At 64.4% G+C, this 905,980-nt stretch carries 811 protein-coding genes, 7 tRNA genes, 4 rRNA genes, 8 pseudogenes and 1 riboswitch (2 of these 831 running past the window's edge); of the genes and pseudogenes, 354 read left to right on the forward strand and 476 right to left on the reverse strand.

The window, feature by feature from the left end; genetic code table 11:
* The 6 genes from AC2T4A_RS22100 to AC2T4A_RS22125 form a co-directional block, all read right to left on the reverse strand.
* Positions 1–916, reverse strand: the start of a protein-coding gene (locus AC2T4A_RS22100) for an MdtB/MuxB family multidrug efflux RND transporter permease subunit (protein WP_486741796.1). It extends 2,207 nt beyond the left edge of the window; 916 of the gene's 3,123 nt are visible here — the first part of the coding sequence; the start codon lies at positions 914–916; its stop codon lies off the left edge, out of view.
* Positions 913–2,211, reverse strand: a complete 1,299-nt coding sequence (locus AC2T4A_RS22105) for an MdtA/MuxA family multidrug efflux RND transporter periplasmic adaptor subunit (protein WP_486741797.1) — start codon at positions 2,209–2,211, stop codon at positions 913–915. Before AC2T4A_RS22105 ends, AC2T4A_RS22100 begins: the two co-directional genes overlap by 4 nt.
* A 232-nt stretch (positions 2,212–2,443) precedes the next feature.
* Positions 2,444–2,944 (reverse strand): thiol peroxidase, encoded by a 501-nt coding sequence (tpx, locus tag AC2T4A_RS22110; RefSeq protein ID WP_024762304.1) that lies wholly within the window; start codon positions 2,942–2,944, stop codon positions 2,444–2,446.
* A gap of 330 nt (positions 2,945–3,274) precedes the next feature.
* Entirely contained in the window at positions 3,275–3,559 is a 285-nt protein-coding gene (locus tag AC2T4A_RS22115) for a hypothetical protein (RefSeq protein ID WP_416747144.1), read from the reverse strand.
* Positions 3,560–3,706: 147 nt separating this feature from the next.
* Positions 3,707–4,339 (reverse strand): LysE family translocator, encoded by a 633-nt coding sequence (locus AC2T4A_RS22120; RefSeq protein ID WP_416747142.1) that lies wholly within the window; start codon positions 4,337–4,339, stop codon positions 3,707–3,709.
* 56 nt (positions 4,340–4,395) lie between these two features.
* Positions 4,396–4,641, reverse strand: coding sequence for a VOC family protein (locus AC2T4A_RS22125; RefSeq protein ID WP_478379073.1), 246 nt, complete (start codon positions 4,639–4,641; stop codon positions 4,396–4,398).
* A gap of 679 nt (positions 4,642–5,320) precedes the next feature.
* Here AC2T4A_RS22125 and AC2T4A_RS22130 point away from each other — a divergent pair.
* Positions 5,321–6,595 (forward strand): O-antigen ligase family protein, encoded by a 1,275-nt coding sequence (locus tag AC2T4A_RS22130; protein WP_486741798.1) that lies wholly within the window; start codon positions 5,321–5,323, stop codon positions 6,593–6,595.
* Between the two features lie 1,019 nt (positions 6,596–7,614).
* On the opposite strand, the gene AC2T4A_RS22135 is transcribed toward AC2T4A_RS22130, so the two are convergent.
* Both AC2T4A_RS22135 and AC2T4A_RS22140 read right to left on the reverse strand, forming a co-directional pair.
* Entirely contained in the window at positions 7,615–8,115 is a 501-nt protein-coding gene (locus tag AC2T4A_RS22135; RefSeq protein WP_478379075.1) for a VOC family protein, read from the reverse strand.
* Positions 8,116–8,903: 788 nt separating this feature from the next.
* Positions 8,904–11,105, reverse strand: a complete 2,202-nt coding sequence (locus AC2T4A_RS22140) for an OsmC domain/YcaO domain-containing protein (protein WP_486741799.1) — start codon at positions 11,103–11,105, stop codon at positions 8,904–8,906.
* Positions 11,106–11,362: 257 nt separating this feature from the next.
* On the opposite strand from AC2T4A_RS22140, the gene AC2T4A_RS22145 reads away from it, so the two are divergent.
* Positions 11,363–12,502, forward strand: coding sequence for a BaiN/RdsA family NAD(P)/FAD-dependent oxidoreductase (locus AC2T4A_RS22145; protein WP_486743713.1), 1,140 nt, complete (start codon positions 11,363–11,365; stop codon positions 12,500–12,502).
* Positions 12,503–12,634: 132 nt separating this feature from the next.
* The gene (locus AC2T4A_RS22150) at positions 12,635–13,390 is read left to right on the forward strand and encodes a class II aldolase and adducin N-terminal domain-containing protein (RefSeq protein WP_486741800.1); all 756 of its coding nucleotides are present in this window, start codon (positions 12,635–12,637) and stop codon (positions 13,388–13,390) included.
* A 701-nt stretch (positions 13,391–14,091) separates the two neighbouring features.
* Here the strand turns inward: AC2T4A_RS22150 and AC2T4A_RS22155 are convergent.
* The 3 genes from AC2T4A_RS22155 to AC2T4A_RS22165 are packed head-to-tail and all read right to left on the reverse strand — an operon-like array spanning position 14,092 to position 17,952.
* The gene (locus AC2T4A_RS22155; RefSeq protein ID WP_486741801.1) at positions 14,092–15,114 is read right to left on the reverse strand and encodes a GlxA family transcriptional regulator; all 1,023 of its coding nucleotides are present in this window, start codon (positions 15,112–15,114) and stop codon (positions 14,092–14,094) included.
* Between the two features lie 9 nt (positions 15,115–15,123).
* A complete protein-coding gene (locus AC2T4A_RS22160; RefSeq protein ID WP_486741802.1) occupies positions 15,124–16,782 on the reverse strand; it encodes a choline dehydrogenase in 1,659 nt (552 codons plus the stop codon).
* A 3-nt stretch (positions 16,783–16,785) separates the two neighbouring features.
* Entirely contained in the window at positions 16,786–17,952 is a 1,167-nt protein-coding gene (locus tag AC2T4A_RS22165) for an aromatic ring-hydroxylating oxygenase subunit alpha (RefSeq protein ID WP_416747125.1), read from the reverse strand.
* 476 nt (positions 17,953–18,428) lie between these two features.
* On the opposite strand from AC2T4A_RS22165, the gene AC2T4A_RS22170 reads away from it, so the two are divergent.
* Positions 18,429–19,070, forward strand: coding sequence for an HD domain-containing protein (locus tag AC2T4A_RS22170; RefSeq protein ID WP_416747123.1), 642 nt, complete (start codon positions 18,429–18,431; stop codon positions 19,068–19,070).
* On the opposite strand, the gene AC2T4A_RS22175 is transcribed toward AC2T4A_RS22170, so the two are convergent.
* A complete protein-coding gene (locus AC2T4A_RS22175) occupies positions 19,067–19,990 on the reverse strand; it encodes a LysR family transcriptional regulator (RefSeq protein WP_486741803.1) in 924 nt (307 codons plus the stop codon). The genes AC2T4A_RS22170 and AC2T4A_RS22175 overlap by 4 nt on opposite strands.
* Positions 19,991–20,129: 139 nt before the next feature.
* On the opposite strand from AC2T4A_RS22175, the gene AC2T4A_RS22180 reads away from it, so the two are divergent.
* The 4 genes from AC2T4A_RS22180 to AC2T4A_RS22195 all read left to right on the forward strand — a co-directional run bounded on the left by AC2T4A_RS22180 (position 20,130) and on the right by AC2T4A_RS22195 (position 25,038).
* Positions 20,130–20,888 (forward strand): SDR family NAD(P)-dependent oxidoreductase, encoded by a 759-nt coding sequence (locus AC2T4A_RS22180; RefSeq protein ID WP_416747119.1) that lies wholly within the window; start codon positions 20,130–20,132, stop codon positions 20,886–20,888.
* Between the two features lie 409 nt (positions 20,889–21,297).
* Entirely contained in the window at positions 21,298–22,044 is a 747-nt protein-coding gene (locus tag AC2T4A_RS22185; protein WP_416747117.1) for a gluconate 2-dehydrogenase subunit 3 family protein, read from the forward strand.
* Between the two features lie 7 nt (positions 22,045–22,051).
* Positions 22,052–23,815 carry a GMC family oxidoreductase gene (locus tag AC2T4A_RS22190; protein WP_486741804.1) on the forward strand — a complete coding sequence of 588 codons (1,764 nt, stop codon included), beginning with the start codon at positions 22,052–22,054 and terminating at the stop codon, positions 23,813–23,815.
* Positions 23,812–25,038 (forward strand): c-type cytochrome, encoded by a 1,227-nt coding sequence (locus AC2T4A_RS22195; RefSeq protein WP_486741805.1) that lies wholly within the window; start codon positions 23,812–23,814, stop codon positions 25,036–25,038. The genes AC2T4A_RS22190 and AC2T4A_RS22195 overlap by 4 nt, the downstream gene beginning before the upstream one ends.
* 150 nt (positions 25,039–25,188) lie before the next feature.
* On the opposite strand, the gene AC2T4A_RS22200 is transcribed toward AC2T4A_RS22195, so the two are convergent.
* The gene (locus AC2T4A_RS22200; RefSeq protein WP_416747111.1) at positions 25,189–25,509 is read right to left on the reverse strand and encodes a DUF2025 family protein; all 321 of its coding nucleotides are present in this window, start codon (positions 25,507–25,509) and stop codon (positions 25,189–25,191) included.
* Between the two features lie 300 nt (positions 25,510–25,809).
* Here AC2T4A_RS22200 and sfnG point away from each other — a divergent pair, with 300 nt between their 5' ends.
* Complete coding sequence (gene sfnG / locus AC2T4A_RS22205) at positions 25,810–26,904, forward strand: dimethylsulfone monooxygenase SfnG (RefSeq protein WP_486741806.1); 1,095 nt, start codon at positions 25,810–25,812, stop codon at positions 26,902–26,904.
* A 205-nt stretch (positions 26,905–27,109) separates the two neighbouring features.
* Here the strand turns inward: sfnG and ubiM are convergent, their stop codons facing one another.
* From ubiM to AC2T4A_RS22245, 8 genes are all read right to left on the reverse strand, one after another.
* Entirely contained in the window at positions 27,110–28,282 is a 1,173-nt protein-coding gene (gene ubiM / locus AC2T4A_RS22210) for a 5-demethoxyubiquinol-8 5-hydroxylase UbiM (RefSeq protein ID WP_486741807.1), read from the reverse strand.
* A gap of 120 nt (positions 28,283–28,402) precedes the next feature.
* Positions 28,403–29,521: a sigma-54 interaction domain-containing protein gene (locus AC2T4A_RS22215; RefSeq protein ID WP_416747106.1), complete on the reverse strand. Its 1,119-nt coding sequence runs from the start codon at positions 29,519–29,521 to the stop codon at positions 28,403–28,405.
* Positions 29,518–30,702: an acyl-CoA dehydrogenase family protein gene (locus tag AC2T4A_RS22220; RefSeq protein ID WP_416747104.1), complete on the reverse strand. Its 1,185-nt coding sequence runs from the start codon at positions 30,700–30,702 to the stop codon at positions 29,518–29,520. The genes AC2T4A_RS22215 and AC2T4A_RS22220 overlap by 4 nt, the downstream gene beginning before the upstream one ends.
* An 83-nt stretch (positions 30,703–30,785) precedes the next feature.
* Complete coding sequence (gene ssuD / locus AC2T4A_RS22225) at positions 30,786–31,931, reverse strand: FMNH2-dependent alkanesulfonate monooxygenase (protein WP_416747102.1); 1,146 nt, start codon at positions 31,929–31,931, stop codon at positions 30,786–30,788.
* Between the two features lie 10 nt (positions 31,932–31,941).
* Positions 31,942–32,499 carry an FMN reductase gene (gene msuE / locus AC2T4A_RS22230; protein ID WP_138216567.1) on the reverse strand — a complete coding sequence of 186 codons (558 nt, stop codon included), beginning with the start codon at positions 32,497–32,499 and terminating at the stop codon, positions 31,942–31,944.
* 186 nt (positions 32,500–32,685) lie between these two features.
* Complete coding sequence (locus tag AC2T4A_RS22235) at positions 32,686–33,801, reverse strand: saccharopine dehydrogenase family protein (protein WP_416747099.1); 1,116 nt, start codon at positions 33,799–33,801, stop codon at positions 32,686–32,688.
* Positions 33,802–33,850: 49 nt separating this feature from the next.
* Positions 33,851–34,252 carry a GFA family protein gene (locus tag AC2T4A_RS22240; RefSeq protein WP_486741808.1) on the reverse strand — a complete coding sequence of 134 codons (402 nt, stop codon included), beginning with the start codon at positions 34,250–34,252 and terminating at the stop codon, positions 33,851–33,853.
* Positions 34,253–34,336: 84 nt separating this feature from the next.
* Complete coding sequence (locus AC2T4A_RS22245; protein WP_486741809.1) at positions 34,337–35,464, reverse strand: ATP-NAD kinase family protein; 1,128 nt, start codon at positions 35,462–35,464, stop codon at positions 34,337–34,339.
* 249 nt (positions 35,465–35,713) lie between these two features.
* Between AC2T4A_RS22245 and AC2T4A_RS22250 the strand changes: the two genes are divergently transcribed.
* Positions 35,714–35,887: a PA1571 family protein gene (locus AC2T4A_RS22250; RefSeq protein ID WP_416747094.1), complete on the forward strand. Its 174-nt coding sequence runs from the start codon at positions 35,714–35,716 to the stop codon at positions 35,885–35,887.
* Positions 35,888–35,921: 34 nt separating this feature from the next.
* Here AC2T4A_RS22250 and pdxB read toward each other — a convergent pair whose 3' ends face one another.
* Entirely contained in the window at positions 35,922–37,070 is a 1,149-nt protein-coding gene (pdxB, locus tag AC2T4A_RS22255) for a 4-phosphoerythronate dehydrogenase PdxB (RefSeq protein ID WP_478379088.1), read from the reverse strand.
* Between the two features lie 411 nt (positions 37,071–37,481).
* Between pdxB and AC2T4A_RS22260 the strand changes: the two genes are divergently transcribed.
* Positions 37,482–38,885 carry an MATE family efflux transporter gene (locus AC2T4A_RS22260; RefSeq protein WP_416747090.1) on the forward strand — a complete coding sequence of 468 codons (1,404 nt, stop codon included), beginning with the start codon at positions 37,482–37,484 and terminating at the stop codon, positions 38,883–38,885.
* 150 nt (positions 38,886–39,035) lie between these two features.
* Here the strand turns inward: AC2T4A_RS22260 and rhtA are convergent, their stop codons facing one another.
* Positions 39,036–39,911: a threonine/homoserine exporter RhtA gene (gene rhtA, locus AC2T4A_RS22265; RefSeq protein WP_416747088.1), complete on the reverse strand. Its 876-nt coding sequence runs from the start codon at positions 39,909–39,911 to the stop codon at positions 39,036–39,038.
* 52 nt (positions 39,912–39,963) lie between these two features.
* Between rhtA and AC2T4A_RS22270 the strand changes: the two genes are divergently transcribed.
* On the forward strand, positions 39,964–40,566 hold the full coding sequence (locus AC2T4A_RS22270) for a helix-turn-helix domain-containing protein (RefSeq protein WP_416747086.1): 603 nt from the start codon (positions 39,964–39,966) through the stop codon (positions 40,564–40,566).
* Between the two features lie 489 nt (positions 40,567–41,055).
* Here AC2T4A_RS22270 and phnX read toward each other — a convergent pair whose 3' ends face one another.
* Positions 41,056–41,883 carry a phosphonoacetaldehyde hydrolase gene (gene phnX, locus AC2T4A_RS22275; RefSeq protein WP_416747084.1) on the reverse strand — a complete coding sequence of 276 codons (828 nt, stop codon included), beginning with the start codon at positions 41,881–41,883 and terminating at the stop codon, positions 41,056–41,058.
* Positions 41,884–41,915: 32 nt separating this feature from the next.
* Positions 41,916–43,031 (reverse strand): 2-aminoethylphosphonate--pyruvate transaminase, encoded by a 1,116-nt coding sequence (locus AC2T4A_RS22280; RefSeq protein WP_486741810.1) that lies wholly within the window; start codon positions 43,029–43,031, stop codon positions 41,916–41,918.
* 148 nt (positions 43,032–43,179) lie between these two features.
* Between AC2T4A_RS22280 and AC2T4A_RS22285 the strand changes: the two genes are divergently transcribed.
* Positions 43,180–44,040, forward strand: a complete 861-nt coding sequence (locus tag AC2T4A_RS22285) for a LysR substrate-binding domain-containing protein (RefSeq protein ID WP_416747080.1) — start codon at positions 43,180–43,182, stop codon at positions 44,038–44,040.
* Between the two features lie 116 nt (positions 44,041–44,156).
* Here the strand turns inward: AC2T4A_RS22285 and AC2T4A_RS22290 are convergent, their stop codons facing one another.
* Complete coding sequence (locus AC2T4A_RS22290) at positions 44,157–45,032, reverse strand: LysR substrate-binding domain-containing protein (protein WP_416747078.1); 876 nt, start codon at positions 45,030–45,032, stop codon at positions 44,157–44,159.
* Positions 45,033–45,379: 347 nt separating this feature from the next.
* Here AC2T4A_RS22290 and AC2T4A_RS22295 point away from each other — a divergent pair, with 347 nt between their 5' ends.
* The 9 genes from AC2T4A_RS22295 (at position 45,380) to AC2T4A_RS22335 (ending at position 54,658) form a co-directional block, all read left to right on the forward strand.
* A complete protein-coding gene (locus AC2T4A_RS22295) occupies positions 45,380–46,738 on the forward strand; it encodes an MFS transporter (protein ID WP_486741811.1) in 1,359 nt (452 codons plus the stop codon).
* Between the two features lie 47 nt (positions 46,739–46,785).
* Positions 46,786–47,142: a RidA family protein gene (locus tag AC2T4A_RS22300; protein WP_486741812.1), complete on the forward strand. Its 357-nt coding sequence runs from the start codon at positions 46,786–46,788 to the stop codon at positions 47,140–47,142.
* A 14-nt stretch (positions 47,143–47,156) separates the two neighbouring features.
* On the forward strand, positions 47,157–48,545 hold the full coding sequence (locus AC2T4A_RS22305; protein ID WP_486741814.1) for an FAD-dependent oxidoreductase: 1,389 nt from the start codon (positions 47,157–47,159) through the stop codon (positions 48,543–48,545).
* Positions 48,546–48,710: 165 nt separating this feature from the next.
* Complete coding sequence (locus tag AC2T4A_RS22310) at positions 48,711–49,232, forward strand: RNA polymerase sigma factor (protein WP_486741815.1); 522 nt, start codon at positions 48,711–48,713, stop codon at positions 49,230–49,232.
* A gap of 32 nt (positions 49,233–49,264) precedes the next feature.
* Positions 49,265–50,263 (forward strand): FecR family protein, encoded by a 999-nt coding sequence (locus AC2T4A_RS22315; RefSeq protein WP_486743714.1) that lies wholly within the window; start codon positions 49,265–49,267, stop codon positions 50,261–50,263.
* Positions 50,264–50,384: 121 nt separating this feature from the next.
* A complete protein-coding gene (locus tag AC2T4A_RS22320; RefSeq protein WP_486741816.1) occupies positions 50,385–52,988 on the forward strand; it encodes a TonB-dependent receptor in 2,604 nt (867 codons plus the stop codon).
* 213 nt (positions 52,989–53,201) lie between these two features.
* Complete coding sequence (locus AC2T4A_RS22325; protein ID WP_486741817.1) at positions 53,202–53,801, forward strand: biliverdin-producing heme oxygenase; 600 nt, start codon at positions 53,202–53,204, stop codon at positions 53,799–53,801.
* Between the two features lie 4 nt (positions 53,802–53,805).
* Positions 53,806–54,231, forward strand: a complete 426-nt coding sequence (locus tag AC2T4A_RS22330; protein ID WP_486743715.1) for a YbaN family protein — start codon at positions 53,806–53,808, stop codon at positions 54,229–54,231.
* Positions 54,232–54,289: 58 nt separating this feature from the next.
* A complete protein-coding gene (locus AC2T4A_RS22335) occupies positions 54,290–54,658 on the forward strand; it encodes a YajD family HNH nuclease (RefSeq protein WP_416747065.1) in 369 nt (122 codons plus the stop codon).
* A 113-nt stretch (positions 54,659–54,771) separates the two neighbouring features.
* Here the strand turns inward: AC2T4A_RS22335 and AC2T4A_RS22340 are convergent, their stop codons facing one another.
* The gene (locus AC2T4A_RS22340; protein ID WP_486741818.1) at positions 54,772–55,767 is read right to left on the reverse strand and encodes an LLM class flavin-dependent oxidoreductase; all 996 of its coding nucleotides are present in this window, start codon (positions 55,765–55,767) and stop codon (positions 54,772–54,774) included.
* 157 nt (positions 55,768–55,924) lie between these two features.
* On the opposite strand from AC2T4A_RS22340, the gene AC2T4A_RS22345 reads away from it, so the two are divergent.
* Positions 55,925–56,284 (forward strand): hypothetical protein, encoded by a 360-nt coding sequence (locus tag AC2T4A_RS22345; protein WP_486741819.1) that lies wholly within the window; start codon positions 55,925–55,927, stop codon positions 56,282–56,284.
* A gap of 170 nt (positions 56,285–56,454) precedes the next feature.
* On the opposite strand, the gene AC2T4A_RS22350 is transcribed toward AC2T4A_RS22345, so the two are convergent.
* A complete protein-coding gene (locus tag AC2T4A_RS22350) occupies positions 56,455–56,868 on the reverse strand; it encodes an arsenate reductase ArsC (protein WP_416747059.1) in 414 nt (137 codons plus the stop codon).
* Positions 56,869–56,949: 81 nt separating this feature from the next.
* A complete protein-coding gene (locus tag AC2T4A_RS22355; protein WP_416747057.1) occupies positions 56,950–57,441 on the reverse strand; it encodes a DUF1543 domain-containing protein in 492 nt (163 codons plus the stop codon).
* 164 nt (positions 57,442–57,605) lie between these two features.
* Between AC2T4A_RS22355 and AC2T4A_RS22360 the strand changes: the two genes are divergently transcribed.
* The gene (locus AC2T4A_RS22360; RefSeq protein ID WP_416747055.1) at positions 57,606–58,286 is read left to right on the forward strand and encodes a TetR/AcrR family transcriptional regulator; all 681 of its coding nucleotides are present in this window, start codon (positions 57,606–57,608) and stop codon (positions 58,284–58,286) included.
* 76 nt (positions 58,287–58,362) lie between these two features.
* Positions 58,363–58,656 (forward strand): hypothetical protein, encoded by a 294-nt coding sequence (locus tag AC2T4A_RS22365; RefSeq protein WP_416747053.1) that lies wholly within the window; start codon positions 58,363–58,365, stop codon positions 58,654–58,656.
* Position 58,657: 1 nt separating this feature from the next.
* On the opposite strand, the gene AC2T4A_RS22370 is transcribed toward AC2T4A_RS22365, so the two are convergent.
* Together AC2T4A_RS22370 and AC2T4A_RS22375 are read right to left on the reverse strand one after the other, a co-directional pair.
* The gene (locus tag AC2T4A_RS22370) at positions 58,658–59,731 is read right to left on the reverse strand and encodes a DUF1615 domain-containing protein (protein ID WP_416747330.1); all 1,074 of its coding nucleotides are present in this window, start codon (positions 59,729–59,731) and stop codon (positions 58,658–58,660) included.
* Positions 59,732–59,884: 153 nt separating this feature from the next.
* The gene (locus AC2T4A_RS22375) at positions 59,885–60,778 is read right to left on the reverse strand and encodes a DMT family transporter (protein WP_486741820.1); all 894 of its coding nucleotides are present in this window, start codon (positions 60,776–60,778) and stop codon (positions 59,885–59,887) included.
* Positions 60,779–60,908: 130 nt separating this feature from the next.
* Here AC2T4A_RS22375 and AC2T4A_RS22380 point away from each other — a divergent pair, with 130 nt between their 5' ends.
* Entirely contained in the window at positions 60,909–61,346 is a 438-nt protein-coding gene (locus AC2T4A_RS22380; protein ID WP_486741821.1) for an Lrp/AsnC family transcriptional regulator, read from the forward strand.
* A gap of 156 nt (positions 61,347–61,502) precedes the next feature.
* Here AC2T4A_RS22380 and AC2T4A_RS22385 read toward each other — a convergent pair whose 3' ends face one another.
* The 3 genes from AC2T4A_RS22385 to AC2T4A_RS22395 all read right to left on the reverse strand — a co-directional run bounded on the left by AC2T4A_RS22385 (position 61,503) and on the right by AC2T4A_RS22395 (position 65,627).
* A complete protein-coding gene (locus AC2T4A_RS22385) occupies positions 61,503–62,873 on the reverse strand; it encodes a DUF1329 domain-containing protein (protein WP_416747047.1) in 1,371 nt (456 codons plus the stop codon).
* Positions 62,874–62,886: 13 nt separating this feature from the next.
* Positions 62,887–64,848, reverse strand: coding sequence for a DUF1302 domain-containing protein (locus AC2T4A_RS22390; RefSeq protein ID WP_416747046.1), 1,962 nt, complete (start codon positions 64,846–64,848; stop codon positions 62,887–62,889).
* 305 nt (positions 64,849–65,153) lie between these two features.
* On the reverse strand, positions 65,154–65,627 hold the full coding sequence (locus AC2T4A_RS22395; protein ID WP_486741822.1) for a DUF3859 domain-containing protein: 474 nt from the start codon (positions 65,625–65,627) through the stop codon (positions 65,154–65,156).
* Positions 65,628–65,757: 130 nt separating this feature from the next.
* Between AC2T4A_RS22395 and AC2T4A_RS22400 the strand changes: the two genes are divergently transcribed.
* Both AC2T4A_RS22400 and AC2T4A_RS22405 read left to right on the forward strand, forming a co-directional pair.
* On the forward strand, positions 65,758–66,624 hold the full coding sequence (locus AC2T4A_RS22400) for a pirin family protein (RefSeq protein ID WP_486741823.1): 867 nt from the start codon (positions 65,758–65,760) through the stop codon (positions 66,622–66,624).
* A gap of 151 nt (positions 66,625–66,775) precedes the next feature.
* On the forward strand, positions 66,776–68,032 hold the full coding sequence (locus AC2T4A_RS22405; RefSeq protein ID WP_478379452.1) for a sugar MFS transporter: 1,257 nt from the start codon (positions 66,776–66,778) through the stop codon (positions 68,030–68,032).
* A gap of 162 nt (positions 68,033–68,194) precedes the next feature.
* Here the strand turns inward: AC2T4A_RS22405 and AC2T4A_RS22410 are convergent, their stop codons facing one another.
* The 5 genes from AC2T4A_RS22410 to AC2T4A_RS22430 all read right to left on the reverse strand — a co-directional run bounded on the left by AC2T4A_RS22410 (position 68,195) and on the right by AC2T4A_RS22430 (position 73,209).
* Positions 68,195–68,926 (reverse strand): dienelactone hydrolase family protein, encoded by a 732-nt coding sequence (locus tag AC2T4A_RS22410; protein WP_478379451.1) that lies wholly within the window; start codon positions 68,924–68,926, stop codon positions 68,195–68,197.
* Between the two features lie 91 nt (positions 68,927–69,017).
* On the reverse strand, positions 69,018–70,916 hold the full coding sequence (htpG, locus tag AC2T4A_RS22415) for a molecular chaperone HtpG (protein ID WP_416747036.1): 1,899 nt from the start codon (positions 70,914–70,916) through the stop codon (positions 69,018–69,020).
* 131 nt (positions 70,917–71,047) lie between these two features.
* Positions 71,048–72,292 carry an MFS transporter gene (locus AC2T4A_RS22420; protein WP_486741824.1) on the reverse strand — a complete coding sequence of 415 codons (1,245 nt, stop codon included), beginning with the start codon at positions 72,290–72,292 and terminating at the stop codon, positions 71,048–71,050.
* Positions 72,293–72,739: a PaaI family thioesterase gene (locus AC2T4A_RS22425; RefSeq protein WP_138216605.1), complete on the reverse strand. Its 447-nt coding sequence runs from the start codon at positions 72,737–72,739 to the stop codon at positions 72,293–72,295.
* Complete coding sequence (locus AC2T4A_RS22430; protein WP_236174652.1) at positions 72,736–73,209, reverse strand: PaaI family thioesterase; 474 nt, start codon at positions 73,207–73,209, stop codon at positions 72,736–72,738. The genes AC2T4A_RS22425 and AC2T4A_RS22430 overlap by 4 nt, the downstream gene beginning before the upstream one ends.
* Positions 73,210–73,369: 160 nt before the next feature.
* Here AC2T4A_RS22430 and AC2T4A_RS22435 point away from each other — a divergent pair, with 160 nt between their 5' ends.
* Positions 73,370–73,591, forward strand: coding sequence for a hypothetical protein (locus AC2T4A_RS22435; RefSeq protein ID WP_259754410.1), 222 nt, complete (start codon positions 73,370–73,372; stop codon positions 73,589–73,591).
* Positions 73,592–73,653: 62 nt separating this feature from the next.
* Here the strand turns inward: AC2T4A_RS22435 and AC2T4A_RS22440 are convergent, their stop codons facing one another.
* Positions 73,654–74,415 (reverse strand): DUF599 domain-containing protein, encoded by a 762-nt coding sequence (locus AC2T4A_RS22440; RefSeq protein ID WP_416747031.1) that lies wholly within the window; start codon positions 74,413–74,415, stop codon positions 73,654–73,656.
* Between the two features lie 434 nt (positions 74,416–74,849).
* Here AC2T4A_RS22440 and AC2T4A_RS22445 point away from each other — a divergent pair, with 434 nt between their 5' ends.
* Positions 74,850–75,173, forward strand: coding sequence for a hypothetical protein (locus AC2T4A_RS22445; protein WP_486743716.1), 324 nt, complete (start codon positions 74,850–74,852; stop codon positions 75,171–75,173).
* 84 nt (positions 75,174–75,257) lie between these two features.
* Positions 75,258–76,226: a DUF932 domain-containing protein gene (locus AC2T4A_RS22450; RefSeq protein ID WP_486741825.1), complete on the forward strand. Its 969-nt coding sequence runs from the start codon at positions 75,258–75,260 to the stop codon at positions 76,224–76,226.
* Positions 76,227–76,279: 53 nt separating this feature from the next.
* On the opposite strand, the gene AC2T4A_RS22455 is transcribed toward AC2T4A_RS22450, so the two are convergent.
* A complete protein-coding gene (locus tag AC2T4A_RS22455) occupies positions 76,280–76,525 on the reverse strand; it encodes a helix-turn-helix domain-containing protein (RefSeq protein WP_119561246.1) in 246 nt (81 codons plus the stop codon).
* A 153-nt stretch (positions 76,526–76,678) separates the two neighbouring features.
* On the opposite strand from AC2T4A_RS22455, the gene AC2T4A_RS22460 reads away from it, so the two are divergent.
* The 6 genes from AC2T4A_RS22460 (at position 76,679) to csrA (ending at position 80,412) form a co-directional block, all read left to right on the forward strand.
* Positions 76,679–77,248, forward strand: coding sequence for a GYF domain-containing protein (locus tag AC2T4A_RS22460; protein ID WP_138526762.1), 570 nt, complete (start codon positions 76,679–76,681; stop codon positions 77,246–77,248).
* A gap of 34 nt (positions 77,249–77,282) precedes the next feature.
* Positions 77,283–77,735 carry a hypothetical protein gene (locus AC2T4A_RS22465; protein WP_486743717.1) on the forward strand — a complete coding sequence of 151 codons (453 nt, stop codon included), beginning with the start codon at positions 77,283–77,285 and terminating at the stop codon, positions 77,733–77,735.
* A 44-nt stretch (positions 77,736–77,779) separates the two neighbouring features.
* On the forward strand, positions 77,780–78,097 hold the full coding sequence (locus AC2T4A_RS22470; RefSeq protein ID WP_486741826.1) for a hypothetical protein: 318 nt from the start codon (positions 77,780–77,782) through the stop codon (positions 78,095–78,097).
* A 72-nt stretch (positions 78,098–78,169) separates the two neighbouring features.
* Positions 78,170–79,180, forward strand: a complete 1,011-nt coding sequence (locus AC2T4A_RS22475; RefSeq protein ID WP_486741827.1) for a YqaJ viral recombinase family nuclease — start codon at positions 78,170–78,172, stop codon at positions 79,178–79,180.
* Between the two features lie 71 nt (positions 79,181–79,251).
* The gene (locus tag AC2T4A_RS22480) at positions 79,252–80,175 is read left to right on the forward strand and encodes a recombination directionality factor (protein ID WP_486741828.1); all 924 of its coding nucleotides are present in this window, start codon (positions 79,252–79,254) and stop codon (positions 80,173–80,175) included.
* Positions 80,176–80,232: 57 nt separating this feature from the next.
* Complete coding sequence (gene csrA / locus AC2T4A_RS22485) at positions 80,233–80,412, forward strand: carbon storage regulator CsrA (RefSeq protein ID WP_486741829.1); 180 nt, start codon at positions 80,233–80,235, stop codon at positions 80,410–80,412.
* A gap of 829 nt (positions 80,413–81,241) precedes the next feature.
* Here the strand turns inward: csrA and AC2T4A_RS22490 are convergent.
* From AC2T4A_RS22490 to AC2T4A_RS22510, 5 genes are read right to left on the reverse strand one after another with little or no spacing between them, the layout of a single operon-like run.
* Entirely contained in the window at positions 81,242–83,356 is a 2,115-nt protein-coding gene (locus AC2T4A_RS22490) for a TonB-dependent receptor family protein (protein WP_486741830.1), read from the reverse strand.
* A gap of 28 nt (positions 83,357–83,384) precedes the next feature.
* Positions 83,385–83,828, reverse strand: a complete 444-nt coding sequence (locus tag AC2T4A_RS22495) for a CopD family copper resistance protein (protein WP_138526753.1) — start codon at positions 83,826–83,828, stop codon at positions 83,385–83,387.
* Positions 83,825–84,514 carry an ATP-binding cassette domain-containing protein gene (locus AC2T4A_RS22500; protein ID WP_486741831.1) on the reverse strand — a complete coding sequence of 230 codons (690 nt, stop codon included), beginning with the start codon at positions 84,512–84,514 and terminating at the stop codon, positions 83,825–83,827. The genes AC2T4A_RS22495 and AC2T4A_RS22500 overlap by 4 nt, the downstream gene beginning before the upstream one ends.
* Positions 84,507–85,259: an ABC transporter permease gene (locus tag AC2T4A_RS22505; protein ID WP_138526751.1), complete on the reverse strand. Its 753-nt coding sequence runs from the start codon at positions 85,257–85,259 to the stop codon at positions 84,507–84,509. The genes AC2T4A_RS22500 and AC2T4A_RS22505 overlap by 8 nt, the downstream gene beginning before the upstream one ends.
* A gap of 10 nt (positions 85,260–85,269) precedes the next feature.
* Positions 85,270–86,163 (reverse strand): ABC transporter substrate-binding protein, encoded by an 894-nt coding sequence (locus AC2T4A_RS22510; protein WP_246084959.1) that lies wholly within the window; start codon positions 86,161–86,163, stop codon positions 85,270–85,272.
* Between the two features lie 244 nt (positions 86,164–86,407).
* Here AC2T4A_RS22510 and AC2T4A_RS22515 point away from each other — a divergent pair, with 244 nt between their 5' ends.
* Positions 86,408–87,031 carry a Crp/Fnr family transcriptional regulator gene (locus AC2T4A_RS22515; RefSeq protein ID WP_240964912.1) on the forward strand — a complete coding sequence of 208 codons (624 nt, stop codon included), beginning with the start codon at positions 86,408–86,410 and terminating at the stop codon, positions 87,029–87,031.
* Between the two features lie 147 nt (positions 87,032–87,178).
* Here the strand turns inward: AC2T4A_RS22515 and AC2T4A_RS22520 are convergent, their stop codons facing one another.
* Complete coding sequence (locus AC2T4A_RS22520) at positions 87,179–87,550, reverse strand: DUF6306 domain-containing protein (protein WP_239745995.1); 372 nt, start codon at positions 87,548–87,550, stop codon at positions 87,179–87,181.
* A 369-nt stretch (positions 87,551–87,919) separates the two neighbouring features.
* On the opposite strand from AC2T4A_RS22520, the gene ccoN reads away from it, so the two are divergent.
* The 5 genes from ccoN (at position 87,920) to AC2T4A_RS22545 (ending at position 93,084) form a co-directional block, all read left to right on the forward strand.
* Positions 87,920–89,365 (forward strand): cytochrome-c oxidase, cbb3-type subunit I, encoded by a 1,446-nt coding sequence (ccoN, locus tag AC2T4A_RS22525; protein ID WP_239745994.1) that lies wholly within the window; start codon positions 87,920–87,922, stop codon positions 89,363–89,365.
* Positions 89,366–89,375: 10 nt separating this feature from the next.
* On the forward strand, positions 89,376–89,573 hold the full coding sequence (locus tag AC2T4A_RS22530; RefSeq protein WP_017516351.1) for a hypothetical protein: 198 nt from the start codon (positions 89,376–89,378) through the stop codon (positions 89,571–89,573).
* Positions 89,574–89,712: 139 nt separating this feature from the next.
* Positions 89,713–90,846 (forward strand): HPP family protein, encoded by a 1,134-nt coding sequence (locus tag AC2T4A_RS22535; protein WP_486741832.1) that lies wholly within the window; start codon positions 89,713–89,715, stop codon positions 90,844–90,846.
* A gap of 48 nt (positions 90,847–90,894) precedes the next feature.
* Positions 90,895–91,755: a LysR family transcriptional regulator gene (locus tag AC2T4A_RS22540; RefSeq protein WP_017516353.1), complete on the forward strand. Its 861-nt coding sequence runs from the start codon at positions 90,895–90,897 to the stop codon at positions 91,753–91,755.
* Positions 91,756–92,085: 330 nt separating this feature from the next.
* Positions 92,086–93,084, forward strand: coding sequence for an NAD(P)H-dependent flavin oxidoreductase (locus AC2T4A_RS22545; protein ID WP_486741833.1), 999 nt, complete (start codon positions 92,086–92,088; stop codon positions 93,082–93,084).
* A gap of 1,838 nt (positions 93,085–94,922) precedes the next feature.
* Here AC2T4A_RS22545 and AC2T4A_RS22550 read toward each other — a convergent pair.
* From AC2T4A_RS22550 to AC2T4A_RS22595, 10 genes and pseudogenes are all read right to left on the reverse strand, one after another.
* Entirely contained in the window at positions 94,923–95,453 is a 531-nt protein-coding gene (locus AC2T4A_RS22550) for a hypothetical protein (protein WP_472967345.1), read from the reverse strand.
* A 111-nt stretch (positions 95,454–95,564) separates the two neighbouring features.
* Positions 95,565–96,620 carry a c-type cytochrome gene (locus tag AC2T4A_RS22555; protein WP_486741834.1) on the reverse strand — a complete coding sequence of 352 codons (1,056 nt, stop codon included), beginning with the start codon at positions 96,618–96,620 and terminating at the stop codon, positions 95,565–95,567.
* A gap of 9 nt (positions 96,621–96,629) precedes the next feature.
* Positions 96,630–97,010 (reverse strand): c-type cytochrome, encoded by a 381-nt coding sequence (locus tag AC2T4A_RS22560; protein WP_486743718.1) that lies wholly within the window; start codon positions 97,008–97,010, stop codon positions 96,630–96,632.
* 51 nt (positions 97,011–97,061) lie between these two features.
* Positions 97,062–97,220 (reverse strand): annotated as a pseudogene (locus AC2T4A_RS22565) (c-type cytochrome); the annotation flags it as partial.
* Between the two features lie 192 nt (positions 97,221–97,412).
* Complete coding sequence (locus tag AC2T4A_RS22570; RefSeq protein ID WP_440465680.1) at positions 97,413–98,426, reverse strand: AraC family transcriptional regulator; 1,014 nt, start codon at positions 98,424–98,426, stop codon at positions 97,413–97,415.
* Between the two features lie 87 nt (positions 98,427–98,513).
* On the reverse strand, positions 98,514–100,529 hold the full coding sequence (locus AC2T4A_RS22575) for an alkyl/aryl-sulfatase (protein WP_486741835.1): 2,016 nt from the start codon (positions 100,527–100,529) through the stop codon (positions 98,514–98,516).
* 143 nt (positions 100,530–100,672) lie between these two features.
* Positions 100,673–101,344, reverse strand: a complete 672-nt coding sequence (locus AC2T4A_RS22580) for a DUF3313 domain-containing protein (RefSeq protein ID WP_440465678.1) — start codon at positions 101,342–101,344, stop codon at positions 100,673–100,675.
* Between the two features lie 65 nt (positions 101,345–101,409).
* Entirely contained in the window at positions 101,410–102,711 is a 1,302-nt protein-coding gene (locus AC2T4A_RS22585) for an OmpP1/FadL family transporter (protein ID WP_416751646.1), read from the reverse strand.
* 616 nt (positions 102,712–103,327) lie between these two features.
* The gene (locus tag AC2T4A_RS22590; protein WP_416751711.1) at positions 103,328–103,729 is read right to left on the reverse strand and encodes a glycine zipper domain-containing protein; all 402 of its coding nucleotides are present in this window, start codon (positions 103,727–103,729) and stop codon (positions 103,328–103,330) included.
* A gap of 564 nt (positions 103,730–104,293) precedes the next feature.
* Positions 104,294–104,506 (reverse strand): hypothetical protein, encoded by a 213-nt coding sequence (locus tag AC2T4A_RS22595; protein WP_486741836.1) that lies wholly within the window; start codon positions 104,504–104,506, stop codon positions 104,294–104,296.
* A 106-nt stretch (positions 104,507–104,612) separates the two neighbouring features.
* On the opposite strand from AC2T4A_RS22595, the gene AC2T4A_RS22600 reads away from it, so the two are divergent.
* The gene (locus AC2T4A_RS22600; RefSeq protein WP_486741837.1) at positions 104,613–104,894 is read left to right on the forward strand and encodes a hypothetical protein; all 282 of its coding nucleotides are present in this window, start codon (positions 104,613–104,615) and stop codon (positions 104,892–104,894) included.
* Positions 104,895–105,076: 182 nt separating this feature from the next.
* A complete protein-coding gene (locus tag AC2T4A_RS22605; protein WP_416751640.1) occupies positions 105,077–105,286 on the forward strand; it encodes a carbon storage regulator in 210 nt (69 codons plus the stop codon).
* A 350-nt stretch (positions 105,287–105,636) separates the two neighbouring features.
* On the opposite strand, the gene AC2T4A_RS22610 is transcribed toward AC2T4A_RS22605, so the two are convergent.
* The 4 genes from AC2T4A_RS22610 to AC2T4A_RS22625 all read right to left on the reverse strand — a co-directional run bounded on the left by AC2T4A_RS22610 (position 105,637) and on the right by AC2T4A_RS22625 (position 108,999).
* Positions 105,637–106,074: an acyl-CoA thioesterase gene (locus tag AC2T4A_RS22610; RefSeq protein ID WP_486741838.1), complete on the reverse strand. Its 438-nt coding sequence runs from the start codon at positions 106,072–106,074 to the stop codon at positions 105,637–105,639.
* Positions 106,071–107,222: an iron-containing alcohol dehydrogenase gene (locus AC2T4A_RS22615; RefSeq protein ID WP_486741839.1), complete on the reverse strand. Its 1,152-nt coding sequence runs from the start codon at positions 107,220–107,222 to the stop codon at positions 106,071–106,073. The genes AC2T4A_RS22610 and AC2T4A_RS22615 overlap by 4 nt, the downstream gene beginning before the upstream one ends.
* A 101-nt stretch (positions 107,223–107,323) precedes the next feature.
* Positions 107,324–108,250 carry an electron transfer flavoprotein subunit alpha/FixB family protein gene (locus AC2T4A_RS22620; RefSeq protein WP_486741840.1) on the reverse strand — a complete coding sequence of 309 codons (927 nt, stop codon included), beginning with the start codon at positions 108,248–108,250 and terminating at the stop codon, positions 107,324–107,326.
* Positions 108,250–108,999, reverse strand: a complete 750-nt coding sequence (locus AC2T4A_RS22625; RefSeq protein ID WP_486741841.1) for an electron transfer flavoprotein subunit beta/FixA family protein — start codon at positions 108,997–108,999, stop codon at positions 108,250–108,252. The genes AC2T4A_RS22620 and AC2T4A_RS22625 overlap by 1 nt, the downstream gene beginning before the upstream one ends.
* Positions 109,000–109,364: 365 nt before the next feature.
* Here AC2T4A_RS22625 and AC2T4A_RS22630 point away from each other — a divergent pair, with 365 nt between their 5' ends.
* Genes AC2T4A_RS22630 through AC2T4A_RS22645 form a run of 4 tightly spaced genes read left to right on the forward strand, consistent with a single transcriptional unit; the run spans position 109,365 to position 115,298 of the window.
* The gene (locus tag AC2T4A_RS22630; protein ID WP_486741842.1) at positions 109,365–111,152 is read left to right on the forward strand and encodes an acyl-CoA dehydrogenase; all 1,788 of its coding nucleotides are present in this window, start codon (positions 109,365–109,367) and stop codon (positions 111,150–111,152) included.
* Between the two features lie 29 nt (positions 111,153–111,181).
* The gene (locus AC2T4A_RS22635) at positions 111,182–113,293 is read left to right on the forward strand and encodes a 3-hydroxyacyl-CoA dehydrogenase NAD-binding domain-containing protein (RefSeq protein ID WP_486741843.1); all 2,112 of its coding nucleotides are present in this window, start codon (positions 111,182–111,184) and stop codon (positions 113,291–113,293) included.
* A 50-nt stretch (positions 113,294–113,343) separates the two neighbouring features.
* Positions 113,344–114,531 (forward strand): acetyl-CoA C-acyltransferase, encoded by a 1,188-nt coding sequence (locus AC2T4A_RS22640; RefSeq protein ID WP_486741844.1) that lies wholly within the window; start codon positions 113,344–113,346, stop codon positions 114,529–114,531.
* Positions 114,528–115,298 carry an SDR family NAD(P)-dependent oxidoreductase gene (locus AC2T4A_RS22645; protein WP_486741845.1) on the forward strand — a complete coding sequence of 257 codons (771 nt, stop codon included), beginning with the start codon at positions 114,528–114,530 and terminating at the stop codon, positions 115,296–115,298. The genes AC2T4A_RS22640 and AC2T4A_RS22645 overlap by 4 nt, the downstream gene beginning before the upstream one ends.
* Positions 115,299–115,403: 105 nt before the next feature.
* Here the strand turns inward: AC2T4A_RS22645 and AC2T4A_RS22650 are convergent, their stop codons facing one another.
* The 13 genes from AC2T4A_RS22650 to AC2T4A_RS22710 form a co-directional block, all read right to left on the reverse strand.
* Positions 115,404–116,759, reverse strand: coding sequence for a DUF1329 domain-containing protein (locus AC2T4A_RS22650; protein ID WP_371227868.1), 1,356 nt, complete (start codon positions 116,757–116,759; stop codon positions 115,404–115,406).
* Positions 116,760–117,059: 300 nt separating this feature from the next.
* On the reverse strand, positions 117,060–117,227 hold the full coding sequence (locus AC2T4A_RS22655) for a hypothetical protein (protein WP_486741846.1): 168 nt from the start codon (positions 117,225–117,227) through the stop codon (positions 117,060–117,062).
* Positions 117,228–117,237: 10 nt separating this feature from the next.
* Entirely contained in the window at positions 117,238–118,419 is a 1,182-nt protein-coding gene (locus tag AC2T4A_RS22660; protein ID WP_486741847.1) for a lipid-transfer protein, read from the reverse strand.
* Positions 118,420–118,557: 138 nt separating this feature from the next.
* Positions 118,558–119,712 carry an acyl-CoA dehydrogenase family protein gene (locus AC2T4A_RS22665; protein WP_275611741.1) on the reverse strand — a complete coding sequence of 385 codons (1,155 nt, stop codon included), beginning with the start codon at positions 119,710–119,712 and terminating at the stop codon, positions 118,558–118,560.
* 161 nt (positions 119,713–119,873) lie between these two features.
* On the reverse strand, positions 119,874–121,541 hold the full coding sequence (locus AC2T4A_RS22670) for an AMP-binding protein (RefSeq protein WP_486741848.1): 1,668 nt from the start codon (positions 121,539–121,541) through the stop codon (positions 119,874–119,876).
* An 88-nt stretch (positions 121,542–121,629) separates the two neighbouring features.
* Complete coding sequence (locus tag AC2T4A_RS22675) at positions 121,630–122,748, reverse strand: CaiB/BaiF CoA transferase family protein (RefSeq protein WP_486741849.1); 1,119 nt, start codon at positions 122,746–122,748, stop codon at positions 121,630–121,632.
* Between the two features lie 37 nt (positions 122,749–122,785).
* Complete coding sequence (locus AC2T4A_RS22680; protein ID WP_275611738.1) at positions 122,786–123,244, reverse strand: MaoC family dehydratase; 459 nt, start codon at positions 123,242–123,244, stop codon at positions 122,786–122,788.
* A 26-nt stretch (positions 123,245–123,270) separates the two neighbouring features.
* The gene (locus AC2T4A_RS22685; protein ID WP_486741850.1) at positions 123,271–124,410 is read right to left on the reverse strand and encodes an acyl-CoA dehydrogenase family protein; all 1,140 of its coding nucleotides are present in this window, start codon (positions 124,408–124,410) and stop codon (positions 123,271–123,273) included.
* A gap of 13 nt (positions 124,411–124,423) precedes the next feature.
* Positions 124,424–125,620 (reverse strand): acyl-CoA dehydrogenase family protein, encoded by a 1,197-nt coding sequence (locus AC2T4A_RS22690; protein ID WP_486741851.1) that lies wholly within the window; start codon positions 125,618–125,620, stop codon positions 124,424–124,426.
* Positions 125,621–125,632: 12 nt separating this feature from the next.
* Positions 125,633–126,820: a lipid-transfer protein gene (locus AC2T4A_RS22695; RefSeq protein ID WP_486743719.1), complete on the reverse strand. Its 1,188-nt coding sequence runs from the start codon at positions 126,818–126,820 to the stop codon at positions 125,633–125,635.
* A gap of 254 nt (positions 126,821–127,074) precedes the next feature.
* Complete coding sequence (locus AC2T4A_RS22700; protein ID WP_486741852.1) at positions 127,075–127,872, reverse strand: enoyl-CoA hydratase/isomerase family protein; 798 nt, start codon at positions 127,870–127,872, stop codon at positions 127,075–127,077.
* 29 nt (positions 127,873–127,901) lie between these two features.
* On the reverse strand, positions 127,902–129,047 hold the full coding sequence (locus AC2T4A_RS22705) for an acyl-CoA dehydrogenase family protein (protein WP_486741853.1): 1,146 nt from the start codon (positions 129,045–129,047) through the stop codon (positions 127,902–127,904).
* Between the two features lie 139 nt (positions 129,048–129,186).
* Positions 129,187–131,892 carry a winged helix-turn-helix domain-containing protein gene (locus AC2T4A_RS22710; RefSeq protein WP_486741854.1) on the reverse strand — a complete coding sequence of 902 codons (2,706 nt, stop codon included), beginning with the start codon at positions 131,890–131,892 and terminating at the stop codon, positions 129,187–129,189.
* Positions 131,893–132,155: 263 nt separating this feature from the next.
* Between AC2T4A_RS22710 and AC2T4A_RS22715 the strand changes: the two genes are divergently transcribed.
* The 4 genes from AC2T4A_RS22715 to AC2T4A_RS22730 all read left to right on the forward strand — a co-directional run bounded on the left by AC2T4A_RS22715 (position 132,156) and on the right by AC2T4A_RS22730 (position 136,924).
* Positions 132,156–132,929, forward strand: coding sequence for an enoyl-CoA hydratase/isomerase family protein (locus AC2T4A_RS22715; protein ID WP_486741855.1), 774 nt, complete (start codon positions 132,156–132,158; stop codon positions 132,927–132,929).
* Positions 132,930–132,962: 33 nt separating this feature from the next.
* Complete coding sequence (locus AC2T4A_RS22720; RefSeq protein ID WP_486741856.1) at positions 132,963–134,207, forward strand: thiolase family protein; 1,245 nt, start codon at positions 132,963–132,965, stop codon at positions 134,205–134,207.
* Between the two features lie 70 nt (positions 134,208–134,277).
* A complete protein-coding gene (locus AC2T4A_RS22725) occupies positions 134,278–135,189 on the forward strand; it encodes an SDR family oxidoreductase (RefSeq protein WP_486741857.1) in 912 nt (303 codons plus the stop codon).
* A 163-nt stretch (positions 135,190–135,352) separates the two neighbouring features.
* Entirely contained in the window at positions 135,353–136,924 is a 1,572-nt protein-coding gene (locus AC2T4A_RS22730) for an AMP-binding protein (RefSeq protein ID WP_486741858.1), read from the forward strand.
* A 319-nt stretch (positions 136,925–137,243) separates the two neighbouring features.
* Here AC2T4A_RS22730 and AC2T4A_RS22735 read toward each other — a convergent pair whose 3' ends face one another.
* The 12 genes from AC2T4A_RS22735 to AC2T4A_RS22790 all read right to left on the reverse strand — a co-directional run bounded on the left by AC2T4A_RS22735 (position 137,244) and on the right by AC2T4A_RS22790 (position 154,467).
* Entirely contained in the window at positions 137,244–138,266 is a 1,023-nt protein-coding gene (locus AC2T4A_RS22735) for a DUF1254 domain-containing protein (protein WP_486741859.1), read from the reverse strand.
* 26 nt (positions 138,267–138,292) lie between these two features.
* On the reverse strand, positions 138,293–139,618 hold the full coding sequence (locus AC2T4A_RS22740; protein ID WP_486741860.1) for a DUF1214 domain-containing protein: 1,326 nt from the start codon (positions 139,616–139,618) through the stop codon (positions 138,293–138,295).
* A gap of 91 nt (positions 139,619–139,709) precedes the next feature.
* Complete coding sequence (locus AC2T4A_RS22745) at positions 139,710–140,759, reverse strand: NAD(P)-dependent alcohol dehydrogenase (RefSeq protein ID WP_486741862.1); 1,050 nt, start codon at positions 140,757–140,759, stop codon at positions 139,710–139,712.
* 89 nt (positions 140,760–140,848) lie between these two features.
* Positions 140,849–142,306 (reverse strand): acyl-CoA reductase, encoded by a 1,458-nt coding sequence (locus AC2T4A_RS22750; protein WP_331319402.1) that lies wholly within the window; start codon positions 142,304–142,306, stop codon positions 140,849–140,851.
* Between the two features lie 3 nt (positions 142,307–142,309).
* Positions 142,310–143,740, reverse strand: coding sequence for a hypothetical protein (locus AC2T4A_RS22755; protein WP_486741863.1), 1,431 nt, complete (start codon positions 143,738–143,740; stop codon positions 142,310–142,312).
* Positions 143,741–143,907: 167 nt separating this feature from the next.
* Positions 143,908–144,615, reverse strand: a complete 708-nt coding sequence (locus tag AC2T4A_RS22760) for a TetR family transcriptional regulator (protein ID WP_486741864.1) — start codon at positions 144,613–144,615, stop codon at positions 143,908–143,910.
* Between the two features lie 7 nt (positions 144,616–144,622).
* Positions 144,623–146,593: an alkyl/aryl-sulfatase gene (locus AC2T4A_RS22765; RefSeq protein ID WP_486741865.1), complete on the reverse strand. Its 1,971-nt coding sequence runs from the start codon at positions 146,591–146,593 to the stop codon at positions 144,623–144,625.
* A 60-nt stretch (positions 146,594–146,653) separates the two neighbouring features.
* Positions 146,654–147,784 carry an acyl-CoA dehydrogenase family protein gene (locus AC2T4A_RS22770; protein WP_486741866.1) on the reverse strand — a complete coding sequence of 377 codons (1,131 nt, stop codon included), beginning with the start codon at positions 147,782–147,784 and terminating at the stop codon, positions 146,654–146,656.
* 101 nt (positions 147,785–147,885) lie between these two features.
* Positions 147,886–149,034 (reverse strand): acyl-CoA dehydrogenase family protein, encoded by a 1,149-nt coding sequence (locus AC2T4A_RS22775; protein WP_486741867.1) that lies wholly within the window; start codon positions 149,032–149,034, stop codon positions 147,886–147,888.
* A gap of 49 nt (positions 149,035–149,083) precedes the next feature.
* On the reverse strand, positions 149,084–151,561 hold the full coding sequence (locus AC2T4A_RS22780; RefSeq protein ID WP_486741868.1) for an efflux RND transporter permease subunit: 2,478 nt from the start codon (positions 151,559–151,561) through the stop codon (positions 149,084–149,086).
* A gap of 25 nt (positions 151,562–151,586) precedes the next feature.
* Positions 151,587–152,648: a WD40/YVTN/BNR-like repeat-containing protein gene (locus AC2T4A_RS22785; protein ID WP_486741869.1), complete on the reverse strand. Its 1,062-nt coding sequence runs from the start codon at positions 152,646–152,648 to the stop codon at positions 151,587–151,589.
* Between the two features lie 124 nt (positions 152,649–152,772).
* Positions 152,773–154,467, reverse strand: coding sequence for a DUF1302 domain-containing protein (locus AC2T4A_RS22790; RefSeq protein WP_052177989.1), 1,695 nt, complete (start codon positions 154,465–154,467; stop codon positions 152,773–152,775).
* 218 nt (positions 154,468–154,685) lie between these two features.
* On the opposite strand from AC2T4A_RS22790, the gene AC2T4A_RS22795 reads away from it, so the two are divergent.
* Together AC2T4A_RS22795 and AC2T4A_RS22800 are read left to right on the forward strand one after the other, a co-directional pair.
* Positions 154,686–155,777: an MBL fold metallo-hydrolase gene (locus AC2T4A_RS22795; protein WP_486741870.1), complete on the forward strand. Its 1,092-nt coding sequence runs from the start codon at positions 154,686–154,688 to the stop codon at positions 155,775–155,777.
* Positions 155,774–156,223: an acyl-CoA thioesterase gene (locus AC2T4A_RS22800; RefSeq protein ID WP_275611716.1), complete on the forward strand. Its 450-nt coding sequence runs from the start codon at positions 155,774–155,776 to the stop codon at positions 156,221–156,223. Before AC2T4A_RS22795 ends, AC2T4A_RS22800 begins: the two co-directional genes overlap by 4 nt.
* 27 nt (positions 156,224–156,250) lie before the next feature.
* On the opposite strand, the gene AC2T4A_RS22805 is transcribed toward AC2T4A_RS22800, so the two are convergent.
* Positions 156,251–156,997 (reverse strand): SDR family NAD(P)-dependent oxidoreductase, encoded by a 747-nt coding sequence (locus AC2T4A_RS22805; protein ID WP_331319411.1) that lies wholly within the window; start codon positions 156,995–156,997, stop codon positions 156,251–156,253.
* A gap of 288 nt (positions 156,998–157,285) precedes the next feature.
* Between AC2T4A_RS22805 and AC2T4A_RS22810 the strand changes: the two genes are divergently transcribed.
* From AC2T4A_RS22810 to AC2T4A_RS22820, 3 genes are all read left to right on the forward strand, one after another.
* Positions 157,286–159,961, forward strand: coding sequence for a helix-turn-helix transcriptional regulator (locus AC2T4A_RS22810; RefSeq protein ID WP_486741872.1), 2,676 nt, complete (start codon positions 157,286–157,288; stop codon positions 159,959–159,961).
* A gap of 197 nt (positions 159,962–160,158) precedes the next feature.
* Entirely contained in the window at positions 160,159–160,302 is a 144-nt protein-coding gene (locus AC2T4A_RS22815) for a hypothetical protein (protein ID WP_486741873.1), read from the forward strand.
* A gap of 36 nt (positions 160,303–160,338) precedes the next feature.
* Positions 160,339–160,530, forward strand: a complete 192-nt coding sequence (locus AC2T4A_RS22820) for a c-type cytochrome (RefSeq protein ID WP_486741874.1) — start codon at positions 160,339–160,341, stop codon at positions 160,528–160,530.
* 297 nt (positions 160,531–160,827) lie between these two features.
* On the opposite strand, the gene AC2T4A_RS22825 is transcribed toward AC2T4A_RS22820, so the two are convergent.
* Both AC2T4A_RS22825 and AC2T4A_RS22830 read right to left on the reverse strand, forming a co-directional pair.
* Positions 160,828–161,226, reverse strand: coding sequence for a hypothetical protein (locus AC2T4A_RS22825; RefSeq protein ID WP_486741875.1), 399 nt, complete (start codon positions 161,224–161,226; stop codon positions 160,828–160,830).
* 262 nt (positions 161,227–161,488) lie between these two features.
* Positions 161,489–162,151, reverse strand: coding sequence for an inovirus Gp2 family protein (locus tag AC2T4A_RS22830; protein ID WP_486741876.1), 663 nt, complete (start codon positions 162,149–162,151; stop codon positions 161,489–161,491).
* A 1,563-nt stretch (positions 162,152–163,714) separates the two neighbouring features.
* Here AC2T4A_RS22830 and AC2T4A_RS22835 point away from each other — a divergent pair.
* A complete protein-coding gene (locus tag AC2T4A_RS22835) occupies positions 163,715–165,262 on the forward strand; it encodes a sensor domain-containing diguanylate cyclase (protein WP_138526823.1) in 1,548 nt (515 codons plus the stop codon).
* A gap of 56 nt (positions 165,263–165,318) precedes the next feature.
* Here AC2T4A_RS22835 and AC2T4A_RS22840 read toward each other — a convergent pair whose 3' ends face one another.
* Together AC2T4A_RS22840 and AC2T4A_RS22845 are read right to left on the reverse strand one after the other, a co-directional pair.
* Positions 165,319–165,501, reverse strand: coding sequence for an EAL domain-containing protein (locus AC2T4A_RS22840; protein ID WP_486741877.1), 183 nt, complete (start codon positions 165,499–165,501; stop codon positions 165,319–165,321).
* A complete protein-coding gene (locus AC2T4A_RS22845; RefSeq protein ID WP_486741878.1) occupies positions 165,498–166,556 on the reverse strand; it encodes a putative bifunctional diguanylate cyclase/phosphodiesterase in 1,059 nt (352 codons plus the stop codon). Before AC2T4A_RS22845 ends, AC2T4A_RS22840 begins: the two co-directional genes overlap by 4 nt.
* A gap of 182 nt (positions 166,557–166,738) precedes the next feature.
* Between AC2T4A_RS22845 and AC2T4A_RS22850 the strand changes: the two genes are divergently transcribed.
* Positions 166,739–168,352, forward strand: a complete 1,614-nt coding sequence (locus AC2T4A_RS22850; RefSeq protein ID WP_171049580.1) for a methyl-accepting chemotaxis protein — start codon at positions 166,739–166,741, stop codon at positions 168,350–168,352.
* 198 nt (positions 168,353–168,550) lie between these two features.
* Positions 168,551–169,825, forward strand: coding sequence for a cyclic di-GMP phosphodiesterase (locus AC2T4A_RS22855; protein ID WP_138526825.1), 1,275 nt, complete (start codon positions 168,551–168,553; stop codon positions 169,823–169,825).
* A 77-nt stretch (positions 169,826–169,902) separates the two neighbouring features.
* Here the strand turns inward: AC2T4A_RS22855 and AC2T4A_RS22860 are convergent, their stop codons facing one another.
* The 7 genes from AC2T4A_RS22860 to AC2T4A_RS22890 are packed head-to-tail and all read right to left on the reverse strand — an operon-like array spanning position 169,903 to position 176,185.
* On the reverse strand, positions 169,903–171,270 hold the full coding sequence (locus AC2T4A_RS22860) for a sensor histidine kinase (RefSeq protein WP_486741879.1): 1,368 nt from the start codon (positions 171,268–171,270) through the stop codon (positions 169,903–169,905).
* Positions 171,267–171,929, reverse strand: a complete 663-nt coding sequence (locus tag AC2T4A_RS22865; RefSeq protein ID WP_024767066.1) for a response regulator — start codon at positions 171,927–171,929, stop codon at positions 171,267–171,269. The genes AC2T4A_RS22860 and AC2T4A_RS22865 overlap by 4 nt, the downstream gene beginning before the upstream one ends.
* A 2-nt stretch (positions 171,930–171,931) precedes the next feature.
* Complete coding sequence (locus tag AC2T4A_RS22870) at positions 171,932–172,573, reverse strand: tetratricopeptide repeat protein (protein WP_138526827.1); 642 nt, start codon at positions 172,571–172,573, stop codon at positions 171,932–171,934.
* Positions 172,570–173,376 carry an SDR family oxidoreductase gene (locus AC2T4A_RS22875; RefSeq protein ID WP_138526828.1) on the reverse strand — a complete coding sequence of 269 codons (807 nt, stop codon included), beginning with the start codon at positions 173,374–173,376 and terminating at the stop codon, positions 172,570–172,572. Before AC2T4A_RS22875 ends, AC2T4A_RS22870 begins: the two co-directional genes overlap by 4 nt.
* Positions 173,363–174,043, reverse strand: coding sequence for an iron-containing redox enzyme family protein (locus AC2T4A_RS22880; RefSeq protein WP_138526829.1), 681 nt, complete (start codon positions 174,041–174,043; stop codon positions 173,363–173,365). Before AC2T4A_RS22880 ends, AC2T4A_RS22875 begins: the two co-directional genes overlap by 14 nt.
* 8 nt (positions 174,044–174,051) lie before the next feature.
* A complete protein-coding gene (locus AC2T4A_RS22885; protein WP_486741880.1) occupies positions 174,052–175,518 on the reverse strand; it encodes an AMP-binding protein in 1,467 nt (488 codons plus the stop codon).
* Positions 175,508–176,185, reverse strand: coding sequence for a thermostable hemolysin (locus tag AC2T4A_RS22890; RefSeq protein WP_138526831.1), 678 nt, complete (start codon positions 176,183–176,185; stop codon positions 175,508–175,510). The genes AC2T4A_RS22885 and AC2T4A_RS22890 overlap by 11 nt, the downstream gene beginning before the upstream one ends.
* Positions 176,186–176,389: 204 nt before the next feature.
* Between AC2T4A_RS22890 and AC2T4A_RS22895 the strand changes: the two genes are divergently transcribed.
* On the forward strand, positions 176,390–177,010 hold the full coding sequence (locus tag AC2T4A_RS22895; protein WP_480448522.1) for a tyrosine-type recombinase/integrase: 621 nt from the start codon (positions 176,390–176,392) through the stop codon (positions 177,008–177,010).
* A 1,207-nt stretch (positions 177,011–178,217) separates the two neighbouring features.
* Here the strand turns inward: AC2T4A_RS22895 and AC2T4A_RS22900 are convergent.
* Both AC2T4A_RS22900 and AC2T4A_RS22905 read right to left on the reverse strand, forming a co-directional pair.
* Positions 178,218–179,300 (reverse strand): RES family NAD+ phosphorylase, encoded by a 1,083-nt coding sequence (locus AC2T4A_RS22900; protein ID WP_486741881.1) that lies wholly within the window; start codon positions 179,298–179,300, stop codon positions 178,218–178,220.
* 180 nt (positions 179,301–179,480) lie between these two features.
* A complete protein-coding gene (locus tag AC2T4A_RS22905) occupies positions 179,481–179,678 on the reverse strand; it encodes a helix-turn-helix transcriptional regulator (protein WP_486741882.1) in 198 nt (65 codons plus the stop codon).
* A gap of 284 nt (positions 179,679–179,962) precedes the next feature.
* On the opposite strand from AC2T4A_RS22905, the gene AC2T4A_RS22910 reads away from it, so the two are divergent.
* A complete protein-coding gene (locus AC2T4A_RS22910) occupies positions 179,963–180,844 on the forward strand; it encodes a hypothetical protein (RefSeq protein ID WP_486741883.1) in 882 nt (293 codons plus the stop codon).
* A 29-nt stretch (positions 180,845–180,873) separates the two neighbouring features.
* On the opposite strand, the gene AC2T4A_RS22915 is transcribed toward AC2T4A_RS22910, so the two are convergent.
* From AC2T4A_RS22915 to sdhC, 11 genes are all read right to left on the reverse strand, one after another.
* Positions 180,874–182,088, reverse strand: a complete 1,215-nt coding sequence (locus AC2T4A_RS22915; RefSeq protein ID WP_486741884.1) for a tyrosine-type recombinase/integrase — start codon at positions 182,086–182,088, stop codon at positions 180,874–180,876.
* Positions 182,089–182,311: 223 nt separating this feature from the next.
* Complete coding sequence (brnQ, locus tag AC2T4A_RS22920; RefSeq protein WP_486741885.1) at positions 182,312–183,625, reverse strand: branched-chain amino acid transport system II carrier protein; 1,314 nt, start codon at positions 183,623–183,625, stop codon at positions 182,312–182,314.
* A gap of 473 nt (positions 183,626–184,098) precedes the next feature.
* Positions 184,099–184,980, reverse strand: coding sequence for a succinate--CoA ligase subunit alpha (gene sucD / locus AC2T4A_RS22925; RefSeq protein WP_207883052.1), 882 nt, complete (start codon positions 184,978–184,980; stop codon positions 184,099–184,101).
* Positions 184,980–186,146 (reverse strand): ADP-forming succinate--CoA ligase subunit beta, encoded by a 1,167-nt coding sequence (gene sucC, locus AC2T4A_RS22930; protein ID WP_015477516.1) that lies wholly within the window; start codon positions 186,144–186,146, stop codon positions 184,980–184,982. Before sucC ends, sucD begins: the two co-directional genes overlap by 1 nt.
* 160 nt (positions 186,147–186,306) lie before the next feature.
* Positions 186,307–187,743 (reverse strand): dihydrolipoyl dehydrogenase, encoded by a 1,437-nt coding sequence (gene lpdA, locus AC2T4A_RS22935; protein ID WP_486741886.1) that lies wholly within the window; start codon positions 187,741–187,743, stop codon positions 186,307–186,309.
* Positions 187,744–187,824: 81 nt separating this feature from the next.
* A complete protein-coding gene (gene odhB / locus AC2T4A_RS22940) occupies positions 187,825–189,054 on the reverse strand; it encodes a 2-oxoglutarate dehydrogenase complex dihydrolipoyllysine-residue succinyltransferase (RefSeq protein WP_045208023.1) in 1,230 nt (409 codons plus the stop codon).
* A 42-nt stretch (positions 189,055–189,096) separates the two neighbouring features.
* Positions 189,097–191,928 (reverse strand): 2-oxoglutarate dehydrogenase E1 component, encoded by a 2,832-nt coding sequence (locus tag AC2T4A_RS22945; RefSeq protein WP_416747024.1) that lies wholly within the window; start codon positions 191,926–191,928, stop codon positions 189,097–189,099.
* Between the two features lie 249 nt (positions 191,929–192,177).
* Positions 192,178–192,885: a succinate dehydrogenase iron-sulfur subunit gene (locus tag AC2T4A_RS22950; protein WP_024765470.1), complete on the reverse strand. Its 708-nt coding sequence runs from the start codon at positions 192,883–192,885 to the stop codon at positions 192,178–192,180.
* 11 nt (positions 192,886–192,896) lie between these two features.
* A complete protein-coding gene (gene sdhA / locus AC2T4A_RS22955; protein WP_054907941.1) occupies positions 192,897–194,669 on the reverse strand; it encodes a succinate dehydrogenase flavoprotein subunit in 1,773 nt (590 codons plus the stop codon).
* Between the two features lie 3 nt (positions 194,670–194,672).
* Positions 194,673–195,041 (reverse strand): succinate dehydrogenase, hydrophobic membrane anchor protein, encoded by a 369-nt coding sequence (gene sdhD, locus AC2T4A_RS22960; protein ID WP_024765472.1) that lies wholly within the window; start codon positions 195,039–195,041, stop codon positions 194,673–194,675.
* A complete protein-coding gene (gene sdhC / locus AC2T4A_RS22965) occupies positions 195,035–195,421 on the reverse strand; it encodes a succinate dehydrogenase, cytochrome b556 subunit (RefSeq protein ID WP_162483999.1) in 387 nt (128 codons plus the stop codon). Before sdhC ends, sdhD begins: the two co-directional genes overlap by 7 nt.
* A gap of 354 nt (positions 195,422–195,775) precedes the next feature.
* On the opposite strand from sdhC, the gene gltA reads away from it, so the two are divergent.
* Entirely contained in the window at positions 195,776–197,059 is a 1,284-nt protein-coding gene (gene gltA, locus AC2T4A_RS22970; protein WP_045208034.1) for a citrate synthase, read from the forward strand.
* A gap of 229 nt (positions 197,060–197,288) precedes the next feature.
* Here gltA and AC2T4A_RS22975 read toward each other — a convergent pair whose 3' ends face one another.
* From AC2T4A_RS22975 to AC2T4A_RS22985, 3 genes are all read right to left on the reverse strand, one after another.
* Positions 197,289–197,894 (reverse strand): START domain-containing protein, encoded by a 606-nt coding sequence (locus AC2T4A_RS22975; protein WP_045208037.1) that lies wholly within the window; start codon positions 197,892–197,894, stop codon positions 197,289–197,291.
* A gap of 124 nt (positions 197,895–198,018) precedes the next feature.
* Positions 198,019–198,273: a YkgJ family cysteine cluster protein gene (locus AC2T4A_RS22980; RefSeq protein ID WP_054907940.1), complete on the reverse strand. Its 255-nt coding sequence runs from the start codon at positions 198,271–198,273 to the stop codon at positions 198,019–198,021.
* A 21-nt stretch (positions 198,274–198,294) separates the two neighbouring features.
* A complete protein-coding gene (locus AC2T4A_RS22985) occupies positions 198,295–200,544 on the reverse strand; it encodes an alpha-glucosidase (protein WP_486741887.1) in 2,250 nt (749 codons plus the stop codon).
* Positions 200,545–200,615: 71 nt separating this feature from the next.
* Between AC2T4A_RS22985 and AC2T4A_RS22990 the strand changes: the two genes are divergently transcribed.
* Positions 200,616–200,957 carry a DMT family protein gene (locus AC2T4A_RS22990; protein WP_045208042.1) on the forward strand — a complete coding sequence of 114 codons (342 nt, stop codon included), beginning with the start codon at positions 200,616–200,618 and terminating at the stop codon, positions 200,955–200,957.
* A 66-nt stretch (positions 200,958–201,023) separates the two neighbouring features.
* Here the strand turns inward: AC2T4A_RS22990 and AC2T4A_RS22995 are convergent, their stop codons facing one another.
* Positions 201,024–201,902 (reverse strand): NAD(P)-dependent oxidoreductase, encoded by an 879-nt coding sequence (locus tag AC2T4A_RS22995; RefSeq protein ID WP_486741888.1) that lies wholly within the window; start codon positions 201,900–201,902, stop codon positions 201,024–201,026.
* A 116-nt stretch (positions 201,903–202,018) separates the two neighbouring features.
* Here AC2T4A_RS22995 and AC2T4A_RS23000 point away from each other — a divergent pair, with 116 nt between their 5' ends.
* Both AC2T4A_RS23000 and ppnP read left to right on the forward strand, forming a co-directional pair.
* A complete protein-coding gene (locus AC2T4A_RS23000; RefSeq protein ID WP_478379446.1) occupies positions 202,019–202,570 on the forward strand; it encodes a 3'-5' exonuclease in 552 nt (183 codons plus the stop codon).
* A 111-nt stretch (positions 202,571–202,681) separates the two neighbouring features.
* Positions 202,682–202,963, forward strand: coding sequence for a pyrimidine/purine nucleoside phosphorylase (ppnP, locus tag AC2T4A_RS23005; RefSeq protein ID WP_088417293.1), 282 nt, complete (start codon positions 202,682–202,684; stop codon positions 202,961–202,963).
* Positions 202,964–203,109: 146 nt separating this feature from the next.
* Here ppnP and AC2T4A_RS23010 read toward each other — a convergent pair whose 3' ends face one another.
* Positions 203,110–204,027 (reverse strand): CobW family GTP-binding protein, encoded by a 918-nt coding sequence (locus tag AC2T4A_RS23010; protein ID WP_478379445.1) that lies wholly within the window; start codon positions 204,025–204,027, stop codon positions 203,110–203,112.
* Positions 204,024–205,772: an amidohydrolase gene (locus AC2T4A_RS23015; RefSeq protein WP_486741889.1), complete on the reverse strand. Its 1,749-nt coding sequence runs from the start codon at positions 205,770–205,772 to the stop codon at positions 204,024–204,026. Before AC2T4A_RS23015 ends, AC2T4A_RS23010 begins: the two co-directional genes overlap by 4 nt.
* A 111-nt stretch (positions 205,773–205,883) precedes the next feature.
* Between AC2T4A_RS23015 and AC2T4A_RS23020 the strand changes: the two genes are divergently transcribed.
* Complete coding sequence (locus AC2T4A_RS23020; RefSeq protein ID WP_486741890.1) at positions 205,884–206,930, forward strand: helix-turn-helix transcriptional regulator; 1,047 nt, start codon at positions 205,884–205,886, stop codon at positions 206,928–206,930.
* A gap of 87 nt (positions 206,931–207,017) precedes the next feature.
* Here AC2T4A_RS23020 and AC2T4A_RS23025 read toward each other — a convergent pair whose 3' ends face one another.
* Entirely contained in the window at positions 207,018–207,434 is a 417-nt protein-coding gene (locus AC2T4A_RS23025; protein WP_478379442.1) for a VOC family protein, read from the reverse strand.
* A 17-nt stretch (positions 207,435–207,451) separates the two neighbouring features.
* Positions 207,452–207,877 (reverse strand): YciI family protein, encoded by a 426-nt coding sequence (locus tag AC2T4A_RS23030; protein ID WP_416747003.1) that lies wholly within the window; start codon positions 207,875–207,877, stop codon positions 207,452–207,454.
* A gap of 248 nt (positions 207,878–208,125) precedes the next feature.
* On the opposite strand from AC2T4A_RS23030, the gene AC2T4A_RS23035 reads away from it, so the two are divergent.
* The 14 genes from AC2T4A_RS23035 (at position 208,126) to AC2T4A_RS23100 (ending at position 222,402) form a co-directional block, all read left to right on the forward strand.
* Positions 208,126–208,776, forward strand: coding sequence for a hypothetical protein (locus AC2T4A_RS23035; RefSeq protein ID WP_486741891.1), 651 nt, complete (start codon positions 208,126–208,128; stop codon positions 208,774–208,776).
* Between the two features lie 73 nt (positions 208,777–208,849).
* Entirely contained in the window at positions 208,850–209,317 is a 468-nt protein-coding gene (locus AC2T4A_RS23040; RefSeq protein ID WP_416746999.1) for a YbaK/EbsC family protein, read from the forward strand.
* A gap of 354 nt (positions 209,318–209,671) precedes the next feature.
* Positions 209,672–210,895, forward strand: coding sequence for an SfnB family sulfur acquisition oxidoreductase (locus AC2T4A_RS23045; RefSeq protein ID WP_478379439.1), 1,224 nt, complete (start codon positions 209,672–209,674; stop codon positions 210,893–210,895).
* Between the two features lie 9 nt (positions 210,896–210,904).
* The gene (locus AC2T4A_RS23050) at positions 210,905–212,278 is read left to right on the forward strand and encodes an LLM class flavin-dependent oxidoreductase (RefSeq protein ID WP_486741892.1); all 1,374 of its coding nucleotides are present in this window, start codon (positions 210,905–210,907) and stop codon (positions 212,276–212,278) included.
* A complete protein-coding gene (locus AC2T4A_RS23055; RefSeq protein ID WP_081516688.1) occupies positions 212,278–212,943 on the forward strand; it encodes a methionine ABC transporter permease in 666 nt (221 codons plus the stop codon). Before AC2T4A_RS23050 ends, AC2T4A_RS23055 begins: the two co-directional genes overlap by 1 nt.
* 126 nt (positions 212,944–213,069) lie before the next feature.
* A complete protein-coding gene (locus AC2T4A_RS23060; protein ID WP_486741893.1) occupies positions 213,070–213,840 on the forward strand; it encodes a MetQ/NlpA family ABC transporter substrate-binding protein in 771 nt (256 codons plus the stop codon).
* A 142-nt stretch (positions 213,841–213,982) separates the two neighbouring features.
* Entirely contained in the window at positions 213,983–215,218 is a 1,236-nt protein-coding gene (locus tag AC2T4A_RS23065; protein ID WP_486741894.1) for an SfnB family sulfur acquisition oxidoreductase, read from the forward strand.
* A gap of 9 nt (positions 215,219–215,227) precedes the next feature.
* Positions 215,228–216,445 carry an SfnB family sulfur acquisition oxidoreductase gene (locus AC2T4A_RS23070; RefSeq protein ID WP_486741895.1) on the forward strand — a complete coding sequence of 406 codons (1,218 nt, stop codon included), beginning with the start codon at positions 215,228–215,230 and terminating at the stop codon, positions 216,443–216,445.
* 745 nt (positions 216,446–217,190) lie between these two features.
* Entirely contained in the window at positions 217,191–218,588 is a 1,398-nt protein-coding gene (locus AC2T4A_RS23075) for an LLM class flavin-dependent oxidoreductase (RefSeq protein WP_486741896.1), read from the forward strand.
* A 24-nt stretch (positions 218,589–218,612) separates the two neighbouring features.
* Entirely contained in the window at positions 218,613–219,410 is a 798-nt protein-coding gene (locus AC2T4A_RS23080) for a MetQ/NlpA family ABC transporter substrate-binding protein (RefSeq protein ID WP_486741897.1), read from the forward strand.
* A 256-nt stretch (positions 219,411–219,666) separates the two neighbouring features.
* Positions 219,667–220,728 carry a methionine ABC transporter ATP-binding protein gene (locus tag AC2T4A_RS23085; protein ID WP_486741898.1) on the forward strand — a complete coding sequence of 354 codons (1,062 nt, stop codon included), beginning with the start codon at positions 219,667–219,669 and terminating at the stop codon, positions 220,726–220,728.
* Positions 220,721–221,365 (forward strand): methionine ABC transporter permease, encoded by a 645-nt coding sequence (locus AC2T4A_RS23090; RefSeq protein WP_486741899.1) that lies wholly within the window; start codon positions 220,721–220,723, stop codon positions 221,363–221,365. Before AC2T4A_RS23085 ends, AC2T4A_RS23090 begins: the two co-directional genes overlap by 8 nt.
* 135 nt (positions 221,366–221,500) lie before the next feature.
* Positions 221,501–222,010 carry a hypothetical protein gene (locus AC2T4A_RS23095; protein ID WP_416746979.1) on the forward strand — a complete coding sequence of 170 codons (510 nt, stop codon included), beginning with the start codon at positions 221,501–221,503 and terminating at the stop codon, positions 222,008–222,010.
* A 38-nt stretch (positions 222,011–222,048) separates the two neighbouring features.
* Positions 222,049–222,402: a VOC family protein gene (locus AC2T4A_RS23100; RefSeq protein WP_478379433.1), complete on the forward strand. Its 354-nt coding sequence runs from the start codon at positions 222,049–222,051 to the stop codon at positions 222,400–222,402.
* A gap of 80 nt (positions 222,403–222,482) precedes the next feature.
* On the opposite strand, the gene AC2T4A_RS23105 is transcribed toward AC2T4A_RS23100, so the two are convergent.
* The gene (locus AC2T4A_RS23105) at positions 222,483–223,304 is read right to left on the reverse strand and encodes an alpha/beta fold hydrolase (protein ID WP_486741900.1); all 822 of its coding nucleotides are present in this window, start codon (positions 223,302–223,304) and stop codon (positions 222,483–222,485) included.
* Between the two features lie 139 nt (positions 223,305–223,443).
* Entirely contained in the window at positions 223,444–224,343 is a 900-nt protein-coding gene (locus AC2T4A_RS23110; RefSeq protein ID WP_486741901.1) for a LysR family transcriptional regulator, read from the reverse strand.
* Between the two features lie 116 nt (positions 224,344–224,459).
* On the opposite strand from AC2T4A_RS23110, the gene AC2T4A_RS23115 reads away from it, so the two are divergent.
* Together AC2T4A_RS23115 and AC2T4A_RS23120 are read left to right on the forward strand one after the other, a co-directional pair.
* A complete protein-coding gene (locus AC2T4A_RS23115; RefSeq protein WP_486741902.1) occupies positions 224,460–225,452 on the forward strand; it encodes an aldo/keto reductase in 993 nt (330 codons plus the stop codon).
* A gap of 67 nt (positions 225,453–225,519) precedes the next feature.
* Positions 225,520–225,987, forward strand: a complete 468-nt coding sequence (locus AC2T4A_RS23120; protein ID WP_416746969.1) for a thermonuclease family protein — start codon at positions 225,520–225,522, stop codon at positions 225,985–225,987.
* Between the two features lie 12 nt (positions 225,988–225,999).
* Here AC2T4A_RS23120 and AC2T4A_RS23125 read toward each other — a convergent pair whose 3' ends face one another.
* The 5 genes from AC2T4A_RS23125 to AC2T4A_RS23145 all read right to left on the reverse strand — a co-directional run bounded on the left by AC2T4A_RS23125 (position 226,000) and on the right by AC2T4A_RS23145 (position 236,046).
* Complete coding sequence (locus tag AC2T4A_RS23125; RefSeq protein WP_486741903.1) at positions 226,000–226,800, reverse strand: substrate-binding periplasmic protein; 801 nt, start codon at positions 226,798–226,800, stop codon at positions 226,000–226,002.
* A gap of 100 nt (positions 226,801–226,900) precedes the next feature.
* A complete protein-coding gene (gene mgtA / locus AC2T4A_RS23130; RefSeq protein WP_486741904.1) occupies positions 226,901–229,618 on the reverse strand; it encodes a magnesium-translocating P-type ATPase in 2,718 nt (905 codons plus the stop codon).
* 292 nt (positions 229,619–229,910) lie between these two features.
* Entirely contained in the window at positions 229,911–233,576 is a 3,666-nt protein-coding gene (locus AC2T4A_RS23135; protein ID WP_486743720.1) for a translocation/assembly module TamB domain-containing protein, read from the reverse strand.
* 14 nt (positions 233,577–233,590) lie between these two features.
* Entirely contained in the window at positions 233,591–235,318 is a 1,728-nt protein-coding gene (locus AC2T4A_RS23140) for an autotransporter assembly complex protein TamA (RefSeq protein ID WP_416746963.1), read from the reverse strand.
* Between the two features lie 80 nt (positions 235,319–235,398).
* Positions 235,399–236,046, reverse strand: a complete 648-nt coding sequence (locus AC2T4A_RS23145) for a GNAT family N-acetyltransferase (protein WP_486741905.1) — start codon at positions 236,044–236,046, stop codon at positions 235,399–235,401.
* 129 nt (positions 236,047–236,175) lie between these two features.
* On the opposite strand from AC2T4A_RS23145, the gene xthA reads away from it, so the two are divergent.
* A complete protein-coding gene (xthA, locus tag AC2T4A_RS23150; protein ID WP_416746959.1) occupies positions 236,176–236,988 on the forward strand; it encodes an exodeoxyribonuclease III in 813 nt (270 codons plus the stop codon).
* 84 nt (positions 236,989–237,072) lie between these two features.
* Here the strand turns inward: xthA and AC2T4A_RS23155 are convergent, their stop codons facing one another.
* The 4 genes from AC2T4A_RS23155 to AC2T4A_RS23170 form a co-directional block, all read right to left on the reverse strand.
* Positions 237,073–238,365: a hypothetical protein gene (locus AC2T4A_RS23155; RefSeq protein WP_486741906.1), complete on the reverse strand. Its 1,293-nt coding sequence runs from the start codon at positions 238,363–238,365 to the stop codon at positions 237,073–237,075.
* Between the two features lie 255 nt (positions 238,366–238,620).
* Positions 238,621–239,397: a response regulator gene (locus tag AC2T4A_RS23160; protein WP_486741907.1), complete on the reverse strand. Its 777-nt coding sequence runs from the start codon at positions 239,395–239,397 to the stop codon at positions 238,621–238,623.
* A gap of 71 nt (positions 239,398–239,468) precedes the next feature.
* Positions 239,469–241,700, reverse strand: a complete 2,232-nt coding sequence (locus AC2T4A_RS23165; RefSeq protein WP_486741908.1) for a hypothetical protein — start codon at positions 241,698–241,700, stop codon at positions 239,469–239,471.
* 153 nt (positions 241,701–241,853) lie between these two features.
* On the reverse strand, positions 241,854–242,096 hold the full coding sequence (locus tag AC2T4A_RS23170; protein ID WP_486741909.1) for a hypothetical protein: 243 nt from the start codon (positions 242,094–242,096) through the stop codon (positions 241,854–241,856).
* A gap of 198 nt (positions 242,097–242,294) precedes the next feature.
* Here AC2T4A_RS23170 and AC2T4A_RS23175 point away from each other — a divergent pair, with 198 nt between their 5' ends.
* Both AC2T4A_RS23175 and AC2T4A_RS23180 read left to right on the forward strand, forming a co-directional pair.
* Complete coding sequence (locus AC2T4A_RS23175; RefSeq protein ID WP_486741910.1) at positions 242,295–243,677, forward strand: substrate-binding domain-containing protein; 1,383 nt, start codon at positions 242,295–242,297, stop codon at positions 243,675–243,677.
* A 220-nt stretch (positions 243,678–243,897) separates the two neighbouring features.
* Positions 243,898–244,941, forward strand: a complete 1,044-nt coding sequence (locus AC2T4A_RS23180) for a TerC family protein (RefSeq protein ID WP_416746947.1) — start codon at positions 243,898–243,900, stop codon at positions 244,939–244,941.
* A 359-nt stretch (positions 244,942–245,300) separates the two neighbouring features.
* Here AC2T4A_RS23180 and AC2T4A_RS23185 read toward each other — a convergent pair whose 3' ends face one another.
* The gene (locus AC2T4A_RS23185) at positions 245,301–246,530 is read right to left on the reverse strand and encodes an acyl-CoA dehydrogenase (RefSeq protein WP_416746945.1); all 1,230 of its coding nucleotides are present in this window, start codon (positions 246,528–246,530) and stop codon (positions 245,301–245,303) included.
* 167 nt (positions 246,531–246,697) lie between these two features.
* On the opposite strand from AC2T4A_RS23185, the gene AC2T4A_RS23190 reads away from it, so the two are divergent.
* Positions 246,698–247,630, forward strand: a complete 933-nt coding sequence (locus AC2T4A_RS23190) for a LysR family transcriptional regulator (RefSeq protein ID WP_017518016.1) — start codon at positions 246,698–246,700, stop codon at positions 247,628–247,630.
* 247 nt (positions 247,631–247,877) lie between these two features.
* On the opposite strand, the gene AC2T4A_RS23195 is transcribed toward AC2T4A_RS23190, so the two are convergent.
* From AC2T4A_RS23195 to AC2T4A_RS23225, 7 genes are all read right to left on the reverse strand, one after another.
* Complete coding sequence (locus AC2T4A_RS23195) at positions 247,878–249,005, reverse strand: acyl-CoA dehydrogenase family protein (RefSeq protein WP_486741911.1); 1,128 nt, start codon at positions 249,003–249,005, stop codon at positions 247,878–247,880.
* Between the two features lie 10 nt (positions 249,006–249,015).
* Positions 249,016–250,200: an acetyl-CoA C-acyltransferase gene (locus AC2T4A_RS23200; RefSeq protein ID WP_486741912.1), complete on the reverse strand. Its 1,185-nt coding sequence runs from the start codon at positions 250,198–250,200 to the stop codon at positions 249,016–249,018.
* 16 nt (positions 250,201–250,216) lie between these two features.
* Positions 250,217–250,987: a 3-hydroxyacyl-CoA dehydrogenase gene (locus tag AC2T4A_RS23205; RefSeq protein WP_478379423.1), complete on the reverse strand. Its 771-nt coding sequence runs from the start codon at positions 250,985–250,987 to the stop codon at positions 250,217–250,219.
* An 18-nt stretch (positions 250,988–251,005) separates the two neighbouring features.
* Positions 251,006–252,670: an acyl-CoA synthetase gene (locus tag AC2T4A_RS23210; RefSeq protein WP_486741913.1), complete on the reverse strand. Its 1,665-nt coding sequence runs from the start codon at positions 252,668–252,670 to the stop codon at positions 251,006–251,008.
* A gap of 314 nt (positions 252,671–252,984) precedes the next feature.
* Positions 252,985–255,132 carry a methyl-accepting chemotaxis protein gene (locus AC2T4A_RS23215; protein WP_486741914.1) on the reverse strand — a complete coding sequence of 716 codons (2,148 nt, stop codon included), beginning with the start codon at positions 255,130–255,132 and terminating at the stop codon, positions 252,985–252,987.
* Between the two features lie 81 nt (positions 255,133–255,213).
* Complete coding sequence (locus AC2T4A_RS23220; protein WP_486741915.1) at positions 255,214–256,230, reverse strand: AraC family transcriptional regulator; 1,017 nt, start codon at positions 256,228–256,230, stop codon at positions 255,214–255,216.
* Between the two features lie 51 nt (positions 256,231–256,281).
* Positions 256,282–257,961 (reverse strand): AMP-binding protein, encoded by a 1,680-nt coding sequence (locus tag AC2T4A_RS23225; protein WP_486741916.1) that lies wholly within the window; start codon positions 257,959–257,961, stop codon positions 256,282–256,284.
* Between the two features lie 502 nt (positions 257,962–258,463).
* Between AC2T4A_RS23225 and pbpG the strand changes: the two genes are divergently transcribed.
* The 4 genes from pbpG (at position 258,464) to AC2T4A_RS23245 (ending at position 262,044) form a co-directional block, all read left to right on the forward strand.
* On the forward strand, positions 258,464–259,396 hold the full coding sequence (pbpG, locus tag AC2T4A_RS23230) for a D-alanyl-D-alanine endopeptidase (protein WP_478378439.1): 933 nt from the start codon (positions 258,464–258,466) through the stop codon (positions 259,394–259,396).
* A 240-nt stretch (positions 259,397–259,636) separates the two neighbouring features.
* Positions 259,637–260,113, forward strand: a complete 477-nt coding sequence (locus AC2T4A_RS23235) for a PaaI family thioesterase (RefSeq protein WP_478378451.1) — start codon at positions 259,637–259,639, stop codon at positions 260,111–260,113.
* A gap of 15 nt (positions 260,114–260,128) precedes the next feature.
* Positions 260,129–261,268: a thiolase family protein gene (locus AC2T4A_RS23240; protein WP_486743721.1), complete on the forward strand. Its 1,140-nt coding sequence runs from the start codon at positions 260,129–260,131 to the stop codon at positions 261,266–261,268.
* Between the two features lie 209 nt (positions 261,269–261,477).
* Positions 261,478–262,044, forward strand: a complete 567-nt coding sequence (locus AC2T4A_RS23245; protein ID WP_478378438.1) for a TetR/AcrR family transcriptional regulator — start codon at positions 261,478–261,480, stop codon at positions 262,042–262,044.
* Positions 262,045–262,324: 280 nt separating this feature from the next.
* Here AC2T4A_RS23245 and AC2T4A_RS23250 read toward each other — a convergent pair whose 3' ends face one another.
* Positions 262,325–263,131, reverse strand: a complete 807-nt coding sequence (locus AC2T4A_RS23250; protein ID WP_478378437.1) for an SDR family NAD(P)-dependent oxidoreductase — start codon at positions 263,129–263,131, stop codon at positions 262,325–262,327.
* A gap of 339 nt (positions 263,132–263,470) precedes the next feature.
* Between AC2T4A_RS23250 and AC2T4A_RS23255 the strand changes: the two genes are divergently transcribed.
* On the forward strand, positions 263,471–263,608 hold the full coding sequence (locus tag AC2T4A_RS23255; RefSeq protein WP_416746924.1) for a PSPA7_2676 family Cys-rich small protein: 138 nt from the start codon (positions 263,471–263,473) through the stop codon (positions 263,606–263,608).
* A 67-nt stretch (positions 263,609–263,675) separates the two neighbouring features.
* Here the strand turns inward: AC2T4A_RS23255 and peaD are convergent, their stop codons facing one another.
* The 5 genes from peaD to ccsA form a co-directional block, all read right to left on the reverse strand.
* A complete protein-coding gene (gene peaD / locus AC2T4A_RS23260) occupies positions 263,676–264,809 on the reverse strand; it encodes a quinohemoprotein amine dehydrogenase subunit beta (RefSeq protein ID WP_416746922.1) in 1,134 nt (377 codons plus the stop codon).
* Between the two features lie 29 nt (positions 264,810–264,838).
* Positions 264,839–265,162: a quinohemoprotein amine dehydrogenase subunit gamma gene (gene qhpC, locus AC2T4A_RS23265; RefSeq protein ID WP_015477047.1), complete on the reverse strand. Its 324-nt coding sequence runs from the start codon at positions 265,160–265,162 to the stop codon at positions 264,839–264,841.
* 1 nt (position 265,163) lies between these two features.
* Complete coding sequence (peaB, locus tag AC2T4A_RS23270; protein WP_486741917.1) at positions 265,164–266,594, reverse strand: quinohemoprotein amine dehydrogenase maturation protein; 1,431 nt, start codon at positions 266,592–266,594, stop codon at positions 265,164–265,166.
* Between the two features lie 211 nt (positions 266,595–266,805).
* A complete protein-coding gene (gene peaA / locus AC2T4A_RS23275) occupies positions 266,806–268,377 on the reverse strand; it encodes a quinohemoprotein amine dehydrogenase subunit alpha (RefSeq protein WP_486743722.1) in 1,572 nt (523 codons plus the stop codon).
* A 340-nt stretch (positions 268,378–268,717) separates the two neighbouring features.
* Positions 268,718–270,901 carry a cytochrome c biogenesis protein CcsA gene (ccsA, locus tag AC2T4A_RS23280; protein WP_486743723.1) on the reverse strand — a complete coding sequence of 728 codons (2,184 nt, stop codon included), beginning with the start codon at positions 270,899–270,901 and terminating at the stop codon, positions 268,718–268,720.
* A 490-nt stretch (positions 270,902–271,391) separates the two neighbouring features.
* On the opposite strand from ccsA, the gene AC2T4A_RS23285 reads away from it, so the two are divergent.
* Entirely contained in the window at positions 271,392–273,065 is a 1,674-nt protein-coding gene (locus tag AC2T4A_RS23285) for an MFS transporter (RefSeq protein WP_416746917.1), read from the forward strand.
* A 411-nt stretch (positions 273,066–273,476) separates the two neighbouring features.
* Entirely contained in the window at positions 273,477–274,970 is a 1,494-nt protein-coding gene (locus tag AC2T4A_RS23290) for an aldehyde dehydrogenase family protein (protein WP_486741918.1), read from the forward strand.
* Between the two features lie 237 nt (positions 274,971–275,207).
* Here AC2T4A_RS23290 and AC2T4A_RS23295 read toward each other — a convergent pair whose 3' ends face one another.
* Entirely contained in the window at positions 275,208–275,867 is a 660-nt protein-coding gene (locus AC2T4A_RS23295) for a glutathione S-transferase family protein (protein WP_478378435.1), read from the reverse strand.
* Positions 275,868–275,930: 63 nt separating this feature from the next.
* A complete protein-coding gene (locus AC2T4A_RS23300; protein WP_486741919.1) occupies positions 275,931–277,100 on the reverse strand; it encodes an MFS transporter in 1,170 nt (389 codons plus the stop codon).
* Positions 277,101–277,218: 118 nt separating this feature from the next.
* Between AC2T4A_RS23300 and AC2T4A_RS23305 the strand changes: the two genes are divergently transcribed.
* The 4 genes and pseudogenes from AC2T4A_RS23305 to AC2T4A_RS23320 all read left to right on the forward strand — a co-directional run.
* Entirely contained in the window at positions 277,219–277,716 is a 498-nt protein-coding gene (locus AC2T4A_RS23305) for a MarR family winged helix-turn-helix transcriptional regulator (protein ID WP_478378433.1), read from the forward strand.
* Positions 277,717–277,999: 283 nt separating this feature from the next.
* The gene (gene gabP / locus AC2T4A_RS23310) at positions 278,000–279,412 is read left to right on the forward strand and encodes a GABA permease (RefSeq protein WP_486741920.1); all 1,413 of its coding nucleotides are present in this window, start codon (positions 278,000–278,002) and stop codon (positions 279,410–279,412) included.
* Positions 279,413–279,475: 63 nt separating this feature from the next.
* Complete coding sequence (locus AC2T4A_RS23315) at positions 279,476–280,474, forward strand: GlxA family transcriptional regulator (RefSeq protein WP_486743724.1); 999 nt, start codon at positions 279,476–279,478, stop codon at positions 280,472–280,474.
* A gap of 296 nt (positions 280,475–280,770) precedes the next feature.
* Positions 280,771–280,914, forward strand: a pseudogene (locus AC2T4A_RS23320) (hypothetical protein); the annotation flags it as partial.
* A gap of 310 nt (positions 280,915–281,224) precedes the next feature.
* Here AC2T4A_RS23320 and AC2T4A_RS23325 read toward each other — a convergent pair.
* Both AC2T4A_RS23325 and AC2T4A_RS23330 read right to left on the reverse strand, forming a co-directional pair.
* On the reverse strand, positions 281,225–282,919 hold the full coding sequence (locus tag AC2T4A_RS23325) for an amidase (protein ID WP_416746907.1): 1,695 nt from the start codon (positions 282,917–282,919) through the stop codon (positions 281,225–281,227).
* A gap of 441 nt (positions 282,920–283,360) precedes the next feature.
* On the reverse strand, positions 283,361–283,750 hold the full coding sequence (locus AC2T4A_RS23330) for a hypothetical protein (RefSeq protein ID WP_486741921.1): 390 nt from the start codon (positions 283,748–283,750) through the stop codon (positions 283,361–283,363).
* Positions 283,751–283,968: 218 nt separating this feature from the next.
* Between AC2T4A_RS23330 and AC2T4A_RS23335 the strand changes: the two genes are divergently transcribed.
* Entirely contained in the window at positions 283,969–284,388 is a 420-nt protein-coding gene (locus AC2T4A_RS23335; protein WP_478378429.1) for a transcriptional regulator, read from the forward strand.
* Positions 284,389–284,392: 4 nt separating this feature from the next.
* On the opposite strand, the gene AC2T4A_RS23340 is transcribed toward AC2T4A_RS23335, so the two are convergent.
* A complete protein-coding gene (locus tag AC2T4A_RS23340) occupies positions 284,393–284,893 on the reverse strand; it encodes a GNAT family N-acetyltransferase (protein WP_486741922.1) in 501 nt (166 codons plus the stop codon).
* Positions 284,894–284,976: 83 nt separating this feature from the next.
* The gene (locus AC2T4A_RS23345) at positions 284,977–285,372 is read right to left on the reverse strand and encodes a RidA family protein (protein WP_478378428.1); all 396 of its coding nucleotides are present in this window, start codon (positions 285,370–285,372) and stop codon (positions 284,977–284,979) included.
* Positions 285,373–285,536: 164 nt separating this feature from the next.
* Here AC2T4A_RS23345 and AC2T4A_RS23350 point away from each other — a divergent pair, with 164 nt between their 5' ends.
* Positions 285,537–286,460 (forward strand): LysR family transcriptional regulator, encoded by a 924-nt coding sequence (locus AC2T4A_RS23350; RefSeq protein ID WP_486741923.1) that lies wholly within the window; start codon positions 285,537–285,539, stop codon positions 286,458–286,460.
* 20 nt (positions 286,461–286,480) lie between these two features.
* On the opposite strand, the pseudogene AC2T4A_RS23355 reads toward AC2T4A_RS23350, so the two are convergent.
* A pseudogene (locus AC2T4A_RS23355) lies at positions 286,481–286,692 on the reverse strand (O-methyltransferase); the annotation flags it as partial.
* A 57-nt stretch (positions 286,693–286,749) separates the two neighbouring features.
* A complete protein-coding gene (locus tag AC2T4A_RS23360; RefSeq protein ID WP_486741924.1) occupies positions 286,750–287,442 on the reverse strand; it encodes a B3/B4 domain-containing protein in 693 nt (230 codons plus the stop codon).
* 439 nt (positions 287,443–287,881) lie between these two features.
* Here AC2T4A_RS23360 and AC2T4A_RS23365 point away from each other — a divergent pair, with 439 nt between their 5' ends.
* On the forward strand, positions 287,882–288,790 hold the full coding sequence (locus tag AC2T4A_RS23365; RefSeq protein ID WP_486741925.1) for an MBL fold metallo-hydrolase: 909 nt from the start codon (positions 287,882–287,884) through the stop codon (positions 288,788–288,790).
* Between the two features lie 160 nt (positions 288,791–288,950).
* Here AC2T4A_RS23365 and AC2T4A_RS23370 read toward each other — a convergent pair whose 3' ends face one another.
* Positions 288,951–289,835, reverse strand: coding sequence for a LysR substrate-binding domain-containing protein (locus AC2T4A_RS23370; protein ID WP_486741926.1), 885 nt, complete (start codon positions 289,833–289,835; stop codon positions 288,951–288,953).
* A gap of 378 nt (positions 289,836–290,213) precedes the next feature.
* Here AC2T4A_RS23370 and AC2T4A_RS23375 point away from each other — a divergent pair, with 378 nt between their 5' ends.
* Positions 290,214–291,761, forward strand: a complete 1,548-nt coding sequence (locus tag AC2T4A_RS23375; protein ID WP_416746889.1) for a nucleobase:cation symporter-2 family protein — start codon at positions 290,214–290,216, stop codon at positions 291,759–291,761.
* 168 nt (positions 291,762–291,929) lie between these two features.
* Here AC2T4A_RS23375 and AC2T4A_RS23380 read toward each other — a convergent pair whose 3' ends face one another.
* Both AC2T4A_RS23380 and ptrR read right to left on the reverse strand, forming a co-directional pair.
* Positions 291,930–292,856, reverse strand: a complete 927-nt coding sequence (locus tag AC2T4A_RS23380) for a hypothetical protein (RefSeq protein ID WP_486741928.1) — start codon at positions 292,854–292,856, stop codon at positions 291,930–291,932.
* Between the two features lie 190 nt (positions 292,857–293,046).
* A complete protein-coding gene (ptrR, locus tag AC2T4A_RS23385; protein WP_416746885.1) occupies positions 293,047–293,925 on the reverse strand; it encodes a putrescine utilization regulator PtrR in 879 nt (292 codons plus the stop codon).
* A 144-nt stretch (positions 293,926–294,069) separates the two neighbouring features.
* On the opposite strand from ptrR, the gene AC2T4A_RS23390 reads away from it, so the two are divergent.
* A complete protein-coding gene (locus AC2T4A_RS23390; protein ID WP_285887990.1) occupies positions 294,070–295,455 on the forward strand; it encodes an NAD-dependent succinate-semialdehyde dehydrogenase in 1,386 nt (461 codons plus the stop codon).
* 233 nt (positions 295,456–295,688) lie between these two features.
* Here the strand turns inward: AC2T4A_RS23390 and AC2T4A_RS23395 are convergent, their stop codons facing one another.
* The 5 genes from AC2T4A_RS23395 to AC2T4A_RS23415 form a co-directional block, all read right to left on the reverse strand.
* On the reverse strand, positions 295,689–296,216 hold the full coding sequence (locus AC2T4A_RS23395; protein WP_486741929.1) for a DUF3828 domain-containing protein: 528 nt from the start codon (positions 296,214–296,216) through the stop codon (positions 295,689–295,691).
* 63 nt (positions 296,217–296,279) lie between these two features.
* Positions 296,280–297,596 (reverse strand): flavin-dependent monooxygenase QhpG, encoded by a 1,317-nt coding sequence (gene qhpG, locus AC2T4A_RS23400; RefSeq protein WP_486741930.1) that lies wholly within the window; start codon positions 297,594–297,596, stop codon positions 296,280–296,282.
* Between the two features lie 178 nt (positions 297,597–297,774).
* The gene (gene qhpE, locus AC2T4A_RS23405; protein WP_486741931.1) at positions 297,775–298,446 is read right to left on the reverse strand and encodes a subtilisin-like serine protease QhpE; all 672 of its coding nucleotides are present in this window, start codon (positions 298,444–298,446) and stop codon (positions 297,775–297,777) included.
* On the reverse strand, positions 298,436–300,163 hold the full coding sequence (locus AC2T4A_RS23410; RefSeq protein WP_486741932.1) for an ABC transporter ATP-binding protein: 1,728 nt from the start codon (positions 300,161–300,163) through the stop codon (positions 298,436–298,438). The genes qhpE and AC2T4A_RS23410 overlap by 11 nt, the downstream gene beginning before the upstream one ends.
* The gene (locus AC2T4A_RS23415) at positions 300,163–302,061 is read right to left on the reverse strand and encodes a sigma-54-dependent Fis family transcriptional regulator (protein WP_416746875.1); all 1,899 of its coding nucleotides are present in this window, start codon (positions 302,059–302,061) and stop codon (positions 300,163–300,165) included. The genes AC2T4A_RS23410 and AC2T4A_RS23415 overlap by 1 nt, the downstream gene beginning before the upstream one ends.
* A 250-nt stretch (positions 302,062–302,311) precedes the next feature.
* Here AC2T4A_RS23415 and AC2T4A_RS23420 point away from each other — a divergent pair, with 250 nt between their 5' ends.
* The 11 genes from AC2T4A_RS23420 (at position 302,312) to AC2T4A_RS23470 (ending at position 317,163) form a co-directional block, all read left to right on the forward strand.
* A complete protein-coding gene (locus tag AC2T4A_RS23420) occupies positions 302,312–302,716 on the forward strand; it encodes a MerR family transcriptional regulator (RefSeq protein WP_236199817.1) in 405 nt (134 codons plus the stop codon).
* A 57-nt stretch (positions 302,717–302,773) separates the two neighbouring features.
* Positions 302,774–303,937 (forward strand): isovaleryl-CoA dehydrogenase, encoded by a 1,164-nt coding sequence (locus AC2T4A_RS23425; RefSeq protein ID WP_024765596.1) that lies wholly within the window; start codon positions 302,774–302,776, stop codon positions 303,935–303,937.
* A gap of 112 nt (positions 303,938–304,049) precedes the next feature.
* Positions 304,050–305,657 (forward strand): carboxyl transferase domain-containing protein, encoded by a 1,608-nt coding sequence (locus tag AC2T4A_RS23430; RefSeq protein ID WP_478378417.1) that lies wholly within the window; start codon positions 304,050–304,052, stop codon positions 305,655–305,657.
* Positions 305,658–305,667: 10 nt separating this feature from the next.
* Positions 305,668–306,465 (forward strand): gamma-carboxygeranoyl-CoA hydratase, encoded by a 798-nt coding sequence (locus AC2T4A_RS23435; RefSeq protein WP_416746868.1) that lies wholly within the window; start codon positions 305,668–305,670, stop codon positions 306,463–306,465.
* On the forward strand, positions 306,465–308,426 hold the full coding sequence (locus AC2T4A_RS23440; protein ID WP_486741933.1) for an acetyl/propionyl/methylcrotonyl-CoA carboxylase subunit alpha: 1,962 nt from the start codon (positions 306,465–306,467) through the stop codon (positions 308,424–308,426). The genes AC2T4A_RS23435 and AC2T4A_RS23440 overlap by 1 nt, the downstream gene beginning before the upstream one ends.
* 140 nt (positions 308,427–308,566) lie before the next feature.
* Positions 308,567–309,469 (forward strand): hydroxymethylglutaryl-CoA lyase, encoded by a 903-nt coding sequence (locus tag AC2T4A_RS23445; protein ID WP_416746864.1) that lies wholly within the window; start codon positions 308,567–308,569, stop codon positions 309,467–309,469.
* 200 nt (positions 309,470–309,669) lie between these two features.
* Positions 309,670–311,094 (forward strand): sigma-54 interaction domain-containing protein, encoded by a 1,425-nt coding sequence (locus tag AC2T4A_RS23450; RefSeq protein ID WP_486741934.1) that lies wholly within the window; start codon positions 309,670–309,672, stop codon positions 311,092–311,094.
* A 309-nt stretch (positions 311,095–311,403) separates the two neighbouring features.
* Positions 311,404–312,669 carry an OprD family porin gene (locus tag AC2T4A_RS23455; protein ID WP_486741935.1) on the forward strand — a complete coding sequence of 422 codons (1,266 nt, stop codon included), beginning with the start codon at positions 311,404–311,406 and terminating at the stop codon, positions 312,667–312,669.
* 78 nt (positions 312,670–312,747) lie between these two features.
* Positions 312,748–314,139, forward strand: coding sequence for a GntP family permease (locus tag AC2T4A_RS23460; protein ID WP_478378413.1), 1,392 nt, complete (start codon positions 312,748–312,750; stop codon positions 314,137–314,139).
* 202 nt (positions 314,140–314,341) lie between these two features.
* On the forward strand, positions 314,342–315,112 hold the full coding sequence (locus tag AC2T4A_RS23465; protein ID WP_478378412.1) for a 3-hydroxybutyrate dehydrogenase: 771 nt from the start codon (positions 314,342–314,344) through the stop codon (positions 315,110–315,112).
* A 95-nt stretch (positions 315,113–315,207) separates the two neighbouring features.
* A complete protein-coding gene (locus AC2T4A_RS23470; RefSeq protein ID WP_486741936.1) occupies positions 315,208–317,163 on the forward strand; it encodes an acetoacetate--CoA ligase in 1,956 nt (651 codons plus the stop codon).
* Between the two features lie 405 nt (positions 317,164–317,568).
* Here the strand turns inward: AC2T4A_RS23470 and pcaC are convergent, their stop codons facing one another.
* The 9 genes from pcaC to AC2T4A_RS23515 all read right to left on the reverse strand — a co-directional run bounded on the left by pcaC (position 317,569) and on the right by AC2T4A_RS23515 (position 325,983).
* On the reverse strand, positions 317,569–317,967 hold the full coding sequence (gene pcaC, locus AC2T4A_RS23475) for a 4-carboxymuconolactone decarboxylase (protein WP_024765605.1): 399 nt from the start codon (positions 317,965–317,967) through the stop codon (positions 317,569–317,571).
* Between the two features lie 115 nt (positions 317,968–318,082).
* The gene (gene pcaD, locus AC2T4A_RS23480) at positions 318,083–318,871 is read right to left on the reverse strand and encodes a 3-oxoadipate enol-lactonase (protein ID WP_478378410.1); all 789 of its coding nucleotides are present in this window, start codon (positions 318,869–318,871) and stop codon (positions 318,083–318,085) included.
* A 36-nt stretch (positions 318,872–318,907) separates the two neighbouring features.
* Entirely contained in the window at positions 318,908–320,221 is a 1,314-nt protein-coding gene (locus tag AC2T4A_RS23485) for a 3-carboxy-cis,cis-muconate cycloisomerase (protein ID WP_486743725.1), read from the reverse strand.
* Positions 320,222–320,414: 193 nt separating this feature from the next.
* Complete coding sequence (pcaF, locus tag AC2T4A_RS23490) at positions 320,415–321,620, reverse strand: 3-oxoadipyl-CoA thiolase (RefSeq protein ID WP_486741937.1); 1,206 nt, start codon at positions 321,618–321,620, stop codon at positions 320,415–320,417.
* The gene (locus AC2T4A_RS23495; protein WP_478378407.1) at positions 321,617–322,399 is read right to left on the reverse strand and encodes a CoA-transferase subunit beta; all 783 of its coding nucleotides are present in this window, start codon (positions 322,397–322,399) and stop codon (positions 321,617–321,619) included. Before AC2T4A_RS23495 ends, pcaF begins: the two co-directional genes overlap by 4 nt.
* Positions 322,399–323,247, reverse strand: coding sequence for a CoA transferase subunit A (locus AC2T4A_RS23500; RefSeq protein WP_205336281.1), 849 nt, complete (start codon positions 323,245–323,247; stop codon positions 322,399–322,401). The genes AC2T4A_RS23495 and AC2T4A_RS23500 overlap by 1 nt, the downstream gene beginning before the upstream one ends.
* A 301-nt stretch (positions 323,248–323,548) precedes the next feature.
* A complete protein-coding gene (gene catA, locus AC2T4A_RS23505) occupies positions 323,549–324,481 on the reverse strand; it encodes a catechol 1,2-dioxygenase (protein WP_486741938.1) in 933 nt (310 codons plus the stop codon).
* A 47-nt stretch (positions 324,482–324,528) separates the two neighbouring features.
* Positions 324,529–324,819: a muconolactone Delta-isomerase gene (gene catC, locus AC2T4A_RS23510; protein WP_017519458.1), complete on the reverse strand. Its 291-nt coding sequence runs from the start codon at positions 324,817–324,819 to the stop codon at positions 324,529–324,531.
* A 42-nt stretch (positions 324,820–324,861) separates the two neighbouring features.
* The gene (locus AC2T4A_RS23515; protein ID WP_486741939.1) at positions 324,862–325,983 is read right to left on the reverse strand and encodes a muconate cycloisomerase family protein; all 1,122 of its coding nucleotides are present in this window, start codon (positions 325,981–325,983) and stop codon (positions 324,862–324,864) included.
* Between the two features lie 148 nt (positions 325,984–326,131).
* Between AC2T4A_RS23515 and AC2T4A_RS23520 the strand changes: the two genes are divergently transcribed.
* Positions 326,132–327,004, forward strand: coding sequence for a LysR family transcriptional regulator (locus AC2T4A_RS23520; RefSeq protein ID WP_486741940.1), 873 nt, complete (start codon positions 326,132–326,134; stop codon positions 327,002–327,004).
* Positions 327,005–327,022: 18 nt separating this feature from the next.
* Here the strand turns inward: AC2T4A_RS23520 and AC2T4A_RS23525 are convergent, their stop codons facing one another.
* From AC2T4A_RS23525 to AC2T4A_RS23610, 18 genes are all read right to left on the reverse strand, one after another.
* Positions 327,023–327,796: a 1,6-dihydroxycyclohexa-2,4-diene-1-carboxylate dehydrogenase gene (locus AC2T4A_RS23525; RefSeq protein WP_486741941.1), complete on the reverse strand. Its 774-nt coding sequence runs from the start codon at positions 327,794–327,796 to the stop codon at positions 327,023–327,025.
* Between the two features lie 153 nt (positions 327,797–327,949).
* On the reverse strand, positions 327,950–328,963 hold the full coding sequence (gene benC, locus AC2T4A_RS23530; protein WP_478378446.1) for a benzoate 1,2-dioxygenase electron transfer component BenC: 1,014 nt from the start codon (positions 328,961–328,963) through the stop codon (positions 327,950–327,952).
* A gap of 77 nt (positions 328,964–329,040) precedes the next feature.
* Positions 329,041–329,526: a benzoate 1,2-dioxygenase small subunit gene (benB, locus tag AC2T4A_RS23535; RefSeq protein WP_037016985.1), complete on the reverse strand. Its 486-nt coding sequence runs from the start codon at positions 329,524–329,526 to the stop codon at positions 329,041–329,043.
* Positions 329,526–330,893: a benzoate 1,2-dioxygenase large subunit gene (gene benA / locus AC2T4A_RS23540; RefSeq protein WP_486741942.1), complete on the reverse strand. Its 1,368-nt coding sequence runs from the start codon at positions 330,891–330,893 to the stop codon at positions 329,526–329,528. The genes benB and benA overlap by 1 nt, the downstream gene beginning before the upstream one ends.
* A 535-nt stretch (positions 330,894–331,428) precedes the next feature.
* Positions 331,429–332,382, reverse strand: coding sequence for an AraC family transcriptional regulator (locus tag AC2T4A_RS23545; RefSeq protein WP_486741943.1), 954 nt, complete (start codon positions 332,380–332,382; stop codon positions 331,429–331,431).
* Positions 332,383–332,603: 221 nt separating this feature from the next.
* Positions 332,604–333,017, reverse strand: a complete 414-nt coding sequence (locus AC2T4A_RS23550; RefSeq protein ID WP_416746830.1) for a type IV pilin protein — start codon at positions 333,015–333,017, stop codon at positions 332,604–332,606.
* A gap of 12 nt (positions 333,018–333,029) precedes the next feature.
* Positions 333,030–337,370: a pilus assembly protein gene (locus AC2T4A_RS23555; RefSeq protein WP_486741944.1), complete on the reverse strand. Its 4,341-nt coding sequence runs from the start codon at positions 337,368–337,370 to the stop codon at positions 333,030–333,032.
* Between the two features lie 31 nt (positions 337,371–337,401).
* Positions 337,402–337,944, reverse strand: a complete 543-nt coding sequence (locus AC2T4A_RS23560; RefSeq protein ID WP_478378401.1) for a pilus assembly PilX family protein — start codon at positions 337,942–337,944, stop codon at positions 337,402–337,404.
* Positions 337,941–338,717, reverse strand: coding sequence for a PilW family protein (locus AC2T4A_RS23565; RefSeq protein WP_478378400.1), 777 nt, complete (start codon positions 338,715–338,717; stop codon positions 337,941–337,943). The genes AC2T4A_RS23560 and AC2T4A_RS23565 overlap by 4 nt, the downstream gene beginning before the upstream one ends.
* Before the next feature lies 1 nt (position 338,718).
* The gene (gene pilV / locus AC2T4A_RS23570) at positions 338,719–339,249 is read right to left on the reverse strand and encodes a type IV pilus modification protein PilV (RefSeq protein ID WP_486741945.1); all 531 of its coding nucleotides are present in this window, start codon (positions 339,247–339,249) and stop codon (positions 338,719–338,721) included.
* 8 nt (positions 339,250–339,257) lie between these two features.
* Positions 339,258–339,770 carry a GspH/FimT family pseudopilin gene (locus tag AC2T4A_RS23575; RefSeq protein ID WP_416746820.1) on the reverse strand — a complete coding sequence of 171 codons (513 nt, stop codon included), beginning with the start codon at positions 339,768–339,770 and terminating at the stop codon, positions 339,258–339,260.
* Positions 339,771–340,048: 278 nt separating this feature from the next.
* Positions 340,049–341,398 (reverse strand): 4-hydroxybenzoate transporter PcaK, encoded by a 1,350-nt coding sequence (gene pcaK, locus AC2T4A_RS23580; protein ID WP_486741946.1) that lies wholly within the window; start codon positions 341,396–341,398, stop codon positions 340,049–340,051.
* A 277-nt stretch (positions 341,399–341,675) separates the two neighbouring features.
* Positions 341,676–342,518 (reverse strand): IclR family transcriptional regulator, encoded by an 843-nt coding sequence (locus AC2T4A_RS23585; protein ID WP_017519476.1) that lies wholly within the window; start codon positions 342,516–342,518, stop codon positions 341,676–341,678.
* A gap of 294 nt (positions 342,519–342,812) precedes the next feature.
* The gene (zapE, locus tag AC2T4A_RS23590; protein WP_478378397.1) at positions 342,813–343,892 is read right to left on the reverse strand and encodes a cell division protein ZapE; all 1,080 of its coding nucleotides are present in this window, start codon (positions 343,890–343,892) and stop codon (positions 342,813–342,815) included.
* A complete protein-coding gene (pcaG, locus tag AC2T4A_RS23595) occupies positions 343,882–344,487 on the reverse strand; it encodes a protocatechuate 3,4-dioxygenase subunit alpha (protein ID WP_138526627.1) in 606 nt (201 codons plus the stop codon). Before pcaG ends, zapE begins: the two co-directional genes overlap by 11 nt.
* A gap of 12 nt (positions 344,488–344,499) precedes the next feature.
* Positions 344,500–345,219, reverse strand: a complete 720-nt coding sequence (gene pcaH, locus AC2T4A_RS23600; protein ID WP_416746813.1) for a protocatechuate 3,4-dioxygenase subunit beta — start codon at positions 345,217–345,219, stop codon at positions 344,500–344,502.
* Between the two features lie 117 nt (positions 345,220–345,336).
* The gene (gene pcaQ, locus AC2T4A_RS23605) at positions 345,337–346,266 is read right to left on the reverse strand and encodes a pca operon transcription factor PcaQ (protein ID WP_486741947.1); all 930 of its coding nucleotides are present in this window, start codon (positions 346,264–346,266) and stop codon (positions 345,337–345,339) included.
* 6 nt (positions 346,267–346,272) lie between these two features.
* Positions 346,273–347,142, reverse strand: a complete 870-nt coding sequence (locus AC2T4A_RS23610) for a helix-turn-helix domain-containing protein (RefSeq protein WP_478378445.1) — start codon at positions 347,140–347,142, stop codon at positions 346,273–346,275.
* Between the two features lie 117 nt (positions 347,143–347,259).
* Here AC2T4A_RS23610 and pobA point away from each other — a divergent pair, with 117 nt between their 5' ends.
* The 4 genes from pobA to AC2T4A_RS23630 all read left to right on the forward strand — a co-directional run bounded on the left by pobA (position 347,260) and on the right by AC2T4A_RS23630 (position 352,522).
* Positions 347,260–348,444, forward strand: coding sequence for a 4-hydroxybenzoate 3-monooxygenase (gene pobA / locus AC2T4A_RS23615; RefSeq protein WP_478378395.1), 1,185 nt, complete (start codon positions 347,260–347,262; stop codon positions 348,442–348,444).
* Positions 348,445–348,755: 311 nt separating this feature from the next.
* Positions 348,756–349,070, forward strand: coding sequence for a hypothetical protein (locus AC2T4A_RS23620; RefSeq protein WP_478378394.1), 315 nt, complete (start codon positions 348,756–348,758; stop codon positions 349,068–349,070).
* Between the two features lie 124 nt (positions 349,071–349,194).
* Positions 349,195–351,105 (forward strand): di-heme-cytochrome C peroxidase, encoded by a 1,911-nt coding sequence (locus AC2T4A_RS23625; RefSeq protein ID WP_478378393.1) that lies wholly within the window; start codon positions 349,195–349,197, stop codon positions 351,103–351,105.
* Positions 351,106–351,367: 262 nt separating this feature from the next.
* Complete coding sequence (locus AC2T4A_RS23630) at positions 351,368–352,522, forward strand: catalase family protein (protein ID WP_478378392.1); 1,155 nt, start codon at positions 351,368–351,370, stop codon at positions 352,520–352,522.
* A gap of 89 nt (positions 352,523–352,611) precedes the next feature.
* Here the strand turns inward: AC2T4A_RS23630 and AC2T4A_RS23635 are convergent, their stop codons facing one another.
* The 6 genes from AC2T4A_RS23635 to AC2T4A_RS23660 form a co-directional block, all read right to left on the reverse strand.
* Positions 352,612–352,797 carry a hypothetical protein gene (locus AC2T4A_RS23635; RefSeq protein WP_478378391.1) on the reverse strand — a complete coding sequence of 62 codons (186 nt, stop codon included), beginning with the start codon at positions 352,795–352,797 and terminating at the stop codon, positions 352,612–352,614.
* Between the two features lie 93 nt (positions 352,798–352,890).
* A complete protein-coding gene (ppk2, locus tag AC2T4A_RS23640; protein ID WP_416746802.1) occupies positions 352,891–353,808 on the reverse strand; it encodes a polyphosphate kinase 2 in 918 nt (305 codons plus the stop codon).
* Positions 353,809–354,088: 280 nt separating this feature from the next.
* Positions 354,089–354,541: a PaaI family thioesterase gene (locus tag AC2T4A_RS23645; protein WP_416746800.1), complete on the reverse strand. Its 453-nt coding sequence runs from the start codon at positions 354,539–354,541 to the stop codon at positions 354,089–354,091.
* 146 nt (positions 354,542–354,687) lie between these two features.
* Positions 354,688–355,080: a hypothetical protein gene (locus tag AC2T4A_RS23650; protein WP_416746798.1), complete on the reverse strand. Its 393-nt coding sequence runs from the start codon at positions 355,078–355,080 to the stop codon at positions 354,688–354,690.
* A gap of 337 nt (positions 355,081–355,417) precedes the next feature.
* Complete coding sequence (locus tag AC2T4A_RS23655) at positions 355,418–355,573, reverse strand: hypothetical protein (protein WP_416746796.1); 156 nt, start codon at positions 355,571–355,573, stop codon at positions 355,418–355,420.
* A 267-nt stretch (positions 355,574–355,840) separates the two neighbouring features.
* Positions 355,841–356,962, reverse strand: coding sequence for a M14 family metallopeptidase (locus tag AC2T4A_RS23660; RefSeq protein WP_416746794.1), 1,122 nt, complete (start codon positions 356,960–356,962; stop codon positions 355,841–355,843).
* 210 nt (positions 356,963–357,172) lie between these two features.
* Between AC2T4A_RS23660 and lpdA (AC2T4A_RS23665) the strand changes: the two genes are divergently transcribed.
* The 9 genes from lpdA (AC2T4A_RS23665) (at position 357,173) to AC2T4A_RS23705 (ending at position 370,328) form a co-directional block, all read left to right on the forward strand.
* A complete protein-coding gene (gene lpdA, locus AC2T4A_RS23665; RefSeq protein ID WP_416746792.1) occupies positions 357,173–358,573 on the forward strand; it encodes a dihydrolipoyl dehydrogenase in 1,401 nt (466 codons plus the stop codon).
* A gap of 246 nt (positions 358,574–358,819) precedes the next feature.
* Complete coding sequence (locus AC2T4A_RS23670; RefSeq protein ID WP_024763325.1) at positions 358,820–359,089, forward strand: hypothetical protein; 270 nt, start codon at positions 358,820–358,822, stop codon at positions 359,087–359,089.
* Between the two features lie 315 nt (positions 359,090–359,404).
* Positions 359,405–363,076, forward strand: coding sequence for a PAS domain S-box protein (locus AC2T4A_RS23675; protein ID WP_416746790.1), 3,672 nt, complete (start codon positions 359,405–359,407; stop codon positions 363,074–363,076).
* The gene (locus tag AC2T4A_RS23680; RefSeq protein WP_486741948.1) at positions 363,073–364,074 is read left to right on the forward strand and encodes an HD domain-containing phosphohydrolase; all 1,002 of its coding nucleotides are present in this window, start codon (positions 363,073–363,075) and stop codon (positions 364,072–364,074) included. Before AC2T4A_RS23675 ends, AC2T4A_RS23680 begins: the two co-directional genes overlap by 4 nt.
* A 63-nt stretch (positions 364,075–364,137) precedes the next feature.
* Positions 364,138–364,683, forward strand: a complete 546-nt coding sequence (locus AC2T4A_RS23685) for a DUF4256 domain-containing protein (RefSeq protein ID WP_486741949.1) — start codon at positions 364,138–364,140, stop codon at positions 364,681–364,683.
* A 150-nt stretch (positions 364,684–364,833) separates the two neighbouring features.
* Complete coding sequence (locus tag AC2T4A_RS23690) at positions 364,834–365,916, forward strand: efflux RND transporter periplasmic adaptor subunit (protein WP_486741950.1); 1,083 nt, start codon at positions 364,834–364,836, stop codon at positions 365,914–365,916.
* Entirely contained in the window at positions 365,916–368,969 is a 3,054-nt protein-coding gene (locus AC2T4A_RS23695) for an efflux RND transporter permease subunit (protein ID WP_486741951.1), read from the forward strand. Before AC2T4A_RS23690 ends, AC2T4A_RS23695 begins: the two co-directional genes overlap by 1 nt.
* 84 nt (positions 368,970–369,053) lie before the next feature.
* Complete coding sequence (locus tag AC2T4A_RS23700) at positions 369,054–370,058, forward strand: GlxA family transcriptional regulator (RefSeq protein ID WP_486741952.1); 1,005 nt, start codon at positions 369,054–369,056, stop codon at positions 370,056–370,058.
* Positions 370,059–370,085: 27 nt separating this feature from the next.
* Entirely contained in the window at positions 370,086–370,328 is a 243-nt protein-coding gene (locus tag AC2T4A_RS23705) for a DUF1272 domain-containing protein (RefSeq protein WP_416746779.1), read from the forward strand.
* 229 nt (positions 370,329–370,557) lie between these two features.
* Here the strand turns inward: AC2T4A_RS23705 and nfuA are convergent, their stop codons facing one another.
* A complete protein-coding gene (gene nfuA / locus AC2T4A_RS23710) occupies positions 370,558–371,142 on the reverse strand; it encodes a Fe-S biogenesis protein NfuA (protein ID WP_416746777.1) in 585 nt (194 codons plus the stop codon).
* 182 nt (positions 371,143–371,324) lie between these two features.
* Complete coding sequence (locus AC2T4A_RS23715; RefSeq protein ID WP_486741953.1) at positions 371,325–373,613, reverse strand: fatty acid cis/trans isomerase; 2,289 nt, start codon at positions 373,611–373,613, stop codon at positions 371,325–371,327.
* 171 nt (positions 373,614–373,784) lie between these two features.
* Between AC2T4A_RS23715 and metH the strand changes: the two genes are divergently transcribed.
* The 8 genes from metH to AC2T4A_RS23755 all read left to right on the forward strand — a co-directional run bounded on the left by metH (position 373,785) and on the right by AC2T4A_RS23755 (position 385,845).
* Positions 373,785–377,477: a methionine synthase gene (gene metH / locus AC2T4A_RS23720; protein WP_486741954.1), complete on the forward strand. Its 3,693-nt coding sequence runs from the start codon at positions 373,785–373,787 to the stop codon at positions 377,475–377,477.
* Positions 377,478–378,041: 564 nt separating this feature from the next.
* A complete protein-coding gene (locus tag AC2T4A_RS23725; protein WP_416746770.1) occupies positions 378,042–378,191 on the forward strand; it encodes a hypothetical protein in 150 nt (49 codons plus the stop codon).
* A 209-nt stretch (positions 378,192–378,400) separates the two neighbouring features.
* Positions 378,401–379,603, forward strand: a complete 1,203-nt coding sequence (locus AC2T4A_RS23730; RefSeq protein WP_416746768.1) for an HlyD family secretion protein — start codon at positions 378,401–378,403, stop codon at positions 379,601–379,603.
* A 2-nt stretch (positions 379,604–379,605) separates the two neighbouring features.
* Positions 379,606–381,705 (forward strand): peptidase domain-containing ABC transporter, encoded by a 2,100-nt coding sequence (locus tag AC2T4A_RS23735; RefSeq protein ID WP_486741955.1) that lies wholly within the window; start codon positions 379,606–379,608, stop codon positions 381,703–381,705.
* The gene (locus tag AC2T4A_RS23740; protein WP_486741956.1) at positions 381,702–383,015 is read left to right on the forward strand and encodes a TolC family outer membrane protein; all 1,314 of its coding nucleotides are present in this window, start codon (positions 381,702–381,704) and stop codon (positions 383,013–383,015) included. The genes AC2T4A_RS23735 and AC2T4A_RS23740 overlap by 4 nt, the downstream gene beginning before the upstream one ends.
* 133 nt (positions 383,016–383,148) lie before the next feature.
* On the forward strand, positions 383,149–383,922 hold the full coding sequence (locus AC2T4A_RS23745) for a hypothetical protein (RefSeq protein ID WP_486741957.1): 774 nt from the start codon (positions 383,149–383,151) through the stop codon (positions 383,920–383,922).
* Between the two features lie 266 nt (positions 383,923–384,188).
* Positions 384,189–385,298, forward strand: coding sequence for a fimbrial protein (locus AC2T4A_RS23750; protein ID WP_486741958.1), 1,110 nt, complete (start codon positions 384,189–384,191; stop codon positions 385,296–385,298).
* A 196-nt stretch (positions 385,299–385,494) separates the two neighbouring features.
* A complete protein-coding gene (locus AC2T4A_RS23755; protein ID WP_486741959.1) occupies positions 385,495–385,845 on the forward strand; it encodes a 50S ribosome-binding protein YggL in 351 nt (116 codons plus the stop codon).
* A 67-nt stretch (positions 385,846–385,912) separates the two neighbouring features.
* Here the strand turns inward: AC2T4A_RS23755 and AC2T4A_RS23760 are convergent, their stop codons facing one another.
* The 4 genes from AC2T4A_RS23760 to AC2T4A_RS23775 all read right to left on the reverse strand — a co-directional run bounded on the left by AC2T4A_RS23760 (position 385,913) and on the right by AC2T4A_RS23775 (position 387,903).
* Positions 385,913–386,272 (reverse strand): hypothetical protein, encoded by a 360-nt coding sequence (locus AC2T4A_RS23760; RefSeq protein WP_024763315.1) that lies wholly within the window; start codon positions 386,270–386,272, stop codon positions 385,913–385,915.
* Between the two features lie 70 nt (positions 386,273–386,342).
* Complete coding sequence (locus AC2T4A_RS23765) at positions 386,343–386,753, reverse strand: roadblock/LC7 domain-containing protein (RefSeq protein ID WP_416746756.1); 411 nt, start codon at positions 386,751–386,753, stop codon at positions 386,343–386,345.
* Between the two features lie 32 nt (positions 386,754–386,785).
* A complete protein-coding gene (locus tag AC2T4A_RS23770; protein ID WP_416746755.1) occupies positions 386,786–387,316 on the reverse strand; it encodes a GTP-binding protein in 531 nt (176 codons plus the stop codon).
* Complete coding sequence (locus tag AC2T4A_RS23775) at positions 387,313–387,903, reverse strand: hypothetical protein (RefSeq protein WP_486741961.1); 591 nt, start codon at positions 387,901–387,903, stop codon at positions 387,313–387,315. The genes AC2T4A_RS23770 and AC2T4A_RS23775 overlap by 4 nt, the downstream gene beginning before the upstream one ends.
* Positions 387,904–388,024: 121 nt before the next feature.
* A riboswitch (cyclic di-GMP riboswitch) is annotated at positions 388,025–388,112 on the reverse strand.
* Between the two features lie 230 nt (positions 388,113–388,342).
* On the opposite strand from AC2T4A_RS23775, the gene AC2T4A_RS23780 reads away from it, so the two are divergent.
* The 5 genes from AC2T4A_RS23780 (at position 388,343) to AC2T4A_RS23800 (ending at position 393,175) form a co-directional block, all read left to right on the forward strand.
* A complete protein-coding gene (locus AC2T4A_RS23780; RefSeq protein ID WP_486741962.1) occupies positions 388,343–389,668 on the forward strand; it encodes an MATE family efflux transporter in 1,326 nt (441 codons plus the stop codon).
* 45 nt (positions 389,669–389,713) lie between these two features.
* The gene (locus AC2T4A_RS23785) at positions 389,714–389,932 is read left to right on the forward strand and encodes a DUF2970 domain-containing protein (RefSeq protein WP_486741963.1); all 219 of its coding nucleotides are present in this window, start codon (positions 389,714–389,716) and stop codon (positions 389,930–389,932) included.
* Positions 389,933–390,273: 341 nt separating this feature from the next.
* A complete protein-coding gene (locus tag AC2T4A_RS23790; protein WP_416746749.1) occupies positions 390,274–390,768 on the forward strand; it encodes a PaaI family thioesterase in 495 nt (164 codons plus the stop codon).
* Between the two features lie 261 nt (positions 390,769–391,029).
* On the forward strand, positions 391,030–392,688 hold the full coding sequence (locus AC2T4A_RS23795; RefSeq protein WP_416746747.1) for a nitrite/sulfite reductase: 1,659 nt from the start codon (positions 391,030–391,032) through the stop codon (positions 392,686–392,688).
* A complete protein-coding gene (locus AC2T4A_RS23800; protein WP_416746745.1) occupies positions 392,672–393,175 on the forward strand; it encodes a DUF934 domain-containing protein in 504 nt (167 codons plus the stop codon). The genes AC2T4A_RS23795 and AC2T4A_RS23800 overlap by 17 nt, the downstream gene beginning before the upstream one ends.
* A gap of 153 nt (positions 393,176–393,328) precedes the next feature.
* On the opposite strand, the gene AC2T4A_RS23805 is transcribed toward AC2T4A_RS23800, so the two are convergent.
* The gene (locus AC2T4A_RS23805; RefSeq protein ID WP_416746743.1) at positions 393,329–393,907 is read right to left on the reverse strand and encodes a TetR/AcrR family transcriptional regulator; all 579 of its coding nucleotides are present in this window, start codon (positions 393,905–393,907) and stop codon (positions 393,329–393,331) included.
* A gap of 123 nt (positions 393,908–394,030) precedes the next feature.
* Between AC2T4A_RS23805 and AC2T4A_RS23810 the strand changes: the two genes are divergently transcribed.
* Complete coding sequence (locus AC2T4A_RS23810; RefSeq protein WP_486741964.1) at positions 394,031–394,468, forward strand: hotdog fold domain-containing protein; 438 nt, start codon at positions 394,031–394,033, stop codon at positions 394,466–394,468.
* Between the two features lie 11 nt (positions 394,469–394,479).
* A complete protein-coding gene (locus AC2T4A_RS23815) occupies positions 394,480–395,334 on the forward strand; it encodes an alpha/beta hydrolase family protein (RefSeq protein ID WP_486741965.1) in 855 nt (284 codons plus the stop codon).
* A 21-nt stretch (positions 395,335–395,355) separates the two neighbouring features.
* Here AC2T4A_RS23815 and AC2T4A_RS23820 read toward each other — a convergent pair whose 3' ends face one another.
* Together AC2T4A_RS23820 and sohB are read right to left on the reverse strand one after the other, a co-directional pair.
* Positions 395,356–396,348, reverse strand: coding sequence for a YhdH/YhfP family quinone oxidoreductase (locus AC2T4A_RS23820; RefSeq protein ID WP_486741966.1), 993 nt, complete (start codon positions 396,346–396,348; stop codon positions 395,356–395,358).
* Positions 396,349–396,421: 73 nt separating this feature from the next.
* Positions 396,422–397,450, reverse strand: a complete 1,029-nt coding sequence (gene sohB, locus AC2T4A_RS23825; protein ID WP_416746737.1) for a protease SohB — start codon at positions 397,448–397,450, stop codon at positions 396,422–396,424.
* Between the two features lie 211 nt (positions 397,451–397,661).
* Here sohB and AC2T4A_RS23830 point away from each other — a divergent pair, with 211 nt between their 5' ends.
* The 4 genes from AC2T4A_RS23830 (at position 397,662) to AC2T4A_RS23845 (ending at position 401,062) form a co-directional block, all read left to right on the forward strand.
* A complete protein-coding gene (locus AC2T4A_RS23830; RefSeq protein WP_478378369.1) occupies positions 397,662–398,372 on the forward strand; it encodes a histidine phosphatase family protein in 711 nt (236 codons plus the stop codon).
* 58 nt (positions 398,373–398,430) lie between these two features.
* Complete coding sequence (locus AC2T4A_RS23835) at positions 398,431–398,742, forward strand: SCP2 sterol-binding domain-containing protein (protein ID WP_017519529.1); 312 nt, start codon at positions 398,431–398,433, stop codon at positions 398,740–398,742.
* 317 nt (positions 398,743–399,059) lie between these two features.
* Complete coding sequence (locus AC2T4A_RS23840; RefSeq protein ID WP_416746733.1) at positions 399,060–400,127, forward strand: phosphotransferase family protein; 1,068 nt, start codon at positions 399,060–399,062, stop codon at positions 400,125–400,127.
* Positions 400,128–400,294: 167 nt separating this feature from the next.
* Complete coding sequence (locus AC2T4A_RS23845; RefSeq protein ID WP_024763300.1) at positions 400,295–401,062, forward strand: SDR family oxidoreductase; 768 nt, start codon at positions 400,295–400,297, stop codon at positions 401,060–401,062.
* Between the two features lie 153 nt (positions 401,063–401,215).
* Here the strand turns inward: AC2T4A_RS23845 and AC2T4A_RS23850 are convergent, their stop codons facing one another.
* A complete protein-coding gene (locus tag AC2T4A_RS23850) occupies positions 401,216–401,860 on the reverse strand; it encodes a hypothetical protein (RefSeq protein WP_486741967.1) in 645 nt (214 codons plus the stop codon).
* Positions 401,861–402,018: 158 nt separating this feature from the next.
* Here AC2T4A_RS23850 and AC2T4A_RS23855 point away from each other — a divergent pair, with 158 nt between their 5' ends.
* Positions 402,019–402,801 (forward strand): TSUP family transporter, encoded by a 783-nt coding sequence (locus tag AC2T4A_RS23855; protein WP_192295440.1) that lies wholly within the window; start codon positions 402,019–402,021, stop codon positions 402,799–402,801.
* A gap of 167 nt (positions 402,802–402,968) precedes the next feature.
* Here AC2T4A_RS23855 and nudC read toward each other — a convergent pair whose 3' ends face one another.
* From nudC to AC2T4A_RS23900, 9 genes are all read right to left on the reverse strand, one after another.
* On the reverse strand, positions 402,969–403,808 hold the full coding sequence (gene nudC / locus AC2T4A_RS23860) for an NAD(+) diphosphatase (RefSeq protein ID WP_486741968.1): 840 nt from the start codon (positions 403,806–403,808) through the stop codon (positions 402,969–402,971).
* Positions 403,808–405,481 (reverse strand): FimL-related protein, encoded by a 1,674-nt coding sequence (locus tag AC2T4A_RS23865; protein WP_478378365.1) that lies wholly within the window; start codon positions 405,479–405,481, stop codon positions 403,808–403,810. The genes nudC and AC2T4A_RS23865 overlap by 1 nt, the downstream gene beginning before the upstream one ends.
* A 42-nt stretch (positions 405,482–405,523) precedes the next feature.
* Entirely contained in the window at positions 405,524–406,336 is an 813-nt protein-coding gene (locus tag AC2T4A_RS23870; protein WP_138216321.1) for a crotonase/enoyl-CoA hydratase family protein, read from the reverse strand.
* Between the two features lie 238 nt (positions 406,337–406,574).
* On the reverse strand, positions 406,575–407,918 hold the full coding sequence (locus AC2T4A_RS23875; protein ID WP_478378364.1) for an amino acid permease: 1,344 nt from the start codon (positions 407,916–407,918) through the stop codon (positions 406,575–406,577).
* Positions 407,919–408,125: 207 nt separating this feature from the next.
* Complete coding sequence (locus AC2T4A_RS23880) at positions 408,126–410,300, reverse strand: putative bifunctional diguanylate cyclase/phosphodiesterase (protein WP_416746723.1); 2,175 nt, start codon at positions 410,298–410,300, stop codon at positions 408,126–408,128.
* A gap of 118 nt (positions 410,301–410,418) precedes the next feature.
* Entirely contained in the window at positions 410,419–412,671 is a 2,253-nt protein-coding gene (locus tag AC2T4A_RS23885) for an Orn/Lys/Arg family decarboxylase (protein ID WP_486741969.1), read from the reverse strand.
* Between the two features lie 287 nt (positions 412,672–412,958).
* Positions 412,959–413,696 carry a DNA polymerase III subunit epsilon gene (gene dnaQ, locus AC2T4A_RS23890; protein ID WP_486741970.1) on the reverse strand — a complete coding sequence of 246 codons (738 nt, stop codon included), beginning with the start codon at positions 413,694–413,696 and terminating at the stop codon, positions 412,959–412,961.
* 72 nt (positions 413,697–413,768) lie between these two features.
* Positions 413,769–414,212 carry a ribonuclease HI gene (gene rnhA / locus AC2T4A_RS23895; protein WP_024763291.1) on the reverse strand — a complete coding sequence of 148 codons (444 nt, stop codon included), beginning with the start codon at positions 414,210–414,212 and terminating at the stop codon, positions 413,769–413,771.
* An 11-nt stretch (positions 414,213–414,223) separates the two neighbouring features.
* Positions 414,224–414,979: a class I SAM-dependent methyltransferase gene (locus AC2T4A_RS23900; RefSeq protein ID WP_416747310.1), complete on the reverse strand. Its 756-nt coding sequence runs from the start codon at positions 414,977–414,979 to the stop codon at positions 414,224–414,226.
* 89 nt (positions 414,980–415,068) lie between these two features.
* On the opposite strand from AC2T4A_RS23900, the gene gloB reads away from it, so the two are divergent.
* From gloB to fabI, 8 genes are all read left to right on the forward strand, one after another.
* The gene (gene gloB / locus AC2T4A_RS23905; protein WP_486741971.1) at positions 415,069–415,848 is read left to right on the forward strand and encodes a hydroxyacylglutathione hydrolase; all 780 of its coding nucleotides are present in this window, start codon (positions 415,069–415,071) and stop codon (positions 415,846–415,848) included.
* 79 nt (positions 415,849–415,927) lie between these two features.
* Complete coding sequence (locus AC2T4A_RS23910; protein WP_486741972.1) at positions 415,928–417,538, forward strand: LysM peptidoglycan-binding domain-containing protein; 1,611 nt, start codon at positions 415,928–415,930, stop codon at positions 417,536–417,538.
* 116 nt (positions 417,539–417,654) lie between these two features.
* Entirely contained in the window at positions 417,655–419,484 is a 1,830-nt protein-coding gene (locus AC2T4A_RS23915) for an extracellular solute-binding protein (protein WP_486741973.1), read from the forward strand.
* Positions 419,481–421,346, forward strand: a complete 1,866-nt coding sequence (locus AC2T4A_RS23920) for an extracellular solute-binding protein (protein WP_486741974.1) — start codon at positions 419,481–419,483, stop codon at positions 421,344–421,346. Before AC2T4A_RS23915 ends, AC2T4A_RS23920 begins: the two co-directional genes overlap by 4 nt.
* Positions 421,346–422,428 (forward strand): microcin C ABC transporter permease YejB, encoded by a 1,083-nt coding sequence (locus AC2T4A_RS23925; protein ID WP_478378358.1) that lies wholly within the window; start codon positions 421,346–421,348, stop codon positions 422,426–422,428. The genes AC2T4A_RS23920 and AC2T4A_RS23925 overlap by 1 nt, the downstream gene beginning before the upstream one ends.
* 4 nt (positions 422,429–422,432) lie before the next feature.
* Entirely contained in the window at positions 422,433–423,452 is a 1,020-nt protein-coding gene (locus AC2T4A_RS23930) for an ABC transporter permease (RefSeq protein ID WP_416746706.1), read from the forward strand.
* Position 423,453: 1 nt separating this feature from the next.
* On the forward strand, positions 423,454–425,064 hold the full coding sequence (locus AC2T4A_RS23935; RefSeq protein ID WP_486741975.1) for an ABC transporter ATP-binding protein: 1,611 nt from the start codon (positions 423,454–423,456) through the stop codon (positions 425,062–425,064).
* Between the two features lie 28 nt (positions 425,065–425,092).
* On the forward strand, positions 425,093–425,890 hold the full coding sequence (fabI, locus tag AC2T4A_RS23940; protein WP_486741976.1) for an enoyl-ACP reductase FabI: 798 nt from the start codon (positions 425,093–425,095) through the stop codon (positions 425,888–425,890).
* Positions 425,891–425,977: 87 nt separating this feature from the next.
* Here the strand turns inward: fabI and AC2T4A_RS23945 are convergent, their stop codons facing one another.
* The 9 genes from AC2T4A_RS23945 to AC2T4A_RS23985 form a co-directional block, all read right to left on the reverse strand.
* Positions 425,978–427,867, reverse strand: a complete 1,890-nt coding sequence (locus AC2T4A_RS23945) for a SurA N-terminal domain-containing protein (protein WP_486741977.1) — start codon at positions 427,865–427,867, stop codon at positions 425,978–425,980.
* Positions 427,868–428,094: 227 nt separating this feature from the next.
* Positions 428,095–428,367, reverse strand: coding sequence for a nucleoid-associated protein HU-beta (gene hupB / locus AC2T4A_RS23950; RefSeq protein ID WP_003087931.1), 273 nt, complete (start codon positions 428,365–428,367; stop codon positions 428,095–428,097).
* A 136-nt stretch (positions 428,368–428,503) separates the two neighbouring features.
* A complete protein-coding gene (gene lon, locus AC2T4A_RS23955; protein WP_486741978.1) occupies positions 428,504–430,900 on the reverse strand; it encodes an endopeptidase La in 2,397 nt (798 codons plus the stop codon).
* A 133-nt stretch (positions 430,901–431,033) separates the two neighbouring features.
* Positions 431,034–432,314 carry an ATP-dependent Clp protease ATP-binding subunit ClpX gene (clpX, locus tag AC2T4A_RS23960; protein ID WP_017519553.1) on the reverse strand — a complete coding sequence of 427 codons (1,281 nt, stop codon included), beginning with the start codon at positions 432,312–432,314 and terminating at the stop codon, positions 431,034–431,036.
* Between the two features lie 107 nt (positions 432,315–432,421).
* Positions 432,422–433,060: an ATP-dependent Clp endopeptidase proteolytic subunit ClpP gene (clpP, locus tag AC2T4A_RS23965; protein WP_081516473.1), complete on the reverse strand. Its 639-nt coding sequence runs from the start codon at positions 433,058–433,060 to the stop codon at positions 432,422–432,424.
* A 93-nt stretch (positions 433,061–433,153) separates the two neighbouring features.
* Positions 433,154–434,464 carry a trigger factor gene (tig, locus tag AC2T4A_RS23970; RefSeq protein ID WP_416746692.1) on the reverse strand — a complete coding sequence of 437 codons (1,311 nt, stop codon included), beginning with the start codon at positions 434,462–434,464 and terminating at the stop codon, positions 433,154–433,156.
* A 142-nt stretch (positions 434,465–434,606) separates the two neighbouring features.
* Positions 434,607–434,691: transfer RNA gene (locus AC2T4A_RS23975), tRNA-Leu, on the reverse strand.
* A 52-nt stretch (positions 434,692–434,743) separates the two neighbouring features.
* A tRNA-His gene (locus AC2T4A_RS23980) sits at positions 434,744–434,819 on the reverse strand.
* Between the two features lie 31 nt (positions 434,820–434,850).
* Positions 434,851–434,927 (reverse strand) — tRNA-Arg (locus tag AC2T4A_RS23985).
* A gap of 262 nt (positions 434,928–435,189) precedes the next feature.
* Between AC2T4A_RS23985 and folD the strand changes: the two genes are divergently transcribed.
* Entirely contained in the window at positions 435,190–436,044 is an 855-nt protein-coding gene (folD, locus tag AC2T4A_RS23990) for a bifunctional methylenetetrahydrofolate dehydrogenase/methenyltetrahydrofolate cyclohydrolase FolD (protein ID WP_486741979.1), read from the forward strand.
* Between the two features lie 63 nt (positions 436,045–436,107).
* Here folD and cysS read toward each other — a convergent pair whose 3' ends face one another.
* Together cysS and AC2T4A_RS24000 are read right to left on the reverse strand one after the other, a co-directional pair.
* Positions 436,108–437,496, reverse strand: coding sequence for a cysteine--tRNA ligase (cysS, locus tag AC2T4A_RS23995; protein ID WP_486741980.1), 1,389 nt, complete (start codon positions 437,494–437,496; stop codon positions 436,108–436,110).
* A 3-nt stretch (positions 437,497–437,499) separates the two neighbouring features.
* A complete protein-coding gene (locus AC2T4A_RS24000) occupies positions 437,500–439,182 on the reverse strand; it encodes a glutamine--tRNA ligase/YqeY domain fusion protein (protein ID WP_486743726.1) in 1,683 nt (560 codons plus the stop codon).
* Between the two features lie 121 nt (positions 439,183–439,303).
* Here AC2T4A_RS24000 and AC2T4A_RS24005 point away from each other — a divergent pair, with 121 nt between their 5' ends.
* From AC2T4A_RS24005 to AC2T4A_RS24015, 3 genes are all read left to right on the forward strand, one after another.
* Positions 439,304–439,810: a peptidylprolyl isomerase gene (locus AC2T4A_RS24005; RefSeq protein ID WP_081516469.1), complete on the forward strand. Its 507-nt coding sequence runs from the start codon at positions 439,304–439,306 to the stop codon at positions 439,808–439,810.
* Between the two features lie 4 nt (positions 439,811–439,814).
* A complete protein-coding gene (gene lpxH, locus AC2T4A_RS24010) occupies positions 439,815–440,537 on the forward strand; it encodes a UDP-2,3-diacylglucosamine diphosphatase (protein ID WP_486741981.1) in 723 nt (240 codons plus the stop codon).
* A 123-nt stretch (positions 440,538–440,660) separates the two neighbouring features.
* The gene (locus tag AC2T4A_RS24015) at positions 440,661–441,989 is read left to right on the forward strand and encodes an SPFH domain-containing protein (RefSeq protein ID WP_478378352.1); all 1,329 of its coding nucleotides are present in this window, start codon (positions 440,661–440,663) and stop codon (positions 441,987–441,989) included.
* Positions 441,990–442,133: 144 nt separating this feature from the next.
* Here the strand turns inward: AC2T4A_RS24015 and AC2T4A_RS24020 are convergent, their stop codons facing one another.
* Positions 442,134–442,745, reverse strand: coding sequence for a MiaE family protein (locus AC2T4A_RS24020; protein WP_478378351.1), 612 nt, complete (start codon positions 442,743–442,745; stop codon positions 442,134–442,136).
* 187 nt (positions 442,746–442,932) lie between these two features.
* On the opposite strand from AC2T4A_RS24020, the gene AC2T4A_RS24025 reads away from it, so the two are divergent.
* A complete protein-coding gene (locus AC2T4A_RS24025; RefSeq protein WP_416746681.1) occupies positions 442,933–443,796 on the forward strand; it encodes a universal stress protein in 864 nt (287 codons plus the stop codon).
* A gap of 148 nt (positions 443,797–443,944) precedes the next feature.
* Here the strand turns inward: AC2T4A_RS24025 and AC2T4A_RS24030 are convergent, their stop codons facing one another.
* On the reverse strand, positions 443,945–444,421 hold the full coding sequence (locus tag AC2T4A_RS24030; protein ID WP_478378350.1) for a DUF1289 domain-containing protein: 477 nt from the start codon (positions 444,419–444,421) through the stop codon (positions 443,945–443,947).
* A gap of 382 nt (positions 444,422–444,803) precedes the next feature.
* Here AC2T4A_RS24030 and acnB point away from each other — a divergent pair, with 382 nt between their 5' ends.
* The 12 genes from acnB (at position 444,804) to cobA (ending at position 461,742) form a co-directional block, all read left to right on the forward strand.
* Entirely contained in the window at positions 444,804–447,413 is a 2,610-nt protein-coding gene (acnB, locus tag AC2T4A_RS24035) for a bifunctional aconitate hydratase 2/2-methylisocitrate dehydratase (RefSeq protein ID WP_478378349.1), read from the forward strand.
* Positions 447,414–447,808: 395 nt separating this feature from the next.
* Positions 447,809–449,014 carry a CmpA/NrtA family ABC transporter substrate-binding protein gene (locus tag AC2T4A_RS24040; RefSeq protein WP_478378348.1) on the forward strand — a complete coding sequence of 402 codons (1,206 nt, stop codon included), beginning with the start codon at positions 447,809–447,811 and terminating at the stop codon, positions 449,012–449,014.
* A gap of 2 nt (positions 449,015–449,016) precedes the next feature.
* Positions 449,017–449,595: an ANTAR domain-containing response regulator gene (locus AC2T4A_RS24045; RefSeq protein ID WP_478378347.1), complete on the forward strand. Its 579-nt coding sequence runs from the start codon at positions 449,017–449,019 to the stop codon at positions 449,593–449,595.
* Positions 449,596–449,831: 236 nt separating this feature from the next.
* Entirely contained in the window at positions 449,832–450,524 is a 693-nt protein-coding gene (locus AC2T4A_RS24050) for a polysaccharide lyase family 7 protein (RefSeq protein ID WP_416746671.1), read from the forward strand.
* Positions 450,525–450,634: 110 nt separating this feature from the next.
* Positions 450,635–451,063 (forward strand): thioesterase family protein, encoded by a 429-nt coding sequence (locus AC2T4A_RS24055; RefSeq protein ID WP_416746669.1) that lies wholly within the window; start codon positions 450,635–450,637, stop codon positions 451,061–451,063.
* Between the two features lie 70 nt (positions 451,064–451,133).
* Positions 451,134–451,625, forward strand: a complete 492-nt coding sequence (locus tag AC2T4A_RS24060; RefSeq protein ID WP_486741982.1) for a cytochrome C — start codon at positions 451,134–451,136, stop codon at positions 451,623–451,625.
* Between the two features lie 475 nt (positions 451,626–452,100).
* Positions 452,101–453,312 carry a nitrate/nitrite transporter gene (locus AC2T4A_RS24065; RefSeq protein ID WP_416746665.1) on the forward strand — a complete coding sequence of 404 codons (1,212 nt, stop codon included), beginning with the start codon at positions 452,101–452,103 and terminating at the stop codon, positions 453,310–453,312.
* 143 nt (positions 453,313–453,455) lie between these two features.
* Entirely contained in the window at positions 453,456–455,120 is a 1,665-nt protein-coding gene (locus tag AC2T4A_RS24070; RefSeq protein ID WP_486743727.1) for a bifunctional protein-serine/threonine kinase/phosphatase, read from the forward strand.
* Positions 455,121–455,394: 274 nt separating this feature from the next.
* Positions 455,395–457,845, forward strand: coding sequence for a nitrite reductase large subunit NirB (nirB, locus tag AC2T4A_RS24075; protein ID WP_486741983.1), 2,451 nt, complete (start codon positions 455,395–455,397; stop codon positions 457,843–457,845).
* Positions 457,846–457,901: 56 nt separating this feature from the next.
* On the forward strand, positions 457,902–458,231 hold the full coding sequence (nirD, locus tag AC2T4A_RS24080; RefSeq protein ID WP_478378344.1) for a nitrite reductase small subunit NirD: 330 nt from the start codon (positions 457,902–457,904) through the stop codon (positions 458,229–458,231).
* Positions 458,232–458,253: 22 nt separating this feature from the next.
* Positions 458,254–460,968: a nitrate reductase gene (locus AC2T4A_RS24085; RefSeq protein ID WP_486741984.1), complete on the forward strand. Its 2,715-nt coding sequence runs from the start codon at positions 458,254–458,256 to the stop codon at positions 460,966–460,968.
* 36 nt (positions 460,969–461,004) lie between these two features.
* On the forward strand, positions 461,005–461,742 hold the full coding sequence (gene cobA / locus AC2T4A_RS24090; protein ID WP_416746657.1) for a uroporphyrinogen-III C-methyltransferase: 738 nt from the start codon (positions 461,005–461,007) through the stop codon (positions 461,740–461,742).
* 66 nt (positions 461,743–461,808) lie between these two features.
* Here the strand turns inward: cobA and AC2T4A_RS24095 are convergent, their stop codons facing one another.
* The 8 genes from AC2T4A_RS24095 to ppsA all read right to left on the reverse strand — a co-directional run bounded on the left by AC2T4A_RS24095 (position 461,809) and on the right by ppsA (position 469,863).
* On the reverse strand, positions 461,809–462,867 hold the full coding sequence (locus AC2T4A_RS24095; RefSeq protein ID WP_416746655.1) for an OmpA family protein: 1,059 nt from the start codon (positions 462,865–462,867) through the stop codon (positions 461,809–461,811).
* 109 nt (positions 462,868–462,976) lie between these two features.
* Complete coding sequence (sigX, locus tag AC2T4A_RS24100; RefSeq protein WP_416746653.1) at positions 462,977–463,567, reverse strand: RNA polymerase sigma factor SigX; 591 nt, start codon at positions 463,565–463,567, stop codon at positions 462,977–462,979.
* Positions 463,568–463,640: 73 nt separating this feature from the next.
* The gene (locus AC2T4A_RS24105; RefSeq protein ID WP_017516811.1) at positions 463,641–464,465 is read right to left on the reverse strand and encodes a mechanosensitive ion channel family protein; all 825 of its coding nucleotides are present in this window, start codon (positions 464,463–464,465) and stop codon (positions 463,641–463,643) included.
* A gap of 2 nt (positions 464,466–464,467) precedes the next feature.
* Positions 464,468–464,716, reverse strand: coding sequence for a CrfX protein (locus AC2T4A_RS24110; protein WP_478378342.1), 249 nt, complete (start codon positions 464,714–464,716; stop codon positions 464,468–464,470).
* A 54-nt stretch (positions 464,717–464,770) separates the two neighbouring features.
* Positions 464,771–465,769: a zinc transporter ZntB gene (locus AC2T4A_RS24115; protein ID WP_416746649.1), complete on the reverse strand. Its 999-nt coding sequence runs from the start codon at positions 465,767–465,769 to the stop codon at positions 464,771–464,773.
* A gap of 99 nt (positions 465,770–465,868) precedes the next feature.
* Positions 465,869–466,357: a ribonuclease E activity regulator RraA gene (gene rraA, locus AC2T4A_RS24120; protein ID WP_416746647.1), complete on the reverse strand. Its 489-nt coding sequence runs from the start codon at positions 466,355–466,357 to the stop codon at positions 465,869–465,871.
* A 96-nt stretch (positions 466,358–466,453) separates the two neighbouring features.
* Positions 466,454–467,428: an alpha/beta fold hydrolase gene (locus tag AC2T4A_RS24125; RefSeq protein ID WP_486741985.1), complete on the reverse strand. Its 975-nt coding sequence runs from the start codon at positions 467,426–467,428 to the stop codon at positions 466,454–466,456.
* A 65-nt stretch (positions 467,429–467,493) separates the two neighbouring features.
* Complete coding sequence (gene ppsA, locus AC2T4A_RS24130; RefSeq protein WP_416746643.1) at positions 467,494–469,863, reverse strand: phosphoenolpyruvate synthase; 2,370 nt, start codon at positions 469,861–469,863, stop codon at positions 467,494–467,496.
* Positions 469,864–470,028: 165 nt separating this feature from the next.
* Here ppsA and ppsR point away from each other — a divergent pair, with 165 nt between their 5' ends.
* The 6 genes from ppsR (at position 470,029) to AC2T4A_RS24160 (ending at position 476,898) form a co-directional block, all read left to right on the forward strand.
* On the forward strand, positions 470,029–470,847 hold the full coding sequence (ppsR, locus tag AC2T4A_RS24135) for a posphoenolpyruvate synthetase regulatory kinase/phosphorylase PpsR (RefSeq protein WP_017516884.1): 819 nt from the start codon (positions 470,029–470,031) through the stop codon (positions 470,845–470,847).
* 160 nt (positions 470,848–471,007) lie between these two features.
* On the forward strand, positions 471,008–472,651 hold the full coding sequence (locus tag AC2T4A_RS24140) for a DUF3300 domain-containing protein (RefSeq protein WP_486741986.1): 1,644 nt from the start codon (positions 471,008–471,010) through the stop codon (positions 472,649–472,651).
* Between the two features lie 10 nt (positions 472,652–472,661).
* On the forward strand, positions 472,662–473,555 hold the full coding sequence (locus AC2T4A_RS24145) for a DUF2950 domain-containing protein (RefSeq protein ID WP_486741987.1): 894 nt from the start codon (positions 472,662–472,664) through the stop codon (positions 473,553–473,555).
* A 273-nt stretch (positions 473,556–473,828) separates the two neighbouring features.
* Positions 473,829–474,371 carry a retropepsin-like aspartic peptidase RloA gene (gene rloA, locus AC2T4A_RS24150; RefSeq protein ID WP_486741988.1) on the forward strand — a complete coding sequence of 181 codons (543 nt, stop codon included), beginning with the start codon at positions 473,829–473,831 and terminating at the stop codon, positions 474,369–474,371.
* A gap of 4 nt (positions 474,372–474,375) precedes the next feature.
* Complete coding sequence (gene rloB, locus AC2T4A_RS24155; protein ID WP_416746635.1) at positions 474,376–475,908, forward strand: osmotic stress tolerance membrane protein RloB; 1,533 nt, start codon at positions 474,376–474,378, stop codon at positions 475,906–475,908.
* A gap of 3 nt (positions 475,909–475,911) precedes the next feature.
* Entirely contained in the window at positions 475,912–476,898 is a 987-nt protein-coding gene (locus AC2T4A_RS24160) for an alpha-L-glutamate ligase-like protein (RefSeq protein WP_416746633.1), read from the forward strand.
* Between the two features lie 214 nt (positions 476,899–477,112).
* On the opposite strand, the gene AC2T4A_RS24165 is transcribed toward AC2T4A_RS24160, so the two are convergent.
* From AC2T4A_RS24165 to AC2T4A_RS24195, 7 genes are all read right to left on the reverse strand, one after another.
* A complete protein-coding gene (locus AC2T4A_RS24165) occupies positions 477,113–478,249 on the reverse strand; it encodes a MalM family protein (protein WP_486743728.1) in 1,137 nt (378 codons plus the stop codon).
* Positions 478,250–478,304: 55 nt separating this feature from the next.
* Positions 478,305–479,903 carry an outer membrane protein transport protein gene (locus AC2T4A_RS24170; RefSeq protein ID WP_416746631.1) on the reverse strand — a complete coding sequence of 533 codons (1,599 nt, stop codon included), beginning with the start codon at positions 479,901–479,903 and terminating at the stop codon, positions 478,305–478,307.
* 18 nt (positions 479,904–479,921) lie between these two features.
* Positions 479,922–480,926, reverse strand: coding sequence for a transporter (locus AC2T4A_RS24175; protein WP_416746629.1), 1,005 nt, complete (start codon positions 480,924–480,926; stop codon positions 479,922–479,924).
* 48 nt (positions 480,927–480,974) lie between these two features.
* Positions 480,975–481,736, reverse strand: a complete 762-nt coding sequence (locus AC2T4A_RS24180; protein WP_416746627.1) for a C39 family peptidase — start codon at positions 481,734–481,736, stop codon at positions 480,975–480,977.
* An 89-nt stretch (positions 481,737–481,825) separates the two neighbouring features.
* Positions 481,826–482,281: a DUF6160 family protein gene (locus tag AC2T4A_RS24185; protein ID WP_017516894.1), complete on the reverse strand. Its 456-nt coding sequence runs from the start codon at positions 482,279–482,281 to the stop codon at positions 481,826–481,828.
* 230 nt (positions 482,282–482,511) lie between these two features.
* On the reverse strand, positions 482,512–485,235 hold the full coding sequence (locus tag AC2T4A_RS24190) for a winged helix-turn-helix domain-containing protein (protein WP_486741989.1): 2,724 nt from the start codon (positions 485,233–485,235) through the stop codon (positions 482,512–482,514).
* Between the two features lies 1 nt (position 485,236).
* Positions 485,237–487,945, reverse strand: a complete 2,709-nt coding sequence (locus AC2T4A_RS24195) for a winged helix-turn-helix domain-containing protein (protein WP_478378974.1) — start codon at positions 487,943–487,945, stop codon at positions 485,237–485,239.
* Between the two features lie 162 nt (positions 487,946–488,107).
* Between AC2T4A_RS24195 and pabB the strand changes: the two genes are divergently transcribed.
* The gene (gene pabB, locus AC2T4A_RS24200; protein ID WP_486741990.1) at positions 488,108–489,451 is read left to right on the forward strand and encodes an aminodeoxychorismate synthase component I; all 1,344 of its coding nucleotides are present in this window, start codon (positions 488,108–488,110) and stop codon (positions 489,449–489,451) included.
* Positions 489,452–489,611: 160 nt separating this feature from the next.
* Here the strand turns inward: pabB and thrH are convergent, their stop codons facing one another.
* Positions 489,612–490,229, reverse strand: a complete 618-nt coding sequence (thrH, locus tag AC2T4A_RS24205) for a bifunctional phosphoserine phosphatase/homoserine phosphotransferase ThrH (protein ID WP_416746619.1) — start codon at positions 490,227–490,229, stop codon at positions 489,612–489,614.
* Between the two features lie 190 nt (positions 490,230–490,419).
* On the opposite strand from thrH, the gene AC2T4A_RS24210 reads away from it, so the two are divergent.
* The 3 genes from AC2T4A_RS24210 to AC2T4A_RS24220 all read left to right on the forward strand — a co-directional run bounded on the left by AC2T4A_RS24210 (position 490,420) and on the right by AC2T4A_RS24220 (position 492,851).
* On the forward strand, positions 490,420–491,154 hold the full coding sequence (locus AC2T4A_RS24210) for a phosphoadenylyl-sulfate reductase (protein WP_478378976.1): 735 nt from the start codon (positions 490,420–490,422) through the stop codon (positions 491,152–491,154).
* An 85-nt stretch (positions 491,155–491,239) separates the two neighbouring features.
* The gene (locus AC2T4A_RS24215; protein WP_416746615.1) at positions 491,240–491,584 is read left to right on the forward strand and encodes a hypothetical protein; all 345 of its coding nucleotides are present in this window, start codon (positions 491,240–491,242) and stop codon (positions 491,582–491,584) included.
* Between the two features lie 82 nt (positions 491,585–491,666).
* On the forward strand, positions 491,667–492,851 hold the full coding sequence (locus AC2T4A_RS24220; protein ID WP_486741991.1) for an MFS transporter: 1,185 nt from the start codon (positions 491,667–491,669) through the stop codon (positions 492,849–492,851).
* Positions 492,852–493,141: 290 nt separating this feature from the next.
* Here AC2T4A_RS24220 and cysB read toward each other — a convergent pair whose 3' ends face one another.
* From cysB to AC2T4A_RS24245, 5 genes are all read right to left on the reverse strand, one after another.
* The gene (gene cysB / locus AC2T4A_RS24225) at positions 493,142–494,116 is read right to left on the reverse strand and encodes an HTH-type transcriptional regulator CysB (RefSeq protein WP_088417489.1); all 975 of its coding nucleotides are present in this window, start codon (positions 494,114–494,116) and stop codon (positions 493,142–493,144) included.
* Between the two features lie 167 nt (positions 494,117–494,283).
* Positions 494,284–494,769 (reverse strand): universal stress protein, encoded by a 486-nt coding sequence (locus AC2T4A_RS24230; protein WP_416746611.1) that lies wholly within the window; start codon positions 494,767–494,769, stop codon positions 494,284–494,286.
* Between the two features lie 96 nt (positions 494,770–494,865).
* Positions 494,866–495,777, reverse strand: coding sequence for a 5'-nucleotidase (locus tag AC2T4A_RS24235; protein WP_486741992.1), 912 nt, complete (start codon positions 495,775–495,777; stop codon positions 494,866–494,868).
* A gap of 17 nt (positions 495,778–495,794) precedes the next feature.
* Positions 495,795–496,742 carry a putative 2-dehydropantoate 2-reductase gene (locus AC2T4A_RS24240; RefSeq protein WP_486741993.1) on the reverse strand — a complete coding sequence of 316 codons (948 nt, stop codon included), beginning with the start codon at positions 496,740–496,742 and terminating at the stop codon, positions 495,795–495,797.
* Positions 496,742–497,128 carry a YbbN family protein gene (locus AC2T4A_RS24245; protein ID WP_486741994.1) on the reverse strand — a complete coding sequence of 129 codons (387 nt, stop codon included), beginning with the start codon at positions 497,126–497,128 and terminating at the stop codon, positions 496,742–496,744. Before AC2T4A_RS24245 ends, AC2T4A_RS24240 begins: the two co-directional genes overlap by 1 nt.
* On the opposite strand from AC2T4A_RS24245, the gene AC2T4A_RS24250 reads away from it, so the two are divergent.
* Together AC2T4A_RS24250 and AC2T4A_RS24255 are read left to right on the forward strand one after the other, a co-directional pair.
* A complete protein-coding gene (locus tag AC2T4A_RS24250) occupies positions 497,127–497,546 on the forward strand; it encodes a PilZ domain-containing protein (protein WP_416746603.1) in 420 nt (139 codons plus the stop codon). The genes AC2T4A_RS24245 and AC2T4A_RS24250 overlap by 2 nt on opposite strands.
* 179 nt (positions 497,547–497,725) lie before the next feature.
* Entirely contained in the window at positions 497,726–498,802 is a 1,077-nt protein-coding gene (locus AC2T4A_RS24255) for a 3-deoxy-7-phosphoheptulonate synthase (RefSeq protein ID WP_138525137.1), read from the forward strand.
* 208 nt (positions 498,803–499,010) lie between these two features.
* On the opposite strand, the gene AC2T4A_RS24260 is transcribed toward AC2T4A_RS24255, so the two are convergent.
* Together AC2T4A_RS24260 and AC2T4A_RS24265 are read right to left on the reverse strand one after the other, a co-directional pair.
* Positions 499,011–499,295, reverse strand: coding sequence for a GNAT family N-acetyltransferase (locus AC2T4A_RS24260; RefSeq protein ID WP_024765462.1), 285 nt, complete (start codon positions 499,293–499,295; stop codon positions 499,011–499,013).
* Positions 499,296–499,317: 22 nt separating this feature from the next.
* Entirely contained in the window at positions 499,318–500,592 is a 1,275-nt protein-coding gene (locus AC2T4A_RS24265) for a hypothetical protein (protein WP_478378981.1), read from the reverse strand.
* A gap of 237 nt (positions 500,593–500,829) precedes the next feature.
* Between AC2T4A_RS24265 and AC2T4A_RS24270 the strand changes: the two genes are divergently transcribed.
* The gene (locus tag AC2T4A_RS24270) at positions 500,830–501,519 is read left to right on the forward strand and encodes a crotonase/enoyl-CoA hydratase family protein (protein WP_045208591.1); all 690 of its coding nucleotides are present in this window, start codon (positions 500,830–500,832) and stop codon (positions 501,517–501,519) included.
* 158 nt (positions 501,520–501,677) lie between these two features.
* Complete coding sequence (locus AC2T4A_RS24275) at positions 501,678–501,869, forward strand: hypothetical protein (protein WP_081520664.1); 192 nt, start codon at positions 501,678–501,680, stop codon at positions 501,867–501,869.
* 106 nt (positions 501,870–501,975) lie between these two features.
* Here the strand turns inward: AC2T4A_RS24275 and AC2T4A_RS24280 are convergent, their stop codons facing one another.
* Positions 501,976–502,479, reverse strand: coding sequence for a macro domain-containing protein (locus AC2T4A_RS24280; protein WP_416746595.1), 504 nt, complete (start codon positions 502,477–502,479; stop codon positions 501,976–501,978).
* A gap of 284 nt (positions 502,480–502,763) precedes the next feature.
* Between AC2T4A_RS24280 and AC2T4A_RS24285 the strand changes: the two genes are divergently transcribed.
* A complete protein-coding gene (locus AC2T4A_RS24285; protein WP_478378983.1) occupies positions 502,764–502,985 on the forward strand; it encodes a hypothetical protein in 222 nt (73 codons plus the stop codon).
* A 99-nt stretch (positions 502,986–503,084) separates the two neighbouring features.
* The gene (locus tag AC2T4A_RS24290; RefSeq protein WP_416746591.1) at positions 503,085–504,056 is read left to right on the forward strand and encodes a magnesium and cobalt transport protein CorA; all 972 of its coding nucleotides are present in this window, start codon (positions 503,085–503,087) and stop codon (positions 504,054–504,056) included.
* A gap of 180 nt (positions 504,057–504,236) precedes the next feature.
* Here the strand turns inward: AC2T4A_RS24290 and AC2T4A_RS24295 are convergent, their stop codons facing one another.
* The 4 genes from AC2T4A_RS24295 to AC2T4A_RS24310 all read right to left on the reverse strand — a co-directional run bounded on the left by AC2T4A_RS24295 (position 504,237) and on the right by AC2T4A_RS24310 (position 509,373).
* Entirely contained in the window at positions 504,237–504,989 is a 753-nt protein-coding gene (locus AC2T4A_RS24295) for an amidotransferase (RefSeq protein ID WP_478378984.1), read from the reverse strand.
* 204 nt (positions 504,990–505,193) lie between these two features.
* Positions 505,194–505,748 carry a cysteine hydrolase family protein gene (locus AC2T4A_RS24300; RefSeq protein ID WP_486741995.1) on the reverse strand — a complete coding sequence of 185 codons (555 nt, stop codon included), beginning with the start codon at positions 505,746–505,748 and terminating at the stop codon, positions 505,194–505,196.
* Positions 505,749–505,917: 169 nt separating this feature from the next.
* Entirely contained in the window at positions 505,918–508,062 is a 2,145-nt protein-coding gene (locus AC2T4A_RS24305) for a 3-hydroxyacyl-CoA dehydrogenase NAD-binding domain-containing protein (RefSeq protein WP_486741996.1), read from the reverse strand.
* Between the two features lie 105 nt (positions 508,063–508,167).
* Complete coding sequence (locus AC2T4A_RS24310; RefSeq protein WP_416746583.1) at positions 508,168–509,373, reverse strand: acetyl-CoA C-acetyltransferase; 1,206 nt, start codon at positions 509,371–509,373, stop codon at positions 508,168–508,170.
* A 690-nt stretch (positions 509,374–510,063) separates the two neighbouring features.
* Between AC2T4A_RS24310 and AC2T4A_RS24315 the strand changes: the two genes are divergently transcribed.
* The gene (locus AC2T4A_RS24315; protein ID WP_478378987.1) at positions 510,064–510,867 is read left to right on the forward strand and encodes a cytochrome c; all 804 of its coding nucleotides are present in this window, start codon (positions 510,064–510,066) and stop codon (positions 510,865–510,867) included.
* 116 nt (positions 510,868–510,983) lie between these two features.
* Here the strand turns inward: AC2T4A_RS24315 and AC2T4A_RS24320 are convergent, their stop codons facing one another.
* The 4 genes from AC2T4A_RS24320 to AC2T4A_RS24335 form a co-directional block, all read right to left on the reverse strand.
* The gene (locus tag AC2T4A_RS24320; protein WP_486741997.1) at positions 510,984–511,718 is read right to left on the reverse strand and encodes a proteasome-type protease; all 735 of its coding nucleotides are present in this window, start codon (positions 511,716–511,718) and stop codon (positions 510,984–510,986) included.
* Positions 511,719–511,785: 67 nt separating this feature from the next.
* Positions 511,786–512,595 (reverse strand): transglutaminase family protein, encoded by an 810-nt coding sequence (locus AC2T4A_RS24325; protein ID WP_416746577.1) that lies wholly within the window; start codon positions 512,593–512,595, stop codon positions 511,786–511,788.
* The gene (locus AC2T4A_RS24330; RefSeq protein ID WP_416746575.1) at positions 512,592–513,542 is read right to left on the reverse strand and encodes an alpha-E domain-containing protein; all 951 of its coding nucleotides are present in this window, start codon (positions 513,540–513,542) and stop codon (positions 512,592–512,594) included. Before AC2T4A_RS24330 ends, AC2T4A_RS24325 begins: the two co-directional genes overlap by 4 nt.
* Before the next feature lie 4 nt (positions 513,543–513,546).
* Complete coding sequence (locus AC2T4A_RS24335; RefSeq protein ID WP_486741998.1) at positions 513,547–514,959, reverse strand: circularly permuted type 2 ATP-grasp protein; 1,413 nt, start codon at positions 514,957–514,959, stop codon at positions 513,547–513,549.
* Positions 514,960–515,325: 366 nt separating this feature from the next.
* Here AC2T4A_RS24335 and ydcS (AC2T4A_RS24340) point away from each other — a divergent pair, with 366 nt between their 5' ends.
* The 5 genes from ydcS (AC2T4A_RS24340) (at position 515,326) to AC2T4A_RS24360 (ending at position 520,981) form a co-directional block, all read left to right on the forward strand.
* Positions 515,326–516,483: a putative ABC transporter substrate-binding protein YdcS gene (gene ydcS, locus AC2T4A_RS24340; RefSeq protein ID WP_486743729.1), complete on the forward strand. Its 1,158-nt coding sequence runs from the start codon at positions 515,326–515,328 to the stop codon at positions 516,481–516,483.
* A 185-nt stretch (positions 516,484–516,668) separates the two neighbouring features.
* Positions 516,669–517,688, forward strand: a complete 1,020-nt coding sequence (locus AC2T4A_RS24345; RefSeq protein ID WP_486741999.1) for an ABC transporter ATP-binding protein — start codon at positions 516,669–516,671, stop codon at positions 517,686–517,688.
* Between the two features lie 47 nt (positions 517,689–517,735).
* Complete coding sequence (locus AC2T4A_RS24350) at positions 517,736–518,587, forward strand: ABC transporter permease (protein WP_478379038.1); 852 nt, start codon at positions 517,736–517,738, stop codon at positions 518,585–518,587.
* On the forward strand, positions 518,577–519,398 hold the full coding sequence (locus AC2T4A_RS24355) for an ABC transporter permease (protein WP_416746567.1): 822 nt from the start codon (positions 518,577–518,579) through the stop codon (positions 519,396–519,398). Before AC2T4A_RS24350 ends, AC2T4A_RS24355 begins: the two co-directional genes overlap by 11 nt.
* A gap of 158 nt (positions 519,399–519,556) precedes the next feature.
* Positions 519,557–520,981, forward strand: coding sequence for a gamma-aminobutyraldehyde dehydrogenase (locus AC2T4A_RS24360; protein WP_486742001.1), 1,425 nt, complete (start codon positions 519,557–519,559; stop codon positions 520,979–520,981).
* A gap of 109 nt (positions 520,982–521,090) precedes the next feature.
* Here the strand turns inward: AC2T4A_RS24360 and AC2T4A_RS24365 are convergent, their stop codons facing one another.
* The 6 genes from AC2T4A_RS24365 to AC2T4A_RS24390 form a co-directional block, all read right to left on the reverse strand.
* Entirely contained in the window at positions 521,091–521,795 is a 705-nt protein-coding gene (locus tag AC2T4A_RS24365) for a type 1 glutamine amidotransferase (protein WP_486742002.1), read from the reverse strand.
* 215 nt (positions 521,796–522,010) lie between these two features.
* Positions 522,011–522,349 carry a ribonuclease E inhibitor RraB gene (locus AC2T4A_RS24370; protein ID WP_024765445.1) on the reverse strand — a complete coding sequence of 113 codons (339 nt, stop codon included), beginning with the start codon at positions 522,347–522,349 and terminating at the stop codon, positions 522,011–522,013.
* A 278-nt stretch (positions 522,350–522,627) separates the two neighbouring features.
* Complete coding sequence (locus AC2T4A_RS24375) at positions 522,628–523,311, reverse strand: hypothetical protein (RefSeq protein WP_486742003.1); 684 nt, start codon at positions 523,309–523,311, stop codon at positions 522,628–522,630.
* 33 nt (positions 523,312–523,344) lie between these two features.
* Positions 523,345–524,106 (reverse strand): SDR family oxidoreductase, encoded by a 762-nt coding sequence (locus tag AC2T4A_RS24380; protein ID WP_416746559.1) that lies wholly within the window; start codon positions 524,104–524,106, stop codon positions 523,345–523,347.
* The gene (locus tag AC2T4A_RS24385) at positions 524,103–525,065 is read right to left on the reverse strand and encodes an alpha/beta hydrolase (protein ID WP_486742004.1); all 963 of its coding nucleotides are present in this window, start codon (positions 525,063–525,065) and stop codon (positions 524,103–524,105) included. Before AC2T4A_RS24385 ends, AC2T4A_RS24380 begins: the two co-directional genes overlap by 4 nt.
* Positions 525,049–526,524 (reverse strand): flavin-containing monooxygenase, encoded by a 1,476-nt coding sequence (locus tag AC2T4A_RS24390; protein WP_486742005.1) that lies wholly within the window; start codon positions 526,522–526,524, stop codon positions 525,049–525,051. The genes AC2T4A_RS24385 and AC2T4A_RS24390 overlap by 17 nt, the downstream gene beginning before the upstream one ends.
* 147 nt (positions 526,525–526,671) lie before the next feature.
* Between AC2T4A_RS24390 and AC2T4A_RS24395 the strand changes: the two genes are divergently transcribed.
* On the forward strand, positions 526,672–527,688 hold the full coding sequence (locus AC2T4A_RS24395; RefSeq protein WP_486742006.1) for an AraC family transcriptional regulator: 1,017 nt from the start codon (positions 526,672–526,674) through the stop codon (positions 527,686–527,688).
* Between the two features lie 19 nt (positions 527,689–527,707).
* Here the strand turns inward: AC2T4A_RS24395 and AC2T4A_RS24400 are convergent, their stop codons facing one another.
* The 3 genes from AC2T4A_RS24400 to speE all read right to left on the reverse strand — a co-directional run bounded on the left by AC2T4A_RS24400 (position 527,708) and on the right by speE (position 532,053).
* On the reverse strand, positions 527,708–528,493 hold the full coding sequence (locus tag AC2T4A_RS24400; protein ID WP_169887878.1) for a sulfite exporter TauE/SafE family protein: 786 nt from the start codon (positions 528,491–528,493) through the stop codon (positions 527,708–527,710).
* Between the two features lie 298 nt (positions 528,494–528,791).
* Positions 528,792–530,870: an LTA synthase family protein gene (locus AC2T4A_RS24405; protein ID WP_416746551.1), complete on the reverse strand. Its 2,079-nt coding sequence runs from the start codon at positions 530,868–530,870 to the stop codon at positions 528,792–528,794.
* A gap of 322 nt (positions 530,871–531,192) precedes the next feature.
* Positions 531,193–532,053 carry a polyamine aminopropyltransferase gene (speE, locus tag AC2T4A_RS24410; RefSeq protein WP_486742007.1) on the reverse strand — a complete coding sequence of 287 codons (861 nt, stop codon included), beginning with the start codon at positions 532,051–532,053 and terminating at the stop codon, positions 531,193–531,195.
* A gap of 194 nt (positions 532,054–532,247) precedes the next feature.
* Here speE and AC2T4A_RS24415 point away from each other — a divergent pair, with 194 nt between their 5' ends.
* Together AC2T4A_RS24415 and AC2T4A_RS24420 are read left to right on the forward strand one after the other, a co-directional pair.
* Complete coding sequence (locus AC2T4A_RS24415; protein WP_486742008.1) at positions 532,248–533,153, forward strand: DNA-3-methyladenine glycosylase family protein; 906 nt, start codon at positions 532,248–532,250, stop codon at positions 533,151–533,153.
* Between the two features lie 2 nt (positions 533,154–533,155).
* Positions 533,156–533,659, forward strand: a complete 504-nt coding sequence (locus AC2T4A_RS24420; RefSeq protein WP_486742009.1) for a methylated-DNA--[protein]-cysteine S-methyltransferase — start codon at positions 533,156–533,158, stop codon at positions 533,657–533,659.
* Here the strand turns inward: AC2T4A_RS24420 and AC2T4A_RS24425 are convergent.
* Together AC2T4A_RS24425 and AC2T4A_RS24430 are read right to left on the reverse strand one after the other, a co-directional pair.
* Entirely contained in the window at positions 533,656–534,189 is a 534-nt protein-coding gene (locus tag AC2T4A_RS24425; protein WP_416746543.1) for a methylated-DNA--[protein]-cysteine S-methyltransferase, read from the reverse strand. The genes AC2T4A_RS24420 and AC2T4A_RS24425 overlap by 4 nt on opposite strands.
* A gap of 24 nt (positions 534,190–534,213) precedes the next feature.
* Entirely contained in the window at positions 534,214–534,792 is a 579-nt protein-coding gene (locus tag AC2T4A_RS24430; protein WP_486742010.1) for a TetR family transcriptional regulator, read from the reverse strand.
* A 67-nt stretch (positions 534,793–534,859) separates the two neighbouring features.
* On the opposite strand from AC2T4A_RS24430, the gene AC2T4A_RS24435 reads away from it, so the two are divergent.
* Complete coding sequence (locus tag AC2T4A_RS24435; protein WP_486742011.1) at positions 534,860–535,387, forward strand: dihydrofolate reductase family protein; 528 nt, start codon at positions 534,860–534,862, stop codon at positions 535,385–535,387.
* A 227-nt stretch (positions 535,388–535,614) separates the two neighbouring features.
* On the opposite strand, the gene AC2T4A_RS24440 is transcribed toward AC2T4A_RS24435, so the two are convergent.
* The 6 genes from AC2T4A_RS24440 to aroC form a co-directional block, all read right to left on the reverse strand.
* Positions 535,615–535,806, reverse strand: coding sequence for a PLDc N-terminal domain-containing protein (locus AC2T4A_RS24440; RefSeq protein ID WP_416746537.1), 192 nt, complete (start codon positions 535,804–535,806; stop codon positions 535,615–535,617).
* 85 nt (positions 535,807–535,891) lie between these two features.
* Positions 535,892–536,575 carry an acireductone synthase gene (gene mtnC / locus AC2T4A_RS24445; protein WP_478379002.1) on the reverse strand — a complete coding sequence of 228 codons (684 nt, stop codon included), beginning with the start codon at positions 536,573–536,575 and terminating at the stop codon, positions 535,892–535,894.
* A 174-nt stretch (positions 536,576–536,749) separates the two neighbouring features.
* On the reverse strand, positions 536,750–537,295 hold the full coding sequence (locus tag AC2T4A_RS24450; protein WP_024765430.1) for a 1,2-dihydroxy-3-keto-5-methylthiopentene dioxygenase: 546 nt from the start codon (positions 537,293–537,295) through the stop codon (positions 536,750–536,752).
* Positions 537,296–537,342: 47 nt separating this feature from the next.
* Positions 537,343–537,969 (reverse strand): methylthioribulose 1-phosphate dehydratase, encoded by a 627-nt coding sequence (locus AC2T4A_RS24455; protein WP_486742012.1) that lies wholly within the window; start codon positions 537,967–537,969, stop codon positions 537,343–537,345.
* Positions 537,953–539,113: an MFS transporter gene (locus AC2T4A_RS24460; protein ID WP_486742013.1), complete on the reverse strand. Its 1,161-nt coding sequence runs from the start codon at positions 539,111–539,113 to the stop codon at positions 537,953–537,955. The genes AC2T4A_RS24455 and AC2T4A_RS24460 overlap by 17 nt, the downstream gene beginning before the upstream one ends.
* Before the next feature lie 55 nt (positions 539,114–539,168).
* Entirely contained in the window at positions 539,169–540,260 is a 1,092-nt protein-coding gene (gene aroC, locus AC2T4A_RS24465; RefSeq protein WP_416746529.1) for a chorismate synthase, read from the reverse strand.
* A gap of 123 nt (positions 540,261–540,383) precedes the next feature.
* Between aroC and AC2T4A_RS24470 the strand changes: the two genes are divergently transcribed.
* Together AC2T4A_RS24470 and AC2T4A_RS24475 are read left to right on the forward strand one after the other, a co-directional pair.
* Complete coding sequence (locus AC2T4A_RS24470) at positions 540,384–541,418, forward strand: alpha/beta hydrolase (protein ID WP_486742014.1); 1,035 nt, start codon at positions 540,384–540,386, stop codon at positions 541,416–541,418.
* Between the two features lie 49 nt (positions 541,419–541,467).
* On the forward strand, positions 541,468–542,250 hold the full coding sequence (locus AC2T4A_RS24475; protein WP_478379006.1) for a hypothetical protein: 783 nt from the start codon (positions 541,468–541,470) through the stop codon (positions 542,248–542,250).
* A gap of 199 nt (positions 542,251–542,449) precedes the next feature.
* On the opposite strand, the gene prmB is transcribed toward AC2T4A_RS24475, so the two are convergent.
* Positions 542,450–543,364, reverse strand: coding sequence for a 50S ribosomal protein L3 N(5)-glutamine methyltransferase (gene prmB, locus AC2T4A_RS24480; protein WP_486742015.1), 915 nt, complete (start codon positions 543,362–543,364; stop codon positions 542,450–542,452).
* A gap of 180 nt (positions 543,365–543,544) precedes the next feature.
* On the opposite strand from prmB, the gene AC2T4A_RS24485 reads away from it, so the two are divergent.
* From AC2T4A_RS24485 to AC2T4A_RS24495, 3 genes are all read left to right on the forward strand, one after another.
* Complete coding sequence (locus AC2T4A_RS24485) at positions 543,545–544,141, forward strand: cysteine hydrolase family protein (RefSeq protein WP_138525178.1); 597 nt, start codon at positions 543,545–543,547, stop codon at positions 544,139–544,141.
* A gap of 173 nt (positions 544,142–544,314) precedes the next feature.
* Entirely contained in the window at positions 544,315–544,635 is a 321-nt protein-coding gene (locus tag AC2T4A_RS24490; protein ID WP_416746521.1) for a hypothetical protein, read from the forward strand.
* A 78-nt stretch (positions 544,636–544,713) separates the two neighbouring features.
* Positions 544,714–545,271: a Smr/MutS family protein gene (locus AC2T4A_RS24495; RefSeq protein WP_478379008.1), complete on the forward strand. Its 558-nt coding sequence runs from the start codon at positions 544,714–544,716 to the stop codon at positions 545,269–545,271.
* Here the strand turns inward: AC2T4A_RS24495 and AC2T4A_RS24500 are convergent, their stop codons facing one another.
* Positions 545,272–545,820, reverse strand: a complete 549-nt coding sequence (locus AC2T4A_RS24500; RefSeq protein ID WP_486742016.1) for a carboxymuconolactone decarboxylase family protein — start codon at positions 545,818–545,820, stop codon at positions 545,272–545,274. It abuts the gene before it with no gap.
* 74 nt (positions 545,821–545,894) lie between these two features.
* Between AC2T4A_RS24500 and AC2T4A_RS24505 the strand changes: the two genes are divergently transcribed.
* A complete protein-coding gene (locus tag AC2T4A_RS24505; RefSeq protein ID WP_486742017.1) occupies positions 545,895–546,236 on the forward strand; it encodes a winged helix-turn-helix transcriptional regulator in 342 nt (113 codons plus the stop codon).
* A gap of 91 nt (positions 546,237–546,327) precedes the next feature.
* Positions 546,328–546,873 carry a GTP cyclohydrolase I FolE gene (gene folE, locus AC2T4A_RS24510; protein ID WP_024765420.1) on the forward strand — a complete coding sequence of 182 codons (546 nt, stop codon included), beginning with the start codon at positions 546,328–546,330 and terminating at the stop codon, positions 546,871–546,873.
* 65 nt (positions 546,874–546,938) lie between these two features.
* Here folE and AC2T4A_RS24515 read toward each other — a convergent pair whose 3' ends face one another.
* The 4 genes from AC2T4A_RS24515 to AC2T4A_RS24530 all read right to left on the reverse strand — a co-directional run bounded on the left by AC2T4A_RS24515 (position 546,939) and on the right by AC2T4A_RS24530 (position 550,477).
* A complete protein-coding gene (locus AC2T4A_RS24515; RefSeq protein ID WP_486742018.1) occupies positions 546,939–547,790 on the reverse strand; it encodes a cache domain-containing protein in 852 nt (283 codons plus the stop codon).
* 97 nt (positions 547,791–547,887) lie between these two features.
* Complete coding sequence (locus AC2T4A_RS24520) at positions 547,888–548,349, reverse strand: bacteriohemerythrin (RefSeq protein ID WP_045208678.1); 462 nt, start codon at positions 548,347–548,349, stop codon at positions 547,888–547,890.
* A 357-nt stretch (positions 548,350–548,706) separates the two neighbouring features.
* Positions 548,707–549,309: a glutathione S-transferase family protein gene (locus AC2T4A_RS24525; protein ID WP_416746513.1), complete on the reverse strand. Its 603-nt coding sequence runs from the start codon at positions 549,307–549,309 to the stop codon at positions 548,707–548,709.
* 10 nt (positions 549,310–549,319) lie between these two features.
* Complete coding sequence (locus AC2T4A_RS24530) at positions 549,320–550,477, reverse strand: aminotransferase-like domain-containing protein (protein ID WP_486742019.1); 1,158 nt, start codon at positions 550,475–550,477, stop codon at positions 549,320–549,322.
* Between the two features lie 82 nt (positions 550,478–550,559).
* Between AC2T4A_RS24530 and AC2T4A_RS24535 the strand changes: the two genes are divergently transcribed.
* On the forward strand, positions 550,560–551,000 hold the full coding sequence (locus AC2T4A_RS24535; RefSeq protein ID WP_416746509.1) for a MarR family winged helix-turn-helix transcriptional regulator: 441 nt from the start codon (positions 550,560–550,562) through the stop codon (positions 550,998–551,000).
* Here the strand turns inward: AC2T4A_RS24535 and AC2T4A_RS24540 are convergent.
* Positions 550,997–551,638, reverse strand: a complete 642-nt coding sequence (locus AC2T4A_RS24540) for a hypothetical protein (RefSeq protein WP_486742020.1) — start codon at positions 551,636–551,638, stop codon at positions 550,997–550,999. The two genes, AC2T4A_RS24535 and AC2T4A_RS24540, sit on opposite strands and share 4 nt — an antisense overlap.
* 332 nt (positions 551,639–551,970) lie before the next feature.
* Between AC2T4A_RS24540 and AC2T4A_RS24545 the strand changes: the two genes are divergently transcribed.
* From AC2T4A_RS24545 to AC2T4A_RS24555, 3 genes are all read left to right on the forward strand, one after another.
* Positions 551,971–552,573: a LysE family translocator gene (locus tag AC2T4A_RS24545; protein WP_486742021.1), complete on the forward strand. Its 603-nt coding sequence runs from the start codon at positions 551,971–551,973 to the stop codon at positions 552,571–552,573.
* Between the two features lie 13 nt (positions 552,574–552,586).
* The gene (locus AC2T4A_RS24550; protein ID WP_416746503.1) at positions 552,587–553,786 is read left to right on the forward strand and encodes a benzoate/H(+) symporter BenE family transporter; all 1,200 of its coding nucleotides are present in this window, start codon (positions 552,587–552,589) and stop codon (positions 553,784–553,786) included.
* A 62-nt stretch (positions 553,787–553,848) separates the two neighbouring features.
* The gene (locus AC2T4A_RS24555; RefSeq protein ID WP_486742022.1) at positions 553,849–555,012 is read left to right on the forward strand and encodes an AAA family ATPase; all 1,164 of its coding nucleotides are present in this window, start codon (positions 553,849–553,851) and stop codon (positions 555,010–555,012) included.
* A gap of 102 nt (positions 555,013–555,114) precedes the next feature.
* Here the strand turns inward: AC2T4A_RS24555 and AC2T4A_RS24560 are convergent, their stop codons facing one another.
* From AC2T4A_RS24560 to AC2T4A_RS24585, 6 genes are all read right to left on the reverse strand, one after another.
* Positions 555,115–556,140, reverse strand: coding sequence for a fimbrial protein (locus tag AC2T4A_RS24560; protein ID WP_416746499.1), 1,026 nt, complete (start codon positions 556,138–556,140; stop codon positions 555,115–555,117).
* Positions 556,137–558,701, reverse strand: a complete 2,565-nt coding sequence (locus AC2T4A_RS24565) for a fimbria/pilus outer membrane usher protein (protein WP_486742023.1) — start codon at positions 558,699–558,701, stop codon at positions 556,137–556,139. Before AC2T4A_RS24565 ends, AC2T4A_RS24560 begins: the two co-directional genes overlap by 4 nt.
* Positions 558,702–559,152: 451 nt before the next feature.
* Positions 559,153–559,875, reverse strand: a complete 723-nt coding sequence (locus AC2T4A_RS24570; RefSeq protein WP_416746494.1) for a fimbrial biogenesis chaperone — start codon at positions 559,873–559,875, stop codon at positions 559,153–559,155.
* Positions 559,876–559,962: 87 nt separating this feature from the next.
* Entirely contained in the window at positions 559,963–560,502 is a 540-nt protein-coding gene (locus tag AC2T4A_RS24575) for a fimbrial protein (protein WP_416746493.1), read from the reverse strand.
* Positions 560,503–560,681: 179 nt separating this feature from the next.
* Positions 560,682–561,572: a bile acid:sodium symporter family protein gene (locus tag AC2T4A_RS24580; protein ID WP_486742024.1), complete on the reverse strand. Its 891-nt coding sequence runs from the start codon at positions 561,570–561,572 to the stop codon at positions 560,682–560,684.
* 335 nt (positions 561,573–561,907) lie between these two features.
* A complete protein-coding gene (locus AC2T4A_RS24585; RefSeq protein WP_486742025.1) occupies positions 561,908–562,669 on the reverse strand; it encodes an SDR family oxidoreductase in 762 nt (253 codons plus the stop codon).
* Between the two features lie 228 nt (positions 562,670–562,897).
* On the opposite strand from AC2T4A_RS24585, the gene AC2T4A_RS24590 reads away from it, so the two are divergent.
* From AC2T4A_RS24590 to AC2T4A_RS24605, 4 genes are all read left to right on the forward strand, one after another.
* Entirely contained in the window at positions 562,898–563,902 is a 1,005-nt protein-coding gene (locus AC2T4A_RS24590; RefSeq protein ID WP_486742026.1) for an NADP-dependent oxidoreductase, read from the forward strand.
* A 539-nt stretch (positions 563,903–564,441) separates the two neighbouring features.
* Entirely contained in the window at positions 564,442–564,684 is a 243-nt protein-coding gene (locus AC2T4A_RS24595) for a hypothetical protein (protein WP_486742027.1), read from the forward strand.
* Positions 564,685–564,706: 22 nt separating this feature from the next.
* Complete coding sequence (locus AC2T4A_RS24600) at positions 564,707–564,949, forward strand: hypothetical protein (protein WP_486742027.1); 243 nt, start codon at positions 564,707–564,709, stop codon at positions 564,947–564,949.
* Positions 564,950–564,998: 49 nt separating this feature from the next.
* Positions 564,999–566,738 (forward strand): SulP family inorganic anion transporter, encoded by a 1,740-nt coding sequence (locus tag AC2T4A_RS24605; RefSeq protein ID WP_416746485.1) that lies wholly within the window; start codon positions 564,999–565,001, stop codon positions 566,736–566,738.
* Here the strand turns inward: AC2T4A_RS24605 and AC2T4A_RS24610 are convergent.
* Positions 566,706–567,587, reverse strand: a complete 882-nt coding sequence (locus AC2T4A_RS24610; protein WP_478379039.1) for a methyl-accepting chemotaxis protein — start codon at positions 567,585–567,587, stop codon at positions 566,706–566,708. The two genes, AC2T4A_RS24605 and AC2T4A_RS24610, sit on opposite strands and share 33 nt — an antisense overlap.
* A 24-nt stretch (positions 567,588–567,611) precedes the next feature.
* Positions 567,612–568,691 (reverse strand): annotated as a pseudogene (locus AC2T4A_RS24615) (HAMP domain-containing protein); the annotation flags it as partial.
* A 259-nt stretch (positions 568,692–568,950) separates the two neighbouring features.
* On the opposite strand from AC2T4A_RS24615, the gene AC2T4A_RS24620 reads away from it, so the two are divergent.
* The gene (locus AC2T4A_RS24620) at positions 568,951–569,325 is read left to right on the forward strand and encodes a hypothetical protein (RefSeq protein ID WP_416746483.1); all 375 of its coding nucleotides are present in this window, start codon (positions 568,951–568,953) and stop codon (positions 569,323–569,325) included.
* 24 nt (positions 569,326–569,349) lie between these two features.
* Here AC2T4A_RS24620 and AC2T4A_RS24625 read toward each other — a convergent pair whose 3' ends face one another.
* Positions 569,350–569,958 carry a flavin reductase family protein gene (locus AC2T4A_RS24625; RefSeq protein ID WP_478379018.1) on the reverse strand — a complete coding sequence of 203 codons (609 nt, stop codon included), beginning with the start codon at positions 569,956–569,958 and terminating at the stop codon, positions 569,350–569,352.
* A 77-nt stretch (positions 569,959–570,035) separates the two neighbouring features.
* Entirely contained in the window at positions 570,036–570,314 is a 279-nt protein-coding gene (locus AC2T4A_RS24630; RefSeq protein WP_416746479.1) for a hypothetical protein, read from the reverse strand.
* A gap of 151 nt (positions 570,315–570,465) precedes the next feature.
* Between AC2T4A_RS24630 and AC2T4A_RS24635 the strand changes: the two genes are divergently transcribed.
* A complete protein-coding gene (locus tag AC2T4A_RS24635) occupies positions 570,466–570,813 on the forward strand; it encodes a GFA family protein (protein ID WP_416747296.1) in 348 nt (115 codons plus the stop codon).
* A gap of 176 nt (positions 570,814–570,989) precedes the next feature.
* Here the strand turns inward: AC2T4A_RS24635 and mnmH are convergent, their stop codons facing one another.
* On the reverse strand, positions 570,990–572,090 hold the full coding sequence (mnmH, locus tag AC2T4A_RS24640) for a tRNA 2-selenouridine(34) synthase MnmH (protein ID WP_486742028.1): 1,101 nt from the start codon (positions 572,088–572,090) through the stop codon (positions 570,990–570,992).
* Entirely contained in the window at positions 572,090–573,124 is a 1,035-nt protein-coding gene (gene selD / locus AC2T4A_RS24645; protein ID WP_045208728.1) for a selenide, water dikinase SelD, read from the reverse strand. The genes mnmH and selD overlap by 1 nt, the downstream gene beginning before the upstream one ends.
* 107 nt (positions 573,125–573,231) lie before the next feature.
* Here selD and AC2T4A_RS24650 point away from each other — a divergent pair, with 107 nt between their 5' ends.
* Entirely contained in the window at positions 573,232–574,269 is a 1,038-nt protein-coding gene (locus AC2T4A_RS24650; RefSeq protein ID WP_416746475.1) for a patatin-like phospholipase family protein, read from the forward strand.
* A 451-nt stretch (positions 574,270–574,720) separates the two neighbouring features.
* Here AC2T4A_RS24650 and AC2T4A_RS24655 read toward each other — a convergent pair whose 3' ends face one another.
* From AC2T4A_RS24655 to kdpF, 6 genes are all read right to left on the reverse strand, one after another.
* Positions 574,721–575,413: a response regulator gene (locus tag AC2T4A_RS24655; RefSeq protein ID WP_192223781.1), complete on the reverse strand. Its 693-nt coding sequence runs from the start codon at positions 575,411–575,413 to the stop codon at positions 574,721–574,723.
* A gap of 40 nt (positions 575,414–575,453) precedes the next feature.
* Positions 575,454–578,111, reverse strand: coding sequence for a DUF4118 domain-containing protein (locus tag AC2T4A_RS24660; protein WP_486742029.1), 2,658 nt, complete (start codon positions 578,109–578,111; stop codon positions 575,454–575,456).
* A 151-nt stretch (positions 578,112–578,262) separates the two neighbouring features.
* On the reverse strand, positions 578,263–578,811 hold the full coding sequence (gene kdpC / locus AC2T4A_RS24665) for a potassium-transporting ATPase subunit KdpC (protein ID WP_138525202.1): 549 nt from the start codon (positions 578,809–578,811) through the stop codon (positions 578,263–578,265).
* A 205-nt stretch (positions 578,812–579,016) separates the two neighbouring features.
* Positions 579,017–581,077, reverse strand: a complete 2,061-nt coding sequence (gene kdpB / locus AC2T4A_RS24670; RefSeq protein ID WP_416752620.1) for a potassium-transporting ATPase subunit KdpB — start codon at positions 581,075–581,077, stop codon at positions 579,017–579,019.
* A gap of 10 nt (positions 581,078–581,087) precedes the next feature.
* Positions 581,088–582,782, reverse strand: a complete 1,695-nt coding sequence (gene kdpA, locus AC2T4A_RS24675; RefSeq protein WP_486742030.1) for a potassium-transporting ATPase subunit KdpA — start codon at positions 582,780–582,782, stop codon at positions 581,088–581,090.
* A gap of 8 nt (positions 582,783–582,790) precedes the next feature.
* Positions 582,791–582,880 (reverse strand): K(+)-transporting ATPase subunit F, encoded by a 90-nt coding sequence (gene kdpF, locus AC2T4A_RS24680; RefSeq protein WP_009618573.1) that lies wholly within the window; start codon positions 582,878–582,880, stop codon positions 582,791–582,793.
* A 321-nt stretch (positions 582,881–583,201) separates the two neighbouring features.
* Between kdpF and AC2T4A_RS24685 the strand changes: the two genes are divergently transcribed.
* The 5 genes from AC2T4A_RS24685 to AC2T4A_RS24705 all read left to right on the forward strand — a co-directional run bounded on the left by AC2T4A_RS24685 (position 583,202) and on the right by AC2T4A_RS24705 (position 588,066).
* Positions 583,202–583,957: a response regulator gene (locus AC2T4A_RS24685; protein ID WP_416752625.1), complete on the forward strand. Its 756-nt coding sequence runs from the start codon at positions 583,202–583,204 to the stop codon at positions 583,955–583,957.
* Positions 583,938–585,071, forward strand: coding sequence for a sensor histidine kinase (locus tag AC2T4A_RS24690; RefSeq protein WP_478379024.1), 1,134 nt, complete (start codon positions 583,938–583,940; stop codon positions 585,069–585,071). The genes AC2T4A_RS24685 and AC2T4A_RS24690 overlap by 20 nt, the downstream gene beginning before the upstream one ends.
* A gap of 108 nt (positions 585,072–585,179) precedes the next feature.
* Positions 585,180–585,956 carry a XopAW family type III secretion system calcium-binding effector gene (gene xopAW, locus AC2T4A_RS24695; protein ID WP_416752629.1) on the forward strand — a complete coding sequence of 259 codons (777 nt, stop codon included), beginning with the start codon at positions 585,180–585,182 and terminating at the stop codon, positions 585,954–585,956.
* Between the two features lie 128 nt (positions 585,957–586,084).
* Positions 586,085–586,732, forward strand: coding sequence for a FadR/GntR family transcriptional regulator (locus tag AC2T4A_RS24700; RefSeq protein WP_416752631.1), 648 nt, complete (start codon positions 586,085–586,087; stop codon positions 586,730–586,732).
* A gap of 53 nt (positions 586,733–586,785) precedes the next feature.
* A complete protein-coding gene (locus AC2T4A_RS24705; protein ID WP_486742031.1) occupies positions 586,786–588,066 on the forward strand; it encodes a CynX/NimT family MFS transporter in 1,281 nt (426 codons plus the stop codon).
* Between the two features lie 192 nt (positions 588,067–588,258).
* Here the strand turns inward: AC2T4A_RS24705 and AC2T4A_RS24710 are convergent, their stop codons facing one another.
* The 11 genes from AC2T4A_RS24710 to AC2T4A_RS24760 all read right to left on the reverse strand — a co-directional run bounded on the left by AC2T4A_RS24710 (position 588,259) and on the right by AC2T4A_RS24760 (position 598,238).
* Entirely contained in the window at positions 588,259–589,314 is a 1,056-nt protein-coding gene (locus tag AC2T4A_RS24710) for an AI-2E family transporter (protein WP_416752635.1), read from the reverse strand.
* A gap of 62 nt (positions 589,315–589,376) precedes the next feature.
* On the reverse strand, positions 589,377–590,267 hold the full coding sequence (locus AC2T4A_RS24715; RefSeq protein ID WP_416752637.1) for a DUF4892 domain-containing protein: 891 nt from the start codon (positions 590,265–590,267) through the stop codon (positions 589,377–589,379).
* An 83-nt stretch (positions 590,268–590,350) separates the two neighbouring features.
* Positions 590,351–591,211: an alpha/beta hydrolase gene (locus tag AC2T4A_RS24720; protein WP_416752639.1), complete on the reverse strand. Its 861-nt coding sequence runs from the start codon at positions 591,209–591,211 to the stop codon at positions 590,351–590,353.
* A 9-nt stretch (positions 591,212–591,220) separates the two neighbouring features.
* Positions 591,221–592,021 carry an alpha/beta fold hydrolase gene (locus AC2T4A_RS24725; protein WP_416752641.1) on the reverse strand — a complete coding sequence of 267 codons (801 nt, stop codon included), beginning with the start codon at positions 592,019–592,021 and terminating at the stop codon, positions 591,221–591,223.
* Between the two features lie 244 nt (positions 592,022–592,265).
* Complete coding sequence (locus tag AC2T4A_RS24730) at positions 592,266–592,913, reverse strand: LysE family translocator (RefSeq protein WP_416752642.1); 648 nt, start codon at positions 592,911–592,913, stop codon at positions 592,266–592,268.
* Positions 592,914–592,958: 45 nt separating this feature from the next.
* Positions 592,959–593,762, reverse strand: a complete 804-nt coding sequence (locus AC2T4A_RS24735; RefSeq protein WP_478379029.1) for a helix-turn-helix domain-containing protein — start codon at positions 593,760–593,762, stop codon at positions 592,959–592,961.
* A 136-nt stretch (positions 593,763–593,898) separates the two neighbouring features.
* On the reverse strand, positions 593,899–594,324 hold the full coding sequence (locus tag AC2T4A_RS24740) for a hotdog fold thioesterase (protein ID WP_017517381.1): 426 nt from the start codon (positions 594,322–594,324) through the stop codon (positions 593,899–593,901).
* Between the two features lie 15 nt (positions 594,325–594,339).
* The gene (locus tag AC2T4A_RS24745; protein ID WP_478379030.1) at positions 594,340–596,007 is read right to left on the reverse strand and encodes an AMP-binding protein; all 1,668 of its coding nucleotides are present in this window, start codon (positions 596,005–596,007) and stop codon (positions 594,340–594,342) included.
* Positions 596,008–596,384: 377 nt separating this feature from the next.
* Entirely contained in the window at positions 596,385–596,849 is a 465-nt protein-coding gene (gene sixA, locus AC2T4A_RS24750) for a phosphohistidine phosphatase SixA (RefSeq protein WP_486742032.1), read from the reverse strand.
* Positions 596,846–597,202 carry a DUF4389 domain-containing protein gene (locus AC2T4A_RS24755; protein WP_486742033.1) on the reverse strand — a complete coding sequence of 119 codons (357 nt, stop codon included), beginning with the start codon at positions 597,200–597,202 and terminating at the stop codon, positions 596,846–596,848. The genes sixA and AC2T4A_RS24755 overlap by 4 nt, the downstream gene beginning before the upstream one ends.
* Before the next feature lie 13 nt (positions 597,203–597,215).
* Positions 597,216–598,238: an NAD(P)H-dependent glycerol-3-phosphate dehydrogenase gene (locus tag AC2T4A_RS24760; RefSeq protein WP_486742034.1), complete on the reverse strand. Its 1,023-nt coding sequence runs from the start codon at positions 598,236–598,238 to the stop codon at positions 597,216–597,218.
* A 182-nt stretch (positions 598,239–598,420) separates the two neighbouring features.
* On the opposite strand from AC2T4A_RS24760, the gene AC2T4A_RS24765 reads away from it, so the two are divergent.
* From AC2T4A_RS24765 to AC2T4A_RS24790, 6 genes are all read left to right on the forward strand, one after another.
* A complete protein-coding gene (locus AC2T4A_RS24765) occupies positions 598,421–600,529 on the forward strand; it encodes a TonB-dependent receptor plug domain-containing protein (RefSeq protein ID WP_486742035.1) in 2,109 nt (702 codons plus the stop codon).
* Position 600,530: 1 nt separating this feature from the next.
* Positions 600,531–601,451 (forward strand): ABC transporter substrate-binding protein, encoded by a 921-nt coding sequence (locus tag AC2T4A_RS24770; protein ID WP_486742036.1) that lies wholly within the window; start codon positions 600,531–600,533, stop codon positions 601,449–601,451.
* Positions 601,448–603,364, forward strand: coding sequence for an ATP-binding protein (locus AC2T4A_RS24775; protein WP_416752659.1), 1,917 nt, complete (start codon positions 601,448–601,450; stop codon positions 603,362–603,364). Before AC2T4A_RS24770 ends, AC2T4A_RS24775 begins: the two co-directional genes overlap by 4 nt.
* Before the next feature lie 231 nt (positions 603,365–603,595).
* Positions 603,596–604,111: a 3-hydroxyacyl-[acyl-carrier-protein] dehydratase FabA gene (fabA, locus tag AC2T4A_RS24780; protein WP_017517389.1), complete on the forward strand. Its 516-nt coding sequence runs from the start codon at positions 603,596–603,598 to the stop codon at positions 604,109–604,111.
* A gap of 10 nt (positions 604,112–604,121) precedes the next feature.
* A complete protein-coding gene (gene fabB / locus AC2T4A_RS24785; protein WP_138525223.1) occupies positions 604,122–605,339 on the forward strand; it encodes a beta-ketoacyl-ACP synthase I in 1,218 nt (405 codons plus the stop codon).
* A gap of 119 nt (positions 605,340–605,458) precedes the next feature.
* Entirely contained in the window at positions 605,459–605,917 is a 459-nt protein-coding gene (locus AC2T4A_RS24790; RefSeq protein ID WP_478379036.1) for a GNAT family N-acetyltransferase, read from the forward strand.
* A 183-nt stretch (positions 605,918–606,100) separates the two neighbouring features.
* Here the strand turns inward: AC2T4A_RS24790 and rrf (AC2T4A_RS24795) are convergent.
* The 26 genes from rrf (AC2T4A_RS24795) to AC2T4A_RS24920 all read right to left on the reverse strand — a co-directional run bounded on the left by rrf (AC2T4A_RS24795) (position 606,101) and on the right by AC2T4A_RS24920 (position 636,040).
* Positions 606,101–606,216: ribosomal RNA gene (gene rrf / locus AC2T4A_RS24795) — 5S ribosomal RNA — on the reverse strand.
* 105 nt (positions 606,217–606,321) lie between these two features.
* A 5S ribosomal RNA gene (rrf, locus tag AC2T4A_RS24800) occupies positions 606,322–606,437 on the reverse strand.
* A gap of 135 nt (positions 606,438–606,572) precedes the next feature.
* Positions 606,573–609,463 (reverse strand): 23S ribosomal RNA (locus tag AC2T4A_RS24805).
* Between the two features lie 229 nt (positions 609,464–609,692).
* Positions 609,693–609,768, reverse strand: a tRNA-Ala gene (locus AC2T4A_RS24810).
* 27 nt (positions 609,769–609,795) lie between these two features.
* A tRNA-Ile gene (locus AC2T4A_RS24815) sits at positions 609,796–609,872 on the reverse strand.
* Positions 609,873–609,936: 64 nt separating this feature from the next.
* Positions 609,937–611,473, reverse strand: a 16S ribosomal RNA gene (locus AC2T4A_RS24820).
* Together the 16S, 23S and 5S rRNA genes with 2 tRNA genes alongside form the textbook arrangement of a ribosomal RNA operon.
* A gap of 1,298 nt (positions 611,474–612,771) precedes the next feature.
* The gene (locus AC2T4A_RS24825) at positions 612,772–614,691 is read right to left on the reverse strand and encodes a hypothetical protein (RefSeq protein WP_462194368.1); all 1,920 of its coding nucleotides are present in this window, start codon (positions 614,689–614,691) and stop codon (positions 612,772–612,774) included.
* Between the two features lies 1 nt (position 614,692).
* On the reverse strand, positions 614,693–617,047 hold the full coding sequence (locus AC2T4A_RS24830; protein WP_462194369.1) for a sensor histidine kinase: 2,355 nt from the start codon (positions 617,045–617,047) through the stop codon (positions 614,693–614,695).
* Positions 617,048–617,074: 27 nt separating this feature from the next.
* Positions 617,075–617,902: a phosphoadenosine phosphosulfate reductase family protein gene (locus tag AC2T4A_RS24835; RefSeq protein ID WP_462194370.1), complete on the reverse strand. Its 828-nt coding sequence runs from the start codon at positions 617,900–617,902 to the stop codon at positions 617,075–617,077.
* Complete coding sequence (locus tag AC2T4A_RS24840) at positions 617,880–621,341, reverse strand: hypothetical protein (protein WP_486742037.1); 3,462 nt, start codon at positions 621,339–621,341, stop codon at positions 617,880–617,882. Before AC2T4A_RS24840 ends, AC2T4A_RS24835 begins: the two co-directional genes overlap by 23 nt.
* Positions 621,334–622,245, reverse strand: a complete 912-nt coding sequence (locus AC2T4A_RS24845; protein ID WP_023086095.1) for a DUF4007 family protein — start codon at positions 622,243–622,245, stop codon at positions 621,334–621,336. Before AC2T4A_RS24845 ends, AC2T4A_RS24840 begins: the two co-directional genes overlap by 8 nt.
* Complete coding sequence (locus AC2T4A_RS24850; RefSeq protein ID WP_023086094.1) at positions 622,242–622,448, reverse strand: hypothetical protein; 207 nt, start codon at positions 622,446–622,448, stop codon at positions 622,242–622,244. Before AC2T4A_RS24850 ends, AC2T4A_RS24845 begins: the two co-directional genes overlap by 4 nt.
* Positions 622,449–622,616: 168 nt before the next feature.
* A complete protein-coding gene (locus AC2T4A_RS24855) occupies positions 622,617–623,894 on the reverse strand; it encodes a TraB/TrbI/VirB10 family type IV secretion system protein (protein ID WP_486742038.1) in 1,278 nt (425 codons plus the stop codon).
* 2 nt (positions 623,895–623,896) lie between these two features.
* Entirely contained in the window at positions 623,897–624,883 is a 987-nt protein-coding gene (trbG, locus tag AC2T4A_RS24860; RefSeq protein ID WP_132625062.1) for a P-type conjugative transfer protein TrbG, read from the reverse strand.
* Complete coding sequence (gene trbF, locus AC2T4A_RS24865; protein WP_132625064.1) at positions 624,880–625,584, reverse strand: conjugal transfer protein TrbF; 705 nt, start codon at positions 625,582–625,584, stop codon at positions 624,880–624,882. The genes trbG and trbF overlap by 4 nt, the downstream gene beginning before the upstream one ends.
* A 12-nt stretch (positions 625,585–625,596) precedes the next feature.
* Positions 625,597–626,970, reverse strand: coding sequence for a P-type conjugative transfer protein TrbL (trbL, locus tag AC2T4A_RS24870; protein ID WP_486742039.1), 1,374 nt, complete (start codon positions 626,968–626,970; stop codon positions 625,597–625,599).
* Positions 626,967–627,296, reverse strand: a complete 330-nt coding sequence (locus tag AC2T4A_RS24875) for a hypothetical protein (RefSeq protein WP_426733866.1) — start codon at positions 627,294–627,296, stop codon at positions 626,967–626,969. The genes trbL and AC2T4A_RS24875 overlap by 4 nt, the downstream gene beginning before the upstream one ends.
* A gap of 11 nt (positions 627,297–627,307) precedes the next feature.
* The gene (gene trbJ / locus AC2T4A_RS24880; RefSeq protein WP_426733868.1) at positions 627,308–628,045 is read right to left on the reverse strand and encodes a P-type conjugative transfer protein TrbJ; all 738 of its coding nucleotides are present in this window, start codon (positions 628,043–628,045) and stop codon (positions 627,308–627,310) included.
* On the reverse strand, positions 628,042–630,477 hold the full coding sequence (gene trbE / locus AC2T4A_RS24885) for a conjugal transfer protein TrbE (protein ID WP_486742040.1): 2,436 nt from the start codon (positions 630,475–630,477) through the stop codon (positions 628,042–628,044). Before trbE ends, trbJ begins: the two co-directional genes overlap by 4 nt.
* 13 nt (positions 630,478–630,490) lie before the next feature.
* Positions 630,491–630,760, reverse strand: a complete 270-nt coding sequence (locus AC2T4A_RS24890; protein WP_426733872.1) for a VirB3 family type IV secretion system protein — start codon at positions 630,758–630,760, stop codon at positions 630,491–630,493.
* Complete coding sequence (locus tag AC2T4A_RS24895) at positions 630,757–631,140, reverse strand: TrbC/VirB2 family type IV secretion system protein (protein ID WP_426733874.1); 384 nt, start codon at positions 631,138–631,140, stop codon at positions 630,757–630,759. Before AC2T4A_RS24895 ends, AC2T4A_RS24890 begins: the two co-directional genes overlap by 4 nt.
* Positions 631,137–632,162 (reverse strand): P-type conjugative transfer ATPase TrbB, encoded by a 1,026-nt coding sequence (gene trbB / locus AC2T4A_RS24900; RefSeq protein WP_486742041.1) that lies wholly within the window; start codon positions 632,160–632,162, stop codon positions 631,137–631,139. Before trbB ends, AC2T4A_RS24895 begins: the two co-directional genes overlap by 4 nt.
* The gene (locus AC2T4A_RS24905) at positions 632,159–632,620 is read right to left on the reverse strand and encodes a CopG family transcriptional regulator (RefSeq protein ID WP_486742042.1); all 462 of its coding nucleotides are present in this window, start codon (positions 632,618–632,620) and stop codon (positions 632,159–632,161) included. The genes trbB and AC2T4A_RS24905 overlap by 4 nt, the downstream gene beginning before the upstream one ends.
* The gene (locus tag AC2T4A_RS24910) at positions 632,617–634,614 is read right to left on the reverse strand and encodes a conjugal transfer protein TraG (RefSeq protein ID WP_486742043.1); all 1,998 of its coding nucleotides are present in this window, start codon (positions 634,612–634,614) and stop codon (positions 632,617–632,619) included. Before AC2T4A_RS24910 ends, AC2T4A_RS24905 begins: the two co-directional genes overlap by 4 nt.
* Positions 634,615–634,835: 221 nt before the next feature.
* Entirely contained in the window at positions 634,836–635,099 is a 264-nt protein-coding gene (locus AC2T4A_RS24915) for an EexN family lipoprotein (protein WP_196187743.1), read from the reverse strand.
* A 44-nt stretch (positions 635,100–635,143) separates the two neighbouring features.
* Positions 635,144–636,040 (reverse strand): LysR family transcriptional regulator, encoded by an 897-nt coding sequence (locus AC2T4A_RS24920; protein WP_486742044.1) that lies wholly within the window; start codon positions 636,038–636,040, stop codon positions 635,144–635,146.
* Positions 636,041–636,141: 101 nt separating this feature from the next.
* On the opposite strand from AC2T4A_RS24920, the gene AC2T4A_RS24925 reads away from it, so the two are divergent.
* Positions 636,142–637,292, forward strand: a protein-coding gene (locus tag AC2T4A_RS24925; RefSeq protein ID WP_156160533.1) for an IS3 family transposase whose coding sequence is annotated in 2 segments (ribosomal slippage) — positions 636,142–636,385 and positions 636,385–637,292 — 1,152 coding nt in all. Because the reading frame shifts where the segments join, the coding sequence is not laid out codon by codon here.
* A gap of 18 nt (positions 637,293–637,310) precedes the next feature.
* Here AC2T4A_RS24925 and AC2T4A_RS24930 read toward each other — a convergent pair.
* The 7 genes and pseudogenes from AC2T4A_RS24930 to AC2T4A_RS24960 form a co-directional block, all read right to left on the reverse strand.
* Positions 637,311–637,751 (reverse strand): annotated as a pseudogene (locus AC2T4A_RS24930) (JAB domain-containing protein); the annotation flags it as partial.
* 509 nt (positions 637,752–638,260) lie between these two features.
* Positions 638,261–639,868 (reverse strand): hypothetical protein, encoded by a 1,608-nt coding sequence (locus AC2T4A_RS24935; protein WP_486742045.1) that lies wholly within the window; start codon positions 639,866–639,868, stop codon positions 638,261–638,263.
* 398 nt (positions 639,869–640,266) lie between these two features.
* Positions 640,267–640,860, reverse strand: a complete 594-nt coding sequence (locus AC2T4A_RS24940) for a hypothetical protein (RefSeq protein ID WP_023104520.1) — start codon at positions 640,858–640,860, stop codon at positions 640,267–640,269.
* Between the two features lie 607 nt (positions 640,861–641,467).
* Positions 641,468–642,664 (reverse strand): type II toxin-antitoxin system HipA family toxin, encoded by a 1,197-nt coding sequence (locus AC2T4A_RS24945; protein ID WP_088376752.1) that lies wholly within the window; start codon positions 642,662–642,664, stop codon positions 641,468–641,470.
* Entirely contained in the window at positions 642,664–642,915 is a 252-nt protein-coding gene (locus AC2T4A_RS24950; protein WP_462194383.1) for a helix-turn-helix transcriptional regulator, read from the reverse strand. The genes AC2T4A_RS24945 and AC2T4A_RS24950 overlap by 1 nt, the downstream gene beginning before the upstream one ends.
* Before the next feature lie 113 nt (positions 642,916–643,028).
* Positions 643,029–644,324 carry a hypothetical protein gene (locus AC2T4A_RS24955; protein ID WP_486742046.1) on the reverse strand — a complete coding sequence of 432 codons (1,296 nt, stop codon included), beginning with the start codon at positions 644,322–644,324 and terminating at the stop codon, positions 643,029–643,031.
* A gap of 168 nt (positions 644,325–644,492) precedes the next feature.
* Entirely contained in the window at positions 644,493–644,735 is a 243-nt protein-coding gene (locus AC2T4A_RS24960) for a hypothetical protein (RefSeq protein ID WP_153549455.1), read from the reverse strand.
* A gap of 35 nt (positions 644,736–644,770) precedes the next feature.
* Between AC2T4A_RS24960 and AC2T4A_RS24965 the strand changes: the two genes are divergently transcribed.
* On the forward strand, positions 644,771–645,970 hold the full coding sequence (locus AC2T4A_RS24965) for a tyrosine-type recombinase/integrase (RefSeq protein WP_462194384.1): 1,200 nt from the start codon (positions 644,771–644,773) through the stop codon (positions 645,968–645,970).
* Between the two features lie 72 nt (positions 645,971–646,042).
* Here AC2T4A_RS24965 and AC2T4A_RS24970 read toward each other — a convergent pair.
* From AC2T4A_RS24970 to AC2T4A_RS25015, 10 genes are all read right to left on the reverse strand, one after another.
* A tRNA-Pro gene (locus tag AC2T4A_RS24970) sits at positions 646,043–646,119 on the reverse strand.
* Positions 646,120–646,204: 85 nt separating this feature from the next.
* Positions 646,205–646,561, reverse strand: a complete 357-nt coding sequence (locus tag AC2T4A_RS24975; RefSeq protein WP_015476661.1) for a MerR family transcriptional regulator — start codon at positions 646,559–646,561, stop codon at positions 646,205–646,207.
* A complete protein-coding gene (gene ihfA / locus AC2T4A_RS24980; RefSeq protein WP_003090661.1) occupies positions 646,542–646,844 on the reverse strand; it encodes an integration host factor subunit alpha in 303 nt (100 codons plus the stop codon). The genes AC2T4A_RS24975 and ihfA overlap by 20 nt, the downstream gene beginning before the upstream one ends.
* Positions 646,845–646,847: 3 nt before the next feature.
* Positions 646,848–649,226 carry a phenylalanine--tRNA ligase subunit beta gene (gene pheT, locus AC2T4A_RS24985; protein ID WP_486742047.1) on the reverse strand — a complete coding sequence of 793 codons (2,379 nt, stop codon included), beginning with the start codon at positions 649,224–649,226 and terminating at the stop codon, positions 646,848–646,850.
* A 34-nt stretch (positions 649,227–649,260) separates the two neighbouring features.
* Positions 649,261–650,277: a phenylalanine--tRNA ligase subunit alpha gene (pheS, locus tag AC2T4A_RS24990; RefSeq protein ID WP_024763164.1), complete on the reverse strand. Its 1,017-nt coding sequence runs from the start codon at positions 650,275–650,277 to the stop codon at positions 649,261–649,263.
* Positions 650,278–650,374: 97 nt separating this feature from the next.
* Positions 650,375–650,731 carry a 50S ribosomal protein L20 gene (gene rplT, locus AC2T4A_RS24995; RefSeq protein ID WP_003099086.1) on the reverse strand — a complete coding sequence of 119 codons (357 nt, stop codon included), beginning with the start codon at positions 650,729–650,731 and terminating at the stop codon, positions 650,375–650,377.
* A 21-nt stretch (positions 650,732–650,752) separates the two neighbouring features.
* Positions 650,753–650,947, reverse strand: a complete 195-nt coding sequence (gene rpmI / locus AC2T4A_RS25000) for a 50S ribosomal protein L35 (RefSeq protein ID WP_017516491.1) — start codon at positions 650,945–650,947, stop codon at positions 650,753–650,755.
* A 60-nt stretch (positions 650,948–651,007) separates the two neighbouring features.
* Positions 651,008–651,559: a translation initiation factor IF-3 gene (gene infC / locus AC2T4A_RS25005; RefSeq protein WP_169887484.1), complete on the reverse strand. Its 552-nt coding sequence runs from the start codon at positions 651,557–651,559 to the stop codon at positions 651,008–651,010.
* A complete protein-coding gene (gene thrS / locus AC2T4A_RS25010; RefSeq protein ID WP_037015433.1) occupies positions 651,559–653,481 on the reverse strand; it encodes a threonine--tRNA ligase in 1,923 nt (640 codons plus the stop codon). Before thrS ends, infC begins: the two co-directional genes overlap by 1 nt.
* A gap of 241 nt (positions 653,482–653,722) precedes the next feature.
* Positions 653,723–654,556: an alpha/beta fold hydrolase gene (locus tag AC2T4A_RS25015; RefSeq protein WP_486742048.1), complete on the reverse strand. Its 834-nt coding sequence runs from the start codon at positions 654,554–654,556 to the stop codon at positions 653,723–653,725.
* A 255-nt stretch (positions 654,557–654,811) separates the two neighbouring features.
* On the opposite strand from AC2T4A_RS25015, the gene AC2T4A_RS25020 reads away from it, so the two are divergent.
* Together AC2T4A_RS25020 and AC2T4A_RS25025 are read left to right on the forward strand one after the other, a co-directional pair.
* A complete protein-coding gene (locus AC2T4A_RS25020) occupies positions 654,812–655,165 on the forward strand; it encodes a histone-like nucleoid-structuring protein, MvaT/MvaU family (RefSeq protein ID WP_416749919.1) in 354 nt (117 codons plus the stop codon).
* 444 nt (positions 655,166–655,609) lie between these two features.
* Positions 655,610–655,834: a hypothetical protein gene (locus AC2T4A_RS25025; protein ID WP_045217792.1), complete on the forward strand. Its 225-nt coding sequence runs from the start codon at positions 655,610–655,612 to the stop codon at positions 655,832–655,834.
* A 71-nt stretch (positions 655,835–655,905) separates the two neighbouring features.
* On the opposite strand, the gene AC2T4A_RS25030 is transcribed toward AC2T4A_RS25025, so the two are convergent.
* Positions 655,906–656,481, reverse strand: a complete 576-nt coding sequence (locus tag AC2T4A_RS25030; RefSeq protein ID WP_486742049.1) for a DUF4946 domain-containing protein — start codon at positions 656,479–656,481, stop codon at positions 655,906–655,908.
* Positions 656,482–656,683: 202 nt separating this feature from the next.
* Between AC2T4A_RS25030 and AC2T4A_RS25035 the strand changes: the two genes are divergently transcribed.
* On the forward strand, positions 656,684–656,998 hold the full coding sequence (locus AC2T4A_RS25035) for a hypothetical protein (protein WP_478379484.1): 315 nt from the start codon (positions 656,684–656,686) through the stop codon (positions 656,996–656,998).
* A 142-nt stretch (positions 656,999–657,140) separates the two neighbouring features.
* Here the strand turns inward: AC2T4A_RS25035 and AC2T4A_RS25040 are convergent.
* A tRNA-Val gene (locus AC2T4A_RS25040) sits at positions 657,141–657,217 on the reverse strand.
* 186 nt (positions 657,218–657,403) lie between these two features.
* Between AC2T4A_RS25040 and AC2T4A_RS25045 the strand changes: the two genes are divergently transcribed.
* Positions 657,404–658,687 carry an NAD(P)/FAD-dependent oxidoreductase gene (locus tag AC2T4A_RS25045; protein ID WP_054911130.1) on the forward strand — a complete coding sequence of 428 codons (1,284 nt, stop codon included), beginning with the start codon at positions 657,404–657,406 and terminating at the stop codon, positions 658,685–658,687.
* Positions 658,688–658,721: 34 nt separating this feature from the next.
* On the opposite strand, the gene AC2T4A_RS25050 is transcribed toward AC2T4A_RS25045, so the two are convergent.
* The 6 genes from AC2T4A_RS25050 to moaA all read right to left on the reverse strand — a co-directional run bounded on the left by AC2T4A_RS25050 (position 658,722) and on the right by moaA (position 663,716).
* Positions 658,722–659,684 (reverse strand): formate/nitrite transporter family protein, encoded by a 963-nt coding sequence (locus AC2T4A_RS25050; RefSeq protein WP_416749925.1) that lies wholly within the window; start codon positions 659,682–659,684, stop codon positions 658,722–658,724.
* Positions 659,685–659,758: 74 nt separating this feature from the next.
* Positions 659,759–660,703 carry a PA2778 family cysteine peptidase gene (locus AC2T4A_RS25055; protein ID WP_486742050.1) on the reverse strand — a complete coding sequence of 315 codons (945 nt, stop codon included), beginning with the start codon at positions 660,701–660,703 and terminating at the stop codon, positions 659,759–659,761.
* A gap of 11 nt (positions 660,704–660,714) precedes the next feature.
* Positions 660,715–661,110, reverse strand: coding sequence for a PA2779 family protein (locus AC2T4A_RS25060; protein WP_478379482.1), 396 nt, complete (start codon positions 661,108–661,110; stop codon positions 660,715–660,717).
* Between the two features lie 131 nt (positions 661,111–661,241).
* On the reverse strand, positions 661,242–661,727 hold the full coding sequence (locus AC2T4A_RS25065) for a hypothetical protein (RefSeq protein ID WP_486742051.1): 486 nt from the start codon (positions 661,725–661,727) through the stop codon (positions 661,242–661,244).
* A 109-nt stretch (positions 661,728–661,836) separates the two neighbouring features.
* On the reverse strand, positions 661,837–662,655 hold the full coding sequence (locus AC2T4A_RS25070; protein WP_416749933.1) for a substrate-binding periplasmic protein: 819 nt from the start codon (positions 662,653–662,655) through the stop codon (positions 661,837–661,839).
* Positions 662,656–662,720: 65 nt separating this feature from the next.
* Positions 662,721–663,716 carry a GTP 3',8-cyclase MoaA gene (gene moaA / locus AC2T4A_RS25075; protein ID WP_486742052.1) on the reverse strand — a complete coding sequence of 332 codons (996 nt, stop codon included), beginning with the start codon at positions 663,714–663,716 and terminating at the stop codon, positions 662,721–662,723.
* A 212-nt stretch (positions 663,717–663,928) separates the two neighbouring features.
* Here moaA and AC2T4A_RS25080 point away from each other — a divergent pair, with 212 nt between their 5' ends.
* The gene (locus tag AC2T4A_RS25080; protein WP_486742053.1) at positions 663,929–664,582 is read left to right on the forward strand and encodes a TetR/AcrR family transcriptional regulator; all 654 of its coding nucleotides are present in this window, start codon (positions 663,929–663,931) and stop codon (positions 664,580–664,582) included.
* Between the two features lie 259 nt (positions 664,583–664,841).
* Here AC2T4A_RS25080 and AC2T4A_RS25085 read toward each other — a convergent pair whose 3' ends face one another.
* Positions 664,842–665,273 (reverse strand): GlcG/HbpS family heme-binding protein, encoded by a 432-nt coding sequence (locus AC2T4A_RS25085; protein ID WP_478379478.1) that lies wholly within the window; start codon positions 665,271–665,273, stop codon positions 664,842–664,844.
* A 357-nt stretch (positions 665,274–665,630) separates the two neighbouring features.
* Here AC2T4A_RS25085 and gcl point away from each other — a divergent pair, with 357 nt between their 5' ends.
* The 11 genes from gcl (at position 665,631) to AC2T4A_RS25140 (ending at position 680,059) form a co-directional block, all read left to right on the forward strand.
* The gene (gene gcl / locus AC2T4A_RS25090; protein WP_486742054.1) at positions 665,631–667,406 is read left to right on the forward strand and encodes a glyoxylate carboligase; all 1,776 of its coding nucleotides are present in this window, start codon (positions 665,631–665,633) and stop codon (positions 667,404–667,406) included.
* A gap of 104 nt (positions 667,407–667,510) precedes the next feature.
* Positions 667,511–668,293 carry a hydroxypyruvate isomerase gene (hyi, locus tag AC2T4A_RS25095; RefSeq protein ID WP_486742055.1) on the forward strand — a complete coding sequence of 261 codons (783 nt, stop codon included), beginning with the start codon at positions 667,511–667,513 and terminating at the stop codon, positions 668,291–668,293.
* Positions 668,294–668,469: 176 nt separating this feature from the next.
* Positions 668,470–669,360: a 2-hydroxy-3-oxopropionate reductase gene (locus tag AC2T4A_RS25100; protein ID WP_045217803.1), complete on the forward strand. Its 891-nt coding sequence runs from the start codon at positions 668,470–668,472 to the stop codon at positions 669,358–669,360.
* A gap of 324 nt (positions 669,361–669,684) precedes the next feature.
* A complete protein-coding gene (locus AC2T4A_RS25105; RefSeq protein ID WP_486742056.1) occupies positions 669,685–670,956 on the forward strand; it encodes a glycerate kinase type-2 family protein in 1,272 nt (423 codons plus the stop codon).
* Positions 670,953–672,383 carry a pyruvate kinase gene (pyk, locus tag AC2T4A_RS25110; RefSeq protein ID WP_486742057.1) on the forward strand — a complete coding sequence of 477 codons (1,431 nt, stop codon included), beginning with the start codon at positions 670,953–670,955 and terminating at the stop codon, positions 672,381–672,383. The genes AC2T4A_RS25105 and pyk overlap by 4 nt, the downstream gene beginning before the upstream one ends.
* Before the next feature lie 488 nt (positions 672,384–672,871).
* Positions 672,872–673,789: an urea transporter gene (locus tag AC2T4A_RS25115; protein WP_486742058.1), complete on the forward strand. Its 918-nt coding sequence runs from the start codon at positions 672,872–672,874 to the stop codon at positions 673,787–673,789.
* A gap of 33 nt (positions 673,790–673,822) precedes the next feature.
* Positions 673,823–674,659, forward strand: coding sequence for a diaminopimelate epimerase (dapF, locus tag AC2T4A_RS25120; RefSeq protein ID WP_486742059.1), 837 nt, complete (start codon positions 673,823–673,825; stop codon positions 674,657–674,659).
* Between the two features lie 203 nt (positions 674,660–674,862).
* The gene (sstT, locus tag AC2T4A_RS25125) at positions 674,863–676,107 is read left to right on the forward strand and encodes a serine/threonine transporter SstT (RefSeq protein WP_416749952.1); all 1,245 of its coding nucleotides are present in this window, start codon (positions 674,863–674,865) and stop codon (positions 676,105–676,107) included.
* A gap of 76 nt (positions 676,108–676,183) precedes the next feature.
* Positions 676,184–677,029 carry an ion transporter gene (locus AC2T4A_RS25130; protein ID WP_416749954.1) on the forward strand — a complete coding sequence of 282 codons (846 nt, stop codon included), beginning with the start codon at positions 676,184–676,186 and terminating at the stop codon, positions 677,027–677,029.
* Between the two features lie 148 nt (positions 677,030–677,177).
* Positions 677,178–678,833 (forward strand): mucoidy inhibitor MuiA family protein, encoded by a 1,656-nt coding sequence (locus tag AC2T4A_RS25135; protein ID WP_478379474.1) that lies wholly within the window; start codon positions 677,178–677,180, stop codon positions 678,831–678,833.
* A 227-nt stretch (positions 678,834–679,060) separates the two neighbouring features.
* Positions 679,061–680,059: a sulfate ABC transporter substrate-binding protein gene (locus tag AC2T4A_RS25140; protein ID WP_401086974.1), complete on the forward strand. Its 999-nt coding sequence runs from the start codon at positions 679,061–679,063 to the stop codon at positions 680,057–680,059.
* Between the two features lie 271 nt (positions 680,060–680,330).
* On the opposite strand, the gene AC2T4A_RS25145 is transcribed toward AC2T4A_RS25140, so the two are convergent.
* Together AC2T4A_RS25145 and AC2T4A_RS25150 are read right to left on the reverse strand one after the other, a co-directional pair.
* Positions 680,331–681,434, reverse strand: coding sequence for a DmpA family aminopeptidase (locus AC2T4A_RS25145; protein WP_486742060.1), 1,104 nt, complete (start codon positions 681,432–681,434; stop codon positions 680,331–680,333).
* A 158-nt stretch (positions 681,435–681,592) separates the two neighbouring features.
* On the reverse strand, positions 681,593–682,957 hold the full coding sequence (locus AC2T4A_RS25150) for an APC family permease (protein ID WP_416749958.1): 1,365 nt from the start codon (positions 682,955–682,957) through the stop codon (positions 681,593–681,595).
* Positions 682,958–683,169: 212 nt separating this feature from the next.
* Here AC2T4A_RS25150 and AC2T4A_RS25155 point away from each other — a divergent pair, with 212 nt between their 5' ends.
* The 3 genes from AC2T4A_RS25155 to AC2T4A_RS25165 all read left to right on the forward strand — a co-directional run bounded on the left by AC2T4A_RS25155 (position 683,170) and on the right by AC2T4A_RS25165 (position 686,246).
* On the forward strand, positions 683,170–683,973 hold the full coding sequence (locus tag AC2T4A_RS25155; protein ID WP_478379472.1) for a helix-turn-helix transcriptional regulator: 804 nt from the start codon (positions 683,170–683,172) through the stop codon (positions 683,971–683,973).
* Between the two features lie 155 nt (positions 683,974–684,128).
* Positions 684,129–684,713 (forward strand): HD domain-containing protein, encoded by a 585-nt coding sequence (locus tag AC2T4A_RS25160; RefSeq protein WP_236201195.1) that lies wholly within the window; start codon positions 684,129–684,131, stop codon positions 684,711–684,713.
* Positions 684,714–684,854: 141 nt separating this feature from the next.
* Positions 684,855–686,246, forward strand: a complete 1,392-nt coding sequence (locus AC2T4A_RS25165; protein ID WP_478379470.1) for an adenylate/guanylate cyclase domain-containing protein — start codon at positions 684,855–684,857, stop codon at positions 686,244–686,246.
* A 354-nt stretch (positions 686,247–686,600) separates the two neighbouring features.
* Here AC2T4A_RS25165 and AC2T4A_RS25170 read toward each other — a convergent pair whose 3' ends face one another.
* The gene (locus AC2T4A_RS25170; protein WP_138526068.1) at positions 686,601–687,902 is read right to left on the reverse strand and encodes a dicarboxylate/amino acid:cation symporter; all 1,302 of its coding nucleotides are present in this window, start codon (positions 687,900–687,902) and stop codon (positions 686,601–686,603) included.
* A 364-nt stretch (positions 687,903–688,266) separates the two neighbouring features.
* Here AC2T4A_RS25170 and AC2T4A_RS25175 point away from each other — a divergent pair, with 364 nt between their 5' ends.
* Positions 688,267–689,268 carry an AraC family transcriptional regulator gene (locus AC2T4A_RS25175; protein WP_478379469.1) on the forward strand — a complete coding sequence of 334 codons (1,002 nt, stop codon included), beginning with the start codon at positions 688,267–688,269 and terminating at the stop codon, positions 689,266–689,268.
* A gap of 191 nt (positions 689,269–689,459) precedes the next feature.
* Here the strand turns inward: AC2T4A_RS25175 and AC2T4A_RS25180 are convergent, their stop codons facing one another.
* The 3 genes from AC2T4A_RS25180 to AC2T4A_RS25190 are packed head-to-tail and all read right to left on the reverse strand — an operon-like array spanning position 689,460 to position 692,145.
* Positions 689,460–690,803, reverse strand: coding sequence for an ATP-binding protein (locus AC2T4A_RS25180; protein ID WP_416749966.1), 1,344 nt, complete (start codon positions 690,801–690,803; stop codon positions 689,460–689,462).
* Positions 690,800–691,477, reverse strand: coding sequence for a response regulator (locus AC2T4A_RS25185; RefSeq protein ID WP_416749968.1), 678 nt, complete (start codon positions 691,475–691,477; stop codon positions 690,800–690,802). Before AC2T4A_RS25185 ends, AC2T4A_RS25180 begins: the two co-directional genes overlap by 4 nt.
* A gap of 56 nt (positions 691,478–691,533) precedes the next feature.
* Entirely contained in the window at positions 691,534–692,145 is a 612-nt protein-coding gene (locus AC2T4A_RS25190; RefSeq protein ID WP_486742061.1) for a hypothetical protein, read from the reverse strand.
* A gap of 197 nt (positions 692,146–692,342) precedes the next feature.
* Between AC2T4A_RS25190 and napE the strand changes: the two genes are divergently transcribed.
* From napE to AC2T4A_RS25220, 6 genes are read left to right on the forward strand one after another with little or no spacing between them, the layout of a single operon-like run.
* Entirely contained in the window at positions 692,343–692,510 is a 168-nt protein-coding gene (napE, locus tag AC2T4A_RS25195; protein WP_169940580.1) for a periplasmic nitrate reductase, NapE protein, read from the forward strand.
* A gap of 9 nt (positions 692,511–692,519) precedes the next feature.
* The gene (napF, locus tag AC2T4A_RS25200) at positions 692,520–693,002 is read left to right on the forward strand and encodes a ferredoxin-type protein NapF (protein ID WP_486742062.1); all 483 of its coding nucleotides are present in this window, start codon (positions 692,520–692,522) and stop codon (positions 693,000–693,002) included.
* 7 nt (positions 693,003–693,009) lie between these two features.
* Positions 693,010–693,312, forward strand: a complete 303-nt coding sequence (locus tag AC2T4A_RS25205) for a chaperone NapD (RefSeq protein WP_478379493.1) — start codon at positions 693,010–693,012, stop codon at positions 693,310–693,312.
* Positions 693,309–695,813, forward strand: a complete 2,505-nt coding sequence (gene napA / locus AC2T4A_RS25210) for a nitrate reductase catalytic subunit NapA (protein ID WP_478379466.1) — start codon at positions 693,309–693,311, stop codon at positions 695,811–695,813. Before AC2T4A_RS25205 ends, napA begins: the two co-directional genes overlap by 4 nt.
* A 10-nt stretch (positions 695,814–695,823) precedes the next feature.
* Positions 695,824–696,342, forward strand: coding sequence for a nitrate reductase cytochrome c-type subunit (locus AC2T4A_RS25215; protein ID WP_478379465.1), 519 nt, complete (start codon positions 695,824–695,826; stop codon positions 696,340–696,342).
* A 9-nt stretch (positions 696,343–696,351) separates the two neighbouring features.
* Complete coding sequence (locus tag AC2T4A_RS25220) at positions 696,352–696,951, forward strand: cytochrome c3 family protein (protein ID WP_416749978.1); 600 nt, start codon at positions 696,352–696,354, stop codon at positions 696,949–696,951.
* A gap of 345 nt (positions 696,952–697,296) precedes the next feature.
* On the opposite strand, the gene AC2T4A_RS25225 is transcribed toward AC2T4A_RS25220, so the two are convergent.
* Together AC2T4A_RS25225 and AC2T4A_RS25230 are read right to left on the reverse strand one after the other, a co-directional pair.
* The gene (locus AC2T4A_RS25225) at positions 697,297–698,505 is read right to left on the reverse strand and encodes a lytic murein transglycosylase (RefSeq protein WP_486742063.1); all 1,209 of its coding nucleotides are present in this window, start codon (positions 698,503–698,505) and stop codon (positions 697,297–697,299) included.
* Positions 698,502–699,173, reverse strand: a complete 672-nt coding sequence (locus tag AC2T4A_RS25230) for a polysaccharide lyase family 7 protein (RefSeq protein WP_478379463.1) — start codon at positions 699,171–699,173, stop codon at positions 698,502–698,504. The genes AC2T4A_RS25225 and AC2T4A_RS25230 overlap by 4 nt, the downstream gene beginning before the upstream one ends.
* A 210-nt stretch (positions 699,174–699,383) precedes the next feature.
* Between AC2T4A_RS25230 and AC2T4A_RS25235 the strand changes: the two genes are divergently transcribed.
* The 3 genes from AC2T4A_RS25235 (at position 699,384) to AC2T4A_RS25245 (ending at position 702,740) form a co-directional block, all read left to right on the forward strand.
* Positions 699,384–700,184 (forward strand): dienelactone hydrolase family protein, encoded by an 801-nt coding sequence (locus tag AC2T4A_RS25235; protein WP_486742064.1) that lies wholly within the window; start codon positions 699,384–699,386, stop codon positions 700,182–700,184.
* A 238-nt stretch (positions 700,185–700,422) separates the two neighbouring features.
* Complete coding sequence (locus tag AC2T4A_RS25240) at positions 700,423–701,133, forward strand: 4'-phosphopantetheinyl transferase family protein (RefSeq protein WP_486742065.1); 711 nt, start codon at positions 700,423–700,425, stop codon at positions 701,131–701,133.
* A gap of 233 nt (positions 701,134–701,366) precedes the next feature.
* A complete protein-coding gene (locus tag AC2T4A_RS25245; RefSeq protein WP_486742067.1) occupies positions 701,367–702,740 on the forward strand; it encodes an OprD family porin in 1,374 nt (457 codons plus the stop codon).
* A 143-nt stretch (positions 702,741–702,883) separates the two neighbouring features.
* Here the strand turns inward: AC2T4A_RS25245 and modC are convergent, their stop codons facing one another.
* From modC to modA, 3 genes are read right to left on the reverse strand one after another with little or no spacing between them, the layout of a single operon-like run.
* Positions 702,884–703,987 carry a molybdenum ABC transporter ATP-binding protein gene (gene modC / locus AC2T4A_RS25250; RefSeq protein ID WP_486742068.1) on the reverse strand — a complete coding sequence of 368 codons (1,104 nt, stop codon included), beginning with the start codon at positions 703,985–703,987 and terminating at the stop codon, positions 702,884–702,886.
* Positions 703,988–703,994: 7 nt separating this feature from the next.
* On the reverse strand, positions 703,995–704,681 hold the full coding sequence (modB, locus tag AC2T4A_RS25255) for a molybdate ABC transporter permease subunit (protein ID WP_416750011.1): 687 nt from the start codon (positions 704,679–704,681) through the stop codon (positions 703,995–703,997).
* Positions 704,682–704,692: 11 nt separating this feature from the next.
* The gene (modA, locus tag AC2T4A_RS25260) at positions 704,693–705,448 is read right to left on the reverse strand and encodes a molybdate ABC transporter substrate-binding protein (protein WP_064979703.1); all 756 of its coding nucleotides are present in this window, start codon (positions 705,446–705,448) and stop codon (positions 704,693–704,695) included.
* A gap of 126 nt (positions 705,449–705,574) precedes the next feature.
* On the opposite strand from modA, the gene AC2T4A_RS25265 reads away from it, so the two are divergent.
* A complete protein-coding gene (locus AC2T4A_RS25265; RefSeq protein ID WP_478379461.1) occupies positions 705,575–706,003 on the forward strand; it encodes a TOBE domain-containing protein in 429 nt (142 codons plus the stop codon).
* 217 nt (positions 706,004–706,220) lie between these two features.
* Here the strand turns inward: AC2T4A_RS25265 and AC2T4A_RS25270 are convergent, their stop codons facing one another.
* The 3 genes from AC2T4A_RS25270 to AC2T4A_RS25280 form a co-directional block, all read right to left on the reverse strand.
* Positions 706,221–707,846, reverse strand: coding sequence for an ATP-binding protein (locus AC2T4A_RS25270; RefSeq protein ID WP_478379460.1), 1,626 nt, complete (start codon positions 707,844–707,846; stop codon positions 706,221–706,223).
* 226 nt (positions 707,847–708,072) lie between these two features.
* The gene (locus AC2T4A_RS25275) at positions 708,073–708,627 is read right to left on the reverse strand and encodes a GNAT family N-acetyltransferase (protein WP_486742069.1); all 555 of its coding nucleotides are present in this window, start codon (positions 708,625–708,627) and stop codon (positions 708,073–708,075) included.
* A gap of 3 nt (positions 708,628–708,630) precedes the next feature.
* On the reverse strand, positions 708,631–709,335 hold the full coding sequence (locus tag AC2T4A_RS25280; RefSeq protein ID WP_416749998.1) for a response regulator: 705 nt from the start codon (positions 709,333–709,335) through the stop codon (positions 708,631–708,633).
* Between the two features lie 796 nt (positions 709,336–710,131).
* Here AC2T4A_RS25280 and AC2T4A_RS25285 point away from each other — a divergent pair.
* Together AC2T4A_RS25285 and AC2T4A_RS25290 are read left to right on the forward strand one after the other, a co-directional pair.
* A complete protein-coding gene (locus tag AC2T4A_RS25285; RefSeq protein ID WP_416750000.1) occupies positions 710,132–713,020 on the forward strand; it encodes a ribonucleoside-diphosphate reductase subunit alpha in 2,889 nt (962 codons plus the stop codon).
* A gap of 196 nt (positions 713,021–713,216) precedes the next feature.
* Positions 713,217–714,464, forward strand: a complete 1,248-nt coding sequence (locus AC2T4A_RS25290) for a ribonucleotide-diphosphate reductase subunit beta (RefSeq protein ID WP_045217833.1) — start codon at positions 713,217–713,219, stop codon at positions 714,462–714,464.
* Positions 714,465–714,584: 120 nt separating this feature from the next.
* On the opposite strand, the gene AC2T4A_RS25295 is transcribed toward AC2T4A_RS25290, so the two are convergent.
* Together AC2T4A_RS25295 and AC2T4A_RS25300 are read right to left on the reverse strand one after the other, a co-directional pair.
* On the reverse strand, positions 714,585–715,160 hold the full coding sequence (locus tag AC2T4A_RS25295) for a hypothetical protein (protein ID WP_486742070.1): 576 nt from the start codon (positions 715,158–715,160) through the stop codon (positions 714,585–714,587).
* Between the two features lie 38 nt (positions 715,161–715,198).
* Positions 715,199–716,338, reverse strand: a complete 1,140-nt coding sequence (locus tag AC2T4A_RS25300; RefSeq protein ID WP_486742072.1) for an AAA family ATPase — start codon at positions 716,336–716,338, stop codon at positions 715,199–715,201.
* Between the two features lie 296 nt (positions 716,339–716,634).
* On the opposite strand from AC2T4A_RS25300, the gene AC2T4A_RS25305 reads away from it, so the two are divergent.
* Positions 716,635–717,033: a BRO-N domain-containing protein gene (locus AC2T4A_RS25305; RefSeq protein WP_486742073.1), complete on the forward strand. Its 399-nt coding sequence runs from the start codon at positions 716,635–716,637 to the stop codon at positions 717,031–717,033.
* 2,049 nt (positions 717,034–719,082) lie between these two features.
* Here AC2T4A_RS25305 and ycaC read toward each other — a convergent pair.
* Positions 719,083–719,712: an isochorismate family cysteine hydrolase YcaC gene (ycaC, locus tag AC2T4A_RS25310; protein ID WP_478379835.1), complete on the reverse strand. Its 630-nt coding sequence runs from the start codon at positions 719,710–719,712 to the stop codon at positions 719,083–719,085.
* Between the two features lie 368 nt (positions 719,713–720,080).
* On the opposite strand from ycaC, the gene AC2T4A_RS25315 reads away from it, so the two are divergent.
* Together AC2T4A_RS25315 and AC2T4A_RS25320 are read left to right on the forward strand one after the other, a co-directional pair.
* Positions 720,081–720,302, forward strand: a complete 222-nt coding sequence (locus AC2T4A_RS25315) for a DUF1654 domain-containing protein (RefSeq protein ID WP_024763117.1) — start codon at positions 720,081–720,083, stop codon at positions 720,300–720,302.
* Positions 720,303–720,671: 369 nt separating this feature from the next.
* Complete coding sequence (locus tag AC2T4A_RS25320; RefSeq protein WP_478379836.1) at positions 720,672–721,022, forward strand: hypothetical protein; 351 nt, start codon at positions 720,672–720,674, stop codon at positions 721,020–721,022.
* A gap of 131 nt (positions 721,023–721,153) precedes the next feature.
* On the opposite strand, the gene AC2T4A_RS25325 is transcribed toward AC2T4A_RS25320, so the two are convergent.
* Positions 721,154–721,477: a hypothetical protein gene (locus tag AC2T4A_RS25325; RefSeq protein WP_486742074.1), complete on the reverse strand. Its 324-nt coding sequence runs from the start codon at positions 721,475–721,477 to the stop codon at positions 721,154–721,156.
* A gap of 158 nt (positions 721,478–721,635) precedes the next feature.
* On the opposite strand from AC2T4A_RS25325, the gene AC2T4A_RS25330 reads away from it, so the two are divergent.
* From AC2T4A_RS25330 to AC2T4A_RS25345, 4 genes are all read left to right on the forward strand, one after another.
* Complete coding sequence (locus AC2T4A_RS25330; RefSeq protein ID WP_416752068.1) at positions 721,636–721,902, forward strand: hypothetical protein; 267 nt, start codon at positions 721,636–721,638, stop codon at positions 721,900–721,902.
* An 82-nt stretch (positions 721,903–721,984) separates the two neighbouring features.
* Positions 721,985–722,869: a LysR family transcriptional regulator gene (locus AC2T4A_RS25335; RefSeq protein ID WP_486742075.1), complete on the forward strand. Its 885-nt coding sequence runs from the start codon at positions 721,985–721,987 to the stop codon at positions 722,867–722,869.
* Between the two features lie 186 nt (positions 722,870–723,055).
* On the forward strand, positions 723,056–723,892 hold the full coding sequence (locus AC2T4A_RS25340; RefSeq protein WP_416752062.1) for a bifunctional allantoicase/(S)-ureidoglycine aminohydrolase: 837 nt from the start codon (positions 723,056–723,058) through the stop codon (positions 723,890–723,892).
* A 182-nt stretch (positions 723,893–724,074) separates the two neighbouring features.
* The gene (locus AC2T4A_RS25345) at positions 724,075–724,596 is read left to right on the forward strand and encodes a hypothetical protein (protein ID WP_486742076.1); all 522 of its coding nucleotides are present in this window, start codon (positions 724,075–724,077) and stop codon (positions 724,594–724,596) included.
* Between the two features lie 4 nt (positions 724,597–724,600).
* Here AC2T4A_RS25345 and AC2T4A_RS25350 read toward each other — a convergent pair whose 3' ends face one another.
* Entirely contained in the window at positions 724,601–725,449 is an 849-nt protein-coding gene (locus AC2T4A_RS25350; RefSeq protein ID WP_486742077.1) for a CAP domain-containing protein, read from the reverse strand.
* Between the two features lie 242 nt (positions 725,450–725,691).
* Between AC2T4A_RS25350 and AC2T4A_RS25355 the strand changes: the two genes are divergently transcribed.
* Positions 725,692–727,134, forward strand: a complete 1,443-nt coding sequence (locus AC2T4A_RS25355; protein WP_486742078.1) for a sensor domain-containing diguanylate cyclase — start codon at positions 725,692–725,694, stop codon at positions 727,132–727,134.
* Positions 727,135–727,141: 7 nt separating this feature from the next.
* Here AC2T4A_RS25355 and AC2T4A_RS25360 read toward each other — a convergent pair whose 3' ends face one another.
* Positions 727,142–727,435 (reverse strand): putative quinol monooxygenase, encoded by a 294-nt coding sequence (locus AC2T4A_RS25360; RefSeq protein ID WP_486742079.1) that lies wholly within the window; start codon positions 727,433–727,435, stop codon positions 727,142–727,144.
* A gap of 166 nt (positions 727,436–727,601) precedes the next feature.
* Here AC2T4A_RS25360 and mdaB point away from each other — a divergent pair, with 166 nt between their 5' ends.
* Complete coding sequence (mdaB, locus tag AC2T4A_RS25365) at positions 727,602–728,186, forward strand: NADPH:quinone oxidoreductase MdaB (protein WP_416752051.1); 585 nt, start codon at positions 727,602–727,604, stop codon at positions 728,184–728,186.
* A gap of 624 nt (positions 728,187–728,810) precedes the next feature.
* Complete coding sequence (locus AC2T4A_RS25370) at positions 728,811–729,092, forward strand: peptidylprolyl isomerase (protein ID WP_184594568.1); 282 nt, start codon at positions 728,811–728,813, stop codon at positions 729,090–729,092.
* An 82-nt stretch (positions 729,093–729,174) separates the two neighbouring features.
* Here the strand turns inward: AC2T4A_RS25370 and AC2T4A_RS25375 are convergent, their stop codons facing one another.
* The gene (locus AC2T4A_RS25375) at positions 729,175–729,801 is read right to left on the reverse strand and encodes a LysE family translocator (RefSeq protein WP_416752048.1); all 627 of its coding nucleotides are present in this window, start codon (positions 729,799–729,801) and stop codon (positions 729,175–729,177) included.
* 203 nt (positions 729,802–730,004) lie between these two features.
* Positions 730,005–730,664, reverse strand: a complete 660-nt coding sequence (locus AC2T4A_RS25380) for a response regulator (protein ID WP_486742080.1) — start codon at positions 730,662–730,664, stop codon at positions 730,005–730,007.
* Between the two features lie 27 nt (positions 730,665–730,691).
* On the opposite strand from AC2T4A_RS25380, the gene AC2T4A_RS25385 reads away from it, so the two are divergent.
* From AC2T4A_RS25385 to AC2T4A_RS25400, 4 genes and pseudogenes are all read left to right on the forward strand, one after another.
* Positions 730,692–732,446, forward strand: a complete 1,755-nt coding sequence (locus tag AC2T4A_RS25385) for a hybrid sensor histidine kinase/response regulator (protein WP_486742081.1) — start codon at positions 730,692–730,694, stop codon at positions 732,444–732,446.
* A 225-nt stretch (positions 732,447–732,671) separates the two neighbouring features.
* Positions 732,672–733,310 (forward strand): annotated as a pseudogene (locus AC2T4A_RS25390) (PAS domain-containing protein); the annotation flags it as partial.
* Between the two features lie 147 nt (positions 733,311–733,457).
* Positions 733,458–733,898: pseudogene (locus AC2T4A_RS25395) on the forward strand (methyl-accepting chemotaxis protein); the annotation flags it as partial.
* A gap of 114 nt (positions 733,899–734,012) precedes the next feature.
* Entirely contained in the window at positions 734,013–735,128 is a 1,116-nt protein-coding gene (locus AC2T4A_RS25400) for a PilT/PilU family type 4a pilus ATPase (protein ID WP_486742082.1), read from the forward strand.
* 160 nt (positions 735,129–735,288) lie between these two features.
* On the opposite strand, the gene AC2T4A_RS25405 is transcribed toward AC2T4A_RS25400, so the two are convergent.
* Positions 735,289–736,566 carry an SGNH/GDSL hydrolase family protein gene (locus AC2T4A_RS25405; protein WP_416752040.1) on the reverse strand — a complete coding sequence of 426 codons (1,278 nt, stop codon included), beginning with the start codon at positions 736,564–736,566 and terminating at the stop codon, positions 735,289–735,291.
* 60 nt (positions 736,567–736,626) lie between these two features.
* Here AC2T4A_RS25405 and AC2T4A_RS25410 point away from each other — a divergent pair, with 60 nt between their 5' ends.
* A complete protein-coding gene (locus AC2T4A_RS25410; protein ID WP_486742083.1) occupies positions 736,627–737,535 on the forward strand; it encodes a LysR family transcriptional regulator in 909 nt (302 codons plus the stop codon).
* A 101-nt stretch (positions 737,536–737,636) separates the two neighbouring features.
* Complete coding sequence (locus AC2T4A_RS25415; RefSeq protein WP_486742084.1) at positions 737,637–738,188, forward strand: hypothetical protein; 552 nt, start codon at positions 737,637–737,639, stop codon at positions 738,186–738,188.
* On the opposite strand, the gene AC2T4A_RS25420 is transcribed toward AC2T4A_RS25415, so the two are convergent.
* The gene (locus AC2T4A_RS25420) at positions 738,185–739,090 is read right to left on the reverse strand and encodes a YihY/virulence factor BrkB family protein (RefSeq protein ID WP_416752034.1); all 906 of its coding nucleotides are present in this window, start codon (positions 739,088–739,090) and stop codon (positions 738,185–738,187) included. The two genes, AC2T4A_RS25415 and AC2T4A_RS25420, sit on opposite strands and share 4 nt — an antisense overlap.
* A gap of 155 nt (positions 739,091–739,245) precedes the next feature.
* Positions 739,246–739,680 (reverse strand): PGDYG domain-containing protein, encoded by a 435-nt coding sequence (locus AC2T4A_RS25425; RefSeq protein ID WP_416752032.1) that lies wholly within the window; start codon positions 739,678–739,680, stop codon positions 739,246–739,248.
* Positions 739,681–739,898: 218 nt separating this feature from the next.
* On the opposite strand from AC2T4A_RS25425, the gene AC2T4A_RS25430 reads away from it, so the two are divergent.
* The 3 genes from AC2T4A_RS25430 (at position 739,899) to AC2T4A_RS25440 (ending at position 740,749) form a co-directional block, all read left to right on the forward strand.
* Positions 739,899–740,336 (forward strand): hypothetical protein, encoded by a 438-nt coding sequence (locus AC2T4A_RS25430; protein WP_486742085.1) that lies wholly within the window; start codon positions 739,899–739,901, stop codon positions 740,334–740,336.
* Between the two features lie 21 nt (positions 740,337–740,357).
* Positions 740,358–740,546, forward strand: a complete 189-nt coding sequence (locus AC2T4A_RS25435; RefSeq protein WP_416752028.1) for a hypothetical protein — start codon at positions 740,358–740,360, stop codon at positions 740,544–740,546.
* 74 nt (positions 740,547–740,620) lie between these two features.
* Positions 740,621–740,749 carry a hypothetical protein gene (locus AC2T4A_RS25440; RefSeq protein WP_017516671.1) on the forward strand — a complete coding sequence of 43 codons (129 nt, stop codon included), beginning with the start codon at positions 740,621–740,623 and terminating at the stop codon, positions 740,747–740,749.
* Positions 740,750–741,016: 267 nt separating this feature from the next.
* Here the strand turns inward: AC2T4A_RS25440 and AC2T4A_RS25445 are convergent, their stop codons facing one another.
* The 11 genes from AC2T4A_RS25445 to edd all read right to left on the reverse strand — a co-directional run bounded on the left by AC2T4A_RS25445 (position 741,017) and on the right by edd (position 754,073).
* Positions 741,017–741,853 (reverse strand): D-hexose-6-phosphate mutarotase, encoded by an 837-nt coding sequence (locus AC2T4A_RS25445; protein WP_017516670.1) that lies wholly within the window; start codon positions 741,851–741,853, stop codon positions 741,017–741,019.
* A gap of 342 nt (positions 741,854–742,195) precedes the next feature.
* The gene (locus AC2T4A_RS25450; protein WP_486742086.1) at positions 742,196–743,554 is read right to left on the reverse strand and encodes a carbohydrate porin; all 1,359 of its coding nucleotides are present in this window, start codon (positions 743,552–743,554) and stop codon (positions 742,196–742,198) included.
* A 71-nt stretch (positions 743,555–743,625) separates the two neighbouring features.
* Complete coding sequence (locus AC2T4A_RS25455) at positions 743,626–744,786, reverse strand: ABC transporter ATP-binding protein (protein ID WP_486742087.1); 1,161 nt, start codon at positions 744,784–744,786, stop codon at positions 743,626–743,628.
* A gap of 11 nt (positions 744,787–744,797) precedes the next feature.
* Positions 744,798–745,643: a carbohydrate ABC transporter permease gene (locus AC2T4A_RS25460; protein ID WP_416752020.1), complete on the reverse strand. Its 846-nt coding sequence runs from the start codon at positions 745,641–745,643 to the stop codon at positions 744,798–744,800.
* On the reverse strand, positions 745,636–746,562 hold the full coding sequence (locus AC2T4A_RS25465; RefSeq protein WP_486742088.1) for a carbohydrate ABC transporter permease: 927 nt from the start codon (positions 746,560–746,562) through the stop codon (positions 745,636–745,638). Before AC2T4A_RS25465 ends, AC2T4A_RS25460 begins: the two co-directional genes overlap by 8 nt.
* 101 nt (positions 746,563–746,663) lie before the next feature.
* Positions 746,664–747,926 carry an ABC transporter substrate-binding protein gene (locus tag AC2T4A_RS25470; RefSeq protein WP_486742089.1) on the reverse strand — a complete coding sequence of 421 codons (1,263 nt, stop codon included), beginning with the start codon at positions 747,924–747,926 and terminating at the stop codon, positions 746,664–746,666.
* Positions 747,927–748,289: 363 nt separating this feature from the next.
* Complete coding sequence (locus AC2T4A_RS25475; RefSeq protein ID WP_486742090.1) at positions 748,290–748,655, reverse strand: endonuclease domain-containing protein; 366 nt, start codon at positions 748,653–748,655, stop codon at positions 748,290–748,292.
* Between the two features lie 253 nt (positions 748,656–748,908).
* Entirely contained in the window at positions 748,909–750,330 is a 1,422-nt protein-coding gene (locus AC2T4A_RS25480) for an ATP-binding protein (RefSeq protein WP_416752080.1), read from the reverse strand.
* A 19-nt stretch (positions 750,331–750,349) separates the two neighbouring features.
* Positions 750,350–751,084: a response regulator gene (locus AC2T4A_RS25485; RefSeq protein ID WP_301534648.1), complete on the reverse strand. Its 735-nt coding sequence runs from the start codon at positions 751,082–751,084 to the stop codon at positions 750,350–750,352.
* A 43-nt stretch (positions 751,085–751,127) separates the two neighbouring features.
* Complete coding sequence (locus AC2T4A_RS25490; RefSeq protein ID WP_478379529.1) at positions 751,128–752,126, reverse strand: glucokinase; 999 nt, start codon at positions 752,124–752,126, stop codon at positions 751,128–751,130.
* Between the two features lie 120 nt (positions 752,127–752,246).
* Positions 752,247–754,073 (reverse strand): phosphogluconate dehydratase, encoded by a 1,827-nt coding sequence (gene edd, locus AC2T4A_RS25495; protein ID WP_486742091.1) that lies wholly within the window; start codon positions 754,071–754,073, stop codon positions 752,247–752,249.
* Positions 754,074–754,201: 128 nt separating this feature from the next.
* On the opposite strand from edd, the gene gap reads away from it, so the two are divergent.
* On the forward strand, positions 754,202–755,206 hold the full coding sequence (gap, locus tag AC2T4A_RS25500; RefSeq protein WP_478379527.1) for a type I glyceraldehyde-3-phosphate dehydrogenase: 1,005 nt from the start codon (positions 754,202–754,204) through the stop codon (positions 755,204–755,206).
* Between the two features lie 86 nt (positions 755,207–755,292).
* Here gap and AC2T4A_RS25505 read toward each other — a convergent pair whose 3' ends face one another.
* The gene (locus AC2T4A_RS25505; protein ID WP_416752007.1) at positions 755,293–755,475 is read right to left on the reverse strand and encodes a DUF1289 domain-containing protein; all 183 of its coding nucleotides are present in this window, start codon (positions 755,473–755,475) and stop codon (positions 755,293–755,295) included.
* A gap of 166 nt (positions 755,476–755,641) precedes the next feature.
* On the opposite strand from AC2T4A_RS25505, the gene AC2T4A_RS25510 reads away from it, so the two are divergent.
* The gene (locus AC2T4A_RS25510) at positions 755,642–756,421 is read left to right on the forward strand and encodes a hypothetical protein (protein WP_486742093.1); all 780 of its coding nucleotides are present in this window, start codon (positions 755,642–755,644) and stop codon (positions 756,419–756,421) included.
* Between the two features lie 58 nt (positions 756,422–756,479).
* Here AC2T4A_RS25510 and bglX read toward each other — a convergent pair whose 3' ends face one another.
* The 6 genes from bglX to AC2T4A_RS25540 all read right to left on the reverse strand — a co-directional run bounded on the left by bglX (position 756,480) and on the right by AC2T4A_RS25540 (position 764,078).
* Positions 756,480–758,777, reverse strand: coding sequence for a beta-glucosidase BglX (bglX, locus tag AC2T4A_RS25515; RefSeq protein ID WP_486743730.1), 2,298 nt, complete (start codon positions 758,775–758,777; stop codon positions 756,480–756,482).
* 205 nt (positions 758,778–758,982) lie between these two features.
* The gene (gene scpB / locus AC2T4A_RS25520; protein WP_486742094.1) at positions 758,983–760,023 is read right to left on the reverse strand and encodes an SMC-Scp complex subunit ScpB; all 1,041 of its coding nucleotides are present in this window, start codon (positions 760,021–760,023) and stop codon (positions 758,983–758,985) included.
* 84 nt (positions 760,024–760,107) lie between these two features.
* Positions 760,108–761,091, reverse strand: a complete 984-nt coding sequence (locus AC2T4A_RS25525) for a segregation and condensation protein A (RefSeq protein ID WP_486742095.1) — start codon at positions 761,089–761,091, stop codon at positions 760,108–760,110.
* 209 nt (positions 761,092–761,300) lie between these two features.
* Complete coding sequence (locus AC2T4A_RS25530; RefSeq protein WP_486743731.1) at positions 761,301–762,476, reverse strand: tryptophan--tRNA ligase; 1,176 nt, start codon at positions 762,474–762,476, stop codon at positions 761,301–761,303.
* 100 nt (positions 762,477–762,576) lie between these two features.
* The gene (locus tag AC2T4A_RS25535) at positions 762,577–763,206 is read right to left on the reverse strand and encodes an L-threonylcarbamoyladenylate synthase (RefSeq protein ID WP_259753891.1); all 630 of its coding nucleotides are present in this window, start codon (positions 763,204–763,206) and stop codon (positions 762,577–762,579) included.
* Complete coding sequence (locus tag AC2T4A_RS25540) at positions 763,203–764,078, reverse strand: PHP domain-containing protein (RefSeq protein WP_486742096.1); 876 nt, start codon at positions 764,076–764,078, stop codon at positions 763,203–763,205. The genes AC2T4A_RS25535 and AC2T4A_RS25540 overlap by 4 nt, the downstream gene beginning before the upstream one ends.
* Before the next feature lie 167 nt (positions 764,079–764,245).
* On the opposite strand from AC2T4A_RS25540, the gene AC2T4A_RS25545 reads away from it, so the two are divergent.
* From AC2T4A_RS25545 to AC2T4A_RS25575, 7 genes are all read left to right on the forward strand, one after another.
* On the forward strand, positions 764,246–764,839 hold the full coding sequence (locus tag AC2T4A_RS25545; protein WP_416751996.1) for a septation protein A: 594 nt from the start codon (positions 764,246–764,248) through the stop codon (positions 764,837–764,839).
* Position 764,840: 1 nt separating this feature from the next.
* Positions 764,841–765,140, forward strand: coding sequence for a YciI family protein (locus AC2T4A_RS25550; protein WP_416751994.1), 300 nt, complete (start codon positions 764,841–764,843; stop codon positions 765,138–765,140).
* Positions 765,141–765,255: 115 nt separating this feature from the next.
* Positions 765,256–765,726, forward strand: a complete 471-nt coding sequence (locus AC2T4A_RS25555) for an SH3 domain-containing protein (protein ID WP_486742097.1) — start codon at positions 765,256–765,258, stop codon at positions 765,724–765,726.
* A gap of 13 nt (positions 765,727–765,739) precedes the next feature.
* On the forward strand, positions 765,740–766,417 hold the full coding sequence (locus AC2T4A_RS25560) for a response regulator transcription factor (protein ID WP_416751990.1): 678 nt from the start codon (positions 765,740–765,742) through the stop codon (positions 766,415–766,417).
* Between the two features lie 156 nt (positions 766,418–766,573).
* Positions 766,574–767,029, forward strand: a complete 456-nt coding sequence (locus AC2T4A_RS25565) for a Spy/CpxP family protein refolding chaperone (protein WP_486742098.1) — start codon at positions 766,574–766,576, stop codon at positions 767,027–767,029.
* Between the two features lie 90 nt (positions 767,030–767,119).
* A complete protein-coding gene (locus AC2T4A_RS25570) occupies positions 767,120–768,457 on the forward strand; it encodes a sensor histidine kinase (protein WP_478379521.1) in 1,338 nt (445 codons plus the stop codon).
* 26 nt (positions 768,458–768,483) lie between these two features.
* Positions 768,484–768,963: a hypothetical protein gene (locus AC2T4A_RS25575; RefSeq protein ID WP_416751984.1), complete on the forward strand. Its 480-nt coding sequence runs from the start codon at positions 768,484–768,486 to the stop codon at positions 768,961–768,963.
* On the opposite strand, the gene AC2T4A_RS25580 is transcribed toward AC2T4A_RS25575, so the two are convergent.
* Entirely contained in the window at positions 768,944–769,504 is a 561-nt protein-coding gene (locus AC2T4A_RS25580; RefSeq protein ID WP_416751982.1) for a nitroreductase family protein, read from the reverse strand. The two genes, AC2T4A_RS25575 and AC2T4A_RS25580, sit on opposite strands and share 20 nt — an antisense overlap.
* A gap of 178 nt (positions 769,505–769,682) precedes the next feature.
* Between AC2T4A_RS25580 and AC2T4A_RS25585 the strand changes: the two genes are divergently transcribed.
* On the forward strand, positions 769,683–771,137 hold the full coding sequence (locus tag AC2T4A_RS25585; protein ID WP_416751981.1) for a TrkH family potassium uptake protein: 1,455 nt from the start codon (positions 769,683–769,685) through the stop codon (positions 771,135–771,137).
* Positions 771,138–771,311: 174 nt separating this feature from the next.
* Here AC2T4A_RS25585 and AC2T4A_RS25590 read toward each other — a convergent pair whose 3' ends face one another.
* Positions 771,312–772,313: an AraC family transcriptional regulator gene (locus AC2T4A_RS25590; RefSeq protein WP_486742099.1), complete on the reverse strand. Its 1,002-nt coding sequence runs from the start codon at positions 772,311–772,313 to the stop codon at positions 771,312–771,314.
* Between the two features lie 147 nt (positions 772,314–772,460).
* On the opposite strand from AC2T4A_RS25590, the gene AC2T4A_RS25595 reads away from it, so the two are divergent.
* The gene (locus AC2T4A_RS25595; RefSeq protein ID WP_416751977.1) at positions 772,461–772,778 is read left to right on the forward strand and encodes an Mpo1-like protein; all 318 of its coding nucleotides are present in this window, start codon (positions 772,461–772,463) and stop codon (positions 772,776–772,778) included.
* 12 nt (positions 772,779–772,790) lie between these two features.
* Here the strand turns inward: AC2T4A_RS25595 and AC2T4A_RS25600 are convergent, their stop codons facing one another.
* Both AC2T4A_RS25600 and AC2T4A_RS25605 read right to left on the reverse strand, forming a co-directional pair.
* Positions 772,791–774,311: a glycosyltransferase family 39 protein gene (locus AC2T4A_RS25600; protein ID WP_486742100.1), complete on the reverse strand. Its 1,521-nt coding sequence runs from the start codon at positions 774,309–774,311 to the stop codon at positions 772,791–772,793.
* A gap of 57 nt (positions 774,312–774,368) precedes the next feature.
* The gene (locus AC2T4A_RS25605) at positions 774,369–778,685 is read right to left on the reverse strand and encodes an Lhr family helicase (RefSeq protein ID WP_486742101.1); all 4,317 of its coding nucleotides are present in this window, start codon (positions 778,683–778,685) and stop codon (positions 774,369–774,371) included.
* Between the two features lie 112 nt (positions 778,686–778,797).
* On the opposite strand from AC2T4A_RS25605, the gene AC2T4A_RS25610 reads away from it, so the two are divergent.
* Entirely contained in the window at positions 778,798–779,166 is a 369-nt protein-coding gene (locus AC2T4A_RS25610; RefSeq protein ID WP_416751971.1) for a hypothetical protein, read from the forward strand.
* A 312-nt stretch (positions 779,167–779,478) separates the two neighbouring features.
* On the opposite strand, the gene AC2T4A_RS25615 is transcribed toward AC2T4A_RS25610, so the two are convergent.
* Entirely contained in the window at positions 779,479–781,041 is a 1,563-nt protein-coding gene (locus AC2T4A_RS25615) for a sigma-54-dependent transcriptional regulator (RefSeq protein ID WP_478379517.1), read from the reverse strand.
* A gap of 260 nt (positions 781,042–781,301) precedes the next feature.
* On the opposite strand from AC2T4A_RS25615, the gene phhA reads away from it, so the two are divergent.
* From phhA to AC2T4A_RS25630, 3 genes are all read left to right on the forward strand, one after another.
* Positions 781,302–782,090 carry a phenylalanine 4-monooxygenase gene (gene phhA / locus AC2T4A_RS25620; protein ID WP_416751967.1) on the forward strand — a complete coding sequence of 263 codons (789 nt, stop codon included), beginning with the start codon at positions 781,302–781,304 and terminating at the stop codon, positions 782,088–782,090.
* A 105-nt stretch (positions 782,091–782,195) separates the two neighbouring features.
* The gene (locus tag AC2T4A_RS25625; protein ID WP_017517211.1) at positions 782,196–782,552 is read left to right on the forward strand and encodes a 4a-hydroxytetrahydrobiopterin dehydratase; all 357 of its coding nucleotides are present in this window, start codon (positions 782,196–782,198) and stop codon (positions 782,550–782,552) included.
* Positions 782,549–783,745: an amino acid aminotransferase gene (locus AC2T4A_RS25630; RefSeq protein WP_486742102.1), complete on the forward strand. Its 1,197-nt coding sequence runs from the start codon at positions 782,549–782,551 to the stop codon at positions 783,743–783,745. Before AC2T4A_RS25625 ends, AC2T4A_RS25630 begins: the two co-directional genes overlap by 4 nt.
* A 176-nt stretch (positions 783,746–783,921) precedes the next feature.
* Here AC2T4A_RS25630 and AC2T4A_RS25635 read toward each other — a convergent pair whose 3' ends face one another.
* From AC2T4A_RS25635 to AC2T4A_RS25670, 8 genes are all read right to left on the reverse strand, one after another.
* Positions 783,922–784,944 (reverse strand): transporter, encoded by a 1,023-nt coding sequence (locus AC2T4A_RS25635; RefSeq protein WP_486742103.1) that lies wholly within the window; start codon positions 784,942–784,944, stop codon positions 783,922–783,924.
* A 184-nt stretch (positions 784,945–785,128) separates the two neighbouring features.
* Positions 785,129–786,259: a TIGR03364 family FAD-dependent oxidoreductase gene (locus AC2T4A_RS25640; protein WP_486742104.1), complete on the reverse strand. Its 1,131-nt coding sequence runs from the start codon at positions 786,257–786,259 to the stop codon at positions 785,129–785,131.
* A gap of 205 nt (positions 786,260–786,464) precedes the next feature.
* Entirely contained in the window at positions 786,465–787,490 is a 1,026-nt protein-coding gene (locus AC2T4A_RS25645) for a putative 2-aminoethylphosphonate ABC transporter substrate-binding protein (RefSeq protein ID WP_486742105.1), read from the reverse strand.
* Between the two features lie 95 nt (positions 787,491–787,585).
* On the reverse strand, positions 787,586–789,301 hold the full coding sequence (locus tag AC2T4A_RS25650) for a putative 2-aminoethylphosphonate ABC transporter permease subunit (RefSeq protein WP_486742106.1): 1,716 nt from the start codon (positions 789,299–789,301) through the stop codon (positions 787,586–787,588).
* Position 789,302: 1 nt separating this feature from the next.
* Complete coding sequence (locus tag AC2T4A_RS25655) at positions 789,303–790,358, reverse strand: putative 2-aminoethylphosphonate ABC transporter ATP-binding protein (RefSeq protein ID WP_486742107.1); 1,056 nt, start codon at positions 790,356–790,358, stop codon at positions 789,303–789,305.
* A 459-nt stretch (positions 790,359–790,817) separates the two neighbouring features.
* A complete protein-coding gene (locus AC2T4A_RS25660) occupies positions 790,818–791,102 on the reverse strand; it encodes a hypothetical protein (protein ID WP_416751955.1) in 285 nt (94 codons plus the stop codon).
* Between the two features lie 132 nt (positions 791,103–791,234).
* Positions 791,235–792,857 carry an MFS transporter gene (locus tag AC2T4A_RS25665; RefSeq protein WP_478379510.1) on the reverse strand — a complete coding sequence of 541 codons (1,623 nt, stop codon included), beginning with the start codon at positions 792,855–792,857 and terminating at the stop codon, positions 791,235–791,237.
* A gap of 186 nt (positions 792,858–793,043) precedes the next feature.
* Positions 793,044–794,708, reverse strand: a complete 1,665-nt coding sequence (locus tag AC2T4A_RS25670) for a GMC family oxidoreductase (RefSeq protein ID WP_486742108.1) — start codon at positions 794,706–794,708, stop codon at positions 793,044–793,046.
* A gap of 124 nt (positions 794,709–794,832) precedes the next feature.
* On the opposite strand from AC2T4A_RS25670, the gene AC2T4A_RS25675 reads away from it, so the two are divergent.
* On the forward strand, positions 794,833–795,741 hold the full coding sequence (locus tag AC2T4A_RS25675) for a LysR family transcriptional regulator (protein ID WP_486742109.1): 909 nt from the start codon (positions 794,833–794,835) through the stop codon (positions 795,739–795,741).
* A 147-nt stretch (positions 795,742–795,888) separates the two neighbouring features.
* Here AC2T4A_RS25675 and AC2T4A_RS25680 read toward each other — a convergent pair whose 3' ends face one another.
* The 4 genes from AC2T4A_RS25680 to AC2T4A_RS25695 all read right to left on the reverse strand — a co-directional run bounded on the left by AC2T4A_RS25680 (position 795,889) and on the right by AC2T4A_RS25695 (position 799,202).
* Entirely contained in the window at positions 795,889–796,554 is a 666-nt protein-coding gene (locus tag AC2T4A_RS25680) for a hypothetical protein (RefSeq protein WP_486742110.1), read from the reverse strand.
* A 371-nt stretch (positions 796,555–796,925) separates the two neighbouring features.
* Positions 796,926–797,408, reverse strand: a complete 483-nt coding sequence (gene eco / locus AC2T4A_RS25685) for a serine protease inhibitor ecotin (RefSeq protein WP_486742111.1) — start codon at positions 797,406–797,408, stop codon at positions 796,926–796,928.
* 110 nt (positions 797,409–797,518) lie between these two features.
* A complete protein-coding gene (locus tag AC2T4A_RS25690) occupies positions 797,519–798,304 on the reverse strand; it encodes a tellurite resistance TerB family protein (RefSeq protein ID WP_486742112.1) in 786 nt (261 codons plus the stop codon).
* Positions 798,305–798,488: 184 nt separating this feature from the next.
* Positions 798,489–799,202 carry a tellurite resistance TerB family protein gene (locus AC2T4A_RS25695; protein ID WP_486742113.1) on the reverse strand — a complete coding sequence of 238 codons (714 nt, stop codon included), beginning with the start codon at positions 799,200–799,202 and terminating at the stop codon, positions 798,489–798,491.
* A gap of 246 nt (positions 799,203–799,448) precedes the next feature.
* On the opposite strand from AC2T4A_RS25695, the gene AC2T4A_RS25700 reads away from it, so the two are divergent.
* The 11 genes and pseudogenes from AC2T4A_RS25700 (at position 799,449) to AC2T4A_RS25750 (ending at position 812,101) form a co-directional block, all read left to right on the forward strand.
* The gene (locus AC2T4A_RS25700; protein ID WP_024765694.1) at positions 799,449–800,360 is read left to right on the forward strand and encodes a LysR family transcriptional regulator; all 912 of its coding nucleotides are present in this window, start codon (positions 799,449–799,451) and stop codon (positions 800,358–800,360) included.
* Positions 800,361–800,537: 177 nt separating this feature from the next.
* Positions 800,538–801,992 (forward strand): gamma-aminobutyraldehyde dehydrogenase, encoded by a 1,455-nt coding sequence (locus tag AC2T4A_RS25705; protein ID WP_486742114.1) that lies wholly within the window; start codon positions 800,538–800,540, stop codon positions 801,990–801,992.
* A gap of 250 nt (positions 801,993–802,242) precedes the next feature.
* Complete coding sequence (gene ydcS, locus AC2T4A_RS25710; RefSeq protein ID WP_478379503.1) at positions 802,243–803,388, forward strand: putative ABC transporter substrate-binding protein YdcS; 1,146 nt, start codon at positions 802,243–802,245, stop codon at positions 803,386–803,388.
* Positions 803,389–803,574: 186 nt separating this feature from the next.
* Positions 803,575–804,603, forward strand: a complete 1,029-nt coding sequence (locus AC2T4A_RS25715) for an ABC transporter ATP-binding protein (protein ID WP_486742115.1) — start codon at positions 803,575–803,577, stop codon at positions 804,601–804,603.
* Position 804,604: 1 nt separating this feature from the next.
* Positions 804,605–805,555 (forward strand): ABC transporter permease, encoded by a 951-nt coding sequence (locus tag AC2T4A_RS25720; protein ID WP_486742116.1) that lies wholly within the window; start codon positions 804,605–804,607, stop codon positions 805,553–805,555.
* Entirely contained in the window at positions 805,545–806,351 is an 807-nt protein-coding gene (locus AC2T4A_RS25725; RefSeq protein ID WP_138212584.1) for an ABC transporter permease, read from the forward strand. The genes AC2T4A_RS25720 and AC2T4A_RS25725 overlap by 11 nt, the downstream gene beginning before the upstream one ends.
* A gap of 249 nt (positions 806,352–806,600) precedes the next feature.
* Positions 806,601–808,025, forward strand: coding sequence for a gamma-aminobutyraldehyde dehydrogenase (locus AC2T4A_RS25730; RefSeq protein WP_478379502.1), 1,425 nt, complete (start codon positions 806,601–806,603; stop codon positions 808,023–808,025).
* Positions 808,026–808,303: 278 nt separating this feature from the next.
* Positions 808,304–810,166, forward strand: coding sequence for an FAD-dependent oxidoreductase (locus AC2T4A_RS25735; RefSeq protein WP_486742117.1), 1,863 nt, complete (start codon positions 808,304–808,306; stop codon positions 810,164–810,166).
* 86 nt (positions 810,167–810,252) lie between these two features.
* On the forward strand, positions 810,253–810,729 hold the full coding sequence (locus AC2T4A_RS25740) for an ester cyclase (protein WP_486742118.1): 477 nt from the start codon (positions 810,253–810,255) through the stop codon (positions 810,727–810,729).
* 214 nt (positions 810,730–810,943) lie between these two features.
* Positions 810,944–811,237 (forward strand): annotated as a pseudogene (locus AC2T4A_RS25745) (methyl-accepting chemotaxis protein); the annotation flags it as partial.
* A 33-nt stretch (positions 811,238–811,270) separates the two neighbouring features.
* Positions 811,271–812,101 (forward strand): cache domain-containing protein, encoded by an 831-nt coding sequence (locus tag AC2T4A_RS25750; protein ID WP_486743732.1) that lies wholly within the window; start codon positions 811,271–811,273, stop codon positions 812,099–812,101.
* A 257-nt stretch (positions 812,102–812,358) separates the two neighbouring features.
* On the opposite strand, the gene AC2T4A_RS25755 is transcribed toward AC2T4A_RS25750, so the two are convergent.
* Positions 812,359–812,688 carry a hypothetical protein gene (locus AC2T4A_RS25755; RefSeq protein ID WP_478379500.1) on the reverse strand — a complete coding sequence of 110 codons (330 nt, stop codon included), beginning with the start codon at positions 812,686–812,688 and terminating at the stop codon, positions 812,359–812,361.
* 350 nt (positions 812,689–813,038) lie between these two features.
* Here AC2T4A_RS25755 and AC2T4A_RS25760 point away from each other — a divergent pair, with 350 nt between their 5' ends.
* The 3 genes from AC2T4A_RS25760 to AC2T4A_RS25770 are packed head-to-tail and all read left to right on the forward strand — an operon-like array spanning position 813,039 to position 815,459.
* Positions 813,039–814,190, forward strand: a complete 1,152-nt coding sequence (locus tag AC2T4A_RS25760; protein WP_486742119.1) for a PEGA domain-containing protein — start codon at positions 813,039–813,041, stop codon at positions 814,188–814,190.
* A gap of 37 nt (positions 814,191–814,227) precedes the next feature.
* Complete coding sequence (locus AC2T4A_RS25765) at positions 814,228–814,629, forward strand: TssQ family T6SS-associated lipoprotein (RefSeq protein ID WP_486742120.1); 402 nt, start codon at positions 814,228–814,230, stop codon at positions 814,627–814,629.
* A gap of 26 nt (positions 814,630–814,655) precedes the next feature.
* Entirely contained in the window at positions 814,656–815,459 is an 804-nt protein-coding gene (locus AC2T4A_RS25770) for a hypothetical protein (RefSeq protein ID WP_486742121.1), read from the forward strand.
* An 85-nt stretch (positions 815,460–815,544) separates the two neighbouring features.
* Here AC2T4A_RS25770 and AC2T4A_RS25775 read toward each other — a convergent pair whose 3' ends face one another.
* From AC2T4A_RS25775 to AC2T4A_RS25785, 3 genes are all read right to left on the reverse strand, one after another.
* The gene (locus tag AC2T4A_RS25775; protein WP_486742122.1) at positions 815,545–816,651 is read right to left on the reverse strand and encodes an NADH:flavin oxidoreductase/NADH oxidase; all 1,107 of its coding nucleotides are present in this window, start codon (positions 816,649–816,651) and stop codon (positions 815,545–815,547) included.
* A gap of 533 nt (positions 816,652–817,184) precedes the next feature.
* Positions 817,185–817,493: a ferric uptake regulator family protein gene (locus AC2T4A_RS25780; protein WP_416751916.1), complete on the reverse strand. Its 309-nt coding sequence runs from the start codon at positions 817,491–817,493 to the stop codon at positions 817,185–817,187.
* A 20-nt stretch (positions 817,494–817,513) separates the two neighbouring features.
* Complete coding sequence (locus AC2T4A_RS25785) at positions 817,514–818,134, reverse strand: hypothetical protein (RefSeq protein WP_416751914.1); 621 nt, start codon at positions 818,132–818,134, stop codon at positions 817,514–817,516.
* A gap of 296 nt (positions 818,135–818,430) precedes the next feature.
* On the opposite strand from AC2T4A_RS25785, the gene AC2T4A_RS25790 reads away from it, so the two are divergent.
* From AC2T4A_RS25790 to AC2T4A_RS25800, 3 genes are read left to right on the forward strand one after another with little or no spacing between them, the layout of a single operon-like run.
* Positions 818,431–819,615, forward strand: coding sequence for a PepSY-associated TM helix domain-containing protein (locus AC2T4A_RS25790; protein ID WP_486742123.1), 1,185 nt, complete (start codon positions 818,431–818,433; stop codon positions 819,613–819,615).
* Positions 819,612–820,136: a thiamine pyrophosphate-binding protein gene (locus AC2T4A_RS25795; RefSeq protein WP_416751910.1), complete on the forward strand. Its 525-nt coding sequence runs from the start codon at positions 819,612–819,614 to the stop codon at positions 820,134–820,136. Before AC2T4A_RS25790 ends, AC2T4A_RS25795 begins: the two co-directional genes overlap by 4 nt.
* On the forward strand, positions 820,133–820,456 hold the full coding sequence (locus AC2T4A_RS25800) for a hypothetical protein (protein WP_486742124.1): 324 nt from the start codon (positions 820,133–820,135) through the stop codon (positions 820,454–820,456). The genes AC2T4A_RS25795 and AC2T4A_RS25800 overlap by 4 nt, the downstream gene beginning before the upstream one ends.
* A gap of 60 nt (positions 820,457–820,516) precedes the next feature.
* On the opposite strand, the gene AC2T4A_RS25805 is transcribed toward AC2T4A_RS25800, so the two are convergent.
* The 8 genes from AC2T4A_RS25805 to AC2T4A_RS25840 form a co-directional block, all read right to left on the reverse strand.
* A complete protein-coding gene (locus AC2T4A_RS25805; RefSeq protein ID WP_416751906.1) occupies positions 820,517–821,929 on the reverse strand; it encodes a purine-cytosine permease family protein in 1,413 nt (470 codons plus the stop codon).
* A gap of 106 nt (positions 821,930–822,035) precedes the next feature.
* Positions 822,036–823,181 carry an acyl-CoA dehydrogenase family protein gene (locus AC2T4A_RS25810; RefSeq protein WP_416751904.1) on the reverse strand — a complete coding sequence of 382 codons (1,146 nt, stop codon included), beginning with the start codon at positions 823,179–823,181 and terminating at the stop codon, positions 822,036–822,038.
* Positions 823,178–824,350, reverse strand: a complete 1,173-nt coding sequence (locus AC2T4A_RS25815) for a CaiB/BaiF CoA transferase family protein (RefSeq protein ID WP_486742125.1) — start codon at positions 824,348–824,350, stop codon at positions 823,178–823,180. The genes AC2T4A_RS25810 and AC2T4A_RS25815 overlap by 4 nt, the downstream gene beginning before the upstream one ends.
* A 10-nt stretch (positions 824,351–824,360) precedes the next feature.
* Entirely contained in the window at positions 824,361–826,034 is a 1,674-nt protein-coding gene (gene hutU, locus AC2T4A_RS25820; RefSeq protein WP_486742126.1) for a urocanate hydratase, read from the reverse strand.
* Between the two features lie 398 nt (positions 826,035–826,432).
* Positions 826,433–827,176: a histidine utilization transcriptional repressor HutC gene (gene hutC / locus AC2T4A_RS25825; RefSeq protein ID WP_478377029.1), complete on the reverse strand. Its 744-nt coding sequence runs from the start codon at positions 827,174–827,176 to the stop codon at positions 826,433–826,435.
* A 236-nt stretch (positions 827,177–827,412) separates the two neighbouring features.
* Positions 827,413–829,128: a single-stranded-DNA-specific exonuclease RecJ gene (gene recJ, locus AC2T4A_RS25830; RefSeq protein WP_416748067.1), complete on the reverse strand. Its 1,716-nt coding sequence runs from the start codon at positions 829,126–829,128 to the stop codon at positions 827,413–827,415.
* Positions 829,129–829,281: 153 nt separating this feature from the next.
* Complete coding sequence (locus AC2T4A_RS25835) at positions 829,282–829,821, reverse strand: YaeQ family protein (RefSeq protein WP_045209899.1); 540 nt, start codon at positions 829,819–829,821, stop codon at positions 829,282–829,284.
* Between the two features lie 61 nt (positions 829,822–829,882).
* Positions 829,883–831,061: a GGDEF domain-containing protein gene (locus AC2T4A_RS25840; protein ID WP_478377031.1), complete on the reverse strand. Its 1,179-nt coding sequence runs from the start codon at positions 831,059–831,061 to the stop codon at positions 829,883–829,885.
* A gap of 260 nt (positions 831,062–831,321) precedes the next feature.
* Here AC2T4A_RS25840 and AC2T4A_RS25845 point away from each other — a divergent pair, with 260 nt between their 5' ends.
* Together AC2T4A_RS25845 and AC2T4A_RS25850 are read left to right on the forward strand one after the other, a co-directional pair.
* The gene (locus AC2T4A_RS25845) at positions 831,322–832,521 is read left to right on the forward strand and encodes a CaiB/BaiF CoA transferase family protein (RefSeq protein ID WP_416748063.1); all 1,200 of its coding nucleotides are present in this window, start codon (positions 831,322–831,324) and stop codon (positions 832,519–832,521) included.
* 119 nt (positions 832,522–832,640) lie between these two features.
* Positions 832,641–832,835: an AbrB/MazE/SpoVT family DNA-binding domain-containing protein gene (locus AC2T4A_RS25850; RefSeq protein WP_486742127.1), complete on the forward strand. Its 195-nt coding sequence runs from the start codon at positions 832,641–832,643 to the stop codon at positions 832,833–832,835.
* 20 nt (positions 832,836–832,855) lie between these two features.
* Here the strand turns inward: AC2T4A_RS25850 and AC2T4A_RS25855 are convergent, their stop codons facing one another.
* Both AC2T4A_RS25855 and AC2T4A_RS25860 read right to left on the reverse strand, forming a co-directional pair.
* Positions 832,856–833,542, reverse strand: a complete 687-nt coding sequence (locus AC2T4A_RS25855) for a GntR family transcriptional regulator (RefSeq protein WP_416748059.1) — start codon at positions 833,540–833,542, stop codon at positions 832,856–832,858.
* 72 nt (positions 833,543–833,614) lie between these two features.
* Entirely contained in the window at positions 833,615–834,349 is a 735-nt protein-coding gene (locus AC2T4A_RS25860; RefSeq protein WP_024765199.1) for an SDR family NAD(P)-dependent oxidoreductase, read from the reverse strand.
* Positions 834,350–834,351: 2 nt separating this feature from the next.
* Here AC2T4A_RS25860 and AC2T4A_RS25865 point away from each other — a divergent pair, with 2 nt between their 5' ends.
* The 4 genes from AC2T4A_RS25865 (at position 834,352) to AC2T4A_RS25880 (ending at position 838,193) form a co-directional block, all read left to right on the forward strand.
* Entirely contained in the window at positions 834,352–834,549 is a 198-nt protein-coding gene (locus tag AC2T4A_RS25865) for a hypothetical protein (protein ID WP_416748057.1), read from the forward strand.
* A gap of 109 nt (positions 834,550–834,658) precedes the next feature.
* Complete coding sequence (locus AC2T4A_RS25870; protein WP_416748055.1) at positions 834,659–835,687, forward strand: ABC transporter substrate-binding protein; 1,029 nt, start codon at positions 834,659–834,661, stop codon at positions 835,685–835,687.
* A gap of 101 nt (positions 835,688–835,788) precedes the next feature.
* A complete protein-coding gene (locus AC2T4A_RS25875; RefSeq protein WP_416748053.1) occupies positions 835,789–836,874 on the forward strand; it encodes a phosphotransferase in 1,086 nt (361 codons plus the stop codon).
* Positions 836,871–838,193 carry an aspartate aminotransferase family protein gene (locus AC2T4A_RS25880; protein WP_486742128.1) on the forward strand — a complete coding sequence of 441 codons (1,323 nt, stop codon included), beginning with the start codon at positions 836,871–836,873 and terminating at the stop codon, positions 838,191–838,193. The genes AC2T4A_RS25875 and AC2T4A_RS25880 overlap by 4 nt, the downstream gene beginning before the upstream one ends.
* Positions 838,194–838,270: 77 nt before the next feature.
* Here the strand turns inward: AC2T4A_RS25880 and AC2T4A_RS25885 are convergent, their stop codons facing one another.
* The 3 genes from AC2T4A_RS25885 to AC2T4A_RS25895 form a co-directional block, all read right to left on the reverse strand.
* Positions 838,271–838,732: a sn-glycerol-3-phosphate transporter gene (locus AC2T4A_RS25885; RefSeq protein ID WP_416748051.1), complete on the reverse strand. Its 462-nt coding sequence runs from the start codon at positions 838,730–838,732 to the stop codon at positions 838,271–838,273.
* Between the two features lie 20 nt (positions 838,733–838,752).
* Positions 838,753–839,214: an outer membrane lipoprotein gene (locus tag AC2T4A_RS25890; RefSeq protein WP_416748050.1), complete on the reverse strand. Its 462-nt coding sequence runs from the start codon at positions 839,212–839,214 to the stop codon at positions 838,753–838,755.
* A gap of 123 nt (positions 839,215–839,337) precedes the next feature.
* The gene (locus tag AC2T4A_RS25895) at positions 839,338–840,267 is read right to left on the reverse strand and encodes a LysR family transcriptional regulator (RefSeq protein WP_486742129.1); all 930 of its coding nucleotides are present in this window, start codon (positions 840,265–840,267) and stop codon (positions 839,338–839,340) included.
* Between the two features lie 96 nt (positions 840,268–840,363).
* On the opposite strand from AC2T4A_RS25895, the gene AC2T4A_RS25900 reads away from it, so the two are divergent.
* Positions 840,364–840,963 carry a short chain dehydrogenase gene (locus AC2T4A_RS25900; protein ID WP_416748046.1) on the forward strand — a complete coding sequence of 200 codons (600 nt, stop codon included), beginning with the start codon at positions 840,364–840,366 and terminating at the stop codon, positions 840,961–840,963.
* A 243-nt stretch (positions 840,964–841,206) separates the two neighbouring features.
* Here the strand turns inward: AC2T4A_RS25900 and AC2T4A_RS25905 are convergent, their stop codons facing one another.
* On the reverse strand, positions 841,207–841,605 hold the full coding sequence (locus AC2T4A_RS25905) for a DUF488 domain-containing protein (RefSeq protein WP_416748045.1): 399 nt from the start codon (positions 841,603–841,605) through the stop codon (positions 841,207–841,209).
* A gap of 86 nt (positions 841,606–841,691) precedes the next feature.
* On the opposite strand from AC2T4A_RS25905, the gene AC2T4A_RS25910 reads away from it, so the two are divergent.
* Positions 841,692–842,360, forward strand: a complete 669-nt coding sequence (locus tag AC2T4A_RS25910) for a COG3650 family protein (RefSeq protein WP_416748043.1) — start codon at positions 841,692–841,694, stop codon at positions 842,358–842,360.
* Positions 842,361–842,471: 111 nt separating this feature from the next.
* On the opposite strand, the gene AC2T4A_RS25915 is transcribed toward AC2T4A_RS25910, so the two are convergent.
* The 11 genes from AC2T4A_RS25915 to AC2T4A_RS25965 form a co-directional block, all read right to left on the reverse strand.
* Positions 842,472–842,723 (reverse strand): hypothetical protein, encoded by a 252-nt coding sequence (locus AC2T4A_RS25915; RefSeq protein WP_478377035.1) that lies wholly within the window; start codon positions 842,721–842,723, stop codon positions 842,472–842,474.
* A gap of 14 nt (positions 842,724–842,737) precedes the next feature.
* Positions 842,738–843,427, reverse strand: coding sequence for an aspartate/glutamate racemase family protein (locus tag AC2T4A_RS25920; protein ID WP_416748039.1), 690 nt, complete (start codon positions 843,425–843,427; stop codon positions 842,738–842,740).
* A gap of 17 nt (positions 843,428–843,444) precedes the next feature.
* Positions 843,445–844,545 (reverse strand): PLP-dependent cysteine synthase family protein, encoded by a 1,101-nt coding sequence (locus AC2T4A_RS25925; protein WP_416748037.1) that lies wholly within the window; start codon positions 844,543–844,545, stop codon positions 843,445–843,447.
* 38 nt (positions 844,546–844,583) lie between these two features.
* The gene (locus AC2T4A_RS25930; protein ID WP_486743733.1) at positions 844,584–845,444 is read right to left on the reverse strand and encodes a DMT family transporter; all 861 of its coding nucleotides are present in this window, start codon (positions 845,442–845,444) and stop codon (positions 844,584–844,586) included.
* Positions 845,445–846,001: 557 nt separating this feature from the next.
* Entirely contained in the window at positions 846,002–846,325 is a 324-nt protein-coding gene (locus AC2T4A_RS25935; protein WP_416748033.1) for a Na+/H+ antiporter subunit G, read from the reverse strand.
* The gene (locus tag AC2T4A_RS25940) at positions 846,322–846,591 is read right to left on the reverse strand and encodes a K+/H+ antiporter subunit F (protein ID WP_416748031.1); all 270 of its coding nucleotides are present in this window, start codon (positions 846,589–846,591) and stop codon (positions 846,322–846,324) included. The genes AC2T4A_RS25935 and AC2T4A_RS25940 overlap by 4 nt, the downstream gene beginning before the upstream one ends.
* Positions 846,576–847,076 carry a Na+/H+ antiporter subunit E gene (locus AC2T4A_RS25945; protein ID WP_478377038.1) on the reverse strand — a complete coding sequence of 167 codons (501 nt, stop codon included), beginning with the start codon at positions 847,074–847,076 and terminating at the stop codon, positions 846,576–846,578. The genes AC2T4A_RS25940 and AC2T4A_RS25945 overlap by 16 nt, the downstream gene beginning before the upstream one ends.
* The gene (locus AC2T4A_RS25950) at positions 847,073–848,569 is read right to left on the reverse strand and encodes a monovalent cation/H+ antiporter subunit D (RefSeq protein WP_478377039.1); all 1,497 of its coding nucleotides are present in this window, start codon (positions 848,567–848,569) and stop codon (positions 847,073–847,075) included. The genes AC2T4A_RS25945 and AC2T4A_RS25950 overlap by 4 nt, the downstream gene beginning before the upstream one ends.
* Positions 848,566–848,907, reverse strand: a complete 342-nt coding sequence (locus AC2T4A_RS25955) for a Na+/H+ antiporter subunit C (protein WP_205339531.1) — start codon at positions 848,905–848,907, stop codon at positions 848,566–848,568. Before AC2T4A_RS25955 ends, AC2T4A_RS25950 begins: the two co-directional genes overlap by 4 nt.
* On the reverse strand, positions 848,907–851,705 hold the full coding sequence (locus tag AC2T4A_RS25960) for a monovalent cation/H+ antiporter subunit A (protein ID WP_486742130.1): 2,799 nt from the start codon (positions 851,703–851,705) through the stop codon (positions 848,907–848,909). The genes AC2T4A_RS25955 and AC2T4A_RS25960 overlap by 1 nt, the downstream gene beginning before the upstream one ends.
* A gap of 254 nt (positions 851,706–851,959) precedes the next feature.
* Positions 851,960–852,424 carry an outer membrane lipoprotein gene (locus tag AC2T4A_RS25965; protein WP_045209875.1) on the reverse strand — a complete coding sequence of 155 codons (465 nt, stop codon included), beginning with the start codon at positions 852,422–852,424 and terminating at the stop codon, positions 851,960–851,962.
* A gap of 193 nt (positions 852,425–852,617) precedes the next feature.
* On the opposite strand from AC2T4A_RS25965, the gene AC2T4A_RS25970 reads away from it, so the two are divergent.
* Positions 852,618–852,854, forward strand: a complete 237-nt coding sequence (locus AC2T4A_RS25970) for a hypothetical protein (RefSeq protein WP_486742131.1) — start codon at positions 852,618–852,620, stop codon at positions 852,852–852,854.
* Here the strand turns inward: AC2T4A_RS25970 and AC2T4A_RS25975 are convergent.
* From AC2T4A_RS25975 to dinG, 6 genes are all read right to left on the reverse strand, one after another.
* Positions 852,839–853,978, reverse strand: a complete 1,140-nt coding sequence (locus tag AC2T4A_RS25975) for a glycerate kinase (protein ID WP_486742132.1) — start codon at positions 853,976–853,978, stop codon at positions 852,839–852,841. The two genes, AC2T4A_RS25970 and AC2T4A_RS25975, sit on opposite strands and share 16 nt — an antisense overlap.
* Positions 853,979–854,139: 161 nt before the next feature.
* Positions 854,140–854,787, reverse strand: a complete 648-nt coding sequence (gene pdxH, locus AC2T4A_RS25980) for a pyridoxamine 5'-phosphate oxidase (RefSeq protein WP_486742133.1) — start codon at positions 854,785–854,787, stop codon at positions 854,140–854,142.
* A 108-nt stretch (positions 854,788–854,895) separates the two neighbouring features.
* Complete coding sequence (locus AC2T4A_RS25985) at positions 854,896–855,702, reverse strand: OmpA family protein (RefSeq protein WP_486742134.1); 807 nt, start codon at positions 855,700–855,702, stop codon at positions 854,896–854,898.
* Between the two features lie 246 nt (positions 855,703–855,948).
* Positions 855,949–857,094, reverse strand: coding sequence for a serine hydrolase domain-containing protein (locus AC2T4A_RS25990; RefSeq protein ID WP_486742135.1), 1,146 nt, complete (start codon positions 857,092–857,094; stop codon positions 855,949–855,951).
* Between the two features lie 116 nt (positions 857,095–857,210).
* Positions 857,211–859,490, reverse strand: a complete 2,280-nt coding sequence (locus tag AC2T4A_RS25995; protein WP_486742137.1) for a beta-galactosidase — start codon at positions 859,488–859,490, stop codon at positions 857,211–857,213.
* A gap of 79 nt (positions 859,491–859,569) precedes the next feature.
* Positions 859,570–861,714 carry an ATP-dependent DNA helicase DinG gene (dinG, locus tag AC2T4A_RS26000; protein ID WP_024765223.1) on the reverse strand — a complete coding sequence of 715 codons (2,145 nt, stop codon included), beginning with the start codon at positions 861,712–861,714 and terminating at the stop codon, positions 859,570–859,572.
* 122 nt (positions 861,715–861,836) lie between these two features.
* Between dinG and AC2T4A_RS26005 the strand changes: the two genes are divergently transcribed.
* Positions 861,837–862,301, forward strand: coding sequence for a CopD family protein (locus tag AC2T4A_RS26005; RefSeq protein ID WP_486742138.1), 465 nt, complete (start codon positions 861,837–861,839; stop codon positions 862,299–862,301).
* A 66-nt stretch (positions 862,302–862,367) separates the two neighbouring features.
* Here AC2T4A_RS26005 and AC2T4A_RS26010 read toward each other — a convergent pair whose 3' ends face one another.
* The 3 genes from AC2T4A_RS26010 to AC2T4A_RS26020 form a co-directional block, all read right to left on the reverse strand.
* On the reverse strand, positions 862,368–863,132 hold the full coding sequence (locus tag AC2T4A_RS26010) for a collagen-like protein (protein ID WP_486742139.1): 765 nt from the start codon (positions 863,130–863,132) through the stop codon (positions 862,368–862,370).
* Positions 863,125–863,427, reverse strand: coding sequence for a DUF1145 domain-containing protein (locus tag AC2T4A_RS26015; protein ID WP_416748006.1), 303 nt, complete (start codon positions 863,425–863,427; stop codon positions 863,125–863,127). The genes AC2T4A_RS26010 and AC2T4A_RS26015 overlap by 8 nt, the downstream gene beginning before the upstream one ends.
* 120 nt (positions 863,428–863,547) lie before the next feature.
* Positions 863,548–864,180, reverse strand: coding sequence for an OmpA family protein (locus AC2T4A_RS26020; protein WP_081517735.1), 633 nt, complete (start codon positions 864,178–864,180; stop codon positions 863,548–863,550).
* Positions 864,181–864,320: 140 nt separating this feature from the next.
* On the opposite strand from AC2T4A_RS26020, the gene AC2T4A_RS26025 reads away from it, so the two are divergent.
* From AC2T4A_RS26025 to AC2T4A_RS26035, 3 genes are all read left to right on the forward strand, one after another.
* A complete protein-coding gene (locus AC2T4A_RS26025; RefSeq protein ID WP_416748004.1) occupies positions 864,321–864,809 on the forward strand; it encodes a DUF6231 family protein in 489 nt (162 codons plus the stop codon).
* 2 nt (positions 864,810–864,811) lie between these two features.
* Complete coding sequence (locus tag AC2T4A_RS26030; protein ID WP_486742140.1) at positions 864,812–865,285, forward strand: YchJ family protein; 474 nt, start codon at positions 864,812–864,814, stop codon at positions 865,283–865,285.
* Positions 865,286–865,393: 108 nt separating this feature from the next.
* Positions 865,394–866,020, forward strand: coding sequence for a trimeric intracellular cation channel family protein (locus tag AC2T4A_RS26035; protein WP_138212538.1), 627 nt, complete (start codon positions 865,394–865,396; stop codon positions 866,018–866,020).
* On the opposite strand, the gene AC2T4A_RS26040 is transcribed toward AC2T4A_RS26035, so the two are convergent.
* Positions 866,021–866,581: a hypothetical protein gene (locus tag AC2T4A_RS26040; RefSeq protein WP_486742141.1), complete on the reverse strand. Its 561-nt coding sequence runs from the start codon at positions 866,579–866,581 to the stop codon at positions 866,021–866,023.
* Between the two features lie 122 nt (positions 866,582–866,703).
* Here AC2T4A_RS26040 and AC2T4A_RS26045 point away from each other — a divergent pair, with 122 nt between their 5' ends.
* The 4 genes from AC2T4A_RS26045 to AC2T4A_RS26060 all read left to right on the forward strand — a co-directional run bounded on the left by AC2T4A_RS26045 (position 866,704) and on the right by AC2T4A_RS26060 (position 870,863).
* On the forward strand, positions 866,704–867,189 hold the full coding sequence (locus AC2T4A_RS26045; RefSeq protein ID WP_416747998.1) for an LEA/WHy family protein: 486 nt from the start codon (positions 866,704–866,706) through the stop codon (positions 867,187–867,189).
* 8 nt (positions 867,190–867,197) lie between these two features.
* Positions 867,198–867,398 carry an SEC-C metal-binding domain-containing protein gene (locus AC2T4A_RS26050; protein WP_017521040.1) on the forward strand — a complete coding sequence of 67 codons (201 nt, stop codon included), beginning with the start codon at positions 867,198–867,200 and terminating at the stop codon, positions 867,396–867,398.
* A gap of 184 nt (positions 867,399–867,582) precedes the next feature.
* Positions 867,583–870,123, forward strand: a complete 2,541-nt coding sequence (locus AC2T4A_RS26055; protein WP_486742142.1) for a penicillin acylase family protein — start codon at positions 867,583–867,585, stop codon at positions 870,121–870,123.
* A 197-nt stretch (positions 870,124–870,320) separates the two neighbouring features.
* Positions 870,321–870,863 (forward strand): AAA family ATPase, encoded by a 543-nt coding sequence (locus AC2T4A_RS26060; RefSeq protein WP_486742143.1) that lies wholly within the window; start codon positions 870,321–870,323, stop codon positions 870,861–870,863.
* Between the two features lie 132 nt (positions 870,864–870,995).
* Here AC2T4A_RS26060 and dcd read toward each other — a convergent pair whose 3' ends face one another.
* A complete protein-coding gene (dcd, locus tag AC2T4A_RS26065; protein ID WP_017521037.1) occupies positions 870,996–871,562 on the reverse strand; it encodes a dCTP deaminase in 567 nt (188 codons plus the stop codon).
* 144 nt (positions 871,563–871,706) lie between these two features.
* Between dcd and AC2T4A_RS26070 the strand changes: the two genes are divergently transcribed.
* Positions 871,707–872,201 (forward strand): hypothetical protein, encoded by a 495-nt coding sequence (locus tag AC2T4A_RS26070; RefSeq protein ID WP_486742144.1) that lies wholly within the window; start codon positions 871,707–871,709, stop codon positions 872,199–872,201.
* 4 nt (positions 872,202–872,205) lie between these two features.
* Here AC2T4A_RS26070 and AC2T4A_RS26075 read toward each other — a convergent pair whose 3' ends face one another.
* Positions 872,206–872,820, reverse strand: coding sequence for a hypothetical protein (locus AC2T4A_RS26075; RefSeq protein WP_486742145.1), 615 nt, complete (start codon positions 872,818–872,820; stop codon positions 872,206–872,208).
* Between the two features lie 15 nt (positions 872,821–872,835).
* On the reverse strand, positions 872,836–873,930 hold the full coding sequence (gene apbC / locus AC2T4A_RS26080) for an iron-sulfur cluster carrier protein ApbC (protein ID WP_486742146.1): 1,095 nt from the start codon (positions 873,928–873,930) through the stop codon (positions 872,836–872,838).
* A gap of 286 nt (positions 873,931–874,216) precedes the next feature.
* Between apbC and metG the strand changes: the two genes are divergently transcribed.
* The 5 genes from metG to AC2T4A_RS26105 are packed head-to-tail and all read left to right on the forward strand — an operon-like array spanning position 874,217 to position 878,925.
* Positions 874,217–876,253, forward strand: a complete 2,037-nt coding sequence (gene metG, locus AC2T4A_RS26085) for a methionine--tRNA ligase (protein WP_486742147.1) — start codon at positions 874,217–874,219, stop codon at positions 876,251–876,253.
* Between the two features lie 25 nt (positions 876,254–876,278).
* A complete protein-coding gene (locus AC2T4A_RS26090; RefSeq protein ID WP_486742148.1) occupies positions 876,279–877,082 on the forward strand; it encodes a DUF4349 domain-containing protein in 804 nt (267 codons plus the stop codon).
* Positions 877,079–877,402 (forward strand): hypothetical protein, encoded by a 324-nt coding sequence (locus tag AC2T4A_RS26095; protein WP_478377050.1) that lies wholly within the window; start codon positions 877,079–877,081, stop codon positions 877,400–877,402. Before AC2T4A_RS26090 ends, AC2T4A_RS26095 begins: the two co-directional genes overlap by 4 nt.
* Positions 877,402–878,517: a glutathionylspermidine synthase family protein gene (locus tag AC2T4A_RS26100; RefSeq protein ID WP_478377051.1), complete on the forward strand. Its 1,116-nt coding sequence runs from the start codon at positions 877,402–877,404 to the stop codon at positions 878,515–878,517. The genes AC2T4A_RS26095 and AC2T4A_RS26100 overlap by 1 nt, the downstream gene beginning before the upstream one ends.
* Before the next feature lie 9 nt (positions 878,518–878,526).
* Positions 878,527–878,925, forward strand: a complete 399-nt coding sequence (locus AC2T4A_RS26105; protein ID WP_416747977.1) for a DUF350 domain-containing protein — start codon at positions 878,527–878,529, stop codon at positions 878,923–878,925.
* Here the strand turns inward: AC2T4A_RS26105 and AC2T4A_RS26110 are convergent.
* Positions 878,919–879,449 (reverse strand): hypothetical protein, encoded by a 531-nt coding sequence (locus AC2T4A_RS26110; protein ID WP_486742149.1) that lies wholly within the window; start codon positions 879,447–879,449, stop codon positions 878,919–878,921. The genes AC2T4A_RS26105 and AC2T4A_RS26110 overlap by 7 nt on opposite strands.
* Before the next feature lie 208 nt (positions 879,450–879,657).
* Between AC2T4A_RS26110 and rsxA the strand changes: the two genes are divergently transcribed.
* From rsxA to AC2T4A_RS26150, 8 genes are all read left to right on the forward strand, one after another.
* Positions 879,658–880,242, forward strand: a complete 585-nt coding sequence (gene rsxA, locus AC2T4A_RS26115; protein WP_486742150.1) for an electron transport complex subunit RsxA — start codon at positions 879,658–879,660, stop codon at positions 880,240–880,242.
* Positions 880,239–880,793: an electron transport complex subunit RsxB gene (gene rsxB, locus AC2T4A_RS26120; RefSeq protein WP_486742151.1), complete on the forward strand. Its 555-nt coding sequence runs from the start codon at positions 880,239–880,241 to the stop codon at positions 880,791–880,793. Before rsxA ends, rsxB begins: the two co-directional genes overlap by 4 nt.
* Positions 880,790–883,123, forward strand: coding sequence for an electron transport complex subunit RsxC (gene rsxC / locus AC2T4A_RS26125; protein WP_486742152.1), 2,334 nt, complete (start codon positions 880,790–880,792; stop codon positions 883,121–883,123). Before rsxB ends, rsxC begins: the two co-directional genes overlap by 4 nt.
* The gene (locus AC2T4A_RS26130; protein ID WP_486742153.1) at positions 883,123–884,163 is read left to right on the forward strand and encodes an RnfABCDGE type electron transport complex subunit D; all 1,041 of its coding nucleotides are present in this window, start codon (positions 883,123–883,125) and stop codon (positions 884,161–884,163) included. Before rsxC ends, AC2T4A_RS26130 begins: the two co-directional genes overlap by 1 nt.
* Entirely contained in the window at positions 884,160–884,795 is a 636-nt protein-coding gene (gene rsxG, locus AC2T4A_RS26135) for an electron transport complex subunit RsxG (protein WP_416747965.1), read from the forward strand. The genes AC2T4A_RS26130 and rsxG overlap by 4 nt, the downstream gene beginning before the upstream one ends.
* The gene (locus tag AC2T4A_RS26140; RefSeq protein WP_416747963.1) at positions 884,788–885,501 is read left to right on the forward strand and encodes an electron transport complex subunit E; all 714 of its coding nucleotides are present in this window, start codon (positions 884,788–884,790) and stop codon (positions 885,499–885,501) included. The genes rsxG and AC2T4A_RS26140 overlap by 8 nt, the downstream gene beginning before the upstream one ends.
* A complete protein-coding gene (gene nth / locus AC2T4A_RS26145) occupies positions 885,498–886,136 on the forward strand; it encodes an endonuclease III (protein ID WP_416747961.1) in 639 nt (212 codons plus the stop codon). The genes AC2T4A_RS26140 and nth overlap by 4 nt, the downstream gene beginning before the upstream one ends.
* Positions 886,137–886,243: 107 nt before the next feature.
* Entirely contained in the window at positions 886,244–886,426 is a 183-nt protein-coding gene (locus AC2T4A_RS26150; protein WP_017521020.1) for a PA3496 family putative envelope integrity protein, read from the forward strand.
* A gap of 168 nt (positions 886,427–886,594) precedes the next feature.
* On the opposite strand, the gene ppnN is transcribed toward AC2T4A_RS26150, so the two are convergent.
* The 4 genes from ppnN to AC2T4A_RS26170 form a co-directional block, all read right to left on the reverse strand.
* The gene (gene ppnN, locus AC2T4A_RS26155; RefSeq protein WP_416747958.1) at positions 886,595–887,986 is read right to left on the reverse strand and encodes a nucleotide 5'-monophosphate nucleosidase PpnN; all 1,392 of its coding nucleotides are present in this window, start codon (positions 887,984–887,986) and stop codon (positions 886,595–886,597) included.
* 297 nt (positions 887,987–888,283) lie between these two features.
* Positions 888,284–888,676 (reverse strand): lactoylglutathione lyase, encoded by a 393-nt coding sequence (gloA, locus tag AC2T4A_RS26160; protein ID WP_017521018.1) that lies wholly within the window; start codon positions 888,674–888,676, stop codon positions 888,284–888,286.
* 156 nt (positions 888,677–888,832) lie between these two features.
* Positions 888,833–890,050, reverse strand: a complete 1,218-nt coding sequence (locus AC2T4A_RS26165) for an argininosuccinate synthase (RefSeq protein ID WP_045209837.1) — start codon at positions 890,048–890,050, stop codon at positions 888,833–888,835.
* Between the two features lie 132 nt (positions 890,051–890,182).
* Positions 890,183–891,193: a flagellar protein MotY gene (locus AC2T4A_RS26170; protein ID WP_416747955.1), complete on the reverse strand. Its 1,011-nt coding sequence runs from the start codon at positions 891,191–891,193 to the stop codon at positions 890,183–890,185.
* A 138-nt stretch (positions 891,194–891,331) separates the two neighbouring features.
* On the opposite strand from AC2T4A_RS26170, the gene pyrC reads away from it, so the two are divergent.
* Together pyrC and rnt are read left to right on the forward strand one after the other, a co-directional pair.
* Positions 891,332–892,378 carry a dihydroorotase gene (pyrC, locus tag AC2T4A_RS26175; RefSeq protein ID WP_416747953.1) on the forward strand — a complete coding sequence of 349 codons (1,047 nt, stop codon included), beginning with the start codon at positions 891,332–891,334 and terminating at the stop codon, positions 892,376–892,378.
* On the forward strand, positions 892,375–893,055 hold the full coding sequence (rnt, locus tag AC2T4A_RS26180) for a ribonuclease T (protein ID WP_478377060.1): 681 nt from the start codon (positions 892,375–892,377) through the stop codon (positions 893,053–893,055). Before pyrC ends, rnt begins: the two co-directional genes overlap by 4 nt.
* Before the next feature lie 244 nt (positions 893,056–893,299).
* On the opposite strand, the gene AC2T4A_RS26185 is transcribed toward rnt, so the two are convergent.
* A complete protein-coding gene (locus AC2T4A_RS26185) occupies positions 893,300–893,902 on the reverse strand; it encodes a peroxiredoxin (RefSeq protein ID WP_416747949.1) in 603 nt (200 codons plus the stop codon).
* 261 nt (positions 893,903–894,163) lie between these two features.
* Between AC2T4A_RS26185 and AC2T4A_RS26190 the strand changes: the two genes are divergently transcribed.
* Together AC2T4A_RS26190 and bfrB are read left to right on the forward strand one after the other, a co-directional pair.
* On the forward strand, positions 894,164–894,379 hold the full coding sequence (locus AC2T4A_RS26190) for a bacterioferritin-associated ferredoxin (protein WP_081517708.1): 216 nt from the start codon (positions 894,164–894,166) through the stop codon (positions 894,377–894,379).
* A 219-nt stretch (positions 894,380–894,598) separates the two neighbouring features.
* Positions 894,599–895,075 (forward strand): bacterioferritin BfrB, encoded by a 477-nt coding sequence (gene bfrB / locus AC2T4A_RS26195; RefSeq protein ID WP_017521012.1) that lies wholly within the window; start codon positions 894,599–894,601, stop codon positions 895,073–895,075.
* A 48-nt stretch (positions 895,076–895,123) separates the two neighbouring features.
* Here bfrB and AC2T4A_RS26200 read toward each other — a convergent pair whose 3' ends face one another.
* From AC2T4A_RS26200 to AC2T4A_RS26210, 3 genes are all read right to left on the reverse strand, one after another.
* Positions 895,124–896,287 carry an MFS transporter gene (locus tag AC2T4A_RS26200; protein WP_416747947.1) on the reverse strand — a complete coding sequence of 388 codons (1,164 nt, stop codon included), beginning with the start codon at positions 896,285–896,287 and terminating at the stop codon, positions 895,124–895,126.
* A 64-nt stretch (positions 896,288–896,351) separates the two neighbouring features.
* Positions 896,352–896,678: a Grx4 family monothiol glutaredoxin gene (gene grxD, locus AC2T4A_RS26205; RefSeq protein WP_017521010.1), complete on the reverse strand. Its 327-nt coding sequence runs from the start codon at positions 896,676–896,678 to the stop codon at positions 896,352–896,354.
* 132 nt (positions 896,679–896,810) lie between these two features.
* Positions 896,811–898,904, reverse strand: coding sequence for a molybdopterin oxidoreductase family protein (locus AC2T4A_RS26210; protein ID WP_416747944.1), 2,094 nt, complete (start codon positions 898,902–898,904; stop codon positions 896,811–896,813).
* Positions 898,905–899,218: 314 nt separating this feature from the next.
* Here AC2T4A_RS26210 and argF point away from each other — a divergent pair, with 314 nt between their 5' ends.
* The gene (gene argF / locus AC2T4A_RS26215; RefSeq protein WP_416747939.1) at positions 899,219–900,136 is read left to right on the forward strand and encodes an ornithine carbamoyltransferase; all 918 of its coding nucleotides are present in this window, start codon (positions 899,219–899,221) and stop codon (positions 900,134–900,136) included.
* Positions 900,137–900,153: 17 nt separating this feature from the next.
* Entirely contained in the window at positions 900,154–901,215 is a 1,062-nt protein-coding gene (locus AC2T4A_RS26220) for an ABC transporter ATP-binding protein (RefSeq protein WP_416747937.1), read from the forward strand.
* Here AC2T4A_RS26220 and AC2T4A_RS26225 read toward each other — a convergent pair.
* From AC2T4A_RS26225 to ybaK, 3 genes are all read right to left on the reverse strand, one after another.
* A complete protein-coding gene (locus AC2T4A_RS26225; RefSeq protein ID WP_416747935.1) occupies positions 901,212–902,156 on the reverse strand; it encodes an electron transfer flavoprotein subunit alpha/FixB family protein in 945 nt (314 codons plus the stop codon). The two genes, AC2T4A_RS26220 and AC2T4A_RS26225, sit on opposite strands and share 4 nt — an antisense overlap.
* Before the next feature lie 96 nt (positions 902,157–902,252).
* A complete protein-coding gene (locus tag AC2T4A_RS26230; RefSeq protein WP_416747933.1) occupies positions 902,253–903,038 on the reverse strand; it encodes a PhzF family phenazine biosynthesis protein in 786 nt (261 codons plus the stop codon).
* Between the two features lie 93 nt (positions 903,039–903,131).
* Positions 903,132–903,602 carry a Cys-tRNA(Pro) deacylase gene (ybaK, locus tag AC2T4A_RS26235; RefSeq protein ID WP_416747931.1) on the reverse strand — a complete coding sequence of 157 codons (471 nt, stop codon included), beginning with the start codon at positions 903,600–903,602 and terminating at the stop codon, positions 903,132–903,134.
* 172 nt (positions 903,603–903,774) lie between these two features.
* Between ybaK and glpK the strand changes: the two genes are divergently transcribed.
* Together glpK and AC2T4A_RS26245 are read left to right on the forward strand one after the other, a co-directional pair.
* A complete protein-coding gene (gene glpK, locus AC2T4A_RS26240) occupies positions 903,775–905,289 on the forward strand; it encodes a glycerol kinase GlpK (protein WP_416748092.1) in 1,515 nt (504 codons plus the stop codon).
* A 157-nt stretch (positions 905,290–905,446) separates the two neighbouring features.
* Positions 905,447–905,980: the 5' portion of a DeoR/GlpR family transcriptional regulator gene (locus AC2T4A_RS26245; RefSeq protein ID WP_416747929.1), read on the forward strand. The gene runs 222 nt beyond the window's last position; only the first 534 of its 756 coding nucleotides appear in the window; the start codon lies at positions 905,447–905,449; its stop codon lies off the right edge, out of view.

Genomic DNA, 905,980 nt, shown 5'->3' on the forward strand with positions numbered 1-905,980 from the left:
GCGGGAGCATCTTCTTGATGCTGTCCACCACCTCGATGACGTTGGCGCCCGGTTGTCGCTGGATGTTCAGCACCACGGCCGGCGAGGTGTTGGCCCAGGCGGCCAGCCGCACGTTCTCGGCGTCGTCCTCCACGCTCGCCACGTCCCGTACGCGCAGGGGCGAGCCGTTCTTGTAGGCGATGATCAGGTCGCGGTAGGCGTCGGCGGACTTCAGCTGGTCATTGGCGTCCAGGGTCGAGGAGCGGGTCGGGCCGTCGAAGCTGCCCTTGGGGCCATTGAGGTTGTTGTTGGTGACGGTGGTCTGCAGGTCCTGCAGGCTCAACCCGGCTGCGGCCAGGGCGCCGGGGTTGGCGCGGATACGCACGGCAGGGCGCTGGCCGCCGCTGATGCTGACCAGGCCGACGCCGGAAATCTGCGAAATCTTCTGTGCGAGGCGCGTGTCCACCAGATCCTGGATCTGCGGCAGCGGCATGTCCGGGGACATTACCGCCAACGTCAGGATCGGTGCGTCCGCCGGGTTCACCTTGCTGTATACCGGCTGGTTCGGCAGGTCCTTGGGCAGCAGGCTCTGCGCGGTGTTGATCGCCGCCTGGACTTCCTGTTCGGCCACGTCGAGGTTGATCTGCAGACTGAACTGCAGGGTGATCACCGAGGCGCCGCCGGAGCTGGTGGAGGACATCTCGTTCAGGCCGGGAATCTGCCCCAGCTGGTTCTCCAGCGGCGCGGTCACCGAGGAGGTCATGATGTCCGGGCTCGCACCGGGGTACAGGGTCACCACCTGGATGGTCGGGTAGTCCACTTCCGGCAGCGCCGAGATCGGCAGGAAGCGGTAGGCGATGATCCCCGACAGCAGGATCGCCACCATCAGGAGCGTGGTGGCGACCGGCCGCAGGATGAACAGGCGGGACGGGTTCATTCGCTCTTACCGCTGTCCTGGACCGGAGTGTCCGAACCGAACGGCTTGGCGGTGGACTTGTCGCCCTCTTCCGTCGCGGCCGCGCGGGCTTTCTCATCGGAGCTGGCGATGTTCATGCGGGTGCCGTCGCGCAGGCGATCGGTGCCTTCGACGACGACGCGGTCGCCCTCCTTCAGCCCATCGGTGACCACTACGCGTTCGCTCTCGCTGGTGCCCAGGGTGACCAGTTGGCGCTTGGCCTTGCTCTCCTCGCCGACCAGGTAGACGTAGGTGCCGTCGTTGCCGCGCTGCACGGCGTTGGCCGGGATGGTCAGCACGCCCGGCAGGGTCTCGGCGAGCAGGCGCACGTTGACGAACTGGTTGGGGAACAGCTTGTGGTCGTCGTTCTCGAAACCGGCCTTGAGCTTGACGGTGCCGGTGGTGGTGTCGATCTGGTTGTCCAGGGTCTTCAGCACGCCGTTGGCCAGGGTCTGGTTCTGGTTGCGGTCCAGCGCCTCGACCGGCACCGGCTTGTTGCTGTACAGCTCGCGGGCGATGGTGCCCAGTTGCTGCTGCGGCAGACTGAACACCACGGAGATCGGCTTGACCTGGGTGATCACCACCAGCGGCGTGGTGTCGCCAGAGGTGACCAGGTTCCCCACGTCCACCTGGCGCAGGCCGACACGGCCGGAGATGGGTGCGCGCACCTGGGTGAATTCGAGGTTGAGCTTGGCGTCGGCGACCTGGCCCTGGTTGGTCTTCAGGGTGCCTTCGTACTGGCGAACCTGAGCTTCCTGGGTATCCAGCGTCTGCTTGGCGATGGAGTCTTCGGCATACAGGCCCTTGTAGCGGGCGAGGTCGATCTGCGCGTTCTTCAGTTGCGCCTGGTTCTGCAGCAAGGTGCCCTGGGCCTGGTCCAGCGCAGCCTGGAACGGACGCGGATCGATCACCGCAAGGACATCGCCGGCCTTCACTTCCTGGCCTTCCTGGAACGGCACCTTGATCAGTTGGCCGCTGACTCGCGCGCGGACGTTGACGGTGTTGTAGGCCGTCACTGTGCCGAGAGCGTGGTAATGCACCGGCAGGTCACCCTTGGTCACCGGCGCGACGCTGACAGTCACCGCCGTGCCGCCCTGTCCCGCGGCCATCTGCCCCGGCCCCGGACGCCCGCCACGCCCACCCTGGGCTGCCGGCGCTCCCGAAGACGTCGAGTGCAGCCACATGATCAGCCCCACCACGGCGGCGAACAGCAGCGCGGTGATGAGCCAGGGGCGCAGGGTGCGAAGTTTCGAGGGCGATCCGTTGCTTGCTGTCATGAGGCTCTGTCTTTTGAAAAGGGGGCTTGGCGCAAAGAAGTGAGAATACCGAGGCTGAACGATAAGCACAGCCAGGCCGCAGGCAAAGTCTCTTTACCCGCTATTTACCTTTGATTTACCGGGAGTTACGAATTGCCGGGGCATTGCGACCCGGAATGGCCGGAAGGGTTCCCGACCTGGCGGACCGACCCTGGCGGGTCGGCCCGGCTTTCTCACGAAAGCAGCAGCGTCATCAGGCCAGGGCGGCGATGGCGGCAGCGTAGTTCGGCTCGTCGGCGATTTCACCGACCAGCTCGCTGTGCAGCACCTTGTTCTGCTCGTCCAGCACCACGACAGCGCGGGCGGCCAGACCGGCCAGCGGGCCGTCGGCAATGGCTACGCCGTAGTTGGCGAGGAACTCGCGGCCACGCAGGGTGGACAGGTTCACCACGTTCTCCAGGCCTTCGGCGCCGCAGAAGCGCGCCTGGGCGAACGGCAGGTCAGCGGAGATGCACAGCACCACGGTGTTGGCCAGCTTGCTCGCCTCGGCGTTGAACTTGCGCACGGAGGTGGCGCAGGTCGGGGTGTCGACGCTGGGGAAGATGTTCAGCACCTTGCGCTTGCCAGCGTAGGTTTCCAGGGTGACGTCGGACAGGTTGCCGGCGACCAGCGACAGGGCCGGAGCCTGCTCGCCTTTCTGCGGCAGCTTGCCGTCGACGGAAACCGGGTTGCCCTTGAGGGTGACTTGAGCCATTGCTTGGGTCCTTCTGTGAGGGATGGCGGCGCTGGCGGGTTGCCAGCGCCGCAGGAGGATTCGGGGCCGGAGCAGATGCTAGCACGACTTTCCCGAGTGGTTTACTCGGGCATGCATCCGTTCCGCCCAGATCAAGTGCCCCTCACCCCAGCCCTCTCCCGCAAGCGGGAGAGGGGGCCGTGCGATGCAGGCAGACATCCAAGCATCAGCCGGCACGATCTGCCCCTATCCGCAGGGAAAGGGCTGGGATGAGGGAAGGCACTGGCACCGACATCCCAGGGGATGATAGTTGCCCCGACCGCCCTACCCTCTGCCTCCCTCACGCCCGGCTCAGACAAACGGCTGGTCGTGGAACCCACGCGGCAGGCGCTGGCTGCCCGGCATGGCAACCAGGCGCTTTTCCCAGAAGCTGCGCCAATCATTGTGTACCGCCTCGGCGCGGGCCTTGCGTTGAGCTCGGCGCGCAGCGTTACGCGCGTCGCGGCGCGCCTCCTTGTAGACCTCGGTGTTGCGGCAGCTCCGGCATTTCACCCGGTTCAGTTCGCTGGTGGACTCCAGGTGCTTGCCCGCGTGCCCGCAGGCCAGATGACCTTTGACCTTGTAGTGAGTGACCATCGCAGATTCTCCCTGTCCGGCGAGCGCACCCTCGCCGCTTGGCGGTGCCGCAGACGGGCAATCGGTGCGTGCCGGTTGACTGCGACGCTCAGGGACTTGGACGAGCCGCTGCGCTGGCAGGTTCGAATTTTCTGACGTGGACGAGCGTCAGTGTGTCGCCACCATCCGCGCGCCGAATAGCAGGTAGCAGCAGCCGGCGAAGCGATCCAGCGCCTGGCGGAACCGCCGGTAGACCCCGGCCATGCGCTCGCTGGCGAACACCAGCACCACACAGCAGTACCAGCTGAACGAGAGCGTCACCATCAGCGCGATAGCCATGGCCAGCAGGGGTGCCGAGGGCGAGGCGGGCATGGCGGTGGCGAACAGGGTGGCAACGAAGAGTGCCGTCTTGGGGTTGGTGAGATTGCCCAGCAGGCCGAGACGGAAGGCGGAAAAGGCACTGCGCTGTCGCGCCACCTCGGCAAGGCTTTCGCCACCGTCCGCTGGCGCCTTGCGCTTGATCAGTTTGATGCCGAGGTAGATCAGGTAGGCGCCACCGGCCAGCTTCAACAGCAGGTACAGCGAGGGCGCGGCATTGAACAACGACTTGATGCCGAGACCGCCAGCCAGGCCCCAGATGACCGTGCCACTGGCCACACCCAGCGCGGCGATCAAGCCATGGCGGCGCGAATGCACGGCGGCGATGCGCGCGGTGGTGAAGAAGTTCGGGCCGGGCGTAATCACCGCCACAGTCCACAGCAGGGCCACGGATAGCAGCGGTGCGAAGGTGCTGGCAGTCATGGGGCGTTCTCGTTGAAACAAGGGCGAAGGCGCAGTGTAGCGCCCTAGCGCGCGTCTCACTCTTCCAGATGACAGACGCAGCACAGCTTGTTGCCATCCAGGTCGCGCACATAGGCGCCGTAGTAGCTGGGCGAGTAGTTCAGGCGCAGGCCCGGCGCGCCCTCTTCGACGCCACCCAGTTGCAGGGCGCGGGCATGGAAGCTGTCCACCTGATGCCGCGTACGCGCCTCGAAGGCAACCAGGCTGCCGTTGCCGACGCTGGCCGGTTCACCGTCGATGGGCTCGTAGACGCAGAACACCACGTCGCTATCCGGATGGGCAAAGATCGCCCGCTCCGGCGCATGGCGATGCGCCTGGAAAACATGAGCTACGGCGCACAGCTGCCAGCCGCAGTCTGGCCTCGATGCTTCCGTGCTGGGGATGTTTTTTGCCGGACGCTTTGGCGCGGGATATCGCCTACCAGTCGGAGCGAATCGCAAACCTGGCTTATGCAGATGGCAATAGTCACGGTTCAGTATTGTCTGGGGACGGCTGGCGCTCCATGGGCGGGAACTCCTGCGGATCAACAGGCGAGCAAACTACGCCGCTGTTGCGATGATCCTGACCGCGTCGCCGCTCAAGCAGCCGCAATTGTTGACCGAACCGAAGTGGGCGCGCCGCTCAGTTGCCTGTTGGTGGTGGCTCATGGCTTCAACGAACTCGCCGATTGTTATCGGTTTGTGCAGATTACTCGTGTGATCAACGGCGGTGTGAACGAGCGCAGGCGCATTTAGAACCGCGTGCAGGGGCTATCGGGTTCAATACGGGGTTCGGACCAACTTGCGTTCGCATACTTAGGATTTTTCCTGCTGATTTCTCAGGCTTGACCGGTGTGCCTGCAGAGCTCCGGGTCTCAAAATTCACAGTTTCTTAGAGCACGAAGTATGGTGCCGTTATGCTTGTCGCGCTTTTCTGGGATTTACTCATCAACTGGGTACCATTGTGAAATTGAGAGCCTCGTCGATCAAGGAGTCACTGCTACGCACCACCTTTTTCCTGGGGCCGACTGGCATATTCTTCACCCCCATCTCTGGCATTGGCTCGTTGCGAACCTTTTATTTCACGACAGCAGCTATCAACTTGATGTGTCTGCATCGAATGGCGAAGCGCGATATTTCTCAGCATGCAATTCTAGCAATTATCGCCACGATGCTTTTTCTTAGCTCTTCGCTGTCAATGCTAGCAATTTCAAGTGAAATTCCATTATATTTAAATCCAGTTGTAAGAACCCTGGTTATCTGCAACTTGATGCTAGGCTTCTATAATATCTCCAGACTCGTCATCCCCAGCCGAAGGCCTGATATTCTAAACACTCTAATCTCAGACTCATTTAAAGGGTTTTGTTGTGTTTTCTTCCTTGGACTGGCTCTTTATCTTGGCTATGTATCAGGACGGGTACCAACTGACATCTATAATCGATTTACGACTCTTGAACAGACTGCCTACGGATACTCTCGGTTCAGCCCGGGAACTTACCCAAATGAGTTCGGAATAATTTGTTCATTTTATGCCATTTATGCGCTCCTTAGGTCTCAGCAAAAAGATGGCAGCTTCTTCTATTTAATATTATCAACCATCTTCATGACGGGGATTTTCCTTACATCAACGCGCGCAGCATATATAACGTTACTGTTAAGTTACGCGTATTCCGCGCTTTTTGCTCCCAGTGTTGGCAGGCGCTTGATATTGAGTGTCTTGCCGATTGCGCTGGCTCCTCTTGTTGTAATGACGCTCAATGTGTTTTCGTTTGATGTTTTGGATGTAATAAATAGAGGCTATGAATCAGCAGCGAATCAGACCGGCAGCTCCAACGTTCGGCTTGAGGATTGGAATGCGGCGATTGATGATTTGCTGGATCATTTATTCTTCGGAGTAGGCTTCGAGTCGCCCAAGGCATACTCTCTGCATAACCTTCCGCTTCAGATTATTTACGGACTAGGCCTCATTGGCACTTCACTGTTGCTAGTCATTTTCGTTGCCTTTACATATCTCAGCAAAAATTCCCCTAGGAATACTTTGCACTTCCAGCCAGAGGATTTCTGCTTCCTTAAAATGATAAGATTTGTTTTACTGATTCACGTTCTTATATTTGGATTAACCAATCACAACCAGGCACACTTCTTTACCTGGATGCTATTTTCACTGTATTGCCTAAAACTCAAGAAGTCGCGCCCTGCCGAAAAAAACAGTCTAGCAAATTCGTATCTTACGGGATGAGGATATAGAATTACGCCTAGCAGCAATTTCAATGCAGTCAACGTTCGTGATACTCGACCAGATAAAGCCAAGGGCGCCCTAATAATACTGGCGAGTCTAGAGTATCTACTGGAGTCAGCCCAAGACTGGGAGATGAGACGCTTCGTGCGCTCTTGATCCTTATTCACGTGTTCACTATGCCGGCGTTCATTCTTCTCGCTGGAGTGACCGCAAAGCAAGATCGCCTCGGCACTCGCCTTGGCAACTTGTTCATCCTACTGTTGATATTCCAGACGTTCTACGTTGTGCCTGTCGTGAAGGGGCAGTACCCGGTGGGGATGCGCAGCCCTGTTGGATGATGTAGTGGCCGGCAGCTTTGCCTGTGCTTTGCAGACTGAAGGGGGCGTTCCCCGTTTCAATCGCGATAGCCGCAGTGGTAGGCCTTATGCCTTGGGACGGGTACATCCTTAATTCTAGCCGTACGCTCGTTTTTCTCCCTTTCTTCATTGCAGAGAATCTGTATGGGTGGCAGTTGCTGGCAAGGCTGCCAATCAAGCTATCGCCGAAGCTGGTGCTTTCTGTAATTGCAATCGGCGTCACTGCCACCCTTTACTTGATTGACATTGATGTCGAGTGGCTCAAAGGCGGCTCGAGCTTTTGAGCTTGGGGATCGGCCCACTGCCCGGTACAGCTATCCGCATACTGTTGCTGAGCGCAGCGGCCTTGGTTTAATGGGTGTTCATGGCACGGTTTCCTAGATCTGCTGATCTGCTGATCTGCTGAATGTCATGGGGGCGAATAGCCTCACCGTGTTCCTCTACACGGTGTGTTCGTGAAGCTGTGTCGACCGCTGATGTCTATGTCCCTGCAACTTGATCCATTGTTGACGCTGGCAGTCGGCAGCGGACTCGCAGTGGGCATCGCCTGGTTGCTCGGTCGAGAAAGAGGTGCTTTGACTTCGCAATGAAGCTGCAAAGCGCTCTAACGCCTGGCCGCACCTCGCGAACAGCTTCGTACACTGCCGGTCTCGGCTTCCGACCTCAGTTGCCGGCGTGGGCGCGCTCGATGGCGGCCATGTCCAGCTTCTTCATACCCATTACCGCCTGCAGCGTGCGGCTGGCCTTGGCCTTGTCCGGGTCGGCGACCATGTCGCCGACATGCCGCGGGCAGATCTGCCAGGACACCCCGTAGCGATCCTTCAGCCAGCCGCAGATCTGTGCCTCCACCGGCCCGCCAGCGCCCAGCTTGTCCCAGAAGTGGTCGATCTCCTTCTGGCTGTCGCACATCACTTGCAGCGACAGCGCCTCGGTGAAGTTGAACGCCGGGCCGCCGTTGAGGGCAATGAAGGTCTGGCCGTCCAGCACGAACTCCACCGTCAGCACCGAGCCGGGCACGCCGCCATGGCGATCCTTCTCGGCCTCGGGGTAATAGGCGGTCTGCACGATCCGTGAGTTGGGGAATATCCCGGTGTAGAACTCGGCCGCTTCCTCGGCCTTGCCGTCGAACCACAGGCAGGGAGTGACGCGTTGCAGGCTGGACATGGTGAATCTCCTGATTCTCGCGCGGTCGGCTTGACCGGCATGCAGCTTGGTCGCCTGGGCGACGACGGAATCGACAAGTCTAGGCGGACTTTCGCGCCTCACCGGACGACCGGTCGAGCGGCATGCGGAGCGCGGAATCAGATTAGTCGCCGCCAGCAATTCGACGTTTTGCCTCCTGTGAAGTCCTGCGCTGTGCTCGCGCCCCTCTCCCCCGCCCTCTCCCTGAAGGGAGAGGGAGTGCTCTGCGCATAGAGGTGGACTCAACAGTCAGCCGGCGAGTGCGGTGCTGCCAGAGCGCGCCAGACGGTCCCCTCTCCCTTCAGGGAGAGGGTTGGGGAGCTGATCGGCGCAAGAGGTGGACTCACAGTCAGCCGGCGAGCAGCGGTACTGCCAAAGCGCGCCAGACAGTCTCCTCTTCCTTCAGGGAGAAGGTTAGGGAACTGATCGGCGCAAGAGGTGGACTCACAGTCAGCCGGCGAGCAGCGGTACTGCCAAAGCGCGCCAGACGGTCCCCTCTCCCTTCAGGGAGAGGGTTAGGGAGCTGATCGGCGCAAGAGGTGGACTCACAGTCAGCCGGCGAGCAGCGGTACTGCCAAACCGCGCCAGACGGTCCCCTCTCCCTTCAGGGAGAGGGTTAGGGAGAGGGGAATCCCGTGCACGACATTCAGAAGAGAACGTCGTGCGTTGTACGTGCTCCGGAGTCGATAGCTATCGCTGCGCTCCACGCCATCCTGCAGGTACCGCTCGATCTTCCCTCCGGCAGCGAGCCAGCTGAATACCCCGCCGGATCAGCGGCCCGCCGCTGCCCTGGCCCGTGCCTGGTGCAGCTTCTTGTAGCTCTCGATCAGGCGCAGGTGCTTGTCGAGGCCTTCCAGCTTCAGGCTGGTGGGCGTCAGGCCGTAGAAGCGCACGCTGCCGTCCAGCGAGCCGAGCACCGCGTCCATGCGCTCGTTGCCGAACATGCGACGGAAATTGGCCTCGAAGTCGGCCATCTCCAGCTCTTCGTCCAGGTGCACTTCCAGCGCCGCGTTGAGCGCCTGGTAAAACAGCCCGCGTTCGACGGTGTTGTCGTTGTACTGGAGGAACATCTCCACCAGTTCCTTGGCATTCTCGAAACGCTTCACAGCCAGGTTGATCAGCAGCTTGAGCTCGAGAATGGTCAACTGGCCCCAGACCGTGTTGTCGTCGAACTCGATGCCGATCAGCGTGGTGATGTCGGTGTAGTCGTCCACCTCGCAGCTCTCCAGGCGCTTGAGCAGCGACTTGAGGCGAACGATGTTGAGGCTGTGCAGGTTGAGGATGTCCGCGCGGAACGCCAGCGCCTTGTTGGTGTTGTCCCAGATGAGGTCTTCCACCGGGTAGATTTCCGAGTAACCCGGCACCAGGATGCGGCACGCCGTGGCGCCCAGGTGCTCGTACACGGCCATGTAGACTTCCTTGCCCTGCTCTTCGAGGATGCCGAACAGGGTCTGCGCTTCCTGCACGTTGGAGTCGTCGCCATGGCCGGAGAAGTCCCACTCGACGAACTCGAAATCGGCCTTGGCGCTGAAGAAGCGCCACGACACCACGCCGCTGGAGTCGATGAAGTGCTCGACGAAGTTGTTCGGCTCGGTCACCGCCTGGCTTTCGAAGGTCGGCCGCGGCAGGTCGTTCAAGCCCTCGAAGCTGCGGCCCTGGAGCAGTTCGGTGAGGCTGCGCTCCAGCGCCACTTCCAGGCTGGGGTGGGCGCCGAAGGAAGCGAACACGCCGCCGGTGCGCGGGTTCATCAGGGTCACGCACATCACCGGGAATTCACCGCCCAGGGATGCATCCTTGACCAGCACCGGGAAGCCCTGTTCTTCCAGGCCCTTGATGCCGGCGAGGATGCCTGGGTACTTCGCCAGCACCTCCTGCGGCACATCCGGCAGCGCCAGTTCGCCTTCGAGGATTTCGCGCTTCACCGCGCGCTCGAAGATTTCCGACAGGCACTGCACCTGCGCCTCGGCCAGGGTATTGCCGGCGCTCATGCCGTTGGAGAGGTAGAGGTTCTCGATCAGGTTGGACGGGAAGTAAACCGTCTCGCCGTCGGACTGGCGCACGAACGGCAGCGAGCAGATGCCGCGCTCGGTGTTGCCCGAGTTGGTGTCGTAGAGGTGCGAGCCGCGCAGCTCACCGTCCGGGTTGTAGACCTCAAGGCAGTACTCGTCGAGGATTTCCTCCGGCAGTGCATCCTTGGCACCGGGCTTGAACCAGCGCTCGTCGGGGTAATGCACGAACGGCGCGTTGGCGATCTCCTCGCCCCAGTACTGGTCGTTGTAGAAGAAGTTGCAGTTCAGCCGCTCGATGAACTCGCCCAGCGCCGAGGCCAGCGCGCTTTCCTTGGTGGCGCCCTTGCCGTTGGTGAAGCACATCGGCGACTGCGCGTCGCGGATGTGCAGCGACCAGACGTTGGGCACGATGTTGCGCCAGGAGGCGATCTCGATCTTCATCCCCAGGCCGGCGAGGATTTCCGACATGTTGGCGATGGTCTGCTCCAGCGGCAGGTCCTTGCCCTGGATATAGGTGCTGGCGCCGGCGTCGGTGCTCGGCATCAACAGCGCCTGGGCGTCGGCGTCGAGGTTCTCCACTTCCTCGATGACGAAGTCCGGGCCGGTCTGCACCACCTTTTTCACCGTGCAGCGGTCGATGGAACGCAGGATGCCCTGGCGGTCCTTCTCGGAGATGTCCGCCGGCAGCTCCACCTGGATCTTGAAGATCTGCTTGTAGCGGTTTTCCGGGTCGACGATGTTGTTCTGCGACAGGCGGATATTGTCGGTGGGGATGTCGCGGGTCTGGCAGTAAAGCTTGACGAAGTAAGCCGCGCACAGCGCCGAGGAAGCCAGGAAGTAGTCGAACGGACCAGGAGCCGAGCCATCACCCTTGTAGCGAATGGGCTGGTCGGCAATCACCGTGAAGTCGTCAAACTTGGCTTCGAGTCGGAGGTTGTCGAGAAAATTGACCTTGATTTCCATGCGGGCGTTACCACGAAAAAGTAGAAAGCGAACTGGCCGGCATTATCCGGACAAAAGCGCCGCGGGGATATCCCGATGTACCCGGCGCCGGTCGGGAAGCCTGCTCTCACGGCAGATGTGCAATCGACGCATGGTCGAGCGCAGGCCCGAGCTTCGGGTAAGATGCGCCGCCTCCAGCGTCAGCCAACCCGTACTACAAGGAAACCACCGTGCTCACCTCCCAGGTCATCATCATCGGCGCCGGCGCCGCGGGACTGATGTGCGCCATGAGCGCCGCCGCGCGCGGTCGCCAGGTCCTCTTGATCGACCACGCCAACAAGGCCGGCAAGAAGATCCTCATGTCCGGTGGCGGGCGCTGCAACTTCACCAACATGTACTGCGAGCCGGTCAACTTCCTCTCGCAGAACCCGCATTTCTGCAAGTCGGCGTTGGCGCGTTTCACCCAGTGGGACTTCATCGCCCTGGTGGCCAAGCACGGCGTGCCCTACCACGAGAAGAAGCTCGGCCAGCTGTTCTGCGATAACAAATCCAGCGACATCCTCGGGCTGCTGCTGGACGAGTGCGAGCAGGCTGGCGTCGACCTGCGCCTGGATACCTCGGTGAGCGAGATCGCCCGTCTCGACGAAGGCGGCTACCAGCTGCAGACCAGCCTCGGGCTTGTCCGTTGCGAATCCCTGGTGATCGCCACCGGCGGCCTGTCCATCCCGACCCTGGGCGCCACCGGCTTCGGCTACCAGGTCGCCCGCCAGTTCGGCCACAGCGTGCTGCCGACCCGCGCCGGCCTGGTGCCCTTCACCATCACTGATCCGCAGCTCAAGGCGCTGTGCACCGAGCTGTCCGGCACCTCGGTAGAAGACTGCCGGGTCAGCTGCAACGGCCAGAGCTTCGTCGAGAACATCCTGTTCACCCACCGCGGCCTTAGCGGCCCGGCGATCCTGCAGATCTCCTCGTACTGGCAGCCTGGCGACACCATCAGCATCGACCTGCTGCCGCGCGTGGACCTGCCCGTCTGGCTCGTCGAACAGCAGCGCGAGCGCCCCAACAGTGAGCTGAAGACGCTGCTGGGCGAGCTGTTCACCAAGAAGATGGCCGGTCTGCTGGCCGAGCAGTGGTTCGTCTCCAAGCCCATGAAGCAGTACACGCCCGGCGAGCTGAAGGCGATCGCCGAGCGCCTGGGCGACTGGCAGCTGGTACCGGCCGGCACCGAAGGCTATCGTACGGCGGAAGTCACCCTGGGCGGCGTGGATACCCGCGAGGTGTCGTCCAAGACCCTGGAGTCGCTGAAATCCCCCGGCCTGTACTTCGTCGGCGAAGTGCTGGACGTCACCGGCCACCTGGGCGGCTTCAACTTCCAGTGGGCCTGGGCCTCGGGCTACGCGGCGGCGCAGTTCGTCTAGGGCTGGCGACGCATTCGACGACCGGCCGAGCGGCACGCCCGGTCGTTCTGCATCAAGTGTGACGGCGGCGCGGCCCTAGACTGGGACACCAGACCCGGCCAGCCCGGCACGGGTATCGAACCCGGAGCCGCCATGCCAACGCTTGCCAGCCGCACCCTCGACACCGGCCTGGAACGCCAGGGCCGCATCGACCTCGCCTGCGCCTTCCGCTGGACCGCGCGCCTGAACCTGCACGAGGCCATCGCCAACCACTTCAGCCTGGCGTTGTCCGCCGATGGCCGCGACTTCCTCATCAACCCCTACGGCCGACACTTCTCGCAGATGCGCGCCAGCGACCTGCTGCGCCTGCACGCGGACGACCCCGAGGCACTCAATCGCCCGGATGCGCCGGACATCACCGCCTGGGCGCTGCACGGCGCACTGCACCGCAACAACCCGCAGGCGCGTTGCATCCTGCATGTGCACTCGAAGTACGCCACCGCCCTCGCCTGCCTGGCTGACTCACGCCTGCCACCCATCGAGCAGAACAGCATGCGCTTCTTCGAGCGCGTGGCCATCGACGAAGACTTCGACGGCATGGGCCTGGGCGACGAGGCCGAGCGCGTCAGCCACCTGCTGGGCGACAAGCCGATCCTGCTGATGGGCAACCACGGTGTGCTGGTCGCGGCGCCCAGCGTGGCCCAGGCCTTCGATGACCTGTACTACTTCGAGCGTGCCTGCGAGGTCTACCTTACCGCCCTGGCCAGCGGCCGCCCGCTGCGCATCGCCAGCGACGAGGTGGCGCGCAAGACCATGCGGCAGTGGCTGGAGTATCCGGGGTTTGCCGAGCGGCATTTCTCCGCGCTGCGGGAGATGCTGATGGAGAGCGAACCCGGCTTCGCGCAATGACGAATACCTGTAGGAGCGAGCTTGCTCGCGAACCGCCGGAGGCACCGAGCTGCCGAGGAGTTGTTCGCGAGCAAGCTCGCTCCTACGAAAGGCTTTATGCCGTCAGCTATCGCGCCCCAACGGCCGGCGCATCACCGGCGCAGGAACGTAGGGCGGATAACCCGTTCCGGATTACGCCCCCTACGAGAAGCTGACGCTCCTGATTGCAGACCTGCGTAGGAGCGGACTCCGTCCGCGATTGGCCCCACTTCGCGCCGGATAGCATCGCGGACGAAGTCCGCTCCTACGAAAGCCTTTACGCCGTCAGCTATCGCGCCCCAACGGCTGACGCATCACCGGCGCAGGCACGTAGGGCGGATAACCCGTTCCGGGTTACGCGCCCTACGAAGCTGACGCCCCTGATTGCAGACCTGCGTAGGAGCGGACTCCGTCCGCGATTGGCCCCGCTTCGTGCCGGATAGAATCGCGGACGAAGTCCGCTCCTACGAAAGCCTCTACGCCGTCAGCTATCACGCCCCAGTGACTGGCGCATCACCGGCGCAGGAACGTAGGGCCGATAACCCGTTCCGGGTTACTCGCTCTACGAAGCTGACGCCCCTGATTGCAGACCTGCGTAGGAGCGGACTCCGTCCGCGATTGGCCCCGCTTCGCGCCGGAGAGCATCGCGGACGAAGTCCGCTCCTACGAAAGCCTTTACGCCGTCAGCTATCACGCCCCAGTGGCTGGCGCATCACCGGTGCGGTGTAGGTCTGGGTGCGATCCGCGCTGGGTGGGCAGCCGAAATGCGCGCGGTAGGCGCGGGAGAAATGCTCCAGCGAACCGAAGCCGGAGCTGGCCGCCACCTGCGCCACGCTCAGGCGCGTCTGCTGCAGCAGGCTGTGCGCACGCCCCAGGCGCAGGACGATGTAGTACTTGAGCGGCGACAACCCCGTGTGCTGCTTGAACTGCCGCTCCAGCTGGCGACGCGAGAGGCCGACACGCTCGGCGATGGCATCGCACTCCAGCGGTTCCTCCAGCGCCTGCTCCATCAGCGCGATGGCGCGTCGCACCTTGCCGCCGTGGGCGTGGGCGTCGCTCTGCCGGCCCTGCAACTGGTGCGCGCCAGGCTCGCGGGTTTCCCCCAGCAAGAGATGCATGGCGATCTCCCGCGACAGGTCAGCGTCCACCCGCTGGGCGATCCAGCCCAGCATCAGGTCGAGGATGGCGCTGGCTCCTGCGCAGGTCAGGCGCTGGCGGTCGAGGGTATAGAGCTGCGCGCGGGCCTGGACCTTCGGGTAACTCTCCTGGAAGCCTTGCAGGTTGTCCCAGTGCACCGCCGCTGGAAAGCCATCGAGCACCCCGGCGGCGGCCAGCAGTTCGGTGCCGGTCTCGATGCCCGCCAGCGTGGTGCCAAACGCCGCCTGCCGGCGCAGCCAGCTTTTCAGTGGGCGATTGCGCGCATGCTTGTGCACGTCGAAGCTGGCGATGACGAAACAGGCATCCCAGCCGCGCTCCGGGTCGATGGCCTCGTGCACCTCGCTGGTCAGGCCGTTGCTGGCCGTGACCGGCTCGCCGTCCAGCGACAGCAGCTGCCACTCGAACAGCGCCTCGCCACCCAGCCAGTTGGCGATGGCCAGCGGCTCCACCACCGCCGCCAGCCCCAGGCCGGGAAACGACGGCAACAGCAACAGCCCCACCCGCAAGGGCTCGCGGCGAAACCGGGAAGGTGGTGCAACACTGGCCATCGACTCTCCTCAGCGTTGTTGGGACTGCCATTGCGGGTGCAGCCACACTGGCACATTGGCCGCGGGAAGCGGCGGCACTCCCCGGATCATATCGCTGGCCTTCTCGGCGATCATCACTGTCGGCGCATTGGTGTTACCGCTGACGATACTCGGCATGATCGACGCATCCACCACCCGCAGCCCCTGCAGCCCATGCACTCGCAGCTGCGGATCGACCACCGCCTCAGGGTCATGCGCCGGCCCCATCTTGCAGGTGCCACTGGCGTGGTAGCCGGTCTCGGTCACCCGCCGCGCCCAGGCGTCCAGCTCGGCATCGCTGTGGGCTTGCGGGCCGGGGGTCAGTTCTTCTCCCGCCAGACCGCGCATGGACGGTTGGCGCATCAGCTCGCGCACCAGCCTCGCGCCGGCGCGCATGTCGGCGCGGTCCTGCTCAGTCTGCAGGTAATTGAAGAGAATGCGCGGCGCCTGCCGTGCCTCGGCGCTGCGCAGAGTGACGCTGCCCAGGCTGGTGGGCCGCATCAGGTCGATGTGTACCTGGAAGGCGTGGTCCGGCACTGGCGCCACGCTGCCCGGCTGCACCGCCAGCGGCATGAAGGTCAGTTGCAGATCAGGATGTTCGACGCCGGCGCGCGAACGGATGAAAGCACCCGCCTCGAAATGGTTGCTCGCCGCCAGCCCATCGTGGTTGACGAACCAGCGTGCACCGATCCACCACTTGCCCGGCGCGCGGGTCCAGGGATAGATCGACACCGGTGCCTTGCACATGAATTGCACAACGCTATCCGGATGATCGTTCAACCGCCGGCCCACACCGGGCAGGTCGTGCTTGACCGCGATGCCCAGCTGGCGCAGCTCATCCGCCGGGCCGATACCGGACAGTAACAGCAGGTGCGGCGAATTGATCGCCCCGGCGGTCAGCAGCACTTCGCGGTTCGCGCGGGCGGTCAGTGCCTGGCCATTCTGTTCGTACTCCACCCCCACCGCACGATCACCCTCGAAGACCACACGCAGCGCCAGCGCCCCCGTGGCGACGGTGACATTGCCGCGCCCCAGCGCCTCGCTCAGGTACCCGCGTGACGTGCTCCAGCGCCGCCCCTGGCGCGTGGTGCGGTCCACCGGGCCGAATCCTTCCTGGCGGTGGCCGTTGAGATCGCTGCTACGCCCGTAGCCGGCCTCTTCGCCGGCCGCGACGAAAGCCGCGCACAGCGGCGTGTCGATATCCCCCGGCGTGACATGCAGATGCCCCGCCGCGCCGTGGTAATCATCGGCGCCATTGGCGTGGTTTTCCGAGCGAATGAAATACGGCAGCACGCGCTGGTAGTCCCAGCCTTCGCAACCCTGCGCGGCCCAGCCGTCGTAATCGCGGGCGTGGCCACGGATGTATACCATGCCGTTGATCGACGACGACCCGCCCAGCGTACGCCCGCGCGGCGTGGCGATACGGCGGCCATCCAGGTACGGCTCCGGCTCGCTGCTGTAGCTCCAGTTGTAGCGCGTGCCGCCGACGACGATACCCACCGCCGAGGGCATGTCGATGGTCCAGCTTTCATCCGCTGGGCCCGCTTCCAGCAGCAGGATGCGCACGGCCGGATCGGCGCCCAGGCGGTTCGCCAGCACGCAGCCGGCCGACCCCGCGCCGACGATGACGTAGTCGTAGTCCATGGCCATTCCTCAGAGCTGCGCGCCGTGAATGCCCTGGAACACCAGGCGATGGAAGTGATGCACCAGGTGCTCGCTCTCGTTGCTGCGCTCGGCGTCGATCATGTAGCGGCCCTGGTCGTAGCCCATGGAGTGCAGGCCCTTCTGCACGCTGATGTTCAGGGCGATGTCTTCGGGCCCCAACTCCTCGTTCATCCAGCGCATGCAGGCCTTGCTCACCTCGGCGGTCTGCTCGTTCGCCGAGTAGTAGCCGAAGCGCAGCAGCGAACGTTCGGCGTCCAGCGGAATCATGATGAAGGTGCCGAGGAACTCGGAGAACGGGAAGGTGTAGAAGGTGTTGTTCGGCCACATGCCGATGTTGAAGAAGCACTCGTCGGGGTTGAGGTCGCTGCGCAGTTTCACGCCGTAAGCTTCGCCGGCCTCAAGATTCGCCGGGGCGATGTAGGTCCACCAGTTGTCGCGCTTGGTCAGGCGGTAGCCCTTGAAGTCGATCAGCTTGGCCAGGTCGATGTGGCATGGCCCGGAGAGCTTGAAGTGATAGCCCTCGATGGAGTTGTCCATGATCACCTTCCAGTTTGCCGGGACGATGACGTCGGCCTCTTCGATCAGGCGCATGTCGGCCAGGTTCGGGAATACCCGGTGCATCTCCTCGTCCGCGCCGGGGAACAGCTCGGCCAGCGACGGCGCGTTGGGGTCGAGGTTGAAGTAGAGGAAGCCGCCCAGTTCCTCCAGGCGTACCTGCGGGATGGCGAATTCTTCCTTGTCGAAGTTCTTGATCCGCTCGCAGCGCGGCGCACTGCGCAGCGCGCCGTCCATCTCGTAGCACCAGGAGTGGTAGGCGCAGCGCACGATGCCCCCGGTGTTGCCGCGGCGTTCCTCCAGCAGGCGGTTGCCGCGATGCTGGCAGACGTTGTGGAAGGCGCGGATGTCCCCACTGCGGCTGCGGGCGATAACGATGCTCTGGTCGAACAGGTCGCAGACCACGTACTGGCCGATGTCGGCGAACTCGCTCAGGTGCCCGGCGACGTGCCAGGAGCGCAGGAAGATGTTGTCGCGTTCGGCCTTGAACAGCGCCTCGTCGAAGAAATAGCGCGACGGCAGGGTGAAGGCCTGCTCCGGGTCCTGGCGGTCCCAGCCGTCGATGGAAGTACGCAGTTTCAGGCTCTCGATGGACGACATGTTCGACTCTCCTCGGCTTCTTCTGGCGCGGCCGGCGGATGGTCCGGCGGCTCGGTTCGAGGACAAATCTAGGGGCGCGCCGGGGGTGGCTCTTGATGAAAAACGACAAGTTTTCTGGAGGATTGATCAAGCTGCCTTGGCCTTCGAAGTCAAGCCTGGGGAAGCCCCTCTCCCTAACCCTGGCTACGCGCCCCGCTCCGAAGGGAGAGGGGACTGGATCGCTGCGAGCTGAAACCGATGCGTCAGCCGGCACAGACGGCTCCCTCTCCCTTCAGAGCGGGGCGCGTAGCCAGGGCTGGGGGAGGGTCGCCTATATCCATAGCGGCAGGCCATGACACCCCTTGGCAGCAAACGAACGACGGCTGTCCGGATTCGCTCCCTTGCCCTCGTTGTCGCCGACCGCCTGCGGATTTCCAATGGATGCAACCGCGATGCAGCCTGCGCCGCGCCTTGCCAATCCAGCCCTGGAGCCCGCCATGAGCCTCGATCTGAACGGTGTCAAAGTTCCCGACAGCAGCCTCGCCAAGGCCATCACCGAGATGGTCCGTGACAACGCCACCCCGCTGCTCTTCCACCACTCTTCCCGCGTCTATTACTGGGGCGCGCTGACCGGCGCGCGCAAGGGACTGAAGTTCGATGCCGAGCTGCTCTACGCCGGTGCGATGTTCCATGACATGGGCCTGATGCCTCGCTATTGCAGCCAGTGCGAACGTTTCGAAGTGGACGGCGCCGATTGCGCGGCACAGTTCCTGCGCAGCCATGGCATCGCCGAAAGCGATATCGACACGGTGTGGACCGCCATCGCCCTGCACACCACGCCCGGCATCCCGCAGCACATGAAGCCGGAGATCGCCCTGGTCACCGCCGGAGTGGAAATGGACGTGCTGGGCATCGCCTACCAGCAGTTCCCCGACGCCCAGCGCGACGCCGTGGTCGCCGCCCACCCGCGCGGCGGGCAGTTCAAGCAGGACATCCTGCAGGCCTTCTACGACGGTATCAAAACCAAGCCGCAAACCACCTTCGGCAACGTCAAGGCCGACGTGCTGGAAATGAAGGACCCAAGCTTCGCGCGCGGCAACTTCTGCGAGGTGATCCTGAATTCCGACTGGGCCAGCTAAGCCTTCGCGGCCAGGGGCGTGCCCAGCACACCGGGCTCGCCAAGCAGTTGCGTCAGCCACTGCATGAAGGCGCGTACCCGCTGCGGCAGGCGGCGATGGGCGTAGAGCAGGGAGATTTCCATGGGCGGCAGCGGGATGTGCTCCAGCACCGGCACCAGCCGCCCCGCTTCCAGGTCATCGAGCACGCCATGGATAGGCACCTGGATGATGCCCAGCCCGCCCATCGCTGCGCTTTCGTAGGCCTCGGCATTGTTCACCGACAACGCCCCGCCCATCGACACATGGCGCACTTCGCCGTTGTGCAGGTACTCGAACCCCGGCGGCCGCGCGCCCAGCACCGTCACGTAGTGGATCAGGTGGTGCCCGGTGAGGTCGTCGAGGGTCTGCGGCGTACCGTGTTCGGCGAGATAGGCCGGGCTGGCGCAAGTCACCTGCGGGAACTGCCCGAGCGTACGCGCCACCACCGACGGGTCGTTCACCGCGCCGACCCGCACCACACAATCGAAACCCTCGCGCACCAGGTCCACACGACGGTCGGTGCAGCTCACCTCCAGCTCCAGCGCCGGGTGCCGGGCGAGGAATTCGCCCAGCCGCGGCATCACCAGCTTGCGCGCCATCACCGTCGGCATGTCCACCCGCAGGCGGCCGCCCAGGGCTGCGTCGTCCTGGCGGAACAGACCCTGGAGTTCGTCGAGCTGAGCGAGCATGTCCTTGCTGCGCTCGTACAGCACCAGGCCGTCCTGGGTCGCGGTGACGCGGCGCGTGGTGCGTTGCAGCAGGCGCGTGCCGAGCAGTTCCTCCAGTGCCTGGATGTGTTCCGAAACCGTGGAGCGCGGCAGGCCGAGCTGCTCGCCGGCCTGGGTGAAGCTGGCCAGCTCGGTGACGCGAACGAAGGTGCGCAGAAGGTCGGGACGGATCATGGGGCTCGCCTGTTACTCGCCGGGAACTGTTCGGCTACACCGACCAGTATTTCCGAATTTAGCCGGTTTATCGCAAATCAATCGAACAATAAGCTTTTCCTCAATCCCCCGCTCTCCCATCAGGAACAGGAGCTTCGCCATGACCCGCAAGATCGCTCTCATCACCGGCGCCAGCCGTGGCCTTGGCCGCAACGCCGCCCTGCACCTCGCGGCTGCCGGCGTCGACATCATCGGCACCTATCGCAGCCAGGCCGACGAGGCCCGCAGCGTCGCCGCCGAGATCGAGCAGCACGGAGGCCGCGCCATCATGCTGCGGCTAGACGTGGCCGACAGCGCCAGCTTCGGTGCCTTCGCCGATCAGGTCCGCGCCACCCTGAGCGAAACGTTTGGCCGCCAGCACTTCGACTTCCTGGTGAATAACGCCGGCATCGGCCTCCACGCCAGCTTCGCCGAGACCACCGAGGAGCAATTCGACCAGTTGATGAACATCCAGCTCAAAGGCCCGTTCTTCCTCACTCAGAAGCTGTTGCCGTTGATTGCCGATGGCGGCCGCATCCTCAATGTCTCCAGCGGCCTGACGCGTTTCTCGCTGCCTGGCTACGCCGCCTACGCAGCGATGAAGGGCGCAATGGAAGTGCTGACCCGGTACCAGGCGAAGGAGCTGGGCGCGCGAGGCATCGCCGTGAACATCCTCGCCCCTGGCGCCATCGAGACCGATTTCGGCGGTGGTGTAGTGCGCGACAACGCGCAGCTCAACCAGCAGATCGCCAGCAACACCGCCCTGGGCCGCGTCGGCCTGCCGGACGACATCGGCGCGGTGATCGCCACCCTGCTCTCCGACGGCGGCCGCTGGATCAACGGCCAACGCGTGGAGGCGTCGGGCGGGATGTTCCTCTAACCGACCTGGCGGCTCCCTGCTTTTCGTAGGAGCGAGCTTGCTCGCGAACAATCCCCGCAGTGAGCGGTTCGCGAGCAAGCTCGCTCCTACAAGCCCCTCGCCTCTGGAAAACCGCTCTAGCTCAAGGATTCTCTCAAATTTCACAATAAACATTTACCGCGAAAATTCCTGCAACATTCTGTTACGGCCTCTAGTCTAAAAACGCGCGTGGAAAAGACGAACCGCAGATTCCGCCTGGGCGAAGGAAAGCGTCCGGCGGATTCGCCCAGCGCCCGACGTGGGCAAGTTCGCACCCTCGCTCCGCTCATCCGGCACGCGCCGGGAGTGCAGACCACCGTGAACTGACCTGGCAACACACGTCCCCTGCCCCCTCGACAACGAGCGGACGAGTATTGCCGCAGGAGCCGAAATGACCGAACACCCCAAGGGCTTCACCCGGCGCCAGCTGTTGAAGTCGTCCGCCGCCTCCCTCGCCGTCGGCGCCGCCGCCAGCAGCCAGGCCGCCACCGTGATCGGCACGCCGAAATGGCTGCCCTTCGACCACAACGGCCCGCTGCATTACGACAGCCCCGGCTGGCAGTTCTTCACCGCCGAAGAGGTCGTGGAACTGGAAGCCATCGTCGAACAGCTGATTCCCGCCGATGACCTCAGCGTCAGCGGCAAGGACGCCGGTTGCGTGGTGTTTATCGACCGTCAGCTGATGAGCGACTACGGCGACTTTGGCCGCCTGTACATGACCGGCCCCTTCACACCGGGCACGCCGGCGCAGGCCGACCAGTCGCCGCTGGTGCCGCGCGAGCGCTACCGCATCGGCCTGGCCGCGCTAGGAAAATATTGCCAGGCCACCTTCCAGAAGCCTTTCAGCGCCCTGCCCCCCGAGCAGCGCGACCAGGTGCTCACCGACCTGGAAAAAGGCGCCATCACCCTTGAGGGCATCGACGCCAAGGCGTTCTTCCAGCAGGTGCTGGACAACACCATGGAGGGCTTCTTCGCCGACCCGATCTATGGCGGCAACCGCGACATGGTGTCGTGGAAGATGCTCGGCTTCCCCGGTGCGCGCTACGACTACCGCGACTACATCGGGCTGCACAACCAGAAGCTGAATCTCACCCCGCTCTCCATCATCGGCAGCTCCGCCTGGACCAAGAAGGGTTAAGCGCACCATGGCCAAGAAACTACCTTCCACCGACGTCGTGGTTGTCGGGCTCGGCTGGGCGGGCTCGATCATCGCCCACGAACTGGCCGACGCCGGCCTCGATGTGATCGGTTTCGAACGCGGCCCCTGGCGCGACACCGCCAGCGACTTCAACCTCGCCTCCGCCGCCGACGAACTGCGCTACAACCGCCGCCAGGAACTGATGCTGCGCACCCGGCAGAACACCTGCACCATGCGCAACAAGGAGTCGGAAACCGCACTGCCGATGCGTGTGTGGGGTTCCTTCCACCCCGGCAACGGCACCGGCGGCGCGGGTAACCACTGGGCCGGCATCACCTTCCGCTTCCAACCCGAGGAGTTCCGCCTGGCCAGTCACCTGAAGGAGCGCTACGGCAAGGAAGTGCCTGCCGAGTTGACCCTGCAGGACTGGGGCACCACCTGGGAAGAAATGGAACCGCACTACGATGCGTTCGAGCGGCTGGCCGGCGTTTCCGGCAAGGCCGGCAATCTCAACGGCAGCATTGTCGAGGGTGGTAATCCCTTTGAAGGCGCACGCTCGCGCGAATACCCCAACCCGCCCACCGCGCAGACCTATGCGCCGACGCTGTTCGCCGAAGCTGCGCGCAACCTGGGCTACAAGCCCTTCCCGGTACCCTCGGCACTCGCCTCCCAGGGCTACACCAACCAGCTCGGCGTAACCATGGGGCCCTGCACCTTCTGCGGTTTCTGCACCAACTACGGCTGCGCCAACTATTCCAAGGCGAGCGCCATCGTCAACGTCCTGCCCGCGCTGATCCGCAAGCCCAACTTCAGCGCCCGCACCAACTCCGAAGTGCTCAAGGTGACGATGGACAGCACCGGCAGCCGCGCCACCGGCATCGTCTACGTCGATTCCAGCGGGGAAGAATGGGAGCAGCCGGCAGACATCGTGGTGGTCGCCGCCTTCATCTTCGAGAACGTGCGGCTGATGCTGCTTTCCGGCGTCGGCGAACCCTACAACCCGATCGCCAACACCGGCACCACCGGGCGCAACTTCGCCTACCAGACGGCCAACAGCGTCAAGCTGTTCTTCAAGGACAAGAACTTCAATCCCTTTATCGGTGGCGGCGCCATCGGCATGGGTATCGACGAGTTCAACAACGACAACTTCGACCACTCCGGGCTCGGCTTCGTCGGCGGCGGCAGCACGCGGGTGACCCCCATCGGCGCCGCGCCCATCGACTCGCGCCCGGTTCCGCCCGGTACGCCAGCCTGGGGCGCGAAGTGGAAGAAGGCCACGGTAGAAAGCTACCTGAGCAACATGTCCATCGGTTGCGAAGCCAGCAGCTACACCTCCCGCGGCAATTACCTGTCGCTGGACCCGAACTACAACGACCCTCACGGCCGACCGTTGCTGCGCATCACCTTCGACTTCCCGGAAAACGACCTGCGGATGGCGCAGTACTGCACCGACAAGGTGGCCGAGATCGCTCGCAGCATGAACCCCCAGCAGATTGTCCCCGCACCGCGCAAAGGCCCCTGGTCCAATACCTCCTACCAGTCCTCGCACATCGTCGGCGGCTTCATCATGGGCGCCGACCCGAAGAACAGTTCGGTGAACAAGCACCTGCAGGTCTGGGGCGTGCCCAACCTGTTCGTCGTCGGCTCATCGGCCTTCCCGCAGAACCCCGGCTACAACCCCACCGGTACCGTCGGCGCACTGGCCTTCAAGGCAGCCGATGCGATCCGCCGGCTTTACCTCAAGCGCCCCGGGGAGATGATCAGCGTATGAAGACTCTCCTTCGCATCAGCGCCCTCGCCCTGCTGGGCCTGAACCTGCAGCAAGCCAGTGCGGGAACGGGCGCGGACTCCTACAACCTGGTGGAGAAAGGCCGCTATCTGGCCGTACTGGGCGATTGCACCGCGTGCCACACCGTGCCCGGCCAGGCGCCCTTCTCAGGTGGCGTGGCCATCGATACACCGTTCGGCAAGCTGGTGGGCGCCAACATCACCCCTGATCCCGAGACCGGCCTGGGCCGCTGGACCTTCGACGACTTCCAGGCCGTGATGTCCACCGGGCATAGCCGTGGCGGCAAGCGCCTCTACGGCGCCATGCCGTTCACCGCCTATACCAAGGTGCGCCGCGAGGACAACCTCGCGCTCTGGGCCTACCTGCAGACCCTGCAGCCGGTGCGCAACCCGGTGGAAACCAACCAGTTGCCCTTCCCCTTCAGCGTGCGCACCAGCCTGATCGGCTGGAACTGGCTGAACTTCACCCAGGGCGAATTCGTGCCCTCGGCGGACAAGTCGCCACAATGGAACCGGGGCGCCTACCTGGTGGAAGGCCTTGGCCATTGCGGCACCTGCCACACGCCGAAGAACCTGATTGGCGGTGACGACAACGACCGCTTCCTCGCCGGCGCCAACCTGCAGGGCTGGGTCGCCCCGGACATCACCGCCAACCCGCACAGCGGCATCGGCCAGTGGAGCACGCAGGACCTCGTGCAGTACCTGAAAACCGGCGCCAACCGTTTCGACATCGCCTCCGGCCCCATGGCCGAAGCGGTGGAGAACTCTACCCAGCACTGGAGCGAGGAAGACCTGCTGGCCGTGGCGGTGTACCTCAAGGATGGCGCCGCAGGCAAAGCATCACCGGCGCCAGTGGCAGCGACCGACGCAGCGATGGTGGCGGGCAAGGCGATCTACGCCGACCGCTGCTCCGCCTGCCATGTCAGCAATGGTACCGGTGTGAAGCACCTGTTCCCGGCGCTGGCGGCCGCGCCGCTGGTCAACAACAACGACCCGACCTCGCTGATCCGCGTGGTGTTGGCCGGCAGCCGCGCCGGGAGCACCGACGCCGCACCAACGGCCCCGGCCATGCCGTCGTTCGCCTGGAACCTCAGCGACGACAACATTGCCGATGTACTGACCTACGTGCGCAATACCTGGGGGAATGCGGCGGCGCCAGTCACCGCCAGCGACGTCGCTCAGATGCGCAAGGATCTGGCCAACTAGCGGGTGTATCCCCGCGCGTAGGAACGGACTTTGTCCGCGATGTGGAACTGGTCGGCTCGGAGTTGTCGGCCATCGATCGCGGACGGAGTCCGCTCCTGCGCAACCTGTTGACCTGTGCCACCTCTCAATGCCCGGCGCCGGACGTGGTGATCACTTCAGCCGGCGCTCGGCGGCGATCTCCGGCAGATCGGTACGACGCAGGTACGTGAGCAGCGATTCGTTGAGGTTCAGGCGGTCGTGGATATTCTGCTCGGCGAGTATCTGCAGGCACTCGCGGCTCAGGGTCATCACCACGCCGTTCTTCGGCGCCCAGACGAACTCGCTGGCCGGGCGGATGCTGTCCTCGGCCACGTCCATGCCGAAGGAGTCCTCGCTGAAGCGCACGATGTACTTGCCAGTCTTGAGGTTGAAGCCGACGAACCCGGACAGCCCGTCGGCGGCATTGCAGATATCGCTGGAAGTGATGGCCATGGTAGTGCCCCCTGGATTTTTCCTGTTATGGATTCGCACGCAGGAGGTTCCCGCTTCTGTGAGCGGGTGAACCTCGGATTTTGACAGTCTTGCCGGCGCCTGCTCAGGGGCGGGTTGTCGCACCCGGCACTGTTGCCTGGGCAACAGATGGCCAGCAACGTTGCGCCAGACGGAACAGCGGCCGTTGTCCCGACTATTGACCAAGTGTCTGATGCGCCGGGAAATTCCTCCCGTGGCACGGCTTTCGCTCTGTACACCCTGCGGCACCTTCGCCGCAGTGCAGCATCGAGGAGCCGAGCCGTGAGCCAACAACCGATCCGTTTTGCCTACTGGGTTCCCAATGTCAGTGGCGGCCTGGTGGTCAGCAAGATCGAACAGCGCACCCATTGGGACATCGACTACAACCGCGAGCTCGCGCGCATCGCCGAGAACGCCGGATTCGACTACGCGCTGACGCAGATCCGCTTCACCGCCGGCTACGGCGCCGAGAACCAGCACGAGTCGGTGGCCTTCAGCCACGCACTGCTGGGCGCCACCGAAAAACTCAAGGTGATCGCCGCCATCCTCCCCGGCCCCTGGACGCCCGCGCTGGCCGCCAAGCAACTGGCCACCATCGACCAGCTCACCGCCGGGCGTATCGCGGTAAACATCGTCAGCGGCTGGTTCAAGGGCGAGTTCCAGGCCATCGGCGAACCCTGGCTGGAGCACGACGAGCGCTATCGTCGCTCGGAGGAATTCATCCGCGCCCTGAAGGGCATCTGGACCCAGGACGACTTCACCTTCAAGGGCGATTTCTACCGCTTCCACGATTACAACCTCAAGCCCAAACCCATCCAGCGCCCACACCCGGAGATATTCCAGGGCGGCAGCTCGCGGGCAGCGCGGGACATGGCTTCGCGCGTTTCCGACTGGTACTTCACCAACGGCAACAGCGTGGAAGGCATCAAGGCCCAGGTGGAAGACATCCGCGAAAAAGCCGCAGCCAACGGACATTCGGTGAAGATCGGCGTGAACGCCTTCGTCATCGCCCGCGATACCGAGCAAGAGGCCCGCGCGGTGCTCGCCGAGATCATCGACAAGGCCGACCCGGAAGCGGTGAATGCCTTCGGCCACGCCGCAAAACAGGCCGGTGCGGCGTCACCGGAGGGCGAAGGCAACTGGGCCAAATCCACCTTCGAGGACCTGGTGCAGTACAACGACGGCTTCAAGACCAACCTGATCGGCACGCCCCAGCAGATCGCCGAGCGCATCGTCGCGCTCAAGGCGGTGGGCGTGGACCTGGTGCTGGCGGGCTTCCTGCACTTCCAGGAAGAGGTGCGCTACTTCGGCGAGAAGGTGCTGCCGCTGGTTCGCGAGCTGGAGCAGAAGAAGGCGCGGCAGACCGAAGCGGCTTGATGATCGACCGTCCGCGTGCGCGGATAGCCATCGCGGACACAGTCCGCTCCTACGCCGGGCTCACCGGTGACGTAGGAGCGGACTCCGTCCGCGATAGTTTCCAGACAGCATCACGAGCAGGCATGGGTTCGCGAGCAAGCTCGCTCCTACAGTCACCGGAAGCACCGGCGTGCTGTTGTAGGAGCGAGCTTGCTCGCGAACGCCCTTACGCGCCCTGAGTCAGGTGTTTGGCAATCGCCGTGCGCAGCGGTGGCAGGTTCTGCGCCAGGCGCAGGCCGGCGTTGCGCAACAGGCGCACCGGCGGACGCGGATCGGTGTACATGCCGACGATCAACCGGGTGGCCTGGTACAACGGCCAGGTCGCCAGGCGATGGGCCATGGCATAGCGACGCAGAGGCCAGGTACCACCGATATCGCCACCCCGGCGATGGGTCGCGAGGATTTCGTTGGCCAGCCGACGCTGGCTCTGCAAACCGAAGTTGAAGCCGTGCGCGGTGACCGGGTGCATGCCAACAGCGGCATCGCCGATCAGCGCGCTGCGCGGGCCGATGAAACGCTCCGAATACACGCCAACCAGCGGGTAGCTGTGACGCGGGCCGAGCAGCTCCATGCCGCCCAGCCGGCGATCGAAACGGCGCTCCATCTCGCGGGCGAAGGTCTGCTCATCCAACTCCAACAGCGGCGCCATCTCACGCTGCGGCAGAGTCAGCACCACCGAGGAGCGGTCGCCATTGATCGGTAGCAACGCCAGCGTCTGGCCGTAGCCGAACCACTCCCAGGCGACGTTGTGGTGCGGTTTCTCGTGGGCCATGCGGCAGACCATCATGGTCTTGCCGAAGTCCTCCATGCTGGCACCGATACCCAGCATGCGGCGGGTCTCGGAAAAGCGGCTGTCGGCAGCGACCAGCAGGCGCGCATGGACGCGGCTGTCATCGTCCAGGGTCAGCGCCACGCCATCCTGCCGGACCTGCAGCGAACGCAAGGCGCGTCCGCACACCAGCGAGACATCCGCGCATTCGTGCACCGCATCGAAGGCGACGCGACGGATCATCTGGTTGGAGACGAAATACCCCAGCTGTTCGGCGCCAGCGTGCTCGGCTTCGATGCGCAGGGTGAACAGCGACGGGCCATTGAGCACCTGGGCATCGCGCAGCGGCGAGATTTCCTGCGGGTCGATCCGCGACCACATCCCCAGGCGCTGCAGCTCGGCGCGGGAGGCGTGGGTCAGCGCGATCTCCCGGCCGTCCTCGGCGGGCTCGGCCACGGCGGCCAGCGGCTGGCGGTCGATCAGCAGGATCGACAGGCCGTTGCCCGACAGCGATCGGGCCAGGCAAAGCCCGGCGGGGCCGGCGCCGACGATGGCGATGTCCACGTGCATGGGTGACTCCTTTCGCTTGGGATGGGCGGTCCCGGAGTCTAGGCTGGCCACTGGCCGGTTTCGTTGCCGTGGATCAGTGGGCCGCGGCGAATACCTCCAAATGGACAGGCCTCAGCTGACCTAGATGGATAGCCGCACACCCCGCTCCGGGTCGATCACCGATGCACCCCGGCGCTTGTTCACCACCAGCTCGCCAATCTCGATCAACCGCGTGCGGGTGACGTTGCGGCTCAGGCCCAGCAGGTTGGCGGTGTGCACCTGGTTGCAGTGGCAGAAGCGATAGGCCGCGCGCAGCAGCGCATCTTCCACTCGCGCATGCAGGTTGCCGCCCTGCTCTTCGAACAGGCGCTGGAAGGCCTGCTGGAGAATCTGCTCGGCGCCCAGGGCTTCCAGCCGCGGCTCTTCACTGCGCTCGATGCGCAGGTTGGACAGGTGCAGGTCCTCCGCGCGCACCACGCCGTCGCGGCAGATCAGCAGCGTATGGTGGATGACGTTCTCCAGCTCGCGAATGTTCCCCGGCCAGGAATAGCTGCGCAGTTTCTGCGCGGCTTCCGCACTCAGCTGGCTCTGGCCGTAGCCCAGGCGCCGGCTGTACTCGGCAATGAAATGGCGGGTCAGCGGCAGGATGTCACCGGGCCGCTCGCGCAATGGCGACAACTCCAGGCTGACGACGTTGAGGCGGTAGTAGAGGTCCTCGCGGAAGTGCCCGGCATTGATCGCCTTCTCCAACTGCACGTTGGTCGCTGCCAGCACCCGCACGTTGATCGGGATGCTCTTGCGTGAGCCCAGGCGCACCACCTCACGCTCCTGTAATACGCGCAGCAGTTTCACCTGGATCGGCATCGGCAAGTCGCCGATCTCGTCGAGGAACAGGGTGCCGCCATCGGCCTCCTCGAACCAGCCGGCCTTGGCCGCCAGCGCGCCGGTGAAGGCGCCCTTCTCGTGGCCAAACAGCTCGGCCTCCACCAGAGATTCGGAGAAGGCCCCGCAGTTCACCGCCACGAACGGCCCGCTGCGACGAACACTGAGGTTGTGGATGTGGCGCGCCACCAGTTCCTTGCCGGTACCGGTCTCGCCGATGATCAGCACACTGGCCTCGCTGGGCGCGACCTGCTGCAGGTGGTCGAGCAGCGCCTGGGATTTGGGGTCCTCGAAGACCTGGGCGGTGGCGCGGATGGAGGTGGCCAGCGCGGGGGACTTGGGCAGCGTCAGCAGCCCTTCGGGTGTGGTCGCGTTCATGAGTAGAAAGTCGGTTGCGGCAGTTGCTGGTTCAGCGCCCAGTCGCCCAGCTCGCGGACCTTGTAGTCCACCGGGTCGTGCAGGGTCTGGGTGCGCAGGTTGCGCCAGTAGCGGTCGATGCGCAGCGCGGCATGGGTGGAGCGCGCACCGGTGACTTCGAACAGGCGATTGCAGATTTCCAGGCCGTTGCGGGTGGCCGCGACCTTCGCGGTGGCGATGGCCACGGCCAGCCGGCCGCGCTCCTCGGCATCCAGCGCCGCCCCCTTGCTCCAGGCTTCATCGAGCAGTTGAGCTGCGCGACGGACCAGCAGGCGCGTGCTTTCCAGGCCGACCCAGAACTCGCCGTAATGCGCGAGCACATAGGGGTCTTCACCTACCGTTGCGGCGTTGGAGCGGAACCACGGACGGGCTTCCTTGAGGGTGTACTGGCGGGCTTCCTCGAACGCGCCTTCGGCGATGCCAAGAAACACATGGGTGAAGATCAGCTGGGCGATCAGCGGGCGGAGGCAGGCGAACGGCGTGCTCAGCGGGCCTGGGTCGAGCAGCAGCTCGCTCTCCTCCACGCGCACGCGCTCAAAGGTAGCGCTGCCGCTGTCGGTCTGGCGCTGGCCCATGTTGTCCCAGTCGTGCGCGAGACTGATGCCGCTGCGCGCGGTGGGAATGGCGGCGATCAGCAGCTTGCCGCCCTCGCCGTCCAGCGCCGAGGCAATCAGCATTTGCGAATCCAGCGCGCCGGAGCAGAAGCTCTTGCGCCCGGAAAACTCGCGCCAGCCGGAGAAGGTACGCGACACGGTGCGGGTATCCAGCGGGTTCAGCGCATTGCCCCAGAACCATTGGTTGCGCGCGGTCAGCTCGAACCACGGCTGCCATTGCTCGGGCCGCGAGAACAGCCGCACGGTGGCCAGCATCAGGTGCTGGAAGCCGAACACGTGGGCGATGGAGCTGTCGACCACGGCGAACTGACGGACGATGTCCAGCGTGGTGCTCCAGTCGGCGCCCAGGCCGCCGTACTCGCTGGGGATGATCAGCGACAGCAGGCCGCTCTGGCGCAGCGCGTCGCGCTCGGCCTTCGGCGTGCCGCCACGGATGTCGCGCTCGGCGGCGGTTTCGGCGAAACCGGCGGCCAGGCGTTGGGCTATTTGCCCGGGTGTCTGTGCGTCGAGCCGCGTATTGGCGTTCACGCTCGCTTCCTCTTCAGTTCGATTCGGGTCAATTCGATTCGGGATCTGCCGGGCAAGCTGCCCGGCAGATCAGGGATGGCGGTTCAGCTCGCCTTGCGTCCGGGCAGCACGTCGTTGGCGATCATTTCGCCGAACGGCCCGGTGAGATTGGTTACCCCGCGACCCGCCAGGCTCGCGTAGGGTTCGGGCAGCAAGGGGAAGACCAGTTCGGCGAAGCGGTACGCCTCTTCCAGGTGCGGGTAGCCGGAGAAGATGAAGCTGTCGATCCCCAGGTCCGCGTATTCCTTGATGCGCTCGGCGACCTGCTGCGGGTCGCCCACCAGCGCGGTACCGGCGCCGCCGCGCACCAGGCCGACACCGGCCCAGAGATTGGGGTAGATCTCCAACTGGTCACGCCGCCCGCCGTGCAGCGCAGCCATGCGCCGCTGGCCTTCGGAGTCGAAGCGGGCGAAGGATTTCTGCGCGTTGGCGATGGTCTCGTCGGAGATATTGGCGATCAGCTTGTCGGCGGCCTGCCAGGCTTCCTCGGCGGTCTCGCGGACGATCACGTGCAGGCGGATGCCAAACTTGACGGTGCGGCCCTGCTTCGCGGCTTTCTCGCGCACATCGGCAATCTTCTGCGCAACCGCTTGCGGCGGCTCGCCCCAGGTCAGGTAGACGTCCACCTGCTCGGCGGCGAGGTCGTGCGCTTCGGCGGAGGAGCCGCCGAAATACAGCGGCGGATACGGCTTCTGGATCGGCGGATAGAGCGCCTTGGCGTTCTCCACCTGCAGGTGCTTGCCGTTGAAATCCACGGACTCGCCCTGCAGCACGCGACGCCAGATGCGCAGGAATTCGTCGGTGACTTCGTAGCGCTCGGCGTGGCTCAGGTGGATGCCGTCGCCGCGGTTTTCATCCGGGTCGCCACCGGTGACCACGTTGATCAGCAGGCGCCCGCCGGACAGGCGATCCAGGGTCGCCGCCATGCGCGCGGACACCGTCGGTGAGACGATGCCGGGACGGATCGCCACCAGGTAACGCAGGCGCTCGGTGAGCGGTGCCAGGGCCGAGGCGACCACCCACGAATCCTCGCAGGAGCGGCCGGTGGGAATCAGCACGCCGTAATAGCCGAGGGAGTCGGCAGCCTGGGCGATCTGCTTGAGATACGGCAGCGATACCGGGCGCGCACCCTCGCTGGTACCAAGGAAGTGGCCGTCGCCATGAGTGGGCAGGAACCAGAACACGTTCATCGCGGGCTCCTCAGGCAGTCTTGCGCAGTTGCGGGCGGGCGAACAGCGGCGCTGCGCGTTCGGCGGCCAGCTGGATGCGGGCGCGCAGGGTGTCGCTGGTGATCTGGTAGTTGGCGAAGTCCGCTTCGCTGGCATACACGCCGATGGGCAGCGTGATCGACTGGAAGAAGCTGAACAGTGGGCGCAACTGGTGGTCGAGGACCAGCGCGTGGCGCTCGCTGCCGCCGGTGGCGGCGAGCAGCACCGGGGTGTCGATCAAGGCGTTCATGTCCACCAGGTCGAACAGGTGCTTGAGCAGGCCCGGATAGGAGCCACGGTAGACCGGTGAGGCAACCACCAGCAGGTCGGCGGTCTCGATCTCGCGCAGGGTGGCTTCCAGCTCGGCGGAGAGTTCCTGGCGGGACAATGCGGCACCCAGCGGGCGGGCGATGTCGGCCAGTTCGATGATTCGGGCTTCTACCGGAAGCTGCTCGCCGAGTGCATCGAGCACGGCCTGGGTGAGCACCAGGGTGCGCGAGGGGCGATAGGTGCCGCCGGAGACGGCGACCACTTTGATGGGGCTGGTCATGGGTTTTCCCTGTTGACTGTTGCGCTAGGTACAGAGGCCTTGAGCAAGGGCCGTACCAACCCCAGAAAGGGCCGAAACAACAAGGAAATGTACGATTTCAGGGCACTTCCGCCGGTTTTACCGGCGCCTCGTGTCACTCAGGCAACAGCACTGCTGATCGACTGTTTCCCAGGCAACACCCCGAACTCAGTGCACGGCCAGCTCGCGCAGGCCATGGGAGATATCCAGGCCGTCCAGTTCGGCCACGTATTCGCCGCTGGTCAGCAGGCCGATGCACGGCGTGGCACCGCGCTGGCGAAGCTCTCCGGCGGCCAGCTTGCGTGCCAGTGCCACCGCCGCCATGCAGGGGATGTTCGGGCCATGGTCCTGCTGTGCGAGCATTTCCCAGCACAGCGCCAGGGGCTTGCCGTCTCCGTCGACGCCCTGCAACTGCACGAACATGCCGCTGCGTCCATCACCCAGCGGCTCCATGGCGACCGCCAGGCGGTGCAGGCCGGCGCCGAGCCGCGCGGCATCCTTCACCAGTCCCGCACGCACCAGCCAGGACAAGCCCCAGGTGCCGAACTGGGTGAGGCGCAGGCCCAAACCGGCGGAGAAGCGCACGTCCTGCACGCCGGGATAGCGTTGCGGGAACAGGTCCAGGTCCGGCACATCACAATGGGCCAGCCAGCGCGACCCGAGAGGCGCGGCAAAGCGGTGGCGATTCAGCCCCTGCCAGCCGTGCACGTCCTGCCAGCGACCTTGCCGCCATTGGCGAACGGGTTTGCCGCAATAACCCAGCACCGCCGAGACGGTCGCCTGGCCGGGAATCTTCGCCGAAGAACTGATGCCGTGGTGAATGCTGTCCAGGCGCTGGAAGCGCGGCAGCAATTCGTCGATGACCGCCGCCGCCAGCGCCGGCACGGAGCTGGCGCCAGTGCACACCAGCACGCCGGCGCTGCGGGCGGCACGGTCGAGTTCGTGGATGCCGCAGACGAACTGGCGCGCATCGGCCAGATCGATGTAGTGCGCGCGGGCACCGATGGCGGCGCGGGCCACACGATAATCCTGCCCCTGGAAGGGCCCGGCAGTGGAAATCACCAGGTCGACCTTCAGTTCATTGAGACGCCCGGCCAGCGTCGGCTGGTTCATGTCCAGGCACACCGCCTCGCCCCCCACCTGGGAAGCCAGCTCGTTGGCGCGACGCTGATCACGTCCGCCCACCAGCACGCGGATGCCGTCGATAGCGCTCAGGCGACGGACGATGATGCTGCCGAAGTTGCCGTAACCGCCCAGCACCAGCACGCGAAATTTCCGTTCCATTCCCACTGACCCTGTTGCTCCCTGACTGCTGCTGGTCACGCCAGCTCCCTCATCCCGGCTTGCTGCCCTGGTACTGGGGCAGATTGTCTGCCAGTGGCCACCAGGAGGCCCTGGACCCGACGTAGTAATGTGCTTCGAGGTTTGTCCGCAAGGGTTCGTCCAGGGTTCCCGCACGCACCCGCAATATTTCCGGCAGCGCGTCACGGGCACTGTAGATGGGCGACCCGCAGGTGCGACAGAACACTCGTTTCTTCTGCGGCGAAGCGCGGAATTCGGCCAGTTGCGCCGCCCCACTGAGCAGCCTGAACCGGGCGACCTCCACCGGAATGTTGGTGGCGAACGGGCCGCCCTGCGCCTTGCGGCACTGGCTGCAATGACAGACCTGGATCGGCGCCAGCTCACCACTGATCTCGTAGCGCACCGCGCCGCACAGACAACCGCCCGAATGCATGCCCTGCCCCTCTTACGGTTTCACGGAGCGCAGGAGTCTAGATCAGGCTCGGTTACCTGCACCACCGTACTGAGGAGTGGATCTTCAGACTTCGCTACCCCAACCCAGCGGATAGAGCAGTTCTTCCTTGTAACCGGCCCACACCCGCACGGCCGCCGGGAAGCTCGCGTCCAGCCCGACGTCGCCGCTGTCCACCAGCAGCGGCCGGCCTTCGAGGGTGCCCAGCTTGCGCTTGGTGGCGATCACCCGAAGGCGCTCGATTCCGATAGCGCGCAGCACGCGCGGACTGATCTGCTGGTTGCCGCGCCCAAGGATATGCCCCTGCCCACCGATGGCGGTCACCAGCAGGAAGGCCGGATGCCCGTCCACCAACTCGAACAGCTGCGCCTCGGTAACGTCGCGGGCGATCACTGCGCCGTTCTCGATCACGTCGACGCCCAGCAGCGTGGTGTCCAGGTGCAGGTCGGCGGCCAGCCCGTGCAACGTCGAACCGGGGCCGAAAACATAGCGCACATCATCTTCCCAGCTGTCTTCCAGCCAGGCGGCGAGATCGGCCAGCACCAGTTCCTCGGTCTCCATACCCGCCTGCTTCACGTGCTGCATGAAGTGGCCTTCCTCGGGCACGGTCAGTTCGGCGTACCTGCGCGCGGCGACACGGCCTTCACGCAGGGCGGCTTCATCCAGGTCGCGCACCTCTCCCTGGGTGAGGCGCACCAGGCCGCCATCCACCAGCCGTCGCGCCAGCTCGCCGGCGGCGCGCGGGCTGATGGCATAGACCCCGGAATGGATTTTCACCCCAGCCGGAATGCCCAGCACCGGCTGACCTTCGCGGGCTACCTCGGCGACATCCCGCGCGGTGCCGTCGCCACCGGCGAAGAGGATCAGCGCCACGCCGGCCTGCTGCAGCGCCTGCACGGCGTGACGGGTATCCGCCGCGCTGCTCTGCTGCTGCTCCAGTTCGCCCACCTGGCGATGGGCGAAGCCCATGTCGGCCAGCAGGTCGGCGCCCATCGGGCCAGGAAAGGTGAGGAATTCCAGGCGCTCACGCACCGACAGCAGATGCTCCAGGGCGACCCGCGTGCGCTCCGCCGCCCGTGGCTCAGCGCCGCGCGCCAGGGCCAGTTCGGCAACGCCGTCGCTGCCCTTGAGCGCCGTCGGGCCCCCGATACCGGCCAGCGGATTGATGATCAGCCCTATGCGAATCCTGTCCATACTCATCCTCGAGGGAAACTTCTTCGAACCACCGGTGCAAGGCCGGGTCGGACCAGGGAAGTGGTCATTCCACTCACTATAACGACAAGCAAACGACCGGGGACTTCGCGATTGGCACGCAATCTGCGAGGGCATTACGGTCGTCTGTCTTCGGTGACGGTTCTTCGGCGCTGCCCTGCGCAGCCTCTGTCACCGGGGTTTCATCTGATCTGCCTAGACTGCAATGCACTGATGTAGAGGAGATTGGCCATGAGCCTGCAAACCCACCGTGATTCCACTCCCCGCCCCACCCCGCGCCAACCGCAGCAGCCGGTCGGCGGATCGATCATCGATGCCCAGGGCCGTGAAGTCCCGATCACCGAAGACATGATCCAGCGCGCCTGCCAGGAACTGGACAAGACCTGCGAGCCACCGCGCCGCTGACGTCCAGTACAGACGACACGGCGGCGCGTCCGCCCTACTCCCCGACCCGGTTGGCGCCCAGCGCGGTCAGCAGGCTTTCCAGGCGCGGCGATTCGCCCTGGATGTCCACCCACAGCCCGGTGATCTCGCGGCGCGGTGGGTAGTGCTTGCGCAACGCGTCGAAGGCCGCCCGCCGGGTCTGGGTATCGCCTACCAGGCTACGGCGGAAATTGGCGTCATCACTGCGCGGGTCGTATACCGCGCGGCAGAGCATCGCCAACGCCCAGTCCGGGTCGCACTCTTCCTTAAGGCTCAGCTCGGCCAGCCATTGCGCGGGCAACAGGTCGTCGAGATCGACTTCCGGCGCGCGCTGCTGCCAGGCGCAGAACGCCTCATAGATCTGCGCCGTACCGCGCAGCTTGCCGTCGAGGCTGTAGCCGGCGATGTGCGGAGTGGCAATGCGGCAGAGTTCGGCCAGGCGTACGTTCACTTCCGGCTCGCCCTCCCAGACATCCAGCGCCACGTCGATATCCGCGCCGGATTCCAGGTGAATGCGCAGCGCTGTGTTATCGACTACGCCGCCACGGCTGGCGTTGATCAGCCAGGTGCCGGGGCGCAGCGCCTTCAGGCGCGCGGCGTCGATCAGGTGGCGCGTCGGGTTTTCGCCGTCACGGGTCAGCGGCGTGTGCAGGCTGATCACGTCGCACTCGCGCAGCACTTCTTCCAGGCTGCGGAAGTCACCGCCCTCGGCGGCAGCGCGCGGTGGGTCGCAAACGCGGACATCCCAACCCAGCCCACGCAGCACATCCACCAGGCGTCCGCCCACCTGCCCCGCGCCGATCACCCCATAACGACGCTCAGAGAGCTTGGCGCCATGTACTTCGGCCAGCGCCAACAGGCTGCCCAGCACCCAATCCACCACGCCGCGGGCGTTGCAGCCTGGCGCGCTGGACCAGGCGATACCGGCCTCGGCGAAGTAGTCGAGGTCCAGGTGATCGGTGCCGATGGTGCAGGTGCCGACGAACTTCACCTGGCTGCCCGCGAGCAACTCGCGGCTGACGTCGGTCACCGAGCGCACCAGCAGGACTTCGGCATCGCCCAGGGCGGCACGGTCGATCCCGCGCCCCGGCAGACGGCGGATATCACCATGGGCGCCGAAGAAGGCTTCGACCAGGGGAATGTTTTCATCGGCAAGGATACGCATGGGCTGACTCCAGAAATCGGCTGCGGCTACTTTACCAGCGTGGCGGGCGGTATAGGCGCACTGATCGGTTGTGCAGCAACGGACACAAACGCCGCGTGGTCAGCTTCCAGCCCGAAACTCTGTGCTCGAATCAGCCCTCACCCTAACCCTCTCCCAAAGGGAGAGGGGATCGTTCAGTGCAGGATGAAATCTTGGCATCAGCCGGTACTTCCAGCTCCCTCTCCCTCCGGGAGAGGGTTGGGGTGAGGGGCAAGCCCAGGTACAAACTTACCGAAAACACCTCAGCCGTCGCTGCAGGTAAGGCTTCTCGCGACGTCCAGAGGGACTCGCGGCAAACACCTGCTTTCCTGTCCGCACCGACACCCCTTAAACTGGCCGGCTTCCCGCCAATTCTTCTTGCCAAGGAAAGCCGTGACCAGCCTCGCCCAGCCCGTCTCCCGCGGACGGCGCACCGCCACCGAACTCAAGGAACTGCTGACCCTCGCAGCACCGATCATGATCGCCCAGCTGGCCACTACCGCCATGGGCTTCGTCGATGCGGTGATGGCTGGCAGCGTGGGGCCGCGCGACCTGGCTGCCGTGGCGCTGGGCAACTCGATCTGGATTCCGATCTTCCTGCTGATGACCGGCACACTGCTCGCCACTACTGCCAAGGTGGCCCAGCGCTACGGCGCGGGCGACCAGGCCGGCACCGGCCCGCTGGTGCGTCAGGCATTGTGGCTGGCGCTGCTGGTCGGCCCGCTGGCGGGAGCGACGCTGTGGCTGCTCTCCGAGCCGGTGTTGCGGGCGATGAAGGTCGAGCAAGCGCTGATCGAGCCCAGTTGCTTCTACCTGCGCGGCATCGCCTGCGGCCTGCCGGCGGTTGCGCTGTACCACGTTCTGCGCTGCTACAGCGACGGCCTGGGCCGGACCCGCCCGAGCATGGTGCTGGGCATCTGCGGGCTGATGCTGAACATCCCGATCAACTACGTGCTGATATACGGCCACCTCGGCTTCCCGGCCCTGGGCGGCCCCGGCTGCGGCTGGGCCACCGGCTCGGTGATGTGGTTCATGCTGCTGGGCATGCTGGTGTGGGTGAACTGGGCCAAGGTCTACAAGCCCAGCGAACTGTTCCGCCACTGGGAACTGCCGCAACCGAAGGTGATCGGCAGCCTGGTGGCGGTGGGCTTGCCCATCGGCATCGCGGTGTTCGCCGAGTCCAGCATCTTCTCGGTGATCGCCCTGCTGATCGGCGAGCTTGGCGAGAAGGTCGTCGCCGGGCACCAGGTGGCGCTGAACTTCAGTGCGCTGGTGTTCATGATTCCCTATTCGCTGGCGATGGCCGTGACGGTGCGCGTCGGCCAGTCGCTGGGCGCCGGGGCCCCGCGCGATGCGCGCTTCGCTGCCGGCGTGGGCATGGGCGCGGCATTGGCGTACGCCTGCATTTCCGCCAGCGGCATGCTGCTGATGCGTGAACACATCGCCGGGCTCTACACCCAGGACCCGGACGTACTGGCGCTGGCGGCCACGCTGCTGGTGTTCTCCGCGCTGTTCCAGTTCTCCGACGCCGTACAGGTCACCGCCGCCGGTGCCCTGCGCGGCTACCAGGACACCCGCGCGACCATGATCATGACCCTGTTCGCCTACTGGGGCATCGGCCTGCCGGTGGGCTACAGCCTCGGCCTCGCCCACTGGCTGCAGGAACCCACCGGCCCGCGCGGCCTGTGGGAAGGTCTGATCGTCGGCCTGACCTGCGCGGCGATAATGCTGTGCATCCGCCTGTCGCGCAGCGCCAAGCGGCAGATCGTGCTGAACGAGAGGCGCGTGGCTGGCTGATAGCGCAATACGTCAAGGAATCTGTAGGAGCGAGCTTGCTCGCGAACCGCTTGACGCCCATGCCCTCGGGAAATCCGTTCGCGAGCAAGCTCGCTCCTACATCAACAAAAAAGCCGCCCGAGGGCGGCTTTTTCGTTTCGTATCCCCGGATCAGTCAGTGACCAGTGCCGGCTTCGGTCGACTGCTCAATGTCGTCCCAACAGAGGCCACGATGATGGCGCCGATGGCGATCCACTGGTGCGACGTCAGCTGCTCGCCGAGGAACACCAGGCCGGACAACGCCCCGAACGCCGGCTCGATGCTCATCAGGGTGCCGAAGGTGCGCGCCGGCAGACGGGTCAGGGCGACCATCTCGAGGGTATAGGGCAAGGCACTGGAGAGGATCGCCACGCCCAGCAACGCCGGGAACAGGCTGACATCCAACAGCGCCATGCCACTGTGGGCAATGCCGATCGGCGCCACGCAGATCGCCGCGATGCTGATGCCCAGTGCGGCACCCTGCGCGCCCAGGTCATTGCCTGCACGCTGGCCGAAGATGATGTAGAGCCCCCAGCAGACACCCGCCCCCAGCGCCAGCGCGGCGCCCTTGGGGTCGATGCCATTGCCGAAGTCCGCAATGGGCAGCAGCAGGCCGAGGCCGACCACCGCGATGGCGATCCACAGGAAGTCGATGGGTTTGCGCGAATAGAACAGCGCCACCGCCAGCGGCCCAGTGAACTCCAGAGCAACGGCCACACCCAGCGGAATGGTCTGCAGCGCCATGTAGAAAGTCAGGTTCATCAGGCCCAGGGTCACGCCGTAGATGAACAACGGCTTGAGCGGCTTGCCACGCAGCGAGGTGCGCCACGGGCGGAGGATCGCCAGCAGGAGGATGGCGGCGAAGACCAGGCGCATGGAGGTCACGCCTTCGGCGCCGAGCACCGGGAACAGGCTCTTGGCGACCGATGCGCCGGTCTGGATCGAGGCCATCGACACGATCAGGATGAGAATGGGGAAGGCAGTGGACAGAAAGCGAGAGCGAGGCATGATGCGGACCTGAACAGGCGTTGCAACGGTTGGGATTTCTTGGTTGACTGTTATGCGCAACATAATGCGCAAAAAGGCCAGAATGAGCAATATACTGCCCACTCCTTCCGAACGTCCCAGTGTGCTGGTGCACGTCGCCGATAACGTGAAGACCCACCGCCGCAGCGCCGGCTTCAGCCAGGACGCACTGGCCAAGGCCTCGGGCGTCAGCCGGCGGATGCTGGTCGGCATCGAGAGCGGCGACACCAACGTCAGCCTCGCCACCCTTGACCGCATCGCCGCCGCCCTGAAAGTCACCTTTGCCGATCTGGTTCGCCCGCCCTCCACCGGTGGCCTGTCCCGTGTCGACGCCGTCGCCTGGGGCGGCCAGCAGGCCGACAGCCGCGGCACCCTCCTCGCCAGCACCCCCGCCACCCGCCAGGCCGAACTCTGGCACTGGGCGCTCGCCCCCGGCGACCGCTACAACGCCGAGCCCGACGCCGAAGGCTGGTACGACATGGCCTATGTCATCGAAGGCCGGCTGACCATTGTCCTCGCCGAGGAGACGGTGGACGTCGAGGCCGGTGGGTTCCATGTGTTCAAGAGCAACCAGCCGTTTTCCTACCAGAACCATGGGGATGTACTGGTGCGGTTTGTGCGCAACGTCGTGAACTGAATCCACTACAGCCACGCTTATCGGCGCTCATCGCGGGCATGCCCGCTCCTACAGATCGACTCCGGCGTTTGCGCGGCGTAGGAGCGGACTCTGTCCGCGAGAGACTTACCGCCGCACCCGTCCGAACAGGGAGCTGGGCGGAATCATCGCGGACAGAGTCCGCTCCTACGACAGCAAGCACCCGCCGCTTTGGCTTCGAGGACTTCCAGAGAAATGTCCGCGCACCCCGAATGCCCCGTTCAACGAGGGAATTTTTCGCCTAAGCGAAAAACCGGATGTCCGGAGCAAGCCTTCTTGGTTACTTCTTCGGCGTTTGGAAGAAGTGACTCGCCCGAGGGAGTCCGCGCACACGCCGAAGCAGCGCAGACACACCTAACCGTAAGCAAGAGCATCGCGGAGAAGCTCCGCTCCCACAGAGAGCCCCATCGGTCCGACCAACATAGACAAAAAGGCCCGCAACATGCGGGCCTTCCTCGTTTACACCAAGCGTCAGCTGCTTTGCGGCATCTCGCCCCGCGCCAGGCGCGCATTGATATCGGCGATCACCGCCGGCAGTTCGACGATGGTGTCGATCAGGTAATGCGGACGCGAGCCCTCGAACATCTGGCCGATGCGACGGCGCTCCTGCTCCAGCTTCTCCGCCGGCAGTGCCTTGTACTGCTCATAGGTCAGGCCCAGGGCGTTGCCCGAGCAGGTCAGCGCCACAGTCCACATGCCGGCGCTGCGGCCTTCGAGGATGCCCGGCCAGGTGTCGTCGACCTTCACGCAGGCTGCCACGTCATTGATGCCCAGGGCGATCACATTGGCCAGCGCCTGTGCCGGGTGCGGCCGACCATTGGGCACTTCATCGGTGGCGACCACGTGGTCGGCGACGTAGCCGTTGGTCTTCGCCAGGGCGACGACCTTTTCCATCACCACCGCCGGATAACCGGAGCAGGAACCGACCTTCAGCCCACCTTTGCGCACGGCGGCGATGGCGTCCAGCGCGCCGGGAATCAGCGCCGAATGCTCGGCGATCTTTTCGATCTGCAGCGGCATGAAACGCTCGTAGATGGCAGTGACGTCATCGTCGCTCGGCACACGGCCGAACTTGGCCTTGTAGCGCTCGGCGATGGCCGGGATGTCGCACAGCGTGCGGATATGGTCCCACTTGCCCATGCCCATCGGGCCGCGGGCTTCTTCCAGGCTGACCTGCACGCCGAACTCGGCGAAGGCTTCGACGAAGATCTGCGTCGGCGCGAAGGAGCCGAAGTCGACCACGGTGCCGGCCCAGTCGAGGATGACAGCTTGCAGTTGCTTGGGTTGTTCGTAATTCATGGCGTTCAATCCTGTGAGAATTCGGGCGGGCGTCAGATTTCGAAAACTTCCATTTCCTTCAGCGTCTCGGCGATGGCCGCGACGGCGGCGCGCATGCCGCTGGCATCGACCTGGCCGATGCAACCGACGCGGAAGGTTTCCACCTGGGTCAGCTTGCCCGGGTAGAGGATGAAACCCTTCGCGCGCACCCGGTTGTAGAACTCGGTGAAGCTGTAGCGGGCGTCACTGGGGGCATGGAAGGTGACGATGATCGGCGCCTGGATCTCGGCCGGCAGGAAGCTGCGGAACCCCAGCCCGGCCATCTCGGCCAGCAGAGTCTGGCAATTGTTTGCGTAACGCTGATGACGGGCCGCGAGGCCGCCCTCTTCCTCGTACTGGCTCAACGCTTCATGCAGCGCGGCGACCACGTGGGTCGGCGGCGTGAAGCGCCACTGGCCGGTCTTGGCCATGTAGGCGTGCTGGTCCTGGAGGTCCATGGACAACGAGTGGCAGTTGCCGGCACTGGCGTTCAGGGCGGTGCTGCGGGCGAAGACGAAGCCCATGCCCGGTACGCCTTCCAGGCATTTGCCGGAAGCGGCGATCAGCGCATCGAACTGAATGCGGCGGGCGTCGATATCCAGCGCGCCGAAGGAGCTCATGGCATCGATGATCAGACGCTTGCCGTGGGACTCGATGACCTTGGCGATGTCCTCCAGCGGGTTGAGGATGCCGGTACTGGTTTCGCAGTGGATCAGCGCAACGTGGGTGACGCTCGGGTCCGCGCTGAGCAGGCGGTCGACGTCGGCGGCGGTGGTCGGCACGTCCTCTTCGGTTTCGAAGGTGCTGAACTCGCGGCCGATCACCTGGCAGATCTTCGCCAGGCGCTTGCCATAGGCGCCATTGATCAGCACCAGCACCTTGCCATCACGCGGCACCAGGGTGCCGATGGCAGCTTCGACGGAGAAGGTGCCGCTACCCTGCAGGGGTACGCAGGTGTGGGTCGCCTCGCCGTGAATGATCGCCAGCAGGCGCTTGCAGACGTCGGCAGTCAGGTCGTTGAAGTCGCGGTCCCAGGACCCCCAGTCGACCATCATGGCGCGACGGGTGCGGGGGGACGTGGTCAGCGGACCGGGAGTCAGCAGGATGGGGGCTCGCTCGGCAGTGCTCATGCTCGATTCCTCTTTCTTGGGAACGTCGTCAGGGCTGAATTCGGTTGGGCCGGGCGGGTTCGCCGTGGCCTGGGCATAACTTGCCGGCCGGGCAGATATCGTTCAAATTGTTTATCACGATGCACTGCATAAGCCGGACATATACCTTATGAACCTCTTCCAGCTCCGCGCCTTCGACGCCGTCGCCCGCGAACGCAGCTTCACCCGCGCCGCCGAGCGCCTGTTCATCAGCCAGCCAGCGGTGACCGGACATGTGAAGGCGCTGGAGGAGCACTACCAGGTCAACCTGTTCCGCCGCACTGCGCGTGGCGTGGAACTGACAGAAGATGGCGTACGCCTGTCAGCTATCAGTCGCACACTATTCGCCCTGGAGGAGGAAGCCGAGGCCATGCTCGACGCCAGCCGCGAGCTGGTGACTGGGCGCATCGAAGTGGCCGCCGACGGCCCGCACCTGGTGATGCCAATGCTCGCCCGGCTGCGTGCAAGCTACCCCGGCATCACCGTCAACCTGCGTCTGGGCAACGCCCAGGAAACCCTCGCCGCGCTGCTGGACGAACACGTCGATATCGCTGTGCTGACCGAAGTGGAGCCGCGCGCCGGGCTGTTCCTGCGCGAGCTGGTGGAATCGCGCATCTGCGCGCTGGTGCCGGCCAGCCATGCGTGGGCCGGGTATGTCGGCGAACTGCCGCTGGCTGAACTGGATCAGCAGATCATGGTGCTGCGCGAGCCCGATTCCATCACCCGGCGTACCTTTGACGCAGCCTGCTCGGCCCAGTCGGTGGAGCCGCGGGTGCTGCTGGAGCTGGACAGCCGTGAGGCGGTGACCGAGGCGGTCGCGGCGGAACTGGGGGTGGGCATCGTGTCGTCGATGGAGGTGAGTCCCGACCCACGCGTGAAGGCCATTCCCCTGAGCGGCGAGGGCCTGATGAATCGACACGCCATCGGTTGCCTGGAGCGCCGCCGGGGATTGCGGGTGGTGAGTGCGTTTCTGGAGTTGGCGGAGGGCTGAATCCGCCGTAGGGCGTATAACACTCCGCGCTATCCGCCGTTCAACCGCTGCCCGGTGAGCCTCGGGGCCACGATGAGCCAAGGGTATCGGCGTACAACCGCGAACGGTTGTACGCCCTACGCCGGCAAATCTTCCTTCACCAGGTCGAGAAAAGTCGCCACGATTCGCCGCGTGCTCTGCTCACGCAGGCACACCAGCGTCTCGCTCATGTGTCGTTCGCAATCGACGATCGGCAATGCCTGGACACGGTTGTCCGAACCGAATTCCGCCGCCGACACCACGCCCACGCCAATGCCCGCCACGACCGCCTCACGGGCGGCCTCGCGGCCCTCGACTTCGATCGCCGCGCGCATGCGCAAGCCGGCGCGGCGCATTTCCTCCTCCAGCGTCTGGCGGGTGACCGAGCCGTGCTCACGCAGCACTAACGGCGCGTCGTCGAGGTCAGCCAGATGGATCGACTCGCGGCCCGCCCAGGGATGGCCGCTGGCGACGAAGGCGACGATGGGGTCACGGCGCAGGGTAAAGGACACCAGGCGCTCGTCCTCCACCGCACGCCCGAGCAGCGCCAGGTCGGCGCGATAGCCGAACAAAGCCTGCAGCGACTCGTCGGTATTGCCCGTCTCGATGCGTACACGAATGCCGGGGTGGCGCTGGCAGAACAGCGCCACCTGCGGCAGCAGGTGAACTGCCGCATCCACCGCCAGCACCAGGCTGCCGGTCTGCAGCGCGCTGGACTCCTGCAACAGCTCCTGGGCCTCGGCCTCGATCACGAACAATCTCTGGGTCACCGCCAGCAGGCGCTCGCCCAATTCCGTCAGCCGTACCGAGCGCTTGTTGCGATGGAACAGCAGCACGCCGTACCGCTCCTCCAGCTTGCGAACCTGGTCGGATACGGCCGGCTGGGTGAGGAACAGGCGCTCCGCGGCACGAGTGAAGCTGCCGTGCACGGCGACGGCATGGAAGGCTTTGAGCTGAGCGTGTGAAACGGACATGCAGGCATTCCTCGCAAGCGGCGATCTGACCGCTTTCCAGCCAATCGACGGAAAGCGACTACAGGGTCATACGACCTGGACGCGAAGGTCGCACAGCAACGAACTTAAAAGGAAAACTTATTTTTAAAATTTGATAAATCGATTTCAGTTATTTATTCGGAATTGTTTCTATCGCTTCACCGCCGCTTCCCACGTGTTTTTCGGCGGTACGCAGAACAGCCTCCGTGCTTCTGACCCGCGCCGCCTCGGCGACGCGCAGTGCTCATGCTCCTAGAACAACAAGAACAAGAAAGGCGTTACCTCAACGACTGCCGGCACAGCACACACAACAAGAACGAGGTCAGATCATGCTCAACCCTCACGGCAACGCAGCATCGCGCTCGCCCTTCGCATCGATCCAACGCTGGCGCTGGCAGATCTTCGCCATCACCTGGCTGGCCTACGCGGCCTTCTACTTCACTCGCAAGGCTTTCTCGGTGGCCAAGCTGGGCATCGGCGAGGACCCTAGCTTCCACCTCGACAAGGCCATGATGGCCAATCTCGACGCCACCTATCTCGCGGCCTACGCCGTAGGCCAGTTCACCTGGGGTGTGCTCGCCGACCGCTTCGGCCCACGGGTGGTGGTGCTCGGCGGCCTGGTGATTTCCGCCGCTGCGGCCATCGTCATGGGCACCTGGGCGACCCTGCCGGTGTTCGCCACCTGCATGGTCATCCAGGGCCTGGCGCAGTCCACCGGCTGGTCGGGGCTGTGCAAGAACATCGGCAGCTTCTTCGCCACCCACGAACGCGGTCGCATCCTCGGCCTGTGGAGCACCTGCTACGCCTTCGGTGGGCTGGTCGCCTCGCCCTTCGCCGGCTGGTGGGCGTATTCGGTGTTCGGTACCTGGCATGCGGCCTTCTACTCCAGCGCCGCGGTGGTGGGCGGCGTGGCCGTGCTGTTCCTGCTGCTGCAGCGCAATCGCCCGCAGGACGTCGGCCTGCCACCGCTGGAAGACGAACCCGAGGCCGTGCGCTACGCCGGCTTCAAGCCCGAGGGGCAGAACCCCGGCATCAGCGAAACCCTGCGCCTGGTGCTGCGCAATCGCACCGTACTGACCCTGGGCCTGGCCTACTTTCTGCTCAAGCCGGCGCGCTACGCGATACTGCTGTGGGGCCCGGTGATCGTCTATGAACGAATGCCCGGACTGGGCAAGGTGGGTGCAGCGATCCTGCCGACTTCCTTCGAGATCGCCGGCCTGCTCGGGCCGATCCTGATCGGCCTGGCCTCGGACAAGATCTTCGGCGCACGGCGCATGCCGGCCTGCGTGATCAGCCTGATCGCCCTCACCGCCTGCCTGGCGCTGTTCGTCCCGGCCATGCAGACCGGCAGCAGCCTGCTGGTATTCGCCCTGCTGTTCATGATGGGCCTGACCCTCTACGGACCGGACTCGATGATCAGCGGTTCAGCCGCCATCGACTTCGGCACCGGCAAGGCCGCCGCCACCGCCGCCGGCTTCGTCAATGGTTGCGGCTCGGTCGGCGCGATCCTCGGCGGCCTGTTGCCCGGCTACTTCGATACCTACAGCGTGTTCATCGGCTTCACCATCGCCGCGCTGGTCTCCGCCGCGATTCTGCTGCCGCACTGGAACAGCCTGCCGGAGGGCTCCGCGTCCTCGGCCGCACGCGTTCCGAACCGCTCCGTGAAGGTGCGCATGGCGCGCTCCTGAAGTCCCTGCACAAGGATGTGCCTCCACCTCCGCTACAGGTAATCCCCATGAACATCGAACGCTTCGGCGTGGTGAAACGCCGCGCCGAAATGGTCCTGCACGACCACACGCTCTACATCGGCGGCCAGGTCGCCAGCGATACCGCCGCCGGCATCGAGGGCCAGACGCGGGAAATTCTCCACGGCATCGAGCAACTGCTGCACAGCCTCGGCGCCGATCGCACCCACCTGTTGTCGGTGCGCATCCTGCTGGCCGATCACGCGGACTACGCCGGGCTGAACGCCGTGTGGGACGACTTCTTCCCGCTCGGCCATGCCCCGACCCGCGCCTGCACCCTGGCGCAGTTGATCGACCCCGCCTGGCGCGTGGAGATGATCGCCACCGCCGCCCTGCCCGACCAATGACCACGGAGAACGCCATGCGCCCCTTCTGGCTCGAACAGGCCCTGCTAAGTGATAACGAGCGCGCGGCCGCGCTCGAAGGCGAGACCCGCGCCGACGTCTGCATCGTCGGTGGCGGCTACACCGGTCTGTGGACCGCCATTCTGCTCAAGGAGCAGAACCCGGAACTCGACATCGTCATCGTCGAGGCCGACCTCTGCGGTGCCGGTGCCAGTGGGCGCAACGGCGGCTGCGCGCTGTCCTGGTCGGCGAAGTTCTTCACCCTGGAGCGCCTGTTCGGCCTGGCCGAGGCGATCCGCCTGGTGCGCGAGTCGGAGCGGAGCATCCACGCCATCGGGGAATTCTGCGAGCGCTATGGCGTGGATGCCGACTACCGCCCGGACGGCACCCTCTACACCGCCACCAACGTCGCGCAGGTGGGCTCCACCGACAGTGTCATCGCCGCGCTGGAGAAGCACGGCATCAACTCCTTCAGCAAGCGCCCGCTGGAAGACGTGCAGCGCATGGCCGGTTCGAGCAAGCACCTGGAAGGCTGGTTCTCCCCGGCTGCAGCCAGCGTGCAGCCGGGCAAACTGGTGCGCGGTCTGCGCCGGGTGGCGCTGCAATTGGGCGTGCGGCTCTACGAAGGGACGCCAATGACCGGCCTGGACCACGGCCAACCCGCCACCGTCCACACCGATCGCGGTTCGGTCAGCGCCGACCGCGTGGTGCTGGCGATGAACGCCTGGATGGCCCGCGCCTTCCCGCAGTTCGAGCGCAGCGTGGCGATCGTTTCCAGCGACATGATCATCACCGAACCCCGCCCGGACCTGCTGCGGGAAATCGGCCTGACCTCCGGCGTCACCGTGCTGGATTCGCGCATCTTCGTGCACTACTACCACAACACCCCGGACGGCCGAATCATGCTCGGCAAGGGCGGCAACACCTTCGCCTACGGCGGCCGCATGCTGCCGGTGTTCGATCGCCCCTCGCCGTACCTGGGGCTGCTGCGCGAGAGCCTGACGGACTTCTTCCCCGCCTTCGCCGAAGTCCCCATCGCGGCGAGCTGGAACGGTCCCTCGGACCGCTCGGTGACCGGGCTGCCGTTCTTCGGCCAGTTGGGCGACGCGGGCAACGTGTTCTACGGCTTCGGCTACTCCGGTAGCGGCGTCGGGCCGTGCCACATGGGCGGGCAGATTCTCAGTTCACTGGTCCTGGGGCTGGACAACGAATGGACCCGTTCGCCGCTCACGCAAGGTCCACTGGGCTTCTTCCCGCCCGAGCCGATCCGCTACGTCGGCTCGTTGATGGTGCGCAATGCCATTCGCCGCAAGGAGCGCGCCGAGGACTGCAACCAGCGTCCGCGCCGCCTGGATGTGCGCCTGGCGCGCTTCGCTGCCGCCGCAGGCAAGGCCGACAAGGCCTGACGATTTCCCCCTCATCTGCCGGCTGAGGGAATGGGCGAGGCGCCCCGCGCGCCTCGCCCTTTTTTCGTTGCCCCTAAACATCCGGAACCACGGATGGGCTTGTGCCATGAGTCACGGCTGAATAATATTGATTATCATTTGAAATAAATCCTGCTGGACACCCTTGTGAGCACTTCCAACCTCGACGCGGTCTTCCTGGCCCAGCGCCTGCCTTTGCTGCGCACGCTCGTACGGATGGTGAAGAACCCGAGCATCGCCGAAGACCTGGTGCAGGAAACCTACCTGCGCGTCGCCCGCACCCTGCTCGAACGCCGCATCGATCACCTGGAACCCTTTCTCTTCCAGACTGGCCGCAACCTCGCCCTGGACCATCTGCGCCATCTGCGCATGCAGTCGCGGACCATGCTCGAGGATGTGCCCTTCGACGTGGTGCAGTCCGTGCCCGCGCCCGGTTCCAGCGCCGAGGACCAGTTGCACGCGCAGAAGCTGCTCGAACGCCTGGGTGCCACCCTCGAAGAGCTCAGCGAACGTCAGCAGCGCATCTTCATCCTCAGCCGCCTGCACGGCTGCGGCTATGCGGAGATCGCCGAGCAGCTCGATATTTCGCCCAGCACGGTGCAGAAGGAACTGAAACTGATCATGGCGATCTGTGTCGGACTGGTCAGCCGCCTCGAGGAATCGGTATGACGGACTACCGTTCGCCGGTCGATTCGACAACAATGCGCGGCTCACCACCCCAGCACCGCCCCGAGGATCACCCCTTGCCCCACGCCGCGCCGCCCGACGACCAGCAGATGGCCGAAGCCCTCGACTGGCTGATCCTCGAGGACGACATGGACGCCACCACCCGTGCGCGCTTCGACGCCTGGCTCGCCGCCAGCGAAGGCAACGCGCGTGCTTACCAGCGCGTGCGCGACGCGTGGCAGTCGCCGCTGCTGCCCGTCGCCGCTGCGCGCCTGGAACGCAAACTGGCGCAGGAAAAGGCCCGACCGCCGACTCGCCCACGCCGCTTCTGGAAACCCGTCGCCACGGCTGCGGCGCTGGTGCTCGCCATCGGTGTCGTGGTGCAGGGCGACCTGCTGACGCGCCTGCGCGCGGACCATCTCACCGCGGTCGGCGAACGCCAGAAGGTCCAGCTGGCCGACGGCTCCAACGTGCTGCTCAACACCGACACCGCGTTCTCCAGCAAGGTCGATGACCAGCAGCGCGTCGCCCGCCTCTACCGCGGCGAAGTCTTCTTCGACGTCGCCCATGACCGCAGCCGCCCCTTCGAGGTGGAGGCCGGGCCGGTGCAGGTCACCGTACGCGGCACCGCGTTTGCCGTGCGCTACCTGGGCAACGAGGCGGAAGTCAGCGTGCAGCGCGGCGAAGTGGACCTGCGCACGCGTCTGGATGACGCCCGCGTAAGCCTCGGTGCCGGCGACAGCATCCGCGTCGGCCCGCAGGGCTTTGGCGAGCGCCAGCACGGCGCGGAAGCCGAGTCCCAGCTGGCCTGGGTGAAGGGCCGCATGGTGTTCGAAAACTGCCCGATGAGCCAGGTGCTGGCCGAGCTGCGCCGCTACTATCCGGGCTGGATCGTGAACACCAACGAGCGCCTGGACAACGTCAGCGTCACCGGCAACTGGCGCCTGGACGATCCACTGGGCGTGGCGCGCTCGCTGGCCCAGATCACCTCCGCCGAGCTGCACGAATACCCGAAACTGCTGATTCTCAACTGATAGCCCGCACCCGATAAAAGTATTTTTACGCGATCCGAAAGGCTCGTTCGTTTAGTCAGAAGACAATGCAATAGATTCGCATTTACGAATGCGAACAAAGACTGACTAAGAGAGCCCTTCGATGACCATTGCTTCTTCGCGTGCCCCTCTGCGCCGGCTGTCCGCGCCGGCCAGCATCTCGCTGCTCGCCCTGTCCATCGGCCTCGCCAGCCTGCCGGCCACCTCCGCCCTGGCTGCCGAAGCCAGCCAGACCCAGGCCGGCTACAGCTTCGACATCGCCCGCCAGCCGCTGCCCCAGGCACTGAACGCGTTCAGCACGGTGACCGGCTGGCAGGTGGGCGTGGCCGGTGACCTGGCTGACGGCGTGGAATCCCCGGGCGTCAGCGGCCGCCTGCCGGCGGAACGCGCATTGAAGACGCTGCTCGGCGGCACCGGCCTGACCGTGCGCCAGCTCGGCCCGCGCAACGTGGTGCTGGAGCGCAACCTCTCCTCCGTCGCCGAGATGCAGCCGCTCACCGTCACCGCCACCCGCCAGGCGCAAAGCGTCACCTCGGTACCGTCCACGGTGAACGTCGTCGGCCGCGAAGAGCTGGACCGCAAGAACGTCAACACCATCAAGGAACTGGTGCGCGACATGCCCGGCGTCTCCGTCGGCGGCACCGGCAACCGTGCCGGCATCACCGGCTACAACATCCGTGGTATCGACGGCGACCGCGTGCTGACGCAGGTCGATGGCGTCGAGATTCCCAACAGTTTCTTCAATGGCCCGTACGCGCAGACCGAGCGCAACTACGTTGACCCGGAAATCGTCAAGCGCGTGGAAATCCTCCGCGGGCCAGCTTCGGCCCTGTACGGCAGCAACGCCATCGGTGGCGCGGTGAGCTACTTCACCCTCGACCCGGACGACATCATCAAGGACGGCCAGGATGTCGGCGCGCGCCTGAAGACCGGCTACAGCTCCGCCGATGACAGCTGGCTGACCTCCGCCACCGTTGCCGGCCGCCACGACGACTTCGACGGCCTGCTGCACCTGAGCCAGCGCAACGGCCACGAGACCGAGTCCTACGGCAGCCACGGCGGCACCGGCCTGTCGCGCACCGAAGCCAACCCGGAAGACGTGCGCACCACCAACGTGCTGGCCAAGCTGGGCTGGAACTACGCCGAAGGCAGCCGCTTCGGCCTGGTCTACGAGAAGTACAAGGACGACGTCGATACCGACCAGAAGAGCGCCTACGGCGGCCCGTACTTCAATGGCGCACCGACCATCCCCGACTCCGTACTGCCCGGCGGCATGTACCAATGGCGCACCGGCAACGACACCATCACTCGCGAGCGCTACGGCCTGGAACACCAGATGCTGCTGGACAGCGCGGTGGCCGATCACCTGAAGTGGACCTTCAACTACCAGATCGCCAAGACCGACCAGAGCACCGACGAGTTCTACTACCCGATCACCCGCCAGGTCCTGCGTACCCGCGAGACCCAGTACAAGGAGCGCCAGTGGGTGCTCGACCTGCAGATGGACAAGGCCTTCGCCCTGGGCGATACCGACCACCTGCTGACCTACGGCACCACCCTCAAGCGGCAGAAAGTCACCGGCTACCGCGAAGGCGGTGCCAGCTGCCTGGCCGTCAGCCGTACCTGCCCCACCATCGGCGGCCCGAGCACCGTGGCCAGCGACCAACTGGCACGCAGCAGCGACTTTCCCGATCCGACCATCGACACCTACGCCCTCTTCGCCCAGGACGAGATCCGCTGGAACGACTGGACCTTCCTGCCCGGCCTGCGCTACGACCATACCCGCCTGAAGCCGCACCTGACCGACGAGTTCCTCAACACCGTCGACCAGAGCGGCGATGGCGAAGTGAGCAGCGAAAGCAAGACCTGGCACCAGCTCTCGCCCAAGCTCGGCGTGACCTACGCGTTCAACGACAACTACCTGTGGTACGGCCAGTACGCCCAGGGCTTCCGCACCCCGACCGCCAAGGCGCTCTACGGCCGCTTCGACAACCCCACCAGCGGCTACCGCGTGGAGCCCAACCCGGACCTGGACCCGGAACGCAGCCAGAGCTACGAAACCGGCCTGCGCGGCAACTTCGAGGAAGGCTCGTTCGACGTGGCGGTCTTCTATAACAAGTACCGCGACTTCATCAACGAAGACGCCATTACCCCCGGCTACGACGAACCGACCTTCACCAGCAACAACATCAAGCACGCCATCATCAAGGGCGTGGAACTGAAGGGTCGCCTGGAGCTGGGCGCCTTCGGCGCGCCGCAGGGTCTCTACACCAAGGGCTCGGTGGCCTACGCCTACGGCCGCAACAAGGACACCGGCGAGCCGATCAACAGCGTCAACCCGCTCACCGGCGTATTCGGCCTGGGCTACGACGAACAGGCTGGCCGCTACGGCGCGCTGCTCGACTGGACCCTGGTCAAGCGCAAGAACCGCGTGGACGACAGCCAGTTCAACGCTCCGGACGGCACCAGCAGCCAGTTCAAGACCCCGGGCTTCGGCATCCTCGACCTGACCGGCTACTACAAGCTGACCGACGACCTGACCCTCAACGCCGGCCTGTACAACCTCACCGACAAGAAGTACTGGCTGTGGGATGACGTGCGCGGCTACGACGGCGTCGGCGAAGCGGCGGTACTGGCCCCGGCCAACCTCGACCGCCTGACCCAGCCGGGCCGCAACTTCGCGATCAACCTGGTGTGGGATATCTGATGCACTGGTTGGCACGGGATTGCTGATGAACCCCGTGCCAGCTCTGTTCGCGAGCAAGCTCGCTCCTACGAAGAGCGTCAAACCCTGTAGGAGCGAGCTTGCTCGCGAACCCGCTTCGCTCCGTCATCACCCATTGAACATCCGACAATCTTTACGCTTTCCCAACGCTGATTCGTCTCGTCTACAAAGCCGTGTAATTTCAAGGAATTGGACATGACCACCCTGGAACTCCCCGCCCTGCGCTCGCAGCGCCTGAACGCGCTGACCCACGCCCCCCACGAGCGTCTCGACCACGCCGTAAAGGCTCGCGAGCCCTTCTCCAGCCGCGAGCGCTTCGCCCGCTTCGTGGTCGCCCAGTACCTGTTCCAGTCCGAGCTGCAGGCCCTGTACCAGGACGCCGAGCTGGGCAAGATCTTCCCTGACCTGCCGCAGCGCTGTCGCGCCGAACAGGCCCGACTGGACCTGGCCGACCTCGATACCGAAGTACCCGCCCCGGTTGCCGGCGCCATCGCCAACCCGAGCCAGGCCCATGCCCTGGGCTGGCTGTTCGTCTCCGAAGGCTCCAAGCTCGGTGCTGCCTTCCTGATCAAGCGCGTCGCCGCGCTGGGCCTGGACGAGAACACCGGCGCGCGCCACCTGGGCGAGCCCGAAGGCGGCCGCGCCGAAGGCTGGAAGCGCTTCACCCGCACCCTCGATGGCCTGGAGCTGAGCGAGGCCGAAGAGCGCGAAGCCGAAGCCGGCGCCGTGGCCGCCTTCGAGCGCTTCTCCCAACTGCTGCAACACAGCTACGACAGTGCTCCCGCCACCGTCTGACGCCCTGGAGCGCGCGCCGGCTGATGCGGCGCGCGCCAATCCCTTCGGTCCGGCCCGCTCACGGCTGGCTCGACTGGCATTTGCGTTGCTGGCGTACACCAGCCTGGGTGTAGGCATGGTGGGATTGGTGGTGCCGGGGTTGCCGACAACCGAGTTCGTTCTGCTCGCCGCCTGGGCCGCATCGAAGAGTTCGCCGCGGCTGTCCGCCTGGCTGGAGAACCACCGGTTGTTCGGCCCCATCCTGCACAACTGGCGCAACGGCCGCGCCGTTGCCCGTCGCGCCAAGATCAGCGCCAGCCTGGCGATGCTCGCGGCCCTGGCGATCATGCTGATCACCCTGCCCCACGGCCTCTGGCTGTACGCGGTGATCCTCGGCATGGCGGTTGGCAATCTGTGGATCTGGTCGCGACCGGATACGCCCAGGCCGTAGTCAGCGAACGGAACCGGACTTATGCTGGAGGTCCGATCCCGCACCCTGTCCATAAGCCATGAACCAGCCCACCAGCAAAGTCGACGCCGTCCTCGCCGAAGCCCAGCGCCGCCGCGAAACCAGCTACCGCGAAAAAGCCCTGAAGATGTACCCCTGGATCTGCGGTCGCTGCGCCCGCGAGTTCAGTGGCGTGCGCCTGCGCGAACTGACCGTCCACCACCGCGACCACAACCACGACAACAATCCCGAGGACGGTTCCAACTGGGAGCTGTTGTGCCTGTTCTGTCACGATAACGAGCATCAGCGGCAGGTCGATCTGCACTACCAGAACAGCAACGATGCGGGCGCCAAAGGCCCGAAGGTCACCCACAAGGGGCTGGCCGGGCTGGCTGATCTCCTGAAGAAGCAGGACGACGGACAGGCGTGAATCCGACGCCCCGTGCTCCGTTCTGCCACACCCCTGTAGGAGCGAGCTTGCTCGCGAACAAGCCCCGCTGCGAAGCCGGTTCGCGAGCAAGCTCGCTCCTACAAAATCGGCCTTCAGCGGAGGCCGGCGACGATCTCCAGTGAGCGCAGGCGCAGCTCGTGATCGTAGATATCGCTGGTGAAGATGATCTCGTCCACGCCGGTCTGCTCCAGCAGGATCTCCAGGCGGCTGCGCACCTTTTCCGGACCACCGATGACCGCCAGGCCGAAGAAATTACCCACGGCATCCTGCTCGTGGGGCAGCCACAGGCCAGCCATGCTCTTCACCGGCGACTTCTGCTTCAGGCTGTCGCCACGGATCAGCGCCAGAACACGCTGGAACGCCGTGGTTGCGAGGTATTCGGCTTCCTCGTCGGTGGGCGCGGCCACCAGCGGCACCCCAATCATGGCGTAGGGCTTGTCGAGCACCGCCGAAGGCTGGAAGTTCTCGCGATAGATGCGCAGCGCATCGTGCAGGTAGCGCGGTGCGAAGTGCGAGGCGAAGGCATACGGCAGGCCCTTCTGCGCCGCCAGGTGCGCGCTGAACAGACTTGAACCCAACAGCCAGATCGGCACGTTGGTGCCCTCCCCCGGAATCGCCAGCAGCGACTGCTGGGAGCGGCGCGGGCCGAGGAGCATTTCCAGCTCGGCAACCTGCTCGGGGAAGTCGGCGCCGTCGCCCAGGCGATCGCGACGCAGCGCGCGCATGGTCGCCTGGTCGGCGCCCGGTGCACGGCCCAGGCCGAGGTCGATGCGGCCCGGATACAGCGTTTCCAGGGTGCCGAAGTTTTCCGCCACCACCAGCGGCGGATGGTTGGGCAGCATCACGCCGCCGGAGCCGACGCGGATGCGCTCGGTCTTGCCGGCGATGTGGCCGATCAGCACGGCAGTGGCCGAGCTGGCGATGCCATCCATGTTGTGGTGTTCCGCCAGCCAGTAGCGGGTAAAGCCCAGCCGCTCGACATGCCGGGCAACCGCGACAGCGTTGTTCAGCGCCTCGGCAGCAGTGCCCTGGTCGCGCACGGGCACCAGGTCGAGCATGGAGAAGGCAGTTTCAGACAGGGACTTCATAGGCACTCCAATTCGGGTCACACTGGCGCCGCCTGACGCGGCGTAGCGGACATGACTTTGAGCGTGACTCTATCCATGCGCGCCAGGCCTGGCCACTCGTCGGGATCGATAGTATTCATGAGCGCCAGTAATACAGCCCATGCCACAAGGAAGTCCCATGGTTCGCAAGGCTCTGCTCGGAACGCTCGCCTTCCTGCTCATTGCCGCCATCGTGGTGCAGGCAATCTATATCGACTATCTGAAGCGCCAGTACCGGGTCAACGTAAGGGGATTCGCCCATGTGCACGCCATCGAGGTACTGCAAAAGGCTCGCGAATTTGCCGACCTGCGCCCGGTCAACCGCGACGGCTATCGATCCCTGATCATTTCTCTGGCAATGGAACAGGGCCAGTTGGAGCAGTGGCAGGCGAAGAGCGGATACGAACTGACCGCTGCCCAGCGAGCGTTTCTGTCACGCGTCGCCGCATACCAAAGCCCGAAAGCACCGCCACAGGGAGCCGAACTGCTGGCGAAGTGACACGTCCCTGTCACATCCCCCGCGCATAATCGCCCTCGTGCTGAAGGACCAGCGCCCCATCTACGCAGGCATCCGCCGCCAATCCTCCCCAGGTAACGGCGAATCCTGTGGCCTACGAAGCAAAAAGCCCGCATCCGTGCGGGCTTTTTGCTTTGTCATCGCCGGAAGCTTCAGTCGCGGTTCTTCACCATTTCGAAGAGTTTCAGGCGATCGCTGATTTCCTGCAGGGTATGGCGGAACGGGTCGTGCTGTTCGCTGTTGGCTGGATCGACGAAGTTCCACACGATCACTTCGCTGGAGGTCGGCAACTCGTCGCCCTCGTCGGTGGACTTGTCGCACAGGTCGATCAGGTAATCGAAATGCTGGCCGCGGAATTCATCGATGGATTTACTGCGCAGGCCTTCGGCGGAAATCCCGGCGTGCTCCAGCACGCTGCGCGCACGCGGGTCGATGGCAGTCGGGTGGATACCCGCGCTGAAGGCTTCGAAGTGCTCGCCATCGGTGTGCCGCAGCAAGGCTTCGGCCATCGGCGAGCGGGCGTCATTGGCGACGCAGACGAACAGGACTCGGCGTTTCTCGGTCATCTTTACCTCGGCGCGGGGGATCGGCTTTGCGCCCCTTATACGTCAGGTTTTATGACAGAGCCGTGTCAGCACCATGAAGGCTCACAGCACGATGTAGTCGCTGCGCTGCACGATGCCGCGGCTCTCGCCTTCTACAAGATGCACGTAGCGCCCGCCGATCTGGTCGATGGCGATGCAATCGTCGACATCGATCACTGCATCGGTGTGCGCCTTGTCCCAACTGCGCGGCATGCGGCGCTTGGCGCGAACCTTGGCATCGGCGGCATCGCGCGCAGCCACCAGCACGTACTGGTGCGCTTCGCCGAAACTGCCCAGCTCGTAGCCGCCCAGGTTGACGAAGAACAGCCGCTGTTCGCCCGGCGCCGGCATCGCCTCAGTGAATTCGACGCGGTAGGCCTCGACCCCGTCCACTTCCAGCCAGGAGTCGATATGCAGGCCTTCCGGGCTGCCGAACCAGGCATCGCGCAATTGCGGATAGGTGGATTTCAGGTTTTCGCCAATGACAAAAGCGACGTCATGGACCTCGATCCGCGCGCGCGGATGGCGCCCGCCCAACATGACTACGAACAGCATTTCAGCCCCTTCCCAGGTTTCTGAATGGGTCTGACAGATCCGTCATACAGCAGGTTCAATCTACTGGCGGATAAATGGCCATCCGCCAGTCAACCCAGTGGATGGCAAGCGCTATATAGAAAGTTATATTCTGAATCTTCGTTTCACTGCCCCGATGTTTTCCCATGCCCCAGACCGCCCCTACCCCGACGCGCCGCCGCCAGCGCCCCGCCCTCAGCATTCGTGACCGTAACCGCCAGCGCATTCTGCTGGCAGCCGGCGAAGAGTTCGCCGAGAAGGGCTTCACCGCCGCGAAGACCCAGGACATCGCCAGCCGCGCCGAGCTGCCCAAGTCCAACGTCTACTACTACTTCCAGAGCAAGGAGAACCTCTACCTGCGTCTGCTGGAGAACGTGGTGGATGCCGTGCTGGAGGCCTCCGCCCTGCTGCGCGAGTGCGACGACCCGACCTGGGCGCTGCCGGCGCACATCCGCGCGCGCCTTCACATCGCCCGCCAGTGGCCACACGCTTACAAGGTGCTCGCCAGCGAGATGCTGCATGGCGCGCCACACCTGCCGCCGGAATGGCTGCAGCGCCTGCGCGCGGAATCGCGCCGCGGCGTCGAGTGCATCGCCGCCTGGATCGACCGCGGCCTGCTCGCTGCAGTGGACCCGCAGCATCTGCTGCTGAGCATTTCCGCCGCCACCCGTACCTACGTCGATTTCGACTGGCAGATCGCGATGATCACCGGCAAGGCGCAACCCGCCGCAGATGATTTCGAAGCGGCAGCGGCAACCATCACCCGCCTCGTCCTGCGCGGCACCGAGCCTGAGCCGGCCGCACGTCTGCGCCCCCTGCCGCTGTAGCGTCCGGCGGCGTCTGCACTAAGCTGAGGATGTCCGCACGGCCAGGCGCCGTGCCTGCATTCGTCTGGGAGACGCCATGAAATCGCTACTGATCGCCGTATCGCTGATCGCCGTGCAGCCCGCCTTTGCCGCCATCCCCATGCTCAACTACGACTGCCCCGATGACATCCAGGTCCACACCGACGAGGGCGGACCGGTGTACATCAACGGCAAGGAAGCCAAGGTCAAGCAGAAGAACGACAAGTACATCGAGGCCAAGGGAGAAGGCGTGACCATCTCCATCAGCCTCAATGACGACGGCAGCGCCACCGTTTCCTACACCGGGCCCAAGGGCGCCAACGGCATCTGCCAACCAGCCGAGGGCGACTGATTCAGTTCTTTGGCGCGCGCGTGAGGCAACGCTGATAGCGCTCGTCCACGCGCTGGGCGAACCAGGCGGTGGTGAGCTGGCGGGTGATCTTCGGGCTGTGCAGCGTGATGCCCGGCAGCATCGCTCGCGGCAGTGACTTACCGGCGGAGCGCTCGGCCAGGGCGAAGACCTTGGTATAGAGCTCCGACCGGGTGAAGTCCGGCTTGTCACCCAGTTCCAGATCACGGCGGATTTCCCGCTCGCTCATGCCCAGTTTCGGCGCCAGGGTGCGCACCGCCTTTTCGGTACTGCCGGCGTCGTAACTGCCGTAGAGGATCAGGTCGCCATCCAGCGCCAGGGTGATGCCGGTGAGCTCGGCCACTGCGCGCTGGAACGCGGCATTGCGGCTGGCGTACCAGCCGGCGTTGAAGTCGGCGAAGCGATACAACTGCCGCGGGTAGTTCACCGGGTAGCCGAGCAGATGGGCGATGCCGAAGTACATGCCGCCACGACGGCTGAACACCTCGCGGCGGATGCTGCCGTCAACCGGGTACGGATAGCCTTCGGCATGGGCCTGGGCGAATTCGATGCTGACCTGCATCGGCCCGCCGGTGTGAACCGGGTTGAAACGGCCGAACAGCTGCTGGCCGAGCGGCACGCCACCGATGAAGTCATCGAAGATCGCGCTCAGTTCCCTTTCGGTCTTTGCGCTCGCCAGGCGTTGGCTGTAGGTGCGGCCGGTCGGCGATTTCAGCGCCAGCGCGGTATCGATGAGAAAGCCCGGCACATGCACCTTGCTCGCACGCCGATCGATCTCGGCGCGAGCGATCTTGCCCAGCCCCGGCACGGGCGGATCAGCCTTGAAGTTGGACTCCTGCTCGGTGATCGCCACCACCGAGCAGAGGTTTTCGGTAGTGGCCGGAATACGCTGGGTGGTGAAAGCGACCTGGATATCCGCCGCCCAGCCCTGGCGGTCGGACGCACCGGCGGGTATCAGCGTGACCAGCTTGCCGCGTACCTCGGCTGGTGTCGGCTCTGGCACGCTCGGCGCGCGCGTGCCGCAGCCGGCCAGCGCCAGCAGCGCAACCGCGCCCAGTAGATGAATGAGTCGTGGTGAAAGCCTTTTCAGGCTGAAGGAACCTGCCGTCAGGGCAGCCGCAGTCATAGTTCTATCCTTGCTTGAAGTCCGCCTACAGGATCTTCGCTGAGCTGCGCAGGTTCCCTGCGCATTCTCAGACAAGCACGGATATCAGCGCCATGCCAGGCGCCGCAGGTTCAGGCTCCAGCCGCGCTGCATGCCGGCGGCGGCCAGCAGGATGGCGACCACGCCCAGCCATTGCAGCGGAGTCAGGCGATGGCCGAAGGCGAACCAGTCGACGAAGATCGCCGCAATCGGATAGATGAATGACAGCGCACCGGTCAGGGCCGTCGGCAGTTTCTGGATCGCGCCATAGAGCAGTACGTACATGATGCCGGTGTGCACGATGCCCAGAGTCGCCAGGCTGGCCCAGGCCGTACTGGCCTGCGGCAGCGGCGACAGGTTGGCCCAGGGTGCCAACAGCAGTACGCCGGTCACCGCCTGGATCAGCGCTATCAGGTGCGGCGGCACGCCGGTCAGGCGCTTGATGATCAGCGCCGCCACCGCATACAGGGCCGCCGCGCCGAGGGCCAGGGCAATGCCGCCCAGATAGTCGCTACCCACCTGCCCCGCCTCGCCGTGCGCGCTGACGATCGCCAGCATGCCGACGAAGGAAACACCGAGCCAGGCGAGTTTTTGCGCGGTCACCTTTTCGCCGAGGAACAGCGCGCCCAGCAACACCAGCAGGAACGGCTGGACGTTGTAGACCGCTGTGCCGATGGCGATGGACGCCCGCGAATAGGAGCCGAACAGCAGCACCCAGTTACCGACGATGGCCGCGCCGCTGAGCAGCGCCAGACCGAAGGTGGCGCGGGTGAGGATGCCAGGGCGCAGGAAGCCCATGGCCGCGCAGATCACCAGGAGCGTCGCGGCGCCGAACATGCAGCGCCAGAACACCACATCCAGCACCGGCTGGCCGGAGACCACCACCAGCCAACCGATGGTGCCGCAGATCAGCATGGCGCTGATCATTTCCAGGGTGCCGCGTTTGATCTGCTCGTTCATGGCTCACCTCCACTCGTTGGCGACCAGTATGAACAGGCGGATTCGTGCACTCCATCGCCTGGCGCAGGCAAATCTCGGCCATCACCTTTACTATCAAGGCAATTACCCGACTTTACCTTTCGAGGCCAAGATGACCGATGAAATCGACCAGTTGCTGATCGCGGCACTGATGGAAGACTCCCGCCTTTCCCTCAAGGCCCTGGCCCAGGTCAGCGGCCTGAGCTCGCCCAGCGTTGCCGAGCGGCTGCGCAAGCTGGAAGAGCGTCAGGTGATTACCAGCTACACGGTAAATGTCGATCCACGCGCCTTTGGCTACCAGTTGCAGGCCATCGTCCGGGTTCGCCCGCTGCCGGGAAAACTGCAGGAAGTAGAGAAACAGATCCTGGCGATCCCCGAGTTCACCGAGTGCGACAAGGTCACCGGCGAGGACTGCTTCTACGCGCGAATGTGCGTGCGCTCGATGGAGCAGCTGGATGAAATTCTCGACCACCTCAATGGCTTCGCCGAGACCAACACCGCCATCGTCAAGAAGAGCCCGGTGAAGCGGCGCTTGCCGCCGATGGCTTGAAACGGCTTTTTGCGGGCAGGCGGCGGTTCGCGAGCAAGGACTAGGCGCCCCCTCGGTCCTAGGGAAAGCGCAGTGGCATACCTGCAGGAGCGAGCTTGCTCGCGAACCCAGGACATAAAAAAAAGGCCCCTTGCGGGGCCTTTGTCGTTCAGATGCTTAGCGCGAGGCCTTGCGGCGCAGCGCCGAGGGGCTGAAGTTGGAGTCGTCCGGTGCTGGCTGGCTGAAGTCGGCAGTGCCGGGTTCTTCGTTGTCCAGCCACTGGATGCTGTAGCGGTGCGCCTGGAGGTCGTGGAAGGTATCCAGCGCGGTCCATACCATCGGTTGCTCGTAGAAGCTCTTCAGGTAGGCCTGCGACACGCGCCACAACTCGCCGCGGCCATCGTACTGGTCCACCACGGCAGCGCCCCAGCTGTCCTCGTCGAGATACAGGGTGCGACGGGAGTAGATGTGCCGCGAGCCCGGTTTCAGCTTGCCGTCCACCACCCAGACGCGATGCAGTTCGTAGCGGGTGTACTTGGGATTGACGTGGCCGGGGGTGAGCAGGTCCTTGTACTTAACTTCCGGGCTGGTGATCTGGTAGTTGTTGTACGGAATGTAGATTTCCTTCTTGCCCACCAGGGTCCAGTCGTAGCGGTCCGGCGCGCCGTTGTACATGTCGGTGTCGTCGGCGGTGCGCAGGCCATCGGAGTCTTCGATGGGGGTGTCGTAGGCCAGGGTCGGGGCGCGGCGCACGCGGCGCTGCCCGGGGTTGTAGCCCCAGGCCTGACGCGGTTCCTTGACCTGGTCGAGGGTCTCCTGCACGAGCGCGCCGTTACCGGCCAGGCGGGCCGGGGCGGTGGTGAAGGTCATGTAGTAGAACAGCGTGTTGCCCAGCTTGTCGTAGCTGCCTTTGGGGTCGTAGAAGCGGAACAGCGCCTCGTCCTGGGAGGTAACCAGCGAGTACGCGCCATTGCGCTGCACGCCAGCCTGCGACGAGCGCCGCACGATGTAGGTGCCACGGTAGCGGGCAATGTGGTTCCACACTGCCTCAACGCCGCTCTGCGGGATCGGGAACGGCACACCACCGTAGGCATCGGAGAAGCCGTTACCGCCTTCGACGAGCTTGGCGCTGGTGGCGTTCTTGAAGATGTTGTCGTAGATCCACTGCGGCGCGGAGCCAGTGCGGTGGGTCTCGTAGACCGGCATCTGGTAGCTGTCCGGGTAGGCGTTGAACAGGGCAATCTGCCCCGCCGTCAGGTTGGCCTTGTATTGGTCGAGGTTGGCCTTGGTGATGACGAACTTGGGCTTCTCGCCGGCGAACGGGTCGACGTGGTGCGCACCTGGCCCCTTGTACCCGGCAGGCGCCGAGGTCAGGCCACCGGTCCAGGCCGGGATGCTGCCGGCGGCGTTGCCGGCCTTCTCCGCACCCATGGGCGTCAGAGTGCTTTTCAGTTGGGCAGCCTGGTCGGCCGAGACGGCCGCACGCGCATCGGTGACGGCCAGAGCCGTCAGCGTGGCAAGGACGATCAGGGAACTCTTCTTGTACATGGTCCTCTCCGGATCAGAACGAGTATTTCGCGGTGATCGAGACGTTGTCGCGGTCGCGCATGGAGTTGCTTGAGCCGGCGCCGTAGTAGTTGGTGTACTGGGTGCCGACCTCGAAGGTGTTCAGGTAGCTGGCGTCGATACCGAGGGTGTAGGCCTTGCGGCCTTCGATGAAGTTGCCGGTGCGGTCGGAGTTGCCGCTGAAGTCCTCCTGGTAGACGGCATAGGGTGAAAGCTTCACCCCAGCGTAGACGTCGTTCCAGCTGCCGGTGAGCAACAGCGTGTAGCCGTAGCTGTCGCGGCTGATCTGCACATCGTCGTCGTTCCCACCGACGTAGGCCTTGTCCTGGGCGCCAACGAATTTGCGCTCGCTGCCATCCCAGGCGGTGTACTTCAGGCTGCTGCCACGGATGTGCTCGGAGGCCAGTTCTGCCACGCCGGTCATGGAGTCGAAGCTCAGGTGCGGGCCGAAGTTGTAGATGGTCGACAGCGAGATGTTGTAGGTCTCGGCGCGTTCATAGTTCTCGAACAGGCTGCCACGGCACAACTGCTTGCCGGCCACTTCGGCGCAGGCCTGGCCGGCGGCCACGCTGCCGTCGTAGAGATTGGTCTGGCCCAGCACGCCCTGGGTGAGCAGGTCACCGAGCAGGTCGTCGGTGGCGGAGATGCTGATCGGCATGTTCGGCCGGTAGGCGATCTCGCCGGACACCGAAGCATCGCCCAGTGTGGTGTTGAAGCTGAAGCCGTACATGCGGATGTCTTCGACGTAGTCACGGCGGGCTTCGGCATTGCTCGCCATGTCCAGCGTGGCCAGTCCCGGCACCGCTTCGCCCAGGCCCAGTGGGCCGAGCAGGTTGTTCAACGCATCGACATCCACGCCCTGATAGTTGCGCAGATCGACGGCGACCTGCGGCTCCTTGGCGTGGTAGTTGACGAAGTAGAAGCCGAACTCGGTGGAGTTGAGCTCCTCGGCAATGTAGCGGAAGGCCACGCCGAACTGGCCGTCGTCGCGAGCCTCGATGTCCTTGCCGATGTTGGCCACCTTGAAGGTGCCGGTGTTCGGATCAAGGAAGGCGTTCGGGCCATGCGGCCCGTTGCCGAGCAGCCCCAGGGAAGCGACCGTCGGGTAGCCGGCCAGCAGTTCCTTGATCAGCGGGTCGGTCTCGGTGGTGTACGCCGTCTCGCCGCCATCGCTGAACAGGTCGGTATCGGAGAAGTAGGTGCCCACCGAGTCCAGGCGGGTCTCCTTCCACTTCCACTGGTAGAAGGCTTCCATGGACAGGTCATCGGTCAGGCCGAGGTTGAAGCTCAGCGCCTCCACCGGCACCAGCACTTCCTTGAGTTCCGAGCCCGGCAGGTGGAAGCGCGCGGCGTCGACCGGGTTGATGGTGTTGACGCCACCGCGGTAGAACACACCCTCGCCCCAGTTCAGCACCTGGCGGCCGACACGGCCGGTCAGCGGATGCTCATCGACGTCCCAGCTACCGGACAGGTAGGCATCCAGCAACTCGGCCTTGCGACCCGCGATGTGGCGGGTGTCGTCGGTGAAGTGGTCGTCCTGCGGGTACGACTGGCTGGGGCGCACCACGCCGTCGGTGGTGCTGTAGTAGTCGTTGCGCTTGTCCATGATCTGCGTGTCGTAATAGGCGGTGCCACGCATGAACAGGCCGTAGTTCTGGTACTTGGCCGAAAGATCGGAAGTGAGCTTGAAGACCTGGGAAACCAGGCCGGTATCAAAGTTGCGGTTGCCGTCGTCGGCGTTGATGTCACTGATATTGCTCTTCTCGCGGCCCTGCACGCGCCACATGGCGCCATAGGACAGCGTGCTGTCCAGCGAGCCGGTGATCTCGTTCTCGGCCAGCTTGAACTCCAGGGCCTGGGCTGACCCCGCTATCAGCAGCGGCAAGAGTCCCATCACCGCCCCCGCCCGCCGCGGCGCCCAGAAAATGGACGAGCGCGCACCCAATCGACTGTTCATAGACAGCATTACCTCCATGGCCAAGATTTATCGCCCCGGTCATTGCGGCCGGCGCTGTTCTTATTCGTCTCTCGGCTGCCGGCCGCCTCGGACAAGCCGGGCCACCGTGCAGTAACACTCCTGCCAGAGCGCTTGCGGGCGCTTTGGCCCCCTCTCCTCTTTTGCTTGCACGCCGGGAGTTGGGACTATCGTGCAGGCAAAGTAACAAACTGTTTCCCGCCTGCCAATGGAAAGGATGTAATCCGTGTCTTTCTTCCTGAAATGAAAAGCCCGACACAAGGCCGGGCTTTTTCATACTGCGTGACTTACTCGACAGTGAAGGTCTTTTCCGCCAGCAGGCGATCACCCTGGAACACCATGAAGCGCCACTGGCCCTGCACCACTTCGTGGTTTTCGGTGAACTGGTAAGCCATCACGTCGGTGGGGGCACCCATCACCAGCTTCTGTACCACCTCGAACTTGTCATGGCGCTGACCATCCGGGGTCACGACACCGGGAGTGAAATACAGCAGGGTCAAGGGCGTGTCGCCCTCCTGCTTGCCACTGAGCTGGTAGCGCATGCCGAACTTGGTACCCAGCTTGGCCGGCACGCGGGTGGTGGATTCGATCTCTTGCTCGCTACGGGTGAGCACGCGCTCGCCCGCCTGATAATCCTTGTAGTTGCTGACGAAAACGCCGTACTCGACCGGGCCGTTGACGCGCACCTCGGCAAAAGCCGAAGAAGCGAAAGCGGAAGCCAGGGAGAGAGCCAGGACTGCTGGCAGGCGGGAAATGGACATGTCGCGCTCCTTGTTGGGGTCCGCGCGAGGCTATGACATCGCCGTGACAGCCTGATGACAGCTTGACGCCGTGCGGGTCGGCGCCGTGCCAAGCGTCTATCATGCGTGGATCGGATCACTGGACACCATCATGAGCGACAGCCTGCTGACCATCCGCCCCCGCGCCGAAGATGTCGAGGGCGTGCCCATTCTCCGCCCCCTGCCTTCGGCCCAGCGCCGCAGCATCGGCCCCTTCGTGTTCTTCGACCACATGCTCGAAAGCAGCTTTGCCCCGGAACACGGAATGGACATCCGCCAGCACCCGCACATCGGCCTGTCCACCCTCACCTACCTGTTCGAGGGCCAGGTGCAGCACAAGGACAGCCTCGGCTCGGACCAGCGAGTGCTACCCGGCGATGTCAGCTGGATGACCGCTGGGCGCGGCGTCGCCCACGTCGAGCGCACCCCGGCCGACCTGCTGCACAGCGGCTCGCGCCTGCATGGCCTGCAGGTCTGGCTGGCCCTGCCGCGCGAGCTGGAAGGCTGCGACCCCAGCTACAGCCACCACGCCAGCGCCAGCCTGCCGGAAAGCGACAGTCTGGGCGTGCGCATCCGCATGATCGCCGGTACCGGCTTCTGCCTGGAGTCGCCGGTACCGGTGCAATCGAAGACACTCTATGCGCACCTGCAACTGGCCGCCGGCGCGACCCTGGCGATCCCCGACGAACATCCCGAGCGCGCGCTATACCTGATCGAAGGCGAAGCGCTGCTGGACGATGAACCGCTGCCGCTGCACGCACTGGTGGTACTGCCCGAAGGCGAGACGTTCACCCTCTCCGCCTGCGGCGACTGCCTCGCGGTGATCATCGGTGGAGACCCGCTGGACGGGCCGCGGCGGATGAACTGGAACTTCGTCGCCAGCGACCCCGCCCTGATCGACAGCGCCCGCGCCCGCTGGGCCGCGCGCGACTGGCCGACAGTACCGGGTGAGCAGGAACGCATCGAACTGCCGCGCTAGCCGTCGAATTGAATAATCAATCAAGTACTGCCCGTGCAAGGAAGGAAATGACGCGTCGAATAAAGAATCCGACGCCGTTTTACGGCAGCATCGCCGCCCTCTAACGCCTGCCGCCGGCAGGGCTCCCCGTTCCTGGCCCAAGGAGTCCGTGATGGACCAGTCCAACGCCAACCGTCACACCAGCGCCCTGACCGTGCTGACCCTGCTGTTCTTCATGTGGGGCCTGATCACCTCGCTGAACGACATCCTCGTGCCGCACCTCAAGGCGGTCTTCACCCTGTCCTACGTGCAGGCTTCGCTGGTCCAGTTCTGCTTCTTCGGCGCCTACTTCATCATGTCCTTCCCCTCCGGGCGGCTGGTAGAGAAGCTCGGCTACAAGAGCGGCATCATCGTCGGCCTGGCCACCGCAGGGATCGGCTGCCTGCTGTTCTACCCGGCGGCCGGCGCGCAGTCCTACCCGTTCTTCCTCGCCGCGCTGTTCATCCTCGCCTCGGGCATCACCCTGCTGCAGGTCGCGGCCAACCCCTATGTGAACATCCTCGGCCCAGCCAGCACCGCTGCCAGCCGGCTGAACCTCACCCAGGCCTTCAACGCCCTGGGCACCACCGTCGGGCCGCTGGTGGGCTCGGTGACCATCCTCGCCATTGGCGCCGGCGCCGCCTCGCAAATCGGCAGCTCCGCCGCCAGCGAAGCGGATTCGGTGAAGACGCCGTACCTGGTGCTGGCCGGGCTGCTGTTCGCCATCGCCGTGCTGATCGCCCTGTTCCGCCTGCCGAAGATCCACCACGGCGAGCCCACAGACGGCGCTGCCGGGCAGAAGTCGATCTTCGCCCATCGCCACCTGGTGTTCGGGGTCATCGCGATCTTCTGCTATGTCGGCGCCGAGGTCTCCATCGGCAGCTACCTGGTGAGCCTGATGGGCCAGCCGGACATCGCCGGGCTACCGGCGGACCAGGCCGGCAAGTACCTGTCGTTCTACTGGGGCGGGGCGATGGTTGGGCGCTTCATCGGCAGCGCACTGATGCGCGCCATCGCACCGAATCGCCTGTTGGCCTTCAATGCGGTTGCCATCGCGGTGCTGATCGGCATCGCACTGGCCGCGGGCGGACACGTGGCGATGTGGGCGCTGATCCTGATCGGCCTGTTCAACTCGATCATGTTCCCAACCATCTTCTCCCTCGCGCTGGAAGGCCTGGGCAACCTCACCAGCAAGGGCTCGGGCCTGCTCTGCATGGCCATCGTCGGCGGTGCCGTGATGCCGCTGGTGCAGGCCTTCTTCGCCGACCGCATCGGCCTGCTGCCGTCCTTCGCCATCCCGCTGGTGTGCTACCTGTACATCGTCTGGTTCGGCGCCAAGGGTTACCGCGCCGACGAGCGCGCCACGCAGCGACCAGCCAACGCTCCCTGATCAGGGACCGCTGCGGAACAACAGGATTGTTGTAGGAGCGAGCTTGCTCGCGAACAATCTCCGCTGCGAGGCAAGGTTCGCGAGCAAGCTCGCTCCTACAAAGAGCCAATAAAAACGCCGCGCCTCCAATGGAGGCGCGGCGTTTTCGTTCACCGGGGGATTTCAGGCGCCGAAGCGCTCGTCCAGCAAGTCGAACATCGCCGCGAAGGCGCGACGCGCCACCTTGGCGTCGTACTGCATCTTGCCGGGGATCTGCGCGTGCGGATCGGTAAAGGAATGCGCGGCGCCGCCGTAGCTGGTGAGCGCCCAATCCACCTTGGCGTCGATCATTTCCTTGGCGAACTCCGTCAGTTGCTCGCGCGGCACGAAGGGGTCGATGGCGCCGTCGAGGACCAGTACCGATCCCTTGATATTCTTTGCATCTGCCGGGTTCGGTGTATCCAGGGTGCCGTGGAACGACACGGCGGCCGCCAGCGGAGCGCCGTCACGGGCCAGCTCCAGGGAACAGCAACCACCAAAACAGAAGCCGAAGGTGGCCAGTTTCGTCGTATCCAGGGGCGCTTTGTCGGCCTGCTCCAGCAGGGTCTTGAGCGAGAGCTGCATGCGCTTGCGCAGCAGCGCGCGGTCGTTCTTCAGCGGCATCATGGCGGCGCCGGCCTGTTCCGGGCCATTGGGCCGCACGTCTCTGCCATAGAGATCGGCCACCAGTACCACATAGCCGCGCTCGGCGACCTTGCGGGCAATGTCCACGGCGCCCGGGCTTACACCCATCCAGTTCGGCGCCATCAGCAGGCCCGGACGGGGCGCATTGCTGGCGGCATCGAATACCAGTTGCCCTTCGAAGGACACGCCATCGAGGCTGTAGGCGACAGGTTGCACGCTGATCTGGCTCATTCGGGTATTCCCCTTTCGCTTGTCGGTTTACTGCATCGGGTAGTGGAAAAACACAAAGCCCGCCGAGGCGGGCTTTGCTTCTGCTTCGAGCTTAGGCGGAAAGTTCCACCAGCAGCTTGTTCAGGCGGCGCACATAGGCAGCCGGGTCCTTCAGGCTGTCCCCCGCAGCCAGGGCGGCCTGGTCGAAGAGGATATGGGTCAGCTCACCGAAGCGGTCTTCGTCGGCTTCCGCATCGAGCTTCTCAATCAGCGGGTGGGCCGGGTTAAACTCGAAGATCGGCTTGGCTTCCGGCACCTTCTGCCCGCTGGCCTCGAGGATCTGGCGCATCTGCAGGCCCAGGTCCTGCTCGCCGATGGCGAGGATCGCCGGCGAGTCGGTCAGGCGGTGGGACACGCGCACCTCGGCGACTTCATCGCCCAGCGCGGCCTTCAGGCGCTCGGCCAGGCCTTCCTTCGCCTTGGCGATCTCTTCCTGGGCCTTCTTGTCCTCTTCGGAATCCAGGCTGCCCAGGTCCAGGTCACCACGGGCGACGTCGACCAGCTGCTTGCCGTCGAACTCCGGCAGGTAGCTCATCAGCCACTCGTCGATACGGTCGGTGAGCAGCAGCACTTCGATGCCTTTCTTGCGGAAGACTTCCAGGTGCGGGCTGTTCTTCACCTGGGCGAAGCTTTCGCCGGTGAGGTAGTAGATCTTGTCCTGGCCTTCCTTCAGGCGACCGATGTAGTCCGCCAGGGAAACGCTCTGCTCGCCGCTTTCGTCGCTGGTGGACGAGAAACGCAGCAGGCCGGCGATCTTGTCCTTGTTGGCGAAGTCTTCGGCCGGGCCTTCCTTCAGCACCTGGCCGAAATTCTTCCAGAAGCCCTTGTAGGCCTCGGCGTCGTTGCTCGCCAGCTTCTCCAGCATGTCCAGGGAGCGCTTGGTCAGCGCGGACTTCATCGAGTCGACGATGGGGCCGGACTGCAGGATCTCGCGGGAGACGTTCAGCGACAGGTCGTTGGAGTCCACCACGCCCTTGATGAAGCGCAGGTACAGCGGCAGGAACTGGTCGGCCTGGTCCATGATGAACACGCGCTGCACGTAGAGCTTCAGGCCGCGCGGGGCCTCGCGGTGGTACAGGTCGAACGGCGCGCGGGCCGGCACGTAGAGCAGCGAGGTGTACTCGAGCTTGCCCTCGACCTTGTTGTGGCTCCAGGTCAGCGGGTTCTCGAAGTCATGGGCGATGTGCTTGTAGAACTCCTGGTATTCCTCGTCCTTCACCTCGGTGCGCGGACGGGTCCACAGGGCGCTGGCACGGTTGACCACTTCCCATTCGGTTTCGGCCGGAGCTTCTTCGCCTGCCGACTCCTTCGGCAGCTCGATGGGCAGCGCGATGTGGTCGGAGTACTTCTTGACGATGTTGCGCAGGCGCCAGCCGTCGGCGAACTCGTCCTCGCCGTCCTTCAGGTGCAGGACGATGCGGGTACCGCGTTCAGCCTTGTCGATGCTCGACACATCGAACTCGCCCTCGCCTTTCGACGACCAATGCACGCCCTCGCTGGCCGGAGCACCGGCGCGGCGGGTGAACACGTCCACCTTGTCGGCGACGATGAAGGCGCTGTAGAAGCCCACGCCGAACTGGCCGATCAGGTGGGAATCCTTCTTCTGGTCACCCGAGAGGTTCTTCAGGAAGTCGGCGGTGCCGGACTTGGCGATGGTGCCCAGGTGCGCGATGACCTCTTCGCGGCTCATGCCGATGCCGTTGTCTTCGAGGGTGACGGTCTTGGCGTCCTTGTCGAAGCTCACACGGATTTTCAGCTCGGCACCGCCTTCGAGCAGCTCCGGCTTGGCCAGGGCCTCGAAACGCAGCTTATCGGCGGCGTCGGAGGCGTTGGAAATCAGTTCGCGAAGGAAGATTTCCTTGTTCGAATACAGGGAATGAATCATCAGGTGAAGCAGCTGCTTCACTTCGGTCTGGAAGCCCAGTGTTTCTTTTTGAGTCTCCGCGCTCATTGTTTCTCGCTCCGAGGATGACAAATGCCGCGTTGTGCGGCCGATGTCAGCGAGATGGGGGCTTCCCGAGCCAATTCAAGGGGTTGGGGAAAATTTGCCGGCGCGCTGAGCGGACGTACGCAGGCTGTGGGCTAGAGCGCGGGCAGCTCGATGTCGGTGATTTCACTGGGGCGCAGGGTGTAGCTGGCCTCCCCCGGCCCCTCGATGACCTGTCGAATCACGATGCGACCATCGGGGTTCAGCCCGACGAAGACACCTTCGGCGATGCGTCCGCGCTCAGTGGTAACGCGCATGCTGCGGTTGACGTAACGGTGGGGAGCGGCCAGCAGGCGCTCCAGAGAGAGTCTGCCGCTTTCCGGCACCTGCTGTAGCGGAGCGCTCGCTTTCGCGACAACGGGTGCCGTGACCGGTGCCGGTGCGGCGCTGACTGCCTTCAGCCTCGGGTAGCGGTCGTCGCGCACGCCCCAGCCGCGGGTCTGGCTCTTCTCCAGGGTCACCTGAAGATCCTGCCTCTCGCCGCCAGTCTCGATGGTCAACGGCACTTCCTGGGAAGCACGCTGGGTATCCAGGACCGGCATGCTGGCGATGGCGACATCACGACGGGCGAAGCGGCGCTGCAGGTAATCCTGCAACACGTAGCGCAGAGTATCGCGCGAGTCGAAACGGGTATCGACCTCCCCGTCGCGATAGCGCAAACGATCGGTGAAAACCTCAATGGTGCCCGACAGCGTGGTCTGCATCTCTGCCGGCAGCACCAGGTGGAAAGCGCCCTCCATGCGGTTGGGCGCCTTGGGCGTCAAGTCCAGGTGCAGGCTGTAGCCGCGCTGCAGCCGCACGGCTTCGGGCAGTTCCTGCCCCGGCGCGAGCCAACTGACTTCGATTTCCGGCAGGCGCCCCTTGTCGTCAGGCAGCACGTCGAGCCTGATCGGGCCGCTGACAGGCGTCGCCAGGCGTACCTGAACTTCACGGTGAGCGTAGAAATCCTGGCCTTCACGCAGGCTGAGCACGCCGTCGATGAATTCAGCCTGCTCCGGGACGAACGGCTTGCCGTTCAGTTCACCGCGCAGGGCAATGGCCAGTTCGGGCTTGGCAACCGGCTCGGGTGTGAGCCATTCCAGGCGCAGTATGGCCTCCAGACGCGCGCTGTCCTGGCTGGCCAGCATCGTCAGGCCCACCACCAGCGGAATGCATCCCAGGCCACCGAGCGCGACCGCGCTGCGGGCGGGACGCCAGTGGACCAGCACGAACAGCAGCGCAAGTGGCGGCAACAGGCTGGCGAGCCCCCAGAACAGGCTGCGCTCGAAGGCGCGGGCGACCAGCCAGACGTACCCGGCGAGGATCAGCAGCAGGCCGAGCAGGATCAGCAGCGTATCCATTCAGGCGCCGTCGACCTTGAAGTGCGCACGGGCAGTGGCGATGGGTTCGGTGCGGGTAGTCTGCCAGGCGGTGATGGCGACGTTGGCCACGCGCCGGCCCTGGCGCCAGACCTGGCACTGCGCGTAGGTATCGCGGAAGTGTCCGGCACGCAGGTAGTCGATGGAGAAGTCGATGATCTTGGGCATGTGCGGTATGCCCATGAACATCAGCAGGTGCAGCAGCGCCGATTGCTCCATGAAGCCGGCGATCACACCGCCATGCAGCGCCGGCAGCGTGGGGTTGCCGATGTTGTCGGGGTTTGCCGGCAAGTGGAAGATCGCGTCGTCGCCCAGGCGCAGGCAGCGGATGCCGAGCAGGCGGGCGTAGGGGATCATGTCCAGCAGCGGATCGTAGTTCTTGCTCTCGTGCGCGGCGCGCACCATGGCCTCGATATTCACCGTGCTCATCCCTGGCCTCCATCAACATCACGCTTAACAGTGCCGGCGGAAACCGCCTTGCCCATGCGCATGAAGGTGCCGACCACGTGGGCGATGGGCTCCGAAGGGTCGTCCTGATAGGCGTAGCCACGAGTGAAAATGATGTTCGGGGTGACCCGGTAGCACTCGGCGAACCCGTAGACGTCCTTGTGCGGCTGCGCCGGGTGCATGTAGTCGATGCGCAGGTCCAGGGTCGGGCATATCTCGAATTGCGGCAAAACGCAGACGGTAGAGATGCCGCAGGTGGTGTCCATCAGGGTGGTGATGGCACCGCCATGGATCACGCCGGTTTCCGGGTTGCCGACAATGGCTTCGCTGTAGGGAAGCCGCAGGGTCAGGCCGGAAGCGTCGGCCGCGTGCGCGCTGATGCCCAGCAACTGGCAGTGGCGCAGCGCTGAAAGGAAGCGTTGGGCGCGCTCCAGGAGTGGGTTTTCGGACATGGAAGGGGTCGACCGATTGACTGCACGGGACCGCATCATACCCGGCCGTTGCCAGCGCTGCAGTGATGGAATACGGGGGCGCAGGAATATTCATTGAACTAATTCACACAACCTCTGCTCAAAGGGCTAACACCAGGAAAGCCGCACATGGAGGCTCCGCATGAAAAAAACCCTTCCCTTCGCTCTGCTGATCGTTGCCGGTCTCGGCCTTGCCGCCTGCGACAAGAAAGAAGAGCCGAAAGCACCGGCTGCGCCCGCTGCGACAGAGCAGCCGGCTACTCCGGCGCCGACCACCCCGCCGGCACCTGAAGCCTCCCCGGCTACTCCGGCTGCTCCGGCCACCGCGCCCCAGGAGCCCGCCGGCGGCGAGCAGAAGCAGTAACGCGCTTCCGCCGCACAGTACAAGGCCCGCATTCGCGGGCCTTGTCGTTTCTGCCGTTCATATCAGCCGCTGGGGGGAATATCGTTGTCCCGCGGCGCGTCGCCCTGGGGCGTCGGCGTGTAGACCATCACGTGGAGCACGCTGGAATGGAATTCGCGCTGGTACAGCACGCCCACGACTCCCGCCGTCACCAGCATGAATATCCACGGGTTGATGAACCAGGCCAGCATGGCCAGGCCGAAATAGTAGGTGCGCAGGCCCTGGTTGAACTGGTGGGCCGCCAACGACACCACCCGCGCCGCACGTTCGGCGAAGGACTTGCGCTCCAGCTCGCCGACATTGCGCTCCCCCACCATGGGCGCCGAGCCGATCAGCACCGCCGCAAAGTTGTACTGGCGCATGCACCAGCTGAAGGTGAAGAAGGCATAGACGAATACTACCGCCAGGCACAGCAGCTTGAGCTCTGACAGTCCACGGGTGGGTGGCGTAACGAAAGGCAGGTCCGCGAGAACCGAAATCGTGCGCTCCGCCGAGCCCAAGAGGGTCAGGATACCGGCGAGGATGATCAGGGTGCTGGAGGCGAAGAACGACGCGTTGCGCTCCAGGTTGCCGATCACACTGGCGTCCGCCACGCGGTTGTCACGCAGCAGCACGCGGCGCATCCAGTCCTGGCGATAGAGGTGCAGCACGCTGGCCAGGCACGCGGTGTCACGGGCTTTGGTCTTGGCGTAGCGGGTGTAGCCGATCCAGCAGAAGAGGAACCAGAGCATGGCGAGCAGGTTCCAGAAGTACTGGATGTCGAACAGATCGACGACGTCGGTCATGTTTGTCCTTGCGCGAAATTTTGAAGGAATACGCGGCAGATAGACGCCAGATATGCGGAGAAAGACACGGCGCCCCCTGCAGGAGCGAGCTTGATCGCGAACCGCGCCCACGCCGGTGTCTCCGGGGACTCCCTTCGCGAGCAAGCTCGCTGCTACCAGGTGCAGGCATGAAAAAGGCCGCCTTGTGGGCGGCCATTTTTATGCATAACATATTTATTATTAACCATATTTAAAAAAGAAAAACAGTTTATCCCCCACAAAATCCCCCACTTCATTTTCCCCAAGAACGGATCGCTCAGAACACAACTGGCGTACCTTCAGCTCGCACAGATCGGCTCTGCTTCGAAAAAATTTCAGTCCTACATCACCGAAGTGAAGATCCCAGTGGACCTTCGTCGAACCGCACTTACGGTGATACAGGGAGCAACACCTTGATGATCTGTCCCGCCTGTCGATCTGCAAAGGTCGTGACACGTGATTTTGGCAAGAGAATAGGCAGCGTTGTCGGTGCCATTGGCGGCGCCAGCAGCGGCTTTTCCGGAGCATTGGCCGGAGGCGAAGCTGGCGCCAGCTTTGGATCCCTTGGCGGACCACCCGGCATGGCGCTGAGTTGCATTGCCGGTGCTGTCCTTGGCGCACTAGCCGGAAGCGTCGCAGGCTGCGTGGCCGGGGCCACCCTCGGCAAGCAGCTCGATGAACACGTGCTGCACAACCATCGATGTCTGAGCTGCAAGCACAGCTTCAGCCTCTCCTACTAAGCCCCCTCCCACGATCTCATTCATTTCGCCGGCCCTGCGTCTCGCGCAGCGCTTTGGCCGGCTATTGCTCACAGGAAACTCACCATGGCTCATCTCGTCGAACAAATGGCTTATGTGGGAGAAACGCCCTGGCACGGCCTGGGCAACCAGCTCCCTCAAAAGCAACCTATTGAAATCTGGCAACGCGAAGCCGGCATGGACTGGCAAATCCAGGAAAGCCCAGTGCACTTCAAAGCCGATGCCGTCGGCCATCTGGGCAGCGTCCACTCTTTCCCCGAACAGAAGGTGCTCTACCGCTCCGACACCAAGGCTCCCCTCTCCGTCGTCTCGCAGCGCTACCAGGTCGTTCAGCCCAAAGAGGTGCTGGAGTTCTATCGCGACCTGACTGAGGTATCGGGCTATGAACTGGAAACGGCGGGTGTGCTCAAAGGTGGCCGCAAATTCTGGGCACTGGCGCACACTGGTCAGCACACAGCCCTCAAAGGCAATGACCAGGTGAATGGTTACTTGCTACTCGCCACCTCGTGCGACGGGACACTTGCTACCACTGCCACGCCGACGACCATCCGCGTTGTCTGCAACAACACCCTCACCATTGCCTTGGATGGCACCTCACGGGCCATCAAGGTTCCGCACAACACTCGCTTTGACTCTCAGGCGGTGAAGAAGCAACTTGGCATCTCTGTCTCGCAGTGGGATGAGTTCATGTACCGGATGCGTCACCTGGCGGAACGCAAGGTGCGTCCGAGAGAGGCCACGAGCTTCTTCCTGGACGTGTTGTGCGATGTTGCGCCTACGACGGACATCCCCGAAAAGCTCGCCAACGAGCGGGCACTTCGCAGGGTGCATGAGCTGTATGACGGGGCAGGCCGCGGTGCCAAGCTACCCGCGGCGGAGGGAACAGCGTGGGGACTGCTCTGCTCCGTCACTGAGTATGTGGACCACGAAAGGCGGGCGCGCAGCAATGAATATCGCCTGGACTCGGCGTGGTTCGGACAAGGAGCGGTGCTGAAGCAGAAGGCGTTGGATGCTGCCTTGGAGCTTGCAGCTTAGCTACAGGCAATTGACCTTAGCGCACTCGAAACAGCGGGGTCATCCAGGGCTATCTACAACCCCGCCTCGCGAAGCAAATCTGAAGGTTTGCACTGAATAGCGACAGCTATTCGGCAGATGTTCAGGAACGTAACGTTTCGCTCGCCACGCTCGATTTTCCCCATATGCGAGCGATCAATCGAAGCAGCATCGGCCAGAGCCTCTTGCGACAACTCAAGGGCAAGGCGACGCGCTCGGACAGCTGCGCCGAGCTTCACGAGGTCCCCGTCTTTGTCTTGGATCGCAGAGATTCTTGCCATGGCAAAAATCGTCAAGCTATGATGACAATAAGACCACGGTATTTACGACCCATTTCAAGAGATTGCCGCTACCGAAGCGCAGTGCATCTGCGCCGAGTTAGCTCTCGCAGTTATTACTTTCCCCTTCTAACTCCTACCCAAAAGGAGCCTGTCATGCAGGACGCAAGCTCTACCCTCGACACCTCTTGGCACTATGAACAAAACGGCGAGCGTAAAGGCGCCGTCTCCCAGCAACAGCTCATCGGCCTAATCCAACAAGGCGAACTCACATACGGTTCTCGCGTCTGGAAAAAAGGTATGGCTGATTGGATGCAGATCGAGCAAACCGAACTGCGCGAGCATCTGGAGGATGTAGCCCCGCCGCCGCTGACCGGCAGCAGCGTGAATAACAAGATCGTCTGGCTGCTGGCCTTCGCTCCGTTGATTGGCTACCTGCTGGAATCGTTTGTGGCTGGCCTGTTCACCGGCAGTGAAGCGCAGTGGGAACGCGCCATGGCTGCGAACCGCTACTGGTACGTCACCCTGGCTCTGAACATCGCCTTGTCGGTGCTCGACTCCCAGCGCCTTAAGCAGGCCGGTCACGACGTCAGTCGCTTCAAAGGCTGGGTGTTCGTCGTGCCGGTTTACCTCTATCAGCGCGCCAAGCTGCTGAACCAGAACCTCGCCTACTTCATCACCTGGATCGTCTGCTTCTTCATCAGCATCGGCGCACACCAGGGCTAGCCTCACCCTCACTTACGAGAGTTACTCCATGAAAATGATCAGAGCGATAGCGCTGCTGTCCGGCCTTGCCGTGTGCGTGATCGAAACCAGCGCCGTAGCAGGCACCTACGAATGGACCACCGGTTATGCCCAGGGTGTGCAGGAACACCTGGTCGACGATGGCAATGGGAACGAGCTGAACATCTCCTGCCCAGACGATGATGAAAGTGCCGTCAGCGCCTACGCCACCATTGGTGGCAAGCAGTATTCGTCCAACGACAACGGTGGATTCGATGTCATTGTCGACGGTACGGCCTACAGCAATCCCTTCTTTACCGACTGCCACGTGTGCGGCAGCAACTTCCCTAGCTTTTGGACCGCACTGCGCAAGGCGAACAATCTTCAGCTCCGCGCGGAGGGCAGGACTGTGAAGCTGCCCACCAAGAATCTTTCTAAGGTTCTGCAACCGCTGAACAGCAAGAAAAACCTTTGCCGCTCCGCCTGGTAACCCAGAGTGGATTGCTGGAAAACATCTTTCACAGGATGAAGACGATGAAGAAGTACCTGACTGTCGCGCTCCTAGTCGCGGTCATTGCGGGATGCGGCTCTGAGCCGCCCGTTACCGTTGAGCTTGGCAGAAACTCCGTCTGGGGCGGACCGCAGATTCGCATCACCGCCCGCGAGGACAGCGTCACGATCAACAAGGTGCAGATCAATCGAGGTAACTGCACCGTCAATGTCCAAGAGCGCCTGCCGTACAAGCTCGCCTTTGGTGAGCTGTTGAAGGCAGACGCACCGTCTTGTCAAAAGGTAGTTGAGGTCTCTCTCTCCACCAGCGAAGGGGACTACAACTTCAGTTTTGACAGATAGTCCGCGCCTTATCACTGAATGGCCCGAGCGGTTTTCCCGCTCGGGCTTTTTTTATGCCCGCAGGAAAGCCATATGCCTCGATCCCATGTCTCTGCTGTCAGTAAGCACGCACAACAGCGCCCTGCGCTGCGTTTGGTGGACACCAAGAAACTCTCCCGTGAAGCCTGGCTGGCCGTTCGCAAAGACGGTATCGGTAGCTCCGATGCTGCCGCGGCAGTCGGCCTCAATCCGTACAAATCCCAATTGGAGTTATGGCTGGAAAAGACCGGCCGTGATGCTGGCCTACCGAAGTCAGATCCTCATGATGAAGAAAGCCCTACCTACTGGGGCAACATCCTCGAACCGATCGTCGCAACACACTACACCCGCCGCAGCGGACACCGAGTGCGGCGCATCAACGCCGTGCTGCAGCACCCTGATCCGAAAATGAACTGGATGCTGGCCAACATCGACCGCGAGGTTATCGGCGCCAGCGATGTGCAGATCCTCGAATGCAAGACCGCAGGCATCAACGGAGCGCGCCTCTGGAAAGAAGGCGTGCCGGTGTATGTGCAGCTGCAGGTGATGCATCAGTTGGCGGTGACCGGTAAGCAAGCGGCAGACGTGGCCGTGCTGCTCGGCGGCCAGCAGTTGGAGATCCACCGCATCGAGCGTGACGACGAGTTGATCGCTCGGCTGATCGAACTGGAGCAGGACTTCTGGAACCACGTGCAGCGCGACACTCCGCCGCCGGCCGATGGCTCTGAGTCAGCAGAGCAGGCGCTGCGCTGTCTCTACCCAGAAGACAACGGCAACACGCAGGACTTTTCACAGGATCCGATTCTCTGCGCCGCCTTCGATGAGCTGAAGGAAGCGCGAGCCACTCTCGAGGCCCACAGCCAGCGCGAGGCTGAGCTCAAACAGTTTCTGCAGCAGGCCATGGGTGAAGCCAGTCGAGCGGTGTTTGCCAACGGTTCGGTGACCTGGCGCAAGGCTAAGGACAGCCAGGCCCTGGATGTCCCGAAGCTGCTGAAGGAAAAGCCGTATCTCCTCACACGCTTCTCCACCACCAAACCGGGAAGCCGTCGCTTCCTGGTTAGCTGAAATCGTTCCCCCTTGACCGCCCCGATGCTCACGGCTCGGGGCGGTCTTTTTTATTCACTTGGAGAACCACCATGCTCAAAGGCCTGGCTATCACGCCGCCCGTACTCGGGCGGATTTCCATCGGCAAGGTTGTCGAGAAGAACGGCAAGCGTCTACCGGAGAAGGACGATCAATTCACCATCACCTCGCAGGTGCTACTACGTGATGGCTGGATCCACCACCCGATTGACGAAGAGCTGCGCAAGGCTCAGGGCGGCAAGATCCGCAGCATCCCAATCCGCCTGCTGTTCAACTCGCCCGAACTTAATTTCCGTGCCGAGTACTGTCTGTTCGATCGGCAATCCGGTCGGCCGATCTGCGTCGGCAATGGCGACACCTGCAAGCGGCGCGGCAAAGACAGCATCGACTCACTGCCCTGCCCTTCGCCCGATGGCTGCTCACTCGCGAAAGGCGGCGCCTGCAAACCATACGGCCGACTCAACGTCGTCATCGGCGATGAAGATGCCCTCGGCACCTTTGTATTCCGGACCACCGGATTTAACAGTATTCGCACCTTGGCCGCTCGCCTGCAGTACCTGCAAGCGATTTCGGGAGACCGCCTGGCGTGCTTGCCGTTGGAACTGCGCCTGCGCGGAAAGTCCACTCGCCAGAGCCACGGCTCGCCAATCTTCTATGTCGATATCACCGCACGCAGCGGGCTATCGATCGAAGCGGCGCTGCAGCAAGGCCGGGAGACCGATGACGCACGACAAGCATCAGGCTTCGACCAGCATGCCCTCGATACTGCAGCACAGCAAGGATTCGCCAATGGGGCCTTTGAGGAAAGCGAAGAAGAAGGCGGCGCAATCGTTGAGGAGTACTTTCCCGCCCCTGCGACCACCACAGAGACTCCTCCCGCTCCAGCAAACGAACACATCACCGCCAGCACTCGCCCGACTCTATCGACGCTGCTGCGCGAGCGCGCCGAAGCTCGTAATCAACAGCCCACCAATTAACAAAAACAGGTGCCGGGCGGCAGCTCGGTGCCAACTAAACATGCAGGAGTAAAAAACATGCTCATCCTCACCCGCAGCGTCGGCAAAACCATCCGCATTGGCGACGAAATCGAGATCGTCATTCTCCGCATCAACGGCAACCAGGTGCGCGTTGGGGTCTCTGCACCGCCCAACATTACGGTGCATCGCGATGAGGTCTATCAGCGCATCCAAGCAAACCAACATTGCCCCTCCTGATCACTCACCTCACAGGAAAATCGGCATGACGCTACTACGCTTTCTGGGCCTGCTGTTCTTGCTGGTCAGCATCTTCGCCGGTACTGCAGCTGTTGTTGCTCTAACAGTTATAGCTATGCGGTTTTGGCCGTTGTCACTGACACTTATCCTGGCGCTCGCAATATTCCACTTCGCAATCCAGCAATCCCCACGCCGCCGGGACTAGCCCGGCATAAACAGGAGCCCTCCGGGCTCCTGTTGCGGTTTCTTTTTTGCTCGTAAACAGTCAGCAATCGGCCAGGAGCGGACATCCACAAAGACAAGTTGAGCAGCAGGAGAATGTCGATTCAGGCTCGTCTCGCTGCCATGGCGTAGCGGTTTCATCCAAGCTCTCGGAGCGTTCCGACCTTACAAGAAACCGGTGCGCCAGCCACAAGGACATCATGACTTGGCTGATGCCCGGTTGCACATCGCGTAGCCGGGCATCTTTGACCTAGGTTTTGCCCTCGATTCGACTGAGACAATCCTGCCCGCTACGGAGATTGCGTTTCAGATCACCCATGTATCGAACCCATGGACCACCGCAGTGCCTTACCATCAGGATCCCAATGAGTCGCAGCACGTTGGTCAGCGCAATCGGATGCGCCGAACAGACGTTCGCCTCCTCCTCCGGAATAGCCCACACCGAAGATAGAGAACCAATCCAGCATCGCCGTCGGGTTGGCACGGGTGCAGCCCGGCTGGTGTATGACCAGGAGCCACACAATTCCGCCCAACCTGTTCGGTATCTTCTGATAACGGCGAAAGCCCACCACCCTCACCGCGGTTCATTGCACCGCAGACAGCCATCCTAGAAGGCGTACTCCGCCCCCACACTCAGGCTGCGCCCGTTGCCACTGAGGAAGGTAGGCTGGCTGGCATCGGCACGGTTGCGGATCACGTAGCTGCTGGCGTAGGTCTTGTCCGCCAGGTTGTCGCCCTGCACGTAGACGCTCAGTCCTTCGCGGGCCTTATAGCTGGCCTTGAGCCCCCAGAGCGCGTAAGAATCCTGATAGTTGTTGCGGGTGTTGGCGTGGTCGGTCGGAGTGTCCTGCGGCAGCCAGCGCAGGTTCGGTCCGACGCTCCAAGGCCCGCGCCGGTAGAGCAGTTCCGCCGCCCAGAGCTGACGCGGCACGCCGGCGATCTGGTTGCCCTGGAACTCGCCGCCACGGAAACGGAAGTCGCTGAAGGTCCAGGCCACTCGGTAGGCCAGGTCGCCGCCGATGCTGGCCGAGGTCGGCAGCAGGCCGTTCAGCCCCGCCTCGACACCGCGGTGGCGGGTACGTGATCCGTAGTTGTAGGTTCCCACCTTCACTCCGTAGGCATCGCTGGTGGAGATCAGCTCGTCTTCCACGTCGCTCTGGTACAGCGTCAGGCTCCAGTCGGTCTGGGCGATTCGACCGGTGCCACCGATCTCGTACGTGGTCGCGCGCTGCACGTCGAGGTCGACCAACTGCGCTTGTGCCGCCGCGGGGGCCGCGGGTGAGACTTCGGCGGAAACGATTTCCCAGAATGTCGGCGCTTCGTGGCTGCGGCTGATGTTGGCGTACCAGCGCAAGTCGAGGCTGGGCGTCCAGTTCAGGCCGATCTTCGGCGTGGCGAAGTCCCAGCCCTGGTCGAGATGACCAGCGCCGTCACGCGAGTCCGCATCACGGCGGACATCGCTCCACTTCACCTCGGTGACCAAGGTCCAGTCCGGCGCCAGGTGCCAGTCCAGGCCGAGCAGCAGATCGAGGTTGGACGCCTCCAGGTCGAAGTTGCCGAAGCGCTGCATGCGGCTGCCGTTCTGCGGATTGTTGGCATACAGCTCGCGCGTCATGTCGCTGTAGGACCAACTGGCGCCCAGGCGATAGCCGAACAGGCGTTGCTCGCCTTCGATAAGCCATTGTGCGCCGAGGGTATCGCTGTCGGTCAGGGTGTGGCTGAGCGGGTCGGTGAAGTCGTCCTGGGTGTTCTGCCCGTAGACACCGAAGCTCTGCTGCCAGCCCGCCCCGCTCCACTGCGTACGGTTGGCCAGGCGCAGTTGCTGGGTGTCGCGGTGCGGATCGCGCTTGTAGACGTTGAGCAGGCGGTCCTGCGCAGTGTTGCTGTCGCCCAGCACGCTGCGTGGGTCGTCCTTCAGACGCGCCTTGGTGATGACGTTGGGGATCTCGAAGGTCAGGTCGCTATAGGACAGGTAACTGCGGTTCTGAACGCCGTTGCCCAGGTCCAGGCCGAAGTTGCTCTGCACCACGGTGCGGTGGGAAGCGGAGTGATGACGATAGCCATCGTACTCGTCATGGCTGACGCTCACCCGCGCATCGTGCCCGCCTCCATCCAGCCCGGCGGCGGCCTGCAGGCCCTGGCGGCCGAAGCTGCCCGCCTCCAGTCGGACGCGTCCGGCTTCGTCGGCGCCAGTCAGCGAGTTGAACTCCAGTTCGCCACCCAGGGCAGTCGCACCGGGGCTGCCGGCGTTTGCACCGCGTCGGGCGCTGATCCACGAGGCGTTGCGCGGCTCCAGCAGACCGATGATGAAGGAGCCATCCGCCTCGTTGAGCGGCAGGCCGTCCTGCAACAACAGCACGCCGCGGTTGACCGGGTTGCTCTGGATACCCGAGCCGCGAATATTCAGGCGCGGCTGATCGGTGCCGCCGAAGAAGTCCTGGATCACCAGGCCGGGCTGGTAGTCCAGCGCGTCGCGCAGGGTCGCCAGGCGCGTCTCCTGCTGCGGCTCGGCGAGATTGGTTCCGCCGGGCACGCGGGCCAGGCGCTCGCTTTCGGTCTGCGCCGAAACGCTGACCGGCGCGGGGCTTTTCCCGCTGACCTGCATCGGCTCCAGTTCGATGCGATCTTCCGCCAACGCCGCCAGCGGCAGCAGGCCGAGGGCCAGCAGGGGAAATGAGATTTTCGAAGGGAAGTGGCGTTTGGGGGACAAGCAACGACTCATGACAAGCTCCGTCTGCACGAAATCTGGCTTACCAGCTCAGGTAGAACATGCCCTTGGCCAGCAGCACGATGCCGACCATGTGGCTGAAGACACTCAGGTGAATCCGGCGGAAATACGTCGAGTTCATGCGCCCGCTGTAGAGCAGGAACATGGCGGTGAAGAAGTGCCCGAGTACGCTCAGGGCGAGGACGATCTTCAGGCTCAGCAAGGTGCCGAAGGAGGACGCCAGCGGGTCTGCCAGCAGCGGCAGGTAGCGCGTCCAGACCATGCCCAGGCCGGCACTGAACAGCACCAGCAACACCCAGGGCATCAGCCGCCGCGCACGCTTGCCGATGCCCTGCTCCACCTGGCGCATTACCGCAGCCGGCACGTACTTGCGCACGCTCTCGAAGATCAGCACCTCGAAGAACACCGTGCCGATGAACATCAGCGCGGCGAACAGGTGCAAGGTCAGCAGGATCGGATAAATCATGGCGCGGGTATCTCCAGGGCCAGCAGGGTCTGATGAAGGAGCGCCGCCGCTTGATCGGCGGTGTGTCCACTGAGGTCGAAGGGGCGAAGCGAGCCGTCGTTGACCAGCACGAAGCGCTCGACGAGGCCGACCAGCTCTCCGGGGTGGTGGCTGACGCACAGCAGCGCCGCACCCGAACTGGCCAACCAGTCGCGGCAGAGATCGAGCAGCGATTCGCGCAGCGCCGGGTCCAGTGCGCTGAATGGCTCGTCGAGCAGCAGCAGGTCCGGTTCGACCGAGAAGGCGCGTGCCAGGGCAACACGCTGGGCCATGCCACCGGACAGCTGATTCGGCCAGGCACCCTCATGCCCGGCGAGGCCGACGCGCTCCAACCAATGGCTGGCCAGCCGACGCGCCGTTGCACGGTCGTGGCCGATGGCGCGCAGAGGAATTTCCAGGTTCTCCGCAACCCGGCACCAGGGCAGCAGGCGCGGCTCCTGGAATGCCAGTACGGGATGACGGAATCCGTTGTCCGCTCGCCCCCGATGGGGCCTCAGGAGGCCGGCCGCCAGACGCAACAGGCTGCTCTTGCCGGCGCCGCTGGGCCCGAGAATGCCAACCCGCTCACCGGGTAGCAGGCGCAGGGAAGCGTCGGCGAGTACACGCCGTTGGCCCAGCCGCAGATCGACTCCGTACCACTCAAGCATGGGCGGCCTCCTGCCAACGGCCCATGCGCCGCTGCAGCGGCTGCAGCAGGAGGAACTCCAGTGCGGCGACCAACAGCAGGATAAGCAGAGTCCAGGCATACAACCCGGCGCTGTCGAACGTACTGCGCGCGTTAGCCAGCGCGAAACCGGCTCCACTTTCCGCGCCAAGCACTTCAGCCATCACCACCAGGCGCACGCCGCCGCAGGTGGCGATCAACAGTGCCGCTCCAAGCGGCGCGGTCAATGAAGGGATATAGAGCCGCCGCAACTTCTGCCAGGGACTGAAGCGGTAGACCCGCGCCATCTCCAGCAGGCCGCGGTCAACCATCTGCATGCCCTTGACGGTGTTCACGTACATGCCCGGCGCCAGCATCAACACGCTGATCAGCACCACCATGGCCGAGCCCAGGCCGACCCACAGCATCGCCAGCACCACGACCACCACTGGCGGCACCGACATCAACAGCCAGCGCAGGGGTTCCAGCAGACCGCGTACACGAGCGTCCAGCCCGGCCAGCAGGCCCAGACAGAAGCCCAGCAGGCAACCCAGTCCAACACCCAGGACGATGCGCAGCAGACTGGCGCCGGCATGAAGACGGAAGTCGGCCTCGAAAGGCAGGCGAGCCATGGCTTGCAGCGTCTGCCCGGGAGTTGCCATGAGCAGCGAGCCCAGGCGCATCGCCAGCAGTTGCCAGCCCACCAGCAACAAGGCGCCACCCAGCACGGCCCAGCGTCGGGAAGTCATTCGACTCATCTCACGGCCCATAGAAGCTCGCAGATGGCATGGAGCCACCGATGGCCTGTGGATGGCGTTCGGCGATCAGGCCGAACAGCGCCTCCAGAGGCCCGCGTGCGACGCTGGCGGCAACACTGTCCAGGCGCGTGACGCGGATGGACTCCTCGACCGCCTCCACCGGCAAGTGCGGCAGGTGCCGATGCACCAGCTCCGCGCAGTCCCGCGGCTGCGTACTGCACCAGCGGGCGGACTCGGCATAGGCGGCCTCCACTGCGCGCGCCAACTCGCCGTCCTCGGCGCGCTGCGGGCTGCTCATCAGTCCTGCCTGAGGCAGTTCAGGCTGTTGAGCGAAGGCCTGCTTCCAGGCGCTCTCCAGACTTTGCACACGGTAGAGCGGCGCCCCACCCTTGCTGCGGTTGCGCCAAAGCAGCAGGGACACCGCCGGCTCCACCAGCAGGGCGTGATCGGCGCGACCGGCCAGCAGCAGCGCCTGGGCGTCCTGGCCGTCGCGGACCGGGCGCAGCGTCAGGTCCTTGCCCGGCTTCAGGCCATGGCTGAGCAACAGCTCATCGATCAGGATCGCCGGCAGATCGCGCTGGAAAGGCAGCACCACGTCCTTGCCGGCCAGGTCGGCGAAGCCTTTCACCTGAGGGTCGCGGCTCACCAGCCAGATGATTCCCCACACAGAGACGTTGAGCAGCCGCACGTGCTGCCCGCGCCCAGCCATCAGCGCCGGCAGGTTCACCGGGACAGCGCTGTAGTCGAGTTCGTTCTTTGCCAGCAGCACGCGCAGCTGGTCGGGGTTCTGCCAGAGGTGGAATTCGACGCGCTCGGCGTACTCCGCCAGGGCATTGGTTTCCACCATGTGCAGCAGCGGAAAGCTGACCACCGCGCCGGGGCCACCCAACCGCAAAACCTTTTCCCGGGCCATGCCGGCCGGGGACGCCAGGCAGGTGCCGGCGACCAGTGCAAGTGAAAGGAAGAGGCGCGGTAGCCTCCGATTGATTGATATGCGAATAAGTCTTATCTTCATTCACAAATCATTGCAGCCCGCACGCTCATCACGAATGACAAATGTTAAGTTCGCGCCAGATCGTGGTGAATGCCTGCGATTGTTGGGCGCCCTCCCCCAGTTCTCCGACCTGCCGGACGCCCTCATGGCCGGATTGTGTGAGTCGGCAACCTTGCTCCGCGCTGAAGCCGGCAGGCTGTTGTTCCGCGAAGGCGACCCTGCCGAGCATTTCCTGCTGGTACGGCGTGGCTGTGTGGAAATGCTGCGCTTCACCTGCGATGGCGAGGAGCGCGTCTTCCACCTGTTCCGCGAAGGTCAGTTGATCGCTGAAGCGGCCATGTTCATGCCTCACGGCCGCTACCCGATGAACGCCCGCAGCCAGGGCAGCGGCGAGTTCTTCCGACTGAGCCGCAATGCGCTGCGCAAGGCCTGCGAGGATCATCCGCCGCTGGCCATGCGCATGCTGGAAAACCTCAGCCTGCGCCTCTACCGCCAGGTGAACGAGGTCGACTGGCTGACGGCGAGTTCCGCCTCCCAGCGTCTGGCCGCCTATCTGCTCGGCCTGCACCGTCGCCAAGGCGAGCGTCTCAACCTGCCGATCAGTCAGCGCCAGCTCGCCACACACCTGGGTATTCGCCCGGAATCACTCAGCCGGTTGCTGTCCGATTGGCAGCAGGCCGGACGCATCCAAGGGCGACTCCGGCAATGGCTGCTGTGCGACCTCACCTACCTGCAGGACCTGGCCAGCCCGGCAGTACGTTCTTTCTGAGCGGGTCGGATTTCGGCTATCGCTTCAACTGGTCGGGGCAGCAGCCTGGAAAGGCACGCAGCGATGTAACGCGCACCATGTTCAGCATTGTTGGTTTTCGCCGCGAGACGATCCCGAAAGGCATCGCGGATAACCTCAGCGCTCAATTCACCGATGCAACCGCAACACCGCCTCCAACTCCTCGCGCAGCCAGGGCTCGTCGATCTCCGGCAGGCGCTGGGTTATCTGCCGGGCGACCCAGCGCTGGCCGCGGCCAATGAAGTCGAAGCGCAGTTCCAGGTCATCAATGGCCATGGCGCTGGCGTGGAAGTCACCGACGCCGGTATCGGGCGTGACAGCCAGGCGTTCCAGGCATCGGCGCAGGCGCCGGCAGCTTTCCGCCTCGCCCTGATGCAGATGCTCCAGGCGATTACGTGCCACCAACTCCTCGGCCTGCCGCAGGCTGTCGAGCATCACCCGCGCACCGGCACGCTCGGCGCGCATCAGCGTCTGCAACCAGTCAATCAGTTCGTCGGACATGAAGCCCTCCAGGTCTTGGCGAGAGCCCATCCTAGACTGCCTCATGAAGCGGTTTTAAATGAATTGAATTGCACTGACGCTGCAATTTCTCGAATGCATCCAGCTTGCGCTGTACCTCTTCATTTCCGCTGCGTCGCTCGTCGGCGTTGATCCCGGACAAGGCATTGCAGAGCCGCCGCATGCCAACACCCCACCTTAAGATCAAAATTATTGCACTTATGCAGCATTATTATTCGTTTGTTGCATCCATCGCGTCTGTTCAGACTGATCGGGCTCCCTGCGGCGAATTGCCTCCTAACTGCCTAGTTCGCCTTGCCGCATTCGTGCGGGCAGGGAGCCGTCAGTCAACCGGAGTACGACGGAATCAAGATGGACAGCGCGATACCCCTCGATCAGCACACATCCCGCGACGCCGAATACAACTACGACATCGTTCGCCGCTTCACCCTCACCACCCTGGGCTGGGGCATCATCGGGATGCTCATGGGCGTGTTCATCGCCGCCCAACTGGTGTGGCCGCAACTGAGCCTGGAGATGCCCTGGACCAGCTTCGGGCGCATCCGGCCGATCCACACCAACCTGGTGATCTTCGCCTTCGGCGGCAGCGCGCTGTTCGCCACCTCCTTCTACGTGGTGCAACGCACCTGCCGCGTGCGGATCATCTCCGACAGCCTGGCCAACTTGCTGTTCTGGGGCTGGCAGGCGAGCCTGGTGTCGATGCTGGTGAGCTACCCGCTGGGCATCACCACGTCCAAGGAATACGCCGAGATGGAGTGGCCCATCGCCGTCTGGGTGACCTTCCTCTGGCTGGTGTACGCCTACCTGTTCTTCGGCACTATCGCCCGCCGCAAGGTGCGCCACATCTACGTCGGCAACTGGTTCTACGGTGCCTTCATCGTGGTCACCGGGATGGTCCACGTGGTCAATCACCTGGCGATTCCGGTGACGCTGCTCAAGTCCTACCCGATCTACTCGGGCGCCACCGACGCGATGATCCAGTGGTGGTACGGCCACAGCGTGGTGGGCTTCATCCTCTCGGTGGGATTCCTCGGGATGATGTACTACTACGTGCCCAAGCAGGCCGAGCGGCCGATCTACTCCTATCGCCTGTCCATCGTGCACTTCTGGGCGATCATCACCCTGTATATCTGGGCCGGCCCGCACCACCTGCACTACACCGCCTTGCCCGACTGGGCGCAGAGCCTGGGCATGGTGATGTCGCTGATCCTCCTGGCGCCCAGTTGGGGCGGCATGATCAACGGCATGATGACCCTCTCGGGTGCCTGGCATAAGTTGCGCACCGACCCGATCCTGCGTTTCCTTGTGGTGTCGCTGGCCTTCTACGGCATGTCGACCTTTGAAGGACCGATGATGGCGATCAAGACGGTGAACTCGCTGTCGCACTACACCGACTGGACCATCGGCCACGTGCATGCCGGTGCCCTGGGCTGGGTGGCGATGATCTCCATCGGCGCGCTCTACCACATGATTCCCAAGCTCTACGGCCGCGAGCAGATGCACAGCGTCGGGCTGATCAACGCGCACTTCTGGCTCGCTACCATCGGCACCGTGCTGTACATCGCCTCGATGTGGGTCAACGGCATTACCCAGGGCCTGATGTGGCGCGCGGTGAACGAGGACGGTACGCTGACCTACTCCTTTGTCGAAGCGCTGGCTGCCAGCCATCCGGGCTACATCGTGCGGCTGATCGGCGGTTCCACCTTCGCCAGCGGCATGCTGCTGATGGCGTGGAACACTTGGGCCACAGTGCGCTCCGGCAAGCCGGTGTCGAACCTCGCAGCGGCTGCGGCCTGAGGACTCGACGATGCTGCTGCTGAGCCTGATCGCCTGTATTGCCGCCTGCTGGCGGACCTGCCGCAGCGCCGGCGAACAAGCGGCGCTGCTGCCCTTCGCCGACGACCCGGATGCCGCGCGGCGCATGAGCGCGGCCACCGGCCGGCACTGCGAGCGGATCGTCCAGCCCCTGCCGGAACCACCACCACCGTACCGAATGCGCGCCTGATCTCCAGCGCTCCTGTTTTCCAGCCTTCTGGTTTCCCAGCCCCATGGACGGGGCCTCCCCGAGTGCCGATGTTGGCACCTTGCAGGGCTCTTCCCCGCGAGAGCCCGTTTTTTTCAAACTTCGCTCCACGGACCTACCGATGCCCGCCCTCACCGGCTGGCGGCACCGCGCCGCCGCGTACCTGCCAGACATTCCCCACACCCGCCCGCGCGAATGGCTGCGCGCCTCGCTAGGCGCCAGCCTGGGCTTCCTGCTCAGTGCCGCCACCTGCGGCCTGCTGTTCGGCTCCGCGGTGGCCCTGCACTTCGCCGGAACCTGGGCTGCTTCGGCAGTGCTGCTGTTCGCCGTTTCCTCCGGCGCCCTGGCCCAGCCCTGGTCGGTGATCGGCAGCTACCTGTGCGCATCACTGGTGGCGCTGCTGATCGGTTTCTGGCTGCCCGCCGGCATCGCCAGCGCGGCCCTCGCCCTTGGGCTTAGCCTGCTGCTGATGTACCCACTGCGCTGCCTGCATCCGCCGGGCGGCGCGCTGGCCTTCTGCATGGTGTTCGCCTCGCCGCTGCCCGGCGAGCCCAGCTGGATGGCGCCGCTGCCGGCCATCAGCGGCGGCCTCTGCCTGGTGCTCCTGGCCCTGCTGTTCAACAACCTCACGCGCATGCCCTACCCGCGCCGCCGAAGCTTTGCGCCGGACAACCACCAGACCCAGGACCCGGCGCCCGGCGCGCGAGTCGGCATCCAGGCCGCCGACCTCGACCAGGCGCTGGACGAACTGGGCTCCTTCGTCGACATCACCCGCGACGACCTGGAACGCCTGGTGCGCAGTACCGAGCGACATGCCCTGCGCCGCAGCATGGGCGAGACCCGCGCGCGGGAGGTGATGTCCCGCGACCTGATCTGCGCTTCGCCGGAAACCCCGCTCAGTCACGCCCTGCGCCTGCTGGTGAAGCACCACCTGAAGGCCTTGCCGATCCTTGACGAGGAGCGCCGGCTGGTGGGCATCGTCAGCCTGATCGACCTCCTGGTGCCCAGGGGCGTCTGGTGGAAGCGACTGCTCGGCGGCATCGGCCTGCGCCGCGACCGTCTGCTGGGCGAAGTGATGACCAGTCCGGTGCTGCACGTGGATGCCGACACCCATGCGGTGGAGTTGATCCCGCTGCTCTCCGACCAGGGTCTGCACTGTTTGCCGGTACTGGAGCGCGGCGAACTGGTGGGCGTGATCACCCAGACCGACCTGATCGCCGCCCTGGAACGCGACCTGCTCAGTCATCTGGGCTGACCGACCTTTCCGTTACACTGGCCGACTAAATCGCGCAGAAGCCTCCGCATGGACATCGACCTCACCCGTACCTTCCTGGAAATCGTCCGCCACGGTAGCTTCGTGGCCGCCGCCGAACGCATGCACGTCACCCAGACCGCGATCACCGCACGAGTGCAGAAGCTGGAGGCGCATCTCAACTGCACGCTGTTCGTGCGTAACCGCGCCGGTGCACGCCTGACGCCGGACGGCGAGGCCTTCGTTACCTACGCCAACCAGATCCTGCAGACCTGGGAGGCGGCCCAGCGCGACCTGCCGTTGCCCGAAGGCATCCACAACGTGCTGCACATCGGTGGCGAAGTGAGCCTTTGCAACCCGTTGATGCTGCGCTGGGTCAGCCGTATCCGCCAGGCGATCGGCGACCACGCGGTACGCGCCGAGATCGGCGACGGCCACAGCCTGCTGCGCCAGCTCGAGCTGGGGGTGCTCGACGCAGCCCTGGTCTACCAGCCAACCTACTGGCCGGGGATGCAGGTGGAGCAGTTGCTGGAGGAGAAACTGATCCTGGTGCGTGCGCAGAACCCCGAGCCCTACGTCTACATCGACTGGGGCGAAGGCTTCCGCCAGCAACACGACAGTGCCCTGCCGGAACTGTCCAAGGCGCCGGTGTCGTTCAACCTCGGCCCGCTGGCGTTGCAGTACATCCTGGAGAACGGTGGCTCGGGCTATTTCCGCACGCGGGTGGTGCAAAGTTACCTGGACCGCAAGGTGCTGCGCCGGGTGCCCAAGGCGCCGGAGTTCAGCTACCCGACCTATCTGGTGTATTCGCGGGACCGCGATTCGCAGGCGCTGCAGCAGGCGTTCGAGCTGCTGCGCGAGGTGGTGTCGCAGGACCCGGACTGGTCACAGCGTTGGGATCCGATGATTTGACGTACCGGCCGCCACAGGAGCGGGGCCCATCAAAAATCCTCCCGAAAAGCCACGACAGGCAGGCTCGCCTCTGCAGGAACTCCTACTCACCTATTTCAGATATCCGGCGCTCTGCACATGCGCGAAGCCATTGGGCTTCCCCAGCGAGCTTAAGCAAGGACTTACGAGCGCCCTTGGCGGACGGCCATCGCGGCCTTTACTGCTGAACATCTGTTCAGCTATAAGAATGACCCCGACCTTAGATCAAGTCGAGCGTTTCCGGAACACCATTCACCCCTCCCAGGGCGGCTCACGTCGCCTGTCCATGCTCTTCGCCGAACCGGAGTGCCAATGCGTAATCAGCTGTTCAGAACTCGCATTACCGAGATGCTTGGTATCCGTCATCCCATTCTTTGCGGCGGTATGGGCCCCAGCGTCTCAGACGCGAGCTACGTCGCGGCTGTGGTCAACGCAGGCGGGATGGGATTTGTGGTTGCTGCCGGATTTTCCGATCTAGACGAATTCCGGGAGCAACTTCGTCGGTGTCGTAGCCTCACCTCGGGAAAAGGATTCGGGGTGAACCTCTACCTTTCTGGCCAGGCCAACGCAGCTGAGCGCTTGCGGCAGCAGATGAGGATTCTTGCCGAGGAAGAAGTGCTCTGTGTCGAGACTTCAGGTGGAAGCCCCGAGGAAGTCCTGCCAGCGCTGCGAGAAGCGGGTATCAAGGTTCTGCACAAGGTTCCGGCGGTTCGCTACGCGCGATCAGCCGCGCGTCTTGGCGTGGACGCGGTAATCGTAGTTGGCAATGATTGCGGCGGCCATCCCGGAACCTACGGCATCAGCAGCATGGTTCAAGCCGCCCACGCACCGAAAGAGGTTTCCATCCCTGTGGTTATCGGTGGTGGGATCGGTGCAGGAAGACAACTGGCGGCGACCCTGATGATGGGAGCCGATGCAATCCTGATGGGGTCGCGAATGCTGGTAGCCGAGGAGCTGTGGATTCACCGCCAGTACAAGGAACGACTGGTTCAGAGCGACGGCACAGAAAGCATCATCGTGAAGACCGGCTTGCGGCAACATCACCGAGTCCTGAACAACGACAGCGCCAAGGCTGTTGCAGCATTGGACGCGGCGGGAGCGAGCGATTTCGAAAGCTATCGCCCTCACGTCATGGGCACGCTAACCACTCACGCCTACAAGACAGGGGATAGCCACCAAGGCATGCTCGATTGCGGCCCATCGATCGTATTTGCTAACGCTGTGCAAAGCGTGGAAGCCATTTTTGATTCAGTGCTTGATGATGCGCGTCATGCGATGCGGCGCCTTGAAGATCTGAGGTGCAACGGGTGATCGAAAGCATGGAGTTCAAGCTCAGCTTCGATTGCTGCCTCTAGTCAGGGGCGGCAATCGGCCATTAGCAGACCTCCGCTTGAGCGCCCCGATTCTGATCGCGGGAATGAAAAAGCCGCCCATTGGGCGGCTCTGTCGTGTCGAAACCTCCGCGGGGATTCGCAACGACCGGCCAACTTAGCTCATCCTACGTGTGGTCGTGGGCTCCACCTTCAAGGCATTAGAGCTGGATCTCCGAAAGCCAAAAGCGTTGTCCCTGAGCATCTGTAAATATGTTCGCCTCCAGCTCTCCGATCTGCTCTAGTTCCAACATCACTCGTAGGCGACGGCAGCACGAGATTTCGATGCGTCCCACAGGACTTCCTTCGAAGCGCACTGCAGGATCATGCAAGCGTAACTGCTCAGAGAGGTAGAGCGCGGTGCCGTGCAGATAGTAGGTCGCCGCTGATGCGAGCAAACCATCGTGGCCTATGCATCGCAGCACATAGTTACCAGTTGGTTGGTACAGGGCTCGGCGTTCTATGGCCGCTTCTCCAGATTTGCGCCGGATCCAAATTCGCAGGCAGTAGGTATCCGCAAGTCAGCGGAAAGATTCAGCCCAAATACAAAAATCTTAAATGGCTTTTAGGAGAGCCCCGCCAAATGACGGGGCTTGATGCTGAGGACTAAATAAGCACGAGCCAATCCGTTGACTCCAGTTCAACTCTAGCTCCTCCCTCCGGGAGTTCCAGCGGCACGGTGGTCGCAGCCTTGGCGGGCTGCATGGGGTTGGGGAGATGGTACTCGGGACGACACTGGTCGGCCTCATGAGTCTGCGCTCGCGCTGCCCATTCCCTTGCTTCTACCTCCGAGAAGCAAAGCTGGAAAAACGTCCCCAGGAATACCTTCCATGTGGGCGGATTCCCAGCCATGTATTCAATTCGAATGTCCATGGCTACTCATTTCCTTGGGCAAAAAAAATGCCGCACAGGATGGGGGCTCCCTAACGGCACAGTCAATAGAAAGTCAGCAGTGCTGAGAGTAGTGGGACCTCATCAGAAGGCGAGAGGTCTCTCTGATATCTCGGATGGACGGCAAGGCCTGCACAACGGTAGCAACGCATCGTCCTCTGAATCTTAGCTTTCGGGCTTCGGCGGTGTTAACGCAGTGGCGAGCTACTCAGCAGCCCGCTCTGCAATCATGATGGTTATACCTCTAGAGTCGCTGTCCGCTCAGAGCGGGGAGTCAGACAAAAGTCCTCTTGGGCTTTGAATCAATTCCGGCGCTCACACCAGGCAGTCGCCATTTCAATCCCCTGCCTTCTTGCGTCGGCAAAGCACTTCCATGGCCCGTTGGCAGAGCAGACGATTTGATTAGCAGCTCTCACCAACACTTCGCGTGGCACCAGGTCACCTGGAGCGCCCCACTCGAACTCTATGAGCGCTGTCGCCCCGTTCGGATGGATATAGCTGATCGGGCCGGGCCTATCCGTAATCAGGTGCATTGCAACCCCCTTCGCTGACGATCGATACCAGCATTAGCCCAGGCAGATGCAGCTTTCCGTGGAGTTTCATTTAGTTAATCGCTTAGAAGGCATGCTCTCTTGGTATCAGGCTTTACGAAGGGGCTCCCCCGCCATCAGGTGGATGCCACTCTTATTGGCTGGCTATGCAAGCGATGGAGGTAGTTTCCGGTTTCGTTCCTTGCCTGCACCCATGACGGTCTATCTCGCCCACTTAGATACTCGCCAACGCAGGTACGCACCAATTGGCGCATATGGGACGCCTCCCGCCTCCACTCACCAGGTGCTTCCGAGTGACCAGCACAGCGCTTGTATTTGTTGCTTCCGAAGCAACAGGTCATTTAGTCGTGCCATCCCTTCCCAGGTCCTCGGGCAGTGGGCCAAGGAACATTTTCTTCAGGCGCTCACGGCCGATGACTCGCGCCAGTTCCGCGATAACGCAATACATGAAAATCAAAGTGACGAGGAGAATCTGTACCGCCCAAAAACGGGGCCAGTTCATGGACGTCCACAGCATGGAATTTGCGTCCATCAGGCTGGGAGCCTCTTTCCAGTACTCGTAGAGTCGCTCCAGGTAGTGCACGCACAGTGCGACCAAGGCATACATCAAGGTCTTCCAGGAAACGTTCCAGATCAGCGGCTTTTCCGGGAAGCGATTGATGAAGGGCAGCATGTCGGCCACCAGTACTGACTTGCCGAGCACCAGCGAAGCGATCAGTACTGAAGCCGTCACAGGAAGCGGCACGCCAGTGCCCTTAATCATGAGCGCGCGAATGGCGGCAACGATGTGCAGGATGACGAAGAAGAAGATGGTCGGCGGAAGTGCCTTCATGAACTCATGTTTAATCTTGAGCAAGACCGTTTTCATGTGCTTTCCCTTTACTGGTAATGCGCTGAGATGGGGTTCGTTCGTTGAGTCCGTCAGGACAAGCATCCGAGGTAGCCGGGACATGTCGTCGACATCATTGGCAGCAGCGATTCAGGGCCTCACACCGGACGGATAGGACTTACTGCCGAGCACCGTGCCGTCCAGCGATTGGCCGTAATAGCCCTGGTCGGAGGCGTGGAAGTCTTTCGCCGTTCTGGCGACATCCCCCTTGAAGCGCGGGTCCTGCGGCCGTTCCCGGCTGTTCATGTAGGCCGCTACGTCCCAGGCCTGCTGGACGTTGAGTTGCACGCTCTTGCCCAGCGGCATGTTCTCGTAGATGAAGGTGGCGGCGGTGTTGACCCGGTGCATGCCGGCGCCCCAGTTATAGGAATCGCTACCCCACAGCGCGGGAATCACCGGCACGTCGGCCATCCTGCGGCCTTCACCCTGCGGGCCATGGCAGATCGCGCAGTGTTCGGCATAGACCTGCTGGCCTCGTTGTGGCGAGTAGGCCTGCGGCGGTGCCGGCAGCGCGGCAAAGGCACGTCCGGGCATGCGTTCGCGCCCTTCCATCTTCACTCTGTCCGCCAGTGGGCCCGGCAGGACGAAGGATTCGTCTCGACCGCCACGCTGCAGTTCAGCGTCGCTGAGCTCCGGCACGGGCTTGTCCTGCATGCCGTACATATCCAGTAGGCCGCCCATGAGCAGCCAATAGGAATAGGCCGACATCGCCACCAGCTCGGGTGAGCCCAGTTCGGGGGCCTTGCCGTTCATGGAGTAGTTGAAACACCCCTGGATGCGCTCGGCGAAGTTGTTCACGCGGTTGTCCTTCTGGCGGAACGCCGGGTACGCCAGGTAGGCTGCCCACATCGGTGCCGCGTAGGCCTTGGTGCCGGCGTCCAGGTGGCAGTTGGTGCAGTTCAGCTGGTTGCCGACATAGCGGCCCTTGAGTTGCTGGGTATTGACGAACAGCTGGTAGCCACGGCGAACCTTGTCGCCAAAGGCGCCGTCGGGGATCTTCGATAGGTCTCGTGGCGTGAAGTAATGGGAGTCCTGGGTCTTGGGTTGTGCGCTGATTTCCTCCATCGCCGTGGTCACCACATCGGCCGCGTGTACCGGCAGCGCGAGGCTTCCCGCCAAGGTCATGCAGAGCAGGGTTCTGTTCATGAGCATTCCTCAGCGAATCGCCGCCAGATAGCTGGCCAGCGCAGTGATGTCCTTGTCGTTCAGGCGCTTGGCAATGGCGCCCATCATGCCCCCCGGGTCACCGCCACGCTCGCCTTTGCGCCAGGCCTGCAATTGCGCCTGCAGGTAGGCCGCCTGTTGCCCGGCGAGCCGCGGGAATGGCCCCGAGCCGACGGCCGACGGGCCGTGGCAGCTGAAGCAGGCTGGAATGTCGCGGGACAGGTCGCCCTGGTAATAGAGCTTCTCGGCCGGCGAGGCGGCGGGCTGTTGCCCGCGAACCTGCAGCGCCGGCAGCTTGCCCTGTGCGGCGTAGTAAGCGGCAGCCGGCTGCAGCAGATCGGCCGAGGCGTAGGCTTCCGCCATCGGCCCCATCAGCGCATTGCTGCGCTGTCGTGAGTTGAAATGCGCCACTTGCGCCGAAATATATTCGGCCGAAAGCCCCGCCAGCACGGGCCCTTGCGCCGTACCCTCGCCATGCATTCCATGGCACACGGCACAGGCTTGAACCGCATCCGGTACTTCATCGGCGATGGCCGCTCCGGCAATACAGGAAATCAGTAGGACAGCAGGCCATCTGCGCATCGAGTATCCCGCCTCTATGTGCTGCGACAGCCCTGAGTGTAGGTAAGGTAGGCATACCTAACCTTCCCCTGACAAACAGGCGATCGCTTTCGCTGAGTGCCACCGAGTACATCTAAACCGAGGTGGAAATATTCGTCTTGATGAGGTTGAACACGTTTCCTAAAACCCCAGCGAGAATGCTGAGTAAGCGCATCAATCACTATTTCCTTTACCCACCTTGAGCTGCCGTCGTCGCTCTATTGGGGGAACACCGAACCATCGGTGGTGTGCACGACAGAACGAGGTAGTGCGCCGATAACCCAGTTCCGAGGCGATTTGTCCGATGCTCAAGTCTGACTCGCTGAGCAATTCTTCGGCTCGCCGACGGCGTATGTCATCGACGTGCTCCTCGAAATCGATTCCGTCATTGGCTAGGCGTCGCTGAAGAGTCCGCGGGTGTAGGTCAAGTAGCTTGGCAATCTGCTCCAGGCTACACGTCTGCTTAGGCAACAAAGCTTGGATGTGCCTCTCAACTTCGAAGCCCAACTTCTCGTCGGCACTCGTATGGGCCTCCAAGTAGAACCGAACGATGGAATGCAGCATTGCGTCATGCCGAGAGCACGGCTGTTGCATGTCACGTTGGCTGATCGCAATTGCGTTGTGATCCTGGCCGAATAGCACCTGGCAACCAAAGTAACGCTGGTAAACATCGAGGCTAGCTTGGGGTTGGTGGCGCAGCAGTACCATCGCCGGTCTCAGGGGGCTGCCCAATAGTTCCGACATCAGCAGACGTCCGTGCAGCAGCGATTTTTCGACGATTTGCGGTATGTCCTGAATGCACGGCAGGGCGTTGTCGAAGCAAAGCAAGGTGCAGCCAGGCCGGCGCTCCAGGTGGAACAGAATTGAGGGGCTATAAACACGCATGTAGCGTACAACGGCAATCAGCCCTTCCCCAGCCGTGGGGGCAGTCTGAGCCAGATGCTGCAGAGGTCCCAGCAATGTCGATTTCTGCCGGGTTGCCAGTTCGAGTCCAAGCTCGGGCATCCCGAGCGCATAGGCGCTGCCCTCAAAAATCTGCGCAAGGCTCTTGTACGAAAACTTCTTCTCGTAATTGCCGACCACATCCATACCAATCCGATGCGGTGAAAGGTGCTCGCGAAGTGAGCCCCCTCGTTCAGCAAGTAACTCACCAAATTGCAGAAATGCAGTCCCGCGAATGGTGTCCATGCTGCGGCGCTCCCTGTGAAAAAAGCGGCAAGCCATCCGCCGTCGCTGATGGCTTGCCGTTGATACCGTCCGGCATCAGAAGGAGCGTTAGGGGGTGACGATGTTGAACCAGAAGTCGAAGTTGTCCATGTAGCTCATCAACTCGTCCAGCTTGCCCTGATCGCCCTGCACTTTGATCTCGCCCGAGCCCTCTGCGTCCTTCAGCGTGGTCTCCTTGAGCATGATTTTGTTTAGGGTGTCGCGGGTCAATGTGATGGTGGCGTCGGCATCGTTCGCCTGCATGCCCTCGGTGTGGTTGAGCACGCCGTTGACCATCTCCAGGGTGTACTTCTGCTTCAGGTCGGTGAAGTCGAAGTTGAGGGTGATGTGCTTGTCGGCGACCTCAGGCCCTTTCAGGCGCATGGCCAGGTAGTCGAAGAACAGGTCCAGGTCCATCGCCTTGACGGTGTCGGGGCTGGCGGTGTCCGGGGTCGGCAGCTTCTGCACGCCGTTGCGCAGTTCCTGCGCGCCGGTCAGGTAGAAGTTGCGCCACGGGCCGCTCTCGGCCTGGTAGCCAAGCTGTTCCAGCGCATCGGCCTGCAGGTTCTTCGCCGCCTGGTTGTTCGGGTCGGCGAAGACCACGTGGTTGACCACCTCGGCCACCCAGCGGAAGTCGCCCTTGTCGTAGTACTCCTTGGCCTTCTTCAGCACGGCGTCGGCGCCGCCCATCATGTCGACGTAGCGCTTGGCTTCTTCCTCGGGCGGCAGTTCCCACAGGGTCGCCGGGTTGCCGATGAACCAGCCCAGGTAGAGCACGTAGGTGGCCTTGACGTTGTGGTTCAGCGAGCCGTAGTAGCCACGGTTGGAGAAGCGATCGGCGATGCCCTTGGGCAGCTTCACCTGCTCGGCGATCTCGGTCATGGTCAGGCCCTTGTTGGCCAGGCGCAGGGTCTCGTCGTTGATGTAGCGGTACATGTCGCGCTGCGAGGACAGCTGGTCGCGGACTTCTTTGTTGCCCCAGATCGGCCAGTGGTGCTGGGCGTACATGACCTGCACGTCTTTACCCCACAGCTTCAACGACTCATTGAGGTACTTCGACCAGGGCAGCGGCTCGCGGATCTTCGCGCCGCGCAGCGAGTAGGTGTTGTGCAGGGTATGGGTGGAGTCCTCTGCCGCGTTGAGGGCCTTCTTCTCCTTGATGTAGATAAGCATCTCGGCGGGCGCCTCACTGCCTGGGGCATAGAGGAACTCGTAGGTCAGACCGTCAATGACGCGCGTCTCACCTGTCTTCCCGATGATATCGGTCGGCGGGATCAGTGTCACAGTACCGGTGGAGGTGGTAGTACCCAGACCTGCACCCAACTGACCATTCGCGTTTGGCGGCAGCAGGTTGCCATACATGTAACTGGCACGCCGGCTCATCGCGGTGCCGGCCATGACGTTCTCTGCCACGGCGTGTTCGAGGAAGCCCAGCGGTGCGTAAATCTTCACCTTGCCGGACTTCACATCCTTCTCATCGACCACGCCGCGCACACCGCCGTAGTGGTCGATGTGGCTATGGGTGTAGATCACCGCTTCCACCGGTTTCTTCGGTCGGTGCGCGTAGTAGAGATCCAGCGCTGCCTTGGCGGTTTCTGTGGAAATCAGCGGATCGATAATCGTGATGCCTTTCTTGCCTTCGATGAAGGTTATGTTCGATAGGTCGTAGTTGCGCACCTGATAGATGCCATCGGTGACTTCGAACAGGCCGGAGATATTGATCAGCTGCGATTGCCGCCACAGGCTGGGGTTGGTAGTGGCCGGCGCCGCCTCACCTTCCTTGATGAAGTTGTATTTGGCCGGGTCCCAGATCAAGTTGCCCTTTGCACCTTTGACCGGCTCGGTGGGTAACGGCGCAATGAATCCCTTGTGGGCCAGTTCGAACGAGGTCTTGTCGTTGAACGGCAGCTCCTGCAGCAGGGCATCGTTAGCGGCCTTGGTGGCGTCGGTGGCCGGCTTGGGCGCATCAGCGGCCCAGGCCTGGGTGGTCATAGAAATGGCGGCAGACAGGAGGAAGGAGGCGCTCAGCTTCCACAGGCCATTGGTAGCTCGTTCCTTGCTGGTCGATTGCATGATCGTTTTCATCTCAAGCTCCTTGCGGGGGTGCGCTGTACCCTCCGGGGCAACTGCCAGCGGTGATCGATGAGCCATTTGGCTCTGGGTCTTTCTATTTGAAGGCTGCAAAGCACCCGGCACCAACAACGTCGGCGCCGGTGCCGGTGCCGGGGTTACTTGTTCTTGAGGCTCTCGTAGGACTTGACCATGTCGCGCGCCCAACCATCGAGCACGGCCTTGGCGTCGTTGGCGGTCATGACCTGGGAGGAGTTATCCAGTTCAGCGCCCGCGCCCTTACGCACAACCTGGGCAACCACTTCGCCATTGCCGCCGTCGAGGAAAGCGGCCTCGGTAGCGATGCTGGTGTCCTGGTCACGGATGCCAGTAGCTGCGCTGACGCCAGCGGCGACTAGGGCAATTGGGATCACTTCGTAGGGTTGCAGCCCCTTGGTCGAAGCGCTGACGGCGGTAATCGCCGGGCGCACTATCAGCACGCCCGGGCCTGGGCCATTGGCGAGTGGCAGTGCCTTGGCGAACTGGGTCTGGAGAACCTGGTCGTAGTAGGTGGTAATGCCTTGCAGGGTCTTCTCCGGAATCTTCTCGGTCGGCTGCGGTTGCGGGTACAGCTGACTGCGCTCAACGTACACACTGGTAAAACTGCCTACGTCCACACCAGGTTTGATCCAGCGCATTACCGGGGCGCCCGAGGGCGATTTCTCTTCTTTGAGCGCCTTATAGTCCTTGAGGAAGCCGGAGTACTCCTCCGGAGCCACGTATTTGCTCGCGCACCCCGCGAGCGTCAATGTGGCCAGACACAGCGGTAACGCCAACAGTTTCCAATTCATCGAGTTGCTCCTTGTGGACGGATTTTCATTCAGTGTCAGGGCCACGGTCTTCTTGCCGCGTGCTGTCAGAAGCGCCACGTCGCGCCCCCGCCGATGATGTGCAGAGCGGCGTTGTTGTATGTGCCAGAAAGGGTTTCGCCAGAGCGCGATTTGGTCTGCTCGTCGTCCATATCGCCCAGCCATACGAGGGTGTAAGCCAGGTGAACGTCCAGCCCGTCATCGAGCTGGTAATTGACTCCAGTGGCGAGGCGCCAAGTCTCGGCCATGGGGTTGTCGACGGTGCGGTCTTTGTCATCGACAGCCGAGCTGTCGTAGCCCAGACCAAAGCTCCAACGCAGGCGAGGGTTGGCCTGATATTGAGTGCCGATGGAGGCGTGCCAGGTGTCCTTGTATTGGCGGTCTACAGTGCGATCCACCCCACCTGCGTTCGCATCCACCTCCACGCCGATCTGGCCGAAGTCGCTCCAGTCCTGCCAGCCCAGGCTGCCCAATAGTTTCCACTGCGGGTCGAGTTGGTGGGCGATGCTCAGAGTTGCGGTCTGCGGGATGTTCATATCCAGTTCCAGCGAATCCACATCCAGCCGATTGAGCGCCGCATTGATGATCGGATTGCTGACCTTGCGAAGATTCGGGCTGTCTTCGAACTCCAGCTTCACTTTGCTGGTGTAAGTGAGGCCGATCTTGGTGCGCTCACTGAGGTCGTAGAGCAATCCGATATTCACGCCGGTGCCGACGTCAGTGTCCTTGTATTCCAACTGGCCGTCGGGGGTGTCGCGCAATCCCAGTAAGTTGTTGTTGATGGCCATCTCAGTGCGGTAGTAACCGTAGACGATGCGGGGGCCAATGCCGACAGAGAGCTGGTCGGTGAACTTGTGCGCCAGGGTGGGCTGGAAGGACACACCGATAACCGCCGACTCCTGGCTGAAGTAACGGCCGGCCCAGTCATCGTCGTAGTTCACCGCCAGGCCGAAGTTGCCATACATACCGAAGCCGATAGCTGAGCGGTCATCAATCTGATGACTGATGAACAGGCTTGCACCCGGCAGCCATTCCAAGGCGTTGCCGCCTTCGTTGCCATCGAACTGATTGTTGCTGTCGCGTGAGAAGCGCAGATCGCCAAGGATGACCTGGGCGTTCACGCTGAGCTGGGTACCGGCCAACTGTGCAATGCCGGCGGGGTTGCTCATTAGGATGCTGGGATCGCTTGCCAATGCTGCCGAGCCAGCGTTAGCGAGGCCGTTTCCTTCCTGGCCAGCCTCGTAGATCAGAATACCGCCAGCGAACGTGGGACTGCAGAAGCCAACAAGGAGCAGGCCAGGAACCAAGGGTAGCGACGCCCACTTGGCTCGTCTTTGATCAGAGTTCATTTAGCGCTCCTTGCTCATTCTGATACCTCCTACCACACACGCAATGCGCGGTAGGCCATAGCTCCGAATGCACTCTGGAGACGACTACTGGTTAGACCCAAAGGAATCTTTGACTGTCAAAGTAGCCTAGATAGCCAATCGCGATGTGCAAGCTGGCTTTTGATTCAAGACGCGATTAAGACGTAATGCACGACACGGGAAGGTGCATAAAGGCAGCTCAACTCCGATGATTGCTGTCGTGGAAAGAGCGCTGTCTGCGGGGCTCATGGGAGTGATAAAACGTAGCGCCACTCATCGACTGACGCGAAATGAGTGATAGGGATCTATGTCAGCAAAGAGGCAGGAGGTGTTACGGGAGATCTACGTTACAAGGCCCGTGCTGCCGACCGGTCAGGGCACATTTATCCCGGATGCTCATTAACCATTGAGCTACGCTGCAAATGTCTTCTGACCAAGACACTTTAGCCGCCCGGTTACTCCATGGCCGGGCGGCTTTCTTTTCTGAAAGAGTGCTCGTGGCAACGGACGCTGCCAAGCGAATCATGGGCGGCGACAATAGGGAAACTAGCTCGGCAGATCCCGCTGATCCGCGCCCCCCAAGAGCGCCCCGAAACTGTCAGTGGTGCTTATGCTTATGTTTGTGGCTGTCATGATGGTCGTGATCGTCCGCTAGGCTATTGCCGACTGCGCTGCCTGCCGCCCCACCTAGACCGGCTCCGATTAGACCTCCGGTAGAACCACCCACATTGCTTCCAATCACTTGGCCACCCGCCGCCCCCAGGCCACCACCGATTGCAGCTTCAGTCTTCTTTCCATCTTTCGCAGACATAGCGCCACCAGCCGCACCGCCAACCCCTGCGCCGATTGCTGCTCCGGTGCTGCCACCTACCGCATTACCAACAACGCTGCCCAATGCACCACCCAGTCCGCCACCAACTGCCGTGTTAGCGGTTTCACCAGCCATGACGCCTTGCGAGGCCAAAATAGTGATTGCAAGGGCAGAGAGAGACTTTCGCATCATTTCATCCTCAGAACTGTACACAAGACAACCAGTCTGTAGGACGCAAAAAATACGGACAAATCAACCTGCAGGCTTCATCGACCTGGATCAATAAATGTGTCCACAACTCGCCCGCCTATCGCTTCAGCGCGGTTCGATCCTTCTAGGCATGGCTAGTTGCAAATGGGCTTTCGCGATGTCCGATATGGGTAGGTAGCTGCTCACCGTTCCGATCAAGGCCGACCAGTTCAAGGCGCTAATGGAGTTGACTGATAGCGCCGCCAGGCGAGCACTGAGCTTCTTATGCTTAACGTCCGCTATGCGTCGGTAAAAAACTACCCGACTCGGGGGGCGAGCCGGGTAGCACGGGACGCGAATGACGAATGTAGTCCAGATTAGCCAGCTTTCTACGACCGGCTTGGCCTGAAAAACTATGCAAGGACAAAGGCCACATTTGCGGATGTCGCCTTACGCCTTCAGCTTCCTTTCTGCCAGGCGCATAAAGAATTTACCGATAATTGCACTATGCCAGTATGACGGCTCGCGCCATTCTGAGTAACTTTGCAGGCCTCGCAGGCACTGCTAATTTTCCTCAGTAATGAGCTCAGCCAGTGCGTCGACAATTACGTCGGAGTTCCGCACCAACACCTGAAGATGGCTTTTGACTAGCGCGGCGGTTTCGCTATCCCCATGCTGCAGCTCGACCCAAATTGCCAACTCCTCGACAGCTGCGCCGATGGCATTGATGTTCTCGTTGAGGCGATAAAGCACAACGGGCAGGCGTGGCTCTAGCATGGCATCTGTCTCAAGAAAGGTTCATGGCATCGGTCTTGCTTGACGTCAGGGATAACCGCAACTCCCAGGGACGGAGTTACATCGATCAAGGGAGGATAGCTCCGTCATGAGAGGTTTTGAGAGAAGCCTATACCTGTATGGTTTCCCTGTATTTCTCGTTCTGGTCGGGCTGATCGGCACGACTCTGATTGGCTCAACAATGGTCTCCGCGAACGGCCTGGATCAGATTCTGGCCCCCTTCAACCAAATCGCCCTCTTCGCCTCCTATGCGGCGGTTGCAGTGGGACTGATCTGGAGTGGCTGGAATGCATTTCGCCAGCGTCGATTGTCTCGTGGCGAAGACCAAGCTGAAGGCACGACTCACGAAGAACGGTCAGTGAAGCGCTGAGTTTCCCAGGCTGAACGTCCGCCATGGGTCGATAACAGATGCTGTAAAGCAGCAGCGCGAAGTTGTCGCTCATGACTGCCCCCTCGTCTGCCCTACAGTCCGACTGTTCGTTCCACTTCTCTTCATGCTCTAAGCTGGCATCAGCACTATCTGGCTTCCCTCAATCAAGAAGGATTTTTCTTATGGGATTTCTGGGCCTAAATCGCCGCGATGGCGAGCAAATCCGATTGATCATTGAGCCAGGCAGCAATGCCGAGATCCTGTTCCAAGAACTTCTGCGCAACGGCATCACTATCCAAATCAATACAACCTCGAACCCAAACCAAATTCGAGTAAGCATTGATGCACCTAAGCAGATCACGATTCTTCGAGGGGAGTTGCTTCAGCCCTAGGTTACGTCTCGATTAAGGGCGAGCTGCTACTGCACAGGCCAAGAGGCTAGCCTGCAGGAGGCGTGTGAAAGAAAGTCCGCTTTGGGTCGGCATCGGCCTCTCGTTACAGGGCCTAAAAGACTCGGAAACGTTTCGGCTGGCGTGTTGGGTGAATTAGCCCGAAGCCGCAACGGAAGCTTCATGACAAGGCTTGCGGTGAACGTAATCTGGCGATTGCCGAAGCATTTGGCTGCCTTGGTCGTTAGGTCGTACTGAAGCCGGTCACGTATTCCTCAGTTCCGGCGACAGGATCGTCGCCGGTACCTCAAGGCAAACATTGTCGCGTCGTTTTTTTGGCAATGAGCGAGAACTCAATTGGCTAGAACGACCAACTCCTGTCGGATAATTTCAGGAATATTTGCTGATCGCTGGTTGTCCCGATCAACATAGACGTAAACTACCTCTCCTCTCGCGCAAGCGAAATCCTCGTCATTTCGGAACACGCCCAGTTCGTAACGCGCGCTGCTGTTGCCCAGGTAAGCGATGCGCAGCCCCACGGTGACCCGGTCAGGAAAGGTGATCGAGGCGAAATAGGTGCAGTTGGACGCGACTATCAGGCCGATGACCGGGCTGCTGGCGATGTCCAGCGTGCCGCACTCGACCAGGAACTGGCTGATGGCCGAGTCGAAGAACGAGTAGTAGACGACATTCTGCACGTGGCCGTAGGAGTCATGGTCGCCCCAGCGTGTGGTGATCTCGTAGCAACGCACGAAGTCACCACGGCGTGGACGCGGCCTGCGCTCGCTCATAGCACCTCCCGGTAGATCGCCTGCACGTCGCCCAGGCTGACCACGCGCGGATTGTTGCCCAGCAGACGCGTCTGGTTCATGGCATCCCGCGCCAGGGCTTCGAGGTCCTGTTCGGTAATCCCGACTTCACGCAGGCGGGTCGGCAGGCTCAGCCGCGCCGGCAGTTCGGCGAAATGCTCGGCGAGCGCGCGGGCCTTGTCATGGGCGTCGCCCTGCACGCCGGGAAGGACGATGTCCGCAAGTTCGGCATAGAGCGGCGCCACGGCGTCCAGGTTGAAGCGCAGCACCGGAGCCAGCACCAGCGAGTTGGACAGCCCGTGGGGCACATGGAAGCGCGCCCCCAGCGGATAAGCCAGCGCGTGCACGGCGGCGACCGGCGAGTTGGCGAAGGCCATGCCCGCCAGGCAAGCCCCCAGCAGCATGTTCTCCCGCGCCTCGACATCGGCGCCGTTGCTGCACGCGCGTTCGAGGTTGCCCGCCAGCAGGCGCAAGGCTTCGCGTGCCAGGCAATCGGAAATCGGATTCTTGCGCTCGCGGCTGGTATAGGCCTCGATGGCGTGCACCATCGCGTCGATACCGGTCGCGGCGGTGACGTGAGTGGGCAGGCCAAGGGTCAGGCTGGCATCGAGCACCGCAAGGTCCGGCAGCAGGATCGGCGAGATGACGACGTTCTTTTCTCCCGACGCGGTGGTGACGACGGAAACGGCGGTGACCTCCGAACCGGTACCGGCGGTGGTCGGCACCAGGATCAGCGGCAGGCGCGGGCCGCGGGTCTGTTCGATGCCGTACACACTGGCCAGCGACTCGCCGCTGCGCGCCAGCAGCGCCGCCAGCTTGGCCGCATCGAGGGAACTGCCACCGCCGAAGCCGATCACGCAGTCCGCGGAGCAAGCCAAGGCGGCCTGCACGGCGGCCTGGATGACGTGTTCCGGCGGGTCGGCCTGAACGTCACTGAACACACGCAGCGGGATATCGGCCTTGGCGAATCCATCGATCAGCGGCTGCATCAGCCCGGCGGCGAGCACGCCCGGGTCGGTGACCAGCAGCACCGAGCGGCAGTTCATGGCGTGGACGCGCTCGGCCAGACGCCCAGCGGCGCCACGCTCGATGCAGATCGAAGGGGTCGTGTAGAAAGTGAGGGTCCGCATGGTGCCTCCGTTTTCCTGGATGACAATCGCAGAGCAATCCGCCCTTCCCCCCTGGGCTGAAGCGGACCGCTCGGTTGGCGTACTTAGGGATGGGGCGGGCCTTAGACGGCCTGTTCCAGCTCCGGCACGGCTTCGAACAGGTCGGCGACCAGACCGTAGTCGGCGACCTGGAAGATCGGCGCCTCTTCGTCCTTGTTGATTGCAACGATGACCTTGGAGTCCTTCATGCCCGCCAGGTGCTGGATGGCACCGGAGATGCCCACGGCGATGTACAGCTGCGGCGCGACGATCTTGCCGGTCTGGCCGACCTGCATGTCGTTGGGCACGAAGCCGGCATCAACGGCAGCACGAGAAGCACCGACAGCGGCGCCGAGCTTGTCGGCCAGGCTGTAGAGGAATTTGAAGTTGTCGCCGTTGCCCATGCCCCGGCCGCCGGAAACCACGATCTTCGCAGCGGTCAGTTCCGGACGGTCGGACTTGGCCAGCGCCTCGCTGACGAAGGCCGACGTGCGCGAGTCGAACACGCTGTTGAGTGTCTCCACGCTGGCCGACCCACCCTCGGCACCCACCGCGTCGAAGCCCGTGGTACGTACGCTGACCACCTTGACCGGCGCCGAGGACTGCACGGTAGCGATGGCGTTGCCGGCGTAGATCGGACGCTTGAAGGTGTCGGCGCTGACCACTTCGATGATCTCGGAGATCTGGTCGACGTCCAGCAGGGCGGCGACGCGCGGCAGGAAGTTCTTGCCGTTGCCGGTGGCGGCGGCCAGGACATGACTGACATCCCCCAGGGAGGCCACCAGCGGTGCGATGTTTTCCGGCAGCTGATGGGCATAGGCGACATTGTCGGCGACCAGCACGCCGGAAACCCCGGCAATCCTGGCGGCGGCCTCGGCGACGGCGCCGACGTCGTGGCCCGCGACCAGTACGTGGATGTCGCCACCGATCCTCTGTGCGGCGGCAACGGTGTTCAGGGTGGCGGCGCCCAGCGCGCCGTTGGAATGTTCAGCAACAACCAGGACAGCCATCAGATCACCTTCGCTTCGTTCTTCAGTTTCTCGACCAGTTCGGCAACGGACTTGACCTTGATGCCGGCGCTACGGGTGGCCGGCGCCTCGACCTTCACGGTCCTGACGGTGGACGTGGCGGAAACGCCCAGGGCATCCGGGGTCACCATGTCCAGCGGCTTCTTCTTCGCCTTCATGATGTTCGGCAGCGACGCGTAGCGCGGTTCGTTCAGGCGCAGGTCGGTGGTGACGATCGCCGGCAGGTTCAGGGCGACGGTCTGCAGGCCGCCGTCGATTTCACGGGTGACGTTGATCTCGTCGCCGCTGACCTCGACCTTGGAGGCGAAGGTCCCTTGGGCGAAGCCACAGAGCGCGGCGAGCATCTGGCCGGTCTGGTTGTTGTCGCTGTCGATGGCCTGCTTGCCGAGGATGACCAGCTGCGGCTGCTCCTGGTCCACCAGCGCCTTGAGCGCCTTGGCGATGGCCAGCGAGCCGAGTTCCGCCTCGGTTTCCACCAGGGTGGCGCGGTCGGCGCCCAGCGCCAGCGCGGTGCGCAGTTGTTCCTGGGCAGCGTTCGGGCCGACCGAGACCACCACGACTTCACTGGCGACGCCCTGTTCCTTCAGGCGCACGGCCTCTTCCACGGCGATTTCACAGAAGGGGTTGAGGGCCATCTTCACATTGGCGAGATCGACGCCGCTCTGGTCCGCCTTGACGCGGACCTTGACGTTGAAATCGACCACGCGCTTGACCGCTACGAGGACTTTCATCGGGGGCACTCCTGAAAAAAGAACCGGGCCTTGCGGCCCGGTCAGGGAAAAGGGGCAGCCCCGAGGTGGGCGGCCCCAGCCAGCGTGGTCACTATAGGGATACCCGCCAGGTGGCTCCCCTCTCCATTGGGGAGGCCGGGGGATGCCCACCCTCTTCTTCCCGTTCGAAGCAGGAGTTCCTGATCACAGGAAACGGCGCAATCAAAGGACAAAGCTGCGTCCCTTCCACGCGTCTTTCAGGTTCTCCATCCCCACGCCCTCTCATAAAGGGGGGAACGCTGAGAGTCGCTCCCCTGTTTCACTGGTACCAACCCGGCCGCGGGTTCCCCGTGGCCGCACTCCATGCACCTGCCAACGAGGGCCCCATGACCGATCAACTGCTCAACGAACGCGAGCTGGACTTCCTGCTCTACGAGCTGCTCGACACCACCGCGCTACTCCAACGCCCGCGCTACGCCGAACACGATCGGGCGGTCTTCGATGCGACCCTGCAGACGGCGCGCGGCATCGCCGCCGAATACTTCGCACCGCACAACCAGAAAGGCGACCAGCAGGAGCCGACCTTCGACGGCGAGAAGGTCCGGCTGATCCCGGAAACCCGGCGTGCCTGGGATGCCTTCGCCGAGGCCGGTTTCCTCGCCGCCCACCACGACTGCGCCGACGGCGGCCTGCAACTGCCCGAAGTGATCCTGCGGGCCAGCATGGCCTACTTCAATGCCGCCAACATCGCCACCGTCGCCTACTCCTTCCTGACCATCGGCGCGGCCAACCTGGTCAAGAGCTTCGCCGACAACAGCCTGCGCCAGCGCTTCCTGCCGGCCATGCTCGACGGCCGCTTCAGCGGCACCATGGCGCTGACCGAGCCGGGCCAGGGCTCGGCGCTGGGCGACCTGCGCACCAGCGCACGGCCTGCCGCCGATGGCAGCTTCCGGTTGTTCGGGCAGAAGATGTTCATCTCCGGCGGCGACCATGACCTGACCGAGAACATCGTGCACATGGTCCTCGCCCGCATCGAGGGCGCGCCGGCCGGCACCCGCGGCATCTCGCTGTTCCTGGTGCCCAAGTTCCTCGACAACCGCACGCGCAACGACGTGGCCCTGGCCGGCCTGCTGCACAAGATGGGCTATCGCAACACCACCTCGACCGTGCTCAATTTCGGCGAACGGGACGGCGCCGTCGGCTACCTGGTGGGCGAGCCGAACAAGGGCCTGGCGTACATGTTCCAGATGATGAACGAGGCACGCATCGGAGTTGCCCTGGGCGCCTCGGTGCTGGCCTACCAGAGTTTCATCCACGCCCTCGACTACGCCCGCGAGCGCCCCCAGGGCCGCCTGCCGGGCGCCAAGGACCCGCTGGCCCCGCAGGTGCGCATCGTCGAGCATGTCGACGTGCGCCGCTTGCTGCTGCAACAGAAGGTCTACGCCGAGGGCAGCCTCGCACTGTGCCTGTACGCCAGCAGCCTGTTCGAGGATGCCCACACCGCCGAACGCGCCGACGAGCGCCAGGCTGCCGCCGACCTGCTCGACCTGCTGATCCCGATGGTCAAGTCCTACCCCTCGCGCTACGGGGTGATTGCCTCGGATATCGGCATCCAGGTGCTGGGCGGCTCCGGCTACATCCGCGAGTACCCGCTGGAACAGTACTACCGCGACAACCGACTGAACCCGATCCACGAAGGCACCGAAGGCATCCACGGCCTGGACCTGCTGGGCCGCAAGCTGGAGCAGCGCGACGGCGCCGGCTACCGGCAGTTCCTCGCCCTGGTGCGCATGAGCATCGACGCAGCACGGAACGACGCAACCTGCGCCCCGCTGGCCCACGCCCTGGCCGCCGCCCTGAAGCTGCTCGAACAGGCGACCGCCGCGTTACGCGAACAGGTCGCCGCCGACGCCAACCTCGGCCTGGCCAATGCCACCGCCTACCTGGACCTGTTCGGCCGCGTGCTGGTCGGCTGGCTGTGGCTGCGCATGGCGGTCGTCGCCAGCCGCGCCCTGCAGGCCGGAGCCGCCGGCGGCGAGGCCGATTTCTACCGCGGCAAGCTGCAGGCGGCGTGCTACTTCATGGACTGGGAACTGGCGCCCATCGAGGCCCAGACCCGCCTGCTCATCAACGGCAACCGCCTGAGCCACGACATGCAGGACCGCTGGTTCTGACGCCCGCTCCACCCCGACGAGGAAACATCATGAATCCCCTTGTGCATTACCGACTGGACGGCCAACTGGCCCTGATCGGTCTGAGCCGCCCGCCGGTCAACGCCCTCGGCCAGCCGCTGCGCGCGGCCCTGCTGGAAGCCTGCGAGCGCGCCGCCGCCGACCCCGCGGTGCGAGCCATCGTGCTGCATGGCGCCAACGGCCTGTTCAGCGCCGGCGCCGACATCAGTGAATTCGGCAGCCCCGCCTCCCACGCCGCCCCCGACCTGCCCGGCCTGCTGCTGCGCCTGACGCGCATCGACAAGCCGTTGATCGCCGCCGTCGGCAAGCTCGCGCTCGGCGGCGGCCTGGAACTGGCGCTGGCCTGCGGCTACCGCATCGGCGAGCCCGGCGCGCGCATCGGACTGCCGGAGATCAACCTCGGGCTGCTGCCCGGAGCCGGCGGCACCCAGCGCCTGCCGCGGCTGATCGGCGCCGAGTCGGCGTTGAACATGATCCTCTCCGGCGAGCAGCTGGACGCCTCGCGCGCGCACCTGCTGGGCCTGTTCGACTGCCTGGCCGACGGTCCCGAGCAACTGCTGGAGCAGGCCTGCGGCTATGCCCGTGACCTGCTGACGCGGGGTGCCCCGGCGCAGCCCGCCGCGCCCTACCCCAACCCGGGCGCAGAGCTGCCGGAGGACTTCTTCGCCTTCTACCGCGCCGAGCACGAGGCGCGCTGGAAAAGCCGCCTCGCCCCACGCCTGGTGCTGGCCGCCCTGGAAGCCGCCTGCGTGCTGCCGCTGGATGAAGGCCTGGTCCGCGAGCAGGACCTGTTCCGCCAGGCCGAGGCCTCCCGCCAGTCGCAGGCGCTGCGCCACGTGTTCTTCGCCGAGCGCGAAGCCGGCCGCGTGCCCGGCATCGACCCGGCCATCGAGCTGCGGTCGATCCGCCAGGTCGCGGTGATCGGCGCCGGCACCATGGGGGGCGGCATCGCCATGAACTTCGCCAACGCCGGCATCCCGGTGACCGTGCTGGAACAGCAGGCCGACGCCCTGCAGCGTGGCCTGGGCAACGTGCGGCGCAACTACGAGATCAGCGTCCAGCGCGGCAAGCTGAGCCAGGAACAACTGGAGCAGCGCATGGCCCTGCTGCGGGGCACGCTCGACTATGCCGACATCGCCGACGCCGACCTGGTGATCGAGGCGGTGTTCGAGAAGCTGGAGGTCAAGCAGCAGGTGTTCCGCACCCTCGACGAGGTGTGCAAACCGGGCGCCATCCTGGCCACCAACACCTCCAGCCTCGACGTCGACGCCATCGCCGCGGTGACCCGGCGCCCGCAGGACGTCATCGGCCTGCACTTCTTCAGTCCGGCCAACGTCATGCGCCTGCTGGAAGTGGTGCGTGCCCGCGAGACCGCGCCGCAGGTGCTCGCCACCACTCTCAAGCTGGCCCGGCGGATCGGCAAGCTGCCGGTGGTCTCCGGGGTGTGCTTCGGCTTCATCGGCAACCGCATACTCGAACCCTATGCCCGCGAAGCCATGCGCCTGGTACTCGAAGGCGCCACGCCAGCCCAGGTGGACGCGGTGCTGACCGGCATCGACCTGAACATGGGCGTGCTGAGCATGCTCGACCTCGCCGGCATCGACGTGAACTACCTGGTGCGCCAGGCCAACCGCGCCGCCTTCGCCGACGATCCCAGCTACTGCCGCCTGGGCGACGAACTCTACGCCCAGGGCCGCTACGGACAGAAGACCGGCTCCGGTTTCTTCCGCTACGAAGGCCGCCAGCGCCTGGACGACCCGGCGGTGACGACGCTGGCCGAACGCCTGGCCGGCGAGCTGCAGATCCCCAGGCGCCCGATCGACGCCGGCGAAATCCACGACCGCTGCCTGTTCATGCTGATCAACGAAGGCATCCAGTTGCTCGACGAGGGCATCGCCCTGCGCGCCAGCGACATCGACCTGGTGTGGATCAACGGCTACGGCTTCCCCGCGCACCTCGGCGGGCCGCTGCACTACGCCGAGCAACTGGGCCTGGACAAGGTGCTCGCCGGCATCCTGGCCTACCAGGCGAGCCTCGGCGAGCACGGCCAGCGCTGGTTCCAGCCGGCGCCGCTGCTGCAGCGCCTGGTGGCCGCCGGCCGCACCCGCATCGAAACCTTCTGACCTTCCCGCCGGCACCTCCGGGTGGCGGCACCTGCCCCAAGGAAAATCCCATGAAAGAAGCCGTCATCCTCTCCACCGCCCGCACGCCCATCGCCAAGGCGTTTCGTGGCGCCTTCAACATCACCACCTCGCCCAGCATGGCCGCCTTCGCCATTCGTGCCGCCGTCGAACGCGCCGGCATCGAGGCCGCCGAGGTCGAGGACCTGGTGATGGGCACCGCCATGCCTGCCGGCACCGCCGGCTGGAACCTCGGGCGCATGAGCGCGCTGGCTTCCGGCCTGCCGCAGTCGGTCAGCGGCCAGACCCTCGACCGCCAGTGCGCGTCCGGGCTGATGGCAGTGGCCACCGCCGCCAAGCAGATCATGGTCGACGGCATGCAGGTGGCCATCGGCGCCGGCCAGGAGCACATCAGCCTGGTGCAGAACCGCCACATGGAATGGGTCGGCGAATACCACGACGCACAGGTGCTGAGCCTGGCGCCCAGCGCTTACATGCCCATGCTCCGCACTGCGGAACTGGTGGCGGCGCGCTACGGCATCAGCCGCGACGCCCAGGACGCCTATGCCCTGCAATCCCAGCAGCGCACCGCCGCGGCACAGGCCGCCGGCCTGTTCGCCGACGAGATCGTCCCGGTCACCGTCACCCGCCAGGTGCAGGACAAGGCCACCGGCGCCACCCGCCACGAGCAGGTCAGTCTGTCGCTCGACGAGGGCAACCGCCCGCAGACGGTGCTCGGCGACCTGCAGGGCCTGAAGCCGGTGATCGAGGGCGGCTGTATCACCGCCGGCAACGCCAGCCAGCTGTCCGACGGTGCCAGCGCCTGCGTGCTGATGGACGGCCGCCTGGCCGAACAACGCAACCTCGAACCGCTGGGCGCCTACCGGGGCATCGCCGTGGCGGGCCTGGCGCCAGAGGAAATGGGCATAGGCCCGGTGCTGGCCGTACCCAAGCTGCTCCGGCAGCACGGTTTGACGGTGGACGATATCGGCCTGTGGGAGCTCAACGAGGCGTTCGCCTGCCAGGTCCTCTACTGCCGCGACAAGCTGGGCATCGACAACGACCGGCTCAACGTCAACGGCGGCGCCATCGCCATCGGCCACCCCTACGGCATGAGCGGTGCGCGCATGGTCGGCCACGCCCTGCTGGAGGGCCGGCGCCGCGGTGTGAAGTACGTGGTGGTGACCATGTGCGTCGGCGGCGGCATGGGCGCGGCCGGCCTGTTCGAGGTGTTCCCATGAGCGAGCGCTTCTCCCTCGCCGGCCGAACCGTGCTGGTCACCGGTGCGTCCAGCGGTATCGGCGCGCATCTGGCCACAGTCGCCGCACAGTCCGGCGCGCGGGTGGTGCTCGCCGCTCGGCGGGTAGAGCGCCTGGCGCACCTGGCCGAGGACATTGCCGCCCAGGGCGGCAGCGCCCTCGCCGTGCCCCTGGACGTCACCTGCCGCGACAGCGTGGAAGCGGCCTTCAACGCCGCCGAGGAGGCCTTCGGCGTGGTCGGCGTGGTGCTCAACAATGCCGGCATCGGCAACGGCCAGCGCGTACTGGAGGTCAGCGAGGAGGACTGGCGCGCCATGCTCGCCACCAACCTCGACGGCGTCTGGCGCGTTGCCCAGTGCGCGGCCCAGCGCCTGGTCCGTGCCGGCGCGCCCGGGAGCATCGTCAACATCGCCTCGATCCTCGGCCTGCGCGTGGGTACCGGCTACAGCCACTACTGCGCGGCCAAGGCCGGGGTGGTCCAGTTGACCCGCTCGCTGGCCCTGGAACTGGCGCGCTACGAGATTCGCGTCAATGCCATCGCCCCGGGCTACTTCAAGACCGAGATGAACGACGCCTACTTCGACAGCGCCAAGGGCCAGGCCTATATCAACGACGCCGTGCCGCTGCGCCGCCTCGGCCAATTGGCCGAGCTGGAAGGTCCCTTCCTGCTGCTGGCGAGCCAGGCCGGCGCCTTCATGACCGGCAGCGTGCTGGCGGTGGACGGTGGCCACCTGGTCGGCAGCCTCTGAGCCCTTCGGGCGGCGTCCTGCCGCCCGGTCCTCCATTCTCTCTGCGCTGAAACGAGAACCGGGGCGCAAGGGCCCCGGTTGTCTTTTGCTCAACCGCGAACGGTCTTAACGGATACCGGCGCCGGCGAGGCTGTCGGGGGTCCACTGGTTGTCCGAGGTCATGGTCTCGGAGACCTTCAGGCCACCCACGCTCGGCCATTGGTTGATGTAGTAGCTACCGGCGATCAGGTCGTAGTGGCCGACGGTGGTGGTGTTGATTGCATGGACGTCGTACAGCGCCGTCAGGTAGGCGAAGCCGGGGCGCCACAATTGGCCGCGACCGTCGTACTGGTCATCGGCGAGCACTGCCCAGCTGTCCTCGTCGAGGTAGAAGGTACGCTTGGCGTAGATGTGGCGCGCGCCGGGCTTGAGAGTCGCCTCCACCACCCAGACGCGGTGCAGCTCCCAGCGCACGTAGTCGGGGTTGATGAATTTGGCGCCGAATACCTTGTCCGCGTCGGTGGCATAGGTGAAACGGTAGGTATTGTACGGAACGTACATCTCCTTTTTGCCCACCAGCTTCCAGTCGTAGCGGTCCATGCGGCCGTTGAACAGGTTCACGTCGTCCACGGTGGACATGCCCGAGGTGCTCGGGTTGGGCGTGTCGTAGGCCAGGTCCGGGGCCAGGCGCACGCGGCGCTGGCCGGGCAGGTACTGGAAGGCGCGGCGGCCCTTCAGGCCTTCGATGCTCTCGAAGGTCATGATCGCCTCGCCGACACGGCGCGCCGGGCCGGTGTAGTTGGCGCGGGCGCGGTTGTAGATGCTCGGGTCGGGATTGCGGGCAACGTCGTAGAAGGGGCTTTCCAGGGTCCACACACCCTGAGTCGAGAGCACGCGCTTGCCGGCGGCGTCGATGTTGAAGGCCAGGTATTTGGGAATGACGTAGGAAATCCCCTGGTAGCGCGCGATGTGGTTGATCATCGCCTCCACGCCGCTCTTCGGAATCGGGAAGGGAATCCCACCGGCGGCGTTCAGCGGCGTGTAGCCATCGCTGGCCAGGGAAGCGCGGGTGGCGTTCTTCACGCTGTTGTCCAGGACGAACTGCGGATAGGCCACGGTGCGGTGCGTCGGGTACACGTCGATGCGGTAGCCCGGCAGCTTCTTGATCAGCGCCTTGGCGCCCTCGGTGAGCTTGTCGGCGTGGCTGTCGACGTTCTTGGCGTCGATCGACAGTACCGGCTTCTCGTTGGCGAAGGGATCGGGGCGCACGCCGGAAGCCTTGTCGAAGCTGGCCGGCGGCGTGGTCAGGCCACCGCTGTAGGCCGGGATGCTGCCGTCCTGGTTGCCGGCCTTCTCGGCGCCTATTGGCGTCAGGGTAGTGCCCAGTGCCTTGGCCTCCTCCGCCGATACCGCCGCATGGAGCACGCCTGCATGGGCGACCAGCAGGGCGGCCGCGAGCAGGGTTCTTGTCGGTTTTTGCATGTCTCCACCTATTCGTCTTTGGGGGGGTTGAGCGTCGCCCTGGGGCGCGCGCTGCTTACGGGATCGGCGCCGGCGGCTGCCGACCGGGCGAAGGAGCGTGACGCCCGGTCGACTCGCGCAAGCCGGAATGGCCGGCTCCTGGATGATGTTTTATCCAAGCCCCCTGCCCCCTCGCCCCCCCCGATAGGCATGGGGGTGGGAGGGGCCCGCCGGGCGTCCGCCCAACCCTCACGCAAAAACGCCGCAACCCTTGCGGGCTGCGGCGTCAAGCACGGGTCGAACGGGGCTTGCAGGCGTTGTCTAGAGCCGGAACGGCGCCTTGGCGACGCTGACATCCGGGCTCTTCATGCGCACCGGAAGGAAGCGGATACCGGCCGGCTTCTTCACGTCGATGTCGGTGCGCGCCAGCGGGGAGTCGCGGAGCTCCAGGCGGAACGCCTCGAGCCCGGCACCCGGCTGAAAATCCATCTCGGCCCCGTCAGTCGTTGCGGTACAGGGTGACCACGCAAGCGCCACCGATGCCGATATTGTGCTGCAAGGCCACGCGCGCGCCTTCCACCTGGCGCTGTTCGGCCTGGCCGCGCAGCTGCTGGACCAGCTCGGTGCATTGCGCAAGGCCGGTGGCGCCGATCGGGTGGCCCTTGGACAGCAGGCCCCCGGACGGGTTGACCACGTAACGGCCGCCGTAGGTGTTGTCGCCGTCGTCGACGAACTTCTGCGCGCCGCCTTCCGGGCACAGGCCCAGGGCCTCGTAGGTCAGCAATTCGTTATGGGCGAAGCAGTCATGCAACTCCACCAGGTTGACGTCCTCGGCGCCGAGGCCGGCCTGCTCGTAGACCTGCTGCGCAGCCGCCCGCGACATGGAATAGCCGGCAATGTTGCGCAGGTCGTCGCCAAAGGTCTCCGGGCCGTCGGTGGTCAGCGCCTGGCCGGCGATCCACACGCTGCCATCAAGGCCGTGGCGCTTGGCGTAGGCCTCGCTGCACAGCACCACCGCCGCCGCGCCGCAAGTCGGCGGGCAGGCCATCAGGCGGGTCATCACGCCGGGCCAGAGGACCTGGTCAGCCAGCACTTCCTCGGCGGTCACCACCTTGCGGAACACCGACTTGGGGTTGTTCGCCGCGTGGCGGCTGGCCTTGGCGCGAATCTTGGCGAAGGTTTCCAGCGGCGTGCCGAAGCGCTTCATGTGCTCAAGTCCGGCGCTGCCGAAGATGCGCAGCGCGGCAGGCAGCCCCGCGGCCTCGGGTACGCGCTCGGCCTGGTGCAGGAACAGGTCGGCCGGCGACGGACGATCGTGGAAGGTGTCGCCCAGCGCGCCGGGATTCATCTGTTCGAAGCCCACCGCCAGCACCACCTCGGCCATGCCGCCGGCGATCGCCTGGTTGGCCAGGTATAGCGCGGTGGAGCCGCTGGCGCAGTTGTTGTTGACGTTGATCACCGGGATGCCGGTCATGCCGACGTTGTAGAGCGCCCGCTGGCCCGAGGTGGAGTCGCCGTAGATGTAGCTGGCGTAGGCCTGCTGGATCGACTCGTAGCCGACGCCGGCATCGGCCAGCGCCAGGCGCACGGCCTGCTCGCCCATGGCCACGTAGGTCTCGTTCTGCCCCGGCTTCATGAACGGGATCATGCCGACGCCGGCGACTACGACTCTCTGACTCATCTGTGCTTGTCCTCAGTTCTGGTAGGTCCGTGGCCCGCTTGCCTTGCGGCCCGCGCGCCGTGCCGGGGGCTAGCATAGGCGCCCGGCGGCCGGCGCCTCCCCTCCCCAACAGGACGGATCGGCACCAGCCTGGGGCGTTCAGACGAACGCCGAGATGCCGGTCAGGGCACGGGAGATCATCAGTTTCTGGATCTCGGTGGTGCCGTCCGGAATCGGGATGACGATGGCTTCGCGGGCCAGGCGCTCGACGTCGAACTCCTTGGTCAGGCCGTTGCCGCCGTGCAGTTGCACCGCGTCGCGGCACACCTTCACCGCCATCTCGGTGGCGAACCACTTGGACATCGACGACTGTACGTCGCACCGCACCCCTTCATCCATCATCGAGAACGCGCGGAAACACATCAGCCGCGCGGCATCGAGCAGGGTCGCCATCTCCGCGATCTTGGCCGCCACCAGCTGGTGCGCGGCGATCGGCTTGCCGAACTGGTGGCGCTCCTGGGAATAGCGGATCGACGCTTCCAGCGCCGCGCGCATCAGCCCCACCGATAGCATGCCGACGTTGGCGCGGGCCTTCTCGAACAGTTTCATGGTGTTCTTCAGGCCCGAGCCCTCCTCCCACACCACGTTGCGCGCCGGCACCCGCACCTGGTCGAAGAACACCTGCGCGGTGGACTGGCCGTTGAGGGCGATCTTGTCGATGTTGGCGCTCTGATAGCCGTGCTCCTCGCGGTCCACCAGGATGTGCGACAGCTCGTTGGGGCCGGTACGCACGGTGGTGATCAGGAAGTCCGAGTAGTGGCCGTTGGAGATCCAGGTCTTCTCGCCGTTGACGATGAAGCTGTCGCCATCGCGCTTGCCGGTGGCCTTGATGTCGATGACGTTGGAGCCCACGTCCGGCTCGCTGATGCAGAAGCCGCCGAAGGTGCGCCCGGCCATGATGTCGGCCAGGTAGCGCTCGCGCAGGTGGGCCTGCGACGGGGGCAGTTCGGCCAGGGTGACCGCCATGCCCTTGTTGATCATCACGCACAGGCCGACATCCACCGACACCGCGCACAGTTCCTCGAACAGCATGGCCTCGGTGACCAGCGACAGCCCGAGGCCGCCGTGTTCCTCCGCCACGCTGACCCCGGGCAGACCGAACTCGGCGATGCCCTGTGTGATCTCGCGCATGCGCGCCTTGGGGATGTGCTGGTCGCGGAACTCCCGCACCACGGGGCGGACTTCCGCCTCCAGGTACTTGCGGAAACTCTCCACCGCCAGTTTCTGTTCCTGGCTCGGCAAATTGACTTTCATCGGTCCTGCTCCTTTTACTGTCGTGACCGCCGCCGCTCGACATGGCGGGCTTCTCGCGGAGCCCGGCGCTGCGCTTTAGGCAGCCACCGGGCATGGACTCGACAGTACCGGGCCCCGCCCCGCTCCCTCCCCCCCATCTACGGAGGGGCCGGGAGAGGCGCTCAGGCCGCTTCGAAGAGGATCGGCTCGCCCGCCGCCAGCCAGGCGGCCGCGCGATGCTGGTACTGATCCTCGATGACGCTGCGCTTGATCTTCAGCGTCGGCGTGAGGAAGCCGTTGTCGACCGTCCAGACGTCCTTGACCACCACCAGGTAGTCCAGCTGCTCGTGGGGCTCGAGGCTGGCGTTGACCTGCTCCAGCAACGCCAGCAGCTCGCCGCGCAGGATCTCCCTCCCGGCCTCATCGGTCAGCCGCGAACGGCCGTCGGGTGACAGCAGCAGCAAGGCGAACGGCTGCGGCTGGCCCATGCCGGTAACGCAGGCGGCTTCCACCAGGTCGTTGACCAGGCGGTTCTCCATCGGTCCGGGCGCGACGTACTTGCCCTTGCTGGTCTTGAACAGTTCCTTGAGCCGCCCGGTGATCCGCAACCGGCCCTGCTCGTCCAGCTCGCCACGGTCGCCGGTGTGGAAGAAGCCGTCCTCGGTCAGGGTCTGCGCGGTGAGTTCAGGGTCGCGGTAGTAGCCCATCATCTGGGTCCGGCTGCGCACCAGGATCTCGCCTTCCGCCGAAAGCCGGCACTCCACCCCGGGCAGGGCCTGGCCGACGTAGCCCAAGCGCACCTGGCCCGGCCGGCTGTAATGCGAGTAGCAGAAGTTCTCCGACATGCCGTAGACCTCCAGCAGCTCCAGGCCGAGGTTGCGGTACCAGTCGACAATCTCCGCCGGCAGCGGCGCCGAACCGGTGAAGGCGATGCGCGTGCGGTCCAGGCCGAGCATGCCGAGGATCTGCCGCTTCAGCGTCTCCGAGTCGGGGCCGGCCAGGGCCTCGCGCTGCTCATGGCCGAGCCTGGTGCAGACCCCTTGATAGAACTTGGTCCACAGTCGTGGCATGGAAATGAACACCGTCGGCCGCGCCCGGCAGAGGTCGCGGGCAAAGGTCTCCAGGCTCTCGTTGAACAGCACCCGCACACCGTGGCAGAGCGAGTTGGACTCCACCGACGAACGCTCGGCGGCGTGCGCCAGGGGCAGGTAGGAAAGCATGCTGTCGTCGGGCGTCAGCTGGCAGAAGTCGCCGCCGCCCAGCTGCGCGTAGGTGTACATGCTGCCGAAGCTGTGCATCACGCCCTTGGGCATGCCGGTGGTGCCGGAGGTGTAGATGATGGTGGCGAGCTGCTCGGGACGCGGCAGGCTCAGCTCGCGCAAGGGCGCGTGGCTGGCGGCCAGTTCTTCCCAGCTCGGCGCCTGTAGCGCCGGCGCCAGCGGCAGGGCGACTTGCGGCACTCCCGCGACGGCGGCCTGGCGGCCCTCGTCCCAGACGTCCAGGCGGCCGATGAAGGCCAACTGCACGTTGGCGTGATCCAGCACATAGGCAAGGGAGTCGGCGCTGAGGGTCGGATAGAGTGGCACCGAAACGTGGCCGGCCATCCAGATGGCCAGGTCGGCCATGATCCAGTGCGCGCTGTTCTTGCCGAGGATGGCCACGGCGCTGCCCGCCGGCAGGTCCAGGCCGCGCAGGTAGGCGGCCATGCGCCGGGCCTGGTCGCCGACTTCGCGCCAGCTGTAGTCGAATACTTCCTCACCCACCGGCTGGCTCAGGTAGACGGCGTCGGGCAGGGTCTCCTCCCAGTGGAGGAATCGATGGAGCAAGGTTGTCGTATTGTTGTTGTCCATGCATCGCTCCTAAAGCGTTTCAGCGCTGCCGGACGTGACCGCCCGGCAGCGTGGGGCGCGGCGGTGCAGCTGCGCCTGGGTGGTCCGCTCAGCGCAGGTTCCAGTCGCGCAGTATCTCCTCGCCGGCCGCGCCGCGCACCGGCACGGGCCCCGGTGCGGCCGCCGGAGTGGCCGAGAAGCGCGGCGCCGGGTTGGCCTGCAGCACGCCGTCGACCCGCGAATAGACGCCCCGCGCGGTCATGTGCGGATGCTGCGCGGCTTCGTCGATGTCCAGCACCGGGGCGAAGCAGGCGTCGCTGCCTTCGAGCAGCTCGCACCACTGGTCGCGGGTGCGGGTGGCGAACAGCTCGGCAAAGCCCTGGTGCAACGTCTCCCAGCGCGACGGATCGTAGGCGTTGGCGTAGTGCGGATCGTCAGCCAGGCCCAGCTTTTCCAGCAACAGCTTGTGGAAGCGCGGCTCCACCGACCCCACGGAGATGAAGTGGCCGTCGGCGCAGCGATAGGTGCGGTACCAGTGCGGGCCGTCCAGCAGGCTGCGGCCGCGTTCGTTGTGCATCTGCCCGGCCGACTTTAGGCCGAGCATCAGGTTCAGCATATGCGCGCTGCCATCGACGATGGCGGCGTCCACCACCTGGCCCTGGCCGGTGGCGCGGGCGTTCATGATCCCGGCGAGGATGCCCACCGCCAGGTACAGCGCGCCGCCACCGATGTCGCCGACCAGGCTGGGCGGCGTCATCGGCGCCTCGCCCGGTTGCCCGGACCACCACAGCGCGCCGGAGAGCGCGATGTAGTTGAGGTCATGGCCGGCCGCCTGGGCCAGCGGCCCTTCCTGGCCCCAGCCGGTCATGCGGCCGTAGACCAGCGCCGGGTTGCGTTGCAGGCAGACCTCCGGGCCCAGGCCCAGGCGTTCCATCACGCCCGGACGCATGCCTTCGAGCAGCGCGTCGCAGTTGGCCACCAGGTCCAGCACGGTGGCCACGCCCTCGGGGGTCTTCAGGTCCACGGCGATGGAGCGCTTGCCGCGGTTGGTCACGGCGTGGCGCTCCAGGTCGAGGTCCTCGGGACCGGCCTGCTGGCGGTCCACCAGCACCACGTCGGCGCCCAGGTCGGCCAGCAGCATGCCGCAGAACGGCGCCGGCCCCAGGCCGGCGATCTCCAGGATGCGCAGCCCGTGCAGCGGGCCGCGGGGTTGTTGTTCTTGGCTCATGATCGGTTCTCGCACTCCGGTTCGCCGGCCACGGGGCTCAGGCGAACACCCGCAGGATGGCTTCGGCGACGCAGGCCGGCTTGGCCGCACCCTCAATCTCGATGGTCATTTCGTAAGTGATCTGCGCGCCGTTGCCCTCCAGCGGCTCCCACGCCTGCACCCGGAAGTGCCCGCGCACGCGGCTGTCCACCGGCACCGGCTGGACGAAGCGCACCTTGTTCAGGCCGTAGTTGACGCCCATCTTCACGTCGCGGATCTCGAAGGCGTCGGTCATCAGCGGCGGCAGCAGGCTGAGGGTCAGGAAACCATGGGCGATCGGCTTGCCGAACGGCCCCTTGGCGGCGCGCTCGGGGTCGACGTGGATCCACTGGTGGTCGCCGGTGGCCTCGGCAAAGGTATTGATACGCGCCTGGTCGATGGTCAGCCACTCGCTGCTGCCGATGACTTCGCCCACCAGGGCCTTGAGTTGCGCGATGCTTTCGTAGCTCTTTTTCATTGTTTTCACTCGCAAGGATTGGGGCGTCAGCCGCGCAGCTCCGCCTGCAGGGCGGCGGCGCAAGCGGCTTCGTGGCGGTCGCTGCTGCCCAGTTGCAGGTCGGCGACGATCGCGCGCTTGTAGTAGTGGCCGACCAGGTATTCCTCGGTCATGCCGATGCCGCCGTGCAGCTGGATGCCCTGGCCGCAGACGAACTTGGCGGCGCGGCAGACCAGCATCTTCGCGGCCGACAGGGTCTTCTGCCGGGTCGCCTCGTCGTCATTGGCCAGCGAGGCCAGCGCCCCGTGCAGCATCGAGCGGGCCAGTTCCAGTTCGGCGGCCATGTCGGCCATGCGGTGCTGCAGGGCCTGGAAGCTGCCGATGGCCACGCCGAACTGCTGGCGGACCTTGAGGTATTCGGCGGTGACTTCGATGGTCTTTTCCATCGCCCCGATCAGCTCGGCGCAGAGCACCACGGTGCCCTGGGCCAGGCCCTCGCGCAGTGCTGGCAGGCCCTGGCCGGGCTGGCCCAGCAGCGCCTCGGCGCCGACCTGCACGCCATCGAAGGTCAGTTCTTCGACCCAGGTGTCGTCATGCAGGCGCAGCGCCTGGCGACCCAGGCCGGCACTGGCGCCGTCCACCAGCAGCAGGCTGATGCCCGGCACGCCGGGGATGCTCGCCGAGACGATGAACGCCGAGGCATCCACCGCACCCAGCACCAGGGTCTTGCGCCCGCTCAGGCGGTAGCCCTGGCCCTGGGGCTCGGCGAGCAGGCCCACAGGCTCCGGCATGCCACGGGAAGCCGGCTCGGCGTAGGCCAGCGCGATGCGCAGACTGCCCTCGGCCAGTTGCGGCAGCAGACGTGCCTTCTGTTCCTCGGCGGCGCTGGCCAGCAGCGTCTGTGCGGCCAGCACGGCGCAACCGAGGAAGGGTTCCAGTACCAGGCCGCGGCCCAGCTCCTGGGCGATGATCACGCTGTCCAGCACCGAGCCACCCAACCCGCCATGTTCCTCGGGCAGCGCGGCCATCAGCCAGCCATTGGCCGCGAAGATGCCCCAGTTGTCGGCGCTGCCGTTACGCCCGGCCTTTACCAGCGCGGTGCGCGCCTCGAAGCTGTACTGCTTGTCGATATAGCGTCGAACGCTGTCCTGGAGGAGCTGCTGCTCAGAATTCAATACGAAGTCCATAACCCCATCCTGATCAAAGTTGGAACAGCATCTTGACGATGATGCCGCGCTGCACCTCACTGGTGCCGCCGTAAATAGTGGAAGCGCGACGGAAGAACATGTCGTTGGCAATGCCGCGCGCCAGTTGCTGCAGGGGGTACGGCCGCTCCGGCGCCTCGGCATGCGGATGCGCATAGGCGACGGCGCCATAGCTGCCCAGTGCCTCGACCTGCGCCTCGGTGAGGCGCTGCTGCAACTCCGTACCGCGCATCTTGAGCATCGATCCCAGAATCGGCGATGAGGGATCGTGTCGCTGCTCCAGCTGCGCAACCCGCTGCACCAGCATCCCGATCGCTTGCAGCTCCGCATCCAGCCGCGCCAGCTTCAAGGCGAACTCCGGGCGCTCGATCAGCGGCGTGCCGTCCACCGGCAATTTGCTGGCGAACTCACGGAGTTCGCGCATATAGCGCCGGAGCGCGGGCAAGTCCGCCGCAAAGGCGTGTTCGTTATTGAGCAGGAACTTGGTAATGGCCCAACCCTGGCCCTCCGCACCCACCAGATTCGTGACGGGAACCCGGACGTTATCGAAGAAGGTTTCGTTCAGGTGATGGGCATCGTCGATGCTGCGAATCGGCCGCACGCTCACGCCCGGGGATTTCATGTCCACCAACAGGAAGCTGATTCCCGCCTGTTTCTTCACCTCGGTATCCGTGCGCACCAACAGGAAGATCCAGTCGGCTTCGTGGGCATAGCTGGTCCAGATCTTCTGCCCGTTGACGACGTAATGATCGCCGTCTCGCACTGCGCGGGTTTTCAGCGACGCGAGGTCCGATCCGGAACCCGGCTCGGAAAAGCCCTGGCACCACAAGCGCTCCCCCCGGAACACCGCGGGCAGATGCTCGTCACGCTGCTCCTGTGTCGCAAAGACATTCAACACCGGCCCGAGCAGGGTGTGCACGAATCCATCGAGCGTGGGCGTTCCATGGGCGACGCATTCTTCATCGAAGATCAGCTGCTGCTGCACCGTCCAGCCGTTGCCGCCGTGCTCCTTGGGCCAATAGGGAGCGCTCCAGCCCTGTTCGCTGAGCAATTTCTGCCAGCGCAGCACTTGATCGCGAGGTGAACGCGTACAGCGCGGCAATCCCGTCAGTTCCTTCGGAACGCGCGACGCGATGAACGCCCGAACCTCCTCGCGGAAGGTCTGCAAATTGGCATCAGGTTGAAAATCCATCATCGCCTCCGGTCAGTCTTTGCGATACAGGGTGACCACACAGGCACCGCCGATACCGATGTTGTGCTGCAGCGCCACGCGAGCACCTTCCACCTGGCGCTGTTCGGCCTGGCCACGCAGTTGCTGGACCAGTTCGGTGCACTGCGCAAGGCCGGTCGCGCCAATCGGGTGGCCCTTGGAGAGCAGACCGCCGGACGGGTTGACCACGTAACGGCCGCCGTAGGTGTTGTCGCCGTCGTCGACGAATTTCTGTGCGCCGCCTTCCGGGCACAGGCCCAGGGATTCATAGGTCAGCAGCTCGTTCTGGGCGAAGCAGTCGTGCAGCTCCACCAGGTTGACGTCCTCGGCACCGAGGCCGGCCTGCTCGTAGGCCTTCTGCGCGGCCGCGCGGGACATGGAGTAACCCGCCACGTCGCGCATGTCGCCGGAGCGGAAGGTCTCGGCGCCGTCGGTGGTCAGCGCCTGGCCGGCGATCCACACGCTGCCGTCGAGCCCGTGCTTGCGCGCGTAGGCTTCGCTGCACAGCACTGCTGCCGCCGCGCCGCAGGTCGGCGGGCAGGCCATCAGGCGGGTCATGACTTCTGGCCAGACCACCTGGTCGGCCATCACGTCTTCGACACTGACCACCTTGCGGAACACCGCCTTGGGGTTGTTCGCCGCGTGACGGCTGGCCTTGGCGCGAATCTTGGCGAAGGTTTCCAGCGGCGTGCCGAAACGCTTCATGTGCTCGACGCCGGCGCTGCCGAAGATGCGCAGGGCCGCCGGAATCTGCGCGGCGCCCGGAATGGCCGCGTCGCACTGGTCGAGGAACAGCTCCAGCGGGCTTGGACGGTCGGCGAAGGAACTGGGAATGGCGCCCGGCACCATCTGCTCGAAGCCGAAGGCCAGGACGATGTCGACCATGCCGCTGGAGATCGCCTGGTTGGCCAGGAACAGTGCCGTGGAGCCGCTGGCGCAGTTGTTGTTGACGTTGATCACCGGGACGCCGGTCATGCCGACGTTGTAGAGCACGCGCTGGCCCGAGGTGGAGTCGCCGAAGACGTAGCTGGCGTAGGCCTGCTGGATCGACTCGTAGCCGACGCCGGCATCGGCCAGCGCCAGGCGTACGGCCTGCTCGCCCATGGCCACGTAGTTCTCGTTCTGGCCCGGCTTGACGAACGGGATCATGCCAACCCCGGCGACCACTACTTTCTGCCCCATCTGCTTCTCCTCGATCTCTGCGTTGGCGGCGCTCGCGGCGGGTTCCAGACCCGGCCTGCGCCAGTGAGCCTCCAGCATAGGGATGCCCACCATGGGCGGCCCCTCCCCAATAGGATGGGGTGGCGGCCGCCGACCTGGCGTCAGCCCCCATCCTGACACGACGCCTGTCTGATAGTGGCCCCGGCGACAGGGCGTAACAACAAAAAGCCGGGTCCCCCTGGGAAACCCGGCTTCCTGTAGCACCCGCCACCGCCCTAGCCGGGCAACACCGCCCCGGCGTAGGCCAGCCCCTGCTTGCCGAGGAAACGCCGCACCGCCTCGGCATGGTAGAGGCTGTTGCCGCACAGCGACTGGGCGGCGGCTTCCAGCTGGACCATGGCCTCGCGGTCGGTTTCGAAGGCGCGGTTGAGCAGGGTCTTGGTCAAGCCCAGGGCCCTGGGCGGCGCCTCGTCGAACTGCCGGGCATAGGCCAGGGCCGACTCCAGCAGGCTGTCCTCGGGCAGGATCGCCTGGGCGATGCCCAGCTCCAGCGCTTCCTGCGCCGCCACCGGACGTGCCGAGAAGAGGACTTCCTTGGCCTTGGCCAGACCCACCAGGCGCGGCAGGCTGTACAGCAGCGACAGGTCGGGCACCAGGCCGATGCCGACGAAGGACGGCAGCAGCCGGGCGCGCGGCGTCATGAAGACGAAGTCGGCGGCCAGGGCCAGGGAGAACCCCGCCCCCGCCGCGGCACCGTCCACCGCGGCGATCACCGGCATTTCCAGCGTCGCCAGGGCGGTGTGCCAGCGCTGGTGGCTCAGCACCAGATCACGGCCGAAGAAGGCCGGGTCCTCATGGGCGCCGTCATCGGCGAGATCGGCCCCCGAACAGAAGGAGCCGCCGGCGCCGGTGAGCACCAGCGAGCGTAGCGAGCTGTCCGCCCGCACCGCCTCGACGCCCTCCAGCAAGGCCTGGGCCAGGCTGGCGTCCAGCGCATTGCGGCGCTGCGGGCGGTCCAGGGTGAGCAGCGCGGTCCTGCCGATCTTCTCAAGGCGTAGCGAAGCGTCGGTCATGCGATTCTCCCAATGTGCGCGTCCCGGGCTCAGCCCAGGTTGCGCGCGATGATCAGCTTCTGGATGTGGCTGGTACCTTCGTAGATCTTGGTCACGCGCGCATCGCGGTAATAGCGCTCGACCGGGAAGTCGTTGAGGTAGCCATAGCCGCCGTGGATCTGCAGCGCGTCGGAGCAGACCTTCTCGGCCATCTCGCTGGCGAACAGCTTGATCGCCGAGGCTTCCTTCGGGCACCGGATCCCGGCCTGGCACAGGCGGGCCGCATGCAGCATGTACACGTGCGACACTTCCACCTGGGTCGCCATGTCGGCCAGATCGAAGGCCACGCCCTGCAGATCGATGATCGGCGCGCCGTAGGCTTCGCGTTCCTTCGCGTATTTCACCGCGGCTTCCAGGGCGGCACGGGCAATGCCGGTCGCCAGCGCGGCAATCGCCACGCGACCTTCGTCCAGGCCGGCAATGATATGTCTGTAGCCAGCCCCTTCTGCGCCCAGCAGGTTGCTCACCGGCACACGGCAGTTCTCCATCTGGATCGCCGCCAGGTTGGCGGTGCGCTGCCCCATCTTTTCCTCGTTGCGCGTGACGGCGAAACCCGGAGTGCAGGGGTCGACCATGATCAGGCTGACGCCCTTCTTGCCAGCGTCCTTATTGGTGACGCCCACCACGATGGCCACGCCCGCTTCGCCGCCGTTGGAAATGAACTGCTTGCTGCCATTGAGCACATAGTGATCGCCATCGCGGCGGGCCGAGGTACGGAAGGCGGCGGTATCCGAACCAGCATGCGGCTCACTCAACAGGAAGCAGCCGATCCTTTCCCCACGGATCATGGCAGGCAGCCATTGTTGCTTCTGCTCCTTCGTACCATCGCGGAAGATCGACAAGGCGACGGAGTTGTGCACGTGCAGGGCGGTGGCAAAGCCCGCGTCGACAGCGGCAAATTCTTCGATGACGAGGCAGTACTCCACGAAGCCCATGCCGACACCGCCGTACTCTTCCGGGATGTGCAGGCCGAGATAGCCCAGTGCGGCGATGGCATTGAGTTCGTCACGCGGCCAGGCCCCGGTGCGGTCGCGCTCGGCGGCGGTCGGCGCGACCACTTCCTGGGCCACCTTGCGGGCGGCGTCGCGGATCATGACTTCCTGTTCACTCAGGAACACTGCGGATGTATCGCTCATTTTCTTCCTCACGAAGGGGATCGGATTGCCGATGCGGTGCTGTGCGACGGGCCGGTCGGGCACTCGTTCGCCATGTAGCCAGAGTGCCCGCCGGCCACATGGCGCGCGCCTCCCCTCTTGGTAGGGGAGCGGCCGGACGTCAGGGAATCACCCCCTGCTGGCGAGCCAGGGAAATCGCCGCATAGCGGCTGGATACGCCGAGCTTGGCGAGGATGTTCTTCACGTTCCATTTCACCGTGCCGAAGGTGATGTTCAGGGTCAGGGCGATGCGCTTGTTGGACATGGCCTGGGCGATCAGCCCGAGGATTTCCACTTCGCGCGGGGTCAGGATGCTGCGCGGCTCGGCACCCGGCGCGCGCCGGGCGGTTACCGGCTCCGCCTCTTCCGCGTCGCGCCCGCCACGGGCCAGCAGCTCGTCGAGGTAAGCGGCGCAAGGGCCTTCCAGCCCGCCCTCCTCGGCCAGTCGTTCGAGCAGCGCCGACAGGCGCGGTCCCTCGTCGAGCAGGGTGCGCACCAGGCCGAAGCGCGCGGCGTCCTGCAGCACCGCCGCCAGGCAGTCCAGGGCCTCCTGCTCCTGCCCCAGGTCGGCATGGGCGATGGCCGCCAGCAGCCGCGCCTTCACCGCCGTGCGGCCACGGCCATAGCGCTCGGCAAAACCGCCGACCCGCGCCAGGCACTCCAGCGCCCGGGCCGGCTCGCGCTCGGCCAGGGCCAGGCGCGCCCTGGCGAAGGCGGCGATGGTGGTCACTTCGTCGCGGCAATCGCCACGGTAGCCCTCGGCCAGGGTTTCCAGACGCACCACCCGCTCCGAGGCGCGGCGCAAGTCCCCCTGGGCCAGCCAGGTCTTGGCCTGCTCGGCCAGCATCAGCGCCTGCGGGCGATCCAGGCCGAGCTTGTGGAAGTGCGCGGCCTGGCTCTCGAGGAACTCCTGCAGCGCCTGGGGAGACTCGCGCAAGGCGGCGATCCGCGCGCGGCACACCGAGGCGCGGACCATCACGTCGGGCATCGACGACTGCAGGATGCCGTTGCGGTTGGCCACCACCGCCAGGGCGTCGTCGATGCGGTCCAGTTCGTAGAAGGCGTCGCACAGGTTGGCCGCGCACAGGTTGGCCGACACCGAACCGCGCCCGTAGCCCGCCTCCGCGCGCGCCAGCAGGTTGCCGCCCAGGCGCGCCGCCTCGGCGGCGTCGCCTCCGCGCAGCAGGGCGAGGATCAGGGTGCTCTCGTACACCAGCGCCATGTCGTTGTCGCGGTCCTCGGCGAGGATCGGGTTGTCTTCGTGCAGCCGGTGCACGGCGTCCACCCGGCCCACCAGCAGGTAGGCGGTGGCCAGCGCCGACAGGCTGATGTAGCGCAGCGAGCGGTTCTCCAGTGGCGCCCGCTGCGCGGGTTCCAGCAGGCCGATGACCCGCCGGGGGTTGTCCAGTTGCAGGGCGACGGCGGCGTCGGCCAGGGCGAAGCGCGAGGACAGCGCCGGATTCTTCGCCGCCTCGGTACGGCGGATCTGCTCCAGCCAGCGCTCGGCTTTCTCCGGGCGCGCGGTGAAGGCGTAGGTCAGGCAGCCGACGATGAACAGCCGTGGATGGCCGAACAGCGTCTCCTGCGGCAGGCGCTCCAGCAGGTGCAGCATCGGGCTGATGCAGGCCATGCTCCAGGCGGTGCTGGCGGCCTGTTCCATGGCCGCGACGGCGAAGTCGAGGTCGCCGCCCAGATTGGCGTGGCGCACCGACTCCACCAGCAGCTCATGTTCGGCGAACCACTGGCTGGCCCGGCGGTGCAGCGCCTCCACCGCCGCCGCGCCGCGCATCGCCAGGCGCTGTCCGAGGAATTCGCCGAACAGTGGGTGGAAACGGTACCAGGGCATGCTGTCCTCGGAGTCGACCCGGTAGATCAGCAGGTTCTCGTCCTCGGCACGCTGGATCAGCGCGGCGGCCTGGGTGCTGCCGGTGACGAAGGCGGCCAGGTCGGCGTTGAAGCGACGGAATGGCGACAGCTGCTCCAGCAGCCCGATCAGTTCCGGCGCCAGGCACGCCACCACGTCCTCGGCGAGGTAGGCCTGCAGGTCGCTGGACTTCCACAGCAGCGAGCGCAGCTTGGGGAGCCGCGCCGGGCGGATGCGCAGCATGGTGGCAATGGGTTGCAGGCTGGCCGGCCAGCCGCCGGTCAGCTCGTGGATCAGTTGTTCCTCGTCGGCGGTGAGCCTGAGGCTGCCCAGGTTGTGCTCGAAAAAGGCGCGGGTTTCCTCCAGGTCGAAGGGCAGCTCGGCGAAGTCGATCTCCGCCACCTGGCCCTGCATGCGCAGACGCCCCAGGCTCAGTGGCGGCGTGCTGCGCGAGGCGATCACCAGGTGCAGGTTGGCCGGGCAATGGTCCAGCAGCTTCTGCAACAGACGGTGGGCCAGCGGCGCCTCGACGTGGTGGTAGTCGTCGATCAGCAGGTACAGCTCGCGCCCGGCCTGCTCGGCCTGGCGGGTCACCAGCGCCACCAGCGCCGCCAGCGTGGACTCCCCGGCTTCGTCCAGGGCCAGCCCGGACTCCACCGCGATACCTAGGCGCTGCAGGGCAGCCAGCAGGTAGGCGAGGAAGCTGGGGTACTGGCGGTCGTCATGGCTGAGCGACAGCCAGGCGACGTCCAGTCCCTCCTTGAGCAGCGCCTGGCGCCACTGGGCGAGCAGCAGGGTCTTGCCGAAGCCGGCGCCGCCAGTGATCAGCGTGAGGTTGCCCAGGCGCGCCTCGTGCAGCCGCTCCAGCAGCTGGGTACGCGGGATGTGCCGGGTATTGAGGCGCGGCGGGGAGAATTTGGTGGCGACCAGCAGGTCGTCGGAGTTCATCAGCGAGCTTTGCATCTTGTTGTTAGCCCTTGCTCTGGCGGTAGGCGGACGGCGGTAGCGCACGCAGACCCGTGGCTCCGCTCTTCTGGGTACTGGCCAAAGGCACGGTGGGCCCGGCGCATGCCGTCCGCCCCGCCGCGCCCTTTCCTCGACGGCCACGTCCATCCTGCACCAGCCCCTGCGCCGCCGACCCCGTCCGCAAGGGGGGGGGAGCGGCGCCGATGGGCTGGCGTAACGTGCAAATCGACCGTATCGACCCCCGTCCGCGAGGAGCAGAAATGAGCGAATCCGTTACGTTTGAAGTGAAAGGCCAGGTGGGCTGGATCACCCTCTCCCGTCCCAAGGCGATGAACGCCCTGAACCCGGAGATGCTCCAGGCCATGGTCGAATGCCTGAAGGCCTGGGAAGGCGACGCCGACGTGCGCGTTGTGGCCCTGACCGCCACCGGCCCGGCGTTCTGCGCCGGCGCCGACCTCAAGGTTTCCGGCACCCCGCAACCCGGCGAGATGGACCTGCTGGACAACATCGTCACCTTCTTCGACCGTCTGCGCGTGTTCCCCAAGCCGGTGATCGCCGCGGTCAACGGCCTGGCCCTGGCCGGCGGCCTGGAGACCGTGCTGTGCTGCGACTTCGTGATCGCCGCCGAGAGCGCCCGCTTCGGTGACGCGCACTCCAACTTCGGCGTGTTCCCCGGCGGCGGTGGCGCGGCCATCCTGCCGCGCAAGATCCCGGAGAACGTCGCCAAGTACCTGCTGTTCACCGGCGACTCGCTGCCGGCGCAGGACATGAAGACCTACGGCCTGGTCAGCGAGGTGGTGCCCGACGGCCAACTGCTGGCCCGCGTCCAGGCCATCGGCGACAAACTGGCGGACAAGAGCCCGCTGGTACTGCGGCGGATGAAGCGCGTGGCTGACGAGGCCGCCGACAAGTCCCGCGCCGACGCCCTGCGTCACGAGCTGCTGGAGCTGCGCAACCACCAGCGCTCCTACGACATCGCCGAGGGCGTGCGCGCCTTCGCCGAAAAGCGCAAACCGGCCTTCAAGGGCTATTGATCCCGCCCCACTACCGAGCATTTCGAGGAAGCGATGGAAAACATCTATATCGTCGGCGTCGGCATGACCGCCTTCGGCCGACACGCCGACAAGAGCGTCAAGCAGCTCACCGCCTGGGCCGTCGAGGACGCCCTGAAGGACGCCGGCTGCGATCGCCGGTCGATCCAGGTGGCCTTCTACGGCAACTGCACCCAGGGCCATTTCGACGGCCAGCACATGATCCGTGGCCAGGTCGCCCTGCTGCCCCTGGGCCTGGACGGCATCCCGATCTTCAACATCGAGGGCGCCTGCGCCTCCTCCAGCCACGCCTTCAACCTCGCGGTCACCCAGCTGCGCGCCGGCGCCGCCGAGGTGGCCCTGGCCGTCGGTGCGGAGAAGATGTTCTACAGCGACAAGCAGAAGATGTTCTCGGCCTTCGAGTCGGCCTGGGACATCGAGACCTTCGAGGACAACAAGAACTACCTGGCCGCCATGGGCAAGGGCATCGTCCCGCCGCCTGGCTCGCAGTCCGAGAAGCCCTACAGCCCGTTCATGGACGTCTACGCCGCCCTCGGCCGTGGCGGCCTGATGGAGCGCTTCGGCATCACCCAGCGCCAGCTGGCGGCGGTTTCCTCGAAGAACCACGGCCACTCGGTGCACAACGAGCGCTCGCAGTACCGCAATGCCATGAGCATCGAGGAAATCCTCGCCGCGCCGCCGATCACCTACCCGATCACCCTGCCGATGTGCTCGCCGATCTCCGACGGCGCCGCCGCCGCGATCCTCTGCACCGAGTCGGCGCTGAAGAAATACGGGTTCGACAAGAACCGTGCGATCAAGGTCCTGGCCAGCGTGGTGCGCTCGGCCTCCGCGCGCGCCGCCGACGATTTCGCCAACGGCTGCACGCACCTGGCCGGCAAGGCCGCCTTCGAACAGGCCGGCATCGCCCCGCAGGACGTCGACGTGGCCGAAGTGCACGACGCCACCGCCATCGGCGAGCTGCTCTCCATCGAGGCTCTGGGCCTGAGCGAGCCGGGCATGAGCGGGGTGATGGCCGAGCGCGGCGACTTCACTCTGGGCGGACGCCTGCCGGTCAACCCCTCGGGCGGTCTGGAATCCAAGGGCCACCCGATCGGCGCCACCGGCATCGGGCAGATTTTCGAACTGGTCGAGCAGTTGCGCGGCAACTGCGGCCAGCGCCAGGTCGAGGGCGCGCGCATTGCCCTGCAGGGCAACGGCGGCGGCCTCTGGCGCGTCGAGGAATCCACCGAGCACGTCGGTATCTTCGCACGCGCCTGATCACTATCCTTGACGGGAGCGGTACCTCGCTCCCGTCGCGACAACAACAAGATCCGTGAGGAACCACAGCATGACCATTCGTTTCGATGATCGCGTCGCCATCGTCACCGGTGCCGGCAACGGCCTGGGCCGCATCCACGCCCTACAACTCGCCGCGCGCGGCGCCAAGGTGGTGATCAACGACTTCGGCGGCAGCCGCGACGGCACCGGCAGCTCCTCCGACGCCGCCCAGGCCGTGGTCGAGGAAATCCGCAAGGCCGGCGGCAGCGCCATCGCCAACGGCGCCAACGTCGCCGACTACGAGCAGGTCCAGGGCCTGGTCCGGCAGACCGTCGAGGCCTTCGGCCGCGTCGACATCCTGATCAACAACGCCGGCATCCTGCGCGACAAATCCTTCGCCAAGATGGAGCTGGCCGACATCCACGCCGTGCTCAACGTTCACCTGCTGGGCTCGATGTACTGCTCCAAGGCCGTCTGGGACCTGATGAAGGAGCAGAACTACGGGCGCATCCTGATGACCACATCGGCCGCCGGCATGTTTGGCAACTTCGGCCAGGCCAACTACGGCGCCGCCAAGATGGGCCTGGTGGGTCTGATGAACATGCTCGCCATCGAAGGCCGCAAGAACAACATCCACGTCAACACCCTGGCGCCCATGGCCGCCACCCGCATGACCGAGGACGTGATGCCGGAAGAACTGCTCAAGGCCAGCCGTGCCGAGCAGGTCAGCCCGGGCGCCCTGTTCCTGGTCAGCGAGCAGGCGCCGACCAAGCTGGTGCTGGGCGCCGGCGCCGGCGTGTTCTCCGCGGTGCGCATGGAAGAGACCGCGCCGGTGTTCCTGGGCAGCGAGCTGACCCCGGAAGACGTGCAGGCGCACTTGGAGCAGATCACCGACTGGAGCAGCGCTGGCCCGCGCAACGATGCCAACCAGCAGGTCGGACTGTTCATCGATACCGCGATGAAAGCCCTCAAGGGCGCCTGATCCCTGCGCGCCGCCACGCGCGGCCCCGGTGACAGCCCTCGCAAGCCCGGCCCGCGCGGCCGGGCTTTCGTACATTCGCGCAACGACCAAGCGCCATGCCGTGTCCCCAGGGGCGCGGTTATCATGGGCCGGTTCCGCGACGGCCCCGAGACGGAGAACAACAATGACAACCATGAATTTCTCGCGAACCATCGGCAACCTGGCCGTCCGCTTCGGCGAGCGCGAGGCCCTGGTCAACATCGAGCGCAACCGCCGCTACAGCTTCCGCCAACTGCATGCCCTGACCAACCGCATCGTCAACATGATGCGCGAGCGCCTGCAACTGCGCCGGGGCGACACCTACCTGTGCATCCTGGAAAACGACAATATCGCGCTGCTGCACGCCTGGACCGCGCTCAAGGGCGACGCCGCGGTGGCATACACCAATTACCGCGATGCTTTCGATGAGCACCGCTGGCAGGTCGAGTTCATCCGCCCGAAGGTGGTGATCATCGAGAACGCCCTGCTCGACAGCCATTTCCCCATGCTCCGCGAACTGGGCATCGTGGTGGTCTGCATGGATCCGCCGGCGACCCCGCGCGACGGCCTGCTGTATTTCTGGGACCTGCTCGAAGGCGTCTCGGACGCCAACCCGGACGTCGAGAACGACATCCAGCATGACGCCCTGGTCTACCGCTTCACCGGCGGCACCACCGGCCAGGGCAAGTGCGCCACCTACACCACCGACAACTGGCTGGCCCTGCGCGACTCGATGTACATGGAGAGCGAGCAGCCTTACCAGCCCGACACCCGTTTCCTGCACATGGCGCCGATCAGCCATGGTTCCGGCCTGGGCCTTCTGCCGACGCTGTTCCGTGGCGGCTGCACGGTGACCCAGAACGTGCCCGACATGGCCCAGCTGTGCCGCAACATCGAGGCGGAACGCATCACCATGACCCTGCTGGTGCCGACCATGGTCTATCGCCTGCTGGAAATGCCCGAGGCCAGCCACTACGACCTGAGCTCCCTGCAGACCCTGGCCTACGGCGCCGCGCCGATGAGCCCGGCCAAGCTGCGCCAGGCCCAGGAGCGCTTCGGCAACATCTTCATGCAGATCTACGGCGCCACCGAGAGCCTGCATGCGGTGGCCATCCTGGGCAAGGCCGAGCACCTGAGCGCCAGCGAGCAGCAACTGGGCTCCGCCGGGCGCATCGCGGCGGCCGCCGAGGTGATCATCGTCGACGAAGACGGCAAGGAGCTGCCCCTGGGCCAGACCGGCGAGCTGTGGGTGCGCTCGCGCGGCACCATCGGCGGTTACTACCGCAACCCCGAAGGCACTGCCAACGAGTTCAGCAATGGCTTCTGGAAGTCCGGCGACCTGGGCTACATCGACGACCAGGGCTTCCTGTTCCTGGTCGACCGCAAGAAGGACATGATCATCACCGGCGGCTTCAACGTCTACGCGGTGGAAGTCGAGGCGGCGCTGAACGCCCACGCGGCGGTGTCCAACTCGGCGGTGGTCGGCATCCCCCACGAGGAATGGGGCGAGGCGGTACACGCCGAGGTGGTGCTCAAGGCCGGTGCGCAGGTTTCGGTCGAGGAGTTGCAGGCCTACGTCAAGGAACGCCTGGGTCGCTTCAAGGCGCCCAAGTCCATCATCCTGGTCGATGCCCTGCCGGTGAGCGTGGTGGGCAAGGTGCTGCGCCGTCAGGTGCGGGACAAGTACTGGAAGGACAAGGCGCGGCGAGTGTCGTGAGGCCGGGTGGAGGGACTCGCTCCCTCCATGCTCGACCGTAGGGCGGATAACCGATCGCGGTTATCCGCCGTTGGCGGGAACGTCGGTTCCCATCCTGCGAACAATCCAGGTGCTTTTCGTAGGGGCGAGCTTGCTCGCGAACCAGCCCCGCTGCGGATCCGTTCGCGAGCAAGCTCGCTCCTACAGGTACCTGTGATGCCTGGCATCAGGGGCAGCTTCCTTTTCCGGAAAGTCCGCAGTCAGACATCTCCCCTCACCCCAGGATGAGGGGCTCTTGCCCCGTAGGAGCGGACTCCGTCCGCGATCCGCCAGCCGCACCTCAGGACAGCGGCTGCGGCTCCGGCATCTTCCAGCCGCCATCGAGAATCGCCGGCTGCGGCAGGTAGTAGCGGATCATGTAGTTCCACCCCGGCATGATCGGCAGACAGTTCACCGCCCCCGCCTTGCAATCACCGAAGCGCACGTTGACCTTGCCGCCTTCGCCCTTCTGCGCCGTCAGGTTGTTCAGGGTGTAGGCGCCCAGCTCGTTGCGCTGGAAACGGCCCTGCGCATCGTAGACGCTGATCGACCAGAACGCCCCCACCGGAACCGTCGGCACGTCCAGGCGGTAGGCGGTGGCGCCATCGTTCCGCGGCGGCGTGACGATCTGGTAGAAGGCATCGTGCTCGGGGTTGCCGCCCCAGGCGATGGCGCTGCCGACCAGATGCCGCAGCGGATCGACCTGTCCCGGCGCGCCGAACATGCCACGCGAATCCCCCAATGTCGTACCGAGGACGATCAGCGCGGCGCGCAGGCGGTCCTGGTTGGCCTTGTCCCAGGCGGGAACGGCGAACTGGCCGGGGCCGCCGGGCTGGCTCACGCTGATGCGGTCCTGCAGTGCATGCGCCTGCTGCAGATCCTCCTTGCTGGAGGGATCGATCAGGGTCCGTACGCCGAGCAGCACGTAGCGCGTGCCGACGTCCTCGCGGGCGATACGGTAGCGTCCTGCGCGGTAATGCATGGCGAGCACATGGTGATCTTCATCGATCACCGCCAGCGAACGGTAGCGCTTGCCGGCCTCCGGCAGTTCCACGGTGACCGGCCCGGCGTGCAGGTCGAAGACCGCGGTGGAATACAGGGTGTCGCGGTTGGGCCGCACCACCGTCTTGGCATCCACCGGCATCAGCTCGCGCCAATGGACGAACTGGCCGAAGCCGCCGCGCTGCGCGGTAAGGGCGAAATAACGATCCGACTCGGCACGCACGAAGTTGTCGAGCGTGACCGGCACCGGTGCGTCAGCGGCATGGGCGGCGCCCGCCAGCAGCAGGGCCAGCGTGGGCGCAAGGCGCAGGGGTTTGAACATGGGACGTTCTCCTTGTCGATATGTCATCAGGAACCTTTGACGATGGCCGGCGGGAAGTAGCTGCCGTCCGCCACCGTGCCCTTGGCGCCGTAGTAGCGGAAGATCAGGCGGTACGGCAGGTCGGCACGGGTCGGCAACCAGTTGCCCTCGGGTGCGCCGGCGGGTTTTTGCGGGGCGAAGTAGAGCGTCAGCGACCCGTCCGCGTTGTAGGTCAGCGGCGAGTGGTTGTTGAGCAGGAAGCGCTGGAGCGGATTGGGCAGCACGCGGAAGGTCTTCGAGTCGGTTGCGGTGATCGACCAGAAGTAATGCGCCTGGCTGGCCGGCAACTGCTCGCGGGGGAAGGTCAGGCTGTAGCTGGCGCCGCCGTCGAGGGGCTTGCCGTCGGCGTCCAGGGCGCCGCGGAAGTAGTTCACCTCGCTGCGGGTATTGGCCCAGATGCCGCCGTAGTCCACCAGCGTGCGGGTCAGGTAGTTGCTGCCGTAGGTACCGGTGGCCGGTGGCCGCGACCAGCCGTTGCGCAGGGTGCCGCCGCCCATGGTCGGCGAGGCCTTGGCGAGGTCGGCGTAGGCGCGGCTGCGGATGATCTGGTCGATGCGCTGGCGCTGTTGCGGGTCACCGATCGCGGCGGCAACGGCGCGCACCTTGGCTTGCAGCGGCGCCATGCCGGGGTTGATATCGGGTTCGGCCAGGGCCGCCTCGGCGCCGTCGAAGATTTCCACGCCGGGCAGCTTCGGCCAGGCGAAGTCCGCTACCGGCGGCACCTGGGGCAACGCCGGCTTGCCGGTGGGCTGCAGGGTGAAGGCGCGTTGCAGGCGTTCGGCGCCCTGCGGGTCGGCGCCCAGTTCGACGCGGGTCAGCAGGCGCGCGCTACGTACCGGCAGGTCTATTCGACGGACATCGGCAGGCAGCTTCACCTGCGCGTCCTTCAGGCAGAAGGCGAACTCGCCGTCGGGGCGCTCGGGGGAGGTGCGCTCGTTGACGTTGGCCAGGGTCTCGCCCCAGCCGTTGAGCACCTGGGCGGTGTAGTAGCGGCCCTGGATCTTCGGCACGCCGAGCAGCGTGCAGCTGTGCTCGTCCAGCGCCAGCCAGGCTTCGGAATAGGCGACATCGAGGTTGGGGTTGGGCCAGTCCACCGCACCGGGCTTGCGGTGGACCAGGTTGTTCCAGCCCATGCCTTCGCTCAGGTCGATGCGCTGCTGGCGCAGCACCAGCGTGCGGCCGAACAGGTAGACGTAGGCGTCGCTGATCGCCTGCGCGTCCACGGCAGGCGCGGCCTCGCTGGCCAGGGCGAAGGGGCAGGTCGTCAGCAGCACGCTGGCCGCGACGGCGCTGAGGGCATGGGGCATCCGCATGGGGGGTTTCTCCGGCATGAATGAAAGGGCAGAGTAGTCCGCCCTTCCCTTTCACCGGCCCCTCCCCTTGTGGGGGGATCGTGCCTTTGCCTCAGTCCCGCAGCGAGGCCATGTCGATGACGAAGCGGTATTTCACGTCGTTGCGCTCCATGCGCTCGAAGGCCGCGTTGATGTCCTCCATGGCGATCAGCTCGCACTGCGGCAGCACCTCATGCTCGGCGCAGAAGTCCAGCAGTTCCTGGGTCTGCGCCAGGCCGCCGACCAGCGAACCGGAGATGGAGCGGTTGTTGCGCGCCAGCAGCGCACCGTGGATAGGCTCCAGCGGTTCCAGTGCGCCCACCAGCACCAGCTTGCCGTGGCGGCCGAGGAGCATCAGGTAGGGGTTGAGGTTGTGCTGCCGGGGGATGGTGTCGAGGATGAAGTCGAAGCGGTTCGCCGCCGCCTTCATCGCCTGTGCATCGCTGGACAGCAGCACCTCGTGGGCACCGAGGGCACGGGCGTCGTCGGCCTTGCCGGGGGAGCTGGTGATGACGGTCACCTCGGCGCCCAGGGCCACGGCCAGCTTCACCGCCAGGTGGCCGAGGCCGCCCAGGCCGAGCACCGCGACGCGACTGCCCTGCCCCACGCCGTGCTCGCGCAGGGGCGTCCACACGGTGATGCCGGCGCACAGCAGCGGGCCGGTGAAGCGCATGTCCAGCGCTTCGGGCACGCGCAGCACGAAGCGCTCGCTGACCACGATGTTCTGCGAATAGCCGCCGAGGGTCACTTCGCCGTTCTGCCGGTCACGGCCATTGTAGGTGGGCGTGGCGCCCAGCTCGCAGTGCGGCTCCTCGCTCGCTTCGCAGGCAGCGCAGTGCTGGCAGCTGTCCACCAGGCAGCCGACCGCTACCCGGTCACCCACCTTGTAGCGGCTGACCGCCGGGCCGACGGCACTCACCAGGCCGACGATCTCGTGGCCGGGGACGCAGGGAAACAGGGTGTTGTTCCAGTCGTTGTGCGCGTAGTGCAGGTCGGTATGGCACACGCCGCAGTAGGCGATTTCGATGGCGACGTCGTCCGCGCGCAGCTCGCGGCGGTCGATGCGCAGCGGAGCCAGCGGCGCGCGGGCAGCGCTGGCGGCGTAGCTGAGGCATTGGGACATGGATGACTCCTGATACGAAAACCGGGCCGGCGGCGCCGGCCATGCGGGGTTGCGCCGCCGCCCGGTGAGGGTGGCGGCGGGATCGGGGCTCAGAGCGATGGACGCAGCCAGGGCGCCGGGGTGGTCTCCGGCGATGCGATCTGGTTGCTGATCCACTTGCCCATGCGGCGCATCGGCTCGATGGCGTCCTGCGGGGCGGCGAACTTCATCGCTGCCGCGTAGCCCAGGGATACGATGCGCTGTGCGCCGTACAACGGCAGCACGTCCTTGATCCGGTCCTTGATCGCCTCGGGGTAGACGCCGACGGTCTGGGTGTAGGCGTCGACCGCATCGAGCATCTGCTCCAGCGAATCCACCGGCACCAGGTTGGCGGTGCGGTCGTCCAGGCTGGCGGCGAAGGACACCGCCTCGGGCAGCTGCGAGCAGATGATCGCGCCCTCGCCTTCGCGGCCGCCGATCACCCGGTACCAGTCGTCATCCAGGCGCAGCGCGTCGACGTGGGCCTTGAGCCCCGGGTCATAGCGCTTGGGCCGCGTGCTGACGGTGTTGGGCAACGCCAGCAGTGCCTCGTAGACGTACTGGCCGAAGCGGTTGAGGCGCTCCAGCCCGGCGCTGTCGGTGCCGCTCTGCACGTAGGCCACCCGCGAGCAGACGCAGCCCTTCTGGTTCAGCACGCCGATGTCGGTGGCCAGACGCACCGCCGCCTCGCGCAGGCTGGCCTCGCTGGCGAAGGCTTCGCTGCCGATGATGCTGGCGCTGCGCTTGGGGTCCAGGGAGATCAGCTCCAATCCCGGCTGGATGTAGCGGGTGACGTGCTTGAGCGCGGCGAAACCGCCCCAGGCGACGATCTTCTCGATGTTCTGCGGCTGGTACAGGCGCTGCTCCAGGGCCTGGTCGCCGCCCTTCCAGTAGGCCACGCTGAGGTGCTTGGTCAACGGGTGGTCGGGCGCCATGTCGATCATGGTGCGGGCGATGGCCAGGGCGGTGAAGGGGTCGTTGGACGGCGCCTTGATGATCGCATCGCTGCGCAGGACCATGTTGCGCACGATGGTCCACAGGGACAGCGCCACCGCGTTGCCGGCCACGATGTGCAGCGCGCGGGAGCCGAAGCAGCGGGTCTCCAGCTCGGTGCCGTCGAGCAGGCGCTGGCGCACCCAGCCCTCCAGGTACGGGATGCCGACGGTGCTCTCGGCCATCTCGATAATCGCCTCGCGGGTCAGCAGGTGGCGCAGGTTCATGTAGGCGCCGCGCACCATGGTCGGGGTGGTCGGTGCGGTCAGGTAGGACAGCTCGCAGGCTTCCTGCAGGTAACGGTTGCTGGCGAAGTCCAGGCGCTCGGCGAGGGCCTCGCAGTAGTCGAGGATGTCCTCGAAGCTCAGCGCGTAGAGGTCGGCCAGCTTCGCCGGGTTGCCCAGCGGCAGGCGGTCCAGGTAGCGGTGCGCGTCAGGGGTGAGGAAGGTCAGGTCGCCGCCGCGGCCACCGACCTCGATCAGGTGATCGGTGATGACCTCGCCACGGATGATCATCGGTGCGATGGGATGGCTCATGGCTCAGGCCTCCAGCGTGCTGAGGAAGTCCATCGCTTCGCGATGGGCCTGTTCGGACGCGGCGCAAGTGATCTTGTCGTCGCCGCCGTTCTTCTCGCTGTAGCGCTGCACGGGCCCGACCACATAGCGGCTGTGGCGCCCGCAGGGGCAAGGCGCGTCCCACTCGACGGTGACTTCGTCGCCGGTGATGAAGCCGCCCCAGCGCAGTTCCGCACCCAGGTCGAAGAAGGCTGCGCGGCCGGTCTGGCGGCCGCTGCGCGGCAGGGTTCCACCGGTTTCCGGATCGAGCACGAAAGGAATCGCGGTGTGCGCGAAGTGGTAGTTGCCGTGGTCGCACAGGGCGTGGGAACCGCTGACCACCTCGGACATCGCGTAGGTCTCGTTGATGCGCTGGGCGCCAGTGAATCGCAGCACCTCTTCGCGCCAACCCTCCGGTTGCACGACACCCTTGGCGCCGCCGGTGGTGGCGATGAAGGAACCGGGGTGGAAGACCCCTTCCAGACCGCGCGCCAGCCCTGCCTTGGCCATGTTGTGCAGCAGGTTCCAGGTGCCGCCGATATAGACGCGCTGGCCCTTCAGGCGCTGGGTCATCTCCTCGAAGAAGGCCGCCAGGTGCTGCGGCATCTCGGCCTGCAGCTGGTCGTAGGCCTGTTTCTTCGCCAGCAGCGCCGGGCTCAGTTGCAGGCGGTCGAGGGTGCCTCGGGCCTGGGCCGCGCGGACCTTGGCGCCCAGGTGCAGCACGTCGCTGGAGAGGGTCGCCGGGTACGCCGGGTGGAAGTTGTCCAGGCTCGGCAGCAGGCCGCGCATCAGCGCCATGTTGCCGCGCACGTGGCTCAGGTAGCCCTTGCGATAGTACGGGTACAGCGCATGCAACTGCGGATCGTGGGTATCCGGGCCCTGCATGTCCCAAGCGAAGAGCCGGCGCACGCTCGCCGCCTTCTCGAATTCACGGGTGCCCAACGGCAGGAACGACAGGGTGCCGGAAGTGCCCGAGGTATGGCTCAGGCATAACTGCGGCACCTGCGCATCGATCGCCTCGAACCAGTCGTCCAACCCTTCGCAGCCGCTCACGTCGGCGGCCTGCAGGGCCTCGCCGATCTCCGGAATCACCAGCTTGGACAACCAGCGGTTGATCGCGGCGAAGTTGTTGTTGTCCAGCAGTGACGGCGGGTAGGACTTGAAGACGGTGTGCTCGAACAGCAGCGGGACGACATCTTCGAGCCGCTCGATGCGCTCAACGCCCTCGGCATCGGCCAGGCGCTTGAGTACCGGGATGCGCTCGCGCAGTTGCGTGAAGCGGCGTTGCAGGGCGCGTATCTGCAGGGCGTCGATCTCGGCGCGGGGCATTTCGTTCCAGGCCTGGCGGGAATGGCCGACCAGGGCGACGGGGTCGCTGAGCAGCAGGTCGACCTTTTCGTCGATTGTTCTTGTCATTGTTCCGGGTCCTCGCTTGCACCCTTCGTACCACCGCCGGCACGAAGGACCGGCTGCCCGCCGCGGGCAGCCTTCATGGCAAGCCCAGTCTAGGGACTGGCGGGCCTGTGCTGTTCCGGATTCCCGATGTTTCTTTTGACAAACAAGTCGTTGAATTAAAACGACTTTTATCTAGTTTCGGAGGCGCTTTCCGAATCTGCGGTAAGCAGCGCATGGAGCATGCGCGCCAGCAGGCGCACGGTCTGTTCCTGCTGCAGGAAGTCGGGGCGTTCGATGACCAGCGCGCGCGGCAGCGCCGTCACCGCCTGGTAGGCGAGAAAGCCGGCCAGCTCGCGATCACCCACCCGCACTTCGGTGGAAAATCGCTCGACCAGCGCGGGGATCACCTGGGACACCCAGAAGCCCTCCCCGCGCACCATGTCCAGGCGCACCAGCTCGGCCTGGTAGGCGGTCTTGATGCTCAGTTCGGAGTCCAGCCGCAGCCAGCGCTGCAGCGCAGCCAGGCCGGTGTGCAGGAGCAGTTCGATGCCATCCATCAGGCAGGCGGAATCCGGCAGCGCGCGGATGCTGGCGATGACCTCGACCCGCGCCTCGCTGCGGTAGTCGTCGAAGATCGCCGCCACCAGCGATTCCATGGTGGGGAAGTATTCGTAGATGGAGCTGATGGCCACCCCGGCGTGTTCGGCGAGGCGGTGCACGGTGAGCGCCGCCCTGCCCTCGCGTTCGAGGATCTCGCGGCCGGTGATCTTCAGCGCCGCCACCAGCGCCACCGAACGCGCCTGGCGCGGGCGCTTGCGCTGGGGCGCCGGCAGCGCCACGCACAGGACCGGCTCGGCCGGTTCCTGCGCTGGTTTGTCGATGGGCTTGCGGGGCATGGACAACTCAGGGGGTGACGATGTTGAACATGGGGTCGAAGCTCGACATCGCAGCCATCAGTGCCTTGAACTTGCCGGCATCGCCCTCCAACTTGAGCGCATCCTGCTTGAGTGCGGTGGGGAAGTCCAGCTGCTTCAGGGCGATGCGGTCGAGGGTCGCCTTGCTCATCCGCAGGCTGACGTCCGGTTTGGCATGGCTGGCCCCCTCGCGGTAGGTCAGCACGCCATTGCGCAGGGTCAGGGCGAAGGACTGCGCCGGCTCGTCGAAGTCCCAGTTCAGGGTCATGTCGTGGCCTAGCGCCTTGTCCGAATCCAGGCGCACGGCCAGCAGGTCGAAGAACATCGCCGGGGTCGCGGCGCGCACCAGGTCTTCCACCGGGCGGCCCTTGTAGGGCGGCAGGCCGTTGCGCAGCTCGCTGGCGCCGACCAGGTACATGTTGCGCTGCACGCCCGACTCGGCGGCGTAGCCCAGCTGTTCCAGCGCGGCGGCCTGGGCCTCGCGGGCGGCGCGGTTGTCCGGCTCGGCGAAGACCAGGCGGTTGCCCAACTCGGCGGCCCAGCGGTAGTCGCCCTGCTCCATGGCCTGGCGCACCAGGCCCAGCACCTTGTCGGCGCCGCCCATGGCCGCCACGTAGCGCTTGTCAGCCTGCTCCGGCGGCAGCGGCGCGAGGTTGGCCGGGTTGCCGTCGTAGAAGCCCAGGTAGCGCTGGTACACCGCGCGCACGTTGAAGGCCAGATTGCCGTAGTAGCCACGCAGGTACCACTTGCGGTCCAGCTCGCCGGGCAGCTGCTTGACCGCATCGGCGATCTCCAGCGGCGTCAGTCCCTGGTTCAGCAGGTGCAGGGTGCGGTTGTTGATGAAGGCGTACATGTCGCGCTGGTCGGCCAGTTCGGTACGGATGCGCTCGCCGCCCCAGGTCGGCCAGCTGTGCTGGACGAACATCACCTCGGCCTTGTCGCCGTAGCGCACCAGGCTGTCGTCGAGGAATTTCGACCAGGCCTTGGCGTCGCGCACTTCCGCGCCGCGCGGGGTGAGTACGTTGTGCATCATGCGGGTGGCGTTCTCGGCCATGCCCAGGGCGTGCCACTGCGGCAGGTACAGGTTCATCTCCGCCGGCGCCTCGGTGCCGGGGGTGAGCTGGAACTCCAGGTCCACCCCGGCGATGCGCAGCGTCTCCTGAGGCTTGCGGATCAGTTCGGTGGGGGCGATCAGGCCGACGCTGCCGCCTCGCGGCGCCGCCTTGCCCAGGCCGCTGTCCACCAGCGCCTGCTCGCCACGCGGCAGCAGGCTGCCGCCCTGGTACATGGCGCGGCGCAGCATGGCGGTGCCGGCCAGCACGTTCTCGCTGATGGCGTGGTCCATGAAGCCTTCGGGGGCAATCACCCGCACCTTGCCAGCGCGCACGTCGGCCTCGTCGATCACCCCGCGCACGCCGCCGAAGTGGTCGAGATGGCTGTGGCTGTAGATCACCGCCACCACCGGCTTGTGCGGACGCTTGCTGTAGTAGAGGTCGAGGGCGGCGCGGGCGGTCTCGGCCACCATCAGCGGGTCGATGATGATCAGGCCGTCGTCGCCCTCGATGATGGTCATGTTGGCCAGGTCCAGCCCGCGCACCTGGTAGAGGCGCTCGGCGACCTGGAACAGCCCGGCATGGGTATTGAGCTGCGCCATGCGCCAGAGGCTGGGGTTGACGCTGTCCGGCGCCTTATCGGCGGCGAGGAAATCGTACTGGTGGGTATCCCACACCACGTTGCCCTGGGCGTCCTTGATGCTCCCGGCGAAGGCTGCCACCAGCCCGCGCTTGGCGTCGTCGAAGTCCTGCCGGTCGGCGAACGGCAGGCGGCCGAGCACGGCGTGGTTGGCGGCGATCGTGGCCGAGCTCGCCGGCAGCGGCGCGACGGGTTCGGCGGCCGAAGCCTGGCCGGTAAATGCCACCAGGGCGGCCAACAGGGACAGCGGGAGATATCGGCATTGCATGGTCATTACGTCCTTATCGTCGATGTCCGACCGGCGCGCTGCGCTTCGGATCGGCGTAGCTCATATCGGTGTAGAGATGCCCAGCAAGGTCCGGGCGATCAGCATTTTGTGAGTATCGGTGACGCCGTCGCTCAACGGCAGGCTGAGGGCCTCACGCATCAGGCGTTCCACCTCGCCGGCCCGCGCCAGGCCGTCGGCGCCCTGCAACTGCACGGCGTTGCGACAGACCTGCACGGCCATTTCGCTGGCATACCACTTGGCCATGGACACCTGCGGATCGCACGGCAGCCCCGCATCGATCAGCCCATAGGCCCGCCGGCAGAGCAGGCGCGCCGCGTCGGCCAGGGTGGCCATCTCGGCGAGCTGGGCGGCGAGCAAGGTGTCCGGCCCGCCCGCCAGGCGCTGCCGGGCAGGCTCCAGGCTGGCCTCCAGCGCGGCGCGCATCAGCCCCACGCAGAGCAGGCCGGTATCGATGCGCGCCACGTCCAGCGCCCGCAGGCTGTCCTGCAGGCCCACGCCATCCTCGCCGAGCAACTGACAACCGGGCACCCGCGTCTGGCTGAAAAAGACCTGGGCGGTGGATTGGGAATGCAGCGCAATGCACTCGGCGTTGCGCGTGACGAAGCCATGGGCGCGGCGGTCCACCAGCAGGTGCACCCACTGGTCGTCGGTGCGCGCGGCGACGATGACGAAGTCCGCGTAGTGCCCGTTGGCCACCCAGGTCTGCTCGCCATCGAGGATGAAGTCCTCGCCTTCGCGGCGGGCCGTCACCCGGGGCGTATCCACCGTGGCGCCCACGTCGAGGCAGAAGGCACCGAAGCTGCGGCCGCCGAGGACATCCGGCAGGTAGCGTTCGCGAATCGCGGCCCGCTGCGCCGGCAAGCCGGCAAGGAAAGCGGCCACGGCCTTGTTGGTCTTCACGCACAGGGTTACGTCCGCCGACAGCGTCCCCAGCTCCTCGAACAACATGGCTTCGGTGAGCCGCGCCAGGCCCAGGCCGCCCTGCTCTTCGGCGATGCTCGCGCCGGGCAGGCCGAATTCGGCGATGCCCTGGGCCAACTCGCGCATGCGCCCCTTGGGCAGGCTGCGGTCGCGGAACTCCCGCGCCACCGGCACCACCTCGCTGTCGAGGAACTTGCGGAAACTCGCTACCGCCAGACGCTGCGCTTCGCTCGGTATCTCGTTATGCATCTGCCCTCTCCCTTCCCCAGTGCGGTGCCACCGTGCAACTCCGGCGTCGGCCCGGCCTGAGCCGGACCGTGATGCGCGTCCTCCCTGTCGGAGGGCGCGCCTCAAGCCAGGTGGCGAGCGATGATGAGTTTCTGGATGTGGCTGGTACCTTCGTAGATCTTGGTCACCCGTACGTCGCGGCAGTAGCGCTCCACCGGGAAGTCCGCCAGGTAGCCGTAACCACCGTGGATCTGCAGCGCGTCGGAGCAGACCTTCTCGGCCATCTCGCTGGCGAACAGCTTGGCCATCGAGGCTTCCTTGGCACAGGGCACGCCCATTTCGCAGAGGCGCGCGGCATGCACCAGGTACTGGTGCGACAGCTCGACCCGGGTGGCCATGTCGGCCAGGTCAAAAGCCACGCCCTGCAGCTGGATGATCGGCGCGCCGTAGGCTTCGCGCTCCTGGGCATAACCGACCGCCGCCTGCAAGGCAGCGCGGGCGGTGCCGGTGGCCACGGCGGCGATCGCCACGCGGCCTTCGGACAGCGAGCCCATCACATTGCGGTAGCCGGAGCCCTCGGCACCCAGCAGGTTTTCCGCCGGTACCCGGCACTCATCCAGCTGGATGGCGGCGACCTGGGCCGAACGCTGGCCCATCTTGTGTTCCACGCGGGTCACCACGTAGCCGGCGTGAACCTTCGGTTCGACGATCAGCAGGCTGCTACCCTTCTTCCCGGCGTTGCGGTCGGTCACCGCCAGCACCAGTCCGACGCCCGCCTCGTTGCCGTTGGAGATGAACTGTTTGCTGCCATTGAGCACGTAGTTGTCGCCCTCACGCCGGGCGCTGGTGCGGAAGGCCGCGGTGTCCGAACCGGCGTGGGGCTCGCTGAGCAGGAAGGCGCCGATCCGGCTGCCGTCGGCGATGCCCGGCAGGAACTTGCGCTTCTGCTCTTCATTGCCCAGGCGGGCGATGGTCAGGCCCACCGAGTTGTGCACGTGGATCAGGGTGGCGAAGCCGGTGTCGACGGCGGCGAACTCCTCGATCGCCAGGCAATACTCGACGAAGCTGGCGCCGGAGCCGCCGTAGGCTTCGGGCACCAGCATGCCGAGGAAGCCCAGCTCGGCCACGGCCGCCAGCTCCTCGCGGGGCCAGGCGCCGGTGCGGTCGCGCTCGGCGGCGGTTGGCGCCAGGACCTCGGCGGCAACCTTGCGGGCGCTGTCGCGAATCAGCCGCTCCTGTTCGTTCAGGAAGATCGTGGACGTATCACTCATCTTGCTTACCTCACAATTCAATTCATCAGGGGCGCCGTGCGCGGCGGGCTCAGACGCAACGGGCGACGGGTTCGTCGCGCCGCTCGCTCACGCTCGCCTTCGGCGTGGTAACGACGTTGCACGCGGCGCGGGGCCCGGAGGCACCGACGCCACGCAGCAGGAAATGGGAAAGCGCCGGGATGAGCACCAGTGCGCCCAGCATGTTCCAGACGAACATGAAGGTAAGCAGGATGCCCATGTCGGCCTGGAACTTGATCGGCGAGAAGGCCCAGGTGATCACGCCGGCGGCCAGGGTCACGCCCACCAGGGCGACCACCTTGCCGGTGAAGCGCAGGGCGTGGCGGTAGGCCTCCACCAACGTGGCTCCGGCGCGCTGGCTGGCCAGCTGGATGCTCAGCAGGTAGAGCGCGTAGTCCACGCCGATGCCCACGCCGAGGGCGATCACCGGCAGGGTGGCGACCTTCACGCCCATGCCCAGCACCACCATCAGCGCCTCGCAGAGCACCGAGGTGATCACCAGCGGGACCACCGCGACGATCACTGCGCGCCAGCTGCGGAAGGTGATGAAGCACAGCACCACCACTGCCGCATAGACGTACAGCAGCATGCTCAGGTTGGCCTTCTTCACCACGATGTTGGTGGCCGCTTCGATACCGGCGCTGCCGGCGGCGAGGAGGAACTGGTGCTCTGCCGTGCTGTGCTCGGCGGCGAAGCGCGCGGCGGCCTCGACCACCCGTTCCAGGGTCTGCGCCTTGTGGTCGGCCAGGTAGGCCACCACCGGCATGATCGAGCACTCGGTGTTGAACAGCTCCGGGTTGGTGGTGCTGGCGGTGCGCGCCGCGTAGTTGAGCACGTCCTGGTTCGGCGACAGGGTCAGCCACTTGTTGCTGCCCTCGTAGGAACCGGCAGTGATCTTGCGCACCGCGTCGGCCAGCGACACCGTGCTCTGCACTCCCGGCACCTGCTGCAGGGTCCAGCCCAGGCGGTCGGCCTCGACCAGCGTCTGGTAGGCCAGGCAGCCTTCGGCCGGGGTCTTGACGATCACCGCGAACTGGTCGCTGGACAACGAGTACTTGCTGGTGATGTAGGCGTTGTCCAGGTTGTAGCGCGAGTTCGGACGCAGCTCGGACGCCCCGGCGTCGAGGTCGCCGATCTTCAGCTGCGTGCTCAGGGCGAAGCCGCCGGCCCCCAGCAGCGCCGCGCCGATCAGCAGCGGCGTGGCCCAGCGGCGCTCGGTGAAGCGCTCCAGCAAGGCCCAGACGCCACCAGCGCTGCGCTGTTCGGCACGCAGGCTGCGCGCGGCGGCGCTCGCGCTGACGCCGGTATAGGACAGCATCACCGGCAGCAGGATGAGGTTGGTGAACACCAGCAGCGCCACGCCGATCGAGGCGGTGATGGCCAGGTCCTGGATCACCGGGATGTCGATCAGCATCAGCACCGCGAAGCCCACCGCGTCGGCGGCCAGCGCCGTCAGCCCGGCGAGGAACAGGCGGCGGAAGGTGTAGCGCGCCGCCACCAGGCGGTGGGTGCCACGGCCGACGTCCTGCATGATGCCGTTCATCTTCTGTGCCCCGTGGGACACGCCGATAGCGAACACCAGGAACGGCACCAGGATCGAGTACGGGTCCAGCTCGTAACCCAGCAGCGCGATCAGCCCCAGTTGCCAGAGCACCGCCACGCAGGAACAGCCCAGCACCAGCGCGGTGCTGCGCAGGCAGCGGGTCCAGCCATAGATGATCAGCGCGGCGATGACGGCGGCCACGGCGAAGTACAGGATCATCTGCCGCAGACCGTCGAGCAGGTCGCCCACTACCTTGGCGAAGCCGACGATGCGCACCTGGATGTCGGCGCCATCCTGGGCCCCGGAATACTTCGCGCGGATCGTCTCCAGGCGCTTGGACAGCTCCCAGTAGTCGATCGGCTTGCCGCTGTCGGCGTCCTTGTCCAGCAGCGGCACGAACACCATGCTGGAGCGGTAGTCGCCACCCACCAGGTTGCCCAGCAGCTGCGCGCGGCCGATGTTCTGGCGCAGCTGATCGATGTCCTGGCGGGTACCGGAATAGTTGTCGGGCATCACCGGACCACCGGCGAAACCTTCTTCGGTCACCTCGCTCCAGCGCACCACCGGCATCCACAGCGACTTCAAGTTGGCGCGGTCGACGCCCGGGGTGAGGAAGAGATCGTCGTTGATCTGCTTGAGCGCCTGCAGGTAGGCCGGGTCGAAGATGTCGCCCTTGCGGTTCTCCACCACCACGCGCACGGCGTTGCCCAGGCCCTTGAGTTCGTCGCGGTACTCCAGGAAGTTGCGGATGTACGGCTGGTTGTGCGGGATGGTCTTTTCGAACGCCGCGTTCAGCGTGAGCCCGCGCGCCTGCCAGGCCAGCAGCGCGGTGGCCAGCAGGCACAGCAGCACCACCACCAGGCGGTGGTTGAAGATCAACCGCTCCAGACGGCTGCCCGATGCGTGATCGAAATCGCGCAGGTCGGCGATGGTCTGCAGGTGGTCGGTGGAATTGTCGATAGCCATCACGTTACCCCGAATGCTGGTGTTCTCATTGCAGGCTTTCCAGGCGCACGCCGCCCAGCCCGACCAGGGCCACGTTGGCGCCCGGCGCTGCGGCCACGGCGAAGTTCGGCGCCGCGCGCGCGACCTTCAGCGGGTGGAAGCTGGCGCCCTGGTCGGTGGAGCGCAGCAGCTCGCCGGACTGGCTGCCCAGGACGATCGAGCCGTCGGCCAGCACGGTGCCGGTGTTGAGCCCGGCGTCGGTGCCGGTCTGTACCTTGTGCCAGCTGGCGCCACCGTCGGTGCTGCGCAGGGCGTTGCCGCGCAGGCCGTAGACCAGCACCACCTCGGGCGTGCCGACGATGCCGAACAGCGTGCCCTGGTAAGGCAGCTCCAGTGCGCGGAAGCGTTGCTGCCGGGCGTCGAACTTGAGCACCAGCCCCTGCTCGCCCACCATGAACAGCGTGCCGGCCGCCGGGCGCATGGCGTACAGGTGCATACCGCGCGGGTTTTCCACGCGGTCGAGCCAGGGCGTCCAGTGCTGGCCGCCGTCCTCGGTGCGCAGGATCAGGTTGAACGCACCAATGGCGTAACCGCGCTTGTCGTCTTCGAACCACACGTCCAGCAGCGGCTTGTCCGCACCCTGCGCAACGGCCAGCTCGGCCTCGTGTTGCAGGCGCGCCGCGTCGGGGTCGTCCGGGTTGGCCGGTCGGCCGTACTGGCGCTTCAGCAGTTCGGCGATCCGCGGGCCGTCGAGCTGGCGCGTCCAGCTGTGGCCGCCGTCGGCGCTGTGCAGGATCACGCCTTCGTGCCCCACCGCCCAGCCCTGCTGGGGGTTGGGAAACGCCAGGGCGTTGAGGTCGGAGCTGACCGGCACCGCGGCCTGGGTCCAGCTCTGACCGTCGTCGGAATACAGGATGTGCCCGCGCTGCCCGGCGACCACCAGGCGCTGCCCGGCCACGGCCAGTGCGTTGAGCGGCGCTTTCAGCGCCAGGGCGCTTGCCGGCGCCGGAACGTCCATGGGCGCGACGAAGGCTGGCTGCGCCGTGACCGCACCCGCCAGCACGGCCAAGCCGAAGGCCAGCGGAACGCCGAGGATTCTTCTGAACATCTGTTGCCCTCACATCGGTTGTGCCCCGGCAGGAAGTCGCCGGGGCGGTGCGGCGGACGCCAGGGCGCCCGCCGCCGTTTCACGCGCGGAGCCGGGCTGGCTCCGCGCGCGACACGCTCTGCACTCAGATACTGGTCTTGAAGGTGAAGTACAGGGCGCCACGGTCCTCGAGCAGGGACTGACTGCCGCTGGGAGTGAGGGCCGCGCCGTTGGCGTTCTTCGAGAAGTCGCCGAAGTAGTCGACGTACTTCAGGTCGAAGCGGTAGCGGCTGTACAGGTCCAGCGCCATGCCGACGGCATAGCTGCCGGCGTCCTCGTTGCCGCCGGAGGCGACCGCCGAGTTGCCCTGCAGGCCCACCGAGTAGCTCAGCGGCATGCTCAGGTCGCCGCCCGGGAACACCTGGTACCAGGTCGGCGTGAAGTTCACCGCCATGGTGTAGGCGTTGCGGGTCACGGCGTCGATGTTGGTCGACACGGCCTTGTACTGCGAGCTGCCCTTGAACAGGTTCAGCGGGTCGTCGTTGACCGACACCCAGCGGCTCCAGGTCAGTTCGGTGGCCCAGGAGGCGGCGTCGAACAGCGGCGTGGAGCTGACCGAGCCGATGGCGTTGAGCACGCCATGCACGGTGTCGCCACGGGCGCCGAGGATGTCGCCACGGTCCGGCAGCGCGGCCAGCGAGGTCACCCGCGCCGGGCTGCTCACCAGCGGCATGTTGTGGCGGTAGTTCAGGTCCAGGCCGAAGCTGATGCCGGCGACTTCCTTGGACAGGCTGAAGCCGTACATGTCGATGTCCGAGCCGTAGTCCATGAAGTACTGGGGCTTGCGGGTCTGCAGCAGGATGACCTGCGGCAGGGTGTCGGAGAAGCGGCGCACGTAGAGGCCCAGGGTGGCGTCCAGCGCCTCCGGGGTCCAGCGTGCCATGACGCCCCAGTCGCCGGAGTCATGCGGCTCGATGTCGTCGCCATGGGTGGCGCGCAGGTTCGGGGTGAGGATGAACGACTCGCCACCCTGCAGGTAGATGTCGGAGAAGCCCAGGTAGGTGCCCGCCTCCGGCACCCGCGACGGCCGCCATTCGAGGAAGTACTGGGCGGCGAACGACAGCTCCGGGTTGACCTGCAGCTGGGTCGACAGCTGGGTGCGCGGGATGTACAGCTCCTTGGCCTCGATGCCCGGCAGCGCCAGGGCCTTGCCCTGGTCCAGCGGCGCCTGGCCGTAGGAAATGCCGTGGATCGCGCCGCTACCCAGCAGCGATTCGCCCCAGTTGACGGTGTGGCGGCCGGCACGCATCTGCAGCGGCGAGTCACCCAGGTTGAAGGAGCCGAACACGAAGGCGTCGAGGATTTCGCCCGAGGGGCCTTCGTAGTAGCGGTTGGCGTAGCGGCTCAGACCTTGCGCCGGCCGGCCGTCGCCGTTGAGGTGGTTGGACGTGGCGGTGTTGTCGCCGTCCAGGCTCCCGGCATAGGCATCGTCGTACCAGAGCGCGGCGCTCACGCGCGCACCGTACTTCTGCTTGTAGACCAGGTCGCTCTCGCTGAGGATGTCGATGCGGTTGGCGACGATGCTGTTCTTCTTGAAATTGCGGTCGCCATCGTCGTTGTTGGGGTTCTTCAGGATCGCCTGCTTCTGGTCGTCGATACGCTTGCCGAGGTTGTAACGGAAGGTATTGTCGAAGCGCAGTTGCAGGTCCGGGTTACCGGTATCGATCTCGATGGCCCGGGCATTGCCCGCACCCAAAGCGCACAACACCAGGACGCTCGCGCTCAGTGCCTGGGATACAGCTGGCTGATTCTTCATCATCTTGTTCTTGTCGTTGGCCATGTGTGTGTCCTCTCTCCCCTCGATATCCAGGCCGCGGGCCGATGGCGCGAAGCCAGGAAGACGCTCAATCAGTGATCGAGTGGAGCAAGGGTGCCAGCGGCCGACGAAAGCACTCCCCCCCTTTTTTTGGGGGCACTCCCCCCCTCCTCGCGCGGCCACCCTGACAACCTGGCCGGCGCGCACAGCCGCCGCTGGCAGGCGATCACCAAGGAGCGACGATGGACAACGACAACCGGCCCCGGCACGACGGCGGGCTGACCTATCCCTGCGGCCCGCGCCCGGCCTTCGGCGAGATGCGTGAAGTGGCGCCCGGGGTGCAGTGGACCCGCATGCCACTGCCACTGTCCCTGGCAGCGATCAACCTGTGGCTGCTGGACGACGACAGCGGCTACACCCTGGTCGACACCGGCATCAACAGCCCCGAGGCCCGCCAGACCTGGGAGCAACTGTTCGATGGCGCACTGAACGGGCGGGCGCTGCAGCGAGTGCTGGTCACCCACCTGCATCCGGACCATGTCGGCCTCGCCGGCTGGCTCTGCGATCGCTTCGACTGCCGCCTGTGGATGACCCGCCTGGAGTACATGCAGTGCCGGGTACTGGCCGGCGATACCGGGCGCGAGGCGCCACCCGAGGGGCTGGCCTTCTACCGCCGGGCCGGTTGGGACGAGGATGCATTGGCGATGTACCGCTCACGCTTCGGCAATTTCGGCCGGATGATCTGGCAGTTGCCCGACAGCTTCCGGCGCATCCGCGACGGCGAGTCCGTGCGGATCGGCAATCACCACTGGGAAGTGGTGGTCGGCGCCGGCCACACCCCCGAGCACGCCTGCCTGTACGATCCGGCGCGGCGCCTGCTGATCACCGGCGACCAGGTGCTGCCGAGGATTTCGTCGAACCTCTCGGTTCACCCCATCGAACCCGACGCCGACCCGATCGGCGACTGGCTGGTCTCGCTGGTGGTGTTGCGCCAGCGCATCGCCGACGACGTACTGGTGCTGCCCGCCCATGGCGAACCCTTCCATGGCCTGCACGCCCGCCTGGACCAGTTGCGCGACAGCCTGCTCGCCACGCTGCAACGGCTGCGCCAGGGCTTGCAGCGGCCACGGCGCGCAATCGATACCTTCGAACTGCTGTTCTCCCGGCCGATACCCATGACCGACGGCAGCCTGATGAGCCTGGCGACCGGGGAAAGCCTGGCGCACCTGAACCACCTGCTGCATCGCGGCGAACTGGAAGTCGAGACCGACAGCGACGGCGTCGCCTGGTATCGCCTGCGCAGCGACGCCGCCACCGAGGAAACCTCAGCATGAGCAAGCCACAACCCGAAGTCCTGGAAGCCTACGCCTACGCCCAACCAATCCCGACCCGCTGGATGGACAACGACGTCTATGGCCACGTCAACAACGTCGTCTACTACAGCTACTTCGACACCGTGGTGAACAGCTACCTGATCCGCCATGGCGTCCTGGACTACCTGGCCGGCGACACCATCGGGCTGGTGATCGAAACGCAGTGCAACTACTTCGCTTCGCTGAGCTTCCCCGATACCGTCAATGCCGCGCTGCGCGTGGCGAGCATCGGCAACTCCAGCGTGCGCTACGAGATCGGGCTGTTCCGCAATGACGAGCGGACCTGCGCGGCCAAAGGGCATTTCGTGCACGTCTACGTCGACCGCGAAACGCGCCGCCCGGTGCCCCTGCCCGCAGCGCTGCGCCAGGTGCTGGAAGGCCTGCAGGTTCAGGCCGAGCCGGCCTGAAGGTTCGGGCAGCGCCGCCCGGCGGTTTCAGCGGGTGCCGCACTGGATGTCGAGGGTCAGCGCGTTCAGGTAGGAATTCTCGGCCACGTGGCGAACCAGCGCCGCGAACTCCTCGGGCCGGCCCATGCGCCGGGGGAACAACAGGCTGTTGACGATGGTTTCGGAGACCTTCGCCGGCATGCCGGCAGACATGCCCGACTCGAACAGGCCCGGCGCCAGGCTCACCACGCGGATGCCATGCTCGGCCAGGTCACGGGCGATCGGCAGGGTCATGCCGATAACCCCGGCCTTGCTCGCGCTGTAGGCCGCCTGGCCCATCTGCCCTTCGCGCGCGGCGCCGGACGCGGTATTGATGATGACGCCACGCTCGCCGCCCTCGTCCGGTTCATTGGCGCTCATCGCCAGGGCCGCATGGCGGATGACGTTGAAGGTGCCGGTCAGGTTGACCGCCAGTACGCGGTTCCACAGTTCGGTGGGGAACAGCTGGCCCTTGGAGAGGGTCTTGCTTGGGCCGAGGATGCCGGCGCAGTTCACCGCCACGTGCAGGCCACCCAGCTCGCCCACCACCTGCTCGATGGCGGCACTGACACTGGACTCGTCGGCCACGTCGACGGCGATGCCGCGGATTTCGCCGCCCAGCGCGGCGTCCAGGCGCTCCTGCTGCAGGTCCAGGCCGACCACCCGCGCGCCGGCGGCAGCCAGGGCGCGACAGGTGGCGAGGCCGAGCCCCGAAGCGGCCCCGGTGACGATGGCGACCTTGTTGTGCAGATTCATGCGCGTGCTTCTCCCAGGTTCGTGATTCGTACGGCCACTGCGGCCGGCCATCGAGCTTAGGCAGCGTCTGGCGCGGGCGTCCCACCCCCTTTTTAGGGGGTAGCGGACGTCCGCCGGGGCCTCGAAAAAGCGCGGGATTGACGGTCCTTGACGCTCTCCGGACACTCCAGTACGGTCGCCTTTGCACCTTCATGCCTGACCGCGCCACCGCCCCCGAGAAGGGCCGGCGTTCGCGGCCAACCATCAAGCGTCAGGGAAAAAATGACAATAAATCCCGCCCGACACCTGGTGTCGACCAAGTTCTCCCCGCCGCGCATCGGCACCAAGCACGTGCCGCGCGCCAACCTGATCGCCCAGCTCGACCAGATGCACGAGTGCCGCCTGGCGCTGATCACCGGCGCCGCCGGCTACGGCAAGACCACCTTGCTGGCGCAATGGCGCCAGGCCCGCCTGAAGGCCGGCGCCGAGGTTGCCTGGATCTCGCTGACCGCCGACGACAAGGGCTACGCGCCCTTCTGCACCGCGCTGATCGAAGCGCTGCGCCGGCTGGGCGTCGGCGTGGAGTTCGACCTGCTGCAGGAAGACGGCACCGCCACCGCGATGGACTCCACCATCGCCGCCATCGTCGATGCCGCGGAGAACCTGTCCAAGGAGCTCTACCTGATCCTCGACGACTATCACCATGTCGAGGTGCCGCTGGCCCACAAGCTGGTGCAGAAACTGCTCGACCAGGGCCCCGGCAACCTGCACCTGGTGATCGCCTCTCGGGTCGCGCCACCGCTGAGCCTGTCGCGCCTGCGAGTGATGCAGCAGGTGGTGGAGATCGAGAGCGTCACCCTGCCCTTCGACCCCGCCGAGACGCGTACCTTCGTCGAGGAGAACCTCGGCCGCGACAAGCTCAACGCCGACGAACTGAACCTGATCCACGAACTCACCAGCGGCTGGCCGTCCTGCCTGCAGCTGATCGTGATCATGCTGAAGAACCGCCCCGACACCCGTTCCATCCTGCATGACCTGATCTGGCGCTCCAGCGACCTGCAGACCTACCTCAGCGAAGAGGTGGTCGAGCACCTGCCGGCCGAACTGGTGGAGTTCGCCGAGGCGCTGTCGCTGTTCCGCCGCTTCAACGCCGCCATGGCCCGCGCGGTGACCGACAGGGCCGACGCCGGCGAGCTGATCAAGCGCATGGAGGACGAGAACCTGCTGATCTACCGTGTCGACTCCGACGACCGCCTCGCCTGGTACCGCCTGCACCCACTGTTCGGCGAGTTCCTCGCCACCCGCCTGGCCCGCCACGGCGGCGACCTGCAGAAGCAACTGCACCAGCGCGCGGCACGCTGGTTCGCCGAGCACCGCTGCCTGACCGAAGCCGTGCGCCACGCAAGCCTGGGCGAGGACCTGGACTTCGCCACCCAGGTCATCGAGCGCACCGCGCCCTCGACCTGGAGCCTGGAGTACCTGGGGCCCACGCTGCACCTGCTGGAGCGCCTGCCCGAAGAGGTGCTGCTACGCCACAAGCGCCTGCTCTTCCTCGCCTGCCTGACGGTGTCGCTGACCTCGCGGCCGGCTCGGGCCAAGGCCTGGCTGCAACACCTGAGCACGGCGGACCTGCAGGGGCTGCCGGAAATCGCCAACGGCCTGCCGATGATCCGTGCCGCCATCGCCGTGCAGGACGACGACACCGATCTGGTCATCGAACTGCTGGAGCCGCTGCGCGATGCCAGCGTGGAGAACCCCTTCCTGCGCTACGTGCTGCTGTCGGCGCTGACCGTCGCCTACTCCGCGGCCGGCCGTTACAGCGACGCCCGCCGGCTGTTCGACCAGCACCCGATTCCTCCCGAGGACCGTGGCAACGACATGGCCATGGTCGCCGAATTCTCCAGCGCCACCAACCTGGTCACCGCCGGCTACTTCCGCGATTTCGAGAAGGTCGGTTCGCAGCTGCTCGAGCACTCCACCCGCGAGGGCGGCAGCCGCTCCATCTGCGCCAACCTCTGCGCCAGCGCCCTGACCGAGGTCTTCTACGAACTCGACCGCATCGACGACTCCCGCGAGACCATCGCCAACCGCTTCGGCCTGCTGCATTCCTCGGTGCCGGACGTGATCGTGCGCACCAACGTCACCCGCGTACGCCTGGATCTTTTGCAGAAGGGCTCCGAGGCCGCGCTGGCGTTCCTCGAACAGCAGATCGCCCACCTGCGTTGCCTTGGCCAGGTCCGCCCGGTGGCGCAACTGCTGGGCGAGGAAATCCGCGTACTGCTGCTCAAGGGCAGCCGCGGCCGGGCCGGCGAACTGCTGGAAACCCTCGACGAACTGGCTCGCCAGCATGGCACCGAGCGCGGCGCCCGTGCCGAACTGCCGGCGATTGCCGCACTGGCCCGCGCCCGCGTCCTCAAGGCCGAGGACTCGGAACAGACCCTGGCCCAACTGGAGATCGTTCGCGCCTACGCCAAGGCCTTCGATCGCGGCCGCATGGCGGTGCTGGCCGACCTGCTCGCGGCCTCCGCGCTGGAAGACCTCAAGCGTCCCGACGAAGCCTTACAGCGCGCACGCCAGGCGGTCAGCGACGGACAGCGCTTCGGCCTGGTCCGCACCTTCATCGATGAAGGCCCGCTGGCGGAAAGACTGCTCGCCCGCCTGGTCGAGGAGCAGGCGGTGGAAGGCGAGGTGCTGGCCTACACCGAGGAACTGCTCGCCAAGCTCAACGACCCCTTCGCGGTCAACGCCAGCGCTCCCCGCCCGCGCCGCGCCCTGCCGGCCAAGACCCAGGCCGTGCTGACCAAGCGCGAGATCGACATCCTCGCGCTGGTGGCCCAGGCCATGTCGAGCAAGCGCATCGCCCATACGCTGGACATCACCCTGGAAACGGTGAAGTGGAACCTGCGCAACATCTTCGCCAAGCTCGGTGTGTCCAGCCGTTACGACGCGATGATCTGGGCGAAGAAGCACAACCTCATCGAGTAACGCCGCACCTGCCGAACACCCAGGGCGCCGCCGCGCGCCTGGTTCCTCCCGAGCGTCTTTTCCGCAGCGCCAATCGCGTCCCCGGCCACGCCGACGCGATTGGCATCGAATGACAAATCAATGGCGTAGCCCAGCGATTCGCAACAACTCCCGGATGTCACCTTAGGTCGCACTCAAGACCACCGGGAACTCTCTCCATGCTCACCGCAGCTCGCATCGCCGCAGGCACCCTCAGCCTGCTCCTCACTCACCTCCCCGTCGCCGCCGAACGCGACGCCAGCGCCGGGCAGAGGGCCTTCCAGAACAAATGCGCGGCCTGTCACGCCCTCGACCAGGACTAGGTCGGCCCCCACCTGTCCGGCATCGTCGGCCGGCCCATGGGCGCGGTCCAGGGTTACGCCTATTCCGCGGGCCTGGCCAGCGCCGGGCAGACCTGGAGCCTGGAGCGCCTCGACCAGTGGCTCACCGCTCCGGCACGAATGATCCCCGACACCAACATGGCCTTCGGCGGGCTGCGCAACGCAGACGAGCGCAAGGCGATGCTCTGTTACCTGCAGAGCCAGGGATGATTTCGGCGCGGACGGAGTCACAGGCGGCTGGCCACCCGCAGCCGCGGATACATGGCACAACCACAACAAGGATAAGAACAGTGCGTATCACCTCCTTCAAACGCTGCCTGCTGGCAGCAGCCGTTTCATCGGGCACGCTGAGCAGAGCAATGCGGTCGAGCCATAGGTTTAATTTTCAGGTTTTGACTGTTTGCCTCGCAGACCGAGCGAGACTCTCCTAGGGAAGCATCTGTTCGAACCGGCCCAATATCCGAAGGCAGCAATCGGCTGCGGCCTTTGACTAGCGGCATCGAGTGCTCAGCACGTTCCCACGTCGAGAGAGAACCGAACGGACTCCACGAGCCAATTCAGCGATTCCTCGGAGCGTAGGTAGCCATCTTCACTTTCGTTGAGGCAGACCACGCCTACCAAGGGACTAAACTCAAGCCCCACGCACCGACAGGCATCCTGAAACGCTCGTAGTGCCTCGCCCTCCACTTCATCGTCGAGCCCCATGATGAAGTCGTGCATCTGCTTTAGCTGATCGACTGAAATCGTGAGAGATGTCGGGTGATAGAGAGGATCACCAGCGTGATCATGAGAGAGGTGGTAGGCCGGCTCGCTGCTGGATCGAACAGCCTCAACGAAACGCTCAATTTGGCGCCTGATCTCTGCCCGGAGCAAGAAATCAGAGAGGATGGCGTTGTGGCTCGTCATGGAAATGCACCTAGCTGGCTTTAGTCATACCAGGAGCCAACTGGGTTAATTTCTACGAACCAACCAGTCCGAATACGAGGCTTGCTCACCCCGTCTCGATACGGTCAACCACCGCGCTCCATCGCAAGAGTTGAAGCGTCCGGACGACGCCTTTTCAGGGCAGACGACCTGCTCCAACTGCCCCATCACGCAAACAGGAATGAGGCAGGTGCATTGGATCGACTGCGGGTGAAAGTCGATATAAGACATGTCTGGAATGCAGCTATCCGCGGCTACAGCCAAATCCATGCTGACCATCCCCATAGCTCTTCGTAGCTGCCTTACACAGGTAGCTCGCTCGGCGGAACAGGTCAGCTAGTTCTCCTTGATCACCAGCAGCTCGACTAACCAGGTATCCAGCTGCTCGGGGTATCTCCACCAGACCACTCACCTCCTCCACGCTGAGCCCCAGCGCACTCGCCCATGCCTCCTGCAGGCGATGGAAGATGTTCTGCTCAGTAGAGGTCTTCCTACCCACCGTGAAGTAAGCATCTCCGTTGAGCAGGATCAGCAGGTGGTAATGCGGTCTCTCTCCCCTGCTCTCTTCTCTCGCCCACACGTATCTGACCCTGCTGTCATGAGCATATCGATGCCGAGTGCGAGCCCTTTGTCGGTCATGCTCGATCTTGGCCTTGAAGGACTCCAGGAACCTACTGATGACCTCGTTGGTGCACACGTAGTCAGGCAACTCAGTACCCAGTGGCAAACGTAGATCGACTCGGAAGGCAAACACCCTGGAGTACTGCCTGAGGGAGCGTTCTATGGTGCTGTGTAAACGAGATAGGTACTGCTCGATGAATGGCCCCTTCTCTGCCATGACAGGTAGGCCCTGGAAGGTGCTGACGTTATGCAGGTGGAGGTTGGTATTGCTGGGATGGCGAGGCATGAAGGCTGCTCCTGTGTGAGGTTCATATCCTCTGCACGGGGAGTAACTTTCTACTGGTCGATGGCTAGGGAAGACCTAGTGATTGGATGGACGAGCTGGGTTGGGATGGTTTGAGGAGAGATGACGGCTAGGGGAAGGTGGGTGGATAGGGATAGGGATAGGGCGAGGGTTGAATGATGTGAGATTAGATGACGGATATAAAGCATATTACCCGCACCGAAAACTTATCCCTCAAGGAGCTCGGATAGACCGAAGCAAAAGCATCAATGTCGATTGGGAATTTTCGGTGCTGATCACTCCGACAAAAAATCAATCACCTCCCCACTTCCCTAATCGAATCGGATGTTCAACCAGGGCAGCAATCGACACACAGCTGCCCTTGGCAAAGGTCAGCTTCAGGTCGGTAGCAGCCTCTCGTTAAAGGCAGAAATCGGCCAGCTACAGCCATTCACTCTTCTCAGGATATCAGTCGGACACTTACGCGGCTGCCGGGTCGAAAACGCGGCACTAGGATGTTAATCAACCATGACGCAAGGAGGTAATTTTGACGGACTATGAGTTTGCCCAAGCCGCTCATCCGCACAGCTGGCTGCTCGTTGCGGACAACCTCTACGAGCAGTCGAAAGGACTTCTACGTCAGTTCCCAACTGGCAAAACTATACAACTGGATGGCAATGGCACCCTCCTCGGTGAGTGGCCAAGCAGTAGCCGGTCAACCTTTCTACTTGCTGGGTTTGCGCTTGAGAACGCCATAAAAGCCTTTCTCGTATACGAGAATCCACAGTGGGTTTCCAATGGGATATTGGCTCGTCCCCTTCGGTCTCATAGGTTAGTAGCGCTTTCGCAGCAATCTAATCTTATTCCTTGGCAAAAACGTGGCCCAATAATCCTATCTAGCTTCGAGCGTGGGCTGGAATCTTGGGCCCGTTACCCTTGCGCAATAAGTGCTGCAGAAACTGAGGTTGAGCAGAACCTTTCCCCAGCGTTATGGAAAAATTACTTGAGGCTCATGCGTGCTTACGGAAAATCGCTCATGGCGCTCCTACAGCGAGACTGGAAAGGCCCTCACGGAGTCGAGGGCCGTTTCGAGTTCAGTGGTAGCTACCTCGGGGCGCAATCCATCAAGTGACTCCACGTTCGGGCTCGATGGCAAGTATGGTCGTAGTCGCCACAATCGGGCGATTTCTGCCGCTGGCTAGGAGCTGCTACCGACCCATAGCAGACATCGGCCCTCGGGAGTGGGGGGGAGATTAGCGGCGAATCTGAATGCAGCCTGAAGTCAGCAATGGCAAGAGCGGCGTTGGTGGATTGTGCATTGTCCGCCAGTGGTCGAGGCGGATCGCTTTCGAGGTGCCTGATTGGTGCTGGTGAATTCGACGTCGAGCTTCCGTCTGTTGAATCGGCCACTGGTCGGTCGGTGGCTACTTGATATCATTATCCCTGCGTAAAATGTGCCTTTAGGATCAGCTTACCCATGGAATGTGCCGCTGCCGGGCCGGAATCACGCCAGAAGGCTAGCTCCTATCAAGGGGCTATTTTCAATGCTCCACAGAGTTTTACTCCATGCCGTCCGGCTCCGTTCCCAGAATTAATCTGCGTACATTGATATTGCTCTTCGCCCTGTTGGCAATCCTCGCAACCTTACTCAACGATCTTTATGCAACCTACCGGATCCAGCGTGAAACGCTGGTTCACAATTCTTTGGAGGCCAATCGCGCTTATGCCGCCAAGGTTGCACTGACCATCGGACAGAGCTTGGGTGAGGACCTTGCTCGCTTGGCCTACAGCGCCCGGATCATTGGCGAAGATTTTCGCCTTGAAGCCCATCGAGGGGCTGAGGCTCGCCGGCTGGCCGAGCAGGACGATAGCTTCAACACGGTAATTGTTGCTGATGCGCAAGGACGCATCGTTTCTTCCTATCCCACGTCGCTCAGTGTGAACGGTCAGACCTTACGCTCCAAGGTTCCGCTGGAAGAGCGCAGAGCGATGATTAGCCCTGCGTTCAGCTCGTTGGTAGGAAACCTGATCGTGTTTGCCTCACAGCCAATCTGGAGCCCTGAGGGGGAGTACCTCGGGTTAGTAGGTGGAACCATTTATCTGCATAAGGACAATGCCCTGAACGAGATCATCAGCAAGCATTTCCAGCAGGACTCCTCCTATGTTTATCTGGTGGATGGAGAGCGCCATCTGCTGTTTCATCCAGACCCGAATCGTATCGGCGAGCAAGTCGGGAAAAACCCTGCGATCGATGCAGTGTTGCGTGGCGAAAGTGGTGCGTCCCCCATACGCAGCTCAACCGGGAGGGACATGCTGGCCGGCTATGCGGCAGTACCTCACAGTGGATGGGGCGTCATTTCACAGCAACCATTGAGTGTGCCTCTCGATACCCTTTGCAATCTGATGCTGCAAGTCGTGATTGGCATCATTCCGATGAGCTTGCTCGGCCTGATGCTACTTTGGTGGGCTGCGTCGCACATTAGTCGGCCTCTTAGCCAACTGGCTGAATATGCGGGACAGCGAGCTAGCGAGGAAGGCATTCGCAAGGTGCGTGCGTGGTATGCCGAAGCTTGGAGTATTCGGCGAGCAATGATCATCGGCGCTCTGCTGACCCAGGAGCGCATAGGAAAACTCAATCGCCAGGCATTAAGTGATCCGCTCACTGGTCTTGGAAATCGCCGTGTAATGGAGAGCGCGTTGAATGATTGGCACTTGCTCGGGAAGCCCTATGCCGTAGTAAGCATGGATATCGACCATTTCAAACGAGTCAATGACAAGTATGGGCACGCCGTTGGCGACAAGGTGTTACAGGCATTTGCGACCCTGCTTGGGCAAAATTGTCGAGACGGCGACTTGGCGTGCCGAGTAGGCGGTGAGGAGTTCATCCTCTTGTTACCGCAAACGAGCCTGGCTGCAGCCGCAGAAGTCGCCGAGCGTATTCGCCGCTCACTGGAGATGACCCCGATACCTCCTGCCGGGCAAATCACCCTGTCCCTCGGTGTATCCCACTGTGGGGCTGAACAAGCAGATCCCTCCAAGGTGCTGGACCAAGCCGATCACTTGCTTTACCAAGCCAAGCAGGCAGGCCGCAATCGTGTGATGGCAGAAGTGTAGGCACCGTCGGCCCTACGGTCCGATTGGAGCTTGCAGTGCAGCAATAGGCATTTTTCTCAACGGATACCCTGGTTCCAGTGCTTCGCCCATGCCGGAATGTCATCGGCCGGCATTGGGCGGGCTATGCCATAACCTTGCACGATGGAACAGCCGATATTCTGCAGCAGGGCTGCATGCTGCTGTGTCTCCACGCCTTCCGCGACTACTTCGAGTTGGAAGGTGTGAGCCAATTGGATCACGCTCTCGACGATTCCCCGATTCCCCGATCCTCCGAGTCGGTGGTCATCTTGCGGACGAAGCTCTGGTCGATCTTTAGCGCCTGGATCGGGAGCTTTCGCAGATAGGTGAGGGAGGAATAGCCAGTACCGAAATCGTCAAGGGCGAAGTGCACGCCCATCCTTTCGCATTGCGCGAGCACATCAATGGCCTGGTCCAGATCGGAGAAAGCGGCATTCTCCAATATCTCCAGCTCAATGTTCTTGGCAGGCAAGGCTGGGTATCTTTCCAGTGCCTCGCACAGGATTGCCGGAAAGTTTCCGTAGAGCAGCTGGTTGGCGCTTACATTGATGCTGACGCGTATGTCGAGACCTTCTACGAGCCATGCGGTGGCCTGTGCTATTGCCTGGTTGATTACCCATACGCCGAGAGGCTGTTCTAGGTCACTGTCGATCACCATGGGTAGGAATTCGCCGGGTGCGAGCATGCCATGCACCGGGTCTTGCCAGCGCAGCAAGGCCTCTACGCCAACCATTGTACCGAGGCGTAAGTCGACCTTAGGCTGGTAGTACAGTGTGAACTGGTTGCCATCCAACGCGGCGCGCAAGCGTTCCAGTTGGTTGCGTCGAGACTGGGCCTTACGGTCACGCTCTGGGTCATAAAGATGGAAGCGGTTTTTGCCAGCCTGTTTGGCCAGGTACATGGCTTGGTCTGCGTGGCGCAGCAAGGCATCTGGGTCGCCGTGATCATCGGGGTAAAGGCTCACACCGATGCTCGCAGTCACAGCCAACTTGGTGTCCTGTATGTTGACTGGCCGATTGGCCGCCCTGAGTAGTTGATCGAGCACGTAGGAGCAATGCTCCGGTGATTCTATATCCGACAAGAGCAGCGCGAATTCATCGCCTCCCATACGCGCCAACGTATCATCGCCTCGCAGCGCCATTTTCAAATGCTCTGCGACACCAATGAGCATGGCATCGCCGCTCGCCGACCCGAAGCAGTCGTTGATCTGCTTGAATCCATCGAGATCGAGAGAACAGACAGCGAGCAATTTACCGCTATGTTCGGAGCGCATCATCCCCTGTCCGAGTCGGTCCGTGAGTAGACGGCGGTTGGGCAACCCCGTACACATCGACCGTGGGCCGCTGCATCGCTCGACACGCTAATCCTTTAGTCGATATTTCACATTTTTTTCAGATCCCGCACTTTAAGTAAGGAATTGCGAGCCGATAGATCTTCAATCAGAACGAGTGCGCCGCCATGACTATTCGTAACCTCCGCGTCTCAACCCGCATTGCAATAGCTTTTGCCGGATTGGTTGTGTTGCTTCTAGTGGTTGGCGGTGGTTCCCTGCTGCAAATGCGCGCTATGAATGAAAGCGCCGGTGAGGTTGACGGCAATTGGCTGCCAAGCATTCTGGCGCTCGGTCAGATGGACGTCGCCACCATGCGCTTGCGTGCATCCACGTTGCGCGTTGCAGTGATCGACAATGAAACCAACCGCAAGCTACTCGCGGCTGACAGGCAACATCTGGAAGAGGCACAGGCGCAGTATCGCCCGCTGATCTCCAGTGATGACGAAGCGGCGGGTTATGAGCGCTTCCGCATAGCGTTGCAGAGCTATTACGAAGGGCAGCAGCAACTGCTCGACTTGCTGGCTCAAAGTCGTTTGGCCGAGGCGCGTGACCTCATCTCTCAAGTTCTCAACTCCCGGGGCAACACGCTGGTCTCCGGACTAGAAGGTCTGACCAAGCTCAATGCTGACGGTGCCAAGGCTGCCACGCTCAGCAGCGACCATGCATACGAAGAGGCTCGACTACTGGTGCTGGTCATTCTGATCGGCGCGGTAGTGCTCGCTATCATTCTTGCGCTGGTGATGTCCCGCAGCATTGTGCGTCCCTTGGCACAAGCTGTTGAGGTGGCGCGCACTGTGGCTGCCGGAGATTTGACCGAGAACATTCCCCTGGAGGGACGCGATGAAGCCAGCCAACTGATGGAAGCGTTGCGCAATATGCAGCAAAGCCTGCGCGTCACCATCAGCCTGATCGCCGACTCATCGTCCCAGCTAGCCTCTGCTTCGGAGGAGCTGCACGCTGTTACCGAAGATGCGAGCCGCGGGCTAACGCTGCAGAACCAGGAGATAGAGCAGGCCGCCGCCGCCTGCAACCAAATGAGTGCGGCCGTCGATGGCGTGGCCAACAATGCTAGCTCCACACTTGAATCCTCACGGCGCGGTGACGCGGCGGCCGTGCAAGGCCGAGATCAGGTAGTGGAAACTGTTCGCGCGATCAATGCCTTGGCGGTGGACATGAATGCAAGCGTCACACGAGTTGAACAGCTCGCGAGCCAAATGCAGCAGGTCGGTAAAGTGCTAGATGTTATTCGCTCAATCGCCGAGCAAACCAATCTGCTTGCTCTGAACGCCGCAATAGAGGCCGCCCGAGCTGGCGAGCAAGGACGAGGTTTTGCCGTGGTTGCCGACGAGGTTCGCATGCTTGCTCAGCGTACTCAGCAATCGACGCAGGAGATCGAGCAGATGGTTGTTCATCTGCAGCAGGATGCTGCAGATGCAGTGCGCACACTTCAAGGTAGCTCTGCCTTGATGGGGGAGACCGTTCAGAGAGCCGAAGCCGCCAATGACTGCCTCGGCGACATTACCAATGCGATGGCGGCTATTAACGAGCAGAACGCAATGATAGCGAGCGCGGCGGAAGAGCAAGCGGCAGTTGCGCGCGAGGTAGACCGCAGCTTGGTGAGCATCCGTGATCTTTCTGCGCAGAGCGCTGCCGGTGCCAGTCAAACCAGTGCATCGAGCCAGGATCTGTCTCGACTGGCTGTTCAACTCAAGAGTGCAGTTTCCGCATTTCGCGTTTGAATGCACTGACTATGGATACGCTCTCTCAATGTTGGTTCTCGGGACGGGCGCATCCAGCGCGACAGGCGGACATGCTCGAAAAACATGTTGTGGAATGTACTGCCAGGGTAGGCAAGGAGTCAGCATCGCGGGTGAGCAGCGATTCATCCGTCTGCGGTGCTGGAGCTAGCAGGCAGGGGGCTTCTATGGGGCAAGATAATGACCGATTCGCCGTATTTGCGTATTCCAGTCGAAGCAGTGACGCTCGGCATGTATGTACAAGAATTGTGTGGGGCTTGGGTAAATCATCCCTTTTGGCGTGCCCATTTCCTGCTTGAAGACCCCGAAGACCTGCGTCGGCTCAAAGAGAGTTCGGTGCGAGAAGTGCTTATAGATCCCAGTAGAGGGCTATCACCGCCTGCCCTTAAGCAAGCCGACTCTAAACCGGAAACGTCGTCTCAACCACGCCCTACAACGCCCGTCGATGAGTCGCAGCGAAATACAACCGCGAGCAGTGCAATTCGCCGCTCTCTGGAGCAAGAAATTGAGTCGGCTCGCCAGTTGTGCAGTAAGTCCAAAAAGGTCGTGATGGCAATGTTTCAGGATGCTCGGCTGGGACGTGCCGTCGAGGTTGAGGGTGCACGGGCCATGGTCAATGAGATTACTGTCTCAGTGGAGCGCCATCCCACCGCACTGATCAGCTTGGCTCGCCTCAAGACTGCAGATGAATACACCTATCTCCATTCCGTCGCTGTTTGTGCGCTGATGATCTCACTGGCGCGACAGCTCCATCTAGACGAGGGCCTCGTTCGTGAGGCTGGGTTAGCGGGTTTGTTACATGACATCGGAAAAATGTGTGTACCGATGAGTATCTTGAATAAACCTGGGCGTTTAGATGACGCTGAGGTCGCCTGCGTTCGCGAACATCCTAGTCGTGGCTCAGACATTTTGCGGGAGGGGCGGCAAGTCGGTGCGCTGGTACTCGATGTCTGCCTTCATCATCACGAAAAGCTAGACGGGAGTGGCTATCCCCACGGCTTGGCAGGTGAGCAGATAAGTCTGGTCGCGCGTATGGGAGCTGTCTGCGATATTTACGATGCGATTACCTCAGACCGCCCCTACAAGTCCGGTTGGGATCCTGCGGAGTCGTTGCAACGGATGTCACGCTGGTGCGGACACCATCTTGACGAGTCGGTTTTCCAGGCATTCATTCGATGTTTGGGCATCTATCCAGTTGGTGCGCTGGTGCGGCTTCAGAGTGACCGGCTCGCGGTGGTAGTAGATCAGAGTACCGAGTTGTTGTTGCCGATAGTCAAAGTGTTTTATTCCACTCGTACGAAGGCTGCGCTGCCTGTGGAGTTATTGGACCTTTCAAAGCTCAAAGGCCGCGAACGCATTGCAGCTCGCGAGTCGCCGGAGCGATGGGGGTTTCAAAATCTAGAAGCATTTTGGTGCGAGCTGGATCGTCGACGCGGTTCGATATTTGACCGCTGACGCGTAAAAGATAGCTACGCCACCAGCGTACAACTACTCGCCACGGGCCGTAACCGAACCATGGCGGGCTTAAATGCTTAGGAAGTAGGCGCGATTCTCAACGTTGCGCGAAGCCCGCCGGAGGGTAGATTGCTCAACTGCACACTGCCTCCAAGCCGCTCCATGATCATTGCCACAATCGACAGGCCCAGCCCTGCGCCGTTCTCAGAGCCTTTGCTGTAGAAACGCTCGAAGACTCGCTCTAGGTCTTCCGGGGCGATGCCAGGCCCCTGGTCTTCTACGTTGAGTACAATCCCATTACCTTCACGGTGCAGCGTGACGTTGACTCGACCGCCAACTGGCGAGTGATTTACTGCGTTCGCGACCAGGTTCTGCAGGGCAATCCCCAAAGCGCCCGCGTCGCTTTGAAGCTGATAGTTGCCCTCGGAGATCTCCAATGACGGTTCCTGCCCCTGATCCAAAATCCAGGGTGTCATCTCTGCCATAGTCTCCGTAGCGACTACCGCCAGATCTACCGTTGACCAATTGCGCTGCCCTAGCCGCGGCTCGATTCTCGCCATGGTCAGCAGCTGATTTACCACTCGACTGAGACGATCCACACCACCAACCAGAAACTCCAAGGCTTTATCTCGCTCAACATCGCTCCTGGCCTCAAGCGCGTTCTGCGCATGCAGCCGAAGGATTGTCAGGGGCGTACGCATCTCATGGGCGGCGTCGGCGATAAATCGATGTTCACGGCGCAGCAGCTCATCAATCTGCCCCAGCAGCCGGTTGAGCGCCGCCTGCATAGGTTCAAGCTCCCGAGGTAGAGGCACGAGTTGCAGTGGCTCCAGTGACTCTGCATGCCGCGCTCGGATGACACGTGCCATGTTCTGCAACGGTTGCAGCCCCCAGCCGATGGCCAGCCATACCAGCAGCGCCAACGCGAGACTGCCGATCAGGAAGGGAAATAAGGTGTGGCGGACGATGCGGCCGATTAGATCGTTGCGCACATCGTTGCGCTCACCGACCCAGATCACCAACTGGCGCTCTGGCACGGGAAGCACGAAGCTGCGCCATTGCTGCTCCCCCACCATGATGTTGGAAAAGCCGGGCTCGGTCAGCGGACGAATGAAGCTTGGGGCGCTGACCGTATGTACCAGGACTTCACCGTTGATGCGCCACACCTGGAAGGCGAGTTTGCTCTCGTAAGGGTGACCGACGCGATGCTTGCCCGCCTGACTCAGTGCTTCATTGAATGCCAGGTACAACGCATGGCGATCCTTGTCGTCCAGCGGCATGCTCATGACGCCTTGCAAGAGGCGCGCGTTTTGCGCGAGATGGGCGTCGTAGATCTCGTCGATCTCGTGGCTGCTGTCGTGATAGTTGTAGAGCGCAAGCAGGCTGGTACCGACCAGCAATAGCAGCATGACTCGCCAGAGCGTGCGTTGGCGCAACGAACTCATGCTTTGCCTTCCACCAGGTAGCCAATGCCGCGCACGGTGCGGATTAGATCGTTGAAGAGTTTCTTGCGCAGGTGATAGACGTTCACTTCCAGCGTGTTGCTCTCGGGCTCTTCATCCCAGCCGTAAAGGAGCTGAGTGAGCCGCTCGCGGGTGAAGACCTTGCCGGGTTGGGACAGCAGTTCATGGAGCAGCCGGTACTCTTTCGGGGTTAGCACGACTGGATGTCCCTGGTAGCTGACTTGCCGAGTGGCCGGGTCGAGTGTCACCCCGGCATGCTCAATCAGCACCTTGGCGCGACCTGCGCTACGTCGAAGGAGCGCACGCAGACGAGCTTTCAGCTCGTTGAGGTCGAACGGTTTGACCAGGTAGTCATCGGCGCCGGCATCGAGACCGGCAATGCGATCATCGGTCGCGTCACGGGCGGTCAGTATCAGCACGGGCACCGCATCGCCTCCAGCACGCAGCCGGCGCAGCACCTCGATGCCATCCAGACGCGGAAGCCCCAGATCCAGCACGACGAGATCGAATGTCTCCTGCTGCAGGGCGTGCAATGCACTCACCCCGTCCTGCAGCCAGTCGATGGTGTATCCCTCCTGGCGCAATCCGTTGCAGATACCTTCCCCTAGAGCGGGATCGTCTTCGACTACCAGCAGCCGCATGCTTAGTCCTGCTTGTCCTTGATCGTCTTGAGTAAAGCATCGATTTCGCCGCGCCGGCCCTGGTCGGCCAGCTCACGACCGGGCCGTGGCTGTGCCTGTAGCGCTTTCCGCAAAGCCGCACGCGCTTCGACGTAATGCCCTTGGCGATAGAGATGGTCACCCCAGAAGTAATTGCTGTCGATGCCTTCCGGATTCAACCGCAGCGCCTTGCGCAGCAGCTCATCTGCCTTGTCCGAGTCACCGAATCCGATGGGCCAGCCAGGCACTCGGTCATACAGTGCGCCGAGGCTGGTGTAAGCCGACCCCTGCAGAGCGTTTGGATCGAGAGCCAGGGCCTTCTCCAGGCTTGCCCGGGCCGCTTTCACCTTGCCCAGTGCACCCAGCCCGCCCGTGGCACCAGCCCAACTGCTAGTCACGATTCCATTCCAGATCCAAGCTTCCGCAGCCTGGGGCTGCTCGCGGGTAAAGGTCTCCGCGTCGCCCGCCAGCTTTTCGAAAGCGGCTGCGCGTTGCGCCTCAGGCATCTGGTACTGGATTTGCGCCCAACGTTGCTGGATCGCGCTGAGGTGCTGGCTGCCAGCCTGATCGAGCGCCCAGGTCAGTGGGGAGAAGGCAATGAGGCTGGCGAGTATCAGGCGTTTCATTTGCTGTGCTCCTTGGCGTTGGCATCGCTGTAACGGCGGATCAGTGGGAGCTGCTTGCGCAACGCGCGGTCGACCACGCCGGGCAGCATGCCGTTGAGGCGCACGAAGAGTTTTTCAGGCCATCCCAGGTACAGCTCGTTGCGTTGCTGTTGCACCGCATCAAGTACTGCCCGCGCGACATCGACCGGATCATCCATCCCTACTTTCAGCGCTTGGTTGAGCGCGGTGGCGGCAGTTGTATTCATCGATGTACGGGTGGCACGTGGCGCTGCGTAGAGTACGTCGACCGTGGTATCGGCCAATTCGCGTCGAAGCGCTTCGGAGAATCCGCGCAAGGCGAACTTACTGGCGCTATAGGTCGCGTAGCCGGGATAGCCGATGGAGCCGTAGATGGAGCCGACGTTGACCACCAACGCATGAGGCTGCTCGCGCAACAATGGCAGCAGCAGGCGGGTCAGCTGCAGGGGGGCCTTGATGTTGAGATCCAGCAGGTCGTCCAGCGTGTCTTCGTCGATCTGCTCAAGCAGGGCGAAGCGGTTCACGCCTGCGGCGTTGATCAGCACGTTCACGCCGCCCATGGCCCAGGCAGCGGTGGCTACCTCTTGCCGGCCACTCCTGGTACGAAGATCGGCGGAATGCCAGCGCAACTGACTGGGATAACGGTTCATGAGCACCGCCAGACCGCCAAGGTGCCGGCTGATGGCCAGCACTCGGGCGCCGCCAGCACACAGCTGGCTGGCCAGTTCCAGGCCAATGCCGCCGCTGGCACCGGTCAATACCACCACCGACTCACGCAAGCGCATGCTGCACCTCTGGCTGGTGGGCTCGCGGTAGGCCTCGGAACATCTCGGTGTACAGCTGGTAGACGACCTTGGCGGAATGAATCACCGCCTCTTGATCTTCCGGACGATCCAGGCGGTTCATCAGCTCGCGATAGGTTGCCATGTGATCCTGGTCGAGCGCGCCGTGGGAGCTCAGGTAGCTGAATGCCGTCGGCGGCAGGCCAAGTCCTTGCTGGATGCTGCCGGCGGCCTGGGTAGCCAGGGCGATACTGGTGCCTTCGAGGACGTTGACCATGCCGAACAGGCCGACGGGATTGTCGCGGGCAATCAAGTCATAGAGGAAGGCCACCATCAGCTCGATCGACAGGCTGGGGCGGCTGTTACGCACCTGCTCCGCGTCGCCACCGCACGCTGCAATGTCATTGAGAATCCACTGCTCGTGGCCGTACTCCTCCTCGATGTATTCGCAGACTGCACCGCGCAACCATTCAAGCCGGCTGGGCAGACGAGCGCCGCACGCCATCATCAGCGGCACGGTATGACGAACGTGGTGATAGGCCTGGGTGAGGAAGGCGATGTAGCCCTCCAGGCTGACAATGCCGCCCAAGGCATCGCGAATGACGGGTACGCTGAACAGCGCCTGGCGTTCCTGGGTAGTGGCGGATTGAAGAGTGTCGAAGAAGTTCATGGCAGACCTCAGGATTGCGATAGTTCAGTGATGAGGGGCTGGTGGCGACGGAGGATTTCCTGGCGGCGCGGCCGGCCATTACTGGTAAGGGTTCCGTCAGCACCGCTAAAGGGACTGGGTAGGCGTCTCCAGGCATAAATCCGTGCGTAATCGGGTAAGCCGGCGTTGCATTGCTGCACGGCCTGCTCGATGACTTCGTCGCTGATGCTTGGGGCGATGGGCCAGAGCAATGCGAAGTTGCGCGGCAGCCCCTCGCCGTGGACGAAGGCCTGGAGGATTACGCCTGTCTGGGAAAGCTCGGCCTCGATCCACTCGGGATTCACGTTGCGACCGAAGCTGGTGATGAACTGGTTTTTTTTGCGGCCAGCCAGGTAGAGGAATCCAGCAGCGTCGAAATGGCCGAGATCGCCGGTTGGCCACCATTCCCCGTCGAAAGAAGGTTCGCCCAAGTAGCCCAGCAGGGTGGAACCGCGAACCAGCACTTCCCCGTCATCAGCGATACGCACCTGGACGTGCGGTAGGGGACGGCCCACGCTGCCTGGATGCTGATCGCCTGGGCGGTTCAGGCAAACCACGGAGGCGCATTCGGAGAGCCCGTAGCCTTCGAAGACCGGAAGCCCCACTGCTTCGGCGCGCTCCAGCAAGCTGCTCGCGACTTTGGCACCACCTACTGCGACGAATCGCAGGGGGCCGACTTTCATCATGCCGCGCTCGATGGCGGTGACCAGGCCAAGCAGGAGTTGTGGTACCAGAATCAGGCTCTCGGCGCCGCTGAGTGCAATGGTGCCGAGGAAGCGTTTCCAGTCGACTTGACTGGCTCCACCGATGCCCATCTGCGCTTGCGGATAGAGCGTGATGCTGGCTCCCGCCAGCAGCGCTGCATAAATACCGAGATTCTCCAGCAAGACGGCTAACGGAAGTACTGCGAGGTACTTCGTGGGCTCGGTTGGACGGCTCGCTGCTTCGAGCTCCTGTGCAACGCACAGCAGTGACGTGGCGCTCAGGCATACGCCCTTGGGCGACCCAGTGCTACCGGAGGTGTAGGTGATCTTGGCAGTGCCTGCCGGTAGGCCGGCGTCGAGTACGGCCGGCCGCTCCCAGAAGCGCTCGCCTGGTGTGAAACCGGCTGCTCGCAGATCTTCTGCGAAGGAGTCGTTGGCAACGGCCAGTGTCGCCTGGGTCTGCATCAAACAATGCAGACGCTGTGCGGCACTGAAAAAGGGCGGGAGGATGAGGGACGGGCGCTCAGCGAAGAGGGCGGCCAGATCCCAGAGTAGCGCTTCGGGGCCGTTCTCCAGTGCGAGGGCAAACGGGCCATCGGGTTGCTCTCGCAGCCATACTTCGCGACGTTCAACTTCAGCCAGAAGCTGCGCATAGGTGACGTTGCCAGTGATTCCGCGTACAGCCACTTTCGAGGCATGATCCGTGGCATGCGCCTGCAGCACCTGACGAAAGGCGTTCAGTTCATGCGGCATGGCCGGCCTCCTGTAGCAGCATCGGGAAACCCATGCGCTTGTACACACCCGCGCGCTCCAGTTCGTCATGGCCGTAGCCGATGTTTCCTGCGTAGACCAGGGGGTGCTGCGCGTAATAGCTGCCCCAACTGGCCAGCTCGCCGTTCAGGCGACGCGGATCTGCTTCGGCGATCACGGTTGGCTCCAATCCCAATCGGTGGAAGCTGTTGACCAGGGTGGAGGCGCCGGTAAAGGCGACCCACTGAAGGTCGCGCGCAGCCAGCAGCCAGGTCACGGCGGTGATGATCACGCGCGCACTGCCAGCACTCAGGGCGGCAAGGTTGCCTACCTCGACCAACTGCTCACGCCCGACGGCACGACCTGCAAGCCGCGACACAACACCCTCCAGCGGCTCGTCCAGGTAGTGCTCAAGAAACAGCGGCCCTTGACTGGCCGGACGGACGCCAGCGGCTGCGATCAAGCGCCCGTGGCTGTCCTGAAGCCCGATGAGCTCTGGCAGATAGTGGTGGACGTCAGCGTGGTGGATGGACTCGAAACGCTCGTGGATGAAGGTTTCAAGCTCCTCGCGGTCGAAGTCGCCCTCGCGGCGCAAGGTCAGTCGAGCTTGTCGCTCGGCGACGGAGCCAAAGTGGAATGGAAACAGGCTGCTCCATTCTTGCTGGGTCATGGTGATCCCCCCAGGGGTCGTTCGATGAGGGGAGTATCAGCGGCGAATCTGAAAGTAGTCTGAAGTCGCTGAGAGTCAGCGGCGGTGGAAGCGAATATCCGACATGAGTGTTTTAAGAGCATCTCCGGCCATAGAGCCTGGTCGAAGAGCCCCTGGAGCTAGGAGCGATGCACCCTAGTCCTTCAATCATGTGGAGGACGAATCATGCCCACACCCACAACGAAAGCTCACGAACCTTGGAACAAGGGCAAACTGGTCGGCCAGAAAGCACCGCTGAGACTCAGGGACATTTGGGCTATCAGAGTGCGACTGGAAATCGCAAACAAGGATCGTGATCTGGCGCTGTTCAATCTCGCCATCGACAGCAAGCTACGAGCCTGCGATTTAACGAAGCTGCGCGTCAGAGACATCGCTCGCGGTGATCAAGTATCGACGCGCGCAATCGTCATGCAACAGAAGACCCAGCGGCCAGTGCAGTTCGAGATCACTGCCCAGACGAGAGCGTCAGTTGAAGCTTGGATCCTTGCCGCTCGCCGTCGCAACGACGATTTCCTTTTTCCCAGCCGTGTTCGACATTCAGCGCACATATCCACGAGGCAGTACGCCCGCATAGTGAAAGCTTGGGTAACGACAATCGGTCTCGACCCCACGCTCTACGGAACCCATACGCTTCGTAGAACCAAAGCATCGCTAATCTATCGCAGAACGAAGAATCTGCGGGCGGTTCAACTGCTTCTAGGCCATACGAAACTGGAGAGCACTGTTCGATACCTCGGGATTGAGGTGGACGACGCTCTAGAAATGGCGGAGCAGACTGAGGTTTGAACTATTCGCCACTTTGGCGCCGGATTTCGAGCCGGCGCCTTCTTGAGTCAGCTACCGACCCAAAGCGGACTATGAAGGAGTGGAAGCGCGTGGCGGCCTATTTTCCATATCCGCCAAGCGCGAGAGTGTGGGGTTGAGCCATTCCAAGTGCGCTTGCAGCGTCTTCAGGACGATCTCTTGAACCCACACAGGCGCACCTTGGGGAAAGCCTGTAGTGCACCCAAGCAGCATCCCGTTCAGAGGTGAGAAGGCCGCAATGAACCATGTGGGCCAGATGTCGGCTCACCTGGGGCTGGATGGTCGAAGAAAGAACATCAAGCCGCATGTCCCAGTCTGGGACAGGACCGAGCGCAAGGACGCGATAGCCCATCCAGCAACGACTTCCACTGGAATCCGGAGGCTAATGGATACCACGCCCATCCTGCTGAGCGTTCCCGTGATATCCGCTCCTCGGAATCAGGCGCGCACTACAGTTGGGGTTCCGTATGCACTATTGGCAGCCGGTTTGCTGCGGACGGATCATTTCTCCTAGCTATCTAATCAGGATAGACGTGCGAATCAGATGATTCTTAATGATAGGCAATAGGCCTAGGGTAATACTCATTTTGGTCTCCACGCCAACTGGCCCAACAATTCTCTTAGCGATTTCCCGGAGTAAGCTATGACGATCAATAAACTCCAAGTTGTACGCACCATTCGAATCGCTTCGTACAATGACAGTTTGGTCGCTGAGCTATTGCTGGGACTCAGCGAATTAATACCTGACGAGCACTTAGCACTCCGTACGTTGAGCATGGCTCAACAAATGCGGGATGACTCCAAAGCACTTGAAGAGGTCTCCACCTCCATCATGGGAGGATGCGTAGCACTCTGCTTTCACTCGCCAGCCTATCGCTCCGCTAACTGCATGACCTGAAAGAATATGCGCTGCCGGCCAGCCGTGCCTAATGCTCTGTACGAAGGAGTTGAACTATTCAGTGTTCTGTTTATTTCTGCCGGGGGAAGGATTGCGATTCAAAGTATCGACACCTCGCCTCATCTAAGCCATTTGTCGCGCATTAACTGAATATCCGTCTGCTTCTGGCCGGTTGCTGCCCCTAGCGAGAGGTCGCTACCGACCCATTGCAGGCGCTTACAGGTGACTTAAATCGGCCAGAAGAGATCATTGTTAGCTATGAATATTTGTCCGATGGACCTCTCCAAACGTTTAATACTCGACTGGCCCGAAATGCCCGCGATAGCCAACCTGGGTGAGGATTAGACGATTGATGCACTCGACGCTAACCAAGCCACTTTCTAGGGGCTTACCGAATAGGGCGAGATTACGGATAGTGGTCGCCTCAACATATTTCTCTCTCTCTTGATGGAAACGTCGAACCGACATGCCATAAACCGTCTCGAAAGGGTGGCTGCCAGTACGAATCAGGCTGAAAAATGACGGATAGATCACGCCATCAAAGCCGGACAATTTCGCAGCAAGAGCAATGTCTCGGGCGATATCATATGAGTGAGAGCGAGCAAGAAACAGCATGTGAATTGCCATGTCTAGACTTTCGAACTCGCTTTCGACTTCCTCCAGAGGGTAAGACAAGTCCAATAACTTCAGATCCCGCCGGCTCTTTAAGGTTGCGACGTAAAGTTCATCCTCCGTTGATGCCCTGCATTCATGGATGCAGACGTCAAGGTCTTGCGATCCGTACATCACGGAAAAGTCTGGAGAATCCAAGCGCCCTCTACCTGCGAATGCTACTGGCGGGCTGTCGTACTCGGATGGATTTGCTGGATGGTCTGGGTTGACACGCAGACGGTAGAACTTGCTGCCTTTGCTAAAAGTTATTTCTGGGTACTCTCTCAGCACACGCTCGATAAGCTGAGGGCGTGTCGCCGGATCCTGTAGCGCCTTTAGTGGCTCGACTTCGCCGACCATCCACAGTCTAGGGCCGTAATGGAAAAATCCAATTTTAGCGGCCTCCTCGATAAGCTTGATGTCATTCTCAAGCCACACTGACGGAGCGATGTCGCTCCTACCGTAATGGTACTCATTGAACTGAATCACAGGCGCTGCACCGTAGCCACACCGGACAGTAGTTCCGCTCACGAAGAAGCGCCACGCCAGACCTAAAATGTGCTCATGAGTCAGCTTTTGCCCATCCAGGCTTTGGCAATTCGGACACTCGCCTTGTTGTTCAAGGCCATGCTTTGAAGCATCGATCCTTAGCCCTTCATCTGTGAAGCAATTTGAGCAGAGCAGAACCTGACTGTTTGGCTCGGTTACGTCTACGTCGGACATGAAAGCTCCCTGCGATTTTGTTGCCGGACTCAACCGTTAAGTTAGCCTGAATATCCTAAACGTGAGCTGACCGCTCCGGGCCGATTGCTGCCTTCGATGCCCCTTCGATCACTCCTTCTCAGCGGCATAAACGCCGTGACTGGACACAGCCAGTCACGGCGCTTATGACTTGCCGCTCTCTCACGCGGCTCTCATAGCAGCGTCCCGCTCTTCAATTTTCTCCAGCACCCAATCGTGCACCTCTTCCTCTACCCACCCTACGCACCTCTCCCCCAGTGACACCGGCTTAGGGAAGGCACCTTCGCTGATGTACTTGTAGACGGTCGATCTGGCCAGACCGGTCGTAGCCATGACTTCTCGTAAACGGATGATCCTCATGAACGGTCTCCTGGTGTTCGTTCAGAGGATTGGCAGGTCTCGTTTTTAATGACCGGACCGAGCTCGGGAGCGCTCTAGCGGCAGCAACGGGCTTCAGCATCCCCATGAAGAAGGCAAGCTGCTGAGCAGGTATGGATGAAACACGGCTGCAAGCCGCGGAATTCCAGATATGTCTTATTAAATCTGCATCTTGTCCGCTTCTAGAATCCCTCTACATCACATCTACAAAACATCTATTCCGGCTCTATTCCACAGCTAGAAGCTTTCACCAAGGCAAGGAAGTCATGACCCAACGCCGTCGTCCTCCCACATCCGGCTTCTTCGTCGAGGATTCCCTCTCCGTCCTCCTAAAGGAAAAATCCCTCGACCGTCGCCGTGATATCTGGCTGTGGTTCTACCTGGCACTGCGCGACACCGCCGTCTACCACCCGGAAAACATCACTCCCGCGACCATGCGTGACCGAATAGCCGAGAGCATTGAGGAGTTCGGAGTAACGAGAGATCAGGTGAGGGACCATCAGAATTACCTACTGATCCCTGAGAAGCATTTCTCCTGGATATCGGAGAGCGAACGCCAGCTGTCTTGGATTAAGCGCAAATTGACCCGTGAGATCGTGGACGAACGAATCAATTCGCCAACTCTGTCCGAGAGAGATCTGCTGATAGCCACGATCGACTGCGCTGAATCGCCCCTAAGGGAAAAAACGTCATTCCTGGCAAACCTGAAGCGCGCATGGGACGAGCAGCAGCAACTAGACCAGCAGTGGGACTGGATCAAGGAACGGAGCGAGCGTGACGCCTGCTTGCACATCTGGGAATGGCTAAGCAAACACCTTTCCATCCAGGTGTTCCCTAACCCACGCCCTGAGAGCCATCAACGCCTGCTACAAGCCCTCGACACCTTTACGTGGAGCGCTATTGAGAGGGCCCATTGCATCGCGACGGTCAGGCGGCTTTGGAGGCAGAAAATTCGGCGCCAAGAAGCGAAGGGTAAGAAGCAGTACAACTTCATCCTGAGCGACAAGGCGATCAAGCGACTCGACAGATTCTCCAAAGATCACGAGCTCTCTAGAGCCCGTGTCCTGGAAATCCTCTTGCAGATGGAAGATGAGAAGGATCTGTATCTCAAGGAGCAGATTCGCGTGCTGAGAGGAATAGATCAGTAACCTACGCGTCCCAGGCAATTTCCTTGAGGTTACGCGCCAGGGCTCTGAAAGCTCGAAAGGTATTTGGCCCAATCAGCCATCAGCGGTCGACGCTTCTCAAGGAAATCAGATCGGGAATAGGAGCTTTCAACGGTGCCCCTTTCATCGTGCGCCAGCGCGAGCTCACAGATGTACCTAGGGTAGTTAGTGCATTCCCCTGCCCAGTCGCGGAAAGTCGAGCGGAAACCGTGGCAGGTCACGCCCTGGTAACCAAGGTCAACCCTCAGCAGGTCCCGCATAGCATTCCCGTGCATGACCCCTGACCTGCCATGCCCAGGAAAGAGGTACTGCGAATTACTAACTACCGGGATAGCCTCAAGAAGCCGCAGAACCTCATCTGACAGCGGAATGGTGAATGCTTGGCGAGTTTTCATGCGGGACTCGTCAAGCCTCCAGACTCGTTCCAGCAGGTCAAACTCATCCCACCTGGCAAATCGAACCATATGACTGCGCGCACCGGTCAGTAGAAGTAGCTGCAGCGCCTGAGCATTGCGTACTCGAAGCCCAATAAGCTGCTGCATGAGCTTCGGTGCCTCCTTCCAACTCAGAGCCTCGAAGCGCTGGCAGGTACGAGCCTTTTTCTTTTCCTGCCTGCTGAGCAGATTCTCTAAGTGCCCCCTCCAGCGCGCTGGGTTCTCACCGCTGCGAAGGCCTCGCGCTTTCGCAGCATCCAGAATCTGCTCAATCTGGGAGCGGACTTCATCCGCAGTGCGACTCTTCACCGCCCAGATAGGACGCAAGATGTTCAGTACGTCCTCAGTCTGCACATCCTTAGGAGCCGAAGTACCGATCCGGCCAAATGCGTAAAGCTCCAGCTTACGAATCCAGCCCTTGCGCCAGCGTTCCGACCAAGCACCGCTGTGTGCCTCGAAATATTCCCGGGCTACAGCCTCGAATGACTTCTCGTTTTGCTTGGCCTCATGCTGAGCCAATTTTCGAGTGGCCCGCTCAGCATCCCTCGCAGCAAGCGGATCTACTCCTGAACTGAGCTGTACTCGAAATACGCTGCACGCTAGTCGAGCATCCTTGAGGCTCACCTGCGGAAAGCCTCCCAGCCCCATCTCGCGGCGTCGCCCGTTGAGCTGGAAGCGGAATACCCAAGACTTACGCCCTGTCGCCTGAATGAAGAGGCGCAGCCCCTCCCCATCTTCATATGTGCCTGGAACCGATAGGTTCTCGACCTGTTTGGCGGTTAGCTTTCCCACGACGCCCTACTCCCTTCACGTGCATTAAAAGGGGGATAAATTCCCCCATATATTCCCCCACTTTCACGTAGAACCAGTCAACCTTCCGTAGATCTCCCTAGACAGAAAAATCATAAGTCGTTGTTTTTTAATATATTTTAAATTCAACAACAGACCCTGGTAGATTTCTCTAGACAATAAAAAGGCCGCCTTGTGGGCGGCCTTTTTCATGGACGGCGGGATATCAGGCCATCGCTTCCTGGGGTTTGCCCAGCAGGCGGTCGATAACCACCATCACGGCCAGCATGGCGACCGAGGGGATCAGCCACGCGAGGCCCTGTTCGGCCAGCGGCAAGTGCTCCATCCAGGCCGGCATCCAGGCATCGAGCTTGGCGCCCTTGAGCGCGTCGATGATGCCGAAGACGAAGGAGATCACCATCACCGGGGCGACGATACGGGTCTGTGAACGCCACAGGCTGGCGCAGAAGCTCAGCGCCACCAGCACGATGCACGGTGGGTAGATGGCGGTCAGCACCGGGATCGAGAACTGGATGAGTTTGGTCAGGCCCAGGTTCGACACCAGCAGCGAGAAGCCGGCAAGGATGACCACCAGGCTGCGGTACGACAGCGGCAGGATGCGGCAGAAGTACTCGGCGCAGGCGCAGGTCAGGCCCACAGCGGTCACCAGGCACGCCAGCGCGATGAGCACAGCGAGGAAGGTACTGCCCAACGAGCCGAAGGTATGCTGCACGTAGGCGTGCAGGACGGCGGCGCCATTGGCGGCACCTGCGGCGATTTCGTGGCTGCCGGCGCCCAGGCGGAACAGGCTGATGTACACCAGCGCCAGGCCGACGCCGGCGATCAGGCCGGCGATGATGGCGTAGCGGGTGATCAGTCGCGGCGACTGCACGCCGCGGGAGCGGATCGCGTTGACGATGACGATGCCGAAGACCAGCGCGCCGAGGGTGTCCATGGTCAGGTAGCCATTGACGAAGCCCTGGGAGAACGCCGCGCTCTGGTAGGCCGGCTCAGCAACGCCAATGGGACCAGCCGGCAGCATGAAGGCGGCGATGCCCAGGGCGGCCAGGGCGATGATCTTCAACGGTGCGAGGAAGCGGCCAACGGTATCGAGCAGCTTGCCCGGATACAGCGAGATCACCAGCACGACCAGGAAGTACACCAGGCTGTAGAGGAACAGCGGCAGCGCACCCTCCCCGGTCAGCGGCGCCAGGCCGACTTCGAAGGAGACGGTGGCGGTACGCGGGGTGGCGAACAGTGGGCCGACCGACAGGTAGCAGACAGCCGCCAGCAGCCCACCGGCGACACGGCCGATCGGGTGGCTCAGGGTGTCCATCGCACCACCGACCTTGGCCAGCGCCACGACGGTGATCACCGGCAGACCGACCGCGGTGATCAGGAAGCCCAGCGCCGCCATCCATACGTGCGGCCCGGACTGCAGACCCACGATCGGCGGGAAGATGATGTTGCCCGCGCCGACGAACAGCGCGAAGGTCATAAAACCAAGTGCCAGGATGTCCTGGCCTTTCAAGACTTTCATGAAGGGAAATACCACAGTGCTGAAACGGTTTCGTGGTCTCCCAAGGCACTTCGACCGTACAGACGTGACAAAGCCGCATCGGACGGGATTGGCCGGCTCACGCCTGGGCATCCTGTGATGCTGCTGTCATCGGTACGGTGATTTGTTCTTGGAAGTCCGATAGCAGAGGTTTTCCATGGGCTCGTGGCCCGGTTGCTCCTGCATTCTGGTTATCCCGCCATCCTTGACGGTCAGGAATCGCCGTCGCCTCCGGGTAGGATTTGACGGTGAGCGAGCCTTCCCTTGTGGGGAACGCGACGCTTCATATAGTTGCTAGCCTAACGATCTATTCCGATGAACTGCACTGACATACGTCAGATCGTCCGCGCAATGATCGGCGATGTCGCCTGAACGACACTTTGTAGACGCAGCCATAACGACAGAGGCCACCCGAAGGTGGCCTCTGTTGATGAACGGTTAAATAAGCGAGGCGCTTACTTGACCGCCCAGCCGGTCAGCTCGGCCAGGGCCTTGCCGATATCAGCCAGGGAACGCACGGTTTTCACACCAGCGTCCTGCAGGGCGGCGAACTTCTCGTCCGCAGTGCCCTTGCCACCGGAGATGATGGCGCCGGCGTGGCCCATGCGCTTGCCGGGCGGTGCGGTTACACCAGCGATGTAGGACACCACCGGCTTGGTCACGTTGGCCTTGATGTAGGCAGCCGCTTCTTCTTCGGCCGAACCACCGATTTCGCCGATCATGACGATGGCTTCGGTTTTCGGGTCTTCCTGGAACAGCTTCAGGATGTCGATGAAGTTGGAGCCCGGGATCGGGTCACCACCGATGCCCACGCAGGTGGACTGGCCGAAACCGGCGTCGGTGGTCTGCTTCACGGCTTCATAGGTCAGGGTGCCGGAACGCGACACGATGCCTACCTTGCCCGGCAGGTGGATGTGACCCGGCATGATGCCGATCTTGCACTCGCCGGGAGTGATCACGCCCGGGCAGTTCGGGCCGATCAGGCGTACGCCCAGTTCGTCGCACTTGACCTTGGCTTCCAGCATGTCGATGGTCGGGATGCCTTCGGTGATGCAGACGATCAGCTTGATGCCGCCGAAGGCCGCTTCCAGGATCGAGTCCTTGCAGAACGGAGCCGGAACGTAGATGACCGAAGCATCAGCGCCAGTGGCTTCCACGGCTTCCTTGACGGTGTTGAACACCGGCAGACCCAGGTGGGTGGTGCCGCCCTTGCCGGGGGTCACGCCGCCAACCATCTTGGTGCCGTAGGCGATGGCTTGTTCGGAGTGGAAGGTACCCTGCGAGCCGGTGAAGCCCTGGCAGATGACTTTGGTGTCTTTATTGATCAGGACGCTCATTACTTACCCTCCGCGGCCTTGACGACTTGCTGGGCAGCGTCGGTCAGGCTGGTCGCCGCGATGATGTTCAGACCGCTTTCGGCCAGGACCTTGGCGCCGAGGTCGGCGTTGTTGCCTTCCAGACGAACGACAACCGGGATTTTCACGCCGACTTCTTTCACGGCGCCGATGATGCCTTCGGCAATCATGTCGCAGCGAACGATGCCGCCGAAGATGTTCACCAGAACGGCAGCGACGTTGCTGTCGGACAGGATGATCTTGAACGCTTCGGTCACGCGCTCTTTGGTGGCACCGCCGCCAACGTCGAGGAAGTTGGCCGGCTTGCCGCCGTGCAGGTTGACGATGTCCATGGTGCCCATGGCCAGGCCAGCGCCGTTGACCATGCAGCCGATGTTGCCTTCCAGCGCGACGTAGTTCAGTTCCCACTTCTGCGCATGGGCTTCACGAGCGTCGTCCTGGGACGGGTCGTGCATGGCGCGCAGCTTGGGCTGACGGTACATGGCGTTGGAGTCGATGTTGATCTTGGCGTCCAGGCAGTGCAGGTTGCCGTCTTTCTTGATCACCAGCGGGTTCACTTCCAGCAGCGCCAGGTCGTAGTCCTGGAACAGCTTGGCCAGGCCAACGAAGATGTGGGTGAACTGCTTGATCTGGTCGCCCTTCAGGCCCAGTTGGAAGGCCAGCTCGCGGCCCTGGTAGGGCTGAGCGCCAACCAGCGGATCGATGGTGGCCTTGAGGATCTTCTCAGGGGTCTCGTGCGCAACTTTCTCGATGTCCACGCCACCTTCAGTGGAGGCCATGAAGACGATGCGACGGCTGGAACGGTCGACAACGGCGCCGAGGTACAGCTCCTTGTCGATGTCGGTGCAGGATTCCACCAGGATCTTGCTGACCGGCTGGCCGTTGGCGTCAGTCTGGTAAGTCACCAGACGCTTGCCCAGCCAGTTGGCGGCGAACGCCTTGGCGTCCTCTTTGCTCTTGACCAGCTTCACACCGCCCGCTTTACCGCGGCCACCAGCGTGTACCTGGGCTTTAACGACCCACTCGGTACCACCGATTTTTTCACAGGCTTCTGCGGCCTCTTCGGGTGTGTCGACGGCGAAGCCCTTGGATACGGGCAGGCCGTACTCAGCGAACAGCTGCTTACCCTGATATTCGTGGAGATTCATGCTTGTCTACCGTTTTCGTCTTGGGTATTGCGCATTCGGCGCGGCGCTCGTGGCGCCACGCCACCTGTGACCGAGTCCCCCCTCGGGGGAGAAACGATCCGGCGGGTGGAAGGCAGCCCCTCGCAAAAGACTGCCGCCCTCCCCGCCGTGGTCCCGTTCCTTAGCGCTTCTTGCGGTTGGCGATGTGGATGGCGTGGCCATTCACTGCCAGGGCCGCTTCGTGCAGCGCTTCGGACAGAGTCGGGTGGGAGAAGACCATCATGCCCAGGTCTTCGGCACTGGTGCCGAATTCCATGCCGATCGCGCCTTGCTGTACCAGCTCGGCGGCGCTCGGGCCGATCACGTGGACGCCCAGTACGCGGTCGGTCTTGGCATCGGCGATGACCTTGACCAGACCGGTGGTGTCGTTGGCAGCCATGGCACGGCCGCTGGCGGCGAACGGGAAGGTGCCAACGTTGACTTCGACGCCTTCGCCTTTCAGTTGCTGCTCGGTCTTGCCGACCCATGCGATTTCCGGGTGGGTGTAGATCACCGACGGAATCAGGTCGTAGTTCATCTGGGCCTTGTGGCCGGCGATGCGCTCGGCAACCATCACGCCCTCTTCCGAGGCCTTGTGCGCCAGCATGGCGCCGCGGACCACGTCACCGATGGCGTAGACGCCCGGAACGCTGGTCTTGCAGTGGTCGTCGACGTAGATGAAGCCACGCTCGTCCAGGGTCACGCCGCTGTCTGCGGCCAGCAGGTCGGTGGTTACCGGGCGACGGCCCACGGCCACGATCAGCTTGTCGAAGGTTTCCTTCTGCTCGCCGTTGGCGTCAGTGAAGGTCACGGTGACTTGCTTCTTCTTCACGTCCGAACCAGTGACGCGAGCGCCCAGACGGATGTTCAGACCTTGCTTGCTCAGGACCTTCAGGGCTTCCTTGGCGATCTGCTCGTCGGCAGCCGGCAGGAACTTGTCCAGGGCTTCCAGAACGGTGACTTCAGCGCCCAGGCGAGCCCAGACCGAACCCAGCTCCAGGCCGATGACGCCAGCGCCGATCACGCCCAGCTTCTTCGGTACACTTTGGAATTCGAGAGCGCCGGTGGAGTCGACGATCACGTCTTCGGTCAGCGGAGCCGGCGGGATTTCAACCGGCTTGGAGCCCGAAGCGATGATGATGTTGTCGGCTTCCAGAACCTGAGTCTTGCCGTCCAGACCGGTCACTTCGACCTGCTTGTTGGCCAGAACCTTGGCGTGGCCTTCGAAGGAAGTCACGCCATTGGCCTTGAACAGGGTAGCGATGCCGCCGGTCAGGTTCTTCACGATGTTGGCCTTGCGGGCAACCATCGCCGGAACGTCCATTTTCACACCGCCGGTGGAGATGCCGTGGACCTCGAAGCCCTCTTTGGCTTCCTTGTACTTCCAGGAGCTGTCCAGCAGTGCCTTGGACGGAATGCAGCCTACGTTCAGGCAGGTACCGCCGAGGGCAACCTTGCCCTCTTTACCGATGTACTTCTCGATGCAAGCGGTCTTCAGGCCGAGTTGGGCGGCACGGATGGCGGCTACGTAGCCGCCGGGGCCGGCACCAATCACAACCACGTCGAATTTCTGGCTCATGTCTCAATCCTTATTCCGGTGAAGCGGACGGCCCCTCGCGGGGCCGTCGTGTAGTACGGGGCCGTCGTGTGAACTGACGTATCAGACGTCGAGCAGCAGGCGAGCCGGATCTTCCAGCAGATCCTTCATGGTGACCAGGAAGCTTACCGCTTCCTTGCCATCGATCATGCGGTGATCGTAGGACAGCGCCAGGTACATCATCGGCAGGATGACCACTTGACCGTTAACGGCCATCGGGCGCTCCTGGATCTTGTGCATGCCGAGGATGGCGGTCTGCGGCGGGTTGACGATCGGAGTCGACAGGAGCGATCCAAATACGCCACCGTTGGAAATGGTGAAAGTACCACCGGTCATGTCTTCGATGGACAGCTTGCCGTCTTTGGCTTTCTTGCCGAAGGTGGCGATGCCGTTTTCGATCTCGGCCAGGCTCATGAACTCGGCGTTACGCAGGACCGGTACGACCAGACCGCGGTCGCTGGAAACTGCCACACCGATGTCCTGGTAGCCGTGGTAAACGATGTCGTTGCCGTCGATCGAGGCGTTGACGCCCGGGAAGCGTTTCAGGGCTTCGGTGGCGGCCTTGACGAAGAAGGACATGAAGCCCAGGCGAACGCCGTTGTGCTTCTTCTCGAACAGGTCCTTGTACTTGTTGCGCAGGTCCATGATCGGCTTCATGTTGACTTCGTTGAAGGTAGTCAGCATGGCCATGGAGGACTGGGCTTCGACCAGACGCTCGGCAACCTTGGCACGCAGGCGGGTCATCGGAACGCGCTTCTCGACGCGGTCGCCAGCGGCAAACACGGGAGCGGCAGCAGCCGGAGCAGCAGCCTTGGCGGCCGGAGCGGCAGCCGGGGCGTTCTTCTTGGCTTCAACAGCGGCTACGACGTCTTCCTTGGTCACACGACCACCCTTGCCGGTGCCGGCCAGGCTGTTCGGGTCGATGCCATTCTCTTCGGCCAGCTTGCGGGCGGCCGGCGAGAGGATGTTGTCGTCGCCAGCGGCGGCAGCCGGGGCAGCAGCGGCCGGAGCGGCGGCCGGGGCCGAAGCAGCAGCCGGAGCGGCAGCGGCAGCACCGCCTTCGCTCAGCTTGCCCAGCAGTTCGTTGGAGAGAACAGTGTCGCCTTCGTTCTTGACGATCTCAGCCAGGACGCCGTCGGCCTCGGCCAGTACTTCGATCACGACCTTGTCGGTCTCGATGTCGACGATCAACTCGTCGCGCTTGACGGCTTCACCGACCTTCTTGTGCCAGGTTGCGACGGTGCCGTCGGCAACCGATTCCGGGAAGGTTGGGGCTTTGATTTCGATAGCCATTATGTGTGTTTCCTTAAATTCGGTATCAACTGCGCGTTGGCGTTAAACGGTGAAGGCGTCCTGCAGCAGTTTTTCCTGCTGCTCGGCGTGCATCGAAGCGTAGCCGCAAGCCGGAGCTGCCGAGCCTTCGCGGCCCGCGTATTCCAGGTTGAGACCTTTCTTGTGCGCGGCGATGACACGACGCATATGGTGCTGCGAGCAGAACCAGGCGCCCTGGTTCATCGGCTCTTCCTGGCACCAGACGATGTGCTTGAGGTTCTTGTACTGCGACAGCACCTCGGTCAGATCGTCTTCCGGGAACGGATACAGCTGTTCGATACGAACGATCGCGATGTTCTCGAGACCTTCGGCACGACGCTTCTCCAGCAGGTCGTAGTACACCTTGCCGCTGCACAGCACGATGCGGTCGACTTTCTTCGGATCCAGGCTGTCGATCTCGTTGATCACAGTCTGGAACGAACCGTCGGCCAGATCTTCCAGGGTCGAGATGGCCAGCTTGTGACGCAGCAGCGACTTCGGAGTCATCACGATCAGCGGTTTGCGCAGCGGACGGATCACCTGACGGCGCAGCATGTGGTAGACCTGGGCCGGGGTAGTCGGCACGCAGACCTGGATGTTCTGCTCGGCGCACAGTTGCAGGTAACGCTCCAGACGCGCGGAGGAGTGCTCCGGACCCTGGCCTTCGTAACCGTGCGGCAGCAGCATGGTCAGACCACACAGACGTTGCCACTTGGTCTCGCCGCTGGTGATGAACTGGTCGATCACGACCTGCGCACCGTTGGCGAAGTCACCGAACTGGGCTTCCCAGGTCACCAGCGCGTTCGGCATGGTGGTGGCGTAGCCGTATTCGAATGCCAGTACTGCTTCTTCCGAGAGGTAGGAGTCGTACAGGCTGACGCGCGGCTGACCTTCGAACAGGTTGGCCAGCGGAATGTAGACCGAGTCGTCCTTCTGGTTGTGCAGCGCCGCGTGGCGGTGCGAGAAGGTGCCGCGGCCGACGTCCTGGCCGGTCATGCGCACCGGGTGACCTTCGAACAGCAGGGTGGCGTAGGCCAGGTTCTCGGCGAAGCCCCAGTTGATGGGCATGCCGCCGGCAGCCATCTTCGCGCGGTCTTCGTAGATCTTTTGCACCTGACGCTGCATGACGAAGCCGTCCGGGGTCTCCAGCAGCTTGGCGGAGAGGTCCTGCAGGGTCTTCAGGTCGAAGCGGGTGTCGTGTCGCGCGGTCCAGGCATGGCCCACGTACGGACGCCAGTCGACGAAGAGCTCCTTGTTGGGCTCCTTCACCAGGCTCTTCACCACGTGCTGGCCGTTGTCGAGAGCGTCGCGATATTCGTCGACCTTCTCCTGGGCCTGCTCGGTGGTCTGCACGCCGGCTGCGATCAGCGCGTCGGCATACAGGTCACGGGTGGTGCGCTGCTTGGCGATCTGCTGGTACATCAGCGGCTGGGTGCCGCTCGGCTCGTCGGCCTCGTTGTGGCCGCGACGGCGGTAGCAGACCAGGTCGATGACCACGTCACGCTTGAACTGCATGCGATAGTCAACGGCCAGTTGGGTCACGAACAGGACCGCTTCCGGATCGTCGCCATTCACATGGAAGATCGGCGCCTGGATCATCTTCGCCACGTCGGTCGCGTACTCGGTGGAACGAGCATCGTCCTGACGGCTGGTGGTGAAGCCGACCTGGTTGTTGATCACGATGTGGATGGTGCCGCCCGTCTTGTAGGCACGGGTCTGCGACATCTGGAAGGTTTCCATGACCACGCCCTGCCCCGCGAAGGCAGCATCGCCGTGGATGGAGATCGGCACGACCTTGTCGCCGCTGCCGTCCTTGCGACGGTCCTGGCGAGCGCGTACCGAGCCCTCGACCACCGGGGAAACGATTTCCAGGTGCGAGGGGTTGAACGCCAGGGCCAGGTGCACTTCGCCGCCGCTGGTCATGACGTTGGAGGAGAAGCCCTGGTGGTACTTCACGTCACCCGAGCCCATCTCGACCAGCTTCTTGCCTTCGAACTCGTCGAACAGCTCGCGCGGGTTCTTGCCCAGGGTATTGACCAGGACGTTCAGACGGCCGCGGTGGGCCATACCGATGACGATTTCCTTCACACCATAGGAGCCGGAGCGCTGGATGATCTCGTCAACCATCGGGATCAGGCTCTCGCCACCTTCCAGGCCGAAGCGCTTGGTGCCCGGGTACTTGGTGCCCAGGTACTTCTCCAAGCCTTCTGCAGCGGTCAGGCGCTCCAGCAGGTGAGAGCGGGCGTCGGCGGAGTAGGTCGGACGGCCACGGACGCTTTCCAGGCGCTGGGCGAACCAATGGCGCTGCTCGGAATCGACGATGTGCATGAACTCGGCGCCGATGGTGCTGCAGTAGGTCTGCTTCAGCGCATCGATGATTTCACGCAGGGTCGCTTCTTCCTTGCCGATGTAGAGCTCACCGGTACGGAAAGTAGTGTCGAGGTCTGCAGCGGTGAGCCCGTAGTGTTCGAGCGACAGATCGGAGGGAGCGGTACGCACCCAGAGACCCAGCGGATCGAGCGATGCTGCCTGATGTCCACGCAGACGGTATGCCAGGATCAGACGCAGGACTTCAACCTGCTTTTTCTCGTGCTCGGTGCTTACGCTGCCAGCGGAAACAGGCGCAGCGCGGCGCTGGTTCTTGGCCAGGAGTACGAAATGATCACGGATAGAGGAATGCGAAACGTCGGGGGCAGGATTGCCGTCGGCAGGAAGCTTCTGGAAGTACGTGCGCCACTCTTCTGGCACAGCGTTCGGGTCGTGCAGGTAGAGCTCGTAGAGCTCTTCGACGTAGGCAGCGTTTCCACCGGATAGATGGGCACTGTTCCACATCCGCTGCATTACGCTTTCGTGCATGCTTGGTCACCCTCGGTAAGGGGACTCCACCTGTGGAACCTCTGGCGCGAAGTCAAACACAGCGACTTCAAGCCACCGATTCCCGCAGATAGTCCGGGTACCAGCCCGGATGCCCCTGCTGGTCATATATACGTTTTCAAAACAGGACCCCCGCTTTGTGGGCTTGGGTCCTAAGGACTGTACCGCCGGACAATATTCCGGCGGCACAGGTGTCGCTCTTTCATGATCTTTGGGCACAAGGCCCGCAGATCAAGTACCGCTCTGCAGCAGCATGTTACGGATGTGACCGATTGCCTTGGTGGGGTTCAGACCCTTCGGGCAGACGTTCACGCAGTTCATGATCCCGCGGCAGCGGAAGACGCTGAACGGGTCATCCAGGCTCGCCAGGCGCGCCTGAGTTTCGGTGTCACGGCTGTCGGCCAGGAAGCGATAGGCCTGCAGCAGCGCGGCGGGACCCAGGAACTTGTCGGGGTTCCACCAGAACGACGGGCAGGAGGTCGAGCAGCAGGCGCACAGGATGCACTCGTACAGACCGTCCAGCTTCTCGCGCTCTTCCGGGCTTTGCAGACGTTCGATGGCCGGAGCTGCATATTTGTTCTGCAGGAACGGCTTCACGCTCTCATACTGCTTGTAGAAGATGCGCATATCGACGACCAGGTCACGGATGACCGGCAGGCCCGGCAGCGGACGCAGAACCAGCTTGCCGCCCTTCAGGCCAGCGGCCGACAGGGGGGTGATGCAGGCCAGGCCGTTCTTGCCGTTGATGTTCATACCGTCGGAACCGCACACGCCTTCACGGCAGGAACGACGATAGGAGAAGCCCTCGTCCTGTTCCTTGATCAGCGCCAGCACGTCCAGGACCATGATGTCCTTGCCGTCGGTATCGACCTGGAAGTCCTGCATGTAGGGTGCAGCGTCCTTCTCAGGGTTGTAGCGGTAAACACTCACTTGCAACATGGCGGGCACCCTTAGTAAGTACGAACCTTGGGTTCGAATGCCGGAACAGTTTTCGGCGCGAAGTTGACGGCACGCTTGGCTACACGCTTCTCACCCGGGAAGTACAGGGTGTGGCACAGCCAGTTCTCGTCATCGCGCTCCTCGAAGTCTTCACGGGCATGCGCGCCGCGGGACTCTTTGCGGGCTTCTGCCGCAATCGCAGTGGCTTCGGCCACTTCGAGGAGGTTCTGCAGTTCCAGCGCTTCGATACGCGCCGTGTTGAATGCCTGGCTCTTGTCGTTGATCTTGACGGTAGCGATACGCTCACGCAGATCAGCCAGCTGAGCGATACCTTTCTGCATGTACTCGCCGGTACGGAACACACCGAAGTAGTTCTGCATGCAGGATTGCAGCTCGCGCTTGAGCGGAGCGACTTCTTCGCCGCTGGTGCGCTCGTTCACGCCGTTCAGGCGCTTGAAAGCGGATTCCAGGTCGGACTCGGAAGCCTGGCGGTGCTCGATACCGTCCTTGAGCGCCTTCTCCAGGTGCAGACCGGTGGCACGACCGAACACAACCAGGTCGAGCAGCGAGTTGCCGCCCAGGCGGTTGGCGCCGTGTACCGATACGCAGGCCACTTCGCCTACGGCGAACAGGCCTTCGATGATCTGCTCGTTGCCGTTGGCATCGGTGGTCAACGCCTGGCCATGAATGTTGGTGGCAACGCCGCCCATCATGTAGTGGCAGGTCGGGATAACCGGGATCGGAGCGACAACCGGGTCGACGTGAGCGAAGGTCTTGGACAGTTCGCAGATGCCAGGCAGGCGGCTGTGCAGAACTTCTTCGCCGAGGTGGTCGAGCTTCAGCAGTACGTGGTCCTTGTTCGGGCCCACGCCGTTGCCGGCGATCACTTCTTTAACCATGGAGCGGGCGACTACGTCGCGGCCGGCCAGGTCCTTCGCGTTCGGAGCGTAACGCTCCATGAAACGCTCGCCATGGGCGTTGATCAGGTAGCCACCCTCACCGCGGCAACCTTCGGTGACCAGTACACCAGCGCCGGCGATGCCGGTCGGGTGGAACTGCCACATCTCGATGTCCTGCACCGGAACGCCAGCGCGCAGGGCCATGCCGATGCCGTCACCGGTGTTGATCAGGGCGTTGGTGGTGGAGGCGTAGATACGGCCGGCACCGCCAGTGGCCAGGACCACGGCTTTGGAGCGGATATAAACGGTGTCGCCGGTTTCAATGTCGATGGCGATGACGCCAACCACATGACCGTCCTGGTTCTTCACCAGATCGACCGCGTACCACTCATTAAGGAAGGAAGTACCGTTCTTCAGGTTGGCCTGATAGAGGGTGTGCAGCAGGGCGTGACCGGTCCGGTCGGCAGCGGCGCAAGTACGCGCAGCCTGGCCGCCCTTGCCGAAGTCCTTGGACTGGCCACCGAACGGACGCTGGTAGATGCGGCCCTGCTCGGTACGGGAGAACGGCAGGCCCATGTGTTCCAGTTCGAACACGGCTTCCGGGCCGACGGAGCACATGTATTCGATAGCGTCCTGGTCACCGATGTAGTCGGAGCCCTTGACGGTGTCGTACATGTGCCAGCGCCAATCGTCGTTCGGGTCGGCCGAAGCGATGGCGCAGGTGATGCCGCCCTGGGCGGATACGGTGTGCGAACGGGTCGGGAAGACCTTGGTCACCACGGCAGTCTTGTGACCACCCTGGGCCAGTTGCAGTGCGGCACGCATGCCGGCGCCGCCGCCACCAACGATGATGGCGTCGAAGGAAAGAGTACGAATGCTAGCCATGGATCAGTTACCCCAGAGAATCTGCACACCCCAGACGAAGAATGCGAACATGGCCATGCCGCATACTGCCTGGACGAGGAAACGCACGACAGTCGCGGACTTGCCCAGCGCCATCGGAGTCAGGTAGTCGGTGGTGATGGTCCACATACCGACCCATGCGTGCACGCTCAGGGAAACCAGCGTCAACAGGCTGAAGATCTTCATCAGGCTGTGGGAGAACAGACCATGCCACTCGGCGTAGGTGATGCCCGGGTGAGCGATCAGGAAGCCCAGCAGGAAGAGAACATAAGCCGCGAGAACGACCGCGGAGACGCGCTGGACCATCCAGTCATAGAGACCCGAACGCGACAAGTTAGTGACGTTAGTTACCATACCCATACCCCCGCCAGAACGATCAGCACCACTGCGACAGCGATGACGATTTTCGAACCACGCTTACCGCCTTCCAGTGTTTCGCCAATACCTGCGTCCATGACGAGGTGACGAATACCGGCTACCAGGTGGTACAGCAGCGCAGACAGCAGGCCCCAAATCACAAGCTTGACCAACGGATGGGTCAGACACGCCTTCACCTGCTCGAAGCTGTCTTCCGATGCGAGGGAACGATCCAGTGCGAACAGCAGCACTGCGATGCCCACGAACAGAATGACGCCAGAGATACGGTGGAGAATCGACGTGTAAGCAGTGATAGGGAGTTGGATGGTCCTTAGGTCTAGGTTTACGGGTCGTTTGCTATTCACGGCTTTTTTCACACTGAGAGCCCTTCTATGGATCAGGGCTAGTTGTCGGGAGGTGCACTTGTCAGGTACCCATCACCTTCGGGAGTGACAACCACCAATCAAGCGAGGCCGGACGGCCCTTGGCGGCTGGTCGCCGAGTATAGACAGTTAGGCCCCTAATGACAACGGAAAGACCTTCACCTAAGGACTAATTGCCGCACCCCCCGAAAAGGCGTAAACAGGCAATTTTTTTCGCCAAAACAGAGGCTTGGAGGAGCCAATCTTCTCCGATTGTGCAAATTGACATTCGGATTTATCTCTCTATAGTGGTGCGGGCCCTGCGTGGGGGGTCGTACAGATGATTTCAAGCATAAATAGGAGGCCATCATGGCTGACAAAAAAGCGCAGTTGATCATCGAGGGCGCTGCCCCCGTCGAACTGCCTGTCCTCTCCGGCACGCTGGGTCCCGATGTTGTCGACGTGCGGGGCCTGACCTCCACGGGTCACTTCACTTTCGACCCCGGCTTCATGTCCACTGCCTCCTGCGAGTCGAAGATCACCTACATCGATGGTGATAAAGGTGTGCTGCTGCATCGCGGCTACCCGATCGAACAGCTCGCCGAGAAGTCCGACTACCTGGAAACCTGCTACCTGCTGCTCAACGGCGAACTGCCCACTGCCGAGCAGAAAGAGAAGTTCGTCGGCACCATCAAGAACCACACCATGGTTCATGAGCAGCTGAAGACCTTCTTCAATGGCTTCCGCCGTGATGCGCACCCGATGGCCGTGATGTGCGGCGTTATCGGTGCCCTCTCCGCCTTCTATCACGACTCCCTGGACATCAATAATCCGAAGCACCGGGAAGTCTCGGCGCATCGTCTGATCGCCAAGATGCCGACCATCGCTGCCATGGTGTACAAGTACTCCAAGGGCGAGCCGATGATGTACCCGCGCAACGACCTGAACTATGCAGAAAACTTCCTGCATATGATGTTCAACACCCCGTGCGAGACCAAGCCCATCAGCCCTGTGCTGGCCAAGGCCATGGACCGCATCTTCATTCTGCACGCCGACCACGAGCAGAACGCCTCTACCTCCACCGTGCGCCTGGCGGGCTCCTCGGGCGCCAACCCGTTCGCCTGTATCGCCTCGGGCATCGCCGCCCTGTGGGGACCGGCTCACGGCGGTGCGAACGAAGCTGTTCTGCGCATGCTGGACGAGATCGGTGACGTATCGAACATCGAGAAGTTCGTGGCCAAGGCCAAGGACAAGAACGATCCGTTCAAGCTGATGGGCTTCGGCCACCGCGTCTACAAGAACTTCGACCCGCGCGCCAAGGTCATGAAACAGACCTGCGACGAGGTTCTCCAGGAGCTGGGCATCAACGACCCGCAACTGGAACTCGCGATGAAGCTGGAAGAAATCGCCCGCCACGATCCGTACTTCGTGGAGCGCAACCTCTACCCGAACGTGGACTTCTATTCCGGCATCATCCTGAAGGCCATCGGCATTCCGACCAGCATGTTCACCGTGATCTTCGCCCTGGCACGTACCGTGGGCTGGATCTCGCACTGGCAGGAAATGCTCTCCGGTCCGTACAAGATTGGCCGTCCGCGTCAGCTGTACACCGGCGCCACCCAGCGCGACTTCGTGGACCTCAAGGCCCGCTAAGCGCTACGGCGTTAGAGAAAGGCCGCCTTCGGGCGGCCTTTTTTATTGTCGCGGGCAATGCTTCGCCTTCCTGTAGGAGCGAGCTTGCTCGCGAACAGCCCCCTGCAACACCTGCGTCAGGCGATTCGCGAGCAAGCTCGCTCCTACGAAGAACCTCACCGACGCGCCACGACAGGAACGAAAAAGCCGCCCGAAGGCGGCTTTTTCATGGAGGGGACGAGTGCGCCGATTACTTCTCGGCAGCGCTGCGCAGGCCCTTCAGGGTATTCATCGGCGCATCGACCACGAAGCTGTTGGCCAGCCACGACGGAATGCTGCCGCCCGGCTCGGTCTGCACCTGGTAGGTCACTTCGGTCACGCCGGCGCCCTTGGGGACCAGCTTCCACTCGCCGATCAGCTTCGGCACGCGGATTTCGCCCTTCTCTTCCGGAATGTAGGTCGGCTCGGCCTTCAGGTGGCGGATCAGGCCGCCGTCAGCGGTCTTTTCGGTGGTCACGTGGATCACCACGTCGCGGCCGGTCACCGGCCAGGGCATGTCGATCTTCGAGTAGGTCCAGGAATTGTCGCCTTCGGTTTTCAGCAGGCGCATTTCGGCACAGGCGTGGATCCACTTGCAGGAACCGGCCACGTCCTCCTGCAGGGCGTTGATCTTGGCCACATCGGCCTTGATGTCGACGACGCCACGGTAGGCCTTGTACTTGGAGCCTGCCACAGGGCTGAGGAAGACCTTCACGCCGTCTTCTTCCTTCTCCAGCTTCCAGTCTTCCGCCAGGGCAGCACCGGCAAAGCCCATCACAGCAGTGGCCAGCAGGGTCATACGCAATACACCACGCATCGTCTTACCTCTCTTTATTCTTGATCTTGTGGGGGCAGCAAATGCCGCCGCCCCGTCGCAATCCGCGGTCTTGAGCGGGTCGGGGCGTCAGTATGGACCGCGAAAACGTGACTTCCAAGTCACATCAGGCGGCGGTGATGCGTTCCCACTCGGTGAGTATCTGCAACGCCTGCTCGTTACTGCTGCCGCAGGCGTCGGCGTCCGCATCGAAGGCCGCACAGACCTTTGGACGTCGCGAGTCGCCGAATAGTTTGCACAGATTGCGTTCATCCAGCTGCACACAGCGCACGCCCGCCGGTTTGCCGTCGGGCATGCCGGGGATGGGCGAGGAAATCGATGGCGCGATGCAACAGGCGCCACAGCCGATACGGCATTGCATGGATGAACTCTCTACTCGACTTCAAGGATTGGAGCGCAGCAGCCCCTGTTCGCGCAGCGCCGCCACCAGGCGTTCGCCGTCGGCAGAACCAGCGCGGTAGAACACTGCTGGCTCACCAATCGGCGTGGGAACTTCGACCGCCTCGCCAGCAGCCACCTCGAAAGTGCTGCCGCTCCACAGGTGAACCCAGCGACCCTCGGGCAACGCCACGTTCAGACGCTGCACGCCAGGCTCCAGCACCGGGGCCACCAGAAATTGGTCGCCGAGCATATAGCTCGTCGGCGTTTCCGCCAAGCTGGCCGGATCAGTGGGGAATTCCAGCCACAGCGGACGCACCAGCGGCCAGCCATGCTGCGCCGCCTCGTCCATCAGGCGCTGACGGTATGGAGCCAGCTCACGGAACACCGTGGCGAAGCGCTGCAACTGCGCGACCGTGGCGGGCGTACTGTAGGCTTGCACGTTGTCGTCCGGACGATTGCCCTCGTGGGTCCGCAGCAGACTGGTGAACGCGGAGAACTCCATCCAGCGCAACAGCAGTTCCTCGCTTCGATGGTAGTTCCTGATCGGGCTACTGATAGTGGTGTAACCGCCGGTGTCGCTGTGATTCAGGCTGAAACCGGATACGCCGCCGGACAGCAACCCCAGCAGCGCGCTGTGCAGGCCATCGTCGGCATCCCAGGTCACCAGTTGATCGCCCAGCCATAGGCTGGTGGTCAGGCCGGGGCTTCGGCTGTATGCCGAACGCATGAAGAACAACAGGTCGCCGGCGCCCTCCTCGTCCACCAGTTGCCGATTGAGCTTCGCCCACAGCTCCGGATAGCGATTGTGCAGCGCCGCAGCTGATTCGCCGGACGCCAGCTTCGCGTCGTAAGGCAGCGCCTCGCCGAAGTCAGCCATCCAGCCGGAGAAGAAGGCGCCGAGCATTTCCTCGCGCATCACCCCACGCAGCCAGTCAGCCGCCTGTGGATTGCTCAGGTCGACCAGCCCTGCGCTGAAGCTGGTGTTCTGCAACAGCAACGGCTGTCCCTGTTGATCCAGGGTCAGATAGCCGTGTTCCACTGCCTCGCGGTAGAGATTGCGGGTCGTCCCGCCTTTCTCCGTCGTGTCCACCAGGAAGGGATTCACATAGGCCAGGCTGCGAATGCCCTTGGCCCGCAGTTCAGTATTGAACGCCGACCAGCCCGGATAGCGCGCGCCGTCCAGCACCCAGTTCCACCACAGCTGCTTGCCGAAGCTGGTGGTGCGCTGGCCGACCCAATCCTGCACCCAGACACCGGCCAACGGCACCCTCGCCTGCTCCAGTTGCTGGACGATGGCACGCACACGCTCAGTACCGCCTTGCAGCCCGAGGATCGCGCCCTGCTGGGTCCAGGCCGGCAACGGCGGCATACGTCCGACCACCGAGGTGTGCGCCTCGATCAGGGCTTTGGGGCTGCTGCCTTTATAGAAGTGGGCCTGGAGCTTGCCGGCATGTACCTCCAGCGCCACCCGCTGGTCGTCGCGAAGGTCGAAGACCTGGTATTCCGCTGCCTCGCTGAAGAAGCCGTGCAAGCGCGAAGTGAGATAGAAAGGCACTGGCGCGTAGGTGGTCCACCAGTCGCCACCGGCGCGGTTGGTCAGGTCGGCGGCCAGCGTGATCGGCTGCAGCCCCCGCCCCACACCCTGTTCCTGCACCAGGATCGGCAGACGGCGCCCGCTCAGATCGAAACGGGTGAACTGCTCACCGAACCCATGAAATTGCTCGTCTGCTTCCCGCGCCCACGCCAGATAGAGACGGTTCAGCGCCGGGTCACCCAGGCTCACGTCCATCACTACGCCACGTTCGCCATCAGCGCGCAGCGCAACGGTATAAGGCGCCTGCCGGCCATCGGCACAGCTGAGCGTACCGGAGATCAACAACCTGTCCGCTTCAGCGCGCACGGCGGCCAACTGTTGCTGGCGGCACAGCAACTCGCGCTGTTCGTGGACGAACAGCGCGCCGCGATGCTCTTCAGCCGCGACGCGACCCATGCCGGCGGCCAGAAATCCACCATGGGTCTGCCACAGCGTCTGCGCAGGATGCTCGCCCGCGCGCAGGGCGAAGGAGGCGCCGTCCCACTCCAGGCGATAGTCACCCAGACGCCAACTCTGCCCAGGCGCCATCGCCGGCGCCACCGTCAGCTGTGCCCATACCGGCCGCTGCAGCCACCACTGCCAACCTTTCCAGCCGCCCAATACCAGCAACCCCAGCAGCAGCACCGCTGCCGTTCCCCGCAATACCAACCTGATCAAATCCCCGCCCCTTGGCTGTCGCGTCGCGCATCCAGTAGGCTCAGGCGCAGTCCCCCACTGGAGCCGCTGCCATGCCGGTCTGGCTGCAAACCGCGTTTCTTCTGTCGCTCTCCAACCTGTTCATGACCTTCGCCTGGTACGGCCACCTGAAAACCCTGAGCAGCAAGCCGTGGATCATCGCGGCGCTGGTCAGCTGGGGCATCGCACTGTTTGAGTATTTGCTGCAGGTGCCGGCCAACCGCATCGGCTACACGGTGATGTCGGTGGGGCAACTGAAGATCATGCAGGAGGTCATCACGCTGGCGGTCTTCGTGCCGTTCAGCGTGTACTTCATGCAGCAGCCACTGAAGCTCGACTATCTGTGGGCCGGCTTGTGCCTGCTGGGCGCGGTGTACTTTATCTTCCGCGCCTGAGGCGAACAGGAGCGGCGCACGACGATCTCTGCGACCGATGGCGCCACCTGCGGGAGTGAATGGGGATCAGGACTCGGACGCGCCCTGAAGACGGGTGATCAGACTGGAAGTGTCCCAGCGCCCGCCGCCAGCGGCCTGCACCTCGGCGTAGAACTGGTCCACCAGCGCCGTGACCGGCAGCTGCGCGCCATTGCGGCGTGCTTCGTCGAGGACGATCCCCAGGTCCTTGCGCATCCAGTCCACGGCAAAGCCGAAGTCGAAACGGCCTTCCAGCATGCTCTGGTGGCGATTTTCCAACTGCCAGGATTGCGCGGCGCCCTTGCTGATCACTTCCATCGCGGCCATGCCGTCGAGGCCGGCGCTCTGGGCGAAGTGCAGCGCCTCGGAAAGCCCCTGCAGCAAGCCACCAACACAGATCTGGTTGACCATCTTGGTCAGTTGGCCGCTGCCCACCGGCCCCATGCGTCGCACCATGCGCGAATAAGTGGCGATCACCGGTTCGGCGCGGGCGTAGAGGTCCGCATCACCGCCGACCATCACCGTCAGCGCGCCATTCTCGGCGCCCGCCTGGCCGCCGGAGACCGGCGCATCGAGGAAGCCCAGCTCGCGCTCGGCGGCTGCCACCGCCAGCTCTCGCGCCACTTCGGCCGAAGCGGTGGTGTGGTCCACCAGCACGGCGCCGGGCTGCATGCCGGCCAACGCGCCGTCTTCGCCCAGCACCACGCTGCGCAGGTCGTCGTCATTGCCGACGCAGCACATCACGAAGTCCGCCCATTGTGCGGCCTCCCGCGGGGTATCGGCCGAGCGGCCGCCAAACTGCTTGACCCACTGAACGGCGCGGCTCGCAGTGCGGTTGTAGACACACACCTCATGCCCTTCGCGCGCCAGATGTCCGGCCATGGGGTATCCCATTACGCCCAGGCCGATGAATGCCACTTTCGCCATCGCAGTCCCCTTGTCCGAAGAAGGCGCTCAGCCTAGCACAGCGGTTTGCCGGTCCCGCAAACGCCTTCCATACTCGATTCGAACCCAACTTTCGAACCCAACCACGAGCACCGACTATGCCCCACTGGCTGGTGATCGACCTGGAAGCCACCACCGAGGAAGGTGGCTGGCCGGTCGAAGAAATGGAGATCATCGAGATCGGCGCGAGCCTGGTGGCCGAGGCCGACGGCCGCGAGCTGGACCATTTCCAGCGTTTCGTCCGCCCGCAGCGACGCCCGCTGCTGACCAGCTTCTGCCGCGAACTCACCCACATTACCCAGGCCAATGTCGATGCAGCCGCACCCCTGCACGAGGTCTGGCCACAATTCGAGCGCTGGCTCGCCCAGCACAGCCCGCGCCTGGCCGGCTGGACCAGCTGGGGCGACTATGACCGCCATCAACTGGAACTGGAGTGGCGCCGCCAGCACCTGGACAGCCACCTTTCCCGCGTTCCCCACGTCAACCTCAAGCAGCGCTTCGCCCAGGCCCGCCAGCTCAAGCGCCCGGTGGGCTTGAACGCCGCGCTGCACCTGGCTGGCCTGCACTTCCAGGGGCAGCCGCACCGCGCCCTGGAAGACGCTCGCAACACCGCCCGACTGCTGCCACTGACCCTGCCCGTCGCCGGCTGAAACCGTCCATCATTCGCTGACCGTACGGTCGTCTGCGCCGCTCTAGTGACGGGGCCTGCGGCCTTGGGCATACTGGCGGGCCCTTTTTCACCCCTCTAGCAGGAGAAGCCCATGTTCAAGGTCAACGAGTACTTCGACGGCACCGTCAAATCCATCGCCTTCGACATGACCGCAGGCCCGGCCACCATCGGCGTGATGGCTCCCGGCGAATACGAATTCGGCACCAGCCAGCTGGAGGTGATGCACGTCGTCGCCGGCGCGCTGACCGTCAAGCTGCCCGGCAGCGACAACTGGGAAACCTTCGAAGGCGGCAGCAACTTCACCGTGCCGGCCAACAGCAAGTTCCAGCTGAAAGTCGCCCAGGACACCGCCTACCTCTGCGAATACCGCTGAGTTCGGCTGCTGCGTGAAAAACCGGCCCTGGTGGCCGGTTTTTTATTGCCCGCGCTCCGGAGCGGATCAGACCTGTAGGAGCGAGCTTGCTCGCGAACCGCCCAACGGCGCGGCAGCCGGGGAAATGTTCGCGAGCAAGCTCGCTCCTACATAAAGCAGTTTCGGAGTCCGGACTCCAGTTCCACTCGCAACCCCGCATCCTTCTCGGCGATGAACACCAGCCGCGAGCCCTGCGCCGCCTCGGTCGCCGTCGCCGGGCGCAATTGGTAGCGCCCGCCCACGTACTGCAGCCAGGCCGTCTCGTCCTGCCCGGCCAGTCGAATCAGCCCCTTGAGGCGCAGCAGGCCGCGCGGCAAAGTCTCCAGCCAGTGCTTCAGCCGCGCGCCATCGAAGCTCGACTCGCCCTGCCAGCTCCAACTGTCGAACAGCTCGCCATGGTCGACGCCTTCCTGCCCATGGGGCCGCAACTTGCGCGACGGTTCACCCAGCAACAGTTCATCGGGAATCTGCGCCTGGATGGTTTCCAGCACCCGCGCGCCGCGACCGAAGCGTTCGCGCTGGCCGGCAAGCTCGTTGGCATCCAGCAGGTCGCACTTGTTCAACAGCAGCAGGTCGGCCGCTGCAGCCTGCATGCGCTCCAACCGGGCGTACTCGCCTTCGAGCGGTTCACGGCGGGCAGCGTCGACGACGGTCAGAACAGCGTCCAGATGCAGACGCCGGCGCAGTTTCGGGTAACCCAGCGTCTGCACAATGCGCTGCGGGTCGGACACCCCGCTGCACTCGATCACCACCTGTTCCAGCGGCGGGTGCAGGTTCGCCAACCGCTCCAGTTGCGCCAGCAGATCGTCCTGCACGCTGCAGCAGATGCAGCCATTCTCCAGGCTGTACACCGCTTCGGTCTGCTCGGCGATCATGCCGGCGTCGATGTTCAGTTCGCCGAAGTCGTTGACGATCACCGCCAGGCGCCGCCCCTCGCAGCGCTCCAGCAGGTTGCGCAGCAGGGTGGTCTTGCCGGCGCCGAGGAAGCCGGCAACCACCGTCACCGGGATGCTCGCGGCGCTCATGCGTTGACACCTTCGATGCGCGGCGGCTCACCCTGCCATACCGCCGCCAGGGCGGTATCGCTGAACTGGCCGAGGCGGTCGTAGACCGGGCGGCCTTCGACGAAGGTCAGCTGCACTTCGGTGCGGTGGATGAAGTTGCGCGCCGGCTGCTCGAAGAGGTTGCGATCGAGCACGATGAAGTCCGCCGACTTGCCCACCTCCAGGCTGCCGGTGAGCTGCTCCAGGCCCATGGCGTAGGCGCCATTGAGCGTCGCCACGCGGATTGCCTGCTCCAGGCTGATCGGCTCGCCAAAGCAGGCCGGATCGTCGTTCCAGGGGTTCTGCCGGGTCACCAGGGTTTCCAGCGCCAGCCAGGGGTCGATGGACGCCACCGGCCAGTCGGTGCCGAATACCGCGATGCCGCCGGCAGCCAGCACGCCCTTGAAGTCATAGATACGCTTCAGGCGATCCGTGCCGTAGCCCGAACGCGCGCCGCTGGCGAAAGGTGTCGGGTACCAGGCTGCCGGGGAGAACTCGGCGATCACGTCCAGTTCGCGGAAGCGCTTGAGGTTGCCCGGATGCAGGATGGTGCTGTGCGCACACTGGTGGCGTACGCCGCTGAAGCCATTGCGCCGACGCGCTTCGGCCACTGCGTCGAGGAACACATCGGACGCCGCATCGCCGGTGCAGTGGGCGATGACGCGGATACCGCGGCGGTCCATGTCCACCACCATGTCGGTGATGTGCTCGGGCGTCAGGTTGAGTTTGCCACGCCAGGCGTCCTCGCCCGGCCAGGGCGTAATAAGGAAGGAGGAACGCGGCTCGACGGTACCGTCGAAGTGGAATTTCACCGCATTCGCCGACAGCCGCGCACTACGGTAATAGTGGCGCTCGCCAGCCAGCAGCTCCCAGCGGCGACGCACCGGGAAGATGTCGTCCTGCCAACTGATCGCCGCTTCCACGCGCAGGGTCAGTTGCCCGGCGTCGTCGAGGTACTTGAGGGCGTCCAGGCGGTTCTCGCAGACGTGCAGGTACTTGGCCGCAGTGACGCCGCGCGAGCTCTGGAAGTGCACCCCTTCGCGGTAGGACTGGCGCAGCACCTTGGCCGGGGTCGGCGGCATGGCGGCGTGGATCAGCGCGTAGGCACCGTCGATCAGCAGGCCGTTGGGCTCGCCGGTCAGCTCGTCGCGCTCCAGGTAGCCGTTGCGCGGGTCGGCGGTGCTGGCGTCGATACCGGCCAGTTGCAAGGCACGGGAGTTGACCATCATGGTGCCCCACATGCGATCGAGCAGCGCCACGGGCCGGTCTGGCATCACCGAATCGAGCCACTCGCGGCCCGGCTTCAGCCCGGCCTCACGGAAGGTGTAGCGCACCCAGTACTGGCCGTAGACCCAGCCATCACCGGGGTGGGTGTCGGCATAGTCGCGGATCGCCTTGGCCAGTTGCTCCGGGGTCGGGTCCTCGATGCCGACATCGAGGTCGTCGGCATAGCGCGGGTTCAGCGCCAGGTCCGGATGGGTATGCATGTCGTGCAGGCCGGGCATGCAGAACGCGCCTTCGAGGTCGCGTACCAGGGTATCCGGGCCGATCAGGTGCTCCATGTCCTCGCGCCGGCCCACCGCCAGCAGCCGGCCATCGCGGATGGCCACGGCCTCGGCCCAGGGCTGGGCAGGGTCGAGGGTATAGAAATGGCTATTGTGCAGCAGCAGCTCCGCGAAGCGGCCGGTGGGGGAATTGGAGGAGCGGAAGCGATCCGGAGCGGTCATGGGAAGCCCTTGTTGTTCTTGTCCGTGGAGGCAGTATAGGGCTCGACTTTCAGTCATTGACTAGCAGAAAATAACAACTCGCTAGCATTAGACGACAGGTTGAAAGCGCGAATGCCCACCGCTTCCTTCGACATCGATTACGCCGCCCGACAGCTGTTCCGCCACTTCCTCGACGAGTGGCGTGCCCGCACCGCATTGCCGGCTCTGGCGCCCCTGCTAGGAGGGCTCGGCCTGCCAGTGAGCGGTGAGGCGGCGGCCGCCGAGATGAACTTCGCGCGTTACTACCGCCTGCTGCAGCAGGCCGCCGGGCTGCTCGGCCCGAGTGACTTTTTCCTGCGCCTGGGCCAGCGCTACAACCTCTATGACCTGGGGGTGATCGGCTACGCGCTGATCAGCGCGGCCAACCTGCGGCGCTCCTGGGACATCTCCCTCGGCCAGCCGTCGAGCCTGATGCCGCATCCGATCCACACCCACCGCGAGGAAGTCGGCGAGCACATCCGCCTGACGCTGCAGTTGCCACCCTTCGGCGAGGTGGAACGCATCGCCCTCTGCGAGGAATGGCTGAGCAGCACCTGGCGCTGGCTGTGTCAGCGCCTGCCGGACCTTGAGCGCTGCACCGGCATGCAGTTGCGCCTGCCCTACCCGCCACCCGCTCATGCGGCCTTGTATGGCGAACTCTTCCCCGGCCCCTGCCACTTCAATGCCGGGCAGGCTGAGCTGTGGATGCCGAAGGCATTCCATGACCAGCCCTTCTCCACCGCCAACCCATCGGTAAGCCGGCTGTGCCAGGCGCAGGGCGCGGCGACCCTGGCCAGCTTCGAACGCGGCCAGGCGCTGCCGGACGATGTGCGCTACTACCTGCTGCAGAATGCGCGCATCCCACTGCCGGACCTGGAGCAGACCGCCGCCTGGCTGCGCCTGCCGCCGCATACACTGCAACGCCGGCTGCGCGACCACGGGCTGACCTTCAAGGGAATCGTGCTGGAAGTTCGGATGGCGCTGGCCCAGCGCTATCTGCTGGCCAGCCGGATGGCCTTGCAGGAGATAGCCTTCCTGCTCGGCTATGAGCACGTCACCAGCTTTCACCGGGCTTTCCAGCGCTTCACCGGGACGACGCCGGAGCGGTTCCGCGCCGCGGGTGGGATCGCGCAGGAATGAAGCGATCGCGGACAAAGTCCGCTCCTACGCCAGTGTTGGCATTTCCCGTAGGAGCGGACTTCGTCCGCGATTGTCTCGACGGCGCGCCTAACCTTCCTTCTCGCAATTGATCATCCACGGCACCCCGAAGCGATCTTCCACAGCGCCGAACAATTCGGCCCAGAAGGTCTGCTCCAGCGGCATGGTGATCTTGCCGCCCTTGCCCAGCGCATCGAACAGGCGCCGGGCCTCGGCCTTGCTGTCGACATTAAGGGTGATCGACACGCCCTTCACCCCTTCGTACTGGCCGCATTGCGGAGAGGCGTCCGAGCCCATCAGCACGTGACCGTCCACTTCCAGGCGGACATGGATGACGCGGTTCTTCAGCGCCTCGGGCATGTCCTCGCAGCCCGGTGCGTCGGAGAAGCGCATCAGCGCCGGCAGCTCGGCACGCAGCACCTCGGCGTAGTAACGGAAGGCTTCTTCGCAGTTGCCGTCGAAGACCAGGTAGGCATTCATCAACATGGCGGTATCCTCCAGGCTCAGGATTTGCTGGCGATTTCGGCGCGCAGGCGGTCTTCCTGTTCGCGCAGTTCAGGGGTGAATTCGGCGCCAAAGTCCTCGGCCTCGAAAATCTGCCGGATCTCGATCTCGGACTCGCCGTCGAACGGGTTGGGGGAGCGCTTGACCCAGTCAATGCACTCCTGCAGCGACGCGGTCTGCATAATCCAGAAGCCGGCGATCAGCTCCTTGGTCTCGGCGAACGGGCCGTCGATCACCTGCCGCGACGCGCCATCGAAGCGCACCCGCGCGCCCCTCACGCTGGGATGCAGCCCCTCGCCGGCCAGCATCACACCGGCCTTCACCAACTCCTCGTTGTAGGCCCCCATGGCGGCGAGCAGCTCTTGCTTGGGCATCACACCGGCTTCGGAGTCGGCGGTGGCTTTGACGATCACCATGAAACGCATGGTCTTTCTCCTCTTGTCATTCTCTTGTAATTGCCAGCGTGGCGGCCGGTGGCTACCGGTTCCTGACTAGTAGTCGATGGGCGTGACCGCAGATCGACAGGCCACGAAAAAAAATTCCGAGCGGGGTTACGGGGGCTTTGAGCATAGGTGGTCGGGACACGGAGGGCCGGCGATATCGGAAATTTCGCTATGGACGGACGAGGCCAGCATCTTTAGAACGTGCCGCTCAGCAATCTCCGGGCGCCCCCATGCAGGTCCAGCTCATTCCCGTCATCGAACTGTTCTACCTGGTCGACTCCGTTCCGCTGCCATCCGGGGGGCCGTACTGGGAGCACGTGGCAAGCTGGCGGGCATACCATGAGCGCAACCTGCGGGCCAACGGCTTCAGCCCGCGCCTCAGGCCCTACCTGCCGGGCAGTGCGTTCCATCGCATTGCCGACCTGAGTGATGCGGACATCTCCCGGCTGATCCGGCTGCACTGCGACGAAGGGCTGACGGGCTCGGCGGACTGGCAACAGGTTCCCCCCCTACCCGGCGGCTATGTGCTGCGGGTGGGCAACCTCGACGTTCTGTTCCCGCAGTGCTGCAGCGACCTGGGCGATCTGCAAAGCTGGAAGCGCATCGCCGCCGGCAAAGGCGCCTACCTGTACAGCGGCCACCCTTCGCCGGATATCAGCCAGCAGAACCAGTCCGCCAGTTTCGACTTCAACGGGCCAGGCGAAGTCTTCGCCCCGCCACCACCGCTGCATTCGGTCACAGTGCCACTGAGCGAGCTGACTCGCGCCGTGCATGCCGCCGATCGGGAATTGCGCGTGTTTGCCGCGCGACTGGCGCTGGTCAACGCGGAACAGGCGCTGCACGTGCCCGACATCGAGACCCTGCTCATCCACGGCCGCTAGCCCTTCCGGTCTGGACAGACGAGGCCGGGCTCCCTAGATTCAGGCCTTTTCGCACGATACGGAGCATTCCCCCATGAGCCTGGAATCGGTTCGCGCCTTCTTCGCCGAAAAGGCCCCCGACATCGCCATCATCGAGCTGGAAACCAGCACCGCCACTGTCGCCCTGGCCGCCGAGGCCCACGGCGTCGAGCCGGGCCGCATCGCCAAGACGCTGTCCCTGCGCGTCGGCGAGCGCACCGTACTGGTGGTGGCGCGTGGCGACGCGCGACTGGACAACCGCAAGCTCAAGGAAGCCTTCGGCGGCAAGGCCAAGATGCTCGGCGCCGAGGACGTGGTGGCGCTGACCGGTCATCCGGTGGGCGGCGTCTGTCCGTTCGGCCTGGCGACACCGCTGCCGGTGTATTGCGATGTGTCGCTGCAGGCTTTCGACGAAGTGCTGCCAGCGGCCGGCGCGGTGCACAGTGCAGTGAGGATCGGGCCGCAGCGCATGGCGGAGCTGGTGGCGGCGGACTGGATCGATGTTTGTCAGGAGCAGGCCTGAGATCGCCGGGTCACCTGCGGGAACAAAGTCTGTCTGCAAAAACCGCCGAACCGTGTGGTTCGCGAGCAAGCTTGCTCCAACAAGTCAGCCATGGCGCGCTCTTCGTAGGAGCGCGCTTGCTCGCGAACCCGCCGGACCATCCATGACCTGTCGATTACGGCCCTGCTCCAACACTGTTGCTACAGCAACACCCAGCCAACACTTTGCTGTTTGCCCAGCGCCGCAACTGTTGGGCAAAACTATCAAGCCATTGATTTAAAAGGATTTAAATTTCCGGCACAGCTTGTGCAATGACCTGAACAGACAGGCCCGAACACCGGGCCGATTCATCTGCCCCGAGGTCGCTGTACTGCCATGTCCCAACTCCCCGAATCCGCCCACTACGACGTCCGTGAGCCGAACGCCCAGGTAATCGCCTCCGACGCCGAGGCCATCGAAGTCGCCCACAAGGTCGCCGCCTTCCTGCTCGAAGGCGCCGCGGAGCGCGACCGCAATCGCGAAGTCCCGCCCGAGGTCGTCGAGGTCTACTCCAACAGCGGCCTGTGGGGCATCACCGTGCCGCGCGAGTTCGGCGGCGCCGAGGTGTCCTACGCCACCCTCGCCGAAGTGATCGCCATTGTCTCCGCCGCCGACCCATCGCTGGGGCAGATTCCGCAGAACCACTACTGCCTGCTGGAAGACATCCGCCTGCAGGGCAGCGACGAGCAGAAGCGCTTCTTCTTCAACCTCGCACTCAAGGGCAACCGCTTCGCCAACGCCCTCTCGGAAACCGGCGGCAAGAACGTCCAGGATATCCAGACCCGCCTGCGCCACGACGGCGACAATGTGGTCATCGATGGCCGCAAGGGCTACTGCACCGGCTCGCTCTACGCCCACTGGATCGGCGTACTCGGCCTGGATGAGCAGAACAACGCCCAGCTGGCCTTCGTCCCGCGCGGTACGCCGGGGCTGGTGATCGTCGACGACTGGGCCAGCATCGGCCAGCGCACCACCTCCAGCGGCACCGTGCTGGTGGAAGGCCTGCGCGTGCCGGCGTTCAACGTATTCCCCACGCACCGCTCCTACGACGTGCCGACCCTGGCCGGCCCGTTCGCCCAGATCACCACCGCCGCCATTGACGCCGGCATCGCCCGCGCTGCGCTTCGCGACACCATCGCCTTCGTCCGCGAGCAGGCGCGCCCGTGGATCGACGCCGGCGTGGAGAAGGCCAGCGAAGACCCGCTGACCATCATCCAGGTCGGTGAGTTGGGCATCCGCATCGAAGCCGCCGACGCGCTGCTGGAGCGCGCCGGCAAGGTGATGGACGCCGCCCGCCCGGCGCCCGACGAAGACAACGTCGCTCGCGCCTCGGTCGCCGTGGCCAAGGCCAAGGTGCTGACCACCGAAGTCGCCATCGACGCTACCAACAAGCTGTTCGAACTGGGCGGCACCCGCTCCACCCTCGCCCGCCACGGCTTCGACCGCCACTGGCGCAACGCCCGCGTGCACACCCTGCACGACCCGGTGCGCTGGAAGTACCACCTGGTCGGCAACTGGCTGCTCAATGACAAGCGCCCGCCGCGCCACGACTGGAACTGAGGACGCGCGATGAGCAAGCAGATCCGTCTCAACGCCTTCGCCATGAACTGTGTCGGGCACCTCTCGCCCGGCCTGTGGCGCCACCCGCGCGACCAGCAGGCGGCGCGCTACACCGACATCCATTACTGGATCGAACTGGCGAAAACCCTCGAACGCGGCAAGATCGACGGCCTGTTCCTCGCCGATGTGCTGGGCGTCTACGACGTCTACCACGGCAACGCCGACGCCGCGCTGTCCGCTGGCGCGCAGGTGCCAGCCAACGATCCGTTGCAGATCGTCCCGGCCATGGCGGCGGCCACCGAGCACCTGGGCTTCGGCATCACCGCCTCGGTGTCCTTCGAGCACCCGTTCCCCTTCGCCCGGCGCCTCTCCACGCTGGACCACCTGACCCGTGGCCGCGCCGGCTGGAACATCGTCACCTCCTACTTGAACAGCGGCGCGCGCAACCTGGGGCTGAAGCAGCAGCTCAACCACCAGCAGCGCTACGCCCTGGCCGAGGAATACCTGGAGGTCTGCTACAAGCTCTGGGAAGCCAGCTGGGACGATGACGCGGTGGTCGCCGACCGCCAGAGCGGCGTCTATGCCGACCCGCGCAAGGTGCACCCCATCGAGCACAAGGGCGAGCACTTCGAGGTGCCCGGCTTCCACCTCAGCCAGCCATCGCCGCAGCGCACCCCGGTGCTCTACCAGGCCGGTGCGTCGAGTCGCGGCAAGGCTTTCGCCGCCGGCAATGCCGAGTGCGTATTCGTCGCCGCACCGACGAAGAATATCCTCCGCGACCAGGTGGCCGACCTGCGTCGGCTCGCCGTGGAGGCGGGCCGCCAGGCCAGCGACGTGCTGGTGCTGAACCAGCTCACGGTGATCGTCGCACCCACTGACGCACAAGCCTTGGCCAAGCTGGAAGACTACCGCCAGTACAGCGACCGCGAAGGCGCGCTGGCACTGGTCTCCGGCTGGACCGGCATCGACTTCGGCGAGTACGCACCGGACCAGGTGTTGCGCCACGTACAGAGTGACGCCATCCAGTCCGCGGTGGACGCATTCAGCGCTGCCGACCCACAGCGCCAGTGGACTGCGGCCGAGATAGCCGACTACTGCGCCCTGGGTGGTGACGGCCCGCTGCTGGTGGGCTCGCCGCAGACTGTGGCAGACCAGCTGCAGGCCTGGGTCGAGGAAACCGACGTGGACGGCTTCAACCTCTCCAGCCTGGTGGCCCCGGAGACCTTCGTCGACATCGTCGACCTGCTGGTGCCGGAACTGCAGGCACGCGGCCTGTTCAAGCGCGAGTACGAACAGGGCACGCTACGCAACAAGCTGTTCGGCCAGGGCGACCGCCTCGGCGCCTCGCACCGCGCTGCCAAGCTACGCAGGGGCCGCGAATGATGGACGGCTGGTTCCGCAACCTCGACTGGCACGACCTCGCCCAGGCCTGCCTGGACACCCTGGCCATGCTCGGCGGCGCGCTCGCCTTCACCGTGCTGCTGGGCCTGCCGCTGGGCGTGCTGCTGTACCTCACCGGCAAGCGCCAACTGCATGCCAGGCCGGGCCTGTACCGCGCGCTCTCGGTGGTGGTGAACATGCTGCGCTCGCTGCCATTCATCATCCTGCTGATCGTGCTGATACCAGTGACCACGCTGATCACCGGCACCTCGCTGGGCGTCGCCGGCGCCATCCCGCCGCTGGTGGTGGGCTGCACGCCGTTCTTCGCCCGCCTGGTGGAAACCGCCCTGCGCGAAGTCGACCGCGGCCTGGTCGAAGCCACCCAGGCGATGGGCGCCAGCACCTGGCAGATCATCTGGCACACCCTGCTGCCAGAAGCGCGCACCGGGCTGATCGCCGCCGTGACCGTCACCGCCATCGTGCTCGTGGACTACACCGCGATGTCCGGCGTGATCGGCGGCGGCGGCCTCGGCGACCTGGCCATCCGCTTCGGTTACCAGCGCTTCCAGACCGACGTGATGATCATCACCGTCGCCCTGCTGATCCTGCTGGTGCAGGCCCTGCAGATGAGCGGCGACCGGCTTGTAGTGCGCTACACCCGGCGCTGAATTCCCCGCCCACTCCCCATCCGGGAGCGGCATCCCGATCCACCCGCCGGCAGCCGGGCCCGCTGCCATCAAGGCCCCACGTCCACACCACGACGGCCCACCCACTACTGCCCAGGAGCAACACCCATGAAAAAGGCCATCGCCATTCTGGCGGCCGTCGTCGCCTTCTCCGCTCAAGCGGGGGAGAAACTCGTTGTCGGCGCCACCCCGGTGCCCCACGCCGAGATCCTCGAATTCGTCAAACCGGAACTGGCCAAGGAAGGCGTCGACCTGGACATCAAGGTCTTCACCGACTTCATCCAGCCCAACCTGCAGCTCGCGCAGAAGAACCTCGACGCCAACTACTACCAGTACCGTCCGTTCCTCGATGACTTCAACAAGACCCGCCACACCGACCTGGTGCCGGTGGTGGGCATCCACATCGAGCCCTTCGGCGCCTACTCCACCAAGTACAAGTCCCTCGCCGAGCTGCCCGATGGCGCCAGCGTGGCCATCCCCAACGACCCGGTGAACACCGGCCGCGCCCTGGTGCTGCTGGCCGAGAGCGGCCTGATCAAGCTCAAGGACCCGAGCAATCCGCAGTCCACCCAGCGCGACATCACCGATAACCCCAAGCACCTGAAGATCCGTGAGCTGGAAGGCGCCCTGCTGGCCCGCGCGGTGAAGCAGGTGGACCTGGCCTTCATCTTCGCCAACTACGCGCTGGAAGCCGGCATCGACACCAAGAGCGCGCTGATCGTGGAGAAGGGCAAGGACCTCTACGCCGAGTTCCTCGTCGCCCGCCCGGACAACATCCAGGACCCGGGCATCCAGAAGCTGGCCAAGGTGCTGAATTCGCCGGAAGTCCGCCAGTTCATCCTGACCCGCTACAAGGGCGAGATTGCGCCGGCGTTCTAAGCGCCGCCCCCTGTAGGAGCGAGCTTGCTCGCGAACCTTTCGCCCCGCAGCGGGGTTCGTTCGCGAGCAAGCTCGCTCCTACGAAAAGCCCGTGCGGTGAGGGACCACCCACGTCGTAACTTCAGCCACAAGAAGGCAATGCATGACCAACGAATCCGCACCCAAGGACCTTCGTGACCAGGCGCCCCGGCAACTCCCGGCGCGCCGCATCGACAACGACGCCCAGGCCATCGAAGCCGCCCACGAAGTGGCCCGCCTGGCGAAACCCGGCGCCGCCGCCCGCGACCGCGAGCGCGCGCTGCCCTGGCGCGAGCTGGAACATTTCACCGCCCTGGGCCTGGGCGGCATCAGCGTCCCCCGCGAGTACGGCGGTGCGCAGGTCTCCTACGCCACCGTGGCCGAAGTCTTCCGCGTAATCTGCGCCGCCGACCCGGCACTGGGGCAGATTCCGCAGAACCAGTTCGGCCTGCTCAACGTGATCGACAACGTCGCCAACGACGCGCAGAAGCGCGTGCTATTCGGCGGCGTGCTCAACGGCCGGCGCATCGGCAATGCCGGGCCCGAGCGTAATACCAGAAACACCCTCGAACTCAAGGCACGTCTGGTTCGCAACGGCGAACACTTCCGCGTCAGCGGCGAGAAGTTCTATTCCACCGGCGCGCTGTTCGCTCATTGGGTCGCGGTGAAGGCTATCGACGAGGAAGGTCGCGCAGTCATGGGCTTCGTTGAGCGCGGCGTGGAAGGTCTGCGCATTGTCGACGACTGGTCCGGCTTCGGTCAGCGCACCACCGCCAGCGGCACCGTGCTGCTGGACGATGCCCCCGTCGCAGGCTCCTTGGTGATCCACAACGGTCGCCTGGCCGACGTGCCCAACATTCAGGGTGCCGTTTCGCAACTGATCCAGGCCGCCATCGATGCGGGCATCGCGGCGAATGCCCTGGAAGATGCCGTCGACTTCATCCGCACGCGCACCCGTCCGTTCATCGATGCCAACGTCGAGCACGCCAGCGAAGAGCCCTTCACCCTCTTAGAGATCGGCCGCCTGCAAGTCGAACTGCACGCCGCCGAAGCGCTGCTGGAGCGTGCCGGCCATGTGCTCGACGAAGTCAGCGCGCGGCCCGTCGACGACGAGTCTGCGGCCCGTGCTTCCATCGCCGTGGCTGAGGCCAAGGTGCTGACCACCGAGATCAGCCTGGCCGCCAGCGAAAAGCTCTTCGAGCTGGCCGGCAGCCGCGCCACCCTCGCCGAATTCAACCTCGACCGCCATTGGCGCAACGCCCGCGTGCACACCCTGCACGACCCGGTGCGCTGGAAGGTCCAGGCAGTCGGCGCCTACCACCTCAACGGCGCCCGCCCCGCGCGTCATTCCTGGATCTGAGGAGCGCCGATGAACAGTCTCGTATTGACCACCCCAGAACTGGCAAACCCCGTCCATATCATCCGCAGCGACGACGAAGCCCTCGACGTCGCCCGCGCCCTGGCTGCCGACTTCCGCGAGGGCGCTATCGTCCGTGACCGCGAGCGGCGCTTGCCCATCGACGAACTGGAGCGTTTCAGCCGCTCCGGCCTGTGGGGCATCACCGTGCCGCGCGAGTATGGCGGCGCGGGCGTCTCCCGCGTGACCGTGGCGCGGGTGATCGCCATCATCTCCGCCGCCGACGGCTCGCTGGGGCAGATTCCGCAGAATCATTTCTACGCTGTCGAACTGTTGCGGGTGAATGCTAACGACGAGCAGAAAGCCCGCCTGTTTGCCGAGGTGCTGGCCGGCGTGCGCTTCGGCAACGCGCTGGCAGAGATCGGCACCCGTACCGCCCATGACCGCACCACGCGCCTCAAGCGCGAGGACGGCCGACTGCGCATTCACGGCCGCAAGTTCTACTGCACCGGCGCGCTCTACGCGCAACGCATTCCCACACTGGTGATCGATGACGATGGCCTGCAACAGTTCGCTTTCATCCCGCGCGACACTCCAGGCGTCGAGATCATCGACGACTGGTCCGGCTTCGGCCAGCGCACCACCGGCAGCGGCAGCGTGGTGTTCGATGGCGCTCAGGTCAGTGAGGACGACATCGTCTCGTTCCAGGCTGCCTTCGAGCGCCCGACCACCGTTGGCCCGTATGCGCAGATTCTGCACGCGGCCATCGATGTCGGCATCGCTCGCGGCGCCTATGAAGACACGCTGACCTTCCTGCGCGAGAAGGCACGGCCGTGGATCGATTCCGGCGTCGACAAGGCCAGCGACGATCCGCTGGCGATCAACGAGGTGGGCCGCCTGGCGATCCGCCTGCATGCCGCCGAAGCACTGCTGGATCGCTCCGGCCGAGTGCTCGACGCAGCCACCGCCGAGCCGACTGCCGAAAGCGTTGCCGCCGCCTCCATCGCCGTGGCCGAGGCGCGCGCCATTACCACCGAAGTCTCGCTGCTCGCCGGCAGCAAGCTGATCGAACTGGGCGGCAGCCGCGCCAGCCTCGCCGAACTGGGCCTGGATCGCCACTGGCGCAACGCCCGCGTGCACACCCTGCACGACCCGGCGCGCTGGAAGTACTTCGCGGTGGGCAACTACTACCTCAACGGCAAGCTGCCGCCACGCCGGGGGACGATCTGATGCGTCGTGCCGAACACGCTTGTCGCAGGAGCGGGCTCCGTCCGCGATCAGCCCCTGCACTGCGCCCCATCGCGGACGAAGTCCGCTCCTACAGGAGTGCTCTGCCTCGCACCGTGCCGGCTCTTCGTAGGAGCGAGCTTGCTCGCGAACAGCCCAAGCGCCCATCGGTTCGCGAGCAAGCTCGCTCCTACAGGCACCCGGCCAGCGATGTAGGGCGCATAACGCCTACGGCGTTATCCGCCATGGCAGCTGTTTTTTGTAGGAGCGAGCTTGCTCGCGAACAGCCCGAGCATCCATCGGTTCGCGAGCGAGCTCGCTCCTACAGGCACCCGGCCAGCGATGTAGGGCGCATAACGCCTACGGCGTTATCCGCCATGGCAGCTGTTTTTTGTAGGAGCGAGCTTGCTCGCGAACAGCCCGAGCATCCATCGGTTCGCGAGCGAGCTCGCTCCTACAGGCACCCGGCCAGCGATGTAGGGCGCATAACGCCTACGGCGTTATCCGCCATGGCAGCTGTTTTTTGTAGGAGCGAGCTTGCTCGCGAACAGCCCGAGCATCCATCGGTTCGCGAGCGAGCTCGCTCCTACAGGCACCCGGCCGGCGATGTAGGGCGCATAACGCCTACGGCGCTATCCGCCATGGCAGCTGTTTTTTGTAGGAGCGAGCTTGCTCGCGAACAGCCCGAGTTCCAATCGGTTCGCGAGCAATCTCGCTCCTACAAGGGCACCGTCAGCAGGGATTTCCCATGAGCCAGAAGCAGATTCTCCTCAACGCCTTCAGCATGAATTGCGTCGGCCACATCAACCACGGTCTGTGGACCCACCCACGCGACCGCTCCACCGACTTCAACAAGCTCAGCCACTGGACCGACCTCGCCCGCCTGCTGGAAAAGGGTCTGTTCGACGGCCTGTTCCTCGCCGACATCCTTGGTGTCTACGACGTCTACCAGAACGGCATCGACCTCACTGCGAAAGAAGCCATCCAGCTGCCGGTGAATGATCCGCTGATGCTGGTCTCGGCCATGGCTGGAGCTACCCGGCACCTGGGCTTCGGCGTCACCGCCAACCTCACCTACGAGGCGCCCTACCCGTTCGCCCGCAGGCTCTCGACACTGGATCACCTGAGCGACGGCCGCGTCGGCTGGAACATCGTCACCGGCTACCTGGAAAGCACCGCCCGCGCCATGGGCCAGGAGCGGCAGATCGACCACGACCGCCGCTACGACCGCGCCGATGAATACCTGGAAGTGCTCTACAAGCTCTGGGAAGGCAGCTGGGAAGACGACGCGGTGCTCGCCGACCGCCAGCGCCGTCTCTATGCGCAGCCGGGCAAGGTGCACAAGGTCCGCCACCACGGCGAGTTCTTCGACGTCGAGGGCTACCACCTCAGCCAACCCTCGCCCCAGCGCACGCCGCTGCTGTTCCAGGCCGGCGCGTCCAATCGCGGGCTGGCCTTCGCCGCGCGCCACGCCGAGTGTGTCTTCGTCTCAGCACAGACCCGCGAAGCCACCCGCGTGCTGGTGGATCGCATCCGCCAGGCAGCGGTCGATGCCGGACGCCGGGCGGACGACATCAAGGTATTCATGGGTATCAACGTCATCGTCGCACCGACCGAGGCCGAGGCCCGCGACAAGCTCGCCGAGTACCGCCGCTTCGCCAGCGCCGAGGCAGGCCTGGCGCACTTCGCCAGCACCACCGGCATCGACTTTTCGCGCTATGCGCTGGACGAGCCGATCCGCTACGAGAAGACCAACGCCATCGAGTCCGCCACCAAGGCGCTGACCGTCGCCCGCACCGACGCCACGGTGCGCCAGTTGCTGGAGCAACTGGCCCTCGGCGGCCGCTACACCACGCTGGTGGGCAACCCACAGCAGGTCGCCGATGAGCTGCTGGGCTGGATCAACGACGCAGGCCTGGACGGCTTCAACCTGACCCGCACCGTGGAGCCGGAAAGCTACGCCGATTTCATCGAGTGGGTGGTGCCCGAATTGCAGAACCGCGGCGCCTACAAGACCGCCTACGCAGACGGCACCCTGCGGGAAAAACTCTTCGGCGCCGGCCGCGCCCGGCTGCCCGCGCGGCATGTCGGCGCGAGCTACCGCGCACAATCCGCCACTGGAGCGACTCCGGCCCTCTCTCTTTAAGCAGATCAAAAAGGATTCGTTGCCATGCATGCACGCTTCAAGCTTTCCCTCGGCCTTTCGCTGAGCCTCCTCGCCGCCGGCCTGGCCCAGGCCGCCGACACCCTGCGCCTGGGCACCACCGCAGCCTTCGCCCCGCCGCTGGAGGTGGCAGTGAAGGAAGCCGCCCAGCAGGGCCTGAAAGTCGAACTGGTGGAGTTCACCGACTGGAACGCGCCGAACATCACCCTCGACCACGGCGACATCGACGCCAACTACTTCCAGCACACGCCCTTCCTGGAGAACGCCAACCGCGAGGGCGGCCTGCATCTGAAGGCGTTCGCGCCGGGGATCATCAACAACATCGGCCTGTATTCGACCAAGTTCAAGGCCATCGCCGACCTGCCCGATGGCGCCAAGGTTGCCATCGCCAACGACCCGATCAACGGCGGCCGCGGCCTGCAACTGCTGCAGAAGGCCGGGCTGCTCAAGCTCAAGGATGGCGTGGGCTACAAGGCAACGCTGGACGATATCGTGGCCAACCCGAAGCACATCCAGATCATCGAACTGGAAGCCGTGCAGCTGGTGCGCGCGCTGGATGACGTCGACCTCGCCCAGGGCTACCCGCACTACATCCGCCTGGCCGGGACGATCGACCCGAACAGCGCGCTGCTGTTCGACGGTATCGAGAACAAGGAGTACGTCATCCAGTTCGTCACCCGCGATGACTACAAGGACCCGGACGGCAAGCTCAAGCAGTTCGTCGATCTCTACCAGCATTCACCGCAGGTCCGCGCCGCGCTGGACAAGGCCCACGGCTCGCTCTACCAGCCGGGCTGGAATTGACCCTGTAGGAGCGAGCTTGCTCGCGAACCATTCACCACCGCAGCGGGGTTCGTTCGCGAGCAAGGACTAGGCGTCCCCCTCGCTCCTACAAAGAGCACGCGCCCTCACCGTACCTACGTTCCTGGCAATAAAAGCGCAAGCGTTTATGTAGGAGCGGACTCCGTCCGCGATAGGTTCGCCTCGCGTCGGATGCCATCGCGGACGAAGTCCGCTCCTACGCCAGCTCTCGCTCCCAAACTCAGAACAGGCCCCCACCATGGTCAGCTTCAACCGCAATCTCGAACTCGCCACCCAGCACATTGCCCTGCGCGGGCTGGGCAAGACCTACGTCGGCCACCACGGCCCGGTGGAGGCGCTGAGCGACATCGAACTCTCCGTCCGCCGTGGCGAAGTGTTCGGCATCATCGGCCGCAGCGGCGCCGGCAAGAGCTCGCTGATCCGCACCCTCAACCGCCTGGAAAACCCCAGCGTCGGCCAGGTGTTGATCGACGGCGAGGACATCGGCACCTTCGACGCCCAGCAACTGGTCGGCCTGCGCCGTCGCGTCGGCATGATCTTCCAGCACTTCAACCTGATGTCGGCCAAGACGGTGGCGCAGAACATCGCCCTGCCCCTGCGCGTGGCTGGCGTGCCGAAGGCGCGCATCGCCGAGCGGGTCGACGAACTGCTGCAGCTCGTGGGGCTGGAAGACAAGCGCCACGCCTACCCGGCGCAACTCTCCGGCGGGCAGAAGCAGCGTGTCGGCATCGCCCGCGCGCTGGTGCACCAGCCGGAAATCCTGCTCTGCGACGAGGCCACTTCGGCGCTCGACCCGGAGAGCACCCAGGCCATCCTTGCACTGCTGCGCGACATCAACCGTCGCCTGGGCCTGACCATCGTGCTGATCACCCACGAGATGGCGGTGATCCGCGAAATCTGCGACCGCGTGGTGGTACTCGAACGCGGGCGCATCGTTGAGCAAGGCGACGTCTGGGAAGTCTTCGGCAACCCGCAGCATGAAGTCAGCCGCACCCTGCTCGGCTCGCTGCAGCAGCACCTGCCGCCGGACCTGCTGGCACGGCTGGAACACCCCTCGGACAACGAAGTCATCCTCGACCTGCACTACACCGGCGTGCGCGAACAGGAGCCCGACCTGCAGGCCATCGCCCAAGCCCTGGGCGGCCGCATCAGCCTGCTGCATGGCGGCATCGAGCGTATCCAGGGCCGCGCCCTCGGCCGTCTGCTGCTGAGCGTCGCCACCCCAGCCAGCAGCGCCCCGCAACTGCTCGAACGTGCCCGCGACGTTGCCGATCGCCTGGAGGTGCTCACCCATGCCTGATCGCCTGCTGCAAGGTCTGCTCGATACGCTGCTGATGATCGGCGCGTCTTCGGCCATCGTGTTCCTGGTGGGCATCCCGCTGGCCCTGGTACTGGTCACCACCGGCCCCGGCGGAATTTTCCAGGCGCGCCTGGTCAACCAGGGCCTGGGCAGCGTGGTCAATGTGCTGCGCTCGATTCCGTTCCTGATCCTGATGGTCGCACTGATTCCCTTCACCCGCCTGATCGTCGGCACCAGCTATGGCGTGTGGGCGGCGGTGGTGCCGCTGACCATCGCCGCCACGCCGTTCTTCGCACGCATCGCCGAGGTCAGCCTGCGCGAGGTCGACCACGGCCTGATCGAGGCCGCGCAGGCGATGGGCTGCCAGCCCCGGCACATCATCTGGAACGTGCTGCTGCCCGAGGCGCGGCCGGGCATCGTTGCCGGCTTCACCATCACCCTGGTGACCATGATCAACTCCTCGGCCATGGCTGGCGCCATCGGTGCCGGTGGCCTGGGCGACCTGGCCTACCGCTACGGCTACCAGCGCTTCGACACCCAGGTAATGCTGACCGTGATCATCCTGCTGGTAGCACTGGTGACCCTGATCCAGTTCGGTGGCGACCGTCTGGCGCGCTGGCTCAACAAGCGCCTGTGACGTTCGTCGGCTGAATCCGGCCAGGCCCCGCGCCCACACGGGTTGCGTCTAACCTGACAACACACCCGCCCCTCCGTGCCCAGGCACAGCTCGTGGATGCGTGGCGTCCCTGTGCCCACTGCGGAGGCGTTCGTCATGGCCAATCCCCTTTCCACCCTGGGTATCGTGCATACCGCCATCAGCCTGGTGCCGCTGGTTGCGGGCATCTGGGCCTTCTACCAGGCGGGGCGCATCGATCCGCGCAGCCCGGTCGGGCGCTGGTATGTGTACGGCATGATCCTCGGGGTGCTCACCGCCTTCGGTCTATCCAGTACCGGCGGCTTCAATGCCGGACATGCCATCGGCATCCTCTGCCTCATCGCCATTGCGGTGGGCAGCTATGCGCAACGGATCGGCGCGCTGGGCGGCCTGGGCGAATACCTGGAAACGGCAGCGATGAGCTTCAGCTTCTTCCTGATGATGATCCCCACGCTCAACGAATCCCTGTCGCGCCTGCCGCCGTCCAACCCCATCGGCCACGGTCCGGATTCGCCACCGGTACAGACGGCGGTGATGATCGCGCTGCTGCTCTTTGTCATCGGCGTGCTCTACCAGTTCTACCGCATCCACCGCCGCCGCATGCCACCGGCGCGTCCGGCACACTGACGGTCTATGCTGGCGGCGTCCCCATTTGGAGCGCCGCCATGACTGTCCGCCGCATCGTCGCCAACCTCGCCACCGGCAAGCCTGCCGAAGTCGCACGTTTCTATCGCGAACTGTTCGACCTGGAAATCGTGATGGACCACGGCTGGCTGATCACCCTCGCCAGCGGTGACAGCGCCCTGGCACAGATGAGCCTTGCCAGCGAAGGGGGCTCCGGCGCGCCGGTACCCGACCTTTCCATCGAGGTGGACAATCTCGACGAGGTGTATGAGCGTGCCCAGGCCGGCGGCCATGAGATCGCCTACACGCTGACCCTGGAACCCTGGGGTGTTCGGCGCTTCTACGTGCGCGATCCGCGGGGAACGCTGGTGAACGTGTTGCAGCACGTTCATTGAGCAGAGGGTTCGCGAGCAAGCTCGCTCCTACAGGAAGAGCACCCTGGCACCTGTAGGAGCGAGCTTGATCGCGAATGGCTTCAGCGATTGAGGAAGGCCAGCAAATCCTCGTTCACCTGATCGGCCAGGGTGGTGCACATGCCATGCGGGCCGCCCTTGTAGACCTTCAACTCGCCCTTCTGCACCAGTTCCACCGAGCGCTGGCCGGCGGCGCCGATGGGCACGATCTGGTCATCATCGCCGTGGAGAATCAGTGCCGGCACGTCGATCTTCTTCAGGTCTGCGGTGTAATCCACCTCGGAGAATTCATGGATGCACAGGTAGTGCCCCAGGTGCCCGCCGGTCATGCCCTGCAGCCAGAAGTTGTCGATCACGCCCTGGGACTTCTTCGCATTCGGCCGGTTGTACCCGTAGAACGGCAGCGCGAGGTCCTTGTAGAACTGTGAGCGGTCTTCCTTCACACCCTTGCGAATGCCGTCGAACACGTCGATCGGCAAGCCACCGGGGTTGGCCGCAGTCTTGAGCATCAGCGGCGGCACCGCGCCGATCAGCACCGCGCCGGAAAGGCGCTTGGTGCCATGGCGGCCGATGTAGTGCGCCACCTCGCCGCCACCGGTGGAGTGCCCCACCAGGGTCGCGCCCTTGAGGTCGAGCGCGTCGATCACCGCCGCCAGGTCGTCGGCATAGGTGTCCATGTCATTGCCCTTGGCCGGTTGGCCAGAGCGGCCGTGGCCGCGCCGGTCATGGGCGATGACCCGGTAGCCCTTCTGCACCAGGAACAGCATCTGCGCATCCCAGGCATCGGCGTTGAGCGGCCAGCCGTGGGAGAACACCACCGGCTGCCCGCTGCCCCAATCCTTGTAGAAGATCTCAGTGCCATCTTTCGCTTTGACGAAGCTCATTTAGGTCGTTTCCTTCAGGGAGTGGTTGAAAAGAAACGCCGCAACTTCAGCGACTGCGGACCGCTCTACGGCGGCCTTTAGCATAGCCAGCACGGTGACGTCGGCACCCGCTCCCGGCGGCTTTCCGACGAGCGACGGCTCAGCCGATGCCCGCCGCAAACACTCCGCCCAGCCAATCGGTGAACACCCGCAGGCGCCGCGACATCTGCCTGCGTACCGGGTACAGCACGCTCACCGGCAGCGGCGGCGGCTGCCAGCCGCGCAGCACTTCTACCAGCTCACCGCTGGCGAGTCCTTCGCGCAGGTGGTAGCGCGGTGCCTGGATCACACCGAAACCGGCGCGGCAGGCGGCAATGTAGGCGTCGGCGTTGTTCACCGAGATCCGGCTGGGCAGCCGCTGAGTGCGCAGTTGGCCGTCGAAGCGGAACTCCAGGTCGAAGATGCGTCCGCTGGAGGCCGACTGGTAATTGACCGCGAGATGCCCTTCGAGCCGATCCGGATGCTCGGGCAAGCCAAACTCCTGCACGTAGGCGCGGCTCACGCAGGTCAGTTGCTCCAGCTCGGCGATGCGCCGACCGACCAGGCTGGAATCCGGCAATTCACCTGCGCGCAGCACGCAGTCCACGCCCTCGCGCACCAGGTCCACCTGACGGTCATTCAGGCTCAGTTCCAACTCGATCTGCGGGTAGCGCCGGCAGAACTCCGGCAGCGCCGGGATCACCACCAGCCGCCCCAGCGAACTGGGCAGATCGATGCGCAGCTTGCCGCGCGGGTTGTCGGGCGAGTCCGAGAAGCAGTTCTCCGCCTCCTCCAGGTCTTCCAGCAGGCGCACGCAGCGTTCGTAGTAAGCCTGGCCGTCGGCGGTGACGCTGACCTGCCGCGTGGTGCGGCGCAGCAGTTGCACACCCAGGTGCATCTCCAGTTGCTGGATCAGCTGGGTCACGCTGGCGCGCGGCATCTGCAGGCTGTCCGCCGCCTTGCCGAAGGCCTTGAGTTCGACGATACGGGTGTAGACCTGCATGGCCTGCAAGCGGTCCATGGCGTACTCCGATTATTCATCCTGGCCAAATAGTTAAACCACAATCTGCCGGTTTATCCATGCCTGACAAACAACAAGAATGGTCCTGCCCCTTTCCTCACCTCGGAGAATCCCGCATGAAGACCCGTCGCCTGGGCTCGCAAGGCCCCGTCGTCTCCGCCATCGGCCTCGGCTGCATGGGCATGTCCGACTTCTACACCACCGGCAGCGATGAGGCCGAATCCATCGCCACCCTGCACCGCGCGCTGGAGCGGGGCATTACTCTGCTCGACACCGCCGACATCTATGGCCCGCACACCAACGAGGAACTGCTCGGCCGCGCCCTGAAAGGCAAGCGCGAGCAGGTCTTCCTCGCCACCAAGTTCGGCATCGTGCGCACCCCGGACCAACCGCAGGTACGCGGCGCCAATGGCAGCCCGGCGTATATCCGCCAGGCCGTGGAAGGCAGCCTGAAGCGCCTGGGCACCGACCACATCGACCTCTACTACCAGCACCGCGTCGACCCCAAGGTGCCGATCGAGGAAACCGTCGGCGCCATGGCCGAACTGGTGAAAGCCGGCAAGGTACGCTTCCTCGGCCTGAGCGAAGCCTCGGCAGAAACACTGGAGCGCGCACACAAGGTCCACCCGATCACCGCGCTGCAGAGCGAGTACTCGCTGTGGACCCGCGACCCGGAGGAAAGTGGCGTACTGGCCGCCTGCCAACGCCTGGGTGTTGGTTTCGTCCCCTACAGCCCGCTCGGTCGCGGCTTCCTCACCGGTGCGCTGAAGAGCCCCGAGGATTTCGCGCCGGACGACTACCGCCGCTCCAGCCCGCGCTTCACTGGCGAGAACTTCTCAAAGAACCTGCAACTGGTGGACAAGGTCGCCGAGCTGGCCGCTGCTCGCGGGGTCAAGCCCTCGCAACTGGCACTGGCCTGGGTGCTGGCCCAGGGCGAGCACCTGGTGCCGATCCCCGGCACCAAGCAGCGCAAGTACCTGGAGGAAAATGTCGCCGCCGTGGACCTGGCGCTGACACAGGCTGAACTGCTGGAGCTGGACGCGATCTTCCCGGCCGGGGCAGCCGCTGGCGGGCGCTACAGCGAACAGGTGATGGCGCTGATCCAGTAAAAGCTCTGCAACGGGGCTCCGATGGATGCTCGCAGCGGTTATGCTGACGGGGTCCACCGGAGGCTCCATGCGATTCGTTCCCGCCGCACTGTTCGTACTTTCCTTCCTTCCCCTCGCCGCCCACGCGGATGAGGAATGCCAGGTGACGGCCGTGTTCAGCGGCGACCAGCTGACCTGCCAGCGCGCGAATGGCAGCGACACCACTATTCACCTGCGCGGCATCACCGCCCCGGAACTGGAACAACCCTTCGGCCAGCGTTCCCGTGCGGCCCTGGTGCAACTCGCGCTGGGCAAGAGCGCCACCCTCAAGCACGCCGAGCAGCTACCCGACGGCAGCCTGCGCGCTGCGGTGTGGGTCACCCCGGCGGAATGCCCGAACTGCGGTCACACCCTGGACATTGGCCGCGCGCAGCTGAGCATCGGCCTCGCGCGCTGGCGGCAAAGCGACGCGCAGACGCCCGAGGAAGTCGGCCAATACCAGTTCGAGGAACACGAGGCCAAGGCACGCCGCACCAATCTCTGGCGCAAGCCCTGAGCTCAAGAGCCGTCAGTGACTGACGTAGTGCTGCAGGATGCGCCGGTCTTCGCCCGCGTCGATGAGCAGCTTGAGTACCTGCGCGTAGCGGCGAACGAACTCCTCATCCTGGGTGCGTTTGCTGAACGCGATTTCCGCCGACTCCGCTGACACCACTACGCCCGTGGGCTCGATGCGCTTGGCCAGCCCCAGCTGCTGCAGTTCGTACTGGCCACTGTGTTCGTCGGCGATGATGCCGTCGATGCGGCCCTTGTCGACCATGTGCCAGAGGTTGCTGCGGCTGGGGTTGAAGAACACCCGCGCGGCGAAGTCCGGGTCGGCCATCAGTTGGCGGTAGGGTTCGCCGTAGGACACGTCGATCTGCGCGCCGAGGCGGAAGCCGCTGCCGGGCAGGTCAGAGAGTTGCTGCAGGCTGTCACGCTGGGGCAACCCATGACGGACGAAGAGGATGTTCCGCGAAGGCGGCAATACGGCCCCGGAGAACCAGGCATAGACCTCGCGCTCCGGCTTGCGGAAGGCGCCGGGCAGTACGTCGAGACGGCCCAACTCGAGCTCCTTGAGCGCCCGTGCCCAGGGCAACTTGACCATCCGCACCTGGCATCCCAGGCGCTCCAGTACGGCACGGTTCAGATCGACGTAAAGGCCGCCGACGCTGCCGTCCGGCAGTTGCATGCTGAAGGGTGGATCGTCGTCCCAGCGCAAGGTCTTCTCGCAGGCGGCCAGCGGCACGCTGGCCAGCGCCAGGCCCAGCAGGACCAGGCATTTGAGGCGCACACGCAGGAGCAACGGCAGGCGAAGGGCTTGCAACGGCAAGTTCACGACTCACAGCAGGAAAAGACGGATACCTCAGTGTATTGAACCCGATGCCCGCGTGACCAGTGGTGATCGGGTTCGCACGTTGGTTCCGCTTTCCCTACTGCCAGCCATAGCGCCGGGCGAACCAGCCCTTCACCGTCTGAGTCAGCGCCATGTAGCCCAGGAGAATCGCCACCAGCCATGGCCAGTAGCCCAGCGGCAGCGCCTGCAGGCGGAAGGAGTGCGCCAGCGGCCCCATGGGCAGGAAGATCGCCACCGCGATTATCACCAGGGTCATGCCCAGCAGCGGCCAGGCGGCGCGGCTCTGCAGGAAGGGAATGCGCCGGGTGCGGATCATATGCACCACCAGCAGTTGCGAGATCAGCCCCTCGACGAACCAGCCGGACTGGAACAGCGTCTGGTGTTCCGGCGCGTTGGCGCCGAACACATGCCAGAGCACGAGGAAGGTAGCGATGTCGAAGATCGAGCTGATCGGCCCGAAGAACACCATGAAGCGCCCCAGCCCGTCCGGATTCCATTGCTGCGGCTTGCGCAGCAGCTCGTCGTCGACATGGTCGAAGGGAATGGCGATCTGCGACAGGTCGTAGAGCAGGTTCTGCACCAGCAGTTGCAGCGGCAGCATCGGCAGGAAGGGAATGAAGGCGCTGGCCACCAGCACGCTGAACACGTTGCCGAAGTTGGAGCTGGCCGTCATGCGGATGTACTTGAGCATGTTGGCGAAGGTGCGCCGCCCTTCGATCACGCCCTCCTCCAGGACCATCAGGCTCTTCTCCAGGAGGATCAGGTCGGCAGCTTCCTTGGCGATGTCCACCGCCGAATCCACCGAGATACCGATGTCCGCCGTGCGCAGCGCCGGGGCGTCGTTGATGCCGTCCCCGAGGAAACCGACCACGTGGCCACGCTCACGCAGCACGCGCACCAGGCGCTCCTTGTGGCTGGGGGTGAGCTTGGCGAACAGCGTGGTGCATTCGGCTACTTCGCCCAGCGCGGCATCATCCAGTTCGTCCAGCTGCGGTCCGAGGAGGACGCCCTCGACCACCAGCCCCACATCACGGCAGACCTTCAGACTCACCCGATCGTTGTCGCCGGTCAGCACCTTCACGGCCACGCCGTTCTCGGCCAATGCCCGCAGCGCGGGCGCGGTGGTTTCCTTGGGCGGATCGAGGAAGGCGATGTAGCCAGCCAGGCACAACTCGCTCTCGTCGGCCACGCCATAGGTATCACGGGTGGGCGGCAGCTCGCGGGTGGCCACGGCGACCACCCGCAGACCTTCCTGGTTGAGCCCATCGGCGACCGCGCGGATGTTTTCCAGGCGCGCCCCGGTGAGCGGCTCGATGCCATCGGCGGTTTCCACGGTGACGCAGACCGACAGCACCTCCTCCAGCGCGCCCTTGCAGATCAGCAGGTGATTGTCCTCGCGTTCGCTGACCACCACCGACATCCGTCGGCGGGCGAAATCGAAGGGAATCTCGTCGAGCTTGCGGAAGCGACTGTCCACCTTCAGCGCATGGCGCAGCTCGACGTGTTCGAGTACGGCGACGTCCAGCAGGTTCTTCAGCCCGGTCTGGTAATGGCTGTTGAGGAAGGCCAGTTGCAGCACGCGGTCCTGCACCTGGCCGAAGGCGTCGGTGTGGCGCTCGAGAACGATGCGGTCCTGGGTCAGCGTGCCGGTCTTGTCGGTGCAGAGGATGTCCATGGCGCCGAAGTTCTGGATGGCGTCCAGGCGCTTGACGATCACCTTGCGCCGGCTGAGTACCACCGCGCCCTTGGCCAGGGTCGAGGTGACGATCATCGGGAGCATTTCCGGGGTCAGCCCAACCGCGATGGACAGCGCGAACAGTGCGGCCTCCAGCCAGTCGCCCTTGGTGAAACCGTTAATCAGCAGGACTACCGGCGCCATCACCAGCATGAAGCGGATCAGCAGCCAGCTGACGCGGTTGACACCGGTCTGAAAGGCTGTCGGCGTGGGATCGCTGGCGATCACCCGCTCGGCAAGGGAGCCGAAGTAGGTGCGCGTACCGGTGCCGATGACCACCGCCAGGGCGGAGCCGCTGACCACCGTGGTGCCCATGAAGCACAGGCTGTCACGCTCCAGCGGGTTGCCCTGGCGGGCGTCGCGCAGTTGGGCGAATTTTTCCACCGGCAGGGACTCGCCGGTAAGCGCGGCCTGGCCGACGAACAGGTCCTTGGCACTGAGCAGGCGTACATCCGCCGGCACCATGTCGCCCGCTGACAGCCACAACACATCGCCCGGCACCAGCTCACGGATCGGCACCTCCACCCGCTGCGCGGAGCCGTCGCCCTCGGCGCTGCGGAACACCGTGGCGGTGTTGCTGACCATTGCCTTGAGCTTCTCGGCGGCGCGGTTGGAGCGTTTCTCCTGGATGAAACGCAGCAGCGTGGAAATACCCACCATGCTGCCGATCACCACGGCAGCCTCGACGTCCTCGGTGAACCAGGAAATGGTCGCCAGCACGGTGAGCAGCAGGTTGAAAGGATTGCAGTAGCAGTACCACAGGTGCATCCAGGCGCCGATGGGTCGGTCCTGGTCGACCTCGTTGAGCCCATCGCGCTGCCGACGCTCGCCTGCCTCTGTCTCGTTCAACCCGTCGCGCCGGCTTTCCAGGCGATCCAGCACCGAGGCCGGCTCCAGTGCGGACCACTCCAGCAAGGCCGCGGTCAGCGCATTGGGCGCCAGCCTTCCGGCGGCAGCGCCGCGCAACAGGTCGCGTGCGGCCAGACGGCGCAGCTGACGGGCCGGGAAGCCCTTGTTGATGAATTCGAGCAGGTGGGTCCTGATCAGGTCCAGGCGCATGATGACTCTCCCCTTGTGCGCCACATCGTCCGGCGGCGGGGGCAGTCTGTGCTGGCTACCTTAAGGGGCCATGAAGGCTGCCGGAGTGCCAGAGCAAGCCGGTCTTGCAGGGATCGTAGGGCGCATAACGCCTCAGGCGTTATCCGCCAGCGCGGCGAGCAATCCGTTCCGGATTACTCGCCCTACGTTCAGACTCCCTGTAGGAGCGAGCTTGCTCGCGAACACCACTGTGGCAGTCCGCTCGGAAGGCAGGTCACGGGGCTCGCGAGCAAGCTCGCTCCTACGTAAAGCCTCAGAAGTCACGTTTGTAGAAGATGTCCAGCGAGCTGGCCAGGCCGCTGGCAGCCTCCAGGTAGACCTTCTTGCTAAGCAGGTAGCGCAGCGCGATGGTGTTGGCCGGTTCGAACACGCCCACCCCATAGCGCAGGCTGAGCTTGTCGGAGAGCTGGCCGCTGGCGACCACGCTGGTGCTGTTGCCGGTTCCCTCGGTGTCTAGCTGGAAGTCCTGGATGCCCAGCTTCTGCGCCACTTCGCCGGTCAGCGGTGCGCTGCCTGCGAGCCCGAGCGCCAGGGCGGCTTCACCGAGCATGTTGCTATCCTCGCCGCTGGACATCGGCCGGCCCAGCACCAGGTAGGACAGCGCCTGCTGCTGGCTCATGGCGGGCTCGGAGAACACCTCGCTGCGCGGCTGCTCGGCATTGCCGGTCAGGCGCAGGCCGGCAACCACGTCGTCGACCTTGCGGATCGCCTCGACATCGAGGAACGGTTGGTCGATGGGCCCGGCGAACAGCAGGCGTGCTCGGCGAATGGTCAGCTTCTGGCCATAGGCACGGTAGCGGCCATTGTTCAGGCGCAGCTCGCCACGGGTGTCCATGTTGTCGCCGATGTGCACCTGCCCGGCCAACTCGGCATTCAGACCGAAGCCACTGAAGGTCAGCTTGTCACTGCCGACCTTGACGTCGATGTCCATGTTCAGCGCCAGGGCGCTTTTGGGTTCCTGCTTCGCGCCGACGATCACGGTGTCGTCGGAGACCTTGACCGTGGACGGCGGCAACTGGCGGATGGTGATGGCGCCACGCGGCACCTGCACCGAACCGGAAACGGCGAGCCTTTCACCCGCCATCTGCACGGTGAGATCCGGCTCGACTTCCAGGTTGGCGTAGGGCTCGACGGTCACCGGCAGGCGGCTGCCGCGCAGCTTCACATCGACATCCAGGCCGCTGGCCCAGGCGATGCGGCCGGACAGGCTGCCATTGCCGTTCCCTCCTGCCTTCCAGTCACCGCTCAGATCCACCTGCTCGCCGGCGATACGCGCGGTGACCTGCAACTGCTCGAAACGGGTCGGCAGGTCGCCGCCGGAGATTTCGCCGTCGTTCAGGCGCAGTTCGCCGTCTATCCGCGGCGCCAGCAGGCCACCGGAAATCTGCCCGCTGCCATTGAGGTGGCCCTTGAGGGTTTCCACCATGGGCGCGAACGGCCGGGCCACGGAAATGTCCAGCCCGTTGAGGCTGAAGGTGCCGCTCACTGGCTTGGCTTTCGGCCGCGGGTCGAGCTGGACCTGCGCCTGCAGGCTGCCGAGCTTGTCGCCGAGGAACTGCAGGCTGGTGTCGATGCGACGAGGCGTCAGGCGACTCTCCAGTTGCAGTCGCTGGTAAGGGAAGTCGACCCAGTCTTCCTGCTCCTTGATACGCAGGGTACCGTTGTTGGCATTGATCAGGATGGAGCCGTTGGGGCCGCTGGCAGGCAGGTCGAGCTGCACGTCGCCGTCGAGCTTGCCCTTCCAGGCGAAGTCTTCGGGCAGCCAGCGAGCCAGACTGTCCAGCGGGAACTCACGCAGGTGCATGCGCAGGCGCGGGTCCGGCATCAACCGCTGGTCTTCCATGCACAGGCTGGCGGGTCCGGAAGCCCAGCAGTGGGCGCCGAGGTTGATGCGCCCGTCCGCCAGGCGCTCCAGGCGCGCCGGCTGTTGCAGGCGCCAGTCCTGGCCACCGCTCTGGATCTCCCCCTTGGCAAGGCGCCCGCGCCAATCCTTGCCGTTCCAGTCGCCGTCCAGGCCGAGGTCGAGCACGACCGGCTTGCCCTGTAGGTTAAGCGCCAGCTGTTGGCGCTTGAGGTCGCCGCTGCCGTCCAGTTTGAGCACGCCGAAATCCGTGTCACCGCTGTGCAGCCCTTGGGCCGTCAGGTTTATCCGGCCACGCTGGGCAGCATCCAGGGAGGCGGTCAGATCCAGCGCGCGCAGGCCCTGGTCGGCGTAGGCGACGCGCTGGCCGTCGAGCTTCAGCTGCCCTTGCGGTGCCTGCAACGTGCCAGCCAGATCAAGGCGGCCGCTGATCTGGCCGAACAGTTGCGGCCACAACTGGCCGAGGCGATTCAAGGCGATGTCGAGCCGACCGGAGAGCCGCTGGTCCAGCGCGGCTTGCCCGCTGATGCGGTTGTCGCCCAGCTGCAACGCCAGGCCATCGACCTTCCACGCCTGCCCCGCCGCCGAGGCGTTCGCCTTGAAGGTGGCCGGCTGGCCGCGCAGACGGCCCTGAAGGTCGAGGTTGGCGTCGAGGTTCAGCGTCTCGCCCTTGAGCGAGCCCTTGCTGCGCAGCGGCCCGCCGAGGCGGCCGGGCATCTCTTCGAGCCAGTAGGCCGGATCGAGATCGGCCAGATCAAGGGCGGCATCCCAGGTCACCGCATTGGCGAAACCGACCTTCAGGTGCCCTTCGGCTTTGCCCTGCCCTGCCACCAATTTCAGCGACGGCAGGAAGACTTCCGCGAGGTTGCCCGACACCGGGCTGGCCAAAGTGAAGTCGCCGGCCGGCCCCTTGAAGGCACCGTCAAAGTTGCCCAGGTAAGCACCGTCGCTGTAGCTCACTTCGGCCTTGAAGGTATGCACGCTCACCGGAGGCTCGTCGATGGCCGGGTACAGGCGACGCCAGGGGAAGTCCAGCCAGTCGAGCTGGGCGTTGGCGGCGAAGGCGTCCTTCCAGTCGAGGCGGCCGGTCAGCGCCACGCGCTGGTCCTTGGCGGCGCTCAGGTCGAGCGCGGCGATGTCTGCGCCCTCTGCATCGACGCGTCCGCGCAGGGTCAGCACCACCGGACTTTCCTCGGCAGGCAGCACGGCGGCACCGGCCAGTTGGTAGCCATCCTTGAGGTTGCCGCTGGCATTCAGGCGCAGCTGGTTCAGCGTCAGGGTGTCGGGCAGCGAGGCATCCGCCTTGAAGCCGTCGGCGGTCACCAGTGCAGTGGCCGGCAGGTTCTCGGCCAACGGCTGCAGGTCGCCGTCCAGGTTGCCGTTCAGGTAACCACTGCTCTGCGCCTGCAATTTGAGGTGCCCCATCAGCTCGCCCTTGGCCTGCAGTTGCAAGGTCCAGGGCTTCTCACCCGGCGCCGGCAGCCCAAGAGTGCCCTCCGCCTCCAGCGGCCAGCCCTGGGTCGGCTTCAGCAAGCCCTTGAGCGACAGGTCCAGACCATCGCGCGCGAGCTTCACCGAGTCGATGTGCAAGCCTTCATGGTCCCAATGCGCCGCCAACTCGGCGTCGCGCAGCTGCTCCTGGCCATCGAGCAGGAAGCGGCCGATGCGGATGTCACCCAGCTCCAGCGACAGCGGCAGGCTCAGGTCGGGCAGTTCGATGGGGCCGGACGATTCGCTCGGTTCGCTCGGCGGCAGGGTCAACAGCACTTCTTTGGCCACGACCTTGTGCAGGCACAGGGTCATGCGCAGCAGGCAGGCAGGCGACCAGTCGATCTGCGGCTGGTCGAGCACCAGGTGGGTGGCGCCGTCGGTCCATTCCAGGCGCTTGGCGCTGAAGCCACCGGCAAGGCGGCCATCGAATGCATCGACGCTCAGGCCCGGCACCCAACTCAGCACCGCTCGGCTGCCGGCGGGCGTGCCGGTCAATGCCGCGACGGCGATCACCAACAGCAGCGTCAGCCCGAGCAGGCCACCCAGGCTCCAGCGCAGCGTGCGCATCCAGCCGGCGCGACTCATAGTTCAGGCCCCATGGAGAAGTGCAGGCGGATGCCGCCGTCCTCGTCCAGGCCGTCGGCGAGGTCCAGGCGCAGCGGGCCGACCGGGGAAATCCAGCGGATACCGATACCGACGCCGGTCTTTATCGAGGGGAAGTCCAGCGAGTTGAACGAGTTGCCCTGGTCGACGAAGGCCGCAACACGCCAGCGCTCGGCGATGGGGTACTGGTACTCGACGCTGCCGGCGACCATGTAGCGGCCACCGATGCGGTCACCATCGGAGTTCTTCGGCGACAGCGTCTGGTAGTCATAACCACGCACACTCTGGTCGCCGCCGGCGAAGAAGCGCAGCGACGGTGGGATCGCGCTGTAGTCGTTGGTGGCGATGCCGCCGACCTGGATACGTCCGAGCAAGCGCTGCCCACCCCAGAAACTGGTCACGCCCTTGGCCATGGCATTGATGTGGGCAACGTCGGCATCCGCCAGCAGTCCTTCCTTGGCACCTTTCACCTCGAACTGCAGGCGGTAGCCCTTGCCGGGGTCGATCTTGTTGTCGGCTTCGAGGATCGAGTAGCCGATGCCCGGCATCAGGAAGCTGCTCAGGCCCGAATCGTCGCCCAGCTTGTACTCTTCGCGCTGCCAGTTCAGCGAGACCACCCGCTGCCAGCCGCTGTCGAGCTTGTGGTGCCACTCACCGCCAAGGGTCAGCAGCTTGCTCTCGGTGTCCACCAGGTCTTCGTACTGGTAGCCGCTGGTGAAGCGCAGCTTGTCGGTGAGCGGCGGGTCCAACGGAATCTCGTACCAGGCGCCGACGTTCTGCCGGGGCGCGGAAACCTCCGCCTCGAAGCCCAGGCTGTGGCCCTGCGGATTGACCCAGTGACGGGTCCAGGTGGCCCGTGCGCGGGGGCCCACGTCAGTCGAGAAGCCCAGTCCGAGGCCCATGGTGCGCGGCTTGCGCGCCTCCAGGTGAACGTGCACCGGGACCACCTCGGCATCGGCATTGGTCGGCGCGGCATCGACCCGCACGCCGTCGAAGTAGCCGCTGGACTGCAAGGCCTGGTTGAGATCGGCGATCTGCTCGGAGTCGTAGTCAGCGCCTTCCTTGAACGGCACCATGCGCTGCAGCAGGTCCTCGTCGAAGGGGAAGTCGCCGGCGAAGTCGACCTTGCCCAGGCGGTAGCGCGGCCCACTGGCGTATACCAGTTCGATGTCCGCTACGCCGGCCTCGGGATCGACGCGCAACTGCTGCTGGGTGAACTGGCCGCGGAAGAAACCGAAGCGCGACGCCTGGTTCTGGATCAGCCGCTTGGCGTCCTCATAGGCGCCGTGATTGAGCTGTGCGCCCGGTTTCAGGGCATCACCGCCGGGAACCCGAAAGCTCTTGAGCTTGGCGGCGGGACCTTCGACGCGCACAGTCACGTTGCGCAAGTGAATAGGCTCACCGGGTCGGACATTGATCCGCAGCGTGGGCACCTTGTCATCGGTCACCCGTCCGCGGATGCGCGCCTGGTAGTAACCCAAAGCCTGGGCGGCCTTCTGCGCCTGCTCTACGGCGTTGCGCCGGAATCTTTGCAGGGCCGCCTGATCACGCTCGCCAAGGCTGCCCAAGTAGGCCTCGATATTGGCCTTGAGCGCAGCGTTGGCGGGGGTGATACGAACGTCGAGATGGGCTTCGGCCGCCAGGGCCCTCTGCAAGCAGAAGGCCATTACCAGCAGCAGCCCAAGCAATCCTTGGACAACTCTCATGGCGCGAAATGCTAGCACGGGTTTTCCCCGTATTGCCTTCCTTCAAGCCGTAGGAGGTGTCTGAGGATTCACAGCGCCGGCTATCCCGCAGACGCTTTCACCACCTCGTGCCCATGGGTGGGATGGAACAGCACATGCTCGCGGATCGGCCCCAGCGCCACCTCGCCCAGCTCCTCGTAACCGTGGCGTCGGTAGAACTCCAGGTAGCGTGCGTTGCCCGTATCCAGCACCAGCCCCTGGGAACCGCCGTCCTCGGCGCACCAGGCATGCAGCGCGTCCAGCAACTGTTCGCCCAGGTGCTTGCCCTGGAACTCAGGGTGCACGCCGATCAGTGGCAGGATGTGATAAGGCCCGGGTGGCAGGCAGCCGAGCACGGCCGCGTGGTAGTCCAGGTAGCGCCGGGTGCAACCCAACCCGGTGGTGAGCAGCATGCGCATGCGCCAGAACCAGCTCTCGGTGACGTCCAGGCGACGTTGCGGCGGAACCACCAACGCCACCCCCACCAGGCGGTCGTCGATCAGCAGGCCGATCGCCGGCAGCTCCTCGAGGAAGTGCTGGTTGACCAGCTCGCGGACGGTCGCACGCACGCGCTGGTCAAATCCGGCGCGGTCGGACTCGAACAGGTAGGCGAAAGTGGGTTCGTGGCGGTAGGCGTGGTACAGCAGCGAGCGGACTTCACCGCTGTAGTTGCCGTCCAGCAGACGGACTTCGGCGAGGGTATCAGGCATGCGGACGCCTCTTCGTGTGAGTTCTTCTTATGGTTATGAGTCCAGCCACAAAACCCTAGCAGCGCCTAGCCGGGGTCGCCAGGGTCGGCCAACCTGGGCTAGCATCGTGCTTTTGCCAGGGCGCCCAGGATGAAAATCGTCTCCTTCAATATCAACGGTTTGCGCGCACGTCCCCACCAGCTCCAGGCGATCATCGAGCGCCACCAGCCGGACGTGATCGGCCTGCAGGAAACCAAGGTCGCCGACGAGCAGTTCCCCCGCGAGGAGATCGAAGCCCTCGGCTACCACGTGCACTACCACGGGCAGAAAGGCCACTACGGGGTCGCCCTGCTGTCCCGCCAGGAACCGCTGGAGCTGCAGCGCGGCTTCCCCAACGACGGCGAGGAATCCCAGCGGCGCTTCATCTGGGGCACCTTCAAGGACGCCGAAGGCCAGCTCATTACCGTGATGAACGGCTACTTCCCGCAAGGTGAAAGCCGCGACCATCCGGTGAAATTCCCCGCCAAGCAACGCTTCTACGCCGACCTGCAGGACCTGCTGGAAACCCGTTTCCAGCCCGACCAGCAACTGATCGTGATGGGCGACATCAATATCTCCCCGGAAGACTGCGACATCGGCATCGGCGAGGAGAACCGCAAGCGCTGGCTGAAGACCGGCAAGTGCAGCTTCCTGCCGGAAGAACGCGAATGGCTCGCCCGCCTCAAGGGCTGGGGCCTGGTGGATAGCTTCCGCCTGCAGAACCCGAGCGTTGACGACCGTTTCAGCTGGTTCGACTACCGCAGCCGCGGCTTCGAGGACACCCCCAAGCGCGGCCTGCGCATCGACGTGATCCTCGCCTCCGAGGCCCTGCGCGGGCGCATCGCCGAAACCGGCGTGGACTACGACATCCGCGGTATGGAAAAGCCCTCGGACCACGCGCCGATCTGGTTGCAACTCAAGTAACACCCGCGAATGAAAAAGCCCGGCCAGTGCCGGGCTTTCTTTTCGTCTCCGCTGCCGTCGAACCGACAGCAGAAGGCCGCCATGTCAGGCTTCGTCGCCAGTGGCAACCGACTGGCTGATCGCACTGTAGGTGGTGTTGAAGCGTACGGTCTCGTTGAAGCCCCTGACGATGACACCGAAGCGCTCCTTGGCGTCGAGCAGTTGCTTGAAGCGATCGGCCAACTCGGCCCCCTGCCGCTGCAGGCCGATTTCACGCTCGTCCAGCTCCTGGGTGCGGGCGCGTACCTGGCTCAGTTGGCGCTCGATATTCTGCTGCTCCTGATTCAGAACCTCGGCGCGCTTGTTGGTGGCGCGGTCACGGCCATCAACGGTTTCAGCCAGGGATTGCAGCGCACTGCTGCGCTCGGCAAGCACGGCGGCATTCTGTTCGGCAATTCGCTCGATTTCGTACTTCTCATCCTGCAGACGCTGCTCCAGCTGGGCCAGACGGTCTTCGCGTTCGACCAGTTGGCGCTCACGCTCAACGGTAGCCAGGCGACGTTCCTCGAGCGCCTCACGCATCTTCACGTTTTCCAGCTTCTGCTGCGACAGGCCCTGAGCCATGCCAGCCAGCGAGTCGAGGGTGGACTGTACGTCGAGCAGCACACCATCGGTCTCCATGGCGGGGGACTGGACGGAGGTCCCGGAAGGCTGGAATTGAGCTTGTGCGTTCATGGTGGAGAGTTCCTCGTGGGAATATTGAGACTGGGGAGAAAGCGATTGGTCTGCACTGCCGGCCACTGCGAAACCCGACGCCATCGCATCGAGGGCGCCGACCGAGTTGATCTGCGGCAGAACTGCCTCGGCGCTCAGCGGAGCCGGGGGCTCGCTCAATTCGCGCTCCGCGCCGGCGCATTCATGGGACTGTTCAGCGGCAGACCCCATGCTGGAACAAGCCGATGCCAGCTCGGCCAGGTCTCTTTCCAATAGATCGAAGGCCTCCAGAGCCGGTGGCTCCGCGCCCTGCACCGCACTGACTTGTGCCAGGTCGCTGTCCGTGCAGAACGACTGGAACTGTTTTGAAGGCTCCGTACAGGCGGGCTCATCCGTTCCGCTCTCGTCGACAGAGCTCTCCACTGCGGTTGCCTCCGCCTCACTCGGAATATGCCCCGTCGACAGGGAAGGACGTGGCGAACCTTTGGCACGCAGCGACACGGCGTTCGGGAAGCGGAACAGTGGCTTGCTTCGCTCGGCAATCTGGCCGGCTGCAAGAGACATGGTTGCCTGCTCGGATTGCCCCGAGGCATTCATGGCGAGCCCGCCATGATCCTCTTGCCCTTCGAACTGATGCGTATCTGATGTCATGAAACGTACTGCCCTGAGGGTGATCGACCTCACGTCAACCCCCGCATCGCCCGGCGTCCCGAAGCGTGCCAATGGTTAGGTGATTGGTTAGCCCCGCGACTCCGTGGATTTGACGGCGCGAAGCAGGTTGCAGGTCGAATTCTTACAAGGAGGCCCCCAGCTGAATGTCAGTGAATTCCTGCATGGCCGCAGGAAAACTATGCAAGAGCCACTGAATTCCATCGAGCACCCCAGCAGAAGGCGTCCATTGAGCAATATTGAGCAGGGCACTTCAGGGGCCACGCGTCTCTACAGGAGCCCGATCTCTTCGCTGATGCGAAACAGGTCATCCAGCGAATTGGCGGATAGCTTGCGCATCAGTTGGCGCTTGTGCTGTCCGATGCTTGCCCCTGACAACGAAAGATGCTCCGCCAGGGAAGCGACGGAGCATCCCCTGCGCAAGCCATGCAGAACGGCAATCAGGTGGGGCGGAAAGACCAGTGCGGAATCCAACCTGGGGTTAGCGCCGACCGGCACGCGGCGATGTTCGGGAAAGATAGTGCCGCCAGCCAGTACAGCATCCACGGCTCTGCCGATCAGGCTCAGACGATCGTCCGCGCGCAGAAAACCGGATACCCCGGTCCGGATGGCATGATGGATATTCAGCGAGGAGCCAAGACTGGAGCAGACCAGTACAGGTGTGGAGGATTTCAGCTGACCACCGCGCCGCAACATCGTGACGAGCTCCAACCCGTGAATGTCCGGGAGTTCCAACGTCACAATCAGAAGCTCGCAATCACCGACCTTCAAGTGGGTCAGCGCCTGTCGCGCCAGCTTGAAATGCAGATCGCACTGATGGCCGCTTGTATGCAGGAATCGACGCAGCGCCGTGAAGTCACGCCGGGAGGGTTCAACAAGTACGATTCGGGCCATGTTATTCCTTGTTGTAAAGGCCTCGGTGTTGCTGTCTGCCAGACAGATCGGCGAATTGGCCCTCGCCCTGCAAGCCGATTTCTCGGCATTCCCGCTGGTGTTTGCAGAGTGAAAATTGGTTCGGGACAGATAGACGCCACCGGACAATTCCATGTCTCGGCGAGGTCCACTCTGCAAAGCATGAAGCCAGCCGATACGTCCTTTGAACGCATCGGCCGTTGGGCTTACTCAGTCACCGTCTTGGAAATGGCGGACAAGGTGGTGTTGAACTGCACGGTTTCGTTGAAACTCTTGACGATGGTACTGAACTTGTCCTTGGCGCTTTGCAGCTGCTTGAGGCGCACGGTCAGTTCCTCGCTCTTGCGTTTGATGGCGCTTTCGCGCTCGTCCAACTCACCGGCGCGGCTACGCAGGGCCGCCAGTTGCTCGTCGATACGCTGCTGTTCAAGTTGAATGGATTCGGCACGCTTGGCGGTGGCTTTGTCGCGCAGGTCAACCGTGTGAGCCAGGTTCTTCAGCGCTTCACTACGCTCGGCCAGCAGGCGATTGTTCTCGGCAGCCATACGGTCCAGGTTGGTCTTGGCCTGCTTGAGATGGCTCTCCATCTGCAGCAGACGCTCTTCCTTGTCGGCGGTCAGACGCTCACGTTCCTGAAGCTGGCTGTTCCACTCTTCCAGCTCTTCCTGCAAGCGACCTGCCGCCTGTTTCTGGTGAGTCAGACCCTGCGCCATGCCGGCCAGCGAATTGAGGGTGTTCTGGACATCGGACAGGACATCGTCCGGGTCAGCGTCGAGATGGGGAACGCTCAGTGTGGCCGCCACTTCCTGCAACTCAGCCGAGGTGATCGGGATAGCGCTTTCCTGCACATCGGCCTGGGCTACTACATCGTCGTGCATTTCGGTCATTTCGGATTCCTTCTGGATCAATATTCCCTGAAGCGCCACTGTTTCAGGGGGGCTGTCAGCCGCCTCCGGGGCGGCAACTGCGTGCTCTGCGGGCGACAGGTTGGTGTCGTGCGACTGCGCTACCCGGATTTCTTCGCAAGGCTCGCCATGCCCACCGGCGGCGGCCAGCAGAGCGAATGCCTCCGCCAGGCTCGAAATCATCGGTTCGAAGCATTCATCGGCATCGTGATCATCTGATTGGGGATGCTCGCTCGGAAGCAGCCCCACCTCCTCGACCGCGATGCCGATCCGCTCGGACGGCTGGATGGGCTCTACCAGCTCCCACTGCATGGCAGCCTCCGGCACCTTACGGGCCGACAGCTCAGCGAGTTCTGTCATTGTCGGCATGCCTTGCGCGGTCGTCGGCGGGGCCGTTTGCTCGGCAACGTCGAGCACTGTTGGCTGTGGTTCCTCGACGATGTGCTGTGCTTCAGCCAACGCGAGCCCGGCATCGTTTGCTACTGCCGAGGTGATCTCCTCGGCAGGCTCCAGCGCTGTGGAAACATCCGCTGCGACCACTTCCGGTAATTCCTCTCGCTCCGGCTCGCAGTGTTCCAGGGGCTCGGGCGCAGATGGCTCAACGACGTCAGGCACCCGCGGCGCCACTCTCGCAGTGACGACTATCGTTCCCGCGACTTTCGTTTCGGCGGCCGGCCCCACGACTGGTGTGGGCTGCTCGATATCTCCCGGCGCTTCCAGCACCTCCAATGAGATGGCTGCCTGGGTTTCAAGCGCCTCCGCCTCGGACAGCGCTCGGACCTCCTGTGCGCTTTGCTGCTCAGCCTCGCGAATCGACGAGTTTTCCAGCTGTTGTGCCGCGATCGGCTCAACGACTTCCGATACGGATTGCTCGGCAGGCGCCAGCGACTCCGGCTCGTCCGTTGTATCGACTGCTAGCACCTCTGTCTGCTGCGGTGCAGGCTCTACCGATGGCATGGCGTCAGGCGGCTGAGCCGACGCATGCAATTCCGGGAAGTCCTGATCAATGATGGAGTCCAGCGACAGCGACTCAGGCTCCGCCGGGCCGAACGGCGGTATTTCGTCCTCGCTGGTACTCGCGAAAGACCCTGAAGGTTCTGCTCTCCGGGCAGACAGGATCGTCTCCTCGTCCGCGACGTCGCCTGCGGCGCCCTCCTCCTCGCTCTTCAGCCGCGCTGCCTGGGCGAACTGAGCGAAGTCCAGCAGCATATCCGCGGACAGCTCGAAGCCAAGATCAGCGATATCCGCCGGGGCATCGATATCCTCGTCAGGCTGGAGCGAAAACGGTAGTGGCGCTGGCCGCCCCAGCATCCCCGCCCTGGATAGCAGGTGCAGCCATGAGCGCAACGGTTGCATCGGCAGTTGCAGGCCCTGGAACCTCATGACCCTGGGCGCAGGCAGGTTCAGTGAATGCTTGCGCCAGGGGCGCCCCCAGGACAGGGCGGCAGGACGGTGGACGGCGAGCGGAATCAGTTTGACGTGATGCTCGGTGCCGACCATTGCTGGCCTGGGAGCACTGTGGGGTGAGGTCATGATTTTCTTCCGTCGGGACCATTCGAAACTGCGCAAGTTTCGCTTGGTCACGGAATCGGTGTTATCAGGCTTGCCTGAAGAACCCGAGGATTTTTTCCTATTAGCGCCCTACAAGCCCCCAGTTGCTGTAGGCAACATGCGCGTTTTCCCGACTTAGCCGCGACGGCTCTGAAACAGAGGTTTTATCCCAGCGCTGTTTTCTGACCGGGGAAGGAAAACTCCCCTCAGATCCAGCGCAGTGCTGAATACAAAAAGCGGAACGACGAGCAGCAGCATCGGCGCCGCCAGCGCCATGGCCGTATCCGGCAGCACGACCAGGGTGCAGGACATCAGCATGACCGTCAGGATGATCACCAGCTTCATCAGCACCGACGCAAAATCGATGATCTCGTCCATCTTGCACTCCCATACGCCAACCTGGAGCGCCCTGTATACCGACGCCCCCAAGCAGCCAGAAATCAGAAACATCCCGAAATTGGACGGAAATTTCTGACGACATTGACTACAGTCGCGCGTTGCAGCGAAGCGTCATATCGGTGCAATGATTTCGACTTAATCTGCCGCGCCAACGATGCCTCAAATGGAAGTTGACCCATGCAGTACAAGTCGAGCCCCAGCGATGCCCAACCCTGGCCCGTCACCATCGCCTGGCTCACTATCGCGTTCATCTGCTACGCATTCCCCTGGTCGGCATTCGCCGCCCTGCCTTCGTCCCAGGGCGGCGAGCCGGTGTTGCGCATCCAGGGTTCCAATACCATCGGCGCGCACCTGCTGCCGGAGCTGGTGAAGGGCCTGCTGGTCAGCGAAGGCTACAGCGACGTCAGCGCCAAGCCGGGCAAGACGGAGAACGAGCAGCGCATCATCGGCCGCACTGCCGACGGCAAGGAGGCCATCATCGACCTCGCCGCGCACGGTTCCAGCACCGGTTTCGTCGCCCTGAAGGACAACACCGCCGAGCTGGCCGCCGCCTCGCGCCCGATCAAGGATGCCGAGGTTGCGGGTCTGTCGGCGTCGGGCAACCTGCGCAGCGCCAAGGCCGAACAGGTAATCGGCATCGACGGCCTGGCAATCATCGTCAACGCGGCCAACCCGCTGGATGAGCTGACCACCGATACGCTGGCGAAAATCTTCTCCGGCGAGGTGAAGACCTGGGAAGAGATCGGCGGGCGCGGCGGCGCCATCCGACTGTATTCCCGCGACGACAACTCCGGCACCTTCGATACCTTCAAGGAGCTGGTGCTGGCCAGCCACGGCAAGGCACTGGCCAGTGGCGTGCAGCGGTTCGAGTCCAGCGACCTGCTGTCGACCGAAGTGAGCAAGGACCCGCAAGGCATAGGCTTCGTCGGCCTGTCGTCGATCCAGAAGGCCAAGGCACTGCGCATTGCCGATGGCGACTCCCAGGCAATGGCGCCGTCCACCACCCTGATCGCGACCGAGGACTACCCACTGTCGCGCCGCCTGTTCCTCTACATGAAGCCCGAGGAGCCCAACCGCTGGGCCCGCGCCCTGCTGCAATTCGCCCAGGGCGACAAGGGCCAGGCGCTGGTCAGCGCCAACGGCTTCGTCGGCCAGCGCGTGCAGGCAGTGAAGATGGCGCCGCGTGCCAGCATGCCGGAGAACTACCAGGCCCTGGCGCGCGATGCCGAGCGCCTGTCGGTAAACTTCCGCTTCCGCGAAGGCAGCGCCACCCTGGACAACAAGGCACAGCGTGACATCGACCGCCTGCTCGCCTACCTGCAGCAGAACGGCAAGATGAACAAGCAGGCAGTGCTGGTTGGATTTGGCGATCCGAAGCAGGACCCGGCCCGCGCCGAGCTGCTCTCCAAGTTGCGCGCCATGGCCGTGCGCCGCGAGCTGGCAAAGGAAGGCGTGATGTTCCGCGAGATCAGCGGCATGGGCGACGCCCTGCCGGTGGCAGCCAACAGCGACAACGACGGACGGGTGAAGAACCGCCGCGTTGAGGTCTGGGTTTACTGAATCGCCTGGCCAATTACGAGCCTTCCGAGGATCAGCGTCTAGACTTTCCTTCAGACGCTGATTCCTCAGTCCCGAAGTCATGTAGGAACTTGTTACGTTCCATCGCTTGCCTGAGGCGTCCGCTCTGCTATTTTCCCGCCAGTGACGCCGGGCCCCTCTGACGGTTGCCAACCGCCATGTCGGAGTCACTTTTCGACAACGACACTAAGGGAGGGGCCAAATGACAGCTCTGCACGCCTTTTTGACCGAACCATTCCTCGGAACCGCCACCTGGTTCTGGCTGGCCTTCCTGGCCATCGTGATTCTTCTGCTCGTACTCGACCTGGGCGTCCTGCAACGCGATCACCATGAGATCGGCGTGCGCGAGAGCCTGATGCTTTCCGCCGGCTACTTCGCCTGCGGCCTGGCCTTCGGTGGCTGGGTCTGGTACGAGTTCGGCGCCACCAGCGCGGTGGAGTACTACACCGGTTTCCTCGTCGAACAATCGCTATCGATGGACAACGTGTTCGTCATGGCGATGATCTTCGGCTTCTTCGGCATCCCCCGCCGCTACCAGCACCAGGTCCTGTTCTGGGGCATCCTCGGCGCCATCGTCATGCGTGCGCTGATGATCGGCCTGGGCGCCGCGCTGGTGAAGGAATTCGAGTGGATCATGTACGTGTTCGGCGCCTTCCTGCTGTTCAGCGGCGTGAAGATGCTGTTCAGCAAGCATGACGACGAGCCGGACCTGGCCAATAACCCGGTGCTGAAGTTCCTGCGCAAGCGCATCCGCATGACTGACACCATCCACGAGCATCACTTCTTCGTGAAGATGCCGGATGCCTCGGGCAAGCTGGTGCGCTACGCCACCCCGTTGTTCCTGGCGCTGATCCTGATCGAAATCGCCGACCTGGTGTTCGCCGTGGACAGCGTGCCGGCGATCTTCGCCATCACCCAGGACCCGTTCATCGTCTACACCTCGAACATCTTTGCCATCCTCGGCCTGCGCGCCCTGTATTTCTCGCTGGCGGCGATGATCCACCGCTTCGTCTACCTGAAGTACGCCCTGGCGCTGGTCCTGGTCTTCATCGGCACGAAGATTTTCCTGCACGGATTCATCGGCAAGGTTCCCGCGGCCCTGTCCCTTGGCGTAACCTTCGGCCTTTTGGCGGGTGGCATACTGCTATCCTTGCTCAAGACCCGCAGAACCGGCGAGGAACCGCTGGAAATCGTCAGCCAGGAGAGGATCCATGCAAGCGCTGGAGGTGAGGATCGAAGCCGTTGAGTTTCGCGGCCGGGCCTATTGGCAGGTCCGCCTCGGTCGTCGCGCGCTGCGTTTCCCCCATGAAGCTGCTGCGCGCGCCTTTGCCGCACAGTTGCATACCCGGCGAGAATGGTGGCTGGAGCAGCAGGCCAGGATAGATAGGCCGGAACCCTCACCCGAGGCATGAACGAAACGACAAGGCCAGCGCAAGCTGGCCTTGTTGCGCCCGGCCTACCTTGTAGGAGCGAGCTTGCTCGCGAACGGCGCCGTTCCTCGCTCCAAGTGCTTCGCGAGCAAGCCCGCTCCTACGAAAAGCACCACGCCCCTGCAATGAAGAAGGCCCGCTGATGCGGGCCTTTTTCATTCATTGCGGGTTGCGATCAGCGGCTGCTGCGCAGCGCGTCACGCGGTACGTACTTGCCGATCTCGAACTTGCCGATGGCCGCGCGGTGCACTTCGTCCGGGCCGTCGGCCAGGCGCAGGGTGCGCTGCATGGCGTACCAGTACGCCAGCGGGAAATCGTTGGAGACACCAGCGCCGCCGTGCATCTGGATGGCGCGGTCGATCACCTGCAGGGCGACGTTGGGCGCCACGACCTTGATCTGGGCGATCTCGCTCTGGGCGATCTTGTTGCCGGCGGTATCCATCATGTACGCGGCATTGAGGGTCAGCAGGCGGGCCTGGTTGATCTCGATGCGCGAGTTGGCGATGTGGTCGATGTTGCCACCCAGGCGCGCCAGCGGCTTGCCGAAGGCGGTGCGGCTCACGGAGCGTTTGCACATCAGTTCCAGCGCGCGCTCGGCCATGCCGATGGAGCGCATGCAATGGTGGATACGACCTGGGCCGAGGCGACCCTGGGCGATCTCGAAGCCGCGGCCCTCGCCGAGCAGCACGTTCTCATAGGGAACGCGGACGTTCTCGAAGAGCACTTCGGCGTGGCCGTGCGGGGCATCGTCGTAGCCGAACACTGGCAGCGGACGGAGGATTTTCACGCCGGGGGCGTCGGTAGGCACCAGGATCATCGAGTGCTGCTGGTGGCGCGGCGCGTCAGGGTTGGTCAGCCCCATGAAGATCATGATCTTGCAGCGCGGGTCGCAGGCGCCGGAAGTCCACCATTTGCGGCCGTTGATGACCCACTCGTCACCATCGCGCACGGCGTTGGCTTCCATGTTGGTGGCATCGGACGAAGCCACGCCCGGCTCGGTCATGGCGAAGGCCGAACGAATCTCGCCACGCAGCAGCGGCTCCAGCCAGGTGCGCTTGTGCTCTTCGGAGCCGTAGCGCACCAGCACTTCCATGTTGCCGGTATCGGGAGCTGCGCAGTTGAAGGGTTCGGAGCCGATCAGCGAGCGGCCCATGATCTCGGCCAGCGGCGCGTATTCCATGTTGGTCAGGCCGGCGCCCAGTTCCGATTCGGGCAGGAACAGGTTCCACAGGCCTTCGGCTTTCGCCTTGACCTTGAGGTCTTCCATGATTTGCGTGGGCTGCCAGCGGTCACCCTGGGCCACTTGCTCCTCGAACACCTTCTCGGCGGGATAGACGTTGGCTTCCATGAACGCGGTAAGGCGCTCACGCAGGTCCTGAACCTTGGCGGAATAAGCGAAATCCATGGGGGCTAACCTTCTGGCGGCGGTTGTTTGTGTGGTGATGATGCTAGAACAGCCAAGGGCATTTACCCAGCCTATTATCCGAATCAATGAACATTCATAACCCGTATGGACCTGAGCGCAGGTTCGGGTATGATCGGGCCAAAACAATGACAAGCGGGAGCCCTGGAATGAACCTCAGCAAGGTCGATCTGAACCTGTTCATCGTCTTCGACGCGATCTACACCGAAGCCAACCTGACCCGCGCCGGACAGATTGTCGGCATTACCCAGCCCGCCGTTTCCAACGCCCTCGCCCGCCTGCGTGAAACCTTCAACGATCCGTTGTTCGTACGGACCGCGCAAGGGATGGTGCCCACGCCCATGGCGCAGAACATCATCGGGCCGGTGCGTAACGCACTGCAGCTGCTGCGCGTTTCGGTGCAGGAAAGCCGCACCTTCACCCCGACCCAGGCGAGCAAGACCTACCGCATCAGCATGACCGACCTCACCGAGGCCATCGTCCTGCCACCGCTGTTCCAGCGCCTGCGTCGCCTGGCGCCCAACGTGCACATCGAAAGCTTCCTCTCCAAGCGCCGCGAGACCACCAAGGAACTGGCCGCCGGCCGCCTGGACTTCGCCGTCGACGCTCCGCTGAATACCGACCCGCAGGTACGCCACGTCAAGCTGATGGAGGACCGCTACGTCTGCGCCATGCGTCAGGGTCACCCGCTGGCCAAGGACAAGGTGACGCTGGAGGAATACCTGTCGGTGGCACACATCCAGATTTCCAGCCGCCGCAGCGGCCTGGGCTATGTCGACCTGTCGCTGGGCAAAATGGGCCTGCAGCGCAAGATCGCCCTGCGCTCGCAGCACTACCTGATGGCTTCGACCGTAGTGCAGCAGACCGACATGGTGGTCACCGTGCCCGAGCGCTTCGCCCGCCACCACGGACTGCATTTCGTCGACCTGCCGGTGAATGACGTGCCCAAGCTGGAAACCCACCTGTACTGGCACGAAAGCACTGACCAGGACCCGGCCAACCGCTGGATGCGCGAGCAGATCATCGAGCTGTGCCAGCAGGTGACGGCGCGGGAAGCACGCGAAGCTGCCGAGCGGGCCTGATGTTTCAGGCGATGCCTGTGGATGGGTATCGCTGCGCTCCACGCCTTCCTGCGCCTGGCCCACTTGCCACGGCCAACCTGTAGGAGCGAGCTTGCTCGCGAACAGCCACAAAATTGCCGGTGAGCATTGTTCGCGAGCAAGCTCGCTCCTACGAAAAGCAATCCGTCCCGCCTGACAAGCCACCCGCAGACCCCGGACTGCCGAAGTGCCTGTCCAACGAACAGGCCGGGGACTGCCGGCGAACCCTTTACAAGCTGCGCGCGATCACCAGCCGCTGCACGTCGCTGGTGCCTTCGTAGATCTGGCACACGCGCACGTCGCGGTAGATGCGTTCAACCGGGTAGTCCTGCAGATAGCCATAGCCGCCGAGGGTCTGGATCGCCGCGGAGCACACGCGCTCGGCCATTTCCGAGGCGAACAGCTTGGCCATGGACGCTTCGGTCAGGCACGGCAAGCCGGCCTCGCGCAGGCTGGCGGCGTGATGGACCATCTGCCGCGCCACGGCGATTTCGGTGGCCATGTCGCTCAGGCGGAAGGCCACGGCCTGGTGCTGGATGATCGGCTTGCCGAAGGTCTCGCGCTCGTGGGCGTAGTCGCGGGCGTATTCGAACGCGGCGCGGGCCATGCCGACGGCCTGCGAAGCAATACCGATGCGCCCACCCTCCAGGTTCGCCAGGGCGATGGCGTAACCCTGCCCTTCCTCGCCCAGCCGATAGCTGGCGGGGATGCGCACGTCGTCGAAGGCGATCTGGCAGGTGTCAGAGGCATGCTGGCCAAGCTTGTCCTCGACGCGCACCACGCGGTAGCCGGGCGTGTCGGTGGGCACGATGAAGGCGCTGATGCCCTTCTTGCCTGCCGCCGCGTCAGTGACCGCAAAGACGATCACCAGGCCGGCATGGCTGCCGGAAGTAATGAACTGCTTGCTGCCGTTCAACACGTAATGATCGCCATCACGGCGCGCGCGGGTCCTGAGGAAACTGGCGTCGGAGCCGGCCTGCGGTTCGGTCAGCGCGAAGGCGCCAATCATCTCGCCTCGTGCCAGGGGCACGAGGAACTGGCGCTTCTGCTCGTCATTGCCGAACTTGGCGATGGGCATGCAACCCACCGAGTTGTGCACGCTCATGATGGTCGAGCAGGCGCCGTCGCCGGCGGCGATCTCTTCCAGCGCCATGGCATAGGCCAGGTGGCCGGTCTGCGCGCCGCCCCACTGCTCCGTCACCAGCATGCCGAGGAAGCCGAGGTCGGCCATTTCCTTGATGGCTTCAGCCGGGAAACGATGCTCGCGGTCCCAGTCGGCGGCGAAGGGTTTCAGCCGCTCCTGGGCAAACTGACGGGCAACGTCGCGGATCTGGATGTCTTCTTCGCTGGGAATCATGTCTCGCTCCTTAGGCCAGACGCTCGACCGCGATGGCCGTGGCCTCGCCGCCACCGATACACACCGAGGCCACGCCGCGCTTGAGGTCGTACTGCTTGAGCGCCGACAGCAGGGTCACCATCACCCGTGCGCCGGAGGCACCGATGGGGTGGCCAAGGGCGCAGGCGCCGCCGTGGACGTTGAGCTTGTCGTGGGGGATGTCCAGATCGCGCATGGCGGCCATGGCGACCACGGCGAAGGCTTCGTTGACCTCGAACAGATCGACGTCGCCGATCGCCCAGCCAGTGCGTTGCATCAGGCGTTCAACCGCGCCCACCGGGGCGGTCGGGAACAGGTTCGGTGCGTCGGCATAGGACGAATGCCCGCGGATCGCCGCCAGCGGCGTCAGGCCACGTTTCTCGGCTTCGGACAGGCGCATCAGCACCAGCGCAGCGGCGCCGTCGGAGATGGAGCTGGCATTGGCCGCCGTCACGGTGCCGCCTTCGCGGAAGGCCGGCTTCAGGGTCGGAATCTTGTCCAGCCTGGCCTTCGGCGGTTGCTCGTCTTCGCTGATGGCGCGCAGTTCCTTGCCGGCCTTGACCGTCACTGCGACGATCTCGTCCTTGAAGCGCCCTTCGCTCATGGCCTTCTGCGCGCGGGTCAGCGAGGCGATCGCGTAGGCATCCTGCTGCTCGCGGGTGAAGCCGTATTTCTCGGCGCAGTCCTCGGCAAAGGTGCCCATCAGGCGGCCCTTGTCGTAGGCGTCTTCGAGGCCGTCGAGGAACATGTGGTCGAGCACCTTGCCGTGGCCCATGCGGTAGCCGCTGCGGGCGCGCTCCAGCAGGTACGGCGCGTTGGACATGCTCTCCATGCCGCCGGCCAGGGCGACGCGGGCACTGCCGGCGAGGATGGCGTCGTGGGCCATCATCGCGGCCTTCATGCCCGAGCCGCACATCTTGTTCACCGTGGAGCACGGCGTACCGCGTGCGAGCCCGGCACCGAGCACCGCCTGGCGTGCCGGCGCCTGGCCCTGGCCGGCAGCGAGCACGCAGCCGAGGACGGCTTCGTCCACTTCTTCGGCGCCCAGACGGGCGCGCTCGACGGCCGCGCGGATCGCGGCGGCGCCGAGGGTGGCGGCGGTGACGTCCTTGAAGTCGCCGAGGAAGCCGCCCATGGGAGTGCGGGTGGCGCTGACGATGACGATGGGATCGTTCATGACTCTCTCCTCCTGCTCACTTCGCGGCCATGCGGATGGCGCCGTCGAGGCGGATCACCTCGCCGTTGAGCATGCTGTTCTCGATGATGTGGCGGGCCAGCGCGGCGTACTCGTCCGGGCGACCGAGGCGTGGCGGGAACGGCACGCTGGCACCGAGGGAGTCGCGCACTTCCTGGGGCATGGCGGCCATCATCGGCGTCTCGAAGATGCCAGGGGCAATGGTCATCACGCGGATGCCCGAACGCGCCAGTTCGCGGGCGATGGGCAGGGTCATGCCAACCACCGCGCTCTTGGAGGCGGAGTACGCAGCCTGGCCGATCTGCCCGTCGAAGGCCGCCACCGAGGCGGTGTTGATGATGATGCCGCGCTCGCCGCCGGCATCCGGCTGGTTCTGCGCCATGGCTTCGGCGGCCAGGCGCAGCATGTTGAAGGTGCCGATCAGGTTGATGTTGATGGTGCGGGTGAAGCTGTCCAGCCCATGCACGCCGTTGCGGCCGATGACCTTCTCCGCCGGCGCCACGCCGGCGCAGTTGGCCAGGCCGTGCAGCGCGCCAAAGGTGTCGAGTGCAAGCTTAACGGCGGCCTTGCCGTCGACCTCGCTGCACACATCAGTGCGGATGAAGCGCGCGTTGGCTTCGCCCAATTCGGCAGCCTGGGCGGCGCCGGCGTCGGCGTTGACATCAGCCAGCACCACCTTGGCGCCGGCGCTCACCAGCAGCTTCGCGGTGGCCGCACCGAGGCCGGAGCCGCCGCCGGTGATGAGGAATACCTTGTTCTGGATCTGCATGAAGTCTCTCCGCTGGATTTAGTGAGCTGCCGCTTTCTCGGCCGCTTCGCGTTGCTTGGCGATCTCCTGGTTGCGCAGGAGGAAGCGCTGGATCTTGCCGCTGGGCGTCTTGGGCAGTTCGTCGACGAACTCCACTTCCCGCGGGTAGCTGTGCGCCGACAGTCGCTTGCGCACGTACTGTTGTAGCTCCTCGGCCAGCTCCGCGCCCGGCCGATAGGACGAACACAACACCACGAAGGCTTTGACCAGTTCGGTGCGTTCCGGGTCCGGCTTGCCGATCACCGCCGCCTCGATCACCGCCGGGTGCTCGATCAGCGCACTCTCCACATCGAACGGTCCGACACGGTAGCCGGAGGTAGTGATCAGGTCGTCGGCGCGACCGACGAAGCTGATGCTGCCGTCAGCGTTCAACTCCACGGTATCGCCGCTGAGGTAGTAGTCGCCGACGAAGGACTTGGTCTGCATGCCCTGGTAGCCGGCGAACCACATCAGCGGCGAACGCTTGCGATCCATGGCCAGCACGCCGGGCTGGCCGGCGGGCAGCTCGTTACCCTGCTCGTCCAGCACCACCACGCGATGGCCGGGGATGGAGTAGCCAGCCGCCCCCATATGCACCGGGTGCTGCAGTTCGTGGTGGTTGGCCAGCACCATGCCCAGCTCAGTCTGGCCGTAGTGGTCATGGATGGTCACGCCCAGTTCGCTGGCGAACCAGCGGATGACTTCCGGAGTCAGCGGCTCTCCCGCGCTGCTCACTGCGCGCAGGCGCCCCTTGAGCGGTTTGGAGACTGCCTCCCCGGCCGCGATCAGCAGGCGGTACGCGGTGGGCGAGCCGGCCAGGTTGGTGATGCCGTACTTGCGCACGATGCGGCAGGTGCTCTCCACCGTGAACGCGCCTTCGTAGAAGGTGATCGGATGCCCCATGGCCAGCGGCCCGGTGACGCCGTAATAGAGACCGTAGGCCCAGCCCGGATCGGCGAGGTTCCAGAACGAATCCTCCTCGCGCAGGCCCACGGCATCGCGCATGTAGCCGACGAAGGCGACGATGGCCTTCAGCGGCACGGCCAGCGGCTTCGCCAACCCGGTGGTGCCGGAGGTGAACATCAGCAGGAAGGTGTCTTCCCCGCTACGCAGCACCGGCTCGAAGTCCGGCGAGTGGCGTTCCAGTTCGGCCCAGAAGCTGTAGTCGCCATGGCGGATGCCCTGCCCCTTCGGGCCGCCGACAGTCACCCGTGTGGGCGCGTCGGGTACCTCGTCGAGCTTGCCGCGGTTGGCGCCGTCAGTGACCACCACCTTGCTGCCGGCCAGCTTGACCCGGTGTTCGATGGCCTTGGGCCCGAAGGCGGTGAATAGTGGCTGGTAGACGGCGCCCAGGCGCCAGGTGCCGAGCACGGCGACCAGCAGCTCCGGCGTGCGCGGCAGCATGCCGGACACCACATCGCCAGGGCGCACGCCGAGGCTGTGGAGGAAACTGGCGAAGCGGCCGGAAAGCTCTTTCAACTGGGTGAAGGTGTAGGAGGCGCTGTCGCCGTCCTTGCCCTCCCAGAACAGCGCGACGCGGCCGGGAATGGCATGGCGGTCGCAGCATTCAACACAGGCATTGAGAGCATCGAGGTTGCCGGCCAGGACGGCGTCGGCGGTGGCGCGGTAGTCGAACTCGGCCGTGGCGGCGGTATGGGAACGCATCGCTTGGGACTCCCGGGTTGTTCTTGTTGGAGTTCCCTGATGTTCCCGCCGCGCGGGCGTGCGGGCAATGTCGAAAGCCGCCAATCTGGATGAGCGGATTGGACAGCTTTGACGTGCGCTGATGATGGGTTTTGCCTAGGAGCGGCTTCGTCCGCGAAGGGTTGGGTGCCGTGCGGTTCGCGAGCAAGCTCGCTCCTACAGGAAACACCGGCGCCTCTCTGTAGGAGCGAGCTTGCTCGCGAACCTGATCTGGCGCCGGCCTTGCCGGCGGATCGCGGAGAAGCTCCGCTCCTACGAGAGCATGCGTGCGGACGTCAAACGCGGAACTGATCCATCAACCCCTGCTGATGGTTCGCCAGCTTGTTCAGCGACTGGCTGACCTGCGCCGATTCCTGCGCCTGGCTGGACAGTGACTCGGTCACATCACGAATCCCCGCCACGTTACGGTTGATCTCCTCGGCCACCGCGCTCTGTTCCTCGGCAGCGCTGGCGATCTGCAGGTTCATGTCGGTGATCACGCCCACCGCGTCACCAATGCGCTTCAGCGCCGCCACGGCCTGTTCGACCTGATTCACGCTGTCCTGCGCCTGGCGGTGGCTGTTGCTCATGGCGCCGACCACATCGCGGGTGCCGTTCTGCAGGCCTTCGATGACCTGGCGGATTTCCTCCACCGAATCCTGGGTGCGCTTGGCGAGGTTGCGTACCTCGTCGGCAACCACCGCAAAGCCACGCCCCGCCTCACCGGCACGGGCCGCTTCGATGGCCGCATTGAGTGCCAGCAGGTTGGTCTGTTCGGCGATGCCGCGGATCACTTCCAGCACCGAGCCGATCTGCTCGCTGCTGGCGGCGAGACCTTCCACCTGACTCATGGCGCTGCTCATGTCACTGGCCAGTTCGTCGATCAGGCGGGTGGTGTTGTCGATCACGCTGAGGCCGTCGCGGGTCGCACCGTCGGCACCACGGGCGGCGTCGGCGGCCATGGCGGCGCTGTTGGCGACGTCATGGGCGGTGGCGCTCATTTCCTGGGAGGCGGTGGCGACCTGGTCGACTTCGCGGAACTGCTGTTGCATGCCGGCGCTGGTCTGGCTGGCGATCTCCGAAGACTGGTCGGCGGTGGCGCGGGCGTCGTGCACCGAGGATTTCACGTCGCGGATGATTGGCTGCAGCTTGTCGAGGAAACGGTTGAACCAGCCGGCCAGCTCGCCCAGCTCGTCCTTGCCGGCGTAGTCCAGGCGCTTGGTCAGGTCGCCTTCGCCGCTGGCGATGTTGCGCAGCATGGCGGCGACGCCGAGGATCGGGCGGGTCACGCCGCGGGCGGTGAGCCAGACCAGCAGCAGGCCGACGATGGCAGCGATCAGGCCAAAGATGGTCTGCCACAGTGCGCCGCTGGAATTGCGCTCATCCAGTTGTTTCTGCAGTTCCAGCGCGGGCGCCAGCAGCACATCCTGCGGGACGTCGAGCACCACAGCCCAGGGTTTGGTGGCGTCCGGGATCGGCAGCAGCGGCTCGACCACGCGTAGCTGGCCGTCCTTCTCCAGCACCTGCGGGCGGCCGCTGGCCTGCAGGGAAAGCAGCTCGGCGGCCTGGCCAGGAATGGCTTTTTCCAGTGGCTGGCCGAGCAGCGCTTCGTTGCTGCTGTAGCCGGCGAGCAGGCCGGCGGGGCTGACGATGCTCACGCTACCGGCACCGTCATAGAGCTGGCGATCGCCATCGGCAGCCAGTTGCTGCAGGCGGCTGAGACTGATGTCGATACCGATCACGGCGATGACCTTGCCCTGGTCGATCAACGGGAAGGTCACGGTGGTCATCAGCACCTTGGTGCCCGACGCACTGTCGAAATAGGGGTTGAGTACGCAGGCCTTGCGGGTCTGCAGCGGGCACAGCTGCCAGGTGTTGAACGGGCTACCGTCGAGCATGGCCGTGGTGTCGGCGATCATGTCCTCGGTCACGGCCAGGCCGGTCATCTCACCGGAAGCCTTCTGCGCCCAGTAGGCGCCGAAGCGGCCCTTCTCGTTGCTGCCGGCGTCGGCCTGGTCGTGGAAGTTGGCGTCCTGGCCGTCCAGCGCATCGGGTTCGAAGACCACGTAGAGACTGAGCAGGTTCGGGTTGCTCTTCAGGCTGTCACGCACCAGCAGGTTGAGGTCCCTGCGCACGACGGCGGTGTCGGCGCCGTGCTTGGTGGACTGCTCGCGCAACTGGCTGACCTGGCGGGAAAACTGGTTGCCGAAGTGGTACACGTCGGTGAAGAAGCGCTGGATGATCTCCGCCTGCTGCTCGCTGCGCGCCTGCATCCGCGACTTGGCCGCGTCCTTGAGCATGTCTGCGTTGGCCGCCTTGATCAGCTGCGCATCGTGGTTCATCCGGAACAGCGAGAGACCGACCAGCAGGCAGACGATGCAGAGCAGGCAGAGGCCGGTCAGCAGCGTGATCTTCCACTGGATCGAGAGGCGGGACAGGGGCATGGTTGGCGTCCTTGAGCAACAAGCAATTCTTTGAGGTTTTATCGGCTTGTAAGGCGGCTACTTGAGCCGGGCCCTTAAATTTCAGGGCTCCTGGCGGATCAGCGCGCGGTATTGCCCGGGCGTCGATCCGGTCCATTTGCGGAAGGCCTTGTAAAAGGCGCTGGTGTCGGCGAAACCCAGCTCCTCGGCGAGGTCGGCAAAGTTGCCGTCGCCGCTGTCCAGCCGCGCAATGGCCAGATCGCGGCGCAGTTGGTCCTTGAGCGCCTGGTAGGACTGCCCTTCGGCGGCCAGCTTGCGACGCAGGGTCGAGGGCGCCATGTAGAAATGGCTGGCCAGCGCATCGAGGTCCGGCCAGCGCTCGAACTTCAGGCTGCGCAGGTAGGCCTTGGTACGTGCCGCGAGGCTCTGCGGGTCGCGGTAGCGCACCAGGATGTTGGCCGGCGCGCCATTGAGGAAACGCCGCAGCTCGCGCTCGTCGCGGCGCACCGGCAGCTCCAGGGCTTCGGCGTTGAACAGCAGGCGCGACTGGCGGCGCGCAAAGTTGAGGTTCTCGGTAAACATCACTCGGTAGTCAGCAATGAAATCCGGCTGGGCGCAGCGCAACTCGATGGCCAGGATCGGAATGCGCCGCCCTACCAGCCAGCACGCAAGGCCGTGCAGCATCAGCCACAGGGTGAAGTAGCAGAAGGCGCGCGGCGGTCGGCTCTCAGGTTCGTCAAGGACGATGGCGGCGAGACCGTCCTGGCGCACCAGGCGCGGGGTGAAGTCGTCGAATACCAGGCCCGTGAAGCGCAGGGCGGCGTTCATGGCCGTTTCCAGGGTCGGCTCACCAATCGCCGCGGCGGCCATGAAGTTGAAGCTGCCGGACTTCATGCGCCGGGCGTTCATGCCGAAGAATTCGTCGTCCATCTCCTTCGCCAGACGCAGCCAGAGCCGCGCGTAGGCCAGGCTGGAAACCCGCGCGTAGGGCTTGCCGAACAGCTCCGGGGCAATGCCGGCGGCGGCCAATAGCGGGCCGTCGTCGCGGCCGGCGCGACGAAACTCGGCCAGCGCTTCGCTGACCAGGCGGATGGAGATGGTGCCCTTCTCTACGCCCATGGCGCCCCGATACCGGGTACGCGCGCCAGGGCGCAGGAAGGCGAATTACGATCAACCACGCTTGGCGCGCACCTCTTCGATGCTGATCTCGCGCATGCGGAACTTCTGGATCTTGCCGGTCACCGTCATCGGGAACTCGTCGCAGAAGCGGAAGTGACGCGGCACCTTGAAGTGGGCGATGGCGTTCTTGCAGAAGGTGCGCAGCTCATCTTCCTCGACGCTGTGGCCGGGGTGGAACTTGACCCAGGCCACCAGCTCTTCGCCGTACTTCTCGTCGGGGATACCGATCACCTGGGCGTCGGCCACGGCGTGGTGGGTGTAGAGGAATTCCTCGATCTCGCGCGGGTAGATGTTCTCGCCACCGCGGATGATCATGTCCTTGCTGCGGCCGACGATGCGCACGTTGCCCGCTTCGTCCATCTCGGCGAGGTCACCAGTGAGCATCCAGCGCGCCGGGCTGATGGCCTCGGAGGTCGCCTGCGGGTTGTTCCAGTAGCCCAGCATCACGCTGTAGCCACGGGTGCACAGCTCACCGATGGTGCCGCGCGGGACGATGCGGCCGTCGGCGTCGATGATCTTGCTTTCCAGGTGCGGCTGAGTGCGACCCACGGTGGTGACGCGGGTTTCCAGGTCGTCCTCCGGGCCAGTCTGCAGCGATACCGGGCTGGTCTCGGTCATGCCGTAGGCGATCTGCACTTCGGCCATGTGCATCTCGTCGATGACCCGGCGCATCACTTCGATCGGGCAGGTGGCGCCGGCCATGATGCCGGTGCGCAGGCTCGACAGGTCGAAGTCGCGGCGAGTCGGGTGGTCCAGTTCGGCGATGAACATGGTGGGTACGCCGTACAGCGCGGTAGCTTTTTCTTCCGCCACTGCCGCCAGGGTCGCCTCGGGCTCGAAACTGGGCGCCGGGTAGATCATGGTGGAGCCGTGGGTCAGGCAGCCGAGGTTGCCCATCACCATGCCGAAACAGTGGTACAGCGGCACCGGGATCACCAGGCGGTCGTGCTCGGTGAGGCCGAGGCTGTCGCCGACCATCAGGCCGTTGTTGAGGATGTTGTAGTGGCTGAGCGTGGCGCCCTTGGGGAAGCCAGTGGTGCCGGAGGTGTACTGGATATTGATCGGCTCGTCGAACTGCAGCAGCGCCTGGCGCTCGGCAAGTTCGGCGGCGGCGATACCACGGCCCAGCGGCTCCAGTTGGCTCCAGCGCAGGAAGCCGGCGGGCGCGCTATCGGACAGGCTGATCACCCCGCGCAATTCCGGCAGGCGGTCGCTGGACAGCTCGCCCGGCCGCCCCTGCCCCAGCTCGGGCAACAGGTCGGCGAGCATGCCGTGGTAATCGGAGGATTTGAAGGCGTCTGCGCACACCAGCCAGCGGCAGCCGGATTGCTTGAGCGCGTACTCGAGTTCATTCACCCGATAGGCCGGATTGATGTTGACCAGCACGGCGCCGACCTTGGCGCTGGCGAACTGGGTAATGCACCACTGCGCGCAGTTGGGCGCCCAGATGCCCAGGCGGTCGCCGGGACGCAGGCCCAGGGCAAGGAAAGCGCGGGCGACGCCATTGACCACCTCGGCCAGTTCGGCCCAGGTGTAGCGCAGGTTCTGGTGACGCACGACCAGGGCTTCGCGCGCAGCGAAACGCCCGACGGTGGCATCGAAGGCAGCGCCGACGGTCATCGCCAGCAGGGGTTTGTCCTGGGGGCCGCGGGTGTAACTCAGGTGGTTCATGGCTTTCCCTTGTTGTGCTTGTTCTGGGATCAACGCTGAACGATCGGCCAGGCAGCGGCGCAGAGCGCCGTAGGCCAACCTGCCCGCGCAATCTGACTGATCGGTCGCGGGCTGCGAAGCATGTTTACGTTAACGTAAAGGTAAACGCAACCCCGACCATCGACCATGCGATACGCCGGCTGCCTCCGCACATTTCAGGATAGTCAGTCACAAAGCGTGCCATAGGACCTGAACCCCATAGCCGGCGCGCCCTTCAGAAGATTTAACGTGCTTCGTCAATGCACCTGGCCGGTTGCATTTCGCAACAGCTCGGGCAAGCTGCCGCGCCGCGATTGCCTGCACGGGTCGCGGCCTCTGCACGGCGGTCAGCGCAACGTCTCAACCTGTCGCAATCTGAGACGTTGCGCGCTACGTGCGCCCAGGCGGACCTTGCATTAGAATTCACCGAAAATGCCTACATGGATGTAGACAAATTCCCACTCAATGCTTGCGAATCACATCCATGACTAGTCGTCGTTCGATACTGAGCCTGCTGTTTGCCTGCGCCGCTGTTGTCTGTTCATCGAACACTTTCGCCGCCACCCCCGCCAAGGCGGCGTCCCCCAAAGAGCTGGTGCTCGCCTCCGGTAGCGCCCTGGTGGTCGACCTGGAGAACGGCAAGACCCTCTACTCCAGCAATCCCAACCTGGTGGTGCCCATCGCCTCGGTGACCAAACTGATGACCGCCATGGTCACCCTGGACGCCAAGCTGCCGATGAATGAGCTGATCCCCGTGGACATTTCCGAGACCGCCGAGATGAAGGGCGTGTTCTCCCGCGTTCACCTGGGCAGCATGATCAGCCGCCAGAACATGCTGCTGCTGGCCCTGATGTCCTCGGAAAACCGCGCCGCCGCCAGCCTCGCCCACAACTATCCGGGCGGTTCCAAAGCCTTCGTCGCGGCCATGAACGCCAAGGCGAAATCCCTCGGCATGACCAGCACCCACTATGTCGAGCCCACCGGCCTGTCGATCCACAACGTCTCCGACGCCAACGACCTGATCCGCCTGGCCAAGGCCGCCTACACCTATCCGCAGATCCGCGCGATGAGCACTACGGCGACCAGCGACGCACGCTTCAGCAAGCCCAGCTACTCGCTGAGTTTCTTCAATACCAACCCGCTGGTGCGCAACGGCAAGTGGGACATCCGCCTGACCAAGACCGGCTTCACCAACGATGCCGGCCACTGCCTGGTGATGGTCACCATGATGAACGGCCGTCCGGTTGCCCTGGCCCTGCTCGATGCCTTCGGCAAGCGCACCCACGTGGCCGACGCCGCGCGCATCCGCCGCTGGGTGGAGACCGGTGTCACCTCGCCGGTGCCCGCCGTCGCCCTGCAGTACAAGGCCCAGCGTAGCCAGGCCCGAGCGGCCGGCATGACCGCCACCGCCGAGTAAGCTCCTTCCCCGCGCTGGCGGAGCTCGCTCCGCCAGCCGCCCTCTCCTGCCTGCCCTCGCTTTACTGTTCTCGACCTGTCGCTTCAGCCCTGCTGGATGGCGCATCCATCACTTATATTCTGACCATCATTCAATGCTAATATGATGACCGTAATATTTAATTGCTGGAGCCTTGCGATGACCGAACTGACCCTGACCCGTGAACAGAAGATTGCTGCCTGGGAGATGGCGGCCGCGCAGATGCGCCAGCGCCTGGCCGAGCCCGGCGTGGTTTCGCTGCAGGAGTTGCGTGGCAAGACGCCGCAGGAGTTCTTCGATGGCATCGGCGCCGGCGAACTGCCTGCCCCGCCGATCAATGCGCTGATCGGCTTCGTGCCGCTGGAGTGGAGCCAGGGTCGCTTCATCTTCCAGGGCACCCCGGACATGCGCCACTACAACCCCCTGGGCACTGTGCACGGCGGCTACGCGGCCACACTGCTGGACTCGGCCATGGGCTGTGCGGTGCACACCATGCTCGAACCCGGGTTGGGCTACACCACCACTGACCTGCGCATCAGCTACATCCGCGCGCTGACCCGTGACACCGGACCGATCCGCGCCGAGGGCACCATCGTGCATATCGGCCGATCCACAGCCCTTGCCGAGGGCCGCCTGTACGACGTGGACGGCAGGCTCTACGCCACAGGGTCCACCACCTGCCTGATCCTCGGGCGCTGACAGCTGTTCAGGAGACTGACCATGACTTCCGTAGTGATCGCGGGTTATGCCCGCTCCCCCTTCCACTTCGCCAAGAAAGGCGCGCTGATCGACGTGCGTCCGGATGAGCTCGCCGCGCAGACGGTCAAGGGCCTGGTTGCACGTAGCGCCCTGGACGCCAACCTGATCGAAGACCTGATCATGGGCTGCGCCTACCCCGAGGCCGAACAGGGCATGAACCTGGCGCGCATCACCGGCTTCCTCGCCGGGCTGCCGGAGACGGTGGCCGGCGCCACGGTGAACCGTTTCTGCGGCTCGTCCATGACCTCCATCCACTTCGCAGCCGGGCAGATCCAACTCGGCGCCGGCGATGCCTTCATTTGCGCGGGCGTGGAATCCATGACCCGTGTACCCATGGGCGGCTTCAACCTGTCGCCCAACCCGCGCCTGCTGGCAGAATTCCCGCAGGCCTACATGCCCATGGGGCAGACCGCCGAGATCGTCGCCGAGCGCTTCGGCATATCGCGTGCGGACCAGGAAGCCATGGCCGTGGATTCCCACGCCAAGGCCGCCCGCGCCCGCGAGCAGGGCCTTTTGGCAGCGGAGATCGTGCCCATCGACACGCCCAACGGTGTGGTCAGCGAAGATGGCTGCATCCGGCCCGGCACCAACCTGGAAGCACTGGCGCAGCTCAAACCCGCCTTCGGCGGCAGCGTCACCGCCGGCACCGCCTCGCCGCTCACCGATGGCGCCGCGGCCGTGCTGGTGTGCAGCGAAGACTTCGCCCGCGACAACGGCCTGGACATCCTGGCGCGGGTGAAAGCCGTCGCCGTGGTTGGCTGCCCGCCGGAAATCATGGGTATGGGCCCGCTCTACGCGACCCGCAAACTGCTGGACCGCAGTGGACTGCGCATGGCCGACATCGACCTGGTGGAGATCAACGAGGCCTTCTCCAGCCAGGCGCTGGCCTGCCTGCGCGGGCTTGAACTGGATATCGACCGGGTCAACCTGCACGGCGGCGCCCTAGCCATCGGCCATCCGCTGGGTGCTACCGGCGCACGCATCACCGGCAAGGCAGCAGCGCTGCTGAAGGAAACCGGCGGGCGCTATGCCATTGCGACCCAGTGCATTGGCGGCGGGCAGGGTGTGGCGACGTTGCTGGAGGCCGTGCGCTGAGCTGAGAACCCACTCCTGCAAGGAGAGTTTTCGAGCGGTGCGACAACATCGCGGACGGAGTCCGCTCCTACGGGCTCAGCCTTGGGTAGGAGCGGACTCCGTCCGCGATCGTCTTTGCGCGTACGCCGGTGCCTGCCCTGAATCACCTCCCCTCGCCCACCCTGCGTTAGAATGTCACTCAGCATTCCATGATCCGCAGGAGACCGGTCATGCGTTATTCCGAAGACCACAAGGCCCAGACCCGCGAACGCATCATCAACGAGGCAGCACAACGCTTCCGCAGCGAAGGCGTGGACGCCACCGGCCTGCAGACGCTGATGAAGGCCCTGGGCCTGACTCACGGCGGCTTCTACGCGCACTTCAAATCCAAGGACGAGCTGGTGGAAATCGCCCTGCAGCAGGCCGCTGAGCAGTTGCGCCCGGTGGTCGACCAGCAGTTCCAGAAGGCCGAGCCGCTGCCCGGCTTCATCGACCAGTACCTCTCCCCCGGCCACCGCAACACGCCCGGCAAGGGCTGCCCGCTGCCGACCATCTCGGCGGAGCTGGGCGCCCGTGGCCATGCCAGCGCCACCACCGACGCCATCGTCCAGGCGCGCATCGACGCCATCGAAAAGGCACTGCCCAGCGAGCATGCCGAGGACGAGAGCGTGGCGCTGCTCGCCACGCTGATAGGTGCGCTGGTGCTGTCGCGCAGCGTGGCTGATCCGGCGATGTCCGACCGCATCCTGGAAAGCACACGGCGGCATCTGAAGCGGGAGATTGGCGCGGCGGAGTGATTGTCGCGGCTGCCAGGACGTGTCCGGCCCATTTACGCAATGGGCCGGTATTCACCTGTTGGTCCATGATCCGCCGCAGGACTTCGCGGACAAGGTCCGCTTCTACGGCGCGATGGGCAGTCGTAGGAGCGAGCTTGCTCGCGAACCTGCACGGCACGGTGGGAAGCGGTTCGCGAGCAAGCTCGCTCCTACAATGAGACCGGCCGCATCAATTTCCAGATGCGCATAAAAAAGCCCCGGCGCAAGGCCGGGGCAAGCTTTTCGCCACTCAGTTACTCGGTTACGCCACTGCCACGCCATAACGCTGCGCCGGGGAGCTGCGCGAGAGGTTCGGCGCCATCTTCAGGCGCGCGGCGGTGAAGGCTTCGAATTCACCCGCATCCGGCAGCGCCGGCAGGGTCACCACTTCGCCCTGGGCCAGACCGGCCAGCGCGGCGTCGACCATGTGGTTCACGTCCATCAGCATTTCCGCTGGCAGTGCGGAGATATCGGTGCCGGCACGGTCCCAGATTTCGGTACGGGTGGCGCCTGGCAGCACGGCCTGGATGCGCAGCCCTTGCGGGGCCAGTTCCTGTTGCATGGATTGGGTCAGGTTGAGCACGAAGGCCTTGGTGGCGCTGTAGCTGCCGTTGAACAACTCCGGCGCCAGCGCCAGCACCGAGGCCACGTTGATGATGGTGCCGCGACCACGCCCGACGAAGGCCTTGGCGGCGGCGCCAGCCAGGCGCGCGGTGGCGGTGACGTTCAGCTCGATCATGCTTTCCAGACGATCCAGGTCGGTTTCCAGCAGGGTGCCGTTGATCGCCACGCCGGCGTTGTTCAGCAGCAGGCTGATGCTGGCGTCCTCGGCCAGGCGCGCTTCGACGCGAGCACGATCCTCGCGGCGGGTAAGGTCAGCCTTGAGCACATCCACCGAAACGCCGTATTCCTCCCCCAGACGAGCGGCCAGGGCTTCCAGGCGTTGCTGGTCGCGGGCCACCAACAGCAGGTCATAGCCCTGGGCGGCCAAGCGTTGCGCGTAGGTGGCGCCGATGCCGGAAGAAGCGCCAGTGATCAGTGCGCGGCCCAGTTCGGATTTGGCATTCATGGTTCTTTCTCCAGTGGGGCGACTCCGCCCCGCATGCAAGGGATGTGAGGGCCCGCAGGCCGTCTGGAATGTCCGACCCGATTTGAATTATGGCCGTCATCTGAAGCTAAATATTATGCTCATAATATTATCTGTCAAGACCCATTTCCTAAGGGTGACGAGTGGTAACCAGAGCGGCGGCAGACTGCACTGGACGGGCCATGGCGGCCATTTGGCGGTTTAGATTGCCCATTCTAGAGGGCACGCGAGAGGCTGCCTGCGTCTCCACACAAGAACAAACCGGGAGCCACCCTGCACCTTTCTGCCTGTCTCAACACCGGCGATGCCGGAGGAGGACACATGCGATTGCGCTGCTTTTTCCTGGGCTGTGTTTGGGATGAAGGGAATCTGACCGAGGTCGGCCATGTGCCGATGGTTTGCCAGCGTTGTACGCGCTGCGGTGCGCAGCGTTATCTGAGCCCCGAGCCGGAAGTCTGAAGTCGGCCCGAAAAGAAATGCCCGGAGCACGCAGGTGCTCCGGGCATCGGGTCTCGCTCGGTAACTATCAGTTGGCCACGAACGCCTGGCTGGTGGTGATCGCCATATCGCCGCCGGGCAGCTTCAGATCGCCGAGGCGCTCCAGGCTGTCGGCATCGAAGATCGCCACGTCGTTCAGGGTGCCGGTCAGGTACAGCTTGGTGCCGGCCTTGTTGGTCGACAGGCAGTAGTACGAGTGGTCCAGGTTCGCCGCCTTGACCAGCTTCTGCTCCTTGATGTCGTACTTGGCCAGGCGGTTCAGCACGCCGTAGACGATGTTGCGGTCCTTGGCCGAGCGGATGCCGCTGAAGTACACCTCGGTGACCGGTCCGAAGTCGACGGTCTCGGTCTTGCCGGTAGCCAGGTCGATGTTGAAGAAGCCGTAGAGGAAGTCGGCCGTGGCCATGTCCTGCTTGGCGTCCTTGAACTTCGCCGTGGTGTAGAGCAGCGAGAAGTCACGCGGGTAGGTCTGCTGGTTCCACACGTAGAGCACATCTGGCGGCGCGTAGTTGGGACGCTTCCAGTTGCGACTGGGGATGATCACGTCGAACTTGCCGGTCTTCACGTCCACCTTGTAGATGTCCGGGCCCGCCACGTAGAGGGTGCCGTCGTCGCCACTCTGCATGATGGTCAGCTGACGCGGCGCCGGGAAGGTGCGCACCGGCTTGGCGCCCATGCCGTCAGCCACCGAATACACCTGCAGGCGCGGCTGCTGCACCTCGTAGTGCTCGGCGAGGATCAGCGTCGGGTTGGCGATGGCGTAGATCTCCTTGCCGTCATGGCTGACGGTCATGGAGAACATCGCCCGCGCGTTCTCGCCCGGCTTCTGCGCGATGGTGGCGTGGAACACCGGTTTGCAGTCATCGAGCTGGATGCCGTAGATGTCCGCGTAGTGGTTGCTGAGGATGTAGACGGTCTTGCGGTCCGGCGACAGCTGGGTCATGCCTGGGCCGTAGGCGCCGGGGATGGTGCAGGTCTTGAACAGTTTGTCGGTCTGCATGTCGATGACGTGCAGATTGTTCGGGTAGTTGGTGCTGATCAGGTACTCGTGGCCACTTTCCAGCGCTTTGCCCGTATCGGCGCCGGCATCGGCGGCGACGGCTTGTAGCGCGCAGGCCAGCGAGAGGCCACCGAGCGCGGCGGCGAATGCTTTTCTGGACATGCAGGTTTTCCTCTTGTTCTTCTGACTGCTCATTTGTCGTCCGGGAATACGGTGCCGAGGTTGCGCCAGTTCTCGGCCGAAGCCTGCGCATCCTTGTTCCAGTCGGGGTAGGTGCTCATCATGTCCGGCACCTGGGCCGGCCACCAGCAAGGGTCGGAGCAGCCGTAGAGGTCCGCTTCCATCGGCTGGCAGAGCGAGGACACGCCGCCGAACACGTCGACTTCCCAGCCCGGGTCGGTGGTGGCTGCGCAACCAGCCACGGAGTTCATCGCCACCACGTCCTCGATGCGATCCTCGGCGGCGGCCTGTTCGAGCTTCTGTGCTTTGGTGTTGATCGCTTTCAGATGTTTCATGTCAGTGCGCCTTCCGCGGAGTGATGTGGCGGTCGATGAAGCTGGGGTTGGAAGCCATGATCCGGCTGTAGACCTCGATGCCGAAATCGACCCAGTCCCTCATCAGTTCGCAGTAGTGGTAGGTGGGGTGCGCCGGGTCGCCATAGCGCGCATAGCTCTCGTGGTAGCAGCCGCCGGAGCAGAGGTTGCGGATGTGGCAGCTGGCGCAGCCGGTGTCGGTACGGTCCAGGCGCTGCGACAGGAAGTCGTTCAGCTCGACCTGCTTCACCCCTTCATGGACATTGCCGAAGGTCGGCAGTGACGAGCCAGTGAAGCGGTGGCACAGGTTCAGCTCGCCCTTGTGGTCCACCGCCAGCATCTTCAGCCCGGCGCCACACGGCAGGGCTTTCTTCTGCCCTTCGTGGATGTCGGTGATCAGTTGGTGCAGGTTGGAGAAGCCGATGTTGCGCCCCTCCAGCGCCTCGTCCAGGTAGCGGCGACCGAGGGCCTTCATGCCGGCGAAGACCGCCTTCAGCTCGTCCCCGGTGAGGTTGTAGCTGCTGATATCGCCCGAGGTGACCGGGGCGAAACCGACTTCGGCGAAGCCCATCTCGTTGAACAGGTGGTTCCAGATGGTCTCGACATCGGTGACACCGGTGGTCAGGGTCACCCGTGCGCCGACCGGCCGTGCGGTGTAGCGCGACAGCAGCATGTCGGCCTTGCGCCGCACCACGTCATAGGTGCCCTGCCCGCCCACGGTGATGCGGTTGCGGTCGTGCACCGTCTTCGGCCCGTCGATGCTGATGGACAGCCCGAAGCGATGGGCGTTGAGCCAGTCGACGATTTCCTCGGTGAGCAGCGTGGCGTTGGTGGTCATGACGAAGTCCACCGTTTTGCCCAGCTCGCCGAAACGGTGCTCGCAGTACGCGACCATGTGTTCGATCAGCGGGCGGTTGGACAGCGGTTCGCCGCCGAAGAACACCACGGTGTAGCGCTGCTCGTCGGGGGATTCCTGGATCAGCATTTCCACCGAGGCTTCGGCGGTTTCCGCGGCCATCTTCTTGCCGGCGGAGGGCTTGTCCAGGTCTTCCTTGTAGCAATAGGTGCAGCTCAGGTTGCAGCCGGTGTTGACGTTCAGCACCACGGTGTTGAGCGCGGTGCGGTCAACCTTCTTGATGCCGATTTCAGGGGTCAGCGGCGAGCCGTCGCTGACCAGCTCCAGCGCGATCAGCTCGCGCAGGGTCTCGTCGATTTCCTCGGCGCCGAAGCGCCCGGCCAGGCGTTGGGTCAGCTCGTCCGGCGAGCAGGCATGCCCGCGCAGCGCGTCGATGATCCCGCCGGTCAACTCGTCGCTGGCGAACAGCGAGGAGCTGGGGATATGGAACAACAGGCGGTCGGCGTCGACCTGCACTTCATGCAGGTTGCGCTCGACCAGATTCAAGATGGCGCCCATGGCGACCTCCCGGAACATACTTGTCATCCCCGCCCGGGTTCCCTGCCAGTATCGGCTGCGCGTCGGCCGGCCTTCGTTAAAAACATCTGCGGAATGCTCATTTGCAGTTGCAAACTCCGCTTCCACCGCTGTTTTTGCCTTGTCCGTCTCTAGCTCGCTCGATCCTGATCAGGGCCCCAAGTGAGGCGTTCAGTTCATCTGATCCCGTTCATCACGGAATCGGCGGGTTGTTCCAGCGCTGCACGGTGACGATCATGTGCCCTTCGCCCTTGTGCGACTGGCCGGCGTCGTCCACCGCGGCGATCACCTTCAGGTTGCCGGCGTTGTTGGTCATCATCTTGCGCGCCGGATTCGGGCCGGCGTCGCCCGGTGTGAAGATGCCGCTGTCAGCGTCCATCACCCCGGCGTACTTCACGTCCTCGTCTTCCTTGGCGCGGTCATCGAACGGCTCGACCGACCACTGTGCGGGGAACACACCGATGCGGAACGGCTTGCCGTCGGCGCCCTTGCCCCAGGCCTCGGCGTCGAAGCTGCCCTGGACCTTGGGCGTGGAGCCGCCATTGCCGCCGATGCGGGAGATGGAGAACTCCGGCACCACCTTCACTTCGGCGATGTCCTTGTACACCGCGAGGCTGCCGCCCTTGGCGGTGCCCACGGTGACATCGCGTTCGCCCACGGCGGCAGCGGCATCGGCCTTGACCTTGACGGTCACGCGCTCGGGCGTCTCGGAAACCACCGACACCACCTCCACGCCCTTGCCGAACGATGGCTTGCCCTTCAGGCCGGTGCCGACGACGCTGACTTCGGTCTGCGCACCGGCCTTCAGGTAGGCAGGCTGCACGCCCAGCACGTGGCTGGTGCCGCTCTGCGCGGCGACGAAGTCCAGGCCGCGCTCGTCGTGGGCCTTGTCGAACATGCGGCCCTGCATCTGGCCATTGAGGGCGGCGAATACCTGGCGCATGGTCACGTCGCCGACTTTCACCGCGCCGCGCCATTCGTAGCCGTTGTAGAGCACCGCGCTGCCCTCGCCGTCGAACGGCGAGCCGTCGGCATACTTGCCGGTCACGCTGACCTTGAAGGCATCATCGCCATCCTTCGCCACCTTCATGGTGCCGGCAACATCCCCCTTGCCCGGCATGTGGCCGGCGAAGCTCCATTCCCCAGCCAGTGTCTCGGCCTTTGGTCGGTTCTTCTGCCAGTCGCTCCAGGCCTTGTCTTCCAGCGGGAAGCGTTTGGCCAGCTCCGGGACCATCTCTTTCTTCGCCAGGTCGAACCAGTCGCGGTCGCGGGCCAGGGCCTGGTATTCCAGCGACGGCCAGCGGCCGAGGTGGAAGTTCACCAGCTTCTCCCACTCCGCCGCCGGGCGACGTTGCAGGGCGATACGCGCGCCCGAGTGGCAACGGGCGCACATCTGCTCGAAGTTGGTATCGAATTTCTCGACGGTGTTCAGCCGGCGCTCGAGGGCGTAACGCACGCCTTCGGTCTCGCTGGGTGCCAGGCCCTGCTTGTCGGCGAGGAACTTGACCACCGCACGACGCTCCTCGTCGGTGATCTTCAGGCCGTACATCACCTGCATGCGGCCGATGCTCATCAGCCAGCCCTCGGGGGTCTTGCGCTGGTGGCTGATGCGGCTCAGGGAATTGTTGCCTTCTGGCGTATGGCACGCCTGGCACTTGGCGTTGATGATCGCCTGGCCTTCGGGTGCGGCCTGGGCCGTCTGGTGGAGCGCAAGGGCCAGTGCGGCCAGGGTTCCGGCACCCAGATAGTGCCGAAGTCGTGTCATCTTCAAGGTCAGGCCTCCTCGGTATTCTTGTTGGTTATTGGCGCCCACCGATGGGCTAAGAACCTGCTTACGATCTGCTGCGCGTCGGCAAAACTGCGTTGAAATCGATTTCGGGATGCTCATTTACTGCGAGTAAACTCCGCTCCCTCGCCCGATTTCGCCTTGTTCTGCTCTAGCTCGCAAGATCGTCAGCAGATTCCAAGAGCGAGCTCTTGAAAGCAGTTTTGCAGGTTGTGTGCCACTCCTTTGCAAACCCCGCCGAATCAGGCCTTCGGCGGTATTTGCAGGCACGCCCGGTGGGTGCCACCGGGGTTGCGACGTCACATTTCGCGATTGCTGTCTAACTCTGAGACAGGGCCTGTGAGACACCCTGCGAAGCAGTATGGTCCTGCTTGCGCAAAGCGCCGCCCGCCGGCAGCAACAAGGCGCCGAACAGCATGGTCAGCAAGCCGACCCACACCAGCGAGAGGAACGGGAAACGGCGCACCACCACCACGCTCTCGATGTCGTCGCCCGGTTCCTTGAGCAGACGCGCCGAAGCCGGCACCCAGATCTGCAGATCACCGCTCCAGCCACGGACGATGAACGGATGCAGCACATAGCCGCGGTCCGAGGCGAAGCGCGCGTAGTGGTAGTCGAGGATTTCGCAGAGCTGGCGCACCGGTCCCTGGTAGGCCGGCGGGTTGCCCCGGCTGTCCTGGAACAGCGCGTGGCCGGCCAAGGTTCGCTCGCCATCGCGCAGCTCGACCTTGGCCACCGCGTGGTAGCCGGAGAAATCCGGGCGGCTGGAGTCCGGCGAGACGCGCATCTGCATGCCGCCGATCACCGCGTGCCACTGCTCGAAGGACGTGCCCGGCGGGATGCTGATCTGCTGGTAGCTGTTCAGCGCCGTGGCGGCCAATCCGCCCACCAGCGCGATCACCGCGCCGCCATGCACCAGCGCCAGCCCGCCGCTGTAGCGCAGGTTGCCCACCCGCCGGCTGCGCCACAGGCTCTGCACGCCCCACAGCAGGCAACTGAGCATCAGGAAGGCGCCGCCCAGCAGTGCCGCGTCCAGCCACGGCAGCACCCGCACGATGTTCTGCGAGAGCATGCCGTCGCCGTTGTAGCCGCCGCTCAGCCAGCCGCCGCGCCAGCCGGTCCAGAGCATCACAGCGGCCATCAATACAGTCGCCAGCAGCGCCAGCCGGGGGCGACCGCAACGGCGCAGGAAGCTGTAGCCGCCCATCAGGCCGAGTGCCGCCAGCAGCGGCACCACCGCGTTTGCCAAGCCGTAGCCGTTGACGTCCCACTGGTCGAAGGCGCGGCGCAGGCTGTCCATCTCGGCGGTGGTGGCCCAGGCGGTCAGGGTCTCGAAGAAGGGCTTCAGCTCGCTCGGCCGTTCCATTCCCAGCCATTCGTAGAGGTGCGCCTGGAGCAGCGCACCGAGGGCCAGCAAGCCGGTGCCGGCGAACAGGTAGATGGCGACGTCCAGCGTCCAGTCCGAGGCCCCGCGCCGCCGCCCTGCTCGCTTGCGCAAGCGCCACCCCGACAATAGATGGAACGCTGCAAAGGCCAGCAGGATGAATGCCAGAGCCAGATGGCTGAGCCAGGAGGTGGTGCCGATGTAGCGGTGCGAACTGGCGAGCACCGTGCTGCGGGTCACCGCCATGGCGCCGCAGGCCATGGCCGCCGCCAGCAGGCTGAGCACGGGCAGCATCCGTGCGTAGGAACCGTCCGCACGCCAGCGACGAGCACCGTGCAGCACCGCGCCGAGCAGCGCCCAGATGATGAACGCCGAGGTCTGCACCGGGTCCCAGTGCCACAACTGGCCGTAGGTGAAATCTTCCATGGCCCATGCCATGCCCACGCCAATACCGGCGCTGAGGACCAGCCAGGCGCGGCGGCTGTAGCGCGGCATCACCCAGCCATAGGCATGGCCGCCTCGTCCCAGCGCTTCCAGCGCGGCACCGGCCGGCGCCAGCACCCAGGCGTAGGCGCAGAGGATCAGCGGTGCATGCAGCGACATCCAGAAAGTCTGCAGGTGGGCGTTCATGCCCTGACTCGGCTGCGCCGCCAGCCAGTCCGCTGGCGTCGCGCTGAAGGGCCCGAGCCAGGCGGCCGTGGCGACGTACCAGGCGGCGATCAGCGCCATGCCGCGCCCTGCCCAGCCGGTCAGGGACGAACTCTTCAGGGCAATGGCCATGCAGAAGGTCGCCAGTAGCAGCACCGTACCTTCGTCACCGCCCCAGAGGTTGGAGAACTTCAGGTAGGCCGGCAGCGCCGCGCTGCTGTAGAGCCACGCATAACGCAGATCGAAGTGGTCGGCCACCAGGTGCAGCCCCAGGGCCAGGCAGGCGCCGCCGAGCGCGCCGAGGGCTACCGGCCAGGACAGCCCACGCCACTCACTCCGCACTGCGCCGAGCGCAATCAGGCCAGCCAGCCCCCAGAGCAAGGCATTGCCCGCACCGGGCAGCAGCCACAGCACAAGGCAGGTCAGCGCGGCGGCCAGCGGCCCCGCAATCCACGGCAACGACAGGTGCATCCTCTTCAAGCCAGGCCTCCTTGTGCAGCGCCGACGTGGCGCTGGGCGAAATCCCGAGCTCTTCACGTTGCGTGCCAGAGGGAAAAATCCTTGTGAAACAGTCGGCTGCGCTCAGGTGCCGAACCACCAGGCGTGGCAGATCGCGACAGCTGTAGCAGCCTGAGACAGCCCCAGCCGTTATAGACGATGGTCTAATTGCGCGCATTTCCAGCCAGGGAGTGGCAAACCTCGAGGCGCCAGCCAGACGCCTTGCGTCATCCAGCTTGTCCAGAACAGGTGCCAATCCGCGCCAGCCGGGGCTTTGCCGGTGGTCGCGAGTGGCCAGATGCGTGAGAACGATTATGCTTTCAGGTGACCTTGCGGCCTGCCGCAGGGCCGCCTGTATTCACGCATCGCGCAATCCGTACGACCTGTCATCAGCCCTGGGCTTGAGTGCGGTAACGGAAACTGAGGGACTCCGGCCCAAAACAACAACAAGACGGAGACGAACATGGCGCAGACATACAGCCCGGCCGCGGGCAACGCTCCTCACAGCGGAATCACCAAGGAGGAGCGCAAGGTCATCTTTGCCTCCTCCCTGGGTACGGTGTTCGAGTGGTACGACTTCTACCTCTACGGCTCCCTGGCGGCGATCATCGCCAAGCACTTCTTCGCCGGGGTCAATGAAACCACTGCCTTCATCTTCGCCCTGCTGGCCTTCGCCGCCGGCTTCGCGGTAAGGCCCTTCGGTGCCATCGTGTTCGGCCGCCTGGGCGACATGATCGGGCGCAAGCACACCTTCCTCATCACCATCATCATCATGGGCATCTCCACTGCCGTGGTCGGCCTGCTGCCCGCCTACGCCAGCATAGGCGTCGCCGCGCCGATCATCCTGATCACCCTGCGACTTCTGCAGGGCCTGGCACTGGGCGGCGAGTACGGCGGCGCGGCAACCTACGTCGCCGAGCACGCCCCCAAGGGCAAGCGTGGCTTCTTCACCTCGTGGATCCAGACCACTGCGACACTGGGGCTGTTCCTCTCACTGCTGGTGATCATGGCCTGCCGTACCGTGCTCGGCACCGAGGCGTTCGAAGCCTGGGGCTGGCGGATTCCGTTCCTGCTGTCGATCCTGCTGCTGATCATCTCGGTGTACATCCGCCTGCAGCTCTCCGAGTCGCCGGTATTCCTGAAGATGAAGGAAGAAGGCAAGGCGTCCAAGGCACCGCTGACCGAATCCTTCGGCCGCTGGGACAACCTCAAGGTGGTGATCATGTCGCTGCTCGGCGGCACTGCGGGGCAAGCCGTGGTCTGGTACACCGGGCAGTTCTACGCACTGTTCTTCCTGTTGCAGACGCTGAAGATCGACGCGCAGACCGCCAACCTGCTGATCGCCGGCTCGCTGCTGCTGGGGACACCGTTCTTCGTGTTCTTCGGCAGCCTGTCCGACCGCATCGGCCGCAAGAAGATCATCATGGCCGGCTGCATCCTCGCGGCGCTGACCTACTTCCCGATCTTCCACGGCCTGACCCAGTTCGGTAACCCGGACGTATTCGCCGCCCAGGAGAAGAACCCGGTAACCGTGGTCGCCGACCCGAACGCCTGCTCCTTCCAGTTCGACCCGGTGGGCAAGGCCAAATTCGTCAGCTCCTGCGACATGGCCAAGAGCCTGCTGGCCAAGCGCGCGATCCCCTACGAAAACCTCAAGGCCGAGACCGGCGCGATGGCCCAGGTGCACATCGGCGACAAGGTCATCGCCAGCTTCGAAGGGGCCGGCATGCCGGCGGCGGAGTTCAAGGTGCAGTCCGAAGTCTTCACCGCGCAGCTGGCCGCCTCGCTCAAGGAAGCCGGCTACCCCGAGAAGGCTGACCCTTCGAAGATCAACCACCTGATGATGCTGGTGCTGCTGACCATCCTGGTGATCTACGTGACCATGGTCTACGGGCCGATTGCCGCCTGGCTGGTGGAACTGTTCCCGACGCGCATCCGCTACACCTCGATGTCGCTGCCCTATCACATCGGCAACGGCTGGTTCGGCGGCTTCCTGCCCACCGTCGCCTTTGCCATGGTGGCGGCCACCGGGGACATCTACTACGGCCTCTGGTACCCCATCGTCATTGCGGTGATGACGGCGGTACTGGGCATCCTGTTCCTGCCGGAGACCAAGGATCGGGATATCAGCAACTGAAGTGTCGTACCAAACCGGAGAGCCCCTCTCCCCAGCCCTCTCCCTGAAGGGAGAGGGGGTTTCCGTGCCGTTCTGGCTGCCGTGGTTCCCAGCGCCTACGCGCTATCGCACCCCAGCGAAAGCAGCATGTCAGCAGGAAAGTACCGTGGCCACGCTTCGCGCCAGGCCAGTCCCCTCTCCCTTCAGGGAGAGGGTTAGGGAGAGGGCACGCCCTGCTCCGCCCCTCTCCACAAACACCCCTTACCGTCTCAGCCGCTGTCGCAATGTGCGACAGCGGCTTCCTTCCTTCGCCACTAAATAACCAATTAATTCGTTTAATTTCAATCAGTTAAATATACAACCCAGCCTTGGCACAGCCGTTGCGATGCTCCGCCTCAACGTTCCTGAAACAGACAACAAGAGGCCACCGCAATGCTCGCTTCCCTGCCCATCAAGCCCGAATCCCGCGCCTTCCTGCAGCGCGCGCCGAAGATGCTCATCGGCGCGGACTGGACCTCCGCCAGCGACGGCGCCCTGATGGACCTGCGCAACCCGGCCACCGGCGAAGTGCTCTGCCAGGTACCCGCCGGCACCGCCGCCGATGTCGACCGCGCCGTGCGCGCCGCGCGCCAGGCCTTCGATGACTCCGCCTGGAGCCGCACCCGCCCGCGTGAGCGGCAGAACCTGCTGTGGAAGCTCGCCGACCTGATGGAGCGCGACGCCGACCTGCTGGCCGAACTGGAGTGCCTGAACAACGGCAAGAGCGCCGCCGTCGCCCGCGTGATGGACGTGCAACTGGCTATCGACTTCCTGCGCTACATGGCCGGCTACGCCACCAAGATCGAAGGCACCACGGTGGACGTGTCCATGCCGCTGATGCCCGATGGCGAATTCCACGGCTACATCCGCCGCGAAGCCATCGGCGTGGTGGGCGCCATCGTCGCCTGGAACTTCCCCCTGCTGCTGGCCTGCTGGAAGCTCGGCCCGGCACTGGCCACCGGTTGCAGCGTGGTGTTGAAGCCCGCCGACGAAACCCCGCTATCCGCACTGAAACTCGCCGAGTTGGTGCTCGAAGCAGGCTACCCGGCCGGCGTGTTCAACGTCGTCACGGGCGCCGGCATCACCGCCGGCGCCGCCCTCTCCCATCATCCGCTGGTGGACAAGCTGACCTTCACCGGCTCGACCCCGGTGGGCAAGGAAATCGGCAAGGCGGCCATGGACAATATGACCCGCGTGACCCTGGAGCTGGGCGGCAAGTCGCCGACCATCGTCATGGCCGACGCGGACCTGGCCACCGCCGCCGCCGGCGCCGCACAGGCGATCTTCTTCAACCAGGGCCAGGTCTGCTGCGCCGGTTCGCGCCTGTACGTGCAGCGCAAGCACTTCGACAACGTGATCGCCGACATCTCCGGCATCGCCAATGGCATGAAGCTGGGCAACGGCCTGGACCCGAGCATCGACATGGGCCCGCTGATCTCCGCCAAACAGCAGAAGCGCGTGTTCGACTACATCGAACTGGGCCGCGACAAGGGCGCCACCATCGCCTGCGGTGGCGAGCAGTTCGGCCCCGGCTACTTCGTCAAACCCACGGTGATCGTCGACGTCGACCAGAAGAACCCGCTGGTGCAGGAAGAAATCTTCGGTCCGGTACTGGTCGCCATGCCCTTCGACGACATCGAGGACGCCCTGCGCCTGGCCAACGACAGCCCCTACGGCCTGGGCGCGAGCATCTGGTCCAACGACCTGGCGGCGGTGCACCGCATGGTGCCGCGCATCAAGTCCGGCTCGGTGTGGGTCAACTGCCACAGCGCACTGGACCCGGCGCTGCCCTTTGGCGGCTTCAAGATGTCCGGCGTGGGCCGCGAGATGGGCGCCGCCGCCATCGAGCACTACACCGAGCTGAAATCGGTGCTGATCCGGCTGTAACTCAACCTTGTCTACCTCGCCCGCGCATCCCCTGCGCGGGTCTTGCATCCCTCGCTCACGGCAGTGCGCGGGGGATTTTTTTTGTGCCGGCTTCCAGAAGCCTGCGCAGTAGCCGAACCGAGGGCCCCCTGTAGGAGCGAGCTTGCTCGCGAACCGCCCAGCATCCAGGTCGCCGGTAAATCTGTTCGCGAGCAAGCTCGCTCCTACAAAAGCAGGCGGCACTGGCTCTGGGGAAACTCAATCCCGATCCGGCGCCCCCAGCGGGAACAGCGGTCGGTGCGGCCTTGCCTCCTCCACCGCACGGGCGAACGAAGGACGCGCCAGCAGGCGGGAGCGATAGGCGCGCAGGGTCGGATACTGGTCGCCAATGGGGTGGGTCCAGTCGGCATAGAACAGCGATGGCGCGGCGGCACAGTCGGCAAGGCTGAAGCTGTCCCCCGCCGCCCAGGCGCGGCCGGCCAACTCTTCTTCCAGCCAGGCATAGGCCAGTTCGAGCTTGCTCACCGCATGGGCCAGCCCTTCCGCACGCTTGGTCGCCTCGCCGCTCATGGCGCCCAGCACGGCGTGCTGTACCGGGGTCATCACGTGCCAGTCGAAGAAACGGTCGAGGAAGCGCACATCCAAAGCCTTCAGCGGATCGTCCGGCAACAGGCGCACCGGGCCAGGGTGCTTCAGGTGCAGGTACTCGATGACGATGCTGGTCTCGGCGACGCTGTGTGCGCCGTCCAGCAACACCGGGAATTTTGCCAGCGGCCACAGGCGCAGCCAGTGCGCGCCATTTTCCGGCTCATCCGGGCCGAGGCCGCGAAACTCGAAGGGCGTGGCGTTCTCGTAGAGGGCGATCAGCACCTTCTGCGTGTAGGAGGAAAACGGATGGCCGAACAGGACGAGGGACATGGCGGGTCACCTGGGCAGACGAAAGTACTCAGCCTAGACCCGAATGACCGCGCCATGGATTTCTCAGCAGACCTGCACCTCACCTGCCGACGGGCGCGGCGGTGCGAAGCGGCTGGCAAGGACAAGCATCACCAGGCAGACCAGCGCCATGCCGATCCAGGCCGGTGCCAGGCTGGCCATGGATTGTCGCGCCAGCCCCGCCAGCAGCGGGAACAGCGCCGCGATCAGGTAGCCCACGCCCTGCACGAACCCCACCAGTGCACCGGCTTCGGCGGGGCTGCGGGCGCGATCCATGGCGACGATCAGCGACAGCGGGAACAGCGCGCCGATGCCCAACCCGAGCCCGATCATGGCTACCAGTACCAGCTGCTGCGGCCAGAGCACTAGCACGATCAGGCCGCCGAGCAGCAACGCGATCGCCAGCAGCAACGCCGGGCGACGGTCCGGCAGTCGGTCGATGAAGGCGGACACCAGCAAGCCGGCGACTACCTCGGTCAACGTCAGCCCGCCAAGCAAGGCGCCTGCCTGGGCCGGCGTCCACCCCAGGGAGGTGTAGTACGGCGGCAACCAGGCCAGCACCAGCACGTAGGCGCCCGTGCCCAGGCCGAAGAACAGCGCCAGCCAGGCCCCGCGCCGGGCGATACCAGAAAAGGCCGGTGCTGCCGAACTGGCGGGCGCCTCGCCCTTCGCGGCTCGCATCCAGACCGGCAGCGCCAATACGGCAGCCAGCGCCCAGAACGCCAGCGCTGGCAACTCGCCCCAGGCTTTCGCCAGCCACGGCGAAGCCACACTGGCCAGCACCGCCCCGCCCATGATCGCCGTGGAATAGGCGCCCATCGCCCCGCCGACCCGCGCGCCGAAGCGCTGGCGAATGAACACCGGCAGCAGCGCCTGGCAGGCGGCGATACCCAGGCCGGCGAGCACCGCGCCTCCCAGCAGGCCGACCTGCCCGGGCAGCAGACGCAGCGCGCAGGCCAGGGCGATCAGCACCAGTCCGAGGGCCACACCACGACGCACGCCGAAGTGGCGCAACAGCTGCGCGGCACCCAGCGCCCCAAGGCCCATCAGCAGCACCGGCAGACTGGTGAGCAGGCTGGCAAGGCTGTCGGACAGCTTTGCGGACGCCTGCAGCGCATCCAGCAGCGGACCGATGGAGGCCAGCGCCGGGCGCAGGTTGAGGCCGGCCAATACGACCGCCAGCAGGCAGGCGGCCAGGGAAATGCTTCGGGACATGGGACGCATCCTTTCAGTGGGGCGCCGACACTTGATCCAAGCGGCGGCACAGGCGAATATCTCTACATCAAGACAAATCCAATGTATCTCGACATCAAGATAAAAAGGAAGCCCCCCCATGGACAGAGCCGCGTTCGCCGTCGAGCAATGGCGCCAGCAACTGCCCGAGCTGGATACCGACGGCATGCTCCTGCTCGGCCGGCTCGGCGAGGCCGCACAACTGATCGCCCGCGACCACCTCAACCCACTGTTCGCCGAGTACGGCCTGCAGCCGGGCGAGTTCGACGTGCTCGCCACCCTGCGCCGCAGCGGCCCGCCCTTCCGCCTCACGCCCACGGTGCTTTACGAGGCGGCGATGATTTCCTCCGGCAGCATGACCAATCGCCTTGACCGCCTGGAGAAACAGGGCCTGGTGCAGCGCATGCCCAACCCCGAGGACGGCCGAGGCTCGCTGGTCGGGCTGAGCGAAGCGGGCCTGGCGCTGATCGACGAAGCCGTCGGCGCCCACGCGGATAACCAGCGCCGGGTGCTCTCCGGCCTGAGTTCGGCTGAGCAGAAAAAGCTCACCGGCCTGCTGGAAAAACTCCTCGCCAGCCTGCCCGACGCCCACGGTTAAGCGAGCGCCCGCCGGCTTCGGCGGCGGGCCTTCGCGCACAGGAACCATGGTTCCAGAGCGGCCGGTGGCCACTACTCCGGCTGCCGCCGATGTCGTTTTTGGTCATGCCCGCGGCGATTTCGAGCAACTCGCCACCCACCCACTGCCTTAGCTTGAGCCCCGCGTGAAGCGCATTGCCGCCACGCGGACTCCCCGCCTCGCCTTGCGCACCAGCGGCTGCGGGAAGCTGCGCCGGCTACGCGTCATCGCGCCCTACATAACAATTTCAATAAAAGGCCGACAGATGAGTGCTCCCAGTGCAAAAGGCGCCAATGGCGATCTGGTGCAGGGCTTCAAGCCCCGCCATGTAACCATGCTCTCCATCGCGGGCATCATCGGCGCAGGACTGTTCGTCGGCTCCGGTCACGCGATCGCCGCCGCCGGCCCCGCCGCCATCGTCGCCTACGCCCTCTCCGGGCTGCTGGTGGTGCTGGTGATGCGCATGCTCGGCGAGATGGCCGTGGCCAGCCCTGACACCGGCTCCTTCTCCGCCTACGCCGACCAGGCCATCGGCCGCTGGGCCGGGTTCACCATCGGCTGGCTGTACTGGTGGTTCTGGGTGCTGGTCATCCCCATCGAAGCCATCGCCGCCGGGGTCATCCTCAACAACTGGTTCCCCCAGGTCGAGACCTGGGTGTTCGCCCTGTCGATGACCCTGCTACTCACCATCACCAACCTGTTCAGCGTGGCCAAGTACGGCGAATTCGAGTTCTGGTTCGCCATGCTCAAGGTGGTCGCCATCGTCGCCTTCATCGGCCTCGGCGCGGCGGCGCTGCTGGGCTTGCTGCCGGGGCGCGAGGTCAGCGGCCTGCACAAGCTGATGGGCGAGCATGGCGGCTTCATGCCCAACGGCTGGACGGCGATCTTCAGCGCACTGATCACCACCCTGTTCAGCTTCATCGGCACCGAGGCGGTGACCATCGCCGCCGCCGAATCCAGCGATCCCAGTCGCAACATCGCCAAGGCCACACGCTCGGTGATCTGGCGTATCAGCGTGTTCTACCTGCTGTCGATCCTGGTGATCATCTCGGTGGTGCCATGGAACGACCCGCGCCTGGTGGAGATCGGCTCCTACCAGCGCACCCTGGAGCTGCTGAACATCCCCAACGCACAACTGCTGATGGACCTGGTGGTGCTGGTCGCAGTGGCCAGTTGCCTGAACTCCTCGGTGTACATCGCCTCGCGGATGATCTATTCGCTCAGCCGCCGCCATGACGCGCCGGCCTTCATCCAGCGTACCTCCGCCGCAGGCGTGCCGCGCGCGGCGGTGATCGCCAGCACGTTGATCGGCATGTTCACCACCCTGTTGAATTTCTTTGCGCCCGGCCGACTGTTCGAGTTCCTGCTGGCCAGCTCCGGCTCCATCGCCCTGCTCGTCTACCTCGCCATCGCCGTGTCGCAGCTGCGCATGCGCGGCATCCTGCGCCGACGCAACCACGAACTGGTGTTCCGTATGTGGCTGTTCCCCTGGCTGACCTGGCTGGTGATCGGGATCATCAGCTTCATCCTGGTGGTGATGTTCATCATGCCGACGCACCGCATCGAGGTGAGTTCGACCCTGGCGCTGACGGTGATCATCATCCTGCTCAGCCAGACCAGCCGGCGCACGTCGCCCCACACCCGGGCCACCATCGGCCGCAGCGCCGTACGCGGCTGAACCGCACGCCCACATACGCAGACGAGGTGCCGATTGGTCGAACGCCGCCAGTTCAGTGGGGCCATGCAGGGTCGCAACCTGCGCTACCTCGACAGCGAACCCAGGCAGCCCATCCGCCCCGAGCGGGTGGGCTTCCTGCTGCTTGAACACTTCTCCCTCCCCGCCTTCACCCAGGCGCTGGATACGCTGGTCACCGCCAACCTGATCCGCGCGCAGACCTTCGTCACGCAGACTTTCAGCCTCGACGGCGAGTCGGTCACCAGCGACCTTGGCCTGGTGATCTGTCCCGGCGAGACGCTGACCTCGGCGCAGCTCGCCGAGCTGGACCTGCTGGTGATCTGCGGCGGCCTGCGCACGCCGCTGCGCTCGATCCCCGAGCTGACGCGCCTGCTGCAGATCGCCGCCGACAAGGGCATCGCCCTCGCCGGCCTGTGGAACGGCGCCTGGTTCCTCGGCCAGGCCGGCCTGCTGGACGGCTATCGCTGCGCGATCCACCCGGAGAACCGCGCGGCGCTGGCGGAGATCGCCCGCCACAGCGACGTCACCAGCGAGAGCTACCAGGCCGACCGCGACCGCCTCACCGCCGCCAGCCCCACCGGCGCCTTCAACCTGGTCTTGGAATGGATCAACGCGCGCCACGGCCGCGAGCTGGTGGATGCCATCGTCGACATCCTCGCCTTCGAGGAATCACGCTTCCGCCGCACCCGCCCGGCGCTGCACGAAAAGCTCAGCGAACCGCTGCGCGAAGCGATCAACCTGATGAGCGCGAACATCGAGGAACCACTGAGCCAGGACCAGCTGTCGAGCTATGTCGGGCGCTCCAAGCGACAGATCGAACGGCTGTTCCAGGAGCAACTGGGGACCACGCCGGTGCGCTATTACCTGGAGCTGCGCATCACCGAAAGCCGCCGCCTGCTGCAGCACTCCAGCCTGCCGATGTACGAAGTGGGATTGGCCTGCGGCTTCGTCTCGCCCAGCCACTTCAGCAAGTGCTACACGTCGTTCTACGGCTACTCGCCGTCCAAGGAGGCACGCTACGGCAACGTGAAGTCGGCGAAGTGAGCGCGGCTCCCGTAGGAGCGGAGCTTCTCCGCGATGCTCTTCCGCGAAGCGAACCTTCGCGGACAAGGTCCGCTCCTACCAAGGCGAATCGGCGCGCCCTTTGCGCGATCGGGACCAGGCGCAGCGTCCCGTCTCCACGGTGAACGCCGGCATCGAATCGGTTCGCGAGCAAGCTCGCTCCTACAAAGAGCGGGACCGCCGCACCCTGTAGGAGCGAGCTTGCTCGCGAACCCTGGCCCATCAACACGCCAGCAAACGTCGCACTTACCGCTTCTGGCAATAAAAACCGCGCCCCGATGTACGAAGCAGGATTGGCCTGCGGCTTCGTCTCGCCCAGCCATTTGAGCAAGTGCTACACGTCGTTCTACGGCTACACGTCGTTCTACGGCTACTCGCCGTCCAAGGAGGCACGCTACGGCAACGTGAAGTCGGCGAAGTGAGCGCGGCTCCCGTAGGAGCGGAGCTTCTCCGCGAAGCGAACCTTCGCGGACAAGGTCCGCTCCTACGAAGGCGAATCGGCGCACCCTTTGCGCGATCGGGGCCAGGCGCAGCGTCCCGTCTCCACGGTGAACACCGGCATCGAATCGGTTCGCGAGCAAGCTCGCTCCTACAAAGAGCGAGACCGCCACACCCTGTAGGAGCGAGCTTGCTCGCGAACCCTGGCACCGCCCCTGACAACGCGCGCCCCTCACTTCGCGTGCATAAAAAAACCGCGCCCAGGGGCGCGGTTTCTCATCGGACCGGAGCCGATCAGCCCAGCGGTGGTGTGCTCGGAGGCACCAGGCGCTTGGAGCCGGTGGCCTCGAAGGCCGCGGCGAAGGTCAGCAGCGCGGAGTCGTCATATGCGCGACCGGCGAAGGTCAGGCCCACCGGCATGCCGATGTCGGCCATCACGCCCATGGGCACGGTGACGGTCGGCACGCCCAGGTGACGGATCGCCAGGTTGCCGTTGGCAACCCAGATGCCGTTGCTCCAGGCGATGTCGGCCGATTCCGGATTGACGTCGGCGTCCGCCGGGCCGACGTCGGCCACGGTGGGGAACAGCACGGCGTCCAGCTTCAGGCCGTCCATCCAGTCTTCCAGGTCGAGCTTGCGGGTCTTCTCCAGGCCACGCAGGCCATCGGGCAGGCTCTCGATCTGATCCCAGGTCTTCAGGCCGCGCTTGGCCATGTTGACGTACTCGTCCATGCCGGCGACCAGGTCGTCCTCACGGTTGGGCAAGGTGCCCGGATCGTGCGGGAAGATCTGCGGACCATCGACGTCGGCCAGCTTGTTCAGCTTGGGGTCGCCGTTGGCGCGCAGGAAGTCGTCGAAGCCCCAGCCGGACAGCTCCCACAGTTCGTCATGCAGGAACTCCTGGCTGACGAAGCCACGGTTGTAAACGGTCGGTGCGCCCGGGCGGTCGCCCTCGCAGTTGGAAACCAGCGGGAAGTCCACTTCGACGACTTCGGCGCCGGCGGCTTCCAGGGCCTTGCGGGCCTGTTCCCAGAGGTCGATCACCGAGGCGCGGGTGTTGATGCGCTGGCCGGTCGGGCCGCCGATGCCGGGCTTCTCGCTGGTGCCGGCCAGCTCGTCCTTGTTGATGAACATGCGCGGCACGCCCAGGCGCTTGCCTTTGAGCGCTTCGGGGCCGGCGGCGAGGTCCAGGTAGGACGCCGGGCGCACTTCGGAAACGGCAGGGATCGGCACCCACGGCTGCAGGCGCCAGAGGTCGCCGCGCTTGTCGGTGTCTTCGGCCACGACTACGTCGAGCACTTCCAGCAGATCAGCCATGGTGCGCGCGTAGGGCACCACCACGTCCATGGTCGGGGTCAGCGGCCAGTTGCCGCGCACCGAGATCACGCCACGGGACGGGGTGTAGGCGCACAGGCCGTTGTTCGAGGCCGGGCCACGACCGCTGGACCAGGTTTCTTCCGCCAGGCCGAAGGCCGAGAAGCTCGCGGCGGTCGCAGTGCCGGCACCGTTGGAGGAGCCCGAGGCGAACGGCGCAGTGAGGAACTTGCGGTTGTACGGGCTTTCCGCACGGCCGTACACGCCGCGCTGCATGCCACCGTTGGCCATCGGCGGCATGTTGGTCTTGCCCAGGCAGATGGCGCCCCCGGCGCGCAGGCGCTCGACCGTGAAGGCGTCGCGGTAGGCGACCAGATCCTTGAAGGCCGGGCTGCCGGAGGCGGCGGTCAGGCCCTTCACCAGGTAGCTGTCCTTGGCGGTATAGGGGATGCCGTCCAGCGGGCCGAGGGTCTCGCCTCGGGCGCGGCGAGCGTCGGAGGCTTCGGCTTCCTTCAGGGCCTCGGTGTTGCGCACGACCACGGCGTTGAGCTTGGTCGGGCCATCGTAGGCGTCGATGCGCGCGAGGTAGGCCTTGACCAGTTCGACCGCGGTGGTGCGGCCCGACTCCAGGGCTTCACGCAGCTGCGCAATGGAAACTTCGGTTACCTCGATCATGCTTTCACCGTCGGCTGAAGGTTGGTGGGAAGGGGCAGGTCTGCGTCGCGACGGACCCAGACGGCGCAAGTCGGAAAATGCGTGTTCATCTCGATTCTCTTGTACTTCTGTTACGCGACGGGAGTGAGTGTACCGTCGGCCGGCGGCATCGTTCAGCGCCCGGCGGACAAGCCGGGTGCGCCGCTTCGAGCAATGAAAGGCGAATACAGCCGCCAGGGCGCACACACTGGCATGCCCGATCAGAATACACAACAGTCGTAAATTAAAAAAAACGCCCACCGAGAGGGGGCTCGGCGGGCGAGATGCGGGCACTGGGGGAAGCGCCCTTGGAGAGTCAATCAGCGAAAGCCCGGAGGCAGACGCTGGCGCAGGCTACTCGCCGCCTGCCGGCGCTGGGCAGGTCGCTGGGGGGAGCGACCCGCTCGAAGACGTATCAGATCATCAACTGTGCTGCGCGCACTGGTAGGCGGCGTCCAGCAACTCGCCCTTGTCCTGCCAGGCGGTGCGCTGGTAGGCGCTGAAGTGGTTGCCGCCGGCGATCGGGGTCACCTCGACGATGCCACTGGCCTGCCTGGGGTCGGCGCTGCCGGTGAGCAGCTGACGGGTACTGCCGCTGTCGCTGACGTAGGTGGCGGTGCCGGGGGTAAGCCTGCCGTCGACACAGTTCAGGTAAGCGCCGCTGTCCTGGGCGGTAGTGCCGCCAAGACTGTCCCAGCTCAGCCGGGTTTCGGAGGTCGCCGCGCAACCGGTCAGGCTGGCAACGACCAGCAACAGCGGACCGAGGGCGATGCGGGCAGCCAGGCGATTGGGTGTGGGGCGCGGAGTGTTCATCGATTCTGTCCCTTGCTCGGTTCAACAAGCTCTTGGGACACATAGTCAGCCGCGCCCGCCCCGCGCACCACTCGATTGCATCGATAGTGAATCTCGACGTCATTGATGGTTGCGCGGCGACGAGCCTGCGCACCGCTGCGCAGGAAGTTCGAACCCTGCGCACGGCTCCGGGTCGCACATCAGGAAGCCCCTGCCTTCTCAACCCCGGAGGACACGCCATGAGCTACGACTGGGATCTGATCGAACGCCTGCTGCTGCGTGCGCAAGCTTGCGCCAACGAACCCTACAAGGCCCGCGAGTGCGGCGAGGAAGTGGCCGAGCAGCACCGCTTGCAGGGTGAGCCAGTAGAAGGCAGCGTCGATCACCTGAAGAAGGTCGCCGGCGACCTGGAAGGCGACTTGTTCGCCAACGGCTATATCCAGGAACGCCCGCGCGAACACGGCGGCACCGGCAATAACTTCGAACTCACCGAGCGCGGCACCGAACTGCTCACGCTGATCAGCCGCAGCTTCCCGGACCACCTGGTGTTCCGCCAATTGCTCGATGAGCAGGGCGAAGCCGCGCTGCTGCCGGAGACCTTCGACCAACTGGCCGAACGCGCCACCCGCGACCGGGTGGACGACAAACCCGAGCGCTGAGCGATCAGGCGGCAGGCAATTCCATGACCATCTCATGCCACGCCATGCCGCCGTGGTCGGACGCCGACGGTTTCACATAGCGATAACCCATGCGCTCGTAGAGCGGGACGTGGCGGTCCTTGCACATCAGGTGAATGGTGCGTTTGCCCAGGCGGGTCATGCGCTCGATGAAGGTGCGCATCAGCACCGAGGCGAAACCCCTGCCCTGCTGTGCGGGGTCGATCACCACCGACATGATCACCACGTTGGGCGCCGCCGGATCGTGGCCGATGAGTTCCTTGAACGCCTCGTCGGACATCACCACGTCGAACGCGCAGCCGCTGTTGATGAAGCCGATGATCTCGCCGCCCAACTCCATGATCAGGAAGCCTTCGGGGTACTGCGCGATACGCGTGGCGATTTTCTCCCGCGTGGCCGCTTCGTCACCTTCGTAGGCGGTGATCTCGATGTCGAAGCAGCGGTCGGTGTCGGCGGACGTGGCGGTGCGGAAGGTCGGAGCAGTCATGGGGAAATCCTGGCAGGGCAAAACAGGACGGCATGGTAATGAAACGCGCCTGTCCCGTCTCGCCGCCCTGCCTTGCGGCCGGCTCAGTCCTGCGGCAATCGCGCAATCACCTTGATCTCGAAATCGAAGCCGTACAGCCAGGTCACGCCGATCGCCGTGACCGTCGGATAGGGCGCGGCGCCCCAGTAGTCGGCAGCGACCTGCCAGGCGCGCTCGAAATTCGCCTGGGGGTCGACCATGAAGATCGTCACGTCCATCACATCCTCGAAGGTGCAACCGGCAGCGGCCAACACCGCGTTGAGATTGTCGAAGGCTCGACGCACCTGGGCATCGAGCCCGGGCTCTGGCGAGCCGTCCTCGCGGCTGCCAACCTGGCCGGAGACGAACAGCAGGCCATTGCTGCGGATCGCCGGGGAATAGCGGTTGCGTTCATAAAGCGCCTGGCGGCCGGCGGGGAAAACCACGTCACGTGTACTCATCTGCTTGCTCCATCGAGGGGCGCTGTGGCCCCGGTTTCAACGATGGAGGCAGGTTACGGCGCGCAACCGCCGTGATAATCGGGCAATACTGGTCAGCATTGTTTGTAGAATCCAAACAATCATCCCTCTTCAGTGCCCTTTTTCATGGGCCAGCCGGAGCCGCCATGGACCGATTCGATGCGATGCAAGCCTTCGCCCGCGTAGTGGAAACCGGCAGCTTTACCAGGGCCGCCGACACATTGCACATGAGCCGCACCAGCGTGACCCAACTGATCCAGCAGCTAGAAGCGCGCCTGCGCGTCCGCCTGCTCAATCGTACGACGCGCAAGCTCAACCTCACCGCCGACGGCACCGCCTACTACGAGCGCGTGGTGCGCCTGCTGGCGGACATGGACGATGCCGAAACCAGCCTCTCCAGTGCCGCCGCTGCGCCACGTGGCCGGCTGCAAGTTGACGTGCCAAGCCCGCTCGCGCGCCTGCTGCTGATCCCCGCCCTGCCCGACTTCCATGCGCGCTACCCGGATATCCAGATCGACATGGGCGTCAGCGATCGCATGGTCGACCTGATCGACGAGAACGTGGACTGTGTGGTGCGCGGCGGCGAACTCACCGACCAGTCGTTGATGGCCAGGCGCGTCGCCGACTTGCCGCTGGGTGTGTTCGCCGCGCCCGCGTACCTGCAGCACGCCGGCGTACCGCAACATCCACGCGACCTGGAGAACGGCCGGCAACGCATCGTCGGCTACCTCTGGGCGCGTACCGGCAAGCCACTGTCCTACGCCCTGCACAAGGACGGCGAAACCGTGCAGGTGCACGGTCGCCCGGTGCTGACCGTGGATGACGGCAACGCCTACCTCGCCGCCGGAATCGCCGGCATGGGCGTGCTCTGGCTACCGCGCTACATGGCCGACGAAGCCGTGGCGCGCGGCGAACTGGTGGAGCTGTTCGCCGGCTGGACGATGGAAACCATGCCGCTGTTCGTGGCCTTCCCGCCCAATCGCCACGTCAGCGCCAAGTTGCGGGTGTTCATCGACTGGATCGTGGAGCTCATGGCGCGGCACGCGCCGGTGGCCCGACCGCCGCTGTAGCCACCACTCGCGCGCGACCATCAACCCAGGCGCATGGACAGCTCCACATCGTCGGCAAAGGGAATCGACAGATAGCGGCCGCCTGGCAGGCGCACTTCGGCCAGTACTCGAGGCTGTAATCGGCATTGCCAGCGACGATCAGCGCGCCGGGGCGCAGGTGGTTTTGCACCAGGGCGAGAATCTCCGGATAGAGTCCCTTGGCGCCGTCGAGCAGCAGCAGATCGATGCTTTCAGTGACGCGATGGCGGATATGCTCTGCGCCTACTTGATAGCCTCATGCAGTAGAGCCTTACGTCCGGCACTCCACGAACAGCGCCTCGGCCTTGGCGCCCGGCATCATCTGCTGCAACCCGGCGACCAGTTGCTCGCCTGCTTCGTGCAGGGCCTCCAGCGGCATTTCCGGCAGGCTTTCGAGAATGAACCACATGCGCTGCGCCTCGGCGTCCAGGCGGGTGCGCACGCCCTGCCGCCAATTCCAGCGGCGACAGGTGACACCGAGGTCGTCACGCCAGATGACTTCACCGGCGTCGGGCGACTCGTGGGCCGGCGCGCCGTCCTTCATCGTGTCGAAGGTCTCGCTGCCGTTGGCGATCACCAGACGTGGAGGGCCGGCGTAGGCGGCGAGGTTTTCTCCACCTACCGGAATCGCGAACTGCACACTAATGGCGTTGTAGAGGTCCACCACCGGATCGATGTTCGGCAGGCTGCCGTCACGCAGCGCGCGCCTGCGCAGCGCCTCCGCCGAACAGGGCGTGCGCTGGGGCTTGGCGCCAAAGCGTCGGAATACTTCGACCCAGGCCGCCAGATGCGCCTCGGCCCAGGACGGCTCGCTCGCCGCCAACGCGGCGCAAGCGCGCGCCAGGGCCTGCTCCGCCACCTCAGGATGGCGGATGGGCGCGGCTTCCACCGTAATGCTCAAGGCTCGAAAGCCGGGAGCGATGGCAGCAATGGCGGGATCGATGTGTGGCGTGACGGGCTGCATGGCGATTTCCTTGGTGTACGGCGAAACAGGGCGATTCTGACGCTCGGGTTGCCCGCTTCAGCGGCGGACAAAATTGCGCTTGTTGTAGTCGCCCCAGGCGACGGACAGGGTATTCAGCAGGCAAAGCATGGCGGTCCATCTGGACTTCATTGGAATAGCTCCGAAAACAGTGGGAATGGGGCACGAACAGCGCGCCCGACCCGCACAGTTCTACCGCCATGGAGCCATCGCTGCCATGAAATCCCCGAATGAACAATTAGCCCTGCTTATGCAGGACCGCACAAATCAGCTTCGCTAATCCCACCAGGCTTTAGCTGAACTGAACCTTCGGCTCGCAAAAAACGTGCATTGAAGTGCGCCCTCGCCAGCGGTGAGATGAACCGGCGGAGTTACCTGCCGCCATCCCCACCGACAACAACGAGAAAGAGGTTCGCGCCCCATGCGCACACTGATCAAAGCCCTGGCCCTGGCTTCCACCACCCTCCTCGGCGCGCCCTTCGCCGCGACCGCTGCGCAAGCGCCCACTGCTGAAAGCCCGGCCTTCGTGGTGCACAAGCTGACGAACTTCCTCTACGCCATCGGCGAGCCGACCTACTACCAGAAGAATTATTCGTACCTGCTGGTGGGCTCGAACCAGGCGCTGATGTTCGACTCGGGCGCCAACCAGAAGGAGGACATCACCAAGGTTGCCCGCCAGATCACCGACAAGCCGCTTTCGGTACTGCCTTCGCACCTGCACTTCGACCACCTGGGCGGGCTGCACAACTTCCAGAGCATCTACCTGGTGGATACGCCCTTCACCGCCAGATTCCGGCGCGCCGACGGCCTCTACCAGGTGCCTGAACCGGTCTACCTGGGCAACATCGACCACATGACCCTGGCGCCCTTCAAGGTCGCGCGACTGGTGAAGCCCGACGAGGTGATCGACCTGGGCGGGCTCAAGCTGCGCCTGTTGAGCATGCCCGGCCACACGCCGGACGAGGTCGCGCTGTTTGATGAGGTGCACAACATCCTGCTCTCCGGCGACCACCTCTATCCGTCCTGGCTGCTGGCGGGGAACCTCAAGGACTACGTGGCCTCACTGGATTCCACGTTGAAGGTGATCAACCCGCAGACCACCCTCTACGGCGCCCACGCCGACGAGGACCCGAGCAAGGTGCCGGCCATGACTCACGCCGACGTGGTGGCGGTTCGCGACAAGATGCAGCAGATCCAGGCCGGCCGCGCCAAGGGCGAAGCCTTCAGCGACCCGGAACTGATCAGGAGCGCGGAGCTGTACAAGGTGGAGAAGGACATCAGCATCCTGACCGACATCCAGTTCACGGATGGGCGGGGTTACGGCTACTGAGGCCTGCCCCAACCCATCTTTTGTAGGACCGAGGGGGACGCCCAGTCCTTGCTCGCGAACAGCGGCGTGCTGTCCTGAACTTTTGTATCAGGCTGACCCCGATTCGCGAGCAAGCTCGCTCCTACAGGCTCACCGACCCACAGCGTTCCCGGGTTGAGCGCTACTCGCCCACCGACAGCAACCATTCGATGAACGCCCGGACCTCCGGGCGTTCGCGTTTCGCCTCGGGGCAGACGACGTAGTAGTTGTGCACCGCCGCCACCCAGGTCGGCAGCGGGCGCACCAGGCGGCCTTCGTCGAGGTCGCGCTGGGAGACCGTCTCGTCGCTGAGCGCCACGCCAAAGCCATCGCGCGCCGCCTGCAGGACCATGCCGAAATCCTCGAAATGGATGTCCTCGGCACCACCGCGATTGGGGCCAGCCTCGGCCAGCCATTGCTGCCACTGGCTGCCGTCATCCTCATGCAACAGGCGATGCCGGGCCAGGTCGGCGGCTACCTGAATGGCCAGCGGCCCGCGCAGGTACTGCGGGCTGCACACCGGCGTCATGCGGATGCCATGCAGCAGACGCCACCAGACGCCCGGCCATGGCGGCGTGCCGTAGATCACCGCCACATCGGCGCGGCGCCAGTCCACCTGGGGCATGCCCGGCGCGGTGATCACGCTCACCCGCACTGAACGCGATTCCTCCATGAAGCGCAGCAGCGGTCGGGTCAGCCATTCCACGCCCTCGGCCGGCGGGATCGACAGGCAGATATTGACCCGATCCTTCTCCGGCCGTAGCCCAGCCTGCAACGCCTGGACGGCCCCGGTGATCTCGCCCATCGCACTGGCCACACTCTTCTGCAGCGCCCGCCCACTGGCGGTCAGTACCAGTTGCCGACCGCGCTTCTCGAACAGCTCCACGCCCAGGCTCGTCTGCAGCGCCTTCACCTGCTGACTGATCGCACCGGTGGTGACGTGCAGCTCGACAGCAGCCGCGGCCAGGCTGCCCAGGCGGGCCACGCTTTCGAACACCCTGAAGCTGTGCAGCGGCGGAAGGGCCATCTTTTCTGAAGTCCGGCGAAAACCAAGGCGAACGGTTATAGCAGGGCCGGCCGGCACAGGGGAACGCGGTGAGCCGAGAGCATCCCTGGCCCGCAATTTGCGAAGACCTGTGTACAGGTGGCCGCAAAGAACCTTCCGGAGCTTTGCATGCAGCCAACTGGTGCTTTTGGATTCACATGTGCACACATTTCGTGCAACGCACGCCGAGTCAGGATTTCATGCAGAACGCCGATTGCAGAGCCATCGAACCTGAAAGAACACATAACCGACCGGTCAGATTCCGGACCATCGGCCATAAACATGTATACAAAACAGTGGATATTTCCCACGGACTTTGTCTACAGTGGCCGCACAACAAAAACAAGCGAGTCCTCAGCCATGAATGATCGTTCAGCTGTAGCGTCCGCCGGAGCACGCCCGGAAGACGAGAACCTCGGAATCGGCGCCAACCTGGCGTACGGCCTGCAACACGTTCTGACCATGTACGGCGGTATCGTCGCCGTGCCCCTGATCCTCGGCCAGGCGGCCGGGCTCAGCCCAAGCGAGATCGGCCTGCTGATCGCTGCCTCGCTGTTCGCCGGTGGCCTGGCCACCCTGCTGCAAACCCTCGGTATCCCCTTCTTCGGCTCACAGATGCCGCTGGTGCAAGGCGTATCCTTCGCCGGTGTCGCCACCATGATCGCCATCCTTGGCGGCGGCTATGAGGGCGGCGGCCTGAACGCCGTGCTGGGCGCGGTGATGGCGGCATCCTTCATCGGTTTCCTGATCACACCGGTGTTCTCGCGCATCACCAAGTTCTTCCCCCCGCTGGTCACCGGCATCGTCATCACCACCATCGGCCTGACGCTGATGCCAGTGGCGGCACGCTGGGCCATGGGCGGCAACCCCAAGGCGCCGGAGTTCGGCAGCATGGCCAACATCGGCCTGGCTGCCCTCACCCTGGTGATCGTCCTGCTGCTGAGCAAACTCGGCAGCGCGTCCATCTCGCGCCTGTCGATCCTGCTGGCCATGGTCATCGGTACCCTGATCGCCGCCGCCCTGGGCATGACCGACTTCTCCCGCGTGGCCGAAGGCCCGATGGTGGCCTTCCCGGCGATCTTCCATTTCGGCATGCCGACCTTCCACGTCGCCGCGATCCTGTCGATGCTCATCGTGATCATGGTGACCCTGGTGGAAACCTCGGCGGACATCCTCGCCGTCGGTGAGATCATCGGCACCAAGGTCGACTCCAAGCGCCTGGGCAACGGCCTGCGCGCGGATATGGCGTCGAGCATCCTGGCGCCGATCTTCGGCTCCTTCACCCAGAGCGCCTTCGCCCAGAACGTCGGCCTGGTGGCCGTGACCGGCGTGAAGAGCCGCTACGTGGTGGCCACCGGCGGTCTGATCCTGGTGACCCTCGGCCTGCTGCCGGTGATGGGCCGGGTGATTGCCGCAGTGCCCTCCTCCGTGCTCGGCGGCGCCGGCGTCGTATTGTTCGGCACTGTGGCGGCCAGCGGCATCCGCACCCTGTCCAAGGTCGACTACCGCAACAACATGAACCTGATCATCGTCGCCACCTCCATCGGCTTCGGCATGATCCCGATCGCCGCCCCCAGCTTCTACGAGCACTTCCCCAGCTGGTTCGCCACCATCTTCCACTCGGGCATCAGCTCGGCGGCGATCATGGCCATCGGTCTCAACCTGCTGTTCAACCATCTCAAGACCGGTAACTCCAACCAGCAATCGGTGTTCGTCGCTGCCGAGGAGCGCACCCTGCGCTATCGCGACATCGCCGCACTGAACGAAGGTGACTACTTCCAGAACGGCAAGCTGTATGACGCCGAGGGCAACGAGGTCCAGGTGGTCGGCGATGATCACGACCACGACGAGCACCACGCGCCAGCCGCCAAGCCGGTGAAGCGCGAGACGGTAAACAGCAGCGCCTGACGCTGTCCGGCACCCACGAAAAAGGCCCCTTCCGGGGCCTTTTTCGTTCTCGCACCACGAGCTTCCGGCAGGAGCGAGCTGGCTCGCGAACGGTTCTACCGGCACCATGGGCGTCAAGCGGTTCGCGAGCAAGCTCGCTCCTACAAGAACCGAAGCGCCCTTGGGGAATCAGTGCAGCGCCACCGCAGAATCCTCTTCGGCCGAAGCCACCACCATCGCCACGGGATCAGCATGCGGCGGCTCTGGTTCCGCTTCGACCTGCGGCGGTGCGCTCACTTCCAGCATCAGCGATGCGGATGGCCCACCTCCTGGCGGCGGGTTAACCACCACTACGGCCAGGCTGCCGGCGGCGGCCACATCCTCGGGCAACAGCTGGAAGGCCAGCCGCGAGCTGTCGGCCAGCGACGTCTCGCGCTCCACGCCATTCACCAGCACCCGTGCGCCGCGACTGAAACCCTTGCCGCGCAGCGTGACATACAGCGACTGGGCATCGAGGACCGGAGGCTGTGCCTCGGTAATGACCGCCACGGGGTTTTCCAGCTGGTCCTTGCGCCGGGCGTCGCCGCTGCTCCGACGGGTTCGGAACAGGCTGTCGAGAACTTCGGCGAATTTGTCGGTGCCCTGCTTGGAGGCCATCCCCACCAGCCCGGACATGGCCATCAGCCCGTACAGATTGACGCTGGCCGAGTCGCTGGCGACGTTCACTGTCAGGAACACCGCGCGAACGATCAGGTACAGCATCAGCGCCAGCGCCATGCCGATGCAGGGCTTGAGCAGGTACCACCAGATCCAGCTGGCCATGAAGCGGTCATTGCCGACGAAGTCGCCAAAGGACTTCGCGACATGGACGAAGCTACCCAGCGCGCCGGCGACCATGACCATCACCAGCAGCCGCGCGTCCGGCCCCGGGCACCAGCCGATCAGGCATTGCACGCCCGGGTCGCCGACGGCGCCGGCAGGGGGGAATTTCGGGTAGGACTGCGGCCACAGGCTGACCAGGGAAACCGCGAGGGCCAGGGCGAAGAACATCAGCCCCGCGCCCATCAAGGTGATCTGCAACGCATTGGCGCGTCGTCTCTTGCTACGTGTCTCCATCATGCGCTCCGGGCTGAAGGCCAGGGGAAAACGCCCTGCCGCGAAGGGCGTTTTCCGCCTTCGCACGACGGACAGAGAAATTCACGTTAGCGCAGCGCAAAGCCGCTGCAAGAGGCGCTGGTGAATATTTAACCGCTGTCTCGAAGGCGTTACGTAAAGCCGTCGAAACAGCACGTGCAAAGGCCCGGCCTCAGGCCACTGCGGCCTCGGGCAGGGGCGCATCCAGTAGTCCGATAAATGCCCGCAGCGCTGGCGTATCGGTACCCCGACGCCAGAACAGCCAGGTCGTCGCGTCGGCATGCTGAGGCGCCAACCGGTGGATCGCCACGTTGCGGCCGCCGGCCAGGCTTTCGAACATCGCCCGCGGGATGATCGCCACGCCGCCACCCGCCGCGATGCAGGCGAGCATGCCGTGGTAGGACTCCATCTCGACGATCTTGCCCGGCACCACGCGGTGCTCGGCGAACCAGCCCTCCAGGCGCTTGCGGTAGGAACAGGTATCGCGGAAGGCGAACACCGTCTCCCCCGCCACGTCCCGCGCGTCATGCACCGGCGCATGGTGCTTGGCGCTCATCAGCACCAGTTCCTCGCGGTATACCGGCTGGCCGTCCAGTTGCGGGTGGTTGGCCGGGCCATCAGCGAAGGCGGCGATGAAACGGCCGGAGAGCACCCCGTCGATCATCTCGCCCGAAGGACCGGTGGAGAGGTCCAGCTGCACCTTCGGACATTGCTGGTGATAACGCGCGAGCATCTCCGGGATACGCACCGCCGCCGTGCTCTCCATCGAGCCCAGGGAGAAGCCGCCATGGGGCTCGGCGCCCACCGCCACCTGCCGCGCCTCATCGACCAGATCGAGGATGCGCTCGGCGTAATCGAGGAAGCTGCGGCCAGTCGGCGACAGACGCAGGCGCAGTTTTTCACGGAGGAACAGCTCGGTACCCAGCTCCGCTTCCAGCTGCTTGATCCGCGTGGTCAGGTTCGAAGGAACGCGGTGCAGACGGGCCGCTGCTGCTGTGATGCTGCCCTCGTGGGCGACGGCGCGGACGATTTCCAGCTGGGTCAGGTCCATCATTCTCTCCGAGAGAAAGAGTATTTCTTGATTATTCATTTTACATGAATGAACGGGCATCTTAATTTCAGCGTCATTCCGGAGCCAGTGCGTCCGGACGAACGACCGGCCTTGCGCCCTTACACAGAACAAGCAGGACTCACCATGAACCAGATCGCTGCCATCCCCGCTGCCATCTCCCGCAGCCCCGCCACCGGCCAGGAACTGGCCCGCTACACCTTCGAAGACGCCGCCCAGCTGGAAACCTCGCTGGCCCGCACCGATGCCGCGTTCCGCCAATGGCGCGACACCAGCATCGCCGAACGTGTCGCCGTGCTGCGCAAGATGGCCGAAGTCCTGCGCGCCAACGTCGAGCCGATGGCCCGCATGGAAGCCCAGGAAATGGGCATGCCGGTCACCCAGGCCCGTGGCGAGATCAACAAGTGCGCCAACCTCTGCGAGTGGTACGCCGACAACGGCCCGGCCATGCTCGAAGACGAGAAGACCAGCATCGAAGGCGCGTACATCTCCTACCTGCCGCTGGGCCCGGTGCTGGCCGTGATGCCGTGGAACTTCCCCACCTGGCAGGTCATGCGTGGCGCGGTGAGCATCATCCTGGGCGGCAACACCTACGTGCTCAAGCACGCGCCGAACGTCATGGGCTGCGCCTATCAGCTGCGCGACGCCTGGCTGCAAGCCGGCCTGCCGGAAGGCGTGTTCGAGGTGCTGAACGTCGAGCCGCCGTTGGTCTCCAAGGCCATCGCCGATGACCGCATCGCCTCCATCGCCGTGACCGGCAGTGTCGGCGCCGGTGCCGCCATCGCCTCCCAGGCCGGTGCCGCGCTGAAGAAGTGCGTGCTGGAGCTGGGCGGTTCCGACGCCTTCATCGTGCTCGCCGACGCCGACCTCGACGCCGCCGTGAAAGCCGCCGTCGCCAGCCGCTTCGGCAACTGCGGCCAGGTGTGCATCGCCGCAAAGCGCATGATCCTGGAAGAATCCATCGCCCCGGCCTTCACCGAGAAGCTGCTGGCCGCGGTCAAGGCGCTGAAGATCGGCGACCCGCTGGCGGACGACACCTTCGTCGGCCCGATGGCTCGCTTCGACCTGCGCGACGAACTGGATGGCCAGGTACAGCAGGCCATCGCCGACGGCGCCACCCTGCTGCTGGGCGGCCACAAGCTCGAAGGCGAAGGCAACTACTACGCGCCGACCGTGCTGGCCGACGTGAAGCCGGGCAACACCGCGTTCAAGAAGGAAATCTTCGGCCCCGTCGCGTCGCTGATCGTCGCCCGCGACGCCGAGCATGCCCTGGAGCTGGCCAACGACAGCGAGTTCGGCCTCTCCGGCGCGATCTGGAGCGCCGACAAGGCCAAGGCCCAGCACATGGCCCGTCGCCTGGTCAGCGGTGGCGTGTTCATCAACGGCTTCTCCGCTTCCGATCCCCGCGTACCGATCGGCGGCGTGAAGAAGAGCGGCTTCGGTCGCGAGCTGTCGCACTTCGGCCTGCGCGAGTTCACCAACCCGCAGACCGTGTGGATCGACCGCAAGTAAGTCATTGCTGTTGTAGGAGCGACGGGGGCGCCTAGCCTCCGTCCGCGATGGTGTCTGGCGCGATGCGGACCTGTCGCGGACGGAGTCCGCTCCTGCGCTCATTGGCAGATCACGATGGCCTTCGGGCCGTGCGGTTCGCGAGCAAGCTCGCTCCTACAGGGAGCTCCGTGTTTTTTGTAGGAGCGAGCTTGCTCGCGAACAGAGCCGAACCCGGACTCAGACCGCAGATTGAATCAGGGCTTGGCCGCGTCTTTCTTCAACTGCAGCAGCTCCCGGGTGCTATGTCGCAGATTCTCGGCCAGGCTGCCCTGCTCGTTGAAGCAGTCTTCGACCAGCCAGCCCCCAGCCGTGCGATGCAGCAAGAGGCCAAGGTCACGGTCCTCCCCCGTCAGTGCATCCTTGAGCACCACCCGCGCCTTGATTCGTTCGTCGTCCACCGGGGTAAACGCCAACGACTTCACCTTGATATCGCCCCAGTCCTGGCAATCGCACAGCGGGTCGCCACCCAGGTAGCCCAGCTCACCGTCGGCAGCGTCCTGGTCAGCCTTCATCAGCGCGATCAGCGAAGCGTCGTAAACGTCCTCTTCCTTCAGCGACTTGTTCGGCACGCCCGGGCCGTCCGGCGAATAGCTGGCATACAACTGGCGCAGGAAGCGCTCCGCACTGGCGGTGTCGGCCACCGGCGTCGAAGCGGCGAGCGAAGTGTCGAACAGCGTCAGCAGGATCAGCGACAGGGCAAAAACGGATCGCAGGAAGGCCATGGGATTCTCCGTCGGGCAGCCGGGCATCATCGCCCGACGAGTCCTCGAAATTCCGTGAAGTGGTTAAAGCTGTGGCCGATAGCCCTGGGACAAAAGCCAGCCCTGGAACACCCGGCGGCGCTCCGGCGGCAGGTCCGCCAGTACCTGCGCCTCGGGCTCCGCGCGCAGCCGCCGCAGCCAGGGCGCCAGCTCCAGGCCGTCGAGATGCCAGATGCCCAGCGGCTGGTCGGCGCTGACCACCACGTCCGCTTCGTCGACGAACTCGCCCTTCAGGACCGGAGCTCGCTCGATCCGCAGGCTGGCGAAGTCCGCCGGCACGTGGCTCGGCTGCTCGTCCGGCCAGTCACGGCGCGCTTGCCAGAACGGCTGGTCGGCCCACTGTGTTTCGCTGGCATAGAAGTCGCGACCGATACGGGCGAAGCGCAGGAACAACTGCTCGACCCGTTGCTGATGGAAGCGCCTGGCCAACTCCGCCCGCTCCGGCGCGCGCAGCAGCGTGTTGATCACCAGCGGTGCCTGCAAGGCCGAGGACAATGACTGGAAAATGCCATTGCCGGACAGCGGGTCCACCGCCATCGCCGCATCGCCCACGCGAATCCAGTTGTCACCGCAGGCTTCCAGGCAGAGGATCGCTGTGCTGCTGCGGGCGTGCAGGTCCAGCTCACGCTCCTCGGCATCACCGAAGAACTGCCGGACCAGCTTCGACGCGCGGCGGCGCTCGCGGCAGAAGTCCAGCAACTGCTCGCGGGGCGGCAGTTGGCTGCTGGCGACGTCCAGGGTGAGCTGCCAGTAGCAGCGGCCATCCTCCAGCCGAGCCATCCAGGCCCAGCCGTCGGCCAGGCTCTCCACTGCCGTCGCCAGCGGACCGGGCTCGCCCTGCCAGCGGTTGAGCAGGCTGAGGGTTTCCGGGCCGCGCCGGGCCTTCTGGCCCTTTTGATTCAATGGCGCCTGGCGGCCGCGGGCTTCGACGAGGAAGGCGCCCTGCACTTCCCGGCCGTTTTCAAGTTTCACGCGCCAGCCTGAACCATCCTCCGCCACGCCCAGCACCTGGGCCTCGATCAGCTCGACACCGCCGTGCTTCAGGTCCTCGCGCAGCCCCGCATCGAAGCGCGGGCGATCGAGGACGCATTCGATGTTCTGCGCACTTTCCACGCCGTTCCAGTGCACGCGCCGTTGCGAGGGCGGCGCGGCACAGCTCAGGGCGTGGTTCAGGCCGGCATTGCGCAGGGCTTCGAGTACACGCTGGGAGACACCTTCGACGGCGGCGAAGCGGCGCCATTCGCTGATGACGATGACGCAATGACCGAGACGGCGCAGGCCGAGGGCGACGGCGGCTCCGGCGGGGCCGGCGCCGAGGATCAAGATGGGTAATTCAGTCATGCTCCGGCTGCCCTCTCCCTAGCCCTCTCCCAGAGGGAGAGGGAACTGATCGGCGCGCCTGGGGATTTCCGCCCACGCCGAGAACCGCAGGAAAGTCTCCGCGCTAAACGCTTGCAGAGGACGGCCCCCTCTCCCCCCGGGAGAGGGTTGGGGTGAGGGGAAAAAACTCGACCATGATTCACAAACTCACCTTCCGCTCGATCCCCCGAAAAACCGCCCGCTCGCGCATCACCTCAATGATCTGCACATTGGAAATCTCTGGCCGCTCCGCAAGCAGCGCCGCCAGATGGCCACTGAAGGCCGCGCAGCCCAGGCTCGCCCCCGAGCGCCCGCTTACTTTCACAGAGGCACCGAAATCCGCCTGTGGGCTATCCAGCCAGGACCATTGGCCTTCGCCGCAACGCGCATCGCCGGTCACCCGGATCACGCCGGGATAGCTTGCCGGAAACACCGGCTCGCCCCGCGCCGGGCTGGACGCGCAAACCAGTACGCCGGCCTCGATCAGCTCCGCCACGGCCTCGCGCAGGATCGGCCGATCCTGGCGCACGCCCAGGCTCAGGTTGATCACGCGCACGCCCTGCTCGCCCAGCCAGTGCAGCGCAGCGGCGATCTGCAATGGACTGGTCACGCCACGTTCATCGAAGACCTGGGCGACGAACAGGCGGGCATCGGGCGCCGGGGAAAGAATCGCTTCGCAGACGGCACTGCCATGGCCCAGGCGATCAACCGACAGTGGCAGTCGGTCCAATCCATCATCGGCGAGACGAAACCGCTGCCCGCCGACGACTGAGCCCGCCTGCTCCAAAGCATGCCCACTATCGACCACCCCAACCCGCAGCTCAGGCTTCATGGTGCTGCGCCGACTGAGCCTCGCGCACCCGCATCTGCCCATCCTGCAATTCCAAGTGCAGGTCGGCGGCGGCCAGGGTCGAGGTGCGATGGCTGATCAGCAGGCGCGTGCGCCCGGCGAATAGCTGGTCGATGGCCGCGATCACCTCGCGCTCGGTGCTCTCGTCCACCTGCGAAGTGGCTTCGTCCAGAACAAGGATCAGCGGGTCTTGCAACAGCGCGCGAGCGATGGCGATGCGCTGCTTCTGCCCGCCGGAAAGCTGCTGGCCACGCTCGCCCAGCGGGCTGTCGAGGCCTTCGGGCAGGCTGGCGATCAGGCTGTCGAGTTGTGCCGCGCGGGCAGCCCTGTCGATGGCCTCGCGGCTCGATCCGGGCGCGCTGTAGGCCAGGTTGTCGGCGAGGCTGCCGCGGAACAGCACGATATCCTGGCTGACCACCGCCACACGCCGGCGCAACGCGTGCAGGTCGAGATCGCGCAGGTCCACACCGTCCAGCAGGATGCGTCCCTGGTCGGGATCATAGAAGCGCTGCAGCAGATCGATCAGGGTGCTCTTGCCGACGCCGGAAGGGCCACTCAGCGCGACCTTGAGGCCGGCGGGAATCACCGCCTGCACATCCCGTAGCACCGGCTGCGTGCGCCCCGGCCAGGCGTAGTGCAGGTTCTCCAGGCGCAGCTCGCCCACCGACGGCATCGGCCGTGGCGTAGCGGGCGAAACGATGGTCGCATCCTCGCCGCGCAACTCCATCACCCGGCCGAGGCTGACGGTCATGCGCTGCAGTGCAACGTACAGGCCAAGCAGGCTCTGCACCGGCCCGATGGCCATGCCCAGGTAAGTGGAAAAGGCGATCAGCGAACCCAGTTGCCAGGTGCCCTGAACTACCCAATAGCCGCCGACCAGAAAGGCGCAGGCGCGGGACAATGACATCAGCGTGCCGGGCACGGCCTGGGTGAAGAACTCGGTGAGTTGCAGGCGCAGCAGTTGGCCCAGATAGCCCTGCCCCAGCCCTTCCAGACGCCCGGCTTCACGGTTCTGCTGGCCAGCGGACTGGATGAATTTCATCGCCGGCAGCGTCTCGACGAAGAACGACGAAAGGTCCGCCGAACGCTCACGCAGGCCACGCGCCTCGCGCTCCACCTTGCGCCGCATCCAGCGCAGCCAGAGCACGTCCAGGGGGATCAGCAGCGCTACCAGCAGCGAGAGCTTCCACGACAGGGTGAGCAACAGCGCCAGCGCGCCGATCAGGCCGATCACGCTGGACACGGCAGAGAACAGCGAGTCCACGGCGAAGCGCTGGATCTCGGCGACATCGCCGTCCAGCCGCGACATCAGGTCGCCGATGCGGCGGCGGCCGAAGAAGCTTGGCGAAAGCGTCTGCAGGTGGCGGTACAACGCATCGCGCAGGGAAAACAGGATGCGCCCGGACAGGCGCGTGTGCAGGTAGCGGTTCAGGCCGGACAACGCCGTGCCGACCAGGCCGACGACGATCATCGCGCCGGCCACCATCACCAGCACCGGGAAGTCCTTCGCCAGCAGGCCGTCGTCGATCAGCGTTTTGGTCAGCCACGGCTGCGCGAGTACCAGCAGCGAGGCGCAGAACGACAACCCCAGCAGGCCGACGATGGCAGCCTTGTGTGGGCGCACGAAGCCGTACAACCAGCGCAGCGACGCCTTGAGCGCCTGCGGATCGTCGCTCTCGATCAGGCGGGTGAAGAACATCAGCCCACCTTGAGTTGCTTGAGCTTGCGGTACAGCGTGGCGCGACTGATGCCCAGCGCATCGGCGGCAGCGGAGACGTTGCCCTGGTGGCGCTCCAGCGCCTGGCGGATCAGTTCCAGTTCGTTCTCGCGGATACTGCCACTGGGTGCGCGCTCGCCGGCGCTGAGTTCGTCCAGCGTGCTGTCGGGCAAGTGATCGAGACTCAGTTCCTCCTCGCCCTCCTCACGCATGGCCAGCGCGGTGCGCAGGACCATCTCCAACTGGCGGATGTTGCCCGGCCAGTGGTACTCGCGCAGCAGGCCGAGCAATTCGGCGGAGAGCTTCACCTTCGGCGCGCCCAGCCGAGTCAGCAGGCCGCTGGCGAGCTCGGCGAGGTCGTCGCGCTCACGCAGCGCCGGCAGCTTCACGCTGATGCCGTTGACGCGGTAGTAGAGGTCCTCGCGGAAGTGCTTTTCTTCCACTAGGCGCTTGAGGTCACGGTGGGTGGCGCAGATCAATGCGACGTCGATGTCCTGCTCCTCGCCAGCGCCCAGCGGCGCCACCTTGCGCTCCTGCAGCACGCGCAGCAGGCGCGCTTGCAGGGCCAGCGGCATATCGCCGATCTCGTCGAGGAACAGCGTGCCGCCGTGGGCCTGCTGCAGCCGGCCAACCATGCCGCCACGCCGCGAGCCGGTAAAGGCGCCGTCGCGGTAGCCGAACAGCTCGGACTCGATCAGACCCTCGGGAATCGCCGCGCAGTTCACCGCGACAAAGGGTTTGTCGCTGCGCGCGCTGGCCTGGTGCAGGGCGCGGGCCACCACTTCCTTGCCGCTGCCGGTTTCACCCAGCAGCAACACGGGGAGTTCGTTCACCAGGCCCTGGCGTGCCATGCGCAGGGCACGGGCGTAGCGCGGGTGGCTGCCGGCGAGGGCTTCGAGTTCGGGGCCGGCGGCCGGGCGTGGCGCGCGGGCGCTGACCGGCACCGCGTGGCTGCGCAGCGGCGCCTGGAGCGTCTTGTAGAACAGCTCGCCCTTGGGCGTCTGCAGGCTGCCGACACCGCCCTGATAGAGACGGCCGAGCAACTGGTCGCCGCGCAGACCGAGAAGCTCTTCGCTGCGCCGGCCCACCAGGCTTTCGCGGTGGGCACCGAGCAGTTGGCAGGCCTGGCCGCTGACGGCCAGCACCTTGCCGTCCAGCCCCAGCGCCAGCAGGCCCTGCCAGGCGGAATCCAGGTACTGGCGGCGATAATGGAAGGCGATCACCACCTGCCCCGGATGGCTGACGGCGAACAGCCGCGCCTCGATCTGGAACACCGCGAGGCTGAGCAGCGAGAGGCTTTCACGCGGGCCGGAAAGCGGCCCTTCGCGGGTCATGTCGAGAACGCCGAGCAGCGTGCCCTGTGGCCCCTCGATGGGCACCGAGGTGCAGGAAAAACGGCTCAGGCGGTCGAGAAAGTGTTCGCCGCAGTCGATCTGCGTGGCGCGCTTTTCCACCAGTGCGGTACCCAGGGCGTTGGTGCCGCGCGAGGCTTCGCTCCAGCAGGCGCCCTGGACGATGTCGGCCAGCCCCTTGCTCTGCATGCGCTCGCGGGCGCCTTCGACACAGAGGATGGTGGCGTCGGCGTTGGCCAGGATGATCACACCATCATGGCCCTGGCGCTGTTGCAGGTAGTCGAGTTCGGGGGTGGCGGCGTCGAGCAGCAGGCGATTGCCAGCCAGCAGCACGTCGGGTTTGACCCGCGTGTCGAGGCCGTGCTCGGTGCCGCTCGCGCAGTCCAGGCCATGGCCAAGGCTGCGCCGCCAGGAGGCGTCGATTTCCTCGCGGAGCACGCCGCTGGGGACCTCGCCCTCCTGTTGCAGGCGTTCACGGGCCAGGTGGGCTTCGCGCAGCAGGTCGCTGCTTATTGTTCTTGTAGTCATGCATCGCTCCGGTAGGTTCCGTGCCCCATTTCAGGGATGTCAGGGCGCGGAACTCGCAAGCTGGTCAGGGCTGTGTACACCCGCAGGCAGCGTCCGTAAAGGGGAAGCCCTACGTAGGAAAGTCTAGTAGTGAGCAGCAGGCAATTCCCACGCCATTCCCCTTCCCTACGCCGCGCTCGTGCTGTATTGACAGTGACCCAAGGCAGGTTTACGTTAACGTAAAGGTAAACGACCGAGCAAGAAGATTCCCATGCCCACGACCTACACCATCTCCGAGCTGGCCCGCGAACTGGACGTCACCACCCGCGCCATCCGCTTCTACGAGGAACAGGGCATGCTCAGCCCCGAGCGCCGTGGCCAGGAGCGCATCTACAGCGCCAAGGACCTAGTGGCCCTGAAGCTGATCCTGCGCGGCAAGCGCATCGGTTTCTCGCTAGCCGAGTGCAAGGAGCTGATCGACCTCTACGACCCATCCAGCGGCAACACCAAGCAACTGCAGACCTTCCTCGACAAGATCACCGCGCGCCGCGCGCAGCTGGAGCAGCAGTTGCTCGACATCGAGCAGATGAAACTGGAACTGGACACGGCCGAGGAGCGCTGCCTGGCGGCCATGGCCGAGACCGACAAACCCCGCAAGCAGCGCGCCACGAGCTGATCTCGCCGCCCTGCCCGCTCTCTCATCAAATTACAACTACAAGTACAGGTGATTTCCATGAGCTACCCCTCCCTCAACTTCGGCCTCGGCGAAACCATCGACATGCTGCGCGAGCAGGTGCAGGGCTTCGTCGCCAGCGAACTCGCTCCGCGCGCCGCGCAGATCGACGCCGACAACCTGTTCCCCATGGACATGTGGAAGAAGTTCGGTGACATGGGCCTGCTCGGCATCACCGTGGCGGAGGAATACGGCGGCGCCAACATGGGCTACCTGGCCCACGTCATCGCCATCGAAGAGATCAGCCGTGGCTCGGCGTCGGTCGGCCTTTCCTACGGCGCGCACTCCAACCTGTGCGTCAACCAGATCAAGCGCAACGGCAATGCCGAGCAGAAGGCCAAGTACCTGCCCAAGCTGATCAGCGGCGAGCACATCGGCGCCCTGGCCATGAGCGAGCCCAACGCCGGCTCCGACGTGGTGTCGATGAAGCTGCGCGCCGAAAAGCGCGGCGACCGCTTCGTCCTCAATGGCAGCAAGACCTGGATCACCAACGGCCCGGATGCCAACACCTACGTGATCTACGCCAAGACCGAGCCAGAGAAAGGCGCCCACGGCATCACCGCGTTCATCGTCGAGCGCGACTGGAAAGGCTTCAGCCGTGGCAGCAAGTTCGACAAGCTGGGCATGCGCGGTTCCAACACCTGCGAGCTGTTCTTCGATGACGTGGAAGTCCCGGAGGAGAACGTGCTGGGCGCCGTCAACGGTGGCGTGAAGGTGCTGATGAGCGGCCTGGACTACGAGCGCGTGGTCCTCGCGGGCGGCCCGATCGGCATCATGCAGGCCTGCATGGACGTGATCGTCCCCTACATCCACGACCGCAAGCAGTTCGGCCAGAGCATCGGTGAGTTCCAGCTGATCCAGGGCAAGGTCGCTGACATGTACACCCAGCTCAACGCCAGCCGTGCCTACCTCTACGCGGTCGCCCAGGCCTGCGACCGTGGCGAGACCACCCGCAAGGACGCCGCCGGGGTGATCCTCTACACCGCCGAGCGCGCGACCCAGATGGCCCTGGACGCCATCCAGATCCTTGGCGGCAATGGCTACATCAATGAGTTCCCCACCGGCCGCCTGCTGCGCGACGCCAAGCTCTACGAGATCGGCGCCGGCACCAGCGAAATCCGCCGCATGCTGATCGGCCGCGAGCTGTTCAACGAGACCCGCTGAACCCATCCGCATCCGTCCCTGTAGGAGCGAGCTTGCTCGCGAACCCGCCTGGCATCTGGGCTGTTCGCGAGCAAGCTCGCTCCTACAAAAGAATCCCGCTCGTGGAGACGCCATGACCATCCTCGGCACCCAACTCAACACCCGTTCCCCGGAATACGCCGCCAACGCCGCGACCATGCTGGAGAACGTCCAGGACCTGCGCGCCGTCCTTGGCCGCGTCCACGAAGGCGGCGGCGCCGCCGCCCAGGCCAAGCACACCGCGCGCGGCAAGCTGCTGGTGCGCGAGCGCATCAACCGCCTGCTCGACGCCGGCTCCCCTTTCCTCGAAGTCTCCGCCCTCGCCGCCCATGAGGTGTACGGCGAAGACGTCGCCGCCGCCGGCGTGGTCGCCGGCATCGGCCGGGTGGAAGGCGTGGAATGCATGATCGTCGGCAACGACGCCACGGTGAAAGGCGGCAGCTACTACCCGCTGACCGTGAAGAAACACCTGCGCGCCCAGACCATCGCCCAGCAGAACCGCCTGCCGTGCATCTACCTGGTGGACTCGGGCGGCGCCAACCTGCCGCGCCAGGACGAAGTCTTCCCCGACCGCGAGCACTTCGGCCGGATCTTCTTCAACCAGGCCAACATGAGCGCGCAAGGCATCCCGCAGATCGCCGTGGTCATGGGCTCCTGCACCGCCGGCGGTGCCTACGTACCGGCGATGAGCGACGAGACCATCATGGTGCGCAACCAGGCCACCATCTTCCTCGCCGGCCCGCCGCTGGTGAAGGCCGCCACCGGTGAGGTGGTGAGCGCCGAGGACCTGGGCGGCGCCGACGTGCACTGCAAGACCTCCGGCGTAGCCGACCACTACGCCGAGGACGACGAGCACGCGCTGGCCATCGCCCGCCGCTGCATCGCCAACCTCAACTGGACCAAGCAGGGCCAGCTCAACACCCGCGCCCCGCGCGCGCCGCTGTACGCCGCCGACGAGTTGTACGGCGTGATCCCTGTGGACAGCAAGCAGCCCTTCGACGTGCGCGAGATCATCGCGCGCCTGGTCGACGGCAGCGAATTCGACGAGTTCAAGGCGCTGTTCGGCACCACCCTGGTGTGCGGCTTCGCCCACCTGCACGGCTACCCGGTGGCGATCCTCGCCAACAACGGCATCCTCTTCGCCGAAGCCGCGCAGAAAGGCGCGCACTTCATCGAGCTGGCCTGCCAGCGCGGCATCCCGCTGGTGTTCCTGCAGAACATCACTGGCTTCATGGTCGGCCAGAAGTACGAAGCCGGCGGCATCGCCAAGCACGGCGCCAAGCTGGTCACCGCGGTGGCCTGCGCCCAGGTGCCGAAGTTCACCGTGATCATCGGCGGCAGCTTCGGCGCCGGTAACTACGGCATGTGCGGCCGCGCCTACGACCCGCGCTTCCTGTGGATGTGGCCCAACGCGCGGATCGGCGTAATGGGCGGCGAACAGGCCGCAGGCGTGCTGGCCCAGGTCAAGCGCGAGCAGGCCGAACGCGCAGGCTCTGCGCTGTCTGCCGAGGACGAGGCGAAGATCAAGGCGCCGATCCTCGAACAGTACGAACGCCAGGGTCATCCCTACTACTCCAGCGCCCGCCTGTGGGACGACGGCGTGATCGACCCGGCGCAGACCCGCGACGTACTCGGCCTCGCCCTCTCCGCCTCGCTCAACGCGCCTGTCGAAGCGACCCGCTTCGGCGTCTTCCGCATGTAAGGCCGCTGCCATGACCGACTATCAGAACATTGAGCTCGATATCGACCCGCGCGGCGTCGCCAGCCTGTGGCTGAACCGCCCGGAGAAGAACAACGCCTTCAACGCCCAGACCATCGCCGAACTGATCCAGGCGCTGGACGCCGTGGCCAACGAGGAGCGCGTGCGCCTCGTCGTGCTGCGCGGCCGTGGCCGGCATTTCTGCGGCGGCGCTGACCTTTCGTGGATGCAGGAGTCCGTGAAGCTGGACTACCAGGGCAACCTGAACGATGCGCAGCAGCTCGCCGAACTGCTCTACAACCTGCACCAGCTGAAGAAGCCGACACTCGCCATCGTCCAGGGCGCAGCCTTCGGCGGCGGCGTGGGGCTGGTCTCCTGCTGCGACATGGCGCTGGCCGCCGAGGACGCGCAGTTCTGCCTGTCCGAAGTGCGCATCGGCCTGATCCCGGCCACCATCGGGCCCTTCGTCACCAAGGCCATCGGCCAGCGTGCCGCCACTCGCTATGCCATGACCGCCGAACGCTTCAGCGGCATCCGCGCCCGCGAGCTGGGGCTGGTGGACGAGCACTACCCCGCCGCCGAACTGGACGACGAAGCCGAGGCCTGGATCGCCAACCTGATGAACAACAGCCCGGCAGCCCTGGTGGCGTGCAAGGCGCTGTTCCATGAAATCGGCACTGGTGAACTGACCCCGGAACGCCGCCGCTACACCGAAGCCGCCATCGCCCGCATTCGCATCAGCCCCGAGGGGCAGGAAGGCCTGCACGCCTTCCTGGAGAAACGCAAACCGGCCTGGCAGGAGCAAGTCTGATGAAGAAGATCGATACCCTGCTGGTGGCCAACCGCGGCGAAATCGCCTGCCGTGTGATGCGCACCGCCAAGGCCCTGGGCCTGACCACTGTGGCCGTACACAGCGCCACCGACCGCAACGCCCGCCACGTCGAGGAGGCGGACATCGCCATCGACCTGGGCGGCGCCAAGCCCGCTGAGAGCTACCTGCGCGCCGACGCCGTGCTGGCCGCCGCAAAAGCTGCCGGTGCCCAGGCCATTCACCCCGGCTACGGCTTCCTCTCGGAGAACGCTGGCTTCGCCCGTGCCTGCGAAGAGGCCGGGCTGATCTTCCTCGGCCCGCCGGCCAGCGCCATCGACGCCATGGGCAGCAAGTCCGCGGCCAAGGCGCTGATGGAAACCGCCGGCGTGCCGCTGGTGCCTGGCTACCACGGCGAGGCGCAGGACTACGCGACCTTCCAGCTCGAAGCGCAGCGCATCGGCTACCCGGTACTGCTCAAGGCCGCCGCCGGCGGTGGCGGCAAGGGCATGAAGGTGGTCGAGCGCGAGGCCGAGCTGGCCGAGGCGCTGGAGTCCGCCCAGCGCGAAGCGCAGTCCGGCTTCGGCGACTCGCGCATGCTGGTGGAAAAGTACCTGACCAAGCCGCGCCACGTGGAAATCCAGGTGTTCGCCGACCAGCATGGCAATTGCCTGTACCTCAACGAGCGCGACTGCTCGATCCAGCGGCGTCATCAGAAAGTCGTGGAAGAAGCGCCGGCACCGGGCCTCTCCGCCGAACTGCGCGCCGCCATGGGCGAGTCCGCCGTGCGCGCCGCACAGGCCATCGGCTATGTCGGCGCCGGCACCGTCGAATTTCTCTACGACGAAGGCAGCGGCCAGTTCTTCTTCATGGAAATGAACACCCGCCTGCAGGTGGAGCACCCGGTCACCGAAGCCATCACCGGCCTCGACCTGGTGGCCTGGCAGATCCGCGTCGCCCGTGGCGAGCCACTTCCGCTGACTCAGCAGCAGGTGCCGCTGAACGGCCACGCCATCGAAGTGCGCCTTTATGCCGAAGACCCCGAGGGCGGCTTCCTGCCCGCCAGCGGCCACCTCGCGCTGTACCGCGAACCCGCTGCCGGTCCCGGCCGACGTACCGATAGCGGCATCCGCGAGGGCGACGACATCTCGCCATTCTACGACCCGATGCTGGCCAAGCTGATCGCCTGGGGCGAGAACCGCGAGGAAGCCCGCCAGCGCCTGCTGTCGATGCTTGCCGAAACCGCGGTCGGCGGCTTCAAGACCAACCTGGCGTTCCTGCGCCGCGTGCTGGCCCACCCGGCCTTCGCCGAAGGCGAGCTGGATACCGGCTTCATCGCCCGTTACCAGGACACCCTGCTACCCACTCCGACCGCCCTGCCCGAGCGCTTCTGGCAGCTTGCCGGCGAAGCCTGGGTGCAGAGCGACGCCGCCCGCGTGCGCGGTGACGACGCCCACTCGCCGTGGTCCGCCCAGAGCGGCTGGCGCAGCGGCCTGCCGGGGGAAACCGACCTGCACCTGCTGGCCAAGGGCGAGTCCCAGGTAGTGCGCCTGCGCCATGCCGACGGCCAGCGCATCGCCAAGCTCGATGGGCAATGGCTGGACGTGAACGACGGCGAACTGCGCCGCCGCCACCAGGTGATCCGCCGTGGCGACAGCCTCTATCTGGAGTGGAACGGCGAGCTGGTCAGCGTGCAGCGTTTCGACGCCATCGCCGAAGCCGAAGCCGCGCACTCGCACCAGGGCGGCCTGGGCGCGCCGATGAATGGCAGCATCGTGCGCATCCTGGTTGAGCCCGGCCAGAGTGTCGAAGCCGGCGCCGCATTGGTGGTGCTCGAAGCCATGAAGATGGAACACAGCATTCGCGCGCCGCACGCTGGCGTGGTGAAATCGCTGTATTGCAGCGAAGGCGAGCTGGTGTCCGAAGGCACCGCGCTGGTCGAACTGGAAGAAGCGCCAGCCTGACGCCGATGCCACTTGTGTAGGAGCGAGCTTGCTCGCGAACCCGCTTCACTCCGGTAACCCAGGGTGCAATGCATTCGCGAGCAAGCTCGCTCCTACGAAGAGCAATAGCGCCCTTCGCACCCATCCAACGAGGACATTTCATGACCCTGCCAAAATCCGTCCGCCTGGTCGAAGTCGGCCCGCGCGACGGCCTGCAGAACGAAAAGCAACCTATCGCCGTCGCCGACAAGGTGCGCCTGGTCGATGACCTCACCGCCGCCGGCCTGAGCTACATCGAAGTCGGCAGCTTCGTCTCGCCCAAGTGGGTGCCGCAGATGGCCGGTTCGGCCGAGGTCTTCGCCGGCATCCAGCAGAAGGCCGGCGTCACCTACGCCGCCCTGGCGCCGAACCTGAAGGGTTTCGAGGCCGCGCTGGAATCCCGGGTGAAGGAAGTCGCGGTGTTCGCCGCCGCCTCCGAGGCCTTCTCGCAGAAGAACATCAACTGCTCGATCAAGGAGAGCCTGGAGCGCTTCGTCCCGGTGATGGAAGCGGCACGCCAGCACGGCGTGCGCGTGCGCGGCTACGTCTCCTGCGTACTCGGCTGCCCCTACCAGGGCGAGGTGGACGCGGCGCAGGTTGCCGCCGTCGCCGAGGAGCTGCACGCCATGGGCTGCTACGAAGTTTCTCTCGGCGACACCATCGGCGTCGGCACCGCCGGCGCCACCCGCCGCATGTTCGAAGTCGTCGGCCAACGCGTGCCGCGCGCGCAACTGGCCGGGCACTTCCACGATACCTACGGCCAGGCCACGGCGAACATCTACGCCAGCCTGCTGGAAGGCATCGCGGTGTTCGACAGCTCGGTCGCCGGCCTGGGCGGCTGCCCCTACGCCAAGGGCGCCACCGGCAATGTCGCCACCGAGGACGTGCTCTACCTGCTCAACGGCCTGGGCATCCACACCGGCGTCGACCTGGACCAGCTGATCGATGCTGGCCAACGCATCTGCGCGGTGCTCGACAAGCCCAACGGCTCGCGAGTGGCCAAGGCGCAGCTTTCCAAACGCTGAGCCAGCCTGTGGCGTAGGAGCGTCACAGCCTCTATGCCCCTGTAGGAGCGAGCTTGCTCGCGAACCCGAGCCCCGCAGCGGGTTTTGTTCGCGAGCAAGCTCGCTCCTACGAAAAACAATCCCCCCCATGACCCGCTGCTGACCCTACCGTCACATCCCGGTACAGTGCGCCCTCTGCCCTCTTCGCGCACGGCCCGCCCATGACCGACACCCACAGCCTCAAGGACTACCCCAGCGTTCGCCAACTGGCGATCCGCTCGCTGTTCGAAATCTTCGAGCAGTTCAGCGAAGGCACGGTGATAGTCGATCGCGAGGCGCGCATCGTCTGGATCAACCAGCGCTATGCGCAACGCTTCGGTCTGGACAGCGCCGAGCAGGCTATCGGCCGCCCCGTCGAACAGGTGATCCCCGGCAGCCTGATGCGCGAGGTGGTCAGCAGCGGCCGGCCGATGCTGCTGGACATCCTCGACATGACCAAGGACCCGCTGGTGGTCATGCGCGTGCCGATCCGCGATGACGCGGGCGAGGTCATCGGCGGCATCGGCTTCGCCCTCTTCGATGAACTGCGTGCGCTGTCGCCGCTGCTCACCCGCTACCAGCGCATGCAGGCCGAACTGGCCTCGACCCGCTCGCTGCTGCAGGCGCGCCAGGCCAAGTACAGCTTCGGGCATTTCATCGGCACCAGCCCGGCCAGCCTGGAAGTAAAACGCCGCGCCCGCCGGGGTGCCGCCAGCGAGGCGCCGATCCTGCTGCTGGGCGAGACCGGTACCGGCAAGGAACTGCTCGCCCACGCCATCCACGCCACCTCGCCGCGCGCCGACAAACCCTTCGTCAGCCTCAACGCCGCCGCCATTCCTGAAACCCTGCTGGAAGCCGAATTCTTCGGCACCGCGCCGGGCGCCTTTACCGGCGCCGACCGCAAGGGTCGCGCCGGCAAGTTGCAGATTGCCCAGGGCGGCACGCTGTTTCTCGACGAGATCGGCGACATGCCGCTGACCCTGCAGAGCAAGCTGCTGCGCGTGCTGCAGGAAAAGGAATTCGAGCCGGTAGGCTCCAACGAAGTGCTGCGCAGCGACATCCGCCTGATCGCTGCCACCTCCATCGACCTGAATGCGGCGGTGCGCGACGGACGATTCCGCGCCGACCTGTTCTACCGCATCAACGTCCTGCCCATCGAGATTCCGCCGCTGCGCGAGCGCCTGGAGGATTTGCCGGCACTGTGCGAAGCCATCCTCGATGGCCTGCGCGACGACCGCCAGACACTTTACGAGCTGGACGCCGGCGGCCTCGCCCTGCTCGCCCGGCACGCCTGGCCGGGCAACGTGCGTGAACTGCGCAACCTGCTGGAGCGCACCGTGCTGCTGGGCGACCGCCCGCAGATCGACGCCGCCGCCCTGCGTACGGCGCTGGGCGAGCTGCAACCGCTGCCGGCCACCTCGACCACGCCAAAAGCCAAGCTGGCCGACGGACAGGACTTCTACGCCGCACGCGACGCCTTCGAGCGTGAACTCATCGCCAATACCCTGGCCGAACATGCCGGCAACGTCGATGCAGCCGCGCAACGCCTGGGACTGGGGCGCTCGACGCTCTACAAGAAGATGGCGGCACTGGGCCTTCAATCCTGAAAAAGAGACAAGTCTCAAAAAAGAGACAACGCCTTCCAGCATCTGAGCCAGGGCGCAAGAACGAATATATCCGCCGCCTTGTCTCCGAGTAGAGACAAACGGCTTCTCTCCATTTGCGCAATTCTCAAAATAAGACTTAAAAATCAGATAGTTACAATCCTGGCACGGTCCTGGCTATGTCGCCTCTCGCGGCCCTCGCGCCGCACAGCCGACATAACAACAATCAACGTTGCCCGAACGCGAACAGACCCCAGCGGACACCACGGCTAGTCCCGCTTCGCACACGGCGCCGCGCCAGGAGATCACCCGATGAGCCGCTCCACGCTCAATCATGCCGCCGTCATCACCGCCCTTGGTTCCACCCTCGCCCTTTCGCCCCAGGCCTTCGCCGAGTTTCTTGCAGACAGCAAGGCCAGCGTCGAGCTGCGCAACTTCTACTTCAACCGCGACTTCCGCCAGGACAACGCCGCGCAGTCCAAGCAGGAAGAGTGGGCGCAGGGCTTCCTGCTGCGTTACGAATCCGGCTACACCGAAGGCACCATCGGCGTGGGCGTGGATGCCCTCGGCCTGCTCGGCGTGAAGCTGGATTCCAGCCCCGATCGCGCCGGCTCCGGCCTGCTGCCACGCGACAAGGACAAGGTCAACGGCGCGCCGGACGACTACAGCGAGCTGGGCCTGACCGCCAAGCTGCGCGCGTCGAAGAGCACGCTGAAGATCGGCACCCTGCTGCCCAAGCTGCCCACCGTGCTGGCCAACGATTCGCGCCTGCTGCCGCAGACTTTCGAAGGCGCGCACCTGAATTCCGCCGAATTCGCCGGCCTGACCTTCGACGGCGGCCGCCTGCGCCAGGTGAGCCAGCGCGACTCCTCCAACCGCGAGGACATGACCGTCACCAGCGGCAGCGCGCGCGGCATCGTCGCCACCGACAGCAGCGACCAGTTCGACTTCGCCGGCCTGAGCTACAAGTGGACGCCGCAACTCACCACCGGCTACAGCTACGCCAAGCTCGACGGACTCTACGACCAGCACATCGTCAACCTGGTGCACGTGCTGCCCATCGCCGCCGGCCAGTCGCTGAAGACCGACCTGCGCTACGCGCGCTCCGACGACGATGGCCACAGCAACGTCGACAACCGCGCCTTCGGCGCCATGCTCACCTACACCCTGGGCGGCCACGGTTTCGGCGCCGGCTACCAGAAGATGAGCGGCGACACCGGCTTCGCCTACATCGGCGGCACCGATGCCTTCCTGGTCAACTTCGTGCAGATCGGCGACTTCGCCAACCGCGACGAGAAGTCCTGGCAAGCTCGCTACGACTACGACTTCGCCGCCCTTGGCGTGCCCGGCCTGACCTTCATGACGCGCTACCTGTCCGGCGACAATATCGAACTGGGCGCGGGCAAGCCCGAAGGCAAGGAATGGGAGCGCGATACCGACATCGGCTACGTGGTGCAGAGCGGCCCGCTGAAGAACGTCGGCGTGAAGTGGCGCAATGCGACGGTGCGTTCCAGCCATTTCGGCAACGACCTCGACGAAAACCGCCTGATCCTCAGCTACGTGCTGCCGCTCTGGTAACCGCCCTAACGTCACGCGCCCCTACTACAACAAGAACGACGCGCGGCCCGGAGCCGCGCGACAACTGGAGATACTTCGATGAGCGTGGTCATCGCCCTCGCGGCCCTCGCCCTGCTGATGCTCGCCGCCTACCGCGGCTACAGCGTGATCCTCTTCGCCCCCATCGCCGCACTGCTCGCGGTGCTGCTGACCGACCCCTCCGCCGTCGCCCCGGCCTTCACCGGCGTGTTCATGGAGAAGATGGTCGGCTTCGTCAAACTCTACTTCCCGGTGTTCCTGCTCGGTGCGGTGTTCGGCAAGCTGATCGAGCTGTCGGGCTTCTCCCGCTCCATCGTCGCCGCGGCCATCCGCCTGCTCGGCACCAGCCAGGCGATGCTGGTCATCGTGCTGGTCTGCGCCCTGCTCACCTACGGCGGCGTGTCGCTGTTCGTGGTGGTGTTCGCGGTCTATCCGTTCGCCGCCGAGATGTTCCGCCAGAGCAATATCCCCAAGCGGCTGATCCCGGCGACCATCGCCCTGGGCGCGTTCAGCTTCACCATGGACGCCCTGCCCGGCACCCCGCAGATCCAGAACATCATCCCCACCGCCTTCTTCAACACCACCGGCTGGGCCGCGCCCTGGCTGGGCGTGATCGGCAGCCTGTTCGTGTTCAGCGTCGGCATGCTGTTCCTGCGCCGCCAGGCCGGCAAGGCGCGCGCCGCCGGTGAAGGCTACGGCAACGAGTTGCGCAACGAGCCGGAAACCGCCGACGACATCAAGCTGCCCAACCCGCTGCTGGCGCTCTCGCCACTGGTGCTGGTGGGCGTCGCCAACCTGCTGTTCACCCACTGGATTCCCCAGGTCTACGGCAAGACCCACAGCCTGCAACTGGCCGGCATGGCCGCGCCGGTGGCCAGCGACGTGGCCAAGCTGACCGGCATCTGGGCGGTGCAGGCGGCGCTGCTGCTGGGCATCCTGCTGGTGCTGGTGACCAGCTTCGCGGTGATCCGCAGCAAGATCGCCGAGGGCAGCAAGACCGCCGTGTCCGGCGCGCTGCTGGCGGCGATGAACACCGCCTCGGAGTATGGCTTCGGCGCCGTGATCGCCTCGCTGCCGGGCTTCCTGGTGCTGGCCGATGCGCTGAAGAAGATTCCCGATCCGCTGGTCAACGAGGCCATCACCGTCACCACCCTGGCCGGCATCACCGGTTCGGCGTCGGGCGGCATGAGCATCGCCCTGGCGGCCATGTCCGAGCAGTTCATCGCCGCCGCCCACGCCGCCAACATCCCGCTGGAGGTACTGCACCGGGTCGCGGCCATGGCCTCTGGCGGCATGGACACCCTGCCCCACAACGGCGCGGTGATCACCCTGCTCGCGGTCACCGGCCTGACCCACCGCGAGGCCTACAAGGACATCTTTGCCATCACCCTGATCAAGACCCTCGCGGTGTTCGTGGTGATAGGCACCTTCTACGCCACCGGGATCGTCTGAGAATCCGCTTGTGGCTAGCTGCGCGTCGGCATAACTGCATCAAAAGCAGGCGATGACTGCTCATTGACTCCACGTCAACGCCGCGTCCTCGCCTGCTTTTTCCTTGTTCTGCTCTAGCTCGCAAGGCCACAAACGAATTCTGGGCAGCCCTATGAATTGATAGTCGCAGCAATGCGAGCAACCCGTTCCAGAGGAGATTTGCATGACACTCAAGGGCAAGACCGCACTGGTCACCGGCTCCACCAGCGGCATCGGCCTGGGCATCGCTGCGCGGCTCGCGCAGGCGGGCGCCAATGTGGTGGTCAACGGCTTCGGCGACATCGACGCGGCCGTGCGTGAACTGTCGGTGCACGGCACGCGCATCGGTCACCACGGCGCGGACATGGCGCAACCCGAGCAGATCGCCGAGATGATCGCCTACGTCGAGCGCGAGTTCGGCGGCCTCGACATCCTGGTCAACAACGCCGGTATCCAGCACGTCGCAGCGCTGGAGGATTTCCCCGTGGAGCGCTGGAACGCGATCATCGCCATCAACCTTTCCTCGGTGTTCCATACCACCCGCCTGGCGCTGCCGGGTATGCGCCAGCGTGGCTGGGGGCGCATCCTCAACATCGCCTCGACCCACGGTCTGGTCGCCTCCGCCGGCAAGAGCGCCTACGTGGCCGCCAAGCACGGGGTGATCGGACTGACCAAGACCACCGCCCTGGAAACCGCCACCACTGCCATCACCTGCAACGCCATCTGTCCCGGCTGGGTGCTGACGCCGCTGGTACAACAGCAGATCGACGCGCGCATCGCAGCCGGCGCCAGCCCGGAACAGGCTCGCCACGACCTGCTGGCGGAGAAGCAGCCATCGCTGGATTTCGTCACCGCCGACCAGTTGGGCGAGCTGGCGCTATTCTTGTGTTCTGAAGCTGCCGCCCAGGTCCGCGGCGCCGCCTGGAACATGGATGGCGGCTGGGTCGCCCAGTGACTTGAGGGTTCCTGCGGCGCTTCGTGACATGATGCGCAGGCACCGTTCGTCGGCGGTGCCTTCCGCCAAACACGAATCAGCTGGAGTTGTAGTCGATGAACCAGGCGCTCTGGAGCCCCTCCCCCGAACGCATCGCCGCCACCCGCATGGACGGCTTCCGCCGCAAGGTGGCCGAGCAGCACGGGCTGGACCTGCCCGACTACGCCGCCTTGCACGCCTGGAGCATCGCCGAGCGCGAAGCCTTCTGGCTGGCCATCGTTGATACCTTTGGCGTGCAGTTCCACGAAGCGCCCACGGCGGTCCTCGAGGAAGGCCCGGAAATGCCCGATGCGCGCTGGTTCCCCGGCGCCACCCTGAACTTCGCCGAACACCTGCTGCGCCGCCGCGATCACAAGCCGGCACTGATCGCCATCAGCGAAGACGAACGCCGCGAGGTGATCAGTCATGCCGAGCTGGCGGCTCAGGTTGCCGGGCTGCAACGCGCCCTGCGCGAAGCGGGCGTGGGCGTCGGCGACAGGGTCGCGGCCTTCATGCCCAACACCTGGCAGACCGTGGTCGGCATGCTCGCCACCACCAGCCTGGGCGCCACCTGGTCGAGCTGTTCGCCGGATTTTGGTACCCAGGGCGTAATCGACCGCTTCGGCCAGATAGAACCCAAGGTGCTGATCGCCTGCGCCGGCTATCGCTACGCCGGCAAGGTGCTGGACCTGACCGCCAAGCTCAACGAAATCCTCGCCCAACTGCCCAGCCTGGAACAGCTGGTGATCGTCCCCTACGCCAACGGTCACGCTCGCCGCAGCGACTTCCAGACCCCGGCGCAGGTCAGCCTCTGGCAGGACTTCTTCCACAGCGGCGGCGAACCGGTGTTCACCCCGGTGCCCTTCGACCATCCGCTGTACATCCTCTACTCATCGGGCACCACCGGCGTGCCCAAGTGCATCGTCCACGGCACCGGCGGCGTGCTGTTGCAGCACTTGAAAGAACACGGCCTGCACGTCGACCTGGGGCAGGACGACACGCTGTTCTACTACACCACCTGCGGCTGGATGATGTGGAACTGGCTGGCCTCGGGACTGGCTGTGGGCGCCACCCTGGTGCTCTACGACGGCTCGCCCTTCCACCCCGGCCCCGAGCGCCTGATGGACCTGATCGACGCGGAGCACATCAGTGTCTTCGGCACCAGCGCCAAGTACATCGCGGCGCTGGAGAAAGCCAGTGTGCGCCCGCGCCTGACCCACTCTCTGGAGCGTCTGAAGGCGCTCCTCTCCACCGGCTCGCCGCTGGCCCACGAGAGCTTCGACTACGTCTACCGCGACGTGAAACCCGACCTCTGCCTGTCGTCGATCTCCGGCGGCACCGACATCGTTTCCTGCTTCGCCATCGGCAATCCGACCGCGCCGGTATGGCGCGGGGAAATCCAGTGCAAAGCGCTGGGCATGGCGGTGGAGGTCTGGGGCGAGTCGGGTCAGCCGGTGCACGGCGAGAAAGGCGAGCTGGTCTGTGTGAAGCACTTCCCATCGATCCCGGTGGGCTTCTGGAACGACGAGAACGACGAGAAATTCCTCGACGCCTACTTCGCCACCTTCCCCGGCGTCTGGGCCCACGGCGACTATGCCGAGGAAACCGAACACGGCGGTCTGGTGATCCACGGCCGTTCGGATGCCGTGCTCAACCCCGGTGGCGTACGCATCGGTACGGCGGAAATCTACCGCCAGGTGGAAAAGGTCGAGCAGGTACTGGAATCCATCGCCATCGGCCAGGACTGGCAGGGCGACGTGCGCGTGGTGCTGTTCGTGCGTCTGCGTGATGGCGTGGAGCTGGACGAGACGTTGCAGGAACGCATCCGCCAGACCATCCGCAGCAACACCACTCCGCGCCACGTGCCGGCGAAGATCCTCGCGGTCACCGACATCCCGCGCACCATCAGCGGCAAGATCGTCGAACTGGCGGTGCGCAACGTGGTGCACGGCCGGCCGGTGAAGAACACCGACGCCCTGGCCAATCCGCAGGCACTGGAGTTGTTCAGGGACCGGAAGGAGCTGGAGAGCTGAGGTTCTGGGGAGCGCAGTGCCTACGCATTTCCCTCACCCCAGCCCTCTCCCATAGGGAGAGGGAGCCGTCCGTGCCGGCTGACGTCTAGGTTTCATCCTGCCCGGGCGGTCCCCTCTCCCGCTTGCGGGAGAGGGTTAGGGGCTCTTGCTCTCGTGGGAGTGGACTCCGTCCGCGATGGATTCCGGCGCGATGCAGACCCATCGCGGACGGAGTCCGCTCCTACAAGAGCCCAATGCTGGTCATACGCAATGCCCAGGCAGGATCGCGAGTATGGACTAGGCACCCCCTCGGTCCTACGAAGAGCGCGGCGGAACGAACCTGTAGGAGCGAGCTTGCTCGCGAACCCTCCCGGCAAAATCAGACGCCACCCGGATGCGTGGTCCGGGGGACGCCTGCGCTGACGATCAGGCGTCGTCCAGCGACTCGGTGCCCAGCTCGTCCCACACCGCCTCGGCGAGGTGGAAGGTGGCGTTGGCAGCGGGGATGCCGCAATAGATCGCGCTCTGCAGCAACACTTCCTTGATCTCCTCGCGGGTCACCCCGTTGTTGCGCGCGGCGCGCAGGTGCAGCGTGAGTTCGCCCTCGCGGTTCATGCCGATCAGCATGGCGATGGTGATCAGGCTGCGGGTGTGGCGCGGCAGGCCGGGGCGGGTCCAGATGTCACCCCAGGCGTGGCGGGTGATCATTTCCTGGAACTCTTCGTTGAAGGCGTTGCGCTTGGCCAGGCTGCGGTCGACGTGGGCATCGCCGAGCACCGCGCGACGTACCTGCATGCCGGCTTCGTAGCGTTCTTTTTCGTCCATCTCAAACTCCAAATCGGAACCTTGCAGGACCGAGGGGGGCGCCTAGCCCTTGCTCGCGAACAATCCCGGCTGAGGGGACGGGGTTCGCGAGCAAGCTCGCTCCTGCGAAGAGCAATCAAGCGCGCAGGAAACTCAGTACGCGCTGGCTGAAGGCATCCCCCGCCTGCACGTTGGACAGGTGCGCGGCGCGGAATTCCACCAGTTCGGCGCCGGGGATACGCGCTTGCAGGAAGCGGCCGTCCTCGGTGGTGGTCACCGGATCGGCGGCACCGCAGACCACCAGGGTCGGCGCGGTGATGGCGCCGATCTCGCCACGGAAGTCGGCGTCGCGCACGGCCGCGCAGTTGGCCGCATAACCTTCCGGCGATGTCTGCGCGAGCATGCCGACGATGGGCTCGACCTTGCCCGGATAGCCTTCCGCAAAGTCCGCCGTGAACCAGCGCGAGATCGACGCGTCACGCAGGTTACGCATAGCCTCGGCACCGCCGCTGAGTACAGTCTCGATGCGTGGATTCCACACCTCGGGCGTGCCGATCTTGGCGGCGGTGTTGCACAGCACCAGACGCGCGAGGCGTTCCGGCGCATGGATGCCCAGCCACTGGCCGATCAGGCCGCCCATGGACAGGCCGCAGAAATGCGCGCGTGGAATATCCAGCGCGTCCAGCAGCGCCAGTACGTCGCGGCCGTTCTGCTCGATGCTGTAGGGGCCGGGCGTGACCAGCGAGGCGCCGTGGCCACGGGTGTCATAACGCAGCACGCGCAAGTGCTCGCTGAAGGCCGCGACCTGCGCGTCCCACATGTGCAGGTCGGTGCCCAGGGAGTTGGACAGCACCAGCACGGGGGCGCCAGCAGGCCCCTCAAGAAGGTAGTTCAGGTCGCCATCGGCGAGACGTACGGCAGGCATGCAAAGCTCCTATTGCGACTGTTATCGCAAAGCCAGTTATCGCAAAGAAAGGTCTTGATGTTCGGCCAGCGCGCGGTCGACCCAGCGGCGCGCCTGGCCCAGGTAATGGGCGGGATCGAGCAGGCGATCCAGTTCCTCCGCAGTCAGTTGGGCAGTGACCTCGGCATTGGCGCCGAGCACCGCGCGCAAGTGTGCACCGTCCTTTACCGCCTGCTTGCAGCACTGTTCCACCAGATGGTGGGCGGCATCGCGGCCGATGCGCTGGGCCAGGGCGATGCTCACCGCTTCGGCCAGCACCAGGCCGCGAGTGAGATCGAGGTTGGCGAGCATGCGCTCGGCGTCGACTTCCAGGCCCGGCACGAGGGACAGCGCCTGTTGCAGGGAACCGGAGACGAGGCAGCACAGCTCCGGCAGGCTTTCCCATTCGGCGTGCCACAGGCCGAGGCTGCGCTCGTGCTCCTGGGGCATGGCGGCGAACAGGGTCGAGACCAGTCCCGGCGCGCGGGTGGCCGCGCCGATCAGCACCGCGGCGCCCACCGGGTTGCGCTTGTGCGGCATGGTGGACGAGCCACCCTTGCCCGGCGCGGACGGCTCGAATACTTCGCCGGCCTCGGTCTGCATCAGCAGGCTGAGATCACGGCCCAGCTTGCCGAGGCTGCCGGCGATCAGGCCGAGCAGGCTGGCGAACTCCACCAGACGATCACGCTGGGTGTGCCAAGGTTGCTCGGGCAGTTGCAGGTCCAACTCTTCAGCCAACGCCTCAGCCACGGCAAAACCCTGCTCACCGAGGGCAGCGAGGCTGCCGGAGGCACCGCCGAACTGCAGGCACAGCAGGCGCGGCTTGAGCTCGCTCAAGCGCTGGCGATGACGGGTAATCGCGCCCAGCCAGCCAGCGATCTTCATGCCGAGGGTGACGGGAGTGGCGTGCTGCAGCCAGGTACGGCCGACCATGGGCGTGCCGGCCTGGGCTTGTGCCTGAACGGCAAGCGCGTCGGCCAACTGGGCGAGATCGCTTTCCAGCAACTCGATGGCGGCACGCAGTTGCAGGACCAGCCCGGAATCCATGGCGTCCTGGCTGGTGGCGCCAAGATGCACGTAGCGCTCGGCTTCGGCATCCTCGGCGGCGATGCGCTTGCCCAGCGCCTTCACCAGCGGAATGGCGGAATTGCCGGCGCTGCAGATGGCCTGGGCTAGTGCCGCGAAATCGTAGAGTTCAGCGCGGCAGGCGGCGGCGATGGGCGCCACGGCGCTCGTCGGGACAACGCCCACACGGGCTTCGGCGCGAGCCAATGCGGCCTCGAAGTCGAGCATGCCCTGCACCCGGCCGTGGTCGCTGAAGATCGCGCGCATGGCGGGCTGAGTGAAGTAGGCGTCGAACAGAAGATTGGTGCTCACGAGGCAGCTCCGGAGATCGGCGGGCGTGGTCGGGACAGTATGACCGCAGAGGACGACTCTGTAGGAGCGAGCTTGCTCGCGAACCTGAGCCCCGCAGCGGGGGTTGTTCGCGAGCAAGGACTAGGCGTCCCCCTCGCTCCTACAAGAGCTAGACGCGCTCGACGACCAGCGCCACACCCTGCCCTACGCCCACGCACATGGTGCACAAGCCGAGCTTGCCGCCAGTCTTCTGCAACTGGTGCACGGCCGTCAGCACCAGGCGCGCGCCGCTGGCGCCCAGCGGGTGGCCGAGGGCGATGGCGCCGCCGTTGGGGTTCACCCGCGCATCATCATCGGCGACGCCGAGTTCGCGGGTCACTGCCAGCCCTTGCGCAGCAAAGGCTTCGTTGAGTTCGATGACATCGAACTGGCCCATCGACAGGTTCAAGCGCTCCAGCAGCTTGCGCACCGCCGGCACCGGGCCGATGCCCATCACGCGCGGGGCGACGCCGGCGCTGGCCATGCCGAGCACTTTCGCGCGCGGCGTCAGGCCATGTTTCTTCACCGCTTCGGCGCTGGCAAGGATCAGCGCCACCGCGCCGTCGTTCACGCCCGAGGCGTTGCCGGCAGTCACGGTCTTGCCCTCGCCGTTGACCGGCTTGAGCTTGGCCAGCGCTTCCAGCGTGGTGTCCGGGCGCGGGTGCTCGTCGGTATCAACCACTGTCTCGCCCTTGCGGCCCTTGATCACCACCGGAACGATTTCCTCGGCAAAGTAGCCGCTGGCCTGGGCAACGCCGGCACGCTGCTGGCTGCGCAGGGAGAAAGCGTCCTGGTCGGCACGGTTGACGCTGTAATCGTCGGCCACGTTGTCGGCCGTCTGCGGCATGGCGTCCACGCCGTACTGGGCCTTCATCAGCGGGTTGATGAAGCGCCAGCCGATGGTGGTGTCCTCGATCTTCTGCCCGCGACCAAAGGCGCTGTCGGCCTTGCCCATCACGTAGGGCGCGCGGGACATGGACTCCACGCCGCCGGCGATGACCAACTCGGCCTCACCGCTGGCGATGGCGCGGAAGGCGGTACCCACCGCGTCCAGGCCCGAGGCGCAGAGACGGTTGAGGGTGACGCCCGGCACGCTCTCCGACAGGCCCGCCAGCAGCAGTGCCATGCGCGCGACGTTGCGGTTGTCCTCGCCGGCCTGGTTGGCGCAGCCGAGGTAGACCTCGTCCAGCGCTGCCCAGTCGACCTGCGGGTTACGTTCCAGCAGCGCCTTCACCGGCACGGCGGCAAGGTCGTCGGCGCGTACGCCGGCCAGCGAGCCGCCGAAGCGGCCGATGGGCGTGCGCACGGCGTCGCAGATGAAGACCTCGCGGCTCATTCCTCACCTCCCAGCTGACCGTGGGCGGCAGCAGTGCGGGCCTCCAGGGCGCGCAGGGCTTCCAGCTCGATGTCGGTCGGCGCGATGGTCTCGGTGACTTTGTCGGCGAAGCGGATCGCCCAGCCAGTTGCCTCGACGACCTGCTCGCGGGTCACGCCCGGGTGCAGCGAGGTGACGATGAATTCGTTGCTGCCGGCTTCCGGCTCCATGATGCAGAGGTCGGTGATGATCGCCACCGGGCCTTTTCCGGGAAGGCCCAATTGCTGGCGGTGGTCGCCGCCCTCGCCGAAGCCGACCGAGGTGATGAAGGCCAGCTTGTCGACAAAGGTGCGGTGGGATTGCTTGAGGATGATCAGCACTTCCTTGGCGGAACCGGCAATCTCCGGCGCGCCGCCGGCGCCGGGCAGGCGCACTTTCGGCTTGTTGTAATCGCCGATGACGGTGGTGTTGATGTTGCCGAAGCGATCGACCTGGGCCGCGCCGAGGAAACCGACGTCAATGCGCCCGCCCTGCAGCCAGTAGCGGAAGATCTCACCGGTGGGCACTACGGTGTCGGCGGTTTCGGCCAGCTCGCCGTCACCGATGGACAGCGGCAGCACGCTGGGCTTGGCGCCGATGGGGCCGGATTCGTAGATCAGGACCACGTCCGGCGATGCAGTCAGGCGCGCCAGGTTGGCGGCCTTGGACGGCAGGCCGATGCCGACGAAGCAGACGGCGCCGTTCTTCAGGCGGCGGGCAGCAGCCACGGTCATCATTTCATTGGTGCTGTAGGCGCTCATTACTTGGCCTCCGCGAGCTTGCTACGAAACTCGCTGAAATCTTTCGTGCCACGGATGTAGGTATCGATCCAGGCGTTGAAGGTGTCGCGGTCGCGGGCGATCGGGTCCCAGGCCTGGTAGAAGCGGTTGTCGCGCTCGGAGTAGCCATGGGCGTAGGACGGATGCGAACCACCGGGCACCAGGCAGACGGCGGACAGCGCCCAGGTCGGCAGCACACAGGAGTTCATCGGCGCGTTGAGGTCGTCGACGATTTCTTCCACGGTGACGATGCAGCGCTTGGCGGCCAGGGCGGCTTCCTTCTGCACGCCGAGGATGCCCCACAGCAGCACGTTGCCCTTGCGGTCGGCCTTCTGCGCGTGGATCACGGTGACGTCCGGACGTACCGACGGCACGGCGGCCAGCTGCTCGCCGGTGAACGGGCAGTTGATGAACTTGATGTTCGGGTTGACCTTCGGCAGGTCGGAGCCTGCGTAGGCGCGCAGCACGGCGAACGGCAGGCCCGAGGCGCCGGCGACGTAGGAGTTGGCGAGGTCGGCGTGGCTGTGCTCGTCGATCTCCAGTTCGCGCGGCCAACCCTTCTCCACCGCGTCACGCAGGCGATGCAGCGAACCGACGCCAGGGTTGCCACCCCAGGAGAAGGTCAGCTTGCGCACGCAGCCGGCGCCGATCAGCAGGTCGTAGACCAGGTCGGGCGTCATGCGCACCAGGTGCAGGTCCTTCTTGCCCTGGCGGATCAGCTCGTGGGAGGCAGCGGTGGGGATCAGGTGGGTGAAGCCTTCGAGCGCGACGGTGTCGCCATCGTTGACGAAGCGCTCGACCGCTTCGCGGAGAGTCAGGAGTTCAGCCATTGTCGGTCTCGTTGTGTAGGGTGGTGCTGGTGGGAAAAAGGTACCGCTGGGGGGATGGGCGAACAATGCGATAATCGACTATTGGTGCGAATATCGAACACTTCTCTTAGGGGGCTAACGGACGTCATATCACTCGGCCGTCCTAGCTCGCGCGCCCATCTGCAGGCAGGCGCAGCGACGAAACGATCGCGGACGGAGTCCGCTCCTACACTCCTGGCGAGAAAGGTACCGGGGGCGTAGGAGCGGACTCCGTCCGCGATTGCTCCCCGGCCACACGAGGTCAAGCAGTGAGAAGTTCGCGTCAGGCTTGCTGCAAGGCGCGAGGGCGATTGCTGCGGTCTTCGGCATCGGCGGAAACCGCCTGCTGCAGCTGGAAATCGAACTCGATCTCGGCAAAACGCCCTTCTACACCGCGCGCCTTGGCGGCAGCCGCATCCTCGACGAAACGTACCTCGCCGATCAGCCCATCGCGGGTGGCATAGGCAAAGTCGTCCCACAGGTACTGGTCACCGGCCAGATTGATCTGGGTGGTCAGGTGGCGGTGCCCCGGTGCGGAAATGAAGAAGTGGATGTGCGCCGGGCGCTGGCCGTGGCGGCCGAGCTGGTTCAGCAGTTCCTGCGTCGGGCCGTGCGGCGGGCAGCCATAACCACTGGGCACGATGCTGCGCGCTTTGTAGCGGCCCTCGGCGTCGGTGACGATGCGCCGGCGCAGGTTGTACTCGGACTGGCTGCTGTCGAAGTAGGAGTACGTGCCCTTGGTGTTGGCATGCCAGAGGTCGACCACGGCGCCGGCCAGCGGCTTTCCGTCGAGGTCGAACACGCGGCCGGAAAGGAACATCACGGTGCCCGCATCCTGGCCATCGTCCATCCGCGCCTCGCCTTCGGACAGCGGCGCGCCGGCCACGTACAGGGGGCCTTCGATGGTGCGCGGGGTGCCGCCTTCGATACCCACCGCCGCGTCCTGGGCGTCCAGCAGCAGGTCGAGGTAGTGCTCGATGCCCAGGCCGGCCACGACCAGGCCGGCTTCCTGGCGCGCACCCAGGCGGTTGAGGTAATCGACCGCCTTCCAGAATTCGTCGGGGGTGACGTTCATGTCTTCGATGAGCTTCGCGGTGTCCTGCAGGATGCGCAGGACGAGGTTCTTCACGCGCGGGTTGCCCGCATCGTTCAGGGCGCCGCTGGCTTCTTCGAAGAACTTCTGGATATCGGCAGTCTGGGAAATCTTCACGGTCATGGTGCGATCCTCAAGTCTTGTTCTTGTCGAGTCGTACGGAACGAAAATCAGCGGTCGTCGGAGTGGATCGAGGACGGATGGCGGCAGAGCCCGTCGACCTCGATGTCCATGTACGGGAACAGCGGCAGCTGCATCAGGGTGTCGTGCAGCTCCTCGACGCTGGCGAGGTCGAACACGCTGTAGTTGGCGTAGTGCCCGGCGATGCGCCACAGGTGGCGCCATTTGCCTTCGCGCTGCAGACGCTGGGCCAGTTCCTTCTCGTCGGCCTTGAGCTGGGCAGCCTTGGCCGGGTCCATGTCGACGGGCAATTTCACGGTCATCTTCACGTGGAACAGCATCGGGTCATCTCCTCTATCGGGCAGTCGGGAACAGGTTGAAAGTCAGGTACGGCGGAAGCGCGTCAGGCGCTCTTCGTCGAGCGTCAGCCCCAGGCCGGGCGTGCGCGGCACGTGAAGCTGGAAGTCGCGGTAAACCGGCGGCTCGGTGACGATTTCCTCGGTGAGCAGCAGCGGGCCGAACAGCTCGGTGGCCCAGGTCAGCTTCTCCAGGGTGATGAAGGCGTGGGCGGACGCCAGGGTGCCGACGGCGCCTTCGAGCATGGTCCCGCCGTACAGCGCGATCCCGGCGGCTTCGGCGATCTGCGCGGTGCGCAGCACGGCGCGCGGGCCGCCGTTCTTGGCGATCTTCAGGGCGAAGATGCTGGCGGCTCCGTCGGCGGCGAGGCTGAAGGCGTCGGCCACGCTCTCGATGGACTCGTCGGCCATGATCGGCGCCGGGCTGCGCTGGTTCAGGCGCACCTGGCCGCTGCGATTGATGCGCGAGATGGGCTGCTCGATGAGATCGATGCCGTTCTCGCCGAGCACCTGGCAGCCGCGGATGGCCTGGGATTCGTCCCAGCCCTGGTTGACGTCCACACGCACGCTGGCGCGCTCGCCCAGGGCCTGCTTGATCGCCACCACATGCTTGAGGTCCTGCTCCAGCGGGTTGGCGCCGATCTTCAGCTTGAAGATGCGGTGGCGGCGGATGTCCAGCATCTGCTCGGCTTCGGCGATATCGCGGGCGGTGTCGCCGGAGGCCAGGGTCCAGGCCACTTCCAGGCTGTCGCGAACGCGGCCGCCGAGCAGTTCGCTGACCGGCAGGCCCAGGCGCTTGCCCTGCGCATCCAGCAGCGCGCTCTCGATACCGGAGCGGGCGAAGGTGTTGCCCTTGATCGACTTGTCCAGGCGCTGCATGCAGGTGTTGAGGTTGCTGGCGTCCTGGCCCTGGAGCCGCGGCGCGAAGTGCGCATCGATGTTGGCCTTGATGCTTTCCGGGCTCTCGTTGCCGTAGGCCAGGCCGCCGATGGTGGTGGCTTCGCCGATGCCCTCGATGCCGTCGGAGCAGCGCAGGCGAATGATCACCAGCGTCTGTTGCTGCATGGTGTGCATGGCCAGCTTGTGCGGGCGGATGGTCGGCAGGTCGACGATGATCGACTCGATGCGCTCGATGACGGGGCTACTCATGGACGGCGTTCCGTTCTGGGGTTTCTGGTGGAACCGGGCAACGCACTGGCGATACCCGGAAGGTCTTTTCACGATTGACGAAGGATTGCGCTGGGTCCTGCGGCCAGTCCAATATCGATGCCGTCTTGTTGCATACCCTGGAGGTATCATGGAGCTGCGACACCTGCGCTACTTCCGTGAAGTGGCCGGCACCCTCAACTTCACCCGCGCCGCCGAGCGCCTGCACATCGCCCAGCCGCCGCTGAGCCGGCAGATCCAGCAGCTCGAGGAACTGCTCGGCGTGCCCTTGCTGGAACGCGGCCGGCCGCTGCGCCTGACCGACGCCGGACGCTACTTCCACGAGCAGACCGGCACCCTGCTGGCGCAGCTGGAAAGCATCTGCGAGAGCACCCGGCGCATTGGTCGCGGCGAGCGCCAATGGTTCGGCATCGGCTTCGCGCCCTCGACGCTGTACGACGGCTTGCCCGAGCTGATCCGCGAGCTGCGCGGTGATGCCGCTCTGGAACTGGGGCTGCAGGAAATGACCACGGTGCAACAGGTCGAGGCACTGAAAAGCGGGCGCATCGACATCGGCTTCGGGCGTATCCGCCTCGACGACCCGGCCATTACCCAGCAGGTATTGCGCGAGGAACCGATGGTCGCCGTGCTGCCAGCCGGGCATCACCTGCTCGGCGCCCCGCTGAGCCTTGCGCAACTGGCCGGCGAGGACTTCGTGCTCTACCCGGCCAACCCGCGCCCCAGCTATGCCGACCATGTACTGGCGCTGTTCGCCAATCACGGCCTGAGCGTGCGCGTTGCGCAGTGGACCAACGAACTGCAGACCGCCATCGGCCTCGTCGCCGCTGGCCTGGGCGTGGCGCTGGTGCCGGCGTCGGTGCAGCAACAGCACCGCGCCGACATCGGCTACGCCACCCTGACCGACGCCGAGGCGGTCTCGCCTATCATCCTCAGCCAGCGCCGCGGCGACGTCAGCGGGCCGCTGCAACGCTGCCTGCAACTGATCGGCGCAACACTGCCGTAAGCGCAACATCGCCGCGCCTCAGCCCAGGTCGCCGCCACCCACCGGCAGGGTCACGCCGGTGATGTAGCTGGCTTCGTCAGAGGCGAGAAAGAGGATCGCGCCGACCTGCTCGTCGATGCTGCCGTAGCGCTTCATCAGGCTGCTGCTCACGGTCTGGTCGACGATCTGCTGGTACCAGACCTTCTCCTGCTCGCCCTGCTGTGCCGCATTGCGCGGGATGCGCCGGGGCGGCGCCTCGGTGCCGCCGGGCGCGGTGGCGTTGACCCGCACGCCACGCTCAGCGGTCTCGAAGGCCAGGCAGGCAGTCAACGCATTCACCCCGCCTTTCGCCGCGCCGTAGGGCACGCGATTCACCCCGCGGGTGGCGATGGACGAGACGTTGACGATGGCGCCCGCACCCTGCTCCAGCATCGGCACCAGCGCGGCGCGGCAGCACCAGAGCGTGGGGAACAGCGAACGGCGCACCTCGGCTTCGATTTCGTCTTCGGCGTAGTGCTCGAAGGGTTTCGCCCAGATGGTGCCGCCGACGTTGTTGATGAGGATATCGAGACGGCCGAAGCATTCGATGGCCTGGTCGACCACGCTCTGGCAATCGGCGAAGCGCTCCAGGTCGGCGGTCAGGGTAAGGACTTCGCCGTGCTGGCCGAGGGCATCCTGCAGTTCGTGGACGATCTCGGAGCGGTCCACGGCGATGACCTTCGCGCCCTCTTCCACCAGCCGCTCGGCAACGCGCCGGCCGATACCCTGGGCGGCGCCGGTGACGAGGGCGATCTTGTTGTTGAATCTTTTCATGGTGACCTCGTGACGTCGGGGTGTGCCCACTCTGTAGGACCGAGGGGGGGCGCCTAGCCCTTGCTCGCGAACCATGCCCCGCTGCGTAGCTGTTCACGAGCAAGCTCGCTCCTACAAAAAGCGGCGCTCACCGGCTGACGGGGTAAAGGGGATTCACGCAGCACTCGCCGCGAACTTCTCGTAATAGAAATTCGCCGGCGTGATGCCCTGCTCGCGGATGTAGGCGCTCACCGCCTCGACCATCGGCGGCGGGCCGCAGAGGTAGATGTCCACCTCGCCGTCATTCAGGTGCACAGGCTCGATGTGCTGGGTGACGTAACCCTTGCGCGGGTAGCTGCTCTCCGGGCTGGCCACGCAGGCGCTCCAGGTGAAGTTGGGGATGCACGCGGCGAAGGCCTCCAGGCGATCCATCTCCACCAGGTCGAAGTCGTGGGTGACGCCGTAGATCAGGTGCAGCGGATGCTCGCTGCCGCGCTCGGCGATCTGTTCGAGCATCGCGGTGAACGGCGCCAGGCCCGTGCCGCCGGCCAGCAGCAACAGCGGGCGCCTGATCTCGCGCAGGTAGAAGCTGCCCAGCGGACCGGCCAGGGACATGGCGTCGCCGGCCTTGGCGAGGCCGCTGAGGAAACTGCTCATCAGGCCGCCCGGCACGTTGCGGATCAGGAAGCTGACCTCGCCATCCTTCTGCAACGAGCTGAAGGAGTAGGCCCGGCTCTGCCCACTGCCCGGAACCTGCAGGTTCACGTACTGCCCCGGCAGGAAGGCCAGCCGGCTCAGCGACTCGCCCTTTATCGACAGCGCGATAGTGCTTTCGGAGAGCTGGCGCACCGCGCTGATGCTGGCCTCGAAGCTGGCCTGGGCGGTCTTGCAGACTTGCGAGGAAGCCGGCACGCGCACCACGCAATCGCTTTGCGCACGCATCTGGCAGGTGAGCACATAGCCCTGCGCGGCTTCGTCCTCGCTCAGCGCGTCCTCGATGTATTCCTGGCCCAGGTCGTAGCGGCCGGCTTCGGCGAAGCACTTGCAGGTGCCGCAGGCGCCGTCGCGGCAATCCAGCGGGATGTTGATGCCCTGGCGGTAGGCCGCATCGGCCACTGTCTCGCTGGGGCTGGCGTCGATGAAGCGGGTAACGCCGTCTTCGAAGTTGAGGGCGATCTTGTGGTTCATGGCGTGCACCTCGGTGCCGCGCAGGCAGCGGCGCACGTGGCGAATCCACGTGCGCGACGCACAGCCCTGACGGCGAATCAGATGTGGTAGATGTCGATGACTTGCCGGACGTAGTCGTTCTTCAGGACCACCTTCTTCGCCTTGACCAGCGGTTGCTCGCCGCGCACGTCGAGCGTGTAGAAGCTGGTGCCGAAGTAGCTGTCGACGGTCTTGTAGCGGAAGCTCAGGGTGTGCCAGTTGAAGCGCACCTGGCACTGCCCATCGGCCTCACCGAGCACCTCGATGTTGCTGAGGTTGTGCGAGGTGCGCGTGTCCGGCAGGGTCGCGCTGGAGCGCTCGGTCTTGATGCGGAAGACGCGGTCTTCCAGGCCGCCACGGTTGCCGTACCAGATCAGCGAGATTTCCCGCTGCGGGTCTTCGGTGAGCTGGTCGCGGTCGTCCCAGGAGGGCATCCAGAAGGTGGCGTCGGCGGCGTACAACTCCAGCCAGGCATCCCAGTCCTTGTCGTCGAGGTAGCGGGCCTCGCGGTAGAGGAAATCGCGCACGAGTTCGTAGCGGCTCATCACACGCCCTCCTCTTTCACGGCAATACGCTTGGCCTGCTCGGCGGTGAGCGCATCGATCATGGTCTGCTGCCAATACTGGTGCTGCAGCACGAACAGGCCTTCATCCTCGGTACGCACGCCGGACAGGGCAGGTGCCAGGTCGATTTCCCGCGCCGCGTCATCGGCGCCTTCGACCCAGTGTTTCGCCCCGCGCGACATGTCATTCCAGCCGCCGGCACTGCCCTGGTAGGCCTGCTGGCAGGAGCGGAATTCCTCCAGGTCGTCCGGCGTGGCCATGCCGCTGACGTTGAAGAAATCCTCGTACTGGCGGATGCGCTGGGCGCGCGCCTCGCTGCTCTCGCCTTTGGGCGCGATGCAGTAGATGGTGATCTCGGTGCGGTTGACGTCGATGGGCCGGGCAATGCGGATCTGCGAACTGAATTGGTCCATCAGGTAGACGTTGGGGTACAGGCAGAGATTGCGCGAGTTCTCGATCATCCAGTCGGCGCGGGCACGGCCATGGTCGCGGGCGAGTTCGTCGCGGCGTTCGAAGGCGGGGCGCGCCTCGGGGTTGGCCCAGCGGGTCCAGAGCAGCAGGTGGCCGTGGTCGAAGGAGTAGAAGCCGCCGCCCTGCTTGGCCCAGCCGCCGGCGCTCATGGTCTTCACTTCTTCGCCGGCTTCGCGCTGCTGGCGCTGGTTCTGCGTGGCAGCGTAGTTCCAGTGCACGGAGCTGACGTGGTAGCCGTCGGCACCGTTCTCGGCGGTGAGCTTCCAGTTGCCTTCGTAGATGTAGCTGCTCGACCCGCGCAGCACTTCCAGGCCTTCGGGGGACTGGTCAACGATCATGTCGATGATCTTCGCCGACTCGCCCAGGTGCTCCACCAGCGGCTTGATGTCGGCCTTCAGGCTGCCAAAGAGGAAGCCGCGATAGGACTCGAAGCGCGCCACTTTCGTCAGGTCGTGGGAGCCTTCGCAGTTGAAGCCTTCCGGGTAGCCGGCCTCGGCCGGGTCCTTCACCTTGAGCAGCTTGCCAGAGTTGTTGAAGGTCCAGCCGTGGAACGGGCAGGTGTAGCTCGCGCGGTTGCCGGACTTGTGCCGGCAGAGCATGGCGCCCTTGTGGCTGCAGGCGTTGAGGAAGGCGTTGAGCACGCCGTCCTTGTTGCGCGCGATGAAGATCGACTGGCGACCGATCATCGTGGTCAGGAAGTCGTTCTTCTCGGGAATCTGGCTTTCATGGGCGAGGTAGACCCAGTTGCCTTCGAAGATGTGCTTCATCTCCAGGTCGAACAGGCGCGGGTCGGTGAACATCTCCCGCCGGCAGCGATAGACGCCCTCCTCGGGGTTTTCCTCAAGCAGCGAACGCAAGTAGTCGATACCCAGGGACATGGCCGGGGCCTCCGTTGTTATTGTTCAGGCAGGCTCAGGTTAGGGCTGGGTTGGCGGGGGCAATATCCGCTTTGTGCAGAGTGGTATCCGTTTTGTGCAGGCGTGCTGGTGAGCGGATGCGCGGGATACGTGGCAGGCGACTTCGCGAGCAAGCTCGCTCCTACAGGGAATACCTGCTCCTGATTGCTCTTGAGGACTTCCAGAGCGACCTCCGAGCACTCCGGAACGCCCCTTTCAGGAGGCCTCGTTGGATCGGAGTTTCAGGGGTTGAGCGGCATGGATGCCGCGAGAGCGCTGTCGGGCCAGGGATGGCCCGTCAGCGCGTGCCCCTGAAACTGCGATTCAACGAGGGAATTTTTCGCCTAAGCGAAAAACCGGATGGAGGGGCAAGACCTTTGCCTACTTTGGGGCGTTTGCCAAAGTAGGTCGCCCGAGGGGGCGAAACAAAGAGTCCGCGCGCGCGCCGATGCGGCGCCGGACACCCAGACTGCACGCCAATCGAATCTTAGAGCCAGGGCCGACCAGCTGGAGCGGATCAGGCTCGGCGTTTGAAGGTCTCCGACGGCAGCTCCCCGAACTGCTGCCGATACCCCTCGGCAAACCGCCCCAGGTGCAGGAAGCCATAGTCCAGCGCCAGCTCGGTCACGCTGCGGACGTTGCAGGCCGGGTCCGCCAGGCAGGTGCGGATGCGCTCCAGCTTGAGGCGGCGGATGTACTGGCGCGGTGTGGCGCCGGCATGGCGCTCGAACAGCGCGTAGAGCGATCGCAGGCTCATGGACGCCTGCCGCGCCAGGGCCTCGACGTCGATATCTTCGCGCAGGTGGCCTTCGATGTAGGCCTCGATGCGCTCGAAGGAGGCACTGGCACCGGCGATAGGCTCGCGGCTGACATTGGTCTTCAGCAGCGTGAGCAATTTGCTGGCGACGATCTGCTGGTAGTGCTCGTCGACCCGTGCCAGACGTTCGCCGGCTTCGGACTCCTGGCAGACCATCGACAGCAGGTTGACGAAGCCTTCCAGTTCGCCCAGCTGGTAGCGGTTCTCGGTGAAGCGCACACCCACGCGTGGATGATTCCAGCGCTGCTCGGCGCAGATGGCTTCGAGCAGGGTCACCGGAATCTTCAGGATGAATTTCTCGCAATCGTCCGAGTAGGTCAGGTCGACCGGGTCGTCCGGGTTGATCAGCAGCAGCTCGCCCGGTGCCAGGTAGTGTTCCTGACGCTGGCCGCGCCACAGGCAGTGGCCGCTAAGCAGGATCTGCAGGTGGAAGATGCTTTCCAGCGCCGGCGAGGTGACGCGCACCGCGCCACCGTAACTGATGCGGCACAGGTCGAGGCTGGCGAAACGGCGATGGTTGAGGCTGGCCTGGGGATGGCCGTGAGCCGGCAGGCGCAGGTCGTGGGTGCCCACATGCTGGTTGACGTAGCCGGACACCGCATAGGGGTCGGCACGCTCGAACACGCGGCTGCGCTCGCTCAGCAGGCTTTGCATACAGGCACTCACTCTTGTGTTTGGCCGCGCTCTTCGTCGCGACTCGTGCGCCCAGTCTATGTCGTGGCCCGGAATACGGGCATTGGCGGAGATGGACGGTCGCGCGGGCGCTCGAGGTGCAAGGCAGGCCCGCTGATCCGCTTCACCCTAGGGCAAGGTCCCGGCGGGCGCAATTGGACCTGTGGCGCAGTGTTCGCCAATCGCCCGCTTTTATCACGCACTCATTGCCAGCAACTGGTGCCGGTGCCCGTGCCGGTATTACCACGGGTGCCGGCCTGGTCGAGCGTCAGGGTCGAGCACTGGGTATCCTTGGCCTGGGCTCCCGTGGCGGTGGCAGTGAGCGTGTAGCCGGTGGCGGTGACGTTGGAAATCGCCAGGCTGTAGTACTGCAGGCCGTTGACGTAGCTGGTCATGTTCAGCGCGGCGGCAGTGCTCGCGTAGGCGTTGTTCTGCGAGTAGTAGCGCTCCTGGCGCGCGGCCGCCTCGCTCAGCAGCGCCTGGCCTTCGACGCGATGGCTGCGCAGCACGTAGCGCTGGTAGCTGGGGAAGGCGATGGCGGCGAGGATCGCCACTATTACCACCGTGATCATCAGTTCGATCAGGGTAAAGCCCCTTTCCCGCCGACGTGCGTTCATGCTTTCTCCTTGTCAGTTGGCTGGCTGTATCTGCCAGGTACGCCGGCCGCTGACCGTGCCGGTGTTGGTGTGAACGGCATCCGGCAGGCCCGTGGTGCCGCTGTCGGAGCCGCTGTAGGTGTAACCACCCGAGACGGTAATGTCGCCGCCTCCGGTGATGAAGGCCGAGAGCGCATCGAAGGTGCCGTCGTTGTTCAGGTCGAAGACGTTGTACGGCACCAGCCCGCCGCGCTCCGGATCGATGGCGTAGCGGGTGCCGGAGAGGCCGGCGGCGCAGGTACCGGTCTGCGGCGTGGAACTGGTGAAGATCAGGCTGGAGCCGTAGAGGGTCATGTCGTAGATCTGCCGTTCGCCGGCCACCGGGAAGTCGAAATACCAGCCCCATTTGTTGACGTTGGCGTCGGCCGTGTTGCCTGAGGTGTCGTACCAGGCCACGTCGTTGTTGCTCAGGGTGTAGATCGACGTGCCGTTGAGGGTGCCCGCGCTGAGTGTCTGTGCCTGCAGGTTGCTGCGCGTGCGCGCGGCCGTCAGCGAGGAGCTGGTGGCTTCGCCGGCAATCTTGCGATCCCAGATGCCGTAGACACTCTGCTGCTCGGTGGAAGTCTTGTCGGCAGTGAGCAGGTAGCGGCCCGTGCCGAAGGCCACGATGTAGCCGATGCCGCCGGGATGATCGACCAGGTACGGCGCGGTGGTGATCGGCTGGCGCGTACCACTGGCATTGCGCGCGACGAACAGCGGGTTGCCGCCAAAGGACACGGCATAGCGCGCCTCCGAGGCGGTGCTGTTGAGCGGGTCGCCCTGGCTGGTGTCGATCAGGTCGAAACGCCAGAGGTTGCCCAGCAGATCGCCGCCATAGGCATAGTCGGCGATGCCGTCGTTGTTGGCGTCGGCCACGAACAGCCGCGACAGGCCATTGTTGAGGGCATCCAACGAGGCGGTTTCGGCGGCGGTCAGGCTCGGGGTAGCGGTGATTTTCTTCAGCAGCGTGCCGGTCTGGATGTCGATGATCAGCAGCGAGGCGCTGCTGCTGCCAATGTCGTAGCCGTTGGGCACCAGTGCCACCCACTTGCCGTTGTGCAGACGTGCGATGGAAGGCCGCGCCGCCGTGTAACCCAGGCTGCTGTCGTTGTCGCTGGTGAACTCCCAGAGCAGCCTGGGCGCGGTGGGGTCGCTGACGTCGAGCGCAAACACCTCGCGGCCGCCGGCTCCCAGACTGCCCAGCAGGACCTTGTGCCAGGCCGAGCCGTAGTAGACGTCGGACACCACCGGGGTACCGTCCACGAAATAGCGGTGCTCGGTGCCCTGCTGCTTGCCGTAGTCCGGCGCGGTGAGGGCGTTGAGGTTGGGGATCACCGCGCTGGGGATGAAGGCGAAGATTTCGGCACCCGTGGACGCATTGAAAGCGTGCAGCATGCCGTCGTTGGCGCCGACGTAGACCACAGAGGGTTTCGCCGCCAGCGCCGTGGCGAACGCCGCGTAGGTCGTGCTGCCTTCCAGGGCATCAGCGCGCGAAGCCAGGTAGTCGGAGCCGCTGACCAGCACCGGCGCCGAATTGATCATGTCGCCAAGCAGCGTCGTACGGGTGCGGAAGGTGTTGTTCTCGCCGCGCAGGAAGCCGACCCGCGCCTGCCCCTGGCTGTCCACGACACCGGCGACGGTGCGGTTGAGCTGAGTCTGCTGGGCAGCAGTCAGGTTGCTCCAGTTGAACGCGGTGAGCGAGCCGCTCTTGGCGAACAGGATATTGCGCGCGCTGGGCGTGCCCAGTTGCGCCGAAGCCCGCCACAAGGTGGTCGTGCTTGTGGTGATCGCACCGGAGCTGCTGGTGGTCAGGATGCGCTGTTTCTTCAGCAGGTCGCCGGTCCAGTCGCCGGTGACGAAGCTGCTGCCGTAGGTGTAGCTGCCGCTGTCCAGCGATTGCGAGTCCACCGCCACGGCGGCGACCGAGGTGTTGAGCTGGAGGATGTCGTCGAACGCGGACTTGAGCTGGGAGGCCAGCTTGCTCGGGTTGCTGACCAGGAAATAGTTGTCCGGCACGCCGTCGCCATCGCGGTCCCAATTGGTGAGGTCGGTCTTGCCGTACTTGGCGGCGTACCACATGGGGTCCTGCAGGTTGGTCACGGCGGTGGTGGCCGAGGGCGTGAAGTTGCGCGAGTGGTAGGCCAGGCGATTGCCGCTGAGCGCCCCGCTGCTGCCGTTGAGGCCGGGCAGCAGCGCACAGGTCACGCCGGTCGCCGAACAGTCGCCGGGATACTTGCCGTCGGGCGTATCGAGCTTGCTGCGCACGGAGCCGCTGCCGCCGCCGGTGACTTCCAGGTAGACACCATCCTTGGTGGTGCCGGCCATGGTGTAGCCCATGTGCGATTCGTCGCCGGCCACCGAATATTCGGTCTGGCTGGTGACGTCCACGGTGCCGTCGCTCCTGGCCGTTACCGTGTAAAGCACGATGGCGTCCATGTCGTAGTCGCGGCCCTGGGCGGAGTCGTCGTAGACCACGCGGAAGGTGATGGAGGTGAGGTTGCCGGCGCTGTCCTTGGCCAGGGTATCGATGTAGAAGCCAGTGATCTGGCTGACCACGTTCTGGCTGACGTTCATGCTGAACGGCACCAGCCGCAGCGTGCCCTTGCTGGTCTTGATGCGGATGTTGGGCAGGGTCGAGGACTGGGCGATGGAGAAGCTCTGCACCTTGTTCGCGCCGACGGTGGTCAACGCGTTCTGACTACCGAAGAAAGACACGGCCGAGGTCGCGTAGCTGCCCTGGCGCGTGGGTTCCTCGGCCAGCCCGCGGATGGTGGCGAAACTGCTGGCGGTCTTGGCGGTGGGCGCAGAGTCGTTGGTGCCGCCGGACTGGCCGACGTTCACCGAGGCGCTACCGCCTACCTCGCGGCTCCAGAGGGTCGCGCCGATGCTGGCGAAATTGAAGCTGATGTCGCTGGTCGGCTGGCTGTCGGTGCCAAGGCTGCTGCCGGGCACGTCGGAATCGTAGCTCGGGTTCACGTCGCTCATCAGCGTCATGAAGGGCCGGGTGCAGGAGGGATAGGTGCTGTACGGATTGCTCCAGCTGGTCAGGCTGGAGAGGCCCAGGTTGGAGTCGGCAGTGCCGGCGGCGTAGGCCGCGGTGGGTGCCTTGCCGGCGTAGTAGCGCAGGGTCTCGTAGGCCATCTCGCCCAGCGGGTTGCCCCAGTCGACACACTTGCCGTTGGTCAGCGGGTTGAGGTTGTAACCGCTGGAGTCGGTGCAGCCGGCGGAGAACACCAGGCGGTCGAGGTTGGCGACAATGCCGCTGTTGTTCACGTAGCAGCGGCCGTTGAGGCAGCCGGTTCCGGTGGTGGAATCGGTCAGGAAGCGGCCGGTGGAGCTGTTGTATTCATTGCTGAAGGACGCCGCCGCCTTGCGTACCACACCACCGCGCAGGTTGTTGGCGTAGGTGCCGGTGACCAGGCCGAAGTACATCTTGTCGGCGGCGCCATAGTCATGCAGCACGCCGGTGGGCTTGTAGAGGCTACCGTACTGGGCGCAGTTGCTTTCCAGCAGGCCGGCCACGCACACCTGCACCCGGACGTTGAGGTCGTAGGCGGGAATGATGGTGGTGTCGCTGTTGGTGGTGCTGGTGAGGGTATTGGTGCCCTGGGCCGACTCCCGCGAGACCCAGCCCCAGATCCGGTAAGTCCCGAGCAGGGCCTGCTGCAGGCTGGTGATGATCCGCAGCCTCGGTGCGGCGCTGCTGTTGTACGAGCCCAGGGTGCTGGAGCCGATCGAGGTGTTGGCGAAGAGCACGTACTTGCCATTGGTAGGGACCGGGATCGGGGTGTAGTCGGACAGGCTGTAGCCATCGCGGGCGACGCTCAGGTACTCCTTGCCCCAGCTGTGGGCATCGTTGGGGATGAAGGCGCGTTCGAGCACCGTCGACAGTGTGCTGTCGGTGGAGCGATAGCCGCCGTAGAGCACCTTGCGCAGCACGTCCTGGCGCGACATGGTCAGGTAGTTGAGGTAATCGCCGCTCCAGCGGCCCAGGGCGCTGGTGCACTTCTTGGTGCTGGTGGTGCTGGACGGCGCGAAGGTGCCGCTGAGCACGTCGTAGATGTAGCACTTGTAGGAGTCGAAGTAGCCGGTGTAGTCGATGCCGGGCTTGTAGTAGGTGTCCAGTTGGCCATCGCCGTCGATGTCGGAGGCATCGTTATAGGCCGGGAAGTACAACTTCTGATCGCGGCCGACCACCAGCATGTTCATCGGCGGAGCGATGTTGCTGACGAACAGCGGCGTCTGCGCCAGGGACGCGCCCCAGGCCGGGGCACCAGCCAGGCAGGAGAGCAGCAGGAATAGCGTCGCGCGCAACATTCTCATGGAGTAAGCCATGACGTCGGCATCCTTGTACGACTGCAACGATTCACTGGATCACCAGCCCGAAGGTCGAGCGCAGGCACAGCGCGTCGGCACCACAGGCCTTGCTGGTGGCCGTTCCCTTGTAGGCCTGGGAGTTGACCTCGTAGTAGTAGGTGCACCCCACCTGCCCCTTCGACAGGTAGGAGTTGGCGCTGCCACCCCCACCACCCTTGCAGTTGTTCGAGATGTAGCGCAGGTACCAGCGCGCGCTGCGCAGCAGGCTGGTGCCGCCGTCCATGCCGGTATAGAAAGTGGATTTGCTGAAATCGGTGGCGTAGGTCGTCGCTGCCGCGGTGAAACAGGGCGTGGTCCCTGCCGTGCAGTTGTCCAGCGCTCGGCTGCTCTGGCGCAGGCGCCCTTCCCCCTCGCGCAATGCGGACTCGGCGGCGCTCATCAGGCGCTGCTGCTCCAGGCGGTTGCCGGTCATTCGGCCTTCCAACTGCATGCCACGCATGCCACTGACCGCAGCCAGGGTGATCAGCAACAACATCACCAGCGCGACGAACAACACCGCGCCGCGCTGACGGCGGGAAGACTGTCGGTTCATGGCATCAGGTTCCTCAACATGCTGGTACCGCTGACGATGCGCCGCACGGGCCCGTCGCCATCCGTGCAGGCCTTGCTGCCGTAGAGGTCCTGCCAGCGCTGGCAGGTGGTGGCGGCCAGGCCGCCGCTGACCGAATCACTGCTGGCGAGCAACAACGAATAGCGCACGCTGCGCACTGTCTGGCCGCTGGCGGGGGTGGCGACGTACTGCGCCACCTGGCGATTGAATTCGTCGCTGCTGCCGTCCACACCGAAGTCGAAGCGCGTGGCCACGACGTTCTCCACCAGGGTGGTGCCGTTACAGGTCAACTGCCCATTGCTCAGGGTGAGCTTCTCGACCACGTTGTTGCTCGGGCTGTAGGTGCCGTAGGGCTTGTTCACCCCGCTACGGCTGCCCAGCGAGGCACCGGTGCAGTCGGTATCGTTGGTGTCACGCGGCTGGTAGCGCAGGCACAGGGTATTGGCGTCCACCCGCACCAGCGCCTGGCCGGCGGTGAAAATGCAGCCGTTGCTGGTCTGTGCGGGAAAGGCCGCGGTCATCCGCGAGGATGGCAGGCGCCGGTATCCGGCCTTCGCCAGGCGCCCTTCGAGCATCTGCTGGGCGTAGCGGGCGTTATCCTGGTTCTGCGCCTGGCCGTCGAAGTAGCGCGAGCGGTTCTGCCCGTCGAGGAACATCTGGGTCACACCCAGGATCAGGAACAGGCTCAGGCCCATGGCGATCATCAGCTCGATGAGCGTTACACCACCCTGCCGACGCGCACTTGGCCGAGGCATCCTAGGGTTCCTCCCGCAGCACATATCGGCAGATGGTGTTGTCGCCGGTGGCGTTGGCATCCAGGCACTCCCCCGCCTTCACCCGCCAGGCCAGCTGGATCTCGATGGCCGACCCGCTGCCGCTGCACTTGCTGGTGCCATTGGTGCGGCAGACGTAGAACTCGCTCGACAGTTCGGAGGCGCCTGGCAGCGCCTGGTTCACCCGCTGCGCCCAGCAGGCCAGGCGCTGGCTGGCGGTCAGCGCCGCCAGCGAGGCGCAACTGCTGGGTGCAGCGGGAAAGGACGCGTTGGCGGCCTTGTAGTAACCCCAACTGGTCGGCGGCAGCACCTGGGTGGAGCTGCCGTCCTGCGTGGAGTACAGGTCCGTGCGCATCATCTCCAGCAGCTCATCGGCCAGTTCCGCGGCATTGCTGCGCAGGATCGTGTCCTGCGCATAGCCGATGGTGCGTCCCTGCATCGCCAGCATGCCGAGCACGCCGAAGCAGGTGACCAGCAAGGCCACCATGACCTCGACCAGACTGAACCCCGCCATGCGCCGGCTCATCGCGCGCTCGCTCCCTGCAGGTTGATGTAGCCCGAGGCCGCCACCTTGATGTTGAACGCCTTGCTGGTGCCGCTGCTGGAAATGCCCAGGTCGGCGGCCGCAGCGGTGCCATCGGGCTTGAACGAGAGGGTGTTGACGCTGCTGCTGACGCTGAGGCTGTCCGGCAGGTCCAGGCGCTGGCTGACCAGGGTGCTGGCGAGCGAGCCACAGGTACTGGCGCGCACGACCACCCATTGCAGGTTGCCGCTGCTGGGGCAGAGCGTGAGGGTCTGGCGAGTATTCACGGCGTCAGCGCGAGACGCCTGGAGCAACCGGTACAGGGTCGAGGCGCCACTCTGCACCCGACTGGATTCGATCAGGTAGCGGAAACCCGGTAACGCCACGCCGGCGAAGATCGCCAGCAGCGCGACAACCACCATCATCTCCACCAGGGAGAAGCCTTCCTGGCGTCCGGGGCCCCGCCACGAATCCGGGCGGGGAAATGAGCATCCAACTGCATGAAGAAACATGGACTTTTCCAACGATGGTCAGGTGGCCGGGCCCCGTATGGAGCCCCCCTTTCGGGGTGCCAGGACAAAGATTGGCTATTGGTCCGACAACAATTTCTTCAGGGAGTTGAATCCAATTCAACGAAACGAGGCACTTTTTCGACCGTTCATACACGCTCAGCGACCGTTCATCCTTTTGACGTCAAAGTCACCGACAGACAGTCGATCGTCGAGCTGCTCGGAAAGCTCGCCGGAGGAAGGGCCGCGACCTTGCATCGCGGCCCTGTCGGAAGCTTCCGTCAGGTGGCGTCGGCGTGGCTCACCAGCCCCTTGATCACCACCGCCGCCGTGGCGATAGCAGCGGGCACGATCAGCGCGGTGAGCACCTGCTCGAAGTTCCAGCCCAGGCCCAGCAGGGTTGCGCCGATCCAGGCGCCGAGAATGGCGCCGAAGCGGCCGATGCCGAGCATCCAGGACACCCCGGTGGCGCGGCCCTGGGTCGGGTAGAAGCGCGCCGCCAGCGATGGCATCGCGGACTGCGCGCCGTTCACGCACATGCCGGCGGCCAGCACCAGGGTCGCCAGCAGCGTCACGGTGCCCAGGCTCTGCCCGACGAAGTAGGCGAACACCCCGGCCAGGCAGTAGAAGATGCCGATGACCTTGTGCGGATTGAAGCGGTCCATGGCCCAGCCCACCGCCACCGAGCTGAGCACCCCGCCGAGCTGGAACAGCGCGCCGATGAACGCGGCCTGCTCCATGCTCGCACCGGCATCACGCATCAGCGTCGGCAGCCAACTGGTGAGCAGGTAGACGATCACCAACCCCATGAAGTAGGTCAGCCACAGCAACAGGGTTCCCGCGCTGTAGGTGCCGGAGAAGATCACCTTGAACACGTTGCGGCTCTGCACCGTCTTCTGCTCGGGCACACTGAAGTCACGGGCGGCAACCACCTCGGAAGGCGCGATGGGCGCCAGCACGCGCTTGACCTTGTCCGCGCCGCGATTGCGCACCACCAGGAAGCGCGCCGACTCCGGCAGCCACACCAGCAGCACCGCCGCCAGCAGCAGTGGCAGCACACCACCGAGCAGCAGCAGGCTGTGCCAGCCGTAGGCCGGGATCAGCTTGGCGGAGACAAACCCGCCTGACGCCATGCCCAGGTTGAAGCCGCAGAACATGCTGGTCACCAGCAGCGATTTGAGGCGCTCGGGGGTGTACTCCGACAGCAATGTGGTGGCGTTGGGCATCGCCGCGCCCAGGCCGATGCCGGTCAGCAAACGCAGCGCCATCAGTTCTTCGAGGTTGCTGCTGTAGGCCGACATCAGGCTGAACAGGCCGAACAGGAACACCGCCACCACCAGCACGCCCTTGCGTCCGAAGCGGTCGGCCAACGGGCCGGAACCCAGGGCGCCGAACACCATGCCGATCAGCGCGGCGCTCATCACCGGGCCGAGGCTGGCGCGGTCGATGCCCCAGTCCTGGGTCAGCGCCGGCGCGATGAAGCCCATGGCGGCGGTATCGAGGCCGTCGAGGAAAACGATGAGGAAGCACAGCAGCACGATGCGGCACTGGTACAGCGACAGTGGCTGGGCGTTGATGAAGGACTGGACGTCGAGAGTGCCGGCAGCGGGCACGTGGGCGGAACTGGTCATGCGAAGACTTCCTGCGAGGGCGTCGTCGCGGGAAGGCCAGCTGGATCGCCCTGCACTCCCGCAAGCTGGACAGGAATGAGGCGCGAGCCGGAGGACGCACGGACCGGCAGATGGGGCAGGCACACAGGGGCCATGGCTGACGCTCATTGTTGTTATTGCCCGTCCGGCTGGACGGGTTGAGCAACAGTACGAAGAGACGTTCAGCCGTTCAATTCGATAATCGCGCCTGTGGGCGGTTAGCGAACGGGATTACCTCAGGGCCGCATACGGCGACCACTCAATGGAACAGCCGCGTCCCCAACTCACGGCTGGCCTCCAGCAGCACCGGCAGGAAACGCGTTTCAAGCTCCTGCCTCGATACGCGCCCGGCGTGGGTGCCGACGTTCAATGCGGCCAACACCTGGCCGGCGGAGTCTTTCAGCGGCACGGCGATGGAGCGCAGGCCGACTTCCAGTTCCTGGTCGATGATTACCCAGCCCTGCTGGCGGATCTCGGCAATGCTCGCGCGAAGCATTTCCGGGGTGTGCACGGTGCGGCTGGTCTTCACCTGGAGGTCGGCGTGGGCGAGGTAATCCTCCAACGCGTCGTCGTTGAGCCCGGCGAGCAGAATGCGGCCCATGGAGGTGCAGTAGGCAGGCAGGCGGCTGCCGACGCTCAGGTCTACCGAGATCAGGCGCTGCGGCGTAGCGGAGCGAGCGATGTAGAGGATTTCGTCGCCTTCCAGCGTCGCCATGGAGCAGGCCTCGTGCAGTTGCTCGCTCAGACGATCAAGGATCGGCTGCGCGGTGACCGCCAGTGGCGTCGAGGACAAATAGGCGTGACCAAGGGTCAGTACTTTGGGTAGCAGCGAATAGGTACGCCCGTCGGACGTGACATACCCCAGCTTCATCAGCGTGTGCAGGCAGCGGCGCACGGCCGCGCGCGGAATCTCGGTGCGATGGCTGATCTGCGCAATGGTCAGGTGGCGCTTGCGCTCCTGGAATGCGTGAATCACCGCCAGCCCGCGAGCCAGCGACGTCATGAAATTCGGGTCGCCGGTAAAGGCCTCGATGCGCTTGGCGGGCGAAGCGATGATTGGCGGCGCGAGGGGCGGCAGGCTGGCACGGGGAGCGTCGGTCATTGTTGTTATCCTGGCAGGCGAATGCCGGGCGATTATCGACACGCACGGGCGATTATCGCAACACAAATGATCGATTATCGAACAGAGCTTATCAGCGCCCTGCGCCGCCTGAAGTGACTGACGTTGAGCGGATAACGCGCCAGTGTTATCCGCCGACCAGCGACCGGCACATCGGCGCCGACCTCGGTTCGCGAGCAAGGACTAGTCGTCCCCCTCGGTCCTACGAAGAGCACGCAGGCGTTTCCTGTAGGAGCGAGCTTGCTCGCGAACAAATCTCGACAGCCCGCGCGCCCGCTAGAGCGGCTCCAGCTTCAACTGCCGCAACCGGCTCAGCGTGCGCGAGAAGTCCAGCGCCGCGCCGCCCGCCGCCAGGTCCTCCAGCGACACCGAGGCGAACAGTTGAAGCTTCAGTTGCCGGTCATAGGCGATGTCGATGAAATTGAGGAAACGCATGCTCACATCCGGCGGGTAGTCCGCCAGCGGGCCGAGGCCGCTCACGGCCATGCGCGGGTAATGCTCGATCAGCCAGAGGTAGTCGCTGGCCGATCGCGGGCGTTCGAACATCTCGCTGAAATCCATCCATGCACAGTGATCATCATGGGCATGCACTTTCAGCGGGTGATGGTTGACACTGAGCACCTCGTCGAACTTCGCGTCCGCCGCCAACCCCAGTCGGGAACCGATCAGTTCGAGATCATCGGCGCGCGCCGGCCAGAGGAAGCTGCCCCACTCTTCCAGCGATGTGCTGTGTTCGCGATAGTCCTGCCCGGCATCCACCGAGATCACGTCGAAGCGCTTTTCGATCAGCTCGATGGCCGGACGGAAGCGCTCGCGGTACAGCGGATTCGGACAGAGGTTTTCCGGCTCATAGTTGGAGGTGCAGACCAGGCCGACGCCTTCATCCACCAGCACCTTCAGCATCCGCCCCAGCAGCATGGCGTCGCCGATGTCGTGCACATGAAATTCGTCGAAGCACAGCAGCTTGGTTTCTTCGGCGATGGCGCGGGCGACACGCACCAGCGGGTCGGATTGCCCGGTAATCGCCAGCATGCGCGACTGCAACTCCTGCAGGAAGGCATGGAAGTGCACGCGGCGCTTGGCCTGCGTGGGCGCGGCAGCGAAGAACTGGTCCATGACGAAGCTCTTGCCCCGCCCGACGCCGCCCCACAGGTAGACGCCGGCCACCGGCTTGCGCAGGAAGCCATGGCGACCGGCGAGGAAGTCGTCGAGCCAGGTGGCGAGGTGCTCTACCGCCGTCACCTGCGCCTCGTCCGCCCGATAGCCGCGCTCGTCGAGCGCGGCCGCGAAGTGCCGCCGAACGCGGTCGGCGACCGGCTCGGCGGATGTCTCATGTAGTCGTGTGTCAGAAGTCAAAGAACACCGTTTCCGCATTTCCCTGGACGCGGATATCAAACCGGTAAGCGAGCTTCCCGTCCACCTCGCAACGCTTTGCAATGAGGGTTTGCCGACGTTCGGGCTGCTCGATCAGGTTCAAGACCGGGTCCACCGCGTTCGCCTGCGCCTCGTCGTCGAAGTACAGACGCGTCTGCAAATGCAGGTTGATGCCACGGGCAAACAGCGAGACGTTGATGTGCGGCGCCATGGGCACGCCGGCGGCATTTTTCACCACACCGGGCTTGATGGTCTGCACCTGCCACTCGCCAGCGTCGAAGGTCGTTGCCGTTCGACCGAAGCCGTTGAAGGGCTTTTCCAGATCGAAGGCAGCGTCGTACACGCCTTCGTGATTTGCCTGCCACAACTCCAGGAAGGAATCGCGGATCAGGTGGCCGTTGCCGTCATACACGTGTCCGATCAGCAGAATGTGTTCGCCAGGCGCGCCGGGCTTGGCCATCTCGCTCCAGATTTCCTGGTCGCGGGCCGGGTTGCCGGCGGCAGCCAGCGCAAGGCCGATGTGCACGTAGGGGCCGGCAGTCTGCGAGGGGGTTTCCGGCAGCAGTTCGATAGGCATGGTCGGTCCTCCTCAGCGATTCTCGAAGTGTGTCTTGCGCTGGCCGCGCAGCACGATGTCGAAGCGGTAGGCCAGGCAGTCCATGGGGTTGGCGTTGCTCATGTCGAGCTTGGCGATCAGGCTTTGCACCGCATCCGGGTTGGCGATGGATTTGACGATGGGGCACATCGGGATCAGCGGATCACCTTCGAAATACAGCTGGGTGATCAGCCGCGTGGAGATCGACGGGCCGCTGATGGAGAAGTGGATGTGCGCCGGGCGCCAGTCGTTGGGGCCGTTGCGCCAGGGATACGGGCCGGGTTTGATGGTGCGGAAGATGTAGCGCCCTTCACTGTCGGTCAGCGCACGGCCGACACCGCCGAAGTTCGGGTCCAGCGGCGCAAGGTAGCGGTCGTTCTTGTGGCGATAGCGGCCGCCGGCATTGGCCTGCCACATCTCCACCAGCGTGTGTGGCACGGGCTTGCCGTACTGGTCCATCACACGACCGGAGACAATGATGCGCTCGCCGATGGGCAGGCCACCATTATTGAAATTGAGCAGCAGATCGTTGTCGTGCTCGCCCCTCTTCAGGTGCGAGAAGTCCGGGCCGCTGGTTTCGGAAATCGATTGCGGAATGCTCACCAGCGCCTGGCGCGGGGAGCGGGCGATGGAGGTCTTGTAGTCAGGCGTCAGGGCTTTGGGGTGCCAGTTTCGGTCACGAATGACGAAGCGGCTGTTTTCCGCATCGGACATGTCGGTCTCCTGTTGTTGGATTTATAGGAGCCTGTTGCATCAGGCAGTGCGACGGAGTGTCGCCCGCATGATCCACGTCGAAAACTGAAAAGATGCCGACAACCCATAACCTATTGGTTATGGATAAGTCCCTTCCCGGTACGCCTCGCCCACCTCGCGCAGCACCTCCAGACACCAGTGCGCGCCCAGGGAAAGCGGCAACGTGGAGTTACTGCAAACCCCTACCGAACCGCCCGGTTCCTGTACATCCAGCGGCAGCTCGACCATCTCGCCGGAGCGCAGGTCCAGGCGCACCGAGTCCAGCGGGGCGATCCACAGCGCATCACTGGTCAATACATAACGGCGGCTGAGTACCGTGGAGAGTGTTTCCAGCTTCTGGCGTGGCTGGCCGAGGCCGCTCTGCACCAACAGGCTGTCGGCGGACTTGCGGATAGTGGTGCCGGCCAACGGCATGACCAATGGCCAGTCGTCCAGCGCCGAGGGCGGCAGCGGGCGGCCCAGCAGCGGGTGGCCGGCGCGAGCCACCAGGGTCATGGATTCGCTGTACAGGTGCTCGAAGGCTAGGCCCTGGATCTGCGGGCTTTCGGTCATGCGGCCAACGACCAGGTCCAACTCGCCCACACGCAGTTGCGAGAGCAGATGCGCGCTCGGCCCGGTCACCACGCTGACCACCAACGCCGGATGACGCTCGTGCAGGCGGCGCACCACTTCGGGCATCAGCAGGCTTTCCACGGTGGAGAGCACGCCCAGGCGCACGGAGCTGGAGGCATACTCGCCGCCGCGCAGGCTGTTCACGCCGTCGCGCAGCGCCTGCACGCAGGGGCCGGCATAGCGTAGGAAGGCGACACCTGCTTCCGTCAGACTGGCGCCGCTCTTGCCGCGTTCGAACAGGCTCGCTTCCAGCAGGTCCTCCAGTTCCTTGAGCGTCTTGGAAATCGCCGGCTGGCTGACCGCCAGGGCATCCGCCGCGCGGGCCAGGCTGCCCTGGCGGGCCACCTCGAGGAAACACACCAGGTGGCGGAACTTGATACGCGAATCGATATTCATGGCGGCTCAACGCGGCTCGCGAAACGCACGGGGCGAAACCCCGGCGTAGCGCTTGAAGAATCGGGAGAAATAGGCCGGTTCGGAAAAGCCCAGGCTGTCCGACACCTGCTGAATGGTCATGGCTGTGTACACCAGGTTGCGCTTGGCCTCCAGCAGCAGGCGCTGGTGGATCATCTGCAAGGCCGACTGCCCGGCCAGGCGCCGGCACAGCGCATTGAGGTGCGCGGCGCTGATGCCCAACGCCGCCGCGTAGTGTTCGATGGGATGATGTTCGCGGAAGTCCTGCTCCAGTAGACGGGAAAAGGCATGCACATGCTCGACGCCGCGATCCTGCTGGCTCGCCTCTGCGCGGGACTGTTCCAGCGCCCGGCGGCTGAGCCAGACCAGCAGCATGTTGAGCAACGACTGCAGCATGAGGTCGCGGCCCGGCGCGTGCTCGGCGTACTCGCGGTCGATGGATTCGAACAACGCATCAAGATGACGCTTACCCTCGCCCACGACGTAGCACGCAGGCCGTTCCAGCACGGAGCTTTCCAGCAGTCCGCCCAGTTGCTCGGCCAGCGGCAGCCCCATGCTCAGCACCCAGCCCTGCACGTCCTCGGCGAAGCGGAAACCATGCACAGCCAGCGCCGGTGTGACCTGCAACGACGCCTCGCGGACCGGCGTCATCCGGCCCTCCACTTCCAGTTCCGCCTCACCGGACTGCACATAAAGCAGCTGTACAAGATCGCTATGGCGGTGCGGGCGAATCTCCCAATCGTGCAGGCGGCTGCGCGAGGCGATGGATTCGCAGTGGATCAGATCCGGCGTCGGCCACGCAGTGGTTTCGCCATACAGGCGGAACACCGGCACAAGTCTGTCAGCGCGCTGTTCGATCACCGCCCACATCCATGAAAAGTCCAAGAAGACTGTTGGAAATTACCTTCAAAGGTGAATCCCATCCACAAAAAATGCAGGAGACAAAAACAACAGCGCTCTCCAAGGAGCCATCCCATGAAGACTCAAGTTGCCATTATCGGCGCCGGTCCGGCCGGCCTCCTGCTTGGCCAGTTGCTGCACAAGGCTGGCGTCGACACCGTGATCCTCGAACGCCAGACGCCCGACTACGTACTCGGCCGCATCCGCGCCGGCGTGCTGGAACAGGGCACAGCCGACCTGCTGCGCGAAGCCGGCGCCAGCACCCGGATGGACGCCGAAGGGCTGCTGCATGACGGTTTCGAACTGGTCCTCAACGGCCGCCGCGAACGCATCGACCTCAAGGCCCTCACCGGCGGCAAGCAGGTCATGGTCTACGGCCAGACCGAAGTCACCCGCGACCTGATGCAGGCCCGCGCGGCCAGCGGCGCGATGAGCGTGTACGAAGCAGCCGACGTGGCGCTGCATGACGTTACCAGCGAGAAGCCCTACGTCACTTTCACTCACCAGGGCGAACGCGTACGCCTGGACTGCGACTACATCGCCGGCTGCGACGGCTTCCACGGCGTGGCCCGGCGCAGCATTCCCGCCGAGCGTCTGAGCGTCTTCGAGCGGGTCTACCCGTTCGGCTGGCTCGGCCTGCTCAGCGACACCCCGCCGGTCAGCCACGAACTCATTTATGCCAGCAGCGAACGCGGCTTCAGCCTGTGCAGCCAGCGCAGCGCCACCCGCAGCCGCTATTACCTGCAGGTGGGACTGGAAGACAAGGTGGAGCAATGGTCCGACGGGCGCTTCTGGGAGGAGCTCAAACGCCGTATTCCCGAGGATGCCGCGCAGCAGTTGATCACCGGGCCGTCACTGGAAAAGAGCATTGCCCCGCTGCGCAGCTTCGTGGTGGAGCCGCTGCAATACGGCCGGCTGTTCCTGGTCGGCGACGCCGGCCACATCGTCCCGCCCACCGGCGCCAAGGGCCTGAACCTCGCCGCCAGCGACGTGAACACGCTGTATCGCATTCTTGTGGAGGTCTGCGGCAACGGCCGCCGCGAGCTACTGGAACAGTACTCCCCCATCGCCCTGCGGCGCATCTGGAAGGCCGAGCGCTTCTCCTGGTGGATGACCTCGATGCTGCACCAGTTCCCCGACAGCGACGCCTTCACCCGGCGCATGCTGGAGACCGAACTCGATTACTTCCTTAGCTCCGAGGCCGGCCGCACGACCATCGCGGAGAACTATGTCGGGCTGCCTTTCGAGGAAGTGGCCTGATCGGACGCATTCTGTAGGAGCGAGCCTGCTCGCGAATCGCCCGACACCGGAGCAACCGGTAAAGCCATTCGCGAGCAAGCTCGCTCCTACATAGAAGCTCCGCGAACTATCCTTAACCTCCAGCCACGCCGCTCGCCGCGACACCGCCGGAGGCCGCCATCGACCCGGACGAAGCCAACTTCCTCAGCTACCTGCTCGCCGAAAGCGGCGACGGGGACGCTCGCGCGTTCGCCACGCTCTATCGCTGCACCGCCCCACGGCTCTACCCACTGGCGCTGAAGCTGAAGACCGATCAGACAGACGCCGACGCCTTGCTGGTCGATACCTATCTCCGCGTCTGGACCGACGCCGACCGCTACCACCCCACGCGCATCGCCGCGCTGGACTGGATGATCGCCCTGCTCTACCAGCTCTCCGGCCATCCCTCTGCGCCGCCCAGCGACGAACCCTGGCCGGAACTGCCGCCACCGGAAAATCTCTGGGGCATCATTCACGCGCGCATTCCCAATGACGAGGACGACAGCCCCGGTCTGCGCTGGCCACTGATCATCGCCAGCCTGATCGGTATGCTGATCGGCGCGGCAATCTGCCTGAGCCTGCTACTGGAACTGCGCCCGGGCGCCTAGCACCTGTATCGCATCTCAGTCAGGCGACAAAACCCTGATTTCCGTGCGGCATCACCTTGCCAAGCCGGCGCGTACTTGGCATAAACGTCCGATTCTTTTTCGCACACATAACAAGGAAGTTTCGATGCGCATTCTTGGCCGCGTCCTGCTTGCAGTCCTTCTGCTGCTCTTGCTCATCGGGGGCGTCATCGCCTGGTACACCGCGCATCCCAATCTTCCGGAATACACCCCTCCGCAGAAGATGATCCACCTCGATGAGCAGTGGTCCAAACAGGACCGCGAAACCTACTACTACACGCCCCAGGGCACCCAGGTGAAAGGCCTGCGTTACGACTGGTTCACTCATCTGGAGCAGCCGTTCTCCAAGGAAAAGTTCGCCAGCCCCGAGAACCTCGCGCGCTTCGGCTTCCTCATCGAGCCCGAGCAGATCGGCCGCGCCCCTGACGACACCCTGGCCGCCACGGCCAAGAATCCCGGCAACCTACCGGTCGGCTTCGCCCGTCACCAGGACGGCGAGACCGGCGCCTGGTACCTCGACATCACCTGCTCCGCCTGCCACACCGGCGAGCTGCGCTACAAGGGAACTGCCGTGCGCATCGATGGCGGCGCGGCCATGCACTCCATCGCCTCCACCGTACCCACCCTGCGCGGCGGCGCGTTCGGCCAGGCGCTGGGCGCCAGCCTCGCATCCACCTACTACGTACCGTGGAAGTTCGACCGCTTCGCCAAGGGCGTGCTGGGCGACCGCTATCCCAAGGGCAAGGCCGCGCTCAAGCGCGACGTGCGCAACGTGCTCGGCACCCTGGTTTCCACTGCCTGGAACGACACCCACCGCGGCCTCTACCCGACCCTGGAAGGCCCCGGCCGCGCCGACGCCTTCGGCCGTATCGCCAACAGCGTGTTCGGCGACGGCATCGACGCCTCCAACTACCGCGTCGCCAACGCCCCGGTGAACTACCCGCAGGTCTGGGACATCTGGAAATTCGACTGGGTGCAGTGGAACGGCTCGGCCATGCAGCCCATGGCGCGCAACATCGGCGAAGCCCTCGGTGTCGGCGCCACCCTGCGCATGTTCGAGAGCGACGGCAAGCCGGTGATGGGCGATGAGCGCTACGCCTCCAGCGTGCGCCTGCGGGACCTCTACACCCTGGAAGAAACCCTCAAGCAGCTCAAGCCGCCGGCTTGGCCGAAGGACGTCTTCGGCGAGATCGACCTGAAGAAAGCCTCCCAGGGCCGCGCCCTGTTCCAGGCCAACTGCGTCTACTGCCACGGCCCGCACATCAAGGCGCTGGGCGCCGCCGACACCCTCGCCGAGAAGCGCGTCCCCGAATGGGCGATGAAGATGGTCCCCACCAGCGAGATCGGCACCGACCCGACTACCGCCGACAACATCGCCGACCACACCTTCGACGTCCGCCCGCTGAAGCTCAAGGTGGAAGAGCTGCAGAACATGAACGTCGTGCTGATCCCCAAACCCGAGGAAGCGCTGGACCTGTCGAAGATCTCCGCCGCCAAGGGCCTGGCCTACGTCACCGCCTTCGTTGAGCAGCGCGCCTACCGCGACGCGCATATCGGCCCGGAGCAGCAGCAGGAAATGAACGGCTATGGCCTGCCCATCGGCGTTCGCGAACTGCGCGCCTACAAGGCCCGACCGCTGGACGGCATCTGGGCCACCCCGCCCTTCCTGCACAACGGCTCGGTGCCCAACCTGTTCCAGATGCTCTCCCCGGTGGCCGAGCGCGACGCACAGTTCTGGGTCGGCAGCTTCGAGTACGATCCCAAGTTCGCCGGCTACCGCACCGAGCGCTTCCCCGGCGGCTTCCTCTACAAGACCAGCATCACCGGCAACAGCAACCGCGGCCACGAATTCCGCGACGGCTGCCGCCAGGACGGCGTCATCGGTCGCGCCCTGTCGCCGGAAGAACGCTGGGCACTGGTGGAATACCTGAAGGTGCTGGGCAACGCCGAGTACGAAAGCAAACTCGACCCGAACGTTCCCACCCCGCCGTGGACGCCTGGGCCGAAGTGCGAATGACCGTCCAGCGCTGAACTGTCTTTTATTTTTTGTAGGAGCGAGCTTGCTCGCGAACCCAACCAGCTCCGGCGCCAACGGAAAATCAGTTCGCGAGCAAGCTCGCTCCTACAGGTAAAGCTCCCGAACACCACCGAATCACCGCCCCCACCCCCTCTCCCTTCAGGGAGAGGGCTAGGGAGAGGGAAACGCCCCACACCAAGCCAGCACAGGCCAGGGAACGGAATCCCCTCCACAAAAAGAAAAGACCAAAGGACCCCGTGCCATGCGCTCCCTGCTCACCCGAATCTGGCTCTTCCTCGGCAAATGGCTCGGCCGTCTGCTGCTCGCCGTCGCCGCCATCGGCCTGCTCGGCTGGGGTATCGGCAGCCTCTACTACGCCTGGAAATTCTCCGGCCCCGTTTCCGCCCAGGAAGAAATCCCGCCGGGCGAAGCCCAGCTCACCCAGGCCATCATCGAAGACGCTGTGCGCATCGTCGAACAGCACCGCGACAACACCCGCGTACTGCGTGACGCCCACGCCAAGGCCCACGGCTGCGTGAAGGCCGAAGTCACGGTCGCCAGCGACATTGCCCCCGGCCTGCGCCAGGGCGTGTTCGCCGAGCCCGGCCACAAGTGGGACGCCATGGTCCGTTTCTCCAACGGCAACGCCTACCCGCAGTTCGACAGCGCCCGCGACGCCCGCGGCATGGCCATCAAGCTGCTCGACGTCCCCGGCGCCAAGCTGATGCCCGGCAAAGGACACGACACCGAGCAGGACTTCGTCATGTTCAACCACCCGGTGTTCTTCGTGCGTGACGTCGCCGAATACCGGCAGAACTTCGCCGCCCAGGCCAGCGGCCAGAAGGTCGCCGCCTTCTTCCCCAGCTGGAAGCCCAGCACCTGGGAAATCCGCCACCTGGTCATCGCCCTGCAGACTCTCGCCCCCGCGCCCGACAGCCCCTTCGAAACCGGCTACAACGGCATCGCGCCGTACAAGCTGGGCGAGGCGAACAACATCAAGTTCCGCGTCATCCCGCAGGCAGAAGGCTGCCCGGCCTACCAGCTACCCAAGCTCAACGAAAAACTGCCCAACTTCCTGCGCACCGCCATGTACCAGCAGCTCTCGGTCGACCGCGTGCCCGCCTGCTTTGCCCTACAAGTGCAGAAACAGGACCCGAGCAAATACATGCCCATCGAAGACACCAGCGTCGAATGGAGCGAATCCGACGCCCCCTTCCAGACCGTCGCCACCGTCAGCATCCCGCCCCAGGACTTCGACAGCCGCGAGCAGAACCTCGCCTGCGACAACATCTCCTACAACCCGTGGCACGCCCTGCCGGAGCACCAACCGATTGGCGGCATCAACCGGCTTCGCAAGGCGGTTTATGAGGCGGTGAGTGTTTATCGGCATCAGCGCAATGGGGTGGGCGGAGAGTAAGGCTGCACCGAGAGGTATCAGGTGCAGTAAAGCTGCTGGAAACAACAAGCCCGCTAACGTGCGGGCTTGTTGTTTCAAATCCACTTAGTTCAGCGAGCCTTGCAAGCATCCAATTCTGCCTGCGCCTTCAGATCAGTTTCGATCCCTAAGCGATACTTGCAGTAATCACCGCCGCGCACTGCATCAGAAGGAAAGCGACAAGTTTTTTCATGATGTTCGCGAAGGAAGAAGAGCCCTTTTCCTGCGAACATTCTTCGCAAGCGCCATTCCGGCATTTCCCGGGCAAATCCTGCCCTCGGACACTTGATTAGGGTACGCCGGTAGCCGCCTGTGGTTCGCGAGCAAGCATCGCTGATGCAGGAAGCGCCTCAGTAGACTTCCGGCACCTGCAGCTCCTGCGGCGTGGGGTGCCGGCGGTAGCCTTCATGGCGCTGCCGCTCGGGCAGGTTGACGCTGGGCTGCTGCACTTCCTGGTAGGGAATCTGGCCCAGCAGGTGGTGGATGCAGTTCAGGCGGGCCTTTTTCTTGTCGTCGGCCTGCACGATCCACCAGGGGGCTTCGGGGATGTGGGTGCGCTCCAGCATGATTTCCTTGGCCTTGGTGTAGGACTCCCAGCGGCGGCGGGATTCCAGGTCCATGGGGCTGAGCTTCCATTGCTTGAGCGGGTCGTGGATGCGGCTGAGGAAGCGGTAGTGCTGTTCCTCGTCGGAGATGGAAAACCAGTACTTGATGACTTGGATGCCGGAGCGCACGAGCATGCGTTCGAACTCGGGCACGCTGCGGAAGAATTCCTCGTACTGGCCGTCGGTGCAGAAGCCCATGACCCGCTCGACACCGGCGCGGTTGTACCAGCTACGGTCGAACAGGACGATCTCCCCGGCCGCCGGCAGGTGCGAAACGTAGCGCTGGAAGTACCACTGGGTCTGTTCGCGGTCGTTGGGCGCGGGGAGCGCGGCGACGCGGCATACGCGCGGGTTCAGGCGCTGGGTGATGCGCTTGATGACCCCGCCCTTGCCTGCCGCATCGCGGCCTTCGAAGAGGATCACGGCCTTGTGGCCGGTCTTCACCACCCAGTTCTGCAACTTGACCAGCTCGGCCTGCAGGCTGAACAGGGTGTGGAAGTAACGCTGGCGCGCCAGGCGCTCTTCATGGGTTTGCAGGCTGCCTTCACGCAGCCCTTCGAAGTCGTAGAGTTCGTCGAACAGTTCGAGTTCGAGCTCTTCGTCGCGGTCGTCCAGCAGATCGCGCTGGACGCGTCGTGGGAAGTTCTTGTCATCGAGCAGCATGGTGGTTTGCCTTGTGCCGTCACTGGCTCAGTCACATCGAGTGACACTTTCATGACAGAAAAATGTAGTCACGCTTTATGACGAATTCATTACAACCAGTGAAAGATATTTCTTACAAAGCCCGTGCTAGAGCGTTCTCCGAATAGGACACCCGCTGAGTCAGGAAGGTCTTGAGAAGGCGGGCGGGCCGCCGAGCGGCGCTGATGTCGGGGCGCCATCAACGCCGGGAAGCGACCGCGAACTTCAGCCCACGGCTGCTATCTGCCGGCAAGGAAAAGGTTCAGGCGTCGGCCAGGGGGCGCGGCTTGTTGACGTACTTGAAGGTGCCGGAGGACGTCGCGACCACCACGCCCTGGCTGTTGCGCAACTCGCCCTCGCAGAAGGCAATGGAGCGGGTGCGGTGCAGCACCTTGCCGTGGGCTTCCAGTACCTCGCCCACTTCACCGCCGGGACGCAGGAAGCTGGTCTTCATCTCCACCGTCACCACGCCCCGATAGGCTTCGTCCGCCTCGCTGGCGCCCAGGGCCATGGCGACGTCGAGCAGGGTCATGATCAACCCGCCGTGGGCATTGGCCCAGCCGTTGACGTACTGCGGTTCGACGCGCACCACCAGGCGGCCCGGCCCGTTGCCGTCCTCCGCCGGGGCATGGCGGAACTGCAGGAAATCGAGCATGGGAATGGTGATGCCGCGGTGGGCGGTATAGAGCTTGAGTTGTTCGATATCGAGGGGCATGGAGCTTCCTGGCGCGGCGAGTGGGGCCAGGCGATGTTCCCCGCTCCGGCCGGCAGATCGCAAGCCCGGCGAAGCTTCATGCACGGCGGGAATGCCCTCCGATTGCAGCGCTCAGGCTAGCGACCGGCGCCTCTCGCCACGGCTGCTCAGCGCGACCGGCGGGTGCCGTTCTTCTTTTCCGTCTGGCGCTCGACGGCCTGGACGAAGAGCTCCTCGACCAGCAGCGACTGGATCGGCGTGCGGGTTTCCAACGACAGGCTCATGGCTTCGAGCTTCTGGTTCACCCCCAGGCGGGCAATGCCGCAGAGCAGGATGCGCTGGGCACCGAAGATGCTGCCCTTGTCGACCAGCACTTCCCGCGGCTTTTCGCCGTCCAGGTAGCTGACCTTGAGGACGATGGCGGTGTCGTCACGCACGGCCAGGTTGAGCCAGGTGGCGACATTGAACTCGACCACCCAGCCCAGGCCTGTCTTCTTGGCCACGGCTTCACGGACCAGATGAGCAGGAACCGGACCCAGGGGGGTACTGTGGTTTTCCATGGGGCTACTTCTGACGGCTGCGGGTAGAGCGAAATGCGCTAACGGAAGACTCGATTTTATGTGAAGCAGTTCAAGTTTTCAGTCGGTTTTTTGTAAGACATAGGCTATGTAGCAAGCCTGAAGTTACAGATACGAACCGCTCTGGAATGCCGCTTTTAGCACGGAAAGGGATGACGAAAGGGAAGCGAAGGCACGGAACAGCGGACACAGTCCCGACGAAATGAAGGGCGACGGAGTTGCTCGTCACGCAAGGCCGGTCCGGCGTAATGCCGAATCGGCCCTGCTGTGTCTCCTTGGCTGGCGCCAGCGGTGAGGCCAGGCCCTGAGGCCCGCTTGCTCAGGCCGCGCCAGCGAAAGTGCGAGGCCTGTGTTCGCCCGAGCGGTTCTTGCGCACTTCGCGGCGCTCTCTGAAGTCCAGTTCTTCCAGGGCATCCATGCGTTCCTGCAGGTCTTCGATGATCTGCGGGGTCAACAGTTTGCGATGTCGAGTCATACCTACCTCCTGAACTTGTATGCCTCACTCTTTGGATTAGCACGCGGGTAGGAAGATTCAACGGCTGCCTGCGACGGATTAACCGAACGGTCAGCCGCCAAGGATGTAGGACGTCGCCGGGAAAGGCCCTTTCTGCAGGAGCGAGCTTGCTCGCGAACGACGCTCTCCGGCGGCTCCGGAGGTTTGCGGTTCGCGAGCAAGCTCGCTCCTACAAAGGGACGGTGCAACGCTGGCAACCGAACACGGTTGCGCGCCGCAAACTCGGTCTCAGCGCAACTCGTCGACCAGGCTGCCGATGGTGGTCAGTACCGCGCCGGCCAACGCCTTCGAGCGTGCCCCGCTCCACCCGGTGCGCGCATTGGGCGACAGGTTGTGGTCCTTGAACGGCATTTCCAGGGTCAGCGACAGGCAGTCGTAGGTGCGGCCGACGTGGTTGCAGGCCAGGGTGAGGTTGGCCTGGCCGGGGGCGTCTTTCGGATAGCCGTGCACACTCTGGAACTCGCCGTTAGCCTCCAGACGCTCGCGGAACAGGCTTTCCAGGCGATCCAGGCGCGGGGTGAATTCCGGGTTGCCTTCGCAGCCGGCAGCGAACACGAAGGGGATTTCCTCGTCGCCGTGCACGTCGAGGAACAGGTCCACGCCGTACTTCACCATCTGCTCCTGAACGAACAGCACCTCGGGGCTTTCCCCAGCGCTGGGCGCGGCCCAGGCGCGGTTGAGATCCTTGCCGGCGGCGTTGGTGCGCAAGTGGCCGTGGAAGGCACCGTCCGGGTTCATGTTCGGCACCAGGTAGAAGTCGGCGCGCTCCAGCAGCCGTTGGATGTCGGTGTCGGCGGACTGGAGGCGCTCGATCAGGCCTTCCATGAACCACTCGGCCATGTGCTCGCCAGGATGCTGTTGGGCGATCAGCCAGATCTTGCGTGCACCCGCCTCGCCCTTGCCGATGCGCAGCAGGGGCAGTTCGCGACCTTCGAGGCTGTGGCCGGTGGCGAGCAGTTCGGCACCGTTGGCCTGGGCGCGCTTCACCAGTTCGGCATGGCGCTCGCGGCTGTAGGGCTCGAAGTAGGCGAACCAGGCCTGGGGCTGCTCGGCGTCGAGGCTGAAGTGCAGGCCGTTGGAGTCATAGGTGCTGGGCACGCGGAACCAGTCGCGCTGATCATAGGACGCCACGGCGTTGTATCCCGGCCAACCGCCGGTGTAGCTGGAAGCCGGGGTGTTGGTCAGGCTGAACTGGTACTGCTGGCCGGGCTCAAGACCCTCGGCCTTGAAGTGGAACCACTGGAAGTGCGGGCTTTTCGTGTCCGGGCGCAGCGCCAGGCGCACGTGGCGCGGGTCACTGTCGGCGATGACCTGGATGTTGCCGCTGTCGAAATCGCAGTCGATCTTCATGAATTCTCCGTCGGCGCACGAACCTGAGGCGCCAAAGCCTTGCATTTTCGCCCTCCCCGCCGCTTCTGTCATGTCCGCGTGACTTGCGCCGGATCATATATTATGTTCGTAATATAAATCGAGTAACGCTATTCCCAGGCCCGGCGCTGGTGATCCGGCGGCCAAGGACTAACCTCGATTCACCCCTTTTCCTACTGCGGAGAACACTGCATGAGCGCATACGATGTGATCGTCATTGGCGGCGGCCCCGGTGGCTACAACGCGGCCATTCGCGCCGGCCAGCTGGGTCTGAAAGTGGCCTGTGTGGAGGGCCGCGAAACCCTCGGCGGCACCTGCCTGAACGTCGGCTGCATGCCATCCAAGGCGCTGCTCCATGCGTCGGAGCTGTATGAAGCAGCGGCCGGCGGCGAGTTCGCCAACCTCGGTATCCAGGTCAAGCCGAAGCTCGACCTGGCGCAGATGATGAAGCAGAAGGCCGAAAGCGTGACCGCGCTGACCAAGGGCGTGGAATTCCTCTTCCGCAAGAACAAGGTGGACTGGGTGAAGGGCTGGGGCCGCATCGACGGGCCGGGCAAGGTGGAAGTGACCGCCGCCGATGGCAGCAAGAGCACACTCACCGCCAAGGACATCATCATCGCCACCGGCTCGGAGCCCTCACCGCTGGCGGGCGTGGAAGTCGACAACAAGCGCATCCTCGACTCCACCGGCGCGCTGTCGATTCCCGAAGTACCCAAGCACCTGGTGGTGATCGGCGCGGGTGTCATCGGCCTGGAACTGGGCTCGGTCTGGCGCCGCCTGGGCGCCGAAGTCACGGTGATCGAATACCTGGACCGCATCTGCCCCGGCATGGACCTGGAGACCGCCAAGACCTTCCAGCGCGCGCTGACCAAGCAGGGCATGAGTTTCAGGCTGGGCTCGAAGGTTACCCAGGCCAAGGTCAGTGGAAAGCAGGTGACCCTGAGCGTGGAGCCGGCTGCCGGCGGCGCGGCGGAGTCGATCCAGGCGGACTACGTTCTGCTCGCCATCGGCCGCCGCCCCTATACGCAGGGCCTCGGGCTGGAAAGCGTGGGGCTGACCACCGACAAGCGCGGCATGCTGGAGAACCACGAGCACCGCAGCAGCGTGCCGGGCATCTGGGTGATTGGCGACGTGACCTCCGGCCCGATGCTCGCGCACAAGGCCGAGGACGAGGCCATCGCCTGCGTTGAGCTGATCGCCGGCAAGGCCGGGGAAGTGAACTACGACGTGATCCCCAGCGTGATCTACACCCACCCGGAAGTGGCCACCGTGGGCAAGACCGAAGAACAGCTCAAGGCCGAAGGCCGCGCCTACAAGGTGGGCAAGTTCCCCTTCACCGCCAACAGCAGGGCGAAGATCAACCACGAGACCGAGGGCTTCGTGAAGGTGCTGGCGGACGAGCGCAGCGACGAAATCCTCGGCGTGCACATGATCGGCCCGAACGTCGGCGACATGATCGCGGAGTACTGCGTGGCCATGGAGTTCCGCGGCGCCGCCGAGGACATCGCGCGCACCTGCCACCCACACCCGACGCGCTCCGAAGCGCTGCGCCAGGCGGCAATGAACGTGGATGGCTGGGCCATGCAGGCCTGACCGCTCATCGCTTCTGACCAACGGTATGTGCGGCGCGATGGCGCACCCTCGATAGCGCTGCAGGCCACGGATTACGGGGCCTGCAGCGTTTCACTCGGATTGATTTGCGACTACTTTGTGTACAAACGCGACATGGGCTGTGACTTTCTTCGACTCTGAAACCATCAATTGCGTGAACGAACACGAAAGTGGATGAACCGCTTTCGCCACCTTCGCAATGGATTACCACGCAGAGAGATCACAACCATGCATGCGACTCTTCGTTTCAACGAGGCTCTGCTGATCACTGGACGAGCCTTCCAACCCTTCAATTGTGTGACCTGGGTTGACCAAGGGGGCGACGGCAGCCTCGACCTGTCCGTCCTCGATCGCACCGGTACCCGTCTGCTGGGCCTCACCCGCATTCCCAGCTCCGCCTACTCCGACCCGGAGCAGCTCGAAGGCCTGCTGAACCAGGCCCGCGACGAGCTGAACCGCGAAGGCTACCGCCTGCAGGAATGGCACATGCCCGCCTGATCCGCAGACAGGTACCACCAAAAAAGCCCGGCCCCGCCGGGCTTTTTCATTGGCGCTGCCAGCCGTCGGCAAGCGCTCAATTTCCCGTCTCCGCCGCCGATAACGTGGTATCGGTCGCGCCACCAGCTGCATCGTTTCAGCTTCGATTCCGAAACCTGGCTTTCCACTCGTCCGAATCCGCCGTCGTGGCGCGACTTTCGCGGGTGCAGCGACCGACAATGATGGCAATTTGCAGCCATCCTGTGATCTGCTTCGCACGGACTCCTCCGTCTCGTCTTCCACCAGGCCTTCGGCACGCAGTACGGTCTTCGTTCAATGCTCGATCTGCAGCGATACTTCTACAGCGGCGACACCCCTTCGCTGCTGGTTTTCGGCGAGCACAACACGGCGCTGGTGCTGCTCTCCATCCTCATCGCCATCTTCACATCGGCCATGGCCCTGCAGCTGTCGGGTGTGGCCCGGCTGGCGCGCAGCCCGTTCTACCGCCAGTTGGCCATCGGCACCGGCGCGGTGGCCTTGGGCGGTGGCGTGTGGGCGATGCATTTCATCGGCATGCTGTCCTTCCAGCTCTGCGCGACCGTGCGTTATGACCCGCTGATCACCCTCGCCTCCGGATTGCCGAGCCTGTTCGCCTCGTGGATCGCCCTGAGCCTGCTGGCTCGGCGTAACGTCAGCCGCCTGCAGTTGATCGGCGGCGGCGTGCTGGTCGGCGCGGGTATCGGCGCCATGCACTACAGCGGCATGGCAGCGATGCAGATGGCCCCGCTGCTGCGCTACAACCCCTGGATGTTCGCCCTGTCGATTCTGGTGGCCGTGGTGCTGGCGGTTATTGCACTGTGGGTGCGCTTCGGTCTGCGCGGGCGGATGCGGCCGAACCTGACGATCCTGGCCAGCGGCGTGGTGATGGGCCTGGCCATTGCCGGCATGCACTACACCGGCATGGCCGCCGCACGCTTCGTCGGCCGCGAGGAGTTCGGCGTGCCGCAAGGCGTGCAGGGCAGCTTCTACCTGGCGATGGCGGTGTCCATGGCCACCATCAGCCTGAGCATCTGCGTCGCCGCGGTGAATGGCCTGCTGCGCTACCGCCAGCTGTTCCAGGAACTGCAGCGCCGGCGCAAGCACCTGGATTCGCTGCTCGATGCCGCCGTCGAGGCCATCCTCACCATCGACCACAGCGGTGTGATCCGCTCGGTCAACCACGCCGTCCTGCGCCTGTTCGGCTGGCAACCGCACGAGCTGGTCGGCCAACCCATGCAGGTGCTGATGAACGAGGCCTATGGGCACCAGTTCCGCGTCGCTCTGGAGAACTACAAACGCAGCGGCGAACGCCAGTTCCACAACTCCGAGCTGGAGCTGGAAGGCCTGACCCGCGATGGCCGCGAGTTTCCCGTACGGGTCAGCCTCGGCGTCACCGATCACGACGGCAAGCCCTGGTTCGTCGTGTTCGTCGCCGACATCAGCGAACGCCGCGTGATGGAGCAGGCCCTGCGCACCAGCGAGGAACAATACCGTTCGCTGATTCGCAACATGCCCGGCATCGCCTTCCGGGTACTCCCGGACGATGCCTGGAGCGTGCTGTTCGTCAGCGATGCGGTGGAGGCCGTCACCGGGTGGTCGGCACAGGACTTCAGCGAGCAGCGCATCACCTTCAGCCAGCTTTACCATCCCGATGACCAGGCGGCGGTGAACGAGGAAGTCCGGCGCGCCATCGGCGAAGGCCGCAGCTACGTCGTCGAGTACCGCCTGTTCGACCGCAACGGCCGCGAGCGCTGGATCTGGGAAGGCGGCAGCGCCAGCTACGACGAGGCCGGCAAGGCACAGTGGATCGACGGCGTGCTGCTCGACCAGACCGACACCAAGTTGCTGAGCAACGAGTACGAAGGCAAGGTCACCGCCATCGGCCGCGCCATGGCGCTGATCGAGTTCGACCTGGATGGCCGCGTGCTGGCCGCCAATGAGAACATCCTCGAGCTCTTCGGCTACACCGAAGCCGAAGTGCTGGGCCAGCACCACAGCCTGTTCTGCCCACCGGACATCGCCGCCAGCACCCAGTACCGGGCGTTCTGGCAGGGGCTGCGCGACGGCGAGTACAGCGCCGGCGAATACCGCCGCCTGGCCAAGGACGGGCGCGAGGTGTGGATCCACGCCACCTACAACCCGATCCTCGACTTCGACGGCAAGCCGGTGAAAGTGGTGAAGCTCGCCACCGACCTCACCCCGCGCCGCGTGATGGAGCAGGAACTGCGCAGCGCTCGCGACCGCGCCGAGCAGGCCGCCGCCGCGCGCAGCAGCTTCCTCGCCAACATGAGCCATGAAATCCGCACGCCGATGAACGCCATCATGGGCTTCACCGAGCTGCTGCTGGATTCGCCGCTGGAAGAGAACCAGCGGCGCTACCTGACCACCGTACAGAACGCCTCGCGCTCGCTGCTGGGCCTGCTCAACGACATCCTCGACACCGCCAAGCTGGACCGTGGCGCCATCGAACTGGAAGCGCTCGACTTCTCCCTGCCGGAGCTCTGCGAGCAGGTCTGCGCGGCGCTGCGGCTGTCCGCCGAGCGCAAGGGCCTGAGCCTGCAGATCGATTACGGCCAGCGCGCTGGCGAGTACTTCCAGGGCGACCCGCTGCGCCTGCAACAAGTGCTGACCAACCTGCTGGGCAACGCGGTGAAATTCACCGAGCGTGGCGAAGTCCGGCTGGTCATCAGCGGCGAACCCGGTGCGCTGCGCCTGGCCATCCGTGACACCGGCATCGGCATCGCCGCCGACCGCCTGGAGCGCATCTTCGACCCCTTCGCCCAGGCCGACGCTTCCATGAGCCGGCGCTTCGGCGGCACCGGGCTGGGCACTACCATCTCGCGCCAGTTGGTGGAACTGATGGGCGGCCGCATCACCGTGGAAAGCGAAGTGGGCAGGGGCAGCGTGTTCACCGTCGACCTGCCGTTGCCGGCCGGTCGCAGCGTGCAACCGACAGCCCGCAGCCATACACCGAGCCTGCCGCCGCTGCGCATCCTGGTAGCGGACGACGTGCCACAGAACGTCGAGTTGCTGGAGCTGAATCTGCGCCGCCTGGGCCATCGCCCGCACAGCGTCGGCGACGGGCAGGCTGCCGTTGACGCCTACAGCGCGCAGGACTTCGACCTGATCCTGATGGATGTGCAGATGCCCGGCATGGACGGCCTGGAAGCCACCCGGCGCATCCGCACCATCGAGCAACAGCGCGGCGTCCTGGCTGTGCCAATCATTGCCCTCACCGCCAGCGTGCTCGACCGCGATCGACAGAATGCCCTCGACGCCGGTATGAACGGTTTCGCCAGCAAACCATTGGACCTCGCCGGCCTGCTGGATGAAATGGCCCGTCTGCTCGGTGCCGCGCCCCTGGTGCGCAGCGCGCAGGCCACCGAAAGCACACCGCTGGCAACCCTGGACTGGGCCGCCGGAGCACGCCTGTGGGGCGGCCCGCTGCCCATGGCGCGGGCCATCGTGCGCTTCCTCGATGAGCAGGCGGCCAGCCTGGAGACTTTGGAAACTGCCGTGAACGATGGTGACCGTACCAGCATCACCGCCCTCGCCCATCGTCTGCGCGGTGCCGCCGCCAACCTCGCCCTGCCACGCCTCGCCGGCGCCATCGGCGCACTGGAAAGCGCGGCTGACCATGGCTCGGCCGAACAGCTTGCATCCACACTGGAGCGAGTCCGGGCAGAGTTCGCCACTGTCCGTGAATCGGTGCCGCTGGTGCCCGACGCCGTCGCCGAAGCAGTTGGCGAAGCGGCCTCGCAGGACCTGCGCGGCGCGCTGCAAGCCCTGCAACTGGCGCTCTCCCGTGGCGGTCTCGACGACCAGGCGCTGGAGCGCCTGCGCCTGGGCACTGCGCAAGGCGAACACCGCGAGGCCTTTGAAGCCCTGCGCTACGCCATCGACGATTTCGACTTCGACCAGGCCCTGGAATGGGTCCGGACCCTCGGCACCCGCCTGGAGCAAGCATGACCCAGACCGCCCAAGATCATCGGCCCTGCCTGCTGCTGGTGGACGACGAAGCCACCAACCTCCAGGTGTTGCGCCACATCCTGCAGGACGACTACCGCCTGCTGTTCGCCAAGGACGGCGACAAGGCATTGGAACTGGCCAATCGCGAGCGCCCGGACCTGGTCCTGCTGGACGTGATGATGCCCGGCATGACCGGCTTCGAGGTGTGCCAACGGCTCAAGGCCGAGCAGGCCACCTGTACCATTCCGGTGATCTTCGTCACTGCCCTGGCCGATGTGCCGGATGAAGCCAGAGGCTTCGAGGTCGGCGCGGTGGACTACATCACCAAGCCGGTCAGCCCACCCATCGTCAGGGCACGGGTGCGCACGCACCTGTCGCTGGTGCGCGTGGAAGAACTGCGGGAGACGCGGCTACAGATCGTCCAGCGCCTGGGCAAGGCCTCCGAGTACAAGGACAACGAGACCGGCCTGCACGTCATCCGCATGAGTCACTACGCGCATATCCTCGCCCGCGCCGCCGGCTACTCCGAGAAGGCCGCCGACGACCTGCTCAACGCGGCCCCCATGCACGATGTGGGCAAGATCGGCATTCCCGATGCCATCCTGCAGAAGCCCGGCCGGCTCGACGAACACGAATGGGCAGTGATGCGCCAGCACCCGGAGATTGGCGCGCGGATCATCGGCGAGCACGACTCCAACCTGCTGCGCCTGGCTCGTAGCATCGCCCTCACCCACCACGAGCGCTGGGACGGCACCGGCTACCCGAAGGGCCTGCGCGGCGAGGAGATTCCCGTCGAGGGTCGCATCGTCGCCATCGCCGACGTATTCGACGCACTGACCAGCGTGCGCCCGTACAAACCGGCGTGGAGCATCGACGAGGCGGTGGAGTTGCTGCGCCGGGAGAAAGGCAGCCAGTTCGACCCGGAGCTGGTGGAGCTGTTCCTCGGCTGCCTGCCCGACATCCTTGTCGTGCGCGAGCGCTGGGCCGACGCCGGCTGAGCGGCGGGCCGCGCAAATCCTGCTTTACTCTCAGACCTTCAGCCCCTGCCGAGAGTAAGCAAGATGAATGCGAAACAGCACGACAACCTGCTGGCGACACTGCAGGCCCGCTTCGAGCAACATCCCGAGCGTCACAAGGGCATCGACTGGGCGGACGTCCAGGCGCGCCTGAAGGCCGCGCCCGCCAAGCTGAAGGCACTGGAGCAGATGGAAGCCACCGGCGGTGAGCCCGACGTGGTCGGCCGCGAAAGCGCCAGCGGCGCCATCCTGTTCTTCGACTGCAGCGCCGAAACACCGGTCGGCCGGCGCAGCCTCTGCTACGACCGCGAGGCGCTGGATGCGCGAAAGAAGGACAAGCCCGCTGGCTGCGCCACCGAGCTGGCAGCGCAGATCGGCATCGAGTTGCTGGACGAAGCGCAGTACCGCCAGTTGCAGGAGCTGGGCAGCTTCGACCAGAAGACTTCCAGTTGGCTGCGCACGCCCGGCTCGATGCGCAAGCTGGACGGCGCGCTGTTCGGCGACCGCCGCTATGAGCGCGTTTTCACCTATCACAACGGCGTGCAGTCTTATTACGCCGCACGAGGTTTTCGTGGTGTGCTGAAGGTCTGATGAGAGGGTTGCTGTCGGTCAATTCTGAACGATTCCTGTACCGGCGCTGAACTTCCCCAGGTGCCCCCGGCGGGCCTTGACTCATGTCAGACGGATTTCTCCGAGCGGCGCGCAGCCTTGCCGCACCGCTCAAACTCAGAGGATTCCCGCGTGAAAACGCCCGCCTGCCTTCTGCTCGCTACCCTGTTGGTCGGCTGTGGTCCGACGCCATCGGCGCCGGTCGAAACCGTCCGCCCGGTGAAGCTCTACAGCGTGCCCACCGCTGCGGCCGAAGGTATGCGTCAGTTCCCCGGCCAGTTGGTGGCCTCGGATGAAGTCGACCTGTCCTTCCGCATCGCCGGTCACCTCAAGACGCTCACGGTAAAACAGGGCCAGCGCGTGGAGCGTGGGCAACAGATCGCCGAGCTGGACGACGCCGACCTGCGCCTGCGCCAGCGCGACCGCGAGGCCAGCTATAACCTGGCCCGCGCCCAGTACCAGCGCGTCGCCACGCTCAACGAGCGGCAACTGGTGGCCCGCGCCGAACTGGACCAGCGCAAGGCCCAGCTGGATTCCGCCGAAGCCGCGCTGAAACTGGCCCGCCAGGAGCTCGGCTATGCGCGACTGGAAGCCCCTTTCGCCGGGGTCATCGCCCAGGTGCCGGTGCAGAACCACCAGATGCTGCAACCCAAGCAGCCGGTGGCCATCCTGCAATCCGCCGATACCTACGACGTGCAGTTCCAGCTGCCGGAAAGCCTGCTGGAACGCGTTGACGGCGCCAGCCTGCGCAGCGACTACCAGCCCATCGTGCGCCTGGCCCGCGTGCCCGGTCGCGATTTCCCCGCGCAGTACAAGGAGCACAGCACCCGCCCCGACCCGGCGACGCTGAGCTACACCGTCACCCTCACCCTCGAGCGCCCGAAGGACGTCACCCTGCTGCCGGGCATGAGCGCCACCGTCGAGGTGGACTTCGCCCAGCTCGGCCGCGATACCCCGGCGCTACTGCGGGTTCCGGTGGAAGCGGTGTTCAGCGCCGATAACAGCGCGCCGGGACTGAGCCAGGTATGGGTAGTGAAAGGTGAAGGCGAGGCGCTGCACGTCGAGCGCCGTGAAGTGAAGCTCGGACAACCGGGCACGGATGGCATCCAGATTCTCTCCGGGCTGGAGCCAGGCGAGCGCATCGTCGCCGCCGGCACCGCCGAGCTGCGTGAAGGCCAGCGTGTACGCCCGTGGCAACGCGAGCGGGGGCTGTAATGGATATCACCGGTTACTTTCTGAAAAACAAGGTCAGCAGCTGGATCGTCATCCTCCTGCTGGCCCTCGGCGGCCTCTACGCCATCCTCGAGATCGGCCGCCTGGAAGACCCTGCCTTCACCGTGAAGACCGCCGTGGTGGCCACCCGCTACGCCGGCGCCTCGCCGCAGCAGGTGGAAGAAGAAGTCACCTATCCGCTGGAGAACGCCATCCAGCAACTGGCCTACGTCGACAAGCTCACTTCGATATCCAGCGCCGGCCTGTCGCAGATCACCGTCAACGTGAAGCCGCAGTACCGCGCAGGCGAGCTGCCGCAGATCTGGGACGAATTGCGGCGCAAGGTCAACGACCTCGCCCCGCACCTGCCGCCGGGCGTCTCGCCGCCGCAGGTGAACGACGATTTCGGCGACGTCTACGGCATCCTCCTGTCGTTGTCCGGCAAGGGCTACAGCTACCAGGAGCTGCGTGACTACGCCGACTACCTGCGCCGTGAACTGGTGCTGGTGCCGGGGGTGAGCAAGGTGGTGGTGTCCGGCCTGCAGGCAGAGCAGGTGCAGGTGGACGTCTCGCGGGAAAAGATGACTGCCATGGGCGTGCCGCTGACTCGCCTGGTAAACCTGCTGACCCGTCAGAACGTGGTGTCCGACGCCGGCAGCCTGCGCGTCGGCAGCGAGAGTATTCGTCTGCACCCCACCGGCGAATTCACTGACGTCTCGGAGCTGGAACAACTGCTGGTCAGTGCGCCGGGCAGTGCCCAGTTGATCCGCCTGGGCGACATCGCCACGGTCAAGCGCGGTTTCACCGATACCCCCAGTCACCTCTGGCGTGCCGACGGCAACCCCGCCCTGGCGCTGGGCATCGCCTTCGCCCCGCAGGTCAATGTCGTGAAGGTCGGCGATGCCGTGCATCTGCGCCTCGACCAGCTGGAAAGCGAACGCCCCGCCGGCATGCAGCTGACGCCGTTCTACGACCAGGCGGTGGAAGTTCACGGTGCGGTGAACGGCTTCCTGCTCAGCTTCGTCCTGGCGCTGGGCATCGTCGTCGGCACCCTGTTGATCTTCATGGGCCTGCGCAGCGGCGTGGTGATCGCCGGGGTGCTGGCGCTCAACGTGCTGGGCAGCCTGCTGCTGATGTACCTGCTGGGCATCGAGTTGCAGCGCATCAGCCTCGGCGCGCTGATCATTTCCCTGTGCATGCTGGTGGACAACGCCATCGTCGTAGTCGAGGGCGTGCTGGTGGGCCGCCTGCGCGGCCAGGGCATCGACGTCGCGATCCGCCACATCGTCCGCCTCACCGCCCTGCCCCTGCTGGGCGCAACGGTCATTGCAGTGCTGGCCTTCGCCCCCATCGGGCTGTCCTCGGACTCCACCGGCGAGTACTGCCGCTCGCTGTTCGACGTGCTGCTGGTGTCGCTGCTGCTCAGCTGGGTCACCGCCATGACCCTGGCGCCGCTGTTCGCCCGCTGGGCCTTCGCCAACCTGCCGGTGCAAGGCGACAGCGCCGAGCCGCACCAGGGCTGGCTGTACCGCGCCTACCGTGCTCTGCTGGAAGCCTGCCTGCGTCAGCGCACGCTGACCCTGGGCGTGCTGGCCCTGGCGCTGTCTGCGTCCCTTCTGGGCTTCGCCCAGGTACGGCAGAACTTCTTCCCGCCGGCCAACACGCCGATGTTCTTCGTTGACCTGTGGCTGCCGCAGGGCACAGCCATCGAACACACCCGTGACCTGGCCGCCGAGATCGACCAGCACATTACCGCCCTGCCCGGCGTGGAACGCACTGTCACCAGCATCGGCCAGGGCGCGCCGCGCTTCATCCTCACCTACGGCGCCGAGCGCCAGCATGCCAACTACGCCCAGGTGCTGGTTCGCACCGAGAACCGCGCGCAGATTCCCGGGCTGATCGCCGACCTGCAGCACTACCTCGACGAGCGCTATCCGCACCTGCAGACCGGCCTCAAGCGCCTGATGTTCGGGCCCTCCAGCGGTAGCGCCATCGAAGTGCGGCTGACCGGCGCCGATCCGCAGGTGCTGCGCCGCCTCGGCGCACAGGTGAGCGATATTCTCGCCGCCGACCCTGTCGCCACCGGCGTCAGCCACGATTGGCAGGCCCGCGCGCTGCTGGTGCGCCCACAGTTCAATGAAGCGCGCGGCCGCGAACTGGGCATCGACAAGGGCGACCTGGACAGCCTGCTGCGCATGAGTTTCAGCGGTCTCGCGGTAGGCATCTACCGCGACGGCACCCAGCAATTGCCCATCGTCGTGCGCGAGAGCGAGCTGAATGCCGGGCAGATCAACGACCTGATGCTGTGGAGCCCGGTGAGCCAGCGCTACCTGCCCATCGAACAGGTGGTCGGCGGCTTCGACAGCGTCTGGGAAGACCCGCTGATCCTGCGCCAGGACCGCAAGCGCACCCTGACAGTGATGGCCGACGTCGCCCCGCAGAGCGGCGAAACCTCCTCGCAACTGCTGGCCCGCGTGCGCCCGCAGATCGAGGCGCTGCAACTGCCACCGGGCTACGAGCTGGCCTGGGGCGGCGATGTGGAAAGCTCCGGCGACGCCCGCAACGGCGTGCTCGGCAGTCTGCCGATGGCCTTCCTGGCGATGTTCATCATCACCGTGCTGATGTTCTCCTCACCGCGCAAGGCGCTGCTGATCTGGCTCACCGTGCCGCTGGCGATGATCGGCGTGACCATCGGCTTCCTGCTCACCGGCATCCCGTTCGGCTTCATGGCGCTGCTGGGGCTGCTGAGCCTGTCGGGCATGCTGGTGCGCAACGGCATCGTGCTGCTGGAGGAAGTCGACAACCTCGCCGAAAGCGGCCAGCCACCGCGCGAGGCATTGGTCAATGCCGCCTGCGCGCGCCTGCGGCCGATCTGCCTGACCGCACTGACCACCATCCTGGGCCTGGCGCCGCTGCTGCTGGACGCCTTCTTCCAGAGCATGTCGGTGGTGATCATGTTCGGCCTGGGTTTCGCCACGCTGCTGACGCTGGTGGTGCTGCCAGTGTTGTATGCCAGCGCTTATCGTCTTGGCGGTTCGAAGGTGACTGCCCGCTGATTTGGCAGGATTCGTGGGATGGCTGACGTTGCCGCCAGCGCCGGTCATCGCCACACTCGTTCCATCCACTGAACGAGTGTTGCCATGGAATCGCCGCGCCGCATCGCCTGCCTGATCTACCCCGAGGTCATGAGCCTGGACATCACCGGACCGCTGCAGGTGTTCGCCTCCGCCAACGTCGAGCGCCAGCGGCAGGGGCTCGCGCCCCTGTACGAGTTGCTGGTGCTGGGCGAACAGGCCGGGCCGGTGGCGACCTCGGCGGGCATCCGCATCTGCGCCGATCAGGCGTGGCGGGAAGTCGATCCCGCCACGCTGGATACCCTGCTGGTCCCCGGCGGGCTGGGCGTTCCGGTGCAATGCGAAAACACCGACCTGCTGAACTGGTTGGCCGCCGCCGAACCCCAGGTGCGTCGTCTCGGCTCGGTATGTTCTGGTGCGCTGATCCTCGCGGCTGCCGGCGTGCTCAATGGCCGCCAGGCCACCACTCATTGGGCAGATGTCGACAAACTGTGCTCAGGCTTTCCCGAAGTGCTGGTTCAGGGCGATCGCCTGCACACCTACGATCCGCAGCGCCGCGACGGCGACGACCACGTATTCACCTCGGCGGGCGTCACCGCCGGCATCGACCTCGCCCTGGCATTGGTGGAAGCCGACCTCGGCCGCGCGCTGGCACTGGCGGTGGCACGGCGGCTGGTGATGTTCCTCAAGCGCCCCGGCGGGCAGGCGCAGTTCAGTCACTGGCTGACCCCGGAGCCGACCCGCACGCCGCGCCTGGCCGCGCTGCTGGAATGGATTCCCGCCCACCTGGGCAATGACCTGTCGCTGGAAGCCCTGGCCGAGCAGGCCTGCATGAGCCCGCGCACGCTCTCGCGGGTGTTCATCAGCGAACTGGGCATGGGGCCCGGCCGCTACGTCGAGCGGGTGCGCCTGGAAGCGGCGCGCGCGCTGCTGCAGGACGCCCAGGCGTCGATCAGCACGGTGTCGCGGCTGTGCGGCTTCGGCCATCCGGAGAACCTGCGCCGCACCTTCCACAAGCACCTGGCGATCAGCCCGCAGGAGTACGCCGAGCGCTTCGGCCAGTTGCACTGACATCAATCCACAGCAAAGGACTTTGCCATGCTCGAACTCCGTCCCAACTGCGAATGCTGCAACCGTGACTTGCCCGCTGACAGCCCGGACGCGCGTATCTGCAGCTTCGAATGCACCTTCTGCCCCGACTGCGCCGAGCACGTGCTGCACGGCCGCTGCCCGAACTGCGGCGGCGAACTGGTGCCGCGCCCGCGCCGCCCGGCGGAGAAACTTGCAGCCAATCCGGCCTCGACCCAGCGCGTGCTCAAGCCGGCCGGCTGCCAGGGCTGAGCTCTGCGGGCGGCGTGCGAAAGGAAGGCACAGTGCCAAGACGGTTCGCGAGCAAGCTCGCTCCTACAAAGAGCGCCGGGCTCGACCTGTAGGAGCGAGCTTGCTCGCGAACCCGTCCGTAAGGCGGATAACACTTGGGGCGTTATTCGCCCTACGCAAACTCCTTCCGGATACTCCATCAACAAAAAAGGCGACCCGAAGGTCGCCTTTTCTTTGCTCCCGCACCCACTCAGTAGTAGGCGTTCTCGCGGTTGCTGTGGTCGGTGACGTCACGTACGCCCTTCAGCTCCGGGATGCGCTCGATCAGGGTCTTCTCGACGCCGTCCTTGAGGGTCATCTCGACTGCGCCGCAGCCCTGGCAACCGCCGCCGAAACGCAGCACGGCGATGTTGTCCTCGACCACGTCCACCAGGCTCACCTGGCCGCCGTGGCTGGCCAGACCGGGGTTGATCTCGGTCTGCAGGTAGTAGTTGATGCGCTCGGTGATGGGGCTGTCTTCATTGACCATCGGTACCTTGGCGTTGGGCGCCTTGATGGTCAGCTGGCCGCCCATACGGTCGGTGGCGTAATCGACAATGGCGTCTTCCAGGAAGGGTTCGCTGATCGCGTCGATGTAGGCGGTGAAATCCTTCAGGCCGACCGGGGTGTCTTCCGGCTTCTGCTCGCCCGGCTTGCAATAGGCGATGCAGGTTTCGGCGTACGTGGTGCCCGGCTGGGTGATGAAGATGCGAATGCCGATGCCGGGAGTGTCCTGCTTGGACAGCAGCTCGGCCAGGTAATCCTGTGCGGCTTCGGTAATGGTGATAGCGCTCATGGCAACTCCTCGCAAACGTGGCGCCAGTTTACGCCATTGGGGGGTGAGGGATAAAGCCCTACCGTTTTAGTAGGAATAATTCGCAGCTGGGCAGCGTGGCTTTTCGCAGGAGCGAGCTTGCTCGCGAACCAACCCCCACAGTGGGGCGGTTCGCGAGCAAGCTCGCTCCTACATGACCTCGGTCACAGGTTCTCGTAGCGGTTCATGTCCAGCACGCCTGCCTCCACCGGCTCGGTTTCGCGCAGGTAGGCGTCCAGGTCGTGGAAGTAGAACCAGAACTGCGGGTGGCTGCGGCGGATGCCCCAGCGGTCGGCAACGCTCTCGAAGTCCTTCGCGTTCTTCACCTGCTCCAGCGCACTGACGAAATCAGGCACCTCGGTCGCTTTCAGGTTGAACATGAAGTTCGGATAGCTCGACAGCACGCCGGGGTAGATGGTCAGGGTATCCAGCCCCGGCTGGTATCGCAGCGACTCGCCCATCATGAAAGCGACGTTGCTGTGGGCACGATTGCGCAGCACGGTGTAGATCTCGCGCTGGCCGTCCGGCAGTTCCACACGCAGCATGGTCGCCTCGGGGAACTGGTCGATCACCGGCAGGCCGGCGGCCGGGCGGCTGACCAGCCGGCTGAAGGCCTGCTCGGCGCCCTGCAACGGCGCAGCCACGGTGTTGCGGTAGCAGGCGCCGTTTTCACACAGGTTGATCGGGTCGGGCCGTGCATTGAGCGCCACGTAGTGCTTGAGCAATTGCCTGGCGAAGGCCAGCTTGGCGCCCTTCTCCGGCAGGAACAGGCCGGTGGGCGCATCGCTGTCGGAGTTGTAGTAGTCGGCCCACATCTTCAACTTGCCGCTGCTCTGGTACCAGTCGTCAAGCAGCCTCTTGCGCTCGCCAACCGGCATCAGGCGCAGGAAGTTCTGCTCGGCGCCGTTGCGGATCAGGTCGAAATACAGCCGCGTCTGCGCCTGGTGGGCGACGTTGCCGAACACGTCGAAGTTCACCACCAGCCCATAGTAGGTGCGCTCCAGCAGCGGGTAGTCCATCCACCAGAGGGTCTGCGGCACGCCGCCGATCAGGCCCTTGCGCACCGAGGCGCTGTCGAACTGGCGGAAGATGCTCAGCACGGCGTTGTCGTTGCCGGCCCAGATGTCGGCCCAGGTCGGCGCCGGCGCCTCGTCGTAGACGTCCTGGCGCAGCTCCTCATATTGATTGCGCTTGTCGCGGTAGGAACGCCACTGCGACAGCATGGCGCCCACGTCATCGATCTGCCCCGGCAGCGCCAGCAGCGGCGAGGCCTGGCGCTGGAACTTCGGATCGGTGACATAGAGGTCGTGGTCCGGGTCCTGGAACACTGCCCAGAAGTTGTCGCGGATCACGTCGGTGGCGATCTGCCCGCGGCACACCGGCCCGCGGATGAAGGTGCGGACGAAATACTCGGCGTTATCCAGCATGAACTGATAGCGCGCCCGCGCCGGGATCGCCTCGAAGGTCACGAACGGGTTGGCGCGGTGCTGCAGGCCGTAACCGGGCACCTTGTCGGTAGTCCAGGCGGTGCCGTAGAACAGCTCCTGGTTGCGCTTGAGCCGCGCCTCGTTGAGCGGATAGGTGATGTGCGTCTTGTGCACGATCACACCCTGGATCGGCCAGAGGCGGTAGTAGAAGGTATTGCCCGGATCGTCGTTCGGCCGCCGCGTGGCGATGGGGTCGATGGGCTGGCCGCTGGGCGTGCGCGAGCGCACCAGCTGGAAGAAATGCCCCGGCTCGCCGCGCTCGGTGAAGTACAGGTGGGCGAGGAACAGGTGCTCGTAGATCCAACGCGACACCAGGCTCTGGCGGGCGCCCGGCTGGTTGAGGAAGCTTTCCCACTCGTCGATCTGCTGTGCTTCCCCGCTACCCGGCTGCCACGCCTGCTCGTCCACCGGCGCGCCCTGGGCGAGCCAGGTCTTGATGGTGGAGCGTTGCTTGTCGCTCAGGCCGGTGACGGCGAAGGGCATGCCGCTGCGCGGGTTCTTCGCGACGAAGTCGTCGATGCTGTCGGGCGTCGGGCACTGGTTGGTGCGGTAGATCGACAGGTCCAGCCCGCCGGGAATCTTCGCGTTGGGCACTAACGGATGCTCATGTCCCAGGTCGATCATCCGGGCCATCAGCGCAGCCTGGCTGCCGCGGCCGTCGAGCACCGACCAGAAATCCTTGCGCCGCCAGGCATCCGCGCCATGGGCGTCGAGGAACAGCCGGGTCGGGTCCTGAGCCTTGGTCCGCCCGCCGTCGTAGACCGGCAGCTTGTTCGCCCCGCGCTGGGCGCCTTCGGCGGCCGTCAGGTTGAGCTGGCACGGTGAGTCGTAGCAGGCGTGGCAGGCCACGCATTTCTCGGTGAAGATCAGCTGGATGTCCTTGGTGTAGGACAGCCCTCCCGCCTGGGCCAGGGCCGAAAACGTCAGGGATGCGATGAGCAACGTGAAACGGGCTCGCAGGGACATGAAGGACTCCGGACATCAGGATGGAGCGGATTCTAGCGGGAGTGCCGCTGTAATGCGCTCCAACCAAAGACTGAACATGAACAATCCTCATGTAAAACCCGAGACGGTCAAATTTCCTGCAGGTTTGATATCATCAGCGACCTTTCGTCACGCCCTTTTCCAGGTATCCCAATGATCGACCGTGCCGCACGCCTGCAAGCCCTTCAGCAAGCCCTCAAGGAGCGCATCCTGATCCTCGACGGCGGCATGGGCACCATGATCCAGAGCTACAAGCTGCAGGAAGAGGACTACCGTGGCGCGCGCTTCGCCGACTGGCCGAGCGACGTGAAGGGCAACAACGACCTGTTGCTGCTCAGCCGCCCGGACGTCATCCAGGCTATCGAGAAGGCCTATCTCGATGCCGGCGCCGACATCCTCGAGACCAATACCTTCAACGCCACCCGCGTGTCCCAGGCCGACTACGACATGCAGGAACTGGCCTACGAGATGAACGTGGAAGGCGCGCGCCTGGCCCGTGAAGTGGCTGACGCCAAGACCGCCGAAACCCCGGACCGCCCGCGCTTCGTCGCCGGCGTCCTCGGCCCGACCAGCCGCACCTGCTCGATCTCTCCGGACGTCAACGACCCCGGCTTCCGCAACGTCACCTTCGACGAACTGGTGGAGAACTACAGCGAATCCACCCGTGGCCTGATCGAGGGCGGCGCGGACCTGATCCTGATCGAGACCATCTTCGACACCCTCAACGCCAAGGCCGCGATCTTCGCCGTGCAGGGCGTCTATGAAGAACTGGGCGTCGAGCTGCCGATCATGATCTCCGGCACCATCACCGACGCCTCCGGCCGCACCCTGTCGGGCCAGACCACCGAAGCCTTCTGGAACTCGGTGCGCCACGCCAACCCGATCTCCGTCGGCCTGAACTGCGCCCTGGGCGCCAAAGAGCTGCGCCCCTACCTGGAAGAACTGGCGACCAAGGCCGGTACCCACGTCTCCGCCCACCCCAACGCCGGCCTGCCGAATGCCTTCGGCGAGTACGACGAGACCCCGGCGCAGATGGCGGTGGTGGTCGAGGAGTTCGCCGCTTCGGGCTTCCTCAACATCATCGGCGGCTGCTGTGGCACCACGCCGGGCCACATCGAAGCCATCGCCAAGGCCGTGGCCAAGTACGCGCCGCGTACCATTCCGGAAATCCCCCGCGCCTGCCGCCTGTCCGGCCTTGAGCCGTTCACCATCGACCGCAACTCGCTGTTCGTGAACGTCGGTGAGCGCACCAACATCACCGGCTCGGCCAAGTTCGCCCGCCTGATTCGCGAGGAAAACTACGCCGAAGCGCTGGAAGTCGCGCAGCAGCAGGTGGAAGCCGGCGCCCAGGTGATCGACATCAACATGGACGAGGGCATGCTCGACTCCAAGGCGGCCATGGTGAAGTTCCTCAACCTGATCGCCTCCGAGCCGGACATTTCCCGCGTGCCGATCATGATCGACTCCTCCAAGTGGGAAGTGATCGAAGCCGGCCTGAAATGCATTCAGGGCAAGGGCATCGTCAACTCCATCTCCATGAAGGAAGGCGTCGAGCAGTTCAAGCACCACGCCCGCCTGTGCAAGCGCTACGGCGCCGCCGTGGTGGTAATGGCCTTCGACGAAGCCGGCCAGGCCGACACCCAGGCGCGCAAGGAAGAAATCTGCCAGCGCTCCTACGACATCCTGGTCAACGAAGTGGGCTTCCCGCCGGAAGACATCATCTTCGACCCGAACATCTTCGCGGTCGCCACCGGCATCGAGGAGCACAATAACTACGCGGTCGACTTCATCGAGGCCTGCGCGTACATCCGTGACAACCTCCCCTACGCCCTGACCTCCGGCGGCGTATCGAACGTATCGTTCTCGTTCCGCGGCAACAACCCGGTGCGCGAGGCGATCCATTCGGTGTTCCTCTACTACGCGATCCAGAACGGCCTGACGATGGGCATCGTCAACGCCGGCCAGCTGGAGATCTACGACGAGATCCCGCAGGAACTGCGTGACAAGGTCGAGGACGTGGTGCTCAACCGCAGCCCGGATGCAACCGAAGCGCTGCTGGCCATCGCCGATAACTACAAGTGCGGCGGCGCCACCAAGGAAGTCGAGAACGAGGAATGGCGCAGCCATAGCGTCGAGAAGCGCCTGGAACATGCCCTGGTCAAAGGCATCACCACCTGGATCGTCGAGGACACCGAGGAGTGCCGGCAGAAGTGCGCGCGCCCCATCGAGGTCATTGAGGGCCCGCTGATGTCCGGCATGAACGTGGTCGGCGACCTGTTCGGCGCCGGCAAGATGTTCCTCCCGCAGGTGGTGAAATCCGCCCGTGTGATGAAGCAGGCGGTGGCCCACCTGATTCCCTTCATCGAAGCGGAAAAAGGCGACAAGCCTGAGGCCAAGGGCAAGATCCTCATGGCCACCGTGAAGGGCGATGTGCACGACATCGGCAAGAACATCGTCGGCGTGGTGCTGGGCTGCAACGGCTATGACATCGTCGACCTCGGCGTGATGGTCCCGGCGGAGAAGATCCTGCAGACCGCCCGCGAGCAGAAGTGCGACATCATCGGCCTGTCCGGCCTGATCACCCCGTCGCTGGACGAGATGGTCCACGTGGCCAAGGAGATGCAGCGGCAGAATTTCCACCTGCCCCTGCTGATCGGTGGCGCCACCACTTCCAAGGCGCACACGGCAGTGAAGATCGACCCGCAGTACAGCAACGACGCCGTGGTCTACGTCACCGACGCCTCCCGCGCGGTGGGGGTGGCAACCACCCTGCTGTCCAAGGAAATGAAGCCCGAGTACGCCCGCAAGCTGCGCGAGGAATACGCCGAAGTGCGCGAGCGCACCGCCAACCGCAGCGCCCGCACCGAGCGCCTGACCTACGAGCAGGCCATCGCCGCCAAGCCGCAGTTCGACTGGGCCGGTTACCAGCCGCCGGTGCCGAGCTTTACCGGCGTCAAGGTGCTGGATGACATCGATCTGAACGTGCTGGCCGAGTACATCGACTGGACGCCCTTCTTCATCTCCTGGGACCTGGCCGGCAAGTATCCGCGCATCCTCACCGACGAAGTCGTGGGCGAGGCAGCCACCAGCCTGTTCAACGACGCCCAGGCGATGCTGAAGAAGCTGATCGACGAGAAACTGATCAAGTCCCGCGCGGTACTGGGCTTCTGGCCGGCCAACCAGGTGCATCACGACGACCTGGAAGTCTACGGCGACGACGGCCACAAGCTGGCCACCTTGCACCACCTGCGCCAGCAGACCATCAAGCCCGACGGCAAGCCGAACTTCAGCCTGGCCGACTTCGTCGCGCCCAAGGACAGCGGCGTGAAGGACTACGTCGGCGGCTTCATCACCACCGCCGGCATCGGCGCCGAGGAAGTGGCCAAGGCCTACGAGGCCCAAGGCGATGACTACAGCGCGATCATGGTCAAGGCCCTCGCCGACCGCCTCGCCGAAGCCTGCGCCGAGTGGCTGCACGAGCGTGTGCGTAAGGAATACTGGGGCTACCAGCCCGAGGAGCACCTGGACAACGAGGCGCTGATCAAGGAGCAATACGTCGGCATCCGCCCGGCGCCCGGCTACCCGGCCTGCCCGGACCACACCGAGAAAGGCACGCTGTTCAAACTGCTCGACCCGAAAGGTCTGTCCGGCGTAACCCTGACCGAGCACTACGCCATGTTCCCCGCCGCCGCCGTCAGCGGCTGGTACTTCGCCCATCCGCAGGCCCAGTACTTCGCCGTCGGCAAGCTCGACAAGGACCAGATAGAACGCTACAGCGCGCGCAAGGACCAGGAGATCAGCACCAGCGAACGCTGGCTGTCACCAAACCTGGGCTACGATAGCTGAATCCGCCTTGATAAATGTCTACCGTGAAATTCCCGGTAGACATTTATTACATCCAGATAATTGTTCCTCCGCTTCATTCGTTCTTTTCGATTTGATTCACCGTTCTCTCCGAGCTACTTCACTCGTCAATATTGCGCATGGAATGCCATGGGTCTTCTGCCCCCAGACGGCCATATATGAATTGGTTATTCCTCATTACCGAAAACTCCCCTCAGTAAATTCTGGCGCACCAGAAGCTTCTTACAGAATTCGCAACTACTTCGCTATTGCGGACACCCCGCCAAAAAAAGATCATATCCCCAACCCCTCTTGCAGCAATTTTCAATTCAGGAAACCTCCTGCTAATCGCACTGCAGCGCATTGATTTATCAAGCACCGACCCTGCACATTCGAACCTGAACTTAAACTGCGAGAAATTGGAACACCTCATTAAACGTTCAACCATGCAAACAGCATATCCGATACGTTTATCAAAGCTTTTGGCACTCAATTCAGTGACGTCCACAAAGAGCAACACCGCAACATATGCTTTACCTCTAAACCCGCTATTTCAGGGAACTGAAAATGAAAAAAGTAAATCGCGATGATCTGATCAAGTCCGAACTGGCAGGCGGCTGCTGCAAGAGCAAGAAGAAATGCACTCCATGCCCGACCCCGGTTCCGCCGGTAGACGGCGGCGGCAGCGCCGGCGGCGGCGGCAACATCGCTCCATAATTCAGCATCTTGCTTTGCTAACACTCATTTGATCGCTGTCGCCCCGACTTCCAGTCGTCGGCACGCATGAGATTGGATTAGCGAGCAGATACGGCTGAAAAACGCTGCCCGGCAGTTAAATGCCGGGCAGCGTTTTGTGCTTTGGAAAACGGGATTGGATTTCCGGCAATTAAAACCAAGCCCCTGAGCAATACATAAAGGTCGAAAGTTTGAGTATCCAAGCAGAAAAACTGCCGCGTTTCACCGACATATCCTGGCGATGGATTACCTATTTCACGTCGGCAATCGTTGCGCTCAGCATTATCTTCGGCTTTTTCCAGGAGATTGAACTCAAACGCGATGTTCCCTGTGAAATCGTATCCCCTTCCGAGATCAAGGTCGGTGGCCTCACGGGATTGGTGACAGCCGTTCAGGTTCACTCCGGGCAAACTGTCAGCCAGGGTCAACCGCTGTTCACACTGGCCAGGGACTTGAACCTTTCAAGCGACGGCACTCCCCGTGCAACATTCGACGAGACGATGCGTGACGAACAGATTGCTACCGTTCGGCGCCAGCATGACGACCGTATCGCGACCCTCGCCGCCCGCATTCAGTCCAATGAATTCAGCGAAGCAGCCCGGCGTCTGGAATTGCGCGCCATCGAGCAGCAACAACAACGTACCCGGCAGATGGCTGCGGATGCCCGCGGCACCCTCGATCGCATCCAGGGCATGGCCGATTATGTGACGGCTGATCGCGTCGACCAGGCGCGGCTGCAGGCCAACCAGAGCGCCGCCGAAGTAGCCCAGGGCGACGCCAGGCGGCAGTCGCTGATGAGTGAAATAGCCACGCTTCGCGGCAACCAGCATGAACTGGCAGCCCAGCAGCGTGAAGCCGACTCTCAGTTGCTCCGTGATGAGCAGGACATTCGCCTGCGCTACGAATCCTCCCGCCAGAACACCACCATTTTCGCTCCCCATGAAGGCGTTATCACGTTCTCGGGTCTGGTTGCCGGGCATTCGCTTCAGGCGGAAGACATTGCCCTGGTCATCCATACCGGATCTACGCGCCCACTGGTCGCGGCACTGAACATTCCGTCCCGCCAACGCGGGTTCGTCAAGGAAGGCCAACTCGTCCGCATCAAGCTCGATGCCTTCCCATACGCCCGCTTCGGCGCCTTGCAAGCCCGTATCGAATCGATTTCCGATACCACGATGAGCAAGACCGACAACCCCTCCACGGCCAACGCAACCAAAGTCGTGGAATCCAACAACTACATGGCGTGGGCGGCGCTGGCCAGTGACACCTTCGGCGCATCTCCAGAGCCACTGCGCGCCCTCCCTGGCATGCAGGGTACCGCCAGCGTCGTCGTTGAGCGACGCACCATCGCAGAGTGGGTGCTTGAGCCTCTCTTCCAGATTATCCGAGGCTGATTGTGCGGGTCATATACCAGAACGAAGTCGCCGACTGCGGCTATGCCTGCCTGGCAATGGTGCTGACTCACCTGGGCCGGGCGACAGAGGTGCGGGAAATTTCCGCGCATTGCCCCATTTCCTCCCACGGCCTGACGTTGATGGATTTGTACGACGTGGCCACCGATTTCGGCCTCGCCGTCCAGGCATTCCAATTCGATGCGGACGACCTTCGCTCGATCAAGCCCGGCTCCATACTGCACTTTGGCGGCGCCCATTTCGTGGTATTCGAGAAATACCGTCGAGGCCACGTCGTGGTGATCGACCCGGCCTCGGGTCGTCGTCGCCTCTCCCTGGACATGTTCCTGGCGAACGTGTCCGGCTTCCTGCTCGAATGCGCCCCGACGCCCCAGCTTCCACGCATACGCGCGCACTCGCCAGTACCCGGCGCACTCGCGCGCGTGCGCAGTTTGAACCCCCAACTGCGAAGCCAGATCATCAAGTTGATGTTCATCGCGATTGGCAGCCAGTTCGCGATACTGGCCATGCCCTATTTCGGCAACCTGGTGCTCGACCATGTGGTGACGAGCGACAACCGCAACCTGCTGCACATTCTGGCCGTGACGTTCGCCAGCATCTTCGCCATCGGCACCTTCAGCCGCTTCGTGCAGCAGTATCTGACGGCCCTGGCCGGCGCCCTGGTCAGCGTCAACGTCACCCAGGGACTGGTGGGAAAGCTGTTGAGCAATCCCATTTCCTACTTCGAGAAACGCAATGTGGGTGACCTGTTCGCCCGTGTGAAATCCCAGGACGAGATCAACACCTATACCGTGCAAACGGCTATCTCGCTGCGGATCGACCTGGTCGTCGCAGTCGTCGCCATCGCCTTGATGCTGATGCAAAGCGCGCTGCTTGCTTGCGTTGCGCTGAGCATCTTCGCCGTCTACCTGGGTACGGCGTTCGCGCTTTACGTGCCGATGCGCGATGCACACATGCTGGTCCTGGAGCGCTCGGCGCAATGCGACGACACCATGATCGAGACCATTCGTGGCGCTTCGCTGATCAAACTGGCTTGCGGTGAAATCCGTCGCACGGCCATCTTCATGTCAAAGTTCCGAGCCAACGCGGCGGCCACGCTTTACAGCGCCAAGCTGGCTGCGGCCCGCGATGCCGTGTTGAAGCTGGTGGAGTACACCGACCTGCTCGCTATCACCTGGCTGGCCAGTGGGCTGATGCTCGACGGCAAGGTATCGGTGGGCGTGTTCTACTCGTTCATGATCTACAAGTCGCTCGCTTCCGAACGCCTGGCCAACTCGATCAACGCCTTGTTTGGTCGATTCATGCTGAGCGTTCCCGTGCAGCGGGTTGCCGATATCGTGGAGCACGAATCGGAACACTATGCCGCCACCGACCCCAAGGCCCGCTCGACGCTACTGCAGCGCTTCGACTCGATACAGGTGCGCGATCTCTCATTCAGCTACGGACTGTCGGATCGCGAGGTGCTGTCCGGAGTGAACCTGGTGATACGGCGGGGCGACAAAATCGCCATAGTCGGTCCGTCCGGAGTGGGGAAATCCACCCTGTTCAAGATGCTTTGCGCAGCCGAACCGCTTCAGCACGGCGATCTTCGTCTGAATGAGGTGAGCTATGCCAACCTCGCCGTCAATGAAATCCGCCAGCACATGACGCAGATGCGCCAAGGCGATCTGATTCTCAATGGCAGTATCGCCGACAACATTTCCCTGTTCAGCGCCAATGCCGATCACAACCGTATCAACCAGCTCCTCAAGGACGTCGGGTTGCTGGCGGATGTCATGCAGTTACCCATGCGGACACAAACGGTGATCAGCGATTCGATCGCCAATATATCCGCCGGTCAGCGCCAACGCCTGCTACTGGCTCGGGCGCTCTATCAGGATGCGGAACTGCTGCTGCTTGATGAACCCACCTCCAACCTCGATCCGCAATCAGTCGGGCAGATCGCCGACCTGCTGTTGAGCCTGGAGCGGACACTCATTGTCATCACTCATGACCACTCCCTCGCCTCGCGATTTGATTGCAGCTTCCAGTTGCTCGACGGACGCCTCCTTGCGCGCGAGTCGCGCCAGAGATCCCACGTATGAGGCCGGGCGTCTTACACAAGGTGCTGGGACTGAGCCTGCTGCTGATGCCCTGGCAGGCACCAGCCGGCGAGATGTTGTCCGCGGTCAGGGACGCGCTGGCTCATGACGCCGAACTGGCGGCCTCCGGCAGCGAGCTGGACATGGCCCGCCAGGAGATTCCCAAGGCCAGAGCCGCCCTGCTGCCGCGGCTGGACGGCGGATGGGGAAGAACCTACAACCGCCAGCAAACGGATAACGCTCCCACAATGAGCTACTGGCAGAACGGTTGGATGATCACGCTCAATCAGCCCGTGTTCGATTGGGAGCGTTGGGTAGATCTCAAGCAGGCGGGAATGTCGAGCACTTTGGCGGAGCTCGAATTCGCCAGCGCCAGGCAAGACCTGATGCTGCGCAGCGCGACTGCCTACATGGACATGCTCGTGGCGTCGCAAAGAGTGTCCCGTGCCGCCGACTATCTGCGCGCGGTGTCGGAGCAGCGCGCCTTGGCATTGAGACTACAGGCCGGCGGCGAAGCGACGGTCATCGACGTGCAGGAGGCCACCTCGCGCCTGAGCGAGGCACAACTGCAACTACAGGATGCGGAGCGCGAATTGGACTCCAGTCGTAGCGCCGTGGCGACGCTGATTGGGCGAGACATCGAACCGCCCAGAACACTGCCTGCGGGCAAGCCCAAGCTCTGGCTGAGGGCATCCGAGGTCGACCGCTGGGTGCGTCAAGCGCAATCCCACAGCTTCCCCGTCCAGCTCGCTCAACTGCAGGCCCGCATAGCCGATGGCGAGGTGGAGAAAGCCCGCGCGCAGCGTTATCCCGTGGTCAATTTGAGCGCCAGTCACTCCCCCTCGGGCGCCGCTTCAGGCTACTCGGAACCCACCACGACCAACACCGCCATGCTGACCATTTCCGCACCGATCTTTACCGGCGGAGAGAATCGGGCGCGGATTCGCCAAGCCTCCGCTGGTGAAGAGAAAGCGCAGAACACCCTGTTGGCGGCCACCCGCAAATCAGGTGCGGATGCACGCGAGTGGTACCAACGCTTCAACTGGGCACGAGACCGCAGCACCGCGCTGGAAGACATCATCCGTGGCAATCAGGCCGCACTGGAGTCCACCCGAATGGGCTTCAAGGTTGGCAGCCGGACCAACCTGGACGTGCTGAGGGCTCAGGAAGCGGTCTTCACCAGCCGCTCGGAGCAGACCAAGGCGGTCTATGACATGCTTTCCGCCTTTTTGGCGCTCAAAGCCGAAATCGCCGGGCTGACCCTGGACGACATTCAGATTATCGACAGCTGGTTGAGCGCCCATGACCAATAGGCGCGAGGGTATAAGACTCAGATGGCGCGATCAGGTCCTGCTCAGAATGCCGGCCGGTTGGCTGGAGCCACTGGCAGTCACGTTATGGACCTGCCGAAGCCTGTTCAATTCCGGCGTTCGCTGGGATGGTCGGTTGCGTTACGAATGGGGGCGCGACAGCGAATGCCTGACTCAGGGCAATGTCTGGCGCACCATGGCCAGCGGTGAGTTGGAGACCCTGATTGACCGGCGCATGCATTTAGGTCGCTTGTCGGGGCTCGGCGGCTATTGTCCGGAGCTGGAGGCCACCGCTCAGGAATTGGCCGACACGGTTGCTGCAGTTCGCCATGACAACCCCAAGCGGCCGATTATCATCTCGCCTTTTCACTACGTATCCGAATACGCCAACATCTATGTAGTCGACGCGCTACGGGCGAAACTGAACATGGCCGAGTTGGCGGTAGTGTCAGGCAGCCCGCGCCAGGCTTATGGAAATCGGGAGGATATATTGATTCCCGGTTTGCGACTGCTGCACACCTACGATGAGGAAAAACGCTCGGCGTTAGGCCTGCGGCTGATGCGTGCACTACGACAGGAAAAGATAGCCGTCCTTTTCAGCGATGTACCGCCTTATATGATGCAGCGCTTCCCGATGGAAACGGTGGAAGTGTCCATCCAGGGTCGGCCGGCACGTTTACACCGCGGCGTATTTACCATCGGCAGCCACGCCGATGCCTTGCTGGTGAACTTCTATTTGACCTTTTCAAAGGGCCATTTCGGCCACCGGATTTTCCCGCCTGTAGAACTAGCATGGGAAAATGCACCACAGCAGGTGGCAAACCATATCGAACTGGCCTATCACGCTGCGTATCCGAACTGGATTCTCGCCGACCATCCATCCCGCTACGGCTTCTCACCAACTAAATAAAAGCCGCCAAATTTCTGAAATTAACATTAATCCGGCAGCGGCTGACAGGAAATAAGCCCCACCAATAGTTAGCCCTACAGAACTTTCCGGCACTCGCCCTACCACTGTTAGAATATCCTCTATTTCGCGAGAAAACCTCCTAACCTTTAGCAGCCCAATCGGACAGAACTATTTTTCGCACTCTGCATTAATACGATACTTGCCAGCAACACCACCTTTCGACGGCTAGTTGCCCGTATCTTTTAATCCCACAGAGGCTCGAAAACATGATCCGAAAGATGACGCTCGAGCGGCTACTGAAGCTGATTCGCGTTGCAGGTGTATTGACCATCCCGCTGTGCAGCCCATATTCCATGGCTGCATTCAACTGCAACTTCAATGGAACGGGTGTTGAAACCTTCAACTTCCCCAGTCCAATTTCGGTCCCCAGAGATAACACGTCCGCTTTAGTCCCGCTTTCTGGGTGGGTCATGGGGGCGGCCACCCAAAATACTTACACCTGCACAGCCAGTAATAATACTCAGGTTGGCATCGGCCTGAAATTCCCGACTTTCAGCCAAGCCGGTTCTTACAGCGAGAACGGCATAACTTATAAAGTTCTTCAAACCGCAACACCTGGCGTGGGAATCATTTACGGATTGCGCTACTACACCACTGGCCCAGGCTGTGAGGGGGCGATTGATGGCTCTGCCGGCATGCAAGGCTGGTATCCCTGGGTGGCCGCGTCCGGAACGATCCCCTACAGCAACCGTTACTGCTATACCAGTGGCACCGGGGAATACACCTTCGGCATGCAAGTACAGGCGCGGTTGATCAAAACAGGCAAGATCGCCGCCGGCATGTTGCAAGGTTTCACCCTGACCAACACGGCGCTACAGGTGGATGGCGCGTACTCCACCGGGACAGGTAGCACCAACTACAATATTGGCAGCGTGCAGTTTCAGGCATTGGGTTGCAGCGCCGAGGGCGGCAATATCACGTTGCCCACCATCAATAAATCGGTGTTCGCCTCAGCTACCAGCGTACAGACGACCCCTTTCCAGTTCGTACTACGGAACTGCCCTGCAGGCATGAACGCCATCCAATACCAGTTGGACTCCATCATGCCGGTCATCAGCGCAACCGACGGCACCTTCCAGAACGCCTCCGGGGCGGATATGGCCAAGGGGGTAGGCCTGCGCATCACCAATGAGACCAACACCGCGCCCATTCGCTTAGGCGACTCCAGTTATGTGGTGTCCGACTACAGTCCTGCCGCGGGGAATTCGAGCCTGCCCATCAAGATGAACGTGTCGTACTTCCGCACCGGCACTGCCGCACAAGTGTTGGGTGGAAAGGTTAGTGGCACGGCGCAGCTGACGGTTTTTTATCTTTAGCGGCTGCGATACCGAAAAAGGCACCTGCAGGTGCCTTTTGCTGGATGACGGGGTCTCCCGAGTGAGAATTGAACAGCGCCATGCAGCATTGTTGTGGGGATGAACTGGCTCCAAGGCCAGGAGTGGTATCATGGCCGGCTGGCGATTGCCGGATCCAGGTCGCCAAGCCTGGTTAGCGCTTCTCAAGGAGACATCGATGAAATACCTCACCCCCGAACAAATGGCCAAGCCGCGCAAGCGCCGCCTGCTGAAAAAACTGCGCCTGGGCGAGTTCCAGGAGTTCGGCTTCAGCCTGGAAGTGAACTACAGCGGCGACCTGGACGACGTGCTTGACCAGTGGATCGCTTTCGTCGAGTCCGAGGGCAGGGTCTTCGTCGGCGGCGCCACTGAAGACGGTGAATTCACAGGCTACCTGTGCCTGAACGCCGTTGGCAGCCTGACCGAAGCCGATCGCGAAACCACTCGCCTGTGGCTGGAGAAACAGTCCTGGGCGAAGTCCTTCGAGCTGGGCGAATTGAGCGACTGCTGGCACGGCCTGTTCGAGTAATACCCGCACAAATAGAAACGTGGGCAAGCCTCCCAGGCTGGCCCACGATTTCGCCCCGACGTATTCGTCAGATAGCCATCTGACCCTCTACCTCCTGCAGCTTGCGTCGAGCCAGCGCCAGGTTGGCCTTCACCTTGTCCAGCACGTAGTACATGAACACGCCTTCGTGCTTCGCCATCGGGCGGATGATGTGGTACTGGCGGCCGAGGGTGATGAGGATGTCCTCGATTACGTCGTTGAGCGCCAGGGACTTCATGGTCTTGAGCTTGGCACGGACCACTTCTGTGTTACCCGCCGCGGCCAGTTCTAGATCCACGCCACCCCCCGCCTGTCCGAGCAGCATGCCGCTCTTGGCATCCACCACGGCCGACGCCAAGGCACCATCCAGGTTCAGCAGTTCGTCCAGCGATTGTTGCAGTGCTGCCATAGCGATAACTCCTTGAGTGCGCGTCCTGTTATCGGGCTCCGCAGCCGCGCGCGCCGCGAAGCCTGTTGTCTCAGCCGGCCAGCGACAGATCTGCCAACCGTGTTGCGGTTCGCTTTGCCTGGTAGAGCACCTGCCCCAGCATCTCCTCGCGGTCGGCAACCAGGTTGAGGATCATCGGGTGGCTCGGGTGCGGGATGTCGACGATGACGATGTAGCCTTCGCTCGCCTCGACTATCACGTTCTGGTGCGGCCCGACTTCGCTCTCCTGGCCAACCATGGCGCCGAGAGCAGAGATCGAGCAGGCCATCGCTGCCAGCTTGGAAACCTCCAGCCCCTTGCCGGCGCGGGAGGCCACTTCGAAACCATCGGTGGTGGCAATTACCGCCGCGCTCAGCCTGCCCAGGCTGGCGCCGAGTTCGTCCAGCGCCAGTTCGGCGTCGTGACGCAGTCGTTCCGGCAGGCTCGTCAGGGCATGTTCCATGGTCGACTCCAATCTGTGGCGAACTTCAGGCCTCAGGCCGCCGTGCATTCCAGTTGCAGCAGGAGCAGATCGAGCAGTAGACGCACCTGCTCCGCTTCGCGCACGTCCACTTCCACCACCGGGAAGCTGTGCCCGGTTTGCGCCAGGGCGGCGGCGTAGTCGTCCAGGCCGGGACTGGGATTGCCCGGTAGTCGGCCGACGCCGATTACGCAGGGCGCGCTGGCGATGCAATCGGCAAATCCGTCCAGGTAAACCCGCAAGTCGCCCAGCGGATCGGGGCGCGAGTTGTCGATGAGGATCACCAGTCCCAGCGCTCCGCGTGCGAGAATCCCCCACATGAAGGCGAAGCGTGCCTGGCCGGGAGTGCCGTAGAGGCGCAGGCGCTCGTCCGGGCCGAGCACCACTTCGCCGTAATCCAGGCCGACAGTCGTGCGCGCCTTGTCCAGGCTGGGGTCGTTGTTCTGCACATCGGTGCTGACCGGTTCGATATCGCTGATGGCGGCGATGGCGGTGGTCTTGCCGGCACCCATGGTGCCGGTGAAGAGGATCTTGTATTCCCTCATCGGCCGTCCTCCGCAGCACTGCCCAGACCAAGGTGGCGACGGATGCGAGCCAGCAGGCCGACGGGTGCGGTGGTTTGCGACGGAGATACTACCGGAGCCTCACTGCGTTGAAGCATTTCCTGGGTGGCCATTACACGGACGAAATTTTCCGCCACCTGATGCGGAACGCCGGAACGCTCGCACAACTCATCCAGGCTCATGGCTCGAGCGCAGAGCAGCGTGGCCAGTCGCACGTAGCGATGATCACCCTTGAGCAGAGAGGCCGCCGGCCAGTGCTTCAGACGCAAGGCATCGCCGGGAATCTCCATTGGCCGATGGCCAATGGCACGGGCCGCACGCTCCAGACAGTCGAAGACTTCGCTGGCGCGCAGCGGCCAGTGCACCCAGAAGGGTTCGCCCTCGGCGGTGCGCAATTGCACACGTGGCTCCCCCTCCTCGCCCTCCACCAGCAGGTCGGCCGGACCTTCGACATAGGCCCAGTGCGCCAGTGTTCGGCCGCTGAGCAAACCGACAATGGACTTGAACACCACCTGATCTCGCAGTGCCATCCGGGCGAACCCGTAGGTGTACTGAACTGGCTGATTCATCGGCGCGCTCCCTTGGGCCAACAAACACCATCAACCTGCACGGGTTGATCAGGAGGCTCACCGGGACGTTGGGGGATGCCGAGCACAAGCTCGCAGAGGGCACGGACGAACGTCCGGCCTGCTTGGCAACCCCGCGGTCATGGCCCTTGCGGGCTGTAGATCGGTGGCTTTGCGTCCCTGGCTTTCGCACAGGTTTGCCCTGGTCAATTGAGTCTCAGCGTAGTACGTCGCTTTCATTCGCCAAGGCGAAAAAACGTGACACGCCTCACACAAATACCGGAAATATCACCGGAACAACTTCGCAATATTCGTAGGCATATTCCGATGCAAAAGAGGGCGGAGCACTGCCCATTCAGCTAGGATTTTACCCAGCGGCGCCCTACCGGCACGGGCCCGCCGGACCTCCACAACAGGCCGGAGCTCACTGCCCAGAGACGCCATGCTAGAGCGCCAGCGGTTCCAGAACATCCTTAGCCTGGGCCTGCCGATCATCGGCGGGATGCTCAGCCAGAGCCTGCTCAACCTGGTGGATGCGGCCATGGTCGGCCACCTCGGGGAAAAATCCCTGGCCGGGGTCGGCATCGGCAGCTACGCCAACTTCGTCGCCATTTCCCTGGTGATGGGCCTGGGTGCCGGCGTACAGGCGCTGGTGGCACGCCGACGGGGTGAAGGCCGCAGCGACGAGCTGGCCGCGCCGCTGAACTGCGGGCTGCTGGTGGCCCTGGGTCTGTCGCTGCCGATCACGCTGATCTGCCTGCTGTTCGCCGAACCCATCGTCCGCGCCTTGTCCAACGACCCCGAAGTGCTGGCGGTGGGCATCCCCTACTTCGAGTGGCGCGCGCTGTCGGTGCTCGCCGTAGGCCTGAACTTCTCCTTCCGCGGCTACTGGAATGGCACCCGGCGCTCGGGCATGTACATGCGCACGCTCGTGGTGATGCACCTGGCCAACGCGGCGATCAGCTACTGCTTGATCCACGGCCTGTTCGGCCTGCCGCAAATGGGTGCCGTGGGCAGCGGCCTGGGCACCACACTGGCGCTCTACATCGGCTCGCTGATCTACGCCTGGATCACCTGGCGCGACGCCCGTATCCAGGGTTTCCACCCGCGACTGCCGAGCGAACGGGACGTCCGCACCATGCTGCGCCTGTCGCTGCCCAACTCGCTGCAGCAGTTCTTCTTCGCTGCCGGCATCACCCTCCTGTTCTGGATCATCGCCCAGGTCGGCACCCGCGAACTGGCGGTAGCCCACGTACTGATCAACCTGGCGCTGTTCCTGATCCTGCCCGGCGTCGGCCTGGGGATGGCGGCGACCACCCTGGTCAGCCAGAGCATGGGCGAGCGTGATTTCGACAGCGCGCACCGCTGGGGCTGGGACGTGGTGAAAGTGGCGGCCTGCGGACTGGCGCTGCTGGGCGCTCCATTCTGGATTTTTCCCGAGGCCATCCTGCGGCTGTTCGTCAGCGATCCTGCGTTGATCGAACTGGGCCGCGTACCGCTGATGCTGACCGGCATGGGCATGGTGATCGACGCCACGGCGCTGGTGCTGACCCAGGCGCTGCTCGGCGCGGGTGCTGTGCGCACGGTGATGGCGGTCAGCCTGGGCAACCAGTGGCTGTTCTTCCTGCCGCTGGCCTACCTGGTCGGCCCGGTGCTGGGCGGCGGGTTGCTGGCAATCTGGAGCATGCAGATTCTGCAGCGCGGGCTCGCCTCGGCGATCTTCGCGGTGATGTGGCAGAAACGCCAGTGGACGCAGATCGAACTCTAGCGCTCACGCCCTCAGGAGCTAGGCTTGCAGGCAAAGGGAGGACGAATGATGGATGAGCAACAGAACAAGCCGCCGAGCTTCTGGCAGATGCTGCACAGCGTGCTGGCCGCGGCCTTCGGCGTACAGAGCGGGCGCAACCGCGCGCGCGACTTCACCCACGGCAAGCCCAGTCATTTTATCGCCATGGGCATTCTCTTCACGCTGGTCTTCGTGCTTCTGCTCTATGGGCTGGTGCAGTTGGTGCTGCATTTCGCCGGGCTGTAGAAAAGCAGGCTGAGAGATGAGGTACCGGGCGGGCCGCAGGACGACCCGCCGGCACCGCTGTCACTGGTGGCTGACCCAGAACACGGCGGTCGCGACCACCAGCAGGATCAGGATGAATGCGGCGCGGGCATCGACGACGCTGTCGCTGGTCTTGTGGGACGTTTCTTCGCTCATGCTTCCCCCATCTTCTCGTTATTGGCTGAAGGACCACAGGCAAGAGTTAAGACCAGCTCCGCCCTCCCCTCAAGGCAGCTTTCCTTTCCGCCGGGCCGCCAAAGCCGTTAGTCTGCGGTTTCGACACGATCCCGTCACAAGAACAAGCAAGTGGATAAGGAAGGACCATGCACGTGGACTCACTGCAAGACACTGTCGCGCCGGAAGGCGTCTGCTACGGCTGCGGCGGCAGCAACCCACACGGACTGCACATCAAGAGCCGCTGGCACGAGGACGGCGTCCACGTCGTCGCCGAGCACCTGCCCGACGCCAAGTACTGCGGCTGGCCGGAACTGGTCTACGGCGGCCTGATCGCCATGCTGGTGGACTGCCATTCCAACTGGACCGCGATGGCCTACCACTATCGCGCCGAAGGCCGCGAACCAGGCAGCCTGCCGCGCATCGATTGCGTCACCGGCAACCTGGGCGTGAAGTACATCAAGCCGACGCCCATGGGCGTGCCGCTGACCCTCAAGGCCTACGTCGAAGGCGACGTCGGCCGCAAGAGCCGGATCATCTGCGAAGTCTATGCCGGCGACGTGCTGACTTGCGTCGGCGATTCGATCTTCGTCCGCGTCGACACCTCACAACTGCGCGATGCCGCCCACGGTCGCGAGGCCTGATCGACTCCTGTTGCGCCGCCGCCAATCCACAGGTGAAGCGGCGCAACCGCAGCGCAGGCGCCCCGTTTCAAGCCCCCGTCCCGCCTGCGCTTCAAGCCTGGCGCGGCTTAGATCTGAAAGTTCTCGCCATATACTCAAACATCACTTTTGCGCATATTCCCGAACTGGTATCGTGCGCCCCACTCCGCGTGGAGCGCGTTGCCGTGCGCGCTGGGAAACGCAGTACGCCCTGAGCGCTATAGCCTGACAGCAGGATGATTCATGTACGTATATGACGAATACGATCAAAGGATCGTAGAGGATCGCGTCAAGCAGTTCCGCGATCAGACCCACCGTTACCTGGCGGGCGAACTGACCGGCGAGGAATTCCGCCCGCTGCGTCTGCAGAATGGCCTGTACATCCAGCGCTATGCGCCCATGCTGCGGGTAGCTGTGCCGTACGGCCTGCTGTCCTCGACGCAGGTTCGCAAGCTGGCGCAGATCGCCCGCGATTACGACAAGGGCTACGCGCACATCAGCACCCGCCAGAACGTCCAGTACAACTGGCCGGAACTGGAAGACGTGCCGGAAATCCTTGCCGAACTGGCCACCGTGCAGATGCACGCGATCCAGACCAGCGGCAACTGCATCCGCAACACCACCACCGACCAGTTCGCCGGGGTCGCCCGTGACGAACTCGTTGACCCGCGCCCCTGGTGCGAGATCATCCGTCAGTGGTCGACCTTCCACCCCGAATTCGCCCACCTGCCGCGCAAGTTCAAGATCGCCGTCAACGGCGCCGTGAGCGACCGTGCCGCCATCGAAGTGCACGACATCGGCCTGGAAGCGGTGCAGAACGAAGCTGGCGAGCTGGGCTTCCGCGTCTCCGTCGGCGGCGGCCTGGGCCGTACTCCGATCGTCGGCAGCTTCATCAATGAATTCCTGCCATGGCAACACCTGCTGTCGTACCTGGACGCCATCCTGCGCGTATACAACCGCTATGGCCGTCGGGACAACAAGTACAAGGCGCGCATCAAGATCCTGGTTAAAGCGCTGACTCCGGAAGTCTTCGCCCAGAGGGTCGATGCCGAGTGGGCGAACCTGAAGGACGGCCCCAGCACCCTGACCGACGCCGAGTTGCAGCGCGTAGCCGCTCACTTCGTCGATCCGGCCTACCAGGCCCTGGAAGACCAGGATGCCGCCCTCGCCCAGCTGGACGCCGAGAACCCCGGCTTCGCCCGCTGGCGCACCCGCAACACCTTCGCCCACAAGAAGCCCGGCTACGTCGCCGTGACCCTGTCGCTCAAGCCTACCGGCGTAGCGCCTGGCGACATCACCGACAAGCAGCTGGACGTGGTCGCCGACCTGGCCGACCGCTACAGCTTCGGCGAAGTACGCAACAGCCATAACCAGAACATCATCCTCGCCGATGTCGAGCAGGCGCAGTTGTTCACCCTCTGGGGCGAACTGCGCGAGAACGGTTTCGCCACCCCGAACGTGGGCCTGCTGACCGACCTCATCTGCTGCCCGGGCGGTGATTTCTGCTCCCTGGCCAACGCCAAGTCGATCCCGGTGGCCGAAGCCATCCAGCGTCGCTTCGACGACCTGGACTACCTGTTCGATATTGGCGACCTCGACCTGAACATCTCCGGTTGCATGAACGCCTGCGGCCACCACCACGTGGGCCACATCGGCATCCTCGGCGTGGACAAGAAGGGTGAGGAGTTCTACCAGGTCTCCCTCGGCGGCAGCGCCAGCCGCGAGGCGAGCCTTGCGCAGATCCTCGGCCCGTCGTTCGCCCAGGAGCAGATGGCCGACGTGATCGAGAAGATCATCAACGTCTACGTGGAACAGCGCACCGAAGAGGAACGTTTCCTCGATACCTACCGTCGCATCGGCATCGATCCCTTCAAGGAGCGCGTATATGCAGCGAATCATTAAGAACCGCGAGGTCGTCGACGACCGCTGGCACTTGCTGCCCAAGGACGCGACCCTCGAGACCGTGCCCAACTGCGACGACGTGATCATCCCGCTGAACCTGTGGCTGGAACACGGCCCTGCGCTGCGCGGCCGTGATGGCGGCCTGGGCGTGTGGCTGGATGCGGACGAAGAGCCCGAGGCCATCGCCGGTGATATGGACAAGTTCCAGGTGATCGCCGTGAACTTCCCGGCTTTCACCGACGGCCGCGGCTTCAGCACCGCGCGCCTGCTGCGCGAGCGCTTCGGCTACAAGGGCGAGGTACGCGCCATCGGCGACGTGCTGCGTGACCAGCTGTTCTTCATGCAGAGCTGCGGTTTCGACGCCTACGCCATCCGCGCCGACCGCGATCCGCAAGCGGCGCTGGCTGGCCTGGACGACTTCTCCGAGGTCTACCAGACCTCGGTGACCCAGCCGCAACCGCTGTTCCGTCGCCGCCAGCTCGCCTGATCCGGCCGATATGAAAAAGCCCCGCATCGCGGGGCTTTTTCTTTGGCTTTTCGTAGGAGCGAGCTTGCTCGCGAACAGAGTTACCTGCGGCCTCGGAGTCAAGCGGGTTCGCGAGCAAGCTCGCTCCTACATAGTGCAGCCCAGCGCGACGGATCAGGCCCGCACACTCTCCCAGGCAATCTGCGCCAACTGATCCCGGCAATCGATCAGATCCACCTTCGTCCGGCCGGCCAGCCAATTGCGCGCGTAGTCCTGGCTCGGACCAATCACCACCGAATTGAACAATTCCGGCGCGAGCGCCTTGAATGCGCCAGCCTTGCGGTGCTCGGAAAGCAGCCCGGCGATGCGCCGCCCCTGCTCGCGGTTGGCCTCGCGCAACGCCTCGCCCACCTCTCCCGCCTCGACACGACCACGACTGTGCAGGATGAAACGTGCCCAGTCCGGGTTGGCCGCCACCCAATCGACGTAGCAAGTGACGAACAGCTTCACGCAGGCCTCGGCGCTCATACCCTCCTCGATCCCAGCGTCCAGCAGCGCCGCGTACTGGCCAACGCCCGTGAGGTACAGCGCGCCGATGATCCGTTCCTTGTTGCCGTAATGGTGGTAGAGGCTGCCGATGCTGGCGCCGGAGCGATCGCGGATCATCTCGATGGTGGTGGCGTCCACGCCGGATTCACTGAAGCAGGCCAGCGCAGCCTGGAGGATGTCGTCTTTGCGGGAAGGTCGGGCCATGGGGTTCCTGTTGGAAAAGCCGTTCGAACATAATTCTAGAATATTTTTCTAGAATTAATTTCTAGTCTTCGTATACTGCCTGGGCGCGCATCCATCTTCAATCCGCTTTTCCCCGGAGTTGCCATGAGTCAGATGATGCAAATGTACCAGCAGGCCGGCCCCGCGCAGTTCAGCGCCATGATCGGCCAGGTCGCCCCCTACTTCGCCAGCATCGCCCCGCAGTTCGTCGAACTGCGCCCAGGCTACGCGGAAGTGACCTTCCCCAAGCGCCGCGAAGTGCTCAACCACATCGGCACCGTGCACGCCATCGCCCTGTGCAACGCCGCCGAATTGGCCGCCGGAACCATGACCGACGTATCAATCCCCAAGGGGCGCCGCTGGATTCCCCGCGGCATGACGGTGGAATATCTGGCCAAGGCCGAGGGCGACGTGCGCGCCGTGGCCGATGGTCGAGCGATCGACTGGAACCAGGATGGCGACGTCATCGTCCCGGTGCTCGCCTATGTCGGTGACAAGAAGGTCTTCCGCGCCGACATCACCATGTACATCAGCCAGGCCTGAGGGACCGCGCCATGATCACACCGCTCCCCCGCCCACTGAACAACGGCAACGGCCACAGCCTCTCCAGCCACTGGCACTACCCGCCCGGCGAAGCCCGCGGAGCGGTGCTGATCGTCCCCGCGATGGGCGTCGAGCAGCGCTTCTACACAGCCTTCGCCAACTGGCTGGCCGAGCGCGGCTACCTGACCGTGACTTTCGACTACGCAGGCATGGGCAAGTCCCGCACCGGCAATCTGCGCGACCTGGATATCGACATCCTGGCCTGGGGCAACCACGACTGCAGCGCGATGCTCGACGCGGTGGTCGAGGCCGCCGGCGACCTGCCGGTATTCTGGATCGGTCACAGCCTGGGCGGGCAGATCCTGCCCTTCGTGCGTGGCACCGAGCGCATCCACCGCGCCTTCACCATCGCCACCGGCAGCGGCTACTGGCGTGAGAACACCAAGGGATTGCGGCACAAGGCCTGGCTGCTCTGGTATCTGCTGGCGCCGACGATCACGCCACTGCTGGGCTACTTCCCGGGCAAACGCCTGGGCGTGGTCGGCGACCTGCCGCGCGGAGTGATCGAGCAATGGCGCCGCTGGTGCCTGAACCCCGAGTACTCGGTGGGCGCAGAAGGCGGCGCGGTGCGCGAGGCCTATTCATCGGTCAGCACGCCCATCACCTCCATCTCGTTCACCGACGACGAGATGATGTCCGGGCGCAACACCGAATCGCTGCACGGCTTCTACCGGAGTTCGCCGAAAACGCTGAAGAGAGTCGCGCCGGAAGACATCGGTGTGAAGCGCATCGGCCATTTCGGCTTCTTCCGTAGCCAGTTTGCCGATTCATTGTGGGCGGATTACCTGCTGCCGGACCTGGGGTGACCCCCAGGCCCAGCCAGGGCATCAATCGAGGGTCACCAGCACCCGCCCAACCAGCTTGCCGGCCAGAATCTGGTGAATGGCGGCCGGCAGGTCGTCGAGCTTGACTTCGCGCACCGCCGCTTCGAGGTTGTCGAGCTTCCATTGCAGGGACAGTTTGTCCCACATGGAAGCCTTGACCACCAGCGGCAGTTCCACCGAGTCCACGCCCAGCAGGTTCACGCCGCGCAGGATGAAGGGCAGCACGGAGGCCTTGAAGGCGGCACCCGCGGTCAGGCCGCAGCACGCGACGCTGCCGCCGTACTGCAGCGACTTGACCACGTTGAACAGGATGTCGCCGCCCACGGTGTCCACCGCACCGGCCCACTGCTCGCGCAGCAGCGGCTTGTCGACGCCATCGGAAACGGTGGCGCGGTCGAGGATCTGCCGCGCGCCGAGACGGTTCAGCAGTTCGGCCTGCTCCAGCTTGCCGGTGGCGGCAGCCACGGTGTAGCCCAGTTGCGCCAGCAGCATCACCGCGATGCTGCCCACGCCACCGGTGGCTCCAGTGACCAGGATCGGCCCGGCGGACGGCGTGACGCCGGCGCGCTCCAGCTTGTCAACGCACAGCGCGGCGGTCAGGCCGGCGGTACCGAGGATCATCGATTCGCGCAGCGAAAGACCCTGTGGGCGCTTGATCAGCCAGGCCGCGGGTACGCGGATGTACTGGCCGAAACCGCCCGGCGTGTTCATGCCCAGGTCGTAGCCGGTGACGATGACTTCATCGCCCACAGCGAATTCGCCCACGGAGGATTCTTCCACCACACCAGCGGCATCGATGCCGGGCGTGTGCGGGTATTTGCGGGTGACGCCGCGGTTACCGCTGGCAGACAGCGCATCCTTGTAGTTGAGCGAGGAATACTTCACCCGTACCAGCACTTCACCCGCCGGCAGATCGGCAACCTGCCGCTCGGCCACCTGCAGGTCATACACGCCATGCGCGCTCTCCGTGACCCACAACGCCTTGAATGCACTCATCTCGACCCTCCTCTTTCGAATTCGATAAACGGGCGCGATCCCGGCGCCCGACGCACAATCATTGCCAGAAGAGTCACTGCCAGAAGCGGCTGCGACCCAGGCGGTCCCACCAGGTCACCAGTACGCGATCGATCACGCCGCTGACGCCGACGCCGAAGCGCTCCTGGATGGACTTCTTCTGCACGTAGCTGAGCTGGTAGACATCCGCCTCGCGGGCACGTTCGGCCAGGTATTCGTCACTGGTCTTGAGTTCGTCGACCAGTTTCTTGCCCAGCGCCGCCTGGCCCAGCCAGACCTCGCCGGTGGCAATTTCGTCGATGGCCAGCTGCGGGCGGTAGTGGACGACGAAGCGCTTGAACAGCTCGTGGGTGGTTTCCAGGTCTTCCTGGAACTTCTCCCGACCCTTCTCGGTGTTCTCGCCGAATACGGTCAGGGTGCGCTTGTACTCGCCGGCAGTGAGCACCTCGAAATCGATGTCGTGCTTCTTCAGCAGGCGGTTGACGTTGGGCAACTGCGCCACCACGCCAATGGAACCGAGAATGGCGAAGGGCGCGGAGAGGATGCGCTCGCCGATACAGGCCATCATGTAGCCGCCGCTGGCGGCGACCTTGTCGACGCAGACGGTCAGCGGTACGCCAGCCTGGCGAATGCGCGCCAGCTGGGACGCGGCCAGGCCATAGCCGTGGACCATCCCGCCGCCGCTTTCCAGGCGCAGCACCACTTCGTCGCGCGGGGTCGCGAGGGTCAGCAGTGCGGTGACTTCATGACGCAGCTGCTCGGTGGCCGAAGCCTTGATGTCGCCGTCGAAATCGAGCACGTAGACGCGATTCTTCTCGCCGCCCTTCTTCTTTTTCGCGTCCTTCAGCGTTTTCGCCTCGGACTTGCGCAGGGCCTTGAGCTTGGCTTTCTCCAGCACGCTGTGCTGCAGGCGCTCGCGCAGTTCCTTGTAGAAGTCGTTGAGCTTGTGCACCTCCAGGTGTCCGCTGCCGCCACGACGGCCACGGCCGCGCAATGCGGCGATCACCACCAGGACGATGACGATGGCCACCACCACGGTGAAGGTCTTGGCCAGGAAACCCGCGTAATCCGCTAGAAACTCCACTCACATCCCCTTTTACAATTCTGTTCGCGCACGCGTGACAAGCGCAGTGAATCCCGCAAGCATACCCACGCCGCAGGCCCGCCACCAGCGCTGGCAAACCGCTGTATCAGTCCAGCGAATGCCATTCAAACAAGCGTATGTTTTTTCGTTGACAGCCCCAGGTGATCCTCATAACCTCGCCGGAACTTTCAGCCCTGCCGGGATACTGCGCGTGGGAAGCATCTACCTGATTCGACATGGCCAGGCTTCATTCGGTGCCGACGACTACGATGTGCTCTCGGCCACCGGAGTGCGCCAGGCGGAAATCCTCGGCGAACACCTGGCCAGCCTCGGCCTGCGCTTCGACCGCTGTGTTGCCGGCGACCTGCGCCGCCAGCGCCACACCGCCGAAGCGGTGATGGGTCGGCTGAACGAAGCCGGGATCGCCACCCCGACTCTGGAAATCGATTCCGCCTTCAACGAATTCGAAGCCGACGCGGTGATCCGCGCGCACCTGCCGGATCTGCTGGAAATCGAGCCGCAGGCGCTGCACATCATGCGCAATGCCGCCGACCACCGCGCCGAATTCCAGCGCCTGTTCTCCACCGTGATCGCCCGCTGGGTTTCCGGCGACCACGACAAGGACGGCCTGGTCAGCTGGGCAGAATTCCTCGACACCGTGCACGGTGGGCTCAAGCGCCTGCTGGAGTCCGCCAGCGGCAAGGACAACATCGGCGTCTTCACCTCCGGCGGCACCATCACCGCAGTACTCCAGCAGGTGACCGGCATTCCGGCGCTGAACGCCTTCGAGCTCAACTGGCAGATCGTCAACACCTCGCTCAACCGCCTGAAGTTCCGCGGCAGCGAAGTGGCCCTGGCTTCCTTCAACAGTCACGTGCATCTGGAACTGTTGAAGGCGCCGGAACTCATCACCTATCGTTGAGAACCGGCCCAATGCGACCTCGACGTCGCGCGAGAAAACCTAGAAAAGGAATAGAACCATGAGTGTTGCTGACATCGTTTCCACCATGAAGAGCAAGTTCAACGCCAGCGCGGCCGCCGGCCTGGATCTGGTGTTCCAGTTCAACATCGAAGACGGCGACAACCACTACCTGGTCGTCAAGGATGGCACCTGCGAAGTCGTACAGGGCGACGCCGAGTCCCCCAACGTCACCCTGATCATGGACAGCGAGACCCTCAAGGGCATCACCAGCGGCGAAACCGACGGCATGCAAGCCTTCATGGCTGGCAAGCTGCGCGCCGAAGGCGACATGATGCTGGCGATGAAGCTGGGCGAACTGTTCCCGGTCTGATCCGAGAAAGCCTGCTCGCGCAGCACGAAAAACCGGAGTCCATGGCTCCGGTTTTTTTATGCTCGCGCGCCGCTGCAAGGCTCGGATCAGGCAGCCTGATCGGGGTCCAACACGAACGCCAATAACGGCTTTGCGTGCTTGTGACGGATCAGGCCGGACATTAGATTAGCCAATGATCACCCGGCGCCATCATTGCTTTGCCTGATCCTGCCACGACTCATCAGGCACCAGCAGAGGCCGCCTTGCGCGCCATCCTTGCCCGCCGCCTTCGCTGCGGTGCGATGACCAGTACAAGCCAAGTACAAGAAGGGACCAGCATGTCGTTGACCGACCAGACCATCCGCTCCCGCGAAGGTGAAGAACTCGATGCCGCCGTGATCGACGGCTACCTCAAGGACCACATCCCCGGCCTGCAGGGTCAGCCGCGCATCAGCCAGTTCCCCGGCGGCGCCTCGAACCTGACCTATCTGATCCAGTACGACAACCAGGAACTGGTCCTACGCCGCCCGCCTTTCGGCAAGAAGGCCAAGTCCGCCCACGACATGGGCCGCGAATTCCGCATCCTGAACCAGCTCAAGGATGGCTTCCCCTACTGCCCCAAGGCGTACGCCTACTGCACCGACGAATCGGTGATTGGCGCCGAGTTCTACGTCATGGAGCGGGTCAACGGCATCATCCTGCGCAGCGACCTGCCCAAGGAACTGAATCTCGACGCCGAGAAGACCACCGCCCTGTGCAAGAGCTTCATCGACAAGTTCGTCGACCTGCACAACGTCGACTACAACGCCTGCGGCCTGGGTGACCTGGGCAAGCCCGAAGGCTACGTGCAGCGCCAGATCGGCGGCTGGATCGATCGCTACGAGAAGTCCCTGACCCCCGACGCACCGGCCTGGGAACAGGTGAAAGTGTGGCTGCGCGAGAAGATGCCGGCCGATCATCACAAGCCGGGCATCGTCCACAACGACTACCGCTTCGACAACGTCATCCTCGACCCGAACAATCCGATGCAGATCATCGGCGTGCTCGACTGGGAGATGACCACCATTGGCGATCCGCTGATGGACCTGGGCAACACCCTCGCCTACTGGATCGAAGCGGGCGATCCGCAGCCGATGCAGATGCTGCGCCGCCAGCCCAGCCACGAGCCGGGCATGCTGACCCGCCAGCAGTTCGCCGACTACTACGCCGAGCGCGCCGGCATCCAGATCGACAACCTGGATTACTACTACACCTACGGCCTGTTCCGCCTGGCCGGCATCATGCAGCAGATCTACTACCGCTTCTTCCACGGCCAGACCCAGGACAAACGCTTCGCCACCTTCATCCACGCCAACAAGCTGCTGGAACAGGTGAGCCTGCAGGTCATCGGCAAGTCCCGCCTGTAAGAGTCGACTGTCGACCTGGCGAGCTAGAGCCGTACAAGGCGGAAGCCGGACGAAGAGCGGAGTTTACCGATTGTAAATGAGCATCTGAGTCCGGCTTCCAACGCAGTACGGCCGACGCGCAGCCGGTCGCCAGCCGACTCTTGCGGCCCAAAACAAGGAGAATTTCCATGTCCAAGACCCAACTGTTCGACCTCGACGGCAAGATTGCCTTCGTCTCCGGCGCCAGCCGCGGCATCGGCGAGGCCATCGCCAAACTGCTGGCCCAACAGGGTGCCCACGTGATCGTTTCCAGCCGCAAGATCGATGGCTGCCAGGCTGTGGCCGACGAGATCGTCGCCGCCGGCGGCAAGGCCACTGCGATTGCCTGCCACATCGGTGAAATGGAGCAGATCCAGGCCGTCTTCGCACAGATCCGCGAGCAGTTCGGCCGCCTGGACATTCTGGTCAACAACGCCGCTACCAACCCGCAGTTCTGCAACGTGCTGGACACCGACCTGTCGGCCTTCCAGAAGACCGTCGACGTGAACATCCGCGGCTACTACTTCATGTCCATCGAAGGCGGCAAGCTGATGAAGGCCAACGGTGGCGGCAGCATCATCAACGTCGCCTCGGTAAACGGCGTCACCCCGGGCGAGTTCCAGGGCATCTACTCGGTGACCAAGGCCGCGGTGATCAGCATGACCAAGGTCTTTGCCAAGGAATGCGCGCAGTTCAACATCCGCTGCAACGCGCTGCTGCCGGGCCTGACCGATACCAAGTTCGCCTCCGCCCTGGTCAGCAACGACGCCATCCGCAACGTTGCCCTGCAGCGCATCCCGCTCAAGCGCGTGGCCGACCCGAGCGAAATGGCCGGTGCCGTGCTGTACCTCGCCAGCGATGCCTCCAGCTATACCACCGGCGTAACGCTGAACGTAGACGGCGGCTTCCTCGCCTAAGCGTTATCGCGGATACGAAAAAAGGGAGCCGATTGGCTCCCTTTTCTTTGGCGGCGATTGGGCTTTTCGTAGGAGCGAGCTTGCTCGCGAACCGCATCGCACCTTGAGTCTCCAGCGTGAAGCGGGGTCGCGGGCAAGCTCGCTCCTACAAGGTCACTGCCATTCCTTGAGGGCCTGGTTCGCCGCCGCATTCATCGGCTCGGCCGTCAGTCCGCTGGCACCATAGCGCACGGCAAACACCGCCTGATCGGCCATCGGCAGGTAGTTCACCCGCCCCGCCTTCGGCACGAAGGTCAGCAGATCATGCTGGCCATCGCGCAGCCAGCGCCAGAGATCGACCACCGGCGCGTCGGAAACCAGCGACACCTTGCGCCCGAGGGCCTGCTGCTCAACCGCCAGGAAGCGACCAGAAAGGTCCTGCAAACGATAACCCGGCGCCATGCCGATCAACCGCGCCAGGCCTTTCCAGTCCAGTACCCGCGCGTCCAGTTGCCAGAGATCCCCGGCCAGTTCCACGCGACGCTCGTCATTACCCTGCAGCAGCGTCACCTCATAACGCTGCTCGGCAACCTTGTGGAAGCTCAGCGTCGCCAGTGGGCGTTCCGCCGGCAACGGGTCGTAGCTACGCAGGTCCCATGCCACCAACGCTACCAGCGCGGCGATGGCCACGAACAGCATTCCCGCCGTTCCCCGCAGCCAGCCGAGGAACCAGTGACGGTCGAACAGAATGCGGGCGGCTACCATCAGGGCCAACAGCGCCACGAAGGCTACAACCCAGGCCAGACCGTCGTACTGCATCGAATGATTTCCTTCCTCGTAGAATTGCCGGCATTATGCGCACCGCATCCCTGCGCGGCCAGCCAGACCGTCGCAGCTTTCGGGCCCGTTAACGTTTCCTATGCCACCCGCTCTTTACAAAAGAGTGGCTGGACGGGCCCCTGATCAAGGCCAACCCCATGCCCTTCGAACTCGTCGTAGACCCGACCACCCTCGTCATTCTCGCCGGCGTCGCCTTCCTCGCCGGCTTCATCGACGCCATTGCCGGCGGCGGTGGCCTGCTGACCATTCCTGCCCTGCTCACCGCCGGCGTCCCACCACATCTGGCGCTGGGCACCAACAAGCTGAGCTCGACCTTCGGCGCCGCCGTGGCCAGCTACACCTTCTACCGGCGCAAGCTTTTCCAGCCGCGCCAGTGGCGCAAAGGCCTGATCGCCACCGCCATTGGCGCCGCGCTGGGCGCCTGGGCCGCGCACCTGATGCCGGCGGAGTGGCTCAATCGCATGCTGCCGGTGGTGGTGTTCGGCTGCGGTCTGTACCTGCTGTTCGGCAAGACCCCCGAGGCGCCGCTGGACGCCAACCCACGCATCGCCCAGCGCCGCCAGTGGCCGCAGGGCCTCGGCCTGGGCTTCTACGATGGCGTGGCCGGCCCCGGGACTGGCGCCTTCTGGACCGTCAGCACCCTGCTGATGTACCCGCTGGACCTGGTACGCGCCAGCGGCGTGGCGCGCAGCATGAACTTCGTCAGCAACATCGTCGCGCTGGCGGTGTTCATCGCCTCGGGTCAGGTGGTGTGGCTGATGGGGCTGTGCATGGGCAGTTCGCTGATGATCGGCGCCTACTTCGGCGCGCGCACGGCGATTGGCGGCGGCGCCAAGTTCATCCGTCCGGTGTTCATCCTGGTGGTGCTCGCCTTGACCGTGCGCCTGGCCTGGCAGCACTGGTTTACCGCCGCAGCCTGAGAACCCGGTTACGATCTGCTGCGCGTCGGCAGAACGGCGTTAAAAGCACGCTCGGACTGCTCATTTACAGCACGTAAACTCCGCATCCTCGCCTGTTTTTGCCTTGTTCTGCGCTAGCTCGCGAGATCGTAACCAGGTTCTGAGACAGGCCGGAGCGGCGCCTGGACTCAGGCGCCGCCGGGCAGGACTGGATCGGGACGACCGGCGCGGCGCGCCAGGTAGACCTCGATCAGGTAGCGGGCGATGGAGCGCTCGGCCGGCAGGCGCGGCAGCTCGTCGACATGGAACCAGCGGGCATCCTCGATCTCGTCCGGCTGCATGACGATCTCGCCGCTGACGTACTCGGCGTGGTAGCCGAACATCAGCGAATGCGGGAACGGCCAGGGCTGACTGCCCATGTAGCGGATATTGCCGATCTCGACACCCACCTCTTCGCGCACTTCGCGCGCGACACAGTGCTCCACCGACTCGCCCGGCTCGACGAAGCCGGCCAGGGTGCTGTACATCCCCGGCACGAAACGCGGCGAACGCGCCAGCAGCACCTCATCGCCACGGGTCACCAGCACGATCATGCTCGGCGACAGCAGCGGGTAGCGCTGGATGCCACAGCTTTCGCAGTGCATGGCGCGGTCGCGGGGCATGCGCAGATTGCTCTGACCGCAACTGCCGCAGAAGCGGTTCTGCCGCCACCAGATACCGATCTGGCTGGCGAAGCCGAGCATGGCGAAGATGTCTTCCTCGGCCTGCATCATGAACTGGCGCAGGCCGATCCAGCTGGCCCCCTCCAGCGGGTCGGTACGGTCGACTTCCAGCAGGTACACCGGCTCGCCGTCGAACTGGCCGACAGCGTGCTCGGAGAGTACGGAAAGATCCTGGCGCTTGAGCCAGTCACGGGGGAACAGCACGCCGTTGCTGTCGGCGAGGAACTGCTGCTGGCAATGGGCAAGCGCCCATCCACCCGTTGCCGCCACCTCGAACATCGAGGATTCCCAGCGCCCGGTACGCATCAGGCTGCCACCGTCAGGCCCAGGGCCTTGACGCTCTCGCTGGCGACGTCCAGGACGTCGGGTTGGCCTTCAGGCCGCATCATGGCTCCACCCTCCAGGTAGTACTCCAGGCCGGTCAGCGCATCCGCCAGGGTTTCCAGCATCTGCTCGGACGGCATCTGGGTCGTCTCGATCATCTGCCCCTGAATGTAATCGGCACAGGCGCCCACGAGCAATGCCGCGCGCTCCTGACCGAGGAACCACAGACCGCCGCGCACTGCCTGCAGGCTGATCGGCACGTTGGCCAGGTGCAGCTTGTCGCCATTGGATTCCAGGTACGCGGTGATCGCGCGCTTGGCCAGCGCCAGGCCCGCCTGGGCCTCGTCGATCACCACGATGCGTGCTTCGGCGAGTTGGTGGACGGCGAAGGAATCATCTTCGCCAACCGGCGTCGGACGCACGCTCATGCGCTCGCCCCGCTCCAGGTTGCCGACCATGCTCTCGACGTACAGCAGCGCATCGGCCAGGGAGTTCAGCGCGGCCGGATCGTCCACCGCACCCTTGGCGACCCAGCCGGCAACTACGCCGTGCTGGTGCTGCAACGAGGTTGCGGCGGAGTTCAGGCCGACCATGCTCAGGGTCTTGGCCAGCTTGCCCAACTGGGCGTGCAGGATGCCCAGCGCATCGGCCTGGGACACGCCGCGCTCGATCAGGTCGAGCTGATCCTTCACCGCTGTGAGTTCCTCGCGGATCGCCACCGACAGCGAGCGCATCACCGACTGGCCGGGGCCGGACAGGCGTTGCGACTCGTCTTCGAGCAGGTGATCGGTGAACGGCAGCGGCGCCAGGCCGAACACCTGGCGCAGTTCGGTGGCGCGCACGCCGCTGGTGTCGGCCAGCGTGGTGAGATACAGCAGTTCCTTGAGCAACTGCCGCGGCGCTTCGTACTGCGGGTTGGCAATCAGTTGCTTGAGCTCGCGATCCAGGCGCGAGAACACCAGCTTGCGCGTCTTGCGTGGCAGCATCTGCGCGTCGACCAGCGCTTCCAGCGCGCCAGCGCCGACCCAGCACAGGCGGGTGCGCGCCGCACTGCCCAGCAAGATGTCGAGCTTGCCCAGCGCACGGCCCATGAGCTTCAAGCTCGGGTAGAGATTCTGTTCGCGGATCAGCCCCACCAGGCCGACCTGGTACATCTGCCGCAGGCGGCGGACTTCACGGGCAGGGTCTTCCACCTGCGGCGCGGTGACGGCGCGCAGCGGGCGCGGCAGGTCCAGGCGCGCGCTGAAGAAGAAGCTCTCCGGCAGCGCAGGCTGGCCGGCAGCCTGGCGCACGTCGTTGATCGCCGGCAGCAGAAGCTCGGGGATTTCCTGGCGGTGCGCCTCAAGGTTTTCCAGGTAGCGGCGCAGCACGTAGAGCGCGTTGCCAAGCGCGGCCAACTGGCCGTCACGGTCTTCACTGACCCCGGTCGGGATGTCAGTGGCCAGGTCCAGCGCTTCCTGCGCCAGCAGTTCGGCGCCGGCCAGCTCGATGAGATTCAGCGTGCCGCGAATCTGGCTCAGGCAATCAACGGAGTGTTGCAGCAGGCTGCCGTTCTGGCGCTCGGCGATGAAGTGCTCGAGATTCTGCTCGGCCTCCTCCATCGTCGCGAACAGCTCGTCGCGGACCAGACTGAGGGACGTGGCTCCAGTAACCATCGGCCTAGTGCGCCTCCTGCGCGCAAGAAGAGTGGACGGACATCAATCGGCGAACTCGGGGGTCTTCTTGCTCATGTGCGCCATCATGGCAGCCTGCAGGTCAGCGGACTGCAGCATGGCGGCGTTCCAGGTGGCGATGTATTCCAGGCCGTCCTCGACACGGTGGTCGCGGGCGTAGCCGATCATTTCCTTGGTGCCGCGAATGGCGATCGGCGACTTGGCGGCGATCTGCCGGGCCAGCTCCATCACGCCGTCCTGCAGCGCGGAATGGTCGGCATAGACGCTGTTGACCAGGCCGATGCGCTGCGCTTCCTCGGCGTTGACGTTACGTCCGGTGTAGGCCAGTTCACGCATGATGCCATCGCCGATCAGGCGCGGCAGGCGCTGCAGGGTGCCGACATCGGCAGCCATGCCCATGTCGATTTCCTTGATGGAGAACTGCGCGTCCGCGCTGCAGTAGCGCATGTCGCAAGCGGAGATCAGGTCGATGCCGCCGCCGATGCAGTAGCCCTGGATCGCCGCGAGGACCGGCTTGCTGCACTTGTCCACGGCGTTGAAGGAGCCCTGCAGTTGCAGGATGGTCTTGCGCAGCGCGCGGGCGTTGCGGCCGACGTCCTTGCCCAGGTGGCTGGCGGCCTGGGCCAGCAGGGCGAGGTCGATACCGGCGGAGAAGTGCTTGCCGGCGCCGCTGAGGACGACGACGCGGACTTCATCCGTTTCATCGGCCCACTGGAAGATATCGATGATTTCTTTCCAGAAATCGGCATTCATCGCGTTGAGTTTTTCCGGACGATTGATCTGCACATGGGCGATCTTGTCCGCCAGTTCAACGCGGAAGGCTTTGTATTCGGTCACGGGAGATGTCCTCGGGAATGCCCTGCTTCTCGTCTGGGTGCGGCGCGCTGCCGCTGGAGCCCGGGCCAACAGTTCTTATGGGTGCCGCATACAGATTTTTGGCATCGCGCCACTATAACAAGGCAAGACCAAAAGTCGATGCCGCGGTCTGTGACACAGGCCACGGCATCGGTCGTGAATCCGCTCGCAATTCGCTCACCAACTGCTTGATCTGGCAGGAAGGTGACCGCCGCGACAATCAGTCGCCGGCGGCCAGCGGCAGCCCCTGCGCGCGGTTGCGGTACTGGCGCCAGGTGTACATCGGGATGCCCGCCATGAACACCAGGAAGCCCCAGAAGATCGCCTGCTCGCCCGTGCCATAGAGCGCCCACAGCGAATAGAGGAAGCCCAGGCAACCGATGGCCAGCACCTGCGGGCGCGAACGCGGGGAGAAGGACTCGGGTTTGGTGGCCAGCAGTTGCAACAATGCGGCCGTGCAGAAGGCGTAAGGCACCACACCGGTCATGGTGCCGAGCAGGATGATGACGTTGAACACCTCTACCAGCTCGCCATGACCATCGACCATCACCAGTGCGGTCACCAGCAGCCCGGAGGACAGCAAGCCGTTGGCCGGCGCGCCATTCTTGTTGAGCTTGCCCAGGGACTCGGGAAACAGCCCGTCACGGGCCGGCGCCACCGGAATCTGGCCCTGCAGCAGCACCCAGCCGTTGAGCGCACCCAGGCAGGCGATCACCGCGCCGCCAGCCACCAGGTAGTAACCCCAGGTGCCCAGGAGGATGCGCGCAGCATCGGCGAAAGGCGAAGTGGACTTGGCCAGAACCTCCGGCGGCATCAGGCCCTGCACCGCGGTGATCGACAGGATGTACACCGCGGCAGCGGCCAGGGTGCCGAACAGCGTGGCGCGGGGGATGGTCTTCTTCGGGTCGCGCACATCGTCCGCCGGCACGGTGGCCGATTCCAGGCCGATAAAGGACCACAGCGTCAGCGCAGCCGTGGTGGCGATGGCCTGGGCATACCCCATGTTCGGCAGCTCGCTGGGCGCCGGGATGGTCAGGTAATCGGGATTGAAGTGGAACCAGCCGAGGATACCCACCAGCAGCAGTGGGATCAGCTTGAGCGCGGTCAGGCAGTTCTGCACCATGGCGAAGGCGGTGATGCCGCGCAGGTTGATCAGGGTGCACAGCCAGATGGCGCCAATGGCCGTGGCGACCATCAGCAGCGGGTCGGCCAGGGCCGGGATGAACACCCGCAGGTAGCCCACCAGCGTGACGGCGATGGCGGCGTTACCGATCCACGCGGCTTTCCAGTAGGTCCAGGCACAGAGATAACCGGCGAAGCTGCCGAAGCCGTCGCGGGTATAGGCGTAAGGTCCGCCGGCACCGGGGTTGAGCCGCGCCAGCCGGGCGAAGGTGAAGGCCAGGATCACCGCCCCGGTGCTCGACACCAGCCAGCCGAACAGGCTGAGCCCACCAAACGCCGCCAGGCTCGACGGCAACAGGAAGACCCCTGACCCGACCATGTTGCCGACCACCAGCGCAGTGCAGCTCCAGAACCCCATGCTGCCCTTTTTCGCTTCCGCCATCTGCGCTCCTTAGAAGCCCGCGATCCGTATTTTCGTTTTATCGACCTGCCCTTCGAGCTCTCTACCTGCAAAAAAATCGCAGAGCGGCGATCTGTCCTACAGGGTAGACAGCGCCGGGCAAAGGAGGAAACCGTTTTGCAGGACGAAACCACCCATTTCGAGCGATTTCGCCCCGCACGGTCAAGATCGCTGTAGAAAATCCGCCATTCAAGCCGAGCCGAACTGCCGCGTACCGATGTCGTACAGTTGCTCGAACTGCATCGCAGGCATCGGCTTGGCGAACAGGTAACCCTGCCCTTCAGTACAACGCTCGGCGCGCAGACGATCGCGCTGGGCGGTGGTTTCGATGCCCTCGGCGATGGTCTCCAGGTCAAAGCTGCGGGCCATGTCGAGGATCGCGCGGATCACCGAAAGATCCTGCTGGGTTTCCAGCATGCCGATGACGAAGGTGCGGTCGATCTTGATGCGGCTCAGCGGGTAGGTCTTGAGCAGGCTGAGGGACGCGTAGCCGGTGCCGAAATCGTCGAAGGCGATGCCGACCCCATAGGAACGCAGGCTCTGCAGGGTGCTGAGCACAGTGTCGTCGTGGTTGAGCACGATGTTCTCGGTGATTTCCAGCTCCAGCGCCTCCGCCGGCAGGCCATGTCGCTCGAGCGCCTCGAGGACCTGGGTGACCAGGTTGCCCATGCGGAACTGCGCGCCGAACAGGTTCACCCCCATACGCAGGTCAGGCGCGCCGTTGCGCCGCCAGTACGCCGCCTGGGCGCAGGCTTCATCCAGAATCCAGGCCCCAACGATGGCCGCCAGCGGCCCGCCCTCCAGCGACGGCAGGAAGGCCGCCGGCGAGAGTAATCCGCGCTGCGGATGCTGCCAGCGGATCAGCGCCTCGACGCCCCGCAACGAGCCGTCGCGCAGGCTCACCTGAGGCTGGTAGAACAGCAGGAACTCACCGTTGGCCACGGCGCGGTGCAACTCCATTCCGTACAGGTGCCGCGCCGCCGCTTCCATCTTCAGCGCCGGGACGAACACAAAGGCGTGACTGCGCCCGCTGCTCTTGGCCTTGAACAGCGCAAGGTCCGCATTGCCCACCAGCTCCAGCGCCTCCTGGGCGTGCAACGGCGCCAACGCCACACCGCAACTGGCGGCGACCCGCACTTCGTGGACGTCGATGATGATCGGCTCGGCGATGCTGGCGATCACCGCCTGGGCGAAGCGCATGGCATGTTCAGGGGAAAGCAGGTTCGGCTCGAGAATGGCGAACTCGTCGCCGCCAATGCGTGCCACCGTGGCGCCGGCGGTGGCCAGCCGCCCCAGGCGCTCGGCAACCTGTCGCAGAATTCCATCCCCCACGGCGTGGCCGAGGGAGTCGTTGACGTCCTTGAAGCCATCCAGGTCGATCATCAGCACCGCCGCCGGGCGCGACTGCACCAGCACGTCTTCGGTGCGCCGGTAGAACTGGCCACGGTTGGCCAGGCCAGTGAGCACGTCGACGCTGGCCAACTGGCGCAACGCCTCCTCTTCCTGGTGGCGGGCGGTGAGGTCCTTGAGCACTGCCTCGAACTTGAGCTTGCCCTTCTCCGACCAACTGAACAGCGTCAGCCCCAGGGACAGCTCGGAGCCGTCCTTGCGCACGCCGGTGATTTCCCCCGGCACGGCCATGCCGTCCAGGGAAGTGGCATCGCTGGCTCCGCTGATCAGCGCGCGAAATGACAGACGCTGACGCTCAGGCAACAACAGTTCGAAAGCCTGTCCGCTGCCTTCGACCAGGTCGTAGCCGAACAGGTTGGCCGCCGCCTCGTTCCACGCGCCGATCTCGCCCCAGCAGTCGAACCACACCACGGGCGTGGGCGAGGTGCCGGCGTACTCCTCGAACAAAGGCCGGGTACGCGACGAAGCGACTTCGATGCGCCGCAACTCCAGCCGGTCCGACGCCATGCGCGCCAACTCGACCAGGCGCTCGCGGTCCTCGCCGGAAAAGTCCTCGTGGGGCTGGCTGTCGATGATGCAAAGGGCGCCGAGCGCCTGCCCCTCCACCGACAACAGCGGCACGCCGGCGTAGAAGCGCACGCCATTGGGCGCGGTGACCAGAGGGTTGTCATGGAAGCGTTCGTCGCGGCTGGCATCGCCCACCACCATCACGCCGTCCTGGGCAATGGCGTGGGCGCAGAAGGACACGTCACGGCCCATGTCGACCTCGCCGATTCCGGTGGCAGCGGCGAAGAACACATGGTCACTACCGATCATGTTCACCGCAGCGACTGGCATGCCGAACATGCGCACGGCGATCTGCACCACCGGGTCGAGGCTCGGCAGCAGGTTTTCGTCGTCGAATCCATAGTCGGAGAGAGCGTTCAGGCGCTCACTCTCGTTCGGCAACGTCATGGGACAGCGCATAGGGGAAACCTCCCTTTTTCCTCAATTTCTCCCTTTACCGATGCGCACAAGGATAGTTCCACTTTTCATACAGTGATGTATGTCACCTCTGTCAGGAGCCGGACGGTCACTTGCAGCACTCCACGGTATAGCGCCGCTCGCCGTCTAGTTCGCGCACCTGCAGGCCATGCACGTCCGAGTCGAAGCCGGGGAAGTTGCGCTCGAAACTCTGGGCGAAGGCCAGGTAATCCAGTATGGAGCGGGTGGATTCGGTGAACCGCTCGCCCGGCATGATCAGCGGGATACCTGGCGGGTATGGCACCAGCATCACCGCCGCGATGCGCCCTTCCAAACGATCGATCGGCACCGCTTCGACCTCACCGCGCACCAGCTGCGCGTAGGCATCCGCCGGGCGCATGGCGATTTCCGGCAGCACCGTGTACATGCGTTTCATCGCCTTGGCCGTGGCATGGTCGCGGTAGCAGCGGTGCAACTCGTCGCACAGGTCGCGCAGGCCCATGCCTGCATAGCGTGCTCCGCCTGCCTGGGCGACGCTGGGCAGGGCGTCTGCCAGCGGCTGGTTGGCGTCATAGCTGCGCTTGAACTCCAGAAGTTCTGTGACCAGGGTGCTCCACTTGCCCTTGGTCACGCCCATGGAGAACAGCACGAGGAAGGAATACAGCCCGGTCTTTTCCACCACCAGCCCGCGTTCCCAGAGGAAGCGACTGACCACCGCGGCGGGAATCCCTCGCGAGTCCAGGCGGCCGCCGGCGGTGAGGCCCGGCGTGGCCAGGGTGACCTTGATCGGGTCGAGCAGCACGTAATCTTCCACCGCGTCGCCGAAGCCGTGCCAGTCGGCGTTGGGCTCCAGCACCCAGTCGCGGGTCTTCACTTCGTCGGTGCCCTCGACGCCCGGCGGCTGCCAGACGCAGAACCACCAGTCGTCCTCGGCGAGGCTCTGCTGCACATTGGCCAGGGCGCGGCGGAAGCTCAGGGCTTCGTCGAAGGTTTCCTGGATCAGCGAACGCCCTGCCGGGCCTTCCATCATCGCCGAGGCCACGTCCAGCGAGGCAATGATGCCGTACTGCGGCGATGTGGAGATGTGCATCATGAAGGCTTCGTTGAAGCGCGCCTGCTCGAAGCGCCGGGCGCCGGCGTCCTGCACGTGAATCATCGAGGCCTGGCTGAAGGCCGCGAGCATCTTGTGCGTGGAATGAGTGGTGAACACCAGCGGGCCACTGTCATCGCGGCTGGTGCCCATGCCGTAGCGGCCATCGTAGAACTCATGGAAGGCCGCGTAGGCGTACCAGGCCTCGTCGAAATGCAGCACCTCGACGCTGTCGCCCAGGGCCAGCTTGATCATCTGCGCGTTGTAGCAAAGGCCGTCGTAGGTGGAGTTGGTCACTACCGCCAGCCGCACCTTGGGCTCGCGGCCGCGGGCCAGCGGGCTGGCTTCGATCTTCGCGACGATGGATTCGCGGCTGAACTCGGACAGCGGGATCGGTCCGATGATGCCCAGTTCGTTGCGCTCCGGTGTCAGGTAGAGCGGGATGGCGCCAGTCATGATGATCGCGTGGAGGATCGACTTGTGGCAGTTGCGGTCCACCAGCACCAGGTCGTCGCGACAGACCATGGAGTGCCAGACGATCTTGTTCGCCGTGGAGGTGCCGTTGATCACGAAGAAGGTGTGGTCGGCGCCAAAATTGCGCGCGGCGCGGGCTTCCGCCTCGGCCAGCGGGCCGGTGTGATCCAGCAGCGAGCCCAGTTCGGGCACCGAGACGGAGAGGTCCGAACGCAGGGTGTTCTCCCCGAAGAACTGGTGAAACGCCTGCCCCACCGGGCTCTTGCGATAGGCCACGCCGCCGCCATGACCCGGCGTGTGCCAGGAATAGTTGGACTGCGCGGTGTGCTCTACCAGGGCGCGGAAGAACGGCGGTAGCAGGCCTTCCAGGTATTTGCGCGCGGCGCGGCTGACCTGACGCGCGAGGAAGGGCACTGTGTCTTCGAACAGATAAAGGATGCCGCGCAACTGGTGCAGGTCAGCCATGGACTCGGCCGGCGCGTTCTCGATGGTCATCTGTTCGCCAAGGGCGAAGATCGGCAGCTGCGGTGCGCGTACCCGCGCCATGCGGATCAGTTCCACCACGTCCTGCAGCAGGCGCTGGTTCTCCCCCGCCCCCTCGGCGGCGACCAGGATGCAGGCGAGACCATGGTGGGTGGAGGCGACGATGCGCCCCTCGGCGGAACTGGCAGTGGAAAGGATGCTGAAGCCGTCCTGCTCCAGCTCCCGCGCGATATCCCTCACCCGGTCGCCGGCCACGGTATCGGCCTTGATGTCGCGATGGACGATGAGGATGGGGAATTTTAAGTCTTTGTACATTGTGAACCCCTGAATGGACGTACGACTGGCGTCGATCCCTTTCAGAGTATGGACTCACGGAATGTAGGGGAATGCGCTCGGCTTGCGGCTGTAATAAAACGTCGCGTTGCCGACAGGTCTGGAATGGGGCTCGCCCTGATATTGGTAGGAGCGAGCTTGCTCGCGAACCACCCAACACCGGAGCTCTCTGGGAACTCCATTCGCGAGCAAGCTCGCTCCTACAGAAAAGCGCTGCGCAGAAATGAAAAAGCCCCTGTTCAGGGGCCTTTTTCAGGTAGCACGAAGGATTACTCCTTCGGCGCGTCCATCTGTGCCCATAGCGACGGGCCGCCTGCGGATTTCTCGATCACCGCCAGGCGCGCGACGTGCGCCTCGATCTCGGCATCGGTGGCGCGGATCACTCGGGTCAGCCCGCGCTCGGCCGCCAGGCGACGGATCGCCGATGCAGTGGCGCGCCCGCTGCCATCCCCTGCCGCACCATCGCCAGCCAGCGACAGGCTGGTCTGGCCACCGGTCATCGCCAGGTAGACGTCGGCGAGAATCTCGGCGTCGAGCAGTGCGCCGTGGAGGTCACGGCCGGAGTTGTCGACGCCGTAGCGCTTGCAAAGGGCATCGAGGTTGTTGCGCTGACCCGGATGGCGCTCACGGGCCATCAACAGGGTATCGAGGATGCCGCAATAGTCGGCGACGTCGGCACGCTCGGACTGCCCCAGCAGGGCGAATTCGTTGTTGATGAAGCCAACGTCGAACGCCGCGTTGTGGATGATCAGCTGGGCGCCCTTGATGAATTCGAAGAAGTCATCCGCCACTTCGCGGAAGCGCGGCATGTCCTTGACGTATTCATTGGTAATGCCGTGGACCGCGATGGCGCCTTCGTCGATCTCGCGGTCGGGCTGCAGGTAGACGTGGAAGTGCCGGCCTGTCAGGCGGCGACCGTCGAGTTCGACGCAACCGATCTCGATGATCCGGTGACCGTCGGTGACCGGCATACCGGTCGTTTCAGTATCGAGTACGACGCTGCGCATTCTGTGTGAAACCTTCTTGCAGTTGATTCGCCCGGACGGGTCCCGGCGAACTTGATTCTGATAGCTGGACGCTTAGCGCGGCAGCTCGCTCACGCCACGGTTGGCGAGCATGTCGGCACGCTCGTTGCCGGGGTGGCCGGTATGGCCGCGCACCCAGCGCCATTCGACAGTATGCCGGTTCACCTGCTCGTCCAGCGCCTGCCACAGGTCGGCATTCTTAACCGGCTGCTTGGCGGCGGTCTTCCAGCCGCGCTTCTTCCAGTTGACCATCCACTCGGTAATGCCCTGCATGACGTACTGCGAGTCAGTGACGATGCGTACGTCGCAATGCCGCTTGAGCGCGGCCAGGGCCATGATGGCGGCCATCAGCTCCATGCGGTTGTTGGTGGTTTCGGCCTCGCCGCCCCACAGTTCGCGCTCGGCGCCCTTGTAGAACAGCACGGCGCCCCAGCCACCCGGGCCCGGGTTGCCCTTGCAGGCGCCGTCGGTATATATCTCGACTTTCTCTTCGCTCATTTGGCTCGCTTTCAGGACTCGGAATCGCGGCGACTGACCTTGGCCACCGGCAGCGGCACCAGTTGGCCACGCGGCTCGCGACGGGGCTGGCGCAGGGGTCGAAGTCCGACCACCAGCTTGCGCGCCACCAATAGATAGAAGCCGGCGCCGGAGCCCTGCAGGACGGGGCCCCAGGTCTCCATGCGGGCCAGACGGCCCTGCCATTTCGCCGATGCAAGCGGCGGACGATAACACCCGAAGCGGCGTTTCTCCAGCGCGAAGCCCAGCAGGTTGAGCCAGTCGCAGACCCGGTTCGGCGAGATGCAACGGGCGCGGCGCAAGGCATCGCGGGCGAAGTAGTGGCGGATGCCCCAGGCGCTCCAGGGGTTCACCCCGACCACCAGCAGGTGCCCGCCAGGGCGCACGCTGCGCGCGGCTTCGCGCAGCAGGCGGTGCGGTGACAGGCAGAAATCCAGGCCGTGCTGCAGCAGCACCACATCGGCGGCGTGCTCGCCCAAAGGCCAGGCCGCCTCGTCGCAGGCGATTTCCACGCCGGGCAGCGGCGGCCCGAGGCGCACGCCGCGCTGGATGTTGCCAACACTGGCCGGCAGTTCCGCATGCGGCCCGTAATGCACCAGGTAGCCGCCGAAATAGCGCTCCAGCTCGTCGATCAGCAGTCGCTGCTCCTCGGCGAGCATCATTCCGCCGATCGGCCCGGACAGCCAATGACGGGCCTGGTCGATCAGCTCCAGCCAGTCGGCATCGGCCTGAGCGAAGGGTTCTTCGATCATCACTACCCCCTGTGGGACAGCGCGACACAAAAGTGCGTATCCGCACTACTATGCGACAATGCCCACCACTTGGCGACTTTCCACCCATGATACAGATAGATGCGCTTCCCGCCTTTTCCGACAACTACCTCTGGCTGTTGCAGGATGTGACCCGCCGAGAATGCGCGGTGGTCGACCCGGGCGACGCCGCACCAGTCGAGCAATGGCTACTGGCCCATCCGGGCTGGATGCTGACCGACATCATCGTCACCCACCACCATGCCGACCACGTGGGCGGTGTCGCCCGACTGAAGGCCGAAACCGGCGCCCGCGTGCTGGGCCCGGCCGGGGAGAAGATACCGGCGCGCGACGTGGCGCTGGAGGATGGCGACCGGGTCGAAGTGCTCGGCCTGACGTTCGAGGTCTTCCATGTGCCCGGCCATACCCTGGGCCACATCGCGTACTTCGGCGACAACCACGGGCAACCGCTACTGTTCTGCGGCGACACCCTGTTCGCCGCCGGTTGCGGCCGCCTCTTCGAAGGCACCCCAGCGCAGATGCACGCCTCGCTGAGCCGGCTGGCTGCCCTGCCCGGCCATACCGCCGTGTACTGCACCCACGAATACACCTTGAGCAACCTGCGCTTCGCCTGCGCAGTGGAACCGGAGAATCCGGAAGTCCTGGCCCGCTTCGAAGAGGTCAGTCGCTGGCGTGAACAGGGGAAGATCAGCCTTCCTTCTTCCATCGCCCTGGAACGTGCGACGAATCCTTTCCTTCGTGTGTCAGAAACATCCGTTAAGAAAATGGCCGACGAGCGGGACGGCCAGCAAATCCGCACGCCGGAAGAGGTCTTTGCGACCATTCGCCGCTGGAAGGACCAGTTCTGAGGACTGGCGAAATCTTGACCAGGGCTGGCCCGGTTTCTAGAATCGCCGAAATTTTTGCCCCGGACAAAGTCATCAGCCAATGCCGCCCAAGACCAGAAATACCTCCGATCTAGACGCATTGGCACGTGCCATCCGAGTCTCCATTGTATTGCTCGCAGCGGGCCTGGCGGGCTGCCAGTCGACCAGCCAGGTCGCCAGCAACAGCCCGGCCCGCAGCGCCTCGCGCGCCGTCGACGTGCAGTTCACGCCGGCATGGAACCAGGCCCAGAACGATATCTGGGAACGCATGCGCGGCGGCTTCCAGCTACAGGACCAGCTCAATACCAACCCGCGTATCGAACGCCAGCGCCTGTGGTTCATGAGCAACCAGTCGTTCCTGGAGAATGCCAGCGAACGCGGTGCGCCCTACATGCACTACGTCGTCGAGCGACTGGAAGAGCGCGACATGCCGCTGGAACTCGCGCTGCTGCCGATGATCGAGAGCTCGTACAACCCGATGGCCGTGTCGCGCGCCCAGGCCGTGGGCCTGTGGCAATTCATCCCGAGCACCGGCACGCACTTCAACCTGCGCCAGACCAACTTCTATGACGGCCGCCGCGACATCACCGCGTCGACCAACGCCGCGCTGACCTACCTGAACCGCCTGCATGACATGTTCAACGGCGACTGGCTGCTCGCGCTGGCCGCCTACAACGCCGGCGAAGGCACCGTCAGCCGCGCGATCGAGCGCAACGAGCGCCTCGGCCTGCCCACCGACTACTGGAACCTGCCCCTTCCGCAGGAGACTCAGGACTACGTGCCCAAGCTGCTGGCCCTGTCGCAGCTGGTGAATGCCCCGACCATCTACGGCATCAACCTCAGCCCGATCGCCAACCAGCCCTACTTCACCTCGATTCGCGTCAAGCCGGGCCTGGACCTTTCCCAGGTCGCCGCAGTGGCCGACCTGGACCAGGACGAACTCCAGCAGCTCAACCCCGCCTTCAAACGCGGCGTGACCCTGGATGGCCCGCATCATCTGCTGGTGCCGCTGGACAAGGCCGACTCCCTCAAGGCAGGCGTCGCGAACCTGGAGCCAGTACATCTCAAGCCCCTGGTGGCCTCGAACAATGGCCATTATCGCGTGCGCAAGGGTGACAGCCTGCACAGCATTGCACAGCGCTACCGCCTGAGCGTGGCGGAGCTCAAGGCCGCCAACCGCCTGAGCGCCAACCGCCTGCGCAACGGCCAGACCCTGGTGATCCCCGGCCAGCCCGGCCGCCCGGTCATCGAGCCGGAGAGCCCGCGCCAACTGGCCCAGGTGGAAAGCTCCAAGACCATCGCCAGCACCCGCGTCGCTACTCGCAGCTACACCGTGAAGAATGGCGACACCCTGTGGAACATCGCCAAGAAAAACGGCGTCGAGGTTGCGGACCTCAAGCGCTGGAACGGCCTGGACAACCATGGCGTCAAGCCCGGCCAGACCCTCAAGCTGCAGAGCGCCGCCGCCACCCAGCTGGCTTCCAGCAGCAAGAGCAAGTCCAAGCAGGACACCGCGACCTACTACAAGGTCAAGCAGGGCGATTCGATGTACCTGATCGCCAAGCGCTTCAACGTCGAGATGCAGCACATCAAGCGCTGGAACCCCCGCAGTGGCCGGGCCCTGAAGCCGGGCCAGACCATCACCCTGTATCTCGATACCGCCAGCCGCTGAGTGTCACCCTGCGCCGGGGCGCACAGCCCCGGCCGCATGTCTTCTGGCAGCAAGGACAAGCTGCTACTGTACGACGCTAACCTCCTTCAGCCAGCCGGGATCGGATCCTACGCCTGATGCGTCGCTTGTCTCTCCTGCTCCTGGGACTATTCCTGGGCCTCCCCGCCTCCGCCCAGATCACCGAGAGCCACGGCTACGCGCAATTCGGCGACCTCAAGTACCCGGCCAACTTCGATCACTTCGACTGGGTCAACCCCAAGGCCCCCAAGGGCGGCCTGCTGCGACTGATGGGCCTGGGCAGCTTCGACACCCTGAACCCCTACACCTTCAAGGGCAGCCCACCGGTGAGCACTGCGGACTTCCTGCAGTACGGGGTCAGCGAGTTGAACGAGCCGCTGATGGTCGGCACCGGCCTGTATGACCCGTCCGGCGACGAGCCCGCCTCCAGCTACGGACTGATCGCCCGCAGTGTGGAGTACGCCGACGATCGCAGCTGGGTGGTGTTCAACCTGCGCCCGGAAGCGCGCTTCCACGACGGCAAGCCGATCACCGCCTACGACGTGGCGTTTTCCTACCGCACCCTGCTCAAGCATGGCCACCCGATGTACCGCACCAACCTGCAGGAAGTGCAGCGGGTCGACATCCTCTCGCCGCAGAGCATCCGCTTCGTCTTCAAGCGCCATGACAACCCGCTGCTGATCCTGCGTCTGGGCGAGATGCCAGTGCTGCCGCAGCACTACTGGAAGGGCCGTGACTTCCAGGCGACCACCTTCGAGCCGCCACTGGGCAGCGGGCCGTACCGGATCACCGAAGTGGTGCCAGGTCGACGGCTGGTGTTCGAGCGGGTCAAGGACTGGTGGGGCAAGGACCTGCCGGTAAACCGCGGCAAGTACAACTTCGATCGCGTCGAGGTGGACTTCTACCGCGACGCCGGCATCGCCTTCGAAGCCTTCAAGGCAGGCGAATTCGACATCTACATCGAGCACCAGGCGAAGAACTGGCGCAGCAACTATCGCTTCCCGGCGGTGCGCAGGGGTGACGTGGTGAAGGTGGAAATCCCCCACCAGATCCCCACCCAGACCCAGGCGCTGTTCCTCAACACCCGCCGCGCAACCTTTGCCGATCGCCGCCTGCGCGAGGCACTGGGGATGATGTTCGATTTCGAATGGACCAATCGCGCACTGTTCAACGACTCCTACGTACGCGCCAGCAGCTACTACCCCAACAGCACCTTCGCGGCCACCGGTGCGCCCCAGGGCAGGGAGTGGCTGCTGCTCTCCCCGTACCGCCAGCAACTGCCCGAGGCACTCTTCAAGCGCCCCTTCACGGTGCCGGTTACCAAGGGCGCCGGCATTCCGCGGGAAACCCTGCGCCACGCTTTGGGTCTATTGGGCGAAGCCGGCTGGAAGCTCTCCGGCGATCGTCTGCTGGACGCCAGCGGCAAGCAGTTGCGCTTCGAGATCCTGCTGGTCAACCCCAGCCTTGAGCGGATACTTCAGCCCTATCGCGAGAACCTCGCCAGCATCGGCATCGATGCGAGCTTGCGCACCGTGGACCGCGCCCAGTACAAACAGCGTCTGGACCAGTTCGACTACGACATGATTCTGATGACCCTGCCCCAGACACTGAGCCCCGGCCTCGAACAATGGCAGTACTTCCATTCCAGCCAGGTGGCGGTCAAGGGCAGCAAGAACTATGCGGGCATCGCCAACCCCGTGGTGGACGCGATGCTCGAAAAACTCCTCGGCGCCACCGATCGCGACCAGCAGGAAGCTGCGGCCCGCGCCCTGGACCGGGTGCTGCTGTGGCAGCACTACAGCATTCCCAACTGGTACCTGAACAAGCACCGACTGGCGTACCGCAACCGCTTCGCCTTCGTCACCACGCCGCCCTACACGCTGGGTCTGCGAGCCTGGTGGCAAAAAGACCAGGAGAAAACCCTATGAAAAGCCCCCGCCGCGCCGCGCTCTGCGTCGGCCTGTTGCTGGGACTGCTGGGCAGTGCGCAGGCCGCGCCGCAGCACGCCATCACCCTGTATGACGAGGCGCCGAAGTACCCGGCGAACTTCAAGCATTTCGACTTCGTCAATGCCGATGCGCCCAAGGGCGGCACGTTGCGTCTCTCCGACTTCGGCGGTTTCGACAGCCTCAACCCCTTCATCGCCAAGGGCAACTCGGCCCCGCAGATCAACCTGATCTACGACACCCTCACCTTCCACTCTCTCGACGAGCCCTTCACCGAATACGGCCTGCTCGCCGAAAAGATCGAAAAGGACCCGGAGCACCGCTTCGTCCGCTACTACCTGCGACCCGAGGCGCGCTTCCAGGACGGCACGCCGGTCACCGCCGAAGACGTCGTGTTCACCTTCGAGACCCTGATGAAGGATGGCGACCCGATGTACCGCAATTACTATGCGGACGTCGACAAGGTGGTGGCCGAGGACAAGCTGCGCGTGCGTTTCGATTTCAAGCACGGCGACAACCGCGAGCTGCCGCTGATCCTCGGCCAGCTGTCGATCCTGCCCAAGCACTGGTGGGCCAGCCGCGACTTCAACAAGACCAATATGGAGCCGCCGCTGGGCAGCGGCCCGTACCGCATCGCCAAGGTCGAGGCCGGCCGCTCGATTCGCTACGAGAAGGTCAAGGACTGGTGGGGCGACAAGTTGCCGGTGAACCGCGGCTTCAACAATTTCGACGCCGTGGTGGTGGAGTCCTACCGCGATCTGACCGTCGCGCTGGAAGCCTTCAAGGCCGGGCAGTTCGACTTCAACGACGAGCGCATCGCTAAGAACTGGGCGACCGCCTACGACTCGCCCGCCGTGCGCGACGGCCGCATCGTTCGCGAGGAGCCAGTAAACGGCAACCCGTGGGGCATGCAGGCCTATGCCTTCAATATCCGCCGCCCGGTGTTCCAGGACCCGCGCGTGCGTGAAGCCATCACCAACCTGTTCGACTTCGAATGGACGAACAAGCAGCTGTTCTTCGGCTCCTACCTGCGCGACGGCAGCTACTTCGAGAACTCCGAGATGGCCGCCAAGGAGCTGCCGGACGCGGAAGAGCTGAAAATCCTCGAACCGCTGCGCGACAAGCTGCCGCCGCAGGTCTTCACCCAGGTCTACGTGCCGCCCACCAGCGATGGCAGCGGCATTATCCGCGAGCAGAAACGCAAGGCCTACCAGCTGCTGCTCGATGCCGGCTACAAGATCGAGAACGACAAGATGGTCGGCCCCGACGGCAAGCAGCTGAGCTTCGAGTTCATGCTCGCCCAGGCCGACTTCGAGCGTGTGCTGCTGCCCTTCAAGCGCAACCTCGCCGAGCTGGGCATCGACATGCAACTGCGCCGGGTCGACGTCTCGCAGTACATCAACCGCCTGCGCTCGCGGGACTACGACATGATCGTCAGCAGTTGGCCGCAGTCCAGCTCGCCAGGCAACGAGCAGCGCGAGTTCTGGCACTCCAGCAGCGCCGACAAGCCCGGCAGCCGCAACTTCATCGGCCTGCGCGACCCGGGCATCGACGCCCTGGTGGAAGGCCTGATCAACGCCGACTCCCGCGAAAGCCTGGTACGCCACGCCCGCGCGCTGGATCGAGCCCTGCTCTGGGGCCACTACGTAGTGCCCAACTGGTACCTGGGCAACTGGCGCATCGCCTACTGGAACCGCATCGCCCACCCGGAAAAACTCCCGCCCTACAGCTACGCGCTGCAGACCTGGTGGCAAGCTCGCGAGAAGGCCGAGCCGAGCAAAACCGATACCAAGGCTGCGGCCGAAACGCCGGCTGATGGCGCCGTCGCCCAAGGGACCAACTGATGCTGGCCTACATCCTGCGGCGCCTGCTGCTGATCATCCCCACCCTGTTCGGCATCCTGCTGATCAACTTCATCATCATCCAGGCGGCCCCCGGCGGCCCGGTGGAGCAGATGATCGCCAAGCTGGAAGGCTTCGATGCCGCCAGCGGCGGCGCCACTGGACGCATCTCCGGCGGCGGCGGTGAAGTCGCAGCTGCCGGCACGCACTACCGCGGCGCCCAGGGCCTGGACCCGGAGCTGGTGAAGGAAATCGAGAAGATGTACGGCTTCGACAAGCCGGCGCCCGAACGCTTCTGGATCATGCTCAAGAACTACGTGCACCTGGACTTCGGCCAGAGCTTCTTCCGCGACGCCAAGGTCACCGACCTGATCGTCGAGAAGCTGCCCGTGTCCATCTCCCTGGGGCTATGGAGCACGCTGATCATGTACCTGGTGTCGATCCCGCTGGGTATCGCCAAGGCGGTGCGCCACGGCAGCCATTTCGACGTCTGGACCAGCTCGGCAATCATCGTCGGCTACGCCATCCCCGCGTTCCTCTTCGCCATCCTGCTGGTGGTACTGTTCGCCGGCGGCAGCTATTGGGACTGGTTCCCCTTGCGCGGGCTGACCTCCAACAACTTCGACGAGCTGACCTGGGGCGGCAAGGTCCGCGACTACTTCTGGCACCTGGCGCTACCCATCACCGCGCTGGTGATCGGCAACTTCGCCACCATCACCCTGCTGACCAAGAACAGCTTCCTCGACGAGATCGGCAAGCAGTACGTGGTCACCGCCCGCGCCAAGGGCCTCACCGAGCGTCGCGTGCTCTACGGCCATGTGTTCCGCAACGCCATGCTGCTGATCATCGCGGGCCTACCCTCGGCCCTGCTGGGCATCTTCTTCACCGGCTCGCTGCTGATCGAAGTGATCTTCTCCCTCGACGGCCTGGGCCTGCTCAGCTTCGAGGCGGCGCTGAACCGCGACTACCCGGTGGTGTTCGGCACGCTGTTCATCTTCACCCTGTTCGGCCTGATCATGAAGCTGGTCAGCGACGTCCTCTACACGCTGGTCGATCCGCGCATCGACTTCGAGAACCGGGAGTAATCCGATGCGCCTGTCTCCCATCAATCAGCGCCGCTGGGCGCGCTTCAAGGCCAACAAGCGTGGCTGGTGGTCGCTCTGGCTGTTCCTCGCACTGTTCATCCTCAGCCTGGGCGCCGAGCTGATCGCCAACGACAAGCCACTGGCGATCCGCTACGACGGCGAGTGGTACTTCCCGGTGGTCAAGCGTTACCCGGAAACCGCCTTCGGCGGCGAGTTCCCCATGGAGGCGAACTACAAGAGCCCGTACATGCGCGAGCAGATTGCGCAGAAGAACGGCTGGATCCTCTGGCCGCCGATCGCCTACAGCTACGACACCATCAACTATGACCTGCGCGTGCCGGCGCCCTCCGCCCCCACCGCGGAAAACTGGCTGGGCACCGACGACCAGGCGCGCGACGTGATGGCGCGGGTGATCTACGGCTTCCGCGTGTCCGTGCTGTTCGCCCTGATCCTCACCGTCCTCAGCTCCATCGTCGGCGTCGCAGTGGGCGCCCTGCAGGGCTTCTACGGCGGCTGGATCGACCTGCTTGGCCAACGCTTCCTGGAAATCTGGTCGGGCCTGCCGGTGCTCTACCTGCTGATCATCCTCGCCAGCTTCGTGCAGCCGAGCTTCTGGTGGCTGCTGGGAATCATGCTGTTGTTCTCCTGGATGAGCCTGGTGGACGTGGTACGCGCCGAGTTCCTCCGTGGCCGAAACCTGGAATACGTGCGCGCCGCGCGAGCCCTGGGTATGCGCAACGGCGCGATCATGTTCCGCCACATCCTGCCCAACGCGATGATTTCAACACTGACCTTCATGCCCTTCATCCTCACCGGCGCAATCGGCACCCTGACCTCCCTGGACTTCCTCGGCTTCGGCCTGCCCGCCGGCGCGCCGTCGCTGGGCGAGTTGGTCGCCCAGGGCAAGTCCAACCTGCAGGCGCCCTGGCTGGGCATCACCGCCTTCGTGGTGCTGGCCGTAATGCTGAGCCTGCTGGTGTTCATCGGTGAAGCCGCCCGCGATGCCTTCGACCCGAGGAAATGACATGAGCCAGAACGAGAACCTCATCGAAGTCCGCGACCTGTCCGTCGACTTCCTCTGCGGCGACGACCACGTACGCGCGGTGGAACACATCAGTTTCGACATCCGAAAAGGGGAGACCCTGGCACTGGTGGGCGAAAGCGGCTCCGGCAAGTCGGTCACCGCGCATTCCATCCTGCGCCTGCTGCCCTACCCTACCGCCAGCCATCCCTCCGGCAGCATCCAGTTCGCCGGAAAGGACCTGCTCAAGTTGCCCGAGCGCAAGTTGCGCGGCATCCGCGGCAACCGCATCGCCATGGTGTTCCAGGAACCCATGACCTCGCTGAACCCGCTGCACACGATCGAGAAGCAGATCGGCGAAGTGCTGGCACTGCACAAGGGCATGAGCGGCAACCAGGCCCGTGCACGCACGCTGGAACTACTCGATCTGGTCGGCATCCCCAACCCCGCCAGCCGCCTCAAGGCCTACCCGCACGAGCTTTCCGGTGGCCAGCGGCAGCGGGTGATGATCGCCATGGCGCTGGCCTGCGAGCCGGAACTGCTGATCGCCGATGAACCGACCACGGCGCTGGACGTCACGGTACAGCTGAAGATCCTCGACCTGCTGCGCGACCTGCAGCAGCGCCTGGGCATGGCCATGCTGCTGATCACCCACGACCTCAACCTGGTCCGGCGCATCGCCCATCGCGTTTGTGTGATGAAGCGCGGCTGCATCGTCGAGCAGGCCGATTGCGATACCCTCTTCACGGCCCCGCAGCACCCCTACACGCGCGAATTGCTCGGCGCCGAGCCCAGCGGTACCCCCGCGCAGAACGAGCCCGGTGCGCCGCTGCTGGAGGTCGACGACCTGCGCGTGTGGTTCCCGATCAAGAAAGGCGTGTTCCGCAAGACCGTCGACCACGTCAAGGCGGTGGATGGCATCGACTTCAGCCTGCCGCGCGGCCAGACCCTGGGCATCGTCGGCGAGAGCGGTTCGGGCAAGTCGACCCTGGGCCTGGCCATCCTTCGGTTGATCAACAGCCAAGGCGGCATCCGCTTCGAAGGCCAGGCCATCGAAGGTATGAACCAGGCGGAAGTCAGGCCTCTGCGGCGCGAGATGCAGGTAGTCTTCCAGGACCCGTTCGGCAGCCTCAGCCCGCGCATGTCGGTAGGCCAGATCGTCGGCGAAGGCCTGGAAATCCATGACATGGGCACCGTCGAAGAGCGCGAGCAGGCGATCATTGAAGCGTTGAAGGAAGTCGGGCTTGACCCGGATACCCGCCACCGCTATCCCCATGAGTTCTCCGGGGGCCAGCGGCAGCGCATCGCCATCGCCCGCGCCCTGGTGCTGAAGCCGGCGCTGATCCTGCTGGACGAGCCGACCTCGGCACTGGACCGCACCGTGCAGCGCCAGGTGGTCGAACTGCTGCGTGGGCTGCAGGCCAAGTACAACCTGACCTACCTGTTCATCAGCCACGACCTGGCAGTGGTGAAAGCCCTGAGCCACCAGTTGATGGTGATCCGCCACGGCAAGGTAGTCGAACAGGGCATGGCCGATGAAGTCTTCGCCGCGCCGCAGCACGCGTACACACAGCAATTGCTGGAAGCAGCCTTCATGGTGCCCACGCAAGCATGAGCCAGCAGCAGACAAGGAAGCACTGAACATGGGATTTCTAGCCGGTAAACGTGTACTGATCGTCGGTGTAGCCAGCAAGCTGTCCATCGCCTCCGGCATCGCCGCAGCGATGCACCGGGAAGGCGCCGAACTCGCCTTCACCTACCAGAACGACAAGCTCAAGAGCCGCGTCGAGGAGTTCGCTGCCGGCTGGGGCTCCAGTGCCGAGCTGTGCTTCCCCTGCGATGTGGCCAGCGATGCGGACATCGAGGCCGTGTTCGCCGCCCTCGCGACGAAATGGGACGGCCTGGACTGCATCGTCCACTCGGTGGGCTTCGCCCCGGGCGACCAACTCGACGGCGACTTCACCGACGTCACCACGCGCGACGGCTTCCGCATCGCCCACGACATCAGTGCGTACAGCTTCGTCGCCCTCGCCAAAGGCGGCCGTGACCTGATGAAGGGGCGCAACGGCAGCCTGCTCACCCTCTCCTATCTGGGCGCGGAGCGCACCATGCCCAACTACAACGTCATGGGCATGGCCAAGGCCAGCCTGGAAGCTGGCGTGCGCTACCTCGCTGGCAGCCTTGGCCCGGAGGGCACTCGCGTCAACGCCATCTCCGCTGGCCCGATTCGCACCCTGGCCGCCTCGGGCATCAAGAGCTTCCGCAAAGTGCTCGCCGCCAACGAACGCCAGACGCCGCTGCGGCGCAACGTAACCATTGAGGAAGTCGGCAACGCCGGCGCCTTCCTCTGCTCGGACCTGGCCAGCGGCATCAGCGGCGAGATCCTCTATGTCGACGGCGGCTTCAACACCACGGCGATGGGCCCGCTGAGCGACGACTGAGGCTTTCAACCAAACAAAGAAAAGGCCGCTGATGCGGCCTTTTCTTTTGCCTGAAAGAACAAGGGCCGCTTGCGCGGCCCTTGTCAGTTACTTCTTGACGTCGTCGAATTTCTCAATCTTCGCCTGGTCCTGCAGGTAGCGACGGAAGGCCGAGAAATCGTCCTGACCGCTACGCGAGGCGAGGAAGCGCTGATACATCGCTTTCTCCTGCTCGGTCGGCTTGGCGTCTGGCTCACTCACACCGCTGAGCTTGACCAGCACGAAGTCACCGTTCTGCAGCGCGACGCCGCCCAGGCTGGGCTTGTCGGCGCCCTCCGGGCGAACCATGCGGAACACGCTCTGCAGCACGACCGGATCGACACCTTCCTGCCCGCGGGCAGACGCTTCCACGACCTTCCACTGCTGGCCTTCCTGAGCCTGGGTCAGCGGAATCTTGCCGTCGCGCAGACCCGCCAGCAGTGCTTCGCCACGAGCCTTGGCATCGGTGGCAGCATGCTCGACCTGCAGGCGCTTGAGGATATCGGCACTCACCTGCTCCAGGGTTTCCTGCTCAGGCTTGTGGTGCTCCTTCACGCGCAGCACGACCACGGTGTCCGGGTCCAGCTCGATGGCGCCGCTGTTGGCGCCCTCTTCCAGCACTTCCGGGCTGAAAGCGGACTGGACGACCTGACGATTGGCAGTCACGCCCTCACCGCCTTCCTTGCCAAACGGCTTGCTGGTCTGCACCTTCAGGCCCATGTCCTGAGCCGGCTGGCCCAGATCGGAAGCCTCGTAGGCGGAGCTTTCCAGTTGCTTGGTGGCGTCGACGAAGCGCTGCTCGACCAGTTGGGTCTTGGCTTCGTGCTCAAGCTTGGCCTTCAGGCTGTCGAAGGTCGGAACCTCCGGCGCTTCGACAGCCAGCAGCTTGATCAGGTGCCAGCCGTAGGAAGTCTTCACCGGGGCGGAGACTTCGCCCTTCTTCAGCGTGTACAGCGACTCTTCAAAGGCCGGGTCATACACGCCGCGACCGGCGAAGCCGAGGTCGCCACCGTTGGCGGCGGAGCCGGTGTCATTGGACAGCTCCTTGGCCAGCTTGGCGAAGTCTTCGCCCTTGTCCAGGCGCGCCTTGATCTCGTCGATCTTGGCCTTGGCCTGCTGGTCGTTCTGCTTGTCGTTCACCTCGATCAGAATGTGCGCGGCGTCGCGCTGTTCGGACAGGCCGGCGATTTCCTTCTGATAAAGGGCATCGAGGTCTTCCTTCTTCACTTCGACCTGATCGAAGAAGGCGGACTTCTTCAGCTCGATGTAGTCGATGGTGACCTGCTCAGGGGTCATGAACTCGGTACTGTGGGCGTCGTAGTAGGCCTTGATTTCGCTGTCCTCGACCTTGCTCTTGGCCGGGTCGGCCTTGACGGTCAGGGTGGCGAAGTCGCGGGTCTGCTTCTCGAGGCGAGCAAAGGCGTTCAGCTCGTCGTCGGTGACGAAGCCGGTACCGGCGATGCCGGCGCGCAGCTGACCGATCAGCATTTCCTCGCCAAACATGCGGCGGAACTGCATGCGGTCATAGCCCATCTGGCGGATGACCTGGTCAAAGCGGTCAGCGTTGAATTTGCCGTCCACCTGGAACTCAGGGGTCGACAGGATCAGTTGGTCCAGCGCCTGCTGGGAGAAGGCGAACTTGTCGTTCTGCGCGGCCTGCAGGATCAGCTTGCGCTCGATGAGCGACTTCAGCGCGGAATCCTTGAGCAGCTTGTCGTCGAGCATGGACGAATCGAAGTCCTTGCCCAGGCGCTGCATCAACTGGCGACGCTGCATGTCCGCAGCCTGCTGCAGTTCCGGCAGACCGATGTCTTCACCGTTGACCTGAGCAGCGACGTTCTCGTGGTGGGTTGCGCGAATGATCTGATCGAACCCGGTCAAAGCCATGAGGACAACGATCACGCCCAGGATGGTCTTGGTGATCCAGCCTTGGGAATTGTCCCTGATGTTTTGCAGCATGCGGCCCCCGACGCGGCCACGACCCACCTTCAATGGCGGCGCGGCGTGGAAAAAAGGCGGATATAAGAAAGGCGCATCCGAGGATGCGCCTTCTCGTAACTGGTGGAGCTTGCGGGCATTGAGCCCGTGACCCCTGATGATTCCAACCGACCTACGCCAGCCGGGTCATCGCTCCGTGACCGGCCCAACCGAAGTTGAACCGGTCCAGGTCAAGTCCAAAAAGACGCTTAGTTGACAGCGTCCTTGAGGGCTTTACCGGCCTTGAAGCCCGGGATCTTAGCAGCAGCGATCTTGATCGGCTTGCCGGTTTGCGGGTTGCGACCGGTGCGAGCAGCACGCTCTTTGACAGCGAAGGTGCCGAAGCCGACCAGTACGACGGAGTCACCAGCCTTCAGGGCGCCAGTTACGGACTCGATCACCGCGTCCAGAGCGCGACCGGCAACAGCTTTCGGGATATCAGCAGATGCGGCGATAGCATCGATCAGTTCCGACTTGTTCACTCTAAGTCCCCTTATTTCTGTTGAGTATGTTTCTATGTGTTAGGTGTAAGCAAAAGCAGGTGCTGGTTTGCCAACTGACAAAGCAAGTGCCGCTTTATAACAAGGGCTCAAAAACAGTGTCAAGAAAGCCCCCCAACTAATGCGTGCTGATTCGCTCCTTGGAATCAGACTCGCGCTTCTCATCCTTTGCAACCATCTCGGGAGCCGCATCGGGCAAGGGCTCCGGGGCGTATTGCAGCGCAATTTGCAGGACCTCGTCAATCCATTTAACCGGTTTAATAACGAGATCGGCCTTAATATTATCTGGAATTTCCCTAAGATCTCGTACGTTTTCCTCGGGAATGATCACAGTCTTGATTCCACCGCGGTGCGCAGCGAGAAGTTTTTCCTTCAGGCCACCAATGGCCAGCACCTGACCACGCAGGGTGATCTCACCGGTCATGGCAACATCCGCGCGGACCGGAATCTGGGTGATCGCTGAGACCAGCGCGGTACACATGCCGATGCCCGCGCTAGGGCCGTCCTTGGGGGTCGCGCCTTCGGGCACGTGGATGTGGATATCGTGCTTCTCGTGGAAGTCCGGGGCTATGCCCAGGCTCTTCGAACGGCTACGAACCACGGTCAGCGCGGCGGTGATTGACTCCGCCATGACGTCGCCCAGCGAGCCGGTCTTGGTCAGTGCACCCTTGCCGGGAACCATGGCCGATTCGATGGTCAGCAATTCGCCGCCCACCTGGGTCCAGGCGAGGCCGGTCACCTGGCCGATCTGGTCCTGCTGCTCGGCCAGGCCGTAGCGGAACTTGCGCACACCCAGGTAGTTTTCCAGCGAATCCGGAGTCACCACGGCGTCGATGCGCTTGGCCTTGCCACCGTCCTTGACCGCCTTGCGGCAGACCTTGGCGATCTGGCGCTCAAGGCTACGCACACCGGCTTCACGGGTGTAATAGCGAATGATGTCACGGGTAGCGGCTTCCTCGAAGACCACCTCGTCCTTCTTGAGACCATTGGCCGCAGTCTGTTTCGGTACAAGATATTTCGAGGCGATGTTGATCTTCTCGTCCTCGGTGTAACCCGGCAGGCGGATGACTTCCATGCGGTCCAGCAATGCTGCCGGAATGTTCATGGAGTTCGCCGTGCAGAGGAACATCACGTCGGAGAGGTCGTAGTCGACTTCGAGGTAGTGGTCGTTGAAGTTGTGGTTCTGCTCCGGATCGAGCACTTCCAGCAGCGCCGACGCGGGATCGCCACGCATGTCGCTGCCCATCTTGTCGATTTCGTCGAGCAGGAACAGCGGATTGCGCACGCCGACCTTGGTCATTTTCTGAATCAGACGACCGGGCATGGAGCCAATGTAGGTCCGACGGTGGCCACGAATCTCGGCCTCGTCACGCACACCACCCAGGGCCATGCGCACGAACTTGCGGTTGGTCGCGCGGGCGATGGACTCGGCCAGCGAGGTCTTGCCTACGCCGGGCGGGCCAACCAGGCAGAGTACCGGGCCTTTGAGCTTCTTCACGCGCTTCTGTACGGCGAGATACTCAAGGATGCGCTCCTTGACCTCTTCCAGGCCGTAGTGGTCGGCATCGAGGATGTCCTCGGCCTTGTCCAGGTCGTGGCGCACCTTGCTCTCGGCCTTCCACGGCACGTTGACCAGCCAATCGATGTAGGAACGCACCACGGTCGCCTCGGCGGACATCGGCGACATCTGCTTGAGCTTGTTCAGCTCCGCAGTGGCTTTGGCCAGGGCTTCCTTGGTCAGGCCGGCGGCGTCGATGCGCTTCTTCAGTTCCTCGACTTCGTTGTGGCCTTCATCGATGTCACCCAGCTCTTTCTGGATGGCCTTCATCTGTTCGTTGAGGTAGTACTCGCGCTGGCTGCGCTCCATCTGCTTCTTCACGCGGCCGCGAATGCGCTTCTCGACCTGCAGCAGGTCGATCTCGGCATCCAGCATGGCCAACACGTGCTCGACGCGGGCGGACAGCTCGGTGATCTCGAGGATTTCCTGCTTCTGCTCGATCTTCAGTGCCATGTGCGCAGCCATGGTGTCTACCAGGCGGCCGGGCTCATCGATGCTGTTGAGCGAAGACAGAACTTCGGCCGGGACCTTCTTGCCCAGTTGCACGTACTGCTCGAACTGGCTGAGCAGGCTGCGGGTGAAAACTTCGGATTCGCGCTCGCCGACGGAGACCTCATCAATGATCGAAACTTCCGCGCGGCAATAGGCTTCCTCGTCGATGAAGCGCTCTACCTGGCCGCGCTGCTCGCCTTCGACCAGCACCTTGACGGTGCCATCGGGCAGCTTGAGCAACTGCAGGACGGTGGCCACCGTGCCCATGCGGTACAGGCCGTCCGCGCCCGGATCGTCGTCGGCCGGATTCTTCTGCGCCAGCAACAGGATCTGCTTGTCGCTGGTCATGGCGGCCTCGAGGGCCTCGATGGATTTCTCACGGCCCACAAACAGCGGGATGACCATGTGCGGATACACCACTACGTCACGCAGGGGCAGCAGGGGCAACTCGACGAGTGTTTTCATGATATTCGGCTCTACAGCGGCACTTGGCCAAAACGATGGGATTGGACCCTTCGGCCTAAGATGGGGTTAGGACTGGGAAAAAACAAGCGCGGTAGATGGGAAGAAAAAAGGGGCCCTAGGGCCCCTTCTGGTTTCAGGCGTCAGGTGCAGCCTTGGCCGGCTGCTCGCTGTTCTCGTAGATCAGCAGCGGCTGGGAGGAGCCCTCGATGACGCTTTCGTCGATCACCACCTTGCTGACATCGTTCTGCGAGGGGATCTCGTACATGGTATCGAGCAGGATGCCTTCGAGAATCGAACGCAGACCACGGGCGCCGGTCTTGCGCTCCAGCGCGCGACGGGCAACGGCCTTGAGCGCGTCCGGACGGAACTCCAGGTCCACGCCTTCCATTTCGAAGAGCTTGGCGTACTGCTTGGTCAGCGCATTCTTCGGCTCGGTCAGAATCTGCATCAACGCAGGCTCGTCCAGCTCGTCAAGGGTCGCGATGATCGGCAGTCGACCAACAAACTCGGGGATCAGACCGAATTTCACCAGATCTTCCGGCTCAACCTCACGCAGCGCCTCGCCGACCTTCTTGCCCGCTTCCTGGCTGCGAACCTCGGCGTTGAAGCCGATGCCGCCCTTGGTGGAACGGTTCTGGATGACCTTCTCCAGGCCAGCGAACGCGCCACCGCAGATGAACAGGATGTTGCGGGTGTCGACCTGCAGGAATTCCTGCTGCGGGTGCTTGCGGCCGCCTTGAGGCGGTACGGAAGCCACGGTGCCTTCGATCAGCTTCAGCAAGGCCTGCTGAACGCCTTCACCGGACACGTCGCGGGTGATCGACGGGTTGTCGGATTTGCGCGAGATCTTGTCGATTTCGTCGATGTAGACGATGCCCATCTGGGCCTTCTCGACGTCGTAATCGCACTTCTGCAGCAGCTTCTGGATGATGTTCTCGACGTCCTCGCCCACGTAGCCAGCCTCGGTGAGGGTGGTGGCATCGGCGATGGTGAAGGGAACATTGAGCAGACGCGCCAGGGTCTCGGCGAGCAGGGTCTTGCCCGAGCCGGTCGGCCCGATCAGCAGGATGTTGCTCTTGCCCAGTTCGACGTCGTCCTTGCGCTCACGCTGGTTGAGGCGCTTGTAGTGGTTGTAAACCGCTACTGCCAGGGTTTTCTTGGCACGTTCCTGGCCGATCACGTACTGATCGAGGATGGTGCGGATCTCTTTCGGCGCCGGAAGCTTGTGCGCACTGCTCTCCGCCTGTGCTTCCTGCACCTCCTCACGGATGATGTCATTGCACAGGTCAACGCACTCGTCGCAGATAAAGACCGAGGGGCCGGCAATCAACTTGCGCACTTCGTGCTGGCTCTTGCCGCAGAAGGAGCAATACAGCAGCTTGCCGTTGTCCTCGCCGTTGCGGGTGTCAGTCATTCGATCGTTCCAATCGGGGATATACGTGAAGGACAAGATGAAGGCATTCGCAGGCATTTTCAAGCCCGCGAGCGGCCGGATTACCGGCCGCGGTACAGCGGGGAGACTCAGCTGGCGGAAGGACGCTGAGTGAAGACCTGATCGATCAGACCGTATTTGACGGCCTCGTCGCCGCTCATGAAGCGGTCACGGTCGGTATCGCGGGCGATGACGTCCAGCGGCTGGCCGGTATGATGCGCCAGCACCTGGTTCAGGCGCTCCTTGATGAAGAGGATTTCCTTGGCGTGGATCTCGATGTCCGAGGCCTGGCCCTGGAAGCCGCCCAATGGCTGGTGGATCATCATGCGCGAATGCGGCAGGCAGTAGCGCTTGCCAGCGGCACCGCCGGCCAGCAGCAGGGCACCCATGCTGCACGCCTGGCCCACACAGATGGTGGAGACGTCTGGCTTGATGAACTGCATGGTGTCGTAGATCGACATGCCAGCAGTCACGGAGCCACCCGGGGAGTTGATGTAGAGGTGGATGTCCTTGTCCGGATTCTCGGCTTCGAGGAACAGCAGCTGGGCAACCACGAGGTTGGCCATGTAGTCCTCGACCTGGCCGACCAGGAAGATGATCCGCTCCTTCAGCAGGCGCGAATAGATGTCGTAGGAACGCTCACCGCGGGCGGACTGCTCCACCACCATCGGCACCAGACCACCAGCGGCCTGAATGTTCGGAACTTGCGGCATATAAGGATTATGCATGTCCGACGATCACTCCCTAATAAAAAGTCATGTCTCTATAGACGCACAAGCCAGCCCGAAGGCTGGCTTGTGACAATCGAACGAAGCGCTGGATCAGGCCGCTTGCGGAGCTTCTGCAGGCTTGACCGCGTCTTCGTAGGATACCTGCTTGTCGGTCACATTGGCCTTCTGCAGGACAGTATCTACAACTTGTTCTTCCAGTACAACCGAACGAACTTCGTTCAGTTGCTGGTCGTTCTTGTAGTACCAGGAAACAACTTGTTCCGGCTCCTGATAAGCCGAAGCCATCTCTTCGATCATTTCGCGAACGCGGGCTTCGTCAGCCTTCAGTTCGTGCTGCTTGACCAGCTCGGCGACGATCAGACCCAGCACGACGCGGCGCTTGGCCTGCTCTTCGAACAGCTCAGCCGGCAGTTGGTCGGGCTTGATGTTGCCACCGAACTGCTGGACAGCCTGGACGCGCAGACGATTGACTTCGTTGCTGATCAGGGCTTTCGGAACTTCGATCGGATTGGTCTCGACCAGACCTTCCATCACCTGGTTCTTCACCTTGGACTTGATGGCCTGACGCAGCTCACGCTCCATGTTCTTGCGAACTTCGGTGCGGAAGCCTTCCAGAGTGCTTTCCTTCACGCCGAACAGAGCGAAGAACTCTTCGTTCAGTTCCGGCAGCTTCGGCTCGGCGACGCTGTTGACGGTGGCGGTGAACTCGGCGGCTTTGCCAGCCAGGTCCAGGTTCTGATAGTCCTCGGGGAAGGTCACGTTCAGAACGCGCTCTTCGCCGGCCTTGGCGCCGACCAGGCCTTCTTCGAAGCCCGGGATCATGCGGCCGGAGCCCAGCACCAGCAGGGTGCCCTTGGCGGAACCGCCAGCGAAGGCTTCGCCGTCGATCTTGCCAACGAAGTCGATGTTTACCTGGTCGTCGTTCTGAGCGGCGCGGTCAACGGCTTCGAAGCGGGTGTTCTGCTTGCGCAGGATTTCCAGCATGTTGTCGAGGTCAGCATCGGCTACGTCAGCCTGCAGGCGCTCAACCTTGATGCCGTCGAAACCGGCAACCTGGAACTCGGGGAAGACTTCGAAGGTAGCGATGTACTCGAGACCCTTTTCCTTCTCGAACACTTTCGGCTCGACGGAGGGGGCACCGGCCGGGTTCAGCTTCTGCTCGACCACGGCTTCGTAGAAGGTTTCCTGGATCAGGTCACCGAGGGCTTCCTGACGAGCGGCGGCTTCGTAGCGCTGACGGATCACGCTCATCGGCACCTTGCCGGGACGGAAGCCAGGAACCTTGGCGCGACGAGCGGTCTGCTGCAGACGCTTGTTGACTTCGGTCTCGATGCGCTCGGCCGGCACGCCAACGGTCATGCGGCGCTCAAGAGCGGAGGTGCTTTCAACGGAAACTTGCATGGATATTCCTCGTGGCACAGACGTAAGCCGGTCCTTCCGGCTCCCAGAATCAAGGGCAAGCATTCTAGTAGCTAGAAATGCAGAAGTCACCCTGACTGGAAGCTGCGGAAATTCACGGATGCGAGAGCTTATGGAAAGAAGATGGTGCGGACGGAGAGACTCGAACTCTCACAGCTTGCGCCACTGGAACCTAAATCCAGCGTGTCTACCAATTTCACCACGTCCGCAGGGTACCGCAGAAACGAAAACGCCAGGCTCTGGGCCTGGCGCTTCGGAATATGGGGTGGACGATGGGAATCGAACCCACGACACCAGGAGCCACAATCCTGTGCTCTACCAACTGAGCTACGCCCACCATATTACATTTGCTTGTACCGAACGCCACTTGGCGCACCCGGCAGGACTCGAACCTGCGACCATCCGCTTAGAAGGCGGATGCTCTATCCAGCTGAGCTACGGGCGCTTTAGTGGCGGCAACCCTTGCTAAGCAGACTCAGTGGAAACCACCGAATCGGTTGGCACCGCCTCTTTCGTGTTTCAGGCTGTGCTCGGCAAGCGGGGCGCATGTTATCGATGAGGCCATACCCCGTCAACAACTTTTTTAAAAAAAATTCAAAGAGATAAAGGAGTTACGCCAAATCACGGGCTCCCGCCTTTGCCTTATGGAGGCAGCATGCGAAAATGCGCGCCTTCTTTTCACCCGCCTTAATGGTTATCCCCCCGACATGACTGCAAAACTGATCGACGGCAAAGCGATCGCCGCCAGCCTCCGCCAGCAGATTGCCCAACGCGTCAATGAACGCCGCCAGCAAGGACTGCGCATCCCTGGCCTGGCTGTGATCCTGGTCGGCAGCGACCCCGCCTCTCAGGTCTATGTCGCGCACAAGCGCAAGGACTGTGAAGAGGTCGGCTTCCTCTCCCAGGCGTACGACCTCCCCGCCAGCACCACCCAGGAAGAACTGCTGTCGCTGATCGACCGCCTGAACGCCGACCCGGCCATCGATGGCATCCTCGTCCAGTTGCCCCTCCCCGCCCACCTCGATGCTTCCCAGCTGCTGGAACGCATCAGCCCGGACAAGGACGTGGACGGCTTCCACCCCTTCAACATCGGTCGCCTGGCCCAGCGCATCCCGCTGCTGCGCCCCTGCACCCCGAAAGGCATCATGACCCTGCTGCAAAACACCGGCGTCGACCTGTACGGCCTGGATGCAGTAGTAGTGGGCGCATCGAACATCGTCGGCCGCCCCATGGCGCTGGAACTGCTGCTCGGCGGCTGTACCGTCACCGTGACCCACCGCTTCACCCGCGACCTGGCCGACCACGTGCGCCGCGCCGACCTGGTGGTCGTCGCCGCCGGCAAGCCGGGTCTGGTCAAAGGCGAGTGGATCAAGGAAGGCGCCATCGTCATCGACGTGGGCATCAACCGCCAGGAAGACGGCAAGCTGGTCGGCGACGTGGAATACAACGTGGCCGCCGAGCGTGCCAGCTGGATCACTCCGGTGCCGGGCGGCGTCGGCCCGATGACCCGCGCCTGCCTGCTGGAAAACACCCTGTACGCTGCCGAACACCTGCACCCCTGACAGGTTGTCGACGCGCAAGAAAAAGGCCGCTGATCAGCGGCCTTTTCCATTTGCGGGTAGCGATTACTCGGCGAGACGCCAGGTAGTACCGCCCTTACCGTCTTCCAGCACCACGCCCAGCGCGGTCAGCTCATCGCGGATGCGGTCGGACTCGCCCCAGTTCTTCGCCGCACGGGCATTCAGGCGAGCCTGGATCAGCGCCTCGACCTGCGCCGCGTCGACCTTGCCAGCCGCGCCAGCCTGGAGGAACTCGTCGGCATCCAACTGTAGAACCCCCAGCAGCGCACCCAACTCACGCACGCGCGCCGCCAGTGCAGCCGCTGCCGCCGGATCGCTCTCACGCAGGCGGTTGACCTCGCGGACCATCTCGAACAGCACGGCAACCGCTTCCGGCGTACCGAAGTCGTCGTCCATCGCCGCACCGAAGCGCTCGACGAACTCCTCGCCCCCCTGGGCCGCCACCTGCGGCAGGCCGCGCAGCGCGGTGTAGAAACGCTCCAGCGCGCCCTTGGCTTCCTTCAGGTTGTCTTCGGAATAGTTGATCGGGCTGCGGTAGTGGCTGGAGACCAGCAGGAAGCGCACGACTTCCGGATGGTACTTCTCCAGCACTTCGCGGATGGTGAAGAAGTTGCCCAGGGACTTGGACATCTTCTCGCCATCCACACGTACCGCGCCGGCGTGCATCCAGCTGGCCGCGTAGAGCTTGCCAGTGGCCGCCTCGCTCTGGGCGATCTCGTTTTCGTGGTGCGGGAACACCAGGTCCGGGCCGCCGCCATGGATGTCGAAAGTCTCGCCCAGGCAGCAGGTGGACATCACCGAGCACTCGATGTGCCAGCCCGGACGACCGGCGCCCCACGGAGATTCCCAGCTCGGCTCGCCCGGCTTGGCGCCCTTCCAGAGCACGAAGTCCAGCGGATCTTCCTTGGATTCGTCGACCTCGATCCGCGCACCGATGCGCAGGTCTTCGATCTTCTTGCGCGACAGCTTGCCGTAGCCGGCGAACTTGCCGACACGGTAGTAGACGTCACCATTGCCCGGCGCGTAAGCGTACCCCTTGTCGATGAGGGTCTGGATCATCTCGTGCATACCGGCGATATGGCCGGTGGCGCGCGGCTCGATGTCCGGACGCAGGACCGACAGGCGCGCCTCGTCCTCGTGCATCGCGGCGATCATGCGGGCGGTCAGGTCTTCGAACGATTCGCCGTTCTCCTGGGCGCGACGGATGATCTTGTCGTCGATGTCGGTGATGTTGCGCACATAGGTCAGGTCATAGCCGCGATGGCGCAGCCAGCGGGCGATGACGTCGAACGCCACCATCACCCGGGCGTGGCCGATGTGGCAGAAGTCGTAGACGGTCATGCCGCACACGTACATCCGCACCTGATTGCCCACCAGCGGCTTGAAGGCGTCCTTGGTCTTGGACAGCGTGCTGTAGATCTGCAAGTCAGCCATCCGTTACTGCCCCCAGGAATCGCGCAGGGTCACGGTGCGGTTGAACACCAGGGCACCAGCCTTGGAGTCCTTGGCATCCGCGCAGAAGTAGCCTTCACGCTCGAACTGGAAACGATCCTCGGCAGTGGCGCTGGCCAGCGACGGCTCCGCGCGGCAGCCCTTGAGCACCACCAGGGAGTCAGGGTTGATGTTGTCGAGGAAGCTGCCGCCCTCGTCCGATTTCTCCGGATTGGCGGAGCGGAACAGGCGGTCGTACAGGCGCACTTCGCACTCGACGCTCTCGGCAGCCGGCACCCAGTGGATCACGCCCTTGACCTTGCGGCCCTCGGGGTTCTTGCCCAGGGTGTTCTCGTCGTAGCTGCAGCGCAGTTCGACGATATTGCCGGAGGCGTCCTTGATGGCTTCGTCGGCGCGGATCACGTAGCTGCCGCGCAGGCGCACTTCGCCGCCCGGAATCAGGCGCTTGTAGCCGGCCGGCGGGACTTCCTCGAAGTCGCTGGCGTCGATGTAGATCTCGCGACTGAACGGCAGCACGCGCACACCCATGTCCTGCTTCGGATGGCGCGGCAGTTCGAGGTTCTCGACCTGGCCTTGCGGATAGTTGGTGATGACCACTTTCAGCGGCTTGAGCACGCACATCGCACGACTAGCGTTGGCGTCGAGGTCGTCACGGATGGCGAATTCCAGCATGCCAATGTCCACGACGCCGCCGGCACGGTTCACACCGATCATGTCGCAGAAGGCGCGGATCGACGCTGGGGTGTAGCCGCGGCGGCGGTAGCCGGAGAGGGTCGACATGCGCGGGTCGTCCCAGCCATTCACGTGCTTTTCATCGACCAGTTGCTTGAGCTTGCGCTTGCTGGTGATGGTGTAGTTCAGGTTCAGGCGCGCGAATTCGTACTGGCGCGGCTGCGCCGGGACCGGCAGGTTGGCCAGGAACCACTCGTACAGCGGGCGGTGATCCTCGAACTCCAGGGTGCAGATGGAGTGGGTGATGCCCTCGATAGCGTCCGACTGACCATGAGTGAAGTCGTAGCTGGGGTAGATGCACCACTTGTCGCCGGTCTGGTGGTGATGAGCGTGGCGGATACGGTAGAGGATCGGGTCGCGCAGGTTGATGTTTGGCGAGGCCATATCGATCTTCGCGCGCAGCGAGCGGGCGCCGTCCGGGAACTCGCCGGCCTTCATGCGGGCGAACAGGTCCAGGTTTTCCTCCACCGAACGCTCGCGGAACGGGCTGTTCTTGCCCGGCTCGGTCAGGGAGCCGCGATAGGCTCGCATTTCCTCGGCGTTCAGGTCGCAGACGAAGGCCTTGCCGGCCTTGATCAGGTCGACCGCCCAGTCGTGCAACTGGTCGAAATAGTTGGACGCATAGCGCACCTGACCAGCCCACTCGAAGCCCAGCCATTTCACATCGGCCTCGATGGCGTCGATGTACTCCTGGTCTTCCTTCGCCGGGTTGGTGTCGTCGAAGCGCAGGTGGCAGTCACCGCCGAACTCCTTGGCCAGGCCGAAGTTCAGACAGATGGACTTGGCGTGACCGATGTGCAGGTAGCCGTTGGGCTCCGGCGGGAAGCGGGTGACGATCTTCTGGTGCTTGCCACTTTCCAGGTCGGCCGCAACGATCGGGCGCAGGAAGTTGGCGGCAACAGTGGCTTCTTTCGTATCGGCGGTAGGCTTGCTCATGGTGTCCTTGATCATGCTGGTGTTCGGCCAGGGTAGGCCAGCCAAACCAAAGCGCTTATCATAGCCGAAGCTGTCAACCCCCTGACAGGCCTTCGATTTTTCCAAAGAGCGGAATTCCCTGATGACTACCACCGTCAAACTGCAGACCAACTTCGGCGATATCACCCTTGAACTCTTCGACGACAAGGCGCCCGAAACCGTGGCCAACTTCAAGGAGTACGTGAAGGCCGGCCATTACGACAACACCGTTTTCCACCGTGTGATCAACAACTTCATGATCCAGGGCGGCGGCTTCGAGCCGGGCATGAAGCAGAAGTCCACCCGCAAGTCGATCAAGAACGAAGCCAACAACGGCGTCGGCAACAAGATCGGTACCGTCGCCATGGCCCGCACCATGGAGCCGCACTCGGCCAGCGCGCAGTTCTTCATCAATGTCGCCGACAACGACTTCCTCAACCACAGCGCGCCGACCGTACAGGGCTGGGGCTACTGCGTGTTCGGTGAAGTGAAGGACGGCATGGACGTGGTCAACAAGATCAAGACCGTCGCCACCACCATGCGCTCCGGCCACCAGGACGTACCGGCTGACGACGTGATCATCGAGAAAGCAGAAGTCATCGGCGAGTGAGTCGATGAGCGTCCTGTTCATCTCGGACCTGCATCTCGAAGCGGAACGCCCGGACATTACCCGGGCGTTCTTGCATTTCCTCGCTACCCGCGCCCGTACGGCCGAGGCGCTGTATATCCTCGGCGACTTCTTCGAAGCCTGGATCGGCGACGACGGCATGGACGAGTTCCAGCACTCCATCGCCCGCGCCCTGCGTGAATTGTCCGATACCGGCACACGCATCTTCCTTATGCACGGCAACCGCGACTTCCTGATCGGCCAGGCCTTCTGCCGTGAAGCAGGCTGCACCCTGCTGCGCGACCCGAGCCTGATCGACCTGGATGGCGAGAAGATCCTGCTGATGCATGGCGACAGCCTGTGCACCCTCGACGTGGCCTATATGAAGCTGCGCCGCTGGCTGCGCAATCCGTTGACCCTGTTCATCCTGCGCAGCCTTCCGCTGGCCACCCGCCACAAGCTGGCGCGCAAGCTGCGCAAGGAAAGCCGCGCGCAGACTCGCATGAAGGCCAGCGAGATCGTCGACGTCACCCCGGCGGAAGTGGAGCGCATCATGCGTGACAAAGGTGTACGCATCCTGATCCACGGGCACACCCACCGCCCCGCCGTCCACGAACTGGAAATCGATGGCCGCCCCGCGCGACGCATCGTCCTCGGCGACTGGGACAGGCAGGGCTGGGCTCTGGAGGCCGACGAACAGGGCCTGCAGCAAGCCCCCTTCCCCCTCTGAGGCTCGCGGCCACCGCAATGGTGGCCTTTTGGCGTTAACCCACCCGCACTGTCAGACATTTCTTCTTGACCGGTACCCACCGCCTTACGCAGCATTCGCGGTTTGCTCAATCAAGGAAGAGACATGTTCAGCAAGGGAAACCTCATCAAGTTTGGCGCCCTGCCCCTGGCCCTGGTCGCCGCCGCCTTCATCCTGTTCAACGGCATCTTCTTCTACAACGAAGCCGGGTACATGACCCACGTGCGGACCATCTTCGGCGACGAGAAGATCGTCGACGACGTCGGCTACGCCACCAAGTGGTTCGGCCGCGCCACCACCTGGAAGAAGGCCATCAGCGTGCAGTCCGTGCTGGTCATGGACGAGAACGATAACAACCCGGATAACGACGCCCTGGGCGCCACCATCGAAGCCTTCCCCATCGTCTTCCTCGGCAACGTCGACGCCAAGGTCGAGTCCTCCGCGCGCTTCCGTCTACCCGGAGGCGAGCAGTTCCTGAAGATGGCACAGGAATATCGCAACCCGGACAACTTCATCCGTACCGCGCTGGTCCCGGCAATCAAGGAAACCCTGCAGGCCACCGCGTCGCTGATGACCGCCGACGACTACTACGCCGGTGCCCGCAGCGAATTCGCCGCGGAGTTCGAGAACCAGCTCAATGACGGCCTGTACCTGATCAAGCGCAAGGAAGTCCGCGGCCCGCGCGGCGCCGTCCCGCACCAGACAGCCATCCTGCAGGCCGGCACCGAACAGGGCAGCTTCGGCGATAACAACGCCAGCCAGTTCATCACCGAGAAGGTCACAGACGCCAAGGGGCTCCCGGTGCGCAAGCAGCAGCAGTTCCGCAAGTTCGGCGTGGAAGTGGTGGAAGCGCGCATCACCAACGTCGATCCCAACCCGCAGTACAAGCAACGCATGGTCAAGGTTCAGCAGGCTTTGGCCGAGCTGGCCGTAGCGCGCCAGAATCGCCTGAAGGAAGAGGAAGAGAAGCTGCTGGTCACCGCGCGCGGCGAGAAGGAAGTGGAAGCCAAGCGCCAGGAAACCCTGCGCGACCAGATCGAGCGCACCACCCAGGCGGAAACCGAGAAGCAGCTGGCCGTGATCAACGCCGAGCGCGAAAAGCAGCGCGCCGAGATCGAGAAGCAGACTGCCGAACTGCTGCGTGACAAGGCCACCGTCACCGCGCAGGCCACCAAGATCACCGCCGACGCCGAGGCCTATGCGCGTGAAGCCGTGATCAAGGCGGACGGTGCGCTGCAGCCCAAGCTGGACGCGCTGATCGCGATCAACAAGGTGTGGGCCGAAGCCGCTGCTCAGGCTCCGGTTCCCAGTGTGATGATGGCCGGCGGCCAGACCAACGCCAGCAGCCGCCAGGACGAGATCGGCCAGTTGATGGGGGTTCTGGCCACCAAGGCCGCGCGCGACCTGGCGCTGGACCTGAAGGTGAAGGACTGAATCGGTATCTGTAGGAGCGAGCTTGCTCGCGAATGTATTTCCCAGAAGCTCCGGCGCTGGGCTGGTTCGCGAGCAAGCTCGCTCCTACGAAGAGCCGAAATGAAAAAGCGCCCAGTCGGGCGCTTTCTTATTTCGACAGGAAGATCAGGCTGCCAGCTCGACCGGCACGCCGCTGTGGAAACGAAACTCGCGGTCCGGCGACTGGATCAGCCCAGCCTCCACTTCGCGGATCTCCGCCACGCGGCGGTCAATGTCAGCGTCATCACCATAACGCCGCGCCAGACTCAGGTAGCCTTGGAAGTGCCGCGCCTCGGATTTGAGCAGCGAGCCGTAGAACTTCGCCAGATCGGCATCCAGGTGCTCCACCAGCGCAGCGAAACGCTCGCAACTGCGGCATTCGATGAAGGCGCCAACGATCAGGGTATCCACCAGCTTCTGCGGTTCGTGGTTACGCACCACGGCGCGCAGGCCGGAGGCATAGCGGCCGGCAGAGATCGGCCGCAGCGGAATGCCGCGCTTCTTCAGGATTGCCAGCACCTGCTCGTGGTGTCGCAACTCCTCACGGGCCAGGCGTGACATGAAGTTCACCAACTCCTCGTGGGCGCTGTACTTGGCGATCAGGGCCAGGGCCGTGCTGGCAGCCTTGAACTCGTTGTTCTTGTGGTCGATCAGCATGACCGCCTGATCCCGCAGCGCGGCTTCCACCCACGCGTCCGGCGTGGCACAACCGAGGAATTCCCTGATTTCAGACAGCATGCTCCACTCCAACAACAACGAACTCCGAGGACGCGACCCACCGGCTGGCCGGTGTCATAAAGGCGGAGCATTATACGAATGCCGCCGCGCGGAACCAGCTTCCGGCGTTGATATGCCTCAACGTCATGAATGAGATATCCCGACTACAGTGGTTCCACATAAACAACGCGCACGAAGGGAGACGATCATGCAAGCCATCCGTAGCATCCTCGTAGTCGTGGACCCGGACCAGCCGGAAGGTCTCGCGCTGAAACGGGCCCGCCTGATCGCCAGCGTGACCCAGTCGCACCTGCACCTGCTGGCCTGCGAGCGGCGCGCCGACTACAGCGCCAAGCTCGAGGAAGTCGCCGAGGTGCTGCGCCAGGAGGGCTTCAGCGCTTCCAGCCGCCAAGCCTGGAAGGACAACCTGCACCAGACCATCATCGCCGAGCAGCAGGCCGAAGGCTGCGGGCTGGTGATCAAGCAGCACAGCCCGGACAACCCGCTGAAGAAAGCCCTGCTCACTCCCGACGACTGGAAGCTGCTGCGCTTCTGTCCGTCACCGGTGCTGCTGGTGAAGACCAGCCTGCCCTGGGCGGGGCGTAACATCCTCGCCGCCGTGGACGTGGGCAACAACGACATCGAGCACCGCACCCTGCACTCAGGGATCGTCAGCCACGCCTATGACATCGCCGGCCTCGCCCATGGCCAATTGCACGTGATCAGTGCCCACCCCTCGCCGATGCTCTCGGCCGCCGACCCGACCTTCCAGCTCAGCGAGACCATCGAGGCCAAGTACCGCGAGGCCTGCAAGGCGTTTCAGGCCGAATACGGCGTCGACGACCAGCACCTGCACATCGAGGAAGGCCCGGCGGACGTGCTGATTCCCCGCGCCGCGCACAATCTCGACGCGGCGGTGACAGTGATCGGCAGCGTGGCGCGGACCGGCTTCGCCGGCGCGCTGATCGGCAACACCGCGGAAGTGGTTCTCGATACGCTGGAAAGCGACATCCTGGTCCTCAAGCCGGACGACATCATCGCCCACCTGGAGGAGTTGGTCGCCAAACCCTGACGATCACGTTGAGACCCAACCTGCAGGAGCGAGCTTGCTCGCGAACCGCCCAGCATCGCAGCAGGCGGGAAAAGGTTCGCGAGCAAGCTCGCTCCTACAGAAAGCAAAAGCGCCCGTCCGGGCGCTTTTTTTTATTAGCCAGAAGAGATCAGACCCGCGACTCCAGCGCGCCAGCCAGGAAGCTCGGCGCGATATAGCGCTCGTAATGTGCCTCGGACAGGATGAAGAACTCCTTGTCGATGGCGTCGCGCAGGTCCGGCAGCGGCCATTCGCGGAATTCCGGCAGCAGCGCCAGGCCGTAGGCCTCCACCTGGTTGATCATCCGCGAGCCGCGAGCGATTAGCTGGTAGGCCCAGCAATACGGCGACTGTTCAGGCACGAAGCGGATCTGTCGCTGCTCTAGCTGGCTGCGCAGCAAGGGCGCATCGAAGACTTCCAGCTTGGCCATCATCACCTGCGTCAGCAGGATCTCCAGACGGCTCAGGACCGCCCGCTTCTCCTCGTCGCCGTAGCGATTCCAGTTCACCACTTCGTGGTGGAAGCGCTTGCAGCCACGGCAGACCAGGTCGCCATAGACCGTCGAGCAGAGCCCGACACAGGGGGTTTTGATGCGTTGCGAAGACATGGCTGAACAGATAGCTGGCAAAGCGGGCATGTTAGCCCTTTGTCTAGGCAAGATCACCCTCGGGCACCACGCAAATCGGCTTACCAAGGCCCATTAATTCCATTAGAATGGATGCGCCTTTTTGGCGTCATTGTCCGAAAGAAGCTGTTTTCAAAGCGTCACGAAGCACAGATTCCGGCAGCCGCACGGTCTGGGCGCCTCCCTCAAGCGCCCAGCCCACTACGTCCCAGGCCCCACCGGCGTAAAACTTTGAAAACAGCTTCTGCCCGGAGATCGCCGGTGCCGTCGTAGGTCAGTGGATTACCGTCCACCATGCCTGACGAATGGATCGGAGGGGTCTCCTGGATACGCGTCCTCCGGGACCACTGATGAGGGAAATACTGTGCTTGAAGCCTATCGCAAACACGTAGAAGAGCGTGCCGCCCAGGGCGTCGTGCCCCAGCCGCTGAACGCCGAACAGACCGCTGGTCTGATCGAACTCCTGAAGAATCCGCCGGCCGGCGAAGAAGAATTTCTCCTCGACCTGATCACCAACCGCGTACCGCCGGGCGTTGACGAAGCTGCCTACGTCAAGGCTGGTTTCCTGTCCGCCGTTGCCAAGGGTGAAGCTACCTCCCCGCTGCTCTCCAAGACCCGCGCCCTCGAGCTGCTGGGTACCATGCAAGGCGGCTACAACATCGCCACCATGGTCGAGCTGCTGGATAACGCCGAGCTGGCCGAAGTTGCCGCCGCGCAACTGAAGCACACCCTGCTGATGTTCGATGCCTTCCACGACGTCGCCGAGCGCGCCAAGAAAGGCAACGCCGCCGCCAAGGCCGTGCTGCAGTCTTGGGCCGATGGCGAGTGGTTCAAGGCCCGTCCGGCTGTCGCCGAGAAGCTGACCCTGACCGTGTTCAAGGTCCCTGGCGAAACCAACACCGACGACCTGTCCCCCGCTCCGGACGCCTGGTCGCGCCCTGACATCCCGCTGCACGCCCTGGCCATGCTGAAGATGGCCCGCGACGGCATCGAGCCGATCCAGCCGGGCTCCGTCGGCCCGCTGAAGCAGATCGAAGCCGTTAAGGCCAAGGGCTTCCCGGTTGCCTACGTCGGTGACGTGGTCGGCACCGGTTCGTCCCGTAAGTCCGCCACCAACTCGGTGCTGTGGTTCTTCGGCGACGACATCCCCTACGTGCCGAACAAGCGCGCTGGCGGCTTCTGCTTCGGCACCAAGATCGCCCCGATCTTCTACAACACCATGGAAGACGCCGGCGCCCTGCCGATCGAATTCGACTGCACCAACCTGGCCATGGGCGACGTCATCGACGTATACCCGTACGAAGGCAAGGTCGTGCGTCATGACAGCGGCGAAGTGGTCACCACCTTCGAGCTGAAGACCCCGGTTCTGCTGGACGAAGTCCGCGCCGGCGGCCGTATCCCGCTGATCGTTGGCCGTGGCCTGACCGAGAAGGCCCGCGCCGAACTGGGTCTGGGCGCCTCCGACCTGTTCAAGAAGCCGGAAGCGCCGGCCGACAGCGGCAAGGGCTTCACCCTCGCCCAGAAGATGGTTGGCCGCGCCTGCGGTCTGGCCGAAGGCCAGGGCGTACGTCCGGGCACCTACTGCGAACCGAAGATGACCACCGTCGGTTCCCAGGACACCACTGGCCCGATGACCCGCGACGAGTTGAAAGACCTGGCTTGCCTGGGCTTCTCCGCCGACCTGGTCATGCAGTCCTTCTGCCACACCGCTGCTTATCCGAAGCCGATCGACGTCAAGACCCACCACACCCTGCCGGACTTCATCATGACCCGCGGCGGTGTTTCCCTGCGTCCGGGCGACGGCATCATCCACAGCTGGCTGAACCGCATGCTGCTGCCTGACACCGTCGGCACCGGCGGCGACTCGCACACCCGTTTCCCGATCGGCATCAGCTTCCCGGCCGGTTCCGGCCTGGTGGCCTTCGCCGCAGCCACCGGCGTCATGCCGCTGGACATGCCCGAATCGGTTCTGGTGCGTTTCAAGGGCAAGCTGCAACCGGGCATCACCCTGCGTGACCTGGTCCATGCGATCCCCTACTACGCGATCCAGGCTGGCCTGCTGACCGTCGAGAAGAAAGGCAAGAAGAACATCTTCTCCGGCCGCATCCTCGAGATCGAAGGTCTGAACGACCTGACCGTCGAACAGGCCTTCGAGCTGTCCGACGCCTCCGCCGAGCGTTCGGCTGCCGGTTGCACCATCAAGCTGCCGGAAGAGGCCATTGCCGAGTACCTGAAGTCCAACATCACTCTGCTGCGCTGGATGATCGGCGAAGGCTACGGCGACGCCCGCACCCTGGAGCGCCGCGCGCAAGCGATGGAAGCCTGGCTGGCCAACCCGCAACTGCTGGAAGCCGACAAGGACGCCGAGTACGCCGCGGTCATCGAGATCGACCTGGCCGACGTCAAGGAGCCGGTACTCTGCGCTCCGAACGACCCGGACGACGCCCGTCTGCTGTCCAGCGTGCAAGGCCGCAAGATCGATGAAGTCTTCATCGGTTCCTGCATGACCAACATTGGTCACTTCCGCGCTGCCGGCAAACTGCTGGACAAGGTCAAGGGTGGCATTCCGACCCGTCTGTGGCTGGCTCCGCCGACCAAGATGGACGCCCACCAGCTGACCGAGGAAGGCTACTACGGCATCTACGGCAAGGCTGGCGCGCGCATGGAAATGCCAGGCTGCTCGCTGTGCATGGGTAACCAGGCTCGCGTACAGACCGGTTCCACCGTGGTCTCCACTTCGACCCGTAACTTCCCGAACCGCCTGGGCGACGCCACCGACGTGTTCCTGGCATCCGCCGAGCTGGCCGCTGTCGCTTCGATCATCGGCAAACTGCCGACTATCGAGGAGTACATGGCCTACGCGAAGGACATCGACAGCATGTCTGCCGATATCTACCGCTACCTGAGCTTCGACCAGATCGCCGAGTTCCGCGAAGCTGCAGCCAACGCGAAGATCCCGGCCGTCCAGGTCTGAGACTCCTAGCGTGATGAAAAGCCCCGCCTCGTGCGGGGCTTTTCTTTTCTGTAAAGCCCGAAATAGAGGGCTTCACCCCTACCCTAACGATGGGCCTAATACTTATTGACCGGTTGCACCGGGAGCGTCCGGGGCTAATGTGGACAGCAGGCTCCTGCCGATATCCGTGCTCAGGTGCCCTTGTGGAACCCTCCAGAGGTGCGCTCCCTTCCTCTGCGCCCCGCCCTCCATGGCGGGGCTTCTTTTTTCCGCACCGCCCCTGGCACAGCCCTTGCTGCACTCCTGACACCTGCGATCCAACGGCGGATCGCTCCGACAATGGCGTCGCGGCCACCTCCCCTTGATGGCGGGTGGCGCGGCGCTTTTTTGTGTTGAGAGTGCGTTCAGAGGTGGAGATGATCGACAGCAGCACCAGCTCACTGCCGGACAGCCTGGCCTGGGTGGCCGGCTCCGATGCGCCGGAGAAGACCGCGCTCAACCTGGGCTTCATGGCCCTCACCGACTCCGCCTCGCTGGTGGTCGCCGCAACCCAGGGCTTTGGCCAGCCCTATGGCCTGACCCTCAACCTGCAGCGGCAGAACTCCTGGGCCGGGTTGCGCGACCGCCTGCTCAGCGGCGAACTGGATGCGGCGCAAAGCCTCTACGGTCTCATCTACGACCTGCAACTGGGCCTGGGCGGCGCCCCGGCCACCAACATGGCTGTGCTCATGGGCCTGTGCCAGAACGGCCAGTCGATCAACCTTTCCGCTCCGCTGATGCGTGACGGCGTGACCTCTACTGAAGCACTGCAACGCCACGTGCGCCAGAACGGTGCACAACTCACTCTCGCCCATACCTTCCCCACCGGCACCCATGCGATGTGGCTCTACTACTGGCTGGCCAGCCACGGCATCCATCCCCTGCAGGATGTGCGCAGCCTGGTCGTGCCGCCGGCGCAGATGGTCGAGCACCTGAAAGCCGGACGCATCGACGGCTTCTGCGCCGGCGGCCCCTGGGGCGCCCTGGCGGTGGACGAAGGCATGGGCTTCACCCTCGCCACCAGCCAGCAGATCTGGCCGGACCACCCGGAAAAGGTGCTCGCCACCACTCGCGCCTTCGTCGAGCAATACCCCAACACCGCCCGCGCGCTGGTGATGAGCCTGCTCGACGCCAGTCGATTCATCGAGACCAGCGAGGACAACCTGCGCAGCGCTGCCCAATTGATCTGCAGCGAAGACTACGTCGACGCCCCGCTCGCCAGCATCCAGCCGCGTCTGCTCGGCCGCTACGAGGATGGACTCGGCCACGCCTGGCAGGATGCCCACCCACTGCGCTTCTTCAACAACGGCCAGACCACTTTCCCCTGGCTCTCCGATGGCATCTGGTTCATGACCCAGTTCCGCCGCTGGGGGCTGCTGCGCGAGGATATTGATTACCTCGGCATCGCCCGCCAGGTGCAGCATCTCGACCTGTATCGCGAAGCCGCCAGCGCCGTCGGCGTCAGCGTGCCGAACGCCGAGATGCGCGCCTCGACCCTGATCGACGGCCGCCTCTGGGATGGCAGCGATCCGGCCGGCTACGCCCACAGCTTCGAACTGAATGCCCTGGCGAAGCGAGGTTGAACATGCTGCGCGTCCTGCTGATCAACGACACCCCGAAGAAGGTCGGGCGCCTCAAAGCTGCCCTGGTCGAATGTGGCTTCGAAGTCATCGACGAATCAGGCCTCACGGTCGACCTGGCGCAACGGGTGGAAGCCCTGCACCCTGACGTGATCCTCATCGATACCGAATCCCCCGGCCGCGACGTGATGGAACAGGTGGTGCTGGTCAGCCGCGACCAGCCGCGCCCCATCGTCATGTTCACCGACGAGCACGACCCGCAGGTGATGCGCCGGGCCATCCGCTCCGGGGTCAGCGCCTACATCGTCGAAGGCATCCAGGCCGAGCGCCTGCAGCCGATCCTCGACGTTGCCATGGCGCGCTTCGAGAGCGACCAGGCCCTGCGCGCCCAACTGCATGCCCGCGAGCAGCAACTGGCCGAGCGCAAGCGCATCGAGCTCGCCAAGGGCCTGCTGATGAAGATGAAAGGCTGCGCCGAGGAAGAGGCCTATACCCTGATGCGCCGCCAGGCCATGGGCCGTCAGCAGAAACTGGTGCAGGTGGCCGAACAGATCATCGCTATGCACGAGATGTTGGGGCACTGACCTTAAAAAGGTGAGGCCGGCCAACTGCCAGCGGCGGCAAGGCGCGATCATTTCGCCAGCCACTCAGATGGCCCCCGCCTCGCTGGTCAGGCCCTATGCTGCGGCCGCCCGGTCATCTGGCCGGGCCCCGGAGCGCCATCGGCAGGGTTCGATGACGCATCGCAGTGGTCGCCGCCGGCTAGGCACCTCGGCGCCACCCGACCTCGCCGCACTCGCGGCCCAGCAAGGGCAAGCCCATGATCGACCTCAGCACCTGGAACCTCAGCGTTCCTACCGACCCAAGCCCCACCGAAGTCACCACCCAACAGATCGCCAGAGGCTATGAAAGCCGCTACTTCCAGCGCGGCGGCAGCCAGGTGGTGTTCTGGGTGCCCGTCACTGGCTCGCACACCTCAGACAGCGTCTACCCACGCAGCGAGCTGCGCGAGACCACACCAAACGGCGAAGTCTCCAACTGGTACTACAACCAGGGCGATAACGAACTGCGCGTCACCATGAGCGTCCAGCAGGTGCCGTCGAAGAACAAGATCATCATTGGCCAGATCCACAGCCGCTCGCCCTACACCGGCAACGGCGAACCGCTGGTCAAGCTGCAGTACCACTACCTGCCCACCCTGCAGAGTGGGCGCCTGGAAGCCCTGGTGCGCAACCACCCTGACGACAGCGCCAGCATCAACGTCCCGCTGATCGACAATATCGCCCTGGACCAGGCCTTCAACTACAGCCTGCGCGTCACCTCGGTGGGAAACCTGGCAATCCGCGTGGAGACCTCTGACGGCCGCGCCAACTACTACCGCAAGATCCTCAGCACCACCTGGTCCAAGCAACTGCTCTACTTCAAGGCCGGCGCCTACATCAACGACAACTACGGCAACAGCAGCGAGGGCGCACGCGTGACCATCTTCCACCTGAACATGGCGCATCGCTGAAACGCCATTCACTGCCCTGATGAGGCGCGGGGCGGGCGGGCTGCGCGTAGAATGCAAGGCACGCCCACACAACCACCGCACTGCCCGCCGCATTGTCATCGAGAGCGCCCATGGCCCGCCTGAAACTGGAATTCCCCGAAGAACTCTTCATCTACACCACCAAGCTCACCGTCCGTGTCACCGACATCAACGGCGCCAACCACCTGGGCAATGACTCGATGATCTCGATGATCTCCGAGGCCCGCGCGCGCTTCCTGTTCGACTACGGTATCCGCGAGACGGGCATCATCGTCACCGACCTGGCCACCACCTACCGCGCCGAGGCCCACGCCCGCGACCAACTGCTGTTCGAGGTCGGCGTGATGGACTTCAACAAGTACGGCGGCGACATCATCTTCCGCATCACCCGCCCGGCCGACGACACCCTGGTGGCCATGGCCAAGTCCGGCTTCGTGTTCTTCGACTACAAGACCAACAAGGTCGTGCCGATCCCCGAGGCCTTCCGCGACACCTTCCCCAACGTCAACCGGATCGACTGAGCAGCAAGCGAAGCGGCGGCGCGCTATACCTCTGGAGTTGTACCCATCAGCCTTCAGAGGAGATTCCAGCATGCCGTCCTTCCTTCGGGTGGGCGCGCTGTCCGGTTGTCTGTGCCTACCCTTCCACTCCCTGCTTTCACTCGCCCTGGCGGCGGAAACCGACCCGGTGCAGCGCGGCCGCTATCTGGTGCAGGTCGCCGGCTGCAACGACTGCCATACCGCCGGCTACATCCTCGCTCCGGAGAAGGTCCCGGAAAACACCTGGCTCACCGGTGACCAGCTCGGCTGGAGCGGTCCCTGGGGCACCACGTATGCCAGCAACCTGCGCCTGGCCATGCAGGCCTATGACGAAGAGCAATGGCTGGCCATAGCGCGCCAGGCCAACTTCCGTCCGCCGATGCCATCCCACACGCTGCGCATCATGGACGAAGCCGACTTGCGCGGAATCTATCGCTACGTCCGCCACCTTGGTGCAGCCGGAAACAGGGCTCCTGACTACGTACCGCCCGGCGGGACGCCCAAGGGGCCGGTGGTGATTTTCCCGTCCCCGCCGGCGCCCTGAATCGCCCCAACGGGGAGCACGTCATTCGCGCGTGCGCCCCGTTGGGGCACAAGCGTAGAACCTGACCATCTACTAACTTACTGATCCGACTACGTTTCCCCTTTTGGCCCGCGCCTTGCTCTGCACAAGGCGATGGTAATCAACGGCGATTACCCGACTTCGACAAAGGCGTCGCATCCACACCCGCACAGTGCGGTGGGTGGAGCGACGCCTTTTTCGTTTGCCCCGGCGCAGGGGCACTGGGGTCTGATGACGTTTTGCCGCGACCGCGACCGCGACCGCGACGGCGCCATGTGTCGTTGCGGGACTTGAAAAGGGAATGACCATTTCCTGCATCCCGCGCCTAGCCTGGCGTGATTTGTCGCAGCAACGCGGCTTGCGTCAAAACGTCATCAGCCCCGACGACCTTCTCGAACCCGGCGGCTGCCACGCGGCGCACGACCGGGCTCCTCTACCGTTGCTGATGAGGTGTTCGATGAACACGAGTTTCTGGAAAGCCGGCCATGCGCCGACCCTGTTTGCCGCCTTCCTGTACTTCGACCTGAGCTTCATGGTCTGGTACGTCCTCGGCCCGCTGGCGGTGCAGATCGCCACCGATCTGCAACTGACTACCCAGCAGCGCGCGCTGATGGTCGCCACGCCGATCCTCTCCGGCGCCATCCTGCGCTTCCTCATGGGCCTGCTGGCCGATCGCTGGTCGCCCAAGGCCGCCGGCATCCTCGGCCAGGTGATCGTCATCTGCGCGCTGTTTGGCGCCTGGCAATTGGGCATCCACAGCCTGGAGCAGGCGATGATTCTCGGCGTGTTGCTGGGCATGGCCGGCGCTTCGTTCGCGGTGGCTTTGCCGCTGGCGTCGCAATGGTACCCGCCGCAGCACCAGGGCAAGGCCATGGGCATCGCCGGCGCCGGCAACTCCGGGACCGTGCTGACCGCGCTGTTCGCCCCGGCCATCGCCGCTGCCTTCGGCTGGCAGAACGTCTTCGGTTTCGCGCTGATCCCGCTGCTGGCGACCCTGGTGGTGTTCACCCTGCTCGCCCGCAACGCCCCGGAGCGGCCGCCGGCAAAATCCCTGGGGGATTACCTGAAGGCCCTGGGCGACCGTGATAGCTGGTGGTTCATGTTCTTCTACAGCGTCACCTTCGGCGGCTTCCTCGGCCTTGCCAGCACCCTGCCCGGCTACTTCCACGACCAATATGGCCTCGACCCGGTGACAGCCGGCTACTACACCGCCGCCTGCGTCTTCGCCGGCAGCCTGATGCGTCCACTGGGCGGTGCCCTGGCCGACCGCATTGGCGGCATCCGCAGCCTGCTGGTGATGTACACCGTCGCCGCGATCTGCATTGCCGCCGTGGGCTTCCACCTGCCCAGCGCGGTGGCTGCGCTCAGCCTCTTCGTGGTCGCCATGCTCAGCCTCGGCGCGGGCAACGGCGCGGTGTTCCAGCTGGTGCCGCAGCGCTTCCGCCAGACCATCGGCGTGATGACCGGCCTGATAGGCATGGCTGGCGGCATCGGTGGCTTCTGCCTGACGGCGGGCCTGGGTGCAATCAAGCAAGCCACCGGTGACTATCAGATCGGCCTGTGGTTGTTCGCCAGCCTCGGCGTACTCGCCTGGTTCGGCCTGCACGCCGTGAAAGCGCGCTGGCGCACCACCTGGGGCAGCGCCGCCGTTACCGCGGCGCGAGTCTGAGCATGGCCTGTAGGAGCGAGCTTGCTCGCGAACCGCTTCATGCGGAGGTCACCGTGACAGGCGTTCGCGAGGCCGACTCTGTTCCCGACAATATTCGGCATTCCCCACATCCCTGTGGGTCACAAGCTCGCTCCTACAAAGAGCTGCGCCTGAGCTTCGCCCAGGCCAGCGCCACCGGCCCGCGAGACGAAAACCAGGATGCCCTGCGGGTGGTCACCCCGCCCGCCGGGCTGGCCGCCAGCAAGGGGCATCTGTTCGCCATCGCCGACGGCGTCAGCCACTGCGCCGACGGCGGCCTGGCCGCGCGCCTGACACTGGAGGCGCTGGCCGTCGACTACTACGCCACCCCCGAGACCTGGGCCGTCGCCCAGGCCCTGGACCGCCTGCTGATCTCGCAGAACCGCTGGCTACAGGCCAACGGCGGTGGCCAGCCGCTGCTAACGACCCTCACTGCGCTGGTTCTACGAGGCCGGCGCTTTACCCTTGCCCATGTCGGCGACTGCCGCCTGTATCGCTGGCACGCGGGCGTTCTGGATTGCCTGACCCAGGATCACGTCTGGGAACAGCCCGGCATGCAGCATGTGCTCAAGCGCGCACTGGGCCTCGATCAGCACCTGGTCGTGGATTACTGTGATGGCGAACTGGAAGCCGGGCAGAGCTTTCTGCTGGTCAGCGACGGCATCTGGGCCGCCCTGGGCGACAGCGCCATCCAGCGCCTGCTGGAGGACGCACAGAGCCTGCAAGCCTGCGCCGACGCACTGGTCAGCGCCGCACATCTGGCCGGCAGCCTGGACAACGCCAGCGCCTTGCTCCTGCGAGTAGACGAACTGCCGCCCGCAAGCCTCGGCGACGCCCTCGCCCAGCTCGACCACTGGCCCGCACCACCCACGTTGCGAGACGACCAGGAATTCGAAGGCTGGCAGGTCATCGGCAAGCTGGCCCAGTCGCGCCAGTCGCTGATCTACCGCGTGCGCGACCGGCAGAGTCGCCCCTGGCTGCTCAAGACCCTGCCGCCGGCGCTGCGTGACTCCCCGGAAGCTGCCCAGGCGCTGCTGCTGGAGGAGTGGTTCCTGCGCCGCGTGCAGGGTCGCTACTTTCCCGAGCTGCACAGCCTGCCGCAGCGCCAGCACCTGTACTACGTGATGCGCGAGTACCCGGGGCAGACGCTGGACGAGCACCTGAAACTCAACGGCCCGCTCCCCCTCCCCGACTGGCTGGACCTCGCCCAGCGCTTGCTGCGTGGCCTGGGCCAACTGCACCGGCGCAACATCCTGCACCGCGACATCAAGCCGGAGAACCTGCACTGGGCCGACGACGGCGAGCTGCGCCTGCTGGACTTCGGCCTGGCCTACTGTCCGGGATTGTCGCAGGAAGACCCGCACGACCTGCCTGGCACGCCAAGCTACCTGGCACCGGAATCCTTCCAGGGCGCGGCGCCGGACGCCCGTCAGGACCTCTACGCGGCCGGGGTCACACTCTATCGCCTGCTGTGCGGCCATTACCCCTACGGCGAGATCGAAGCCTTCCAGCATCCGCGCTTCGGTACCCCTGCCCCGGCCAGCCGCTATCGCCCGGACGTGCCCGCCTGGCTCGACAACTGGCTGGCGAAACTGACTTCCGTGCAGCCGCAACAGCGCTTCGAAACTGCCGAGGAATGCCTGCTCGCCCTGGAGCAAGGCGAACGGCAGGCCCCGGCACGCCCGCGCGCCCTGCTGGAACGCGAGCCGTTACGGGTCTGGCGCGGCATCGCCCTGGCCTCGCTGGCGATCAACCTGGGGCTGCTGCTCTGGTTGTTGCACGGAGGGTGAAGGCGCACCAGTTCGGTTCAGACCGCCTCACCGCAGTGCAGCAGAAAGGCCGATAAGTCGGACGATCTACCCGGAAGCGCCGGAAACCGGGGCCCAGGCAAGTTGGCACAGCCTCTGCAATGACCCCACCAACAATCTACAAAAGCGCGTCCCTCAACGAAGAGGCTCGCACTTCCCGATCGAACGGGACTTGGACAAAGGCGTCCTCGCTGGGTAACCGGCGGGACGCCTTTTTTGTTTTCCGTGTTTCAGCTTTGCGTGACGGAGCCCTGACATGAAAAAGCTCAAGCTCGTACTGATCGGCAACGGCATGGCCGGCGTGCGTACCCTCGAAGAACTGCTGAAGATCGCGCCCGACCTCTACGACATCACCGTGTTCGGCGCCGAGCCCCACCCCAACTACAACCGCATCCTTCTCTCGCCCGTGCTGGCCGGCGAGCAGGCCTTCGAGGACATCGTCCTCAACGACCTCAACTGGTACAGCGAGAACGGTATCCGCCTGCTGCTCAACCGCAAGGTCAGCCGCATCGACCGTCATCGCCGCAAGGTCTATGCCGAAGACGGCACCGAGGCCGAGTACGACCGCCTGCTGATCGCCACCGGTTCCAACCCTTTCATCCTGCCAGTGCCGGGCAGCCGTCTGCAGGGCGTGATCGGCTACCGCGACATCGCTGACACCCAGACCATGATCGACACCGCCGTCAGCCACAGCCACGCGGTGGTCATCGGCGGCGGCCTGCTCGGCCTGGAGGCGGCCAACGGCCTCAAGCAGCGCGGCATGGACGTCACCGTGGTGCACCTCTCCGACTGGCTGCTTGAGCGCCAGCTGGATCGCACCGCCGGCAAGCTGCTGCAGGAAGCGCTGGAATCGCGCGGCATCCACTTCCGCCTGAACACCCACACCGAAGAGCTGATCGACGACGGCAACGGCCGTGTCTGCGCCATCCGCTTCAAGGACGGCGAAGTGATCGCCGCCGACCTGGTGGTAATGGCCGCCGGCATCCGCCCCAACACCGAACTGGCGGACAAGACCGGCCTGCCCTGCAACCGCGGCATCCTGGTCAACGACACCCTGCAGACCTATGACCCGCGCATCTATGCGCTGGGCGAATGCGCCAGCCACCGCGGCATCGCCTACGGCCTGGTGGCGCCGTTGTTCGAGCAGGCCAAGGTCTGCGCCAACCACCTGGCCATGCTCGGCTTCGCCCGTTACCAGGGCTCGGTGACCTCCACCAAGCTCAAGGTCACCGGCATCGACCTGTTCTCCGCCGGCCAGTTCATGGGCGGCGAAGGCACCGAGACCATCACCCTCTCCGACCCCATCGGCGGCGTGTACAAGAAACTGGTGATCAAGGATAACGTACTGGTCGGCGCCTGCCTCTACGGCGATACGGCCGACGGCGGCTGGTACTTCCGGCAGATCCGCGAGAACCACAACGTCGCGCAGATCCGCGACCACCTGATGTTCGGCGAAAGCAGTCTGGGCGACGTCGGCCACCAGGGCCAAAGCAGCGCGGCGAGCATGCCCGACAGCGCCGAAGTCTGCGGTTGCAACGGCGTGTGCAAAGGCACCATCGTCAAGGCGATCCAGGAGAACGGCCTGTTCAGCGTCGACGAGGTGAAGAAGCACACCAAGGCCGCCAGTTCCTGCGGCTCCTGCGCAGGGCTGGTGGAGCAGATCCTGATCAGTACCGTGGGCGGCGCGGCGGACGTGAAGCCCAAGAGCGAGAAAGCCATCTGCGGTTGCAGCGACCTCAACCACGGCCAGGTGCGCCAGGCGATCCGCGACCATCACCTGATCACCCTGAGCAGCACCATGCGCTTCATGGACTGGCGCACCCCGGACGGCTGCGCTACCTGCCGCCCGGCGCTGAACTACTACCTGATCTCCACCTGGCCGGGCGAAGCCAAGGACGACCCGCAGTCACGCCTGATCAACGAGCGCGCCCACGCCAACATCCAGAAGGACGGCACCTACTCGGTGGTTCCGCGCATGTGGGGTGGCGTCACCAACGCCGCCGAGCTGCGCCGCATCGCCGACGTCGCCGACAAGTACCAGGTGCCCATGGTCAAGGTCACCGGCGGCCAGCGCATCGACCTGCTCGGCATCAAGAAGGACGACCTGCCGGCGATCTGGAAGGAGCTGGACATGCCTTCCGGCCACGCCTACGGCAAGTCCATCCGCACCGTGAAGACCTGCGTGGGCAGCGAGTTCTGCCGCTTCGGGACGCAGAACTCGACCCAGATGGGCATCGATCTTGAGCACGACCTGTTCAACATGTGGTCGCCGCACAAGGTCAAGCTGGCGGTCTCCGGCTGCCCGCGCAACTGCGCCGAAGCCGGCATCAAGGACATTGGCATCATCGGCGTGGATTCGGGCTGGGAGCTGTACATCGGCGGCAACGGCGGGATCAAGACCGAGGTGGCAGAGTTCTTCGTCAAGCTCAAGACCTCCGACGAAGTCCGCGAGTACAGCGGTGCCTTCCTCCAGCTCTATCGCGAAGAAGCCTTCTACCTCGAACGTACCGTGCATTACCTGCAACGGGTCGGCATGGAACGCATCAGGAAAGCCGTGCTGGAAGACCCGGAAAACCGCCGTGCGCTCAATGCGCGCCTGCAGTTCTCCCTGTCGCTGGAGCAGGACCCGTGGCAGGAACGCATTGCCCAGCAGCCGCTGAAGAAGGAATTCGAACGGATTCCGCTCAAGCAGTTGGAAACCGCCTGACTGCCCGCCGGGCCCCGCCATCGGGGCCCTTCCCATCCGATTGCTGGAGACACCCCATGAACTGGTTCGACATCTGCGCCCTGGACGACATCAACCCGCTGGGCTCGCGCGTCATCGCCGGCCCCCAGGGCGACATCGCGATCTTCCGCACCTCCGAGGACGAAGTCTTCGCCCTCGACGACCGCTGCCCGCACAAGGGTGGCCCGCTGTCCCAGGGGCTGATCTACGGCAAGCGCGTGGCCTGCCCGCTGCACAACTGGCAGATCGAGTTGGCCAGCGGCGAGGCAGTCGCCCCCGACCAGGGCTGCGCCCATCGCCACGAGGTGAAGGTCGAGGATGGTCGCGTGCTGCTGGCCCTGCGTGCATCCGTGAGCATCTGCGCCTGAGTCAGCCGAACGAGGTCGAGCCATGAACCAGAACCGTCGCACCACCGCATCTACCTGCTGCTACTGCGGCGTCGGCTGCGGCGTACTGATCGAGCACGACGACGAGCGCATCCTGGGCGTGCAAGGCGACCCGCAGCATCCGGCCAACTTCGGCCGCCTGTGCAGCAAGGGCTCGACGCTGCATCTCAGCGGCGACGCAGACGCCCGCGCGCACTACCCGGAACTGCGTCTTGGCAAGGACCTGGCGCGTAGCCGCACGGACTGGAACACCGCGCTGGAACACGCGGCCGGCATCTTCGCCGAAACCATCCGCGAGCACGGGCCGGACAGCGTGGCCTTCTACGTCTCCGGCCAGTTGCTGACCGAGGACTACTACGCCTTCAACAAGCTCGCCCGCGCCCTGGTCGGCACCAACAACATCGACAGCAACTCGCGCCTGTGCATGTCCTCGGCGGTGGTCGGCTATAAACGCAGCCTGGGCGCCGACGCTCCGCCCTGCAGCTACGAGGATATCGAGCTGGCCGACTGCGTGATGATCGCCGGCAGTAACATGGCCTACGCCCACCCGGTGCTGTTCCGCCGCCTGGAAGAAGCGCGCGCCAGACACCCGGAGAAGAAGCTGATCGTCATCGATCCGCGTGTCACCGACACTGCCGAACAAGCCGACCTGCACCTGGCGATCCTGCCCGGCACTGACGTAGCACTGTTCCACGGCATCCTCCACATCCTGCTCTGGGAGGGCTGGATCGACCGCGCGTTCATCGACGCTCACACTGATGGACTGGACGGACTGAAAGCCCTGGTACGCGACTACGGTCCGCTGGCCGTGGCGGAAATCTGCGGCATCGCCGTGGACGACCTGCAACGCGCCGCACAGTGGATCGGCCAGGCGCCATCCTTTCTCTCGCTGTGGTGCATGGGCCTGAACCAGTCCACCGCCGGCAGCGCGAAGAACAGCGCGCTGATCAACCTGCACCTGGCCACCGGGCAGATCGGCCGCCCTGGCGCCGGCCCCTTCTCCCTAACCGGCCAGCCCAACGCCATGGGCGGGCGCGAGACCGGCAGCCTGTCCAACCTGCTGCCTGGTCACCGCGAAGCCGCTGATGCCGAGCACCGCGCGGAAGTCGCCGCTTACTGGGGCGTCGAACAACTGCCGGAGAACCCCGGACTGAGTGCCATCGAACTCTTCGACGCAGTGCGCGATGGGCGCATCAAAGCCTTGTGGATCGCTTGCACCAACCCGGCGCAATCGCTGCCGGACCAGACCCGCGTGCGCGAAGCCCTGGCCGCCTGCCCTTTCGTCATCGTCCAGGAAGCCTTCACCACCAGCGAAACCTGCCAGTACGCCGACCTGCTGCTGCCAGCCGCCAGTTGGGGCGAAAAGGAAGGCACCGTGACCAATTCCGAGCGCCGCATCAGTCATGTACGCCCGACCATCCCGGCAATCGGCGAGGCGCGGGCGGACTGGCGCATCGTCTGCGACTTCGCCCGCCGCCTGCAGCAGCGCCTGCGCCCTGGTGAGCCCGGCCTGTTCGACTTTGACTCGCCGTCCGCGCTGTTCGAGGAATACAAACTGCTGACCCGTGGGCGCGACCTCGACCTCTCCGGCATCGACTACGCGCTGTTGGACACCCTTGGCCCGCAGCAATGGCCCTTCCGCTCTGGGGCGCAGCAAGGCACCAAGCGCCTGTATGGCGATGGGCAGTTTCCCACCGCGAACGGCCGCGCCCGACTGATCGCCGAACCTTACCGCCCTCCGAAGGAAAAGCGCGACGCGCGTTACCCGCTGATCCTCAACACCGGCCGCCTGCGCGACCAGTGGCACGGCATGACCCGCACCGGGACAGCGCCGCAACTGTTCGGCCACGTGGAAGAGGCCGTGCTCGGCCTGCACCCGGACGAGTTGCGCCGCCGGCGCATTAGTGACGGTCAATTGGTACGCCTGCATAGCCGCCGTGGCGAACTGGTGCTGCCGGTGCAGGCAGACGACCGCCTTCGCCCAGGCCAGGCCTTCCTGCCGATGCACTGGGGCGACCGTTTCCTCAAGGGACTGGGCATCAATGTACTCACGCTGCCGGCGGTGGACCCACTGTCGCGCCAGCCGGAGCTCAAGCACGCCACCGTGGAAGTCAGCCGCGTCGAGCTGCCCTGGCAATTCTTCGCGCTCGTGGAAGGCAACGTACAGAAGCGTTTCGATGCCCTGCGCCCGCAGTTCGAAGAGCTGCGCTACGCCAGCTTCAGCCCCACCGGCCGTGAGCGCCCGGCCCTGGTGATTCGCGCCGCGCACGCAGAAGCGCCCTGCGCAGAGTGGCTGGCCCGCATCGATGCCCTGCTCGACCTCGGCGAGGGCCCGGTCATGGCCTATGACGACCCGCGCCGCACCGTCGGTAAACGCGTGCGCATCGAACAATCTCGAATTGTCTCGCTGCGCCTGGCCGGCGAAACCGCCGCCCGCGCCTGGCTGCGCGAACTGTGGAAGGAAGGCCGTGCCGACCAGGAGCTGCGCCGCTGGCTGCTCGCCCCGCTCAGCGCCGCCCCCGGCAAGCCCGCCGCGGCAGCGGACAAGACCCTGTGCAACTGCCTGAACGTCAGCCAGAGCCGTATCCAGGCCGGCATCGAGAAAGGCCTGGACCTGGAAGGTCTCAAATGCGAGCTCAAGTGCGGCACCGCCTGCGGCTCCTGCATACCGGAAATCAAGCGCCTGCTGCTTCAGAAGCCGCTGGCCGCCACCGCCTGAATCAAGCCGCAAAGACGGCAGCCTGAGGAGAACGACATGAGTGGAAAAGTCTGGCTGATCGGTGCTGGCCCGGGCGATCCAGAGCTGCTGACCCTGAAGGCCGTGCGGGCCATGGCGCAAGCTGACGTGGTGCTGATCGACGACCTGGTCAACCCCGCGGTACTGGAGCACTGCCCTGCCGCGCAAGTCATTGCTGTCGGCAAACGCGGCGGCTGCCGCTCCACACCGCAGGATTTCATCCACCGCCTGATGCTGCGCTATGCACGCCAGGGGCGCCGCGTGGCTCGTCTTAAAGGGGGCGATCCGTGCATCTTCGGCCGGGGCGGCGAAGAGGCCGACTGGCTTGCCGCGCGAGGAGTCGAGTGCGAACTGGTCAACGGCATCACCGCAGGACTGGCAGCCGCTACTCAGTGCGGCATCTCCGTAACCCTGCGCGGTGTCAGCCGAGGCGTGACCCTGGTGACCGCACACACCCAGGATGACAGCCCGCTGAACTGGCGCGGCCTGGCCGAGGGCGGCACCACACTGGTGGTGTACATGGGCGTAGCGAAATTGGCGGAAATCCGCGACGGCCTGCTTGAGGGAGGCATGGCTGCCAACACGCCGGTGGCGATGATCGAGAATGCTTCCCTGCCCGCCCAGCGCGAGTACCGTAGCCACCTGGCGGACATGCTGGACGACGCCCAGCGCTTCACCCTGAAAAGCCCGGCGATCCTGGTGATTGGCGAAGTCGCCGCCGCAGCCCAGCAGGCCGTCCGGGCCTGCACTGCCTGAGCTCACTTTTCTGCAGGCAAAGAAAAACCCGGCCTGGGCCGGGTTTTTCTCGTCAGCTCAGACCAATTACTTGGCTTGGGCTTCCACTTCGGCTTCTACGCGGCGGTTAACTGCGCGGCCTTCGGCGGTTGCGTTGTCAGCAACCGGACGGGACTCACCGTAACCAACAGCGTTTACGCGGCCGCCTTCAACACCGTACTCGTTGACCAGTACGTCACGAACAGCGTTAGCACGACGCTCGGACAGCTTCTGGTTGTAGGCGTCGGTGCCGACGGAGTCGGTGTGGCCTTCAACGGTGGTGGAGGTGGACGGGTACTGCTTCATGAAGTCAGCCAGGTTTTTGATGTCAGCGTAGCTGTTCTCTTTAACCTTGGACTTGTCGAAGTCGAACTTCACGTCCAGCTGTACGCGAACGACTTCGGCAACAGCCGGGCAGCCGTTGGCGTCAACGGTGACGTTGGCCGGGGTGTTCGGGCACTTGTCGACGTTGTCGCAGACGCCGTCGTTGTCGGAGTCGGAGCAGACTTCAGCAACCGGCTCGGGAGCCGGGGCCGGCTTGGCGCCGCCGCCGAAGTTCATACCAACGCCCAGGCCAGCCATCCACTCGCCCTGGTGACCATTGACGCGCTGCTCCAGACCGTACTGACCGTCCAGGCTGGCTTTGGCGTAGAAGTTTTCGGTGAAGTAGTACTTCAGACCGGTACCGATCATGGCCATGGTCAGGTTCTGACGGCTGCCGTTCTCGGAGTTGATGTTGGTCAGGCTCTGGTGGCCGATACCTGCGGAAACGTACGGACGCAGGTTGCCGGCACCCGGGGTACCGAAGTGGTAGATGGCGTCCAGAGTGCTCAGGTTGCCATGGACCTTCTTGTTGCCGGTCTCGTAGGTGCCACGTACGTCGTGGTACTCACCGTAGGACAGAGCCAGCTCGACGTCGTCGGTCAGGAAGTAACCTACGGAACCGCCGTACAGGTCCGCGTTCTTCATGTTGCGAACGCTGTCGGTGAAGTAGCGCTTGCCGAAGGCTTCGACTTCGACAGCGCCTTCGCCTTGGGCGAACGCGTTGATAGCGGAGGTGGCGATCAGCGAGCCAACTACGACGCCTAAGGTGTTCTTCAGTTTCATCCGTTAAATCCCCATCTTGGTGGTCAATAAGTTGTCCTAACCATAGGCCGTACAACTTGGGTGGCAAGTTTATCAGAACTTGCCAAACAGAGAGACAATATTTCCCGGACTAAGATTCCGTCACATTCGAAAACTTTTCTCTCATTCGATCGAGTGCACGTTTGTAGCGCATTTTTGTGGCGCTGAGCCCCATGTGCATGATGTCGGCGATCTCCTGAAACTCCAGTTCCGCAACAAATCGAAGCACGAGGATTTCCCGATCAATGGGATTGACATGAACTAGCCAGCGGTCTAGCCCACCCCGTTCTTCGACTTTTGGCGTCTTCTCTTCAGAAGCTTCCTCGACTGGATCCAGACTCAGCGCATCGAGCAATCTGCGTTTGCGCCGTTCCTTCCGATACTGGGTAATGCACTCGTTGTAAGTGATGCTGTACAGCCACGTCTTGAACTTCGACTTTCCTTCGAAGTTCTTCAGACCATACAGCACCTTGAGCATGACCTCTTGACACACATCATCGGCGTCCCGGTCGTTGCCCAGGTAGCGCGCGCAGACGTTGAAGAGCGTGCGCTGGTAGCGCCGCATCAGCTCTTCATACGCCCGCGTCACGTGGTAAAGCTCCTCGTGAGAACGCTCCACCAGCTCCTCGTCGGTGAGCTGGCGCGGGTCATAGCGCAAGGACAGTGATTGCGGCTTGTTCAAGTCGGGTCGGGCCAGGTCAAGTCAGCGTCCGGCGCGGCTTTCGGGAAGCCGTACCGGCAATCGGTCATCATCTTCAGCGACTGGTTACACGCTGATCGAGCAGGATGCGGTTGGCGATCGACACCAGCTCACCCTCGTCTGTCAGCAGGATAGTCTTGATGGTACCAATTTCCTCGATGATGCCTTCGACATCCGCCACTTTCACCTGTTGTCCGACCTGATACAGCTCCCGCACGTAAATCCCTGCGATGATCTGCCCCGCCACTTCGCGGCTGCCCAGCCCCAGCGCCAGCGCGGCGGCCAGGCCAATGGTGATCAGCACGATGGCGATGATGTAGTTGAGCAGGTCGGTCTTCACCTCGAGCTGCCCGATGGCCACCGAGATGCTGATGATGATGACCAGCCACTGGGCGACTCGGCCCAGGCCATTGGAGTACTCCAGGCCGACGCCGTCGGCGGCGCCGCGCACCAGGCTGTTGGCCAGTTGGGCCAGCAGGATGCCGACGATCAGTACCAGAGCCGCACCGAAGACCTTGGGCAGGTACAGCGCCAGCATGTCCAGGGTCGCCGAGACGCGCTGCAGGCCCAGGGACTCTGCGGCGGAGACGAGGAACACCAGCAGCACGAACCAGTAGACGATCTTGCCGATCAGTGTGGAAACCGGTACCTGGATGCCCGCGCGCGACAGCAGCTTGGTCAGGCCGGTGCCGGCCATCAGGCGGTCGAGGCCGAGCTTGGCGAGCAGCTTGGACAGCAGTGCGTCCAGCAACTTGGCGACAACGAAGCCGAGCAGCACGATCACCAGCGCGGCGAGCAGGTTCGGAATGAACCCGGCCAGCTTGCCCCACAGGGTGTTCATGGCGGTGAGCAGGCTTTGCGTCCAGATGTCGAATTGCATGTTCAGTCGGCCTTGTCAGCGGAAGGGGCGGAATTCTGCGCGTGACGCGAGACAGGTGCAAGATGCGCGGCGCCTCGGCTCACGCCGATGGACAGGGCCTGGAACCAGTGCCCCATCAGGCTGAACAGATCGCCCGCACCCACCTGCCGGTTGGCGGTCTTCAGGACGCGATCCAGACGCGAATTGTCGCCCGGCTGTTCCGGGGGCATTCGCAGCAGATCGCGCAGGGATTCTTCAAATGGGTCGTGCATGCGCACCTCGCCTGTGTGAGGTGCTTGACGCCCTCACTACCTCAAAAGTCACACCTAGAGCCAACGCAGGCGTCGGAATATCCACCACTGGAACGCAGCCAGGCCGCCAATCAGGAAGCAGGCCGCGACAAACCCATAAGGCGCGTCCGCGCCCGGAATTCCGCCGACGTTGATACCCAGAAGCCCGGTCACGAAGCTCATGGGCAGGAAAAAGCCGGTGATGATACCAAGCAGGTACATGGTGCGGTTCATCCGCTCGGTGATTCGACGATGTTCGGCTTCCTGGATCAGGCTGATACGCTCGCGCACCAGCTCCAGTTCTTCCAGGTTGCGGGTCAGTCGGTTGTACAGCTCGTTCCAGTAGTCGGCGTCATCGGAGACCGTCCAGGACGCCTTGTACCTGATCATCTGCGAATAGATTTCCCGCTGCGGCGCGAGGTAACGGCGCAAGCCTGCGGCGCGTCGTCGCAGGGTGCGCAACTGGTGCTGGTCGGGGATGCTGCGCTCGTCTTCTTCGATTGCCTCTTCCATGGCATCGAGCTGGTCGGCAAGGCCGCCGATCAGGGTGTCGACGCGGTCGGTGAGGTAATGAGCCAGGTAAAGCACGACTTCGGAGGCGGTCTTCGGGCCGGTCCCGGCATCCAGGTCGGCACGCAGGTCGGCCACCGCCTTGAGCGGGCGCAGGCGCAGGGAGATGACGCGCTGCGACTCGGCGTAGACGCGCAGCGACACCATGTCTTCCGGCACCGCGCCAGGGTTCAGGTTGACCCCGCGCAGGAACAGCAGCAAGCGCTCGCCCCCCAGGTCCACCAGGCGCGGACGGGTAGCCTCCTCCAGCAGCAGGTCACAGGCGAATTCGTTCAGCCCACTGGATTCGCGCAGCCAGGCCTGGGCCTCGGGCACGCCGCGATCCCAGTGCACCCAAAGGCTTTCCTCGGGCTTGAGATCCAGCAACGGTAATTCGCTGCGAGTGATTCGCCGGCCGCCGCCGCGACCATCCAGCACAAAGCCGTCGATCAGTCCGCGTTCCGTGCCGCTCTCGTACTGCTGCATGCCCTTTTCCTTCGCTTGAGGTCGCCTTCGCGAGCCCCATGAAAAATGCCGGAAGCTTTCGCTTCCGGCATTGACCGGACTCTTACTGGAAGGTTCGAATTAATCCGGCATTTTCAATGCTTTAGGCGAAACAATGATGCCATTGTTGTCAGCATAGACGAACTCGCCCGGGCGGAAGGTGATGCCGCCGAAAGTCACCGCGACGTTCAGGTCGCCGATACCGCGCTTGTCGGTCTTCATCGGGTGGCTGGCCAGTGCCTGCACGCCCAGGTCAGTCTGTGCAATCACGTCGACGTCCCGGATGCAGCCGTACACCACGATGCCTTCCCAGCCGCTCTTGGCGGCCTTCTCGGCCAGCATGTCGCCCAGCAGGGCGCGACGCAGCGAGCCACCGCCATCCACCACCAGTACCTTGCCCTTGCCATCCTTCTCGACCTGCTCCTTGACCAGCGAGTTGTCCTCGAAGCACTTGATGGTGACGATCTCGCCACCGAAGGAGTCCCGCCCGCCGAAGTTGCTGAACATCGGCTCGACGACCTGGACCAGCTCCGGGTAGGCATCGCACAGATCGGGGGTGACGTAATGCATGGAGAAGCTCCTCTTGATGAAATCCGGCAGGGTTTCAGGCCTGGATGTGACCGAAAGCCGCAATGGCGTCACAGTCTACTCCCTGCCGCGCCAAGCTCAAGCCTGGGCAAGGGCGCCCTGCCCTTCAGGCAACGCACCGTGCTCCAGCCAGTGCTGCAACAAGGGCCAGACCTCACGCTGCGCCCCCTTGCTGATAAGCATCTCGACGTGACCGAAATCCTCGGAAAAGCCCTGGCGCTTGCCCAGGTGCAGGAACTGCCGGACCTGGGAACCAAACTGCTCCAGCAGCATGCGGCAAGCCCAGGCCGGATCCTGGATGTCGCCATCGGAACCGATGGCCAGCACCGGTAGGGAAACCTTCTGCAGCCCGCTCCACCAGTCGTTGTCCTTTTCACCAAAACGGCCGAACAGGCTGTACCAGTGCAATGCTTCCAGGGCCAGCCCCAGGGGCTCGTCTTCCGGACCGCGCTTGAGGCGGGCGCCAGACAGACCGCCCATGCGCTTGAGCAGGAAACGCCCGCTCCATGCCACCGGTGGTAGTTTCAGAGGCCAGTAGGTGCGACTGATCTGACTGCCGCAAAGGGATACGCTGGCCACCTGCCGCTCGTCCAGGTAACCGCCGCCCAGCGCGGCGGCCAGGGTCACGCCACCCAGGGAGTGGCCGATCCAGTGCGGCGCCTGGCCGCTCTGCTCAACCACGAAATTGGCGATGGCGGGCAGGTCGAAGCGTGCGTAATCGGCCACCCGATTGCGATCGTAGTCCTCGTTGCGCGGCGACAGGCCGTGGCCACGCATCTCGGCAATCCACACGTCGAACCCCGCACGCGCCAGGTACGCGCCCAAGCCAATGCCCCTGGGCGAGAACCAGAAGCGGCGATTGGAAAAACTGCCATGCAACAGGATCACAGGCACACCACGGCGCCCATCCGGACGACCGAGACGAGTGACTGCCAGCTCGACGCTGGAGTCGGGGCTGTTGTTTGGCTTGAGGCGGTAGACGTCCTCGGTGAGGTCGCCCCGCAGTTCGGCGCTCACCAGCGCGACGGGAAAGAGTTGACTGCTGCTTTGCATGGAATCGCTTGCATAAAAAAGGGCGGGTGAAATCACCCGCCCTTCTCAGGATGGAGAAGGAACCGTCAGGACTGGCCTTCGGCGAGGAAGAACCAGGTGTCGAGGACCGAGTCGGGGTTCAGCGACACGCTCTCGATGCCCTGCTCCATCAGCCACTTGGCAAGGTCCGGATGGTCCGACGGCCCCTGGCCGCAGATGCCGATGTACTTGCCGGCGCGGTTGCACGCCTGGATGGCGTTGGAGAGCAGCTTCTTCACCGCCGGGTTACGCTCGTCGAACAGGTGCGCGACGATGCCCGAGTCACGGTCCAGGCCCAGGGTCAGCTGGGTCAGGTCGTTGGAGCCGATGGAGAAGCCATCGAAAAACTCGAGGAACTCGTCAGCGAGCAGGGCGTTGGAGGGCAGCTCGCACATCATGATGACGCGCAGGCCGTTCTCGCCACGCTTGAGGCCATTGGTGGCCAGCAGGTCGACGACCTGAGAGGCTTCGCCCAGGGTGCGCACGAACGGCACCATCAGCTCGACGTTGGTCAGGCCCATTTCGTTGCGGACCTTCTTCATCGCGCGGCATTCGAGCTCGAAGCAGTCGCGGAAGGACTCGCTGATGTAGCGCGAAGCGCCACGGAAGCCGAGCATCGGGTTTTCTTCTTCCGGCTCGTAGAGCTTGCCGCCGATCAGGTTGGCGTATTCGTTGGACTTGAAGTCCGACAGACGCACGATGACCTTCTTCGGCCAGAAGGCGGCGGCCAGGGTGCTGACACCCTCGACCAGCTTCTCGACGTAGAAGCCAACCGGATCGTCGTAGCCGGCGATGCGCTTCTCGACGCTTTCCTTGATGTCCGCCGGCAGGCTGGCGAAGTTCAGCAACGCTTTGGGGTGCACGCCGATCATGCGGTTGATGATGAATTCCAGGCGGGCCAGGCCCACACCTTCGTTCGGCAGCTGGGCGAAATCGAAGGCGCGGTCGGGGTTGCCGACGTTCATCATGATCTTGAACGGCAGCTCCGGCATGGCATCGACCGAGTTCTGGCGGATGTCGAAGCCCAGCTCGCCTTCATAGATCAGGCCGGTGTCGCCTTCGGCGCAGGAAACGGTCACACGCTGGCCATCCTTCAGCGCCTGGGTAGCGTTGCCGCAACCGACGACTGCCGGGATGCCCAGTTCGCGGGCGATGATCGCTGCGTGGCAGGTACGGCCGCCACGGTTGGTGACGATCGCGCTGGCGCGCTTCATTACGGGTTCCCAGTCCGGATCGGTCATGTCGGAGACCAGCACATCGCCCGGCTGGACCTTGTCCATCTCGGAAACGTCGTGGATCACCTTCACGGGACCGGCACCGATGCGCTGGCCGATGGCGCGGCCTTCGACCAGGACCTTGCCTTTTTCCTTGAGCAGGTAGCGCTCCATCACGTTGGCACTGGAACGGCTCTTCACCGTTTCCGGGCGGGCCTGCACGATGTACAGCTTGCCGTCGTCACCGTCCTTTGCCCACTCGATGTCCATCGGACGCTCGTAGTGCTTCTCGATGATCAGGGCCTGCTTGGCCAGCTCGATCACTTCGGCGTCGGACAGGGCGAAGCGCGCGCGGTCGGCCTTCTCCACGTCGACTACCTTGACCGATTTGCCGGCCTTGGCTTCGTCGCCGTAGATCATCTTGATGGCCTTGCTGCCCAGGTTGCGGCGCAGGATGGCCGGGCGGCCGGCTTCCAGGGTCGGCTTGTGGACGTAGAACTCGTCGGGGTTCACCGCACCCTGCACCACGGTCTCGCCGAGGCCGTAGGCGCCAGTGATGAACACCACGTCACGGAAACCGGACTCGGTGTCCAGGGTGAACATCACGCCGGCAGTGCCGGTTTCCGAGCGGACCATGCGCTGCACACCGGCGGACAGGGCGACCAGTTTGTGGTCGAAGCCCTGGTGCACGCGGTAGGCGATGGCACGGTCGTTGAAGAGGGAGGCAAAGACTTCCTTGGCCGCGCGGATCACGTTGTCCACGCCGCGGATGTTCAGGAAGGTTTCCTGCTGACCGGCGAAGGACGCGTCCGGCAGGTCTTCGGCGGTGGCGGAGGAACGCACGGCCACGGCCATGTTGTCGTTGCTGCCGGCCATCTCGGCGAAAGCCTTGCGAATCTCGGCGTCGAGACGGGCGGGGAATTCGGCTTCCATCACCCACTGGCGGATCTGCGCGCCGGTCTTGGCCAGGGCGTTGACGTCGTCCACGTCGAGGGCATCGAGCGCCGCGTGGATGCGATCATTCAGGCCGCTCTGATCGAGGAAGTCACGGTAGGCCTGGGCGGTAGTGGCGAAGCCACCCGGTACGGAAACGCCGGCACCGGCGAGGTTGCTGATCATTTCGCCCAGGGATGCGTTCTTGCCCCCCACATGTTCGACATCGTGGACGCCGAGCTTATCGAGGGAAACTACGTACTCTACCAAGGTGATCTCTCCACTAAGTGTTGGAAAAGGTCATACAAGTCGGAGCGGTCCCACCCTTCTGGCCGGAGCCGGAAAAATGGGTGAGAATGCCCCGGCAAAGGGCCTTGCAAACGTGGGGCCTATCATAACCAGGATTCAATCCTACCTATAAGGCCCGCAGCGCACATGAAACGAACTGCATTCTTCATTTCCGACGGCACCGGCATTACTGCCGAAACCCTCGGCCAGAGCCTTCTGGCGCAGTTCGAGAACATCAACTTCACCAAACTGACGCGACCTTACATCGATACCGAAGAAAAAGCGCGCGTCATGGTACAGCAAATCAACCGGGCTGCGGAGGCAGACGGGGCAAGACCGATCATCTTCGATACCATCGTCAATCGTGAGATCCGTTCGGTCCTTGCGCAATCCAACGGTTTCATGATTGACATCTTCTCGACCTTTTTGTCCCCGCTCGAGCAAGAATTATCCTCAGACTCGTCGTATTCCGTCGGAAAATCCCACAGCATCGGCCATAACCCGCACTACATGGAGCGGATCGACGCGGTGAACTTCGCCCTCGACAACGACGACGGTGCCCGCACCCACTACTACGACAAGGCCGACCTCATCCTGGTCGGGGTCTCGCGCTGCGGCAAGACGCCCACCTGCCTCTATATGGCCCTGCAATACGGCATCCGCGCGGCGAACTACCCGCTGACCGAAGAAGACATGGAGCGCCTGCAGTTGCCCAACGCGCTCAAGCCCTACAAGCACAAGCTGTTCGGCCTGACCATCGACCCGGACCGGCTCACTGCCATCCGCCACGAACGCAAGCCCAACAGCCGCTACGCCAGTTTCGCCCAGTGCGAATTCGAGGTTCGCGAGGTGGAAAACCTGTTCCGCCGCGAGAACATCGCCTACATCAATTCCACGCATTTCTCGGTGGAGGAAATCTCCGCGAAGATCCTGGTGGAAAAAGGCGTCGAGCGCCGCCTCAAGTAACCACCGCGCCTCGCACTCCCTCCTTTCGACGGCCGGCCATCCCGGCCGTTGTCTTTTCGGCAGCTTTTCGCCGCTGCGCCTATCATTCTCCAGACCCACGATTTCCCCATGACTCAGGTCATGGGGCGGGCATTCCACGGCAACGGCACAGGAGAGCGCCATGCGAGAATGTCAGTATCTGATGCTGGTCGTGTTGTTGGCGCTGTCGGGTTGTGATTCGGACGAACCACCCAACGCCAAGACGCCACCCACTAGCCCCCCCGCCGCCGCCCAGCCCGCCGCTACGCCTGCGCCGCCACCGGCGCCACCGCCGGCCCCGGCTGCTGCGCCCGCGCCGCCAGCCACGCCACCCGCTACTCAAGCGGCGGAGCAACAAGCCCAGGCGGTGTTCAGCACCGAGCAACTGGACCAGATGCTCGCCCCCCTGGCGCTGTATCCCGATTCCCTGCTGGCACAGGTGCTGATGGCGACCACCTACCCCGGCAACGTCGCCGACGCGGCAGCATGGTCGAAAGCCCACCCCAAAGTCAGTGGCGATGACGCCGTCAAACAAGTGGCAGATCAGCCATGGGACCCGAGCGTGCAATCGCTGGTCGCCTTCCCGCTGGTATTGGCCACGCTGGGCCAGGACCCGGCCTGGGTGCAGCGCGTAGGCGATGCTTTCCTCGCCCAGCCCGATGCGGTGATGGATTCCGTCCAGCGCCTGCGCCGCCAGGCCCAGGCGGCCGGCAACCTGCAGTCGAACGAGCAGCAGACCGTCACCGTGAAACCGGCGCCACCGGCTCCGGCCCAGCCTGCGTCCGGCGGCACCGAGATCGTTCAGCAGGCAGCGCCAGCGCAGACGATCATCATCGAGCCCGCCGATCCGCAAGTGGTCTACGTCCCCAGTTACAACCCCACGCAGGTCTATGGCACCTGGGCCTACCCGTCCAGCCCACCGGTCTACTATCCGCCGCCGCCTCAATACCCCGTCGCCACCGCGCTGGCCAGCGGTTTGGCATTTGGCGCGGGCGTCGCCATCGTCGGCTCGCTCTGGGGAGACTGCGACTGGGACGACCATGAGATCGATGTGGACGTTGAGCACTACAACAACTTCAACAGCAACCGGAACGTCAATCGAAACGTGAATCGCGAGTTCAGCCAGAACGTTAATGGCAACCGTGCCGCCTGGCGCCATGACCCGACCTACCGCAACGGCGTGCCCTACCGCGACAACCGCAGCCGCGAGCAGTACAACCGGCGGCTGGCCGGCGGAGAGCAGCGCGAAGCGATGCGCGGGTTCGACTCGACCCGCGCTCAGGAGCGCTCTCGGGCGCAGCAGAGCCTGGCCGAGCGCGGCATCGCCCCGCCCGCTGCGAACAACGCCCAGGCCCGGGAACGAGCGCAGGCCGCCACCCGCGACCTGCGCGACAACCCGCAAGCCCTGCAGCGCGCCCAGCAGGCCAATCGCGAGCCGCGCGACGTCAATCAGGCCCGTGAACGCGCGCAGAACGCCACGCGCGAATTGAAGAACAATCCCGAAGCACGTCAGCGCGCGCAGAACGTGGCGCAGAACCGTAGCGCGCAGGCTCGACCTCGGGCGGAGAACAATCAGCGGATCCGCGAACAGGCGCGCCAGCAGCACTCCCGAACCCAGGCCCCGCGCAACAATGCCTTCGCCGGCGCCAACAACCCGAGACAGTCCCGCGAGCTTGCCAATCGTGGCCAAGTCAGCCGAGCCGCCGCCAGCCGACCGCAAGCAGCGCGCGCCGGCCATACCGTGCAACGCCCAGCCCGCGCGCCCCGTGGCGGCGGACGTCGATAGGAGACGAGCCATGCCCATCGCATCGCGCCTGCTGGCGCTCGCCCTCCTCGCCGCCCTGCCCGCCAGCCTGCTGGCGCAGGAAAGCTTCCCCACCCCCGACGCGGCCGCCGATGCCTTCGTCGCCGCCCTGGGAACCGAAAAGGCCGATCCCGAGCGCCTCGCCGCCCTGTTGGGCAAGGATTGGCAGAGCTACATCCCCACTGCGGGCATCGACCGCGCCGAGGTTGACGCCTTCCTCGCGCATTACAAGGACAAACACCAGATCGAGAAGGACAACCCCCATCTCGCCCACCTGGTCGTCGGCAACGACCCCTGGACCCTGCCCTTGCCGATCGTCCACGAGAAAAAGGGCTGGGCCTTCAACGCCAAGGCTGGCGGCGAGGAAATCCGCATCCGCCGCATCGGCCGCAATGAGGAATCGGCACTGGAGGCCGTACAGGCCTACCACGACGCGCAGATGGACTTCGCCGAAGTCGACCGCAATGGTGACGGGGTTCTGGAGTACGCCCAGAAATTCGTCAGCAGCGACGGGCAGCATGACGGCCTGTACTGGCCGGAAGAAGAAGGCGGCGCGCAAAGCCCGCTCGGCCCATTGTTCGGCGACGAGCTGCCCGGTGACGGCTGGCATGGCTACCACTATCGCATCCTCACCGCCCAGGGCCCGTCGGCGCCCGGCGGCGCTTACGACTACCTGATCGGCGGCAAGATGACCCGCGGCTTCGCCCTGGTTGCCTGGCCGGTGAAGTATGGCGACAGCGGTGTCATGAGCTTCATGATCAGCCACGATGGTGAAATCTTCTCCAAGAACCTCGGTCTGGAGAGCAGCAAGATCGCCATGAAGATGACCCGTTTCGATCCGGACAGCAGTTGGACAGAGGTGACTCTGCCGGAAACCAGCCCCTGAGCGACTGAACCATTCCCGAGCCCGTCCGGCCGCCCGTCAGCCGGACTGGCTCAGGGGTAGCCCGCCGCACGCCCGGGCTGTCATGAGCCTGAAACAAATACCCTGCCAAGGCGCCAACCGACTGTCGCCAGCGAAAAACCACATGATAGAATTCGCCGCGCTATTGCCTGGCGTCACCAGGCCCCGCCGGCCGGCATGCTGGCCACAGCCATTTGGGGTGACGACCGGGGCGTTTCTTTTCAAGGCTTTGCGGCCACTCACTCATCAAGGCCCATGAGACTCAAGCCCACAGCCCTGCTCCTTCTCCTGAGCATCTTCCTGCTACCCGGCATCAGCGCCGCTGCCGGCAAGGCCGTCTATGGCCTGAACGAATACGCCCGGATCAACGACCTCGACATCGAACTGGCCGCCAAGCTCGACACCGGCGCCAAGACCGCGTCCCTCAGTGCCCGCGACATCAAGCGCTTCAAGCGCGACGGCGAGACCTGGCTGCGTTTCTACCTGGCTACCGACACCGCCGACAGCCAGCCGATCGAGAAGCCCCTGGCGCGCATCAGCAAGATCAAGCGCCGCCACGGCGACTACGACCCCGACGAAGGCAAGGCCTATACCGCGCGTCCGGTGATCGAGCTCGAACTGTGCATGGGCAAGGCCCTGCGCACCATCGAAGTGAACCTTACCGACCGCAGCGCCTTCCAATACCCGCTTCTGATCGGCTCCGACGCGCTCAAGCGCTTCGGCGCCCTGGTCGACCCGAGCCTGAAATACGCCGCCGGCAAGCCCGGCTGCCAACCCGTAGCGAAACCTGCCGAGTAATCCCATGCGCTCTCTTACCCTGCATCTGAAGGTCCTGATCGCCATCCTGCTGACGCTGGGCGTCGCGATCACCGCCTACCAGATCTTCGTCCTCGGCATCCCCATGACCGAGGCCGAGACCGACGACCTGTGGAACATCGACGCCAAGGTCGAGTTCGTCGCCACGCCGAAGACCCCGGTGAAGGTGCAGATGTTCGTACCGCCGCTGACCCAGGATTACGTCAGCCTCAACGAGAGCTTCGTCTCCAACAACTACGGCGTGGGCATCAACCGCTCCGATGGCAACCGCAAGGTCACCTGGTCCTCGCGCCGCGCCACCGGCCAGCAGACCCTCTACTACCGCCTGGTGCTGACCAAACGCTATGCCGGCGCCAGCGAGAAGGCCAAGGAAAAGGGCCCGATCTTCCGTGACAGCCTGCCTCTGGAAGGCCCGGACAAGATCGCCGCCGAAGCCCTGATCGCGCCCATCCGCCAGCACTCGGCGGACGTCGAGACTTTCGTCAGCGAAGCGATCAAGCGCGCCAACAACCTCAACGATGACAACGTGAAACTGCTGCTCGCCGGCGACACCAGCCTGGACAAGCGCTCCCACGTGGTCGAGACCCTGCTCGCGGTGGCCCACGTGCCGCTGGAGCGTGTGCACACCATCCGCCTGATCGCCAACCAGCCGCAGCAGCCTGAACTCTGGCTGCGCAGCTACAACGGCAAGGAATGGCTGTACTTCAACCCGGAAACCGGCGAACGCGGCCTGCCCAACGACCGCCTGATCTGGTGGCTGGGTGACGAGAGCCTGCTGTCCATCGAGGGCGGCAAGAAAGCCCAGGTCAGCTTCAGCCTCAACAGCAGCGAGATGAACGCCATCCGCCTGGCCAAGCTGTCGGACGAGAACACCGATGCGGCCTTCCTCGAGTACTCGCTGTACGGCCTGCCGCTGTCCACCCAGCAGACCTTCCAGATCATGATCATGATCCCGTTCGGCGTGCTGGTGATCCTGGTGCTGCGCAACCTGATCGGCCTGCAGACCCTGGGTACCTTCACCCCGGTGCTGATCGCCCTGGCCTTCCGCGAGACCGGCCTGCAGTGGGGCATCGGCCTGTTCACCGTGATCACCGCGCTGGGCCTGTCGCTACGCTCGTACCTGGAACACCTGAAGCTGCAGATGCTGCCACGCCTGTCGGTGGTGCTGACCTTCGTGGTGGTGATGATCGCCGCCATCAGCCTGCTCAGTCACAAGCTTGGCTTCGAGAGCGGCCTGTCGGTCGCCCTGTTCCCGATGGTGATCCTGACCATGAGCATCGAACGCCTGTCCATCACCTGGGAAGAGCGCGGCGCCGCCCACGCCATGAAGGCCGCCATCGGCACCCTGTTCGCCGCTGCACTGGCGCACATCCTGATGCGCGTACCGGAGCTGGTGTACTTCGTGTTCACCTTCCCGGCCGTGCTGCTGATCCTGGTGTCGTTCATGCTGGCGATGGGTCGCTACCGCGGGTACCGCCTGACCGAACTGTTCCGCTTCAAAGCCTTCCTCAAGGACTAAGCCATGTTCGGCCTGATCAAGCGATGGAGAGCCCTGGAAGCCAAAGGCATCATGGGCATCAACCGGCGAAACGCGGACTACGTGCTGAAGTACAACCAACGGCACCTGTACCCGATCGTCGATGACAAGATCATCACCAAGCAGCGCGCCATCGAGGCGGGCATCCACGTACCGGAAATGTACGGGATCATCTCCACCGAGAAGGAGATCGAACGCCTGCCGGAAATCATCGGCGAGCGCAGCGACTTCGTGATCAAGCCGGCACAGGGCGCCGGCGGCGACGGCATCCTGGTGATCGCCGACCGCTTCGAAGAGCGCTACAAGACGGTCTCCGGGCGGATCATCAGCCATGAGGAAATCGAGCACCAGTTGTCGAGCATCCTCACCGGCCTGTACTCCCTGGGCGGCCACCGCGACCGCGCGCTGATCGAGTACCGGGTGACCCCGGACCAGATCTTCAAGAGCATCAGCTACGAAGGCGTGCCGGACATCCGCATCATCGTACTGATGGGCTACCCGGTGATGGCGATGCTGCGCCTGCCGACCCGCCAGTCCAACGGCAAGGCCAACCTGCACCAGGGCGCCATCGGCGTGGGTGTGGACCTGGCCACCGGCCTGACCCTGCGCGGCACCTGGCTGAACAACAAGATCAGCAAGCACCCGGACACCACCAATGCGGTGGACGGCGTGCAGTTGCCCAATTGGGACGGCTTCATGAAGCTCGCCGCCGGCTGCTACGAGCTGTGCGGCCTGGGCTACATCGGCGTGGACATGGTGCTGGACCAGGACAAGGGCCCGCTGATCCTCGAACTCAACGCACGCCCCGGCCTGAACATCCAGATCGCCAACGACTGCGGCCTCACCCTGCGCACCCATGCCGTCGAAGCGCATATCGCCGAACTGGAAGCCAAGGGCGTGAAGGAGACCGTGGAGGAGCGCGTGCGCTTCTCCCAGCAACTCTTCGGCCACGTGCATCCGAAGGAAGTCTGAGGCGCCCTGCCCCATGAAAAAGCCCGGCAAATGCCGGGCTTTTTTATTGCCCTCCGGTGCCCGCGATCGCGACCATGGGGCGCTCCGACAATGAGCGGTGGCGCAGGACTGTAGGAGCGAGCTTGCTCGCGAACGGATTCCCCGGCGACTCCGCAGTTGGGCGATTCGCGAGCAAGAACTAGGCGTCCCCCTCGGTCCTACAAAGAGCATCAGCTCAGCGCACCACCGCCAGCTCGAACCCGCCCTGGTCGCCGTGCTCACGCACCTTCATCCCCGCCTCGTTCACCGCCAGGTCTTCCAGCGGGCGCTTGTAGGGCTTGTTGTCGAGTGTCTGCAGGCTGCGGTCCTCGTCGGTAGTGAGCAGCAGCACGTAGCGCTCGCCCTGGTTGGCGCGCACCGGGATGGTCCCCTCGATGAACGCATAGCGGTACCAGGTTTCCGGGTTCAGCTTGTACACCGCATCGCTCACCAGCCGGGTCGGGCGCTTCTGTTCATCGAGGAACAGCAGCGACGGGTAGACCACTTGGTGATTGGCGAAACTGCGCACGCGCAGGCCGTAGACGCGCTGGGAGCTGGGCAGCTTCATCGCCACGAAGTAGCTCTTGCCCATGGGGAAGTCGAAGCTCGGCGAGAACTTGTTCAGCTCCTCGTAGCGCGGCTCCTCCGCCGACAACTCGGTGAAATCGCCGTCGCCCATCTGATCGCAGCAACGCCGCTGCAGGTCGACGTAAAGGTCATCCAGGGTCTTGCCGCTGCCCTTGAGCAGCGCCTTCATGGCATCGGTCTGCTCGCCCGCGCCATCGAGCCCCGGCAAGTTGCTCGGGCGCGTCTTCAAGTCGATCTGGCGGCCTTCGGTGAAGGCGATGTTGCTGCCGCCCTGCTCGCCCCGACGGAACATCTCGCCACGTTGCTCCGCGGTGATCGGCGAGTTGCGCACCTGACCCTTGTCGTCGACCCAGGTGAAGTACGGGCTGCCGTTTTCGCTGCGGACGAAACCGCGATCCTCGTAGGACTCCGCGTCAATGTACTCGGAGGAATGGTCGCCGTTGGGCAGCACGTAGTCGGCACGGCCGGGTGCCACCTGACCGGCAGCGTAGAAACTGTTCTGCAGGTTGCCCTGGGCGTCCACCCAGGTGAAGTAGCGGCGCTTGCTCTCCCCCGCTGGCCGGCTGCCCGGCCACTGGGTGGCACTGAGATCGATCAGCCGCGCGCGATCGCTCTGGTCGATACGCTTGTCCGCCTGGCGCTGCTGCTGGGCGTAGTTGGCGTCGACGAAGGTGTTGTGCACCTGGCCGCTGTCGTCGATCCACGATAAGTAGCGGCCGCTGGCTGCCTGCGCCGACGCGCTCATGCCGATGGCGGCGCAGCAGGAAATCAGGAGGGTCAGCCTGCTCATGTTCAAGCCCTCAGAAAGTGGTGCGGTAAGTCATGGCGAAGACGTAGGCCTTCACCGTGGTGCTGACGTCGAGGCCGGCATAGGGGTTGTAGACCAGGTTGTCGATGCCGGTGCAGTTCAGGTTGCAGCTGGTGCCTGCCTTGATGCTCTGTTTGGAGACGAAGTAGTTGAAGCCCAGGTCGATCACCGTGTCCTTGTCCCACTGGTAGCCCAGGCCCAGGCCGTAGAGGTCGGCGTCGCCGATGGGCACCAGGGCATCGGCCTTGTCCTTGGGGATCGCCGAGGGGCGGTACTCGTAGCCGGCGCGCAGTTGCAGACGGTCGTTGACGTCGTACTGCATCCCCATGGCGTAGCTCCAGGTGTCCTGGTAACCACGGTCGAGGATGATGCTGTGGTCAGTGGCGCCGTTGGGTGCGAAGTTCTTGGCGATGCGCAGCAGGTCGAGTTCCTTGTCGAATTCGATTTCCAGCTTGTTCCAGTCGCTGTAGTCGGTCCACTTCAGGTCGAAGTTGAACTGCCATTTGTCGAACGGACGCAGCTTGATGCCGGTGGAGAAGCTGTCCGGGTTGACCATGTTCAGCGTGGCCACGCCATGTTCTTCCTCGGCGTTGCCGTAGGGGAACAGCGGGCTGAGGAAAGCGCCGAACACCGAGCTCTGCATGCCCGACCAGAAGCCCTGCCAGTCCTTGGTGTAGTCGACGCGGTACTTGCCCTTGAGGTGCATGCGCGACTCGCTCTGGTAGGTCGCGCCCCAGGCCAGCCAATCGTAGGGCTCCCAGAGCACCCCCAGGTTGAAGCTGGGCGAGAGCGTCTGCTGCATGTCCAGCTTGAGGTTGGCCAATGAGTCGTAGGGGCCGATGCGGCCGCCACAGACGTTGAATACCAGTTCGACGATCTCCTGGGCGCCGGGCACGCAGGTAGTGTCGTGCAGGGTCTGCAGCAGGCCGGTGAGCAGGCCTGGGTTGCGGAAGTCGGTGTCCAGCGCCATGGCCTGGTGAGAGAAGCCGACGCTCAAGCCCACCGACAGGTCGTCGTTGACCTCGTAGCCCACCGATGGCGAGAAGTAGGTGATGCGCTGCAGCGAGACGCGGCGTCCTTCGTAGCGCGCCGGATCGCTGTCCGAATCGCGCGAATAGCCCAGGGCCTGGGGCGCGTAGACGTTGGTGGCAAAGGTGAACTTGGAGCCCGGCGGGTTGATCGACAAGCCAGCCAGCGGCGCCACCAGCAGCGGCATGTCAGTCATGCCGCCGAGGCCGGGCAGGTACATGGTCGGGGTCAGGGTGCGGCTGTTTTCGCCCGCCACCGGATCGTCGTCCAGGCCGAAGGAGGAAGAGCCGTAATCCGGCGGCGCCTTGAAGCCGGCGCGGATATCCATGACCCCGGTGATCAGCTTGATCTGGGTCTGACGGCCCTTGAGCTTGGTCAGGGCGGCGGGGTTGTAGTGCACCGCGTCGATGCCGGTGGAGTCGGCCGTGACCGCGTTGGCCATGGCCATGGCCTTGGGGTTGCCGATGGTCAGGTCGTTGGCCAACTGGGCGTTGGCGAGCGTCGCCCAGCCAAACCCTACCCCTGCCATCGCCACCGCGAGGGGCGAAATGCGCATAGTCATGTGGTGGTCGCTCGTCGGTTACTGGGCTTTGAGGCCTTGGATATCCAGGGGCAGGGAAACCCCCAGCAGTACATCCGGCGAGTCTTCGGTCAGACCGAAACCGGCGTTCACGTTGACGATGTAATCCGGCGATGTTCGCAGGCCGAGCGAGAAGTTCATGATCGCGCTGGTCTGCTCGGGCGCCTCGACCGTGCGGTCGTTGAAGTAGTACTTGTTCTTGAACGAGTAGGCCATCTGGTAGGAAGTGGCCAGGGACACGTCGTAGGACAGCGCGTACGCCATACCCATGGCGAAGTTGAGGGTATCGCCCGGCACCACCTTCTCCAGTTCTTCGCCGAACTGGTTCTGGTGGATGTCGTCGACCTTCATGTTGTAGGTGTAACCGAGCGAGCCGTAGAGCACGACCGGGTCGATCACGTAGGACATGTTGGCCCCCGCGCCGAGGCTGTAGTAACCGGCGCCGGTGGATACGTCGTCCTGCACGTTGCCCTTGTACGGGCTGTCGCCAGTGGGCAGGCCGAGGGTCGCGTAGAGCGTGGTGACCGGCCGGCCGCGGCGCGCGGCCCAGGGCTGCCAGCGCAGGGTCGCGGAGACGTCGCCCAGGCTGTAGGCATGGATGTCGCGCTCGGTGTCGTACTTGGCCACGAACGGCAGGCGCATGCTGAAAGTCAGGTTGTCCCAGATGCCGTAGTCGAAGGTGAAGGAGTTGGTGAAGGTGTGCTGCGCCTCGCTCTGGGCCAGCACACTGTAGACGTTCTCGCCACTGCGCACGGCCTGCAGACGGGTGTCGCGCATCAGGGTGTAGTCGAAGCCGTAGGTCAGCTGGCGCTCACCCTTCTTGAGCAGGGTGTAGCTCTTCTCGGCTGCCTGGAATACCTGCTCCAACGCCTTGGCGCTGTCGGCGTCGGTATCCTTCTTGGCCAGCGCATCTCGCGCGTCTTCGGTTGTCGCTTCTTCGGCGAATGTGCTGGTACTTGCCAGCAAGGCCAGAGCGGCAACGCACGCAAACCCCTTGAAATCCATGTTGCTATCCCCTGGTCTTGTTCTTATTCGTATGGGCCGATCGGGCGATCACTTGCGCCGGATGTACTGGACATCTCCATTCGTGGCGGCTTCGCCAATCTGGTTCTGGGTGACCTTGCTCATCTCCGGGAATTCGCGGAAAGCCAGCAGGCTGACAGTCCGGTCGTCCACCAGGCGCAGGTCGGCCTCGCGCAGCTCCAGGGCGTTCCTGGGCTCCTGGCCGCTGGGGTAGATGACGAAGAGTACGTTCTGGTCCCAGATTTCCTCGAAACGGGCGCGGGTGAAACTGATGTTGCCCAAGGCAGGATCGGCAACGAAAACGTGGTCGTTGTAGACGTCGCGGACCACGACGAAATGCTTGAAGCCGGCATAGTGGATCGGCACCAGCGCCGGGTGTTCGAGCGAGTCCAGGTCGGAGAACTCGGCACGGAAGCCGCCACTCTTGTAGCCCAGTGCGGCGGCGTAGCGCTTCATGTCCAGAAGCGAGAATCCACGGCGCTGGACGATCTTGTCGGCCTCGCCGTACTTGATCAGGCCTTCCATGACCTGACGCTCTTCCAGGTTGCGGCCCAGGTAGTAATCCAGCAGCGTGGTCAGCGCTGCAGAGCCGCAGCTGTAGTCGTAGGCCTGGCGGATGACGTTGCGGAACTGCACCTGGCTCATCGGCTCGAGCTGGACCGACTCGCGGAAGGGACCGTTGGGCGTGAGCGGCTGCGAGATGTTCACTGTGCCCTGCTGTTGCGGCTTGGTATCCACGGCCTGGGTAAAACCGAACAGGCCCAGCAGGCTTCCCAGCAGAATCTCGAACATCCCACCCCTCTCTTCAAATACTGGAAATCAATCCTGGAAGACCCTTGCCGGCAGACGCCGGCAAGGGGGACTGCGCTTCACCCTTGTGATCAGTGACCCCAGACCTTCACGGTCGAACCGGCCAGGTTCAGGTTGGAAACGGTCAGCGAGCCGATGCTGGCGCCGCCGGTGCCGACCTTGACCGCGTCGATGGTGACGTCGCCGGTCACGGTGGGCAGGCCGATGGCCAGTTGCTCGGTGGCAACGGCGGTGCCGCCGCCAACCGGAGTGATGTTGGTTTTCACCACGTCGACGGTCATCGGGGCGTTGTCGGCGATGGTCACGCTCGGCAGGTGGATACCCTGCAGGACCAGGGAACCGCCGTTGGTGTCGGCGTCCTTGTAGGTGACAGCGCCGATGGAGGCGTTGAAGGTACCGGAAATGCTGATGCCATCCTGGCCGGTGATACCGGACAGTGCAGCGTCATCCATGGATTTCATGTCGGCATGTGCCAGGAACGGAGCGGCCAGAACTGCGCTTGCAAGAACCAGTTGCTTGATTTTCATTGTTATAACTCTCCAGTGTTCAGGTGGGGTTGCCCCAGGCACTGCAAGGGGCGTCCTACCCCGCTGCAGGCTGACCGGCTGCTGCCGATCTTCCAGACCCCCGACTTCTTCCTTAGGCGCCGCGGGCATGGATTCGTGAAGCACGAGGCTTCGCGTCCTGATCTCCAAGCTACTGACCCGCCGTGAACCTGCCAGCCCATCCAAGGGATGGCGCAAACCAACCGTCTGACTCAAGCTTCGCTCAGCAATCCCAGACTCTTCCCCTTGAGTACCGCCTGGGTCCGACTGCGCACGCCGAGCTTGGCGAACAGGTTGTGCAGATGCCACTTGATGGTGGCCTCCGACAGATGCACCGCCTGGGCGATATCCCGGTTCGACAAACCCGCCGCGACAAGCCGCAGAATCTCCCGTTCGCGATGGCTAACATCCTGATTTTCATCGAAACTTTCCGGATCGACGGAAAGTCTGCGGCACTGCTCGCGGAGCATTTCCGCTACCCCCTGCCAGGCCGATGCGCGCTTGGGCTCGGCAGCCTTCCAGGCATCCCATAGCGGCAGCAGCCACAGCGCGTCATCCTGGAACAGCCGCCGGTAGCCCAGATTCCAGGCTTCCTCGAGGGTGGGGGCGAACAAGGCAAAGGCTTTTTCGCTGTTACCTTTCTGCCAATACGCCACAGAAAGTAACAGCGACAGACGCAGCCGCCGGTCGCGCTGATAGGGCGAGGTAAAGCCCGCCAGGCACGATTCCAGACGCTGCTGCGCCCGTTCGGCACGCCGCTCCGACAGCGCCAGGCGCGCTTCGGCCAGGACCAGGGCGGTATGGGCGTCGGCATAGCGTTCGGCATTGAGTCCGGACAGGTGCCGTTCCAGTTGCAGGCAGACCCGCTCGGCCTCGTTGGGCCGACGCATCCACAGCAGCAGTTGCACCTTGCAGCTCATCGCCAGCGCATGCACCCGTTCATAGCCGGGCGACTGCAGGCCAACCAGCCATTCGTCGAGCTGAGCCAACCCTTGTTCGGCCTCGCCGGCGAAGAATCGCGCCTTGGCCATCACCAGCTTGCCTCGGCTGATCAGTTCCACCGGCGTGGCGACGTCGCGCCAGGTGGTGGCCAGCGGTAGTTCGGCGAGGATCGCCGCGTGGCGATCCTGCTCGTACAGCAGGTCGGCATAGGCCAGCGACAGCGGCCCACCGACTCGGCTGCGCCGACCGAAGACGCGCTCCACGCGGCTGCGCGCGCTTTCGGCGATGGTCCGGCCGCGCTCCAGCTCGCCGCGCTCCTTGCAGATCAGCGCCTCGATCATGCTGACCACGACCTGCAGGTATTCGCTGTCGGCCATGCGCAGACAATCGCGGGCCACACCGATGGCATTGGCCGCCTCGGCGTAGTCGCCCAGCAGCGCGTAGGCTGCCGCCTGGATGCACGACAGGCTGGCGCGGAACACCGGCTGATTACCCGGCACCAACGCCAACCACTGGCGCGCCACCTTCAGGCAACCTTCCAGTTTGTCCTGATAGAGCAGCACCAGTGCCTTGAGCACCTGGGCCACGGCGAGCAACTCGGCCATGCCGAAGTGGCGCACCTTGCCCTGCCCTTGCAGCAACCGCCCGCTGAGCTCTTCGATCAGCGCCTCGGCCTCGGCGAACTTCTGTTCGAAGGCCAACTGCCAGGCATAGAAAATCTGGAACACCGGATGCTCGCGGATCACCTCGGCTGGAATGCTGCTGAGCATGCCAAGAATGCCGTAGACCCGGTTGCCGGCAATCAGCTTGGCGCCCTGGCGCTCCAGCAAGTCGGCAGCGAAGGCATAGTCGCGTGCGCGCAGGGCGTACTTGATCGCGCGGTCGGCCATATCACGCCCTTCGCACCAGCGCGCGGCAGCATGCAGCAACGGCGTCGGGTCGGAGTTGCGCGCCAGGCGGCCCTGGAGGAATTCGGCGAACAGGTGGTGGTAACGGAACCACTCGCGCTGGTCGTCCAGCGGGATGATGAACAGCTGCTCGTTCTGCAGCCGCATCAGCATGTCCAGGCCGTCGCGGCGCCCGGTCAAGGCATTGCACAGTTCGGCGCAAAATTCGTCGAGCACCGAGGTCTGGTCGAGAAACTGCTGCAAGGGTTCGGGCAGGCTACGCAGCACGTCCTCGGCGAGGTAGTCGGCGAGGTCGCGTTCGGTGCCGGAAAGCCCCTTGAGCAGCGCCGCGCGATCCGGGTTGCGCGCCAGCGCCAGGGCGGCGAGGTGCAACGCGGTGATCCAGCCTTCAGTGCGTTTGTGCAGCAGCTTGAGCTCGCTGTCGCTGAGGGCCAGCCCCTTGAGTTCGGTGAGGAAGGTGTCGGTTTCCTCGCGGGTCAGGCGCAGATCGTCGCCGCTCAGGCAGAAAGCCCAGGGCGCCAGGCCCGGTTCGTCCACCAGGAAGCGCGGGCGGTAGCGGGTGCTGGTAACCAGGCGGATATTGTCCGGCAGGTGCTCGATCAGGTAGCGCGCGCCGTGGGCCAGGGCCGGGTGGCGGATCTGGTGGAAGTCGTCGAGCAGCAGGTAGAGCGGCCCGTCGAGACGGCGCAGATCGGAAAGGAAGGCGTCGATGATGCCTTCCAGCGGCAGAGTCATGTCCGACTGCAGCAGGTTCGAGGTGTTGGTGCCGAAGTCCGCCTCGACGCTGCGGATGCTCGCCACCAGGTACTGCACCAGGCGCTGCGGCTCACTGTCGCCCTCGTCGCAGGACATCCAGGCAACCCGTGCACCGCCCTCCAGCAAACGCTGGCGGAACAGGCTGAGAATGGTGCTCTTGCCGAAGCCGGCTGGGGCGCTGAGGATCAGCACGCGCTGCGTGCGGTTGGCGTAGAGGCGGTCGATCAATGCCCGCCGCTGCAGCAGCGAAACGCTGTCGGTGCGCGGCGGGAACAGCTTGGTGCGCAGCAGCGGCGTAGGCTGCTGGGGCAATGTGGTCAGGGTCGTCATGTCAGAGCAGACTCAGCTCGCGGGCACGGCGTATCGCTTGGGTCCGATTGCGCACCTTGAGCTTCTCGTAGATGTTGTGCAGGTGCCATTTGACGGTGCCCAGGGCCAGCGACAGCTGCTGGCCGATCTCCTCGTTGGAGAGTCCCTGGGCCGCCAGGCATACCACTTCGCGCTCTCGGTCAGTCAGACCTTCTTCGAGCACCTCGGGCGACCTGCGTGCTTCCTGCCCCGGCCAGACGGTCAACATTCCACGAATGAAGACCTGCAGTGCCGGTTGTCGCTCGGTGGACTCCAGCTGCTGCAGCAACTGGCGAATCCCCTCGCCTTCCTCGATGAAAATGCTCCGCACCCCTTCCCGTTCGGCGCCGACCAGGCATTGGCCGAGCAGGCTGTGGGAACGTTCCTGGTAGCCCAGACGCTGGTAGCTCAGGGCCGCCAGCAGGTCCAGGCGCAGCCGTTGCAGGCCGTGCCAGCCCGCCTGCAGCATGCCGCGCAGTTGGGTGATTTCGTGCAGCGCCTCACTGAAGTGCCCGCGCGCCTGGAGCAGGCGCACGCGGCTGATGCCCTGCACCCAGAGCACCGGGTTGAACGGCATCTGCTTGTAATGACTGGCGAGCTTCACCCAATCGATCGCCTTGAGGCGCTGCTCGGCGCGTTTGCAGCGATCGGTGGCGGTTTCCTGGAGGATCAGGTTGATCTCCTCGCCCACCGCCATGGCGAAGAAGCGCCAGGACTGGTTGCGCGAAGCCAGGGTCTGCATCAGCCCGAGCGTGGCCAGCGCCTCCTTGCCGCGCCCCTGCAGGCGCTGGATGCGCGCCAGGCACTGCATGCCCTGTGCGTACAGATCGATGGGGTTGACCACGTCGACCCGGCCCAACGCCCAGCGCAGGCGATCTTCCAGGCCGTCCAGTTCGGTGCGGTAGTAAGCCGTCAGCGCTTCGGCTATGGCCGGCAGCGCCAGGGCCTGGGAGCGTTTGTCGAACAACGGCATGGCCTGCTCGCGCACGCGCTCGATGAGCATCTGCGCCTGCTTGACCTGGCCCTGTTCCAGTGCCAGCACCACTTCGATGGTGCACTGCTGCATGTGCAGGTAGCGGCCGTCGAGGAAGTGATTGCGTTGTTGCGCCAGCCCCATCAGGCGGCGCGCCTGCTCCGCCTGGCCGCGGATGACCTGGGCGAAGGCGCCGATCAGCAGGATGGCGCCTTCAAGGAATGCCGAATTCTGCCCCAGTTGGCTCTCCACCTTGCGCGCCAGAGTGATGCACTGTTCGAGGTCATCCTTCTGCAAGGCCAGCACGGCTTTCACCGCCAGCGCCGAGAGGTACTGATTGCCCATCGGGCCGTTGCCGCGCGAGTCGCCCCAGCGTGCCAGCAGCTCGTCGATCATGCGATTGGCTTCGGGAAGGCTGAGCTCCGTGGCGCGGGTCCAGACGTCGCTGAGAACGAGGATCGGGTAGCGCTCGGCGATCTCGTCCGGGACGTGCTTGCGCCAGCGTGAAATCAGGTAGAGCTGGCCGCGGTTGATCAGCTCCAGGCCGCACCCGTCCACCAGCGCGGCGAGCATCTCCGGGTCCTCGGCGAGGCAGGCGTGCTCGATGGCCAGGGTCGGCATGTGATGGTTGGTGAACCAAAGGCTGGCGTTGAAATGCAGTTGCTTGAAGCGCTCCGGGTCGCGCTCGCGCAGGCGCGCACGGAGGAAATCGGCGAACAACTGGTGGAAGCGGTACCACTGGCGATCGCGGTCCAGCGGCAGGAGGAACAGCTGCATGCTGTCCAGGTGCTCCAGCAGCGCCTGGCCGTCCTGGCGACCGGCCAGCGTGTTGGCCAGGTCGCCATTCAGGCGATTGGCGATCCCCAGTGATAGCAATGCGTCCTGCACATCGGCCGGCAGGCGCTCGAACACCGCGCGCAGCAGGTAATCGCCCACCGCCGCCTTGTCACTGCTGAACAGTTTGAGATCTTCCGGTGCCCCCGGCTGCTGGCGTAGCCACAGGCTGACCAGGTGAACCCCCGCCATCCAACCTTCGGTCTGGTTGTGCAGCGACTGCAGGCAGCTATCTTCGAGTTGCAGGCCATCGCGGGCGAGGTATTCGCGGGTTTCGTCGCGGGAAAGGCGCAGCTCGTCCTGGCCAACTTCCAGCAGCAGGCCCTTGGCGCGCCAGGTGGCAAGGTTCAGCGGCGGCTGGGAACGGCTGCCGATCGCCAGGGTGAGGCCTGGCGGGGCGTACTGCACCAGGCGATTGAGGCCGGCGAAGACGTCGGAATGGGTGATCTCATGCAGGTCGTCGAGTACCAGCAGGACCTTGCGCTCGTCGCGGGAAAGGTCCATCAGCAGGCTTTCCATGACCGCGACCACGGGCACGCGCATGGTGTTGCGCACATAGCCCAGCGCGTCCTCGCCGGTGCCCGGCACAGCGCTGGCCAACGCCTGGATGAGCTTCAGGCAGAAACGGCCGGGGTCGTCGTCGTCACCCTCAAGGGAGAGCCAGGCGACCTGATGGCCTTCACTGGCACGCCTGCCGGCCAGTGCCGCCAGCGCGGTGGTCTTGCCGAAACCGGCTGGGGCGCAGAACTGCAGTATCGAGGCATAAGGATGTCGGTCCAGGGCATTCTGGACCTCGGGACGAATCAAATAATCAGCAGGCACCCGGGGGGGTGTTAATCTGGAGCGCAGAAGGCTGCCGGCTGCGGGCTCGAGCACTACATCCACGGCCTGTATCCCTATGTCATTATCGTTGTTGGTACGGAGCACTGTCCGCGTGGGATTCGTCACTTCTTATCAGAATGCGTTTCCTGCGTAAACCGAAGAAATAGCTCTAGGATCGACACTTCAGCCGACCTGATCACCTCAATTGCCTGCACGCTGTTACCCATGCCTGACTGTTTTTTGTACCCGCTTCCTTACCGGGAAGACCCGGGCGAACGCTTCGCCCTGATCCATCGGGCACCTGGTGCCGTTCTCCTGGACGCCGGCCGCCCCATTGCCACACGTGGACGCTATGACCTTCTGAGCGCCTGGCCATTGGCAGAACTGGCACCGACCGCCGACGAATCGGCCAAGAGCTTTTTCGCTCGCACTAGATCCGCCTTGCAGAGCCTGGGCGAGGCAAAAGTCCCGGACAATCACAAAGTGCCATTCGTCGGCGGAATGATCGGTTATCTCGGTTATGACTTCGGTCGGCGCATCGAGCGCCTGCGCGAGCCGAACCTCGACGACCTCGCCCTCCCCGATGCGCGCCTGGGCCTGTACGCTTGGGCGCTTATCACCGATCACGAGGAACGCAGTAGCCAACTGGTGTTCCACCCGTCGCTGGCAAGGAGCGAGCGGGAGCGCCTGATCGCCCTGTTCGAAGGGGCTCGCGACGATGAGGCGCTGCCGCCCTTTGGGCTTGGCGCGCCATTCCGCCCGGACCTGAGCCGCGAGCAGTACCGCGAGGCACTGGAGCGCGTGCACAGCTACATCCTCGCCGGCGACTGCTATCAGGTGAACTACACCCAGCGCTTCCGCGCGCCTTGCAGCGGCTCCCCGTGGCTGGCATACCGAGCGCTGCGCGAGGCGTGCCCTACTCCTTTTGCCGGTTACATGGCATTGCCTGAAGGCGCGATCCTCAGCTTGTCGCCGGAGCGTTTCATCCAGCTCCACGGCAACCAGGTGGAAACCCGCCCGATCAAGGGCACCCGCCCGCGCGGCGACACGCCCGAGGCCGACCAGCGGAATGCCGAAGCCCTGCTCGCCAGCGAGAAGGACCGTGCCGAGAACCTGATGATCGTCGACCTGCTGCGCAACGACCTGGGCCGCAGCTGCCGCCCAGGCAGTGTGCGCGTGCCCGAGCTGTTCGCGGTAGAGACCTACCCCAACGTGCACCATCTGGTCAGCAGCGTGCGTGGCGAACTGGCGGACGGAAAGGATGCACTGGACCTCCTCGAAGGCAGCTTCCCGGGCGGCTCCATCACCGGCGCGCCGAAGGTCCGCGCCATGCAGATCATCGACGAGCTGGAGCCAACCCAGCGCAGCATCTACTGCGGCAGCCTGCTCTACCTCGACGTGCGCGGCGAGATGGACAGCTCCATCGCCATCCGCACCGTGCTGGTGAAAGACGGCCAGGCGAGCTGCTGGGCAGGCGGCGGTATCGTGGCCGACTCAAAATGGGAAGAGGAATACGAGGAATCGCTGACCAAGGTGGGTGTGCTGCTGCGGACGCTGGAGAACCTGTAACGCTGATGCCGCAGGCCGAACGACTGTAGGAGCGAGCTTGCTCGCGAACAGATCCACCGGCCACATCGATGTTGGGGCGATTCGCGAGCAAGCTCGCTCCTACAAAAGAGCCGGAAAGAAAAAGCCCCGCACTTGCGGGGCTTTTTCGTCTCGGCTGATCTTACAGGCTGAGCTGGCGGTTGGACGCCTTGAGGAATTCCTTTTTCAGGTCCTCATAGGTGTGCACCGCCGGGAACTGCGGGAACTCGCGAATCACATTCTCCGGCGCATGGAACAGGATGCCGGCGTGAGCTTCGGAGAGCATGGTGGTGTCGTTGTAGGAATCGCCAGCGGCGATGACACGGTAGTACAGGCTCTTGAAGGCGATGACCGACTGACGCTTCGGATCCTTCTGGCGCAGCTGGTAGCTGACGACGCGATCAGTCTCGTCAGTGATCAGCTTGTGGCACAGCAGGGTCGGGAAACCGAGCTGGCGCATCAGCGGCTGGGAGAACTCGTAGAAGGTGTCGGAGAGGATCACCACCTGGAAGCGCTCGCGCAGCCAGTCGACGAACTCCACCGCGCCTTCCAGTGGCTTCAGGGTGGCGATCACCTCCTGGATGTCGGACAGCTTCAGGCCGTGCTCGTCAAGGATGCGCAGACGCTGCTTCATCAGCACGTCGTAATCCGGAATATCGCGGGTCGTCGCCTTCAGCGCTTCGATACCGGTTTTTTCAGCGAAGGCGATCCAGATTTCCGGAACCAGAACCCCTTCCAGGTCGAGACAGGCGATTTCCACGAACGATTTCCCCGCAGGATTGACTTGAGAGGCGGCACTCTAGCGGCTCGCTCCAAGCGGCGCAACGCGGCACTTATACCCAAACACCACAGTCCACCTTCCTGATGGTTATTTAGGGGCATATCCGCCTCTTTGCTACCATCGCGCCCACAGAGCGCCCCCGCGCCATTAAAACTAGGAATACCGCCTGATGAGCCTCCCGTTCGATATCGCGGAAATCGCCGCGAGCTATGCCAGCAAAGCCCCACAGGACATCCTGAAGCTTGCCTTCGAGCACTTCGGCGACGAGCTGTGGATTTCCTTCAGCGGCGCCGAGGACGTGGTGCTGGTGGACATGGCCTGGAAGCTCAACAAGAACGTCAAGGTGTTCAGCCTGGACACCGGCCGCCTGCACCCGGAGACCTACCGCTTCATCGAGCAGGTCCGCGAGCACTACGGCATCGCCATCGAGGTGATGACCCCGGACCCGCGCCTGCTGGAGCCGTTCGTCAAGGAGAAGGGCCTGTTCAGCTTCTTCAAGGACGGCCACGGCGAGTGCTGTGGCATCCGCAAGATCGAGCCGCTCAAGCGCAAGCTGTCCACCGTGACCGCCTGGGCCACCGGCCAGCGCAAGGACCAAAGCCCCGGCACCCGCAGCCAGGTCGCCGTGGTCGAACTGGACGGCGCTTTCTCCACTCCGGAAAAGCCGCTGGTCAAGTTCAACCCGCTGGCCAACATGAGCAGCGAGGAAGTCTGGGCTTACATCCGCATGCTGGAAATCCCCTACAACAGCCTGCACGAGCGCGGCTTCATCAGCATCGGCTGCGAACCCTGCACCCGCCCTGTGCTGCCGAACCAGCACGAGCGCGAAGGCCGCTGGTGGTGGGAAGAAGCCACGCAGAAAGAGTGCGGCCTGCACGCCGGCAATTTGATCAGCAAGGCCTGAAGCCTTACCCTCGGCTGACGGAATTTTCCCTGTCAGCCCGCAGCCCAGGATCGGACGCCTGCATGCCTGCGGCGGAGCCGATCCCATGCGCATCACCCTGGTGAAGAAAGTCCTGGCCGACGGCCAGGACTGCCGCAAGTGCCGCGAAGTCCACGAACGCCTGGTCAAGGGCGGTCACCTGAATCGTATCGACCGCACCCTGGTCGCCGACGAGCGCAACCCCGCCAGCACCGGCTGGCTGGTCGCGGCCCAGTATGGAGTGGACACCGCGCCCTTCTTCGTCGTCCGCCACGATGACGGCCGCGAGGTCGTCTACACGGTGTTCATGAGCTTCCTGCACGAAGTGCTCGAAGGCCGTGGCGAGCTACCGCTGGACTCCCGCGAAGCCCTGGCCGAACTGGCCCAGCGCGACGATCTTGACCGTCTATGAGTACACGCCTGTAAGCGTCTGACTTGACGCTTTCTTGATAGTCGATCGGCCAGACTGTTCTCCCCTCCAAGGATATTTCACCATGGCCGACAGCTCGGATCGTCCACGCCCTCGCATTCCCGGCACTGTCTGGGCGCTGGGGTTCGTCAGCCTGTTCATGGACGTGTCCTCCGAGCTACTGCACAGTCTGCTGCCGCTGTTCCTGGTCGGCAGCCTGGGGCTGAGCATGGTCGCGGTAGGTCTGATCGAGGGCATCGCCGAGGCCACCGCGCTGATCGTCAAGGTATTCTCCGGCGCCATCAGTGACTTCCTCGGCCGGCGCAAGGGCCTGGTGCTGTTCGGCTACGGCCTGGCGGCGCTGTCCAAGCCGCTGTTTCCACTGGCTACCTCGGGCGAGACCATCTTCGCCGCGCGCCTGCTCGATCGCATCGGCAAGGGCATCCGCGGCGCACCCCGCGACGCCCTGATCGCCGATGTCTCACCGCCATCGATCCGTGGCGCCTGCTTCGGCCTGCGCCAATCCATGGATACCGTCGGCGCTTTCGCCGGCCCGCTGTTGGCGATCGTGCTGATGCTCTGGCTGGGCAACAATCTGCCGCTGGTGTTCTGGTTTGCCTGTGTTCCGGCCGCTATCGCGGTGCTGGCCATTGTCTTCTTCGTAAAGGAACCCGAGCACGCCGAAGGCACGCATCGCTTCCGCTCGCCGATCCATCGCGACGCTCTGCGCAGCTTCCCGACGCGCTACTGGTGGGTTGTCGGCATCGGCGCGGTCTTTACCCTCGCCCGCTTCAGCGAAGCCTTTCTGGTGCTGCGCGCCCAGGATATCGGCCTGCCGATGGCCTGGACGCCAGTGGTGATGGTGGTGATGGCCCTGCTGTTCATGCTTTCGGCCTACCCGGTGGGCTGGTGGTCAGACCGCACTGACCGCACCGGCCTGCTGGCCATCGGCATGCTATTGCTGGTGGCGGCGGACCTGCTGCTGGCCGGGGCAGACAGCACGCCGCTGATGCTCCTCGGTGTCGCACTCTGGGGCCTGCACATGGGGTTTACCCAGGGATTACTGGCGACGCTGATCGCCGACACCACGCCAGCGGACCTCAAGGGCACCGCCTTCGGTGTGTTCAACCTCGCCAGCGGCATCGCCATGCTGATGGCCAGCGTGCTGGCCGGCTGGTTATGGCAAAGCTTCGGCGCCAGCTGGACCTTCCTTGTCGGCGCGGCGCTGGCATTCGCCGCCCTGCTTTTGCTGCGCTGGCGTATCGGCTGAAACAGGGCACCTTGTAGGAGCGAGCTTGCTCGCGAACAGACCAACAATTGCCGCGCTGGCGTATCGGCTGAAACAGGCACCTTTGTAGGAGCGAGCTTGCTCGTGAACAGACCCACATCGGCGTGCTCGGTAGCTCCTTTCGCGAGCAAGCTCGCTCCTACAGAAAGCGTCAGGGGTCGACCTGCAGCCTCGAGAATCGGCCAATGAAAAACGCCGCGACTCTCGGGGAGGATCGCGGCGTTTTTTCTGGAGCAGACAGGCTACGGCATCAAACGGAAACCCGAGCGCAATCAGTAGATCGGCAGTTCGATACCGTCGAACAGCTCGTCCAGCTCAGTCTTGTTGTGGCACTGAACGGCCTTGGCCAGCAGGTCACGGGTCAGGTGCGGGGCGAACTTCTCGATGAAATCGCACATGAAGCCGCGCAGGAAGGTGCCGCGACGGAAGCCGATCTTGGTCACGCTGGACTCGAACAGATGGCTGGCATCAAGCATCACCAGGTCACTGTCGAGCTTCGGATCGACCGCCATGTGGGCCACGATGCCCACGCCCAGGCCCAGTCGCACGTAGGTCTTGATCACGTCGGCGTCAGCGGCGGTGAACACTACCTTCGGCACCAGGCCGCGCTGGTTGAAGGCCTCGTCAAGCTTGGAGCGGCCGGTGAAGCCGAATACGTAGGTGACGATGGGCTGCTCGGCAAGCAGCTCCAGGGTCAGCTTCGGCACCTTGGTCAGCGGGTGGCCCTGGGGCACGATCACGCAGCGGTTCCAGCGGTAGCACGGCATCATGATCAGGTCGCCGAAAAGCTCCAGCGCCTCGGTGGCAATGGCGAAGTCGACGGTGCCGTCGGCAGCCATTTCGGCGATCTGCATCGGCGTGCCCTGATGCATGTGCAGGGAGACGTCCGGGTACTGCTTGATGAAGCCGCTGATCACGCCGGGCAGCGCATAGCGCGCCTGGGTGTGGGTGGTGGCGATGGACAGCGTGCCCTTCTTTTCGTTGGAGAATTCCTGGGCGATCTGCTTGATGCTCTCGACCTTGCGCAGGATTTCGCCGGCGGTGGTGATGATCCGCTCACCGGCCGGAGTGACGCGGGTCAGGTGCTTGCCGCTACGGGCGAAGACTTCGACGCCCAGCTCGTCTTCCAGCAGGCGGATCTGCTTGCTGATGCCGGGCTGGGAGGTATACAGGCTTTGGGCAGTGGCGGAGACGTTCAGATCGTGGTGCGCGACTTCCCAGATATAGCGCAGTTGCTGAAGCTTCATGGACTTTCCTCGAAATGAATGTCGCGACCCGCGATCAAGGGCTTATCGTTTTATAACCATATTAATGGTTTAAGGAATAAAACTAGACGTTTTTTTTTGCCCTGCATGCCATTCGTCTAAAGCCCCACGGAAATTCCGGGCTTGTCCGACATATCGTCACAAAGCATTCAACGATGCTGCAGCATCGGCACCAGATAGACCGGCACCTCGGCCAGTTGCACCAGGCGCGCGGCGGTGCGCCCCAGCGGCGTATTCAGCCCTTCCCCATGGCTGTGGCTGCCGGCAACGATAATGTCGACGTCCAGGCGCTTGGCCTCGTCGAGAATCACCATCGGCGCATCGCCCTGTATCACGCGCACCGAGCGGATCAGCTCGGCGTCCTGGCGCGCTTCCCCCAGTTCATCGCGGAACCCCTCCATCACCCGCTGCTCGATACTGCCCATGACGTTGGTCAGGCCATTGGTGCGCATCTCCTTCAGCGTGCCTTCGTCCAGGTAGGTCTGCAAAACGGACTCGGCGAACAGCCCCAGCGGCTCCACCGCATGCACGACGTAAACCTCGGCGCTGTAGGCGCGGGCCAGCGAAAGTGCGTGCTGAAGGACGTAGGGGGCGTAAAGACCGAGGTCGGTGGCGTAAAGAATCGTTCGGATCATGCGGCCTCCTCGACTGCCTGCGCGGCGGGGCCTATCCAGCAGCGTAGCAGGAGAACGCGAATCGCTCCGAGAAGGCCGGATGTCGCGGCCAGGTGGCTATCCGGCGACCTTCTTCTCGTTACTGACGCCATGGGGAACATGGCCGGTCGCCACCACATCCCGCGCTTTCTCGCAGTGCATCGGCTGGTCGTCGAAGAATACGTCGGCGGCGAAGGCCTCGAGGAAAGCGGCCTTGTCCAGACCACCGAGAAACAGCGATTCGTCCAAACGGATGTCCCATTCGCGCAGCGTGCGGATCACCCGTTCGTGAGCCGGTGCGGAACGCGCGGTGACCAGCGCCGTGCGGATCGGGCAGGACTCCTGTGGGAAGGCCTGCTGCACGCGGTTGAGTGCTGCCAGGAAGGGCTTGAACGGCCCGCCACGAAGCGGCTCGCGGGCGGATTCGCGCTCGTGGGTCTGGAAGGCGTCCAGCCCGCCCTGCTGGTAGACGCGCTCGGAGTCGTCGGAGAACAACACCGCATCGCCGTCGAAGGCAAAGCGCAACTCGCCATTGGCCTCCCGGCGGGCACCGCCGGAAAGGATGGTCGCGGCGGCAAAGCCGGCGTCCAGAGCGTTGCGCACATCCTCTATATGGGTGGAGAGGAACAGGTGGCAGTTGAACGCCTTCAGGTAGGGATAGGGGCTGCGGCCGCCGACAAAGGCGGCGCGGGAGATGCCCAGGCCATAGTGCTGGATGGAGTTGAACACACGCAGGCCGGTATCGGCGCTGTTGCGCGAAACCAGGATGACTTCGACCGGCGCGCTGTCGGTTCCACCGTTGAGGGCCAGCAGCTTCTGCACCAGGGCGAAGGCATCGCCCGGCGGCAGCACGTCGTCTTCGCGGGCGATCTGGTACTGGCGATAGGCTTCGACACCTTCGCTTTCATAGACCTGATGGCTTTCCCGCAGATCGAACAGCGCCCGCGAGGAAATCGCCACCACCAGCTTGTCGCCCAGTCCTTTTGCCATGCTTCCCCCGGCGTTCGTCAGCGAGCCTGGTTGCGCGCGTCGATGAAGCGCAGCGCGCGATACAGCGCCTCGATCTTCGGCAGTTCACGCCCGGCCCGGCGTGCAGCCTCCAGCGGCGCGGCGTAAATAGCACCCAGCTCCAGCGGCCGGCACTGGGCAAAATCATGGTACATGCTGGGCAGGTAGTCCGGCATGGCGTCAGTGGAGCTGAGCATCGCGCCGACGATGCCCTGCGGCAGCAAGTGCCCGCAAGCGGCGGCGCCGGCGATGACTTCCTCCATCAGCTCGGCGACCAGGGTGCGGCTGTCAGAGTTATCCATGATCGCCCGCGTACCGCTGTCGAGCAGCACGGAAAGGCCGTTGTAGGGAATGTTCCAGACCAGTTTCTGCCAGCGCGCCTGCTCCAGATTGGGCATGGCGTTGGAGTCCAGGCCGGCGCTGCGGAACAGCGCGGCGCCCTCCTCCACGATCGCCTGGCGCACTTCGGCCTCCTGCGCGAGGCCGGAGTGATAGCCGATGTTCACTCCACCGAAGGCCTGGTGCTCGATCACGCCCGGCTCCGCGCGGTGAACGCAGATGAAGCAGAGCCCGCCCAGCAGATGGATGTGCTCGGGCAACAGCGCACGCAGTTCGTCCTCCACTGCGAGGCCGTTCTGCAACAGCAGGACCTTGGCCCCCTGCGCGGCGGCCTGAATGATCAGCGGCGCAAGTTCGGCATTGCTGGTGGTCTTGGCGCCCACCAGCAGCCAGTCGCAGGGCGGCATCTTCGTCGCGTCATCGTAGGCATTCACCGGCGAAAGGCTCAGCGCGCCGTGCACCTGGCTGTTCAGGCGCAAGCCGTTCTGCGCAACGGCGGGATACTCGCTGCGCAGCAGGAAATGAACGTCATGGCCGGCGCGGGCCAGCATCAGGCCATAGAAACCGCCAATGGCGCCGGTTCCGATGATGCCGATTCGCAGATTCATCAAGGCAATTCCTCAACAGGGCGCAACAAGGCAGCGCGCAGGGCTTGGATCAGGGGTTCGGGGCGCAACGGTGCGTGGACCGGGCCCAGGAAATGGCCGTCGCGCACCAGGAACAGGGAAGGCAGGTGGAAGACTTCATAGCGCTCGACCAGCCCGCCACTGTGCCCCGCGTCGATCCAGCACAGGCGGTCCACCGGCAAGTGGGACTGCGGCAAAGCCTGCCGCGCCCAGCGGCAGGTGGAGCAGCCCGCGCCGGTGAAAACCAGCAGCGAAACGCCCGGCAGCTCCAGCAGCCGGCGGTCGGCATCCAGGTCAGTCAGCTCCAGGGCCGGCACTATACTCAAGGTGCCACCACTATAAAGATTGCAGTCGGAGCGTTCCGTCATGCGTCAGTTCCTGCGTCACCCTTGCGACCTTCCGGTCGAGCTGGTCATCCGCAAGCAGACCTTCCTGCCGCGCCAGCGGTTGCACAATATCAGCCTCGGCGGCGTGGCGTGCAATTCACCGCGGGGTTTTCGCCGCGGCACTTCCATCGAACTGCGCATCCCCCTGCTGGGCGACGCCGCGCGCTATCCAGGCGTCATCGCCTGGAGCCGCAAGCAGAGCAGCGACTACCGCGTGGGCATTGCCTTCATCGACGAAGACACCCTGTTTCGCGCCCGGATGATCGAGCAGGTCTGCCAGATCGAGCATTACCGCCGCCAGCAGGCACAGGTGCTGGGCGACGAGCAGCCGATCGAGGACCTGGCGCTGGAATGGATCGCGCGCAACGCCGCGGACTTCCCATTGTTTTGCGCGGTCTGATCGCCGCCCCGCAGAAAGTCGCGCAAATGCCCGTGTTGCGGGCATTTTCCTGCATCGAACCATTGTCGAGGCGAGGCCTGAACGGTTAAGGTTCGGGTTCCCCTTAGCGACACATTTGCCTGCGCCCCTCGCACGGGGATTCCTGGCGGCCGGCACCCGTGACCTGATTGAGTACCACGATGGCTGATTTACAGATCGATGACCTTAACGTTGCCTCCAACGAGACACTGATCACGCCGGAGCAGCTCAAGCGCGAAATCCCCCTGACCGACGCCGCCCTGCGCACCGTCGCCAACGGCCGCCAAGTCGTGCGCGACATCCTCGACGGCAAGGACCACCGCCTGTTCGTGGTGATCGGCCCCTGCTCGATCCACGACATCAAGGCCGCCCACGAGTATGCCGAGCGCCTGAAGGTGCTGGCCGCGGAAGTCTCCGACACCCTGTTCCTGGTGATGCGCGTGTACTTCGAGAAGCCGCGCACTACCGTCGGCTGGAAGGGCCTGATCAACGACCCGTACCTGGACGACTCCTTCAAGATCCAGGACGGCCTGCACATCGGCCGCCAGCTGCTGCGCGACCTCGCCGAAATGGGCCTGCCCACCGCCACCGAGGCGCTCGACCCGATTTCCCCGCAGTACCTGCAGGACCTGATCAGCTGGTCGGCCATCGGCGCGCGCACCACCGAATCCCAGACCCACCGCGAGATGGCTTCCGGCCTGTCCTCGGCGGTCGGCTTCAAGAACGGCACCGACGGCAGCCTGACCGTGGCGATCAACGCCCTGCAATCGGTTTCCAGCCCGCACCGTTTCCTGGGCATCAACCAGGAAGGCGGCGTCTCCATCGTCACCACCAAGGGCAACGCCTACGGCCACGTGGTGCTGCGTGGCGGCAACGGCAAGCCGAACTATGACTCGGTCAGCGTCGCCCTGTGCGAACAGGAACTGACCAAGGCGAAGATCCCGCTGAACGTGATGGTCGACTGCAGCCACGCCAACTCCAACAAGGACCCGGCCCTGCAGCCGCTGGTGATGGACAACGTCGCCAACCAGATCGCCGAAGGCAACAACTCCATCGTCGGCCTGATGGTGGAAAGCCACCTGGGCTGGGGCGCTCAGCCGATCCCGAAGGACCTGTGCCAGCTGCAGTACGGTGTATCGATCACCGACGCCTGCATCGACTGGGACACCACCGAGAAGGCCGTGCGCAGCATGCACACCAAGCTCAAGGACGTCCTGCCCAAGCGTCAGCGCGGCTGACGCTTCCAGCGGCAATGAAAAAGCCGGGCATATGCCCGGCTTTTTTTGGGCCCCATGTAGGAGCGAGCTTGCTCGCGAACGGCGTTTCCGCCCATAGCAGCGTCAAGCGGTTCGCGAGCAAGCTCGCTCCTACAAGGCTGTCGGGGATGGAATTGCATCAGGCACAAAAAAGCCCGGCATTCGCCGGGCTTTTTCTGCGCCCTGAAGATCAGAGCGCGGTATCGGTGTGGCGCTGGCGGCGCTCCAGGTAGCGCTCGACGTAGGAGCACGACGGGATGACGCTGTAGCCCTTGCGCTCGGCGAACTGCAGCGCATGCTCGGTGAGTGCGGCGGCGATGCCACGACCACGCAGGCTGTCGGGAACGAAAGTGCGATAGATGTCGAGCGTCTGCTTGCCCAGATCCATGTAGGCCAGATAGGCGCGATGACCATCAACAGTCGTTACGAACTGGTGGCTGGTTTCATCATGCTGGATGGACAACGACTCACTCACTTGCTCTCTCCTTCCGGGGGCCTCACAACATGACCCGCACCTGATTGATCTTGTTCAGGCGGAGGAACATTTCTGCCGAGCCCGTCCCAATCATGACGGTGATATAGACTCGGCCGTTCTCCACCTTGTGCAGCACACCCTGGTAATACGCACCATCAAACGTGATGAACTGCAGACGCTTGCCGGTGTACTGGGCAAGGCTTTCAACGCTAACGAACTCATATTGCTGCGTTTTGGCCTGCGACTCAACCGTTTCCGGGGCCGAAACCATTTGATATTGGCTTTCCGGCGTGATTTTTTTCTTCAGCGGATCGACCCAGGCGAACCCCAGCGGTGTGACCGACTCCTGGTTCACTAAGACGACCGGATGCAGCATCTGGATCACATCCTTAGGCTCGAAAAACTGCAGACCGTCCCAGGCCATGCCTTCGGTGGGCGTCAGCTCCACGCGCAGCGAGCGCGGATCGCTGAGGTAGCGGCCGTAGGCTTCGAGCAGTGGCTTGTCGAGGGCAATGCGCTGTTGGCGCAGGGCCTTGTCGAATTGCTCCAGCGCCATCGCGGTATACGCTTTCTGGTCCACGCCGAGCTTGCCCCGGCAGAACTCGCTGACGCGGCGCTGATACTGGTTGTCGTTCATCTCGACGACCAACTGCGACACCCGCGGCGGGTTCACACGCATGTCGCCGGGGCGTTCGGAGACGTTCATCAGCGTCATGCTGGTGTGCATATCCAGCATGTCGCGGGTATCACTGCGCAGGTCAAAGGTCAGGGTCTGCGCGCCCGGTTGCATGCGGTAGGAGAATTCGATGTCCGATTCGAGGGTGCGGTAGCCCATCTGCAGCAGCTCATCGACACCGATGTTGTGCACATTGCCGCAGGCCACTTCGCTCATCGCGGTGAAAGCGCTCGCCTCCGCCGGCTGGGCATACAGCGATTGCATGAACGGGCCGTGAATCTGCAGTTCCACACCCTTCAGGTCCACTGCCATCTGCTCCGGCAGCTTGCCGTCACCCAGACGCTCCTTGAAGCTGAGCAGTTCACGCAGGCCGTTGAACTTCAGCTGGGCATGGGCGACCTTCAGGCTGTCATGGGCCATCGGTACCTTGATCACCACGTTCTGCAGGCCCACCCGGCCGTCGAAGGACGAGGAAATGCCGCCGTAGGTAATTTCCATGAACGGCGAAACGCGGGCGATGGCGTCGTTCACCACGCTGCGTACGGAGAGCCAGAGCGACGCCTTGATGATGAGGGCGATCGCAACGACGGCAAAAAGAGACCACTTGAGAATCTTCGACATGGAAGGCACATCCTGGATTGTGCGAGAGCGGGACGCAGGGATACTGGCAGCTTAACAGCACACCCTGAACCTCTCCACGAGCGCCGTCGGAAATTGCGTGCATAGCGCACAGAAATCGGCCGAATTTCGTGGCATGCGGCTGACTCATCAGTCAGCCAAAACGCTTTACGCCCCTGCCCTGCGTCAGTATGTTCTGGCCACTTCCAACCCAAGGACTCCAACCCAGGACTCTCTGCCATGAGTGAGCTGATCAGCTACCAATTCGAAGACGGCATCGCCACCCTGACCCTGAACAACGGCAAGGTGAACGCCATCTCCCCGGCGGTCATCGAAGCCTTCAACCAGGCCCTGGACCAGGCGGAGAAAGACCGTGCCATCGTCATCGTCACCGGCCAACCGGGCATCCTCTCCGGCGGCTATGACCTCAAGGTGATGACCTCCGGTCCGGAAAACGCCGTGAACCTGGTGGCCGCCGGCTCTACCCTGGCACGCCGCATGCTGTCCCACCCGTTCCCGGTCATCGTCGCCTGCACCGGCCACGCAGTGGCCAAGGGCGCCTTCATCCTGCTCTCGGCGGACTACCGCATTGGCGTCGACGGCCCGTTCCAGATCGGCCTCAACGAAGTAGCCATCGGCATGACCATGCACCACGTTGGCATCGAGCTGGCTCGTGATCGCCTGCGCCGTTCCGCCTTCACCCGCTCCGTGGTGAACGCCGAGATGTTTAACCCGCGCGACGCCGTGGACGCCGGTTTCCTCGACAAGGTGGTCCCGGCCGAACAGTTGCAAGCCGCTGCCCTGGAGGCCGCCCAGCACCTGAAGAAGCTGAACATGACAGCGCACCGCAACACCAAGCTGAAAGTGCGCAAGCAGCTGCTGGAAACCCTCGACAAGTCCATCGAGCTGGACAGGAACCACCTGGCCTGATCGCTCGAGGAAAAAAGCCCGGCCATGTGCCGGGCTTTTTCATGCCACCACTGTTACTCAAAAGGCAACACTGATTAATCCTGTTCGCTATTTTTCAAAAATTATTACGCATTAACCTATAGATGAACCCAAGCAAAACCAACCCGGAGGTGTTCATCATGAAACTCAACATCATCGCCGCCAGCGTACTGGCCGCCGCTACCGCTTTTGCCGCCCAGGCCAGCTTCGCCGAAGAGTCCCCGCTGATGCAGGACCGCATGGTTCACATGACCCAGGCCGCTATCCAGCAACAGCAATCCGAGCAGTCCGCCAGCCAAGTGAACGTCGAAGCCGCCTCCAAGCAAGGCTGAAACCTTCACACCCCACCAGCCGCCTGCAGCAGGTGACGTCATGCAGTCGAGCCCGAAGCGAAAAGCCCGGCGTGATGCCGGGCCTTTCAGGGTCAATGACGCGACCTCAGAGATTTTCGACGGCCACCACACCTCGGCGGTAGGTCTCATAGACCACCACGCTGACATCCAGGTCGCCCAGGTACCGCTCTACCTGCGGCTTCACCTCTTTCCAGTCCAACCCACCAACACCGGTCGCCAGGCGCGGCAGCGCCACGCTTTCAACATGCTCGCTTTGCAGGTACCTGGCCAACTCCTTCAAGCAGTGGCCGACGTTCTCCACTGTCGCTCCGGCCGGCTTCGCCGCGCGCCCGTCGCCTTGCATGCCCTGGGTGAGCAGGTTGGCGATGCAGCGGGTGGAACCGTCCGCGTCAACACCCGACCAGATCCAGATCGAGCCCGGCTTAGGCGCGTTCGAATGCGAGGCGTGACGGTAGTCGCGCACCATCGATGGCCAGCGCTCGCGCAGATCCAGCGCCAGCCCGCTGTCGAAATGGTCCTGCGGCGCAATGCCGTGGGCGATGACTTGCGCCTTGCTCAGCAGAATGTCGCCTTCAACGTATCGAATCATGGGAAGTTCCTTGCGTCCGGGAAGTCCGTGGCAGCCTCGCGCCACCACCTGATTTCCACGTTACGCCGGGTAACCTCCCCCTCCTTGACGAGGGTCAAGCAGCCATGAAGCCCGCCAGAGTCCCGGAAACATCCGACGTCATCCCGCCGCCCACCGCCCTGCGCCTGGTACTCGCGCCGCCATCTATCAATGCGCCTGATACTCGGAACCAACCGGCATCGTTATTCAATCGAAATGACCAAAGCGACACTGGGCCATCACTTACCCGGACCCGAGTCGCCAGCATGAATCGCCAAGCCCACCGCTATGCCCGCAACGGCGCCCTCGCCGCCCTGGGGCTCTACACCATCGTGATCCTGGTGGTTACCGCCCTCACTGCCGGCTTCGACGGCGCGCGCCACGCCCCGGTGGACAACATCGACCGCAGCGGGCTCTTCGAACGCTTCAACCAGGCGGTGCCCGTGGCATTGCAGGGCCTCCAGGAAGCGCTCAGACCGCACTCCTGACCCTTCTTCGCTGGCGCGTCGCGCCAGGCTGGCCAACACTCAATCCCTGCAGAACGACTCCCGACTCCACACCAGATTCACAGCAGGGTGGGCTTCAGCATGGGCCGAGTCATCGCTTCCGCCGTCTACAGCAAGGGCCGCAAGGTCTCCGACATCCCGCTCGAGGACGGCTACCGCTGGGCGTGCCAGCCCGACCACTTCGTCTGGACCGGCCTGCAGGAGCCTACGCCGGAAGAGATGTTCAACCTGCAACGGCAGTTCAACCTCCACGAACTGGCAGTGTCCGACGCCCTGGAAAAGCACAGCCGGCCGAAGCTGGAAACCTTCGGAGACGCGCTGTTCATCGTCATCTATTCACCGATCCGCGCCGATAGCAGGCTGATGTTCGTCGAAACCCACCTGTTCGCGGGCATCGGCTACATCATCAGCGCGCGCCACGGCTTTTCCCAGTCCTACGCCCAGGTCCGACAGCGTTGCGAAGCGCGACCGCTGCTGCTGGCCCATGGCACCGACTTCGTGCTCTATGCCCTGCTGGACTTCGTGATGAGCAACTACGAGCCGGTGGTCGAGGCGATCCGTGGGGAAATCGAGGAGGTGGAGCAGCAGGTACTGCGCAAATCGCTGACCCAGGAGCAGATCGAGAAAATCTACGGTCTGCGCCGCGAGGTACTCAAGCTCAAGCACTATGCCGCGCCCATGGTGGAGATCTGCCAGGAGCTGCAGCGCCTGGACTTCCCCTTCATCGACAAGCAGATGCGGCCTTACTTTCGCGACGTGGCGATCCACGTGAACCGTCTGCTGGAAGACCTCACCACCCTGCGCGACGTCGCCAGCCAGACCATCGAAGTCGGACTGGCGCTGGAATCATCACGACAGAGCGTGGTGCAGCGCAAGTTCGCAGCCTGGGCGGCAATCCTGGCGTTCCCCACCGCCGTGGCCGGCATCTACGGGATGAACTTCGAATACATCCCGGAGCTGCACTGGCACTACGGCTACTTCCTGATCATGGGTTTGCTGGTGCTGGGCTGCGTCGGGTTGTACATCAGTTTCAAACAGGCGGATTGGTTGTGATCCGCGCCAGCCGGGAGGCAATCGCGGACAGAGTCCGCTCCTACGCTTGCCGGCGGGTATAGGAACGGACTCTGTCCGCGATCGGATCGGCTCTGCACCTATCCAACCGGGAACGATGTCCCACGGCACCAACGAAAACGCCGCTCGATTGAGCGGCGTTTTCAGTCAACACGGCAGGAATCAGGCCGCGCTTTTCTTCTCGGCTTTCTTCTTCTGGTCACGGCCTTGCTGGACGAAGCGCATCATCCACTCGCCCACCACAGCGCCCTGGTGCGGACGAGCGAGGCTGTCGATGCCGGACTGGAAGATCGGCTCGCTGAAGATGTGCTTGCGCAGCTCCAGGATCGCCTGGGAGTAATCACTCTGGAATTCCGGATGGCCCTGGAAGCACAGCACCTGGTCACCGATGGCATAGGCGGCGTTCGGGCAGAAGTCGCTGGAAGCGATGCGACGCGCGCCGTGGGGCAGTTCGGTGACCTGGTCCTGGTGGCTGATCAGCAGGGTCAGGCCATCGCCCAGCGACGGGCTCATCCACTCCGGCTGTTCCTCAATGCGGTAGTCGTGCGTACCCACACCCCAGCCCTGGCTGGCGCGCTCTGTCTTGCCGCCCAGCACCAGCGCCAGCAACTGATGGCCGAAGCACACGCCCAGCAGCTTGTCGCCGCGCTGGTAGAGCTTGAGCACATAGTCCTTGAGGGTCTGGATCCAGGGATCAGTGCCGAAGGAGTCCGCCTTGCTGCCGGTCACCAGGTACGCGTCGAACTTCTCATCTTCGGGCGGGTAATGCCCTTCCACCACGTTGTAGACCTTGAACTCGGCCGGAACGGGTTGCTTGGCGAACAGTTGCTGGAACATCCAGCCATAGCCCTTGTACTGATCGATGAGTTCGGGGCGGAGGATGTCGGTTTCCAGAATGCAGATGTGCAACGACATGCAGGGGTGATTCCTGGGGGGTTAGCGGCTGATAAGGATGGTTTTCCTGACACTGATAAAACGCGCGTGAAAATTACGCCCTATTTTTTCACCGCACAAGATGCCGAGGCCGATTCTTGTGCAGGAATTTCAGGGGAAATACCGGAAAAACCGACTTCCTTCAATTGCACCGGCGCACAGGGGTGACGGCCGGTTGGCAAGGATTCAGTCCAGTGACCGCTCACGCAGGACCGAGTTCGCATCCAGCACCTGCGCATATTCGCCTTGCAGGTTGGCCAGGGACATGGCGTGGACCTCCTCCGCGCTGCGCAGCACGCCGTTGAAATCGCGCTTGTCGAAGGCGAAGCAGGCGTCTGACACGACCTGCGTGACGAAGCCCAGGTTGCCCGCCGAACGCGCCGTGGCCTCCACCGAGTTGTTGGTGCTGACGCCACAGATCACCACCGAGTCGATGCCGCGCACCCGCAGCCAACGCTCCAGGCCGCTGTTGATGAAGGCGTCGGGGACGTTCTTCTCCACCACGTGCTCGTGGTTCAGCGGCGCCAGTTCCGGCTGGAATTCCGCGCCGGGCTGGCCGGGCCAGAACGGTGAGCCTGGTGTACGGGAAATATGCCGCACATGCACCACCGGCCAGCCTGCCTGGCGCCAGGCTGCCAGTAGCTCACCGATGCGCAGTTCGGCCTGCGGGTTGTTGCGCGGTTCGGAGCTGGTGCGCATGCCTTGCTGCTGGTCGATGATCAACAGGGCGGGAGCATTCATCGGTGCGGTCCTGGCGAGTCGGAAGGCGCCATCCTACGACCTGAGCAGGCAAGAAAAAACCGGCCACTCGGGCCGGTTTTGTGAAGCGACGACTTGTAGGAGCGAGCTTGCTCGCGAACGGCCCCGCAGCGGGGGTGATTCACGAGCAAGCTCGCTCCTACACGTACGCTCAGAACTGCTCGTTGCGCGCCGCCTTCTCCAGCAGCAGAGCCGGCGGCAGGAAGCGCTCGCCGTATTGCTCGGCCAGGTACTGGGCGCGGGCGACGAAGTCCTTCAGGCCGTACTGGTTGATGAACTGCAGCGCGCCGCCGCTCCAGGCCGCGAAGCCGATGCCGAAGATCGAGCCGATGTTGGCGTCGGCGGTGGAGGTCAGCACGCCCTCCTCCACGCAGCGCACCGTCTCGATGGCCTGTACGAAGAGGATGCGGTCACGCACGTCTTCGGCGGATATCTGCGCATCGGTCTTCTCGAAACGCTGCTTCAACTCCGGCCACAAGTGCTTCTTGCCATTGGCGGGATAGTCGTAGAAACCGGCGCCGGCGGCTTTGCCCGGGCGCTTGTACTCGTTGACCATCAGGTCCACCACGGCGAAGGCCGGGTGCCTGGGCAACTGCTTGCCTTCGGCTTCCAGGTCCTTGCGGGTCTGCTCGCGGATGTGGGTCATCAGGCTCATCGACACTTCGTCGCTGATCGCCAGCGGGCCCACCGGCATGCCGGCCTGGCGCGCCTGGTTCTCGATCATCGCCGCCGACACGCCCTCACCGAGCATGGCGAGGCCTTCGTTGGTAAAGGTGCCAAATACGCGGGAGGTGAAGAAGCCGCGGCTGTCGTGGACCACGATCGGGGTCTTCTTGATCTGCAGGACGTAGTCGAAGGCACGAGCCAGGGTGACGTCGTCGGTCTTCTCGCCGCGGATGATCTCCACCAGGGGCATCTTGTCCACCGGGCTGAAGAAGTGCAGTCCGATGAATTTCTGCGGCTGCGTCACCGCCTGGGCCAGGCCAGTGATCGGCAAGGTCGAGGTATTGGAGGCGATCACCGCATCCGCCAGGGCGACGGACTCGGCAGCGGCGCTGACCTTGGCCTTCAGCCCACGGTCCTCGAACACGGCTTCGATGATCAGGTCGCAACCTTCGAAGTCGGCGTCGCTGGCGGTCGGTTTGATCCGCGCGAGGAAGGCATCGCGCTTCTCGGCGCTCATCTGGCCCTTGCCCACTTTCTTGTCCAGCAGGCCGGCGGAATAGGCCTTGCCCTTCTCTGCGGCTTCAAGGGAGACATCCTTGAGCACCACATCGATGCCGGCGGCCGCCGAGACGTAGGCGATACCCGCGCCCATCATGCCCGCACCGACCACACCGACTTTCTTCGTCTGCTGCGGCGGGATGCCCTGCGGGCGCGATTTGCCCGCATTGATCTCGTTGAGCTGGAACCAGAAGGTGCCGATCATGTTCTTCGCCACCTGGCCGGTGGTCAGCTCGGTGAAGTAGCGCGCCTCGATCAGTTGAGCGGTGTCGAAGTCCACCTGTGCGCCTTCAACGGCCGCGCACATGATCTTCTCCGGCGCCGGGAAGCAGCCCTTGGTCTTGTCGCGCAACACGCTGGGGGCGATGGCCAGCATCTGTGCCACGGCCGGGCTGGACGGCGTACCACCGGGGATCTTGTAGCCGGCGCTGTCCCACGGCTGCTTGGCTGCCGGGTTGGCGGCGATCCACTCGCGGGCCCTGGCCAGCATGTCCTCGCGGCTGGAGGCCAACTGGTGGATCAGACCGGCCTTGAGCGCCTGGTCCGGGCGCACTTTCTTGCCTTCGGCCAGGTACGGCAGGGCCTTCTCCAGACCGAGCAGGCGCACCATGCGCACCACGCCGCCACCCCCGGGCAACAGGCCCAGGGTGACTTCCGGCAGGCCGAGCTGGACGTGGCTTTCGTCCAGGGCAATGCGGTGGTGGCAGGCCAGGCAGATTTCCCAGCCGCCACCCAGGGCCGCGCCATTGATGGCAGCGACCACGGGCTTGCCAAGGGTTTCCAGGCGGCGCAGCTGGCCCTTGAGCACCAGGATGCCTTCGTAGAAAGCCTGGGCGTCGGCCCTGGTCACCTTGATCAGTTCATTGAGGTCGCCGCCGGCGAAGAAGGTCTTCTTCGCGGAGGTGATCACCACGCCGGCGATCGAGCCCTTCTCGGCTTCCAGGCGCGCAACGGTGGCGGCCATGGCCTCGCGGTACGCACCATTCATGGTGTTGGCGCTCTGGCCGGGCATGTCCATGGTCAGGACGACGATGTTGTCCTGGCCTTTTTCATAACGGATGGCATCAGTCATTTTTGTTCTCTTCCCAAGGGTGGGAGACCTGTAGGAGCGAGGGGGACGCCTAGTCCTTGCTCGCGAAGCTCTGGGCTGTTCGCGAGCGAGCTCGCTCCTACTCGATCAGATTCGTTCGATGATGGTGGCGATACCCATGCCGCCGCCCACGCAGAGAGTGGCCAGGCCATAACGCAGATTGCGCCGCTCCAGCTCGTCCAGCAGGGTGCCGAGGATCATGCAGCCGGTGGCGCCCAGCGGGTGGCCCATGGCGATGGAGCCGCCGTTGACGTTGACCTTGCTCTCCGGTACGCCCATGTCCTTCATGAACTTCATCACCACCGAGGCGAAGGCTTCGTTCACTTCATAGAGATCGATGTCCTCGGCCTTCAGCCCTGCCTTGGCCAGTGCCTTGCGGGTTGCCGGCGCGGGGCCGGTGAGCATGATGGTCGGGTCGGTACTGGTCACCGCGGTGGCGACGATACGCGCACGGGCCTTCAGGCCCAGCTCGCGGCCCTTGGCTTCGGAGCCGATGAGCATGGCGGTGGCGCCGTCGACGATGCCGGAGCTGTTGCCCGGCGTATGCACGTGCTCGATGCGCTCGACGAAGCTGTACTTGCGCAGCGCACTGGCGTCGAAGCCCATCTGCCCCATCATCTCGAAGCTGGGCTTGAGCGCGCCGAGGCCTTCGAGGGTGGAATCACCGCGGATGAACTCGTCATGGTCGAGCAGGACGATGCCGTTCTGGTCGGTGACTGGCACCAGCGACTTGGCGAACAGTCCTTCGGCGCGAGCCTTGGCGGCCTTCTGCTGGGAGCGCAGGGCGAAGGCGTCGACGTCGGCGCGGCTGAAACCTTCCAGGGTGGCGATCAGGTCGGCGCCAATGCCCTGGGGCACGAAACTGGTGTGCAGGTTGGTTTCCGGGTCCAGCGCCCAGGCGCCGCCGTCGGAGCCCATGGGCACGCGGGACATGGATTCCACGCCGCCGACTACCACCAGGTCCTCGAAGCCCGAGCGCACCTTCATGGCGCCCAGGTTGACCGCCTCCAGGCCCGAGGCGCAGAAGCGGTTGATCTGTACGCCGGCAACCTGCTCGTCCCAATCGGCCACCAGCGCAGCGGTCTTGGCGATGTCCGAGCCCTGGTCGCCCACCGGAGTCACGCAGCCCAGGACGATGTCGTCGACCTGGGCGGTATCAAGCTGGTTGCGCTGCTGCAGCGCACGCAGGACACCGGCCATCAGGTTGACCGGCTTGACGCTGTGCAGCGCGCCGTCCTTCTTGCCTTTGCCGCGGGGAGTACGCACCGCGTCGTAAATGAATGCTTCGGTCATGGCGTTCTCTCTTAGAGTTGTCGTCACGCAGGCGTGGCGTGTCGGCCTACCTTAGCGGCGTGACAGCCAGGGGCAATGACCGCAGCGCTCAGCGCAATTGACCGTCACGCTCAGCCACCGACCGACGGTGGCGGCTTCGAAGGCTCTGGACAGGGGCTGACGGCGCAGGCGGACGAACGGTCGAAAAGCTGAACAGAGCTGTCACGCCCCGGTCATATAGAGGGAATATGCCTGGAACTGCATCACTTGCTGCCAGACGGTCTAAGCCCGCGCGGCACTAGGCTTAGACTCCGATGTGCAGTGAATGAAAAGCGTGCAGATGATGCGAAGAGTGCCGTTGCCGGGTTTTGCCGGCTCGGCTCGAGAAACCAGAAGCCAAGGCATGAGCGCCACTATCAACAGGCCGTGAGTGAGCCATGCCAAGAACAAGAAAGGCGGAAGGACATCATGGACAAACAATCGAGAAAATGGCGTCAGGCTAGCCTGATCGTCTTCGCAACCACCGTTGTACTGATCATCCCCAATCTGAGTCGTCTGGTCGGCTAGGGCCAACACCCGGCTACCCCGCCGCTGCGTACCGCGTGCCGCCATTCGCGAGCCACGGTCAACGCAGCGCGGGAGCCACCCACCTCCTGCTGCGCCCGCACCTCTGTTAATGTTCCGCGGCCCACCCGCCCACCGGAACCCGCCATGCGCCCACTGCTGCTGACGCTGCTCCTGCTCTGCCCCACCACTTTCGCTGCCACGCTCACCCTGGAACTGCCCGACGGCAAGCACGACTTCAGCACGGAACAGTTGCTGGCCAACTCCAAGGCGCAGGACATCGAGATTCCCGCCGACGTTTCCTACAACCGCACCATGCATTACCGCGCGGTACCACTGGCGGCGCTGCTGCAAGGCCTGAAACCCGGTGATCATCTACAGGCCGTGGCGCTGGATGGTTTTGCCGCCGAACTGCCGGCGGCGCCGCTGCTGGCGGAAAAAGGTTCGCGCGCCTGGCTGGCCATCGAGGAAGCCGACAAACCCTGGCCAAAGCTGGGCGACGGCAAGCCGTCCGCCGGGCCGTTCTACCTGGTGTGGACCGACCCGAAAGCCGCCGGCATTGGCCCGGAACAGTGGCCGTTCCAGGTTGCCAGTATCCGTTACCTCAAGCCCCTGGCAGAACGTTTCCCGGCGCTGCTGCCGGCGAAGAATGCGCCCGATTCAGTGCAGAAGGGCTTTGCCCAGTTCCAGAAGAACTGCCTGGCTTGCCATCGCCTGAATGGCGCCGGCGACTCGCAATTCGGCCCGGACCTGAACCTCCCGCACAACCCCACCGAGTACTTCGCCGCGGGCTACCTCAAGCAGTACATCCGCGACCCGCAGAGCCTGCGGCACTGGCCGGAGGCGCGGATGAAGGGTTTCGCCGCTGATGTGGTCAGCGACCAGGAACTGGACCAGATCGTTGCCTACCTGAAGCACATGGCCGGGCGGAAGGTTAAAGCCGGGAGCTGATCGGACAGATCAGCACGGCAGTGGGTTCGCGAGCAAGCTCGCTCCTACAAGGAGCGAGCTCCTGTGTTAACTCTGTAGGAGCGAGCTTGCTCGCGAACCCACCCCGCAGCACACCGTCAGTGCCAATAATCCCCCGGTGGTGCCGGCAACTCACCGAGCAACTGGCGCAACCCTGCACCCCACTGGTTGCGAATCCCCTCGAAGTAAGGATCGCCTTCCTGGATCCGGTACCCCGCCGGCACCTCCAGGCTGCCTTCGCGGTACACCAGCAGGTCCAGCGGCATGCCCACCGAGAGGTTGCTGCGGATGGTCGAGTCGAAGCTGATCAGCGCACAGCGCAGCGCCTGCTCCAGCGGCGTGGCATAGCTCATGGCGCGGTCGATGATCGGCTTGCCGTACTTGCTCTCGCCGATCTGGAAGTACGGCGTATCGCGGCACGACTCGATGAAGTTGCCCTGCGGGTAGACGTTGAACAGGCGAGGCACCTCGGTGCCGATCTGCCCGCCGACGAGGAACGAACTGCCCAGGTCTACGCCCTGGTTCTGGCCGATGTTCTCGTCGTGATCGACCACTTCGCGCAGCGTCGAGCCCACCAAACGGGCCGCCTCGAACAGATTCTCGACATTGCCCAGGTTCGGCCCGTCGCTGCCCATACGCTGGCGCAGCGTGCTGATCACCGACTGCGAGGTGGCCAGATTGCCGGCGCTCTGCACCACGATCAGACGTTCGCCGGGCGTGCCGAAGATGTGCAGTTTGCGGAACACGGCGATGTTGTCGACGCCGGCGTTGGTGCGCGAATCGGAAACGAAGACCAGGCCCTGGGCGAGGTTCATGGCGACGCAGTAGGTCATGGCTTTCTCATGGCGGTAGGAACTGGCACCGATCTTATGCCGGTGCCGGCGCTTGTGCCACGCATCCTCACTGCTGCGCCTGCTGCATCTGCTGCAGGTGCCCCGGCGCCACGGTGACGCGGGCGTGCATCTGCTCGCCGCCTCCGCCCCGGCGCATGCCGCGCACCGGGCAGGCGTCGAGGTAGTCCAGGCCGACGGCCAGTTTCAGGTGACGCTCGGGGCGGTCGAGCACGTTGGTCACGTCGAAGCTGTACCAGGCGTCGCCGACCCAGGCTTCGGCCCAGGCGTGGCTGGCGAGGTGCTCCTCGACATCGGTGTAGAGATAGCCGGAAACGTAGCGCGCCGGCACGCCCAGATAGCGCAGGCAGGCGAGGAAGGCGTGGGCGTGGTCCTGGCAGACGCCTTGCCCGGCGGCAAAGGCTTCGGCGGCGGTGCTGTCCACTTGGGTCGAGCCAGGCACGTAGGCAATGCGCTCATTCAACGCCTGCATCAGGTGGATCATGGCCTTGCGGTCGCGGCGCTCGGCGCACTGGGCGCGGGCGAACTCCTGCAACGCACCATCGGCCTGCGTCAGCCGGGTGCTGCGCAGGAACGGCAGCGGCGACAGGTGATCGTGCTCGCACTCGTTCTCCACGTCGATTTCGACGTTGCCGTGGGCGGCGATGGCGATGGCCTCGTGGGGCTCGTCGAGGGTCAGCACGTGGAGGATGTTGCCGTAGGCGTCGCGCTGCGGATGCGCCGGACGCGGCAGGTGCAACTGCCAGTCGAGCACATGCTGGCGCTCGCTTTCCTGCGGGGTCAGGCGCAGGTACTGGATACTCGCGCGCACCTGGTCTTCATAGCGGTAGGTGGTGTCATGGCGGATGGAGAGTTTCATGCGGCCTCCAGGTACGAGCTGTGAATGGCGTTGGCGAGCTGGCGCACCAGCCCGATGTGGTCAGTGATCCAGGGGTGCAGGCCGTTGCCCAGCACCTCGTCGATGCCGGTGTAGCGCACCCGCGCTTCCAGCTCGGCGGCCAGCCGCTGGGCCGGACGACCGTTGGCGCCGGGCAGGCTGGCGAGTATCTGGCGCAGTTCCTCGGCGCAGGCCAGCAGCGAGCGCGGCACGTCCTCGCGCAACAGCAGGAGTTCGGCGATGTTCCGTGCATTGAGGGCGTCGCGGTACAGCTCGGTGTAGCCCTCGAAAGCCGACAGCGCGCGCAGCAGCGCAGTCCATTGGTAATAGCCGCGCGCCGAGCCCTCGGCTGGGCCGGCACTGTGCTCGCCCAGCACCTGGTGGCGGGCGTCGAGCAGGCGCAGGGTGTTGTCGGCGCGCTCGATGTAGGTGCCCAGGCGGATGAAGTGGAAAGCGTCATTGCGCATGCTGGTGCCGAAGGTGGCACCACGGAACAGGTGCGAGCGGTCTTTCACCCATTCGCAGAAGTGGCTGATGCCGTAGCGCAGCAGGCCCTGGTGGGCGATGTCGCGCATCTCCAGCCAGGTGGCGTTGATGTTTTCCCACATGTCGGTGGTGATGCGCCCGCGCACCGCATGAGCACCGGCGCGGGCCGCGCCGAAGCAGGAATAGATGCTCGCTGGGTTCTGCGCATCCAGGGCGAAGAAGTTCAACAGGCGCTCGGCGTGCAGCTCGCCGTGGCGGGCGAGATAGGCGTCGAGGTTGCCGGTGATCAGCAGCGGCATGGCGAGCTCTTCCAGGCCATCGCCACGGCCATCCTGGGGCATCAGCGACAGCGAGTAGGACACGTCGAGCATGCGCGCGAGGTTCTCGGCGCGCTCCAGGTAACGCGACATCCAGTACAGGTCGGAAGCGGTTCTACTCAGCATGGTGTCAGTCCTCGACTACCCAGGTGTCCTTGGTACCGCCACCTTGTGACGAGTTGACCACCAGCGAGCCTTCGCGCAGCGCCACGCGGGTCAACCCGCCGGGCACCAGGCGCACGTTGTCCGGCGCGGACAGCACGAAGGGCCGCAGGTCGATGTGACGCGGGGCGATACCGTTCTCGACAAAGGTCGGGCAGGTCGACAGGCTCAGGGTCGGCTGCGCGATATAGGCCTCCGGGCGCGCCATCAGCCGGGCGCGGAAGGCTTCGATTTCCGCCGTGCTGGCCGCCGGGCCGACCAGCATGCCGTAACCGCCGGAGCCCTGGGCCTCCTTCACCACCAGCTCGGGCAGATGCGCCAGCACGTGGGACAGGTCCTGCGGACGGCGGCATTGCCAGGTCGGCACGTTGTGCAGGATGGGTTCCTGGTCGAGGTAGAAACGGATCATCTCCGGCACGTACGGGTAGACCGATTTGTCGTCGGCCACGCCGGTGCCGATGGCGTTGGCCAGCACCACATTGCCGGCGCGGTAGGCGGCCAGCAGGCCGGGCACGCCGAGCATGGAATCGGGGTTGAAGGCCAGCGGGTCGAGGAAGTCGTCGTCCACCCGCCGGTAGATCACGTCCACCGGCATCGGGCCGGAGGTGGTGCGCATATAGACGCGCTCGTCGCGGACGAACAGGTCAGCGCCTTCCACCAGCTCCACCCCCATCTCGCGCGCCAGGAAGGCGTGCTCGAAATAGGCGCTGTTGAAGCGGCCAGGCGTCAGCACCACCACGCAGGGCTGCTCCACTTCACTGGCCTGGCGCAGGGTGTCGAGCAGCAGGTTCGGGTAGTGGTCGATGGGCGCGATGCGCTGGGCGCCGAACAGCTCGGGGAACAGGCGCATCATCATCTTGCGGTTCTCCAACATGTAGGAGACGCCGCTGGGCGTGCGCAGGTTGTCCTCGAGGACGTAGTAGGCGCCATTGCCGTCGCGAACCAGATCGATCCCGGCGATGTGCGCGTAGACGCTGCCGGGCACGTCCAGGCCCTGCATGGCCAACTGGTACTGGTCGTTGGCCAGGACCTGCTCGGGCGGGATCAGGCCTTCCTTGAGAATGCGCTGGTCGTGGTAGAGATCGGCGAGAAACAGATTGAGCGCCTGGACGCGCTGGATACAGCCGGCCTCGATGATCTTCCACTCGCTGGCGGGGATACTGCGCGGGATGGTGTCGAAGGGGATCAGGCGCTCGGTGCCTTGGTCGTCGCCGTAAAGGGTGAAGGTGATGCCCGCGCGATAGAACAGCAGGTCGGCCTCGCGACGACGCTGTTGCAGCTGTTCGCCAGGCATGTCCGCCAGCCAGCGGGCGAACTCCGTGTAGTGCGGTCGGCAGGCGCCAGCGGCGTCATGCATTTCGTCATAGAACACCCGAGCCATCTTCTACTCCTTGTTGCCGCTCGTCCTCGGCTCCGAAGGCCGTCGCAAGGCCCGTGCCAGAGGTCGATTTCCTGTTGGTTCAATGACTTGCAAAGGCTGCCGATGCACCTCGCACCAGCTCGGTGCGCTTTTCCCGGCCGCCCGCCCCGGCTCGCCCCGTTTGGGGCCGCGAGCGCCGGCGGGCGGGCCTTTGCGGGGCGCCAGGGGCTTTCTTGTCAGCCTATGGGCCCGGAACTACGCTGCAAGAGCGTGTCCATTCGCTATGGACATGCAGCGATCAACAGAGGTGCCAAATTTCTGCGCGCTGGTATCGCAGTGGCTCCCACAACGAAGAACAACAGGAGTCCGTCCATGTCATCCGTGCAATTGTTTTCAACGAAAGTCGCGGCGCTGGCATTCGCCGGCGTCAGCCTGCTCTCCAGCGGCACGTTGCAGGCCGCCGAGGCGCTCAAGCAGCTCGGTAACCCCGAAGGCGCGCTGGATATCATTGCCTGGCCCGGCTACATCGAACGCGGCGAGAGCGACAAGAACTACGACTGGGTCAGCCAGTTCGAGAAGGACACCGGCTGCAAGGTCAACGTAAAGACCGCCGCTACCTCCGACGAGATGGTCAGCCTGATGGCCAAGGGTGGCTACGATCTGGTCACCGCCTCGGGCGACGCCTCGCTGCGGCTGGTCTACGGCAAGCGCGTGCAGCCGATCAACATCGCCCTGGTGCCCAACTGGAAGAACGTCGACCAGCGTCTGCAGGACGCGCCCTGGCACACGGTGGACGGCAAGCACTACGGCACGCCCTACCAGTGGGGGCCGAACGTGCTGATGTACAACACCAAGGTCTTCCCCAAGGCGCCGGAAAGCTGGAGCGTGGTGTTCACCGAGCAGAAGCTGCCTGACGGCAAGAGCAACAAGGGCCGCGTGCAGGCCTACGACGGCCCGATCTACATCGCTGACGCAGCGCTTTACCTGAAGACCGCCCAGCCCGCCCTGGGCATCCAGGACCCCTACGAGCTCAACGAGGAGCAGTACGCCGCCGCCCTCAAGCTGCTGCGCGAGCAGCAGAAGCTGATCCACCGCTACTGGCACGACGCGACGGTACAGATGAGCGACTTCAAGAACGAAGGCGTGGCCGCGTCAGGCTCCTGGCCGTACCAGGTGAACGCGCTGCAGGGCGAGAAGCAACCGATCGGCTCGACCATCCCCGGCGAAGGCGTCACCGGCTGGGCCGACACCACCATGCTGCATGCCGACGCCAAACACCCGGTATGCGCCTACAAGTGGCTGAACTGGTCGCTGGAACCCAAGGTACAGGGTGACGTCGCCGCCTGGTTCGGCTCGGTCCCCGCCGCGCCCGACGGTTGCACCGGTAGCCAGCTGCTCGGCGAAAAAGGCTGCGCCACCAATGGCTACGACCAGTTCGACCGCATCGCCTTCTGGAAGACCCCGCAAGCCAAGTGCGAGCAGGGGCAGTGCGTGCCGTACAGCCGGTGGACGCAGGACTACATTGCGATCATGGGTGGGAGATAGCACCACCTTCGCCTAGCGCTTTTCTGTAGGAACGAGGGGGACGCCTAGTCCTTGCTCGCGAACCAATCTCCTCTGCGGGGGCTGTTCGCGAGCAAGCTCGCTCCTACGAAGAGCACGCCCCGAGCGCCCTTTCCCCATGCGCTACCTTTTCTGATGCAGCCCCCGCCACGCAGGTAGCCCGCAGCATGACCACAGCCGTCCAGTTCACTGACGTGAGCCGTCACTATGGCGAGGTGCGCGCCGTCGATGCGGTGTCCATCGAGATTCGCGACGGCGAGTTCTTCTCCATGCTCGGCCCTTCCGGCTCGGGCAAGACCACCTGCCTGCGGCTGATCGCCGGCTTCGAGCAGCCCACCTCCGGCTCCATCCGCATCCATGGCGCGGAAGCGGCTGGCCTGCCGCCCTACGAGCGCGACGTGAACACGGTGTTCCAGGACTATGCGCTGTTCCCGCACATGAACGTGCTGGACAACGTCGCCTACGGCCTGAAGGTAAAGGGCGTGGCCAAGGCCGAGCGTTACCACCGCGCCGAGGAAGCCCTCGGCATGGTCGCCCTGGCCGGCTACGGCAAGCGCAAACCGGCGCAGCTTTCCGGCGGTCAGCGTCAGCGCGTCGCGCTGGCGCGAGCGCTGGTGAACCGACCACGCGTATTGCTGCTGGACGAACCCCTCGGCGCGCTGGACCTGAAGCTGCGCGAGCAGATGCAGGTGGAGTTGAAGAAACTGCAGCGCCAGCTGGGCATCACCTTTATCTTCGTCACTCATGACCAAAGCGAAGCGCTGTCCATGTCCGACCGCGTGGCGGTGTTCAACAAGGGCCGCATCGAACAGGTCGATACCCCCGGCAATCTCTACCGCCGCCCGGCCACGCGCTTCGTCGCCGAGTTCGTCGGCACCGCCAACGTGCTGCGCGGCGATCTCGCCCAGCGCCTGCTCGGCGAATCCCGCCCGCACTCGCTGCGCCCGGAACACGTGCGTTTCGGCCGCGCCGGCGAAGGCGAACTGGAAGTCAGCGGCACCCTGTTCGACGTGCAGTACATGGGCGCCAGCAGCCGCTATGAGATCGAACTGGAGAACGGCGTGCGCCTGGTCGCCGCGCTGCCCAACGGCGAGCGCGAGGAGCAACGGCCCAAGCCCGGCGACGCGGTGACCGCCTGCTGGGCACGCAGCGCGCTGGTGCCGCTGCTCGAGGAGCCGGCGCCGTGAGGGCGATCTCCAGCTTCCTCTACCGGCGCAGCACGCTCTACCTGCTGATGCTGCTGATCCCACCGCTGTTGTGGTTCGGGGTGATCTACATCGGCTCGCTGTTCGCCCTGCTCTGGCAGAGCTTCTACACCTTCGATGACTTCACCATGGCGGTGACGCCGGACCTGACCCTGGCCAACTACAAGGCGCTGTTCAACCCGGCCAACTACGACATTGTCCTGCGCACCTTCAGCATGGCAATTACCGTCTCGGTGGCCAGCGCGATCCTCGCCTTCCCCATTGCCTACTACATGGCGCGCTATGCCGGACCCAAGGAGAAGGCTTTCTTCTACATTGCGGTGATGCTGCCGATGTGGGCCAGCTACATCGTCAAGGCCTACGCCTGGACGGTGATCCTCGCCAAAGGCGGCATCCTCTACTGGGTAATCGAACATCTGCATCTGCTCGGCCTGCTGGACCTGCTGCTGGAAGTGCCCGGCGTGGGCGGCAACACCCTGTCGACTTCGCACATCGGACGCTTCTGGGTATTCACCTACATCTGGCTGCCGTTCATGATCCTGCCGATCCAGGCGGCCCTGGAGCGCCTGCCGCCTTCCTTGCTGCAGGCCTCGGCGGACCTCGGCGCGCATCCCCGGCAGACCTTCTTCCAGGTGATCCTGCCGCTGGCCTTCCCCGGCGTGGTGGCCGGCTCGATCTTCACCTTCAGCCTGACCCTGGGCGACTTCATCATCCCGCAACTGGTGGGCCCCAGCGGGCTGTTCATCGGCACCATGGTCTACGTCCAGCAAGGCGCGGTGGGCAACATGCCGCTGGCGGCGGCCTTCACCCTGGTGCCCATCGTGCTGATTGCCGTCTACCTGTCCATCGCCAAACGGCTGGGGGCCTTCGATGCGCTCTGATGCCCACTCCACCGATCGCCCCTCCTGGTTCCTGCGCCTGGCGGCCTGGGGCGGGCTGGTATTCCTGCACTTCCCGATCCTGGTGATCCTGCTCTACGCCTTCAACACCGAGGAGTCGGCCTACAGCTTCCCGCTGCAGGGCTTCACGCTGAAGTGGTTCAGCATCGCCTTCGGCCGCGGCGATGTGCTCGATGCCATCTGGCTGTCGGTAAAGATCGCCTGCGTGGCCACGCTGATCGCCATGATCCTCGGTACCCTTGCCGCCGGTGCGCTGTACCGCCGCGACTTCTTCGGCAAGGAGAGCATCTCGCTGATGCTGATCCTGCCCATCGCCCTGCCCGGCATCATCACCGGTATCGCCCTGCTCTCGGCATTCAAGACACTGGGGATCGAGCCAGGCTTCCTGACCATCGTCATCGGCCACGCGACCTTCTGCGTGGTGATCGTCTACAACAATGTGATCGCCCGCTTCCGCCGCACATCCTTCAGCCTGATCGAGGCGAGCATGGACCTGGGCGCCGACGGCTGGCAGACCTTCCGCTACATCATCCTGCCGAACATCGCCACGGCGCTGCTGGCTGGCGGCATGCTGGCCTTCGCCCTGTCGTTCGACGAGATCATCGTCACCACCTTCACCGCCGGCCACGAGCGCACCCTGCCGCTGTGGCTGCTCAACCAACTGACCCGCCCGCGCGACGTGCCTGTCACCAACGTCGTGGCCATGCTGGTGATGCTCGCCACCATGCTGCCGATCCTCGGCGCGTACTACCTCACACGCGGGACCAGTGATGTGGCGGGGAGTGGCAAATGACCTTGTGCCATGCGCCCCCTCCCTAACCCTCCCCCTGAAGGGAGAGGGGACTGGATCGGCGCAGGAGGAAACCACGGTTTCAGCCGGCACGAAAAGCTCCCTTTCCCTTCAGGGAGAGGGCTGGGGAGAGGGAACCCCCACTGACGAGAGGAGCCCCCATGCAAACCAAACTACTCATCAACGGCCAGTTCGTCGCCGGCGAAGGCACGAAGCTGGACGTCCTCAATCCCGCCACGGGCGAAGTGATCGGTCAGATCGCCGAAGCCAGCGAAGCACAGGTGGACACCGCGGTGCGCGCCGCCGACGCTGCATTCGACGGCTGGTCGCAGACTGCGCCGAAAGACCGCGCCATGCTCCTGCTGCGCCTGGCCGACCGTATCGAGGAGCACGCCGAGGAACTGGCGAAGCTGGAATCGGACAACTGCGGCAAGCCTTATGCCGCCGCGCTGAATGACGAGATCCCGGCCATCGCCGATGTGTTCCGTTTCTTCGCCGGCGCCTGCCGCGTACTGCCCGGCTCCGCCGCCGGCGAGTACCTGCCCGGCTTCACCTCGATGATTCGCCGCGACCCGGTGGGCGTGGTCGCCTCCATCGCGCCCTGGAACTACCCGCTGATGATGGCCGCGTGGAAACTCGGCCCGGCCCTGGCCGCCGGTAACTGCGTGGTGCTCAAGCCTTCCGAACAGACACCGCTGACCGCCCTGCGCGTCGCCGAATTCATCGCCGAGCTGTTCCCCGCCGGCGTGGTGAACATGGTCTTCGGTCGCGGCCCGAGCGTGGGCGCCCCGATGGTCAGCCATGATCTGGTGCGCATGGTCTCGCTGACCGGCTCGGTGGGCACCGGCAAGGCCATCATCAAGAGCGCCGCCGACAGCGTGAAGCGCCTGCACATGGAGCTGGGCGGCAAGGCCCCGGTGATCGTGTTCGACGACGCCGACCTGGAGGACGTGATTGCCGGCATCCGCACCTTCGGCTTCTACAACGCCGGGCAGGATTGCACCGCCGCGTGCCGTATCTACGCCGGCAAGAAGGTCTACGACAACTTCGTCGCGGATCTCGCCAGCGCGGTAGCGAGCCTCAAGACGGGTTTGCAGAATGACCCGAATACCGAACTCGGCCCGCTGATCACCGCGGCCCAGCGCGACCGCGTCTCCGGCTTTGTCGAGCGTGCCAAGGCCAGCCCGCATATCCAGATCGCTACCGGCGGCAAGGTGGTCAGCGGCAAGGGCTTCTTCTACGAACCCACGGTGGTGGCCAACGCCCAGCAGGACGACGAGATCGTCCGCCGCGAAGTGTTCGGCCCGGTCGTGTCGGTGACGCCGTTCAGCGATGCGGACGAAGCCGTGCGCTGGGCCAACGACTCCGACTACGGACTCGCCTCGTCCGTGTGGACCAAGGATGTCGGCCGCGCCTCACGGGTGGCCGCGCGGCTGCAGTACGGCTGCACCTGGGTGAACACCCACTTCATGCTGTGCAGCGAGATGCCCCACGGCGGCTTCAAGCAGTCCGGATACGGCAAGGACCTGTCCATGTACGGCCTGGAGGACTACACCGTGGCGCGGCACATCATGTTCAAGCACTGAGTCGCGGCACCGGCGTACAACCGCAAACGGTTGTACGCCCTACGGCGTGAACCTGACCTGTAGGAGCGGACTCCGTCCGCGATATCCCAGCGCCGCAAAGATCGCCGGATCAGATCAACCCGGCCAGCTTCAACCAATGGCGGTAGAACCCCTCCGCCACCTGGTTCATCGCCGCGACCCGCTGCGGCAGGCCATCGAGCATCACCTCGGCGCTTTCCTGGCTCGGCTGGCTCGGATCGAGGTACTCCGGGAAACCGTTGACCCAATCACTGACCAGTTCTTCGGTCATCTCCGGATGCCCCTGCAGGCCGAGGATGCGCTCGCCATAGCTGAACGCCTGGTTCACGCACCAGGGGCTGGACAGCACGCGGGTGGCACCTTCGGGAATGTCGAAGGTGTCGCCGTGCCACTGGTAGATCGGGAATTCATCCGGCAGGTGCGCCAGCCACGGGCTCTGCGCTTCCTGGCGGCGCATCGGCTGCCAGCCCAGTTCGGTGTACGGCAGGCGGTGGATGTCGGCGCCCAGCGCCTTGGCCAGCAACTGGCCGCCCAGGCAGTGGCCGATCATCGGCACGTCGCGCTCGATGAAGCGGCGGATCGCGGCGATCTCGTCACGCAGCCACTGCAGGTCGTCGTTCACGCTCATGGGCCCGCCCATGATGGCCACCGCTTTGGGCCGCTCCAGGTCATAGCCTTCCAGCTCGCCCAGATCGACGCGAAGCACATCGAACGGCAGTTGCAGACGGTCGAGCACCGCGCCCAGGTGGCCGGGCGGGCAGAAATCGACGTGGGTCAGGATCAGGATATCGGTCATGGTCACCTCCGCGCGGCAGTCTGCCGCATCGGTGGCGATGAAGAAACCTGGCGTGTCCGCAAGCTTGTCCTTGCACGGCTGCCGCGCAGGCGCCGTTGCCCAGGCGAAAAAAGGCGCGCCGTCACTGCTGGCGACAGCGCGCATTTTCATTCTTACGGGTAAAGAGCGCGGGTAGAAGATCGGCCGTCGCGCGACGGCTCAACGACGTGTTGCGATCAACGCAGGGAGGTGACCTCCTGGGTCACGCCCCAACCATCGAGAATTCCGCCCAGTGGCACCACGACTTCCTCAAGGTCGTGTTCGAAATCGCCGATGGCGGCATGGGTGGCGAACATCACCTTGCTGATCTGCAGGCTCCAGCCGCCGTCATCGCGGGCTTCGACCTGGGTTCTCAGCGACTCGCCGCGAAACTGCCGGGCAGCTTTGCGGGCGTTCTGTTCATCGGAAAAGATGGCGAAAAAGTCGATGGGATGAATGCGTGCGAAATCGAAGCCACCTTCCTTCATCCGGCGCAACACGTTGACGCTGATATCCTCCGAGAGGGGCTTTTCCATGGTACGCACCTCCTGTCGAGACGTTCAGAGTGTATTCCCCGCCAACGAACACGCCCTGCAAGGGCGTATTCCGGGCACTTCAGTGTGCCGCCGGGAAACGTCAAATGACGCAACGTCCCCCGAAATGGTGGCCAACTCCGCCGAACGCGACGAATGGCGCCGCGGAAATGTCCCGGCCACATTTCTCAGAGTAGCGCCTGAGCTCGCGACCTGCCGCTCCTTTGGCGCTTCGCGCCGTTCGGCGGCGACGGGCGGCAGAAAGGCGCCATCCCGCGTCGCTAGCCGCCCAACGCTATGCACAGGCCTGTCATGGCCACGCCCAGCGCCATGAAACCCAGCGCCCCCGGCCAGGGTGAGTCGCCGGACCAGCGACTGAGCAGCCAGCCCAAGCCGAACAGCATGACCACGCCGATACCCTGGGCCAGGCGCAGCGCCAGCAGATCATCTGGCACCAGCCACAGCGGCAGGATCAGCGGCAGCGTGATGCCGCTGACCAGCAGCACGATCAGCAGCGCCGCCAGCCAGATTTCCGCTCCGCCATGACGCAATTGCCCGGTACCCAGGTCCGAGCGCATCAGCCGCTGGCGCAGTCGCCAGACCTCGTCTGGTTGCAGCGCAGCCACCAGCCGCGGCGGCAGGAACTCGTCGAGGCCCTCGCGAAAATCGATATCACTGGACGTCCTGCGCAGGGCTCGCAGGCGGCCGTGCCGATGCACCCGCTCGACCCGCAGGCGCACCAGTAGCATCATCGCGTCCACCAGCCCCCAGGCCAGGTTGCAACCCAGTGCAGCGACGATCAGATCCTGTCGGCTGGCCCCGCCGCTGGCGGCGGAAATCACCGAGATGATGGTCAGGGTCATGATCACCCCATAGGTCATCTCACTGATGCGGTCGAAGGGTGAAGTGATGTCCTGCAGCACGCGCTGCCAGGCCGAAGGCTGGGGTTCCGGATTTCGCTGCATGGGACGGCCTCCTTCGCCGCCCCTCCAGTCTACTCAGGCACGGCTGAGCCAGGCCATCACCCAACGGTTGATCGCCGGTGGCGACAGCTGGCCGGACCAGTACATCGCGCGGAACATTGCGCCAATGGGCCGATGCACGCCGCCGCTCTGAGCCTGCCGCCACGCGGCCTGGGCAATATCCTCAGCCACCAGGGTGACGCCCAGGCGGCGCAGCACCGGCGGTTCGAAGGTCTGGCTGGCGACCATCGGCGTGCGCACGAACGGTGGCATCAGGTCGGCGACGCGAATGCCCAGCTCGCGCCACTCCAGCTCCAGCGCCTCGGTCAGCCCGCGCACGGCGAACTTCGAGGCCGAATAACTGGCCATCTGCGGCACACCATAGAGCCCGGACGCCGAGCCCATGTTCAGCACCTGCGCGCCCGGCGTGCGCTTGAGGTACGGCAGCGCGGCGTAGCAGCAATTGAGTACGCCCTGCACGTTGATGGCGATGATGCGGTTGTGCTCGGCAAGGCTGATGTCCTCGAAGCGGCCGAAACGCAGGATGCCCGCGCAATTGAACAGCAGGCGCAGATGGCCGTCGTGTGCGTCGGCGAATCCGCGCACCGCCGCCGTCACAGCCTCGGCGTCCGTGACGTCCAGCGCCCGTTGCCAGGCGCCGCCGAGCTCGGCAGCCAGTGCCGCCAGCGGTTCGGGATTGAGGTCGATCAGGCCAACGCGCCAGCCGCGCTGATGAAACAGTTTCGCGGTGGCGGCGCCGATGCCCGAGGCCGCCCCGCTGATCAGAATGGTGTTCATCGCTGCACTCCTTGCAAGGGGCCGACCTGTAGATGGCTGGCGACAAAATGGGCGACGTCCTGCAAGGCACGGTCGGCCACGTCCAGCAGGCCGGCGTGAGCCTGGAACACATGCCAGCAGCCGGGAAAGCGCTGCAGTTGCACGGTGTTGCCGTAACGCCGTGCCGCATCGACGAATCGCAGGCTGTCGTTGCGCAATACCTCGTCCTCGCCAACCTGGATCAGCAGCGGCGGCAGGCCGCTGAGATCAGCGTGCAGCGGCGACAACTGGGCGTCCGCGCGGGGCACGTCGGGCGGGCAGAACATCTCCATGGCGCTGTCCATCCAGGCGCGGGTGATCAGCGGATCGCCCGCCGCCGGGGCGTGCAAATGCTCGCCGGAGAGATCGGTCACCGGCGAGAAAGTGACCAGCGCACCTGGCATTGGCAGGCCCAGCGCCTTGGCTTCCAGCGCCAACTGCAGGGTCAGGTGGCCGCCGGCGGAGTCTCCGGCTACCGCGATGGTTGGTGCGGGGATGCCCTTGTCGAGCAATGCACGATAAGCCGCTACGGCGTCCTCGCGCTGGGCAGGGAAGCGGTGCTCGGGGGCCAGGCGGTAGTCGATCACCCAGACCTCGGCCTTGCAGCGCCGTGCCAGGTTGGCGGTGATCGCCCGGTGCGTGGCCGGCGAGCCGACCAGGTAGGCGCCGCCGTGCAGGTAAAGGATCACCCTGCCCTCGCTCACCGCTTCCGGCCGCCAGACTTCGGCGGGCACGCCGCCCAGGGTCGTCTGCTCACTACGTACGCCACGGGGCGTCAGCGTTGCGGCGGTCAGTCCGCGTAACAGGGCGCGCTGCGCCTTTACCGGCAATTGCGGGCCCATCAGCCCACGGAACAGCAGGTTGAGCGTGCCGCGCAGGATGGCCGTCAGCAGTTTCTGACGGGTCGACAGCGGCACCTGGGGTTCAACGGATGCAGTCATAGTCGGCGAACTCCGGCTGACGGGTCTGTTGGCGGTAGCGGAAGGTGAAGCCCGGCCAGTTCACGGTATTGCGGCCGCTTGCGGTCTTGTACCAACTGCTGCAACCGCGCTCCCAGATGGTGTGCTGCAGGTCGTGCTGCAACTGGCGGTTGAAGCCCTGCTGCGCCTGTGGCTTGAGGTCCAGGTACTTCAGGCCCTCGCGCTGGATCCGTTGCAGGCAGCCGAGCACATAGGGGAACTGGCTCTCCAGCATGTAGATGATGGAGTTGTGCCCCAGGTTGGTGTTCGGCCCATAGAGGATGAAGAAGTTGGGGAAACCGCTGACGCTGATGCCCTTGTAAGCCTCGGCGCCGTCGCTCCAGGCCTGGTTCAGTTCGCGCCTGCCCAGGCCGGTGATACGCATCGGCGCGAGGAACTCGGTGGCGGCGAAACCGGTACCGTAAATGATCGTATCCACCGGGTGGCGTACCCCGTCGCGGGTCACGATGGCGTCCTCGGTGACCTCGCGTATGCCGGTATCCACCAGCTTCACATTGCTGCGCGCCAATGCCGGGTAGTAGTCGTTGCTGATCAGGATGCGCTTGCAGCCCATGGGATAGTCCGGCTGCAACCGAGCACGCAGCTGCGGGTCGCTGATGCTTTTGCGCATGTGCAGGTGGAAGCTGATCCGCATGAATTTCATCATTGGCGGGAACACGGTGAAGGCCAGCGCCCGCGCCTCGTGCTGGATGTACTTCAGGCCTCGATCCAGGCGTTGCAGCCAGGGCAGGCGCGACTTGATACGGCGTTCCCAGTCGGCGTAGGGACGGTCCGGCTTGGGAATCACATAGGCGGCGCTGCGCTGGAACAGCAACAACTCAGCCACCTTCGGCGCAATCTGCGGGACGAACTGGATGGCGCTGGCGCCGGTGCCGACCACCGCGACACGCTTGCCGTCCAGCGGCGTTTGGTGGTCCCACTGCGCGGAGTGAAAGGCCTTGCCCTGGAAACGCTCGATGCCTGGCAGCTTCGGGATCAGCGGACGGCTCAATTGGCCGAGGCCGCACACCAGCGACTGGGCGCGCAGCTCCTCGCCGTCAGCGCAGGTCACCTGCCACTCACCGGCCGCTTCGTCGAAGCTGGCCTCGCTCACTTCGCAGTTGAAGCGGATACGTTCGCGCAAACGGTACTTGTCGGCGCAGTGCCGCGCGTACTCGAGGATTTCCGCCTGGGGCGCGAATTTGCGCGACCAGTCAGCCTTGGGTTCGAAGGAGAAGGAATACAGGTGTGAAGGCACATCGCAGGCAGCGCCTGGATAGACGTTCTCGCGCCAGCAGCCGCCGACGTCGGCAGCCTTCTCGAGGATCAGGAAGTCCTGGATGCCGGCTTTCTGCAGGCGGATCGCCAGGCCCAGGCCGGCGAAGCCGGCGCCGATGATCAGCACGCGCGGGGCGGCCGATCGACGGGATGGTGTTGTCATTGTTGTGCTCCCGGTTTCGAAGTCCGCACAGCGGCGGATGACACCATCCTAGTGCGACTTCCCGCCACGGGTTATGGCATAGTCGGACAGAAAATTGTGACTTTCGGTCACCCCTGATTTTCGGTCATCCTGACATCCGAGGTTCCGATGCCCGCCACTCCACCCTGGTCGCCCCGCCGCAGCGCCATCAGCGTGCAGCTCATGACCCAGTTCGCCCTCGACCACGGCATGACCCTGGAGCAGTGCCTGGACGGCACTGGCCTGGACATCGGCGTGCTCGCCGACCCGGGTGCGGAAGTCGACGCGATCCAGGAACTGGAGTTGCTGCGCAACATCAACCGGCAAATCGGCCAGCGCCCAGGCATCGGGCTCAAGGCCGGGCTGCGCTATCACCTCAATACTTACGGCATCTGGGGCTTCGCGATGCTCAGCAGCTCGACCTTCCTCAGCGCGGCGCACCTGGGCCTGCGCTACCTCGACCTGACCTACGCGTTTCACCGCATGACGCTGGAGGAACACGACGGCGAGGCGCACCTGGTGCTGGATGACTCCGCCGTGCCGGAAGACCTGCGCGACTTCCTCATCGACCGCGACGGTGGCGGTGTGCTGCGCATCCAGCGCGACCTCACCAACCAGCCGCCGCCGATCCGCCAGGCGCTGTTTCGCCGCGAAGCACCGGCCGACCTGCAGCCCTACATCGATGAATTGGGGGTAACGCCGCTCTTCGGCCAGGCGGAGAACCGCATCGTCTTTGACAGCCGCATTCTTGAATTGCCCCTTCCCGGCGCCAACCCGGAAGTAGCGCGGCGCTGCGAGGAACAATGCCGCGCCCTGCTCGCTCGCCGGCAGATACGCACCGGGCTGTCCGGGCAGATTCGCGATCGCCTGCTGGGCACGCCGGGACGGCTGCCGGACATGGAGCAACTGGCGGACGAACTGCACATGACCTCACGCACGCTGCGACGCCGGCTGGAGGCCGAGGACAGCAGCTATCGTGCCCTGCTGGATGAGGTGCGCCAAGCGCTGGCCGAGGAGTTGCTGGCCACCGGGGCGATTCGCCTGGAGGAGATTGCCGAGCGGCTCGGCTATGGCGAGGTGTCAAACTTCATCCACGCCTTCCGCCGGTGGAAGGGCGTGACGCCAGGGCGTTTCCGCAGCGGCTGAGCCGTCTCGAGAAGCGAGCTTAGAAGACCAGCTTGTAGCCGATCATCGCCAGCATGATCGCCAGGCACGGGCGCAGCACGCCGTCCGGAATACGCCCGGCCAGGTGGCTGCCGATGTAGATGCCCGGCAGCGAGCCGATCAGCAGGTAACCGAGCAGGCCCCAGTCCATGTTGCCCATGCTGGCGTGGCCGAGGCCGGCGACCAGGGTGAGCGGTACGGCGTGGGCGATCTCGGTGCCCACCAGACGGCGGGTGGCGAGGAAGGGATAAAGGATGAACAGCGCCACGGTACCCAGGGCACCGGCGCCAATGGACGTCAGCGCAACCATGCCGCCGAGGATGGCGCCGGTGATCACGGTCAGGGTATTCAGTCGGGGGCCGCTGAAGTGGAAGCTGTCGCCGGCATGACGCTGGGCGAAGGCCAGCACCTGCTTCTTGAACAGCACGGCCAGGGCGGTGAGCAGCAGCACGACGCCCAGGGCGTTCTTGATTACCGCGTTCATCGCCGCGGTATCGGTGTGCAAGCTATGCAGGAACAGCAGCGTCAGCGCCGCTGCCGGGACGCTGCCCAAGGCCAGCCAGCCGGTGATGCGCCAGTCGATGTTGTCGTTCTTGCGGTGGACCAGGACGCCGCCGGACTTGGTGATGGCGGCATAGAGCAGGTCGGTGCCCACCGCGGCGGCGGGGTTGATACCGAACCAGAGCAGAATCGGCGTCATCAGCGAACCGCCACCGACACCGGTCATTCCAACGATAAAGCCTACGACAAGACCCGCGACTACAAACCCGATATTGCCGAAATCCATCTACGCGTCCTGACTGGCGAAACGATCACCTCGTGGTGTGGCCGGGAGGATACTGACTTTTCTTATAATCCATTAGACCGATGTGGTCTTACTTTATAACCTCTTCTTACTGAAGATTCTGTCGTCCATTCCGACACCAAGCCCTCTGGCCCGGCGTTTTCTGTAGGAGCGAGCCTGCTCGCGAACAACTCCCAGACCACCAGGCCAGAGCGGTTCGCGAGCAAGCTCGCTCCTACAGAAGGCAAACCCTCGCCCATGAAAAAAGGGGCCCGAAGGCCCCTTTTCACTGACTGCGCGATTACTTCACGTCAGGCTTGCCGTCCACCACGCCAGCGGTGTTGTCCAGCAGGCTCTTGGTCGCGGTCTGGATGAACGACTCCAGGCGCACGCGCAGGCTTTCCTGGTCGGCGGCGCCGTCCACGCGCTTCACGCCAAAGTCGCTGCCCAGCTTGTAGTCGTAGACGCGAATATCGCCTTCCTTCGGACGGATCAGGATGCGGTTACCGGAAATCACGGCGACCACCTGCTCACTACCCGACGGCTTGATCACGCCGATACCCTTGTCGCCAGCCGGCAGGTTCAGCAGGTCGCGACCCCAGCACTGGTGGCGCACTTCACCGCCCAGGCGACCCATGATGGTCGGCACGATGTCGATCTGGGTGCCGACAGTGTCGCGGGTCGCGCCGAACTTCTCCTGGATGCCCGGTGCCACCAGCAGCAGCGGCACGTTGAAGCGGAACAGGTCCATCTCGGTCAGCTGCTCGGGGCTGCCGAAACCATGGTCGCCGACGACCACGAACAGGGTGTCCTTGTAGTACGGCGATTTCTTCGCCTTCTCGAAGAACTGCCCCAGCGCCCAGTCGGAATAACGCATGGCCGTCAGGTGCTCGTCGAGGCTGCCGTTACCGGTCACGCGCTCCACCGGCAGGTCTTTCGGCAGTGCGTAAGGCACGTGGTTGGACAGGGTCTGCAGCAGGGCATAGAACGGTTTGCCGGTGGCTGCGAGCTTGTCCAGTTCCTCGTTGCCGCGGGCGAACATGTCCTGGTCGGACACACCCCAGGTCGGGTCGGAGAACACCGGATTGACGAAGTCGTTACGGCCGATGAACGAAGTCATGCCCTGGTTGGCGAAGAAGCCGGACTGGTTGTCCCAGGCGAAGTCGCCGTTGTAGACGTAGACGTCCTCGAACTTGCGCGCCGACAGCAGCTGCGGCAGGCCGGAGAACTTGTGGCCGCCCTCAGGCGTCTGCATCAGGTACTCGAAGCCCGGCAGGTTGGGGAAGCACGCCATGGTGGCGAACATGCCCTGGTGGGTGTGGGTACCGTTGGAGAAGTACTGGGTGAACAGCAGCCCTTCCTTGCTCAGCTTGTCGAAGTAAGGGGTGATATCGCCCTTGCCGCCCAGCGCACCGACGTAGTGGCCGGCGAAGCTTTCCATGAGGATCACCACGACGTTCTTGATCGGCAGCGTGCCATCGGCCGGCGGGGTGTAGTCACGGCGCACGGCGGCGTCATCGGCGTCGACCAGCTTGTCGTCCGGCATCACCAGCATCTGGCGCACCACATCGCGTGCCTGGTCCACCGGCAGGGTGGCTTTCCAAATGTTGTCGCGGTCTTCGGACAGGAAGCGGCTTTCGGCAGCCTTGATCAGGCTCAGGGTGCCGTTCAGGCCCAGCTGGTTGGCGAACATCGAATCCGTGGTGAAGGCGTCGCCCCAGCGCAGCGGCGGGCCCTGACGCAGGGTACCGCGGGCAGCGACCACGCAGACCACGATCACCACCAGCATCACGGCCACGCGGAGATACCAGGCGGCGGCGGACGGACCGGAAGCATCCGGACGGGTCGCGCGGTCGATGCCACGGAACACCAGGTACAGCAGCCAGGTGGCAAAGGCCCAGGCCAACAGGTAGCGAACCACCGGGTAGCCGTACCAGATCATGCTCATGACCGTCTTCGGGTCTTCGGACATGTACTGGAACACCAGGCTGTTCAGGCGCTGGTGGAATTCACGGTAGAAGTCCATCTCCAGCACGCCGAGGAACAGCGTGATGCTCGCGGCGATGGTCAGCCAGGTCTTCCACAGCCAGCGCCAGCCCATGGCACGCACGCTCGCGATGGCGAAGACCAGCGGGGCGACGATGTAGACCACGGCGCGAATGTCGAAACGCATGCCGGTGATGAAGGCTTCGACGAAGGTGGACGCCGGGGTGCTGCCGATCAGCTCGCGGTTATAGACGAGCAGCGCCACGCGCAGCAGGGAGAACATCACCATCAGCGCAAGGACGCTGAGCGCGGTGAACGCCAGGTGGCTGGACACGGTGGGCCGCGTGAGGCTCGCACCGGTCTGGCGGTTGGTCAGGACTTCTGATTGGCCCATTTCTTGGTTCCGTTGTGAACGTTCAGGGTTCGAAGGAGCGTCGCCATGGCCGGGCAGAATGACTTGCCCGCGCGAGCGCGAAAGGCTGCGGCATTACACCGCAAAAGCAGCGGCGTCGCATTCTATTGTGCGCGCCTTAAGCGGACATTAAGCCTGAGCGGGTATTCGTTTCGAGATGATGCGAGCGAGAACCGGCGCAGGTGGGACCGCCTGACGGCGGGCAGAGTGCCGGACGGCATGTGAAGAAAATGTCCCGATGGGCGGGAATGTCGGGCATTGCGCCCCTGCCCGCCGCGCGATAAACACGACGGGCAGCGCTGTATCAGTCGTTGGCCGGCTTGCCGATGGCCTGCAGCACATACTGCGGCAGGGCGAAGGCGCCCTGGTGGATGGCCGGGTTGTAGTAGCGGGTCTGGATGCCACTGGCGGCGAAGCGCTGGGCCAGGGTGCCCGCATCGACCTTGCGCAGCGCCGGGTTGGTCGAGCCCCAGGCGAAGGTCATCGAGCCGCCGATGTAGGTCGGCACGGCCGCCTGGTAGAAGTGCCAGTCGGCGAACAGGCCGTTCATCCGGCCGGCGGTGTTGCGCACGGTGTCCAGCTGCATGAAAGGCGTACCGTTCTGGGTCACCAGCACACCACCCTCGTTCAGGCAGCGGTGGCAGGCCTGGTAGAAGTTTTCCGAGAACAGCACTTCGCCCGGACCGATCGGATCGGTGGAGTCGGAGATGATCACGTCGAACTTCTCCGTGGTGGTGGCGACGAAGCGCATGCCGTCGTCGATCACCAGGTTCAGGCGTGCATCGTCGAACGCACCCTGGGAATGATTGGGCAGGAATTCCTTGCACATGTCGACCACGGTGCCATCGATCTCGACCATGGTGATGTGCTCGACGCTGGCGTGCTTGGACACCTCGCGCAGCATGCCACCGTCACCACCGCCGATGATCAGCACGCGCTTGGCCGCGCCATGGGCGAGGATCGGCACGTGGGTGAGCATCTCGTGGTAGATGAACTCGTCGGCCTCAGTGGTCTGGATCACTCCGTCCAGCGCCATCACGCGGCCCATGCAGGCGTTCTCGAAGATCACCAGGTGCTGGTGCTCGGTGCGCACCTCGTGGAGCATCCTGTCGACGCTGAAACGCTGGCCATAGCCGTCGTAGAGGGTTTCCTGGTAATCGTGCATGCAGTGGGCTCCCGTCGGGACAAGACACTAGGAGGGGACGGCCGGGCCGCCCCGAAAGAGGCGCGCATTCTACGTGCCGGAAGATGACAGGTCGAACCCTGCCGTCGGCGCGCTCCCTGTAAGGAGCCCGACCACGCCAGTTTGAAAGTCAGGCGCGGGAGGACAGCCCGGCGCGCAACAGGTAAGGTCGCTGCATGAAAAGCACAGCCCCCGCCCCCCGGATCATCCGCCTGTCCTACCACGCGCCCTGGGATTGGCAGCAGTTCCACGACCACTTTGCCCTGCGCAGCCTGGCTGGCGTCGAATGCCTGTCGCCCCGGCGCTATGCCCGCAGCGTGCGGCTGGGGGCGGATAGCGGCTGGTTCAGCGTGGCCCCCGTGGAGGACCGCGCCGAGCTGGAACTGGAACTGCACCTGCCGGCCGCCCATGCCGAAGCGCTGACGGCGCGGGCGCGCAAGATGTTCGACCTGGACAGCAATCCCGCCCACATCGCCGCGCACCTGGGCGGTGACACCGTCCTCGGGCCACTCCTGCTGCAGGCTCCCGGCCTGCGCTTGCCCACCGCGTTCGACCCGTTCGAGCAGGCCGTGCGCGCCATCGTCGGCCAACAGGTCACGGTGAAAGCTGCGGTAACCATCGTCGGGCGGCTGGTGCAGCGCCTGGGCGAAGCGCTGCCCGGCGACGTCGAAGACCAGCCGACCCGTCTGTTTCCCACCCCCGAGGCCCTGGCCGAAGCCGACCTCGCCGGCATCGGCATGCCCGGCAAGCGCGTCGAGACCCTGCAGCGCTTTTCCGCCGCCTGCGCCAGCGGCGCGCTGGCCTTGCACATGGAAGACGGCGCCGAGGACCTGGTGAAGCGCCTCTGCGCCCTCCCCGGCATCGGCCCCTGGACCGCCGAGTACGTCGCCCTGCGCGCCTTCGGCGATCCGGACGCCTTCCCCGCCGCCGACCTGGGCCTGCTCAAGTCACCGGTCTGGGGCGCAGAAGGCATCACTGCCCGCGAGCTGCAACGCCGCGCCGAAGCCTGGCGGCCGTGGCGCGCCTATGCCGCCGTCTATCTGTGGCACGCCTATTCCCAGGCCGGCCGCACCGGAGGATGACCATGCACTACCGCTACCACGACAGCCCCACCGGCCGCCTGCTGCTGGCCGGCGACGAGCGCGGCCTGCGTATGCTCTACATGGACCTGGAAGTCCGCCATTACCCGCAGCCGGACTGGCACGAAGGCAGCCCGCTGCTGGACGATGTGGCGCGCCAGCTGGACGAGTACTTCGCCGGCAAGCGCCAGCGTTTCGATGTGCGCCTCAATACCGAAGGCACCGAGTTCCAGCGCCAGGTCTGGCAGGCGCTGCTGGAGATTCCCTACGGCTACACCACCGTCTACGCGGAACTCGCACGACGCATCGGCCGGCCCAAGGCGATCCGCGCGGTGGGCGCGGCCAACGGCGCCAACCCCATCAGCATCATCGTCCCGTGCCACCGGGTGATCGGCAGCAACGGCAGCCTCACCGGCTATGCCGGCGGCCTGCCACGCAAGGAACTGCTGCTGCGCCTGGAAGGCGCGCTGGAGTCGGCCTGGCAGTCCGACCCGAGAGCTCCGGCCTAGAAATCGAAGGCGGTCTGCGCCGCCTGCGGGTCCTCGTAGCCCTCCAGCGCCAGCATGCGCATCTTCGAGGAGCTACCGCCCGGCGCGGAGAAACCGCCGGTCTTGCCGCCGCTGGCGAGCACGCGGTGGCACGGAATGATCAGCGGAATCGGATTGGAACCCATCGCCTGCCCCACCGCGCGGGACAAGCCAACATCGCCCAGACGCCGGGCGATCTCGCCGTAGGTCGTGGTCTCGCCGCGACCGAGCTGGAGAATGTCGTCGTAGACACGGCGGTGGAAATCGCTTTGCCCCGACAGGTCCAGCGGCAGCGCGTCGAAGGACACTGCCTCGCCCCGTGCATAACTCAGGATCAGCCGGCGCGCCTCGTCGATGAACGCCGGCCAGTGGGCGGTCTCACTGCCGAGCTTGTCGAAGCGCTCGCGCACGCTATGTACGGAGTCGCCCGGCAGATAGGCACGCGTGATTCCTTCCGGGCTCCAGGCGAGCCCGAACCAGCCGAGGTCTGTTTCGATCAGGCAGTAATGCATCGAACGAGTTTCCATCCCGGCGCCTTATCCCGCAACCCTTTCCGCCTTCAGCATGACATCACACCAGCGGCGCAACTCTTCGCCGATGGCACTGGCCGGATCGCCCTGGCGCTCGAAAGCCCACCACAGCTGCGCTCCCTGCCATTGGCTGGCCATCAGCCGGCCGAGTACCGGTTGCCGCTGCGGATCGTCACTCAACCGCCGCCCCAACGCCTTGGCCAGCGCGACGCCCCACTGTGCCCCCCGTTCGCGCAACAGCGGATCACGCATGTCTTCGCGCAGGATCAGCAACCCCTCCGCGTAGTCGGTCTCGCCCTCTCCCACCGGGAACATCGCCACCAGCATCCGCACCGCGCCCTCGGGGCTCAGCTCGGCGCTCTCGTCGAGGCGCGCGGTCTGCGTATCCAGTTGGTCCCAGGCGCGCAACAGAACGGCACGGAGGAACTCAGCCTTGGTTGCATGCCGCTGCACCAGCGTCGCGGCGGACAGCCCGACCTCGCGGCCCACGGCAGCGAAAGTGACCGCCTCCGGCCCCTCCCGCACCATCAGCGCCATGGCGGCGTCGAGTATCGCTTCGTCGCTCACCGTCTTGGTTCGAGCCATGCCACCCTCTTTTATAAATGAACATTCATTTATATATTGGTGCGCAGATTACCCAAGGAGACCCAGGATGGCCAGGATTCTCGGCTACATCGCCAGCAGCCTCGACGGCTTCATCGCCACCCCAGAACACGGGCTGGACTGGTTGTTCAAGCATGACCAGCTCAAGCTGGGGGAACATGACTACAACTTATTCCTCCAGCGCATTGGCACCGTGGTCATGGGCCGCGCGACCTACGACTTCCTCGCGGCCGACCCAGGCCCCTGGCCGTACGCCGAACAGCGGGTTGTAGTAGTGACTTCGCGTCCTATTGAGCAACCCAAGGGCCCATTGGAAACTCGCAGCGATGTCGAGGCACTGATCGCGGAACTGCGCGCACTGGACGATGGCGACGTGTGGATGCTCGGCGGCGGCCAGCTGCAGATGGCCTTCCTGGAGCGCGGGGCGCTGGATGAGCTGGAAATCTATGTGATGCCGGAGATCATCGGCGGCGGATTTCCGCTGTTCCCCGCCAGCGGGCTGCGGGTGTCGCCGACGCTGCTGTCGGCCAAGGTCATCGAGCCGGGTTGTGTGCGGATGCATTACCGGTTCGATTGACGGAAACACCCGCGCGGGGCGATTCGCGAGCAAGCTCGCTCCTACGAAGAGCACCAATTCGGCAGCTCTTGCCCTGGCTTTTACATCGATTCCAGGGAGACATCCGCGCACGCCGATGCGGCGCAGAAACACCCGAGCCCACGCAGCAGACCTATTACAGCAGAGCAAAAGAAATCGTCGCGGCCCTGCCGACGGATCGCGGGCAGCGCCCGCTCCTGCAGGGAGCGCTAGATCTTCACATTCCCCCGCGGGCCCGCCACCGCCCAGATGATCAGGCCCAGCACCGGCAGGATGACGATCACCAGGATCCAGATGATCTTCATCGGCATCTCGGCGTTGCTTTTCACTACGTTGATGATCGCCCAGATATCCAGGGCAAAGATAATCAGGCTGATCAGGCCACTCAGGGTCGAGCCCATATGGAAGATCCTTCCAGGAGAATGTCGGCTTGATCAGCATAGCCGCCCGTGCCACAACGGCACGGGCATGGGCCAACGGTTAGGCTCAGACGCGGGCCGGGTCGATCACCGCAAAGCTGGCCACCGTGTCGTGGCCTTCCAGCACGCCGCCCTCGCGGGCCAGGCCGATGGTCTGCAGGCCGGCCTGCTGTGCGGCGTCCAGTTCCTGAACCACGTCGGAGAGGAAGAGGATTTCCTCGCCCGGCAGGCCGATGGCGGCGGCGATGCGCTGGTAGGACTCGGCCTCGCGCTTGGGCCCGCTGGTGGTGTCGAAGAAGCCGGAGAACAGCGGCGACAGGTCGCCAGCCTCGGAGCAGCCGAAGATCAGTTTCTGCGCCTGGATCGAGCCGGAGGAATAGACGTACAGCTGGTAGCCCTCGGCGTGCCAGTGGCGCAGCGCGTCAACAGCGTCCGGGTAGACGTGGCCCTTGAGCTGGCCGGCGCGGTAGCCCTGCTCCCAGACCATACCCTGCAGCGCCTTGAGCGGCGTGGCCTTGCGGTCTTCGGCGATCCAGCCGAGGAGGATTTCGATACAGCGTTCGGTATCCGCGTTCGCCTCGCCACTGTCGGCACGCACGGCGGCGAGCTGCTCAGCCACGGCGGGATCGGCGGCGTGCTCACGCACGTAGTCCGGCAGGTGCGCGGCGGCATAAGGGAAGAGCACGTCGAAGACGAAGCTGACCGCGCTGGTGGTGCCTTCGATGTCGGTGAGGATGGCTTTGATGGACATGGAAACTCCAAAAACCCGCCTTTAACCCAGGCGGGATGACATGTAGGACCGAGGGGGGCGCCCAGTCCTTGCTCGCGAACCGCATGGAACCGAGTGGGCCGGCAACACTGTTCGCGAGCAAGCTCGCTCCTACGAAGTGCAGGAAACAGTCCACCCTCCCCGGCTACGGGGAGATCAGTCTTCCAGCAACGGAAAGCGCTTGGCGATCTCGTCGCCGGTGAACTTCGCAACCCAGCCCTCGGCGTTGTTGAACAGGCGGATGGCGACGAAGTGCGGGCGCTCGCCCATGTCGAACCAGTGGCGGGTGCCGGCGGGCACCGAGATCAGGTCATTCTTCTCACATTGCACGGCGTAGACGTGGTCCTCGATGTGCAGGGTGAAGAGCCCGCGGCCGGCGACGAAGAAGCGTACCTCGTCCTCGCCGTGGCGGTGCTCGTCGAGGAACTTGGCGCGCAATTCGTCCTTCTGCGGGTGATCGGCGGTGAGGCTGACCACGTCGACGGTGACGTAACCCTCCTCTTCCTGCAGGCGGCGAATCTCGTGCTGGTAGGCGGCGATCACTTCTTCCTGGCTGGCGCCGGGGACGATCGGGGCGTTGGCCGCCCAGCGCTGGAAGCGCACGCCCAGCTCGCCGAGGGTGGAAGCGATGTCCTCGGCGTGGGTCAGCAGCTTCAGTGGCTGCTCGGGGTTGGACTCGTGGTAGACGGTCAGGCTGCTCATGGTCGTTATCCTTCTGGGCTATTTCCGCAAAAGCGGGCCGGATTCGCTCAGCGCGTGCCGCCGCGAAGGCTCAGTACTTTCAGTTCGCATTCGAAGAGGAATTCGAAGGCTTCGATCTGGCGCAGGGCATCGGCCATGCGTGGGCCCCAAGTGTACAGGCCGTGGCCGCGGATCAGGTAACCGGGGCAGTCCGGATGTGCCTCCAGCCAGGGCTGCACCTTGGCGGCCAGGCGGGCGATGTCCTGATCGTTGTCGAAGATCGGCACGGTCACGCGGCCTTCATGGGTGGTGACGCCGCTGAAGGCCTTCTGCAGCTCGTAGTCTTCCAGCTCCAGGCGGTCGCCGGCGGTCAGGCGCGACAGCACGGTGGCGTTCACCGAATGGGTGTGCAGCACCGCGCCGATCTCCGGGCGCCAGGCGTAGAGCTGGGTGTGCAGCAGGGTTTCCGCCGAAGGCTTCTTGCCCGGCTCCAGGCTGTTGCCGGCGAGGTCGGTTTCCAGCACGTCGTCCTCGCCGAGCTGGCCCTTGTGCTTGCCCGAAACAGTGAGCAGCGCGCGGTCGGCGGCCAGGCGCGCCGAATAATTGCTACTGGTGGCCGGCGACCAGCCGCGGCCATAGAGGAAGCGACCGGCGTCGATGATTTGCCGGGTCAGCTGTTCACGGGTGTCGTTCATGCGGGTCCTCGTTCAGACGGGTCCAGATGATGAAGGCGGCGGCCAGCGCGGCAATGCTGGCGATGGCGAAGGTCCAGGCAGGGCCAAGGCTACCCCAGCTGTAGCCGGAGTAAAGCGCGCCCAGCGCGCCGCCGGTTCCCGCCAGTGCGGCATAGAGCGCCTGACCCTGGCCCTGCTGGCGCGCCTGGAAGCTGCGCTGGACGAAATGAATGGCGGCGGCGTGGAAGCTGCCGAAGGTCGCGGCGTGCAGCAACTGGGCGAACAGCAGCACCAGCAGGTGTCCGGCCAGCGTGCCCAGCAGCAGCCAGCGCAAGGCCGCCAGCAGGAAGCTCGCCACCAGTACCTGGCGCAGCGAGAAGCGCTTGAGCAGGCGAGGCATGACCAGGAACAGCAGTACCTCGGCCACTACACCCAGCGCCCAGAGCTGGCCGATCAGCCCGCGGGCGTAGCCGAGCGCCTCCAGGTGCAGGGTCAGGAAGGTGTAGTACGGGCCGTGGGACAGCTGCATCAGGCACACGCACAGATAGAAGGCGAGAACGCCGGGTTTGAGCAGTTGCTGGAGGAAGCCGCCGGCGCTGGCCTCGTCCTGCCGTGCCGGCGGCTGGGCATTCGGCACCCACCAGCTGGCGCCGACGATGCCGAGCATGATCGCCAGCAGCGCCAGCGGATAGGCGTCCAGGCTGGCGAACTCGAACAGCCAGCCCAGGCCGACCACGGTGCAGATGAAGCCGATGGAGCCCCACAGGCGGATACGGCTGTAGCTCTCGGTGCGCCCGCTCAGGTGCGCCAGGGTGATCACTTCGAACTGCGGCAGCACCGCGTGCCAGAAGAACGCGTGACCGGCCATGATCAATGCCAGCCACGCGTAACTGTGGCCGAGGAAGATGCCGGCGAAGCACACCGCCGTGCACACCGCGCCAAAGCGCACGATGGCCAGCCGTTGGCCGCTGCGGTCGCCCAGCCAGCCCCACAGGTTCGGCGCCACGCAGCGCATCAGCATGGGGATGGCGACCAGCTCGCCGATCCGCGCGCTGGAAAAGCCCAGGTGATGGAAATACAGCGCGAGGAACGGCGCCGTTCCGCCCAGCAGGCAGAAGTAGAAGAAGTAGAAACTGGACAGCCGCCAGTAGGGAACCTGCGTCATCGGCGGCGCGACGAGCCCTTCGCGAACCGTGCGGCTCGCGCAGGGCGCGAGTCGATCAGAGCTGGCCGAGGACCGGGGTGCCGACCTTCACGTCGGCATTCTGCGCGCGGTGGCGCAGCAGGTGGTCGAGCAGCACGATGGCCATCATCGCCTCGGCGATGGGAGTGGCACGGATCCCCACGCAGGGGTCGTGGCGGCCCTTGGTGATCACGTCCACCGGGGCGCCGTTCACGTCGATGGAACGACCGGGGGTGGTGATGCTGGAGGTCGGCTTGAGCGCCAGGTGGGCGATAATCGGCTGGCCGGAGGAGATGCCGCCGAGGATGCCGCCAGCGTTGTTCGACAGGAAGCCTTCCGGGGTCAGCTCATCGCGGTGTTCGGTGCCACGCTGGGCGACGCTGGCGAAGCCGGCGCCGATTTCCACGCCCTTCACCGCGTTGATGCTCATCAGCGCGTGGGCCAGTTCCGCGTCCAGGCGGTCGAAGATCGGCTCGCCCAGGCCAGGCGGTACGCCTTCGGCGACCACGGTGATCTTCGCGCCGACCGAATCCTGGTCACGGCGCAGCTGGTCCATGTACGCCTCCAGCTCCGGCACCTTGTCCGGATCGGGGCTGAAGAAGGCGTTGTCTTCGACGCTGTCCCAGGTCTTGAAGGGAATTTCGATCGGGCCGAGCTGGCTCATGTAGCCACGCACACTGATGCCCATGCCCGCCAGGACCTTCTTGGCGATAGCGCCGGCGGCCACACGCATGGCGGTCTCGCGGGCAGAGGAACGGCCGCCGCCACGGTAGTCACGGATACCGTACTTGTGGTGGTAGGTGTAATCGGCGTGGGCCGGGCGGAACAGGTCCTTGATCGCCGAGTAGTCCTTGGACTTCTGGTCGGTGTTGCGAATCAGCAGGCCGATCGGGGTGCCGGTGGTCTTGCCCTCGAACACGCCGGAGAGGATTTCCACCTCGTCGGCTTCCTGGCGCTGGGTGGTGTGGCGGCTGGTGCCGGGCTTGCGGCGATCCAGGTCGCGCTGCAGGTCTTCCAGGGAAATCTCCAGGCCGGGCGGGCAGCCGTCGACGATGGCGACCAGCGCCGGGCCGTGGCTTTCGCCAGCGGTGGTGACGGTGAACAGCTTGCCGTAGGTGTTGCCGGACATGCGAGGCTCCGCGAAAAGACTGGGATTCGAAAAGGCCGAGCAGTATACCTGCGTCAATCCGCCCTGCGAACCTTCGCCGCCCGCGAGGATCAAAGCGCCATCAGCCCCATCGCGAAGTCCTCGATGCGCCGTCTCGCCCTACTCTGCCTTATCTTCCTTGCCTCCTTCGTCCAGGCCGCCCCCTCCAGCATCCTGCAACGCCCCTATGACCTCGATACAGGCCACGGCGTGCTGCGCGGCACGATGCTGCTGCCCCAGGCGCGATCGCCCCAGCCCCAGAGCCCCCCGCCCGTGGCCCTGCTGATCGCCGGCTCCGGCCCCACCGACCGCGACGGCAACAATCCCGAGGGCGGGCAGAATGCCTACCTGCGCAAGCTGGCCGAAGCGCTGGCGGAGAACGGCATCGCCAGCGTGCGCTATGACAAGCGCGGTGTAGCCCGCAGCCTGCCGGCGGCGCCACGCGAGGAAGAGCTCAGCGTCGAGGCCTATGTCAGCGACGTGGTGGCCTGGAGCGACAAGCTGGCCCACGACCCACGCTTCGGCCGGCAGATTCTCATCGGCCACAGCGAAGGCGCGTTGATTGCCAGCCTCGCCGCGCCACGCACCCACGCCGAGGCACTGATCTCCCTGGCCGGCAGTGCACGCCCCATCGGCGAGGTCCTGCGCGAGCAGTTGCAGGGCCGCCTGCCCCCGCCCCTGCTGGCCCAGGCCGACCAGTTGATCGACAGCCTGCAGGCCGGGCAGCGCCAGCCCAAGGTTCCGGAGCCGTTGAACGTACTGTTCCGCCCCAGCGTGCAGCCCTACCTGATCTCGCTGTTCCGCCAGCACCCGGCCCACGCCTTCGCCCAACTGAAGCTGCCCACCCTGATCCTGCAGGGCACCAACGACATCCAGGTCGGCGTCGAGGATGCCCAGGCACTCAAGCGCGCCAAGCCCGACAGCGACTTCCACCTGATTTCGGGGATGAACCACATCCTGCGCATCGTTCCGACCAGCGGTCCGCAGCAGCTCGCCTCCTACAACAACCCCAACCTGCCGCTGGCCCGCGAGCTGGTGGAGCGCGTCACGACTTTCATCCGGCAGGCACAGACCCTGCCGGGTGGCACGCTTGCAGAATCTGGAGCGAACGTCTCAAGAAATCCGCCGGTGCGTCGATAAACCACGGGAGAGCCCTGGTCACGCCCACCAGGCCCCGAGGTAGCCCCCCATGACCGAAGCCGAACAGATTGCCGTCGCCGCCGACGAGAGCGCCGCTGCCCGCCCGCACCCGTGGGCGGAGCTGGCGCCGGAACACTATCGCCTGCTGCGCCTGGCGCCACTGCCCACCGACCGCACCACCGGCGCGCGACCGCTGCGCTTCGTGCAACTCGGCCGGGTGGAACGCCACAATGCCGAGCAGAGCCTGCTGCGCCTGACCATTCAGGTGCCCGGCCAGGTGCTGCGCAAGGAAGTGAACCTGCTGGAGGTCTGGGCGGACCACCGCAACAAGGAAGTGCGCTTTGGTGCCGACGCAGGTTTTGCCACCGAGCCGCTGAACCGCGGCCTGGGGCGTTTTCTGCTGGCTCAGGGCGTAGCCTGGGCGAAAAAGAAGTGGTCGCACTATCGCGTCGAGGGCGGCGCCCTGGCGATGAAGGATGTGCCCAACGAAGAGGCCCGCCAGCGCCGCGACCACTTCCTGCGCGCCCAGGGCTTCGACGTGATCTACGAGGATTCACGACTGCTGAAGGCGCGCTACAGCGTCGGCCGGGTCAGCGAGCTGTACGACGACTGGCACAAGGAGAAGGTGCAGATACTCCCATTGCTGGAAGCAGGCTCCATGCTGGAACAGGCCGACCAGAACCTCGCCACCCAGGCCAACGAAATCCGAAGACTGGAACAGCGCATCGAGACCTTCCGCCGCGACGACACCAGCCTGCGCTTCACCATCGCCTGCCTGACGGTGTTCGCGGTGTTTCAGGCGGGGTTGCTGATCTGGATTGCCACACACTGAGGCGTGGCCGGCGAGCGATCGCGGACGAAGTCCGCTCCTACGCAAAGCCGACCTCCGCATGGGAGCGGACTGGGCCCCACGCCGAAGCATTCTTTTGTAGGAGCGAGCTTGCTCGCGAACCAAGCAAGCGCCGCACCAACCGGTAAATCCGTTCGCGAGCAAGCTCGCTCCTACAGACTCAGCCCACCCTTGGAGTGGATCAGGCCTTCACACGCGCCTTGAACAGCTCCTGATGCTCGCGGCACTGCTGCGCCGAGAGCAGGAACACGCCGTGGCCGCCGTATTCGAAGTCAAGCCAGGTGAAGTCCACTTCCGGGTACAGCGCCGCCACGTGCACCTGGCTATTGCCCACTTCCACCACCAGCGTGCCGCGCTCGGTCAGGTGATCCGCAGCCTCGGCCAGCATGCGCCGCACCAGGTCCAGGCCGTCGTTGCCGCAGGCCAGGCCCAGTTCCGGCTCGTGGTGGTACTCGGCAGGCATGTCGGCGAAGTCTTCGGCGTCAACATAGGGCGGGTTCGACACGATCAGGTCGAAACGCTGCCCCGGCAAGCCTTCGAAGCCATCGCCCTGCACGGTGTAGACGCGCTCGCCCAGCTCGTGGCGCTCAATGTTGATGTTGGCCACTTCCAGGGCATCGAACGACAGGTCGCCCAGCACCACCTCGGACTCCGGGAAAGCGCTGGCGCAGGCGATACCGATGCAGCCCGAGCCGGTGCACAAGTCCAGGATGCGTTCAGGATCGTGCGCCAGCCAGGGCTCGAAGCGGCGCTCGATCAGCTCGGCAATCGGCGAGCGCGGCACCAGTACGCGCTCGTCCACCACGAAGGGCATGCCGCAGAACCAGGCCTCACCCAGCAGATAAGCGGTCGGCACGCGCTCCTCGATACGCCGGCGCAGCAGGTGCATCAGGTATTCGCGCTCCTCGTCCTCGAGGCGGCAATCCAGGTAGGCATCGGCCATTTCCCAGGGCAGATGCAGTCCTCCCAGTACAAGCTGGCGGGCTTCGTCCCAGGCGTTGTCGGTACCGTGGCCAAAGAACAGTTCCTCGGCGTGGAAGCGGCTGACAGCCCAGCGGATATGGTCACGCAGGGTCAGCAAACGGGATTCGGTCACGGCGGCATTCCTCGCAGCTCGCAAAAAGGGGCGCATTCTAGCGGAACGCGGGGGTCCTGGGGCGCCTTCAGGCAGTTCCGACGAAGAATGCCAATACCACTTTGGCGCGAGTTCGCAAAGATTCACAGCGGACGCGTTACGGCCCACAATGAGTGAACATGCATTTACAGGAGTCGTGACATGTCCCATCCGCTCAGCATGCTGCAGATCAGTGGGCGCGGTTATCCGCCGGCCACCCTGCGCCAGAGCACTCTGTTGATCATCGACGCCCAGGAGGAGTACCGCAGCGGCGTGCTGGCGCTGCCCGACCTGGACGCCGCGGTGGCGCAGATTCGCCTGCTGCTGGAGGCGGCCCGGAACATGGGCACTCCGATCGTCCACGTGCACCACCTGGGCGTGGTCGGCGGCCTGCTCGACCCGCAGGGCCCGCGCGGCCGCTTCCTGCCGGAGCTGGCCCCGTTGCCGGGCGAGGTGGTGGTGGACAAGCGCCTGCCCAACGCCTTCGCCGGCACCGACCTGCATGATCGCCTGCAGGCCAGCGGCCGTCTGGACCTGATCGTCTGCGGGTTCATGACCCACTCCAGCATCAGCACCACCGTCCGCGCCGCCAAGGACTACGGCTACCGCTGCACCCTTGTGGATGCGGCCTGCGCCACCCGCGACATCCCCACTCCCGAAGGTGGCGTACTCGCCGCCCGCGACCTGCATCGCGCGGAGATCGCCGCCCTGGGCGACAACTTCGCCGCCGTGGTCGCACAGGCCCAGGCGTTGGTCTGACGCCACTCATCCCGACGGGCGGCAGCGACAAGCGCCCGGGGTTAGGCTCAGCTTAGGCGCGAAAGCACGCGAGCCCGCTCACCCAGCGGGTTCGCCGCGCTTCCCGACCCTGGGGTTGGAACCCCACCCATCCCCACCGGTCATAGCCTCGTTCAACAGATGAGGAAGTCGGGATGAAGATGACCGAGAAATTCGATCCACCCAGCCTGCGCCCGAAACGTCCGGGCCGCTGGCGCTGGCGCTTCGCCGCCGCGATCGCCGCGGTGATCGCCACCTTCGGCATCCTGTCCGCCATGGCCGGCGTCGCCGCCCTGCTCCGCCGCCAGCCCGCGGTGGGTGTGCTGCACATCGAACCGGGCGCCGGTGCCGTGCTACTGGTGATCGGCCTGTTCTGCCTGTGGCTGGGCGTCACCTTCTGGCGCGCTGCCCGCCGCCGTGCCCGCGGTCGCGAAGGCCTGAGCCTGTCGCCACGGCTGATGAAACGCCGAAACTGATCGCCGGCAAGCGGCGTGGCCGATTTCCGTAGGACCGACACGATCCGTTAGACTGCGCGGCTCTTCGAGGAGGTGCGCATGCAAGACGACGACTTTTCCCAATTCGCCCGCGAAATGCGCGGCGTCAAGCGCATCACCGTGGACCAGGCCGACACCGGCAAACCCAAGGCCGACCGCAAGCAACTCAAGGAGCTGCGGCAGAACGCGACGGTGCGCACCGAGAACATCCGGGTGGACGGCCTGTCCGACCAGTTCGTCATCGACGTCGGCCCCGAAGACGAACTCTACTGGGCCCGCGACGGCGTCCAGGAAGGCCAGATCCGCAAGCTCAAGGCCGGCCAGATCGCCTTCGAGGGCAGCCTCGACCTGCACGGCATGAAGATCGAAACCGCCCGCGAAACCCTCTGGGACTTCATTGCCGAAGCCACCCGATTCGAGATCCGCTGCGTCCGCGTCACGCACGGCAAGGCCGCGCGCATCGACGGCCGCAGCCCGATGGTGAAGAGCCACGTGAACACCTGGCTGCGCCAGCACCCGCAGGTGCTCGGCTTCGCCTCCTGCCTGCCGCGCCACGGCGGTACTGGTGCCATCTACGTGATGCTGCGGCGCAACATGCTCGAAGGCCGCGACGAGTAATCAGGCCGGGAAACGCGCACCGTAGCTTTCCCGCTCTACCTTCAGGCCGTTCACCACGAACGACACCGAGTGGTAGAACCCCACCACCATCAGGCACTCGATCAACTGGTCAGCACTGAAGTACATGTTCAGTTGCGCCCACAACTTGTCGTTCACGGTCGAGCTGTCGTGCAGGCTGTCCGCCAGCGCCAGCAGAGCCTGCTGCGCAGGGCTCCACAATGCAGCGTTCGGTGTCGCGCGGCAGGTGTCGACCAACTGCTCGTCGCTGAAGCCGGTTTTGCCGGTATAGAACGCCACGTGCACGCCCCACTCGTATTCCGCGCCGCAGCGCGCGGTGGTGCGCAGTATCAGCAGCTCGCGTTCCTCCAGGGCGATACTGCCGCGATCCAGCAACCCCCCAGCGAAGAAGCGATGCAGCACCCGCGGGTTATGCGCCATCGTACGGAACAGCTTCAGCGGCTCCACGCCCGGCGGCATGATCCGTGTGAAGGCGGCCTGCATGTCTTCGGCAAACGGCGGTTGCAACGGCTCGATACGCGGCTGTGTCATGATGCGCCTCCGGCTGCTATCAATTAAGTAGCACTCAAACTAGACCGCTACTGAAAAAGTAGCAAGGAGAATCGATGACGCTTCCCCTCCCCGGCCACCCCGTACGTGGCTCCGACAGCGGCCGGCCGATCATGGCGCTACTCGACCTCCTCGGCCGCCGCTGGAGCCTGCGTGTGCTCTGGGAGCTGCACCAGGGGCCGGCGAGCTTCCGCGAGCTGCAGGCACGTTGCGAAGGTCTCTCGCCCTCGGTGCTCAACACCCGTCTGGGCGAACTGCGTGAGGCGCAGCTGGTAGAAAACGGCGCGGACGGTTACCAGCTTTCCGAGCAGGGCCAGGAGCTGGCGCTACACTGCCTGCCGCTGGCGCAATGGGCCGACGGCTGGGCGCAGCGCCTGGCGACAAACCACCTGCCATAACGCGCCAACCGGCGCGCGGGCCTTGCCAGCCAAGGCTGAGCGCCCTACCCTGCGCCACGGTTTTTATTTTTGTCATTGCCACAGGTAGATCATGTCCCTGGAACAAAACTACTCCGCGATCCTCAGCCAGCTCGGTGAGGACGTCACCCGCGAAGGTCTGGTCGATACGCCCAAGCGTGCCGCCAAGGCCATGCAGTACCTTTGCCGCGGCTACCAGCAGACGCTGGAGGAGATCGTCAACGGCGCCCTGTTCAGCTCCGACAACAGCGAAATGGTGCTGGTCAAGGACATCGAGCTCTACTCGCTGTGCGAGCACCATCTGCTGCCCTTCATCGGCAAGGCCCACGTCGCCTACATCCCCAACGGCAAGGTGCTGGGCCTGTCCAAGGTCGCGCGCATCGTCGACATGTACGCCCGCCGCCTGCAGATCCAGGAAAACATGTCGCGGCAGATCGCCGAGGCCGTACAGCAGGTCACCGGTGCGCTGGGCGTGGCCGTGGTGATCGAGGCCAAGCACATGTGCATGATGATGCGCGGCGTGGAGAAGCAGAATTCCTCGATGGTCACCTCGGTGATGCTCGGCGAGTTCCGCGAGAACGCCGCCACCCGCAGCGAGTTCCTCAGCCTGATCCGCTGATCGCGACCCGCCGCCATGAAAAAACCGGCCCGAGGGCCGGTTTTTTTGTGCCTGGCATCCGTGGTTCAGCGGGTGTAGTAACCCACCGCCACCAGATAGTGGCCGGTCTTGCGCAGGAAGGCGTGCTTGTTTTCCACCTTGCTGGTCACCGGGTTGCGCCACTGGTACTCGAACTCGGCTTCGCCCTTGGCCTTAACCAGCTCCAGCATGGCGTGGCCGATGGGGTTGCCGCCCGGGTCCTTGAGCGAGTCGAAGTCGGTGCCAACCATGCGGGTGTTGAAGCCATGGGCGACGAATTTCGAGGTATCCAGGTCGACCACGAAGACGTAGAGGTCATCTTCGATGAAGGCCTTGTCCCGTGCAGTGATCTTCTTGAAGGTTCCTTCCGGATCGGCTTCCACGGCCTTCACCGCCTTGTCCAGCATCGCCGCCGCCTGCTGCGCCGAGGCCCGCGGGATGTAGTAGCCCACCGCCAGGAAACGCTCGCCGACGCGCTGGTAATAGACGTGCTTGCGCTCCACCTTGCCGTCTGCCCAGTTCTTCCAGCGGTAGTCGGCCTGCTGCACCTTGCCGGTCTCCGGCGACTTCAATGCCTTGGCGAACTGCTCCTGGAGCGAGGGATCGAGGGTAGAGGTCACGTCGCGGTCGATCAGCACCACCGACGGCCCGCCGCTGGCGAGCATGGTGCCCTTGCTGTCCACCACGAACACGTAGAGGTCGCCATCGACGAATTCGCCCTGGCGGCTGAAGGCGGCAAAGGCCTTGTCGCCCTCCTGCTTGTAGGCGGCCACCGCCTTGGACAGCAGCGCCTTGGCGCGCTGGTCGTCCGTCTGCGAGGTAGTGTTCGCCTGCGCGGCGAACAAGGAAAAGGACGACAGGAAAGAAAGCAGCAACAGTGACTTCAACAGCGTCTTCATACGCAAATACCCCCGTGGCATTGCTTGTAGTTGTGCACAGAGCATAGCCAGCCAGGGGCGATTCGCGTCGGCATTCACTGCCCAAACATGCGGCGATTCAGCCGAAGAATCGCTTCATCGAACGCGAAAGCCAGCCGCCGTGGCCCTGGTCGCGAGTCAGCTCGTGCATGGTCGCCTTCACCGCGTCCACGTAATTGGCGTCGTCGTTGCGGATATGGTTGAACAGCCAGCGGCCGAGCAGGCCCTTGAGTTCCTCGGCGACGTCCTCGCCGGCCTCGAAGCGCGTGCGGTAGTCGGAAACGCGCTTGATGAAGAGTTCATGGACCTTCTTGTGCGCACGGGTGAACTGGTAGCCGGAGTCCTCCAGCAGGGTTTCCTCGAAGGCGAAGTGCGAGATGGTGTAGTCGACCAGTTCCTCGATCACGCCGCCGAGCATCGCTCGGTCGTGATGGGCCTGGGCCTCGTGCAGTTGGTTGATCATTTCGACGATGCGCTTGTGCTGTGCGTCGATCACTCCGATCCCGGTATCGAGATCCGCCTGCCAGACCAGATAGGCCATCTTTCCCCCTCCCCATGCCGGACAACGACACTGCCTGCCGCTCGCGCCCGGCCACATCGGTACATCCCGCATGGCAGCACGTCCAGATTAGGGAGGGCGACAAAACGCCGCCATGATGCCGGTCAACCCCAAAGCACCGGAATCAGCGGTTTAGAGCGGTTTTTTCGGATTTGTCTGATGGCAAAACGCCTGTTTCACACAGAAGTTCGGATCGACCTGTAGGAGCGAGCTTGCTCGCGAACCACCTAGCGGCCGGACATTCCGTTCGCGAGCAAGCTCGCTCCTACAAAAATGCTCGGCACACAACGAAAAACGCCGCTTCCTGGGAAGCGGCGTTTCGATGGCCGGGCGTGGCGATCAATCCTGCATCGCCACATGCCGCGGGTGGTCGGCTACCCGCGCCAGCCAGGCGTTGATCGCCGGGAAGTTCGACAGGTCGAAGCCGCCCTGGTGGGCCACGTGGGTGTAGGCGTACAGGGTGATATCGGCAATGGAGTAACGGTCCCCCACCAGATAGGGCGTCTGCTCCAGCTGCTTTTCCATCACCTTCAGCGCCTTGTAGCCGCCCTTGTGGCAGCGAGCGTACTCCTCGCGGCGTTCCTCGGGCAGGCCAAGATAGAACTCGATGAAGCGCGCCACTGCCACATAGGGCTCATGGCTGTACTGCTCGAAGAACTGCCACTGCAGCACCTGGGTGCGCAGGCGCGGTTCGCTGGGCAACAGATCGCTGCCATCGGCGAGGAAGTTAAGGATGGCGTTGGATTCCCACAGACAGGTGCCGTCTTCGAGCTGCAGCACCGGCACCTTGCCGTTGGGGTTCATCGCCAGGAACTCGGCGGTCTGTGTCTCGCCCTTGAGGATATCGACCTCGCGCCACTGATAAGGCAGGCCGAGCAGGTGCAGGGCCAGCTTGACCTTGTAGCAGTTGCCGGACAGTCGATCGCCGTAAACGGTGTACATGCTCATCTCCTCACTGGGCCTGGCCGTCGCGGATTACCGCGGCCAGGCGACGCAAACCTTCGCCGGCACGTTCCGGCGCCACGTGGCTGAAGTTAAGCCGCAAATAGCCGGGATTGGCATCCGGCTGCGTGAAGAAAGGCTCACCCGGCATGAAGGCCACATTCTGCGCCAACGCCGCATCCAGCAGCGTGCGAGTGTCCAGCGGCTGCTTGAGCTTCAGCCAGAAGAACAGCCCACCCTGGGGCACGTGCCATTCGGCCAGTTCGCCGAAATGCTCTTCCAGTTGCTTCTGCATGGCGTCGCGGCGAATCCGGTAGAAATCACGCAGCTCGGCCAGGTGGCCGCGATAGGCCTCGGTGCCGAACCATTGCAGCGCCTGCCACTGGCCGACGCGGTTGGTGTGCAGGTCGGCGGACTGCTTCAGGCGCAGCAGGTGCGGGAACAGGTCCGGTGTGGCGATCAGGAAGCCCACGCGCAGCCCCGGCAGCAGCGTCTTCGACACCGTGCCGGTGTAGATCCAGCTCGACTGCTTCAGACGGCTGACCAGCGGGGTCGCAGCCCCCTCGTCGAACACCAGCTCGCGGTAGGGCTCATCCTCGATCAGGGTCACGCCAAACTCGTCGAGCACGGCGGCCACTTCATCGCGACGCTGTTCGCTGTAACGCACGCCGGACGGATTCTGGAACGTCGGGATCAGGTAGGCGAAGGCTGGTTTGCTGGTTTCCAGGCGCTGACGCAGCGCGGCAACGTCCGGGCCTTCGGCGCCCAATGGCACGGTCAGGCAGTTAGCGCCGAACAGCTGGAAGGCCTGCAGCGCGGCGAGGTAGGTCGGCGCTTCGAGCAGCACCTCGGTGCCTGGGTCGATGAACAGCTTGCTGGCCAGGTCCAGCGTCTGCTGCGAGCCGCTGACGATCAGCACCTGGCTCGCCTCACAGGGCACGCCCAGCGCGCGTGCCTCGGCGGCGATGGCTTCGCGCAGCGCCGGCTCCCCTTCGCTCATGCCGTACTGCCCCATGCTCACCGGCATGGCATCCCAGTTCACCTTCGGCAGCATCGGCTCGGCGGGCAGGCCACCGGCGAAGGACATCACCTCCGGGCGCTGCGCCGCGGCGAGGATTTCACGGATCAGAGAGCTTTTCAGTCGGGCGATGCGTTCGGAGAAGGCCATGGGGGTCACCGGTAGCGGGAGCACGGAAGAATGAGTCAAACTGCTTGACCGAAGCTACGACGCCCGAGATGGATACGTCAATATGCCTGACCTAACAAAAAACAACCTGCAGCTCGAAGCGATCCAGGCCTTCTTCTACAGCTACCGCGCCTTCACCGCAAAACCCGACGAGATGCTCGCCCGTCGCGGGCTCAGCCGGGTGCACCACCGCATCCTGTTCTTCATCGCGCGCAACCCGGGGCTGAGCGTCAGCCAGCTGCTGGCCGCCCTGGGCGTGACCAAGCAGGCGCTGAACGTGCCGCTGCGCCAGTTGCTCGAGCGCGACCTGATTCGCAGCGAAGCCTGCGACAACGACAAGCGCCGGCGCCTGCTGGCGCTGACAGCCGAAGGCGGCAAGCTGGAAAAGGCCCTGCGCCGCGAGCAGGAGCGCCTGCTGCAACGCGCCTTTGGCGAGGCCGGGGAAGAAGCGGTGAAAGGCTGGCTGGCGGTGAACCAGGCCATCGCCCGCTCGCAGGACGACTAGCGGGCGGCGCCCTCCAGCTCGCGGGCGGCACGCATGAACATCAGCGCCAGCGGCAGCAGGCTGGCCATGGCCAGCGCGGTGCCGGGCAGGAACAGCAGCACGCTGAGCAGGCATACGCCAGAGCTGACCTCCAGCCAGCCCATGACCTTCACCGACGGGTACGGCAACTCGATCTTCAGCAGGCGGATGCCATACCACAAGGTCACGATGCCCGTAGGTACGAACAGCCCCATGAAGCCCATCAGCGCAGCATTGAGCTCGCCGCTGAGCTGCTCGTCGAAAACCACGCTGTAGACCTGCATCACCAACGCGACAGCAATCGACAGCCCAACCGGCCAGGCCAACCCGCGGGCATTGAAGCGATCCTCGAGAAAGCTGCGGGTGCGCCACAGCAGGAAGCAACCCAGCACTGTACTGAGCACGCCGACCCAGAGTTCGTAGCCTTGCCAGGTACTCGACTCATGCAGCGCGGCGGCGAAGGACAGGGTGAACAGCGCGAGGTTGCACAGCAGCAGCGCCAGGCTCAGCCAGCCAAGCAGACGCAGGTGGCCGGGGTTCCAGCGCCCGGCAAGGAAAGCCCCCGGAGCGCTCTGATCCACCAGCTCGACCCTGGGCGCGGCGTAGGGATTCTCTTCCATGGTGGCGATCTTCCATCAGTTGTACGGCTTTCCCGCACCATACCGGCGCACCCGCGCCCACGCCACTGCCGCTGGCACTGTACGGGCCACTCGGCCGCTGGCTGTTATGGGACAGCTTCGCGGTGGCGGGATTAGTCTGGTTCCAATTGAGATCCCGCGTGGGGGCGAGCCCTCTCCCCCGCCCTCTCCCTGAAGGGAGAGGGAGCTGTCCGTACCGGCCGACACTTTTGTTTCAACCTGTGCCATACAGTTCCCTCTCACTTCAGGGAAAAGGGACCTCCAACACAAGGCTTCAGAAAAAGTAGCTCCCAGAACAAGACCGGTACTCCGCCATGCCCATCGAACTCCTCGGCGCCTTCGTGCTGTTCGCCTTCGTCACCTCCATCACGCCCGGCCCCAACAACATGATGCTGCTGGCCTCGGGCGTGAACTTCGGTGTACGCCGCACCATTCCGCACATGCTTGGCATCAGCATCGGCTTCCTGCTGCTGGTGGTCGCCGTGGGCCTGGGCCTGCACCAGCTGTTCGAACGCTTCCCGGCCAGCTACACGGCGCTGCGCTACGCCGGCGGCGCGTACCTTCTGTATCTTGCATGGAAGATCGCGCGTTCCGGCGCGCCCGACGCGAAAGGCGAGAACGCCGCCAGACCGATGACCTTCCTCCAGGCCGCTGCGTTCCAGTGGGTCAATCCCAAGGCCTGGGTGATGGCTGTCGGCGCCATCGCCACCTACCTGCCAGCCAACAGCTGGATCGGTAACGTGGTGCTGATCGCCACCCTGTTCGCCGTGGTCAACCTGCCCAGCGTGGGCGTCTGGACCATACTGGGCAGCCTGCTGCGGCGCTGGCTGGAAGACCCGCTGCGTTTGCGCCTGTTCAACTTCGGCATGGCGGCGCTGCTGGTCGCCTCGCTCTACCCCCTGCTGACCCGCACCTGATGGAAGTTCGTGCATGACTGACACCACACCCGCCACCACGCGCCTGCGCCCGCTGGCCGACTCATCCCCCGCCGCCATTGTCGCCGGGTTCGTCGCCATGCTCACCGGCTACACCAGCTCGCTGGTGCTGATGTTCCAGGCCGGCCAGGCGGCGGGACTCTCCACCGCGCAGATTTCCTCGTGGATCTGGGCGCTGTCCATCGGCATGGCCCTGACCACCATCGGCCTGACCCTGCGCTACCGCACGCCCATCGTCATCGCCTGGTCCACCCCCGGCGCCGCGCTGCTGATCAGCAGCCTGCCCGGCGTACCTTACGGTGAAGCGATCGGCGCATTCATCGTGTGCGCCGCGCTGATCACCATCTGCGGCGTCACCGGCAGCTTCGACCGCCTGATGCGCCAGGTGCCCGGCTCGCTCGCCTCGGCGCTGCTGGCCGGCGTGCTGTTCCGCATCTGCATCGAGATCTGCAACGCCGCGCAGCAGCAGACGGCGCTGGTGGTGGCGATGTTCGTCAGCTACCTGATCGCCAAGCGCCTGTCGCCGCGCTACGCGGTGTTCGCCGCCTTGCTGGTGGGCGTCGCGCTGGCCGGCTTCCTCGGCCTGCTCAACTTCAGCCACTTCCAGCTGGAAATCGCCCGCCCCGTGTGGACCACGCCGAGCTTCTCGCTGGCCGCCACCATCAGCATCGGCATTCCGCTGTTCATCGTCGCCATGGCCTCGCAGAACATGCCTGGCCTCGCCGTGTTGCGCGCCGACGGCTACCAGGTGCCTGCCTCGCCACTGATCTCCACCACCGGCATCGCCTCGCTGCTGCTGGCGCCCTTCGGCTCCCACGGCATCAACCTCGCTGCAATCAGCGCGGCCATCTGCACCGGCCCGGAAGCCCACGAAAACCCGCACAAGCGCTACACCGCGGCGCTCTGGTGCGGGCTGTTCTATGGCATCGCCGGCATCTTCGGCGCCACCCTGGCGGCCCTGTTCGCCGCGCTGCCCAAGGCGCTGGTGCTGTCCATCGCCGCCCTGGCCCTGCTCGGCTCGATCACCAACGGCCTGACCAACGCCATGGCCGACGCCCGCCAGCGTGAAGCGGCGATGGTCACCTTCCTGGTCACCGCCTCGGGCTTCACCCTGTTCTCCGTCGGCTCGGCCTTCTGGGGACTGGTGGCCGGCCTGCTGACCCAACTGGTGCTGAACTGGCGCCGCGCTCCCTGATCCCCTGACTGGAAAGGCCCTTCTGCTAGCATGCGGGCGATTGCCTGAACCGGACCGCCCGCATGCTGCACACCCTGGCCGTTGCCAACTACCGCTCGATCAACTCGCTGGTGCTGCCGCTGGGCCGGCTGAACCTGATCACCGGCGCCAACGGCAGCGGCAAATCCAACCTCTATCGCGCCCTGCGCCTGCTCGCCGAGACGGCACAAGGCGGCGTGGTGAATGCACTGGCCCGCGAGGGCGGGCTGGAATCCACCTTCTGGGCCGGGCCGGAAAGCCATTCGAGGCGCATGCGCACGGGCGAAGTCGAGGTCCAGGGCGGCCCGCGCAACAAAGTGAAGCGTCTGCGCCTGGGTTTTGCCGGTGAAGACTTCGGCTACGCCATCGCCCTCGGCCTGCCACCACCGCCGGTGATCAGCGCCTTCGGCCTGGACCCGGAGATCAAGCACGAAAGCATCTGGGCCGGCCCCTGGTATCGCCCCGCCTCACAGTTGGTGGAACGCAATGGGCCGATGCTGCGTGCCCGCGAAGGCCGCAGTTGGCAGGTACTGGAGCAGCACATTCCGACCTTCGACAGTCTGTTCACGCAGATCGGCAGCGGCTCGGACTGCCCCGAAGCCCTGCTGCTGCGCGAGCAGATTAGAGGCTGGCGTTTCTACGACCACTTCCGCACCGACGCCGACGCCCCTGCGCGCCAGCCGCAACTGGGCACCCGCACGCCGGTGCTGCACCACGATGGTCGCGACCTCGCCGCCGCGCTGCAGACCATCCGCGAAATCGGCGACGCCCGTGCACTGGAAACCGCTATCAGCGACGCCTTCCCCGGCGCCGAGCTGCAGATCGACTGCCAACCCGGCGGACGCTTCGCCGTAGCGCTCAAGCAATACGGCCTGCTGCGCCCGCTGAGCGCGGCAGAACTCTCTGACGGCACCCTGCGCTACCTGCTGTTGGTCGCCGCCCTGCTCACCCCGCGCCCGCCGTCGTTGATGGTCCTCAACGAACCGGAAACCAGCCTGCACCCGGACCTGCTGCCGGCCCTGGGACGCCTGATCATCGCGGCCTCTAAGCACACCCAGGTCTGGGTCGTGTCCCACGCCAGCCGGCTGATCGCCACGCTGGAGGAATACCCCGAGTGCAATGGTCTGCACCTGGACAAGGAACTGGGCCAGACGCGCATCCGCGACCAGGGCATGTTCGATGCGCCCGCGTGGCATTGGGCGGATTGAGCTACGCGTGCGTATCAGCGCCTGCGTCGCCCCACCGGCCGCCCAGGATGATGGGCTGCATGAGAATCGCCGCGACGCCCACCTGGATACAACGTCCTCAATCTACTGATAAGACAGCGTGTAGGTAGCCACGGCATTCGCGTCCCCCGGCGTCACCGCCACCGCCGTCTTGATGTAGTTGGCGGTGAATGGCACCACCAGGGCGCCATTGGGTGATGCGCCAAGGGAAAACTGGTTCATATTGCCAGCGACGGATGAGTCCGGCCCGAAGCGCACCGGCGTTCCGTCGCGCCGGATCTGGATGCCGACGCCGCGAGCCTGAGTCGCCGATGGGCTGAGACTGAGCGTGTCAGTCAGATTGCCAAGGTTGTTGGCGTCCGTCAGGGTCATGTAGACGTTCATACCGGTACTGCAATTGAGACGTACATTGAAGCTGGCGTTGCCAGAGGTGGTCCCAACAGGGCCGGCAAGGCCTGGCGCGCTCGTGGTTCCGAGGCTGACGGGAATGTTGATCGAGCCTGCATCTACCGAGCAGGTCTGGGCAGTGAGGCTGGTACTGGTGATCTTGATAGGTGCAGTGGCCGATGTACTTCCTGAACTCTTTTCTGCGACAAAGGCGTTAGCGATCGTTGTCGCAGCCAGCGTGCCGGTAGTGATCGGTTCGCCTGTCGCGACCAACCGGACGGACGCTGCGAAGTCCCAGAATGTCGACCATCCCTTCACCAGGTCAGTGGGTGTCGGCGTGACGGGCGTCAGGGAGGTGTAGTTGTCCCGGGCACTGATGATCACTCCGACGCCACGTAGCGAAGTGGCATAGACCGTGTAGGTCGATCCGCCGTCCACGATCGTCTTGCCGGTGGCGACGAGCGCCCCCTGGGCTTGACCATAGGTTGTCGACGTGTCGTTGGCTGTGCAGCCGTTCTCCATACGGGTAACGGAGGAGGTAATCCAGGCCGTCAGCGGCGTACCGAAGCTGCGGTCGCGCGGTGCGGTGATGGTAGCCGGCAGGTTGAGCGTTATACCGGCCGTGGGCGTACAGGTCACCGCTGCCTCGGCAGGGCTGAGGCCCGCACCCAGTAGAGCAATCAGCAGGCAACCTACAGAGGACTTGATTGAGGTCAGGATCATTGCGGGGCTCCGGATTGAGCAGCACATAGCGCATCGATGGTTTCCAAGGACACTCCCGTGTCTCGGCTCCTGTCTGCCGGAGTGCTGTAGTGAATGGTGCAGTACCTGTCCCCCTCGACCGGGACTCGCAATTCGCCATGGTCGCTGGCGACCCGGACAAAAATCTTGCCGCCCTGTCCGACCACACCGACTTCCTGGTTTCTCTCATCGAGGACACTGGCGCCGAAGGGCAGCGGGCTGCCGTCCGTCTGCCGACTCTGGATGAGCAGCGCATGGCCACTAATCGAATCGAACGGAACCACGACCACCGCCCCGCTACGAGGCACTACATCCTTTACGGTGCTTTTGAGCTCGATGTCATCGGATAACCCTTTGGGGTCCAGTTCCAGGGTGTTGATACGGTAGGGCGTGAGGTATGGCACGACGGCCTGCCCGCGACCATCGAGCTTGAGGTTGCTGGCATTGCTGACCTGGGCGCCGGCTGCACCGGGGGCATCGATGATGGCGATGCTGTCGCCCAGGGACTGGCCGAACGTGACACCGTTGGGGTGGGCGACCACCGAACCGGCAACGCCTGCGGAGGCCTGGCGGTAGTCGTTGCCCTGGCTCACCGAGCCGCTCAGCGTGCCAAAGGAGCTGCGGTACTGGGCATTGCCACTGAGGCTGGCGGCGCTCTGGCCAGCAGCCGGGCTGTCGTAGGCGCCGGTGACGCCGTAGTTGACCTGGCCTTCCTTGCCGGCGGTGCCGCTCAAGGTGCTCTGCAGGTTGCTAGCCCCGCTGCTGCTGCGACTGACACTGCTGGTGAGATACGGGCGATTGCTGCCGGTCTTGCCGATGGGCAGCGAGACACTGAGCAGAACCTGGCTCTCCGAAGCACCGAAGGCATCCTGGGTCCGCGAGGCGCTGACCGAGGCGCTGCCCCAGCTCCAGTTGCGGTTGTAACCGGCCTGGTACTGGGTATCGAAGCCAGTGTCGTTCCAGTAGTTCTGGACCGATCCGCTGGCGAACAGGTAGCCGCTCCCGACGTTCTGACTGATGTTGATTTCACTGCGGCTGCGGGCGCGGCGGACAGCATCGGCCCCCCCCTTCTCGTCGCCGTACTCGCGGACCTGGTCACGAGCGTTCAGGGCATCGTTGAGACCGAAATAGCCATCGGTGGAATACCGATAGGCCGCGACGGTGAAATGCGTGCCGGTGCTCTGCAGAATCTTGTTGTAGCTGATGCCCAACGAGCGGCCGCTGTACTGCTTCCCCTCCAGGTCTGTGCTGGCCTGGGTCAGGTCCGCGCCGAAGGCGCCGTACTCGGTATTGAGCACGCCCCCCAGGAGCGCGGAGGTGTAGCCATCGGAGATCGAGCTGCCGGTGTAGGCGGTGATGCTGTTGGTGATGCCGCGCTGGTAGGTGGCCTGCGCGACGTAGGGGCTGTAGCCATAGGTGAGATCCCGCACCTGACCGACGCTTGTGCTGTAGCGCGAGACGCCTGGGCGCAGGGAGCGAGCCACCGAGGAGAACGGCACGGTGAAATGGTTTTCCTGGCCACTGGCCTCGGTCACCGTCACATCCAGGTCACCGTTGTCGCTGGTGGGGTTGAGATCGCGGATCTCGAAGGCGCCTGGGGCAACGGTTTCCTCGTGGATGATGTAGCCGTTCTGGCGAATGGTGACCCGGGCATTGGTAGCGGCGATACCACGAACGATCGGCGCATAGCCACGCTGGGAGTCGGGCAGCATGCGCTCGTCGCTGGTCAGGCGGACACCGCGCAGGGGAACCGAGTCGAACAGGTCGCCATCGGTATAGGCATCGCCGAGGGTCAGCTGGGAGCGGAGCGAGTCGACATCGCGCTGGGCGAAGGTGGCGAGGTTCTGCAGGGACTTGCCGTCCTGCCCCCAGTTGAGTGACGAGCGCTGGCGCAGGCGCCAGTCGCCCAGGTTCAGCCCACCAATGAGGCTGGCATAGGCGCTCTGCTGATCGCTGCCCTGGCCATTGCTCTGGTAGCCGCTGAGGTTGTAGTCGAGGAAGCCGGCGTTGACGCCGCGGTCCCAGCGCTCGGGGCTGACGTAGCCACGCGGATTGCGCCGCAGCATGGCCTGGGGAATGCTCACGTCCAGGCGCTGCTCGCCCACGTCGACAGTTGCACTGGCACCCTCGACGAGGGCCGCTGGATCAAGGCAATCAGCGCTGAGCTTGTCCGGCGGCAGTTGGTCGAGCTTCACGCCGAACTGCTCCAGTTGCAGGCGTGAGAAGCACGCCTTGGCATGATTGGGCCGGTCACCGGCGACGAAGCGGATGTCCTGCGGGCCCAGCGCCGTACCATTGAGCAGCACATCGAGGTTATAGGTGCCGGGCACGATCTGGTTGCTCTGGTTGAAGCGCGACAGGTTCATGGAGCGCGCGCCCTGCCCCCACAGCATGTCACTCTCGAAGTTGGCCACTGCACCTTCACCCGGCTCCGCCAGCACAAAACCGCTGTACAGGCCACCCAGCAGGCAGACAGCCAGTGCCAGGGGTTTGAGCGAGAACGCCAGGCGTTCCTGCAACGGATAGCGGAAGGTGCTGTTCATGACTGAACCTCGCCAGTGTCCTGCGGACGGCCCCAGGGTTGCGGGCATGCCGATCCCCTCCCGGCGCGGTGCGGGTGTTGGAAGAGGTCGGGTGGATAGCGCTGGTAGCGGGAGATCTACCGGATCAGATGCGCGTCGATCCGAAACCTGCGACGCGGTGGCGGCTGTCCTGGAACAACTTTCAGCGGCGTTTTCATGGGCTGAGACCTGCGGTAGTGGTGCTCTGCGCCGGGGTGACCGTGCGGAGGCGATGGAATGAGTTTCCGTCCAGCACCGGAATTGCCCTACCGTATAAAACCGACATGCTTGTAGGAATTATCCCAACAGGTAGCGAACTATCGATCTGGGCAACCAGAAGAAGCGATGTGCCCGGTTGCCGCCAGGACCGCTTGCCTTGACCGAGGAGCAACCGGGCAACCGTCGACTAATGGGACAGCCCGGGACCTAGCGATCAGGGTTTCAGGGGCTGGGAATACTGGAGCACGGCGCCCAGGTCGGTGATGCTCGTGTAGTCAACCTTGCCCGTCGCGGCGGCAGCGCCCTTGAGCGGAATCATCTTGCGTTCGCCAGGCGCCAGCAGGGAGGAATTGATGTCGAGCGTCGGGCTGATGCCGTTCATGCTGACTTTTCCCAGGGTGACGTAATAGGGACTGTCATTGCGACACTCCAGCGCCCACTCCGAACCATTGCGCAGCACGCGCCACTGCAACTGCTCGGCGGCCGCCGTGGCATTGCCGGGCAGGTTGGCGGGGCGATAGAAGAACTTCACGCGGCTACGGAAGGCGATCTTCAAACGATTCTGCCCTTCAGCCGAGGACGGTGGGACCTCCAGCACGTTCAGCCAGAACAGCGACTCCCTGTCCTGCGGCAGGGCCTTCTGCCCGGTGAAACGAACCCGCAGCGCCTGGCCCTTGTTCGGGTCGATCCGGGCTATGGGCGGTGTAAGCACGAAGGGTGCCGCGGAGGTATCGGGCGTTGCCTGTAGGTTGCCTTCGTCGATCCAGGACTGCACCAGCATCGGTGACTGTCCGTCGTTGTTGAGCTTGACCGTCACTTCCCGCTGGGCCGCGTCGTAGACCACACGGGTACCGGTGATCACGATAGAGGCTTGAGCCTGACCAATCACCAGACAGGCCGACAGCAGCAACCCCAAGCCAAGAAAAGCGCGCTTCATGGAGACCTCGTCATAGAAGTAAATGAGCCGCCACCAGCGAGGGCTGATCGCCAGCCCTCGCTTCCCATTGACGGTGACGCGTCCGAATTACGGATAAACGATCGAGTAGGTAACGCTGGACCTCACTTCGCCCGCGCTCGGCGTAGCCGAGTTGGAGTAGTACTTCACGGTGAAGGGGATGGTGACGCCGGTTCCGGTGATATTGGTGAAGGCCGTAGCCGGCGAGGCCCCCAGCTGCAAGGGGGAGCCGTTGCGGAAGATAGCCAGGTCGACTTCCTGAGCGCCGCTGCCGGTGTTTGTCAGGCGCCCCTGGGCGTTGACATTGGCGCCCGGCTCGAAGAACACGGCAACGCCTGGGTTGCCGCTGACATCGCTGCCGCTGCAGCCGGACAGGTCGATCGTGAAGTTGGTATCACCGCCGGTAGTGCCGACACCCGCCAGGGACGACTTCGAAACGGTCGGCAGAGTGACGGTGCCGTCGCCGGTGCCCGCACCGTTGATCTGGATGGTGCAGGTGACGTCCTGGACCTTGCCGTTGAAGGTGATGGTGCCGTCGGATGCCTGGGCCTGCATCGCGGAAGCAGCAAGAGCGAGCAGAGTGGAGAGGGAGATCAGGGACTTTTTCATCGGAGTTTCCTACATGAGTGAACTGGCTCCCAACCACCGTCATTGATGGAGGAGATAGCCAAATTCTGTTCTCACGTAGGAAATAGCCCTGCCGTAATGTCCCTATCACCGTGTAGGAAAAATCCTTTTAAGAGTGCTGATCGTGCGCTCCCTTTAGCAGGAAGGGAGCGCACAATCAGTCAGGCAGTCGCCTGCTCCGGCGTTGCCTTGGCCACGCCCCGGCTGACCCACCAGCCAAAGAGGCCAGCGGTGAAGAACATCAGCACGCCATAGATCGCCGCCGGAATGGCCATGGTGCTGTTGTTCAGCAGCATGGGGCTGAGCGCCAGTGCGATGGCAAGCGTGCCGTTGTGGATGCCGATCTCCATGCCAATGGCGATGGACTGCGGCTTGGACAGTTTCAGCAAGCGCGGCACGCAATAGCCGACGGCAAGGCTGAGCAAGTTGAAGCTCAGGGCCGCAGCGCCAACGATCGGCGCATAGGTCAGGAAGGTCTGCCAGTCCTTGGTCACGGCCACGCCGATGATCACCGCCAGCAGCAACGCGGAGAGAATCTTCACCGGCTTCTGCAGCGCCGCCGCCACGCTGGGCAGCAGGCGCCGCACGAGCATGCCGATGGCAACGGGGCCCAGCACGATGACGAAGACCTGCAGCACCTTGCCGAATTGCAGCGGGATGGTCTGGCCGTCGTTCATGAAGTACAGCAGCGACATATTCACGATCAGCGGCATGGTGAGGATGGCGATCACCGAGTTCACCGCGGTCAGCGTGATGTTCAGCGCCACATCGCCGTGGGCCAGGTGGCTGTAGAGGTTTGCAGTGGTGCCGCCGGGGGACGCAGCGAGCAGCATCATGCCCACGGCCAGCGCTGCTTCGAGAGCAAAGCCCACGGTGATGAGGAAGCACGCCAGCGGCAGCAGGATGATCTGGCAGACCAGGCCGATGAGCACGGGCTTGGGATAGCGCACCACGCGGGCGAAGTCGGCGACGGTCAGGGACAGGCCGAGGCCCAGCATGATGATGCCCAGGGCAATGGGCATGAAGAGCGTCAGCAAGGGATCGTTGGTCATTGTCATTATTCTCCAACTGAGGTGGGCCGATTGTTTCGGCCTCTTGGGCGCTTGTAACTGGCCTTGCGGGCCAAAACCACTTCATCCTGTAACTGAATGCAAAAGTTTGTAGCGAACGCGGCGGGAATGTGCGGGGCTTTGTCCTTTGTAGGAGCGAGCTTGCTCGCGAACCGCCCAGCACCGCAGCGACCGTGAAATCCGTTCGCGAGCAAGCTCGCTCCTACAGGTGTGACGTGGCAGCGTTGGTGCAAGGGCCTGCCCCTCTCCCTTCGGAGCGGGGCGCGCAGCCAGGGTTGGGGTGAGGGGAAGCCCGCACACCGAGCTCCCCCAATTGGTCAGATCGCCGTCGCCCCACCATCCACCGGCAGCGCGATGCCGGTGGTGAAGCCAGCGTTGTCACTGCAAAGGTAAAGAACGGCAGAGGCGATTTCCTCGACGCGGCCGACGCGGCCCACCGGGTGCATGGCAGCAGCGAACTCGGCCTTCTTCGGGTCGGCCTCGTAGGCGCGGCGGAACATGTCGGTGTCGATCACCGCCGGACACACCGCGTTGACACGGATTTTCTTCTTCGCGTATTCGATGGCGGCGGACTTGGTCAGGCCAATCACCGCGTGTTTGGAGGCCGCATAGATGCTCATTTTCGGCGCGGCGCCCAGGCCGGCGACGGAAGCGGTGTTGACGATGGCGCCGCCGCCCTGCCCCAGCATCACCGGAATCTGGTGCTTCATGCACAGCCAGACACCCTTCACGTTGACGCCCATGATGGCGTCGAACTCGCTTTCCTCACCGTCGGCCAGCTTGCCCTTCTCGATCTCGATGCCGGCGTTGTTGAAGGCGTAGTCCAGGCGGCCGTACGCAGCCACGGTGCCTTCCACCAGCGCCTTGACCTCGGCGTCGCGGGTCACGTCACAACGGATGAAGGTGGCCTCGCCGCCAGCGCCGCGGATCAGCTCGACGGTGGCTTCGCCGCCCTTGGCATCGACGTCGGAAACCACGACTTTCATGCCCTGCTGGGCGAAGGCCTGGGCGGTGGCGCGGCCGATACCGTTACCGGCGCCAGTGACCAGGGCAACCTGGCCGGAAAGCAGCTGACTCATGAGCGAACCTCGAAGCGGGTTGGGAAATAACCGCTGCAGTCTAGCCAGCGCTCCAGCGGCGCGAAGCACTATCAGGCGGGGCGACGTCGCTGCATCCACGGCGATGATGATTCCGGCGAGCCCGGATCACTGGAACCGATGAGCGGACATTCCCCCGGCGGACGGAACTTGCCGTGGCGCGGCGGGCGGACTATCACCTAGGCTTTCCCCCTGACTGAGTCCACTGCCATGCCTGCCCAGATCAACCGCCAGTTCCAGCTCGCCCAGCGCCCGGTCGGCGCCGCCACCCGCGACACCTTCGCCTACGTGGAAACCCCGGTCGGCGAGCCCGGCCCGGGGCAGATCCTGGTGAAGAACCAGTACCTCTCGCTGGACCCAGCCATGCGCGGCTGGATGAACGACGCCAAGTCCTACATCGCCCCGGTGGCCATCGGCGACGTGATGCGCGCCCTCGGCGTGGGCAAGGTGATCGCCTCGCAGCACCCGGACTTCAAGGTCGGCGACGAAGTGAACGGCGCCCTCGGCGTGCAGGATTACTTCCTCGGCGAGCCGAAAGGCTTCTACAAGGTCGACAGCCAGCGTGCGCCGCTGCCGCTGTACCTCTCGGCGCTGGGTATGACCGGCATGACTGCCTATTTCGGTTTCCTCGACGTCGGCCTGCCCCAGGCCGGTGACACCGTGGTGGTTTCCGGCGCCGCCGGCGCGGTGGGCAGCGTGGTCGGGCAGATCGCCAGGATCAAGGGCTGCCGAGTGGTCGGCATCGCCGGCGGCGCTGACAAATGCCGCTATCTGGTGGAGGAACTGGGCTTCGACGGCGCCATCGACTACAAGGCCGAAGACGTCAACGCCGGCCTCAAGCGCGAGTGCCCCAAGGGCGTGAACGTGTTCTTCGATAACGTCGGCGGCGACATCCTCGATGCCGTGCTGGCCCGTCTGGCGCCCAAGGCACGGGTGGTGATCTGCGGCGCGATCAGCCAGTACAACAACAAGGAAGCCGTACGCGGCCCGGCCAACTACCTGTCGCTGCTGGTCAATCGCGCGCGCATGGAAGGCATGGTGGTGATGGACTACGCCCACCGCTTCCAGGAAGGCTTCAAGGACATGGCGACCTGGATTGCCGAAGGCAAGCTGAAGTCGAAGGAAGACATCGTCGAGGGCCTGGAAACCTTCCCCGAAACCCTGGCCAGACTGTTCAGCGGCGAGAACTTCGGCAAGCTGGTGCTGAAGGTCTGACCGCCGCTGGCGTTGCTGGTGTTACGCAGGAGCGGATCTCGTCCGCGATGGCTTCCGGCGCGATGCGGACGTATCGCAGACGGAGTCCGCTCCTACCCGTAGCCAACCGTCAACATTGTAGGAGCGAGCTTGCTCGCGAACCCGCACAGCCCTGGTATCGCAGGGAGGAGCGTTCGCGAGCAAGCTCGCTCCTACAGGGCACCCTCCCCACTTCTGCGCTCTATCTCGATGAATTCCGACAAGCTCTGTTGAGCCTTTCCGGCTAGGATTTCCCTTGGTCGATTCCAAGGAAGATCCCTCGATGTTGCTCGCCCGTTGGCTGCCCGGCCTGGACAGCCTGCTCATGCCCGTAGCCGATCATCGGCGGGCAGCCGGCAACCTTGTAGGAGCGAGCTTGCTCGCGAACCCGCACAGCCCTGGTATCGCAGGGAGGAGCGTTCGCGAGCAAGCTCGCTCCTACAGGGCACCCTCCGCACTTCTGCGCTCTAACTCGATGATTTCCGACAAGCTCTGTTGAGCCTTTCCGGCTAGGATTTCCCTTGGTCGATTCCAAGGAAGATCCCTCGATGTTGCTCGCCCGTTGGCTGCCCGGCCTGGACAGCCTGCTCCTGCCCGTAGCCGATCATCGGCGGGCAACCGGCAACCTTGTAGGAGCGAGCTTGCTCGCGAACCCGCACAGCCCTGGTATCGCAGGGAGAAACGTGCGCGAGCAAGCTCGCTCCTACAAGGCACCCTCCCCACTTCTGCGCTCTATCTCGATGATTTCCGACAAGCTCTGTTGAGCCTTTCCGGCTAGGATTTCCCTTGGTCGATTCCAAGGAAGATCCCTCGATGTTGCTCGCCCGTTGGCTGCCCGGCCTGGACAGCCTGCTCCTGCCCGTAGCCGATCATCGGCGGGCAACCGGCAACCTTGTAGGAGCGAGCTTGCTCGCGAACCCGCACAGCCCTGGTATCGCAGGGAGAAACGTGCGCGAGCAAGCTCGCTCCTACAAGGCACCCTCCCCACTTCTGCGCTCTATCTCGATGATTTCCGACAAGCTCTGTTGAGCCTTTCCGGCTAGGATTTCCCTTGGTCGATTCCAAGGAAGATCCCTCGATGTTGCTCGCCCGTTGGCTGCCCGGACTGGACAGCCTGCTGCACTACCGTTCCGACTGGCTGCCGCGCGATATCCAGGCCGGCCTGTCGGTGGCCGCGGTGCAGATTCCCACCGCCATCGCCTATTCGCAGATCATCGGCTTCCCGCCGCAGGTCGGGCTCTACGCCTGCATACTGCCGATGCTGATCTACGCCATCGTCGGCAGCTCGCGGCAATTGATGGTCGGCCCGGATGCCGCCACCGCCGCCATGGTCGCAGCGGCCATCACACCGCTGGCGGCCGGCAACCCGGAACGGTTGCTGCAGTTGTCGATGATCGTCGCGGTGATGGTCGGCGCGCTCTCCATCGCCGCCGGCTTCGCCCGCGCCGGGTTCGTTGCCAGCTTCCTCTCACGGCCGACGCTGGTGGGCTATCTGAACGGCATCGGCCTGAGCCTGATCGCCGGGCAGCTCGGCAAGATCCTCGGCTACCACAGCGAAACCAGCGGCTTTGTCCGAGGCCTGATCGCCCTGGTGCGCAACCTGGCCGACACGCACCTGCCGACGCTGGCACTGGGCGTCGGCACGCTGGCGCTGATGATCCTGCTGCCGCGACGCTACCCGAAGATTCCCGGTGCGCTGGTCGGCGTGCTGTTCGCCTCGCTGGTCGCCGCACTGTTCGGCCTGGACCAGTACGGCATCAAGCTGCTTGGCGAAGTACCGCAGGGCCTGCCTCACCTGAGCTGGCCCAAGACCAGCGTCGAGGAACTGGGCAGCCTGTTCCGCGATGCCATGGGCATCACCATCGTCAGTTTCTGCAGCGCCATGCTCACCGCGCGCAGCTTTGCCGCCCGACACGGCTACGCCATCGACGCCAACCACGAATTCATGGCGTTGGGCATGGCCAACATCGGCGCGGGGATTTCCCAGGGCTTCGTCATCAGCGGCGCCGACTCGCGCACCGCGGTGAACGACATGGTCGGCGGCAAGAGCCAGATGGTCGGCGTGGTAGCCGCGCTGGTGATCGGCCTGGTCCTGCTGCTGTTCAGCAAACCGCTGGGCTGGGTGCCGATGCCGGCGCTGGGCGCGGTGCTGCTGATGGCCGGCTGGGGACTGATCGACTTCCGCGCGCTGCGCGGCTTCTGGGCGCTGAGCCGTTTCGAGTTCGGCCTGTGCGTGCTGACCACCGCCGGCGTGCTCAGCGTCGGCGTGCTGCCGGGCATCTTCGTCGCCATCATGCTCGCCCTGCTGCGCCTGCTCTACCTTACCTATCGCCCGCACGACGCAGTGATGGGCTGGGTGCACGGCATCGACGGCCAGGTCGAGGTCGAGCAGTACCCCAACGCGCGCACCTTGCCGGGACTGGTGATCTACCGCTTCGACGCGCCGATCCTGTTCTTCAATGCCGACTACTTCAAGCAACGCATCCTCGAGGTGGTTGCCCAGGCGCCGAATGCGCGTGCCGTGCTGCTCAATGCCGAGGGGATTCTCAACCTGGATATCAGCGGCCTGACCTCCCTGCGCGAAGTGCAGCAGACCCTCGACGCCCAGGGCGTACACCTGTCCCTGGCTCGGGTCACCGGCGAGACGCTGGCGATGCTCAAGCGCTCCGGCGCTTTGGGCGAGGTAAAGCCGCCGCTGGTATTCAGCTCGGTGCGGGCCGGCGTCACCGCCTACCGGCGCTGGCACCAGCAGCGCAAGCGCGAGCAGGCGGCGAGCGCCCGGGCATCACAGGCGGAACTGCCCGACCAGCCCCTGTAGTTCGCGGCTGAGCTGGGCCAGCTCGACGCTGGACGATGCGGTGGACTCCATGGCCTGCGCCGATTCATCGGCGATGCCGCGGATGCTGGTGACGCTGCGGCTGATCTCCTCGGCCACCGCGCTCTGCTGTTCAGAGGCAGCGGCGATCTGCTGGTTCATCTGGTGGATCACCGCCACCGCCGAGGCGATGTTGCCCAGCGCGGCCTCGGTCTGCACCGCGTCACCCACGGTCATCTCCACCAGCGCGTGGCTGCGCTGCATACGCTGAACGGACGTGGTGGCGCCATTGCGCAGGGCAGCGATCAGCGTCTCGATCTCGGCGGTGGACTGCTGGGTGCGTCGCGCCAGCGCCCGCACTTCATCGGCCACCACGGCAAAGCCCCTGCCCTGCTCGCCTGCTCGCGCAGCCTCGATGGCGGCGTTGAGCGCCAGCAGGTTGGTCTGCTCGGCGACGTTCTTGATCACGTCCAGCACGCTGCCGATGCTCTGGCTCTCACGGCCGAGCTGTTCGATGCTGTCGGTGGCCGCACGCACCGCGTCAGCCAGTTGTTCGATGCGACCGAGGGTCTGGCGCACCACGTCCTGCCCGCTGGCGACCTTGCCGTCGGCCTGTTCGGCGGAATGGGCTGCCTCCTCGGCATTGCGCGCCACGTCGTGGACAGTGGCGGCCATCTGGTTCATCGCCGTGGCGACCTGGTCGGTTTCGGCCTTCTGTGAGTTCACGCCGTGCTGGGTGCGCTCAGTAACGCTGGACAGCGCCTGAGCGGAGGCGGTGATCTGCCCGACGCCATCGCTCAGGCGGCTGACAATGCCGCGCAGGCTGTCGGCCATGCTGCCCACAGCGCCCATCAATTGCCCGACTTCGTCCTTGCGTCGTACTTCGACGCTCACGCTCAAATCGCCCTCGGCGATACGGCTGGCCATGCCGATGACCTGGCGCAGCGGCCGCACGATCATCCAGGTGATCAACAGCGACGCCAGCGCGCCCACCAGCAGCGCCAGGGCAGCCGATGCAACGATCAGCAGCGTGTTGGTGCGCAGCTGGGTCTGCATGGCCGAGTGCTGGGCGGCGTAGGCGTCGTCGACCTGCTGCATGACCTGAGCCGCGCGTTCGTTCATCTGCGCGTGAACCTGCTTTTCCTGTTCGAGGCTGGCGGTGTACTCGTCGAGCTTCTCGACGAAGGCGTTGATGTTGGTGATGACGTCCTTGAGCACCGAGACGTAGGTGGGATCGGTGATCGCTTCCTGCAGCTTGGCGGACAGTGCCAGCGCCTCGGCGGCAGACTTGATTCGCCCGCCCTCGCCATTCTCACCGTCGGCTTTCTCCTTGCTGCCGGCTTCCAGGCGCGAGCGCGCCTCGTTCAGGCCCTGCAGCACCAGACGGTAGAGCTGGCTGACCTGCGCGGCCTGCTGCAACAGTTCCTCGCCCTTCTGACCCTGGGAGTCCTTGAGCTCGTAGGCACCGTCGTCGGCCAGGCTGGATTGCAGGATGTCCAGGCTGTTGGACGCGCCGTTCACCGACCAGGTGGCGGCGTCCAGCGACAGGCGCCGGCTCCTGCTGGATTTCTCGAAACTGGCGAAGGCGGTGAGGTAGTCGGAGATGCCCTGCTCCACACGCGTCATTGCCGCTGCCTGGTCCGGCTGCGACTTGAGCCGTGCCACCGCTTCGCCGAGGTTGCCGGCGTGCTCGCGCAGGCGCTTGGCGGAAGCGTCGCTGGCGTCGATCACGAAGTCCTTCTCGCTCTGGCGCATTTCCAGCAGTTCGCGGTTGATGGTCGACATGTCGCCCAGCAGGTCGAAGCGCTGGGAAATCGTCCGTAGCGAGCTCACGCCGATCACCGCCACCAGGGCGGTGAGCAGCAGCACCAGGCCGAAACCGATGGCCAGTTTCTTCGCCGTGCCCATGTCGGCCAGACGACGCTGCACGAAGGCAACCATGGCTACTCCCCCCATCCGCAATGGCGTTGCAGGAAATCCTCGAAGGTCTCCTGCTCGTTATCGGTGCTTGTGGGCGGAACATTAGGAGCGCCGCCCATTGGCTGGATAGAGGGCGCGGCGGTGATGGCACGGTGATGCTGCACAGAGATACGTGGAGGTCGTATCCAGAACACTGAACAGCACTTTCCCACAACGGATACAGATAGAGCCGACAGCGACCTACCTACCCGACCGTTCAGATTCCGATCTCTGACCTTCCATTCCAGGTGCTCGGATGAACGCCTACTACCAACTGGTCCTGCAGCGCCCGCTGGCGGGATTCGCCCGCGAACTCCAGCTGCCGGAGCTGTACCGCGAGCAGCGGCGCCTCGATCCGTTGCTGCTGGCCCGCGGGCTGCTGCCGATCCGCCGCTTCGTCTGCCCGCTGGCCTGCGACGAAGTCCAGGGCGAGTGGCTGGACTGCTGGTTCGATGCCCAGGCCGGCTGGCGCCTGATGCATGGCATCGTCTGCCTGATCCACGACAACGCGCTGGAACTCGGCCGCCGCGACGAATTGCTCTCGGAACTCTTCGCCCTCGGCGAGCGGCTGGACGTGGCGCACATGGGCGGCATCCACTGGCATCTCGGCCTGGAACTGGAGTTCGCCTGACGCCACGGCGCCAGGCACTCGCGCTTACCTGGGACGAATCATGCTGAAGGTGTCGCGGGTGTAGCTGTACTGGGTGCCGCCCAGGCGGCCCACCAGATCCAGCTTCGCCGGGTCGACGTGGCGCTCGTCCTGCATCACCGACTCGTCGATGTGCGCCAGCAGCACGCGGGCGAAGATCAGCATGCTGGAAGGGTTCTGCGCCGGGTACGGCATGATTTCCGCCAGTTGGCATTCGAAGGCCACCGGCGCACCCACGACGCGGGGCGGTGCCACGCGCTCACTGGGCACGGTGGCGATGCCGGCGTGCTCGATCTCGCTGTCGCCGTGGGGCAGCCAGGCAGCGGTGGCGTTCATGGCCTCGGCCTGGGCGGCACTGACCAGGTGGATCACCAGCTCGCCGGTTTCGCGCACGTTGCGCAGGGTGTCCTTGACGCTGCCGTCTTCGCGCACACTGGTGTTGACCAGCAGGGTCGGCGGCGAATCGCTGATCACCTGGAAGAAGCTGAACGGCGCGAGGTTGCTCTTGCCGTCCGCGGACAGCGTGGTCACCCAGGCGATCGGCCGCGGCGTGACGGTGGAGGCCAGCCAGCGGTAGGACTCGGCCTTGGACAATTGAGTGAAGTCGAGTTGCATGGGCAGATCCGGACAAGACGGTGGGTAATGCGGCGGCAAGGCGCGGGCCGCAGCTAGCGGCCCGCCTGTGCGATGGCTCAGCGGCCGGCGCGGGATTCCTTGATGTAGAAGCGCGCGCGGCTGGCCTTGTCGGAACAGCCGGTGTAGGCCTCGACCTGCTGCTGGGTCTTGGCGGCGGTCAGCAGGCCCAGGGCCTTCGAGTAGCTGACGGTGCCGGCAAAACCTTCGGCCTTGGCCAGGTCCAGTTCGTGCCAGGCGGCGTTCAGTTCGTTGGCGCAGCTGTCGCGGTTGACGGTCTTGCCCGAGCAGCCGGCGACGGCCAGCAGCAGAGCGATGATCAGGGGAATGCGCGGCATGACGAAACTCCTGGAGGTGTTCGGGGATGAATCCAGCTTAGAACGCGGCGCAGAGGCCTGCCGGACGGCGCCGCAGTATGCCATCGGACGGATGGCATTCAAGCGACTACTACACTGTTTGACCACGGGATATCCCGACAGGAGAAGGATCATGGTGCATCAGGGTAGTTGCCATTGCGGACAGATCGCGTTCGAAGTGGAAGGGGATGTCGGTGAAGTCGTGTCATGCAACTGCTCGATCTGCAGGCGCAAGGGTTCGCTGCTGTGGTTCGTGCCGCGCGGCAAGCTGAAGCTGACGACTCCTGAGAGTGCGATGAGCACCTATACGTTCAACACCCACCGCATCGAGCATCGTTTCTGCCCCACCTGCGGCTGTGCTCCGCTGGCCTACGCCAGCGCGCCGGACGGCACGCCGATGGCGGCGATCAACGTGCGCTGCCTGCCCGGCGTTGAGCTGTCGGGGCTGACGGTGAAGGAGTATGACGGCAAGAGCCGCTGATTCCGCTGCGGCGTTGAAGCGATCACGGACAGAGCCCGCACCTGCAAAAGCCGGATGCAGCCAGGTGCCAATAGCGCGGAGCGCTTTGTTTGTAGGAGCGAGCTTGCTCGCGAACCGCCCAGGCACGGGATTGGCCGGGAAATCTGTTCGCGAGCAAGCTCGCTCCTACAAAAGAGCTAACGCTCCGCGCGGAACCTCAGATACTCCACGACCTCGTCCTGCGTCCCACGGAACTCCACGCGCTCGCCCTTGCTCTCGCGCTGGAAGGCATACATCGGGTCGTAGTACTCGCCCAGCAGCCCCTCGATCCAACCCCGGTGCAGGTCCACCGCGCCGCTGCGCTTCTGCTCTTCCAGGGCCGCATCCATGATCGCCGCCAGGCGTTGGTAACGCTCGCCGCCCAGGCGCTTGACGATGCCCGACAGGCTCTTGCGCAGGTACGCCGCGAAGGAGTCGAAACCACCCTCCTCGCCCACCACCTGCACATGGTCGGCACACAGGTTCACCACGTAGTCCTTGAGGATGCGCTCCACGCGCTGCTCGAAGCTGTCCTCCAGCCACACCAGCGGGTAGTGCTGCATGCCCTGGTACAGCTCCAGCGGCACCGAGCAGCTGCCGACAATGCGCCCCTCGTCCTCCAGCACGAACTGCTCCATGCCGGCATGACGCTTTTTCAGGATGTCGATGGCCAGGCGGTTCTCGAAATCGATCTGCGCCGGCTGCGGCGTGGCGCGGCGGCCAAAAGCGGAGCCGCGATGGTTGGCGTGGCCTTCCAGGTCCAGGCTGTTGGCCAGCTGGGCGATGACCTCGGTCTTGCCGGTGCCGGTCAGGCCGCCCACCAGCACGAACTGGCATTCCTCGACGGCGGCGCGGGTGGTGTCGAAGAGGAAGCCACGCATCGCCTTGTAGCCGCCAACCACGCGCGGATACTCGATGCCCGCCTCGCTCTTGAGCCATTGCTGGGTGATCTGCGAACGCAGACCGCCACGGAAGCAGTACAGGTAGCCCTCGGGATTGGCCGCGGCGAAGTTCGCCCAGGCCTCGATGCGCTCGGCCTTGAGCTGCCCGCAGACCAGCTCGTGGCCCAGGGCGATGGCCGCCTGCTGGCCGTGCTGCTTGTAACTGGTGCCAACCTTCTGCCGCTCGATGTCGTTCATCAGCGGCAGATTCACCACGTTTGGGAACGCGCCCTTGCCGAACTCGACCGGGGCGCGCACGTCCATCATCTTCACATCACCGAGGAACAGCTCGCGGTAGTGGCGGGTGTTGTCGCGCATCACTCCACCTCGACCGCGTGGCTCTGTCGGCCAACCAGTTCGCCGATGGGCGCCAGGTCCATGCCCAGCTCCTTGGCCGTGGCGAGGAACTGCGCCTCGCCCGCGGGCTCAACCGCCACCAGCAGGCCACCGCTGGTCTGCGGGTCGCACAGCAACAGCTTGTGCAGCTCCGGCAATGGCGCGATGCGCTCGCCGTAGCTGTCGAAATTGCGCAAGGTGCCGCCGGGCACGCAGCCGGCTTCCAGGTAGTACTCGACGCTGGCCAGGCGCGGCACGGCGTCGTAGCGAACGCGGGCAGTCAGGCCGCTACCGTCAGCCATTTCCACCAGGTGGCCGAGCAGGCCGAAGCCGGTGACGTCGGTCATCGCCTTCACGCCGTCGAGCTTGCCGAAGCGCGCGCCGGGCTTGTTCAGGGTGCACATCCAGTCACGGGCGACGCCCACGTCCTCGGCGCGCAGCTTGGCCTTCTTCTCGGCGGTGGTGAGAATGCCGATGCCCAGCGGCTTGGTCAGGTACAACTTGCAGCCGGCGGTGGCGGTGTCGTTGCGCTTCATGAAGCGCTTCTCCACCAGACCGGTGACGGCCAGACCGAAGATCGGCTCGGGCGCGTCGATGGAGTGCCCGCCGGCCAGCGGGATGCCAGCTTCGTCGCAGACCTTGCGGCCGCCGGCGATCACTTCGCGGGCGATTTCCGGCGCCAGCACATTCACCGGCCAACCCAGGATGGCGATGGCCATCAACGGGTCGCCGCCCATGGCGTAGATGTCACTGATGGCGTTGGTGGCGGCGATACGGCCGAAGTCGAAGGGATCGTCGACGATCGGCATGAAGAAGTCGGTGGTAGATACCACGCCGCGCTCGGCGTCGATTTCATAGACGGCCGCATCATCGCGCGAGGCGTTGCCGACCCACAGCTTCGGGTCAAGGTTCTGCGCGCCGCTGCCGGCGAGGATCACCTCCAGCACCTTGGGGGAAATCTTGCAGCCGCAACCGGCACCATGGCTGTACTGGGTCAGGCGGATCGGTTCGCTCATCGGGAGGCTCCGGCAGGGAAATCAAACGCCGATTCTAGCAAAGCCCGGCTTGGCGAGGCCGTCACCCCCGGCGTATCGTCGGGCAGTTCGTAACGCGGAGTTGCCCTATGTCAAAACAGATTGCGCTGGTGCTTGGCTCCGGCGGAGCCCGAGGTTATGCGCACATTGGCGTAATCGAGGAAATCGAACGGCGCGGCTATGAGGTGGTGTGCATCGCCGGCTGCTCCATGGGCGCGGTGATCGGCGGCATCTACGCCGCCGGCAAGCTGGGCGAGTACCGCGACTGGGTGGAAAGCCTGGACTACCTCGACGTGCTGCGCCTGCTGGACGTCAGCTTCCGCCTGGGCGCCATCCGCGGCGAGCGGGTGTTCGGCAAGATTCACGAACTGCTTGGCGAGATCAACATTGAGGACTTGCCGATTCCCTACACGGCGGTCGCCACCGACCTGACCAACCAGCAGGAAATCTGGTTCCAGGAAGGCTGCCTGCACCAGGCGATGCGTGCCTCGGCGGCGATCCCCAGCCTGTTCACCCCGGTGATGCAGGGCACCCGCATGCTGGTGGATGGCGGTTTGCTCAACCCGCTGCCCATCGTCCCGGTGGTCTCGACGCATGCCGACCTGATCGTCGCGGTCAACCTCAACGCCACCAACCAGCGCCAGTACTCGCTGCCGGTGATCGAGCGGCCCGCTGCGCTCAAGGGGCGCTTCGATTCGGTGATTTCGGGGCTGTCGAACAAGCTGAGCTTCTTCCGCCGAGGCGAAGTCGAGCCGCCACCCGAACTGATCGCCGACGCCCTGCTCCACCCGGTGCCGGCCGCCTCGGAAGAGCCCGCCGAACCGGAGATGCAGCAACCCGCCGCCGCTCCGCAGGCCAAAGGGTCGCCGCGCTCGGCCACCGGCAGCCACGTGATCGACAGCAGCAGCCCGGCCTCCTTGCTGGAACTGGTCAACCAGAGCTTCGAGGTGATGCAGACGTCGCTGGCGCAGTACAAGATCGCCGGCTACCCGCCGGACATCCTGATCAACGTGCCCAAGCGCGTTTGCCGCTTCTTCGAGTTCTACAAGGCCCCGGAACTCATCGCCCTCGGCCGGCAGATCGCCAGCGATACGCTGGATCGGTATGAGGCGGAGAATCCGTATTGACCGGCTGATCCGGTGCCGTGCGGGTTCGCGAGCAAGCTCGCTCCTACAGAAACCCAACCCGCGCGGCTCTGGCTCTGGCTCTGGCTCTGGCTTTTGAAGATTTCCAGAGAAATACCCGCGCACGCCGAACGCCCCGTTCAGGAGGCCTCGTTGAAGCGGAGTTTCAGGGGTTGAGCGGCATGGATGCCGCGAGAGCTGCGATGGGCCAGGGACGGCCCTTCGCAGCGTGCCCCTGAAACTTCGATTCAACGAGGGAATTTTTCGCCCCAAGCGAAAAACCGGATGATTGGGGCAAGACCTTTGCCTCCTTTGGGTCGTTTGCCAAAGGAGGTCGCCCGAGGGGGCGAAACAGGAAGCCAATGCGCGCTCCGGAGCGGCGCGGGAAACAAAGGCGCGAGGCACACACATCGCGGACGGAGTCCGCTCCTACGCGGGAACGTACGTCGCGCGATCAGGCCTCGCGCAAGCGATAACCGACACCAGCCTCGGTGACGATGAATCGCGGCGTCGCCGGATCATCGGCGAGCTTCTGCCGCAGATGGCCAACCACTACGCGCAGGTAGTGGGTGTCCTCGGTATGCGTCGGCCCCCAGATGTCCTTGAGTAGTTGCTGCTGGGTGACCACCCGGCCAACGTGGCGCGCCAGGGTCGACAGTACGGCGTACTCCTTGCGGGTCAGCGAGACTTCCTCGCCATCGAGCAGTACACGACGATAGGAGAAATCCACACTCAGCGGCCCCACCGCAACCACTGCTTCCTGCGTCTCGCCGCTCGCGCCCTGGCGCAACAGCACGCGGATGCGCGCGAGAAACTCCTGGATGCCGAAGGGTTTGGTCACGTAGTCGTTGGCGCCGCTGTCCAGCGCCAGCACCTTCTCGCTTTCGCTGGCGCGCACCGAGAGCACCAGCACCGGCACCTGCGACCACTCGCGCAGCTCACGCAGCACATCCTGGCCGTCCTTGTCCGGCAGGCCGAGATCGAGCACCACCAGGTCCGGGCGGCCCAGCGCTGCCTGGGCCAGGCCCTCTTCGCCGGTGCCGGCTTCGAGCACCTTGTAGCCGCCGGCACTCAGGCTGATGCGGAGGAACTTGCGGATCTGCGGTTCGTCGTCGACGACCAGGATGGTGGCGGCGCTGGCGTTCATCGGCAGTCCGGGATGGCTGGGGGCGTCCAGCTTGAGCCTTTCAGACAGCAGCATCAAGCTGCTCCAGGTCCGGCTGTTGTTGCAGCGGCAGGTGCAACACGAGGGTGGTGCCGCGCCCGTCGATGCCATCCTCGACGGTGATCCGCCCACCATGGGCACCAACCATGCCCTGGCAGATCGCCAGGCCCAGCCCGGTGCCCTGCCCGCCACGGTCGCCTCGCGCGGCGGTGTAGAACATGTCGAAGATCTTCTCGCGCTCGGCCGGCGGAATGCCCGGCCCTTCGTCGCTGACCAGGAAACGCAACTCCTCCTCGCCCTGCTCCACCGCCACCCGCAGGCGGCCTTGCGGCGGAGAGAAGCGCGCGGCGTTTTCCAGCACGTTGACCAGCGCCTGCTCGATCAGCGCGGCATGCACATAGAGCAGCGGCAGCTCCGGCGGCACGCGGGTTTCCACGCGATAGGGGGCGACCACGGCGCGCAGGCGGTTGAGCGCACTGCCGACGATGTCGCCGGGCGACACCCAGTCGCGCGACAGCTTCAGGCCACCGTGGCCGAGGCGGGTCATGTCCAGCAGGTTCTGGATGTAGCGATCCAGGCGCTCGGCCTCGTCACGGGTGCTTTCCAGCAGCTCGCGGCGATCCGGCGGTGGGATCGCATCGCCCAGCGCCAGCAGGCTATCGATGGCGCCACGCATGGAGGTGAGCGGCGTCCGCAGGTCGTGGCTGACCGAGGCCAGCAGCGCGCTGCGCAGTTGTTCGGTTTCGCCGTGCAGACGCGCGGCTTCGAGGTCCTCAGCCAACCGCGCGCGGGCCAATGCTTGCGCCAACGGTTGACCAAGAGCAGCCAGCAGACGACGGCGCGCCCCAGGCAAAGCTTGCGAATCGCGCGGGCTGACGCCCAGCAGTGCCAGCGGGCCGTCCTCGCCGGACAGCGGCCACCACCACCAGCGTCCACCCGGCAACGTGCCAGTGCCCAGTCCCGCGGGCTGGTCGTGCTGCCAGGCCCAGTCGGCGGCGGCGCGTTCCTGGTCTTCCAGCGTGCGGTTGAGGCCACCCTCCAGTTTCCACTCGCCGTTGACCCGGCCGAGCAGGCAGATATCCAGCCCCTCCCAGCCGCCCAGTTGTTGCACTGCGGCCGCCATCACCGCCTGGCGGTCAGTGGCGGCGGTCAGCTTGCGCGACAGCTCGAGCATCTGGCTGGTCTCTTCCTGCGTCTCGCGCAGCGCTTGCAGTTGCCGGCGCTGGCGAGCCGCGAGGTTGCCAGTGAGGCCGGCCATGAGCAGGAAGAACAGCAGGGTCAGGACGTCTTCTTCGCGCTGGATGGAAAAGGAGAAATGCGGCGGTATGAACAGGAAGTCGTAGGCCAGGAACGACAGCACCGCACAGGCCAGCGACGGACCCAGGCTGCTGCGCACCGCCACAAGCAGCACGGCGGCGAGAAAGACCAGGGAGATGTTCGGCAGCTCCAGCACGCTGGCCACGCCCCAAGCCAGTGCGCTGGCGCAGGCAGCGGCCAGCGCAGCGAGCAGGTAATTGCCCCAGGGCCAGGGCGCTTGCGCGCGAACCTTGGGCGGAGTGAGATCGGCCTCGCTGCCGAGCACGCTGATTTCCAGCCCGTCGCCCAGGCGCAGCAGGCGCGCGGCGAGCCCGCCGCCGAACAGCTGGCGGTACCAGCGTTGTCGTGAGCGGCCGACCAGCAACAGCGTGGCGCGACGTTCCTTGGCGTGTTCGACCAGGGTTCGTGCGACTTCGCCACCGCGCAGTTCGACAACATCGCCGCCCAGGCGCTCCGCCAGTTGCTGGGCACTCTGCAGTTGCATGCGCGACTCTTCGCTGCGCGCCTCGCCGGTATCCACATGCACCAGCGACCAGGGCAGGTGCCGGCGCTCGGCTACGCGGCAAGCGTGGCGCACCAGGCGCTCGGCGTTGTGTTCGCCGTCCACGCCGACCAGCAAGCGCCCGCGCACGGCGGGCGCCTCGCCGCCCTGCTGGCGGTAGCGATGGGCAAGGTCGGCATCGACCCGCGCGGCGGCAGTCTGCATGGCCAGCTCGCGCAGCGCGGTGAGATTGGTCTGGCTGAAAAAGGCGTCGATGGCGGCGCGGGCCTGCTCGGGCACGTAGACCTTGCCCTCGCGCAGGCGCTCCAGCAGCTCGCGCGGCGGCAGGTCGATGAGCAGCAGTTCGTAGGCTTCCTGCAGCACCCAGTCGGGCACGGTTTCGCGAACCTGCACGCCGGTGATATCGCGGACGTGATCGTTAAGGCTTTCCAGGTGCTGGACGTTGACCGTGGTGTAGACGTCGATGCCGGCGGAGAGCAGTTCCTGAATGTCCTGCCAGCGCTTGGCGTGGCGGCTGCCGGGGGCGTTGCTGTGGGCCAGCTCGTCCACCAGCGCCAGCGTCGGCGGCTCGCTGAGCAGTCCATCGAGGTCCATTTCCTCCAGGATGATGCCACGGTAGACGGAGCGCTTGAGCGCCTGTTGCGGCAGGCCGGCGAGCAATGCCTCGGTCTCGGCACGACCGTGGGTTTCCACGACACCGACGCGCAGCTTCACGCCCTGGCGCAGCTGACTCTGGGCGGCCAGCAGCATGGCGTAGGTCTTGCCGACGCCCGGCGCGGCGCCGAGGAATACCTTGAGGCGGCCACGGCCCATGGGAGGCAGGTCGGCCAGCAGGGCGTCGGCGCGGTTGGGGTCGGTCATGTCGCTATCCTCGGGGCGCTTTCGGCGCTCGCTTGATGTTTTGCCAGGGAGAGCCTCCCCTCTCCCCAGCCCTCTCCCAGAGGGGAGAGGGAGCGGTCCGCTACAGGTTGGTGACCTTGTGCATCGACCTGGACGGCTCTGGCGCTGGAGTCTAGCGAGGCAGGCTGGCCAGGGCCATGTTCAGCGCCAGCACGTTGACCACGGCGGGGCCGATCAGCGGGCGCTCGGTGTTCGCCTCCACCAGCTTCTCCAGGCTCGCGGCCGGTACGCCGCGCTCCAGGGCGATGCGTGGCACCTGGTACAGCGCGGCAGCGGGCGGCAGCTGCGGGTCGAGGCCGCTGCCGGAGGTAGTGACCAGCGCCAGCGGCACCGGCTGCGCACCGATCTGCTGGGCAGCGGCGTCCTTGGCGATTCGTTCGGCCAGCGCCGGGTTGCCGGGCGCGAGGTTGCTGGCGCTGCTGGAGACGGTGGCGAAGTCGCCGGCGGAGGGGCGCGAATGGAACCACTGGGCGCCGTCGAACTTCTGCGCGATCAGGGCCGAGCCGCGTACGTTGCCCTGGTCATCACGCACCAGGCTGCCGTTGGCCTGATCGTGGAACGCGACCTGGGCGATGCCGGTGACGGCCAGTGGGTAAGCGACGCCGGTGACGGCACTGAGCAGTACCAGCGAGGCGATGGCGGGGCGGAGTTGGTTGAGCATTTTTCGTGTTCCTCTGTTGGGTCGGGGGCGGGGCTGGCTACCCTCTCCCCCGCCCTCTCCCTGAAGGGAGAGGGAGTTGTTCGGTGCACCCGGCCCGTTCAGCGCCGGGCGTTGCCTGTAGGAGCGAGCTTGCTCGCGAACAGTCATCCGGCTGCTCCGGCGCTCGGGCGGTTCGCGAGCGAGCTCGCTCCTACGAAAAGCCGATTCAGGCGAGGCCGATAGCGACCAGCAGCATGTCGATCACCTTGATCCCCACGAACGGCGCCACCAGCCCGCCCACGCCGTAGATCAGCAGGTTGCGCCGCAGCAGCTGCGAGGCGTCGCTGGCCTGTACGCGCACGCCGCGCAGGGCCAGCGGGATCAACGCGACGATGATCAGCGCGTTGAACACAATGGCCGAGAGGATGGCGCTCTGCGGGCTGGCCAGCTTCATTACGTTGAGCACGCCCAGTTGCGGGTAGATGCCGGCGAACAGCGCGGGAAGGATGGCGAAGTACTTGGCCACGTCGTTGGCCACCGAGAAGGTGGTCAGCGCGCCACGGGTCACGAGCAGCTCCTTGCCCACCTGCACCACGTCGAGCAGCTTGGTCGGGTCGCTGTCCAGGTCCACCAGGTTGGCGGCCTCGCGGGCGGCCTGGGTGCCGTCGTTCATGGCCATGCCGACATCAGCCTGCGCGAGGGCCGGAGCATCGTTGGCGCCGTCGCCGCACATGGCGACCATGCGGCCCTCGCCCTGCTCCTGGCGGATGCGCGCCAGCTTCTTCTCTGGCGTGGCCTCGGCAATCACATCGTCCACACCCGCTTCGGCAGCGATGGCGGCGGCGGTCAACGGGTTGTCGCCGGTCACCATCACGGTGCGGATACCCATGCGGCGCAGCTCGGCGAAGCGCTCGCGGATACCCGGCTTGACCACGTCCTTGAGGTGGATGGCGCCCAGCAGCTTGCCGTCGGCCACCACCAGCAGCGGGGTGCCGCCACTCTGGGCGATGCGCTCGATCTCCTTGGCGAGGCTTTCCGGCATCTGCGAGCGGTCCAGGCCGACGAAGGCCAGCGCGGCGTCCACGGCGCCCTTGCGGTAGACATGGCCGTCGAAGTCGATCCCCGACAGGCGCGTCTCGGCGCTGAAGGCAATCGGCGTCACACGGTTACGGTCCGGCTCCGGCAGGATGATCTGCGCACGGAGGAACTCGACGATGGATTTGCCCTCGGGCGTATCATCGGCCAGCGAGGCAAGGAACGCGCCTTCGGCCAGTTCCAGCGGTTGCACGCCGGGGGCGGTGTGCAACGCGCTGCAGCGGCGGTTGCCGAAGGTGATGGTGCCGGTCTTGTCGAGCATCAGCACATGCACATCCCCCGCCGCTTCCACGGCGCGGCCCGACTTGGCGATGACGTTCAGGCGCACCAGACGGTCCATGCCGGCGATACCGATGGCCGAAAGCAGACCGCCGATGGTGGTGGGGATCAGCGTGACCAGCAGCGCCACCAGGAACACCAGCGGCAGATTGCCGCCGACGAACAGGGCGAACGGCTTCAGGGTGACGACCACCAGCAGGAAGATCAGCGTCAGGCCGATCAGCAGGATATCCAGCGCCACTTCGTTGGGGGTCTTCTGGCGCTTGGCGCCCTCCACCAGGGCGATCATGCGGTCGAGGGTGGACTCGCCGGGGTTGGCGGTGATCTTCACCAGCAGCCAATCGGAAACCAACCGGGTGTTGCCGGTGACGGCGGAGCGGTCGCCGCCGGATTCGCGGATCACCGGCGCGGATTCGCCGGTGATGGCGGCTTCGTTGACCGCCGCCACGCCTTCGATCACCTCGCCGTCGCCGGGGATCAGCTCGCCAGCCTCGACGCGCACCACGTCGCCCTTGCGCAGGCTGCTGGCGGCGACTTTCTCGAACTTGCCGCTGGCGGTCCGGCGCATGGCCTGCAGGCCCTGGGTGCCGGCCTTGAGGCTGTCGGCGCGGGCCTTGCCGCGGCCTTCGGCGAGGGCTTCGGCGAAGTTGGCGAAGAGCACGGTGAACCAGAGCCACACGGCAATCTGCACGGCGACGAAGGTGGGCACCGCCTCACCACCGACCACACAGAGCACGGTGGTCAGTACGGCAGTCAGGGCCACCACCAGCATCACCGGCGAGCGTTGCAACTGGCGCGGGTCAAGCTTGACAAAGGCCTGCAGCAGCGCCGGTTTCCACAGGGCGGACAGCGCGGTGGTCGGACGTTTCTCGGCGGCCTTGTTCAGGACCAGTTCCAGGGTTTTAGCGTTCATGAAAGGTTCCTCAGAAACCGAGCGTCAGGTGATCGGCCACCGGGCCCAGCACCAGCGTCGGCAGGAAGTTCAGGCCGCCCACCAGCAGGATGGTGGCGGTCAGCAGGCTGACGAACAGCAGGCCGTGGGTGGGGAAACTGTTGGGGCCCACGGGTGTGGCTTTCTTCGCCGCCAGGCTGCCGGCGATCGCCAGCACCGGCAGGATGTAGCCGAAGCGGCCGATCAGCATGGCCAGGGCGATCATCAGGTTGTGGAACGGCGTGTTGGCGCCGAAGCCACCGAAGGCCGAGCCGTTGTTCGCGGTGCCCGAGGTGTAGGCATAAAGCAACTGGCTGAAACCATGTGCGCCGGGGTTGCTGACCGCCGAGGCCGGGCCCGGCAGGCTGGCGGCGATGGCACCGAGCACCAGTACGCCGACCGGCATCACCAGCAGGGTCGCCACCAGCAGGCGGACTTCGCGGGCTTCGAGTTTCTTGCCGAGGTATTCGGGGGTGCGGCCGACCATCAGCCCGGCGAGGAACACCGCCACCAGGACGAACAGCAGCATGCCGTAGAGCCCCGCGCCGACGCCGCCGAAGATCACTTCGCCGACCATCATGTTGAGCATCGCCACCATGCCCGACAGCGGGTTCAGGCTGTCATGCATGGCGTTCACCGAGCCGTTGGAGGCGGCGGTGGTGGTCACCGACCAGAGCACGCTGGCAGTGGTGCCGAAGCGGCTTTCCTTGCCTTCCAGCGGCGCGACCTGCTCCACCGGCAGCGCGCTGAGCGCCGGGTTCGGCTGGTACTCGGCCCACAGCGAAGCACCCAGGCCGAGGGCGAACAGCACCAGCATGCAGCCGAGGATGGCGCGGCTCTGGCGCAGGTCCTTCACGTAGTGGCCGAAGGTGAACACCAGCGCGGCCGGGATCAGGATGATCGACACGACCTCGAACAGGTTGCTCCAGATGGTCGGGTTCTCGAACGGATGCGCCGAGTTCACGCCGAAGAAACCGCCACCATTGGTGCCCAGCTGCTTGATGGCAATCTGGCTGGCCGCCGGGCCCAGCGGGATGGACTGGTCGGCGCCCTGCACGGTCAGCGCGTGGGCATAGTCGAGGAAGGTCTGCGGCACGCCCTGCCAGACCAGCAACAGCGCCAGCAGCAGGCACAGCGGGATCAGCCCGTAGAGGGTAGCGCGGGTCAGGTCGACCCAGAAGTTGCCGAGGTTGTTCGTCGACTTGCGCGAGATGCCACGGGCCAACGCCACCAGCACGGCCAGGCCGACGGCGGCGCTGACGAAGTTCTGCACGGTCAGGCCGAGCATCTGGCTCAGGTAGCTGAGCGAGGCTTCGCCGCTATAGGCCTGCCAGTTGGTGTTGGTGACGAAACTCACCGCAGTGTTGAACGCCAGCGTCCACTCCAGGCCCGGCAGGTTCTGCGGGTTGAGCGGCAGCAGCCCCTGCAGCATGAGGATGGCGAACAGCAGCACCAATCCCACCAGGTTGAACGCCAGCAGGGCCAGGGTATAGCCCTTCCAGTCCTGCTCGTCTTCAGGATGGATGCCGCACGCGCGATAAATGGCCCGCTCCACCGGCAGGAACACGGGACTGAGGAAGGTGCGCTGCCCCTCCATCACCTTGTAGTAGAAGCGCCCGAGGAAGGGCGCCGGCACCAGCACCAGCGCCAGGAAGGCGACGATCAGCAACACGTCATGACTGTTCATGAACGCTCCTAGGAACGGTCGGCGCGCAACAGCGCCACCAGCAGGTAGATGAACAGTCCCGTGGCCAGGACCAGGGACACACCGTCGAGCACGCTCATGATTGCTTTCTCCTCACGCGGGCGATTCCATCGCTTGAAACGGCGTTTGCCGCTTGACGGAAATTTTCCGCAAGCAACGCGTAAAGGAGCGATTCCCGCACTCGGCGAGGCGCATAAAGAAAACGTAAAAAACCGCTCTGCAATGGCATGCCGCGACTTTGTATCGAACCCGACACACAGCGGACACGCTGGCGACACCCGCGGGCCGCAGCCTCGCCGACCATGGCCCGCGCACGCGATGACGGGTTAGCATGCACGTGTCGCATGCCCCTGGCGGCCTCTGGCCATCCTGCCCCACGTTCTCCCGCGACAGGTTTCTTCATGTACCCGACCTCTACCGACGACCCACGCCGCTGGACTACCCGTGCACTGCTGGTGGATGACGACGAGCCGATCCGCGAGCTGCTCTGCGGTTACCTCGCGCGCTTCAACATCGAGACCCACGGCGTCGCCGACGGCGTCGAAATGCGTCGTGCGCTGGAGAACGAAAGCTTCGACGTAGTAGTGCTGGACCTGATGCTGCCCGGCGAAGACGGGTTGTCCCTGTGCCGTTACCTGCGCGCCGAGTCAGACATCCCGATCCTCATGCTCACCGCACGCTGCGAGCCGGCGGACCGCATCATCGGCCTGGAACTGGGTGCCGACGACTACATGGCCAAGCCCTTCGAGCCGCGCGAACTGGTAGCACGCATCCAGACCATCCTGCGCCGTGTGCGCGGCACCAGCCTCACCAGCGAGGAAGGCAGCCGCGGCGAACCGCGCGCCCAGGTGCGCTTCGATCAGTGGCGCCTGGACAGCGTGTTGCGCCAGTTGCATGCGCCCGATGGCCTGGTGGTGCCGCTGTCCAACGCTGAATTCCGCCTGCTCTGGGTGTTCCTCGAACGCCCGCGGCGGGTGCTCAACCGTGAACTGCTGCTGGACGCCGCCCGTGGCCGCGCCATCGAAGCCTTCGACCGCAGCATCGACCTGCTGGTCTCGCGCCTGCGGCAGAAGCTTGGCGACGATCCGCGCTCGCCGCGGCTGATCAAGACCGTGCGCGGTGAAGGGTACCTGTTCGATGTCCGCGACATCGCCTGAGTCCGCGCCCGAGCGCGCAAAGGAAAAACCCCTGGAGCGTGCCGACAGCCTGTTCGCCCGGCTGTTCGGGGTATTCCTGCTGGCCATCGTGGTCGCCCACCTGCTGGCGTTCGCCTGGTTCCACCATTACGGTCCGCGCCACGAGCCGCCACCTCCCCCGCCTCCGCCGACGGAACACGGCTTCGAGCGCGGCCCTCCTCCAGGAGGTTTCCAGGCAGGCCCCGAAGGCTTCCGTCCGCCGCCACCGCCCGGCCCGCGCCTGCCGTTCTGGAGCGTTCCTTTCGCCTTCCAGTTGCTGACACTGATCCTCGCCGCCTATGTCGGCGCGCGCCTGCTCGCCCGCCCGGTGCAACACATGGGCGACGCCGCATTGCGCCTCTCCGAGGACCTGGACAGCCCGCCGCTGCCGGAAACCGGCCCGCGCGAAGCACGCCAGGCGGCCCACGCCTTCAATCGCATGCGCGAACGTATCCGCGAACAGGTGCAGCAGCGCAGCCGCATGCTGGTAGCGGTGTCCCATGACCTGCGCACCCCGCTGTCGCGTCTGCGCCTGCGCGTCGAGGAGATCGACAACCCGCAACTGCGCACCCGCATCGGCCAGGACCTGGCCGAGATGATCGGCATGCTCGACTCCACCCTGCACTACCTGCAGCAGGAACGCGCCACCGAGCCGCTGCAGTGGTTCGACGTGAAGGCGCTGGCCGACTCGCTGGCGGAAGACGCCTGCGAACGCGGTGCCGATGTCGGCGTGGAGGGTTACTGCGCTCCGCTCAAGGTGCAGCCGATGGCGCTGCGCTCGTGCCTGAACAACCTGCTGGACAATGCCCTGCGCTACGCCGGCGATGTCAGCATCGAGTTGCGCGACGGCATGCGCGAACTGGAAATCCGCGTGCGCGACCATGGCCCGGGCATTCCCGCCGAGCTGCGCGAACAGGTGTTCGAACCCTTCTTCCGCCTGGAAGGCTCGCGCAACCGCAATTCCGGCGGCGTCGGCCTGGGCCTGGCCATCGCCCGCGATGCCGCGCGGCGCCAGGGCGGCGACCTGTACTTCGAGGAAACCCCCGGCGGCGGCGCCACCGCCGTGCTGCGCCTGCCCAGAAGCACAACGGCGTAACGCCGTTGTAGCCGCCAGCAAACAAAGCGCACAAACCCGCGACACAGACATACCCGAGGCTGTCATCAGCGGAGAACCCTCCGCTTCGGCAACCACGGAGATTCCCCCATGATCAGCGGCGTGAGCAGCAGCTATGCGAGCTACTACACCAGCTCGCTCGCCCGTACCCAGACCGCCAGCAGCACCACCGCCACGCAGGGCGGCGGCACTGGCAACTCCCAGGGCGCGGCGAAATTCCAGGAAGACCTGTTCAAGTCCATCGACAGCGATGGCGACGGCAGCATCAGCAAGGACGAACTGACCAGCGCGCTGTCGTCCAGTGACGACTCGAACAGCAGCGACATCGACATCGACGCCCTGCTCAGCGAGCTGGACAGCGACAGCAGCGGCGGCATCTCCCAGGACGAACTGGCGGCGGCCATGCCTCCTCCCCCACCACCACCCGGCGACATGGGCATGGGCGATTCCGCCGAAGACCTGATCAGCGCGCTGGACAGTGACGGTGACGGCAGCATCAGCAGCGACGAACTCTCCGCCCTGGGAAGCAGCGACGACAGCGAACGCCTGAGCGAGCTGTTCAGCCAGCTCGACGCGGACGGCAGCGGTTCCATCAGCAGCGACGAGCTTTCCAGCGCGCTGCAGGCCCAACGTCCCGAGGGCCCGCCGCCGCCCCCGCCGGCTTCGGCCGCCAGCGGCTCGTTCGACAATTCCTCCAGCAGTTCTTCGGACAGCACGACGACCACTGCCACCAGCACATCGTCGACCAGCGCCAACACCGGTGCCGCCTACCAGAAACTGGTGGCCAACCTGCTCAAGCAGTACCAGAGCAGCGAAGTCACAACCCTCCAGGCGACCAGTGGCAGCCTGGTGAACATCGCCGCCTGATCCGCGTCGATGCCCACCGCCGGAGCGCCCCCCGCTCCGGCGGCCCTCTCTTCTTCCCGGATTGCCAGCCAGCGTGGAACTGTCCTAATCTTGGCCTCACCAAATTCATCCGATGATTGGATGTTTCAATGCCAAGCCCCATTCAGAAGCGCTCGCTGGTGGACATCGCCCTCGAGCAGATCCACCTGCGTATCGCCGACGGCACCTGGCCACTGGGCCAGCGCCTGCCTCCGGAGCCGGAACTGGCCGAGTCCCTCGGTATCAGCCGCAATACCGTGCGCGAAGCGGTGCGCGTGCTGACCTTCTCCGGCGTGCTGGAAGTGCGCCAGGGCGACGGCACCTACGTGCGCGCCTGCGCCAACCCGCTGGACACCATGCTGGTGCTGGCCCGCAGCTCGGTGGAGCAGGCACTGGAAGCACGCGGCGTCATCGAAGTGGAAGCCAGCCGGCTGGCCGCCGAGCGCCGGACCGAAGCCGACCTCGCCGCCCTGCGCGAAGCGCTGGAAGCCTCCGCCGTGCATCACGGCGGATCACTGGATCAGTACATCGCCCATGACCTGGCCTTCCACCAGCGCGTGGTGGACAGCGCCCACAACCCGGTGCTCAGCGAGCTGTACCGCTACTTCTCCCAGGTGATCCGCGCCGGCCTGGAGCGCACCATCGGCGACCCGACCCGTCCGCAGCCGAGCTTCGAGCTGCACCGCGAGCTGCTGGACGCCATCGCCCGTGGCGACGCCGACGCGGCGGCACAGGCGAACCGCGCGCTGCTGATCTGATTCCTGATTCTATCTACGAACGCTTTCTGCCTTGCTGCCCTGGAATGCCCACCATGTCCTTGCCCAATGACCCGAAAGACGCCGAGCACAAGGTGTCCTGCCCACCCGAAGAGCTGCTGATCGACGCCGAAGACGACAGCACTGCCAAGGCCGCCCCACCCCCGCAACGCACCTGGCTGTTGCTGCTGGGCCTGGTGCTGGTGGCGATCAACCTGCGTCCGGCGCTTTCCAGCCTGTCGCCGCTGCTCAACACCGTGCGTGACGGCACCGGTCTGTCCGCCGCCGCCGCCGGCCTGCTGACCACCTTGCCGGTGCTCTGCCTGGGCCTGTTCGCACCATTGGCGCCGATGCTGGCTCGGCGCCTGGGCGCCGAGCGCACCGTGCTGCTGATCCTCTTCACCCTGGCCGGCGGCATCGTCCTGCGCAGCCTGTTCCCGGTGGCCGGACTGTTTCTCGGCAGCCTGGTAGCCGGCGCCAGCATCGGCATCATCGGTGTACTGCTGCCGGGCATCGTCAAACGCGACTTCCCGCACATCGCCGGGACCATGACCGGCGTCTACACCATGGCCCTGTGCCTGGGCGCCGCCACCGCCGCCGGATCCACCGTGCCGCTGGCAGGGCTGATGGGCGATAGCTGGCAACTGGCGCTGGCGTTCTGGGCGATCCCCGCCATCGTCGCAGCAGTGATCTGGTTGCCGCAGACCCGCCAGAACCATCACGCCCATCGCCCGGTATACAAGGTAAAGGGCCTGTGGCGCGACCCGCTCGCCTGGCAGGTCACACTGTATATGGGCTTGCAGTCGTCGCTGGCCTACATCGTTTTCGGCTGGGTGCCGTCCATCCTCATCGACCGCGGCCTGAGCGCAGTGGAAGCCGGGCTGGTGCTTTCCGGCTCGGTAATGGTGCAGTTGTTCAGCGCCCTGGCGGCGCCCTGGCTGGCCACTCGTGGCAAGGACCAGCGCATTGCGGTGGTGATCGTCATGAGCCTGACCCTGGCTGGCCTGCTCGGCCTGCTGTTCGCCCCGCTGAGCGGAATCTGGGGCTGGGCCGTGGTCCTGGGCCTTGGCCAGGGCGGTACCTTCAGCATTGCGCTGGCGCTGATCGTGCTGCGCTCTCCGGACTCCCACGTCGCCTCCAACCTCTCCGGCATGGCCCAGGGCGTGGGCTACACCCTGGCGGCCTGCGGGCCGTTCCTGGTAGGCGTGGTGCACGACGCCACCGGCGGCTGGGCAGCAACCGGCGTGATCTTCGTGGTGGTGACGGTGGCGGGTATTGTCTTCGGCCTGGGCGCAGGGCGGGACAAGCTGGTGCAGGTGAAGAGCGAGCACGCCTGACGCCTGAAACCGCAGGGCGCATTACCCGTTCGGGATTGCGCCTTACCTGTAGGAGCGAGCTTGCTCGCGAACCCGCCCAGCACCTGAGCCGCCGGGCAACCCGTTCGCGAGCAAGCTCGCTCCTACAATGTGCGACGGCTAACGTGGCGCGGTGATCCTCACCACAGGGCCGTAGGGCGCATTCTGCATGCCTCAAACCACCGGCGGCGGCGGTGGCCGGTGTGAGCTATCGACCCAGGCGCTGATCAGGTTGTAGACCACCGCCAGCAGTACCGGCCCGAGGAACAGGCCGATGAAGCCGAAGCTGAGCAGCCCGCCGAGCACACCCAGCAGCACCACCACCAGCGGCAGGTTGCCGCCGCGGCTGATCAGGTAGGGCTTGAGGATGTTGTCCACGCCGCTGATCACGAAGAAGCCCCAGATCGCCATGAATACCGCGTAGCCGTAGCTCTCCTGGTAGAACAGCCAGATCACCGCCGGCCCCCAGATCAGCGGTGGCACCATCAACAGGCTGCAGACGAAGGTCAGCAGGCCCAGCACCAGCGGGCCCGGCACACCGGCAATGAGGAAGCCGATGGTCGCCAGCACCCCTTGCGCGGCGGCGGTGCCGATCACCCCGTTTACCACCCGTTGAACGGTGCCGGCGATGATGTCCATGTACTGCTGTGCGGTATCACCGATCAGGCGCTGCAACATGCCGTGGGCGAATGCCTGCAGACGCAGGCCGTCGCGGTAGAAGAAGAAGATCAGCACCAGGCTGAGCACCAGCTCGAAGATGCCAGCGCCCAGCTTGGCGCTGCGCGCCAGGGCCCAGTTGCCCACCTCGCCCATGTACGGTTTGAGCGCGGAGAACATCGCCACGCCCTGCTGGTCCGCCTGGTACCACCAGCCGATCAGCCGGTCGCCGACCAGCGGCACCCGTGCCATCCATTCCGGCGGCGGCGGCAACCCGGAGACCTGCAGGTTCTTCACCAGCTCCACGCCTTCGCGTACCCGGTCCACCAGGCCGAAGCCCAGCCACACCAGCGGCAGCGCCACCAGGACTATCCAGCAGAGGGTGAGCAAGCCGGCGGCCGCCGCTTGGCGTCCACCCAGCAACTGAGTGAGCAGGCGCATCAGCGGCCAACTGGCAAAGGCCAGCACGGCCGCCCAGACCAACGCCGACCAGAAGGGCAGCAACACCCAGATGCTGGCCGCGAGCAGGCCAAGCAACAGCAGGCGCAGCAACAGGCGATCGTTGTCGAACATTGGAAACCCCGATTGGCTCGAAAGCCCCAGTGTAGGGCGTTTCAGCCTTCAGCGTAGGGGAATCAGTGCAGCCAGGTCAGATGCAGGCCGTCGCCATCGTCCTTACCCTGCTCCAGACGCGCATCGCGCACGCCCTGTGCGGTGAGTGCGGCGCGCCAGTCGCCGGCGTGCTGGCCGGCAAGCTCCACGCGCACGCCGGTATCCAGGCGCAGTGTGCGCACCAGCAGGTCCAGCCAGGCGCCGCCCGGCTCCTGCGGCACGTGGCTCAGGGTCAGTTCGCCGTTGGCCTTGAGCAGGCGCATCAGGGTCGCCGGGCTGGGCAACAGTTCGCCAAGGGCAGCGCCGCTGTCCAGTTGTTCGGCATGCAGGTAGGCGCGTCGGTTGCCGCGGGTGATGGTGTAGACCGCCAGCAGGCTGTTCTCGTGGGGCGCGGCAAGGCGCACCAGCAGGTAAGCCTGCTGATCGTCCGGGCCGAACAGCTTGGAATTGCCGAACACCGAGTTGGCCAGCAGGTTGCTGGAACCGCAATCGCGGCTCTCGCACCAGAACAGCGGGGTGGCGTCGGCCTTGAGCAGGTCCTTGCGCGCGGCGGCGAAGGCGCTCTGGCTGGAGTCCTCGTCGGGCAGGCGGTAGGTCACGGCGGTCAGGTCGCCGATGGCGCGCACCTCCCCTTCCATCCGCAGGCGCCCGCTGATGCGGCTGATGGAGCCCTGGGGGTAGATACGTTCCTGGCTGGCGGCCTGGTTGAAGTCGACGATCTCCGAACGCGGGAAGCGCGGGAGTATCTCCAGGTCGTGGCTGTCAGGCAGATCGGCGGCGCCGGCAATGCTGGCGAAGCCGAGTAGCCCGCTGGCGATCAGCGTGCGGAGCAGCCGTGACATCCGGTGCGCGTCGGTCCTGACGAAGTGAGGGTTTTCCGGCCCCTGGCGCGCGGCGGTCTGGATGTCGAGCATGCACAATCTCCCTGAAGCGATCCGTGCAGCGTCGCGGCCGGCCCCGCTTTAGTCAAGCCGCAGGGCGCTACCGGGTGTTTCCCTCAGGCTTGCAGGAAGGGTCGGAAGATAGCGGCGACGGCATCGGCGCCCGCCTCATCATCCAGGTGCAAATGGTGCTGGCCGGGCAGCTCATGCACCTCGAAGGGCCGGTCTTTCAGCAGTTCGCGGGTGGCCGGCTCGACCAGCATCAGCCCTTGCTGCGCCAGCACCAGGCTGGTGGGGCACTGCACGGACTGGACGAATTGTCGCGCATGGGCACGGGTCAGGCGCAGCGGCGACGGCAGGGTCAGGCGCGCATCGGTGCGCCAGGTGTAGCCACCGGGGACCGGCACCAGACCACGGGAGGCCAGCAGTTCCGCCGCTTCACGGCTCACCGCGCCCACTCCCTTCATGCGTGCTTCCACAGCGCGATCGATGGCTTCGTACACCGGCTTGCGCTTGTTCGGCAGTGCCAGCTGCGCCCGCAGGGCTTCGCCGAGCTTCTGCGGCGACGTGTCCGGCTCGCCGGTATAGGGCACCAGACCGTCGATCAGCGCCAGCCGCTCGATGCGCTCAGGCATGGCCCCGGCCAGCAGCACCGAGACGATGGCGCCCATGGAATGCCCGAGCAGGGAGAAGCGCTCCCAGCCCATCTGGTCAGCCACCATCAGCACATCCAGCGCGTAGTCCCACAGCAGGTAGCTGGCGCCGGGTGCGCGGTGGCCAGAGTGGCCGTGGCCGGCGAAGTCCAGGGCGAGGATACGCACGCCTTCGAGCTTGGGCGCCAGGCGGGCGAAGCTCATGGCGTTGTCCAGCCAGCCGTGCAGGGCGATCACCGGGCGGCCATCCTCCGGGCCGAAGAGGTGCGCGGCCAGCTCGATGTGCGGCAGGTTCAGGCGGATTTCCTGGACTTTGGCGGTCATGGCGATTCCTTAGGCATTGGCGCGCTGTTGCCAGCGGGCGAAGACGGTCTTGAGCAGCGCGGCGGTGTCCTGCGGGCGCTCCAGCGGGAACATGTGCCCGCCCGGCAGCGACAGGCTCTCGCCCATGGGAATGCGGCCGATCAGGCGGGCGTGATGCGGCAGCACCACGCGGCTGTGGCGGCCACGCACCATGGTCAGCGGCACGGCAAGTTGTTTCGCGCGGCCGGGGCTGGTGTGCGGCACGTTTCGATAGATGGAAATCTCGGTAGCCGGGTCGAACTTCAACCGCAGGCCGCGCGCATCCGAGGGCGCCAGCCCGTGGCGCACATAGGCTTCCAGGCAGTCGCGGTCGAAGCGCTTGAACAGCGGCTTGCCGGCGAAGTATTCCAGCGCCTCGGCAAAATCGTCGAAGTCCTCGCGACGTCCGAGGGTCCGGCCGGCGGGTGTCAGCCGATCGATGAAGCCCAAGCGCTTGGCAACGCGGATCACCAATTGGTCGGCCAGCGTCAGCAGCGGCGAATCGAGCATCACCACGCCGCGGTACAGCTCGGGTTTGCGCAGCGCCGCATGGTAATGCAGCACGCCGCCGAGTGAATGGCCGACGCCCCACACGGGCTCGTCCAGCGCCTCGAGGTGATGCAACAGCTCTTCCACCAGGTTTTCCCAGTTGGCATTCACCGGGAAGCGCGGGTCATGGCCGTGCATGTCCAGCCGATGGACCCGGTAATCCGGCTCCAGGGCGTCGAACAACTTGCCGTAGGTCCCCGAGGGGAAACCGTTGGCGTGGGCGAAGAAGACCGCTTGCGACATGCTGGGGGAACTCAGGGGAATGACAGCCTGAATTTTCCGACAGCACCGGGGGCGCGGCAATGACCCACGCTCCCGCGAATGACGGCACTACGGCCAAACTCCATGGCGCTCCGGCGGATTTGCCCTGATCCCCCTTCTTGCGGCGCGACTTCGGCGGATAACCGCGAACGGTTATGCGCCCTACGGAAAACTCATCGTAGGACGCATAACGAGATACGCGCTATGCGTCGACAAGATGCGCTACTCAGACCCAATGCGTCGCGTGGTTCACCACGCTGAACAGAATGCCTCCCGCCACCAGCAGGAACACCAGTCCACAGGCGCCATCGATCACCGGCACGGCGCGCAGCAGGCGCTGCTGCCACATAGGCCGGGTGAGGATCACGCTGAGCAGGCTGAACCAGATGAACCCGGTGCCGAACAGCATTACCGCCACCGCGACCTTGCCGGGCGCCGACATGTCCGCCGGGATCAGGCTGGTCAGTAGCGCGAGAAAGAACACCAGCGCCTTGGGGTTGAACAGGTTGGTCGCCAGCCCGCGCAACCAGGGGCCAAGCGTCGAGTCCGGCAGCTCGCCGTCGATCCGCCCTGCTCCGCCCGGCTTGCGCAACGCACGAAGCGCGCCGACGCCGAGCCAGGCGAGGTAGGCCGCGCCCACCAGTTGCAGGGCGCTGAACAGCAGCGGTGAGCGGCTGAGCAGCAACGACACGCCAGTCAGCACCAAGGTGCCATGGACCAGGATGCCGCACGCCAGCCCCAGCGCGCTGAGCACGCCGGCGCGGCGGCCCTGGTGCAGCGAGGTGCGCACCACCAGCGCGACGTCCGGGCCGGGGCTGACCAGGGCGACCGCGAATACGGCAGTGAGCATGAGCAAGACGTGAACCTCCTGCATGGCGGGATTCTCCAGTGGGAATGGATCGGGATTTGTTGGGGTGGATCAGCGCTGGCGTAGTCGCGCGGGCGGCAATCCGTAGGTACGGCGGAACAGGCGGCTGAAGTGCGCCTGGTCATAGAAGCCCAGGCTCAGGGCGATCTCCGCCAGCGGCTGGCCCTTGATCACCCGTGGCAGCGCGCGCTCCAGGCGCAGCTGGGTCAGCCACTGGTGCGGTGGCAATCCACACTGGTGGTTGAAACGGCGCAGCACCTGCCAGGGACTGAGGCCGCAGAATTCGGCGATCTCCTCCAGGGTCGGCGGCGTCTCAAGGCGCGATTCCAGCCACTCGCGCAGGCGCGCCCAGGTCGGCGCATCGAAGCCCTGCCCCGGCTCGCGGATGCGCAGGCTGGAGGCGCGTTCCAGCAGTGCGGCCAGCGCTTGCCAGAGTTGGCCTTGCTGCGCCAGCCGCTCACCGCCCAGCATCAGGGCGTGGGCGCGTTGCAGTTCGGCTTGCAACAACGGATCGCGCAGTTGCGCGGCAGTCAGACGCGGCGCGCCCTGGCGGCCATCACTGAAGGCGCGGCAGGCATCGTCGAGCCATTGCGGGTCGATGGACAGCACACGGATGCGGTAGCCCTCCTCGCCCTCGCTGGAGCCGTCGTGGATGCTTTCGGGGCTCATCAGCAGGATGTCGCCGTTCCCGGCCAGCGAGCGCTCACCGCGATGGGTGTAGCGCTGGCAGCCGTCCAGCATCAGCCCGACGTGGTAGTCGAGATGAAAATGCCGGGGAAAGGCGAAACGGCGATACTCGGCGTCGATGAAGCGGACGCCGGGCAAACCGCTGCTGTGGTGTTCGATGCGTTCCATGGGCCTACTTTACCGGCGCGGGAACGGCGGGTCTTGGACAAAATTGCGAGAGGCTTTCTGTAGGAGCGAGCTTGCTCGCGAACAAAACTCCGCAGCGGAGCCGGTTCGCGAGCAAGCTCGCTCCTACGAAGAGCATTCAGCGCTCCAGCGGCACCACGGCCATGGTCAGCCGCGAGATGCAGCTTGGCTTGCCGTCATCCCCGTGCAGACGGATTTCCCAGACGTGGGTCGAGCGGCCGATGTGCACCGCCTTCGCCACTGCCGTCACCCGCCCACTGCGCAGGCCGCGCAGGTGGTTGGCGTTCACTTCCAGGCCAACGCAGTAGTACTTGGACGTATCCAGGCACAGGTAGCTGGCGGTGGAGCCGACGGTCTCCGCCAGCACCACTGAGGCGCCGCCGTGCAGCAGGCCATAGGGCTGGTGGGTCCGCGAATCCACCACCATGCTGGCGGTCAGCGAGTCGTCGTCGAACGCCTCGAAGCGGATATCGAGCACTTCACCAATGGTGTTCTTCAGGTTCGCGTTGAGCTTTTCCAGGTCGGGCGTGGTGCGCCAGGTCATTCGAAACTCCTTCTGTCATTCATGCCATTGCACCGCCTCGCGGCGCTCCGCCCATTCATTGAAGCGCTGACCGTAGGTCCCTTCCACCACGTTGCGCTTGATCTTCAGGGTCGGCGTGAGGAAGCCGTTGTCCACCGTCCAGACGTCCTTGACCAGCACCAGCCCGGCCAGCCGCTCGTGCTTGTCCAGCGCGTCGTTCACTTCCGCAAGCAACTCCTGGAGGCTCTGCTCCAGTTGGCTGCGCGAGCCGTTGGCGGCTTCCTGGCGGCCCACCTCGGAGAGTACGCAAAGGCCCAACGGGGCGATCAGGCCGTCGCCGACCACGCAGATCTGCTCGATCCGCGAATGCACGGCCAGGCGGTTCTCGATGGGCGCCGGCGCCACATACTTGCCCTTGGCGGTCTTGAAGATTTCCTTGATGCGCCCGGTCAGGCGCAGGTGACCTTCGGCGTCCTGCTCGCCCTTGTCGCCGGTGCGCAGGAAACCGTCCTCGGTAATGGTCTCGGCGGTACGCTCCGGGTCCTTGAAGTAACCGACCATGGTCGCGCCGCTGCGCACCTGCACTTCGCCTTCGTCGCTGATGCGCACTTCGACGCCGGGGCTGTTGCGGCCGATCCAGCCGGTCCGCTGCTCACCGGGGCGGCAGACGTGGGAATAACCGCAGTTCTCGGTCATGCCATAGACCTCAAGCACGTTCAGGCCCAGGCGCTGGTACCAGTCCAGCAGCGCCTCGGGCACCGGCGCGGCGCCGCACAGGGCATAGCGCACGGCATCCAGGCCCAGGCCGGCGAGCACCTTGCGCCCGACCATACGTCCAATGATCGGCAAGCGCAGCAGGCGGTCGAGCTTCTGCGCCGGCATCTGCGCGTAGACGCCCATCTGGAACTTGGTCCAGATGCGCGGCACGCCGAAGAACACCGTGGGCCGGGCACGGCGCATGTCGGCGACGAAGGTATCCAGGCTTTCGGCGAAGAAGATCGTCTGCCCGGCGTAGATCGACGCCATCTGCACGAACATGCGCTCGGCCACGTGGCATAGCGGCAAGTAGGACAGCAGGCGGTCTTCCTCGCCGACGCCGAACAGGTCGATGGCATGGCTGGCGGCGAAGGCGAAGTTGCCGAAGGTGTGCATCACGCCCTTGGGCGTACCGGTGGTGCCGGAGGTGTAGATGAGGGTCGCCAGGGTGGTGGCGTCCGGGCGCGGATCGTCAGTGATCGGCGCCAGTTGCTGCAGATCACTCCACGAATGGTCGAAGCGGCCCTCCGGGTGCAGCGGCAGTGCCACCGTGGGCACGCCCTCGGGAATGCCATCAACCATCGCCGGCCAATCGTCCAGCTTGCCGATGAAGGCCACCCGCGCTTCGGAGTGGGTCATCACCTGGCGCACGGAGTCGGCCGTGAGATTCGGGTACAGCGGCACCGAGACATGGCCGGCCATCCAGATGGCGATGTCGGCGACTATCCAGTGCGCGCAGTTCTTCGAAATGATCGCCACCCGGCTGCCCTCGGGCAGGTCCAGGCTACGCAGCCAGGCAGCGGCGCGGCGGGCCTGATCGCCCACTTCGCCCCAGGTCAGGGTCTGCACTTCGCCGCCGGTGAGCGGCTGCACCAGGTAGCGTTTGTTCGGGTGGCTCTTCTCGCGCTGATAGAACAGGTCGAGTGGTAATCGGACTGCTTTAACCACGTGCCCCTCCTTTGTTCTTTTTGTCAGAGGTGTAGCTCAGGGATATAGCGATGGATCAACCAAGCACTTGCTTGGTTGAATATTCCATGCAGCGCAGCGGCAGACAAGACTGGTCGTGTGAACTTTTGTAGGAATCAGCCGAAGGATTGGTTCCAGCCGCTCTGCGACGGGCACTGCGCAGAAACATCCGGGCACGAATTGGTCTGGGCCGAGGAAGAGCTCCCTCTCCATGCCCCTCTCCCGCAAGCGGGAGAGGTACCGTTCGGAACAGGATGAAACCTAGGAATCAGTGGGCACGGACGGCCCTCTCCCTTGAGGGAGAGGGCCGGGGAGCGGGGAAAGCGCCGGCACAAGTATCCGGAGGTTTTTCAGCGAGCTCAGGAATGCCGAGGATGGTAGAGCGACACCAGCTCCATCAGCCCCGCCACCGGCACCTCGCCTTCCAGTTCCGCCAGGGTGGCGGTGCTGAACGGCACGGCGTCGCTGCGGCTGCCATGCACCAGCAGGCCCGCCAGCGCCCCCACCAGTGGCTGGTGGGTGACCAGCAGCAGGTTCTGCTCGTTGCGGCCGTCGAGGAAGCGCAGCACGTCCTTGGGGTCATCGTCCGGGGTGAGCCAGGGCGCAGTACCGACGGAACCTTCGAAGCCCAGCGCCTCGCGGACCAGTTCAGCGGTTTCCTGGGCGCGCACATAGGGGCTGGCGAGAATGCCGTCCAACGGCTGGCCGGCAAGCTGGGCAGCACTCTTGAGCGCCTCCTTGATGCCATGGGCCGTCAGCCGGCGCTCGGAATCACGGCGGGCCTGGGGTTCGGCCTCGCCATGGCGCAGCAGCCAGAGCTTCAAAGCTTCGGCTCCTCGTCGCGCACCGGGTGCGGCGCCGGCGGCACGTCGTGCGGTGTCTCCCCTTCGGGGGAATGGGCGGTCGGCCAGTCGGAAAACGGCCAGGGCTTCTCTTCGGTCTGGAAGGTGCCGAAACGGCCGATCTGCGCGAAGTACTGGCTCAGGCTGTCGCCAAAGCCCATCAGGCTGCCGCTGGGCGCGCCGTAGATGATGCGGTAGACCAGTTGGATGATCACCACGGCACCGAGGATCATCTCGGCAACGAACCAGACCAGCGCGAAGACCAGCATCCAGACAACGCGCAGGACCAGGGATTCCTTCTCCAAACGGTCAGAGGGCTGACGTTCCGCAGACATGGTTGATACCTCCTCAGAAACCGGTGGTGGGAATGAAGTCGACGTCGGTTTTCGGCTCGCCGCTCATCAGCGCCCCGATGACCTGCTCCAGGGTGCGGCCGCCGAACAGGATGGCGTTGAGGCCGGCCACCAGCGGCATGTAGACCTGCAGCTCGTCGGCCTTGGCCTTGAGCACCTTGAGGGTGTTCACGCCTTCGGCGGTCTCGCCCATGCGCGCCACGGCGTCTTCCAGGGTCAGGCCCTCGCCCAGGGCGAAGCCCACCTGATAGTTACGGCTCTTGGGTGACGAACAGGTGACGATCAGGTCGCCCACGCCGGCCAGGCCGAGGAAGGTCATGGGGTTGGCGCCGAGCTGGACGGCGAAGCGGGTCATCTCCGCCAGGGCGCGGGTGATCAGCATGCCCTTGGTGTTCTCGCCCATACCCAGCGCGGCGGCCATGCCGGCAATGATCGCGTAGACGTTCTTCAGCGCGCCGCCCAGCTCGACGCCGAAGCGGTCGCCACTGGCGTAGACACGGAAGGTGCGGCCATGCAGGGCCTTCTGCACCTGGGCGCAGAGGTCTTCGTCCTCGCTGGCGACTACCGTGGCGGTCAGCTCGTGCTCGGCGATCTCGCGCGCCAGGTTCGGGCCGGAGATCACCGCGATACGCGATTTCGGTGCAATCTCTTCGAGCACCTGGCTCATCAGCTTGAAGGTCTGCGCTTCGATACCCTTGGTCAGGCTGACCAGCATCTTGCCCGCCAGTTCTTCGCTACGGCCTTCGAGCACCTTGCGCAGGGCGCTGGAGGGCACCGCGACGAAGATCATCTCGCACTCGGCCAGGGTGGCGGCAAGGTCCGAGGTCGGCTCCACGCCGTCGTGGATGCGCACGCCCTTGAGGTAGTTGGGATTCTCGCGGCGGGTGCGGATCGCCTCGGCCTGTTCCTCGTCGCGCATCCACTGGCGAACGCGCTGTCCGTTTTCTGCCAGCAGGTTGGCGAAGGCGGTGCCGAAACTGCCACCACCGAGGACGGCGATCGGTTGCTGCTGTGTCATGTCTGTTCCATTGGTGGCCGCCTGGGGGCGGCGATTGGGGCATTATAAGGCCGCATCGGCGACCGGCCAGTCCGGATCGCGGGAGTGGCAATCAGCGCTGCCTCGTTTAACATCCATCTAACAGAAAACAGCCACATCCAGACGTCGACACATCTGATAAAAACCGAGAACAAGGTCGTTCCGTGCATCGTCCCCCCCGCGTCCCTTTGCCGCTGTCCCTGCTTGCCGCGCTGCTGGCGGGCAAGGCTGCGGCGGGCGACCTGTTCGTGGACAGCCTCGACGTCCCTGAAGTTCTGACCGCAACGCGGCTCAAACAGTCCCCGGCTGAGGTCCCCGGCAGCATGACGGTGCTGGACCGCGACCTGATCAAGGCCTCCGGCGCACGCGACATTCCCGAACTGATGCGCCTGGTGCCGGGCATGATGGTCGGCTACCTGTCCGGCAACCAGGCAACGGTGAACTACCACGGCACCAACGTCACCGAGGCGCGGCGCCTGCAGGTGCTGGTGGACGGCCGCTCGGTGTACCGCCCCGGCCTGGCCACGGTGGATTGGAGCGACATCCCGGTAGCCATCGAGGACATCGACCGCATCGAGGTCTTCCGCGGCCCCAACGCGGTGAGCTATGGCGCCAACGCGCTGATGGGCGTGATCAACATCCTCACTCGCCACCCCGCCGACAGCCAGGGTACGCGTCTGAAATACACCGCCGGCCAGAATGGGGTCCGTGACTGGTACGCCAGCCAGGGCATCCATGACCGCTCCGGCGATTACCGGCTGTCTCTTTCCGGCCAGGAAGACGACGGCTTCGATCACGACCAGTTCGGCCGCGACTACCGCGACGGCCGCCGCCTGAGCCGCTTCAACCTGGTGGCCAACCACAGCCTCGACCTGCGCAACAGCCTGGATTGGCAACTCGCGGCCAAGGAAGGGAGCAACCAGCGGCCCTACGACTACGAGCCGATCTTCGGCAAGATTCCCGACGGCGACGACAATTCCGACCTGACCGCCCGCGATTACGCCGGCTCCCTGCGCTGGACCTTCGACGTCAACCCCGAGCACAGCTTCTACGTGCAGGGTTACGCCGAGCACTGGGAGCGCCTGCAGGATTTCGACGCGTGCGAGGCGCAAATCGCCTTCAGCCCACAGCTCGCGCAATTGTGGGACCTGGACCCGAAGTACGTGCAGAACTTCGCCGACACGCTGCCGCGCATTCCCCGTGGCACTGCGCAGGAGCAGGCGCTGGCCAAGCAGGTCGTCCAACAGCTGGCGGCCGGGGCCTATCTGCCGGTGTGCGGGCAGGTCAACCAGAACATCCGCGAGACCCGCTACGACCTCGAAATCCAGGACACCCTGAGCCTCGCCGACGGCGTGCGCCTGGTCAGTGGCCTGAGCTACCGCCACGACCAGGCCACCTCGGAAACCTACTTCGACGGCACGGTGAACAACGACATCTGGCGCTTGTTCGGCCAACTGGAGTGGCACCTGGCACCGCACTGGCTGCTGCAGGGCGGCGCGATGGTGGAAGACGACCAGCTCTCCGGCAGCTCGGTCAGCCCGCGCATCGCCCTCAACTACCTGATCACCCCACGCCACAGCCTGCGCGCCGTGTATTCCGAGGCGGTGCGCTCGCCGGACATGTACGAGAACGACGTCAACTGGAGCTACCGGGTGCGCAATCTCTCGGCGCCGGTCTATGGCCAGTCCAGCGCCTACTACTTCGCCCGCGCCCACGGCCCCGGCGACCTCGACCAGGAGCGCATGCGCTCGCGGGAAATCGGCTACAACGGCCAGTTCGACGAACTCGGGCTCGCTGTCGACATCAAAGCCTACTACGACGAAATCCATGGGCTGATCAGCGATCCCTTGAAGGTCTCCGACTTCGCACCGACCAACGACAACGACATTCGCTTCAGCGGCACCGAAACCCAGTTGGACTGGCGCCTGTCGCGGCAGGACCGCGTGCGCCTGACCTATGCCTACGTCGACTACGACGCCAGCAGCCGCTACGACCAGCGCCTCACCGCCCGCAACAGCGGCTCGGCCGGCTGGATGCGCGACTGGGGGCGTGGCTGGTCGAGTTCGGTCTTCTGCTATGGCGACGACGCGCTGAACGAGCACCGCTTCAAGCGCGTCGACCTGCGCGTAGCCAAACGCATTCCCCTCGGCCGCGCCGCGCTGGAACTGGCCGGCGTGCTGCAGCAACGTCTGGACGACGAGCCGCTGACCTGGCCGGAAAACCGCTACGACAGCCGCCACCTGCTCTACTTCAGCGCCGAGGTGGACTTCTAGCATGTCTGCCCGCCGCTCATGGACGAGCCCCGGAACCCTACTCCCCGCCCTGTTTCTCTGGCTGGCCTGCCTGTTCTCGCTGCCGGCCCAGGCGCGCGACATCCTGCTGGTCAGCACCGAACAGAGTCCTGCACTGCAGGAGTTCGCCGACGCCCTGGCGCAACGTCGCCCGCACGACCAGGTGCGGCTGGAATCCCCCGAGAACCTGCCGTCCGCCGCCAAACTGGATGGTGAAACCCGCCTCCTGCTGCTCGGCAGCGGCGCGCTGAACTGGCGCCTGGCCAGCCACGACGGGCCGCCGGCGCTGACCCTGCTGGTCAGCCGCGTCGAAGCTCGCCAGGTGCTCGGCGAACGTGACGTCCCACACCTCAGCCTGCTGTGGAGCGACCCGCCGCCGGTCCGTCAGCTACAACTGGCCCTGCAACTCAGTCCACGCCCGCAGCGCATCGGCGTGCTGATCGGACCCACCAGCGAATTCCTGCTGGGGGAGCTTCAGCGTGCCGCCGAACAGCTCGGCGTGGAACTGGTCAGCGAGCTGCAGACCCGCGCCGAAGACAGCCGCCCGCTACGAGAACTGCTCGGTCGCAGTGACCTATTGCTCGGGCTGGACGACAAACAGCTTTATAACGCGCAGACCATCAAGGGCATCCTCCTCAGCGCCTATGCCGAGAACCGGGCGCTGATCGGCCCAACCGCCGCCTTCGTCAAGGCCGGCAGCCTGGCCAGCACCTACAGCGACCAGAGCGACTGGCTGGAGACCCTCGACACCCTGCTCGACGAGCCGGCGGAGCAGTGGCCCCGCAGCCTCTACCCCGAACACTTCAAGGTGCAGAGCAACCGCCAGGTGGCGCGCTCGCTCGGTATCGACCTGTCAGGCGACGCGGAACTCGCGCGGCGCCTGGCCGAAGGAGAGAAACCATGAGTTCCCGCAAGAGCTGGAACATCCAGACGCGCATGCTGGCCATCAGCCTTGGCCCGGCGCTGCTGCTGACCGTACTGCTGACCGGCTACTTCACCTATTCGCGTCTGCAGGACCTGCGCCTGGAGTCCAACCACACCGGCCAACTGATCGCCAATCAGCTCGCCCCGGCAGCGGAATACGGGGTGATTTCCGGCAATCTGCCGGTGCTGCAGAGCCTGCTGCGAGCGACCCTGAGCACCGCCCATGTGCGCTTCATCGAAGTTCGCGACCGCGGCGACAACATCCTTGTCTACGTCGAACACGCCGCCGATCCCGCGCAGGCGAGCACCAAGGTGGAAATCTTCCATGCCTCGATCCAGCGCGAGAACATCGCCCTCAACGGCAGCGATCTGGCCAGCTCCAACGACATGCTGCCGGCCGCGGCGCCGCCCAGCGGGGATTACCTCGGCCGCGTGGTGGTCGGCATGGCCAGTGACGCCTTCAGCGAGCGGCAGCAGGAAATTCTCCTCAAGGCCAGCCTGCTCGCGCTGTTTGCGCTGATTCTCACCTACCTCCTCGCCCGTCGCCTCGCGCGCCGCCTGGCCGCCCCGATTCGCACCATGGGCCGTGCCGTCCAGGCGATCCAGACCGGCGATTACCACACCACCCTGCCGGTGCCGGATGACGGCGAAGTCGGCGACCTCGCCCGGCACATCAACAACCTCGCCCGCGGCCTGCAGCAGGCCAGCCTGCAACAGGAGCGCAGCATCGCCCAACTGGTGGCGGCGCGAGAGGAAGCCGAAGAGGCCAACCGCGCCAAGTCCGACTTCCTGGCGATGATGAGCCACGAGCTACGCACCCCGATGAACGGCGTACTGGGCATGCTCCAACTGCTGGAGACCACCGAGCTGAACCAGGAGCAGGCCGAGTACAGCGCACTGGCCACCGAGTCGACCGAACATCTGCTCAAGGTGATCAATGACATCCTCGACTTCTCCCGCGTCGAGCGCGGCGCCCTGGAGCTGGAGCGCATCCCGTTCAACCTGCTCGAGCTGATCCAGAGCTCCATCCAGGTCTTCCAGCACAGCGCTCAGCAGCGCGGCCTGGAACTGGAAATGAACGTGCAGGACGGCCTCGACAACCTCGAGGTGCAGGGCGACCCGACGCGCATCCGGCAGATCCTGGTCAACCTGCTGGGCAACGCCCTGAAGTTCACAGAGGAAGGCGGCGTGCGCCTGGAAGCCACCTGGCAGGCACTGGATGACGAAGTGCTATGGCTCAGTTGCTCGGTGCAGGACAGCGGCATCGGCATCTCCCGCGAGCGCCTGGAGCACATGTTCGAGGCCTTCCAGCAGGCCGACTCATCCACCTCTCGGCGCTACGGCGGTACCGGGCTGGGGTTGTCCATCGCGCGCACCCTGGCCGAACGGATGGGCGGCACGTTGGGCGCAGTCAGCGAGGAAGGTTGCGGCTCGACCTTCACCCTGGAGATTCCCCTGCCCTTCCGGGAGCGTCAGAGTGCCGCAGAAGACGGGGCAAACGGCGGCGACACGCTTGCCACTGGTCAGCCCGTGCTGCTGGTGGAGGACAACCCGGTGAATCAAACGGTCATAGAAGCTATGTTGCGCAGCCTGGGTTATCGCGTCACGCTGGTGGGCGATGGTGCCCAGGCCGTGCGTACCTCGGAGCGCGGCGAGTTCGCGGCGATCCTGATGGATTGCCGCCTGCCGGTGCTCAACGGCTACGAAGCCACCCGGCAGATCCGTGCGAAACCGGGCGGCGAACAGGTACCGATCATCGCCCTGACCGCCAACGCGCTGCAGGGTGACCGCGAGGCTTGTCTGGAGGCGGGAATGAACGACTATCTCGCCAAGCCGTTCAAACGTGCGGAGCTGCAGCGGATTCTGCAGCGCTGGGTTGCTCCAGGTCGTTGATCGGCGGAGCACTTGCCCGCAAACTGCGGACCGGCCCGAGGCCTGCGTCCCGACAGGGAAACCTGGCATCGGCGAAAAGTGAACAAGCGTTCGCCGATTGCTGTGACTTTCACTTAAAGGCAATAGTCTATGACTAGGCTGCCGCATGACACCGTGACAACAACAACGGAACGCGGCGCCGCAGGCACAAGCCAAACAACGCCTGCTATCCAGGATTTTTGAGGAGCTCGCATGACCAAACAAAACGCCTTCACCCGAGAAGACCTGCTGCGCTGCAGCCGCGGCGAGCTCTTCGGCCCGGGTAATGCGCAACTGCCCGCCCCGAACATGCTGATGATCGACCGCATCACCCACATCAGTGATGTCGGCGGCAAGTACGGCAAGGGCGAACTGGTCGCCGAGCTGGATATCAACCCGGACCTGTGGTTCTTCGCCTGCCACTTCGAAGGCGACCCCGTCATGCCGGGCTGCCTGGGCCTCGACGCCATGTGGCAGCTGGTAGGCTTCCACCTCGGCTGGCAGGGCAACCCCGGCCGCGGCCGAGCCCTGGGCTCGGGCGAAGTGAAGTTCTTCGGCCAGGTCCTGCCGACCGCCAAGAAAGTCACCTACAACATTCACATCAAGCGTACGATCAATCGTTCGCTGATCCTGGCCATCGCCGACGGCACCGTCAGCGTCGATGGCCGCGAAATCTACAGCGCCGAAGGCCTCCGCGTCGGCCTGTTCACTTCCACTGACAGCTTCTAAGGGTATCCGCATGCGTCGCGTCGTGATCACCGGTCTGGGCATCGTTTCCTGCCTGGGCAATGACAAAGACACCGTCTCCGCCAACCTGCGTGCAGGCCGTGCTGGCATCCGCCACAACCCCAGCTACGCCGAGATGGGCCTGCGCAGCCACGTGTCCGGTTCGGTCAACCTGAATCTGGAAGAGCTGATCGACCGCAAGGTCTTCCGCTTCATGGGCGACGCCGCCGCTTATGCCTACCTGGCAATGGAACAGGCGATCAAGGACTCCGGCCTCACCCCCGAGCAGATCTCCAACCCGCGCACCGGCCTGATCGCGGGCTCCGGCGGCGCTTCCACCCTGAATCAGATGGAAGCTATCGACACCCTGCGCGAAAAGGGCGTCAAGCGCATCGGCCCATACCGCGTGACCCGCACCATGGGCAGCACCGTTTCCGCGTGCCTGGCCACTCCCTTCCAGATCAAGGGCGTGAACTACTCCATCTCCTCGGCCTGCGCCACCAGCGCGCATTGCATCGGCCAGGCCATGGAACAGATCCAGTTGGGCAAGCAGGACGTCGTCTTCGCTGGCGGCGGCGAGGAAGAACACTGGAGCCAGAGCTGCCTGTTCGACGCCATGGGCGCTCTCTCCACCCAGTACAACGACACCCCGGAAAAGGCCTCCCGCGCCTATGACGCCAAGCGTGATGGTTTCGTCATCGCCGGCGGTGGCGGCATGGTCGTGGTCGAAGAGCTGGAACACGCCCTCAAGCGTGGCGCCAAGATCTACGCCGAAATCGTTGGCTACGGTGCCACCTCCGATGGCTATGACATGGTCGCCCCGAGCGGCGAAGGCGCCATCCGCTGCATGCAGCAGGCCCTGGCCACCGTCGACACCCCGATCGACTACCTGAACACCCACGGCACCTCCACACCGGTCGGCGATGTCGCTGAAATCCGTGGCGTACGTGCAGTGTTCGGCGACAAGGCTCCGGCCATCAGCTCCACCAAGAGCCTGTCCGGCCACTCCCTGGGCGCCGCTGGCGTTCACGAAGCGATCTACTGCCTGCTGATGATGGAAGGCAACTTCATCGCCGGTTCGGCCAACATCGACGAACTGGACCCGGAAGTCGCCGACCTACCGATCCTGCGCGAGACTCGCGAGAACGCGAAGATCGACACCGTCATGAGCAACAGCTTCGGCTTCGGCGGCACCAACGCCACCCTGGTCCTGAAACGCCACAACGGCTGATCGGTGATCCAAACAAGAAAGGCGCCCCCAGGGCGCCTTTTTTGTTGCCTGCGATTCCGCTCTACCCTTGCGCTACCGATCACGTCACGATGAGCAGGCTGATAACAGGGAGTGCATCGATGGGATTGACGATCAGACAAGCGTGCAGCGACGACGCCAAGGCCATCAGCCGGGTGATCGTAGAAGCTGTCAGGGAGAGCAACGGCCAGGATTACCCGGCGAGTGTCATCGAGTCAGTGCTGGCGCACTTCACGCCGGGACGGGTGATAGAGTTGCTGGAGCAACGCCTGGTCTTCGTCGCCATGCTGGACGGCGAGATCGTGGGCACTGGCGCCCTGGACGGCAATGCCGTGCGCAGCCTCTTCATAGCCCCTCCGCAGCAACGCAAAGGAATCGGGCAGGCCCTGATGAGCCGAATCGAGAAAGCCGCCCTGGAGCGCAGCATAGAGACCCTACTGGTCCCCTCTTCCATCACTGCTGAGAGCTTCTACGCTGGCATAGGCTACCGCGTGCTGCGCGAACAGCTTCACGGCGAAGAGCGCACCCTCATCATGACCAAGCCCCTCACCCCCTTGTAGGAGCAAGCTTGCTCGCGAACTGCCTCACACAGTGTTTGCCCGCCCCCCGTAGGAGCGGACCTTGTCCGCGAAGGTCAAACCAAACTGAACCCCGCCGGCCCCAGCCAGAATCCACTCTTTACTCCCGCCCATAAAACAAAACCCCCGACCAGCTTTCACTGATCAGGGGCTTTGGAATTAGAAGCTTGACGATGACCTACTCTCACATGGAGAAACTCCACACTACCATCGGCGATGCATCGTTTCACTACTGAGTTCGGGATGGGATCAGGTGGTTCCAATGCTCTATGGTCGTCAAGCAATTCGGTTGGATGCTCGCCTTGGCGCTCATCCGAATTCGGGTTGCTTACACTAATAAGCAAAACCCCCGGCCAGCGATGCTGACCAGGGGTCTTGGGATAGGAGCTTGACGATGACCTACTCTCACATGGAGAAACTCCACACTACCATCGGCGATGCGTCGTTTCACTACTGAGTTCGGGATGGGATCAGGTGGTTCCAACGCTCTATGGTCGTCAAGCAATTCTTTATGGATGCTCGTGGCAGGTGCACACGCTCATCCAGATTCGGGTATGTGACAGGTAATTTGCGGTTCACACGAACTTTCGGTTCGTTACGTCTTCACCGTACAACACGCAAATTGTTTGGGTGTTATATGGTCAAGCCTCACGGGCAATTAGTATCGGTTAGCTCAACGCCTCACAGCGCTTACACACCCGACCTATCAACGTCGTAGTCTTCGACGGCCCTTCAGGGGAATCAAGTTCCCAGTGAGATCTCATCTTGAGGCTAGTTTCCCGCTTAGATGCTTTCAGCGGTTATCTATTCCGAACATAGCTACCCGGCAATGCCACTGGCGTGACAACCGGAACACCAGAGGTTCGTCCACTCCGGTCCTCTCGTACTAGGAGCAGCCCCTCTCAAATCTCAAACGTCCACGGCAGATAGGGACCGAACTGTCTCACGACGTTCTAAACCCAGCTCGCGTACCACTTTAAATGGCGAACAGCCATACCCTTGGGACCGGCTTCAGCCCCAGGATGTGATGAGCCGACATCGAGGTGCCAAACACCGCCGTCGATATGAACTCTTGGGCGGTATCAGCCTGTTATCCCCGGAGTACCTTTTATCCGTTGAGCGATGGCCCTTCCATACAGAACCACCGGATCACTAAGACCTACTTTCGTACCTGCTCGACGTGTCTGTCTCGCAGTCAAGCGCGCTTTTGCCTTTATACTCTACGACCGATTTCCGACCGGTCTGAGCGCACCTTCGTACTCCTCCGTTACTCTTTAGGAGGAGACCGCCCCAGTCAAACTGCCCACCATACACTGTCCTCGATCCGGATAACGGACCAGAGTTAGAACCTCAAGCATGCCAGGGTGGTATTTCAAGGATGGCTCCACGCAGACTGGCGTCCACGCTTCAAAGCCTCCCACCTATCCTACACAAGCAGGCTCAAAGTCCAGTGCAAAGCTACAGTAAAGGTTCACGGGGTCTTTCCGTCTAGCCGCGGATACACTGCATCTTCACAGCGATTTCAATTTCACTGAGTCTCGGGTGGAGACAGCGCCGCCATCGTTACGCCATTCGTGCAGGTCGGAACTTACCCGACAAGGAATTTCGCTACCTTAGGACCGTTATAGTTACGGCCGCCGTTTACCGGGGCTTCGATCAAGAGCTTCGCTTTCGCTAACCCCATCAATTAACCTTCCGGCACCGGGCAGGCGTCACACCCTATACGTCCACTTTCGTGTTTGCAGAGTGCTGTGTTTTTAATAAACAGTCGCAGCGGCCTGGTATCTTCGACCGGCATGGGCTTACGGAGTAAATCCTTAACCCTCGCCGGCGCACCTTCTCCCGAAGTTACGGTGCCATTTTGCCTAGTTCCTTCACCCGAGTTCTCTCAAGCGCCTTGGTATTCTCTACCCAACCACCTGTGTCGGTTTGGGGTACGGTTCCTAGTTACCTGAAGCTTAGAAGCTTTTCCTGGAAGCATGGCATCAACCACTTCATCATCTGAAAGATGACTCGTCATCAGCTCTCGGCATTAAGATCCCGGATTTACCTAAGATCTCTGCCTACCACCTTAAACTTGGACAACCAACGCCAAGCTGGCCTAGCCTTCTCCGTCCCTCCATCGCAGTAACTAGAAGTACAGGAATATTAACCTGTTTCCCATCGACTACGCTCTTCAGCCTCGCCTTAGGGACCGACTAACCCTGCGTCGATTAACGTTGCGCAGGAACCCTTGGTCTTTCGGCGTGGGAGTTTTTCACTCCCATTGTCGTTACTCATGTCAGCATTCGCACTTCTGATACCTCCAGCAAGCTTCTCAACTCACCTTCACAGGCTTACAGAACGCTCCTCTACCGCGCATCTTGCGATGCACCCGTAGCTTCGGTGTATGGTTTGAGCCCCGTTACATCTTCCGCGCAGGCCGACTCGACTAGTGAGCTATTACGCTTTCTTTAAAGGGTGGCTGCTTCTAAGCCAACCTCCTAGCTGTCTAAGCCTTCCCACATCGTTTACCACTTAACCATAACTTTGGGACCTTAGCTGACGGTCTGGGTTGTTTCCCTTTTCACGACGGACGTTAGCACCCGCCGTGTGTCTCCCACGCTGACACTTCCAGGTATTCGGAGTTTGCATCGGTTTGGTAAGTCGGGATGACCCCCTAGCCGAAACAGTGCTCTACCCCCTGGAGTGATACGTGAGGCGCTACCTAAATAGCTTTCGAGGAGAACCAGCTATCTCCGAGCTTGATTAGCCTTTCACTCCGATCCACAAGTCATCCCCTACCTTTTCAACGGGAGTGGGTTCGGTCCTCCAGTCAGTGTTACCTAACCTTCAACCTGCTCATGGATAGATCGCCCGGTTTCGGGTCTATACCCAGCGACTAAAACGCCCTATTAAGACTCGCTTTCGCTACGCCTTCCCTATACGGTTAAGCTCGCCACTGAATATAAGTCGCTGACCCATTATACAAAAGGTACGCAGTCACCTAACAAGTAGGCTCCCACTGCTTGTACGCATACGGTTTCAGGTTCTATTTCACTCCCCTCTCCGGGGTTCTTTTCGCCTTTCCCTCACGGTACTGGTTCACTATCGGTCAGTCAGTAGTATTTAGCCTTGGAGGATGGTCCCCCCATATTCAGACAAAGTTTCTCGTGCTCCGTCCTACTCGATTTCACTTCAAAGAACCTTTCACATACGGGGCTATCACCCACTATGGCCGCACTTTCCAGAGCGTTCTGTTAGATTCAAAGAAGCTTAAGGGCTAATCCCCGTTCGCTCGCCACTACTAAGGGAATCTCGGTTGATTTCTTTTCCTCAGGGTACTTAGATGTTTCAGTTCCCCTGGTTCGCCTCTTACACCTATGTATTCAGTGCAAGATACCCAGGTTATCCCGGGTGGGTTTCCCCATTCAGAGATCTCCGGATCAAAGTCTGTTTGCCGACTCCCCGAAGCTTATCGCAGGCTACCACGTCTTTCATCGCCTCTGACTGCCAAGGCATCCACCGTATGCGCTTCTTCACTTGACCATATAACCCCAAGCAATCTGGTTATTGTCTCGAACGTGAAGACGACATTCGCCGAAAATTCGCGCTTGAACTCGCAAATTTTACCTTGACTTGAATAATCACCAGTGAAAGAGATTATTCAGTCTACTTCTATCACATACCCAAATTTTTAAAGAACAGTTCTGGCACAAAGACCAGACATCAATGTTCGTTCAACTTGAACATTCATGTCTGAGCTTTCGACGATTAATGGTGGAGCCAAGGAGGATCGAACTCCTGACCTCCTGCGTGCAAAGCAGGCGCTCTCCCAGCTGAGCTATGGCCCCATCGGATCAGCAGCACACCACAACAATTGGTGGGTCTGGGCAGATTCGAACTGCCGACCTCACCCTTATCAGGGGTGCGCTCTAACCAACTGAGCTACAGACCCAATCGTCTAACCAGTGAATCAAGCAATTCGTGTGGGAGCTTATGAAGAAGCTGAGATCTTCGATTAAGGAGGTGATCCAGCCGCAGGTTCCCCTACGGCTACCTTGTTACGACTTCACCCCAGTCATGAATCACTCCGTGGTAACCGTCCCCCTTGCGGTTAGACTAGCTACTTCTGGAGCAACCCACTCCCATGGTGTGACGGGCGGTGTGTACAAGGCCCGGGAACGTATTCACCGTGACATTCTGATTCACGATTACTAGCGATTCCGACTTCACGCAGTCGAGTTGCAGACTGCGATCCGGACTACGATCGGTTTTATGGGATTAGCTCCACCTCGCGGCTTGGCAACCCTCTGTACCGACCATTGTAGCACGTGTGTAGCCCTGGCCGTAAGGGCCATGATGACTTGACGTCATCCCCACCTTCCTCCGGTTTGTCACCGGCAGTCTCCTTAGAGTGCCCACCATAACGTGCTGGTAACTAAGGACAAGGGTTGCGCTCGTTACGGGACTTAACCCAACATCTCACGACACGAGCTGACGACAGCCATGCAGCACCTGTGTTCCGATTCCCGAAGGCACTCTCGCATCTCTGCAAGATTCCGGACATGTCAAGGCCAGGTAAGGTTCTTCGCGTTGCTTCGAATTAAACCACATGCTCCACCGCTTGTGCGGGCCCCCGTCAATTCATTTGAGTTTTAACCTTGCGGCCGTACTCCCCAGGCGGTCGACTTATCGCGTTAGCTGCGCCACTAAGATCTCAAGGATCCCAACGGCTAGTCGACATCGTTTACGGCGTGGACTACCAGGGTATCTAATCCTGTTTGCTCCCCACGCTTTCGCACCTCAGTGTCAGTATCAGTCCAGGTGGTCGCCTTCGCCACTGGTGTTCCTTCCTATATCTACGCATTTCACCGCTACACAGGAAATTCCACCACCCTCTACCGTACTCTAGTCAGGCAGTTATGGATGCAGTTCCCAGGTTGAGCCCGGGGATTTCACATCCATCTTACCAAACCACCTACGCGCGCTTTACGCCCAGTAATTCCGATTAACGCTTGCACCCTTCGTATTACCGCGGCTGCTGGCACGAAGTTAGCCGGTGCTTATTCTGTTGGTAACGTCAAAACAGCAAGGTATTAACTTACTGCCCTTCCTCCCAACTTAAAGTGCTTTACAATCCGAAGACCTTCTTCACACACGCGGCATGGCTGGATCAGGCTTTCGCCCATTGTCCAATATTCCCCACTGCTGCCTCCCGTAGGAGTCTGGACCGTGTCTCAGTTCCAGTGTGACTGATCATCCTCTCAGACCAGTTACGGATCGTCGCCTTGGTAGGCCTTTACCCCACCAACTAGCTAATCCGACCTAGGCTCATCTGATAGCGCAAGGCCCGAAGGTCCCCTGCTTTCTCCCGTAGGACGTATGCGGTATTAGCGTTCCTTTCGAAACGTTGTCCCCCACTACCAGGCAGATTCCTAGGCATTACTCACCCGTCCGCCGCTGAATCATGGAGCAAGCTCCACTCATCCGCTCGACTTGCATGTGTTAGGCCTGCCGCCAGCGTTCAATCTGAGCCATGATCAAACTCTTCAGTTCAATACTGCTTGGGTTTTGAGAAAACCCTAAACTTGGCTCAGCAATCGCATGCTCTATTTAAAGAGCTAAAACTCTCGAATTCACGAGTGTTACTTGCGTTGCTGATAATCAGTCGATCATCAGTCTTACATCACAAGCACCCACACGAATTGCTTGATTCAACTTGTTAAAGAGCAGTTGGTTAAGGCTTTCGTCTCAACCGAGGCGCGCATTCTACGCTAACCTCATCTTTCGTCAAGCTTTATTTTTCGAAAATTTCTTTTCTACTCAATCGCTTGTGCTTCAGTGAAGGAAACCTTCTCATCAGCGGGAGGCGCATTCTACAGCGATCAAACTCGCTGTCAACCACCTCGGCGATCTTCTTTTCAGCTCGCTGCCGGGCAGCCAATGAAAAGCGGCAAATGAACCACCTGCCTGACCACCACCCTCAACTTCGAATCTCTGTAAGTACTTGATTTTCAAGTTCTTTCAGCGCTTCGTCGCTGGGAGTGGTGCGCATTATAGGGAGTTTAAATGGGCCGTCAATGACTTTTTGCAGAAAGATGACAAAGGGTCTCTCCCCTCCTCCTTCTATATAGGAGCAGCACCGTCCCACAGCCGCGCCAGCCCAGGCGTATCAGCAACGACCATGCAACCGATTCGTGCCACCCATATAAAGGAGGCACCACTACCAACCTCCTCGCTTGATGACGATGCGTGGCGCCTCCCCCCCCCACCGCGCCTTCATGAGCTGGGCGGCCCCGCACCAGCGTCATCAAGTAGTAAGGCGAAACCTGAATCGATCGACAGGTCCCGACCACATCACTTACAGCGCAGAATAATTAGGCACCAAGGGATACGCCGCATTGGCGGGCGATCTAAGAATTTTTGCGGAAAGAGAAATGCAAAAAGGCCGATTCATTTCTGAACCAGCCTTTTAAATTTGGTCGGAACGGAGTGATTCGAACACTCTACCCCTTGCACCCCATGCCAGTGGTCGACCCCGTAACCCATTGATATTACTAGGATGATATAGGGCGCTCGCTGCAATCGATGCCCAACGATGGCGGACGATCTTCAATGATTTCCCGCAAAAGTCCCTGACCAAGTGGTGCTGACTCATCTGGACCATGAGCACACGGTCGCTCTTCAGGCAATTAGTCCCGCGCTCCATGCCGAGAAATCAGCCACTCACACCAGACGGCACGTCTATGCCATCTTCCTAATCCCAACATTAGGGCTTCAAGAGCTTATCAATATCCGAAAATCTAAAAGGACCGTCTCACGGCCTTTTAGATTTTCTGAAAACATGTCCGCTATTAACTCAATAGCACCTGAATAACTGCCCATGCCTCCTTAGCTTCGCCCGCTGGCTTATCCCCTCCAATAACAGAAACACCATGAATTGGTTTACAGTTAAATGAGACACCGTCTTTGACCAAAGCATTAATCAATGCTTCACCCCCATCCTTGCTCTGAGCTTCACGATCCTTGATCCACTTTGCCTCAAGACTGTTTGGATCAATATCACCCAGCCTATTGATCAAAACTTCTATGAAAGATTTTGGGAATACCGTCCGAACAGCGTCACTTCCTCCGCGGCTCGGAACAAAATAGCAAGTATTGTTATCTAGCCCCTCAACCTCCGTCCATTTCCCGGCCTTGTCACGCCACTTAACCTTGAAGGAAGCCATAACAGCCAGTGAAGGGGGCACAGGAACACCTACACGTCCAATATCACTTAGCAAATCCTGCTGAAGCTCTTGAGCATATACAGACTTTAGAGTTCCTATATAGCGGTACAGCTCAGAAGAAGCATTTTCTTGGGGAGCCGAAGCGCCAAACGGAATAGTTCTAAAAGACTTGAGATTCCACTTTATATTATAAGGCTTAGAGTCAATAACCAAATAATCCTTGATAGATGACTTAAGGCCATTAAGCCCCTTCAACTCTCCCGACACAACAAGTAGCTGAGTTGCAGTTCTAGACCCGTCTTTACGGCGCATCAAATCGCAGTCAGGATTCATTATCGCTATAACCGAGCTAGGCGTTGACACCTCGCCATTACCGACATATGCATCCACATAAATATCCCCCAACTTATAATTGGGCAGCACACTAACTCGCGACGATCTAACTCTGGCGCTATTGTATAGCTCGGCCACTCTTTCTGTAGCCCCATCAAAAGCACCTATGACAGTGTCGCAACCAGACTCCAAGTCCTTGGAATATTGGCAATCTTTCACGCCCAGATCAAAGTTACTACCGATCTTTTCAACCAACGCCTCACCCAGCAACCAATCAAGGTACTCAATAAGACTCAACCCCTCTTTCGCGAGGCGGAAGCGCACAAGATAGGCTAAATCGTTAAGACCTAACTCCTTCATTCCTTCTTGAAGATTATCCACCGCAGAGCGCGCGCTTTCTCCCCAAGTATTCAAAGAAACACTTAAAGATCGACCAAAAATATAACTACCAAAAAGCTCCAGCAATGAATCAAGAGCAAGCCTATCAATAGTTAAACTATCATTCTCAAGAGAAACCTCGCCCTTATGAACAAATGCAAAGCGACTTGCAAAAAGATGGCCTTTTTCAAGCCTTGCACTAGTCCTGTACCGTTCGGACTCCTGCCTAGCCTGATCGTGAGAAGACATTAAGATTATAGCAGGAGCGACTCTTGCACTCTTAAATATTGAATTCAATCGATCAAGTGAGTTGTGAATCGCCTGGGCGCCTTTCGCGCCCACTGCATTCTCTGTTGCTGACAAGCTAGGATCCAAGTAGTAGTCAGCAAAAACAACTTCCGGCTCCCCATCGAACTCAATGACATTTGCAACAGAGCCAATACGAGTAACCTTAACACCCGCCAATTTATTAATTAAGGTAAGAATAGGCTTAAGTGCTTCGAGATTACCGCCCTTCTTACCAGTAAAGAACTCGAAAGGGTCAAATCGACTATCAAAAGTCTCTGTATACCTCAGATATATCTTGCCAATCACATCTAGGAGCGCATCTTCATCATCATGCTCCGATCGTAAGAACGCGCAAGCGGAAGTAAGGTCACCGTCGGATACACCTACTTCCTTAGCAACCGTATTTCCCATTGCTGAATCAAAGAATTCCAGCCAGCTACCATACTCATCCTGGGCAACAGGGGGAATATCAAACACGTCATCCATGACAGCAATATGATTAACGCCACTTGCTGCTACGGCACTAGCAATACGTTCAAAACTCATATCATTTAACCTTCATATCCAAAATGAAGTTATTAAGACGCCCAGCACGAGATAAACCGATGGAATTCTCTAAAAACAAATCCCACCCATGGTATCTAGCAAGCTCACTTGATATATAAAGCCCCAGCCCCCGCCCCTGCCCCACAGGCTTAGAAGTAATAAAAGGCTGAAATATTATTTCACGTCGCTCTGGAGCCACACCTGGACCATTATCCAAGATCGACAGCCCCCCATCAGCCACAGTTACACTTATTTTCGGAGCGAATCCTTTTTGATACTTCACCTGCTGCTTTAACCAATAGACTGAATTTGCAATCAGATTCTCAACAATCTGAATCACCATCCCTTTCACAGCCTTTATAGGCTTCTGCCCTTCCTCAACCGAAAAATCGAGGAAAATATTATGGCGATCGAACTGGGCCGCATGATTATCAATGCACTGCTGCACGACCTCACTCAAATAAAACTGACTCTTAACCTGCCTTTTCTCCCCTGAAAGCTCATCAAAGGCAGAAATCCGTTTCTGCAAAGTCTTTAACTGATCCTCCAAAGACTGGAGAACTGACTGAGAGGGAAGTTTCTTTGTTCTAGATAATTCCAATACCGCATGATCTACCACTCGATCTAACTCGTGGAAGATAAACTCAGTCATAAGACCTATCCCCGCAAGATGAACGAATTTCTCTCGATCTTTGGCAGCCTGATCCAGCACAGACTCTGTTTTGTTCGCTACCAGAGTGCACTGCCTAACCAGGTCAGTTACTTTACGCCGTATATCATTGGAAACTGTTAGCCCCGCCTTGCCACTAACCATCTCAAATTTATCAATAGCCTGATAAACCCTTAGCTCTGCATCGCGGTAATCAGTAACAAGATGCTCCGCCTCTCGGCGAGCCAACAACTCTTCTTCATCAGCATCATTTATCAGCTCGCGCAACTCTGAATGCAAAAGCCACATCAGAACCTTACGCAAAGCTGTAGTGGACGGCGTCTCGATTAAGCCTTCACGATTGGTTTGCTCGCTAAACGAGGTATGAGGTGCAACAACCTTTACAAACCCGATTACCTGTTGACGATTTAGCTTAAATCCAGATTGGCCAAACGCATTCTTGTCAAGTTCAAGCCAATCATCTTCTGCATCACCGTAGGGCAGAATTCGATAGCCATATCGGTACAGCATGGGACCGCCAGACCACTTTCGAATCTCATCCCTTGTTCCTTGGACGGATTCTGTCAACTCATCGACAGCCTCTACGACACGCCGGTTATACCAGTAAACCTCGACCTCTACCGGACCCAAATCTCTCAAAGCCTTAGGAGAAATAGGAACCACAGCATTACTTGCATGCCCAGTCTTACCCCTTCGCTTTTGCGTCGACTGAGCAAGAGAATATATCTCAACTCCACGCTGATTTATTACTCTCCCTTTATCACGCAGCCGATAGAAGATGTCTCCCTCAAGCCTGGGCTCTTCGCCTTCAAAGAACAGCTTGGCTTTGCAATAAGCATGGGCTGACTCGAGAAGCTTTTGGGGAATTGAAGGTATCATGACCCGCGAGCCATTATGCTTCACATGTAAAAGAGAGTTTGCCTTTCCTGGTGTAAATGGATCGATTAACCTTGAAATGCTACCCTGAAAAAGATTCGAAAATTTATCCCATGACCAATCACTGGAAAGATCCGATATAACAATTCTCGTTCCTTGAGCAGAGATGTCATCTTTAAGCTCTCCACTACTAAGGGCAACTGGCAAATCATCCAGATCCAAATCCGAGTCATGAGTGATCAATCCCCAATCAATGCTCAGCAAATTCCAAGACCGCTCACCATTCCTAGTGGATATAACCTGAAGGTGATTACCCAGCCGCATTGCTGAAAGCCTACCTACGCCTTTATCTCCTAGGTAAGCAGCTCCTTTTATATTCTCCCCCCTCCTAGAGCGAGTTCCTACTGTTAGGAAAATCTCATCCAACTCCTCAAGTGACATTCCATGTCCTTGATCAGCAATCTCAATATAGTTATGTCGTTTATAAGCCTGACGTAAAGACGATTCAAACTCGTAGGCATCTAAACAAGACAACTCACTAAAAAATGCCTGTCGCGTTGACACTAACGAACTCGGAACCACGCTATGATGTAAAAAGGAAACAATGTCATCTATTTCCTCTCCATCTAATATTTTCTCGAGCGCCTGAGAATATGCATCCCTACCTATTACTATCGAGCATTCGATAGATATGGAAGGGGACCCCGCATCAATCCCGTTCTTGATCAACTCATACAGGGCAACATGATCGGAGCTTATTAATTCCCGCCCGAGCTCGAGTAAAGTTCTTGCTGCAAATCTGAATGCCAAAATCAATCTCCCTTGAGTTCAGCTATCTCAAAGCTGACAGACCAAACAACCTTGGTCATCATCATCCTCTGGTGCCTCAATCGAGTCATGCTCAGAAAAAACAGCTATTAGCGTAGAGTTATCTTTTCTTTGCGCCATACGCTCGACACGCAATGCGTGATCACGCTTGATTTGTGCCATCCGCTCAGGGCGCTCGAGCTCTGCCAAGCTTTCCCCCTGACTCCATGTAAAGAAGTTTCCAGTCTTCTCGAACGGTACTTCGTACTCCTTGGCTTTCTCATAGAGATCGGGGTGGGTTTCTTTTAAGCGAACCCACTCGATCTTCTGCTGATAAAAGCAAAAGAAGCAGCCGGAACGTGTACGCCCCCATTTGGTATAGGGGGGCATCCCTACACCAGATGTCCGTAGAATTTCTTCAATGTCTCGTAGAATCAGGCCGTCCTCTTGGAAAGGATAGACAGCCTTAATATTGGTCTTATGGCTGATATAACCCGAGCGATTCTCGTCTGCACGGAGGCCTACATAATTCACCACCGGCTGATCACCGCAGTAGTCCTCAAACGGCTTCAGCTTCAGCATCTTGGTACACCAACGACGGTGGTTCGATGGAATCATTCCACCGTACATGGTGTACCAATGGTCGAACCCCAGATCTGCATTGAGGCGGTGTAGAGGCTTGCCTAGATAGTTCTCCAAACGCTGCAGGTAGTCATAGGTCTCTGGTAGCTCTTTACCCGTGTCACTGAATATGTATTCCATCTCAGGCACACGATCGCGCATGTAAATTGCTAATGCAGCGCTGTCCTTCCCCCCCGAGAGGCTGAGGATGTGCCTAACCTGCGGTTCGTTGCTCATTAGTCAGCTCTTCCTCGTTATTCGCATTAGAGCCTTGCTGCACTTGCAACAGAGCTTGGGCAAGGGCGGATGCCACTTTATCCAGATTGCCACCTACCTGTTTGGTAAGGTCACGAAGCAGATCATCTGCTACTTGCTTCGTCTCCTGATCAGAAGTCAGTAGCATTGCAGCCTCTTCGCCACTCGGCAGCGTCAGGGTAACGCCCACAAAACGCTGCGCTTGGCGCTCAAAGTCACCTCGGGACATCGCCACACGCAGCCAACGTTTGTAGCGTCCGCAGAGATCTTGCACCCTATTCGCAAACTGAGGCGCCTGTGCGTCTGTCCAAATATCCAGGGGTCGGTGTGCGACCACACTTGCGATCGAATCCAACCACTTGTCATCAGTGAGCGTGATATCAGCACAGCGCATGATGAACGCTTTCAGATCCGCATCTGCCAGGGAGCGAGCCGCATCGGCGCACTCTTCCTGCAGTTGTGTACGCAAGGTTTTGAGAGGCCCAGTAATCGCAAATGCCTGGGCCATCGAAAGGCTTACCTCATCCTGGAGACGTCTAAATGCCAAACCCAGCTCAGTCAGCGAATCTGTCAGTAAGGTGACAAAGTCCACTCCCTCCTTGCCTTTCACACCCGTTAGCACGCGTGGAATGTCTTGAGCGAGCAGAGCGACTGGATCAGTAGCCCGCTTAATAACATCCCTGAATGCTTTGGTCTGAGCGGACAGGCGTAACGTTTCCTGCGAGTACTGGGGTAACTGCATGTACCAGCGAATTAGCCCTCGAGTGACGTCAAGATACGAGGAGTCCAGGCTGACTTGAACACCCACAGCACCCAGTGCCGTTGCATAGTCTTGAATCAGTGCCTTGCGCTCAACCGCAGCAAACCGCCTGAATGTGAACGTCTGTGGGCTTCGGAACATCCGCTGCATGTGATCAGACGTCAGCTCCAGAACCAGGCTGCCGCGTTCAAAGATCGCGCAGAACTCTCTGTTTAGCAGCAGATAGACCACACACCATATGGAGGCAGGGCCGTTGCGTACGCCTAATGGCGGCTGAGCAAGCCTACTTATTACATCAGCAAAGCTGACCGGCTTGTCCGTCTTGAGCAGGGCATCGAGCTCCAGCCAAACCTTTCTAACCCCAGCGTCAGAATCCTTGTCAGGGGCGGCTAAAGACCAATGGGCACCTGTCTTCCTATGCAATCTTGTGGACTGCAAGAGCGAGACATACAGCAGGCGCTCAGGCGGGAAGTCGGTAATTCCAAGCAGCTCCTCGCTGCCGTTTTTATCAAGCAGTTCAAACAAACGCTGTCGCGCGGCCGTGATTGCCGACGAGGGTTTGTCCTTATTGATCAACTCGTTGTTGATCGTGGGAGCGGACTTGAACACGGTATCAAAAAGCCAAGACGCGGCTTGACTGAGATTCATCGACTCACTGCCCTGGATTTCTTTCCCCAGATACCAGTAAGTCATCGCCGAACTGTCCTTCGCTTGGCGGTTCAGCAGAGCAAGAACGAGGCGAGAAACCTCTTCTCTCGATTTGGCTAACTGTGTTTCCACATGACGTTCAGTCCAAGGATCAAGGAAGCGGCTCTTCACCTGGTCATGCACCATGACCCAGCGCGAGTATTCCACCAACGCACTGCGCTCTCGAGCCCCCACGTGCACTATTGCCGTAAGAGTCAAAACGTCCGCTGCCGCACCAACGACCGTGCTTGCCGATGCGATCTGATCAGAAGATGCTGAATCCACAAACATCAACCCGATGCAACCATCGTGCTGGCCATAGTTACCGATGGCCTGGTTGACCGTGTCTGGGGTACCAGCTATTACTCTCACTGAACGGAGAGTACCGGTCTGCTGATAGTGGCGACTTGCGATAACACTCCGCTCAGCCAAAGCGTAAGAGATCCCGCTGAACATCAGCTCGTCGTCGGACCGCTTCTTAGTCTCTTGGTAAAGCGCTTCGATGTTGACTGCTTGGTTCATCGCAAAGACATAGTCTCTGCTGGCCTGCCTGCTTTGCAGAATGGTTCTGCGCTCAAGATCGGCCAAAGCGGAGGCTATCTGCTCTACTTCGCCGCTCGCCCCCATCAAAGCAAAGCCCAGAGTTTCAGGCGACGCAACGATATGAAGAGACGGAGCAACCAGCTCGATGACGGCGATTGCCTTGAGCAGTTCGACCTGAAGCGCCGTCAAATCTGCATCACTGCGCTCAATCACCGAGCGGGCATACTCCCAGCGGCGCTCAGCCTCCAGATCACGGAAGCGCAATCCGATACCTGTCGTGAGGTAGTCGAAAAGCTCCTGAAGCCCATACCAAGCATCTGTATGAACCGGCGAACGTCCAGCGTAGTCGCGCAGAGCACCTATTTCATGCCCGCGCATAAACGCATGGAAGGAACGCTCGCTCTGACCAAAGCGTTTGGATATTACGGCTAATGCGGCCAAAGCCGTCGGGTGCAGAGGATAAAGAGCCTCTGCCCGAGCGAACAAATCACTCTCCGCTGAGTGACGGAAAAACTTAAAGCCAATGCTGAGTTGGTAAATCTCCCGAGCCTTTTGCTGAATCGCGCGAGACTCGGTAATGGCTGGCCCAGCACCAAGCGCATGCATGGCGAAATGAGCGTAACGCTCAACCGGCTCATCGAACGGCACATCGTCAAAGCGAGCCGATACCTTGTGCCATTCGTCCGAGAGACTCCTACCGACGCCCTTTGCATATGCGTCGAAGTGCTGATGCAACATGGTCAGGACCAGCAAGCCATCATCCATAGGATGGGAGGCTGTCTCCGCGATTTGCTGAAGCGATATCAAGTCGCCTGCTTCGGGGTAGAGAGCTGCATGCTCGACGAACTTACCAAGCTCGTCGATCAGGAGCAGCACGCCGCTGTGACCAGCGGATCGAGTGACCGCAACGAAATCACTCAACAAGCTGCCTGCTGCGGCGTTGAACGGGAGATCACGATAGGTTTGACTTTTCAGATCCAGCTGGCGCTTCAGCTCTTTCGCGAGCCGACTGCTCGGTAAGTATTCCAGCGCATCGATCACCGATTGAGCCAGGGCGTCGCCAAGTGAAGAGCGCGACCCCGTGATGGCCAGCGCAAAGCGATTCTGCTCCTGCGGGAACAACCCAGCGGTCTCAAGAGAAGCCGATTCGAGCTGCTTATAGATGGCCTGCGAGCTTTCCTTGCCCTCCAGTAAACGAGCCAACAGCAAGCCCAATGCGGACTTACCGCTGCCGTACGGGCCGATCACCTTCCAGGCACGCTGGACGCTTCCGGCCTTTAATGCTCCACCTATCTGGCGCAGCACTGTCAGCACCGCCGGAGTAATGAGATAGCTGTCCAGGGACTCTGGGGAACGCAGGTCTCGGCTAAGAGAGATAGAACGCAGAAACTTCGAGTCTAACTCGAGATGGTTTATCAAAAACTCAGACATTCAATTCTTCCCCGGCTTCCCACAAGCATGCCGCCCACTCTGGCACTAATACAGGCTCAAGAATCACTTGCTGAGTATCAGCAGTGTCAACAAAGCGCAAAACGTTAGGAAATTCCTGCTCCACCCCCTCCAGAAGAGCACGCACCTGAAATTCGTCTAGTCGGAAAACAACACCCGGGCTGAACTCTCCGTAAATGAGATCAGTCAGGTTGCGGGTAACCGCGCAATGACGTGCAAAGAAATCCAACACTGCAAACAAGAAAATTCGAGGCGATAGACCCGAAGGGGCATTTCTGCCGACGAGATACACGGTCTTCCCATCATCAGCAGTCGCCTCCTCAAAGAGGCCAAGATCTTGCAGTGGGCACCAGGAGGTATCGTCTGAAGCGGACTCTTCGCGTTTATAAGAATTTAGAAAAATACTGGCATGCTGTTCTAACGTTGTGGCAGCAAGCTTTTTGCCGAGTTTTCCGGCGCGATCCGTCAATCCTGCGATAAGGGTTTTACGATCAAAGCGCGAGTAGGTGCTCTTGCCGAAAACAAGGCTCCAAACGGCAACGTCGGCATGCGTCGTGATCCACCAATGCAGCAGCCAAAGCGAGTCAGGCTGCTCAAGGAATCGGTCCCATCCATCATCACTAGAAAGCAAGAGCCGCCCCAACGGACCAGATTGAAAGCCTCCCGCATCCCGGGCCTCGACGATCCCGAATGCCTCTCCCCAAAACTGCACCGACTTAACCATATTACGGCCGATGCCCAAGGTGATGGTTGCTTGAGCCTCATCCTTTAGCACCAACGGATCACTGGAAATGGCATTATGCAGCTTAGGGAGCCAGCCGTAGCGGCACACGAAAGACTCATGCCCCGAATAACGCTCCTCTCGGCGAAGTGCTCCCGCGATCATGCGCTCCTCCCTGATGACAGCTTGTCCGATACCAGCTGATCGGCCTGCTGGGCTGCAGGCTCGATGATGATACGTTTAGTCGCGGCATCGAAATAGATGTCGACCTGATCCCCCTCTTCTAGCCCAGCATTCCTTAGCAGCTGCTCACTGAGCGCCACGCGCCCCAGTTTCTGAATCCTACGGGTGTCGAACAAAACCTTCATCCTACGTGCTCCAAGCCTAAATTCAGGCCTCATTGATACTCGCAGAATACTTGAACTTGAGCATTTTTATCAGTTTTTTTGCCACATATCTTGAGGTGCTTTTGTCCAAATAATCAGTTGGTTACGCCCCCTCAGGCAGCCGTTCCATCCGAAGTTTGCGTGTTCCATTCATCGTGAAGCTTCCCGATTGAGGAACAATGGTTGATATGGCCGGAGCACCAGATCCCGGTTGACGATGATTCGCACCGGCAAGCCAGGACGCTCAGTCAACGTAGGCTGGATGTTCATGTTGCGCCGAGTCATCTCCTGTCCGACCTGATTCACACTGTCCTGCAGGTCGTCACGGCCGGCGATGATGATGCGATCACCATCCTGGCGGTTCTCCGGCGCGGCCAGTTCGGCGCCGACGCCCAACAGCGTCGTCAACGCAGCACCGGCAAAGACGCGATCCCAGTGCCAATCCACGCCATCCTCCAGACCGGCATAGCCAGCCGGATCGGTGCCCACGAGGTTGTCCAGCGTCAGCGAGGATGTGTCCGGCAGGATGATGCGATTCCACACCACCTGCACGCGGCTCTGCCCGTAGCTGACCTGGCTGTTATAGCGGCCGAGGATGCGTGAGCCCTGCGGGATCAGCAGGTGCTTGCCGGTCGCCGTGTCGTAGACCGGTTCCGTCACGGTGCCGATCACGTCACCCGGAAGATCCGACTTGATGCCCGTCACCAGCGCGCCGGCGATCACCGTACCCGCCATGACTTGGTACGGCGACGCCGGTAGCTGCAGGTTCCCGGAATTGCGGGTTTCCTTAGTGCCAGCTTGACGGAATGCCTCTTTCTGCTCCTGCCGGTTCTGCACAGCCGTTGGATCAAGGGGCTGTGCCGCCGTCGAGGCGGGACCGGCGGCCTGCGGGTCGAAGCCCGCCAGTGTTGCTGTATCAGCAGCAGGCTGTGCAGGCTCAGCCACCTCCGGGCGCTGGCTGCCTGTGCTGAAGAACACCGACGAGGCGGCCGCTTCCTCGGCCTCCTTGAGCCGCGCCAGCCGCTCAGCCTCGGCGGTATCGTGTCCGGGGGGCGTGTAGCTGAGTGTCGCGGGTCGCTGCGACTGCACGATGGCAGGGCCAAGGTCGCCCGGTAGCGGCGGCCCCAGTTCGGGCTGAGGCGGCGGCAGCTTGGAGTAGTCCGAGGGCAGCCGATCGAGCCCTTCGGAACGCGAAACCCGGTCGACGTTGTACAGCTCGGCCGGATCATTGCCACTCCGGGGCTTCGACGGCTGCAAGGACCAGATGGTGGCTCCCAGCACCGCGGCGGAGAGCCCACCGGCAAGCATGCCCAGGGTACGTCGATTCAACCGCGCGACCGGGCGTGGCTGAGCGCGGAGCGCGACTGTTTCGGGCGAGACCTTGCCGGCCGGCGGAGCGACCAGATCGGGGGTATCGTCCTGGCTCATGCTCAGTTCCCCCGCGCCACGCCATCCGTGCGCTCGATGCGCACCACGTTGCCCTTGTCACCGCCCAGGCGCAGCTCGGCCGCGCCGAACAGCCGATCCACGATGTAGTACGGTGGGCGGAAGCGGTAATTGACCAGTTGCCCATCGCCCTGTGCGCCAATCACAAACAGCGGTGGCAGCTCACCTTGGGCGATTCCGGTGGGAAACTGGATGTAAACCTTCTCGCCATCATCGAAAGCACGCAGAGGCTGCCACGGCGGCTTGCTACCGCTGATCGCGTAGCGGAAGCGGATCTTCTCCAGCGAAAGGCCGGTATCGACCGGAGCACTCGCCTGTGCGGCCTGCGCCTGGCGCTGCAACGCCAGCATCCGATCCTTCGGGTAGTCCCAGGATACCGAAGCCATCCAGGCTTTCTCGGTCGAGGTCAGCTCAATCAGGTAGGTGCGCCGGCTGGTGGTGATGACCAGGTTAGTCTTCAGATCCGAGCGGATCGGCTTGACCAGCACGTTGACGCGCAACGTATCGCCAGCGCCGCTGGATGTATCGCCGACGATCCAGCGCACCGTGTCACCAGCAGCCACCGTCACCAGCTCCTCGCCGGCCTGCAGCGCGATCACGGTCACCCGCCCCGGCGCGGCATAGACTTGGTACAGCGCGCCGTCGCTGTAGGGCCAGACCTGGATCGCATTGACGTAACCCTCACGGGTGGGCGCCACCCTCGCCTCCTGGTTCGCACGCGATACCCTCACCTTCTCGTCGGCCGGCTCCGGGGCAGGACCGGCCTCGCCCGGCAATGGCTTCATCTGCCCTGGCATCGGTAGCACCTTCGGCACCGCCACCACTTCCAATGGCTTCGGCGGCTCGGGCAACGGCTGCGCCTGTACCGGCTCGTCGAGCGAGATGCGCGGCGGTGGCTTGCCCTGGCTGGAGCAGCCAGCCAAGGCCAGCAGGACCAGGGGGAACGCGGACTTACGGAAGGACAGGTTCATGGCTTGGCTCCTTCGGACGTATCGAGCTCGCGGCTCCACGACAGCCCGTTGACGTAGATACCCAAGGGGTTCTTGCGCAGTCGCTGCTCGGTGCGCGGGGTTTGCAGGACAGTGGAGATCACCGCGTTCCAGCGCTCGGTGCCGGCTGGTGCGCCGTTGACGAAGCGTTGCTCCGTCCAGCGCACGTTGAAGGAGGCCTCGCTGGCCCGCACGACGCTGCTGACCTGCACCGTCACCGACTCCTTGCCGACACGGGCGAATGGATCGTTAGTGCGCGCGTAGTCGTTGAGTACGGCCGCGCCACGGTCGGTGGTGTAGTCGTAGGCGTCGAGCCAGTTCTGCCGCACCACGATCGGGTCGATGGACAGCGAACGCACCAGTGTGACGAAGCGCGCCAGGTGATAGGCGACCTGTGCATCGGCTGGCCGATAGGGTGTGGCGGCCTCGCCGACCGCGCGCACCTGGCCGGTCCTGTCCACCTCCACCACGTAGGGCGTGACGATGGACTGCGCCGAGCGCCAGACCAGGCCGCCCGCCATCAGCAGCGCGAGCAGCAGGCAGCCGAAGGCCATCAGGCGCCAGCTCTTCGCCTGCACGCGAGCCGAGCCGATGCGCTCGTCCCATGCCTGAGCGGCAGCCTGGTACGGGGTGGCGGGTTGCGGCGTCTCGGCGTAACGCACTCGCGGTCGTTTGAAGCGCATGCCTCGCCCTCCTTATGAATCCGAATCCCGCAGGCTCGGGCCACTGCCCGAGCCGCCGCCGTCGCCACCGCGCAGTGTGTGCGCGATAGTGGTGGCGGCATGGCTGATCTGCTGACGCCTCTGCAGGCGCCTGGCCCAGGCAGGCTGCGCCGTTGCCGCGGGGGTAGCGTCGACGGACTCGCCCTGGGTCGCATTGCCCTGAATGCCCCTGCCGGCGCCAGAAGTGGCACCGGCCCCATCCGCTTGGAAGGCGGAAGCCGCACGAGGCTTGAGTGAACGCATACCGGCGGCGACCCTCTGTCCCGCAGCCTGCGTGCTGGCCTTGGCAACGCTGCCCAAGCCGGCTGCGGCGCCCTTGAGGCCACCACCGGCAGCGGAAGATCCGAGTTGGAATGCGGCACGCGCACTGCTAGCTGTCGAGGTGGCGGCACGCACGCCACTGCCAGCCATCCTGGTGGCGGCCGGCGCCATACGCGCCCCGGCCGAAACCGCAGCACCGACACCCGTTGCAGCGGCACCGACGGCGACAGCCGTACCCGCCGCGCCGAGTGCGGCGCCCGCCATCGCCCCCGCCCCTAGCTGCGGGCCACCGGAAATCAGTCCGACGGCGATCCCTGGACCGAAGATACCCAGCGCGAGCAACGCCAGCGAGGCCAGCATGACCACCAGTGCGTGGTCGATGGAGGGCTCGTTGGGATGTACTTGGAACTCGGCGAACAGCCCCGTCCCGATGCCGACGATCACCGCCAGCACCAGCACCTTGACGCCGGAGGACACCACGTTGCCCAGCACCTTCTCGGCCAGGAACGCGGTCTTGTTCCATAGCGCGAAGGGCACCAGCACGAATCCCGCGAGCGTGGTCAGCTTGAACTCGATCAGGGTGATGAACAGCTGCACCGCCAGCACGAAGAAGCAGACGATGACCACCAGGTAGGCCAGGAACAGGATGACGATAGGGTCGAGGTTGACGAACACCTCGGGGAAGCCGGTCAGTTCGCCGATCTGCTCCAGGATCGGCGCGCCGGCGTCGATGCCAGTTTTCGCCAGCCGCCCCGGCTGCAGGAACGTCTCCATGCTGAGCGTGCCGGTCGCCGTCAGGCCCAGCCCGGCGAAGGAGCGGAAGACGATGCCGGCCAGCCAGTTGAAGTTGCCGATGATGTAGGCAAAGGCACCGACGTAGAGCACCTTGCGGATCAGCTTCGCCATCACGTCCTCGCCCTGGCCGGTGGCGTGACCGAGCGACCAGTAGAGCCCAGCAATCGTCATATCGATCGCTATAAGCGTGGCGGTCAGGTAGGCGACTTCCCCTTGCAGCAGCCCGAATCCCGAGTCGATGTAGCGCGAGAAGGTATCGAGGAAGCGGTCGATGACCGTGACATCGTTCATGGTGCGTCCTCCTTGACGACAACCAGCCGCACACCGCTTTCGGCCACCTCGTCGCCAGGCTCATCGAAGGTCGGTGGAACCGGCGGTAACGCGTCCAGAACAACGTACTCGTCCGGGCCGGAGTGGCCGGCGAAGAAGCGGCGCCGGTACGCCTCGGCGGCGGCCCTACAGATACCCTCGCCCACCGCCTGCCAGTTGGCCGAACACTCCGCACGCAGCGCCTTGAGCCGCGCGGGATTGGCGGCCAGCGTCTCGGCCAAATCCTCGCAGGGCGACCGACCGCAAGCCGCCAGCAAGGCAACCGAGAGCACGAGAACGCTACGCATGGCGGCCACCCTCAGTTCCCGTAGAACCGGACCGCCTGCGGCGTGTACGGCGTGCCCTCGCCCAGGAAGCGCCGCCGAACCTCGCGGGCGCGCTCGGTCGCCGCCGCCTGCCGCGCCAGCTCCAGCGAGGCCGCGCGATCCTGGGTGAGCTGCAGTTGCTGCGCCTGGATGGACTGCTTGGCCTGCAGGGCCAGCAGTTGGTTGGTCGCCTGCATGGCCTGCAGGGCACCCGTGGCCGATTGGCTCTGCCCCACCAAATCGGCCAGGGCGCTTTCATCCTCGCCCAGGTTCCGCGACACCTGCGCCTGCATACGCATCGCGGTGTGCAGGCCGTCGAGTGTGTGCTGCCAGCGCTCGCGGGCATCCCGGTACATCTGGTCGCCGCTGACGGTGGCGGCGTACTCCGCTGGGTACAACCGGGCGAACTCGCGGTCGAGGTTCTGCACGTCATAGGCCAGCCCCTGCGCCTCGGCGATCAGTTGCTCGCTCCTCGCCAACGACGAGCGCAGCCGGTTGACGATGTTGAAGTCCAGGCTCGCCAGGTTGCGCGCCTGGTTGATGAGCATCTGCGATTCGTTCTGCAGTTGCTCCACCTGGTTGTTGATCTGTTCCATCGTGCGGATCGCGATCAAGGTGTTCTGCACGAGGTTCGTCGGGTCGATGACGGTGAATGCCGACACGGGCTGAACGGCCAGCAACGAAACCGTCAGGGCAATGGCGAGAGACGCGGAAAGCGCGCGGGTTTTCATCGCGAAACCTCCTGAAATGACGCGGCGGATGGTGCGGACGGCAGCAGCTCGGCTGCCCAGTCGAGGCAGCGATGACGCAGCCAGGCTCCAGCGAAACCCGGCACTCCGGCGTCGTGCAGCACGTCGTCGATAGCGCGCTGGTCCTGGGGCATCGAGGCGCCGGCGAATGCCAGCGCGACCGGCCCCAGGTCGAGGTCGAACAGGCGGTTGCCGGCACGGGACTGGTAGTAGTAATCGCGCTTGGGCTGCGCGGTGGCGACGATCTCGATCTGCCGGCCGTTGAGGCCGAAGCCTTCGTAGATCGCGCGGATCTGCGGCTCGGTCGCCTGCGGGTTGGGCAGGAAGATGCGGCTCGCGCAGCTCTCGATGATCGCCGGGGCGATGGTCGAGTCCTTGATGTCGGCGAGCGACTGCGTGGCGAAGATCACGCTGACGTTCTTCTTGCGGAGCGTCTTGAGCCACTGGCGAATACGCGCGGCGAACACCGGGTCGTCGAGAAACAGCCAGGACTCGTCGAGGATCAGCAGTGTCGGCGCGCCGTCGAACCGCTCCTCGAAGCGCGTGAACAGGTAGCCCAGCACGGCCAACACCGCGGCCTTGCTGGGCATCAGTTCCTCCATCTCGAAGCACTGCACATCGGCCATGCCCAGATAGTCGAGGTCGGCGTCGAGCAGCTTTCCGTGCGCCCCGCCCAACACATAGGGCGCCAAGGCCTGGCGTAGCGCGTTCGATTGCAGCAGCACCGACAGCCCGGTGAGCGTGCGCTGCTCGACCGGCGCGCCGGCGAGGCTGCCGAGCGCTGACCAGATGGCCGCCTTCTCGTCGGGACCAACAGCTGTGCCCTCGTGTGCCAGGCGACCCTCCACCCATTCGGCCGCCCAGGTGCGGTAACCCGCCTGGTCGATGCGCGCGAGCGGCTGGAAGGCGATCGCGCCATCAGCGCCCAGGTCATAGTGCTCGCCGCCCAGCCCCAACACCGTCGCCCGCATGGAGCGCCCCATGTCGAAGGCGAAGATGCGCGAACCGGGGTAGCGGCGGAACTGCATCGCCAGCGTGGCGAGCAGGACGGACTTGCCCATGCCAGTCGGGCCGACGACCAGCGTGTGCCCCACATCGCCGATATGCGTCACAAGCCGGAAGGGCGTCGCGCCCTCCGTGCGGGTGATGATCAACGGTGGGCCGTCGAGATGAGCGTTGCGCTCCGGCCCGGCCCAGACCGCCGATACTGGCATCAGATGGGCAAGATTCAGCGTCGAGACGATGGGCTGGCGCACGTTGGCGTAGGCGTTGCCCGGCACCGACGACAGCCATGCCTCCACCGAGTTGAGGGTTTCCGGGATGGTCACGAAACCCCGGCCCTGGATGGCGCGCTCCACCCTGCGTAGCTTCTCGTCGGCCACGGCGGCGTCACCATCGAGCACCGTCACGGTCGCGGTGACGAAGCCGAAGGCGACTTGGTCGCTACCCAGCTCCTGCAGAGCGGCATCCGCGTCGGCCGCCTTGTTGCTGGCGTCGGTGTCGACCAGCGGGCTCTCCTGCTGGAAGAGGGTTTCGCGCAACAGCGCCAGGATGTTCTTGCGCTTGGCGAACCACTGCCGGCGCAGGCGGCCAAGCTCCCTCTCTGCCTCGGCCTTGTCCAGGCAGAGGAAGCGCGTGCTCCAGCGATAGGCGAAGCCCAGCCGGTTGAGGTCATCCAGAATCCCTGGCCAGGTCGAGGTCGGGAAACCACGCACCGTCACCACGCGCAGGTGTGCGTCGCCCAGCATCGGCGCCAGGCCGCCGAGCAGCGGGGTATCAGCCAGCAGCGTGTCGAGGTGGAACGGCACTTCCGGCGTGATGATGCGGTAGTACCGCGTCGAAATAGTCGCACGCAGGTAGGTCAGCGTTTCGTCGTCATCGAGCCAGTCGAGCTCCGGCATCACTCCCATGAGCAGATCGAAGATACGTTCGGTCTCCGCGATAAAGGCCGTGAGGCGCTCGCGCCAGTCCACGCCGTCGGTTGGTGTGTTCTCGTACAGCATCCTGGCCGCGCGGGCGTGCGACTCTTCGGGTGGCAGGTATTGCAGCGTGAGGTGGTAGTCGCTCTCGAAGTGCTCACCGGACTCCTCGAACGTAGCCCGCCGCTCCTCGTCCACCAGCCACGACAGCGGTTCGGAAAAGTCCGAATGCGGATACTCCGCCGCCGGCCGGCGCTCAGCGTCGACGAACAACGCCCAGCCCGCGCCGAGCCGGCGCAGCGCGTTGTTCAGCTGCGCGGTAGTGGCCATCAACTCGCCTTGCGTCGCGCTGTCCAGGTCAGGCCCACGGAAGCGCGCCGTGCGCTGGAACGAGCCGTCCTTGTTCAGCACCACGCCGGGCGCCACCAGGCCGGCCCAGGGCAGCCAGTCGGCGAGCAAGGCCGGGCGCTGACGGTACTCGGTGAGGTTCAGCATCGTGGCGCCCCCCTCACACGTCCAGCAACGACTTGTGCTTGAGGTGCCGAGCGAACACCTGCATGAACTGCGGGTCGACACGCGCGCCCCATACCGCGAGCGCATGGCCGACCAGCCACAGCGCCAGGCCCGGTAGCCAAAGCTGCAGGCCCAGCCCGATAGCGGCGGCCAGTGTGCCGTTGGCGATCGCCACGGTGCGCGGCGCACCACCGAGCAGAATCGGCTCGGTCAACGAGCGGTGCAGCGGCACCTCGAAGCCCGGCAGGTCGCTTCCCGTGCTCATACGACGGCCCCGCCGGAGAAGCTGAAGAAGGACAGGAAGAACGAGGATGCGGCGAAGGCAATGCTCAAGCCGAACACGATCTGGATCAGCTTGCGAAAGCCGCCCGAGGTGTCGCCGAAGGCCAGCGCGAGCCCCGTGGCGATGATGATGATCACCGCCACGATGCGAGCGACCGGCCCCTGGATTGACTCGAGGATGGACTCGAGCGGACCTTCCCAGGGCATCGAGGAGCCGGCTGCCCTCGCCGCGCCGGTCGTCATCAGCATGACGGCGGCCAGCAGCAGGCCACGCTGCGCGGGACCGGCCAGGCGACGCAAGCGTGCCAGGCACGCGGCCTTATTTGCGGAAAAGCGGAAAGCAGGGGCGCGTGTTGGCGTCATGGCAGTTCTCCAGGCGTGGTCGGGGACAGGAAAAATGGCGTGAGCTGATCGGCGAGCGGCTCTCCCGGCACTTCCGCCAGGCGGTAGCCCGCCTCGTCGAAGCCGGTCACGCGGGCGATGCTCTCGATGCGGCGCTTGCGGCCGCGGCCGGCGATGAAGACCACCACGTTGACCGCCTCAGCGATCAGCGCGCGGGGTGGATTCACCGCCACTTCGAGCACCAGTTGCTCCAGGCGCAGCAGAGCGCCAAGGGCGGAGCCGGCGTGGAGGGTCGCGATGCCGCCCGGATGGCCGGTACCCCACACCTTAATGAGGTCTAGTGCCTCGCCGCCGCGCACCTCGCCGACCACCACGCGGTCGGGGCGCAGGCGCATCGTGGCGCGCACCAGCTCGCGCATGGACACAACGCCCGCGCGGGTGCGCAGCGGCACATGGTCACGCGCAGCGCATTGCAGTTCGATGGTGTCCTCGAGCACCAGCACACGATCGCCAGTGGCGGCGATCTCCGCGAGCAAGGCATTGGCCAGCGTGGTCTTGCCGGTGCTGGTGCCGCCAGCGATCAGGATGTTCTGCCGCTCGCGCACCGCGCCGCGCAGGAACTCGGCCTGCGCGGCGGTCATCATCCCGTCGGCCACGTAGTGCGCCAGCGGGATGACACCAACGGCGCGCTTGCGCAGCGCGAAGGCCGGCCCCGGAGCCGCCGGCGGCAGGATGCCCTCGAAACGCTCGCCGGTTTCCGGCAGCTCGGCAGTCAGCAGCGGCTGGCCGCGATGCACTTCCGCGCCGACGTGAGCGGCGACCAGGCGGATGATGCGCTCGCCGTCCTCTTCGGACAGCTCCGCGCCCAGCGGTCCGCGCCCCGACGACAGGCGATCGACCCAGAGCGTGCGGTCGGGGTTGAGCATGATCTCAACCACGTCCGGGTCTTCGAGCGCGGCGGCGATCACCGGCCCCATCGCCGTGCGCAGCATGCGGATGCGCCGATCCAACGAGGTTTTGCTGAAGGATTGCACGGCACTCATGAGACACGCTCCCGCGCTTCGCCCTGCGCCGTCTCGTCCATGCGCTGGCTGTCCGGATACAACTCCTCGACCACGTCGCGTACCAAGCTGCGCCCGCGCAACAGATGGCGACCGAGTTGCTCCACGAACTGCTCGAAGCGCGCCTTGCCCTGGGCCTTGGCCGCTTCCTGGTGCGCCTCGGGCACCGGCGTGCTGACAGTCAGGAAGTAGCGCACGAACAGCGCCAGCGTCTCGATCTCGATGGTCTGGTCGCGCTCCAGGCGCTCGAACTGGCGCGACAGGCGATCCAGCCGCTTGGCGATGGCCGCCTCGCGCTGGTCGCCCGCGTCCGGCGACAGCCAGGACGCCAGGGCAGCCGCGACGATGGAGGACTTGGACACGCCCTTCTTGGCGGCCAGCTCGTCCAGGCGGCGGGCATGCGCGGGCTGGATGAACAGGTTGAGGCGGTACTGGCTCATAGCTGGATTCCGTCGTCGGGGTCGAGAGCGGCCAGCCCGGCGACGCGCTGCATGGCTGGATTGAGCTGGTGAGGGAGAACGGGCTGCAGGTCGTCGTCATCGAGCAGCGCCAGGTCGCTGCAGGCCGGCGCCCACTCCGGGCTGTAGGCAACGGTCTCGGACAGTTTGGGGTGATGGCGCGGGCCGCCGTCATCGACGCTGGCGGCCGGGTCATCGTTAAAACCCGCAATCGGTGTTGGCACGTCTGGCATGGCCAGGCCGCTCCAGTCGTCCGCTCGCGACGGCGGTGCGTCAGCGTAGCGCCCGCCCACGAGAACCGGTGGCGGAAGCACACGGCGCTTGAAGTTGGCGTCGCTGTAGTAGCGCAGCTTCCTGGCCCGGATCGGCGCGACGCTGGAGATCATCACCACGGCCTCGTCGGGCGGCAGCTGCATCACCTCCCCTGGCGTCAGCAGCGGCCGCGCCGTTTCCTGGCGCGACACCATCAGGTGCCCCAGCCACGGCGCGAGCCGATGGCCCGCGTAGTTGCGTTGCGCGCGCAGCTCCGTCGCAGTGCCCAGCGTCTCGGAAATGCGCTTGGCCGTGCGCTCGTCGTTGGTGGCGAAGGTCACACGCACATGGCAGTTGTCGAGGATGGAATGGTTCTGCCCGTAGGCCTTGTCGATCTGGTTGAGCGACTGCGAGATTAGGAAGGCGCGCAGGCCGTAGCCGGCCATGAACGCCAGGGCCGACTCGAAGAAGTCCAGTCTCCCCAGCGCGGGGAACTCGTCGAGCATCAGCAGCAGCTTATGGCGTCGTTTAACGCCATCGCTGCCGTCGAGCGATTCAGTCAGACGCCGGCCGATCTGGTTGAGAATCAGGCGGATCAGCGGCTTTGTGCGGCTGATATCTGAGGGAGGCACCACCAGATAAAGCGAAACCGGATGCTCGGCGGCGATCAGATCGGCGATACGCCAGTCGCAGCGCGAGGTGACCTCGGCCACCGTGGGGTCGCGGTACAGCCCCAGGAACGACATGGCGGTACTCAACACGCCCGAGCGCTCGTTCTCCGACTTGTTGAGCACTTCACGGGCGGCGGACGCTACCACCGGATGCGTCTCGTCGCCCATGTGACGCGTCGTCATCATCTGGTGCAGCGTCACCTCGAACGGGCACGCTGGATCGCTCAGGAAGTTGGCGACGCCACGCAGCGTCTTGTCCTCGCCCGCGTAGAGCACATGCAAGATAGCGCCGACCAGCAACGCGTGCGAGGTCTTCTCCCAATGGTTGCGTCGCTCCAGCGCGCCCTCCGGGTCGACCAGGATGTCGGCGATGTTCTGCACATCGCGCACCTCATGCGCGCCGCGCCGGACCTCCAGCAGGGGGTTGTAGGCAGCAGACCTGGCATCAGTGGGGTTGAACAGCAGGCTGTGCGAGAAGCGCGAGCGCCAGCCGGCGGTCAGGTTCCAGTTCTCGCCCTTGATGTCGTGGATGACCGCCGAAGCCGGCCAGCTCAGCAGCGTGGGGATAACCAGGCCGACGCCCTTGCCGGAGCGCGTCGGCGCAAAGGCCAGGACATGCTCCGGCCCTTCGTGGCGCAGGTACTGGTCGCCATGCAGTCCGAGGAAGACACCCGACGATCGATCCAGACCCGCCGCATGAATGTCGGCAACCTCGGCCCAGCGTGCCGAGCCATAGGTCGTGACTAGGCGCGACTGGCGCGAACGCCTGATCGACATGACGATGGCGACGCCCACGGCCACCATGCCGCTGGCGGCGGCAATGGCGCCACCGATGTCGAAGACCTGTGGCGCATAGGCGCCGAAGAAGAACCACCAGTCGAACAGCCGCCAGGGGTGATAGACCGGCGTGCCGAAGCAATCGAACCAGGGCGAGCCCAGGCGTACCTGGTAGCCCAGGGCGGCGGCTGTCCACTGTGTGGCGGCCCACACGCCGGCGATCACGATGCCGAATACGGCGGCGATCTGCCCGAACAGCACGTTCGTCCCTTGCATTGCCTGGCTCCCGGTTTCTCCTGCGACGGCAGCAAAAATGCTGGCTGCGTGGCCGAGATTCGGTGCCGGGTCAGTGCCGGTCAAAGACCTTTATCGGGACAAGAATGGACTGGAGAGCATCAATTCATACGAGAGCAGATGCAGGGAAAACACTGCAAGCACTAGCGCATGGCAGCGTGTAAGGCGAGAACATCGAAGGTGTGTGGAGGCCCCACCCACAATCAGAACTTGGACGGCTCTTTCGGCGGCGTGTAGGGCACGTTCCCATCGCTATAGAAACGCTTGCGCGTGGCCTCGGCCACACGGTTGCACAGCTCGTCACCCAGCTTGGCGCGATCCAGCTTGCACTGCTGGCGCAATTCCTTCAGCCGCACTGGATCGGCCGCGAGCTCATCAACCGTGGGCAACGCTAGCGGCGCAGGGGCAGCGGGTTGGCCGCAGGACGTGATGGCCAGGACACAGAGAAACGGCGTGACCTTCTTCATGGTTCGAGCTCCTCCAAGATATTGGCCTGGCTGGATGATTTCGACTAGGTGGCCTCCAAAGGATCAATCCTTTGCACTCGCTCAACAAAGCGAGCCAGCGTCGCCGATGGCTCGCGCGTCGAATGCAGCAGGTAGGTCTTAAGTTCTGGAGAGCAGCCCGCCAGCGGGCGACCAACAACCCCAGACTCTCGGCAAGCTGGGATGTTCGATTCCCCCGTCAATCCCAGGGCTAAACCGGCCGCCACAAGCGCCATCATCAAGTCGCAAGAGGCCACCTGTTCCGCGACCAGCGGCTCCGCTTCAGCCTGACGCAGCAAGCGCTCAACCTGGCGCGCATGGCCTTCGCACGCCTGCGGGTCACACAACACCAGCGGATAGCGCAGCAACTCCTCCAGCGGGACGCGTTTGTGGGACAAGATGGGATGGCGCTCCGGTACGGCCACCACCAGCGGATCGCCCCAGGCCGGAACGGCGACTATGCCATCCCCGACCTCATCGGACTGGGCGAATCCCACGTCATACAGATCGTCGTGCAGCCCCTTGATCTGCTGCGACAACGACACTTCAGACAGTCGAATTTCGACCTCCGGTTCTTCTTGCCGGCACAGCGCCAGGAACGAGGAGAAGCGCGACGGGGAGATGCCGTCCGAGAGAGCCACCCGCAGTTGACCGCAAAACCCATTGGCGGCGGCCCTTACACTGTCCCGGGCCTGCTGCAATGCGGTGAATACGCGCGGCACATGTTCGAGAAACAGTCTCCCGGCATGCGTAAGCCTTGTGCTCCGTGTGGTTCGCAAGAAGAGCTGCGTGCCCAGCTCTTCCTCAAGCTCCTTGATCGCACGCGACAAGGGTGACTGCTCTATGTGCAACCGCTCAGCCGCACGTGCGAAGTGCAGTTCTTCGGCTACAGCCAAAAAACAGCGAAGATGTCGAAGCTCCACTTCTTGATCTTCTCCTTTGGCACACGAATAAAAAAGCCTTGAATCGCCCCTAGTTTCGTAGACACCTCCAAGCCTCATAATGAGGCCCATTAGGAGGTGCCATGAGCAACCAGCGTTACCCCGAAGAATTCAAAATCGAAGCGGTCAAGCAAGTGACTGAGCGCGGCCTCCCCGTAGCCGAGGTGGCAGCGCGGTTAGGCATGTCGGTGCACAGCCTGTATGTCTGGATCAAGCGCTACAGCAAGCCCCAGGAGCAGCGGCAGCAAGAAGACGATCAGCAGGCCGAACTGCGTCGTCTGCGCGCCGAACTCAAGCGAGTGACCGAAGAGCGAGACATTCTAAAAAAGGCCGCCGCGTACTTTGCCAAGGAGTGCGGCTGAAGTACGCCGTCATCAGCAAGCTGTCGGTGGAGTACCCGGTTCGACGCCTCTGCCAGACCCTGAAAGTGCATCCCAGCGGTTACTACGCCTGGCTGGCCGAGCCGAAATCCGTGCGCGCCAAGGAAGATCAGCGCCTGCTCGGGTTGATCAAACACGCCTGGCTGGAAAGCGGTGGGGTCTACGGCTATCGCAAGATTCACGACGACCTGCGTGAGCTGGGGGAGTCCTGTGGCCGGCACCGCGTGGCTCGCCTGATGCGGGGAGAAGGGCTGCGCTCACAAACCGGCTATCGGCGGCATCCCGGCTATTATGGCGGCCGGCCGGCGGTGGCTTCGCCCAATCGCCTGGAGCGGCAGTTCAACGTCAGTGAGCCGAACAAGGTCTGGGTCACCGACATCACCTACATCCGGACCTATGAGGGCTGGTTGTACTTAGCGGTAGTGCTAGATCTGTTTTCACGCCAGGTGATCGGCTGGTCGATGAAGTCACGAATGTGCAGCGACCTGGCCATCGATGCCCTGCTGATGGCGGTGTGGCGGCGCAAGCCCAAGCAGGAAGTGATGATCCACTCCGACCAGGGTAGCCAGTTCAGCAGTTCGGACTGGCAGAGTTTCCTCAAGGCTAACAACCTAAGCAGCAGCATGAGTCGACGTGGCAACTGCCACGACAACGCGGTAGCGGAAAGCTTTTTCCAGTTGCTGAAGCGGGAGCGCATCCGACGGAAAACCTACGGCACCCGCGAAGAAGCCCGCAGTGATGTGTTCGATTACATCGAGATGTTTTATAACCCCAAACGCCGGCACAGCAGCGCTATGCAGCTATCGCCAGTGGAGTTTGAAAAGCGCTACTTCCAAAGCTTGGAGAGTGTCTAGGAAAGCCGGGGCGATTCACACCTCCACCAGCGCCAGGGCCTCCTTGAGGCGCTGGGTCAGCACCTTGTCCGCCTGGCTGGGTTCTGGATTTCCGCTCGGATGGTTGTGCGAGAAGATCACCGCCGCTGCGTTGACGCGCAATGCCTCCTTCACCACTTCGCGTGGATATACCGCCGCCGCATCGATGGTGCCGCGGAACAACTCTACGTACTCCAGCCGCCGATGCTGGTTGTCGAGGAACAGCGCCGCGAATACCTCGTGCTCGAAGCTAGCCAGCTTGGTGCGCAGGTAGTTCTTGACCAGCTCAGGCTCGGTGAACAGCGCGCCACGCTGGTATTTCTGATCGATTACCTGGCGCGCCATGCTGAGGATCTGATCTGCAGACGCGGGCAGGTAACGCCCCTGTGCGTCACGCACCAGCAGAATGGAGTCGAACGAGGAAAAGGAAAGTTGCGACATGGTCGTGCTCCGGTTGCTCGGGCGGAATTGCCCGGAACCGGCGCCAGCACGGCGCAGCGCAGCTGTCAGGGGTCAACGACGGCCGCCAGGACGCTAGCGTGCATGCACGCGCAGCCCTTGACGGCGAGAACGCCGTGATACGGTGAAGGGAACAGCAAGACCGCCCCACTCCACCCATGCCACGGATCGGCAAGCGGAGCGCGCAGGCCCTCATGGGCCAGAGGTTTCAGGGATCAAAGCCGAATGGCCGTGACTCGGCACGAGTCGCGGGGCGCAGCCCGCGAGCCCGACACGGAACGCCGGGTACTCTCGCTATTGGCAAGATACGAGCTCGCAGCCTTAGGCCAGGCAGAGTAAATGGGCAAGACTCATTGGTGATGGATGAGTATTAGCCTACTAGCGATCTACTGCGGTTCGCTGTGGATTGGCAGAAAACGGCCAATAGCGGTCAATCCAAGTCTCAATGGAAACAGGTGCGGTTCAGTAGGCAGTAAAGAGACTAGCCATTTTTACTCAAGCTCAATTTGAGGGCCATACGTCATAATGTCCGCCAGCCGTAGAGCCTTTCTCGCCGCTGTCTTTGCTGTTGCCAAATCCTCGTTACGTAAAATCCCTACCAGCATCTCTCGATCCTCCACTTCAGTAGAGCATTCAGCGAGTCGTTTAGCCCAATATACACGCGAGATATCAGAGGCGATTTCGAGGATCGCACCATATGCCTGTCCGGGATTAATTTCACGCTCTGTGAGGCGAGTTAAAGCCGTTAGGACGGCCATTTCCGGTTCCCGCTCAGTACCTCTAGAGCGCTCTATTGCTGCCGGCAAGTCTTCAAGAGCTCGATCAGATAGTCGAATTAGTTCTGTAGTGAAACGAGCTACTTCATGGTCTGGGGCTATCGGGTGTCCGTGCCTTTTAGCCTCCAGAGCGTCAATTGTCGTTTGGACTCTTTGTCTGAACTGGGCATGAGTGGATGCATTAGCAGCAAGGCGTAGCTGACCATTCAGACGACCAATATCGTCGACTAATGAGATGAGGAACCAAAACGGGCGTTCAGTTCCTTGTTGACTCAGCGCAGTAGCCACAAATGGCCAAACTTCCTGGGAGGTAAGGATAGGACGCCCTAAAACATGTGATATCTGGTCGGCACCGAGAAGGAAAAGGTCGAGAAGGAAAGACTCTGGGGGAAGATCTAGTCGCCCTTCATTCAGCCGGCCATTCGCAATGCCGACGTCAGCTGCAAACTGGTCTGGAATGTCGGCGAAGGCACGACGCAAGTGCTGGGGGGCAATTGCCAGAGCATTGGGATCGTTCGGCCGCACCACTACATTCAGCCCATCACCGCCTGCATTGATGCGCTGAAACCTGACAGGCGCAGCATTTTGCAATGTACCTAAGAGCAATGCGATATCTGCGGCCGTAGGTGTGACGACTGATCGATCAAATGCTTCAAGCCATTCGGGAGCTTCTGGCGGAGTCTCTGGAAGAACTAGAAACAATGAGCGCAGGGCGCTTACTCGCTCGGCAGGTGCCTGCGCATTTTGGAATTTTTGCATGAGGTCATCCACCAGTACGTTCTGGTCGATAACATCTTCTAATGGCGTGGGGAGCTGATCTAGGTAGGGGCGTATACGAGTCGAATGCCCTAGGAGCTTCATAAAACCATGCACTTTAAGTGCTTGCATCAATGTGACCGCCCGAGACACTCCAGCCCCAGCATGAAGACCTGCAGCCCTCTGTGTAAATAGGAGCGAAAAGCCCTGCGTTGCGTCGATCACAAGCTCTCTATGTCTCACCGCATCTGCAATACCAGCAGTTAGAAACGAGACTGCCGGTACGGGTGCCCGAAGAAGCTCCCTCACGTCGCTTAATATTTGCCGCGCGCTTTTGAACTGCGTGGGGGAAAGTCTCATTGCCTGTTCACCTCGAACCTGCACGATGATCGCTGCCAGTGTTTGCTCGGCAGCAGCCCCTATCAATCCAATTGTGGATGCGTATCGAGCGCTCTCTACTCGGAGCTCGCCACGGCTTGGTGTACCGATGGAAATCAAAGCTAAAGTGAGTGACTCCTGGCTAGCTTCTAGTAACCGCACTGCGCTATTACTTAGCAGTCTGGGCATTGCTAACTCTCCCTGTAAGTTGTGGATCCTCACATTGGCGATGGTGTATGCACATTCGTAACAGGTTAGCGGACTATCCTAAATTGCCCTTTTTCACGCTTGCGCGGTGACCGCTTCTGGCCGTTCTCGGCCAGTCGTGACTGACAGAAATCGACCCAAAGCGGCCCTTCTTGGTGAGGCAGTAACCGCCCCATGGTGGACATGCGCTGCCGTCATGCACTCCTGAGCATTTTCGGGCTTAGGAACAGGATGCCATCTTTGACCTGGGCTGGCGCAGGCCAGCAAGGTCTGAATTCTTGACCGTTTTGTTTTTGCTCGGTGGGTCAATCCGGCCAGCTCGATTCTATTGTTGAAGCCTTGGTTCTAAATGGGGCTGCATCGCAGCCCCAACAGCCTAATTACTCGCCAACCGGATACCACGTCGCATAGTTATCGTTGAAATCTTCCTCCAGCCCATAGGCTTCATTCCTGGGCCCTTTAATCACCGACTCACGACGTGCAAAAGCTTCCTTCATATGTTCCCGAGCAAGTGCCGCAGGCACATAAGCCATGCCGTGCCACTTACTTCGCCATGCAACCAACTGGCGATCAGTTTCAATTACATACACAGGCGCATCCAGCCGCTCACGCAGGCGTGGAACCGCGAAAGCCCCATCCAGCCCCCTCGGAATACGAACTTCCTGCCCGCGCTTGTCCCAGCCTGCCCAGAGGCTGTAAAAGCGCATACGGCGTTCGCGCTGGGAGATGAACTCATAGTAGGCCACGTTAGGCTTGGGTAAGACCCTGGCACAAGCCTGTCGCATGAGCTTCGTTGAGTACTTGCCGATCTGGGCATCAGGGAGTTCGGCGATCTTCTGCTCGAAGTGATGGCGGTTGTTGAAACCGAGCATGCGGCAAAGATGATCGAGCCGTTGGCAATGCGTCATGCCATCGTCTTTGAATTGATAGGACAGGTACTTGAGGTCGTTATAGCAGTCGATTGCAGCAGACATGATTTTTCTCCATTGGCCTATACCGATATTTCGGTAATTGCATGCTGCTTGCTTGGCCGGAAAAGGCGAAAAATCAATATAGAGACTTGAGGGTTTTTTCCCATCGCAGCAGGGTGCCTCCCCAGGCCAATAAATTCTTATTCATCGACATTAGTGATGTCAACCCTCTTGCCCCAGCTAGTGTTCACACAACTCTATGCCTACCACCGCGAGGCAGTGGATCAAAAAGGAAGCGTACAATACGCCCCCGGTTGGGGTACGACACCTTCTTGGGTAGTATCTGGAATGCTGGAAAAAATGGAGCCTGGATTCCGTATCAACCGGCCGACGACGACGGTGAATGAGGTGCCGCCAGCCCCTACCGTGACCTTTATGGGGCGGAAGCTGCCCATGGTGAAGACTGCTTTTGGCCGCTCTCTACCTGTCGTGCCTATTCCGCCCGAACGGCACGGAACTGGTTTAAGAAATCGGAAAAACCGTCACTCCCAGTGACTCATTCCCCATCACGAGAAACCATCTCGATGCGGCGTGCCGGACTCATAACCCGCTCAGTTGCCAGTGCGTCGGCAAGCCAAGACACCGATGCAATTCCGAACCTGAACGCACGCTAGCCGAAGGTTTTCATAAACGGCTCAGCGCACTGCTGGATTGCAGCGACTACATTCGGAGCCTGCTCGCACAGCTCGATCGAGCGGGCCAGCACCCGCTCCATGGCTTGCAACTGCTCGCGAATGATCTCCTCCGGCCGGGCCACATCACACGCCTTGGCGAACTCCAGCAGCCCCTGTCGCGACGCGAACAATGATTTGTTGCCGACCAGATCCAGCGCCAATACGTCTTCTGGAATGTAGGCCGTGGTGTTGACGATGTCGTAGGCCGGCGCCAGCCGCGCATCGCGCTGCGTAGGGTCGGAATACAGTAGCCCGAAGTTCTTCAGATGGGCATCTCCATTTCCGACGATGCAGCTCAGGCTAACCATGGCAAACAACTGCGCCAGTGAACCCTGCACCTGCTCGGGCGGGCAGAACAGGCGGATGGCCTTGGCGATGGCCGAATAGCTCTTGCTGTATTTCTGCTCCGCAGCCAGCCCCATCAATGCGGCCATGTCCTCGAAGCCAATGGGATCGAGTTGCTCGTCCCGGTCGAAGCGGCGCATGACGAACAGCTTGGTGTTATCGGACAGGTAGAACTCCGGCACCGCAATCCCAGCCTCCCTGGCCACGGACATGCAGAGGAACTCATTGATCGCCAACCCCGGAAACTCGTCCCGACCGCTCTTGATAATCAGGTCGGAGGTTTTCGAGGTAAAACGCTGCGACGCGGCATCCTGTTGCTCTGGCACCAGTACCTTGGGCTGCACGCCCGATATCCCAGCACGCAAAATGTAGCGATCCACCAGGCCGGCAAAAATGTCTTCGGCACCATCCCATGCCAGGATTTCCTCCAGCTTTTCCCCGGGGAACTGCTGGCGCCGCAAGAGGGCATCGACCTCATGTGAACTCACCGCGACCCGCCCGATAGGCGAACTGCTGCCAGAGAGCGCCAACAGCAACATAGGGTCGACATTCACCATCTTGGCCAAGCGGTTGCGCAACTGTTCCAGGACATAGCCTTCAGGCAGGTTCATCTGGAAGATCGGGTGCAGCTCCCGATGGCGGTATTCATCCAGGCGCACGGGCATCAGCAAACTGATCGCTGCCTGCGCCTTGGCGTCTTCGTGGTAGCGGAACAGGTAGTCCCCAGCGGAGCTGAGGATCTTCCCGCTGTCGCCCTCTGGCGTTGCCACCTGCAGTACGGCTGTCATCAGTCAAACACTCCCTGGATTTCGTCCAACGTGGGCATGGCGGCAGACACCAGCGCGAACTCACAGTCCAGAGCTCCTAGCACTCGCGCATAGGCCGTCATACCCACCGACAAGTCCCCTCTCTCGATGGCGATGGCCTTCTGCCGGGTGATGCCCGCCAAGGCCGCCAGCTTGGCCTGGGTCAGGCCGCGATTCAGGCGGCGCTGCCGGATCTGCTCGCCAAGGCGCCTCGTGATAAGGGAATGATCCATGTTCTATATACGTAACAAATTAGATTGAATGTAACGTATACCTAACCTATAGAAAAATCAAAGTGGATTAGACCAGCCATACTCGGGCAGCAAAGACGGCTTGCACTTATGCCTCACCGCTCTTCTGGCCCTCGCCATTTCATCAACATGCCAAGCGTATCCATTTCCCCGACAAGCTCCCTGGCAGTGGCCAAGCGCCCCAGCAACACCTCCCTCTCCTCGCTCGTTCTCGACAAGGCTTCGTCCTCGGCCTCGCGGAAAAACGCCTGTATCCGCCGGACGTCATCCCAGGCACGAATGGCCTCAAGCAACTCTTGCCGGGCTTCGGCCCTGGCCTTTTCCTGGCGCTCCCGCTCCCACCGCTCCTCCAGCCGCCGCCGCTCTTCCTCCCATTCCCGCCTTCGGATCTCAGCCTGGCGCTCACCCTCCTCGACCAGGCCAGCAATAATGGTCGCCGCCTTTGCCAGGTAGTCGACTATTTCGTCCAGTTGCCACCGAAGTTCGCGCGCCTTGGCCTCTGGCCAGCGATGCACCCAATCCGCGACTGGATAAGGACTGAATGCCTGGAGGCACAGACGCCCGGTAGCGAAGTGCTTCTGCGCGGTCCAGCTCCAACTGGGTATCGGACGACGTCGCTCAGCAGCCGGCAGCTTGCCAAGGGGGATGTACTCCCCATCGACGTACCGCGCCTCCAGTTGCTCGGTCATTTCAAAAAAAGTCAGGCCGATGGCAACGGAGCCCACGAAGACAACAGTCGGCTTGGAAGGATGCCAAAGGCTCGGATAACGATTGTTAACCGTCTTCCCGGGCTTCTCCCTTTCCTCCACGGAAGCGCGGGAATAGGTGCGATCGCTCGGCGCGAGCATGACCCGATATCCAGCGGCCTCCAGTCTGAGGAACAGGACATTGGCCATATCCAGCGCATCGTCGAGCATCGGCTCCGACACCACCACATCCACCAGGCGCCTCTGCGACGGCTTCAGGTAGCCACTGTCGATCACCTTTCCCTTGGTAAAAAGGTCTCGTACACCGCTGACCAGGGGATGGCGGCCTGAGCGAGAAATACGTGGCCGCGGACGGGCAACCTGGCGCTCCGGCGGCTTGGGAAGCGGATACCTGGCCGGCCCCGGGGCATCGCCTCTTCGCCATATCAAATGGTCTCCCGGGCGTGCGTCAGGCAAGGGTACCTGGGGACTTGGCTTGCCATGCTCAAGCTTGGCCCAGTGGCCGCGCGGCGGGCGCGGCACGTTCATGGACGTGCAGACCCTAGCCATGAAGCTCGACGAAACCCCATAGCGCTCCGCCACCCTGAGCATCGGATGACGCCACACCTCATCGTAGAGTGCCTCCCGGGACACCTGCCCAGGCGGATCCTCGCGATCCGTGGCATCTAGCAGAACTGAATTCACCCACCATCCTCCTGTCGTTCAACATCAAGATATCGTCACCCCCCCGTATCACCTGGCCGCTCGTGGCTGCACCTTTGCCTGGACATGCAGCAACCCGCCACAGCGGGTTGCCCCTTCATCGGGTCTCCCTCGAGCATGACACCGTCATGCCAGGAGGCAGATGCCATGTCAGACGCCAGCAGGAACCCCCTGCCCAACCGGCTTTCTTGCCCACCACGCGTTATCCGGGCCGGGGCGGCGCCCGCTTATCTCGGGATGTGCAGGGATGAATTCAACAAGACCGTACGTCCCTATGTCCGCGAGTTTCGCATAGGCCGGCAAGGCATCGGCTTTGATCGCGAGGAGCTGGACGCCTGGGCAGACGACTACATCGAACGAGCGGTTATTGAAAAGAACGGTGCCCAGGGACAAGATCGATTCCGCAGCGAGCGCCAAGGAGAAAAAACATGGCGCGAAAAACCATCACTGGCCTCTACGAGAGAAACGGAATCTGGCATGTCGACAAGGTCGTCAGAGGTCAGCGACTTCAAGAAAGCACTGGCACAAGCAACCGGGAGGAAGCAGAACAGTACCTGATACACCGACTCGAGAAGCTGCGAGAGGAGAAGGTCTACGGTATTCGCCGGATCAGGAGCTGGCGCGAAGCCGCGACCCGCTACCTGGTGGAGTACAAGGACATGCCGTCGATCGGCCTGGCCGCCATCTACCTCGAGCAGTTGGATCCCTACATCGGCGACCTACCGCTCACGCACGTCGATGACGAGTCGCTTGCCCCGTACATCAAGGACAAGCTGAAGCCGGGCAGGACATCGACCGGCAAGGTGAAGCCTGGCGTAACCCCAAGGACTGTGAACATCGCCCTGGAGAAGGTCATCCGCATTCTCAACCTGTGCGCCCGGAAATGGCGTGATGAAGAGAAACGGCCCTGGCTGGACACGGTACCGATGATCAGCAAGCTGGACGAGAAGCGATCGAGGCGCACGCCCTACCCGCTATCGTGGGAAGAGCAGTCGCTGCTGTTCTCGGAACTGCCGGACCACCTGCGGCGAATGGCGCTCTACAAGGTCAACTGCGGCTCCCGGGAGCAGGAGGTGGTCAAGCTGAGGTGGGACTGGGAGATCCCGGTACCGGAGCTCGACACCAGCGTCTTCCTGATTCCTTCGGATTTTGGAGGCAGGGACAAGGGATCGGGCGTGAAGAACGGAGAGGAACGGCTGGTCGTGCTGAACGCGGTGGCCAAATCGATCATCGAGGGGCAGCGTGGTCTGGATCCGGTCTGGGTATTCCCGTATGGGATGCCCGACAGGAACGGCAAGGCGACAGCGGTTCATCGGATGAATGATTCCGCCTGGAAGAAGGCCCGGATCCGGGCGGCGAAGAAGTACCTGGAACGCTTCCTGCGACCGGCGCCGAAGGGATTCGCCTCGATCCGCATTCACGACCTGAAACACACCTTCGGGAGAAGGCTCCGGGCAGCCGGTGTAACCGAGGAAGACAGACGGGCCCTGCTGGGCCACAAGAACGGCAGCATCACCAGTCACTACTCGGCGGCAGAACTGGGAAAACTGATCGATGAGGCCAACAAGATATCGGCGACGGACTCGCGAGGGCCGGCGCTGACGATACTGAGGAGGAAGGCAGGATGAATAGTCCCGCAAAAGTCCCTGAAACGAAAAAGGCCAGCTCATCTCTGAACTGGCCTAAGTCGTGGAGTTATTTGGTCGGGACGGAGTGATTCGAACACTCGACCCCTTGCACCCCATGCAAGTGCGCTACCAGGCTGCGCTACGCCCCGACGTTGCTTTTGAGTTCCCCCAGAAGCGGATCGCACTATACCCCAAGCAATTGCTTCGGAGAAGTACTTTTTTCATTTTTTTCAGTTACTTGCGCAGAACATGCAGTACATCTTCCAATTCGGCGATCATCTGCCGGATCAGTTGCTTGTACTGGGTAGCGTCCTCGCGAGCTTCGTCTCCGGTGAGGCGCTGGCGAGCGCCGCCGATGGTAAAGCCCTGGTCGTAGAGCAGCGCGCGGATCTGGCGAATCATGAGCACGTCCTGGCGCTGGTAGTAGCGCCGGTTGCCCCTTCGCTTGACGGGGTTGAGTTGCGGGAACTCCTGTTCCCAGTACCGCAGCACGTGCGGCTTCACCGCGCAAAGATCGCTCACTTCACCGATGGTGAAGTAGCGCTTGCCCGGAATGGGGGGCAGCTCGTCGTTATGACTTGGTTCCAGCATAAGCCTCAACCCTGGCCTTCAGTTTCTGCCCTGGACGAAAGGTGACGACGCGCCGGGCTGTGATCGGGATTTCCTCTCCCGTCTTCGGGTTGCGTCCGGGACGCTGGCGCTTGTCGCGCAGATCGAAGTTGCCGAAACCCGACAACTTCACCTGTTCGTTATGCTCCAGCGCCTGGCGGATCTCTTCAAAGAAGAGCTCCACCAGTTCCTTGGCTTCCCGCTTATTCAGGCCCAGCTCTTCGTACAGACGTTCAGCAATTTCAGCTTTCGTCAGAGCCCCCATACGCTACTTCCTTAACGTGGCGTTGAACCTTTGTTCCAGCGAGGCGACGATATTCTGCGTAGTCGCGTTCACCTCGTCATCGTTAAGAGTGCGTGATGGATGCTGCCAGGTCAAGCCAACGGCCAAGCTTTTTCTAAGCGGATCAATGCCTTTACCGTGGTAGACGTCAAACAACCTGAGATCCGTCAGCCATTGGCCCGCCGTTTCACGGATATTTGCCAGCACGAACTCGGCCGGAGTATCCAGATCGACGATGAGCGCCAGGTCACGGCGCACTTCGGGGAAGCGTGACAATTCACTGAATTTCGGCAGGCGACCCTGGGCCACTTCAGCCAGCACCAACTCGAAAAGGTAGACCGGACGATCCAGGTCCAGCGCCTTGGCCAGTTCGGGGTGCAGAGCGCCCAGATAGCCGACCAGCACACCGTCGCGCTCAATCTTGGCGGTCTGGCCTGGGTGTAGCGCCGGGTGCTGCGCCGGGGAGAAGGTGAAGGCATCGATGGCGCCAGCATTACCCAGGAGCGCCTCGACGTCAGCTTTCACGTCGAAGAAGTCGACGCTCTCGCGACCATTGGCCCAGCCTTCCGGCTGACGAGCACCACAGACGACGCCTGCGAGCATGTTTTCCTGCACCAGCCCTTCCAACTGACCGACGAAGCGCAGGCCGCTTTCGAACAGGCGCACACGGGTCTGCTGGCGGTTGAGGTTGTGCTGCAGGGACTTCACCAGGCCCGGCCAGAGCGAGGCGCGCATCGCGGCCATGTCTGCGGAAATCGGGTTGGCCAGCATCAGAGGCTCGACGCCTGGGTGGAACAGCTGGAACAGCTTGGGATCGATGAAGCTGTAGGTGATCGCTTCCTGGTAGTCGCGGGCGACCAGCAGACGGCGCAGCGCCGGCAGCTCGGCCTGGGACTCGGACTTGGTGTTCGGCGCCAGACGTGCCTGCGGGTAGCGAACCGGCAGACGGTTGTAGCCGTACAGGCGCCCCAGCTCTTCGATGAGGTCGACTTCGATAGAGACGTCGAAGCGATGGCTCGGCACGCCAATAGTCCAGGCATCGGCACCGGCTTTCTGAACGTCGAATTCCAGGGCGGTGAGCAGACGCTCGATCTCGGCATGCTCCAGAGTCATGCCCAGCATCTGGGTGACGCGCTCGGCACGCAGGGTAACCGGGGCAACCTTGGGCAGGTCGGCCTCGCTAACGGCTTCCACGATCGGGCCAGCTTCGCCGCCGACGATCTGCAGCAGCAGTTCGGTGGCGCGCTCCATGGCGCGACGGGCCAGTTGCGAGTCGACGCCACGCTCGAAGCGGTGCGAGGCATCAGTGTGCAGACCGTAGGAGCGGGCCTTGCCGGCAACGGCAATGTTGTCGAAGAAGGCACTTTCTAGGAACAGGTCGCGGGTCTTGGCACTGACGCCGCTGTGCTCTCCACCCATCACGCCGGCGATGGCCAGGGCGCGTTCGTGGTCGGCGATCACCAGGGTATCGGCGCGCAGGGTGACTTCCTGGCCGTCGAGCAGGACGAGCTTCTCGCCCTCCTCCGCCATGCGCACGCGCACGCCACCCTTGATCTCGTCGAGATCGAAGGCATGCATCGGCTGGCCCAGTTCGATCATCACGTAGTTGGTGATGTCGACGGCAGCGTCGATGCTACGAATGTCGGAACGGCGCAGGCGTTCAACCATCCATAAGGGGGACGGTTTGCTCAGGTCGACGTTGCGGATGACGCGGCCGAGGTAGCGCGGGCAGGCTTTGGGGGCCAGCAACTCGACACTGCGCACTTCATCGATCTGCGGAGCAACGGCGCCGACCACTACCGGCTTGACCTCGGCGCTGTACAGCGCGCCGACTTCGCGCGCGAGGCCGGTCAGGGACAAGCAGTCGCCGCGATTCGGGGTCAGGCCGATTTCGATGGAGGCGTCGTCCAGCTCGAGGTAATCGCGGATGTTGGCGCCTACCGGCGCGTCCGCGGCGAGCTCCATCAGGCCGGCGTTCTCTTCGCTGATTTCCAGCTCTTTGGCTGAGCAGAGCATGCCGTTGGATTCAACGCCGCGCAGCTTGGCCTTCTTGATCTTGAAGTCGCCCGACAGCTCGGCGCCGATCATGGCGAAGGGGATCTTCAGGCCCGGGCGCACGTTGGGCGCGCCGCAGACGACCTGGAAGGTCTCCGAACCGTTGCTGACCTGGCAGACGCGCAGCTTGTCGGCGTCCGGGTGCTGTTCGGTCGACAGCACTTCGCCCACGACTACGCCGCTGAACTGGCCGGCGACCGGGATCACGGCGTCGACCTCGAGGCCCGCCATGGACAGACGAGCCACCAGCTCGTCACGGGATACCTGCGGATTTACCCAGCTCCGCAGCCACTGTTCACTGAATTTCATCCTGCTCTCCTGATTGCGTTGACGGTCGTGCGGGCTAGCGGAACTGGCCGAGGAACCGCAGATCGTTGTCGAAGAACAGGCGCAAGTCGTTCACGCCATAGCGCAGCATGGCCAGACGCTCGATACCCATGCCGAAGGCGAAGCCCTGGTACTTCTCAGGGTCGATGCCGGACATACGCAGTACGTCGGGGTGGACCATGCCGCAACCCATGACTTCCAGCCAGCCGGTCTGCTTGCAGACGCGGCAACCCTTGCCGCTGCAGAGCACGCACTGGATGTCGACTTCCGCCGAAGGTTCGGTGAAGGGGAAGAAGGACGGACGGAAGCGAACGGAGAATTCCTTCTCGAAGAAGGCGCGAAGGAATTCCTCGATGGTGCCCTTGAGGTCGGCGAAGCTGACGTCTTCATCGACCAGCAGACCTTCGACCTGGTGGAACATCGGCGAGTGGGTCAGGTCGGAGTCGCAGCGGTAGACGCGGCCCGGGCAGACAATGCGAATCGGCGGCTTCTGGTTTTCCATGGTGCGGACCTGTACCGGAGAGGTATGGGTGCGCAGCAGCATGTTCGCATTGAAGTAGAAGGTGTCGTGCATGGCACGAGCCGGGTGGTGCCCCGGAATGTTGAGCGCTTCGAAGTTGTGGTAGTCGTCTTCGACTTCCGGCCCCTCGGCAACTTCATAGCCGATGCGGGTGAAGCACTGCTCGATACGCTCTTTGGTGCGGGTAACCGGATGCAAGCCGCCGGAGGACTGGCCACGACCCGGCAGGGTCACGTCAATGCGCTCTGCTGCCAGCTTGGCGGCGAGGGCAGCGCCCTCCAGCTCGGCCTTGCGGGCATTCAGCACATCCTGAACCTTTTCCTTGGCGACGTTGATCAGCGCGCCGACCTTCGGGCGCTCTTCGGCCGGCAGGTCGCCCAGGGTCTTCATGACCTGGGTCAGCTCGCCTTTCTTGCCGAGGTAGTGAACCCGGATCTGCTCCAGGGCGTTGACGTCTTCGGTGTTTCGCACGGCGTCCAGGGCCTGCGAAACCAGCGCGTCCAGGTTTTCCATGTACCAACTCCAGATACAAAATAGGGGAAGAGCGGTAAGGCTCTTCCCCTATCGGTGACGTTACGTCCGGACCGAGATCCGGTAACTGTCGTGGGGCTTAAGCCAGGCTGGCCTTCGCTTTCTCGACAATCGCGGTAAACGCCGCTTTTTCGTTCACAGCCAGATCGGCCAGGACCTTACGGTCGATCTCGATGGCCGCCTTTTTCAGGCCAGCGATCAGACGGCTGTAGGACAGACCGTTCTGACGAGCACCAGCGTTGATACGGGCGATCCACAGGGCGCGGAACTGACGCTTGCGCTGACGACGGTCGCGGTAGGCGTATTGGCCTGCCTTGATTACCGCCTGCTTGGCAACACGGAACACGCGCGAGCGCGCGCCGTAGTAGCCTTTTGCGAGCTTCAGAATCTTTTTGTGACGACGACGGGCAATTACGCCACGCTTAACACGAGCCATTTATTTATCCTCTACCAGAAATCAACGCAGACGCAGGGAGCGCGCTACACGGCGAACGTCGGAAGCAGCGAGCATCGAAGTGCCGCGCAGCTGACGCTTACGCTTGGTGGTCATTTTGGTCAGGATGTGGCTCTTGAAAGCGTGCTTGTGCTTGATGCCACCAGCAGTCACTTTGAAGCGCTTTTTGGCGCCACTCTTGGTTTTCATCTTTGGCATGTTTAGTACTCCGCATTCGTTAACAACTGATAACCATCAGGCCTGCCAGTGCCCGGGAGGTTATTTACGCTTCTTGGGAGCGATGACCATCATCAGCTGGCGTCCTTCCAGCTTAGGATGCTGTTCCACGGTGCCGACTTCGGCGAGGTCGTTTTCGACTCGCTTCAGCAGCTCCATGCCCAGCTCCTGGTGGGCCATCTCACGACCACGGAATCGAAGCGATACCTTGGCCTTGTCCCCTTCATTAAGGAAACGTACCAGGTTGCGTAGTTTTACCTGGTAATCCCCTTCTTCCGTCCCTGGACGAAACTTGATTTCTTTGATCTGTTGCTGGTGCTGGTTTTTCTTCGCAGCAGCGGCTTGCTTCTTCTTCTCGAAGAGGTGCTTGCCGTAGTCCATGATGCGGCAGACAGGAGGCACCGCATCAGCAGAAATTTCCACCAGGTCCAGCTTGGCCTCGTCGGCTAGACGGAGGGCCTCGTCGAGGGAGACCACGCCAATCTGTTGACCGTCAGCACCAATCAGACGCACCTCACGGGCGGTGATGTTTTCGTTGATCGGTGGTTTCGGGAGAGCCCGCTTATCCTGTCTCATTTCACGCTTAATAATGATTACTCCGAGTCTTGGCGACCACGCCGGGAAACCGCCTGAGCAAGCAGCTCAGCGAACTGGGCGACCGGCATCGAGCCGAGGTCTGCCCCTTCGCGCGTACGTACGGCGACGGCCTGCGATTCAACTTCCCTATCACCGATAACCAACAGATAGGGAACCTTGAGCAAAGTATGCTCGCGGATTTTAAAGCCAATTTTCTCGTTTCTCAAGTCAGACTTGGCACGGAATCCGCTTTGCTCGAGCTGACGCACCACTTCTTCGGCCCATTCGCCCTGCTTGTCAGTGATATTCATCACCACCGCCTGGGTCGGTGCAAGCCAGGCTGGGAACAGACCGGCGTAGTGCTCGATCAGCATCCCGATGAAGCGCTCGAAGGAGCCGAGGATCGCGCGGTGCAGCATGACCGGACGGGTACGGCTGTTATCTTCGGCGATATAGCTGGCATCCAGGCGCTCCGGCAGGTTCGGATCGTACTGCAGGGTACCGCATTGCCAGTTACGGCCGAGGCAGTCCTTCAGAGTGAACTCGATCTTCGGACCGTAGAACGCGCCCTCGCCCGGCTGGTATTCCCACTCCAGGCCGGATTCATTCAGGGCGTCGGCCAGCGCGCTTTCGGCGCGATCCCACAGCTCTTCGGAACCCACGCGCTTGGCCGGACGAGTGGAGAGTTTCATGGAGACGTCGCTGAAGCCGAAGTCCGAGTAGACCTGCAGGGTCAGCTTGATGAAGTCGGCCGCTTCCTTCTTCACCTGCTCTTCGGTGCAGAAGATGTGGGCGTCGTCCTGGGTGAAGCCACGCACGCGCATGATGCCGTGCAGCGCGCCGGACGGCTCGTTGCGGTGGCAAGCGCCGAATTCCGCAAGACGCAGCGGCAGATCGCGGTAGGACTTCAGACCTTGGTTGAAGATCTGCACGTGGCACGGGCAGTTCATCGGTTTGACCGCGAAGTCGCGACTTTCCGACGACGTGGTGAACATGTTCTCGGCGTAGTTGGTCCAGTGGCCGGAGCGCTCCCAGAGGATGCGATCGACAACCTGCGGGGTGCGGACTTCCACGTAGCCGTGGTCGCGCTGCACCTTGCGCATGTACTGCTCGAGCACTTGATAGACGGTCCAGCCGTTCGGATGCCAGAAGACCATGCCCGGCGCTTCTTCCTGGAGATGGAAGAGGTCGAGCTGCTTGCCGATGCGACGATGATCGCGCTTTTCGGCTTCTTCGATGCGCTGGATGTAGGCAGCCAGCTGCTTCTTGTCCGCCCAGGCGGTGCCATAGACGCGCTGCAACTGTTCGTTCTTCGAGTCGCCACGCCAGTAGGCACCGGAAATTTTGGTGAGCTTGAAGGCTTTGAGGAATCGGGTGTTCGGCACGTGCGGACCACGGCACATGTCCACGTACTCCTCATGGAAGTACAGGCCCATGGCCTTCTCATCCGGCATGTCGTCGATGAGGCGCAGCTTGTACTCCTCACCACGAGCCTTGAAGGTCTCGATGACTTCAGCACGCGGCGTCATCTTCTTGATGACGTCGTAGTCCTTCTCGATCAGCTCGGCCATGCGCTTTTCGATGGCAGCCATGTCTTCCGGCGTAAAGGGACGCTCGAAGGCGATGTCGTAATAGAAGCCTTCGTCGATCACCGGGCCGATCACCATCTTGGCGGTCGGATACAGCTGCTTGACCGCATGGCCCACCAGGTGAGCGCAGGAGTGGCGGATAATCTCCAGCCCGTCCTCATCCTTCGGGGTAATGATCTGCAGGGTCGCGTCGCTGTCGATGATGTCGCAGGCATCGACCAGACGACCGTTGACCTTGCCGGCCAGGGTGGCTTTCGCCAGGCCCGCGCCAATGGATTGCGCCACCTCGGTCACGCTGACCGGATGATCGAAGGAACGCTGACTACCGTCGGGAAGAGTAATGATGGGCATGGCGCCTCCTCTCCTAGTGGTGACCCCTACGAAAGGCCACATGGGTTGGGATGTGCCAGTAAGCGTCGCCCGCCGGGTCAGCCTGCCTCACAGTGGCAGGCGCCTTCTCGGCACCCTGCGCTTTCGCGCGCGGACGTAGATCACTGGAAGAAATCGAAAACCTGCCCACCAACGATAGCGAGCAAGGCGTGGGATGTTACTGCAAGTTGCGGAAGCTGACGAGCGGCCAGCCTGACTTCACTCAATACTGATCGACAAATTCCAGCACGGCCCGATTGAAGGACGCCGGACGAATCACATTCATGCCATGAGACGCACCGGGAATCACAATCGACCGCCCCTCTGTGAGGGTGGATTGCAATGCCTGAATGATCCGAGGAAATGGCTCCGGACTTTTCGCACCACCAATCAATAACACCGGCAATTGCAGCTGTTCAATCTGCCGATGATCTATAGGGGCGGGATGATCGGCCACCTGCCCAACCAGAGTCATTGCATTGCTTGTAGCCATTTCGCGGAACTGCCGGGATGAGCGCGCCCAGACTCCCACCCCACTCACAGTATCGACAAAGAGTTGCAACCCCTCCTCTACCTCGCCGACACGAATCTTTTCCAGCGCCTGCTGGCGAAATTGATTGCGCTCGACAGGAGATACTGGCGATTCGACATTTACCGCAGTAAATACATCATTAGCAAAATCTCCACCAGGGTCTGCAAGCGTCAACGAGCGCAATTTCTGCGGAGCAGCCAACGCCACTCGCAGACAAATATTGCCACCCCGTGAATGCCCCAGGAGATGAACAGGGCCAGGCAATTGATCGAGCAGTGCCAGCAGGTCATCAACATGCTGCTGAGTCGTAAAACCCGCCCCCTCGCCATTCCATGCCTCAGGGAAGTAATGACGCAGACTGGGGACTATCACACGATAGCCCGCGGACAATGCAGGGACCTGACTCTGCCAGTAGCGGTAATCGCAGAGCGACCCATGAACCAGCAGCAGCGGCACGCCCTGCCCGGCAACCTGGCACGTCAGTTCATAATCATTGACTCGATATTGCACTATCTCGTTATTCATCCAGCACTCGCACGCAACGCACCACAATAAAGCACACAGATTTTGCAGGGGCTATCGTTCGACAAGAAACTCCACCACCCCCTTTAGCCTGCGCATTATCCCCCATCGATCAATTAATCCACCAACCTTTCATGCGCTCTTAACATTTGAAGTGTGTTTCCCCAATCGCAACAATTCATATATTCAGTTGACGCGAACATTCGCTAGAACAGAGAATCGCTCCGAACAAATCACCCTGCCAACGGGAGCATCCAGATGTCAAAACTTGCGGAATTCCGCGAAGCCGAGCGCAAACTCCAGGAACAACTCGCCCTCCTCGAGAAACTCAAGAGCGATGGCGGCCTGAAAAAAGAACTGGAGTTCAAGGACCAACTGCAAGCCTTGATGGACCAGTACGGCATGAACCTGCGCAATGTCATCGACATTCTCGATCCGCAGACTTCTGCCGAGCCCGCGGCCGCACAGCAACCGCGCCGCACCCGCCAACTGAAGGTTTACAAGAACCCGCATAATGGCGAAACCATTGAAACCAAGGGCGGCAACCACAAGACCCTGAAAGCCTGGAAACAACAATACGGTGGCGACACCGTGGAATCCTGGCTGCAGTGAAACCGATATTCCGGGGAGCGCTCCCGCTCCGCGGAATTCCCCCATCGCCCGGCGGCTTCTGACAGACGGCTGTATAAAAACTAGCCATCGTTAGAAGAAATCCTTATACTGGCCGACAGCGAACACCAGACCCAAGGTCGCCCCTCTCAGCACCCCCCTACCTGATCCACGGCAGAAGCTGGGCTCTACAGGGCCACGGCCAGCGCATCCTCCGCATCGATTCCAGAGCACGCCAACCGCGCCAGGAACATTTGCCCGAGCGATCAGCGCCCCACGTCAGACTCTCTGCTTTCACCCAACATCGCAGCCTGACGCGAACAGACCCTCAAGTTTCCAATCGCTGCCATATTCCGGTCATACGTTTTCTGCATTCTCAGATCGCACCCGGAGCTTTTGACGATTTCGACGGTCATAGGACCGTTACCTATTTGGAAAGACAAGGCAATGAAAACCTCCCTGCAAATCCAGGAGGCGATTCGCACCCTCTCGGCGGCCTTCGCCCCTCTGAACTGCGTCATCCAGGCCAAGCGCAAACACGGCTTCAGCTTCACCCTGGTGAACGAGCACGGCATCGCCAAGCACACCGAACGACTCTACCCCCAGCAATACCAGGGCGAGGCACCGCTGAGCGCGGTAATCCAGCGAGTGCAAGCCACCATCGCTGCCTGAGCCTGAAAACGAAAAAAGCCCCGCATGAGCGGGGCTTTTGCTTTATTGGCCTCCCGTATAAAAGGAGGCGATCAGTTCAGGCTGATGCCCGCCTTCACCGACTCGATCTCCTCCGCCATCGCCGCATATCGCTCCGACGGCGCCGCGTAGGTCAGCGAGTAGGCTACCCCGTCACCCAGCGCAACCTGCACAGTCTGCTTGAGCACCTCAGTGCCGTTCTGGCTGATGCCGCAATGGACCTCCAACCCCGCCAACCCACCCAGCTTCGTATCCAGTGGTTTGCTGCACGCCGCCTGGAACCCCTGGCGCATGAAATCCTTCTGCAGGGCCTTGCGCATCTCGACGATGACATTCGCAACGCTGACCGCGACGCTGGAACTGAGACGGCTGCGCGTGATCTCCATGACCAGGTCCTGAGAACCATCCTCCGCCATACGCACACCGCGCTGACGAACCACCGGCGCGTCGGCCGCCGCATCTGCCGGCGAGCGCGAAACCTCCCAGCCCTGCGGCCAGATCACCTGCATTTCCGCCAATGCCGGCAACGGCACCAGCAACGCACCGAACAACAACCAGGATCGAATACCGCGCATCATCATCTCCGACACCCCCAAGGCAACACCATAGCAGGCGCCCCATGCCTTCATGGGCGAGTCATATTCCGAGAGCAAATGAAAGGGCAACCCTATCGGACCCCCCGTCCTTAGCCAAGCGCCGCTGGCGACGAAGCAGATGGCAGCCCACCAGATTGACGAGCCAAGAACGAGATACGCCCCACAGGACGAGCGGAAGAGAGCAGCAGGCTCCATACTAATAGACAGAATGAAATCGCAGGCTCAGTGAGGCCCCATGAAAAAGCTCACAGCATTGTTCCTGCTCATGATCCTCTCCGCTGGCGTCCAAGCCTCCGACTTCTGCACCGGTATCGGTCTGTTTGCACGCGCAGGGGCGCTCTACCGGGACGAGGGCAAAACCGAACAGCAGGCCATTGCAGCCGTTCACGAGAGAAGCGCCAAGCTGGACGCGGATACCCAGGTGATCGTCAGGTACTTCGTGCGATTCGGCTACCACGGAGATCAGACACCAGACCAGGCGTCTGCCAACGCCGAACAGAAATGCCAGCAGTACGAAGCCGACAGCGAACGCAGAAGCGCGATGAATTAGCGCCTGCCCAAGCAGCCCCTCCCAGCACAACATCCATCAACGCATCACTGCGTCACCAATTCCCGCCACCCGAAAAACACCCAAAACAAAAAGGGCGATCCTTTCGGATCGCCCTTTCTGAAATCGCCGAAGCGATTATGTTTGGTAGGCACAATTGGACTCGAACCAACGACCCCCACCATGTCAAGGTGGTGCTCTAACCAACTGAGCTATGTGCCTGTCGTGTGGGGCGCATTCTACGCGATCGATTTGGAGCGTCAAGCACTTTTTTCAGCTAACCCACTGAAAAAGTGAATTTTTTTATGTTCGACCGTCCGTAAATTATTTTGCACGGGCACTAGCCGGCCAGATTCGACTCAGGTAGCATCCGCACATCTCGTAAAAAATAACAAACACAGGTGCATTATGCCGCACACTTCCTACCCCTCTTCCTATTACGCAGCTTCGGCCAATCCGGTCCCGGCCCGTCCTGAACTGCAAGGCGAGGTGGAAACCGATGTCTGCGTGATCGGCGCAGGCTACACCGGCCTGTCGACCGCCCTGTTCCTGCTGGAAAACGGTTTCAAGGTCACCGTGCTGGAAGCCGCCAAAGTCGGTTTCGGCGCGTCGGGCCGTAACGGCGGTCAGATCGTCAACAGCTATAGCCGTGACATCGACGTCATCGAGCGCAGCGTTGGCGCCAAGCAGGCGAAACTGCTGGGCGATATGGCCTTCGAAGGCGGCCGCATCATTCGCGAACGCATCGCCAAGTACAACATCCAGTGCGACCTGAAGGACGGCGGCGTGTTCGCGGCCCTCAGCGCCAAGCAGATGGGCCACCTGGAGTCGCAGAAAAAGCTGTGGGAGCGCTTCGGCCACACCCAGCTGGAACTGATGGACGCCAAGCGCATCCGCGAAGTCGTCGGTACCGACAGCTATGTCGGCGGCATGCTCGACATGAGTGGCGGCCACATCCACCCACTGAACCTCGCCCTGGGCGAAGCCGCAGCCGTGGAATCCCTGGGCGGCGTGATCCACGAGCAGTCCCCTGCCGTGAAGATCGACCGTGGCGCCAACCCGGTCGTGCACACTCCCAAAGGCCGCGTAAAAGCCAAGTTCATCGTCGTAGCCGGTAACGCCTACCTCGGCGGCCTGGTGCCGGAACTGGCTTCCAAGTCCATGCCGTGCGGCACCCAGGTGATTACCACCGAGCCGCTGAGCGCCGACCTGGCCAAGTCCCTGCTGCCGACCGACTACTGTGTCGAGGACTGCAACTACCTGCTCGACTACTATCGCCTGACCGGCGACAACCGCCTGATCTTCGGTGGCGGCGTGGTCTATGGTGCGCGCGATCCGTCGAACATCGAGGCGATCATTCGTCCGAAGATGCTCAAGGTCTTCCCGCAGCTGAAGGACGTGAAGATCGACTTCGCCTGGACCGGCAATTTCCTGCTGACCCTCTCGCGTCTGCCGCAGGTCGGCCGTATCGGCGACAACATCTATTACTCCCAGGGCTGCTCCGGCCACGGCGTGACCTACACCCATCTGGCAGGCAAGCTGCTGGCTGAAGTACTGCGTGGCCAGGCCGAGCGTTTCGACGCCTTCGCCACCCTGCCGCACTACCCCTTCCCGGGCGGCCGCATGTTCCAGGTTCCGTTCTCCGCGATCGGTGCCTGGTACTACACCATGCGCGACAAGCTGGGCATCTGACGCCTCGCTGTATACCCGCACAAAAAACGGCGCCTCAGGGCGCCGTTTTCTTTGTCGGGACTTTTTCCGGCGGCGACGACGTGTCGCTGCGCACCTGGGCGTGGCTCATCAACGCGAAAATCAGACTGCCGCCGACGATATTGCCCACCAGCGTCGGCAACGCGAAGTCGACGACGAACGCTGCCAGTCCTACCTCCCCGGCGAACATCAGGTAGCCGACTTCGCAGGTGCCAACCACGATGTGGCTGAAGCTACCCAGCGCCATCAGGTAAGTGACCAGAAAAATGATCCATACCTTGGCGTTCTCCGCCGCCGGCACCAGCCAGACCATGGTGGCGATCATCCAGCCGGAGACAATGCCCTTGGAGAACATCTGCCAGTGGTCGTTCTCCATCACCTCACGGCCGATCTCGAGGAAGGCCTGGTCCGCCTTGGTATCGAAGATCGGCAGGTGCAGCATGCCGTAGGCGAACAGCAGCGCACCGACCACGTTGCCCGCCAGCACGACGGACCACAACCGCAGCAACTGGCCGAACTTTTCCAGCGTCGGCTCGCTCATCACCGGTAGCACGGCCGTCAGGGTGTTCTCGGTGAACAGTTGCTGGCGCGCGAGGATGATTGCCAGGAAGCCGACCGGATACCCGAGGCTGGTGGTGATCACCGCCATGTCGTGGTCCGGCAGACGCGCGCGGAACAGCCCCATCGCCATCAGCGACAGGCCGATGGTCAGTCCCGCGGCCAGCGCCGACCACCAGAGTGCCGCCAGGGTGCGATCCAGCTCATGGTTGCCCTGCAGGCGGATGACTTCGTGCAACACCAGCGCACGGGGCGGCTGGCTTTTCTCGACCTTGCGGCGCTCTTCGGCGGAGAGTTCGTCCGCCGTGTCACTACCGGCTTTCGCACTGCGGGAAGGGTTGCGAGGCGCCGCCTTCTTTGCGTTCGACTCGCTCGCCTTGGCACGCGCGCGGCCGCGTGCCGGAGTTTTTTCCGTGGCCATACCAAGCACCTCACTAGGGGCATCGCAGGTTTAGGCTGCGCCCTCCCCGCTTCGGTTCAGGAAACCTGCACACCTCAGTTCGCCGGGCAGGCTGGTACCGCCTGGCAACTGGCGCCGGCCGCCGCAGTACTGGCGACTGTCTGTGAGAAACGTGCATCATCCGGTGCCAGTTGCCGCGCACAACTCGCCGCCGCACCGGCCTGCTGCGAGCAGCCGCGCTCGCCCAGCACATTGGCGAGATTGAACCAGCCCGCCGCAAACGTTGGCCTCGCGCCGACACTGCGGCGTAGCGCGTCCTCGGCGTCGCCCAGGTTGCCGTCCGTGTAGCGTGCGTTGGCCAGGGCGAACCAACCAAGGGACTCCTGCGGCCACGCCTTGGTCGCGGTGCGATAGGCCTGCTCCGCCAAAGCCGGCTGCCCGGTTTCTTCCAGATCATGGGCCGCCCGTAGCCAGGTAGTCGGCTCCGCAGTAGCCGGCAGACGATCCGTTGGCAGGGTTAGCACCGCCCAGCGCTGACTGCGCTTCCAGGTCAGGTCAAAGGCGGTGAAATCGATGACCAGCCGCTCGGTGATACCCGAGCGCAGGATGAGTTCGTGACGATTGCGGTCGAAGCCGACCACCACCGCAAAGTGCCAGACCGGCAGCCAGTCCAGCCCCTGGTTCTGAAGGATCAGCACCGGATTGCCCGCCGCCACTTCGCTGAGAATGTTCTCCAGGCGCTGCTTCAGGGGGTAGACCAGCATGCCCTTCTCCCGCGCGGCCGCCACCAGCTCCACCTGAAGACTGCCCTCGCGGCCGGGGATGAAGACCCGAACCTTCAGTTCCCGAGGAGTCACCCGCACGCCACGCTGGTTGAGCATGGTCGCCAGCGCGGCGGGGCCGCACTGGAACTCCTGCTGCGGGAAGAACTGCACATCACTCAGCTCCACCCGCTGCGGGAGCGCATCAACGCTCGAAGGCAACCTCGGCGACTGCGCGCAGCCGCCGAGTGCCACGGCCGCCGCGAGCGCGACGGCCATGGCCCAGCGCCTCAACGCTGGCACCTCACGAAGGTGAAGATGTGGGTGATACAGAGCAGGTCAGTGATCACGAAGATCAGCAGGAACAACAGGATGATGCCGATGATACCGCCAGCGGGAGCCTCATCCAGTTGCTGGTTGAATTGCGCCAGTTCCTCGTTGGACAGGCTCTTGATGCGCTGTTCGACCTGACTGCGCTCAACGCCGAGGGACTGCAGTTTTTTCTGCACACCCTGGTCATCGAGCATCTTCAACAGCTGCTCGCGGTCGACCTGTTGCTGCTGTGCCTGCAGCACTTCACCGGTGCCAACCATGGCGGCCTGAGCCAGCGGGACTTCCGCGACAACACCCAGCTGCGCGAAAACCAGGACTGCTGCAAGGCGTCTTACCCGTCTTGTTATGGTCATTCTGGGTCACCTCATCATGGACTGCATGCACTAAGCAGGAGGTGCAGGCCGCTCGCACGCGAGACAACCGACCACCACGCTCCCGCCATGTCGGCGGCAACCGCAGGGCCGCTATCTTGTGAGATGCCAGTTCAGGAAAAGAGTTCGAAGCGTAACTGGCGCCAGTCGGCGTCCAGATGCCCCAGGAAAATGCAGGCGCATCCACGGGGAAAGAGAATGTGCTCCGGACCGACGCCCGGGCCTTCGAGCCGCAGCAGGCGCCCCCAGGGATGGTGACTGATGCGCCCACGCACATCCTCGACCGTGCCGCCGCGCCACCAGTGGATGGCGGCCTCGGCATCCTCTACGCCTTCCGGCTGCTGAATGCGCACCGGGTCGTCGCGCCAACCGATTACCCGTCGCGGGTCGAAGCCGCTCTGCCGCGCCAGCGGCAACGGCGTGATCCACAGCGCGCCGTCACGCTCCTCCAGCGACACCGCCAGCGGACACCACTGAGCCTGCTCCAGCGCCCAGAGCAGGTCGCCGTCGATGGCCAGCGAAGGCTCGGGCTGAGCCTGGATGCGGAAACCGGGGCAGACCAGCGTGCCCTCGCGCAAGGGAATGCGGAGTTCGCTCATGCCGGCCCCGGCGGGAAATGGCAGTGAAGGAAGAACAAAGCGCGGCGCACTTCATCCTCCCTACGGCTGGCGCGCAAACGGCAGCGGCGATTCTAGGGAAGAAGACGGCTTACGGCGACTTCTGTTTCGCTTTCTGGCGCTCGAGGAAATCCACTTTCCACTGCTCGACGCCCAGATGCTCGGAGTCCAGACTCGCCTCGACGCCGTACTTGGCCTTGAGCGCGGCCACCTCCTTGGCGTGGTCGGCGAGGAAGCGGTCGAAGCGCTCGATCAGTTCGCCCTGTTTCACCGTGGACAGGTGGAAGGCACTGCGCGTGTGCGGCAGCGATGGATCGAATACCAGAGCCCCCGGTTTTGCGCGGATGTTGTCCAGGTAGAAGGTAGCGACCACCACATTGAAGTAGGCGCCGTCAGCCTGTTTCTTCAGCGCACTGTGGATCATCTGCTTGAGGTCGGCACTGGGCGCGAGGGCGATCTGCCCGGACTGCACCTGCTGCTCATAGCCGCGCGGCGTCCAGCCGTCCACCAGCGCCAGCTTCTTGAGGGCACCGACGCCCTGCCCCAGCCGATCCGGCGCCACCAGCACACCATCGACGAACTCGGTCACCGGCTGGCTGTAGCGCAGGGATTTCCCAGCCTTTTGCTCCGGGGCCCAATTAGGATTGTCGGGGTACTTGAGGTCGACCTGCCCGGCAAGCAGCGCCGGAAGCAGCGCATCCACTGGCAGCGGACGATATTCCAGGGTGATGCCGCTGGAGCTGGCGAACAGATCCAGCACCTCGCGCGCGAAGCCCTGGTAACTGCCCTGCGCGTCGGTGCTGTAATGCGGGGCAAAAGCGAGGTTCTCCACGCCGACCACGTAGGTCTGCGCCACGGCGCCGGTGGAAAGGATGCTGGCGAGCGCGCAGCAGAATGCCTTGAGCTTCAAACGACTCTCCTTGTTACCTGTTGTTTTTGTTCTATCAGGCGGGCCGGGCGCCCGCCGCGGCGGACTCAGCCGCCGGTCATGCTCATGAAGCGCAGGACCTGCACCTGCTGGTCGGCTTCGAAATGGTGGCGTTCGGGCTTGAGCTGCAGCGCCTGCATCAGCGCTTCGCGCAGGCGCGCGTTGTCGCCGGGGTGTTCGCGCAGCAGTTGGCGCAAATCCAGCGCGCCCTCGTGGCCGAGGCAGAGCACCAACTTGCCTTCGGCGGTCACCCGCACCCGGTTACAGTCGCCGCAGAAGTTGTGGCTATGCGGGGAGATGAAGCCGATCCGGCTGGCATAGCCGTCGATGCGGTAGTAGCGCGATGGCCCGCCGCTGCGCTCGGGCGTCGGCAGCAACTGCCAGCGCTCGGCGAGCTGCGCGCGGACTTCGTCGCTGCTGCACAGGGTCTGCTTGCGCTCATGGCTGCTGACGCTGCCCAGCGGCATCTCCTCGATGAAGCTGATGTCGATGCCCTTCTCCAGCGCGAAGGCCACCAGATCGCAGACTTCGTCGTCGTTGCGACCCTTCTGTACCACGGCGTTGAGCTTGATGCGCTCGAAGCCCGCTTCGCGAGCTGCGTCGATACCGTCGAGCACCTGCTCCAGCTTGTCGGAGCGGGTGAAGGCAGCGAAGCGTTCGCGGCGCAGCGAATCGAGGCTGATGTTCAGGCGGCGCACGCCGGCAGCCCGCAGCTCGGCCGCGCGTTCGCGCAGTTGCGAGCCATTGGTGGTGATGGAGAGATCGTCCAGTTCCGGACGCGCACCCAATCTTGCCAGCAGCCCGGTCAGGCCCTTGCGCACCAGCGGCTCGCCACCAGTGATGCGGATGCGCTTCACGCCCAGGCCGATGAAGGCGTCGGCGACGGCTTCGAGCTCCTCCAGGCTCAACACCTGGTCGCGCGGCAGGAACTGCATGTCTTCGCTCATGCAGTAGGTGCAGCGGAAGTCGCAGCGGTCGGTAACCGACAGGCGCAGGTAGGTGATGCGTCGACCGAAGGGGTCGACCAACTGGGAATCAGACATGGGCAGTGGGAAGTTCCGGATGGCAGGTGCCGAACGAAAGTGCGCTAGAAATACCCTAGAACGCCGTCGCTGTACACACAAAACCGACTCGCGAGTCAGGAAATTGAACGCCAGTACTCACGAGGGGGCCAAGTTGAGGGGCTCAAGAGCCCGGTGCTACCATGCCCGGCTCTGTTCTGTGACAACAGCAATAAAAGAAAGAAGACCAGCCAATGACCAGCATCCGCGAGCGTAACCGTCGCCTCATCCTTCGCGCAGCCAGCGAGGAATTCGCCGAGAAGGGATTCGCGGCGACCAAGACCAGTGACATCGCCGCTCGCGCCGGGCTGCCCAAGCCCAACGTCTACTACTACTTCCAGTCCAAGGAAAACCTCTACCGCAGCGTGCTGGAGAGCGTGGTAGAGCCTCTGCTGCAGGCATCCGCGCCATTCCGCGAGGACGACGAGCCGAGCGAGGCGCTGCGCGCCTACATCCGTTCCAAGGTGAAGATTTCCCAGGAGCTGCCGCACGCTTCCAAGGTGTTCGCCAGCGAGCTGATGCACGGTGCGCCGCACCTGCCCAGGGAATACCTGGATGAGCTGAACGCCCAGGCACAGCGCAACATCGCCTGCCTGCAGAGCTGGATCGATCGTGGCCTGCTGGCACCGGTGGACCCGCATCACCTGCTGTTCACCATCTGGGCAGCGACGCAGACCTACGCCGATTTCGACTGGCAGATCTCCATGGTTACCGGCAAGACCAGCCTCAGCGATGCGGACTTCGAGGCAGCCACCGACACCATCACCCGCCTGGTGCTGCGCGGCACCGCGCCGGACAATGGCACCGAGCCCAAGCCGCAGGGGCGTTTGCGGCCGCTGTCGATCTGAGCGCGCCGCGTCGTAAGAACGCCATAACGTTCAGGTACAGCATCGGGCGTGCGGAGTGCCGCGCGCCCTTTCGCCTGTCACAACGCTTCTTCCACCCCGCCCTGCGAAAACGCATACCCTCAAACGCGTAGGAGCGAGCTTGCTCGCGAACCCGCTTCACGCCTGACACTTCCGGCGTAATCGAAGGTTCGCGAGCGAGCTCGCTCCTACAGGTAAAGCGCCTGGCGCGCGGTTAACCGCACGCCCTTCCCTTATTCAATCAGCCCGCGTCAGCGACCAGGCCAAGCGCCTGCACGCCACGGATCGCACATTGCTCGTCGATGTCCGATACGTCGCCGCTGATGCCGATGGCACCGATCACCTCATTGGCCGCATTGCGGATCAGCACACCACCCGGCGCCGGCACCACGTTGCCTTGCGCCAGGGTGTTCACTGCAGCGATGAACGACGGCCGCTGCTGCGCATCCGCCGCCAGCACGCGCGACGACTTGCCCAGCGCCACCGCGCCCCACGCCTTGCCGATCGCGATCTGCGGGCGAAGCATGCTCGCGCCGTCCTCGCGCTGCAGGCTCAACAGATGCCCGCCGGCATCCAGCACGGCGATGGTCAGCGGCGCCGTGGACAGCTCGCGGCTGGCGGCCAGGGCGTGGCGGGTGATGTCCAGTGCGGTTTCCAGACTCAGGGTGCTCATGAGGTTTTCCTCTTCAAGTTGATAAGGCAGTTCAAGGTCGACAAGCCGGGGCAACGCCGCGCGCAGAGATCAAAGCTGCGCACACGCGTATCAGAAATCTGTACGCAATCTAGTAGCCGAAGGTCTCACTCAAAGCAACCGAAAAGGACAATCTGCATCTATTTTTGTATACATTTTTTCAAACGATAGTTTGACCTGGCGTTCAGCTTTTTCATGAAAGCCCCGTAATAGAAGGCTTTACATGAAAAATGACCATTCAGTCCCTCGTATACAACCTGTCTTGACCTTAGTCGAATTGCCTGCCTAGAATCGCCTCAACTTTTGTACACAATCAGTATAAGAACCGAGGAACAAAATATGGCCAGAATGAGAGCAATCGAGGCTGCCGTACTCGTCATGCGTCGCGAAGGCGTCGATACCGCCTTCGGCGTACCGGGCGCTGCCATCAACCCCATGTATGCGGCCATGAAGAAACTCGGTGGCATCGATCACGTCCTGGCTCGCCACGTGGAAGGCGCCTCGCACATGGCCGAGGGCTACACCCGCACCAACGCCGGCAACATCGGCGTGTGCATCGGCACCTCCGGCCCTGCCGGCACCGACATGGTCACCGGCCTGTACTCCGCTTCCGCCGACTCCATCCCGATTCTCTGCATCACCGGCCAGGCTCCCCGTGCGCGCATGCACAAGGAAGACTTCCAGGCCGTGGACATCACCAGCATCGTCAAGCCGGTCACCAAGTGGGCGACCACCGTGCTGGAGCCGGGCCAGGTGCCCTATGCCTTCCAGAAGGCCTTCTTCGAAATGCGCAGCGGCCGTCCTGGCCCGGTGCTGATCGACCTGCCGTTCGACGTGCAGATGGCCGAGATCGAATTCGACATCGACGCCTACGAACCGCTGGCAATCAACAAGCCCAAAGCCACCCGCGCCCAGGCCGAGAAAGCCCTGGCCCTGCTCAATGACGCCGAGCGCCCGCTGATCTGCGCCGGCGGCGGCATCATCAACGCCGACGCTTCCGACAAGCTGGTGGAATTCGCCGAGCTGACCGGCGTACCGGTGGTACCGACCCTGATGGGCTGGGGCACCATCCCTGACGATCACCCGCTGATGGCCGGCATGTGCGGCCTGCAGACCTCGCACCGCTACGGCAACGCCACCGTGCTGGAATCGGACATGGTGTTCGGCATCGGCAACCGCTGGGCCAACCGCCACACCGGTTCGGTCGACGTCTACACCGCAGGCCGCAAGTTCGTCCACGTGGACATCGAACCAACCCAGATCGGCCGCGTGTTCACCCCGGACCTGGGCATCGTTTCCGACGCTGGCTCCGCCCTGGACGTCTTCCTCGAAGTCGCCCGCGAGTGGAAGGCCGCCGGCAAGCTGAAGGACCGCAGCGCCTGGGTCGAATCCTGCCGCGAGCGCAAGCGCACGATGCAGCGCAAGACCCACTTCGACAACGTGCCGGTCAAGCCGCAGCGCGTTTACGAAGAAATGAACGAGTTCTTCGGCAAGGACACCTGCTACGTCAGCACCATCGGCCTGTCGCAGATCGCCGGCGCGCAGTTCCTGCACGTCTACAAACCGCGCCACTGGATCAACTGCGGCCAGGCCGGCCCGCTGGGCTGGACCATTCCGGCCGCCCTGGGCGTGGTCAAGGCCGATCCGAGCCGTCAGGTCGTCGCGCTGTCGGGCGACTACGACTTCCAGTTCATGATCGAAGAGCTGGCCGCCGGCGCGCAGTTCAACCTGCCGTACATCCACGTACTGGTGAACAACTCCTACCTGGGCCTGATTCGCCAGGCGCAGCGCGGCTTCGAGATCGACTACTGCGTGCAGCTGGCCTTCGACAACGTCAACGCGCCGGAACTCAACGGCTACGGCGTGGACCACGTCGCGGTGGTGGAAGGTCTGGGTTGCAAGGCGATCCGCGTGTTCGACCCGAACCAGATCGGCGCAGCCTTCGCCCAGGCTCGCGAGTTGATGCAGCAGCACCGTGTACCGGTGGTGGTCGAGGTCATCCTGGAGCGCGTCACCAACATCTCCATGGGTACCGAGATCAACGCGGTCAACGAGTTCGAAGAGCTGGCCCTGAAAGGCGTCGATGCGCCCACCGCCATCTCGCTGCTGGACTGATTAGCTGGACCGAACTCGGGAGTGTGCGGCGACGCCCTCTCCCCAACCCTCTCCCTGAAGGGAGAGGGGGCTGTTCGTGCAACATGCCATCAAGGAGTCAAACAATGCCCCGTTTCTGCGCCAACCTGTCCATGCTGTTCACCGAGGTGGACTTCCTCGACCGCTTCGAAGCCGCCGCGCGCGCCGGTTTCAGCGGTGTCGAGTACCTCTTCCCGTATGACGTCGAGGCCGAGGTGATCAAGGCCTGCCTGGACGCCAACCAGCTCGAACAAGTGCTGTTCAACCTGCCCGCCGGCGACTGGTCGAAAGGCGAGCGCGGCATCGCCTGCCACCCGGACCGCGTCGAGGAATTCCGCGCCGGCGTCGACAAGGCCATCGCCTACGCCAAGGTACTGGGCAACACCCAGGTCAACTGCCTGGCCGGCATCCGTCCGCAAGGCTACGACTGCGCGACCATCGAGAACACCTTCCTGAATAACCTGGAGTACGCGGCCGGCAAGCTCGAAGCCGCAGGCATCAAGCTGGTCATGGAAATGATCAACACGATCGACATTCCCGGCTTCTACCTGCAGACCACCCAGCAGGCCCAGGACATCCGCGAGAAGGTCGGCAGCGCCAACCTGTTCCTGCAGTACGACATCTACCACATGCAGATCATGGAAGGTGACCTGGCGCGGACGCTGGAGAAGAACCTCGCCTCGATCAACCACGTGCAGCTGGCCGACAACCCCGGCCGCCACGAGCCGGGCACCGGCGAGATCAACTACCGCTTCCTGTTCGACCACCTGGACCGCATCGGTTACCGCGGCTGGGTCGGCTGCGAATACAAGCCCAAGACCACTACCGAAGCCGGCCTCGGCTGGCTGAAGAGCCACAACGTTATCTGATACGGATTTGTCCTCAACCGTATGACGTCGTTGGGCCGCCTCGCCGTGCAAGAGCACTGTCTTCGGCGCCCCGCCTGGTCATCCGGCTGATGCCAAACCCGTAGCAATTCACTCGCTGGCGCGGTGGGTACGCACCGCGCCAGCCAGCCCAACAAGAACAACCAGGAGAACTCCTCATGGCCAAAATCGGATTCATCGGCACCGGCATCATGGGCCTGCCCATGGCACTGAACCTGCAGAAAGCCGGTCACCAGATCTTCGTTTCCACCCACCACGATGCCGCTCCCGCCGAGCTGGCCAGCGGAGGCGCCGTCGCCCTGGCCAACCCCAAGGAAGTCGCCCAGGAAGCCGAGTTCATCATCGTGATGGTCCCGGACACCCCGCAGGTCGAAGACGTGCTGTTCCGCAAGGACGGCATCGCCGAAGGCGTGGGCCCGAACAAGGTGGTGATCGACATGAGTTCGATCTCCCCCACCGCCACCAAGACCTTCGCCGAGAAGATCAAGGCCACCGGCGCGCAGTACCTGGACGCCCCGGTCTCCGGCGGTGAAGTCGGCGCCAAGGCCGCTTCGCTGAGCATCATGGTCGGCGGCTGCCCGAACACCTTCGAACGCGCCCTGCCGCTGTTCCAGGCCATGGGCAAGAACATCACCCGCGTCGGCGGCAATGGCGACGGCCAGACCGCCAAGGTGGCCAACCAGATCATCGTCGCCCTGAACATCCAGGCCGTCGCCGAAGCCCTGCTGTTCGCCGCCAAGAACGGCGCCGACCCGGCCAAGGTGCGTGAAGCACTGATGGGCGGCTTCGCCTCCTCGCGCATCCTCGAAGTGCACGGCGACCGCATGGTCAAGGGCACCTTCGATCCGGGCTTCCGCATCAGCCTGCACCAGAAGGACCTCAACCTGGCCCTGGCCGGCGCTCGCGAACTGGGCCTGAACCTGCCCAACACCGCCAACGCCCAACAGGTGTTCAGCACCTGCGCCGCCATCGGCGGCAGCAACTGGGACCACTCCGGCCTGATCAAGGGCCTGGAGCACATGGCCAACTTCTCCATCCGCAAGGACTGAGAGGGGCATTTGTAGGATGGGTGGAGCTTGCGATACCCATCAGCCAGCGGTACCGGGATCGATGGGTATCGCTTCGCTCCACACCATCCTACGAAGAGCACGTTGTAGGGCGCATGACGCCAACGGCGTTATGCGCCAGCAAGGGCAAAGTGACGGGCGAGGTTATGGGAGTGGCGTCGCCCGCCACGCTGCAAAGCGACTCGAACACCCGGCCTGTGGGAATCACGGCCTTGCCGGCCGGGGCGTTCGAATCCATCGCTGAGTCTCCTTTCTCGAGGCGACTGAGCCATGGATACACCACAAGAAGAATCACGGGAGCCTGTCATGAGCCTCGACCCACGCGCCTTCCTGCGCGAGCTGTTCGACACCGCCATTGCCGCCACGCATCCGGCCCAGGTACTTGCGCAGCACCTGCCCACGGACAAGGGCGGCCGCACCATCGTCATCGGCGCCGGCAAGGCCGCCGGCGCCATGGCCGAAGTCGCTGAGAAGCACTGGAATGGTGACGTCCAGGGTCTGGTCGTCGCGCCTTACGGCTACGGAGCGCAGTGCCGCAGCATCGAAGTGGTGGAAGCCTCGCACCCGGTGCCGGACGACGCCGGTGAGCGCGTCGCGCGTCGCGTGCTGGAGTTGATCAGCGGCCTCAGCGAGAACGACCGGGTGATCTTCCTGCTCTCCGGTGGCGGCTCTGCCCTACTCGCCCTGCCGGCCGAAGGCATCAGCCTCGACGACAAGCGCAGCGTGAACAAGGCCTTGCTGAAATCCGGCGCCGCCATCAGCGAAATGAACTGCGTGCGCAAGCACCTCTCCGCCATCAAGGGCGGCCGCCTGGCCCGTGCCTGCTGGCCGGCCAGCGTGTACACCTATGCGATTTCCGACGTGCCCGGCGACGAGGCCACAGTGATCGCCTCCGGCCCCACCGTGGGCGACCCGACCACCTCGGCCGACGCCCTGGCGATCCTCAAGCGCTACGCCATCGACATCCCGGCGAACGTCCGCGCCTGGCTGGAAGACCCGCGCTCGGAGACCGTCAAACCCGGTGACGAATGCCTGTCGCGCAGCCACTTCAAGCTGATCGCCACGCCCCAGCACGCCATCGACGCGGTGGCTGCCAAGGCTGAAGCCGCCGGCATCCCGACGCTGATCCTGGGCGACCTGGAAGGCGAGTCCCGCGAGGTGGCCAAGGTCCACGCCGGTATCGCCCGGCAGATCCGCAAGCATGGCCAGCCGCTGAAGGCGCCGTGCCTGATCCTCTCCGGTGGCGAGACCACCGTGACCGTGCGCGGCAATGGCCGTGGCGGACGCAACGCCGAGTTTCTCCTCAGCCTCACCGCCGACCTGAAGGGTGAACCGAACATCTGGGCCCTGGCGGGGGACACCGATGGCATCGACGGCATGGAAAGCAACGCCGGTGCCCTGATGACTCCGTGCAGCTACAACCGCGCCCTCAAGGCCGGCCTGAACCCGCTGCACGAGCTCGACAACAACAACGGCTACGGCTTCTTCGCCGAACTGGGCGATTTGGTGATCACCAAGCCAACCCGCACCAACGTCAACGACTTCCGCGCCATCCTGGTCCTCGAGAACGACAAATGACCCCTGACAAGAAAGTAAAAATTCTCGCCACCCTGGGCCCGGCGATCAAAAGCCGCGACGACATCTGCGCGCTGGTGGAAGCCGGCGCCAACCTGTTCCGCCTGAACTTCAGCCACGGCGAGTACAGCGACCACGCCCAGCGCTTCGCCTGGGTACGTGAAGTGGAAGCCGAACTGAACTACCCCATCGGCATCCTCATGGACCTGCAAGGGCCGAAGCTTCGCGTGGGTCGTTTCGCCGACGGCGCGGTGCAGCTGGAGAAGGGCCAGACCTTCACCCTCGACCTGAACGACGCACCGGGCGACAGGCAGCGCGTCATGCTGCCCCACCCGGAAATCATCCAGGCGCTGGAGCCGGGCATGAGCCTGCTGCTGGACGACGGCAAGATTCGCCTCCAGGTGCTCAATGCCCACAGCGATGCCATCGAGACCCGCGTAATGAACAGCGGCGAACTGTCCGACCGCAAGGGCGTCAACGTCCCCGAGGCCGTGCTCAAGCTCAGCCCGCTGACCGCCAAGGACCGCCGTGACCTGGAATTCGGCCTGGAGCTGGGGGTGGATTGGGTAGCCCTGTCCTTCGTGCAGCGTCCCGAAGACATCGAGGAAGCCCGCGCACTGATCGGCGACAAGGCCTTCCTCATGGCCAAGATCGAGAAACCCTCGGCGGTGCAATCCATCGAAGCCATCGCGAAGCTGTCCGACGCGATCATGGTGGCCCGTGGCGATCTGGGCGTGGAGATGCCGGCCGAGAGCGTGCCGGGCATCCAGAAGCGCATCATCCAGGTCTGCCGCCAGCTCGGTCGTCCGGTGGTGGTGGCGACGCAGATGCTCGAATCCATGCGCTTCTCCCCGGCGCCGACCCGCGCCGAGGTGACCGACGTGGCCAACGCCGTCAGCGAAGGCGCCGACTGCGTGATGCTCAGCGCCGAGAGCGCCTCGGGCCAGTACCCGCGTGAGGCAGTGGAGATGATGGCGAAGATCATCCGCCAGGTCGAAGCCGAGCCGGACTACCAGGCCACCCTGGAAATCAACCGTCCGGAACCGGACGCCACCGTCTCCGACGCCATCAGCTGCGCGATCCGCCGGATCAGTCGCATCCTGCCGGTGGCGGTGCTGGTGAACTACACCGAGTCGGGCGCCTCGACCCTGCGCGCCTCCCGCGAACGGCCCAAGGCACCGATCCTCAGCCTGACTCCGCAACTGAAATCCGCCCGCCGCCTGACCGTGGCCTGGGGTGTCCATTCGGTGGTCAACGCGCAGCTCGCCCATGTCGACGAGATCTGCTCCACCGCCCTGGACATCGCCCTGGCCCAGCGCATGACACGCCGTGGCGACACCGTGGTGATCACCGCCGGCGTGCCCTTCGGCCAGCCGGGCAGCACCAACATGCTGCGGATCGAGACGGTGGCGCCGGCGCTGGAAGTTTGATGCAAGCCTGAGAGCCCCTCTCCCCAACCCTCTCCCTGAAGGGAGAGGGGGCAGCTCGGCGCCGCCAGTTACTCAGGTGTTCCGCTTGCTGCCACTCAAGCCCCCTCTACCGCTTGCGGGAGAGGGCGGGGGGAGAGGGAAGTTGAGTTCAGGAGCCACGCCATATCGCGTGCCTCCGCACCGAGTCACTCCCGGACGGACGGGGCCGGGAATACGGGGCCGCGTCCCCGTCCGTCCGGGTTTGACCTTGATCAGCACCGAATGCTTGTCGGTCCATGGCCCCCACGCAGCAACTCCCAATGCTGGCCATGGAACTTTGAGGCTGTTGGCGGTGATCCCGCCGGCAGCCTCTTTTCTTTTTCCAACCCCGTGGCGCGGCCCCGTATGGCGGCGTCACAGAATGCTCACGCACTGCTCGTCGATGGGGCCTCGATGCCCCACACCTACCGAAGCGCTGCGGAGCCCCATTCAACCTGCCCTGTACCCACATGCACCTGAATCCTCGCTCCTGGAAACATCAGCTCCGCACCCGGCTGATCGGCTTCGGCCAGATCTACCTGCAGGCGGACGCCCGCTTCGGCCTGATCCTGCTGCTGACCATCGGCTGGTCCGCTCCGCAACTGCTGCCTGGCGCGCTGCTGGGCGCCCTGCTCGGCCCGCTCACCGCACGTTTCGTTCGCGAGCCGCAGGCAGACATCGACGCAGGCCTGCACGACTACAACCCGATCCTCATCGGTCTGCTACTGCCCTTCATGTTCCAGTGGTCGCTGGGCCTGGTGATGCTGAGCATCGCCGCCATCCTCACCAGCGTTGCGGTGCAGGCCGTGCTGCTGCGCCAGTCGCACCGGCGCTTCGGCCTGCCCGCGTACACCTCGGCCTTCGTGCTGCTGGGCTGGGTGTCGGTGGCGCTGGGCAAGGCACTCGGTTTCGCGCCGGCCAACAGCCTTGCCTGCCTGTCCTGTGGCGCGGCCAATCCGCTGCTGGATTCGACCACACTGGGCTTCGGCGAAGTGATCTTCCTTGGCGAACCGCTCGCCGGCCTGACCATCGCCCTCGGCCTGCTGCTGGCGGATCGCCGCGCGGCGCTCTGGGCACTGATCGGCGCAGCAGGTGCACTGTTCATCGCTCCGCTGTTCGACCTGCCCGCCTCCTCCGCCCAGGCTGGCCTGCTCGGGTTGAATGGTGCGCTGGCCGGCATCGCCCTGTCGCTGCGCTTCCGCAGCCCGCTGGCTCCGCTGTGCGGCATCCTCCTGGCGGTACTGCTGCAACCCTGCTTCGCGCTGGTCGGGCTGCCCGCGTTCACCGCCCCCTTCATCCTGGCCTGCTGGCTGGTGATCCTCGGCCAGCGCGCCCTGGAATCGCTGCTGCAGGCTCCACGGGGAGAAAACAGCGGGCCGCGTGTATAGTCGAGAGCCCTCTAGCGGCGACGGATCGCACCGATGAACTTCGTGAAATACCAGGCCCTGGGTAACGACTACCTGGTCTACGCAGACGACGCGCCGCTCGCCCTCACGGCAGCGCAGATCAACCGAGTCTGCGACCGCCACCACGGCATCGGCTCCGACGGCATCCTGCTGGCGAACCACAGCGACGCCGCCTTTGGCCTGCGCATCCTCAATCCCGACGGCTCCGAGGCGGAGAAAAGCGGCAACGGCCTGCGCATCTTCTCCCGCTACCTGTGGGACTGCGGGCTGGTTGCCGGGCGACCGTTCGACATCGTCACCGCCGGCGGCATCGTCACCAGCCAGGTATCCGACGAGGGCCGCACCGTGGAGGTGTCCATGGGCCGCGCCGAATTCGCCTGCGCGAAGATTCCGGTACTGATCGACACCGCCGAGGCCCTGGGCTATCCCCTGGAAGTCGACGGCGTGGCACTGAAGATCAACGCCGTCTCCATGGGCAATCCGCACTGCGTGGTGTTCGTCGAACACACCAGTCGCGAGCTGGCCTGCCGCCTCGGCCCGCTGCTGGAAAACCATCCGCTGTTCCCCCGGCGCACCAACGTGCAGTTCGTCCAATGGTTGTCCCGCGACGCCCTGCGCGTGGAAATCTGGGAGCGCGGTGCCGGCTACACCTTGTCGTCCGGCACCAGCAGCTGCGCGGCGGCCTCGGTGGCACGACGGCTTGGCCTGTGCGACGAGCACATCGACCTGCAATTGGCCGGCGGCCACCTGCATATTCGCGTCGACGATGACTTCCAAGTCACCATGCGCGGCGCCGTACAGCGGGTCGGGGCGGTCGACCTGGACCCGGAAACCTTCGCCGACCTCGGCTGAATCCCCGCTATTCCCGCCGCGACCGGCATGGATCAATGCCAGTCCGCGTGCGGCCGTCCAGACTGCAACCTGACACCTGCCGAAGCAGAACCTGACCGATCACTCGACGGGTAACCGCGCATTTCCCGGCATCAGACGGCATAATCCGCGCCCTTTCGTACCCGGCCGCCGGGGCGATCCCACTTCCAGCAGCGAAAGACGTCATGACGCTCCCCACTCCCACCCTGCTGCAGCGACTCAAAGGCACCAGCCTGGTCCTGCGGATATTCATCGGCATGCTCTGCGGCATCGCCCTGGCCCTGCTCTGGCCGCAAGGCGCAGCGGCGGTCAGCCTGCTCGGCAAGCTGTTCATCTCCGCCCTGAAGGCCGTGGCCCCGGTGCTCGTCCTGGTATTGGTGATGGCCTCCATCGCCAACCACAAGCAAGGCCAGCGCACGCACATCCGGCCGATCCTGATGCTCTACCTGATCGGCACCTTCTCGGCAGCGGTGATTGCCGTGATCGCCAGCTTCACCTTCCCCTCCACACTGGTATTGAGCGCTCCGACCAGCGAGCTGGCACCGCCCGGCGGCATCGGCGAAGTCCTGCGCTCGTTGCTGTTCAGCGTCACCACCAACCCGGTGAAGGCACTGCTGGAGGCGGACTTCATCGCCATCCTTGCCTGGGCCATCGGCCTGGGGATCGCCCTGCGCCATGCGCGCCAGAGCACCCGCGACCTGCTCGATGACCTGGCAGGCGGCGTGACCCTGATCGTCCGCGTGGTGATCGCCTTCGCCCCGCTGGGCATCTTCGGCCTGGTGGCCGGCACCATCGCCGAGTCCGGCTTCGACGCCCTGCTCGGCTACCTGCACCTGCTGGCCGTGCTGCTGGGCTGCATGCTGTTCGTGGCACTGGTGGTCAACCCGCTGATCGTCTTCGCCAAGATCCGCCGCAATCCGTACCCGCTGGTACTGATGTGCCTGCGCGAAAGCGGCATCACCGCCTTCTTCACCCGCAGCTCGGCGGCCAACATCCCGGTCAACCTGCAGCTCTGCGAACGCCTGGGCCTGCACGAGGACACCTACTCGGTATCGATCCCGCTGGGGGCTACCATCAACATGGCCGGCGCGGCGATCACCATCAGCGTGCTGACCCTGGCAGCGGTGCACACCCTGGGCATCGCCGTCGACCTGCCCACCGCCATTCTGCTCAGCGTGGTCGCCTCGGTCTGCGCCTGCGGCGCATCCGGCGTGGCCGGTGGCTCGCTGTTGCTGATCCCGCTGGCCTGCGGCCTGTTCGGTATTTCCAGCGAAGTGGCGATGCAGGTCGTGGCGGTCGGTTTCATCATCGGCATCCTCCAGGACTCGGCGGAGACCGCGCTGAACTCCTCCACCGACGTGCTGTTCACCGCGGCGGCGTGCATCGCCGAAGGTGACGTGGACGAGCAGCAGGCGACAGAGCGCGCCTGATCCTCCCGGCGGGGCGGCACCGGCCGCCCTGCCGCATCTCGGCTAAGGTGACTGAACCCGTACCGCGGATTCCTCCATGGCCGATCCCCAAAGCTGGCGCCAGCGCCTCTACGTCATCATCTTCCAGTCCGACACGGTCGCCGGCCGGCGCTTCGACAGCGCGCTGCTGATCGTCATCCTCGCCAGCCTACTGGTGGTGATCCTCGACAGCGTGGACGAGATCAGCAACGCCTACGGCGGCCTGCTCAGCGACATCGAGTGGGTAATCAACGGCCTGTTCCTGATCGAGTACCTGCTGCGCCTGTACTGCTCGCCCAAGCCCCTGCGCTACGCCCTGAGCTTCTACGGTCTGGTGGACCTGCTGGCGGTGCTGCCGGGGGTGATCGCCATCTTCTACCCCAACGCCCAGTACCTGCTGGTGATCCGCATCGTGCGGGTGCTGCGCATCTTCCGCATCCTCAAGCTGCGCCAGTACCTGCGCCAGGCCGACTTCCTGCTCACCGCCCTGCGCGGCAGCCGGCAGAAGATCACCGTGTTCTTCGTCTCGGTGATGAGCCTGGTGACGGTGTTCGGCTCACTGATGTACGTGGTCGAAGGCCCAGAACACGGTTTCACCAGCATCCCCCGCGGCATCTACTGGGCCATCGTCACGCTGACCACCGTGGGCTTCGGCGATATCACTCCGAAGACGCCGCTGGGCCAGGCGATCGCCAGCCTGGTGATGCTCACCGGCTACTCGATCATTGCGGTGCCCACCGGCATCTTCAGCGCCGAACTGCACAACGCGATGCGCCAGGAGCCCGCGCCGGGCTTGGCAAAGCCTTGCCCCGCCTGCGCCAAGGCCAGCCACGAGGCCGGAGCGGCGTTCTGTTCGCGCTGCGGCAACCCACTGTTCCCACGGGCAGACAACGCTCAAAGCTGAACCGCGGATAACCGTTCGTCGCCCATGGCCATCTGACTTCAGCCGCGTTCAACCCGATTTTCTCGCCCCCTTCGTCACAAGCGGCATGGACGGACGCCATGGTGGCGTTCCGCAGTGTCGGTCGCCTACCAGGCCCCGAGGTGAGCACATGCCCTTTCGACTCCACCCACTGATTCTCGCCATGGCCGGCGCACTGGCCAGCACCTCGCTGCTGGCCGCGCCGCAGGTGGCCGACAGCCGCATCAGCGCGGTCACGGTCTACACCGACCGCGCCATCGTCACCCGCACCGCCACCCTTCAACTGCCGGCTGGGCAACACGAGATCGCCCTGGAACAGTTGCCCCTGCGCATCGACGACAACAGCCTGCAGGCCTCGCTCAGCGCCAGCGCCGCCGCGACCCTGCTCGACGTCAGCAGCGCGCCGCAGGTCTCGCCGCCCTCCGAGGACAATCGCCTGCAACAGCTGGACACGCAGTTGCGCGACCTCGAGCGACAGGAGCGCGAGATCAGCGACCGTGGCAGCGTGCTGGAAAACCAGAAACAGTTCCTCGCCGACATCCAGGCCAGCAGCACCAAGCCGGGCAAGAACCAGGCACTGCCAAGCATTGACGAACTGAAGAACCTGCTGCAGATGAGCGAGGGCAACCTTGGGCGCATCCTCGACGAACAGCGCAAGCTCGACCAGCAGAGCGAGGAACTGCAACAGCGCAAGCAGGAGCTGGAGAGCCAGCGCAGCCATCTGGCCGGAGACGGCACCCACTACAAGCGCGCGATCCTTCGCGTGGCGCTGGAGAAGCCGGCACAAGTCCAGTTGCAGCTCAGCTACACACTGTACGACGCCTCCTGGCGCCCGGCCTATGACGCCCGCCTGCGCGACGGCGAGGACAAGATCGAGATGACCTACCAGGGCATCGTCCGGCAGAGCAGCGGCGAGGACTGGACCGACGTCGACCTCACCCTGTCCACCGCCCGCCCCAACCTGGGCAGCAACGTGCCGGCGCTCTCGCCGTGGTTCGTCGACACCTTCGACCCGCGCACGGTGATGGCCGCTAGACCCGCCCCGGCGCCAGCTGCACCGATGATGGCCCTGGAGGCGAAGAAGGCCCAGCGCTTCGCCGCCGACGAAATGGCCGTGGCCGGCTCGCTGGAAGAGATGCCCGTCGCCGTCGCTGAAGTCAGCGGTGCCACCACCAGCGCTTCCTTCCATATCCCGACCCGCGCCACGCTGAACAGCGACGGCAGCTCGCAGAAGGTCGCCATCGCCCAGTTCAAGCTGCCGGCAACCTTCCGCTACCTGGCCACACCGTCGCTGCGTGAAGCCGCCTACCTGCAGGCCGACACCCGCAATGCCAGCGACTATCCGCTGCTGCCCGGCACCCTCAACACCTACCTGGGCAACACCTTCGTCGCCAGCGGCCAGTTGCGCGCGGTGATGCCGGGCGAGACCTTCGAGCTGGCCCTGGGCGGCGACGAGGCCATGTCGATCAAGCGCAAGCTGGTCAATCGCTTCACCGACTACACCGGCCTCACCGGCGGCCGCAAGCGCGTCACCTACGAGTTCCGCATCGACGCCCAGAACAACCACAAGACCGAGCAGCGCTTGCAGTTCAAGGACCAGTTGCCGATCTCGCGCAATGAGCAGATCAAGGTGACGCTGCTGGAGCCCGAAGGCCAGTCCGTCGCCCGCGAGGACGACGGCAAGCTGCTGTGGGACTGGCAGCTGAAGCCGGGCGAGAAACGCAGCACGACCTTCAAGTTCAGTGTCGAGTATCCGAAGGAGCTGGAAGTCAGCGGACTGGACTGAGGCCACAGGGGCAGTCATTGCCCGGCAAGCCTGCTAGGCTGCCGGGCAATCGCCATTTCGCAGGCACATGAAACCCAGCGACAGAATTGAAAGCAGCATGCGGGAGAAGATCGCCAGGGGATTGCGAGCCCTGCTCCCCGCATAAGCAAATAGCCTTTAAGTATTTAAGTGGCATATAACCTGTCGGCATAATCGACACCCAACAACACTGCCAAAAGGAACTGCTCGTGAAACGTCTGTTCAGCGCCTCGCTGCTGGCCGCCGGCCTCGCCCTGGCCTCCGCCGCCCAGGCCGCCCAGCCCCTGCTCAACGTCTCCTACGACGTGATGCGCGACTTCTACAAGGACTACAACGCCGCCTTTCAGAAACACTGGCAGGCCGAGAAAGGCGAGAAGATCACCATCCAGATGTCCCATGGCGGTTCCAGCAAACAGGCCCGTGCGGTGATCGATGGCCTGCCGGCCGACGTCATCACCATGAACCAGGCCACCGACATCGATGCCCTGGCTGACAATGGCGGCCTGGTGCCGAAGGACTGGGCCACCCGCCTGCCGAACAACAGCGCGCCGTTCACCTCCGCCACCGTGTTCATCGTGCGCAAGGGCAACCCCAAGGGCCTGAAGGACTGGAACGACCTGGTGAAACCGGGCGTGCAGGTCGTGGTGCCGAACCCGAAGACCTCGGGCAACGGCCGCTACACCTACCTCTCCGCCTGGGGCTACGCGCAGAAGCATGGCGCCGATGAAGCCAAGGCCAAGGAATTCGTCGCCCAGCTGTTCAAGAACGTTCCGGTGCTGGATACCGGCGGCCGCGCGGCGACCACCACCTTCATGCAGAACCAGATCGGCGACGTGCTGGTGACCTTTGAGAACGAAGCCGAGATGATCGCTCGCGAGTTCGGCCGTGGCGGCTTCGAAGTGGTGTACCCGAGCGTCTCCGCCGAAGCCGAGCCGCCGGTGGCAGTGGTCGACAAGGTTGTCGACAAGAAAGGCACCCGCGCTGAAGCCGAGGCCTACCTGAAGTACCTGTGGTCCGACGAAGGCCAGACCATCGCCGCCAACAACTACCTGCGCCCGCGCAACCCGGAAGTGCTGGCCAAGTTCTCCGACCGTTTCCCGAAGGTGGACTTCTTCTCCGTGGTGAAGACCTTCGGCGACTGGCGCACCGTGCAGAAGACCCACTTCGCCGACGGTGGCGTGTTCGACCAGATCTACACCCCGAACTGATTGGGGATCATGCCGCCGATGGTGAGAATGGCGTAGGAGCGAACTCGTCCCTATGGGATCCGGCGCAATGCGGACCTATCGCGGACAACGTCCGCTCCTACACAAACGAAGAAGCCGGAGCTGCCCAGCAGCTCCGGCTTTTTTCATGGCACGGCATCAACTTGTAGGAGCGAGCTTGCTCGCGAACCCGCCCAGCTCCTGAGCCGCCGGAAAATCCGTTCGCGAGCAAGCTCGCTCCTACAGGGGATACCCAGCCACCGAGCACCGCTGGTTAGCGCTTACCCTTCCAGCCCACCTCGCGCAGAGCCGCCAGCAACCGCTCCCCACTCAGCGCCGGCACCAACACGCCGTCGTCGGTGCGCATGTCCTTCCCGGCCAGCAGCACGTTGACGATGGCCTCCTCCACCGCCTCGGCGGCGGCTGCGAACAACGGCGAGATATGGTCGTTGTTGACCATTTCCAACGGCGTGGCGAAGGGCAGGTTCTTGCGCCCGTAATCCGCCGGCGGCAGGTCGCGGTTGCCGGTGGCGAAGGCAAGGAAGATGTCGCCGCTGGAGTCATCGGTGCCGCCCCCCGTACGGGCGATCCCCAGCGAAGCGCGTTGCGCCAGGCGCTGACACTGGTGCGGCAGCAGCGGCGCATCGGTGGCGAGGATCACCACGATCGAGCCCATGCCGGGCGTGCCCTGCTCAGCGAAGGGCGACGGCAGATCGCCCAGGTGGCGGCCGACCGGATAGCCATCCACCCGCAACTCGCGGCGCTGTCCATGGTTGGCCTGCACTAGCGCACCCACCGTCCAGCCGCCCTGCTCCGCCGGCAGCTTGCGCGAGGAGGTACCGATGCCGCCCTTGAACTCATGGCAGATCATCCCTGTGCCGCCCCCCACCGGACCTTCCCGTACCGGGCCGGCCTCGGCCGCGGCCAACGCCTCGCGCACCTGTTCGGCGCCGACGTGCTGGCCCCAGATGTCGTTGAGCAGGCCGTCGTAGGTTTCCATCACCACTGGCATGCACCAGTAGATGGAAGGGTCCGCCAACTCGGCATGCTCGGCGGCGATCAGCGCATCGCGCACCACCCCCACGCTGTGGGTGTTGGTGATGGCGATGGGGGTGGTCAGCAGCCCCGCCTCGCGAATCCACTCCAGCCCCGTGGCGTCGCCGTTGCCGTTGAGCACATGGCAGCCGGCGAAGCAGGGTTGCCGGCGCGCGGCCCCCTCGCGCGGCTGGACCACCGTGACCCCGGTGCGTACGGCGCGGCCTTCGCGCTCCCCGATCAGGGTGCTATGGCCGACGCGGATGCCGGGCACATCGGTGATGGCGTTGAACTCGCCGGGCGTGCCCAGGCCGAGGGTGATGCCGAGTTGACGAGCGCGCATGCTGTCTCCTTATAAACGGGCCTGTTCAAGGTCTCGCCGAGCGCAGTTCAGGCAAGGCAAAAGCAGGCAAAAAAAAGCGCAGTTTACGAATGGTAAATGAGCATTTTGAGCCTGTTTCTAACGCAGCATGGACAAGCGCAGGCAGACATTGGACAGGCTCAGAGCTTCTGAAAGGCCGGGCTGAGCTTGCCGTAGGTGCTGTAGAGAATCACCGACACGGCCAGTATCCCGACAATGATCATGACGTCCCGCGAAGAGGCGTCCAGTAGCAGGTTGAGCAACAGATAGCCGGCGCCGACCACCGCCAGCATCGCCGGCAACGGCCACAGCGGCATGCGGTACGGGTGCTCGCGGTCGCGGCGCAGCACACGGCTGAACAGCGCGCAGAGCGCCACCACCAGGTAGACCATCACCAGCAGCAGCACGGTGAAGGAAGTCAGGTCCGCCAGGTTCGAGCTGAAGCTCAGCGCCGCCGAAGGCACGCCGAGGAACAGCGTGGCGATCCATGGCGACTCCCAGCGCGGGTGGATGCGGGTGAAGGCGCGGTTCATCAGCGGCGTCCACAGCTCGTCGCGGCCGCTGCTGAAAATCACCCGGCCGACCTGGATGACGATGGCGACGATGGCGTTGAATACCGAGAGGAAGATGCCGGCGCTGACCAGGCGCGACAGCGTCGCGTTGCCATGGGCGGTGAGCAGGTAGCCGACCGGATCGGGGCTGGCGATCATGTCCTGCAGCGAAGGCGCGCCCAGCAGCAGTGCGGTCAGCGGGACGATCTCGATCGCCACCACCAGCACCAGCGACCAGATCACCGCGCGGTGCACGTTGCGCCCGCCGCACTTCATGTCCTCGGCCAGCAGCACCGCACCGCCGAAACCGTTGTAGGAGAACAGCGCAGTGCCCACGGCGCCGATCACCAGCGCCCAGGGCGCGGCGGCCAGTATCCCGCCGTCGATGTGCTGTGGCTGCACCAGTACGCTCATCGGCTGGCTGACATGGCCGAAGCCGAGCACCACGATCACCAGCAGCGCCGCCACTTCACAGAGCAGGAACACGCCGGTGATCCAGGCGTTCACGCGGATATTGAGGATGCCCAGCACGTAGCTGGCGGCGACTATCACCAGGGCGACGGTCTGGGTATCGAAGTTCGTCCCCAGGGCGTTGTTGAGGTAGGTCGCCGCCCCCGTCGCCAGTACCGGCGGGATGAACAGCAACGAGACCAGCACCGTAAGGAAGGTGGCGTAACCGGCGAGGCCGCCGAACACGCGCTTGGCGTAGACGTACTCGCCGCCGGCGGAGCTGTGCGCGCGGCCGAGTTCGGCGTAGCACCAGGCGAACATCAGGGCCAGGAAACCGGCGAAGACGAAGGCCAGGAAGGCGCCGCTGCCGGCCTGCTGGATGGCGAACGGAGCGATGACAAAGACGGAGCTGGCGGGGGTAACCGCCGAGACGGTGATGGCGACTACGTCGAGCACGCCCAGGCTGGGCTTGAGCGCGCTCGCTGGCGCAGGGGAAGCGCTCATATCGTTGTTTCCTCGTGTTGTTATTGGTGGCTGAGGCAGGAACGAAGACCTTGTCACGCCCTCTGTGCGGGGCGCTGCGTGGGGTGCAGTCTGGGCATGGCGAGAGGGGCGGCCAATCACCATTTGGGGTTACGCCCTCTTGACGGAGCCCAGGTAAAAGGAGGAAACCGTGGGCCCTATCCTCGCCGCACCGTTCCGGAGATATCCCGCCGATGCACACCCTGTTCCGAGAAGTCGGCATGCACGCCAACCTCGGCCGCGCCATCGAGCAGATCGGCCAGCCGCGCTTCTGGAAGCAACTGGTCCTGCTACTGCACCAGTGGCTGCCCTTCGATAACGCCCTGGCGATGTTTTACCCAGCCAGCGGCACTCCGGTGGCGCTGGAGGAATACGATGCCGAGCCCACCGCGGGCCCGGCGGCGATGGCCATCTACCTCGACGGACTGTTCCAGCTCGATCCGTTCTACCAGGCCTGCCGCGAGGGCGTGCCCAGCGGGCTTTACCGGCTGGAGGAAATATCCCCGGACCAGTTCCGCCAGAGCGAGTACTACCTCAGCTACTTCCACGACAACGTGCTGGAGGACGAGGTGCAGTTCATTCTCCAGTTGCCCGGCCAGGGTGCGCTGTCGCTGTCACTGGGCATGCGCCGGCTGTTCGATGGCGAGCAGACCGGCCTGCTGGCGATGCTCTGCCCCTGGGTGCTGGCGCTGATGCAGCAGCATTGGCAGCAACGCAGCCAGCGCCTGCTGCCAGGTACCAGCGATGGCGTGGCGGTGCAGGTGCGCGACGCCCTGAGTCACTTCGGCGCCGGCGTGCTGTCCGAGCGCGAGCTGGAGATCGCCCGGCTGATCCTGCGGGGTTACTCCTCCAAGGCCATGGCCGAGCGCCTGGCAATCTCGCCGGAAACCATCAAGGTCCACCGCCGCCATCTGTACAACAAGCTCGACATCAGCTCGCAGCCGGAGCTGTTCTCGCTGTTCCTGCAATCGCTGGGGCACGACCCGGAAAACCCCTGAGCGCGCCCGGAACATCGGCCGCCATCGGCGCGGCTGATGCCGCGCCATTCGCGCGCGCCGGGACACCCCGCTGGCGCTGCACGGACACTACCGCCCACGCCCTGCGCTTCTAGACTGGTGCAGTCCCCCTCCAACAATCACAAGAGGACAGCCCGATGAACGCACGCGCCAACTTCACCCACATGGAAGACGGCAGCGCCGAGGACTGGGCGATCATCGCCAAGGACTTCGGCCAGTACGCCGCGCTTCTGCCCGACCGGATCATGACCCACCTGCGCCTGCTCGACGGCGACTTCGGCGGCTTCCCGGTGGACCGCCTGACCCACTCGCTGCAGACCGCCACCCTGGCTCACCGCGACGGCCGTGACGAGGAATATGTGGTCTGCGCCCTGCTCCACGACATCGGCGACACCCTTGGCTCGTTCAACCACGCCGACATCGCCGCGGCCATCCTCAAGCCGTTCGTCAGCGAGGAGAACCTGTGGATGATCGAGAAGCACGCGATCTTCCAGGGCTACTACTTCTTCCATCACCTGGGCCTGGACCGGCACCTGCGCGAGCAGTTCAAGGACCACCCGCAGTTCGAGCAGACCATCGAATTCTGCGCACGCTACGACGCCGCCGCCTTCGATCCGGACGGTGAAGTGCTGCCCCTGGAGTTCTTCGAACCCATGCTGCGCCGGGTCTTCGCCCAGCCCCGCCGCTCGATCTACCAGAAGCCCGACGGCACCATGGCCTGACGGTCCCGAGGCGACCGGCGGTCCGCGACGAAGAGTGGCGAACCGCCGCTGGCCCGGGGGCTGCGCATGGAATAAGATTCCTCCCAAAATCAGACGCGCAAATGGCCACGAGCCTACGCGCACCAGGGAAGTTTCTTGCGCATGAAGCCTAACGTTCTCGAGCGCCCCAGCAGTCCGCTCACCCCCGCCCCTCTGCGCGAATACCATTCCCGCGTGCTGGCTTATATTGCCGTCGCCGCGACCATCACTGCCGGCACCTTCGCCAAGTACTTCGGCTACGACATCCTCTGGATGATTCCGTACGCCCTGCTCTACCCGCACCTGGCCCAGCAGATCAGCCGCCGCTTCAAGCGCGACAACCCGCAACGCACCCGCCTGGTGCTGCTGTTCATCGACGCCCTGCACGCCGGCATCGCCACCACGCTGCTGGGCTTCTCCGAAGTGCCCAGCCTGATGCTGGTGCTGATCCTCGCGTTCTCCGCACTGATCATCGGCGGCCTGCGCTCCCTGGGCCTGGCGCTGCTGGTGGCGCTGAGCGCCGCGGTACTCAGCGCCGCGCTGATCGCCCCGGCCTACAAGGGCCAGACGCCGAGCATCGTCGCCCTGGTCAGCGTGCTGTTCTCCACCCTGTACATCTGCATCACCGCCTTCTTCGTGCACCAGCAGGGCCTGCGCCTGGCCCAGGCCCGCTCGGACATCACCCTGGAGCAGGAAAAGGCCGCGCGCCTGGCCAGCAACCTGGCCAAGTACCTGTCGCCGCAGGTGTGGGAATCGATCTTCAGCGGCAAGCGCACAGTGCGCCTGGAAACCCAGCGCAAGAAGCTCACGGTGTTCTTCTCCGACATCAAGGGCTTCACCGAGCTGTCCGAGGAGCTGGAAGCCGAAGCCCTCACCGACATGCTCAACAACTACCTCAACGAGATGTCGAAGATCGCCCTGAAGTACGGCGGCACCATCGACAAGTTCGTCGGCGACTGCGTGATGGTGTTCTTCGGCGACCCGGCCACCCAGGGCGCCAAGAAGGACGCCGTAGCCGCCGTGTCCATGGCGGTCGCCATGCGCAAGCACATGAAGGTCATGCGCCAGCAGTGGCGCGCCCAGGGCATCACCAAGCCGCTGGAAGTGCGCATGGGCCTGAACACCGGCTACTGCACCGTGGGCAACTTCGGCGCCGACACGCGCATGGACTACACCATCATCGGCCGCGAAGTGAACCTCGCCAGCCGCCTGGAAAGCGCCGCCGAGGCCGGCGAGATCCTCATCAGCCACGAGACCTACTCGCTGGTGAAGGACGTTTTGATGTGCCGCGACAAGGGGCAGATCGCCGTGAAGGGCTTCAGCAAGCCGGTACAGATCTACCAGGTGGTCGACTTCCGCCGCGACCTGGGCTCCAACCCCAGTTTCGTCGAGCACGAGGTACCGGGCTTCTCCATGTACCTGGACACCAACAACGTGCAGAACTACGACAAGGAACGGGTCATCCAGGCGCTGCAGCAGGCGGCGGAGAAGCTCAAGGACAAGATCATCCTCTGAGCCGTTTCCGCTTCGTCAGCGCTCGCCGCTGCGTGCGCTTTTCTCGTTGATGCACACCCTCCTCGCTGACACCCGGCCAATCGCGGACAGAGTCCGCTCCTACGCGCGCCGACGACTCCTCTGCAAACCCCAGCATCCTCTGCGCGCGGCCAAGGTACAGCTGTAGGAGCGAGCTTGCTCGCGAACCCACCCAGCTCCAGAGCCGTCGGGAAACCGTTCGCGAGCAAGCTCGCTCCTACAAAAACACGCGACGATGCCAAGCACCCGCCCATAAAAAAGCCCGCTCAATTGAGCGGGCTGGAAAGGCTCCGGTGCTTCACGTTCACCGGGCCGAATTGCTCGTTGAAAAGCGCGTCAGGAAGGCTGCAGCTCAGCAGAGTTGCCCGGGCCAGCGGCCAGCTCGGCGGACAGGGTCTTCTCGTCCAGCTGCTTGCACCACTTGGCGACCACGATGGTGGCCACGCCGTTGCCAACCAGGTTGGTCAGGGCGCGGGCCTCGGACATGAAGCGGTCGATACCCAGGATCAGCGCCAGGCCGGCAACCGGCAGGTGGCCCACGGCGGACAGGGTGGCAGCCAGCACGATGAAGCCCGAACCGGTGACGCCAGCAGCGCCCTTGGAGGCGATCAGCAGCACCACCAGCAGGGTCAGCTGGTGGGTGATGTCCATCGGAGTGTCGGTGGCCTGAGCGATGAACACAGCGGCCATGGTCAGGTAGATCGAGGTGCCGTCCAGGTTGAACGAGTAGCCGGTCGGGATCACCAGGCCGACCACGCTCTTGTCGGCGCCCAGCTTCTCCATCTTGGCGATCATGCGCGGCAGGGCCGATTCGGAGGACGAGGTGCCCAGCACGATCAGCAGTTCTTCGCGGATGTAGGAGATGAAGCGCAGGATGCTGAAGCCGTGGGCGCGGGCGATACCACCCAGCACGATCAGCACGAACAGCAGGCAGGTGATGTAGAAGCACAGCATCAGTTGGCCCAGCTGCACCAGCGAGCCGAGACCGTACGCGCCGATGGTGAAGGCCATGGCGCCGAAGGCGCCGATGGGAGCGACCTTCATGATCACGTTGATGATGTTGAACATCACGTGGGTAATGCGATCGATGAACTCGAACACCGGCTTGCCGTAGTCACCCAGGCGGTGCAGCGCGTAGCCGAACAGCACGGAGAAGAACAGCACCTGCAGGATGTCACCGTTGGCGAAGGCGCCTACCACGGTGCTCGGGATGACGTTCATGAAGAAGTCGATGGTGCTCTGCTTCTCGCCCGAAGCGATGAAGCCGGTGAGCGCCGCGTTCTTGTTCATTTCAGCGGTCAGCGTGGCGACGTCGGCGTGCATGCCGGCGCCCGGCTGGACGACGTTGACCACGACCAGGCCGATGATCAGCGCAACGGTGGAAACGATTTCGAAGTACAGCAGCGCCATGCCGCCCGTCTTGCCCACGGCCTTCATGCTCTGCATGCCGGCGATGCCAGTGACCACGGTGCAGAAGATGATCGGCGCGATGGCCATCTTGATCAGTTTGACGAAGCCATCGCCCAGCGGCTTCATCAGTTTGGCGGTGTCGGGGTAGAAGTGGCCGAGTGCGATACCGATGGCGATGGCGATCAGTACCTGCACGTACAGGCTTTTATAGAAGGGTTGCTTGGTCATGGCAGCTCTGTCCTCACGGGCGAGTGCTCCGACGGGGGAACACAAGACCGAACGCGTTATCTCCCTGCAATGGGAGAATTTGTTTTCAGGGCATGCCAGACGGCAGGCCTTGATCGCATATGGCAAGTGCTGTGCCAGACCTTTAAAAAAACTGTAATCCCTTTAAATTCAGCTACTTCCGTAAAAAGTCGCGGCACCGAAGGTTCGAAAAATGGCGGAAACCCGCCTTTACCCTGGCGGGTTTCCCGCCCTCTGGCGGGTACCCGCCACGGCCTTCGTACCGTAGATTGTAGAACTCCGATCAGGTTCGATCGGGTTTACCGCGCGGCTCCTGGACGCCCGGCCATAACAACAAGGACCGCACATGCGAGAACGCACTATTGCCAGCCACTTCGTCCGCGCCGCCATCCACGGAGCGCAACGCAAAGGGCTGAACATCCAGGCGCTGCTGCGCGACGCCGGCATCGCCCCAGCCATCCTCGAAGAGCCCCGTGCGCGGATCGACCCCGAGCAGTTCAGCCGCCTGATGCAGACGCTCTGGGAAGCGCTGGACGACGAGTACATGGGCTTCGGCAGCCTGCCGAGCAAGCGCGGCACCTTCGCCATGATGTGCAACGCGATCATCCACTGCCGCACGCTGGAGAAGGCCCTGGGCCGGGGCTCGCTGTTCTACGGCCTGTTTCCCGAGGCGCCGCGGATCGAACTGGTGCGCGACGGCGACCGCGCCCGGCTGACCCTGGACGAGACCCACTTGCGCGACCCGGACCACTTCCTCACCGAGAGCCTGCTGCTGATCTGGCACCGCCTGGCCAGTTGGCTGATCGGCCAGCGCATCCGCCTGGAGGAAGCCACCTTCAGCTACCCGGCGCCCGAGCACCAGGCCGAGTACGACCTGCTGTTCCCCTGCCCTCGCCGCTTCGCCGCCGGCAGCACCAGCCTGTTGTTGCAGGCACGCTACCTGGACATGCCGCTGCTGCAGGACGAGCGCACGCTCAAGCACTTCCTCAAGAACTCACCCGCCGACCTGCTCGCCCGCCCCGATGGCGGCGACAGCCTGACCAGCCAGATTCGCCGCCTGCTCGGCCGCGACTGCCGTAGCTGGCCGGACCTGGAACAGGTTGCCGCGCAATTGCACATGAGCCCGCAGACCCTGCGTCGCCATCTGCGGGAAGAAGGGCCGAACTTCCAGGAGCTGAAGGACCAGCTGCGCCGCGACCTGGCGATCTACTACCTGGGCCGCGAAGAACTCTCGATTCAGGACATCGCCGACCAGCTCGGCTTCTCCGAGCCTTCGGCCTTCCATAGAGCCTTCAAGAAGTGGACAGGACTGACGCCCGGAGCGTATCGGGCGCAGCAGGGGGAGTGAGACGAAGGCACAGCCTCCGTCTGAAGGAACGCGTCATGAGCGCATGCGACGGGCATGGCGAGCTCCTTGCATCGGGCTGCGGTGCGGTGAGTGTTCGCGAGCAAGCTCGCTCCTACAGGGATCAACCCGTGCCCGATTCGCCTTTTGCAGGAGCGAGCTTGCTCGCGAACTTGATCCCCGACGACTCGCGATCAGCCCGGCAGGCGAATCCGGAAACACGCCCCGCCCAGCGCGGAATCCTCCAGCGCCAGCTCGCCGTCGTAGCTGTCGATGATGTCCTTGACCACCGCCGTGCCGATACCCTGGCCGGGGTGCTGGGTGTCCAGGCGCTCGCCGCGCTTGAGGATGCGCTCGCGCTGGCTGGCGGGAACGCCGGGACCGTCGTCCTCGATGATCAGCTCGAACATCCGGCCGTTCTTGCGCGCACTGACCTTCACCGTGGTCAGGCATAGGCGGTAGGCGTTCTCCAGCAGGTTGCCGAGCATTTCCAGCAGAGCGCCTTTTTCCAGCGGCAGGGCCAAGCCTGGCGGGATGTCGCGTTCCAGCTTCACGCGCTTGTCGTGGTAGACCTTGTCCAGCGCGCCGGCGATGGTATCCAGCAGCGGGTCGAGGGCCGCGCGGTGACGGATCAGGCCGCTCTTGCGCATCGACGCCCGCTGCAACTGATAGCCGATCTGTTGGCTCATGCGCTCGATCTGGGTCTGCAGCACCTGCACCTGGTCGCGGTTCTTCGGCTCGTCGGCGAGGGTTTCGCTGACGCCCTGCAACACCGCCAGCGGCGTCTTCAGGCTGTGGGCCAAGTCGCCCAGGGAGTTGCGGTAGCGCTCGCGCTGGGCGCGCTCGCTGTCCAGCAGGCGGTTCACCGAGTCGGTCAGGCGCAGCATCTCGGCGGGGTGATCGTCGCTCAGCCGCTCGCGGTCACCGGTCTCGATCTGGTCCAGTTCCGAGCGCAGCCCGCGCATGGAGCGGAAGCCCCAGCCCAGGCCGAGCCAGAGCAGCCCCAACAGCAACAACAGCGCTCCGCCGAGCCACAGGTAGAGTTGGTCACGGAAGCCACTGACCAGTTCGCGGAACTCGCTTTCCGGCTGCATGGTGACGATGCTGTAGGCCGCGCGCTTGCCGCCGAGCAGGTCGATCTCCACGTCGTAGACGAAGAACTCCTGGCCGGTGGCATCGCGTATGCGGGTGAACTCGTCGATCATGCCGTCGTACTTGGGCGAGTAATCGACGCTTTCGTCCTGGGCCGACGTGGAGCGCCACACCAGCTTGCCGGACTGGTCATAGATGAAGCCGAGCAACTTCGATTCGGGGAGGTTGAAATCCTCCACGGGCAGGTGGTCGGGCATGCTCAGGACATTGCCTTCGATGCGTGCCGAGGACACCAGGGTTGCCACGTCCGCCGCCAGGCGCTGCTGGATGGCGTTCTCCAGGGCGATGCTGAACGCACGCTGGAGCGCCGGCAGCAGCGCTGCCATGAACAGCACGGCGAGAATCGCCGCCCCGATCATCAGCCGCAGACGCAGCGAGCGGATCATTTACACAGCTCGTTGAAGATGTAGCCCTGGCCACGCACGGTATCGATGGGTTTGAAGCCCGCAGCGGTCTCCAGCTTGCGGCGCAGGCGGCCGACCAGCACCTCGATGACGTTCGGGTCGCGCTCGTCATCGTCCGGATAAAGCTGCTCGATCAGGCGCTCCTTGGCCACCACCTGCTGGTGATGCCGCATGAGGTATTCGAGGATGCGGTACTCGAAGGCTGTCAGTTGCAGTGATTCGCCGTTGACCAGCGCCTGCTTGCGGTTGATGTCCAGCACCAGCGGGCCGGCCTCGATGCTCGACTGGGCGAAGCCGCTGGAACGGCGCAGCAGGGCGTTCAGGCGCGCTTCCAGCTCTTCGAACTGGAAGGGTTTGACCACGTAGTCGTCGGCACCGGCGGCGAGGCCTTCGACCTTGTCCTGCCAGTTGCCACGAGCGGTGAGGATGAGAATGGGGAAGGTCTTGCCCTGGCTGCGGAATTCGCGGATCAGGTCCAGGCCGCTCATGCCGGGCAGGCCAAGGTCGATCATCGCCAGGTCGTGATGGTATTCGCTGGCGCGGTACAGCGCCTCTTCGGCGTTGGCGACGGCATCGACCACATGGCCTTGCTCGCCGAGCCGGGTATACAGGTGATGGCGCAACAGCGCCTCGTCTTCCACCACCAGCAGTTTCATGCGCGTGCTCCCTGAGTCAGGCAACCGGGCCACGCGGGGCCCGGTTGCGGTACCGGTCAGAACTTGTAGTTGGCGCCCAGGTAGAACTGGGAGCTGCTGTGCAGGTCAAGGGATCCCACCTTGCTGCCACCGTGCGGGCTCATCTCGGTACTCGCGTTGGTACGCAGGTAACGGTAGCCGCCTTCCACGGATGCGTTCTTGCCGAGTTCCTGGAGGATACCGGCTTGGGCGCCAAGGGCGTAACCCACATCGCTGTCGCGGCTGTAGCCCTTGGAGTCCTGCTCCAGCTTGACCAACCCGGCGGTGCCGCCGCCGAACAGCTTGGTGCCCTGGTCGCCCAACGGCAGGAAGGCGTCGTAGCTACCGAGCAGGTTCTGCTGGCGCAGTTTCAGGCCGTTCTCGGTGTCGGAGACATTTTCATAGGTGATGTAGTAGCGGCCCTGATCCATCTGCTGGCCGGCGCGCACGCCCCAGGTGCCGCTGTTGTTGATCACGCTGTCGAATTTCGGGTTGCCCAGGTTGCGGTTCAGCGCATCGGATTTCTGGATGTTGTTGCTGGTTTCGCCCCAGGTCATACCGACGAAGGTGTCGGCGGCATTGGCGGCGGTAGCGGCGACGCTGGCACCGAGGATGGCGCTGGCGAGGGCGATTTTCTTCATGGCTTTCATTGGGATTCTCCCGTCAGAGGTCAGTAATGTGTTGACGGGGAAAAGGTTACGAGGCGGGCTCTGAACGGAACCTGTCAGAGCGCTGAACCATCGCTGAACGAAAGCGCTGTATGAAAAAAGAATACCGTATGCGGGATTTTGCCCACACTCGGAGCAGGGACTAGGCTGATTCCAGTCGTTGGCGGGAGGCTGACCAAATGACTGAAGAGACCGGACCCGGCACGGATAAAGGCAAGGAAACCCGGCTGTTCCTGTTCCTCGTGATCTGCCTGTTCCCTCTGCTCTCCGTGGCCATCGTCGGTGGCTACGGCTTTATCGTGTGGATGTACCAACTGGTGGTGGGGCCGCCCGGCCCCCCGTCCTAGGGGGTCGTGATGCTCGCCCGACGCGCCCTGCTGCGGCGCCTGGGCGGTGCGCCTGAAGTACGTCGCCCGCCATGGACTGCCACCGCCAGCGAATTCCTCGAAGGCTGCACGCGCTGCAATGCCTGCATCGACGCTTGCCCGGAGCACGTGTTGCGTATCGGCGATGGCGGCTATCCGCAGCTGGACTTCTCCGACAACGGTTGCAGCCTGTGCGGCGACTGCGCAGGCGTCTGTGAAGCCGAGGTGTTCGACCTGAGCCGCGAGGCCTTTGCCTGGCGCGCGCAGATCGATGACCACTGCCTGGCCCGCGCCGGCATCCATTGCCGCAGCTGCGACGACACCTGTGAACCACGCGCGATCCGCTTCCGCCCACAGCTGGGCGGCCCGTCCCTGCCCACTCTCGATCCGAACCTGTGCACCGGCTGCGGCGCCTGTGTTTCGCCCTGCCCCGGCAACGCCATCCACCTGAACCGTGAGGCCCACCATGCCTGAGACCCAGATGCCAGAGAGCATCCAGATCGCCAGCCTGATCGTGCATACGCGCCCCGAGCTGCTTGAGGCGGTGAAGGCCAACCTGCTGCGCCTGCCGAACCTGGAAGTCCATCAACAGAGCACCCAGGGCAAGCTGGTCGTGGTGCTCGAAGCCGAGCATGAGGCGAGCATTCTCGACAACCTCAATGCCATCCAGAACCTGCCCGGCGTCCTCAATGCCGTGCTGATCTACCACGAGATCGTCGAATCGCCGGAATACCCGCAGATTGACCCCGAACCCGCGCTCGCCCAGGCCGGAGGTGCCCGATGAACCTGACTCGCCGCCAGTTCGCCAAGGCCAATGCCGCCGCTATCGCCGCGGCCGCCGCCGGACTGCCGATCCTGAGCTCCGCCAGCAACCTGGTCACCGAGGCGGACATGACCCGCCTGGACTGGAACAAGGCGCCCTGCCGTTTTTGCGGCACCGGTTGCAGCGTGATGGTCGCCACCCGCGACAACAAGGTGGTCGCCACCCACGGCGACATCAAGGCCGAGGTCAACCGCGGGATCAACTGCGTGAAGGGCTACTTCCTGTCCAAGATCATGTACGGCAGTGACCGCCTGACCCGACCGCTGCTGCGCATGAAGGACGGCAAGTTCGACAAGCAGGGCGAGTTCCAGCCCATCAGCTGGGACGCCGCCTTCGACATCATGGCCGAGAAGTTCAAGGCCGCGCTCAAGGCCAAGGGCCCGACCTCCGTGGGCATGTTCGGCTCCGGGCAATGGACGGTCTGGGAAGGCTACGCCGCCAACAAGCTGTTCAAGGCCGGCCTGCGCAGCAACAACATCGACCCCAACGCGCGGCACTGCATGGCCTCGGCGGTGATGGGCTTCATGCGCAGCTTCGGCATGGACGAGCCCATGGGCTGCTATGACGACATCGAGGCCACGGATACCTTCGTGCTCTGGGGTTCGAACATGGCCGAGATGCACCCGGTGCTCTGGTCGCGGGTCACCGACCGCCGACTGAGCGCAGGGCAGGTCAAGGTCGCCGTGCTGTCCACCTTCGAGCACCGCAGCTTCGACCTGGCGGACATACCGATGGTGTTCAAGCCGCAGACCGACCTCTACATCCTCAACTACATCGCCAACCACATCATCGAAAGCGGCGCGGTGAACCGCGACTTCGTCGACAAGCACACCCGCTTCGCCCACGGCGCCGAGGACATCGGCTACGGCCTGCGGCCGGACAATCCGCTGGAGAAGCAGGCGAAGAACGCGGACAAGGCCAATACCTGGACCGACATCGACTTCGAGCAGTTCGCCGCCTTCGTCAAACCCTATACGCTGGAGCGCACGGCCAAGGAAAGCGGCGTCCCGGCCGAGCGCCTGAAGGCCCTGGCCGAGCTGTACGCCGATCCGAAGCGCAAGGTGGTGTCGTTCTGGACCATGGGCTTCAACCAGCACACCCGCGGGGTCTGGGCGAACAACCTGATCTACAACATCCACCTGCTCACCGGGAAGATCAGCGAGCCGGGCAACAGCCCCTTCTCGCTCACCGGCCAACCCTCGGCCTGCGGCACCGCGCGCGAAGTCGGCACTTTCGCCCACCGCCTGCCGGCAGACCTGGTGGTGACCAACCCGAAACACCGCGAGACCGCCGAGAAAATCTGGAAAGTACCCGCCGGTACCATCCAGGAAAAGATCGGTTTCCACGCCGTGCAGCAAAGCCGGATGCTCAAGGACGGCGTGCTCAACGTCTACTGGACCCAGGTCTGCAACAACATGCATGCCGGGCCGAACATCATGCAGGAAGTGCTGCCGGGCTGGCGCAACCCGGAGAACTTCGTGATCGTCTCCGACGTCTACCCGACCGTTTCGGCGCAGGCCGCGGACCTGATTCTGCCCAGCGCCATGTGGGTGGAAAAGGAAGGCGCCTTCGGCAACGCCGAGCGCCGCACGCAGTTCTGGCACCAGTTGGTGAAGGCGCCGGGCGAGGCGAAATCCGACCTCTGGCAACTGGTGGAATTCTCCAAGCGCTTTACGACCGACGAGGTCTGGCCCGCCGAATTGCTGGCCAAGGCGCCGCAACTCAAGGGAAAGACGCTTTACGAGGTGCTGTACAAGAACGGTCAGGTCGACGCATACGAGAACGACGAGATCGCCAAGGGCTTCGAGAACGACGAGGCCAAGGCCTTCGGCTTCTACATCCAGAAGGGCCTGTTCGAGGAGTACGCCAGCTTTGGCCGCGGTCACGGCCATGACCTCGCGCCCTTCGACGCGTATCACGAAGCCCGCGGGCTGCGCTGGCCGGTGGTGAACGGCAAGGAGACCCTCTGGCGCTACCGCGAGGGCCACGACCCCTACGTCACCGCCGGCAGTGGCGTGCAGTTCTACGGCTACCCGGACAAGAAGGCGATCATCTTTGCCCTGCCCTACGAGCCGCCGGCCGAAGCTCCGGACAAGGAATATCCCTTCTGGCTCTCCACCGGCCGCGTGCTCGAGCACTGGCACACCGGCTCCATGACCCAGCGCGTGCCGGAGCTCTACAAGGCCGTGCCGGATGCCGTGGTGTACATGCACCCCGACGACGCGCGCGACCTGAAGGTGCGCCGGGGCAGCGAGGTGAAGGTGATCAGCCGGCGCGGCGAGATTCGTGCGCGCATCGAGACACGCGGCCGCAACAAGCCGCCGCAGGGCCTCGTGTTCGTGCCCTTCTTCGACGCCAACAAGCTGATCAACAAGGTCACGCTGGACGCCACCGACCCGATCTCCAAGCAGACCGACTACAAGAAATGCGCGGTGCGCATCGAACTGGTCAGCCTGGCCTGAGGAACGCGCGATGAAACCGATACTGCCCGCCCTGCTCCTGCTGCTGATCGGCTTGCCGGCCCTGGCCGCCGACGTCAACTACCCACTGGACGCGCCCGCCCCGGACGGCCGCCGTCCTGGCGGCACCATTTCCCAGGACCGCCCGGCGCCGCCCCTGGCCAACGACGAGAACAAGGACATCCGCCGCGAACGCGCCTACCCCGAACAGCCGCCAACCATCCCGCACACCATCGCCGGCTACCGCATCGATACCAACTCCAACAAGTGCCTGTCGTGCCACAGCCGCGCCAACAGCGCGCGGGTGCAGGCACCGATGATCAGCATCACCCACTACATGGACCGCGACGGCCAGGTGCTGGCCGCCGTGGCGCCGCGCCGCTACTTCTGCGTGCAGTGCCACGTGCCACAGAAGGACGTGCAGCCGCTGGTGGGCAATACCTTCGAGGACATCGACAAGATTCTCCAGCGCGATGCGGCCGCCGGGAAATCCGCCAGCACCGACGACGGCACATCCACCGGCAACCCCTGAGGAGGCGCCATGAAAGCACTATTCGCCTGGCTCAAGGGTTACTGGGTCGTCCTGCGCCGGCCCAGCGTGCACTACAGCCTGGGCTTCCTGACGCTGGCCGGATTCATCGCCGGAATCATCTTCTGGGGCGGCTTCAACACCGCGCTGGAAGCCACCAACAGCGAGCAGTTCTGCACCTCCTGCCATGAGATGCGCGACAACGTCTTTGCCGAACTCAAGGACACCATCCACTACAGCAACCGTTCCGGCGTGCGCGCCACATGCCCCGACTGCCATGTGCCACACAAGTGGACCGACAAGATCGCGCGCAAGATGCAAGCCTCCAAAGAGGTCTGGGGCAAGATCTTCGGCACCATCAACACGCGGGAGAAATTCCTCGATCACCGCCGCGAACTGGCCGAACACGAATGGGCGCGGCTGAAGGCCAATGACTCGCTGGAATGCCGCAACTGCCACAACTTCCAGTTCATGGACTTCACCCGCCAGAGCCAGCGCGCGAGGCAGATGCACTCCACCGCCCTGGCCTCGGGCGAGGCAACCTGCATCGATTGCCACAAGGGTATCGCCCACCACTTGCCGGACATGACGGGGGTGAAGGGCTGGCAGTGAACATCGCCTGAGCCACGATCGCGGACGAAGCCCCCCTCACCCCAACCCTTTCCCCAGGAGAGAGGGTTGGGGTGAGGGGAATGCGCAGGAGCCGACCTACCTGAAGAAGACGGCTGCTCCTACGAAACCTGATACTTGCGTAGGAGCGGACTCCGTCCGCGATCGGCTTTCTGCGCCGCCGGAGTCAAGGGGTTCGCGAGCAAGCTCGCTCCTACAGTGGTGCGTTACGCTCACCCTCGAACGAAGCTGCTCTTCGTAGGAGCGAGCTTGCTCGCGAACCAATCGCCGCCACAAACGAAAAGCCCCGGCCAGTGCCGGGGCTTCCCCTGAGTCAGAAGGGATCGATCAACCGCCCTTCAGCGCCTTCAGAATCTTCTGCCCTGCGCGCCCATCCGCCGGCGTCAGGCCAAGCTTGTTCTGCTCCTGCTGGATCGCCTTGCGCGTCACGTCGCCGATCATGCCGTCAGCCTGGCCGATGTCATGGCCACGCTGGATCAGCAGCTCCTGCAGCTCCTTGCGCTGCGCCCGGCTCAGGCCCGGATCGTCGGTCGGCCAGGGCGTGCGCAGGCCCTGCTCGCCGCGCAGTCGGTCAGACAGCAGGGCGATGGCCAGCGCATAGCTTTCCGCCGCGTTGTAGGAATAGATCGCGTCATAGTTGCGCAGCACCAGGAAAGCCGGCCCGTTGGCACCGGCCGGCAGCAGGATCGCCGCCTTGGAGTCGATGCTGGGGATCGGCTTGCCGTCGACTCGCTTCACGCCACGAGCGGTCCAGTCCGACAGCGCCCGGCGCTTGGTGCGCCCGGCCAGCGAGGCATCAAAACCCGCCGGCAGTTTCACCTCGTAGCCCCACGGCTGCCCCTCCCGCCAGCCGGCCTTGCGCAGGTAGTTGGCGGTGGACGCCAAGGCGTCGGCGGTACTGCCCACCAGGTCGCGGTGGCCGTCACCGTCGAAGTCCTCGGCGATGCGCGCGTAGGTGGAAGGCATGAACTGCGTCTGGCCGAAGGCGCCGGCCCAGGAGCCGGTGATGCCGCTGTCGCGGATATCACCCTGCTGCAGCAGCTTGAGGGTGGCGATGAACTCGCCCTGGAAGAACGACTGGCGCCGCCCGTAGCAGGACAACGTCGACAACGACACCAGCAGCGGGCGCTTGCCGGTGATGCGGCCGTAATCGCTCTCCACGCCCCACACGGCCACCACCGTGGCGGGGTCGACCTGGTAACGCGCGGCGACCTTGCGCAGCAGGTCGGCATGTTCGGCCATCCGCGCCTTGCCGTCGGCAACACGCTGGTCGTCCACCAGCCCGGCCAGGTAGTCCCAGATCGGCGTGGTGAACTCGGGCTGGGCGTCCAGCAGCGGCAGCACGGTCATGTCCGGCTGTAGGCCCTGAGTGAACTGCGCAAAGCTGGCGGCGCTGACGCCTTTGGCCTGGGCGGCGCCCTGCAGGCGGTTCAGACAGCTGGCGAAATCGTCGCCGGGCGCGGCCTGTGCCAGTGCCGCCGACAGCAGCAGGGAAAAGGCCAGCGATACTCGGCGTGCGGAGGAGGAAGTCTTCATTGGTGTCGAATGCTCAGATCGGTAAAGGTGGCACGCCCGCCTTCGCTTGCGGGCCCGCGATTGTCCTGCAGGTAGAGACCTGCCTTGAAGTACAGGCCCTGGTAGGCCCATTTCGTGTCCAGTTGCTGGCTGACCTGACCGTCCTTGACCTGCACGCTCAGCACTCCGCTGCTGGACACGCCTAGCCGGTAGGTGAAGGTATCGCCCAGGGGAATGCCGTCATAGACGGTATAGGTACGCGTGGTGATGTCGTCGGGCCGATCGCGAACCAGCGCCTGTACCCGCGCCTTGTCCAGGCGCTGCTGGTAGACCAGCTTGACCAGCGGCAGGGCCTCGGCGCTGCCGCTGCCGTTGCTGTGGATCTGCCCGATCACCATGCGTCGACTGGACGGCACAGCTTCTACCCGCAGGGTAGCGACCATCAGGTTCTCCGCCAGCGGATAGCGCCAGGTCACCAGGCGGCCGTCGGGCTTGGTCTCGCGCAGCTCGGTACGGGGATATTCGCTGCCGCTGGTATGGGCGCCGTTCACCGGCACCCAGAACTCCACGCCATCGGCGCTACGGCGGAAATACGGGCTCTGGTAATCACGGCCGAGTTTCGCCGTGGAAATGGTCGCGGCCGGGCCGCGTTGGGGAATGGTCAGATTCCAGGTGCTCAGGTCCAACATCGGCCTATCGCTTCGCGGGTCAGGACATGGGCGCAAGGGTAGACGAGGCTGTCGGACTTTTCACTCGCCCCTCCTTCTATCTTGCGACCAACAACCGCGCTCTTGAGCGGTTGCATGCAGGTTGCACGGGCGTTTTCCGCGTCACCGGCTATCTTCTCTGGGGCCCGCACCTATCGCCCATCGCCACGGCCAACGCCACGGAGAGACACCATGCGACTGCTCACCGCCCTGCTGCTGTTCGCCTTTGCGGCCAGCGCCTCAGCCGCGATCAAGACCCAGGAAATACCCTACGAATCCACTGACGGCACGAAGATGATCGGCTACTTCGCCTACGACGATGCCAAATCCGGCATCCGTCCCGGCGTCATCGTCGTTCACGAATTCTGGGGCCTGAACGACTACGCCAAGCGCCGCGCCCGCGACCTCGCCGCGCTGGGCTACAGCGCGCTGGCCATCGACATGTACGGCAACGGCAAGCATACCGAGCATCCCAACGACGCCAAGGCCTTCATGGCCGAGGCACTGAAGAACGCCAACGCCGCCAAGGCGCGCTTCCAGGCGGGCCTTGAGCTACTGAAGAAGCAGCCGCAGACCGACCCGAGCAAGATCGCCGCCATCGGCTACTGCTTCGGCGGCAAGGTGGTGCTGGACATGGCCCGCGCCGGCCTGCCACTGGCCGGCGTGGCGAGCTTCCACGGCGTGCTGGCGACCCAGACGCCGGCGCAGCCGGGGGCGATCAAGGCGAAAATTCTGGTGGAACACGGCGGCGCCGATACCCTGGTACCGGCGGAAAGCGTTGCCGCCTTCAAAAGCGAGATGGACAACGCCAAGGCGGACTACAAGCTGGTCATCCAGCCGGGCGCCAAGCACAGCTTCACCAGCCCGGACGCCGACAAGCACAAAGGCCATGGCCTGGACGTGGGCTACGACAAGACCGCCGACCAGAAGTCCTGGGCGGACTTGCAGGCCTTCTTCAAGGAAGTCTTCGACGTGAAGCCTGAGGGCGCGTAAAAACGCCGCGCAATAAAAAACGGGAGCCCATTCGGGCTCCCGCACTCAATCAAGTGTAAAGGTCAGAGCCCGCCTTGGCGGCACTCCAACAACAACCTCACCTGCGTCCCCTTGGGAACGCGGTGCGCAGTGTGTCAAAGCTTGTAGGACGAATCCGTACGCCTTTGGTGAAGGTTTGCAAAGGAATGTAAGTGCCGCGTGACTGGTGAGCCACGTTCTGGCGCGGCAGAATGCTTCCATGACTGCCCTCCCCGATTTCTGCACCCCACTCGACGCCGACTGGCCGCTGCCCACTCCCCTGGCCGGCTGCCAATTGCGCAGCACTCACTTCGACCGCCAGCGCCTGCACGCCGGGGATTTCTCCCAGAGCCGCGTCGAGGCGCCGGCCAACATCCAGCGCTCCGTCGCCAAGCGCCAGGCCGAGTACCTGGCGGGGCGAATCTGCGCCCGCGCGGCATTGCTGGCAGCAGGCTCGGCGGCCTGGGTACCGGGCACCGACGAGGAGCGCGCGCCGGTCTGGCCGGCGGGATTCTGTGGCTCGATCACCCACGGCGACGGCTGGGCGGCAGCCATCGTTGCGCACGAGAGCCACTGGCGCGGGCTCGGCCTGGACGTGGAGAACCGCCTGGAAACCGCGCGCGCACAAAGACTGGCCGAAGAAATCCTCACGCCCGACGAACTGGCGCGCCTCGATCCGCGGCAGGCGGCGCTGCAGGTCACCCTCACCTTTTCCCTCAAGGAAAGCCTGTTCAAGGCGCTCTTCCCGCTGGTGCGCAAGCGCTTCTACTTCGAGCACGCCGAGCTGCTGAGCTGGTCCGCCGGGGGGCACGCGCGCCTGCGCCTGCTTACCGACCTGTCGGAGGAATGGCATCACGGCAAGGAAATCGACGGGCAGTTCAGCCTGTTCGATGATCGCCTGCTGAGCCTGGTGGCCATTCCCTCGATATAGAGCAGCGATCCGACCGCTGCGACTGACAGACACATCTGAAAGTCTTGACTTAAAAGTCAGAATTTGGCGTTATGCACGCCGCCCAGACATTCCCGTACCTCTTTTGATCCTCGGATATTGCCTTCAGAGGAATCGTCAGCAGGACTATCGGTATATAGAATTCTATACACCCAAACGGCAACGTCTGGTTCTTGGGGTCCCCACAAAAAGAAATGACCATCGGAGCAAACGTAATGACCAGAAATACCCTGGCGCTCGCCATTGCGGCCGGCTCGCTCGGCCTCATCGCGCAATCGGCCCACGCCGGCGGCTTCATCGAAGACAGCAAGGCCAGCCTGACCCTGCGCAACTTCTACATCAACACCGACAACCGCAACGGCACCGCCTCGCCCAGCAAGCAGGAAGAATGGGGCCAGGGCTTCATGCTCAATTACTCCTCCGGCTTCACTCAGGGCACCGTGGGCTTCGGCGTCGACGCCCTGGGCCTGCTCGGCGTACGCCTGGATGGCGGCGGCAAGTCCGGCAAGGCCGGCGTCGATCGCCAGCCCGGCACCATCTTCCCGCTGGAAAGCGATGGCAGCGCCGTCGACGAGTTCAGCAGCTTAGGGCTCACCGCCAAGGCGAAGGTCTCCAAGACCGAATTCCGCTACGGCACCCTGCAGCCCAAGCTGCCGGTGGTGGTCTACAACGATGCCCGCCTGTTGCCGATGACCTACGAAGGTGGCCAGGTCACCTCCACCGACGTCGACAACCTGACCCTGACCGGCGGCCAGCTGACCCACACCAAGGGCCGCAACTCCACCGACTGGCGCAGCATGTCCATCGCCGGCGCCAACGGCAGCTCTGCCAGCTCCCGCGACAGCAACAAGTTCTACTTCGCCGGCGGTGACTACAAGGCGACCAAGAACCTGACGCTGTCGTACTACTACGGCGAGCTGGACAACTTCTACAAGCAGAACTACCTCGGCCTCGTGCATAGCTTGGCTGTAGGACCGGGCACCCTGAAGTCGGATATCCGTGTGTTCATCAGCGATTCCGACGGCAAGAACGGCAGCGCCTCCGGCCGCGCCGACGGCTATGTCAGCAGCGGCTACTACGGCGGCAACAGCCTCAAGGGCGAAGTCGACAACAACGTCTACAGCGGCATGTTCACCTACGCCCTGGGCGGCCACAGCATCGGCGCCGGCTACCAGGTGCTGACCGGCGACAGCGACTTCCCCTACCTGAACCGCGGCGACGGCGAAGGCACCAGTACCTACCTGATCTCCGACGCCCAGTTGCTGAAGTTCAACCGCGCTGGCGAGCGCACCTGGATCGGCCGCTATGCCTACGACTTCGCCGACCTCGGCGTGCCCGGCCTGACCTTCAGCGTGCTCTATCTGAACGCCGACAACATCGACACCAAGCAAGGCGACAAGGGCGAATGGGAGCGCGACATCGCCCTGGGCTACGTGGTACCCGAAGGCACCTTCAAGGGCCTGGGCCTGGCCTGGAAGAACGCCGCCATGCGCAGCGGCCTGCCGGCGGCCTCCACTCCGGGCGTGCCCAGCCAGCGCGACCAGGACGAGAACCGCCTGATCGTCAGCTACACCATCCCGCTGCTGTAAGGCATGGAGTGAAATGAAAAAGGGCGGCCATGAGCCGCCCTTTTTCTTTCTGTAGGAGCGAGCTTGCTCGCGAACCTTCGTCGCACCAGAGCTTCCTCTGCCACGGCTGTTCGCGAGCAAGCTCGCTCCTACAAAGAGGTGCGTCAGGCCAGCAACGCCACCGACTTGATCTGCGCCCATACCGCCTGGCCGATCTGCAGGCCGAGCTGGTCGTGGGAATAGCGGGTAATCCGCGCCAGCAGCGGCTTGCCAGCTACATCCAGCTTCACCAGCAGGTGCGCCGGATTGTCCGTCGGCACGATCTCGACCACGGTCGCCGGCAGTACGTTGAGGATGCTGCTGTGCGCCGCTGGCTCCAGGCTCAGGCTGACGTCCCGCGCCTGCACCTTGATGCGCAGCGCCCTGCCCTTGTCCATCGGCGTGTGGGCCAGACGGATACGCTGCTCGCAGTGCGGCAGAGAAACCGAGAGCAAACCGTAATCAGGATCATGGGAAACCACGTGGCCATCGATGACTACGCCGGCATCCTCCAGATGCGAAATCGGCAGGTCAGTGCGCGCCAGGGTCTCCATCACCGGGCCACTGGCGATGGAACGCCCCTGGTCCAACAGCACCAGGTGGTCCGCCAGCCGCGCCACCTCATCCGGCGAATGGCTGACGTAGAGAATCGGAATATCCAGTTCGTCGTGCAGGCGCTCCAGGTACGGCAGGATTTCTGCCTTGCGCTTGAGATCCAGCGCCGCCAGCGGCTCGTCCATCAGCAGCAGGCGCGGGCTGGTCAGCAGCGCGCGAGCCATGCCGACACGCTGGCGCTCACCACCGGACAGGTGCCCCGGCATGCGCTCCAGCAGATGGCCGATGCCAAGCAGTTCGGTGGCCTGCTCGAGCTCCACACGATGCTGGTCGCGCGGCACGCGCTTCATGCCGTAGGTGAGGTTGCGCTTCACCGACAGGTGCTCGAACAGGTTGGCGTCCTGGAACACATAGCCCAGCGCGCGCTTGTGCGGCGGCAGGAACACGCCCGTGGCGCTGTCCTGCCAGACTTCGCCGTTCACCACCAGCCGGCCGAGCGGTGCCCGTTCAAGGCCCGCCACACAGCGCAGGCAAGTGGTCTTGCCCGAGCCGGAATGGCCGAACAGCGCCGTCACGCCTTTGCCCGGTAACTGCAGGTCGACGTCCAGGCTGAAGCCCGAGTAGGCGATCTGGAAGCGGGCTTCGATGGCGCGTGCGGAAAGCTCTTGCGACATGCCCACCTCAGGCCCAGGCCGAACGGCTGCGGCGGCTCGCATAGAGCGCCAGCAGGACGAAGAAGGAGAAGATCACCATGCCGCCGGCCAGCCAATGTGCCTGGGCATACTCCATGGCCTCGACGTGATCGAATATCTGCACCGACACCACGCGCGTCTTGCCCGGAATGTTGCCACCGATCATCAGCACTACGCCGAACTCACCCACCGTGTGGGCGAAGCCGAGGATGCTGGCAGTGATGAAGCCCGGCCGCGCCAGCGGCAGAACCACGGAGAAGAAGGTATCCAGTGGACTCGCGCGCAAGGTCGCGGCGGCCTCCAGCGGTTTGTTGCCGATGGCCTCGAAGGCGTTCTGCAACGGCTGCACCACGAAGGGCAGCGAATAGAACACCGAGCCCACCACGAGCCCGGCGAAGGTGAACGGCAAGCGCCCCAGGCCCAGGCTCTCGGTGGCGTGACCGATGAACCCGTGGGGCCCCATGGTAATCAGCAGGTAGAAGCCGATTACCGTCGGCGGCAGCACCAGCGGCAACGCCACCACCGCCCCCAGCGGACCTTTCAGCCAGGAGCGGGTACGCGACAGCCACCAGGCGATCGGCGTGCCGATCAGCAGGAGGATCAGGGTGCTCAGGGCGGCCAGCTCGATGGTGAGCCGGATGGCCAGGAAATCCTCCTGCGTGAGGGGCATCGCTATTCCTTGAAGGCTTAGAGTTCGTAACCGTAGGACTTGATCACCGCAGCGGCCTTCGGCCCTTTCAGGTACTCGACCAGGGCCTTGGCGGCGGCACTGTCCTTGCCCTTGTTGAGAATCACGGCGTCCTGACGGATCGGGTCGTGCAGGTCAGCCGGGACAATCCAGGCGGAACCGCTGGTCACCTTGCCATCCTTGTAGATCTGCGACAACGCCACGAAGCCCAGCTCCGCGTTGCCGGTAGAGACGAACTGGAAGGCCTGGGTGATGTTCTGGCCTTCGACGATCTTGCCCGCGACCTTGTCCTTCAGGCCGAGCTTGTCGATCACCTGGGTGGCGGCCAGGCCATAGGGCGCGGCTTTCGGGTTGGCGATGGACAGGTGCTTGTATTCGTTCTTCTTCAGCACCTCGCCTTTGGCGTCGACGTAGCCGTCTTTCGCCGACCACAGCGCCAGGGTACCGATGGCATAAGTGAAGCGCGAACCGGGGACGATTTCCTTCTCCGCTTCGAGTTTCTTCGGTGTGCTGTCGTCAGCGGCGAGGAAAACCTCGAACGGCGCGCCGTTCTTGATCTGGGTGTAGAACTGGCCAGTGGCGCCGTAGGCGGCGACCAGCTTGTGGCCGGTGTCCTTCTCGAAGTCCTTGGCGATCGCCTGGATCGGCGCGGTGAAGTTGGCGGCGACAGCCACCTGGACTTCATCAGCCAGGGCCGAGTGCAGGGTGAAGCAGGAAGCGACCAGCAGGGACAGGCTTGCGAAGCGGTGTTTCATCGTGAGGCTCCAGTGGGTTGTTGTTTTAACACTTCGATTGGCTCGGGCTGGCCTATACACTCAGTTCAGCCCCGTGACACGTCCGGCCAGTGATTGGCCATACAAGCAATTCAGGAGAGTCAGTTCATGAAGGTCAGTGCACGCAACGTCTTCAAGGGCAGCGTCAAGCAACTGCGTAACGGTGCGGTCAACGCGGAAGTCGTGGTCGCTTTGCCCGGCGGTAGCGAACTCGTGGCGATCGTCACCGAGGAAAGCGTGAAGAGCCTGGGCCTGGCCCAGGGCAAGGACGTTATCGCGCTGGTCAAGGCGCCCTGGGTCATGCTGATGACCGAGGCCGACGGCATCCGTCTGTCCGCCCGCAACTGCCTGGCCGGCACGGTGAAATCGGTGACCGATGGCGCGGTGAACGCCGAAGTCGTGCTCAGCCTGCCGGGCGGCACCGAAGTGGTCGCCGTGGTCACCCGCGATGCGGTGAGCGAGCTCGGCCTGGCGGCCGGCGTGAAGGCGACTGCAGTGATCAAAGCGTCCCATGTGATCCTCGGTGTTCCTGCCTGAAACCCTGCGCGGGCCTGTCTATGACAGGTCCGCTTGCCGTGCCTGCAAGCGCTCGTTATAGCAAAAATTACATAACGATACCGGTGACTCTGCAATACCCCCTAAGAGAGACCGATCTCCGAGGGCTATTTAGCGTAGGGAAAGGATGCAGAGTGACGCGGCGAATGCCATCCACGCGTGATGGCACCGCAGCATTCTGCATTTTTTGACTCCAAGGTCAAATATTGTCTTCAACCTTGGGCGCTTGCCGGCGCGGCCACATCAAGGTGAAGCACGCACCACCCAACACCTCGCTCTTCGCGATCTGCGCGCGGCCGCCGTGCCAATGGATGATCCGCCGCACGATGGACAGACCCAGCCCATGCCCACCAGTGACCCGAGCGCGGCTGTCGTCGGCTCGGAAGAACGGCTGGAACAAGCGATGCCACTGCGCCTCCGGCACGCCGGGGCCGTCGTCTTCCACGTCCACCTGGCAGCGGTCCACGCTCACCCGGTAACTGATCCGCACCCGCCCTTCTGCATAGCGCAGCGCGTTGGTCATCAGGTTCTGCAGCGCGCGGTGCAGGTAGCGCGGCTCAGCCTCGATCCAGCTGCCCTGGTCGAACGGCACCAGCGCACCCGGCTCGCAGGTGACGGTGATTTCCCGGCGCAGTGGGGCAATCTCCGCCACCACCTGCTCCACCAGCGCGCCCAGTTCGATGCGCTGGTAGCTCAGCGCCGGCGAGCCCTGCTCCAGCCGCGCGTAGGTGAGCATCTCGTCCACCAGCTGGTCGAGGTCCTGGATGTCGCCGTCCATGCCTTCCATGTACTTGCGCCGCGCCTTGTCGGTCTCGGCGGACTCGATCATCTCCAGCCCGAAGCGCAGCCGCGCCACCGGTGTGCGCAGCTCGTGGGATACCGCACGGACCAGTTCGCGCTGCACCGTCAGCAGAAGGTGCAGTTGCTCGGCCATGTGGTTGAAGGCCCCCGCGAGACGGCCCACCGAGTCCGCACCGCGCACTTCCACGCGGGTGTCCAGGCTGCCGCGGGCAATGCGCGTGGCCGCGGATTCGAGGCCGCGCAGGCGCTGTTCCAGCCCGCTGATGAGCAGGTAAAGCGTCAGCCCGATGAGCGTCAGCGCGACGACCACGATGATCGTCAGCAACTGCGGCGGGTACGGGTTCATCTGGTAGATCGGCCCCAGCTCCAGCACCCAGGGGGTGTCGAGGATGCCCGAGAGCACGCGGATGGAATCGCCGCCCTTGCCCAGCGCCATTACCGTGTCGCCCTCCTCCACCCGACGGCTCTGGTCGTCGTCGAGGTCGACCTCCTTCAGGCGCAGCAGGTGCACCTCGAAGCCGAAGCGCTTGTCGCGAACGATACGCGCCAGGTGATAGGGCTGCTCGCTGGCCGGGTAGCGCTTGAGCTCGTCCATCAGCAAATAGATGGTGGCGCGCGCCAGTTGCTCGCTGACCTGCTCCACCTCGCCGGTGAGGATCAGCCCTTCCGCCGCGCTCACCTGGGTCATCACCTTCACTTCATGGGGCGCACCGGCCTGTACCAGCACCTGGTCGTTCATCAGCCGTGCCCGGCTGCGTCCTTCCATGCCCAGCGCATCCAGGCTGGTGAGCTTGAGCGGAATACCGAGCAGGCGGCTCCACTGGCTCAGCGCACGCTTGCGGTCCACCTCGCTCATGGGCAGCAGCTCGTCCGCCATCAGGCGGAAGGTGCCACGCGCCAGGTCCTCGCGGTAGCGCTCGCCGCGCACATCGTTGACCAGGTGCAGGGTCAGCACCGCCAGCGCGGCAACCGCCACCAGCGTCAGCAGCATGCCGCCGTAGATGCGCAGGAAGATGGATTTCATGGCCGGGCTTTCCGGGTGGGTTCGGCGCTATCGAAGAGCGCCCTCACCCTAGCCCTCTCCCGGGGGGAGAGGGGACTGTCCGGAGTGCGCCTGGAGCTCAGCGTGGAAATCCAATCATTTCGTGCGCGTCCGCCGCCGCAGGATGACGCCACGTTCACCATCGGCACAGACTGCCCCCTCTCCCTCCGGGAGAGGGCTGGGGTGAGGGCCAGCCCGGGCACCGGACTCACACTGCTTCCGCCGGGTTGAGCAACCCGTAGTAATCCAGGCTGACGAACGCGCCGTCCTTCACCTCGCACTCGCGGCGCCGGCCTTCCAGCATGAACCCCTGGCGCAGCAGCAGGCGGCCGCTGGCGAGGTTCTCCGGCTCCACCTCGGCCTCGATGCGGTGCACGTTCATGTCGCGGAAGGCGTGGCGGAAGATCAGCGGCAGGCATTCGCCCATCACGCCCTGCCCCCAATGCTCGGGCAGTAGCCAGTAGCCCAGTTCCAGACGACGGTGCTCCTGCTGCCAGTTGTTGAAGCCGCAGCCGCCGACGATGTCCTCGGGCGCGTCCGGCCGGCAGATCGCCCACCAGATACCGCTGCTCTCCCTATGGATGCGCTCGAACCACTCCATCTGCTCGCGGGTGGCTTCCAGTGTCGCGTAGGAGACACCGTAGTAGCGGATCACCTCAGGATGCGACAGCGCGCGAAATACCGCTGGCTGGTCGGCATCGGTGAAGGCGCGCAGGCGGAAGCGCTCGCCGTGCAGCTCGGGGAAGGGTGGCACGGCGCTCATGGCTCAGAGCTCCCCGACGAACAGGTAGCCCTTGCTGCGCACCGTCTTGATCAGGCGCGGGTGCATCGGGTCGTCGCCGATCTTCGGGCGGATGCGCGAGATGCGCACGTCGATGGAACGGTCCTGGCCGTCGTACTCGATGCCGCGCAGGGAGTTGAAGATTTCCTCGCGGGAGAGGATGCGCCCGGCGTTGGCCGCCAGCAGCCAGAGCAGATCGAACTCGGCGCTGGTCAGCTCGATGGTCTGCTCGTCCAGCCAGGCCTCACGCATGGCATTGTCGATCACCAGCTTGCCGAAGGTCAGGCGCTTGCCCGCCACTGCCGGCGCGGCCTCGGCCGGCTCGCTGCGGCGCAGCAGGGCGCGGATGCGCGCCAGCAGCACACGCGGGCGCACCGGCTTGCACACGTAGTCGTCGGCGCCCATCTCCAGGCCCTGGACCTGGTCCATGTCGTCGGTGCGCGCGGTGAGCATCAGGATCGGCCCGTCGTAATCCGGGCGCAGGCGCTTGCAGATGGACAGCCCATCCTCCCCCGGCAGCATCAGGTCGAGCACCACCAGGTCCGGCCGCTCGGCCAGCACCCGCTCCACCGCCTTGCCGCCATGGGACTCGATGGACACCACCAGGCCGTTGCTCTCCAGGTAGTCCTGGGTCAACTCGGCCAATCGCTGGTCGTCCTCGACGATGAGAATGCGCGCTTCTTGTTCCACCTTGCCTCCTGATGCGCCATGAGCGAGCGCGAGCATGCTTACTATAGAGAGCTACCATAGCGAGCCCGCAAAAGCGGCCGGCATTGTAGCCAGATTGCCGGCGCTGCGGCACGCCACCGGCGTAAGCAGGCATTGCGCGAAAAGGTCAAGGGCTGCTGCGACAGAAACACTACATATTGTGGTAGTGTTCCTCCCCGAGCAGCGCCCCTGACGCGTGTGAAAATTCTCTCGCCAACCACGACGAACGGCGAAAGGCAGTCAGCATCAGGGATTGCGCGAGTTACCCCGCTTCACCCACATTCCATGCACATTTTATCCACAGCTTTTCCCCTTCTCCCCGCCTTGCAAACACCCCCATAGCGCATTATCTTGTATCCCCGTTGCGGTATACCCCTACATCTTGGGGTTGCCACCACGAACCGGACACAAGAAGAAAGTCGAAATCCCGAGCCTGTTCCACGGCTCCTCCGGTTCCACCACAACGTATTCCAGACGTACTGATGTGCCACGCGGCCCAGCCCGCAAGGAGCGATTCATGTCGATGGAAATGCGGTACGGGTGTTGCAACGTAACGTTCAACACCACTAGGTATTGTGGTCCCGGCCCGTAAAGCCGGCACCCGAGTTGGGCCAGGGAGGCGCTTCGGGTCATTCCCCCTGTTCCAGAAGAATTCCAGCTCGCGACTGCAATCGCGGGCGACTGCTCTTTTTGCTCTTTATTTGCACTCCTTGCTTTTGAGAATGGCGCCCCTGGCGTCGGCAACAAACCCATTACGAGAACGTGGAGACAACCACCCATGCAAATCGACACCACTCGCGAGAACCCGCAGGCCAACGCGCCGCAGGCCGCCGAATCCGCACAGGATCTGGCTGCCACCGCGCCCGGCCAGCTGCGCGTGATCAAGCGCAACGGCACCGTAGTTCCCTACACCGATGACAAGATCACCGTAGCCATCACCAAGGCGTTCCTCGCCGTGGAAGGCGGCACCGCCGCCGCCTCGTCGCGCATCCATGAGACCGTGCGCCGCCTGACCGAACAGGTCACCGCGACCTTCAAGCGCCGCATGCCCTCCGGTGGCACCATCCACATCGAAGAGATCCAGGACCAGGTCGAACTGTCCCTGATGCGCGCTGGCGAGCAGAAAGTCGCCCGCGACTACGTGATCTACCGTGAAGCTCGCGCCAACGAGCGCAAGACCGCAGGCGTGGCCAGCGACATCGCCCAGCCGCACCCGAGCATCCGCATCACCAAGGCCGACGGCAGCACCCAGCCGCTGGACATGGGCCGCCTGCAGACCATCATCCGCGAAGCCTGCGAAGGCCTGGCCGAAGTCGATGGCAGCCTGATCGAACGCGAAACCCTGAAGAACCTGTATGACGGCGTCGCCGAGAAGGACGTCAACACCGCCCTGGTGATGACCGCCCGTACCCTGGTCGAGCGCGAGCCGAACTACTCCTACGTCACCGCCCGCCTGCTGATGGACACCCTGCGCGCCGAAGCGCTGGGCTTCCTGGGCGTGGCCGACAGCGCCACTCACCACGAGATGGCCGACCTGTACGCCAAGGCACTGGCCGCCTACGTCGAGAAAGGCTCCGAGTTCGAGCTGATCGACAGCAAGCTCAAAGGCTACGACCTGGCCAAGCTGGGCGCCGCGATCAACCACGAACGCGACCAGCAGTTCACCTACCTCGGCCTGCAGACCCTGTACGACCGCTACTTCATCCACAAGGACGGCATCCGTTTCGAACTGCCGCAGGTCTTCTTCATGCGCGTGGCCATGGGCCTGGCCATCGAAGAGAAGGACCGTGAAGCTCGCGCCATCGAGTTCTACAACCTGCTCTCCTCGTTCGACTACATGTCGTCGACCCCGACCCTGTTCAACGCCGGCACCCTGCGTCCGCAGCTGTCGTCCTGCTACCTGACCACCGTGCCGGACGACCTGTCGGGCATCTACAACGCGATCCACGACAACGCCATGCTGTCGAAATTCGCCGGCGGCCTGGGCAACGACTGGACTCCGGTCCGTGCGCTGGGCTCCTACATCAAGGGCACCAACGGCAAGTCCCAGGGCGTGGTTCCGTTCCTGAAAGTAGTGAACGACACCGCGGTGGCCGTGAACCAGGGTGGCAAGCGCAAGGGCGCCGTCTGCGCCTACCTGGAAACCTGGCACCTGGACATCGAGGAATTCCTCGAGCTGCGCAAGAACACCGGTGACGACCGTCGCCGTACCCACGACATGAACACCGCGAACTGGATCCCGGACCTGTTCATGAAGCGCGTCTTCGACGACGGCAAGTGGACCCTGTTCTCCCCGTCCGAAGTTCCGGACCTGCACGATCTGACCGGCAAGGCCTTCGAAGAGCGCTACGAGTATTACGAAGCCCTGACCGAGTACAACAAGATCAAGGTATTCAAGGTCGTCCAGGCCAAAGACCTGTGGCGCAAGATGCTCTCCATGCTCTTCGAGACCGGCCACCCGTGGCTGACCTTCAAGGACCCGTGCAACCTGCGCAGCCCGCAGCAGCACGTGGGCGTGGTCCACAGCTCGAACCTGTGTACCGAGATCACCCTGAACACCAACAAGGACGAGATCGCGGTCTGCAACCTGGGCTCGATCAACCTGGTCAACCACATCGTCGACGGCAAGCTGGACACCGCCAAGCTCGAGAAGACCGTGAAGACCGCCGTTCGCATGCTCGATAACGTTATCGACATCAACTACTACTCGGTCCCGCAGGCTCGCAACTCGAACCTCAAGCACCGCCCGGTTGGCCTGGGCATCATGGGCTTCCAGGACGCGCTGTACCTGCAGCACATCGCCTACGGCTCCGACGCTGCCATCGAGTTCGCCGACAAGTCCATGGAAGCGGTGAGCTACTTCGCCATCCAGGCTTCCTGTGACCTGGCCGACGAGCGTGGTGCCTATGAGACCTTCGACGGCTCCCTGTGGTCCAAGGGCATCCTGCCGCTGGACTCGCAGCAGATCCTCATCGAAGCCCGTGGCCAGAAGTACATCGACGTCGACCTGACCGAATCCCTCGACTGGGCTCCGGTACGTGCCCGCGTACAGAAAGGCATCCGTAACTCGAACATCATGGCCATCGCGCCGACCGCGACCATCGCCAACATCACCGGCGTATCGCAGTCCATCGAGCCGACCTACCAGAACCTGTACGTGAAATCGAACCTCTCCGGCGAGTTCACCGTGATCAACCCCTACCTGGTTCGCGACCTGAAAGTGCGCGGCCTGTGGGACCCGGTCATGGTCAACGACCTGAAGTACTACGACGGCTCCGTGCAGCAGATCGAGCGCATCCCGCAAGACCTGAAAGACCTGTACGCCACCGCCTTCGAAGTCGAGACCAAGTGGATCGTCGACGCCGCCAGCCGCCGCCAGAAGTGGATCGATCAGGCCCAGTCCCTGAACCTCTACATCGCCGGCGCCTCGGGCAAGAAGCTGGACGTGACTTACCGCATGGCGTGGTTCCGTGGCCTGAAAACCACCTACTACCTCCGTGCCCTGGCCGCCACCAGCACCGAGAAGTCCACCATCAACACCGGCAAGCTCAACGCCGTGTCCGCGGGTGGCAACGATGGCCTGCAGGCCGCAGCCGCCGAGCCGCAACCGGCTCCGGTACCCCAGGCTTGCTCCATCGACAACCCGGACTGCGAAGCCTGCCAATAAGGTGAGCGCGCCGCCTCGGCGGCGCTAACACCGAAACAGCAGACCGCACGGACTGTCCCCTCTCCCTTCGGGAGAGGGCTAGGGAGAGGGGCTTTCAAAAGCCCTCCCCAAGCATCCAAAGCTTTAGCGTGCATCCATCACGCAACCAGACACCAGGCCGCCACAGAGCAGCCCACAGAACCAGGAGAGGAAGCCCATGCTGAGCTGGGACGAATTCGACAAAGAAGACGCCACCGAAGCCAAGGCCGCCCCGGCCGTCGCCCAGGCCGCTGCGCAGAACGCTGACAAACTCGACGCTGACGCCGCAGGCTCCGTCGAAGAAGCACGCGCCGTATCCGCCAACGACTCCGACGCCGTCGCCCGCGCCAAGCAGGCCCTCGACGCCCTGGACATCCAGGAAGGCCTGGACGATCTGGAAGGCTCCGCCGCCCGCGTACAAGTCGGCGACAAGCAGATGATCAACGCCCGTGCCGACCTCAACCAGCTCGTACCCTTCAAGTACGACTGGGCCTGGCAGAAGTATCTGGATGGTTGCGCCAACCACTGGATGCCCCAGGAAGTGAACATGAACGCCGACATTGCCCTGTGGAAGAGCAAGGACGGCCTGTCCGAAGACGAGCGCCGCATCGTCATGCGCAACCTCGGCTTCTTCTCCACTGCCGACTCGCTGGTCGCCAACAACCTGGTGCTGGCCGTCTACCGCCTGATCACCAACCCCGAGTGCCGCCAGTACATCCTGCGCCAGGCCTTCGAGGAAGCGATCCACACCCACGCCTACCAGTACTGCATCGAGTCGCTGGGCATGGATGAAGGCGAAATCTTCAACATGTACCACGAGATTCCTTCGGTCGCGAAGAAAGCCTCCTGGGGCCTGAAGTACACCCGTTCGATTTCCGATCCGAAGTTCGAAACCGGCACCCCGGAAACCGACCGCCAGTTCCTGCGCAACCTGATCGCCTACTACTGCGTCCTGGAAGGCATCTTCTTTTACTGCGGCTTCACCCAGATCCTCTCCATGGGCCGCCGCAACAAGATGACCGGCACCGCCGAGCAGTTCCAGTACATCCTGCGCGACGAATCCATGCACCTGAACTTCGGCATCGACGTGATCAACCAGATCAAGATCGAGAACCCGCACCTGTGGGATGCCCAGATGAAGGACGAGGCTACCCAGATGATCCTCCAGGGCACCCAGCTGGAGATCGAATACGCACGCGACACCATGCCGCGCGGCGTACTGGGCATGAACGCGGCGATGATGGAGGACTACCTCAAGTTCATCGCCAACCGCCGCCTGACCCAGATCGGCCTCAAAGAGGAATACCCGGGCACCAGCAACCCGTTCCCGTGGATGAGCGAAATCATGGACCTGAAGAAGGAAAAGAACTTCTTCGAGACCCGCGTGATCGAGTACCAGACCGGCGGCGCGCTGAGCTGGGACTGACGGAAGTAGTAGCACCACCGCAAGTCAAGACCATTAGAAACGCTGTCACCCGAAATGGAATGTTGGGGCAGTGATTAGAAAGCGAAAAGCCCCGCCTAGTGCGGGGCTTTTTGTTTGAATTCAGTTAAAAAGAATTGAATCCTTAAGATTCAGTAAGTGATCGAAGGTTGCTCCCAAACTGGGAGATGCCGCGCGCGCGCGCTCCAGCGACCAACTTTCCAACACATACTTAGACAAGTTCTCATTATATCCAAGCCCAACTGGCGATGTGCTCCCTCTCTTAGGAAGTATCTCGTCCTTAATTGTCCTTTTTGTCGACCGCCCAACAACTTCCAACAACCTCCACTTGGCTTTCTCTATACTATCAGGGGCGCGAGGTATTACAGTCTTGCTAACCCCTAAAAAATCTGAAAACGACTCCGAGTCGGCCATGATCCACGACTCAACCTCACGAACGGCAACCGCAAAAACCAATCCGTCGGACTTTTCCCCTGGCAACCAACTCTCAAGGAGAGCCTCACGTGACTCCGCACGATCTAGATCAGCAAGCACAATAACAGGCATAAATTTCGCCATTTTATTAAAGCTTACAATCTTTTGCTTCAAATACCCAAAGCCCACTTTCCCAAGACTAGTATGGACATTATAATCCACTGAAATATCAAAAAGAATTTTCCTGAGGACAACCTCACTCAAGTCATCTTCCGTCGCAATAACCACGTCCATATGGGGCCTTAATCAAAAAGTGTTCCCTGAAGAGATAGCTGCGGGCGAGCCTTAGGCAACATAACCTCCGCAACTGTCAATCCGCACTCTAGCATTTTCATTTCGTTACTATCTGGCAAACGAATACGTGTACCTTTATCCGTTGGCTCCAGCAAAAGTACTCCATGCCCATCAATTGGACTCTTAAGCAACGCTTCACTATGGGTACTAAGTAACACTTGCCTGCGCTGTTTTGACTGCCGCTGTATTCGATCGATCATTAGCGGAATCTTTTCGACAATTGCATCATTGAGAGAAAGCTCTGGCTCTTCCAAAAGCAGCAAACTATCTCCATCCATCATCGACCAAAGAAGTCCGATCAAGCGAAGTGTACCGTCTGAGAATTGCTCCTCAGTTTGCCATCCGGCATTTGGCCGCCAATGCTCATAACGAGCCTGAAGATGTGGCTTTCCTGCATCATCCTTAATGAATTGAAGCTCTCTAAACTGTGGCAAAGCAGCTGTTAGCGTTTTTTCAATTCTCTTTAGCCTGCTTACTCTAGTCCTATCATGAGCTCTTGCTATTCGCTCCAAAAAACCTTGACCAAAAGGATCATCCTCCATATTTCTAATGGCAAGTTGATCCCCAAATCGCAGCAATTGAGGAACTAGATGAAGATAGGTTGTTGCCGCAAAGAAATCACATATAGGCCTAAAACCTTTATTTGCATTTATTTGCTCAAGATACGTTTGAGTTAAACGCAAGTCGTCCTTTCTATCTGCAACATCTGGACGAATAAATTGCTTAACATCATCCCGCTCAACATATTCCTCATTGACAATAAGGCGCTGAGCACCCTTTCCTTCACTTTGAAAGGCAAGCGCATAAACCCATTTAGTCGACCCTTCCTCTAGATGAACCTCTATTCTAACAACCGGATCTCTTCTCGCTTGAAGACAACGAAGCTTTTTAATTCCCCCCCTATCGTTTACAGCTTTTTGTAGCCCCCCACCATTAGGCTTTGCGACATCTCGCAAGAATCTAAAAACATCTAAAAAATTTGATTTCCCCGCAGCGTTTGGCCCTAGTAGATAACAGCGATCTTCAAGAGAGACGTCTACTTCTCTAAAATTCAACCAATTCTTTAGTTTGAGCCGTGTTACCTTCATGAAAATTCCCTTTAAAGCCTTGCCAATTTTCTAATAAGGATTCTGACAAATCAGTCACATTCCATTTAAACACTAGCGCCTACATCCTTCAACGGCACTCATCTCACCTTGCACTCCGCGGATGCTACTGTTAAGAGTCACTCTGCGCCTAAGAAACGCTTCACATAGCGGCAATACTGCTCCCGAAAGCAGCGGTGTACCCATTGAGGAAATGGATATGCCCGTCCCCCTTTGTCTTCGCCCCGAAGGCGCTTCGCTATACCCACCCTCTTCCTCCTCCATCCCGGAGGTGCGTCATGTCTGAAGAGTTCCTGATCCCCACCGAATTCATCCGCCACAAGCGCCTGCTGCGCGCCGTGCTGCTGGAAGACCAGTGCTGGTTCTGCGCCCACGACCTGGGGCGGCTGATCGGTTCGCCTTACCTGGCCGAGCGCGTGGAGCGCAACCTGGACGACGACCAGTTCCGCCGCGCCTGGGTGCGCGATGGCAATGGCGAATATGTCGATGAGCTGCTGATCAGCGAGTCGGGCGCCTATGCCGCGTTGATCCACTACTTCCATCCGGAGAATCGCAGCGTGCGGCAGTGGTTGTCGCAGCAAGTGATTCCGACGTTGCGCGACCAGCACCGCACCGACCTGGGCGAGCCGCGCCGGGAAATGCTGCGTGGGCCGACGGAGTCGATGTCGGTGTTGTGAGGTGGCAAAGCGTGTTGTGGGTGCCGTATCGGCAATGGCCGGAGTTGAGTGCCCGGCTGGAGGGTGGTGCGTAGGATGGTGTGGAGCGGAGCGATACCCATCGCTCTGCTCTTCCCTTCGCTGCGCTGGTCTTTCGTAGGAGCGGACTTTGTCCGCGATGTGTATGCCTCGCGCCTTGGTTTCCCGCGTCGCGCCGGCGTGCGCGCGGGCTTTTTGTTTCGCCCCCTCGGGCGAGTTACTTTCTCAAACGCCAGAAAGTAACCAAAGGGCTTGCCCCTGCATCCGGCTTTTCGCTTCGCGAAAAGTACCCTCGGTTCTTCGGAGTTTCAGGGGGCCGCCGCGAAGGGCCATCCATGGCCAGTCGCGGCTTCCGCGGCATCCATGCCGCTCTCCCCCTGAAACTCCGATCACCTTCGGCCTCCTGAAAGGAGCACTCGGCGCGTGCGGCTGTTTCTCTGGAAGACTCACAAAAAGCCAAAGCGAGAGCCGGAGTCGGGGCTGAAGCCCGCAACTTTGTAGGAGCGAGCTTGCTCGCGAACCGCACTCTGCCGCCGCTCGGCAATGGCTGATCGGGCGGCGCTCCGCGAGATTGCGACGCCCATCGCTGTGGGTGGTGTGCATTGATGGGTATCGCTGCGCTCCACGCCATCCTACGTTCGTGCTAAGCCGTGATTGCGATGTGGATGGAAACTCCAGGCGCAGGCGAAATCCGTTGGTGCGAAGACCGCGACTGTACAGATCTGGCTTTGGCTTTGGCTTTGGCTTTGGCTTTGGCTTTGGCTTTGGCTTGATAAGTTTTCCAGAGAAACCTCCGCGTACTCCGAACCGCCCCGTTCAGGAGGCCTCGTTGAATTGAAGTTTCAGGAGTTGAGCGACATGGATGTCGCGAGAGCGGCGATGGGCCAGGGATGGCCCTTCGCCGCGTGCCCCTGAAACTTCAATTCAACGAGGGAATTTTTCGCCTAGGCGAAAAACCGGATGTCCGGGGCAAGACCTTTGGTTACTTTGCGTCGTTTGGCAAAGTGACTCGCCCGAGGGGGCGAAACGAGAGGCCGGCGCGCACGCCAACGCGACGCGGGAAACCAAGGCGCGAGGCAGACACATCGCGGACGGAGTCCGCTCCTACGGCAAAGCACCGTGCCACGCAGTTCGCGAGCAAGCTCGCTCCTACAGGTAAGGGCTACTTCTGTTTGCTTTTGAAGTTTTCCAGAGCGACTTCCGAGCACTCCGAACTGCCCCGTTCAGGAGGCCTCGTTGGATTGGAGTTTCAGGGGTTGAGCGACATGGATGTCGCGAGAGCGCTGTCGGGCCAGGGATGGCCCGTCAGCGCGGGCTCCTGAAACTTCGATTCAACGAGGGAATTTTTCGCCTAGGCGAAAAACCGGATGTCCGGGGCAAGACTTTTTGGTTCCTTTTGTGGCGTTTGACAAAAGGGACTCGCCCGAGGGGGCGAAACGAGAGGCCGGCGCGCACGCCGACGCGACGCAGGAAACCAAGGCGCGAGGCAGAGACATCGCGGACGGAGTCCGCTCCTACGACAAAGCACCGTGACACGCGGTTCGCGAGCAAGCTCGCTCCTACAGGTAAGGGCTACTTCTGTTTGCTTTTGAAGACTTCCAAAGCGACTTCCGAGCACTCCGGACCGCCCCGTTCAGGAGGCCTCGTTGAATTGGAGTTTCAGGGGTTGAGCGACATGGATGTCGCGAGAGCGCTGTCGGGCCAGGGATGGCCCGTCAGCGCGGGCTCCTGAAACTTCGATTCAACGAGGGAATTTTTCGCCTAGGCGAAAAACCGGATGTCCGGGGCAAGACTTTTTGGTTCCTTTTGTGGCGTTTGACAAAAGGGACTCGCCCGAAGGGGCGAAACGAGGGGCCGACGCGCACGACGCTGCGACGCGGGAAACCAAGGCGCGGGGCAGAGACATCGCGGACGGAGTCCGCTCCTACGACAAAGCACCGTGCCACGCAGTTCGCGAGCAAGCTCGCTCCTACAAAAAAAGCAAAAAACCGGAGCCTCACGGGAGGCTCCGATTTTCATTTCAGCGGACTGTTACTTGCCAGCAGTCAGCGTGCTGTAGGCAGTGATCAGGTTGCGGTAATCCGGAATGTGGTTGGAGCACAGCGCCGCCAGCCCTTCGATATCGTTACGCCAGTCGCGGTGCAGCTCACAGGCCACGCCGAACCAGGTCATCAGCTGCGCACCGGCCGCTTCCATCCGGCGCCAGGCGGCGTCGCGGGTCATCTCGTTGAAGGTGCCGGAAGCATCCGCAACCACGAACACATCGAAGCCTTCCGCCAGGGCCGACAGCGCCGGGAACGCCACGCACACCTCGGTCACCACACCAGCGATGATCAGCTGCTTCTTGCCGGTGGCCTTCACCGCCTTGACGAAGTCCTCGTTGTCCCAGGCGTTGATCTGGCCGGGGCGGGCAACGTACGGCGCGTCCGGGAACTGCGCTTTCAGTTCGGGCACCAGCGGGCCGTTGGGGCCGGTTTCGAAGCTGGTGGTGAGGATGGTCGGCAGGTTGAAGAACTTCGCCAGGTCACCCAGCGCCAGCACGTTGTTCTTGAACTTGTCCGGATCGATGTCGCGGACCAGCGAGAGCAGACCGGCCTGGTGGTCGACCAGCAGTACGGCGGCGTTGTCTTTGTCCAGGCGGTTGTAGGTGGCGTTGGTCATGGTGAAATCCTCGATTTGCTTTCAGTGGGTGCCGGCTGGGCCGGAAGGTTTTGGACTCGTTTGCAGTGCGTCACTGCATGGGAAGAGAGATTAATTTCGACACCCTTGCTGCACCAGATGGCAAAAATCGCTTCTAGCGTTCCATTTTCAGAACGACCAAGACCCAGGAATTCTCAATCCCACAGCGCTCAAGGGCTGTGCCCCGATACGAGCAATGCAACGCCCCGCCAATACCCCGAAGTACTGCGCCAGAGCCGTCCCGTTTCGCGTCCGACCGAACCCCATCTACCGACGGTCACGCAGGGCTTTACAAGAAATACTGTATTTACATACAGTATTTTCCATCCACCCCGAACTGGAGGCCCCCCATGCACGCCGCAACCTACAACCAGCTTTCCGCCCGCGTGAACGCCCTGCTGGCAGACCCGACCACCCTGAAGAACCTCGGCATCACCCTGCGCCGCGAACCCAGCGACGACTCCGCCGCCTGGAGCCAACTGGTCACCGACCTGCGCCAGGCCCCGAACCTCACCCTGCTGCCCTTGCAGGACGGCGCGATTCGCCTGGCGTGGCATAGCTGGCTGGATTGAGCAGCCAGCCCGACCCACTGAAAGATTTGTGAATTGCGTAGTAGCCGCATGCCATCCCTCCAGGCAGAATCCAGCGCAACAACCGGGATTTCAGGGACGAAACTCCATGGCACAGCCAATCATGCAGCGGCTTCATGCGCAGACCCGTTGGCCCTGCGCAGCGAAGCGATGGCCCTGTATCCCGACCGTTCCCGGCCACTCTCCTGAACTTCCCCAACGGCGCCCATTGCCGGCGCTGAACACTGATCGATGAACGAAGAACCTCGCCCTTGTGCGGGGCATTTTCGTTGGTGAATCCGACTTGGTTGCACCAGACGCGGCGCTGGATGAACGCCGCCATCCTCAAACCTGTAGAACGGAGTCTGCCCCATGCACCTGCGCACCACCCTGCTCGCCCTCAGCCTGGCCCTGACCGGCAGCGCCCACGCCCTCGAACTGAATGAAGCGCAATCCCGCTACCAGGGCGCCGTCACCTGCATCGATCGCCTCTTCTATGACGGCGGCTACGACGAAGGCGACGCCCAGCGCATCGCACTGATCAATGAATTCCTCAGCCATAACAAACTCCCCGCCTACGACCAGGCCGCCTACGACCAGGCTCAACAGAAAGGCACGCAGATCGACACCCCGGCCTTCATGGCAGGCTACGAACTCTGTAATGAAGTGGACTACGTGACAGCGCTGGGCAAGCGCCACGGGCGGGAGCTGCCGGAAGAGTGACAGCGCCATTCGCTCCGCCGCACAGGCCGGCGGGGCGCCCCCCCAAGGAATCGCGCAAACACGGCCCGCATCTGAAGCGGAAAGTCATTGGGGGTACAGGATGGACCACGAACCTCCCATCCCGGCGAGACTTATGGCGCCCCTATCCGCGCCGTATCGGCGATGGCATTGCAGGTTTCGGGGTTGAGGCAGTAGGTGATGTAGGTCGCCTGCTTGTTACAACCGCGCACGCCGATGGTGTACTCGGTGCGCTCCATGGCGCGGCGGACGCTGGTGACCTTGCTCGACAGCACGCTGCTGGTCACCGCTTCGCAGTTCATCTCGAACTTCGCACGCGACTCGGTGGCCTTGATCGCGGCCTGTTGGTTCGAAGCGAGGAACTCTTCATTGCTCATGCAGCCGGACAACGTGGCAACAGCAGCCAGCACCGGCAGGGACAGCGGTAGACGTTTCATGATGACGCTCTCCGTGTGGTTCCCCCGGATATGGTCAGCTTCTGCAGTCTAGATTGCGCTGCAGGAAACGTCCGGCGTGCAGTCCGTCGGTTGATAAGGCGTAACGCCACCACACCTCTACGCTCACCACTGAGGGTATTGCAGTGGAGCGACGCGTGATGAATCTCGACGACGATTTCGACCTCAGTGACTTCAATTTCGACGATCTGAACAGCGACGAACTCAGCCTGGTTCCCCTGGAACCCGCTGCCACGCCCGTCGCGGCGATGCCGATGAAAGCCAAGTTCCAGATCGACACCCGCCACGGCGAACGCCGCTGCAGCGCCGACCGACGACAAACCATTCGCTTCGAAGACGACCGCCGCAAAGGCGATCGGCGCGGCGGTGGCGTGAACGATCCCTGGGCGAAGACTGTCGACTTCTGAGCGAAGCTGACGCCAGGTGATTTGCCGGGGCTCGGGCTGAGCTGTTAGAAAGCGGTATCGCATTCAGATTTCAGATACCGCCATGAGCGACAGTGACAAACCAAATACCCGCCTCTTCGACCTCGACCTGCTCCGCGCCATCGTCACGGTGGCCGACTGTGGCAGTTTCACCACAGCCGCCGCGCGCCTGCATTCGACCCAGTCCACGGTCAGCCAGAAGATCCGCCGGCTGGAAGAGATGGCCGGGCATCGCCTGCTCGAACGTGGCAATCGTGATGTGCTGCCCACCGATGCCGGCGATACGCTGCTGGGTTACGCGCGGCGCCTGCTGGCGTTGAATGACGAGATGGTCGAGGCGCTATCCGGCGCGACCGTGGCGTTGACGGTACGCATCGGCGTGCCGGATGACTTCGCCACCGGGCGCACCACCGAACAGCTGGCTGCGTTCAACCGCCGTTATCCACAGGTGAAGCTGGAGGTCACCAGCGGGTTGAGCCGCGACCTGTCCGCCAGCTACGACCGCGGTGAGCTGGACCTGGTGCTGCTCAAGCAACGGCAGAACGCCCGCGAGGCGGTGGCTTGCTGGCCAGAGAAGACGCGCTGGGTGGACAGCGCGAAGAATGCCTGCATCGAGCTGGACCCGCTGCCCATCGTTACCTTCCCGCCGCGCGGGGTGTACCGCGACGAGATGATCGCTGCGCTGGAATCCATCGGCCGGCGCTGGCACATCAGCTTCACCAGCTCGAGCCTTTCCGGCATCCAGTCGGCCATCGCCGATGGCATGGGCATTGGTCTGTTGCCACAGCGCGCGGTGACAGCAGAGCATGCCGTGCTGCCGAAGAATACCGGGCTACCCTCGGTGGATATGTTCGAAGTGGCGATGCTGCACCGTCCGGCAGTCGACCCGATGGTGAAGGAGCTGGCGCGGGTGCTGGCGCGAGTTCTGGCCCAGGACACGCGAGCCTGAGTGCGTCATGTGCGCATTTACAAATCGAATACAGCGGATTCCAACATTTAATTTGTGCATGAACACGCCGCTGGATATCGTGGCTTCCAGCGACAGACAGCGCACCGACAAACGCGCCGCTCTGCACGAATTGCTCACCACGGCGCGCACGCGCCGGGCAGCAAGACAACAATGAGGAACCAACCCATGGCCAAATCCACCTATTACGCGCCGCACGGCGGGCACCCGGCACAGACCGAGCTGCTCACCGACCGCGCCATGTTCACCGAAGCCTATGCCGTGATCCCCAAGGGCGTGATGCGTGACATCGTCACCAGCCACCTGCCCTTCTGGGACAACATGCGTATGTGGGTCATCGCCCGTCCGCTGTCGGGCTTCGCCGAGACCTTCTCGCAGTACATCGTCGAGCTGGCGCCCCAGGGCGGCAGCGACAAGCCCGAGCAGGACATCAACGCCGAAGCGGTGCTGTTCATCGTCGAAGGCGAGCTGACCCTGACCCTGCAGGGCGAAGTACACAAGATGCAGCCGGGCGGCTACGCGTTCATTCCGCCGGGCGCCGACTACAAGGTGCGCAACACCACTGGCCAGCACACCCGCTTCCACTGGATTCGCAAGCACTACCAGAAAGTCGACGGCGTACCGCTGCCCGAAGCCTTCGTCACCAACGAGCAGGACATCGAGCCGCGCGTCATGCCGGACACCGAAGGCCGCTGGAGCACCACCCGCTTCGTCGACATGGCCGACATGCGCCACGACATGCACGTGAACATCGTCAACTTCGAGCCGGGCGGCGTGATCCCGTTCGCCGAGACCCACGTGATGGAGCACGGCCTGTACGTACTGGAAGGCAAGGCGGTGTACCGCCTGAACCAGGACTGGGTCGAGGTGGAAGCCGGCGACTTTATGTGGCTGCGCGCCTTCTGCCCGCAGGCCTGCTACTCCGGTGGCCCCGGTCGCTTCCGCTACCTGCTGTACAAGGATGTGAACCGCCACATGCGCCTGACCCTGAACCAGGCGCACTGAGTGCAAGGTTCAGGCGGGAACTGACTGAGGTTTCCGCTGCGACACATGAAAAACCGGCGCCCTGGCGCCGGTTTTTCCTTTTCGGCACCCCGAGCCGTGACCGACATCGCGTGGCAAGTGGTGCTCAGTCTGCTAAAAGGTCTGGCTGGAAATCGTTTTGCAGTCGTCGAGGAAAGATGCACATGGATGTCCGGTTCCTGCCGCAGACCGAGTTCGACAACGTCCATTTCTATCGCGCCGCCACCCTGCTGATCCTGCTGGCGATGGCCACCTTCACCCTGATCAAGATGTTCAGTGGCGTGGTCAGCCTGTTCTCCGCCCTGCCCCTCTGCCTGCTGCTGCTCGGCGCGCGCTTCGCCGTGGAATGGCTGCGCGTCTCGCGGGCGGAACCGGCCTTCATCGAGAAGGGCGAGCTGGTGCTGTGCGGCAACGAGAGTCACCGGCAGATCGCGCTGGAGAAGATCAGTTCGGTGCGCAGCCGCCACAGCCTGTTCATGGTGCGACGCTATCGCTCCTGGTCGGAGCACCTGGCGTTCATGGAATTCACGCTGGACAGCGGCGAGCGCGTCTCCACCCTCGCCGAGAGCCGCGTGTTCGAACTGCCGGCCGCCTCGGGCACCCTGGCGGCGGTCGAGGCGGCCATCCTCGCGGCGAAGGTGAAGCGCCAGGCCACCGAGCCCGGCGCGACCAGCGGCGGTCGATGATGGCTCAGGGCGAGCCGAACATCGCCGTCCAGTAGATGCCCGCGTCGCTCTTCGGGTCTGCCGCGTAGGCCGCGCCCAGTTCGCTGTACTGCGGATTCATCAGGTTGGCGCAATGGCCGGGGCTGGCCAGCCAGCTCTCCACCACCTTCTGCGCGTTGCCCTGCCCGGCGGCGATGTTCTCGCCAATGCGCTGGCCGGCATAGCCGTCCAGCTCAGCGCGGTCGCCCGGCGTGCTGCCGTCGCGGCCCTTGTGATCGAAGTAGTTGTTGTTGGCCATGTCGCGGCTGTGCGCTTCGGCGGTGCCGCCCAGGGTAGCGTTCCAGCTCAGCGCACCGGCCGGGCCGAAGGCTTGCCCGCCGCACTGGCGCGCCGTGCCGCGAGCGCGGTTGATCGCCTGCAGCAACTGCTGCCCCTCGGCCTCCCAGGTGCCCAGCTTGGCCTGCAGCAGCGGGCGGCCGAGCAGGATGCGCCAGTCATCGCCCTCGCGCTTGATCCCCACGTCGACGAACTGCGGGTCCAGCAGTACCTGGCAGAAGCTTTCCTGCAAGGCCTTCATGGCCGCCGTCACATCGCGCGGGCCGGTGAGGCTGAGCATGCGCACGCTGCTCATCGGATAGCCGGCCTGGTTCAGGGCGGCCTTCCACTCCCCTGCCGATGCCGGCAGCGCCAGGCGCGAATCCGGCGACAGCGGCGGCAGCGCCTGGGAGGCCTGGCCGCCACAGGACTGCACTTCACCCCGGTAGGCGTTGATGGCTTCGAGCAGTTGATCCTGGTCTGCCGCGCTGGCGCCGACGGCGGCCAGCAGGCCGAGCGACAACAACAGGCTACGCGGAAGGAACGACTGGCTGGGCATGGACGGCTCCGATGGTCGAAAAGGGCTCAATGATGCGTGATTTCTCGGCATTTGGCTGCGCCTGCAGCGATCAGGTTCCCTTGGCGGAAAAACCTGGAAAAGGTTGCACAACTCTCAGCACGATAAATTGCCTCGCGGCCTGACATAGCGCAAAGGGGCTTCGAACTGCCGTTGTATGCCACCCGACATATCGGACAATTCAGGAACCTGAACGATTTCCGAGCCATGGTGGGAGGTATGCAGTGCTCAAACCGATTCGCGTTTTCTGCTTGACCTTCCTGCTGGCGGTGCTCGCCTCGCTGCTGGCCGGCTGGCATATGCTGCAGATGAAGCAGGATGCGCTGGCCTACGCCCACGCCAGCGGCAAGAACACCCTGCTGCTGGTGGAGCGCGAGTTCCATCGCGACCTGGATGTGCATGCGCAGACGCTGCTGACACTCTCCAATGTCATCACCGGCCCGACAACACCGGACCTGTCACAGCAGGTCCTGCAGGAACTGGTCGAAGGCCACGCCGCCGGCTCGATGCACGCGGGCACGCTCGTGGTGACCGACGCCCAGGGCCAGTTGCTGGCGGACCTGAACCATGCCGGCGAGTCCAGCCGCGACCTGTCGATGCGCGATTACTTCACGCGAGCACAGGGCAATCCTGGTCGACTGTTCCTCAGTCATCCCTTCATGCCGTCCTATCCGGGCTCCTCAGTCAGCACCGCGCTCAGCCGTGCGGTGATCAACAAGGATGGCCAGTTCGTCGGCGTGGTCGCCGCGATCAAGGAGCTGCAGCACCTGGAGTCCTTCGTGCGTGGCCTGGACCTCGGCAAGCACGGGGTGATCTCCATCCGTCTGCTCGATGGCAGCGTCCTGGCCCAATGGCCGGCGGACCCACAGCGCTGCACCGAGGAAGAGGCATCGACCTTCCGCGAGTTCGTTGACAGCGGTCGAGCCGACTACTTCCGCCAGCAAAGCAGCGCATCCAACGCCTACTGGCGCGGCTACCGACGCATCGGTGACTACCAGGCAGTGGTATCGGTGGAGCTGTGCCGCGAAGCGATCCTCAACACCTGGACCGCGCGCACCTGGATCACCAGCGGCTTGCTGGTCGGGATCAACGCCGCCACCCTTTTCTTTGCTTATCGCCTGACACGCCACCTGCGCCGCCGCGACGCCAAGGAAAGCCATCTGCGCAACCAGGCCGACACCGACCCGCTGACCAGCCTGCACAACCGTCGCTGGTTCGATGAGAAGGCGCAGCAGGAATGGCAGCACCGCCGCGCCGGAGACGGCCACCTGGCGGTACTGATGATGGATATCGACCAGTTCAAGGCCTACAACGACCACTACGGCCACCCGCGTGGCGACCTGGCACTGATCAGCGTGGCGCATCTGGTGCGCAAGGGCTGCCGCCGCGAAGAAGATGGCGCCGCGCGCTATGGCGGCGAAGAGTTCGTGATGATCCTCCCCGGCTGCGACAGTGCCGCCGCCGCGCGGGTCGCCGAGTCTATCCGCCGCGAGGTGGAAGAAACCGCGCTGCCCCACGAAAAGAGCCAGCGCGGCGTGGTGACCATCAGCATCGGCGTGGCCAGCACCTCCGACACCGAGGCCCAGAGCATCGAGGCGTTGATCGCCGCGGCGGACGCCAATCTCTACAAGGCCAAGGAAGGCGGGCGCAACCGGGTGGTGGCCTGAGCGCCGGTCAGCGCGGTTGCATGACCTCGACTTCCTGGATATCGAAATCGCGGCGCAGGTACTCCATGCGCCGCTCGTGGAACTCGCGCATGTGCGGCAACGAGGAGTGGATGGCCAGGTGTTCGCGGCTCTGCCAGACCTCGAAGAAGGTGAACAGGGTCGGGTCGCTGGCGTCGCGCAGCATGTGGTAGTGGATGCAGCCTTCCTCGGCGCGGCTGGGGGTCAGGTAGGCACGGAACAGGTCCTCAAAAGCCTGGGATTTTTCCGGAAGCGTGTGGGCCTGGAGGATGAAGGCGTACATCGGATGGGCATTCCTTGTGGATGGAAAGATTGCCTAATCCTGACGCAAATCAATCCTGCGTATTTTTGAATCTCACGCACGGATCATTTGTCCGAAATCGGGTTTTTCCACCCTGCTCCGCCCGATATTCTGCCGCCATCCAATTTCTCACTTCAGGGCCCACACCATGAAAAAGATCCTGCTGATCAATGGCGGCAAACAGTTCGCCCATTCTGACGGCCGCTACAACGCCACCCTGCACGAAGCCGCCATCGCGCATTTGGACCACGCCGGATTCGACGTGAAGGAAACCTTCATCGACGGCGGCTACGACATCCAGGAAGAAGTGCAGAAAATGCTCTGGGCCGACGTCATCGTCTACCAGATGCCCGGCTGGTGGATGGGCGCGCCCTGGACCGTCAAGCAGTACCTCGACGAGGTATTCACCGCCGGCCACGGCAGTCTCTACGCCAACGACGGCCGCACCCGTTCCGATTCGTCGCAGAAGTACGGCAGCGGCGGGCTGCTGCAAGGCAAGCAGTACATGATCTCGGCCACCTGGAACGCCCCGCAGCAGGCCTTCGACGACCCGACTGATTTCTTCGAGGGCAAGGGTGTGGACGCTGTGTACTTCCCCTTCCACAAGGCCAACCAGTTCCTGGGCATGAGCCCGCTTCCGACCTTCCTCTGCGTGGACGTAATGAAACGCCCGAACATCGAGGGCGACGTGCAGCGCTACCAGCAGCACCTGAGCGAGGTGTTTGGCGCCTGAGGGCAGTGTTTGCGTAGGAGCGGACTCTGTCCGCGATGAACTCACGGCGGCTCTGGAGGTGGCGGTTCGCGAGCAAGCTCGCTCCTACAGGGATGGCTTCGGCGTGGGGCTTCTGTCGGGGCGGGTTGGAGCGGACTCTGTCCGTGATGCACTCCCGGTGGCTCTGGAGGTGGGCGGTTCGCGAGCAAGCTCGCTCCTACAGGGATGGCTTCGGCGTGGGGCTTCTGTCGGGGCGGGTTGGAGCGGACTCTGTCCGTGATGCACTCCCGGTGGCTCTGGAGGTGGGCGGTTCGCGAGCAAGCTCGCTCCTACAGGGATGGCTTCGGCGTGGGGCTTCTGTCGGGGCGGGTTGGAGCGGACTCTGTCCGCGATGAACTCACGGCGGCTCTGGGGATGGGTGGTTCGCGAGCAAGCTCGCTCCTACAGGGATGGCTTCGGCGTGGGGGCTTTTTGTAGGAGCGAGCTTGCTCGCGAACGAACGCTCCGGCAGTTGCAGCGCTGGACAGATCACGGACAGCGTCCACCTCTACACCATCCGCCCTACCATTGGGCAACCGGCATTGGGTTCGCCAGCGGAATCGGCTAGGCTTCGCCCTTTCCTACTGCCTGTTCAGGAGTTATCCCATGGCCCGTGCATCCGCCCGTCACATCCTGGTTTCCAGCGAAGCCAAGTGCAATGAACTCAAAACCGCCATCGAAGGCGGCGCCGATTTCGCCCAGGTGGCGCGCGACAACTCCACCTGCCCGTCCGGCCGCAGCGGCGGCGACCTGGGCAGCTTCCGCCCGGGCCAGATGGTTCGCGAGTTCGATCAGGTCGTGTTCAGCGCGCCGCTGAATGTCGTCCAGGGTCCGGTGAAGACCCAGTTCGGCTACCACCTGGTTGAAGTGACCAGCCGCGAGGACTGATCCGCTTTGCCCGCGCCGCGCCCGTCTCCGGGGGCGGCGCCTGCTCTCCTTCCCGCTCGACTTTTCGCTCAAGTTCCCCGCGTCACACTGGCCCGCCTCGGGCCACCAGCATCACTCCCAGCCCCACCAGAATCGAACCGCACACCCGCGGCATCACCCGCTGCCCGCGCCCCTGCCCCAGCACGCCCAGCAGCAGCGAGGCGAACAGCACGGCGAGCACGTCGGCGGTGGAAAACACCAGGTTGACGATCATCCCGAGGATGAAGAACTGCAGGCCCACCGGCAGGCTGGCGGCCGGGTCGACGAACTGCGGCAGAAAGGTGAGGAAGAACAGCGCCGTTTTGGGATTGAGTATCTCCACGACCATGCTGTCGCGCAGCACCTTCGGCCGGGTTTCCACGCCCTCGCCGTGCTCGGACCGGCGACGGCCGAAGATCATCGAGCCGCCGAGCCAGATCAGGTAGGCGGCCCCCGCCAGCTTCAGCGCAAGGTAGAGATTGGGCGCGTGGTGCAGTAACGCGGCGAGCCCGGCGCTGGCGGCGAAGATGTGTACATAGCAGCCCAGGTGAATACCCAGCGCGGCGTGCAGTCCGGCGCGGCGGCCGTGGGCGAGGGTCTGCGAGGTCATGTAGAGAATGGCCGGGCCGGGCATGCAGGCGAAGGCCAGCGTCGCCACAGCGAACGAGGCCCAATAGGCAGGCAGTGTCATGGTGTGATCCTTCCCTTGATCGGGTATCGGCCGACGCGCATCAACGTGGCGTCTGGTCCGTTTCGCAAGGTTAGGGAGTGAGGCGGGGCCGGCACATACGACAGTTGCCGTATTTTTCCCCGGCCTGCGGGACGCTAGTCTCTGCCGAACCCTCCACCGACAGGACCCGCAGCATGCGCATGCAGGCAAGGCACTGCTTCGACTCAGGCGCTGGGAATGCCCAGGCGCACTGCGTAGGCCGCGAGCTCCGCGGGGCTGTGCAGGTCGAGCTTGCGCATGAGGTTTTCGCGGTGCTTGCGCACGGTCAGCGGGCTGATGCTGAAGTGCTCGGCGATCTCCCGTGCGCTGCGGCCCTGGGCGGCCAGGGAGAGAATCTGCCGCTCGCGGCGGGTCAGCTCCACGGCCGAGAGCAGATCGGCATCGCCTTGCCGGCGCGCGGTCGGACTTTCCAGCTGGAAGCGCAGGGCACGCGCCAGGTAGTGCTGCCCGCTGCGCAGGGCGACTATGGCCTCGAGCAGTTCGGCGGTGTCCTCGCCTTTGCTCAGGTAACCGTGTACGCCGGCATCGAGCACCGAACGCACGGTCGCCAGTTCGGTGTTGGCGGTGAGCACCAGGATTCTCAGCCGGGGATGGCGCTGGCGCAGTTCATGAATGAACTGCAGCCGGTTGAGGCCGGGCATGTTCAGGTCGAGCAGGAGGAGGTCCGCGCGCTGCTCCTCCAGCAGAGCCTGCAGGCGCAAGCCGTCCGCCGCCTCGCCGACGATGCGGATGTCGTCCAGGGTCGACAGCAGCAGGCGCAGGCCGTCCCTTACGATGCCGTGGTCATCGGCGATGAGCACCCGCAGCTCGCGCTTCCCTTCCATCACTCGTCTCCCTGAGGCACTACGGACATGCATAACAGCCTGCAACAGCGCGACCTGGTCGATCTCTTGTTCCGCCAGTCGTATGCCGTGCTCTTCGCCAACCTGGTGATCCCTCTGCCGGTGCTGTACATCTTCCGTAATGCCATGGCGCCGACGGCGATGGTCTTCTGGCTGGCGGTACTCTACTCGCTCACGCTGGCGCGGATTGTCCTGGCACGCACGTACTTCCGGCAAGCCCCTGCGCGCACGCTGGGCAAAAGTTGGCTGTGGAGCAATACGCTGCTGTCCTGGGCGAGCAGCCTGCTGTGGGGCTGGCTGGGCTGGGTCGGCTTCGTCCACGGTGATCCACAATTGTTCGCCTTCACCTGCATCGTGCTCACGGGTCTGGTGTGTGGCGCGGTGCCGTCGCTGTCGGCCCATCCTCCGGCCTATGTCGGGTCGCTGGCCGCAATGCTGCTGCCCGTGCTGGTGCTGTGTCTGAGCGTAGCCGACGAGCAGCACACCACTTACAGCTTCTTCATCCTGTGCCTGGCCGGCGTCAACCTGTACTACAGCCGGGTGACCTACCGCAGCCTGTGCGAAACCATCCGCCTGCGCCAGGAAAATTCCGACCTTGTGCAGGACCTGCGCGAACAGCGCGACCGCGCCCGCGCCGCCGACCAGGCCAAGTCGCGTTTCCTCGCCGCCGCCAGCCACGACCTGCGCCAACCGATCCACGCCCTCGGGCTGTTCGTCGGCGCCCTTGCCGCCCTCGCCGAACGCGGCCCGGTCGACGCCCGCCAGGCGCGCGATATCGCCACACGGCTGCGCGCCATGCTTGGCAACCTTGGCGACCTGCTCAATGGCCTGCTGGACATCTCGCGCCTCGACGCCGGGGTTGTGCCGGTGGCACGCGAACCGATCTCGCTGCGCAAGCTGTTCGGCGACCTGCAGGGCGAGTTCGCTGGCACCGCCAGCGAGCGCAATCTTCGCTGGCGTGTGCGCGAGAGCCGCTTGTGGGTGGACAGCGATCCCCTGCTGCTCAGGCGCGTGCTCGACAACCTGCTGAGCAACGCCTTCCGCTACACCCGCAGCGGCAGCGTACTGCTGGGCTGCCGTCGGCGCGGCCGGGAGTTGGAGATCCAGGTGATCGACACCGGCGTGGGTATCCATTCCAGCCAGCAGGAGGTCATCTTCGACGAATTCGTCCAACTGCATAACGCGGAGCGCGATCGCAAGCAAGGCCTCGGCCTGGGTCTGGCCATCGTGCGTCACACCGCTCGCCTGCTCGGCCATCGCCTGATACTGCGTTCCCTGCCCGGCCGCGGCTCGGTATTCAGCCTGCGCCTGCCGCTGGCCGAGGCGCCGCTGCAGGTTGCTCCGCCGCCAGAACCAGGCGAACGCGGCCCCGGCCTGGGCATCATGGTGGTGGAGGATCAGTACGACGTGTTGCACGCGCTGTGCAACCTGCTGGAGGTCTGGGGACATCGCGTCTACCCCGGCACCAGTGCCCTGCTCGCCTGTCAGCGGCACATCGAGGCCAGCCATCGTGGCCACGCGCCGGTGGACCTGATCCTCACCGACTACCGCCTGGGCGAAGGCCAGACCGGCGCTGATGCCATCCGGCGCATCCGCGGCTACCTGTCGCGCCGGGTACCGGCGTTGATCGTCACCGGCGACACCTCGCCCGAGCGCATACGCGAAGCCGCCGCCAGCGGCAGCCAACTGCTGCACAAGCCACTGGAAACTGACCAGTTGCGCGCCGCGATCGACATCAGCCAGGAGTTATCGAGCACTGTCTGAAAAATGGCGCCAGCCCTTGCTGCACGTGGGATGCGCCAAGTGATTCGGGCTAAAGTCGCGGCGCGATCAGCCGATGCAATAGGTGAAACGAATCGGCAGCAGCCTTCGTGCCTCACCACTAGAGAAAGCCCACGAATGTTCAACTCGCGTCTGAAGCAGGAACTGGCCGCCCTGCGTGAAGAGCTCGCCTCGGTCAACGAGGTCCGCGCCAGCCTCGACCAGGAAATGCTCGTCCTATTCCTCGACCCCCGTGGGCGCATCGAATCGGTGAATGCCAATTTCGAGAAGGAAATGCTCCATCGCGGCGACCAGCTTATCGGCCGACCGCTGCTGGACCTGATTCCCGATCATGTGCGCGGGCTCGACTTCCACCTGCGGGTCAAGCACGCCATTGAACGCGGCGAGCACCTGGCCGGGGTGATCCGCCTGCTGCGCGGCGATGGCGAGGAAGCCTGGCTGCGCTCGATCCTGCAGCCGATGCACGACAGCAGCGGCGTGGTCCGGCACTTCTCGATCCACGCCAGCGACCTGACCCGCACCATCGAGAATTCCCGCGAGCACGAGAACCTGATCGAGGCGCTGCAACGCTCCACCGCGGTGATCGAATTCAACCTGCAGGGCGAAGTGCTCACCGCCAACGACCGCTTCCTCAATGCCATGGGCTACAGCCTGGCGCAGATCCAGGGCAAGCATCACCGGATGTTCTGCGAGCCAGCCGACTACAACTCGTCGCAGTACGAGGCCTTCTGGGCCAAGCTGCGCCGCGGCGAGTTCGTCGCCGACCGCTTCAAGCGCGTCGACAGTCGTGGCCATGAAGTCTGGCTGGAAGCGTCGTACAACCCGATCATCGACGCCCACGACCGCCTCTACAAAGTGGTGAAGTTCGCCACCGTGATCACCGAGCAGGTGCACCGCGAGCGGGCCGTGGCCGAAGCCGCGACCATCGCCTTCGACACCTCGCAGACCACCGACGACAGCGCCACCAAGGGCGCCTCCGTGGTGCAGCAGACGGTGGAAGTGATGCGTGAACTGGCCGACCGCATGCAGGAGGCCGCCCAGGGCATCGAGGCGCTGGACCGCCAGTCCCAGGCCATCGGCGCGCTGGTGCAGAGCATCCGCAGCATTGCCGACCAGACCAACCTGCTGGCGCTCAACGCCGCCATCGAAGCCGCCCGCGCGGGTGACCAGGGACGCGGCTTCGCGGTGGTCGCCGACGAGGTGCGCCAGCTCGCCTCGCGCACCAGCGCCGCTACCGAGGAAATCACCCGTGTGGTGGAACAGAACCAGCACCTGGCCGGCCAGGCCGTGGCCATGATCGACCGCGGCAAGCAGCAGGCCGAACTCGGGCTGGAGCTCTCCGGCCAGGCCGGCACGGTGATCATCGAGATCCAGGACAGCGCCCAGCGCGTGGTCAACGCCGTGGGCCAGTTCGCCAACCAGCTGTCGACCTGAAGCGCTTCCCTGCGGCGCGTCAACACGGCGTGCCGCAGCCTCACCTAGGCTCCCGTCCGGCATTGCGGCTAGGCTCAATGCAGATGTGCATTCTCGCCATCCAAGGACGATCCCATGAGTGACACTCCTCTCCCCGACGTCATCCAGTATTTGCGTCTACTGCCAGAACGCGGCGGCTCCGACATGTTCTTCAGCGTCGGCGCACCGCCCCACCTGAAAGCCGAGGGCCACAGCCAGCCGGCGGATGATCGCGTGCTGCAACCCGGTGAAGTGAAGACGCTGGCCTGGCAGCTGATGTCGCCGGCCCAGGCGCAGGACTTCGAGCGCGACCTGGAGATGAACCTGGCCCTGAGCGTGCCGGACGTCGGGCGTTTCCGCGCGAACATCTACTTTCAGCGGGGCGAAGTGGCGATGGTGGTGCGCCTGATCAAGCAGGTGATCCCGGACGTGACCGCCCTCGGCCTGCCCTCGATCCTCGACAAGCTGGCCATGCAGGATCGCGGGCTGATCCTGGTGATCGGCGCGGCCGGCGCGGGCAAGTCAACGACCCTGGCGAGCATGCTGGATTTTCGCAACCGCCACCGCTCCGGGCACATCGTCTGCATCGAGGACCCCATCGAGTTCCTCCACATGCACAAGAAGTCGATCATCGACCAGCGCGAGGTCGGCCTGGATACCCACAGCTATGAGGACGCCCTGCGCAACGTGCTGCGCGAGGCGCCGGACGTGATCATGCTCGGCGAGATCCGCGACGCCGCCACCATGCAGCACGCACTGCACTACGCCGAAACCGGCCACCTGTGCGTCGCCACCCTGCACGGCACCAGTTGCCGCCACGCCATCGAGCGCATCACCCGATTTTTCCCCGACGAGGCCCGCCCGCAGGTGCTGGCCGACCTGTCGCAGAACATCCTGGCCCTGGTCGGCCAGCGCCTGGTGCCCGGCACGCACCAGCGCCGCGCCGTGGCGGTGGAGCTGGTGCTGGGCACGCCGCACATCCGCGGCATCATCCAGCGCGACGAGCTGCCCGAACTCAAGGGCGCGGTGGAACGCGCGCTGGAGAGCGGCATGCAGAGCTTCGACCAGAGCCTCTACAGGCTCCTGGAGGAAGGCCGCGTGAGCGTGGCCGATGCGCTGAAGTTTGCCGATTCGCGTACCGACCTGGCGTTGAAGATCAAGCTGGAGCGCGGGATGGATGCCGACAGCGTGGGGACGGTGTTTGGTAGTTGAGCAGGCCCGGTTGTTTTTAGTAGGAGCGAGCTTGCTCGCGAACACAGCTCACAGGCGGGCGCGGAGTAAAGCGGTTCGCGAGCAAGCTCGCTCCTACAGGTATGACGCGTGAATCTTGCTTGAGCGGGCCATGCCCGCGATCAGCGCCCGCAGGGCGCCCCTAAAGGACGCCCCTGAGCAACGCATCGATATCCACGCTCTGAGCCATCGCCCGATTCCCCGCATCGCCGGGGTGCAGATGGTCGCCGCTGTCGTAGGCCGGCAGCAGGCGCAACGGATGGGCGGGGTCACGCAACCGCGCGTCCAGGTCCACCACTGCATCGAACTCGCCACTCTCGCGAATCCACTGGTTCACCCGCTGGCGCAGCGCTTCCTTGTTGGCGGCGTGGTAGTTCTCTATGGGCGACCCGCTCAGCGCGCGCTCGAACGGCAGGATGGTCGCGCCGACGATACGCACGCCGCGCACATGGGCCTGGGCGATCAGTTGGCGGTAACCGCCGACCAGGTCCTCGTACTGCACCAGCGGATTGTTCGGCGCGAAGGTGCTGCCGGGCCAGGAAATATCGTTGATCCCCAGCAGCACAATGGCCGCCTCGACTCCCGGCTTGCCCAGCACGTCGCGCCCGAAGCGCACCAGGGCGCTCTGCCCCATGCCGTCGGAGAGCAAGCGTGCGCCGGAGATGCCGGCATTGATCACACCCACGTTGTGCGCCGCCAGCCGTTGCGCCAGCACGTCCGGCCAGCGCTGGTTGCCGTCCAGGCTGGCGCCACGGCCATCGGTGATGGAGTCGCCGAGTACCGCCACCACGGGCCGCGCATCGGGGCTTTCCACCAGCACGTCGGCAAGGAACAGACGAGCTTCCATCTTGCCGTCCGTCGGCAACTCCACGGCGTCGAGCTGCTCGCCCGGTCCGCCGTAGATGCGCTGCTTGCCATCCCAGTGGAAACTTTCGATGGCGGTCGGCTGCGGCAGGTAGAGCGACACGGCCAGCTCGCCCAGCGGCGGCACGGCAAGGTCCAGTGGATCGCTGAGCAGTTCGGCGCCGGGCGCGATATAGGCCGTGGGTTGCCCGGCGAAGGTCAGGCGCCGGCTCGGACCGCCCAGTCGCCCAGCCGGTGCGGCGAGCGCCACGGCTCCACCACCGATGGCCACCGGCTGGCTGCCATAGGCGTTGGACAGCACGATGCGCACGCGCTGCCCGCCCAGGCTGACCTTCACGCTCTGCCGCAGCGTGTGGTTGCCGATCACACTGGGCACGCCCAGTGGCAGCGGCACCTCCTTGCCCCAGGTGCGTTGTGGGCTGGCGCTCCAGGTTGCCTGCCAGTGGCCTTCCTCGGCCTGCGCCAGCGGCAGGGCAAGGGCGATCAGGGCGGCGAGCAGCAATCGTTTCATGGCGGTCCTCGATATCGATGATGGGATGGACACAGGCTCAGTCATTCCCAATCACGGCGGTAGACGGCATATTGGCAGACCCGTCATTCGATAAACGAATAGGACATGGATACCCTCAAGGCGTTGCACTGTTTCGTCCGCGCCGTGGAATTGGGCAGCCTTTCCGCCGTGGCCCGCGAGTCCGGCAGCAGCCAGCCGACGGTGAGCAAGACCATGGCGGCGCTGGAGCGCCAGGTCGGCGCGCAATTGCTGATCCGCAGCACCACCCGCGTGCAACCCACCGAACAGGGCCGGCGCTTCTACGAGCACGCCCGGCAGACACTGGAAAGCTACGCCGAGGGCATCAGCGAGGCCCGTGGCGAGACCGAACAGGTGCGCGGCCGCCTGCGGGTCAGCGCGCCGGTGAGCCTGGGCGTGCTGCGCCTGAATGCACTGCTGCTGGAGTTCATGCAGTTGCACCCGGAAGTCGAGGTGGAGCTGCTGCTCAACGACCGCTTCGTCGATCTCGCCGAGGAAGGCATTGATCTGGCCCTGCGCCTGGGCGGCGAACTGCCCGAACAGCTGATCGCCCGCCCATTGGCTCGCTCACCGCGCTTTCTGGTCGCATCGCCGGCCTGGGTTGCACGTCAGCCGTCGCTGGGCAGCCCCGAAGACCTGCCGCTGGCCGATTACCTGCGCTTCGCCTGGCTCGACGCCGGGCAGAACCTGCTGCTGCGCCATGCCGACGGCCGCGAGCTGAACCTCGCCACACGCAGCCGCTATACGGTGAACAGCTCCCTGGCGATCCGCGAGAGCTACTGCCTGGGCGCCGGCTTCGGCCTCACGCCAGCCTGGCTGGTGGCCGACCTGCTGGCCGACGGCAGCTTGCAGCGCCTGCTCCCGCAGTGGCGCGGTCCCACCCAGGAGGCGACTCTGCTGTATCCTTCGCGCCGTTTTCTGCCGGCCCGGAGCCGCGCGCTGATCGACTTCCTCATTGAGCGCCTGCCGCGCCTGCCCGGTTTCGAAGCCCTGTGAGGCATCAGGCTAAAGTGCAGCGGCTATGCTTCTGGCCAATGAGCAGAACCGACGCGCCCGCCGACCGGTCGAACCCTGACATTCGCCCCCGAGGGACTTGCATGGGCAAGCCACACACACCTTACCTACTGGCCGCTCTGGCCCTGCCACTGCTGCTGGCCGGCTGCTCCACGAGCGCCAGCAACCCCTGCGACGAACCGCTGAGTGGCGAGGCCTGCCGCCAGGAGCGCCTGCTCTACCAGAACGACATGCTGCAGGCGAAACTGCTGATCGCCACCGGCGACCTGGCCAACTACGAGCTGGCAGAGGCGCTGCTCGTCCGTGCCCTGGAGAAGGACGAACGCGGCGAAGCGAGCTTCTACATGGCGCTGCTGAAGATCAAGGAAGGTCCACAGGTGGATGAAGTGCTGCCGCTCCTGAAAAAGGCTGCCGACGCTGGCCAACCCTACGCCGTAGCGCTGCTCTACAAGATCTGGTCGGAGCCCTTCCTGGTGGACCAGGCCGACCCGCAGAAGGCGCAACAGTACCTGGAAGACTACGCCAACCTGGACGTCGCCAAGAGCGGCTACCCGTCCTTCGAAAAAGCCACCGCACTGGTCAATGCCCTGCTCAGCGAGCCGCCTGCCGTCGCCACACAGCCGGCACAACCCTAGCCCTCCTCCGGCGCCGGCTCGGCCTCCTCGAAGGTCTTCTCGCCGGCATCCTTGCCATGGGGCAGATGGTGTTCGATCACCGCGTTGAGCTCCGCACCCAGCAGCAATACCGCCGACGAAATATAGAAATACAGCAGCAGCACGATGATCGCGCCGACGCTACCGTACATGGCGTTGTAGTCGGCGAAGTTCTTCACGTAGTAGCCAAAGCCCAGTGAAGCCGCGATCCACAGCACCACCGCGAGCATCGAGCCGGGCGTGATGAAGCGGAACCTCTGCTGCACGTTGGGCGTGACGTAGTAGATGATCGCCACCGCCATCATCATCAGCAGCACGATCACCGGCCAGCGCAGGATGCTCCAGAGGATCACCACGAAGTCCTCGAGCCCCACCTTCGCGGCGATCCAGCCCATCACCTGGGGCCCGAGGATCATCAGCGCGGCGATCAGCATCAGCATGGCCACCAGGCCGAAGGTGTAGAACAGCGACAGCGGGATGCGCTTCCACGCAGGCCGGCCTTCGCGCACGTCATAGGCGGCGTTGAGCGCGATCATCAGCGAGCGCACCGCCGCCGAGGACGACCACAGCGCCACCACGATACCGATGGACAGCAGCCCGCCCTGGCGCTGCTGCAACTGGTCGATCACCGGGTTGACCTGCTCCAGCGCCTGCGCCGGCAACACGTAATCGGCCTGCTGGCGGAGGAAGTCGAAGAACTCCGGCAAGTGCAGGAAACCCAGCAGCGCAATCAGGAACAGCAGGAACGGGAACAGCGAGAACAACCCCTGGTAGGCCAGCGCAGCGGCATAGGTGGGCATCTCGTCGTCGAGAAACTCCTTGAGCGTCAGCCGAATCAGCTTCCAGGGCCCCAGACTGAGCCCGCGCATGTCCATGAATCGCATCCCGCATCGTCCTCCCGATGAGCGTCCCGCCCGCCGGCGGCTGCAAGGTGGACCCGCGCAGCACCGGCAAAGTTGCAACAAATGCGCGGAGCAGAGCGTCCGCCAGCACAGACCTTAGCCGCTGGCGGGGCATGCTGGCCAGAACGGCGGCGGTTTCAGTCGGCCAGGCGATAGACCTTGGCGAAGCGCTCGGCCTTGACCACTCCGTAGTCGCCGGGGGCGTATTGCATGACCCAGTCGCCCGCCGCACCGGCAAGCCGATCGCCACCGGCCGAGCGCAGCAGGGTGAAGGACTCGTCCATGCGCCGAGCCAGCACCGGGCTGGGAATATTGCGATAGGCGCCCGGCTCACCATGGGCGAGCCCGGTGTCCGAGGGCCGGTATTTCGGGTCGAAGCGCTCGCGGGAGACCACCCAGCGCTCACCGGTCGCGCCGCTGATGATCGCGTCGCCAACGGCATAACGGTTCGGGCCTTCGAGGCTCATCAATTCACCCGGTTCAGTGGCGAATTCGACGGTGACGGTTTCATCCTTCACCACGCGTTGCGCGGCGGGATCGGTGCGAAGGTCAACCTGGGTCAGTTCGATCATGGCGGGGCTGCGGACCTGGGGAAATGGGTAGGGAAACGGTCGCCGGCAAGCCTACTCGCAAAAGAATCGCCCCGCGAGCGGACAGCGGCTGGCGGTGCTCTACACTCACAGGCCATGAGCGTGGCCTCACTGCACACTCGACCGAACCCGGCCATTGCCTGGCTGTCGCACATACTGAGCCTGCACCTTTGCCCCCATCAGCCGTACAGGAATCCCCCATGCCGTTTGCCCGTCTCGCCCTGCCCTTCCTGTTGCTCACCAGCCTTGCCGTCCACGCCGAAGACTCCCCCGACGAAACGAAATTCCTCAAGGAATCGGCGGACTATTTCGACCAGGTGACCAAGTCCAACCTGCCGCGCCAGGTGGACAAGGTAACCACCCTCAACAGCGTGCAGCTCGACCCGGCGAAAAAGATGCTGTATTACCGCTACGCCATCTCCAACCTGCGCCTGGACGCCATGGATCTGGGCGCCCGCGCCAAGTTCGAGAGCGGCCTGAAGAAGCAGCTCGAAGGCACCACCTGCCAGCAGCCCGACCTGCTGCAGCGTTTCCGCGAGCACCAACTGAGCGTCACCCACGAGTACGCTGGCAGCGACGCCAAGCCGCTGGCCAGCATCACCATCGATCCGCAGACGCTGAGCTGTGCCAAGACCTGACGCCCTTCCGAAGAACCACCGATGAGCCGTGCCGACTACCACCAGGAACACGCCCAGCGCGCCGAGGCCGAAGCCCGGCGCCTGCTGGCCGAACGCGACCACCTCGGCTCCCGCTGGCTGCCCTGGGTGGCCGGCGAGCTGTACCAGCTGAGCCCACCGCACTACGCCAACATGGTGCGTCGTGAACTGGAACGTCTGACCGCCGGCTGAACGGCCGCCTGCCACGGGACTATGCTGAAGCAGTCAGCTCTCGGCCCGAGGGCGTCCCGTCGGAGGACAGGCTCATGAAAGGTCTCGACGCGAAGAAACAAGCGAAGAAGAAGCCACTGAAAACTGCGCACGAAAAGCGCATGGCCAAGCGGCAGAAGAAAACCGGCAAGTCGCTGCTGGGTACGCCTCAGCAACCGTCCTGAGGGCGCGCCCTCGTCTTGCGGATGGCCTCGCCGAGAGGCTGTCCGCACTCCCCTCCCTCGATTCGCTCGGACGGCTCCCGAAGCAGGGGAGCTCCCCGCCATGCTCTTGCCCAGGGCGACACTTCACGTTCACCGTCCAAGAGCGCGCAGCCCCCCTACTGTAGGAGCGAGCTTGCTCGCGAACGCGTTCGCCGGCAGCACTACAGGTGGGCGGGTTCGCGAGCAAGCTCGCTCCTACAGCTCAGCCGCCCTGTTGAGTTCTGGAGGTCAGACCAATCCGGCGCGCAGGTTCAGTAGCATGCGCTCGCCCTGGGCGAGGATCAGCCCACCCGCGCGATAACCCGCGGCGCCGATGCACAGGAAGCGCTCCGCCTCACCCGGCTCGACCTGCTCGACTGCGCGGCTGCCGGGGTGCCAGATGACGCTGCCGGCACTGGTGTTCTTGTCGATACGCAGGCGGCGCTGCCAGCCGGCATCTTCCAGCACCAGGGAACCGGTGTTGTAGAGCACCTGCTTGACCGCGCCACGGGGCGCCCAGGTGTTGGGCAGGCCGCTGGCCTTGCCGTCCAGTTCCATGCCATGGACCACCGAGCGACGTAGCGAGCCCACGCGCCAGTAAGGCTGCAGGGCGAAGCTGAACAGGCAGTCGCTGTCATCCTCGTGGTAGCTGGAAAGTTCGATGTCCAGGTCCTGACCCAGGCGCGCTTCCAGGCGCACGTGCCAGTCCTCGATGTCCAGCTGCCAACTGACCACCGCCTTCTGGTCGTCGGCCCAGGCGTCGAGCATGCGCCACTCGCGCTGGCGTGCCCAGCCGTGCTGCGGCCAGTCGGCCTCGGTGGGGTGGCTGCCGAACCAGGGCCAGCAGACCGGGATGCCGCCACGGATCGGCGCCGTGCTCAGGCTCGGCCACTGGCTGGAGCACCACAGCAGCGGACGCGCGCCGCGCGGCTGGAAGTGCAGCAGTTGCGCACCCTGGCGGCTGAAGACCGCCTGGCATTGCGGGTGATCGATGAGCAGCAGGTCGCGACGCTGGAAGCGCACCCAGTCGAAGGGGCGCTTGCCCCGCATGGAATGAAAAAAGCGCTGCAGCGGATGCTCGAGCATTGTCCGGATGTCCTGATCCAATCCCTGCCCGGACATTCCGGGGCGTGAAGATCTCTGTAGTTTCACTACATCTTACAGAAAAGGCGGCGATTCTAACCGCAAAGCCTAGTCACGCGCAGCGCCCGCGCCAATGAAAAAGGGTTCCTCGCCCGCTTCGGGTCCGCCCGCCTCTGGCTTCTGTAGGAGCGAGCTTGCTCGCGAGCCGCCTGACACCGGGGTCCCGCTTATTCGCGAGCCAGCTCGCTCCAACAAAAAGCAGCCGAGGAACCACCCAACACACCGCCCGGAACAGATAAAAAAGGCCCGTCGCTATGGACGGGCCAGGTTCGCACCAGGGAGCAATCAGAAGGTGGACTGGATCTTCAGGCCGGCCACCACGGCGTTGTTCACCTCGTCCACGCCACCCGGATGGCGGATGTACTGCAGGTTCGGGCGCACGGTGAGCCAATTGGTCACATGCACGCCGTAGTACAGCTCGGCGTCGTACTCGGTGTCGGTGATCGGCTGGTACAACGGGTTGTCGTAGTCCTCGATACCGTTGACCTGGTTCACCAGGCGCTGGCGATCCTGCACATCGTCGTTGACGTGGATGCGTGCCACGCCGAAGCCGATATCGTCCTTGGGCCGCGCATCGAACGGGCCTTTGTAGACCACACCGAGCTGCTGGTAGTTGTCGACGGTGTTGGTGGCCTTGTCATGCACGGTGAAGTTGGCGAACAGGCTCAGGCCGCGGGAGGCGTCGCCGTTGTGCGCGGTGACCTGCTGCTGCACCACCACCCACCAGCCGTGCTTGCCGCTGTGGCTCTTGGCCGGCTCGCCGGTGAGCGCCTGCGGGTTGCCGTTGACGTCGTCGTACACGTCGTCGGCCTCGGCGGTGCTGTAGTAGTAGCCCAGGCGGTACTCACCCGGCAGTTGTGCGGCACCGACTTTGGGCATCCACACCAGCTCCACCGGCAGGATGGTGCCCTTGGTGCCGCTGCCGTTGAGCTTGAAGCCATTGCCGGTCTCCAGGTTCGACGGGTTCTGGTTGTAGGCGCCAACCTGGGCGTACCACTCGTCGTTGAAGTTCCACTTCACCCGCGCAGCCCACTGGCTGACCGGCCAGTTGTACCAGATACCGCCGACCCAGTTGCCCACCTGCGAGCCGCAGAAGGCCAGGTTCTGGAAGTCGCAGGGGAAGCTGTTGAAGTCCTCGCCCTCGCCGAAACGGCCGACCTTCACGTCCAGCGCGCCGTCGAAGTACTTCTGCTTGATCCACATCTGCGTCAGGCGCCAGGTCTGGCCACGGCCCCAGACTTCCTGCACGGAACTGAGCTGCCCGGCACGGGGGTCGCTGATGCGGTCGTTGGAGAGATTGCGACCGCTGCGCTCGGTGACCGTCAGTTGGAACTCGGTGGCGTCCCAGCCGAGGATTTTCTGCAGGTCCAGGTGGGTGCCGAGGGCGAACTGGTCGGAGTAGCGCGCGGTGGTGTGCTGATCGTAGCCGCCACCCAGGTTGCTGGCCGCTTCGCCTACATAGTCGAGCTTGAAGTCGTAGCCCTTTTCCAGCAGCTCGGTGCGCTTGCCGCCCCAGTCGCCCAGGCCCCATTGGGACTCGGAAGAGAAGGCATCGGCGGCATGCGCGACATTGCCCACGCAGCTCAGTGCGAGCAGGCAGCCCAGGGTCCTTGCTGCAGGCAGGTTCTTGTTGTTCTTGTGCATCTCCAGCGTCCTCGTTGTCTTGGTTTTAAGCGTAGTTTCAGGCAGTGAACTTCAGGCAGTGGTCATACAGTTCAGGAATGCTTCTGCCGCGAGAGCGGCGTTACCTTGTTTGCGCCATCGCCACGTGGCTCGGCACGCAGGCGCTCACCGCTCTGCGCATCGAACAGCAGCGCGCGGGAGGGATCGAAGCGCAGCTGCAGGGAAGAGCCTGGCTGCGGCGCCTGGTCCGGCGCGAGGCGGCAGCAGACCTTGACGCCATTGAGGGAGACGAAGACCAGGGTGTCCGGGCCGGTGGGCTCGACCACTTCGACTTCGGCGCGCAGATCGCTCGGGCCGTTGGCGCCATCGGTGGCCAGTTGAACCTGCTCCGGGCGCACGCCGAGTATCAGTTCGCGGCCCTCGACCAGCCCGGCGTCCAGTTGCAGTGGCAGCTCGCAACGGTCCTGGCCACTGTCCAGCAGACCGACCAGCCGGCTGCCCTGCTGCTGCACCTTGAGCGGAATGAAGTTCATCGGCGGCGAGCCGATGAAGCTGGCGACGAACAGGTTCGCCGGGTCGTTGTAGATCTGCTGCGGCGTACCGAACTGCTGCACGATGCCGTCCTTCATCACCGCCACCTTGTCACCCAGGGTCATGGCCTCGATCTGATCGTGGGTCACGTACACCGTGGTGGTCTTCAGGCGCTGGTGCATCAGCTTGATTTCGGTACGCATCTCCACGCGCAGCTTGGCGTCGAGATTCGACAGCGGCTCGTCGAACAGGTAGATCTTCGGCCGCCGCGCCAGCGCCCGGCCCATGGCCACGCGCTGCTGCTGGCCGCCGGAAAGCTGCGAGGGCTTGCGTTCGAGCAGGTGTTCGATCTGCAGCAGCTTCGAAACGCGAGCCACTTCCGCGTCGATCTCGGGCTTGGGCAGCTTGCGAATTTTCAGGCCGAAAGCAATGTTCTCGCGCACGCTCATGGTTGGGTAAAGGGCGTAGGACTGGAACACCATGGCGATATCGCGATCTTTCGGACTCATCCCACTGATGTCCTGGCCGTCGACCAGGATGGCGCCGCCGGTGACATTTTCGAGGCCGGCGATGCAGTTCATCAGGGTGGATTTCCCACAGCCAGACGGCCCGACCAGAATCAGGAATTCGCCCGATTCGATCGACAGGTTGATCGATTTCAGAGTGTCCGCCAGGCCCGCGCCGTAGGACTTGTGCAGGTTGTGCAGTTCAAGGGTGGACATCGGTGCTTACCTCAACCTTTGACGGCGCCGGCGGTGAGCCCGCGCACGAAGTACTTGCCGGCCAGTACGTAGACCACCAGCGTGGGCAGCGCCGCGATCATCGCGGCCGCCATGTCGACGTTGTATTCCTTCACGCCCGTGCTGATGTTCACCAGGTTGTTCAGAGCCACCGTGATGGGCTGGGCGTCGCCACTGGCGAACACCACCCCAAAGAGGAAATCATTCCAGATTTGGGTGAACTGCCAGATCAGACAGACCATGACGATGGGGGTGGACATCGGCATCAGAATGCGTAGGAAGATGGTGAAGAACCCCGCACCGTCCAGGCGCGCGGCCTTCACCAGCGCATCAGGAATCGCCACGAAGTAGTTGCGGAAGAACAACGTGGTGAAGGCCAGGCCGTAGATGCAGTGCACCATCACCAGGCCAATGGTGGTGTTGGCCAGACCGAGCTTGCCGAGGGTGAAGGACATCGGCAGGAGGATCACCTGGAACGGCAGGAAGCAGCCGAACAGCAGCGCGCCGAAGAACAGCTGCGAGCCGCGGAAGCGCCACATCGATAGCACGTAGCCGTTCATGGCGCCGATGAAGGTGGAGATCAGCACGCCTGGAACGGTGATCTTCACCGAGTTCCAGAAGTAGTCGCCCACCGCGCCCCAGGCTTTCACCCAGCCGATCACGGTGAACACGTCCGGCAGTGCCAACAGGTTGCTGGTGCGGATGTCCTCGGGTGATTTGAAGCTGGTCAGCAGCATCACCAGCAGCGGTATAACGTACAGCGCCACGGCTCCCCAGAGGGTCGCGTGCACCGCCAGGCGGCTCAGGCTGAACGACGATTTAAGGGTCGAGTCATGCATAGCGCTTGCCCCGCAGTTCGGAATACAGGTACGGCACGACGATGGCCAGCACGGCGCCCAGCATCAGCATCGCGCTGGCCGCGCCCAGGCCCATCTGGCCGCGGGTGAAGGTGTGGGCGTACATGAACATCGCCGGCAGGTCGGAGGAGTAGCCGGGGCCGCCGGCGGTCATCGCGGCGACCAGGTCGAAGCTCTTGATGGCGATGTGCGCGAGGATCATCAACGCGCTGAAGAACACCGGGCGCAGGCTCGGCAGGACGATACGCAGGTAGATGGTCGGCAGGCTCGCGCCATCCACCTGGGCGGCGCGCACGATGGCCGGATCGACACCGCGCAGGCCGGCGAGGAACAACGCCATGACGAAGCCGGAGGCCTGCCACACGGCGGCGATCACCAGGCAATAGACGACCCGCTCCGGGTCCACCAGCCAGTCGAAGCGAAAACCCGTCCAGCCCCAGTCGCGCAGCAGCTTGTCCAGCCCCAGGCCGGGGTTGAGCAACCACTTCCAGGCGGTGCCGGTGACGATCATCGACAGCGCCATGGGGTAGAGGTAAACGGTGCGAATGAAGCCTTCGCGGCGGATGCGCTGGTCCAGCAGCACGGCGAGGAAGACCCCGAGCACCAGGCAAACGCCGATGAACAGGCCGCCGAACAGCAGCAGGTTCTTGCTCGCCACCCACCAGCGGTCGTTGTCCCAGAGGCGCAGGTACTGGGTCAGTCCGGCCCAGCTGTAGGCCGGCATGAAGCGCGAATTGGTGAAGGACAGCAGCAGCGTCCAGCCGATGTAGCCGTACACGCAGACCAGCACCACGAGCATGCTCGGGGCCAGCACCAGCTTCGGCAGCCAGGCCTGCAGGCCGTCGAGCAGCGAAGCGCGCGGGCTGGCTGCAGGAGTGAAAGTCGGAGATTGGGTCGCCATCTGCTTTCTCGAGGATGAGTGAGCCCGCCCGGGCTGCGGCGGCCGCCCGGAATCGTTCTGCTGGGAGAGAAGCCGGCTCCGCTACGGAGCCGGCGAGCGCCTTACTGCGCGGCGGCCTGGATGGCGGCGCCCAGTTGCTGCGCGGCCTTCTGCGGATCGGCGGCGGGGTCGTTGAAGAAGTTGGTGACCACGTCGAAGATCGCGCCCTGCACGTAGCTGGAGGCGGCCATGCTATGGGCCATGCTCGGCACCAGGTTGTTGCTGGCGGAGGCGGCCTTGAAGTCCTTCATGGACTGTTGGGCACAGCTGTCGAAGGGCGTCATGTCGACGTCCAGTCTTACCGGGATCGAGCCCTTGTTCAGGCTGAAGTCCTTCTGGAAGGACGGGTCGAGTACCGCCCGCGCCAGGTCTTCCTGGGCCTTGCGGTTTTCCTCGTTGCTCAGCTTGAACATCACCAGCGAGTCGATGTTGTAGTCGAATGCCTTCTGCGTTCCGGGGAACGGCAGGCACTGATAATCCTTGCCCGCCACCTTGCCGGCGGCGGTGAACTCGCTCTTGGCCCAGTCGCCCATGATCTGCATGCCGGCCTTGCCGTTGATGACCATGCCGGTGGCGACGTTCCATTCGCGGCCGGCGGCGTCCGCATCGACGTAGCCGTGCAGCTTCTTGAGCGCAGCGAAGACGTCAGCCATCGGCGCGCCGGTGAGGGTTTCCTTGTCCAGCTCGACGAAGGCCTTGCGGTAGCCTTCCGGGCCCATCTTGCTGAGCACCAGGTTCTCGAACAGGGTGCCGTCCTGCCACGGCTGGCTGCCATGGGCCAGCGGCGTGAAGCCGGCGGCCTTGAGCTTGTCGGCGGCGGAGAAGAATTCATCCAGGGTGGTCGGCGGCGTGGCGCCGGCCTTCTTGAAGACTTCCGGGTTGATGTACAGCCAGTTCACCCGGTGCACGTTGACCGGCACGGCCACGTAGTCGCCCTTGTACTTCATGATCTGCGCCACCTGCGGCGGCAGCAGCTGGTCCCACTTGCCCTCGGCCGCGACATCGTTGAGGTCGGCGAGCAGGCCCAGTTCACCCCACTCCTGGATGTCCGGCCCCTTGATCTGCGCGGCAGCCGGCGGATTGCCGGACACGGCGCGGGTCTTCAGCACGGTCATGGCGGCTTCGCCACCGCCACCGGCGACGGCGAAGTCCTTCCAGGTGTGGCCCTTGGCCTCGACGAGTTTCTTCAGGGTTTCGGCGGCGCGCTTTTCACCGGGCGACGTCCACCAGTGCAGCACTTCGACTTCACCGGCATGGGCAAGCATTGGGGAGAGACAGAAGGAGGAAAGACAGATGGCGGCCGACAGGCGACGGATCGCATTCATGGGGAGCACCTTGTTCTTGTTATTGGAGGCAAGTCTGCGCTTGCGATGGTCCGAGTCTATCCAAGGCATTCCGTTCTCCGGGTAACGAAGCGATCTTTGATTGTCACCAGGTGGTGACATTGGGGGCTTTGGTGGGGATGAGCAAAGAGGTGGATTGGAGCGTGAATGCGCGCTTTCGGATACCCCTGGGGGAATTCTGCTCGGCCTACCACCCTCTCCCCCGCCCTCTCCCTGAAGGGAGAGGGAGCTGTCCTCTGCGATGCCAAGCGAGCAGCTCTCCTGATGCCATCGCAGCTTCAAACATCAATGAGAAGGCCGGCTGACGCCGACATTTCGCTTCACGCCGAGCAGCCCCCTCTCCCTTCAGGGAGAGGGTTGGGGAGAGGGAAAAGCGTCCCCATCAATCGCCAGGCGTATCACCTCCAGCGCCGAATCCATCTTCAACAGCACATCATGATTCCAGAAGCGCAGGACTTTGAAACCTTTGGTTTTGAGCCATGCGTCGCGCTGCTGGTCTCGGCCGGAGCCCAGATGCTGTCCACCATCCAGTTCGATGATCAACATTCGTTCGTGACAAATGAAATCGATGATGTAGGGCCCTATGGCCTTCTGCCGGCGGAATTTGAGACCGAGGAAGCGGTGGGCGCGCAGGTGGTGCCAGAGGGCTCGCTCGGCTTCGGTCTGGTCGTGGCGCAGTTGTTTTGAGAATTGGGTGAGGTGGGAGGTCATTCGCGAGGCTCCAGCGGATGTACTGCTGGAGGCTAGTGCCTCGGCCCGCCACCCTCTCCCCAGCCCTCTCCCTGAAGGGAGAGGGAATTTTCCGAGCTGTCTGTAGCTTTCTGCGCTCCTGGTGACCTTTGTATCAAGCCGACTCAGGTCTGAACGAGCATGCCGGGCAAGTCCCCTCTCCCTTCAGGGAGAGGGTTAGGGAGAGGGAAACGTCCTCAGCACACGCCATACCTACCGGCAAACTCGAACCGCCTTACTCCACCTCCAACCTCGGCAACCGCAACGTCACCCTCAACCCACCCTCCCGGCGATTCTGCAACGTCACTTCCCCACCGTGCGTATGAGCAATGTTGCGCGCGATCCCCAACCCGAGGCCGTAGCCCTGCCCCCGTTCAGACAACCGGAAGCGCGGCTCGAAGACCTTCTCCAGGCGCTGCTCCGGCACACCCGGCCCCTGGTCGTCGACATGCAGGACCACCGCGTCGACATCGTCCTCGATGCTCAGCTGAGCGCGGCCGCCGTACTTCAGTGCGTTGTCCAGCAGGTTGCCGATGCAGCGCTTGAGTGCCAGCGGCTTGCCCGGGTAGGGCTCAAGTGCGGCGCCCAGCACCTCGACGCGGCCATCCGCGATGTAGGGGCCGGCCACGTATTGCAGCAGTTGGTTGAGGTCCACCGGCTCGATGTTCTCGTGGATGTCGGTGTCCTTCACGCATTGCAGCGCTCCCTTCACCAGCAACTCCAACTCGTCGAGGTCGTGACTGAACTTCTCCTGCGCCTGCTCGTCCTCCAGCAGTTCGACCCGCAGGCGCAAGCGGGTGATCGGGGTGCGCAGGTCGTGGGAGATACCGCTGAACAGTTGGCCACGCTCGTTGACGTAACGATCGATGCGCTCGCGCATGGTGTTGAAGGCGCGGGAAACCTCCACCAGTTCGCTCGCCCCGCTCTCCTCCAGCGGCTGGTCCTGGCCACCCAGGGCGATGTCGCGGGCGGCGCGGGCCAGGCGTTTGAGCGGGCGACTCTGCCAGTGCACCAGGGTGCCGGTGAACAGCAGCAGCAACAGCGTGGTGAAAACGATGGAAATGACCTGCTGCGGCGGCAGGCCTTCGGGCTCCAGGGTGACATAGGGCGCCGGCATCAGGCTGGCGATGTACAGCCATTCGCTGACGCCGATGCGGATCTGCGTGACCAGCACCGGCGGGTTCACCGGTTCCAGCGTCAACGCGTAATGCGCCCAGGAGCGCGGCAGTTCTTCCAGCTTCAACTCGCCGTTGAACAGCCGCAGGTCATCGGGACTGACGAACTCCACCTGCAGCTCGACGTCCTTGCCCAACTTCTGGTGCAGCACGTCCTGCACGATGTCGATCACCGCCTGCTTGTTGGTGGTGTCCGGTAGCGCACGCATGTCCAGCGGGCGTTCGTTAAGCGAAACGAAGAAGCGCGTACCGCCCATGCTGCGCAACTGATCGAGCACCAGCGGACGGTAGCCGATGGGCAGCGAACGGAAGTAACTGACGCTGGCAGCCATGGAATAGGCCAGGCTGCGCGAGCTGGTGAGCAGGCCGTCACGCTGGCTGCTGCGCAGGTGGGAAATCCAGAACAGGCTCGACAGCCCCTGGGCGATCAGCACCGCCAGCAGGGTGAGCAACAGCATGCGGCCGAGCAGCGAGCGCGGCACCAGTGACCAGCGGCGGCGCTCACTCATGACCGGCGAGATGCGGGCGAACCTGAGCGGCCAGCAGGTAGCCGCTGCCACGCACGGTCTGGATCAGCCGCGCCGGTTTGTCGGTATCGCGCAGGCGTTGGCGCAAGCGCGAGACGGCCATGTCGACGATGCGCTCCAGCGGCATCACCTCGCGGCCACGGGTGGCGCTGGCGATGGTGTCGCGGTCGAGAATCTGCCGGGGGTTGTCGAGGAACAGCTTGAGCAGCGCGAAGTCGGCGCCACTGAGGAAGTGCTCCTCGCCGTCCTCGTGGAACAGCCGGTGGCTGATGGTATCCAGCCGCCAGTCGTCGAAAGCGATGACCTCGCCGCCCCGAACCTGGGTGAACTGCGCGCGGCGCAGCAGCGCCTTGATCCGCGCCAGCAGCTCGCGGGGGCTGAAGGGCTTGCCGAGGTAGTCATCGGCGCCCAGTTCCAAGCCCACCACGCGGTCGGCCTCGTCGGAGCTGGCAGTGAGCATGATCACCGGCATGCACGCGTGGCGCTGGTGCGAACGAATCCAGCGACAGAGGCTGAAGCCGTCCTCGTCGGGCAGCATCACGTCGAGAATCGCCAGGGCGGCATCCTCGTCGCACAGCGCACGCCGGAAGCTTTCGCCGTCGGCGACGCTGCGCACCTGGAAGCCGGCGCGGCTGAGGTAGGTTTCCAGCAGCTCGCGGATTTCCTGGTCGTCGTCCACCAGCAGGATGGATTTGGCAGGCTGGTTCACGTCGGGCGTCCTTTCTTGTTGTTCTAATGGATGTATCGGTGAATCAACCTTCGTTGCGCAGCGCCTGTTCCAGAGCAACACCCGCGCCGAACAGGCCGGGGTGATCTGCCGTCATGACCCACACCGGAATCGGCTCCAGGTACGGCCCGCTGGTCTTGCCACGGGTGCGGAACGCCTCGGCGAAACCGCTGCGCTGGAAGCGTTCGAGGAAGCGCGGGACGATGCCGCCGGTGATGTACACGCCACCCAGCGCGCCGACCGTCAACACCGCATTGCCGGCAACCCGTGCCAGCCAGAGGAAGAAGTGCTCCAGCACCGCATCGGCGTACGCATCGCCAGCCATGGCACGCTCGCCGATCTCGGCGGCGGTGGCGCAAAGTGGCTCCACGCCGTCGAGCTGGCAGCTCATGCGGTAGAGGTTTTCCAGGCCGCTGCCGGAGAGCACGCGCTCGGCCGAGACGTGGCCGTATTTTTCGCGCAGCAGTTGCCAGATGGCGAAGTCGCGCTCGGAGGTAACCGGCAAGTCGACGTGGCCGCCTTCACAGGGCAATACCTCGAAGCCACCGGAGGGCAGCGGCATCAGGCTGCCTACACCCAGGCCGGTGCCCGGGCCGATGATCAGCTTGGCACGGCCTTCCAGCGCCTTGCCGGGGCGCACCTGCACCAGGTGCTCTTCCGACAGCCGCGAAGCTGCCCAGGCCATGGTGCTGAAATCATTCACCAGCAACAGGTGGCTCAGGCCCAGTTCGGCACGGAAGGCGTCACGGCGGATCACCCAGTGGTTGTTGGTGAATTTGAAGTCGCCAGCGCCAACGGGACCGGCACAGGCCAGGCAGACGTTCTCGACGGAAGACAGCGGCTGGCCGACGCGCTGCAAATAGTCGCGCACGGCGTCTTCCGGGCGCGGGTAGTCGGCGCAGGCCAGGACCTGGATGGATTCGAGGACTTCACCGCGCCACAGGGCGAAGCGGGCGTTGGTGCCACCGATATCGCCGACCAGGGCGAAACCGTTGGAGGAGGACTGAGCGTTATTGGAGTTCATCGCGGGCTCGGGCCTGGAAGTTGGGTGAAAGGTGCGGCGCGGGATCATGCCAGCATAGGACAGCGACGGAAACGTCCCGTGCGACGGACAGGCAGTCCGTCACACAGGACGTCAGACGGGTCAGCTCGGACCGTTGAGTTCAGCCGTGAAGCTGCAGGCGCCCTGCTCCGCCGGGCTGAAGGCATTGCGCATGAAGGCGAACAGCTCGCGGCCCATGCCCAGGTTATCAATGGTCGGTGTCTCGACGAGCGGACGCGCCTGCCATTCCGCCGCGTCCACCAGAACGCGCAGTTCGCCGGTGGTGCCGTCGACGCGCACCACGTCGCCATCGCGCAGCTTGGCCAGCGGGCCACCGTTGAGTGCCTCCGGGGATACGTGGATCGCCGCCGGCACCTTGCCGGACGCGCCGGACATACGCCCGTCGGTGACCAGCGCCACCTTGAAGCCGCGGTCCTGCAGCACGCCGAGGAACGGCGTGAGCTTGTGCAGCTCCGGCATGCCGTTGGCGCGCGGGCCCTGGAAGCGCACCACGGCCACCAGGTCGCGCTCCAGCTCGCCGGCCTTGAAGGCGGCAGCCAGGCTCGACTGGTCGTGGAAGATGCGCACCGGGGCTTCGACGATCTGGTGCTCCACCGCCACGGCGGAAACCTTCATGACGCCGCGGCCGAGATTGCCTTCCATCAGGCGCAGGCCGCCCTCAGGGGAGAACGGCTTGTCGATGGGGCGCAGGATGTTCTCGTCCAGGCTCGCTGCCGGGCCTTCGCGCCAGACCAGCTTGCCGTCGTCCAGGAAAGGTTCCTGAACATAGCGGCGCAGGCCCTTGCCGACCACGGTCTGCACGTCTTCATGCAGCAGGCCGCCATCGAGCAGCTGGCGGATCAGGAAGGACATGCCGCCCGCCGCCTGGAAGTGGTTGATGTCGGCCTGGCCGTTGGGGTAGATGCGCGCCAGCGTCGGCACGACTTCGGAGAGGTCGGCCATGTCCTGCCAGGTCAGCTGGATGCCGGCCGCCTGGGCGATGGCCAGCAGGTGCAGGGTGTGGTTGGTCGAGCCGCCGGTGGCCAGCAGCGCCACCACCGAGTTGACCATGGCCTTCTCGTCGACGATTTCCGCCATGGGCACGAACTGGCCGTTCTCCGGGGTCAGGCGCGCAGCCTGGCGGGCGGCTTCGCGGGTCAGTTCGTCGCGCAGCGGGGTGTTCGGGTTGACGAAGGAGGCCCCAGGCAGGTGCAGGCCCATTACCTCCACCAGTAACTGGTTGGTGTTGGCGGTGCCGTAGAAGGTGCAGGTACCCGGCGCGTGGTAGGAAGCCATCTCCGAGGCCAGCAACTCCTCGCGGGTGGCCTTGCCTTCGGCGAACAGCTGGCGCACTGCGGCCTTCTCCTTGTTGGAGATGCCGGTGGGCATCGGGCCGGCGGGCACGAACACCACCGGCAGGTGGCCGAAGCGCAGCGAGCCGATCAGCAGGCCGGGGACGATCTTGTCGCAGACGCCCAGACACAGGGCGGCGTCGAACATGTTGTGGGACAGGGCAATGGCGGTGCCCATGGCGATCACGTCGCGGCTGGCCAGGGACAGCTCCATACCCGGTTCGCCCTGGGTGACGCCATCGCACATGGCCGGCACGCCGCCAGCGAACTGGCCGACCGAGCCGATCTGCCGCAGGGCGTCCTTGATCAGCTCCGGGAAGCGCTCCAGCGGCTGGTGCGCGGAGAGCATGTCGTTGTAAGCGGAGACGATGGCGACGTTGGCCTGGTTCATCAGCCGCAGCGCCTGTTTGTCGGATTCACCACAGGCCGCGACACCATGGGCGAGGTTTCCGCAGGGCAGCGTGCCGCGGTGCGGGCCCTTGGTGGCGGCTGCCTTGACCAGATCGAGGTAGCGCTGTCGCGTGGACGCGCTGCGGGCCTGGATGCGCTGGGTGACTTCAAGCACACGAGGGTGCATGGCAGCATTCTCCTACAGACTATCAGTTGTTGTTTTTACAACATAATCATCGATTACTAGGCGTTTACTTTTCGTCGATGGCGAAATTTAATGGTTTTTACCACAACAAAAGAAAAGAGACGACCTTCATGACTATACGCCTGGCAATCAACGGATTTGGCCGCATCGGTCGGAACGTGCTCCGCGCGCTCTATGCGGGGCACTATCGCCAGCACCTGCAAGTCGTGGCGATCAATGACCTCGGTGACGCCACGATCAACGCCCACCTGCTGCAATACGACAGCGTCCACGGGCGCTTTCCCGGTCAGGTCGAGCATGACGCCGAAAGCCTCAGAGTAGAAGGCGACATGATTGCCGTCACGGCCATCCGCAACCCGGCGGATTTGCCGTGGAAAGCGCTGGGCGTGGACATCGTGCTGGAGTGCACCGGCCTCTTCACCTCCCGCGACAAGGCCGCCGCACACCTGCAGGCCGGCGCGCGCCAGGTACTGATCTCGGCCCCCGGCCAGGACGCGGATGCCACGGTGGTGTTCGGCGTCAACGAAGGGATTCTGCGCGCGGAACACCAGATCGTCTCCAACGCTTCCTGCACTACCAACTGCCTGGCGCCCGTGGCCCAGGTGCTGTACCGCGAACTGGGCATCGAGCATGGGCTGATGACCACCATCCACGCCTACACCAACGACCAGAACCTCTCCGACGTCTACCACAGCGACCCATACCGGGCACGTTCGGCGACCCAGTCGATGATCCCCACGAAGACCGGTGCCGCCGAGGCGGTGGGCCTGGTGCTGCCGGAGCTGGCCGGCAAACTGACCGGCCTGGCGGTGCGGGTGCCGGTGATCAACGTGTCGCTGGTGGACCTCACGCTGCAGGTCGCCCGCGATACCAGTGCGCAAGAGGTTAACGCGCTGATGGAGCGGGCCAGCGAAACCTCGGCGATCCTCGGTTTCAACCGCCAACCGCTGGTGTCGGTGGATTTCAACCACGATCCGCGCTCGGCCATCTTCGACGCCAGCCATACACGGGTGAACGGCCGGCTGGTGAAGGTGATGGCCTGGTACGACAACGAATGGGGGTTCTCCAACCGCATGCTGGATACGGCGCGGGCGATGGTTGCGGCGCGGGGGTGAAGCGAGGTTCGCGAGCAAGCTCGCTCCTACAGGTCTGGAGTTCCGGCTCTTCGTAGGAGCGAGCTTGCTCGCGAACAGCCTTTCACTCAGCGATACCGCCTTTTCCCCTGCGCCTGCAGCACCAGCAGACGCATATCGGCCTCGGCCCGGATCGCCTCCTGGCCGAGATGATCGACGCGCTTCCACGCCTTGATTTCCTCACGGCTGCGGCCACAGCCCAGGCAGATACCTTCTTCGAACTCGCAGACCTTGATGCACGGACTCTTCACGGACTTCCTCATGGTTTCGGCTGGATGAATGTCAGTGGGCCTCTGCTAATGGACACCCGCGCGGTGCCAAGGTCCAACTCGAATTCCCCATCGGAGCGATCGACGCCAGCAATCGAAGGACGCCTGCCTTGCTAGAATCCGCCCTCCACGCTTTCCGGCCTCGCTGATGCTCGCCCTCAAGCTCACCCTGGTTCCGCTGTTCCTGCTGCTGGTGTCCCTCTCCGGGCGCTGGTGGGGCCCGGCCGTGGCCGGCTGTCTCGCCGCCTTGCCCGCCATCGCCGGCCCCATTCTCTACCTGATCACCGTGGAACATGGCCGCCAGTTCGGCGCCCAGGCCGCGCTGCTCGCGCTGGCCGCGATCTTCGCCGCCGAGGCGTTCAACTTAGCCTATGCCTGGATCTGTCGGCGCCAAAGATGGCCGCTCGCGTTGACCGGCGCCATGCTCGCCTGGCTGGTGGCCGGCTGGGCACTGACCCAACTGCCCGTCTCGCCCGTATGGGCATTGCTCGCTGCGGCCGTGGGCGCGTTGACCAGCCAGCTGTTCATGCCCCGTGCCGAGCTCAGCGCCGCCATCGCTCCACTGGGCCGCGTCGAACTGGGCCTGCGCATGCTCGCCGGTGCGCTGCTGACGTTGTCTGTCACCGCCCTCGCCGGTTGGGCAGGACCGAGCTGGAGCGGACTGCTGGCGGTATTCCCGCTGCTCTCCATCGTGCTCTGCGTGTCGTCGCAGCGGCTGCACGGCGCGGGCTTCGTCATCGCCCTGCTGCGCGGCATGGTCACCGGACGCCCGGCCTTCGCGGCCTTTTGCCTGTGGCTGGCCCTGTGCTTGCCGGATAACGACGTCCTGTGGAGCTTCGCCGAAGCGGCGTTGCTGGCGCTACTGGTGCAAGGCGCAGTGCGCTGGCTGATCGGCCTTCGCGCCCGCAGCATGGCAAAAGCCGCCTGAAAGAAAAACGCCACGGCTGAACCAGCCGTGGCGTTTGGTTTGCAGCAGCGGTTAGCGCTTAGAGCAGCGTGAAGCTCTGCTCCTTCACGTTGTCCGAATCCAGGCCAACGTAGACCTTGAACTCGCCCGGCTCCGAGGCGTAACGCAACTGGCTGTCGTAGAAGCGCAGGTCTTCCTCGCGGATCGGGAACTGCACGACCTTCGACTCGCCCGGCTGCAGCAGGATCTTCTCGAAGCCCTTGAGCTCCTTGACCGGACGGCTGATGGAGGCGGCGACGTCGCGCAGGTAGAGCTGCACGGTGGTTTCGCCGGCGACCTTGCCGGTGTTCTTCACGGTCACGCTGGCGGTCAGCTGGTCACCCTTCTTCAACTTGCTGCCCGACAGCTTCACGTCGGAGACGCTGAAGTCGGTGTAGCTCAGGCCGTAGCCGAACGGGTACAGCGGGCCGTTCTCCGAATCGAAGTAGCGCGAGGTGTACTTGTTCGGGTGCTCGTGATCGAACGGGCGGCCGGTGTTCAGGTGGTTGTAGTAGATCGGCACCTGGCCCACCGAGCGCGGGAAGGTCATGGTCAGCTTGCCCGACGGGTTGTAGTCGCCGAACAGCACGTCGGCGATGGCGTTGCCGCCCTCGGTGCCGCTGAACCAGGTTTCCAGCACCGCATCGGCGTTGGCGCTTTCCCAGCGCAGGTCCATCGGACGGCCATTCATCAGCACCAGCACCAGCGGCTTGCCGGTGGCCTTGAGGGCCTTGAGCAGCTCGATCTGGCTCTGCGCGATGTGCAGGTTGGTCTTGCTCGACGCCTCGTGGGCCATGCCCTGGGATTCGCCGACCACGGCCACCACCACATCAGCCTGTTTCGCCTTCTCGACGGCTTCGTCGATCATGGCTTTCGGGCTGCGCGAGTCGACCTTCACGTCTTCGCTGTACTCGTTGAGGTATTTGACGATTTCCGGATCGTCGGTGACGTTGGCGCCCTTGGCGTAGAGCAGCGCAGCGTGGCCACGGGTGGCGGCGCCCATGCCTTCGAGCACGGTCACGGCCTGGAACGCCTTGCCGGCGGCGGACCAGCTACCCATCACGTCGCGCTTGCTGTCGGCCAGCGGGCCGATCAGGGCGATCACGCCGTCGCGCTTGAGCGGCAGCACGCCGCCTTCGTTCTTCAGCAGGACCATACCCTTGCGGGCGATCTCGCGGGCGTCGGCGCGATGCAGGCGCTCCTCGGCATCGGTGTCGACCGGGTCCTTGCCCTGGAGGTAGCGGTACGGGTCCTGGAACAGGCCCATATCCCACTTGGCGGCGAGCACGTCGCGGCAAGCGCGGTCGATCTCGTCCTGACTGATCAGCCCGGCCTTGAGCAGCTCGGGCATGTGCTTGCCGTAGAGATCGTCGTTCATGTTCATTTCGACGCCAGCATTGATCGCCGCCTGGGTGGCATCACGCTCGGTGGCGGCCACGCCGTGCTTGATCAGCTCCAGCACCGCGCCGTGGTCGCTCAGGGTCAGGCCCTTGTAGCCCCACTGCTTGCGCAGCAGGTCCTGCAGCAGCCATTTGTTGGCGGTGGCCGGAACGCCGTTGATGCTGTTCAGCGAGACCATCACCGCGCCGGCGCCGGCGTCGATGGCGGCGCGGTACGGCGGCAGGTAGTCCTGGAACATGCGCTGCGGGCTCATGTCCACGGTGTTGTAGTCGCGGCCGCCTTCGCCGGCGCCGTACAGGGCGAAGTGCTTGACCCCGGCCATGATGGTTTCCGGCTGGTTCAGGCCCTTGCCCTGGTAGCCCTTGACCACCGCGGCGGCGACCTTGCTGGTCAGCCAGGCGTCTTCGCCGAAGCCTTCGGAGACACGGCCCCAGCGCGGATCGCGGGCGATGTCGACGGTGGGCGAATACGTCAGGTTGAGGCCGTCGGCGCTGGCCTCGATGGCCGCGACACGGGCGCTGCGCTCGATCGACGCCATGTCCCAGCTCGCCGCCAGGCCCAGGCCGATGGGGAATACGGTGCGATGGCCGTGGACCACGTCATAGGCGAAGAACAGCGGGATCTTCAGGCGACTCTTCATGGCCGCGTCCTGCAGGTCGCGGATGCCCGGACGGACGACGGTGTTGAATACCGCGCCGGTGGTGCCTTCGGCGATTTCCTTCAGCAGTACCGGCTTGGGATGGTCCGGCCCGACGCTGACCAGGCGCAACTGGCCGATCTTCTCTTCCAGCGTCATGCGCTGCATCAGGCTGTCGATGAAGGCGTCCTTGGACTGGCCGGCCAATGGCACGGCGGGCGCTACGACAGCAGATTCGGCGGCGGAAAGCGAAGCACTGCTCAAACCCAGCAGGAGGCCGAGCCAGCAGATACGGCTGATTGGAGTTCTTTTCATATGGGTACTCAGCAGCCTGCGCGAAGCGCCGGGCCACTGTGGAATGTTGTTAGAGGGGCATCGAACAGGTGGGATTCCGGCAACTCCCCCGGGTGTAGTCGCCAGCGCCTTTCGAACGCGGCACATAAGGTCGTCGCGCCGAAGGCGGAAGTCAATCACCGAACGGCTGGAAAACGCCGTTGGACGGGTCTCAATGGTCGCGATTGAGCCGGTTGAATTCCATTTCCTCGCGCATGGCTTCACGCAGCGCGCGCTCCTCGTCCCACTCTTCTTCCGGCGCGGAAGCCGGCGGCTGGGGCGCCGCTTCAGGCTGCGCAGCGGGCTCGGCCGACGCATCGGGTTCGACGGCACTCGCAGCCTCGGCGTCGGACGCAACTTCGGGCAGGCCGTGGACGCCACTGAAGTCGGCATCCACACCGGTGTCCTCGTCGTCGCTCGGCGGGCGGTCGATCAGGTCGTCGAAGTCGGTCTTCAGGCCCTGCTCCATCTCGTCCAGCTCGGCGAGCAGGCTGCGGAAGCTGGTTTCCTCCTTCGGCTCCTCCGGCGGCGCGGGCTCCGGCTCCTCGCCAGCATCCCGCACGGCCTGGTCGGCGAGGGCCTGCAAGGACGGCGGAATGTAGTCCTCGTCGTACTCCTCGGGACTCGGCAGGCTGGCCACCGGCGCCATGTCCTCAAGGACCGGCTGCGGTTCGGGCTCCATCAGTTTCAGCTCGGCCAGCGGCGGCAGCTCCTCCAGGCTCTTCAGGTTGAAGTAATCGAGGAAGGTGCGAGTGGTGGCAAGCATCGCCGGGCGGCCGGGGACTTCGCGGTAGCCGACGATGCGGATCCACTCGCGCTCCATCAGCGTCTTGACGATCTGGGTGTTCACCGCGACGCCACGGATTTCCTCGATCTCGCCACGGGTGATGGGCTGGCGATAGGCGATCAGCGCCAGGGTCTCCAGCAGCGCACGGGAATAGCGCTGCGGGCGCTCCTCCCAGAGCCGGCCAACCCAGGAGGCGAACTTCTCGCGCACCTGCAGGCGGTAGCCGGTGGCGACTTCCTTGAGCTCGAAGGCGCGCCCGGAGCAGGACAGGCTCAGTATCGCCAGCGCATCGCGAAACTGCTGCGGCTCGGGGCGTTCGGCTTCCTCGAACAGCTCGCCGAGGCGCTCCAGCGACATGGGCTTGCCGGCAGCCAGGAGGATGCCTTCGAGCAATGTCGCCAGTTCTTGCGGGTCGGACAGGTTCATCGGGAAGCTCGGGTCAGATGGTAAGGATTGGTCGTTCAGGCGGGAAAGCTACTCAAAGCGTGGCGCCAGGGCAACGCTGGCGGATCAGAGCGGCTCTTCGTCGGGCTCTGCGTCCGTCTCGACGCCTTCGTCGAAGCGGCCATCCTCGAAGGTCAGCTCGGCCGGCGGCTCCTCGCGGGGCTCGAAGACATCCTCGTCGCCCTCCTCCAGCACCTCCTCGACGGGCGCGGCGCCTTCCTGCACTTCGGTGCGGGCACGGACATGGATCGGAGCGAAGGCTTCGTTCTGCACCAATTCCACCAGCTGTTCCTTGACCAGCTCGAGCACCGCCATGAAGGTCACCACCACGCCGAGCTTGCCTTCCTCAACGCGGAACAGCGTGATGAAAGGCACGAAGCCCTCCCCCTTCAGACGCTCGAGGATTTCGCTCATGCGCTCGCGGGTGGAGAGCATTTCACGGGTGACCTGGTGGCTTTCGAACAGGTCGGCGCGGCGCAGCACCTCGGCCATGCACAGCATCAGTTCCTGCATGTCCACTTCCGGCAACAGCCGGCGCGCCCGCGCATCAGGCGCGGCAACGGTGGGCACCACGTAGTCACGGCCCAGGCGCGGCAGTTCGTCGAGGTCCTCGGCGGCCTTCTTGAAGCGCTCGTACTCCTGCAGACGACGGATCAGCTCGGCGCGCGGGTCCTCCTCTTCTTCCTCGGCCTCGGCCGAGCGCGGCAGCAGCATGCGCGACTTGATCTCAGCGAGCATGGCGGCCATCACCAGGTACTCGGCGGCCAGCTCCAGGTGCACCGACTTCATCAGCTCGACGTAGCCCATGTACTGGCGGGTGATCTCCGCCACGGGGATGTCGAGGATGTTGATGTTCTGCTTGCGGATCAGATAGAGCAGCAGGTCGAGCGGGCCTTCGAAGGCCTCGAGGAAGACCTCCAGGGCGTCCGGCGGGATGTACAGGTCCTGCGGCATCTCCGTCAGAGCCTCGCCGTAGACGAGCGCCAACTGCACCGGCACCTGGTATTCAGGGGCGGCGGCGGGGGCTTCCGGCTCGGTCAGGTCACTCATCGGCCACTCGTCAGACACTGGGGTTCGAAGGCGGCATTATCCCTGCTTTTGCCGGCGGCGCGAGGGGGTTTTGGCGCAAGGGATGGGCGGTGTCGCATCCCGCGGCACGCAAGGCTCTTCTGTAGGAGCGAGCTTGCTCGCGAACCAAAGCCTCGCTGCAGAGCTGGGTTCGCGAGCAAGCTCGCTCCTACAAGAAGCCAATGCGGTGCCTATCGGTACGACAGCCCCATGGCATGCCGCACTTCCACCAAGGTCTCCCGCGCCGCCTCGCGGGCGCGCTCGGCGCCTTCGGCGAGGATGCTACGTACCAGCTCGGGGTTGTCCTCATAGTCCAGCGCGCGCTCCTGGATCGGCGCCAGTTCCTGGAGGATCGACTCAATCAGTGGCCGTTTGCAGTCCAGGCAGCCAATGCCGGCGCTGCGGCAGCCCTCCTGCACCCACTGGCGGCAACCATCGTCGGAGTAGATCAGGTGCCACTGCCATACCGGACAACGCTCCGGCTCGCCCGGATCATGGCGGTGTACCCGCGCCGGGTCGGTGGGCATGCGCGCGATCTTTTCCTCGATCACCGTCGGACTGTCGCGCAGGGCGATGGTGTTGTGGTGCGACTTGGACATCTTCTGCCCGTCCAGCCCCGGCAGTTTCGACGCATGGCTAGTGAGGGTCTGCGGCTCGGGCAGCAGCACGCGACTGGTGCCTTCGAGGTAGCCGAACAGCCGATCGCGGTCGCCCAGGGTCAGGTTCTGCTGCTCCATCAGCAGCGCGCGGGCGGTTTCCAGGGCCTCGGCATCGCCCTGTTCCTGCCAGGCGCGGCGCAGGCTGCTGTAGAGCTTGCCGGTCTTCTTGCCCAGGCGGGCGATGGCGGTCTGGGCGCGGTCTTCGAAGTCCACTTCGCCGCCGTACAGGTGGTTGAAGCGGCGGGCGATCTCACGGGTGAATTCCACGTGGGCGAACTGGTCGGAGCCCACCGGTACCAGGCCCGCGCGGTAGATCAGGATGTCCGCGGCCTGCAGCAGCGGGTAGCCGAGGAAGCCGAAGGTGGAGAGGTCCTTGTGGACCAGTTTTTCCTGCAGCTCCTTGTAGGTCGGCACGCGCTCCAGCCACGACAGCGGGCAGATCATCGACAGCAGCAGGTGCAACTCGGCGTGCTCGGGCACCTGGGACTGGATGAACAGGGTCGCGGCGCTGGGGCTGACGCCCACCGCCAGCCAGTCGATGGCCATGTCGCGCACGTGCTGGCGGATGCTGGCGGTTTCATCGTACTCGGTGGTCAGGGCATGCCAGTCGACGATGGAGAAGTAGCATTCGTACTCATGCTGCAGTTTCACCCAGTTCTGCAGCACGCCGTGGTAATGCCCCAGGTGCAGGCGCCCGGTGGGGCGCATGCCGGACAGCACACGGCGCAGGGATTCGACGCTGGTCAAGCGGTCAACCTCGCGGGTTCGGCGATGGAACGAGGGAGTATAGCCAGCACGCCGGGCGCGCTCAGGCGTTGACCATGAAGGGTTCCGGATCGCCACAGCCGACGCGCACGACCACCGGGTCTTCGTCAGTCAGGGCGATCACGGTAGAGGCCTCGCCGCCGCCGAAACCGCCGTCGATGATCAGGTCCACCGAATGCTCCAGCAGGTCACGCATCTCGTACGGATCGTTCAGCGGCTCGCTCTGGCCGGGCAGGATCAGGCTGACGCTCATCAGCGGCTCACCCAGCTCTTCCAGCAGCGCCAGGGCGATCGGGCAGGCCGGCACGCGCAGGCCGATGGTGCGGCGCTTGGGGTGCAGCAGCATGCGCGGCACTTCGCGAGTGGCGTTGAGGATGAAGGTGTAGGGGCCAGGGGTATGCGCCTTGAGCAGACGGAACAGGCCGGTGTCGACCTTGGCGTAGAGGCCGAGCTCCGACAGGTCGCGGCAGACCAGGGTGAAGTTGTGCTTGTCGTCCAGCCGGCGGATGTGGCGGATACGCTCCACCGCGGACTTTTCGCCGATGCGACAACCCAGTGCATAGGACGAGTCGGTGGGATAGGCGATCACTCCCCCCTGCCGGACGATCTCCACCGCCTGCTTGATCAGGCGCGCCTGGGGATTTTCCGGGTGGATCTGAAAGAACTGGCTCATGGAGTCTCCTTGATCCCGATGGCGTTCTCGGCGCTGGCAAAGCGCGGCCAGAGTGGCTGCAGGTCCTCCGGCACACTCCGGTAGAGGCCCAGCTCCGACCAGTCGCTGGGGCCGTGGAAGTCACTGCCGGCGGTGACCATCAGGCCGAATTCGCGGGCGAGGATGCTCAGCACGCCGACCTGCTCGGCCGGCTGCGCGCCGTTGCAGACTTCCAGCGCATGGCCGCCGGCGGCGATGAAGTCGGCCACCAGCTTGCGCCGCTTGGTACGGGTGAAATCGTACTGGTAAGGGTGCGCCAGGCTGATCCAGGCGCCCGCCGCGCGCAGCGTGCCAACGGCATCGGCGAGGCTCGGCCAGTGCTGCTTGACGTCGCCCAGCTTGCCGGCGCCCAGCCACTTGCGGAAAGCCTCGGCGCGGTCCTTGACGTAGCCCTGGCGCAGCAGGAATTCGGCGAAGTGCGGCCGCGCCGGCGCGTTCTCGCTGTCGCCCAGCTCGGCCTGGATCGCCCGCGCGCCCTCGAAGGCGCCGGGCATGCCCTTGGCATCCAGGCGCCGACCGATCTCTTCGGCGCGGGTCCAGCGGGCACGGTGCAGGTCGTCCAGCGCCTTGACCAGCGGCTCGGCCGTCACATCGAAACCATAACCCAGCACGTGAATGGTCGCCCCGCCCCAGGTGCAGGACACCTCGACCCCATCGACCAGCTCCATGCCCAGCGCCTGTGCGGCGCGGCGTGCCTCGGGCAGGCCATCAAGGGTGTCGTGGTCGGTCAGCGCCAGCACACGCACGCCGCGCCCATGGGCACGCTCGACCAGGGCCGTCGGGCTGAGCTGTCCGTCGGACGCGGTGCTGTGGCAGTGCAGGTCGACTCGCATGCGGTTTCCTGGGGACGAGGGGATAACTTTCTGTATAGACGCTTCTGTGCCAACGCTCCCGCGGCAACGGCTTGAAACCATGATCTGACGCAGCGTTGGGCGGATGGCCCTTTCAGTTCATCCGCAGGTTGGTATTATGCCGGCTCTACTGGGCTCTGGCTGCCGTAATGAAGCAATTCATCGATTTCATTCCCCTCATCCTCTTCTTCATCGTCTACAAGCTCGACCCGCGCAACGTCGAACTCGCCGGCCAGACCTTCTCTGTCGGCGGGATCTACAGCGCCACGGCCGTGCTGATCGCCACTTCCGTGGTGATCTACGGCGCCTTGCTGATCAAGCAGCGCAAGCTGGACAAGGGCCAGTGGGTCACCCTGGCCGCCTGCCTGGTGTTCGGCGGCATGACCCTGGCCTTCCACAGCGAAACCTTCCTCAAGTGGAAGGCGCCGGTGGTGAACTGGCTCTTCGCCCTGGCCTTCGCCGGCAGCCATTTCATCGGCGGCCAGCCGCTGATCCAGCGCATCATGGGCCACGCGGTGCACCTGACCGATTCCCTCTGGGCGAAGCTGAACGTCGCCTGGGTGCTGTTCTTCCTGATCTGCGGCTGTGTCCAGCTGTTCGTCGCCTTCACCTTCCAGAGCATCTGGGTGGACTTCAAGGTGTTCGGCAGCCTGGGCATGACTCTGCTGTTCCTGATCGGCCAGGGCGTGTTCCTGGCCCGCCACATGCACGATGAGCCTACCGGCGAAAAACCCAAGGACTGACATGCTCTACGCGATCATTGCCCGTGATATCACTGCTTCCCAAGAACGCCGCCTGGCCGCCCGCCCGGCGCACATCGCACGCCTGGAGCAACTGAAGGAAGAAGGCCGCCTGGTACTGGCCGGCCCGCACCCGGCGATCGACAGCAACGACCCGGGCGCAGCCGGCTTCACCGGCAGCCTGATCGTCGCCGAATTCGAGTCGCTGACCGCCGCGCAAGCCTGGGCCGATGCCGACCCGTACCGCGCCGCCGGCGTCTACGCCGACGTCGTGGTCAAGCCGTTCAAGAAAGTCCTGCCGTAACGATCGACCATCGTTGCAGCCCCAAGGCAAGGACGCCGGGGATGCGCAGCCGAACCCGCCGCCTGTTCAGGTCGGCGCTGTGCCATCGAACTGTGCCATCGAACAAGGAGTCGCGATGCATCGACTGCCCCTGCTGTTCTGTCTTGTCCTTCCCCTGCTCGCCCAGGCGGAAGACCCCGTTGCGGAACCCGGCGCACCTGCGCTGTCCAATCCACAGCCTGACGCCCTCCCCGACAACGCCCCCAGTGCCGACGCCGACGTCCAGCTGGACGCCGACCAGCGCATCAAGGCCTTGGAAAGCCGGCTGGCCCAGAGCGAGCAGCAGCGCGAAACGCTGTCCACGCAACTGGCCGCGCAAGCCGGGGAAGCGGACAACAGCCAGGATGAAGCCCGTATCGCCCGCCTGACCCAGGAAAACCAGCGCCTGAAACTGCAACTGCGCGAGGCCCAGGCCAACCAGCCACCGCGCCTGCTCAGCGAGCAGCAGACCTGGTATGTCGCCGGGGCCGGCACCGCGCTGCTGGCGTTCATCCTGGGCATGCTCAGCCGTGGCCGACGCCGCTCGCGCCGTGAATGGATCAATTGAAAGAAGCGTCTTCATGAGTGAACTGCTGCTGATCGACGATGACATCGAACTCTGCGAACTGCTGACCACCTGGCTGACCCAGGAAGGCTTCAGCATCCGCGCCGCCCACGATGGCGCGCAGGCCCGCGCTGCCCTCGGCAGCCGCGCGCCGGACGCGGTCGTGCTCGACGTCATGCTGCCCGACGGCAGCGGCCTGGAACTGCTCAAGTCGCTGCGCAGCGACCACCCGGACCTGCCGGTGCTGATGCTCTCCGCCCGCGGCGAGCCGCTGGACCGCATCCTCGGCCTGGAACTGGGCGCCGACGACTACCTGGCCAAGCCCTGCGACCCACGCGAACTGACCGCCCGCCTGCGCGCCGTGCTGCGTCGCAGTCACCCGGCGCAACCCGCCGCGCAACTGGAACTGGGCGACCTGGCGCTGAACCTGTCACGCGGGGTGGCCAGCATCGGCAGCGACGAGATCAGCCTGACCCTCTCCGAGAGCCGCATCCTCGAAGCCTTGCTGCGCCAGCCGGGCGAGCCACTGGACAAGCAGGCCCTGGCGCAGCTTGCGCTGGGCCGCAAGCTGACGCTGTACGACCGCAGCCTGGACATGCATGTCAGCAACCTGCGCAAGAAGCTCGGCAGCCACCCCGATGGCCGTCCACGCATCCTCGCCCTGCGCGGCCGCGGCTACTTCTACTCGCTCTGAGGCATGCCCGGCCGCTCTGGCCCGGGCTTCGTAAAGTTTCCAGCAGCGCTTCACGTAATCTTTACCGAAGCTTTACGTGGGGCTGACCGCCCTTGACCTTGCCATCCCTAGACTGGGCTCATCCGGTAACGACCGGCCCCTGAAAGGAGAAACACCATGCGCAAGACCCTGACCGCCCTGCTGATCGCCGCCGCCCTGCCGACCGTCGCGCTGGCGGCCACTCCCGCGCCGACCGACGCGCCGCCGCCGGCCCCGTTCATGAAAGACCATGGCCACGGTATGCGTGGCGGCGACCACGGCGGCCCGTTCCGCGAACTGAACCTGACCCAGGACCAGCGCCAGCAGATCGGCAAGCTGATGGGCGACTCGATGAAGGATCGCCGCGCGATCACCGAGAAATACTGGAACAAGCTGCCTGAAGCCGACCGCAAGGCCATGCAGGAAGAGCTCAAGGCCAACCACGACAAGACCGACGCCAGCGTTCGCGGCATCCTCACTCCCGAACAGCAGAAGAAGTTCGACGAGTTGAAGAAGCAGCGTGAACAGCGCAAGGCCGAATGGGCGGAATTCCAGACCTGGAAGGCCCAGAAGGACGGCGCCAAGACCAACTGATCGCTCCACGATGTGCAGACGCCGGGTTATTCCCGGCGTCTTGCCGTGAGCCCCGACAACGGATAGACCATGCGGCTGAACAGGAAGACCATGCGTTCACTCTTCTGGCGGATACTCGCCGCCTTCTGGCTCGCCCTCCTGCTGGTGGCCGGACTGTCGATCCTGCTGGGCCGCGCCCTGAACCAGGACACCTGGGTCATCGCCCGCTATCCGGGGCTGCACGACATCGCCAAGCAATGGACCCTGCTCTACGAGACCAAGGGCCCGGATGCCGCCCAGCAACTGCTGGAAAGTCGCCGGCAGCAATACGAACTCTCGGTACAGGTGCTCGACGAGACTGGCCAGCGCCTGGTCAACGGCACCTATTTGCCGCGCCCGCCGCGCCCGCGGGACAACAACTTCGACCGCGAGAACATGCCGCGCTTCCCCTGGCGCCAACTGAGCCAGGAATACACCAGCAGTCGCACCGACCAGACCTACCTGTTCATCTACCGCATTCCGCACCCGACGCTGCAGGCCTGGCACCGCAGCAGCCTGCTCTGGCCCCTCAGCGCGCTGGGCATTGCCCTGGTGGTGCTGACCGTCTTCAGCCTGCTGCTGACCCTGTCCATCACTCGCCCGCTGAACCGCCTGCGCCGCGCCGTGCATGACCTTGGCCAGACCAGTTATCAACAGGACAGCCTCGCCCGGCTCGCCCGCCGTGGCGACGAACTGGGCGTGCTGGCCCGCGACTTCAACCGCATGGGAGCCCGCCTCCAGGGCTTGATCGGCAGCCAGCGCCAGTTGCTGCGCGATGTGTCCCACGAACTGCGCTCGCCGCTGGCGCGCCTGCGTATTGCCCTGGCCCTGGCCGAACGCGCCGGCCCCGAGCAGCGCGCCGCCATGTGGCCTCGCCTGGAGCAGGAGTGCGACCGCCTGGAAGCATTGATCGGTGAAATTCTCGCCCTCGCCCGCCTCGACGCCGAACCCGGCCCGACCAGCCGCATCGACCTGCTGCCGCTGTTCGAGCGCCTGCGCAACGACGCGGAACTGCTATACCCCGAACAGAACATCCATCTCGACATCGCCCCGCAGCTGGCCCTGGACGGCTGGCCGGACATGCTCGAACGCGCCCTCGACAACCTGCTGCGCAATGCCCTGCGCTTCAACCCGGCGGACCAGCCGCTGGACGTGCAGGCATGGATCGATGGCGAGCGCCTGCACATCAATGTGCGCGACCACGGCCCCGGCGCCAGCGAGGAACACCTGGCGCAACTGGGCGAACCCTTCTTCCGCGCCCCGAACCAGAGCAGCCCCGGCCATGGTCTGGGCCTGGCCATCGCCCGGCGCGCCATCGAGCGCCACCACGGACGACTGCGCCTGGCCAACCATCCCGAGGGTGGTTTCCTGGCCAGCATCGACCTGCCGCTGCGCCGGCAGATCGCCTGAATCGAGCGCACTTTCGGAGAGCAACCATGAGCCTTCCCGCCTTCGCTACCCCGATCCCCGCCCTGCAACAGCCGCTGCCGCCGGCAGCCCTGCTGCGCAGTGAACCCTACGACGACCCGCAGTACCTGGTGCTGGCGGTAGAACTGGCACGCCACGCGGCGCAGTGGCGCGAGCGTTGGCCGGGCCTGCGCCTGAACCTGCCGCAAAGCGGCACCTGGCCACTGGAAAGCTGGCCGGATGCGCTGGGCGAAGCCTTGGATGCGGTGCTGGAAGGGGCGCTGGCGCGCCATCCGTATGCTGCGCTGGAGCTGTCGCTCAGCTCAGCACGCGGTGAGCTGCGTCTGGATCTGCAAGGCTACGACCCGCAGGCGCGGGCCTGGCTGCCGGAAGCCCTGCCTGCGGCACGGCGCCTGGCCGCCTGGCAGGGCGGGCACCTGCTCTGGCGTGCCCGCGACGGCGGCTGGAAGGTTCGCCTGGAACTGCCGCTCAGCCCTTCCAGGCGCTGACGAACCCGGCCGGGTCCAGCGGCGCCGGGCGGCGCAGCTCGCCGACCGGCGTGCCGAGGTAGATGAAACCGACAATGCGCTCGTTCTCGGCCAGGCCCAGGCCTTCGCGCACCAGCGGATCGAACGCCATGGCGCCGGTGCGCCACATCGCTCCCAATCCTTCGACGTAGGCTGCCTGGATGATCCCGTGGGCGGCGCAGCCCGCCGCCAGCCATTGCTCGATCTCCGGCACCTTGGGGTGATCCTGCAGGCGTGCCACGGCCACCACCAGCAACGGCGCGCGCAGTGGCATGGCACGGGCCTTGTCCAACGCCTCGGGCTTACCGTCCGGCTCATTGGCCGCCACGGCACGGGCAAACAACTCGCCCAGTTCCTTGCGCGCCTCGCCTTCCACGGTGAGGAAACGCCAGGGGCGCAGTTGCCCGTGATCCGGCGCACGCAGTGCGCTGCGGAACATGCGATCCAGTTGCTCGGCGGACGGTGCCGGCTCACTCAGGCGAGCGTGGGACACACGGTTGAGCAACGCGTCGAGAGCCTCCATGGGCTGCCTCCAGTCAATCTCGAAAGCCGCCATTGTAGACGCAAAAGGTTCGCATTTTCCCAGCAAAGACAGCGCCAGACTTTCCCGCTCGACTTGTAAAGGGGAACGGGGTCACGCGGTTTACTCTCGCCAGACGGCAGGTAGAATGGCCGGTTCCGCCACATCAGAACGACACCGCATGGCCCTGCCGACACTACGCACCCTCGGATTCATCATCGGCATCTTCGTGATCACGCTGGCGGTCGCCATGCTGGTCCCCATGGCCACGCTGCTCTATTACGGCCGCGCCAATGAGCTGCACCCGTTCATCTGGTCGGCGATCATCACCTTCACCTGCGGGCTGGGCATGGTCATTCCCGGCCGCCCGGAGCAGGTCCACCTGCGCCCGCGGGACATGTACATGCTCACCGTTTCGAGCTGGGTGATCGTCTGCTTCTTCTCCGCCCTGCCCTTCATGTTCGCGCGGCACATCAGCTTCACCGACGCGATCTTCGAGAGCATGTCGGGGATTACCGCCACCGGCTCGACCGTGCTGTCAGGGCTGGACAAGATGTCGCCGGGGATCCTCATCTGGCGCTCGCTGCTGCACTGGCTGGGCGGTATCGGCTTCATCGCCATGGCAGTGGCGATCCTGCCGATGCTGCGCATCGGTGGCATGCGCCTGTTCCAGACCGAATCCTCCGACCGCTCCGACAAGGTCATGCCGCGCTCGCACATGGTGGCCAAGTACATCGTCGGGGTTTACGTGGCAATCACCATCACCGGCACCCTGGCCTTCTGGTGGGCCGGGATGGGCCTGTTCGACTCGCTCAACCACGCCATGTCGGCGATTTCCACCGGCGGTTTCTCCACCTCCGACCAGTCGCTCGCCAAGTGGCACCAGCCGGCGGTGCACTGGGTGGCGGTGGCGGTAATGATCCTGGGCAGCATCCCCTTCGTGCTGTACGTGTCCATGCTGCGCGGCAACCGCAAGGCGCTGATCCGTGACCACCAGGTCCACGGTTTCCTCGGCCTGCTGCTGGTCACCTGGCTGGTGATGGGCACCTGGTACTCGGTGAACTCGGGTCTGTCGTGGTTCGACGCTTTCCGCATCGTCGCGGTAAACGTTACATCGGTGGTCACCACCACCGGCTTCGCGCTGGGTGACTACAGCCTGTGGGGCCACTTCTCGATCATGCTGTTCTTCTACCTGGGCTTCATCGGCGGCTGCTCCGGCTCCACCGCCGGCGGCATCAAGATCTTCCGTTTCCAGGTGGCCTTTACCCTGCTGCGCGCCAGCCTGTACCAGTTGATCCACCCGCGCGCGGTGATCCGCCAGAGCTACAACGGCCATCGCCTGGACGAGGAGATCGTCCGCTCGATCCTGACCTTCTCGTTCTTCTTCGGCGCCACCGTCGGCGCCCTGGCTCTGGGCCTGTCGTTCCTCGGCCTGGACTGGATGACCTCGCTGACCGGCGCGGCCAGCACGGTGGCCGGCGTCGGCCCGGGCATGGGGCCGATCATCGGCCCTTCGGGCAATTTCGCCTCGCTGCCGGACGCCGCCAAATGGCTGCTCTGCGGCGGCATGCTGGCGGGCCGCCTGGAGATCATCACGGTGCTGGTGCTGTTCACCCCGGCGTTCTGGCGGCACTGAGGTTGGTATCTCGGTAGGGGCCGGTTTCCGGGCATTCCGGCGTCAAGCGGTTCGCGAGCAAGCTCGCTCCTACAGCCAGCCCCAGCTGCGGTGTGCTCTTCGTAGGAGCGAGCTTGCTCGCGAAGCGGATTCCCCAGTAGCTCCGGGGCCCGAAAATCGCGGATCAAGCCGCCGCTAAGAAAGCCCTTCCCGGTACTCCCCCGGCGTCTTGCCGAACCAGCGGCGGAAGGCGCGGAAGAAGTTGCTCGGCTCGGAAAATCCCAGCAGGTAGGCGATCTCCAGCAGCGTCATGCGCGGCGTGGCGAGGTACTGCTGGGCCAGCTCGCGACGGGTGTCGTCGAGCAGCTGCTGGTAGCTGGTGCCCTCCTCCTGCAGGCGACGCTGCAGGGTGCGCTCGGACAGGTGCAGCGCCTGGGCCACGCTCTCGCGCTTGGGCTCGCCCTGGGGCAACAGGCGGCACAGCACCTGGCGCGTCTGGTGGCTGAAGCGGCTGCTGACGAAGCGTGCCAGGTACTCCCCGGCGAAGCGGTCGTGCAGGCGCGCCAGCTCTTCGTTCGCTGTCGGCAGCGGGGCAGCCATGTCTTCGTGGGAGAACAGCATGGCGCAGTCGGCATGGCCAAAGCTCAGCGGCGCCTGGAACAGCTCCCGGTAAGGCTCGATGTTCTGCGGCGCCTCGCCCGCCAGCCGGACTTCCAGCGGCTTGATGGCGCGCCCGGTGATCCAGCGCAGCATGGCCGTCAGGCTGGCCAACGAGCACTCGGCGCTCTGCCGGGGCACCGGCAGGCGGTCGCCATGGACCACGATGCGGTACAGGCAACCTTCGGGCAGGCGCCGGAAGGTCAGGTCGGCGCCTTCGGCGATGATCCGCTGATAGCGCTCCAGGCGCTCGAAGCCCTCGCCCAGGTTGCGGCTGGACATCAGCGCATAGCCGACCACGGGGAACGCGGGCGTATGCACGCGGGCAATGTTCAGGCCGATGGCCGGGTTGCCGGACAGTTCCACGGCACGGTTCCACAGGCGGCTCATGTCGTCCTGAGGGAAGCGCGCGTCGGGGTCGTCGAGCGCCCCGAAATCAAGCCCCAGTTCGGCGAACAGCGCGCGGCAATCGAGGCCTTCCAGCTCCAGGGACTGGACGATTCCCCTCACCCAACTGGACAGGGTTGTACGCTCAGGCATGCGTTTTCTTCTGGTTATGGTGGGCTTGCGCGCCGTCTCGTTCAGGCGCGGGCGGCGCACGGGGATACTAAACTGGCACCCTATGTCATCCGCAAGTATGAAGGAGGCGGCCTACACTGGCGCCATCACAACAACAGGAGGTGCGCCATGAGCACCCAGACCGCCGATCGATTCCAGAGCTTCGCCGAGTTCTACCCGTACTACCTGCAGGAACACAGCAACGCCGTGTGCCGCCGCCTGCACTATGTGGGCAGCCTGCTGGTGCTGTCGATCCTCGCCTATGCCGTTGTCAGCGGGCACTGGCTGTGGCTGCTGGCCATGCCGCTGGCAGGCTACGGCTTCGCCTGGGTCGGTCACTTCGTGTTCGAGAAGAACCGCCCGGCGACCTTCAAGTACCCGCTGTGGTCGCTGATGGGCGATTGGGTGATGCTCAAGGACGCCTTCACCGGGCGCATCCGTTTCTGAGCCATTGACCCGCTAGCGCGCGGCGTTACGCAGCGACGCGCGCTCGAACAGCAACGCCTGCACTTCCCCGCCGGCATGCTGGGCGACGCGCCGCCAACTGGCGGGCACGTCCGGAATTTCCTCGTCGTTGTAGCGGCTCATCACCAGCCAGACACGGCCATCGTCCCGCGGAAGATCGGCCAGGCGATCGACGAAGCTGTGCTGGCGATCATCGATCAGCGAACCGAAGCCATAGTGCCCCGGCCGCCCGGACGAGCCATCCGGCGCCGGCGCGGTGTACAGCAGTGGCTCGCAGCCGGTGCGGTTGTAGTAACGGAACGCCAGGTACCAGAGGATATCGTCGACCACCACCCGGTCGCCGGCGCGGTAATGGCTGTTGACGTATGCGACCATGCCGTCGAACTGCTCGCCTGGGTCGGTCTGGTAAGCACGCGCCAACCCCAGTCCCTGCAATCCGAGCAGCGTCGCCAGCATCGCCACTCCCAGTGCGCGCCGCGCCTGCAGCAGGCGGTCCAGGGCCACTGCGAACAGCAGCGGCAGGCCCAGGGCGAAAGCCGTCAGGTAGCGCTCGACGAACACTGGCGAAACGAAAGACACGCCATACAGCACCAGCAACGGCAAGCCGACATACAGCGCCAGTAGCACGCCCACACGCAGGCGGCTCCGGTCCCGCCGCAGCACCAGCAGGGTCGCCGCCATCACCAACAGCGGCACCCCCACCAGCAGCGGCCAGGCCAACTCGTTGCCGTCGGACTGCGCCAGCCATTGCCAGAGCATTGACGGGACAGAGCGCGCATCCACCGGCGGCTCCCAGCCCACATCGCCGCCCGCGACCAGCACCGCCATGTGCCGAACCAGGTCCAGCAGGCCTGGCAACCAGGGCAGGAACAACACAGCGATCGCCAGATTGGCCAACCACCAGTCGCGCCGCCGCAGCGGGCTTTCAGGCAGCGACGCCAGCCATGCCCAATGCACCAGCAATCCGAACAGGCTGAAGTAGTGGGTGTAGAAAGCCGCCGTCATCAGCAGCGCATAGATCGCCAGATAGCGCCGAAGGCCCGTGTCCAACCAGTAGAGCAATGCCAGGGTCGCTGCCAGCAGGCAGCAGCCGAGCAATGAATACATGCGCACTTCCTGGCTATAGCGCACCGCCGTGGGCAGCAATGCCAGCAGCAGGACCGCGAGCAGCGCAGCGCGGCGGGTGGCGATGCGCCAGACCAGCCAGCCACCGAGAAACACCGCCAGCGTGCCGAACAGCGCGCTGAGCAGGCGCAGCGACAGGACGCCCTCGCCGAATACGGCGGTCCACAGATGCAGCAGGTAGAAGTACAGCGGCGGGTGCACGTCATGGGCGGCGTGCTGCCAGAGTTGCAGTGGCGCATAGCGGGCGAGGAACAGGCTGGAGCTTTCGTCGCCCCAGATGGCCGAGCCGGTCAGCTCATGCAGGCGCAGGCCCAGCGCAAGCGCCAGCAGCGGCAGGAACCACCACTGGCGCAACAGGGCTGGCAGGTTCGGTGGCTCGCAGGAAGACATCACAGCCTCGCAGGGAGAAACTTCCGTGCCGCTGAGTGTATGCCAGCCGCGCCCGGACTATCGACGGATCAGCAACTCCCGCGCACGGGCCTGGTTCTCGGGGGCCAGGTCAGCCAGCAACTCAACCTCGCCGGCGATCAGCGCGCCCACCGGCACGCCATCGCGATAGAGCACGCGGTTGCCGCTCACCGCCGGCACCTTGCGCCCCGGCAGCAGGGTGCCGGCCAGGTTCAATGGATCGACCGCCGAAACCACCACCCACTCGCCACTCGCGTCGCGGCGGCGAACTTCGCGCAGCAGACCGACCGCTTCGGGCAGGGCGAACTGCTCGCCGGTCAGGCCTGCGACGAAACGCCCGCCGCGAATTTCCCCGCGCGCCTCCAGGCGATGGTAGACCCGCAGCAGATCGCGCCACGGCGGCAACCAGTCGGCTTCACGGTCCAGCAGGCGCCAGCAGACCACGCCGTAGCGGCGCAGCAGGGTCATGGCAACGTGTTCGAGGGCCTCAGCCGGCAGCCGTGCGCCCGGTTCCAGCGTCGTACGACGCAGCAGAGCCCAACGCCCGGCATCGGCCATGCCGAACAGCGGCGTGCGCGAGCGGCGTTGCGGATGACGCTTTGCCGCCGGCATCAACAGCGCGCGCAGGCCGGCGAAACTGTCGGCATTCACCCGTCCCGCCGCTACCAACTCGCCCAGTACGGTTTCCAGCTCAGTACGCAACAGGTGACTGTCGCTGGCCAGCTCCTCGAAGAAGGACGCACCCTGCTCCTTGAGCACGTCCAGTACCTTGCTGGCCTTGGCGGACAGCTCGGCATCCGCCTGCCCCGCGCTCAGTACGCTCCACTGTGCCATCTGCGCGCGCGGCAGCAGCACGATGGGAGTGCTCTTCAGCGGCCCTCCCCGGCCTTTCACCGCCGTTCGGCCCGGCAGGCGCGCCCAGACGATACGACCGGCGCGGCACAGGTCGTCCAGCCAGTTGATTCCGTAGTCGGCCACACGGCTGGGCAGGATGTCGCTTTCCCAGGCGCTGGCGGCGGCCTGGAAGCCCTCCAGCTGGCTGAGCACGCCGGCCAGCGACTCCGCCCCGCGTGCCCGCGTTCCAGCAGAGACGCGCTGCCAGTCGAACAGGAAGCGCATGAAATCCGCCCGCGCCACCGGTTCGATCTCCCGGCGCAGACGCTTGACCGTGTAACGATGGATGCGCGCCAGCAGGTGGCGCTCGCACCATTCTTCCTCGGCCGCGCCAGGCGTGAAGCGCCCGCGCAGCACGTAGCCTTCACGCTCCAGGCTGGCCAGGGCGAAGCTGGCATCGCCCGCGGAAATACCCAGGTCCTGCGCCAGCTCAGACAACAGCCGCGGGCCGAATCCGGTCAGGCGCGCCCGCACCAGTTCGACCTGCGCTTCGTCCACCGCGCAACTCTCACGCAATGCCGGGGGCAGATCGAGCAGCGGCTTCATCGCGACCTGCGGGTGCAGCGCAAGCCATTGGCTGAGCCGCTCCGCCGCCACCCAGACTGCCCCCACGGGCAGTTCCAGGTGCGTCGCCCTCCCCGCCTTGGCCAGCGACTTGAGCAGGAAAGGCCAACCCTCGTTGGCCTGTGCTTCGCTATCGCGGATACCGCCCAGGCCGGTCAGCGCCTCATGCATCTCGTCGGCGTCGCGGGCTTCAGGCCATGCCTCAGTGCGTACCGCGTCGATGGCATCGGCATCCAACGCGCCGAGGTCGTCGGCACTTTCCGGATCGGTCCAGCGACGACTCTGCACCGCCTGGGTGCGGCGCTCTTCCAGCGGCGCGTCGTCAAGGAAGGCATAAGGGCTGGCGGACAGCACCTCCGCCGCCAGTGGCGACGGCGCCGGCAGGTCGCGCGCCAGCAGGGTGATTTCGCCGCGCTCCATGCGCCGCAGCAGGTCGAGCCAGCCTTCGCTGTCCATGGCCTCGTGCAGGCAGTCGTCGAGGGTCTGCGCCACCAGCGGGTGATCGGGAATCTCGCGCTCGCCGACGATGTTCTCCAGGCACGCCACCTGGTCGGGGAATACCGACGCGAGCAGGTCTTCGCTGCGCATGCGCTGCAACTGCGGGGCGACTTTCCGCCCGCCACTGTAGCGCGGCAGGGCCAACGCGGTGGTGGCGTTCCAGCGCCAGCGCACGCCGAACAGCGGGGCGTCGAGCAACGCCTGGATCAGCACGTGTTCGGCGCTGTTGGAATGCAGGTAGCGCCATACTTCGTCCAGCGGGAAGCTGTGGCTGGTGGACAGCGAGAGGATGATCGCGTCCTCGGTGGCGGCGGCCTGCAGCTCGAAGTTGAATGTGCGGCAGAAACGTTTGCGCAACGCCAGGCCCCAGGCGCGGTTGACCCGGCTGCCGTAAGGCGAATGGATGACCAGTTGCATACCGCCGGATTCGTCGAAGAAGCGTTCGAGAATCAACGTCTTCTGTGTCGGCAGCGCGCCCAGGGCGTGTCGTGCCCGGGCCAGGTACTCCACCAGTTGCCGCGCCGCCGCGTCGTTCAGGCCGAGCAGGCCCCGCAGCCAGTCGATGGCGCGCGCCAACGGCTCCGGGTCGTTCTCGCCCTGGGCCAGCAGTTCGTCCAACTGCCCGCGCAGGCGCGCGACGCTGGTAGAGAGTTCATCGGTACGCCCCGGTGCCTCGCCGAGCCAGAAGGGAATGTTCGGCGGCTGACCCTGGGCGTCCTCGACGCGCACGCGGCCCGGCTCGACGCGCAGGATGCGGTAGGAAATATTGCCCAGCTGGAACACGTCGCCGGCCAGGCTCTCCACCGCGAAGTCCTCATTCACCGTGCCGACGCTCAGGCCTTGCGGCTCCAGCAGCACGGCGTAGTCACCGGTATCGGGGATGGTGCCGCCGGAGGTCACCGCGGTCAGCTTGGCTCCGCGCCGGCCCCGCAGGCGCTGGTGCACTGCGTCGCGGTGCAGGTAGGCGCCACGCTGGCCATTACGGCTGGTGTAGCCCTCGGCGAGGGTGCGCAGCATCGTGTCGAAGTGCTCGCGACTGAGGTCGGCGTAAGGCTGCGCAGCAGTGAACAGCTCGAACAGCGCCTCCTCGCGCCATTCCTGGCAGGCCACTTCGGCGACGATCTGCTGGGCCAGCACGTCCAGCGGCGCATGGGGGATGCTCAGTGCATCCAGCTCGTTCTGCCGCACGCTGTCGAGCAGCGCCACGCATTCGATCAGGTCGTCCCGCGAGGTCGGGAACAGCCGCCCCTTGGGCGTGCCGCCGACACTGTGGCCGGAGCGGCCGACGCGCTGCAGGAAGGCGGCAATGGAGCGCGGCGAGCCGATCTGGCAGACCAGTTCCACATCGCCGATGTCGATGCCCAGCTCCAGCGAGGCGGTGGCCACCAGCACCTTCAGTCGCCCGGCCTTGAGTCGCCGTTCGGCGCCCAGGCGCAGTTCCTTGGACAGACTGCCGTGGTGCGCGGCGACCCAGCCGGCGCCGATGCGCTCAGCCAGGTGCCGGGTGACCCGCTCGGAGAGCCGCCGGGTGTTAACGAAGACCAGGGTGGTGCGGTGTTCGCCGGCCAGCTCGGCGAGACGGTCGTAGACCTTGTCCCAGACATCATGGGACATCACCGCCTCCAGCGGCGCCGCCGGCACTTCCAGATTCAGGTCACGCTCACGGCTGTAGCCAATATCGACGATGCGGCAGGCCTGGTGGCGACCGACCAGGAAACCCGCCACTGCTGCGATGGGCTTCTGCGTGGCGGACAGGCCAATGCGCACCAGCGGCGCTTCGCACAGCGCCTGCAAACGTTCCAGCGACAGCGCCAGGTGGCTGCCGCGCTTGCTCGCGGCCAGCGCATGGATTTCATCGACTATCACGCTGCGCGCGCCGGCCAGCATGGCGCGCCCGGAGTCCGAGCCGAGCAGCACGTAGAGCGATTCCGGCGTGGTGACCAGGATGTGCGGCACCTGCTTGCGCATGGCCTCGCGCTCGCTGGAGGTGGTGTCGCCGGTGCGCACCGCGGTGCGGATGTCCACCTCCGGCAGGCCCCGCTCCACCAGGGCCGCGCGGATACCGGCCAGGGGTTCTTCGAGGTTGATGCGGATATCGTTGGAGAGCGCCTTGAGCGGCGAGACATAGACCACCGTGGTGCGGTCCGGCAGCGCACCGCCGTTCGCCAGCCCCTCGCGAACCAGCGCATCGATGGCCGAGAGGAACGCCGTGAGCGTCTTGCCTGAGCCGGTGGGCGCCGCCACCAGCGTCGATTCGCCAGCCTGGATCGCCGGCCAGGCCTCGCTCTGCGCCTGGGTCGGCGCTGAAAAGTGCTCGCGGAACCAGCCGGCCACCGCCGGATGGAAGGCGGACAGCACATCGGCTCGCTTGGCGTGGGAGGAGGTTCGAGGAGCAGTCATGCAGACCAATATGGTGGTGCGCGAAGCTCGTCACAAGGACCACTGATCGCGCCTCGCCGCAGGCCGCAGCAGCCGTTACTCTTCATTCATCCACCCAGCGGAATGACACTCGATGAGCGACCGTGATCGCGACTACTACTGGGAGCAGGTCAGGCAACAGAACCGGCAGAAGCCACCTGAAGACCCGAAGCGCAACTGGCGGATGCTGGTGAAACCCCTGTTGTGGTTCCTCATTCCCCTGCTGATTCTCGCCGCGGGCGCCGCCCTGTGGCGCAACCCCGCCAGCCAGCTCTGGCTGCACGAACGCTGGGTGCTGTTGCAGACCCGCCTGGGCATGACGCCTGACGGCCTGCAGACGACACCCGCCGCCACGCCTTACAGCGACAGCCCGCGCAGGCTGTCCGACTGCATCAAGCCCGGCAACGTGATCGACGACGAGGTGCGGGCCTGCGTGAAGGGGTACCGGCCGAAGACCTGGTGATTGGCAGCCGGCGGCCCTGCCGACGAATGGAGGGCATGACGGTGCGCTCCGCCGTATCGGCTCTTGTAGGAGCGAGCTGGCTCGCGAACCGCGCTCGGACTCCCTCACTGGCCTGATACTGGCGATGCCAGTACCGTCGGCGCGTGGCTATCGATGGGTATCGCTGCGCTCCACGCCATCCTACGAACCTGCTTCGCCGTGACGTCCATGAGGGGGAAAGCCGGATCGCGGACAAAGCCTGCTTCTGAAGGGGCGCACTGGTGCCAGGTGGTTCGCGAGCAAGCTCGCTCCTACGAAGCGCTGACCAACGCCTCAGGTCTCTTCGTTCTGCCCCAACCCATGCATCCGCAGCTTGTTGGCGATGGTGGTGTGCGACACCCCCAGCCGCTTGCCCAGTTGCCGGCTGCTCGGATGTTCTCGATAGAGCCGCTCCAGCACCGCCCTCTCGAACCGGCCGACGATGGCGTCCAGCCCGCCTTCCAGGGAGAAGTCCCCCAGCGGATGCGGTGCGCCGTAGTCCGGCAGGCGGATGTGCTCGGGGCGGATGGTGCCGCCTTCGCACAGCGAGACCGCCTGGAACAGCGCGTTCTCCAGCTGTCGCACGTTGCCCGGCCAGTGGTAGCGGCCGAGGCGGTCCAGAGCCTGCGGCGAGAGCTTGGGCAGTGAGCAGCCGATCTGCCGGCTGGCCTGGTCGAGGAAGTGCTCCACCAGCGGCTCCAGGCCGTCCAGGCACTCACGCAGCGGCGGGATGTGCAGCGACAGCACATTGAGCCGGTGGTAGAGGTCCTGGCGGAACTCGCCCTTGGTGCACAGCTCGGACAGGTCCACCTGGGTCGCACAGATCACCCGCACATCCAGGTACACCTCCTCGTCGCTGCCCACGCGGCGGAAGCAGCCATCCTGCAGGAAGCGCAGCAACTTGGCCTGCAGGCGCGGGCTCATCTCGCCGACGCCGTCGAGGAACAACGTGCCGCCGGCGGTCAGCTCCAGCAGGCCGAGCTTGCCCTCGGGGCGGGCGCCTTCGAAAGCGCCGGGGCCGTAGCCGAACAGCTCGGTCTCAGCCATGGATTCGGGCAGCCCGGCGCAGTTCAGCGCCATGAACGGCGACTGCCCGCGCGGGCTGGCGAGGTGGCAGGCGCGGGCCAGCAGCTCCTTGCCGGTGCCCGTCTCGCCTTCGATCAGCAACGGCGCGTCCAGCGGCGCCATGCGGCGCGCTTCACGGACCACGGCGGCCATCACCCGCGAACTCTGGAAGATGCTGTCAAAGCCGCGCAGCTCCAGGCGCCGCACGTTATAGATGCGCTCGCCGACACGGTCGGCGCGGTGCAGGGTGAGCACGGCGCCGGCCAATGCTTCGCTTTCGTCGTGTTCAGTCTGCAGTGGCGCGATATCGGCGAGGAACACATCGCCCTTCACCTTCACCCGCAGGCCGTTGATGCGTGCCTTGTTGGCGCGCACCAGTTCGGGCAGGTCGAGGTCCTCCACGTAGCGCGACAGCGGGATGCCCGGCACTTCGTCGACGCGCACCCCCAGCAACTGAGCGGCGGCGCGGTTGCCGGCGACTATCTGCCCGGCCATGTCGATGGACAGCACCGGGAACTCCAGCGCCGCCAGCAGCGCATTGAGCTCCAGATGTCGGCGCTCACTGGGCATCAGGCCGACGCGCTTGACGCCGAACACGCCGGGCACCGCTTCGAGCTTGGGCTTGAGCGACTGGAACTGCAGGTTGATAAGGTTCGGGCAGAGCAGGTAGATGGCGTTGCCCTGCTCGCCGCCGACTTCGCCACGGTTGACGTTGATGCCGTAGTCGACCAGCAGGTTGAGGATGTCGCGCAGGATGCCGACGCGGTTCTGGCAGTGCACTTTGATGCGCATGGTGGGCCCGTGGTTGTCGTTGTGGTGGGCGCTCCGGCACGGATTTTCGCCAGTTGGCCGGAAATTACCGTCAAGAATATGTGACACCCAGTCGCACCTTCAAGCCATGACCGAATGCCTGCGCTGCCAATCGTAATATTTTCTTTACGGATTGACGCATCACGAGCCTGCCCGCGCAGCGCCAAGGGGGCTGTCCGCCGGCACGCATCGCGCTATTTGTGAGTCATCACAAGAACAGGCAGCTCGACGCCGGAGGCTTCATGAAGACAACGCAGTACGTGGCCCGCCAACCTGACGAAGACGGTTTCATCCACTACCCGGAAACCGAACATCAGGTCTGGAACACCCTGATCACCCGTCAGCTGAAAGTGATCGAGGGCCGCGCTTGTCAGGAGTATCTGGACGGCATCGAGCAGCTCGGCCTGCCCCATGAGCGCATCCCGCAACTGAGCGAGGTCAACCAGGTGCTCCAGGCGGCCACCGGCTGGCGTGTGGCGCGGGTGCCGGCGCTGATCCCGTTCCAGACCTTCTTCGAACTGCTGGCCAGCCAGCAATTCCCCGTCGCCACCTTCATCCGCACCCCGGAAGAGCTGGACTACCTGCAGGAGCCGGACATCTTCCACGAGATATTCGGCCACTGCCCGCTGCTCACCAACCCCTGGTTCGCCGAGTTCACCCACACCTACGGCAAGCTTGGCCTGGCCGCCACGAAGGAAGAGCGCGTATTCCTCGCCCGCCTCTACTGGATGACCATCGAATTCGGCCTGCTGGATACCCCGCAGGGCCTGCGCATCTACGGCGGCGGCATCCTCTCGTCGCCCAGGGAGACGGTCTACAGCCTCTCCAGCGAGCCCGAGCACCAGGCCTTCAACCCGCTGGAATGCATGCGCACGCCGTACCGCATCGACATCCTGCAGCCCCTGTATTTCGTGCTGCCCGAGCTCAAGCGCCTGTTCGACCTGGCCCATGAGGACATCATGGCGCTGGTGCGCGAAGCCATGCGCCTGGGCCTGCACGCGCCGAAGTTTCCGCCGAAACAGGCCGCCTGATCCGCTGCAATCGATCCCATCTGTGCCTAGGATGAGACGTGCTCGCGAGCCTAAGATGGGTCGCGAGCGCACTCCTATGCCACCCCACGACAAGGAGAACCTTTCATGACCGCACTCACCCAAGCCCACTGCGAAGCCTGCCGCGCCGACGCCCCGAAGGTGTCCGACGAAGAACTGGCGGTGCTGATCAAGCAGATCCCGGACTGGAACATCGAGGTCCGCGACAACCACATGGAGCTGGAACGGGTCTTCCTGTTCAAGAACTTCCGCCACGCCCTGGCCTTCACCAACGCGGTGGGCGCCATCGCCGAGGAGGAAGGTCACCACCCCGACCTGCTCACGCAGTGGGGCAAGGTCACCGTCACCTGGTGGAGCCACGAACTGAAGGGCCTGCACCGCAACGACTTCATCATGGCCGCGCGCACCGACGAGCTGGCCGCGAAAGCAGAGGGACGCAAATGAACCATTTCGCCAAGGTCACCCGCGTACCGGGCGACCCGATCCTGGGCCTGCTCGAAGCCTATCGGGCGGACACCAATCCCGCGCGGCTTGACCTTGGCGTGGGCGTCTACAAGGACGCCCAGGGCCTCACGCCGATCCCCCGCGCGGTGAAGCTCGCCGAACAGCGCCTGGTCGATACCGAGACCACCAAGAGCTACGTCGGCAGCCACGGTGACGCGCTGTTCGCCGCGCGCCTGTGCGAGCTGGTACTGGGCGTCACCTCGCCACTGCTGGCCGACTCCCGTGCCGATGCCACGCAGACGCCCGGTGGCACCGGCGCCCTGCGCCTGGCGGCGGAGTTCATCGCCCATTGCCTGCCGGGCAAGAACATCTGGCTGAGCGACCCGACCTGGCCGATCCACGAGACCCTGTTCGCCGCCGCTGGAGTGCCGATCAAGCACTACCCCTACGTCGGCGCGGACAACCGCCTCGACGTGGACGCCATGTTCGCCATGCTGGAGAAGATTCCCCAGGGCGACGTGGTGCTGCTGCATGCCTGCTGCCACAACCCCACCGGCTTCGACCTCGATCACGCCCAGTGGCAGCGCGTGCTGGAGATCGTCCGCCGCCGCGAACTGCTGCCGCTGCTGGATTTCGCCTACCAGGGCCTGGGCGACGGGCTGGAGGAGGACGCCTACTCCGTGCGCCTGTTCGCCCAGAGCCTGCCGGAAGTGCTGATCACCAGCTCCTGCTCGAAGAACTTCGGCCTCTACCGCGACCGCGTCGGCGCACTGATCGTCTGCGCCGAGAACGCCGACAAGCTCACCGACATCCGCAGCCAGCTGGCGCTGTTCGCCCGCAGCCTGTGGTCCACCCCGCCGGCCCATGGCGCGGAAGTGGTCGCCACCATCCTCGGCGACCCGGAACTGAAGAACCTGTGGCTGGATGAACTGGACGGCATGCGCGGACGAATCGCCGAGCTGCGTGTCGGCCTGGTGGAAGCCCTGCGCCCCCACGGGCTGGCGGATCGCTTCGCGCACATCGCCATCCAGCGCGGGATGTTCTCCTACACGGGCCTGCGGGCTGAGCAGGTGCGCATCCTGCGCGAGGAGCACAGCATCTACCTGGTCAGCAGCGGCCGCGCCAACATCGCCGGGCTCGACAGCGAGCGCCTTGATCACCTGGCGGCAGCCATCGCCCGCGTCTGCCGCTGACACCCCTTTCTTCCCCCTCGACCGGCCATTGGGCCGGTCTTTTTTGCCCGCAAACCACACCAACACCCAGTCTGTAGGAGCGAGCTTGCTCGCGAACAACCCCGGCACCAGAGTAGCCGGCTGATCCGGTTCGCGAGCAAGCTCGCTCCTACAGGGCGTTCCCCTGCCGAGGTCGTTCAATAATCATCGCGCTTGCGGAACGCCCAGCGCCCGGCCAGGCCGGTGAAGCTGGCCACCAGCACCACCAGAATCCAGAAACCCTCCGGGTCGCTGGAGAAGGGAATGCCGCCGACGTTCATGCCGAAGAAGCCGGCAATGATATTGATCGGCAGCGCCAGCACCGTGACCACGGTGAGGGTGAACAGCGTGCGGTTGCTCTGCTCGTTGATCTTCGCGGCGATTTCCTCCTGCAGCAGCTTGATGCGCTCGCCCAGCGCCGTGAGGTCGTTGATCACCAGGGAGAACTCCTCGGTGGCCTCGCGCAGCACGCGCACGTCGTCGTCCGTCAGCCACACCGGCGGGCGATTGAGCAGTCGCATCAGCGAGCCCGGTTCCAGTGCCAGCAGGCGTTGCAGGCGCACCAGCACGCGGCGCATGGCGCCCAGGTCGGCGCGGCTGGCGGAGAGGCGCGAAGACAGTAGCTGGTCCTCGATGCGATCCACGCTGATGCTGGTCTCGCGGACGATGCGGGTGAGGATTTCGCCCTGGTCGCGCAGCAGGTGGACCAGCAACTCCAGCGGCGAGTTGAAGCGCTCGCCGTGCTTCACCGAGGAGCGCAGCGTATCCACCGAACGCAGCGGCTGCGCGCGAGCAGTGACCAGCAGGCGGCCACGAGCACAGACCCAGAGGGTGGCCACGTCCGAGGACATGCGGCTGCTGAAGTCGAACACCACGTCGTTGACCACCGCCAGCAGCGCGCCATCCACATGCTCGATGCGGGTGGAGCGCGAGCCTTCGCGCAGGGTCTCGAAGAAATAGTCGGGCAGCTCCAGGTGCGACTTCATCCAGCGCTCGCAGGCCGCGTGCGCCAGGTTCAGGTGCAGCCAGAGGAATTCATCCGTGGCGCGCGGCTCCCGCAGGCGCTGCAGGGCGGTGGGCGAATCGATCTCGAGCCCCGGCTGGTCGGGGCGAAAGCTGAAGCCATAAAGCAGGCCGAACAGATCGGAATCCTGATGGCTCTGGACGATGCTGTGGTTCATGGGGCTGCGGTTCTTGAGGCCGTAATGCGGGCTTGAAACCGGCCCTGTAGGAGCGAGCTTGCTCGCGACCCCGCACGGCACGGACTGTTCGCGAGCAAGCTCGCTCCTACGAAGAGCAGATCACGCCCGCCCTCTGGTGTTATCAGAGGCCCATGAACGACGGATGACAGCCATGTGACAGGCCTCAGCCAAACAGCGCCGCGACAGTGCGCTCGCCCAGCGCCGGGCCGATGCTCATGCCCACGCCGGTATGCATCAGCACGGCGGTAATCCCGTCGGCGGCCTGCAGCACCGAGAACGGCCCCGGCCCGCGCGCGCCGTAGACGCCCTGCCAACGCTCGACCACGTCCACGCGCATGCCCAGGGTGTCCTCGGCCAGCTGCAGCATGAGTTTGTCCACGGCCTCGGCATTGAACGGCGCCGCGTCGCTGCCGTAGTGGTGGGAGTCGCCGATGATCAGCTCGCCATGGGGCGTCGGGCTGACCAGCAGGTGAATGCCCTGCTCCTCCAGCTCCGGTGTCTCGCGGCGAATCTGCTCGCGCACCGCCTCGGCTTCGGGCAGGTCGGAGAAGGCGCCGTAATGCACGCAGCTCAGGCCGGTGAGGATCGAGTGGGTGAGACCGAAGTCGACCTGCGGGCGGGCACGGAGCATCTGCAGGCGACATACCTGCGGCTCCAGCGGCGAGATGACCTCGGCCAGCAGGGTCTGGTAGTCATGCCCGGAGCAGACGATCACTTGCCCGGCGGTGAAGGTGCCCGCCGTGGTGCGCAGCACGCCGGTATCGACGTCACGCACCAGGGTGGAGAAGTGGAAGGCCACGCCGTGCTCGCGGCGCAGGTAATCGATCAGGCTCGGCAGCGCCTCGCGGGAATACAGCTGTTGGTCGTCGAAGCCCAGCAGCGCGGCGCGGTGGTGGCGGAAACGGCCCTGGTAGAGGTCGTTCAGCTCACTGCCGCGCAGCAGGCCCACGCGGTAATCCAGCTCCCTGGCGCGGCCGGTGCAGAAGGCTTCCAGCAGATACTCCTCGGCTTCGCTGCGGGCGAACAGCAACGAACCATTGCGCCGCAGGGAGAAACCGGCGCTCTCTGCCCACTGCGCCCAGATCGGCCGACTGGCGCGCGCCAGGTCCGACATCACGCCCGGCGGCTGGCCGGTAACCAGTGCCTGGCCGAAGTTGCGCACCGAGGCGCCAAGGGGCGTAGCAGTGCGCTCGAAGACGCGTACGGAGAGGCCGCGGCGAGCGGCGGCGTACGCGTGGGAAATGCCGAGGATGCCGGCGCCGACGATGGCGACGTCGCAGTGGGTGTGGGTCATGGGGATATTTCCTGCGTGGCGAAGGGCCCCTCTCCCCCGCCCTCTCCCTGAAGGGAGAGGGAGCACTCCTCTGCGAAGAGAAACCCTGAGTTCATCCTGAAACCATCAAAGGCACAGGCAGACGCTGAAACCGAACCAGTACACCGAACAGCCCCCTCTCCCTTCAGGGAGAGGGTTGGGGAGAGGGAGCCGCCAGCACCGAACCTTACTTCTGCGCGACCTTCTCCGACTTGCCGTCATAGCGCTTGCGCCACTCGGCGAGGATCTCGTCGCGGTTCTTCGAGGCCCAGGCGAAGTCGTTCTTGATCAGGCGCTGCTCATAGTCGGCTGGCAGTTCGGTCTGCGGCTTGGCGATGCCCGGCTGGGCCAGCACGGCGAAGTTTTCCTTGTACAGCTCCATGGCTTTCGGGCTGGCGGAGAAGTCGGCGAGTTTCTTCGCGGCGGCTTCATGCTGGGTGCCTTTGACGATGCCGGTGGCTTCGATTTCCCAGCCCAGGCCTTCCTTCGGCAGGACGATGTCCAGCGGTGCGCCCTGGCGCTTGAGCTGCACGGCCGGGTACTCGAAGGAGATGCCGATCGGGAATTCGCCGGCGGCGGCCAGCTTGCACGGCTTGGAGCCGGAGTGGACGTACTGGCCGATATTCTCGTGCAGCGCGTCCATGTAGGCCCAGCCCTGCTTCTCGCCGAAGGTCTGCAGCCAGGCGGAGACGTCGAGGAAGCCGGTGCCCGAGGACGCCGGGTTCGGCATGACGATCTTGCCCTTGTACTCGGGCTTGGTCAGGTCCTGCCAGCTCACCGGCTTCTCCAGGCCCAGCTTCTGCGCCTCGACCGTGTTGAAGCAGATGGTCGCGGCCCAGACGTCCATGCCGACCCACGCCGGCGGGTTGGCCGGGTCGCGGTAGTTCTTGCCGATGGCGTCCAGGTGCTTGGGAGCGTACTTCTCCAGCATGCCCTGCGCATCGAGGATGGCCAGGCTGGAAGCGGCCAGGCCCCAGACGGCGTCCGCCTGCGGGCGATCCTTCTCGGCCAGCAGCTTGGCGGTAACGATGCCGGTGGAATCACGCACCCACTTGATCTTGATGTCCGGGTTCTCGGCTTCGAAGGCCTGCTTGTAGGCGGTCAGCTGCTCCGGCTCCAGGGCGGTGTAGACGGTCAGCTCGGTGTCGGCGGCATGGGCCTGGGCGGCGAAACCGGCCACCACGGCGGCGGCGAGGGCAAGACGTTTGAACATGTGGAGCTCCTTGGCAGTGTTGGTCTCCCGCTCGGGGCGGGTTTGTCAGGGGTTGAGCCCGGCAGGTAGATGCCAGGCGACAGCGTCCAGCGGTGTTACGGGTTCGCGCCCTTCCTCCAGGCCTGCGAGCGGCGCAGCAGGCCGCGCGAGGCGCCGGCCAGCAGCAGCGACACGGCGGCGGAGGTGAGCAGGATCAGGGTCGACATGGCGGCAGCGCCGCCGACGTTGCCGGAGTCGTCCATGTTCAGCACGGCGACGGCGGCGAGGATGGTGTCCGGGTTGTAGAGGAAGATCGCCGCCGAAACCGTGGTCATCGCCGAGACGAACAGGTAGCGGGTGATGTCCAGCAGCGCCGGCAGGCAGATCGGCACGGTGACGCGCAGGTAGTGGCGCCACAGCGGCATCTTCAGCGACAGCGCGGCGGCCTCGAATTCGCCGTCGAGCTGGCGCAGCGCGGCGGTGGCGGTCATCTGCGCGGTGGTCAGGTAGTGAGCGATGGTGCACACCACCAGCAGCGCCATGCTGCCGTAGAACACATGCAGCGGGTTGCCCGGCAGGTTGAAGAAGAACACGTAGCCAAGGCCCAGCACGAGGCCCGGCACGGCCATCGGCACGAAACAGAGCATGCGCAGCAGTTGGCTCAGCCAGCGCTGCTCGCGGGTCTTCTCGATCAGGTAGGCGCCGGTGAAGATCAGCGCGCTGCCGATGATCGCGGTGCACACGGCCATGGTCAGGCTGTTGCGGTAGGCCAGCCAGCCACCGCCGGCGGTGGTGTTGAAGTCGTAGTGGTGCAGCGACAGCGAGAGGTTATAGGGCCAGAACTTCACCAGCGAGGAGTACACCGCCATGCCCAGCACGCCCAGTAGCACCGCGCTGATCAGCACGACGATGGCGAGGAAGGCAGCATCGCGGCGACGCGATGGCTTGGGATGGTAGACCTGCGCACGGCCGCTCATGGCGTCGCCCTGGCGGCGGCGCAGCCAGGTGTCCACGGCGAAGCTGATTAGCGCCGGCAGCAGCAGGATCATGCCGATCTGCGCGCCACGGCCGAACTGCTGTTGGCCGACCACCGCCTTGTAGGCTTCCAGCGCCAGCACCTGGTAGTCACCACCCACCACCACCGGCACGCCGAAGTCGGTGATGGTCAGGGTGAACACCAGACAGAAGGCGGCGAACACGCCCTGGCGCGAAGCCGGCCAGGTGATGCTGCGGAAGGCTTTCCACGGCCCGGCGCCCATGCTGGAAGCGGCGTCGAACAGGCGCGCATCGGCCAGTGACAGCGCCGAGAGCAGGATCATTAGCGCATGGGGAAAGGTGTAGATCGCCTCGCCGAGGACGATGCCCCAGAAGCCGTAGATGTTGTCCGGCAGCAGATGGCGCAGCAGGCCCTGGTTGCCGAACAGGTAGATCAGCGCGATGCCCGGCAGCATCGACGGCGCCAGCAGCGGCAGCAGGGAGATTCCGCGCCACAGGCCTTTGGCCGGGATCAGCGTACGTTGCAGGGCGTAAGCGAACAGGTAGGCCGCCGGCACGACGATGCACGCCACGCTCACGGAAACCTTCAGGCTGTTGCCCAGCAGCCAGTGGAAGTTGTCGCTGCGCAGCAACTCGCCCATGGCCGCCAGGCCGCCGCCCTGCCCCGCTTCGCCGCTGAAGCCGCGCCAGAAGATGGCCAGCAGCGGCATCAGCACCGCGAGCGTCAGCAGAACCAGCAGCAGGACCTTGCCGCCACGGACGAACAGGCGATCACCCAGATCGCCGCGAACCTTGCCGACGGACAACGCCGGACTGTGCTTCACCACGGCTTCCATCTCAGGCAAACACCTGCAGACTGCGTGGCGGCAGCGACACCCAGATGTCCGGCGTGCCCAGGCGCGGCATGTCCTCGGGCGCCAGCTCGGCGAGCAGCGCGTGGCCCGGCAGTTGCTCCAGCTCGAAGCTCATGCGGCAGCGGTTGCCAAGGAAGGTGATCTCGCGGATCTGCGCGCGGAACAGGTTTTCCTGGTGCACCGCCGGGTTCACGCTGATCGCCTCAGGGCGGCAGAACAGCCGGCCCGAGGCGCTCTGCGCCTGGCTGTGCAGGCGCAGGTTGAGGCTGCCGACGCGGGCATGGCCATCGCTGCCACGCTCGAACGGCAGCCAGTTGCCCTGGCCGACGAACTCGGCGACGAAGGGCGTGCTCGGGGTGCTGTAGATCTCCTGGGCGGTGCCGAACTGCTCGATGCGCCCGTGGTTCATCACCGCGATGCGATCGGCCATCAGCATGGCCTCGTCCTGGTTGTGGGTGACCATCACGGTGGTGATGCCCAGGCTCTTCTGCAGTTGGCGCAGCTCGCCACACAGGTGCTCGCGGACGCGCGCATCCAGCGCCGACATCGGCTCGTCGAGCAGCAGCAGCGACGGGCTCGGCGCCAGCGCGCGGGCCATGGCGACGCGTTGCTGCTGGCCACCGGAGAGCTGGCCGGGGTACTTCTTCTCGCTGCCGGTCAGGCCGACCAGCTCGAGCATCTCGGCGACGCGGCGGCGGGCTTCTTCCTTGCTGGCGTTGGTGAGGCCGTAGGCAATGTTCTGCTCCACCGTGAGGTTGGGGAACAGCGCGTAGGACTGGAACAGGATGCCGTAGTCCCGCGCCTGCGGCGGCAGGTTCGACACGTCGCGCTCGCCCAGGTGCAGTGTGCCCTCATCCTGTTGTTCCAGGCCGGCGATGCAGCGTAGCAGCGTGGTCTTGCCGCAACCCGAGGGGCCGAGCAGGCAGACCAGTTCACCGGCCTTGACGTCCAGCGACACGCCGTCGAGGGCGACGAACTGGCCGAAGCGCTTGCGGATGTGACGCACGCTGAGCGGCGTGCCGGCGATGGTGGGATGCATGGCGGTACCTCGTTTTCTTGTGGTCCACGCCGCGTGTGCCGTGGCGTGAAGGAACGAGGTCCATGCTAGGGAGGGATTGCGACGGCACTATTGCTAAAGGGCCAAGTGCGCCGATAGATCCATAGGCAGATTTTGGTATGGGGGTGAAAAAACTTGCATAGGCGCGTCAATCCCGACGCTGCACTTACGCCGACGTGCAGGAGCGAGCTTGCTCGCGAAACTGAATGCGAAGGGGAATCTGTTCGCGAGCGAGCTCGCTCCTACAGAAAATGCTCGCCCTCGCTGCGACCTGCAGCGAAACACCCGTGGCTGGATTGGAGTTTCCGCAGTTGAGCGACGTGGATGCCGCGAGAAGCGCGATGGACCAGGGACTGGCCTTCGTCAGCTGGAGCCTCGATTCAACGAGGGAATTCTACGCCCCAAGCGAAACCGACTGCCGGAGCCCGCCCCTTGAACGGCTCAGAACCCGTCGAGATCGATCAACTCACCCTCGAAGCGGATCGACCCGCCCTCCTCGCTCGCCTCGCCGCCCTGGATTTCGCCGTAATAAGACAGCCCATTCTCCAGGGTCACGCAGACGTGGGTCGGTTCTTCCGGAGCATCCAGCTGGCCCTTGAAGCTCACCTCGATCACACCCTCTTCCGGCGCACTGAGGCTCACCATCACGCGGGCGTTATCCACCGCTTCGGCCTCGCGCCCCCAATGTTCGGCGCTGACGGTCACGGTGGCGATTTCCTGTTTCATGCTCAATGGGTCTCCGCAAAGGGCCCTGCGCAATACGCGCCGGGAAATAGCGCAAGGGTAAGGCGAGCCTGGACACCGCGCAATGAATGCGAAGGGCGCCCGCAGGCGCCCCTCGTCCCTCTTCTGGGCAAATCAGTCGGCGTGGATGTCGTTGTCCTTGGTCTCGCGCAGGAACAGCAGCGAGCAGACCAGGCTCATCGCCGTGATCAGCACCGGGTACCACAGGCCGTAGAAGATGTTGCCGGTGTACACCACCAGCGCGAACGAGATGGTCGGCAGCAGACCGCCAAACCAGCCGTTGCCGATGTGGTACGGCAGCGACAGCGAGGTGTAGCGGATGCGCGTCGGGAACAGTTCGACCATCAGCGCCGCCAGCGGGCCGTAGCAGCAGGTGGCGATGAAGATCAGCGCAACGATGATGGCGACCACCATCGGCCGGTTCACCAGCGAGGAATCGGCCACGGTCGGATAGCCGGCATTCTTGACTGCTGCACCCAGCGCGGCGGCGTCGAAACCTTCGATACGCTTCTCGCCTACGGTTACCACCAGCTCGCTGCCAGCCGGCGCGGCCACCGAACTGTAGGGCACGCCGCCCTTCACCAGCAGGGTCTTGGCCTTGTCGCAGGCGCTGTCGAATTTGGCCTTGCCCACCGGGTCGAACTGGAAGGTACAGGTCGCCGGGTCCGCCATCACAGTGACCGGCGCCTGGCGCGAAGCCGCGTCGATCTGCGGGTTGGCGTAATGGGTCAGCGCCTTGAACAGCGGGAAGTACAGCACCGTGGCCAGCAGCAGGCCGGTGATCAGCACCGGCTTGCGACCGACCTTGTCCGACAGCCAGCCCATGATCACGAACAGCGGCGCGCCGATCACCAGGGAGATGATCAACAGTCCGTTGGACAGCGCCGGGTCCACCTTCAGCACCTGGGTGAGGAAGAACATCACGTAGAACTGCGCCGCGTAAAAGGTCACCGCCTGGCCGGCGTTGATGCTGAACAGTGCGATCAGCACGATCTTCAGGTTGCTCCAATTGGTGAACGACTCCTTGAGCGGCGACTTGCTCACCTTGCCCTCGGCCTTCATCTTCAGGAATGCCGGCGACTCGTGCATGGACAGGCGAATCCAGGTGGAAATGCCCAGCAGCACGATGGAGATCAGGAACGGCAGGCGCCAGCCCCAGGTTTCGAACTCCGGCCCGGTGATCTGGCGGCAGCCCCAGATCACCACCAGCGACAGCAGCAGGCCGCCGGTGGCGGTGCACTGGATCCAGCTGGTGTAGGCGCCGCGTTTATGGTCCGGCGCATGCTCGGCCACGTAGATCGCCGCGCCGCCGTACTCGCCACCCAATGCCAGGCCCTGGAGCAGACGCAACACGATGAGGATGACCGGCGCCGCCACACCGATGGTGGCATAGGCCGGCAGCAGACCGACGGCGAAGGTCGACAGGCCCATCAAGAGGATGGTGACGAGGAATGTGTACTTGCGCCCGATCATGTCGCCCAGGCGGCCGAACACCAGCGCGCCGAAGGGGCGGACGAGGAAGCCGGCGGCGAATGCCAGCAGGGCAAAGATGAAGGCGGTGGTGTCGTTGACCCCGGCGAAGAAGTGCTTGGCGATGATCGCTGCCAGTGAGCCGTAGAGGAAGAAGTCATACCACTCGAACACTGTGCCGAGCGACGAGGCGAAGATCACCTTGCGCTCATCGCGGCGCGAGGTCGCGGGCCGCTCGTAGGAACTGGACTGCGCTACATCGGTCATTACGGGCTCTCCTGCCCCTTCTGGGGGCTTTTGTTTTTGTCAGCCTCGACTGCCACGGCTTTCACACCGCGCGATAGCGTTTTCTTCGGCTCCTTGTAGGAGCGAGCTTGCTCGCGAACCACCGTGCACTCAGGCGGAGCGCTAGCAGAAATCCACGCAACGGAAGGTGGGGAGACGGTTCTACCGTCACGCCACCGGAGCTTCCTCCTGTGTGCGCCCACTGGAAGGGATGACCTCCGCGCTGCGCGCGGGTTCGCTCAAAATCATCTGCGCGGCCTTTTCCGCGATCACCAGCACCGGCGAACAACTGTTGCCGGAGGTCAGGCTGGGCATGATCGAAGCGTCGGCGATGCGCAGGCCGGGTATTCCATGTACGCGCAGCTGGCTGTCCACCACTGCGCCCTCGCCCTGCCCCATGCGACAGGTGCCGGCCGGGTGGAAGATGGTGGTGCCGATCTCGGCGGCGGCGCGATGCAGGTCTTCTTCGGTCTGGTAATCCGGGCCGGGCTTGAACTCCACCGGCTGGTAGCGCGCCAGCGCAGGCGCAGCAGCGATGCGCCGCGTCAGGCGGATGGCATCGGCAGCCACGCGCAGGTCCTCCGGGTGGCTCAGGTAGTTGGGCTGGATCACCGGCTTGTCGCGCGGGTCCAGCGAGCGCAGCGTGACCGAGCCACGGCTCAGCGGCCGCAGGTCGCACACCGACGCGGTGAACGCCGGGAAGCTGTGCAGCGGCTCGCCGAAGCGTTCCAGCGACAATGGCTGCACGTGATATTCGAGGTTGGCTGAGCGCTGGTTCGGGTCGGACCTGGCGAACGCACCCAACTGGCTCGGCGCCATGGACAGCGGGCCGCTGCGCTTGAGCAGGTACTCCAGGCCCATGCCCATCTTGCCCCACAGCGTCGAGGCGATCTGGTTCAGCGAAGGCGCGCCGTTCATGCGGTAGATCAGGCGCAGTTGCAGGTGGTCCTGCAGGTTGCCGCCCACGCCGGATAGCGCGTGGCGCACGCCGATGCCGTGCTTATCCAGCAGGTCGCGCGGGCCGATGCCGGAGCGTTGCAGCAGCACCGGCGTATTGATCGCCCCCGCGCAGAGAATCACCTCGCGCCGGGCCCGCAGCTCACGCCGCGCACCTTGCCAGTTCACTTCCAGCCCGGCGGCGCGACCGTTCTCCAGCAGCACGCGCAGGGCCTCGACATTGGTCAGCACGGTGAGATTGGCGCGGTTGGCGATGGGCCGCAGGAAGGCCTTGGACGCATTCCAGCGCACGCCGGAACGCTGGTTGACCTGGAAGTAGCCGCAGCCTTCGTTGTCGCCGCCGTTGAAATCCTCCACCGGGCGCACACCGGACTGCGCCGCCGCCTCGCGGAAGGCGTCGAGAATCGCCCACGACAACCGCTGCTTCTCCACCCGCCATTCGCCGCCCGAGCCATGCAGCTCGCTCGATCCGGCGAAGTGGTCCTCCATTTTCATGAACAGCGGCAGAAGATCGTTCCAGCCCCAGCCGGGATTGCCCTCGGCCGCCCAGCCGTCGTAATCCAGCGCCTGGCCACGCATGTAGATCATGCCGTTGATCGAGGAGCAGCCGCCCAGCGTGCGCCCACGCGGGTACTTGATCGCGCGGCCGTTCAGGCCCGGCACCTTTTCGGTGTCGAAACACCAGTCGGTGCGTGGGTTGCCGATGCAATAGAGGTAACCGACGGGAATGTGAATCCAGGGATAGTTATCCGGGCCGCCGGCTTCGAGCAGCAGCACGCGGTTGGCAGGGTCGGCGGACAGGCGATTGGCCAGCAGGCAGCCGGCAGGGCCCGCGCCGACGATCAGGTAGTCATAAGCATCCAGTGCCTGGGGCATGGAAAAGTACCTCGTCGTGCTTGTTCTTTTTGTATGACGACCGAGCCTAGTCGTTCGTTCGTGATAAAAGAACAGTCGTTTCGAGTCACCTGCTGTGCGTTTTCTAACAACAAGGACTGCCGAGATGTTCGACTGGAATGACCTGCGCTACTTCCTGGAGCTGCACCGCAGTGGCCGCCTGTTGACCACCGCCAAGCGCCTGGGCACCACGCACGCCACCGTGGCGCGGCATATCGAGAGCATCGAGCGCGACCTCGGCACCCAGTTGTTCGCCCAGCACACCGGCGGCTACCAGCTCACCCCCGCCGGCCAGGCGCTGCTCAAGCACGCCGAGGCCATGGAGAACACCGCCCTGCTCGCCCAGGAGGAAATGAGCCAGGCCATCTCGCCGCTGGGGCAGATCCGCATCGGCGTCACCGAAGGGCTGGGCACCATGTTCCTTGCCCCGCGCATGGGCGAACTGATGCAGCACTACCCCGGCCTGGAAGTGGAACTGGTCTCCGTGCCGCGCTTCGTCAGCATCACCAACCGCGAGGCAGACATCGCCATCACCCTGGAACGCCCCAGCGCCGACCTGGTCATCAGCCGCCTGCTCACCCGCTACCGCCTGAGCCTGTTCGCCAGCCCCGCCTACCTGGAAAACGCTCCGCCCCTGCGCGACCGCGAGGACCTCGGCCAGCACCCGTGGATCGGCTACGTCGACGACCTTCTGTTCAGCCAGGAACTGCTGTTCCACCACAGCTTCTGCCGCCACCCGCAGGTGGTCTTCCGCAGCACCAGCGTGGTCGCCCAGCAACAGGCCGCCCAGGCGGGCATTGGCATCGCCATCCTCCCGCAGTACATGGGCCTGCACGACCCGCTGCTGGTGCCGGTACTGCCGGAGGAGTTCATCGAACGGGAATACTGGATGTGCACGCGGCGGGAGTTGCACCGGTCGGTGCGACTGAGACTGGTGTGGGATTTTCTGGTGGAGGTCTGTGGGCGGGAGCAAGGGGTACTTGTAGGCGTAGGGTCTGGCAGCCCGGTAGGGTGAGGACTCCGTCAAGCCTGACGCCTGGCGAAATCTCATTGAGCCGTTCGCCCTGGGTGCAGCTACCGAAATTGCCGCAGGCGTTGCGTCTGGGTAGAAAGCAAGCGCCCCGCCTATTGCGGGGCACTTGGGTTGCGCGGCCGAATCCGCTCAGGCGGCGGCTTTCACCTGGCTAGCGGCGCGGGCGGCCGACTGCAGGATGTGTGGGTGATCATCAAGGTAAGCCTTGATGCGCTTGGCGCTGCGCAGGTCGCCCCAGGCCTTGCCGACCCAGCCCGCCAGCAGGACCGAGAACAGGAAAGCCAGCGCTCCGAGCAGGAAACCGTAGATCGGCAACTTCAGGATCAGCGCAGCCCAGACGAGCGCTCCGCTCAAGGGCAAGGCCACGCCAATGACAAGGGCGCTGATCGCTTCGACCTGCTCCGGCCTGCCGATCTCGATTCGCGGGCAGGGCCATATCGGCGAAACCTTCAGGTAACGGGCCAGGCTACGAATCTCCTCGCGCTCCCACATGCCCATGCGGAACAGTCGCATCAGCGCCACCATCTGCTGGTGATTGGCACTGATGCCCGAGGCAGTGCGGAACTTCTCCAGCGCCAGCTCACTGTCCAGGTAAGTCGCCAGCTCGCCCGTGGTCCGCGGGTCATCTCGCATGTCCGCCAGCGCCTGCAAACGCCCACGGGAGAACAGCCCCGGCATGCCCCCAGGGGTCCGCCACAGGAAAACCACTGCGTGCGCCAACGCAGCGGCGATGGTCACGAACGCCGACAAACCTGCCAGCCCGGTAAACAGTAGATCCAGCCAATCGGCCGCCATATCCGCTCCGCCCACTACAAGAAAAATGAAGAAGACGGCACCCTGCCACGCACCGAAGCGGACGCTCCATAGTCAGGGCGAGCGTTGAGAAATGACGGGGACATTTTCGGAAATGACGTACACCGATACTGCATACAGGCCTGTATCGCGCGGCAGCACCCTGGGTTCACTGCTATTCGACACGGCGCGCGTCACCCGTGATCTGGAAGCCTTGTACCAGGCAATCTGGCAGCACCGATGCGCCAGGCCGGAGGAGCGCTCTGAGGTTATGCAGGCTTCGTTGTAGGAGCGAGCTTGCTCGCGAAGCCACCCAACGCCGAAGCCCGGGGAAGGCTGTTCGCGAGCAAGCTCGCTCCTACAACTGGATAGCGTTACTCCGCGCGGGCGTGCTCGACCTTGTCGGAAGCAGACCAGAGGCGGTAGCGCACTTCAACGTCCTTCGGCGCATAGATCACGATGGGCAGCTTGCTGTTGTAACGCAGCACGAAGCCCTCGCCGATCACCGGGACGAAGTCCTTCTTGCTCTTGCCTTCCGGGCAGGCCATCAGCGTGCTGGCCGGGCCGCTGACCTTGTCCAGGCGGTAGTAGGAATAGCCCCAGCCTTCCAGGATCTTCTCCTCCAGGGTGCCACCCAGGCGCTGGCGGTTGCAGTCGACGGTCAGCGTCTTGCCGGCGAGGATCTCTACCTTGAGGTTCTCTTCATGGGCCTGTTTGGGCAGATGGATGACCTGGCGCACGAAGCCTTCTTCGGCCTTGGGATAAGGCGCGACATCTTCGAGCTTGGCGGCGTTGGCCAGGGTGGCGGTGGCGCTGAGCAGCAGCGCGGCGGGCAGGGCAAAACGAGCGAACGGCATGAAGCCTCCTTGCAGAATTGAGGAACGAACGCACCGCACGGGTGCGTTCGTCCGAGCGTCTCTGACCGTCAGATTGTACGAATGCTCCTACGGCCACGCCCTGAGTTGTATCAAGCTACTTCACCGCCCGCCTTCGCCTGCTGCTCCAGGTGCGCCTGCAGTTCCGGGGCGAGGTTGAGGTTGTAGGCAAGTTCGTCGAGATAGGAGCGTTCGGCGTCCTGCTGATCGTCCACCAGCATCACACTGACCAGGTACATTTCGGCGGCCACGGCGGGGTCGCCCTGGGCGGACTGCGCGACATCCGCGGCGTCCAGCGGCTTGCGCATCTCGGCGTCGATCCAGGCCTGCAGCTGTGGTTCGCCAGCGTGTCGCTGCAGTTCAGCCTGGATGGCGGCTTGTTCGCGCTGGTCAATCCGCCCGTCCGCCTTGGCGGCCGCAAGCATGGCGGTGAGTATTGCGTGGCTGTGGGCCTCGGCTTCGGGGCCGTCAAGCTGATCGACCGTGGTGAGGGATTGCTGCTGCGAGGGATTGGCGCTCTGCTGGCGCTGCCAGTTCTGGTAGGCCTGGAAGGCCATCATGCCCAGTGAGGCGAGCATGGCGTAGTTGACGCCGCCGCCAGCGGAACGTCCCTGGGGAGCCCCGCCACCGCTGTTGCCGCCACCAAGCATGCTGCCCAGCACGCCGCCCAGGCCACCCAGACCACCGCCGCCGGAGCCACCAGAGCTAGCGCCGCCAAGGATCGAGCCGAGGCCCCCGCCACCGCCGCCACCCAGCAGCCCACCAAGCAAGCCGCCCAGGCCACCCAACGGGTCCGCGCCGCCAGCGCCGCCTTGTTGTTGCGCCGCCGAGCCCTGTCCGGCCCGCAGCAGTTGTTCCAGTAGATCGGTTGTATTCATGACCAGTCCCTCGCCATCGCGCGGTGTGCGTTGGGCAACGATAGTCCCGCCACACCGATGCGCCAGCGCCGTCCGCCAGCCGGCCCGGGTGGGGCAGGAGCCAGGCGAAGGCGATTACCCGTGGGGCCAGGCGAAGCGACTGGGCCCCGGGGCTTGTCCGGCGGTTGCGAAGGCCGTCAAGAACTCACGCGGGCACGGCTTCCAGTGCTTTCTGCGCCTGGGCTTCCAGTTCGACCTTGAGGCCGGCGTCGAGGCTCAGCTGGCGGGCCAGTTCGTCGAGGTAGGCGCGCTCCATGAAGTTGGTTTCGTCGACCATCAGCAGGCTCGCGAGATACATCTCGGCGGCCATTTCCTCGCTGGTGGCGGCGCGAGCGACCTCGGCCGGATCGAGCGGCTTGGCCAGTTCGCGGTCGAGCCAGCCCTGCAGCTCGACGTCGCCGGTTAGCTTGGCGATTTCGCCATCGATCAGCTGGCGTTCGCGATCATCGATATGTCCGTCGGCCTTTGCGGCGGCGACGATGGCTCGCAGGATGGCGTGGCTGTGCTGCTCGGCCTGGGCCGGCGGCAGGCGGTCGACGGTCTGCGGCTCGCCGCGCGGAGCGCTGGCCTGCTTCTGCTGCCAATTGCCGTACGCCTTGTAGGCCAGCACACCCAGCGCAGCGAGGCCGCCATAAGCGACTACCTTGCCGCCGACCTTGCGCGCCTTCTTGCTGCCCATCAGCAGGCCCAGGGCGCCCGCTGCCAGAGCGCCGCCGCCGGCACCAGAGAGCAGGCTGCCCAGGTCCAGGCCACCGCCCTTGCTGGATGGCTGACCGCCCTCCTGCCGGGCCACGCCCTTGTTCTGCAGGAGGTCCTGGCCGGATCTGAGAAGCTGGTCAAGCAGGCCGCGAGTGTTCATGGCGATCTCCACTGTCTATCAAAAATTGTGGATTCCGACTCTAGTCCAGCGCGCGGTCGGGACGCAGCGACAGTGTGCTTCCGGATATTGCGGGCCTTTGTCGGCGGGTCCGCAGGGCAAATAGGCCGCTTTCATTCGATTAAAAAGAATGCTCCTATAGATTTTCGATAATCAACAATGAAATGCGCCGAGAGCGGCTAGACAAGGCTCTAGATCGCAGCTCCGCGCGCCAGCGGCCAAATCACCATGATGACGCTCCGCCAGATCCGCCACTTCATCGCCGTCGCCGAGACTGGCTCGATCTCCGCCGCCGCCCAGGCGGTGTTCATTTCCCAGTCGACCCTGACCCTGGCCATCCAGCAACTGGAAGAAGAGATCGGCGTACGCCTGTTCGATCGCCACGCCAAGGGCATGACCCTGACCCACCAGGGCCACCAGTTCCTGCGCCAGGCGCACCTGATCCTGGCCACGGTGGAGAACGCCAAGCGCAGCCTGCAGCAGAGCACCGACCAGGTAGCCGGCAGCCTGACCATCGGGGTGACCAGCCTGGTGGCGGGCTATTACCTGGCGGACCTGATCAACCGCTTCCAGCGCGCCTTCCCCAACGTGAAGACCCGCGTGGTGGAGGACGAACGCCCGTACATCGAGCACCTGCTGGTGAGCGGCGAGATCGACGTCGGCGTGCTGATCCTCTCCAACCTGGAAGACCGCCACGCCCTGCAGACCGAGGTACTGACTCACTCGCCGCACCGCCTCTGGCTGCCGGCGCAGCACCCGCTGCTGGAGCGCGACAGCATCGCCCTCGCCGATGTGGCGGGCGAGCCATTGATCCAGCTGAACGCCGACGAGATGGGCCTGCACACCCAGCGCATCTGGTCGCGCGCCGGGCTGGTGCCGCAGGTAACGCTGCGCACCGCCTCGGTGGAAGCGGTGCGAAGCCTGGTGGCGGCAGGCCTGGGCCTGTCGATCCAGCCGGACATGACCTACCGCCCCTGGTCGCTGGAAGGCGACATCATCGAAGCACGGCCGCTGGTGGACCTGTCCGAACCCCTGGACGTGGGCCTGGCGTGGCGGCGCGGCACCGCGCGGCCGGCACTGGTGGACCCATTCCTGACCGTCGCCCGCGAGCAGCCCAACGCAAAACGCCTTTCGATCTAGAGGCTTACAGCGTTCGATTTAATCGAACGGCGCTTTCAGTAATTAGAATTTGTCGACCCCACGCCCGGACTCTAGTCTCTCGTCCCATACCAAAGGGCCAAGTTCCGGGCACCGCCCCTACGCCGGAGCACGCACATGGCCCCCGAAAACAAGACAGATAAAAGACGAGTTTCCAAGATGACCGGCGCAACCCTGCATACCGCCTTGCTGATCGACGGCCAACTGGTCGCCGGCGAAGGCATGGCCGAGCCGATCATCAACCCGACCACGGGCGAAACCCTCATCAGCATCGCCGACGGCTCCATCGATCAGGTCGAGCAAGCCATCGCCGCCGCACACCGTGCCTTCCCTACCTGGGCCCGCACCACGCCGGCCCAGCGTTCCGCCGCGCTGCTGGCCATCGCCGATGCCATCGACAAGCGCGCGAACGACCTCGCCCAGCTGGAATCGCTGAACTGCGGCAAGCCGCTGCACCTCGCGCGCCAGGACGATATCCCGGCGACCGCCGACGTATTCCGCTTCTTTGCCGGCGCCGTGCGCTGCCAGCAGGGCCAACTGGCCGGCGAATACGTGCCCGGCCACACCAGCATGGTGCGTCGCGATCCGGTGGGCGTGGTCGCCTCGATTGCGCCGTGGAACTACCCGCTGATGATGGCCGCGTGGAAGATCGCTCCCGCGCTGGCCGCCGGCAACACGCTGGTGTTCAAGCCCTCCGAACACACCCCGCTGAGCATCCTGGCGCTGGCTCCGGCGCTGGCCGAGATTCTCCCACCGGGCGTGATCAACATCGTCTGCGGCGGCGGCGAAGGCGTCGGCAGTCATCTGGTCAGCCACCCGAAGGTGCGCATGGTCTCGCTCACCGGCGACATCGTCACCGGGCAGAAGATTCTCCAGGCCGCCTCGCGCACGCTCAAACGCACCCATCTGGAACTCGGCGGCAAGGCGCCGGTGATCGTCTGCAACGACGCCGACCTCGAAGCCGTGGTCCAGGGCGTGCGTACCCATGGTTACTACAACGCCGGGCAGGACTGCACCGCCGCCTGCCGCATCTATGCCCAGGCCGGCATCCATGACCGCCTCGTCGCCGAGCTGGGCGACGCCGTGGCAAGCATCCGCTTCGCCCGCAAGCGCGACGCCGATAACGAGATCAGCCCGCTGATCAGCGCCCGCCAGCGCGACCGCGTGGCCAGCTTCGTCGAACGCGCCCTCGGCCAGCCGCACATCGAGCGCGTCACCGGCGCCGCCGTGCATTCGGGCCCCGGTTTCTACTACCAGCCGACCCTGCTGGCCGGCTGCAAGCAGCAGGACGAGATCGTCCAGCGCGAAGTATTCGGCCCGGTCGTCACCGTGACCCGCTTCGACCAATTGGAGCAGGCGGTGGACTGGGCCAACGACTCCGAATACGGCCTGGCCTCCTCGGTGTGGACGCAGAACCTGGACAAGGCCTTCCAGATCGCCAACCGCCTGCAGTACGGCTGCACCTGGATCAACACTCATTTCATGCTCGCCAGCGAGATGCCCCACGGCGGGCTCAAGCGCTCGGGCTACGGCAAGGACCTGTCCAGCGACTCGCTGCAGGACTACAGCGTGGTGCGCCACATCATGGCGCGCCACGGCCAGCAACTGGATTGAACCATCCGGCGGGCCACCCGCCGGTTAATAAAAAGAAGCCCGCTATCAGGGCGTGTGAAAACGTAGCGAGCGACGGTCAGGCAAGGCGAAGTCGCTCCGGGAAAGCGGAGTTTATGCCCATAAATGAGCATTTCCCGGAGTGGCTTCAACGCCGCCTGGCCGAGCGCAGTAGTTTTCTCACGTCCTGAAGGGCTGTTGCTCGATTGATCCTGCCCCACCAATAGAGACAACAACGAGAGGGAGACACCCGATGCGCAAGACCGCACTGCTCAGTGCCATCACCACCGCCCTGCTGGCCAGCGCCGGCGTCCAGGCCGCCGAGGCCCTGAAGGAAGTCGGCAAAGGCGAAGGCCGCCTGGACATCATCGCCTGGCCCGGCTACATCGAGCGCGGCCAGTCCGACAAGAACTATGACTGGGTCACCCAGTTCGAGAAGGACACCGGCTGCCAGGTCAACGTGAAGACCGCCGCCACCTCCGACGAGATGGTCAGCCTGATGGCCAAGGGCGGTTATGACCTGGTCACCGCCTCGGGCGACGCCTCCCTGCGCCTGATCTACGGCAAGCGCGTGCAGCCGATCGACCCGTCGCTGATCCCCAACTGGAAGAACATCGACCCGCGCCTGAAGGACGCCGCCTGGTACGTGGTCAACGGCAAGACCTACGGCGCGCCGTACCAGTGGGGCCCGAACCTGCTGATGTACAACACCAAGGTCTTCCCCACCGCGCCGGACAGCTGGAAAGTCGTGTTCGACGCGCAGAACCTGCCCGACGGCAAGCCGAACAAGGGCCGCGTGCAGGCCTACGACGGCCCGATCTACGTCGCCGATGCCGCGCTGTACCTGAAGGCCACCCAGCCTGAGCTGGGCATCACCGACCCGTACCAGCTCGACGAGAAGCAGTACGCCGCCGTGGTCGAACTGCTGCGCAAGCAGCATGACCTGATCCACCGCTACTGGCACGACACCACCGTGCAGATGAGCGACTTCAAGAACGAAGGCGTCGCCGCTTCCAGCGCCTGGCCGTACCAGGCCAACGCCCTGAAGGCCGAAGGTCAGCCGATCGCCACCGTGTTCCCGAAAGAGGGCGTCACCGGCTGGGCCGACACCACCATGCTGCACGCCGACGCCCAGCACCCGAGCTGCGCCTACAAATGGCTGAACTGGTCGCTGGAGCCCAAGGTCCAGGGCGACGTGGCGGCCTGGTTCGGCTCGGTGCCGGCGGTGCCGGAAGGCTGCAAGGCCAGCACCCTGCTGGGCGGCGAAGGCTGCGCCACCAACGGCTACAACCAGTTCGACAAGATCGCGTTCTGGAAGACCCCGGTGGCCGAGGGCGGCAAGTTCGTCCCGTACAGCCGCTGGACCCAGGATTACATCGGGATCATGGGCGGCCGCTAAGGCCTGGAGCGTTCGCGAGCAAGCTCGCTCCTACAGCAGGAGCGAGCTTGCTCGCGAACCCGCCCCGTGCGCCTCGCCTTGCCGGCGAGCGCCACGATATCCATCCGATTGCATCGATTCACCCGTATTTCAGATTTACGGGCAGGGCCCGGCCGCGCCGGATTCCTACCCCTTGGAGCGTGCACCATGACCACCCCCGCTGTTCAATTCACCCAGGTCTCCCGCCAGTTCGGCGAGGTGAAAGCCGTTGACCGGGTGTCCATCGACATCAAGGACGGCGAGTTCTTCTCCATGCTCGGCCCGTCGGGTTCGGGCAAGACCACCTGCCTGCGCCTGATCGCCGGCTTCGAGCAACCCACCGCAGGCTCCATCCGCATCCATGGCGAGGAGGCCGCCGGCCTGCCGCCCTACCAGCGCGACGTCAACACGGTGTTCCAGGACTACGCGCTGTTCCCGCACATGAGCGTGCTGGAGAACGTCGCCTACGGCCTGAAAGTGAAAGGCATCGGCAAGGCCGAGCGCCTCAAGCGTGCTGAAGAAGCCCTGGCCATGGTCGCCCTGGGCGGCTACGGCGTACGCAAGCCGGTGCAGCTCTCCGGTGGCCAGCGCCAGCGCGTCGCCCTGGCCCGCGCCCTGGTGAACCGCCCTCGCGTGCTATTGCTGGACGAACCCCTCGGCGCGCTGGACCTCAAGCTGCGCGAGCAGATGCAGAGCGAGCTGAAGAAGCTGCAGCGCCAGCTGGGCATCACCTTCATCTTCGTCACCCACGACCAGAGCGAAGCGCTGTCCATGTCCGACCGCGTCGCGGTGTTCAACAAGGGCCGCATCGAGCAGGTCGACACCCCGCGCAACCTCTACATGAAGCCAGCGACTCCGTTCGTGGCCGAGTTCGTCGGCACCTCCAACGTGCTGCGCGGCGACATCGCCCAGAACCTCACCGGCAACGCCCAGCCCTTCTCCATCCGCCCCGAGCACATCCGCTTCGCCAACGGCGAACGCAGCGCCTCGGACATCGAGATCAGCGGCCTGCTGCACGACATCCAGTACCAGGGCGCGGCGACCCGCTACGAGATCCGTCTCGACAACGGCCAGAACCTCTGCCTCAGCCAGGCCAACAGCCAGTGGGCCGACATCGACCTCGCCCACCAGCCGGGCCAGCGCGTGACCGCTCGCTGGGCGCGCGAGGCGATGGTGGTACTGAACGAGGGCGTGTGAGATGGAACTGACGATGAATGCAGCGCTGCCGGCGGCCAGCAATGGTCTGCTGCGCCGCCTGTCCAACCTGCTCTACCGCAAGCCGACGCTGTACCTCTCGCTGCTGCTGATCCCGCCGCTGCTGTGGTTCGGCGCGATCTACCTGGGCTCGCTGCTGACGCTGCTGTGGCAGGGTTTCTACACCTTCGACGACTTCACCATGACGGTGACGCCGGACCTGACCTGGGCCAACTTCGGCTCGCTGTTCAGCGGCTCCAACTTCGACATCATCCAGCGCACCGTGCTGATGGCCGTCGCGGTGTCCATCGCCAGTGGCGCGGTGGCCTTCCCCATCGCCTACTACATGGCGCGCTACACCACCGGCAAGACCAAGGCTTTCTTCTACATCGCCGTGATGATGCCGATGTGGGCCAGCTACATCGTCAAGGCCTACGCCTGGACCCTGCTGCTGGCCAAGGGCGGCGTCGCCATGTGGTTCGTCCAGCACCTGGGCCTGGAGCCTGTGCTGAACCTGCTGCTGGGCATTCCGGGGATCGGTGGCAACACCCTGTCCACTTCCAGCTTCGGGCGCTTCCTGGTGTTCGTGTACATCTGGCTGCCGTTCATGATCCTGCCGATCCAGGCCTCCCTGGAGCGCCTGCCGCCGTCGCTGCTGCAAGCCTCGGCGGACCTTGGCGCGCACCCGCGGCAGACCTTCTTCCAGGTCATCCTGCCGCTGTCGATCCCCGGTATCGCCGCCGGCTCGATCTTCACCTTCAGCCTGACCCTGGGCGACTTCATCGTGCCGCAGCTGGTAGGCCCGCCGGGCTACTTCATCGGCAGCATGGTCTACGCCCAGCAGGGCGCGATCGGCAACATGCCGATGGCCGCCGCCTTCACCCTGGTGCCCATCGTGCTGATCGCCGTGTACCTGTCCATCGTCAAACGTCTGGGGGCCTTCGATGCACTCTGAGAAAGCATCCTGGGGGCTCAAAGCGGCCGCCTGGGGCGGGCTGGTGTTCCTGCACTTCCCGATCCTGATCATCTTCATGTATGCCTTCAACACCGAGGACGCGGCCTTCAGCTTCCCGCCCAAGGGCTTCACCCTGCACTGGTTCAGCGTCGCCTTCGCGCGCCAGGACGTGCTCGAAGCCATCGAGCTGTCGGTGAAGATCGCCAGCGTCGCCACGCTGATCGCCATGCTCCTGGGCACGCTCGCGGCCGCCGCGCTGTACCGCCGCGATTTCTTCGGCAAGGAAGGCATCTCGCTGATGCTGATCCTGCCGATCGCCCTGCCCGGCATCATCACCGGCATCGCGCTGCTGTCGGCGTTCAAGACCCTCGGCATCGAGCCGGGCTTCCTGACCATCGTCATCGGCCACGCGACCTTCTGCGTGGTGATCGTCTACAACAACGTCATCGCACGCTTCCGCCGCACCTCGCACAGCCTCATCGAAGCCTCGATGGACCTGGGCGCCGACGGCTGGCAGACCTTCCGCTACGTGATCCTGCCCAACCTCGGCTCGGCACTGCTGGCCGGCGGCATGCTGGCGTTCGCGTTGTCCTTCGACGAGATCATCGTCACCACCTTCACTGCCGGCCATGAGCGCACCCTGCCGATCTGGCTGCTCAACCAGTTGGGCCGCCCGCGCGACGTGCCGGTAACCAACGTGGTGGCGATGCTGGTGATGATCGTGACCATGCTGCCGATCCTCGGCGCCTACTACCTGACCAAGGGTGGCGAAGGCGTGGCGGGGAGCGGCAAGTAGCTTGGGTGCCGTGCGCCCTCTCCCCCGCCCTCTCCCTGAAGGGAGAGGGAGTTATCCGTGCCGGCTGACACCCTGGTTTCATCCTGCACCGAACGGTCCCCTCTCCCTTCAGGGAGAGGGCTAGGGAGAGGGAAAGCCCTGCTCCGATCCAACAGAACCCCTCAGGCCCGCCGCCCCAAAACCGGCAGGCCCCAAGAAGAAACACCCCAACCGAATTTGCACCACGCTCCTGAACAAGAGGACCCAACCATGCAAACCAACCTGCTGATCAACGGCCAACTGGTCGCTGGCGAAGGCGAGAAGCTCGCTGTTGTGAACCCGTCCCTGGGCACCACCCTGGTGGAAATCGCCGAGGCCACTCCGGCCCAGGTCGACGCCGCCGTGCTGGCTGCCGACGCCGCCTTCGACAGTTGGTCGCAGACCGCGCCGAAAGACCGCGCGATGCTCCTGCTGCAACTGGCCGACGCCATCGACGCCAACGCCGAGGAACTGGCCCGCCTGGAGTCCAATAACTGCGGCAAGCCCTACGCCGCCGCGCTGAACGACGAACTGCCGGCAGTGGCCGACGTGTTCCGCTTCTTCGCCGGCGCCTGCCGCGTGATGCAAGGCTCCGCCGCTGGCGAATACCTGCCGGGCCACACCTCGATGATCCGCCGCGACCCGGTGGGCGTGGTCGCCTCCATCGCGCCGTGGAACTACCCGCTGATGATGGTCGCGTGGAAACTCGGCCCGGCACTGGCCGCCGGCAACACCGTGGTGCTCAAGCCCTCCGAGCAGACCCCGCTGACCGCCCTGCGCCTGGCGCAGCTGATGGCCGGCATCTTCCCTGCCGGCGTGGTCAACCTGGTCTTCGGCCGTGGCCCGACTGTGGGCGAGCCGCTGACCACCCACCCGAAAGTGCGCATGGTCTCGCTGACCGGCTCGGTCGCCACCGGCAGCCGCATCATCGCGGGCACCGCCGACACCGTGAAGCGCATGCACATGGAACTGGGCGGCAAGGCACCGGTACTGATCTTCGACGACGCCGACATCGATGCCGCCGTGGAAGGCATCCGCACCTTCGGCTTCTACAACGCTGGCCAGGACTGCACCGCCGCCTGCCGCATCTACGCGCAGAAAGGCATCTACGCCAAGTTCGTGGAGAAGCTCGGCGAAGCCGTCGCCAGCATCCAGTACGGCGAGCAGGACGACCCGAACACCGAACTGGGCCCGGTTATCACCGAGCAGCACCTGGAGCGCGTGATCGGCTTCGTCGAACGCGCCCGTCAGGTGCCGCACATCGAAGTGGTCACTGGCGGCAAGCGTGCCGACCGTGCGGGCTTCTTCTTCGAGCCGACCGTGCTCGCCGGCGCCCGCCAGGACGACGAAGTGGTCCGTCGCGAAATCTTCGGCCCGGTGGTCTCGGTCACCGAGTTCGAGGACGAAGCACAGGCACTGGCCTGGGCCAACGACTCCGACTACGGCCTGGCCTCCTCGGTGTGGACCAGCGATATCGGCCGCGCCCATCGCCTGTCCGCGCGCCTGCAGTACGGCTGCACCTGGGTCAACACGCACTTCATGCTGACCACCGAGATGCCCCACGGCGGCATGAAGCTGTCGGGCTACGGCAAGGATATGTCCATGTACGGCCTTGAGGATTACACAGCGATCCGCCACGTAATGATCAAGCACTAAAACGACCGGCTGCGCGTCGGCAGTACAGCGTTGGAAACGGAGGCGGGCCCAGTCATTTACAGCTCGTAAACTCCTGGGCCCGCCCCCGTTTCCGCCTCGTCCTGCTCTAGCTCGCGCGGTCGTTGGTTCCTGGCAATACCGTAAAGATCAAAAGCTTCAAATCGGCGCCCCGCTCGACCGGGACCGCCGCGCGGCCACGCATGCCGCAATCCCTTCCGGTGTGGAAGGGCAAAACCATGACAGCCCTGCCCCGGGCCATCACCTTGCAAGGATTTCCCATGACCATCACCCGCCGCGACTTCCTCAACGGCGTTGCCCTCACCATCGGCGCGGGCCTCACCCCGCTGCAACTTCTCCAGGCCGCCCCCTCCGGCCGCTACTACCCGCCCGCCCTCACCGGCATGCGCGGCAGCCATCCCGGCGCGTTCGAGGTCGCGCACCAGATGGGCTGGGAGAAGAAGGTATTCGATACCGATGGCCTGAAGATCGAGGAGCAATACGACCTGGTGGTGGTCGGCGGCGGCATCAGCGGCCTGTCCGCGGCCTGGTTCTACCGGCAGAAGCACCCCAAGGCGCGGGTGCTAATCATCGAGAACCACGACGATTTCGGCGGCCACGCCAAGCGCAACGAATTCCAGGCCGGTGGCCGGATGATCCTCGGCTACGGCGGCAGCGAAGCCTTCCAGTCGCCCAAGCACCTGTACAGCGACACGGTCAACAAACTGCTCAAGCAGCTCAACGTCGACGTCGACCGTTTCGAGACCGCCTTCGACCGCGACTTCTACCCGAACCTGGGCCTGTCTCGCGGGGTGTTCTTCGACAAGGCAGGCTTCGGCGAGGCGAAGATGGTCAGCGGCGACCCGACGCCCATGGTGGCCGACGACATCGCCCCGGAGAAACTCAACGCCCGCAGCTGGCGTGCCTTCATCTCCGATTTCCCGCTGCCCGAGGCCGACCGCCAGGCGCTGATCGACCTGCACGAGGCGCCCAGGGATTACCTCGCCGGCAAGACCCGCGAGGAGAAGGAAGCCCACCTGGCCAAGACCAGCTACCAGGATTTCCTGCGCAAGGACGTCGGCCTGAGCGAAGCCGCCACCCGCTACTTCCTCAGCCGTACCAATGACTTCTCGGCCCTGAGCATCGACGCCGTGCCCGCCGATTCGGCGTACTCCGTGGGCTTCCCCGGTTTCGGCGCCATGGACCTCTCGCCCATCAGCGAGGAAGCCAAGGCGGAGATGGAGGAGCCGTACATCTACCACTTCCCCGACGGCAACGCCTCGCTGGCGCGCCTGCTGGTGCGCGGCCTGATTCCGGGCGTGGCGCCGGGCAAGGACATGAACGACATCGTCCTGGCCACCTTCGACTATTCGAAACTGGACCAGCCGAAGAACGCCGTACGCCTGCGCCTGAACAGCACCGCGGTCAGCGTGAAGAACCGCGACGGCGGCGTGGACGTCGGCTACAGCCGCGCCGGCGCCCTGCACCGTGTGCGCGCCAAACACTGCGTGCTGGCCTGCTACAACATGATCATCCCGTACATCCTGCGCGACCTCTCCGCCGAGCAGAGCCACGCCCTGGCGCAGAACGTGAAGTTCCCGCTGGTGTACACCAAGGTAGTGATCCGCAACTGGCAGAGCTTCATGAAGCTGGGCGTGCACGAAATCTACGCCCCCAGCCAGCCGTACAGCCGCGTGAAGCTGGACTACCCGGTGGACATCGGCGGCTACAGCCACCCGCGCGACCCGAACCAGCCCATCGGCCTGCACATGGTCTACGTGCCCACCAGCCCGAACGCCGGCATGGACGCTCGCACCCAGGCCCGCGTCGGCCGCGGCAAGCTCTACGCCATGAGCTTCGAGCAGATGGAGACGCAGATCCGCGACCAGCTGCAGGCCATGCTCGGCCCCGCCGGCTTCGACCATCAGAAGGACATCCAGGCGATCACCATCAACCGTTGGTCGCACGGCTATTCGTACTTCTCCAACAGCCTCTTCGATGATGAGGAGGAGAGCGAAAAACTGATGAATCTGGCTCGCACCAAGGTCGGCAACGTCACCATCGCCAACTCCGATGCCGCCTGGGACGCCTATGCCCACGCGGCCATCGACGAAGCCTGGCGCGCGGTGGGCGAACTCTCCTGATGTACCCGGCGCCGCGCCCTGCGTGGCGCCACACTCAACGGCCATCCGGCCGAAAACCCGCGGGCACGCCCGCAACGGAGGCAAGCATGCGTCACCTCGTCAGAGCGTTTTACCTGCTGTCGCTGTTCACCTTTGCCAGCCTCGCACAGGCTGCAGAGTCGCCCAAACAGATCGTCGATGCCTACATGGCCGCGTGGAACGCCCACGACGCCGAGAAGGCCGCCGGCTACCTGGCCAAGGATGCGGAGTACTTCGACGTCACCGTCGGCACCGCGCAGAAGGGCCGCGATGCCGCGCGTGACAACGTGATCAAGGTGTTCGTGGGGGCCGTACCGGATCTTACGTGGAAGATGAACGGCAAGCCGATCGTCGACAAGGACGGCATCGCCTTCCAGTGGACCTTCAGCGGCACCAACACCGGCGCCTGGGACGCCCAGACTCCGGCGACCAACAAGCCGCTGTCGTTTGACGGTGTGAGCTACGTGAAGGTCAAGGACGGCAAGATCGTCTACCAGGGCGACTACTACGACGCCCTCGGCCTGCACAAGCAGCTCGGCTGGTAAACGGCTACGCCCGGCACCGCAGGTCCCGTTTGCGTAGGAGCGGATTCCGCCCGCGATAGTCCCCCGCCCGCGCGAAAACATCGCGGACGGAGTCCGCTCCTGCGTCCAGACGCCCAGCGCCGTAATACAGCCGCGCCTCCAAGGGCGGCTGACATTAGAAGAAAGAAGCCCTCGCCTACCCCTGCCCTCATCCGCCACTGCAGTGTGCCCACCGATGCCAACCACTCTCGAAAGCCGGCCCACGAGCGCCGAAGACAGCTCCAGCACCCGCTCCACCATCGACCAGGTCAAGCAACTGATTGCTGACCTCAACGTGCGTTGGACCGAGATCAGCAAAGTCTCCGAAGTCATCAAGCAGATCGCCAAGAACACCAACCTGGTGGCCCTCAATGCCGCCATCGAGGCCGCCCGCGCCGGGGAAAGCGGGCGCGGCTTCGCGGTGGTCGCGGACGAGGTGCGCCGCCTGGCAACCCAGTCGGCCAACGCCACCGCCGACATCGGCAACGTCGTCGCCTCGATCAAGAGCGAGAGCGCCCGCGCCCTGGCGGACGTCGAACAGGCCGAACATTCCAGCCTGCTGGACACCGCCCGCGTGGTGCTCGCCAGCGAGACCCAGCGCCTGGAGGCGCGCTTCGCCGTGATGGCCACCGCGCTCTACGGCCTGAAGTACTTCATCCTCGGCATGAAGACCCGCAACCTCGGCCCGCAGCGCGAGCAGATCGACGCGGTGATGCACGAATACCTGACCCGCAACCCTGACCTGCTGGCCTTCGCCTGCGGTTGCGAGCCCAACGCCTTCGACGGCCGCGACCGCGAGTTCATCGACGCCCCCGGCCACGACGCCAGCGGTCGTCTCATGGCCTACTGGCACCGCGGCAGCGGCGTCGCCCAGCGCGAATGCCTGGTCGGCTACGACAAGGCCGACGGCAGCGGCGACTGGTACCAGATCCCCCGTGACAAGGGCCGCGACGTATTCATGGAGCCCTACGAGTACAGCGTCGGCGGCAGCACCGTGCTGATGACCTCGTTCATGTCCCCCATGACCGCCAATGGCCGCTTCCTCGGCATCCTCGGCGCCGACTACACCCTGCACCAGTTGCAGGAAAGCCTCGGCAAGCTGACCCCCATGGGCAACGGCCAATACGCGCTGCTCTCAAACGCCGGCGTCTACGTCACCCACGCCAATGCCAAGCGCCTGGGCGACAAGGCCAGCGAGCTGCCACAGGAAGCCCGCAGCGCCATCGCCCAGGGGCGAAGCTGGGAACTGGTGAAAGGCCGCCGCGTGCAATTGCTGCAGCCCATCCGCGTAGGCGACAGCGATGCGCCCTGGGCGCTGATGATGAGCTTCGAGTTGGCGCAGGCCGGCGAGTAAGAGTCAGCTAGTGACGCTGTTCGCGAGCAAGCTCGCTCCTACAGATGCCCCTCGACTCCGGATTCAACCGTGTAGGAGCGAGCTTGCTCGCGAACCTGGGCGTATGCCTACGCCTTGACCGGCAACTCGGTGATATGGATTTCCGTCACCAGCGCCGGCTTCACCAACGGCGTACGCGACAGCAGCGCGCCGAAGATGACCTCGACTCCGGATTCAACCGTGTAGGAGCGAGCTTGCTCGCGAACCTGGACGTATACCTAAGCCTTGACCGGCAACTCGGTGATATGGATTTCCGTCACCAGCGCCGGCTTCACCAACGGCGTACGCGACAGCAGCGGGCAGAAGCGCGCCAGCGCGCCGATCAGCTCCCACTGGGTATCCAGGGATTTCGCCAGCACATCCACATCCGCCAGCACCCGCTGGCCGACGCGCTGCAGGTGCGGATCGGGGCTATGGCCAAGCTCCACCGACAACTGGGTGATCAGCGTGCTGAGGTTGGACATGTTGCGGGTGGCGAGGGCAAGGATGTTCGCCAGCAAGGCGATTTCCGATTGCGGGATGACAGCAGGCGTTGCAGAAGCGTCCATGCGTGCTCCAGTGATGCTCGAGTGGGTAGTTGCGCAGTCCTTGCGCGAGCGCGGTGAGAGTAGCATCACAATGCCACTGTGCGACAGATATCACATTTCATTTCTTTTCCTGACCTGGCGGTCACCCTCGGCCAAAAGCGCGACGCCCGCTTCCGAAGCGCGACCTGATGCTCAAATCCCCACCCCGGCCAAGGAAACCGCCGAGCGCGTTTGAGCCACACGAACCCGCTTCCTATGATCCTCGACCATTTTTCCAACTTTGCATTCCTGCCCCTTCTGCACGGCAACCTGTCTGCGGCGCAAGGGCCGGGAAGCGTCCCTTCGCTTCGCCCCCCTTGAAGATGCAGCCGATGGAACCGACCGCGAACCCTCCCCGCCCGCCAGACATTCGGACACCCCCGAATGGTGCGCCTCCCGAAGACACCCCCGGCGAAGCAGCATCGCAGACTCGCTACCCGCTCGGCAGCATCGAAACATCGCAAACCGCCCCGCCCGTCCCTGCGGAAACCTACAGCTCCTGGGACGGTCCGGGCACGAGCTATGCGCTGCCCAGGCCTGCTGCCGCTCACGTGCCCGCCCCCGTCAATCAAGCCATCGCGCAGGCCGACCAGCCACAGCACGACAGCAGTTCCCTGCTGCACCAGCTCGACAACCTGTCGGTGCTCGAGTCGCCTCTGTGCGAAGCGGAGCCCAAAACGACTTCTGACCGCTCGTTGATCGGCGGCATCATCGTCGGTGCGCTGCTCGCAGCCCTGGCTATCGCCTTATGGAAGCCCTGGGAAAGCGACAGCCCGCCCGATACGCAGGCCGATCACGGGACTGAGGCCCGTGTCACTCCAGAGCAGCAACAGCCGTCCGCGGATAGCCAGACTCAGCTGCTCCCGATGACCGAACACATGACTCAGGAGCCCATGGATGACGAACCACTGGTGATCCCGCCTTCGGAGCCGGTGCCAGAAGAACTCCCTGCGGACACCGTGGCGACACCCGAACCCGCACAAACGACCTTGCCCGCCGCGAATTCCCAGGAGCCAGCGCCGCCAACTACACCCACCGCGCAACCCCAAGAGCCAGCGCCACCCGCCACACCCGCCACACCCGCCGCACAACCCCAGGAGCCTTCCGGCCCCGAGGCGCCGTCGCACAGGTTGGCGCCGAAACCTGCCGCACCAGCACAGCCGATCCCGGCTGCGCCAGTCGCCCGCGAGGCCGGAGAGCGCCCGGTGCCGCTGCAGGCCACGACGGTCAGGGCCAAACATCCCCAGAGCCCCCGCAACGCTGCAACGCCAGCCGCAACAGGCACCCTGACCGTTGCCGTCCAGCCCTGGGGCGAGGTCTGGATCAACGGCAAGAAGCGCGGTATCAGCCCGCCGCTACTCAACCTGCAACTGCCGCCCGGCAGCTATACGGTCGAGCTGCGCAACGCCGAGCTACCCAGCTACAGCCAGCAGGTGCAGATATCCGCCGGCCAGTCCGTGACGCTGCGGCACCGCTTCCAGTGAGCGTCGAGCGCCCCCTTTTCCTTGCATGGAGCACCCCATGAAGACTCCGCGCCGACTATCGACGCCGCTGTTGATCGCTTGCCTGGCGGCCGCATCCGGTTGCAGCAACCACTACGAAGAATTGCCCGCACCGCCTGCGGACGACTCCCAGGCGCTCGCCAGGGGCGTCTTCAACGAAGGCCAGCGGTTGTATGACGCCGGGCATTACTACCTGGCCGAAGAGCAGTTCCTCGCACCGGCCATCTGGAGCGCCGATACCCAGTTGCAGCTGCAGGCGCTCAAGTACCTGGCGTTCAGCTACTGCGTGAGCGAGCGACCGATCCAGTGCCGCTTCGCCTTCGACCGCGCCCTGCAGATCGATCCGTCCTTCCACCTGGGCACTGCCGAAGCGAGCCATCCCCACTGGGGGCCGGTCTTCGTCCAGGCGGCGCGTCGTTGAACCCTTTCTCTCACAGCGAGGCCCCCATGCCTTTCACTCATCGGTTCTGCCGCTACTTCCTGGCGCTCCCTCTGCTGGCCGCACTGCCACTCGCCCAGGCCGACACGCATGAAAGCCTCAGCGCCGCCGTCGAGAGTCTCTGGAGCAGCGAACAGGTATCCACCTCCGTGCTGAGTTCCCAGTTCACCCAACAGGATACGAAGGCCGGTTCCCACTACCGCAGCGAGGTGAAGAACTCACCGGCCTATCTGGAAACCGCCGAAGAAGCCGCCTGGGTACTGATTGGCAGGAAGCGTTTCAACGCCGTCGCCACGCCCTGGGGCGACTTCCCCCGACTGGACATGCGCAGCGCCCGCCTGCTGGAGTTCAAGCTGCCGAAAAAGCACTACCAGGTGCTCGCAGGCCCAGGCGCCGGCCTGTTCGGCGTCGGCGACTGGCAGCGCTACAGCTTCCTCCATGTGGTCGACGTCAGCGCAGCCCCGCTCTACTACCCGTTGTACGCCGACGCCTATCTGGGTGAGCACGTGCTGGGGCGCCTGCCCGACTCGCCAGTGCTCAACTACGCGCGTCTGGTGCCCGCCAGCCGAAGCAGGAACGGCGAGATCGACGCCTACGAAATCACGCTCTACGCCCTGGAGCGCAAGGGGCTTGAACCGGTGCTGAGGAACGGACTGCCGCTGTCCTATGCGCTGAAACGCGAGGGGGACGCCTGGGGCATCGACAGGGTGGAGCGCACGCCGGTGACTACAACGCGGGACGAAGAACATCGCGCCTTCACCACCCCGCTACGCCCCCCGCTGTTCTCGAGAAAAGAAGATCGTCGCCCATGAGCGACAGCCGCCAAGGCTGCCGCTCCTTGCTTTGATCGATGGGATGGTGCGGCCATGCAGGCTCGATCCGCGAGCCCCTTCAGCGTCAGGCCTGGCCGAAGGCCTTGCGCTTGGGCGTGCCGCGCTGTGCGGCACGCAGGTACTGCGCCGGCCAGGGCACTGGCTGGCCACCCAGCTCATCGGCGGCGTGCAGCGGCCAATACGGGTCGCGTAGCAGTTCACGGGCCAGCAGGATCAGGTCGGCCTGCCCCGTACGCAGGATGTGCTCGGCCTGCACCGGCTCGGTGATCATCCCCACCGTGCCGCTGGCGACGCCCGCCTCCTTGCGCACCCGTTCGGCGAACTGCGTCTGGTAACCCGGCCCCACGGGAATCTCGGCGTTCACGGCGGTGCCGCCGGAAGACACGTCGATCAGGTCCACGCCCAGGTTCTTCAGGCGCCGCGCCAGCTCCACGGTCTCGTCGGGGTTCCAGCCATCCTCAACCCAGTCGGTGGCGGACAGCCGGACGAACAGCGGCAGTTCCTGCGGCCAGACCGCGCGCACCGCTTCGGTAACTTCCAGGAGGAAGCGGATGCGGTTCTCGAAGCAGGTGCCGTACTGGTCGCGGCGCTGGTTGGAAAGCGGCGAGAGGAACTGGTGCAGCAGGTAACCGTGCGCCGCGTGCACCTCGGCGATCTTGAAGCCAGCGGCCAGGGCGCGCTCGGCACCGCGCACAAACTGGTGCTTGATGGTCGCCATCTGCTCTTCGCTCAGGGCGATGGGTGCGGTGTGCTGCGGATCGAAGGCGATGGCCGAGGGCGCCACTGGCGTCCAGCCGCCTTCGCTGATCGGCACCGAGCCGTGCTTGCCCAGCCAGGGCGCCCAGGTGCTGGCCTTGCGGCCGGCGTGGGCCAGCTGCACGCCGGCGACCGCGCCCTGGGACTCGATGAAGCGGGTGATGCGCCGCAAAGGCTCGACCTGCTCGTCATTCCAGATGCCCAGGTCCTCGGCGCTGATCCGCCCGTCCGGAGCGACCGCCGTGGCCTCGACAATCACCAGACCGGCGCCGCCGACTGCGCGGCTGCCCAGGTGCACCAGGTGCCAGTCGTTGGCCAGGCCATCCTGGGCGGAGTACTGGCACATGGGGGAAACGGCGATGCGGTTGGTCAGGGTCAGCTGGCGCAGGGTCAGGGGCTCGAACAACTGGCTCATGGTGGCACTCCCTTTCTGGTCTTCAGATCTTGTCCTACAACTGTAGACCCGGATCGCCTAAGGATAGGCCCAGATGATCGGTGGCAACTCGATGCGGCTTTCGCAGGAGCAAAGCTTCCCCTCCCGAAATCCCGGCGCAGCCAAGACACGTAGCCATATGAAGCGCGGGCCTGCCGGCCGGTTCGCGGATAAGATCCGCTCCTCCATGAGATATCGTGCTGGCCCGCCCTCTCCCCGGCCCTCTCCCTGAAGGGAGAGGGAGTTATCGGTGCCGGCTGAAGCAAAGGTGTCAGCCGGCACCGAACCAGTCCCCTCTCTCTTCAGGGGGAGGGTTAGGGAGAGGGAAGAATCCAGGCGCGGATTCTCAGATGAAGACAGTTGCTCCTACAGGTTCAGCGCAGAAAGTTCCGGTCTGCGTAGACCGTAGGGCGCATACGCGCCCTACGGTATTCGACCCGGGGTGCGCAGCCAGACACGCGAGTCTGCGCGGGAGCAATTGCTCCTGCAGGAATTTTTGCGGCCGACCGGTGCCGTCAGTGCAACTCGCTCGACCTGCCGATGGCCGCCACAGCGCCGGGTGCCAGGCTGTAGCGCTTGTTCGCGTCGCGCTCCAGCAGGCCGGAGAGGTGCAGCCGACGCAGGGTCTGGCTGACGCAACTGAGGGAGATGGGCAGGCCGGGCTCCTCCAGGTAGGCATGCAACTCGACTGCCGTGGCCTTGCCGCAGATCACCAGCGCATCGAGGATGTTCAGCCGTGGCAGGCTGCTGCGCAGCCCGGCGTGTTCCAGCAGTTGACGGGCCGGGCGGGGCAGACGCGGCTGCACCGGGGTACTGACTTTCATCGCTGATCTCAGAGGAGAAGTCATTGGCGCACCTCGAAAGACAGTGTGGAAACGTGGATCACGCTGTCGTAGCGCTTGCCCTCGATGCTGGCGCCGCCATTGACCTGGGCGGAGACCTCCAGCACATAGCGCGCCGGGAACAGCGTGGTCAGGGTCACCGTGCCATCGGCCGCTGGTTTCAGGCTGCGGCTCCACTGCTCTGAGGTGTACACGTTGACCTGCGATGCCGGCACCACGGTGCCTTTCCAGTGCAGGGCAAAGGTGCTGCCGCCGGGCGTGGTGGGCACCAGTTCAAGATCATTCTGCGCCCGAGTCTCGGTCCGTCCCTCGCGCGCCTGATAGATGGTCAGCGTGCTGCCTTCCGCGCGCTCGGCGGCGACGCGCAGGTCGCCCGGCGCAGCGTTGCCGATCTCGAAGGACTCGACGCCAGCCTTCATCGGCGCGGTCTTGCCCTCGCCCAGTACGACGCGGGGGTTCTGCAACTGCGCCACCGGCAGATGCTCGCCCGGCTGCAGTTCACTGAAATAGCTTTTCGCGCTCTGGCCTGCACTGCGTTCCAGCCACAGATAGTCCGCGCTGGCCAACGGCGCGCAGCTCAGCGCCAAGGCCAGCAGCACGGGCTGGCGAAGGGAAACGTTCATGCGGGGGTTCTCCTGTGCTGTCTGGAAAGACGCCGCTCGCATCCGTTGCGAATCGATCGCTTTCACATAACAAGACGGATGAGCTGCAGAAAACACGCAGCGAAATTGTGTAAATAAATCGAAAAGGTCAGGGAACGCGCTCCGAAACATTTATTTGCAACTGCAGATGGCCGGTTTTTCGATCTCATCCGTCCTTATTCCTAGAACACCGCTGCTCCTGGGTGTCTTCGCGCCTCGCCGGCCTGGGCCGGCGGGGGCCTTTTCCATTGTCTTCCCTTGCGTGGCCGTGACTCCCCATGTCCAAGAAATCCCGTTCCAGGCTCTGGTTCCTGGTCCACAGTTGGCTTGCCCTGCCCATCTGGTTCTTCGTGTTCCTGGTGTGCATCACCGGCACCCTGGCGACCGTGAGCCAGGAGATCGTCTGGCTGACCGACCCGGCCGTGCGCGCCAATGCTCCGGATGGCGACGCCCAGCGCCTGGGCTACGACCAGGTGCTCGCGGCCATGGCCCAACAGCAACCGCAGGCCGCCGTGCGCATGATCAGCGCGCCCAGCGAAACGCATTTCGCGCTGCGGGTCAGCGTCACCTATCCGGACAGCGCCACCGCCATGCTCTACGTGAACCCGTACACCGGGCTCATCCAGGGCAAGATGCCGCTGTTCGACTTCCGCCAGTTCACCCGCGCGCTGCACGGTTGGTGGCTGGTGCCCTTCACCCATGGCTTCAGTTGGGGCTGGTACCTGGTGTCGCTGCTCGGCCTGCCGATGCTGGCCTCCCTGGTCACCGGGCTGGTGGTGTACAAGCGCTTCTGGCGCAGCTTCCTCAAGCCGACCCTGCGCCTGCGCCAGGGCGCGCGCATCTTCTGGGGCGACATGCACCGGCTGATGGGCATCTGGTCGATCTGGTTCATCGCGGTGATCTCCATCACCGGCACCTGGTTCCTGATCCAGGCGGTGCTCTACGACAACGCCATTTCCATCTCCAGCGAGGGTGTACCGACCATCATCCAGCGCGACAGCATTCCGCTGAGCGCCGACGGCAACGCCCCGCCGCGCATCGGCCTGGACGCCGCCGTGCTCGCCGCCCAGCAGCGCATTCCCGGCTTCGAGCCGACCTTCTTCCGCCTGCCCTCCAGCGCCTACGACCCAGTGACCATCTTCGGCAAGGCCTGGTACCCGTTGATGTTCGAAAGCGTCCAGGTGAATCCCTATGACGGCAACGTAGCCTCGACCCGCCTGCTGGGCGACCGCTCGGGCCTGGAGTTCGTCACCGAATCCATGCGCCCGCTGCACACCGGCGATTTCGGCGGCGTGTGGGTCAAGCTGATCTGGTTCGTGTTCGGCCTGATCCTCAGCATGATGGTGCTCAGCGGCCTGATGATCTGGAGCAAACGCACCCTGATCGCCACCGCGAAGGAACTGAAGAAGCAGAAAGCCCGCGACCGGATCACCGTCTCGACCACCCCGGAGACCAGCCAATGAGCGGCAACAGCAAGCTGCGCCGCCAGTGGCTGCGCTGGCGATTCCACCTCAGCGCCCTGCTGGTGCTGATCCCGCTGGGCTTCATGCCCCACTACTTCCACGAGGCGAAACTCGACCGCGGCCTGCGTGGCCTGGGCGAACGCGAGATCGGCAACCTGCAGGTCGGCCCCTGGACCGCGCGCATGGCCGAATGGGAAGTGGGCGAGCCGGAAGACGAAGGCCGCGCCGGCTTCGTCAAGGCATTCACCCTGGCCTTCTGCGACAGCTGTTATCCCCAGGTAAAGGCCGCCTACCTGCGCATCGGCCAGCCGCGCAGCCTGCGTGCGGCCGGCGGTCTGTTTTCCGGCGCGCCGTACCAGTTGTTCGCCGAGGTCACCATCCCGGCCCGCGTCACCCCGGCCGACCAGCTGTGGCTGACCGTGGAAGGCTGGGACGGAGCCGTGCACCAGGCACAGGTTCCTCTCGACAAGGCCTCGCCCTCGCTGGTGGCCTGGCTGGAAAAAACCCGGAGCAATCGATGAAAGCGATCCTCAGCTGCAGCGCACTGCTGCTCGGCCTGGCGGCCAGCGCCAGCGCCCTGGCCCACGCGCCCTTCTGCGAATGCACGGCGCTGGATGCCGAGACCATCCGCTGCGTCGGCGGCTTCACCGACGGCAGCGCCGCACCGGGCGTAACCCTGGACGTGATGCGCGCCGCCGACAACCAGGTGCTGCTGCCCGGCAAGCTCGGCGCCGACTCCAGCCTGACCTTCAAGCGCCCGGGCGAGGACTTCTACATCCTCTTCGACGTCGGGCCGGGGTATCAGGTTGAAGTCGAGCCCAGTGAAATTCGAGCGCTCTGATCGTCGCCGGCAGAAAGCGGCCCAGGATGGGATGGCGCGCCATGGCTGGCGCGCCCGCCCTCAGACCGCCGTCGACTCACCTGCCTGCGGCAGGATCAGTCGGTCGGGCACATGCCCCTGGCTCTTGCGCGCGAGCAGGTAGTACGCCAGCGCCGGCAAAAGCAGCCCGATCAGCCAGGAGATATCCACGCCACCGAGCTTCTCCACCAACGGGCCGCTGTAGAAACCGCTATCGATGAAGGGCATCTGCACCAGCACGCCGAAGCAGTAGACGCCGATACCGGTCCAGTTCCAGCGGCCGTAGCGGCCGTCGGGATCGGACAGCGCCGGGATGTCGTAGCGCTCGCGGGTAATGCAGTAGTAATCCACTAGGTTGATCGCGCTCCACGGCGTGAAGAACGCCAGCAGGAACAGCAGGAACGACTTGAACGCAGCGAGGAAGGAATGCTGCCCGGCCAGCGCCAGCACAGTGGACAGGCCGACGATGACCAGGACGAACAGCAGACGTTGCAGGTGCGTGACCTTCAACTGGCCACGGAAGCCGCTGATGATGGTGGCGATGCACATGAAGCTGCCGTAGGCATTCAATGTCGCGATGGTCACCTTGCCGAACGCCACGCTGAAGAACAGCGCCGCCGCCATCACACCGCTGGCGCCCAGACCCACTACATAGGCCACCGGCTGACCGGAGAACTCCTTGCCGGCCAATGCCGCAGCGAATACGCCGAGTACCATTGAGGTCTGGGAGCCGATCACCGAGCCCAGGCCCACCGCGAAGAAGGTCTTCGGCGACGAGGTTTCGCTGGGCAGGTAGCGCGAGTAGTCCGCCACGTAGGGCCCGAAGGCGATCTGCCAGGACGCCGCCAGGGAAACCGCGAGCAGGAAGGTATTCCAGGCGAAGTGGCGATTCTCCAGCAGCACGCCGATGTCGTTGACCGACAGCAGGCGCACGAACAGATAGGCGAAGGCGACGATGCCCAGCACGCTGGCGGCCTTGCCCAGCCAGTGGATCACCCGGTAGCCGCAGACCGTCACCGCGACGATCACCGCCGCGAACACCAGGATGCCGACGGTATCGCTGACATGCGCCAACTGGCCGATGGCCTGGCCCGCCAGCACTGTGCCGGTGGCGTTGAAGCCGACGTACATCACGCAAACCAGCACCAGCGGGATCACCGCGCCGAACACGCCGAACTGCACGCGGCTGGAAATCATCTGCGGCAGGCCGAGCTTCGGCCCCTGTGCGCCGTGCAAGGCCATCACCACGCCGCCGAATATCTGCCCGATGAGCAGGCCGATCAGCGACCAGAACACATCGCCGCCGAGCACCACTGCCAGCGCGCCGGTGACGATGGCGGTGATCTGCAGGTTGCAGCCAAACCACAGGGTGAACTGGCTGAACAGGCGACCGTGCCGTTCAGCCTTGGGGATGTAATCGATGGAGCGGGTTTCGATCAGGGACTTACCAGCCATGAAGCTTTCTCCTCGCGGCCGGGCGTGCACCCGGCCGCGCTGTTGTTGTTATGCACAGCGTTTCCTGATTCGCCGGGGCGGCAAGAGCGCCGCCCCGTACCTGCCGTCAATGGCGGGCGGCATCCAGCACGGCGCGGGAGATGATGATCTTCTGCACCTCGGAGGTTCCCTCGAAGATCCGCAGGATTCGCGCGTCACGCACGAAGCGCTCCAGCGGCAGATCGCGGATGTAGCCGTAGCCACCGTGCAGTTGCAGCGCGGCGTCAGTGATGAAGCCGCAGGCCTCGGCGGCGAACAGCTTGGCGGTGGCCGATTCGAGGCTGAAGCGCTCGCCGCTGTCACGCCGCGCGGCGGCCTGCTGGGTCAGCAGGCGTGCCGCCTGGAACTGCGCGTGCATATCGGCAATGCGCCACTGGGTGCCCTGGTAGGCCGACAGCGGCTTGGGCCCGATCTGCCGCTCGTCCACCCACTTCAGCGCGTACTCCATCGCGGCGCGGGCAATGCCCAGCGACATGGCAGCCACTTCCACGCGGCCGCGGTCCAGTACTTCCATGGCAGTACGGAAGCCCTGGTTTTCTTCGCCCAGCAATGCATCCGCCGGCAACCAGCAGTCCAGCGCCAGCTCGTAGATGGTGCTACCGCGCAGGCCCATGGTCTTTTCCGGGTTGGCGAAGGTCACGCCGGCGGTGCCCTTGGGAATCAGGAAGGCGCTGATGCCGCGGGCACCGGCTTCCGGATCGGTCTTGGCGTAGAGCACGATGAAATCGGCTTCGCGGGCGTTGGTGATGTAGTGCTTGCTACCGCGAATCCGCCAACCGCCGGTTTCGCGCACAGCGCGGGTGCGCATGTCCGCCGGGTTTGAACCGGCCGCCGGCTCAGTCAGGCCGAAGGCGCCGAGCAACTCACCGGAAGCGCAGCGTGGCAACCATTCCTGGCGCTGCTCTTCGGTAGCGCCGATGAGGATCGAGTCGGTGGCCAGGAAGTGCGCAGTCAGCGCCGACGCGGTGGAGGCGCAGGCCGCGGACACCGCTTCGACGACCCGGCTCATGGCCAGGCTGCCAATGCCGAAGCCGCCGTAGGTTTCCGGCAAGTTGATGCCCATGAAGCCCAGCTCGCCCAGCGCCTGCAGGCTTTCGGCGCAGAAGACCTCTTCTTCGTCATAGCGCTGGGCGTTGGCGGCCAGCACGTCGCGGCAGACCCGCTCGGCGGAGTCGACAATGGCCAGTTCGGTGGCGTCGATTTCAAAGTTCATTGCACAGCTCCCGTTTTTTGCGTGAGGCCGAACGCGGCGTTGGCTTCGCCCAATTGGGGAGCGCGCGTCGTGGCGTGGGGCTTGCGCCCGTTGAAGTAGACCGGTTGCGGCACCAGCGGCGGCTGGTCATCGGCCGGCTGCACCAGCAGTTGGCGCACCTGCGCCTGCTCGCTGCCGGTGGCCTCGGCGAGGTTCCACACCGGCGAGGCTGGTACGCCGGCATCGAGCAGCAGATCGCAGGCCTGCTCGACACTGCGTTGGCGGGTCCAGGCCTCGATCTCGGCGCGCAGCGCCTGCTCGTTGCGGGTTCGCGAGGGGTCGTCGGCGAAGCGCGAATCCTCGGCCAGCTCGGCGCGGCCGATGCTTTCGCAGAAGCGCCGGAACAGCTTGTCGCTGGCCACCGCGATCACCACCAGACCATCGGCGGCGCGGTAGGTGTCGAACGGCGTCGACACCGGGTGACGGTTACCCACCAGACCCGGCGCCTTGCCGTGGGCGAACAGGTTGGACAGGCCGGTCATCTGCAGACTGACCAGCACGTCGAACATCGCCACGTCGATGTATTGCGCGCTGCTGCCCTGGTGCTCGCGGGCGAACAGTGCGCTGCTGATCGCCCACGCCGCGTAGACGCCGGCGCACAGGTCGCCGAGCGCTTCACCGCTGCGGGTCGGGCCGGTCTCGGGGAAGCCGCTGACGCTCATCAGCCCGGACATCGCCTGGGCAACGATGTCGTAAGCCGGGCGTCGCGACAGCGGGCCATTCTGGCCAAAGCCGGAAATGCTCGCGTAGATCAGCTTCGGGTTGTGCCGCTTGAGGCTGTCGAAATCGATACCCAGGCGCTGGGTGACGCCGGGGCGGAAGTTCTCCACCACCACGTCGGCGTCGGCCACCAATTGATAGAAGCGCGCCAGGTCCTCCGGTGTCTTGAAGTCCAGTTCGACGCTGCGCTTGCCGCGGTTGATCAGGCCGAAATAGACACTTTCGCCATCCTTGAACGGGCCGAGGTGACGGCTATCGTCACCGTGCCCGGGCACTTCGAACTTGATCACTTCGGCGCCGAGGTCGGCGAGCATCGCCGTGCAGTGCGGGCCGGCCAGCACGCGGCTCAGGTCCAGTACGCGCACGCCGTTGAGCGGCTGCGGCGTGGGCAGTTCAGTCACATTGCTCATGCTCGATTCCTCAGCCGGTGATCATCGGCAGGTTCAGGCCCTGCTCCTTGGCACAATCAATCGCGATCTGGTAGCCGGCGTCGGCATGGCGCATTACGCCGGTGCCTGGGTCGTTGGTCAGGACGCGGGCGATTCGCGCGGCAGCCTCGTCGGTGCCGTCGCAGACAATCACCATGCCCGAGTGCTGGGAGAAGCCCATGCCCACGCCGCCGCCATGGTGCAGCGAGACCCAGGTGGCGCCGCTGGCGGTGTTCAGCAGGGCGTTGAGCAGCGGCCAGTCGGACACGGCGTCGGAGCCGTCGCGCATGGCTTCGGTTTCGCGGTTCGGGCTGGACACCGAGCCGGAGTCGAGGTGGTCGCGGCCGATCACGATCGGCGCCTTCAGCTCGCCGCGACGGACCATCTCGTTGAACGCCAGGCCGAGCTTGGCGCGCTGGCCCAGGCCGACCCAGCAGATGCGTGCCGGCAGACCCTGGAAGCTGATGCGCTCCTTGGCCATGTCCAGCCAGTTGTGCAGGTGGGCGTCGTCCGGGATCAGTTCCTTGACCTTGGCGTCGGTCTTGTAGATGTCCTCGGCATCACCGGACAGCGCCGCCCAGCGGAACGGACCGACGCCACGGCAGAACAGCGGGCGGATGTAGGCCGGGACGAAGCCGGGGAAGTCGAAGGCGTTGGCGACGCCCTCTTCCTTGGCCATCTGGCGAATGTTGTTGCCGTAGTCGAAGGTCGGCACGCCCTGCTTCTGGAACTCCAGCATGGCCTGGACGTGCACGGCCATGGATTGCTTGGCGGCCTTCACCACGGCGGCCGGGTCGGTCTGCGCGCGGTCGCGGTACTGTTCCCAGGTCCAGCCGGCCGGCAGGTAGCCGTTGAGTGGGTCATGGGCGGAGGTCTGGTCGGTGACCATGTCCGGGCGCACACCGCGCTTGAGCAGTTCCGGGAGGATTTCTGCGGCGTTGCCCAGCAGGGCGATGGAGATGGCCTTGCCTTCGGCGGTGTATTTCGCGAGGCGCGCCAGGGCGTCGTCGAGGTCCTTGGCCTGCTCGTCGACGTAGCGGCTGGCGAGGCGGAAGTCGATGCGGCTCTGCTGGCATTCGATGTTCAGCGAGCAGGCGCCGGCCAGGGTCGCGGCCAGCGGCTGGGCGCCGCCCATGCCGCCGAGGCCGGCGGTGAGCACCCACTTGCCTTTCAGGTTGCCGTCGTAGTGCTGGCGGCCGGCTTCGACGAAGGTTTCGTAGGTGCCCTGGACGATGCCCTGGCTGCCGATGTAGATCCACGAGCCTGCGGTCATCTGGCCGTACATGGCCAGGCCCTTGGCGTCGAGTTCGTTGAAGTGTTCCCAGTTGGCCCAGTGCGGCACCAGATTGGAGTTGGCGATCAGCACGCGCGGGGCGTTGGAATGAGTCTTGAACACGCCGACCGGCTTGCCGGACTGCACCAGCAGGGTCTCGTCATCATTCAGTTGCTTCAGGGTCTCGACGATCTTGTCGTAGCACTCCCAGTTGCGCGCGGCACGGCCGATGCCGCCGTACACCACCAACTCCTTCGGGTTCTCGGCGACTTCCGGGTCGAGGTTGTTCATCAGCATGCGCAGCGGCGCTTCGGTCAGCCAGCTCTTGGCGTTCAGTTGGGTGCCGCGCGGGGCACGGATTTCGGTATCACGGTAACGGCCGGTGGAGCTCATCTGGACATCCTCGATGCAGGGGTGGCGCCACGCTGGAAGGCAGTCCGGCGCGGCGAAAACGGGTGAATAGAAGGCAACGGGCATTACCGTACTCATCTACTGTCACCTGATATGTGTAAAACCTTATATCAACCTGTATATACAAGCTAATGCAAAGCGAGGGCCAAATAAGCTGACGGCGTGCCGGGAGCTCAGCCACTTTCCGACAATGTTGTTTTATTTCAAATAGATAGAAATCTTATGCGCAGGCAGGCGACGCCCCTCGCCACGGGCAGCAGCGAGCGAAGACGGCGAGAACGGAAGGAGAAAAAGTAACAGCGCGGTGCACAGAGGTAACAAAACGGTGCACCAATAGAGACAGCGGGGCGGACTTTCCGCCCCGCGGGGATAACGGCTGATTACTGCCCGAAACGACCTTCGAGACGATAGCGCGACCCCGGATAGACCAGTCGCGCCGCCCCCACCTGCCCCTTCGCCGACCAGGTGCGGCGACGGATCAGCAGGCAGGCGTCGCCACGCTTGATGCGCAGCAGTTTGCAATCGGCCGCTTCGGCGTTGATCGCCTCGACCACGTGCTCACCCTCGGTCAGCGGCGCCAGCTGGATCAGATAGGCGTAGGGAGTGATACGGGTGAAGTCCTGCTGCAGGTACTCCGGCGCCACCTCGGCATTGACGAAACGCTCCTCCAGTTGCACCGGTACTTCGTTCTCGTAGTGCACGACAACGGAATGGAAGATGCGCTGGACGTTTTCCAGGTCGAACGGCATCGCCAGGGTCGCGCCCTCCGCCAGTGGTTCCAGCAGCACGACTTCGCAACGGTGCTCATGCCCGCGCGCAGCGATCTCCTCGGCGATGTTGTGGATCTCGAAGAGCGCCGCATGCCCCTTCTGCTCGGCGACGAAGGTGCCCACGCCTTGCAGGCGCACCAGCACACCTTCGATGGTCAGCTCGCGCAGGGCGCGGTTGATGGTCATCCGGCTCACGCCAAGCAGGGCGAACAGCTCGCTTTCCGAAGGCAGCTTGGAGTTGGGCTTCCAGACGCCGTTGCGGATCTGCTGCAGGATGATCTCCTTGACCCGCGCATACAGGGGCGCCGGGGTTTCCAGCGCGAACGCGGCCAGGGATGAATGATCTTGGGACACGGCAGCTCCTGAATCGGCGGGTAGCGGGCTAGCCGCCAGTTTACCCGGCGCTGCGCCTGCCGCCTACGCGCCGTCGCCGCGACGCCGAACCACGGGCAATAGCCCTACAGCCTGAAGACCGACCCGAGCACAGAATCATCCTGTAGGAGCGAGCTTGCTCGCGAACAGCCTCCGCTGCGGGGACCGGGTTCGCGAGCAAGCTCGCTCCTACAAAAAGCAGGTCAGCGCCAGTCGGCTCAGCGTGGCGCGATATGCGCCACCATCAACTGCACGGTCTCGTTGCCACGGAATTCGTTGACGTCCAGCTTGTAGGCCACTTCTGCCCAGCGCACGGTGGGATTCGGCCAGATTTCGCGGTCGATATTGAAGGCGATGGCATCCAGTTGCAGCGAGCCGCACTCGGTCTTGAGCACCAGCTTCAGGTGGCGCTCGCCGACCACGCGCTGCTGAACGATCTGGAAGATGCCGTGGAACAGCGGCTCGGGAAAATGCTGGCCCCAGGGGCCGGCCTGGCGCAGGGCGCGGGCCAGTTCCAGGTGGAACTCCTCGGCGCCCAGCTGGCCGTCGGAGAGCAGGCGTCCGGTAAGGTCTTCTTCATCGAGCTGGCGGCGCACTTCGGCATCGAAAGCAGCGGCGAAGGCACCGAAGTTTTCCTGCGGTAGCGACAGCCCGGCAGCCATGGCGTGGCCACCGAACTTGCTGATCAGCCCCGAGTGGCGAGCGGCCACGGCATCCAGCGCGTCGCGGATGTGGAAGCCCGGAACCGAACGCGCCGAGCCCTTGAGCGTGCCGTCGCCGGCATCGGCGAAGGCAATGGTCGGGCGGTGGTAACGCTCCTTCAGGCGTGAGGCGAGAATGCCGATCACGCCCTGGTGCCATTCCGGGTCGAACAGGCACAGGCCGAAAGGCATCTCCTCCACGGGCAGTTCCTTGAGCTGGGCCAGCGCCTCACGCTGCATGCCCTGCTCGATGGCCTTGCGGTCCTGGTTGAGCTGGTCGAGCTGCACCGCCATGTCGCGGGCGACGCTTTCGTCTTCGCAGAGCAGCAGCTCTATCCCCAAGGACATGTCGTCCAGGCGGCCGGCGGCGTTCAGGCGCGGCCCGAGGATGAAGCCCAGGTCCGTGGAGGTGATCCGCCGGCAATCGCGCCCAGCGACTTCCAGCAGCGCACGCAGTCCCGGACGGGCACGGCCGGCACGGATGCGCGCCAGCCCCTGGTGCACCAGGATGCGGTTGTTGGCGTCCAGCGGCACCACGTCGGCGACGCTGCCCAGGGACACCAGGTCGAGCAGTTCGGCGAGGTTCGGCTCAGCGATACCGCGCGCGGCGAACCAGCCACGCTCACGCAGGCGGGCGCGCAGGGCGAGCATCACGTAGAAGATCACCCCCACGCCGGCCATAGCCTTGCTGGGGAACTCGCAGCCGGGCTGGTTCGGGTTGACGATAGCGTCGGCGGCGGGCAGCTCCGGCCCCGGCAGGTGGTGGTCGGTGACCAGCACGCGCAGGCCGGCGGCCTTTGCAGCGGCTACGCCGTCGATGCTGGAGATGCCGTTGTCCACGGTCACCAGCAGTTCCGGGTGCTTTTCCAGCGCCACGGCGACGATTTCCGGGGTCAGGCCGTAGCCATATTCGAAGCGGTTGGGCACCAGGTAATCGACCCAGGCCGCGCCGAGCATGCGCAGCGCCAGCACGCCGACGCTGCTGGCGGTGGCGCCGTCGGCGTCGAAGTCGCCGACATAGAGAATCCGCTGGCCCTTTTCCAGCGCATCGACCAGCAGTTCCACCGCCGCGTCCACACCCTTGAGCTGCTGGTACGGGATCAGCCGCGCCAGGCCCTTGTCCAGCTCTTCGGCGCTCTGCACGCCACGGGCGGCGTAGAGGCGGGTCAGCAGCGGCGGCAGGTCACCCAGGTTGGGCAGGGTTTGCGGGAGGGGGCGGGATTCGATGCGCATGAAGTCCAACTATTCCTTTGTACTGGGTCTTGCGCCTTGCGAGCTAGAGCACGGCAAGGCGCGAACAGGCGCGGGACGCGGAGTTTGCTGCAGCAAATGAGCAGGCCCGCGCCTGTTCACAACGCAGCCGGGCCGACGCGCAGCTAGCGCAAATCAGCGCTCGCCCATCAGCCATTCGACTTGCAGCTCGTGCTGGCCACGCTCGTCGGTGACGAAGATGGTTCCTTCGCTGATCATCACGGTCCAGTTGATCGAACGCGGCAGGTCGCGGGAGATTTCCTCCAGCGCTTCCTGGGGCATGGCGACGACGTTGAGGTTCTTCAGGTGGCGCACGCTGTCGAGCACCTTGGTGGTCCACACGCGCAGGTTGCCGTAGGCGACCAGGGTCAGTTTTTCGCAGCGGCGCGAGCACCAGGTCAAGCGGTCGGCGTCCGGCTGGCCGACTTCGATCCAGTGCAGCACGCGGTCGTCCAGGCTCTTTTCCCAGAGCGAGGGTTCTTCCACGTCCGACAGGCCGCGTCCGAAAGCCAGCTGCTCGTTGTACCAGATGACATAGGCGAGCAGGCGCACCGCCAGGCGCTCCTCGGTTTCCGAGGGGTGGCGGGCGACGGTGAAGCGCAGGGTCTCGTAGACCCCACGGTCGAGGTCGGTCAGGCTGATATCGGCTTTGTAGGGCGTGGCGGACAGGGCCATGGGGGTTCCCGGCGAATTTTCGAAGGCGGCAAGTCTACCGCGAAAGCGCCGGCGCCGTGGGTCAAGTGCGCGGACGTCGGTCGGTTCCCGGCTCCGGCGCGGCCAGCTCGATGCGGTTGCGGCCCTTGGCCTTGGCGGCGTAGAGCGCCTGGTCGGCCAGCGACAGCAGGCGCAACAGGTCATGGCCGGCCTCGCGGCTGGTGGCGATGCCAATGCTGACACTGAGCTGGCCCTCGGCCATGAACGGCAGCTCGGCGAACTCGCGACGCACCCGCTCAGCCACCTGGCACGCACCCTCGGTATCGGCGCCCACCAGCAGGCAGGCGAACTCTTCGCCACCGATGCGGGCGAATTGGTCGTGCTTGCGCATCCGCGAGGCGGTGATGCGGCTGAACTCCACCAGCACGCGGTCACCAGCGGGATGGCCGAAGGAGTCATTGAGGCGCTTGAAGTTGTCCAGGTCGCAGAGCAGCAGCGAGGCCTGTTCGCCGCGCTCCGAGCAGAGCCGCAGCAGGCGCTCGCCGGTTTCCATGAAGGCGCGGCGATTGCCCACGCCGGTCAGCGGGTCGCTCAGGGCGGCACTGCGGAACTGCAGTTCGGCGCGCTCCTTGACCATCGCCAGGGTGGCGAAGGCGATGCCGATGGCGAACAGCATGGTCTCGAAGACCAGGAAGGTGAAGAAGGTCGAGCCCTGGCCATTGTTGGCCACGCTCTCGAACGGCATGCCGCGGTCGACCACCAGGCGTACCGCGTAGACCAGGGTATGGAACAGCAGCAACGTCAGGGTCGGACGCAGCTCGACTTCCAGCTTCTGCCGGCTTCGCCACAGCTCGCCGATGGCCGCAGCGCAATAGATGACGGTAAGCCCCGTGCTGACGGCGATGCGCACGGCAAGTGATTCATAGAAGGCGGGGACCAGGCAGAGCACCGCCCAGAAGGTTGCCCCGGCACCTATCAGCAGCCAGTGCGGCCTGCGCCCGGCGAACACGCGCATGGACGTCCAGGTCATTGCCGAACACAGGTGCAGAATGACGTTACCAACCAGGATCGCTACCCAGTCGATCCCCATGCCGCGCAAGGTGGCAAGGAAAGTACCTACAGCGCCCAGCAGCAGCGCGGCACTCATGTAGCCCAGGGTTGGATCGCGGCGGCCACTGTGCCAGGCGAACGCCATCAGCACACCGACCAGGGTCAGCACGTAGAGGTCGACGACAACCAGCGTCGGCAGGTTCAGCGTCATGCAGCCCCCTCGCCACCCGCCTGCGCGCACTCGTCGAGGAATGCCGCCAGGCCTAGGGGCTGTCTGCAAATAGGCGAACGCATCACGGTGTACCTGTCCGAAAACGGGCGAGCTGAGGTAAGAAACATCCTTGAATGTCGCTACTCTACGCGTGCCAAAGGTCGGCGCAAAGCGCCGTTGCCAGGCGTCTGCCCGGCGGCCTGTTCGAAGCGCCGCACAAGCGTTAGAGTCCGGCGATTCCTCTCTGATCGGACAGACCGATGAACAGCACCGCCAAACCCCTCGCCGGCCTCAAGGTCATCGAACTCGGCACTCTGATCGCCGGCCCCTTCGCCTCACGCCTGTGCGCGGAATTCGGCGCCGAAGTCATCAAGGTCGAGTCGCCCGATGGCGGCGATCCGCTGCGCAAGTGGCGCAAGCTCTACGAGGGCACCTCGCTGTGGTGGTTCGTGCAGGCGCGCAACAAGCGTTCGCTGACCCTGAACCTCAAGCACGAGTCCGGCCGCGAGGTGCTGAAGAAGCTGCTGGCCGAAGCGGACATCCTGATCGAGAACTTCCGCCCCGGCGTGCTGGAAAAACTCGGCCTGGGCTGGGACGTGATCCACGCGCTGAATCCGAAACTGGTGATGGTGCGCCTGTCCGGCTTCGGCCAGAGCGGCCCCTACAAGGACCAGCCGGGCTTCGGCGCTGTGGGCGAGTCCATGGGCGGGCTGCGTTACATCACCGGTTTCGAGGACCGCCCGCCGGTACGCACCGGCATTTCCATCGGCGACTCCATCGCCGCGCTATGGGGCGTGATCGGTGCGCTGATGGCACTGCGTCACCGCGAGGTGAACGGCGGCGCCGGCCAGGTGGTGGACGTGGCGCTCTACGAGGCGGTATTCGCCATGATGGAGTCCATGGTTCCGGAGTTCGACGTGTTCGGCTTCATCCGCGAACGCACCGGCAACATCATGCCCGGCATCACCCCCTCCTCCGTGCACACCACGGCCGACGGCAAGCACGTGCAGATCGCCGCCAACGGCGACGCCATCTTCCGCCGCTTCATGACCGCCATCGGCCGCCTCGATCTCGCCGAAGACCCGACCCTGGCCAGCAACGACGGCCGCGATGCGCGGCGTGACGAGCTCTACGGCATCATCGACCGCTGGGCGCGCTCCGAATCGCTGGACACCGTGCTCAAGGTGCTCAACGAAGCCGAAGTGCCGGCCAGCCGCATCTTCTCCGCCGAGGACATGTTCAGCGACCCGCAATTCCTCGCCCGTGAGATGTTCCTCTCGGCCAAGTTGCCGGACGGCAAGCCTTTCCGCATGCCCGGCATCGTCCCCAAGCTCTCCGACACGCCCGGCAGCGCCGAGTGGATCGGGCCCAAGCTGGGCGAGCATACGGACGAAGTGCTTTCCGGATTGGGTTACGACGCAGCCGCCATCGCGGCGCTGCGCAAGGACGGCGCGGTCTGACACGAGACTTGTAGGAGCGAGCTTGCTCGCGAAGGACTTCGCCGACTACCTCCGCGCCAAGCGGTTCGCGAGCAAGCTCGCTCCTACAGCCAGGCCTCCTCTTTCACTGGAGGTCTGTCATGGGACAAGGCTCCATTTTCCAGAGCAATCGCAGCCAGGCCATTCGCCTACCCAAAGCGGTGGCGCTGCCTGAAGAAGTGAAACGCGTCGACAGTGAGCCTGTAGGAGCGAGCTTGCTCGCGAAGGATTTCGCCGACTACCTCCGCGCCAAGTGGTTCGCGAGCAAGCTCGCTCCTGCAAGACGGCCGGTCTGACATCCGCGCGCCGAGGTCGGTCAGCCCGCTTCCTGCTCCGGCTCTTCGTTCTGGGCGATGAACTCCAGCATCTTCTCGCTGCCGTCCAGCAGGTCGGCGTGGATAGCCTCGCGGGCAGCGGCGCCATTGCGCTCGCGCAGGGCGCGCAGAACGTCCCAGTGGTGCTCGATGGCCATGCGTTCGTTGAAGTCGGCATAGGCCTGGGCGATCAGCGGGCCGGTACGCATCCACAGGCTGTCGAGGAAGGCGCGCAGCAGCGGCATGCCGGCGATGTCGGCCAGGGCGAAGTGGAAGGCCTGGTTGAGCTTGAGCGCCAGCACCAGGTCATCGGCGTGTATCGCGTCGAGATTCTCGCGAATATTGGCCTCCAACTCGTCGAGCTGCCCGCCGCTGGCGCGTTCGGCGGCGGTTTCGGCGGCAAGGCCTTCGAGCGCCACGCGGATGCTGCGGATCTCCAGGTACTGCTCACGCGTCAGCAACGGCACGCGGATATCCCGCGGCGTCTTGAGGACCAGCGCCTGCTCCTTGGCCAGTTGCAGGATGGCGTCGCGCACCGGGGTGACGCTGGTGCCCAACTGCTGGGCCAGGTCACGGATGCGCAGGCGATCATCCGGCTTGAAACGGCCGGTGATCAGCGCCTCGCGCAGCAGCGCGTACACGCCACTGCCCAGGTAGGAATGATTGAGCCCTTCGATCGGGTAGTTCATGGCCGTCTCATCGCGTGGTGCGGAATTCGGGCGCGCATGATGGTCGCTGATCGCGCCGAATGCCAGCCGGTTTCACACATGCTGCCCGCCGTTGACATGAATTTCCGCGCCGTTCACGTAGGACGCGCCGCTGGTGCAGAGGAAGTGGATGAGCGATGCGACTTCCTCTGGCTTGCCCAGGCGGTGCATGGGAATGTCGCGCTCGACGATCAGCTCGGTGCCCGAGGACAGGATGGCCGTATCGATCTCCCCTGGCGCAATCGCGTTCACCCGAACGCCGTGCGGGCCGAAGTCGTGGGCCATCTCGCGGGTCAGGGCCGCCAGTGCGGCTTTCGAGCAGGCGTAGGCGGCACCGGCGAACGGGTGTACGCGGGAACCGGCGATAGAGGTGACGTTGATCACCGAGCCCTTGGCCGCCTTCAGTTCATCGAACAGGCCGCGGGCCAGCAGCGCGGTGGAGAACAGGTTGACATTGAACACCTTCAACCAGGTCGCGTAGTCACTGCCCAGCACGCCCAGGCGTTCACCTTCCGGGCCCTTGGGCGAAATGCCGGCGTTGTTCACCAGGGCGTGCAGCGAGCCACCAAGCTTCTCGCGGATCATCGGCAGGCTGGCCTGGACACTGTCGATGTCCTCCAGGTCCAGGTGGATGTGGTTGATCAGCCCTTCTGCCCAGGGGCATTCAGCGCTCCAGTCCTGGCGCGAGGCGGTGAACACGCGCCAGCCGGCGGCGTTGAAATGCTTCACCGTGGCATGGCCGATGCCGCGGCTGGCGCCGGTGAGAAGCAAGGTACGGGTCTGGTTCATAGATGCATTCCCTTTATCAAGTGCGCGCTGTTCGTTTGCGTCCGTGGACCAATGGCGCCAATAAAAACATGATGCATCATGTTTTGGAAGATGTTTTAATCGGCCCAGCTTGGTCCTCCAACCAGCTATCCGAACAACAACAAGAAACGGAGCAACTTCCCATGATCGACTTCACCCGTTCCGCCCGTTCCTCTCCCTGATGTCCGAGGGCACTGCCAGCCGGCCTTCCAGCTTGGTCCGGCGCATCGCCCCACTCTTGAAGCTGCCCTCTTATTCATGGGCCGGATTGGCCCGCTCAGGAGTCATCGCATGTTCAAGAAAGCCATAGCGCTGATGATGTTGGCCGGCGGCGCCGCCCAGCTCCACGCCGAGACACTGACCGTGGTGTCCTTCGGTGGCGACAACAAGGTGGCCCAGGAAAAGGCCTTCTACAAACCCTTCGAGCAGCAGGCCAAGGTCACTGTCCAGGGCGCCGAGTACAACGGCGAGATGGCCAAGATCAAGGTCATGGCCGACACCGGCAAGACCAGTTGGGACGTGGTCGAGGTGGAGTCCCCGGAACTGATGCGCGGTTGCAGCGAAGGCCTGTTCGAGCAGCTCGACTGGTCCAAGCTCGGCAAGCAGGGCGATTTCCTCGATGCCGCCGTGAGCGATTGCGGTGTGGGCATCTTCATCTGGTCCACGGTGCTCACCTACGACGCCAAGAAGCTCGCCAGCGCGCCCACCGGCTGGGCCGACTTCTGGGACGTGAAGAAATACCCGGGCAAGCGCGGCCTGCGCCGTGGCGCCAAGTTCACCCTGGAATTCGCCCTGGAAGCCGACGGCGTGAAACAGGCCGACCTGTACAAGGTGCTGGGCACCAAGGAAGGCGTGGACCGCGCGTTCAAGAAGCTCGACGAGATCAAGCCGTACATCCAGTGGTGGGAAGCCGGCGCGCAACCGCTGCAGTGGCTGGCCGCTGGCGACGTGGTAATGACATCAGCCTACAACGGCCGCGTCGCCACCGCGCAGAAGGAAGGCCGTGACTTCGCCATCCAGTGGAACGGCAGCATCTACGACCTGGACCACTGGGCCATCGTCAAAGGCAGCCCGAAGAAGGACCTGGCCGAGCAGTTCATCGCCCTGGCCAACAAGCCTGAGCACCAGAAGGTCTTCGCCGAGAACATCCCCTATGGCCCGACCAACAAGAACACCATTCCGCTGATCGACGCCGCCATCGCGCCGAAGCTCCCCACTGCGCCGCAGAACCTGGAGAACGCGCGCGCCATGGACACCGAGTTCTGGATCGACCACGGCGAGGAACTGGAAACCCGCTTCAACGCCTGGGCAAGCAAGTAAGCCCGCCGCACCCGCCCGGCGCTGCGCCGGGCGGGCGCCACCGCAAGACCGTTTACCGCTGAACCTTGTTGTACCCGCTGAACCCTGCTGGAGATGTACCCGTGCCCCTCAACACCGCTCCCGTCCACGATCACCTGCTGGAAGCGGCCCCCGCTCAGGTGAGCGACGCCCAGGCCGCTGCCATCGCCGACGAATTCTTCGGCCAGCGCGGCACACTGAACCGCCTCGCCGGCGAACGCGACCTGAACTTCCACATCGCCCACGGCCATGGCGACGACCGCCTGCTGAAGCTCTCCCACCCGCTGGAAGACCCGCAGGTGGTGGACTTCCAGACCCGCGCCCTGCTGCGCGTCGAGGCCCTGGACCCGACGCTGGCAGTGCAGCGCGTCTATCCCTCGCTGAACGGCGAACACCAGATTTCCCTCACCGTCGATGGCCAGCCGATGATTGCCCGGCTGTTCTCCTTCGTCGACGGCGTTCCACTGCACCGCGTCCCGCAACGCAGCCGCGCCCTGCGTGAGAACCTGGGCGACGACCTGGCCCGCCTCGGCCTGGCGCTCAAGGGCTTCGAGCACCCCGCCACCGCCGGCCATGAGCTGCTCTGGGACCTCAAGCACGCCTCGCGTCTGCGCAACCTGCTGACCTACATCGAAGACCGCGATCAGCGCGCCCTGGTCGAGCGGTTCCTCGATAACTTCGAGCGCCACGCCCTGCCACGCCAGGCCACTCTGCGCACCCAGGTCATTCATAACGACCTGAACCCGCACAATGTCATCGTCGACGCGCAGCACCCGGACCGGGTACGCAACATTCTCGACTTCGGCGACATGGTTCACGCGCCACTGATCAACGACCTCGGTGTCGCCGCCGCCTACCAGGTCGGCGAACCGGACGCACCGCTGGCCAGCGCCTGCGAGATGATCGCCGCCTATCATCGCCGCTGCCCGCTGCTGGACGAGGAACAGGAAATCCTCGCCGACCTGATCGCCACGCGCCTGATCATGACCCTGAGCATCACCGCCTGGCGCGCCAGCCTGCACCCCGAGAACCGCGACTACATCCTGCGCAACACCCGCCACGCCTGGCAGAGCCTGCAAGGGCTGGCCGGCCTCAGCCGAGAACAGGCGCAAGAGCAGATCATCGCGGCCTGTCGAGTCGCCAAGAAAGAAGAGGAGCCCCGTCCATGACCATGCCCAACGGCTTCAGCGCTGCCGACGCCGAGCGTCTGAGCGAACAGGAACGCCGCCTGATCGAGCGCCGCGCGCGCCTGCTCGGCCCGGCCTATCGGCTGTTCTACGAGCGCCCGCTGCACACCGTGCGCGGCGAGGGCGTGTGGCTCTACGACAACCAGGGCAACCGCTACCTCGACGCCTACAACAACGTCGCCTCCATCGGCCATTGCCACCCGCGCGTGGTGCAGGCCATCGCCGAGCAGGCCGCGTTGCTCAACACCCACACCCGCTACCTGCAGGAAGGTATCCTCGACTACGCCGAAGACCTGCTCGCCACCTTCCCCGACGGCCTGAACCAGGTGATGTTCACCTGCACCGGCAGCGAGGCCAACGACCTCGCGCTGCGCATCGCCCGCCAGTACACCGGCGGCACCGGGGTGATCATCACCCGCTTCGCCTATCACGGCGTCACCGGCACCATTTCCGAGCTGTCGCCCTCCCTCGGCGCCGGCATTACCCTTCCCACCCACGCACGCACCGTGCTTGCGCCGGACGCCTATCGGCTGGGTGCGGAGAACGTCGGCAAGCTGTTCGCCGATGACGTACGCGCCGCCATCGCCGACCTGCGCGCCCACGGCATCAAGCCCGCCGCACTGCTGCTCGATGGCATCTTCGCCAGCGACGGCGTGCTGGCAGGTCCGGCCGGCTTCCTCGCCGAAGCGGTGAAGGTCGCGCAGGACGAAGGTTTGCTCTACATCGCCGACGAAGTGCAGAGCGGCTTCGCCCGTACCGGCGACGCCATGTGGGGCTTCCAGCGCCACGGCGTGCAACCGGACATCGTCACCCTCGGCAAACCCATGGGCAACGGCCAGCCCATCGCCGGCGTGGTGGTGCGCCCGGAAATCCTCGAAAGCTTCGGCCGCGAAGTGCGCTACTTCAACACCTTCGGCGGTAACCCGGTGTCCTGCGCGGCGGCCCAGGCGGTGCTCGACGTGATCCGTGATGAGAAGCTGCAGGAGCGTTCCCAACGCATCGGCGCCTTCCTCGCCAACGGCATCCGCCAGTTGGCCGAGCGCCATGAGCTGATCGGCGACGTGCGCGGCGCGGGGCTGTTCCTCGGTGTCGAGCTGGTGTCGGATCGCGCCGCCAAGACTCCCGCCGCCAACCAGACCCGCCAGGTGGTCAACGCGATGCGCGAACGCGGGGTACTGATCAGCGCGGCAGGGCCGCTGGAGAACATCCTGAAGATTCGCCCGTTGCTGGCCTTCGAGCAGGAACACGCCGAGCTGTTCATCGATTGCCTCGACAAGGCACTGAAGGACGTTACCGCCTGACACTTTCCTCCTTCAGAAACGACGCGGGCCGCGATGCACATGCATCGCGGCCCGTTTCATTTCGACTGACAGAAAGGTCAGAAGCGAACGCCGACATTGACCATCGCCGCCGAGCCGCCCAGTACCACGAATTCGGCACCGACCGGCCCCAGATGCGCCCCGACCGAAGGAATGATCGCCGGGGCCACGCCGTAGCGGTTCAGCGGAATCTTGTCGCGGTAGTCGCCGCGATAGCCCTGCAACGCGCCACCGGTGACCTTGGCGTAGAACGGCGTACCTTCCCAGTCGAAGCGCTTGCCGGCGTAGACATAGTTGGAGCGCTGGCTGAAGGAATTCTTGAAGGTCGCGCCGCCCCAGACAATGCCATCGGCGCGGTTGCGCTCCAGGCCGATCAGTTCCTGGTGGTTGTTGTGCTCCGGATCGTTGGTCCAGTGAGTGGTGTAGACGCTGGTCTGCAGGTACCAGAAGCCTCCGTCGTCATCGGCCATGGCGGTGCCACAGCCGACGGTCAGCAACAGAGCGATCAACAGGCGGCGCATGCTGGGATCTCCGCGTCAGCTCAAAGGGTCACGCGGCTGGCGCCGTTGACGGACATGATGCGAACACGATCACCAACGCGGAACTGCTGGGAGTCGACCGCCTGGACATAGGCGCGGGTAGCGCCATCGTCCTCGCGAACGACGATCTCGACGCCCTGGGTGCGGGTGATGCCCTCCTCCACGGCCGAGCCCGCTGCGCCGCCAGCGACGCCGCCGAGAATGGTGGTGATGGCCTTGCCGCGGCCACCGCCGATGGAGTTGCCGGCGATGCCGCCGATTGCCGTGCCGGCCAGGGTGCCGATGGGCGTCTTGGTGCCTTCGATCTGCACCGGACGCAGGGATTCGACGGTGCCCATGCGCACGTTCTGTACGGCGCGGGCGTCAGCACGGGAGTAGGAAGAACCCGACAGGTTGGAAGCGCAGCCGCTCAGCAGAGCGGCGCTGGTGAACAGGGCAGTCAGCAGCAGAGTGGAACGGTTCATGGTGGTGTCCTCGGAAGGCTCTCAAAAGTGATGGTGAAAGCCTAACGATCGGTCCCTGAACTTCCCCTGAACCCTCTCTGAACCATCGCTGAACGAAGCTGAACGAGGCTGAACGATCCACGGTCACCCCTCGAGGGCGACCAACTGCATCCGGCTGCGCTCGAACCAGCGCAACAGGTAGTCCGCCAGCAGCTGCGTGCGACGTGGCAGGCGGCTCTGGTAAGGGTGGATGAGGAACACCGGTTGGGTCCGGGTCTGGTAGTCGCGCAGCAGCCAGACCAGGCTGCCATCAGCCAATTCCTGCTGAATCATGTAGGACGGCAGCCGGCTGATCCCCGCGCCGGCCAGCGCCGCCTTCTTCAGCAGGGTGTAGTGGTTGCTGGCCAGCAGGCCGTTCACCGTCACCCGAAACAGCTCGTGGTGCCGCTGGTAGAGCCAGACGTCGCTGTCCTGATAGTGGGTGTTCTGCAGACAGGAATGCCGCGCCAGATCCGCCGGCACTTCGGGTGCGCCGTGTTTGGCGAGATAGGCCGGCGTGGCGCAGGTCAGCTCCTGCAAGGCGAACAACGGCCGCGCCACCAGGCGCTCGTCCACCGCCAGGCTGCCTGAGCGGATCGCCAGGTCGAATCCGTCGGCGACCAGGTCGCGACGATCGTTGGACAGGTCAAGCTCCAGGCGAATGTCCGGGTACTGGCGGGAAAATTCCATCAACCAGGCATCGAAGAAGGTCTCGCCCAGGGACACCGGCACGCTCAGCCGCACCTTGCCCTGAGCCTCTTCCTGCAACGCCAGCACCGCCTGCCGCGCCCGCGCAGCCTGGGCGTTGAGCGCCTGGGCCTCAGGCAGCAGCGCGGCACCGGCAGCGGTCAGCGACAGGCGTCTGGTGGTGCGGTGCACCAGCGTTGCACCCAACGCCTGCTCCAGCGCGGAAATCCGTTTGGACAGCTGCCCCTTGCTGCAGCCGAGCTTCTCTGCCGCGCGGGTGAAGCTGCCGCATTCGAGCAGCACGGCAAAGGCGGAAAGGTCTTCCAGGTCGCTGGCGATTGTTTCCATATGAAAACCAAATGTTGTCGATTGGCTTGATTATCAAAACAGAAGTCCACTCTAGACTGAATTCACTTTCAGCCAAACCACTCAGTGGAGAGCCTCATGAAAATCATCCTGATCGGCGCCAGCGGCACACTCGGCCAGGCGGTCGCGAACGAACTGGCCCCGCGCCACGAGATTATCCGCGTCGGCCGCAACAGCGGCGATTACCGAGTGGACATCACCGACAGCGCCTCGATCCGCGCACTGTTCGAGCAGATTGGCGGCTTCGATGCGCTGATCAGCGCCGCCGGCAAGGTGCACTTCGGTGCGCTCTCGGAAATGGGCGAAGCGGAAATGGCGATCGGTCTGAAGGACAAGCTGATGGGCCAGGTGAACCTGGTGCTGATCGGCAGCCAGTACGCCAACGACGGCGCCTCCTTCACCCTCACCACCGGCATCCTCAGCGAACAGCCCATCGTGCTGGGCAGCTCGGCCAGCCTGGTCAACGGCGCAGTGGAAGGCTTCGTTCGCAGCGCCGCCCTGGAACTGCCGCGTGGCCAGCGGATCAACGCGGTGAGCCCGAACGTGCTGGTAGAGTCGATGGAGGGTTATGCACCGTTCTTCCGAGGCTTCAGGCCGGTGCCGGCCGCCGACGCCGCCCTGGGCTTCGCCCGCAGCGTGGAAGGCAAGCAGAGCGGTCAGGTGTACAAGATCTGGTAAACCAACGCCCCCACCCCGTCCGCTGACGTAGGGCGTACAACCGTTCGCGGTTGTACGCCGATAATCCGTGGCTCGATAGCGCTGCCAATGCCCACTCGGAGCGCGCTGGAGGCCAGGTCAAACGGCGTATAACGTCGAACGTTATACGCCCGTCAGTCGTTGGCCCTGGTTCGCGAGCAAGCTCGCTCCTACAGAAAAACCTTCGCCGGGACTTGTAGGAGCGAGCTTGCTCGCGAACCGCCCCTACTCGGCCTTCCCGGCATAGCACACCGGCGAACTTCCCTCCCCCTGCTTCTGCAGCTCATCCTCGAGGAACTCCGCCAGCACCCGGGCGTTGTTGTGCTCCTCGTCCCTGGCCGCATAGAGCAGCGTCAGCGTGCCCTTGCGCGCCAGGTCCAGCAGGCCCATCCAGTGTTCCGGGTGGGCGTTCAGCTCGCCGTGGTAGGCCTTGCGGAAATCCTCGAACAAACTCGGATCATGGTGGAAGCGCTGGCGCAATTCGTTGGACGGCGAGGCATCCTTGGCCCAGTACTCCATGTACAGGTCTTCCTTGCGAATCCCCCGTGGCCAGAGACGGTCCACCAGCACCCGCTGACCATCGGCCTTGGTCGCCGGTTCGTAGGCGCGCTTGCAACGAATCATCCGAAATTCTCCTCGCTCGTGGCATTGCCCTTGAGATGGCCGGCTTCGCTGGGTAACGTGGGCCCACTTTCGAGGGAGCCCGTTTCATGCGATCCAGCCGTTTCATCCTCTTCAGCCTGCTACCCCTGTTCGCCGCCTGCCAGGTGTGGACGCCGGACAAGACCGATCTTAACGCCTCCACCCGTCTGCAGGGCGAACTGAGCAGGCTGGACGGCAAGCTGGTGTTCCGCAGCTGCACCGAGCAGCGCCGCTTCAGCATCGAGGACACCGGCAACACCGGCCTGCCCCGCGATGCGCTGGAGATGTTCAACGACGGCGCCATCTCGCTGTTCGCCGACCTGCGCGGCAGCTTCAGCGGCAGCAGTGCGCAGGGCACCGACGGCAAGCTGGAAGTTGCCAAGGTCTATCGCCTGCAGAACGAAGGCGCCGGCTGTGACGACCCGAACTTCAAGCGCGCGGTGGTCCGCGCCCACGGCAACGAGCCGGGCTGGAGCGTGCTGGTGAACAGCCAGGGCATGCTGATCGAGCAGCCGGGCAAAGAATCCCTGGTGCTGCCCTATATCGCCGAAGGTGTACCCGATGGCAGCACCAGCTACTCCAGCGAAGCCAACGGCGAGAAGGTCGAACTGTGGATCGCCCCGGCGCGCTGCCAGGACAACATGAGCGGCGCCCTGAGCAACCTCTCGGCCGAACTGCGCCTGGACGACAAGGTCATGCGCGGCTGCGCCTATCCGGGCGGTTCCAGCGGCGATTGATCGACCCGCACAAGGTTTTCAGACAGCGTAGGAGCGGACTCTGTCCGCGATCGGTATCCGCGCGATTCGGAGCCATCGCGGACAGAGTCCGCTCCTGCGCACACGGCTGATTCAAACGAGCAGCCCCGCCGCCGCCAACCGTACCTTGAGTGCGGCGAACTCCTCGTCGTACTCCCAATAGGCCAGCCGGCCATCGCTGGCGGTCACCAGCACGTACTTCTCGCTGATCGACTGAATGCGCTCAACGCGCACCAGCTTCTCGACGAAATCCGGGTCGGAAACCTGCTCGATCACCTCGCGGTTCTGCTCGTCATAGCCATGCATGATGAATGCGGCGCGAACCTTCAGGCTGATGAAGCTCATGCTGTCGTATCTCCTCAAAGGGCTGCGTCGGCCGCGTGCAGGGCGTGCAGTGCCGTGGTGTCGAACAGCGGCACCGCGGCATCGGCCGGGCCGACCAGCAGGGAAATCTCCGTACAGCCGAGGATCACCGCCTCGGCGCCCTGCTCCACCAGTGCGGCGATAATGCGCTGGTACTCATCCCGCGACTCGTCGCGAATCCGCCCCAGGCACAGCTCCTCATAGATGACCCGGTGCACCACCTGGCGGTCGGCTTCGCTCGGGGTCAGCACCTTCAGCCCGAACCTGTCCACCAGCCGATCCTTGTAGAACGCCTGTTCCATGGTGAAGCGCGTGCCCAGCAGGCCGACGGTGGAAACGCCAGCCGCACGGATCGCCTCAGCGGTCGGGTCGGCGATATGCAGCAGCGGGATATCCACGGCCGCCTCGATTGCCGGCGCCACCTTGTGCATGGTGTTGGTACAGAGCACGAGGAAATCCGCGCCCGCCGCCTTCAGCGAGCGGGCCGCGTCAGCCAGCACACGGCCGGCAGCGTCCCAATCGCCGGCATGCTGCAGACGCTCGATCTCGTGGAAGTCCACGCTGTACAGCGCGACCTTCGCCGAGTGCAGCCCGCCCAGGCGTTCCTTGATGCGTTCGTTGATCTGTCGGTAATAGGGAATGGTCGACTCCCAGCTCATGCCGCCGATCAGGCCAATGGTCTTCATGCTTCGCTCCAGATGAATCAGTCCAGTCCGATACAGGGCAGATCGCCGGGCAGCGCCGCGCCGTGCTCGGCGCACTGGCGCACCGCCTCGATCAGCGGATCGAGGTCGAAGCCTTGGGAAATCAGCCACAGCGGGTTGTAGTAGGTGGTCTCGTAGCGCTCGCCGCTGTCGCAGAGGATCGCCACCACCGAGCCGCTCTCGCGCCGCGCCACCATCTGCCGCGCGACCAGCAGCGCGCCAATCAGGTTGGTGCCGCTGGAGCCGCCGACATGCCGCCCCAGGCGCTGCGCCAGGTAATGCATGGCAGCCAGGGACAGGTCGTCCGGCACCTTGCAGCAGGCATCGAGCACATTGGGCAGGAACGACGCTTCCACGCGCGGGCGGCCGATGCCTTCGATGCGCGAGCCGTAGCTCAGGGTCAGATCGCGGTCACCGGTTTTATAGGAATCGAAGAACACCGAGCGCTCGGCGTCGGCGCAAAGTACCCGCGTGTCATGCCGGCGATAGCGGGCAAAGCGCCCCAGGGTCGCCAGAGTGCCGCCGGTGCCGGGGCTGGAGACCAGCCAGGAAGGTTCGGGGAAACGCTCATGGCGCATCTGCTGGAAGATCGACTCGGCGATGTTGTTGTTCGCCCGCCAGTCGGTGGCGCGCTCGGCGTAGGTGAACTGGTCCATGAAGTGGCCGCCGGTTTCCTTCGCCAGGCGCTCGGACTCGGCGTAGATCTGCGTCGGGTCATCCACCAGATGGCTCTGGCCGCCATAGAAGGCAATCTGCGCGATCTTCTCCTTCGAGGTGCTGGCCGGCACCACGGCAATGAACGGTACGCCCAGCAGCCGCGCGAAATAGGCCTCGGAAATTGCCGTCGAACCACTGGACGCCTCGATCACCGGAGCGCCCGGCTTCAGCCAGCCGTTACACAGCGCATAGAGGAACAGCGAGCGCGCCAGGCGGTGCTTGAGGCTGCCGGTGGGGTGGCTGGATTCGTCCTTGAAGTACAGGTCCACACCCGGCAGGCCGGGCATGTCCAGAGGGATCAGGTGGGTATCGGCGCTGCGCTGGAAATCCGCTTCGATGATGCGGATCGCCTCGCGGGTCCAACTGCGTTCCTGGGCGGCCATGGTGTCGTTCTCCTGGCAGGGCAAGCGGTTCAATAGGTTCAGTCCAGCACACCGGCGGGCGACGTGGGCGGTGCGCTGCGCCACTGGCTGAGGGCGACGCCGGCGAACACCAGGCCGGCGGCCAATGCCTGCTGACCGCTGAGCACCTCACCCAGCAGCAGTGCGGCAAAGATCAGGGTGAACACCGGGATCAGGTTGATGAAACCGGTCGCCTGGCTCGCCGGCAGGCGGCTGACGCCGAAGTTGTACAGACCATAGGCGCCAACGGTGACCACACTGCCCAGGTAGATCAGTGAGAACCAGCCGGTCGGGCCGGGCGCTGGCGGCAATCCGGAGGTGCCCAGCGCCAGCGGCAGGAAGAACACCGAGCCGATGAACGCCTGCATGGCGGTCAGAATGAAGGGCGAATAGCGTGCCGACAGGTGCTTGAGCAACAGGGTGTAGCCGGTGGCACAGAGCATCGCCAGCAGTTCGTAGGAATTGCCCAGCAGCGGGTTGGGCGCATGCCTGTCCGGCTCGCTGGCCAGGGTCAGCCAGAGCGAGCCAAGCACCGCCAGGGCGAAACCCAGCCAGGTGTTGCGGGCGATTTTCTCATGCAGCAGGAAGAAGGCTCCGACCGCCACCAGCAGGGGCAGCAGCGCGGTGATCATTCCCGCCTGCGCCGCGCTGGTCTGCTGCAGCGCCAGCGACTCGAAGATGAAGTACAGGCAGGGCTCGCAGGCGGCCAGCGCCAGTAGCCACTTCCAGTCGCCGGGTCGGTAGTCGATGCGCCCGCGCCAGCGCCAGGCGGCGAGGAAGATCAGGCTGCCCAGCGCCATACGGGCGAAGATCACCCACATCGCCGGCATTTCCTGGAAGGCGAATTTCAACGCGATGAACGAACTGCCCCAGAGCGCCATGGCCAGCACCAGGCACGCGAGGGCGAACGGCCGGGATTGCTGCACGGGACGCTCCAGTCAAAAGGTCCCCGGAGTATAGGAGGCGCGCCCCGGCGGCCGACAGGTACAGAATCACAGGGAAACTGTATGGGCTTGTGGCTTTTGTGTAGGAGCGAGCTTGCTCGCGAACAAACTCACCGGCGGCTCCTGCGCTGGTGCGGTTCGCGAGCAAGCTCGCTCCTACGAAGAGCCAATGTCTCGCCCGCCCCTGGCTTTTAAAGACTTTTGGAGTTTCAGGGGTTGAGCAACATGGATGTCGCGAGAGCCCCGATGGGCCAGGGATGGCCCGTCGGGGCGTGCCCCAGAAACTTCGATTCAACGAGGGAATTTTTCGCCTAAGCGAAAAACCGGATGATTGGGGCAAGACCTTTGCCTACTTTGCGTGGGGCGGCCATCCGTCGTTTGGCAAAGTAGGTCGCCCGAGGGGGCGAAACCCAATACCTCCACGCACGCCGAAGCGGCGCAGAACTCCTAACCCAAATGCATCGCGAACAAGGTCCGCTACAGCCAGGCAGGGATCAGTCCCAGGGCTTGCCCTTGGTCCCCCGCTCCACCGGCACACGCTGCTGCATCGCCGCCTTGGCCAGCAGGTGCGCGCTCACCGGCGCGGTGATGAAGAGAAACACGGTGATCAGGATTTCATGCAGGCTGACGCCTTCGCCACGCGTGCTGAAATACAGCAGCGAAGCCAGGACGATTCCGCCCACGCCGAGGGTCGAGGCCTTGGTCGGCGCATGCAGACGCGTGTAGAAGTCCGGCAACCGGTACAGGCCGATGGCGCCAAGCAGGGCGAACAGGCTGCCGGCCAGCAACAGCAGGCACACCAACGCTTCAATGATCATTCGATGATGTCTCCCCGCAGGAGGAACTTGCACAGCGCCACGGTGCTGACGAAGCCCATCACCGCGATCAGCAGCGCCGCCTCGAAGTACAGGCCGCTGCCCTTCCAGATGCCGAACAGCACGATCAGCGCGATGGCTTTGATCGACAGGGTATCCAGCGCGAGGATGCGGTCCGCCACCGACGGCCCGCGGATCAGCCGCGCCACGGTGAGCAGCACGGCGATACCCAGCAGCGCCAGGCAGATCGGGATCACGATGCCGAGCACGGGAACACCTCCTTCAGCGGCGCCTCATAGCGAGCCTTGATGTCCGCCACCAGCGCCTGTGGATCGGGTACGTCGATGCCGTGGACCAGCAGCGTGCGACGGTCGGCGGACAGGTCAGCGGAACAGGTGCCCGGGGTCAGGGTGATGACGCTGGCGAGGATGCTGATGGCCAGGTCATCGGTCAGCTCCAGCGGTATTTCCACGAAGCCCGGGCGCAGATTCGCCTTCGGCCCCAGCACCAGTTTCGCCACCTGCAGGTTGGCCACGACTATGTCGTAGAGCACCAGGCCGATAAAACGCACCAGCAAGCCCGGCCGCTGGATGCGCGGCGCGGCCAGCAGCAGATTGCGGCACAGCAGCGGAATGCTCAGGCCGAGGAAAGCGCCGAGCAGCCAGTGGCCGAGGGAGAAATCGTTGACCAGCAGCAGCCAGCTCAGCAGCAGCACGCCGCTGAGCAGCGGGTGTGGTAGGACGCGCCGGATCATACGCCACCTCCCAGCAGGATCGCCTGGCGGTAGAGCCCGGCGTCCAGCAACTGCGCGGCCGTGGCCTGTGCATAAGTGATCAGCGGCGGCGCGGCGACCACCATCAGTGGTGCGCTGGCCAGCAGGCCGAAGGTCGCCAGCATCTTCACCGGCTCACGATCGGCACTGCCCAGCACGCTCAGCCCGGTGCGCCAGAACAGCGTGCTGCCGGCGCGGCTCAGGGCGATGATGGTCACCAGCCCGCTGACCAGCACCACGCTCCAGAGCACGATGGCTTCGCTGCCACCGCTCACCGAGCGCAGCAGCATCAGCTTGCCGAGGAAACCAGACAGCGGCGGCAAGCCGGCGACGGCAATGGCGCCGAAGAAGAAAGCCCCGCCCAGCAGGTGCGGCTGCAACAGGGCCGGCCCTCGGACCAGTTGGCCGCCTTTGTCGCCGCGCTGGCGGGCGATCAGGTCGGCGAGCAGGAACAGGCCGCCCGCCACCCAGATGCTGTGCAGCAGGTAATAGAGTGCGGCAGAGAGTGCCTCCGGCGTGCCCAGCGCGATGGCCGCCAGCAGCGTGCCGGCGGAGACCACCACGAGGTACGAAAGCAGCCCCTGCAACGTGGTCGCCGCCAGCGCACCCAGCGCACCGGCCGCGATACCGGCCAGCGCCAGCGGCCACAGCCAGGCCTGCGCCAGATTCGCCAGCTCGCCGGCCTGGTCGCCGAAGATCAGCGTGTACACGCGCAGGATCGAATAGATGCCCACCTTGGTCATGATCGAGAACAGCGCCGCCACCGGCGCGCTGGCCTCGGCATAGGCTTTGGGCAACCAGAAGTACAGTGGCAGCAGCGCCGCCTTGAGGCCGAACACCACCAGCAGCAACAGTGCAGCCGCCCGCACCAGCGGCGCCTGCTCGGCGCTCAGTTGCGCCACGCGCTCGGCCATGTGCGCCATGTTCAGCGTGCCGGTGATGCCGTAGAGCGTGCCCACGGCGATGAGAAAGAACGCCGAGCCGACCAGGTTGAGCACCACGTAATGCACACCCGCGCGCACCCGCCCTGCCCCGCCACCATGCAACAGCAGTGCATAGGAGGCGATCAGCAGGATTTCGAAGAACACGAAGAGGTTGAACAGGTCGCCGGTGAGGAAGGCGCCATTCAATCCGAGCAACTGGAACTGGAACAGTGCGTGGAAACGTTTGCCGCGCCGGTCATCCCCGCGCACCGCGTAGATCAGCGCGAGGCTGGCAAGCAGCGCGGTGGCAGCGATCATCAGCGCGCTGAGGCGGTCCAGCACCAGGATGATGCCGAACGGCGGCTGCCAGTTGCCCAGCGCATAGAACTGCACAACGCCGCTGTCGGCCTGTTGCAGCAATACGGCGGAAAGCGGCAGCAACGCCAGGGTCGCGAGCAGCGACAGCCCACGCTGCGCGCGCTCACCCATGAGCAGCAGCGCGCAGCCGGCGAACAGCGGCAGCAGGACGGGCAGTATCAGCCAGTGGTTCATCGGCTCTGCTCTCCTTCGTGGCCATCACCGCCATCCACATGATCGCCGCCGGTATCCGCCAGCCCGCGCAGGGCCAGCACGATGACGAAGGCGGTCATGGCGAAACCGATGACGATGGCGGTCAACACCAACGCCTGGGGGATCGGGTCACCGGCATTGGCGACCTTGCCGATCACCGCCGGGTCGCCGGCCAGCCGGCCCATGGCGAAGAGGAACAGGTTCACCGCGTAGGACAACAGGGTCAGCCCGAGTACGACAGGAAAAGTGCGCGCCCGCAGCAGCAGGTAGACGCCGCTGGCGGTCAGCAGGCCGAGGGCGATGGCGAACAGCGCTTCCATCAGGGCGCCTCCTTGGACAACAGCGGCTCCGGTGGTGCAGTGACCGAACCAAGGCCCGAGAGGATCAATAGCGTCGCACCGACCACGGTGAAGTACACGCCCAGGTCGAACAGCATGGCAGTGGCCAGTTCGATCTCACCCACCAGCGGGATATGGAAATGGCCGAACGCCGAGGTGAGGAACGGGAAGCCGAAGAACCAGGCGCCCAACCCGGTGAGCCCGGCGATCAGCACACCGAGGCCAGCGAGACGGCCGTAGTCCAGCGGCAGGCGCGTGCTCACCCAGCGGCTGCCGCAGGCGATGTACTGGAGGATCAGCGCGACCGACGTGATCAGCCCGGCAATGAAGCCGCCGCCGGGCAGGTTGTGCCCGCGCAGGAAGATGAACACCGAGACCAGCAGTGCCAGCGGCAACAGCAGGCGCGACAGCGTGGCAAGGATCGGCGGGAAGCGGTCCTTCGCCCAGGCGCGGCCTTCTTCATCGCCCTCGCGGCGCAGCAGGCGCAGGCCGTCGAGCAGTGCGAAGATGCCAACCGCGGCAATCGCCAGCACGGTGATCTCGCCGAGGGTATCAAAACCGCGGAAGTCGACCAGGATCACGTTCACCACGTTGTGCCCGCCGCCACCCGAAACGCTGTTCTCCAGGTAATAACCGGCGATGCTGTCGTACGGCCGAGTCAGCACGGCGTAGGTCAGCAGCGTGACCATCAGGCCGGCGCCCAGGGCGATCAGGAAATCGCGCAGTCGGCGCAGGCTGCTGGAAGTCTTCGGCGTGCGTGCCGGCAGGTAGTAGAGCGCCAGCATCAGCAGGACCATCGTCACCACTTCCACCGACAGCTGCGTGAGCGCCAGGTCCGGCGCAGCGAAGCGGGCGAAGGCCAGCGCCACCAGCAGGCCGGCGATGCTGAGGATGACCAGCGCAGTCAGGCGCTGACGGTGGAACCAGACGGTGAGCGGCCCGGCGATCGCCAGCAGCACCAGGCCCAGCGCAGTAATGCCGTCCAGCGGCGTCTGTGCACGGTCGCCCTGGATGCCGGGCAACGGCGCAAGACCTGCGAACACGACGACCACGGCGGCCAGTACCAGCAGCATCGAATAACGTTGCAGCGAGCCGTTCTCCAGGTAACCGGTGATGCGCGCGGCGAAGCGCACCACACGCTGTACCTGCTGCTCGAATACCAGCTTGGCATCCATCGCCGGCAGCCCGGCGTACCAGTCGAACAGCGGCTTGCGCAGCACATAGAGCAACACGCCGCCGGCGGTGGCGACGAAGCTCATGGCCAGCGGCGCGTTGAAGCCGTGCCAGATCGCCAGGCTGTACTCGGGCAGCGCGCCGTTCAGGCTCGACGCGGCGGCTCCCGCCAGCAGCGGGCCGACGATGATGCCCGGCATGATGCCGACCAGCAGGCAGATCAGCACGAGGATTTCCACCGGCACCTTCATGTAGCGCGGCGGCTCGTGGGGGTGCGGGTTGGGCAGATTGATCGGCTCGCCGTTGAAGAACACGTCGTGGATAAAGCGCACCGAATAGCTCACCGAGAACAGCGCGCCGACGGTGGCCAGCGCCGGGATCAGCCAGTTGAAGCTGCCCATCATGTTCTGCGCCAGGGTCTCGCCGAAGAACATTTCCTTGCTGAGGAAACCGTTGAGCAGCGGCACGCCCGCCATCGACGCCGACGCCACCATCGCCAGCACGGCGGTGTGCGGCATGTACTTCCACATGCCGTTGATACGACGCATGTCGCGGCTGCCGGTCTCGTGGTCGATGATCCCGGCGGCCATGAACAGCGAGGCCTTGAAGGTGGCGTGGTTGATGATGTGGAAGATCGCCGCGACATTGGCCATGGGCGAATCCAGGCCGAACAGCAAAGTGATCAAGCCCAGGTGGCTGATGGTGGAATACGCCAGCAGGCCCTTGAGGTCATTCTGGAACAGCGCGATGAAGGCGCCCATCAGCAGGGTCGCCAGGCCGGTCAGGCTGACCAGGTAGAACCACAGGTCATTGCCCGACAGCAGCGGATACAGGCGCGCCAGCAGGAAGACGCCGGCCTTCACCATGGTCGCCGAGTGCAGGTAAGCCGACACCGGCGTCGGCGCCGCCATCGCATGGGGCAGCCAGAAGTGGAACGGGAACTGTGCGGATTTGGTGAACACGCCCAGCAGCACCAGGCACAACGCCAGCGGGAACAGCGGGCTGGCCTGCAGCACCTCGCGGGCGCCGAGCACGGTGGAGAGTTCGAAGCTGCCAACCACATGGCCGATCAGCAGGATACCGGCCAGCAGCGCGAGGCCGCCACCACCGGTCACCGCGAGCGCCATCCGCGCGCCCTTGCGCGCATCCGAGCGATGCCCCCAGAAGCCGATCAGCAGGAACGACGACAGGCTGGTCAGCTCCCAGAACACCAGCATCAGCAGCAGGTTTTCGCTGAGCACCACACCAAGCATGGCGCCCATGAACAGCAGCAGGAAGGCGAAGAAGCGCCCGGCGGGCTCCTTCTCCGACAGGTAATAGCGGGCGTAGAGGATCACCAGCAGGCCGATGCCGAGGATCAGCAGGGCGAACAGGAAGCCCAGGCCGTCCAGACGCAGGCTGAGGTTCAGGCCCAGCTCCGGCAACCAGTCCACGCGCTGGATGTGCGGATCGCCACCCAGCACCGAGCGCTGGCCCAGCAGCAGGATCAACCCCGCGAGCGGCACCAGCCCAGTGGCGGCAGCGCAGGCGGTACGGCCGAAACGCTCAGCCAGCAGCGGCAGCAATACCCCGAAGAAAGGCAGCGCGATGATCAGCGCCAACGTCATGACCCACTCCTTTTCACCGCCGGGCGGCGTCCAGACAAACAACACCGCGCGAGGGCGGCCGGCTTGCAACGGCGACGATTATCCATATCTATCGATTACACGTCATGGATTGAAGTATTACGAAAATACAAGTCTGAGCCGCGCCCGCATTGAGCTGCGCCGGAATTCCGATCTCCCAAACGATAGCGCGCGACAGTCGAAACGACTGTCGCGCGCTGGGTTTCGCTGGCTGCCAGGTGGGCAGCCGTTGCCGGTCAGTGGGCGACGCGGCTGGTACCGTTGACGGTCAGGATGCGCACGCGCTCGCCAACGCGGAACACGGCGCCTTCGTCGACCTGCTGGACGTAGGCGCGGGTGCTGCCGTCGTCTTCGCGAACAGTGATTTCCACACCCTGGGTGCGGGTCAGGCCTTCTTCGGTGGCTGCACCGAGCAGGCCGCCGGCCACGGCACCGATGATCGCGGTGACATAGCTACCCTTGCCGCCACCGATGGCGCTGCCGCCGATACCGCCGACCGCGGCGCCGGCAACGGAGCCGATCGGAGTCTTGGTGCCTTCGATCTTCACGGGGCGCAGGGCCTGGATGGTACCCATGCGAACATTCTGCACGGTGCGTGCTTCTTCACGGGTATAGGTGTCGCCGGTCAGGCTGGACTGGCAACCGCCGAGGGTCATGGCCAGGGCAGCGAAAGTCACGGCGATCAGGGCAGTTTTACGCATTAGGGAACCTCCGAGTAGGGCTACGACTATTAGACTCCGACGACAGCCCGCCTGTCACGCCAGGTCATGAAACAGCTGATCTCGATTCAGCTTTTGTACAGTTTGTGCCACTTCGACGGAAAACGCCTGCTTTGGCTCAGTTTTTCGTACACCCGGATGCGCTAGCCTGGCATCCGCAGAAGGAGCATCCCGCTTGGACTATTTCATCATCGTCGTCACCACCGCCGCCGGCCTGTATTTCCACTGGTGGATTTACTGGCGCATCCGTCGCTGGATGGATCGCGACCTGGCGCTGTCGCTGGCTGGCGATGATCCGCAGAAGCGTGTCTATCTGTTGCAACGCCTGGCCGATGCCAAGCGCGAGAAGGTAAAGCGCCGCGACCTGCCCAACTGGCTGCAGCGCGCCGCCGACGATTACCGCGCGGCCTGAGCCAGCGACCAGAAGCGCGCCAGGGCTTCGGCGCGGTTTTCCAGTTCCTGCGCCGCCCGCGCGCAGGCGTCAGCGAGCGTGATCGGCCCTGGCGCCAGGCTGAACGCTGCTTCGATTCCAACCTCGCGCAATTCGGCCAGCCCTTCGCCCACACTGCCCGCCAGCGCGATCACCGGCACACCCGCACGCCGCGCCACATGAGCCACGCCCACCGGCGTCTTGCCGTGCAGGCTCTGGCCATCCAGCCGCCCTTCCCCGGTGATGACCAGCGAGGCGCCGGCCAACGCCGACTCCAGCTCCGACAACTCGGCGATCAGCTCGATGCCCGGACGGAAGCGCGCCTTGAGGAAGGCTCGGCAAGCGAAGCCCAGACCACCCGCTGCACCGACGCCGGGGAACAGGCTGTGATCCTGCCCGAGGGCCAGCGCCGCGACTTCGGCGAAGCGCTTGAGCGCGGCGTCCAGCTGCTGCACCTGCGCCGGGTTCGCACCCTTTTGCGGGCCGAATACCGCAGAGGCGCCATGCGGGCCACAGAGCGGATTGTTCACGTCGGCGGCCACTTCGACCTCGACATCGCCCAGTCGCGGGTCGAGGTTCGACAGGTCGATGCGCTCCAGGTCCGCGAGCCGAGCGCCGCCGGCGCCCAACTCATTGCCCTGGCCATCACGGAAACTCACACCGAGCGCCTGCAGCAAACCCAGTCCACCGTCGTTGGTGGCGCTGCCGCCCAGGCCGATGATGATCTTCTTCGCACCAGCATCCAGCGCCTCGCGAATCAACTCTCCCGTGCCACGACTGGTGGTACGGGTGGCATCGCGCTGACCTTCCGGCACCCAGTGCAGGCCGCTGGCGGCGGCCATCTCGATGACTGCAGTGGCGTCCTCCAGCCAGCCCCAGTGGGCTCTCACCGACTGCTCCAGCGGGCCGCAGACGTCCAGCTCGCGACGTTCCCCCGGCCGCGCCGCCAACACCGCGTCCACCGTACCCTCACCGCCGTCAGCCATCGGCCGCAGCAGGGTTTCGTCACCGGGCCGTGCGCGCAGCCAGCCGCGGGAAATGGCCTCGGCGACCCCGGGGGCAGAGAGGCTTTCCTTGAAGGAGTCGGGGGCGATAACGACTTTCATGGGGACGGTCCGTTGTGCGGGAGGATGGAGGGCATCCTACACCGCCGCACGGTTTTCCCGAGGTGCGTAGGAGCGGACTTTGTCCGCGATGGGTCCGATTCGCGCCGGAAATCATCGCGGACAAAATCCGCTCCTACACCATGCTCATCTTCGGAAGAGGTTCAGGGAGCGAGGCGCTCGCGTACCCAGGCGCCGTTCTCGACGCGGTAGTTGAGGCGATCATGCAGGCGGCTCGGACGGCCCTGCCAGAACTCGATACGACTCGGCAACAGGCGGTAGCCACCCCAGAAGTCCGGGCAGCTCGGCGCAGTGTCAGCGAAGCGTTGCTCAGTCTCGGCCAGCAGGTGCTCCAGTTCGCCACGGCCGTCGATCACCCGGCTCTGCGGCGAGGCCCAGGCACCCAGGCGGCTGCCCAATGGGCGCACGCGGTAGTAGGCGGCGGATTCTTCGGCGGAGACTTTCTCGACCCGCCCCTCGATGCGCACCTGGCGCTCCAGCGCCGGCCAGAAGAAGGTCATGGCTGCGCGCGGGTTTTCTCCGAGTTGCTGGCCCTTGGCGCTTTCGTAGTTGCTGAAGAAGGTGAAACCGCGCTCGTCCAAGCCCTTGAGCAGGAGCACACGGCAGTGTGGCTGGCCGTCGGCGTCCACGGTGGCAAGCATCATCGCGTTGGGTTCGACCGGCAGTTGCTCGGTCTTCACCGCGTCTTCGAACCACTGGTTGAACAGGGTGAAGGGTTCGGCGGGGGCCTGGGTCTCGGTCAGTCCGTCACGGGTGTATTCGCGGCGCATATCGGCCAGGGTCTGGGCCATCGGAAATCTCCTGCAGAAGAAGTCCTTAAGCTTATCCAGAGTTACGCCTTCGCGCTTGATCCACGACAAGCGTCATTCCGCCCGGAATGACGCTTTGCGTGTTGAGGATCAGTTGGCCTGGGCGAGCGCCAGCAGGCTGGTGCGCTGGGTCACCAGCACTTCGACGCGGCGGTTCAGCGCACGGCCTTCGGCGCTGGCGTTGTCGGCGCGCGGCAGGCTGGAGCCAACGCCCTTCAGGCGCAGGCGGTCGGCGCCCAGGCCGCTCAGGCGGAAGATCGAGGAGACCGCCTGGGCGCGCTGCAGGCTGACCTTGTCGTTGGTCAGCTTGTCGCCCGAGCTGTCGCTGTGACCGAGCACCAGCACGCCGCTTTCCGGATCGTTCTGCAGCATCTTCGCTACGTTGCCCAGCGGTGCCAGGGTAATCGGCAGCAGCAGCTCAGGACGCTTGGGGTTGAAGGAACCTTCCACTGGGGCGATCAGCACCAGGGCGTCCTCACGGCGCTCGACGGTGAACTTGCTGCCGGCTACTGCTGCACGCAGGGACTTCTCGTGCTGATCCAGCCACTCCTTGGTGACCTTGGTGTCCTGCGGCTTGGCTGCATTCCCGGCGCCCGGTGCACTGTCGCTCACTCCGAACGGCCACCACCAGTGGCCGCCGGGCTGCTTGCTGCCAGCCTCGGCGACCTTGGGCGCCTCTACCGGCTTCTTCTCCGGAGCGGGCGCTGCGGCGGTCACTTCCTCATCACCGCCGAAGGGCCACCACCAGTGTCCGCTACCGGCAGCGGGCTTGGCTGCAGCCGCGGTGCTTTCCGGGGCATTGGCCGGGGCCTGGGACTGGAACTGGCTGCAGGCGGAAAGGCCGACGCACAGGGCAAGGGTGGAGACTTTCAGCGAATTCGAGAACAGCAGGTTCATGGGGGCGATTCCATAAGTCGGAACATGAAGAGAGGCCGGGCGCGGCCGACAGGCGGCAGCCCCTGACTTCAGCAATCAGCTTAAGAGTTGTACATAACTTACTCAGTTGGAACGAGATTTTAATCCCGAACTGACGAGCGGCGCATGTCTGCGCCCAGGAGAACGCCGTCACACCTCGCAAGCGCGACGGCAAAAGCGGACGACCTTAAGAAGGTGCGGCGGGAGGAAGGTTCCTCCCGCTCGTCGCTACAGGCAGTCGCCGGCGAGGCGCGCCAGGCGCTGGGCGCGCGGGTCCATCAGCACGTAGGGGCCAAGGGTGTTGACGACGAAGCCGAAAGCCAGCTGGCGGTCCGGATCGGCGACGCCGATGGAGCCACCGGCCCCCGGATGACCAAAAGCCTGCGGGCCGAGGCCGTAGGTGGCATTGGCCACGCTTGGCTGGTCAAGCATGCAACCCAGACCGAAGCGCGTGCAGGTCAACAACGTTCGATCCTCGCCAACGGCATGCTCGCGGGTGAGCTCGGCCAGCAGCGCGTCATCCAGCAGTTTGCCCTGCAGCAAACCGCTGTAGAAACCGGCCAGCGAGCGCGCATTGCCGTGGCCATTGGCCGCGGGTTGCGACATGCGCCGCCATTCCGGCTTATTGGTGCTGGTGAGCACCGAGGGCGGATTGGTGAAGGCGCGGGTGGAGAGTGCGGCGGCGTCGGTCATCATGGTGCGCAGCAGGCGTTGCGCCGCGGCATCGCCCAGGTTGCCCTTGCCACGGGCAATGTGTGCCACGCGGTGGAACTCGGCGTCATCCAGGCCGATGTGGAAATCCAGCCCCAGCGGCCGCCCCGTACGTTCGACGATGGCAGCGCCCGGCTCGCGGCCGTCGACACGGCGAATCACTTCGCCGATCAGCCAGCCGTAGGTGATGGGTGCATAGCCGTGTTCGGCACCGGGCTTCCACCAGGGCGTTTCGGCGGCCAGCGCGGCCGTCATGGTCGACCAGTCATACAGTGCCTCAGGCGCCAGCGGCTCACGGATCGCCGGCAGGCCAGCGCGATGGCAGAGGAGTTGGCGCACGGTGATGCCCTGCTTGCCCGCCTGTTCGAATTCCGGCCAGTAGCGCGCCACCGGCGCGTCCAGATCCAGCCGCCCCTCCCCCACCAGTTGCAGTGCGGCGACAGCCGCGAAGGTCTTGGTGCAGGAGAACAGGTTGAGCAGCGTATCGGCCTGCCAATCCTGGCCCGGCTCCTTGCCCGCGCTGCCGGCCCAGAGATCGACCACCGTCTCGCCGCCGACCTGGATGCACAGCGCCGCGCCGCGCTCCTGCGGGTCTTCGAACAGCGCGCTGAAGGCATCGGCAACGGGAGTGAAGCGCGGATCACAGTGGCCGTTCAGGGTCATCTCAAACTCCGGAAATGAGCAGGGGCGAAGACGCCATTCTTTCAGCGCGCTCCGCCCCTGGGAACCCTGCCGAAGGCAGGGTGTGGTCTCACGAATGTCGGATCATCGCCGCACCCTCACTGCGATGCTTCTTCCTCATCGTCGCTGTCGTCGTCAGCCGGCTCGGCTTTCGGCGCGGGTTCCGGCGCCACCTTGGCGGCGGCGCGCGCCTGCTCGTCGATGCCTTTCAACGTCTGCTGGTTGGCCTTGCGCACGGCGTCGACGAAGCCGGTGAACGGCAGGTCGGTGATGCCGACCAGGCCGATATGGCCGTTCTCGCCGTCGAGCAGGCGGCCGGTCACCGGCTGGTCGAGGTACTGGAACCAGTGCGCGCCGACGATGTTCGGCTCCTTCGCCGCCTCGGCGAGGAAGCGCTGGTACGCCTCGCCGCGCTGCTGTTCGTTGTACACCTCGGCGACGCCGCCCCAGAACGGCCCGCGATCGCGGGAGCCGAAATGGAATTCGGTGATCAGCACCGGCTTGTCCAGGCTGCGCACGTAGTTGCTGTCGAAGCCCTGCTGCGGCAGCGGCACGTAGAGGTTGAAGCTGAGGATGTCGCAGTACTTCGCGCAGGAGGCCAGCGCCTCCGGCGTGCTGACGGCGAAGCGCGGGCCGAGCAGCAGGTGGTTCGGCGCATGCCACTGCAGCGAGTCTTTCAGGGTCTTGAAGTACTGGTCGGCGTAAAGGCGCAGGAAGGCGCTGTAGTCCTGAGCGATGGCCGGGTGTGCCTCGCTCGGCATCGGCGCCTGGTAGCCCGGCGCATCGAGGTCTTCCCAGGAGCCCAGCTGCACGCCCCAGGCCTCGACGAGCTGCTCGTGGTCCTCGTACTTGTCTTTGAGCTGCTTGATGAAGGCACGCTTGGCCGGGCTGTCGGTGGACAGCTTGAGTGTGCCGAAGGCCAGCGCGAAGTGCGCCACGTCGTCGTCACCCCGGCCGGCCCAGGCCAGTTCGTTGTCGGCGTAGTAGCCCAGCAGCCAGGCGTCCTCGCGGTGATCGCGTGCGGCGATGGCGATGGCGCGTTCGGCGGCCATGGCGAAGCGCGGGTCGAACGGGTCGGGCATGGCGCCCCACCAGTCGTAGCCGGTGCTGACCGTGGCGTAGTCGCCGCTGATGGACAGCGGCACGCTGTAGGGCATGCGCGGATCATCGGCGAAGGCCGGGTCGCTCCAGTCGCCCAGGGTGTTGAAGCCCCAGGAAGCGAGGCGCTGCACGGTGCGCTCACGCCAGGCGGCTGCCGCGGCGTCGCCGGTCAGTCCACCGTCGGCGCGGAAGCGGTTGGCGGCATAGAAATCGAACCAGCGGCCATTGCCGAAGGCGCGGCCCTGCTGGGCGCCAACGCCACTGCGATCGTCGCGCTGACCGTAGAAGGCGGCCAACGGCTCGTCTTCCTTCGGCAGGCTGGCGAACATGTATTCGCGGCCTTCAACGTAGGTCTGACTGCTGTCGGCGTTCACCGCGTTGACACCCATGGACCAGAACGAATGTCCTTCCGGCGTCACCAGCCACCAGCGGCCATTGCGCTTCTCGGTGCGGAAGAAACCAGTGCCTTCGAAGGCCGGGCCATCGAGCAGGCCGCCAAAGGCATCGCGGCCGGCCGCCGGTTTCCACTTGCTCAGTTGCTCGCCTTCGGCTTTCCAGACGCTGGCCAGTTGCTCAGGACTCTTCACCTTTTCCGGCCAGTCGCTGCGGGTGGACTGGCCGAAGCCGTCGACAATGCCGGCGTAGGTCTTGTGGTATTCGTCGTTGCCGGCACGGGTACCGAAGCGGCCGACGAGAATGTCCTGCGCCGCCTTGGGCGAAGTCAGAAACAGCTTCACCGCGCCGACCTGGCTGCGATTCAGCTCGCCAGTGACCTTGCTCGCCAGCAGCAAGCGCTGGCCATCCTGGGTGACCGGCATCGGCGCGCCGGCGCGCATGCCGAAATCTTCCGGGGCGATGGCGTGCAGCGGGATCACCAGCGTCTGCGCCGGCCCCGGCGGCAGGGCAATGCTGGCGCGCAGGCCGGGAGCGCCGGCGACGCCTTCGATTTCCACTTCCAGGGTGATGGCCCAGTCCATGGCGTTCTGGATACGGAGGCTGACGCTGTCGGCCTGGGACCAGTCCCAACTGCCGTTCGAGGGTGCCAGGCGCAGGGTCGGCTGCGGCGCGGGGTTGAAGTTCACCCGGCGCAGGATCTCGCCTTCGGGCGTGGCCTCGGCGGTGGAACTGGGCAAATCGGCGTTCTGCGTAGTGACCGTGACCACGGCCATGGGCTTGACGAAGTTGAACAGGGTTTCATTGCCGCCGGCCGACCAGGCCGGGGCGCTGGCGATGGCCAGGCTGAGCAGCAGAGGCAGATGCCAACGCATCGAGGTCATGGATTCGAGTCCTTGCAACACGCCCGCCGGCTGGCGGGCGTTCGTTTGACAGCAAGCGCGGGAGCTCGCTCCCGCACACTCAGGCTATTTCGCGGCGGAAAGGCGGCAGTGCGTTAAGAATGGCCTTGCCGTAGCGTTGCGTCACGACGCGACGATCCAGCAGCGTGATGGTGCCGCGATCCTGCTCGGTCCGCAGCAGTCGGCCGCAGGCCTGCACCAGGCGCAGCGAGGCGTCGGGCACGGCGATCTCCATGAAGGGATTGCCGCCGCGCGCCTCGATCCATTCCGAGAGCGCCGCTTCCACCGGGTCATCCGGCACGGCGAAGGGAATCTTGGCGATCACTACGTGCTCGCAGTAGGCGCCGGGCAGGTCCACCCCTTCGGAAAAGCTCGCCAGACCGAACAGCACGCTCGGTTCGCCATCATCCACTCGCGAACGGTGCTTGTTCAGGGTTTCCTGCTTGGACAGGTTGCCCTGGATCAGCACACGCTTGCGCCAGTCGCGGTCCAGGCCGTCGAAGACTTCCTGCATCTGTTTGCGCGACGAGAACAGGATCAGCGAACCACGCGAACCTTCGACTATCTCCGGCAACTCGCGAATGATCGCGCCGGTATGCGCGGCGGCATCGCGCGGGTCGGCCTTGAGGTCAGGCACGCGCAGCACGCCGGCATCGGCGTGGTGGAACGGGCTCGGCACCACAGCCGTGACAGCCGCGCGCGGCAGGCCGGCGCGCATGCGATAGCGGTCGAAGGTGCCCAGCGCGGTGAGGGTCGCGGAGGTCACCAGCACGCCGTAAGCCACGTTCCACAGGTTGCGGCGCAGGGTCTCGGCGGCGAGGATCGGGCTGGCGTTGGCCTCGATGTCGTAGAAGGTGCCGCTCTCGGCGAGGGTCAGCCAGCGCGCCATGGGCGGGCTGTCTTCGGGGTCCTCACTGGTGAAGGCAGTCCACAGTTCCCAGTTGCCCTGGGCGCGGGACAGCAGGCTGCCGAACAGCGGGTACCACTCCTCGGCCTGGTGGCTGGCGATGCCGACACTGCCCTCCCCGTCCATGGCTTCCTTGAGCAGTTCGGTCAGACGGGTGAAGAGGTCGGTAAGCTTGGAGAAGCCCTTCTTCAGCTCGATGCCCATCTCGCGGATGTGCTCGGGGATCACCCCGCCCTCGAAGCGATGGCGGGGCCGCTCGCGGCCTTCCATGTCTTCGCCGGCGCGGAAGTCGCCGACTTCCTCACAGGCGGTGAACATGAATTGCTGGTGCGTACGCAGCTCGCGAGCCAGTTCCGGCACCTGCTCGATCAGGCGGCCGAGGTCGCCCGGCAGCGGGTTCTGCGCCAGCAGCTTGGTCAGGTTCTTCTCCACCTGGCCCAGCCAGTCAGCGGTGGCGCGCAGACGGGTGAAGTGGGCGAAGTGGCCGATGGCCTTGTCCGGCAGGTGGTGGCCTTCGTCGAACACGTAAAGGGTGTCGCGCGGGTCCGGCAGGATCGCGCCGCCACCGAGGGCGAGGTCAGCCAGCACCAGGTCATGGTTGGTGACGATCACGTCGACCTTGGTCATGCCTTCGCGCGCCTTGTAGAAGGCGCACTGCTGGAAGTTCGGACAATGGCGGTTGGTGCACTGGCTGTGGTCGGTGGTGACCTGCGCCCACTGTGCGTCCTCGATGGCCTCGGGCCAGGAGTCGCGGTCGCCGTCCCAGCGATTGCCCGCCAGGCGCTCGATCATCTGGTTGAACAGCTTGGTCGAGGTCTCGTCCACGTCGATGCGGAAGCCTTCCTCCTCGAACAGCTGGGCGGTGGCGCTCTGCGCCTGGCCTTCCTGCAGCAGATGGTCGAGCTTGGACAGGCACATGTAGCGCCCGCGCCCCTTGGCCAGGGCAAAGCTGAACGACAGGCCGGAGTTGCGCAGCAGGTCGGGCAGGTCCTTGTGAACGATCTGCTCCTGCAGGGCGACGGTGGCGGTGGCGACTACAAGGCGCTTGCCGGCGGCCTTGGCGCAGGCAATGGCGGCGAGGCTGTAGGCGACGGTCTTGCCGGTGCCGGTGCCGGCTTCCACGGCGACCACGGCGGCATCGCCCAGGCGATGGCCCTCCTCGTCGCTGGCGATGGTCCCCAGGACCTTGGCGACTTCGGCGATCATCAGGCGCTGACCGTAGCGCGGCTTGAGTTCCTTGGCCTCGAGGAAGCGCGAGTAGGCGCCCTGGATCGTGGCCTTGAGTTCGGTGCTGAGCATGGACTTCCCGGGCCCCGGATAAGCCTGGATGGACACATCCGGATGCTGGATAAATTTTCAGTGGTTCGATGGGGCGGCTATGATAGCGCGACTGACCACAACCGCCAGCGGAGATCGTCCGAATGACACCCTTTGCCTTCGTCTATGCCCTGCACCTCCTGGCCGCCCTGGTCTGGGTCGGCGGCATGTTCTTCGCCTGGATGGTGCTGCGCCCGGCCGCCGTCGCCGCGCTGGAGGCACCCGCCCGGTTGAAGCTGTGGCTGGAGGTGTTCCCGCGCTTCTTCCGCTGGGTGTGGGCCGCGGTGATCCTGCTGCCGGTGACTGGCGTGGGCATGCTGCACCTGAGCTTCAACGGTATGGCCGGCGCGCCGCGCTACGTGCAGGTCATGATGGGACTGTATGTCGCGATGCTCGCGCTGTTCCTGCGCATCCAGACGCTGCAGCTGCCGGAACTGCGCCGCGCCGTGGGCGCCGAGGACTGGCCGGCCGGCGCCGCCGCGCTGGGCAAGATCCGCAAGACCGTGGGCCTGAACCTGCTGATCGGCATGGCACTGGTGGCTTTCGTCGCCGCTCGCCCGCACTGGTAAGCCTGCGCACTGCCAAGAAAAAAGCCCGCGCGGTAACCGGGCGGGCTTTTTCTCGAGGACATCGATTCAGAAGCGTTTCACGTCCAGGCGGCCTTCGCTGCCTTTCGCCCCTTCCGAACCGCCCTGCCCTTGCGCACCGGGCTTCTCGCCCGCCACCGAATAGAACCAGCAGCCCTTCTCGCTGCTGCGCGGTCCGGCCTTGCCGGGCTTGCCGCCTGCTCCGCCAGCGCCGCCTTCCAGACGCACCTTGACCTTGGCAACATCGAACTGCTCCGGCACTTCCAGGCGCACCACGCCGCCGGGCGCGCCTGTCTGGCCATCGGCGCCGTTCTGGCCGTCGCCGGCGGATTTCCCACTACCCCACAGGCAACCGGAGGTCTGCGCGCTGCCGCCATCCAGGCCGTCATAGCCCGGTGCGCCAACGCCGCCACGAACGTCGATCAGCAGGTTTTCCACCGCCACATCCTGCAGCCGCAACACCAGGTTCCGACCGCCGCTGGCGGGCTTCTCGAAGCTGCCTGAACTGCCCTGCGCGGCGATCACACTGCCATCGGCGAGTGTGCCGTGCTGCACATCGATCTGCAGCGCATCGCTGCCGGGGAACACGCCGATCCGCGCATTCTTCGCCAGATCCAGCTCGCCAATCCTCAGCTCCTTGACCCGCGACGGAATCAACAGCGCGCCTTCCGGGCCGACGCTGATGCGATCCAGGCTCAGGCTGTCGCCTTTGACCGGCAGGCGCAGCACGGTGTTGGCTTCCACCGAGACGGTGCCGGCAGCCGAACAGGCCAGCGGGGCGCACAGCGCCAGGCCCAGCAGCGACTTACGCATGGGTATCTCCTTCTACTTTTGCGGGTGCCGGTTGCTCCGCTGCCGACTGCGGCAGGGTAGCGAAGTGGAAGACGCCGAACAGCAGGATCTGCAGCCGGTCCATGCCCGGATGCGGGCGGCCCTGCAGACGCTTGCGCAGCGCCAGGACTTCCAGAATGTGGATCAGCAGGATCAGCGCCCCTGCCGCATTGAGCAGCAGTGCGAAGGGATGTGCGAAGGGTTGGATCAGGTTGGCCAGCACCGCCAGCCAGAACAACAGGGCAATCAGCTTGCCCAGCCCCAACAACGCTTTCATGAGGTGCCCCCGTGTTTTTCTTTGCCGGGGAACATACGCCTCTGCCCCGACCGATGCCAGTGGCAACCGGGAATGACAAAGGGGGCCACGAAGGCCCCCTCTGCGCACATCACGCCAAAGTTACTGGCGGGTGATCTTGATTTCCACGCGACGGTTCTCGGCGCGGCCTTCCTTGGTCTTGTTGTCCGCGACCGGCTGGCTTTCGCCATAGCCGACGACAGACTTGATGCTGCTGGCAGGTACGCCAGAGTCGACCAGGTAGTTGGACACGGCGTTGGCGCGGCGCTCGGACAGTTTCTGGTTATAGGCGTCGGTACCGATGCTGTCGGTGTGACCGCCAATGTTCAGCTCGGTGCTCGCGGCCTCACCTTTGAGGCGGGTAGCGATGGTGTCGAGCTTGTCCTTGTCCTGTGCATCGATCTTCGACGAGTCGAAGGCGAAGTGCAGGTCACGCACCACGATGGTCTCTTCCTTGGGCAGCGGAGCCGGTGCAGGCTCAGGAGCCGGTGCAGGCGGCGGAACCTCGGCCACTTGCTCTTCGGCGCCATGTACCCAGCAGTAGGACGCACCCAGCACGCCACCAATCAGGGCCCCCCAACCTGCCCAGGCGCTGCTTTCGATGGAACCCAGACCGGCGCCGCCGACACCGCCAACCACGGCACAGGTTGGCCAGTCGGACTTCTGCAACCCTGCGCAACCGGTGAGCAACGTGCTTACCAGCAGCAGGGGTAAAGCGGTCCTTGTGATGCTCATAAAGTTATGTCTCCTCTAATGATCGGGTCTTGACCGACAATTACCGAGTAAAGACGTGACTGACAGAATGCGCCAGCACTAGGCCATATGGGTGTCACACGCTAGTCTTCGTTCATTATTTTTCGCCTTCGACGAGCCCCATGATTTCGACACGCACGCCGCAACAAGCCCTTGCCGCCCTGCTCGATCGCTACGCACCGCAGCGTCTGCTGCTGGTGGGCGCCAGCCAGATTCCGGCGGTGGACGCCTTTCTCGCGGCGCATCCGGATTGCGAACTGTTTCACGCCGACGCCGGCACTCTGCCAGCGGGACTGGCCAGCCAGCGCTACGACCTCGCGCTGTTGGCCGACTGCCTGGAGCACCTGCCGCGCCGCGATGCACAGCAATTGGTGGGCGGCATTCGCAACCTCAACAGCAGCCGCGTGGCCGTGCTGGTCGACCTCGACGCCGCCCAGGCGCAGGACGCGGACTTCTATGCGCTGGCCATGCAGGCCAGCGAGCGCTTCCAGCGCGACGCCCAGGTGATCACCTTGTTCACCTACGATCTGCACGAATACAAACAGGTCCCGGACTGGCTCAACGCGAAGTTCTGGGCCAACCCGGAAAACTTCGGCAAATACTGGTGGTGACCATGATCGAACCGACCTGCCCCTGCGGCAGCGGCCGCCCGCTGCCTGATTGCTGTGGACGCTTCCACGCCGGCGTCGCCGCCCCCACCGCCGAGGCCCTGATGCGCTCGCGCTACAGCGCCTACGCGCTGGGCCTGGTGGATTACCTGCGCGACACCACGCTGCCGGCCCAGCAACAGGGCCTGGACCTGGACGCCATCCGCACCTGGAGCCTGGGCAGCACCTGGCTGGGCCTGGAAGTGGTCAGTCATGAGGTGCTCGGTGGTCAGCCGGAGCACGCGCGGGTGACCTTCATCGCCCGCTGGCACGATGCCAGCGGCGAACACAGCCACCGCGAATGCTCGGGATTCGTCCAGCGCGATGGCCGCTGGTACTTCCTCGACCCCACCGTGCCGATGAAGCTGGGGCGCAACGATCCGTGTCCGTGCGGCGCGGGCGGCAAGTTGAAGAAGTGCTGCGGCCCGTGGATCGAGTAAGACGCCAACTCGCACCACTTGGGGGCAAACAGTGACTCGGCTAGAATCCGCGCTTTTTTCCGGGGCGGCGGTGATTCGCCGCACCGGCTACCCCTGCCGGACCTCGCCATGCTGCTGACCGTTCTCTACATCATCGCCATCACCGCCGAAGCCATGACCGGCGCCCTGTCCGCCGGCCGGCGGAGCATGGACCTGTTCGGCGTGGTGCTGGTGGCCTGCGTCACCGCGCTCGGCGGCGGCTCCGTTCGCGACATGCTGCTGGGCCATTACCCGCTGACCTGGGTGCGCCACCCGGAGTACCTGGCGCTGACCGCTGGCGCGGCGCTGTTCACCGTATTCATTGCACCGCTGATGCGCCATCTGCGCTCGATGTTCCTCGCGCTGGACGCCGTGGGCCTGGTGGCCTTCACCCTGATCGGCTGCCAGGTCAGCCTGGAGATGGGCCACAGCCTGCTGATCGCCGCCGTGAGCGGGGTGATCACCGGAGTGTTCGGCGGCATCCTGCGGGACATCTTCTGCAATGACGTGCCGCTGATCTTCCGTCGCGAGCTGTACGCCAGCGTTTCCTTCGCCAGCGCCTGGTGCTACCTGATCTGCCTGCAGATCGACCTGCCCAAGGAGCAGGCCATGCTGATCACACTGTTCTCAGGCTTCCTGTTCCGCATGCTGGCGATCCGTTTCCGCTGGGAAATGCCCAAGTTCGTCTACAAGGACGACCCGCACCAGGGCGATTGATCAGTCCTGCAGCTTTAGATGGCTGGTGTCCGGCGCAGGGCCAGCGGGAGCCGGTTTGGCCTGGCCCATGTCGCTGCCCACCGGAGCGACGCTGAACTGGCTGAGGTCCACGCGCGGCGCCTGGGCCTCGGGCTTCTCGTCCTGAAGGTCGGCGCCCACCGGGGCGAGGCCGAAGTCCGGCGCTTCCACATCGGCGAAGGCGGCCATGTACTCGTCACGCGGCGCCACTTTCAAGCGGCCCTGCGGTGCAGCGGCGGACGCCGCCGACTGACCCGGTGCGCCGGCAGGCTCGGCGGGCGGTGGCGGGGCCAGTTCGATTTCCTCGATCTGCGCATCCATGTCGACCACTTCCACGACGGCGCCAGCGCGCTCGATCACACTGCGATACTTTTCCGCGGCCTCGGCGTCGAGGTTGTTCTTGATCACCATGCGGCGGCCGGAAAACAGCAGCTCGATGCGCTGGGCGTCGGCCTGGAACAATCTGGCCAGGTTGGCCTTCACCGTGTCGAGCTGAGCACCCGGAACGGTCTGTCCGGAAAACGCGATTTCATAACGGCTCATCTTCACTCTCCTGTGTTAACCCGCCGGTTACATTCGGCCAGTATGGTGCAGCTTCTTTTAACGTAACAACAACTTGCGGCCGAGCAGGTGCTTGGTACACTGGGGCGTCTTGAGGGGTAGACATGAATTATCAGGCGCAAATGATAAGAATTCTCAGCCTGTTCTGGCTGTTCAGCCTTGTTTCGGGCTGCGGCTGGATGACAGGCAATTTCGAGCAACCCGACGTGAAACTGCAGAAAGTAGACGTCGTGAAAGCTCGTTTGCTGGAGCAGGAGTTCGTCCTGCATTTCCGCATCGACAATCCGAATGACTTCAGCCTTCCGGTTCGCGGCCTGGCCTACAAGGTCAAGCTGAACGATATCGACCTGGCCGAAGGTGAGTCGAATAACTGGTTCACAGTGCCGGCCAACGGCCATGAAACCTTCGAAGTACCGGTGACCACCAACCTGTGGCGGCACATGAAGTACATCGTCAAGCTGCTGGAGGACCCGGACAAGCCGATTCGCTATCGCCTCGACGGTGAAGTGAAGACCGGCCTGCTCTTCGGACAGAGCGTGCACATCGCCCGCAATGGCGAGATAATTCCCGGCGATTTCATCCCCGAGTGAGCGTCACCATGAGCCAGGAACCCCACGTACACGGTCCGAACTGCAACCACGACCATGATCATGACCACCACCATGACCACGGTCACGTGCACGGCCCGCACTGCAACCACAGCCACGAGCCGGTCCGTAACCCGCTCAAGGACGTGGGTCGCAACGATCCTTGCCCCTGCGGCAGCGGCAGCAAGTACAAGAAGTGCCACGGCGCCTGACCCAGGCCCCGAGCACTGCGAAGAAGGCCCGCCCAGCGCGGGCCTTCTGCTGTCTGGCGCAACTAATCGTCGGCTGCTGAAAATCCCGCCGCGCGTGGCTTGCACAGCTATCCTCGGCTCACTAACGTAGCGCGCTTCAAGCGTCCCATTTCAAGCGACCTCTTTTGTGCAGGAGCACATCCCCATGGCCCCGCGTGCCTTCCGCCGGCTCCCCAGCTTCGGCCTTGCAGCCACCATCACTGCCGCTGTCAGCCTCACCGGCTGCCAGGGCTGGCTGAATGACCGCTATTCCGACAGCCTGCCGCCGACCTACGGCGTACAGCCGATCAAGGGCCTGGCGGACAACGTATCGATCCGCCGCAACAGCCTGGGAATGCCGCTGATCGAGACCAGCACCTTCCACGATGCGCTGTTCACCCTGGGCTATGTGCATGCCAGCGATCGCCTCAGCCAGATGGTCGGCCTGCGCCTGATGGCCCAGGGACGCCTGTCCGAAATGGTCGGCCCCGGCGCGCTGGAAACCGACCGCTTCATGCGCACGGTGAACCTGAAGAAGGCTGCCGACGCCCTGTATGCCGGCGCTTCGCCGCGTCTCAAGCGTTTCTTCGAGACCTATGCCCGCGGCGTCAACGCCTATATGTACCGCTACCGCGACAAGCTGCCGATGGACCTGGCCGAGTCCGGCTACCGCCCCGAATACTGGAAGCCGGAAGACTCCGCACTGGTCTTCAGCCTGCTGAACTTCGGCCTGGCGGTGAACCTGCAGGAAGAGATCGCTTCCCTGGTGCTCGCGCAGAAGGTCGGCGCCGACAAGCTGCCCTGGCTGACACCGATCTACCCGGACGAGCCGCTGCCTTTCGAGGAAGCCGAGAAGCTCAAGGGCCTGCGCCTGGACGGCAGGATCGCGGGCCTGGAACAACTGGACAAGGCCGCCGGCCAGATCGCCGCCCTGCAGATGATGGGCGTCGCCGCCTCCAACAACTGGGCCATCGCCCCGCAGCGCACGCGCAGCGGCAAGAGCATCCTGGCCAACGACACGCATCTGCCGCTGTCCATGCCTTCGGTGTGGAACTACGTGCAGATCCGCTCGCCGAAATACAACGCCGCGGGCGTCTCCATCGCTGGCGTGCCGGGCGTAGTCGCCGGCTTCAACGGCAAGCTGGCCTGGGGCATGACCATGGTCATGGGCGACAACCAGGACCTCTTCCTCGAACAGGTGAAGCGCCAGGGCAGCAAGCTCTACTACCTTGCCGATGGCCAGTGGAAGCCGGCCATCGAGCGCAACGAAACCTTCTTCATCAAGGGCCAGAGCCCGGTCCGCGAAGTCATCTACGAAACCCGCCACGGCCCGCTGCTCAACAGTGCACTGGGCGAGCGCAAGCACGAGCTGCAACCGCTGGAGCTGTCCAGCGGCTACGGCATCGCCTACCAGAGCATCCAGGGTGAAACCGACCGCACCCTCGACGCGTTCTTCGACCTGTCCCGCGCGAAGAACGTCGAGCAGGCCTTCGATGCCACCCGCGACGTGCGCGCCATGGCCCTGAATATCGTGTTCGCCGACGAGAAGCACATCGGCTGGCAGGTCACCGGTCGCTTCCCCAACCGCAAGGAAGGCCGTGGCCTGCTGCCCTCCCCCGGCTGGGATGGCCGATACGACTGGGACGGCTTTGCCGACCCGATCCTGCACCCGTCCGACCAGGACCCGCAGCAAGGCTGGCTGGGCACCGCCAACCACCGTAGCGTGCAGCCGGGCTACGGCGCGCAGCTGTCCAGCTCCTGGTACTACCCGGAGCGCTATGAGCGCATCGCGCAGCTCGCCGGCGGCAGCAAGAGCCACGACTACCGCAGCATGATCGCCATGCAGTACGACCAGACCACGCCGTTCGCCGGCAAGCTGCAATCGATGCTGGATGCGCCGGGCATGGCCCAACCGCTGAAGAAAGCCATCGACGCCCTGCCCGCCGACCAGCGCGCCCGTGCCCGCGAAGCGCTGGACCGGATCATGGCGTTCGATGGCAAGCTATCGGCTACCTCTGGCGACGCGGCGCTCTACGAAGCCTTCCTGCAGGAAAGCAGCAAGCAGATCTTCCTCGACGAACTCGGCCCGGAAGACAGCCCCTCCTGGAAGGCCTTCGTGGAGAACGCCAACCTCTCCTATTCGGCCCAGGCCGACCACCTGCTGGGCCGCGACGACAGCCCGTTCTGGGACGACACTCGCACCCCGCAGAAGGAAGACAAGCCGGCGATCCTCGCCCGCAGCCTGGCCGCTGCCACCGCCTTCTGCGAGCAGAAGCTGGGCAGCGACCGCCGTGCCTGGCAGTGGGGCAAGCTGCACACCTACGAATGGGTCAGCGACAGCACCAAGATGGCGCCCAACCTCGGTGCCGGCGAACGCGCCAGCCTCAGTGCGATCAAGGGCTACCTGGACCGCGGCCCCTACCCGGCCGGCGGCGACCACAGCACGCTGAACGTTTCCGCCTACCACTGGGGCCAGGACTTCAACACCTGGCTGATCCCGGCCATGCGCATCGTCGTCGACTTCGGCCAGAGCGAGCCGATGATCGGACTCAACAGCAGCGGCCAGTCCGGCAACCCGGCCAGCCCGCACTACGCCGATGGCATCGATGCCTGGCTGAAGGGCAACTACATGAGCTTCCCCTTCCAGTCGCAGAACCTGGAGAAGGTCTACGGCGTGAAACGCCTGACGCTGGTGCCGGAGAAGTGATGATCTGAAAAATATTTCCGGGCGCCGGGAACTTGCTTCCCGCCCCGGAATCAGAATTGTCGACTTACTCCATGATCATATTCAGGCACCCCTTGGGTGCCTTTCTTTTTTCTCCGCTCCGATTCCGCCGCACCTCCCTTCGCAACACCCTTCCCCGGCCGGTACTCCCTTGCATCCTTCCTACAGGAGTCATCGTCATGTCCGAATCCCTCATCGTCATCACCGGCGGCCCTGGCGCCGGCAAGAGCACACTGCTCGACCACCTGCACCAGCATCACGGCCTGAACGTCGTCGAAGAAGGCGGCCGCGCCATCATCCGCGACCAGATGGCCCGCAATGGCGATGCATTGCCCTGGGCGAACCGCGAAGCGTTCTGCCAGGCGATGTTCGAGCACGCACTGGCGACCCGCGACCGAGCGCTCGACGCGGGAGAGGTGTGGCTTTTCGATCGCGGCCTGCCGGATGTGCTGGGGTATGCGAGGCTCTGCGGCCTGCCGATCCCCAAAGCGCTGTTAACCGCTGCACAGGAGCTGCGCTACGCGCGGACCGTGTTTCTCGCGCCCGCGTGGGAAGCCATTTACCGCAACGACGCGGAGCGCCGGCAGGACTTCATGGAAGCGCAGCGAACGGCGGCGATGATGGCCGAGGTGTATGAAAAACTGGGCTATCGAGTGCTGGAACTGCCCCTGTGCAGCCTGCAGAAACGTGCGAAATTCGTCCTGGCACACTGCCCCTTGTAGGAACGAGCTTACTCGCGAACCCTTCTTCCTGTGGGAGTCGAGTCGGGCGTTCGCGAGCAAGCTCGCTCCTACAGGTTTTCGACCGCAACAAAAAACCGGGCCAAGGCCCGGTTTTCGTCAAGCGCAGGGCCATCAGGCCTTGGGCAGGGTCACACCAGTCTGACCCTGGTATTTGCCGCCACGATCGCGGTACGACACTTCGCAGGCCTCGTCGGACTGCAGGAACAGCATCTGCGCCACGCCTTCGTGGGCGTAGATCTTCGCCGGCAGGTTGGTGGTGTTGGAGAACTCCAGGGTCACGTGGCCTTCCCACTCCGGCTCCAGCGGGGTCACGTTGACGATGATGCCGCAGCGGGCGTAGGTGCTCTTGCCCAGGCAAATAGTCAGCACGTCGCGCGGAATGCGGAAGTACTCGACGGTGCGGGCCAGGGCGAAGGAGTTCGGCGGAATGATGCACACATCGCTGTTGATGTCGACGAAGCTCTTTTCGTCGAAGTTCTTCGGGTCGACCACAGCGGAGTGGATGTTGGTGAACACCTTGAATTCGGCGGCGCAGCGTACGTCGTAGCCGTAACTGGAAACGCCGTAGGAAATCACCCGGCTGTCATCGGCACCACGAATCTGGCGCTCGACGAACGGCTCGATCATGCCGTGTTCCTGAGCCATGCGGCGAATCCACTTGTCCGATTTGATGCTCATGGCGGGTGTCCTGTGCGGCGGTTGAAAAAAGAAGGCGAATCTTACCGGGCGTCACAATTTCCGGCAAAGGGTGCGGCCGGATGGTCGACGGTTCCGGGTGGGTTTACGTAACCTGCATCGCATCGACTCATGGAAGGGAGCGCTATGTTTGATCATTTTTCGTCCACCCTGTACCTGAAACTCTCCCGCCAGTGGATCAGCGGCGTGGCGCTTCCTTCCGGCGAAGCATTCGGCGAATCGCCGCTGCTGGCCTTGCGCTACGAGGATGGCAAGCCCAGGGTGCTGGCGGCCGGCGAGGCCGCCCAGCAACTGCAGGGCCGGGAGGGCGTCGAAATCGTCAACGGTTTCGACCATCCCCGCTCCTTGCTGGCCAATTTCTCCTTCGCCGAAATGACCCTGAAGCTGCTGGTCGGACGACTCGCCCCCAAATCTCTGCTCAAGGCCGCGCCGGTAATGATCCTGCACCCCCAGGAGCTCCTCGAAGGCGGGCTGACGCAGGTGGAGGTTCGCGGGCTGTACGAACTCTGCCGTGGTGCTGGCGCCCGCAAGGTGCGGCTCTGGACCGGGCGCGAGCTCACCCGGGACGAACTGCGCTCCGGTCAATTTCCCGTGGGCGCCGGTACCGAGTGGCTTCCGTGAGGCTTCAGGGCCGCCAGTTCGTGCGCAGCCTGCGCTGCTCCACCGAAAAACGCAGCCAGTCTTCGGCATAGGCGTCGGCGCAATCGCACTCGGCGCCAGGCACAGCCTCGCGCACCAGACGCAGGTCGACACCCCGTGGTGACTGGCGCAGCACCAGGCTGGCGGTCTTCAGCAAGCCTTCCGCCGCACCGGGGTCGCCCAGGCGCTTATCCACAACCTGCAAAGTGGCCAGATCGAGCAGCAGCGCATCCACCACTGGCAGGCCGGGGCGGTTGTCGCGCACCACGAGCAGCAGGCCGAGGCCGTTACCCATGTCCAGCAGCGGCGTTGGGTCGCAGGCACTGATCGGACTGCCGAGCAGGCCGGTGGCGTGGTAAAGGGCGGGCGGCAGTGGCAGGCTCTGGCTGGAGCCGTCGGCCCGGCGCGCCTGCACAGCCATGTCATCCTCGAAGGCATCGCCCGAGGCGGAACGGAAGTCCAGGGTTACCGGCTGCCCGTCTATCACGCACTGGGCCTGCCAGTTGGCGAAATCCTCGGCGGCGCCCCAGGCCACTGAGCCGGTGAGGCCCAGGCACGCCGCCAGCAGCCAGCCGGCGGCGCGTTTCGCATCCTTGCGCATGGCAGTCCCTGCGTATCAGTCGTCGCTGATGGAGATGTTCGGCATGTCCGGCGCGGCCTTCTCGCTCAGGGCGATGCGGGCGCCGACGCAGCGGGCCATTTCCTGGTAGATCATCGCCAGTTGGCTTTCCGGGTCGGCAATCACGGTCGGCTTGCCGCCGTCGGCCTGCATGCGGATGGCCATGGACAGCGGCAGCGATGCCAGCAGTTCGACGCCGTACTGCGCGGCCAGCTTCTCGCCGCCGCCTTCACCGAACAGGTGCTCGGCGTGGCCGCAGTTGGAGCAGATGTGCACGGCCATGTTCTCGACCACGCCCAGCACCGGAATGTTGACCTTGCGGAACATTTCCACGCCTTTCTTCGCATCGAGCAGGGCCAGGTCCTGCGGGGTGGTGACGATCACCGATCCGGCCACCGGGACTTTCTGCGCCAGGGTCAGCTGGATATCGCCGGTGCCCGGCGGCATGTCGATGACCAGGTAATCCAGGTCGTTCCAGGCGGTCTGGGTGATCAGTTGCAGCAGCGCGCCGGAAACCATCGGGCCGCGCCACACTACCGGGGTGTTGTCGTCGGTGAGAAAGGCCATGGACATGACTTCCACGCCGTGGGCTTCCAGCGGGATGAACCACTTCTGGTCGCGGATCTTCGGCCGGGTGCCTTCGGGGATTCCGAACATGATGCCCTGGCTCGGGCCATAGATATCGGCGTCGAGAATGCCCACCTTGGCACCTTCGCGGGCCAGCGCCAGCGCGAGGTTCGCAGCGGTGGTGGACTTGCCCACGCCGCCCTTGCCGGAGGCCACGGCGATGATGTTCTTCACGTTGCTCATGCCCGGCACCTGGGCCTGAGCCTTGTGCGCGGCGATGTGGGTTTCCACCTTGACCTGGGCCGAATCGACGCCGTCCAGCGCTTCCAGGGCCATCTGCACGGTCTGCGCGAGACCGTTCCTGAACAGGCCGGCGGCGTAGCCCAGCTCCAGGGTCAGCGCGACGCGGCCGCCCTGGATGCCCAGCTCGCGCAGGTAACCGGCGTCCTGCAGGCTCTGGCCGGTGTGTGGGTCGTTGATCTGGCGGAGGACGGCCTCCACAGTGGCACGGGTAACGGCGCTCATGGGTACTCCCGATGAAAGACTGAGCAGAATAGGCGGGCATCTTACGCCTGTCATCGCGGCCTTGCTCGGGATCATCGGTGGTAGGCCGGGTTCGCGAGCAAGCTCGCTCCTACATTCCAGGGCTGCGCAATCATGCTCTTCGTAGGAGCGAGCTTGCTCGCGAACAGTCCAAGCGCCCATGGTTCAAGGACGAACGCCCCTACAGCCAAGCGCCCACGGATGAAAATTTCGCCCCGCCCCTATATAGTTGCCGATTCCCTCGTTTTAACCGGAACGGCCGATCATCATGTCCGAAGCCCGCAAGATCCTCGTCACCAGCGCCCTGCCCTACGCCAATGGTTCGATCCACCTCGGTCACATGCTGGAGTACATCCAGACCGACATCTGGGTTCGCTTCCAGAAGATGCGTGGCAACCAGGCGGTGTACGTGTGCGCGGACGATGCCCACGGCTCGGCCATCATGCTGCGCGCCGAGCGCGAAGGCATCACCTCCGAGCAACTGATCGACGGCGTGCGCGCCGAGCACATGGGCGACTTCGCCGACTTCCTGGTGGAATTCGACAATTATCACTCGACCCACTCGGAAGAGAACCGCGAGCTGTCCTCGGCCATCTACCTGAAGCTGCGCGACGCCGGCCACATCGCCACTCGTCCGGTGACCCAGTATTTCGACCCGGAAAAGCAGATGTTCCTGGCCGACCGCTTCATCAAGGGCACCTGCCCCAAGTGCGGCACCGCCGACCAGTACGGCGACAACTGCGAAGCCTGCGGCGCGACCTACGCGCCCACCGAGCTGAAGGACCCGAAATCGGCGATCTCCGGCGCCACTCCGGTGCTCAAGGAATCGCTGCACTACTTCTTCAAGCTGCCTGACTTCCAGGCCATGCTGCAGCAGTGGACCCGTAGCGGCGCCCTGCAGGAGTCGGTGGCCAACAAGCTCGCCGAGTGGCTGGATTCCGGCCTGCAGGAGTGGGACATCTCCCGCGACGCGCCGTATTTCGGCTTCGAGATTCCCGATGCGCCGGGCAAGTACTTCTACGTCTGGCTGGACGCGCCGATCGGCTACATGGCCAGCTTCAAGAACCTCTGCGCGCGCCGTCCGGAGCTGGACTTCGACGCCTACTGGAAGCAGGGCTCCGACGCCGAGCTGTACCACTTCATCGGCAAGGACATCGTCAACTTCCACGCGCTGTTCTGGCCGGCCATGCTCGAAGGCGCCGGCTACCGCAAGCCGACCGCGCTGAACGTGCACGGCTACCTGACCGTCAACGGCCAGAAGATGTCCAAGTCGCGCGGCACCTTCGTCAAGGCGCGCACCTACCTGGACCATCTGGACCCGGAATACCTGCGCTACTACTACGCCTCCAAGCTGGGCCGCGGCGTGGACGACCTCGACCTGAACCTCGAGGACTTCGTGCAGAAGGTCAACTCCGACCTGGTCGGCAAGGTGGTCAACATCGCCAGCCGTTGCGCCGGCTTCATCCACAAGGGCAACAACGGCCTGCTGGTGGACGCCAACCCGGCGCCGGAACTGGCCCAGGCCTTCCAGGCCGCCGCCCCGAGCATCGCCGCCGCCTACGAAGCCCGTGACTTCGGCCGTGCCATGCGCGAAATCATGGCCCTGGCCGACCAGGCCAACGCCTGGATCGCCGACAAGGCGCCGTGGGCCCTGAACAAGCAGGAAGGCAAGCAGGACGAAGTCCAGGCCATCTGCGCACTGGGCGTCAACCTGTTCCGCCAGTTGGTGATCTTCCTGAAACCGGTGCTGCCGAAGCTGGCTGTTGCCGCGGAAGCCTTCCTCAATGTCGCCCCGCTGAAATGGGCCGACCACGAGCAACTGCTGGCCAATCACCAACTGAACCCGTTCAACCCGCTGATGACCCGTATCGAGCCTGCGAAAATCGAAGCCATGATCGAAGCCTCCAAGGAAGACCTCCTCGCCAGTGCCCCGAAACCCGCCGGCAATGGCGAGCTGACCAAGGACCCGCTCGCCGCGGAAATCAACTTCGACGCCTTCGCCGCCGTCGACCTGCGCATCGCGCTGATCGAGAAATGCGAATTCGTCGAGGGTGCCGACAAGCTGCTGCGCCTGTCCCTCGACATCGGCGACGAGAAGCGCAACGTGTTCTCTGGCATCAAGAGCGCCTACCCGGACCCGAGCAAGCTCGAAGGCCGCCTGACCCTCTACGTGGCGAACCTGGCCCCGCGCAAGATGAAGTTCGGCGTCTCCGAAGGCATGGTCCTGGCGGCCGGCCCCGGCGGTGAGGAGATCTACCTGCTGAGCCCCGACAGCGGCGCCAAGCCGGGCCAGCGCGTCAAGTAAGCATCGGACGGCAAGGAGGCCATCGATGAAACTGCACCACCTGGCAGCGCTCGCCCTGAGCGCTGCCCTTGCCGGCTGCGGCGCTTCTTCGGAACACACAGCCAACTCCGGCGCCGCTTTCCAGGGGGAAGCGGCGAAAGCCGGCTCCTTCCTCGCCTATGAACACCAGGTCGGCATCCGCCTGGCCAGCGAGCGCATCGACGCGCAACTGGCTGCCTCCCGCGATGCCTGCACCCAGGAGCGCTTCGGCCCCTGCGAGCTGATCGCCATCGAGCAGAGCGGCGACAGTCAGATGCGCAATGCGCACCTCGTGGTGCGCATCGTCCCCGAAGGCGTGGAGAAACTCGTTACCCTCGCCGCAGAAGGCGGGCAGCTGCAAAGCCGCCGCACCCAGGCCGAAGACCTCGCCCAGGCGGTGAGCGACAACCAGCAGTTGCGCGAGCGCCTGGAGCGTGAGTACCAGACGCTGCAAGGCTTCCAGGGCCGCAAGGACATGAGCGTCAGCGACCTGCTGGCCCTGGCCAAGGCCACTGCCGAGGTCGAGCAGCAGTTGCATGCCGCTCGCCAGGACTCCGCCCAGCAGCAACGGCGCATCTCCACCAACCTGCTGACCCTGGACTTCTCCAGCGAGTACCAGCCCACCGGGCGCTGGTCGCGCATTGGCAAGGCCTTCGGCAACTCGCTGGACGAACTCACCGACGGTACCGTCAACGCCATCCAGGTAGCCGCCTTCGGTTTGCCGCTGCTGGTCGTGCTGTTCATCGCCGGCCTGATCCTGCGCTGGCTGTGGCGCAAACTCGGAACCCGGCGCGCCGCGAAACCCGCATGAAGAAATCCAACATCGTCTTCACTACCCTGCTCACCGGCGGGGTGCTCTACAGCGTGCTGCACCACAACCCGGTTTACCGCGACCTCTACGCCAACCGCGAAGACTGCCTGAAGGACTGGGGCGCGACGCCCAACGCCTGCGAGCCGGAATCCACCACCAGCAGCAGTGGCGGCGGCAGCAGCTCCGGACGCTATCGCGGGCCGAGCTACGAGGACGGCTCGCGACCGAAGACCGCGCAGACCTACCAGGTGCAATCGCGCCAACTGGTCACCCGTGGTGGCTTCGGCCACTCCGGCGCGCGTTTCTCCGGAGGCGGCTGATGCGTCGCCTGGCCATGACGCCGCGCGCTGACTGGCGCGAGCGCTGCGAGTCGGTCGGCTTCACCTTCCACAGCATCGACGGCCTGTACTGGGACGAATCGGTGGCCTACGAATTCAGCCTCGAACAGATCGAGACGCTGGAAGCCGCCAGCGAAGACCTGCACCTGCGCTACCTGGAATGCGTGGAATGGGTGATCCGCACCGGCCACTTCGAGCCCTTCCAGCTGCCGCCGGGCGCCCGCGAGGAAATCATCCGCTCCTGGAAGCGCCAGGACCCGAGCCTCTATGGTCGCTTCGATTTCGCCTGGAATGGCGAGGGCCAGCCGAAGATGCTCGAGTACAACGCCGACACCCCCACCGGCCTGCTGGAAGCCAGTGTGGTGCAGTGGCAGTGGCTGAACGACGTGAACCCGTCCGCCGACCAGTTCAACTCCCTGCACGAGAAGCTGATCGCGCGCTGGAAGGCCATCGCCCCGGACGGCCTGTTGCACTTCACCGCCATCGACGGCCACGAGGAAGACACCGGCAATGCTCTCTACCTGCTCGACACCGCGCACCAGGCCGGGCTGCCCACGCGCTACCTGCCGCTGGAATTCATAGGCCATCACGCCGGGCGCGGCACCTTCATCGACCAGTACGAACAGGACATCCGCCACTGCTTCAAGCTCTACCCCTGGGAATGGCTGTTGCAGGACAGCTTTGCCGAGCACCTGGAGCGCAGCGCCATCCGCTTCCTGGAGCCGGCGTGGAAGCTGCTGATGTCGAGCAAGGCCATGCTGCCGATCCTCTGGAAGCTCAACCCGGACCACCCCAACCTGCTGCCGGCCAGCTACCGCCAGGACATCCCCGGCGCCTACGTGCGCAAGCCCTTGTACTCCCGCGAGGGCGAGAACATCCGCATTGTCGCCGGCGACCTGCAACTGGAAAGCGACGGCCCTCACGCCGACGCGCCCTGCATCTACCAGGGCTATGCGCCGCTGGCCAACCACGACGGCAACTACGCCGTGCTCGGCTGCTGGGTGATCGACGGCCAGGCCGCCGGCCTGGGCATCCGTGAGGACGCCAGCGCCATCACCCGCGACAGCAGCCGCTTCGTTCCCCACTATTTCGTCTAAGGATTGGCCATGAACCTATTGCAGACCCTGCCCAACTTCCTCGCCTACTTCGCCTCGGCCATCGGCCTGTTCGGCCTGTTCACCAGCCTCTACATCCGCCTGACGCCCTACGCGGAAATCCAGCTGATCCGCCAGGGCAACATCAGCGCCGCCGTGGCCCTGGTCGGCACCCTGCTGGGCTTCGCCCTGCCACTGGCCAGCGCCATCGCCCACAGCGTCAGCATCATCGACATGCTGATCTGGGGCGTGATCGCCATGCTGGTGCAGGTGCTGGTGTTTGTCGGCCTGTCACGCCTGGTGCCGGAGCTCAAGAGCGGCATCGAAGGCAACACCCTGGCCCACGGCGTATTCCTCGGTGGCGCCTCGCTGTGCATCGGGCTGCTCAACGCCGCCTGCATGACCTACTGAGCGTCCTCGCAGTCCACGTCGCCGCCACCCAGGTGCTCGAAGCCTTCCAGATAGAGGCAGGAGGCGTCCTCGGCACAATCCTGCAGCGAGGCGTTGCTCAGGTTGTCCCGTGAGGTGGGGTCTTCCAGGTTCACCTGCGGGAAGATGTCGGCCACCTCCTCGGCGGTCATGATCTTCTCGAAGGTGACGTTGACCGATTGCAGGCGACCGTATTCCCAGTCCAGGTCCACCGCCACGATGCGCGGATCGAGCTGATGCACCAGCGCCTCGGGGAGCTGCGGGCCGGCGTAGCTGAGTTCGGTGTCGTGGCAGGCGTCGCCCCAGTTGCTCAGTTTCCTGCTGGCGGCGCAGCTGAACTGCGCATCGGCATGGCCAGTGCGCTGCTCCAGCAGGCAGGCGAAGTCGGCGACACTCATGCGCGGCCAACTGACCAGATCAGCCGTGGTGAAAGGCGCGGCCGAAGCCAGGCCACTGGAGAACAACAGGCAAAGGGCGGTGAGGCGTCCGGACAGCGTTTTGCGCATCGCGACTTCCATAAGGGGAACCGATCGGGTTCGGCAGCCGCCGATGTTCCTCCCGCCGCCCCCGGCACCGCAACTGATTTCAGGGAGGTACAATTGCCTACTTCGCACCGTGTATTCGAGCCATGTCCTCTCACCGCCATCAACCCGCTGACCACCGGTCTGCGAGCATGATCAGCCTCTCCGCGCGCCCGGCTGCGAGTGCCCGGCCATGACCGAACTCGCCCTGATCCTGGTCAGCGCCATCCTGGTCAACAACTTCGTGCTCGTGCAGTTCCTCGGCATCTGCCCGTTCATGGGCGTGTCGCGCAAGATCGAAACCGCGCTGGCCCTGGCCCTGGCGACCACCTTCGTGCTTACCCTCGCCTCGGCGTTGAGCTACATCCTGCAACGCTACGTGCTGCAACCGCTGGACGTGGAGTTCCTGCGCACCATCGGCTTCATCCTGGTAATCGCACTGGTGGTGCAATTCACTGAACTGCTGCTCAGGAAGACCAGCCCGCTGCTGGCCCGCACACTCGGTATCTTCCTGCCGCTGATCACGACCAACTGCATCGTGCTGGGCGTGGCGCTGCTCAATGCGCGCAAGGCCGAATTCGGCTTCCTGCAATCCACCTTCCAGGGCTTCGGCGCCGGGCTGGGCTTCACCCTCGTGCTGGTGCTGTTCGCCGCCCTGCGCGAGCGCATCGCCATCGCCGACGTGCCCAAGCCGTTCAAGGGCGCCGCCATCGGCATGATTACCGCTGGGCTGATGTCACTGGCGTTCATGGGCTTCAGCGGGTTGCTCAAGCCATGATCGCTGCGCTGCTGATCATCCTGGCCTGCCTCGCCGGCGCCGTGGCGATGCGCCAGGCTTCGGCGCGAGTGAAGGTCGCGGACGCACCCATCGCCGGGCAGATCAACGACCTCCTGCCGCAGACCCAGTGTGGCCAGTGCGGCTATGCCGGTTGCAAACCCTACGCCCAGGCCATCGCCGAGGGTGACGCCATCAACAAGTGCCCGCCTGGCGGTGCCGCGACCATCGCCGCCCTTGCTGAGTTGCTGGACGTCGAACCCCTGCCACTGGACGCCGTCGAGGAAGCGCCTCTGCGTGTCGCCTACATCCGCGAGGCCGAGTGCATCGGCTGCACCAAGTGCATCCGCGCCTGCCCGGTGGACGCCATCGTCGGCGCGGCCAAGCTGATGCACACGGTGATAGTCGACGAATGCACCGGCTGCGACCTATGCCTGGAACCCTGCCCGGTGGACTGCATCGAGATGCGCGACCTGCCGGTGCGCATCGACGACTGGAGATGGCCGCTGCCGCAAGGCCGACTGATCCACAGCGATCGGGAGCGGGTGGCATGAACGTGCAGGTCTGGAATTTTCCCGGCGGCCTGCACCTGCCGGCCAACAAGCAGCAGTCCACTGCCACGCCGATCCAGCGCCCGCCGCTGCCGCGCCGCCTGGTGCTGCCGCTGCAACAACATATCGGCGAGCCCGCCGTGCCTTGTGTTGAAGTCGGCCAGCATGTGCTCAAGGGCCAAATGATCGCGCAGGCCGGCAGCGCCATCAGCGCCGCGCTGCATGCGCCGACTTCCGGCACCGTGGCCGAGATCAGCGAACAACCTTATCCGCACAGCTCCGGCCTTTCGCTGCCCGCGATCGTCATCGACAGTGACGGCGCGGAGCAATGGACGACGCTGGAACCCATTTCCGCATATGTGTCCCTCTCCGGAACCGAACTGCTGCAGCGCATTCGCCAGGCGGGCATCGCCGGCCTCGGCGGCGCCGGCTTCCCCACCGCCGCCAAGTTGGCCTCGCGCGCCCAGGACGACCTGCACACCCTGATCATCAACGGCGCCGAGTGCGAGCCCTACATCAGCGCCGACGACCTGCTGATGCGTGAGCGCGCCGTCGAGTTGGTGGAAGGCATCGAGGTGCTGATGCACATCCTCCAGCCGCAGCAGGTGCTGCTCGGCATCGAGGACGACAAGCCGCAGGCCATTGCTGCCGTGCAGGCCGCCATCGGCGAACGGCCGATCCGCCTGCAGTCGATCCCGACCCGTTACCCGTCCGGCGGCGAGCGTCAGCTGATCCAGATTCTCACCGGCCGCGAAGTGCCCTCCGGCGGGTTGCCGGCGGACATCGGCATGCTCTGCGTGAACGTCGGCACCGCCGTCGCCGTGGCCGACGCGGTACTGCGCGGGCGGCCGCTGATCTCGCGCATCACCACCCTGAGCGGCGCTGCATTGGCGCGCCCGTGCAACGTCGAAGCGCTGCTCGGCACGCCCGTGGGCGAGCTGCTGGACTTTGCCGGCCTCGACGCCGCAAAACTGGACCGCCTGCTCCTTGGCGGCCCACTGATGGGCGACAGCCTGCCGTCAACGGACGCACCGCTGATCAAGACGATCAACTGCCTCCTGGCTGCCTCTCGCGAGGAGCTACCGGCACCGGAAGCGGCCATGCCGTGCATCCGCTGTGGCGACTGCGCACAGGTCTGCCCCGCCAGCCTTCTACCGCAGCAACTGCACTTTTTCGCCCTCGGCGAAGATCACGACCAGTTGATGGCCCACAACCTGTTCGACTGCATCGAGTGCGGCGCCTGCGCCTACGTCTGCCCGTCGAGCATTCCGCTGCTGCAGTACTACCGCGCGTCCAAGGGCGAGATCCGCGAACTGGAACAGCGCCAGCTGAAGGCCGAGCAGTGGCGCCTGCGCTTCGAGCAGCGCCAGGACCGCCTGCGCCGCGAGGAAGAACGCCGCACCGCCGACCGCCTGGCTCGCCAGGAGCGAGCAGCGCGCGCGCAGGCGGACCAACCCGAGGTCGCAACACCCGCCGCGCCGGCCGCGCAATCGGTGATTGAGCGGGTCAAGGCCGAGAAGTCCGTGGGCAATGCGCCCGACCAGCTCAAGCGCCTGAAGATCGAAGCGAGCATGGCCCAGGTCGCGCTGAAGAAAGCCGAGAAGCAACTGGCCGCCCACGACACCGATCAACTGCGCAGCCAGGTCGCCGAGTTGCGCGGCGCCGCCGAAGAAGCGAAAGCTGCGCTGGCGGCTGCCGAAGCGCAAAGCACCAACTCGGCACCGGCGCCCGCTCCGGCTAAAGCTCCCGCCCCGCACGAAGCCGCACTGAAGCAGGCGAAGATTGACGCCGCCATGGCCCGTGCCCAGTTGAAGAAGTCCGAGAAGGCCTTCGGCGAATCGCCCAGCGACGAGCAACGCGCCACCCTCGCCTCCTTGCGCGGAGATGTCGAACGCATCGAGTGCCAACTCACCGAACTGCAGGGGGCCGCCTTGCCGACCGAACCAAAAACCGAGCAGCCCGTTGACGGCGTGCTTGCCCTGCGGCAGGCCAAGCTGGCCTATATCGCGCAGCGCGATGCCCTGCGCGCCGCTGAGCGTGAAGGCGCCTCCGCCGAGGAACTGGACACGATCCACCGGACGCTTGCCGCCGCCGAAGCCGCGCTGCACGCCGCAGAGGACGCCAGCGGCAAGGCGCCGCCAGACCTCGTGCGCACCGACAAGCGCCCGGTGACGGCCGCCCTGCGCGCCGCCAAGACCGAACTGGCCTATGCCCGCGCCGACCTGAAGAAGCTCGAACGCGAGGGTGCCAGCGACTCGCTCCTGGCCGCTGCCCGCGAGCGCCTGCAAGCGGCAGAGCGCGCCGTCGCCGATGCCAATGGCGAGGCTCCCTGATGAAACTGCCGCGCATCAGCTCGCCCCACACCACCGGCACGAACCGCACACAGAAGGTCATGCTGACGCTGCTGGCTGCCTGCGCTCCCGGCGCGCTGGTACTGATCGGCCTGTACGGCGTCGGAACCCTGTTCAACCTGCTCTGGTGCAGCCTGCTCGCGCTCGCCACCGAGGCGCTCATGCTCAAGCTGCGCGACCGCCCGGTGACGTTCTTTCTCAAGGACGGCAGCGCCCTGGTTACCGCCGTGCTACTCGCCCTCGCCCTGCCTCCCTACTCGCCCTGGTGGCTGAGCGCGGTCGCTACGGTATTCGCGATGATCTTCGGCAAGCACCTGTACGGCGGCCTCGGGCAGAACCCCTTCAACCCGGCAATGGTCGGCTACGCGGTGGTGCTGGTGTCCTTCCCGCAGCAGATGAGCCAGTGGCCGGCGCCGGACAGCGCACTCGGATTCACCGATGGCCTGCGGCAGATCTTCGGCGTCGCCAGCCAGGGACCCGACGCCTGGGTCGGCGCCACGGCGCTGGACGTGGTGCGCAACAACCACAGCCTGACCATGGAGGAATTGCTGGCGCAGTCTCCCGCTTTCGGAAACATCGGCGGGCGCGGCGTGGAGCTGGTCAACCTGGCCTTCCTCGCCGGCGGGCTGTTCCTGCTCTGGCGCAAGCTGTTCACCTGGCACGCGCCGGTAGGCATGCTTGGCGGCCTGTTCGTCACGAGCCTGCTGTTCTGGAACGGCACCGGTTCCGACTCCCACGGCTCGCCGCTGCTGCACCTGTTCAGCGGCGCGACCATGCTCGGCGCCTTTTTCATTGTCACCGACCCGGTATCCGGCGCCACCAGCAACCGTGGCAGGCTGCTGTTCGGCATCGGAGTCGGTGTGCTCACCTATGTGATCCGCGCCTGGGGTGGCTACCCGGACGGGCTGGCCTTCGCCGTGCTGCTGATGAACCTTGCCGCGCCCACCCTCGATTACTTCACCCGGCCGCGCACCTACGGGCACAAGAAGCCAGAACGTGGCTTCAAGGCAGGTGATCGATGAACCGCGAGTTGCTCAAGAGCATCCTGGCGCTGGGTCTGGTCGCGCTGATCGCCGCTGGCGTGGTGGCCACCGTTCACCAGTTCACCGCCCAGCGCATCGACACCGCCCAGCGCGACGCGCGTGGCCGCACGTTGCTGGAGTTGCTGCCCAGGGGCAGTTACGACAACCATCCGCTGGAGAGCGAAGTCAGCACTTTCGATCCCAAGCTGCTGGGTCGCGAGGAACCGGCGCCCGCCTACATCGCGCGCCTCCAGGGCCAGGCTACGGCGGTCGTGCTGCAGCCAGTTGCCCGTGACGGCTATGGCGGCTCGATCCAACTGCTGGTGGGCGTGACCGCACAAGGCCGGCTGCTTGGTGTGCGAGTCGTGGCGCACCACGAGACACCCGGCCAGGGCGACCGTATCGAACTGGGCAAGAGCGACTGGCTGCACGGCTTCGACGGCCGCTCACTGATCGACCCGGCCGATGCCGGGTGGAAGGTGAAGAAGGACGGCGGCCAGTTCGACCAGTTTGCCGGCGCCACCGTCACCCCGCGCGCCGTGGTCAAGGCCACGCACCTGGCGCTGCAGTACTTCGATGCTCACAAGGCGGAGCTGCTCGCCCCGGCTGCCTCGGGAGAACAGCATGAATAATCCCGGCTACCGCGAAATCGCCCTGCAGGGCCTGTGGAAGAACAACCCCGGCCTGGTGCAGTTGCTCGGTCTCTGCCCGCTGCTGGGCACCAGCAGCTCCATGGTCAATGCCCTCGGCCTGGGGCTGGCGACTCTCCTCGTACTGGTCTGCTCCAGCGTCAGCGTATCGCTGATCCGTGGCACGCTGAGCGAAGCCGTGCGCCTCCCCGCCTTCCTGCTGATCATCGCCACCCTGACCACCTGCGTCGAACTGCTGATGCAGGCCTGGCGTTATGAGCTGTATGAGGTGCTGGGCATCTTCGTACCGCTGATCACCACCAACTGCGTGATCCTCGGCCGCGCGGAATCCTTCGCCGTGAACAACAGCATCGCGCGCTCGGCCTTCGACGGACTGATGATGGGCCTGGGCTTCGCCCTGGTCCTGCTGACCATCGGCACCCTGCGCGAACTGCTTGGCCACGGCACCCTGCTGGCCGGCATGGACCTGCTGTTCGGCCCCGCCGCCGCCGACTGGAAAGTGCAGATTCCTGGCTACCAGGGTTTGCTGCTGGCGGTGCTGCCGCCCGGCGCCTTCCTGGTGCTGGGCCTGCTGATCGCACTGAAGAACCGTATTGATGAAAGCCTGGCGGACCGCGCCAAGGCGCAGGCGGGCGACGTACCCGCGACCGAGCGCCAACGCGTCCGCGTGACCGGAGTGATCGAATGAATGCTGCCAAGCGTGCGGAGATTTTCCGCCGACTCAAAGAAGACAACCCCAACCCCGAAACCGAACTGGCCTACAGCACGCCCTTCGAACTGCTCATTGCGGTGCTGCTCTCCGCCCAGGCCACCGACGTGGGCGTGAACAAGGCCACGGCCAAGCTCTATCCGGTGGCCAATACCCCGGAAGCGATCTTCGCCCTCGGCGTGGAGGGCCTGTCGGAGTACATCAAGACCATCGGCCTGTACAACAGCAAGGCGAAGAACACCATCGAGACCTGCCGCATCCTCATCGAGAAGCACGGCGGCCAGGTACCGGAGAACCGCGAAGACCTGGAAGCCCTGCCGGGCGTGGGCCGCAAGACCGCCAACGTAGTGCTCAATACGGCATTCCGGCAGCCGGCGATGGCGGTGGACACGCACATCTTCCGCGTCTCCAATCGAACCAACATCGCGCCAGGGCGCAACGTGCTCGAAGTGGAGCGCAAGCTGCTCAAGTTCGTGCCCAAGGAATACCTGCTGGATGCACACCACTGGCTTATCCTGCATGGACGCTACGTTTGCAAGGCGCGCAAACCGCAGTGCGGCAGCTGCCGAATCGAGGACCTGTGCGAGTACAAGCACAAGACTTCGGACGATTGAGCGTTATGAGAAAATTCCTTCAGGCTGATTGAAAAAATCTTTTTTACCGCCCACGCCTTTGTCGATATAAGGGGCGCCAACACACCCCGTGTTGTGGAGTGCACCGAATGGCAAACGACAAAGAAGACCTCGAACTCGAGGACGATGTCAGCACAGACGACAGCGATGACGGCGCAGAAGCCACGGCAGAGGTCGCCAAGACCAACCTGACCAAGCGCCGCATCATCGATAATTACCTGGAAGAGCGTCGCCTGCAGCGCCAACTGTCCGACTACGATTTCGATCTGTAAGCCTTCTCCTTAATGTAAGTCCCACATGAAAAAGCCCCGCATCCTGGCGGGGCTTTTTGTTTTGCGCTCTTCGTAGGACCGAGGGGGGGGGCGCCTAGCCCTTGCTCACGAACCACCCAGCATCAGAGTCGCCGGGAAGTGTTCGCGAGCAAGCTCGCTCCTACAGGTTCACACCGCCACTGCGGAGCGCTGCACCACCCGGTAACAAGGCTCGTACGCCGCGCCGCCCGGCAACTTCATCCGGTGCTGCTCGACGAAGGCCTGCAGCAGCGCATCCAGCGGCTCCATGATGGCCGCGTCGCCGTGGATTTCGTAGGGGCCGAACTCCTCGATCATACGGATGCCGCGATCCTTCACGTTGCCGGCAACGATGCCGGAGAACGCCCGCCGCAGGTTCGCCGCCAGTTCATGAGGCGGTACGTCGCGTCCCAGGTCGAGGCCGGCCATGTTCTCGTGGGTCGGCTCGAACGGGCGCTGGAAGCCCTCGTCGATCTTCAGCAGCCAGTTGAAGTGGTAGGCGTCGTTGCGCTCGCGGCGGAACTGCTTGACTCGCTTGAGGCCAGTGCTCATTTCCCGCGCCACTTCCGCCGGGTCGTCAATGATGATGCGGTAGCGTTTCTGCGCCGCCTCGCCCAGGGTCGCACCGACGAAGGCGTGCAGTTGCTCGATGTACGCCGCCGCGCTGCGCGGGCCGGTGAGCACCAGGGGGAACGGCATGTCCTGGTTATCCGGGTGCATGAGAATGCCCAGCAGGTAGAGGAACTCCTCCGCCGTGCCGACGCCGCCGGGGAACACGATGATGCCGTGGCCGACACGGACGAAAGCCTCCAGGCGCTTCTCGATGTCCGGCAGGATCACCAGTTCGTTGACGATCGGGTTCGGCGCCTCGGCGGCGATGATGCCCGGCTCGGTCAGGCCCAGGTAGCGGCCGTCGGTGATGCGCTGCTTGGCGTGGCCGATGGTGGCGCCCTTCATCGGGCCCTTCATCACGCCCGGGCCGCAGCCAGTGCAGACATCCAGGCTGCGCAGGCCCAGTTCGTGGCCGACTTTCTTGGTGTACTTGTACTCGTTGGTGCTGATGGAGTGGCCGCCCCAGCAGACGACAATCTTCGGCTCCACACCGGCATGCAGCGCGCGGGCGTTGCGCAGCAGGTGGAAGACGTAGTCGGTGATGCCGGCCGAGCTGTCCAGGCCGAAGCGCCGGCTGTTCAGGGCATTCTGGGTGTAGACGATGTCGCGCAGGGCGCTGAACAGCATTTCGCGGGTGCTGGCGATCATCTCGCCGTCGACGAAGGCGTCGGCCGGCGCGTTGAACAGTTCCAGGCGCACGCCGCGGTCCTGCTGGTGGATTTCCAGCTCGAAGTCGCGGTAGGCGTCGAGGATGTGCTTGGCGTTGTCGATCTGCGTGCCGGTGTTGAGGATCGCCAGGGCACACTGGCGGAAGAGCTTGTAGGTACTGCCGGAGCCCGCTTCGCTGAGCTGGTGGACTTCACGTTGGGAGAGGGTTTCGAGGCTGCCCTTGGGGCTGACCGAGGCATTGTTTACCGGTCTTGGGGACATGCTGTATTCCTTGACGATGGAAGCCGGGCGCCGTGGCGCGGGCCTTCCGATAAATCGATGCGGCCGTCCATTCGGCCGTCATTGCCGGGAGCGTCGCGGCGGGGATTCTCCGGCCCGCAGCGCGCTCCTTCTGACTGTGACAAGCGAATGGCGGAAACTGCTTCCGCAATCGACGCGTCCGACGTCGATGCCTCTTGAGTATGAACGCTGCAGTGACTTTCTGATGACAGCCGGAAAAGAAAAACCCCGCCGGTGTGGGCGGGGTTTTCCAAGGACGCTTCGACGACGGTCGACGGATCAGTCCTTGCGCTGCGGACTCAGCAGCTCGATCTTGTAGCCGTCCGGGTCTTCGACGAAGGCCAGGATGCTGGTGCCGTGCTTCATCGGGCCCGGCTCGCGGGTGATCTTGCCGCCGCGCGAACGGATGTCCTCGCAGGCCTTGTAGACGTCGGCCACTTCCAGGGCGATGTGGCCGTAGCCGGTGCCCAGCTCGTATTTGTCCACACCCCAGTTGTAGGTCAGCTCGATGACGCTATTGTCGTCCTCGTTGCCGTAGCCAACGAACGCCAGGGTGAACTGGCCGTCCGGATAATCCTTGCGGCGCAGCAAGGTCATGCCCAGGACTTCGGTGTAGAAGGCGATGGATTTGTCCATGTCGCCGACGCGCAGCATGGTATGCAGCAGTCTCATCGATTCTTTCCTCATCAGGTGCCCGGAGTGCGGGCTTATAAACACAAACCCCGGCTCGTGGCCGGGGATTGTTGTTCTTTTCGTAGGAGCGAGCTTGCTCGCGAACCGCGCAAAAAGCAAAAGCTTCGCGAGCAAGCTCGCTCCTGCAAGGTCCGCTTAGAACAGCTTGCGGCCCTTGTTCGCGGCGATACGCATGCGCAGCGCGTTGAGCTTGATGAAGCCAGCGGCATCGGCCTGGTTGTAGGCGCCGCCGTCTTCCTCGAAGGTCGCGATGTTGGCATCGAACAGCGAGTCGTCGGACTTGCGGCCGACCACGATGACGTTGCCCTTGTACAGTTTCAGGCGCACGACGCCATTCACGTGTTCCTGGGAGGCATCGATCATCTGCTGGAGCATCTCGCGCTCCGGGCTCCACCAGTAGCCGGTGTAGATCAGCTTGGCGTAGCGCGGCATCAGCTCGTCCTTCAGGTGAGCGACTTCGCGGTCCAGGGTGATCGACTCGATGGCACGGTGCGCCTTGAGCATGATGGTGCCGCCGGGGGTCTCGTAGCAGCCGCGGGACTTCATGCCGACATAACGGTTCTCGACGATGTCGAGACGGCCGATGCCGTTGGCGCCGCCGATGCGGTTCAGCTCGGTCAGGACCTGGGCCGGACTCATGTCCTTGCCGTCGATGGCGACGATGTCACCCTTGCGGTAGGTCAGCTCGATGTAGGTCGCGGTGTCAGGGGCCTTCTCCGGGGAGACGGTCCACTTCCACATGTCCTCTTCGTGCTCGGTCCAGGTGTCTTCCAGCACGCCGCCTTCATAGGAGATGTGCAGCAGGTTGGCATCCATGGAGTACGGCGATTTCTTCTTGCCGTGGCGCTCGATCGGGATGTTGTGGGCTTCGGCGTAGTCCATCAGCTTCTCGCGGGACAGCAGGTCCCACTCGCGCCAGGGAGCAATCACTTTCACGCCCGGCTTGAGCGCATAGGCGCCCAGTTCGAAGCGAACCTGGTCGTTGCCCTTGCCGGTGGCGCCGTGGGAGATGGCATCAGCGCCAGTGGCGTTGGCAATCTCGATCAGGCGCTTGGCGATCAGCGGACGGGCGATGGAAGTACCCAGCAGGTACTCGCCTTCGTAGACAGTGTTGGCGCGGAACATCGGGAACACGAAGTCGCGGACGAACTCTTCTCGCAGGTCCTCGATGAAGACCTCTTTCACGCCCATCTGCTTGGCCTTGGCGCGGGCCGGTTCGACCTCCTCGCCCTGACCCAGGTCGGCGGTGAAGGTCACCACTTCACAGTTATAGGTATCCTGCAGCCACTTCAGAATTACGGAGGTGTCCAGGCCACCGGAATACGCCAGGACTACCTTCTTCACGTCCGCCATGCCACTCAACTCCACGGGGGTTGTCACGAAAGGGACCGATTCTACTGTCCGCTCGGAATAATTTACAGAGGGGCGACAGCTTTTGACGACAAAGCGACAAATACTATCGTCGGTGCGACCCGCCGCCGCAGCTTAACCCTTGGGTACTGCGGGCGGCGTGGCAGGCGGGTTGGAGGCGCTGGCGGCAGGCGTCGCGGGCGCGCCCTGCGCAGGAGCGTTGGCGGCGGGAGTCGGTGCGGTGGGAGCGGTTGCGGCAGGTGCAGGCGGAGCCTCAACAGCCGGCTGCTCAGCCACCGCCTCGCGGGACAGGTTCACCGTCACCCGGCGGTTCTTCGCGCGGTTGGCGGCGGAGTTGTTCTTCACCAAGGGGTAACGCTCGCCATAGAAACGCACGGTGATCTGCGCTTCCGCCACGCCGTTGGCCTTGAGGTACTCCATCACGGCGATGGCGCGTCGGCGCGAGGCTTCACGGTTGGCCAGGCGGTTGCCGGTGTTGTCGGAGTGACCGTCCAGTTCGATGCGATTCACCGTCGGGTCGGCCTTCATGTACTGCAGGATGATGTCCAGTTTGGCGCGGCCCAACGGGTCGACCTCGGTGCCGCCGTCCGGGAAGCCGACCTGGCTCTGGCGCACCTGGTCGAAGTTGACCGGAAGCATCTTCGTCGAACAGTCCTGGAACTTCGTGTAACCATCCGCGAAACGCGTCGGCATCAGCCGCACCAGCAGGGTCTCGCCGGTGCGCGTGCGGTGGCGCACTTCCGGCGCGCGGCCCTCCAGCAGACCGCCGAGCAAGCGCCCGGCCTGCTGCTGCGTACTGTTGAACGGAACATCGCCCGCACCCACCTGCACAGACCCCAGGTTCAGGTCACCCTGCCCCGGCCGCCACGGTGGCGCGGCCGCCAGCAAGGTCGCCGAGCCACTGCCCAGCCAGCCCGTCTGCGGTTTGAGGCGGAAGGTTGGCTGCTCACCGGCGCGCCAGACGAACTCGCCCAGGCCAAAACCGGCCACACTCTGCGACAACCGGCACTCGAACTGGTCGCCCTCTACCGTCCATTGCGCACTTTCCATGCGCGTCTGAAAGGTCAGCGCCCAGGCCGGAAGGCTCGCACAAAGAGTGAGGAGAAGTAGAGATGGCTGGCGCACGGTGGCATCCACACAGGTAAATAGGCGTCCCAGATTCTATCGGTCGGCCTCGGCAAAACTTGATAGCGAGTGCCGGCGGCGGGCTTTTCCGGTAGCATTTCACCCTCTTCCCGCTGCAACCGCACCCCTGGAATCCGCATGTCCGACCGCCTGACACTCCTGCGCCCCGACGACTGGCACATCCACCTGCGCGACGGCGCCGCACTCGCGCAAACCGTCGGCGACGCCGCCCGCACCTTCGGCCGCGCCATCATCATGCCGAACCTGGTTCCGCCGGTACGCAACGCCGCCGAAGCCGACGCCTACCGCCAGCGCATCCTGGCTGCCCGTCCGGCCGGCAGCCGCTTCGAGCCGCTGATGGTGCTGTACCTCACCGACCGCACCAGCGCAGAGGAAGTCCGCGCTGCCAAGGCCTCGGGCTTCGTGCACGCCGCCAAGCTGTACCCGGCCGGCGCCACCACCAACTCCGATTCTGGCGTGACCAGCGTCGACAACATCTTCCACGTGCTTGAAGCCATGGCCGAAGTCGGCCTGCCGCTGCTGGTGCACGGCGAGGTGACCCGTGCCGAAGTCGACGTGTTCGACCGCGAGAAGCGCTTCATCGATGAGCACCTGACCCGCGTAGTCGAGCGTTTCCCGACCCTCAAGGTGGTCTTCGAGCACATCACCACCGGCGATGCCGCCGCCTTCGTCAAGGCCGCCCCGGCTAACGTCGGCGCCACCATCACCGCCCACCACCTGCTCTACAACCGCAACCACATGCTGGTCGGCGGCATCCGCCCGCACTTCTATTGCCTGCCGATCCTCAAGCGCAATACCCACCAGGAAGCCCTGCTGGATGCAGCCGTCAGCGGCAGCCCGAAGTTCTTCCTCGGCACCGACTCGGCCCCCCACGCGCGCCACGCCAAGGAAGCGGCCTGCGGCTGCGCCGGCTGCTACACCGCCTACGCCGCCATCGAGCTGTACGCCGAAGCCTTCGAGCAGCGCAAGGCGCTGGACAAGCTGGAAGGCTTCGCCAGCCTGCACGGCCCCGACTTCTATGGCCTGCCGCGCAACAGCGACCGCATCACCCTGGTCCGCGAAGAATGGGAAGCACCGGCATCCCTGCCCTTCGGCGACTTCGACGTGGTCCCGCTGCGCGCCGGTGAAAAACTGCGCTGGCGCCTGCTGGAGACCGAGGCATGAGTGACGAGAACGAAATCTTCGAAGAAGAACTCGACGGTTCCTTCCCGCCCGGCCCGCGCCACCCGATGGCGCGCCGTTTCCGTGGCTACCTGCCGGTCGTGGTGGACGTTGAGACCGGCGGTTTCAACGCCGGCACCGACGCCCTGCTGGAAATCGCCGCCGTCACTATCGGCATGGATGAGAGCGGCTACCTGTTCCCCGAGCACACCTACTTCTTCCGCGTGGAGCCTTTCGAAGGCGCCAACATCGAGCAGGCTGCGCTGGAGTTCACCGGCATCAAGCTGGACCATCCGCTGCGCATGGCGGTACCGGAAGAACAGGCGCTGACCGAGATCTTCCGCGGCATTCGCAAGTCGCTGAAGTCCAATGGCTGCAAGCGGGCGATCCTGGTCGGGCACAACAGCAGCTTCGACCTCGGCTTCCTCAACGCGGCGGTCAACCGCAGCGGCGTGAAGCGCAACCCGTTCCACCCGTTCTCCAGTTTCGACACCGCGACCCTTGCCGGCCTCGCCTACGGTCAGACCGTACTGGCCAAGGCCTGCCAGACCGCCGGCATCGAGTTTGACAACCGCGAGGCCCACTCGGCGCGCTACGACACCGAGAAGACCGCAGAGCTGTTCTGCGGCATCGTCAACCGCTGGAAGGAATTCGGCGGCTGGATGGAAGACGAGGACTGATCCTCTCTTCCTGATCCCATGACAAAGCCCCGCTCAGGCGGGGCTTTTTCTTTCCTGCACGCAGGGCTTGCCGGCTTCCTGTAGGAGCGAGCTTGCTCGCGAACCACCGCCCGGTGAACGTCAGACCTGGCCGCTATGCACACCTGATCCCTTGTTCGCGAGCAAGCTCGCTCCTACGAAAAGCAATCCTGCGCGCCCATGAAAAAGCCCCGCCGAAGCGGGGCTCTTTCATCACCGGACAGCCTTACAGCTTGCCGGCGTGTTCGGCCAGGTAGGCGGCGACGCCTTCAGGCGAGGCGGCCATGCCCTTGTCGCCCTTCTTCCAGTTGGCCGGGCAGACTTCGCCGTGCTCCTCGGTGAACTGCAGGGCATCGACCAGACGCAGCAGCTCGTCCATGTTGCGGCCCAGCGGCAGGTCGTTGACGATCTGCGAGCGCACCACGCCGTTCTTGTCGATCAGGAATGCACCGCGGAAAGCCACGCCGCCTTCGGACTCCACGTCATAGGCCTTGCAGATCTCGTGGGTGATGTCGGCCGCCAGGGTGTACTTGACCGGGCCGATGCCGCCCTTGTCCACCGGGGTATTGCGCCAGGCGTTGTGAGTGAAGTGGGAGTCGATGGAAACGCCGATCACCTCGACGTTGCGCGCCTGGAAGTCGGGGATGCGGTGGTCCAGGGCGATCAGCTCGGAGGGGCAGACGAAGGTGAAGTCCAGCGGGTAGAAGAACACCAGCCCGTACTTGCCCTTGATGGCTTCGGACAACACGAAGCTGTCGACGATCTCGCCAGTGCCCAGTACGGCGGCCACGTTGAAATCGGGAGCTTTCTTACCTACGAGTACGCTCATTTGATTCTCCTTAATGGTGAGGCGCTGGGAGTGGCGGCTGCGCCCGGTCGAAACTGCCGTGCTTGAGGGCCCGTCACTCCAGTGGGGCAGCCATCATACACCCCACCCGCAACACCTACATCTGCGCGGACTCGGGGCTAACTCACTGAACCGATTGACCATTTATCGGGCCGTCGAAATGAGACCCCGGCAACTTTTGACAATCATTCTCATTATTATTAGTATCGCTTCCAACAACCCCACAGCGACTGTAGTGCAACCATGTACGTCTGCCTCTGCAACGGTGTTACCGATACCCAGATCCGCGATGCGATCTACGACGGCGCCTGCAACTATCGCGAAGTGCGCGAGTGCACCGGTGTCGGCACTCAATGTGGCAAGTGCGCCTGCCTGGCCAAACAGGTGGTTCGCGATACCCTCGGCGAGCTGCAAAGCGCCCAGGCGATGAACTACAACTTGGCCTATGCGGCAGGCTGAGAAAAATACCGCTGATCAGTTCAGCAGCAATTCCGAAGAAACCGGGCCATGGCCCGGTTTTTTTATGCCCGCAATTCAGTGATTTAGCGCCCAGTTGCGGAATGAAAACATTCGCATTCATATTCCTTTTTATAACAAATTCAAGGACTTATGTTTGACAGATGGTTATAAGGGCGCGAGAATTTCAATCTCTCCCACTCCACACGGCAGGACCCCGGCATGAAAGGCGACAAGAAAGTCATCCAGCATCTGAACAAGATCCTCGGCAACGAGCTGATCGCCATCAACCAGTATTTCCTGCACTCGCGCATGTGGAACGACTGGGGCCTGAAGCGCCTCGGCGCGCACGAGTACCACGAGTCCATCGATGAGATGAAGCACGCCGACAAGCTCATCGAACGCATCCTGTTCCTCGAAGGCCTGCCCAACCTGCAGGACCTGGGCAAGCTGCTGATTGGCGAGAACACCCAGGAAATGCTGCAGTGCGACCTGAACCTGGAGCTCAAGGCCTGCAAGGACCTGCGCGACGCCATCGTGCATTGCGAAAGCGTGCATGACTACGTCAGCCGCGACCTGCTCAAGGACATCCTCGAGTCCGAGGAAGAGCATATCGACTACCTGGAAACCCAGCTGGGCCTGATCCAGAAAGTCGGCCTGGAGAACTACCTGCAGTCGCACATGCACGAAGACGACTGATCAGAAACAAGGCACCGGCGCAGTTGTGGACGCCGGTGCCCTTCCCTTCTAGACGTTCGCCTTGGGCGGACGACGCACCAGTCCGGCCTTGAACACCAGGCCCGCGCACAATCCGATCACCACCAGCAGCGACAGGCGCAAGCCCACGTGTTCGGCGAGAAAGCCGATCAGCGGCGGGCCCATCAGCAAGCCGCCATAGCCGAACGACGCCACTGCCGCCACGCCGCGCGAAGGCTCGACACCCGGCCGGTTACCCGCCGCGCCGATCAGGATCGGCACCACCACCGACAGCCCGGCGCCCACTAGCGCAAAACCAGCGATCGACCCGCCTATCCACGGGCTGAACAACGCCAACAGCATGCCCGCAATGGCCAGCAGCGCCAGGCTGCGCACCAGCGCCTCGTCAGCGAAGCGCACGCGCAGGCGATCACCGAACAACCGGCCCAGCACCATGGTCGCGGAGAATGCCGCGAAGCCCAGTGCTGCCAGGCGTTCGGACGCGCCCAATACCTGGTGCAACAGCAAAGCCCCCCAGTCGGCGACCGCTCCTTCGGAAACGAACGCACAGAGCGTCAGCAGACCCAGGCCGATCAGTGCCGGTGGCGGCAGGCGCCAGCCACGCTGGGCTGGCGCCTCCTCCTCCATGGGCTCCGGACGGCCCTCGAACAGATGACGGGCAAACAGCGGCAGGATCGCCACGGCGATCAGCGCCAGCAGGCTGAAGTGCCAGATCGGCGCCAGGTCGGCGAAAGCCGCTGCTCCGACAGCACCGACCAACCCGCCCAGGCTGTACATGCCGTGCAGGCTGGAGATGCACGGGCGGCCGAGGCGCCGTTCGACTTCAACCGCCTGGGTGTTCATCGCCACATCCATGGTCGCGAAGGTCAGGCCGACAGCGAGGAAGCCCGCTGCCAGGACCCAGACGTCCTGCGCCAGCCCGAGCAGGGGAAAGGTCGCCATCAGCGCCAGCCCCGAAAGCACGGTGATCGCCCGGCTGCCGTAGCGGCGCACCAGCGCGCCGGCAAAAGCGAACGCCAGCAGCGCGCCAAAGCCCGCGCCCAGCAGGGCCTGGCCCAGTTGCTGCTCGTCCACCCCGGTCATGCTCTTGAGGGCAGGCACCCGCCCCATCACGCTGCCATGGACCATCCCGCCCATGGCGAAGCAGTATCCGCACGCCCAGCGCGCGGCGTTGGCCCGCGTCTGTTCAGTCATCTTTTATTTCTTCCCAAAAACAAAGCCCCGCCAAGGCGGGGCTTTGTGCAACAGCACGAAAGACTCAGGCGTTGGCCTTGCTCACGGCGTCCTTGATCAGCGGTTGCAGCTCACCCTTCTCGAACATCTCGGCCAGGATATCGCTGCCGCCGACCAGTTCACCACCGACCCACAGTTGCGGGAAGGTCGGCCAGTTGGCGTACTTGGGCAGGTTGGCGCGGATTTCCGGGTTCTGCAGGATGTCGACATAGGCGAATTTTTCGCCGCAAGCCATCAGCACCTGCGCGGCGCGGGACGAGAAACCGCACTGGGGAGCGTTCGGCGAACCCTTCATGTACAGCAGAACAGGGTTGCTGGAGATCTGCTCTTTGATGGTATCGATGATATCCATGAACTTCCTCGGCTTAACTATCAGACACTGACCCGGCAGTCGCCTCTCGGGGCATAGGCCGGCACGGTACGGCGCATTGTACTGCAAAGCCGAGTGCAACGCTCGGCTTTGCAAATACCCTGCGACAGCCTGTCAGGCCGCCTCGACCTCCACCGGCACGCCGTTGAGCGCGGTGTTGCCGGAGAGCGCATCGAGATGGCGCTCGTCGGTCAGGTCGTTGGCACTGGCGCCACCCTGCTCGCGGGCGATGGACAGTTGCACACCCGGCCGCCCGTGGCCCCAGCCGTGGGGCAGGCTGACCACACCGGCCATGACTTCATCACTGGCCGCCACCTCGATTTCGATGCTGCCGACTCGCGAACGCACCCGCACCTTCTGCCCGTCCGCCAACCCGCGCGAGGCCAGGTCCTGCGGGTGCATGAGCAGCTGATGGCGCGGCTTGCCCTTCACCAGGCGGTGATAGTTGTGCATCCACGAGTTGTTGCTGCGCACGTGGCGACGCCCGATCAGCAGCAGTTGGTCAACCGCCGGCGATTGGGTATCGGCGAAGCGACGCAGATCATTCAGGAATATCTCCGGCGCCGCCTCGATACTGCGGCTGGCGGTCTTCAGGCGCGGCGCCAGGTTCGGCTGCAGCGGGCCCAGGTCCAGCCCGTGCGGGTATTCGCGCAGCCGCGCCAGATTGAGCTTGTGCTCGCTGGCATCACCGTAGGGGCCGAAGCGCAGGCCCATCTCGATCATCTGCTCCGGCGCCATAGTCGGCTTGAGCTCGGCGCCCTGGCGCGCGGCGTAGGCCTTGGCGAGGCCGACGAAGATTTCCCAGTCGTGCAGCGCGCCCTCGGGCTTGGGCAGGATCGCCTCGTTGAAACGGGTGACATTGCGCACCGCGAAGACGTTGAAGGTCGTGTCGTAGTGGTCGTGCTCCAGCGGTGCGGTGGGCGGCAGGATCAGATCGGCGTAGCGGGTGGTTTCGTTGATGTACAGATCGACGCTGAGCATGAACTCCAGGCCGTCCAGCGCCTGTTCCAGGCGCCGGCCGTTGGGCGTGGACAGCACGGGGTTGCCGGCCACCGTCACCAACGCGCGCACCTGCCCTTCGCCTTCGGTCAGCATCTCTTCGGCCAGCGCCGCCACGGGCAGCTCGCCGCCGTACTCGGGCAGGCCGGACACGCGACTCTGCCAGCGATTGAACGCGCCACCCGCGGTGGTCGCTACCAGGTCAACGGCCGGCGTGGTGCACAGCGTGCCGCCGACACGATCGAGGTTGCCGGTGACCAGGTTGATCAGTTGCACCAGCCACTGGCACAGGCTGCCGAAGACCTGCGTCGAAACGCCCATGCGTCCGTAGCAGACGGCCTTGTCGGCGGCGGCGAACGCCCGTGCCAGCTGGCGGATTTCATCAGCCGGCACGCCACAGCGCGCGGCCATGGCGTCAACCTTGAACGGCGCCAGTGCTTCGCGCACTGCATCCAGGCCACTCACCGGCAGGGACGTTTCACGGGTCAGCCCTTCGCTGAGCAACGTATCGAGAATGCCCAGCAGCAACGCGGCGTCCTCACCAGGGCGGACGAACAGATGCTGGTCTGCAATTGCCGCCGTCTCGGTACGGCGTGGGTCAACCACCACCAGCTTGCCGCCGCGAGCCTTCAGCGCCTTCAGACGTTTCTCCACATCCGGCACGGTCATGATGCTGCCGTTGGAGGCCAGCGGGTTGCCGCCCAGGATCAGCATGAAGTCGGTGTGGTCGATGTCGGGAATCGGAATCAGCAGGCCATGGCCGAACATCTGCTGGCTGACCAGGTGATGCGGCAGCTGGTCCACCGAGGTCGCCGAGTAGCGATTACGGGTCTTCAACTGGCCGAGGAAGTAGTTGCTATGGGTCATCAGGCCATAGTTGTGCACGCTGGGATTGCCCTGGTACACCGCCACCGCGTTGTTGCCGTGGCGCTCACGAATCTCCGCCAGGCGGGTGGCGACCAGCTCGAAAGCCTCATCCCAACCGATCGGCTGCCATTCGCTGCCGACGCGGCGCACCGGCTGGCGCAGGCGGTCGGGGTCGTTCTGGATGTCCTGCAGCGCTACTGCCTTGGGACAGACGTGGCCGCGGCTGAAACTGTCCTGGGCATCACCCTTGATGGACAGGATGCGCTCGTCCTCGGTCTCGATGGTCAGGCCGCAGATGGCCTCGCACAGGTGGCACGCACGGTGGTGGAGGGTCTTGCTCATGGCTCGCCTCGTTTTTGTTGTCGCCGGCGCCTCATGGGGCCGGTCGTGGGGTGCAAAGCACTATGAATCCAGTCCTGGCGCAGCACCACCAGCTTCCGTCGGGTGAATCCCCGGGCATCAGGAACGACCATGGAGAAACCCCGCCCGACGGGCCTTCCGGGCGAAACTTGCGTAGATCCGTCATTTCCTTATAGGATCGCGCCTTCCCCCATTTTCCGCTCCATGCGGTCCCGCCGCAGGTTCAGCCCGTTTTTTCTCACGAAAGCCGGTCGGTACCTCGGCCTGATTCTGAGAATAAGTAGTAGGTACGAACCATGAGCGCACGTCACTTCCTCTCGATGCTGGATTACACGACCGAAGAACTGCTCGGTCTGATCCGCCGCGCCACCGAGCTGAAGGACTTGCGAGACCGAGGTGTGCTCTACGAACCGCTGAAGAACCGCGTGCTGGGCATGATTTTCGAGAAAGCCTCGACGCGGACGCGGATTTCCTTCGAAGCCGGCATGATCCAGCTCGGCGGCCAGGCCATCTTCCTCTCCCCGCGCGACACCCAGCTGGGCCGCGGCGAGCCGATCGCCGATGCCGCACGGGTGATGTCGCGGATGGTCGATGCGGTGATGATCCGCACCTTCGCCCACAGCAACCTGATCGAGTTTGCCGAGAACTCCCGCGTGCCAGTGATCAACGGCCTGTCGGACGACCTGCACCCCTGCCAGTTGCTGGCCGACATGCAGACCTTCCATGAGCACCGTGGCAGCATCGCCGGCAAGACCGTGGCCTGGATCGGCGACGGCAACAACATGTGCAACAGCTACATCGAGGCAGCCATCCGCTTCGACTTCCAACTGAACGTGGCCTGCCCGGAAGGCTACGAGCCGAACGCCGCCCTGATGGAACTGGCCGGCGAGCGCGTGAAGATCTTCCGTGACCCGCGTGAGGCGGTAGCCGGCGCACACCTGGTGAGCACCGACGTCTGGGCCTCGATGGGCCAGGAAGACGAAGCGGCCGCGCGCCTGCGCCTGTTCCAGCCATATCAGGTAACACGTGAGCTGCTCGACGGCGCGGCGGCGGATGTACTATTCATGCACTGCCTGCCGGCCCACCGTGGCGAAGAGATCAGCGAAGACCTGCTGGACGACGCGCGCTCCGTGGCCTGGGACCAGGCGGAAAACCGTCTCCACGCCCAGAAAGCCCTGCTCGAACTGCTGGTCGAGCACGCGCACTACGCTTAAGCCCCACTTCGAGTCCGATGACCCAAACGCTGCTGCTCAACCTCGACGATCTTTCCTGTGGCTATGAACAGCAGCGTGTGGTGCAAGGCGTCAGCCTGCACCTGAACGCCGGCGACATCGGCTGCCTGCTCGGCCCCTCGGGCTGCGGCAAGACCACGACCCTGCGCGCCATCGCCGGTTTCGAGCCAGTACAGAGCGGGCGCATCGAACTGGGCGGCGAGGTGATTTCCCGCCCCGGCTTCACCCTGTCGCCGGAGAAGCGCCGGATCGGCATGGTGTTCCAGGACTACGCACTGTTCCCGCACCTGTCGGTGGCGGACAACATCGCCTTCGGCATCCGCAAGCACCCCGAGCGCGAGCGCATCGTCGGCGAGTTGCTGGAACTGGTGAAGCTCGACGGCCTCGGCCTGCGCTTCCCTCACGAACTTTCCGGCGGCCAGCAACAGCGTGTGGCACTGGCCCGCGCGCTGGCGCCGCAGCCGCAACTGCTGCTGCTCGACGAACCCTTCTCCAACCTCGACGTGGAGTTGCGCCGCCAGCTCAGCCACGAGGTCCGTGACATCCTCAAGGCGCGCGGCACCAGCGCGATCCTGGTCACCCATGACCAGGAAGAAGCCTTCGCCGTCAGCGATCACGTTGGCGTGTTCCGCAACGGCCTGCTGGAACAGTGGGACACCCCGTTCAACCTCTACCACGAGCCGCAGACGCCCTTCGTTGCCAGCTTCGTCGGCCAGGGTTATTTCATTCGCGGACAGATGCACGGCAACGATGCGGTGCAGACCGAGTTGGGCCTGCTACGCGGCAACCGCGCCTACAGCCTGCCGGATGGCAGTGCGGTGGATGTACTGCTGCGCCCTGACGACCTGGTGCCGGCTGCCGATGGCGCACTGAAGGCACGGATTGTCGGCAAGTCCTTCCTCGGCGCGGCGACGCTCTATCGTCTGCAACTGCCCACCGGCACTCAGCTCGAATCGCTCTTCCCCAGCCACGCCGACCACCAGCCGGGCGATGAGGTCGGTATCGGCGTCGCCGCCGAGCACCTGGTACTGTTCCCGGCCCAGGGCAGTGTGGCGCTCTAGGCGAGCGCCTTCTCAAGTTCGGGCAGCAACTCGAACAGGTCGCCCTGCAAACCGTAGTCGGCAATCTCGAAGATCGGCGCGTCCGGGTCGAGGTTGATCGCGGCGATCACCTTGGCGTCCTTCATGCCCGCCACGTGCTGCACCGCGCCGGAAATGCCTACGGCCAGATACAACTCCGGCGCAACGATGCGCCCGGACTGGCCGATCTGCAATTCTGCCGGCGCGAAGCCCGCGTCCACCGCCGCCAGCGAAGCGCCGACGGCACCGTGCAAACGATCCGCCAACGGATAGAGCGCAGCGAAACCTTCTTCGGTTTGCAGACCACGCCCACCGGCCACTATGACTTTCGCCGACTCCAGCGCGGGGCGCTCGAAGTCCGGATGCTCCTCGCCCTGCCACTGCGCCAGACCGAGATCGCCCGGACCGCCGATGCGTTCCAGTTCGGCGTTGCCGCCGCCAAGGGCAACCGGATCGAATGCAGTGGGACGAATGCCCAGCACGCTCACCGCCGCCTCGCAGCGCACGGTGGCGATGGCGTTGCCGGCGTAGATCGGGCGCTGGAAAGTCTGGTGGTCGAGGACAGCGATGACGTCGGATACCGCGTCCACATCCAGCAGAGCGGCAATCCGCGGCAGGCAATCGCGCCCCACCGCGGTGGCCGGCGCGAGGATATGGCTGTAGCGCGGCGCAAGCTGCACCACCAGCGCTGACAGGCTTTCCGCCAGCAGATGGTCGTAGGCGGGATCGTCCGCCAGCAGCACGCGGTCAACGCCATCAATGGCACGGACACGCGCGGCCAGTTCGTCGAGGACGCTACCGGCCAGCAGCAGATGCACCTCGCCGCCGATCTGCCGGGCGGCAGTCAGCGCGCTCAGGGTCGCGGGAGCCAGAACGGCGGAGCCGTCGGTGCGGTGATAGTCAGCGATGAGCAGAATGGCCACGGGCCTGCCTCCGAATCTGCGAACCGCGCCAGAGGGGCACGGTATTCAGTGAAGGCCAGCCTACGCCAGGGAGCGGGAAGCCCCCCCGGTCACAGATCAAACAACCAGCAGACGACCGCTGGCCACCAGGCGCGCGTAGCCGGCGATGCTCACTCGGTCGCCTTCCAGGCGGCACCAAAGCTCGCCGCCCCGCTCGGAGCACTGGAATGCGCGCATCTGCAGCTTGTTCAGGCGACCCGACCAGTAGGGAATCAGGCTGCAGTGGGCAGCGCCGGTCACCGGATCTTCATTGAGACCAATGGCCGGGGCGAAGAAGCGCGAAACAAAGTCATAGTCATCACTGCGCGCGGTGACGATCACGCCCAGGTAAGGCAGGCGCGCCAGAGCGGCGAAGTCGGGCTTGCACTCACGCACGGCCTGCTCGGACTCCAGCAACGCCAATAGATGCGAGGCGTTGCTCAGGGCATCCACCACATCCACGCCCAGTGCGCTGGCCAGCTCCACGGTGGTGCCGGTTTCGCTCGGCGGCTGCGCCGGGAAGTTCAGCGCCAACCGACCATCCTCACGGGTAACGCGCAGCGGTCCGGACAGGGAATTCAGCTCCAGCACCTCGCCCGGCTCATCGAACACCTCGAACAGCACATGGGCGCTGGCCAGGGTCGCGTGGCCGCACAGCGGCACTTCGGCGGTCGGGGTGAACCAACGGATACGCCAGCCTTCGGATTCGCGCACCAGGAAAGCGGTCTCCGACAAGTTGTGCTCGGCGGCGATCTTCTGCATCAGTTCGTCGCTCAGCCAGCCGTCGAGGCGGTAGACCATGGCCGGGTTGCCGGCGAAGGGACGGTCGGTGAAGGCGTCCACCTGATGGAAGTCGAGCAGCATGGCGATCTCCTTGTAAGTGATGGCCGAGCATGACAGAAGCAGACGGGCGGCGAACCGTACAGAATGGACCGAACAGTCTTCGCTTTCGACCGGTCAGCTACGCCCGATGGGCGCAAACTTTGCCGAAGTCAGCCCGGCCAGCGTCTCGGCGCTCAGCTCCACTTCCAGCCCACGGCGCCCGGCGCTGACGTGGATAGTCGGGAAGCCCTGGGCAGATTCATCGATGAAGGTACGCAGGCGCTTCTTCTGCCCCAACGGGCTGATGCCGCCGACCAGGTAACCGGTGGCGCGCTGCGCCGCAGTGGGGTCGGCCATGTCGGCCTTCTTCACGCCTGCCGCATGAGCCAGCGCCTTGAGGTCCAGCGTGCCTGCCACCGGCACCACCGCCACCAGCAACTCGCCCTTCTCGCTCGCTGCCAGCAGAGTCTTGAATACGCGCGCCGGGTCGAGGTTGAGCTTCTCGGCGGCCTCCAGGCCGTAGGACGGCGCCTTGGGGTCGTGCTCGTAGCTCAGCACATGGTGTTCGGCGCGGTTCTTCTTCAGCAGGTCGATAGCGGGGGTCATGATCGGCGGGCTTCTCGCAAGCGGCTTTCCAGCGCATAACAGTATGCCAAGGCGTGCTGCACTGCACGGTGTTCGCTTCACCGACACGGACGAATCCCGTATGGTCTGCGCCATTCACCTTCCGGCCCGCGTGGCCGGGACTGCCGAACGGAATCCGCACAAGGCCGCCCGCATGACCGACCTGAAGAACAAGAAATACATCGTCGCCCTCGATCAGGGCACCACCAGCTCGCGCGCCATCATCTTCGACCACGACGCCAACGTGGTCAGCACGGCCCAGCGCGAGTTCGCGCAAATCTACCCGCAGCCGGGCTGGGTCGAACATGACCCGATGGAAATCTGGGCAACCCAGAGCTCGACCCTCGTCGAGGCGCTGGCCCAGGCCAATATCAGCGTCGCCGAAGTGGCTGCCATCGGCATTACCAACCAGCGCGAAACCACCCTGGTATGGGACAAGGCCACCGGCCGACCGATCCACAACGCCATCGTCTGGCAGTGTCGGCGCAGCGCGGCTATCTGCGAGCAGCTCAAGCGCGACGGCCTGGAACAGCACATCCGCGACACCACCGGGCTGGTCATCGATCCTTACTTCTCCGGCACCAAGCTGAAGTGGATCCTCGATAACGTCGAAGGCGCCCGCGAACGCGCCCAGCGCGGCGAGCTGCTGTTCGGCACGGTCGACACCTGGCTGATCTGGAAGCTTACCGAGGGCGAGGTGCACGTCACCGACTATACCAACGCCTCGCGTACCCTGATGTTCGATATCCACAAGTGCGACTGGGACGAGCGCCTGCTCACCGCGCTGGATGTGCCGCGCGCCATGCTGCCGCAGGTACGCGGGTCTTCCGAAATCTATGGCCACGCGAAGGTCGGCGGTCTCGGCGTGCACCGCACGCCCATCGCCGGGATCGCCGGCGACCAGCAGGCCGCGCTGTTCGGCCAGATGTGCGTGGAGCCGGGCCAGGCGAAGAACACCTATGGCACCGGCTGCTTCCTGCTGATGAACACCGGCGCCAAGGCGGTGAAGTCCACCCACGGCCTGCTCACCACCATCGCCTGCGGCCCGCGCGGCGAAGTGGCCTATGCGCTGGAAGGCGCGGTGTTCAACGGCGGCTCCACCGTGCAGTGGCTGCGCGATGAGTTGAAGGTGATCAACGACGCCCACGACTCCGAGTACTTCGCCACCAAGGTGAAGGACAGCAACGGCGTCTACCTGGTCCCCGCCTTCACCGGCCTCGGCGCGCCCTACTGGGACCCGTATGCCCGTGGCGCACTGTTCGGCCTGACCCGTGGGGTGAAGGCCGATCACCTGATCCGCGCCACCCTGGAATCCATCGCCTACCAGACCCGCGACGTGCTCGACGCCATGCAGCAGGATGCCGGCGAGCCACTGCGCGCCCTGCGCGTGGACGGCGGCGCGGTGGCCAACAACTTCCTCATGCAGTTCCAGGCAGACATCCTTGGCACTGCGGTGGAGCGCCCGCAGATGCGCGAGACCACTGCCCTCGGCGCGGCCGTGCTGGCGGGGCTGGCCTGCGGTTTCTGGGGCGGCCTGGACGAGCTGAAGAACAAAGCGGTGATCGAGCGGGTGTTCCAGCCGGCCTGTGACGAGGCCGAGCGCGCGCGCTTGTACAAGGGCTGGAAGAAGGCCGTGGAGCGCACTCGCGACTGGGCCGCCGACGACTGACGCGACAGGTTCTTTGTAGGAGCGAGCTTGCTCGCGAACCGCCTGATGCCAAGGTGCCAAGCGGGGTTCGCGAGCGAGCTCGCTCCTACAAGTTCATGACATACCCTGCCCACTCCGGCATCCTTGCCCCTTCGGCCCGTCCTCACGAGCACAGCGAATGAACCTGCCCCCCCGCCAGCAAAGCATCCTCGACCTGGTCCGTGAACGCGGCTACCTGAGCATCGAGGAGCTCGCCCAGCAGTTCGCCGTGACCCCGCAGACCATCCGCCGCGACATCAACCAGCTCGCCGAACAGAACCTGCTGCGCCGCTACCACGGCGGGGCAGCCTGGGATTCGAGCATCGAGAACACCGCCTACAACACCCGCGCCGACCAGATGCGCGATGAGAAGCAGCGCATCGCCGAGGCCATCGCCGCGCACATCCCGGACAACGCCTCACTGTTCATCAACATCGGCACCACCACCGAAGCCATCGCCCGCGCCCTGCTCGGCCACCAGAACCTCAAGGTCATCACCAACAACCTGCACGTTGCCAGCATCCTCGCCGGCAAGGACGACTTCGAAGTGCTGATCGCCGGTGGCACCGTGCGCGGCGACGGCGGCGTAGTCGGGCAGGCGGCGGTGGACTTCATCGAGCAGTTCCGCGTCGATTTCGCCGTGGTGGGTATCAGCGGCATCGACGAGGACGGC

The sequence above is a fragment of the Pseudomonas sp. PVC-3-1 genome, assembly GCF_057444315.1.

What these genes read in the sequence shown, in the direction of transcription:
- AC2T4A_RS22105 (WP_486741797.1), bottom strand. Translation starts at nt 2,211, where the DNA reads ATGACAGCAAGCAACGGATCGCCCTCGAAACTTCGCACCCTGCGCCCC.
- tpx (WP_024762304.1), bottom strand. Translation starts at nt 2,944, where the DNA reads ATGGCTCAAGTCACCCTCAAGGGCAACCCGGTTTCCGTCGACGGCAAG.
- AC2T4A_RS22115 (WP_416747144.1), bottom strand. Translation starts at nt 3,559, where the DNA reads ATGGTCACTCACTACAAGGTCAAAGGTCATCTGGCCTGCGGGCACGCG.
- AC2T4A_RS22120 (WP_416747142.1), bottom strand. Translation starts at nt 4,339, where the DNA reads ATGACTGCCAGCACCTTCGCACCGCTGCTATCCGTGGCCCTGCTGTGG.
- AC2T4A_RS22135 (WP_478379075.1), bottom strand. Translation starts at nt 8,115, where the DNA reads ATGTCCAGCCTGCAACGCGTCACTCCCTGCCTGTGGTTCGACGGCAAG.
- AC2T4A_RS22140 (WP_486741799.1), bottom strand. Translation starts at nt 11,105, where the DNA reads ATGGAAATCAAGGTCAATTTTCTCGACAACCTCCGACTCGAAGCCAAG.
- AC2T4A_RS22145 (WP_486743713.1), top strand. Translation starts at nt 11,363, where the DNA reads ATGTGCGCCATGAGCGCCGCCGCGCGCGGTCGCCAGGTCCTCTTGATC.
- AC2T4A_RS22150 (WP_486741800.1), top strand. Translation starts at nt 12,635, where the DNA reads ATGCCAACGCTTGCCAGCCGCACCCTCGACACCGGCCTGGAACGCCAG.
- AC2T4A_RS22155 (WP_486741801.1), bottom strand. Translation starts at nt 15,114, where the DNA reads ATGGCCAGTGTTGCACCACCTTCCCGGTTTCGCCGCGAGCCCTTGCGG.
- AC2T4A_RS22160 (WP_486741802.1), bottom strand. Translation starts at nt 16,782, where the DNA reads ATGGCCATGGACTACGACTACGTCATCGTCGGCGCGGGGTCGGCCGGC.
- AC2T4A_RS22165 (WP_416747125.1), bottom strand. Translation starts at nt 17,952, where the DNA reads ATGTCGTCCATCGAGAGCCTGAAACTGCGTACTTCCATCGACGGCTGG.
- AC2T4A_RS22170 (WP_416747123.1), top strand. Translation starts at nt 18,429, where the DNA reads ATGAGCCTCGATCTGAACGGTGTCAAAGTTCCCGACAGCAGCCTCGCC.
- AC2T4A_RS22175 (WP_486741803.1), bottom strand. Translation starts at nt 19,990, where the DNA reads ATGATCCGTCCCGACCTTCTGCGCACCTTCGTTCGCGTCACCGAGCTG.
- AC2T4A_RS22180 (WP_416747119.1), top strand. Translation starts at nt 20,130, where the DNA reads ATGACCCGCAAGATCGCTCTCATCACCGGCGCCAGCCGTGGCCTTGGC.
- AC2T4A_RS22185 (WP_416747117.1), top strand. Translation starts at nt 21,298, where the DNA reads ATGACCGAACACCCCAAGGGCTTCACCCGGCGCCAGCTGTTGAAGTCG.
- AC2T4A_RS22190 (WP_486741804.1), top strand. Translation starts at nt 22,052, where the DNA reads ATGGCCAAGAAACTACCTTCCACCGACGTCGTGGTTGTCGGGCTCGGC.
- AC2T4A_RS22195 (WP_486741805.1), top strand. Translation starts at nt 23,812, where the DNA reads ATGAAGACTCTCCTTCGCATCAGCGCCCTCGCCCTGCTGGGCCTGAAC.
- AC2T4A_RS22200 (WP_416747111.1), bottom strand. Translation starts at nt 25,509, where the DNA reads ATGGCCATCACTTCCAGCGATATCTGCAATGCCGCCGACGGGCTGTCC.
- ubiM (WP_486741807.1), bottom strand. Translation starts at nt 28,282, where the DNA reads ATGCACGTGGACATCGCCATCGTCGGCGCCGGCCCCGCCGGGCTTTGC.
- AC2T4A_RS22215 (WP_416747106.1), bottom strand. Translation starts at nt 29,521, where the DNA reads ATGAACGCGACCACACCCGAAGGGCTGCTGACGCTGCCCAAGTCCCCC.
- ssuD (WP_416747102.1), bottom strand. Translation starts at nt 31,931, where the DNA reads ATGAACGTGTTCTGGTTCCTGCCCACTCATGGCGACGGCCACTTCCTT.
- msuE (WP_138216567.1), bottom strand. Translation starts at nt 32,499, where the DNA reads ATGACCAGCCCCATCAAAGTGGTCGCCGTCTCCGGCGGCACCTATCGC.
- AC2T4A_RS22235 (WP_416747099.1), bottom strand. Translation starts at nt 33,801, where the DNA reads ATGGAACGGAAATTTCGCGTGCTGGTGCTGGGCGGTTACGGCAACTTC.
- AC2T4A_RS22240 (WP_486741808.1), bottom strand. Translation starts at nt 34,252, where the DNA reads ATGCATTCGGGCGGTTGTCTGTGCGGCGCGGTGCGCTACGAGATCAGT.
- AC2T4A_RS22245 (WP_486741809.1), bottom strand. Translation starts at nt 35,464, where the DNA reads ATGGACAGGATTCGCATAGGGCTGATCATCAATCCGCTGGCCGGTATC.
- AC2T4A_RS22250 (WP_416747094.1), top strand. Translation starts at nt 35,714, where the DNA reads ATGAGCCTGCAAACCCACCGTGATTCCACTCCCCGCCCCACCCCGCGC.
- pdxB (WP_478379088.1), bottom strand. Translation starts at nt 37,070, where the DNA reads ATGCGTATCCTTGCCGATGAAAACATTCCCCTGGTCGAAGCCTTCTTC.
- rhtA (WP_416747088.1), bottom strand. Translation starts at nt 39,911, where the DNA reads ATGCCTCGCTCTCGCTTTCTGTCCACTGCCTTCCCCATTCTCATCCTG.
- AC2T4A_RS22270 (WP_416747086.1), top strand. Translation starts at nt 39,964, where the DNA reads ATGCGCAACATAATGCGCAAAAAGGCCAGAATGAGCAATATACTGCCC.
- phnX (WP_416747084.1), bottom strand. Translation starts at nt 41,883, where the DNA reads ATGAATTACGAACAACCCAAGCAACTGCAAGCTGTCATCCTCGACTGG.
- AC2T4A_RS22280 (WP_486741810.1), bottom strand. Translation starts at nt 43,031, where the DNA reads ATGAGCACTGCCGAGCGAGCCCCCATCCTGCTGACTCCCGGTCCGCTG.
- AC2T4A_RS22285 (WP_416747080.1), top strand. Translation starts at nt 43,180, where the DNA reads ATGAACCTCTTCCAGCTCCGCGCCTTCGACGCCGTCGCCCGCGAACGC.
- AC2T4A_RS22290 (WP_416747078.1), bottom strand. Translation starts at nt 45,032, where the DNA reads ATGTCCGTTTCACACGCTCAGCTCAAAGCCTTCCATGCCGTCGCCGTG.
- AC2T4A_RS22295 (WP_486741811.1), top strand. Translation starts at nt 45,380, where the DNA reads ATGCTCAACCCTCACGGCAACGCAGCATCGCGCTCGCCCTTCGCATCG.
- AC2T4A_RS22300 (WP_486741812.1), top strand. Translation starts at nt 46,786, where the DNA reads ATGAACATCGAACGCTTCGGCGTGGTGAAACGCCGCGCCGAAATGGTC.
- AC2T4A_RS22305 (WP_486741814.1), top strand. Translation starts at nt 47,157, where the DNA reads ATGCGCCCCTTCTGGCTCGAACAGGCCCTGCTAAGTGATAACGAGCGC.
- AC2T4A_RS22315 (WP_486743714.1), top strand. Translation starts at nt 49,265, where the DNA reads ATGCGCGGCTCACCACCCCAGCACCGCCCCGAGGATCACCCCTTGCCC.
- AC2T4A_RS22320 (WP_486741816.1), top strand. Translation starts at nt 50,385, where the DNA reads ATGACCATTGCTTCTTCGCGTGCCCCTCTGCGCCGGCTGTCCGCGCCG.
- AC2T4A_RS22325 (WP_486741817.1), top strand. Translation starts at nt 53,202, where the DNA reads ATGACCACCCTGGAACTCCCCGCCCTGCGCTCGCAGCGCCTGAACGCG.
- AC2T4A_RS22335 (WP_416747065.1), top strand. Translation starts at nt 54,290, where the DNA reads ATGAACCAGCCCACCAGCAAAGTCGACGCCGTCCTCGCCGAAGCCCAG.
- AC2T4A_RS22340 (WP_486741818.1), bottom strand. Translation starts at nt 55,767, where the DNA reads ATGAAGTCCCTGTCTGAAACTGCCTTCTCCATGCTCGACCTGGTGCCC.
- AC2T4A_RS22345 (WP_486741819.1), top strand. Translation starts at nt 55,925, where the DNA reads ATGGTTCGCAAGGCTCTGCTCGGAACGCTCGCCTTCCTGCTCATTGCC.
- AC2T4A_RS22350 (WP_416747059.1), bottom strand. Translation starts at nt 56,868, where the DNA reads ATGACCGAGAAACGCCGAGTCCTGTTCGTCTGCGTCGCCAATGACGCC.
- AC2T4A_RS22355 (WP_416747057.1), bottom strand. Translation starts at nt 57,441, where the DNA reads ATGCTGTTCGTAGTCATGTTGGGCGGGCGCCATCCGCGCGCGCGGATC.
- AC2T4A_RS22360 (WP_416747055.1), top strand. Translation starts at nt 57,606, where the DNA reads ATGCCCCAGACCGCCCCTACCCCGACGCGCCGCCGCCAGCGCCCCGCC.
- AC2T4A_RS22365 (WP_416747053.1), top strand. Translation starts at nt 58,363, where the DNA reads ATGAAATCGCTACTGATCGCCGTATCGCTGATCGCCGTGCAGCCCGCC.
- AC2T4A_RS22375 (WP_486741820.1), bottom strand. Translation starts at nt 60,778, where the DNA reads ATGAACGAGCAGATCAAACGCGGCACCCTGGAAATGATCAGCGCCATG.
- AC2T4A_RS22380 (WP_486741821.1), top strand. Translation starts at nt 60,909, where the DNA reads ATGACCGATGAAATCGACCAGTTGCTGATCGCGGCACTGATGGAAGAC.
- AC2T4A_RS22385 (WP_416747047.1), bottom strand. Translation starts at nt 62,873, where the DNA reads ATGTACAAGAAGAGTTCCCTGATCGTCCTTGCCACGCTGACGGCTCTG.
- AC2T4A_RS22390 (WP_416747046.1), bottom strand. Translation starts at nt 64,848, where the DNA reads ATGAACAGTCGATTGGGTGCGCGCTCGTCCATTTTCTGGGCGCCGCGG.
- AC2T4A_RS22395 (WP_486741822.1), bottom strand. Translation starts at nt 65,627, where the DNA reads ATGTCCATTTCCCGCCTGCCAGCAGTCCTGGCTCTCTCCCTGGCTTCC.
- AC2T4A_RS22400 (WP_486741823.1), top strand. Translation starts at nt 65,758, where the DNA reads ATGAGCGACAGCCTGCTGACCATCCGCCCCCGCGCCGAAGATGTCGAG.
- AC2T4A_RS22405 (WP_478379452.1), top strand. Translation starts at nt 66,776, where the DNA reads ATGGACCAGTCCAACGCCAACCGTCACACCAGCGCCCTGACCGTGCTG.
- AC2T4A_RS22410 (WP_478379451.1), bottom strand. Translation starts at nt 68,926, where the DNA reads ATGAGCCAGATCAGCGTGCAACCTGTCGCCTACAGCCTCGATGGCGTG.
- htpG (WP_416747036.1), bottom strand. Translation starts at nt 70,916, where the DNA reads ATGAGCGCGGAGACTCAAAAAGAAACACTGGGCTTCCAGACCGAAGTG.
- AC2T4A_RS22420 (WP_486741824.1), bottom strand. Translation starts at nt 72,292, where the DNA reads ATGGATACGCTGCTGATCCTGCTCGGCCTGCTGCTGATCCTCGCCGGG.
- AC2T4A_RS22425 (WP_138216605.1), bottom strand. Translation starts at nt 72,739, where the DNA reads ATGAGCACGGTGAATATCGAGGCCATGGTGCGCGCCGCGCACGAGAGC.
- AC2T4A_RS22430 (WP_236174652.1), bottom strand. Translation starts at nt 73,209, where the DNA reads ATGTCCGAAAACCCACTCCTGGAGCGCGCCCAACGCTTCCTTTCAGCG.
- AC2T4A_RS22435 (WP_259754410.1), top strand. Translation starts at nt 73,370, where the DNA reads ATGAAAAAAACCCTTCCCTTCGCTCTGCTGATCGTTGCCGGTCTCGGC.
- AC2T4A_RS22440 (WP_416747031.1), bottom strand. Translation starts at nt 74,415, where the DNA reads ATGACCGACGTCGTCGATCTGTTCGACATCCAGTACTTCTGGAACCTG.
- AC2T4A_RS22445 (WP_486743716.1), top strand. Translation starts at nt 74,850, where the DNA reads ATGATCTGTCCCGCCTGTCGATCTGCAAAGGTCGTGACACGTGATTTT.
- AC2T4A_RS22450 (WP_486741825.1), top strand. Translation starts at nt 75,258, where the DNA reads ATGGCTCATCTCGTCGAACAAATGGCTTATGTGGGAGAAACGCCCTGG.
- AC2T4A_RS22455 (WP_119561246.1), bottom strand. Translation starts at nt 76,525, where the DNA reads ATGGCAAGAATCTCTGCGATCCAAGACAAAGACGGGGACCTCGTGAAG.
- AC2T4A_RS22460 (WP_138526762.1), top strand. Translation starts at nt 76,679, where the DNA reads ATGCAGGACGCAAGCTCTACCCTCGACACCTCTTGGCACTATGAACAA.
- AC2T4A_RS22465 (WP_486743717.1), top strand. Translation starts at nt 77,283, where the DNA reads ATGATCAGAGCGATAGCGCTGCTGTCCGGCCTTGCCGTGTGCGTGATC.
- AC2T4A_RS22470 (WP_486741826.1), top strand. Translation starts at nt 77,780, where the DNA reads ATGAAGAAGTACCTGACTGTCGCGCTCCTAGTCGCGGTCATTGCGGGA.
- AC2T4A_RS22475 (WP_486741827.1), top strand. Translation starts at nt 78,170, where the DNA reads ATGCCTCGATCCCATGTCTCTGCTGTCAGTAAGCACGCACAACAGCGC.
- AC2T4A_RS22480 (WP_486741828.1), top strand. Translation starts at nt 79,252, where the DNA reads ATGCTCAAAGGCCTGGCTATCACGCCGCCCGTACTCGGGCGGATTTCC.
- csrA (WP_486741829.1), top strand. Translation starts at nt 80,233, where the DNA reads ATGCTCATCCTCACCCGCAGCGTCGGCAAAACCATCCGCATTGGCGAC.
- AC2T4A_RS22490 (WP_486741830.1), bottom strand. Translation starts at nt 83,356, where the DNA reads ATGAGTCGTTGCTTGTCCCCCAAACGCCACTTCCCTTCGAAAATCTCA.
- AC2T4A_RS22495 (WP_138526753.1), bottom strand. Translation starts at nt 83,828, where the DNA reads ATGATTTATCCGATCCTGCTGACCTTGCACCTGTTCGCCGCGCTGATG.
- AC2T4A_RS22500 (WP_486741831.1), bottom strand. Translation starts at nt 84,514, where the DNA reads ATGCTTGAGTGGTACGGAGTCGATCTGCGGCTGGGCCAACGGCGTGTA.
- AC2T4A_RS22505 (WP_138526751.1), bottom strand. Translation starts at nt 85,259, where the DNA reads ATGACTTCCCGACGCTGGGCCGTGCTGGGTGGCGCCTTGTTGCTGGTG.
- AC2T4A_RS22515 (WP_240964912.1), top strand. Translation starts at nt 86,408, where the DNA reads ATGGCCGGATTGTGTGAGTCGGCAACCTTGCTCCGCGCTGAAGCCGGC.
- AC2T4A_RS22520 (WP_239745995.1), bottom strand. Translation starts at nt 87,550, where the DNA reads ATGTCCGACGAACTGATTGACTGGTTGCAGACGCTGATGCGCGCCGAG.
- ccoN (WP_239745994.1), top strand. Translation starts at nt 87,920, where the DNA reads ATGGACAGCGCGATACCCCTCGATCAGCACACATCCCGCGACGCCGAA.
- AC2T4A_RS22530 (WP_017516351.1), top strand. Translation starts at nt 89,376, where the DNA reads ATGCTGCTGCTGAGCCTGATCGCCTGTATTGCCGCCTGCTGGCGGACC.
- AC2T4A_RS22535 (WP_486741832.1), top strand. Translation starts at nt 89,713, where the DNA reads ATGCCCGCCCTCACCGGCTGGCGGCACCGCGCCGCCGCGTACCTGCCA.
- AC2T4A_RS22540 (WP_017516353.1), top strand. Translation starts at nt 90,895, where the DNA reads ATGGACATCGACCTCACCCGTACCTTCCTGGAAATCGTCCGCCACGGT.
- AC2T4A_RS22545 (WP_486741833.1), top strand. Translation starts at nt 92,086, where the DNA reads ATGCGTAATCAGCTGTTCAGAACTCGCATTACCGAGATGCTTGGTATC.
- AC2T4A_RS22550 (WP_472967345.1), bottom strand. Translation starts at nt 95,453, where the DNA reads ATGAAAACGGTCTTGCTCAAGATTAAACATGAGTTCATGAAGGCACTT.
- AC2T4A_RS22555 (WP_486741834.1), bottom strand. Translation starts at nt 96,620, where the DNA reads ATGAACAGAACCCTGCTCTGCATGACCTTGGCGGGAAGCCTCGCGCTG.
- AC2T4A_RS22560 (WP_486743718.1), bottom strand. Translation starts at nt 97,010, where the DNA reads ATGGGGCCGATGGCGGAAGCCTACGCCTCGGCCGATCTGCTGCAGCCG.
- AC2T4A_RS22570 (WP_440465680.1), bottom strand. Translation starts at nt 98,426, where the DNA reads ATGGACACCATTCGCGGGACTGCATTTCTGCAATTTGGTGAGTTACTT.
- AC2T4A_RS22575 (WP_486741835.1), bottom strand. Translation starts at nt 100,529, where the DNA reads ATGAAAACGATCATGCAATCGACCAGCAAGGAACGAGCTACCAATGGC.
- AC2T4A_RS22580 (WP_440465678.1), bottom strand. Translation starts at nt 101,344, where the DNA reads ATGAATTGGAAACTGTTGGCGTTACCGCTGTGTCTGGCCACATTGACG.
- AC2T4A_RS22585 (WP_416751646.1), bottom strand. Translation starts at nt 102,711, where the DNA reads ATGAACTCTGATCAAAGACGAGCCAAGTGGGCGTCGCTACCCTTGGTT.
- AC2T4A_RS22590 (WP_416751711.1), bottom strand. Translation starts at nt 103,729, where the DNA reads ATGCGAAAGTCTCTCTCTGCCCTTGCAATCACTATTTTGGCCTCGCAA.
- AC2T4A_RS22595 (WP_486741836.1), bottom strand. Translation starts at nt 104,506, where the DNA reads ATGCTAGAGCCACGCCTGCCCGTTGTGCTTTATCGCCTCAACGAGAAC.
- AC2T4A_RS22600 (WP_486741837.1), top strand. Translation starts at nt 104,613, where the DNA reads ATGAGAGGTTTTGAGAGAAGCCTATACCTGTATGGTTTCCCTGTATTT.
- AC2T4A_RS22605 (WP_416751640.1), top strand. Translation starts at nt 105,077, where the DNA reads ATGGGATTTCTGGGCCTAAATCGCCGCGATGGCGAGCAAATCCGATTG.
- AC2T4A_RS22610 (WP_486741838.1), bottom strand. Translation starts at nt 106,074, where the DNA reads ATGAGCGAGCGCAGGCCGCGTCCACGCCGTGGTGACTTCGTGCGTTGC.
- AC2T4A_RS22615 (WP_486741839.1), bottom strand. Translation starts at nt 107,222, where the DNA reads ATGCGGACCCTCACTTTCTACACGACCCCTTCGATCTGCATCGAGCGT.
- AC2T4A_RS22620 (WP_486741840.1), bottom strand. Translation starts at nt 108,250, where the DNA reads ATGGCTGTCCTGGTTGTTGCTGAACATTCCAACGGCGCGCTGGGCGCC.
- AC2T4A_RS22625 (WP_486741841.1), bottom strand. Translation starts at nt 108,999, where the DNA reads ATGAAAGTCCTCGTAGCGGTCAAGCGCGTGGTCGATTTCAACGTCAAG.
- AC2T4A_RS22630 (WP_486741842.1), top strand. Translation starts at nt 109,365, where the DNA reads ATGACCGATCAACTGCTCAACGAACGCGAGCTGGACTTCCTGCTCTAC.
- AC2T4A_RS22635 (WP_486741843.1), top strand. Translation starts at nt 111,182, where the DNA reads ATGAATCCCCTTGTGCATTACCGACTGGACGGCCAACTGGCCCTGATC.
- AC2T4A_RS22640 (WP_486741844.1), top strand. Translation starts at nt 113,344, where the DNA reads ATGAAAGAAGCCGTCATCCTCTCCACCGCCCGCACGCCCATCGCCAAG.
- AC2T4A_RS22645 (WP_486741845.1), top strand. Translation starts at nt 114,528, where the DNA reads ATGAGCGAGCGCTTCTCCCTCGCCGGCCGAACCGTGCTGGTCACCGGT.
- AC2T4A_RS22650 (WP_371227868.1), bottom strand. Translation starts at nt 116,759, where the DNA reads ATGCAAAAACCGACAAGAACCCTGCTCGCGGCCGCCCTGCTGGTCGCC.
- AC2T4A_RS22655 (WP_486741846.1), bottom strand. Translation starts at nt 117,227, where the DNA reads ATGGATTTTCAGCCGGGTGCCGGGCTCGAGGCGTTCCGCCTGGAGCTC.
- AC2T4A_RS22660 (WP_486741847.1), bottom strand. Translation starts at nt 118,419, where the DNA reads ATGAGTCAGAGAGTCGTAGTCGCCGGCGTCGGCATGATCCCGTTCATG.
- AC2T4A_RS22665 (WP_275611741.1), bottom strand. Translation starts at nt 119,712, where the DNA reads ATGAAAGTCAATTTGCCGAGCCAGGAACAGAAACTGGCGGTGGAGAGT.
- AC2T4A_RS22670 (WP_486741848.1), bottom strand. Translation starts at nt 121,541, where the DNA reads ATGGACAACAACAATACGACAACCTTGCTCCATCGATTCCTCCACTGG.
- AC2T4A_RS22675 (WP_486741849.1), bottom strand. Translation starts at nt 122,748, where the DNA reads ATGAGCCAAGAACAACAACCCCGCGGCCCGCTGCACGGGCTGCGCATC.
- AC2T4A_RS22680 (WP_275611738.1), bottom strand. Translation starts at nt 123,244, where the DNA reads ATGAAAAAGAGCTACGAAAGCATCGCGCAACTCAAGGCCCTGGTGGGC.
- AC2T4A_RS22685 (WP_486741850.1), bottom strand. Translation starts at nt 124,410, where the DNA reads ATGGACTTCGTATTGAATTCTGAGCAGCAGCTCCTCCAGGACAGCGTT.
- AC2T4A_RS22690 (WP_486741851.1), bottom strand. Translation starts at nt 125,620, where the DNA reads ATGGATTTTCAACCTGATGCCAATTTGCAGACCTTCCGCGAGGAGGTT.
- AC2T4A_RS22695 (WP_486743719.1), bottom strand. Translation starts at nt 126,820, where the DNA reads ATGGGGCAGAAAGTAGTGGTCGCCGGGGTTGGCATGATCCCGTTCGTC.
- AC2T4A_RS22700 (WP_486741852.1), bottom strand. Translation starts at nt 127,872, where the DNA reads ATGACCGACGCTTCGCTACGCCTTGAGAAGATCGGCAGGACCGCGCTG.
- AC2T4A_RS22705 (WP_486741853.1), bottom strand. Translation starts at nt 129,047, where the DNA reads ATGAGCGATACATCCGCAGTGTTCCTGAGTGAACAGGAAGTCATGATC.
- AC2T4A_RS22710 (WP_486741854.1), bottom strand. Translation starts at nt 131,892, where the DNA reads ATGCAAAGCTCGCTGATGAACTCCGACGACCTGCTGGTCGCCACCAAA.
- AC2T4A_RS22715 (WP_486741855.1), top strand. Translation starts at nt 132,156, where the DNA reads ATGAGCGAATCCGTTACGTTTGAAGTGAAAGGCCAGGTGGGCTGGATC.
- AC2T4A_RS22720 (WP_486741856.1), top strand. Translation starts at nt 132,963, where the DNA reads ATGGAAAACATCTATATCGTCGGCGTCGGCATGACCGCCTTCGGCCGA.
- AC2T4A_RS22725 (WP_486741857.1), top strand. Translation starts at nt 134,278, where the DNA reads ATGACCATTCGTTTCGATGATCGCGTCGCCATCGTCACCGGTGCCGGC.
- AC2T4A_RS22730 (WP_486741858.1), top strand. Translation starts at nt 135,353, where the DNA reads ATGACAACCATGAATTTCTCGCGAACCATCGGCAACCTGGCCGTCCGC.
- AC2T4A_RS22735 (WP_486741859.1), bottom strand. Translation starts at nt 138,266, where the DNA reads ATGTTCAAACCCCTGCGCCTTGCGCCCACGCTGGCCCTGCTGCTGGCG.
- AC2T4A_RS22740 (WP_486741860.1), bottom strand. Translation starts at nt 139,618, where the DNA reads ATGCGGATGCCCCATGCCCTCAGCGCCGTCGCGGCCAGCGTGCTGCTG.
- AC2T4A_RS22745 (WP_486741862.1), bottom strand. Translation starts at nt 140,759, where the DNA reads ATGTCCCAATGCCTCAGCTACGCCGCCAGCGCTGCCCGCGCGCCGCTG.
- AC2T4A_RS22750 (WP_331319402.1), bottom strand. Translation starts at nt 142,306, where the DNA reads ATGAGCCATCCCATCGCACCGATGATCATCCGTGGCGAGGTCATCACC.
- AC2T4A_RS22755 (WP_486741863.1), bottom strand. Translation starts at nt 143,740, where the DNA reads ATGACAAGAACAATCGACGAAAAGGTCGACCTGCTGCTCAGCGACCCC.
- AC2T4A_RS22760 (WP_486741864.1), bottom strand. Translation starts at nt 144,615, where the DNA reads ATGCCCCGCAAGCCCATCGACAAACCAGCGCAGGAACCGGCCGAGCCG.
- AC2T4A_RS22765 (WP_486741865.1), bottom strand. Translation starts at nt 146,593, where the DNA reads ATGCAATGCCGATATCTCCCGCTGTCCCTGTTGGCCGCCCTGGTGGCA.
- AC2T4A_RS22770 (WP_486741866.1), bottom strand. Translation starts at nt 147,784, where the DNA reads ATGCATAACGAGATACCGAGCGAAGCGCAGCGTCTGGCGGTAGCGAGT.
- AC2T4A_RS22775 (WP_486741867.1), bottom strand. Translation starts at nt 149,034, where the DNA reads ATGAGTGATACGTCCACGATCTTCCTGAACGAACAGGAGCGGCTGATT.
- AC2T4A_RS22780 (WP_486741868.1), bottom strand. Translation starts at nt 151,561, where the DNA reads ATGGCTATCGACAATTCCACCGACCACCTGCAGACCATCGCCGACCTG.
- AC2T4A_RS22785 (WP_486741869.1), bottom strand. Translation starts at nt 152,648, where the DNA reads ATGTTCAGAAGAATCCTCGGCGTTCCGCTGGCCTTCGGCTTGGCCGTG.
- AC2T4A_RS22790 (WP_052177989.1), bottom strand. Translation starts at nt 154,467, where the DNA reads ATGGCCAACGACAAGAACAAGATGATGAAGAATCAGCCAGCTGTATCC.
- AC2T4A_RS22795 (WP_486741870.1), top strand. Translation starts at nt 154,686, where the DNA reads ATGGACAACGACAACCGGCCCCGGCACGACGGCGGGCTGACCTATCCC.
- AC2T4A_RS22800 (WP_275611716.1), top strand. Translation starts at nt 155,774, where the DNA reads ATGAGCAAGCCACAACCCGAAGTCCTGGAAGCCTACGCCTACGCCCAA.
- AC2T4A_RS22805 (WP_331319411.1), bottom strand. Translation starts at nt 156,997, where the DNA reads ATGAATCTGCACAACAAGGTCGCCATCGTCACCGGGGCCGCTTCGGGG.
- AC2T4A_RS22815 (WP_486741873.1), top strand. Translation starts at nt 160,159, where the DNA reads ATGCTCACCGCAGCTCGCATCGCCGCAGGCACCCTCAGCCTGCTCCTC.
- AC2T4A_RS22820 (WP_486741874.1), top strand. Translation starts at nt 160,339, where the DNA reads ATGGGCGCGGTCCAGGGTTACGCCTATTCCGCGGGCCTGGCCAGCGCC.
- AC2T4A_RS22825 (WP_486741875.1), bottom strand. Translation starts at nt 161,226, where the DNA reads ATGACGAGCCACAACGCCATCCTCTCTGATTTCTTGCTCCGGGCAGAG.
- AC2T4A_RS22830 (WP_486741876.1), bottom strand. Translation starts at nt 162,151, where the DNA reads ATGCCTCGCCATCCCAGCAATACCAACCTCCACCTGCATAACGTCAGC.
- AC2T4A_RS22835 (WP_138526823.1), top strand. Translation starts at nt 163,715, where the DNA reads ATGCCGTCCGGCTCCGTTCCCAGAATTAATCTGCGTACATTGATATTG.
- AC2T4A_RS22845 (WP_486741878.1), bottom strand. Translation starts at nt 166,556, where the DNA reads ATGATGCGCTCCGAACATAGCGGTAAATTGCTCGCTGTCTGTTCTCTC.
- AC2T4A_RS22850 (WP_171049580.1), top strand. Translation starts at nt 166,739, where the DNA reads ATGACTATTCGTAACCTCCGCGTCTCAACCCGCATTGCAATAGCTTTT.
- AC2T4A_RS22855 (WP_138526825.1), top strand. Translation starts at nt 168,551, where the DNA reads ATGACCGATTCGCCGTATTTGCGTATTCCAGTCGAAGCAGTGACGCTC.
- AC2T4A_RS22860 (WP_486741879.1), bottom strand. Translation starts at nt 171,270, where the DNA reads ATGAGTTCGTTGCGCCAACGCACGCTCTGGCGAGTCATGCTGCTATTG.
- AC2T4A_RS22865 (WP_024767066.1), bottom strand. Translation starts at nt 171,929, where the DNA reads ATGCGGCTGCTGGTAGTCGAAGACGATCCCGCTCTAGGGGAAGGTATC.
- AC2T4A_RS22870 (WP_138526827.1), bottom strand. Translation starts at nt 172,573, where the DNA reads ATGAAACGCCTGATACTCGCCAGCCTCATTGCCTTCTCCCCACTGACC.
- AC2T4A_RS22875 (WP_138526828.1), bottom strand. Translation starts at nt 173,376, where the DNA reads ATGCGCTTGCGTGAGTCGGTGGTGGTATTGACCGGTGCCAGCGGCGGC.
- AC2T4A_RS22880 (WP_138526829.1), bottom strand. Translation starts at nt 174,043, where the DNA reads ATGAACTTCTTCGACACTCTTCAATCCGCCACTACCCAGGAACGCCAG.
- AC2T4A_RS22885 (WP_486741880.1), bottom strand. Translation starts at nt 175,518, where the DNA reads ATGCCGCATGAACTGAACGCCTTTCGTCAGGTGCTGCAGGCGCATGCC.
- AC2T4A_RS22890 (WP_138526831.1), bottom strand. Translation starts at nt 176,185, where the DNA reads ATGACCCAGCAAGAATGGAGCAGCCTGTTTCCATTCCACTTTGGCTCC.
- AC2T4A_RS22895 (WP_480448522.1), top strand. Translation starts at nt 176,390, where the DNA reads ATGCCCACACCCACAACGAAAGCTCACGAACCTTGGAACAAGGGCAAA.
- AC2T4A_RS22900 (WP_486741881.1), bottom strand. Translation starts at nt 179,300, where the DNA reads ATGTCCGACGTAGACGTAACCGAGCCAAACAGTCAGGTTCTGCTCTGC.
- AC2T4A_RS22905 (WP_486741882.1), bottom strand. Translation starts at nt 179,678, where the DNA reads ATGAGGATCATCCGTTTACGAGAAGTCATGGCTACGACCGGTCTGGCC.
- AC2T4A_RS22910 (WP_486741883.1), top strand. Translation starts at nt 179,963, where the DNA reads ATGACCCAACGCCGTCGTCCTCCCACATCCGGCTTCTTCGTCGAGGAT.
- brnQ (WP_486741885.1), bottom strand. Translation starts at nt 183,625, where the DNA reads ATGAAAGTCTTGAAAGGCCAGGACATCCTGGCACTTGGTTTTATGACC.
- sucD (WP_207883052.1), bottom strand. Translation starts at nt 184,980, where the DNA reads ATGAGCGTCCTGATCAATAAAGACACCAAAGTCATCTGCCAGGGCTTC.
- sucC (WP_015477516.1), bottom strand. Translation starts at nt 186,146, where the DNA reads ATGAATCTCCACGAATATCAGGGTAAGCAGCTGTTCGCTGAGTACGGC.
- lpdA (WP_486741886.1), bottom strand. Translation starts at nt 187,743, where the DNA reads ATGAGCCAGAAATTCGACGTGGTTGTGATTGGTGCCGGCCCCGGCGGC.
- odhB (WP_045208023.1), bottom strand. Translation starts at nt 189,054, where the DNA reads ATGGCTATCGAAATCAAAGCCCCAACCTTCCCGGAATCGGTTGCCGAC.
- AC2T4A_RS22945 (WP_416747024.1), bottom strand. Translation starts at nt 191,928, where the DNA reads ATGCACGAAAGCGTAATGCAGCGGATGTGGAACAGTGCCCATCTATCC.
- AC2T4A_RS22950 (WP_024765470.1), bottom strand. Translation starts at nt 192,885, where the DNA reads ATGTTGCAAGTGAGTGTTTACCGCTACAACCCTGAGAAGGACGCTGCA.
- sdhA (WP_054907941.1), bottom strand. Translation starts at nt 194,669, where the DNA reads ATGGCTAGCATTCGTACTCTTTCCTTCGACGCCATCATCGTTGGTGGC.
- sdhD (WP_024765472.1), bottom strand. Translation starts at nt 195,041, where the DNA reads ATGGTAACTAACGTCACTAACTTGTCGCGTTCGGGTCTCTATGACTGG.
- gltA (WP_045208034.1), top strand. Translation starts at nt 195,776, where the DNA reads ATGGCTGACAAAAAAGCGCAGTTGATCATCGAGGGCGCTGCCCCCGTC.
- AC2T4A_RS22975 (WP_045208037.1), bottom strand. Translation starts at nt 197,894, where the DNA reads ATGCGTGGTGTATTGCGTATGACCCTGCTGGCCACTGCTGTGATGGGC.
- AC2T4A_RS22980 (WP_054907940.1), bottom strand. Translation starts at nt 198,273, where the DNA reads ATGCAATGCCGTATCGGCTGTGGCGCCTGTTGCATCGCGCCATCGATT.
- AC2T4A_RS22990 (WP_045208042.1), top strand. Translation starts at nt 200,616, where the DNA reads ATGCCGGTCTGGCTGCAAACCGCGTTTCTTCTGTCGCTCTCCAACCTG.
- AC2T4A_RS22995 (WP_486741888.1), bottom strand. Translation starts at nt 201,902, where the DNA reads ATGGCGAAAGTGGCATTCATCGGCCTGGGCGTAATGGGATACCCCATG.
- AC2T4A_RS23000 (WP_478379446.1), top strand. Translation starts at nt 202,019, where the DNA reads ATGCCCCACTGGCTGGTGATCGACCTGGAAGCCACCACCGAGGAAGGT.
- ppnP (WP_088417293.1), top strand. Translation starts at nt 202,682, where the DNA reads ATGTTCAAGGTCAACGAGTACTTCGACGGCACCGTCAAATCCATCGCC.
- AC2T4A_RS23010 (WP_478379445.1), bottom strand. Translation starts at nt 204,027, where the DNA reads ATGAGCGCCGCGAGCATCCCGGTGACGGTGGTTGCCGGCTTCCTCGGC.
- AC2T4A_RS23015 (WP_486741889.1), bottom strand. Translation starts at nt 205,772, where the DNA reads ATGACCGCTCCGGATCGCTTCCGCTCCTCCAATTCCCCCACCGGCCGC.
- AC2T4A_RS23020 (WP_486741890.1), top strand. Translation starts at nt 205,884, where the DNA reads ATGCCCACCGCTTCCTTCGACATCGATTACGCCGCCCGACAGCTGTTC.
- AC2T4A_RS23025 (WP_478379442.1), bottom strand. Translation starts at nt 207,434, where the DNA reads ATGTTGATGAATGCCTACCTGGTCTTCGACGGCAACTGCGAAGAAGCC.
- AC2T4A_RS23030 (WP_416747003.1), bottom strand. Translation starts at nt 207,877, where the DNA reads ATGCGTTTCATGGTGATCGTCAAAGCCACCGCCGACTCCGAAGCCGGT.
- AC2T4A_RS23035 (WP_486741891.1), top strand. Translation starts at nt 208,126, where the DNA reads ATGCAGGTCCAGCTCATTCCCGTCATCGAACTGTTCTACCTGGTCGAC.
- AC2T4A_RS23040 (WP_416746999.1), top strand. Translation starts at nt 208,850, where the DNA reads ATGAGCCTGGAATCGGTTCGCGCCTTCTTCGCCGAAAAGGCCCCCGAC.
- AC2T4A_RS23045 (WP_478379439.1), top strand. Translation starts at nt 209,672, where the DNA reads ATGTCCCAACTCCCCGAATCCGCCCACTACGACGTCCGTGAGCCGAAC.
- AC2T4A_RS23050 (WP_486741892.1), top strand. Translation starts at nt 210,905, where the DNA reads ATGAGCAAGCAGATCCGTCTCAACGCCTTCGCCATGAACTGTGTCGGG.
- AC2T4A_RS23055 (WP_081516688.1), top strand. Translation starts at nt 212,278, where the DNA reads ATGGACGGCTGGTTCCGCAACCTCGACTGGCACGACCTCGCCCAGGCC.
- AC2T4A_RS23060 (WP_486741893.1), top strand. Translation starts at nt 213,070, where the DNA reads ATGAAAAAGGCCATCGCCATTCTGGCGGCCGTCGTCGCCTTCTCCGCT.
- AC2T4A_RS23065 (WP_486741894.1), top strand. Translation starts at nt 213,983, where the DNA reads ATGACCAACGAATCCGCACCCAAGGACCTTCGTGACCAGGCGCCCCGG.
- AC2T4A_RS23070 (WP_486741895.1), top strand. Translation starts at nt 215,228, where the DNA reads ATGAACAGTCTCGTATTGACCACCCCAGAACTGGCAAACCCCGTCCAT.
- AC2T4A_RS23075 (WP_486741896.1), top strand. Translation starts at nt 217,191, where the DNA reads ATGAGCCAGAAGCAGATTCTCCTCAACGCCTTCAGCATGAATTGCGTC.
- AC2T4A_RS23080 (WP_486741897.1), top strand. Translation starts at nt 218,613, where the DNA reads ATGCATGCACGCTTCAAGCTTTCCCTCGGCCTTTCGCTGAGCCTCCTC.
- AC2T4A_RS23085 (WP_486741898.1), top strand. Translation starts at nt 219,667, where the DNA reads ATGGTCAGCTTCAACCGCAATCTCGAACTCGCCACCCAGCACATTGCC.
- AC2T4A_RS23090 (WP_486741899.1), top strand. Translation starts at nt 220,721, where the DNA reads ATGCCTGATCGCCTGCTGCAAGGTCTGCTCGATACGCTGCTGATGATC.
- AC2T4A_RS23095 (WP_416746979.1), top strand. Translation starts at nt 221,501, where the DNA reads ATGGCCAATCCCCTTTCCACCCTGGGTATCGTGCATACCGCCATCAGC.
- AC2T4A_RS23100 (WP_478379433.1), top strand. Translation starts at nt 222,049, where the DNA reads ATGACTGTCCGCCGCATCGTCGCCAACCTCGCCACCGGCAAGCCTGCC.
- AC2T4A_RS23105 (WP_486741900.1), bottom strand. Translation starts at nt 223,304, where the DNA reads ATGAGCTTCGTCAAAGCGAAAGATGGCACTGAGATCTTCTACAAGGAT.
- AC2T4A_RS23110 (WP_486741901.1), bottom strand. Translation starts at nt 224,343, where the DNA reads ATGGACCGCTTGCAGGCCATGCAGGTCTACACCCGTATCGTCGAACTC.
- AC2T4A_RS23115 (WP_486741902.1), top strand. Translation starts at nt 224,460, where the DNA reads ATGAAGACCCGTCGCCTGGGCTCGCAAGGCCCCGTCGTCTCCGCCATC.
- AC2T4A_RS23120 (WP_416746969.1), top strand. Translation starts at nt 225,520, where the DNA reads ATGCGATTCGTTCCCGCCGCACTGTTCGTACTTTCCTTCCTTCCCCTC.
- mgtA (WP_486741904.1), bottom strand. Translation starts at nt 229,618, where the DNA reads ATGCGCCTGGACCTGATCAGGACCCACCTGCTCGAATTCATCAACAAG.
- AC2T4A_RS23135 (WP_486743720.1), bottom strand. Translation starts at nt 233,576, where the DNA reads ATGCGCACGCTGCGCTGGAGCCTGGGTGGCCTGCTCGGGCTGACGCTG.
- AC2T4A_RS23140 (WP_416746963.1), bottom strand. Translation starts at nt 235,318, where the DNA reads ATGAGAGTTGTCCAAGGATTGCTTGGGCTGCTGCTGGTAATGGCCTTC.
- AC2T4A_RS23145 (WP_486741905.1), bottom strand. Translation starts at nt 236,046, where the DNA reads ATGCCTGATACCCTCGCCGAAGTCCGTCTGCTGGACGGCAACTACAGC.
- xthA (WP_416746959.1), top strand. Translation starts at nt 236,176, where the DNA reads ATGAAAATCGTCTCCTTCAATATCAACGGTTTGCGCGCACGTCCCCAC.
- AC2T4A_RS23160 (WP_486741907.1), bottom strand. Translation starts at nt 239,397, where the DNA reads ATGGAATTGTCCGGTGGCGTCTATCTGTCCCGAACCAATTTTCACTCT.
- AC2T4A_RS23165 (WP_486741908.1), bottom strand. Translation starts at nt 241,700, where the DNA reads ATGACCTCACCCCACAGTGCTCCCAGGCCAGCAATGGTCGGCACCGAG.
- AC2T4A_RS23170 (WP_486741909.1), bottom strand. Translation starts at nt 242,096, where the DNA reads ATGGACGAGATCATCGATTTTGCGTCGGTGCTGATGAAGCTGGTGATC.
- AC2T4A_RS23175 (WP_486741910.1), top strand. Translation starts at nt 242,295, where the DNA reads ATGCAGTACAAGTCGAGCCCCAGCGATGCCCAACCCTGGCCCGTCACC.
- AC2T4A_RS23180 (WP_416746947.1), top strand. Translation starts at nt 243,898, where the DNA reads ATGACAGCTCTGCACGCCTTTTTGACCGAACCATTCCTCGGAACCGCC.
- AC2T4A_RS23185 (WP_416746945.1), bottom strand. Translation starts at nt 246,530, where the DNA reads ATGGATTTCGCTTATTCCGCCAAGGTTCAGGACCTGCGTGAGCGCCTT.
- AC2T4A_RS23190 (WP_017518016.1), top strand. Translation starts at nt 246,698, where the DNA reads ATGAACCTCAGCAAGGTCGATCTGAACCTGTTCATCGTCTTCGACGCG.
- AC2T4A_RS23195 (WP_486741911.1), bottom strand. Translation starts at nt 249,005, where the DNA reads ATGATTCCCAGCGAAGAAGACATCCAGATCCGCGACGTTGCCCGTCAG.
- AC2T4A_RS23200 (WP_486741912.1), bottom strand. Translation starts at nt 250,200, where the DNA reads ATGAACGATCCCATCGTCATCGTCAGCGCCACCCGCACTCCCATGGGC.
- AC2T4A_RS23205 (WP_478379423.1), bottom strand. Translation starts at nt 250,987, where the DNA reads ATGCAGATCCAGAACAAGGTATTCCTCATCACCGGCGGCGGCTCCGGC.
- AC2T4A_RS23210 (WP_486741913.1), bottom strand. Translation starts at nt 252,670, where the DNA reads ATGCGTTCCCATACCGCCGCCACGGCCGAGTTCGACTACCGCGCCACC.
- AC2T4A_RS23215 (WP_486741914.1), bottom strand. Translation starts at nt 255,132, where the DNA reads ATGCCCCTGTCCCGCCTCTCGATCCAGTGGAAGATCACGCTGCTGACC.
- AC2T4A_RS23220 (WP_486741915.1), bottom strand. Translation starts at nt 256,230, where the DNA reads ATGGGCGTAGAGAAGGGCACCATCTCCATCCGCCTGGTCAGCGAAGCG.
- AC2T4A_RS23225 (WP_486741916.1), bottom strand. Translation starts at nt 257,961, where the DNA reads ATGAACCACCTGAGTTACACCCGCGGCCCCCAGGACAAACCCCTGCTG.
- pbpG (WP_478378439.1), top strand. Translation starts at nt 258,464, where the DNA reads ATGACTAGTCGTCGTTCGATACTGAGCCTGCTGTTTGCCTGCGCCGCT.
- AC2T4A_RS23235 (WP_478378451.1), top strand. Translation starts at nt 259,637, where the DNA reads ATGCGCCAGCGCCTGGCCGAGCCCGGCGTGGTTTCGCTGCAGGAGTTG.
- AC2T4A_RS23245 (WP_478378438.1), top strand. Translation starts at nt 261,478, where the DNA reads ATGCGTTATTCCGAAGACCACAAGGCCCAGACCCGCGAACGCATCATC.
- AC2T4A_RS23250 (WP_478378437.1), bottom strand. Translation starts at nt 263,131, where the DNA reads ATGAATGCCAAATCCGAACTGGGCCGCGCACTGATCACTGGCGCTTCT.
- AC2T4A_RS23255 (WP_416746924.1), top strand. Translation starts at nt 263,471, where the DNA reads ATGCGATTGCGCTGCTTTTTCCTGGGCTGTGTTTGGGATGAAGGGAAT.
- peaD (WP_416746922.1), bottom strand. Translation starts at nt 264,809, where the DNA reads ATGTCCAGAAAAGCATTCGCCGCCGCGCTCGGTGGCCTCTCGCTGGCC.
- qhpC (WP_015477047.1), bottom strand. Translation starts at nt 265,162, where the DNA reads ATGAAACATCTGAAAGCGATCAACACCAAAGCACAGAAGCTCGAACAG.
- peaB (WP_486741917.1), bottom strand. Translation starts at nt 266,594, where the DNA reads ATGGGCGCCATCTTGAATCTGGTCGAGCGCAACCTGCATGAAGTGCAG.
- peaA (WP_486743722.1), bottom strand. Translation starts at nt 268,377, where the DNA reads ATGACACGACTTCGGCACTATCTGGGTGCCGGAACCCTGGCCGCACTG.
- ccsA (WP_486743723.1), bottom strand. Translation starts at nt 270,901, where the DNA reads ATGCACCTGTCGTTGCCGTGGATTGCGGGGCCGCTGGCCGCCGCGCTG.
- AC2T4A_RS23285 (WP_416746917.1), top strand. Translation starts at nt 271,392, where the DNA reads ATGGCGCAGACATACAGCCCGGCCGCGGGCAACGCTCCTCACAGCGGA.
- AC2T4A_RS23290 (WP_486741918.1), top strand. Translation starts at nt 273,477, where the DNA reads ATGCTCGCTTCCCTGCCCATCAAGCCCGAATCCCGCGCCTTCCTGCAG.
- AC2T4A_RS23295 (WP_478378435.1), bottom strand. Translation starts at nt 275,867, where the DNA reads ATGTCCCTCGTCCTGTTCGGCCATCCGTTTTCCTCCTACACGCAGAAG.
- AC2T4A_RS23300 (WP_486741919.1), bottom strand. Translation starts at nt 277,100, where the DNA reads ATGTCCCGAAGCATTTCCCTGGCCGCCTGCCTGCTGGCGGTCGTATTG.
- AC2T4A_RS23305 (WP_478378433.1), top strand. Translation starts at nt 277,219, where the DNA reads ATGGACAGAGCCGCGTTCGCCGTCGAGCAATGGCGCCAGCAACTGCCC.
- gabP (WP_486741920.1), top strand. Translation starts at nt 278,000, where the DNA reads ATGAGTGCTCCCAGTGCAAAAGGCGCCAATGGCGATCTGGTGCAGGGC.
- AC2T4A_RS23315 (WP_486743724.1), top strand. Translation starts at nt 279,476, where the DNA reads ATGCAGGGTCGCAACCTGCGCTACCTCGACAGCGAACCCAGGCAGCCC.
- AC2T4A_RS23325 (WP_416746907.1), bottom strand. Translation starts at nt 282,919, where the DNA reads ATGATCGAGGTAACCGAAGTTTCCATTGCGCAGCTGCGTGAAGCCCTG.
- AC2T4A_RS23330 (WP_486741921.1), bottom strand. Translation starts at nt 283,750, where the DNA reads ATGAACACTCCGCGCCCCACACCCAATCGCCTGGCTGCCCGCATCGCC.
- AC2T4A_RS23335 (WP_478378429.1), top strand. Translation starts at nt 283,969, where the DNA reads ATGAGCTACGACTGGGATCTGATCGAACGCCTGCTGCTGCGTGCGCAA.
- AC2T4A_RS23340 (WP_486741922.1), bottom strand. Translation starts at nt 284,893, where the DNA reads ATGACTGCTCCGACCTTCCGCACCGCCACGTCCGCCGACACCGACCGC.
- AC2T4A_RS23345 (WP_478378428.1), bottom strand. Translation starts at nt 285,372, where the DNA reads ATGAGTACACGTGACGTGGTTTTCCCCGCCGGCCGCCAGGCGCTTTAT.
- AC2T4A_RS23350 (WP_486741923.1), top strand. Translation starts at nt 285,537, where the DNA reads ATGGACCGATTCGATGCGATGCAAGCCTTCGCCCGCGTAGTGGAAACC.
- AC2T4A_RS23360 (WP_486741924.1), bottom strand. Translation starts at nt 287,442, where the DNA reads ATGCAGCCCGTCACGCCACACATCGATCCCGCCATTGCTGCCATCGCT.
- AC2T4A_RS23365 (WP_486741925.1), top strand. Translation starts at nt 287,882, where the DNA reads ATGCGCACACTGATCAAAGCCCTGGCCCTGGCTTCCACCACCCTCCTC.
- AC2T4A_RS23370 (WP_486741926.1), bottom strand. Translation starts at nt 289,835, where the DNA reads ATGGCCCTTCCGCCGCTGCACAGCTTCAGGGTGTTCGAAAGCGTGGCC.
- AC2T4A_RS23375 (WP_416746889.1), top strand. Translation starts at nt 290,214, where the DNA reads ATGAATGATCGTTCAGCTGTAGCGTCCGCCGGAGCACGCCCGGAAGAC.
- AC2T4A_RS23380 (WP_486741928.1), bottom strand. Translation starts at nt 292,856, where the DNA reads ATGGAGACACGTAGCAAGAGACGACGCGCCAATGCGTTGCAGATCACC.
- ptrR (WP_416746885.1), bottom strand. Translation starts at nt 293,925, where the DNA reads ATGGACCTGACCCAGCTGGAAATCGTCCGCGCCGTCGCCCACGAGGGC.
- AC2T4A_RS23390 (WP_285887990.1), top strand. Translation starts at nt 294,070, where the DNA reads ATGAACCAGATCGCTGCCATCCCCGCTGCCATCTCCCGCAGCCCCGCC.
- AC2T4A_RS23395 (WP_486741929.1), bottom strand. Translation starts at nt 296,216, where the DNA reads ATGGCCTTCCTGCGATCCGTTTTTGCCCTGTCGCTGATCCTGCTGACG.
- qhpG (WP_486741930.1), bottom strand. Translation starts at nt 297,596, where the DNA reads ATGACTGAATTACCCATCTTGATCCTCGGCGCCGGCCCCGCCGGAGCC.
- qhpE (WP_486741931.1), bottom strand. Translation starts at nt 298,446, where the DNA reads ATGAAGCCTGAGCTGCGGGTTGGGGTGGTCGATAGTGGGCATGCTTTG.
- AC2T4A_RS23410 (WP_486741932.1), bottom strand. Translation starts at nt 300,163, where the DNA reads ATGTTCTTCACCCGCCTGATCGAGAGCGACGATCCGCAGGCGCTCAAG.
- AC2T4A_RS23415 (WP_416746875.1), bottom strand. Translation starts at nt 302,061, where the DNA reads ATGACTACAAGAACAATAAGCAGCGACCTGCTGCGCGAAGCCCACCTG.
- AC2T4A_RS23420 (WP_236199817.1), top strand. Translation starts at nt 302,312, where the DNA reads ATGCCCACGACCTACACCATCTCCGAGCTGGCCCGCGAACTGGACGTC.
- AC2T4A_RS23425 (WP_024765596.1), top strand. Translation starts at nt 302,774, where the DNA reads ATGAGCTACCCCTCCCTCAACTTCGGCCTCGGCGAAACCATCGACATG.
- AC2T4A_RS23430 (WP_478378417.1), top strand. Translation starts at nt 304,050, where the DNA reads ATGACCATCCTCGGCACCCAACTCAACACCCGTTCCCCGGAATACGCC.
- AC2T4A_RS23435 (WP_416746868.1), top strand. Translation starts at nt 305,668, where the DNA reads ATGACCGACTATCAGAACATTGAGCTCGATATCGACCCGCGCGGCGTC.
- AC2T4A_RS23440 (WP_486741933.1), top strand. Translation starts at nt 306,465, where the DNA reads ATGAAGAAGATCGATACCCTGCTGGTGGCCAACCGCGGCGAAATCGCC.
- AC2T4A_RS23445 (WP_416746864.1), top strand. Translation starts at nt 308,567, where the DNA reads ATGACCCTGCCAAAATCCGTCCGCCTGGTCGAAGTCGGCCCGCGCGAC.
- AC2T4A_RS23450 (WP_486741934.1), top strand. Translation starts at nt 309,670, where the DNA reads ATGACCGACACCCACAGCCTCAAGGACTACCCCAGCGTTCGCCAACTG.
- AC2T4A_RS23455 (WP_486741935.1), top strand. Translation starts at nt 311,404, where the DNA reads ATGAGCCGCTCCACGCTCAATCATGCCGCCGTCATCACCGCCCTTGGT.
- AC2T4A_RS23460 (WP_478378413.1), top strand. Translation starts at nt 312,748, where the DNA reads ATGAGCGTGGTCATCGCCCTCGCGGCCCTCGCCCTGCTGATGCTCGCC.
- AC2T4A_RS23465 (WP_478378412.1), top strand. Translation starts at nt 314,342, where the DNA reads ATGACACTCAAGGGCAAGACCGCACTGGTCACCGGCTCCACCAGCGGC.
- AC2T4A_RS23470 (WP_486741936.1), top strand. Translation starts at nt 315,208, where the DNA reads ATGAACCAGGCGCTCTGGAGCCCCTCCCCCGAACGCATCGCCGCCACC.
- pcaC (WP_024765605.1), bottom strand. Translation starts at nt 317,967, where the DNA reads ATGGACGAAAAAGAACGCTACGAAGCCGGCATGCAGGTACGTCGCGCG.
- pcaD (WP_478378410.1), bottom strand. Translation starts at nt 318,871, where the DNA reads ATGCCTGCCGTACGTCTCGCCGATGGCGACCTGAACTACCTTCTTGAG.
- AC2T4A_RS23485 (WP_486743725.1), bottom strand. Translation starts at nt 320,221, where the DNA reads ATGCGCGCGATCTTCAGCGACCACGGCCGGGTGCAGGGCATGCTCGAC.
- pcaF (WP_486741937.1), bottom strand. Translation starts at nt 321,620, where the DNA reads ATGAGCCGCGAGGTCTTCATCTGCGACGCCGTGCGCACGCCCATCGGC.
- AC2T4A_RS23495 (WP_478378407.1), bottom strand. Translation starts at nt 322,399, where the DNA reads ATGAGCGCCTACAGCACCAATGAAATGATGACCGTGGCTGCTGCCCGC.
- AC2T4A_RS23500 (WP_205336281.1), bottom strand. Translation starts at nt 323,247, where the DNA reads ATGGCTGAACTCCTGACTCTCCGCGAAGCGGTCGAGCGCTTCGTCAAC.
- catA (WP_486741938.1), bottom strand. Translation starts at nt 324,481, where the DNA reads ATGACCGTGAAGATTTCCCAGACTGCCGATATCCAGAAGTTCTTCGAA.
- catC (WP_017519458.1), bottom strand. Translation starts at nt 324,819, where the DNA reads ATGCTGTTCCACGTGAAGATGACCGTGAAATTGCCCGTCGACATGGAC.
- AC2T4A_RS23515 (WP_486741939.1), bottom strand. Translation starts at nt 325,983, where the DNA reads ATGAGTAGCCCCGTCATCGAGCGCATCGAGTCGATCATCGTCGACCTG.
- AC2T4A_RS23520 (WP_486741940.1), top strand. Translation starts at nt 326,132, where the DNA reads ATGGAGCTGCGACACCTGCGCTACTTCCGTGAAGTGGCCGGCACCCTC.
- AC2T4A_RS23525 (WP_486741941.1), bottom strand. Translation starts at nt 327,796, where the DNA reads ATGAAAAGATTCAACAACAAGATCGCCCTCGTCACCGGCGCCGCCCAG.
- benC (WP_478378446.1), bottom strand. Translation starts at nt 328,963, where the DNA reads ATGAACCACAAGATCGCCCTCAACTTCGAAGACGGCGTTACCCGCTTC.
- benB (WP_037016985.1), bottom strand. Translation starts at nt 329,526, where the DNA reads ATGAGCCGCTACGAACTCGTGCGCGATTTCCTCTACCGCGAGGCCCGC.
- benA (WP_486741942.1), bottom strand. Translation starts at nt 330,893, where the DNA reads ATGTCCCTGGGTATCGACTACTTGCGTTCGCTGCTTGAGGAAAACCCC.
- AC2T4A_RS23545 (WP_486741943.1), bottom strand. Translation starts at nt 332,382, where the DNA reads ATGCAAAGCCTGCTGAGCGAGCGCAGCCGCGTGTTCGAGCGTGCCGAC.
- AC2T4A_RS23550 (WP_416746830.1), bottom strand. Translation starts at nt 333,017, where the DNA reads ATGAACGCACGTCGGCGGGAAAGGGGCTTTACCCTGATCGAACTGATG.
- AC2T4A_RS23555 (WP_486741944.1), bottom strand. Translation starts at nt 337,370, where the DNA reads ATGGCTTACTCCATGAGAATGTTGCGCGCGACGCTATTCCTGCTGCTC.
- AC2T4A_RS23560 (WP_478378401.1), bottom strand. Translation starts at nt 337,944, where the DNA reads ATGAACCGACAGTCTTCCCGCCGTCAGCGCGGCGCGGTGTTGTTCGTC.
- AC2T4A_RS23565 (WP_478378400.1), bottom strand. Translation starts at nt 338,717, where the DNA reads ATGCCTCGGCCAAGTGCGCGTCGGCAGGGTGGTGTAACGCTCATCGAG.
- pilV (WP_486741945.1), bottom strand. Translation starts at nt 339,249, where the DNA reads ATGGCGGGGTTCAGTCTGGTCGAGGTCATGGTGGCCTTGCTGGTCACC.
- AC2T4A_RS23575 (WP_416746820.1), bottom strand. Translation starts at nt 339,770, where the DNA reads ATGTTTCTTCATGCAGTTGGATGCTCATTTCCCCGCCCGGATTCGTGG.
- pcaK (WP_486741946.1), bottom strand. Translation starts at nt 341,398, where the DNA reads ATGACCAGTTCCGCCCACGTGCCCGCTGCCGGCACTCTCGACGTCCAG.
- AC2T4A_RS23585 (WP_017519476.1), bottom strand. Translation starts at nt 342,518, where the DNA reads ATGACCGACGCTCCCCGTGCCAGCCTGCCGCCCCTCGCGCCGCCAATC.
- pcaG (WP_138526627.1), bottom strand. Translation starts at nt 344,487, where the DNA reads ATGCCTATCGAACTGCTGCCGGAAACCCCCTCGCAGACTGCCGGCCCC.
- pcaH (WP_416746813.1), bottom strand. Translation starts at nt 345,219, where the DNA reads ATGTCCGATGCGGAAAACAGCCGCTTCGTCATTCGTGACCGAAACTGG.
- pcaQ (WP_486741947.1), bottom strand. Translation starts at nt 346,266, where the DNA reads ATGAATATCGATTCGCGTATCAAGTTCCGCCACCTGGTGTGTTTCCTC.
- pobA (WP_478378395.1), top strand. Translation starts at nt 347,260, where the DNA reads ATGAAGACTCAAGTTGCCATTATCGGCGCCGGTCCGGCCGGCCTCCTG.
- AC2T4A_RS23625 (WP_478378393.1), top strand. Translation starts at nt 349,195, where the DNA reads ATGCGCATTCTTGGCCGCGTCCTGCTTGCAGTCCTTCTGCTGCTCTTG.
- AC2T4A_RS23630 (WP_478378392.1), top strand. Translation starts at nt 351,368, where the DNA reads ATGCGCTCCCTGCTCACCCGAATCTGGCTCTTCCTCGGCAAATGGCTC.
- AC2T4A_RS23635 (WP_478378391.1), bottom strand. Translation starts at nt 352,797, where the DNA reads ATGCCGGAATGGCGCTTGCGAAGAATGTTCGCAGGAAAAGGGCTCTTC.
- ppk2 (WP_416746802.1), bottom strand. Translation starts at nt 353,808, where the DNA reads ATGCTGCTCGATGACAAGAACTTCCCACGACGCGTCCAGCGCGATCTG.
- AC2T4A_RS23645 (WP_416746800.1), bottom strand. Translation starts at nt 354,541, where the DNA reads ATGCCCCTCGATATCGAACAACTCAAGCTCTATACCGCCCACCGCGGC.
- AC2T4A_RS23650 (WP_416746798.1), bottom strand. Translation starts at nt 355,080, where the DNA reads ATGGAAAACCACAGTACCCCCCTGGGTCCGGTTCCTGCTCATCTGGTC.
- AC2T4A_RS23655 (WP_416746796.1), bottom strand. Translation starts at nt 355,573, where the DNA reads ATGACTCGACATCGCAAACTGTTGACCCCGCAGATCATCGAAGACCTG.
- AC2T4A_RS23660 (WP_416746794.1), bottom strand. Translation starts at nt 356,962, where the DNA reads ATGAAGATCGACTGCGATTTCGACAGCGGCAACATCCAGGTCATCGCC.
- lpdA (WP_416746792.1), top strand. Translation starts at nt 357,173, where the DNA reads ATGAGCGCATACGATGTGATCGTCATTGGCGGCGGCCCCGGTGGCTAC.
- AC2T4A_RS23670 (WP_024763325.1), top strand. Translation starts at nt 358,820, where the DNA reads ATGCATGCGACTCTTCGTTTCAACGAGGCTCTGCTGATCACTGGACGA.
- AC2T4A_RS23675 (WP_416746790.1), top strand. Translation starts at nt 359,405, where the DNA reads ATGCTCGATCTGCAGCGATACTTCTACAGCGGCGACACCCCTTCGCTG.
- AC2T4A_RS23680 (WP_486741948.1), top strand. Translation starts at nt 363,073, where the DNA reads ATGACCCAGACCGCCCAAGATCATCGGCCCTGCCTGCTGCTGGTGGAC.
- AC2T4A_RS23685 (WP_486741949.1), top strand. Translation starts at nt 364,138, where the DNA reads ATGAATGCGAAACAGCACGACAACCTGCTGGCGACACTGCAGGCCCGC.
- AC2T4A_RS23695 (WP_486741951.1), top strand. Translation starts at nt 365,916, where the DNA reads ATGGATATCACCGGTTACTTTCTGAAAAACAAGGTCAGCAGCTGGATC.
- AC2T4A_RS23700 (WP_486741952.1), top strand. Translation starts at nt 369,054, where the DNA reads ATGGAATCGCCGCGCCGCATCGCCTGCCTGATCTACCCCGAGGTCATG.
- AC2T4A_RS23705 (WP_416746779.1), top strand. Translation starts at nt 370,086, where the DNA reads ATGCTCGAACTCCGTCCCAACTGCGAATGCTGCAACCGTGACTTGCCC.
- nfuA (WP_416746777.1), bottom strand. Translation starts at nt 371,142, where the DNA reads ATGAGCGCTATCACCATTACCGAAGCCGCACAGGATTACCTGGCCGAG.
- AC2T4A_RS23715 (WP_486741953.1), bottom strand. Translation starts at nt 373,613, where the DNA reads ATGTCCCTGCGAGCCCGTTTCACGTTGCTCATCGCATCCCTGACGTTT.
- metH (WP_486741954.1), top strand. Translation starts at nt 373,785, where the DNA reads ATGATCGACCGTGCCGCACGCCTGCAAGCCCTTCAGCAAGCCCTCAAG.
- AC2T4A_RS23725 (WP_416746770.1), top strand. Translation starts at nt 378,042, where the DNA reads ATGAAAAAAGTAAATCGCGATGATCTGATCAAGTCCGAACTGGCAGGC.
- AC2T4A_RS23740 (WP_486741956.1), top strand. Translation starts at nt 381,702, where the DNA reads ATGAGGCCGGGCGTCTTACACAAGGTGCTGGGACTGAGCCTGCTGCTG.
- AC2T4A_RS23750 (WP_486741958.1), top strand. Translation starts at nt 384,189, where the DNA reads ATGATCCGAAAGATGACGCTCGAGCGGCTACTGAAGCTGATTCGCGTT.
- AC2T4A_RS23755 (WP_486741959.1), top strand. Translation starts at nt 385,495, where the DNA reads ATGAAATACCTCACCCCCGAACAAATGGCCAAGCCGCGCAAGCGCCGC.
- AC2T4A_RS23760 (WP_024763315.1), bottom strand. Translation starts at nt 386,272, where the DNA reads ATGGCAGCACTGCAACAATCGCTGGACGAACTGCTGAACCTGGATGGT.
- AC2T4A_RS23765 (WP_416746756.1), bottom strand. Translation starts at nt 386,753, where the DNA reads ATGGAACATGCCCTGACGAGCCTGCCGGAACGACTGCGTCACGACGCC.
- AC2T4A_RS23770 (WP_416746755.1), bottom strand. Translation starts at nt 387,316, where the DNA reads ATGAGGGAATACAAGATCCTCTTCACCGGCACCATGGGTGCCGGCAAG.
- AC2T4A_RS23775 (WP_486741961.1), bottom strand. Translation starts at nt 387,903, where the DNA reads ATGAATCAGCCAGTTCAGTACACCTACGGGTTCGCCCGGATGGCACTG.
- AC2T4A_RS23780 (WP_486741962.1), top strand. Translation starts at nt 388,343, where the DNA reads ATGCTAGAGCGCCAGCGGTTCCAGAACATCCTTAGCCTGGGCCTGCCG.
- AC2T4A_RS23785 (WP_486741963.1), top strand. Translation starts at nt 389,714, where the DNA reads ATGATGGATGAGCAACAGAACAAGCCGCCGAGCTTCTGGCAGATGCTG.
- AC2T4A_RS23790 (WP_416746749.1), top strand. Translation starts at nt 390,274, where the DNA reads ATGCACGTGGACTCACTGCAAGACACTGTCGCGCCGGAAGGCGTCTGC.
- AC2T4A_RS23795 (WP_416746747.1), top strand. Translation starts at nt 391,030, where the DNA reads ATGTACGTATATGACGAATACGATCAAAGGATCGTAGAGGATCGCGTC.
- AC2T4A_RS23800 (WP_416746745.1), top strand. Translation starts at nt 392,672, where the DNA reads ATGCAGCGAATCATTAAGAACCGCGAGGTCGTCGACGACCGCTGGCAC.
- AC2T4A_RS23805 (WP_416746743.1), bottom strand. Translation starts at nt 393,907, where the DNA reads ATGGCCCGACCTTCCCGCAAAGACGACATCCTCCAGGCTGCGCTGGCC.
- AC2T4A_RS23810 (WP_486741964.1), top strand. Translation starts at nt 394,031, where the DNA reads ATGAGTCAGATGATGCAAATGTACCAGCAGGCCGGCCCCGCGCAGTTC.
- AC2T4A_RS23815 (WP_486741965.1), top strand. Translation starts at nt 394,480, where the DNA reads ATGATCACACCGCTCCCCCGCCCACTGAACAACGGCAACGGCCACAGC.
- AC2T4A_RS23820 (WP_486741966.1), bottom strand. Translation starts at nt 396,348, where the DNA reads ATGAGTGCATTCAAGGCGTTGTGGGTCACGGAGAGCGCGCATGGCGTG.
- AC2T4A_RS23835 (WP_017519529.1), top strand. Translation starts at nt 398,431, where the DNA reads ATGAGTGTTGCTGACATCGTTTCCACCATGAAGAGCAAGTTCAACGCC.
- AC2T4A_RS23840 (WP_416746733.1), top strand. Translation starts at nt 399,060, where the DNA reads ATGTCGTTGACCGACCAGACCATCCGCTCCCGCGAAGGTGAAGAACTC.
- AC2T4A_RS23845 (WP_024763300.1), top strand. Translation starts at nt 400,295, where the DNA reads ATGTCCAAGACCCAACTGTTCGACCTCGACGGCAAGATTGCCTTCGTC.
- AC2T4A_RS23850 (WP_486741967.1), bottom strand. Translation starts at nt 401,860, where the DNA reads ATGCAGTACGACGGTCTGGCCTGGGTTGTAGCCTTCGTGGCGCTGTTG.
- AC2T4A_RS23855 (WP_192295440.1), top strand. Translation starts at nt 402,019, where the DNA reads ATGCCCTTCGAACTCGTCGTAGACCCGACCACCCTCGTCATTCTCGCC.
- nudC (WP_486741968.1), bottom strand. Translation starts at nt 403,808, where the DNA reads ATGCGTACCGGGCGCTGGGAATCCTCGATGTTCGAGGTGGCGGCAACG.
- AC2T4A_RS23865 (WP_478378365.1), bottom strand. Translation starts at nt 405,481, where the DNA reads ATGGTTACTGGAGCCACGTCCCTCAGTCTGGTCCGCGACGAGCTGTTC.
- AC2T4A_RS23875 (WP_478378364.1), bottom strand. Translation starts at nt 407,918, where the DNA reads ATGGCGGAAGCGAAAAAGGGCAGCATGGGGTTCTGGAGCTGCACTGCG.
- AC2T4A_RS23880 (WP_416746723.1), bottom strand. Translation starts at nt 410,300, where the DNA reads ATGACGTTGCCGAACGAGAGTGAGCGCCTGAACGCTCTCTCCGACTAT.
- AC2T4A_RS23885 (WP_486741969.1), bottom strand. Translation starts at nt 412,671, where the DNA reads ATGTACAAAGACTTAAAATTCCCCATCCTCATCGTCCATCGCGACATC.
- dnaQ (WP_486741970.1), bottom strand. Translation starts at nt 413,696, where the DNA reads ATGCGCAGCGTCGTACTCGATACTGAAACGACCGGTATGCCGGTCACC.
- rnhA (WP_024763291.1), bottom strand. Translation starts at nt 414,212, where the DNA reads ATGAGCGAAGAGAAAGTCGAGATATATACCGACGGCGCCTGCAAGGGC.
- gloB (WP_486741971.1), top strand. Translation starts at nt 415,069, where the DNA reads ATGATACAGATAGATGCGCTTCCCGCCTTTTCCGACAACTACCTCTGG.
- AC2T4A_RS23910 (WP_486741972.1), top strand. Translation starts at nt 415,928, where the DNA reads ATGCCGCCCAAGACCAGAAATACCTCCGATCTAGACGCATTGGCACGT.
- AC2T4A_RS23915 (WP_486741973.1), top strand. Translation starts at nt 417,655, where the DNA reads ATGCGTCGCTTGTCTCTCCTGCTCCTGGGACTATTCCTGGGCCTCCCC.
- AC2T4A_RS23920 (WP_486741974.1), top strand. Translation starts at nt 419,481, where the DNA reads ATGAAAAGCCCCCGCCGCGCCGCGCTCTGCGTCGGCCTGTTGCTGGGA.
- AC2T4A_RS23925 (WP_478378358.1), top strand. Translation starts at nt 421,346, where the DNA reads ATGCTGGCCTACATCCTGCGGCGCCTGCTGCTGATCATCCCCACCCTG.
- AC2T4A_RS23930 (WP_416746706.1), top strand. Translation starts at nt 422,433, where the DNA reads ATGCGCCTGTCTCCCATCAATCAGCGCCGCTGGGCGCGCTTCAAGGCC.
- AC2T4A_RS23935 (WP_486741975.1), top strand. Translation starts at nt 423,454, where the DNA reads ATGAGCCAGAACGAGAACCTCATCGAAGTCCGCGACCTGTCCGTCGAC.
- fabI (WP_486741976.1), top strand. Translation starts at nt 425,093, where the DNA reads ATGGGATTTCTAGCCGGTAAACGTGTACTGATCGTCGGTGTAGCCAGC.
- AC2T4A_RS23945 (WP_486741977.1), bottom strand. Translation starts at nt 427,867, where the DNA reads ATGCTGCAAAACATCAGGGACAATTCCCAAGGCTGGATCACCAAGACC.
- lon (WP_486741978.1), bottom strand. Translation starts at nt 430,900, where the DNA reads ATGAAAACACTCGTCGAGTTGCCCCTGCTGCCCCTGCGTGACGTAGTG.
- clpX (WP_017519553.1), bottom strand. Translation starts at nt 432,314, where the DNA reads ATGACTGACACCCGCAACGGCGAGGACAACGGCAAGCTGCTGTATTGC.
- clpP (WP_081516473.1), bottom strand. Translation starts at nt 433,060, where the DNA reads ATGCATAATCCTTATATGCCGCAAGTTCCGAACATTCAGGCCGCTGGT.
- tig (WP_416746692.1), bottom strand. Translation starts at nt 434,464, where the DNA reads ATGCAAGTTTCCGTTGAAAGCACCTCCGCTCTTGAGCGCCGCATGACC.
- folD (WP_486741979.1), top strand. Translation starts at nt 435,190, where the DNA reads ATGACTGCAAAACTGATCGACGGCAAAGCGATCGCCGCCAGCCTCCGC.
- cysS (WP_486741980.1), bottom strand. Translation starts at nt 437,496, where the DNA reads ATGGCTGACTTGCAGATCTACAGCACGCTGTCCAAGACCAAGGACGCC.
- AC2T4A_RS24000 (WP_486743726.1), bottom strand. Translation starts at nt 439,182, where the DNA reads ATGAGCAAGCCTACCGCCGATACGAAAGAAGCCACTGTTGCCGCCAAC.
- AC2T4A_RS24005 (WP_081516469.1), top strand. Translation starts at nt 439,304, where the DNA reads ATGACTACCACCGTCAAACTGCAGACCAACTTCGGCGATATCACCCTT.
- lpxH (WP_486741981.1), top strand. Translation starts at nt 439,815, where the DNA reads ATGAGCGTCCTGTTCATCTCGGACCTGCATCTCGAAGCGGAACGCCCG.
- AC2T4A_RS24015 (WP_478378352.1), top strand. Translation starts at nt 440,661, where the DNA reads ATGTTCAGCAAGGGAAACCTCATCAAGTTTGGCGCCCTGCCCCTGGCC.
- AC2T4A_RS24020 (WP_478378351.1), bottom strand. Translation starts at nt 442,745, where the DNA reads ATGCTGTCTGAAATCAGGGAATTCCTCGGTTGTGCCACGCCGGACGCG.
- AC2T4A_RS24025 (WP_416746681.1), top strand. Translation starts at nt 442,933, where the DNA reads ATGCAAGCCATCCGTAGCATCCTCGTAGTCGTGGACCCGGACCAGCCG.
- AC2T4A_RS24030 (WP_478378350.1), bottom strand. Translation starts at nt 444,421, where the DNA reads ATGTCTTCGCAACGCATCAAAACCCCCTGTGTCGGGCTCTGCTCGACG.
- AC2T4A_RS24040 (WP_478378348.1), top strand. Translation starts at nt 447,809, where the DNA reads ATGATCGACAGCAGCACCAGCTCACTGCCGGACAGCCTGGCCTGGGTG.
- AC2T4A_RS24045 (WP_478378347.1), top strand. Translation starts at nt 449,017, where the DNA reads ATGCTGCGCGTCCTGCTGATCAACGACACCCCGAAGAAGGTCGGGCGC.
- AC2T4A_RS24050 (WP_416746671.1), top strand. Translation starts at nt 449,832, where the DNA reads ATGATCGACCTCAGCACCTGGAACCTCAGCGTTCCTACCGACCCAAGC.
- AC2T4A_RS24055 (WP_416746669.1), top strand. Translation starts at nt 450,635, where the DNA reads ATGGCCCGCCTGAAACTGGAATTCCCCGAAGAACTCTTCATCTACACC.
- AC2T4A_RS24060 (WP_486741982.1), top strand. Translation starts at nt 451,134, where the DNA reads ATGCCGTCCTTCCTTCGGGTGGGCGCGCTGTCCGGTTGTCTGTGCCTA.
- AC2T4A_RS24065 (WP_416746665.1), top strand. Translation starts at nt 452,101, where the DNA reads ATGAACACGAGTTTCTGGAAAGCCGGCCATGCGCCGACCCTGTTTGCC.
- nirB (WP_486741983.1), top strand. Translation starts at nt 455,395, where the DNA reads ATGAAAAAGCTCAAGCTCGTACTGATCGGCAACGGCATGGCCGGCGTG.
- nirD (WP_478378344.1), top strand. Translation starts at nt 457,902, where the DNA reads ATGAACTGGTTCGACATCTGCGCCCTGGACGACATCAACCCGCTGGGC.
- AC2T4A_RS24085 (WP_486741984.1), top strand. Translation starts at nt 458,254, where the DNA reads ATGAACCAGAACCGTCGCACCACCGCATCTACCTGCTGCTACTGCGGC.
- cobA (WP_416746657.1), top strand. Translation starts at nt 461,005, where the DNA reads ATGAGTGGAAAAGTCTGGCTGATCGGTGCTGGCCCGGGCGATCCAGAG.
- AC2T4A_RS24095 (WP_416746655.1), bottom strand. Translation starts at nt 462,867, where the DNA reads ATGAAACTGAAGAACACCTTAGGCGTCGTAGTTGGCTCGCTGATCGCC.
- AC2T4A_RS24105 (WP_017516811.1), bottom strand. Translation starts at nt 464,465, where the DNA reads ATGCAATTCGACATCTGGACGCAAAGCCTGCTCACCGCCATGAACACC.
- AC2T4A_RS24110 (WP_478378342.1), bottom strand. Translation starts at nt 464,716, where the DNA reads ATGCACGACCCATTTGAAGAATCCCTGCGCGATCTGCTGCGAATGCCC.
- AC2T4A_RS24115 (WP_416746649.1), bottom strand. Translation starts at nt 465,769, where the DNA reads ATGCAGCAGTACGAGAGCGGCACGGAACGCGGACTGATCGACGGCTTT.
- rraA (WP_416746647.1), bottom strand. Translation starts at nt 466,357, where the DNA reads ATGCATTACGTCACCCCCGATCTGTGCGATGCCTACCCGGAGCTGGTC.
- AC2T4A_RS24125 (WP_486741985.1), bottom strand. Translation starts at nt 467,428, where the DNA reads ATGCAAAGCAGCAGTCAACTCTTTCCCGTCGCGCTGGTGAGCGCCGAA.
- ppsR (WP_017516884.1), top strand. Translation starts at nt 470,029, where the DNA reads ATGAAACGAACTGCATTCTTCATTTCCGACGGCACCGGCATTACTGCC.
- AC2T4A_RS24140 (WP_486741986.1), top strand. Translation starts at nt 471,008, where the DNA reads ATGCGAGAATGTCAGTATCTGATGCTGGTCGTGTTGTTGGCGCTGTCG.
- AC2T4A_RS24145 (WP_486741987.1), top strand. Translation starts at nt 472,662, where the DNA reads ATGCCCATCGCATCGCGCCTGCTGGCGCTCGCCCTCCTCGCCGCCCTG.
- rloA (WP_486741988.1), top strand. Translation starts at nt 473,829, where the DNA reads ATGAGACTCAAGCCCACAGCCCTGCTCCTTCTCCTGAGCATCTTCCTG.
- rloB (WP_416746635.1), top strand. Translation starts at nt 474,376, where the DNA reads ATGCGCTCTCTTACCCTGCATCTGAAGGTCCTGATCGCCATCCTGCTG.
- AC2T4A_RS24160 (WP_416746633.1), top strand. Translation starts at nt 475,912, where the DNA reads ATGTTCGGCCTGATCAAGCGATGGAGAGCCCTGGAAGCCAAAGGCATC.
- AC2T4A_RS24165 (WP_486743728.1), bottom strand. Translation starts at nt 478,249, where the DNA reads ATGAGCGCGTCGGCGCAGGCAGCCAGCGGCCGCTACTTATCGTGGATC.
- AC2T4A_RS24170 (WP_416746631.1), bottom strand. Translation starts at nt 479,903, where the DNA reads ATGACTATGCGCATTTCGCCCCTCGCGGTGGCGATGGCAGGGGTAGGG.
- AC2T4A_RS24175 (WP_416746629.1), bottom strand. Translation starts at nt 480,926, where the DNA reads ATGGATTTCAAGGGGTTTGCGTGCGTTGCCGCTCTGGCCTTGCTGGCA.
- AC2T4A_RS24180 (WP_416746627.1), bottom strand. Translation starts at nt 481,736, where the DNA reads ATGTTCGAGATTCTGCTGGGAAGCCTGCTGGGCCTGTTCGGTTTTACC.
- AC2T4A_RS24185 (WP_017516894.1), bottom strand. Translation starts at nt 482,281, where the DNA reads ATGAAAATCAAGCAACTGGTTCTTGCAAGCGCAGTTCTGGCCGCTCCG.
- AC2T4A_RS24190 (WP_486741989.1), bottom strand. Translation starts at nt 485,235, where the DNA reads ATGACGACCCTGACCACATTGCCCCAGCAGCCTACGCCGCTGCTGCGC.
- pabB (WP_486741990.1), top strand. Translation starts at nt 488,108, where the DNA reads ATGCCTGACTGTTTTTTGTACCCGCTTCCTTACCGGGAAGACCCGGGC.
- AC2T4A_RS24210 (WP_478378976.1), top strand. Translation starts at nt 490,420, where the DNA reads ATGAGCCTCCCGTTCGATATCGCGGAAATCGCCGCGAGCTATGCCAGC.
- AC2T4A_RS24215 (WP_416746615.1), top strand. Translation starts at nt 491,240, where the DNA reads ATGCGCATCACCCTGGTGAAGAAAGTCCTGGCCGACGGCCAGGACTGC.
- AC2T4A_RS24220 (WP_486741991.1), top strand. Translation starts at nt 491,667, where the DNA reads ATGGCCGACAGCTCGGATCGTCCACGCCCTCGCATTCCCGGCACTGTC.
- cysB (WP_088417489.1), bottom strand. Translation starts at nt 494,116, where the DNA reads ATGAAGCTTCAGCAACTGCGCTATATCTGGGAAGTCGCGCACCACGAT.
- AC2T4A_RS24230 (WP_416746611.1), bottom strand. Translation starts at nt 494,769, where the DNA reads ATGATCCGAACGATTCTTTACGCCACCGACCTCGGTCTTTACGCCCCC.
- AC2T4A_RS24235 (WP_486741992.1), bottom strand. Translation starts at nt 495,777, where the DNA reads ATGGCAAAAGGACTGGGCGACAAGCTGGTGGTGGCGATTTCCTCGCGG.
- AC2T4A_RS24240 (WP_486741993.1), bottom strand. Translation starts at nt 496,742, where the DNA reads ATGAATCTGCGAATCGGCATCATCGGAACCGGCGCCATTGGCGGTTTC.
- AC2T4A_RS24250 (WP_416746603.1), top strand. Translation starts at nt 497,127, where the DNA reads ATGCGTCAGTTCCTGCGTCACCCTTGCGACCTTCCGGTCGAGCTGGTC.
- AC2T4A_RS24245 (WP_486741994.1), bottom strand. Translation starts at nt 497,128, where the DNA reads ATGACGGAACGCTCCGACTGCAATCTTTATAGTGGTGGCACCTTGAGT.
- AC2T4A_RS24255 (WP_138525137.1), top strand. Translation starts at nt 497,726, where the DNA reads ATGGCTGATTTACAGATCGATGACCTTAACGTTGCCTCCAACGAGACA.
- AC2T4A_RS24265 (WP_478378981.1), bottom strand. Translation starts at nt 500,592, where the DNA reads ATGTCGAAGATTCTCAAGTGGTCTCTTTTTGCCGTCGTTGCGATCGCC.
- AC2T4A_RS24270 (WP_045208591.1), top strand. Translation starts at nt 500,830, where the DNA reads ATGAGTGAGCTGATCAGCTACCAATTCGAAGACGGCATCGCCACCCTG.
- AC2T4A_RS24275 (WP_081520664.1), top strand. Translation starts at nt 501,678, where the DNA reads ATGAAACTCAACATCATCGCCGCCAGCGTACTGGCCGCCGCTACCGCT.
- AC2T4A_RS24280 (WP_416746595.1), bottom strand. Translation starts at nt 502,479, where the DNA reads ATGATTCGATACGTTGAAGGCGACATTCTGCTGAGCAAGGCGCAAGTC.
- AC2T4A_RS24285 (WP_478378983.1), top strand. Translation starts at nt 502,764, where the DNA reads ATGAATCGCCAAGCCCACCGCTATGCCCGCAACGGCGCCCTCGCCGCC.
- AC2T4A_RS24290 (WP_416746591.1), top strand. Translation starts at nt 503,085, where the DNA reads ATGGGCCGAGTCATCGCTTCCGCCGTCTACAGCAAGGGCCGCAAGGTC.
- AC2T4A_RS24295 (WP_478378984.1), bottom strand. Translation starts at nt 504,989, where the DNA reads ATGTCGTTGCACATCTGCATTCTGGAAACCGACATCCTCCGCCCCGAA.
- AC2T4A_RS24300 (WP_486741995.1), bottom strand. Translation starts at nt 505,748, where the DNA reads ATGAATGCTCCCGCCCTGTTGATCATCGACCAGCAGCAAGGCATGCGC.
- AC2T4A_RS24305 (WP_486741996.1), bottom strand. Translation starts at nt 508,062, where the DNA reads ATGACTGATGCCATCCGTTATGAAAAAGGCCAGGACAACATCGTCGTC.
- AC2T4A_RS24310 (WP_416746583.1), bottom strand. Translation starts at nt 509,373, where the DNA reads ATGACCGAAGCATTCATTTACGACGCGGTGCGTACTCCCCGCGGCAAA.
- AC2T4A_RS24315 (WP_478378987.1), top strand. Translation starts at nt 510,064, where the DNA reads ATGCGCCCACTGCTGCTGACGCTGCTCCTGCTCTGCCCCACCACTTTC.
- AC2T4A_RS24320 (WP_486741997.1), bottom strand. Translation starts at nt 511,718, where the DNA reads ATGACCTACTGCGTCGCCATGAACCTCGCCCAGGGCCTGGTCTTCGTT.
- AC2T4A_RS24325 (WP_416746577.1), bottom strand. Translation starts at nt 512,595, where the DNA reads ATGAAACTCTCCATCCGCCATGACACCACCTACCGCTATGAAGACCAG.
- AC2T4A_RS24330 (WP_416746575.1), bottom strand. Translation starts at nt 513,542, where the DNA reads ATGCTGAGTAGAACCGCTTCCGACCTGTACTGGATGTCGCGTTACCTG.
- AC2T4A_RS24335 (WP_486741998.1), bottom strand. Translation starts at nt 514,959, where the DNA reads ATGGCTCGGGTGTTCTATGACGAAATGCATGACGCCGCTGGCGCCTGC.
- AC2T4A_RS24345 (WP_486741999.1), top strand. Translation starts at nt 516,669, where the DNA reads ATGACCACAGCCGTCCAGTTCACTGACGTGAGCCGTCACTATGGCGAG.
- AC2T4A_RS24350 (WP_478379038.1), top strand. Translation starts at nt 517,736, where the DNA reads ATGCTGCTGATCCCACCGCTGTTGTGGTTCGGGGTGATCTACATCGGC.
- AC2T4A_RS24355 (WP_416746567.1), top strand. Translation starts at nt 518,577, where the DNA reads ATGCGCTCTGATGCCCACTCCACCGATCGCCCCTCCTGGTTCCTGCGC.
- AC2T4A_RS24360 (WP_486742001.1), top strand. Translation starts at nt 519,557, where the DNA reads ATGCAAACCAAACTACTCATCAACGGCCAGTTCGTCGCCGGCGAAGGC.
- AC2T4A_RS24365 (WP_486742002.1), bottom strand. Translation starts at nt 521,795, where the DNA reads ATGACCGATATCCTGATCCTGACCCACGTCGATTTCTGCCCGCCCGGC.
- AC2T4A_RS24370 (WP_024765445.1), bottom strand. Translation starts at nt 522,349, where the DNA reads ATGGAAAAGCCCCTCTCGGAGGATATCAGCGTCAACGTGTTGCGCCGG.
- AC2T4A_RS24375 (WP_486742003.1), bottom strand. Translation starts at nt 523,311, where the DNA reads ATGCAGCGAAATCCGGAACCCCAGCCTTCGGCCTGGCAGCGCGTGCTG.
- AC2T4A_RS24380 (WP_416746559.1), bottom strand. Translation starts at nt 524,106, where the DNA reads ATGAACACCATTCTGATCAGCGGGGCGGCCTCGGGCATCGGCGCCGCC.
- AC2T4A_RS24385 (WP_486742004.1), bottom strand. Translation starts at nt 525,065, where the DNA reads ATGACTGCATCCGTTGAACCCCAGGTGCCGCTGTCGACCCGTCAGAAA.
- AC2T4A_RS24390 (WP_486742005.1), bottom strand. Translation starts at nt 526,524, where the DNA reads ATGACAACACCATCCCGTCGATCGGCCGCCCCGCGCGTGCTGATCATC.
- AC2T4A_RS24395 (WP_486742006.1), top strand. Translation starts at nt 526,672, where the DNA reads ATGCCCGCCACTCCACCCTGGTCGCCCCGCCGCAGCGCCATCAGCGTG.
- AC2T4A_RS24400 (WP_169887878.1), bottom strand. Translation starts at nt 528,493, where the DNA reads ATGGATTTCGGCAATATCGGGTTTGTAGTCGCGGGTCTTGTCGTAGGC.
- AC2T4A_RS24405 (WP_416746551.1), bottom strand. Translation starts at nt 530,870, where the DNA reads ATGGGCCAATCAGAAGTCCTGACCAACCGCCAGACCGGTGCGAGCCTC.
- speE (WP_486742007.1), bottom strand. Translation starts at nt 532,053, where the DNA reads ATGCACGATTACCAGGAAACCCTCTACGACGGCTATGGCCAGCGTTTC.
- AC2T4A_RS24415 (WP_486742008.1), top strand. Translation starts at nt 532,248, where the DNA reads ATGAAAAGCACAGCCCCCGCCCCCCGGATCATCCGCCTGTCCTACCAC.
- AC2T4A_RS24420 (WP_486742009.1), top strand. Translation starts at nt 533,156, where the DNA reads ATGCACTACCGCTACCACGACAGCCCCACCGGCCGCCTGCTGCTGGCC.
- AC2T4A_RS24425 (WP_416746543.1), bottom strand. Translation starts at nt 534,189, where the DNA reads ATGCATTACTGCCTGATCGAAACAGACCTCGGCTGGTTCGGGCTCGCC.
- AC2T4A_RS24430 (WP_486742010.1), bottom strand. Translation starts at nt 534,792, where the DNA reads ATGGCTCGAACCAAGACGGTGAGCGACGAAGCGATACTCGACGCCGCC.
- AC2T4A_RS24435 (WP_486742011.1), top strand. Translation starts at nt 534,860, where the DNA reads ATGGCCAGGATTCTCGGCTACATCGCCAGCAGCCTCGACGGCTTCATC.
- AC2T4A_RS24440 (WP_416746537.1), bottom strand. Translation starts at nt 535,806, where the DNA reads ATGGGCTCGACCCTGAGTGGCCTGATCAGCCTGATTATCTTTGCCCTG.
- mtnC (WP_478379002.1), bottom strand. Translation starts at nt 536,575, where the DNA reads ATGTCCATCAAAGCCATCCTCACCGACATCGAAGGCACCACCAGCGCG.
- AC2T4A_RS24450 (WP_024765430.1), bottom strand. Translation starts at nt 537,295, where the DNA reads ATGAGCAGCCTGACCGTCTACCACGAGTCCAACCCCGAGCAGCCACTG.
- AC2T4A_RS24455 (WP_486742012.1), bottom strand. Translation starts at nt 537,969, where the DNA reads ATGAACGACACCCGTGAACAGCTGACCCGGCAAATCATCGACGCCGGT.
- AC2T4A_RS24460 (WP_486742013.1), bottom strand. Translation starts at nt 539,113, where the DNA reads ATGACGCAGGTTCCCTACTGGCGGCTGTCCAGTTTCTACTTCTTCTAC.
- aroC (WP_416746529.1), bottom strand. Translation starts at nt 540,260, where the DNA reads ATGTCCGGCAACACCTACGGCAAGCTGTTCACCGTCACCACCGCTGGC.
- AC2T4A_RS24470 (WP_486742014.1), top strand. Translation starts at nt 540,384, where the DNA reads ATGCGCCGTCTCGCCCTACTCTGCCTTATCTTCCTTGCCTCCTTCGTC.
- AC2T4A_RS24475 (WP_478379006.1), top strand. Translation starts at nt 541,468, where the DNA reads ATGACCGAAGCCGAACAGATTGCCGTCGCCGCCGACGAGAGCGCCGCT.
- AC2T4A_RS24485 (WP_138525178.1), top strand. Translation starts at nt 543,545, where the DNA reads ATGTCCCATCCGCTCAGCATGCTGCAGATCAGTGGGCGCGGTTATCCG.
- AC2T4A_RS24490 (WP_416746521.1), top strand. Translation starts at nt 544,315, where the DNA reads ATGAAGATGACCGAGAAATTCGATCCACCCAGCCTGCGCCCGAAACGT.
- AC2T4A_RS24495 (WP_478379008.1), top strand. Translation starts at nt 544,714, where the DNA reads ATGCAAGACGACGACTTTTCCCAATTCGCCCGCGAAATGCGCGGCGTC.
- AC2T4A_RS24500 (WP_486742016.1), bottom strand. Translation starts at nt 545,820, where the DNA reads ATGACACAGCCGCGTATCGAGCCGTTGCAACCGCCGTTTGCCGAAGAC.
- AC2T4A_RS24505 (WP_486742017.1), top strand. Translation starts at nt 545,895, where the DNA reads ATGACGCTTCCCCTCCCCGGCCACCCCGTACGTGGCTCCGACAGCGGC.
- folE (WP_024765420.1), top strand. Translation starts at nt 546,328, where the DNA reads ATGTCCCTGGAACAAAACTACTCCGCGATCCTCAGCCAGCTCGGTGAG.
- AC2T4A_RS24515 (WP_486742018.1), bottom strand. Translation starts at nt 547,790, where the DNA reads ATGAAGACGCTGTTGAAGTCACTGTTGCTGCTTTCTTTCCTGTCGTCC.
- AC2T4A_RS24520 (WP_045208678.1), bottom strand. Translation starts at nt 548,349, where the DNA reads ATGGCCTATCTGGTCTGGCAGGCGGATCTCGATACCGGGATCGGAGTG.
- AC2T4A_RS24525 (WP_416746513.1), bottom strand. Translation starts at nt 549,309, where the DNA reads ATGTACACCGTTTACGGCGATCGACTGTCCGGCAACTGCTACAAGGTC.
- AC2T4A_RS24530 (WP_486742019.1), bottom strand. Translation starts at nt 550,477, where the DNA reads ATGGCCTTCTCCGAACGCATCGCCCGACTGAAAAGCTCTCTGATCCGT.
- AC2T4A_RS24535 (WP_416746509.1), top strand. Translation starts at nt 550,560, where the DNA reads ATGCCTGACCTAACAAAAAACAACCTGCAGCTCGAAGCGATCCAGGCC.
- AC2T4A_RS24540 (WP_486742020.1), bottom strand. Translation starts at nt 551,638, where the DNA reads ATGGAAGAGAATCCCTACGCCGCGCCCAGGGTCGAGCTGGTGGATCAG.
- AC2T4A_RS24545 (WP_486742021.1), top strand. Translation starts at nt 551,971, where the DNA reads ATGCCCATCGAACTCCTCGGCGCCTTCGTGCTGTTCGCCTTCGTCACC.
- AC2T4A_RS24550 (WP_416746503.1), top strand. Translation starts at nt 552,587, where the DNA reads ATGACTGACACCACACCCGCCACCACGCGCCTGCGCCCGCTGGCCGAC.
- AC2T4A_RS24555 (WP_486742022.1), top strand. Translation starts at nt 553,849, where the DNA reads ATGCTGCACACCCTGGCCGTTGCCAACTACCGCTCGATCAACTCGCTG.
- AC2T4A_RS24560 (WP_416746499.1), bottom strand. Translation starts at nt 556,140, where the DNA reads ATGATCCTGACCTCAATCAAGTCCTCTGTAGGTTGCCTGCTGATTGCT.
- AC2T4A_RS24565 (WP_486742023.1), bottom strand. Translation starts at nt 558,701, where the DNA reads ATGAACAGCACCTTCCGCTATCCGTTGCAGGAACGCCTGGCGTTCTCG.
- AC2T4A_RS24570 (WP_416746494.1), bottom strand. Translation starts at nt 559,875, where the DNA reads ATGAAGCGCGCTTTTCTTGGCTTGGGGTTGCTGCTGTCGGCCTGTCTG.
- AC2T4A_RS24575 (WP_416746493.1), bottom strand. Translation starts at nt 560,502, where the DNA reads ATGAAAAAGTCCCTGATCTCCCTCTCCACTCTGCTCGCTCTTGCTGCT.
- AC2T4A_RS24580 (WP_486742024.1), bottom strand. Translation starts at nt 561,572, where the DNA reads ATGACCAACGATCCCTTGCTGACGCTCTTCATGCCCATTGCCCTGGGC.
- AC2T4A_RS24585 (WP_486742025.1), bottom strand. Translation starts at nt 562,669, where the DNA reads ATGAGTCAGCTGCTTTCCGGCCAGGTTGCCCTGGTCACTGGCGCCGGT.
- AC2T4A_RS24590 (WP_486742026.1), top strand. Translation starts at nt 562,898, where the DNA reads ATGCCTGCCCAGATCAACCGCCAGTTCCAGCTCGCCCAGCGCCCGGTC.
- AC2T4A_RS24605 (WP_416746485.1), top strand. Translation starts at nt 564,999, where the DNA reads ATGTTGCTCGCCCGTTGGCTGCCCGGACTGGACAGCCTGCTGCACTAC.
- AC2T4A_RS24610 (WP_478379039.1), bottom strand. Translation starts at nt 567,587, where the DNA reads ATGGGCGCTGTGGGCAGCATGGCCGACAGCCTGCGCGGCATTGTCAGC.
- AC2T4A_RS24620 (WP_416746483.1), top strand. Translation starts at nt 568,951, where the DNA reads ATGAACGCCTACTACCAACTGGTCCTGCAGCGCCCGCTGGCGGGATTC.
- AC2T4A_RS24625 (WP_478379018.1), bottom strand. Translation starts at nt 569,958, where the DNA reads ATGCAACTCGACTTCACTCAATTGTCCAAGGCCGAGTCCTACCGCTGG.
- AC2T4A_RS24630 (WP_416746479.1), bottom strand. Translation starts at nt 570,314, where the DNA reads ATGCCGCGCATTCCCCTGATCATCGCTCTGCTGCTGGCCGTCGCCGGC.
- AC2T4A_RS24635 (WP_416747296.1), top strand. Translation starts at nt 570,466, where the DNA reads ATGGTGCATCAGGGTAGTTGCCATTGCGGACAGATCGCGTTCGAAGTG.
- mnmH (WP_486742028.1), bottom strand. Translation starts at nt 572,090, where the DNA reads ATGCGCGACAACACCCGCCACTACCGCGAGCTGTTCCTCGGTGATGTG.
- selD (WP_045208728.1), bottom strand. Translation starts at nt 573,124, where the DNA reads ATGAGCGAACCGATCCGCCTGACCCAGTACAGCCATGGTGCCGGTTGC.
- AC2T4A_RS24650 (WP_416746475.1), top strand. Translation starts at nt 573,232, where the DNA reads ATGTCAAAACAGATTGCGCTGGTGCTTGGCTCCGGCGGAGCCCGAGGT.
- AC2T4A_RS24655 (WP_192223781.1), bottom strand. Translation starts at nt 575,413, where the DNA reads ATGAACGCCAGCGCCGCCACCATCCTGGTCGTCGACGACGAACCGCAG.
- AC2T4A_RS24660 (WP_486742029.1), bottom strand. Translation starts at nt 578,111, where the DNA reads ATGACCGACCCCAACCGCGCCGACGCCCTGCTGGCCGACCTGCCTCCC.
- kdpC (WP_138525202.1), bottom strand. Translation starts at nt 578,811, where the DNA reads ATGCTCAACCAACTCCGCCCCGCCATCGCCTCGCTGGTACTGCTCAGT.
- kdpB (WP_416752620.1), bottom strand. Translation starts at nt 581,077, where the DNA reads ATGAACGCTAAAACCCTGGAACTGGTCCTGAACAAGGCCGCCGAGAAA.
- kdpA (WP_486742030.1), bottom strand. Translation starts at nt 582,782, where the DNA reads ATGAACAGTCATGACGTGTTGCTGATCGTCGCCTTCCTGGCGCTGGTG.
- kdpF (WP_009618573.1), bottom strand. Translation starts at nt 582,880, where the DNA reads ATGAGCGTGCTCGACGGTGTGTCCCTGGTCCTGGCCACGGGACTGTTC.
- AC2T4A_RS24685 (WP_416752625.1), top strand. Translation starts at nt 583,202, where the DNA reads ATGTACCCGACCTCTACCGACGACCCACGCCGCTGGACTACCCGTGCA.
- AC2T4A_RS24690 (WP_478379024.1), top strand. Translation starts at nt 583,938, where the DNA reads ATGTCCGCGACATCGCCTGAGTCCGCGCCCGAGCGCGCAAAGGAAAAA.
- xopAW (WP_416752629.1), top strand. Translation starts at nt 585,180, where the DNA reads ATGATCAGCGGCGTGAGCAGCAGCTATGCGAGCTACTACACCAGCTCG.
- AC2T4A_RS24700 (WP_416752631.1), top strand. Translation starts at nt 586,085, where the DNA reads ATGCCAAGCCCCATTCAGAAGCGCTCGCTGGTGGACATCGCCCTCGAG.
- AC2T4A_RS24705 (WP_486742031.1), top strand. Translation starts at nt 586,786, where the DNA reads ATGTCCTTGCCCAATGACCCGAAAGACGCCGAGCACAAGGTGTCCTGC.
- AC2T4A_RS24710 (WP_416752635.1), bottom strand. Translation starts at nt 589,314, where the DNA reads ATGTTCGACAACGATCGCCTGTTGCTGCGCCTGCTGTTGCTTGGCCTG.
- AC2T4A_RS24715 (WP_416752637.1), bottom strand. Translation starts at nt 590,267, where the DNA reads ATGCTCGACATCCAGACCGCCGCGCGCCAGGGGCCGGAAAACCCTCAC.
- AC2T4A_RS24720 (WP_416752639.1), bottom strand. Translation starts at nt 591,211, where the DNA reads ATGACCGCCAAAGTCCAGGAAATCCGCCTGAACCTGCCGCACATCGAG.
- AC2T4A_RS24725 (WP_416752641.1), bottom strand. Translation starts at nt 592,021, where the DNA reads ATGTCGCAAGCGGTCTTCTTCGCCCACGCCAACGGTTTCCCCTCGGGG.
- AC2T4A_RS24730 (WP_416752642.1), bottom strand. Translation starts at nt 592,913, where the DNA reads ATGCAGGAGGTTCACGTCTTGCTCATGCTCACTGCCGTATTCGCGGTC.
- AC2T4A_RS24735 (WP_478379029.1), bottom strand. Translation starts at nt 593,762, where the DNA reads ATGGAACGCATCGAACACCACAGCAGCGGTTTGCCCGGCGTCCGCTTC.
- AC2T4A_RS24740 (WP_017517381.1), bottom strand. Translation starts at nt 594,324, where the DNA reads ATGACCTGGCGCACCACGCCCGACCTGGAAAAGCTCAACGCGAACCTG.
- AC2T4A_RS24755 (WP_486742033.1), bottom strand. Translation starts at nt 597,202, where the DNA reads ATGTCTGCGGAACGTCAGCCCTCTGACCGTTTGGAGAAGGAATCCCTG.
- AC2T4A_RS24760 (WP_486742034.1), bottom strand. Translation starts at nt 598,238, where the DNA reads ATGACACAGCAGCAACCGATCGCCGTCCTCGGTGGTGGCAGTTTCGGC.
- AC2T4A_RS24770 (WP_486742036.1), top strand. Translation starts at nt 600,531, where the DNA reads ATGTCTGCCCGCCGCTCATGGACGAGCCCCGGAACCCTACTCCCCGCC.
- AC2T4A_RS24775 (WP_416752659.1), top strand. Translation starts at nt 601,448, where the DNA reads ATGAGTTCCCGCAAGAGCTGGAACATCCAGACGCGCATGCTGGCCATC.
- fabA (WP_017517389.1), top strand. Translation starts at nt 603,596, where the DNA reads ATGACCAAACAAAACGCCTTCACCCGAGAAGACCTGCTGCGCTGCAGC.
- fabB (WP_138525223.1), top strand. Translation starts at nt 604,122, where the DNA reads ATGCGTCGCGTCGTGATCACCGGTCTGGGCATCGTTTCCTGCCTGGGC.
- AC2T4A_RS24790 (WP_478379036.1), top strand. Translation starts at nt 605,459, where the DNA reads ATGGGATTGACGATCAGACAAGCGTGCAGCGACGACGCCAAGGCCATC.
- AC2T4A_RS24825 (WP_462194368.1), bottom strand. Translation starts at nt 614,691, where the DNA reads ATGAGTTTTGAACGTATTGCTAGTGCCGTAGCAGCAAGTGGCGTTAAT.
- AC2T4A_RS24835 (WP_462194370.1), bottom strand. Translation starts at nt 617,902, where the DNA reads ATGAGCAACGAACCGCAGGTTAGGCACATCCTCAGCCTCTCGGGGGGG.
- AC2T4A_RS24840 (WP_486742037.1), bottom strand. Translation starts at nt 621,341, where the DNA reads ATGTCTGAGTTTTTGATAAACCATCTCGAGTTAGACTCGAAGTTTCTG.
- AC2T4A_RS24845 (WP_023086095.1), bottom strand. Translation starts at nt 622,245, where the DNA reads ATGATCGCGGGAGCACTTCGCCGAGAGGAGCGTTATTCGGGGCATGAG.
- AC2T4A_RS24850 (WP_023086094.1), bottom strand. Translation starts at nt 622,448, where the DNA reads ATGAAGGTTTTGTTCGACACCCGTAGGATTCAGAAACTGGGGCGCGTG.
- AC2T4A_RS24855 (WP_486742038.1), bottom strand. Translation starts at nt 623,894, where the DNA reads ATGAGCCAGGACGATACCCCCGATCTGGTCGCTCCGCCGGCCGGCAAG.
- trbG (WP_132625062.1), bottom strand. Translation starts at nt 624,883, where the DNA reads ATGAACCTGTCCTTCCGTAAGTCCGCGTTCCCCCTGGTCCTGCTGGCC.
- trbF (WP_132625064.1), bottom strand. Translation starts at nt 625,584, where the DNA reads ATGCGCTTCAAACGACCGCGAGTGCGTTACGCCGAGACGCCGCAACCC.
- trbL (WP_486742039.1), bottom strand. Translation starts at nt 626,970, where the DNA reads ATGAACGATGTCACGGTCATCGACCGCTTCCTCGATACCTTCTCGCGC.
- AC2T4A_RS24875 (WP_426733866.1), bottom strand. Translation starts at nt 627,296, where the DNA reads ATGCGTAGCGTTCTCGTGCTCTCGGTTGCCTTGCTGGCGGCTTGCGGT.
- trbJ (WP_426733868.1), bottom strand. Translation starts at nt 628,045, where the DNA reads ATGAAAACCCGCGCGCTTTCCGCGTCTCTCGCCATTGCCCTGACGGTT.
- trbE (WP_486742040.1), bottom strand. Translation starts at nt 630,477, where the DNA reads ATGCTGAACCTCACCGAGTACCGTCAGCGCCCGGCCTTGCTCGCCGAC.
- AC2T4A_RS24890 (WP_426733872.1), bottom strand. Translation starts at nt 630,760, where the DNA reads ATGAGCACGGGAAGCGACCTGCCGGGCTTCGAGGTGCCGCTGCACCGC.
- AC2T4A_RS24895 (WP_426733874.1), bottom strand. Translation starts at nt 631,140, where the DNA reads ATGACGCCAACACGCGCCCCTGCTTTCCGCTTTTCCGCAAATAAGGCC.
- trbB (WP_486742041.1), bottom strand. Translation starts at nt 632,162, where the DNA reads ATGAGTGCCGTGCAATCCTTCAGCAAAACCTCGTTGGATCGGCGCATC.
- AC2T4A_RS24905 (WP_486742042.1), bottom strand. Translation starts at nt 632,620, where the DNA reads ATGAGCCAGTACCGCCTCAACCTGTTCATCCAGCCCGCGCATGCCCGC.
- AC2T4A_RS24910 (WP_486742043.1), bottom strand. Translation starts at nt 634,614, where the DNA reads ATGCAAGGGACGAACGTGCTGTTCGGGCAGATCGCCGCCGTATTCGGC.
- AC2T4A_RS24915 (WP_196187743.1), bottom strand. Translation starts at nt 635,099, where the DNA reads ATGAAGAAGGTCACGCCGTTTCTCTGTGTCCTGGCCATCACGTCCTGC.
- AC2T4A_RS24935 (WP_486742045.1), bottom strand. Translation starts at nt 639,868, where the DNA reads ATGCCCAGACTGCTAAGTAATAGCGCAGTGCGGTTACTAGAAGCTAGC.
- AC2T4A_RS24940 (WP_023104520.1), bottom strand. Translation starts at nt 640,860, where the DNA reads ATGTCTGCTGCAATCGACTGCTATAACGACCTCAAGTACCTGTCCTAT.
- AC2T4A_RS24945 (WP_088376752.1), bottom strand. Translation starts at nt 642,664, where the DNA reads ATGACAGCCGTACTGCAGGTGGCAACGCCAGAGGGCGACAGCGGGAAG.
- AC2T4A_RS24950 (WP_462194383.1), bottom strand. Translation starts at nt 642,915, where the DNA reads ATGGATCATTCCCTTATCACGAGGCGCCTTGGCGAGCAGATCCGGCAG.
- AC2T4A_RS24965 (WP_462194384.1), top strand. Translation starts at nt 644,771, where the DNA reads ATGGCGCGAAAAACCATCACTGGCCTCTACGAGAGAAACGGAATCTGG.
- AC2T4A_RS24975 (WP_015476661.1), bottom strand. Translation starts at nt 646,561, where the DNA reads ATGCTGGAACCAAGTCATAACGACGAGCTGCCCCCCATTCCGGGCAAG.
- ihfA (WP_003090661.1), bottom strand. Translation starts at nt 646,844, where the DNA reads ATGGGGGCTCTGACGAAAGCTGAAATTGCTGAACGTCTGTACGAAGAG.
- pheT (WP_486742047.1), bottom strand. Translation starts at nt 649,226, where the DNA reads ATGAAATTCAGTGAACAGTGGCTGCGGAGCTGGGTAAATCCGCAGGTA.
- pheS (WP_024763164.1), bottom strand. Translation starts at nt 650,277, where the DNA reads ATGGAAAACCTGGACGCGCTGGTTTCGCAGGCCCTGGACGCCGTGCGA.
- rplT (WP_003099086.1), bottom strand. Translation starts at nt 650,731, where the DNA reads ATGGCTCGTGTTAAGCGTGGCGTAATTGCCCGTCGTCGTCACAAAAAG.
- rpmI (WP_017516491.1), bottom strand. Translation starts at nt 650,947, where the DNA reads ATGCCAAAGATGAAAACCAAGAGTGGCGCCAAAAAGCGCTTCAAAGTG.
- thrS (WP_037015433.1), bottom strand. Translation starts at nt 653,481, where the DNA reads ATGCCCATCATTACTCTTCCCGACGGTAGTCAGCGTTCCTTCGATCAT.
- AC2T4A_RS25015 (WP_486742048.1), bottom strand. Translation starts at nt 654,556, where the DNA reads ATGAATAACGAGATAGTGCAATATCGAGTCAATGATTATGAACTGACG.
- AC2T4A_RS25020 (WP_416749919.1), top strand. Translation starts at nt 654,812, where the DNA reads ATGTCAAAACTTGCGGAATTCCGCGAAGCCGAGCGCAAACTCCAGGAA.
- AC2T4A_RS25025 (WP_045217792.1), top strand. Translation starts at nt 655,610, where the DNA reads ATGAAAACCTCCCTGCAAATCCAGGAGGCGATTCGCACCCTCTCGGCG.
- AC2T4A_RS25030 (WP_486742049.1), bottom strand. Translation starts at nt 656,481, where the DNA reads ATGAAGGCATGGGGCGCCTGCTATGGTGTTGCCTTGGGGGTGTCGGAG.
- AC2T4A_RS25035 (WP_478379484.1), top strand. Translation starts at nt 656,684, where the DNA reads ATGAAAAAGCTCACAGCATTGTTCCTGCTCATGATCCTCTCCGCTGGC.
- AC2T4A_RS25045 (WP_054911130.1), top strand. Translation starts at nt 657,404, where the DNA reads ATGCCGCACACTTCCTACCCCTCTTCCTATTACGCAGCTTCGGCCAAT.
- AC2T4A_RS25050 (WP_416749925.1), bottom strand. Translation starts at nt 659,684, where the DNA reads ATGGCCACGGAAAAAACTCCGGCACGCGGCCGCGCGCGTGCCAAGGCG.
- AC2T4A_RS25055 (WP_486742050.1), bottom strand. Translation starts at nt 660,703, where the DNA reads ATGGCCGTCGCGCTCGCGGCGGCCGTGGCACTCGGCGGCTGCGCGCAG.
- AC2T4A_RS25060 (WP_478379482.1), bottom strand. Translation starts at nt 661,110, where the DNA reads ATGACCATAACAAGACGGGTAAGACGCCTTGCAGCAGTCCTGGTTTTC.
- AC2T4A_RS25065 (WP_486742051.1), bottom strand. Translation starts at nt 661,727, where the DNA reads ATGAGCGAACTCCGCATTCCCTTGCGCGAGGGCACGCTGGTCTGCCCC.
- moaA (WP_486742052.1), bottom strand. Translation starts at nt 663,716, where the DNA reads ATGTCTGATTCCCAGTTGGTCGACCCCTTCGGTCGACGCATCACCTAC.
- AC2T4A_RS25080 (WP_486742053.1), top strand. Translation starts at nt 663,929, where the DNA reads ATGACCAGCATCCGCGAGCGTAACCGTCGCCTCATCCTTCGCGCAGCC.
- AC2T4A_RS25085 (WP_478379478.1), bottom strand. Translation starts at nt 665,273, where the DNA reads ATGAGCACCCTGAGTCTGGAAACCGCACTGGACATCACCCGCCACGCC.
- gcl (WP_486742054.1), top strand. Translation starts at nt 665,631, where the DNA reads ATGGCCAGAATGAGAGCAATCGAGGCTGCCGTACTCGTCATGCGTCGC.
- hyi (WP_486742055.1), top strand. Translation starts at nt 667,511, where the DNA reads ATGCCCCGTTTCTGCGCCAACCTGTCCATGCTGTTCACCGAGGTGGAC.
- AC2T4A_RS25100 (WP_045217803.1), top strand. Translation starts at nt 668,470, where the DNA reads ATGGCCAAAATCGGATTCATCGGCACCGGCATCATGGGCCTGCCCATG.
- AC2T4A_RS25105 (WP_486742056.1), top strand. Translation starts at nt 669,685, where the DNA reads ATGAGCCTCGACCCACGCGCCTTCCTGCGCGAGCTGTTCGACACCGCC.
- pyk (WP_486742057.1), top strand. Translation starts at nt 670,953, where the DNA reads ATGACCCCTGACAAGAAAGTAAAAATTCTCGCCACCCTGGGCCCGGCG.
- AC2T4A_RS25115 (WP_486742058.1), top strand. Translation starts at nt 672,872, where the DNA reads ATGCACCTGAATCCTCGCTCCTGGAAACATCAGCTCCGCACCCGGCTG.
- dapF (WP_486742059.1), top strand. Translation starts at nt 673,823, where the DNA reads ATGAACTTCGTGAAATACCAGGCCCTGGGTAACGACTACCTGGTCTAC.
- sstT (WP_416749952.1), top strand. Translation starts at nt 674,863, where the DNA reads ATGACGCTCCCCACTCCCACCCTGCTGCAGCGACTCAAAGGCACCAGC.
- AC2T4A_RS25130 (WP_416749954.1), top strand. Translation starts at nt 676,184, where the DNA reads ATGGCCGATCCCCAAAGCTGGCGCCAGCGCCTCTACGTCATCATCTTC.
- AC2T4A_RS25135 (WP_478379474.1), top strand. Translation starts at nt 677,178, where the DNA reads ATGCCCTTTCGACTCCACCCACTGATTCTCGCCATGGCCGGCGCACTG.
- AC2T4A_RS25145 (WP_486742060.1), bottom strand. Translation starts at nt 681,434, where the DNA reads ATGCGCGCTCGTCAACTCGGCATCACCCTCGGCCTGGGCACGCCCGGC.
- AC2T4A_RS25150 (WP_416749958.1), bottom strand. Translation starts at nt 682,957, where the DNA reads ATGAGCGCTTCCCCTGCGCCAGCGAGCGCGCTCAAGCCCAGCCTGGGC.
- AC2T4A_RS25155 (WP_478379472.1), top strand. Translation starts at nt 683,170, where the DNA reads ATGCACACCCTGTTCCGAGAAGTCGGCATGCACGCCAACCTCGGCCGC.
- AC2T4A_RS25160 (WP_236201195.1), top strand. Translation starts at nt 684,129, where the DNA reads ATGAACGCACGCGCCAACTTCACCCACATGGAAGACGGCAGCGCCGAG.
- AC2T4A_RS25165 (WP_478379470.1), top strand. Translation starts at nt 684,855, where the DNA reads ATGAAGCCTAACGTTCTCGAGCGCCCCAGCAGTCCGCTCACCCCCGCC.
- AC2T4A_RS25170 (WP_138526068.1), bottom strand. Translation starts at nt 687,902, where the DNA reads ATGACCAAGCAACCCTTCTATAAAAGCCTGTACGTGCAGGTACTGATC.
- AC2T4A_RS25175 (WP_478379469.1), top strand. Translation starts at nt 688,267, where the DNA reads ATGCGAGAACGCACTATTGCCAGCCACTTCGTCCGCGCCGCCATCCAC.
- AC2T4A_RS25180 (WP_416749966.1), bottom strand. Translation starts at nt 690,803, where the DNA reads ATGATCCGCTCGCTGCGTCTGCGGCTGATGATCGGGGCGGCGATTCTC.
- AC2T4A_RS25185 (WP_416749968.1), bottom strand. Translation starts at nt 691,477, where the DNA reads ATGAAACTGCTGGTGGTGGAAGACGAGGCGCTGTTGCGCCATCACCTG.
- AC2T4A_RS25190 (WP_486742061.1), bottom strand. Translation starts at nt 692,145, where the DNA reads ATGAAAGCCATGAAGAAAATCGCCCTCGCCAGCGCCATCCTCGGTGCC.
- napE (WP_169940580.1), top strand. Translation starts at nt 692,343, where the DNA reads ATGACTGAAGAGACCGGACCCGGCACGGATAAAGGCAAGGAAACCCGG.
- napF (WP_486742062.1), top strand. Translation starts at nt 692,520, where the DNA reads ATGCTCGCCCGACGCGCCCTGCTGCGGCGCCTGGGCGGTGCGCCTGAA.
- AC2T4A_RS25205 (WP_478379493.1), top strand. Translation starts at nt 693,010, where the DNA reads ATGCCAGAGAGCATCCAGATCGCCAGCCTGATCGTGCATACGCGCCCC.
- napA (WP_478379466.1), top strand. Translation starts at nt 693,309, where the DNA reads ATGAACCTGACTCGCCGCCAGTTCGCCAAGGCCAATGCCGCCGCTATC.
- AC2T4A_RS25215 (WP_478379465.1), top strand. Translation starts at nt 695,824, where the DNA reads ATGAAACCGATACTGCCCGCCCTGCTCCTGCTGCTGATCGGCTTGCCG.
- AC2T4A_RS25220 (WP_416749978.1), top strand. Translation starts at nt 696,352, where the DNA reads ATGAAAGCACTATTCGCCTGGCTCAAGGGTTACTGGGTCGTCCTGCGC.
- AC2T4A_RS25225 (WP_486742063.1), bottom strand. Translation starts at nt 698,505, where the DNA reads ATGAAGACTTCCTCCTCCGCACGCCGAGTATCGCTGGCCTTTTCCCTG.
- AC2T4A_RS25230 (WP_478379463.1), bottom strand. Translation starts at nt 699,173, where the DNA reads ATGTTGGACCTGAGCACCTGGAATCTGACCATTCCCCAACGCGGCCCG.
- AC2T4A_RS25235 (WP_486742064.1), top strand. Translation starts at nt 699,384, where the DNA reads ATGCGACTGCTCACCGCCCTGCTGCTGTTCGCCTTTGCGGCCAGCGCC.
- AC2T4A_RS25240 (WP_486742065.1), top strand. Translation starts at nt 700,423, where the DNA reads ATGACTGCCCTCCCCGATTTCTGCACCCCACTCGACGCCGACTGGCCG.
- AC2T4A_RS25245 (WP_486742067.1), top strand. Translation starts at nt 701,367, where the DNA reads ATGACCAGAAATACCCTGGCGCTCGCCATTGCGGCCGGCTCGCTCGGC.
- modC (WP_486742068.1), bottom strand. Translation starts at nt 703,987, where the DNA reads ATGTCGCAAGAGCTTTCCGCACGCGCCATCGAAGCCCGCTTCCAGATC.
- modA (WP_064979703.1), bottom strand. Translation starts at nt 705,448, where the DNA reads ATGAAACACCGCTTCGCAAGCCTGTCCCTGCTGGTCGCTTCCTGCTTC.
- AC2T4A_RS25265 (WP_478379461.1), top strand. Translation starts at nt 705,575, where the DNA reads ATGAAGGTCAGTGCACGCAACGTCTTCAAGGGCAGCGTCAAGCAACTG.
- AC2T4A_RS25270 (WP_478379460.1), bottom strand. Translation starts at nt 707,846, where the DNA reads ATGAAATCCATCTTCCTGCGCATCTACGGCGGCATGCTGCTGACGCTG.
- AC2T4A_RS25275 (WP_486742069.1), bottom strand. Translation starts at nt 708,627, where the DNA reads ATGAGCGCCGTGCCACCCTTCCCCGAGCTGCACGGCGAGCGCTTCCGC.
- AC2T4A_RS25285 (WP_416750000.1), top strand. Translation starts at nt 710,132, where the DNA reads ATGCAAATCGACACCACTCGCGAGAACCCGCAGGCCAACGCGCCGCAG.
- AC2T4A_RS25290 (WP_045217833.1), top strand. Translation starts at nt 713,217, where the DNA reads ATGCTGAGCTGGGACGAATTCGACAAAGAAGACGCCACCGAAGCCAAG.
- AC2T4A_RS25300 (WP_486742072.1), bottom strand. Translation starts at nt 716,338, where the DNA reads ATGAAGGTAACACGGCTCAAACTAAAGAATTGGTTGAATTTTAGAGAA.
- AC2T4A_RS25305 (WP_486742073.1), top strand. Translation starts at nt 716,635, where the DNA reads ATGTCTGAAGAGTTCCTGATCCCCACCGAATTCATCCGCCACAAGCGC.
- ycaC (WP_478379835.1), bottom strand. Translation starts at nt 719,712, where the DNA reads ATGACCAACGCCACCTACAACCGCCTGGACAAAGACAACGCCGCCGTA.
- AC2T4A_RS25315 (WP_024763117.1), top strand. Translation starts at nt 720,081, where the DNA reads ATGCACGCCGCAACCTACAACCAGCTTTCCGCCCGCGTGAACGCCCTG.
- AC2T4A_RS25320 (WP_478379836.1), top strand. Translation starts at nt 720,672, where the DNA reads ATGCACCTGCGCACCACCCTGCTCGCCCTCAGCCTGGCCCTGACCGGC.
- AC2T4A_RS25325 (WP_486742074.1), bottom strand. Translation starts at nt 721,477, where the DNA reads ATGAAACGTCTACCGCTGTCCCTGCCGGTGCTGGCTGCTGTTGCCACG.
- AC2T4A_RS25330 (WP_416752068.1), top strand. Translation starts at nt 721,636, where the DNA reads ATGAATCTCGACGACGATTTCGACCTCAGTGACTTCAATTTCGACGAT.
- AC2T4A_RS25335 (WP_486742075.1), top strand. Translation starts at nt 721,985, where the DNA reads ATGAGCGACAGTGACAAACCAAATACCCGCCTCTTCGACCTCGACCTG.
- AC2T4A_RS25340 (WP_416752062.1), top strand. Translation starts at nt 723,056, where the DNA reads ATGGCCAAATCCACCTATTACGCGCCGCACGGCGGGCACCCGGCACAG.
- AC2T4A_RS25345 (WP_486742076.1), top strand. Translation starts at nt 724,075, where the DNA reads ATGGATGTCCGGTTCCTGCCGCAGACCGAGTTCGACAACGTCCATTTC.
- AC2T4A_RS25350 (WP_486742077.1), bottom strand. Translation starts at nt 725,449, where the DNA reads ATGCCCAGCCAGTCGTTCCTTCCGCGTAGCCTGTTGTTGTCGCTCGGC.
- AC2T4A_RS25360 (WP_486742079.1), bottom strand. Translation starts at nt 727,435, where the DNA reads ATGTACGCCTTCATCCTCCAGGCCCACACGCTTCCGGAAAAATCCCAG.
- mdaB (WP_416752051.1), top strand. Translation starts at nt 727,602, where the DNA reads ATGAAAAAGATCCTGCTGATCAATGGCGGCAAACAGTTCGCCCATTCT.
- AC2T4A_RS25370 (WP_184594568.1), top strand. Translation starts at nt 728,811, where the DNA reads ATGGCCCGTGCATCCGCCCGTCACATCCTGGTTTCCAGCGAAGCCAAG.
- AC2T4A_RS25375 (WP_416752048.1), bottom strand. Translation starts at nt 729,801, where the DNA reads ATGACACTGCCTGCCTATTGGGCCTCGTTCGCTGTGGCGACGCTGGCC.
- AC2T4A_RS25380 (WP_486742080.1), bottom strand. Translation starts at nt 730,664, where the DNA reads ATGGAAGGGAAGCGCGAGCTGCGGGTGCTCATCGCCGATGACCACGGC.
- AC2T4A_RS25385 (WP_486742081.1), top strand. Translation starts at nt 730,692, where the DNA reads ATGCATAACAGCCTGCAACAGCGCGACCTGGTCGATCTCTTGTTCCGC.
- AC2T4A_RS25400 (WP_486742082.1), top strand. Translation starts at nt 734,013, where the DNA reads ATGAGTGACACTCCTCTCCCCGACGTCATCCAGTATTTGCGTCTACTG.
- AC2T4A_RS25405 (WP_416752040.1), bottom strand. Translation starts at nt 736,566, where the DNA reads ATGACTGAGCCTGTGTCCATCCCATCATCGATATCGAGGACCGCCATG.
- AC2T4A_RS25410 (WP_486742083.1), top strand. Translation starts at nt 736,627, where the DNA reads ATGGATACCCTCAAGGCGTTGCACTGTTTCGTCCGCGCCGTGGAATTG.
- AC2T4A_RS25415 (WP_486742084.1), top strand. Translation starts at nt 737,637, where the DNA reads ATGGGCAAGCCACACACACCTTACCTACTGGCCGCTCTGGCCCTGCCA.
- AC2T4A_RS25420 (WP_416752034.1), bottom strand. Translation starts at nt 739,090, where the DNA reads ATGCGATTCATGGACATGCGCGGGCTCAGTCTGGGGCCCTGGAAGCTG.
- AC2T4A_RS25425 (WP_416752032.1), bottom strand. Translation starts at nt 739,680, where the DNA reads ATGATCGAACTGACCCAGGTTGACCTTCGCACCGATCCCGCCGCGCAA.
- AC2T4A_RS25430 (WP_486742085.1), top strand. Translation starts at nt 739,899, where the DNA reads ATGCCGTTTGCCCGTCTCGCCCTGCCCTTCCTGTTGCTCACCAGCCTT.
- AC2T4A_RS25435 (WP_416752028.1), top strand. Translation starts at nt 740,358, where the DNA reads ATGAGCCGTGCCGACTACCACCAGGAACACGCCCAGCGCGCCGAGGCC.
- AC2T4A_RS25440 (WP_017516671.1), top strand. Translation starts at nt 740,621, where the DNA reads ATGAAAGGTCTCGACGCGAAGAAACAAGCGAAGAAGAAGCCACTGAAA.
- AC2T4A_RS25445 (WP_017516670.1), bottom strand. Translation starts at nt 741,853, where the DNA reads ATGCTCGAGCATCCGCTGCAGCGCTTTTTTCATTCCATGCGGGGCAAG.
- AC2T4A_RS25450 (WP_486742086.1), bottom strand. Translation starts at nt 743,554, where the DNA reads ATGCACAAGAACAACAAGAACCTGCCTGCAGCAAGGACCCTGGGCTGC.
- AC2T4A_RS25455 (WP_486742087.1), bottom strand. Translation starts at nt 744,786, where the DNA reads ATGTCCACCCTTGAACTGCACAACCTGCACAAGTCCTACGGCGCGGGC.
- AC2T4A_RS25460 (WP_416752020.1), bottom strand. Translation starts at nt 745,643, where the DNA reads ATGCATGACTCGACCCTTAAATCGTCGTTCAGCCTGAGCCGCCTGGCG.
- AC2T4A_RS25465 (WP_486742088.1), bottom strand. Translation starts at nt 746,562, where the DNA reads ATGGCGACCCAATCTCCGACTTTCACTCCTGCAGCCAGCCCGCGCGCT.
- AC2T4A_RS25470 (WP_486742089.1), bottom strand. Translation starts at nt 747,926, where the DNA reads ATGAATGCGATCCGTCGCCTGTCGGCCGCCATCTGTCTTTCCTCCTTC.
- AC2T4A_RS25475 (WP_486742090.1), bottom strand. Translation starts at nt 748,655, where the DNA reads ATGACCTCCCACCTCACCCAATTCTCAAAACAACTGCGCCACGACCAG.
- AC2T4A_RS25490 (WP_478379529.1), bottom strand. Translation starts at nt 752,126, where the DNA reads ATGAACTCCAATAACGCTCAGTCCTCCTCCAACGGTTTCGCCCTGGTC.
- edd (WP_486742091.1), bottom strand. Translation starts at nt 754,073, where the DNA reads ATGCACCCTCGTGTGCTTGAAGTCACCCAGCGCATCCAGGCCCGCAGC.
- gap (WP_478379527.1), top strand. Translation starts at nt 754,202, where the DNA reads ATGACTATACGCCTGGCAATCAACGGATTTGGCCGCATCGGTCGGAAC.
- AC2T4A_RS25510 (WP_486742093.1), top strand. Translation starts at nt 755,642, where the DNA reads ATGCTCGCCCTCAAGCTCACCCTGGTTCCGCTGTTCCTGCTGCTGGTG.
- scpB (WP_486742094.1), bottom strand. Translation starts at nt 760,023, where the DNA reads ATGAACCTGTCCGACCCGCAAGAACTGGCGACATTGCTCGAAGGCATC.
- AC2T4A_RS25525 (WP_486742095.1), bottom strand. Translation starts at nt 761,091, where the DNA reads ATGAGTGACCTGACCGAGCCGGAAGCCCCCGCCGCCGCCCCTGAATAC.
- AC2T4A_RS25530 (WP_486743731.1), bottom strand. Translation starts at nt 762,476, where the DNA reads ATGCGCCCCACCGGGCGCCTGCACCTGGGGCATTACCACGGCGTGCTG.
- AC2T4A_RS25535 (WP_259753891.1), bottom strand. Translation starts at nt 763,206, where the DNA reads ATGAGCCAGTTCTTTCAGATCCACCCGGAAAATCCCCAGGCGCGCCTG.
- AC2T4A_RS25540 (WP_486742096.1), bottom strand. Translation starts at nt 764,078, where the DNA reads ATGCGAGTCGACCTGCACTGCCACAGCACCGCGTCCGACGGACAGCTC.
- AC2T4A_RS25545 (WP_416751996.1), top strand. Translation starts at nt 764,246, where the DNA reads ATGAAGCAATTCATCGATTTCATTCCCCTCATCCTCTTCTTCATCGTC.
- AC2T4A_RS25550 (WP_416751994.1), top strand. Translation starts at nt 764,841, where the DNA reads ATGCTCTACGCGATCATTGCCCGTGATATCACTGCTTCCCAAGAACGC.
- AC2T4A_RS25555 (WP_486742097.1), top strand. Translation starts at nt 765,256, where the DNA reads ATGCATCGACTGCCCCTGCTGTTCTGTCTTGTCCTTCCCCTGCTCGCC.
- AC2T4A_RS25560 (WP_416751990.1), top strand. Translation starts at nt 765,740, where the DNA reads ATGAGTGAACTGCTGCTGATCGACGATGACATCGAACTCTGCGAACTG.
- AC2T4A_RS25565 (WP_486742098.1), top strand. Translation starts at nt 766,574, where the DNA reads ATGCGCAAGACCCTGACCGCCCTGCTGATCGCCGCCGCCCTGCCGACC.
- AC2T4A_RS25570 (WP_478379521.1), top strand. Translation starts at nt 767,120, where the DNA reads ATGCGTTCACTCTTCTGGCGGATACTCGCCGCCTTCTGGCTCGCCCTC.
- AC2T4A_RS25575 (WP_416751984.1), top strand. Translation starts at nt 768,484, where the DNA reads ATGAGCCTTCCCGCCTTCGCTACCCCGATCCCCGCCCTGCAACAGCCG.
- AC2T4A_RS25580 (WP_416751982.1), bottom strand. Translation starts at nt 769,504, where the DNA reads ATGGAGGCTCTCGACGCGTTGCTCAACCGTGTGTCCCACGCTCGCCTG.
- AC2T4A_RS25585 (WP_416751981.1), top strand. Translation starts at nt 769,683, where the DNA reads ATGGCCCTGCCGACACTACGCACCCTCGGATTCATCATCGGCATCTTC.
- AC2T4A_RS25590 (WP_486742099.1), bottom strand. Translation starts at nt 772,313, where the DNA reads ATGCCTGAGCGTACAACCCTGTCCAGTTGGGTGAGGGGAATCGTCCAG.
- AC2T4A_RS25595 (WP_416751977.1), top strand. Translation starts at nt 772,461, where the DNA reads ATGAGCACCCAGACCGCCGATCGATTCCAGAGCTTCGCCGAGTTCTAC.
- AC2T4A_RS25600 (WP_486742100.1), bottom strand. Translation starts at nt 774,311, where the DNA reads ATGTCTTCCTGCGAGCCACCGAACCTGCCAGCCCTGTTGCGCCAGTGG.
- AC2T4A_RS25605 (WP_486742101.1), bottom strand. Translation starts at nt 778,685, where the DNA reads ATGACTGCTCCTCGAACCTCCTCCCACGCCAAGCGAGCCGATGTGCTG.
- AC2T4A_RS25610 (WP_416751971.1), top strand. Translation starts at nt 778,798, where the DNA reads ATGAGCGACCGTGATCGCGACTACTACTGGGAGCAGGTCAGGCAACAG.
- AC2T4A_RS25615 (WP_478379517.1), bottom strand. Translation starts at nt 781,041, where the DNA reads ATGCGCATCAAAGTGCACTGCCAGAACCGCGTCGGCATCCTGCGCGAC.
- phhA (WP_416751967.1), top strand. Translation starts at nt 781,302, where the DNA reads ATGAAGACAACGCAGTACGTGGCCCGCCAACCTGACGAAGACGGTTTC.
- AC2T4A_RS25625 (WP_017517211.1), top strand. Translation starts at nt 782,196, where the DNA reads ATGACCGCACTCACCCAAGCCCACTGCGAAGCCTGCCGCGCCGACGCC.
- AC2T4A_RS25630 (WP_486742102.1), top strand. Translation starts at nt 782,549, where the DNA reads ATGAACCATTTCGCCAAGGTCACCCGCGTACCGGGCGACCCGATCCTG.
- AC2T4A_RS25635 (WP_486742103.1), bottom strand. Translation starts at nt 784,944, where the DNA reads ATGAACCACAGCATCGTCCAGAGCCATCAGGATTCCGATCTGTTCGGC.
- AC2T4A_RS25640 (WP_486742104.1), bottom strand. Translation starts at nt 786,259, where the DNA reads ATGACCCACACCCACTGCGACGTCGCCATCGTCGGCGCCGGCATCCTC.
- AC2T4A_RS25645 (WP_486742105.1), bottom strand. Translation starts at nt 787,490, where the DNA reads ATGTTCAAACGTCTTGCCCTCGCCGCCGCCGTGGTGGCCGGTTTCGCC.
- AC2T4A_RS25650 (WP_486742106.1), bottom strand. Translation starts at nt 789,301, where the DNA reads ATGGAAGCCGTGGTGAAGCACAGTCCGGCGTTGTCCGTCGGCAAGGTT.
- AC2T4A_RS25655 (WP_486742107.1), bottom strand. Translation starts at nt 790,358, where the DNA reads ATGCATCCCACCATCGCCGGCACGCCGCTCAGCGTGCGTCACATCCGC.
- AC2T4A_RS25660 (WP_416751955.1), bottom strand. Translation starts at nt 791,102, where the DNA reads ATGAAACAGGAAATCGCCACCGTGACCGTCAGCGCCGAACATTGGGGG.
- AC2T4A_RS25665 (WP_478379510.1), bottom strand. Translation starts at nt 792,857, where the DNA reads ATGACCGATGTAGCGCAGTCCAGTTCCTACGAGCGGCCCGCGACCTCG.
- AC2T4A_RS25670 (WP_486742108.1), bottom strand. Translation starts at nt 794,708, where the DNA reads ATGCCCCAGGCACTGGATGCTTATGACTACCTGATCGTCGGCGCGGGC.
- AC2T4A_RS25675 (WP_486742109.1), top strand. Translation starts at nt 794,833, where the DNA reads ATGTTCGACTGGAATGACCTGCGCTACTTCCTGGAGCTGCACCGCAGT.
- AC2T4A_RS25680 (WP_486742110.1), bottom strand. Translation starts at nt 796,554, where the DNA reads ATGGCGGCCGATTGGCTGGATCTACTGTTTACCGGGCTGGCAGGTTTG.
- eco (WP_486742111.1), bottom strand. Translation starts at nt 797,408, where the DNA reads ATGCCGTTCGCTCGTTTTGCCCTGCCCGCCGCGCTGCTGCTCAGCGCC.
- AC2T4A_RS25690 (WP_486742112.1), bottom strand. Translation starts at nt 798,304, where the DNA reads ATGAATACAACCGATCTACTGGAACAACTGCTGCGGGCCGGACAGGGC.
- AC2T4A_RS25695 (WP_486742113.1), bottom strand. Translation starts at nt 799,202, where the DNA reads ATGAACACTCGCGGCCTGCTTGACCAGCTTCTCAGATCCGGCCAGGAC.
- AC2T4A_RS25700 (WP_024765694.1), top strand. Translation starts at nt 799,449, where the DNA reads ATGATGACGCTCCGCCAGATCCGCCACTTCATCGCCGTCGCCGAGACT.
- AC2T4A_RS25705 (WP_486742114.1), top strand. Translation starts at nt 800,538, where the DNA reads ATGACCGGCGCAACCCTGCATACCGCCTTGCTGATCGACGGCCAACTG.
- ydcS (WP_478379503.1), top strand. Translation starts at nt 802,243, where the DNA reads ATGCGCAAGACCGCACTGCTCAGTGCCATCACCACCGCCCTGCTGGCC.
- AC2T4A_RS25715 (WP_486742115.1), top strand. Translation starts at nt 803,575, where the DNA reads ATGACCACCCCCGCTGTTCAATTCACCCAGGTCTCCCGCCAGTTCGGC.
- AC2T4A_RS25720 (WP_486742116.1), top strand. Translation starts at nt 804,605, where the DNA reads ATGGAACTGACGATGAATGCAGCGCTGCCGGCGGCCAGCAATGGTCTG.
- AC2T4A_RS25725 (WP_138212584.1), top strand. Translation starts at nt 805,545, where the DNA reads ATGCACTCTGAGAAAGCATCCTGGGGGCTCAAAGCGGCCGCCTGGGGC.
- AC2T4A_RS25730 (WP_478379502.1), top strand. Translation starts at nt 806,601, where the DNA reads ATGCAAACCAACCTGCTGATCAACGGCCAACTGGTCGCTGGCGAAGGC.
- AC2T4A_RS25735 (WP_486742117.1), top strand. Translation starts at nt 808,304, where the DNA reads ATGACCATCACCCGCCGCGACTTCCTCAACGGCGTTGCCCTCACCATC.
- AC2T4A_RS25740 (WP_486742118.1), top strand. Translation starts at nt 810,253, where the DNA reads ATGCGTCACCTCGTCAGAGCGTTTTACCTGCTGTCGCTGTTCACCTTT.
- AC2T4A_RS25755 (WP_478379500.1), bottom strand. Translation starts at nt 812,688, where the DNA reads ATGGACGCTTCTGCAACGCCTGCTGTCATCCCGCAATCGGAAATCGCC.
- AC2T4A_RS25760 (WP_486742119.1), top strand. Translation starts at nt 813,039, where the DNA reads ATGGAACCGACCGCGAACCCTCCCCGCCCGCCAGACATTCGGACACCC.
- AC2T4A_RS25765 (WP_486742120.1), top strand. Translation starts at nt 814,228, where the DNA reads ATGAAGACTCCGCGCCGACTATCGACGCCGCTGTTGATCGCTTGCCTG.
- AC2T4A_RS25770 (WP_486742121.1), top strand. Translation starts at nt 814,656, where the DNA reads ATGCCTTTCACTCATCGGTTCTGCCGCTACTTCCTGGCGCTCCCTCTG.
- AC2T4A_RS25775 (WP_486742122.1), bottom strand. Translation starts at nt 816,651, where the DNA reads ATGAGCCAGTTGTTCGAGCCCCTGACCCTGCGCCAGCTGACCCTGACC.
- AC2T4A_RS25780 (WP_416751916.1), bottom strand. Translation starts at nt 817,493, where the DNA reads ATGAAAGTCAGTACCCCGGTGCAGCCGCGTCTGCCCCGCCCGGCCCGT.
- AC2T4A_RS25785 (WP_416751914.1), bottom strand. Translation starts at nt 818,134, where the DNA reads ATGAACGTTTCCCTTCGCCAGCCCGTGCTGCTGGCCTTGGCGCTGAGC.
- AC2T4A_RS25790 (WP_486742123.1), top strand. Translation starts at nt 818,431, where the DNA reads ATGTCCAAGAAATCCCGTTCCAGGCTCTGGTTCCTGGTCCACAGTTGG.
- AC2T4A_RS25795 (WP_416751910.1), top strand. Translation starts at nt 819,612, where the DNA reads ATGAGCGGCAACAGCAAGCTGCGCCGCCAGTGGCTGCGCTGGCGATTC.
- AC2T4A_RS25800 (WP_486742124.1), top strand. Translation starts at nt 820,133, where the DNA reads ATGAAAGCGATCCTCAGCTGCAGCGCACTGCTGCTCGGCCTGGCGGCC.
- AC2T4A_RS25805 (WP_416751906.1), bottom strand. Translation starts at nt 821,929, where the DNA reads ATGGCTGGTAAGTCCCTGATCGAAACCCGCTCCATCGATTACATCCCC.
- AC2T4A_RS25810 (WP_416751904.1), bottom strand. Translation starts at nt 823,181, where the DNA reads ATGAACTTTGAAATCGACGCCACCGAACTGGCCATTGTCGACTCCGCC.
- AC2T4A_RS25815 (WP_486742125.1), bottom strand. Translation starts at nt 824,350, where the DNA reads ATGAGCAATGTGACTGAACTGCCCACGCCGCAGCCGCTCAACGGCGTG.
- hutU (WP_486742126.1), bottom strand. Translation starts at nt 826,034, where the DNA reads ATGAGCTCCACCGGCCGTTACCGTGATACCGAAATCCGTGCCCCGCGC.
- recJ (WP_416748067.1), bottom strand. Translation starts at nt 829,128, where the DNA reads ATGCGCATCGAATCCCGCCCCCTCCCGCAAACCCTGCCCAACCTGGGT.
- AC2T4A_RS25835 (WP_045209899.1), bottom strand. Translation starts at nt 829,821, where the DNA reads ATGGCCCTGTCCGCCACGCCCTACAAAGCCGATATCAGCCTGACCGAC.
- AC2T4A_RS25840 (WP_478377031.1), bottom strand. Translation starts at nt 831,061, where the DNA reads ATGACGCTGAACCTGCCGACGCTGGTTGTCGTCGACCTCTACGTGCTG.
- AC2T4A_RS25845 (WP_416748063.1), top strand. Translation starts at nt 831,322, where the DNA reads ATGAACAGCACCGCCAAACCCCTCGCCGGCCTCAAGGTCATCGAACTC.
- AC2T4A_RS25850 (WP_486742127.1), top strand. Translation starts at nt 832,641, where the DNA reads ATGGGACAAGGCTCCATTTTCCAGAGCAATCGCAGCCAGGCCATTCGC.
- AC2T4A_RS25855 (WP_416748059.1), bottom strand. Translation starts at nt 833,542, where the DNA reads ATGAACTACCCGATCGAAGGGCTCAATCATTCCTACCTGGGCAGTGGC.
- AC2T4A_RS25860 (WP_024765199.1), bottom strand. Translation starts at nt 834,349, where the DNA reads ATGAACCAGACCCGTACCTTGCTTCTCACCGGCGCCAGCCGCGGCATC.
- AC2T4A_RS25865 (WP_416748057.1), top strand. Translation starts at nt 834,352, where the DNA reads ATGCATTCCCTTTATCAAGTGCGCGCTGTTCGTTTGCGTCCGTGGACC.
- AC2T4A_RS25870 (WP_416748055.1), top strand. Translation starts at nt 834,659, where the DNA reads ATGTTCAAGAAAGCCATAGCGCTGATGATGTTGGCCGGCGGCGCCGCC.
- AC2T4A_RS25880 (WP_486742128.1), top strand. Translation starts at nt 836,871, where the DNA reads ATGACCATGCCCAACGGCTTCAGCGCTGCCGACGCCGAGCGTCTGAGC.
- AC2T4A_RS25885 (WP_416748051.1), bottom strand. Translation starts at nt 838,732, where the DNA reads ATGCGCCGCCTGTTGATCGCTCTGTTGCTGACCGTCGGCTGTGGCACC.
- AC2T4A_RS25890 (WP_416748050.1), bottom strand. Translation starts at nt 839,214, where the DNA reads ATGAACCGTTCCACTCTGCTGCTGACTGCCCTGTTCACCAGCGCCGCT.
- AC2T4A_RS25895 (WP_486742129.1), bottom strand. Translation starts at nt 840,267, where the DNA reads ATGGAAACAATCGCCAGCGACCTGGAAGACCTTTCCGCCTTTGCCGTG.
- AC2T4A_RS25900 (WP_416748046.1), top strand. Translation starts at nt 840,364, where the DNA reads ATGAAAATCATCCTGATCGGCGCCAGCGGCACACTCGGCCAGGCGGTC.
- AC2T4A_RS25905 (WP_416748045.1), bottom strand. Translation starts at nt 841,605, where the DNA reads ATGATTCGTTGCAAGCGCGCCTACGAACCGGCGACCAAGGCCGATGGT.
- AC2T4A_RS25910 (WP_416748043.1), top strand. Translation starts at nt 841,692, where the DNA reads ATGCGATCCAGCCGTTTCATCCTCTTCAGCCTGCTACCCCTGTTCGCC.
- AC2T4A_RS25915 (WP_478377035.1), bottom strand. Translation starts at nt 842,723, where the DNA reads ATGAGCTTCATCAGCCTGAAGGTTCGCGCCGCATTCATCATGCATGGC.
- AC2T4A_RS25920 (WP_416748039.1), bottom strand. Translation starts at nt 843,427, where the DNA reads ATGAAGACCATTGGCCTGATCGGCGGCATGAGCTGGGAGTCGACCATT.
- AC2T4A_RS25925 (WP_416748037.1), bottom strand. Translation starts at nt 844,545, where the DNA reads ATGGCCGCCCAGGAACGCAGTTGGACCCGCGAGGCGATCCGCATCATC.
- AC2T4A_RS25930 (WP_486743733.1), bottom strand. Translation starts at nt 845,444, where the DNA reads ATGGCGCTCTGGGGCAGTTCGTTCATCGCGTTGAAATTCGCCTTCCAG.
- AC2T4A_RS25935 (WP_416748033.1), bottom strand. Translation starts at nt 846,325, where the DNA reads ATGATCATTGAAGCGTTGGTGTGCCTGCTGTTGCTGGCCGGCAGCCTG.
- AC2T4A_RS25945 (WP_478377038.1), bottom strand. Translation starts at nt 847,076, where the DNA reads ATGATCCGGCGCGTCCTACCACACCCGCTGCTCAGCGGCGTGCTGCTG.
- AC2T4A_RS25950 (WP_478377039.1), bottom strand. Translation starts at nt 848,569, where the DNA reads ATGAACCACTGGCTGATACTGCCCGTCCTGCTGCCGCTGTTCGCCGGC.
- AC2T4A_RS25955 (WP_205339531.1), bottom strand. Translation starts at nt 848,907, where the DNA reads ATGGAAGCGCTGTTCGCCATCGCCCTCGGCCTGCTGACCGCCAGCGGC.
- AC2T4A_RS25960 (WP_486742130.1), bottom strand. Translation starts at nt 851,705, where the DNA reads ATGACGTTGGCGCTGATCATCGCGCTGCCTTTCTTCGGGGTATTGCTG.
- AC2T4A_RS25965 (WP_045209875.1), bottom strand. Translation starts at nt 852,424, where the DNA reads ATGCGTAAAACTGCCCTGATCGCCGTGACTTTCGCTGCCCTGGCCATG.
- AC2T4A_RS25975 (WP_486742132.1), bottom strand. Translation starts at nt 853,978, where the DNA reads ATGAAAGTCGTTATCGCCCCCGACTCCTTCAAGGAAAGCCTCTCTGCC.
- pdxH (WP_486742133.1), bottom strand. Translation starts at nt 854,787, where the DNA reads ATGGCCCAGACCCTGGCCGATATGCGCCGCGAATACACCCGTGACGGA.
- AC2T4A_RS25985 (WP_486742134.1), bottom strand. Translation starts at nt 855,702, where the DNA reads ATGAACCTGCTGTTCTCGAATTCGCTGAAAGTCTCCACCCTTGCCCTG.
- AC2T4A_RS25990 (WP_486742135.1), bottom strand. Translation starts at nt 857,094, where the DNA reads ATGACCCTGAACGGCCACTGTGATCCGCGCTTCACTCCCGTTGCCGAT.
- AC2T4A_RS25995 (WP_486742137.1), bottom strand. Translation starts at nt 859,490, where the DNA reads ATGACCTCGATGCGTTGGCATCTGCCTCTGCTGCTCAGCCTGGCCATC.
- dinG (WP_024765223.1), bottom strand. Translation starts at nt 861,714, where the DNA reads ATGCTCAGCACCGAACTCAAGGCCACGATCCAGGGCGCCTACTCGCGC.
- AC2T4A_RS26005 (WP_486742138.1), top strand. Translation starts at nt 861,837, where the DNA reads ATGACACCCTTTGCCTTCGTCTATGCCCTGCACCTCCTGGCCGCCCTG.
- AC2T4A_RS26010 (WP_486742139.1), bottom strand. Translation starts at nt 863,132, where the DNA reads ATGCGTAAGTCGCTGCTGGGCCTGGCGCTGTGCGCCCCGCTGGCCTGT.
- AC2T4A_RS26015 (WP_416748006.1), bottom strand. Translation starts at nt 863,427, where the DNA reads ATGAAAGCGTTGTTGGGGCTGGGCAAGCTGATTGCCCTGTTGTTCTGG.
- AC2T4A_RS26020 (WP_081517735.1), bottom strand. Translation starts at nt 864,180, where the DNA reads ATGAGCATCACAAGGACCGCTTTACCCCTGCTGCTGGTAAGCACGTTG.
- AC2T4A_RS26025 (WP_416748004.1), top strand. Translation starts at nt 864,321, where the DNA reads ATGATTTCGACACGCACGCCGCAACAAGCCCTTGCCGCCCTGCTCGAT.
- AC2T4A_RS26030 (WP_486742140.1), top strand. Translation starts at nt 864,812, where the DNA reads ATGATCGAACCGACCTGCCCCTGCGGCAGCGGCCGCCCGCTGCCTGAT.
- AC2T4A_RS26035 (WP_138212538.1), top strand. Translation starts at nt 865,394, where the DNA reads ATGCTGCTGACCGTTCTCTACATCATCGCCATCACCGCCGAAGCCATG.
- AC2T4A_RS26040 (WP_486742141.1), bottom strand. Translation starts at nt 866,581, where the DNA reads ATGAGCCGTTATGAAATCGCGTTTTCCGGACAGACCGTTCCGGGTGCT.
- AC2T4A_RS26045 (WP_416747998.1), top strand. Translation starts at nt 866,704, where the DNA reads ATGAATTATCAGGCGCAAATGATAAGAATTCTCAGCCTGTTCTGGCTG.
- AC2T4A_RS26050 (WP_017521040.1), top strand. Translation starts at nt 867,198, where the DNA reads ATGAGCCAGGAACCCCACGTACACGGTCCGAACTGCAACCACGACCAT.
- AC2T4A_RS26055 (WP_486742142.1), top strand. Translation starts at nt 867,583, where the DNA reads ATGGCCCCGCGTGCCTTCCGCCGGCTCCCCAGCTTCGGCCTTGCAGCC.
- AC2T4A_RS26060 (WP_486742143.1), top strand. Translation starts at nt 870,321, where the DNA reads ATGTCCGAATCCCTCATCGTCATCACCGGCGGCCCTGGCGCCGGCAAG.
- dcd (WP_017521037.1), bottom strand. Translation starts at nt 871,562, where the DNA reads ATGAGCATCAAATCGGACAAGTGGATTCGCCGCATGGCTCAGGAACAC.
- AC2T4A_RS26070 (WP_486742144.1), top strand. Translation starts at nt 871,707, where the DNA reads ATGTTTGATCATTTTTCGTCCACCCTGTACCTGAAACTCTCCCGCCAG.
- AC2T4A_RS26075 (WP_486742145.1), bottom strand. Translation starts at nt 872,820, where the DNA reads ATGCGCAAGGATGCGAAACGCGCCGCCGGCTGGCTGCTGGCGGCGTGC.
- apbC (WP_486742146.1), bottom strand. Translation starts at nt 873,930, where the DNA reads ATGAGCGCCGTTACCCGTGCCACTGTGGAGGCCGTCCTCCGCCAGATC.
- metG (WP_486742147.1), top strand. Translation starts at nt 874,217, where the DNA reads ATGTCCGAAGCCCGCAAGATCCTCGTCACCAGCGCCCTGCCCTACGCC.
- AC2T4A_RS26090 (WP_486742148.1), top strand. Translation starts at nt 876,279, where the DNA reads ATGAAACTGCACCACCTGGCAGCGCTCGCCCTGAGCGCTGCCCTTGCC.
- AC2T4A_RS26095 (WP_478377050.1), top strand. Translation starts at nt 877,079, where the DNA reads ATGAAGAAATCCAACATCGTCTTCACTACCCTGCTCACCGGCGGGGTG.
- AC2T4A_RS26100 (WP_478377051.1), top strand. Translation starts at nt 877,402, where the DNA reads ATGCGTCGCCTGGCCATGACGCCGCGCGCTGACTGGCGCGAGCGCTGC.
- AC2T4A_RS26105 (WP_416747977.1), top strand. Translation starts at nt 878,527, where the DNA reads ATGAACCTATTGCAGACCCTGCCCAACTTCCTCGCCTACTTCGCCTCG.
- AC2T4A_RS26110 (WP_486742149.1), bottom strand. Translation starts at nt 879,449, where the DNA reads ATGCGCAAAACGCTGTCCGGACGCCTCACCGCCCTTTGCCTGTTGTTC.
- rsxA (WP_486742150.1), top strand. Translation starts at nt 879,658, where the DNA reads ATGACCGAACTCGCCCTGATCCTGGTCAGCGCCATCCTGGTCAACAAC.
- rsxB (WP_486742151.1), top strand. Translation starts at nt 880,239, where the DNA reads ATGATCGCTGCGCTGCTGATCATCCTGGCCTGCCTCGCCGGCGCCGTG.
- rsxC (WP_486742152.1), top strand. Translation starts at nt 880,790, where the DNA reads ATGAACGTGCAGGTCTGGAATTTTCCCGGCGGCCTGCACCTGCCGGCC.
- AC2T4A_RS26130 (WP_486742153.1), top strand. Translation starts at nt 883,123, where the DNA reads ATGAAACTGCCGCGCATCAGCTCGCCCCACACCACCGGCACGAACCGC.
- rsxG (WP_416747965.1), top strand. Translation starts at nt 884,160, where the DNA reads ATGAACCGCGAGTTGCTCAAGAGCATCCTGGCGCTGGGTCTGGTCGCG.
- AC2T4A_RS26140 (WP_416747963.1), top strand. Translation starts at nt 884,788, where the DNA reads ATGAATAATCCCGGCTACCGCGAAATCGCCCTGCAGGGCCTGTGGAAG.
- nth (WP_416747961.1), top strand. Translation starts at nt 885,498, where the DNA reads ATGAATGCTGCCAAGCGTGCGGAGATTTTCCGCCGACTCAAAGAAGAC.
- AC2T4A_RS26150 (WP_017521020.1), top strand. Translation starts at nt 886,244, where the DNA reads ATGGCAAACGACAAAGAAGACCTCGAACTCGAGGACGATGTCAGCACA.
- ppnN (WP_416747958.1), bottom strand. Translation starts at nt 887,986, where the DNA reads ATGTCCCCAAGACCGGTAAACAATGCCTCGGTCAGCCCCAAGGGCAGC.
- gloA (WP_017521018.1), bottom strand. Translation starts at nt 888,676, where the DNA reads ATGAGACTGCTGCATACCATGCTGCGCGTCGGCGACATGGACAAATCC.
- AC2T4A_RS26165 (WP_045209837.1), bottom strand. Translation starts at nt 890,050, where the DNA reads ATGGCGGACGTGAAGAAGGTAGTCCTGGCGTATTCCGGTGGCCTGGAC.
- pyrC (WP_416747953.1), top strand. Translation starts at nt 891,332, where the DNA reads ATGTCCGACCGCCTGACACTCCTGCGCCCCGACGACTGGCACATCCAC.
- rnt (WP_478377060.1), top strand. Translation starts at nt 892,375, where the DNA reads ATGAGTGACGAGAACGAAATCTTCGAAGAAGAACTCGACGGTTCCTTC.
- AC2T4A_RS26185 (WP_416747949.1), bottom strand. Translation starts at nt 893,902, where the DNA reads ATGAGCGTACTCGTAGGTAAGAAAGCTCCCGATTTCAACGTGGCCGCC.
- AC2T4A_RS26190 (WP_081517708.1), top strand. Translation starts at nt 894,164, where the DNA reads ATGTACGTCTGCCTCTGCAACGGTGTTACCGATACCCAGATCCGCGAT.
- bfrB (WP_017521012.1), top strand. Translation starts at nt 894,599, where the DNA reads ATGAAAGGCGACAAGAAAGTCATCCAGCATCTGAACAAGATCCTCGGC.
- AC2T4A_RS26200 (WP_416747947.1), bottom strand. Translation starts at nt 896,287, where the DNA reads ATGACTGAACAGACGCGGGCCAACGCCGCGCGCTGGGCGTGCGGATAC.
- grxD (WP_017521010.1), bottom strand. Translation starts at nt 896,678, where the DNA reads ATGGATATCATCGATACCATCAAAGAGCAGATCTCCAGCAACCCTGTT.
- AC2T4A_RS26210 (WP_416747944.1), bottom strand. Translation starts at nt 898,904, where the DNA reads ATGAGCAAGACCCTCCACCACCGTGCGTGCCACCTGTGCGAGGCCATC.
- argF (WP_416747939.1), top strand. Translation starts at nt 899,219, where the DNA reads ATGAGCGCACGTCACTTCCTCTCGATGCTGGATTACACGACCGAAGAA.
- AC2T4A_RS26220 (WP_416747937.1), top strand. Translation starts at nt 900,154, where the DNA reads ATGACCCAAACGCTGCTGCTCAACCTCGACGATCTTTCCTGTGGCTAT.
- AC2T4A_RS26230 (WP_416747933.1), bottom strand. Translation starts at nt 903,038, where the DNA reads ATGCTGCTCGACTTCCATCAGGTGGACGCCTTCACCGACCGTCCCTTC.
- ybaK (WP_416747931.1), bottom strand. Translation starts at nt 903,602, where the DNA reads ATGACCCCCGCTATCGACCTGCTGAAGAAGAACCGCGCCGAACACCAT.
- glpK (WP_416748092.1), top strand. Translation starts at nt 903,775, where the DNA reads ATGACCGACCTGAAGAACAAGAAATACATCGTCGCCCTCGATCAGGGC.